This window comes from Pontibacter akesuensis (genome assembly GCF_001611675.1).
In the GTDB taxonomy this organism is placed as follows: Bacteria; Bacteroidota; Bacteroidia; order Cytophagales; family Hymenobacteraceae; genus Pontibacter; species Pontibacter akesuensis.
In genome coordinates, this window is sequence record NZ_CP014766.1 from 1,383,953 (window position 1) to 2,306,698 (window position 922,746).

Consider the following 922,746-nt stretch of genomic DNA (forward strand, 5'->3'; position numbering starts at 1 on the left):
ATAAAAATGGCAAAGGCGATGATAATAAAATTGAGGACCACCTGCAGAAAGTTGCCGTAGTTGATGGTAACAGCCGGTTCTATTACCTCCCCGTTCTCTACCACCGCCTCCTGCAGCACCAGCTGTAGTGAGGTAAAGTTGATGCCGTCGATCAGAAGTCCGATGGGCGGCATGATGATGTCATCGACGAGGGACTTGGTGATGGCGCCAAAAGCCGCACCAATAACCACACCGATTGCCAGATCAAGGACGTTGCCCTTGACGGCAAACTTTTTAAACTCTGAGAAAAAACCCATAAAATGTATACTTTAGGATGACAAAAATACACGGCTCTCACACAACCGGCCTACAGGCACCTGCCTCCCACTCCGCGTTCCACTGCACTGCGGCCAAAGGCCCGGCTGTTTAAGGATTGAACTAATTCCTTATATTTGTGACAAAGAAAACGATTTAAAACCAGAGTTGACAAACCTATGGCAACATACGATAATCTTCTGCTAGACCTGCAAAACGGTATCTTAACGATCACCGTTAACCGTGCAGACAAGCTAAATGCCTTGAACATAGACACGATAAGTGAAATTCGGAAAGCCATTCAGTACGTATATGACACGCCCGAAATAAAGGGAGTTATACTGACGGGTGCCGGCCAGAAGGCATTTGTGGCAGGCGCTGACATTGCTGAGATAGGCGAGCTGAGCGAAGTGAACGCCCGCAGCTTTGCAGAGCGCGGCCAGGAAGTGTTCGCTATGATAGAGCGCAGCAACAAGCCTGTGATAGCCGCAGTAAACGGTTTTGCCCTGGGTGGCGGCTGTGAACTGGCGATGGCCTGTCACCTGCGCGTGGCCTCAGAAAACGCACGCTTCGGCCAGCCAGAGGTAAACCTAGGACTACTGCCCGGCTACGGCGGCACACAGCGCCTGACGCAGCTCATTGGCAAAGGCAAAGCCATGGAACTGATGCTAACGGCTGACATGATTACGGCTCAGGAGGCCTTGCAGCTAGGGTTGGCGAACCATGTAGTGCCGCAGGAGCAGCTGTTGGCAAAGGCGACAGAAATACTGCAGAAGATCATGAGCAAGGCGCCACTGGCCATTGGCCTGGTGATTGAGTGCGTGAATGCCGTGTTCAACAAAGATGAGAACGGTTACCAGACAGAGGCCAACGCCTTTGCCCGCTGCTGCGCCTCCGATGACTTTGTAGAGGGAACGAGCGCCTTTGTTGAGAAACGCAAAGCCAACTTCATAGGCAACTAAGTATAAACATCTCCCCCCGACCCTGAAATAGAATAAATGAGTATAGCCAAGAAGTTGGTCGGGCAGACTGCGGCCTATGGCTTAAGCAGTATCGTCGGCAGGGCCCTGAACTACCTGCTCGTCCCTATCTACACCGATGTGTTCATGCCTGAAGAATATGGGGTGGTGTCGTACCTGTACGCGGGCGTGGGCTTCTTCAACATCCTGTATACGTTCGGGATGGAGACAGCTTTTTTCCGCTTCGCCAACAAGCCCGATGCTGACAGAGATAGGCTCTACAACCAGGTACTCAGCCTTATTCTTTGTACCAGCCTGCTGTTCTCAGCTCTGATCATAGCGGCATCAGGCACTATTGCCCGCTCCATCGGTTTTCCGGATCAGCAGGAGTACATTATCTGGCTCGCTGTTATACTTGCCATTGATGCGGTTGTGGCGATTCCGTTTGCACGGCTGCGGCTCCTGAACAAAGCCATCAAATTTGCCTCCCTTAAGCTGGCCAACATCCTGATCACAGTCGGGGCTAACATGTTCTTCCTGGTGCTTTGCCACGGCATCTACAACGGCAGTTTCCTGCAGGGGCTGCGGCCGCTGGTCACTACGGTGTATGATCCAGATTTTGGGATAGGCTATATTTTCCTCATCAACCTGGTAGCCAATGGCCTGCTCATTCCCATGCTCTGGAAAGAGTTCTCCAGTTTCAGGTTTGAACTGAATACAGAACTGCTGCGCCCGATGCTGTCTTACGCCTATCCGCTGCTGTTCATGGGGCTGGCAGGTGCCGTAAATGAGCTCCTCGACCGTATTCTGCTGGAGGAATGGCTGCCGGAAGGCTTCTACCCCGGCAAAAGCAATATGGCGGCTGTGGGTATCTATAGCGCCTGCTACAAGCTCTCCATCTTCATGACCCTGGCGATACAGGCTTTCCGTTATGCCGCCGAACCGTTCTTTTTCTCGCAGGCCGAGGAGAAGGACTCGCCTCAGACCTTTGCACTGGTCATGAAATGGTTTGTGATTGCCTGCGCCTTTATCTTCCTCTTCATCTCAGCCAATCTTGAGGATTTTGCGCTGTTGCTTCGCAGCCCCGCCTACCGCGAAGGTATTCTGGTGGTGCCGGTGCTGCTGCTGGCTAACCTGTTCCTGGGCGTGTACTACAACCTTTCTGTGTGGTTTAAGCTGACGGATAAAACCCGCTTCGGCACCTACATCAGCTTTGGCGGCGCGGCAGTCACCATACTTGGCAACCTGCTGCTCATACCCATACTTGGCTACATGGGCTCGGCCATCGCCACGCTTATCTGCTACTTTAGCATGGCACTGGCCAGTTACCTGCTGGGCAACCGCCACTACCCCATCCCCTACCCGGTGAAAACCATACTAGGCTACGTGCTGCTGGCGGCTGGGCTGGTATGGCTGGCATTAGGCGTTGATGTGGAGAATTTCTGGTTGCGCCACGTGTACCACCTGGCACTATGTGCCGCCTTTGCTTTGGTGGTAGTACTGAGGGAGCGTCCTCGGTTTCTTAAGTTTTAATCTCTAAATTCGTATTGATGGATATTCAGAACGCCCAGGTTAAGGTCATTAACCAATCAAAGCACGACTTACCGAACTACCAAACCATACATTCCGCGGGCATGGACCTGAGGGCAAACCTAGAAGCGCCTGTTACGTTGAAACCACTGCAGCGTGCGCTTATCCCGACAGGGCTGTACATCGCGCTGCCGGAGGGGCACGAGGCGCAGATCCGTCCGCGGAGCGGGCTGGCCTACAAGCACGGCATTTCCATTGTGAACAGCCCGGGCACCATCGATGCCGATTACCGTGGCGAAATCAAGGTGCTGCTCGTAAACCTTTCGGACCAGGATTTTGTGGTGGAGGATGGCGAGCGCATCGCCCAGATGGTGGTAGCCAAATATGCGCGCGTGGCCTGGCAGGAAGCCCAGGCGCTGGATGACACAGAGCGTGGCGCAGGCGGCTACGGCAGCACGGGCACGAAGTAGTTATACTTGTACCGCCTGAATTGTTATGATTCGCGATTTATACTTGCCACACGCTGGCAAAAGTCGCTAACGCATCATCAGGCAAGTATAACGTTGTCCGAAACAAAGTATAGAATTACCGAATACATCATATAGCTCCAGCAGATGCTGCGGCTCTTTTCAATTAAAAACAAAACTAACGCTATGAGGATTATTATTCCGATGGCAGGGATGGGCAAGCGCATGCGCCCCCACACGCTGACCGTTCCAAAGCCACTTATTCCGATTGCAGGCAAACCGATTGTGCAGCGCCTGGTAGAAGACATTGCCAAAGTATGCCAGGAGCCTATCGAGGAGGTAGCCTTTATTATTGGCCACTTCGGCGATAAAGTAGAGCAGGACCTGAAAGGCATCGCCGAAAAAATCGGAGCTAAAGGCACGATCGTTTACCAGGAAGAGGCACTCGGAACTGCCCACGCCATACTTTGCGCCAAGGATTCTTTGGAGGGTAAAGTAGTTGTTGCTTTTGCAGACACCCTGTTCAAAGCCGACTTCCAACTCGACACTAACGCAGACGGTACCATCTGGGTGCAGCGCGTAGAGGACCCGCGTCCGTTCGGCGTGGTGAAGCTGAACGACAACAACGAGATCACCGATTTTGTGGAGAAGCCGGAGACGTTTGTGTCTGACCTGGCCATTATCGGTATCTACTATTTCCGCGACGGCGCCTATCTGCGCGAGGAGCTGCAGTACCTGCTCGACAACGACATCCGGGACAAAGGCGAGTACCAGCTGACCAACGCCCTGGAGAACATGAAGAACAAAGGCACCAAGTTTATACCTGCCGTGATCTCTGAGTGGCTCGACTGCGGAAATAAAAACGCAACAGTATATACTAACCAGCGGTATTTAGAGTATATAAAGGATGAGAAAGGCTTGGTAGCCTCATCAGCGAAGTTGGAGAATGCGGTGATCATTCCCCCGGTATACATTGGCGAAAATGCGCAGATCACAAATTCAGTGATCGGACCGCATGTTTCCATCGGAAACAACACAAGTGTACACAACTCTGTGGTGAGCAACTCTATTATTCAGGAGAATACGCAGCTCAAAAACGGCAACGTTGCAAACTCTATGCTTGGCAACTTTGTTGTGTATGAAGGCCGCCCGTCTGATCTCAGCCTCGGCGACTTCAATACACTTGCAGAGTAACACATGACAACATTCAGAAACCTCATACTTGCCTCTTGCTGCCTGGCTCTGGTTGCTACGGGCGAAAGCACGGCTCAGTCGTCTAAAAAGAAAGCGAAAGCAGCCCGTGAAGCCGCTGCTGCCCCGGTGCAGCAGCAGACCCCAGCACCCTCGGCGCACGACAGGCAGATGAGCGAGGCGCTGTTTCTGGATGGAATGAAATACTTTATGCTGGAGGACTACCAACAAGCCCTCCAGCTTTTTCAAAAAGCCTACACCATTACCCCCAACAACGCCGCCCTCAATTATAAGATAGGCGAAACTTACCTGCAACTGAAGGAGTCTGCCTCGGCGATGCCTTTTGCACAGGCTGCCGTGAAGCTGGAAAAGAAAAACGCTTATTACTACCTGTTGCTCGCGCAGTTGCACAGCGAGCAGAAACAGTACGACGCTGCCGCCCAGGCCTTCAACGACCTGCTGCAGAACGTTCCGAATTCAGACGAGTACCTCTTTAACCTGGCCGATTTATACCTGGCTCAGTCGCAGTACGATAATGCCCTACGCACCTACGACCGCATTGAGAAGCAGTTCGGCGACATGGAGCAACTGCACGTAAACCGCCAGCAGATTTACCTGCGCCAGAAAAAAGTAGACAAAGCCATTGCCGAAGGCGAGCTACTGCTGAAAACAAACCCCACTGAAATCAATTATTACCTGGCCCAGGCTGAGCTGTATAATGCCATTCAGCGGACCGATGAAGCCATTGCTACCTTAAATAAGGCCCTGAAAGTGGAGCCGAACAACCCGTTCGCCCACCTGATGCTTTCGGACCTAAGCCGCCAGAAAGGCGATATTGCCACCTCTAACAAAGAAGTAAAGCTTGCCTTTGCCAACCCACAGCTCGACATCGACACCAAAGTACGCATTCTGGTAGACTTCATCCGGCAGCTGCCCAACCCCCAGATTGAGAGCGTGGCGCTGGAACTGGTAGACCTGACGATACAAAACCACCCCAGTGAAGCCAAGGCTTATGCCGTGGCCGGCGACCTGCAGACCATTGTTGGCAAGAAGGAGGCGGCCCGCGACAACTACATCAAAGCCGTAGCGCTGGATAATTCCCATTTTAAGATTTGGCAGCAGATTGTGCTGCTGGATGCCGAACTGGAGCAGCCAGAGGCACTGGTAAAACACGCCGAGCAGGCACTTGAGTTGTTCCCCAACCAGGCCGTGTTCTGGTTTTACAGCGGAACGGGCCACCTCATCACCAAAAACTTTGAGAAAGCCGTAAAATCACTGGAGTATGGCAAGCGCCTTTCCGGCAGCGAACCAGCGCTTGTCACGCAGTTTAACATGCAACTGGGAGATGGCTACAACTCCTTAAAAGAGTATAAGAAATCGGATGCGGCATATGAGGAAGTATTGGCGGTAGACGCCAACAACGAGCATGTGCTCAACAACTACAGCTATTTTCTGTCGTTGCGCAACGAGAAGCTCGATCGCGCGAAAGAAATGTCTGAGCGCCTCGTAAAGCTGCACCCCAACAATCCCACCTACCTCGATACCTATGCGTGGGTACTATATAAATCGGGTAATTATACGGAGGCGCGCAAATACCTGGAACAAGCGGTGGCTATTTCAGATGACGCTACCCTGGTGGAGCATTACGGCGATGTACTTTACAAATTAGGCAAACACGAGGAGGCCGTGAGCCAGTGGCAGAAAGCCAAGCTGAAGGGCGAAGCCTCTGCCTTTATCGACAGAAAGATAAAAGACAAAAAACTCTATGAGTAAACACCTGTTGCTTTGCCTGCTGGGCATCCTGTTCCTGGCAGGTTGCAAGAAAGAGGCGGTACCCACCACAGCCTCTGCTTCCACTGAAACCATCGGCAAAGTAAATGTCAGCAATCTGGATTTCAGCTACCTTAGCGGCAAAGGCCAGGTCTCCATCAACACCAAAAACAGCGACCTTACCTCCGGCGTAAGCATCCGGATGAAGAAGGATAGTGTGATCTGGGTATCAGTTCTGCCGGGTCTGGGCATTGAGGCGGCGCGCATGATGATGACTCAGGACTCTGTGTTTCTGATGAACCGCCTGCAAAAAGAATACTTAGCCACTGATTATACGTATCTGCGCAATAAGTTTCAGGTGGATATTTCCTTTGATGTGCTGCAGGCTATCCTGCTAGGCAATTACCAGGCACAGGGCACTGAAAAGGTAATGCAGGCCGAAGGGCTGCAGCAGGTACAGCAACAGCACGAGAACCTCACCTTCGATTACTTTATCGGCAACTTGAACAGTAAGGTGCAGCAACTGAATGTGCAGGACAGAAACACCGGCAACACCATTACAGTGAAGTATAATAATTTCCAGAACATCGGCCAGGTCCTGTTTGCACACGGGCTGGCGGCACAGGTACAGCAAAAAGGCCAGATGTCGGACTTTAAACTGGAGCAAAGCCGCGTAACGGTTGCCGATGCTCCCCTCGCCTTTCCATTCAGTGTGCCCGATGGCTATAAGCGCGTCTCTACTAATTAAATATATCAGGCTGTTGGTTCTTCCGTTATAGTTTTGCCATCTTTGTAACCCTAGAGAAGAAGAACCACCCTTGTGATGAACGCCCTTTACAGATTCACTTTTTTCCTGCTGCTCCTATGCCTGCCGCTGGCTACTCAGGCTCAGAAAACAAAGAGCAAGGCGCAACTTGAGAAGGAGAAGAAAGAAAACCTCAACCGCATCAAAGAAGCAAATCGGATTCTGCAGCAAACCAAGAAAAAGAAAGAGGTTTCTATCGGCGAGCTAAACGCGATACAGGAGAAGATAGCCGTTCAAAAAGGCGTCATCAGCAACATTTCCCGCGAAATTAATTATATCGATTCTGATGTAAGGGAGACGGAGGGCCTGGTGGGCTCCCTGCAAAACGACCTGGATAAGTTGAAAGCCGAGTATGCCACCATGGTGTATGCCGCCGCCAAGTCAGCCAATAGCTACAACAAACTCATGTTCCTGTTTGCCGCCGACTCCTTTAACCAGTTTGTGATGCGCCTGCGCTACCTGCAGCAGTACTCCGAAGCCCGCAAAAAACAGGTGGAGCAAATCAGCAAAGTGCAGGCGGTGCTCAGCGGACAAATAGCCATACTTGAGTCAAAAAGAAAGCAGAAAGAAAGCCTGCTCAACAAGCAGGTAGCCGAGAGCAAGAACCTGCATTCCCTCAAATCGCAGCAGGCCGAAGTGATCAGCAGCCTAAGCAAGCAGGAAAGCAACCTGAAGCAAGAGGTGGCCAGCCGGCAGCAGGCCGTGAAGAAACTGGACAACCTGATCGCCGACATCGTGCGGGAAGAGATTGCACGTGCAGCACGGGCAGCCCGTGAGGCAGGCAAGGCCACGAGCGGCAGCTCAAACAAGGTAACGCTTACGCCTGAGATGGCCCTTACCTCCTCCTCGTTTGCCGGCAACAAGGGCCGCCTGGCCTGGCCGGTGGAGCGCGGCTTTATCTCCCAAAAGTTTGGCCGCCACAACCACCCGGTTTTGAAAGGGGTAGTGGTAGAAAACCGCGGGGTAGACATTCAGACAGCACAGGATGTACCCGCCAGAGCCATCTTTGAGGGCAAGGTGCTGACAGTGGCCTCGGTACCGGGCATGAACAACATTGTGATGATTCAGCACGGCGAGTACTTTACCGTGTATGCCAAGCTAAAGACGGTGAATGTGAAGCCCGGTCAAACGGTCAAAATCAAGGACACCATCGGCACCGTGTATACCGACTCAGACGGCACAACCGAGCTGCAGTTCCAAATCTGGAAGAATAGCTCCAACATGAATCCAGAGGAATGGATCAGCCGGAAGTAAAGTAAACGTACATGCATACCTTACCCAGTAACTTCAGGTAGAACAGCCTCAAAAGGTTTTTAAAACAGAAAAGCCACCGCAAATGCGGTGGCTTTTCTGTTTCGAACTACTCCTCCCCCAAGGAGTAGTTCTGGTAAAAGAAGGCTGTTTGTGTTTGTGTTTGAAGCACAACAGCAAGATTTAAAATAAAAAAACACCCCACAGTGTAGGGTGCCTTTCCAAGCTATGAAAACAAACTTAATATTTTTATCTAAACGCAAGCTTGGGCCTGCAACGATTTCATGAATCTAAATTACAACCTCATTTGTTAATATGCAACACAAGGTAAAAAAACGATCACTTAGTGAATCTGTGTATTACTATACTTCTATTTAAAGATAAAGGTTGCAATATATTTTTACCTTCTACCCTAATAACAGCAAATACAGCCTGTAAGTTGCTTTTTGGTTGTAAATTAACAGCGGCTCTGCTAATTTCAGCACTTCCTGCCTGAGTACAAATATCCCATGCCTTTCGTGTGCCTACATCATCTATATACAAGGGTTGTGCCAACTTGGTACTCAGGCGCAACAACCTGATAATCAACAGCAGCATCCGACAGGCCCCTCAAACACATTCCAAGGGTGGGAATAACAGGACATGTACTTTCCAAATTCAGGAAGCCCGCAACAGGGGGAAATACAGCTTTGCGGGTGACGGAAAAATATGGGGTAAAACCGGGCAGCTGATTTGACTCGTACGTATGGGGAAGGCCATTTAATAAAATCCTTGCTGCGGCGCACTTTAAACTTATACTGCCTGTTATGGGTTTATTAAAAATATAGCCTTAATTTTGTATCACACTTTTAAACATTAATGATATGGTTATCACCAACGTTTTCTTATTTCTGGGAGGCCTGGGAGGCACGGAAGTTTTACTTATCCTGCTTGCCATTCTGTTGCTTTTTGGTGCCAAGCGTATTCCTGAGCTAGCCAAAGGTCTGGGCCGCGGTATCCGTGAGTTCAAAGATGCCACCAAGGAGATCAAGAATGATATCGAAACTTCAGTGAAGGACGATAACTCGACCACGAAGTAATAGTTTAGAAAGAATATAAGGTAGCAACACCATGTGCCTTACCACTGTTTTCCTTTTCCTGGGGGACCTGGGATTAGGAGAAATGATGGTCGTTATGACCGCATTCTTATTGTTGTTTGGCGCCGACAAGATTCCCGGCTTCGCCCGCTCCATGGGGCGCGGCATCCGTGAGTTTAAGGACGCAACAAATGAAATTAAGCACGAACTAGAGCAATCCATTAAAGACGACCCTAAGTCCAAAAAAGATTGAGACAGTATAACTCGCTCCGCGACATCCGCACAGACATGGCCAATGGGCAGGTTTCGTGCCGGCAATTGGTAGAACACTACCTGCACAACATAAAAGAGAAAGCCCAGCTAAACGCTTTTCTGGAAACATTTGAGGAGGAGGCACTTGCGCAGGCAGATGCTGTAGACCAGAAAATATCCAATGGCACGGCCGGCAAACTCGCCGGTATGGTGATTGGGCTAAAAGACGTGCTGGCTTACAAAGACCACAGCCTGCAGGCCTCCAGCCAGATATTGAATGGCTTTAAGTCGCTTTATACCGCCCCTGCCGTGCAGCGCCTGCTGGATGCCGATGCCATTATAATCGGTCGCCAGAATTGCGATGAGTTTGCCATGGGCGCTTCCAACGAGAATTCCTCTTTCGGTGATGTGTTAAACGCTGATGCCCCTGCCCGCGTGCCCGGAGGATCTTCGGGCGGATCGGCTGTGGCCGTGCAGGCAGACCTGTGCCTTGCCTCCATTGGCTCTGACACCGGCGGCTCCGTGCGCCAGCCCGCTTCTTTCTGCGGTGTGGTAGGCTTCAAGCCTACATACTCCCGCATCTCCCGCTATGGCCTCATCGCCTACGCTTCTTCCTTCGACCAGATCGGCTTTATCACCAAAAGTGTAGAGGATGCTGCGTTGTTGCTGGAAGTAGTGGCCGGACCGGACGGACTTGACAGCACCGCCAGTCAGCGTGAAGTGCCTGCCTACAGTGAGCTGCTACAGGCCGATAAGAAGTATAAGATTGGCTACATCCGCGACTGCTTTGAGCGTGAGGGGTTGGACACCGAAGTAAAGGACGCCATCCTGAATGTAAAAGACATGCTGAAGGATGCCGGGCATGAGGTGGAGCCAGTGGAGTTCCCGTACCTGGACTACATGGTGCCAACCTACTATATCCTGACCACCGCCGAAGCCAGTTCTAACTTGGGCCGCTTTGACGGCGTGAAGTATGGCTTCCGCTCCGACAACGCTACAGACCTTACATCACTCTATAAAAAGACCAGGGCCGAGGGCTTTGGCCACGAAGTACAGCGCCGTATTATGCTCGGCACCTTTGTGCTTAGCGCCGACTATTATGACGCCTACTATACTAAGGCACAGAAAGTAAGGCGCTTGATAAAAGAGAAGACCGACGAGTTGCTTCAGGCATATGATTTCCTTATCTTGCCTACTGCTCCTACTACAGCCTTTAAGCTGGGAGAGAATACAGCAAACCCGTTGGCCATGTACCTGGCCGATATTTTTACGGTGCAGGCCTCTTTAGCCGGTGTTCCAGCCATCTCTATCCCAGTTGGCCGCGACACCAACGGATTGTCCATCGGGTTGCAGTTAATGACGCGTTCTTTTGAGGAGCCGGCTTTACTTGCCTTCTCGAATTATATACTGGACAAGATATCCGTTGAAGCATAAACCATATCATGACCTACAGTAAGTTCTTTACATTGCTTGCGGCTATGGCTGGCAGCATCTGGGCAGTTGATGCCCAGGCTGCCAGCCATAGCCTTTTGTTTGAAGCCCCTTTGGTATCACCCAAAGATTCGCTGAAGCCTGGTGCCGTGCAACTCACCCCCGAGGAGCTGGCTTTGCTCGTAGAAATTATCCCCAACGAGCCCGACGAGGTAATTGCAGACCGCCTGAGCTGCCTGGACTCTGAGATTCCGCTCGTGTTCAACAACTATGTAAGGAACTTCATCGATTACTTTACCATCCGCAACCGCAAGTATACGCGAACCATGCTGCAGCGCGAGAACGTGTACTTCCCGCTTTTTGAGAAATACCTCAAGAAGTACGACATGCCGGATGAACTTAAATACCTTTCCATTGTAGAGTCAGGCCTCTCGCCAAAGGCGCAGAGCCCAGTGGGTGCCGCGGGTCTGTGGCAATTTATGAAACCCACAGGCCGTGAATATGGCTTGGAGCAAACTTCTTTCACGGATGAGCGCCTTGACCCGGAAAAGTCCACGGATGCGGCCATGCGTTTTCTGCGCCGCCTGCACAAGTACTACGACGGCGATTGGGAATTGGCTTTGGCAGCGTACAACTGTGGCCAGGGCAACGTGAACAAAGCAATTCGCAGAGCCGGCGGGGGCAAAAAAACATTTTGGGAGATCTTCCCATACTTGCCGCGCGAAACCCGGGGCTATGTACCTAGTATGACGGCCGTGCGCTATGCCATGAACTATGCCGGGGAGCACAACATTTTCTCCGACTCTATACTTTACGCCCCGCAGGTGGATTACCTGGAGGTAACGCAGGCCATGGACCTGGAGAAACTGGCCTGGGAACTGCACCTGACGCCGGGGGAACTGATGGCGCTGAACCCGGAAATCACCAAAACAAAGCTACCAGATCAGAAAAACAACTATAAACTGCGCGTACCAGCAAACCGTGCCGCGTTGCTGGCCTCCGCTGCCGATAAGAGGTGTATTCTGATGGCTGCCGCGCCCGTGGCACCACAACCTAAGCCGCAGGAGACGCCTGTTATGCTTGCCGCTGTAAAGAAGGAAGCTGAGCCGGCAACGGAAACAGAGGCAACGTCCAGCCTGGAGAAAACAACTTATACGGTACAGCGCGGCGACAACCTGACACAGATAGCCCAACGCCATAACGTAACCATTGAGCAGCTAAAGGAATGGAACAACCTGGCCAGCAACAAGCTGATGCCGGAACAGAAGCTGCAGTTACTGCAGCCTGCACAGGCCGCCGAACCAGTTGTCAGCACCCCTGTGGTTTTAGCCTCCAACAAAACAACCACAAAGGAAACCCCGGCTAAACAGATCGTGCAGCCGCAGGAGCAGTTAATTCACCATGTGCAGCCGGGGGATACGCTCTGGCAAATCTCCAGGAAGTATAACGGCATTCCAGTGGAGCAGATAAAGAAGCTGAACAACCTGAAAGATAACGCCATCAAGCCCGGGCAGAAACTCATCCTGAGCTAGGCCACTGTAGAAGCAACAAACAAAAGCACCTTCTCTTCAGAGGGTGCTTTTTAATTTTCAGAGGCAATGGCATTTCCCCGCATCAAAAAAAACACAAAACCTGCCTGCCTGAGTTATGCACCGCTTATCTTTGGAGGCTCAACTTTGGATTAACCGTATTTTCTTACAAAATTGGTCTTTAGCCAAATAAGGTTTGCTTAAAGCAGCTACACTTTAACCCAGGTGAGCGAACAACTATTACACACCACACGCATTTATGATTAAAGTTAACAGAGAGGATGCCCTGAACTACCACATGGAGGGTAAACCAGGCAAGATTGAGGTAGTACCCACCAAGATGGTAAGCACGCAGCACGATTTGGCCCTCGCATATTCTCCCGGCGTTGCCGAGCCTTGCAAAGAGATTCACGCAGATAAAGACAATGTATACAAATATACCGCCAAGGGAAACTTGGTGGGCGTTATATCAAATGGTACAGCGGTGCTGGGCCTGGGCAACATTGGCCCGGATGCCTCCAAGCCGGTGATGGAGGGAAAAGGCGTACTGTTCAAAAAGTTCGCAGGCATCGATGTGTTTGACATCGAGATTGACTGTAACGACCCCGAGGAGTTCATCCGCATCGTGAAATCGCTGGAGCCTACCTTCGGCGGCATTAACCTGGAAGACATTAAGGCCCCGGAAAGCTTCAAGATTGAGAATGCGCTGAAGGAGCAAATGAACATTCCGCTGATGCACGACGACCAGCACGGTACAGCCATTATCTCGGCTGCCGCTCTGCTGAATGCCCTGGAACTGACGGGGAAGAAAATCGGCGAGATCAAAATGGTAATCAATGGGGCCGGGGCCGCCGCCATTGCCTGCACCAAACTATACGTGGCCCTCGGTGCGCACCTCGACAACATCGTGATGTTCGACAAGGACGGCATCATACGCCCAGAGCGCAACGACCTTGATATTTACCGGGCGCAGTTCGTAACCATGCGCAAGATTGACACGTTGGCGGAGGCAATGCAGGACGCGGATGTGTTCGTTGGTCTTTCTGCCGGTAATGTGCTGGCACCGGAACTCGTAAAATTGATGGCCTCTGATCCGATCATCTTTGCCCTGGCTAACCCGGACCCGGAAATCCCTTATGAGGAGGCGATGGCTACCCGCGAGGACTTGATCATGGCCACGGGTCGCTCGGACCATCCAAACCAGGTAAATAACGTGCTGGGTTTCCCCTACATCTTCAGGGGCGCCTTGGATGTGCGTGCCACGGAAATTAACGAGTCCATGAAGCTGGCTGCCGTACACGCACTGGCTGAACTGGCAAAGGAGCCTGTGCCGGAACTGGTGCACAAGGCTTACGGCGACAACACCATTAACTTTGGCCGTTTATACCTGATCCCGAAGCCGCTGGACCCGCGCCTGATCACCACCATCTCCCCTGCCGTGGCAAAGGCCGCCATGGAGAGCGGCGTGGCGCGCAAGCCCATCACCGACTGGGAAGCCTACGAGGATGAACTGCGGGAGCGCATCGGCATTGACCAGAAACTGATGTCACGCATCACGATTCAGGCAAAGAAGGACGTGAAGACCGTTGTTTTTGCCGAGGCCGATCATTACAAAATCCTGAAGGCTGCCCAGATCGTAAACGAGCAGCGTATTGCTAACCCCATACTTCTGGGAAACCGCAAGCGCATCCAAGCCATCATCGACGAAAACAACATGGACCTGCAGGGCGTGCGCATCATAGACACGTATGAGGAAGGCGAAAAGCGTGCGGAGTTTGCCCAGATCCTGTTTGAGCGGCGCCAGCGCAAAGGCCTGACGCTGTTTGATGCCCAGCGTTTAATGCGCGACCGCAATTACTATGGCAGCATGATGCTGGACACCGGAGAGGCCGATGCACTGATCTCAGGCCTGACCCGCGATTACTCTAAAACCATTTCGCCAGCGCTGCAGGTGATCGGGGTGGAAGAGGGCATCAACAAGGTGGCGGGTATGTACATTATACTTGGCAAGAAAGAGCCGTATTTCTTTGCCGACACCACCGTAAACGTGAACCCAACCGCCGACGAATTGGTTGATATCATCGGTCTGACAGCCCGTACGGTACGCTTTTTTGATACAGAGCCACGCGTGGCCATGCTTTCCTACTCCAACTTCGGTTCGGTGGGTGGCGATATTCCGAGTAAAGGTGCCGAGGCTGTGCGCAAAGCCAAGCAACGCTACCCGGAACTGCTCATCGACGGGGAGATGCAGGCGAACACTGCTTTGAACCGCAACCTGCTGCGCGAGCATTATCCGTTCAGCGAGCTGGCAGAGAGAGGCGCCAACACGCTGGTGTTCCCAACGCTGGCATCCGGCAATATTGCCTACAAAGTGCTGCAGGAAATAGGCGGCGTAGAAGTGATTGGCCCGGTACTGATGGGCATGCGCAAACCAGTACACATTCTGCAGCTAGGCTCCTCTATTCGCGATATCGTGAACATTGTGGCTATTGCTGCGGTAGACGCCCAGAACTATAACAAGCAAAGTATATAGATGATAGCCTACATAGATGGCAAGTTAACGCACAAGGACCCCACTTACGTCATCATCGAAACGAACGGTGTGGGGTACCAGATCAAGATTTCGCTGAGTACGTATTCTGCCCTGCCTGCCGGTGAGCGCTGCAAGCTGCATACTATCCTGAACATAAAGGAGGATGCCCATACCTTGTATGGCTTTGCCACCATTGCCGAGAAAGACGCGTTCCTGCATTTGATATCGATCTCAGGCGTGGGCCCCAACACGGGGCTCATGATCCTGTCTTCGCTGTCGGTGGAGGAGATACAGCAGGCGATTGTGCGGGAGGATGTGCGCACTATCCAGAACGTAAAGGGAATCGGGGCCAAAACGGCTCAGCGCATCATCCTGGAACTAAAGGACAAAATCAAGAAAGAGGTGTTGCTATCCGATGTTTCGGCACCTGCTGCTTCGCACAATACAAACCGTGCCGAGGCGTTATCAGCATTAGTGACGCTGGGCTTCGCCAGAAACGTTGCAGAGAAAACACTCGACGCGATTATCAAGCGCGAAAGCGGCAGCCTGAGTGTGGAGGAGTTGATTAAGTTTGCTTTGAAGTCTTCATAAGAGAATATACCTGATTTTGATCTGGAAAAGTAAAAAGCACAACCTGCTGTTGATCCTGGTTGCTTCTATTTCTTTGCTTACCTGGCTGGCGCAGGCAGAAGGGCTGCGCACGTCCCACCGGTTTAAAACAGGCCTTCTCAAAAACCTGCTGGCACAGCAGGACACTGCCCGCAAGGACAGCACCAAGTATATTCCCAGCCGCAAGCCTACGTTTGTTCCATCCGACAGGTATGGCAGCCCCTTCGGCGCTCGGCCAAGCTCCTCTCCCTTGCTGCTGGGCCAGCCCAGCAACCTGCACCTGAACGTAGAGCTTGACGACAGCCTGCAGCAGTACAATATTACCGAGACAATCGGCGACAGCGTACTGTACCGTCCGCCCTCCTCCATGTCGCTGCGCGATTACTCAGAGTGGCAGCAGCGCGAAGCCATCCGCAATTACTGGCGCGCCAAGTCATCTGGTCTGGATGGCGAAAGCGTGGTGAGCAGCAACCGCCTGATTCCCAAGCTGTACATCAGCCCGATGTTCGACCGCATCTTTGGCGGCAACTACGTGGACATTCAGCCAAACGGAAACGTGTCGCTTAAATTCGGAGCGCGCTTTAACCGCAACGAGAACCCGACGATACCGCTTAGCCAGCAGCGCACCGGCGATTTCGACTTTGAGCAGAACATTTCCCTGAACCTGGTGGGCCAGATCGGCGAGAAACTGCGCCTGAACTTTAACTGGGACAACAACGCCAACTTCGACTTCGAGAACAACATGAAGTTGGATTACACGGGTTACGAAGAAGAGATTATCCGCAAGATAGAGGCCGGTAACGTAAGCCTGCCCCTGAACAACTCCCTGATAACGGGTGCGCAGAACCTGTTTGGTATCAAGGCGCAGCTGCAGTTTGGGCGATTAGGCGTAACCACCATTGCCTCCAGCCTGCGCGGCACCAACGATGAGGTCATTATCCAGAACGGCGGGCAGAACAGGCCTTTCGAGATTCGGGTGGATGAGTACGACCGTGACCGCCACTTCTTTCTGTCTCAGTTTTTCCGGGGCCGCTACAACGAGGCCCTCAGGCCTTTGCCCCTGGTAAACTCTGGCATCGTGATTCGCCGCGTGGAACTGTATGTGACCAACAACAGCCGCCAGACCGAGAACCTGCGTAACATTGTGGCTTACATGGACTTGGGTGAGGCTGACCCTTACCGTGAGCGCTTCGAAAATGGCCGCCCGGCCACCGCTCCGGCCGACAACCAGGCCAACACCTTGTACAGCCTGATTTCTCCCCCTAACAGCCAGGCACGTGACAACGCGCGGGTGGATAGTTACCTGCAGTCCTTAGGGCTGGAGAAGGGAACAGACTTTGAGCATGTGCGGGCGCGCAAGCTGGAGCCTAACGAGTACCGCTTTAACCCGCAGTTGGGCTATATCTCGCTTAACTCTGCCCTGCTGCCCGACCAGGTGCTCGGCATCGCCTTTGAGTATACGTATAACGGCAAGACCTACCAGGTAGGTGAACTGATCAACGATTACCAGAACCTGGACTCGGAGAAGGTGATCCACATGAAGTTGCTGCGCGCCACCAACCCATCCCTGAATTTCCCTACCTGGGATTTGATGATGAAAAACGTGTACGCGCTGGATGCCACGCAGGTAAACCGCGAGGATTTCAGGCTGCAGATCATCTACAAAGACGATGAGACGGGCGTGGACCTGACAAGTATAAAAGAGCCAAGCCCGATCCGGAACATACCCTTAGTGGAGGTCTTTAACCTCGACAACGTTAACTCCAACAACGACAGGCCGAGCGACGGCAACTTCGACTTCCTGCCTGGCATCACCATTGATACCGAGACAGGCCGTATCTTCTTCCCGCAGGTAGAGCCGTTCGGTGATTACCTGGCGAGCAGACTGGAAGGAAACCCCGCCCTGATAGACCAGTACGTGTTCCAGGAACTCTACGACCAGACACAGACCGATGCGCAGCAGAACAACGTAAAAGCAAAGTTCTACCTCACGGGCCGCGTTAAATCTACTTCTTCGGATGAAATTATGCTGCCGGGCTTCCAGATTGCGGAAGGCTCTGTGGTGGTATACTCGGGTGGCACCAGGCTGATAGAAGGCACCGATTACCAGGTGTTCTACGACCTTGGCCGCATCAAGATCCTGAACCCAAGTTACCTTAGCTCTGCCAACGACCTGCGCGTAACCTACGAGAAAGCCGAACTGCTGAACATACAGCCCCGCACCATGCTTGGCGCGCGCTTCGACTACCGCCTGAGCGATGATGTGAACATCGGAGCCACTGTGTTGCACCTGAATGAGCAGTCGTACATCAACCGGGTAAGTATAGGCGATGAGCCCACCAACAACACCATTTACGGCCTCGACCTGAACATGCAGAAGGAGTCGCGGATGCTGACACGGTTTGTGGATGCCATCCCGCTGATTCAGACCAAGGTGCCGTCGCTAATTACCTTCAGTGGCGAATTTGCCCAGTTGGCGCCCTCCAAGTCCAAATCAAGTGCAAACGAAGACGGTGCCTCTTACATTGATGACTTTGAAGGAGCCGAAACGCCTTATAACCTGGGTGGCTTTAACAACAGCACCTGGCGCCTGGCGGCCACACCGGCACCGCTGGTGCCTGGCCCTGGCCTGCAGTACTCCTACAACCGCGCAAAACTGGCCTGGTATACCATCGACCAGATATTTTACCGCAACTCAGACAACCGGAAGCCGGGAAGTATAACGGATGAGGAACTGAAGAACAACTACGTACGCGGTATTTGGAGAAACGAGCTATTCCCGAACCGCGACGCCGAAATAACTAATACTTACGAGTATACATTTGACCTGGCCTACTACCCTCGTGAGCGTGGGCAGTACAACTATAACCCGAACTTAACGACACAGGGCCTGCTGGCCGATGACCCGCGCAGAAACTGGGGTGGTATCAGCCGTGAGATTTCGTTTGACACTGACTTCGACAACGCCAACATCGAGTACATGGAATTCTGGCTGATGGACCCGTTCATTGCAGGCCAGTATGGTAGGGATGGCGCTTTTGGCAGTAATGTAAATCCAAAAGACCCGGGCCAGTTGGTGCTGAACCTCGGCAACGTATCGGAGGATGTGCTGGAGGATGACCTGTACGCGTTTGAGAACGGCTTGCCAACATCCGCAAACGATGCGCAGAACCTGAAGAAAACCGACTGGGGTCTTATTACGCAGCAGCAGTTCTTAACAGATGCCTTTACAGGTGTTCCTGGCGGACGCCAGTTCCAGGATATTGGTCTGGATGGCTTGAATGACGCCGCAGAGGCAGATTACTTCCGGCAGCCGTTCCTGAACCGGATAGCAGGTACACCACCGCAAAGCGTGGTGGATGATCCTTCTGCCGATAACTTCCTGCACCACCTCGACCCACGCTACGACCAGTTGAATGCGGGCGTGCTGCAGCGCTACAAGAACTACAACGGCATGGAGAATAACTCTCCGGAGAACAGCATTTACTCCAACTATGCCTTCCCCGACAAAGAAGACCTGAACGGCGACAACGTTATCAACGACCTGGAGCAGTACTTCGAGTACAAGATCAACCTAAGTCCGGAACAACTGGAGGTGGGCCAGAACTACATTGTAGATAAAGTAACCAGCACAAACGATAAGAACGGACAGCAGGTAACCTGGTACCAGTTCCGTGTGCCCGTGCGCCAGCCTACCGGCACCGTTGGCAACATCGATGGCTTTAAGTCGGTGCGCTTTATGCGCATGTACATGACCGGGTTTTCGGATCCGGTGCTGTTGCGTATGGTGCAGTTCCAGTTTGTGGCAAACCAGTGGCGCAAGTTTGAGAAGCCGCTGACAGAGGGAACGCCTTGCCTTACCTGTACCGACGATGCCCGCAGCTTTACGGTATCCACAGTAAATATTGAGGAAAACGGCCCGACTAACACAAACACCGACACCAACATTCCGTATGTGCTGCCGCCTGGCATCGACCGCCTCCGCGACTACTCCTCCACCAACGACCGCCGCCAGAACGAGCAGTCGCTGCAGTTGTGCGTCGAAGACCTGAAAGATTCCTTCTCGAAGGCCGTCTATAAAAACCTTTCGCTGGACATGCTGGCCTATAAGCAGCTGAAAATGTTTGTACATGCCGAGTCCAAAGACCCATCGGTACAGGATGGTGACCTGCAGGCGTTTGTACGTATTGGAACAGACTTCACCCAGAATTATTATGAGTATGTGGTGCCACTTAAGTTTACTCCTGCCGGCAGCAATATCGCGACAGCCATCTGGCCAAACGAGAACGAAATCAACATTACGCTGCAGGAACTGGTGGACGCCAAGGTAAAGCGAAACACGGATGCCCCGGGCAATATTTTCGTGCCGTTCACGGTAACTACCGCAGATGGCAAAATCATCCGCGTAGTGGGTAACCCGGACTTCAGCGAAGTAGAGGGCATCATGATCGGTATCCGCAACCCATCGCAGCGAGGCGGTGATTCCCGTCCCCTTTCGGCCTGTATCTGGGTGGATGAACTGCGCGTGACGGATTTTGTGAACAAGACCGGATGGGCCTCTACTGCCCGTATGAATGCCAAGCTGGCCGATTTCGCAAACGTGACGGCCACGGGCGCCTATACTACGGTTGGCTTCGGCGGGCTGCAGCAGCCGCTGTCGTTGCGCTCGCGCGAGGACGTGGCCCAGTTCGACGTGAGCGCCAACATGGTGCTGGATAAGTTCCTGCCGGAGCAGTGGGGCGTAAAGGTGCCGATGACGGTACAGTACGGCGTGACCACAGCCGAGCCCCAGTACGACCCGCTCGACAAGGACGTGCCGCTGGAGCAGTCGCTGAGTAAGTTTGACGATGATGACGCCCGGGATGCATACCGGAAAGAGGTGATCACGCAGGAAACGCGCAAGAGCATCAGCTTGCTAAATGTGCGCAAGGAGCGCGTGAACCCGGAGGCCAAGGCGCATATCTACGATATCGAGAACTTCGCCTTCTCCTACTCCTATGCCGAGCGCCTGTACACCGACATCGAAACGGACCGCAACTATACCAAAACCTATACCGGTGCCATTGCCTATACCTACGATACGAAGCCGAAAAGCTACGAGCCTTTCGCCAACAGCGAAAAGTTGAACTCGCCTTACTTGCGCCTGATCAAGGACTTCAACTTTACCCTGATTCCGAGCCGCTTTTCAGTGCGTGCAGACCTGAACCGTTTCTACAACGAAACATACTTGCAGCGCCCTGACCCGGAAACAAGGTTTATCACCACCCGCGGCATTGCCCCTACGTTCCAGAAGTCGTTTTACTTTAACCGGATTTACGACATGCGCTGGGACCTGACCAAGAGCCTGTCGCTAGATTACACGGCCACCAACCGCGCGGTGATAGACGAACCGGACGGCCGCATCAACAATGAAGTGGACTCACTGGCTTACAAGAACAAGACGATCTGGGAGAACCTGGCAAACGGAGGCCGTAACACCAACTTTAACCAGCTGATCGCCCTAAACTACAAGCTGCCATTCGACAAGTTTCCCCTCACCGACTGGTTAAGTGCCGACACCCGTTACGCCACCTCCTATATCTGGACGGCGGGCTCCACGGCGCTGAACCAGGAAGCGAGCTTTAAGCTGGGGAACACGGCCGAGAACAACGTGGAATTTAGCGCTAATGGCCGGGTGGACCTGGTGAAGCTCTACAACAAGGTGAAGTTCCTGAAGGACGTAAACGCCCCTGTACCTGCCAGGCCAGCACCAGCCGCAGCAGCCACCGACACCGCAGCTGCAGCATCAAAGCCTGACCTGAAGTTTATCAAGTCAGTGGCACGGGTGCTGCTGATGACGCGCTCGCTGAACGTAACGTACCTGGAGAACCGCGGCACACTGCTGCCCGGCTACCTGCCCGACACCAGGTTCTTCGGGTTTGATGATGGCTTTGAGGCACCGGGGCTGCCGTTTATACTTGGCAAGCAGTACGACCTGGACGAGCTGTATGCGCAGGCAAACAGCAGCGGCTGGTACACCGACAGCAGCCAGTACCTGAACACGCCGTTCAGCGGCATTCATACCGAAACGTTTACCGGCCGTGCCAACCTGGAGCCGTTCCGCAACTTTAACATTGCCGTGGATGTGCGCCGTACCAAGTCAGAGATAGAGGAAGTGTTTTACCGCAAGGAGACCGACGATTTCGGCAACATTAGCGACACAGACCTGCGCCAGAACCCATTCACATCCGGCTCGTTCAGCACGTCGTTTCTGGCTTTGGGCACTTTGTTTGAGTCTACAGAAGACGGCTTCTCAAATGCCTTCGAAAGCTTTATCCGCAACCGCCACATTGTACGGGAGAAGCTAACTATGGCTAACCCTGCCGCAGAGGATTCGGGCTATGCGCTCAACTCGCAGGAGGTGTTGCTCAAGTCGTTCCTGTATGCGTACCAAGGGCGCGACATTAACGGATACGAGGCAGAGGCCAAAAACCCGTTCAGCCGCCTGCCGATTCCGAACTGGGCGGTTACATACAACGGGCTGGAGCGCCTGCCAATCTTCCAGGAGTGGTTTAGCCAGATAAGCCTGCTGCACGCCTACAACGCCAGCTACAACATCACCAGCTATACTACCTCGCTGGCGTACAACCAGGAGCCGAACGGCTTCCCGACGCAGCTGAACCAGTTCGGCAGGCTGGAGCAGTATTATATCGTAAACCAGCTGACGGTGACTGAGCGCCTGGCGCCGCTGTTGGGCGTTAACTTCAGAACCAAGAATAACCTGACCGGCCGCATTGAGTATAAGGTGGAGCGCAACCTGTCGCTGAACCTGACAAATGCGCAGATAACGGAGACGAATGTGAAAGATTATGTGATCGGCTTTGGCTATACCACGAATCATTTCCGTTTGCCGTTTAAGATCGGTGGGGAACGCAAAACACTGGAAAATGAGCTGACGATGCGCCTTGATTTCTCGGTGCGCGACAACCAGACGGTGCAGCGGGCCATCTCTGAGGACGACAGCGGCGAGGAGATCAGCCAGAACCAAATTACGAATGGTACGCGCCAGTTGCAGTTGCGCCCAACCATCGACTACGTACTGAGCCAACGCCTGAACCTGCAGTTTTATGTGTTGCGCACGGTGTCTGATCCTAAAATATCAACCTCATTCCGCAACAGTGTTACCGAGGGGGGCATACAACTGCGCGTAAGTCTGCAATAAAATTTTGGCATTGCGAAAAAGGCCGTATTTTTGACGGACAATCTTAACATACAGAACAAATGAACTTACCTGAGAACCTGAAGTATACCAAAGATCACGAGTGGATTCGCGTAGAAGGCGATGTGGCTTTTGTGGGTATCACTGATTTTGCACAGAGCGAACTGGGCGACATCGTATATGTTGACATCGACACAGTTGACAAGCAGATCAACCAGGAAGATGTGTTCGGTACCGTAGAGGCCGTAAAAACTGTTTCTGACCTTTTCAGCCCCCTAAGCGGCACTGTGCTGGAATTCAACGAACAGTTGGAGAACAGCCCTGAGCTGGTGAACTCTGATCCTTACGGCGACGGCTGGATCATTAAAATGTCTATCGACGATGCGAGCCAGTTGGAAAGCCTGCTGACAGTAGAAGGCTATCGTGAAGTAATTGGTCAGTAAGCTGAGGTAGCCTTAGGTTTGATACTTCGCTACAACCTGTTTACAATCCTTTGGGCAGCGGTGATGCTTGTGCTGACACTGCTGCCCTCTTCTTCTCTTCCATCCGTTTCGGGCTGGAATTTCTTCTCCATCGCCTCCATGGCGCATGTTTTCCTGTTTTGCGTGCTCACTTTCCTGATGATCGTAGGACTCTCAAAGCAGCATTCCCACCCCTACCTCAACCGCAACGCCATCCGCTCCAGCCTGCTCATCAGCACTGCCTTTGGCATTTTCATTGAACTGCTGCAGCACTTTCTCAACATTGGCCGCGAAGGCGACATTTTTGATGTCCTGTCCAACACTATCGGCTGCCTGATCGGGATACTTGTATTTAAGTGGATTTATACCTGGTAGCGTAGCTCCCTCCTTGTCCCAGGTTTCCCAACACGGTTAAATTATACTTGTGGGTGTGGCAAATAACTGTTTTTGCTATCTTACAGGTATGAACAGAATCATTGCCTCGCTCCTGCTGCTGTACGGCTGCACGGCCACCGCTCTGGCGCAAGATATGTCCCGTGTGCACCAGACCATCGACACCCTTACCTCCGCCACCATGCACGGCCGCGGCTATCTTTTTAAAGGAGATAAAAAGGCTGCAGAGTACATCAAAAACAGGTTTCAGGAGATGGGGCTGCAGCCAATCGGTTCGTCCTACCTCCAGGAATTCAGCTTCCCTGTGAACATCATCCCCTCCACACCGCAGCTACGTGTAAACGGGCAGGCCCTGACGCCGGGCAAGGACTTTGTGGCCAACGCCGCCACCGGATCAGGCAAGGGAACAGCAAAAGTGATACCGCTTGATACAGCCATTTTTTCCGATGCCAGGGCGGCCCAAGCCTTCTTCAGCCAAAAGCTGGCTGACAAAGCTATCGTGTACCAGCAGCAAGAGCAGCAACGAATCGCCAAATTACCGGAGCCTTATCAGCGGCAACTGCAGCAAGCCAGGCTACATATTATACTTCAGCCAAACGCGCTGCTTACCTCTGTGTCTTCGCAGCAGCACCCGCTGCCAGTGCTGGAGGTGCTGCAAAGCAAATGGCCGAAAGAGGCAAAAAGCATAAGCTTTGAGGTAGGCGCTGGCCTCAACCCAAAATACAAGACGCAGAATGTGATAGGCATGATACCGGGGACGCAGCAGCCGGATTCTGTGATCATGATCACGGCACACTACGACCACCTGGGAGGCCAGGGCAATGACGTATACTTCCCGGGTGCCAACGACAACGCCAGCGGCACAGCCATGCTGCTGGAACTGGCAGCGTACTATTCCCGGCCAGAGAACAAGCCCAAGTATAGTATAGTGTTTATTGCGTTTGCAGCCGAAGAGGCGGGGCTACTGGGCTCTTTCCACTACACCCGAAACCCGCTGTTCCCGCTCCGGCAAATCCGCTTTCTGCTAAACCTCGACTTGCTGGGCACCGGCGAAGAGGGGCTGATGGTGGTGAACGGCAAAGTGCACACGCAGGAATTTGACCTCTTGCAGCGCCTGAATGAGCAGCACCAGTACCTGAAGCAGATCAGGAGCCGGGGCAAAGCCGCCAACTCCGACCACTACCCTTTTTCTGAGGCAGGCGTGCCAGCCTTCTTCTTTTATACCTTGGGGGGCACCGCCGCCTACCACAACTCCCAGGACCACGCCGCGCAGTTACCACTCACTGAGTTTGCAGATGTGTTTAAGTTGATCACCAATTTTATAACAGACCTGACTTCTGCCTGACCCGTGGCCGCATCCAAAAGCCAAGCCAGCGCGAGTTTTGTGTGTTTGACAAACACTTCATGTCCATACTTGCAGTCATAAAAAACGACTATCGTTTTAACCTTCCGGAATCAGGAAAACACATTGTTTCTAAGGGTGAATTTGAGTAGCTTTCATACTACTTTACGTTGATGCACCCGTGGTGCATTTTATACTTTGTGCGTTATGGTCCCCCACCTGAAAGCGGCATTTGCTGGTATTGTTATGTTGATGGCCGGTGCCGCCGCTCCCATACTGGGGCAGGCTCAGACCCTGCCGAAAATAGCCGCGCCGCTGGCAAAAACCGCCAAGGCAAAAGCGCCTGCCCAGGCACGCGTGCTTCCAAAAGACACCCGACAGTTTACGGCATGGCTGCAGCAAAACCTGCCACACATAAATACTACAATAACCACCTCCCCAAGTATAACGCTGACAAACCTGCAGCCCGGCGACCTGCTTCTATTGCAGCAATGCCCCTGGCTGCAATACATTGACCGGGGGCACCGGCAGGCAAAGGAAGAACTGGAGCTCAAAGACAGTGATTTAAGTGCCAACAGCATCGCTGCAGTGCATGCCCGCTACCCGGAATGGAACGGCGAAGGCATCGTGGTATCTGTTAAAGAAAATCCGTTCGACACCACCGACATCGACCTGAAGGACCGCATACTTGCTTCCCCTGCCTTCAGTGAAGCCTACAGCACTCACGCCACCACCATGGCCACCATTATTGCCGGCGGCGGGAACTCCAGCCCGGAGGCGCTGGGGGTAGTATGGGGCAGCTCCGTGACAAGTTCCAGCTTTGCCAACCTGATGCCCGACGAAACTGAAGCTTTAAAACAGCAGCAGGTAAGCGTGCAGAGCCACTCCTACGGTGTGGGCGTGGAGAATTACTACGGGCTGGAAAGTATGGCCTATGACGAACAGGTGCTTGCTTATCCCGAACTGCTGCACGTGTTTTCGTCCGGCAACAGCGGCACCGCCACGCCCGAAACCGGTGCCTACGCAGGTATCGCCGGTGTGGCCAACCTGACGGGCCAGTTCAAAACATCTAAGAACAGTTTAAGCGTAGGTGCACTGGATAAAAACCGCACTGTTGGGACGCTTAGTTCTGTTGGCCCAGCCTACGATGGGCGGGTAAAACCGGAACTGGTAGCGCACGGTGCAGGCGGAACCTCCGAGGCAGCCGCAGTGGCATCCGGTGTGGCAGCGATGGTGCAGCAGGCGTATGCGGCGCAGCAAAGCGGTACACTTCCTCCTGCCGCCCTCGTGAAAGCGGTGCTGATAAACAGTGCCGATGATGTGGGAAATGCACACGTTGATTTTGAAAGCGGCTACGGAAATATTGATGCGCTTGGCGCGGTTGAAACTGTGAAGAGCAACCGCTTCCGCATGGGCAGTCTGGCAACCGGGGCCACGGACAGATTTATACTGCAGTTACCGGCAGGTACGCAGCAGCTTAAAGTAACGCTAGTGTGGCACGATGCCGCCGCCGCACCAGACGCCCCCACAGCGTTAGTCAATGACCTGGACCTGCAACTGAAGCATAGCGGCTCTGGCGAAGTATGGCTGCCCTGGGTTTTGAACGCCTTTCCGCACCCGGACTCGCTGAACAAAACTGCCATCCGGGCGGCAGACCACCTGAACAATGTGGAGCAGGTAACGCTGCAACAACCAATGGCGGGCGCCTACGAAGTACACATCACAGGACATACTGTACCGCAGGGGCCACAGGCATACAGCCTGGTTTACGAGTATACCTCCGCTGCCCTCTCCTGGACTTACCCCACCCCACAAAGCAGCCTGACAGCGGGGAACAGCAACAGAATCCGGTGGAGCACCCATGTTAGCGGCAGTGCAAGGCTGGAGTATAAGACCAGCGGCAGCGATACCTGGACAGTTATTTCCGACAACATCAACTTAAGCCAAACTTATTACGACTGGACTGCTCCGGACATACTCACACTGGCACAGTTCCGGCTTGTTACCGGCACGCAAACAATCATTTCGCCGGAATTTATACTTGCCCCGGTTATTAACCCAGCTATTACGCTCAGTTGTGGGGAGGAGGTGCTGCTACAGTGGCCTGCTGTAACAGGAGCCACCGCCTACCAGGTATACAGCCTGCAGGGGCACTACATGCAGCCACTGCTTTCGGTAAAAGACACGGTGGCCATACTTGCTGCCCCTGCGCAGGAGTCTGGTTACTTTGCCGTGGCTCCCGTGCTGGCCGGTGCCGTTGCCAGGCGAGGCCGGAGTGTTGCCTATACTTCGGAGGCGGAGGTTTGCTATATCGCAAATTTCCTGCCCCGGCAGCTCGTAATGGATTCGGTGCTGTTTGACCTTAGCCTTAGCACCACCTACAGCCTGGCAGAAGTGGCCTTGGAGCGACTGGACAATGGCGCCTATACGGTGGTGCAGGTGAAGCCTGTTACCCGGCAAACAGAAATCATACTTCGTGATGCCAGCCCCACAACCGGTTTAAACCGTTACCGGGCCCGCGTAACCACCCAGCAGGGGCAGCAGTACTACAGCCAGACAGAAGAGGTGTTCTTCACCCGAAGCGGCTTTATACAGGTGGGCCCTAACCCGGTGGTAGCCGGACAGGAAGTGGCGGTGGTGGCGCACGGCGAGGGAGTGGCACAGCTACAGCTTTATAACTTGCTGGGGCAGCAAGTTTATACTTCCACCGACGGAGGCGTTCTGAAAACAGTACCCACAACTGGCCTTCCCGCAGGTATTTACATCCTGCGCCTGCTAACTGAACGAGGCGAAAAGCTTTCTACGCGCCTCTTGGTGCTGTAAAAGCCGTAGCTTAAATAGAATTCCAGGCTTAGAGGAAGTACCTGCCCACTGCCCATAGGCAGCATTGAAGAAAGATATTTAGAGCTTAAGATGAACAAAGCAATCAAAGAAGACTATAAAGAAGCTTTTCTTCAAGTAAGGCAAGTTATTAATTCCATTGACCCTATGGGCCTTATTGAATTTTGTGGACCTGAAGAATATGACGCTGAAGTTTCTGAAATTTTGAGCAAATTAGGTGAGTGTGGAACGGAAGAAGAGATAAGAGCTATGGTTATCCAGGTTATCACTAAATGGTTTGATGATCCAGGAAACATAAACTTCTACAGTAATGTGGGGCAAGACCTGATGAAAGTTAAAAACTCCCATACTTGGTTGAATAGCCGATAAAGTAATCCTGCTGCTAACACCATATACAGATATAAGGCGCATAAGCCAATCCATTTAAATTTTCATACATTACTGCGTCTGTACGAAAGCATCCTCCTGCTTTAAACAGAAGTAAACCACATGAACAAATCAGGAGCATCATCTCACAACGGTTGCGGCAGCAACAAACTTCTTTCCTCTCACTCCATACTTTGTATAAAACACCATGGCCCCTGCAGCTTTCGCTGCAGGGGCCATGGTGTTTTAGCTTATACTGCCTTTCCGGCAGTAGGTGCTATTAATACAGGTAGTTAAGGGCAGTTCTGTCGTTTGAATTAAACGGACGGTTAACACCAGTACCAATACAAGCCAGCATCCATGAGTTTGGATCAGGGCCGGTAGGAGTACCTGGGATGTGAACAGCACCTACAGTGCTAGCGCCTTCGTTGGTGTAGCCACCACCGCAGCTATAGCTTCTGTCCATGTAATCAGTATGGCGGAAGCCGATGCAATGGCCTAATTCGTGCGCCAGAATAGTAGCCAGGTAGCTGGTGCCAGGGTTTGAGCCCAGGTAAGCGGCGTTAACCTGTACTCTGCTGTACGGGTTACCGCCTGACGGGAAACCCGCTGATGCCAGGTAAGTAGATCCGCTAGGGGCACTGGTGAATAGAACATCATAGCCTGAAGACACGCGGCGGAATTTTAAACGCAGGTACTCGGCGTTGTAACGGCGGATCATTTCGTCAACGGCCGAAACATACGCAGACGGTAAGCTGGTAGAGACTGCAATATCAATAGTGCGGCTGGTGCCCACGCTAACGAGGTTGTTGGTGCGGTACTGCTCAGACTCACCCACGCGAAGCGCCTTCTGCTCGTGGTAACTGGTAAGGTCTTTTTCTGACAGCATGATGTCACCCTCTACCAGATAGCCGCCTTCCAGGCGCTGCACATCATGTGTGCTGAAGCCCATGGCAGAAATCTGTTTTAAAGACTCAGCCGAAATCTGGTCAGGTGTGGAAACCTCTTCTTCCTGCTGGCAGGAGGAGAAAGAAAATACAGCTGCGATAGCTGCGAACGCGAGTAGACGTCTCAATTTCATAATACAAATTTTAAAAGTTAGACATATAGGTTTAGAGAATATAAAGCATGTAAATAATCCAACCAGCCTTTGCTGCACAGCCTGTAACTTTAGCAGATGCCAGGTTTGGGGAAAAGCGCTGTAATAAGGCTTGCACTGGCGTTAAACGTTTGATGGCAGCACTAAGAGCAGCTCTTGATGTTATAAACTTACACGTTGCAGTAGTTGTAAAACAGGAATATATTCTTTAAAAAGTAACACCGTGTTTTCTCTCTGGCGCTTGATCAACCTAGAGCAGCCTCTTGGATTCCACAGGAAAACAGGCATAAAGCAGGATAAAAGTAACATCGGGCGTAACCCTAAAAAGTTAAAAACAGACTTGAAATGCAGCGGCGAGCGGCGCCCAGGAAGAGAAAAGATAAAAGCACTCGCTAAAAATTCAGGGAGGGGCGCTCCGAGCGGCGCAAGCAATGCTGTTCCCCTGCATTGTGCGGAGCCAAAAACAGGCAAGGCCGCTGCATCTGAAAATGCAGCGGCCTTGCCTGTTTTTACTTATTTTATACTTACAGAATGTTGTTGATCTGCTCTTTTATCTTTTCAAGCTCCTCCTTCATCTCCACCACGTAATGCTGTATGGTGGAGTCATTGGCTTTGGAGCCGATGGTGTTTATCTCCCTGCCTATCTCCTGCGAAATAAAGCCCAGCTTTTTGCCTGTTGGCTCCGGCAGGTACACGGTTTCGGTAAAATAGTGCAGGTGGTTCACCAGGCGTACTTTTTCTTCAGCAATATCCAGCTTTTCTATATAATACACCATCTCCTGCTCAAACCGGTTTTGATCGAAGTGCTCGGATGAGTTTAGCTCAGCCATGTGGTTTTTGATGCGGCCACGGATGTTCTCCATGCGCACCGGGTCGTGCTTTTCTATCTCGGCCAAAAGAATACGGATGCGGTCGATGTACGACATGATCTCGGCCGTTAACGCCTTGCCTTCGTCCTGGCGGAACGTGTTTATACTTTGCAACGCCTCCTGCAAAAGTGGCTGCACCACAGTCCAATCAGCCTCTGCCGTGTTATCCTCCTCTGTTTCCTGCTGCTGCAACACGTCGGGCATGTGCAGGGCCAGCCGGAACAATTCCCCTTTATCGGCACCCAACATATCAGCCACTTCGCTTAGCTCGGAGTAATAGGCTTTCAGCAGTTCCTTGTTCACGTTGTTACGCGATTTTTGGGCTTTGTTCCGAATAAACTCCACCGACACGCTTACCTTACCACGCACCAGCGCCTTCTGCACCATATTCCGGATCTCGTACTCTTTATCAGACAAAAACTTGGGCGTACGCACACTCAAATCCATGCTCTTTGAGTTAAGCGATCGGATCTCCACAGAAATACAATATTGGTCGGCATCAAGGCGGGCACTGCCAAAGCCTGTCATTGACTGCAACATAAGCTATTTATAAAATGATACTTGGGCAAATTAGGGATAATTATTCAATTTTGTACAGATAGCCCACACGAAAGCGACAAAAGCTGCCTGCCGGGTGTGTGGCTCAAGTATAAATTGTTTAACTTTGGCCTATGAAATTTGGTGTAGTCGTTTTTCCGGGGTCCAACTGCGACCAAGACCTTGTGGATGCTATCAGCATCGGCATGGGGCAAGAATGTGTTAAATTGTGGCACAAAGAGCACGACCTGCAAGGCTGTGACTTTATACTGCTGCCAGGTGGCTTCTCTTATGGCGACTACCTGCGTTCAGGCGCTATCTCGCGCTTCTCCCCCATCATGCAGGAGGTAACCCAGCATGCGGAAAAGGGCGGCTACGTGATGGGCATCTGCAACGGTTTCCAGATCCTGACGGAGGCTGGCCTGCTGCCGGGCGCCCTGCTGCGCAACGTGAACCAGAAGTTTATCTGCGACAACGTGTACATCAAGCCGGTTACTACTAACCTGCTGCCAACTCAGTTGCTGGACCTGGACAAAGCCTACAAGATACCGGTAGCACACGGCGAAGGCCGTTACCATGCCGACAAGGAAACACTGCGCAGGCTGGAAGACAACGACCAGATCATGTTCAAGTATAGCAGCAATGTGGCCGATACGCACGAGATCTACAACATTAACGGCAGCTTGCTGAATATCGCGGGTGTGAGCAACGAGAAGAAGAATGTGTTTGGCATGATGCCGCACCCGGAGCGCGCCGTTGACCCGGAACTGGGCAATACCGATGGCCGTGCCATTTTCGAGTCTATTCTCAGCCTGGTGAACGCCTAATCTAGCGCAGATTCTAAAAAATATTTAGCAAGATACGTAAAGCCGGTTAGTAGCCCCTGCAGCTGCTATCCGGCTTTTTCTTTTGCCTTTGCCGCTCCATGTGCCTGCAGTTCAAGGTCACTTTTTCGCGTATGCTTCGGTTCTTCGGCAGAAATAAGTAATTTTGCACCCATTATGCGAAACACCTCACACTTCAAATCGCTTACTCCACCCTGAAGCTTAAGTAAACAGGCCACTCCTCGCTTGTTTGCCTATCATTTGTGATCTATTCACAAGCAACCCGACACAAGTTTCTGCTGTGCCGAAGTAATACCGCTTTCCTGTTTATTTATACTTCAATATTTTTTGCTAAAAGCTTTAAGCTTGTCTTGGAGGATAGCTCCTGCCATGCTGGCCGGCTCTGCAAGAAAAGCAAGTGCCCTGTACGCGTGGGCGGTGTAGCTGCATCGTGTTTATAATGTTTTTTAGGGGTGCTATACGTGCACCAAGGGCCTTCTTTTACAACTGCTTTGCTTTTAGCGACCTTACATACTTAAAATGAAACAATATCTCAGGCTCTTTGACTTCAGCCAAAAAGTCGATTATAAAGTAGAAGTGCTGGCGGGCCTCACTGTGGCCATGACCATGATTCCCGAGTCGCTGTCTTTTGCCATACTTGCCGGTTTCCCGCCCTTGGTGGGTTTGTATGCCGCCTTCATTATGGGCCTAGTAACGGCTGTGCTCGGTGGCAGGCCGGGCATGGTATCTGGCGGAGCAGGTGCCACTGTGGTGGTGCTGATTGCCCTGATGCAGTCGCATGGGCTGGAGTATGTGTTTGCCGCCGTGGCGCTGGCAGGCGTATTGCAGATACTCGTGGGCGTGTTCAAACTCGGAAAGTTCATCCGCCTGGTGCCGCAGCCGGTCATGTACGGCTTCGTAAACGGCCTCGCAGTTATCATTTTCATGTCGCAGCTGGAGCAGTTCAAGACCGTGGTGAACGGGGAAGTGACCTGGATCACCGGCCCAACGCTCTACATTATGGCAGGCCTGGTAGCGCTTACCATCGCCATCATCATCCTGTTGCCGCGCTTCACCAAAGCAGTTCCACCCTCGCTTGTTGCCATCATTGTGGTGTTCCTGGTGGTGCTAGGCTTTGGAATCGACACGAAAACAGTGGCGGACATCGCTACGGTTAGCGGCGGCTTCCCCCCTTTCCACATACCTGAAGTGCCCCTTACCCTCGAGATGTTGCAGGTGATTTTCCCCTATGCCCTGATCATGGCTGGTGTGGGCTTAACGGAAAGCCTTTTGACCCTGAACCTGGTGGATGAAATTACCGCCACCCGGGGCCAGGGAAACAGAGAGTGCGTGGCCCAGGGAAGTGCTAACTTCCTGAACGGCTTTTTCTTCGGCATGGGTGGCTGTGCTATGATTGCCCAGACACTGGTGAATCTCTCGGCCGGTGCCAGAGCACGCCTGGCAGGTATCGTCGCAGCGCTTGCCATTTTGGTGATCATCCTTTTTGGAGCGCCCGTTATTGAGCTGGTTCCGATGGCCGCCCTGGTAGGTGTGATGATCATGGTTGCCATTGGCACGTTTGAGTGGATCAGCTTCCGAATCATCAACAAAATGCCGAAGCAGGACGTGTTTGTAGGCATTCTGGTCGCGTTGATCACTATCTGGCTGCACAACCTTGCCTTGGCTGTGCTGATTGGTGTGATTATCTCCGCGCTGGTGTTTGCCTGGGAAAGCGCCAAACGTATCCGGGCCCGGAAGTATATTGATGCCAACGGTGTGAAGCACTATGAGATTTACGGCCCTCTCTTCTTCGGCTCGGTAACAGCCTTTTCCGAAAAGTTCGATGTCCTGAACGACCCGGACGACGTAGTCGTCGACTTCAAGGAAAGCAGGGTTGCTGATATGTCTGGGATTGATGCGCTGAACAAACTTACGGAGCGCTACCACAAGGCAGGCAAGAAACTGCACCTGAAGCACCTGAGCGAAGATTGCCGCCTGCTGCTGAAAAACGCCGAAGAGGTAATCGAGGTGAATATCCTGGAAGACCCGCACTATGCCGTAGCCACAGATAAGCTGGCTTAGCCCATTTCATCAGCAAGTATAATAAAGCATAAACCCCGCTGCTGTTCCAGAAATGAACGGCAGCGGGGTTTATGCTTTAACTGGACATCTACTTGTGGCAAGTATAAATTGAGCCGTGATATTACTTCACTACCTTGTTCACGGCATCAATCATGGCCAGCACTTCGCTGGGGTGGTTGTGGATGCGTTCGCCACGCTCTTTACCCAGGCGTACAATGATTAACTCCTTCTCCGGCAGCACGATGATGTATTGGCCCAGTATGCCACGGGCGTAAAACACATCCTGCCCTTTGTAGTTGGGGATAAGCCACCACTGGTAGCCGTAGAAGTCAACTTTTTCCCCGCCTTCTGCCTTTATCAGGCCATTGGGCGTGAGCGAGGCTTTCACAAAGGCAGGCGGCACCAGGGTATCACCATTCCAGATGCCGTTGTTCAGGTACAGTTTCCCGAAGCGGGCAAAGTCGCGGGCATTGGAGAAGAAGCAGCAATAAGCCTTTTCGATACCTTCCGGCTTGTCTACGCTCCACTCAGCATCTTGGGCAGCGCCCATCGGTTGCCAGAGCTTTTCCTCGGCGTACTCGCTCAGGCTTTTGCCGGTGGCTGCCTCCAACACAAAACCCAGCACCTGGGTATCGCCGCTCTTGTACATCCACTTCTGCCCCGGCTCCTCCACCGCCTCCAGCCTGTCTATCACCCGCTTCAGGTCGGTGCCGTAATAAGCCTCGGTTGTCATGGAGAGCGGGTTGATGTACGACTCGTCCCAGTTGAGGCCGGAACTCATCCAGAGCAGGTGCTTAATTTTAATTCCGGCCTTGTTACCCTCTTTGAATTCAGGCAGAAAATCGCCCACCGGCTGCTCCACGCTTTTGATTTTACCTTCTTTTATGGCCGCGCCAATCAGCATGCTCACCACACTCTTGGCCATGGAGAACGAGTTGCTTAGCGAGGCTTCCGAGTAGCCGCGCCAGTACTGCTCATGAAGTATGGAGTCATTCTGAATCACGAGAAAGGCCACCGACTCCAGCTCGTTGTGCAAACTTTCCAGTTCCGTATCCAGGGGGAGTATGTTGTACTTGCTGGACAGGGACCAGGGCTGTGGAACGGCCGGCGCCTCTACTTTATTCTGCTCAAAAATCCTGTTATCGTCAATCCCGGCGAAGTTGTAAGTAAGTGCTTTGTACACATAGGTTTTGTCGGACAGGTGAATCCAGGCTGCCAGCAGGCCAAGCAGCAGCAAAACACCGAGCCCGATACGACGTGAGGCAGTACGGTTCATGCAGTAAATTTGGCTTAGAAATCGTACCCAAGGGTGATGTAAAACTTAGGCCCTACCCTGCTTTCCTCTTCCTCGCCCCATGCCACATCCAGTTTGCCATACACGCCAAGCAAAGTTGTGCGGGCTCCTACACCGTAGCCCACCAAAAACGGGTTGCGGTAGTTAATCACGGTAATATCAAACGGATCTCTGTCAAGTGGGCCGTTGCTGCCCCCAACAATGCGGGTGTTGATGGAGTTGTCACCTGTAAACGGGTTCGCACCGCTATAGGCAGAGCCTGCATCGGCAAACGCAGTGAACTGCAGGTTGCGGAAAAAGCCAGAGGCAACCGGACCATTGTACAGGTACTGCACAATCGGGATACGCAGTTCGGCGTTTGCCAGCAGGTACCGGCTGCCGCTGCGCACATTATAGTTAAAGCCTCTTAACGGCGTAATGTACTCTAGGAAAAACAAGTCGGCGGGAGAGTTTATCTGCACGTCATTCAGTTCCGCCCCTTCATCCTCATCGGCCAGCAGCCAGTTATCCATTCCTCCGATCAGGAATTTTTTGGCGGAGTTCCCGAAAAAGGAGCCATACCCCACATGCGTGGCAAGTATAATTTGCCGGTGAATTTTAAGGTAGTGCCTGAAATCAACGTAAAACTTACTGAAGTTTCCCTGTGAGCCATCAAATCCTTTCATGGATAGGAAGCCTACTTTCATGCGGGTGCCTTCCCGCTGGTTCACGCCCGTCACCACGCTGTTATCATACACCAGTTCCGCATTGCCACCCCAGAAAGACTCCACCGTGTCCGGCACCGAGAAGTCGTTGCGGAACGTGAAACGGTTGCTGGCAAACTTCGGCTTCAGGTGCAGGCTGGTGCTGTGGCTAAGCGGGTATTTCAGCACTGGCGTCAGTTCATTCTTTGTGAAGCTCACCACCGACCCTGGGGCATTCACCAAACTTCCTACCAGCGTTCCGCGCTCAAACTGCACCCCGATATCCACGCGGTGCGTCAGGTTCATGTATTCGGCAAAGAAGTTGTTCGTTTCGAAGTCGGTGCGCATAAACGCGGTGCCGCTTATCTGATGGTTCTCAAACAGGTCGCTCATCTTTACACCAGCCAAGATTCCAAAGCCAAGCAGCGGGTCGGCATCTACCGATGTGATGATTTCCTGCACGCTGAACCGCAGGTCGTAATCCAGCGGGCCCAGCAGGTCGATGCTGCTGCTGCCCACGCTGGCCCGGCGGATAGGCGCTGAATTGCGTTTGCTCTGCTGTGCCTGCTGGGTGCGTTCGTCAAACTCGTAATTATCAATGTTAATCTCCCCCTCCTGGCGCACGCTGTTCTGCTTTTCCTGCTCGAGTAACTTCCGGCGGTTTGCCGCCGCCGCGGCGGCTGCCTGTGTTGTGCGGGCACGGGTCTCCAGAATAATCTGGCGTGAGGTTTTCGGCAATTCGCTCAGCGAAGACGGCTGGTAATCTGGAAGCAGGTACACAAACATGTTGCCTTCATCGCTGGCAACCATGGCCAGCACATTGGCGGCCGGGGCATAGTCATACTGCTCAATATTCTGCACAAAGTTGGTAACTGGCGTACTGGTGCCTGTGCTCAGGTCGTAGCGGTAAATACTGCGGATGCCACTTTCCTCGCTTAAGTACACCAGGTTCCCATCCGGAGTAGGCCGTGGCTTCACCTCGCTGGCAATGGAGCTTGTTAGCTGGCGCACGTTGTTATCAGGCCCCTCTTGCTGCAGCAGGAAAATATCGTAGTTGTTTACGATGCTGTTGAAGCCTGGTGTAGCCGTGGTAGCCGTAGAGTCTATCCAACGGTTCGAGCTGAAGGCAATGCCGCCGTTGTTTTGCAGGAATACCGGGTCTACGTCGTCGAAGATGTCGTTGGTGAGCTGCCGCTGCAAGCGCCCGTTGGCGCGCAGCAGGTACAGGTCTACCTGCCCCCTTCGCACGGCGCTTACGGCAATCGTCTGCCCATCCTCAGAGTAATCCATGGCATTCACATAGTCAAACTCATCCAGGGTAACGGCAGGCGTAGTCAGGTTTTCATAGAAAGGAATAAAGGAATAGCGGTCGCGGGCGTCTATCTGCCTCAGTGTCATCTCACCGCGTCGGGCCTCTATAAAGCCAAGTTCTGAGTTGGAGCGCCAGGCCAGTACGGGCACACTGAAATCCAGCTGCTGGTCGAGGTTCTTGTAGCCGGCGCGCCACACGGTGTATTCTTTTTTCGTGCGCACCTCCTTCACAAATATTTTGTAGATGCCGTTGTCGTTTTTGACATAGGCCAGCAGCGTACCGTTCGGGTTGAGCACGGGCTTGCCGTAGTAGTGGCCCTCTTTGTTCTTCTTGAAGAGTTTGGCACCATCCGGCAGCTGCACCAACGGGCTGTCGGCGCTGGTGTTTATCTGCACGTAGTAGTTGTACCAGTCCTGCAAAAAGCGCTTGTACGGGATGTTCAGGCTGCTGGTAATGCCAATCTCCACATCGCGCGTAATACGCGTCAGGTTCAGGATGTTCTGGATAGCCGTGTAGCCGTAGCGCTCGGCTATATAATTCCACACGCTCTGCCCTGTCAGTTCGGGGCTCTTCAAAAACACTTTCTCCGGGCGTGCCTTGTCTTGGTCCAGCAGCATGTCGCGCATGTAGCTGTCCATGCGGATGCTCCAGCCTTCGGCCGTATACGCCGCCGCCCCGCTGATAAACCAGTCGGGCAGGCGCAGCAGGTAACTGCTTTGCAGGGCCTCTTTCAGACTGCCGCCATACATCATGTCGTTCATCAGCAGTTCCGTAAGGCGATAGCTCAGGTCGCGCTTGAACTGGGTGTGAGTGCCGCCAAAGGCCAGCTCTATCTTGTTTTTCAGGAACAGCGTTTCGCCGCCTGTCTGGTATTGGTCGTTGTTGAGGCCGATATTGCTTTGGAGCAGGTCGGTGGGCGTGTTATAAAGTATAAGCGTGACTTTGGAGTACGGATAGTAGCCGATCAGGCTGGTGATGCGTTTCAGTTCCTTCTCTGCGTAGATAGCCGCGTTCTGGGCTTCTTCCTGGCCGCCCTGGTTAAAGTACACGTTAAAGTTCTGGGTGCTGTAGAGTTTCCAGTCGAAGTTCTTGTACTGGATGCGGCTCTTCCCGAAAACATCGCGGTTTGGCTGCGCCTGCACGGCAAGGGCTGCCAAAAGGCAAGGTATAAACAGAGTGAGTAATCTGATATGGAAACGCATGCGCTTAGGGTTGCTTGTCTTGTTCTTTTATGTAGTCGTAATATAACGATAAATATCTGGAAATATGTACATCCGGCATTACCTCAGTACCGCTTTCCAGTGCCGCTGCGAAGTGCTGCGCCAGGTACGGCGCCATCAACACGCCCTTTGATCCCATGCCGTTGAACACGCTTAGCTGGGGGTGCTGCGGGTGCCTTCCGGCCAACGGTTTCCTGTCGCGGACGGCCGGCCGGATACCTGCCCAATGATGTAACACCTGATATGGCTTAGAAGTTATCTGGCTGAACCGCTCCGTCAGTTCCTGCTGCCCATCGGGGGTAGGCTCTTCGTCGGGTTGGCGCCAGTTGTAGGTAGCCCCCACCTTAAAGCGGCCTCCTCCTACGGGAACAACGTAAACTCCTTTGTTATAGATGCATTCCGGGTCTAAATTCTGCGCCTCCACCTCCAGCACTTCGCCTTTGGTGGGCTGAATGGGCAGCCATTTGAAGTAAGGGTTCTGCAGCACCTGAAATCCCTCGCAGAAGATCAGGTGCGCGGCCTCCACCTTTTTATAAGTCACGCCGCCCTCGGTCAGCTCCAGTTTCTCCATTTCGAAGCGCTCCGGCAGCAGCAGGCCCTGCCCCTGCAGTTCCTGGGTCAGCAGGTCCAGCATCTCGGCCACGCGCAGGTTGCCGCCGTGCCCGATCATAATGCCGCCGTTCGGGTCGTTTATACTTTCCTGGTTTATACTTTGGGTATGCGTGGCCAGGATGTAGGCGCCCCACTCGCCGCCGCCGCTTTTGGCCATCCAGGTGTTTTGCTCTTCAATGGAGGAGAATATTTTATAGATGGGTTTGTGGGTGAACAGCTCCTGCCCGAAATGCGCCTCTAACTCGTCATAGAACGCGTCGGCGGCAGGCACAAAGGTATCGGCCAGCCAGGACTTGGCGAAGCGCTTGCCGGCAATCGGGTTAAGCAAACCGGCTGCCACGCGCGAGGCGCCGGTGGCACGGGGCTCATCGATAACCAATACTTTGTGGCCGCGCTTGCGTAAGGTATAACTCAAAATTGCACCGGCCAGACCGTGCCCCACAACTATAAAATCGTATTTCATCAAGGCAAGTTACGAGATGTACCGCGTAAATTCTTAACTTACAGGCCGATTTTGTGCTTGCCGAATCAACAAGAGAGAACGCTATGAAGGTAACCTGCCTTACATTTAATCCCTTCCAGGAGAACACGTACCTGCTGCACGACGACACCAACGAATGCGTGGTAATAGACCCGGGCTGCTATGAAAAGGCCGAGCGCGAGCAGCTGAAAAAATTCATCGCTGACAATAACCTGAAGGTGGTGCGCCTGCTGAATACCCACTGCCACATAGACCACGTGCTGGGCAACAAGTTTGTGGCGGATACCTACAACGTTGGCCTGGAGATACATGAAAAGGACGAGCAGGTGCTGCGCGCCGTGCCGACCTATGCCTCCAACTATGGCTTTCCGCAATATGATGAGGCACTGCCAACCGCCTACCTTAGCGAAGGCGATGCCGTGAAGTTCGGCAACACCACACTGGATGTACTCTTTACACCGGGCCACGCACCGGGCCATGTGGTGTTTTACAACGGGCCGGAGAAAGTATGCATCGGGGGCGATGTGCTGTTCCGCACCAGCATCGGCCGCACCGACCTGCCTGGCGGCGACTTCGACACGCTGATCCGAAGTATAAAAGAGAAAATGTTTGCCTTGCCCGATGATGTAACCGTATACCCTGGCCACGGCCCCGAAACCACCATCGGCTACGAGAAAAAACACAACCCTTTCCTACAGTAACCCGGCTGCCGCACCCACTGCATGAAGAAACACATTCCTAACGCCATCACGTGCCTGAACCTGCTTGCCGGGTGCATCGGGCTATACTTTGCTTTTAAGGGAGAACTGGTTTATACCGCGTACCTGATCGGTATTGCCGCCGTACTAGATTTCCTGGATGGCATGGTGGCTCGCCTGATGCACGCCTACTCTGAGATCGGGAAGCAACTGGACTCGCTGGCAGACATGGTATCGTTCGGGGTAGTGCCGGGCACAATCATGTTTATGCTGCTGCAGCGCCTGGAGTCTCCTTTTTTAGGAATACCGGCGGATATTGTTCCGTTCTTCGGCTTCCTGATCACGATTTTCTCGGCTTTGCGCCTGGCTAAGTTTAACATCGACACCCGCCAATCGGAGCAGTTCATCGGCCTGCCCACACCAGCCTGCACCCTGTTCGTGGCCTCGCTGCCACTTATCCTGGAGACAGGTGATTTGATCATGTTCGAGATCATACTCAACCAGGCCGTGCTGCTTATACTTACCGTGGCACTGTCGTTCCTGCTGGTGGCTGAGCTGCCGCTATTTGCGCTCAAGTTCAAGCATTTTGGGTGGCAGGGCAATTCAATCCGCTTTATTTTCCTGGGCCTTTCGGTTATCTTGGTAGCGATGCTTAAATTTGCGGCGATACCACTGATCATTGTGCTCTACATACTTTTGTCTATCATCAAAAAAACATCCCATACATCATGAAATTTGTTGCTGAAATTGACGTAATGCCCCGCCCGGAATTGTTGGACCCGCAAGGAAAAGCCGTGCTGCTGGGCCTGGAGCACCTTGGTTTGGACCAGGTAGACGATGTGCGCATCGGAAAGCACATTACCCTGAACCTGGAGGCCGAGACGGAGGAAATAGCGCGTGAGAAGGTGGAGAAAGCCTGCAACAAACTGCTGGCCAACCTGATTATGGAGTCGTTTACGTATGAGCTGAAGCAGGCATAAAAACCCGCTGTTATACAATATTTTAGCTTTATCTTTGTTAAGCTAAAAGGATGCTGCCTGCTACACCTGTGCAAACCTGGTGCGGCAGGCAGTTTTTCATTATCTATACTTGCTTATGATGTGGCCCAGGCAATTGGTTTATACTTGCGCGCTGTTTCTGTTGAGTCTCCCCTTTACAGCCGCACACGCACAAACCAACCCTCCCACCCCACCCCAAAGCACTTCCTTTCCTGCTTCCACTTCGGTACTAAGCTCTGGTGAGTGGTATAAACTGGCCGTTACGCAAAGCGGAATTCACAAAATTGATAGGGCTGTTTTGCAGGCGCTGGGCGTCAGCATCCAAAGTATAGATCCTAAAAAAGTACAGCTGTTTGGCAATGGCGGCGGTATGCTTCCTCAGCCTAACAGCGCACCACGCCCCGACGACCTGCAGGAAAATGCCATACTTGTTGCAGGAGAGGCCGACGGTAAATTTGATGATGGGGACTACGTACTCTTTTACGCCCAGGGCCCGCACACCTGGAAGTATGATGCAACAACGCAACAGTTCAGCCATACCTACAACGTTTACTCTGATACGGCCTTTTACTTTCTGCGCATTAACCACAGCACCGGCGCACGGATAGCAAAGCGCGAACAGGCTGCCGGTGCCACCCAAACCATCAGCACCTACACCGAGCGGCAGTTTTATGAGAAGGACCTGAAGAACATGGTTTACTCGGGCCGGGAATGGTACGGCGAGGACTTCAGCTCCTTCCAGACAACGCGGGAGTTCTCTTTTCCGGTCTCTGATGCCGTGGCAGGCACTGCGGTGAAACTCACGGCGGCACTCATGGCCAACTCCGCCGCCAGCTCTTCCTTTGCAGTCAGTCTGAACGGGCAGCCGCTCGGCACGCAAACCATTTCCGGCAGGGGCAGCGGTGAATACCATCCGGAGGGCGTTAACAGCATCAGGACTTATACTCTAAATCAGCAGCAGTTAGGAACCGGTAACGCGTATAAAGTCAGTCTCGCTTTTAGCCCGAGTGGCGGCGCCACGGCCATTGGGTATCTCGATTACCTGGAGTTGCAGTACGAGCGGCAACTGAAGCTTTACGGGGAGCAAACAGCCTTTCGCGCACCACAAAGTATAAACCAGCCGGTCAGCAGCTTTGCCCTTGCCGGCCTGCCCGCCCAGGCCCAGGTTTGGGACGTGACCAACCCGCTGCAACCCGTGGCGCAGCAGCATAGCAGCGGCCGTTTCAGCGCGCCCACGGAGGTGCTGCGCGAGTTTGTGGCCTTTCAGAACATCAGCACCAAACCCATCCCTGCGGGGAAAGTAACAAACCAGAATCTGCACGGCATCAGCGGCAGCACCGACTTTGTAATTGTCACCCATCCCGGCTTTCTACAGGAGGCAAAACGACTGGCGGCACACCGGGCGCAGCACAGCAGCCTAAACGTGCAGGTAGTTACCACCACACAAGTATACAACGAGTTCTCGTCGGGCGCCCAGGATGTGACGGCTATCCGGGACTTTATGCGGATGCTCTACACCCGCAGCAGCAAGCCCGAGGGAGAAGTACTATACCTGTTGCTTTTTGGGGATGCCTCCTATGATTATAAAAACCGTCTGCGCACTCAAAACACCAATTTCGTTCCGGTCTACGAGTCCCGGGAATCGCTGCACCCGATCAACAGCTACAGCTCCGAAGATTATTATGGCTTTCTGGATGAGGACGAGGGCGAGTGGGCCGAGAACAGTCGGGGCGATCACCTGCTGGACATTGGCATCGGCAGGTTACCGGCAAAGTCAACCGCAGAGGCCGCCATACTTGTCGATAAGATCATCGCATACGACAGCCCCAGCCACCTCGGCAGTTGGCGCAGTAAAATTACTTTCGTGTCGGATGACGGCGACGGGAACGAGCACCAGCAGGACGCGGAGTTTCTGGCCAACTATGTGCAGGACAACTTCCCCAAGTATAACCTGAACAAAGTATACCTTGATCTTTTTGAGCAGATTGCCACTGCCAGCGGACAACGCGCCCCCGCCGCCAATGCCGCCATCGACCAGGCAGTAGAGCAGGGTTCGCTCATCATTAACTATACCGGCCATGGCCGGGAAATTGATCTGGCCGCCGAGCAGGTCCTGACGCTGCCCCAGATCAGCAACTGGCAAAACAAGAACAACCTTACCTTCCTGCTTACCGCCACCTGCGAGTTTGGCCGTTACGACGATCCCGCCCGTCCCTCCGGGGCCGAGCTGGCGCTGCTGCACAACAAGGGTGGCGCCATCGGCCTGCTCACAACCACACGCCCTGTGTACTCCAACGGCAACCGTGTGCTGAACCGCAACTTCTTCAAAAGCGCCTTCACTCCCATCAACGGACGCATGCCGCGCCTGGGCGATGTGGTGATGCAGACCAAGAACAACAGCATCAACGAAAATACGAGCGGCTCCAGGGGCGTGAACAACCGCAATTTCTCCCTGCTCTGCGATCCGTCACTGCAATTGGCTTACCCCGCGCTGGAGGCGAAGATTACAAGTATAAATGGCCGTCAGGCTGCCGCCGATACGTTGAGTGCCCTCCAAAAAGTAGTATTGCAGGGGCAGGTGCAGGATATGAATGGAAGTATAGCACAGGATTTTAATGGTGAAGTGCACCTGAAAGTATACGAGAAGCCAACTACGCGTTATACTCTGGGTGATGAACAGGGGCAGCCGGTGCCCGTACAGGTTCGGGAGAATGTGATCTATGATGGCAAGGCTTCTATAAAAAGTGGCCTTTTCGAAGCGACCTTCGTGGTGCCCAAAGATATTTCGTATACCTATGGCCATGGCAAGATCAGCTTGTATGCCAGGAGCGGCACGCAGGATGCACTGGGCGTCGACAAAGGCGTTATCATAGGAGGTACAGCACCAAATGCTGCCGCGGATACGACGCCTCCTACGGTGCAGCTTTTTATGGATGATGCCTCTTTCAAACCCGGCGGCATCACAGGTAAAACAACCACGCTCCTGGCCAGGCTTTTCGACGAAAACGGCATCAACACCACCGGCACAGGCATCGGTCACGAAATCACGGCCATTCTTGACGGGAAGCAGGACAGCCTGCTCGTACTTAGCGACTATTACACCACCGACCTGAACAATTACCAGGAGGGCGGGTTAACGTATGTGTTCAAAGACCTGGCTCCGGGCCGTCATACCCTCCGGCTGAAGGCCTGGGACACGCACAACAATTCCGCAGAAGGCTATATAGAGTTTTTTGTATCAAATGATGCCGGTCTTGCGTTAGAGCATTTGTTCAACCACCCGAACCCTTTGTCGGACGAAACCACCTTCCACTTTAACCATAACAGAGCCGGCGAGGCGCTGGAGGTGCAGGTGCAGGTGTTCACACTTTCGGGAAAACTGGTAAAAACGCTGCAAACCGTTGCGGAGGCGAGCCCCGCACATTTCGCGGAATTAACCTGGGATGGCCGGGACAAGTATAATGAAAGAGTTGCACGCGGCGTTTATGTTTATAGAGTTACAGTTCGCTCCCTGCAGGATGGCACAAAAGCCTCCAAAGTTGAGAAACTTATTATTCTGAACTAGTTTAGTACCACAAAATTTATATATTTGATATAGCTATCAATACCCTTTATATGCACAATAAAAGTATGATTTTAAAGGCAGCCGCTCTGGCGTTAACCCTTTTTGCAGCTCCAGCTGCCTTTGCTCAGCAACAGCCCCCTACCACCACTACGGGCTCTGACCTGAACGCAGTCACCACGGCGGTTCCCATACTTACCGTTGGGCCTGATTCACGCTCGGCGGCGTTGGGAGATGCTGGTGTCGCTTTGTCGCCGGATGCCAATGCACCTTTCTGGAATGCGGCGAAACTGGGTTTTGTAGAGAACGACATGAGCGTTGCTTTCTCGTACTCGCCGTGGCTAAGCAATATTGTAGATGATATGTCGCTGAACTACCTCTCCGGCTACAAGAAAGTAAGCGAGACCTCGGCCATTGCGGTTTCCCTGATGTACTTTGATTTGGGCGAGATTCAGTTTATTGATGCACAGCAGAACCCACTGCAGAACTATAACCCGAAGGAATATGCTGTTTCGGTTTCATACGGACAGGCCCTTAGCGAGTACTTCAGCGTAGGTATCGCAGCCCGATTCATACATTCTAACCTCGCCGGCGACGTGAACGTGAGCGGCCAGAACACAGAGGCGCAACCAGGTAACACGGCCGCCGTTGACGTGGGTGTTTACTATAACAGAGACATTAACCAGAGCCTGAACCTCGGTCTGGGTGCCAACATCTCCAACATCGGTGGTAAAATTGCCTACACTGAAAACGAAGACAAAAGCTTTCTGCCTACCAACCTGAAAATAGGTACTGCCCTGAAGTATAACTTGGATGCTTTCAACTCCCTTACCCTGGTAGTGGATGCCAACAAACTTCTGGTGCCATCGCCTGGTGCCGATACAGACCAGAGCGTAGTAAGTGGCATTTTTTCATCTTTTGGCGATGCAGAAGGTGGCGCAGCCGAAGAATTGAAAGAAATTAACTTTTCCGGTGGTATAGAGTACTGGTACAATGATTTGTTTGCAGCACGCGTAGGGTACTTCTACGAAAACCCTGATAAGGGCGGCAGACAATACCTGTCCACAGGCTTGGGTATCCGTTACCAGAAATTCGGTTTGGATGCCGCTTACCTGATCCCCAACGACCAGGGCAACCCGTTGGCAGACACCTGGCGCTTTACGCTGGCTCTTAACTTAGATTAGAAATTACACAAATACATAATGCTTGATAGAACAAAAGCTCCTGAAACATACGAAATAGACGCAGTCAACATCCAGATAGCCGAGGTAACCAGCCTTAGCAACGGAGCAAGAATGCATGTCATTAAAAGCGAAACCCAGCCTGTTGTCAGGCTGGATTTTGTTTTTAAAGCCGGTAAGTGGTACGAAGGCAAAAAAGGAACATCAGACCTGGCCGCCAAAATGCTGCTGGAAGGCTCTTTGAATCATACAGCCAAACAGATAGCAGATAAAGTCGCTTTCTACGGCGCGTCCTTTGAGAGCTCCAACGGCTATGACCGCCTGGAGTATACCTTATACTGCCTGGCCAAATATACCACCGAGTTAGTGCCGCTTGTACTGGATGTGCTGCAAAATCCAGCCTTCCCGGATAATGAATTTGAGCACCTGAAACAGCGCACAATACAGTCACTCAAGATACAACGCCAGAAAAACAACTACTTGTCCACGCATAGCTTTTCGCAGCAGGTGTATGGACCAGAACATCCTTACACCTTTGGGTTTAATGAGGGAGTTTTAGAGGCAGTAACGAAAGAAGAGGTGGAAAATTTCTACCGTAACCGCTTAATCACACAAGAGCTAGAGGTATTTGCCTGTGGTGCCATTGATGATGTATTACAACATTACCTACAGCGGGAGCTATCCACTTTACGCATACAACCCGCAGCCGCGTCTGTAGCACAGCCTGATCATACTATAACTGGTGCCCCAGATAAAACAAAGATTGTGCAGATAGAAGACAGCTTGCAGTCTTCCATAAGAATAGGAAAACGTTTTCCAAAAATCGGCCATTCAGATTACCAGCCGCTGCTCGTTCTGAATGAGGTATTAGGCGGCTACTTCGGCTCCAGGCTCATGCGCAACATTCGGGAAGATAAAGGCTACACCTATGGCATCTATTCTGCTGTCTCTCCCAAGGAAGAGGATACGCTATTTTATGTGGGCACAGATGTAAACTATGCTGTTACAGATAGCACCATAGAAGAAACGCTGAAAGAAATTAAGCTGTTACGGGAAGAGTTGATACCTGAAGATGAGCTACAGACGGTTAAGAACTACATGCTGGGCAAGTTCCTAAACGACATTGCCACCATCTTCGACCAATGTGACCGCTACAAGCGAATCGTGCTCTTTAACCTGGAGCAGGACCATTACAACAACTTCGTTACGACCATACGTACGGTTACGCCTCCTATGCTCCAGCAGTTGGCAAATGAATACTTAAGGGAGGAAGACTTTTATACATCGATAGCTGGAAGAAGAGACTAGAAAGCTACCAACATTTTTATAAAAACGAAGAAGCCCCCGCCTGAATAAAGCGGGGGCTTCTTCGTGCCCTGTCGGAGGAAGCACAAGCAAGGAGAGTGTCTCTTCCGGAGTCACGGCGCTATTGCCGACTGCCATTTGCTTGCTTTGAAAGCAGAACGCCCCCCTCGCTTGCGCAAGGGGGGGCGTCTGATGTATGGGGTTGGCGGCCACCTACTCTCCCGGGTGTGACCCCAGTACCATCGGCGCGCCCGGGCTTAACTTCTCTGTTCGGGATGGGAAGAGGTGCTCACCGGGGCCATAGCCACCATTATCGTCGCACGGCTGTTATGCGTGCTAATGCTTGTTAACATGATTTGGGAAAGAGAGGGGAGGCGAAAAGCGGCGGGCCTTTTCGTGGCCGGACGCGCTCGGGCAATTAGTATGGCTCGGCTTTGGTGTTTCCACCTTTACACCTGCCACCTATCGACGTCATCGTCTTTGACGGCCCTTAAGGGAGATCTCATCTTGGGGCGGGTTTCGCACTTAGATGCTTTCAGCGCTTATCCCGTCCGAGCGTAGCTACCCTGCGCTGCGGCTGGCGCCACAACAGGTCCACCAGAGGCTCGTCCAGCCCGGTCCTCTCGTACTAAGGCCAGAACCCCTCAAATCTCCGACGCCCACAACAGATAGGGACCGAACTGTCTCACGACGTTCTGAACCCAGCTCGCGTGCCACTTTAATCGGCGAACAGCCGAACCCTTGGGACCTTCTCCAGCCCCAGGACGTGACGAGCCGACATCGAGGTGCCAAACCTCCCCGTCGATATGAGCTCTTGGGGGAGATCAGCCTGTTATCCCCAGAGTACCTTTTATCCTTTGAGCGATGGCCCTTCCATGCGGAACCACCGGATCACTATATCCGCCTTTCGGCCCTGCTCGGCTTGTGGGCCTCACAGTCAAGCTCCCTTCTGCTATTGCGCTCTGCGCACGGTTACCAAGCGTGCTGAGGGAACCTTTGAAAGCCTCCGTTACTGTTTTGGAGGCGACCACCCCAGTCAAACTACCCACCAAGCACGGTCCCCCACTCTGTGAGGTTAGGCGCCAAGCAACTCAAGGGTGGTATTTCAAGGACGGATCCACGACGCCTGGCGACGCCGCTTCATCTCCTCCCACCTATCCTACACATGAGTTACCCAGCGTCAATGCTAAGCTATAGTAAAGGTTCATGGGGTCTTTCCGTCCCGTTGCGGGTACTCGGCATCTTCACCGAGACTACAATTTCACCGAGCTCACGGCTGAGACAGCGCCCAGATCGTTACACCATTCGTGCAGGTCGGAACTTACCCGACAAGGAATTTCGCTACCTTAGGACCGTTATAGTTACGGCCGCCGTTTACCGGGGCTTCGATTCAATGCTTCGCCTTGCGGCTGACATCCCCTCTTAACCTTCCGGCACCGGGCAGGTGTCAGGCCTTATACTTCATCTCTCGATTTCGCAAAGCCATGTGTTTTTGTTAAACAGTCGCCTGGGCCTTTTCACTGCGGCTTCTTGCATTGCTGCAAGGAAGCGCCCCTTCTCCCGAAGTTACAGGGCCATTTTGCCGAGTTCCTTGGCCGTGATTCACTCGAGCACCTTAGGATTCTCTCCTCGACCACCTGTGTCGGTTTGCGGTACGGGCGGCAAGCCATTTAAACGCTTAGCGGGTTTTCTAGGGAGCCTGATTAGGGACGATCTCCGCCCCCGAGGGGTTGGAGTACTTTCAGCTTTCAGCTAGTCCGGCGTACTTCACGACCGGTCCAATACCTACGGCTTTAAACGCGCTATTCCGTCAGCGCGCCGTCCTTTCACTTCTCCGTCACCGCATCGCTATGGCGTGCCGGTACTGGAATATTAACCAGTTGTCCATCGAACTGCGCTTTCGCCTCGCCCTTAGGACCCGACTAACCCTGATCCGATTAGCGTTGATCAGGAAACCTTGGTCTTTCGGTGTGCGGGTTTCTCGCCCGCATTATCGTTACTTATGCCTACATTTGCTTTTCCCTACGCTCCAGCGCCCCTTGCCGGGACGCCTTCACCGCAGAAGGGAATGCTCCCCTACCAGTGCACATAGTGCAATCCGCAGCTTCGGTATCAGACTTGATGCCCGATTATTATCGATGCCCTCTCGCTCGACCAGTGAGCTGTTACGCACTCTTTAAAGGAATGGCTGCTTCCAAGCCAACCTCCTGGCTGTCTAAGCAAGTGGACCTCCTTTGTTCAACTTAGTCTGAATTTAGGGACCTTAGCTGGCGGTCTGGGTTCTTTCCCTCTCGGCCCGGGACCTTAGCACCCCAGGCCTCACTGCCGCGTATGTCAAGTGGCATTCGGAGTTCGTCAGGATTCGGTAGGATGTGACTCCCCCTAGTCCTATCGGTAGCTCTACCTCCACATGACTCCACCGCGACGCTGCCCCTAAAGGCATTTCGGGGAGTACGAGCTATTTCTCAGTTTGATTGGCCTTTCACCCCTACCCACAGGTCATCCAAATACTTTTCAACGTAAACTGGTTCGGACCTCCAACTGGTTTTACCCAGCCTTCATCCTGCCCATGGGTAGATCACAAAGTTTCGCGTCTGCCCCCCCTGACTGCGCGCCCTGTTCAGACTCGCTTTCGCTGCGGCTCCGTGCCTCGAAGACACTTAACCTTGCCAGGGAGGAGCAACTCGTAGGCTCATTATGCAAAAGGCACGCCGTCACCCAACTAATGGGCTCCGACCGCTTGTAAGCGCACGGTTTCAGGATCTGTTTCACCCCGTTATTCACGGTGCTTTTCACCTTTCCCTCACGGTACTGGTTCACTATCGGTCTCTCAGGAGTATTTAGCCTTACCGGATGGTGCCGGTGGATTCAGGCGGGATTTCTCCGGTCCCGCCCTACTCAGGGTACCGCTAGGGCCAAAGAGCTTACGCACACGGGACTATCACCCCCTATGGTCGTTCTTCCCAGAACGTTATGCTTCAATCTTTGGTCCCACATCGCGGCCCTACAACCCCAGACTTGCCGTGACAAGCCTGGTTTGGGCTGTTCCGCGTTCGCTCGCCACTACTTGCGGAATCACTCTTGTTTTCTCTTCCTCCGGGTACTTAGATGTTTCAGTTCCCCGGGTTCGCTCACCCTAAGGTGTACTGTGTCTTCAACACAGTGGGTTGCCCCATTCGGAAATCTGCGGATCAACTTGTATGTGCCAATCCCCGCAGCTTATCGCAGCTTGTCGCGTCCTTCATCGCCTCTGAGAGCCTAGGCATCCCCCGTGCGCCCTTCTCTGCGTCATCGGCCGGTCCCCCGAAGGCAACCGGCCCGCCTCTTTCGCACCAGGACCCTATCACTAGGGCCTAGTCAATATTTTATTACTTCTCTCTCTTTCCCATCATGTCAAAGAACTTCTTTCCAGTTAACAGTTGCCATTTATCATTTATCATGATAAGACCTTGTTGCCTGAAATTGGAAGTAAAAACCTGCCGTCTTTACTTGTGTGCTGTCGCCGTGCCGCTAGGGCCAGACTTAAGTGTGGAGAATAACGGAGTCGAACCGTTGACCTCCTGCGTGCAAAGCAGGCGCTCTAGCCAGCTGAGCTAATCCCCCAGGTAATCGTCATAGAGTGGGCCTGCGTGGACTCGAACCACGGACCTCTACATTATCAGTGTAGCGCTCTAACCACCTGAGCTACAAGCCCGCTTTGTTGGGCTCCATGCCCGCTTTTGGGCCGCTGTGCCCGCTCACTATAAAATGGGTTTTGATCGAATGCGAGAGACAGAGCAAAAAAAGGAGAAGGAAACTTCCGGGCCGGCGGTCTTCCCTAGAAAGGAGGTGATCCAGCCGCACCTTCCGGTACGGCTACCTTGTTACGACTTAGCCCCAGTTACCAGTTTTACCCTAGACGGCTCCTTTGACGGTCACCGGCTTCAGGTCTCCCTGACTTCCATGGCTTGACGGGCGGTGTGTACAAGGCCCGGGAACGTATTCACCGCGTCGTTGCTGATACGCGATTACTAGCGATTCCGGCTTCACGGAGTCGAGTTGCAGACTCCGATCCGAACTGAGACGCACTTTCTGGGATTGGCTCACCATCGCTGGCTGGCTACCCTCTGTATGCGCCATTGTAGCACGTGTGTAGCCCTAGGCGTAAGGGCCATGATGACCTGACGTCGTCCCCGCCTTCCTCGCTCCTTGCGGAGGCAGTCTCTCCAGAGTCCCCACCATCACGTGCTGGCAACTGAAGATAGGGGTTGCGCTCGTTGCGGGACTTAACCCAACACCTCACGGCACGAGCTGACGACGGCCATGCAGCACCTTGCTTTGTGCCCCGAAGGGAAGTACCATCTCTGGTACCGTCACGCGCATTCTAGCCTAGGTAAGGTTCCTCGCGTATCATCGAATTAAACCACATGCTCCACCGCTTGTGCGGGCCCCCGTCAATTCCTTTGAGTTTCACCCTTGCGGGCGTACTCCCCAGGTGGATTACTTAACGCTTTCGCTTGGACGCTGACAGTGTATCGCCAACATCGAGTAATCATCGTTTACGGCGTGGACTACCAGGGTATCTAATCCTGTTCGCTCCCCACGCTTTCGTGCCTCAGCGTCAGTTTCGGCACAGCGAGCTGCCTACGCAATCGGGGTTCTTGGCGGTATCTAAGCATTTCACCGCTACACCGCCAGTTCCGCCCGCCTTCACCGAACTCAAGCCCGCCAGTATCAACGGCAGTTCCAGGGTTGAGCCCTGGGATTTCACCGCTGACTTAACGGGCCGCCTACGCACCCTTTAAACCCAATAAATCCGGACAACGCTTGCACCCTCCGTATTACCGCGGCTGCTGGCACGGAGTTAGCCGGTGCTTATTCATCAGGTACCGTCAGTTACCCCCGCAGGGGCGTTTTCTTCCCTGATAAAAGCAGTTTACAACCCAGAAGGCCTTCTTCCTGCACGCGGCATGGCTGGGTCAGCCTCTCGGCCATTGCCCAATATTCCCTACTGCTGCCTCCCGTAGGAGTCTGGTCCGTGTCTCAGTACCAGTGTGGGGGACCATCCTCTCAGAACCCCTAGCCATCGTAGCCTTGGTGGGCCTCTACCCCGCCAACTAGCTAATGGCACGCATGCCCATCTTCCACCGCCGAAACTTTGACCATAAACCGATGCCGATTCATGGTGTCATGCGGTATTAATCCCGGTTTCCCGGGGCTATCCCCCTGTGGAAGGTAGGTTGCATACGCGTTACGCACCCGTGCGCCACTAACCAGGTTCCCGAAAGAACCTGATCCGTTCGACTTGCATGTATTAGGCCTGCCGCTAGCGTTCATCCTGAGCCAGGATCAAACTCTCCATTGTAAAGTTTTCATCTACTCCTAAAAGTAGAAATGTGTCTGTCAGACCCCGGCCCGACCTCATCCCCTAAAGGACGAGGAACGTTTCCTTTTTCTCTTTTTATTCTGTCTCAAGCAATCTCTCAAAGAACTTCCGGAGGACCTGTTGTCTTCCCTAGCGCACCCTACCGGTGCGTGTCACTCATCTTCCGCCCGAGCCGTTCGCTCTTTTGCGGGGTGCAAAGGTAAAAGCTTTTTTTCTTTTAGCAATACCCGATGCACTATTTTTTTCTCCCTTTTTGTTTCCCGGAAGAGCTGCCCTCTTCCCTGTTTCGCTCCCTCTCGAAGCGGATGCAAAGGTAAGAACCTTTTCCCACTTAGCAAGAAGTTTCCCATTCTTTTTTTTCGGCTTCGGATGCTGTTGAATCAGCGTCTGAAGCTGGGCGCCTCCGGTTGAAGCGGGCTGCAAAGGTAGGAAACTTTCCCGTATCCAACGCAACTATTCAAACTCTTTTTTTCAGAATTCCCGGAGGGTGAACAAGGACGTAAACCCTGTGTTATACCTCCCCTCTTCTGCCCCCGTCCCTGCCGAACCGGGATGCAAAAGTAGGGAATGTTGTCGTAACTCCAAACGCCCGCTGCCAAATAACCTGCTCTTTTCCGCAAGGCGCTGATCCTCTGCCTGATTATTTTCCGGCGGCCCCCAAGGCCATGCCCGGGCGCTTGGGAATAACAGCGGCACAAGGGTTGTTTGTTCCCGGTAAGTGAAGAAAAAATAATGTCTTTTTTTAGCCCCTGCTGTTCTTCTGATTTTTCTACCTTCCTTATAATGCAGAACGGGAACAGCGTTTTCACACGCTGTTCCCGTTCTCGGATTACTCAAGTACAGCTTAGGCGTTCTTCGGCTTCTTATATAACGGCACCGTACTGCACGGCTCTCCATACATGACACTCGATGCCACAGGCACTAACTTCCGCATTATCTCAATATAAGCAGACGAAGGCACAGGGATACTACCGCATCCTTTCACCACAACTTTCGCGTCGCGGTACTCCTCCATATCAACCTTTGCAATCGCTTCCTGCATCAGGCCATACTCCAACACCTCCAGGTCTCCGAAAACATAGAAGTTGGCATGCCCAGTCAACTTTGAAGCCAGCAGCATGTAGGCCCAAGTAGGCACAATCGCATCGGCCGTACAAACAATGGCTACGTTCTTGCCATCATACTGCGACCAGTCATGCTCTTTTACAAAAGCCCGGAAATCCTTTTCCTTCAGGATCAGGCCATGGAAGAGGTTTTCCTTTATATCATATACAACGCGCTCGCCCGGATGCAAAAGCAGCTCCAGGTTGAGCGTAACCAGCGCACTTTGCGCTACACGGTTTATAATTTCTTCTGACATGTTGATTTCCTTTTTATTTCGTGCTCTTGCCTGCACTTGTTATATAAACATCCTTTAAATAGAAGGGTTCATAATACGCCACATCTTCGAAAGCCTTTTGCTCATACTTGGCCAGTGCCAGTTCTCCAATTGTTTTTGCGTTTGGTAGCACACCCTCCACAAACAGCGCATTTTCCTTTGTATTCACCATCTCCCTGAATTTCCCTGCGCCGCTTCCAAAGAAAATAACAGGCCGCTCCTGCAGTTCACCCGCAAAGGTGTTTTCCTCCAGTACCACCGGCGCAATGGGTAACACTTCCTTTAAAGTATGATCCAGCAGGCAAGTATAAACTTCCAGGCGGCGTGCATCCAGCATCGGGCAGAACAGGAAGCGCTCCGGGTTTGGCGTCAGAGCGGTAACCTGGGCAGCTAAACCATGCAACGTAGACACCTCGAGCAGCGGAATGTTGAGCGAAAAGCACAACCCCTTGGCCGTGGAGGTGCCGATGCGCAAGCCTGTGTAGGAACCGGGTCCGCCGGACACTGCCACTGCGCTTAACTCGTGCAGCGTGGCTCCGCAGTTTTCCACCAACTGCGCAATCATCACCGTAATGTGGGACGAATGGGACTTCTCTATTTGTAACTCAGAAGCCCCCAGCAACTGCTGCCCCTTAAAAAGCGCAATGGAACAGACAGTGGTAGAAGTTTCGAGGGCTAGCAACAGCGGCATGAGCAGGTATGGTTAAGTGATACTATCGCTGCAAAATTAAGGTAACTGACTTAGCTACCCAAATATGTGACGCGCTAAAACAAAAGAGGGAGATGCCACTGCACCTCCCTCTCCTGCTGATGATCTTTATCTCTAGTTCATTTTAAGGTATGACTTAAACTTGCCAGCATCGTTCAGCACCTGTTTTGCCATGATAATATCCGGGTCATCATCAAAAGAAGATTCGATATAGCCCTTCTGCAGGTAATAACGTGAGGCAATCTCAGCCTCCAGCATCTCCTGAATTTCAGGGCGGAAGCGTGTTAAGTCGTTTGACTTGTTATGTGACACCTTCTTTTTGATGGCATCCAACTCTGCCTGGATATCGTCGTAGTGCTTGCCTTTCTTGGCAGACTCGGCTACATCTTTCAGTTCATCCTCTATCGCCGTTGTATAAGACACATCCTTATCGGCCAGGTAAGCCACGAACTTCTTGTAATCTGCGTCTGTCAGTTTAAACTCTTTTGCCGCAGGAATGCTTGGATGCTCTGCTCTATACTTGTTGGCGTAGTCAAAGAAATGACCTTTTATAGCAATTGCCTTTATGATTTCAGAATAAGCCGGCTGCTTCACTTCTACATCGGGGCTCACGCCACCGCCATCGTATACTATTCTGCCAGCGGCTGTTTTGTATGCCACGCGCAGCGAATCAGCAATTTTACCAACACTGCCGTCCTCGTTGCGGTGTGCGTAGTCGATGGCCTGTATGCAGCGGCCACTTGGAATGTAGTATTTGGCAGTGGTTACTTTAAGCTGTGAGTTATAAGAGAGCGGGCGCGTTACCTGCACCAGTCCTTTGCCGAACGTACGCTCGCCTACCAGCACCGCGCGGTCGTAGTCCTGCATCACACCGGCCACAATTTCAGAAGCCGAAGCACTGCGCGAACTTGTCAACACCACCAGCGGAATCTGGGTATCCAGGGGCTCATCAAGGGCTTTGTAAGTTTTATTCCACTCCTCTACCTTGCCTTTGGTGCTTACAATATCTTTTCCTTTATCCACAAAGAGATTTGAGATGTTCACCGCCTCGTGCAGCAGGCCGCCTGGGTTATCACGCAAGTCAAGAATAATTTTTTTCGCGCCCTTCTCCTTTAGCTTCTGCACGGCAAGCTTCACTTCTTTGCCGGCATCCGGGGTAAAACCGGAAAGCTGCAGGTATCCAATCTCCTTGTCGACCATGCCATAGTAAGGCACGTTCTCCACGATGATGTTCTCGCGCAGCAGGTCGATGGTTTTAGATTTTGTCTGTCCGTAGCTCCTGATCTCCAGCTTAACCGTGGTATTGGCCTGCCCCTTCAGGAGTTTGCTCACCTCCTCGGTAGATTTCTTCCGCACGTCCACGCCATTTATCTTCAGAATTTCGTCGCCGATAGCAAGTCCGGCCTTGTGCGCCGGCGAGTTCTCGTATGGCATCTGTACCGTCACTTTGCCGTTGCGGCTACCTATAACGGCACCAATACCGCCATACTGCCCAGTGGTCATGGTACGGAAGTCCTCGATATCGTCTTCAGGAATGTAGTTGGTATAGGGGTCGAGCGATTTGAGCATCGCATCGATGCCCGTGCGCACCATTTTGGCAGGCGGCACATCGTCTACGTAATAGGTATTTACCTCTTTGAAAAGGGTAGCAAACACATCGAGATTTTTGGCTATCTCGAAATATTTTTCCGAATCACTCTTAAAGGAGAATAAGCCGAGGGCGAATATGCCGACAAAGAGGCCTGCTATAGACTTTTTATACATAATTTCAGGTGTTTGAGGAGCGCGGAAGTGCTACTTATTCACACAACGCTCTAAACCTGAAATTAGTTTTTTCTGGATAGTTTGAAAGGATTTTTTTTCCTTTCCGATATAAAGTATTCCCAACAGGCGAGGTGCCTGCCCGGGATGCTGCTGCAGCGCTTGCTTGTTAAGCCGGTACGCCTCGCGCATCTGCCTTTTCAGGCGGTTACGGTCGACAGCACGCTTGAAGTAGCGCTTGGAAACGGAAAGAAGCACCTGGGTTGAGCCAGGCGGCAACTCTTGCGGTGTGAGGTACACAAACCGCAGCGGATACAAATTAAAAGAAGAACCCTTGGAGAAAAGCAGCGCAATGAGCCGCTTACTGCACAAGTGTTCTTCTTTCGAAAATGTATAACTGTTAGGCTGGCTGGCTGCTTGTTCGTTAGCTGCTGAATCCATTAGCGGCTATACAATAGCGAAGCCTGTTCCTGAATCAGGAATTAAGCTGCCTTATGTCTTTTCTCGCTAGAAACTGTTAGTCTCTTTCTGCCTTTGGCTCTTCTGCTGGCCAATACTCTTCTACCGTTCGCGGTTTCCATTCTAGATCTGAAACCGTGCTTATTTCTTCTTTTTCTCTGAGAAGGCTGGAATGTTCTTTTCATCGTCTGCCAATGGTTTTATTATGGCCTGCAAAATTAGTAAAGCTTTGTAAAATAGCAAAGCCCGCCTTACATTTTTCCCTAAATATAATTCGGAAAGATGCCCTGGAGCGCCTAGAGGCACTTATATACCTTATATTGCTTTGAATTAAACAGGAACAAAGCCATGCCTGCAGCAGTACCTATACCTTTTAGGCAAGGCAAATCCACAAATAACAGCGTATGATCCACTACAGCATCTCCTATTCCAACCCGCTCACGCACTTCTTAAACATCACCATTTCCATTACCAACAACCAGCAACAGGAGCTGTACCTGCAGTTGCCTGCCTGGCGCCCCGGCCGCTACGAGCTGCAGCACTTTGCCCAAAAACTAAGCGCCGTAACGGCCACTGCCAACGGCGCAAGTATAGCCACAGGGAAAGTGACGAAGGACCGCTGGCGGGTGGAGACGGGAGGCGCTGACACCATAGAAATCAAGTATAGCTTCTTTGCCCGCCAGATGGATGCCGGCGGTTCGTGGCTGGACGAGGAGCAGCTGTACCTGAACCCGATCAACTGCCTCATAGCGGTGGAGGGAAGTGAGCAGGAGGCTTGCCAGCTGAAACTATACTTGCCGGAGGAGTGGCAGCTGGCTTGCGGCTTACCTGAAACAGAGAAGCATACGTTGGAGGCAGCAAATTACGATGCGCTGGTGGACAGCCCTTTTATAGCGAGTGGTAGTTTGCAGAAAACCACTTTTGAAGTGAATGGCATCACCTTCCATATCTGGCTGCAAGGCGATTGTCAACCAGACTGGGAGCGCCTGCGAAAGGATTTTGAGGGATACACGAAAGAGCAGTTGGAGGTGTTCGGCGATTTCCCGGTGCAGGAGTACCATTACCTGAACGAGATCCTGCCCTACCGCTTCTTCCATGGCGTGGAGCACAGCCACTCCACCGTCATCACCCTGGGGCCCGGGGAACTGCTGATGCAGCCCAGCCTCTACAAGGAATTTGTCGGCGTGAGTTCGCACGAGCTGTTTCATACCTGGAACATTAAAAAGATTCGCCCAAAGGAGATGCTGCCTTATAATTTTGCGCAGGAGAACTACTTTAAAACAGGCTATGTGGCAGAGGGCGTGACCACCTACTACGGCGACTACATGCTGGCGCGCAGCGGCTTCTTTACAGCCGATGCCTACTTCGAGGAATTGAACAAGAACCTGCAGCGCTACTTCGCCGACTACAGTCGCCACAACCTCTCCGTTGCCGACTCCTCCTTCGACCTGTGGCTGGACGGTTACAAGCCAGGAATTCCAGACCGCAAAGTGTCCATTTACATAAAAGGCGCCCTCACAGTCCTGCTCCTGGACCTGCAGCTGCGCAAAGCCACCGACAACAAAGCAAGTATGGACACGGTGATGCGGTACCTGTGGGAGCGCTTCGGCAAGAAAGACATTGGCTACACCGAGCAGGACTATGCGCAACTGGTGGATGAGGTGGCGGGGCAGTCGTTCCAGACCTATTTCAACGATTTCATCAACAGCACTGCTCCCATCGAGCAGCCGCTGGATGAGGCGCTGCGCTTTGTAGGCTGCATGCTAAAGGAAGAGCAAAACCCGCTGCAGCACGAAGGCACCTACGGCTTTAAGGTTTCTTCCTCCGACACAAGCATAAAGGTGACAGCTATAGCTCCCGACTCTCCCGCCAGCGAGGTGCTAAGTATAGACGATGAACTGGTGGCGCTGAACGGGCGCAAACTCGAAAACAACCTGCAGCAGTTGCTTGCCTTGGAACCGGAAGAGGTGGAACTGGTGCTGTTCCGCGAAAAGCAACTGCGGGTGGTGCGCCTGGAGCAGAACGGAAAGGCTTACTACAGCATGTATACCATCGAAAAACGAGCAGATGCAACGGAAGCCGAAAAGCAGAATTTCAAGCTGTGGCTGAAGCAGGAGTTTTAGGTTAAGATGCTAGACGTTAGATTTTAGATGTTAGACTTTTCAAAAGGTCTGGCATTAAAATTCTGATAGTTATGAGAGTCGATGAGCACTGACACAACAGTGATGCTTTACTTTAGCCAACTTAAAGGCTTAAAAGCATATAGGATTAATGCGGTATAACAGTAGCCTAGAGGAAGTTTGTCTATTGTTTAAGATTGTAGTGGGCTTTGCGGTGGCGTAGCTAACGTAAAGGTGTTTTTGGCAGAGGTAAGTATTTCATTTTCTAGTTAGACTGTCATAGGGTACCCTAACTGGGGCAGGCGGAGGAGGAACCAATACATCTTCTGTAGTGCTAAAATCCCTATTCTCACTCTTTATCAGATTTTGATTTTCAACAATATCGAGTAATTCATATAATGTCTCACTCAAATCATCTTGCATAGTTCCAACCATTCTTGCTTCTCCATTGTCGAACACGAATTGCAATGAGTGAAATGCTCCATCTTCTTCAAAATAAAAGCCTTTTTTCAAGCTATTGAAATCTATAGAGTCCACTAATCCATACACTCTTCCCATACTCCCTGAATCAAGTTTTGCTTTATAATTTTCGACCACAGTTTCGCCATGCCTTTCTCTTAAACGGTAATAAACGGTACTATCAGAATTTATCTCTACGTCCTTGCTATACCTTTCATCGCTCCATCCTGGGAATATAGAAAAGCTAATGCGTTCGAAACGAGCCTTTTGTTTTGTGGTTGAAATTAGTTCGTCAGATTTCTCGACAGTGCTTTTATTTATGTTCTCTTCACGACTCCCGCAAGAGATTAGAAGTAACAGTAACATAAGTTGTAAAGAGTTTTTCATGATTTCATTCACTGCCAACTAGCGTCTAACCTCTAATTAAAAAGAAGCTTCATGTAAAAGGAGGGCTGTTTGAAACGCTCGCGCAGATCCACGTCGTTGAGCATGCAGGAGATGGTTTCGGCGAGTGCCTGGTTTTTGGAAGCTTTGCTGGCTACTTTGTCGAACAGCCAGGGGTAGTTGAGTAGCTTTTGCAGGTGACGACTTAGGCGCAGTTCTTTCCAGAGACGGTTGTACACAGCCTTATCGTAGCTTTGCAGGGCAGCGGCGGTAAAGTCCTGCGTTTGCAGGCTAGCAGCGGCCTGCTCTGCGGCCCAGCGCCCGCTGATCATGGCATTGCTGATGCCCTCTCCGGTAAACGGATCGATCAAGGCACCTGCATCCCCCAGCAGCATGTAGTTGTCGCCGGAGATGGAGCGCTTGGCAGAACCGAGCGGCAGACCAAACCCACGGATATCATCCACCAACTCAGCATTCGCGAAGCGCTGCTTCAACGAAGGGTGCGTGGCGATCATCCGCAGCATTTCTTTTTTTAGGTTCACTTTCTTTTTGCTGACGGCGCTGCTCAGCATGCCCACGCCTACGTTAGCCTCGCCATTTGCCAACGGGAAAACCCACAAGTAGCCCGGCAGGAAATCTTTGAAGAAGTGCAGCTCAATAAAGTTATCCGCATCCATGCCCGCCACGCCTTTGTAGTAGGCGCGCAGGCCGGCACAGAAATGTTCTGGCTTCAGCTGCAGCCCGGCCACGTGCCGCGTAAATCCGGATTGGGCACCGTTGGCTACCAGCAGCAATTTTGCCTGCACCAGCGGCTCGTCTTGCTTGTTCTTAAGTATAAAACCGCCTTCAGGAGTACGCTCATACTTTGCGATGTCGGTATTTTCCCAAAGCGTAATCTCCGGGCGTCGCCGCACCTGTTCCACCAAAAAATTATCAAAGTCGATGCGCTTGGAGATATAGCCTGCCGGTGCATCCTCGGTTGGGTTGTAGTCCTGCACAAACGGCACGCTTAGCTTATGGCCACCCGGCGAGATGAAATGAATGCCCCACGAAGGCAGCGACTCCTGCCGCACACCGAGTGCTTCGGGCAGTTCCGGGGAGATGCGCCTCAGCTCATTCACGACTTTGCCGCTTAGGGCGTCGCCACATATCTTATCGCGCGGAAAGGTTGCTTTATCAAGCAGAAGCGAGGGAATACCCTTGTTTGCCAGGTGCAGCGCAGCGGTGGCGCCACCCGGGCCGGCACCAAGTATACAGATGTCAGTTTTATACATGCAGCTAAAATAGGAGCTGCGAAAGATACTTAATTCAGGCCACGGCCACACCGTTTAGGGCACAAAAAAAGGAGGATAGCTCAGTGAGCCGTCCTCCTCTTACGTTTTCATAGCTTTATTTTGGGTCGGGTAGTGGTGTTAGTTACTTCGATTTTGTGTATCGAGAGTTATTACCACCCTCTGCCAGGTTCCGGTTAGGGTTCTGTACTTTGGCGTCATCCGCCTGTAGCGACTTCCTAGCAGGGTCTATCTGAACCTGGTCTGTATAACCTTCCTGCTGTCGCTTGTTTTCTACTTTTGATGTTGCAGCGTCTTCCGACTGCTTCTGCAATCTTTCTTTATTGTTATTTTTATCTTCGCTCATAGTTCTATCTCCTCTTAAATCCTATACTAAGTTTTACCCCTTCTGCCAACATTTTGTTACAAATGAGTGAAATTAACCTTCTACAGCTAGTATAGCTTAAATGCAAAAAGGGAAGCCGAAGCCTCCCTTTCTAAACTATAGGTTTTTGCTATACTTACTGCAATACTGTGTCAAAAGCCACTAGCTCAACGAACTGCTGCACGCGGCTGTCTATCTCCTGCTGGCTTAGGCTTTTCAGGCGCTCGGTGCCAAATTTCTCTACGCAGAAAGAGGCCAGTGCCGAACCATGTATCACGGCGCGCTTCATGTTATCGAAGCTGATATCGCCGGTGCTGGCAATGTAGCCGATAAAGCCGCCCGCAAAGGTATCGCCGGCTCCGGTTGGGTCGAACACCTCCTCCAGCGGAAGGGCTGGCGCGAAGAACACTTTATCCTCATTAAATAATAAAGCACCGTGCTCGCCTTTTTTGATGATCAGGAACTTCGGCCCCATTGCCATGATCTTTTTTGCCGCCTTTACCAGCGAGTACTCGCCGCTTAACTGGCGCGCCTCTTCATCGTTGATCGACAGCACATCCACCAGCTTCATGGTCTCCTTCAGCTCTTCCAGGGCAATGTCCATCCAGAAGTTCATGGTGTCCATCACGATCAGCTTCGGGCGTGGCGTCAGGCGCTCGATTACGGTTTTCTGCACCTGTGGCGCCAGGTTGCCCAGCATCAGGAATTCGCAGCCTTGGTAACTTTGCGGGATGATCGGGTCGAAATCGCCGAGCACGTTGAGCTCAGTAATCAGCGTTTCGCGGCTGTTCATGTCGTTAAAATAGCGGCCAGACCAGAAGAAGGATTTCTCGTTCTCCTTTACCTGCACCCCTTCGGTGCTGATGTTGCGCTCGTGCATCAGTTTGATGTGGTCCTGGTCGAAGTCACCACCCACCACTGACACCACATTCACGGGCTTCACGAAATACGAAGCGGCCAATGAAATATAGGTAGCCGCGCCACCAACAATCTTGTCTGTTTTTCCGAAAGGAGTCTCCAGCGCGTCAAACGCCATCGAACCTACTACTGTTAAGCTCATACTTTTATCAATTACGAATTATGAATTACGAATTATGAATGGAATCCATGCACAAGCATAGTCTCCGTTCTTACCGACTGTCTTTATTCCCCTCCTCGGAGGGGCAGTGGTGGGTTTGGCCTTATACTTACAGCTTCCGCTCCATCCCGGCAAAGATAAATAAAAAAGCCCTTGAAGCTAACTTCAAGGGCTTGGGGTGGAAGATGGGGCTCGAACCCACGACCCCCAGAATCACAATCTGGTGCTCTAACCGACTGAGCTACAACCACCGTGTTATTTGAGAGTGCAAATATACGCAGCAAAACACACAATGCAATACTAAGGGCGCTTTTTTACCTAAAAATTTATCCTAGCAGCAAATCCATTACAACTAAGTGCCTAATCAGGAGCAGTTTACTTTTTATAGCTTTGTGCCGCACCAGGGGCAGTAATTAATCACAACCATCGAGACACTCCCATCATGGATGGGTATTCCATAAAGTCCCTCATCCCATTTGTTGATAATCACGTCCGGGTCGCCCTGCTTCGTCTCCCCTTCCTCATCTTGGCTCTGAAACACCTTATCAGCCATCATCAGGCAACAGTAGCTTTCGTAATCAAAGCCTTTGTTATTTAACTTTTCGGTTGTTGCCCAAGTATAGCATGCCTCATCTTCATGAATGGCATCTACATATGCCTCGTACTCCTCCGACTCCCGGGCCTCTTCCGGCAGATCTTCTCGGGAGAAGCGCTCATGCAGTGCCTTAAATTTCGCCAGCTCCATTCGCTTTAAAACTGTCTGTCAAATAAAAGACGCTCTCCCTTTTTGCTCTCATCAAAAGCTCCGTTGGCAAAGGCCAGGTGGCCCGACACAAATGTGTGGGTGATACTGCTGCTGAAGGTATGGCCCTCAAAAGGAGACCAGTTACACTTATAGTATGTATTCTCTTTCGTAACCGTGTAAGGCTTGCTCAGGTCCACCAGTACCAGGTCAGCCCAGTAGCCTTCGCGGAGGTAGCCGCGCTCGCGCACGTTGAAAAGTATGGCGGGCGCATGACTCATTTTCTCCACCATTTTCTCCAGCGTCAGCTTGCCCTGCTTCACAAACTCCAACATAGCCTGCAGCGAGTGCTGCACCAACGGCACGCCTGATGGCGCCTTTTTATACTTGGCCTGCTTCTCGTCCCACAGGTGCGGGGCGTGGTCGGTGGCGATCACATCCAGCTTGTCCTCCAAAAGTCCCTGCAGCAGTGCCTCTTTGTGGCGATGCTCCTTAATGGCCGGGTTACACTTAATCTGTGTGCCGAACGTGTCATAATCTGCTTTGTCGAACCACAGGTGGTGCACGCATACTTCGGCGGTGATGCGTTTCTGCTCCAGCGGGATGTCGTTGCGGAACAGCTTCAGTTCTTCCTCGGTGGAGATGTGCAGGATGTGCAGGCGCGTGTTGTGCTTCTCGGCCAGCTTCACAGCCAGGTAAGACGATTTAAAGCAGGCCACCTCGCTGCGAATTTCTGGGTGGCAGCTAATCGGAATGTCGTCGCCATACTTCTCTTCGTAGATAGCCGTGTTATCGCGGATGGTCTGCTCGTCTTCGCAGTGCACGGCAATAGGCAGTTTGGCTTTGGCAAAAATCTGCTCCAGCGTTTCCTCGTTATCCACCAGCATGTTACCCGTAGAGGAGCCCATGAATATTTTGATGCCGCAAACGGTGTTTGGGTTCGTGAGCAGCACCTCTGACAGGTTATCGTTGGAGGCGCCCATGTAAAAGGAGTAGTTGGCCAGCGAGGTGTCAGCGGCTATTTTATACTTGTCCTCCAGCAGTTCCTGCGTCAGGGCGTTGGGCACCGTGTTAGGCATCTCCATAAAAGAGGTGGTGCCGCCTGCCACCGCCGCCCTGGCTTCCGTTTCGATGTTCGCTTTGTGCGTAAGGCCCGGCTCCCGGAAATGCACCTGGTCGTCGATTATACCAGGCAGCAGATGCAAGCCCGTGGCGTCTATAACTTCGTCGGCTTCCGCCGTTATATTTTCACCGATCTGCGCGATGCGGCCGTCTTTTACCAGCACATCGGCAGTGAATTTTTTTCCTTCGTTAACGAGTTGAGCGTTCTTTATAAGGGTAGATTTCATGTATACTTTCGTCTGTTTTCAATCCGAATACCGGCTAATATACGGCATCAGCGCGGCTTTTCCTGTCGATCCGGGACATTCTCTGTCTCTCAACCATAAAATTCACGTACTTTTGTAGATTAGTACAAAGTAAAAACAGCACCGCCATGGCAGAAGAAGCAGAGAAAGAAGTAACTACATTTGAGGATTTTAAGCTAAACAAGCAGCTGCTGAATGCCATTGCCGACGCTGGCTACGAGAAGCCTACACCCATACAGGAGCAGGCTATTCCGCTGATCATGGCAGGCCACGATATTCTGGGAATCGCCCAAACCGGAACAGGCAAAACAGCCGCTTTCCTGCTGCCGCTGCTCATGAAAGTGAAGTATGCCCAAGGTGAGCATCCGCGCGCGCTCATCCTCGCTCCTACCCGTGAGCTGGTGATGCAGATTGAGGAGAACATCACGCTGCTGGCCAAGTATACCGACATTCGCCACACCGCCATTTACGGAGGACTCGGCCCCAAAACGCAGATTGAAACTCTTAACAAAGGCGTTGATATTCTGGTGGCTACACCGAAACGCCTGATGGAGCTATACTTTAAAGGTGAGCTTATTCTGAAGGATTTGAAGACGCTGATCCTGGATGAGGCCGACAAGATGATGGACATGGGCTTTATGCCTCAGATCCGCCACCTGCTGGAGGTGATTCCGCGCAAGCGCCAGAACCTGCTTTTCTCGGCTACCATGCCGGATAAGGTGGTGGAGCTGTCGGAGGAGTACCTGGAGTTCCCGACGCGGGTAGAGGTTACGCTACAGGCCACGCCCGTTGAAACTGTGACCCACGTACTGTACCAGGTGCCTAACCTGCGCACCAAAATTGAGCTGCTGGAGCACCTGATCCAGGACAGGGAAACGTTTAACCGCGTGATCATCTTTACCCGCAGCAAGAAGAATGCGGAAAGCGTATCTAAATTCCTGGAGCACCGCGATTACGGCGATGTGCGCGCCATACACGGCAACAAAGGCCAGAACACGCGCATCAACTCGATGGAGGCTTTTAAGGGTGGCGCGGTCCGTTTTCTAGTCGCAACGGATGTGGCCGCTCGCGGTATCGATGTGACCATGGTCAGTCATGTGATCAACTTTGATGTGCCGCTGATCTACGAGGACTATGTACACCGCATCGGCCGTACGGGCCGAGCCGAAAACGCAGGCGCCGCTATTACGTTTGCCACGGAGGCAGAGATGTACCACGTGCACAAGATCGAAGAGATTATCCGGATGAAGATTCCGGTGGTCATGATGCCGGCGGAGGTAAAAACTTTTAAAACGCCTTTCGACGAGCAGCAGGAGATGGCCCGCGATGTGGACCGCCAGAAGCGCCGCGAAAACCCGGATTTCCAAGGAGCCTTCCACGAGAAAAAGAGCCGACACAAGTCTAACTTCGCGAAGAAAAGAAAGACCGGCGATCCGAAAGACTCCTACTGGCAGAAGACGAAGAAGAAAGGGAGTAAGAAGAAATAGAGTGGAAACAGCAGTCGGATGGCTGCTGTTTTCGTTTTAGGAAGAACTACAGTTAAGCTGCCGCTCTCTGGCGCAAGTATTCAGACTTGTGTCTTAGTATGATGTAGAGTTTGCAACTCGACTGGTTTGACAAGCCATCCCTAACTTAGCAGCGGTTATACTTGAGCAGCCTTACCACCAGACGCTCGCAGGTCTAAAGACACTGCGAGGTCTTCTGAGCCACCGCTGTTAAGTCCGCGCAGCCAAAGGCCTCGCAGTGTGCGCAGCTCCTGCGAGTGTCTGATCCACCCACAATTTATCTGCTGAAAACAAAAAAGGCAGAACCTCCGCTCTGCCTCACTTCTTAACAATTTATCAAACTAGAACTTTATGCTTAACAGCAGCCCCTCTGCCATCTGGCCAAACTCGAAAACCATCAGGTTCAGCAAGGCACTCCAGAAAATGGAGCTCCAGAGCATGTGGAGGAAAATGTGTTTGCGCGGCGCACCAAACAGCGCGGCCACAATGGTTCCGAAAATGGGCGTGAGCAAAATCGGTGTCAGGAAAGCGACGCCGGGGGTTCCGAAGCGGCACCAGACCTGCACGATGCGGCGGCTCTTCTTCGTGAACACAGGCTTTTGCTTTGCCTTACGGCGGTTTGAAAGCCATTTGGAAGCCGCGCGGCCAATAATTGAAAAGATGATCACGCTCGTCATCATACCCGCAATGGTCAGCAATACGGTCTCCATATATGTCAGGCCCAGCGACACCCCCGTAACAGGTCCGCCAAAGAACTTGACCATACTGATCAGGTATACCGACAGGTACTTTACTAATTCTATCAACACAGCAGGATCAGGTTTAAATTGTACTCTAAATTAAGAAAAGGCTGGCACTTAGTTTATACGCATCAGAAGACGAAGTAACATATAAACTTTTCAATAACTTATTACGCTAATCCCCTTATTTTCAACAGGATGCAGCAGCCCGTGTGTAACAGGCGCTTTCTGGTAAAGGTTCAGGTTATACTTTAGGACCAAAGGCAAGGTCGCCGGCATCGCCCAACCCAGGGATAATGTAGGATTTATCGTTCAGGTGGCTGTCCAAAGCGCCCAGCCAAACGTATGCCTCCGGCACCTGCTCCTGCACATAGGCCAATCCTTCGGGGGCGGCAATAGCGGCGGCAAAGTGCACCTGCTTCGGCTTGCCGTGGCGCAGCATACCTTCATAAGACTTAACAAGCGAGCGCCCGGTGGCCAGCATAGGGTCTGCCAAAATTAAGATTTTGTCGTGCAGGTTAGTAGAGGCCAGGTACTCCATGTTTATCTGCAGCTGCGTGTTCTCCTCCTCCACCCGGTACGCGCCCACAAACGTGCTGTAGGCCTTATCGAAGTAATTCAGCATGCCCTGGTACAGCGGGAGGCCAGCCCGTAAAATCGTAGCCAGCACCGGCTGGTCCGTCAGCAGTTGTGTATGGGTTTCGGCCAAAGGCGTTTGTAGTGTCACGCTGCTGTAGGGCAAGGTCTTGGAGATTTCGTAGGCAAGCAACTCGCCCAGCCGCTCCAGGTTCCGCCGAAAGCGCAGGCTGTCTTTGTGTATGGAAATATCGCGGAGCTCGGCCACATAATGGTTAGCCAGCGAGGGGGTATCTGTGAGTATAGTTACGTTTATTCTTTCCATGCCCATGAGTTGTTGGCTTAAAGATACGGAAGCCACTGCGCTTGCGCTAACGTCTACCCTCATTTTATACTTTCACTCCACCGCTATACTTCGGAAACCATCAATCCTTCAAGTATACTTCGCTGTTCTTGCTTCAGCAAATGGTCATGCAACAGCAAAAGGAGTCCGGCGCCAGGCAATATCAAGTATAAAGGCTTGCCCTGCAGCCTCATCCAAACAGGTTCAGCACCTTGGGTGCGACAAAATAAGCGCCTGCTGCAAAACTTTCAGCCTCAAAAGCAGTACATTCGCACTTTATAAAACAAGGTTCTTCTGCTAAACAGAATTATATGAAACGCATACTTGGTGCTTTTACTCTGGCGCTTGCTGCCTTTGCTGTGCAGGCACAGGACACGTACATGCCCTACAACCCGCAAACCTATCACCTGATAGACCGCTACCACATAAAGTATGGCGACCAGGTACCGGGAATGCATACGGCGGTGCGCCCCTATGGCCGCGCTGATGTGGCGGAGTTGGCCGAGGTGAGTGCCCGCAACGCCCAAACCCGTGTTGACGCCTTCAACACAGAGTACCTGCTGAACGACAACTGGAACTACACCAACGCCGAGAATAATGACAGCCGCAGACCGATCCTGAACTACTTCTATCGCAACAAAACAGACCTGTACCATGTGGAGACGGAGGATTTCACACTTCGGGTAAACCCGGTAATTCACTTTGAAGTGGGGCTGGATAATAACACCGACGGCGTGCGATACATTAACACGCGCGGCGTGCAGCTGGAAGGTACGATTGACAAGCGCTTTGGCTTTTATGCCTTTGTGGGCGAGAACCAGGCGCGCTTTCCGCTTTACGTGAACAACCGCATCCGCCGCGATGGCGTGGTGCCGCACGAAACGCTATGGAAAAACTTTAAGGAAGGCGGCTACGACTTTATCACGGCCCGTGGCTACCTGAACTACGCTTTAAGCAAGCACGTGGAAATACAGCTGGGCCACGACCGCCACGTGATCGGCGACGGCTACCGCTCGCTGGTATACTCTGACTATGCGCCGCCCGCCTTCTTCCTGAAGCTGAACACCAAAGTATGGAAGCTGCACTACATGAACCTGTTCCAGGAGCTGATCGCCACAGCCGACCGCAACGACGAACTGCTTCCGAAGAAATACATGGCCCTGCACCGGTTGGGTGTAAACGTGACGGATAACTTTAACTTCGGCTTATTTGAGCAGGTGGTGTTCGCCCGCGGCGAGGGCAAGTTTGAGCTGCAGTACCTTAACCCCATCATCTTTTACAGAAGTATAGAGCAGGGCCTCGGCAGCTCAGACAATGCCATGCTGGGTGCTGATTTTCGCTGGAACATCGCCAACCGTTTGCAGCTGTACGGCCAGTTGCAGCTCGATGAGTTTGTGCTGAATGAGGTAAAGGCTGGCAACGGCTGGTGGGCGAACAAGCAGGCCGGCCAGATCGGCGCGAAGTACATCGATGTCTTCGGCCTGAGCAACCTGGATGTGCAGGGAGAGATGAACATCATCCGCCCCTATACTTACCAGCACCGCTCGGAGTTCACCAATTACCAGCACTACCGCCAGCCGCTCGCGCACCCAACCGGGGCTAACCTGCTGGAGTTTGTGGGTGTGGTATACTACCAGCCAATTCCGCGCCTGATGCTAACGGGCAAGGCCATTGCCACCCGCTACGGACAGGACAGAATGAGCGAGACAGACTCTCTGAACTACGGTGGCAACGTGCTCCGGCCTTATTTCAACCGACCCGGCACATACGGCAACGAGATCGGGCAAGGTGTTGAAACAAACCAGCTGCACCTCGACCTGACAGCTACTTTCCAGGTGCGCCACAACGTGTTCCTAGACCTGAAGCAGATCATCCGCCGCACCGACGCTATCGAAAGCGCCTTTGATCTGAACACCACCTTTACCTCCTTCGCCTTCCGCTGGAACATTCCGCAGAGGCTGCATGAGTTTTAAAGGTTTCGGGTGAAGGAAAACCACTTACTTGTGTAAACCCACCCCTAACCCCTCCAGGGAGGGGACTTCTCTTCAAAGTGCCGTTTACACATACTTTATTTTATTCTTCTCGTGCTGAAGATTCCCCTCCTCGGAGGGGCAGGGGTGGGTTAATCGAAACAAGACATACTTCGCAAAACAGGCAGAGGCGCTACTGGTAGCGCCTCTGCCTGTTTCCAGGCTGCCATGTGTCAATTCTGTCGCACAATTCAGTTTCTCGGTTGTATTTAAGTATCTTTGCAGCAGCACACAGGCAATGGCTTGTGCTGTTGTTTTAAAACCATTTAAACGAATTGCGGGCAGCACCTGTGGCTGCTCCTTACGTTGCTGATCTGCGGCAAAGGCTCCTGCCGGCAAAGCAATCGGCAGCATTCTACACATGAAGACCTACCTTCGCATACTGCAGTTTGCCAAACCCTATAGCCGGTTTGTGCCGCTCTACACACTTTATACTATACTGGGCATCATCTTCGGCCTGTTTAACTTCACCCTGCTTGTTCCGTTGCTGGATGTGCTTTTCGGGGAAGTTGGCCAGCAGGAGGCGGTGGCCATGGCCACTGGAAAGCCCGAGTTTGCCCTCAACATTGAGTTCTTCAAGGAGTTCTTCAACTACTATTTTGGGCAGGTTATACTGGAGGAGGGCCGCGGAGGAGCACTTCTTTTTGTCTGCATCATGATTATCGTATCAGTATTTTTGGCGAACGTGTTCCGCTACCTGGCCTTCCGGATTGTGGGGGAACTGCGGGCGCACGTGGTACGCAACATGCGCCAGACGGTGTACGAGCGCATTACGCAGCTGCACCTCGGCTACTTCGGCAACGAACGCAAAGGCGACCTGATGACGCGCCTGACCGTGGATATACAGGAAGTGGAAAGCTCGGTGGTGAACACACTGACGGTGGTGGTGCGGGAGCCTATTTCCATCATTGCTTTTTTCGTGCTGCTCTTCAGCATGTCGGCAGAGCTCACACTGTTCTCCCTCATCCTGCTGCCGATATCTGGTGGAATTATTGCGGGCATCTCCAAGCGCCTGAAGCGCAAAGCCCAGCAAGGCCAGGACTCGCTTAGCTTTATACTGACTATCATCGACGAGACGCTGAGCGGCATGCGCGTGATCAAAGCCTTCAATGCGGAGCCGTTTATACTGGATAAGTTTTACGACCAGAACAACCGCTACGCCCGTATTCAGCGCTCTATTGCCCACAAACGTGACCTCGCTTCTCCCCTGTCTGAATTCCTGGGCGTGTCGGTGGTGGCGGGGCTGCTGCTGTATGGTGGCACGCTCGTGTTGAACCAGGAGTCTGAGCTATCAGCCAGTGAGTTCATCACCTATATCGTGCTGTTCTCCCAGGTGCTGGTGCCGGCGAAAGCCATGTCTTCGGCCTTCAGCAACATCCAGCGCGGCCTGGTTTCCGGCGACCGGGTGCTGCAGGTAATTGATACGGTGCCGCAGGTGGTGGACAAGCCGAATGCCATGGTGCTGCCTGCCTTTGAAGATAAAATTGAGCTGCGGGACGTGGGATTTGCTTATGGCGACAAGCCGGTGCTCCAGCACATCAGCGTGACCATCCCGAAAGGAAAGACGGTTGCATTGGTAGGGCCATCCGGCGGCGGAAAGTCTACCCTGGCTGATTTGCTGCCGCGCTTCTACGACCCGACAGAAGGCGCCATACTTATCGACGGGCACGATATCCGGGACTATACCACGCAGTCGGTGCGGGCGCAGATGGGCGTGGTCACGCAGGAGTCTATCCTCTTCAACGATACGATCTACAACAACATCGCCTTCAATAAAACCGACGCCACCGAGGAAGAGGTGATCGCAGCGGCTAAAATCGCCAATGCCCATGAGTTTATCATCCAAACTGAAAACGGCTACCAAAGTATGATTGGCGACCGGGGCGGTAAACTGTCAGGAGGGCAGCGGCAGCGTATCAGCATTGCCCGCGCCATACTTCAGAACCCGCCCATACTTATACTCGATGAGGCTACCTCGGCGCTGGATACGGAATCGGAGAAACTGGTGCAGGAGGCGCTTACCAACCTCATGAAGAACCGCACCTCAGTGGTGATTGCGCACCGCCTAAGCACCATACAGCACGCCGACCATATCCTGGTGCTGCAGCAGGGGCAGATTGTGGAGCGTGGCACGCACGAGGAGCTGCAGGAGCAGGGAGGATTGTATGCCAGATTAACGCAAATGCAGCTGACGGTGTAGCGGAAGAATACGGCTGTGGTCCTACAGCAGGGATGCTGGCTGCGGGTGAGGCAGGATGTACTTCGGTATAATCATATTATTTTACTATATTTAGCCGAACCTATTTTTGCACCTAACCCAATGCAAATGAAACTACTTAAAGGCCTGCTGGATCTTATAGCGTTCGGCTACATCATTTTTACCCTACTGCTCCTGGCTGGTGTCGTGGATGCGAACACGGTTCTGAATAACGATGTAGAGGACCGGGTGCTCACACTTTATAAGATTATAGCGGCTGCGGCAGGCGTGATTCTGCTGGCCCGAACACTGGTGAGCAACCTGTACATTGCAGATCTGAAGCACGACAGGCATCGTGCGGAACTAAAGATAAACGAACTAAAAGCAAGCCTCTACGAGAAAAGACAGGCCTTCCGGAGCAACAGCTACCAGGAAGCCGCAGCAGAGGCAGAAAATTCGAATTAACTACTACATGAACGCTACTACCATACTGGCAGAACTCAGGCAGGCACAGGAAGTGCTCGCTGCTTTTCTGGCTGATGACAAAAACATTACGGCCATTGAACAGGCGGCTACTGCCATGGCCGATGCTGTGCAGAACGGCGGCAAAATTTTGAGCTGCGGCAACGGCGGCTCTATGTGCGATGCCATGCACTTTGCCGAGGAACTGACCGGCCGCTACCGCAACGAGCGCAAAGCCATCCCGGCCATCTCCATCTCCGACTCAAGCCACATCAGCTGCGTGGGCAACGACTACGGCTACGAGTCTATCTTCTCCCGCTACGTAGAGGCACTCGGCAATTCAGGCGATGTGCTGCTTGCTATCAGCACGAGCGGCAATTCCGGCAACGTGATCAAAGCGGCAGAGGCGGCCAGGGCAAAAGGCGTGAAGGTAGTGGGATTAACAGGCAAAGACGGCGGCAAACTGGCTCCCCTCTGCGATGTGGAAATCCGTGTGCCCCACATGGGCTATGCCGACCGCGTGCAGGAAATACACATCAAGGTCATCCATATCATGATTTTGCTGATAGAGCAGCAACTGGCCTAACACAAATGCCAAAGCAAAAGCGGCCGCACAGATGATGTGCGGCCGCTTTTGCTTACAGTATCTATTAAAAAGGTACAGATACGTATGGGCTGTAGTAGATCTACCGTAAACCTGATATGAAACTGGCGCCATACTTTATACTACCAGTCATACTTTGCTTGACCTCCTGTCAGGATCAGGCAAGCAGCAACCAGGCAGCAACTGATACAACTGCAGCCGTACAAACGCCGGAGCCACAATCCCTTGATTCAACTTACCTGATCATCCCTGGTGAGGGTATCGGCAAAGTTAACGTCGGGATGCCGGGCGAGGAGTTAACAGCTGCACTCGGAGACCCTGACAGCACCGATGCTGCCATGGGCAAAGCGTTGCTCTACTGGCTTAGCGAAGATACCGCACAGCCGCGGCACTTCCTTGCCATCTACACCGAATCGGATTTTGGCAGTGATCACCCACAACCTATCGTGAAGCAGCTGCAGGTAACTTCCCCGCAGTTCAAGACACCCGACAATATCAGCACGGGTACATCACTTTCTGAGATCAGAGAGCATTATCCTCACTTGGAACCGTTGGCTTACTATCAGAACGGAGCGCAGCAACAGGTGTACATTTTTGATGCTCAGCCGGAAGGTATCGCTTTTGAGGTGACGCTGCCCGACAGTATACTTACCGCCATCACGGTGCATGAAAAGGGCAAAGACGTATCAGGCAACTACCTGCCGCTGCACCCCGGCATGACCCTGCTGAAACAGCCGTAGAAAAGCTTCTTTGTGCGATCACGCCTGTTGGTGTGCCACAGGTATGACCTTAAAAGAAAGATCAATTAATTATTAAGTTAGTACCAATCAGAACTTTGTCGCGCTGGGTAGTGTTGCGGCACAGAACTACAGCACATCAACAGAGAACAGGATGCTCATCAAAACCTACGGCAGCGCCGTGCAGGGTGTAAACGCCTACACCATAACAGTAGAAGTTAGTGTTACTGCCGGTACAAAATATTTTCTTGTTGGCCTGCCCGATAACGCAGTAAAGGAAAGCGAGCAGCGCATAGAGGCGGCGCTGAAGCACTACGGCTACAAAATTCCGCGTCAGAAAATCGTCATCAACATGGCTCCCGCCGATATCCGCAAGGAAGGCGCCGCCTACGACCTGACGTTGGCCATGGGTATCTTGGCTGCTTCTGCACAGATCGCCGACGATAAAGTGTCGCAGTACATGATCATGGGAGAGCTATCGCTGGATGGTTCGCTGCGCCCTATTAAAGGGGTTTTACCCATTGCCATTCAAGCCCGCAAAGAAGGCTTTAAAGGATTTATACTTCCAGCCCAGAATGCGCAGGAGGCGGCCATCGTGAATAACCTGGAGGTGATCGGGGTGAGCAACATTCTGGAGGCCATCGAGTTTCTGGACGGTGTCCGCGATATTCCGCCTGTGCTGGTCGATACCCGCGACATATTCAACAGCACCGTAGACCAGTATGCCGCCGATTTTGCCGATGTGCAGGGGCAGGAAAATATCAAACGCGGATTGGAAATTGCCGCCGCCGGTGGCCACAACCTGATTATGATCGGCCCGCCGGGTGCCGGTAAAACGATGCTGGCCAAGCGCCTGCCGTCCATACTTCCCCCGCTTTCGATGCACGAGGCACTTGAAACCACCAAGATACACTCGGTGGCAGGCAAACTCGGAGAGGCATCTTCGCTACTGACCACGCGCCCATACCGCTCGCCGCACCATACGATTTCGGATGTAGCTTTGGTGGGCGGGGGCAGCAACCCGCAGCCCGGTGAAATTTCGCTTTCCCATAATGGAGTTTTATTTCTGGATGAGTTGCCGGAGTTTAAGCGCACCGTGCTGGAGGTGATGCGACAGCCGCTGGAGGAGCGCCGCGTCACGATATCCCGCGCCAAAACCACCATTGATTTTCCGGCTAACTTTATGCTGGTGGCAAGTATGAACCCGTGCCCCTGCGGTTAAGATAGCGCTGTCAATCAGTTACTTACCTACTTAAGGTAACAAATTGGTAACATTCAAAAACTTCCAATTATGATTACGAAGCTAAGGAAATAGCCTTTATTCTACTAAATTAAATAGCTAAAGAGACATTGCCCTATTCCTTAAAAATCCCCCTATCTTGAATCCTTTTGATTAAGCCTCGCCACCTAAATGTCACTTAAGTGTTAGGTATGATAAAACCTTTGGTATGGCTACCGCCGCTTGATGTATTTAGCGATATTTTGGCTCCCACCCTAAACAGTACATCTTTTCATGTTCTGGATATTTCTCAAACATGAAAAATTTTGCCTTGTGCTCGGTGTAGTATCTTTTTTTTGTTTGAAGTAATAATCTGCGAAATTGCTTAGCTTGTTGTCGTTTATCTTTTCTGTTGATAAATTTTTTTGAAGAATCTTTTACGGCATTATCAAATCTCCTTTTCATAGCACTTTGAGAAAATTCTTTGTCAAAGTAGTCTTGGTAAACATTTTTAAACATGCGTTCTGACCCGATATAGCCATACCCATTTGGAAGGTTGGGATTAGTTCTGTATAGAGCCTCAAGGGCAGTATCAAAATTTAAAGCACCTAAAAGTTCACTGTAGAAATTGTGGTATCTAATGTAAAGGTCGTTCTCTTCAATAAGGTTGAATGAACCTACAATCCCAGCAAATGGCGCAGGGCTTATGGGCTTAATCAGTTGCATTGCATAGCTCCCGTAGCATACAGCCATTGTTAAATATAGATTCCAAGATGAAGCAATATTTATTTTCGTAAAATATTTGTTAAGTTCTATCCAGCTTACTTGTCCAAAATTTAATGCTATTCCACTGCCTCCTTCAAGCCCATGAACTTCAAAGTGGATAATTGGCTTCACATTAAGTACTAAACAATCATGCTCAATATTTTGCAAAGCATTAAATAATTGTTCTTTGTCATCAACGTCAATTAATTCAGCGTCCTTGTCAGGATATTTGTATTTAAAGAATTGCAGCACTTCATTATAAAGTAATGTACCTGTTAATTTTTCCCTATCTGGATTAAGAGATTGTATTACAAAGATTTTGTTAAAATTCAAATGCATGTAATAGTTTGTTAAATGACGTTTTGAAAACTGCTTTGTAAGCATTTTAATAATATAAGTCGCAATTTATTAGAAGCTAAATAATCCTAACTTTAAGTTATAAGAACTGAACAAGTTATCATGAATGATTCAAAAAAGAGTGCTAATCCATGGGAGGCTTATAATTTCAAGACAGAAAATAATAGGACTAGTGATGTAACGGCTGCTGGTTTCTATGTTGAACACCTTTATATGTGGGCTGCTTTAGAAGCTTTTCTACAACATGATAAGGTCACCTTAAAGACCTTGAATTATGCTATGGCTAACAATGTACCTGAACATATAAATTGGGAAGTCCCCGTGACTGTTTCTCAAAACGTTATTCAGAAGATGATAAAGATAGGGTATATTAAAGCAGTAGATGTTCCAGGGGAATTGCCAGAGATTTTGCTTACGGAGATTGGTTTGAAAGCACTTCAAAATCAGACATTTCAATCTCTTTCCACCACTTCCTTTTTCAGTTATCAAACGCATCTTCTTAATGGAGAAATGCATATCCTAAGCAGGAACTCATACAGAACTAGTGTAGGTGTGGGAATCGTTGCTGTTCTATCACTTTTAGCTAGCATAGCGGCTACTCTTAAAGCTTTTGGAATTATTTAGGCGTACTTCTTTGTCAATTCCCCATTCAAAGTTGATTTCGCGACTGAAGGCTCTGTATTCATTTAATGCTCCTATCATTTCGTACTTGTAAGGTTAACGGTTGTTAACAGCCATAGCCCAGAATAACAAAATGACAACTAAAGCCTCACCGTGCATTTCATTCTCCCTCACAAAATTTAAAATCGGTAATTGAAAAGCGAGTAAAACAGGCTGGTTTTGGGGCGTTTTAAGGCGTTATGGGAGACTTTCAGGAAGCGTTAGTTTAGACCTTAGGAAAGCGTTTTAAAGCGGCTGTATGGCCTGTTAAACACTTATTCGCTCTGCTTTTGGCTGTGCTTCTACATCCTTTTCCCGCTTTATTTCCAGAATCTCTGTCACGCTCCAGTAAAGCACCAGCAGGAAGCCGCCGTAGATGATGACGCGGACAATGTTCTGGCGGAAGAACTTCTGGCGGGGGGGTAGTTCGTCAAATGGCTTCATGGTGGAGCAGCCTTTAAGATATGATGTTGCAGGAGGTTGTCTAGCTTAAAGCGTCACAAGGGCATGTGTCTTCTTTAACTCCGCCTGCAACTCCAAGGCAAATTGCAAGGCTAACTTCAGCCCTTGTTCACATTCATCGCTATTGACTTGCCGCAACCACTTCACTTCCACGTTGCAGTTGGCTACGTCCAGTTCGACGGCGATAAAATCCATATCTATCAAGCGGGTATTTACTAGCACTGCTGGAAGCTTGTTTTTCATGTGGCTCTTGTATTAGTCAGGCAGGATAAGGTAGCTATCCCCTTTGCTAATGAACTCGCCGCTTTTTACCGCTTCTACGTCCGCACACAGGTTGTGGTGCAGGTGCCGCACGATGTAAGAACTAACGCTTAGCTGCTGGAGAAGCAGGCACAGCTCTTCCAACCGTTGCAGGTAATGTTCATCATTATCTGTGTCGGGCATTGGCATGGCCAGCAGTTTGCCTATGGCTTGCAGTTGCGGAAATGCGTCACGGTGCTTTGAGATTGTCGCCTGCAGCTTGGCTAGGATGATGCTGCACTGTTGTTTCACGCCTTCGCTTTCTGGCGTATACATTACTTTGAGCATAGCAGTGATGATGTTTCATCAACCCAAAGCGAACGAATACAAGCTACAATACGAGCTGGCTAGGAGTGATAGGTGCAAACGCCTTACCCGTTGAGTTGGCAAAATAGCTTTGGCTAAGGCGCGGTATTGTAAAGATAATAAATTAACTAGTAAATGCCTTATTTGCAGATACTTTATCAATTAAAAGGTGCAAATGCCTTTTTAAACGTTCCTGCAAAAGATGCTTCAATCTGGAGCGGGAATTTAAAGGATTGAACTAACGATAAACTTGCCGCTGCCGTTCTTGCCCTCGGAGATGACGTTGGGTATGCCTTCACCGCCGTTGCCAAAGTAAAACAGCTTGCAGGCAATGGCACATTCGTTAAGAAAACTGCCATAGTCAAATGCTTTGTCTGCTGCTTTTGGTTGTTCTAAACTGACGTAAAAAAGCGTTGTGCTTCTTGTTTCATGTTCACGAAGTCCTTCCACTGTCATTCGTGCTTTTGCCCATGCCATTAACTCGTCGCCGTACATATCTTTTGTCTCTGCTTCAGCCCATTGCTGTGCATCTGCACGAAGCGTTGGTGTAAACAGGTCGTAGAAATAGGTAAAGCTATATTTTGGCTTGCCAGTATTTTTTGTCTTCGGCTCCACTTCGTCTGGCTCTGGCTCTTTGTACAGGTCTCTTCGCCACTGCTCCAACTCTTCCTGCGTCTCAAACGCGGCCAGTATAAAATTTGGGCTCTCGGGCATTATCATGTAGTACTTTGGATTCTCCAGACTGTACAGTTTTCCGTCTTTGACGTGTCCGCATCTGAAGCCTATTTCCCATTCTACTGCGGCGTAGCACTCTGTGCCACGGTTAATGTCGCGTGGGTTAATCTTTGCCATGTGATTTTAAATTTAAAATTGGTTAACGGATAGTTGACGTGTGCTGCGGTGGCCTTTGTGTTCAAAAAAGGGTTTAGCGGAAAAGCTTTGTTTCTGTGCCGCTACAGCTATGCAAAGGTACGAAAAAATGTATTCAAATAAGGTATTCCTTTAATGAATATTTTAGCATACCTTTGTAAGGCACTTAACAAGGTAGGCAAATGAGCAAAGTAGCATTGCTGGTAAGGGTTTCCACTAACGACCAGACGCATGACAGGCAAATAAAGGAGCTGAACGACTATGCCGCTGCCAACGGCTACAAGGTAGTTGATACAATCACTGAAACCGTGTCTGGAGCCAAGCGCAATGAAGAGCGGAAAGGTATTCAGCAACTATTGAAGCTGGCAAAGACCAAAAAGATAGACAAAGTGCTGGTGCATGAAGTCACACGCCTTGGACGTGACACGTCACAGGTGCTTGCCACGTTGGAAGACCTGCACAAACTCAAAGTGTCCGTGGTAGTGATGAACTACCAACTGGATACCCTGAAACCTAACGGCGAGGTAGATGGCATGGCTCAATTCCTTATCACAATCCTTGCCGATATTGGCAGAATGGAACGTGCAACGTTGGTAGAGCGGGTGAAGTCAGGCATGGCAGAAGCAAGGCGGCAGGGTAAGCACGTTGGCAGACCTGAAGGCTCCACAAAAGACGGTAGGGCTATGCTGAACGAGTACAAACAGGTTGTAAAATGCCTGAAGGAAGGGCAGACGGTCAGAGACACAGCAAAGCTTTGTGACGTTGGCGTGTCCACGGTTCAACGGGTAAAGAAGTTGCTGGTGGAAGCGGGTGAAGTAACCAGGGGGCGCTCGTAGCTTCCTGCACCTAAACCTATGGCCTGCCACGTTTACCCTGTTTTTCTGGAGGCGGCAAGTTCCAAGCAACACAGGCCATGCGCCTGTACGGTGAAGAGTAGGTGAAGCGGGTAAACTACGTAGTCGGTAAGTATGAAATTGGAGCAAATTACGTATAAATCACTTGCAATAGCTTCGTATACAGTAGCTTACATTTGCATCTCGTCTTTAAACTGAAGCTTATGGAGATAGGAAACGAGCCAATCACAACACAGGAACAGTATGAAGTAATAGCGTACCGCCTAGAGCACCTGAAGGACGCGGAGCCTGATACGCCAGAGGCTGAAGAGTTGAAGCGGCTGACAAGGTTGCTGGTAAATTATATTGTCAGAGGACTGAAAAAGCCTCAAAAGCAAGCCTATGTTGGCAGTATAAGGTAAGTCTCTTCCTGACTGGAAAGGAAGGTGTTGTTTTTCACCGATTCCACGTCTTCGCACAGGTTGTGGTGGAGGTGGCGGATAATGTAAGAACTTGTGCTTAACTCGTTCAGGTAGGAGCACAGTTCCTGAAGCCTTTGCACATAGTCTTCGTCGCTGTTGGCCTCTGGAAGGGTCATGCGCAGAAGCTTGCCGATGGCTTTCAATTGTGGGAAAGCCTCCTTGTACTTGGCTACTGTGGCCTGAAGCTTGGCAATGATAGTTTCGTACTGTGCCTTTACGCCGTCGCTGTCAGGCCTAATATACATCGCTTTGAGCGTCATAACTGGAGACGTTAAATAACCCAAAGCGCACGCATACAAGCTATGATACAAGCGGGCTAGGAATCAACTGGTGAGCGCGTCTTGCCTGTGGTTCTGTTCAAACTAGCTATCGGGCACGGCGCAGATAGTGCAGATACAAAAGCTTACGGATAACCGTTCAAAATAAACGTCTTTTATGGTAAACGTGTGGCCTGCCATGTTTAACCCTATATTCTGGAAGCGGTGAAGGGATGCACGTTCACCCTGAATTTATTAAATAATTTAATTTATTTAAAACGTCCCCTACACGGCAGAAAGCCTACGCATTGCCTTTAACAGCTAAAATACCCTCAAAATGTACTTCAAAACTTTCATTCCAATATCGCTTCCTTACAAAAACGCCTTGATGTAAACCTTACACCTTGCCTTTTGATACATATATGTGGCAGGTATAAACGCAAGGCATACAGCGGCTATATGGAAGTGGCAAAAAGCCTTTTTAATGCTTTCATGGCGCTTCTGGTTCTCGTTTTCACCGTGCCTAAAGGCAGGCCAAGATTTTCCGCTGTCTCGCTTTGGGTGTATCCGCCAAAGTACATCATATCAATGATCTGCCTTTGCTCTGGCTTCAGGGCCGATACCAGTTCCTCGATGCCGATGCACTCTGGATTTAAGGCTTTGCAGGCTACATGGCCTTCACAATAAGTACCTTCATCAACTCCATGGGTAGACTTACTCTGGCGGTAGTGAGGCGAACGAACCGTGTCAATGGCATTGTGGCGGGCTATGTTCAGGAGCCAAGTGAAGAGCCTGCCCCTCGTGCTATCATAGGAGGGAAATGCACTCCAAACCTTTACAAATGTATCCTGCGTAATGTCTTGGGCGGATTGCTCGCACCTGACGATGCGAAGGATTATGCCGTAGATGGCCGCGGAGTAGTTGTCGTACAGCATGGAAAAGGCAATTTTATCCCCTACCTGCAAACGGGCCACAAGTTCTTCCTCTGAAACAACTGGTTGTAAAGGTGGAGCCAAAATAAAGTAATTAAAGCATTGTAACACAGCACAAAGGAATGTATACGGTACCTGCGTGATTTAGTACGGAAAGTGTTGTATTAACACGTAGACAACCGCGTTTAGTACCTATTTTCTGATATGGTGAGGGGAGGCACGTGGACCTTGAATTATTAAATAATTTAATTTTATTTAAAACGTCTTCACATGCTTAAATGCCTGCTGAAACAATTGTAAAACGCCATCCTAAGCACCTCCTTACATATAATTACAAATAGCTAAAACTAACACACAGCTTTATAAATTAGCATTTAAGTGGCGTATAAACGTATGTAATCCTGCTATTTATATGTTTATACCCTGTGCCTTTAAATGTCTCTACAGGGCTTAGAATGACATTTAAGATGTGTTTAACATGTGCTTGTAAAGGCATTTTCTGTGCCTGCACATGTCATTTAAAATATCCTTTGCATGTGTCTTTCAACTCTGCCTACGCGGTTAGCTGCGCTAACCAGCTTCGCCTGCGGCTCGCTTTCAAGCTTCCGTTGCACTACAGCTTTTTAAATTTAAAATTGACAAATAAAAAACGTCTGCCTCAATGCCTGTTAACACTCATGCAAAGGCGCATTGTCTTTGTGCTTGTTTAGGGGGCAGAGAAACAGACGTTTTAAATTGTCGTTTTATACCTATTTTCTAGATGTAATATAAAGGTAAAAAGACGATCAGTTGTTGATCAGGTAGCTTACTTTCTCTACCAGCTTTTCCCCAAAGTGCGCTACCTCTTCCACGTTACGGTAATAGGTGGCATTGCCCCTTACCTTATTGTAGAGGCTGGAGTACTTCTTGTGAGTTTCGGGATGGTTTGCCTTCAAGTGTGCCGCGTACCTTTCGTCTGACATAGCCACTATCTGACTTACCTGCGCAGGCTTGAACTCCTGAAGGCTGCTATAGTCAAGTTCCGCTCCTGCAAAGGTAATGCTGTGGAACAGGTCTATCATTTCACCGCCAACCGCAGTCATCACGTCAATGTCGTACAGGCTGTGCAAATAATTAATCCAGTACGGGTGCCTGTTGTTGAACCATTGAGGATTGTTCACGCACAGTTCAAAGTGCTGTAGCTGCTTGTCCAGTTTTTCCTTAGTCTGTATCCTGACCTGCTGCGTTTTGTCGTAGCACTTGCACCCGTACTCTCCCTTGCTTCCGCTTGTTGCGCTGCCCATTGTGAAGCGGCTACCGTACACTGCATTGTTCTTAGCCATTGGCATAAACATGTACCTGTTTCTGTATGACTTCATGTAGTTGTAAATTGGTGGTGCCTCTATCGTAACGGATGCTTCAAAGTTGTAAATCCGTAAATCAGTTTCCTTCAAGAGATAAGCGTTAGCTAAATCCTTGCAGGCTCGCTTCAGCTTGCTTCTTGTAAAGTCAGTGTAGTTTTCACCGCTTAAAAACTTCTGTATAGAGCCGTCAATACGGATTGAGTTGCCGTAAACAGCGGTTTTCAATCCTCTGAAATTTCTGTTGTATGACTTAGCAATAACTTCGCCTGTCGCTTCAACGTGGGTGCCTGTGAACTCTGCAGGAAAATTTTCAACGTAATGGTTTCTGTCGGCTAAGTCTGCCCTTAGTCTTAGGTAATCGTACATTTTTGTTTTTTTAAATTGTTTAAAATAAAAAAGGGAAAGCAAACGCCTCCCCTTCACAAGTTGTAAACTGTGTTCCGAGGCGGTTACGGCGGTATTGGTTCTGCCATTTTTAAATTTAAAATCGTTGTCATTTTTGCTTTTTCAAGCGCTCTTTCTCCATTTGAAACTCCCTCTCCAGTTCTTCGTTTCTGTAGCTTCCAGGTCTGTAAAGCTTTAGCAGGTCTGACTTTTTGTATTTGTTGTTCTTCCCGATTTTGATGCACGGCAGCTTCATACCTTTCACGCCCCTGCTTACATAATGCCGTATGGTGTCTGCCTCCACACCTAATAGCGCCATTGCTTGCGGCGTGGTCAGGTACTCTTCCTTTTCGTCGTAAACAGCTTCATGCTCAACTGGTGATTCAATGGCGGATGAACTGCCGAACAGCTTTTTCAGCCTCTTTGATAGCGCTGGTACATAGTCGCTGAACAGACTCTGCAGCGCATCCGCCGAACGGCACATCAGAAGATAGGAAACATCGCTGGGTGAAAGTCCAGCAAACTCTGCTTCCTCGTATCCATCCTTGTTACTTGCTGTGTCATACTCAAACCGTAACTCCAGCAATTCTTCCACCACCCCCTCTTTGTATTCGCACAGCAGGTAGCCTAAGAAACTGATTCTCTCCTGCGGGTTGATCGTACTTAAAGTACTTGTTAGGGTCTTCAGCGGCTCAATGTCATCCTGTATGATAGCACGTAGCCACTTGTAGTAAACTTTAATTCTTTGCGCCTCTTCCATTTCTAAACTTCGCGATTTTAATAGTTATTAAATGCAAAATTATGCGCGCTTGTACAGTTTGAACTATGTTTTACAAACTATTTATAAATCACTGGTAGCCAGGACTGTAAGTGCCGTTTCAGCCTACTCACCATGTTAAATTAAGAATCGTTAAATAACTTTTAAATTCATATAAATTGAAAATCCATTTAATTAAATAGAATCCAGTGCCCCGACTGTCTCCATGACAGTAATATCATAAACTTTGGCATACCTCATGGTTGTTTCCATTCTGGAATGGCAGAGCAGTTTTTGGATGGCAACGATGTTTCCCCCTGTGTTCAGCAGCATGGATGCGAACGTATGGCGTGCTGTGTGCCATGTGATGCGGCGGGTGATGGCCGCGCTGTAGATCCACTCACGAAGCGCCTCGTACCTGTTGCTTTCGTAAGGCCAAGGGAAAATATTATCTTCTGGCTTGCCTTCTTCCCCAAGCCACCTTTTGGCGTTGCCTATCAGCTGAAGGGTGTGCAGCTTATACTTAGTCTTCTGCGGACGGAAAACCAGTGTGTCACCCTGAATGTGCTTCCATTTGATTGCCTTCAAATCCCCTACCCGAAGCCCCGTGAAGCAGGAGAACATGAACATGCTTTTAATTAAGTTGCACTTGCAGGGGTGCTCCGCGAGCATCTTTACCTCTTCTATCGTCAGCCTCTCCCTGTATGGCAACACCTCCTGAATGTTCTTCACTTCTTCGGCGGGGTTATAGGAAAGCATACCCTTTTTCACGGCTCTTTCCAGTTGCCGTTTGAAGCGCTTGAAGTAAGTGGAGGCGCAGTTTTGCCCTACCACCGTCAGCAGGTAATCCCTGAACGACTTAACAAAGGCCGCGTCAATGTCTTTAACGCTGCACTTGTTGTTGGTGAACTTGCAGAAGTGCTTGAAGCTGCAGTAGGTATTGCTTTTCGCGCCCCTTTTTCTAAACCGCTCGTCGGCTTCCTCCCTGAACAGTTCAATAAAGTCCGCCTTTGCGCTGCTTGCCTTTTTAAAGTCGTACTCTCCGTAGAACAGTTCTTTCTCCCTGTCCGCCCGAAGCATTTCCGCCAACTGATCTACTTTTCTGTTGTGTTCTTTTTCGTCCTGCGTTCTTGGTTTTTCATAACGCTGCCATTTTGTGGTTTCCGTCTTCCTTTTTTTTGCCTGCACAATGTCAAGGTAGATTTTCTGCTTGCCATTGCTTAACTTCCTGTGTCTTACAGTAATTCCCATGTGATATGTTAGTAATGTTGTTAAATGATGTTGCAAACATAATGGCTACATTACCAGCAACATTTATGCGTCCACACACTTCCATGAACATCCATGTACATCCATGTATATACAGACGTTAAAATCTTGCTTACAATGAGTTAGCCAGTGAAAAGTGCCCTATTTAACTGTTGACAGACATTATGAAAATCCATGCCCCTGCGGCTACTATAATCATCCTGACAAAGAATGCGTGTGCGGCCCCGGTGTGGTGCAGCGCTACCTGAACAAGGTAAGTGGCCCCCTGCTCGACCGTATCGACCTGCACGTGGAGGTAACACCCGTTACGTTTGATGAGATGACGGCTACCCGCAAGGCAGAGGAAAGCACCACAGTGCGCGAGCGGGTGGTGCTGGCCCGTAAAGTGCAGTCGGAGCGCTTTAAGGAGATGCCGCAGATACACTCCAACGCCATGATGCCCTCCCAAATGGTGAAGGAGGTGTGCCAGATAAGCGATGCTGGGCGCACCCTGCTGAAAACGGCCATGGAGCGCCTCGGCCTCTCGGCCCGCGCCTACGACCGCATCCTGAAAGTGAGCCGCACCATTGCCGACCTGGCCGACAGCCCGGAAATAAAAATTGAACATTTAGCAGAAGCCATTCAGTACCGCAGCCTCGACAGGGAGGGCTGGGCCGGTTAAAAAAGCTAAGCTTTACAAAGTGCTTTCATACAACTTCTTAGCTTCAGCGGCAACCACGTGTGGTTGCCGCTTTTTGCTTGCTCAGGATGTGCAGAAGCAGGCCTGGTGCACGAATGGTAACATTAATTTCATGGCGGGCCACTATACTTTTCTACGCTCTTTGCGTATTAGGCTTACACCAGGCAAGCACTTAACTCTTATTCTGCCTGGAGTAAACAGTTTTAACAAACTATTTAGATTATGAAAAAGACGCTTTTATTTTTTGTATTTATTTTAACAACAGTAATTGCCGCTCAGGCACAGGGCCCTAAGATTGGCGTGCGTGTAGGAGCTAACTATGCTGGCTTCTCTGGAGACGACGCCGACAACTTGGACAGAGTATTTGGCTTCCATGCCGGCCTAACCTCACAGTTTGCCATAACCTCTGATAATTTCTTGGCTATTCAGCCGGAGATCCTTTTCTCGCAGAAAGGTGCCGAAGACGACGATAACAACTTTAAGGTAAAGCTGAACTACATTGATGTGCCGGTTCTAGCCCGCGTTAATGCAGGTCCCTTATACTTTGAGGCAGGCCCACAGGTGTCGTTCCGTCTTGGGGGAGACATAGAGAGTGGCAACACTACCATCGACGATCTCGATTTCTATAAAAAGACAAGCTTTGGGTATGCTGCTGGTGTTGGTCTGGCTTCAACGCCACTTGGCTTAAGCCTTGGTGTGCGCTACAACGGCGATATTTCGAAGTTGAATGACAACGCAGAATTATCCGATACGCGCAACGATCTGTTTATGCTTACACTCGGCTACACGTTCGGAGGCCGCTAGAAGATGCCGTAGTACAATCTAAATCTATGAAATTAGAAGTCCGGCCCTGTGCCGGACTTTTTTACGCCACTTTTTCAACAAAAAGATTGAGGCATCAAACGCTCCTTACCCTTCACCTTAGGTACAGGCTTTCAGGAAGCTAACACAATTGCATCCGCCTTTCTATCTACTCTGCTGCCTACTTAAAGTATAGCCTTTCCTCATATTACCGACTACTATATAGATACTGCCTATACTTTGGCCCACTTGTTGCTATCTCTACCGCAACATGCATGTTGTTTCAGGAGGAAAGGGTAATGGATCAGAAATCCGGCGCCGATCTGAAATCAGAAGGAAAAAGAAATTTAAACCTCTTAACATCACAAACAGCGTATGCCGCTCGTTTAGAGAGCACGTACGTTAAACTACACTACTTATGAAAAAGCTATTATTATCATTTGCAGTTGCCCTGGCTACATTCGGTGTGGCACAGGCCCAGTCAGGTATCGGTATCAGAGGTGGTGCCAACTTCTCTAATCTTGAGGGCGACCTGAAGCATGAGTCACGGTATTCAAACAAAATCGGTTTCCATGCCGGCCTGACTTATGGTATTCCGGTTGTTGAAAACTTCTTCTTTATTCAGCCGGAGCTGCTTTACTCAGTGAAGGGCTTTAAGTATGAAGAAATGAATTTAGATGTGCCGCTCGGCACCCTAGAGAGAGAAGGCAACATGAACTACAATTATCTTGATTTGCCAGTTTTGCTTCGTGTAAAAGCGGGTCCGATCTACTTTGAGGGCGGCCCACAGGCTTCTTACCTGCTAAGTGTAAATAATAAGACTACAGAAAAGCTAAACGGCGACCCCTATTCATCTTCTACCAGAGAGCGTGATATAGATGGCCTAAGAAGATTCGAGGTGGGCTACGCAGCCGGTGTTGGCTTTGCCACAAGCAGCGGTATTAGCCTGGGTGTACGCTACAACGGCAGCTTTAACGACTTCGTGGACAAGAACCCGGAAGAGTATTTTGAGGGCGACCTGACAAATGCCCGTCACTCTACCATTATGGCAACAGTAGGCTTTACATTCGGCCGCTAGCGAGCTATAGTATAAGCAAAGTATAAAGCCAGCCTCGCCCTTTGGGTGGGGCTGGCTTTTTTTGTGCCGGCCAACTTATTCATACTTGCAGGAGTAAAATGAGTGATGCTAACTATAACCTCAATCCTATGAAAAAGCCCCTGCTGCTGCTCTTATTTATACTTGCCCCGGTGCTGTGGGCACAGGCCCAGTACCTGCGCTATGGCGCCAGGGTGGGCGGTAACTTTACCAAAGCCCACGGTGATGATGCCGCTGAAGACAATATAAACAACCTGGCGGGCTTGCATGGCGGCCTTATTGTAGGGTATGAGTTTGTGTCGCGGCTGGCGCTGCAGGCGGAGGTGCTGTATGAGCAAAAGGGCTTTGTGTATAATGACTATCCACGTACTGACATTTTCAGGCTGACAGGTGACCACCGCCTGCACTATATTACATTGCCTGTGATGCTCAAGTTGCAGAAAGGCGGCTTGTTTGCGGAAGGCGGCCCTTACGTAGGCTATCTGTTTGCGGAGAATGCGGATATCACAGAAACGGAAGACAGCAACTCCCTTGTCCCTGCCCCACCACGAGACTATCCTTTAAGCATGCATGATTTCGAACGGTGGGACTACGGCTATACAGTGGGCGTAGGCCTTCAATTGGATAACGGCCTTTTTATGAGCGTTCATAATACCGGCGGCCTCACCTCCTTCTCCAAAGAGCTTGACCAGAAAAACTTCGGCTTTAAAGTCAGCATCGGTTACCTGCTGCGCCCGCGCTCGGCAGACGACCTGATGTGGCGCTAAAAAGAAAAGTCCCGGCTATACTTTAGCCGGGACTTTTCTTTTTTATACTTGCAGATGCTTACTTCTTCAATTCTGCGAAGTGCTGGTAAAACAGCGGAATCGTTTCGATGCCCTTCATGTAGTTGAACACGCCGAAATGTTCGTTCGGCGAGTGGATGGCATCCGAATCAAGGCCAAAGCCCATCAGTACAGAATCCAGCCCCAGCTCTGACTTGAACATAGCCACAATCGGAATAGAACCGCCGCTGCGCACCGGCACCGGCTTTACGCCAAACGTTTCTTCGTAGGCTTTAGCGGCAGCCTGGTAAGCAGGCGAATCAGTTGGCGTCACCACAGGCTCCCCGCCATGGTGCGGCTTCACCTCCACTTTCACGCTCTTAGGCGCTATGCTTTCAAAGTGCTTCTTAAACTTCTCCGTAATCTCTTCTGATGACTGGTTCGGCACCAGGCGCATGGAGATTTTAGCGTAGGCTTTCGACGGAATAACTGTCTTGGCTCCCTCGCCTGTGTAGCCGCCCCAGATGCCGTTTACATCCAGCGTCGGGCGGATGGAATTGCGCTCCATTGTCACGTAGCCTTCTTCGCCGTGCACATCGCTTAGGCCGATCGAGTTTTTATACTTGTCCAGGTTAAACGGGGCGCGGGCCATTTCTGCGCGCTCCTCCGTACTTAGCTCCTGCACGTTGTCGTAAAAGCCCGGAATGGTAATGTAGTTGTTCTCATCGTGCATCGAGGCAATCATCTGGCACAGGATGTTGATCGGGTTTGCCACGGCACCGCCATACAGGCCGGAGTGCAGGTCACGGTTAGGGCCGGTTACCTCTACCTCCACATAGCTCATGCCGCGCAGGCCCGTGGTGATGGAGGGCGTATCGTTGCCCAGCATGCCCGTGTCTGAAATCAGAATCACATCGCCCTGCAAACGGTCTTTGTTCTCGCGCACAAAGGTAGCCAGATTCACTGAGCCAATTTCCTCCTCACCTTCAATCATAAACTTTACGTTGCAGGCCAGCGTGTTCGTCTTCATCATGGTTTCAAAGGCCTTTACGTGCATGTACATCTGACCTTTGTCGTCGCAGGCGCCGCGGGCGTAGATGTTGCCGTCCTTTATCACGGGCTCAAACGGAGGTGAGTTCCAGAGTTCGTAGGGGTCAGCGGGCTGCACATCATAGTGGCCGTAAACGAGCACCGTCGGCAGGCTCGGGTCCACGATCTTCTCCCCGTATACTACCGGGTTTCCGGCAGTCTGCACCAGTTCTACCTTGTCGGCTCCGGCTTCTTCCAGGCGCGCCCTTACAAATTCGGCAGTGCGCTGCACATCAGCTTTAAACTTGGCATCGGCACTCACCGACGGAATGCGCAGCATATCGAGCAGCTCATCCAGGAATCGGTCTTTGTTCTCGTTTATATATTGGTTTATCATGCTGTTATGTATGGGTTGAGACAAAGTAAAGTTACAAAAAAAAGCCACCCTTGCTTGGCAGGATGGCTTTCTACTATCTTTTCATGAAGGTTATACTTCTGATTTATACTTACCGCTTTCGGCCTAAGGTGATGTTGGCTTTGCTCTCCTCGCCGGTAAGCAGGCGGTTGATGTTCTTGCGATGCGTAAGTACCACCACCGCAAACAGCAGGAACCCAAAAATGATCAGGATCGGATTCTCCGGATGAAAGCGTGGCAACAGTAGCAGCAGCGGAAAGGCAAGCGCCGCAATGATAGACCCCAGCGATACATACTTGGATGTGAAGAGCACCACCACGAAAATGGCAATGCACAGCAGGGCCACCAGCGGCTCAATAGCCAGCATCATTCCCAGCAGAGTTGCCACGCCTTTTCCTCCCTTAAAGCGCTCATACACCGGAAAAATATGTCCTAGTACACCGAAGGCACCAAATATCAACTGAAAAATAATAAGCTGCTCGGCCTCGATGGCGTTGAAAATAACAAGAAACCCCGCCAGCGAGGTAGCCGTCCAGCCCTTGAAAATATCCAGCAGCATGACCACGGCACCGGGCTTTTTGCCCAGCACGCGAAAGGTGTTGGTGGCACCCGAATTGCCGCTGCCATGCTGCCGCACGTCTACCCCGTAATAGGCTTTGCCAATCCATACGGCTGAGCAAATAGAACCTATCAGGTAAGCGGCAATAGCCAGAACAGCGATCAAAAGTATATCCATGTGTGAAATTTTAAAGCCAGGGGCCAACCGTGGGTTTGTGCAGTAGCAGGAAAAAGTAAGTACCCACTTTCAACGCAAACCAAAGCCCAAATATAGGAAAAACTTGCTCTACTCTCCAAGAATAAGCTTCCTGTGCCTATATACGGGGTATAACTGCTTCGCGGTTACTGTATATCGGTACCCTCCTGCTCTGCGTTGTCCTTGTCTTTCTTACGTTTCTTCTTTTTGTCTTTCTTCGCATCATCCTCAGATATGAAGTCGAAATTTCCGGTTGGCTGGTTCACTACTTGGTTCGTCATCACCTTAAAGCCTTCCTTGCCACCCAGATACGCCTTCTGGTAGTAGGCCAGAAACTCATTCTTCTCAATCGGCTGCCCCTCATAAAGGGAGTACCGGTTGCTAAAGCCACGGACTCCCTTTGACTTCGAGTTAACGGCCTTGTTGAATTTGTCATCTGAGGAAATCAGGCTAAGTCCGTTCTCAAAGTAGCTGAAGTAGTACCAGGTGTACGGGTCGGCCTGCAAGTATAAGTTCACCACCGGCTCGCCGTTCATGTCCTGCTTCAGCTCCAGGTAACCATCCATGCGGGCGTTGATATCATCTTTCAAGCTGCTGGCCACGCTGATGCCGCCCGTGCTGTACCAGGCTTTATTCTTGTCCGACCAGTGCAGTTCCACCTCGTTCAGGATCAGGCTGCGCTGCAAAACTTTCGATACTTCCGGCAGGGGCACGTGTGCAAAGGCCGCTTTGGCCTTATAAGCGCGCACATCCTTGTCGCCGATAAACTCCGCCAGTTTGTAAAGGATGGCCTCATCCGAGTTGTTGATAGCCTCTACGGTGCCAGCCGAGTTGCCCCGTAGGTTGGCCGCCATGGCCGAAAGCGCCTGGCTTGGCATGTCCATGTCGAAGGCTAGGAAGGTGTTCAGTTTATACTTGCTGCTGTCTACTTTCGCGTCGCCGCTTCCGGAAGCCTCAACCTTAAACCCTTTTACCGGCTTGAGCAGGTTCAGTTTGCCCTCAAAGTGAATGGCGTTGGAAGCCTCGTTGTAGAGCAGCACATTGCCCTGGTAGCTATTGGCATAAGCACGCGCCTCGCGGCCCAGTTTAAACTCCTGCTTCTCCTTGTTGTACGACAGCAGGCCATCCACCGTAAAAATATCCAGGTCTCCCTCATTCAGCTTCTTCGACACAAAGGTATTATAAAGGGCTGATTCTGGAGAGATATGCAAGCCCGTATGCAGTGCCATGCCATCGGTGGCTTTTGGCTTAAGGATCGGGATGCGCACGTTCTTCGGGTTCAGCGTGTCCTGCTTGTAAGGAAACCAGTCAGAGTCGGCCGGGTTACCGGTAAAGTTCAGCTTCAGGTCTCCGTCGAAGTTCATGTACTGGCTTGGTGCGTTCATGGTAACCTTGCCGCGGTACATAATGCGGGGGAAAATATAAAAAGGCTTTTCCTCCTCCAGGCTTGCCGTAGCAAACGTGTAGATCGGCTTCTTCTTCTCCTGCGGGTTACCGTACACAAAATTCGTGAACATCAGCTTAAACGAATCTCCGGCGGCATTGTAGTAGTTATTCAAGGCATCGCCACTGAAGGCCATCCGCGAAAGCACGTCAATGTTACCGGCGTATAGTTTGTGGTGTTGCTGTACCGTATCGGCCATCACGCGCGCGTTACGCAGTGTACGAATGGTGGCATCAGAGGCCACAGCTACCTTGCCACTGTCCGGCAGCACATAGGTATCAGCTACGGCAATGTGCGGTACGCCTCCGGCAAGCAAGGTGTTTCCCTGCAGGTTATATGCACCACTGGTAGCCAGAAACTTCAAGCCTTTCTGCTCGGGGTGCTGCGAGATAAACCAGTTGTTGGCCCCATTCTCCTCTGCCTTCAGGCTCACGCTCTGCTTATTCATGTCCCAGCGGGCGCTGCTCATCGAGGTCTTGTACTGCACTTTGGGGAACTCTATACTTGCGGCGCCTTTCTGCTCGCTCTCAAAATCCACAAAGCCTTTGCTCATGTCGTAGGTAAAGGCTACATCAATGGCCTTCACCGCTGGCTTGCCCGCCACATCCGACTTCACCAGCATCTGGGCGTTGTTGCCGCTAAAGCCGCGTTGCTGAAACTGCAGTTTGGCAGAGGTCATATTGGCCTTATCGTTATCTACCACGCCGCTGCCATACAAACCGCCGGGCGACAATTTGGCCACACCATCAAAGGTGTACTCTTCTTTGTAGAGCTTCATTGGGTCCTTCGCCGTCTGCAGGTACATGGTATCCACATCCGTCTGCCAGTTCATGTCAAAGTTGGTCAGGCTGGCCACCGGATAGGCGGTACCGTTGTGGTTGCCTTCGGGCAGGGTCATCGACTTACCGCCTTTCACCATCGCCCCGTTTTTGAAATACGTATACTTGTCAGCCTTCAGGGTAGCCGAGAGGTACTTCAGCGTACCCTTGCTCTGTATGCCTTCCGAACTCATCATGATGGTGTCGTACACCATGCCCTTACCGCCGAAGGCAGGCATGCCTTTGGCGGACGGCTGGTAATAAAAGCCCAGTGTTTCATCGGGCATCATCTGCAGCTTCGTTTTGAAAGGCGGGAAAATCCCTCCGGAATTGAAGGTACCATCAAAGGCCACCGCTGATTTGCCTGAGCTAAGGCTGTCGAGCTTAAACGGCGGCATGTCGAAGTATACAGTGCTGTCGTAGGCGCCACCTGCCACATCTGGGCGGGCAAAGGCCACCTGGGCACCCTGCTCGGCATCAAACTTCGGATAATCGGCAAACTGCTTCTCGCCTGACTTATTGCTCGGCTTGTTAATGTATAGCTTGCCCGAGAATTTGCCGCTGTTGCTGGTCAGCACCTGATCGGATGCCTCCCCGCCTTTGGACCTTCGCTTTTTTGATTTCAGGGCAATGGTATCCAGCTTGGCCAAATCAATGTAAAAGCCATCGTAGTTAAACTTAAAGGCAGTGCCCTTAAAGGTAAGTCCGCTTGCGTGCACCTGCCCGTCAAACTCCATATCGCGGTTTTTCAGAATGTGGATCTCCTCGCGGCGCGGCAGCATGTATACACTGGCGGTATCGTTGTTAAAGGTGATTTTGCTCACGCCCCGCACCGTCAGTTTGTTGTTTTCCAGATTCAGCGTGGCGTTGCGGCCAGAGGGCATTACAGATCTGATTACCAGGTGGTCGTAGTCATTTTGGTCGCGGGAGGCGCCTACCTGGTGCCAGGCTTTTGGCTTCAGTTGGATGTAGCCGGAGGCAGGATCGTAGTTCACATACCCCTGGTGCGACATACTAAGCGCAGCCGCGCGCACGGCAGATTCCTCCAACCGGGTAGTTTTGGCTACGTCTGCCGCGTAAAACGTGCTGGTCTTGGCCTTGGTACCATGGCCCACCAGTATTTGCAAAGGGTGGAAAGGAGCAATGCCCACCAACTGTTGGTACCGTGAATTGGAGTAGTATTTCAGCGATTCCAGCTGTACCGGGATAAGGGTTTTAGTGTTTAAAACCGAAAACTCAATCTCAGGCTTGTTCAGGTTCCAGTGCACGCGCTCAGCTGTAATCTCCAGCTGGTGATAGGTATCGAAGAAGGCTGTGCGGGCATAAGGTCCTTTGTCTTTGGTAAGGGTGAGGTCGTTGTTGGTGCGGGCATAGCGCAGCTGCATGGCCGGGTGCGTCAGGCTGTCCTGGCCCTGGTAAATGCTGATAGCCGAGCGGTTCGCCAGCACCAGCGAATCCTCAAAGGTAAAGTAACGGGCAAGGGAGCGAAACTTCCTGCTGCCGTTGTGCGACACCACAAGCTGAGAGTAGCTGCCATCCAGCGGACGGCTGCCCACCTGGTTGCCCACCATCGAGAAGCCGCCGGTGTAGGCTATGTTACTGCCCAGGTTATTTAGCCTGGCATCGTTGGTGAAAGAGGAGAATTTAGGGTAAGGGTAATTGCCCGTCTTGCGTTTGCTGCTGATCCACTCCAGATTTCCATCCACGGGCGCCGCCAGCACTGCCGGGTACGTAATCTTGATATCGGCAGCCTTGAATCCTGCGAAGCTGGTCACAAAAGAGTACTTGCTCAGGTCGGCTACGGCGGGCTGGCCGCTGGCTTCCCACTTAAAGTTGCCGCCTTCGCCCACAAATGTGTTTGTAGCAAGCATCAGCTGGCCGCTGGTGGCAAGTATGGCCGTAGAGTCCCAAGCTGTTACAAAAGTAAGGTTTACCTTGTCCAGCTTCAGCACCGGGCCTGTTACTTTCGGGAGCGAGGGGATAAACTGCTGCTTCAGGCTTTCCTTGCGCTTCTGGGCTACTTTCTGCTTGTCTGCTTTCTTGGGTTGCTCTGTGATGGTTCCCCAGCCGTCGTCTGCCGCTTCTTCGCCGGTTGCCGTTATTTCATCGTCCCAGGAAATGCTTTTCCAGCCATCCTCTTCCTCGCCTTTCTCTGCCGTGCCCTTGGTTGTGCCCTCGTAGCTAAAACTAAACGTGCCGCCGGAGGCCAGTAACTTGAAGTGCGCGTTCTGGTACAGGCGGTTTTGGCTCAGATATAGACTCGTTGTGCTTAGGAATTGCTCCAGCGGCTTCACGTCCTCCTGCTTCAAGGCCTTCGCTGTTACATCCAGCAGGTTATCCACCCGGCTTGCGCTTAGGTTTTGCTTCTGGATGCCTGCCGTCAATATGGTGAAGAAGTTGGCAAAGTGCGGGTTGGCGCGGAGGCGCTTACGGTACATTTGCTGGGCAATCTCCATCACCTCGTTCTTCTGATTGGACGAGAGTTTGCCGCTGCTCCATACTTCCTCCAGGTTAGCGGATAGGGCTTCGGCGTTTTCGACCTTGCCTGCCACTAACATGGCTTTTACATCGCCCACAAAGGTTGCTGGCTCCTTCGAGAGCTTGTTCTGTGCCTGCGCTGTCAGGATGGTGAAAAATAGGACTAAGGGTAAAAGTTGTTTCATATGGGGGGGCTTATGAATTGATGATTATGCTTTGAACAGGGCAGATACCCAGTTATTTTTTTCGCGGTGGGTTTGGTACGCCAGCCCTAACTCAGCACAACGCTGCTGCAGCACGGGCAGGTCTTCGGTGTAGAACCCGCTTAGCAGTAGCCAGCCTTCCGGCTTCAGCACCGCCTTGTATGCAGGCATATCTTCCAGCAACACGTTGCGGTTGATATTGGCAAGTATAATGTCAAAGGGGTTTTCTCCGGCAATGGTCTCAGCACCGCCCAAACGCACATCTATACTTGCGTAGTTATTAAGTTCGGCATTTTCGCGGGCATTGTCAACAGTCCAATCTTCTATCTCCACCGCAACTATCTCTGCAGCACCTAGTTCACCCGCCATAATGGCCAGGATACCGGTACCGCAACCCATGTCCAGCACGCGCTTGCCCTGGTGGTCCAGCGTCAGCTGGTTCTCAATCATGAGCGTGGTGGTTTCGTGGTGACCCGTGCCGAACGACATCTTCGGGTTAATCACAATGTCGTACTTGGCATCGGCTGGCTTCTCGTGAAAGGAGGCGCGCACCGATACTTTCCCGGCAATAAACAGCGGCTCGAAATTACGCTCCCACTCCTCGTTCCAATTCTGCTTTGCGATTTTTTGCACCGTATAAGTTGCCTGCACAAAATCAGCGTAGCGGGCCAGGGTGTCGTCGAGGTCCTGCTGGCTATACTTATCTTCTTCAATGTAGCCGCTGAAACCGGTTTCAGTTTCTACAAAGGCATCAAAGCCCAACTCTCCGAGCTCGGCTGTCAGGATGTCCGCAAAGTCTTCGTTTACGGTAAGGGTTACTTCTATAAAATCCATTGGTAAAAATTAGTCGCGGCAAGTGGCAATAGCGCGCACGTCTGTAAAGTGCACCGTGAAGTCGGCCAGGTGGCGCTGGTCCGTTACGTAAAGAATATGATCGGCAAAAGCCTTGTTGGGGGTAATGTACCAGATAGCGGGTGCGTCGGCGAAAAGCTTGTTGCTCTCCCGGAACACCACCATGTCGGCAAAGGCTTCTTCCTCTCCCACAAATACGATGTGAGAAGCCATGCTTTTATACATTGGATCCCGCTCCAGGTATACTGAGCCGTAGATGCGGCAGGGACTAGGCGCAGCCGCAGAAACAGTTGGTGTTGGCTGCAAAAAGGGCAGCAGCGCAAGCCATAACGTGAACAGTACCTGCATAATGCTAATTTAAATTAATCTGGGGCCAATTTACAAAAAAAGGCTGCTAATCAACCAGATCAGCAGCCTTTTTTGTACTATATCTTTATCGTTTAAAAGGACTTTATTATATCGGTAAAGTCCCGCGATTTAAGCGAAGCGCCTCCAATCAGGCCGCCATCCACGTCAGGCTGTGCAAACAACTCCTGTGCATTGCCCGGGTTGCAGCTACCGCCGTAAAGTATGGAGGTGTTGTGCGCGGCCTCGGCATCAAACATGCGGGAGAGTTGCACCCGGATGTGCTCGTGCATTTCCTGTGCCTGCTGGCTGCTGGCCGTGCGGCCGGTACCAATCGCCCAGATCGGCTCGTAGGCGACCACCACCTGGTCAAACTCCTCGTTGCTTAAGTACGAAAGGCTATCGTGCAACTGCTTGCCCACATAATCGAAGTGGCGGTCCCCATCGCGCTCCTCCAGCGGCTCGCCGCAGCAGAAAATAGGCTTCAGGCCGTTGGCAATGGTAACTTTTAGCTTCTTGTAAAGCGTTTGCGCGTCTTCGTGGTGGTACAGGCGGCGTTCGCTGTGGCCGATGATTACGTACTCCACGCCTACTGACTTTAGCATCGCCGCCGACACCTCGCCGGTATAGGCACCGCTGTCGTGCTCGCTTACGTTTTGGGCCGCCAGGTGCATCTTTGGGTTGCCCTGCACCAGTTTGCCCACGCCCTGCAGGTACGGGAACGGAGGCGCCACAATCACGGTCACATCGCCGTTTGCCTCATCCTTCACCATGTTATCGATCTCCGACACCAGCGAAAGCGCCTCCTCATGGGTTTTGTTCATTTTCCAGTTACCTGCAACGATCCTTTTTCTCATGTTTTATTTTTTAGTGATGATGTTATACTTGGTTTAGCAGTTCAACTGCTTTACGGCAATTTAGCAAAATATGGTTTAACCTCGTCCTGGCACTTCCTAAAAACAGGAAGTGGAGTTAGGCTGCATCAGGATTTACTGGATTTTAGGATGAAAGGGGTATAGCTGTTGCTCGGGGTCCATACAAGAACTAGCTTCCGCTGCCCCACTCCCTGACGCGAGTTTTCAACTCGTGTCTTGCAATGATGTCGGTTTTCAACACGACTTTGTTGGTACTGTTTACCACCTTTCTGGCGCAAGCGTCTGCTTGTGCCTTCAACTGCTTCTGCTCTTTGTGATTTATACTTCCATAGCCTCTGTTCAATGCAACTTCAGCCAAGCTATCTCTTCTAGCTGCTGTTCATCCTCTAGCTCCCAAATACCAACCGTTTCACTTCATATTTTGGAGCGCTCACGGCCGCGGGGCCTCGTCCTGGGGGAAAGGGGCCCCTCGTTTAAGGCATCGCGCTGTGCAATTGAAGCTGCTCCTCGCTCCGCTGCGGGCTGCCCTAGCGGGCACCGCAACAATTACAAGGCCCTCAACCCAAGAACTGGAATCGGTTCAAATAGCTGGAGCTGTAGCTATGCAACAAAGGCTAAGTCCCCCTTTGAAGGAGGTAGGGGGATGTTCATACTTCTGCTAACGCGTTAGCCGCTTTCCTACTGTTTTTAGGTGAGGTAATTCCCCTCCTCGGAGGGGCAGGGGTGGGTTCTATCCAATCGCCGAGGCCACAGTGCTTATACTTTAGCCAAAACAGCAACAAAAGCTCCCTCCCCTGTTTTTAGGGCAGACCTTGGGGAAGCAAAGTCCCCCTCCTTAGACAAGGAGGGGCTAGGGGTGGTTGGATACATTACCGCCACAACCAGCCACAAAAAAAACGCAGCAACAAACGTTACTGCGGCTTCTCTAGTTATACTTTATACTTGCTTACAACCTGCCTTTCAGGAAGCGGGCAGTGTGGTTGTCCTCCAGCTGCGCCATTTCCTCCGGCGTGCCCTCGAACAGCAGGTGACCGCCGTTGGTGCCGCCTTCCGGGCCGAGGTCGATGATCCAGTCAGCGCACTTCACAATGTCCATGTTGTGCTCGATAATCACGACGGTGTTGCCGTTCTCGATAAGCGCGTTGATGGAGGTAAGCAGCTTGTTGATGTCGTGGAAGTGCAGACCGGTGCTGGGCTCATCAAAGATAAACAGGATGTTGTCCTGGTGCGGCTGCGCGCCCTTCGTGAGGAACGACGCCAGCTTGACGCGCTGCGCCTCGCCACCAGATAAGGTGTTGCTCGACTGCCCCAGGCGGATGTAGCCCAGTCCCACGTCATTCAGCGGCTTCAGCTTCTCCACAATCTTCGCTTGTCCGGCAAAGAAGTCAAGGCTGTCGGCAATCGTCATGTCCAGTACTTCAGAAATGCTCTTGTCATTATACTTGATATCAAGCACATCCTGCTTAAAGCGTTGCCCGTGACAGCTCTCGCAGGTCAGGTAAATGTCAGCCATAAACTGCATTTCAATCTTCACCTGGCCCTCGCCCTGACACACTTCGCAGCGGCCGCCCTCGATGTTGAACGAGAAGTGCGACGGCTTCAGTCCACGCGATTTCGCTAGTGGCTGGTCCGCGTAAAGTGTGCGTATGGCATCGTAGGCTTTCACATATGTTACCGGGTTGGAGCGCGACGATTTGCCGATGGGGTTCTGATCCACAAACTCCACGTGCTCTATTTTGCCGTAGTCGCCGCCCAGTTTATCGAACTTGCCCGTTGCCTCGGCTGTATTGCCGTGCAGCTTCTGCATGGCCGGGTACAGTATCTTTTTGATTAGCGTTGATTTACCCGAACCGCTCACGCCTGTCACCACGGTCATCACGCCCAGCGGCACTTTAACGTTCAGGTTCTTGAGGTTGTTCTCACGGGCCCCGCTAATTTCGATGGCGTTGCGCCACTTGCGCCGCTGCGTTGGCACCGACACTTCCAGCTTACCGGATAAGTATTTGCCCGTATAGGTATCGGCTTTCGTGATGTCATCAAACGTACCCTGGAACATCAGGTTACCGCCACCGGAACCTGCCTCCGGCCCAATATCGATCAGCTGGTCGGCTGCGCGCATCATCTCCTCCTCGTGCTCCACCACAATTACGGTATTACCGATTTGCTGCAGCGTGCGCAACACCCCAATCAGTTGCTCCGAGTCTTTCGGGTGCAAGCCTATACTTGGCTCATCCAGAATATACATGGAGCCCACCAAGGCGCTGCCCAGCGAGGTAGCCAGGTTAATGCGCTGGCTCTCGCCACCAGACAGTGTATTGGACAAGCGGTTGAGCGTTAAATAGCCCAAGCCTACGCGCTGCAGATAACCCAAACGATTTGCCACCTCCGTTACCAGGCGCTCGGCCACATTTTGCTCGTGCTGCGTCAGTTCCAGTTCCTGAAAAAACGGCAGCACCTGCGTGATTGGCATCAGCACGAGGTCGGTTATACTTTTGCCACCCACTTTAACATAGCTGGCATCTTTGCGCAGGCGCGAGCCACGGCACTCAGGACAGGTGGTGCGGCCACGGTAGCGCGACAGCATCACACGGTACTGTATCTTGTGCGTCTGCGACTGTATCTCTTTGAAGAAGGCGTTGAGGCCCGAAAAGTATTTATTACCATTCCACAGGAGTTCCTGCTCCGCCTCCGACAGTTCGTTGTAAGGGCGATGAATCGGGAAATCAAAGCGGATGCCGTTCTTGAGCAGCGGCTGCAGCCATTCGTTCATCTTTTCAGAACGCCAGGGCGCCACCGCTCCCTCGTACACCGTCAGGCTTTTGTCCGGTATCACCAGGTCCGGGTCTATGCCCAAAACGCTACCGAAACCCTCGCAGGTCTGGCAGGCGCCGTAAGGGTTGTTAAAGCTGAAGAAGTTAACCGACGGCTCCTCAAACACCAACCCGTCCAGCTCAAAGCGATCGGAGAACACGCGTTCCTCGCCGTCGCCGTAAAGCACGCGGCACTCGCCGTGGCCCTCGAAGAAAGCCGTCTGCACTGAATCGCCGATGCGGAATTGCAGGTCCTCGTCGCTTTGGTAGATAACGGCGCGGTCTACAAGTATAAATATCTGCTTGCCCAGCTTCGGTGTTTTCTGCTCCAGCAACTCCTCGATAAAGTATACCTGCCCATCGGCGTAAATGCGGGAGTAGCCTTTCTGCAGCAGCAGGTCCAGCTCTTTGGCCAGCGTGCGCTCAGCCATCAGCGGCAATGGCGCCAGGATCATCACCCGTGCTTCATCCTCCAGCGAGAAGATGAAGTTCACCACGTCCGTCACCGTGTCCTTCTTCACCACCTCCCCGGAAACCGGTGAGAAAGTCTTGCCGATACGGGCGTAGAGCAGCTTCAGGTAATCGTAAATCTCGGTGCTGGTGCCAACGGTGGAGCGGTTGTTTTTTATACTTACCTTCTGCTCGATGGCGATGGCCGGACTGATGCCCTTGATGTAATCCACGTCCGGCTTATCCATACGGCCCAGGAACTGGCGGGCGTAGGAGCTAAGGCTTTCCACATACATGCGCTGCCCTTCGGCATACAGGGTATCGAAAGCCAGGGACGATTTGCCGGAACCGGAAAGGCCCGTGATTACGATGAATTGATTGCGCGGCAGGGCTACGCTCAGGTTCTTCAGGTTATGCACCCGCGCCCCTTTTATAATGATGTTCTGACGCGCGTCGAGTTCGTCGAGGTTGTAATCTGGAATGTTTGCCATACAAAGCTGGTCGCCGGGGGCCATACTTGCCGCACAGCAACCTGTTGTGTTTTTAGTTTGATCTGTAAAGTTACAAATAGCTAACCTCTTTTTGAAGGCCTTTGTTGCGGCCGCAGGCAGAGGGTAATCGCATCGAAGTATAACACGCGCCCGCTCAAATAGGTTTACCCGCACCTCCCCTATTTACAGCAGCATCAAACTAAAGGAAACACATTTCCAGAACTGCGGTTAAGCTATTTGCTACAACCAGTTTATACGCCTAAATTATTTAAGTTTTGCCCTTACTTTTGAAACACCCCCTGCGTATGAATACCCAAACATTCACCTCTATAATAATAAAAGTGCGTTATGGGAAAAGGAGATAAGAAATCGAAAAAAGGCAAACTGGTAAAGGGCAGCTACGGCAACACGCGTCCGCACAAAAAGCACAACCAGAAAATCAAGCCGCCTTCTGACAAAACCACCGCAGCGTAAGCCGCCGCAAAACACATGAGCGAAAATGGCCCCGGCCACGAATCAATTTCCGTGGCCGGGGCCATTTGTAGTTAACGAATTATACTTACACCGCCTCCTGTGCCGGGTTCAGGTCCAGCGTGCGCAGTTTATCCGCTTTCAGAGCGGTGATGCCCACCACCACCAGCGTCATCATGCCGCCAAAAACCACCGCGGGCACCGTGCCCATTAGCCGGGCGGTAAATCCTGACTCGAAGGCTCCAATCTCGTTTGATGACCCTACAAAAATGTTGTTGACCGAGGACACGCGGCCTTTCATATATTCCGGAGTGAGGGTGTGGATAAGGGTAGAGCGGATGATGACGCTGATGCTGTCGAAGGCTCCGCTTAGCGCCAGCAGGCCCATGGAGAGCCAGAAGTTGCGGGATAAACCGAACAGCACGATGCAAACGCCAAAGCCGGCCACGCACCAGAGCATCTTTTTCCCGGCGTTTACCGATATTGGGCGGTACGCCATTATCACCGCCATCAATACAAAACCCAAAGCAGGCGCGGCGCGCATAAAACCCAGCGCCTGCGGCCCCATGTCAAGGATATCAGCGGCGAACACAGGCAGCAGGGCCACAGCCCCGCCAAAGAGCACGGCAAACAAATCCAGCGAAATGGCGCTAAGTATAATCTGGTTACTGAAAACGAACCGAATGCCTGACTTAAGGCTGTCGAGCATGTTCTGCGGGTTGGCATTCTCGGGCAGCGGCCGGTTTTTGATGAAGCTAAACGCCGCCAGCGACAGCACTACGAGAGCGGCATCGGTGGCGTAGGCGGCTGTAACACCGTAAAAGCCGTAAATCAGGCCGCCAATAGCCGGCCCGGCAAGCGAGGCAGCCTGCCAGGTGGTGGAGCTCCAGGTAATGGCGTTGGCGTACAGCTGCTTGTTGGCAACGAGTTGCGGCATAAACGAGAACACCGCCGGCCCCATAAAGCCCCGGGCAATGCCGCTCAAAAAGATAACGCCGTAGATAGGCAGCGCCCCGAAATCGGTCAGCACCCGGCTTACATTCAGCGTGAAGTATAGCAGCGCCGCTGAGCAGATGGCCAGCAACGTGATGACAAGTATGATAATCTTTTTGCGCTCCACCACATCGGCGATGTAGCCGGCATACAGCGACACCACAATAGAAGGCAAGGCCTCCGCCAGCCCAATCAGACCAAGAGAAAGCGGATCTTTGGTGATGTCGTAAATCTGCCAGCCCACCACCACGGCCTGAATCTGCATGGCCAGGGTAATGGAGAGCCTGGCAACAATGTAAAGCCTGAAATCCCGTATCCGCAGAACCGCATAAGGGTCATGCATTCGTGCGCTGCTCATTTTTTTGCTTTGCTTTTTCCGGGTGCAAAGCTACCGCAAAGCGCAGTTAGTTGAGATGCGTCAGGCAGTGAATTCGTAAAGATTTTTTATTTAAAAATAGCACCTGCCCCGCATATCTATATTTGTATACAAACGTATACTATCTACTTAAAGCAGCGAAGAGCGCATCCTGGTAACGAGGGGATTACCAGTTGCGGCATTGCTGCCTTCATTCCGCTTCAAGACTAATCAGACGTTTGCTTACTGTTTTGCTACCCCGCGGGTAGCCACCTGACGTGTACGGCCATAACGATAAGATATAAGCCAATGACAGCCATCGAAAAAGTGGAGCTCCCTTTCCTGCACCTCACTTTCCGCCATGACTTAGATATCATGTTCTGCCGGTGGCGCAGCTTTGTCAACATGCAGGAGTTTCAGGAAGGCTACTGGATGGCCCTGGAGGTAGCGCAAAAGCACCATGCCCGTTTCTGGCTGCACGACCTCCGCCTGCGCAACTCATCCACCGCAGCGGAGCGCCACTGGTTCGACCAGGATTTCGTTTCCGCCGTGGCACGCCAACTACCTATCGGACTATCGGTTGCTTACCTGATGTCGCCCTTGCAGCACGAGCACATCGACCAGAAAACCTCCCGGATTGAGGAGGTGATCAGCTATGGCAGTTTGTTGCAACTGCGCTACTTTGTCAGCGAGCACGACGCCCTGGATTGGCTGCAGGAGTGCCGGAAACGCACGATTTCCTCCTCCTGATTGTTACCTGCCAGGGGTGCAGCTTTGTTTCTTGTTTTTGTGTTACAACAAGCACAAATATTTCTGAATTATAAGCCGGTACTGTAACTAAGGGGCTTGTAACAAAGTATAACATTTCACTCCTTTTCTGGTACTGTGCGCATGCATCCACCGCTGCTACCAAGGGATTTGATGAAGCCCCGGTAACCAAATCGTTACTATTCTGTTAAACCAGAGGCGCTTACATCATCACATTGTAAAGTATAATTTCCTAAGACAACGCAAACTATCTTACATCGTAAGTTATAGTCTGTAAGCCGTTACCATACACAACTATTGAAACACTTAAACTAATCATTCATGAGATTATTGGACATCAGAGACCTGTTGGAAAACATCGAGCGAAAGGTGTACCAGCAGGAGATCACTACAGACGAAGACGTTACAAAATATGTAAATACCGAGATGGCTAAAGCCATCAACCTCAAGTACAAAGCAGAGAACGAGGTGAAGGACGACGCGCTTCAAACCATATCGTGCACCACGCTAGAGTGCTACCTGGATCACCTGAAGGCTGTGGAGGCAAAACTCCAGAAGCCGGGAAACATTTCAGCGCAATGCGCTCCAGTAGAGGAACGTGACATTAACCGCCGCCTGCTGTTGATCTTGAACCGCCTAAAGCGCTACAAGCGAAGTTAGACCTTCTGCACAAACGCATTTATTCAACCATCCTTCGAAGATTCCTCAGCTTTTCGAAGGATTTTTTATGCCCTTTCAGGAAGCACTCTCCGCTTGTTTTCCCTCTCCCGCTTCTAACATAATCGCACTTGCTCCTAAACAGGGCTGCCGGAATACGCGCGAGTGATGAATATCATATTTCAGCAGCAGCTTTCTTTTTAAATTTGCTGGACCAACTAAAGCCTCGTCCGCTCTAGTTTTGAGGCGATGAGACAAAAAAGTGGCGCAACCGTAACAAAATAACCTCTTGCCTGGGCTGTGCATGCACTGTAAGTATAGTAATGATGAGGAGAGATATAGCAACTGAAGATGACATTAAACTGCTCGTAGATACGTTTTACGACCACGTAAACCAGGATGAAATTCTGTCGCCGGTGTTTAACGGTTTTGCCAACGTTAACTGGCCACAGCACCTGCCGGTCATGTATAAATTCTGGAGCACCGTTCTTTTTGGAAGTATGGCCTATAAGGGGCAGCCGTTTCCGAAACATATGCGCCTGCCCGTGGATCGGAAACACTTTGCGCGCTGGGAAAGCCTGTTCACCCAAACCGTAAATGAATTATTTGAAGGGCCCAAAGCAGCGGAGGCAAAACAGAAAGCAGCCAGCATTGCCCGCATTTTCCAGATGAAACTAGGTTTGTTCAGCACATTAGAGCAGTAGCAGCTCCGGTTACGGCAGCCCAAAAGAGAGGCGGTAGCACCTGTGCTACCGCCTCTCTTTTTGCTTCTGACCAAATAACCAGCTTAGTTGCCCATGTTTGGCAACATAATTGCGCAAGTCTATATAGCTGATAAACATACTCATACCCGCGCAATACATTAAAATATGGCCTTATTCAGCTAAACAAATACCTTTGGGTGCAACGCAAATAAACGTCGGCAAGTATAAGCTGTATCAAATTTTTGGAAGAATACCCGGTGCACCTATTGCACATGTTAAACCCATTCCATATATTTGATTTACACTTCTACAAAAAATTGTCTAAACACGGTAAACGCAACAATATGATATAAAGCTCTACGTTACCTTTATGTAGCTTTAAGATGAATACAACTACCCAGATGAGTGACTCAGCTTTGGTGTCCCTCTATATCGCCGGTAATGAAAGTGCGTTCGAACCGTTAGTAAACAGACATAAGAACAAAGTCTACACTACTATTTTATTGATTGTTAAAGACTCGTATAAAGCCGAGGACTTGATGCAGGATGCCTTTATTAAGGCCATCCATACCATGAAGAGCGGACGCTATAACGAGGAAGGCAAATTTTCTTCATGGATATGCCGTATTGCCCATAACCTGGCCATCGATCATTTCCGTAAAGAGAAGCGCAGCCCGATGATTACGCTGGACGACAGCAGTAGCGTGTTTAACACCATCTCTTTTTCTGAGGACTCCGTGGAGCAACAGCAGATAAAGGAGGACACGCATACACGCTTGCGCGAGCTTATCCAAACGTTGCCGCAAACGCAGCGCGAAGTGCTTATGATGCGCCACTATGCAGAAATGAGCTTTCAGGAGATAGCAGACGCAACCGGCGTAAGCATCAACACTGCCTTAGGACGTATGCGCTATGCGCTTATCAACCTAAGGAAGAAGATGCTAAACCAGAATATTGCGTATGATAAAAACCTCTACTCAGAATGAGCTGATCCAGTATGTGTATAACGAGTTGGCCGATGACGCCTGCGCGCAGCTAGAATCAGCATTTTTGCAAGACCTGGAGCTAGCCGAGGGCTGCTCAGAATTGCTCATGTTGCAACGGCTGCTGGATGAGGTTACTCAGGCACCTGCCAAACGCGCGGTTAACAACATTTTAAGTTACTCAAAATCCTTAAGTTTGCAGTCTTAACGACTGCAAACTTTTTTTATGCAAAAGAAGGAACGTTACAGGCTCCTGATCGACTACTTTACGCAGCACTTTCCGGAGCCGGAAACAGAGCTGGCATACACAAATCCGTACGAGCTGATACTTGCCGTGGTGCTTAGCGCCCAGTGCACCGACAAGCGCGTAAACATGGTGACGCCTGCACTTTTCGAAGCCTACCCTAGTCCTGAACATTTGGCCGCCGCTGCCCCGGAGGAGGTTTTACCCTATATCAAAAGCATATCTTACCCGAATAACAAGGCCAAGCACCTGGCAGGCCTGGGCAAGATGCTGGTAGAGCAGTTTAACTCTGAAGTGCCCAGCACCGTGGAGGAACTGGTGAAGCTGCCGGGCGTGGGCCGCAAAACCGCTAACGTGATTGTCTCGGTTATATGGAACCAGCCAGCCATGGCCGTGGACACGCACGTGTTCCGGGTGAGCAAGCGCCTGGGGCTGGTTACAAAGACTGCTAAAACACCGCTGGAGGTAGAAAAGCAACTGGTAGCCAACCTGCCCCAGGACCTAGTATCGCGGGCACACCACTGGCTGATATTGCATGGCCGCTACATTTGTGTGGCCCGCCGCCCCAAATGCGAGGAATGCCCCCTCACCCACTTCTGCGCCTTCTTCCAGAAAAATTTCCCCAACATTCCGGATGATCCGGAAAACAAGCTAGGTGGTTAGGAAGGCGGAGCGAACTTTCAATGTTCAACATCCGGAGCCTTTCCGTGTCAGGCACTTTTCTTCATACATCATCTACAATATCTTGAAGTATGACAAGGTGCAGCAACCTATGCTAAAGAAGGATGCCGCTTTGTAGCAACTCTACAAATCTTAAAGGAAACTGGAGCAAAGTATGACACTGGAGTAGAAATCAACGTAGTTCAGGAATTATAGCACCCCGTTCTATACTTTTTACTCCACATACTTATGGCGTTAACTTCAAATAAACAGCGGCTTTACCAGGACGTAGCGTTTTTAACCTCCCTCAAGCCCGCCCGAAACTACCAAAACAAACAGTCACTGGAAGCTGCTTCGGCTTATGTTTATGAGGAGCTGGACAAGCTGTCTTTTGATAAGCTGGAATACCAGGAATTCACTGTCAGCACGGGCAACAAATACAGGAATGTGTCTGCCATCTTCGAAGGCGCAAGCGAGGAAAGAATCATAATCGGTGCGCATTATGATGTTTGCGGCGACCAGCCAGGAGCAGACGACAATGCAAGCGCTGTGGCCGGCATGCTGGAAACAGCAAGGCTCCTCCATGTCTATCAGCAGGAAGGGCAGCTGCATTACACCTATGAATTTGTAGCCTATTGCCTCGAAGAACCGCCTTTTTTTGGCTCCGACGAAATGGGAAGCGCAGTACACGCGCGCAAAATGCTGCAGGAGAAGGTGCCGGTAAAGTTCATGATCGCCTACGAGATGATCGGCTACTTCAGCGATGCCCCCGGCTCCCAAAACTTCCCCGATCCAGCCCTAAAAAGCATGTTTCCCGACACCGGCAATTTTGTTGTGATAGCAGGACACAGTACGCAGGAGGAGGTCGCTAAAACGCTGGCTCAACGTATGCAACAGCACTGTACCACACTTGTTTTTCCGGTAGCTTTTCCGGTTACTAATGGTTTGGCCAATCTATCAGACCACAGCAGTTACTCCAGACATGGTTACAACGCGGTGATGGTAAACGACACGTCTTTTTTAAGAAACCCGCACTACCACATGCCTTCCGATACTATCGATACCCTTGACTTTGAAAGAATGGCAGATGTGGTGAACGGCGTTACCGGCATGCTGCTTTCCTTTGATGAGGAGAACAGGTAAAGCTGCAACGGCAGCCTGGTGCTGCAGCTGCTTGATTTTCTATTTAACTTAATGGCACATACCGTCACTCATACTTCAAGACAAAGTTTTATACTTTTAGCGCAGAAGAGGTGTTTGCGTATCTGTATGTTACTTACGAGCTATGCCGTACCTTTCCTATAACCGCCTATTTTATGGAGCCGAACGCAGCACCTGCCGCCTAGGCCAACAGCCATAAAACCACTAATAATCTGCACATAACAGGCGCTGCCATAAGAAATGACGTAGAATTCCGCTACCTTATGCTACTACTTAAGCAGCCGACCATGGACGAAATCAAAAAAGAAGACATCAAACAAGAAGTACTGGACCTTTACGATGACTATGCACATAACCGCGTTAACAGGCGCGAGTTTGTGCAGAAGCTTTCCCTTTATGCCGTAGGCGGGCTTACGGTGGCGTCGCTCATGAGCTTTCTCATGCCCGATTATAAAAATGCCATACAGGTGACGTCCAACGATCCACGCCTGAAATCAGACTACATCCATTACCAGTCTGAAAAAGGCGGCGGAAGGCTAAAGGCCCTGCTGTCGAAGCCTGCGGATGCAAAAAAGAAGCTCGGTGGTATTGTGGTGGTGCATGAAAACCGTGGCTTGAACCCCCATATTGAGGATGTTGCCCGAAGAGCCGCGTTGGCAGGATTTATTTCGCTTGCCCCTGATGCCTTATCGCCCCTGGGCGGCTATCCAGGCAACGATGATGAAGGCCGTGCGCTGCATAGTAAGCGTGACAGAAACGAAATGCTGGAAGACTTTATAGCGGCATACGACTACCTGAAAAACCACCCGGACTGTAATGGCAACGTGGGTGTGGTAGGCTTTTGCTTCGGTGGCTGGATTTCGAACATGATGGCCGTACGCCTACCGGAGTTGGCGGCAGCTGTTCCGTTTTACGGCGGACAGCCACCGGTAGAAGATGTTCCGAAGATTGAGGCGCCGCTCCTCCTGCACTATGCAGAACTGGACACGCGCGTAAACGAAGGCTGGCCTGCTTATGAAGCTGTCTTGAAAGAGCACAACAAGAAATACACCGCCCACATGTATGCGAATACAAACCACGGCTTCCATAACGATACCACCCCACGCTACGACAAAGCTGCGGCAGAGCTTGCCTGGAAACGCACTATTGATTTCTTCGAGAAGCACCTGAAGTAGCGCCTTTAAACGCTGTCTAAAAGATAGCAGCTACTTTCAACGTAGAGACAAGCTAATTCAGCAGGCAACAACATGATGATCAGACCTGAACAAGCGTCTGCATAGCTCAACAATTAAGCGAAGGTGCCAACGTAAAGTGGCACCTTCGTCTTTTTCCGCTCATGTGTAATGCTTCTCAATTTTACACTCAAAGCCTTTTGTAAAACTGTATCTTTAGCCCTCCGTTTGCTATTCAAGACAGTAACAGAACGCCATATACTATGACAAATAAGATAAATGTAGGATTACTTGGCTTCGGCATGGCCGGAAGCGTGTTTCATGCGCCGTTCATTACCAACGTTCCGGGTTTTCACCTGGCTAAGATCCGGGAAACACGTCTCGAAAACCGGAGCCTTGCCAACTCCCGTTATCCAGAGGCTATCTTAGTGGGCGACTCAAAGGACATCCTGCAGGATGAAAGTATAGACTTAGTGGTGGTGGCCACGCCAAACAGTACGCATGCCGCCATCGCCAGAGAAGTGCTGGAGGCAGGAAAACACGTGGTGGTGGAGAAGCCTTTCACTGTTACCTCGGCGGAGGCAGACGAGCTGATTGCGCTGGCGAAAAGCAAAAACAAGCTGCTGGCTGTTTTCCAGAACCGCCGCTGGGACAGCGACTTCAAAACTATCCGCAAAATTATAGCCGCTGACATGCTGGGCGATGTCGTGGAGTATGAGGCGCATTTCGACCGGTTCCGCAACTACCTGAAGCCTGATACCTGGAAGGAAGAAGCCGCCCCAGGCTCCGGCATTCTTTACGATCTCGGCTCACACCTCATCGACCAGGCCCTTTGCCTCTTCGGAACACCGGCCGAAGTATCTGCTGAACTGCGCGTGCAGCGCAAGAACAGCCAGGTGCTTGATAATTTTCACCTCACGCTACACTACCCTAACACCCGCGTTATACTTAAGGCGGGCATGCTGGTGCGCGAGCCAGGGCCACGGTATGTTATTTCAGGCTACCATGGCTCCTTTGTGAAGTATGGACTGGATGTGCAGGAAGATAACCTAAAAGCTGGCATGGCACCGAAAGGAGCCGAAAACTGGGGTGTGGAACCAGAGGAAATCTGGGGCAAGATCAATACAGAAATCGATGGCTTGCATCTAGTGGGCAAGATTGAAAGTGAGCCCGGCGACTATACTGCCTTTTACCAGAATGTATATAATGCCCTGCAAGGACAGGAAGAGTTGGAGGTAAAACCTGAGGAAGCCCGTAACACCATCCGCGTGATAGAACTGGCGATGCAAAGTCACGAAGAGAAGCGCACACTTGCATTTGATTAAGTACAACTGGCGCAAGCGTCCGCTTGTGCCTTGCGACAGCAAAGCCACGCTTGCTGAATGCATTATCAGATGACTTGGTTAGCAAAACAATGCTCTATACTTATTCCTGATATATTTGCCTCGTGCACGTCGGCACAAGCGGACGCTTGCGCCAGTGGGTAGCAATACAACCTGTTTCTTGAGATCAAACGGTAACTTATGAAGTTGAGAACACCAGTAGCTACTGCACAGCACGTTTCAGTACTTCCTCTACCTGCAGCACCAGCTGCTGCCTATCGAAAAGCCTCCGTGAAACAGCGATACCCCTTGCGCCAGCAGCCAGCAGCTCCTGCTGCTGAGAAAGCGCGGATTGAATTGTCTGCGCCAGGGCCTCCGGTTGCTCCGCGGGTACATACCAGCCGCAGCCATGCTCCTCCACAAAGCGTTTGGTCCAGCCGGGGTTGGTAACGATCGCTGGAGTTCCGCAGGCCAGGCTGTCGTAAAGCTTGGCAGGCGAGTTCGTGGCCAGCACAGGCAGATCATTGAACGTCACCACCGAGACTGCGGCCAGTTTGAAGAGCCGAAACACCTCGGGACGGGGCTGCGGCGGCAACAGCAGCAGATTCGGTACCCGCTGCGCCAGCTCCTTCAGTTGCTTTTCGTAGTAGCCGTTTCCGGTAAGTATAAAGGTTATACTTGTGTCAGCGGCCATCTGCTCGATGGTCTGCATCAGCGCCTGCATGCTGTTAGCCCGGCCATAGGTACCGGCATACAGTACCACCTGCTTGCCCTGCAGATTATACTGCACGCGTAGCGCCTCCACCTCCTCCTCGGTTACGGCATCCACCATCTCCAGGTCGGTGCCATTGTAGTTGGTGGTGATTTTCCCCTGCGGAATTCCAAGGCCGATGATGTGCTCCGTCATGTCCGGAGAAAGCGTGATAATGTGGCTAGCACTTTCGTAGAGGCGCTTCTCCATGCGGTACAAGCGCTGCTGCAACCACGTATTCTGTACAGCCCCCATCTGTATGGGGAAACTCGGCCAAAGGTCCTGCACCTCAAACACCCAGGGCACGTTGCGGAACTTAGCCGCCTGAGAAGCCACCCACGGCGTACTTAAAGGGGTAGACACGGCCCAAAAAATATCCGGCTTCTGTAGCTGCATGGCTTTTTTAAAGGCACAGGCAGCAAACCCGGCAAAGGATTTCAGGCGCTTGCGCACGCCCATTTTGTTAGCGTAGGGCTCCACGCACTCATGCAATTCCACCCCTTCTGGCACCCACCCATACTTGTCCGTAATGCGTATTCGCCTCCAGCCGTCACTGGCTACCAAACTAATCTGGTGCCGCTTCGCCAATGCCTCCATAAAGGTATAATGGCGGCAGGTGGCTGGACAGTCAGGGTTGTGGTGGTGCTGGTTAAGTATGGCAATATGCATCAGGGGAATCAGTTCGTAAACGTATAAAACAGGCAGAAGCTTAGCGCTTCTTCTCTGGCTTATACTTCGACTCGTTAAAGATTTTGCGGTAATCGGTTTCTGCCATCAGTTCAGGCAGGCTCACGTCGGGGTTGCGCTGCATGTAGTGGCGCACAATCTGCCAGCCTACCCAGGTGCCAATGCGGCCGGGGGCCGAGGCATCTACCTCAGGCGTGTTAGGGCGCTCTCCTATGTACTTGTTCACCACGAAAGGAGATTTCTCAAACAGGAGCTCTTTCTCCAGAAAATGCGCCCAAATGCGCCCTTCGTTATGAAAGATATCGGCTATCTGCTGGTCCGTATAAGAGATGATCAGTGAATCAGGGGTGCAAGGCAGCACCGACTGAACAAAATAGTAGGCCTTGCCCATGCTCACCATCTCACCAAGCAAGGTGCGGTCAGCGGCATTGGTTTTGTTAAAGCGGTTCGAGAGCAACAGCATGGCGGCAGGCACCATCTTTTCCGGCTGGTAACGCGCCAGGATGTAGTCGTAGGCCTGCGGGCGGTATCTTGCCTTTGGCCCGATAAAGTAGTCAAGTCCGAGCACCAGGAGGCTGTCCGAAACAAACAGGTCGTTGCCCAGGCTGCCCAGGCCTGTCACAAAGGTTTTTACCTGCGGCACATGATACTCGGGATAATGGTACTTGATCACTTTAAAGGCCCGCTCCAACTGCTGCTCCTGCACTTTCATATCGCCGAAAGCCTCCTCCGACTGCAGCACCAGCGAATCCAGCGCTGCATTCGTGCTTAGCTCGTACAGGGCTTTTACCTGCTCGGCGTCGTTCGGGATCTGCAGGTATTTCTGCATGAAAAGCGGATTCTCTTCCAGAAAAGCGGCCACTTCGGCCTCAGACTTGGCGCTGAACAGCGCCTTCTCCATCCGCCCTATCTCCACATCAACAGGCACATCCGCTATCTCATCGGGCAGTTCACAGCTTTTATCGCCGCCACAGCCGAAAGTGAATATTAATACCGCTAGTATAAAAAATCTGTAATACATTGTTTTGTATCTTTGTACAAAAATAAGGTGTTCCGTCGTATTAGGTAACATAAAGTATAAATTAAAACGCTGATGAAGAAACTTACACTCTTAATGCTGCTGCTGTGCGCTGGCTTTACCTCCATGGCACAGATTGAAATCGGTTTACAGGTATCCCCAACCATTGCTGGCAACCGCTTTATAGCGGAAGACAGGTACAATTTTGAAAAGGAAAGCAGCAGCCTGCGTTTGGGTGTGGGCGTGATAGCCGACTACTTTTTTGCCCAGAACTACGCCTTCAGCACCGGCCTGCTGTACCGTGCCAAGGGCTCGGAGATATCCTACAACTATACCCGTGAGAATGGCGGTGTCACAGAAACCATAAGCGGCAAAGATGACCTGACAATCCAGTACATTGAGTTGCCAATCACGCTGAAGCTCTTCACAAACGAAGTGGCGCCGGGCACTATTGCCTATTTTCAGGTGGGTGGCTCACTTAACACCAAAGTGGCAGCTCAGGTGAACGACAAGAAGGTTATCGACGGAGAGAAAATCATCAAGCGCTTCAACATCTTCGAGGCCGATGTGCTGCTTGGTGGCGGTGCTGAGTTCCAGATGGGCCAGAGCACGAAGCTATTTGCCGGCCTTACCTACCACCGCGGCCTCACCGACATCGACGACTTTTACGAGAAAAAATTGGGCGACAAGAACATCGCTATCAAAAACAACGGTGTATCACTGGATGTTGGCGTGAAGTTCTAGCCGCGCTGGCAACAAGTATAAAGTATAAATAAAAAAAGCCGCTGCTAGTCACTAGCAGCGGCTTTTTTATTCCGTGGAGTTGGCTCTTATACCAGTTCCTCTTCTTTTTCATCAATTTCGACAACTGGGCTGGCGGCGGTTCTCAGCTCAATTTCCTCTCCCTGGCTATCCATCACATTAAAGTCCATGATGCCCAGCGAAGTGTCTTTTACAAGGCTCACCCACCTGTAGTACTTGAAAAACCATTTCACCTGCTTTGATATCAGTCCCTTTGTATAGTATGAGTACACGAAGGGGTGCATAAATATCTTTAAGCTCTTGTGGTTGTGGCTCGTCAGCAGGTCTTCTACCGCTGCGTCAATTTCATCTGTCACCAGAATACTGGCTGTAATTTTACCGGTTCCGCCGCATGTAGGGCAAACCTCGCCGGTAACAATGTTTTGCTCCGGTCTGACACGCTGTCGGGTGATTTGCATCAGACCAAATTTAGAGACTGGGAGAACGGTAGACTTAGAGCGGTCCCGCTTTAGTTCTTCCTTTACAACCTCGTAAACTTTCTGCCGGTTCTCCGGCGACTTCATGTCAATAAAGTCAACTACAATTATCCCACCTATGTCCCTGAGGCGCAACTGACGGGCCACTTCTTTGGCGGCCATCATGTTTACGTGAAGCGCGGTTGCCTCCTGGTTTGTTTCGGTGTTCGATTTGTTCCCACTGTTTACATCTACCACATGCAGGGCCTCGGTGTGCTCTATCACCAGGTAACCACCCCCTGGTATCGTCACTGTTTTTCCAAAGGCAGCCTTTAGCTGTTTCTCGATGTTGAAGTGTTCAAAGGTCTTTGTTTTGCCAGTATAGTGTTTCAGGATATTAACCCGGTCCGGTGCTATACTTTGCACGTAGGCTTTGATGTCGTCATAGAGCTGCGTATCGTCAACTACTATATTGTCAAAGCTCTCGTTTAACAGATCCCTCAAGATGGATGAAGAACGGTTTAGCTCACCGATCACTTTATCGTTCGGCTTTGCTATTCTGAGGGTTTTAAAGCCCTCTTCCCAATTGGCCAGCATGTTGCGCAGGTCTCTGTCGAGCTCTGCCACTTCGCGGCCCTCTGCTACCGTGCGAATGATCACGCCGAAGTTCTCCGGCTTTATACTTGTGATCAGGCGCTTTAAGCGTGTGCGCTCCTCTTTGCTGACGATTTTCTTGGAGACACTTACCGTGTTTGAAAACGGTACGAGCACCAGGTAACGTCCGGCTAAGGAAAGCTCACAGGACAGGCGCGGTCCTTTGGTAGATATCGGCTCTTTTACAATCTGCACAAGCAGCTGCTGCCCCTTTTTCAGGACATCGGCTGCCTTGCCGAGCTTGTCTATCTCAGGCTCAAACTTTATCTGGCTTAGCTTGGGTGTTGCGTTCTTCTGTGTTTGCGCCGCTTTCACATATTTGTTAAGCGTTTTGATGTTGGCTCCCAGGTCATGGTAATGCAGGAATGCATCCTTGTGGTAGCCAATATCAATAAAGGCGGCGTTAAGTCCAGGCATTACTTTTTTTACAGTGCCCAGGAAAATATCACCTACGGTGTAGTCCGTGTCTTTCGACTCGAAGTGATACTCTACCAGTCTTTTATCCTGTAAAAGCGCAATGCGATCCCCATCTTGAGTAGAATTGATAATCAGTTCGTTACTCAATTTCTCTCAAATGGTTATGGTTCCGATGTATAAGACCAAAGCCCACTTTAGCGAAGCAAAGTGGGCCCTCGTGAAATTAGAAGAAATTACTTCTTCTTATGTCTGTTTTTTCTAAGACGCTTCTTTCTTTTGTGCGTGGCGATCTTATGTCTTTTTCTTTTCTTTCCGCAAGGCATAATCTTGGTTTTTTGTGTTATGAATGATTTCTTAAATTCTTAATTCAGTTTGGCAAGCTCCTCGTCTACCGAGGTGATCAAGGCCGGATCGTTGCTCATGCCCTTCACTTTCTCGAAAACAGCCTTTGCCTGCTCCTTCTGCCCCGTTCCAGCCAACGCCACTGCCAGGTAGAAGGTTCCTTCCACGTGGCTCGGGTTAACCTCCACCAGCTTCTGGAAACGCTCCACGGCCTTGTCGTACTGGGTAGACTGCATCGACAGAATACCCAGGTTAAACAACGCCTTTTCGTGGTTCGGGTTTGATGCGATGACTTCGCGCAGCAGCGTAATTCCCTGCATCGGATTAGAGGTCGCGATATAGGTCATGGCTACGTTCGTTTTGGCATCCAGCTCCGACGGGTTGTTCTTCAGCACCTGCTCATACATGGCACGCGCCTTGGAACCGAGTTCGTTGGCGCGCTCCTGGGTGGAAGCAAATGTGAAGGCCTCGTAATAAGCATCGCCTGCCCGCTTGTAGCTGTTTTCACCCCCACGGGCTTTGGCAGCAACTTCAAAGTAGTAACCGGCACTGTCATACTTGGCAGCCGCTTTGTAGGCATCGCCCAATTCTACTGCCTGCCTACTGCGGGTCTGCTCATCGCTGGCCTTGTTAAACTTGGCCCGGGCGGTAGACAGCGCCATCAGTTGCTCAGGTGTCGCTGTCATGTGCGCATCCGCAGCAGCACCTCCCTCAGCACCGTGGTCGTGGCCGTCATCTTCTGAGTGGCCTTCGGGCACGGCACCTGCTTCGGTACTGGCAAGATTGTTTTTGTCCTCCTCGTTTACAACAACTTTGGGCAAAAAGAATATAACGGCCACCAACACGATGGCTGCAATAACTATCAATATTTGTGACCGTTTCATTCTTTTTGCCTAATAGCTGTTTTGAGTTAAAACAAAATTAGATCAGCAAAGATACAAAAATTTAAGAATGTGCTACTTCTTGAATCTTTTTGCTGTTCTTGATCTTCTGGATAAAGGTTTTTGACGGCTTAAAGCTAGGGATAAAATGCTCGTCGATGATGATAGATGTGTTTTTAGAAATGTTACGAGCTACTTTTTTCGCACGCTTCTTATTCACAAAGCTACCAAAACCTCTCACGTAGATGTTGTTACCATCTGCCATAGAATCTTTCACTACTTTGAAGAAAGCCTCAATGGTAGACTGTACATCTGCTTTATCGATCCCTGTCTTATCAGCAATTTCTGATATTACTTCTGCTTTAGTCACTTGCTTGTTCTTTATAAATTAATAATAAGTTATCTTTCTAGTGTAATGGGTATCAGTAATTTCCAGAATTACCGTGATTTTCGGGGCACAAAGGTAGGGCTACTTTTCGAATAGCAAAAGCTTTAGCGCTAAATTATTACGTACCGGATGGCCCCTCTAAAGTATCGCCCAGCGCCAACCGCACACGGCCTGCCATCCCTTAACGCCTGCCTGCCACTTATATTTCAGTGTTTCACCATCTGTTTGAAGTTTCCGCCCCTCACAACAAATTTCTAATTTGCCAGTTGCTACCTTGCACACGAACCGGCCTTCGCCTTTGCAAAGTATAGCCAACGCCAGCCGTGCTTATTGAAATATCATATTACCCCATGCAGGAAACCGCACACGCACATTTTGCATCAAAACTCATCGACTGGTACGGCCGGAACAAACGCACTTTGCCCTGGCGCGACACCACTAACCCATACTTTATCTGGCTTTCGGAGGTGATTCTGCAGCAGACGCGGGTGGCGCAGGGCCTGCCCTACTACCAGCGCTTCGTGGAAACCTACCCTACTGTGCAGGACCTGGCTGCGGCCCCACAGGAGGAGGTGCTGCGGTTGTGGCAGGGGCTTGGCTATTACTCCCGTGCCCGTAACATGCACCATACGGCGCAGTTGGTAGTAGCACAGTTTGGCGGTCAGTTTCCGACGAAGTATGAGGACTTACTGAAGTTGAAGGGCGTGGGCAGTTATACAGCGGCGGCCATTGCCTCTTTTGCCTTCAAGGAGCAAGTGGCCGTGCTGGATGGGAACGTTTTCCGGGTGCTGGCTCGTATTTTTGGCCTTTCAGATGATATTGCCGCGCCCGCCTCGCGCAAAGTTTTCCAGAAACTGGCCGATGAACTGGTGCCTGCCAGGGAGCCGGACACCTATAATCAGGCCATCATGGAGTTTGGCGCCATACAGTGCACACCCCTAATGCCTGACTGCATGTTTTGCCCCTTCCAACAAACTTGCTTTGCCTTTAACCACGGCATGGTGCAGGAACTACCGGTAAAAGCAAAGGCGAAGGCGGCGCGGCCACGCTACTTCCATTACATCGTTTTTGAGCACAACAACAGCTTTTACCTGCGCAAGCGCCTGGAGGGCGACATCTGGCAGGGTCTTTACGATTTCTACCTCTACGAGAGCGACACCAAGGAGCTACCGATGCCCTTGCTGCTGCAGGAGTTGCAGGAGGCAGGCATACCGGTGCTGGAAGCGGATTTGCAGCCTCCCGCCAAAGCGTACAAACATATTTTAAGCCATCAGAAAATAACAGCGCATTTTTACAGGATAAAACTGCACGAGCCGCTGAAAAAGGAGGTACTGCAGGAAACAAGATTGGGGCTTTTTAACGTTGAAGAAATAGATAATTTGCCGAAGCCAGTTTTGATCAGCAGCTATTTGAAAGATGCGAAGATTTTAGTATATTTATAGACTGAAACTATTTATAGCGGAAAAAGCATTATCTATTTCAGTAAGCCATATTTGCCTCCAGCTTGGTTGTTGGAGTAGCCCATTTCAACTAAATATTTAACGTAAAAAGACATGGCAAGTGTAAACAAAGTAATCCTGATCGGAAACCTGGGCAAAGACCCGGAAGTACGTCACTTAGAGGGCGGTGTAGCAGTAGCTCGCTTCCCAATGGCAACCTCCGAAACGTTCAAGGACAAGCAGGGCCAGCGCCAGGAAAGAACCGAATGGCACAACATTGTGGTTTGGAGAGGTCTGGCTGAAGTGGCCGAGAAGTACCTGAAGAAAGGCAATTCTGTCTACATCGAAGGAAGACTCAGAACCAATAACTATCAGGACAAGGAAGGCATCCAGCGTTACAGCACCGAGATTGTAGCGGACCAGATGACCATGCTGGGCGGCCCGAGCGGCGGTAGCGGAAACGGCCAGGAATCAGCGGCTGCAAGCGGCGGAAACTACGGCAGTAGCAGCGCATCCTCTTCAGGCAGCGGCAATAGCAGCAACAGCGGCGGCAATGCCTCAGCCTTCCAGAACGACGAGCCGGACGACCTGCCGTTCTAACCTATGTTTCAACTAATTAGATAGTCTTGGAAAGTACAGACCCCGGAGACCCCCTGAGTTATAGTTTACTCCAACTCCTACAAAGTTCGTTAACTGAACTCAGAATAGAATACCTGGTCGCCATTGTTGGTGGCTTTATCTTACTGCTGCTCTCTGCCCTCACATCGGGGGCCGAGGCAGCTTTCTTCTCTTTAACAGAGCGTGAACTGGAGCAGTGTAAAACCAGCGCCCGCCCCTCTGAACAGCGTGTGTACCGCCTCCTGCAGCACCCACGCAAGCTCCTGACAACCATTCTTATCTTCAACAATGGCATTAACGTGGCCATTATTACAGTGTTTGCCTACGTGGCCTGGCAGCTTTTTGGCGCCAGCACCCTGGCGGCTGGCGCGATGGTGGCCTGTGTGCTTTTTGCTACCTTTTTTATCGTTTTCTGTGCAGAAGTGCTGCCTAAAGTATACGTTCAGAAGCGGCGCCTGCACCTGGTGCGCCGCATGGCTGGCGTACTCGTAAAGCTGCAGTGGCTTGTCCGCCCCATCTCCTGGCTGCTGATGTTTATCAATGAGTACATTGAAAGAAAATACATCTCCAAAGGGTACAGTCATACTTTAGAGGACCTGCACCACAGTTTGGATGTTGCCTTGACCAATGCTGACACTTCTCCGGAAGAGCGCAAGATTCTGCGCGGCGTGGTAAACTTCGGCTCCATCACGGTGAAGCAGATCATGCGCCCGCGAATTGACATTGTTAGTTTTCAGCGCAGCCTCACCCTTCCGGAGCTCATGCCCGAAATTGTGCAGTGGGGCTATTCCCGCGTGCCGGTTTATACCGAGAGCACCGCTCAGATTGAAGGCATCCTCTACGTAAAAGACTTGCTGCCGCACTTACACAATGGGGCTGACTTTAACTGGCAGCAATTGGTGCGTCCGCCGTTCTTTGTGCCGGAGAACAAGCGCATTGCTGACCTTTTCCAGGATTTCAAGGAGAAGCACGTGCACATGGCGGTGGTTGTAAACGAGTATGGCGCTACGGTAGGCCTGCTGACGTTGGAGGATATTGTGGAAGAGATTGTGGGCGAGATTAACGATGAGTTTGATGACGACGATGACATTATCTATTCTCAACTCGATGAAAATACCTTTATCTTTGACGGCAAGACATCGCTGCATGACTTTTGCAAGATTGCAGAGCTGCCTTTCGATGCCTTTGAGGAGGTAAAGGGCGAAAATGAAACGGTGGCTGGTTTGATGCTGGCGCTGTTTTCACGCATTCCGCGCACAGGCGAGGAAGTGGACTACGGCCGCTTTCATTTCACAGTAGAGTCGGCGGACACGAAGCGCGTAAAACGAGTTAAGATAAATGTCGCAAGCAAAAAAGAACAGTATCATAAAGTTAGCTAGCCTGAAGTCTCTGTTGTGGTTCGGTCTAGCTGCAGGCTTTATTTCCTGCAGCGCAGAGTACACGCCGAAGCCGAAGGGCTACAACCGCATCGACCTGCCTTCGCAAACATACAAGCCGCTACAGGAGGCACATCCATATGCTTTTGAGATGTCGGAGCACGCTAAAACGCGCCCTGATTCTTCCGGAATTGCGCAGCCGCACTGGATCAACATCATCTACCCGGAGCTGGGCGCAAACGTGCAACTTACCTATATCGACATCAGCCAGGGCAACGACAAGATGCTGAACAACCTCGTGGAAGATGCGCGAAAGCTAACTGCCAAGCACCAGATTAAAGCCTACGCCATTGAGGAGACGCAGATAAAGACGCCACAGGGCGACGTGGCTGCTGTTTTTGAATTGGAGGGCGAAGTGCCCAGCCAGTTCCAGTTCTATGTAACCGACTCTACACAGCATTTCCTGCGCGGCGCGCTATACTTTAGAACTGCCACCCAGAACGACTCGCTTGCCCCGGTCATTGAGTTTGTGAAGAAGGATATCGTGCACCTGCTGAATACGCTGGAGTGGCGGGATAAGCAGTAGGTGTCATTATTTTCTGTAAAAAACATAATGGAAGAACAAGAGCTTGATTATGATCCTTTCACTTATCCTTCTCTTGAAGAAAGAAAAGTGATAATCAAGTCACAGCCTCTTATTGATAAACTATATTTGGATGATGAGACTAATGACAAGTCTTACACTGATTTTATAAAGTATAAAAATGCTCTTGATATATGGCCTTGGAAAAACAGGTTCAACAATAAAATAAGCAAGCTTGTTTTTAGCTACGTTCTTACTAAATACCATTTTGATAGAGGTATACATGATGATGTTTGGAAACAAGACACAGATTCAGGAGCAACAATATTTCTCCCCTATCTCAGAAGCGAGCGAGACAGGTCAAATTTATTCCTTTTCAGATATTCATCCGAACACTACTATTACCATTATATATCTGCATCTGATATAGTATATCATTTACTAAATGTATTTTACAATTTAGAAGTCAAGGAAGGTGGCAGGTTTAATAGAAATATTGCTGATAAACTAGAGGGGAAAAGAGCAGCTAGTCTCCTCTCTTCATTTAATAATGATATTAGATAATAATGATATTAGAAGTTTTAGAAATGAGAGGAATGGTTTAACGCACAACTTCCCCTTCAATGAAATAGATACTAGAAGCAGAGAACAGATTGATAATGGCAAAAGAGTATATACAATGGGAGTATACGACTATACTCCAAGTGCGGAGGTCTTAAAAAGAATCAATGATTCTCTCAAGCCACTTGCAGATTTAGTAAAGGGCCTCAATGAAGAGCTAAAATAAGCTGTTACTCCTCCAACAACTATCCTGACACTCGCAGGACCTTCGGAGTGAAATCTTAAAGAAGCAAGTATAAAGCCCCGGCAGCACTTACACCTGTCGGGGCTTTTGCGTATTTTTACACTTTATACTTGCCATACTTTCACCCTAAAAGCAAGCCAAAGCGTGAGCAACTTTTTCAGCACCAAAATAGAGTTCCTGAAGGGCGTAGGACCGATGCGGGCGGAGTTGTTGCAGAAAGAACTCAACATCTACACCTACGGCGACCTGATCCAGCATTACCCTTTCCGCTACCTCGACCGCACGCAGTTCTACAAAATTGCGGAGCTGGACGAGACCATGCCGTACGTGCAGGTGCGCGGCCGCATCCGGGGCAAGGAAGTACTAGGTGAAGGACGTAAGCAGCGCCTGGCAGCCACACTGGTGGATGAGAATGGTGATCAGCTGGAGCTGGTGTGGTTTAAGGGGGTGAAGTGGATGGAGAAGTCGCTGAAAAACCACACGGATTATATCGTATTCGGGAAGCCCACCGAGTTCAACGGCAGGTTTAACATGGCGCACCCGGAGCTGGAGGAACTGGCAGAGGAGAAACAAACTACTGCTTTCCTGCAGCCTGTTTACCATACCACCGAAAAGCTGAAGGCCCACCGCATCGATAGCAAGGTGATCAGCAAGATGATCGAGCACCTGCTGAAGGTGGCGCTGCCACAAGTGCAGGAGTCGCTGTCGCCGGAGCTGATCGACACCTACCGCCTCACCGACAAACGCAGCGCCTACGCCAACATCCATTTCCCGGAGACGGTGGAGAAGTATAACGCGGCCAAATTCCGACTCAAATTCGAGGAGTTATTTTACATACAGCTGCGCCTACTGCGGCACAAGGTCGTGCGCAAAGCCGACCTGAAGGGGCAGATTTTTAACCAGGTTCCTACTGTTACCGAATTCTACAAAAACCACCTCACCTTCGACCTGACGAATGCGCAGAAGCGGGTGATAAAAGAAATTTATGGCGATTTGACCGCCGGAAAGCAAATGAACCGCCTGCTGCAGGGCGACGTGGGCTCGGGCAAAACCATCGTGGCCTTTATCACCATGCTGATCGCCGCAGACAATGGGGCGCAGTCAGTGCTGATGGCGCCAACTGAGATCCTGGCTGACCAGCATTACGTGGGCCTGAAAGCCTTTGCAGATAGCCTCGGCATTAACCTGGGCAAACTCACCGGCTCAACCAAAGCGAAAGACAGAAAAGTGCTGCACGAGCAACTGCGCTCCGGCGACATGAAAATGATCGTGGGCACGCATGCCCTGCTGGAGGACGTGGTGCAGTTTCAGAACCTGGGTCTTTGCATTGTGGATGAGCAGCACCGTTTCGGGGTGGAGCAGCGTTCAAAGCTGTGGCGCAAGAATCCGCGCGTTATCCCGCACGTGCTCGTGATGACGGCCACACCTATTCCGCGCACCCTGGCCATGACGCTCTATGGTGACCTGGATGTATCGGTGATTGATGAGATGCCGGCAGGCCGTAAGGAGATCGTAACCGTGCATCGCTTCGATTCGCACCGCCTGCGGGTGTTCCAGTTCATCCGCGACCAGATAAAGCTTGGCCGCCAGGTATACATTGTGTACCCGCTGATAGAGGAGTCGGAGCAGATGGAGAACTACAAGGACCTGATGGACGGCTACGAGAGCGTGAAGCGCGCTTTCCCGGAGTACAAGGTAAGTATGGTGCACGGCAAAATGAAGGCACAGGACAAGGATTACGAGATGCAGCGCTTCGTGAAAAACGAGACGCAGATCATGGTGGCCACTACCGTAATTGAAGTAGGTGTAAACGTACCGAATGCCTCAGTGATGGTGATTGAGAGCGCCGAACGTTTCGGACTGTCGCAGCTGCACCAGTTGCGCGGGCGCGTGGGCCGTGGCGCCGAGCAAAGCTACTGCATCCTGATGACAGGCTACAAGCTGAGCAAGGACAGCAAAACGCGCCTTGAAACGATGGTGCGCACCAACAACGGCTTTGAGATTGCTGACATTGACCTGAAATTACGCGGACCAGGCGATTTAATGGGAACGCAGCAGAGCGGTGTGCTGGATTTGCTGATCGCCGACCTCTCGAAGGATGCGCCCATACTTCAAGAGGCACGCGCCGCCGCACAGCGCATACTTAACGGGGACGCCCAATTGGAGCAGCCGGAGCACGCCAATATCCGGCGTCATATTCAGTCTTTAAGTGTAAACACCGTAAACTGGAGCAGAATCAGCTAGAAAACTATACCGAATAGCATTGGCTATACTTCATTAATTCCCCATCAATTCAAATACATGAACCTACAGGAGCGCATTGCCCAATCAGAGACACGCATTTTTAAAGCGGTTTTCCCGAACACCACCAACCACTACGACACACTTTTTGGTGGCACCGCCATGCAACTGATGGACGAGGTGGCTTTTATCACGGCAACCCGCTTTTGCCGCAAACGAGTGGTTACTGTCTCCTCCGACAGAATCGATTTTACGCAACCCATCCCGGCCGGCACAATTATCGAATTAATTGGGCAGGTGGTAAGCGTGGGCAAAACCAGTTTAAAGGTGCAGGTGGATATTTATGTGGAGGAAATGTACTCTGATACCCGGCTGAAGGCGGTGAACGGCAGCTTTACCTTTGTGGCCATAGATGAGCACAAGCAGCCGGTGCAGGTACTGCCGGAAAGTACAGAAGTATAAATGCCAATACCATCTGCTGTCGTTCTTCGTTAAGAGAGCGGGTTTTTCCTATCGTTCCACGCGAAACAATAGACGAAGCTTAATATACAGGTATCCGTTTACAATCTGGCCGGTACCGCCTAACTTAGTACGTATTATACTACCTAATCTATACTTACCGTGAAAAAGCAGTTCATCCTTCCGCTTTTGTTTCTAAGCCTGTTGTGTCAGCCGCAGGATCTATTAGCCCAGGCCAAGACCAAGGCATCCGTAGCTTTCAGTTATCAACCCGACAAAAGCGAAGACCATTATAACCCGCGCATCAAGCAGAAAGCCATACCAGTGGGGCAGGATGCCTTCGTGCTGCTGAACAGTGATGGCGCCCGAAAGTATACCGTGGAGAAGTATAACGCAGACCTGAAACGGCAGTGGGCAGCAGAGATTCCCTTGGCTGAAGGCGAAACCATCGAGTCTTTTACGGCCACCCAGGAGGCAGCCCTGGTAGTGACGCACCGCAAAAACGGACAGAACCAGCAACTGCTGGGGCATTACATCAACCTGCAGAACGGGCAGCAGGAGCAACCGTCGCTGCTGCTGGAGGCTCCTGCCAAAGGCCGCCGTGCCGGAGTGGCTGTTTCGGAGGATGGCTCCAGAGTGCTGGCATTCCGCTACCATACCGACAACAGCTTCCAGATCCAAACCATCAGCGGCACGTTGTATAACGGCCGCTTGCAGAAGCAGCAGGATGTAACCTATAACCTGAACGACCTGCGCGGCATCATGACGGCAGACATACAGCTGGGCAACAACGGGGAGCAGTACCTGAACCTGATATCAGACCAGATGAACCGCCTGAGCGTGCGCCAGTATTCGCCTGACAGCAAGGAGGCCAAGGTAATGTCGGTGCTGGTGGGTGGCGCATTTGACGGAAAAAAAGTGTACATCCGCGACACGAAATTTGAGTTGATGCCCAACGGCAAAATGTACGGCGCCGTGCTCACGGCAGACGAGGCCAGCAACGGCTACTACAGCCTGAAAGCGGTGAAGTATGATTTCGAGAACGAAGACATGGTTTTTGCCGAGGAGTTTCAGTTTACGCCGGATTATGTGCAAAAAGTGAACGCGCTCGACAAGAGCAGTGACAACACCAAACTGCAGGACATTTACCTGACGGACCTGCTGCTAACGCCAGAGAAAAAACTGGTGGTGGTGGCCGAGAAGAAGTACACCGCTGGTGGCGACAACGCACCTTTCTTCGCCAAAGAGCTGCACCTGTTCGCCTATGATGAGTTTATGGACAGTTCCTGGAACTCGGTACTCATGAAGCAGCAGGAGGCTCCCGCAGCAGAAGGCTTCGCGGGAATCTCCTATGCTTCCTACCTGAGCGGCAACACCCTGAACCTGCTCACACTCGAGGACCTTAACGGCAAGTATGATTTGTACCTGCGCCAGATCAACACCAGCAACGGCAGCGCATCTGCCCCGAAAACGGTTGGCCTGAAGGTGGCAAAGGATAGCAAACCAGCTTATTTGAGAGCCTACACTGCCTGGCTGGCCGATAAAAACATTGTGACGGTGGTGCGCAGTGGCAAGAAAGACAAAGGGCTACAGCTGAAGCATGTTCAGGTAAAGTAGTTGCTGGCCTTATACTTCTTCTTGGAAGCTTCTTCTTGAAAGTTTAACCCACCCCTGCCCCTCCGAGGAGGGGATTATTTTACTATTGCAGTAATTCCCCTCCTCGGAGGGGCAGGGGTGGGTTCTTTGATATGAGTTATCAACTCAAGAGGTCTTGCGTCTTTTTGTCTTGCGTCTTGTGTCCTTTTTTATAGCTTGAACTGCCGCAGCAGGCGGGGCAGGCCACCTCTGTTTTGTTGCTGCGCATTTATCTTTCTGGTAAACGAGGTGAGTTGCAGCAGCATATGGGAGAAACCTACAAAAGAGACAATCTCCACGTACATCCTGAATTCCTTTTTAGAGCCGTCCAGCACGCCCAGTTTATTTACTTTATAGGTGTTTCTGGCTGACCATGGCATCCAGCGTACCTGCTTTTTGTGGCGCAGCATATAGCGGTTAATGGCTACCTCCAGTTGGTAGCGCTCAGGTTTTAACTGCATCACTTGCTCCAGATCTGCTTTCCTGATAAGCCTCTCCCCCGACAAAAGAATATCGGAGCGATACCAGCGCACGAACCAGGGCGAATTAATGCGCCTCAGGATAATCATATCTACACTAGGGCTTTCAGTAATGGCAGCGATGGCAGCTTCTATCTCGTCTGTCCGCAGGTCCTGCAGGTCGGCGTCCATTAGCAGCACAAGCTCATTTGTTATGCTTTTGAGCCCTTGCTGTATAGCGGCCACCTTGCCACTGTTTCTTTGCTGTTGCACGACAAGCACCTGCGGCCAATTGGCCTTGATGTAGTCAGCAGTTCCGTCTGTAGAGCCATCATCTACACAAACGACCTGCCTAATGTACTTTACCTTAGAAACCACCTCCAGCACTGCAGCAATGCGTTGCCGCTCGTTATAGCACGGAATGAGACAAGAAACCTGCATAATTCATCACACTTGATTGACGAGGGGTGCTACAGTGCATACGTTGCAACCTTTTTTTCATCCGATGTCTGCACAACATTTTGTTTAGTGAAAGCTCCTTAGAAGCTTGCTATCATTTTAAGGTAAGGTCACAAAAAAAGGCTGCCACCTTAGCGGTGACAGCCTTCCGAACTGTAGGTATTTTAAATTAGTACACGTACTCGTTTGCTTCGATCAAGGCAGCTGCAATACGGCGGCGTGCTTCTTTCGTGTTGTACAGGTCTTTCTTCGTGAAGCGCTTCAGGCCCATGAACAACAGGCGCTGCTCATCTCCCTCGGCCATCGCGGCCACGGCTTCTTTACCTGCTTTGAAAGAAGAATCCACGGCATCATTCACGACTACGCGCACAATGTCAATCTCTTTCGACACGGCCTCTTCGCCTTTCATGTTCACCAGTTTCTCCACACGCAGCAGGGTAGATTCGGCCACGTAGGTTTTAATGGCCATGTCGGCAATGTTCATCAGCACCTCCTGCTCTTTGGCAAGCGAGTTCATGTACTTCTGCACAGCGGTACCGGCTACCATTAGAATGGCTTTCTTCAGGTTTTTAATCGCCTTGTGCTCTGCCGTGAACAGGCCTTCCTCCTCTTCTCCGAAATCCGGAATAGCCATCAGTTCATTCTGCACTGCCTGGGCCGGACCCATCAGGTCAAGCTCGCCTTTCATGGCCTTCTTCAGAATCATGTCCACGGTCAGCATGCGGTTGATCTCGTTGGTACCTTCAAAAATGCGGTTGATGCGTGAGTCCCGGTACGCGCGGTCCATTGGGTAGTCAGCCGAGAAGCCGTAGCCACCGTAAATCTGCACCCCTTCGTCCACCACGTAATCCAGTACTTCAGAGCCCTCTACTTTTAGCATGGCGCACTCCACAGCGAACTCGCGGGCAGCACCCAGTAGCGCTTCATTATCGTCGGCACCACCGGCCATCAGCTCCTGTTCTTTGCGGTAGATGTCCATACCACAACGGTACAGCGCAGATTCCACGGCATAGATGCGGATGGCCTGCTCAGCCAGTTTATACTTGATGGCTCCGAATTTCGAGATTGGAATCTGGAACTGGATACGCTCGTTCGCATACTTCACCGACAGGTCTGCTACGCTTTTGGAGGCGCCCAGTGTAGCAGCCGCCAATTTGATACGGCCAATGTTCAGGATGTTAAAGGCGATCAAATGTCCTTTACCAATCTCGCCCAGCACGTTTTCCTTCGGCACCTGGCAATCCTCCAGGAATACCTGGCGCGTAGAAGAACCTTTAATGCCCATCTTGTGCTCCTCGTTGCCAAGGCTTAGCCCCGGCGAGCCTTTCTCTACGATAAAGCCCGTGAACTTGTCTCCGTCCACCTGAGCAAACACGATGAACACATCCGCGAAACCAGCGTTAGTGATCCACATTTTCTGCCCGTTCAGGATATAATGCGTACCTGCCTCGTTCAGCACTGCTTTTGTTTTGGCCGCCAACGCATCCGAGCCGGATCCCGGCTCCGTGAGGCAGTAAGAAGACATCCACTCGCCGCTCACCAGTTTGGGCACGTACTTCTGCTTCTGCTCTTCGGTACCGAAGTATAAAATTGGTAGCGTGCCGATACCGGTGTGTGCCGCAAAGGCTACCGGGAACGAATGTCCACCGCCTACTGATTCTGTAACCAGCAACGCCGTGTTGAAGTCCATGTTCAGGCCGCCGTAGTTTTCTGGAACAGATACAGCGAACAAACCCAGTTCCCCTGCTTTTTTCATCAGGTTCTCCATCAGGCCCTCTTCGTGGTTATCCAGGCGCTCCAGCAGCGGGTATACTTCCTCGCGCACAAAGTCCTTACAGGTCTGCGCCATCATCTGCTGCTCTTCGTTGAATTCTGCAGGAATAAATACGTCCTGCGGGTTTGTTTCCTTTATCAGGAACTCACCACCTTGTATGGCGGCGTTTTGAGTTGATTTTTCCATGGCTATTGTCTTTTATCTTTTTGGACACAAGACATAAGACACAAGACACAAGACTTGCTCTTACTCTCGCTTATTTAGTTTTTTCTTAAATCCATCGATCATTCTCTGAATCTTTCGCAGTTGCCCCAGCAGCTCATTTAGCTTGACTTCATGTATAAAACCAAAAGCTTGTGCTAAAAGCAACTGTGTTTCCAGCTCAAAAGCTGAACCTAAAGCAATATTCAGAAACTGATTAAACTCTTTATCAGAACCTCTTCCGGCCCCCTCAGCAATGTTTGAGGGAACTGATACAGCAGACCTATTAATTTGTGAGGTAAGACCATACTTTTCATTTGCAGGGAATGAGGAAGAAGCCTCATACACTGCTTTCGCTAACTCCATTGCCTCTTTCCAAATAATCAATTCCTTGAAATTGTGCATCTAAAAAGTCTTGTGTCTTACATCTTGTGTCTTGTGTCTATTTTAGAAGTTCAAACACTCCAGCCACACCTTGGCCTCCGCCAACGCAGGCAGTTACCAAGCCGTGCTTGCCGCCTGTGCGGCGTAGGTCGCTGAAAAGCTGCACGGTGAGTTTAGCGCCGGAGCAACCCAACGGGTGACCCAAAGCGATGGCACCACCGTTGATGTTCAGCTTGTCCGGATCGAATTCCAGGTGGCGCATGACGGCAATGGATTGCGCGGCAAAAGCCTCGTTCATCTCGATCAGGTCGATGTCGTTTAACGTCATGCCTGCCATCTTAAGTGCCTTTGGAACAGCGGCGATCGGGCCCATGCCCATGATGCGTGGATCCACACCACCGGTGCCGTAGCTGATCAGGCGCGCGATGGGCTCCAGGTTCAGCTCCTTTACCATGCGCTCGCTCATCACGATCACAAAGGCAGCCCCGTCAGACGTTTGAGAAGAGTTACCGGCTGTTACGGTTCCACCGGCGGCAAACACTGGCTTCAGCTTCGCCAGGCGCTCCAGGGAAGTATCGGCCCGCGGTCCTTCGTCCGTGTCTACTACATAGGTGCGTGTTTTCTTTTTGCCGTTGTCGTCCAGGTAAGTCTCCTCTACCGTTACCGGAACAATCTGGTCTTTGAAGTACCCCTTCTCTATTGCGTTCAGCGCCTTTTGGTGCGACTTGAGTGCAAATTCATCCTGGTCTTCACGTGAAACATTATAATCTGCGGCCACTGCCTCGGCTGTTAAGCCCATGCTCAGGTACCAATCCGGGTTTTTGCTTGCAATTTTGTAGTTCGGTGCTGTTTTCCAGCCAGCCGTAGGCACCATCGACATCGACTCGGTACCACCCGCCACAATACAGTCGGCCATGCCGGCTGCAATACGGTTGGCGGCAATCGCGATCGTCTCCAGGCCGGAGCCGCAGTAGCGGTTCACTGTCATGCCACTCACTGACATGGGCAAGGACAGCAGCGAGATCATACGACCGATCTGCAGGCCTTGCTCCGCCTCAGGTACCGCATTCCCTACAATCAGGTCGTCTACGCGCTCAGGGTCCAGGGCAGGCACCGTACTCATTAAGTGTTTGATGACATCTGCGGCCAGATCATCAGGTCTGGTGAACCGGAAAACGCCACGACCAGCTTTGCCCACTGCGCTACGAAATCCGGCTACGATATATGCATTGTTCATTTTGATGCTCTTTTATAGTTTGTACTATAGAATTAGTTTCTAAGCGGCTTGCCTGTGGTCAGGATGCTCTGGATGCGCTCCAAAGTTTTGCGCTCGCCAGTCAGCGACAGGAAGGCCTCACGCTCCAGGTCCAGCAGGTACTGCTCGCTCACCTCCGTTGGGGCAGACAAATCGCCTCCGCACATCACATAGGCTAGCTTTTGTGAAATCTTCAGGTCGTGTGCAGACATGTAGCGGCCCGTGTACATGGCGTTGGCACCTGTCAGGAACATACCCAGTGCACCTTTGCCCTGCACCTTCACGTTGGTGCGCTGCACCGGTTTGGTATAGCCCGCATCAGCCATCAGTATAGCCTGTGCTTTGGCATCGGCTATCAGGCGGTTGCTGTTGATCGTAATGCCGTCGCTCTTGCGCATGTAGCCTAAGTCTACTGCCTCTTTGGCTGAAGTAGAAACCTTGGCCATACCGATGTTCAGGAACACGTTCTTCAGGTCGTTGTACTCGATGTCGCCTTCGGCATACATATCGGCAGCGCGCAGCGTCATCTCTTTTGTACCGCCACCGCCTGGTATCAAGCCAACACCAAACTCTACCAAGCCCATGTAAGTCTCGGCAGATGCCTGGATATGGTCGCAGTGCAGGTTCAGTTCGCAGCCACCACCCAGCGTAAGTCCATGCGGAGCGCCTACTACCGGTATAGCCGAATAGCGCATGCGCATCATGGTGTTCTGGAATTGGCGGATAATCATGTTCAGCTCATCGTAATCCTGGTCCAGCGCATACATGTAGATAAGCCCCACGTTGGCTCCGGCAGAAAAATTAGCGGCATCGTTGCCTACAACCATGCCGCGGAAATCTTTCTCGGCAAGCTCTATGCCTTTGTTCAGGGCCATGATTACATCGCCGCCAATCGTGTTCATCTTGGTATGGAACTCCACGTTCAGAATGCCATCACCTAAATCAAGTATAGTGGCACCGCTGTTTTTCCAGACAACCTTGTTCTCACGCAGGTTATTCAGAATGATGAAGTTTTCAGCACCCGGTATGGCTTTGTATTCTTTTGTCTGGATATCGTAATAGCGGCGCTGTCCGTTCTCTACAATGTAGAAAGCCTCTTTGCCGTTTTCCAGCATCTCGCCTACCCAGGCAGCAGGCTCATAGCCGGCTTCTATCATGCGCTGAGCGCCTTCGCGTGCACCGATGGCATCCCAATACTCAAACGGGCCAAGCTCCCAGCCAAAGCCGGCACGCAGGGCATCGTCGATACGGTACAGTTCGTCGGAAATTTCAGGAATGCGATTGGAAACGTACTGGAACAGGCCAAACAGCGTCTCGTTGAAGAATTGCACTGCCTTATCAGACTGACCGGAGAACACTTTGATGCGCTTCTTCAGGTCATCGATTGGCTTCAGCACCTCCAGGCTCTGGAACTTCACCTTCTGCTTCGGCCCGTACTCCATCGTGTTCAGGTCCAGCGTCAGGATCTCGGTTTTGCCTTTGGCGTCTTTTGTCTTTTTGTAGAAGCCCTGGCCGGTTTTATCTCCCAGCCATTTGTTCTCGGCCATTTTTTGCACATAGCCCGGAATCTGGAACAGGTCGCGCGACTCGTCGTTCTCGCCGGACTGGTATAGGCCGTTGGCTACATTGATGGTGGTATCCAGACCAACCACATCCAGCGTGCGGAACGTGGCAGATTTCGGACGGCCCACAATAGGGCCCGTGATGCGATCCACTTCGTCTATCGTCAGGCCAGTTTTCTCCATGGCCTTAAGCGTCTGCATAATGCCGTAGATTCCCACACGGTTCGCAATGAAGGCAGGCGTATCTTTTGCCAATACGGTGGTCTTACCCAAGTATAAATCACCGTAGTGCATCAGGAAGTCCACTACATCTTGATCTGTCTCCGGTGTAGGTATAATTTCGAGCAGCTTCAGGTAACGCGGTGGGTTAAAGAAGTGCGTGCCGCAGAAGTGCTTCTTAAAATCGTCGGAGCGGCCTTCCAGCATCAGGTGAATCGGAATACCGGAGGTGTTGGAGGAGATAAGTGTACCCGGCTTGCGGAACTGCTCCACCTGGTCATACACGATCTTCTTTACTTTCAGGTTCTCTACCACCACCTCAATGGTCCAGTCGGCAGTAGCGATATCCTTCATATCGTCTTCGAAGTTACCTGTCGAAATCAGGTGTGCATCGGATTTGCGGTAAAGCGGCGACGGGTTGGCGTTGATCGCGCTTTGCAGGTGCCCGTCCACCAGGCGGTTGCGCACGGCTTTGCTTTCAAGCGTAAGCCCTTTTTTCTCCTCTTCCGGTGTCAGTTCTTTCGGTACGATGTCCAGCAGCAGCACCTGAACGCCGATATTGGCAAAGTGGCAGGCAATTCTGGAGCCCATCACACCGGAGCCAAGCACCGCTACTTTTTTTATTATTCTTTTCATAGAATAGCTATAGTTGTCTATGGTTAAAATATTTCTTTGTTTTCGATCATGCCCTGGATGCGCTCGCATACTTTAAAGAAAACGTCCAGCTCTTTCTGCGGGATCACATCGCGCACCTTGTTGTTGAAGAGCTTCACCGTTTGCCGGGACACCTCCTTCTTCTCAAGTCCTTTCTCTGTCAGGAAAATGCGCACCAGGCGCTTGTCACTCGGGTCGGACACTTTGTAGATAAGGCCCTTCTCCTCCATGCTTTTAAGGATACGGGTCAGGCTGCGGGCCTCCAGGCCAAGCAGCGGCGCTATTTTAGTGGCGGGTGTACCTTTTTGCTGATCTATGTTGAGTAACACAAAACCGATGGAGGTGGTCATGTCGTTCTTCACGGCCTCCGTATTGTACATACGCGAGATGGCGTGCCAACATACTTTAAAGTGGTAGTCTATGGTTTCTTCAGGCTTCATGCATGTACTAAGGTATATACCAAATATAGGAAAAAATGTTATGCTTGCATACCTTTTTAACAAAAAATTAATCTAGCTGCAGCCCGAGAGGCTGCAGCTTTTGTCTTACGGCTTACAGGTATAGTTATACTATAAAATCAAAGAGAGGATGGCGTATACTTCCATAAAGTGTAGGAAAGGCACAAAAAAGCCCTTTCCGGTAAGGGAAAGGGCTATACTTTTGATTTTACCTTAGATGACTCTAAGCTTCCACCACTACGCCTTTAATGCGCAAGATGGCAGCCACATCCGCGATTTGCTCTTCCGTCAACTGCACATAGCGCTTCTTCAGCACCTGCCGCTCGTTCAGAAACAGGACCTCCATCACCGGATTCGTGTACCCAAAACGCGCTTTCTTAAACGTCACCTCCTGCATCTGCGCATAGCTGATGGCTTTCGCATCGGAGTGGTGGCGCAGCAGGAACAGCACAACCGCCGTGAGCACCCAGGCGCCCACGTAAAACGCCATCTGCCAGGCCGACACCTCCAGGTTGTTGATCAGGAGCAGCAGCATGTACAAGCTACAGAGGGCTATTCCGGTCCGCACCAACTTCAGGTATACCCTATCCAGCAGCAGCAGTTTTTCGACGCCAAAGTATAGCTGCCCTTTCGGTATGGCTACTTCTGTTTGCTGCGTCATACCCGTGAGCTATTTGTTATAGTGATTTTGAGCACTGCTTATCGGGAAGGCTGCGCCTAGAACATGCTTTCTATTTCAGACTGGTAATTGGCGGTAATGGCCTTGCGCTTCACCTTCAGCGTCGGCGTTAGCTCACCCGATTCTACAGTCCACATCTTCGGAATCAATTTGAACTTCTTAATGGTTTCGTACTGCGCCAGGCCCTCGTTTGTCTTATCAATCTCGCGCTGAAACTTCTCAATTACCTCCGGCTGCTTGATCATCTCCTCATCCGAAGTATACTTGATGCCTTTGTGCGAGGCCCAGTCCTGCAAGCCCATAAACGATGGCACGATCAGCGCCGCGGCATACTTGCGGCCGTCGCCCACCACCATGGCCTGCTCAATCACCACCGATTCCTTCAGCTTGTTCTCGATTGGCTGCGGCGCCACATACTTGCCACCGGAGGTCTTGAACATCTCTTTTTTGCGGTCCGTGATCTTCAGGTACTTGCCCTCGATCATTTCCCCGATATCGCCGGTGTGGAACCAGCCGTCTTTGTCGATCACCTCGTCTGTCAGGTCCGGCTTCTTGTAGTAGCCTTTCATCACGTGCGGGCCGCGGGTTAGAATCTCGCCATCCTCGGCAATCTTTATCTCTACGCCGTCGATGGCCTTACCCACCGAGCCAATTACGTTATCTTCCTTCTCAAAACGGTTCACCGAAATCACTGGCGACGTCTCCGTCAGGCCGTAGCCCTCCATCACGCGGATATTAGCCGACCAGAACACGCGCGCCAGGCGCGGCTGCAAAGCGGCGCCGCCTGATACAATCGCAATAACGTTACCGCCCAGTGCCTCGCGCCATTTGCTGAAGATAATCTTGTTGGCCAGGTCTAGTTGCTTGTTGTACCACCAGCCATGGTCTTTCTGGGTGTCATACTTCAGGCCAAGGTCCAGCGCCCAGAAGAACAGCTTTCGCTTTACGCCTTCCAGTTCCATGCCTTTGGCTACAATCTTGTCATACACTTTCTCGAGCAGACGCGGCACCGTTGTAAACACGTGCGGCTGCACCTCTTTCAGGTTATCGGCCACTTTCTCAATGCTCTCGGCATAATAAATGGAAACACCCGCCCTGAAGTATAAATACAGCAACATGCGCTCAAAAATGTGGCAAAGCGGCAGGAAGCTAAGGGCGCGGTGGTTTTCATTTACCGGCACATAAGGGAAGGCGCCCATAAAGTTGCTGACAATGTTGTTGTGCGTCAGCATGACGCCCTTTGGGTTGCCGGTAGTGCCGGAAGTATAAATGATCGTCAGTATGTCGTCTGGCTGCACGGCAGCTTTCAGGGGCTCCAGTTGCTGCACGTCTTCGCCCTTGCCCAGTTCCAGCACTTCCTTCCAGTTCTTGGCGCCGCTTACCTCATCAAACGTATAAATTTCTTTTACCCCTTCCATGCCGCGGGTGGCCGCCACCACCTTGTTGTAAAGGCTGGCATCCGCCACAAAGATCACCTTTACTTCGGCATCGTTAAAAATGTAGCGGTAATCCTCCTCGGTGATGGTTGGGTACATCGGCACGCTGGTAGCACCCACCTGCTGTATGCCGAAATCGGCAAACACCCACTCCGGCCGGTTAAAGGAGATGATGGCTACTTTATCGCCTTTTCCCACACCCAACTTCAGCAGGCCCAGGCTTACCTGGTTCGCGTAATCCTGTACTTGCTGCGTGCTATACTTCTGCCAGGTGCCATCTACTTTGGCTGCCAGGCAGTCGGGTTGCGGAAACTGCTGCAACTGAAAAGGCAAGAGGTCTAAAGGTCTGGTTACGTTCATGGTGGTTATGTTTGGCGATATTTGTACGCTGAAAGCGATAAAGAAGTGACAAAAGCCTGTTGTGCCCTGTGTTCCTGATGCATTTTAATATTTTTTTAGGAATTCTGCTAGGCAAGGCCTCATAAATATTTCCCAAGCCTTATATTTATAGTCCTACAGCAGGAGCCGCAAATGACACCGCTGGCTGCGCTTTACTTATTTTAGGTGACATCAGTAAAAACCGGAGAAGCATGAACCTGTCTATATTTTTTGAGCCTCTTAACGAAGACATCTTTGCCTCGCTGAACAAGCCCCGTACACTGGGCTCGTACATCAGCCGCTTCGTAAGCAAATTTCCAGACTGGCGCACCGCTGACATTGCCATACTCGGCATTAACGATACCCGCGGCCGCGGAACCAGCGAAACAGAGGAAGCTGCCACCGCAGAGGCCCCGGCCCGCCTGGTGCGCAAAAAACTCTACAGCCTGAACAAGGGCGCCGGCCGCTGCCACATCGTGGACCTCGGCAACCTGCGCCCCGGCATCTCGCTGGACGATACCTACCTCAGGCTAAAGGAGATCGTGGAGGTGCTGATTTCGCACAATACCATTCCCATTATCATCGGCGGCTCTCAGGACCTGGAGTATGGGCAGTACCTGGGCTACGAGCACCTGGACCGCGTGGTGAACATGGTAACCGTAGACAGCAGCGTGGACATGACCGAGGACCCCGACGCGGCCCCGAACAAGAAGCAGCTGCGCCAGATACTCATGCACGAGCCCAACTACCTTTTCAGCCTGGGCCAGATCGGGTACCAATCGTACCTGGTGGAGCCTGAGGTGATGGGAACGCTGGAGAAAATGCACTTCGAGGCCTACCGCGTGGGCCAGGTGCATACTAATGTGCAGGAGATGGAGCCGGTGGTGCGCGTGGCCGACCTGCTGACGTTTGATATCTCGGCTATCCGCCACCAGGACGCCCCGGCCTGCGAACCTGCCAATCCCTTTGGCCTGACAGGTGAGGAGGCCTGCCAACTGTGCTGGTATGCTGGCCTGAACGACAACCTGACCTCGCTGGGCATTTACGAGTATGTTCCGGCACTGGACCAGCGCGAGCTGACTGCCATGACGGTGGCCACCATGCTGTGGTACTTCATCGAAGGGTTCTACCACCGCAAGCACGAGAAAGACTTCAGCAGCCGCCACTTTAACAAGTATGCCGTGGCCTTTGCCGATGATAACCCCGACCGCATGACGTTCTACAAGAGCAAAAACAGCGAGAAATGGTGGATGGAAGTGGAGCCGCTCAACTCCGACAACGGCAGCCGCATTATTCCGTGCAGCTACGAAGACTATCTGCAAGCCACCAAAGGCGAGGTTCCCAACCGCTGGATACTGACCCAGGCCCGTATCGGCTAGTTTTACTTGGTAATAAGGCAAAAGAATTGAAAATAAAGAAGCAACTCTATCTGATCATATCTGCATCTCTGCTTCTATTTGGGTGTGATCTAAATTACGTGGATTACATAGAGCATATAGAATCTCCTGATGGGTTATATAATTATTGCCTGTATGAAGATGCCCTAGGAATTAGTGATCCAGGATTCAGTGTCTTGAAGATTGAAAAGAATGTTGACCCCGAGACAATTTATATAAACTGGAGCTTTGAGAACGGAGTGTCAGAAGAAGATAGAGAATGGATGCTTTCGAGAGAAATACTAGCTAATTACGAAGAATCAAGTTCCTATGCATCAGATCCCAAAATCGACCTGATCGATAACAGATTCTTAGTGTTTTCGAGAGGAGGGTACATGTTCGGACTTTATGACACCAAGCTCGAAACAGCTATCATAAATGACTGTTGCCCTTTTGGTAGGTGGGCAAGTCAGAATATCTGGTCGGAAAAAGGAAATAGGCAGTATAAACCAGTCAAAAAAGACCAAAAATCAGACTACGGTCTATGGGTTGAGGAAAACATCCAAAATAAAATCAAATCATATATTAGGTTGAATAAACAACGCACTATGTCAACATGAGCTAGCCAAATGTTGAATAATCTATACAACTGTTTTCTACTTCACACTTGTTTAACTCAGAAAACACAGCAGCCAAACCGTCTTTATTTCTGACTACCCAAAGAGTTCTCAGGACACCCCTTCTCAAACCTCTACACAACTACAAAAAATGAACTTACCCGAATACACCCTACAGCAACTGGCACTACGGAACGGGCAGGACCGGGATGAGATTTGGGTGGCTTACGAGGGCGTGATTTACAATGTAAAAAAGTCGCGGATGTGGCGCGATGGAAAACATTACGAGCACTGGGCAGGCCAGGACCTGACCGAAGAATTAAAGGATGCTCCGCATAATGCCAATGTTTTTGATAAATTTGAGGCGGTGGGGATCGTAAAGAGCAGGCAAAAGCCCACAAATTAAGCCGGACCAACTACAAACAGTTGCCAAGGCCATACTTGACTTGTCATAAAATCAAACACATACCATGATCTTAATAGCTGACAGCGGCGCTACTAAAACGGACTGGCGCATGATGAACGCAGATGGTGTTTCTACCCAGGTAAACACTGCCGGGATTAGCCCGCAGTATTTAGACGCCGCCCAGATATACACCATTCTTGCAGATGAACTGCTGCCAAACCTGGAGGAGAAGCATCCGAAGGCCATTTACTACTACGGCACCGGCTGCAGCTCTCCTGACCGTAACCTGCGTGTGGAGCAGGCTCTGGCAAAAGCCTTTCCGGGCAGCCTGATTCACGTAGACCACGATCTGCTGGCAGCGGCGCGCGCCCTGTGTGGCCACCAGCGGGGCATTGCCTGCATCTTGGGCACCGGCTCCAACTCCTGCCTCTACGACGGTAAAAACATTGAGGACAATGTACCGTCGTTGGGCTTTCTGATGGGCGATGAGGGCAGCGGCGCCTACCTGGGCAAAATGCTGATCAAGGCTTACCTGTACCGGGAGCTTCCTGAGGAGCTGGCGCTGTCACTGAAAAACCGCTACAACCTTACCAAGGACAGTATCCTGGACTCGGTGTATTATTCAGACATGCCAAGCACCTATCTGGCCACGTTCGCCAGGTTTATGCACGACAAGCGCAAAGATCCGGTGATACGCGCCATGATCTACCAAAACTTTGATGAGTTCTTTGAGCGTCACATATGCAAGTACAAAGACTTCGATAAAGTACCGGTGAACTTTGTGGGCTCCATCGCCTTCCATTTCTCCGATACCCTGAAGCAGGTGGCCAAGAAGTATGGCGCCACCATCGGCACCATCATCACCAGCCCAAGCGATGGCCTGATGGCCTACCACAAAGAGCTGCTGGCGCAGATTGGGGAGCAATAGCCCTGATCAGAACAAGGGAAGAAGAACAAAGGAGAAAAGACATAAATTTACTCCCGGACCAATTCGTAATTCCTAATTCATCATTCTTAATTAAAAACAAGTGTCTACAACCGAATCAGCTTCCAATTACGACGACCTTGAGCAGATGAGCGTGCGCGAGCTGCTCGTGAACATCAACCGGGAAGACAAAACAGTACCCCTGGCCATAGAGAAAGCGCTGCCGCAGATTGAGGCGCTTGTAAAAGTAACCGTGGACCGGCTCAAGGCTGGTGGCCGCTTGTTTTACATCGGGGCTGGCACAAGTGGTCGCTTGGGTATTGTGGATGCCTCGGAGTGCCCTCCAACTTACGGCGTGCCGCATGGTATGGTGATCGGCATTATTGCCGGAGGGGATACGGCTATTCGCAAAGCTGTGGAGTTTGCCGAGGATGATGCCGAACAGGCCTGGAAAGACCTGCAGCAACATGATATCAACGAGAAAGATATTGTGGTGGGCATTGCCGCATCGGGCAGGACACCTTACGTGATCGGTGGCCTGAATGCCTGCCGTGAGCGTGGCATTGCCACCGGTTGCGTAGTTTGCAATGCAGCCAGTGCCGTAGCTGCCGCCGCTGAATACCCGGTAGAGGTTATCACCGGGCCGGAGTTTGTGACAGGCAGCACCCGCATGAAAGCCGGTACTGCCCAAAAACTGGTGCTGAACATGCTTACCACGGCTACCATGGTGCAGCTTGGCCGTGTAAAAGGAAACAAAATGGTGGATATGCAACTCTCCAACCTGAAGCTGGTAGACCGCGGCACCCGCATGGTGATGGAGGAGCTAGGTATAGGCAGAGCGGAAGCCGGTGCCCTACTAAAAAAGTTTGGCAGTGTGCGCGCCGCTATCGAAGCCTACCGCAACGGAAACGGCAACTAGGCTGCAGCCGAAACCATAAAGAAAAATAGCCGGAGTTAAACGCTCCGGCCATTTTTTTGTCTGTTCATATGAGCTTATTCAATAGCTGATAACCTTTCCAACAATATTTCGGCAGCCTCCTTACTCGGTACCACATACGTTGACACAGACCAGTTGTAGCCTAGCTTAAACCTTGGGTCGGTAACGTTGTGCAGCACCTTGCGCTTATATTCTTCCAGCGGCTCCAGCCCCAGCTTTTGCCGCCGCGCGTTTATCCGCTCCTGCTCCTTAGGCGTAATCTTCTTTACCAGGTAATCCTTGGTTGCAAGTTCATCTGTGTCCTTGCAGCCGGTGCAGTCCACGCGCATGTAAACGCTGGAGCCGTACCTGTTGCGCCCTGCCTGCTGGTCCAGGAGATAAGCGACAGGCTGCGGCGCGATGTTGCCCTGTTGCACCGCCTTCAAAAGCACTTCGGTAAAATCGTAGCCTTTCCGGGTGGCAGTTTGGCGTTGAACGGTGATGTAAAAGCGGGGCAGTTGTTCGAGTGTATCGGCCAGGCCTATTATGTTCTCGTTGGGATAGCCACGCTCCTCTATCCAGTTCAGCAGTTGCAGCGTATTGGCGTTCTCAATTTGCCGGATGGTGTCGCGGTATACTCTCAAGCCTCCTTCAGCTTGTCTGAAATATTGATCGCGCGCGTACAGTTCGTCCAGGTCAGCACGGTACTCCCGGTTAAAGTTCTCCTCATACTTGCGGCGACGCTTTTTATACTTGCGGGCAAACTTTCTCCAGTGCCTCGTGGTCTGCAGCGAATCAAACACAGTCTGGCGTTGCAGATAGTCGAGGCTTACGCCTTTCTGCACCAGCTTTTCCAGGTAGTTAAACGTTTGTTTCCTGTCTCTTAACGCGAGTGCGCTCACAGCGGCATTGTAATAGTCGCGGGCGAAGGGAGACGGCACGGACGCAAAAGCCTGCTCGTAGGCCTGTAGCGCCTCTTTATAGTCGCTCGTGACAATGTGAAGCTCTGCCTGGTTTATTACCGGATGATATACCTTCGTGTAATCGGGGGCATCCTGGGCAAAGACGTGCTGCTGCAGGCAAACCAGTAGCAGGGCAAGTATGGATATGCAAAAGCGCAAAGGGTTGAGATGCATAGGTATGGGTGGCGTTGTTACTGGAGGAGCTGCAGGTGTTACGCTTTTACCGAAGCCAGTCAATCGCAGCGTCGCGTTCATCCAGGTTAAAAAACTTCATGTTAATATTGTGCGTTAAACCATCGCTCAGACGAGCAGCCTTCTCGAGCCACTCCTCGTGCCCGGCGAGGGCTACTTTGCTAAACTTGCTGTAATAGCGCACGCCCTGCTTCAGATCCTGCCACATGGCGTCTGGCGTGGTGCCATCTTCGTGCAGCACCTCCAGGTACAGGCGCAAGTCTTTGTTATCCTGCACCTGCTGCTCCAGCATGCAATTTATCGAATAGAAATCAGACGGGGTGAACTTTCCGATTGTGGCCAGCCCCAGCACATGTTGGGGCATTGCCTCCAGCACGGCAATACCAGGCTTGGGATCATCGGAGGCATGCTGCTGCAGCCAGGAAACCGCTTCCGTCCTGTCATCCACGCAAAAGGCTTTCACCTCAAAATGCGGTGTCAGAAAGTTGGCCAACCGCGACTGTTTCTTCACCCAGTCTTTATCCGTTACGATGGCATACTTCACAATCTTGTTCCAGCTGTTGAACTTCAGCTTCAGCGTGTCAAAAAAAGACTGTACCGTATCCCAGCCACCGAAGTTAATAAACTCAAAGTATAAAAGCACCTTCTCCTGGTTCGCTGTCTTCTCCTCCATCTCCTGCACCAGCTTTTTCAGGCTCGCCTCGGCCAAATGGTCTTCCAGTTTAAAGCCTACGATGTTGTCTTGTTCAAAATCAACTGTTGTTATCATATCAGGTAAATTAGGTGTGCTGTTGGCTTATGGCCTGCCCGATGCTGACACCACATAGCGAAATGCCTTTGTATAACGGCAGTAACTTGTGCTTCAGCATACTGCTTCAGAACTTATACTACAAAACTGTTTCCAAAGGCTACCTTTCAAATTATTTTTTTATGAAAAAGTGATCTTTGGGGATAACAAAAACTTTCCCTTGTTGCCTAACTTCGTTTGGCGCTTTGCAGTAAACAGAACTCGCACCCGATAGCCCTTTATTCAGACTTTTTTATGCATACCATAGAGCCTTTTTATAATTGGATCGACAAGTACTCAGCCACCGAAGACCCGCGCTCGCCGCTCTTTGGTGCCGAGAACAGCCTGTCGCAGTATACCCATACCATCTACGGCTACTACATACACCCACAGTGGGATGATATTGACTCGGAGACGCTTTTCCTGAAAATACTTTATGCTGATTATGACCTGCGCTTTGCGGTGATTGAGCTTATCGGGGAGTGGAACGACACGCTGCACAACGACATCATGCAGCTGAAACGCAACATCATCGATCCGCTGATCAGCGAGGGTATCAATCACTTTATACTTATCGGCGAGAACGTGTTCAACTTCCACGGCTCCGACGATTCGTATTACGAGGAATGGTTTGAGGATGTGGAGGATGGCTGGGTGGCCGCACTCGGGTTCCAGGACTTTGTGCTGAGCGAGATGCGGAACTACAACATTGATTACTACATCAACTACGGCGGCAGTTTAGATGATATCCACTGGCGGACTTTTACGCCCAAGCGCCTGTTTGAGCTGGTAAACAGCATGCTGCAGAAACGGCTGGGGCCATAAAGCAACGGCTTATTACGGTGCTGCCAGAGTGGCTGGTAAACAGAACCGCCTGCTTAGTATAAGCAGGCGGTTCTGTTTTTATTTTCTGTCTATTTCTTCTTTTACCTCTTCAGCGGCGTCCTCGGCAGCGTCTCCAACATCTTCTGCGACATCTTCCACTTCCTCGGCGCCCTTCTCTACTTTACTCTCTGTAGAGGCGCAGCTACCCAGCGAAAAAATTCCGGCTACTGCCAGCATATACATTATCTTTTTCATAGTATTTATACATTTAAATCATTTCTAAACTTCAGCAGTAGGGCCTATTTTTTTGATTTCTCTGCCGATAATTCCGTTCCTTAAACGAAACTGACTGCGCGGGGTTTAAGGCCTGAAAGACCTGTTCGTTTATACTTTGCTGCAAGCCCAGTTGCTTTTTTCTACAGAAACGGCTAAGCCTGAAAAACAGAAAGAGGTGCTGCCGTGGCAGCACCTCTTTCTGTTTTTCAGGCTTCAGGAGTGCTTACTATTGCTCGCGCTCTACGCCCTCTTCCACTTCTTCGGCACCTTCCTCTACTTCGCCTCCAACTTCTTCAGCTCCTTCTTCTACCTCTTCCATGCCTTCCTCAGACCTGCTTTCAGTAGACTCGCATGAGGCGAAGGTAAAGCAACCAAGCGCCAGCATTATAAAGATTGACTTTTTCATAATTTTCAGTTTTAAGATGTTATTCAGTTGATTGGTTATACTTTGTTAGTTACCTCAGAGCTTCTCCCGCAGGCATTCTCAAGCTTTATCCCTTGGCCCATACTTGGTTTCTACTGGATTACAGCCGTTGTGTCGGTTTCCTCGGCTACGTCTTCCATCTCGTCTGTCCGCTCCTCAGCTCTGTCTTCCATTTCCTCCTGATTTTCATCAACCTGCCCCTCCTCTGCCGACCCACAGGCGGCAAAGCCCAGTATCCCGATGAAGACAAAGGCATAAAGTATATTTCTCATAGATTTTTCTTTTAAGTGCCAGAGGCAAAGATTGACCCCGCTGGTTCCAGAATGGAATACGGCTTTACCTAAGTATAGTTGGGTTGTTATATTTACCGGAAGGCACCCTTTTGGGGTGCCTTCCGGTAAATATGGCGCGAAGCCAGGTAATGTACGGTAAATGGTTACTGCAGCGTGTCCGAAGCATTAAGCGGTGCGATGGTGGTATCCGCATCAAGTACGGTGGTATCCTCTACCACGCCTGCCTCTTCCTCATCCACCACCTCAGTGGTAGACTCTGTTGCATTGTTGCAGGAGGCCAGAAGGCCGGCAACGAAAAGTAATCCAAAAACCTTTTTCATGACGCGTGCTGCTTTAAAGTGAGACGTAGTGCTTATACGTGCCCCTCTTAAAAACGGCGCTGATTACTTCTTTCGGAACACGAGGTTAATCGGAACTCCTTCAAAGTCAAAGTGCCTGCGGATGCAGTTCTCCAGGTAACGGCTGTACGGCTCCTTGATATACTGAGGCAGGTTACAGAAGAACGCAAACGTTGGGTTGTGCGTCGGCAACTGCGTGATGTACTTTATCTTCACAAACTTTCCTTTGATGGCCGGCGGCGGGTAGCGCTCGATGTCCGGCAAAATCAGGTCGTTCAGCTTAGAGGTTGGTATCTTCTTGGTCTTGTTGTCATACACCTCCATGGCCTTCTCCACAGCCTTCAAAATACGCTGCTTCGTGATTACAGAGGTAAAGATAACCGGCACATACTTAATCGGGGCGATACGATCGAGTATCTCCTCTTCAAACTGTTTGGTGCTGTGCGTATCCTTCTCTACCAGGTCCCACTTGTTTACAAGTATAACGATGCCCTTGCGGTTCTTCTCGGCCAGCGTGATGATGTTCACGTCCTGCGCCTCAATTCCCCTGGTGGCATCCAGCATTACAATACACACGTCGGCGTCTTCCAGGGCACGCACAGAGCGCAGCACCGAGTAAAACTCAATGTCCTCGCTCACCTTGCTCTTGCGGCGGAGTCCGGCTGTGTCTACAATGATAAACTCTTTGCCGAACGCGTTGTAGCGCGAGTGAATGGCATCACGCGTGGTACCTGCCTGGTCGGTTACAATGTTGCGCTCCTCACCGAGCAGCAGGTTCACAAATGATGATTTACCTACGTTCGGGCGGCCCAGTACAGCCAGCTTTGGAATACCCGCATCCGGGTCCTCCACGCCTTCGTCTTTAAAGTGCTTCACCACTTCGTCCAGCAGTTCGCCGGTACCGGAGCCGTTCTGCGACGACACCGGGAAAATCTCCTCGCCTATTCCCAAAGCATAGAACTCACCCATCTGGTGTGCACGGGCGTTGGTATCGGCTTTGTTCGCTACAATGAATACAGGCTTCTTAGAGCGGCGCAAAACGTTAGCGAACTCCTCGTCCAGGCCGGTAAGGCCGGCATCTACATCCACCATAAACAGGATTACGTCGGCCTCGTTCATGGCCAGTTCTACCTGGCGATTGATTTCAGCTTCAAAAATATCGTCGGAGCCGTGCACGTAGCCACCTGTGTCAATCACAGTGTAGTACTTGCCGATCCACTGACCGTGGCCGTAGCTACGATCGCGCGTTACGCCACTCACGTTGTCCATGATGGCTTTGCGCTGCCCGATCAGGCGGTTAAATAAGGTGGACTTGCCCACGTTTGGGCGTCCTACAATTGCAATGATGTTTGATGACATCGAACTAAAATAAAAATGTTAAAGTGCCCCCGGAGCACCATGCCCCGAAGCTTTATGGTGCGCTACTCTTCGCGGTAACCGAAGCGCTTCAGCAGCTTCTGGTCTGTCCGCCAATTCTCGTTCACGCGCACATATAAATCAAGAAATATCTTCTTCTGGAAAAACTCTTCCATGTCTACGCGGGCCTGCGTGCCCACTTTTTTCAGCATCTCGCCCTTATGGCCGATCACAATGCCCTTTTGGCTTTTGCGCTCCACGCTAATTTCGGCCCGGATGCGGATAATGTCCTCCTCTTCCTTAAACTCCTCTATCACCACCTCGCAGCTATAGGGAATCTCCTTTTTATAGTTGAGCAGGATCTTCTCCCGGATAATCTCTGACACAAAAAAGCGCTCAGGTTTATCAGTCAGCTCGTCTTTTGGAAAGTAGGCCGGATGCTCGGGCAGGTAATGCAGCAAACGGTCGAACAGATGCTCCAGGTTAGTGCCATGCAGGGCAGAGATCGGGAACACCTCAGTCGGGTTCATCTTCTCCTGCCAGTAGATCATCTTGTCCTTCACGTCCTCTACCTTGGCCTGGTCTATCTTATTGATGAGCACCAGTACCGGCACCTGCGCATACTGCAGGCGCTTGATCACATCGTCCTCGTCGTGCTTCTCGTAGATATCCGTCATGAAAATAATCACGTCGGCATCTTCCAGCGAGGTGCGCACAAACCCCATCATCGACTCATGCAGCGCATACTGCGGCTTGATGATGCCGGGCGTGTCGGAGTAAACGATCTGGAAGTCATCCGAGTTCAGAATACCCATGATACGGTGCCTGGTCGTCTGTGCCTTCGAGGTGATAATGGAGAGCCTCTCGCCCACAAGGGCGTTCATTAACGTGGATTTCCCCACGTTGGGCTTGCCCACTATACTTACAAAACCTGCTTTATGAGGAGTCTCGGCCATACGCTAAAATTTGAGGTTGCAAAATTACTTCTTTTTTACGAGACCGCGGCAGAATGTGTAATTTATTGTGAATGAGGGTGGATGGGTTTGTTAGCTGCTGCCGATTCCTATACTTTATACTTCTACAACCCTTGACTGGCGCAAGCGTCCGCTTATGCCTACAACGGCCAATGCTTTCAGCAACTTATACTTGCCTAGCTACTGTTCATGCTACTTCAGCCAAGCTAACCTTACTGGCTGCCGTTCATCCTCCGGCTCCCAAAAACCTAATGCTTCGCTTTATAATTTGGAGCGCTCACGGCTGCGAGGCCTAGTCCTGGGGGTAGGGGCCCTCTCCTCGCTCCGCTGCGGGCCTACCCCTACCCCCACCCAAGGACTGGAATCAGTTTCAGTAGCAAATACTTTCGCCATGCAACAGGAAGAACTTTCCCCTTGAAGGGACTATAGGGGTGTTCCACTTCTACTGATAACTCCCCTCCTTAGACAAGGAGGGGTCGGGGGTGGTTAGATCACTACAAGCTTTACTATCAACAAGCAGCTGCCGCGTATCTTAACTTATCATATTAAAACTTCCAAAACTTTTCCCGCACTTACTGCTTTATTCACCGTTGAAGCCTCTATAAGGCATTGATATTTATCATCAAAAAGAAAGCTTTATACTTTGTACCTTTGCACCAGATAAGCATTTAGACAGTACATGAGCAAAAAGAACACTGGTAAAATTGGCGTACTGCTGGTTAATCTCGGCACGCCTGACACTCCTGAAACGCCTGATGTTAGAAAATACCTGCGCGAGTTTTTACTGGATAAGCGCGTAATCGATATAAATCCTGTTGGCCGGTTTTTCCTGATCAATGGCATTATTGCGCCTTTCCGTGCACCGAAATCAGCGGTCATCTACAAGCAGCTCTGGACCGAGCGCGGCTCTCCCCTGCTCTACCACGGCATCGACCTGAAGGAGAAGCTGCAGGCAAGTTTGGGCGACGGCTACCATGTTGCGTTTGGCATGCGGTACCAAAAGCCAAGTATAAAAAGTGCACTGGAAGAGCTGCGCGAGCAAAGCGTGGACCGCATCATTGTTTTCCCGATGTTCCCGCAGTACGCCTCCGCCAGCACAGGCTCTGCCCAGGACAAAATCATGGAGATTGTCAAGGACTGGTGGATCATTCCGAGCATCAACTTTATCTCCGACTTCTGCAACGATCCCGGCTTCATAGAATCTTTTGCGGAACTTGGCCGCAGGTATATGGCCGAGGATAATTACGACCACGTGCTTTTCAGCTACCACGGCTTACCGGAGCGCCACATCCTGAAAGGCAGCGACCACGGCTACTGCAAACTGGGCACGTGCTGCAACAGCTATAACAAGCGAAATAAGTACTGCTACCGCGCCTCCTGCTTCGAGACCTCCCGCCAATTGGCTGCAGCCCTTGGCTTGCGCGAGGAACAGTATTCTGTTGCTTTCCAGTCGCGGTTGGGCAAAGACCCTTGGTTGAAGCCTTATAGCGATGAAGTGCTGAAAACATACCCGGAGAAAGGCATCAAAAAGGTATTAGCCTTTAGTCCTGCCTTCGTGGCCGACTGTTTAGAAACGACTATTGAGGTAGGTGAAGAGTTTAAAGAGATGTTTATGGAAGCGGGCGGCGAGAAATGGCAGCTGGTAGAAAGCCTGAATTCTAACGACACCTGGGTAGAGGCCGTGAAACAGATGATTCTGAAGAACTAAATAAGATCCAAGCCCATAATACAAAGAGCCGCCGGTAACTGTACCGGCGGCTCTTTGTATTATGGGCTGATGGGCATAACCTAATCCCAATCCCAGTCAAAATCATCATCGTCTTCCTCAACCTCATCCGCTCCCAGCATAATGGGTGCCTTCAAGTACAGCCCGAATGCTTTCTGGTTTCCTTCGCCGCTGTACCTTACCCTGTAGTTCAGGCCCAGGAAATAGTTTACCCAGTAGTCGGTCTGCAGGCCAAGCACCGCTGTGTCACCTTTGCGTAACTCAAGGTAAGGCCCGGCAGCCAAACCAGCAATGCCTACACCTGTTTGCCCCTGCACATAAAGTATGGCGTTGCCCTGCTTTCGCTCAAAGCCAACGCTGGTGCTCACCGGGAAGTTGCTTTTCTCGTACCACCAAGCGGCAGCCTCTATGCCCCAGCTTACTTTCGGCTTTTTCTCCCCAAAGTTAAAGTGCAGCATCGGTCCGACAGATAGCACATCCTGCGCACGCACCTCGGTGGCAAACATGAGCAACAGAACCGGCACCACCAGCCACTTTGCTCCTAGTTTCAGGTTAAGTTTCATCTATTTTAGGATTGGGTTAAATGCGTTCAGAATCAACCCAATCCTCTGAAACAGCCGCGGCATAACGGGTCAGTTTCTGCAGCAGCACCCCGGCATCAGCTTCCACTATCAGGTTATCGGCATATTCAGGCTTGATGAAGCCTTCCTGCACACCGTGCGCGATCAGCTCTATAAACTTATCGAAGTAGCCGTTCACGTTGTAAAAGGCTACTGGCTTTTTGATGATGCCCAATTGATTCCAGGTGATGATCTCGTTTATTTCGTCGAGGGTGCCAAAGCCGCCGGGCATCGCGATGAACGCATCTGAATGGCTTGCCATCAGTGCCTTGCGCTCGTGCATGGTTTTCACCACCTGCAGTTCTGTCAGGCCAGTGTGTGCTACCTCGCGGTCTACCAGGCTCTGCGGAATTACGCCTACGGCCTCGCCGCCTGCTCCAAGTATGGCATCGGCAATGGTCCCCATCAGGCCTACTTTGCCTCCCCCGAACACCAGTTTTATACTTTGTGCGGCCATTAGCTGCCCCAGTTTGGCGGCTGCCTGGCTGTACACGTCCTTGTTGCCTGCATTGGCGCCACAGAACACAGCTATACTTTTCATACTTTGTTATTGGCTAAAAATTGATTTCGAACAAAGAAAGGCCCCGGCGCTATGCCGGAGCCTTTGATATGAAGCAGCATGAACCAGCATGCTGCCTTTCAAAGCGTATAGAATTTACCCCCGTCGGGAGTCCTAAAATACAACGTCTTTTGACTTGCTGTATATAGTGTGTTACTATTTTTTACGCCAACTGCTTCTTGTACATTTTCGCAAGCGTAGCGGCGGCGTAATCTATTTCCTCGGCCGTGTTATACTTGCTGAATGAGAAGCGTACTGAGCCGCGGCTAGGGTCACAGCCCAACGCGCGCAGCACATGCGAGCCTGTGTTGGCGCCACTGCTGCAGGCGCTGCCACCAGAGGCTGAAATCTTGCTGATGTCCAGGCTAAAGAGCAGCATCTCGTTGATATCAGAGGCAGGCAGATTCACATTCAGCACCGTGTACAGGCTCTTATCACCAAACTCCGAAAGGCCGTTGAAACTCACATCCTCCATTTGCTCGCGCAGCTGGTGGATCATGCGGTCCTTCAGGTTTTGGATGTGGCGGGTATGATCTTCCATATCGCGGTAGGCAATCTCCAGTGCTTTGGCCAAGCCAATAATGCCATAGACGTTCTCTGTGCCGCCACGCATGTTGCGCTCCTGCGCCCCACCCTGAATCAAGGGCTGAATCTTCGTCCCCGCATCGCAGTACAGGAAGCCTACGCCTTTCGGTCCGTGAAATTTGTGCGCTGAGCCAACTATGAAATTAGCATTTAGCTGCTGCAGGTCATGCTTATAATGGCCCATGGTCTGCACCGTGTCCGAATGGAACACCGCGTTATACTTCCTGCAGATCGCTCCTATCGCCTCCACATCGTTCAGGTTACCGATCTCGTTGTTGGCGTGCATGATCGACACCAGCGTTTGCGGCTGGTTGGCCAATACTTCCTCCAGGTGCTCCAGGTCCAGCACACCTTGTCCATCGTGCCGCAGATACGTTACATGCACCCCCTCCTGCTTCTCCAGCAGCTCCATGGTGTGCAACACGGCGTGGTGTTCCATTTTGCTTGTAACCGCATGCTTGATGTTCAGCGAGCGGCAAGTGCAAACCAAAGCCGCATTATCAGCCTCAGTACCACCCGAGGTAAAGAAAACCTCAGCCGGCGATGTGTTCAGCAGGCCTGCTACCGTTTTTCGCGCCTTCTCAATGGCAGCCCGTACCTCACGCCCATGCGAGTGGATGGAAGACGGATTGCCGAAATGCTCCAGCATGAAAGGAGTCATCGCATCTAACACCTCTTTGTCCAGGGGCGTGGTGGCAGCATTATCTAGGTAAACACGCATATTTTTTGATTTTATTCCTTAATCAGTTCTTACTCAACCATTGAAGTATAAAAAAAAGTTGCGCCAATGGCAGGAACATCTCCTGGCCAATGGCGCAACCTCCATTAGTTACTTTCTTTTTTATAACAACAGCAGCAACACATTTCCCTAGGCGTTCTCAGAGATTATCTCTTTTATATCGGCAATGATCTTGTGGGCCAGGTGCTCAGCAGTGGCATTGCTATCGCTTTCGGCATAAATGCGAATGATAGGCTCAGTGTTGGACTTGCGCAGGTGCACCCACTCCTTGTCAAACTCAATCTTTACACCGTCAATCGTGTTGATCGGCTGCTTGGCATAACGCTCCTTCATCTGGCGCAGCACATCATCCACATCCACTTCTGGGGTTAGCTCAATTTTATTTTTGGAGATGTAGTAGTTAGGGTAGCTGGCACGCAGGCGCGTCATACTCATGTCGGCTTTAGCCAGGTGCGTCAGGAACAGAGCAATACCTACCAATGCATCACGGCCGTAGTGCAGTTCCGGGTAGATAATACCGCCGTTGCCCTCACCACCGATAATAGCGTTCTGCTCCTTCATCATGTTCACCACGTTTACCTCACCTACGGCAGCAGCGGCATAAGTACCGCCGGCTTTCTCGGTTACATCACGCAGGGCGCGGGTAGAGGAAAGGTTGGAAACAGTATTGCCTACCTGGTTCTTCAGCACATAGTCAGCCACAGCCACCAAGGTGTATTCCTCGCCAAACATGCTGCCGTCTTCATTCACCAGCGCCAGGCGGTCTACGTCCGGGTCTACTACAATGCCCAGATCATACTTGCCCTTCTCGATCATCTTCGAGATTTCGCGCAGGTTCTCTGGCAGTGGCTCCGGGTTATGGGCAAAATGCCCGTCCGGCTCGCAGTTCAGTTTCTCGATTTTTGTCACGCCCAGGGCTTCCAACAGCATCGGCACGGCAAAACCGCCGCTTGAGTTCACGGCATCCACCACCACGCTGAAGTTTCTAGCCTTGATGGCGGCCACATCCACCAGCGGCAGATCCAGGATCGCCTTGATATGCTTTTTAAGCGCTGTTTCGCTTTGCTTATACTTGCCAAGGTCGTTTACCTGCGCAAACTCAAAGGCCTCCTGCTCGGCAATGTCCAGCACCAGCTTTCCTTCCTCATCGGAGATAAACTCACCTTTGTGGTTGAGCAGCTTCAGGGCATTCCATTGCTTGGGGTTGTGGCTGGCGGTAAGTATAATGCCGCCGCCGGCTTTCTTGGCAGGCACCTCCATCTCCACGGTAGGCGTGGTAGAAAGGCCCACATCGATCACATCAATGCCCAGACCCTGCAATGTGGCGCACACCAGTTTATTTACCATGTCCCCCGAAAGCCGGGCATCACGGCCTACAATGATTGTCTTTTTATCGGTGTTTTGAAGCACCCAGGTACCGAAAGCAGCGGCAAACTTCACCACATCCACAGGTGTCAGCCCTTCGCCCGCCTGTCCGCCTATCGTACCACGTATTCCTGAAATCGATTTTATTAAAGCCACTTGTCGTATATTATTGCTCTGGCAAAAGTAGTAATTAACTTATACTTTTAGAAGTTAATAATAGGCAAGATTCTCAGCCACTGCCCCTTCGCCCCTATAACAGTGTTTAAACGCCAGCCACACCGGCTTTAAGACAAGTATAAGGGCCACAGAGCTATTCAGGCAGCCTTTGCTATTAAATTCGCATTTCATTATTTCTTACCTTTGCCTTTATGACTACTTCACAACCCGGCAAAAACACGCGAGAAGAACAGTTGCAGGCCTTTAGCCGCCTGCTTGATGTGATGGATGAGTTACGGGAGAAATGCCCCTGGGACCGTAAGCAGACGATTGAGAGCCTGCGCCACCTGACCATTGAGGAAACCTACGAGCTTTCTGACGCTATTATGAAAGGAGAGTTGCAGGAGGTTAAGAAGGAGATTGGCGACATTATGCTGCACCTTGTCTTTTACGCCAAGATAGCCGCTGAAAAAGGAGAATTCGACATTGCTGACGTTTTGAACGCGCAGTGCGAAAAGCTCATTTTCCGGCACCCGCATATTTACGGCGATACAAAGGCAGACTCTGAGGAGGAGGTAAAGCAGAACTGGGAAAAGCTGAAACTAAAGGAAGGCAACAAATCAGTGCTGGGAGGAGTACCACGTACACTGCCTGCCTTGGTGAAAGCCATGCGCATACAGGAGAAAGCCCGCGGCGCCGGGTTCGATTGGGACGACAAGGCGCAGGTGTGGGAAAAAGTGCAGGAGGAGCTGAATGAATTCGAGACTGAGTTTAATGTAGCGGACACCGCTGCCATTGACCAGCAAAAGGCAACGGCCGAGTTTGGAGACCTGCTGTTCTCGCTCATAAACTTTGCCCGCTTTGCCGGCATCAACCCGGAGGAGGCGCTGGAGCGGACAAACCTGAAGTTCATAGACAGGTTCCAGTACCTGGAAACAGAATCAGCAAAAGACGGAAAGCAATTACAGGACATGTCCTTAAAAGAAATGGACTATTACTGGAACAAGGCAAAAAAGCGTTAACTATACATGCATCGCATTTTTTATTTGCTTATTTTTAACCCACTTTTTCTTTTTAAAGAAAGAAATCAGCAAATAAAGGATATCTTGGCACAGGCGTAATGTCCTTTTAAAATGTTTAAAAGCCTTTTGCCCCTTGTTTGGCCTGTACAGGAGTGCCGTAGCGCCCACAGGTAATGCAATCGATTTCATAGTCGCAGATCATAAACCCTAACGACGCGCGGCTACACAGAAACAGACTTCAGTGTTTATACATCAAGCGTGGCAAATAATTGGTTTTTTACGTTATTGTTGCAACTGATATTAGGTATTTTAACAGATTATCCCTTAAATTAGGGTGCTGAAGAGGCAGCGGGCGGCTTTAACCTGAAAATTTTCGTATTGGAAATGTTTGAAAATTTAAGAAAAAGCTGAAATTGCGAATTCATCAAAGAACTAATTCCAAAAGAATTACATTTTACAATTACACAAACCCTTTTATTACAACACATTACAACACAAACAGCTAAACTTTAAACTTTAAAAAAATGGAAAAAAAGACTGCAACAGTGAGCAAGAATGCTAATGTAGAGCAAAAGACTAGCCCTGTTGGCTCTCTATTTGCGAGCATTGTAATTCCAGTTGCCCTGATAGCATCTGTGCTTATCTACATGTTTGTTTTGGGTAACCCTAGCAACTTCCAAGGTGGTGACCCTGCAAACCATCCACTACCAGGCAACTACCTCGGCATTGTATATAAAGGTGGTTGGGTAGTACCAGTATTGTTAGCCCTTAACCTGATGGTACTTATTTTCGCTATTGAGCGTGCGCTTACTATCGGAAAAGCAAAAGGAACTAAGAGTGTTGCTGCTTTCGTACGTAACATCTCTGCAAAACTGAACCAGCGTGACATCAACGGCGCTATCGCTGCCTGCGACGCACAGAAAGGTTCTGTAGCCAACGTGGTAAAAGCCGGTCTGCTGAAGTACAAGGAAATGCAGAACGAGCCTGAGCTGCTGAAAGCTGAGAAAGTAGCCTCTATTCAGAAAGAAATCGAAGAGTCTGTAGCACTGGAGCTGCCAATGCTTGAGAAGAACCTGGTAGTTATCTCAACTATCGCCTCTATCTCTACACTGGTTGGTCTGATCGGTACGGTACTTGGTATGATCAAGGCCTTCGCCGCTCTTGCACAAGGTGGTGCTCCGGATGCGGTTGGTCTGGCAAACGGTATCTCCGAGGCCCTAATCAACACAGCCCTTGGTATTACAGGTTCTGCTATCGCTATCGTTGCTTACAACTACTTTACAAGCAAGATTGACGAACTTACTTACAGCATCGACGAAGCTGGTTTCAGCATCGTGTCAACGTTCTCTTCTCAGCATGAGACGCCAGCTGTAAGACCACAAACTGTATAATTAACCGTTTAACCAGAAAAAATGCCTAAAGTAAAAGTAAAAAGGAAAAAACCTGTCTTGGACATGACGCCAATGGTGGACCTTGCCTTCTTGCTGGTTACTTTCTTTATGCTCACAACAAAGTTTGCTCCTGAGGAGTCGGTGATAGTAGATACGCCATCTTCTGTTTCAGAGATCAAACTTCCAGATACCAACGTAATCACATTATCCATCGGCAAAGAGGATCGTGTGTTTTTCGGAGTGGACGGACAGCAGACAAAGGAAGCATTGCTAACCAAGATGGCAGGTAAGTATGGTGTCAGCTTTACCCCTGAGGAAACGAAAACCTTCTCGCTGCTTACAAACTTTGGCGTACCGATGAACCAGCTCAAGTCTTTCTTAGCTATGGACCCGGAAGCGCGCAAGAGTGTAAAACAGCCCGGTATTCCGATCGATTCGGTTAACAACCAACTGGGTGACTGGGTACACCAGACACGTTTAACAAACCGCGAGGTTGTTATAGCCATCAAAGGCGACGTTGACGTAAACTACAGTACCATCCAGCGTGTGATCGATATTTTGCAGGAAAGGAAGATAAACAGGTTTAACCTGGTTACCGACATGGAAAGCAAGCCGCAGAACTAATTTTTTGAAAGGAGACATACTATATGGCTGAAATACAAGAAAACGACTCCGGCGGGAAAAAGAAAGGTTCCAAGAAAGCCGCGGTACACCTGGACATGACGCCCATGGTTGACCTTGCCTTCCTTCTGTTAACGTTCTTCATGCTTACCACCACTTTCAGTAAGCCACAGACCATGGAAATTAACATGCCTGTGGACCCTGAAAATGAAGAAGAGCAGATTGCACTCAAGGCAAGTAACGCCATGACAATCATTCTTGGGGAGGATGATGAGTTATATTACTACTTCGGCTTAGCCGATGACAAACCAGAAATCGTTGAGTCTGATTATTCAGCAGGCGGAATTCGTAAAGTATTGGTATCACCACAGGTGAAATCAAACGATAAGATGACTGTAATGATCAAACCAATGGAAGCGTCGCGCTACAAAAACGTAGTGGACATTCTGGATGAATTGAAAATTACTGATACCAAGAAGTTTGCCCTGGTCGACATTTCCGATGCAGACAAACAATTGGTCCAAGAACAAATCGGACAATAAATTATGGACGCAAGTAAGTTAGCAAACGCATCGCTTGATGATATCGTCTTCGAAGGACGAAACAGAGCATACGGTGCCTTTCTACTTCGCAAGCTCTACAATAAGCACATTACTGTTGCCGCTATCGTAGCCATACTTCTCTTTGCGCTTTTCCTTAGCATACCGCTAATTGCAGAGATGATAGGAGGCGATGAGGAGGTAGTAGAAGTGGAGCGAATTGTAACAGAAGTAGACCTGGCTCCACCACCACCATTGGATGAGGCCACGCCGCCGCCGCCGCCGCCACCACCACCAGACCTTCCGCCACCGCCGCCACCTGTGCGTGCTACTGTAAAGTACACACCGCCGGTTGTAAAGCGTGACAAAGACGTGGTACAAGAGGAAGAGATTCCGGATGTTGAGGTACTGGAGGAAATTGACGCCGGTGTAAAAACCGTAGAAGGCGACAAAAACGCTCCCCTTGACCTCGGCGACATCGACGGCACAAGCGAAGTGGTAGCAGAAGTAGTTGAAGAAAAACCTTATACTTACGTAGAGCAGATGCCTACCTTCCCTGGTGGCGAAACTGAAATGCTGAAGTACCTGGGCAAAAACATTCGCTACCCAGCTGCCGCACAGCGTGCCGGTGTTGAAGGCCTTGTAGTGTTATCGTTTGTGGTAAGCAAAACAGGCGAGATCTCCGAGATTCAAGTTATCAAAAACCTTGGTGCCGGTACTGACGAAGAAGCGATGCGCGTTGTGAAAACAATGCCAAAGTGGACTCCAGGAAAGCAGAACGGTAGAGCAGTTCCTGTGCGTTACACACTTCCTGTGCGATTCACAATCAAATAATACCCGCAGCCAAAAGCTGCAGCAGAAGCCCAACCCTAAAAGGTTGGGCTTCTTTTTTTTGCATGCCCCAAAATAATTAGTGCGCATGCATACTATGTATTGAGAAATTCGTATATTAAGAGAAGCAAATCAATAAGCACCACCCTTAAAAGCCATACACGCGAGATGAATTTTAAATGATGTTTTAACCAACAAACCACAAGCCCATGGAAAAGAGCTATTTTTTAAGCATGACCTTCAACAACATTGTGTTCAAAGGTCGGAACCAGGCGTACGGCGCCTACTTACTACGCAAGGCATACAACAACCACATTATGTTGGCTGCCCTACTTGCCACAGCACTCTTCTCCGGCGCACTGGTCATACCGTTGGTGCAAAACATTTTTTTTGAGGAACCCGTGAAGTATAAACAGCCAACCGCTGTTGTAATAACGCCTATCGATATTGTGCTTCCACCACCGCCGGTAGAACCAAAACCGGCAGAGGCAGCTGTAGTCCCCCCTGCTCCGAAAGAGAAAGTGGCGACAGAAAAGTATGTTACCACAAAAGTGGTGAGCGACGAAACAGATACGCCAGAAGAACTGCCGGACCAGGCGGCGCTGAAGGAGGCGAACATCGGGACGGAGAAAATAGAAGGTGTAGCGCCGACAGTACCTTCCATAGAGCTAACAGAGGCCCCACCTATTGGAATAGAGGGCGGAACAGGCGAGGTGAAAGAAACAAATGAGCCGTTTTTAACTGCCGACCAAATGCCCGAGTTCAACGGAGGGGAAAAGGCGCTATTCAACTTCCTGAGCAAAAAGATGCGTTATCCTGCTGCAGCCCAAAGTGCCGGTGTAGAGGGTACCGTAGTTGTTACTTTTGTGGTGGGCACTACCGGGGAGATAACAGATATACAGGTGCTGAAAGGCTTGGGCTATGGTACAGAGGAAGAGGCAAAACGCGTCATCAGCAGTATGCCAAAGTGGAAACCCGGAAAGCAAAGCGGAAGAGCAGTACCCGTTCGTTACACGTTACCTATTCGGTTTAACCTACAGTAAGTTATTAATTTAGCGATGAAGGCAGGAGCAGCAAAGTATCTTTGTTTGCTTCTGCTTTCTTTTTATAGGGTTTAGGGCTATTTTTAAGGGTTAAACGTAGAACAGGTTAAAAGGCAAGCAATATGCTCAGACCAAAAAAAGAACAAAAACCAATTTCTGCTATGTATGCCAAGTTCGCGCGCATATTCGCGATCGTGATGACGTTACTATATGTAGGCTTGGGCATATTCATTATTTTTGCCGCAGAGAGCCTGCAGCTAGAAATTCCGGTGACAGTGCGATACATGTTGGGAGGAATTCTGATTCTTTACGGAATCGTACGCTTTGTAAGGGCATTTAAAAGAGACCAGACCAATAACAGAAGATATGAAGAGTAAACTACTACCCTTAGCCGCGCTGGCAGTAATGCTTTCTTTAGTTAGCTGCGGTGGCAACACTGGTGGTCCTACGGACACGCCTACCTCAGGCAACATCAACATCAGTGTCGATGAATCATTCAGACCAATCATCGAGTCTGAGGTGAATACGTTTGAGGGCATCTACACCAATGCCAATATTGACGCAGCCTACAAATCAGAAGGCGAAGTGGTAAAAGACCTCCTGAACGACAGCACCAAAATCGCTATTCTCTCCAGAGAACTCACTCCAGAGGAAATAGCCGTGTTTGAAAAGAACAAGCGCTTCCCTCGTACCACCAAAATAGCCATTGATGCGGTAGCACTCATCACGAACAGGCAGAACCCCGACTCCCTGCTGACTATGGAGGAGCTAAAACGCATTTTCAACGGGGAGGCGAAGACCTGGAGCGCGATAGATGAGAGTTCTAACCTTGGTGACATCACCATTGTTTTCGATAACAACAACTCAGGCACCGCCCGCTATGTGCGCGACTCACTGATTACGGGCAACAAATTGCCTGAAAACACGTTTGCATCAAACTCGCATGAAGCGCTGATTGACTATGTGGCAGAAAATAAAAATGCACTTGGCGTAATCGGTGTTAACTGGATATCAGACTTTGATGATTCTACAGCCATCGGTTTTTTGAACAGAATCAAAGTTTTGGGAATAAGCGAAGACCCTAACCCGGTAACCACAGGAAGCTATTTCCAGCCATACCAGGGATACATTGCACAGAAGTCTTACCCGCTGCGCCGCTACCTGTATATAGTGAGCACAGAGGCCAGATCCGGGCTTGGCACAGGATTTGCATCCTATGTAGCAGGGGACAAAGGCCAGCGCCTTATCCTGAAGTCGGGATTGGTACCTGCCACAATGCCAGTACGGGTAATAGGACTAGGAAACCAGTAACCCGTGCAAGTAAAATGAGATAATCAGAAACAACTAAACTTAAATAAACATGACAACTAACTGGAAGTACATTGCTTTGATGGCGGCTGCTTTCCCTGCTACTGGTGCTTTTGCACAAACAGGTAACGCAGGAAGACAAGCAGTAGACCTGGAGCGTTATGAAGAAGCAAAATCTATCTACAAATCACAGCTAGGAAATAAGAACGCTGCAGACAATGCATACTTTGCTTTGGGTGATATTTACCTGCGCACTGAGAAGCTTGACTCTGCTGCTTATTACTTCAACCAGGGTATTTCTAATAACAAGAGATCATACATTAACCACGTAGGTTTAGGAAAGATTGCCTTGATTCAAGGCGATCAGGCTAAAGCTGAGCAGCAGTTTAACGAAGCGCTGAGCGGCAGAGGCAAGAAAGACCCTTATGTACTTGCCATGGTTGGTGAGGCATACGTAAACGCTCCAAATGCTACAGAGACACAGATCAATAAAGGCATTGACTACCTAAAGCAGTCGCTGGAGCGTGACAACAAGAGTGCTTTAACTAACGTGCTTTTGGGTGATGCGTACCTGAAGCTGAAAAAAGGTGGTGAGGCCATGAGCAGCTACGACAGAGCTATTCAATTAGACGACAAGTATGCATCTGCTTACCTGAAGCGAGGCCAGCTGTTTACCAGCTCACGCAACTATCCTGAGGCAGAGGCTGCTTATACTAAGGCAATCGAGATTGACCCTAACTTTGCTCCTGCTTACCGCGATTTGGGCGAGCTTTACTACTTCGCAGGCCAGTATGACAAGGCACTTTCTACTTTCCAGAAGTATGTAGATCTGGCAGAAGACACGCCAGAGACTCAGGCTAAATATGCGTCGTTCCTGTTCTTGACAAAGAACTACGACAAAACCCTTCAGGTTGCTGAGCAGGTACTGCAGAAGGATCCGTCTAACAAGACAATGAACCGTTTGAGAGCCTATTCATTCCTGGAGTTGAAGCAGCCTGAGAAAGCGCTGGAGGCCATCAACCAGTACATGAAAAATACGGATCCAAGCAAACTGATCGCACAGGATTATGCCTACTATGGCCGTATCCTTGGTCAGAACAATCAGCCTGTTAAAGCCATCGAAAATATGGAGAAGGCGCTGCAGATGAACCCTGCTGACATCGAAATGTATGCTGACCTGGCGAACCTGTATGCTAACAACAACCAGTACGATAAAGCTATTCAGGTATATGAGCGCAAGCGCGACGCCATTGAGCCGAGCAACGCGGATTACTACTACATGGGTAACATTTACATGATGGCCGGTGAAGAGAATGCCACAGCCAAAAACACGGCGAAGGCAAATGAGTTCTTCAAGAAGGCTGATGAAACCTATAAGAAGGTAATTGATGCCAACCCGGATTATGCTTATGCTTACCTGTGGAGAGCCCGTGCTAATGCCAGCCAGGATCCTGAAACAGACAAAGGCCTTGCCAAGCCGTACTACGAGGAGTTTATCAAGCATGCATCAGCAGAGCCAGATAAGTATAAGAGAGACCTTATTGAGGCAAACTCATATTTAGGTTACTACTATTACCTGAAGGGCGAAAGAGACAACGCTATCAAGTATTGGACACAGGTGAAAACACTTGATCCAGCCAATGAGCAGGCAACTACCGCTCTTAACGAGATTGCCAAGACTCCTAGAGCCAAGAAGAAGTAATAATTTCTTTCTTTTTATATAAAACAGAAGAGCCTGTCCTTAACCGGACAGGCTCTTCTGTTTTATAGCTATTTTAGAATTGGTCCATATGATCTTTTATAAGGAAGTATAAAAACGGTAGCCGTACATCTAAAAATAACTATACCCTTTAATTCTTGGCAACGTTCTCTCTTCTCAGCAAATCATCCCGCCACTTATACTTATACTTGTAGAGACAGTATTAACCTTACGTGCACCCTGTAAATGCCATGCTGTGAGAGGCTTGGAAGAAGAAGAGTGCTCTTACACCGGAGGAACGAAGCTTTTGCAGCAATCCCACTGGATCCTTCCAGGATGGCAAAATAGGTAAAGCTATTTATCGGAGTACTTACAAGTATAACTGCTCCTCATAGAGCGACCACTTTTCCAGCACGGCGCTAAAATCCTGTGGCAGCTCTGACTCAAATTGCACAAACTCCTTGGTAGACGGATGCACAAATCCCAGTGATCTGGCATGTAAGGCCTGCCTTGGCATCACCTTAAAGGCATTGTCCACAAAAGCTTTGTAGGTTCCGTTTGGAGCCCCGGACATTATCTTATCGCCGCCATACATGGCATCAGAAAAGAGTGGGTGGCCCAGATACTTCATGTGCGCCCTTATCTGGTGTGTTCGGCCGGTTTCGAGGTTGCACTGCACCAGAGACACATGCTTAAAGCTGCGTAGCACCTTGTAATGCGTTACCGCGTGCTTGCCGTACTCCCCGTCAGGGTATACAGCCATCACACGACGGTCCTTCGGGCTCCTGCCTACGTGGCCGGTAATGGTACCTTGCAGCTCTTTCGGCACTCCCCATACTAAAGCTAAGTAGGTGCGCTCAATTGAGTGGTTAAAGAACTGCTTTGCCAGGTGCGCCATACTGTAGTCGGTTTTGGCAATAACGAGCAGCCCTGATGTGTCTTTATCAATGCGGTGCACCAATCCTGGCCTCCCCTCGCCGTTCTGGTGAGTAGGCAGGTTCTTAAAGTAAAAGGTTAGGGCGTTAACTAATGTGCCGGTCCAGTTGTTATAAGCCGGGTGCACCACCATGCCAGCTTCCTTGTTCACTATTAGCAACTCCTCGTCCTCATAAGGAATGTTCAGCGGAATGTCCTCGGGCACAACATCGGTATCACGCGGGGCTTCTGCCAGCACAATGGTGATTACATCCTGCGGCTTAACCTTATAGCTAACCTTTACCGGCTTGTGGTTCACCTGCACCGATTCGGACTTGATGGCTCCCTGCAACTTGTTGCGCGTCACGTTCGGCAGGCGGTCCATCAGGAACTTGTCTATCCGCAGCAAGGCCTGGTTTCGATCTACTACAATCCGATGGTGCTCGTACAGTTCGTCTGAGTCTTCGCTGTTATCTGTTTCTGTGTAATCTATCACGGTAGTACTATAGGTGCAAAAAAAGAAAGCCGAAGTATACACATCGGCTTTCCCTGATTTTAATGATTTAGCGCAGGCTAGTTCTTCTTCTTCGTTGATTTAGCAGCAGGCTTAGTTGCGGCAGGCTTAGCAGCAGCTGGTGTAGAGGCAGCCGGAGCAGGCGTTTGCTGCACCTGTGCTGGGTCTACGCCAAGCTTCTTCAATACAAGTGGAGAGATATCGCCACCTTCAGGGCCAGCTAGAAGCGCCTGGTTGCTGATAACGTAAGTATAGCCGTTCTCTTTTGCTACGTCTTTGATCGCCTTATCAATTCTGGTGATGATCGGGTCAACAAGAGACTTCTCTTTTTGCTGCAGCGACATCTGGGCGTTACGCTGGAACTCCTGGATAGAGTTGTTCAGCGTCATAAGCTCCTTCTCTTTATCCTCACGGATGGTTTTGTCCATGGTAGCGGCACTCTTCTCATAGGCCTGCAGCTTTGCTTCGTAATCGGCATACTTGCCTTTCAGCTGGTTCTCAAGCTGCGTGCTGTGCGTTTTCAGCTCAGATTCGATTTGCTTGCTCTCGGGCATCTGCAGCAGGATGTACTCTACGTTCGTATAACCAAACTTAAGCGGCTGGTCGTTATCCTGAGCGAAAGACGCAAAACTAATCAGTAAAAACGCTACTACTAGTGATTTGATTTTGTTCATCATTGGTTGGTTGATTAAAAAAGTATTAGATGTTAGTTATTAGACTTCTTTTTGGTTGTTTTGGCTGGTGGCGGTGTTTGCTGCTGCTCTACCTGCTCTTCCCCTACTTCAGGTAATCTGTTCGGGTCATCAACAATGGCATCTGCGGGTTGTTTACCCGGCGTGTTCTTCTGTTCTGATGCCAAACCTAGCTCTTCCAGCACATACTCGGTATAATCATGCACCGGATTTGTGTAAATCATAACCAGATCGCCCGATTTATCGAACATCATTTGTACGCCCCTGGCCTTCGAAACCTTTTCAACTGCCTCAAACACCTCGTCCTGTATCGGCCGCATCAGCTCCTGCCTACGTCTGAACATCATGCCCTCGTAGCCAAAAACTTTCTGCTGATAATCCCGCAGTTCGTTTTCCTTTTGACTGATCTCAGCCTGGCGCTTTTTCTTCAGGGCATCGGTCAGCAACACCTCCTCAGCTTTGTAATCTTGTTTCAACTTATCAGCCTGCTGCTGTAGTTGCTCTATCTCACTTTGCCAGGCACCGGCATACTTGTCCATCTCCTGCTGCACCTTGTTAAAGGTTGGCATCTTGCTCAATATGAAGTTTGAGTCAATATAACCAATCTTCTGAGCTTGCGAAACAGTAGCTACTAAAAAGCCTGCTATAAAGATGAACAAAAACTTCCTCATACTAATTCAAATTTAGCGTATCTGCTGCCCGATGATGAAGTGGAACATGCCCCTATCGGCGTTTCTTCCGGTAGATCCAGGCAGCGTATCCAATCTCCAGCCATAGTCAAACCCGAGCAAGCCAAAAGCCGACATGAAGATTCTGGCACCGACACCCACCGAACGGTATAACTTGAATGGGTTATAGTCTTTATAGTTGCCAAAGTTGTTACCAGCCTCTAAAAATGCCAGACCATAGATGGTAGCAGCCGGGTTAGGCGAAATTAACTGACGGGCTTCCACTACAAACTTGTTGTAAGCAATTCCACCCGCATTCAGCAAGGTTCCATTGTTTGTGTTAATTACCGACTCGTCATCATAACCTCTTAGGCCGATGTACTCGGTACCAACAAACACGTTTCCGCCACCAAGACCTGCACCACCCAGTTTAAATCTCTCAAATGGTCCGATCTCACTGTCTTTGCTATAAGTGCCCAGGAAACCAAAGTGCGCTCTTGTATTGATAACCAAATTCCCTGCCACATTTATGAAGTAAGAGGCATCGAACATAAATTTGTTGAATTCGATGTACTCAAAGTCATCGCCACGATCAGAAAGCAGCGAGTACGGCGGTGTCAGGTTAACACTAAGTGTGAAAGAAGAACCGCGTCTCGGGAAGGTTGGGTTATCTATACTTGATCGTCCCAGGGTGTTCACCACAGAAATACTGTTTGATATACCGTTACTGAAGCCAGAGAACAGCGCGTAATTCTCCAATCTGTAGCGGCTGTAGGACAGCGAGTGGTTCATGTAGAAGTAGTTGTCCGGCCAGTTCAGGCGGCGGCCCAGGCTAATGGCACCACCGTTTACATTCAGCAGGCTCTCCGCTCCATCCTGCGATTGCTGCTGGAGCTGCCCTCTTCTATAAATGGTCTTGAACAAGCTGACAGTAAGCGAGTTTGCCTTACGGCCTCCCAGCCAAGGCTCCGTGAACGAGAAGGAGTAAGACTGGTAGTATTTACCGTTTGCCTGTATATTCAGGTTCAGGCGCTGTCCGTCGCCGGTAGGAATTGGTTTCCACTCCGACAAGTTTAACATTTTCCGGGTCGAGAAGTTGTTCAGCGTTAAGCCCACAGTACCTACGGCACCGATCGGGCCACCCCAACCACCCGAAAGGCTGATCTGGTCATTAGGGCGCTCCACTACGCTATAAGCAATGTCTACCGTTCCATCCGCCGGATTAGGGATTGGGTTCAGGCCAATTGTCTCAGGGTCGAAGTAACCCAAGGCTGCCAATTCGTTTCTTGTTCTGATTAAGTCGTCGCGGCTATACTTCTGGCCAGGCAGCGTACGGATTTCACGCAGAATCACGTGGTCGCTTGTTTTATCATTACCAGAAATCAATATCTGGTTAATTGTCGCCTGCGTTCCTTCAAACACACGCATCTCAATGTCGATGGAGTCTCCCTCCACACGCACCTCTACCGGCTCAATATTAGAGAAAAGGTAGCCATCGTTCTGGTACAAAGCGGAAACGTCTACGCCGGCAGGGTTGTAGGTGAGGCGCTTGGCCAATTCCTCCTGATCGTATACATCGCCTTTCTCAATGCCCAGCACGCGTGCCAGGTACTCATCATCGTATAGGTAATTTCCTGTCCAGGTGATATTGCGGTAGTAATACTGCTGACCTTCATCCACCGTCAGGATAATGCCCAGCCGGTCTTCGCTGATCTTGTAGACCGAATCAGATACGATTGTTGCATCACGATAGCCTTGGGTGTTGTAGAAGGTAATTAAAGCTTCTTTGTCTTCTTCGAACTTGGTGCGGTTATACTTAGATGAAGTGAATATCTTGTAGAACTTCTTCTCCTTGGTGTTCTTGAGCTGGCGCTTCAGCTTTTTATCCGTAAAAGCCTCGTTTCCTACTATCTCTATTTCGCCAACCTTTACTTTATCTCCCTTGTCCACGTTGATGTTCAGAACAACACTGTTCGGAAGTACTGAGTCAGGACGCTGTGTAATGTTCACCTTGGCATTCAGGAAGCTTTTCTCTATGTAATACTCCCGCACCGCGTTTCTGGTGCTGCTAAGTATGGCATCAGTCACCAGGCGGCCTTTTTGCAATGGCACTTTTTCCCGTAAAGCATCCGCCTGTGACTTGTTTATACCTGAAAAGCGGAAGTTTGACAAGCGTGGGCTCTCAGTGAGGTTGAACGTCAGGAATATCACGTCTCCCTCGGTTCGGGCCGACACGTCCACATCACCCAGGATGCCTTGGTCCCACAGGTTCTGTATGGCCCGGCTGATATCCTCGCCAGGCACGGTTATCATGTCCCCTTCCTTCAGGCCCGTAAGCGAGGTAAGCGCTATTGGCTCCAGAAACTTGGAACCACTGATCGCAATACCACCAATCCGGTACTGCTTCGGCTGCGAGTAATCGATCAGGGAGGATGACTGGGTAGGTCTGTTTACTACTTGAGAAGAGGCTGTGCCTGCAAAAAGCAGAAACACAAGCACCCAAAGGCATCTTGTCATTAGTGTGTTTATCACTTGCTTAGTTGTTCACTTGTCTTACCAAACCTGCGCTCTCGGTTTTGGAAGGAGATTATGGCTTCGTATAAATGCTCTTTCCTGAAGTCTGGCCAGAGCAACTCTGTTATGTATAATTCGGTATAAGCTAACTGCCAAAGCAGGAAATTACTGATGCGCATTTCGCCGCTTGTGCGAATAAGCAGCTCGGGGTCCGGGATGCCTGCCGTAGAAAGAAACTTGGCAAGAGTATCCTCGTTGATACTATCCGCGGCAAGTTCACCAGCCTCCACTTGCTTCGCCATGTGCTGCATGGCCTGTGTCAGGTCCCAGCGGCCGCTGTAGCTCAGTGCCAGCACCAGTGTCATGCGGGTGTTGTGCTTTGTCAGCTCGATTGCCTCCAGCAGTTCCCGCTGGCAGGCCTTCGGTAAACTTGCGGTATCACCGATAGTTTGCAGACGTATGTTGTTCTTGTTGAGTGTTGCCGTCTCTTTGCGAATGGTAGATACTAGCAACGTCATCAGCGCCGACACCTCTTCAGCCGGCCTTGACCAGTTCTCGGTAGAGAAAGCGTACATGGTGAGGTACTGCACACCCAACTCAGCAGCCGCCTCAACTGTATCGCGCACAGCTTTGATGGCGTTCTGATGGCCAAAAATACGCAATCCGCCCTTTCGCTTTGCCCAACGTCCGTTTCCGTCCATGATAACGGCAATGTGTGCTGGTAAATTGCCTAAGTCTACTCTCTCCTTCAGATTCATTAAAACACAATTTCCCCGCAAGTTACAAAAAGCAAGACAAAATCGTGAATCATTGCTGTTTAATCTAACAAACCTGGCTTGCTCTTATAGGTAGGAGGGCAATTGATGCGGTAGAAAGTATAGGAAATGCTGACACCGTTGTAGAAATACCAGTCTTTGTCGTTCGGATTGGCCAGGTGCGCAGGCTCTTCTTCGGAGAGTTGATCTACATTATCAGTAAACAACTTGCGTGCGCCAAACTCAAGCCCTAGGTTCCAGTGCTTGCTAAGGGCGTACTTTAAACCAACGCCCACCGGCACAGCCACAGTAAGGGTGGTCTTAAACTCTTTGTTGACCAGGTTGCTCGTCACTTTGCTGTTGTAAAGCAACCCTGCTATTCCCACAAACACATATGGCGACAGGCGTGGCCGCTGTTTCATGTCATAATAGTCAAGAAAGTTATACTCCATTACGGCGGAGAGCTCCAGCAAACTCAGGCGCAACTCGGCTGCCCGGTAGTTGTGGTACGGCAGTTCTTCATAGGCTTCGTCGCTAAACGTGTTGTCATCCGCAATACGGTGGCTACCCATAAGCCCACCACGAAGAGTGATGGCATTGGTCATATCCCGGCGGTAAAACACAGTCAGGGCTGGCTGGTTGTTCAGAAAACGGTAATTCGGAGAGAATTCGCCTTTATAGTTCGCACCTCCAATGCCTACACCTATTTCAGAGGTAGTTACCGGTGTATTGACCTGTGCGTTAGCAGAAGAGCTAAAAAAAACACTCCCTATTTGCATGATGAAACAAATAAGGAGCGCCTGTTTAAAAATCTTGGATGTCATGTAAGCTAGAGAAGTTTAGTTGAACAACGCCGCGTTGTCCGTTCTATTATCTAAACTTCGGACTTCTCACACGCGGTGCAAGAATATAATTTAATGAAATACCTGTTGTGATGTACCAGTCGTCATCAGAAGTATCACCTCGCTGATTGCCCTCACGTCCGTAACCTCTTACAATGTTGTAAGGTGTACCACTCGGATCCGGCATCGCCTGTCCAGGGAAAACTTCCACGCTTCTATCAGAAAGTATAGCCGCTGCTGTTGGGTTTTCACCACCACCGTTAAGGATGTTAGCTTTTGATGCATAGGTTGTGCTCACGTCATCCAGATAATCCGTGAAAGTTTTTCTCCAGCCCACCTCAAGTGAAAGGTCCCAGTAACGATCAATCTTGTAACGTACGCCAAGGCCAAAAGGCACTACAACCTGCACACGCTTGTACGGCTCCGGGTAATCACCGCCTTCAGCATACTGCCCTTCGGTACCTAAAGGTTGCAAAGCATACCACCCTGTTGAAATATCATTGGCACCACTACCTACAGAACCGCTCTCATAATACGCCTTGGGATTGTGGTGAATTACGCCAACACCCAAAAAGGCATACGGCACAAAATCCGGGCGACGCTGGAAAGAACTGCGGTTCTCAAACAGGTCAACGATACCCACCACAGTAATTTCTTTAATATCATTTCGAAAAGACAAGTTTCTTCCGTAACGCCCTCTGTTTTCGCCTTCATTTGGGGAGGCAGCCAGTGCATCATCGCCAGTTATACGACCCCAATTGAAGCCTGCACGAGCAGAGATACGCGGTGTATAACGGTAAGTATATGTGATTCCTACGCTTGGCCGCGTGGCCTTAAAGCGGAAGCTGGTAAAGTCCGGCTCCGGCACAAGGTCGCCAAAGTAATTCATGGCGCCAATGTTTACCCCAACAGACCCATACTGCCTACGTTTCGTCCAGCGTTGCGCATCAGCCTCAGGCGCAACAAAAGAGAACGTAATGAAAAGAAGTAGAGCGAGCGTAAAAAATTTCTTCATATCGAATGTATTTCTAAAAGGCGGTGATTCAGCAAATTTACCAAACCCCAAAATTATCAGAGACAAAAATAGTTATAAACTTGAGATATTAAAATGATATTAAAAATATTTAATATTACTTTAATTGGCTGTTCCTTTTATCTAATCCCCAGTTTAGCTTGCTGCGCAAGGTAGTTAAAAAGTTGACATGGTGCAGCTTCACCAGGCGGGCGGTGAAATTCTCACGCCGCACGGCCAGTTGCACATTCATGTCCACTGCCGTGGACCTGGAATCCAGTGCCGCCAGGTAACTACTGCTGCGTCCTTCTACCTCAAATGAAATCACACTACGGTCGGAAACGATCATAGGACGCACATTGAGGTTATGCGGGCATACGGGCGCAATAACGAAATTGTTGGTCTGCGGCAACACCAGCGGCCCTCCGCAGCTAAGGGAGTAACCGGTAGATCCTGTGGGCGTGGCCACTACCAGACCATCCGCCCAGTAGGAGTTTAAATATTCACCATCTATATACGTATGCACCACAATCATAGACGAGCTGTCACGCTTGAGAATACTGAATTCGTTCAGCCCAAAGTTGATTCCGCCAAACACCTCCTGGTCAGAATCCACCCGTATCAGCGCGCGCTCATCTATAGCATAATGCCCCTTGTACAAGGCATCCAGTGCAATACTGATACTATCATAAGGAATTGTAGCCAGAAAACCTAATCTTCCTGTGTTGATTCCTAATATTGGTATTTGCTGTGCCCCGACGTAGGTCACCGTATCCAACAAGGTGCCATCCCCGCCAATACTCAGCACCACGTCCACGCCAACGAGCTTCTCCCCGCGTCGGAAAGTCTGCACACCATCAGGTAATTCAATTGTGTTGCGCAGGAAGAGTTCAAAATGCTCTACAAGCCAGATCTCTGCCTCCCGCCGCTGCAGTTCCTCAAACAAGGCCTGAATAAACGGCGTTATATCGTCTTCAAAAGGTTTACCAAGTATAGCTATCTTCATATTCGTTTGGTTAGAACGGAAAGCGGGCGCTAAAGTAAAGGCCTCTGTTTCCTTCCCGGTTAACGGCATACTCCCCACGCAGTACAATATCGTAAAAAGTAACCACGTGCAGTCCCAAACCACCACCTAGCAACAGGCGGTTCGTCAGCGGGTTCCCCTTTTCAAACGCAGTGTCTACCACGTAACCGGCATCGGTAAACCCATTCAGGTACACCGACAAAGGTATGCTATTAAACTTCGGGTTATCTATAAATTTAAGCCTTATGCTTTTAATATCAAGCAACTGGTGGGTAAGGCCCTGCTTAAAAAGTCCGTAGTGCTGCCCCCCTACCACGTATAGTTCGTAGCCCCGCACGTAAGACCTGTAGCCCAGCGCCACGTTATCGGCAAACGCATAGCTGCCGGCGAGGCGCAGTTGGCCTTCAGCGCCGGCCATGTAAAAGTACTTATCTGAAAGGGGCACGTACTGCACATACTTTACCCGCGCGGTGGTGAAGGGGGTTCCGGCGTTCTCGAGGAAAAGCGTTTGCGCCACCCCCACCTCAAAGTAACTCCCTGCCAGCGGATAGGCGAAATTGTTGCGCTTATTTATCACCCGGAAAAGCTCTGCGCGTAAGTACTGCCGCTCCTGCCGCGCCTGCCCGTAGTACTCCGGGTTCAGCAGCGCCACGGAATCAGAGATGTGCTCGTTGTGGTACGATAGGCGCAGGCCCTGCTGCCGCTGCACATTGAGCCGGTGTACCAGCCCCGCAGATACGCCCGTGCGCTTGATAGGAAGCCCGTCCTCCTCCAGGAAATACTGCCTGTTGTTGAAATTGGTGTAACTGATGGTATGGCTGCGGTAATCAGCCACCGCGAAATCGGCACCGAGGTTATACTTGCGCCAGATGTACGGGATGCGGTACGAAAGCTCCAGCCGCCGGTTAAAGCCCCGCTGCACGCGCACGCGCACCTCTTCGTTGCGGCCCCTGAAGTTGCGCTGCACCACGCTGATGCCGTAGTCGATGCGGTCAAAATCTTTTTTCTCGAGCCAGGCGCTAAAGTTTCGGTCGGCAAAATCGAAGATGGGGACGGGATACAGGTAAAAACGCTCCTGCACCTCATATTGCACCTGCACGCGCCCCTCCTGGCAAATGTAAGAATAGTTTACATGGTGAAAAAGCCGCAGGTTGAAGAGCCGTTTCTGATTTTCCTGCAGCAGCGCCTCCAGGCTTTCTGATGCTACGGTATCGCCGGGGGCAAACGTTAGTTCCCGTAGCATCACCTGGTTTCTGGTGGTTTCGTTGCCGGATAAATTGATGCCGGAGATGATGACCGCGGGCGCATCGCATGGCTCAGCCAGCACAGCGGCTCCTGAAAAAAGAAAAAGAAGAAAGAGGCAAACTCGCAGCATTACCGCAAGTTACTAAATATCGAGGTATTTAAAGAGCATGTCCAGCCGATCGCGGCCCATATCGTTGTCGCCGGCGTTATCACTGAATTGGGCGGTGATACGGTAGTCGAAGCGCTCCAGCGTGGCGATAATACGGGATGGGTCTGTGGTGTTCAGCTTCAGGGTGAGCTTGATCTTGTAAGGGTCCATGTCGTCCTGGGAGACGTAGGCGCTCAGAATCTTCACGCTTTCCTCCTCAATCAGGCGGCTGATCTGGCTTAGCGAGTAGTCGCGCTCTGGCATAGAGAGCACCAGTATACTTCCCTGCCCTTGCAAAGCCGACATCTGCCCAAACGCTGCCAGGGTATCATTTATCGTAATGATACCGGCATAATCCTGGTCCTCGTCCAGCACGGGCACCACCTGGATCTTGTTTTTGATGGCAGCCTCCATCACATCGTAAAAGTGCTGCTGCCCCTGCACATGCACCTCCTGGTACTCCAGCTCCAGCTCTTTTAATTGGCGGGCACGGTCAGGCAGTTCTATCAGGGTTAGCTCGGTAGCCAGGCCCATGTATTTGCGGTTGCTCACCACCGGCAACTCGTTTACGCGGAACTCATCCATCCAACGCAAAGCCTTTTCTACGGTGTCGTAGAGCTTCAGCGGTGGAATCATTTGGTTGATGAGTTCTTCTGCAATCATGTAGTAGTGGTTAAGGATGTTCTTGCCAAGAATTTATCTAGAATACTGTTAAACTTCTCCGGATGTTCCATCATGGGCGCATGCCCGCACTTATCAATGAAGTATAAATCGGAGCTTTGGATAAGCCTGTTAAACTCGTAGGCAACCAGCGGCGGGGTAATTGTGTCGTTCAGCCCCCATATCAACAACGTCGGCACCTTTATGTTTGTGATATCCTTGGCCATATTATGTCGCTGTGCTGATTTGGCGATAGCAATAATGCGCAGGCACTTGGAATTACTGTTGGTAATGGAGAACACCTCATCCACCAGTTCCTTGGTCGCTGTTTTTGGATCGTAGAACGTGTAGCCCACGCGCTCCTCCACGTATTCGTAGTTGCCGCGCTTCGGAAAAGAGCCGCCCATCGAGTCCTCAAATAGGCCGGAACTGCCCGTCAGCACCAGGCGCTTTACCTGCTTTGGGTTGTTTAAGGCATAAACAAGTCCTACGTGGCCTCCCAGCGAGTTGCCCAACAACGTCAGGTTATCCAGTTTCTTCAGTTTCACGAAATCCTCCACAAAATTCACCAGCCCGGGCACACCCGCCTTGTGCAGCGCCATCTCGTAGATAGGCATGAGCGGAATAACCACACGGTAATTTTTGGAGAAATGGTCTACTACACCGTTCCAGTTGCTAAGGGCACCAAACAAACCGTGCAGCAGCAAAAGCACTTCGCCTTCTCCCTCATCTATAAATTGAAATTCTCCCTCTTGTTTGATGTGTAACTCCATTGAAGCAAAAACTTTTTGAAAGAAACGTGTTTTTAACGTTAGTGGCCGAACCTGTGTGCAATATTAGCAATACTAACCCAATTTCGTAGCATGTGCAACCCGTAAGTGGTCAGGGCGGCCTCCGGGTGAAACTGCAGCGCGTAAAGCGGCAGCGATTTGTGCCTGAACGCCATCAGTTCGCCCTCCTGCGTGTGAGCCAGCGGCAGTATACTCTCTGGCGTGTGCTGCAGTACCAGGGAGTGATACCGCACAACAGGCATTTGTTGCGGCAGGCCCTCAAAGATGGCGTCGTCTGTGCAGGTAATCTTTGATATTTTCCCGTGCATGGGCCGCAGCCCCTTCTCCAACTTCGCCCCAAAAAACTCTCCCAGCGCCTGATGCCCCAGGCAAATTCCCAGCATCGGCACCTTCTCATGGTAGTGCCGGATCACGTCCATCATACTTCCGGCAGCTTGCGGTGTTCCCGGCCCCGGCGACAGCACAATAGCCTCTATCGGCAGCTTTTGCAGCTCCTGCAGCGGCACATCGTTCCGCACCACCTCTACCTCCACTCCCAACCGGCCAAAGTAATCGACCAGATTGTAGGTAAACGAGTCAAAGTTATCGAGCAGGAGAAGCATGAAAAGTCATAAAATCAGAAAGATAAAAAGTTAAGAACTCTAGGTTAAGGATGAATGAGCCAGCGGCAAATATGGACAGTTGGTTTCCCGAAAGCGCCACTATTTCCTGACTCTCTATCTCCTCAACTTTTAACTTTCTAAGTTTTAGAAGTGCTGGCGCAGTGATAAGATGAGGGCTTTAACGAATGGAAGCACGTAGCTTAGGATGTCTAGGGCGTAAGGGGTTGTTTTGAGCACGACCGGATACACCGTTGAGGCAGCGGCCGTTTCCGGCGACACGCTGATGCCTGCCATGTCAGAAACATACAGCAGCAGGCTGATAGCCACGCACCACTTCAGTGCCCCAAGTATACTTCCCAGCACATTATCGAAGAGGCCGAAAGGCGTGAAATCAATTACTTTTTTGAGCAGCAGGCCTCCCAGGTGAATAAGCAGGATGATGCCAACAAAAACAACTAAAAAGGTGACGTAGGGCAGCAGGCCATGGGCATCCCCGATAAAATCAGACATGATAGGCAAGGCGGAATCCAGCAGTTTCAGGCCGCCAAGTATGGCCAGCACCAAGGCCACCAGCGACACCAGTTCCAGCAGCAGGCCTTTGCGGAAGCCCATAAAAGCCCCGTAGGCAATGGGAATGGCCAGGAAAATATCAAACGTACTCATAAACTAGACACAAGATATTAGAAGCTAGACAATAGACTTTTCTGAATGTACTAAAACTCTAGCTAATTTCTTGATAATACTGTCGTTCCGCAGCCTAAATACAGCTGCAGAACGATAGCTTATACTTTAAAAATCAGTGTTGTTCAGCAATGCTCCTACTGTCAAAGAAATAGCACGTCCATCGGCCTGACCGGCCAGTTCCTTGGAGGCTACGCCCATTACTTTGCCAATGTCTGAGGGGCCCGTGGCACCGACGCGCTGGATGATCTCCACCAGGCGCGCGCGCAGGTCCCCTTCGTCCAGCTGCTGTGGCAGGTACTGCTCAATTACAGCCAGTTCTGTCATCTCCACCTCTGCCAGGTCCTGGCGGCCTTGCTGTGCATACAGCTCTGCCGACTCCCGGCGCTGCTTGGCAGCCTTGGTGAGCAGCTTCATCTCGGTGTCCTGGCTGATGCCGTCCATGCCGCCTTTTTCGGTTTCGGCCAGCAGGATTTGCGACTTTATACTTCTTAGGGCCTGCAGGCGTGCTTTGTCCTTAGCTAGCATGGCCTGCTTAATATCCGCATCGATGCGTTCTTTTAGCGTCATAGTTTTTTTTTAAATAAGTGCTTTTATACTTTGATAAGCTGCTGCTTATGCGGCAGCCAGGGTTGTATACGCTTCTACGGCCAAAGCCACAGATATCATCTTAAACAAAATTAGCTTAACTTAGTCATTTGTAAAACGAACGTATAAAACGGCCTTTGCGCCACGCTTTTGTTGTACCCATGACCAAACTGAGTGTAAATATAAACAAAATAGCCACGCTTCGGAACGCCCGCGGCGGCAACAGACCAAACGTGGTACAAACCGCCCTAGACTGCGAGCGCTTTGGAGCCGAGGGCATTACAGTGCACCCGCGCCCCGACGAGCGCCACATCCGTTATCAGGATGTCTACGATCTGAAGGAGGTGGTAACCACCGAGTTTAACATTGAGGGTAACCCCACGCCCGACTTCCTGCGCATTGTAAAAGAAGTGCGCCCGGCACAGGCCACACTGGTGCCTGATGCGCCCGATGCCATCACTTCCAACGCCGGCTGGGACACTGTAAAGTACAAAGATTTTCTGACGGATGTGATTGGGGAGCTGAAAGAATTGGGTATCCGCACCTCTATTTTTGTTGACCCAGTAGAACGCATGGTAGAGGGTGCCGCCGCAGTGGCTACCGACCGTATTGAGCTTTACACCGAGGCTTACGCCAGCGAATACCTTCAGAACCGGGAGCAGGCCATCGCGCCATACTTAGCCGCAGCCAGAAAAGCTCAGGAGTATAAACTGGGCCTCAACGCTGGTCACGACCTGGACCTCGACAACCTGAAATACCTGCACGACACGCTGCCGGGGCTGCAGGAAGTAAGCATTGGCCATGCCCTGATCTGCGATGCCTTATACTTTGGGCTGGAGAACACGATACAGCTGTACCTGCGTCAGCTTAAGTAATGGTAAACAGACTAACAATAGCCGAATTCCTGCAGAAGGCAGCACAACTGCCGGTGCTGGATGTGCGCGCACCCAAAGAGTACGAGGTGGGGCATATTCCGGCAGCGCATTCTTTTCCTATTTTCGATGATACAGACCGTGCTAAAATTGGAACGGCCTACAAACAGCAGGGACACGACCCGGCGGTGCTGCTCGGCTTGGACTCCTTTGGCCCGCGTATGTCGGGCTTTGTGAAAGAGGCGACGAAGCTGGCGAAGGACAAGGAAATGCTCGTGCATTGCTGGCGCGGCGGCATGCGCAGCGGTGCAATGGCCTGGCTGCTGGATTTCTCGGGATTTAAGGTAAACCTGCTGGAGGGCGGCTACAAAGCTTACCGCCACCTGATGCACGCTCAATTCGAGAAGCCGCGCAGGCTCCTTATACTTGGCGGCCTAACGGGCACAGGCAAAACCGATCTGCTTCCCTATTTGCAACAACAGGGGCAGCAAGTTATAGACCTGGAAGGACTGGCCCATCATAAAGGATCTGCCTTCGGAAGTATAGACATGCCGCCACAGCCAAGCACCGAGCATTTTGAGAACCTGCTGGGCATGGAGTTGTTAAAGACGGAAGAAGGACAGCCGCTGTGGCTGGAGGACGAGAGCAAGACCATTGGCCGTGTGATGATGCCCAAACCGCTCCACGACCAGATGCAGGCCGCTCCTACCATTGTGCTGGAGATTCCGGTGAAGCTGCGCATACAGAAACTGGCCCAGGAGTACTGCAACACTGATAAAGACCAACTTGCCGCGGCCATTCAGAAAATACAGAAGCGTTTGGGTGGCTTGGCTACCAAAGAGGCACTGGCGGCCATCGCCGAAGGCGACATGGAGAAGATGGTGGAGATTGCGCTCGTATATTACGACAAGGCCTACACCTTTGATCTCGACAAGCGGCAACACCTGATTCCGCTGCACTTACAAAGTATAAATCCTGAAGAAAACGCTGCGCAAGTGCAGCAGCTGGCTCAAAAACACAACTTACTGTAAATGGAACCTACATCACTCGAAAATATAAAGCTCACACAGTACAGCCACGGCGCTGGCTGCGGCTGCAAAATATCGCCAAAAGTGCTTGACTCCATCCTGCACTCTGACATCAGCTATCCGCAGGAGAAAAACTTGCTGGTAGGCAACAGCTCCCGCGACGATGCTGCCGTGTACGACATCGGCCAGGGCCGCGCCGTTATCAGCACCACCGACTTCTTTATGCCCATTGTAGATGATGCCTACGATTTTGGACGCATTGCCTCGGCCAACGCCATTTCGGATGTATATGCCATGGGCGGTACGCCGATGATGGCGATTGCCGTGCTAGGCTGGCCTATTGATAAACTTCCACCGGAAGTAGCCAGGCGCGTAATTGAGGGCAGCCGCAGCATTTGCCAGGAAGCGGGTATTCCGCTGGCAGGCGGCCACAGCATTGATAGCCCGGAGCCGATCTTTGGGCTAGCCGTAACAGGCATGGTGGACATCAAAAACCTGAAGCAGAACGACACTGCCACCGCCGGCTGTGAGCTATACTTAACCAAACCACTGGGCGTCGGCATCCTCACCACTTCGCAGAAAAAAGCTATCCTCAAACCTGAGCACGAGCAAATTGCGCCGCAACAGATGATGCAACTGAACAAGATAGGCGCTGAACTGGGGCAACTGCCGCAGGTAAAAGCTATGACCGACGTAACCGGTTTTGGCTTGATGGGCCACCTTTCTGAGATGTGCGAGGGCAGCAACCTCACCGCCGAAGTATACTTCGACAAAGTGCCGGTACTGCCGGAGGCGCTGGAATACCTGGCGCAGAAGGCCATCCCCGGAGGCACTCACCGCAACTTCGACAGCTACGGCCACAAGCTAGGCGACCTCACGCCAGACCAGAAGCACCTGCTCTGCGACCCACAAACAAGCGGTGGCCTACTAATAGCCGTCGAACCGGCAGGTCGTGAAGAAGTGTTGGAGATTTTTCGCAAGTATGATCTGCACCTGGAACCGTTGGGCGTGCTAAAGGAGCGTAATGGCGAGGAGAAGCTGATACAGGTAGTATAAAGCAGTAAGCTATGAGCAGCGGCAGATATAGGAAACTCTACTATGTACCGGGGTTAATCAGTTTAATCCTGGTGCCGCTGCTGTTGTCTTTTAGTGGCCAGGAGGTTGTGAAAGGGCTGGACAAAACGGTCTTAGAGATCTCAATGTGGAATCCTGCCTTTGCGGAGCATTCCCCTTTTCCGAATCGGGATTATCAGGAAGTGAAGCTTATAGGGGATGAAAAGCGAGATGCTGCAGCTATCGAAAACGGCAAGCATCTTATCAAGAACCTTTACGATCAGAGAGATACGACGCAAGGAATTCACTTCGCCCTTCAGGATTCTGCTTCCTATGGTACCTTTGTGCACCTGCTCAACTTCTTCAAGACAGACAGCATTCCATACTATATTGTCTACAATAAAAATATCTGGGTGCTGTATACTGCTCCAAGCAAGCCGGATAGGCAGGACTATAGGCTAATCTGTGGTAATTCTTATTTGGAAAACGTGATAGTTCAGGATTCTGAAGAAGCTAATATTTTTGCATTTATCTCGCCTTATGAGCCATCAGCAGCTAAACTATGGCCTGTACTTGCGACCCTGCTTTTGCTTATCCTGGCAAGCTTTAAGAGCATGAAGCATATACTATCCCCACCATCTAAACCATACTTCCGTAAGCTTTAATCTGATTGGGTTAATTGATCATAAATAACTGAACAAATGAAGTTACACTATAAAGAAATGGGCCAAGGCCAGCCGCTGCTGATTCTGCACGGCTTGTTTGGCACATTGGATAACTGGGCCACCCTGGCAAAAAGACTGGCAGAGCAATACAATGTGTTCCTGATAGATTTGCGCAATCACGGGCGCTCGCCGCATGCCGATGAGCACACCTATGAGTTAATGGCCGCCGACGTGCTGGAACTGGTGGATGAGCTGAAACTGCCGACACCGGTGATCATGGGTCACTCGATGGGTGGCAAAGTGGCGATGAAGTACGCGCTGACGTATCCTACCCGCCTCACAAAATTGATTGTGGTGGACATCGCGCCCAAAGCGTACCCGCCGCATCATGACGATATCATTGAGGCGTTGCAGTCAGTAGACTTAACCTCTACCACCAGCCGCAGCGATATTGATGACCAACTGGCTAAAACTATCTCGGAGCCCGATGTGCGCCTGTTTCTGATGAAAAACATTTACCGCAAGGAAGACAATACCTTCGGCTGGCGCATGAATCTGGACGGTATCGACAAGAACTACGAAAACATTGCCGCCGCCATCACCGCTGAGGTACCGTTTAAGAAAAACGCCTTATTTATTAAAGGTGGCCGATCCAGCTATATCAAGCAGGAAGATATCTATGACAGTATTGAGCGGCTGTTTACCCTGGTTGAAGTTGAAACTATCCCGAACGCGGGCCACTGGGTGCACGCACAGGCACCAGACGAGGTGTACGACTTAGTGACAACCTTTATCAATGCAGATTAATCTGAATCAGGATTTACAGGATGAGAAGGATGTACGGGATTTATAATAGGATCTGCTCTGATACTTGCATCCTGTTATCCTTACAAGTCCTTTTATTCTTTAAAAGGTTATCCTGTGTATCCTCGAAATCTTGAAAATCCTGATTCAGACATTGTGCTTACCTTTACAACATGAAACAGACCGGCACGCTTTACCTTATCCCCACCATACTTGCAGAAGACACGCATAACCAGGTTATCTCGCCGCAGGTGAAGGACACGGTGCAGCACCTGACGTATTTTATTGTGGAGAACCTGCGCACAGCGCGACGCTATGTGAAAAGCATTTGCCCCGAGCTGGTGATAGAAGAACTGACGTTTGTGCAGGTGGACAAGGATGCGACACCCGCTCAGGTGCAGGCTTCGCTCTCGCCGCTGCTGGATAAGGGTTTGAACGCCGGTATTATCTCGGAAGCAGGTTGCCCGGGCGTGGCAGACCCTGGTGCGGAGGTGGTGAAGTATGCGCATCAGAAAAGTATAAAGGTGGTACCTTTTGCCGGACCATCGGCTATACTTCTTAGCCTGATGGCGAGTGGCTTTAACGGGCAGCAATTCTGTTTCCACGGCTACCTGCCCATCGAGAAGCGCGACCGGCTGCAGGCGCTGCGCCAACTGGAGAAAGAGATGCAGCAGCGCAACCAGACACAGATCTTTATGGAAACGCCCTACCGCAACAACAAACTGCTCGAAGACCTGCTTTCTACCCTTCATCCTGAAACAAAGCTTTGCATCGCGGCGAACATCACCTCTCCCGAGCATGAGCTTATTCAAACCAAAAGCGTCAACCAGTGGCAGGGTAAGCTGCCTGACATCCACAAGCAACCGGCTGTTTTCCTGATCTATAACTAACAAAATTGATTTTCCGCAGTTACCCATACTTGCTTCGGTAACAAAGTATAAATCGTTCTTAAGCAGCCAGAAAAGGATCTCCTTCCTATACTTCTTGAGCTTTAATGCATTTATCAGCAAAAGAAAAGGCCCCCGGATACCGGGGGCCTTTTCACAATGAAGAATGTATTTAATTTTTACCTAAACTTTCCGTTATTCCACATCCCACCATACTCTGGTGTAGTTGTCGTCTGCGCCCTGGCGCTCCAGAACCGCATCGTAGTTAGCCTCGTTCAGGGCTCTCGCGTTAGACGGATAGCCCATTCTGCGTGGAATACCTCTTGCATCAACAGCGTCCGGAGCAGGCGTAAGTGCAGGGTAGCCAGTTCTTCTCCAGTCTGTCCAGGCTTCAAAACCGTTCTGGTACTGGTGCACCCACTTCTGCGTGATGATCTTCTCCAGACCGTTTGCACCTGTGTAGGCGATCTCAGGCTGCGCGATGAACTCGTTATACATGGCCTCGTCATACACACCCCAGAACTGCCAGGAAGCTTTGATGCCGTCGTAGTACAGATCAGCTGCAGGTGCGGCACTTGGAATAGAGAAGCCCCTGTTCACAGCCTCTGCTTTGGCAAACGCTACCTGAGAATAGGTAAAGATTGGGGCAGTAGCGCCAGCATCCTGCAGGTTAGCGCCTACGCGGCTATAGATACCAGGTATGTTTCTGGCCGCTGAGCTACCGTAAGGCAGCGTTTTCACTTCACCGTCAAGTACCTCGCCATAAACAAATACCCTAGGATCCTCTGTCTCCAACATATAGTTGCCAAGTCGGCTGCTGATGGCGTAGTCGTTACGGTTGTCGTTGGAGTAGTTCTCATACCATGGGTTCCAATTGTTCGGGTCACCTCCGATAAACTGATGCACAATGTTCTGCGCGTTGCTCTCAATCACCCCAGCGTTAATAGCCGCTGTCATCTCGGTCTGTGCTTTAGATGGGTTCACTTCCATCAAACGCAGCGCCATGAACAGACGGGTTGTGTTGGCAAAACGCTTCCAGGCAGCCATGTCGCCTCCCAAAAGAATGTCGCCTGTTACACCGGCCTCATTCACGTTAATCATCGCCTCTGCCTCTGTCAGTTCCTTAAACAGGTCGTTGTAGATATCCTCCTGCTTGTCATACTTTGGCTGCAGCACCTCGTTGCCCTTCAGCGCCTCGAAGTATGGGATGTCTCCGTAGTTGTCTGTCAGGAACCAGAAGTAGTAGGCCTTCAGAATACGCGCTACGGCCAACTGGTTGTTCTTGGATCCGTTTCCAAGGTCAGCCATCGGGCTGTCCTCGTTGTTCAGGTTAATAATGGTCTGCAGGTTGTACAGCGGCCCTGTGTACCATGCCGACCACGACAGGTTCCGGGTGTTGTACAGCGATGCAGCCGGATAAGGCCCCTCCGACAGGTACTGGGAGTAGAAGTTGAGGTGCACGGTGGAGTAACCTGCCACGTTGCGTATCGGCGTGTTCCATACCGTGAATGGCAGGTTCTGCAGCGAGTACGTCAGCAAAGTACGGGTTGGCGCTTCTGTAACCCTTCTTGGGTCAACGTTCGTGTCATCGAAGTCGCTAGGGTCGCAAGCTACGAGGCCAAAGAACAGCGCAAAAAAGATTATTATTTTATTTTTCATACGATAATTCAGATTAACAATTACAATCTCACTCTTAGGTTAACACCCATGGTGCGTGTAGATGGCAACTGGCCACCCTCATACCATGTTTCTTCCAGCTCCGATGGGTCGATGCCCAGGTCTTTACCAGGAGCGCTGATCAGCCAGGCGTTGCTCACCATCAGGCCGATGTTGGCACTCTTCACCATGGTGCCAAGTATAGATGCAGGCAGTTCATAACCCAGGCGCACCTCGCGAAGCTTCAGGTAAGAAGCGTCGATTACCATAGAGTTGATCTGGTCGCGCTGAAGCGATGTATAGAAGTATGTTCTGGCCGGGATGTACGTTTGGTTTGGCTGTCCGCCTACGTTCTCGCCGCCAATAACAGTACCGTCAGCATACACGCCCGGGATCAGGATACCACCACCGTTCGATGGAAAATCTCTCCAGTCGTTGCCTTTGTCGTTCACGCCAACTGTTGCCTCGTGCAAGCCTGAGCCCCAGCCATACTGCTTGGTAAGGGAGTGGAACAAGCCACCTTTCTGAAAGTCGAGGGAGAAGGCAAGGCTAATGCCTTTGTAGCTGAAGTTGTTGAACAAACCACCTGTAAGGTCAGGCTGGATGGTGCCTTTCTCCTTGTTGATCTCATACAGCGGAATACCGTTTGAGCCTACAATTACACGGCCCTGGTCGTCGCGCTTCCACATACGGCCTACTAACAGACCCCACTCCTGGCCAACGCGGTGCTCCAAACGGGTGTCGTTACGCTGTGTTGCAGCCAGGTAGGTCTGCAGGCCATCGGCAAGCTCTACAATTTTAGAGCGGTTTCTACCGATGTTCAGCGCAATATCCCAGGTAAAGTCACCTCTCAGCGGCTGAGCAGTTATACTAGCCTCTATGCCTTTCCGCTGTATTTTACCAGCGTTGATCTGGTAGGTGCTAAAGCCGGTAGCCGGGTCTATGTTCAGGCTTAGGATCTGGTCTTCGTTGTCATCCTGGTAGTAGGTGAATTCCACACCCACTGCATTAAAAAAGCGCAGGTCGGTGCCTACTTCCCATGAGGTTGTAAGCGAAGGCTTGATGTTTCCGGTTCTGAATTCGTTTCCAATCTCGGCAGATGGATTAGAGCCATATAGCGGCTCATCATCAATAGCCGTGAAAACGCTATAGGCCGCTAAGTCGGCACCAACCTGTGCCCACGATGCACGGAGTTTACCACTAGAGAGTACGTTGGTCAGAGCCTGGTTATTAATAACCTCGGTGAACACAAAGCTACCGCCTATAGAAGGATACATGAACCTGTTATTCTGCTCAGGAAGCACCGAAGACCAGTCGTTTCTGTTCGTCACATCAATAAACAGGAAGCTCTTGTAACCGAACGATGCTCTACCGTAGATACTGCGCACCGCCTGTCTGCTGTACCCTCTTGTAAGCAATGGCCGGGCAATAGAAGCGCTCATATCGAAGAAGTTCGGGAAGCTAAGGCCGCCCTGGGTCTCCTCCTCCAGTTGGTTGTAGTAGTTCTTGCGCAGGTTGCCACCCAACAAGGCGTCTACCGAGAAGTCGCCGAAGGCGCGCTTGTACAGCAAGTTTGTCTCGTAGTTCATCTCACGAACCGTGTTCTGGTAGAGCGAGTAACCATCTGTGTTCAAACCGCCTGTAGCAATTCTGAAATCGCCTTCCGCGTTGCGCTGGCTCATACGGGCATAAGACTGCCAGCTAAAGTGGTCATTAAATTCGTAGGCAAGACCCAGGTTACCAACCAGGCGGCTAGAGGTAGAAGTGCCATAGTTCTCGTTTACCACGAAGTATGGCGAGTCCCAGTACTGCGGCGCCAGGTATAGGGCAGGGTTGCCTGTACCGTTCGGGTCACCGATGTTCCAGGACTGCAGCGTTCCATCCGGATTGCGATAATTCTTCAGCCTCTCAAAGTCAAGCTGGCGCTGGAACCACTGGTTGAAGTTCTGAGTCACGTTCAGGCCATCCAGGCGGTATCCTTCCTGTGGTCTGCCATCCTGCTTGTTGGTGGTGTAAGACAGGTCCGCTGATGCCGTAAGCTTCTGTGTGATGTCCAGGGAAGTGTTCAGGCCTATTTGGTGCTGGTTGCGCTCCGCGTTTGGAATAATCAGGGTGCGGTTCTGGTTAGCATAAGTCAGCCTGTAAAGGAAGTTCTCAGCACCACCGCTAAACGCAATGCTGTTGTTGAAGTTCGTACCTGTCTGGTAAAAGTCTTTCACGTTATCTGGCTGCGCTGTTAGCGGCTCCAGTTTTCCGAAGTCCTCTCCTGCATACCAGGAATAATATGGGCGGTACAGCTGTCCGTTTATCTTCGGTCCCCAGCTTTCATCCGCACCGTAGTCCAGAATACGCTGCCCGTCGAAAGCTGCCCACTCGGCAGGGTGTGTGTTTGGCTTGTAACGGAAGATGTAGTACCCTTCGCTGTCATACGTGGAGCCAGGCGTTCTGGCGTTGGAGGAGTAACCACCAGCGTACTCGTTCTGGTAAGGCATCATCACTGATGGGTTCTCAAAAGCGGCAGAGAGGTTAAGCTCTACGGTTGGCGTACCACGTGTGCCTCTTTTGCTTGTGATCATAACCACACCGTTGGCAGCACGCTGGCCGTAAAGCGCCGTTGCTGCTGCACCTTTCAGTACAGAGATGCTCGCCACGTTGTCCATAATCACCGCGTTCTGATCTGTGACAGTACCATCCACCACGTAAATTGGCGGCTGACTGGTGCTAAGGCTGTTTGCGCCCCTGATCACGATGTTACCGTTGTCGAAGTTAGAGCTTGGCGAGCCTTGGATCTGCACACCGGCTACCTTGCCCACCAGCGCCGTACTTACGTCGTTTGATTTGGCATAGGTCAGGTTTTCGCTGCTCACGGCTCCCACAGAGTACGGTAGCGTTTCCTTCTCACGCTGATAACCGAGCGCAGTTACCACCACCTCTTCGAGTTGCTTAGTGTCTACCGGTAGCGACACGTTCACCTTGCTTCCGTTTCCCACTTCTTTCTCAGTGGTTTGGTAGCCAATGTAACGAAACACCAGTGTGTTACTGCCTGCCGGAATCTCAATGCTGTAGGATCCGTCGGCAGCCGTGGCAGTGCCGATCGTGGTGCCTTTCACCAGTACAGCCACGCCTGGCAGCGCCTGTCCATTAGCGGCATCTGTGACCACGCCGCTAACGCTTTTAACCTGAGCCATGGCTTGCTGCAGCAAGACCGACACCAGGAAAAGAAATAAGAGTAGTTTTTTTTTCATTGTGCTTTGTTTAAAGTGAGAGATTAGGTTGTACTGTAAAAACTGTATCAAAGAAAGCCATGGCACAAATGCGACAATGGCAGCTTTATGTTATTTGCAACAAGTTTTTGAAAGATGAATCTATGTAAGCAATCCGACAGCCATACAAAGGGCATCGCCGGAGTTGACGAAGAAGTCTATTTTAAAGCCTAATCTAAACCGCTCCTGCAAGCATAGATAAGTGTTTTAAGCCACAACCAACCGGGAAAGCACAATAAACTGATAATATCATTCGGACTACTGGTGAGCATAACTATTTCCGGAAACGCAAAACAGAGCTGTGCCCAACATTGCCTTCGGAAACTCCGCGCCACTGGCATCCTGAACGATAGAGATTTGTTTGTCAAACCTATACGAACACGCGATTGAGCATGATTAACCGGTGCGTTGTATCGACGAAGCAAGTACTTTTATTCAGTATCATAAATATATTGATTTTCTGACGATCTGCAATTTTCGAACAGGAAATTAATCATAACCGAATAGTATAATTTCAATGTCACAACACGGTATAGCTTTAAAATAAGAAAAGGCCCTCGGAAACCGAGGGCCTTTATCCAATGAAGAAGACTACTACCTAGTATTCTTTACTATCTATTTTATTCTGTTCTACTTAACATCCCACCACTGTCTGGCAGCGAGGCTGTTGGTTCCGCCAATTGCCTGCACCGCAGCGCCATAGTTCGCTTCGTTCAGCTGAGCTTCAGTAACAGGGTAGCTCATACGGAAAGGAACCAGTGCTACGGCCGGGTCAACTGAACCGGCAGCTGGGGCAACAAATATCTCCTCACCAGTGTAAGGGTCTTCGAAGTCCAGGCGCAGGCGCTCTAACCAAGCCTGAATACCCTGACCATACATCGCGATCCATTTCTGCGATCCGATAGCATCCAAAGCAGTCTCCAGGTTAGGAGCCACATAAGGAACTCTTGCCACGTAAGCTGTGTAAGCGGCATCGCTCAGGCCTGCTGCCTCAAAAGAAGCCTCAATGCCTTCCAGGTAATGCTCCTGTGCAGTACCAGTTACACCGGCTATCCCTCGTGCGGCGATTTCAGCCAGCATGAACTCTACCTCAGCATAATCAAGGATCACAGTCGGAGCAGTCTCACCAATAAGGTAATTGCTTGGCAAGCTCACCACTTTAGGGTCGCCGTTTGAGAGGCGCTTGTCACTTGGTGCCAGGCCATAGATTTCACCAACATAGTTATTTGTACCCTGCAGTGGGTCAGCATATACTGCCAGGCGAGGGTCATTATACTTCTGCAGGTATTCTACAAAAGGCTCCGACACTGAGAAGTCTATTCTTGTCTTGAAAGCCTCTGCCAACGGGTTGTTGTTAGGCGCACCAGGAATCCATCGGAATAAAGCACTCTCTGCGTTAGAAGAGATAAGGCCTCCGTTTGCCGGGTTAAGTGACTTCGCTATAGCTTCAGTCGCTGCAGTTGGGTTTGCATCGATCATACGCAGCGCGATACGCAGACGCAGAGAGTTCGCAAACTTCCTCCATTTTTCAACACTGCCGGCACCGCCATAGATCAAGTCACCTTCCAGATAACCAGGCTGTGCTGGGTCCAGAATAGCAATTTGCTCTTCCAGCGTGCTCAGCAATCCCATGTACACCTCTTCTCCGGAGTCATACGCCGGTGTAGCGATCTCATCGTTGATGGACTCAGAATAAGGAATCGGGCCACCGTAGATATCTGTCAGGTTATGATATGTCAACACCTTCATGATCTCGGCGATGGCAATACGGTTCTGGTAGCCAGTCACCTGGTTTTCCATTTCAATTTCCTGAGCTGCAACCAACTCTCTTAGCACATCTGCATAGAAAGTGTTCCACATCGTCTGGTTCACGCCTTCGCGGATCTGGTAACGGCTTTCGTCGGTGTACTGTGTGGACGACCAGTACTGGGCATAATACATACCCATACGCCCGTTGTTCCACTCATCTCCGATGTTATCAGCAAAATTGTACTGAGCCGTTGCCATCAATTGCGCAGATGTCGCATTTGCGGGCTGGTTTGGGCTAACGTTCATCTCTTCGAAGTCTTCTGTACAAGACGCCACCGAGAACAAAGCCGCACCAAGCAATAGCTTATTATATAACTTCATATTCAGTTTTTATTTATTCGTAGGTTTAAATATTACAGTCCCAGCGTTAATGTAAATCCATAAGAGCGAACAGACGGTAAAGCACCACCTTCAATACCCTGCACGTTTGTGATAGAGTTTGTGATGTTTGATGGGTCCACATGCTCTGAGTTAGAGTCAATCAACCAAAGGTTTCTTCCGATAAATGCCAATCTAACATTGTTGAAAGGAGTCTTACCAGTAAGGCTTTCAGGCAATGTGTAACCAAGGCTGGCCTCACGCAGGTAGATGTAGCTTGCATCCAAAACATCCATGGCATGCATTCTGTAACCACCGTTCACATAGAAGTAAGTCTCAGCGTCAACTGCCGTTGTGTTTGGAGAACCGTCTTCCATTACACCTGGCGCTATAACACCTTCTTCACGTATGTTGCCTGCAGCTGTTTCCTCCAGCATACCTGAGTAACGTCCAAACATTTGTGTTGTAGAGAAGAAGTCGCCACCTTTCTGGAAGTCGATCAGTGCAGACAGGCTTAGGCCCTTGTAACGGAACGTGTTGGTTACACCGCCATTGAAGTCTGGTAAAACAGATCCAATAACTTTCTGCTCGTCAGAGCGTGCGTACCAGCCATTTTCCAATACAATTCTTCTACCCTGGTCATCATACTTAAAGTCATAACCAACAATCGAACCAAAAGATTCACCTTCACGTGCCTGCAGCTGCACTGCAAACGGAGCGTTAGTGATAACCATTGTCTGCTGGTCGTCTGTCAGCTTCACGATCTTGTTCTCGTTCTTCGCCCAGTTGAAGTTAATATTCCAACTAAAGTCATTTGTCTGAACAGGAGTGCCGTACAGGTTCAGCTCAACACCTTTGTTTTCGATTTCACCGGCGTTGATGTATCTGAAAGTATAACCAGTGGAAGCGGAAAGGCTAAGCGGAATGATCTGGTTAGTGGTTCTTCTGTGGTAATATGTTGCGTTCAGGCCAACTCTGTCGTTGAATGCGCGCCACTCTGTACCAAACTCATACTCAGTTGAAATCTCTGGCTTCAGGTTCGCATTTGGAAGCGTGTTTGGCACAGAAACTCTTGAATCAGCACCAAAAGGCTGGTTCAGCTGGTACGTCAGGATCGTGTTATACGGGTCGGTATCGTTACCTACCTGCGCAATAGCTGCACGAACCTTAGCCAGGTTCAACCACGAGGCACCAATCAGGTCAGCGAACAGGTAAGAAACCGACGCTGCAGGGTAGAAGTAAGAGTTGTTGTCAACAGGCAGTGTAGAAGACCAGTCGTTACGGGCACTAAGGTCTAAGTACAGGATGTCCTGGTAGCCCAGGGAAGCACTTGCAAACACCGAGTTGATCTGCTTCTCAGTTTTTGAGTCTATGATAGAAGGACGACCGATGGACGCACCTAGGTTATACACTTCAGAGCTAAGACCATCTACCGTAGAGCCTGAGAACACATCGCGTGTGCGTGTCATTCTGTTGGCACCCACAAAAGCGTTCAAAGAGAATGCCTCAGACAGGTCTTTGTTGAAGTTCACCAAACCCTGGAGGTTGTTCTCCATGAAGTCGATGTTGTACAGCGTGTAGTCAGAGATTTCCTGAGATCCCGGCGCAATGCGCTCCTCCTGTGTCTCGGTGTACATATCTACTGTAGATCTTACTTCGGCAGACAGGTAGTCTGTTAGTTTGTAAGAGGCAGTTATGTTACCAAACAGGCGGTCTCTGCTGTCGTTCTGGAAGTTCTTGTAACGCACCCAGTATGGGTTGTTAGAGTACTTTGGCGTTGGGTTATCCCAGGCCGTGCGGTTCCAGGTAAGCTGGGTACCATCAGGCAGCATGTAGTTCTTTGCTCTGTCCATGTCCATCTGTCTCTGGCCCCACTGCGTGAACTGCTGCAGTACGTTGCTTCCATCGTAACCAGTACCCGGGCGACCTACCGCCTCGTGTGTCACATAGTTCGCGCTGGCAGATACAGTCAGTTTTTCGCTCAGGTTGTAAGCGCCGTTTAAGCTAACGTTGTGGCGCACCAGGCTTGAATTAGGCAGGATGAAATCCTGGTCCAGGTTGGAGTAAGATAAACGGAACGAGCCTTTGTCGTTGGCACCGTCTAGTGCGATTGAGTTTGTCAGGGTGATACCTGTCTCAAAGAAATCGCGGATGTTGTCTGGTCGTGCTTCCCAACGGGCAAGCTCACCGAAGTTAGGGTTTCCAAGCTCCTGGTCCCAGCTCCAGTACGGGCGGTACAGTTGGCCTTCAAACGCAGGTCCCCATGATTCGTCCACGTCGTAGTCAGGAATCAAGTCATAGCTGCCCAGGCCGTCGTTGTCGTTATACGCACCGTCTCTTCCCTCAGGGAAGGCCTCTGGGTTTTCGTTCTTATAGATTTTGGTGAAGCCGTAACCACCGCCATACTTGTTCTGGTAGTTTGGCAGCTTGTAAACTTTATCCATAGTCAGGCCTAAAGAGTAGGTAACGCCAATGCCACCTTTCGAATTTCCTTTCTTCGTTGTGATCACGATTACACCGTTAGCACCACGGCTACCGTAAAGTGATGTTGCCGCCGCGCCCTTCAGTACAGTAACCTCCGCAATGTCGTTCGGGTTGATATCCTGGATGGCACTACCGTAGTCGTAGCCACCTGCCCCACGCTGCTGGTTAGTGCTGTTCGAGTTAGAATTCTCGATTGGCACGCCGTCTACCACGAACAACGCGTTGTTGTTGCCGCTGATAGAGCTAACACCTCTCATGGTAACTTTGGCAGAACCGCCCATAGCACCAGAGTTGGTGCCTACCTGTACGCCTGCAATTTTACCGGACAGCGAGTTAACGATGTTGGTTTCACGCACATTGCTAAGTTCCTCGCCGCTAACCGTCTGGGAGGAGTAACCAATAGATCTTTCCTCACGCGACACGCCGAGGGCGGTTACTACCACCTCTGATAGCTGCTCTGCATTTGTGGAGAGCGCCACGTTTACCGTGTTACCAGCACCAATGGTGCGCTCTACATCGTTATAGCCGATAAAGCGAAACACCAGCGTATTGCTGCCAGCCGGCACATTGATGGAGTATTCGCCGTTGACACCGGTTGTGGTGCCCACAGTAGTTCCTTTTACAATTACAGCAACACCCGGTAAACCTCCTCCAGTTTCCTGGTCGGTCACCGTACCCGTTACTGCTCTGCTTTGTGCCATGACCTGCTGCGAGAGCACCAGGAACATCAAAAAGCATAACATTAGAGCTTTCTTCATTGTTTTTGTTTTTAAGTGAGTGTTAGGTAAAAAATGTAATCAAATACGAAAGGTAAAAGCCAGTCTGGCCCAACTTTGCTAAGAGTTCACAAAGAATGACTGCTACAACGGACAGGACAATACAGGCTTTCTCTGCCACCTTAAAGCTTGTAGCTTCAGGTAGCAGTTCGACTGCGTTATCTTATTCCTGCGATTGTAGCAATACCCGGAAATTTAGGTGATACGTTTCTGTTTCCGGGCCTGGACCCGGTGATTTGCCTATGGTTTAGGTCAACAAAAACGACGATGAAGGTGGATGTTGAAAGTGCCCGAAGGACACCAAATTAAGTAGTAACGCTTCTTTCATAATAGTGTGTTTAAAGTGAGATATAAGTCAAGTTTACTGGAAAAACATCGCATTAACAAATTATTAATGTTGCTTTTTCAATATAGCGCGTTTCTATGCTTAAACTTCATTGTTAGTACATCAAATTAAATACTTGATTCTAAGAAAGTAGCGCGGTAAACCAAAGAGCTTAGTGGGTATTGAGTGTCGGGGGTAATTGTTATAAAGAATATTAACGTTTTCCGGCTTTTTTAGTTGAGATCCAAGCCATATAAATTTAAACGAAATATAATATAATAGGACAATTCTACTTAAGGGATTTTACCCGTTCTTGCTGAAAGCAAAAGCAGAAAGGCCTGTGCTATACAGGTATAGCACAGGCCTTTCGAAGAGCACAACGCAGTGCTATCAGCTAAAAGCCTGATAGGTAATAAAGGCCATCACGTAGGCAAGGCCTGTCATGTAGATCAACTGGGCGAGCGGCCACATCCAGCTTTTGGTTTCGCGACGCACAATGGCTAGGGTACTCACGCACTGCATGGCGAACAGGTAGAAGATCATGAGCGAGAATCCGCGGGCCGGCGTGAAAAACGGATCGCCGTTAGCATCTTTCTCATTCATGAGTTTTTCCTTGATAGTAGTCACATTCTCCTCCTCGCCTATACTATAGATGGTGGAGATGGTGCCGACAAACACCTCTCGGGCGGCAAACGAGGTCAACAGCGCTATGCCGATCTTCCAATCATAGCCCAATGGCCTGATCAACGGCTCCATACTTCGGCCGATGATGCCGGCGTAGGAATCCTCCAACTGGTGCGAGGCAATCCTGTTCTCCGTCTGCACCTCGTTCAGGTTCTCAGCCCGTGCCTCCACAAGCGCTTTCTCCCTGGCCTGCTCAAACCTGTCGCCGGGTCCGTAAGAAGCCAGCACCCAAAGTATAACCGACACCGCCACGATCACTTTACCCGCTTCAAACAAGAATGCCTTTACCTTCTCCACAATTGTGATGCCCACGTTTTTCCAGCGCGGCATTTTGTAAGTGGGGAACTCCATGATAAAGTAGCTGCGCTCGCGGGCCTTTAGTATGAATTTGAGCAGCAGCGCCGAGAATATGGCCGCCAGGAAACCGATCAGGTACAAGCCCATTAGCACCAGCCCCTGCAGGTTCATGAAGCCAAAGTAGTACTTCTCGGGCACCACCAGCGCAATCAGCACCGTGTACACGGGTATGCGGGCAGAGCAACTCATGAGCGGCGTCACGAAGATGGTGATCATGCGATCTTTCCAGTTCTCGATGGTCCGCGCCGACATCACGGCTGGCACGGCGCAGGCTACACCCGAAATCAACGGCACCACGCTCTTGCCGTTCAGGCCGAACTTGCGCATGATCTTATCCATCATAAAAGTAACGCGGGCCATGTAGCCCGTCTCCTCCAGTATAGCGATAAACGCGAATAGAATGGCAATTTGCGGCACAAACACCAGCACACCGCCCAAACCGGCAATGATGCCCTCTGTCAGCATATCCACCAGCGGCCCGTCAAAGTTGTCCTGTATCAGGATGTTGATGGCGGCTATCCCCTGGTCGATAAGATCCATGGGGTAGCTGGCCCAGGCGAAAATGGCCTGGAATATGAGAAAAAGTATGACGAAGAAGATCAGGTACCCGAACACCTTGTGCGTGAGCACCTGGTCGAGGCGGTTGCTGAACTGCTCATTCTTATCGGCTTTCTCCACACGCACGGTATCGAGCAGCAGCTCGTTAATGCGGGTGTAGCGCGCGATTGTCTCGTTCGCCTGCTGCGCGTTAGATTTAAAGCCAATTGCCGCCAGCTGGTCGTCGAGCCACGTTACGTCTTCTTCCTTTAAGAACTTCAGTGTTTTGTAATGATGCGCTATTTGCAGGGCAAGGTAGTTGTTGGTAAGCGAGAACCTGTCTTTGATACCATCAAGCAGCGGCTTCAGCTCGGCAGGTATTTCAAAAAAGGTCGTGGAGGTAGCCTCCAGCTGCTGCGACATCACAATTTTAAGGGCAGCCACACCAAGGCCCTTGCGGGCATTCATCGGGATTACAGGTACGCCAAACTCGCGCTGCAGCGCCTCGATGTCTATCTTCACGCCCTGCTCCTCGGCCACGTCCACCATGTTCAGCGCCAGCACCGACGGAATCTGCAAGTCGGCCAGCTGCGTGAACAGCAGCAGGTTGCGCTTCAGGTTGGAGGCATCGGCGGTAACGATAATGAGGTCCGGAAAATGCCTAGAGGCAGGATCGTAAAGCAAATCGGTGATCACGCGCTCATCCAGCGACTTCGGATAAAGGCTGTACGTGCCGGGCAGGTCGATTATCTCGGCCTTCAGCTGCGAGGTGAGCTGGCTGATGCCTGTTTTCTTGTCGACTGTAACTCCCGGGAAATTGCCCACCTTCTGGTTAAGGCCGGTAAGCTGGTTAAAAAGCGATGTTTTACCTGAATTCGGGTTGCCAATCAGCGCAATTTTAGCAATGGCCTGGCTTACAGGTGGCCTCTCCGCTTGCTCTATTTCAGGTTGGATAGCTACAGTCATGTAATCGGGTACTACTTAAGTAAAATCGTCTCGGCTTCGTCTAAGCGCAGGGAGAGCGTGTAGTTGTTCACGATGATGGTGATGGGGTCACCAAGCGGAGCCCGGCTGTTCATCTTCACCTCGGTGCCGGGTATGCACCCCATTTCAAGCAGTTTCAGGCCCATTTCCGGATCGTTGAGGCAGCAGATCACACCACTCTCCCCTATTTTCAGCTCACGCACCGATCGTTGCCCCGTATGTTCCCATGTCTTGTGTCGCACCTTTTCCCGCTTTATTTAGACTGTTTATAAACAACCGCAAGTTACAAGGTGTTCATCTTTAAAACAAAAGTTTTGCCGATTACGAGCGCCGGCAGGCTTAATAATTGATAATGATCATGTTATAGTTTAAAAAGTTTTCAAGGCTCCAAGGTATTGTGAGGGAGAAACCCGAAGTTTGAAGAATGACAAAATAAGGTAATACAAAGTATAGCAAGCGGATAGATCCTCTTACCTCCCTATTCGGCGTAGAACACGCGTTTCACCCGCATGCTAACATTGGTAAGCAGCTCGTAAGGGATGGTTCCTATACTTTTCGCCAGTTCCACCAGCGTAAGCTGCGGCCCGAAAACAATGGCGGTGTCGCCAGCTTTCACGTTAAGGCCCGTTACGTCTACCATGCACATATCCATGCACACGTTGCCGATAAGCGGACAGCGCTGCCCGTGGAGCAGCACATGGCCCACACCGTTGCTGAAGCGGCGGTCGTAGCCATCGGCGTAGCCAATGGCGATGGTGGCAGTGGTGCGATCAGTGCTGGCAATGCCCCTGCGGCTGTAACCTACCGTCTCACCCTGCTTTATACTTTTAACTTGTGACACAGTGGTTTTCAACGTACTCACAGGCCGCAGCGCCTCCTGCTCCGCACCCGTGGCCTCTACACCGTACAAGCCAATGCCCAGGCGCACCATGTCCAACTGGTGGGCCGGAAAGCGCACAATGCCGGCGGAGTTAAGGATGTGCTTGATGATTTTATACTTCAGACGCTCCTCCAGGGCTGTGGCCATACTTGTAAAACTGGCAATCTGCTGCTGCGAGAAATCGTTGTGCACCACTTCATCGGCACCGGCCAGATGGCTGAACGCGCTCACTACCTGTACCTGCGGGTGTTGTGCCAGCAGCTCAAACAGTGCCTCAAAGTTTTCTTTCTCAAAGCCGAGGCGGTGCATGCCCGTGTCCAGTTTCAGGTGGATTTTATACCTGGCCTCCGGCTCCAGCACCGACACAAAGGCCTGCAGTTGCTCCAGGCTGTAAATCTCCGGCTCCAGGTTGTATTGCCGCAGTTTCACGAAACTGTCCGGCGAAGGGTTCATGACCATAATGGGAAGCGTAATGCCGTTCTCGCGCAGCGCAACGCCTTCGTCCACATAAGCCACCGCCAGGTAATCTACCCGGTGGAACTGCAGCAGATTGGCAATTTCGGAGCTGCCGCTGCCGTAGGCGAAGGCTTTCACCATCACCATCAGTTTGGTGCCCGGCTTGAGCTTAGAGCGGTAGTAGTTGAGGTTGTGCACCAGCGCATCCAGGTTCACTTCCAGCACCGTACCGTGCACCTTCTGCTGGAACGCCTGCACGATCTTCTCAAACTCAAACACACGCGCGCCTTTCACCAGGATCACCTCATTTCTGAAATCAGCGGGGTCAAAAGCCTGAAGAAAATCAGCCGTGGAAGTATAAAACTCTGCTTTCGAAAAGAGGTGGCTATACTTGCTGATAGTGCTGCCGATGCCGACCACCCGCTGTACTTTGTGTGCCTGCACCAGTTCGGCCACCTTCAAGTACAGCTCCGCTTCCGGCAAGCCTGATTCCAGCACATCGGAAAGGATGAGCGTATGCTGCCCCCGCTGCGGCTGACTTGCCTGCAGGTCCAGCGCGATGGAAAGGCCGGCGAGGTCGTTGTTGTAGGTATCGTCGATGAGGTAGCAGCCGTTGATGGCCTCTTTCATCTCGAGGCGCATGGCCACCGGGTGCAGGCGGTCCAGGCGGCCCTGAATTTCGGAGAGCGGCACGCGGCGATACAGCAGCACAGCCAGGCAATGCAGCGCGTTTTCGATAGAAGCCTCGTCGGTAAAGGGGATAGCCAGCCGCTGCTTCTGCCCCTGGTAAGTATAAACCACAATGGTTTTGTGCCCGGCCACGTTGGTGGCGTTGATATACAGGTCCGCTTCTTTCCGGTTATGGCTCCAGGTAAAGCTCTTGATGCCTTGTGCCTGCACCGCCGCGTGCAGCAGCTCGTAATCGGCACAGTAAAACAGCAGTTCTACGGCAGTAAACAGCTTCAGCTTCTCGTCTACTTTTTGCTTTGTAGAGACAAAGCCTTCATCATGGGCACTGCCGATGGTGGTGAAGATGCCGATAGTGGGCTGGATGATGCGCTGCAGGTTTTCCATCTCGCCCGGCTGTGAGATACCTGCCTCAAATATGCCTAAGGTATGATTCGGCTGCAGTTGCCACACGCTTAGCGGCACGCCCAGTTGCGAGTTATAGCTGCGCGGACTCTTCACCACCAGCTCATCCGGGCTCAGCAGCTGCGACAGCCACTCTTTCACGATGGTTTTGCCGTTGCTGCCCGTAATACCGATCACCGGTACCTGGAACTGCGCCCGGTGCCATGCCGCCAGTTGCTGCAGTGCCTCCAGGCTATCAGGCACCTGTAGTATGTTTGCTTCCGGGAACTGCTGCGCCAGTGTAGCGGCCTCGCCTTGCTCCACTGCAAATTGCCTCACTCCCTGCGCATATAGCTGCGGCAGGTATTTATGGCCGTCGTTATACTTGCCGTTGATGGCAAAGAACACCGATCCCGCCGGCTGCGACAGTTTGCGGCTGTCGGTGAGCAGGTGCACAACCGGCAGCGGCTGCACTACCTGCAGGGCCTTGCCGTTGATTATATTCTGAAGCTGCTGAAAATCGAGCATACGAAGCCTGTTGAGCTGTAAAGTTAAAATTTAAAGCGTTAGAAAGTGAAAAGGTTATTGCTGGTGGATGAAAGCCATGGCGCCGGCACTACAAAAAAGCCTGCCCCGAAAGCGGCCCCAACACATGCTTCACGTACCTTTGCAGACTTTTATACTTTCCGGTTAGCTATGGAAACCAACATTAATACAAAATCATACTACGCTGCGGGCCTGGCGGCTTTTATTATCTGGGGCTTTGTGCCTTTCCCGCTGAAGGCGCTGGCCGAGTACCCCAGCGGACAGATCCTGTACTTCCGGGTAGCGCTGTCGGTTGTGCTGTTGCTGGGGGTGTCGCTCTTGTTTAGGCGTAAGCAGCTACTCGAAACGTGGGCACAGCTGAAAGCCTCCACCACCAAGGAGAAGCGCAAATTCATACTTTATACTTGCCTGGGCGGTGCCTTGCTTACCTCCAACTGGCTGTCGTTTATCTACGTGGTTAACCACATTGATATACAAACGGGCTCGTTTGCCTACCTGCTTTGCCCTATCATTACGGCGGTGCTGGGCTTTTTGCTACTGAAAGAGGAACTGCGGGTAAACCAGTGGCTGGCCATTGGCCTGAGTATCGTTAGCTGTGCATTGATCGGCTCAGGGGAAATCACAAACCTGCTGTTCAGTTTGCTTATTGCGTTCAGCTATGCTTTTTACCTCATCACGCAGCGCATACTGAAGATTTATGATAAGATTGTGCTCCTGAAGCTGCAACTGCTGCTTGCCTTTGCCTTTATTGGCCCGTTTTATACTTCTTTTGCCGGCGAGGGCGCCGTGCTGAACACGCACTTCTTCGTGAATGCCATGATTCTTAGCGCTGGCTTCACGGTGCTACCACTGTTCCTGAACTTGTTCGCGCTGAAGGAGCTTACCTCCGGCACCATCGGCATTCTGATGTACATCAACCCGATCCTCAACTTTGTGGTGGCCTTTTTATACTTCGGCGAGGAGACCACGGCGCTAAAGGTGGCCGCTTACGTGCTCATTTTCATCTCGGTGATTATCTATAACCTGAACCTGAAGGGCCGCAAAAAGCGTGGCGACGGGCTGGTGATACCACCTGTGGGCACGACGGCTGTTGTAAAGTAAAAAAGCCTCGCCAGATTTGCTGGCGAGGCTTTTTTACTTTGCTAACTTCCTACTGTCCGTCTATCTGGCGATTAGCAGGAGTTGTAATTTTAGGGCGCTGGTTAGGGTTCTCCTTCAGCTGCTTCTCTATATTCTGCTGGTGCAAACGGCGGGCTGCCGTATCCACGTTAGAGTTCATTTCTCCAAAATAATCAGCCTGCTCCCCTGTTTCGGCAGAATCACCGATGGTAGAAGGGCGTGGCTCGTTCAGGTGCTCTGCATCCGTCATTTCCACAATGGCTTCCGAGGTGCTGGTGTCGTCGGTTGGGTTAGAAGCTGGTCGCTCGCCGTTGCAGCCAAAGCCTACCACTGCGGCAAATGCCACGGCCAATCCTGATTTAAGTATATATGCTGTCGTTTTCATGTCTCATTTATCATTAGTTCTAGTGCTATTTTTAACGGCCTGCGCGTTAATAAGTTATCAGCCACAAGAATCTCGAAATAGGACAAAACAAATTACTTAAAACCCAAAGCCGATCATGATGCCCGTCCGGGCCCTGTTGCCCTCCTGAAAGGAAGTCACGAAATCTACCCGAAACACTTTGAAGATGTGCTCCACGCCCAGCCCAAGTTCCAGGTAATTGCCGGATTGCTGCGTGTTGAGGTAGTTCAGGCTTACCACCTCCTGCCACTTCAGCTTGCGGAACAGCGGTATCTTGTTGAACAGGAAGCCATTGAAATGGTGCTCGTAGTGCGCCTCTACATAGGCGTTGTTGGTGCTGTAGCGGTAATAGTCGAGCAACTGAAAGCCATTGTACACGCCTGCCACAATGGTACGGTTGCCGTTAAAGTGCTTGTAATCCAGCAGGCGCATGTCCTCCTTACCCCAGAAAATGCCGCTGATGGCGTTATACTTGCTGCGGCCCAGCAAGCCAAAGCTCACCTCGTCGCTTATACTTAGGGCAGCCGTATTGTACTGCACATCTCCCCCAAATGCCTTAAAGGCCCCACGGTAGCTCAGCGCAAATGTGGGATACTTGCTTCCTAAGTTGATCTTGTCGTCGGGGCGCGTCATGTAGCGCAGGCCGGGCCTGAACTGCAGGGCGGCTGAAAGGATAAGCGCCTCGTGCGGCATGAAGGCAGCATCGGCCAACTCAGCGTTTACAGGCACATTGGGCGTGAAGGTGCTTGCCTCGTCCTTTCCTCTTTCTTTCAGAGTAAAATCAGCGGTGTTCTGCAGCGGCATGCGGTGGGCATAGTTTACGGAACCGATAAAATTGATGCCGTTCACGATCTCCGAGCGGAGGCTTACCTGTCCGAAGTCGCGCTGGTACAGCTTCAGGTAGTTTCGCTCGGCCAGCAGGGTATACAGCGTGTTCACGAAAGGGGAGATAGGCTCCAGGTTGTTGATCTGCTGCACGTAGCGCCCGCCTTCCACACTCACGTAGCTGTTCTTAAAAGGATTGAAATGGTAGCCCATTTTCAGTTTGGCGTTGAGCTTGTTGTTGCTGAAGCCATAGCGCACGGCGGGCTCAATGGTATAGGCCCGGCGGTCCTCGAACCGTCGCAGGTACTCTACCCGCACATCAGCGGCCACGCCCTCCACTGTGTTGTACTGTAAAATACTGGGGCCGCCCGTCAGGCTTACCACCGGGTCGAAGCGGTAGAATTTGCGCGCGTAGCTGTTGGAGTAAGTATAGCCGCCCAGCAGAAAGGAGCCGAAGGAGGGCACGTTGCGCACCGCATCGAGCGAGTCCTGGTAGGGCTTTGAGTTCTTGATCACCTCCAGGCTGTCCTTTTTCTGATAATCCACCACCTCCTGCTGCGTCAGCGGCACCGGACGTATCTCAGCCCAATAGGCAGAATCGCGCTCGTTGGAGCCCTTCTCCACCAGCAGTACCTCTTTGCTGAATAGCTTGTCGCTCACCACAGGCTGTTCCGCCGGTGCGGCCGCCTCTGGCTCTATCAACTTAAAAGTAGGTCGTTTGGCAGGCTTGGCTTCGGCCACCACAGTTTCTGTGGCAGGCTCCGGCTCCACCTCCTCCAGCTTGGGCGGACGGGCGTAGGCAGGCTGCACTTTATACTTGGAGTACACGCCCATGGCATAGCCGCCGCCCCTGAAGCCCAGCCCCGCTCCCTCGAACGTGAAGCGCTGCTGCACCGGCATCCACACATGCTCCAATACAGGGGCATACACCTGCCGCACGCGTATCCAATCCACAAACTCAATACCTGCGTCTTTGGTCAGCTTCAGGTCGGTGCTGTGGATGCGCCATGTACCGTCTACTATGTAAATACTGCCCGAGAAAACGGGGTCGTTCTTGCGGCGCGGAATCACTTTTATTTTGTTAATGGTACGGCCATTCTCCTCAAACGCGCCCATGTACTCGAAGCGGTAGTAGAACAGCGCGTTGCTGGCCAGCGGCGACACAAAGCCACGCTCGCTCAGGCCCTGTACCTTCAGCAGGTTATCGTAAAAACTGACATTCATCTCGGAGGCTTGGTTAAAGCTGAAGCCCCTCTTCTGGCCGCTCACCTTGCTCGAGATCATCCGCTCATGAATTTTATTAGGCTTTTTAAACGCCAGCTCCGACACCGACTCCGACAGGTACACAATGCCTGTGTCCACATCCACCACCTTTATGCCCAGCACCTTTGGCGGCACTTTGTCCATGCGGGCCACGCTTTTCATGTACACGCGGGCGCTCCAGGCATTCACCTCGTTCTGGTGGTACTTGCGCAGCCGGATGGCGTTGCGCATGATGGTATAGGCCGGGTCCTCGTCCGCTGCCCGCACAACTACTTCTTTCAGGTTGAGCACCTCCGGCTGCAGCTGCACATTCAGCTCCTGCGTGCCCTCGCCAATGGTTACCGTCTCGGTTTGGGCACGATAGCCCACATACTTGAATTCGAGGGTATAGGTGCCGGGGCTAAGCTGCAGTTGGTACAGGCCCTGGTCGTTGGTGCCGGTGCCACTAGCCGTTTCTTTTATGTAGATGCTGGCGAAAGGAAGGCCTTTTCCGTTCTCGTCGGTTACGCGGCCGCGCAGTGTGCCCGCCTGGGTGGAAAGCGAAAGGAGCAAGAGCAATAAAAGCAGGAGGTGGTGGCGCATGTAAGATGAGTTTGTAGGGGAGAATCAGACCTAATTTACAAATGAAACCGCAATCCTTCAGCACCAAATACTGCTTTTTATACTTTAAGTGACATCAGGCAGCGGTTTATACTTCTTCAGAGTCGTTTACCGCTGCCATGGTTGCTTTGCGGGTGAGATGATTTTTGTACTGTACGTTCAGCAGCACGCCCAGCAGCACCAGTCCCATGCCCAGGTACGTCCAGAAGTGGAGCAACTCGCCGAAGAACACGAACCCGAAGATCAGCGCATAAATGATGCCGATGTAGGTGAGGTTCGCCACTTTTGATATTTCCTCGTGCTGGTAAGATAAGGTCATGTAGTACTGGCCCAGTTGCGTGAACAGGCCCACCAGCAGCAGCATGGCCCACTCCCAGCCCACCGGCTGCACCCAGTTAAAGATCGTGTAAACGCCCACCACCGGCAGCGTTACGAGCGGAAAGTAAAAGATGATCACCAGCGGATGCTCCCGCACATTCAGCTTCCGGACAATAGAATATGCCACGCCCGCAAACACGGCGCTCAGCACGCCCAGCCACAGGTATAACGTGTCCACGTTGGTTTCCACGCCCTCAATCACCAGCACGCCGGCAAACGAAATCAGGAAGAACACCCACTGCCAGGCCCGTATCCGCTCCTTCACAATAAATATGCCCAGAATGGCCGTGAAAATCGGGGAAAGGTACTGCAGCGTGGCGGCTGTGGCCAGCGGTAAATTCTGTAGCACGTTGAAGAATAAAATCAAGGCGACCGCCCCGACAGTCCCGCGTGCAAGCAACAGCTTTCGGTTGTTGCCCCACACGCTCACGCCCGCTTTCCGCAGAAATGCCCAACTGATCCCCAATGAAATAACGCACCGGAACACAATGATTTCCTCTGCCGGAATATGCGGCACCCACTTCACACACACCTGCATCAACGCAAAGAAAAACGTGGACAGCAGCATGTAAATAACCCCTTTTGATAACTTCATGCTTTTTATATTCACGGCAAAGGTCTATGATTTGCTGCTGGTTTACTAATAGTCTGAATAAGGATTTGGAAGACGAAAGAAGGATGTACAGGATTTTCGCTTACTTTATATTGAAGTCTTTAACTTCTAAATCTTCTACCGCTTTAAACACAGAACTCTGCCAGGCTGCCGTATGTTTTAGTACAACACATCAACTTTATACTTTGGATCGACAGAAGAAACAGAAATTTTATACTCCCAAAGAAGCCTTGATAAAAGCTGCCTCCTACTGCGCCTACCAAGACCGCACCCAGCAGGAGGTGCGCGATAAACTGTACTCCTACGGTTTGGAGCCCGACGATGTGGAGGAGCTGATCGTTCGCCTGAGCCAGGAAAAGCTGATTGACGAGGAGCGTTACGCTCAAAGCTACGTGCGCGGCAAGTATGGCCTGAAGAAGTGGGGACGCCGCAAGATCACGCAGGGCCTCAAGGGCAAGGGCATCTCTGATTACTGCATCAAACAGGGCCTGAAAGAGATCGACCTGGACGTATACGAGCAAAACCTGCTGCACCTGCTGGAAAAGAAAAACGCCACTGAAAAGGAGAAAAACCCCTTCATCCGCCGCCAGAAGCTAAGCCATTTTCTGATGGGCAAAGGGTATGAGAACGACCTGATTCAGGATGCATTAAAGGGGCTGGAAGAGAAAGATTAATTTTATGTGCCTTGGATAAATAGAATAATGTAGATTTATTAATATTCTTCTACATACACGGTGCTAATAAACTTATGTTTGTGTTTATCTGGTAGTTAGCTGTAATTGATATAATATGAATCTACTTCTAATATACATTGTAGCTATTTTTCAGTGGTTGAATCCTGAAGAAACAAAAAATAAAGCTTTCCAGCCTCAGCAGCCTATCCAATCAAGAATCAAGCTTAATTACATAAAAAACCCTCGAATAAAAATAGACGGAGGAGGAAACTATTATACATATGATACAACCTCCCTCGACAAGAAGAAACACATCTTTGTTATCAGTGCAAGTAAAACCTCTTTTATCAGCCTGATGAACCAGAGCGAATATATCTATATGGAAAGGTCAACAAAAGAGGACTTAACAGACGGATTTATAAAAGAGAAATTTCAAGGCGACGGATATACGGCAATATTGAAAACTAAAAGGGTTAAGAGTATAAATGATTACAGCTCTCTACATGAGGGAACACTTATTATAAGCAATCAGAAGGCTTCTACTTCATTCAAAGTGCATGGTATAGTAGAGTGAAGAACAACAACAGCTACCGTACTTGTGTAAACGACGGCGAGGCCGACGGCCTCGTCGTCGTTTACACAAGTACGGTAAAAATCAATCAGAATGGACAGACGAAAATTTATAAACCGAACGCTTTGGGGTGTAGCTGGCATTGGTGTTTTAAGCGGACTCTACACGTGGCAAGTTGAGCCCTTTTGGCTGGAGTTTGTCCACAAGAAAATGCCAATCAGGAATTTACCAGATAAGTTGGTTGGCAAAACGCTCATGCAGATAAGCGATGTGCATGTGGGCAACCGCTTTGACTACAGCTACATTATTGAATCGTTTGAGAAGGCTAAAAATTTCAATCCTGATTTCGTGGTTTACACAGGCGACTATGTGAACTACGAAGATGAAAAGCAGTTTGCGCAATTAGGCGAAGTTTTGAAACACGCTGTAACAGGGAAACTGGGAACAGTAGGCATACTCGGCAACCATGACTATGGAAAAGACTGGGCTGAACAATCCGTTGCCGACGAGATATCAGCACTGTTAGAAAAGGCAGGAATAAGCATGCTGAAGAATAGCCAACAAGAAATGGAGGGCCTCAACATTATTGGCTTTGACGACTATTGGGCGCTGAACTTTGCTCCCAAAAACGTGATGGACAACTATGACAGCGTAAAAGCAAACCTGGTGCTGTGTCATAATCCGGATGTATGCGACCTGGACGTATGGAATGGCTATGAAGGGTGGATCTTGTCTGGCCACACACATGGTGGCCAATGCAAGCCTCCGTTTTTAAAGGCTCCGCTGTTACCTGTTAAAAACACAGCTTATTCACAAGGCGAGATCGACCTGAAAGACGGCAGAACGCTTTATGTTAACAGAGCTGTTGGGCATTTGTGGCAAGTTCGTTTTAATGTGCGGCCTGAGATAACAGTTTTTGAGCTGGAGCAGGCATAGAAAGTAAGTCGCCCTTATCAGGAATGTAAGACCAGTGGTTTTTTAATTACCAAGTATTGACTTTTATCTATCAACAATATGAAAGGATTAAAACCGATTCTCACTGTATTCTTTGTGTTCTCAACCTTACTGTTCTCTTGCGAAGAAGAATATAGTTGTGGCCCTTACTTTCCATACTTTAAGATTCAGGACGTAAAATCGGTTAATCTTATATTTACAAATACACGCTCGAACCCTTGGGCGCCGATAGATGAATCTGAACCCGTCAACTGGAACGAGTACTTCATCAGAGTTGTATTTGATGTGGAATACCATGCTTCAAAAAAAGAAAGTAGAAGTGGAGGAGCTAACTTGTATGCCTTAAGCTGCATAGAAAGTGGTAGTGAAGGCTCCAAAGCAGGGGTAGACACCTTATTTGTTGTTACGCTCAATGACTACAACCAGAATTATAAGGCAAACGACACTATCAACAACATTGTGCTTCTAAACAATTGGACTCACTTCATTGAGGACTACAACGAGTTTTACCCACTAGCTCGATATATCGAAGAAAATAAGGAGGGAGTGGTAGACAGAAGCTTTGAAATAAAATTTAAGGAAGAGCCACAGGAGGTTACGAGCGAGCAGAAGTTTAAAATCATATATCACCTTAACAACGGTGATACTTTTGAAACAACAACCAGGGCAGTTACATTAAGCAAATAGCAGCCCTACCGCTTTGGTGGCAGCTGGGGATTCTGAATGCGCCGCTGCTGCACGAGCACCACGCGGCGGCCGGTCACTTCCTCTAAAATCGGCTTCAGTATTTTCTCGGCGTTTACCTGCGTCTGCTTCAGGATACCAGAGTTCATAGCCGCCCGCTTCACATTGTTCTCGGCATACCGGAAAGCCTCCTCCACCAGTGCTGCATCCTGGAAATATGTATTCTCTTTGCTGAACACCTTCGATTGGCTGTGGTCTACTTTGTAGTAGCAGATCTCCGGCTCCGGCAGCGCCACCTGCACCAGGGTATCGCCCTGAAATTCTATGTCTGCCTGCGTAATCTTGGCGAAGTCCACACAACCCACCGCCTCGCCGGAAACAATCAGAGCAATCTTGGAATCCGGCACCCATTTCGATACGTTTTTCTGGTACTCCACCACATCCTTAAAATTATAGCGCACCAGCTCCATCTTGCCTAAATCCTCGACAGAGGTAAGTACCGTGTTGTAGTTCACCACCACCTCCGGTGCCTGCTTCTCTTTATCACTGAAAAAGTCGCCGAAAGAGCGCCACAGAAAAACGCCGAGCGCGATAAGAAGAATCCAGGGAAGGAGCTTAAGTATAAGACGGAACAGGGGCATGTGTGCGTTAGCTGATGTAGGTACAGATACGGTGTTGCAAATATTATGCTACAAAAACACTTACACCTGCACCCCCAGCCGCTGCGCAAAACCAGCGTTGCCCTGCAAGCCGCCTGTGTGCACTGCCACAATACGGCTGCCCCGCGGAAAGTGGCCCTGCCTGATCAGATCGAAGAGGCCGTACATCATTTTACCGGTGTAAATGGGCTCCAACTGAATATGATGCTGCTCCTTAAACTGCTGCATAAAGTGTAGCAGCTCAGGCTTTACTTTGGCATAACCGCCAAAGTGGTACTGCGTGACAAGTTGCCAGTTGCTGTAGCTTTTTCCGCAGTAGGCCTGCACCAGTTCCTCCACCTCCTGCCGCAGAAAATCGCCACCCTTTAGAGCCGGGAAACCAAGTATGGCTTTGTCGCCAGCCAGACCAGCCACAATACCGGCAAGCGTACCCCCGGTGCCCATGGCGCAGCAGATGTGGCTGAAAGCTACAGGCATATCCGCCACAATCTCCGTGCAGCCTTTTACCGCGAGCAGATTGGTACCACCCTCTGGCAGTAAGTATGCCTTGCCATACTTCTCCTGCAGTTCGTCCAGAAAAGCAGGATCAGATTTGTGCCTGTACTCTTCGCGGCTGATGTAGTGCAGTTGCATACCACAGGAGGTGGCAAAGCTGAGGGTAGGGTTGAGCGGCAGGTGTTCCTCTCCGCGGATAATGCCTATCGTATGGAAGCCGTATTCTTTGCCTGCCGCTGCCGTGGCGGCGATGTGGTTGGAGTAAGCGCCGCCAAAGGTGAGCAAGGAATGATGGCCCTGCTGCCCTGCCTCCTGCAGGTTATACTTGAGTTTGCGCCATTTATTACCCGATATCTGCGGGTGCAGCAAATCCTCCCGCTTTACCCACAGCGTTACACCCTGCTCCTGCAGCAAACCATCCTCCAGCTTCTGTAAGGGTGCTTTCATTGTACTTCAAAAAGAAGCCCCAGCAACTGCTGAGGCTCTGTTTATACTTGTTTTGATTCGGTTTATATTTTGTGCTGGTAGGAGAAACCTACCCCTGCCCCTCCGAGGAGGGGAATCAGAAAGAGGGAAAGTTCTTTCGTCCTTACTCACTGTCATCTTGGAAAGATCTTGGTGGCGAACTTAGAAGCGCTAGCTTATACTATTTTTACCGCTCCCCACCAAGATCCTTTCAGGATGACAAAAAAGAGCCCATATCTTCCCAACTCAGAACCCGCGACTCAGAACTCAGTACTACCTTACACTTTCGCTACGATCGGCACCTCGGTTGGCTTCTTCTTCACGCCGTAGTAAATAGCGCCAATTACCACCAATAACAGCAGGATGGAAGAGATTAGGGAGATAGTGTTGCCCAAGGTATAAGACTTTGGTGCAAACCTGAACTCAATTGTGTGCTTGCCTGCAGGCACTTCCATGGCGCGCAATACGTAGTTTGCACGGATATGGTCTACCGGCTCCCCATCTAGGTATGCTTGCCAGCCATCGGCATAGTAGATCTCGGAGAATACCGCCAGCCCTTCCTGTGCAGCCTCGTACTCGTACTTCAGGTAATTTGGCTCATACGTTACCAGTTTGATGCTGCCGTTATCGGCCACGTAGTTGCGGCGCTCAATCGGGAACTTGGTCACATCCACCACAGCGGTTGCACCAGCGTCAAAAATGGTCAGAGCATTCAGTTCCTCATCTGCCGACTGCACCGGCTTCACTTCCTCTACAAACCAAGCGTTTCCGAGCGGGTCCGGTACACGCTGCACCGGCTGCTGCGGGTTGCCCGTGATGGCATACTTGGTGTTGAGCATACGGAGCACCTCCAGGTTGTTGCGTGAGATGTGGCGGTCGATCAAATCCTGGTAGCGGCGCATTTTAGCACCGTGGTAGCCACCCACTGACTTGTGGTAGTAAGACGTGCGTGCATCGTTAAACGGGTTCGGCAGGTTGATGACACGGTAATTGCTCGTATCCTGCAGGATCATCTGGTCGGCCTGCGTTGGCTGGAAGTAGTTGGCCACCACCTGGCGCTGGAAATCGCCGTTGTTCAGGTAGCGCTTGTCCACCGCCCACAGGTCCACTAGTATCAGCAGTCCCATACCGGCAATGGCCAGCGTGGCAGACACTTTGTTTTTCAGGTAGAAGTACAGCAAACCGGCCGCCAGCACGATAAACACAAGCGAGCGGAAGGCATCGGAGCGCATCATGCTTTCGCGGTCGGCGCGGATTGCATCGATCGGGAACTGCGCCTGAATCAGCTGCTGGTCGGTGTTGGATGCAAAGCCGAAGGTGCCAGCAAACAACCACACCAGCGCACAGATGCCCGCGGTGATACCGCCGGAAATAAGCAGTTTCTTGTCTAGGTCTTTGATCAGGTCACGCTCGCTTAGCAACTTCCAGAGGGCCAGCAAGGCCAGGAATGGCATCGTGATCTGGGCAATCACCAAGGCTGACGATACCGCCCGGAACTTGTTGTAAAGCGGGAAGTAATCAAACATGAAGTAGTTGAAGGACTCAAAATTCTTACCCCAGGCCAGCACAATGGAAAGTATGGTACCCGCCACCAGCCAGCTCGTCCAGCGGCGGTCCACTATGAACAGGCCCAGCACAAACAGAAAGCATACAATGGCGCCCACGTACACTGGTCCGCTCGTCATGGGCTGCGGCCCCCAGTACAGCGGCAGGCCCTGGCTTACGATCTGCTCAGCCTGTGCCGGCGCTGCGCCCATGTTCAGGAAAGCATTATAAGTTTCGGAGTCGGTATCGAGCGGTGCGGAGCTGCTGCCGCCGTAAAAATCAGGAATAAGCAGGGTGATGGTTTCGCCCACACCGTAGCTCCAGTTAAAGGCATATTCACGGTCCAGGCCGTTGCCCACGTTCTCGCCGCTGTTTGGCTGCGTCAGCTCAGACTTGCCCCGGATGCTGTGCTCGGTATATTCAGCCGTGGTATAAAGACGTCCGAAGTTAACGCCTACCGCCAGAACAGCCGCCACCAATAGCACCAGGCCCCGCTTAAACAGCTCCGCAAACGTGCCGTGCTTGATGGCATAGATAATTTCCACCACTCCAAAGATGAGCACCAGCAGCAGCATGTAGTACGTCATCTGCAGGTGGTTGAAGTGCAGGTTCATCGTCAGGCCCACGGCAAAAAGTGCCGCCCCGATCCAGAGGTTCCTGCGCAGCGCATAGATCAGGCCAGCCAGCACCATCGGGATATAGGCAATGGTTAGCGACTTCGTGTTATGCCCCGCCTCCAGGATAATCAGGTTATAGGAGGTGAAGGAGAAAGCCACAGCGCCCACAATGGCCAGCCAGGTGCTCATGCCCATGGCTACCAGCAAAATATAGGCGCAGATTAAGGTGATGAAGATATTTCCTGCCAAAGCCGGCAGGTTAAACGTCAGAACTTTGTGGATGTAACCAGACCAATCGCCTGGAAAATGGGTGTTGATTAGGTAAGCCGGCATGCCGCCGAACATGGAGTTAGTCCAGAGGGCCTCTTCGCCGGTGCGCTCCCGGAAATCCTGTATCTCCTTGGCGCCGCCCTTAAACTGCAGGATATCGTGCTGTGCCAGGGCCTTATCTTCAAACAAAACCGGCGAGAAGTATACCGCCGTCAGGATCATAAAAACAACTACTGCTATAACGTGCGGGAGCACATTACGCTTAAAATCGAAGGAAGGTGTCATATCTTTCAAAAACCTCAATAAATAGAGGGTGAAAGATAGCAGTTTTATTTTACTTCTTCATACTCTACGTACTCGCCGCCATCGAAGCCTTTGCGGTTCGGCTGCTCCGGAATATAGTCGATCTTCACCTTGCCTTCTGCCTTCCTGCCATCGCCGTCTTCCTGGTACTGCTGCTGCTGGCGCTGCTGGTTCATGTTGGTGTAGAAGAAGGAGCCGTTGCGCACTTTCTTTTTAATAAATGCAGCCAAAAGCCATCGCAACAGCACAGGTGCCACCAGACGGATAAAGAAAATGATAAGTATAGTGACGAATATGAATTTGATCATGATGCTAGTTTGTATCTGAGTGGTACACTGCAAAAACAGTACCTATCCTCCTATTATCAACTCCTTTGCCAGCCTTTTGTTACCTGACTTTTTGGCGGGTGATGCAAAGATAAGGAGTATAGTTTTTAAATGCAGGTTTGCAGGGGTTAGTTCCGAAAGTGCGTTTAGGGAAAACGTATTGCCTATGCTGTACTCCTAACTGCTGCCGTTCATCTATCGAACTCTGCCTTAAACTGCCGTTGCCAACTGCAATCATACTTCGTGTACTGGCGCAAGACTTTAGAGTTGTGTCTTACTATGGTGTCGGGTTTGTAACTCGACTGGCTTGCAAAGCCATACTTGCACAGCGGTGGCTATACTTGTTGCAGCCATACTTGCTTTTCCACTGCTTTCGCAACTTCAGCCAGGCTATACTTTCTAGCTACTGTTCATCCTCCAGTTCCCAGATACCAATCGTTTCATTTCTGGCTTTGGAGCGCTCACGGCCGCGGGGCCTCGTCATCGGGCATCGCGCTGGGAGCTTTTCTTTGCTCGCTTCGCTTCGCAATCCCGCTAGCGCGGGACCGAAAAACTCGCATAGGCGCTCAACCCAAGGACTGAAATCTGTTCAGTTAGCTAAAGCGGTACCTATGCAACTAAAGCCAAGTCCCCCTTTGAAGGGGGTAGGGGGATGTTTGCACAACTGCCGATAATTCACTTCCTAAAAATAGCTAGGGGCTAGAAGTAGTTAGATGACAACGCTACGCAAGCTAAGCCCTTGCTCCATCCCGTCCATCTAAAAACACCTTCAATTCTGATTCTGACAATTACACAGCTCCTACACCTCCCACAACTCAGGACTCCTAACTCAGCACTCCTTTTACCTTCCTTTGCCAAAGCTGGCCTGGATGCCGATAGACGGAATAAACGTTAAGCCGGAGTAGCTGTAGCTGGTGTTATTGAGGAGTTTGTAGTCGCCGTAGTTCTGGTAGTAGATGGTGATGGCTGGCAGAATGTACACATACTTGATGCCCAGTTTGGCGTTCACGAAGAAGCCGTAGGAGCCAAAACTGTTCTTTTCCATCAAGGCATCAATTTTCTCTACATCGCTTCCGATTCGCTCGAAAAGCCTGCCGGGCTCAAAGCCATACGTAATGTTGGTGTGGTTGTACACGGCACCAAAGGCAATGCTACCGTTCTCCTCCTCTACCCCCAGCGACTTACTGAAGATAAGCGGGATTGTGTAATCACGTCGCTTCGCGGTGAACTGAAGTATGGGCTGCAGCTTATCCAAAAAGAGCTTATCAGCCCAATCAGAGCTCTGGCCGGCATACTGCAGGCCCACGCTGCCGTACCAAGCCCCGTTCACGGCTCCTGCACCCCGGCTATCCGGCGTTCCTGTCGGACCCAGGAACTGGTACTGCGCATCGAACACGTGCACGCCCGAGGCAAACTTGTAGCCCACATCCACCCGCGGGGCCACGCCATAGCGCAGGTAAAAATCAAAAGTGGGGCCAACCGGGTCTAAGGCATAGGCCAAAAGTGCCCGCGTGGCTGTCTCTATCTGAGCGTCGAAGTATACCGAGTCTTTCTTGGCGATGGCATCTACGGCGGCTTTAGTAATATCATCGAGCTGACCTATAGGCTCCGTAGCGATGTTGCCGCCAAAGTTCACGCCTGCCTTGAACTTGCCCGGTGCCGTTACCTTGCCCGAGTTAATTACTGCACGCGGCGCCGTGCAACCAGCCACCAGGGCCAGCAGCATAAAAAAGCACAAACGGTGCATAAAAGCCACAGAAAAACGCATACGTATGAGTTTAAAAATTTTGAATGTTAAATGTTGAGGAGCAAGTATAAAATCTTGCACCAGAGGCTGCCTTAGCAATACGGCGCCTGCTTCGCTTTAGCTGGCAAAACTACGGAAATAAGCTGCTCAATTACAAGCCGCTCCTGGAATATCAGCCCAGACCCAAGCACCTGTTTTACATCCGCACCTCAAATCTGATCGAAACAAAAAGCCTCTCCTGAACGAACAGGAGAGGCTTATATTTTAATAAGTAGACTTGTATTACCTACTCAGGTACAGGTTCCGCTCGGAGTATACTTTGGTAAAGTAATCGTCCTGCAGGTCGTCGATAAAGTAGATGGCTTCCCCGGTGGATTTCATTTCCGGCCCAAGCTCCTTGTTTACCTCTGGAAACTTGTTGTAAGAGAACACCGGCACCTTGATAGCGTAGCCGTGCTTGTACGGGTTAAACACAAAATCCTTCACTTTCTTCTCGCCCAGCATAATCTTGGTGGCGTAGTTGATGTACGGCTCCCTGTATGCCTTGGCAATGAACGGGAAGGTACGCGAGGCGCGCGGGTTGGCCTCAATAATGTATACCGTTTCGTTCTTGATAGCGAATTGGATGTTAATCACCCCAACCGTTTGCAGAGCCACCGCGATCTTCTTAGTGTACTCCTCTATCTGGTTCATCACGTTCTCGCTTAAATCGAACGGAGGCAGCACCGCGTATGAGTCGCCGGAGTGGATACCAGCAGGCTCGATGTGCTCCATGATGCCGCAGATGTGCACATCCTTTCCGTCGCAGATAGCATCCGCCTCAGCTTCGATGGCGTTGTCGAGGAAGTGGTCGAGCAGCACTTTGTTGCCCGGGTGGTCCTTCAGCAGGTCAATCACGTGGGCTTCCAGTTCTTTCTCGTTAATCACGATCTTCATGTTCTGGCCACCCAGCACGTAGCTAGGGCGCACCAGCAGCGGAAACTTAAGCTCCTTGCACAGCTCCAGCGCCTCCTCTGCCGTCTCGATTACCGCAAATGGCGGGTACGGAATGCTCAGGTCGCGCAGTAGTGAGGAGAAGGAACCACGGTCTTCAGCCAAGTCCAAAGCCTGGTAGCTGGTGCCGAAAATCTTGATGCCGTAGCGATCCAGTTTCTCCGCCAGCTTCAGGGCTGTCTGCCCACCCAACTGCACAATCACACCTTCCGGCTTCTCGTGCAGGATAATATCGTAGATATGCTCCCAGAACACCGGCTCGAAGTACAGTTTATCAGAGATATCGAAATCTGTGGAAACCGTTTCAGGGTTGCAGTTGATCATGATCGTCTCGTAGCCGCACTCTCTTGCAGCCAGCACGCCGTGCACACAGCTGTAGTCGAACTCAATGCCCTGCCCAATGCGGTTCGGACCAGACCCTAGCACCACCACTTTCTTCCTGTCTGTAACGATACTCTCGTTCTCGCCCTCAAAGGTGCTGTAGTAGTAGGGCGTGTTCGCTTCAAATTCGGCCGCGCAGGTATCTACCATTTTGAACACGCGCTTGATGCCCAATTCGGTGCGCACGCTGTGCACTTCACTTTCCTTGCAACGCAGCAGGTGCGCTATCTGGCGGTCGGCGTAGCCTTTCACTTTGGCCTCCCGCAGCAAATCAGCCGGAATAGTGGCCAGGTTATACTTCTCGATCTCCTTCTCCATCTGGTCCAGCTCCTCGATCTGAGCCAGGAACCACGGGTCAATTTTGGTCAGCTTTTGGATGGTGCTGGTCGGGATGCCGATGCGCATAGCATCTTTAATGCTGAACAAACGGTTCCAGCTTGGGTTCTTCAGGCTATCTACTAACTCGTTGTAATCTGTTTTCTCTTTGCCATCAGCACCGATGCCGTTGCGCTTTATCTCCAGACTCTGGCAGGCCTTCTGCAGCGCTTCTTGGAAGGTGCGGCCAATGCCCATCACCTCACCCACCGACTTCATCTGCAGACCAAGCGTGCGGTTCACACCCGGAAACTTATCGAAGTTCCAGCGCGGTATCTTCACGATAACATAGTCCAGTGCCGGCTCAAAGTAGGCAGATGTAGTTTTGGTGATAGCGTTTTTCAGTTCATCCAAATTGTAACCAATGGCCAGCTTTGCGGCAACCTTTGCAATTGGATAACCAGTGGCTTTGGAGGCCAGGGCAGAAGAACGGGAAACGCGCGGGTTGATTTCGATGGCGATAATGGTGTCATCCTCCGGGCTCACGGAAAACTGTACGTTACAGCCACCGGCAAACTGTCCAATGCCATTCATCATTTTAATGGCCAGGTCGCGCATTTGCTGGTACACCGTGTCAGGCAGGGTCATGGCTGGGGCCACCGTGATAGAGTCTCCGGTATGCACGCCCATTGGGTCGAAGTTCTCAATGGAGCAGATGATGATGACGTTTCCGATGTTGTCGCGCAGCAGCTCCAACTCGTACTCTTTCCAACCCATAATGCTTTGCTCTATCAGCACCTCGTGTGTAGGCGATGCGTGCAACCCGCGGGTCAGGGCGGCATCAAACTCTTCCGGCGTATTCACAAAGCCACCACCGTAGCCACCCAGCGTAAACGATGGGCGGATTACGAGCGGAAATCCTATTTCCTGAGCAATCTCTTTGCCTTCCAGAAAAGAGGTAGCCGTTTCGCCTTTACACACGTTCACATCAAGCTCCAGCATTTTCAGGCGGAACTCCTCTCTGTCCTCTGTCGTCTCGATGGCTTTGATGTCCACCCCGATAATGCGAACGCCGTACTTCTTCCAGATTCCGGCTTTATCACAATCAATGGCAAGGTTCAAGGCAGTTTGGCCACCCATAGTAGGCAGCACCGCATCAATCTTATGCTTTTCTAAAATCTCAATAATGTACTTCTTCTCCAGGGGCTTCAGGTACACATGGTCTGCCGTAACAGGGTCCGTCATGATGGTAGCCGGGTTGGAGTTGATGAGGATCACTTCTATTCCCTCCTCTCGTAGCGAGCGGGCGGCCTGGGAGCCAGAATAGTCGAATTCGCAGGCCTGGCCGATGATGATGGGTCCAGAGCCTATGATGAGAACGGATTTGATGGAGTTGTCTTTAGGCATTGGGGCGGTATGTATAAATTGCCCAAAGTTAGCGGAAAATGTTCGGGGCCACAAGAAAAAAAGGCCAGCGCGCCGTTTTATTTAAAACCAGCGCCGGAAGGCAGCCACCAGACCACCACCGCCTACGCAAGTATAAACACGGCTGTCAGTCCTCTTCCTCCAAGATAAACAGCTCGTTTACACTCACCCCAAAGAAGGCCGACATTTTAAGTGCCAGCAACGTGGAGGGCAGGTATTTATTTTTCTCAATGGCGTTGATGGTCTGCCGGCTTACCCCAAGGGCCTGGGCGAGTTGTTCCTGCGTAATGTCTTTTTTTGCGCGCTCCACCTTAATGCTATTCCGCATCAGCAGTCAATTTTTTGCGCATGTAGTGCAGGTTGTACCGGAAGGAGCCATAAATGTAGGCAAGCAGCAACAGAAGGGTGCCCAGCATACCACCTACATCGGGCATAATGCTGTTTTTGCCCATAATCAAAGTATAAATGTTGGCATAGAACGGGAGCAACAGCAGCGCAACCACCAGAAAATACACGCCACTCACTAACGACTTATACCGAAGGCTCTGCACCATCTCGTCTTCCTGCCGCTCTTCCGAAAAAACCAACAGCGCCAGCGCCACGATAAGCGGATAATAAACGATCGAGTAATTCCACTCACTGAAAAAAGCCCTCGGATCGGCTATACTTCCCGTTGCAAGCAACAGGCCAACAAGTGCCAAAGCCACTGGAAGCGCTGATAGCAGCATCCAAAATCCAATCTTCCTGTACCGGTAAGGCAGCATTTTTATATCGATCAACCCTTGCTTCATAGGACATGCTCATTTCAAGAAGTACAACTTTATTTCCTTTATGTAAACTACACTTTACTTTTCAGATAAAAAAGTACCCTAACTCTGATTTTCAATGCCTTTACCAACTTTTATTGACCGCATCATTTGTCTGATTTGATGACTTCTCTTTACTAAATGCAGAAACTATAATCACGGCAAAAGCCAACAAAGCCACCTGGATACGTAAACAGAAGTATAACTTATACTATTCGGCTATGACACCAAGACAAGATGATTTTATAACGAATTCGGATGAAAGCAGGCGCCTGCCCGACGACAACCCTGAGCCACTGACCGGCATAAAGAAAAGGAAGGTCGACAGCTTTGACAAAGAGCCTGAAGGCAAAGAGGAAGCCGGAAACGTGGCAGCCAGAAATGAAGAGGATACGCGTAAGTTAGATGGCAGCAACGCCAATAACCTGCGCACGAAATAAGCCGCGTGCTCCCCAATAATGTGTCCCTGTGCAGCGCGATTAGGCATGTGCGCAGGATTTATAGGAGAGGTCTGCCTCTTTGTGCCCTGCCCGCAAAGGCGTGATATTACTATACTGTAATTTTTAAGTACGAACGTTGTGACATGCTTTGCTTTTTAGATATTAATAAAGTATTATTATCATAGTTTATGTCTTAGAACCAAGGCACTTATGGTACTGTTTGAGGCACCTTACCAGCATTTAGAACTTTACACGGCACATAACGTGCTCGTGAGTCAATGGTATGGCGGCTGCACCAGTGCCCAGTACCGGGAGGCCCTGAAACGCTTCATCCACTATGTAGACACCAGGAACATTCAGTATGCCATCTCCGATCGGCGCATGCTGCCCCCGCTCTCCGATGAGGATGCCCGCTGGACTGTTGAGGTGTTTCTGGAGAGTTTCCGCAAACTGCCGCTGCAGCGCTTTGCCATTATCAAGTCCTTCAGCTCCTCTGCGGGCAAGCAGCTACAGCACTTTATACGCAACAAGGAGCAACCGCTTCCTTTCGAGGCCAGGGTGTTTGAAGACCTTACCTCCGCCTACGACTGGCTTACCGCAACCAAGGCGGTGTAGCGTTTACGCTCCTCCCGCAAACGCTTCTTTCTGCACCCGCTCCAGCGCCGCCGTCAGCTGCCCTATAGGCTGGTAGCCTCTTGCCACCAGGTATAGCTTTCCGTTTGCCTCCGACACCACCGCCGGAAAGCCATTGATGCCCCAACTCTCCACCAGCTCAAACTCTTTTCTGGCCTTCGCCTCATAGGCATCATCCGTAAATTTCTGTTTGAAGTCAGCTTCGTTTGCCCCTAAGGCCTGCACCACCGGCAGGTAAGACTCTACCTCGTTCAGGTCTTTGGCCTCCTCAAAGTGCAGCTTTTGAATAGCTGCCGCCAAAGGCACCTGCTGCTCCGGGAGCTGCTCCTTTAGTATGGCCAGCGCTACGGCGGGAGGCACAGAGTTGCTGATGTAGGTGCCCTCGCCCAGTATTTTGCTTTGGTAGGCCTCACTCAGCTTTGCACCGGTTACCTGCTCCAGCCGTGGCGCCGCCTGCCGGATATAATCGGCCATGCCGCTGATGGAGCGCACATTGTTGCCACGGATCATGCCGCCGCTAATCACTTCAAAACCGTAGTCCTGCCCGTGCTCCTTGTACAGCTGCTGAATCACGGGGCTCATGCCGTAACACCAGCCGCACAGGGCATCATGCACATAAAATATCTTTTGCTTGCTCATGTTTGCGCTCTTAAGAATAAACCTGGCAGTACAGGAAACCTGCCGCCCGGCGGACTTTCGCCCATATTAGCAACCCTGTAAAGAGGCAAAGGTTTTGTGAACATAGCTATACTACTATAGTGTAAATTGTTATCTTGCTGTGCCGGAAGGCGTTGCTGCCTGTGTTGTACATGTGCTGCGGCAAGGCTGGCTTTCAACATGGAAGAGAAACTGTGTGGAGAAGGATAATAGCCCCATCCTATCCTCCTGATTAAAAGAAGCTGCTATGCTCTACGCCCTGCTTAAGTTTATTTACCGCCTAGGCCTGCTGGTGTTTTTCAGGAGGTTTGAGACACGAAACCGCCACCTGATGCCGTCAGAAGGGCCTTTGCTGGTAGTTTGCAACCACCCCAACACGTTCATGGACCCGGTTGTGACGGCATCGCTGTTGCGCCAGCAAGTATACTTTATTGCCAAAAGCACTGTTTTCGGCAGTGGTTTGCAGCGTTGGCTGTTGCGCAAGATGCACCTCATTCCCATCAGCCGCCCGGAGGATAACCACGGGCAGCCGCTCCAAAACGAAGAGGCTTTTGCGGCCAGCTTCGAGGCGCTGCAGCAGGGCAAAACACTGCTTATCTTCCCGGAGGGCAACAGCTTTAACCAGCGCCGCCTGCGCAAAATAAAGACCGGCGCTGCCCGCATTGCCCTTGGTGCCGCAGCGGCGCATGGTCCAGAACTCAACATCAGGATTCTGCCTGTGGGCCTGAACTACTCCGCCCCTACCCGCTTCCGCAGTGATGTGTTCGTAAATGTGGGCGAGCCAATCGCTGTCTCCGACTTTGCCGCCGCCTATCGCGACGACGGCCCGGCAGCCGTACTGGCCCTAACGGAAGAAATCCGGCAGCGGCTGGAGGCGCTCATGGTACATACGCCCACCGACGCGGAAGATGAACTGGTGCGGCAAATTGAGGACATCTACAAGGTGCAGCTTTCCGCCATGATACCTACTGCTGCGCCTGCCCATGAACACGACTTCCTGCTGACCCGAGCCATCGTGAAAAGTATTAACCATTTCAGCCAGGTGGCCCCGGAGCGGGTGGCGGCCTTGCGGGAAAGTATAGGCAGCTACCAACGGCAGCTAAAACGCCTGCGCCTGCAGGATGCGCTGTTGGGCAAAGGCAGCAAGGCGGTGTTCTGGCAAAGCATTGGCGGGGTACTCCTGCTGGCCCTAGGGCTGCCCCTGTACCTCTACGGGCTGCTCCACAACTACGTGCCCTACACCATTCCCTCTAAAGTAGCACAGGCAGCCACCAAGGAAGAGGAATGGCATGCGCCTGTTATGCTGACGGTGGGCATGTTCACATTTCCGCTTTTCTACGCGCTGTGCGCCTGGCTGCTGTCAGTTTGGCTGAGTGAAACGGATGTGGGGCTGGTATTATACCTGTTCAGCCTGCCGCTCAGTGGCTTCTTTACGCTTGGCTACTGGAACATGCTGCAGCGCACACAAGCACACTGGGTACTGCTGCGTTTGTTTTTCACGCGACAGGACGTGGTGGAGCAGCTGCGCCGGCAGCGGAAGCAGATAATTGCGGGGCTGGAGCAGGCAAGGCTCGAGTACCTGCAGCAGCCGAATTAGCGCCATCCCTCCGCGCCTTTTCCCGGTATGTGATAAATACGGACAGACTGTGTATTTTATACACACTTTTTTAGTACTAATTTTAGCTATATAGCTATTTACAAAGGTTAAACGGCTAAAAAATTGCACTATATCTTCGCCTTTTTTCTTGGCCGTCCGTAAACTGCTTAAGTTTATACCTTAAACACTAACAATTGATTGCTATGAAAAAGAATATTATTACTTTTTGTGCCGCTACTTTTGCCGTGGCCGCACTTACATTTGGCTGCTCCACGTCTGACACGACAACGGACGCCGATGGAATGGAAACAACCGAGGATTACGATACAGGTACTGACACAGGCACTTATGAGGAAGGAACCACGACTGGAACCACAACCGGAACCACTACGGGTACTACCACAACCGGTACTACCACTGGCATGACCACAGGTACCACGACCGGAACGACAACAGGCACGACGACTGGTACAACTACAGGCACAACTACTGGTACCACCACAGGCACGACTACTGGTACTACGACTGGTACAACTACCGGAACTACCACGGGTACGACAACCGGTACGACCACCGGAACAACAACAGGTACCACAACCGGAACTACCACAGGTACGACAACTGGCGGCACTACGTCCGGCACCACAACCGGCACCACCACTATGTAGTATACCCCTGTTACAGATCACAGCAGAAAGGCAAATACCAGGTGGTGCTTGCCTTTCTGTTTTTAAGCGATAGAAGCGTCAGATGAAATACCTGGAAAGATACCTGCGCAACGTATTCACCGTAGACCTGCGGGCATTGGCCGTGATGCGGATATGGCTCGCCGGCATTATACTTACAGACCTTTCCATCCGGGCATCTGACATGGAGGCGCACTACTCCAACATGGGGATACTGCCGCTGCATGTGCTGCACCAGCACCTTTGGTTACCGCATTTTTTCTCGTTTCACACACTGAGCGGTTTATGGCAGGTGCAACTGGTGCTGTTTGCAGTGGCAGCCATTGCGGCGTTGTGCCTGCTGCTGGGCTACAAGACCCGCGTTGCCACCGTAATAAGTTGGCTGCTGCTGCTTTCGCTGCAAAACCGCAACCCCCTGATCGCGCAGGGCGGTGATGATCTCCTGCGGATGCTGCTGTTCTGGGGCATGTTTCTGCCGTGGGGCAAGTATTATTCAGTGGATGCCGTACAGGCCGAAAAGGCTGGCGTAGCCCCTATCAAAACAACGTATTTTAGCATTGCCACAGCTGCGTACATCCTGCAGGTGGCCCTGGTATACTTCTCCACGGCACTGCTCAAGAACTCACCCGAGTGGACCACCGAAGGCACAGCGCTTTACTATGCCCTGAGCCTGGACCAGATCCTGATGCCGGGCGGCCGCCTGATTTACCCTTACCCTGAGCTGCTCAGGGCGCTGACGCACTTCTCCTACTACACCGAGCTGCTGCTTCCGCTGTTGCTGCTGATTCCGTTCTACAATAATTTTTTCCGGCTGGTGGTGGTCGGGGTACTGGCAGGCTTCCATGTCGGTATCAGCCTTACCCTGTTCGTTGGGTTGTTTTACCTGATCAACCTGGCCTCGGTTACCGGCCTGTTACCTCCTCCGGCCATGGATTGGCTGGACAAGCGGCTATTCAGCTCCTTCCGCAGCACACGCTTAGGTCCGTTCAAGCATCCGCTCAGGCACCTGCGCCGGCTTAACTTCTTTTCGGTGGAGGTACGCATGAACCGTCCGCTGCTGCCAAACCATGTGTTGCCACAGCTCCGGAACGCCTTTGTGGCGGTCGCCCTGTTTTACTGCATCTGGTGGAACTTAAGCGGCACTGCCCTCACGCCTAAGATACCGGATGGCAGCCGCTGGTTTGGCTATGTGCTTCGCTTAGACCAGCATTGGGGCATGTTTGCCCCTACGGTTTTCAAGGATGATGGCTGGTATGTGCTGGAAGGAAACACAGCCAAAGGCGCCGTGATAGACCTGAACCAGCAAGGCAAAGCCGCAGACACCGTAAAGCCAGCCTCAGTGATGTCGCTGTTCAAGAACGACCGCTGGCGCAAGTACTCAGAGAACTACCTGTTTGTGCACAACTCCTACATGCGACCCTATTACTGCAATTACCTGATGCGCCGCTGGAACGAGGCGCACCCGCAGCAGCAGATAAAGCACCTGGACGTGGTGTATATGCTGGAGCCCTCATTACCGGATTACCAGGTGGCCACGCCCAAACGCGAAGTGCTCTGCAGTTGCGCCAACCAGCCGGAATAGTGAGCATTTATACTTCCAAAGTCCTGTTCTTTTTGGGCCTATACCCGTAAAACACAAGCATATACATTTACTTAAACTGACGTATCATGAAAACGAAATATGCATTTATACTTGCCGGGGGCCTGCTGCTAAGCACGGGACTCTACAGTTGCACCTCGGAGAATACAACGGGTGTCGAAACAGACGGCACAACAAATAACGCAGTAGACGGAAGGAGCAACAATGCAGCAGGCGGCACAGAGACAACGGAAAATATAAGCCCTCTGGATACGGCCCAGAACGCAGGCTCCGGAAATATGAACGACACCACTAGAAACAGCGGCACAACTTCGCCGACTGGCAGCCAGTAAATTTATACTTTCCCTGAAACAGCAGCGGCAGGCACTTTATAGTGTCTGCCGCTGCTGTTTCATACTTGGCTATACTTAATCCTCGTCGCTGGCGATGGCGTATCCTACCGCTGCGGCCACCAACCCACCCAGCAGGTAGTAGCCTACCGTCATGGCCTGTGTTTGGGTGGTTCTGTTGCTTGGGGCCTCACCCAGACCCAATGGGCCGGGCAGCAACACGGCACCCGCACCGGCTGCCACACCAAGTATGGCACCGCGCCACCAAGCGTTTATACCAGTACCTGCCAGGCTATAGTACAGTGAGTTAGAAAGCACATCGCCGGCCAGTGCCATGGTATGCAGCCCCTCCTGGTCCTGCGGCGGCTCTTCGTCCGCCATGCGCATCAGCTTGGAGATGGAGCGCATGCCCAGTACATCCATGCGCGGGGCATCGGGTACGAAACGGCGCACCGACTCGTGCACAAGGGTAAGCACACAGGCGCCTGCCAAACCGCTTACCATTGATTTTATTATGTTGTTCATCTTTTTATACTTCAGGTTATACTTTGGTTTAAGCCCTGGGGCTTCCCCTGTATAGCTTTTTTTGGGTGATAAGGTTACGGTTACTCCACCACCCGCAGCACGTCGGCCTCCACGCCATCTTCCCCAACTAACCGGTCGTCGGTGGGGCTGTCGAACACTACCAGCACGCGCTTATCATCCAGAATGGCAAGGCCCTCGGCTTTGTCCTTTCCGGTGTTGCCGCCGGTGCCGTGGGGCACCTCGCACAGCCGCTCCAGTTGGTTGTGGTGCAGCAGCTGCTCCTGCTCCCTGCTAAGGGCACCGCGCCAGCGGTAGATGGCAATCACACCGTCCAGATCCATGGTGGGCCCAGCCAGCAGGTACATGTCCTCCCCAAAAAAGCGCAGCTCCCGAATGCCCTTGCCCCGGATGTTCAGGAAGTGCTTGCGGTAAGGCTTGTCGTTTGCCAGCTGTTTCAGGTGCAGCATTCCTTTTTCGTCTTCCTCGGGCTCTACCTCCAGCACCATGGCCCAGCCCCGCAGCACCGGTCCGCGCAACCCGATAAAGATGCGATTGCCATGTATGGCCAGGCCCTCGATGTCAAAGCCGTTGTCCTTGCCGGGGATGCTCATAAACGGGGCGATGTGCGCGTCGTCCTGCAGCATTTCGGTGAGGATGCTACTGGTTTTACTTCCGTGCAGCTGGGCTGCGCGAAGCTTGCGCCCCGGCTGGTCCGGGTCATCGGTTTCCTTATGCAAAGTATAGTCACCAGATTCCGCATCTTTCAGGATAGGAATGCGCGCGAGCAGGTGGCGGTTCGGATCGTTTTTTACCTTTGCCAGGCGCTTTATCTGCTTCTCAATAGAGTCGTGGCGTTTGGGCTTGCTGCGCTTCAGGCTGTGGGAGCCGATAAGCCACAGGTAGTTGTCGGCCATGCCCATTCCCTCAATATCAATCTCGCTGTTGTCCTTGGCGGGCAGGTCCAGGTACTCGTGCAGGTCAAAGGACTTGTGCTTGCCGAAGGAGCCGTCCGGTTGCAGCGTCAGCCGCTCGACAGTGGTGCGCTCATCACAGCTCAGCCAGATATTATCGCCACTGTGGAAAGCGGTGGAAAGGCCGTTGCGCACATGCTTGCCTTCGGCACCGCGCCCCAGTTCAGGGTCGAATTGAAGTATAACTTTGTCTTTCATAGTGCTGTATTATAGGTTATGTTCCGCACTCTAACGTATGGTGCTACTACGTGCCCAGCGTAACCGGGTAGGGCGGCAAGAGCAATTTAAATTTACAATGATGGAATCCGAAAAAAAACACAAAACCGAGAAAGCAACCTTTGGCGCTGGCTGCTTTTGGGGTATAGAGGTGACGTTTCGCAACGTGGAGGGTGTTTTGGATACAACGGTGGGCTATATGGGCGGGCACCAGCCGGACCCTACCTACCAGGATGTCTGCACAGGCCGCACGGGCCATGCCGAGGTGGTGCAGGTGGTGTATGATCCTGCAAAACTGAACTACGACCAGTTGCTGCAGGTTTTCTGGCGGGCACACGACCCAACGCAGCTGAACCGCCAGGGTACGGATGTAGGCTCACAGTACCGGTCTGTTATTTTTTTCCACTCCGATGAGCAGCGCGTGATGGCCGAAACCACCAAGGAGAACTGGCAGCAGTCGCCCGAGTTCAGCCGTCGCGAAATCGTGACCAAGATTTCGCCGGCTGACACCTTTTACCCCGCCGAAGAATACCACCAGCAGTACCTCGTAAAGCGGGGAATGGCCACCTGCCGCGTGTAAGAATTCAGTTATAAAAAGTATAAGCCACAAAAAAGCCGGACCTTAAAGCCCGGCTTTCAGTTTATCGGCTATTATGCCTGATTACTTTACACGTGCGTTTGTGCTCGCTGAGCTGATTCCGCTTGTGCTGTCTGCGTAGCTTCCGCTAGGCGAACCTGAGTTTTTCTGCTTCTTGTTCAGTTTATTCATTTTCTTCTGCGCTTTCGCGGCGGCAGAACCCAACTTATTCTTCATCTGATTCTTGTTGTTTGAGTTCATGGCTAACCAGCCTGCACCCAACGCTAGTAACGAGCCACCAATAACCTTCTGTGTGGTAGTGAGTCCGTTAACTTTGGTAGCGGCTGTAGTACCCAACTGCATCAGTTTGTCCTGAAGGTCCTTCATACCACCTTTGCCGCTAGTTGCCTGCTGGTTGCTGCGGCCCTGCATGTTCTGGCTGTTGCTGCTACCCGAAGTAGTGCTGCCTGAACCTGACATGCCTGGAGTAGAAGAATTGGAGTTTGATGCGTTAGATGAAGATGAGCTGCTTGGCGAGCTGCTGCCCGAGTTGTTGCTCTGCGACGAAGTATTTGCGTTTGATTGTGTCTGTGATCCTGGTCTATTATTCTGGTTCGTTTCCATAGTGTTTATTTTAAATTATACAATTTTTCAGCTTTGTCTGCTCCTGCACCTTCTTGGGCACGCAGGGCATGGTGCTACTTATATTTATCGTTTATTTTGCCCATATGGTTGCGCTTGCGCCCGTATTTCTACAAACAGTCTGGCTTTAAAACAAACTATATCAATATAGTGCAGCAGCTATTATCAGAGGTTTTACTACGGCAAAGTATAAACACAAAAGGCGGCATCCTATTGGTGCAGTGCCTTTAAGCGTGCCAATGCCGCTGCATGCTCCTCCTGCTCATCTGCCTCCATTTCGGTTGCCTTGGCGCTTCCGAAAAAGTGCAAAATATTTTTTTGAAGATCAGGTGCCACCCGCTTAAAGTCTGTCTTGCCCAGCTCCTCTAGCAGCTTGGCATATGCCTCGTCGGCGGGTGCGTACGCTCCGGGTACTGTGGGCTTGCCGGTGTCTAGTTGCAGGTTCGGCAGGGACCTGGCTTTGCCGCTGCGCAGCTGCTGCAGCATGTGTGTGTATTCCCTTACCGTGGTGTTAAAGCTTTGCATAAACACTTCCTCAGCCTCGGGCGTGGGCGGCACAAAAGCCAGTGGCTTCAAGGGGCCTAATTTAGGCAGCACCTTCATGATATAAGCCGTCGCCCGCGCAAAGATATGCGGCTTCTCATAGCAGTTGCCCCACTGCTGGTGGTAGCTGGCGCGGCTCATCCGGAACTGGAACTCGCGCTGCGTGGCGCCCGGGCGCGCAGCATTTATGTCCTTCTGCTTTGCCTTCCAAGCGGCCTTGGTAAGTTCGGGCAGAATGTTTTTTATAGTATAGCGGTAAGAGCCCACAGCCATGGGCAAGCTGGTGAAAACATCTTTCAATTCCAGCCCATAGGTTTTAACGAAAGCCTTTTCCAGCACCTCCGGCGCCACCTCAAACCCGATAAACTTCTTGTAGGCCTCCGGAGCGTAGTTTCCCTGCGCTACCTGCAGCACATCAAACCCAAACTCCATCTTCACATGCGACACCGGATCATCGGCGTACGTAACCGGGCTTCCGAACTCCTCTTTTACTTTGGGGTACACCATCGCTACGGCCTCGTTCGTGCCGATGGGGTGGCCGTGGATGTCGGCGTTGTAATGCGCCAGCGCACCAAGGGCAAAGGCATATTCATCCAGGGTCAGGGAGGCGCCGATCAGGTTCTCCACGAAATCGCCGCTGCGCACATAGTGGGTAAGGTCGGTGAAGAAGGTGTTGCCGAAAGGGAAGTAACCCATGTCCTGGATGATGGAGCCGCCGTAGGCGTAGGCGTGCGCCTGCTGCAACTGCTCCTCCGTTGCCTCCGGAAATCGGTGCAGCAGCAGCGGCACCAGGTCTTTGTCCCAGGCCGCGTCTACCACTGCCTGGTGTGTTAGTACCCCGTAGGCTTTCGCTTGCTTTAGAGGCAACAGGTATAGCGCCAGCAAAAAGAAGCAGGTAAGCCAGCGGTGGGTTCTCCGTATAGACATCATAAAAATGCTATACGATTATATAGAAAATAAGGGCTATTAAATGTTGGTTCTCCGCCACCGCCGCCGCCTGCGGTACAGCAGCACCTCCATCACACTGATGCCCACCAGCAGCCAGGCCCCGCCCAGCAGCAAGCCGGCCAGCACATCAGACAGGTAATGCACCCCCAGGTAAATCCGGCTAAAGCACACCAGCAGTGTCAGGATTACGGCCAGTGCGACCGACAGCTTCCGCAGCCATGGTTTATGAAAATGGCGGTAAAGCAAGAAGGCGATCATCCCGAACAGCACAATGGCCGTGGTAGAGTGGCCGCTGGGGAAAGAGAAATGCTCTACTGCATAGTAGGCCACATCGGCGGGGCGCTCCCGGCTGATGAAGGTTTTGCCGTACCGGACCGAGAGCCCCGTACCAGCCAGCGGAAGCCAGAAGGCAAACAGCGCCACCCACTTTTTCCGGGCCAGCAAAACCGCCGACACAACACCGCCAATAATGAACACCGCGATCTGGTCGCCCAGCGTGGTGACGGCATACAGCAGCTTGCTTAGCCATTCCTGCCGCATATTGTATAGAAAACTTGTGAACTGCTCATCCACCACCACCACCCACTCCGACTCCATCACACTCTCTGTCAGGTTAGTGAGCAGCATCATGTTGATGACCAGCGCCACGATGACCAGCGTAAGCGGCAGCCCCACAAAAAGCTTTGTGTTAAACCGGTTGGCCAGAAAAGCCGTGACCTTCGGGTGATTCTCCCGGAACCGCCCCACGGCCGGCTGGCTCAAGACCCAACTGGTGGCGCTTCGGACCCTATGTACGACAATGTTTTTCATGGCTTAATGCTGCTTTGGCTATACGGGCACAACTGGCTTTGTTTTCCTTTTTTGGATATTGGCGACACCTGCGCATGCCTTTACCCCAAAAAACGGCCGATTCACAACAAACCGCTTCTAAATAAAGTACATAATACTATGAAGAAGCAAGACAACGTGTTCGATAAGATTATGCTGGCCATTGGCCTGCTGCTGTTGGTGCTGTTCTGGTTTAACTTCCCGGCTATTCCTAACCCCGACAACCTAAACTACATTACATATACCTCCTCTGGTGCAGAAAGCAGTTATGCTTCCAAATGGACGTATATAAAACCGGATAAAGCACTTTCGGCAGAGCAGGTAATAAATATACAGCTGCGTGCGCTGCAGCAAAACGACAGGGCCGACAGCGGCGTGATCACGGTGTTCAATTTTTCATCGCCCTTGAACAGGATGCACCTGGGCCCGCTCGAACACTTTCGCCTGATGGTGCGCGACCCTTCCTACCGTCCTATGCTTAACTTTAAAAGTTACAAAAAAGGACAGTTGGTTATTTCAGGTAAAACAGCCTACCAGTTGGTGGTGCTCGAGGCACACGACGGGCAGCAGGAAGCATTTATGTTTATACTTGCCAAACAGCGTAAGGGTGCTTACAAAGACTGTTGGATGACGGAGGGGATCGCACGCATGGACCAGACCCGGGACACGAAGGTTATCTAATCAATTCGCTTTCCCGCAGCAACACGCACGAGCTTCTACTTCATTTTTGCCGTATCTTAGGTTCATAAACCAGATCAGACTTTATGAGCCAACTTACAGCCCCACGCCTCCCCATCATCGACATGCACTGCGACCTGCTCGTGTACCTGGCCGATGTACCTGAATCAGACATAAATAAAGTAGAGGAGATTGGCTGCGCTGCGCCCGCTTTAACCGAAGGGAACGTGAAGTTGCAGGTAATGGCCATTTATTCCCCCACCGGCCTTGGCAGCACCCGTTACGCCGAACTGCAGCGCGACATGTTCAGGCAGCTCGCCGACAGGGACAATTGCTTTACCGCTGTTACCGATAAACCGCTACTTGAGCAAACCATGCAGCAGCCGCAGGGCACGGGCATGGTGGTGGCCATAGAGAATGCCTCCGGCCTATGCGAGCAACTGGAGCCGCTGGAGGATGGGTTTAAACGACTGGAGAAGATAATAGAGATCTGTGGCCGCGTGCTGTACATTAGCTTTACCCACCATGCTGAAAACCGCTTTGGCGGCGGCAATAACTCTACCAAGGGCATCACGCGCGACGGCAAAATGCTGCTCGATTACCTGCACGGCCGCAACATTGCCGTGGACATGTCGCATACCAGCGATGCCCTGGCCACGGATATCCTGAACCACATCGACCGGGAGCGCCTTGCCATTCCTATCATCGCCAGCCACTCCAATTTCCGCCCTGTGTGGAACCACGAACGTAACCTGCCCGATGAAATAACACAGGAGATCATCCGCCGGAAGGGCCTGATCGGAATGAACTTCCTGCGCAAGTTTGTGAACACAGAGGACCCTGATGCGCTGCTGCACCACATACAGTACGGGCTGGGCAAGGGCGCAGAGGATGCGCTTTGCTTTGGTGCCGACTACTTCTACTTTGCCGATGAGCAGGACCAGAGCCGCTTCCCCTTTTACTTTAAGGAGCACGAGCAGGCCGGCACCAGTTACAGCCATTTGCTACAACGCCTGCAGGAGCAGCTAACACCGGAGCAACTCAAAAAGCTCGCCTACCAAAACGCCCAGAATTTTATAGCGCGCATCTGGAGTTAAGGCGATCCGGGTTTCCAAAAAACCAGTGTTTAACACCCATTATTTCGCATTTTCCATTTTCCTGACAAGCGCTGGTTTTTAATATTTTATTTATATATTTAGAGTGAAGTATACTTTGCAAATGCGCTTACCAGGTAGTTCGGCTGCTATGCTTGTCTTCTTTCACTAAAAATATTTAAAGATGAAATTTATCGGGTTGTTTCTTTTTTTGGCTGGTCTTGTTTCACTTATACTGGGACTTACCGGAGCGAACCTTTTCATTCTCAATTGGTTAAATCAATACGGCGAAACGGCAAGTTGGGCAATCCGCATCGGCATAACGCTTCTGGGAGGCATCCTCTACTACGTGAATCGCAACGATGACTAAATCATTGGCAAAAAATAATATATAGATTGATTGCCATGTGCGGAAAAACTCCGTATATCCAAAAATAGTGCCCGTGCTGTGCCCAGAAGCAGCAAAACAAATTTTTTTAAGCCGTATAGCCATGGACGCTCAGGAATACAACCCACACTATATACAGATAAACGAGTTGTACATCGATACGGTGGTGATTGATGATACTGACTTTATTACGCTGTGGTGCTTTACCGTGCTCGATGAAGAGTACAAGTTTGTGTACCTGGGCTGCGACTTCACACAGTTTAACCTGATTTTGATTGCTGCCGGAGAAAAAGGCAAAGAGATCGCCCTGCACCTGGCAGAGGTCCTGGACAAGCCTTACGATGCTCCCACCCTCATCCCCATCAAAGAAGACTTCGACGAGTACCTGGAGCTAACAGGCCACGACCTGATCATATATGAGCCGCTCGCGCTCGAAGATGATTTTGAGGAGTATGACGAAGACCTGCCGATAGAGCAGCTATTTGGAGGCAAGCCCAACAAAACCCGCCAGAAATACCTTATCTACCAACTCGACAAGCTGTATCCCTCCAAAGTGTTTGAGCCGGAGCAACTGTCGCAGTCTGCCCTTACCGAGTGCTTTGAGGATGATTCCCTGGAACTGGCGCAGCTGTATTACGACTACCTGAACGCGGTGGAAAACGGCTACAGCGAAGTGGAGGCCCGGCAGCTGTCAGGTCTGGAGCGGGAGCTTTTTTTCCGGATGGCGCGCAAAGCCTCTGAACTCTGGAAGTAACTCCGTAAATCCCCCCTTACAAGTATAAAGTGATGTATTGCTGCCAGCTATCCTGGCTGAGTGGTTCACGCGTTCTGGTTTCCTTTTCCTATACTTGTTTTATACTTATAGAGCCGCTGAGTCAGGCTCGGAAATCTGGTTGATCTTTTCACGCAGGTGTTCGCGCAGGTTGATGATCCACTCCCGGGTTTTCTGGTCATCCGCTTTCACGAGGGCTTCCTCATACCTGTTTAGCTGAGCGTGGTGTGTGCTGAGCACGAACTCGCGGTAGCGCAAATCAAACGCCTCCCCTTCCAGCAAGGCCATGTCCTGCAGCAGCCCCTGGTCTGCGCCGCCGAGGCTATCAGGCAATCGAATGTTGTCGTGGCCAGCCACCAGGTTTTCCAGTTGCTTTAAGGCATCAGCATGATAAGTGGTTACATTTTGGGCAAATTCCCTCGTACGTGCATTGGTAGCTTTTTCCACCGCCAACTCCGACACCTGCACCTGCAGCATGTTGCTGCTGGCGGCATAGTCCCAGAAGGCCGGGTCGTTTAGGAGAGTGCGGGTACGGGTTTCAGCTATAGCTTCGCTTTTTTCGGCAGCAGGCCCATCGCAGGCCAGCACAAGCAGAAAAATAGTACCAAGGGTAAAAGCGATAATTCTATCTAAGAGCATAAGGTGGATGCGGGTATAGGTTGTTCGGCAAAGGCCAATAACCGCTTCTGCTGTTTCCCAGAACCGGATGTAGCCATGTACTTCTATCCTATACTATGCGCCACCCTCCCCGGGTTCCGCTCAAATAAAGATTCCCGACAAATTATAAATCTCCCTGACCAGGCTACTATACCACATCAGAAACGGTAGCTTTTCCGCACCACAGTCAGGTTGCTGTCGCGGCCCTGCTCGGCGATAACGTGCGGCGGCTTTGGCCTCTTTACCAGCTGCGCCGGCAGGTGCATGCTTTGGTCGGAAAGGTGCAGGGTGAGCGGTGCGTTCTGCTTCAGGCGCAACAGCAGTTCTACTTCCTTGGAAGGCGGCAAACCGTGCAGGCGCATCAGGTATACTTGTGCACTATCGGCGGTAGGCAGCGGCTTCAGCTCCAGCGGCTCTCCGGCCAGTGTTGCGCCAAGCAGCTCATCCGGATTCGGCAGCTCCAACAGCGTCTCCAGGTGGATGGCATCTGGGCGCTGCGCTTTCAGCCGAAGGCGCAGCAGGCGCTCTCCGTTTGCCGTGGAATCCTGCACCACTTCTGCCACAGGGGCAGGCAGGGCTACTGCCTCGGCGCTGCTTTGCAGGTACGTCCTGCCAGAGTAGGGATAAAACCCGCTTAGTGGCGCCTGGGTCGGTTCAGGGAAAAACTGACTGTTCCAGTCGTCGGTGGTGGTGTAGGCCGAGGCCCAGTAGGCTTTGTTGGTGTCTGCGTTGAGGTAGTAGCTGACGTGGCTGTGCAGCGGGCGTTCCGCGGTGGGCATTTCGCCTGCTACGGCGCGCACCACCTGGATAGCCCCTGCCAGCACCAGCACTACTGGCAGCAGCGGTAAGTTTTTCCAGCAAAGGCTGCGCTCCACCACCACTAACAGGGGCAGCAGCAGGCCAGCTAGCAGCAGCAGCAAGGCCACCATGCTGTAAGGCAGCTGCAGCGCAAAGGCGGTAAAAACTACCTGTATGATCGGCATCATCAGAAAAATGGCCGGTATACTTGCCAGCAGCAGCACCAGTGCAAACGGCAGCCCTACCTTTGGCTTTCTATCAAGCCCCAGCCATATGACTACCAGCACGCCGCACAGGCTAAACAGCAGCGGGAAGATGAACAGGTAGGCAGCATTTGGGGCCAGCAGGTAAACCGTCATCATAAGTATAAACTGAAGTATACACACGCCCAGCACAAGCGAGAACAGGCCCAGCCAGCGCAGCACCAGCCGCGTGAGCAGCAGGAAAAGCCCCAGCGCCAGCAGTACGTAAGCCACAAAGAAATTACCGGCACTGTACACGCCGTTGCCGCGGTGCGACAGCGGCAGCAGACGCCACACCAGCTCATTGATCGGGTAAAAAAGCGCCACTACAACGATCAGCAGCAGTAAGTACAGTAGGAAGCCAAATATAAGTTGCTTTGCCGTGATGGCTTGTTTCCGGAAGGCCACGACCAGCGTGATGACCAGCAGAAGTGCCGTTATCACTACCCATACTATGTTCAGGCCGGCGCTGTACGTAATCACCCAATCGCCCAGCAAGTTAAAGAAAACGGCATCCGGGGCCTTGGTAGCCTCCAGCGAAGTATGGCCGAAGTGGCGGGTAAGTTCCAGCAGGTTGGTGCCGTGGTGCTGCAGGCTGCGCTGGCTTAAGTTTTCAGGCGCGTCGGTGGCTTTGTGGTAATGCACAAAGCCACCGATAAATGCCGAGTTCAGCCCAGAAAAGCCTGCTTCCCGGTACACTGTAAAATCGGTATCGTTGGGCATGCGGCTGTAGATCTCGTAGGCCAGCGAGCTGAAAAAGGGATGCGGCGCTGCCTCAGCATATTGCCGGGCCACCCATCCGTTTTCGGGGCTCATCTCGAACGTCATACTTGGGCCATCGTTGCCGCGCCCCTCCAGGTTCATCACCAGCCCCACCTCCTGTGCCCAGGGGTGCTTCAGAAAGGCCCTGGCGCCGTACAGGCCAAACTCTTCACCATCGGTTAGCAGCACGATTACGTCGTGGTCCAGCGGCGCTTCCTGTTTCAGGGCGCGCACCGTTTCAAGTATGGCGGCAACGCCTGCCCCATCGTCGCCGGCTCCCAGGGCGTTGGGCTGTGAGTCGTAATGGGCCATGAGCAGGATGGCCTTGCTACTGTTGCCGTTCCCTAGCAGCCTGCCCACCAGGTTGTACACGTGCCCCACCATGCCTGCCCCGCCGTATACTTCTGCCGCAGTCGTATCCTGCACCTGCGGGTTCAGGCCCAGCTCCTGCATCTGCTGCAGCAGGTAGTCGCGCACGTTGGCATGGGCTTTGGTGCCCATGGGGTGTGGCTCCTGCGCCACCTGCCGCACGTGCTGCATGGCCCGCTCAGCCGAAAAAACCGTGGCAGGCGCTGTGGCAGGAACGGGCTTGGGCGGCGCCAGCAAGTATAAACTAAGGAGGGCCAGGCCGGTAATGGCCAGGAAAAGGAAAGCAGCAATGGCTCGGTTGCGGTACTGCATGGGTCTTGGTTAGGGTGTGTCTATACTTACTTATCCTAATATAAGTAAAAGGACACAAGTATCAAGATGTAAGACACAAGACCTAAATTAATGTGTTTACCTTATTGTCGATGACTTGAGCGATAGCAGTAAACAACTGCTATCGCTCAAGTCATCGACAATAAGGAGTTAGGGGCAAAAGAGGCAGCAACCAGGCGTAAATAAAAAAGGCTTCCGGCACAATTGCACCGGAAGCCTTTTTCGAAAGAGATAAATTTATTAGTCGACAGCGGAATACTTTTCGCCGTCCACAATCTGGCTCTGGCGCAGGTGCACCGGATCTGTTTTCTTGCGCAGTTTAGAGTTGAGCATTTCTACCATCAGCGAGAAGAACATGGCAAAGTAGATGTAGCCTTTCGGTATCTCCACATGGAAGGCCTCGGCCACCAGCATCACCCCGATCAAAAGCAGGAACGAAAGCGCCAGCATTTTAACGGTTGGGCGGTTGTTCACAAAATCACTGATCACCTTGGCAAAGGCCAGCATGATGCCCATCGAAATAACGACGGCCACAATCATGATGATCACCTCGTCTACTAGGCCCACGGCTGTCAGGATAGAGTCGAAGGAGAAAACGATGTCGATCAGGATAATCTGAATCAGTATCTTCCCTAGCGTAGTAGTGGCTTTGCTCACGTTGTGGCTTTCCTCCTCCCCTTCCAGCTTGTTGTGTATCTCGGTAGTACTCTTAGCCAGCAGGAACAGACCACCGGCAAACAGGATAATATCACGCCACGACACAGCCAGCTCGTTGGCCGTAAACGGCAGGTTAATGGTGAAGATCGGCTCCTTTGCCTGCACAATAAAGCTGATGAAAAGCAGCAGGATCACGCGGAAAACAAGGGCCAGCATCAGACCAATGGTACGGCCTTTGCCTTGTTGCTCCTGCGGCAGCCGGGCCACGATAATCGAGATGAATACAATGTTGTCAATGCCCAGCACTACCTCCATAAAGGTCAGCGTCAGCAGGCTTATCCAGGTATCCGGATTAGCGAAAATTTCTAAATCCATAGGTTTATTTTAGTTAGCATAAGTATAGGGCGCAAATGTAGCTGTTAGATACTGATTGTGACACAGTAGCGTTGCGCGAAATTTGAAAACACACCTGCTCCGCCTATTCTCTATGACTTCATGTTCACATACTGCAGCGGCATGCCAATGTCTTCGGAGTTGCCGCGCAGCAGCGCGATCACGCCCTGCAGGTCGTCGATCTTCTTTGCCGTTACCCGGATTGTCTCGTCCATCATGGCCGCCGACACTTTCAGCTTGCTGTCCTTTATCAGCTTCATTATTTTCTTGGATGTTTCCTTGTCGATGCCGGCTTTTACTTTGATGTCCTTTTTTACCATGGCACCCGACTGGTAGGCGTCCTTCGAAAAATCGAGGGCGGTGGCATCCAGGTCCTGCTTCACCATTTTACCGATGAGCACGTCTTCGGTGTGCTGCAGGCGCATGTCATTTTCCATGCTGATGTGCACCATGTTAATTTTTTTATCGAACTCCAGTGTGCCTTTGGTGTCGCGGAAGTCATAGCGGTTCATAATTTCCTTGCGGGCCACATTCACGGCGTTGTCCATGGTTTGCGGATCAACTTTGCTTACAATGTCGAAAGATGCCATAAGAGAAGTGTTTTTTTAAGTTCAGCGTTAGATTTTACAGGGCTTTTGCCCACAAAGTTATTTTTTAAGCACCACATTACCGCTATCGCCGGAAAAGACACTGCTTAGGGGCAGCAGGAGGCAGGATGTATACTTGTAATGATCACCATTCCCTTGGCACAAGCAAACGCTTGCGCGGGTACGGGTTCAAACCTGCCATGTTTTGCAAATTGCCGCTATAGCCTATCACAAGCAGTCTGCGTCCTTTATCTTGTGTTCGAGGGATAAAAGCGGGCCATGAAGTTGATAGAACCTGCCCCCAGGACTTTTAAAATATGACCGCCTGCGCTACCAGACGCTGCAGGCCCGCGAGAAGGCCGTTAACTTTTACCGCCGAAACGGGTATGAGGTAATAGCGAAAACCGACGTCCTGTTTGGCTCCATTCAGCACTACCGCATGGCCAAGCAGCTGTAACAAACCTTAATTACTTCAAGCTATGAAAAAGAACACAAAACTTTGGATCGGTGCCGGCGCTGCCGCCTTGGCAGGCACTCTCTTCCTTAACAGCCGCAAACAAGCCTATGCGCCCCTCGAAACCGTGCCTGAAGTGGATTTAGAGCAGTATGAAGGCCGTTGGTATGAGATAGCGCGGCTGCCGCAGCGCTTCGAGAAGGGCTGCCATTGCGTGTATGCCGAGTACAGCCAGCACCCCGATGGCTATGTGGAGGTGCGCAACGCCTGCCGCGAAGGAGGGCCCGACGGAAAGCTGGACATTGCCACAGGCAAGGCTTTTCCGGTTGAAGGCAGCCACAACAGCAAACTGAAAGTGCAGTTCTTCTGGCCTTTTAAAGGCGACTACTGGATTCTGGAGCTTGCCTCTGATTATAAATATGCCCTGGTGGGAACGCCCGACCGCAAGAGCCTCTGGATCCTGTCGCGCACGCCCCAGCTAAGCGAAGATGTGTATGAGCGCTATGTGCAGCTGGCTGCAAAAAAAGATTTCCCGGTAGAGAAATTGATTAAAACAGACCAAAGTTGCTTTGCAAGCTAATGCCTTGCTGCTTCTTTGCGGTGCAAGTACAGACAAATTTTTACCTGCCTATACTTGCACCCTTTCACAAACCCCTTTAAGCGCCACTTTCTTAATAACCTATAGATCCTGCTAAATTTAACATTTAGGTAATAGCATATAAAGCTTGCAATCTATACTTTGTGGAAGCATACAGCAACTGCGACCAAGGCATCGCATACCTTCGCATATATTACAGATAAGCGTATGTTTTCGTTTATACAGTAGTTGTAGGCCATTTAAAATATGAGAAAGCTTCCAAGGCATATAGAACAAAGATTCTACGACACAATATTTGGAAGTGTCGCCTTAAGTGAATTTGAGTCCTGGGTATATACAGACAAGGAAATAGAATCCATTTTGTCGGATGACGAATACCTTGAGCTGCTTTCTTTCAACTACAAAAAGAGCGGTGCAAAGTATGAACTTGTAAATCTGCTTACGGACAATTATATCGACCTTGGAGAATACGAGAAATGGAAAATGCTCAATCTCCTATATGCCGCCAAAGATAAAGACAAAAGACTACCAAATATACTTAGGCAACTCTACGACCTGTATTGTAAGGGATATGATTTTCTGAATGACTTGGGGTTAGGTTATGGCTTGACTGTTGAAGTCCCGCCCAGCAAGTATAAAGCTGAAACATGGGAAGAAATGACAGAAATAGAAAAGAAAGAATTGATCGAAAGCTTCTATCCACAGTTACAGTCTGACATCGAAAGAGCAATAACCTGGATTGAAGATGGCAAGATCATTTTATCAGGAAATACTGATGAAATGGGCCATCATGAATATGAAGATTTACGAACGGAAGAAGAAAAAAAGTCAACCGTTTGGACGGAAGTCGAAAGGGATGATAAAACAGGCTGGTCAGTTGAGGATAGTAACCTGAAAATTTTAAAAGAAGAAAACCGCCCTACAACAATGTATAAAAATGATGGTGGTGATACTGCGGATTTGAAAAGCAAAACATCATTACGCCTTTGGTCAAAGTTGAAAAGCTTATGGCAGTAAATTCACCACTATTTTTATACTAAACGTTGGGTTTGATAAAAATAAAGAATGAGGGATAACCAAATTAGTCTTGAAGAGTTAGAGTTGTGGATAAGATTAAGAGACATGGATTTATCCAGCATCATTGGTACCAGCTAAAATTTATCGCAATAATCCAGTTATACAAGCTGATAAAGGATACTGAAGAGAGAAGCTTTGTCAAAATCTGTAATAAGTTAATCAATAATAAGTACACCCTTGACTTAAAGAGCCATCTAAAAGCTTTATCGAACACATCAACTTTGGTTTGTAAGGACAGGTCCGAACTGAAGTCCTTTGCGAGCATATTAAAAGCATCATTTGAAGATAAATTTGCTATACTAGTATTAGTGGAGATAGCAAAGTCCGGCTATCATTTTGGGTTATGGACTAAGTACTTTTTTGAATAAAATAACCAACTCCTAGTGGATATAGCAGTAGTGCCAGAAGAGGAGGTGACATTACGTTTGAGCAAATGAGTTCATCGGCTAACGCCTCGCACACTGTCTACACGAGCACGTTGGCTACAATAAAAAATCTAATGAAAACATTAATCGCTGTTCTTTCACTCTTCTTCATCTTGCCTACACTGTCTCAAGAAATGAAGACTTATAAAATATCCATTAGTGAGAGAACCTCTATCAAGCAAGAATATCAGGAGATGGAGTTATTGAGAAGCGACACCAGGAATTTATTAATAGTCAAAAACCAAAAGAAAGAGTTACTCCCGTTAAGTGAGCAGGATAGTTTGAGGATTGTTGCTATAATGAAGAGTAACGATAAAGACATGAAAGATGAAATGCTTTCCCTTTATAGAAAATCCTTGGCATATGAAGTTGATTCAATAAAAATTAATCCAGAAAATCAAGTTTTGGAAATAGCTGACAAGTTTTTCAACAACAGGGAAAGACTAAAAAAGCAGGCAACAGAACATAAGGACAATCGAATTATCCTGGACGGAACAATATATCAAATAACGGTAACAGATTCTAAGGGCGTGGCTTATGTTTCTTACGCACATTCTCCGAGCAAGGAATCGCATCCTGAAATTTATGAGTTAATATCTTCCTTGGGTAATACCTATACGGCTCATCAAATTAAGAAGTAGGAAACTACAGCCAACACAATTTAGCCTTAACCCTCGCTATGCTGCGGGCTTTACCTATACCAGCCGTCAAACTAATGAAAACACGCTTCCTGTTCCTGCTATCTTTACTTGTGATGTTCTCCCTGTCCGGCTGCGATGAAGATTGTGCAACTGTTGACTGTATCCAGGAGCCGTTTCGGTTCAGAGTCTTAAACGCGCAAGGCGAAAACCTGCTGGACAACGGCACGCTTGCCCTTAGCCAGATAGCCATATACACGCCCGGTGCGCCAGCCGCTACCTTGCCGCTTTCGGCGTACGCCCCACTGGGAGAAACGTACGTGGAGGCTGGCCTTAGCCAAAACACACGCGCCTATACCCTTGCCATAGATGGCTATGCCCCACTGGAGCTTAGCTTTGACTTGGATGTCCGCTCCGGCGATTGCTGCACTTCCCTGACCATTGAGGAGGCGTACCTGAATGAGGCGCCCGTTTTGAAAGACAGCAAGGGCGAACGCTTTATCATCCTTCCGTAAGTATAGCTTTCTCCCACAGAAGCACTGCCGCTCGTTTCCGGGAAGGTTTTAAGACACAGCCATACTTTTGCTGCAGTGGCGGTCAGGATTTCGCTCTTTTTGTTTGAATACGCTTTACCATGCTACGGAGGAAGCTGCGCGGCATAAACCGGGTAGAGAAGGTGGTGAGTTTGTTCTGAATGCCTGGTATCACCACTACCTCGCCGGCCATCATGCCCTCGTAGCCTGCCTTGGCCACACTTTCGGCGTCGGCTACATACTTCTTCGAGAAAAGTCCGGAGCCGCCGAGGTTGGCGGCTTGTTTAAAACCGGTATCGGTGGGGCCGGGGCAAAGGGCGGTAACGGTGATGCACTCGTCTTCGAGTTCGGCGGCCAGCCCCTCGGTAAACGACTGCACAAAGGCTTTGCTGGCGTAGTACACTGCCATGTAAGGGCCTGGCGGAAACGCTGCCGTAGACGACACGTTCAGGATACGGCCGTGCTGCCCTACCGGCAACTGCCGTAGAAACAGCTTGCACAGGTGCGTAAGCGACACCACGTTCAGCTGCATCATGTTCAGCTCCTTCTGCAGCTCCGTTTCCCGGAAAGCGCCGAAGTTGCCGAAGCCCGCGTTGTTCACCAGCACATCTACCAGCAGGCTATCCCGTTGCAACGCTGCGAACACCTTCTCCGGCCCTTCGGCCTTACTTAGATCCTGCACAATAACCCTGGTATAAACTTTATATTTAGCGGCATACTCCTGTGCCAGGCGTTGCAGCTTCTCCTCTGAGCGTGCCACCAGCACCAGGTTGTGCCCGTCGCGGGCGAAGCACTCGGCCAGTGCCATGCCAATGCCGCCGGATGCACCGGTCACCAGCGCCGTATACTTGTGTTTGTGCTTCTCAGCCATTGTTGAGTATGTGTGTAGTCCTGCTGCCCCACCCCGTGCGGCCACATGCTGTATCGCATACGTGTGCCAGGCAAACCATGGTTCACACTTGTGTTAACCCGCCAAGGCTCCCAGCAAATTAGCAGGAGGATTCCTTGCTACGGCGAGCGCCTGCACACGACAGACAAGTATAGATTGCGCACAAAAAAGCCGCCAGCCCAAACAAGGAAGGCTGGCGGCTTTCAGGAGACACTGCTGTCGCTTCAGGCAACCTGTGCATCGGCAGTTTGCTGCTGTACTGGTTGTGCGAAGGCTGCTTTCCTGTTTTCTTCCCACTCCTGCTGCAGCTGCTTTGATGTTTTGCGGCTGCCGTCGTGGCTCCAGCCCGGAGGGCCAAACACGTACATAAACTTGGCCTTCCATGATTTCACACTGCGCACATCTTTCCAGATATCCTGAAACTCGTGGAAGTTGAGCGTGATCGGGTCGTGCTTGGTGGGTGGGTGCAGCACACCGAATTTTGTTTCCAGTTCCACTTCCTTATCGCGGTACGTCCCGAAGATTCTGTCCCAGATGATCAGGATGCCGCCATGGTTGCGGTCCAGGTACTCGATGTTGCAGGCGTGGTGCACCTGGTGTACCCAGGGCGTGTTGAATATCTGCCCGTATACCGGAATTTTAGGCACCAGCGTAGAGTGCAGGAAGAACTGATAGATAGAGTTAAAGGCCATGCACAGCGCGATCATTACCGGGTTGAACCCCAGGATAGGCAGCCAGAGCCAGTAAATGGGCTTGTACAGGAAGATGGTCCAGCCATTGCGGAAAGCCGTACCGAGGTTAAACTTGCTCGAGGAGTGGTGCACCAGGTGCGCCGCCCAGAAAAGGCGTATGGTATGGCAGAAGCGGTGGTGCCAGTAGAAGTTAAAGTCGTCGCCGATGAGGCAGAGCACCCACACCCACCAGGCCCAGCCCAGGTTATCGTAGCCCAGGTACTCCACGCGGAGCGGCTCGAACAACTCGAAGAACAGGTAGAACAGGGTAATGTGGTAGGCCTTCGTGAGCGTGTTCAGTACGGCAGCCCCTATACCGACCATGGTGCTGGCCATGGAGTCTTTTAGATTGTAAAGCTCTCTGTCTTCACGGTAGCTGATGTAGGCTTCAACTATAATCAATACCGCAAAAATGGGTACGAAATAGGTGAAGGGATTGGGCATGTTGTCAAAAAGTATTTCCATGGGTGCGCAAGAAGTCAATAGAAGCGGAGCCCCCGGTTGGGCAGGGTACTCCCGTAATTTCCCTAAATTAACTAAAACCGTTTCCAATTCCTACTTCAGCAGCTGCCTCCGGGTTTCCCGGGAGCGGCTGTTTTTTGTGGATAAATGGCAGAACTGGCACGTATGTAGTATCTTTCGTCCTGCAAAAAACCTTACAGGCACATGCGGCGGCAGCAAAACATAACACAGCAGACACAGGTGCGAACACGTCTTGCCCCCACACCCAGCGGTTACCTGCACCTGGGCAACGCCCTCTCGTTTGCGGTAACATGGGCACTGGCCCGGCAGCGGCACGGCACCGTCATCCTCCGCATCGACGACCTGGACAACGCCCGCTTCCGACCCGAGTACCTGCAAGACATTTTCGACACGCTGCACTTTATGGGGCTGGATTACGATGAAGGCCCGGCCGATGCCGGTGATTTCCTGCAGCACTACTCCCAGCACCTGCGCCTGCCCGCTTACGAGCACCTACTGGGGCAGCTGGTGGCCAAAGGCGTGGTATACGCCTGCCCTTGTTCCCGCAAGCAGTTGGCCTCCCTGCCAGCTGGAGCTGATGGCAGGCACGCGTGCCAGCAGGAGCGCCTGCCGCTTTACCTCCCCGACACGGCCTGGCGCATACAGGTACCACCTGACACTGAGATAGTTTTCAGCGACCTGCTGCAACAGGAGTGCCGGGTGCCGCTGGCCGCGCAGGTACCGGATTTCGTAGTGCGCCGCAAAGAGGGATTGCCCGCCTACCAAATAGCCTCGCTGGCAGACGACCTGGAAATGGGTATTAATTTGATTGTCCGGGGAGCTGACCTGCTGGCCTCCACCGCGGCGCAGTTGTTTTTGGCGCGGCAACTGGGTGCAGATGGTTTTACAAGTATAGCTTTCCTGCACCACCCGGTGGTGGCCGATGCCGGGGGCGGCAAACTCTCCAAATCGCATGACTCGCTCTCGATAGCGCAGATGCGCCGGAGCGGCCTTAGCAGCAAGGTTTTCTGGCAGGTACTGGCGGCAACCCTGGGGTGGGAGGAATTTGGGATTGTGGATGCCCGAAGCTTTCTGGATAAATTCCGGCTGGAGAATTTGCCACTGCCCACCAAGTATGGCCTGCAGGTGAGCGGGTATAATTAGGCAACCGCTTTCTCTGGTTCAGCATCAACCTAAACAAGTATAAAGCAAAAGCGGCAGCCACTGAAGTATGGCTGCCGCTTTTGCTTTGCTGTTCTATGCTTATTTACGCGCCGTGATGGCAACCGGCACTTCCAGGTTCTCCCACTGCAGCACGAGGCCTTTATCGGTTACATCATACTTGAGGCGCTCGTTCATGGTAGCTGATTTTACCGGCTTCACCTGTACCCGCAGCGCATCCTGCTTCTCGTCGTACTGGGTGCCCCACTGCTTGGCTGTTTTGTTGAAGATGACGGTCCACTCCTCCTCGCCCGGAATGGCGTAGAAGCTGTAGGTGCCGGCTGGCAGCTGCTTTCCTTCCACCAGCACCGGCTTGTCTACCGTTACGGTTGTCGCCTCGTTGGCACCGGCCCGCCATACTTTGCCGTAAGGCACCAGGCCTCCCCAAACCTCGCGGCCTTTTACGCTGGGGCTGCTGTAGTTCACGGTTACGGTGGCATCACCCACTTTGCCGGTTGTCGTGGCAGGTGGGCTTGCTTTCGGTTTGGCGTCTTGGGCATAAGCACTCACTGACAGGAACACGCCGAGGAGCAGCAGTACGAATGAATTTAAAACGGTTACTCTTTTCATAGTTTTGAGGGTTTGGTTTATTTAAAGTTATATAAAACTCACGTATTAATCGCTGTTGTTATGGGCTTTACGAAAAATCCTTGCTCCCGACTCACGGCGTAGCGGTATTTAATTTCCGGTGGTGGAACGACCGCTTGTTCCCATCTCTCTTTAACGCAGGTATGGGCGTAAGAAGTACTTTCAGACGCAGGAATATGCCCTGGCCGCAGCCTTCATTTATTTCTCCTGATTAACATCCTTTCACACCTGCACGTTAAACAAGGCAGTTGCGCTTAAATTAAGAGTTTTGCCTATGCCGTCCCTTAACAACCGAAGAACCAGACGAACATCATCAACCACACGCAAGCGGGTGCAGGGCGGCACTTCCGGCGAAGGCATCCGGGGGCAGGGGCAACGCGGCACCTATAACGACAACAGGGGGCTGCAGACGCGAAAACGCGTTGTCAGCCGTACCCGAAAGCGCAGAACCCCAGGCTCGGCGGTGAAAGGCGCCGAGAACCGGCTCAAGAATTTCCGGCAGGCCTCTATCCTGGCAGTCGCCATTACGGGGTTCATCATGCTGCTGTTTGCCCCCAGCGAGGCAGGGCTGGCGCAGGACGGCGGCGAGGCGCAACTAACCGAGCTTCAGGAAGACTCCCTCGCGCTGGAAGATTCCGCGGCCTTTGCAGCAGAAGACAGTATGGCAGCGGCAAATGACACCACCAGCATTTCTCAGGCCAGCAAGGCATCTGCCGGGGAGGCCATCGGGGCGCTGCAAGGGCTTTGGAGAAGCTTTCTGTACAACCTGCCCAAAATTCTTATCGCCCTCGGCACTCTGATTCTGGCGTGGCTGTTCGTGAAACTGCTTAAACTGGTGCTGCAACGCACGGTGGGCAGCTGGCAAAAATCGAGTGCCATTATCTCGCTGCTGTCCATTGCGGTGTGGCTGCTGGCCATCGGGGTGGCCATCAGTGTGGTGGCCGGCGACATCCGGGCGCTGGTTGGCTCACTGGGTTTGATCGGCCTGGCCCTGTCGTGGTCGCTGCAAACGCCGATCGAGAGCTTTACCGGCTGGCTGCTCAATTCTTTTCAGGGCTACTACCGCGTGGGCGACCGCGTGAAGGTAGGCGAGGTTTTCGGCGATGTGTACCGCATCGACTTCCTGACCACCACGGTGTGGGAGATTGGCGGGCCTTACCAGCCGGGCTTTGTGCAGGCAGAGCAGCCAACGGGCCGCATGGTTACGTTCCCGAACAACGAGATCCTCACCGGCACCGTCACCAACTTCACCGGCGATTTCCCCTATGTATGGGACGAGCTGACGGTTGCCGTAGCCAACGAATCCGACATTCCGCTTACCATCAAAACACTGGCCACCGTAGCCGAAAACCTGCTGGGCAACTACATGGTAGATCCCGCGCACAAGTATGAGCTGCTGCTAAAGCGGGCCGGCCTGGAAGACAAGGTACACGACAAGCCCCAGGTCTACATCTCGCTCGACGACTCCTGGACGAATGTCATCATCCGCTACCTGGTGGGCGCCCGCGAGCGCAGGAAATGGAAAAGCGAACTAACGCTGCGCATTATTGAGGAAGTGAACAAGCCCGAATACCTCGAGAAGATCATACCTGTTTACCCAAGGCAGCAGGTACAGTTCATCAACCCGGACGGCGTGCCCGTGGAGGGTAGGTTCAGGGACGATGGCGATGTATAACAAATTAACCGGAAGCGGAGCTGAGTTCAGCGTCGCTTCCGGCTATACTTCAAACATCAAAAGCTTAGTTGGAGTGATCATGCAGGATTTTCCAGCCTCCATCGGTGTTTTCCATTACCAGCGTATAACGGCCGCTTTGCTGCGTGGAGTCTTGGGCAGTGAGGACATAGCGGCCTGTAACCAAGGCATGCTGCTGCCCTAGCGGCTGTACTTGCAGGCTGTCGAAGCGTAGCGTGGAGGTAGGCGTGCCGTCCGTGGTGAACGCCTCCTGGTAGTAGCCTTTCATCTCCTTTACTCCAACCGGCCCACTTGGCAGCATAAAGGTGGCGGCGCTGTCATACACGGTCAGGAACTGGTCCAGGTTGCCGCTATTCCAGTCTTTGGTGATGCCCTGCAGTGTCGGAACTACCCGGGCGAAGTCAGCTTGTTCTGCTACGGTAGTTTCTGCTGCGGTTGATGTATCAGACTGATTACAGCCTAAGAATAAGAGTGCAGCGGCAAGTATGGCGCCGCGGTTGATGGCATTCAAGCGTTTCATTTTGAGAGAATTGGTTACAGGAACATGAATCTTTGCAGCAAATATGAAGATTTATTCATACTTATCGCAACTGATATTTCAACTGTCTCTCGTCCCCTCCTCCTTATGCTGCTGCAAAGTATAGATTTGCCTTCGGGCTGCTGTGTCACAATTCAACAACTTGCGCCTGCTGCACCGCCTGTACCTTTTGTGGGTCCACCAGCTTCGCCAGCGTTTTATCGTAGTTCGGGTGCGTGGTGTGCAGCCATTCATCCCAAAACCTGAAGTACAGGCCATAGTTGCCTTTAAAGTACTTGTGGTGCATGTTGTGGTTGGTGGAGGTGTTCAGCCATTTGCCCACGCTGCTGCTGACCAGCCATTTCGGGTAAATTTCATAGCCCAGGTGCCCGTACACGTTGTACACCGTCATCAGTAGCAGGAATAGCGCAATGGCCAGCGGGTGAATCGGGAGCAGGAAAGCGATGACAAGTATAACGCTTGCCTCTACCACCGCCTCCAACGGGCTAAAGGCAAAGGCCGCCCACGGCGACGGGTTGGTTGATTTATGGTGGGTGAGGTGAAACAGCTTAAACAGTTTGGGATGATGCATCAGGCGGTGCGTCCAGTAGAAATAGGTATCGTGCACCACCAGCGCCAGCAGCACGCTCACGATAAAGTATGGCCAGCCATACTCAGCTACCTCTGTGTAAATCTGCGTGTGGGGCAGCACCGCATCCGAGGCAAGCAGAACGCCTACCGCCGCGAATATGAGAAAGGTGAAGAAGGAGTGGCTTACCTCCCGCACGTAATCCTGCCGCTTCGGGAACAGGGCCTGTATCTTGCGCCGGGCAAACTTTTTAGGCATCAACGTATAAAACAGCAAAAAGGCCAGCCCCGCTATCACCACGTAGCGCAGCGTCAGCAGCAAATAAAACCACCCAAATTGACTAATCGCCATGATATTTATTTTTAGAAAAACAGGTTCAGAATAGCTCCTAAATGGCAGAGATCGTTCTAGAAACACATTTCTACCGTAGAATAGTTGCCTGGCAAAGCATTATCATTTAGTTGCTCCTGTAGCTACTCTCCGCAAGGCACCCTCATTCTTCTTGGATGGTCGTGACCTGTGCTGTTTGTAAACTTAGCCTGTTTTATAATGCGTAAGGCCTCCTCATCGCAGCCGTGCCCCAGCCCCTGCACCACAAAAGCATCTTTCACGTTGCCAGCGGCATCAATCACAAACTCCACCAGTACCTTGCCTTTGACATGGTTGGCCCGAGCCTGGGCAGGATACTTCAGCTGCTGATACAGCTTCTCTTCTCCTCCGATCACCTTAACAGCGGCATGCCGCTTTACCTCGGCGGCACTGCTGCGTTGTGCATAAAAATCAGGCGGGTTAGGATTGGCTGCAGCGGTGGGCAGTTTATACTTGATTTCCCAATGCCTGAGGTAATCTTCAAGCGGCGGCAAACCAACCTGTGCCCGCCTTTTGTTTACATTGTGCTCGTCCTCGATAGGATACAGCTTAACACCTGCATCATCCTCTGCTAGCTGTGAGCCATAGGTTTGCGGCTCTCCGCGCCCAACTTTTACCCGGTCTATCAGCAAGGCGAGTGATGACCACTGCAACTCTCCTTTCCCGGCAGCTTGCGTTAAAAGCGGCAGGTACTTCTCCTGTACCTCTTGTGAACTGTGCTGTATTATCAGAAAGGCGGTTGAGCTTAACTGCTCTCCTACTGCAGTCTTACCTGGATAGCCATACTTCAATATGATGTTTTCGATTTCAACTAAATTAGCTTGATCTATACTTGCCTGCTTCGCCCAAATTTCCTGCACCTCTTTTGAACGCCAGCCATGTGCAGCGGCGGCACGTTCTACCACAGCTCCTCTATACTTCTGGTCGGCCTCGGCTATGCGCCTAAGTTTAGCGACCAGCGCTGAATTTACCTGGGCACAGGCAAGATTCCCTGCCAGCAGAAAGCATAGCAGGAGCAACGTTTGTTTTAGCTGTTTCATGATGATAGGTTTTTATGCGTGGCTGCAACCGCAGGCAACCAATACCTTTATACACTTTCTCAACATTAATGGCAGGCTGCACCTACTGCTTAAACACCTCTAGTAAAGCCTCACGAAAGGTTCGGCCGACAGGCACTTCAGTGCCTGCGATGCGCACCTGGTAACTTTCGAACACCTCCACGTGCGGCAGCGATACCATAAATGACTTGTGGACTCTCAGGAACCGGCTGGTCGGTAGCTGCTTCTGTAGCTCTGTAAGGCTGCTGAGGGTGGTAATCTTTTTGCCGCTTGTCACGAATGTGACGTAGTTGCCGGAGGCTTCTAAGTACAAAATATCATCCAGTTTGAGCTGGTATGTTTGAATGCCGCTTTTCACACGTATAAATTCGGCACTGCTTGCCGCCGTATCTGTTGTGGGTTTGCCTCTTAGCTTAAGTGCCATAGCCGCCTTGTTTACAGCCTTCAGAAACTTCTGAAAATCGATGGGCTTTAGCAGATAGCCAACCGTGTCCCAGTCATAGCTTTCTACGGCATATTCAGAATAGGCAGTCGTGAAGATAACCATGGGTGGCTGTGGCAGTGCCCTCAGAAACTCAATGCCGGTTAGGTCGGGCATGTTGATGTCCAGGAAAATGAAATCCACCTGCTCGCTGGTAAGGTACTCCAGGGCATCTATACTGCTTCTGAACGTTTGCACCAACTGCAAGGAAGGCACCTTTTGCGCATAATGCGCTATCACCGACAGGGCTTTGGGTTCATCATCTATGGCAATGCATTTCATTTGTTTGTGGCGTTATACTTTAAAACATCGTTCTGCATCAGGAGCAGCGGGCAAGCTGCCCCTGCTACTGCAGCGCTGTTACAGCTACCTGGGTCTTCTGCAACTGCAGCCGCAACGTTGATTTATAGACATTTCCTTCTTCGGTAATCGTGAGGGTATGGCGGTTTGGGTACTGCAACTGCAGCAGCTTTTTAACGTGCTCCTGGCCAAAACCTGCATGCGCTACCGATGCTGTCTTGTTTTGCCGATGAATTGTATTTTCTACTGTAAAGTAGAGCTCGCTTTCAGTTGTTCTTAGGTCTATCAGGATATAGGACTGCTGCTTCAGGCTTACCCCGTGCTTAAATGCGTTTTCCACAAAATTGATCAGCAACATAGGGGATATCCGCACTTGCTGGGTATCTCCCTCCACATCAAACTGAATGGTGATGTCTTCATCTCCGGAAAAACGCAGCTTCTGGAGCTTGATGTAATTTTCGATGTACTCCACCTCGCGGTACAGCTCGATATAGGGCACGTGGCTTTCGTAGATAGAGTAACGCATGAGCTGTGTGAGCTGTGCTATGCTTTGCGCCAACTCATCCGCATTCTTCTCAATAGCCATCGAGAACAGGTTGTTGAGCGTGTTGAACAGGAAGTGCGGGTTCACCTGGTTTTTCAGCAGGGCCAGTTCGGCTGTGGTTACATCCAACTTCTGTAGCCCCTCCTTGTGCTGCAGCCACTCCTTGGTTGCCCAATAAGCAAACGAAGCCGCCAGCACCAACAGAAAAGCGAGCACTCCATCGGTTAACACATTGTAATCTAAGCTCCAGTCAAACTCATCATACCCAGAAAGCAGGAAGTTGTTTTCAGTTAAAGTATACAGCAGCACCTCCGCCATAAAGCACCAACCAAAGCTCATGCCCAGCGGCAACAGGTACCTCCACTTGTTAACAGCGTTTTTGTACCTCGGGAAGATCAGGTACACGTTCACATAAAAGAAGGCGGCTTTAAACACGATCAGAAACAAGCTGTTCCAGAGCTCCATCTGCCGGGAGTGGGCTTCCATAAGTATAATTTCTTCAAAGTCAGAGGGCTCCATCTGATACGGAATTTCAAAGGCTCTATCAGCCCAAAAGTTTGCTAAAAGGAAGCCGATAAGTATAACCCAGAAACCCAGGTGCAGGATCAGCTCGGCATACTTTGCCAGGTAGGATATTTTTTTCATGATCTCAAATTTAAAATCAATTGTAGTGCTTTAAGGCCTTAGGTAATTAGCGTGTTGTCACTGATTTGTTTTTGGCCTGTTTAGCCTCAGCAACAAGCTTTATGACAAGTTCTTTTTCCAGTGCACCAAACCAGCGCCCGCCACTGGAAGTAAGCAGCAGAAGGCCCACATTATGCTCCGGCACGAACACATAACTACTTGCAAAGCCATCCAAATCTCCTCCGTGCCCATAGCGTACTCCTCTTTCATCTACATTTCGTACCAGCCCAAAGCCATACTCTTTCTTATCAGGAGTTGCACTGTCTGTCAGAACCAAAGGGCTCTGCTCCTCCGTTTGTCCCAGCATTCTGTACGCCTCAAGTTGCGCAGCCATCAGTCTGGATAAATCTGCAACGCTGGAGTATACACCACCTGCCGATGTTAATTTACCCATAATAAAAGGCTTTGTCTCTATGTTTCTGGCATCTTTTCGATAGGGTGTTGCCAGTAGCTCCTGCTGGTGCACAGCGAGTTCAGTAGTGGTGTTGGTAAGCTGATAGGGCTTAGCAACATACTCCTGTAACAATGTTTCATACTTCTGGCCACTTACCCGCTCGCATATATATCCAACCAAGGCATACCCCATATTGGAGTAGCTAAAGTCGGTGCCAGGCGCAAAGGCAAGCTCCAGTTCATCCAGGTCTTTTAGCAGGTCCAGCTCCGTATAGGGAACAAGCATTGGGTCACCGTCGATGCGGTGGTCGCTTGGTGCTATTCCTGGCAGCCCAGCCTTGTGCTGCAGCAGGTTTCTAAGTGTTACGGCATGCAGCTTTTCTCTTGTTTGGTTGTTGAACACGCCCGGCAGATAGGTAACTATACTTGCGTCTAAATCCAGCTTCCGCTCCAGCACCAGCCTGTTCACAATTATACCTGTCAGCATTTTGGTTTGAGAGCCGATCTGATAAAGTGTATGCTCATCTGCAGCTGCCTCGCCTTCCCGTTTTTTTAAGCCAAAGCCATCATACAGCCACAGTTCCCCATCACTGATTACTCCAACTGAAAGCGCCGGAATATTATTTGCTTTTAGCGCGCTATCTATCTTGCTGCGCATCCAGCTGTCATCAAAACTGCTGCGCTGCTTCGGTTTTATACTTGCATGGGTTGCAGCACCATTAGGTACAATTTGTTCAGTGCTTTTGCAGGCAAGCAAGAGCAGTAGCGGACTGAGTAGTAAGATAACTTTTTTCATAGTTTGATTTTGAATGATAGCCTAACTTACTAGCCTGCTCGCACTTTGCCGCACCTTGTTTATGAACGGCACCATTTCCTATCTAAACAGCAAAATACAGAGGAGCAGCACCACACTTAACCTACAACCTTGTGCTGCGCGTATGCTGTAATAAAGTGATACTCACCTAAACACGTACCAGATGCCTGACAACATACTTAACTCCTCTAAAAGCCGCCCGGCGGTTTTACTTTTCGACGTAAACGAAACCCTGCTGGACCTTTCGGACATGCAACGGGCTGTGAACAAGACCTTCGATAATGAGCTCGCTTTTAAACTATGGTTTTCGCACCTGCTGGAGTATGCTTTGGTGGAGAACGCAACAAACGAGTACCACACCTTCAGTGAGGTAGGCCAGGCGGCGATGAAAATGGTGACAAAAGTTATTGGCCAGGATGTGCCGGAGGCAAAGCAAAAAGAGCTGGTGGAGATGGTAAAGCAGACGCAACCGCATCCCGATGTGATTCCCGGCCTTAAAAAGCTGCAGGAGGCGGGCTTTCGGATGGCTACGCTCACCAACTCTCCCTCCAAATCAAGTATACCGCACCTCGAAAGCGTGGGCCTGAAAGAATTCTTCGAGGAGACCTTCAGCGTGGACAGCGTGAAAAAGTTTAAGCCCGACAGCAGCCCCTATCAGTATGCAGCGGATCAACTGGGTGTGCAATTGGGTGACGTGATGATGGTGGCTGCGCATGGCTGGGATATGGCCGGAGCTTTGCGTGCCGGTGCCCGTGCGGCCTTCCTTTCCCGCCCGGGCCAAACACTTTACCCGCTGGCCCCGGAACCGGAACTAACCGCGCCGACACTTTCGGAACTGGCGGATAAGCTGGTGAAGTTGGGTTGAAGAATTTATACTTCCTACGCCGTGAGGTCGCGCAGCTCCAGGTGCAGGTCTTCGGAAATGGCTTCCAACTTCTGTAGGGCATCTGCTTTAGTTGGTTTGCGCACCAGGTGCAGCTTTACCCCGTTGGCAAAGCCCAGGTAGCCGTCATAAACTGTGTGCCGGAAAGTTGCAGTGGAAACACGGGCCCAGATCACCTGCCGGTAAGTGTTTTTCTTCAGGTACAGGAAGCCGTAGTCAGGCAGCCTTTTCTTCCTGCCGAACTTCATGCCCAGCAGCATCGCGCCATCCCGGTAGGTTTGCCCCCGCAGGTCTAGCTCCACCACACTGTACGTGAAGTAAATGAGCGGGCCCAGGGGCAGCAGCAGCAAGCCTGCCATTTTGCCTTGCAGCAGCAATATCATCCCTGCGGCAGTAGCCACCCAGGCAACCATGTTACCAGAATCGGTAAAATACCGGCCTGTCCTGTACGTATAAACTACTGGCTCCATAGCCCTTATACGGAACCTAGTGCCTTTGGCGCAACAACAGCCAATACTTGCCAGGCTGTGTGCTACTACCAGTTCTTGCGGAAGATCTCTGGCCGTGGCAGGTACTCGCCGATGTCGTAATGCGCTTTGGTGCCGGAGCCGTTGCCTACCACGCAGATGCCTTTATAGAACAAATCAACCGTTTCGGAGAACTGCGGGTCCTGCACCATGTGCTGCCAACCCTGGTGCATATCCTCCGACCAGTAGATATCGTCGTGCACGATGAGCGCGCCCGGCTTCAGCATCGGCAACACGCGCTGCGTGTAGTGCAGGGTGGCCTTCTGCTCGTGCTGCCCGTCTATAAACACGCAGTCAAACGTTTCGGCCTCAGCCAGCAGTTGCGTGATGGCTTCGTCAAACAACATGTTCATGATGCGGTGCTTGTCTGAAAAGCGGTCCATGTTCTGCTTGGCAATGGCACACAGGGCATCAGAGCCTTCAATCGTTACCAGCTCAGTGCCCGGCACAGACAGAAAGTAACTGCCCGAAAAGCCGGTGTTGGTGCCCAGTTCCAGAATCTTTTTCACGCCTGCGCCTGCCACGATGCGGCGCAGCAGAATGCCGTTGAACGTGGAGGAGCCCGTTTTCATATGGGCTTCTGCCGCGCTGCCTACATATTCGCCTGGCAGGGCATTCCCTGCTTCGTCTGTCTGAAAGGTGTTGGAGTGCGGCGACGTATAGCTGTAGATTTCCTTGTCGGTGGTAAGGGCGGGAATTCTGGAACGGAAGCTCTCGATCTCCGTAGCCAGTTTTTTTTCGTCGGCCGTGAAGGTGTGGTAGAACAGCAGCCTGGCCGCCCCATGAAACCGCTGCGGCAGGCGCTGCAGAAATACATTCTTAAACCTGCTGTAGTTCTGCACCCGCTTCACCAGGTTTGCTATATAAAAGCCAATCTTGCTCATAAAATCATCTGTTGAGGCTACTAGTTAAGAAATGTTCTTCAGAAAACCGACACAGCGGGCGCGCTACGCTTGCAACAGAACATCAGTACACCCTTTCAGTGAAGTCATGCACATTGGTTTCCAGGTCCTTTGCAACAGCCTGTAATTGCTGCATGGCTGGGGCTTTGCTGCCCATCTGCAACAGGTGCAGCTTTACGCCATCCGAGAGTTTTACGAAGCCATCGAACAGCTCCGTGTTGAAGTGCGTCATCGAGCCCCGGGACTCGGCCATTTTGCTGTAACTGTTCTTGTTCAGAAACAGGAAATCTATACCGGCCAGCGGCAGCTTTTTCCCGAGTTTCAGTCCCAGCACTTGCACACCCTCGCGGTAGGTCATGTGCTGCAGGTCGAACTCTACGAAAGTATAGGTTAGCAACGTGATGATTCCCATCGGCACAATCACCCAGCCGGCAACGCCACCATTCAGCACCATCATCAACCCAATGGCTGATGCAATCCAGCCCATGACGCGGCCGCCGACCGAGAAGTATTTTCCTGTTCTGTAGGTATGGGTAGTTTGAGTCATAGCCGAAAGATCTTGCTACGAATGTAGTCAAATTTTGGAAAGTGGCTTCTTTCTCCCTTGTCATACTTCAGGTTCAGGTGAACCAGCATTTTAGTATGCTGCCACGTGCCCCGCCGACAAGTATAGCTGCGATTCGGCTATGTTTATTTAATTGCAGAACTGAGCATACAATCACGGTGTAGGAAAAGAGTAACCGCAGCAGGTATACCTGTCCTTCTAAAAGTGACAATGGTCATTTCATCTAACGGCTGGGCAGGCGTACTTGCAGCTCCTAAATTAGAGAAACCATGAAAACCAATTTACTTGCTATTGCTGCCCTGCTGGCGCTGTTTGCCTGTGGCTCCGATTCTGCCGACGGTAATTACAACCGTGCTGCCAGCGATGAGCTGATTGATGCACAGGTAGATTCTGCCACCAAAACCTCGACCGACAGTCTTGCGCGCGCCACCAAAGAAGGAAAGATCCTGCAGCCGCTCCCGGACACGCTGACATCGCTGCTCGAACAGAAGCAACCGCAAGCGCAAATAGCCACCCTGACGGATCAGGCGATGGCAAGTGATCGGTTGAAGGTCGGAAATCCCGTTTACCTGCGTGGCGATTTTAATGGCAACGCATCCCTCGATTATGCGGTGCAGGTGCTCAAAAACGATTCCATCCACATATTGGCTTACCTGGACTACAACAAGCAGGCCCGCGAACTAAAAGTGGCCAGCTATCCAGCTAAAAACCTGAAGGACGGCTGGTTCAGCACCTATCAGCTACGGCTTGCCCCGCAAGACTCGCTGGTACAGGACAACCGTGCTCAAAAGCTGGTACCGTTGCCAACAGATGGCATCTCAGTAATAGGAGAAGACCTGACAACACTCTACATGCTGCAGAATGGCCGCTTTATACCTTTTGACGCCAAAAGGTAAAGCCGCTTAGGTACATGCCGAAGACATCGCAGCGTGCGCAGTTCCTGCAAGCGTCTGAAGGATTGGCATCGTAGCCGGCGAGAAACCCATGACCTCTTACCCATCAATACAATTATCAATAAAACACATCCTCCTGCCATCGTTCGGGGTTGTTTAAAACATAATCCTTGATGTGTGAATAGGCTTTGTCATTTCGGATGATATGGTCGTGGAAGGAGCGTTGCCAGGAATGTAGACCTAGGTTTTTACCTTCTTTTATTACTGCCTATCTTGTAAGCATTATGGCTTACGCTAATACGCTTCCCGATTTGATAATTAGGCTCTGCAGGTCATTTAACACCTGCGCCTTAGCCCTTACACTTTTGGTGTGCCTTGATGTTTTTGTGTTACCAGAATCCAGCCACTTTGAGAAAGTTGTTGACAGGGAGCTGTATTCCGTGGAAGGAATATCTAGGTATGGTGGCGGCACCTACAAAACATATGTAGATAACGCCGTTTTGATCACGGAGAATTACCGGTACCCATACACCTGGAGGGCTCAAAACTATGATCCTAATAAGGAAGATTCTATTCGCCTTGTTACAACCTGCCTTTTCGGGATAGTTAAAACAGGCTATATGAAGCCCGATGGGGTTGAGAAAGAGTTGAAACAAACAGCGGGAATGTTTGGAACACTAATGTTCATTCCTATCGCTTTTGGATTAATAGCTGCTTTCGGTGTAGCGATGCGACACAACAAAGAACAATTAGTAAATGCCGTTGTAATGAACCTACTGCTAATACTGGTACAGCTTTTTGTTGACGGTTACATACTTTACTTCATGGATATGCTGGCCTGATAAATTTTAAGCAAAGCCACTCACCCCACTCTAGTCCCTCATCTATTCTATAAATGCTTATCTCCCCCGCAACCTTCTCCTCCTCCTCACTGTTCTGATAAGACATTAACTTGTAGTACCTTTGTAGAGAAGAAACCAGCAGAACGCGGCTTAACGGAAAGCCCTGTGTTCTGCCTTTACTGTTTTGTAAGCGCGTTTAATGAAAGTAAAAGATTTCCTAGAGCTTTACCGCCTCGATGGCGTAGTACAGACAATTGCCGGGCGGCTGAAAGCGGATGAGCCTTACCGCCTCCAGATAAAAGGGCTGGCGGGCAGCCAGGATGCGGTGCTGGCCTCGGCGGTTTATACTTTGAATTACGGGCACCAACTCTTCATCATGCACGACAAAGAGGAGGCTGCCTATTTTTATACCGACCTGAAGAACCTGCTGGGCGAGGAGAAGGACATCCTGCTTTTCCCTACCTCCTATAAGCGCCCCTACAGCTTCGACGATACCGAGAACGCCAACATCCTCATGCGCGCCGAGGTGCTCAACCGCCTGAACCAGAAAACCGGGAAAGGCGAGCTCATCGTGACGTACCCGGAGGCGCTTACCGAGAAGGTGATCAACAAAAAATCGCTGGTGGAGAACACGCTGGGCGCGAAGGTGGGTGAGAAACTGGACACGGCTTTTCTAAGTGAGATGCTGGCCGAGTATGGCTTTGAGCGCACCGAATTCGTGTATGAGGCGGGCCAGTATGCCGTGCGCGGTGGTATTGTGGATGTATACTCCTACGCCAACGATTTGCCTTACCGCATCGAGCTTTTTGGTGATGAGATAGAAAGTATCCGCACGTTTGATCCGGAGACGCAGCTGTCGGTGGAGACGAAGAAGGCGATCTCGATTATACCCAACGTGCAGACGAAGCTGCTGCAGGAAACACGCGAAGCTTTCCTTGATTTTATTCCCGCCAACACCACACTCTGGTTTAAGGACGTACGCCTGACACTGGATGTGATCGACGAGTATTTCGATAAGGCGGCTCATAATTTCGAGAAGATGCTGGCGACCAGTGGAGGCACCCAGATCGTGTCGGACCCGGAGCAGCTGTTCCAGACGCAGAAGCAGTTTAAGAAGCTGCTTGAAAAGTTTAACGTGGTGGAGATCGGCAAGCGCTTCCATTTCAAATCATCCGAAACCATACAGCTGCAGGCAAAGCCGCAACCCTCGTTCAACAAAGATTTTAAGCGGCTGGTAAAGGACCTGCACGAGCAGCAGGGCGCTGGCTTTGTGAACATCATCGCTACCGACTCTCCGCGCCAGATCAACCGCCTGACGATGATTTTTGATGAGCTGGACCACGACGTGCGTTTCCAGCATTTGCCGGTTTCGCTGCGCGAAGGCTTCATCGACCAGACGCTCAAGATCACCTGCTACACCGACCATCAACTGTTCGACCGTTTCTACCAGCACAAGGCTAAGGAAGGACATTCCAAGTCGAAGGCGATGACGCTGAAAGAGCTGCGCTCGCTGCAGCCCGGCGACTACGTAACCCACATCGACTACGGCATCGGGCGTTTTGCCGGATTGGAGAAAGTAGAAGTGGGCGGGCGTTTACAGGAGGCAATTCGGCTGGTGTACCGCGACGATGATTTGCTGTATGTGAGCATCCACGCGCTGCACAAGATCAGCAAGTATAGCGGCAAGGAAGGCGGTCCGCCAAGTATGAGCAAGCTGGGTTCGCCGGAGTGGGAGAACAAGAAGAAGCGGGTTAAGAGCAAAGTCAAAGACATTGCCCACGAACTCATCAGCCTGTACGCCAAACGCAAGGCCGCGCCGGGCTATGCCTACACCCGCGATGGCTTTTTGCAGGCCGAACTGGAGTCTTCATTTATCTATGAAGATACGCCTGACCAGGGCAAAGCCACCGAGGATGTGAAAGCCGACATGGAGCAGCCGCACCCCATGGACCGCCTTGTTTGCGGGGACGTGGGCTTCGGCAAAACCGAGATCGCCATTCGCGCTGCCTTTAAGGCGGCCTGCGACGGCAAGCAGGTGGCCGTGCTGGTACCTACCACCATACTTGCCATGCAGCATTTCCGCACCTTCCGCGACCGCCTGGAGCAGTTTCCGGTAACGGTGGATTATGTGAACCGCTTTAAAACGGCCAAGGACACCAAAGACACGCTCAAGCGCCTGGCCGAAGGCAAAGTGGACATCCTGATCGGCACGCACCGCATCGTGAGCAAGGACGTGAAGTTCAAAGACCTCGGTTTGATGATCATAGACGAGGAGCAGAAGTTCGGGGTGAAGACAAAAGAGAAGCTGCGCGAGATGAAGATAAACGTAGACACGCTCACGCTCACCGCCACGCCGATTCCACGCACGCTGCACTTCTCGCTGATGGGTGCCCGCGACTTGTCCGTAATCGCCACGCCGCCGCCAAACCGACAGCCGGTAAAAACAGAGCTGCACGTGTTTGATGAAACACTTATCCGGGATGCCATTGTGCATGAGATGAAGCGCGGCGGCCAGGTATTTTTTGTGCACAACCGCATCAAGGATATTGAGGAAATCGCCGCCATGATTCTGCGCCATGTGCCGGACTGCAAGGTAACCTATGCCCATGGGCAGATGGAGCCGGAAAAGCTGGAGAAGCGCATGATGAAGTTCGTGAACGGCGAGTACGACGTGCTGGTGAGCACCAACATTATCGAGTCTGGTCTGGACATTGAGAACGCCAACACCATTATTATTAACCGCGCGCACATGTTCGGCCTTTCGGACCTGCACCAGATGCGTGGCCGTGTAGGTAGATCAAACAAAAAAGCCTACTGCTATTTGCTCACGCCTCCTGTGGCCGGACTACCGTCTGATGCCCGCAAGCGCCTGAGTACGCTCGAAGAATTCTCTGACTTGGGCGAAGGCTTCAAGATCGCAATGCGTGACCTGGACATTCGCGGCGCGGGTAATTTGCTGGGCGGCGAGCAAACCGGTTTCATTACCGACCTGGGTTTTGAGATGTACCATCAGGTGCTCGACGATGCCATTAAGGAGCTTAAGGAAACTGAGTTCCGCGAGCTGTTCCTGGGCGACAACCTGGAGCAGTTTATTGAGCCGGTGCGCGAGTGCAACATCGAAACGGACATGGAAGTGCTCATCCCGGACTGGTATGTGAACAACATCTCAGAGCGACTCAACCTCTACAGCAAGCTCGACAACGTGAAGAGCCTGGATGAGCTGGAGAAGCTGCGCGCAAGTATAGTCGATCGGTTTGGCGCATTGCCGGAGCAGGTGCAGCAACTGGTGGAGATCGTGAAACTGCGTTGGCAGGCCCAGCAGCTTGGTTTCGAGAAGCTCACCATCAAAAAAGAAGTGATGAAAGGCTACCTGCCCAGCGAGAATAACGACGCCTACTTCCAGTCGGATGTGTTCGGCAACATTCTCAAGTATGTGCAACAACACCCGCGCCGGTCGCGCCTGAAAGACGCCAAGCACAAGCTTATCGTGATCGTGGAGGATATTCAAAGTATAGCCGATGCCAAAGAGGTGTTTGAGGGACTGGGCATCGCGGCAGCCACATCAGTATAAGGCAGCTCTTGCGGCAAGTATAAAAGCCAACCCAAGTATAACATGCGCCGGCTTCCTGAGAGTGGAGGCCGGCGTTATCAAAGTGGGGTTAATTGCCAATTCAAGAATATAATCCTAACTTAAGCCCTCGCTCTAACTACGCATCGTAAATCCCCCATTTACTCTAATGCCACAGAAAGACTCAAACTTATCCGCTGTGTTTGGCAGCATGTTCCATGCGTTGCCGGGCCTGTACCTGGTTTTAACGCCTGACCTGGTGATACAGCACGCCACCGATGCCTTTCTGGAAACCACACTTTCCTCGCGCGAAAACATTATTGGCCGCTACTTCTTTGATGTGTTCCCGAACAATCCCTCCACGCCACAGGTGGATTCGGCAAACCTTTTCAAGCAGTCGCTGCAGTTTGTGTTGGAGCACAGACAGGAGCACCACATGGCTATACTTCGCTATGATATCCCTCGCCCACAGGGGGGCTTTGAGGAACGCTACTGGAGCCCCGTTAACCGCCCCATACTTGATACCGCGGGAAACATGCGCTACATCCTGCACGAGGCAAAGGATATCACAGCCCAGGTGCTGAGTGAGCAGGAGCAACTGCATCACCAGGAGCGGCTGTACATGCTCACCGATGCCCTTCATGCGGTGTCGTGGGAGTATGACATGGCCAACAACAGAATAAGCTGGGGGAAAGGCCTGCAGGAGGTTTTCGGCTACCTACCCGAAGACATGGGCCCGGGCGGCGAATCATGGCACAGCCGCGTGCACCCCGACGACTACCCCAGGGTGGAGCAGGGCATACAGCAGGCAACCGCCAACGGCGACAAAGTATGGTCCAGCGAGTACCGTTTCCTGAAGGCCGACGGCACCTACGCCCACGTGCTGGACCAGGGCTTTATCGTCTACGACGCCAATGGCCAGCCTGCCCGCACCATCGGCTCCATCATCGACCTGTCTCTGAGTAAGAGCTCTGAGCAGAGCCTGAAAGAAAGCGACGCACGCTTCTGGCACTTGCTCGAGGTGCTCCCGCACATGGCCTGGATGGCTGATTCAAAAGGCCGCCTGACTTACTTTAACAGCAACTGGTACGATTACACCGGCATGCGCCCCGGCCAGGTGGACGGCTGGATAAATGTGGTGCACCCCGAGGACTCAGCCCAACTGCTGGCTGCCTGGCAGGAGGCCACCCAAAGCGGCCAGGTGTTCGAGTCTGAGTACCGCATCCGCAACCACAGCACCGGGGAGTACCGCTGGTTTCTGGAGCGCGGGGTGCCGATGTATGATGCGCAGCGCAACATACAGGCCTGGATCGGATCTTATGCCGACATTGAAGAGCAGAAAAACGCGTACAACCAGGTTCTCAGAAAAGACCAGTACCTGGAGAAGGTGCTGAACGCCTCTCCTGCGCACTTGTGCCTGCTGGAAGGCCCCGACTATGTATGCCGCTACATCACCCCCGGCTTTCACAGGGTGTACGGAAACCGCCAGTACCTTGGCAAGCCTGCCCGGGCCATCTGGCCAGAATATACCGGCACAAAATTTTGGAAAAGGCTGGATGAAGTATACCATCATCTCAGAATTGTTTCTATTGATGCTTATGAGATAGCCTACGACCGGCACAAGGCAGGGCAAAAAGACGTGGCGTATCTTAACTTTAAATACCAACCTTTGTTAGATGACGAGGGCAAAGCGGAGGGCGTGTTAATTTCTGCCATAGAAGTGACAGAACTGGTCGAACTGAAAAAGCAGCTAACCGAGCTACAGAACAAGATATCGTCCTGATTGCCGTTTTACCCGTAAGGTTGGTTGCTTCTGACTAGCCCCGATTTGCACAGGAGAGAGTTACCCTAAACAAAAAAGAATGCCTGCTACCTTAGCTCAGCCAGCTTATAAAAATATTTTCAAGGCACTGCCAGGCTCTTTCCTGGTACTGTCTCCGGACTCCATCATACTGGAGGTGAGTGAGCATTACAGAAAGGCAACCCATACGCTGGTAAAGGACATTGTGGGCGCTTCCCTGTTGGACACTTTTCCGGAGAACCCTGACATTGAACACCTGAAATCAAGGGAGGCGATCCGTAATTCCCTGCAGCAGGTGGTAACCCTGAAAAGCCCGCACACCCTCGATGCCATCCGCTACGATATCTTAACGCCCGATGGCAACTTTGAGGAGCGCTACTGGACCTTGCGCAGCGTGCCTGTGCTTGATGGCTTAGGCGAGGTGGAGTTTATTGTGCATGAAGTGCAGGACATCACGGCTCAGGTAATGAAGAAGCAGGAGGTGAATGCGGCGCATAACAGCCTCTGGGTAGTAGCCAAGTCTGCCGGTGGCATTGTGTGGGAGGCCAATCTGCTTGAAAATAAACTGACCTGGAGTGAGACATATAAAGATGTTCTCGGTTACGGCGACGAAGATTTGGAGGCTACCCTGGACAGCTGGGACAAGCACGTGCATCCGGAGGATCTGCCGGGGGTGCGGAAAAGTATAAGGGCGGCAATAGGGAGCATGAAAAAGCTGTGGGTTGGCGAGTACCGCTACCGCAAAGCTAACGGCTCCTACACCAGCCTGATCGACTACGGCTATATTATTTATGACGACACCACGCAAAAGCCCGTCCGCCTGCTAGGCACGATGGTGGACGTGGGCCGGCAGAAAGACTATGAGCTGAAGCTACTGGACATGAACCAGCGGTTTCAGCGCATTGCCATGGCCACCAACGATGTAATCTGGGACTGGAACCTGAAAGACGATTCTATCTGGTGGAACGAGGGCTTCAAGACCCTGTTCGGGTACGCTGAGGAAGACATTGAGGACACCGTCGTGTCCTGGACCAGTCGCATTCACCCGGACGACCTGGCAACAACGAAAGCATCCATTTACAGTGTGATAAACAGCGGCGGCACCAGTTGGGAAGGCGAATATAGCTTCCGCTGCGCCGACGGCACCTATAAACTGGTCCGGGACCGGGGCTTTGTGATGCGCGACGAGCAGGGCGAGCCGCAGCGCATGGTGGGCGCCATGATAGACATCACCATACAAAAGCGCACCCAGCAGCAGCTTCAAGAAAGCATGTCGCATACTACGCAGTTGCTGGAGTCGCTCCCGCTCATGACCTGGACCGCCCTGCCCAACGGCGACCTCAACTACTACAGCCAGCGCTGGTACGACTACACCGGCTCCACCTTTGAGATAATGCAGGACTGGGGCTGGAGCAAGCTCATACACCCCGAAGACCTGGAGGAGACTACCAAACAGTGGCTGAACTCCCTCAGCACAGGCCAGGACCTGGTGCTTGAAAACAGGTTCAGGTCCAGCAAGGGTGTCTATCGGTGGTTCCTGGTGCGCGCTGTACCGATCCGCAACGCGGAGGGCCAGGTAACCATGTGGGTTGGCTCCCACACAGACATTGAGGAGCAGAAGCAGCTGTTGCTGGCCCTGGAGGAAAGCAACAGCAAGTTTAAGCTCTTGGCAGAGTCTATCCCGCACATTGTGTGGAGCGGCGAGCCTGACGGACATGTCGATTTCTTTAACCAGCAATGGTATGACTATACCCGCATGAGTGAAGAGGAGACGCTCGGTTTCGGCTGGGCCCCATCCCTGCACCCCGATGACCTGCAAGCTACCATAGACGACTGGATAAGTGCCATAAAAACCGGTGAGAAGTATGAGCGCGAGTTGCGCCTGCGCGATATCTATACTGAAAATTACCGCTGGTTTCTGGCGCGGGCCCTGCCACAGCGCAACGCCGACGGCCAGATTGTGAAGTGGTTCGGAACCGCCACCGACATCCACGACCAAAAAATGCTGCGGGAGCAGGTAGAAGAATCAGAACGGCAGTTCCGGTTCCTGTCGGAGTCTATTCCGCAGATGGTGTGGACCGCAACGCCCGAGGGCGTAACCGATTACGTGAACAAACGCTGGTTCGATTATACTTCCCTAAGCGAGAAAGATAGCTTGGGCCGTGGCGTCTGGCTCAAGGTGCTGCACCCGGATGATGTGCAACGCACACTGGACCGTTGGCGGTTCTCGGTGAAGCATGGCGACTTTTTCGAAATCGAGTACCGCATCAGAAGCGGGAACAACGATACCTACCGCTGGTTTTTAGGGCAGGGAGTTCCCATGCGCGACGAACAGGGCAACATCATAAAGTGGTTCGGCACCTGCACCGATATTGAAGACCACAAGCGGGCGGAAGAAGAACTGGTGGAGAAAAACCTGGAACTGGAGCGCATTAACCAGGATTTGGATAGCTTTGTGTACACGGCATCGCACGACCTGAAGCTGCCGATTGTGAATATGGTGGGTATTTTTGAGGAACTCATCCAAAGCGCCGAGTTCAAGGATGCCGATGCCCCACACATGATCGAGCTGTTCAACAAGTCGTTTAAGCAGCTGCATGCCACCATACACGACCTGGGCGAAGTGGTGCGTGTGCAGAAGACAAAAGAGCGCAACCTGGAGGAGCTAAACCTGCAGGAAGTATGCGAAGACGTGCTGGTAAGCGTGCAGGAAATCATCAGACACAGCGGCGCCAGCATACAGTTTGATTTTTCGGAGGCCCCCACCGTGCCCTTTACACGCGCCAGCCTGAAGAGCATGGTCTACAACCTGATTACAAACGCGTTGAAATACCGCGCCCACGACCGTGCCCCTGAAATCAAACTGCGCTCGCTGGTGCGCAACAACTACATCGAACTGCAGGTACAGGATAATGGCCTTGGGCTGGACCTGAACAAGCAACAGAGCAAGCTGTTCCAGATGTTTAAGCGCTTCCACAACCACGTAGAGGGGTCCGGGCTGGGTTTATACATTGTAAACAGGCTGCTGACAAACCACGGGGGGTACATCCATATTGAAAGTGAACTGGACAAGGGAACTACCTTTTACCTGTACTTTAAACGTAAAAAAGCATAAGCCAATAACTGGAGTAAACTATGAAGTCCCTGAACACCATATTGCTGATCGACGACGACGAAACGACGAATTACCTGAATCATCGCCTGCTCACGCGCCTGGAATTGGCCTCTGATATTCGGGTGGTGACGAACGGTGAGGAAGCATTGAACTACCTCCGCCACGCGTTTGGCGGCAACGAAGACTACCCCTACCCGGACCTTATTTTAGTGGATATCAAAATGTCGGTAATGGATGGTTTTGAGTTTCTGGAGGAATACCAGAACTATCCGAAAGAGCAGAAAGACAAGACCGTGCTGCTCATGCTTACGTCCTCGGCCAGCTTTTACGACCTTGAAAAGCTGAAGCAGTTCCCCGATGTGCGCCAGCATTACTCCAAGCCCCTGACCGAGGCGGATGTGCGCGAGATCGCAAACACGTATTTTTAGCATACAGCTTCCCCATCTGTGCCTGCGGCACCTCTACACGTAGAGGTGCCTTTTTCTTTGCCGCCGGCACCGCTTGTTAACTATAGCCATGGCAATGCCGTAAATATAAGCCCACCCTTCGGTGGAATCTAAATTGTATTGACACCAAAATTAAAACAAGCTATGGCAAACAACGAAATAAACTCCAACAGTGAGAACCATGACATAGGCCGCAGCCTTTACCAAAAGGATCAGCAGCACAACCGAAACAGCAACAGCCGCGGCGGCTATGCCAACGACCATGACCGGCGCTGGAGCGAGGGCAACTTTTTCCATACCGGCCCCAGCCCACGTGGCGCACAGGACCGTGATAACGACAACTACAACAGAGGCGGCGCCAGCAACAGCTCCTACAACCAGGGCCAGAACGCGCACCTGAGCGACCATTATGGCAGCCGCTCCGACAGCGCCTATCGCAACGAGCGCGCCTACATAAACCACGGCGACCGCGGCAACAGCCAATACCAGCACGACCAAAGCCACAGCATGCGCAGGCCGCATACTCCCGGCGGTGCGCTGGAGAGAAAAAACAGTGAATACGAAAATGAGCCTTGGCGCGAAGGCCCCTTTACCGGAAGCCGCTACAAGGAGGATGACTCCCGCTATGGCAGTGGCTCGCACAACTGGTACAGGGAAAACCGCTACACGCACGATGATGACGACGACAACCGTCGCTACGGCAACCGCCAGCAGCACGACGAGCGGGGCTTTATGGACCGGGTGAAGGATACCTGGAACGACATCTGGCATTCTGATGACAGAGACTACCATTCCCGCAACCGCAATGCATCGTACAACAACGACAGCAACCGGAGAGATTACGAGTCGTACCGCAACCGCAACTTCGACAGAGGCTTGGAGGGCGGACCGCGCTGGGCCGACGAGAGCGACTCCGGCCATGACAATCAATATGATAACATAAACAGAAACCAGCGTTATCGTCGCTAAATCATTCTGTTTTACAAGCCGTACAAAGACTAGTATTACTTACAAAAAGCAAAGTTGGCTCCTGGCCGGCTTTGCTTTTTTTTGCTTTTCTGACTATCTTAGGGATCAACCTCTTGATAATCACAGCGTACACCTAACATACCAGCGCCTGTCAGGAGATACAAGAACCATTTAAAGAACACACTATGCAGCACGAGCAGCACGAACAGCACGACCATGACCCACGGCACCGGGACCACCGGGAGCAGCAGCGCCATCGCCGCGAGCACCAGCAGCACCACAATCGCCAACAGCACCGGGATGATAATTTCAACGACTCAGGCAGCCGCTGGGGAGAGCCCACCACGCCACTGAACCTGCACCAGCAGAACGACTGGCAGCCACGCGATATAGGCCGCTTTGAGCGCGAAGGCAAATATCACCACGAGGAGTGGCGTCCGAATGAGCCGCAGCACCGCAACCAGTATCGCCCGCACCACCACAAGCAACCGCTGTGGCGCCAACGCGACGTACACTTCGACCCAAGCAACCAGCGCGTGGAAGACCGCTGGGCAGAAGACCCAACCATGCCACACCCGCGCCAACGTCCACCGCGCCACTACGATGGCTTCTGGCAAGACTATGAAGACTAAACCATACCGCTTGCAGGTATGCATTTCTAATAAAAGCCGGCTATTCCGGCTTTCGTTTTTTCCGGCCGGTTATACGTTACACCCAATTCTCACAAATGCATTGGCTTCAACCCCAGCTTTACAGCCACTGCTCCTGCTGCGTGGCCTCATAGCGACCAGTTATGTTTTTAGCAGCACTATACTTCCGGCTATACTTTGTAATTTTGCATAGATGGAGGCATTGGAGAGTTTACTGGAGCAGGTGCGCGCCTGCCGCTTGTGCGAAGAGCACTTGCCACTGGGGCCGCGCCCGGTGCTGGCAGCCAGCCCCAGCGCCAGACTGCTGATTGTGGGGCAGGCACCCGGCACCAAAGTGCACGCCAGCGGCATTCCCTGGAACGACCAGAGCGGCAAACGCCTGCGGCACTGGCTAGGCCTGGAGCCGGAAGTCTTTTACGATGCCAGCAAAGTGGCCATCATACCCATCGGCTTCTGCTACCCCGGCAAGGGCAAAAGCGGCGACCTGCCGCCCCGCCGTGAGTGTACGCAGCACTGGCACCAGCGGCTGCTTGCGCAGTTACCCAACATCCAACTCACCCTGCTCATCGGCAAGTATGCGCAGGATTACTTTCTGGGAAATCAGGCAAAAGCCACGCTGACCGAAACCGTGACCAATTGGCACCAGTACCTGCCGCAGTACATGCCTATGCCGCACCCCTCGCCCCTGAACCAGTTCTGGCTCCGCCGCCACCCTTGGTTTGAAGCGGATGCGGTGCCTTATGTCCGGCAGCTGGTACAGCAAATACTTTAGAAAAACAGCTATATTCGTTTTCCGTTGCTAGCTAAACGCCTTAAGCCACTTCAACTGAAATGATCAACTACCCCAACAGCAAGCTGCCCGATATCGGTACCAGTATTTTCACCGTGATGACCTCGCTGGCAAACGAGCACAAGGCCATTAATTTGTCTCAGGGCTTCCCGGATTTCAACTGCCCGGAGCCGCTCATGCAGTTGGTGAGCAAGTATATGCACGAAGGCTTTAACCAGTATGCGCCCATGGCCGGTATGCCGCAGCTGCGCCAGAAGATCAGTCAGAAAACGGAGAGGCTATACGGCTACCGCCCCGACGCTGACACAGAGGTAACGGTAACCAGTGGTGCCACAGAGGCCTTGAATGCCGCCATTACGGCCGTGGTGAAACCAAATGACGAGGTTATACTGCTGGAACCCTGCTACGACAGCTACGCGCCTGTTATCCGGCTTAATGGTGGTTCGCCTATCTATGTCCCGCTGGCCCTGCCCGACTTTTCGGTGGATTGGGACCAGGTGAAACGCCGCATCTCTTCCCGCACGCGCCTGATCATCATCAACACGCCGCACAACCCAACCGGTGCCGTGATAACGAAGCAGGATATGGACACGCTGGCAAACCTGCTGGACGGCACCGACATACTGGTATTGAGTGATGAGGTGTATGAGCACATGGTGTTTGACGGGCAGCAGCATTACAGTGTACTGCAGCACCCGCAGCTCAGGGAGCGCAGCTTTGTGGTTTCCTCTTTCGGGAAAACCTATCACACCACCGGCTGGAAAATAGGCTATGCCGTGGCGCCCGCATTACTTACGAGCGAGCTTCGCAAGATGCACCAGTTTATCACCTTCTGCTCACCCACGCCGCTGCAACTGGCCATTGCCGATTTTATGGATGAGGCGTCGCATTACTTGGAGCTGCAGGACTTCTACCAGACCAAGCGTGATTTTTTTGCAGCCCAACTCAGGAACACCCGCTTTGAATTTACCCCATCGGCAGGCACCTATTTCCAGTTGGTGAAGTATGATGCCATCACATCGGAATTTGACCAGGATTTCGCTAGGCGATTGACCACCGATACAGGTGTAGCCGCTATACCTGTTTCTGCCTTCTACCACGATAAAACCGACAATAAATTCCTGCGCCTCTGCTTTGCCAAGAGCGAGGAAACTCTGCGGGCAGCCGGGGAGAGGTTGGCGCAAGTATAGCTAGCCGTTGCTATTAGCTATGTAATAACTGCTTGAAGCAGCCAGCTTAGAAATCACTTATAATTCATCATTCCTTATTCAGAATTTCCAGAGCTATGAACTTACGCGTAACCATTGTACAAACTGAACTGCACTGGCAGGACGCTGACGCAAACCGGCAAATGTTCACCACCAAACTGGCCGAAGCCGCTCCTAAAACAGACCTGATCGTGCTGCCTGAAATGTTCACCACCGGCTTCAGCATGCAGCCCGAGGGTCTTGCGGAGGAAGCCGACAGCACAACGCTGGCGTGGATGCAACAGGAGGCGAAAAAACATGCGGCGGTGGTTACTGGAAGTGTAATGGTGCGGGAGGGGAAGCAGTATTTCAACCGCCTGTACTGGGTGCGCCCGGATGGCACCTACGCGACCTACAACAAAAAGCACTTGTTCCGGATGGCAAAGGAACACCATACCTATGCGCCGGGCAGGGAGCGGCTGCTGGTGGAGCTGAACGGCTGGAAAATCTGTCCGCTGGTGTGCTACGATCTACGCTTCCCGGTGTGGAGCCGAAATGTGAACAACGGGTATGATCTGCTGCTGTACGTGGCCAATTGGCCGAAGGTGCGCAACCAGGCCTGGCGTACTCTCTTACAGGCACGCGCCATCGAGAATCTGTCCTACGTGATCGGTGTGAACCGCGTAGGCACCGATGGCAACAACCATCCCTACGCCGGGGACTCAGCCATCATCCATCCCAAAGGTTTTCACCTGCTGGAGACGGCCGAGGTAGAAGGAATTCACACCTTAACGTTAAGTAAAAAAGAGCTGGAGGATTTCAGAGAGGTTTTTCCGGCACATCTGGATGCAGATGCGTTTAGCTTGAACGGGTGAGCCCCTCACCCCAACCCTCTCCCCAAGGGGCGGGGGGATTCTGTTGCTGGTTTTGCCGAAGTATAGGCGCTGCTGTTTTGGCTATTTAGATGAACCCACCCCTGCCCCTCCGAAGAGGGGAATTTACAACATTGCTTATACTAAAGTATAGGCAATGTAGCCGGCGGTATTCCGCGGGCAGGTCGCGACCTGTCCGCTTTACCCCTCCCCAGCCCTCCCCTAAAAACAGGGGAGGGAGCTCTGTCCCAGCTCCTTCAGCAGTGGCTATCTGAACCGCTTCCAGTCCTTGGGTTGAGCGCCTTGTAATTGATGCGGTGCCCGCAAGGGCAGCCTGCAGCGTAGCGGTGGCAGCTTCAATTGCACAGCGCGATGCCCAAGGACGGGGCCCCGCGGCCGTGAGCGCTCCAAAGTAAGATGTGCAACAGTTGGTATTTGGGAGCTGTAGGATGAGCGGCAGCTAGTAAGGATAGCTCGGTTGGAGATGCGAAAGCAGTGGCTAATCAACTATAGCCACTGCAAGTATTGCCGATGCCAAGCAAGTATGGTTTTTACAAGCCAGTCGAGTTACAAACTCAACATCATTATAGGACACAAATCTAAAGGCTTGCGCCAGCCAAGGGCCAGCGAGGGTATCAACTATTCAAAATAGCCTTTTACCTCCTCCACTACCTCCCCCTCCTCCACTACCTGAAACACCACATGCGGGCGGGCGGCGAAGATGCGTTGCAGGCGGGCGTGCTGCCCCAGCAACAGGACCAGCCGCTGTGTTCCTCCCTGAAACAGCTCCTCCAGCAGCGGCATCGCACCCGTTAGATCTACCGTCGTTTCATCGGCTTTTATACTTACCACAGCTCGTTCCGACTCCCGAAGCAGGCGCAGGGCGTAGTGCTGCAAAAGCTCATCCGATTGCGCGTCCAGGTCAAGTATGGCTAGCTCGGGGAATGTCTGCCGCACTTGGTCTACGAGGGGCTGCGCGTAAGCTTTTTCCGTTGTAAGGTTCAGGTACAGGAAAGCCTGCATCAGTACAAAATGATTTTCCGGGATTTCTGCTTGCCGCTTTCAGAAACAGCACGAACAACGTACATGCCCGCCTGCAGTTGCTGTAGCATGGGGCTGTGCGTGCGGCTATACGTACCCTGGCTTCGGTAGACCAGTTTGCCTACCATGTCAAACATCTCCAGTTGCACCGGCTCTGAGGCTCCAACGCGCAGTGGACCGCTATTCTGACTGCGGTCGTGTGGGTTTGGGTAAATGGTCAGCACCAGTTCTTCTCCCGCCTCAGGGGCTGCCTGGTGGCCCGCCGTTTGCTGCAGCAAGTATAAACCGCCGCCCTGCGTACCAAGTATGGCATAAGGTTTATTCTCTCCACCCAAAGGAGCCACCGCTATACTTAGGCCACGCCCCAGTCGTGTAGGTTGCGACTGCTGCGTCAATTCATTCTCCAACACCTCTGCTTCGGCGGTGAAAGTGCCGTTCATACTTTCTTTGATGTTTCGGAAAATGCGCATCTCCCCGCTTTCGTCCACCGTCAGCAGATCCAGCGTGCCATTGCCATCGATATCATACATCGCGGGGGACAAACTGCGCCGCGACACAGCATCTTCCAAGCCTTGGAAGCTGGTATTATTCTCCAAAGTATAAACGGGTGATGTAACCGACCCTGTGTTCCGGTAAAACGCCAGACCGCCCCCGCCTTTACCAAGCAGTATATCCTGGTCACCGTCTTCATCCAGGTCGGCGAAGGCCGGGCTGTCGCCGTCGGCCACACGCAGCAGCACCTGCAGGTAAGCCAGATCGTAGGCCGCAGGCTGGCCGCTCTTGGCGAGGTTCTGCAGCAGCATGATGCGGGTGGAGCCCTGCTGCAGTCCTTTGAACGTTAGGATGAGGTCTGTGGCACCGTCGCCATTTATGTCAGTGAAGGCGGGCTTGATGTGGAAGGCCTGCTTGCTGTGCAGCGCCAGGTAATCGTGCGTCACCAGTTCAAAGGCTGGCGCGGTGGCCGTACCGGTGTTCCTGTAATGGCTGATGGCACCGCCGTATGTATTGCTGCGGAAAACGCCCTGATTGCCCACCAGCATATCCAGGTCGCCGTCGCCGTCAAGATCGGCAAAGGCAGGATAGGCTCCCTCACCTACATCTATCATCTGCGCCTGCAAAAAATCCTCCTGCGTAAATGTGAAATCAGGATTGTTTTTCGCACCCTGGTTGCGGTAGAGCCACACTGAATGCTGGAAATCCATGTTCCAGGTATCATGGTCTACCTGTGGCGCCACCAGCAGATCAGGCACGCCATCGAAAGTCACATCCTCATAAAAAGCAGCGGGGTAGAGGTTGAAATTTGCCGGTTTGATGGCCGGAAACCGGGCATCATAGCCTGTCATAAGCGCGTCGGAGGCGGTTCCCACATTTTCCATCAGCACCAGGTCGTTACACTGCATCCCACCCAGCACCAGGTCCTGGTCGCCATCGGCATCCTGATCGAGCAGCAGGATAGAAGAGCCCTCGTGGCCGGAGTGCGTAGGCTTGGCTATACTTTCCCCTTCGCGCGTGTCGCAGTATTCGCCATACTTGAAGTTGCTGCAGCCATTGCATTCGGTAATGCCGCCCCACCAGTCTGACTGCTGCACAAAAGACAGCGTGCCGCAGTCCAGCCCCTGCTCAACCTGCACGTTGCGGTACAGCTCCAGGTAATTCCCCTGCGAGAACTCCGTCAGCAGCACGTCCAGGTCACCGTCGCCGTCAACATCTGAAATGGCAGGCACATCGGCACTGCCCATCTGCATGTTTATGTCACGAGCATTGTAGCGCAGGCCGTCGGTGGTCAGGGTAAACTGTAGCTGCCCCTGCGCCGCCTGCTCCTGGCGGAACACGCGGATGCCGAGCGGCGAACTGGTGAAAATATCCTGCAGCCCATCGCAGTTGTAGTCGCGCAGCAGCACCCAGTAATTCAGGTCTTCGGGGAAGAAGGCCTCGTAAGCTGGCGCATACTGGTAGCCCCACTTCCCGTTCTGCTGCACGGCCAGCCAGGTATACACCTTGCGCAGCTGCCTATCGAAAATAAACAGGTCCTGCTGCCCGTCTTTGTTCAGGTCGATAGAGGAGAACTGCGGGGTGTTAAGCCCGCCGCTCCAGGGGTCCGACAGCTGCCCGGAGGGGGTGCTAACCGGTATGTTCTGGCTTAGCTTAAAGCGCAGCGGCTCCTGCGCCTGGGCACTTCCGGAAAAGGTTGCAACAAGTATGAATAGCAGTGTAAAAGTAAGTTTCATAGGGTACTGGGGTTATTCTCTGGTTTAGCACAGCCTTATTTTAAGTGTCCGACACGTGGGAGCGCTGTCGTTTTTGCGTTATAGCGCGTATATTGCCACCTGTTGCGCCTGCTGTTTCTGATAACGAAGGGGGCACAGCAAATGCATACGGACAAGCTAAATTAACGCATTTTATGCAGAATACTATTGAGTTTCTATACCAGAAGTACCAGGAGTGCCAGCACGTAAGCACCGACTCGCGTGCAGCGCAGCACCAAAGCCTGTTTTTCGCCCTGAACGGCCCTAATTTTAAGGGTGCCCAATTTGCTCAGATGGCCCTGGAGAAAGGGGCGAATTATGCCGTGGTCGATGACCCGGCGCTGGCGTCAGACAAGGTGATTGTGGTGGAAGACACGCTGGTAGCACTGCAGGAACTGGCACGCCACCACCGCCGCCAGCTAAGCATCCCTATCATCGGCATTACCGGCTCCAACGGCAAAACCACATCCAAAGAGCTGGTACACGCGGTGCTGAGCCAGAAGTATAACACGCTCTATACGCAAGGCAACCTGAACAACCACATCGGCGTGCCGCTCACACTGCTGCGCATCAAGCCGGAGCACGAGATGGCCATCATCGAAATGGGCGCCAACCACATCGGCGAGATTGCCTTGCTCTGCAGCATCGCGCTGCCGTCGCATGGCTTTATCACCAACATCGGCAAGGCGCACCTGGAGGGCTTCGGTAGTCTGGAGGGTGTGGCCCGGGGCAAAAGCGAACTGTACGTGCACCTGCTGGAGCACGGCGGTACTGTGTTCGTGAATACCCAGAACGAGCACCTGATGCGCATGAGCCGCCGCATCGAAAACAAAGTTACTTACCCTGCCGCCGGAGATTATTACCACAGCGAACTGCTGGAGGCATCGCCTTACGTGGTTTACAAGGATGAGGAAGGAAATATGGTACACACGCAGCTGGTAGGAAGCTACAACTACGAGAACATGGCGGCCGCTGCTTGTATCGGTAAGTTCTTCGGGGTGCCGCTGCAGCAGGCCAACGATGCCATTGCCTCCTACAGCCCGGTAAATAACCGCTCTCAGGTGGTGCAGCAGGGCAGTAATACCCTCATACTGGATGCCTACAACGCCAACCCTACCTCCATGGCTGCCGCCGTGCGCAACTTTGGAAGTATGGCTGCTCCGCGCAAAGTGGTGATACTGGGAGATATGTTTGAGTTGGGAGTGGAGAGCGAGGCAGAGCACCGCGCCCTGGGAGAAACCGTAGCCGAGCAATCTTTCGACACCGTTATACTTTGCGGCAAGGACATGCAGCATGCCGCCTCGGTAAACGAGGACTTCCTATACTTCGAAACGAAGCCCGAGCTGCAAACCTGGCTGCGTAAAAACCCGATAGCCGGAAGTTATGTGCTGATAAAAGGCTCGCGTGGCATGGGGCTGGAGACGCTGACAGAGGTGTTGGCATGATGTAGCTGTTCCGCTGATGTTGCCCGCCTGGCAGCAGAAGGGCTAGGCCTACCGCAGGAAGGCAGGAACTATTGAGTTCCCTGCCTTCCTGTGTTTTAGGGTGCCTGAGTAGCTCCTGCCTGCTGCAGTTCAAAGATGTTACTTTTTACTAAAATTCACTTCCTCTTCATACACAAAAAGACCCATACCAGCAGGATTAGCCGCTTCGGGGGGGGGGGTAAGCATGGCGAAAAGCCATGTTACTTCCGCACCAGAATATTCTTATATCTATATTAAAACATCTTCTCTTTTAGCACAAAATTATTAGCCATGAGAAACAAGCTACTACTACTTACCCTCCTGCTCTGCCTCTGCCAGCTGGCCCAGGCGCAAACAACGGACTCCACTACCGCTTACAGGCACCACATAGGCCTGAACACGCGTGTGGTACTAGACAGGGTCGTGGAGCCTGCCAGCCTCACGCCACTGCAACTCATCTATAAATACCAGCTCTCGCCCCGCTCGGCGTTGCGTGCCACTGTTGAGGGCTTCTATGCCACCTCAGATTCTTCTCAGTCCTACTCCGTCCGCAGAGACGAGGTGACAAACCAAACTTTAGGCGGCAGCCTGGGCTATGAGCGGCAAAAGCTGCTGAACAAAGTTTTTGTGCTTTACTACGGAGCAGATATTTTTTACCGCAGGGAAGAAAAGAGTATTGAGATGTTTAATCGGTTTGTAGATCCAAGCCAAGGCCAAATAGAGGTAGAGGTGCATGTAGAAGATAGATATGTCACAAATGCTTTTGGACTGCGCCCCTTTGTGGGCCTGAGGATCAACGTTAGCAAGCAATTTTATTTGTCAACAGAAACAGCCTTTAGTCTGAGGCGGGAGAGGAGTACACAAGACTATATTGCAGCATTTAGAACTTATTCTAAAGATGGTGCCATTGGAAACCCACAAACAACTACAGACTACACAACTCATAGAACGAATATAGCTTACGTGCCTATTAACGGGATAACCTTGAATTGGCTTTTTTAAACTCGTGTTTCACTTTACCAAACAAACTTATGAAGTATCTTTCTACACTTTTCTTGATTATATGTTTGCCATATTGTATAATGGCTCAGACAAAAATATCCCCTGATGGACTTACTCCTGAATGCCCCGGCAATATTGTAAGTTATTCTGTCTATCCTACGGGCGGCTCTGCCAATGCCAATTATCAGGGCTGTAATTTGGGATAATGCGGCTCAAGCAAATGGTGTGACACCCAAAGGTGAATTAAAAGTAACTATCACTTCATGCAGCAACACAGCAAATAATGGTAGTACTACAACTGGCAAAGTCATCATCAAATCCCTCAACAACGTTAATCCTTCGCAGGTCAAGGTGAACAGCGTGGCTAAAGCAAGCCACTACCTGGACTGGTGCAGCACCGCACCCATCACACTGGCAATCGATAGGCTGCAGGTTCCCAACACTCCTAGCCAGTCTGCGCCATACTACCCACACACGCTTTACGCTGATTTGTACGAGTGGACGCTGCCTAACGGATGGCGCACCAGCGATAACAAAACGGGGACTTTCATAACGTCGGCATATTCTATCTCGGTTATACCTGCGGCAGGATCAGGAGGCCAGGTAAAAGTGAGAGGATACAACTACGAGTGTAGTCTATACAGTTCTCCGAGAGTAGACTTCTACAGCAATTACAGCACGCTTACCATTGACCGCGAGCCACAGCTTGCCGCGGCCCAAGGCCTGGCAGAAGTATACTGTGGGGATCGAACACCGATAACCTATACTGTTGCAAGTTTGCCGGGTGCTACCTATTCCTGGTCGCTACCCCAGGGCTGGTCAGGTTCGTCAAATTCAACTACTATAACCGTAACGCCAAGTGGCAGCGGCGGCGGCAACATTGTAGCTACAGCTACTTTTACTTGCACAAACCCGGTTAAAACAATTTCCTCCACGGCCAAGGTGGTGGCCTTTAACCCCAATGTAAAACCGGTGGCGTTTACCGCAGCGCCAGCTTATGTTTGCCCCGGCGGCACAATTTTTTCGGCTAGTTCGCCCGGAGCTACCTCCTATACTTGGTCCACCACCGGTGGCATGCGCATAAATGGCCAGCCCTCACCCGTAACTACCTCCTCCTCTTCAGCCACTATCAGCCTTTCCGGCCAATACATTCAGGGCAATGCGCAGGTTACGGTAGTGGCCAACAATGGCAGCTGTGGCAGCTCCACCTCTGCCTCAAAATCTGTTTGGATGAACGTGCCAGCACAACCTCAGCCAAATGTTTACGGCAACCCTGCTACTATTAATCTGCCTCTAGGCGGCTGGACACAGGTTGTGGCAAATTCGGCGCCCGGATCTGACAACAATTACGATCATGTGTATTGGGAAGTAGCCAATCGCACCGCACCAGGCACTACCGTTACTGGATTGGCAATTTACCAAAAAGAAAGGCGCGTTACTTCCATCGAGGCGCTGGAGCCAGGTTATTATTACCTAATGGTGCGATCCTGGAATACCTGTGGCTACAGCATGTATTACTACATAGTCGTAAACGTAACAGTAGGCGGTGGCGGCGGTGTATACATGGTGGAGACGTACCCTAACCCTGCTAATGATTTTATAGATATTAAGATAAAGAAGGTAAAGGCAACCAAGGAGGATAAGCAAGAAGACAACATCCGCCTGGTGCTCTTTGATAGCCAAGGGAATATAGTGCAGGAGGCTATTGTTGGGGAAGGCAGCAAAAGGTTAGATGTGCGTAAGCAACCCGAAGGCTTGTATTACCTACACCTCTACCACAGATGGGGCGTTGAGAAAAAGCAAATTCTTATTAAACGCTAAGCCTGCATTTGCAAAGCATAAAGCTGGCGCGGAAGTTTACTTGTAAATCAACCATACCAGCAATTAAATAACAGGAGCCGGGGATTAGCATCCCCGGCTCCTGTTATTTAATTCTATACTTAAAAATTAAAACGGCGAATTGAAATCCTTTAACAGCGGCAGCACCTCGTCTTTAGGGGAAACTAACGGATCCGCAATGCTCCAGTCAATGCCGATGGCAGGATCATTCCACAGCAGGCCTCCTTCCGTGGCAGGCGCGTAGAAGTCGGTGCACTTGTACAGGAAGATGGTATCTTCTTCGAGTGCCACAAAGCCGTGTGCAAACCCTGCCGGAATGTAGAACAGGTTATGCTTATCGGCCTCCAGCAAGCTGGTGACATACTGCCCGTAGGTAGGCGAGTTCTTCCGGAGGTCAACGGCCACATCCAGCGCTTTGCCGCTGGTTACGCGCACCAGTTTGCCCTGCGCATGCGGCGGTTTCTGGAAGTGCAGGCCCCGCAGTACGCCTTTCTTTGAGCACGATTGGTTGTCCTGCACAAACACCGGCGGCTCCCCAAACGGCTCAAACCATTTCATGCTAAAGGTTTCTGTGAAGTAACCCCGCTCATCCTCAAAAATGCGCGGCTGAAATTCAATTACTCCCTCAATGTGGAAAAGCTTGTGGTCCATAGGTTCCTCTATGTTGGCTGAAACTAAAGCAGATAAGATGTGCTGCTATAGCTGAAAAGGCGCAAGTTAGCCATTTTGCCTCAGCATCAGAAAAAATAAAGTAAATTGCATGCATTCTCCCTGCATTCCCGATAATACTACCCTATGCAAGCAATAGTTGCCTTTCTGCACACGCACGTACTCGTGGTAATTCTGTTCCTGATATTGTTCACGTTTAAGACAGTACTGCTCCTGCTTAACAAGCGCGAACTGCTTGCCAGAGCCCGTACATATACCCGGGCGCTGGATACCGTTTTCGGCCTGCTTATACTAGTAACAGGCGGTTACCTGCTGGCCAGTTACCAGGGCATTCCCACGTGGCTGATCATCAAGATTGTGCTGGTGCTGGTGGCCATTCCGTTGGGCATCATTGGCATTAAGCGGGAGAACAAACTGCTTGCCCTTGCCTCGCTGCTGCTCTTCCTGTATGTGTATGGCATGGCCGAGACAAAAAGCCTGACGATGCAGCAACCGGGGCCGGTACAGAACGCCACCACTAAAACCAAGCCCGTTGAAATGGAGGCGGCTGAAACGGATGATACAGAAAACAACGAACCCGCTGGGCCGCAGCAGGAGATCATCGCTTCGATGGGTGAGGCACAGTTGGCCAACGGCAAAGCCATCTATACGCAGCTGTGCGAAACCTGCCACGGAGCCGACGGGGCCAAGGGGCTGGGCGGCGCAGCTAATTTACAGGTAAGTGATCTCAGCCTAAACGACCGCATAAACGTAATCGCTAATGGCCGGGGATTAATGCCTGGCTTCAGTGCCCAGCTCTCCGATGAAGAGGTGGCGGCGCTGGCCGCTTATACCATGACGCTTAAAAACTAATGAATGGCTAAACAACAATTTTACGATACATCTAAGCCGCAGGAGACGGCCGTACTAGTGGCCGTACCAGGCTACAAGCAGACAGAAGAACAAACGCAGGAGTATCTGGATGAACTTGCCTTTCTGGCAGAGACCGCCGGTGCACAAACCCTGCAACGTTTCACGCAAAAACTCGACAAGCCCGACGTGCGCACCTTTGTGGGCAGCGGCAAACTCGACGAGATCAACGCCTATGTAAAGGAGAATAGCGTGGACATGGTGATCTTTGACGACGACCTAAGCCCTTCGCAGGTGCGGAACATTGAGCGCGAGCTGCAGGTAAAGATTGTGGACCGCAGCCTGCTTATACTTGATATTTTTGCCCTGCGTGCCAAAACAGCCCAGGCGCACGCCCAGGTAGAGATGGCGCAGTACCAGTACCTGCTGCCGCGCCTTACCAACCTCTGGACGCACTTGTCCAAACAGAAGGGTGGTATCGGCATGAAGGGCCCCGGTGAAACAGAGATCGAGACCGACCGCCGTATTGTGCGCGACAAGATTGCCTTGCTGCGCGAGCGCCTGAAGAAATTCGAGAAGCAGAACTTTGAGCAGCGCAAAGCCCGTGCTGGCATTGTGCGTGTGGCGCTGGTGGGGTATACCAACGTCGGCAAATCGACGCTCATGAACCTGCTCTCCAAATCTGAGGTGTTTGCAGAGAACAAGCTGTTCGCCACCGTAGATGCCACCGTGCGCAAAGTGGTGCTCGACAACGTGCCCTTCCTGCTTTCCGACACAGTAGGGTTTATCCGCAAGCTGCCCACCAAGCTGATTGAGGCCTTCAAATCTACGCTAGATGAGATACGCGAGGCGGATATGCTGGTGCATGTGGTGGACATTTCGCACGAGTCGTTTGAGGACCAGATAGCGGTGGTGAACGAGACGCTGAAGGACATCAACTCGGCTGAGAAGCCGGTGCTGCTCGTGTTCAACAAGATAGATGAGTACCTGAAGCAGCGCCAGCAGGAGCTGCAGGAGGAGAACAGCGAGGCGCGCCCTTCCATCGAAGACCTGAAGGCCACTTATATGGCCAAAGAGCACGCGCCTGCCATGTTCATTTCAGCCACTGATAAACTGAATATTGATGCCCTGCGCGAGGAACTGCAACGGCGCGTAGCCGAGCTGCACTACCAGCGCTACCCGAACAATGTATAGTTAAAATCGCCCGCATACTTGGCGCGGCATCACCCAAACGGCCACGGTGTATTAGGTACGCAGTGGCCGTCTTGTTTTACAGCCACTGCCTTCTCCCGGGCGTATACTTAAAGCCGCGTCACAACCATTTACTTAAAGTTGCAGTAACTAGCAATGCCCTGTCTATAGTCTGTTTACAGCTACAGATGGTTTGCATAACAGAAAACATATGAAAACGCTATATATCCTTAGGCATGCCAAGTCGAGCTGGGAGTTTGAAGGTCTGAGCGACCACGACCGCCCGCTGAACAAGCGCGGCCGCAACGACGCCCCGCTGATGGGACAGGAACTGGCGGCACAGGGCGTGAAGCCGGAACTGATTATATCAAGCCCTGCCGTGCGGGCGCTTAGCACCGCCACGCTGGCAGGCAAGGAGATGGATTTTGATGCTGACGACATCGTGGTGGATACCCGCGTGTACGGCGCTGATAAGAACGACCTGTTGGAGGTGGTGCAGAGCGCCCCAGCTGAGGTAAAGCACCTGATGCTGGTGGGGCACAACGAGGCCCTCTCCGACTTTGCCAACATGCTATCGCCGGAGCCGGTGGCTAGCCTACCTACCGCCGGTGCCGTAGGAATTCGCTTTAACTGCGAGAGCTGGTACGACATCTCCAAAAAGAACGCTGAGCTGCTGTTCTACGATTTCCCGAAGAACTATAAGTAGCCTCTCCTGCACACTGCCACGGCTGCCGTAGCATACATTAAAACAACATGGAAAAAGAGAAAGACAAGGAGCCCAAGGCCCCGGCTGAGTATACGTTTATCAACCGTGAGCTGAGCTGGCTAGCCTTTAATTACAGAGTACTGCAGGAGGCGAAAGACAAAACGGTGCCCCTGCTCGAGCGCATCAAGTTCATGGCCATTTTCTCATCTAACCTGGATGAGTACTTCAAGGTACGGGTGGCCACCCTCAAGCGCCTGATCAACCTAAAGAAGAAAACGCGCAAGAAGCTGAACGATGACCCGACCGACACGCTGGACCAGGTACTGAAAGAGGTGCACCGCCAGCAGGAGGAGTTCGGGGAGGTTTTCCGGGAAGGTATACTAGCCGACCTGCGCGAGCATGACATACACCTGCTCACAGAGAACGACCTGAACAAGGAACAGGAGGAGTGGGTGCAGGACTACTTCCGCGAGACACTGGAGCCGCTGCTACTGCCCATTATACTTGATGAAACCGACACGCACCTCTTTCTGCAGGACCAGATGGTATACATTGGGGTGAAGATGTGGGACCCCACCGAGGACAACTGCAAAGCAGTGCGCTTTGCCATGCTGGAGGTACCCACCAAAAAGCACGGCGGCCGTTTCGTAAAACTTCCCACAGTAGACGGGCAACGCCATGTGATGTTCATCGATGATGTAATTCGCTTTTGCCTGCCGCTTATGTTCCCCAACTACAAATCCTTTGTGGCGCACGCCGCAAAGGTTTCGCGCGATGCCGAGCTGGACATTGAGGAAGAAGTATCGGGCAGCCTGATGGCGAAGATTCAGAGCAGCCTGAAAAAGCGTGAGACCGGTTATCCGGCGCGCCTGCTTTACGACCCGGAAACACCGCAGGAACTGCTGGATATGCTCAAGGCACACACTGGCATTACGGATGATGAGTTGGTGGAAGGCAGCAAGTACCACAACTTCCGGGACTTTTTCGGATTTCCGGACTTTAACCTACCCGACCTGAAGTATACGCCGCAGCCTGTACTCCTGCACCCGCAACTGGAACAGGAGCCAAGCTTGCTTGCCGCCATGCAAGGAAAGGACTACCTGGTGCATTACCCGTACCAGTCGTTCGATTATGTGCTGCGCCTGTTTGAGGAAGCGGCCAACGACCCGAAAGTCACCGCCATCAGCGCCACGCTGTACCGTGTGGCTGCCAAATCGAAAGTGGCGAAGGCGCTGGCGAAGGCCGCTAAAAACGGAAAGCTGGTAACAGTGGTTGTGGAGCTTCGGGCCCGTTTTGACGAGGAGTCAAACATCTACTGGGCCGGTAAACTGCAGAAAGCAGGGGCTAACGTAATCTTCGGTGTGCCTGACCTGAAAGTACACTCCAAACTGGGCCTCATCACCCGAAACGAGAAAGGCAGGCTGGTGAACTATGCCTACCTAAGCACCGGCAACTACAACGAAGATACGTCCACCATTTACGCCGATCATGCGCTTTTCACGTCTGACAAGCGCCTGACCAAAGACGTGGAGCAGGTGTTTAACTTCTTTATTGACCGCCAACCTGACAAGAAGTTTGGCCATTTGCTGATGGCCCCGCTAAACATGCGCCAGGGCTTTACCAAGCTGGTGGACCAGGAGATAAAGAACGCTAAGAAGGGCCTGCCGGCAAGTATGATTCTGAAGATGAATGCGCTGCAGGATGAGCGGATGATCAAAAAGCTTTACGCTGCCAGCCAGGCAGGGGTGAAAATTCAGCTGCTGGTGCGGGGCATTTGCTGCCTGGTGCCCGGTGTGGAGGGAATGAGTGAGAACATACAGGTGCGCAGCATCGTGGACCGCTACCTGGAGCATGCCCGGGTGTACATCTTCCATAACAATGGCGACGAGCAGCTATACATTGCCTCCGCCGACTGGATGACCCGCAACCTGAACCGCCGTGTGGAAGTGGCTTTCCCCATCTACCAGCCAGACCTGGCAGCGGAGATTCGCCACATCATAGAACTGCAGCTCTCCGACGACACCAAGACGCGCAGCGTAGACAACGACTACATTAAGCCGCCTTCACCTACGCACGTGCGCTCGCAGTATGCCACCTACGAGTACCTAAGCCAAATGGCGCAGGCAGACGTGGCACCGAAGGCAGACACGGCAGCGAAAGCAGAAACAACGTCCAAGGCAGGTGCGGTGGCAAAGAAAGAGAAAAAGAAATAACTACATCAGTATAAGATAAAAGCCAGGAGCAGCTAACATATAGCTGCTCCTGGCTTTTATGATTGCTGCTTGTGGTTTGACTTTTATACTTAGTCGACCCACTTGCGCGGCGGCACCAGGTATATTTCTGCTCTTATGTAGCCTGCACCGGCAAGATCATTATCGATCAGTTCATCTGTATCACCTGGCTCAGCAAAGACCCGGTTCCTGTAGTATTGCCGGAAGCCTCCCTCCACGGCAAACCATAGAAAGTCATGGATCTCGCGCTCCATACGTAGGAGCCCCTTTATGTCAGTACGCCGTAACTCTATTTCGCCAAACTGTTTAAGATCCGTTTGATCAGCGAAAATATCGTAGCTGCTACCGTCCAGTTTCCACCCTACATAAAACAGCGTTTTCTCGTTTGCGTTATAGCGTAACCTAGTGTTTGCCGGGAAGATGGACTCCACGCCCCATTTTGGATTGAACGTGCGATTGTACAGGATGCCGGGAAGGATTCTTTGCCTGCCAAAAACCCAGCCGTACTGCACGCCAACACCAATTGAGTAATATGGGGATAAAGACCAACCGTAAGCCAGGTCGACGGTTCCTTTAAAGTAGTTCGAAATATCCTTGTCGATGCGGGTATAGTCGCCGTTAAGCTCACCCTTTACACGCATCAGGTAAAAGTTCCGCTCGTTTAAGGCGTGCAGGTAAGCCAGTTGCAGCCCAATACTATGCAAATTTTTATCCTCCAGGTATCGGTATAGGCCATAGGATGAATCCGAAAGCCCTTCAAAATTAAACTCTTCCAGATCATAGCTCAAGCCAATCAGGAGCTTTGTCTGCGGTCTGTTTATTAGCGGTGCTCCAATTTGTGCAGCAAACTTATTATGACGCCTAATACGCCCCTGCCCATTGCCTAACCTTTGGTCATCCGACTCCGACTCTATGTCGAAGTTGGGCAGGCGCTCATAACTGATCACTACCCCACGAGGTTTGCCCATACCCTCCACACCTGGACCGGCAAACTGGGTTACTTCCTCCAGTAATTCTGTTTCCGCATCCTGTGCCCATGCATCTGTAGCAAGAGAAAGCAAAGCAAACCCTGACAACAGTAGTATAATTGTCTTCATAGTTTTTATTATCGATTGGTGCTTCGGTGAAAGCGGCGCGCCACATTCTAGCAGCACCGTTTGTTATACTTTCAAAACTGCTTTAGGTTAAAAAAAGAAGCCAAAGTTGAGCATCACGTACTCCTCTTCCTCGCCTGCCGTGTAACTTAGCGAAAGCACAGTGCGGTTCAGGAAATCGAGCCACACGCCACCGCCATACCCCATGTGCAGGCTGCGGAAGAAAGCTGCCTTCGGCTCATCATCCACATATACCCGCCCGGCATCCACCAGGCCAAGCACGCCGAACTTGCCCGGCACCAGGAACAGATTGAAGTCGAGGAGCTGCAGGCGTGCCTCGCCGTTGGCGTATACGCTGCCGCGGCCCGCAAAGCGCGTGCGCCGGTAGCCCCGCAGGTTCTCAGTGCCTCCCAGGGTGCTTGCCTGGTAAAACCGGTAATCCCCGAAGTTGCGCGACACACCTACTCTGCCCGCCCAGGTTACCTGAAACGGGAAGTAGGGGCTCAGGTAAAACCGGAAATCAGAGCTGATATTGGTATAGCTTAACCGTTCGCCGCCTATCTGCTGGTTAAAACTAAGGGTGTTGGTCCAGCGCATACCAATACGAGGATTCGCCTCGGTGCTGCCTCCGCCAAGTACGTTCAGGTCGGTAAAGGCTTTGATACCGGCATAGTGGAGCGCCTCGAAGGTTCCCGTTTCAGGTGCGTAGGTGCCTTCCTGCAGGCGGCCTGCTCTCCCTTCCTGCAGCAGGAACGTCTCCTGCTCCGGTGTTTTCACCTGGAACTTGTCGTAGGTTGGGCCAATGCCCATCTTCAGGAAGCGGAACGGCTGCTTGTAAAGGGCAGCGCCCAATGACAGCCGCTCGTAGCGTACCCGGTAAAAGTCTTCGTCCAGGTCAGATGCCGGCGCGGTGTTGTTGCCAAGGCCGTAGAAGTTGCGCTGAAACTGAGGTGCCTGCAGGTGCGCGTCCAACGCCAGGTGCCACTCTCCTACCGCATCGCGCAGATCGCCTTTGTAACGCACATCAAACGAATTGGTCAGGAAGGCATGCTTAGCCTCCAGCAGGTGCTCTGCCGCGTACGGCTGCTTCCGGAAGCCGTAGGTGCGCACTACCAAGCCAGCGCCCAGCAATAACCCGTCATCTACGTTATAGGCCGCCGAAAACCGAGGGCCAACATACGTAGGCTGATAGTTGCTGCGGTCGTAGAGGTTTACCTCGTCGTCAGGAGCGGTTTCTACCTTGGTCTCGCTGCCGAAGTTAAACACGTTGCCCTCCTTTGTATCATACACAATAGTATGGTCTTTCAGGCCGCTCACATGCGAGGTGTCTATGATCTCGTCTTCGTCGCCGCCGGCAATAATGCGCACGACAATACTTTTATCCACCTGCCCCGACACAATGAACTCATCCTGCCCATCCATGCCGTAAAAGCGTACTTCCTTGGTTTCGTCGGTGTAGAAGGTGCGGTTGTACAGGGGCTCCAGTATTTCTCCCTCCTTGGATATCTTGTACCCTGTTACCTCCAACTCTTTGTTGTTGATACGCTTAATCTCAAACCGCTCGTGCTTGTCGCTGCCGGTAATATCCACGTACTGCACCAGGAAATCGTAGTACTCAGCGGCTGCCTGAGGCAGCTTGTCGCGCCTGGATTTCAGCTTGGCCACGATCTCGTCGGCGGATTGTGCCCGGATTGGTTCCGGCCACCTTTGCACCGCCTGCTGTATCACCTCATCGGTCACGTTTAGTTTGATGTCCTCTGCAATCCGGAGCCACTCCTGCCGGGTAATTTTAGAGGTAAAGGCCCGGTCCAGCGTCAGCCCGTTTAAGTTCAGCCCGATCACATCCCGGTATTCATACCCGAAGTTGCGCACGTTCCGGATGCCCCACCTGCGCGTAGCCAGCCAGGGAAGCACTCCCTCTGCTTTGAAAAATGCCTGGTCGCGGTCTTCCGGCACGGGGATGTATAGCTTTCCTTTGCCCGGCTTGTCTTCCTCTACCCAGCGCCACTGCCCTTCGTGCCGGTCCCAGTCGCCAATGAGCATGTCAAAGAGGCGCGCGCGCACATACTCAGGCTGATCCACCTCATTGTCGTTGTCCTCCTCCATTTCCTCGAGCAGTTTATCGGTACCCACCAGGTTCTCGGCGTTGCCGAGACTGGCAATCTCTTCGTGGTTCTCGTCCGGGTCCTCCTCCAGAATAGCGAGCATGTCGCCAAACTCATCCTGGTACTGCCGCAGGTACGGGGTATTCGGAATGTAAACCAGCTTTGGGTTTGTGTGGAATACGCCTGCGGCATCGGCCAGCGGCGGCACAATGAGCGCACCATACGGGTGCTGTGAAGAAATCTGATCCTGCAGCTGTGTGCGCACGGCCACCTCGCGCAGGAACTTGGGCAGCACCATGGAGGAGCTCTTGTTCACACTGCGCAACGTATATTCCTTGGCTTCCTGCGTGCGCACCTTTAAAGCAGGTGTTTGCTTGCCGCCGCCCTTCTGGTAGGGCCTAAGGCCTCCAAGCTCGTTCTTCAGGTCCAGCAGCGGCACTTCGATGGGTGTTGTCCAAGCTTCGCGGTAATGCTTCCCGACTAAGGTTTCGCGCAGTTTACCGGCTTTATAAGTAGGGTTAGCGGCCAGCGTGATTGTGCTGTCTGCGTAGTTGGTGTCGTCCGTAATCAAGGGCGCTTTGTCAGGGGCCTTTCTGGCGTAGAGTTGCGTTCGAAACGCTATTTCCCCGGTTGTTCCCTTTTCGTCGGTCGGCACCCAGAACTCAGCCCAGGCCTCGCCGTTCTTGTGGTAGTTTACCCGCACATACCCCTTTACTGTCTGCGCATAGGCAGCGCCGCCACCGGGCTTCACGTAATCCACTTTGCAGCCTGAGCCACTTACAATGTGCGGCACCCCGTTAAAGTTAAAGTACTCCAATGCATGCTCGTGCCCCGCCGCGTAGGTGATGTTGTCATACTTGGTGAAGATAGACATTACCCCCTCGATGTACGCCTGGTAGCGTGGGTGCGGAATGTCCTGCAGAATGCCGCCATACTTGCGGGCAAATGGATAAATAGAGCCGATGACGGGCAGCGGCATGTAGATCCAGTCGCGGAGCATGGTGAGCGGGAACAGGTGATCCTTCAAGGTGAAAAATCCGCCGTGTTCGCCGCGCGTTACGAGCGGGTGGTGGCCCACCACCAGTATGTCGCGGCCGCGGTGCTTTTCGATGATGTCTTCCAGCTGCACCAGCAGTTCTTCTTCTGTAGAGGCGCTGCAACTGCTGTTGTCGCCATAAGGCCTGTCGAAAGGGTGCAGCCACCACTCCGAGTCTAGGGCGATGAGGACAAGGTTATCGCTTAGCAGCACCTCATAGGGTCCGGGGCAGCCATCGCCGGGTACGTAGAAGTCGCCTCCTACTACAATGTTTTCGTCGGTGAGGTATTCGTTCACGTACCGCTGCTCGCGCGTTACCGCCTCCAGACCGCCGCGGCCGCTGTGGTTCCAGTCGTGGTTGCCCGGGATCATGTACTTTTCGCCCGCATAACCCTTCAGAATATCGAGCTGGGCATTCAGCCGCTTCTCCGAAATTTCCCGGTCATACTTGCCCACCGGGGGAAGGCCGTTCATGTACACATTATCGCCCAGAAAGATGGTGGCGCTCTGTGCCCCGGCTTCTTCCATTTGCCTGCGCATGAGCAGCATGGAAGGTTCGCCGTTTTCAAGGTCCGGGGCACCCACATCCCCGATCAGGAACACACTGTACAGCACCTCATTTTCCGGGGTTGGTTTTTTCTCGCTCCAGTTCAGGTCTCCGTCGCTGTAGTAGGGCTCTGTGCTGACGCACGCACAGACAAGCGTACAAAGTATAGCCGCCCACGTGAGGCGCACAAACGGCCGCTTTGCAATTAAAAGCTTATGTATCATAGTATCTTTTACTCGATGTACCTGCCACAGCAGTTGTGGCACCTCCCCCTCTATGTACAGCGGCAGACAGCGGGTGCTGCCTGGGCATAAAACAGAGTTGCTGGTGCGCTTGTGTAGGGTAGGACAGCGTTGCCGCCGCACAACCAATGCACCAGGGTGTAGTTCTCGCTTGCTACAGGGGGTACCACCGTGACGGCAGAACTGAAGTTGGTAAACGAGACGCAACTGCTTTAAGTTGTTACCTTCTTTTATACTGCCAGACACCAGCGTAGTTACCCTATCCACTAACAAAATACTGGTTTTACCGTAACCGCAGATAACAATGTGCGCCACACGTTGCACTTGTCGCCAGGCAACCCCGACAGCACCACGAACAGCGCCCTTCACCTGGCCACCTAAAAACATTATGAAAAACCAAGCAATCATCAAACAAGCCGGAGAGTATGTATTTACGCTTTTAAAGCAAAGGCTCTCCAAGAAACTTGTTTACCACAACTACAAGCACACTTTTGAGACGGCAGCCGAGGCTCAGGACCTGGGCGAGCGCAGCCAGTTGCCGCCAGACCAGCTGCAGGACCTCGTGCTGGCAGCATGGTTCCACGACACCGGCTACATCGATGCCTATGCTGGCCACGAGGAGGAAAGCGTCCGCATTGCCACCGAGTGGCTGCAGGAGCAGAATTACCCCCAGGAGGGCATCGATCGCATCAGCGGCCTGATTCGCGCCACGCAGCACGACGTGGAGCCCGAGACGCCACTGCAGGAGTTGCTGGTGGATGCGGACATGTCGAACATCGGGAAGGAGACCTTTTTTGCCACCGCTGAGCTGCTGCGCGTGGAGTGGGAAATTTACCAGGACCGTTTTTTCTCGAACCATGAGTGGGAGCAGTTTCAGATGGACTTTCTGCTTTCTACCACATTCCATTCGGTGCCGGCGCAGCAGAAGTTTGCCGCCCAGCTTGGCCTGAACATACAGGAGCAGCGCAACCGCTTAAGCGAGGCAGGCGAGGAGAAGAAGAAGGAAACGAAGAAAGGGCGCAAGACCCTGGCCCAGCCCAAGCGCGGCATCGAGACGATGTTCCGGAACACGTACCGCACGCACCTCGAGCTAAGCGCCATCGCCGACAACAAGGCGAACATGATGATCAGCCTGAACGCAATTATCCTCTCTGTTATTATCACCTACCTAAGTGCCCAGACTTCCATACTTGGTTCCGGCACTGGCCTGGCTACCTACCGTATTTTAGTGCCGATCGGGATTTTACTCCTGACCACGTTGGGCTCTGTGGTAACCGCCATTGTTTCGGCACAGCCCGAGGTAACCAGTTTCTCCTTCAAGAAGAAGAAAGACAAGAAGATAAACTCCCGAAAGATAAACATCCTGTTTTTCGGTAACTTCACCAACCTGCCCCTTGAGGATTTCCAGAGCGGCATGCACGACATCATGCGCGACAAAGACTCGCTTTACAACAACATGATCACCGATATTTATTACCTAGGAGTTGTGCTGGAACGCAAGTATAAAATCCTGCGCATTTCCTATACCATCTTTATGGTGGGCCTTGTGCTGACGGTATTGGGCTTCATCATTGCTATGGCCTCTTATTAAGGGTTCGGCTGGAGTAGTGCTTTTTGGTGTTGGGGTGCGTTTGCTATACTTCTCCAGGCACTACTTCTGCTACAATTCGTCATTTGCAGGGGAGGCTGACGAAGCTTTGTTCCTGTTATACCAGGTTGAAGTTTAAAAGCCTGAGCTTATACTTGCCCAAGGCAACCCAGATGGAGTATTTATACTTGGTTTGCCTTGCCATATTTGGCTAGGTGGGCTTTACGGAAACCAACAGGTAATTATTCATCGCCCTTGAAGAAAACCCTGAAGGTAGTACCCTTGCCCAAGGAACTCTCCACCTCTATTTTCCCGTCTGCATCCTCCACCATTCTTTTCACGATGAACAGGCCCAATCCCGTGCCTTCTACATCGTTGTTGAGCCTGACGTAGCGCTCAAACACTGCGTCCGTCTTGTCTTCCGCTATACCCAGCCCGTTGTCGCTGAAGGATAGCAGGACATAGTCATTCAGCTTTTCGGTTTTGATGCGTATCTCAGGCGCTCTATCTGGTGCTTTGAACTTGAGGGCATTGCTCATCAGGTTATAGATGATGCTTCTGGCGTTCTTCCGCGACAGGTTAATCTCCGACTCGTTTATCTGCATGTCAAAGCGCGCGCCGGTTTCATGTATCTTGTCTTTAAGTGCAAGCTGGGCGTCCTCTATCAGATTCTCGAAGTTCACACGCTCTGCCTCCTTGGCAAAGTTGGTGTCACTTTCCCTGATGTCAGCCAGTTCTACGACTGTTTTGCGGAGGTTGCCCACAGACTTACTGAGCATGTCTATGATTTCCTTTGTATCGGCTTCCTCTCCCCGGATCTCCTTCAACAAATGAATCAACCCTTCAATGTTTGAGAGGGGGCCTTTAATGTCGTGCGAGAGGGAGAAGATGATGCTCTCATAACTCTTGTTCAGCTTTTCATATCCCTTTAAAATCTCTATGCGGTCGTTTATATCAATGAAGGTGATGATGACGCCATTGGCTCTGTTCTCTTTCCTGATAATATAGGGCAGGATGTTCATCTGATACCACTTCTTATCGGTCGTCTGAATTTCCTTCTCCAGGTCCTTGTTGCTTTCAATCACCTCCTCAATGTTCTCGATGATGGTTGGGAAGCGGATATTACTGGACACCTCATCCATGTGCCTGCCTATGTCAGCTTTGGAGAGCCGGAAATGCCTCATGGCGGGCGGGGTGAACTTGCGGAGTATCATATCGGCATCGACAAAAAGCTGCGGAATGATGGTATTGCTGAAGTAGTTCTCCAACTCATCGTTCAACTCAATAAGCTTTCGGTGTTCTGCTGTCTTCTTGGATGGTTGCTCCATGGGTGATGGATTTGTACCTATAAGCTGAAAGATACGGATAGTAAATGATACGGATAGTAGTCGTGCTTAACTGGAATGGCATGGGTTTAGTTGCATAGCCCCACCCCTTTGTTCACGCAACTTGCAGTGCAGCGGGATTACAAAGCCATACTCCGTGTCTGTGCTGCCCTGTTACCCCGTACCGGGGCCTAACTTTACACGTAGAACAGCCTTGTATGATGGCGCCAATGTCTTATATTTGCGCGTGTGGCTGACTTACAACGGTATTATGCTTACAACCTGCTGAAGTTGCTGTAATATAAATTCAGGCTGACGCCGTAGTGAGCCAGATCTCGATGAAGGCTACCAGATCAAATTTTCCGGCCCTGTAGTTCAACGGATAGAATAGGAGTTTCCTAAACTTTAGATAGCAGTTCGATTCTGCTCGGGGCCACTAAAAAGCCAGCCTTTGCTTTTCAGCGGCTGGCTTCTTTTATAGCGCCGCCTGTGTCTGCGGTCTAGGTGTACTGGTTAGCTGTAGTATACTAAGGGCCGACTAGTGCCTTCTGTTGCACGAATGCTGCACCGCATCCCTTTTTTTGATTAAATTAGCCGCATGATACTCTTCCAGAACGGACTTATTACCCTCGACTACAACCCTGCCACAGATTTGCTGCATGTGGAGTGGCCGCAGTTTCAGGAGTATGCGGTGAGCGAAGCCCGGCATGCCCTGCAGGTGATGGTGGAGACAATCCGCAACTACGATATTAAAAAGCTGTTTCTGGACACCCGCCAGGTTCAGGTAGACGTGAGCGATGCCGAGTACATGGCCGTGCTCAGGGAGTTCGGGGCTGACCTGGCAAACACCCGCCTAAGCAAAGTATCACGGATGGTGGCCACAGACCACAACCGCGAACGCAACGTGCAAAGCGTAAAGGAACAACTACAACTGTCCTTCCCTTTGATGGATTTCACCGACCAAGATTCTGCCCTGGAGTGGCTGCTGGCGGAGTAAGAGTTCCTAAAGCCTGGTTATAGGGTATGGATTTGCGCCTGCGCCTGTAACCTAATGGGCGCGAAAGCATATAACAGGGGAAGTATAGCAAACCTGTTCATGGAAAAAACGCTGCTCTTAGTTTTAGCCCTTCTCCTTCTTGGCGCCTGCTCCGGCGATAGCACCGGCACAAACACACAGGAACAGGTGGATAATGCCCGTATAGACCAAGCCCCGCCCCTTCCCCCGGACGCGATCTATGCCACCAGGCCGCTGGTAAGCGGCAAACTGTACAGCCGCCCCGACTTCAAGGCCAGCACCGTTGTGTACTTCGATACGTCCCAGCAGGTGTACATCCTCGACACAGCCAACGTGATGTTTGCCAAAGCCCGCATGCGCAAAGACACCACCTCCCACACCGGTTATATTCCTAAAACCATACTGCCGGAGCGCAGGTAACAACAGGTGGCATTTGGGTGTTGGTCCTTGCTGCAGCGGCGGACACAAAAAAGCGGCGGCCCTTGCAAAGCAAAGGCCGCCGCCACATATATTGTAAGAGTCGCTGCTATTTCACTACCACCCGCCGCACGGCACTGTAGTTATCCGCCTCCAGCTTTACATAGTATAAACCCTTGGCATAACGGTCCAGGTTAATGGTTCTTGTCAGGGTGGGTTCTGAGCGCGTCAACGTTTCGCGGTGAATCTCGTTTCCGATAACGTTAATAATGCTCAGCTCCAGTTTCTGGGCTTTCAGGTTAGAGATAGAAATCGTGAAGACGCCATTACTTGGGTTAGGGTAAATAGCCACATCCTCCTCCTGCGCTAACCCAAGCGGGTTCTGTTGGTTAGTTTCCTGCGCCGCCTGCACCTGAGCCGGGGCCTTTATTTGCGCCTGTGCCATCAGCACAGACACGCTCATAAAAACAGCAAGTATAATTTTTTTCATATATTCTAGTAGTAGAAGTCCTATAGTAAGTTAGTAGGTAATAAGGTAATAGACAAAAGTCGTTCCACTTATTTAAAACGATACACCCCTTATTTTGTTCTTGTATTGTACCCCTAAAAACAGGGGCATTCACCAAGTATTTCGCTTTTATTTAGGATAAAAAGGATATACGCAAAATTAGAAAAAAATGACAAATGATGTGTTGGTAATTGGAGGGGGGCTCGCAGGACTTGTCAGCGCACTGGGGCTGGCACGGGCGGGCCTGCAGGTTAAGCTTGTCGAAAAGAAGGCGTACCCCTTCCATAAGGTGTGTGGGGAGTATGTATCGAACGAAGTGCTGCCTTACCTGTGCCAGCTGGGTGTGTCCGTTAGCTCACTGGGCCCCGCCCGCATCAACCGCTTTCTGCTAACCTCCCCCACCGGCAAGGAGCTGGAGGCTAAACTGGACTTAGGCGGGTTTGGCCTAAGCCGCTTTACGCTTGATAATTATCTGTATCAGCTGGCCGAACAGGCGGGCGTACGGTTTATACTTCAGAAAACGGTGCGGGAGGTTAGCTTTGAGAACGACATTTTCACCGCCCAACTTTCTGGCGGCCAAACGGTTCAGGCGCGCGTGGCGATCGGCGCCTACGGCAAGCGCTCCAACCTAGATCGCCAGCTAAACCGCCGCTTTTTTCAGAACCGCTCCCCGTACATCGGTGTGAAGTACCACGTGAAGTATGATTTCCCGCGCGACCTGATTGCCCTGCACAACTTTAAAGACGGCTACGCCGGCACTTCAGCCATTGAGGGCGACTGCTACTGCCTCTGCTACCTCACCACCCGCGATAACCTGAAAAAGCACGGCACCATACCTGCCATGGAGCAGGCCGTGCTTTACCGGAACCCGCACCTGCGCCATATTTTTGAGACGGGGGAGTTTATGTACGAGCAGCCGGAGGTGATCAACGAGGTATCCTTCGCCACCAAAACCTGTGTAGAAGACCATATCCTGATGGGAGGCGACTCTGCCGGCATGATCACGCCACTCTGCGGCAACGGCATGGCCATTGCCATCCATTCGGCCAAGCTGCTGACGGAGCAGGTGCTCTACTACTTCTCAGAAGGCCAAAACCGGCAGGCGCTGGAGGCGGGTTATACCCGTGCCTGGAAAAAGCAGTTCGAGAGCCGGCTGCGCGTGGGCCGCACCGTACAAAACCTGTTTGGCAGCCCGGTGGTGTCGGAGGTGGCGGTGGGCGCGCTGAAACATATTCCGGCGGCCGTAAAGCTGATTATGCGCCGCACGCACGGCCAGCCCTTCTGAAAAATAGTACAAATCTATTAACAAGTCGCCTGCGTACCTGTTAGCATAAGTAGCGGGCACCAACTGCTCCGCTGCAACTATCAAACCTAAAAGCCACACCTTGCCTTTGCAGGCTTGCTAACTCCCGTGGCCACCGGTACCGCCATTTTTATACTATGATAACAACGACTTCCATACTTCGTAACAGGACCCTATGAAAAGCTACCTATGTGCTATCGGCACAGCCAACCCACCCCACAAGATACCGCAGATGCAGGTAGCTGATTTCATGGCCAATATTTTACAGTTCGGTGAGCGCGACACCCGAAAGTTGCAGGCGCTCTACCGCTTAACGGGCATCGGCCAGCGCTTCAGCGTGCTGGAGGACTATACCCGCGACAACGGCGACTTCACCTTTTATCCCAACACCCCTACCCTGGAGCCTTTTCCCACGGTGCAGCAGCGCATGGGCGTATACCGCGAGCATGCTGTGGCGCTGTCGGAGCAGGCGATTCGCACGTGCCTGGAGCAGGCGCCGGAAACAGGTATGGAGGATATCACGCACCTTATTACCGTAAGCTGCACGGGCATGTATGCGCCCGGTTTGGATATTGAACTGGTGGAGCGGCTGGGGCTGCCTACCACCGTGCAGCGTACCTCCGTTAATTTCATGGGCTGCTATGCCGCTTTCAACGCGCTTAAACTGGCTGACTCCATCTGCAAATCCACGCCGGAGGCAAAAGTGATGGTGGTTTGCACCGAGATTTGCACCATCCACTTCCAGAAAAACACTGAGCAGGACCAACTGGTGTCGAACGCGCTGTTTGGCGATGGCTCCGCAGCCGTGCTGGTGCAGGGGCAGCCAAGCTGTGAGATGGCCCTGGAGCTACAGTCTTTCCACTGCGACCTGGCACCGGCTGGCAAAAGCGAGATGGCCTGGCACATCGGCGACACGGGCTTTGAGATGACGCTGTCCTCTTATGTGCCTGAGCTGATTAAAGACGGTATCAAAGCGCTTACCGACCGCCTGCTGCAGGGCCTCAAAACGAAAGCTTCCGAAATTAACCTGTATGCCATCCACCCCGGTGGGCGCCGTATACTGGAGGTGATTGAAAAGGAACTGGGTATGACGCGCGACGACAATCGCTTTGCCTACCAGGTGCTGCGCGAGTTCGGCAACATGTCGTCGGCCACGGTGCTGTTTGTGCTGAAGGCCCTGATGGACACCCTCACGCCGCAACACCAGGACGAGCCGGTGCTGAGCTTCGCTTTCGGCCCCGGCCTTACGCTCGAATCCATGCTACTGAAAGTACATTATGTGGACGCTTAAACACCGGTCATACGAGCCCGAGATCATGGACGACCTGACCATCTCCTCAGACGAGATGCGCCAGACCCTGAACGAACTGGAGGTGATTAATAACTGGCTGGGTGGGCATAAGGTGATTCTGGATGCGCTCGATAAGCTGGTGGCCGAACATAAACCGCAGCTCCTGCGCATTGCTGATATTGGCTGCGGCGGCGGCGACACCATGAAGAACATTGCCCGCTGGGCGCGTCGCAAAGGCGTAAAAGTAGAGCTGGTGGGGGTAGATGCGAACGATTTTATTGTGCAGTACGCCCGCAATCACTGCAGCGAGTTTCCGGAGATACAGGTAGAGCAGCACGACGTTTTCTCGGATGAGTTTGCCCGCGAGCAGTATGATGTGGTGGTGTGCAGCCTGTTTTGCCACCACTTCACCGATGAGCAACTGGTGCAGATGTTCCGGCAACTGCACCAGCAGGCGCAACTGGCCGTTATCATCAACGACCTGCACCGGCACTGGCTCGCGTACTACTCCATCAAGTGCCTGACAGCTGTGTTTTCCAAATCGCCGATGGTGCAGAACGACGGGCCGCTTTCGGTATGGCGCGCCTTTAAACGGCCGGAACTGGAACGGTTGGTGCGGGATGCAGGTATAAGCACGTATAAACTGCGCTGGATGTGGGCTTTCCGGTGGCAGCTGCTGCTACATAAGCCCTGATTCACGCCTCTGACAAGAAACTATGACCAAGAAAACCATTAACCTCTGGATTCTCTTTGCCGTCTCCATCGTCATCTCGGCGTTGCTGATCTCGGTGTTCGTTAAAGCACTGAAGCTTGTGCTGATGGCCATACTGGTGCTTGCCCTGACTCCTGTTGTTTTCTTTATACTAAGGCGCTTCTTCCCCGCCAAAAAGGATAGCTCTGATAAGCTGGGGAAAAGGGATTAGGAGCGTTTCTTCCCGAGCCTATTTTATCCTCTTTTTATAGTGATGCCGTTCTAAGTTTACTTTCATCTCGCCGATAGGAGAGATCTCCACGCATTCCAGATAGATTTTTCGCTTTGCTCGAAATGACAGTCAGGGAACGACATTCAGAAAAACAGGTATGGAGAAGCACGCCAGAAGTATAAACTCACCCCTAACCCCTCCGAGGAGGGGAATTGTTTCCCGCTAGTATTTCCATACTTCCTCCAGGTAGTGGGGTCACACAAGCATAGCTAGCTGAAATATCAAGCAAACCAAGGCTACCTTTCTAACTCCTAAACATTGTAACTATCTAACTCAAAACCACAGCTGTTGCGCCAGCCGGAAGGTGTTGGCGTGGGCCTCTACGATATGCGCTATTTGCCTGGAGTAGCCGCCGCCCATACTTACCGCCACGGGCAGGTTGTGTTGCCGGCAAAGCTCCAGCACCGTGCGGTCGCGCTGTTTGCAGCCGTCTATGCTCATGCCCAGTTTGCCTAACTTATCGGTAGCCAGCACATCCACCCCCGACTGAAAAAACACGAACTCCGGCTGCACGGCATCGAGCAGGCGCGGCAGGTGGTGCCGGAGCAGGTGCAGGTAAGTTTTGTCGTCCGTGCCCTCAGCCAGCGGTACGTCCAGGTCGGAGTTCTCTTTGTGGAAAGGATAGTTGTGGCCGCAGTGCATGCTGAAGGTAAACACGCGCGGCTCGTTTTCAAAGATCTGGGCAGTGCCGTTGCCCTGGTGCACATCCAGGTCCACCACCAGCACTTTGCCGATGCCTTTATACCTGAGCAGGTGGTTTGCGGCAATGGCGATGTCGTTGAGCAGGCAGAAGCCCTCGCCGCGGTTGGTAAAGGCGTGGTGGGTGCCGCCGGCAATGTTCATCCCGATGCCATACTCCAGCGCAAACAAAGCCGCCTGCACAGTGCCGTTCATAATTACCACCTCGCGCTGCACCAGCTGCTCAGAAAGCGGAAAGCCTGTCTTCCGTACTTCGGAGGCAGACAGTTGCAGGTGGCTCAGGCGGTGCCAGTAGTCGGCGTCGTGCGTGTCAAGTATAAACTGTGCGGGTAGTGGCTCCGGTGCAAAAAGATTATCAGAAGTAATGGTGCCCTCGTACAGCAGCTGCTCAGGCAGCAACTCATACTTCGCCATTGGGAAGCGGTGGTTCTCCGGCAGGCTGTGGGCGAATATCTCAGACCAAGCTATCTTCAGCATATCGCAAAGCTAACAAGAATTGCGCCGCCAAGGTTTAGTTATACTTACAGGAGAGTCCCAAAACACAGGCACCACTTTCTCAGGCCAGTGCAATTAACAGCCTTACCAACTGCTGAGTTGATAAATTCTGAAACTTTTTCAGAATCGGCCCACGCAAGTGGAATTCCCCTTGTTTTCAGAGGTGTCATTGTGGATAACTATGTTAACTCAACAGGCTTATCCACGATTTTGTGTTGATTGCCTATTAACAAAGCCTGAAAAACGTAATATTCCATTAAAAACAACGGCGGCACTATATTTAGTTTAAGCCTTGTTTCTGGCTGCAAACGGAACCAACCAAGCCACCACATCCACTAATAATCACATTCTAACACCCTGCCTGCATTTATACTTTGTGGCGCTCATAAAAATCATTCCAGCAGCTCAGGTTTCCTGACGGGCATGTACCTATAACCTGAGGAGATAAATCAAGTATAAACATAAGTAGATATTCTCAAGTATGGGAATCGATAAGCTAAAGCCACACACTATGAAAAAGCAACTGTTACTCGCGCTACTGATGATCTTTTCAGTGACGGGTTATGCACAGATAGAAGGTCCTAACCCGGTAAACCAAAACCATAACTTGTTCAGCAGGTCACCTAACTCAGGTATCGGTATAAAAGGCGGCGTCAACTTCTCGAACGTGCACGGCAGCGATGCCGATATCTATGGCGAAACAAACAATTTCACGTCTTTTCACGCTGGTATCTTTGCCCAGTTTGCCATCAGCGAGGAATTCTTCTCTATTCAGCCCGAGCTGCTTTATACCCGCAGGGGCTTTGAGCGGCAGGACTCGGTTTTCAGGTTCGACTACCTTGAAGTGCCTGTACTGGCCGTGTTCAATATTTCCGACAGTTTCAGCGCACACCTTGGCCCGCAGGTGGGGGTGATGATGTCATCCAAGCAGGAGGACAAGGAAATTGACCTGGAGCCCTACAACACGTTTGACTATGGCCTTGCCGCTGGCCTGGAGGCACGTTTTCTGGAGCGCCTGAGGGTAGGAGCACGCTACGTCCACAGCTTTGCCGACCTGCGCAAGGAAGACGACAACGGCAACAGCATCGACCAGAATATAAAGACGGGGGTGATACAGGTGTACCTGGGCATCAGCCTATAGCCAGGCGCCTGCCGAAAGTATAAAAGTATGCCTACGAAGCCGGGCCGGGTGCCTGGCTTCTGCTTTTTAGGGGCATTTGCGGTTGTAAAATATATCGTTTTAAGTAGTTACAACGTAAGTTAGGCATCGCTGCGGCGTTTTTAACCTAACCCAACCCCTATGGCCAAGCCCCCCTGTACGCTGCTCCTGCAGTTGGCGCTGCTGCTTTTTACCCTCGGCGCCTGTGATACCAGTATCCATACCGATGAAGCCATTGTGGGCGATGCCATCGAGGAAAAGGCACAGCCGGAGCCTTCTGTGGTGTTTGAGATAGATACAGCCAAAAGTGAGCTTACCTGGATCGGGGCCAAGATGACGGGCCGCCACAACGGCGTTTTCGACCTGCAGCGCGGGGAACTGTACATGACCGACGACCTGCTAACGGGCGGGCACTTTGTGATAGACATGACCACCACCCGCTCCACGGACAAAACCATTGACGCGGAGAGCAACAAAAAACTGACCGAGCACCTGCGTTCCCCCGATTTCTTTGACACCGAGCGCCACCAAACCGCGGAGTTTGTGCTTACGGGCATTTCGCCCTACGACAGCCTAAGCGAAAAGGCCAGCCAAACCAAGGCCACCGCTTACAGCGAGCAGCGCGTTAAAAACCCCACTCACCGCCTCTCCGGCAACCTGACCATCAAGGGGCAAACCAAAAGCGTGTCGTTTCCGGCACGTCTCACCATGGAAGACAGCCTGGTGCGCGCAAAGGCAAACTTCAATATAGACCGTACCAAATGGGGGCTCGTGTACCGCTACGACACCTCGTTGGGAGAGAAGACGATCCGGCCTGAAGTGAACATTGGTTTGGACATTGTAGCAAAGCCGAAAAAGCGTTAGCAGCCAGCAGCTTATACCTGGTTAACCTGTCCTGTGCCCCTGTGCGTTAGTTGCAGCCTGGAATTATTTTATGCTAAAGCCCGTTTTTGCTCGTTCCTAGTCCTAAACAATACCTATTGCACATGAGAAAATACCTTTGCCTGATTCCCTTGCTTTTGTTTGCGCTTACCGCCAGTGCACAGAACCCGCAGTTGGCCCGGTTTAACGAGCAGCAGGCAAATACGCTGGAAACAGGCATGCTGGTGCTGGGCGGCTGGGCCATCCTGAACATCCTCATCAGCAGCTACCAACTTACCAAAGCAACCCGCAACCGCAGATACTTTTACCAGATGAACCTGTACTGGAACATCGTGAACCTTATTATAGCTGCGCTTGCCCTTTACAGCATACTTACAAAAGACGCCATGGCGCAAACACTGGCAGAGAGCGTGCAACTGCACAGCTGGTATAAAAAAATACTGTACCTGAATGTGGGCCTGGATGTAGCCTACGTGCTGCTGGGAACTTACCTGAAGGAGCGCTCACGCAACACACCCCGTTACGAGAAACTGCAGGGTTGGGGCCAGTCGGTGCTGCTGCAGGGTGCTTTCCTGTTTTTCCTCGATCTGGCTTTGGTTGTTTTGTTGGAGGCTCCTGCCAACCAGCTGTTCCAACTTATCCCGGCAGCCTGATTTATATTTGCAGCCCCATTAAAAAAGCCGCACCTGAAATTGATCAGGTGCGGCTTTTTTAATGGGGCTGGTTTGCCTAGCGGTTGTGCTTTCCTTCGGCAAACTCCTCTATCATCTTCTTATTGAAGGCCGGGATGTCGTCCGGGTTGCGGCTGGTTACCAGTCCCTGGTCCACTACCACTTCTTCGTCTACCCAGTTTGCGCCAGCGTTTACCAGGTCCGTCTTCAACGTGTGGTAGCTGGTCATTTTCCTGCCTTTCACCTTGCCGGTTTCAATCAGCGTCCAGGGGGCGTGGCAGATAGCCGCCACCGGTTTGCCGCTTTCCATAAAGCTGTTCACAAAGCTCACGGCCTCTTTGTTGGTGCGCAGGTTGTCGGGGTTCATCACGCCGCCGGGCAGCAGCAGGCCGTTGTAGTCGTTGGCGTTTACCTCGCTTAGCTTCTTGTCTACCTTAAATTTGTCGCCCCATTCGGTATGGTTCCAGGCTTTGATTTCGCTGTTTTCGTTCGGGGAGATGATGTGAGCCTCGGCACCCGCGTCTTTCAACGCTTGCATGGGCTTGGTAAGCTCCACCTGCTCAAATCCCTCTTCTACCAGTACTGCTATTTTCTTTCCCTCTAATTTATTCGCCATTCTTAAGTTTGTTTTATTGGTTAAACATTGTCTAGTTCTATAAATAACGCGCCCACGCCTTATTTGTTAAAGCGCAGCTAACGCAATTCCCTCCTTTTAACTACTACCCTTCCCTATACTTGTGCAGGTGCGCCGCGCAGCCTTCACTAACTACCATCCCTAGCACTAGTGATTATGCAGGCAAGCCGTCAAAATCAATCTTCCTTATTTGGATTCAGTCTAAACAATGCGGTAAGTTTGTATGCAATCAGAACCTAAGGGGCAAAAGCGAAGCGCATTCTGGTGTTAAAACACCCTGCAGAGCATGCCGCCGCAGCACGCGCAAGTAAAGTTCTGATAAAGTAAAATCATCAAACCACCTATATACACCTGGTAATGTTTAAGAAATATATACTTATCTGCCTGTGCTTCCTTTTTACGCAACTGGCATGGGCCCAGCACAGAAGTTCGGCCATTCAAGGGCGGGTACTGCAGGAGAGCGGGGGGCCACTCGCTGCTGCCAGCATTGTAGTAGAAAACACCAACTTCAGCACCGTAACCGATGATAACGGTTACTTTAAGATCATCCACCTGCCGGAAGGGGCTTACCAGGTGCGGGCCATGATGCTGGGCTTCAACAGCATGGCAGAAGCGGTGACATTAGGCAAAGGGGAGACAAAAACCATCCGCTTTAACTTGCCGGCCAAAGCCAACCAGGTAACCCAGATCGAGGTGTTCGGGGAGCGCGACAAGCAGCCGGAGAAACTCGATGCCATCACCCGCCTGCCACTAAAGCCGAGCGAGCAAATCCAGAGTATTTCGGTTATCTCGGAAAGGCTGATTGAGCAGCAGGGCGCCCTGACAGTTATCGAGGGCGTGCGTAATGTGCCGGGCGTTTATACTTATGCTACGTTTGGCGGTGTGCGGGAGAGCATTTCCTCACGTGGTTTCCGCGGTATCCCTACTCTCAAAAACGGGGTGCGTGTGATGACGGATTTCCGTGGTGGCGGCTTCTCTACCGACATGCAGGGCGTGGAGAGTGTCCAGGTGCTGAAGGGCGCCAGCGCTATTACCATGGGTGCCAGTACTGATCTGGGCGGGCCGGGCGGCATTGTGAACATCGTTACCAAAACGCCTAACTTCGAGAACTCTGGTACCGTATCGCTGCGCGCCGGTAGCTGGGGCCTGATTCGACCTACGTTTGATGTGCAGCGCGTGGTGGATGCAGACGGGAAGCTTGCGGTGCGCCTGAACGGTGCCTACGAAAACGGCGGCAAGTTCCGCGACCATATGGACAACGAGTCGTTCTACATCAACCCTTCAGTGGAGTGGCGACCAAACGCCAAAAGCACCCTGACGCTAGAGATGGATTACTTCAGGGAAGAGCAGGCAATTGACGCGGGAACGGTTAATCTCTCAGTAGGCAATGAGGAGAACCTGATCTATGACCTGCCTTCGGAAAGATTCCTTGGTTTTGAATCCGACAAGACCGATATCAAGCATGCCACCTACGCCGCCCGCTACAAGTATGACCTGACAAACAATTTATACTTGCGCGCCGCCTTCTTTAACTCCAACTACAACTCCGACGGCATTCGAACAGGCTTGTCGGCTTTGAAGAAAGATGCGGCCAAAGATATAAACGTAGACCAGGTGAACTGGTACCGGCGCTCCATCGCCCACAACAACACCCGCGAAGACAACAGCACTGTGTTGCAGTTCGACCTGGTGGGCCGCGAGTTGGAGACAGGCAACATCAAGCATACGTTTCAGGTGGGAGCCGATTACCGCTACATCGATTTGTTCCAGCCTACTTACAACTCTATCGCAATTGACCAGATCAACGTGCTCGATCCATCCACGGTAACGAATGTACTGCCGGAGACTGTTCCTGCTTTTGAGCGCACTGGCGGCACACAGGCCTACGACTACCGCTTTGGGGTAACGCTGCAGGATGTGATTCAGCTGACGAACTGGGCGAGAGTGTATGGCGGCGTGCGCTACAGCACGAACAAGTCTAAAGACGAAGGCGAGGAGAGCGCCACCTCCGAGTTTTGGAACCCACTGGCGGGCGTGATGTTTACGGTAAAAGACGGCCTGAACATCTTCGGCTCCTACACCAACAGCACCAACCCGCGCTCTGCCGCCGTGGTGGACGTAAACGGCAACCCGCTGGGAGCTGAGCGCATCAATCAGTTTGAGGCCGGCATTAAGTCAGAGTGGCTGAACGATCGCCTGCGCTTCAACCTTACCTTCTACCAGATCAACAACAAGGACATGAACCTGAAAGCCTTTATGGTGGATGAGAACGGTACCGTGCTGGAGACAGGTTACTACATAAAGGGCGGTAACGACGAGCGCAAAGGCATTGAGGTGGAGCTGACAGGCCGCGTGCTGGAGAACCTGGAGGTAGTGGCGGGCTATGCCTACATCGACGCACAGTATAAAGAGCATACTACTTTTGTACCGGGCTCTGCGCCTAACAACACACCGAAGCACACCTTTAACGCCTACGCCAACTACACTGTGCAGAGCGGCATTCTGGAGCGGTTAAACTTCGGAGCAGGCGCTTACTACCTGGGCGAGCGCCCTTACAACGACTGGACGGTGGCAGGCGTGGAATACCATGCCATAGAGCCTAACACCGCCCCGTGGTACAACAAGGCCTATACAATCGTGAATGCGCAGATCGGCTACGAATTTGAGAAGCACTGGGGCGTGCGGGCCCTGTTCAACAACGTGCTGAACGAGGTGGGATACGATGCCTACCGCTCCAACTACATCGACCGGATCCAGCCGAGAAATTTTTCAGGGGTAGTTACTTACAGATTTTAAGCAGACCTGCTAAAACAATAAAAAAAGGTGCCGACATTTGCTGTCGGCACCTTCCGTTCTTCAAAACCTTATCCATTTCTAAACTTTTAAAGATGAAAAAGAGCTATAGCCTGCGAAAGCTTTTCAACGATGTGCACCTCTGGCTGGGCATTGCCAGCGGCTTGGTTTTATTTGTCGTTTGCCTGAGCGGCACCATTTATACTTTCCGCACAGAGGTGGAGGAGATGCTGGAGCCCAACAAGTATAAAGTGGAGGCCGGAGCCAACGCGCAGGTTCTTTCGCCGGATGCGCTTGTCGCCAAACTGGAGCAGGAGTTGAAAGGGCAGGTCGTGTCGCTGGAGATTCCGCAAGATAAAGCGCTTGCCTACCGTGTTGGTGTGGCACAGAAGCCTGAAGCCGGTGAACACGGTAAGAAAGAAGGCGCTGCCGCACCAGGCAAAAAAGCTGAAGCCAAAGGAGGGCATGGCGGTGGCAGACCAACTACCTACCTGGTAAACCCTTACACCGGCGCCGTGCTGGGCACACCTGAGGGCCCGGCCACAGAGTTTTTCTCGACAGTAATGCAGTTGCACCGCTGGCTGCTGATAGACGGTGGCGTAGGCAAAATGATCGTGGGTGTTTCAACTATTATCTTCACGTTTCTGGTGCTGACAGGCCTTGTGCTGTGGTGGCCCAAGAAGATCAAGAACTGGAAGCAGGGCCTTAAGGTTAAAACGGATGCCAATTGGAAGCGCATCAACCACGACCTGCACAACACCTTTGGTTTCTACGCCTTCCTGCTGCTGCTGATCATGTCGTTAACCGGCCTTTGCTGGTCGTTTGATTGGTACCGCGAAGGCCTGAGCAAGGTGATGGGCGCTGAAGTGTTCAAAGGCCGCCGTGAGAAGCCCATGTCTACCGTGGCCACTGCTGATGCAAAAGACCTGACTTTGGTTGATTACCTGGCGAAAGCCGCTCCCCTGCTGCCAGCTGATGGAGATACCAAAATATCTATTCCGGCAGATGACACGACGGCAGTGGTTGTCTCTAAAAGCCAGGCAGGCTTCTTCGCCCTCGCCGCTTCTGACAAAGTACAGCTGGACCAGCACAATGGTGAAACCCTGAAAGTAGAGCTGTTTGCCGACAAGCCTCTGAATGAGCAAATCGTGTCGCTCATCAAGCCGCTGCACCTGGGCGATGTGTATGGTACTTTCTCTAAGATTCTATACTTCTTCGCCTGTCTTATCGCCACCAGCTTGCCCGTTACCGGCACGCTGATCTGGATCAACAAGCTCCGCAAGAAAAAACCAGCGAAGAAAGCCGCCCGTACCGCTGCTCCGGTAGCAGGTTAAAGCAAGTACAGCAGCAGCTATTATGCAAGCAGCCATGGTTTATACTTTAAGCCATGGCTGCTGTTTTTTAAGTTTATATTTAGGGAGGTGACTGATTAGTGTAAACCCACCCCTGCCCCTCTGGGGAGGGGAGTTATCAGCAGTAGTGAAACATCCCCCTATCCCCTTCAAAGGGGGACTTAGCCTTTGTTGCATCACAATAGCTTCAGCTAATTGAACTGATTCCAGTCCTTGGGTTGAGCGCCTTGTGCATGTTGCGGTGCCCGTAAGGGCAGCCCGCAGCGGAGCGAATAGAGGGCCCCTACCCCCGGAGCAGCTTCAGGCACACAGCGCGATGCCCGAGGACGGGGCCTCGCGGCCGTGAGCGCTCCAAAGTGCAAGGTGAAACGTTAGGTATTTGGGAACTGGAGGATGAACGGCAGCTAGTAAGGATAGCTTGGTTGAAGTTGCGGTAAACAATGGCTATGCAAGTATGGCAGAGGCAGCCGACGGCACAAGCGGACGCTTGCACCAGGTACATGCTGGAGGGCGAACAGCAGCTCGAAAGAATAGCAAAGAGTATATATAAGCAAGCAGCTTTTACAAGCTCCCTAACCCTCTCCCCAGGGAGCAAGCGAATTATTTACTTTTGTAGACAGTTCCCTAGAACTGGGCCGATTATACCTGATAAACTACACCACTCACCAGACATAAACCCGCTTTACCTTATATATTTACAAAGCAAAATACGTATATTACAGCTACACGCGTTAGGAAACTATGATCGCACAGAAAATGAAAGTATGGATGGCTGCGTTGGGCCTTTTGTTGCTCACCACAGCCACTGCCGCTGCACAGGAAGTGGAGGTTATCAAGTTTAAAGACCTGCTGGAACTCCGCAAGCAGCCCAGCGACACCCTGTATGTAGTGAACTTCTGGGCCACCTGGTGCAAACCCTGCATTAAGGAGTTGCCATACTTCGAGGCTGCTAACCAGAAGTATAAAGACCAGCCTGTGAAGGTGGTGTTGGTTAGCCTGGATGCCGTGGAGGACCTGGACAAGCGCGTGAACACCTTTGTGCAGCGCCGCGGGCTTAAATCGGAAGTGCTGCTGCTGGATGAGGTGGACGGAAACACCTGGATAGACAAGTTGGAGCCGAAATGGTCGGGAGCCATACCGGCTACCATGGTGTTCAACAACAAGCAGGGCACTTACGAATTCCGCGAAGCTGAAATGACGCAGGAGGAGCTGAATGCGCTGATCGAAAAGTATAGATAAACAAAACCTCTAACTATAACCTGTATGAAAAAAGCAAAATTGCCTTTCGTGTACATGGCTTGCCTTATGTTGGTGAGCCTGCTGCTGGCTGCTGTACCTGCCTCCGATAACGGCTACAAAGTAGGCGACACGGCCCGCGACTTTAAACTGAAGAACGTGGACGGAAAGATGCTGTCGATGGCTGACTACAAGGATGCCAAAGGCTTTATCGTAACGTTTACTTGCAACTCCTGCCCGTACGCCATCGCCTACGAAGACCGCCTGATTGCCCTGCACAAGAAGTATGCGCCGAAAGGCTACCCGGTTATCGCCATTAACCCGAACGATGCGAAGGTATCGCCGAAGGACTCTTATGAGAAGATGCAGGTACGCGCCAAGGAGAAGAATTTCCCGTTCCCATACGTGTATGACGCTACTCAGGAGATTACCAGAGCCTACGGTGCTACCCGCACGCCGCACCTGTACGTGGTGCAGAAGCAGCCAGACGGCAGCATGAAAGTAGCCTACATCGGCACCATCGACGACAATTACAAAGATGCCGCGAAGGTGGAGAAAAAGTATGCCGAAGAAGCCCTGAACGAACTTGTTTCCGGTAAAGCCGTGAGCCAGCCCAACACCAAGGCCGTCGGCTGCACCATCAAGTGGAAAGCCGCTTAATAAGTAGCCGGAGCTACATTAGCTAACTTATTTTCTTTTTCATCAACAGCAAGGGCAGCCGTAGAGGCTGCCCTTGCTGTTGGTTGGCTTACCTGCTTTAGGTTTGAACCAGGAGCAGTAAAAAGCGGATACTACGTACTGAGAATTACTATATTGTAGAGTAAAAACTACTTGAAACACCCTCAACCCAACTCTACAAGTTACGCACATAGTGCTGATAAGCGTATGTTTACGTTTAGCTGGTAGTTGTACTACATCTGAATGAATAAAATTATCTCTATATTGATTATAATGTTGTTGGTTAGCCTCAAGTCCTTTGCCTGTGACTGTGAATTACCATCATCTGATATAGAAGAGCACTGGAAACGTGCTGACCAAATTTTCATTGGGGAGGTTATAGAGTCCACGTCTGATAAATTATATACCGCAAGTGGATTGAATTTCACCTATCAAACGATTAGGGTAGCTGAATCTTTAAAAGGTCATTTTCATCCTAAATTCAGACTGCGAACATTCGAGATACCCAGCCCTGGGTCGTGCGAACTTTATTTTGAAGTGGGTAAAAAGTACCTCATCTATGCAAATGAGTCATATCCTATTTTAAGTGCGCACTTGTGCAGTAGAACATCCTCACTTGAAGAAGTAGAGGAAAGTGAAATAGAAGCGCTTAGAAGACTTACCAAGTACTATGGAGAGGAAAAACGTCCTACTGTAGTCATTGAAAAAACAGAAGCAGAACAAGAGTTGGAAATTGCAAGGGCAAGAATAGAAGAATTGAACAACACTAAGAAGTGGTTGTTCGGAACATCATTAGCTTTAGTGTTGCTGTTGCTTCTTTCTGTCTTCACAGGTCTAAGAAGAAAAAAAGACGAAGTACAACACGGTACATGAATTAAGCTGCGGCTATGCCTTGCTCGTTTTATGTACTAAGCGTTGTACGTCATGCTGAAAATATTAAGTTTATGGTAGATGAGGCAAGGAAAGATGGATTACACCTATTATCTGTAATACTCATAATAGTCAGTGCAGCCTTCCTAATCAGAGAACTATATCATTGGACAACACTCCCCAGCTGGAATGATGAAGCATATGGTTTAATATCTCTAATAAAATATAAAGAAAATACATACAAGCAGATTTTTGTGTGGCTTGTAGTGATAGCTACAGGATTAAGTAATTGGTCTAAAAAAGGCGTAAACTGGTTTTTGTATCAATCACTAATTGTTTTTATCTGTACAATTCCACTGACTTATCAGCACTTATATAGCAGCAATATTTTAGGATTACCGACAATTTTTGTCATAATTTTAATTGTATTTACAATATTACAGTTAAGTCTGAACAAACTTCAAACGAAGTATAATGTAAGGCTTAAAAAGGCACATAGGGTTTGGGCAATTGTTTCAGGAATATTTTGTTCCACAATCTATTTTGTTCTAAAGTTTTGAAATAGAAAATAAAAGCACGAACGCACAACAACACCTTTACTGTGGCTACGCCACCGCAAAGCCCAGTACGTTCTCCCAGACTTAAGCACAATAACCAAACCTTCCCCTATACACCCCCCCTACGCCTGCCGCTTTGTATCTCCGGGCAGTGGCATACCGCTGGGATCTATGGTATCGGTGGCGCGTTTAACCGGATTCTGAGACTTTCGGTGCTTCATGCCAGCAATGCGCGCCTCCACCTCATACTTGTTGTTGTAGTAGCCCACCCGCATCGACTCGCGCAGGTAAAGCCACAGGAACCGGAAAAACCCATGCTCCCGAAACTGCTCGATATGGCACAGCTCATGCGCCAGCCAGCCCTCGTCCTTCAGGAAATCCTGCTGGCTCACCCCGCTTAAATGAATGGTTTTGCCCAACACCATGGCCACATTTTTACTTTTCAGCACCATGCGGGCAATTCTCGCAAAAGGAGATCGTTCTACAACTTTGAAATTCATAATTCAACTAAAATTGTATTGTTTCGCCGCCTGAAAGCAGCTGTTTATACTTGTGATTTGGGCTAAAGCATGCAAAGCATTGGCAGAAGCACCACATTATCAAGCGGGTAGCACAACCTTTTTGTTGGCACTTTAACTTATATCACTTACTTTTGCCCGATGTTCTGGTGCGGGTGCACCGCGGAACACGGCAGGTTGGCGCCTCTTAAAACTTCTATGGGCCTTCCTGTCCGCCACAAAGGTGAAACTGTTTACCCCGCTCCGGCGGACCGAAACAAGCCAAACCCTATGAAGAAGTCTATCATACTTAGTGCATTTGCCCTGCTGTCGCTGGCCCTGTCTTACTTCTACGAGATAACGCCGGCACAGTCTGCCACCCCAACTGAAACTGCTCCGCTACCGGTTATAACTCCCTACGCCATAAACTCTGCCGAGGACATGGTGCGCGTGCTGGAGCTGAACGAGCCCCTGGTAGACGAAGAGGAGCACGAGCAGTTTGAAGAGTATTACGTGAAAAAACTTGGCCTCAAGTTCAAGAACCCCTCTTACCGCGATCTGGTAGAAACAGCATCCAAATGGGTAGGCACCCCATATCGCTTCGGCAGCAGCTCCCGAAAAGGCACCGACTGCTCCGGCTTCGTTACCAGCGTTTACCGCGATGTGTATGGCATAGAGCTTAGCCGCAGCTCCCGCTCCATGTATGCCGATGTTTCGCGCATTAAGAAAGACAGCGTGCGCACCGGCGATCTGGTGTTCTTCCGCCGCAGCGCCAAAGGCCCGATCTTTCACGTGGGCATCTACCTCAAAAACAACAAATTCATTCATTCGGCCACAAACGGAGGCGTGATGGTTAGCTCACTTTCGGAGCCCTACTACCGCAACTATTACTACGCCGCCGGCCGCGTAAACTAACGCCCGGGCTTTGCCTTGCTTTCTGTAAAGGGGGCACCAGCAAACCAACTAATAGAAAGAGAAGCCCTGCAGCAGCAAGCCGCAGGGCTTTTTGTTTGGCGGCGGCATAACAATTTTAAAGCGCGCAAGTATAGGAAGGTTACACTTTGTTTGTAAATATTGCACTACAATTGACTGTGCCGTTGGCAGCAGCGGCAAAAACAACTACGCAAAAGCTTATAAAACACATGGATAACCAAGAAACAGCGGGAAAGCAGGGAACAGAGGGAAAGAAAGTAGCACAGAGTGCCATCTTTAAAAAGATACTGGAGAAAGCTGAAGTATACCTGAAGCACCCGACGGAAATTGCAAAGCTGATAACTGAAACGCTGAAGAAGGGCACCGCCAAGAAGGGCGTAGGCGCGCTGGCCGGCGAAGTATGGGAAAACCTGCAGTTGCTGACGCGCATGATAAAGGCTGCCTCTTCAGGTGACTACAAAGGGATTCCGCCGCAAACAATGGTAGGCGGCATCGCGGTGCTAATTTACTTTATCATGCCGATTGATGTGATTCCGGATGTGATTCCGGTGATTGGCCTGCTGGACGATGCCAGCCTGCTGGCTTGGTTTATGGCCAGCATAAAGGTAGAACTGGACCGGTTTAAAGAGTGGGAAGCCTCCCGCCCCATAAAGGTAGACCCGCAGCCAGCACAGGATGCGCAGAACACGGATCCTTCCTTCGGCACGCCTAAGTTCAGCGACCGCACTGCCGGCGACATTGACATCGAGACAAAAAACAACTACTAAAAAATAACGCTATGGAAAACAGCAGGAAAGACACAGAAGAGCAGGCAAAGCAGGATGCTGCCCGACAGCAAAGCGAGCCGAACGACAAGCACTCCTCGCAGGGGCACAGCACCGATGCCAAGGGCACGGTTACCAATACCCGTGAGGAGACGCTGCGATCTGCCACCACCGACAGCAGCCGTGCACCGAAAAGTTCTAACGACGACGGCCCAACTGGCGGCAACGTGCGCTGATTTTTTTATAACATTTCTAGCACGAAGCGGCAGGCTCCTTTTGAGTCTGCCGCTTTTATTTTGCCCCTGTGTCGCAACAGCAAGTTTTTAGGCGCGTCTTTTTCAGAACATGGCCCTGCCTTCGCTGTTAAAATATAGTACAATACAAATACATTAATTTAAATAAAATCTCACAAAACCCTAACCATCAGACTTTTTTTAATGAAATTAATATTTATCTTTGGCTCAACGATTTTGTACTTTAACTATTAGCCAATTGTCATCATCATTCTTACGTCTTAGCTCCGTAAACCTTCACATCGACGGAATAGGGAAAGTGCTGTTCGAGCGAAGCGACAAGGCCAAGCGCCTGAGCATCAGTGTACGCCCGCTTAAGGGAGTGCGTGTTGCGGTGCCGCCCCACATCACCTTCGAGAAAGCCGAGCAGCTTATCTACACCAAAGCCGATTGGATAAAGGAGCACCAGGAGCGCATGCAGCAGCATGAGCAGCAGGTAACCGTTTACGACCAGAACAGCGAGTTCAAGACCAGGCACCACACGCTGCGCCTGCTCACACATGCCAGGTACGACATGCGCTGCGTTATCCAGAACGGATACATCAACGTGTTTTACCCTGCCTTCAAGGAGGTAGATGCGCCGGACGTGCAGAAGTTTGTGCGCAAGTGCATTGAGGATGCGTACCGCAAGGAGGCCAAGCAGTATTTGCCGCAGCGCGTCGCTTACTTTGCCGAGAAATTTGGCTTTGAATACCAGAACGTGTTCATTAAGTGCGCCAAAAGCCGTTGGGGCAGTTGCTCCCACACAAACAACATCAACCTGAACCTGCACCTGATGCGCCTGCCCGATGCCCTCTGCGATTACGTGATCCTGCACGAGCTGGCACACACAGTGGAGAAGAACCACGGCCCTGGATTCTGGTCGCTGCTCGATAGCGTTTGCGGCAACTCCAAAGCGCTGGACACAAAATTGAAGGCTTACCGCATCACCATCTTCTAAATCGCTTGCCTATACTTGCAACTCTACTAAACCCCTATTTTTTTTACGATTACAAACTGGCAACAGCCCCCGCTGTTGTTTAAGGACTTTTATAGCCTGCCTGAACTGCGCAAATGCAGTGAGGCAGGCTATTTTTACGATGGCTTGTGAACAGTAACGGTAGCTTCTATATTTAATACTTGTTTCAGCCATACTTGCATGACTCCTGCTTCCGCAACATGAGCCAAGCTATCCTTTCTAGCTGCCGATCATCCTCCAGTTCCCAAACACCAACTGTTTCACCTCTTGCTGTGGAGCGCTCACGGCCGCGAGGCCTCGTCTTCGGGCATCGCGCTTGGAGCTTTTCTTTGCTCGCTTCGCTTTGCAATCCCGCCTCCAGCGGGACCGAAAAACTCACATAGGCGCTCAACCCGAGGACTGGAATCGGTTTGAGTAGCAAAAGCTTAAGCTATGCAACAAGTACAACTGTCCCCTTGAGGACAAGCAAGAACGAGAGTTCGTAGCTTGCGAGCGCAGCTCACAGGGGTGTAAGTACTTCTGCTGGCAATTTACTTTGTAGAGACAGGCCGCCCCACCTGTCCGCGCGACATCATTGGCTACAGCGCCTATACTTTAGTATAAGCAATGTTGTAAATTCCCCTCCTCGGAGGGGCAGGGGTGGGTTTACATTGTAGAATTACCATATACTTGCCAGGCATAAAAAAACGCCGGAGATTTCTCTCCGGCGCTTCCTGTTTAAAAGTATAATTCGCTTTTGTTCAACCTGCCTTTCTGATGGTGTGGGTAGCCACAAAGTCTATAAAATCTCCCACCGTGTCAATCGGCACTTCATCCGGAATGGTAATCTGGAAATTCTTCTCCAGCTCCAGGATAATGTCTACCAAATCCACCGTGTCGAAGCCGAAGTCCTGCGACAGGCGCTTGTAGGACTTCAAACGGTCGGCTTTAATCTCTTTGGTCTTGCTAATGATGCGGATAACCTCCGTCTCAATAGCGCTATCTGTTGTAAGCATAGGGTTAAATTGTGTATTCTCTAACTTTACCATTCACGTGGTGCTCATCCTGCAATGCAACATGGCCACGCTTTCTTTTTGCAATCAATCTATCTTTTAGCTTCTCATTCAGCAGGTACATCACCGGCACCACCAGCAGCGTAACCAGGGTGGCAAAACTCAGGCCAAAGATGATGGTCCAGGCCAGTGGCCCCCAAAAAGCCACACTGTCGCCGCCCAGGAAGAAACCTGCCTCAAACTCGGTAAACAAGGTATAGAAGTTAAGGTTTAAGCCAATCGCCAACGGAATCAGGCCAAGTATGGTGGCCGTGGCCGTGAGCAACACCGGGTTCAGGCGCGTTTTGCCCGCCTCTACGATCGCCTCTTTCAGGCCCTGGCCTTCCGCCAGCAGCACATCCGTAAATTCCACAATAAGTATACCGTTCTTCACCACAATGCCGGCCAGCGCCACAATGCCCACACCCGTCATGACGATGGACATGTCCATGCCAAAGATAGTGAAGCCCAGCAGCACCCCGATAATCGAGAACAGCACCTCCGACAGGATGATGAACGGCTTCGACACTGAGTTAAACTGCGTCACCAGGATTAGGAAGATGATACAGAAAGCCGCCACCAGCGCCAGCGCCAGGAACTGCCCTGTTTCCTGCTGCTCCTCCTGTTCGCCGCCCATTCGTATCTCATATCCTTCAGGGGCCTCAAAATCCTGCAGCGACTCCTCTATCTGCTGCACCACCTCGTTGGCGTTGTAGCCATCCAGCACGTTCGACTCCAGCGTTACCACCCGTTTTAGGTCCTTGCGCTTGATGCCGCCATAGGAGGTGGAGTAATCGATAGAAGCCAGCGACGAGAGCGGAATCTGCCGCACCTGCCCCGAGTTCATGTCGCGGTAGGTGATGCGCATGTCCAGCAGCGCGTCGATATTGTCGCGGTAAGGCGCGGCGTACCGCACCTGTATCGGGTACTCCTCCTCATCCAGCTTAAACTTCGATGCCTCCCTTCCGAAGATCGCCGTGCGCACCTCCTGGCCTATCTGGCCCGTGGAAATACCTTCCCGATTGGCGCGCTCCCGGTCTATGCTCACCACGATCTCAGGCTTGCTGTCCTCCAGGTCTGATTTCAGGCCCTCGATGCCGGCAATCCCCTGCTGGTCGATGTACTGTTCCACTTGCTTCGAAAGGTTGATCAAGCCTTCAAAATCTTCTCCGGCAATTTCCACAGAAATCGGTTTGCCCACCGGCGGACCGCTCTGTTCTTTCTCCACTGTGATCTCCGCGCCAGGTATACCCTTCACAGCCTCACGTATTTGCGTCAGGTACTGGCCGGTTGATACATCGCCCTCCCTGTCTTTATACTCAACAAAGGCAACGGTAACCTTCCCTTTGTGAGATTGTGGGGTGGTGGCACGGTCATTTTGATCGCCGGCGCCAATGGCCACGTTCGAAATCACCGACTCCACATTCGGGTTATTCAGCCCGATCACACTCGCCACCCGGCGCTCCACCACCTTCGTCACCGAGTCCGTTACGGCCTGGTCGGTACCAATCGGCATGTTGATGTATGTATAAACGAAGTTCGGATCGCCGCTCGGGAAGAACTCCACCTTTGGCGGGAACATAGCCGTCAGCGCAACAGAGAAAATCAGCAACAAAAAGATACCCACGAACACGCCTATCGGGCGCCAGCCTACCAGCATCCAGCGCAGCAGCCTTTCGTAGCCCGACATGAAGCGCGGCAGTACGTTATTCTGAAAGCTGTTGATCAACCCCGTAAACACATACTTGTTCAGCAGCACCAGCACCACTACCAGCATGAGCAGGTTAGCGGTACCGTACCACCCGGCAATGTACCCTACCACAGCAATGGCCGTGCAGATACCTATAAAGATCCAGAAGCCCTTGCTGCCACGCGATCCCCTTGTTGGCGTATCGTGCTTTTTCATGAAGGACACCGCAAAAACCGGGTTGATTACGAAGGCTACCAGCAGCGACGACACCAGCGTTACAATGAGCGTGATCGGCAGGAAGTACATAAACTCCCCCACCACACCCGGCCAGAAAAGCAGCGGAAAGAACGGCGCGATAGTGGTGAGCGTACCCGCCAGTACCGGAATGAATACCTCGCCGGCCGCCACTTTTGCCGCTTTGTCTATAGGCAGATCGGAGTGCTGGAAGATGCGGTGTGTGTTCTCAATTACCACAATGGCATCATCCACCACAATACCCAGGGCCAGCAGGAACGCGAAAAGCACGATCATGTTAAGCGAGTAGCCCGTCATGCCGAAAAGGATGAAAGCCACGAACATGGAGATTGGTACCGAAAGGCCCACGAAAATCGCGTTGGTGGTTCCCATGAAGAACATCAGCACCAGGGTAACCAGCGCAAAGCCGATAATGATGGTGTTGATCAGGTCGTTCAACGTATGGCGCGTCATCTTCGACTGGTCGCCGGTAACGGTAATATTCAGATCATCTGGCAGCGTGGTTCCCTGCATCTCCGCCACCGCATCCTGTATTTTATCAGAGGCCTCAATCAGGTTCTCGCCGCTGCGCTTGATCACGTTGAGGGTGATAACCGGCTGGTTGCCCAGGCGCGCATAGCTTTCCTGCTCCTCAAAGCCCTCTTTCACCTCGGCAATATCGTTTAGCCTGATGCTGGCGCCGGCCACCGACTGTAGCACAATGTTTCCGATCTTTTCAGGATCCACATACTGGCCCACCACGCGCACCGAACGCTTGGCCTCGCCCACCGTTACGTTACCGCCTGACACGGTGATGTTCTCCCGGGCAATGGCGTTGGCAATGTCGTTAAAGGTAACCTGGGCGGCCTGCATTTTATACATGTCCACGTTTACCTGCACCTCTTTTTCCAGGGCACCCACCATGTCCACGCGCGTAATCTCCGGGAAGCCTTCGATACGATCCTGCAGGTCCTCGGCATACTGCTTCAGTTGGTCCAGGCTATAGTTACCGGCCACGTTGATGTACATGATCGGCATTTCAGAGAAGTTTACCTCCTGCACGTTTGGCTCCTGGTCCAGGTCGGTTGGCAGGTCGGCGCGGGCTTTGTCCACAGCGTCTTTTACCTGCTGCTTTGCCACTGCCACCTCCACATCAGTGTTAAACTCCACGGTGATTATTGAGAAATCCTGCACCGAGTTGGAGGTAACATCCTTCACCCCGTTCAGTGCTTTAAGCTCCTTCTCAATGGGCCGCGTCACCAGGTTCTCCATGTCTGACGGAGAGGTGCCCGGGTAAACGGTCGCCACCATCACGGTCGGTATCACAATGTCGGGGAAATTCTCTTTCTGTAAGTTGATGTAAGAGAAAATACCCGCCAACGTGATAATGATGGTGATGATGTAGATACTGGTCTTGTTATCGATGGACCAACTGGTTGGCTTAAACTGTTTCATAGTTTTACTTGGTTAGGCCCTAATTCTGAGTAAGGCTGGTTTCGGCAAACACCACCGGCTGCCCCTCGTTCACACCCAGGTAACCTGCGGTAATCACTTTGTCGCTCGGCGTAAGGCCGCTTAGCACCTCTACCTGTCCGCCGTAGCTTTGGCCTGTCTCAACTTCTTTGCGGCGGGCCACATAGCCGTTTCCTTCTTTCTGGGCCACGTACACATACTTGGCGCGCTCATCTTTCTGCACCAGGTTTACCGGCAGCACCAGCACATCCTCGTTCTTATAATCCTGAATGCGCACCACAGCCACCATGTTGGGGCGCAGCGTAATGCTTTTCTCGTTTTTCGGGCGCAGCTCCACAGTGAAGGTGCGGCTGGTCGGGTTGATGAAATTGCTCACCACCTCCACAGTTGTCTCCACTTCTTTATCCAGGTCAGGGAAGTATACCACGGCCTGGTCGCCTTTATTTATTTTGGCCTGGTACGCCTCTGACACCTCGGCCACAATTTTGCCTCCCTGCAGGTTTACCACCCGGATAATACCCACGCCCGGTGCCACAGCCTCCCCTGCATTCGGTACCACCTCATCCACCACACCGCTGATCGGCGCTTTCACGTTGTACTGATCGCGCTGCTGCTGCAGGGCTCCCAGGCTGCGCTCCAGCGCCTCTTTGTTGTTCTTGGCCGTCAGGTACTGCATTTCGGTGCCGATCTTCTGGTTCCAAAGGTTCTGCTGCTTTTCATAGGCGATGCGGGCCAGCTCCAGGCGGGTGCGCAGCTCGGCAATGTTCTGCTCCAGCACCTGCGCATCAATGGTGGCCATCGTCTGCCCCTTCGATACCCGATCACCGCGCTGCACGCGCACGGCTGTCAGGACTCCCGGCACACGCGAGCTCACAAACACGTTCTGGTCAAAATCAACCCTGCCCTGCACCTCCAGGTAATGGCGGAAGGTATCCTGCTCCAGCGCCGCCACCGACACCGGCACGGTTTTCTTCTGTGTAGCTACGGTTTTCCCCTCTGCTTTCAGCTCAGCCTCCAGCGCCGCGATCTGCTCCTGCAGGTCGGTTTGCTGCGCCTTAAGGTCTTTTAACTGTGCTTCCTTGTCTTGAGCGCCATCGCAGGCCGCAAAGCCCAGCAGTACAGCCATGGAAGAGATTGCTATGATTCGTTTCATACTTAGATTCAATGGAATAATGGTTTTTTCGATAGGTTTATTTTGAATGTAGGGTGCCAGTGGCTCTGGACAGGTTCACTTTTGCAATCAGGGCATCGTACATGGCGGCATAATAGTTGGTCTGGGCCTCGCGCAAGTCGGTTTCGGCGGAAACCACTTCCAGGTTGGTGCCTACGCCCTCCTGAAACTTGATCTTGGCCACACGGGCAATTTCCTCTGCCAGCACCATGTTCGCCTTGCGCGCATCCAGCACATCCAGGGCATTGGTCAGCTCGGTGGATGCCTGCGCCAACTCCATGTCTATACTTTGGCGGAGCGTCTCAAACCCCAATTTGGTGTTCTCCAGCGCCAGCTTTGACTGCTGGATCAGGTAGTGCTTGCGCAGCCCGTCGAAGATGGGCAGTTGCAGCTGTACGCCCACAAAGCCATACTCCAGGTAATTGCCTGTTCTGGTAATATCGCGAAACTCGTTGCTGGCGGCATTGTAGCCGTAGCGGGCGTTCAGGAAAAGCTTTGGCAGGTAACCAGCCTTGTCGGCCTGCACCTGAAAGCTAGCCAGGTCGCGCTGTGTCTCCAGAATGGAGAACTCAATGCGGTTGGCGTAGTCAAAGTCCTGCGGGTATACCTGGCTCATGTCTATCTCCACCTCGGCCAGTTCATCCACCAGCAAAACCGGCTGAGCCTGGTTCAGGCCCATCTGGAACTTGAGCAGGTTTTCGCTGATCGCCATCAGGCGCTGCGTTTTCTGCTGCTCCACCAGCAGGTTATTGCGTTGCACGCTCAAACGGTCTACATCCAGTTTCTCGGCCACGCCGTTTTCGTACATGGTGCTTGTCTGGCTTAGCAGCGTGTCGAGGCGCACCAAGTTTTGCGTGAGCAGTTGCATGCGCTCGCTGTTCACCAGCACGCTGTAGTAGGCTTTGCTTACCTGCTCTGCCACCTCGATCTCGCTCCGCTGCGTGTTCTTGCGCGACAGCTCGGTATAGGTGCTCGCGGCTTTCAGGCCAATCAGGTAGGTGCCATCGAAAAGCAGCTGGCTGCCCGTAATGGTGGCGTTGCTGGTGTAGGCCGGCGCAAAGGTAACCGGCACAAAAGTACCCAGAGGGGGCGGGTTGTCCTGGTTCTGAAAGAACTCCGAGGGTAAAAAGCTCTGCTGCTGAATAAAGTTGTCGCCGGCATCCACCGTGGCATTTAGCTGCGGCAAGCCCGCAGACCGGATCTCGCCTACCCTGGCCTTGGCTATCTTCTCCTCGTTACGGGCAGCCTGCAGGCTGGCGCGGTGCTGCAGGGCATAGTTTATACTTTCCTGCAGGCTAAGCCGCATGGGTTCCTGTGGTGCCTGCGCGTAACCGGTGCTCCAAAGCGCAAAGATGGCTGCCAGCAGGGTAATCTGCTTTTTCATAATTTTATGTTAGGTAGTAGGTGGTGGTTATTCTTCTTCCGTTATGTGCTTCAGTTCATTTATCAGCTTGTGGCCTTTCAGGGTGGCGATGCCCAGCATGTAGTGCTCCAGCACGGCCAGCTGCACGCGCCTGGCATCGTACTGGTGCGGCGGGAAAACCAGTTGGTTAAAGGGCAGCTCGATCAGGACAAGGCGCATACGAGCCATCACCTCCACATCCAGGTCGCGCCGAAAGAGCCCCTCTTTCATACCCCGCAGAATGTTTTCCCGCACCTTCTCCAGGATATAGGCGTTCTTGTGCTGCATCCACAGGTTCCAGCTGTCCGGGTGGTATTTCTGCAGATCATAGAAGATGGAAGGGTGCATGTTCGAGAAAACCCGCTTTGACAGGTCCACTATCTGGAATAGCTCCTCGATGGCATTGCCGGATGTTTCGATGAAGCACTCGCAATCCTGCTGCACGCTCCCTAAGAAACCCTCTATGGCCTCGTATATCACCTGGTCCTTGTTCCGAAACCATTTGTAGAGGGTTTTCTTCGACATGGAGAGATGCTGCGCGATGTCGTCCATCGACACGCTTTTAATACCGCGTTGGCAAAACATTTCGAAGGCTGCCTGCAGTATCTTGTCTTTTGCTTCTGTTTTCTCTGCTGTTTCCATATCCTTAAATCGAGGCAAAACTATGGAAACATTTTTCATTTCAAAAGTTTCCATGTTATTAAAAAGTTAACACAAGACCCACCAATAGGTTTGTTTCCAGCTAAAACACAAGCACTTACAGCTACTATTACTTCTTTACAGGAGCGGGCGCAGCAGCCAAAGCTCGATGAACAGCAGTGTTATATAGACAAAAGCCTTTCTATTATCCGGCAAAAGCAAGCCCGTTCTTAGAGCACGTGCTTCCGCAAGACCGACAGAGTTATATGAATAAAAATTTTGCTTTATATACCCAGCACGGCTCTAAGCTTGCTGTATCCGGTCCGGCTTAGGGGCACGCGCGTTCCGTTTTTGAGCAGCGCTATGTGGCTGTCTTTTTCCAGGGGTTCGATGCGGGTGAGTTGGGTGAGGGGGATGATGTAGGAGCGGTGCACGCGCACGAACTGCTTCGGGTCCAGCACGCGCTCATAGTAGCTCATGGTTTTCTTTTTGAGGAAGAGGCCGCTGTTGGTGTGCACCTTCACGTAGTCATCGTAGGCCTCCAGGTACAGCACGTCATGCACCGGGATGATGCGGATGTCGTTGGCGGCCTTTACCACGATGCGCTGCTGCTCCTCGGGCTGCTTGGCCGGCACTTCGTTCAAGTCTGTGACTTTGGTAGCGGCGGCATTTATACTTCGCTTCTCCAGCCACTTCTTCAGGGCGGCATCAAAACGCTCCTGGCTGAATGGTTTGAGCAGGTAGTCTACGGCGTTGGCCTCAAAGGCCTTTAGCGCATATTCATCAAAGGCGGTGGTGAAGATGACGCCCGGCGCCTGCTCCACCAGTTCCAGCATTTCAAAGCCGTTTATTTTGGGCATCTGGATATCGAGGAAAATCAGGTCGGGCTGGTGCTGCATAATGGCTTTCACACCGGCAAAACCGTCGCCGCATTCCTGCACCACCTCTATTTCGGTATGGCGCTGCAGGTACTCGGCCACGATGCTGCGGGCCAGGGGCTCATCGTCAATTATTAAACACTTCATCATAGTTTCTGTGGGATTTTAATGCGCGTGATAAACTGGTTTTCCTGCTGCTGGGTCTGCAGCAGGTCGTGGCGGGCGTAGAGCAAGTATAGGCGGCGCTGCACCGAGCTAAGGCCGAAGCCAGTGCCGTGCTGCGGTTGCGCGGTGGCGGGGTCGTAAGGGTTTTGTACCTGCAGTTGCAGGTGGTGATCATGGGCAATTGCCTTTATACTTATTACAGTATCGCCGATGGTATCGTAGAGGCCGAACTTAATCGCGTTCTCCACCACGGGCTGTAGTAAAAGGGCTGGCAGGCGCATGTGCATGGCTTCACCCTGCACCTCAATGGCAGCTTGTAAGCGATGCCCGAAGCGCACTTTTTCAATTTCCAAGTATAGCTCCAGGTGCTCCAGCTCATCAGCCAGACTTACCTGCTGCTGGTCGTCATTGCGCAGGGTGCCGCGCAGAAAGTCGGAGAGCTGCATGATCATTTTGCGCGCCTGCTCAGGCCTTGCCCCCACCAGCGCCGAAATGGAGTTGAGGCTGTTGAAGAGAAAGTGTGGCTGCAGTTGCTGGCGCAAGGAATGCAGCTCCGCCTCGCGCACCATTTTCTCGGTAGCCGCCTTCCGCGCCTCGTCCTGCTGCCATTCGCGGGTGTAAAACCACATCCAGTTCAGCAACAGCACCAACAGCACCATCAGCCAGCCAAACACCACCCGCACCGGCAGTGTGGCCTCCACAAACGCCAGGTATACTTCATCCGCCGGGAACAGCCTGCTAACAATAAAATCAAACAGCAGCATACTGATACCGGCCAACCCCAGGCTCCAGCCAAACAGGTAAGCCAATTGCCGCATACTGGGCTGGTAGTAGCGCAGGCCCGTGCCCATGGCGTAGCCCCCACCAACCAGAAGCGCATTGGTGAGCAGCGCATCGGTCAGGGCTGTGCGCCACGGCACCTCCACCGACCACAGCAGCGCCGTTTGCACGGCCACCCAAAGCAAGGTCCAACCCAGGTAAAGAAGTATGATGCGGAACGGATACATGCACGCAGCGGGTTAGTAGCTCTTGATTTGCAATCCGCCAAACAGCGTGGTGCCTTTTATAATGAGCACCTTGCTGGGGTCGTAGCCGCTGGAAAGTATGGGCCGCTTGTCGTCGATGCCGCCAAGTATGGCCACCATCTCTGATTTCACTTCCCAATGCGGCGGAATAATGAGCGTGGTACCCCCGAATATCTGCGTGGCTTCCAATACCACAGGGCGCTGTATATCGGCCTGGGTCAGGTTCAGCTCGGTTCCTCCGAACACACTCACCACTTCGCCACCCATGAAATTCTTGGAGATAATGTTCTTTTTGATGCCGCCAAGTATGGCCGTTACGTCCACCACTTCCTCTGAAGAGTTATTGCCTCTGTCTGAAGTATGGCCTGTGCTGAAGCTGCTGCTAGACATTGGCCCTGGAGCTGCTCCTGCTGCTCCTGCCGCACCTGACGCTACCGGCTCCCTCTTCTGCCTGAAACGCCGGGGATAGTCCCGACGGGGCTTTAGCATCACCCACAACCCTACACCAATCAGCATGATCGGCCAGAAGTACACGTGCACGTCAAACCCCTCCAGCAAGTCATCCAGCAGGAAAATAGAGCCGATCAGCACCAGCACGATCCAGCCGGGCTTCTGGAAATTGTGCCGGAAACCCAGGAACAGACCCAGCACAATCAGCAGCATCTCCCAGGAGAACACCCAGTAAGGCAGGAAAAAAATATTGAGCTTTGCCACAAGTAGCACCACGCCGACTGCCACCAGAAGCAGGCCGGCCAGTACTTTCCCGCTGTTGCCCCGGCGCGGGCTATCCCAGTTGCCACCGTAGTTGCTGTTTGGGGTTTGATCTTGATTTTCCATAGTTGTTTTGATTAAGTTTATGCCCAAATGTACTGTAGCGAAGCCCGCTAGTCTATAAGAGATAGGCGAGCTTGGGAGAGAAGTCGGTAAGCTGCAGGTTTGCGTCGGTAAACTACAAAGTATACAGGGATTGCGCAATTTACCAATGGCGCTATGTGCTGGTGAAGAGGGACGTGTAGGTATGGCTATGGTAGTGAAAGTTTTTTTAGCCACTATTTATCCAAGGCCCTAATTAAGGATAGAAAAACAGCCTTGTTAGCAAAAGCAGTAGTTACATAGCTTCTGCCAAGTCCCCCTTTGAAGGGGGCAGGGGGATGTTTATACTCCTGCTGACGTTATATCAATTTTTACGCTGACCACTTCTCCCACTCCCCATTTGTCATCCTGAAAGGATTTTTGTGGATGGGGGCTTAAGCCTTTACAACAAAGCTCATACTTCAGCGAAGCCTACAGCGGGACCCACCCCTGCCCCTCCGAGGAGGGGAATCAGGTACTTCAGGAAAAGTCGCTTTTGATGAGAATCGGGGCTCCAAATAACAGCTGGAAGTCCTACGCAGCGAGGCGAAAAAAACCGTTGTGCAACGGAAAGCACAGAAACGTTGGAGAGTAAAAGTTTGGGAACGATTCGGACAGGCCGCGACCTGTCTCTACAGGATTGGCATCACATCTTCCCATACTCCCTCCTCCTATTTTGCGTACCAATTGAGAATTCCTTAAATAGGCTCAGAACGCGCCAATTTATTATCTTTGCAAATTATGGTGGAGAACATACAACACGTAGCACAAGAGATTGAAGCAGCACCGCTGACCAACGCTGCCGAGCTGGAGCAATTCCGCATTGCCTATATCGGCCGCAAAGGCCGAATTGCAGATTTGTTTGATAACCTGAAGCAAGTGGCGCCGGAGCAGCGCCGCGAGGTTGGCCAGCAGCTGAATACGCTGAAGAACCGGGCCCAGGAGCGCTTCGACCAGGCGCAGGAGCAGCTGGCTAATTCTAACGATACAGCAGGAGACACAGGGTTTGATTTTACACTGCCAACTATACCAAATACGCTCGGCACACGCCACCCGCTTTCGCTCGTGCGCCAGGAGATTGTGCGCATCTTTGAGCGCATCGGTTTCAATGTAGCGGAGGGTCCTGAGATGGAGGACGACTGGCACAACTTCTCTGCCCTTAACTTCCCGGAGAACCACCCAGCCCGCGAGATGCAGGATACCTTCTTTTTAAGCGAGGACAAGGAGCGGTTGCTTCGCACTCATACTTCCACGGTGCAGGTGCGTTTGATGGAAAACAACCAGCCACCGCTGCGCAGCATTATGCCGGGCCGCGTGTACCGCAACGAGGCTATTTCGGCGCGCGCGCACATGGTGTTTCACCAGGTAGAGGGCCTGTACGTGAACAAGGGCGTGAGCTTTAAGGACCTGAAGGAAACACTCTATTACTTTGCCAAGGAGATGTTCGGGCAGGACACACAGATCCGTTTCCGTCCGTCTTTCTTCCCCTTCACCGAGCCAAGCGCCGAAATTGACATTACCTGCTTTATCTGCAAGGGCGAGGGCTGTAACATCTGCAAAGGCAGCGGCTGGGTAGAGATTGGCGGCTCCGGTATGGTAGACCCTGCCGTGCTCCAAAGCTCCGGCATCGACCCGGAAGTATACTCTGGCTTCGCCTTCGGAATGGGCATTGAGCGCATCACCATGTTGAAGTACCAGATAAAGGACCTACGCCTCTTCACCGAAAACGATGTGCGTTTCCTGCGCCAGTTTGAAGGGGTAATTTAGAAATTCTGAAAAATTGAATAAATGAAGGAGTGAATGTTTTGCCGTACAAGTATAGCAAGGCATTCACTTTTCCTTTTAAACATACTTAAGCTATGACCTTAGAAGAGATTAAAACAATAGGTGTGGTGGGTGCCGGCACTATGGGCCAGGGAATTGCTCAGATCTGCGCGCAGGCAGGCTTTAAAACCATCCTGTTCGACATCAACGCACAGGTACTGGAGAAGGCACAGCAAATTATTACTAACAACCTGGATAAAGGCATAGCGCGCGGCAAATTAACCGAGGTTGAAAAACAAGCCGCACTGGGTAATCTCTCCTTTACCGGCGATACGCTGCAGTTGAATTGTGATGTGATCATTGAGGCAGTGGTGGAGCGCCTGGAGGTGAAGCAGGACATATTTAAAGAGCTTGCCAGCATCAACAAACCTGAAACTATACTTGCCTCCAACACCTCCTCTATCCCGATCACGCAGATTGCCTCCGCCGTTCCGAACCCGGAGCGCGTAGTGGGCATGCACTTCTTTAACCCGGCGCATATTATGAAGCTGGTAGAGGTAATATCTGGTGCTGCCACTGCTCCTGCTGTTGCCCAAACAGTAAAGGCCCTGGCCGAAAAGCTGGGTAAAACAGCTGTGATGGCGAAAGACTCTCCGGGCTTTATCGTGAACCGCGTGGCGCGCCATTTTTACGTAGAGGGGCTGAAACTGCTGGAGGAAGGCGTGGCCGATGTAGAAACCATCGATAAACTGATGCAAGCCAGCGGCTTTAAAATGGGACCGTTTGAACTCATGGACCTGATTGGTGTTGATACGAATTATGCCGTTACATCTTCCATGTTCGAGGCCTTTCATTATGACGCTAAATTCAGACCAAGCCGCATACAGCAGCAAAAAGTGGACGCAGGGCACCACGGCCGCAAGTCAGGCAAAGGTTTTTATACGTATGACAAGTAAGCACTGGCCGCTGCTGCTTGCTTTGCTGGCTATACTTGCCAGCGCGTGCAAAGACAGCAGTAACAGCCCCATCATACCCAACGTGCCGGTAAACGCTCAGCTCGCCGTGAACAGCCAACTGTACCCGGAGCTGCGCCAGGACGGGGGCTTCGCTTACTTGCCGGAGGGCTATAAAGGAATTATCGTGATCCGGCAAAATGCCAATTACTACACCGCCTTTGAGCGTGCCTGCCCCTTCGACCCAACCAACGACTGCGAAGTAGAAATGGACCCGTCGCGCCTGTTTCTCACTGACCCCTGCTGCGGCTCCCAGTTCAACCTGCAGGGGGGCGTAATCGGCGGACCGGCCATTCAGGGGCTACGGCAGTACAAAACATCGCTCGTAGGCGCCACGCTGTACATTACCAACTAATATTTTTTAGTTGATTTCCAGCAAATTAGCCTTTTTTGCGATATTTTTTCAGGACATGACTTGCGTCCTAAACTTAACTGCCGTAATATTGCATCATCAAACGGCGGATATCGCCAATGATATAACCAAATTCCTCCTTAGCTCAGTTGGTTAGAGCACATGACTGTTAATCATGGGGTCCCTGGTTCGAGCCCAGGAGGGGGAGCAAAAAGCCACTCAAGAATGAGTGGCTTTTTTATTATACGCCTGCACTAGTCGCGATATTCCCCTTTTCCCTCCCCACAATTTCCCTTTTCAGTTAACCTTTTTGCTACCTATACAGTAACAGTAACATGGCAATATCATCATATTTCGCCTTGGCTATACTTCTGTTGCCGTGTACGTTTTAAGCCATTGGCATAACTAAAAGATAAAACTATGAAGAATATAAGACTTTTCGTGATGACCCTCCTCGTGCTGCTCACCTTTACCATGAGTAGCTGTGAACTGGTAGGCGATATTTTTGAAGCAGGCATGTGGGTGATGCTCATCATCATTGTGCTGGTGGTGGTGCTGATCGGCTGGCTGGTTCGAAAGTTCAGGAGATAATTATCCAGAAATAAAAAGAAGAGGGGCTCTGCAGTAGAGCCCCTCTTCTTTTTATCTATACTTTACTGCGCTTACCTGGAGCGCTTGGGCATAGTGCCCAGAATATAATCCCAGAGCGGCGACGATACGCCATAGGCAGCCTCGGGGTCTTTGTAGTGGTGAATGCTGTGGTGAATCCAGAGCTGCTTCAGGAAGTTTCTTGGCGGTGGGTACGCATGCACAATGTAATGCACAAACAGGTACATGGCATAGCCAAACAAAATACCGGCCACTACGCCAAATACAAACGTGCCGAATATCACCTTAAAGATAAAGAAGAAGGCCGATGCGTAAAGTATACTTACCACAGGCGGCATAGCCAGGCGCTTCTTGTCTTTCGGATACTCGTGGTGGTTGCCATGGAACAGGTACTGCAGGCGGGCCTTCAGCGGCGTATCGGTGTCCATGTGGAACAGGTAACGGTGCGCCAGGTACTCCAGCAGGGTAAAGATCAGCCAGCCGATAAAGAAAAACCCAATGGCCTCCAGAATGTTGATGAAGCTGTGCGTAATGCCATAGTAAAGCATTCCCACGGCAATAGTCAGAAAGATAGAGATGGGTAGGGCAATGTGCGTCCTGGTGAGCTTTTCCAGAAATGGGTTCTTAAAGAGCCGCGCACTTCCTTTGTGATTAGGTTTCATAGTAGAGATTTGCTATATGCTGTAACGCTGCAAAAATACGTAATTTTTCAGAGGAAGCCAGTTTAGATGCTTCACTGTTATAACGTATAACGCGTACAACCGCTATAGGTTGAGCCACTTTTTGATGCTTTGCACCCTTTGTTCACTGGCGGACAATGTATAGCTGGCGCGCTCATAGAACTGCTTCCGGTGCGCGATTGTTTCAGCCAGGTAAGAAATAAGTTCAGCCCTGCTTTTGCCAGCCAGCAGCGGCCGCTGCTCCTGTCCCTGGGTAATCAACCTGTTAGCCAGCACCTCCACCGGCACATCGAGGAACACACTTTGGCCGTGGTGGTTGATAAACCCTATGTTATCGAAGAAGCACGGTGCGCCGCCACCGGTAGCGATTACCGCCTGCCCGTGGTTTTCCACCAGCTCCTCCAGCGCCTGCCGTTCCAGCTCCCTGAAACGGGCCTCGCCCCCCTCGGCAAAGAGCTGTGCTATACTTCGCCCCTGCTGTGCCACGATGTACGCGTCAAGATCAACGAAGGCATAGCCGATCTCCTGAGCCAGTTGCCGCCCCAAGGTGGTTTTGCCACTCCCCATCATACCGATCAAAAAGATGAACATCTTTTTCAATTATGAATTAAGAATTAGAAATTATGAATGACATTTAATGTATCTAGTATGATTGTTTGAAGTGTAAAGTATGAACAGTAGCAAGTATGGATAACTTGAAAAGGACTATCCTCTAAAGAAGCAGAGATTACCATCTATTGAAACACCATTCGTAATTCTTCATTCATAATTCATAATTGGCGCAGCGCTAGTCTAGCTTTACGCGTGGGTCTAGCATGACGTAGAGCAGGTCGACAAGGATGTTGATGAGCACGAACAGGAAAGCGACGAACAGCGTGGAGCCCATCACGAGGGGGAAATCCAGGTTTTGTACCGCCTGCAGGGTGACAGAGCCCAGGCCCTTCCAGTTAAAGATATACTCGATGAAGAAGGCACCCGCCATGAGCGACGCAAGCCAGCCCGACACCGCCGTTACCACCGGGTTCAGCGCATTTTTGAGGGCATGCCCGGCAATCACGTTGTAGCGGCTTAAGCCCTTTGCCCGCGCCGTACGGATGTAGTCCTGCGACATGACATCGAGCATGGAGCTGCGCGTGAGCTGCACGATAATGGCCAGCGGCCGAATGCCCAGCGCGATTGCTGGCAGCAGAAGGTTGCGCAGCATAAGCTGTTTCCCCTCAAATGGATCTATTTCGTAGAGCTGACCGGTCAGACTAAGGCCGGTCCAGTCGCTCCAGTAATAGCCAAAGGTGATGGCAATAAGTATGGCGGCCACGAAAGACGGCACCGAAATACCCAGCACCGAGCCGGTGACCAAGGTATGATCGAGGGTGCTGTGCGGGCGCAGGGAGGCCAGCACACCAAACAGGATTCCGAAAACCGTGGCAATGAGCATGGCGGCGGCAGCCAGCCAGAGTGTGCCGAAGAAATGATCGACCAGGATATCGGTTACACTTTTATTACTCTGGAAAGAGCGGCGCAGGTAAGGCGTTTTCCACACGAGCACATCCTCCCCAAAGTCAACCAGGGTGCTGTACTCATACTTCTCCAGGTTAGCCTCCGTATCCTCGTGCACCGATACCGGCGACACATCATTCACGTAGTACAGCAACTGCAGCGGCAGCGGCTTGTCGAGCCCCAGGTCTTTGGTGATGGCCTCGCGGGTGGAAAGATCGGAGCGCTGGCCAGCCAGCAAGGCCACCGGATCGCCGGGCAGCACGTTGAACAGGAAAAATATCGCCACCAGCACCCCCAGCATAATCAGCAGGCCGTGCCCCAAGCGGCTAAGTATAAATCCTATCAATTTCATGGTTCGTTGGTTCGTGTGTCGTTGTTCGTTTTTCGCTTAATCTTTATTTGTTATGTGCTCATAACATGAAACTGTGGCATCGCTTGCAAGTACGTTTTGTACACACGCCATACTTTCCCGTCTCCCAAACTTCCCGAAAAACGAGCAACGAATAACGAACAACGAAATCAAAGCAACTCCTGCACCTCTTCCAGTTCCGGCGTGTCGTTGTAGTGCCACTTGCCTTTCACGGTGCCGTCCTGCAGCAAAACAAGGCCGGGGTTGGAACGCATGATAGTCTTGAGCACGGTACCATCACCGAAATAGTAGGGCACTGCCAGGTTCACCTCGTGGCGGAACTTCTCGAAGTCCTGTGTGCTGCTACTGGTAACGGCCAGCGGCGTAATGCCAGCCTTCTCGGCAGCCTTCACCAACTTGTTTATACTTTCAAAACTCTGCTGGTCGGCTTTCTCCACGCTTTGCACCAGAATCAGCAGCTTCGTGCCGGTAAGTACTTCCTGCGTAAAGTCGCTCTCGTCGTTCCACACGTTAAAGTCGGTAATTTTTGGTCCATCCTCGGGGTTGATGGCGACCATCTCCTTGAAAGTATAGGTGGTGTCCATCGGGTACTCCTCAAACTCTTCCTCTTCACCGTCTTTCACCATCACATACTTGTAGCGCAGCGGCGCAGAGGGCTTCATGAGCTCAGGAATGTTGTTGCCGATTTTGTAGGAACGAAAGTCCAGGTAAGGCAGGTGCTCGTAGGCGTACCAACCCACCGCAACCGACAACGCCGCCGTAATAATGGTGATAATGGCTCCGGACGCAGGACTTACAAAGGGCTCCAGGTACCGCCGCGTGGCTATTAGCACCACAATCATCACTAACAGCACAATGTCTTTGGTGAACGACTCCCACGGCGTGAGCACAATAGCATCGCCGAAGCAGCCGCAGTCGGTTACTTTGTTGTAGAAGGCCGAATAGAACGTGAGGAAAGTAAAGAACACGATCATGATCAGCAGCAGCCACAGCACCACCTTCAGCTTGAAGCGCACGAGCAGCGCCACCCCCAGCACAATCTCAGAGGCGCTCAGGAAGATGGACAGGAACAGCGCGTACGGCTCAAAGCTCTTGAAGAAGGGTGCAATGTCCGTCGCGAAAACCTCGAAATACTCCTCCAGCTTTATCGCCGTTCCCACCGGGTCGTTCAGTTTGATAAGGCCTGAAAAGATGAACAGCACTCCGACAAACAGCCAGAAAAACTTACTTATGAATTTCATCAACTTGCATTAATTTTAGATAGTTAAAAGTTGACCTCCTATACTTGCTAGCAGCGTTGCTTACTTAACCTGCTCCACAAACCCGGATTTGATCAGGGCGAACACAGCGTAGTTGATCATGTCGCGGTAATTGGCCTCCACGCCCTCCGAAATCAATGTCTGCCCCTCGTTGTCCTCAATCTGCTTCGTTCGGAACAGCTTCATCAAAATAATATCGGTGATGGAGCTTACGCGCATGTCGCGCCAGGCCTCGCCGTAATCATGGTTCTTAACGTTAAGCAGCTTCATATTTTCCTCAATGTGGAAGGTATACTCCCGCTCCACCTCCTCGGCCGACAGGCTCATGGGGGCCTCATCGGTCAGGTGCAGCTGCATCAGCGCAATCACGCAGTAGTTGATAATGCCTACAAATTCGCCATTGATGTCGTCCTCCACCAGCTGCATTCCCTTCTCCTGGATAGAGCGGATGCGCTGCGCCTTGATAAAGATCTGGTCGGTGATGGAGGGCAGCCGCAGCACACGCCAGGCGGTGCCATAATCTTTGGTCTTCTTCACGAAGGTATCCTTGCAGCGCTGCACTACCTGATTATATTCCTGCTGTGTTTGACTAATCAACTTTTTAGCTTTAATTTTAAAAATAATCGACCGGGATGACGACATTGGAAGCGAAAGATACGCTTTTTAAGAAAAAATACACACTAAACTGCCGCGGAAAGCTCCTCTCCCTGGAGGTGCCCCTGGTGATGGGAATTCTTAACCTCACCCCAGATTCCTTTTACCCCGGCAGCCGCCTAAGCTCCGCCGAAGAGGCCCTGCAAAAGGCCACGCAACTCTTGTCCGACGGTGCCGACATTCTGGATATCGGGGGCTACAGCAGCCGCCCGGGTGCCGCAGATATTTCGGTGCAGGAAGAGCTGGAGCGTGTGGTTCCGGCCATAGAAACCATCCTGCAAAATTTCCCTGAAGCCGTTATTTCCGTAGATACTTTTAGGGCTGAGGTGGCCGAGGCAAGTATAGCCGCCGGTGCCGCCATCATCAACGATATTTCAGGTGGCACGCTGGATGAGGCCATGTTTGAGACTGTGGCCCGGCTGCAGGTGCCCTACGTGCTGATGCACATGCGCGGCACGCCGCAAACCATGACCAGTCTGGCTAACTATAACGATGTGGTGCTAGAGGTGGTGGACGAACTGCTGGTGCAACTGGGGAAGCTGCAGCAACTCGGTGTGAAGGATGTCATCGTTGATCCGGGCTTCGGGTTTGCCAAAACGGTGGCGCATAACTTTGAGTTGCTTCGCCGTTTGGAGGAATTGCGTATATTAGGCCATCCCATACTTGCCGGGCTTTCCCGCAAATCCATGGTTTACAAGTCACTTGGTATTGATCAGGCCGATGCTTTGACCGGCACAGTAGCTGTAAATACCGTTGCGTTGATGAAGGGTGCCGACATTTTGCGGGTGCACGACGTAAAAGAAGCAAAGCAAACAATTATACTTTTAGAGAAAACACAACTTTGATCTTTTTATTCAGCATAGGTTTTTTAGAGATAGGATGGATCCAGATCATCGACATTCTGCTCGTGACGGTGTTACTGTACCAATTGTACAAACTCCTGACCGGCAGTGTGGCGCTAAAGATCTTCCTGGGCCTGCTCTCTATTTACCTGCTGTACCTGATCGTGCGGGCTGCGGGCATGGAGTTACTTACCATTATACTTGGCCAGTTCATGGGCGTGGGTGTACTGGCAGCCATCATACTTTTCCAACCCGAGATCCGGCGCTTCCTGCTGCTGATCGGCAAAACCACCTCGCTTAACCACGACCGCTTCTGGGGATTCCCGTGGCGTCGTGAGCAGGGCGAGAAACTAAGCCTCACCCCCTTTATTGAAGCCGCCAAAACCCTGGCCGGCAAAAATACCGGGGCGCTGATCGTGTTCACCAAAAGCTCCGAGCTGAAATACTATGCCGAGTCGGGCGATTTGATTGACGCTGTTATCTCAAAGCGCCTGCTCATGTCCATCTTCAACAAGCATAGCCCGCTGCATGATGGCGCCGTGATCATTTCCGGCAACCGCATTAAGGCAGCCCGCTGTATCCTTCCAGTATCTGAAAACCAAGACATTCCCGCTTCCATGGGCCTGCGTCACCGCGCCGCTATCGGCCTCACCGAGATCACGGACAGTATTGTGCTGGTGGTATCAGAGGAGACAGGCCAGATTGCGCTTGTCCGCAACGGCGAAGCCTACCGCAACCTTTCCTCCTCCGACCTGCGCATCAAACTCAACCAGTTCCTGTTCGACACCGACCAGAAAGCAACAGCGGCGGTATCAGAAAAGTCTGTTAGCGCTGCGTAGAGCAAAAAGCAATTTTAATATTGGTTTAATTTAGCTGATAGCTTCCGGTGCTACTTTAGCGTTTAGTTGCCGTTATACAGTTCGCCCACAAGATCCTTTCAGGATGACAGAGAAGTATGGTTGAAGTAGCTCCAGGCGAGTTTTATCCCCCGCCTGGGGGTAGGGGCCCACGAAAAGGACAAGAAGGGGTTAGGGGAAGTCTGATAGCGTTTGCTGCGATCAACCAACCTGCAATAAGTTATACGCGATCATATTCAAACAAATGAAATCTTTCAGACACAGCTTTTGCGACCCTTTTAAGCCTGAAATCATTGAATTAGGAGATGTTGGGAGTCAAGAAATAATTAAGAGATTTGAGCAGCTTCCATGGGATGACATTATCTCCAAAATGGCGAAAGTAGATGACTCAGAAATATACTTTTCTCCTTCTTTGGAATTCACAGACAAGATCACAAAGCATGGATTGTCTATCAGTGGTGTCGGAACTACCAGCTTGGAAGAGTTCTATGTATTTTACCAGAGACCTAAACAAGTTAAAAAGTTGTTTGGCCTTCTCAGGTATACAGATTCTGAATTTACAACAGATGTCACTGGTCAGACTAAGGAGGATGCCATTGAAGCATTGCAAGCTCTCATAGATGGGAACTACGAGTTTCTAGACAGCAAGATAAAGTGAATCCAAAGCGGTTTATAAGCCCTAAAGTGCCTAAACGCACCATAGCCGAGCCGTATACAGAGGCATCAGAGGTTCGGTAATAGCCATCGCTATACTTATATCCTCCCCTCTCTCCTATACCACACCAGCCAGTAAAACCCAACGCCAAGCGCAGGGATCAGCCACAGAATCACCATCCAGACCAGGCGGGAGCCCACAGGATAATCAGACTTGAAGATCAGGTGAATAATCGCCACAATAACCAGCAGGTAATTAAGTGAGACCAGTAGAAATATAGCGGGATACCGGGCAAATAGCTCCATGAGGTTTAAAAAGCGTTTAGCAAAAGTATGGCACGTATAGCCTCCATACTTGATGTGAGGCACAAGTTATAAAAAAACAAAGCCACTCCCATAACAGGAGTGGCTTTTCTATACTTCAGGACCAGCCTATACTTTACTGGATCACGCCAAGCTCTTTGCCTACCTCCACGAAAGCGGCAATGCACTTGTCGATGTGCACCCGGTCGTGCACGGCAGACAGCTGCACGCGGATACGTGCCTGGCCCTTTGGCACCACCGGGTAGTAGAAGCCAATTACGTAAATGCCTCTGTCGAGCATACGGGCAGCAAACTCCTGTGCGAGTGGCGCGTCGTACAGCATTACAGGCACAATCGGATGGTCGCCTGGTTTAATGTCGAAACCGGCCGCGGTGATTTGCTCGCGGAAGTACTTGGTGTTCCACTCCAGTTTGTCGCGCAGCTCGGTGGTAGCACTAAGCGTGTCGAGCACGGCAATGGAAGCGCCCACGATAGAAGGCGCCAGTGAGTTAGAGAACAGGTACGGGCGCGAACGCTGGCGCAGCATGTCGATAATCTCTTTACGGCCGGAGGTGAAACCACCCATCGCACCACCAAGCGCCTTGCCCAGCGTGCCGGTGATGATATCCACCTTGCCCATTACATTATGGTACTCGTGCGTGCCGCGGCCAGTCTTGCCTAGAAAGCCTGTAGAGTGCGAGTCGTCCACCAACAGCACCGCATTATACTTGTCTGCTAGTTCCACGATTTTGTCGAGTTGCGCAATGGTGCCGTCCATCGAGAAAGCGCCATCTGTTACGATCACGCGGTGCTTGGCATCCTTTGCCTCCTGCAGTTTTGCCTCCAGGTCGGCCATGTTGTTGTGCTCGTAGCGGAAACGCTGCGCCTTGCACAGACGAATGCCATCGATAATAGAAGCGTGGTTAAGGGCATCGGAAATGATGGCTGATTCGGCATCAAACAAAGGCTCAAACACGCCACCGTTGGCATCGAAGGCAGCTGCGTAAAGGATGGTGTCCTCTGTGCCCAGAAATTCTGAAAGCTTGCGCTCCAGCTCCTTGTGAATGTCCTGGGTGCCGCAGATAAAGCGCACAGAACTCATGCCGTAGCCGTGGGTATCGATGGCGTTTTTAGCAGCCTCAATTACCTTTGGGTGGGCAGATAAGCCCAAGTAGTTGTTGGCGCAGAAATTCAGCACGTGCTCCATCTGCGTTGTATCGATGTCAGCGCCCTGCGGTGTGGTGATAATGCGTTCCTGTTTAAACAGGCCGGCTTCTTTTATATCAGCTAGCTGCTGTTCTAAGTCTGGTTTTAGCGTTTCGTACATAGTTTCGTTGTTCGTTTATCGTTGTTCGTTGTTTGCGTTGTGAAGTACAAGTAGGGCTATATACCTGCTGTGTCGCTGTCTGCATCGGGCTTTGGCGGCGGGCGGCGAATGATAGGCCTTGGGCGCGGTGGCCTTGGCTGCTGCTCCGGTTCCTCAGGCTTTAAAAGTTCCTGCGGCGGCTCCGCCGCAGTTCCTGCCTGATTTATACTTGGACCTTCCGCTTCTGGCGCCTCGGCTGCAGGTTTCTGTAAAGCCGCTGGTCTTTTAATAACAGGCCGTGGCCTTGCCGGCTTCGGTGCTTCTTCGGCGGCAGGCATGGCAGCAGCCGTATCCTGCATACTTGGCGCTTCCGGGGCGGGTTGCGCTTCGGGAGCAGGTGGCTCCTCTTTTACTGGCTGCAACGCAGCGGGCCGCTTGATAACTGGGCGCGGACGCGCTGGCTTTGCTGGTACCGTTGCGGCATCTGGCGCTGACTGTGCCTCCTGCTTTTCCTCAGGCTTCTGCAGCGCAGCGGGGCGCTTAATCACGGGCCGTGGCCGCGGTATTGCGGGTTTGGCTTCAGCGCTTGCCGCTTCCTGCTCTGCCTGTTCGGGCGATGCTCCCTCTTCAGCAGCTGGCTTTTGCAGAGCCACTGGCCGCTTTATTACCGGTCTTGGTCGGGCAGGTGCAGCGGCCGCAGCTTTCTCCTCTGCGGCTGGTTTTATACTTTGTTCAGCTGATGTGGAATGCTCACCCCCCTCTTTTTGCAAAGCGGCGGGTCGTTTGATTACCGGGCGCGGACGTGCCGCTGGGGCCGGCGTTTCCGGCTTATCTGCACTGGCTGTGGCCTCTTCCGCCACGTTAGGCTTTGGAATAACGGGCCGCTTCACCACAGGCCTTGGGCGTGCAACCGGTGCTGCTTCTTCTCCCCCGCTTGCGGCGGCAGCTGGCTTTTCAGTGCTTTCGCTTGCCGCTGCTGGCTTTTGCATGGTGGCGTGCCGACGCACTACCGGCTTTGGCTTCGGCGTGTTTTCTGCTGGAGTAGCCTCTTCTGTTGCCGGTGTTGCCGCGGGCTTTTCTACCGCATTGGCCACCGGTGCGGCAGGCACGGCTCTCCGTGCGGCAGCCGGACGAGCAACTACTGTCGGCTCCGCTTTCGGCACATCTTCTTCGGCCAGGTGGTAGCGCAGGCGCACGTCGTTGAGCAGCATCTTCACCTGCACCAGGAAGCTGTTTGGGTGCATCTGGGCGTACATGTTCTCCCACGCCGCAAAGCGCGCCGGGTCCGAGGCCTCAAAAGCCTTCCTATCTATTCGTTTCTTTACCAGGTACTCCTCAAACGTCATGCGTTGCAGGTCTTTGATCACTTAGATACGTTGTACTTCACAGTTCCAGCGCAACGCAAGCTATTATGCTGCTGTTTTAAGCCGGTAGTATACAAAGATAATAAAATCCACTTGCTGCACCCGGCTCCGGTGGCAGTTGGTTTACCGGTGTTGGTAAATAAGGTGCGTTTACATTCGTTTAAGTTTACGGTTGGTTTGCCTTAAGTGAAAGCTTCGTTGTTTTAGTCTGATTGCGCTTCTACCAAGATCCTTTCAGGATGACAAATGGGAGTAGGAGAAGTGAATCAGGAAAAGGCCGGTTAGTGACTCCGCAGAAGCATGAACATCCCCCTGCCCCCTTCAAAGGGGGACTACCCCTCCCCAACCCTCCCCTAAAAGCAGGGGAGGGAGTTAGGCTGAAGCTCCGCCAGCAGTGGCTATTTGAACTTATTCCAGTCCTTGGGTTGAGCGCCTTGTGCATGTTGCGGTGCCCGTAAGGGCAGCCCGCAGCGGAGCGAGGAGCAGCTTCAGGCGCACAGCGCGATGCCCGAGGACGAGGCCTTGCGGCCGTGAGCGCTCTAAAGCCAAAGGTAAAACAGTAGGTATTTGGGAGCTGGAGGATGAGCTGTGGCTAGAAAGAATGGCTTGTCTGAAGTTGCGAAAGCGGCGGCAAAGCAAAGTATGACAGAAGCCTTTAAAGGCACAAGCGGACGCTTGCGCCAGATAATGTATGGTTGCAACAAGTATAGCGACCTTCAAGCAAGTATAGCAGTGTCTAACCAAGTGTGGCTTTTCAAGTCGGTTGAGTTGCAAACTCAACATCATAGTAAGACACAAGTCTGAAGACTTTCGCCAGAGGGAGCCAGTGGAAATTTAAAGAGAAATCCCCGCTAAAAGGAGCAAGAGTGAGTAATCGCATACTTTGGCTCCCTCTGGCGCCACTCCACGCTGTTTCTTCTGAAGTATATTTTTTGGATTGCACTGAATTCGGTTACTTTGTGCCAGACTTTAAATTAGCGTATGGCAAACACAAGTGACACCGTATTAGTGATAGGCGCCTGCGGGCAGTTAGGTTCTGAGCTCACTATGGAACTGCGCCAGATGTATGGAGAGGCAAACGTGGTGGCAGCAGACATCGCACCGCCCAAGCAAGCCGATCTACGCGACTCAGGCCCTTTTGAGAAGGTGGATGTACTGGACAAAAATGTATTGGCTGATCTTGCCGCCAAGTATAAATTCAAGCAGATTTACCACCTGGCCGCTGTGCTTTCGGCCACTGGCGAGAAGAACCCGAAATTTGCCTGGAAGCTGAACATGGACGGCCTCTTTAATGTGCTGGACCTGGCGCTGGAGCATAAGGTAGGCAAAGTATACTGGCCAAGCTCTATCGCCGTTTTCGGTCCGAGCACCCCGCGCCAGAACACGCCGCAGCAAACCATCATGGACCCGAACACCGTGTACGGCATCAGCAAGCAGGCTGGTGAGCGTTGGTGTGAGTACTATTTCCAGAAGTATGGCCTGGATGTGCGCAGCCTGCGCTACCCCGGCCTGATCGGTTACAAAGCCCTACCCGGCGGCGGCACCACCGATTACGCCGTCGATATTTACCACAAGGCACTGGAGGGCGAAACGTTTGAGTGCTTCTTGAGCGAAAACACGTACCTGCCGATGATGTATATGCCGGATGCCCTTAAGGCGACTCTGGATTTGATGCACGCCCCGGCGGCGCAGGTAAAGGTGCGTGATTCGTACAACCTAAGCGCCATGAGTTTCTCGCCAAAAGAGATTGCGGCCTCCATCAAACAGCACATCCCGGATTTCGAGATAGTTTACAAGCCGGACGCGCGCCAGCAGATTGCCGATTCCTGGCCGCAGAGCATCGATGACAGCGCGGCACAGCAGGATTGGGGCTGGAGCCCGAACTACAGTCTGGACGCCATGACCGAGGACATGCTGCTGAACCTGAAGAAAATGAAGGAGGAGCAGGCGGTATAGCACTGTTCTCCTAAAGTATAAAACAGAAAAGGCGATGCACAACAGCATCGCCTTTTCTGTTTTAGCCCCAACCTTGCACCGCCGACGCAGTTTATACTTGCAGTAAACCATAAAGTATGATCGTAAACCCGATACCCGAAGGCTGGGAGGTGATTTACCAGCAGGCACACGGCATGCTGGCGGCGCAGCTGGCCTATTACCTGCAGCCCGAACTGCAGTGCGGCCACTGGGTAGAGACCCTGGTGGCCATTGCCAACCACGATAACCGCCAGCGCACCTGGCGCGGCAAAGACGGCCTGACACCCGCCGGCGCGCCTGCAGATTTCACCCTTCAGCCCAACACACTGGAGCAAGCCAGGGCACTGATGGATGCGGTCCGTTTCCAGAGCCGCTGGGCAGCCATGCTCACTTCTATGCACATGAGCTACCTCTACGAGAGCCGCCGTGGCGAGAGCAAGGAGACCAATGCGTTTCTGGATGCGCAGCAGGAACTGCAGAAGAACTGCCGCCAAAGCCTCCGCATCTCCCATAAACAGGCAGCACGGGCCTACGCCATCATGCAATGGAGCGATCGCCTCTCGCTTATACTTTGCCGCAACGAACTGCCCGCCGATGCGCGTGAACTGGAGATCACCACCGGCCCCGATGCCCAGGTATACTTCGTGAAACAGCTGGAGAATGAGCAAATAACTATAACGCCCTGGCCCTTTACGCCGAAACAACTGGAGGTGCAGGTGGAGTACCGGGTGCTGGAGCAACTGCAGTTTAAAGACGACGCGGAACTGGCTCAGGCACTCCAACAGGCGGAGGTGAGGTATAAAACGTGGCGCTTTAGCAAAGCATAGCTGGGGCCGGCAAGATGTACTTGCCGGCTTTTATTTTTAACCAATTCCCTTTACGCTACGTCTATACTTGGGTAACAGAGGCACCCGGGGCTGCGAAGCAAACACTATGACTATTACAGAATCGAACGATAACGACTTGAGAAGACTCATCTTTGAAAAAGAAAAGGTAGTGGTGAAATTCGTGGAGGAAGCCTGTCCCGTCTGCAAAACGCTGGCCCCTGCGTTCGCCCGTTTCTCGGCCGACCCCACCTTTAGTGATATCACCTTTGTTCGTATGAATGCCTCCGAAAACCCTGTTTCCAGCAAAGAGGTGAAGATGACCGGCACGCCCTTTTTCGCCATTTACCGAAACGGCACTCTTGTAGACTGCGGCATCATCTCCACCGAGGCGGGTCTGGAAGAATTGCTGCTTCGGCTGAAATAGCACCGACGCGAACTTAAAAGGAACGCCCCTCCTGTGCTAGCTGTTGTGAAGAACCTATGCTAACTTGCGCCGCTTTTTTAACAGCTAAAACTTTGCGTACACCATCCATACCACACCTGCTGCTGCTTTTGCTAGTGGCCCTGGGCTTTACCCTGTCCGGCTGCTCCAGCACCGAAACACTGAACACAACTGCCCCGGCGGCACTTGCCCCGGCTGACGCTGCCTATCAGCCGCAGCTTTCCTCTATTTCTGTGCCCGTTTCCATATCTATTGCGGCCATGGAGGAGCGGGTGAACCAGGAGGTGGCCAACCTACTCTACAAAGACACCAACCTGAACGATGATAATGTTGCCCTGACGGTTACCCGGAAAGGACGAATGAGCATCCGCGCTGAAAAAGACCGGATATACTTCTCTGTGCCGCTGCACATTTACGCCAAAGGCCGGTGGAACTGGTCGCCGTGCAAAATCTGCCCTTCCATAGACAAAACCGAGGATACCAGCTTTGATGTGGTGATCAACACCGAAAGCAAAGTGCGCCTGACGGATGACTACCGCATCAGCACCTTCTCGAGCGGCGATTTTGAGTGGGGCGACACCAAGCCGGTGCTGGAGTTGGGCCCACTCAAAATAGGCCTTGCCCGCTTTGTGGAGCCTGCGCTGCGCAACCAGATGAACACACTCTCCAAACAATTGGACACAGAGCTACAGCGCCGCCTGGACATGAAGAAGTATGTGCAGGAGGCCTGGCTACTGCTGCAGCAGCCCGTGAAACTGGACGAGGCTATGAACGCCTGGCTTACCGTAGTACCGAAGGAGGTGCGCATGGCGCCGCTGCAGGCAAAGAACGGCATGCTAAGCACGCGTCTCGGCATCACCTCTTACATCACCGTTACTACCAATGGCAAGCCTGTTACGCAGCTGAACCGCAACCTGCCCAAGCTGATCGTGGACAGCCACATGAGCGATGAGATACAGGTGGGCCTGACCGCCAATATTCCGTATGCCCACGCCAGCAAGCTGTTGCAGGAGCAGGTGGCAAAGAAAACATACACGTTTGATGAGGGCAAGAGCCAGCTTACCGTGAATGAGGCAGCCATTTCGCCAAATGGGGAGCAGTTGGTGCTGATGCTGGATGTGAACGGCAAGACCAAAGCAGGCCTGTTCACCAAGAAGATTGTGGGCAAAGTATACCTGCGCGGCACGCCCTACTACGACACCGCCTCAGCTTCTATCCGGCTGCGCGACGTGGACTATGACCTGGAGACAAAAGACAGGCTGCTTAACACGGCTAGCTGGCTGGCAAAAAACAAGTTTATCGACATGATTCAGGAGCAGGTGAATATTCCGGTGAAGGGAGAACTGGAAAACGCCCGCAGGATGCTGCAGGCGACGCTTGACACCCAGGGCCGGGTGCATGAGTCGGTGCTGCTTCGCGGCAATATCACCTCCGTAACACCCGACAACATTTACCTGACCCCGCAGGGCATCAAAGCCGTGGTGAATGCCAAAGGAACACTAACAGCCACGGTGGATAATTTGTAAGCATTCCCCGTAGCCCAGTATTTATCTGAAGTGCGAGGCATACCAAGCTGCTCAACCCAAGTTAGCAAGCAGCCCTGTAGCTAATGTTTATGCTATAAAAATGCCGAACAGCAGCGAGAAAAGAAAGACAGAAATGGCGATCGCTCCCCATTCAATGCGCCTTCGGAAAGCCCTTTCCTTCAAGTTCGGATCTGAGTGACTATATAAGTTCAGCTTGTTCGGCTTTGCTTTTTTCCTCGACTTCTCTCTTGGGGTGTATGGGGCTTCTTTTGTTAGCATCAAATGTATCTTTAAAAAGGCATACTAGCACAAAACAAATATAGTTTAAAAATATATATAAAAAACCCTTATTCCGATTTTACGCGATATTCAGGAGTAAGACAGCATTAAATTATCCACCTTAAGTAGCAACTGCAGGTGCACAAGGTTTTTCCGGTCGCCATGCGTGTAGATAAAGAGCCTGTCAAAGTATAAAAGCAAAAGGGGGCTGCTATCAATATAGCAGCCCCCTTCTTCGCAAGAAAGTTAATCTGGAGTTTAACGTCTAGCAGTTTAGCACCTGGTTAGAGCTTTTCCACAGGCGTTGGACTGTTGAAAACGGCATCCGGCACGTTGGCGGGCGCGGCAATGTTGAACAGCTCGAAGTCGCTTTGCGGGTTGCTTCGGTCGCTGGCCAGCTTTATTTTACCGAAGTCCTGGTAGTTGCTCCAGCGGCGGGTGAAGGCGGGCTCCGCGTCGTCAAACTTTCTAAAAAACGCCCACTGCGTTACCAGCCCCTTGTCTTTGTCCACCCACACATGGTACTTGTTCTGCGGCGTGAGCCCCACCTCCTCAAACGTCATCTGCAGCACGTCGGCCTTGGCGCCATCTATGGTTTGCTCTTCGCCCACGTACTTCAGCGTCACGCCCGGGTCCTGCAGCTTAAAGGGCATCACCAGCCAGTACGAGTTGTTGATCCAGAGGGCATAGGCGCGGTCCAGCATTTTCTGTTTGGTGGCCGGGTCCTGCACCTCCTGCCCCTCCACGTATACTTTCCCGTCTTTGGTTTGGGTGTTGATCACGGCTACCAGACTGTCCATTTCCCAGCGGAAGCGGTTGTCCTTCTTGTCCCAGATCTGGTACTGGTCGTTAAAGGTCCAGGCAAGGAAACGGGTTTTCTTCCAGTTCTTCTCGCCGCCCATATTCTTCATCACCTTATCTGCGACGGATTTGGCTTTGGCGTCGGTTTGCTGTGCGGTGGCCGCCGTAAAGGGAAGCGCCAGCAGGCACAGAAACAGCAGCTGTTTTATCAGGTTTTTCAAAAGCATCTGGTGTAGTTGAGGTTGTGCCCTAAGATACGCATTAACCCCTATACTAGATGCCGCTCCAGCCGCTATACGCCAATCTGTTTTTCAACCCAAGCAGGATGTGCCCCGTATTCAAAAGCCACAACAGAAACTGATAAGTGCCTATGGCTAATTATACTCTTGGTGGAATCTTTCAGCTTATTAAAGCGTCCGGTTCCGAGTTCATGGAAAACAATTCGTTGCGGCTCGGGGCGGCACTGGCATTCAACGCCATTTTCTCCATTCCCCCGCTGCTCCTGATCATTATAAAAGCGGCAGGCTATTTTTTCGGGGAAAAGGCGGTATCGGGCGAGTTGGAGCACCAGGTAGCCGTTGCTATGGGCCCGAAGGCAGCGGAAGAGGTGCAAACTATGGTGCAAAACGCCAGCATGAACGATTCTTCCGGCTGGGCACTATGGGTGGGCATCGGCACACTTATTTTCGCCTCCACCACCTTCTTCGTTACGCTGCAGCAGTCGCTTAACAGCGTCTGGAACCTGAAGGTAAAGCCCACGAGCGGCATCATGCGTATGGCCAAAGAGCGCCTTTTCTCTTTTGGCCTGATTCTGAGCATCTCGCTGCTCATGCTGATTTCCCTGGTGCTAAGTGCCGCGGTGGCCGTGCTCAGCAACTACCTCTCTGATCTGCTGCCTGGCATTGGGGTGTGGGTGATCAAGCTGATCGACTTTGCCGTTTCCGTTGGCATCATCACGCTGCTGTTCGGGCTGATCTTCAAATTCCTCCCTGACGGCAACATCCGCTGGAAAGACACCCTCATTGGTGCCCTGATCACGGCTATCCTGTTTACACTCGGCAAGTTGCTCATCAGCTGGTACATCGGCACCTCCGATCCTGGATCTGCCTATGGCGCAGCAGGCTCTATTATCATCATACTTGTCTGGATCTACTACTCCTCCATGATCGTGTTTTTCGGGGCGGAGTTCACGCAGCAGTACGCCGAACGCTATGGCGTGCCTATTTCGCCGAAGCCACATGCTGTTTTTGTAGAGGAGCGTGAGGTAACCGACAAACCGGCAGACCGCAAGGGAACAGGAAGGCCTCCGGCCGAAGGCAGGTATGAGGGCTAATCTGGCGTAGCACGACACATATAGCACGATTCTCTGTACAAATCCATAAAAGCCGAAAGCGGCTCCTGCAAGTATGGCAGGAGCCGCTTTCGGCTTTTATACTTAAGTATAGCTGACTCCTCTTTTGTCTTGCTACCTGATACGTGTGTCGTGATACGTTTATGCGGGCTGCTTTTCCTTCACGGCCAGTTGTCCGCAGGCGGCGTCGATGTCTTTGCCACGGCTACGGCGCACGTTTACCTGCAGGCCTCTATCCGCTAAATAGTAGATAAACTTCTGCATGCGGTCTTCGTCCGTGTTCTGGAAGTCAGCGTTCTCAATAGGGTTGTATTCTATGAGGTTGATCTTGCAGGGGATTATCTTGGAAAAGCGCAGCAGATCCTCGGCATCCTGCACCGTATCGTTGAAATTCTCGAATACAATGTACTCATACGTTACTTTGCGGCCGGTTACCTCGTGGTAGTATTTCAGCGCGTCCGTCAGGGCCTCCAGCGAATTGGTCTCGTTGATGGGCATGATCTGGTTGCGCTTCTCATCGTTTGCCGCGTGCAGCGACAAAGCAAGGTTCGCCTTGATACCGTCATCCGCCATCTTCTTGATCATCTTGGCAATACCGGCTGTACTTACGGTGATGCGACGCGCGGCCATGCCCAGGCCATCATGAGCCGTGATGCGCTCGATGCTCTTCATGACGTTGGCGTAGTTCAGCAAAGGCTCGCCCATTCCCATGTACACGATGTTGCTCAGCGGCTGCCCGTACTGGCGCAGGCTCTGCTCGTTAATACGCACTACCTGGTCGTAGATCTCGGCAGCGTCGATGTTGCGGACACGGTCCATGTAGCCGGTGGCGCAGAACTTGCAGGTGAGCGAGCAACCCACCTGGCTACTCACACAGGCTGTTTTGCGCTCATCGTGCGGAATCAGCACGCCTTCTACAATATTGTTGTCGTGCAGCTTAAAGGCTGACTTGATGGTGCCGTCGTTGCTGATTTGCTCCGTGGCCACCTGCACCGAGTTGATCGCGAAATGCTGGTCCAGCTTCTCGCGCAGGGCCAGGCTCACGTTGTTCATCTCCGTGAACGACCGTGCAGAGTGCTTCCAAAGCCACTCGTATACTTGCTTGGCACGGAAAGGCTTCTCGCCCTGCTCCACAAACCAGGCCTTCAGGTCGTCCAGCGTTAGCTTCCGGATGTCCTTCTTATTCAGGATATTTAGTTCTGCAATCATACTCATACTGCAAAATTACAAAAATCCTTAGGCTTTAGTTTCAATCTTTGCCTTTACTTCGGCTGGCAGGCGCATTAGTTTACGCTCCTGGTAATTAAAGCACAGCATACCCGTTTTGGCACGGGCTACTTCTTTGCCGTTTTGCTTGGTGATGTGGTAGGTGATGTCGAAACCATACTTGTTCAGGTCGTCAAATGCCATCTTTATACTTAAGGTGTCGCCATAGAAGCCTTCGCCTTTGTACTCAATGGCCACATCGGCCATAATCATACTTGCACCGGCCAGTTCCAGCTCGCTCCAGCCGAAATGGCCCAGCAACTGCATGCGCGCTTCGTGAATGATGGAAAGCAGCGCATCGTTGCCGAGGTGATTTCCGTAATTCAGGTCGGTTACGCGCACCGGGATCTGCGTGGTGAAGTGCGCGTGATCGGGAATGTATACTTGTATTCTTGCCATTTTACGTATATGCAGCAGCGGCGCGTTGGTAACACCAGTTGCAGGCCGCCTGCCACCTGTTTATTTATAGATTATAAAATGAATATATTGTAGCCTCTGTGCCGCAATGTGTACATTTGTACTGTAATACCAAAACCATGCATCTCGAAATACGACAGACCAAAGACGGCTCCAATACCCTTTACGTACCCGAACTGAACGAGCATTACCATTCGGTGCACGGAGCCATGCAGGAGTCGCAGCATGTGTTTATCAAGCATGGGCTGGAATACATGCTGGAGCAGAAAAAGGATTTGAAGATACTGGAGGTCGGCTTTGGCACCGGCCTGAACGCCATCCTGACCTTTCCGGCGGCGCAGGCAAAGAAAGCCTTTATCCAGTACGACAGCCTGGAGAAGTTCCCGCTAACAACCGATGTAGTGCAGCAACTGCACTACGAGCACATCATCCTGAACCCCGAGCTGTACGATAACTTCCTGAAGCTGCATGCCGCCCCCTGGAACCAACCGGTGGACATTATTCCCTATTTCACGCTGCAGAAGATCCACGAAACGCTGGAGGAGTTTTTGCCGCCACTTTCTTACTACGATGTGGTATACTTCGATGCCTTTGCCCCTGAGAAGCAGCCGGAGCTTTGGGCCGACGCCATGTTTGAGAAGCTCTTCAAGGCTATCCGGCCGGGTGGCGTTCTGGTGACTTACTGTGCCAAAGGCTCATTCAAGCGCAGCCTGAAAGCTGCCGGTTTCAAGGTAGAAGCCTTGCCTGGCCCTCCAGGCAAACGCGAAATGACACGCGGTGTGAAACCTTTCAGCGAAAACTAGAAGTATAGCAGGCCATTTATACTTCCGTTTTCAGCCCAGCAATCATTTCATCTATTTTCTGAAGCTTTTGCCCATACAGCATACGCACGCTCAGGCGGTAACCTAACGCACATAGAACGGAGAAGAGCAGCGTGCAAATGGCAAGTAGGAGCAAGCTGGCTTGCCTGCTTGCCGGGCTCAGGAATTCTTCCATCGGTACGCCAGCCACTTCAATCGAGAACAGCAGCATAGGCACACCAATCAGTAAAGTGCCGAGGCCTACTACCCAGGTATAATGCCGCACCATCGTGTTGGCCACCGTTCTAAAGTCCACCAGGTACTTGAGCACACTGTCCTTCAGCTCTACCTGCGCCAGTTTCTGCAGCATGGTTTCGTTGTAAAGGTATAAAGCCGTAAACACGCCCGCTAAGAAGAGGGCAAAGCTGTAGTAGCCAAACAACGCCAGCAGCCCCACCACAACCAGCGCCACAAACGGCAGTGCCCGCTGGTCTGCCCTGGCTGTTTTGTTGATCTTCTCGATCAGGTTCTCTGATTCCCGGTTTCTCATCTCGTTCATTTTTTGGGTTGATAAATTGGGTTCGTTTATCTGAAAGCCCTTGTTCCAGATATTTTTGAAATCATCTGTGCTATCCATGAATCAGCTGTTTTAAGGTGTTTTTGATTCTGTTTACTTTCACGCCCACATGGTTCGTTTTTATGCCCAGTATCTCGGCAATCTCTTTGTAGCTTTTATCTTCGAGGTACAGGATGATGATGGCCCGGTCAATTTCCTTTAGCTTTTTAATGGCTTTGTAGAGTTGCTCAAACTGCTCTGCCTCCGTTGCGTCTGTCTCTGTCCGTAACATGTCGATTTCCTTCAGAGAACCTGTTTCTACCCGCTTCTTCGCCTTCTTGAAGTGCGTCAGGCAAACGTTCAGCGCCACACGGTACACCCAGGTAGCCACCGCCGATTTGTCTTCAAAAAAGCTGTGCGAGCGCCACAACTGCAGGCATACTTCCTGGAAATAATCCTCGTAGTCTTCGTCGGTATCGGTGTAGGCCCGGCATATTTTGTTGATGATGCCGGTGTTCTCCCTGATAAACCTGTTGTAGAAATCGATCGTCATGTAGCTGAAAGTCTTTGCATGGTTAGTAGGCGGCGTGGCAGGTTTTATTACAGCAGGCGCCAAATTTATTTCGAAGGCGGCCTATCAGGACCCTGCCAACTTAATCGCTGCAGCTTTGTTACCTTTGCAATCGTAAACAGAACCAAACATACACAATAGCTATATGGCATCAGAATTTCATCAGCTGGAAGCAAAAACACTACAGGGGCAGGACGTGCAAATGGACGCCTTCAAGGGCAAGGTGGTGCTGGTGGTGAACACGGCTAGCCAGTGTGGCCTGACACCGCAGTACGAGGGGCTGGAGGAGCTTTACCGCAAGCATAAAGACGAGGGCCTAGTTATACTTGGTTTTCCATGCAACCAATTTGGCAACCAGGAGCCGGGCGGCAGAAAAGAGATCGAAGAAGGGTGCCTGATCAACTATGGTGTCAGTTTCCCAATGTTCGATAAGGTGGATGTGAACGGCGACAATGCGCACCCCGTGTTCAGGTACCTGAAGTCGAATTTGGGTGGGCTGTTCGGCAGCAGGATCAAGTGGAACTTCACCAAATTCCTGGTGGATGCCGACGGCAATCCCGTAAAGCGCTTCGCCCCGATCACCAAACCGGAGAAAATTGAGCCCTACATCGAGAAGCTGCTGGCACAGAAGAAGGCTTAAAAGCAGGCAGCCTATACTTGCAGGCATGGCGGATGTAAACTGCCGTTAACTGTAAATCAGAATAATCATACTTAACCAGGTGCGACAGTTGTATTGAAATCGGAAAACAGAAGCAGAGAGCGGAAGAGACATCCGAAAGTATAGCTTATCCTGAATTTGTCTCTTGTAAAGCCTCCTTATACTTTAAGCTGTTTAATGCTTATTTATTTTGCACTTATACACCAACCAGTGTTTTGAAATCATAAATAATAACTTACATTGCAGTGGACAAAACGCGCCCCTAAAATATAAGTTATATGATAAGCTTACTTAAGAAAGTTAAATTACAGGAAATGATTCGGCAGAACATCATCAAGCCTTTCCTGCCCAAGTATGAAGTGGTTTGCACTACCTATCAGGTAATTCCGGGCCTTCCGGTAAACGGCAACCACCAGAAGCATGCTTTTGACAAAGGTGCCTCTCTGGAAGCCAGAAACTTCTATGTGAAGGTGATTAACTCTGACCTGACCAAAACCATGGCCCCGGTGGAAGTGCACCTGAAGCGCCGCGGCAAAACGATTGAGAAGCAGAACTTCGGTCCGGTGGAGGAGCTAAAGAAATTCAACGTAGTGTACAAAGGCTAACAAAGCCCGCTGCCAACATGCAAGAAGCCTTTCCGGTACAGCCGGGAAGGCTTCTTTGTTTTAATTTCTTTCGCTGCTTACGGGCATTTTACACTTATAAATTCCGCAGCTGATTTGCTCAACTCTGTAGGTGCAATTTTCGTTTTCAATACGCCCTCATCTGCTATCAACCCCTGAATTTTCGGCAGTTAGGCAGCCGCTTGCAAGTAAGTGATGTGGTTCGCCCGCACAGGAGGCACATGTAGCTTTCACAATTTAAATGCGCTTGGAATGTACTTTAAGAAGCCCTATAAAATCATTCTTGCTGTGGTGGTGGTGCTGGTTATCTTCCGCATTGCGCTGCCTTACCTCGTGAAGGATTACGTGAATAAAGTGCTGGACGAACTGCCCGGCTATACCGGCCATGTAAATGATATTGACCTGCACCTGTACCGCGGCGCCTATACCATAAAGGGCCTGGTGCTGGTAGAGGAAAAAGGCAACCCAAAATACCCCTTCCTGCACATCGCACAGACAGACCTCTCACTGGAGTGGAAATCCCTCTTTAAAGGCGAGATAGTGGGGGAGGTGATTATGGAGCGCCCTGTTATGAACATTGTGGAGACGCCGGCCGCGCAGAGTGCCGCCAGGGAACCCACACAGGAGGACTGGACGCAGGTGGTGACAGACCTGATGCCCATTACCATCAACCGCTATGTGATCCACAACGGCAGGCTCGCTTACCTCGACTTCAGCGCCAGCCCCGACGTAAAGCTGCACATCGACAACATGCAGCTGGTGGCGCTAAACCTGGCAAACGTGGAAAACGAAACTACTGCGCTGCCCTCTACTATCCATGTTACCGGGAAATCCGTTGGGGGCGGCACTCTGAAGAGCGACATGCGTGCGAACTTGCTGAAGGAGATGCCCGACCTGGACGTGAACATGCAGCTAACGCAGGTGGACGTGACCAGCCTCAACAGTTTTATAAAGGCCAACGCCGGTTTTGATGTGGAACAGGGCAAGCTGGACATGTACAGCAAAGTGAGGCTGACCGATGGGCAGTTGAACGGCTACATGAAGCCTTTCCTGGAGAACATAAAGGTTCTGAGCTGGAAGAAGGACAAGAAAGAAGACGGGTTCCTGCATGCTGCCAAAGAGGCGGTGATCGGGCTTTTCGCGGAGGCCGTAGAAAACCAGGAAAAAGACCAGATTGCGACGCAGGTGCCCATCTCAGGCAACATCAACAACCCCGATACCGACAACTGGCGCACGTTTGTGAACGTATTGCGCCATGCCTTCGTCGACGCCTTCAACAAAAGCCTGGAAAATGAGGCCAGCCGCGGAAATAAGAAGCAGGAAAAGAAAGACTAGCACGATACTTATGCTCGTTTTCCTGCCCGTGCCTCAGCTTAAGAATTCCCGGCTGCTCTTAAACCTATCATGCCTCCCGCCGTTTCTACCTAACTCAACATGCTTCTAAGCTTGTTGTGAAATTAGTTTGCACCGCTATACGTAGCACAGGAAAACAAACATGGAATATAGAAAGATTGGCGCATCAGATTTAGAGTTATCTGTGGTAACATTTGGGGCATGGGCAGCAGGTGGCTGGATGTGGGGCGGCACCGAGCGGAAGGATTCAGTGGAAGCCATCCGGGCCTCTTATGATTTGGGCGTTACCTCCATCGACACGGCCCCCATTTACGGCCAGGGCACCAGCGAAGAAATAGTGGGCGAGGCCATCAAGGGCTTGCCCCGCGACAAAGTACAGATACTAACCAAGTATGGCATGCGCTGGGACCTGAACAAAGGCGCGCTCGCCATGAAAAGCCAGGACAACAATGGCCGCGAGATAGATGTGCACAAGTATGCCGGCCGCGAAAGCATCATCAAGGAGTGCGAAGACAGCCTGCGCCGCCTCGGCACCGACTATATCGACCTGTACCAGATCCATTGGCCTGACGTGACTACACCCATTGAGGAGACAATGGAAACGGTGGCGCAGCTGATAAAGGAAGGCAAAGTGCGCCAGGCCGGTGTCTGCAACTACAGTGTGGAGCAGATGCGGGAGGCGGAGAAGTATGTGCAGTTGGTATCGAACCAGGTGCCCTACAGTATGGTGAAGCGCGGCATTGAGGAGGACGTGGTGCCTTACTGCCTGGAGCACAACAAGGCCATACTTGCCTACAGCTCCCTGGAGCGTGGCCTGCTAACAGGTAAAATGAAACCCGGCTATACTTTCAGCGAAGGCGATCACCGCGCCAATTTATACTTCTTTCAGGATGAGAACCTGGAGCGCACCGATGCATTCCTGCAGAAAATAAAGCCTCTGGCCGAGGACAAAAATGCTACGCTGGCGCAGCTGGTCATCCGATGGACCGTGGAGCAACCGGGCATCACCATCGCCCTGGTTGGTGCCCGCAACGCCCAACAGGCCACACAAAACGCCAAGGCCCTGCACGTAAAATTAAGCCCGGACGAGATCAGCTTTATCACCGAAGAACTGAACAAACTGGAGCTAGTGAAACCTTAACAAGCCTTATTCACACTTGGAGGAAAGGCAGCTGCTGTTTTAAGTGGCTGCCTTTTTTGTTTTAGCTAATTAAGAACCTATAGCTCTTTATCAAATAAATATTATTTTGCCTATATTACATTACAGCTAGACATTACCTAATTGTCGTCATGGAAGAATACGAAGCAACTGAAGCTTTTGCTTATATCAAGTATGAAGGAGAATTAGTAAGAGATGGATTCTTAGATGCCAGGAAAGCTGGTGAGGCACTCTTAGGAATTGATGAGGCACTGCGTTTCTTTATTTCTCACGAGGACCCTTCTTTGCAATTGGTTGATTTTGAAATACCAGTTCGTGTACGGAAAGGGAGCTGGGAAACTATATTCTTAGAGAACTTTGATGCGCTACTATTAAAAACTGCTGTTACTTGGGGAGCAACAAAATATTTCGGTACCGCATTAGAGGAAATTGCAAAGAATGACTTCAAGGAGCTAGGTTTTAAAGATATTTTTAAGAGTGCATTCAAGGCCATGACTTGGGTAATCAAACTTGCAAAACATCTAGGTTCTCTGGCAAATAAAAAACTTGATCATTTTGAATTTACAGGTGACGGCAAAGTCGCCGTAGAGAATAATGAGGGAGAAACTTTAGCTGTCCCTGCTCAATATTTAAAACTTTTTGCAGCATGCCCTAATGACTTATTTTCAAAATTAGCTAGAGTTATAGAAGATGAACGTGAACTAGTCATTGGTTATAAAGACAAGGATGATTCTAACTTTGTTAGAGTAAAATTGGGCAAGAAGTTTATTTTTATTCCTAACGAGGATGAGAGTGAAATTCTTTTTCCAGAGTTAGTACATAACAGTTATGTAGAACTTTCGGGCCATGTGTCTAGAGGGAATGAAAACTCTAACACTTTAGGATTTCTTTATCAGGACCATGTACTAACATGCTATCCCAGCGAAGGCAACATCAAAAGTTTCAAGGGTGCTCTTTTTACTAATGCAATAGTAAAAGGATACGTAGATCGATTAGACAAAAAGACTGGCGAATTGATAGAAAAAAGGCCTAGAATAAGGTTCTTAGAAGTGGTATCGACTGAACCAGACAACAGGCAGCTCAAGCTCTTTTAGGTTGTTAAGTTACAACCCTTCGCTTCACGTCTAACCTGTTGCAGCACATCCCAGCACCGAACCTCCCCCTTAAAAAAACCCGTACTGCTACGTTGTAAATCAGTACCTTCACCTAGTTATACTTAAACCTGCTGCACAAACGCACCCAGCCGCATACATGAAGAAAGCAGCGATTATTTTAATTCAAGCCGTAGGTACTTTCACCATACTTGCCTCGGCTTTACCGCTGCTTACGTTCGAGGAGTGGTACGTAAGGGTTTTCGATTTCCCACGCATGCAGCTCCTTGCCATGGCGCTGCTTAGCCTGGTGCTGTTCCTGTGGCTCGGCACGCGGCACCGCAAGCGCGACAAGGCTCTTCTCGCAGGGCTGGGGCTTGCCGTTGTTTACCAAGCCATCAATATTTTCCCGTATACGGCACTTGCTCCTGTGCAGGTAAAGCAGGCAGAAGAGGACAGCACACCGCAAAATGAGCTGAGTATTTTGGTATCGAACGTGCTCATGCCAAATAAAAATCACTACGCGCTGATCTCCCTTATCCAGAACCTGAACCCGGATATGCTACTGCTGCTGGAGTCTGACTCGGTGTGGCAGGAAGCCCTTGCAACCACTACGGCCAAGTATCCCTACCGCATCGAGATCCCGCTGGCTAATACATATGGTATGCACCTGTACAGCCAGCTGCCATTGCGACAGAAAAGAATTCGCTACCTGCTGGAGAAGGACATCCCCTCTATCAAAACATATGTAAAACTCCGGAACGGCGTTTGGGTTGAACTGCATGCCGTGCACCCGAAGCCTCCCGTCCCGATGGAGGACCCGAACTCAAAGAAACGTGATGCTGAGATTGTGCTGGTGGCCAGTGATATTTCGGACTCAAAGTACCCCGTGGTGGTGGCCGGCGATTTTAATGATGTGGCGTGGTCGCGCACTACGGCGCTTTTCCAGGAAGTAAGCGGCCTGCTGGACCCACGCGTGGGCAGAGGGCTTTTCAGCACCTTTAACGCAAATTACCCGATGCTGCGCTGGCCCCTCGACCACGTCTTCCACTCTGATCATTTTAAGCTGGTGCAAATAGAGCGGCTGCCGTACATCAACTCCGACCATTTTCCCATCTACATCAAGCTAAGCTTTGCGCCTGAAAACGAGTACGAGCAGGAAGAGCCGGAAGCGGACGAGGACACGCATGAAGAGGCCATCGAAACAATACAGGAAGGGGTAGAAGAGGCAAAGAAGAACTAGCTTTTGGCTTCCCAAACCCAATCCGGCATCACCACCGCATCCAGCGGCACATCATACTTGTTCAGGTCAGAAATGCGCTCCACTGGCTGCTCTAACGATAAGCCCACCTTCAGCACATCCGGGCGGCAATCGGCCAGGAAACGATCGTAGAAGCCTTTGCCATAGCCCACGCGGTGGCCGGTTCTGTCGAAGGCCAGCAACGGAATCAGTACGATGTCCACCTCCTGCGCATGTATGATTTGGGCATCCTGCGGCTCCGGAATGCCCCAGTTGTTTTCTACAAGTATGGCCTCGTTGGTGAGGTGGTGGTGCGTGAGCAGGTTCTGCTCCACATCGGTTACCGGCACCACAATGCGCACCTGGGGTTGCTCCAGCCACAGCCGCTCAATTATAAGCCAGGTGTTTACTTCGTTATTTTTGATGATGGGCAGGAACACGTGTACCGTTTGTCCCGCCTGCAACTCAAAGTGCCGGAAGAACTGCCCGGCAATGCTTACACTGCAGCGCTGCACCTCGTCAGCGGGCATTGCCCGCCGCTTTAGCAGCATACTCCTGCGCAGGTCTTCCTTCAGCATGTGCTTTACTCCTCCTCCAATATCGTAAACTTAAATTCCAGCGGATCAAAAGCCTCTACCAGGGCAGGTATGAAGTCGGGGTTGTTTGTGGTGTAAGAGAGCAGGTTATCTTTGCGCTCCTGCAGGCTGCCGCCCGGGAACAGCTTATCCTTCAGGTTCTCGAGTTGCTTAAAGGTCTGCTCGTGCTTGTTGTCGCGTGCCTTGGAGATCTTCTTCTCCAGCATCTGCAGGGCGTTATGCGCTTTCTGCTCCTCGGCTCCCACGGCCTTTACCAGCGTGGGGTCAATCTCCTTCGCCAGCTTCTCCACTTCGGCAAAAGCGGCGGCCACGGCTTTGCGCTGTGCGGTCAGGTCAATATCCTCTTCGTGAATCTGGGCAGATAGCTGCTTTTTCAGCTCCTGGTACTCCTGGAACAGCTCCTGCGGCTCCAGCCCTAATTTGTGCATGCGGTTGGCATTGCTGCGGCTTATGTAGAGGGCAGAGTTGCGCAGCATCAGCACCGGGAAAGCCACATTATAGGCGGCAAACAGCGCTTTAAGCTGAAACCAGTAGGCTACCTCTGCGCCACCGCCAATGTAAGCCAGGTTTGGAAGTATAAGCTCTTCGTACAGCGGCCGCAGAATCACATTCGGGCTGAAGCGCTCCGGGTGCGCCTGTGCTTCCTGCCGGATCTCCTCCAGCGTAAAGCTGGTGTCGGTGTTAAGTACTTTATAGGTGTCGTCTTCCTGCACAAGGCGCTCACGCAGTGTATCGGTCAGGTAAAACAGGTTTATCTCGCGCGAGTATACTTGCGGTTTATAGCCTGCTTCTTCCAGTTGCGCACTCGCCTCCTCCACCAATTTGTTCGACAGCTGTTCTGTCAGCTCCTTCTCTACCACCGGTAGCAGCGCCTTTTTCAGTTCGGCATGGTCACCGTCAATACTTACCAGGCCGTACTCGCCAAACAGCGCATGTGTAATAGCGCGCGTGGCATCAGCCAGGTTCCTGCTGTTGCGGTAGGCCTCCTCAAAAATTGGGTATGCCTCCGGCAGTTCTGCCAGCAGTGGCTCCATGTCTTCCAGCGAGAATCTGCCAACAGCTCCGGTCTGGTCCGTCTCCCAAGTATACTTCTTCCCGAACAGGTTAAAGTGGTTGATCTCGGCAAAGTCGTGGTCTTCGGTGGCCATCCAGTACACCGGCACGAAGTTGTAGTCCGGGTAGCGCTCCTGCAGTTGTTTGCAGGTGTTGATGGCTGTAACGATTTTGTAAACGAAGTATAGCGGACCGGTAAAGATGTTAAGCTGGTGGCCGGTGGTGATGGTGAAGGTATTGGGCTGCAGCAGCAGGTCGATGTTCTGCTGCACCTTTGGGTGGATATCGGAGAGGGAAGTATATTGCTCCTGCAGTGCCTGGTGCAGCGTTTGCCGCTGTGCTTCACTAAAGCTTTTCTCCTTTAGCTGGGCCTCGAAAGCCTCGAGGGTTGGGAAGTGGTTGTAAAACGGTTGCAGCTGCTCGCTACAACAGAGATAGTCGCGCACGGTATCAGAAAATGCGCCAGTGGCGGCATAATCCATCTTTGTTATTTTCATTGTCTGTACTTCCATCTGCTTTGTAGCCGCGGGTTTGCTCTTTAAACAGTTTAGCGGGAAATGTGTTGCCGCCAATTGCCGCTTTCCCACAAAGTAAAGATATTATTTCCGCTTTTGCAGCCAACACGACAGAAAGCAGGCCGCCTGGGATGAGCTTAAAACCATTCCGCTGACACACGTAAACAAACCTATACTTCTAAAATACAGACTATGGGATTATTAAGCGGAATGATGGGCAACGCCTCCGAGGTGTCTATCGAGAAAATAACAAAAGAGTTTCAACCCATCCTCATTGATGGCGAGCAGATTGAGCGGGCCTACCGGCTGATACGGGACATGCTGGTGTTTACTAACAAGCGCCTCATCCTCGTGAACCGCCAGGGCCTCACCGGCTCCAAAACCGATTACCAGAGCATCCCCTACAGCAGCATCAAGATGTTCTCCAAAGAAAGCGCCGGCATCGGCGACCTGGATGCAGAGCTGAAGATCTGGCTGACCGGAGAAACAGCGCCCACCATCAAACAGGACTTTAGGAAAGGTGACAATATCAATGAGGCCTACCGGGTGCTTAGCCGGCATGTGCTGAAATAGGACCTGCCCCCTCCTAACAACAGGAGGGGGTTCTTTCGAGGAGTTGCTTGGTTACCTGCACAAAAATAATAATTTGTATATGAGGAAAGACCAGTTGCATAGCATTCCGACCCTAAAAGAGCAGCGGGCAATTTTGCGTAATAATTTGACACCCGCGGAGGAAGAGCTTTGGAGGCTGCTACGAAAGCATAAGCTGAATGGGCTTAAGTTCAGAAGACAACATAGTATAGGCGGCTATATCGTGGACTTCTACTGCGCGTCCTTGAAATTAGTCATCGAAGTGGATGGTTCTGTGCACGACACAGAGGAAGCTATGGCCAATGACAAAGCGAGGTATGAAACACTGCAACATTTAGGTTATAAAATTATGCGCATCAGAAACAGCGACGTATTTGATTCTCCAGAGCATGTCTTAAAACGTATAACTGCAGCAACTTAAAACAACTAAATAACCCCCTCCTGTTTTTAGGAGGGGGCAGGGGGAGGTAAAACAAAAAGCCCCGCAAGCTATACTTGCGGGGCCTCTTAAAGTATTACTAATGAAAAGGAGGTCTAACTTACCACCTCGCCATACAAATCGAAGTCAGAAGAACCGGTGATTTTTACGTTAGCGAAATCACCAAGGCGCACATAAGCGTTATCTGCTGCCACAAGCACTTCGTTGTCTACTTCCGGGGAATCGTACTGGGTACGGCCCACGAAGTAACCGCTTTCTTTGCGGTCGAAAAGCACTTTGAAGGTCTTGCCTACTTTCTCCTCATTCAGCTCTACAGAGATGCCCTGCTGCAGCTCCATAATGGCGTCAGCACGGTCCTGCTTTACCTCCTCCGGCACGTCATCCTCCAGCGTGAAGGAGTGCGTGTTGTCTTCATGGGAGTAGGTAAAAATGCCGAGACGGTCGAATTTCGTCTCTTCTACCCAATCGTACAGTTCCTGGAAGTCTTTGTCAGTTTCGCCTGGGTGACCAGCGATTAGAGTGGTTCTAAGAGCAATGTCCGGCACGCGCTGGCGAATCTGGTCAACCAGCTCAATGGTGCGGCGCTTGCTGATGCCGCGGCGCATGGTCTTGAGCATGTTGTCCGAAATGTGCTGCAGCGGCATGTCCATGTACTTGCAGATGTTGTCGCGCTCGTTCATCACGTCAAACACCTCCATCGGGAATTGCGATGGGTACGCATACTGCATCCTGATCCACTCGATGCCGTTGACATCAGACAGATTGCGAAGCAAATCAGCCAGCTTGCGTTCGCCGTAGTGCTGTAAACCATAGTAGGTCAGGTCCTGGGCAATCAGCACCAGTTCCTTTGTGCCCATACTTGCCAGGCGTTTAGCGTCGCGCACCAGGTCCTCAATCGGACGGTCCACGTGCTTGCCCCGCATCAGCGGGATGGCGCAGAAAGAGCAGGGGCGGTTGCAGCCTTCAGCTATTTTAAAATAAGCGTAGTGGGATGGTGTAGTTAGCAGGCGCTCCCCGATCAGTTCATGCTTGTAATCGGCCTCCAGCTTCTTGAGCAGCTGAGGCAATTCCAGTGTTCCGAAATAGGCGTCCACCTGCGGAATCTCCACTTCCAGCGATTCCTTGTAGCGCTGCGACAGGCAGCCTGTTACGTACAGCTTGTCGATTTGGCCGGCTTCTTTGGCATCGGCGTAGCGTAGAATGGTGTCGATAGACTCCTGCTTGGCGTTGTCGATAAAGCCGCAGGTGTTAACGATCACTATGTTGGAATCGTCTTTGTCAGACTCGTGCGCCACGTCAATCTCATTGGCACGCAGCTGCCCCATCAACACTTCGGAATCCACCAGGTTTTTGGAACAACCCAATGTAATTACGTTTACCTTATCTTTTTTAAGCGTTCTTACTTTCACAAATTAATAGCTAGCATTGTAATTGATCAGAAACTCCACAGTTGTCACCTGCCCCTGCTGCACCTCTACCGGAAAAATATTGTTCTCCCCGTCGAAAAGGTTGGCATACAGGCCCTTCTCCTCTTTCGAGAAAAGGCTATACTTGCCGGGTGCCAGGCCAACCGCAAAATTGCCATTAGCATCTGTAACAACCTGAGTCACTAAATTAGTTTGAATGTTGGTGTGAAAAACACCCTCCAGCGTATTGGTCTGGGTGCCTTTGGTAAGCTCGTAGATGTAAAGTGTGCGTTGTGCACCGCGTTTACCTGAACTCTTGGGCGCGTTGGGCGAGGGCATCTGGTTACCTGACTCCATCACCACGCGACCACGTATACCTTGTGCAATAGGGGCTTGCTGCTCCTGTGCCTGCTTTTGCTGTCCCTGTGCGGGCAGTTGCCCCTGCTGTGTTGCTCCGGAATTTTCCATCGGTTCTTCTTGAATTGGGGGTTGATGGGAAGTTTTGGCGCCATTGCAGTTTAAGAGCAGCAACGCCAGCGGTAACAGCAGGAACTTAGGCATGATGGTTTTATTTACGTGAAAAGAAAGCCTCTACAAACGCGTTCTTGTCGAACAGTTGCAGGTCCTCAATTTTCTCGCCAACTCCGATATATTTCACCGGAATCTTGAACTCATCTGAAATACCGATCACCACACCGCCTTTGGCTGTGCCATCCAGTTTGGTAATGGCCAGTGCCGTTACATCGGTTGCCTTGGTAAACTCGCGGGCCTGCAGCAGGGCATTCTGGCCTGTGCTGCCATCCAGCACCAGCAGTACCTCGTGCGGCGTGTCTTCTGTTACCTTCTGCATCACGCGCTTTATTTTCGAAAGCTCGTTCATCAGGCCCACCTTGTTGTGCAGTCGACCGGCTGTGTCGATAATCACCACATCGGCATTCATCTCCACGCCTTTCTTCACTGCATCATAAGCCACAGAAGCCGGGTCGGTGTTCATGCCATGCGATATCACCGGCACACCCACGCGCTCTCCCCAAATGATCAACTGGTCTACCGCGGCAGCCCGGAAAGTATCGGCGGCACCGAGTACCACCTGCTTTCCTGCTTTCTGAAACTGGGAGGCGAGTTTGCCGATGGTCGTGGTTTTACCCACACCGTTCACGCCCACCACCATAATCACATAAGGTTTGATGCCCGCAGGCAGCTCAAAGTTGGCACCGTCGCCGGCTTTGTTCTCTTCCAGCAGCGCCGCGATCTCCTCACGCAGGATACGATCCAGCTCGTCGGTACTCACGTACTTGTCGCGGGCCACGCGCTTCTCGATGCGGTCGATGATCTTCACTGTCGTCTCTACCCCCACATCGGCATGTACCAGGATCTCCTCCAACTCATCGAGCACCTCCACGTCTACCGTGGACTTGCCCATTACGGCTTTGCTCAGCTGGCCAAAAAAGTTGCTCTTGGATTTCTCGAGTCCTTTGTCCAGCGATTCTTTTTTCTTCTCTTTACCAAAAAAGTCAAAAATTCCCATGCCGGTTTATGTGTAGGGTGAATGCTATCAGGGTTGATACGGTAATATACTAAAAAAGTCCCACCAGTGGGACTTCTTCATGTTGATCTATTTATAATGCAGCGTAGGCTGTCTTATTTTCTAGCAAGGAACTCCTGTACTTTATCAACAGGCACCATTTCTTCTCTAAAGCTGTAAGCACCAGTCTTAGGAGATCTTACGGCCTTAATCACTTTTGCCCAGTCTTTACCTGTAGCGGTTTTTAGGGTTGCAACTACCTTCTTAGCCATGGTTATTTAATTTCTTTGTGTACAGTTACTTTTCTCATCACAGGGTTGAACTTCTTAAGCTCCAGGCGCTCAGGTGTGTTCTTTCTGTTTTTGGTAGTGATGTACCTTGAAGTTCCAGGTAGGCCAGAAGCTTTGTGCTCTGTGCACTCCATAATAACCTGGATTCTATTACCTTTTGCTTTTTTAGCCATCTCGACAGTAATTTTTTAATTGGGACTGCAAATATAAAAGCTTAAATCTCTAATTACAAACAAAGTAAAACTTTTATTGTGAAACCAGCCTTTAAAGCTTCACAAATTTTACACCTGCCGTTTTATCTGTTCTACCTGCACCGGTAATACCGGAGAAAGCGCAGCAAAGGTTAAAAAAACAGCAACGGAGCGAAAGCAAATACAGCTTCTCTCCGTTGCCGGTATTTTATGTAATTTACCAGATGGCTTTTGCCCGGACTGGTGCTTTATACTTTAATGCTAATAGCAACCAAAGCCTGCACAGCCGGTAAACGGCCTCTAGTACATGATGTACCCTTGCGCTACTGCTTTCTTCAACACGGCAGAAATACCGTTCTTGTTGATTGTTCTAAGTGCAGACGTAGAAACTTTCAATGTTATCCATGCATCCTCTTCCGGGATGTAAAAACGCTTCTTCTGAAGGTTTGGATTGAACCTACGCTTCGTCTTGTTGTTAGCGTGCGATACGTTGTTACCTACGCGTGGTCTCTTACCTGTTAAGTCGCAAACTCGTGCCATCTTGTATTCTTTTCTGGTTTATTTCAATAGGGGTGCAAATATCTGCATAAAGATGCACAATATCAAACCCGTACTTAAAAATTTCAGCTTAATGTGTACCATCTGCGCCCAGACAGCCTTCAGGTGACAAACTTTATACTTAGCCGGGCTGCTTTCCTGCCGCCTTCTGCTCTTTTCGGAAGCCGTAGGGGCAGTTCGTGCAGGCGTTTTTGCAGCAGTACCCCCGCTTGAGCAGGTACTTGGCCGTGAGTACCATCAGGCCCTGCGCATTAAAGTAAAAGTCTTCTCCCTCTGTTAACTTCTGGCTCAACGGTATACTTTCTGGTTTCCTGCAAATAACGCTAATTCTACTCTTGCACCCAAGGCGCATTTATACTTTCGGCTGCAAGAATAAGTGCGTGTAAGCAAGTATGGGCAGAAACAAATCTGTAAACCGGCAGCCACTTGGGTACACAGGCAGCAGGCAAAGTGGGTTTAAAGCCTGCCAGCCACATCTAACAGCTACCAGCAGGCTGCTCCATTACCTGCGAATTTTGAAGTAGGCCCGAATTCCGTAAATTTGACAACCCGAAGCAGTTAAAAGGGTAAAAAGAAAAGGCGGCACAGCTGCTATTGTCACACGATTTCAAAAGAAAACTATGAGCACTCAGACCATCAACACCAGCCAGGAGGCCATCGACATCGAGCATCAGTACGGAGCACACAATTACCACCCGCTGCCGGTGGTGCTCAACCGCGGCGAGGGCGTTCACCTCTGGGACGTGGAGGGAAAGCACTACTTCGATTTCCTGTCGGCATACAGCGCGGTAAACCAAGGCCACTGCCACCCAAAGATCATTAAGGCACTGGTAGAGCAGGCGCAGCAGCTGACGCTTACCTCCCGCGCCTTTTACAACGATAAGCTGGGTGCTGCCGAGAAGTATATCTGCGAGTACTTTAACTACGACAAATCACTGTTCATGAACTCGGGCGCCGAGGCGGTAGAAACAGCTATAAAGCTGGCGCGTAAGTGGGGCTACATGAAAAAGGGTATCGCGCCGCACAAGGCCGAGATCATTGTGGTGGAGCACAACTTCCACGGCCGCACCACCGGCATCATCTCCTTCTCCACCGATCCGGACTCTACCAAAGGCTTCGGCCCGTACATGCCCGGATACAAGGTAATTCCTTACAACGATGTGAACGCACTGGAGCAGGCGCTGAAAGAAAACCCGAACGTTTGCGGTTTCATGGTGGAGCCGATACAAGGCGAGGCAGGCGTAGTGGTTCCGGATGAAGGCTACCTGGCAAAGGCACACGCACTGTGCAAGGAGTACGATGTGCTGCTGATGGCCGACGAAATACAAACCGGCATTGGCCGTACGGGCAAAACACTCGCCAGCAAGTATGACGATGTGCAGGCGGACATCCTTATACTTGGCAAGGCGCTTTCGGGCGGTGTGCTGCCGGTTTCCTGCGTGTTGGCCAACGATGACATCATGCTGTGCATACAGCCGGGCGAGCACGGGTCTACGTTTGGCGGAAACCCATTGGCTGCCGTGGTAGCAATCGCGGCCCTGGAGGTAATTAAAGAAGAGCAACTGACCGAGAATGCACACAAATTAGGTGAGATTTTCCGCGAGCGCATGCAGCGCCTCATCAGCAAGCGCCCTGAGCTTATCACACTCGTGCGCGGCCGCGGCCTGCTGAATGCCATCGTGATCAAGCCAACTGCCGATGGCAGAACCGCCTGGGATGTATGCGTGGCCATGATGGAGAAAGGCCTGCTGGCCAAACCAACGCACGGCGACATCATCCGCTTTGCTCCTCCGCTCGTGATCTCGGAAGAGCAGCTGCACGAGTGCTGTGATATTATTGAGGAAGTTATCTTGAACTTTTAATTTTTAAGACGTTAGATTTTAGACATTAGATACTAGATTTATGATAATATGAAAGGCAGAGGCGGAAGCTTCTGCCTTTTCTCTTTTATGCTGGTTAGCAGTAGCACTTACCGCACATCATTCTGGCGCAAGCGTCCGCTTGTGCCTTGCGGCAGCAAAATTATACTTGCCCCAGTTGTTCATACCACTTGCATTAGGATTAAGGCTGAGGGGAGAGCGGGTGTAGTTCCTATACTTCTCCCCGCAGTTGTCTCTCGCCATTCATTGCCTCCCACTAGTGTCATCACGACGATAGGAGAGGTCTTAACAGAACTCCAGATGGCAATGGTAAGAAATGATAATAGTCTGTCGGAAATCACGTATTTGCTTGATTTGTGCACGTCGGCACAAGCGGACGCTTGCGCCAGTGAACGGATGTTCCAGTACCTCTCACCGAGGACGTTTTAAAATTGCTTGGCCCTTACCCACTTTCTCTTCACCTTCCTCAGATTTTAAGCTGCTTCAGCAGCAGCTGGCATTATATATGCTATTGCTATACTTGCAATTTTACCATTGCGCAATAAATACATCCATACTTCTACAACTATGAAAAATCTATTAGCTGCTGCTGTGCTGGCCGGAGTGCTGGCGCTGCAGGGGTGCACTGTTCCACAGATGGCTGTGGAGCCCGGTTTCAAATCGCAGGCACAGGAATTGCCGGTGGAGGGACGCAAAACCTTTAAGCCAAACGGCAACTTCTCCATCGGCGACTTTACGGTGGCCAACGTGCACCGCGGCTGGAAGAGAAGCGGCGGCTTTGCCATACTTGGTTACGAAAATCTTAAGTCTCAGCAGCAGTATGAGTTCAGCCTGCAGAACGGCCAGGGGCAGGAATGGTATGTGTTTGGCGCCAGCAGGCTGCACGAGAAAAACCTGACCTCCAACAACGGCATCAGCATCCGTCTCTCGCCCAACCTCGAGTACTACACCAGCCATTTCACCTCGCCCGAGAGCGGCCAGTGGACCCTGCTTACCGCCGACCCCGGCCATTACACAGACCGCAAGCGCTTTGACGGGGAACTGACGAATGGCCGCACCCGCTACACCGTGTCGCCGGTGTATAAGTTTGAGGGCAAAGGACTCCCGCTCCCCGACCTGGCAGGGTATGAGTTTAAGGCTGGCGAAGAGGTGCTGGGAGCAGTGCAGGTGCTCAACAACGGCAAAGTTTGGCTGAAGACTAACTTGCCGGAAGACACGCGCATGGTACTTACTAGCGCCATGGCCTCGCTACTGCTCTACGAGAAGCTGCAGGACTCCAATACCACCCTTGCCATAGAATAGGTCCCGGCGCACTACAACAGCGATTCTATTTGCTGCTTATGCTATCGGCAACGCGGCATCGCCACTGAAACAATACCTGAAAATGCGTGCAAAGCTTTTGCAGGTGAAGCTCCTTGGTGCTATGCGCCCACTTGCTCATGGGTCTGTAGGTAAAGTGCTTTCTTACCTTTCTTAAACTGGTCCTCATGGTGCATACTTTATTTCATGGTGTGTATCCCGGGCAGCAGGTGGAGCTTTTAAGGTTAAAGAAGAAGGCCTGCAACAGTAGCAGGCCTTCTAACTCAACTTAACCATCTTACTCATACAATCATTTGCAGAACTGCCCGCATTAGCACTATTGTCATCCATCGTTTTCGCTCATCGCTGGCCATACTTAAAACAAAGCTTTGGTGAAGGGCTTGCGAGAGAACACTGTTGCCTCGTCCACATCCTTTAGGCGGCAGATAAAGCGGGTCATGCGCTCCACGCCAAAGCCTGCACCGGCTGTTTTTGGAATTCCACCCTCTTTGGCTATTTCCAGGTAGTGCGCGAAAGTCTCCTCACTGGTGCCTACCTCGGCCATGCGCCTGCGGATCTGGTGGTACTCATGCTCCCGCTCTGCCCCCGACAATCCCTCGCCGAAGCCCTCCGGCCAGATTACATCGTAGTTCAAGTAGGTGCCCGGCTTTTTGGGGTCTTCTTTGTCGTAAAACTCCCGCTTGTGGTTCAGCAGCCAGAAAGGCTCCGTTGCCTCTCTCGATTTGATGTGCTCGTGATCAGGGCCAAGCGCTGCCTCCAGCTTTTCGGTGCGGTACACAGCCCACTTCTCATACTGCGGCAGCAGCTCCCCCCGAAGCTCCAGGATCAGCTCAGGCAGCTCCTCGTTCAGGCGGCGGAACACGAAATTCACCAGCTCCTCCATAAACTCCATAACAAAGAAGCGGTCTTTGCCCTTAAACTCGAAGTCAACCTGGGTGAACTCGAACAGGTGCCGACCGGTTCCGGCACGGTCGCCAAATTCCAGGCGGACGTTCGGCGACACAATGTAGAGGCTGTCCAACCCCGGGTTCATCAGGGCCAGTTGCTTATGGAAGATCATGGATTTGGTAAGGCTCCAGCGCTGCTCGGCATACCCGATGGAGGCATCCACCACGCCATGGTTCAGCGGGTCCGTGATGGGCGACAGCATGAGCGGCATCAGCTGGGTAAGGCCTTTCTTAAACATGAAATCATGGGTGGCCCGCACAATGCCCTGCTGCACTTTTAGTATTTTTGGCAGCCTGGCACGGCTCAGATGGCTCACAGTCGCCTCCAGCACCGTTGGTTCGGTTAGTGTTTCTAGCTCCATTTTTTGTTAAATTGTCAAACTTTAGATGATATATACATTACAAACGTAATGAAAGTTTCCTTTTATTGATAAATTATCAATAGTTAATTTTAATATTTATCATATTCTTATTTTAGATATAGTATCTTTGAAACTTTGTTAATAACAGCAAGTATAGGAGCATATGAATTATGAAATTGATAATCTGGACAAGCAGATTCTGAGCCTGCTGATGCTGGATGTGATGCGCCCCTACACCGATATTGCCAAGGAACTAGGCGTATCAGGTGGCACCATACATGTGCGCATGAAGAAGCTCAGCGAGATGGGCGTGGTAAAAGGAGCGCAGCTGCTGGTAAACCCCTCGGCCGTGGGCTTTGATATTTGCGCCTTTATAGGGGTGTTCCTGGAGAAGGGATCTGAGTACAACGAAACGGTGGCGAAGATGCGCGACATACCCGAGATTGTGGAATTGCATTACACCACCGGCTCCTACAGCATGTTCGCCAAAATCATTTGCCGCGACACCAACCACCTGCGCGAAGTACTGAACGAGAAGCTACAGTCCATAGCCGGCGTGCAGCGCACCGAAACGCTGATATCGCTGGAGGAAAGCATAAACCGCCAGATCAGGATAAACTAAAAACAGAAGAGGCGCCGGTAAGAGCGCCTCTTGTTGATAAATGGTGATAGGTTGATTCATCTTCTCCCCCCTGTCATTTCGACGACAGGAGAAATCTATCTGGGATTCTGTAAAGATCTCTCACTGCGTTCGAGATGACAGTTGTGGAAGTATAGAATTAGCCAACCTACCCCTCCAAGGAGGGGAGTAATGCCTTAAAGCAGAAGGATGGCCAATCCTTTAAACTATTTCAGTTTCTGGAGTGCCTCCCGCAGCCTGCCCACCGATGCCTTGATATCATCCAGTGAGGCACCGCCTACGGACAGTCTGAACCAGTTCAGGTCTTTGCCGGAGCCGAAGGCCGAGAATGGCACCACCGCCAGCTTCGCCTCGTGCAGCACATAAAACGTGATGTCCTGGCTTGTCTCCAGCACTTTGCCCTCTGCCGTGGTTTTACCAGCCAAGTTCATTTGAGCAGACAAATAGATTGCCCCCATCGGTTCAATCGCATCCACCGCAAACCCCTCTGACTTCAATTCCTTAAAGCCATTGTAAAGCACGTTCAGGCTTTCCTGCACCTTTGGCTTAAACTGGCTCATAAAGCTGTTTACCTCCTCCGGCTGCTGCAAAAACTCGGCTGTGGCCATTTGCTCGGCTTTAGGTGCCCAGGCACCCACGTGGCCAAGTATAGATTTCATCTTGTCCATCACCACCGTTGGGCCAAACGCGTAGCCTACGCGCACCCCAGTGGCAGCAAAGCACTTGGAAGTTCCGTCGATGTAGATGGTATAGTCACGTATTTCAGGACGCAGGCTAACCGGATCGTAATGCTCGGCAGTTCCGAAGGTTAGCATCCAGTAAATCTGGTCGTAGAGCAGGTAGAGCGGCTTCTCGCCTTCGCCACGGCTGCGGTTCTCCTCTAGCACCGCCTCGCAAATCTCCTCCAGGTCCTTTTTAGAGAACATGGTGCCCGTTGGGTTCAGCGGAGAGCACAGCGCCAGCATGGTTGCGCCTTTCAGGTGTGGCTTCACGTCGGCGGCAGTCGGCATGAAGTTGTTCTCAGGGCGCGTTTTCACCTCCACCGGCGTGGCACCTGATAAATGGCAGTAGTGGTTGTTGTTCCACGATGGCGTAGGGTACACTACCTTATCGCCCGGATCGACCAAAGCCATGTAGGTAGCATAGATCAGCGGACGGGAGCCGCCGGCCACCAGGATGTCGTTCTCGGGGTAAGCCAGCCCCAGGTGCTCCTGAGTAAAGGCCACTATAGCCTTGCGCAGCACCGCCACACCGTTTGCAGGCGGGTAATTGGTGTGCCCCTGTTCGTATGCTTTGGTGATGCCCTTGCGTAGCTCCTCCGGAATCGGGTAAATACTGGGGTTGAAGTCGCCGATGGTGAGGTTGCAGATAGGCTCTCCCTTGGCAATCATTGCATTCACCTCGCCAGCCACCCGAATTATTTCGGAGCCGATCAGGTTCTGCGCCATTTTAGAAACAGTCATGTCAGGAATCGTAATTTGATTAGTCCCTGCTAAATTAAAGATTTACACGCAGGTATTTAGCCGCTTAGCCGGAATTTGTTTGACGGGCAAGTATGGAAACTGCTGTTTTAAGGCTCAGGTCACCTCCACGGCATCTAGTGTTATGACAATTATATCCGCCTTCAGCCGCTCGCAGAAGTTCAGTTTTTTGCCTGATGCTTTATACTTAGAACAGCAGCGTGGCGGTTAGTTTGATGCGCAGGTTGTCTTTTTCCCGCTCCAGGGCGTAAGGGCCGTAGCGGTAAAAGGCGCCTACCCCAATGCCACTGAAAGGAGAGCTGATGATGTTGTTCAGCAGCAACCCCGACTCAAAAAAGCCTTTGCGCATACTGGTGTAGCTGTTTTCCGGAAGCTCCTGCAGCGACTCATCCATACTTCCGATTCCGATGTTCGTTACCGCTACCAAATCCGGGGCGAAGAAGCGGGTGTTGAAAAGGCGTTTCCCGAAGTTCTGCGAGAAGAATAGCGCGGCATACCTGTCGGAGAAGAATTCGTAGGGCTGCATGGTTTCAAACCCTGCGCCGGTGTATACTTTGTACTCCGGATTGTAGCTGCCATAGCCGTTAAAGCGTGTCACGAGCGGTGCATTGCCCGCCACCAGGCCTGCTGCAAGTATAAAACTGCTTTCGCCGAAGGTGCGGTGCCGGAACAGCTGCTGCAGGCGCGTCTCATACTTGTTGTAGCCGTAATCGCCGTCTAAAAAGCCCTCGATGCCGCGCGTGTACTGCAGCCACAGCACCGGGTGCTCCTGCTGCGGCATGGCCATAAGGCGGTTAAACTGCTGCATATATTTCTCGCCGGGCGCGTACCGAAAGCTGATCACTGCCTCTGTCAGGTCAAACTCCGGCAAAGCTGTGTTCTCCTGTCCCAGCAGCGTCGGCCTTCGTTCCTCCTGACGCAGTTGCACCTGTGCCTGCAGGTAGCGCTGCACGCGGCCGCGCAGGGCAACACTTTTGTGGGTGGTGTAGTCCATCTCAGGCAGCACGGCACGGCGCAGGTTGCCCAGCAGGCCGCGCTCCTCCTCAAAGGCCAACCGGTGCCCGCCTGTCTCCAGCACATCCTCGTAGTACACCGCTTTTAGCTGCAGCGCCATCGGCTGCGAAAGTATAACCGAGGCATCCGCGCCATACTTGGCTTCGTCATCCTTAAAGCCATAGCCCCAGTAGCCACCAATTTTAAACCGCTCCGACAAGCGCTCATTCGTGTGCGCCCCCAGCCCCAGCCGCAGTCCCTCAAAATCACTGAACTTTAGCACGCGGTTCAGGTCCAGGCTTAATGGCCCGATGGGGATTTGCTTGTTCAGCAGGTACTCCATGGTCCGGATGGTGCGGTCCAGCTTTTGGGCGCGGCCCACGCTGTCGAGGCGCGTGTAGGTGCGCTGCTCCAACTCGCTTAACGAATCGGGGCGGTAGGTCTGGAAAAAGCTTTCGGGCTGCCGGTTCGCGTTTGGCTCCTGCTTCAGGGCCACCACGCCAAACTCGGAGCGCTTCAGGGTAGGACTCAGGTTGATGTTGGTGATGTAGGTGCGCATGCGGGCGTAGGGCTGATGTCCGCTCAGGCTTATCTGCGGCACGGTCAATTCTACATCCAGCTCGGTTGGAAACCACTTCTGCTGCGGCCCCACCCGCTCGTATTGCTGCTGCAGCTTGATGTTGCGCTTGTCGTCGTCTCCCGCCGATGCAGCAATCACGTTCTGCACTGCCCAGCCTGCGCTGTTGATGTATAGCAGCCCCTCCAGTCCCTCAAAATTTTTGCCCTGCTCAGGCCTGAAGGAGATCACAAAAACTGTATCCTGCCCCTGCTCCAGCGTTTCCTGCAGCACGAATTTATACTTGCGGGTGCTGCCCGGGCTCAAAGGGCTCAAGTAACGCTTGCCGAAGAATACGGGCAAATCATCATACACCGAAAAATCACGCGCCTCGGCAGCCACCACACCAAAGCTCGGCTGCTGCAACCCCGAAACGCGTGTAGCGAGAATCGTCTCTTTGGTGAAATTGGGCTGTAGAAAAGCATAATCCGTGATGCTCTCGAGCAGGAACAGGTGCTGGTTCTGCAGCAGGCTGCGCATCTTCAGGTACGTTGAGTCGCGCTTGGAGAGGGCCAGGGTGTCGCGCAGCTCCAGTTCCGCCACGTCGGTAGCGGTAAGTATAAATTTGTTGTAGGTGCGGTAGGTATAGCTGTTGAGGCTTTGCAGGCGGTTTTGCTCCCGGTGCTGCGTGGCCAGCCGGATAATGCGGTGCGCTGGGTTCTCGCCTGTACCCAGCACCACCACCTCCTGCAGCTGTGCCGAGGTAGGTTGCAGTTGCACGTTTATACTTGCCACAGAGTCCGGATAAACGACCTGCGGCAGATAACCCACATAACTGAAGCGCAGGTTGCGGATGGGCTGCTCGTGGCGCAGGCGGTATTCGCCTTCCAGGTTCGTAGTGGTGCCAGTCTCGCCCTCGTTTACCGTGATGCTCACGAAGGGCAGGCGCTCTCCGGTGGCGGCATCGCGCACCGTGCCCTCCACCTGCCGCAGTTGCGCCAGCGAAGTCCCGGAAATCAAGCACAAGTATAAAAACAGCAGAAAGCGGAAGTACGGCATCCTGTAAAGATAAAAAAAAGGCGCTACTCCCGCAGCGCCTCCTCCTGTTAGCAAGTATAAATCAGAACTGCACCACCAGCCCCATACCCGGGCTTCCGTTTGGCAGCACCGTTGGCGCAAGGGTGGTATTAATGCCTTTATTGTTCGCGAACTTGTCGTGCAACCAGTACACCGTATTCACCGATAAAATACCAACTCCAGCCCCGGCCAGCACATCGGCCATCCAGTGCTCGTTATTCAGAACCCGAAATATTCCGGTGGCACTCGCGATGGTATAACTGCCTACGCTCACCCAGCGGCTCTTGTGCCGGAATTCTTTATCCACGATGGTGGCAATGGTAAAGGCATAGGCCGTGTGGCCGGAAGGAAAAGCATGATTATCCCCGTTAGGGCGGTCGATGTTCGTGAATTTTTTCGTGGGCCATACCAGGGCGGAGGTCAGCGCGCCGGAGGCCAGCAGCAGGCCGGTTTGCCGCACCATGTCGTGGCGGTTCTGCGAGGAGAGGGCGTTAAAGCTGTATAGGTACACGATTGGCGCAAAGAACAGGTAATCGTCTACCTTGGTGCTAAACTCAGGAGCACTGCGGTTTCGCGCATCACGGGCATCAAAGCTGCTGAAAAGGCCGTTGCCCTGGATGGTGTAAACGCCTGCCCCGATCAGCACGGCTGCCGGTAATACGGCCCGCTTCAGGTAGCGCTTGGTTTCGCCTTCGCGCCGCTGCGCCTCGGTGAAGGGGTTTTCCTGCCCCGGGTAAACCGTATCAGCGGGAGCCGCTTTTTTTAAAGTGTCCTGCAGGGCCAGGTTAAATCGCTTGGCGGCCAAAGGTGCTTCCGTGGCGGCGGCTGTGTCTGTAAGTATGGTTTGCTGTGTTTGCGCCAGCACAGGGTTTGCCAGCACGATCAGCCACAGCAAGTGTAGGGCTAGCTTCTGCTTTATATTCAAGTTCAGGAATGATTTTGTTTGCCGCAAATTAACCTTTATCAACTTCATTTTGTGCCGTCTCCTCCAAATTTTGTTAACACTTTAGTAACGAAAATATCATACTGAGATAACAGTAGAATGGTTACTTCCATACTTTTTCAGCTTTAGAGTCAAACAGCACCTCTGTTTGCATCTATTTACAGGGCTGCAAAGGAGCTTTTTAAGCTTACGGCCGCATCAGCTTCAAGCACAAGCCGTAACAGTAAACTACCCGAACCAAGTATAAGCAAGCAAAAAAACCACGCCATGAAACTGCTGACTGCCACACAAACCAGGGAAGCCGACGCGTTCACCATAAAAGAAGAAGGCATCACCTCCACCGACCTGATGGAGCGGGCGGCCAGGGCGTTCACCTGCTGGTTCGAGAACAAATTTCCGCCGGGCCGGGAGGTGCACATTTTCTGCGGTCCCGGCAACAACGGCGGTGATGGGCTGGCGGTGGCGCGACTGCTGCACGGTCGCACCTACACGGTTAGGCTCTACCTTGTTGGCGACACAACCAATGCCTCTGATGATTTCAAAGTGAATCTGGAGCGCCTGCCGCACGACCTGAAGCCGACACAACTGGCGCAGCAGGCCGCCATGCCGGAGTTGTCACAAAACGTTTGTGTGATCGACGCGCTCTTTGGCACCGGCCTCAACCGACCCGTTACGGGCTTCTATGGCGGCGTGATCAACAGCCTGAACGACAGCGGCGCCTGCATCACCTCCATCGACATGCCCTCCGGCCTCTACACCGACAGCCAGACACCGGAGGAGGGAGCCATCATCAAGGCAAGCTACACGATCAGTTTTGAGCTGCCGAAGCTGGCTTTCCTGCTGCCTCAGCACGAGGAGTTTGTGGGCGAGTGGCATGTAGTGAAGATCGGGCTGAGCCAGCAGTTCCTCTCGGAGGTGCGTGCGGATTTGTGCTATACTACCCGGGAGGATGTGCAGCGCCTGATCAGGCCGCGCAAAAAGTTTTCGCATAAGGGGATTTACGGGCACGCCTTGCTGCTCTGCGGGGGATACGGCAAGATTGGAGCCGCTGTGCTGGCCGCACGCGCCTGCCTGCGCAGCGGTGTTGGTTTACTAACCATACAGGCGCCACAGGCTGGATACATCATTCTGCAAACCGCCGTGCCCGAGGCTATGACGCTGACGGACAAAAACCGCAGACACCTCTCAGAGCTTCCGCGGGAGATAGATAAATTTGATGTAATTGGCGTTGGCCCTGGTCTGGGCACTGAGCGGGTCACGAAAACCGCTATCGGGCAACTGCTGGCCACCTCGCACCACCCGTTGGTGATCGATGCGGATGCCATCAACATTATTGCAGGCAGCGAAAAGTTGAAGGCACAGCTACCGAAAAAAAAGGCCATATTTACGCCCCACCCAAAGGAGTTCGAGCGGCTGGTGGGTAAGGTAAAAAATGATTACGACCGCCTGCAGCACCTGCGCGAGTTTTGTGTCGAGTACCAATGCTACGTTACGCTGAAAGGTAGCCACACCGCCATCGGCACGCCGGAGGGCAAGGTATACTTTAACTCCACCGGCAACTCGGGCATGGCTACCGGCGGCACGGGCGATGTGCTGACGGGTATTGTTACAGCGCTGGTGGGGCAGGCTTATACTTTAGAAGAGGCCTGTTTGCTGGGTGTGTACGTGCATGGCCTGGCGGCCGATCTGGCGCTGCACACGGTGGGCGCCATCTCCATGACGGCCTCCGATGTAATCGACCACCTGCCCAAGGCTTTCCTGCACCTCACCCGGCCAATGCCATAGCGCCAAACACAAGCCCGGCGTGCAACAGCATCGCGCCATCCGCAAGTATAACGTAGTACATGCGGGGCCGATCCGTAGAAGACAACAGCACCACCACAGCTGCTGCTGCTGCACTTGCCACGAGCGCCCAAAGCACCAATCCGCTTTCGCTGTAAACCAGCACCAGCACATACAGCAGCAGCAGACCCAGCGATAGCAGTTTCGTATTTCGCACGCCGATCCAGCCCGGGAAGGTGAGCGTGTTTGTGTTTCGGTCGTATGTATAGTCGCGCACATCAAACAGAAGGGCCAGGGCAAGTATAAAAAGGAAGCGCCTGAAGAACAGCCACAGTGCCTCCGGTTGCCATACCTGCATGCCCGCATCCAGCAGCGGTAGCATCGCCGTTACCACCGCCCATACATAGGCAATCAGGAAAACCTTCAGCAGGGGCACACTGCGCAGGGGCCGCACGCGCTTCTGCTTGTAAAGTATGGGCACGGTATAGCCGACCGAAATAATGGCCAGGTGCAGCAGGAACCACAGGTTTATCTTCAGGTCGAACCAAAAATAGACGACAACAGCGGCGGCTATACTTGCCAAGGCCAGAACAGCCAACGATTTTTTGTGGCGCAGGCTCCAAATTGAGTGGTTCCTGTCTATTGGCTGCCCCGGCCTGCGCAGCATACTTTGCACGCTGCTTAAGTTGTAGGTAAACAGCGTAGCCAGAAACACAAAGATGGCCATGGAGAGTGACAGCGGAAGCCCTGCCAGCAGGTATGTTTCCAGCGTAAGGGCAAAGGCGCAGCAGGAGATAAAGATGCTACTGTACAGCAGCCCTTCCAACAACTGGTACCATCCCCTTTGCCGGTACGGTTGCTCCTCTGCGCTTATGCTTCTGTTTGCCTCCATTGTCTCCTGCAATTACGCAACAAATCACCCGCCAATCAAACCAGCTACTCAAGAGTGCCTAAAACGAAAAAGCCCGGCTTCGGAAATGTCCGGGCCGGGCTTCTGGTTTAGTCGATTTTGATTACAAGGCTTTCACTTTCTTCTGTGGCTCACCGAACGTGGTGTTGTACAGGTCGATGCTATCCTGAATGATCTTGTAGGCGTGCTCACGGCCCAGGAACTGCTCCACGATCACCTCTTTGTTCTCCAGTTTCTTGTAGTCTTCGAAAAAGCGGCGCATCTCCAGCAGGGTGTGCGGCGGCAACTCAGAGATATCGTTGATGTGGCGCACCGACATGTCGTTATAGGCCACGGCGATGATCTTGTCATCCTCCTCGTTGTTGTCAATCATCTGCATTACACCGATTACCTTGGCATCGATCAGGCACATCGGCTGCACATCAATTGAGCAGATCACCAGTATGTCTAAAGGGTCTTTATCATCGCAGTAGGTCTGTGGGATAAAGCCGTAATTGGCAGGGTAGTTCACCGATGAGAAAAGCACACGGTCCAGCTTAAGCATGCCGCTGTCTTTATCTAACTCATACTTTGCCTTTGAGCCTTTTGGTATTTCAATAATTGCGGTTAAAACCTCCGGCGCCGCGTCGCCATAGCGCACACTGTGCCATGGATTGTTGATGTCCTCCGTATTCTCCATTTTCATCTTTGTTTTAATGCGCCGTCTATTTTTCTTCTTCAGGCGCTATGGTTATTTCATATATACTTGCAAGGGTTGCCCTATACTTCCGTTTGGCTCCTGTATGTAAAGCCAGGCCGCAAGTGTGGCAGCAATATCTGACACGGCCACAGCGGCATCGCTCTCGCCGGGCTGCACCTTCCAGCCGTACCATACCAGTGGCACGTGCGTGTCGTAGTTCGAGTAGGAGCCGTGCGTGGTGCCTGTGCGGCCGTTGTAGCCTTCAAACCACCCCGGCTCCAGCAGCAGGATCACATCGCCGGAGCGCCTGGCGTTGTAGCCGTTCTCCACACGAGCCATCATGCCTGCGCCCCAGTTGCCGCCCTGAATTTTGGAGGCCGTCACCGTGCGCATCACACCATCAAAGCGCAGTACGTAGTCGGCTACCCGCTGCTGCACGTCTTCCAGGCTAAGCTTCTTGCTCTCGATCAGGCTGCGGTTCAGGTAAATCTGCTGGTTCATGTAGCGCTCCACCCAGTCCCCCTTCCCGTACAGCTCGTCCAGGAAAAGGTCCGTTGAGTCACGCACTGTCTTCGACACGGCCAACCCGGATGGTGCCTTCAAGCTTGCCAGGTAGTCCGGCACGTGGGCAGCGCCGTGGTCAGAGGTAAGGAAAAACAGCACCTCGCCTTTTCCCACTTCATTCTCAATCTTGCTGATCAGCTCTGCCATTTCCTTGTCCAGACGCAGGAATACGTCTTCAGCCTCGATAGAGTTTGGCCCAAAGGTATGGCCTACGTAATCGGGCGTCGAAAAGCTAATTGTCAGGAAATCCGTTACCTCGTCTTTCCCCAGTTCCTCCGCTTGCAAAGCAGCAAGGGCAAAATCTTTGGTAAAGGTGTTACCTGCCGGTATTGAGCGAAGCAGTTCAAAGTCATCTCCGCGCATTGCCGGTATATTGTGCGGGAAAACAGGCTTCTCCTCGCCCGACAGTGTACCTTCCCAGCTAACGTCATCAGCGGTGCTTTCGGTGTACTGCGCGATGGGCAACAGTGTTTCCCAAGGCTCGCTCAGGTACTTATCCGCCAGTTTTCGCTCGTTAAACGCCTGTACCCAGGCCGGCAATTGTTCCTTATAAAACGTGCTCGTGATCCAGTTTCCCGATTCTGAGTCGAACCAGTACGCACCGTTTGCCAGATGGCCCGCCGGAAGTATGGAGCCGCGGTCTTTCAGCGCGACACCCACCACTTTAGCGCCCATGTTTGTAGCCAGCTTCAGTTCGTCGGTAATTGTAGTTGTCTTCAGATTTTCGGGCGACATTTGCCCAGCGGTGGAAGTGCTGCCTACCGTTTGCACTGATTTGTCCTCCACGCAGTACATCGTTGCCTTCTGGTCGCGCTCATACCAGCTGTTGCCCACAATTCCGTTTATGGCAGGCACACTGCCTGTGTAGATCGACGCATGGCCCGGGCCTGTATAGGTGGGCACATAGCTGTACTGGGTGTTCTTAAAATTGAAACCCTGAGCAAGCAGCTTCTTGAATCCTTCGTTGCCATACTTGCTCCAATAGCGATACAGGTAATCGTACCGCATCTGGTCTACCACTATCCCTACCACCAGCTTTGGGCGGTTGGCTATCGGGTCCAGGCTTGCTGTAGCAACAGCTGCTGTACCGGTCGAAGCAGTTGGGGTGGTGGCACTGGCACAGGCACTAAGTATAAGCAGGCAACAAGCTGCCGCCTTTATCCATACGCTCTGTTTCAGTTGATGTATGTTGATCATGTTGTATCAGTTAGCTGCTGCAAATATAACAGGTGCTTCGCTGGAATCTGTTCCGGGTAGAAACACAGCTGTTATTTTACAATTTGTTAACAGGTTCCTCAGCAGGGGTACCCTCAAAAAATAAGCAGCGCCCACCTGTGCTGATGGGCGCTGCTGTATTGCTTTTGGAAGCTTTTTACTTGGCTGCTAAGGCCTCGGCACCACCCACGATCTCGAGGATCTCCTTGGTGATGGCCGCCTGGCGCGTCCTGTTATAAGTCAGCTTCAGTTCTTTTATCAGTTCCCCGGCGTTTTCCGTTGCCTTGTCCATGGCGGTCATACGGGCACCATGCTCAGAGGCATTCGACTCCAGCACCGCCTTGTACACCTGGATCTTAAGCGACTTTGGAATCAGCTCCAGTATGATTTCTTCTTTAGAAGGCTCAAACGTATAGTCAACCAACATAGCGGAAGCATCCACTTCCTCAGCCGGCTTCTCCTCAATTGGCAGGAACTGCTCCTGGCGCACAATCTGAGTTGCCACGTTTTTGAACTCGTTATAAACCAGGTCTACCTGGTCAAACTCACGGTTTACGAAACCAGCCATGGCGCGCTCTGCAGCGGTACGCACTTCATCAAAAGTAAGTGTGCCGAACAGGTTAGCGTAATCGCTGATCACATTCATGCCTCTCTTCTTGAAAGCGTCATTCCCCTTGCGGCCAATGGTCAGTATGGTTACTCTACCGGCATCAAACTGGGCGCTGTACTTGCTCTGAATAAGTGACATCACACCTTTCACGATGTTCGAGTTAAAGGCGCCAGCCAATCCACGGTCAGAGGTTACGGCAATGATCAGCACGCTGTTCACGTCACGCTTCTGGGCATACTGGTTGTCCACAGCACCCTCCGTCATCGAAGACAGGTTTGTCAGGATACCGCTCAAGCGCTGTGCGTAAGGGCGCATGCGCATAATAGCATCCTGGGAGCGTCTTAACTTAGCAGCCGACACCATTTTCATGGCTTTGGTGATCTGCTGTGTCGACGACACCGATACAATGCGGTTTCTTACCTCTTTTAAACTTGCCATACTGTTGTTATAAGCATAAAATCGGGAGTTAAAAGCTTGCTGCTCCTAACTCCCAATTCCTAGACTATGACTATTTTCTGTATTTTGCTGACGTCTCTTTTGCCACCTGCCTCAATGTGCCGGTGATCTGATCGTCCAGTTTACCTGCTCTCAGGCCGTCCAGTACATCTCTGTGCTGGGCACGCAGGGCGCGCAGGTATTCTCCTTCAAACGCTCTTACTTCAGAAACCGGAACCTCATCCAGCAAACCGTTTGTCGCGCAGTAGATCATGGCAACCTGCTCTTCTACAGCTACCGGCGAGAATTGCGCCTGCTTCAGAATTTCCAAGTTACGACGGCCACGCTCAATGGTCAGTTTCGTAGAAGCATCAAGGTCAGAACCGAACTTAGCAAACGCCTCCAGTTCGCGGAACTGTGCCTGGTCCAGTTTCAGGGTACCAGCTACTTTCTTCATCGACTTGATCTGGGCAGAACCACCCACACGCGATACCGAGATACCTACGTTAATGGCCGGACGGATACCAGAGTTAAACAGGTTCGTCTCCAGGAAGATCTGACCGTCTGTGATAGAGATCACGTTCGTCGGGATATAGGCAGAAACGTCACCAGCCTGCGTCTCGATAATTGGAAGGGCTGTTAACGAGCCACCGCCTTTTACCAAATGACGGATAGAGTCTGGCAAGTCGTTCATGTTGCGGGCAATCTCATCAGAGGTCGTAACCTTGGCCGCACGCTCCAGCAAACGGGAGTGCAGGTAGAATACGTCTCCAGGATACGCCTCACGTCCTGGTGGTCTTCTTAGCAGCAGGGATACCTCACGGTAAGCAACTGCCTGCTTAGACAAATCATCATATACGATCAGCGCCGGACGGCCTGTGTCGCGGAAGAACTCACCGATGGCAGCTCCTGTAAATGGCGCGAAGAACTGCATTGGAGCAGGGTCAGCGGCAGATGCAGCTACTACAGTGGTATATTCCATGGCGCCACCTTCCTGCAGGGCTTTCACTACCTGGGCTACTGTAGATGCTTTCTGGCCGATGGCCACGTAGATACAGTAAACAGGCTCGCCTCTGTCATAGAATTCGCGCTGGTTCAGGATGGTATCGATAGCCACGGCAGTCTTACCTGTCTGGCGGTCACCGATGATCAACTCACGCTGGCCACGGCCAACCGGGATCATCGAGTCAATTGCCTTGATACCTGTCTGTAATGGTTCGTTTACCGGCTGACGGTAGATAACACCCGGGGCTTTGCGCTCCAGTGGCATTTCGTACAGTTCACCTGTAATCGGGCCTTTGCCATCGATTGGCAAGCCCAGTGTATTTACAACGCGGCCAACAATTCCTTCGCCTACTTTTACTGAGGCAATGCGGTTTGTTCTTCTTACGGTCGCGCCTTCTTTAATTTCGCTGTAGTCACCAAGCAATACGGCACCTACGTTGTCTTCTTCCAGGTTCAGAACAAGCGCTTGCAGGCCGTTCTCAAACTCTAAAAGCTCACCAGACTGTGCTTTGGATAGTCCGTATATACGAGCGACACCGTCACCCACTTGCAGTACAGTACCTACTTCTTCCAGTTCCGCCTCGGTACGGAAGTTCGATAGCTGCCCTCTCAATATGGCTGATACTTCATCAGGTCTTACTTCTGCCATGATTATAGTTTATTGATGTATGGGTTGTCTTTAAAATTATTCTTCAGCTTGCGAAGTGTGTTCTTCACAGAGCTGTCAATCTGTTTGTCACCAACACGCAGCACAAAGCCACCGATCAGTGAAGGGTCTACACGCTCAATCAATTCAATACGCTTGCCCGTCTCGGCTACCAGGCGCTGGCCCAGTTCGTCGCGCAGTGCAGGAGAAAGTGGAACCGCAGATGTTACCTCTGCTGTTTGTATTCCTTTTTCTTCTCTGTACTGGTCCTGAAAAGCCACCGCAACGGCCTCCAAGGCTGACTCCCGGTTCTTTTGTGCCACCAGGTTGAAAAACTTCAGCGTCAGGTCCTGTACTTTGCCTTTAAAAACGGCATTGATCACCGCCAGCTTCTTATCTGACTTTACAATCGGGTTCTGCAGCAGCAGCTGGAAATCGCGGTTTTGGGAAACTACCTGAGAGAACAGTTGCATATCGGCGTTCACCTGCTCCAACTCGTCTCTTTCGATAGCCAGCTCAAGCAGTGATTTCGCGTATCTCGAAGCAACTCTAATTTCTGACATAGTGCTTGTTTATAAGACAATGATGCTGCCGCGGCAGTTCACCGTTTATGTTTTTTAGTTAAGCGTTACTTCACGAATGTAATCCTGTGCCAGTGCCTGCTGTGCGTTCTTGTCGCTCAGCTCACGTCGCAGGATCTGCTCGGCAATCTCAAGCGACAACGAAGCTGCCATGTTCTTCACTTCCGTGATAGCGGCCTGCTTTTCGTTTTCAATCGCCTCACGCGCCTGTACAATCATGCGGGCACCTTCTTCGTTCGCCTTCTGTCTTGCCGCCTCAATCATGTTGTTGCCAGCCTCATTGGCCTCTGTCAGGATCTTGTCGCGCTCCAGACGAGCCTCAGCCAAAAGCTTCTCGTTGTCGGCTTTCAGCGACTGCATCTCCAGTTTCGCTTTCTCAGCAGAACGGAGCGCCTCCTCGATAGAGTTTTCACGCTCGTTAAGCGCCTGCATGATCGGCTTCCAAGCAAACTTCGAAAGCAGGAACAGCACGATCAAGAACGTTACTACCTGCCAGAAAATCAGACCTATACCCGGGGTTACTAATTCCATTGTCTATGTAAGTTGAATACTCGTTTCTTTTTAAATGCCTGCACTGGTTGCGGCAGGCGCTTTAACTATAACTACTGGAATCTCTGAACTCATCGTCCGGACCATTCGTCCGGACGTGAGATCAGCAAAAGCTATTACTAGCCTTTGAAAGAGATTAGCAAGCAAACTACCACACCGAAAAGTGCAACACCTTCGATAAGGGCAGCGGCGATAATCATAGCAGTCTGGATTTTACCACCAGCCTCAGGCTGACGAGCGATAGATTCCATGGCAGAGCCACCGATTCTACCGATACCCAAACCAGCGCCAAGGGCCACTAGACCAGCACCGATACCGGCACCCATGATCGCTAAACCCGCACCTTCTGTTAGAGCTTGAAGCAGAATTGCTAATAACATAATTGTAGTTATATATAGTTAAAAAAAATAAAAATTCAGATTAATGCGCGTCCCCGTGGCCTAAGTCGCCAACATGATCGTGCTCTTCTACCGCGCCGCCAATGTACATGGCAGAAAGCAGCGTGAAGATGTATGCCTGCAGCAGCGCCACGAACAACTCCAGGAAGTTCATGAACACGGCAAAGGCTACGCTAAGTGGCCCTACAGCTACACTCTCGAAAATAAAGATCAAGCTGAACAGGGAAAGAATGATGATGTGACCCGCCGTGATGTTTGCGAAGAGACGCACCATCAGCGAGAAAGGCTTTGTGAATATACCGATCAGTTCCACAGGAATCATGATGGGAGCAAGCCATTTCGGCACACCTGGTGTCGCGAAGATGTGACCCCAGTAGCTCTTATTGCCGCTGAACACTGTTATCAAAAGCGTTAGAGTGGCCAGAACAAGCGTTACAGCAATGTTACCAGTCAGGTTAGCACCACCCGGCATCAGGCCCAGCAGGTTGTTAAACCAGATAAAGAAGAACACCGTCAGCAGGTAAGGCATGTAGCGCTCATACTTCGGGCCGATGTTCGCCTTCGCGATCTCATCACGCACAAAGATGATGATCGGCTCAAAGAAAGACTGAATACCTTTTGGCGCCTTTCCTTTGTTGCTGCCATAACGGCCGGCAATCACAAAGAAAACAACCATTAGCAACACCACACTAAGAAGCAAAGAAGCTACGTTTTTAGTGATAGAGAAGTCGTAAAGGCCTGCGTGATCCTCGAGCGGCTCACCCGCCTCGTTTACACGAATAATGTGGCCGTGGTTGATAGCGTACCCGTTATAAGGCACCAACTCGTGGTTCTCGTTGTAGAAATTACTTGAAGAGAATACCTCCAGATTACCGTTATCGAGCAGTATAACCGGCAGGTAAAGAACAGCGCCATCAGCAAAGTGCCAGGTGTAATCATCTGCAATGTGATGCATGATCATGTCGCCGGGCTTGAACTCCCCACCTTCTTCAGCGGCTTTAACGTTTGCAGTGAGCGCGAGAAAGGAAAACAGTAAAATAAATAACTTCTTCATTAAGAGAGATTTAGAAGTAAACTCCGTTTGGTCGAACTTTATACTTCGTTATGCTTTTTCAATTGCGGTGCGAAGTTAGCCAATATGCTGTAAATTTCAAACCCGGTGTACACGAAATACAAAACAAAAAAGTTTAAAACGAACGCCATACGTCCTTCCTCAAAGAACCAGGCATAGATGCCGACCACCCCCAGACTCATCAGCATCCGGAAACCCATGGAGGCGAAATAATATGCCTGGAAATTATCCGGGTCGTTCTTGTATCCTAACTGGGTCAGGTAGTAGGTAAAACCCGTGATCAAAATAAAGAAAAGCAGGATGTACCAGACGTATGGGTGCACCAGCGCATAGCCGGTAAACTGCAGCAAGGCCCCTGTGATCACACAAAGTATGGCTGTCAGGAAAAACAGGTTTCGAATGAACTTCACGCTTCTACTTATTTTTGGTAATGGATATAATTGTCAGGACCATGGTGGCCACTACGGCTACCAGCAGCAGCACAATTGTAAACCAGGGCTGCTTGTTGCCCATGTACTCGTCCAGCTCCTGCCCGGCCCAAGCCGCCAGCAAAAGCGCACCGATCATCTGAAACGCCATGCCCGAGTATTTCACATAAGGCTTGATGTTATCCTGGCGCTGCTTCTCAGGCTTGTCCTCTTTATCGGGCGATGATGGTGTGGTCATATGCTTTTAGTTTTGCAAAGGTACTCCTTTTTATGACGCCAGCAGCAACAGCATCAGGAGCCTGTTAAAGTATGCCGTGCCTGAAACCAATTACGATTTTGTATAGTTCAATAGCAGGCTGTAAAACAGCCTCTTTGCTAAACTATCCGCGGATTATTGTATTTTTGTAGATGGCGTGCTGCCGTGCCAGGTGCTGTGGTCCGCTTTTACGTGCAAAGCCCGCGCCGGTGCCCATACTTTACACACGGGCCTTATCGTTATATTGTGTACTAAATAAAGTGCTAAAAACCCTGCACCCTTTTGCCTTGAACAAGAAGCCGCTTCACATACTCTTTATACTTGTCGGGCTGACGCTGGCGGCATGCTCCGCTGAGCGCAACAACCCGCTGAGCAAAACCTACCACAATACCACAGCCCGCTACAACGGCTACTTCCTGGCCAAGGAGAAAATGCGCCTGCTGGAGGAGAAACAGGAAGAGCAGATGGTGTACGACTACAGCCAGGTGCTGCCCATCTACCCCATCCTCGACTCAACCACCGCAAACGCCGCTGCCGCCGACCTGGAGGACATCAAGAAAAAGGCCTCTTTTCCGATTCAGTACCACCAGAACAGCAAGTGGGTAGACAACAGCTATAACCTGATAGGCAAAGCCAGCTTTTATGAGTTGAAGTTTGAGGAGGCCGTGCGCACTTTTAAATATGTAAACGCCAACAGCAAAGATGCCGACGATAAGCATGAGGCGCTGGTGTGGCTGATGCGCTCGTTTATGCAGCTGGATGAGATGGAGAACGCCAAGCAGGTATCGGAGTACCTGCGCAAAGAGCGCCTGAACCGCGACAATGCCCGGGAGCTATACCTGGCCCGTGCTCATTATTATACGCTGGAGGGCGATACGGCCCAGGTGATCGAGAACCTGGCGCTTTCCATCCCTAACTTCGAGGATAAGGATGCACAGTCGAAGGTGCGGTACACGCTGGCACAGCTTTACCAGCTCACCAACCAGGACAAAGAGGCAAGCAAGCAGTACGCGAAGATCCTGCGCCGCAACCCACCCTACGACCTCGGCTTCTTCAGCCGCCTGAACCTGGGCCAGGTATCGGAGCTGGCGGACAAGGACGACCGGGAGCGCATTGAGGGATACTACCGAAAACTCCTGAAAGACGACAAGAACAAAGAGTACCGCAACAAGATATACTATGAGATGGCGCAGTTCGAGCTTCGCCAGCAGCACTACGACAAGGCACTTGAATACCTGAACCAGTCGCTGCGCACGCCGGGTTCGCTGCCCAACCAGAGCGCCTACAGCTATGTTTCGGCCGGAGAGATATACTTCGACAACCTGCAGAAGTATAACCTGGCCGCCGCCTACTACGATAGCGCCGTGCAGGTATACCCTAAAACAGCCGCTATGTACGAAGCCGTGGCTGAGCGCCGCGATATCCTCGCTGATTTTGCCCGGCAGTACACCACCATCCAAACCCAGGACAGTCTGCAGCGCCTGGCTAAGATGCCCGAGGCCGAGCGCATGGCCTTTCTGCAGCAGTTGGTGCAGTTAGAGGAGGAGGCGCGGCTGGCCGAGCAGGAAAGGCAGCAGCAGCTGGTGCAGGAGGAGCGAAAGCAAGCCCCGCGGCAAAACCGGAACAGCAACAGCAACGACTTACTGGCCAATAACGGCACCGGTGGCGTCTGGTACTTCGACAACCCCACTGCCATGGCCACTGCCCGCGCCGAATTTACCCGCCGCTGGGGCGATAGGCCGAACCAGGACTTTTGGCGCATCCGCACGCGCGGCGAAAACCAGAACCAGACCAACGTAGTTGCTGCCACTACCCCTGCTGCTGAGCCTGCCGCCGCTGCCGCACCCGAGCAAACGCCGGAGGAGCGCCTGCAGGCGCAGGTAGATTTATACTTGCAGGACATCCCGCTGACTACCGTAGCCTTTCTACGTTCTGAAAAGCTGGAGGAGGACGCCTTGTTCCGCCTGGGGGGTATCTATGCCCAAAGCCTGAAAGCGCCCAACGATGCCATCAGCACGTATGAGCAGCTTCTGGAGCGCTTCCCCCTGACAGAGCATGCCCCCGAAACGTACTACAGTTTATACTTGCTCTATGGCCGCACCGGCAATACCGAGCAGCAGCAGGTATACTTCAACAAGATTAAAGACAAATTCCCTGGCACGGTGTATGCCCGTTTGATCGAGGATTCTGATTTCATGAAGAAGAATGCCTCCACTAATCTGCTGGTGCACGCACTTTATGATTCGGCTTATACCCATTACGACGCCCGGGAGTACAGGCAGACGCTTTCGCTGCTTAACCGCATCACCAGCCAATACCCGCTAAACGACATTCAGGACAAGGTAGCGTTTCTGGATGCGATGGTGGCGGCCAATACCGAGAAGCCAACGGTGCTGTTTGATAAGCTGACCCGCTTCAAGAACCAGCATAAAGGGAGCCCGCTCGTGAAACAGGCTGACCAACTGCTCATCACTTACCAGGAACTGGAAAGGCGGAACCAGCTCCGGACGGATGCACCTGAAACACCAGCCCCTGCACCTAAAAAAACGGACAAACGCACGCCGGAGGAAAAAGTCAGCACAAAAATTGCAACAGCTAAAACGGCAGCGCCTACAGCCACGGTGCCTGCCGCTGATACAAAGGCCAAGGTGCCCGCTACGCCAGCGGCAAAGCCAGCAGTTGCAGCGGCAGAACAAGGCCAGCAGCAGCAGTTACCTGCGGTTCCTACGGCTTCAACTCCTGCTGACTCGGCTACTGTGCCTGCTGTGGTTGCGGCTGCAGTTCCTGCTGTAGACCCTATGGCGTATGAGGCAGGGGCGGACTCTGCGTATTTCTTTGTTTTGATTTACCCGACGGAGGCCAAGGCTTTCGAGGATATTCAGCAGAAGTATGCCAAGTATAACAACACTTATTACAAGAAACAGAACCTGGCTGTGGACTCAGTTGCCTACGGGAATGGCAAAACAATGCTGGTGATGCGTGCCTTTGAGGACCCTGCGCTGGCAACATCCTATAACATTAAACAAAAGGGGCCACAGGCACCGGTGGGTAGAATCAGAGGCGTAGATTTCACTACCTTTGTGATCTCATCTGCGAACTACCAGAAGTTCTTGCAGAAGAAAGACCTGGAAGCTTACCTCACCTTCTTTAAAAACAATTATTAATTACATGTCTACGAGCCAAAAGACACTGCCAAAGAAAAAATCGGTCTACCCTAAGATAATATCAGCCCTGTGGCTGCTGTTTGTAGGCGGTTTTCTGGTGTTTATACTTTACCTCTACGCTGTTAGCATCAACTTCCTGAACCTGTTCGGGGAGCTGCCTAGCACGCGTTCGCTCGAAAACCCCAAAAGTGAGCTTGCCTCGGTACTTTACTCTGCCGACAATGAGATACTCGGCAAGTACTTCCGCGAGAACCGCACGCCCGCCGATTACGAGGAGTTGCCACAGGTGCTCATAGATGCCCTTATCGCAACCGAGGATATCCGTTTTGAGGAGCACTCCGGGGTGGATCCCCAGGCTATGGCGCGCGTGGCAACGGCTATACTTACCGGACAATCAAAAGGCGGGGGCAGTACGCTGACGCAACAGGTAGCCAAAAATCTTTTCAGAACGCGTGGTGAGGATTTGAATAATGGCATCCTGAATGATGTACCCGGCTTGCGCACACTTATCCACAAAACAAAAGAGTGGATAATGGCGGTGAAACTGGAGCAGTCTTATACTAAGAAGGAAATCCTGGTGATGTACCTGAACATCTTTGAGTTCGGTAGCAACGCCTTTGGTATCAAGTCTGCCTCCAAGACCTTCTTCAACAAAAACGTAGGCGACCTGGAAGTGCAGGAGGCAGCCGTGCTGGTTGGCCTGTTCAAGAACCCAACCTACTACAGTCCGCGCTTCAATCCCGAGAACTCCAAGGGGCGCCGCAATGTGGTGCTGGCGCAGATGGTGAAGTATGGCTTCCTACCGCAGGAGGAGTATGACAAGCTGAAGGAGGAGGATATTGTACTGGATTACAAAGTCGAGAACCAGAATGTGGGCATGGCACCTTATTTCCGTACAGAGGCCAGCAAATCCCTGCGCCAGTGGTGCCGCGAAAACGGTTACGACTTATACGCTGACGGTTTAAAGATTTATACTACGATTGACTCCCGTATGCAGCGCCACGCCGAGCAGGCCGTAGCCGAGCACATGAAAGACCGCCAAAAAGCTTTCTTCGAGCACTGGGCGGGCCGCAACCCCTGGGTGGATCGCAACAACAAAGAAATAAAAGACTACGCTGAGAATGCCATCAAGCGCACAGAGCGCTACCGTCGCCTGAAAGAGCAGTTCCCCGACAACGAAGACTCCATCAACTTTTATCTTAATAAGAAGATCCCGATGACGGTGTTCACCTGGAACGGTGATGAAGAGCGGATGATGAGCCCGATGGACTCGCTGAAGTACTACAAGAAGTTTCTGCAGACAGGTTTTATGGCCATGGAACCACAGACAGGCCACATCAAGGCATGGGTGGGCGGCATCAACTATCAGCACTTCAAGTATGACCACGTAAAGCAGGGAGCACGCCAGCCTGGTTCCACGTTTAAGCCTTTCCTGTACACGGCTGCCATCGAGAGTGGCTACTATCCGTGCTACGAGGTGCTGGATACCAGAACGTGTATTCCGCTTTCTGACGGAACGCAGTGGTGCCCGGATAATGCAGACAACAAGTATAGCGGAGAGAAGTATACCTTGCGCCGCGCACTTGCCGAGTCTGTCAACTCTATTTCTGCTTTCCTGGTGAATAAAGTTGGTCCGGAAGCACTGGCACAGACGGCAAAGCGTCTTGGCATTTCTACGCCACTGGATGCTACGCCTTCGCTGGCACTAGGCAGTTCTGATGTATCGCTTTACGACATGGTGGGAGCTTACGGTACTTTTGTAAACGGTGGAACCTGGGTGGAGCCGAACTACATTACCCGCATTGAGGACAAGCATGGCAACGTGATTGCTGAATTTGTGCCGAAGAAAGTGGAAGCCTTGAGCGAGGAGACAGCTTACATGATGGTGCACATGCTCAAAGCCGCTGCCGAGCCGGGCGGAACCGCTTACTATGGCCTTCGCTTCCGCAATGGCTTAAAGAACGAGATGGGTGCCAAAACGGGTACTACACAGAACTACTCCGATGCCTGGTTTATGGGCGTAACGCCGGACCTTGTCTGCGGCACCTGGGTTGGCGGAGACGACCGTTCCATTCACTTCCGCACACTTGCCTTAGGGCAGGGCGGTAAGCTGGCCATGCCTATCTATGGCGCTTTTATGCAAAAAGTGTATCAGGATAAGTCGTTGGATGTGTCTAAGGAGCCTTTCCCTAAACCTTCTACGCCTTTATCGGTAGAATTAGATTGTGCCAGGTACAACCAGGGCGTGCAAATAGACTCTACTCAGCAGGATGAGTTTCTGAACCTGCCGACAGAGATTGACCTGGACACCGAAATCTAATTTTTACCTATGCCAGCAAACGAGAAGCTGAAGGAGAAAATATCGCACCTGCCGCATAAGCCAGGTATTTACAAATTCTTCGATGAGAAGGGCATTATCTATGTGGGTAAAGCGATTGATATCAGGAAGCGCGTGAGTTCCTACTTCAATCGCTCTGCCCAGCATAACCGCAAAACCCTGAAGCTCGTGTCCCAGATTAAGGATATCGAGTTCACGATTGTGGATACTGAGGCAGATGCCTTTCTGCTTGAAAACAACCTCATCAAGCAGTACCAGCCCAAGTATAACATCCTGCTGAAGGACGGTAAAACCTATCCGTACATCTGCATCATTAACGAGCGTTTCCCTCGCGTTATCACCACCCGAAATAAAATAAACGACGGCTCCCGCTACTTCGGCCCCTACCCAACCGGTACGGCCATGTACGTGGTGCTGGATCTTATCCGGACGCTCTATCCGCTGCGCACCTGCACCTACAATCTTTCTCCGGAGAATGTGGCGGCTGGCAAGTTTAAGGTTTGCCTGGAGTACCACATCGGCAACTGCAAAGGCCCTTGCGAAGCGCTGGTAGATGAGACTGAGTACAATGCGAACATCGCTCAGATAAAGAACATACTTTCCGGTAACCTCTCTGTAGCCAAAAGTTACTTTAAGGAGCACATGGCCGCCGCTGCCGCCGATTTCCAGTACGAGCTGGCGCACAAGTATAAACAGAAGCTCGACATGCTGGAGGATTTCCAGGTGAAGTCGACGGTGGTGAGCAATACCATCACCAATGTGGACGTGTTCACCATCACCAGCAACGAGGAGTGCGCCTTTATCAACTACCTGAAGGTGATGAATGGCTCCATTATACTCACCCAATCGCTGGAGATACAGAAGAAGCTGGATGAGGATGATGCCGAGATACTTGCCTCTGTAATTGTGCAGCTGCGCCAGGAATTTGAAAGTACTTCGCGGGAGGTGATCACCAACATAGAGCTAAGCCTGCCGCTTGATTCGATCACCATCACGTATCCACAGATCGGGGATAAGAAAAAGCTGTTAAGCCTTTCACTGAAGAACGCGCTATACTTGCGCAAAGAGCGGGAAGGGCGAAAAGAAAAGAACAAGGACTTAAGCGAGCAACGGGAGCTGCGGGTGCTGGAGACGATGAAGAAAGACCTGCGCCTGACCGAGCTTCCCCGCCAGATCGAGTGTTTTGACAACTCCAACTTTCAGGGCGATAACCCGGTGGCTTCTATGGTTTGCTTCAAAAACGGCAAGCCCAGCAAGAAAGATTACCGCCACTACAACATCAAAACGGTTATCGGCCCGAACGACTTTGAATCGATGTATGAGATCGTGACGCGCCGCTACCGCCGCCTGCTGAACGAGAACCAACCCCTGCCGCAGTTGATCATTATCGACGGGGGCAAAGGACAGTTAAGTATGGCTGTGAAAGCGCTGAAGGATTTGGATATCTATGGCAAAATAGCGGTGGTTGGTATCGCCAAGCGATTGGAGGAAATATTTTACCCTGGCGACTCCATGCCGCTCTACATCGATAAGAAATCAGAATCCCTGAAGCTGATACAGCGGCTTCGAAACGAGGCGCACCGCTTTGCCATTACCTTTCACCGCAGCAAGCGAGACGCCGGTACATTGAAGACGGGGCTGACGGACATCAAAGGCATTGGCCCTTCCACGGCTGATGCACTGCTGCAGAAGTACAGGTCCGTTAAAAAGGTTCGGGAGTTAAGTATGGCAGAGCTCGCCGATGAAGTAGGACCGGCGAAGGCTGCTATCGTGTACGCCTACCTGCATCCTGTGAGCGAAGAGGAAAACCCAATGAACTAGGACAACAGTTTACTGCTTTATACTTGCAAACCCTTTAAGTTCCTGATAAAGCAGCAAGGCGCTACAAGTATAAATATCAGAGCACAAAAAAAGGGAGACTCAAACGAGTCTCCCTTTTTAGTATGGTTACGGCTGTAAGCTTAGTAGCTCCACAGGCTGTATTCGTATTCTATCAGGGCTTCAGCGGCATCCTGTGCAGCTAATAGTCCTTTTTTACCACCACCGTAGATATCAGCCAGTGCTCTGTCGCCTGGGTTTGAGATCTTTGTGATGTAAGAGCTGAACAGCCACAGATCAAACGCATCAGCCAGGTTCTTGTGCTGGGCATCGTTCTGTGCGTTGTACCAGATCGCCATTTCCGGATTGTTACGGAAAATACGAACCAGGTCGCTCATTTTAAAGCTTGCCACGTTCTGCTCAAAGCCTAGTGGGTTAAGCGTAGAAGGCACCTTTATGCTGATCGACTGAATATCATGGTACATGCGGGAGCGCTTCTTATCGAATATTACGTTCTCCTTAAGCTCCAGCAGGTACAGCTGCTTTGGGAAAAACTCATTGCTCACAGGACCAGTTTGTGTTGCAACGGCATCTGCACCCAAGGCATCACCCCAGGCATCCTCCGCTTCTTCTTCCTGCTGTCCAAAGCCTGCTGCGATTTCCTCTTCACTTAGGCCACCACCTGATTCTTTCGGCGTCATGTTCGCCACGAATTCCTCACGTGTGATCGGCGTGTTCAGAGAGTCACTTTTGTAAGCTGTCAACTCACCGCTTTTCACTGCGTTGATGATGATCTTAGTGATTTCCCTGTTTTCGGAGAACATTGGCCTGTTCTGCTTTTCGCGCAGGTCAATTTTACGCCATACTGTTTTCTTGAACAGGACATCAGACTCTGGAATAGGCCGTGCCGAAGGGTTGCTTGCTGCCGTATTTGCTACCTGCTGCGCCATGGCACCAACAGAGAACATCAATCCGGCTGCTATACCTATTGCTTTAACTAGTTTCATACTCCTTGTAAGCTTGTTAAATGTTAATTTAAAGGAACGATAAAGCTAGGGGTACCTATGTTCACATCCACTGCCTGTCCTTTGTAGTTCAGGCGCTTCACGTCAACTACCTCTATTACTACCCTATCCCCTTTGTTTGCCTTAGCAGCAAAGCTTGTCAGGTTAGCTGTAGGTCCTGAAAACTCTCCCTGATCAACCGGCTGGTTGTTACGCACCAGGTAAGCTCTCCACTTTGTTACTCTATAACGTGCCTCGTTCGGTAATAATTGTTTGAAGCCTTCGTCTGCCACAGCCTGTATTTCTACTGCTCTGAAAGATTGTGCAGGAACACCACGACGTGAATCGATTGGCTTTCCGTTCACTAAAGGCACAATTTCCGGCTTCGGCAATGGACGCACCTTGAATGTTTCCTTACCAATGGCATTACCACCGCTGCTCACATTTATCGTTACAGATGTTGCGTTAGGGATAATGGTTACTTCACCTTTCTTAGCACCTTTGATGGCAGCACCACCGCTTGCGCTGAAGCTTGGATCATACACAGCACCCAAAGCCGGTACCTGAATGTTCAGTTCGTTTGCAGCACCGAAATAAAGGGCCTGAACCGAAGCAGACTGCACCTGTATCACGGGCTTGGCTACCACGTAGTCTTCCGTTACTGTAAATGTGGTGTCTCTGCCATTCTGGTTGATTGTTACCTGGCCTTTCCACGTTTGCTTCGAGTTACCGTCCGCATCGTAGTTCGAGGCCGCAGCCACAAACTCCACTTTACCCATGCCATTCTCTACTTTCACAGGCTTGCCCTGGTAAGTCATTCTTGGCGTGATGTTGTCGGAAGAAGCGGCAATGAACATGTCTGCTGAGTACTTTGTACCTGCAGCCACTGTTTTGGATTCAGCACGTGCCATGGCGAAGATCTTCTCGAACTTGATGATGTCCGCTCCTACTTGCTGTGCCAGTTTCTGCAGTGCATCCGCCTCGTACTTCAGTACTTCTGCTTCCTTCTGCGAAAGAACTGCCAAAGCTGCTACTAATGGAGTTGCCTCAAAATTAAGCTGTGCAAAGTCTTTGTTCCGCTGCGCCTTGTCATTCTTAGCAACCGGATCTTCGCTACCCGCCAAAGCTAGTTCAGCTGGCATATCCGGGTTGTAAGTTTTCATAAACTTAGCATAGTTGTTCAGCTTGTCCTCCAGCTCATAAGCTGCTCCGTTGTTCTTGTTGGCTGCACCAATCATGTTGATGGCTACCACGTCTTCTGAGCTTGGGTTGGCATACTGGGCCGGATCCTCTGGGTTTGTACCGCCAGTCTCCTTGATCAGCATCTCACGCAGGCCTCTGATGTACGCTACCATGTCAGAAGTTTGCTGACGTACCTGCTGTGCATTTTGCAGCACGCGCTTGTCGTTTGCAGAAGGGGTTTTGTTCTCTGCAACGGCAGCTTGAATGTTATTTACTACACCGGCGTTATCCTGTATTGTCTTATCGTTTACAGTCTTTAAACTTTCGTCCAGAAACTGAAACTTCAACAGAATCGCCGAGCTCACTTGCAAGGCAAGAAGGGCAGTCAGTACCAGGTACATCATGCCGATCATCTTTTGCCTAGGTGTCTCTTTTCCTCCAGCCATTATTTACTCTTTAACTGTGTTTTCTTTGATTTAAGAATTTCTGTGAGGATGGGCTTAGCCTTTCATGGCTGTTAACATGTTACCATACACTGTGTTCAGCGAGTGCAGGTTCTGTGTTAAGCGGCCAACTTCTTGCTTGAACTGCTCTGTGTCCTTGCTGGCATCGGTTAGGTTTTCCATCGCCATGCTTAGGTTTCCGTAGAACTTGTTCATTGCCTTCAGGTGGTTGTTGGCATCCTGAAGCTCCATCTCATACACTGCGTTCAATGCGCCCAGATTGCGGGTCATGCCCTGTACCTGGTTGTGGTATTCCTGCGCATCTGCAGAAGAAACAGCCATTTTAGAGATAGCATCCGCTGTAGAAGCGTAAGCCACGTTGATTTTGTCTAATTGATCAGAAGCTGTTCTCACACGTACAGCATACTCTTCTGTAGCGGCAGTTGCCTGGCTCATGTCAGACATGCTGGCAGCTGTTTCGCTCAGGCGGTTCAGGCCAAGGCCAAGTCTGTTGATTGTTTCTGGTGTGATGTCAGCGTTGCGCATCATTTCGTCCAGCTTTCCTGTAACGGAAGGACCTGCCGATAAAGCAGCATTTGCCGGCACAAGGCCTTCTCCTGCATAATCGTCTGCAAGCTGTGGGTATACTCTGGCCCAGTCTGGTTCAGCATGGTTTGGCTGGAATGCACTTAGTGCAAAGATAACCGCCTCTGTGCTAAGACCGATGATCAACATCAAGTCGGCACCTTCCCAGTGCTGTATTTTAAACAAGGCTCCAATAATAACGACGGCGGCACCAAGACCATATACTTTTGGCATCAATACGTCGTACAAGAAACTGCGTCCTTTAGCTTTGCTCATTTTAAGTTGTAATTAATGTAGTGAATGATTTAGGGGGATTGGTTTTTTTTATTGCTGTTAGTTAATTAGCTGATTGCTTCTGCTAATTAAAATTCGCCTCCTGAAGAACGTCCAAGATAGATCATGGAGTTCCGGAAGCCGATATAAGATCTGGCAGAATCCTGGAATTCAAAATTGCGGGTACCTGTTTCCAGGAAATATGCAATATCTTTCCAAGAGCCACCTCTTACCACTTTACGCGGCTCATTATCGTCGTTGTATACCGGGTTCAAATCCCACGTAATCGGAACGCTGGCATCAGCATAAGCATCTGCGCACCACTCAGCCACGTTTCCGCTCATGTCATACAGGCCAAAGTCGTTCGGGAAATACTGGGCAACAGGAGCTGTATACTGGAATCCATCGCTGTAATAGTCGCCACGGCCTGGCTTGAAGTTAGCTAACAAACAGCCTTTTCCGTTGCGCAGGTACGGTCCGCCCCAAGGATATACCGCCATATCGCGACCACCTCTTGCTGCATACTCCCACTCTGCCTCCGTAGGCAGGCGGAATGCAGGCATTGGCGCCATGCCATCTGCCGTGTTCGCCTGGTTTTTGTGCTTGGTGCGCCACTCACTAAAATACTTGGCGGCGAACCAATCCACACCTACCACAGGATAATCATCGAACGCTGGATGAGAAAAGTAATATTCCATCAGCGGGTCGCCCATGTGGTACGTATAGTCTTTTACCCAAACAGTAGTATCCGGGTAAAGCTCCGTCATCACGAACTCCTCACCCAGCACATCAATAGAGTCCTGCAGCATCACGTTGATAAACTGGCGGTACTCATTGTTTGTGATCTCAGTTTCATCCATATAGAAGCCACCAATTGTAACCTGCTTGTTCAGGTTCACCATTGATGCTGCGATATCCTGGTCAGCTTGTCCCATATGGAACGTACCACCTGGGCAGGCCACCATGCCGTAAGGCACTTCCTGCGGATTGTACTCTGGCCGGTCCTCTGCACCAACAAGATCACCTTCTGGTCCACGTCCCATCCCACAGCTTGCAAGCAGTATAACCGCCATAGCAAAGGAAGACAGCTTAATTAGTTTATTCATGATGACTGTAAAAAAGTAAATTTTCTGTAATGATTTTTTTGTACACTTTTATGGGTGTAGCAAATATATGAGAATTAGGAATAAATAAAAAACAATTCTCTAAGACACAAATTTTTAATTTTAGAACGCGATAAGAAGCTGATTATTATAGCACTAAATCATATTTTTTTTGTGTACTATTTTAAGACAGCCCCGCTAAACTAAGCAATCAATTACAATAAACAATCCCTTACTTTGAAAAGAAGTAGCGTGGCGTACGAACAGGTGGCTTAAACCGTATTACCGGCTCCGGAAGGCGGTAATTAAGCATCACCTCGTGAGAAGTGGCAGCCTTAGCGGCCGCATCGAAAACAGTAACATCCAGTGCATATCCAACCCGCAGCGCATTGTCCTGTAACAGAGACACTCCCACAAGTGCACTAACAGCTTCCTCATGTCTATAATTCAATCCAATCCAATATTTTTCTAAATAAGTGGCTCGCCCCCCTACATCGAAGGAGAAAACCTCGGTATCGTGCTTCAGCAAAACGGTTGGTGTAAGGGTCACATCCGTGCTTAGTGGCAGGTGGTACCCGCCTGTTACGTAAATATGATTCTCCCCTAATAAGGTGCCTTTGCCACCAGGCACCGCGCCGGCAAACTCATACTCGGCATGGAGCAGATTGGTCACACCGCCACCAGCGTAGAACGTCTCTGATTCGTACCATAAACCGGCACCCAGGTCGAACTTGGTATCAGAGCTGTTCACGGGCACACTTGGGTCGTTTTCCTGGTTTGGGCGGTAGCTGCCTTTCTTGTAATTGTTCACATTTCCCTGTATGCCCAGACCCAGCTTACCTGTCTCTCCTATATTAATATGAAAGGAATAAGACAGCGCTGCAGACAGTTCTGTGGTATTTCCAATTTTATCGCGCATCAGGCTAAGGCCCACGCCGCCGTGCAGCAGGCGCACCGGGGTGTGCGCGGTAATGAGCAGCGTCTGCGGTGCGCCGCCATCATCAAAGGAGGCCTCATAGCCCAGCCACTGGTAACGGTAAATAGAAGTAAACTCGGGGCGGTTGGTGATACCCGCATAAGCAGGACTGATGTACAGCTGGTTGAACCCATAATGGGTGAACTGCGGCTGCTGCTGCGCCATGGCAAGTGGTACTGCCAGGAAGATCAGCAGCAATACGGGTAAGAACTTTTTCATAGGCTGCGGCAAAGAAGGCAAGGTGTGGCACGTGCGCTTAGCACGCAAATCTTTCCAAATATAGGGATTAAACACTAAAACGCAAATGCGAGCACACCCGTGGGCAGTACTTGCGTTTGCGTTTTAGATAGTATGGAAAATGAAGGCAAAAGTTGCGTTAGCCCCTTACTTTTTTCCCTTCTTTGCCTGGTTTTGTATGTATACCTCTATGGCTCCCGTCATGGAAGGTGCGTTTGGCAGCGGCGCCTCTATGTCCAGTTCCAACCCGGCATCAATCACTGCTTTGGCGGTGGTGGGGCCAAAGGCGGCGATGCGGGTGTTGTTCTGCTTGAAATCCGGGAAGTTGATGAACAACGAATGAATCCCCGACGGACTGAAGAAGGCAAGGCAATCGTACGTCACGTCATCCAGGTCAGACAAGTCGGCGGCCACTGTTTTGTAGATAATGGCCTCGGTGTGCTTGATCTTGTTAGATGCCAGGAACTCAGGGATATCCTCTTTGCGGATGTTGGAGCAAGGGAACAGGAACTTCTCGTTCTTGTGCTTCTTGATCACCTCAAACAGGTCCTTTGCCGTTTTCTCACCCACAAACAGCTTGCGCTTGCGGAGCGTGATATACTTTTGAAGGTAATAAGCCGTTTGATCAGAGATACAGAAGTATTTCATATCGGCCGGCATTTCTATTTTACTCTCCTGGCAGATACGAAAGAAATGATCTACGGCGTTACGGCTTGTAAAGATGATGGCCGTGTGGGAGAGTATATCAACTTTGTCTTTCCGAAACTCCTTGAAAGGAACTGGCTCCACCTCAATAAATGCCCGGAAGTCGACCTTAATGTCATACTTCTCCGCAATCGACAAGTATGGAGAGTTATCAGTTGTTGGCTGCGGCTGCGTAACGAGGATACTCTTAATTGGAATCTTGTACCTTTCAGGGTTCGCAGTGCCCTTTGCTTTGCTTTCAGACATAGTAGAATGATGCGGTTAATAAAATGTCAGCTGCTGCAATACCCGCTTAGTAATTAAAAACTATGAGCTTTAGTATAATTGCAAGCGGAATCACTTCTGTGGCGCAAAGGTATGAAAATAAATGCAAATTAAGTACAGACGCTTTCTTATTTACAGCCGCAAACACGCGTAGTATCGTGATAACCAACACAAACGAAACAGCGAGGCTCGAGACAAGCACAATGGCATCGGGCAGCACCGCGTTCAAGCCCAGGTAAAGCAGCATCACCAGCGGCAGGAAAAGCCCCAGAAAAAGCAGGGAACGCATAAACTCCATATACTGCAACTCCACCACCTGCTCCAGCCCAAATATAAAAGACATCACTTTCAGGAAAATATACTTTAACAGCACCACGCTGAATACCATGATGGTGTAGAAAATAACTTTTGTGGTGATATCGGCTTCCGAGACCGGGAACAGGCGGTTGAAGAGCTTTACGTGCTGCAGGTTGGTGTGGATGGCCGTGATGAGCAAAGCCAGCGACAGCGAAAAAGCCAGCAGAAACAGCATATTCGACACAGAACTCACAGGTTTAGTTGCGTACAGCTCTTCGCGCTGAGTAGAGCTGAAGAAGCGGTTAAAGCTGAACATCTGCTGAAAATCAGCCGGGTAGTTTACGCGCAGCACTCCGTACAGCAGGCCGATCAGCAACATAAAGATGATAAAGGCATTCTGGTTCACGTAATCCCGCACCTGGATAGAGAAGGGCCGCTGGTTCAGTCGCTGCGCCGCATCTGGGGTGCGCGGCGCATTTCGGAAAGAACGCACATTCGGCTGCTGTGCCGGGTGCCACACCGTGAGGAGGTACTTCCCCTGCACGGGCTCCAGGTTCCTGGTGTAATCGGTAAGGTTTAGCGTGTAGTTCGCCGCAAAGTCAGCCTTAAAGATAAGGCGGTTGTTCAGAAACAGGCACAGGTTCTGTGGGGCGGCAAAGGCAATATTGAAGGGTTGCGCCTGCGAAACAGGCAGCCACTGGTGCAGGGCATTGTAGTTGTCATGTACACCGGCAACATAGGGAACCAACTGGGTTTCCCCGTCGCGCTGCACCATCCAGTTGCCGGTGATCGTGTTTTTTTGGTCGAGCGGCAGCACCTGCGCCTGCACAGGCCCCAGGGTAGCCCCCAGCCAGGCCAGCAACAGCACGATAGGAAATAAGTAGGGTTGGGATGCTCTGAGCACTGTGTTACAAGATAAACTGCTGCGTATTGACCCGCCTGTGGCAAAGCCATACGTTAAACCAATAGACAAAAGTATAAAAGTAAATGCTAAAAAGCACTTCTGTCACAAAGGGTTACAGGCACAGGCCTTCAACAGAAGCGTCCATCATTAAGAATGCAGCACACCCCGCAACTGCAGCATGTTTATATCGATGAGGTTCTCCTCCACCACCGCATCCGGCACGAACACAAATTTCTTATCGAATATCTGGCGGTCAATGTAGTAGCTTACCCAATACTCGTTGTTGATGTGGAAGATAGCCGGGTCGATCGGCTCTACCTGCACAAAGCTTTTTGCCTCCACACGCTCAAACATGTGCCGCAGCACCGAGGTCTTCACTTCATTTCCGTCTATCACGCCATAGCCTTTGGAGGTTACGAGCACGTTCTCGACAGGAAAAGCATTGTTGTTCAGCAAGTACACATCCCAAGTGGGATCTCCGGTTGGCGAGGGCGTAGCGGCAATGGCCACAGAGATCCCCTCCACCGTTCCAAAATCAATATCCTTCTTCATGCGTTGCTGTTGTAATCGTGGCACCGAAAAGCTGGCCTAGGTGCTTTAGAACTTTTTCCTCTACCGCTGCCATCGGCAATTCATGGCCCAGCTCCTTTGCCAGCGAAGTTACGGCTTTATCAGAAATGCCGCACGGCACGATGTTATTAAAATAATCGAGGTCGGTGTTTACGTTGAAGGCGAAACCGTGCATGGTTACCCAGCGGCTGCACTTCACGCCCATTGCGCAGATCTTGCGCGGATTCTGCTGCGCCTCGTGGTCGAGCCAAACGCCGGTGAGGCCCGGAATGCGACCAGCCGGAATACCATACTCAGCCAGGGTAAGTATAACGGCCTCCTCCAGGAAGCGCAGGTATTTGTGGATGTCGGTGAAGTAATTTTCCAGGTCCAGGATGGGATAGCCCACCAGCTGGCCGGGACCGTGGTAGGTGATATCGCCGCCGCGGTTGATTTTGTAGTAAGTAGCTCCCTTGGCGCTCAGCCCCTCCTCGTTCAGCAGCAGGTGGCTTTCGTGGCCGCTCTTGCCCAGCGTGTACACATGCGGGTGCGAGCAGAAGAGCAGGTAATTGGGCGTTGGCTCCTGCGCATCGGCTTCGGCCTTGCGGTTCTGCACTTTCAGCTCCAGCACGCTGTTAAAGAGTTTCTCCTGGTATTCCCAAGCTTCTTTGTAATCGATCAGCCCCAGGTGTTCAAATAGAATTTCGGTATTTTTCTGCACGTTATACTTTAGAAAGTTCTCGTTTCAGGTAAGCTATACTTTCGCTTTCGTTCGGGTTCTCCTTGTTCAGGTCGGCCATGTAAATCGATACCCAGTCGAACAGGTGGATGAGGTAAAAGGCCTGCTCCAGAAAGGTAGCACCCATAGCCTCTATCTCCAGCACCCGCTGCACCTTTTTCTCCAGCAGCGGCTTAGCCAGGTCCATTTGCTGCTTTACGCGTGGGTGGCAGTACACGGACTTGATGAAGAGAACAGCCAACTGGTCGAATAGTTCCGACGGGTGCTGCCATCCCTCTATCTCGTTGTGGCTCACCTCCGGGAAGATGCTCACATGCGCCAACTGCTTGGCGTTTGAGTTCAGCTGCTGCTGCAGGCGCAGGGCCACCGGCTCCAGCGTGCTGCTGGCGTAAATCATGGGGACTTTTCCCTGCAAGGCGCTGGCTAGGGCGCTCGCCTGCACTTTTATACTCCCGGCCTGCTCTTCCAGTAGGTTTATACTTTGCACAACTTCCCTTTTAAAAGTATCGTCCAGCAGCTCTGCGTGGTGTAGCAGATAAAGCAAGTCGACTACGGCATACCCAAACAATGCCCGCGGCTGCCGCGGCTCCTCGTCCAGCCGGATGTGCGGCACCTGCTGCTCCTGCGCAATGCGGAGCAGTTCCCCGCCCGCCGTCAGGAAGCCCACCGCGGCATCCGCTTTCAGGGCCTCACGCACCACTGACAGGATTTCCTCTGTGTTGCCCGAGAAAGAGGAGGCGATCACCAGCGTATTTGCCCCTACAAAAGAGGGGAGGGTATAGCCTTTAGCCAGCACCAGCGGCACCTCCAGCTTGTCGGCTACGTAAGACTGTATCAGACTGGCAGCTACACCGGAACCACCCATACCGGCAACTACTACGTTGCTATACTTAGGACCGCGGAAGGTAACACCGGCGCGTTCTCCTACATCCATGGCATCGCGTAGCTGCTCACTAAATTTCTCAACCAGTTGTTTCATTGCATCGGTAAATTTATGGCAAAGCAGCCTCAGCTGCCCGCAAAGTACAAGATTTCTATGGGTTCTCAAACAAGTGCTCACCTCCGCACCGGCCAGTCCGGCGAATCGCTTGCTGCAGCTTACCTGCAGCAGCAGGGCTACACGCTGCTGCACCAGAACTACAGGTACAGGCGCGCTGAAGTGGATATTATCGCGCAGAAAAACGACCTGCTGGTGTTTGTGGAGGTAAAAACGAGAACTACCGATAGGTACGGATATCCGGAGGAGGCGGTTAGTTCCCGCAAAGAGGAGCTGCTGTTAAGCGCCGCCGAGGCATTTATACTTGAAGAGGGTTGGCAGCAGGAGGCGCGGTTTGACATTATCTCCATCACGCTTACCTCACCGCCCACTATCCATCACATCGAGGATGCTTTTCACTGATTGGTTCTTGCCTGCTCCCGCTTATCGAACTTGCCCAGCTCGAAGATCGGGGTGGCGTGGCGGTCGTACTCTTTGATTAGGATGGGCTCGGCCTGTGGCTCATAAGCGGTTTTGGGATACTGGAACTCGTAGTGGCGGCGGTTGCGGAAATCGTAGTAGTTTATCCATACGCCAACCTTGCGGCCTTTCTGGTACTGCCCGCTCCACTCCAGTTGTCCGTTCTCGTAAAAGCGGTAGTACGTGCCCTGTACCTCGCCAAATTCATAAGGGATTACTTCTTTTATCTTTTTGGTGTCGCCGTAGTACGTTACAACGGCATCGCGCAGGAAGCCTTTTTCATAATGCTCCTTGTCTAGCAAAGTATGGTCTTCGTTATCGCGGTATTTTTCCCAGCGCAGGTGCTTGGTGCCGATGTAGAAATAGCCTTCTTCCACCACCTCGTCGTTCAGGGTTTTCTTGTAAGGGCCGTGCAGCACCTTATAGCGGTTTGTATCCTCCACGTTGGAGCCTGAGCGGGCCAGTTTCTTGTTCTTCGTGTCGTAGTAGTACTTGAAAGGAGCATAAGGATCGGGCTCCTCGTGCACGGGCAGGTAGCTGAAAAACTCAACGGTTTCTCTGGAGCGGCCACCGGTTTTGGTGTAGGCGCGCTTCACTTTGTAACCTAGGAACTCTTTCTTGCTGCGTTTCTTCTTTCGCTTTTTCTTGGCCTTCTCAGCAATCTCCTCCTCCAGCGGATTGCGCTTTTCCACAGTGGGCATGGTTGTGTCGGCAGCGGCGAGTGCATCGGTCGCTGTCGCGCCTCTTCCTTTCAGCTGTGCTTTGTCCAGGTTGTAGTCGCTGTTCCACTTAGGCTGGCCGCAGCCGCCCAGCATCAACAGAAACATACCTGCTACCAACGTATAAACCAAATGCTTCAACTTTGACTGACTTTTGAAAAACTGAATTTCAATTTGCCACTGTTTCTGCCGGGCAAAAACAGCTAGTAATTTATTTAACGTAAAGATGCACATTATAAGTATAGGCACCAATACACCGTTTCGCCCCCTATAACTGCACAGACTGCCTGTAAGTTTCATTTTATACCTGGTGCCCGCAGGCAGCAAAAAAGGCAGCACCCAAACGGGCACTGCCTTAGTATAAAACTGTTGGTATGTTTTACTTATAACTTAAGATCAGCCTGAGCTAATTTAGCTTAAACTGATCCACGGCTTCACTAGCGGCTCTACTTTGTAGCTGTCATTTTTATGCACACGCATCAAGAAAAATCTTGTGTCTTGATACTTATATCTTGTGTCTCAAAAACCTACTCCTGCGTCATCAGCTCAAAGCTGCGCTTCACAAAGCCTGTGAGAGCGGCACCAGAAAGCATGTTCTGCGACAGCAGGGCCAGATCAAACGCCTGACGGGCCAGCTTATCCTTCTCCTCAGCCTTTAGCACACGCTGGTTCAGGGCATGGTTCGCGTTGATGGTGACGTTGTACATGTCCGGCATTTCGCCCATGAACATCATTCCTCCGCCACCGGCACGGTTCATGTCCTTCATGCGGCGCATAAACTCAGGCAGGGTGATTACCACCGGCGCGTCATCCGGGGCAAGCGGCGCTACTTCTACCGTCATGTTCTTGTTGTTGATAGCCTGCTCGTACACCGTCTTCAACTCTTCCTTCTCGGTATCGTTCAGCACGCTTTCCTTCACCTCGTCACGCTCAATCAACTTGTCCGTAGTTTCAGAGTCTACGCGCTTGAGCGTGGTCTTCTCCAGCTTCTGCTCCAGCAAACCGATAAAGTGGCTGTCGATCACCGAATCCAGCTTCAGCACGTCGTAGCCACGGCTCTGGGCCGCCTCCACAAACGCATGCTGCTTCTCCGCATCCGAAGTATACAGCAGCACCAGCTGCTCGCTCTTGTTCGTTTGGTTAGCCTGCACGAGCGCCTTGTACTCCTCTACAGTGTAGTACTTGCCTTCGGTGCTCTGCAGCAACACAAAATCCTTCGCTTTTTCATAGAACTTGTCGTCGCTCAGCATGCCATACTTCACGAACACGCTGATGTCGTCCCAGTTCTTCTCAAACGTTTCGCGGTCTTTCTTGAAGATGTCGTTCAGCTTGTCGGCTACCTTTTTGGTGATGTAGGTGTTGATCTTCTTCACGCTGGCGTCGGCCTGCAGGAACGAGCGGCTTACGTTCAGCGGAATGTCCGGCGAATCGATCACCCCGTGCAGCAGCATCAGGAACTCCGGCACTACGTCTTTTACCTCATCGGTAATAAAAACCTGGCGCGAGTACAGCTGGATTTTATTACGCTGCACCTCGAAGTCGTTCTTCAGCTTCGGGAAGTACAGAATACCAGTCAGGTTGAATGGGTAGTCCACGTTCAGGTGGATCCAGAACAACGGCGGCTCCGCCATCGGGTAAAGTTCTTTGTAGAACTCCTTGTAGTCCTCTTCCTTCAGGTCGGCTGGCTGCTTTGTCCAGATCGGGTTCGGGTTGTTGATTACCTCGCCCTCAAACTCCACTGGCACCGGAAGGAACTTGCAGTATTTGTCAAGTATAGTGCGGAGGCGCATCGGCTCCAGGAACTCCTCCGAGTCCTCGGCCACGTGCAGAATCACATCCGTGCCACGCTCGGCGCGCTCTACCGATGTAATGGTAAACTCTGTGCTGCCGTCGCACTCCCAGCGGGCTGCCTCAGAACCGTCTTTGAAAGATTTGGTGATGATCTCCACGCGGCTGGCCACCATAAAGGCAGAGTAAAAGCCCAAACCAAACTGACCGATGATCTGATCTTTGTCGCCGGCAGAATCTTTGAAACGCTCCACAAACTCGGTAGCACCCGAAAAGGCGATCTGGTTGATGTACTTCTTGATCTCCTCGGCCGTCATACCGATACCATTGTCGGAGATGGTGATGGTTTTGGCCTCCTTGTCAACGGCTACCTTTACTTTCAGCTCGCCCAGGTCGCCGGTATAATCGCCGATGGCCGACAGGCGCTTGGCTTTCTGCGTCGCGTCTACCGCGTTACTTACCAGCTCGCGCAGGAAGATCTCGTGGTCGGAGTACAAGAACTTCTTGATGATCGGGAAAATATTCTCGGTGTGGATGGAGATGTTACCTCTTTCTTCCATTGTCTGTACGTTATATGTTGTTAGCTAAATCTATTGCGGTATTTATACTTCAGGCCTGCTTTCAAATCCTGTTCCACATACAGTCGTAGTGACAGGTTGTCAGAATTCAGCTGCAATTACTTCCGGGCAGGGTGGTGGTGCGGCGTTAGTAGCCGGTTTTGGGTTCGGTATATTTTGGCTTAGCAGCGGCTATACTTGCTGAAGCTATACATGTTAAATTATTTGGCGCAAGCGTCCGCTTGTGCCTTTGACTGCCTCAGCTACAATTCGATAGCCACTGCTCACTGCAATTGAAAACAAGCTATCCTATCTAGCTGCCCTTCATCCTCCAGCTCCCAAGCACCTATCGTTTCACCTTTAGCTTTGGAGCGCTCACGGCCGCGGGGCCCCGTCCTCGGGCATCGCGCTGGGACCTTTTCTTTGCTCGCTTCGCTTTGCAATCCCGCTCACGCGGGACCGAAAAACTCCAAAGGCGCTCAACCCAAGGACTGGAATCGGTTCAGATAGCTACTGCTTGTGCTCTCTTCCTTTACACGAATTGTAGGGACAGGTCGCGACCTGTCCGCGCGATGCCACCAGCGAATTAACTTAAACTTGAGTAGGAGCAGGGAATTAAATTCCCCTCCTCGGAGGGGGTAGGGGTGGGTTAACACACTACCCGGAATCACAGCGCTTATACTTCAGCAAGAGCAATTACATATTTCCCTCCTTAGACAAGGAGGGGTTAGGGGTGGCTGGCTTTTAGACCCCATAAGTAGGATATTTCCTCCTATCAACAGTGCCACAACTACATAATTTATACTTACCACACAACCACCGAGCAGAAATAGACGTCATTCTAAATGCAACATTGTGGAATTTAAAGTATAAATGCTTATGTTCGTGTTGTAAAGGTGGCCCGCTATACGCACTATATCGCCCTGACCCTGCTGCTGCTGTTCTGCAGGGCAATGGTTCCGGATGCGCTCATTCAGGAGCTGCATCCGCACACGCATACAGTCCATACCGACCACACCGACACCCACAAGGCCCAGATTGGCCTGAAGCACAAGCACTGCCAGGTAGAGGATATTTTTAGTTCGCCTTACCAGGGCACGGCCCTTTCACTCGATTTCACCTCTATCACGCATCATGCTGCGCATGCCGCTGCCTATACTTGTGGCTGGCAGGGAAACAGCATTTTCTCCTATCATCTTCGGGGCCCGCCTGCGGCCTGATCTTCAGCAAATATGCACCTGCACCCGTTGTACTACCAAGTATGGCTGATGCGCGTGCTTCCTTTTCTTTGTATTGAAACGCTAGGGCAATACTGGCTGCATCTTTGCACAGCCTATGTTACACTGTGTTTGGCGCCTATACGTTGTAGGAGCCACTAACCTATTGCTGAAACCGAAGACGTGTTATCACCTGTAAGAGTCAAATTAAATTTGTACCTGACGCTGCTACTTCTGCTACAGGTACCGCCGCTGTGGGCACATACGCTGCCTGATACGCTTGCTGGCAATGCTGAGCAGAATTGTGGCCTTACCCTGTCGGGAAAGACACTGGACCACGATACCCGCGAGGTGCTTATCGGGGCAACGGTGCACATCCCGGAACTGGACAAGACTGCAGCTTCCGATGCCTATGGGAATTACCATTTCCACCACTTATGCCAGGGCACCTACACGATGATAGTCACCTATGTGGGCTACGAAACGGAGCGGTACACGCTTAAGATGGTGAACTCTGCCGTGCGCGACCTGCAACTACATGCCAACCCCAGAACTCTAGGCACTGTGGAGGTAACAGGCTCGCACTTAAAGGAGATGGCGCAGTCGCAGCAGACGATTTCGGGCAGGGAATTGGCGGAAACGCGGGGGCTGGCGCTGGCGGAAACGCTGCGGGGCATTGCCGGCGTAACTACGCTGCAAACTGGGCCTACCATCTCCAAACCCGTCATACATGGCATGCACAGCAACCGCGTGCTGCTGCTGAACAACGGTGTGCGGCAGGAGGGGCAGCAATGGGGAGCGGAGCACGCGCCGGAGATAGACCCGTTTGTGGCCTCTGAGATGAAGGTGATAAAGGGAGCGGCAGGCGTACGCTACGGGGCCGATGCCATTGGCGGGGTAATTATTGTGGAGCCGAAACCGCTGCGCACGGAGCCCGGCATTGGAGGCGAAGTGCACCTGTTGGGCAGCACGAACAACCGGCAACTGGCCACCTCTGCTACACTGGAAGGGAACGTGGCGGGTATTCCGCCGCTTAGCTGGCGCCTGCAGGGCACGCTGCGCAAGGCTGGCAACAGCCGCACACCAGACTATTATTTGGAGAACACGGGTCTGGAGGAGCAGAACTTTTCGGCGGCAGTAGGCTACAAGAAGGAGACGTATGGCGCAGAGCTGTTCGTGAGCCAGTTTAACACGAAGCTAGGCATCCTACGGGAGTCGCATATCGGTAACGTAACCGATTTGGAGAACGCGATTGCGCGGGGCAGGCCCAGCAATGCAGACAATGCATCCTTCACCTACAAGATCAACCGCCCGTACCAGGACGTGCAGCACAGTTTGCTGAAGGCGAAAGGGTACTGGCAGTTGGGGGAGGCCGGCAGGCTGGAGTTTGTGTATGGCTGGCAGCGCAACCTGCGCGAGGAGTATGATGTGCACCGCAGCAACAGCAGCGCGTTGCCCTCGCTTCAGCTTACCCTTAACACGCATACTACTGAGGCCGTTTTTCAGCACAGGCCCTTTGGCAACTTCAGCGGCTCGGTGGGCATCAACACTATCTATCAGAAAAACACCTACCTCTACAGCGATTTCCTGCCCTACTTTACGGGGGTAACGGCTGGTGTTTTCGCGATTGAGAAATGGCAGAAAGACAGGCTGCAGTTGGAGGCTGGTTTGCGTTACGATTACAAGCACCTGGAGGTAAAGCGTTTTGCGGCCAGAAATGTACTGGAGAAACCCACGTATAATTTCAACAATGTATCCGGTACGTTGGGAGCTATCTATGATGTGGGCTATCACCTTTCCTTCGGGTTAAGTGCCACTTCGGCCTGGCGTGCACCGGGCGCTAACGAGCTTTTCAGCCAGGGCGTGCATCACAGTGCCGCCACCTACGAGCGGGGCGACCCGACGCTGGAATCAGAGCAGGCGTATAACTTTGAGCTGTCGGTTGATTACTTTAACAATGCCCGCTTAAACGGCACGTTGAGTCTGTATCACAACTTTATCAACAATTATATTTACCTGTCGCCATTGCCGGAGCCGGTACTCACTATCCGAGGGGCGTTTCCAGCGTTTCAGTACAGGCAGGCCGATGCCACCTTTAAAGGCGTAGACCTGAGCCTGGATTATAAACTGTTGACGGGGCTGGTGCTGGAGTCTAAAACCGCGCTGCTGTACGCCCGCAATCTGGACACGGACGATTACCTGATTTACATGCCAGCCAACCGCTTCGACAACAGCCTTAGGTATGAGTTCGGCCAGAATGGTGGGCAAAAGAAGCTGTCGGATGCCTATGTCTCCTTCGGGGGCACTTATGTAACTGAGCAGGAGCGAGTGCCTGTCAGAACGGAGGAGGATTTTGCCCCTGCTCCTGAAAGCTACTTTCTGCTGCATGCCGAGGCGGGCACTACACTACATTTTGGCAAGCAGGCAGTAGAGATCGGGATAACAGGAAATAACCTGCTTAACACCACCTACCGGCAGTACCTGAACAAGCTGCGCTACTTTGCCGATGAGCCGGGACGCCTGCTGATGTTCCGCATCCGGGTGCCGCTGAATTTTACTAAATCTTAATTAAAAGCATCATTAAATTTTTTGAAACGTATTCTTGTACCATCTAACACCATTTATATTATGAAAAAGTTATTTAGACCTTCCCTTGCTGCTTTCCTGATGGGCACCCTGTTAATTACTTCCGCTTGCGGTGATGATGACAACCCAAAACCAGTTGAGGAAGGGGAGTTGATCACGACCATGACGATGACATTGGTACCGCAGGGCAAAGGTGGCATGGTAACCGTTACTTATACTGACCCTGATGGCGACGGTGGCGCTGCCCCAACATCGGAGCCCCTGAACCTGGCTGCCAACACGACCTACGATGCTACCATTATGTTTGCAGATGACAGCCCGAACGGCGCAGGCGATTTAACTCCCGAGATTATGGAAGAGGGTACAGACCACGAAGTATTCTTTACCTCTAACCCAGCAAGCCTGCTGACAGTGGCGAAAACAGATGCGGATGCCAATGGCAGGCCTATCGGTTTGACAGCAACAGTAACGACCGCAGCTGCTGGCACAGGCACGCTTATGGTCATGCTGAAGCACCAGCCGGACATGAAAGGCAACACCAGCGACTCAACCAAAGGAGAAACTGATGTGCAGGCCATGTTTAACGTGACGGTGCAATAAAATAAGCAGAAACTGGCACAAGTATAAAAAAGGGGAGGCGCAGCTAAATACTGCGCCTCCCCTTTTTTATATTTGTCTGCACGATTGTTACACCTGCTTTGCCGCCAGTTTCGCAACGCCTTCCACCGCTTTGGCAACACGGCTGGCTCTGGTTTCGGGCCGCTTCGCCTCCAGCACCGCTACTACGTACTCTTTGCGGTGCGTAAACGCCAGTCGTTCAAAATTCTTCAACAGCTCCACTTCCTGCAGTGCCGCTCTCAAATCATCGGGTATGGCAACGGTTTTGGTTTTGCGGTCGATGCCGGGCATGTCGACCCCAAAGGTAGAGGCTTCTTTCCGCTCCGACTGCTGCCTGAAACGCACCGCTGACCACACCTCGTCCACCGCTATTTGCCGCACCGCCTCGTATCCCTGCTCCGCCAGCACTCTCCAGCCTTTGTCGCGCGTCAGGTCTGTTTTTACTCCGGATGTTTTCTTAGGATAAGCCACCCAGAAGATTCCCTGCGGCTGCAGCAACGGCAGTACCTGCGCCACCAGCTCAGCCAGTTCAGCGGCATGTGTTGCAAAGGCCAACGCAGCACCGTAGCCAGCAGCAGGCAATGCTGCATCCTTTTCATGCCGTACCGGCGTGTAGCCTTCTTGCGTGAGGGTTTGCGCTACCTGCTCCGGCGCATTCCGAAGCAGCAGTTTCTGCCCTGCTTTTATCTGCAGCTTTTTTCCGAGGTCTACCATGTTGTTTTCTGCTATCCATTAAGTCTGCCCTAAACTAACACAAAACCCAGAAACAGCACAAGTATGGCTTTCCCTCTTTAGCATTGCCTTCCGGAGCGGCAGACCTTAATACTGCAGGAAAGCACAGCTAGGAGTATGAACAGCAACACAGTAGCCTTTTATGACCCGTTCAGTCAAGTAGAACCACAAAAGATACAAAACTAAACTGCTTAAGCACAACGATTTACGAAAACACATAGTATAATACTATATGACTAAAACCCAAATTTTACATAGCTTATGAAAACAATATCTACTCAAAAGCACCATGGTTTAAATTTTTACTGTTGTCTTCTACTGTCACTGCTTCTATTTTCGTCCTGCACTACCCGCATGGATCATGAAGTGGAGAAGAAGCCGGATACCTTTGCCGCGGTTGCGCCAAAACAAGCACCTGCCGTTACGGTAGCGGCTATCACAGAGCCATCTGAAGAAGTTTATTTTGATCTTGTGGCCAGAACCTCCAATTGCCTGGGCGAGAACATCTGGTTCGGCGGCAAGCTGGTAAGCGAAGAAAAGATTTCGCTGGCAAGCTCAGGAGCCATTACCGAGGCTAAAGTGTACCGCATTGCAGAGTTAACTGCCACGGGCCTGAACAGCAATAAGAACTATCAGGTGAGCAATGATAAAAACACGCTGAAAGCTGTGACAGGCAGCCAGGGCGAAGTATACATTCAGTTAACCCAGGGGGAGTTGCTGTTGCTGCCGCAGGAGGACGAGCAGCCACTGGTGTTGGCCTATCAGCCCAACCCAACCGATGGCTACTACGATGGCATGCCGGGCCGCTGGAGCTGCGAGTAGTGGTGCTTACAGGATAAACCGTTCAAAAGTGCCTGTATTGTCACGTACAGGCACTTCATTTTTCAGGCACATCACTTCGCTCAGAATTTCGTACTTTTGGGTATGATTTTGTACAACGAGACGATAAGCATAGACAACGCCGTAGCAGAGGAGTGGCTGCAGTGGATGAAAGAAGTACACATTCCCGCCGTAATGGGCACGGGGTATTTTCTGGGCAACCAGATCAGCCGCCTGCTGCACGAGATCGCGAATGACGGCACCACCTACGCCGTACAGTACACCTGCCGCAACCTCGCCGACCTGGAAGAATACCAAAGCGAACGCGAAGGGGAACTGGAGGCCCGCCACCACAACCGCTACAATGGCAAGTATGTGATTTTCCGCTCTATGCTGGAGGTAGTGGCCAAAGATGTGGAGCGCGAAGACTAATTTTTCCTTTCGATTGATTAAAACAGGATCGCCAGCGGCTAAACCACCGCTGGCGATCCTGTTTATAGGAAGTGTGAGTTTGGCTCTGGAAAATGGAAACTCACCCCTGCCTCCTCAGAGGAGAATTATCAGCAAGAGTAGTATGCCCTCGCCCCTTGGGGAGAGGGCTAGGATGAGGGGGCATACGCTGGCTTTCATACTTAGGCAACCGCACTTGTTGGATTCTGCGAGCCCCTCGGGTTACAAATGCGACATCATTAAAAGACACAAGTATAAATACTTGCGCCAGCGTAAGTATTGCAGGAATATTTCCCTCCTCGGAGGGGTTAGGTTCTTTTCAAGTTAAAGTCTGGACAACCCCTCGCTAACCAGCGTACTGCTGTATTTGCTCTTCGGTCAAGGTGCAGGTCAGCCATTCGCTGCTCAGTTCGGCTCCAATCTTTTTGTAGAAGGCAATGGCCGGTTCATTCCAATCCAGCACCTGCCACCTGAAGCGTTTGGCACCTGTTTCCTTCGCTTCCTGGGCTACCGCGTTAAAGAGCTTGCGTCCGACACCGGTGCGGCGCATAAACTCCGTTACCACTAGGTCCTCTAAGTATAGAGTGCGGCCTTTCCACGTGGAATAAGCCGTGTAGTATAGCGCGATGCCCACAATCCCGTTCTCCCCTTCAGCCACAAAGAACTTGAAGATCGGATTCTCGCCGAAACCATCGCGCTCCATCTCGTAGATGGTGGTGGTTACCTCCTGCGGCGCCCGCTCAAACTCTGCCAATTCTTTGATCAGCGCATGCACCTGGGGCAGGTCATCTATCGTTCCTCTTCTTATCTCTACCATTTCAATATCTGTTGTCTTTTTGATCATGTAATCGATTCATGGGTAAAAGCATAGACACATACCTGCGTCTGCTTCTCTTCTTTTGATGCAGCCACACTTCTACCGCACTTCTAAAGCTGCTTTTAACTTCTGGTGCTATTCAAATTTATAAACAAGGCATACGCGGACGCTTGTGGCAGGAACTGCTGGCCAGGCTCTTTAACTTTTTAACTCCCGCCACACCGTTTTGGCCTGCACCAGTTCCTTATCGCTTTCCTGGCTGGTGAGGCGGTGCAAGTATAAATTTGCATCAACTGCATCGGGCGCGGTAGCCGATACCACAGTGTCGCCCAATATACTTTCCGCTTTAAAGATGATGTCTATCTCCTGTAGTTGCTTTTGCTCCAGCACCTCCAACGGGAGCGTGTCCAAGGCCCATTGCAGGTAACGGGTGTTGGTTACGTGGCGGTTCAGGTCGATGTCGTGCCAGCGGACGGGGATTTGCTGCTCATGCTGTGCCTCCTGCAACTGTGGCAGCTTTCCTTTGGCAAAAGGCAGGGGCTCCCGCAGCTGCACAAGCTCCATGTTCACAATAAAATCCGGCACCGATACCAGTTGGCGCTTCACCATGTCCATCACCAACCATACGCTGGTTGCCTGGCCCAACAGCTCGCGCTCCGAAGTATAGATTCGGAAGTCGCGGTGCATGTATACACGCTCACGGCCAGAGGCCCATGTTTCCACCGTCAGTTTGTCGTCGTGTGTGGGGTATCGGAATATTTCAATGCGCATCCGCTGCAGCACCCACGTCAGCCCGTGCTCCAGCAGGTCATACATTGACATGCCGATGTCTCTGGTATTTTCCCATGCCGCCTCGTGCATGTAACTCACGAGCGCCGGCAAAGTAGCCTGCCCCCGGTAATCTATTTCGTTTGAGCGTACCGTAAACTGGCTGGTCCCTCCCGTTGATTTCATAGCATTTTATACTTGTCTGGCTGCTAAGTTACGCAAGAATCGCTGTGGAGGCCAACCTGGTGCTTTGTAAAACAGGCAGCACACCCGTTGCCGGGTGTGCTGCCTATGGCTGATGTACTGCTAACTTAGGTTGAGGCGCTTCATAATCGCCTGAGGCAGGAAGAAATATGGGAGCCCCTAAAGATCTTTTATACTTAGATAGCGCATAAACGACGCTACATCATCTTTCCGATTCCCATGCCCAGTACCATAAACAGAAGTGCCAAACCATAGAAAGCCAGGAAGACAATGGTGAGGATGCCCATGAACTTGAGCAGTGATTTCAGGTTCTTAAAAGCTTCGTTTATCGCTGCTTCGCTTTGCTCGTTCAGGGCCAGTTGCGCTTTGCTGGAGAAACGGTACAGGTAGAAGATCGGCAGAAAGTAGAGCAAGGCAAAAAGCAGGTAAATAACGGTAAAGAATCCGCCGCCGATGATGCTACCAACGCCCGCCGTGTTCCCCATGCCGCCATTCATCAAAGCGCCCATGGAAGCGCCAGCGAACAGGCCCACCAGTACCATCAGCCCTACTATTACAAAGCCCACAATAGCTAAAAATTTGCCCCATTTGGCTGCCTGGCTCAGGTAGTCGGCAGCGGTAGGCATGACCTCTCGTCGTCAAAGAATGTTTCCATAGGATGTTGTTCGTTTAGCCTTCAAAGTATATAATTATAACTATACTTCCTAACATCCTGCAGCCCTCTCCGGAAGAAGACAAAAAAAGCCGCGCCACCTAAAACAGGCAACGCGGCTGAAGTATAATTGGCAGATTTATACTGTTGTTACTGGTTCTGATACGGGTTTACGCCCATGTTCTTGTAGATGAACGCATACGTATCGGCGTACTCCTGAATTACGAGCGAAGTTGGCTTACCGGCACCGTGGCCCGCACGCACATCTACCCGGATTAAGTATGGGTTGCCCGGTGCGCCTTTGTCCTGCAGCTCAGATATAAACTTGAACGAGTGCGCCGGCACCACACGGTCGTCGTGGTCAGCGGTCTTCACCAGCGTTGCCGGGTATTTCACGCCTTCTTTGATGTTGTGCAGTGGCGAGAACGCCTGCAGGTTCTTGAACTGCGCGGCATCGTCAGAAGAACCGTATTCCGGCACCCAGGCCCACCCAATCGTGAACTTGTGGAAGCGCAGCATGTCCATCACACCAACGGCAGGCAGCGCTACTTTCGCCAGCTCAGGGCGCTGTGTCATGAAAGCACCTACCAGCAAACCACCGTTAGAGCCACCAGCCACGGCCAACTTTTCAGAGGAAGTATACTTCTGGCTGATCAGGTACTCGGCCGCCCCGATGAAGTCATCAAACACGTTCTGCTTGTTCGGTGTCATACCGGCCTTGTGCCAGTCTTCGCCGTACTCGCCTCCACCACGCAGGTTCGGCATGGCGTACACACCACCGTTCTCGAGCCACAGCATGTTGGCAATACTGAAGCTAGGTGTCATGGAGATGTTAAAGCCACCGTAGGCGTACAGGTACGTCGGATTCTGGCCGTTCAGCTCCAGGCCCTTCTTGTGCACGATAAACATCGGCACTTTCGTGCCGTCCTTTGAAGTATAAAACACCTGCTTCGTCTCGAAGGCGTCCGTGTCTACGTTCACTTCCGTTTTGCGGAACTGCGTTACTTTGTTGGTTGCAATGTCGTAGCGGAAAATGGTTGGCGGGTACGTAAACGAGGTGAAGGTAAAGAACACTTCCTTGTCGTCTTTGTCGCCGTTGAAGCCGCCCACTGTGCCAAGCGTTGGCAGTTCCACGGTGTTCAGCTGCTTGCCGTTCATATCGTACACCACCACCTGGCTCGTCGCGTCCTTCATGTACGTGGCTACCAAACGGCCGCCCACGCTCGACACGCCCTCCAGCACGTTCTGCGACTCCGGAATAATGGTTTTCCAGTTCTGCTCCTGCGGCTTTTTCGGGTCGATGAGCACCAGGCGGTAGCGCGGCGCGTTTTTGTTCGTCATCACCAGCAGTTTATCGCCCACGTTGTCAATCACACTGTACTGGCTCTCAAAGTTTTCGATGATCGGTTTGATGGTTGACTTCGGGTCCTTCAGGTCTTTGTACGACAAGGCGTTGGCCCCGCTCGCTCCCTCCGAAACATTCAGCAGCAGGAAGCGCTCGTCTTCCGTGGTCTGGCCGTAGAAGTTGCGCAGTGCGTTCTTCTTGTCCTCATACACCAGTTGGTCCTGGCTCTGCGGCGTGCCGATTTTGTGGTAGTATACTTTATGGTACTCGTTCTTATTGGCCAGCTTGTTTCCTTCGGTTGGGGCATCGTAGCGGCTGTAGAAGAAGCCGTTGCCGCTCCAGCTCGGGCTGGAGAATTTCACCCACTCAATCTGATCGTCCAGTTTTTTACCGGTTGCCGTTTCCATTAAGTGGTAGGTGTTCCAATCAGAGCCGCCGCTGGAGGTACCGTAGGCCAAGTACTTCCCGTCTTTGGAGAACTGCAGCGAGGTAAGCGCTACCGTGCCATCGTCACTCAGCTTGTTCGGGTCGAAGAACACCTTTGGCTCAGCCTCCAGGCTCTCCTGCACATACAGCACACTTTGGTTCTGCAGGCCATCGTTTTTAAAGAAGTAGTACTTGCCGCCTTCTTTAAAAGGGGCGCCATACTTCGGGTAATTCCAGATTTCGGTAAGGCGGTTCTTGATGTTGTCGCGGAAGTCGATGTCGCTTAGGTACTCCTTTGTCACCTCGTTCTGCTCCTCAATCCACTCGTCCAGCGCTGCGTCGTGCGTTTCCTGCCAGCGGTACGGATCGGCCACTTTAGTGCCGAAGTAATCGTCTACCTGATCTACTTTTTTAGTATCAGGGTAATCAAGTGCCTTTGCTTCTTCTGCCGCCTGTGCGGTGGCAGAAGTTGTATTTGTTTCTGTTGTCATGCCTGTGGCAGTTGTGTCCGTTTGAGATGATTTGCAAGCCGACACAGCCGTGAGGCCGCCGGCTAGCAGAAATACAGTTGTCCTTTTCATAATGGCTTCGCCTATGTGTTTGTTTAAGGTTAGGTTAAAAACAGATGAGTACAAGTTAGGGATTTTACCGCATATTGTTGCCTTAGCTGCTCCAGAACCTGCTGTTGCATGCTTCTGAGAATTCCAAACTTCTAGCCGCTGCCCTGTACAAACTGGACTATTCCTGCTTACTTTTACCCGCTTTTATCGGATGGGCAGCCAAAAAGTTTGCCAGCAAGTATAAAAGCATAAATCAAGCCATACATTCTTTATGTTTGACGAACTGGAAGACGAGAAACTGCTGCAAAAGTTTGAGCAGATAGCCGATAGGCTGTCGGAGAAAGGGTACGCCATCGTGGATAACTTCCTGGAGCCGCAGGAGGTGCGCAACCTGCTGGACGTGCTCACGCATCACCAGGAGCAGGGCACCTTTAAAAAAGCTGGCATTGGGGCTGCCGATCAGTTTACGGTGGACAAAGAGGTGCGCGGGGATTTTATTCGCTGGATTGAGCCTGCCGAAGCGCTGCCGCCTACCCAGGTGTTCCTGAACCGCATGAACGAGGTGATGCGCTACATCAACCGCACCTGTTTCCTGGGCCTGAAAGACTACGAGTTCCACTTTACGGTATACCCGCCCGGAACTGTGTACAAACGCCACATCGATCAGTTTAAGGAAAACGACCACCGCCGCCTGTCCTTTATCTGCTACCTGAACGAGGATTGGAAGCCGGAGCACGGTGGAAACCTGCGCTTATACTTGCCACAGGACGACGGCTCTGAAGAAACGGTGGATATTCTGCCAATCGCCGGTCGCCTCGCCTGCTTCCGCGCCGACCTGATTCCGCACGAAGTACTCGTAGCCACCCGCCACCGCTACAGCCTCACCGGCTGGATGCTGGACCAACTGAATGAGCTAACGTTTTTGTAGGAGAGGCCACGGTGAAGACCTCGCGTTTCCGAAGGTCCCGCGAGCGCCTGGGCTACAAAGCAACAGCGTCTTGAGTGCGCTAATCTTTTACTGTCATCCTGGAAAGATCTTGGTAGCGGAGCGCACAAGCAATTGGAGCTCGCCCACAAGATCCTTTCAGGATGATAAATAGGAATGGAGCAAGTATAAAATTCACTCAAATTAAAAATCTCTCCTACTTTAAAGAAGTCTTGTGTCTTGCTACTTGTGTCTTGTGTCCTATAAACCTTACTGCGAAAAGTTGATCTCGGTGCTATCGCCGATGTTGAGGCTGTGGCTGAAGCCCCGGAACGTGGCGTCGCTGCCGATAATAGAATCCTGCATGACTGCATACCGCAGTTCTGAGTAGGAACCTATGATAGAGTTGCTTAGGATGCAGTTACCCACAGACGTATTATCACCAATGGCCACATTGGGGCCGATGATGGAATTGGAGATGCTGCAGTTCTCGCCTATACTTACCGGCGGAATGATGATGCAACCGGGGCAAAGTTTGCTGTAGTCGCGGTCGCGGAACTTGGGGCGGGCCAGCAGCGTGGCGTTTGCCTGCAGCAAGGTTTCCTTTCGGCCGCAGTCGAACCAGTGATCCACGCTCCAGGGCACCATCTTCTCGCCGTTCCGGATCATGTGCATCAGCGCGTCTGTCAGGTGGTACTCGCCCTGCGTGCGCAGGTCCTCGGTGATGAGGTGCTCCAGCGAGGCGATCAGCTTTTGCGGCTGCATGATTTTGTAAAGGCCCACCAGTGCAAAGTTCGACTTCGGGATCTTGGGCTTCTCAATCACCTTCGTCACAAATTCATCCTGCCCCATCTCCGTCACACCGAAAAGCGAGGGCTTGGCTACTTTCTTTACACCCAGCACCGAGTATGGCGCCGCCAGGATCGGCTGCAGGTCCACATCCACAATGGCATCGCCGAGCATGATCAGCAAATCCGGTTCGTTCTCAAAGGTATGGCGGGCTATCCAAAGGGCATGCCCCAACCCTTCGCGGGGCTCCTGCACCACAAACTGTGCGTTTACCTGCGGGTACTTCCGCCGCACGTACTGCTCCACCTTCTCGCCCAGGTACCCGATGATGAATACAAAGTCGGTGATGCCTGCCTCCAGCAGCTTCTCAATGATGTGGCCAAGTATGGTATTATCCGCTACAGGCACCAACGACTTAGGCTGCGTGTGCGTGTGCGGCCTAAGCTTTGTACCAACTCCTGCAAGGGGTATAACTACTTTCATGTACTATCCTTTTCTGCAATATATTAAATTCAGGCTATAAAATAAGTGCAGCAAGCGGTTGCTGGCTAACAATTTGTGCTTTTCGGGACGATTCGTGACGCTCACGGCACGTTAAACGCTTACGGCATTTTCTGTTATTTTTATGCGTGTCTTAACACAGCTTTCCTATCTTCGTACAGATATCGCCCGCAGGGGCCATTCATTTTGCATACTAAACCACACACATACCCACTTATGAAAAAGCTATTTTTCTACCTTATCGGCTTCGTGATTCTGGCGTCTCAGTCATCTTGCGGTTACAACACCATGGTAACCAAAGACGAGCAGGTAGAGGCGCAATGGGCCAACGTGCAGAACGTGTACCAGCGCCGCGCTGACCTGGTGCCAAACCTGGTAAATACCGTAAAGGGCGCCGCCAACTTTGAGCAGGAAACTTTGACACGTGTGATCGAGGCGCGCGCCAAGGCCACCAGTGTCAACATCAGCCCGGATAACCTGACGCCGGAGAACATCCAAAAGTTTCAGGCAGCACAGGGCGAGTTATCCGGTGCCTTGAGCCGCCTGCTGGTATCGGTGGAGCGCTACCCGGAGCTCAAGGCAAACCAGAACTTCCTGGAGCTGCAGGCCCAGTTGGAGGGCACAGAAAACCGCATTGCCGTGGAGCGGCGTAAATTCAATGAGACGGTGCAGGATTACAACTCCTACATCCGCTCGTTTCCGCGCAACTTCATAGCCGGCTGGTTCGACTTTGAAAAGAAGGGCTACTTTGAGGCGGAAGCAGGAGCACAAACAGCCCCTACGGTAGAGTTCTAAAAAATGGCTACAGGGTTCGTTTGATTGCTTGTTGTTTTTGGTTTTTGAAGCACCTTCCCACAAGCAAACAATCGAGCCGCTTAACAACTTATTGCTATGCCAAAAGACACCATTACCCCAGCCGATGAGCAGCAGATAATGGCCGCTATAAAAGAGGCGGAAATGCTAACCTCCGGCGAAATAAGGGTACATATAGAAAGCAACTGCGAAATAGATGTGCTGGACCGCGCCACCGAAGTATTTGCGGAACTGCACATGCACCAGACGGAACAGCGCAATGGCGTGCTGTTTTACGTGGCCCTCGAAGACCACCAGTTTGCCGTACTTGGCGACGCTGGTATCAACGCTTCCGTGCCCGACCATTTCTGGGAGGACATCACGGCAGAGGTTATCAGTTATTTCAAGAAAAAGAAGTATGCCGCCGGGTTAGCACGTGGCATACGTATGGCCGGAGAGCAGTTGCAGGCTCACTTCCCTTACAACCGCCACGAAGATACGAACGAACTGAGCGATGACGTATCGTTCGGAGACTAAGCAAAACATGAAGCAACTATCCCTATTCCTATACCTTTGCCTCTTAAGCCTCACTGCCTTCGCGCAGAACAGTGATTTTCCGGCCAAGTCGAACCGCCTGGTCAACGACTATGCCGATATGCTTACACCGCAGGAGGAGCAGGCCCTGGAACAGAAACTAGTAAATTACTCTGATACCACTTCCAGCCAGATAGCGGTGGTGCTCATGAAATCTATTGGCGGCTACGACATCAACCAGTATGCCGCCGAACTGGGTGAGCTTTGGGGTGTTGGCTCCGGCAAGTATGACAACGGCCTCGTTATACTTGTGGCCCAGGAAGAGCGGAAGGTTGCCATCCAAACCGGCTACGGACTGGAGGCATATATTCCGGACGCCCTGGCCAAGCGCATCACCGAGCGCACCTTGAAACCAGCCTTTGCAGAGGGCAGATTTTACGAGGGCCTGGACCGGGCAACCACCTTGGTTTTTGAACTTGCCAGCGGCGCATACGAGGGAGACCTTAATGCGCAGGGAGGCGAAGGAGAATCAGGCCCTTCCATCTTCTTCATTATCATTATTGTTATTCTGATGTTGATCCTGTTCTCAAAGATGGGGGGCGGCGGAGGCCGTGGCGGCAGGCGCTACTCTCGTACCTTTGGAGGACCAGTGATTATTCCCGGCGGCTTCGGCACGTTCAGCTCAGGCGGCGGCATGTTCGGCGGCGGTGGGGGTGGGGGCGGCTTCGGTGGGTTTGGCGGCGGAGGCTTCGGCGGAGGCGGTGCCAGCAGCAGTTGGTAAGTAGATCCTTTGGCGGCAGCTTTTACAATCAAGTATAACCTAACGCAAATACCCGGGCAAATTACAGGGTGTAAATGTCTCCCAATCTTCCTGAAAGAACATAAATGACTACCGAAGGCACCCTTCTGTAATCATTTATGTTCTTTCGGCGTTATAAGGCTTGAGCCAGTGGCGGCAGGAGCCGGGGCGCACCAAAAAAGCATACGTTGCATACATGAAGATATTTGGGGACAGCATCAAAACAAAGGTAGTAGTGGGCTTTACACTGGCCCTCGGCATTGTGGTAGCAGCCATCTTCCTGACCTACACGAGTTTTACCAAGCTACTGAACTCTGTGGAGGTGCTCTCACAGCCAAACTATAAGCTGCGCGAGTTGCAGCATACGTTGGGTTCTATCTCTACGGCTGAAAGCGCAATTCGCGCCTACACGCTCACCACAAACGAAAAACATTTTAAGGCTTACCTGGCGCACCTGGATACCATTGGAAGCCAGATTGACTCTCTGGAGCACCTGATGCGGCACAACCCGCTCGAGAAAGCCCAGGTTGATTCCATTTCTGCCCTGTTGCAGGCAAAACAGCAAAGCCTGGCCCAGTATGTTGCCCTGAAAAAGGAGCAGAAACGCTACAATTACTCTCGCAAGGCAATGATACAAATTGCCTCAACAGTCGAACAGACGCCCCTTTCCACCACCATCAGCAAACACACCAAAACCACCATCTCCGATCGCCTGGACATGAACGGCACCAGGCAGGAGGCGCAACAGCCGGAAATAGCGCTCCCGCAGGAGGAGCCAGTGGTGGTGCCGGAGAAGGAAAAGAAGGAGAAGCGCGGCTTTTTCAATCGCATTTTCTCCAAAAAAGAAAAAGAAGAACAGCCAGAGCCCCCCCGCCCAAAGGTAATTGTGCCCCAACTCGAGGTACGGCAGGAAACACGGGTTGATACAAGCGCTAACATTACACCGGTTGCCCCGCTTAGCAAGGTGCGCCGCATTCTGCATAATGTGCAGCGCGAAGCCGATGCCCAGGAGCAGAAACTGCAGCAAAAGGAGCTAGCCCTGTTGCAGCAGGACAAACACATCATGGACCAGATCAGAACGATGATCTACCAGCTGGAGCGCCATGAGCAAAAGCAGACCCTCCGCAACTCAAACCAGGCGCGCGCGGTGGCCAAGCAAACCTCTACTGTCCTGCTCGTAATCGGTATAGCTGGTTTGGTGAGTGGGGTGGGCTTTATCCTGCTCATTCTCCACGACATCACACGCAGCAACAACTACAGGTCTAGCCTGATAAAGGCGCAGAAGGAGGCCGTTAAACTGGCCCGTGCCAAGGAGGCGTTCGTTGCTAACATGAGCCACGAAATGCGCACGCCGCTCAACGTTATACTTGGCTTCTCGCAGCAGCTGCACCACACGCCCCTGCTGCCGCAGCAACAGGAGCATCTGCAGGCAGTGAGCGGGGCGGGGCAGCACCTGCTCCACATTGTAAACGACGTGCTCGACTTGTCGAAAATGGAGGCGGGTAAACTGTACATCAACCGCTCACCATTCAGCATCTCCCAGCTGCTGAACGAGGTGGAGCAGGCCTTCGCGTTGAAGGCTACCGGTAAGAACATAATTTTCAACTACAGGCTAAGCACGTCCATACCAGACGCACTGGAGGGAGATTTACTGCGCATGAAGCAGATACTGTTCAACCTGGTCGACAACGCGATCAAGTTCACGCACAAAGGCCTGGTGCAGGTGCAGGTAGACCTGCGCAGCCGCCGACGGAACAGACTGGTTCTGAGCATTGCCGTGGCCGATACGGGCATCGGCATGTCAGAGGAGAGCCTGCAGTATGTGTTTGGAGAATTTAACCAGGCTGATAGCTCCATTCTGCGCAAGTATGGCGGCACCGGACTAGGACTTTCGATTAGCAAGAAGCTGGTGGAGATGCAGGGCGGAACTTTATCGGTGAACAGTATGGAGGGCGAAGGCACCACCTTTACCGTGCTGCTGCCTGTGCAGATTGCTACAGAGGCAGTGCCTGCCGCTCCACGTGAGACGGTGCCGGTGCCTGCCTCTTTCAAGGGATTAAAAGCATTGGTAATAGATGATGACGGATACAGCCGTACCCTGTGCGATCTGATCCTGAGCCGCTGGGGTATGGTGGTGCACCTGGCAAACGACGGCCCGGAAGCATTGGCGTTGGCTCAGGAACACAAGTATGACGTGGTGCTCACCGACATACAGTTACCAGGCATAAGCGGCAAGACCGTGGCCCGAAATATCCACAAGCTTGATCCGGAAGTACCGATCATCGCCCTGACGGCCAACATCATGAGCAATGATATCGGATTCTTTAAGAATACCGGCATCACCGATCATTTGCTGAAGCCCTACAAAGAGCAGGAACTGCATCAGAAGCTAGCGAAAGTGTTGCCCGTAGCGGCTATAAAAGCAGCTGAGGAACGTGCAGCGGCGTCAGAATCACAGCCTGTTATACAGAAGCACGAAGTGGAACAGCCAATTGAGCAAACCAACAGCTTATACAGCCTGCACGAAATGCGCCTGTTTACCGGCGATGACACACAGGCCCTGGCAGCCGTGGTGGAAGTGCTGCTGGAGGATCAGGAGCAGAACCTGGAGCAACTGTCGTTGGCTGCCGAAAAGGCTGATTGGGAGGCAACCGCAACAATGGCGCACAAGATGCTGACAGCTTTTAAGCACCTGCAGGCGCACACAGTAACGCCGCACCTGCTGCAACTGGAGCAGGTATTGCATACAGGCAGGCAAGCCCCGGACGAGCTGCAACAAGCGGTGGAGCAAGCTCAGCAGCAGGTGCGGCTGGTGTTAAACGCACTGCAGCAGGAACTGCACAGCCTTTATGCCGAGCAGCCCGTGTAGCAGCAATCCAACTTAAATGTCGATGTTGTAAAGCTTCAGCTTGTTGTATAAGGTCTTTCGGTCTATGTTCAGCAAGCGCGCTGCCTTCGACTTGTTATACTTCACGCGCTCCAGCATGGCCAGGATCATTTCACGCTCAGTGCGCTCGTTTATACTTTTCAGGTCCGTATCCATGGGGTCTCTTGAAGCGCCCGAGTAAGAAAAGCCGCCTTCGCTTTGCTGCGGTTGCGGCACAGCGGGGGTGTAATTCACTATTTCCGGTGGTAATTGCTGTAGCGTTACTTCAGCTGTCTTGCACAGCAGCACGGCGCGCTTCACAACGTTTCGGAGTTCCCTCAGGTTTCCGGGCCAGTTATACTTGAGCATGGCCTGCTGCGTGGCCTCATCAAAACCCGAGATATTTTTCTCCAACTCCCGGTTTGCCTGCGCCAGGAAGTGCTTCGCGAACAACACCACATCGCCATCACGATCGCGCAATGGGGGCACGTTGATCTTAAACTCGTTTAGGCGGTGATACAGGTCCTCGCGGAACTGGCCTTTCGAAACAGCTTGCACCAGGTCCTCGTTGGTAGCCGCCAGCACCCGCACATCCACATCCTGGTCGGAGGTACTGCCTAGCTTCCGCACTTTACGCTCCTGCAGTGCGCGCAGCAGCTTTACCTGCACCTCGTAGGGTAGGTTACCGATCTCATCCAGGAATAGGGTGCCGCCTTCGGCTGCCTCAAATTGCCCCTCCTTGTCTTTCACAGCGCCCGTAAAGGCTCCTTTCACATAGCCGAACAGTTCGCTGCCAGCTAATTCTTTTGACAGCGCACCGCAGTCTATGGCCACAAAGGGTTTGTCGTGGCGCTTGCTCTGGTGGTGCATCATACGGGCAACATATTCCTTGCCCGTGCCGCTTTCCCCCTCAATAATCACCGACAGATTGGTGGGAGCCACCAGCGTGATAAACTCCTCTATCTGCTCAGACTGCGGACTTTGCCCCCGCACAAACTGCAGGGTTCCGGCCACGGTGGTTGGTGCCTCATCGGCGGCAGGCGCATGCTTTTTATTCAGGGCGTTCTGCACCACCAGCAGTGTTTCGTCGGGGTTGATGGGCTTGGTAATGTACTCGAAAGCCCCCATTTTTATGGCGCGTACGGCCGTTCGGATGTCAGCGTAGGTGGTCATCAGGATCACCGGCACATCAGGGGTGAGCACTTGTATCTGTGACATCAGCTCCAGCCCGTCTTTGTCAGGCAGGCGGAAGTCGGTCAGGATCAGGTCGAAAGATGATGCCTTTAGTAGGCGCAGCCCGTCATTAGCTGTGAAAGCTGTCTCTACCTCGAGCTGCTGCCGTTTCAGGAACGACTTGAGCATCAGGCAGAAAGCAGGATCATCATCAATAAGAAGTATCTTAGGCATAGTTGCGTTCATGTGTTACAGCCTGCAGGGCGCAATGCAGGAAGCCTTTAAGTAACGGATTTATATCGTATTTGTTCTATACCTTCCAAAGGCGATTCTTGTTGTGCGGGGCATAAACAGAAAAAGCCCCCGTTGTATAACGGAGGCTCCTCCCGGAATTATATATAAACGGTACTGCCGGGCCTAACCCTGCACTACATTGCCTGCTTCGTCGTAGCGTACAACCACGGGCTGCTCTTGCTCCTTGTTCAGGAGTTGCACCTCGTAGATGGCGGCGGCACCGGCTTCGGCGGGCTGTAGCTTGTGTACTTCGCCTACCGTCCATTCTTTGTATTCGCCACCCGTTACGGCGGTTTTTACGGCCTCTGGCAATTCTTCAAGGGTGATTTTCTGCTTGTTCTGCTGGCCCTGCGGTGTTGTCTGCTGCACTGCCTGCGTAGTGTTTGCCGCATTGCCCTGCGCCTGCGCGCCTAGACCCACAAGCGCAAAGGCCACGGCTAAAAGTGATATCTTTTTCATAATCATTTTCAAATTTAAACTTTACTCTAAAAAACTGTTTTGCTGTTGCTAGTAATACTCCCGCCCTACTCGTCTCCTGCCAGCGCCTCTCCGGTTTCGTCAAATCGGGCAACCGTGTGCTGCTGCGCTGCATTAGTGAAGTATACTTCGTAAACAGGGGCGATATCGGCGGCAACCGGGGCTACCGGAACCACCTTGTATACTCCGCTTACCTGCCACTCCTTCAGCACATCGTGCTGAAGGGCCTGCTTTACTCCCTCCGGCAGCTCCTCTTTCTTTATCTCCTGCTTGCCCCTTTGCAGCTCCTGCCGCAACTCAGACGGTGGCAGCTGGGTAGAGGGCACTGTTTGGGCCTTCGCTTCCAAAGACACCAGTGCAAACGCTGCAAAAGCCAGTGCCAGGGAAAATGCTTTTTTCATAGTTCTATTCTGTTGCGTCCTTTACTTCTTCTGCCAATCCCCTTTAAAAGAACTGTGCCAGAAATTGCAGCAGCACACAACTTGCTGTATGGTAGAAAATTACGTCCTGCTAGCAGTTTAGCAGCCATAGCCGCCGCTGTAGACTTGTTCCACAAGGTGCGTAGCATCGCCTGCAAGCTGTGTGTTGGCGCAAGTATAATTTGGAAATAAAGCGGCACGGCTGGCAGCAAGTATAAATCGTATAGGCGATGAACGGGCAGGCAGGGTTTATACTTAAATTAACTAAATTAGCAGCATGAGCGAACCACGTAAGAAACTGTTTCTGCTAGACGCACTAGCACTGATATACCGCGCCCACTTTGCCTTCAGCAAGAACCCGCGCATCAACTCCAAAGGCATGAACACGGGCGCGGCCCTTGGCTTTACCAACACGCTGGTAGAAGTACTACAAAAGGAGCAGCCCACGCACATTGCCGTCGCCTTCGACTCCGCCGCCAAAACCTTCCGCCACGACAGCTTTGCCGATTACAAGGCCAACCGCCAGTCGCAGCCCGAGGATATCTCCATCGCCATACCGTACTGCAAAAAGATCGTGGAGGCCTTTAACATTCCGGTATTGATCCTGGATGGCTATGAGGCAGATGATATTATTGGCACCATGGCACAGCGGGCAGAGAAAGCCGGTTTCGACGTGTACATGATGACGCCGGACAAGGACTACTGCCAGCTGGTAACCGAGCATGTATACTTGTACAAGCCCGCCTTCATGGGTAACGCCATCGAAGTGTGGGATGTGCAGAAGATACTGGATAAGTGGGAAATTGAGCGGGTAGAACAGGTAATAGACATACTTGGCTTGCAGGGCGATGCCGTGGATAACATTCCGGGCATTCCGGGTATTGGTGAGAAAACGGCCAAAACACTTATCCAGCGTTTTGGCTCTGTGGAGAACCTGATCGCCAATGCCGACCAGCTGAAGGGCAAGCAGAAAGAGAACGTGGTGAACTTTGCCGACCAGGGCATCATGTCAAAAGAACTGGCTACTATCCATTGCGATGTGCCGCTGGAGTTTAACGAGGAGGCGCTGCTTTATAACGGCCCCAACGAGGAGCAGATAACAGAGCTGTTTGCCGAGCTGGAGTTCCGGCAGTTGGCGCAGCGCGTGCTGGGCAAAAGCCTGAGTGAGGCTGCTTCGGCACCTGCCGCCGCCAGGGGAACAAGAAAAGGCAAGGGAAATAGCAACCAAGGCTCTCTGTTTGATGCACCTGCAGCGGCGGTTGCCACAGCAGACGCCACCGCAACAGCTGACGCTATTCCGGCCAGCATGCAAAGTATGGGCACAACCCTGCACGATTACCACCTCATCAACACTCCCGAGCTGCGCCAGAGCCTGGTGCAGTACCTGCTGAAGCAGGATGAGATCTCATTCGACACCGAAACCACCAGTATAGATGCCATCACGGCAAAGCTGGTGGGCATGTCGTTCTGCTACCGCCCGGGCGAAGCCTACTATGTGCCGGTGCCGCCAAACGACCTGGAGGAGGCGCAGCGCATTGTAGACGAGTTCCGACCGGTGCTGGAGAACCCAAACATAGCCATGATCGGCCAGAACATCAAGTATGATATCCTGGTGATGAAGAACTATAAAACAGAGGTGAAGGGACCGATCTTCGACACCATGATTGCCCATTACCTGCTGGAGCCCGAAATGCGCCACAACATGGACGTGCTTGCTGAAACATACCTTAACTACTCGCCTGTTCCGATCACCGATCTGATCGGGCCGAAGGGCAAGAACCAGAAAACCATGGCCGACCTGGAGCCGGAGGAGGTGAAGGATTATGCCTGTGAGGATGCTGACATCACGCTGCAGCTGAAGCTATACTTTGAGCCGCTGCTGCAGGAGCAGGGTCTGATGAAGCTGTTCCGCGACATCGAAAACCCGCTGGTGCAGGTACTGGCTGATATCGAGAAAGAAGGCATTAGTATAGATTCTGACGCCCTGGCTGATATTTCGATGCAGCTGGAAGCGGAGATCGTAAGTATGGAGAAACGTATTTTTGAAATTGCCGGGGAGCAGTTCAACATCGGATCTCCTAAGCAACTCGGCGAGATCCTCTTCGACAAGCTAGAGTTGAACGGCAAATCAAAAATCAAGAAGACCAAGACCGGCCAGTACGCTACCGGCGAGGAAATCCTGACCAAGCTGGCCGCAGAAAACGAGATCGTGCGCCTGATCCTGGATCACCGGCAGGTGTCGAAGCTGAAATCCACTTATGTGGATGCGCTGCCGCAACTGGTATGCGAGCAGGACAACCGCGTGCATACTTCGTTTAACCAAGCGGTAACAGCCACCGGTCGCCTGAGCTCCACCAACCCGAACCTGCAGAACATCCCGATTCGCACGGAGCGTGGCCGCGAGATACGCAAGGCCTTTGTGCCGCGCAACAGCAAGCACCTCATCATCTCTGCCGACTACTCACAGATCGAGTTGCGCATTATGGCCGATTTCAGCGGCGACCCGACCATGAAAGAGGCGTTTAAAAACGGAATTGACGTGCACGCCTCCACGGCCAGCAAGGTGTTCCACGTGCCACTGGAGCAGGTGGATGCTGAGATGCGCCGTAAGGCCAAGATGGTGAACTTCGGTATTATCTACGGCATTTCTGCTTTTGGCCTGGCAGAGCGCCTGGTGATTCCGCGCCGCGAGGCCGCCGATATCATCGAAGCCTACTTTCAGGAGTTTCCTGCAATCAAGGAGTACATGGACAGCACCATCGACAAAGCCCGCGAGCTGGAGTACGCCGAAACTATACTTGGCCGCCGCCGCTACCTGCGCGATATCAACTCGCGCAACCAAACGGTACGCGCCTTTGCCGAGCGCAACGCCATCAATGCACCCATACAGGGCACAGCCGCCGATATAATCAAGATCGCGATGATCAACATACAGGATTACCTGAAGCAGGAGAAGCTCGCCACCCGCATGATTCTGCAGGTGCATGACGAACTCCTGTTTGATGCGCCAAAAGAAGAAGTGGAAATCGTGACACCGAAAATTGTGGAGCTGATGACCAACGCACTGCCGCTAAGCGTTCCGATGGAAGTTGGTTTGGGCGTGGGCGAAAACTGGCTGGAGGCGCATTAAAATCACTTAAAGACCTCGCAGCGTGCGCAGCTCCTGCGAGCGCCTGATGGCTCTAAGCAAGTTTAGGTCGCTCACATGTTCGGACGGCACTGTAAGATAGACGTAAAACAAAAAAGGCTCCTCTTATGCAGAGGAGCCTTTTTTGTTAAGCTAACGAGAACTATACCAGTTACGGGAAAAGAACCGCGTTATACTGGGTTTCATCAACCGTTGGCACATTGGCGCCATACTTCGAGTTGATGTTGCGAATGATCTCGTTTGCCACGATGGCATAACCACGAGGCGTAAGGTGCACACCATCCAAAGAGAACAGGTTACCGGCGATAAACGCAGGAGAGTAATTCACCGCATTTATATTCAGTGTAGGTTTACCTTCTCTCATTTGGATAGAGTTGAAAAACGCATTCATATCCACAAAGGCAAGACCCTTTGCCTGCGCCGCAGCAGCAAGCATGCTGTTGAAGTTAGCAGTGGCCTGCTTCACAGCGGTAACTTCTGCTTGGTCAAGCACCTCGCCATTACGCAAAGGATTAAACTGGCTAAAGCCATGCGGAATGGTAGCTGGGCCCACCGGCTCAGGAGTGCCTACTGTAGAGGTAAGCAATACATAGTCGGCTGGGGTTGCCGGACGAACCGTACCATTGCCTGTTGTAATGTAAAGCTGGGTGTTCGCTGCTTTGGCACTGGCTATGATACTGGCAGTGGCCTTGGTTGTGAAAAACGGAATACCTGTTACATCCGGAATGTTAATGATCACACCTTCTGTTTCTCCATCGGCAGTGAGTGCGTTCACCATGGCATTCAGGTTTGTCTGGAACCTGTCGGCGTCCGAGATCGGGGCCTGTCCACCAGAAGTGGCAAAGCCCAGCACATCGTTGTTGCCCAACCACATAGTGAAGAAGGTAGGGTTTGTGGCCGCTACTTTGTTCACGTACGGCATCAGGCCACTCGCTCCTGTAAACTCGTTGCCGATCAGGCGCTCATAAAATGGGTTAAAGCCCACCGGGTTGTTCAGGCCATACCCTGGTGTGGTTACATCTACCATTTTAATGCCCGGTATACCTAAGTTGTTCACTTCATCAAGAAACTCGGTATACAAAGGGGTTTTGCCATCAGCTCCCATGCCTCTCACGGCAAGTTTATCTGTTACCGGCTGCAGTATCGGTGATCCAGAAGCATCAAAGCCAGTAAATCTTAGGTAACCGGAGCCGTTTTCCTGCTCTTGCGTGAACAGTGGCTGGGTGAACTCGCCACCGCCAGCCTTCTCAAATTGCTGGGCAAGTATAGCCGGGTAAGAACTCAGCTGCCCCGAACGATAAAGACCTCCGTCTGCGTAGCCAGCTGTCAGGGAATTCCCAACTGCCACATACTTAGTAAAATCAGCCTGGCCCGAGCTGGCAGCCGGCGCATCAATTTCCGGATCGCAGCTGGTAAGGAGCACACTGGCAAAAAGAGCCGCCAGCACACCGGATTTATAGAAATACTTTTTCATTATCGTAGGTAAATTAGAAGTTATAGGTTAAAGCCAAACCCGGGATGTAAGCAACAGACTTGTAAGTACCGGCTATACCGTTTGATTTATCAGCAGCGTCTGTTCTTTCCTTTTTGTTGATGTACAGGAAGGAAGCGTCTACAGCGAAGTTATCAGAGATTCTGTAGCCCAGGCCAACAGAAAGACCGCGTGAGTCCGCATCTGGTGTCTCTGGCGTCAGGTAACCGTCCTGCACAGGCGTCTGGTCCAGGTAAGCACCGGCACGAAGCGCCAAGGCATCGCTTACCTCATACTCAGCTCCGATGCGGTAGATATAAGCGTCTTCGTAGTTACGTCCGCTCACTGAAGACTCATTTCCGGCAACAGGTTTTGTAAAGTCGAAACGCAGCTCCTCATAAGCGCTCCAACCCACACGGCTTACATCCACAGCCAGCGTTAGCTGCTCGCTTGGCTTATAGCCGATACCCAGGGAAAGAGTGGATGGCAGCGGCAACTCAGCAGAGAACTGGGTGCCTGGCTGGAAATTCGCACTTGCTGAAGCTGGAACGTTTGTGAATGTAACACTCCCTTCTTCCACCGACAAGTCAACCTGTGAGCGGTAGCTTAGGCCTAATGAGAACTGCTCGGTCGGCTCAAAGTAAATACCTGCGTTAAAGCCGAAGCCAGTTTTTGCACCGCCGTCCAGTTCAATTTCACCCTCGGTGCCATCCTGGTTCTGCAGTGGCAACACACGCTGCAGGTTTACTGAGCCTGTGGCTATAGTCAGGCCTGCACCAATGCCCAACTTTTCGGTAATCTGGTAGCTCAGCGTCGGCTGGATAAACACCGCCTCCAACGACAGTTGCGACAGGGCAAAGCGCCCGTTCCAATCTTCACCCCAGTTCACGGTACTTCCAAAAGGAGTATAAACGCCCAGACCCACCGTTAATTTCTCGCTAACGTTATAGGCAGCATACACACTAAATGGCGTGCCAAGCGGGTTATCAGCCGCAGCAGTAGTGGCAGTTGGCTCAGGAGCACGGTACGCTATTTTAGAAATAATGCCGCTGGCACCAATAGTCACCCCGTTCTCGCGCAGGAAGCTCATGGCTCCCGGGTTAAAGAAGATGCTGGATGTACCTGTTTGAATACCAGTACCCGTATGGCCCATACCAATTTGCCGTTGGCTGGCCAGGTTCACCTGATAGCCTCCAGCCATAGCAGAGGCTGAGAGAAGCGTGCCACCTAGTAAGGCTAAAATTTTGCTTTTCATAAAGTAAGATGAGTTAATAGTCGGTGATAAAAGGTCTAAACAAATATATCATTAATGCAGCGTCTCACAATACATTTTCAAATATTTTTCGAAATGAGTCGAAAAATGAAAAGGCGCCCCCTGCGGTTCATTTCCTGTTTTTGCACGTCTCCCTGTGGCACTGCCGCTCCTCTGGCTCAACGTATCATGAAACATTACTATTTTAAAACACAAAAGCCAAGGGCAGCGGCAGATACTTCTTAAATATAATTTAATCCTAGTTTAGAACCTACCTTATCGGCCCACCCTGCGTTAGATAGTTTTCAGAAACTGAAGAAGAATACTACTGAAGAAGAATATTTATGTATGATGTCATAATAATAGGAGGCGGCCCGGCAGGACTGAATGCAGCGATGCTGCTTGGCCGCTCCCGCCGCAAGGTTATTTTATTTGACAGCGGAAAACCCCGTAACCGCTGGTCGAACAACATGAACGGGTTCTTAACAAGCGATGGCATGCCTCCTGGGGAGTTCATCAAGAAAGGCCGCGCTGAGCTGGCCAAATATGGAGTGGAGTTAGTGGATACAATCATTGAAACGGCTACTTATACCAAAGGAGAGTTTGTGGTGAATGATGTGGACGGAACAGTATACCGCTCACGTAAACTGCTGCTCGCCACCGGCCTGAAAGACGAACTTCCGCCTGTAGAGGGCGCGGAGGAGCTGTACGGCAAAAGCGTGCACCACTGCCCTTACTGCGATGGCTGGGAGAGCCGCGACAAGGCCATTGCCGTGTATGGCCCCGAGCGCAAAGGCACCGGCCAGGCCCTCGCCATGAAAACCTGGAGCGCTGATGTTACCCTCTACACCGACGGTACCGACAGCCTGACCCGGGACGACCTAGAATTGCTGGAGCGCAACGAAGTCAAGATTTGCAAAGAAAAGATTGTAAGGCTGGAGGGAACAGATGGACAACTGGAACACATTGTGCTGAAAGACGGGGAAAAGCGGCCACAGGGCGCTATGTTTTTCTCGCTGGGCACTCAGCAGCAGTCTGACCTTGGTACGCAATTAGGCTGCGAGTTCACCGATAAAGGCGTAATCAAAACCAAGAAGCTGCAGCACTCTAATATTCCGGGCCTGTTTGTAGCCGGCGATGCCGCCCGTGACATGCAAATGGTGATTGTGGCCGCCGCCGAAGGAGCCAAAGCCGGTGTAGCCATCAACATGGAGTTGCAGCAGGAGGACAGGAAGTAAAAATTGGCTGTGACAGCTACTTTTGCCTTGCAGTTATACTTTCCCTGCTGTTGTCATTTCGAACGCAGTGAGAAATCTATCTTAAATTCTGAATAGATTTCTCACTGCGTTCGAAATGACATTTTTTTATAAAGAATCAATTTATACTTGCCCATTACCAAGTATAAACCTTTATCAGACGCCCACATTGCTTTGCTCCTGCGGTACAGGCTGGAACAGGTGCTCCCTGAGGCAGTAGCGGTAGCCGTGCACGAGCAGGTGCATTTTCAGGTTTTGCACCGCAATGGGTTCATTTTCCGGAACCTCACTTATATTGGAGAAGCGCACGTCGCTTGCATCGATTATAGTGACCACACCGGGTCCAAACACCTCCACCTGATCGCCGTTTTTGATGATGATGCCTGTCTCCTCGCTTAGGCCGACGCCAACATAATCCCGATCGTGGGCTACGGCGTGTGCCAGGCGGCCAAACCTGCCTCGCTCCGCAAAATGCGTGTCGATGTATACTTTGCTGATAAAGCCAAAGCCGTGCGTCGTTTTCATCTCGCCCCGGAGCAGCGAGTAGTGCCCGTAGCCGTTGTAAATCATACGGTCTGACATCACGGCGGCACCCGCGCTTGTGCCGGAGATGATGATATCCTCTTCTCTGAACCGGCGCTGCATCTCTTTCAGCACCTGTGTTCCGTTCAGGAAACGCGCGAGCCGCAGCTGGTCACCACCGGTAAAGAAAATCACATCCGCCTTTCTAATGCGGGCTATATTGTCGGGTGTGTCGGCTTCGTGCTCCTCATCGATGCGCATAAAGTGCGCGTTCCCGCAGCCAAGTTCCTCAAAGGCCTCTTTATAAGCATTCCCGGAGTTAACGCCATCCGCTGCCTGCGGAGTGGCTGTGGCAATAACTTCTATGTGCGACTGCAAACTGCAGATTTCAGATTTTATAAGTTTAATAAGACCATCGTCATCGCCGCCGCCCAGTGCAATCAGTCTTCCTTTCACTTCTTCTTCCATAGCGTCATCTTTCTTGTTAAGGGTGAGTCTTTATACTTGCTGAAGGAGCAACAGGTTAACAGTGGCAGGCACTTTAAAATTTCGTAAAAAGCAATATATAGCTGGCTAAGGCAGCAATATTGTTGGTGATGGCCGCTCCTCTCGCTCTGGCACTGTTCCATCAGGCAGCACCCAGGCACGCGGCTTTTCAAACGGCATCCGGAACAGGTGTGCCGGTTTTTGCTCCGAAGGATTGCGGTAAGCGGGCACGCCAATGGTGATCTCGTCCTGCGGCACGTTCAGGCGCAGGGTCTGGTGCAGGCGGTCCCACCACGAGAAGATTACGGAATAATTGCTGTTGGTTTCCTGGCGCACAATAGAGTGGTGGATGCCGTGCATGCGCGGCGTTACCATCACTTTGCACAGCTGCTTCTCCACCGCATAGGGCAGGCGCAGGTTGCTGTGGTGAAATGCGGTGCAGCCTTCAAAGATCACCTCGTAAAAAAGCACCAGCGGCGCAGGCACCCCCAACAGGGCAATTACGCCGCCGCGGTAAGGCACCGAGGCAAAGTTCTCGCCCACATGAAACCGCCAGGCCGAAGACAGGTCGAGGTCCATATCGGAGTGGTGCACGTTGTGGAAGCGCCACAGCAAACCAGAGCGGTGCATGAGCATGTGCCAGAAGTAATTACCGTAGTCCAGCAGCAGAAAGCCTAAGCCGTAGCGAACCGCCGTGGGCAATTTAAGCCAGGGCATCAGGCCAAACTGATGGCGGTTGGCCCATCGCGCCGCCGCATACATGCCGGGCACCAGCAGAAGGCGCAGGGCAGGCAGGGCTGTCACCGCTACGCTTGCATTCTGAATCAGACGTTTTGTTTTAGGCCGGGTGCGCCGCCTCAGTTGCCGCTTTGCCTCCAGCACAAAAAGTACACTTGCGGCCACGCCCAGCAGCGGCATGCCTATTTTATCGAATTTGGGGAAAAGTATCTTCATCAGCTGTAGCTACCGGGTTGCGTTGGTTAAATATTGAATGTAGGCACACATAGTGTTAAAACAATTAATAATAGCATCATTCTTATTTGTCCGCATTCAGAAAAAGTGTTCGGTAACGAACAGAAATGTGTTCGCCAACGGACACGTTACCAAGTATAAAAACAGCTATTCTTCAACATAATCTGTTGATTTATAGCACATTAAAAAACCTGGCACGTATCATGCAATAAGTCAATCAGAAATAAATAAAATTATTTCGGCTCCAAGCAACCATTTGATGTAAGCCGCTATCTATTAATCAGAAACAAGAAAGAAATTAAAACCACTAAAGTATAAAGTTATGAAAATCGTGATCCTAATTTTCGCCTGTATGGCCGGTATGAGTGCCAGTATTCAGAAATCAGCAAAAGATGTGCAAGAGATTCAAAGTCGCCACGAGCTGAGAGAGTACAAAGCTTACCCTAACCTGCTCCCTCAAGTTGAGATTGTCGCCCCCGAACTATAGTCTCTTCCAACACCAAGCCAAATCCACTATCTGCAATACCTAACAAAATAAAAAACCATGAAAATTGTTCTTTTAATTCTCGCAATCATCCTGGGCATGGGTCTTACCATCAAACAGTCCGCAAAGGAAGTACAGGAAATTGCCGCCCGACAGGAGCTGAGCAAGTATAAAGGCCAGCCAAATCTGTTGCCAATGGTAGAGGTAGTAGCCCCTCGCATTTAGGCTACCATACAACCGTAACACCACGCGCTTACCAAAATAGAACCATGAAAATAATAATCCTTCTCTTTGCCATACTCGCGAGCTTTTGCCTTGAGTGCAAAGAACTATTCAACAACAGACCCCTGATAGCTGCCAGGCACCAGTTGCTTGCCGCTGCTGACCTCGTGCCAGTTCCTGCTGAAACTCCTCAGGCTATGCAACTATAGCCTGAGGCAGCGGTGGCAAATGCCTGCCGCACCAGGCTTTTTTCATCCTTCCTAAAACACTTACTGCTACAAAGCAAGTGGCTGCTACCACGCCAGTGGGCAAGTGCTAGTGCTAGCCTGACATAACAATTAGAGTTCGCCTGTGTCCTTAGAAACTGTGTCGAGGCCTTTCTACCAGTTGTTTCTAATTCATCATTCCTAATTTCTAATTTGGCGCAGCACTAGTTATCCTTCTTCTTAAAAATATCCAGGATACCTGGCTGCTCCTCGTCCCGCTTATTCTTCTTATTTTTCTCATCCTTGTCGCCAAACGGCCACAGGCTTTTCTTCTTCTTTTTTTCCGGGATGATAACGTAGCGCACGGATATGCCGGAGGAGAGGTGCACCCAGTCTTCGTGGTTGATGTGCACGGCTGGTTTCACATCGGCGGAGAGCAGGAAGGGCAGGCCATTTACTTTGTACTCAATGCCCAGCATGGCGTCCACTCCGGTAAAAACGCCGCTGCCTTTCAGGTTACCGATGTGCCCGCCGGCGCCCAGGTAATAGTTAAAGCGCTCCCCAAGTATGGGGAAGTGCCACTCGTACAGGGCAGTGCCGCTCACTTCGCGGGAACCGACGGTGCCGATTGCCTCAATGGTGCCTCTTTCATTCAATTTCTGCTGTAGCGTCAGTCCGATCCGGTCGCTCTCGATGCGCACGCCGGCCGCCGTAATGTATTTCTGGGCGCTGGCAGCCATACTTGCGCCACACAGCAACACGACCAGCAAAAGTAATTTCTTCGTCATAATTCAGGGTGAATGGTTTGGTATTCCGTCGCTGCAAATTTCTTACCTAACGCAGCGGCCGGTCTTGTAGTGTTTGGGCATCGGCTCTAAAATCAGCCCCGGAAGTTGCGGTTGGCCTTTTTCTCTGCCTGCTTTTTCTTTCCCTCCAGCCGGCGCCTTACGCTGGAGCGGGTGGGCTTGGTGGAGGTGCGCTTCTTTTGCCGCGTCAGGGCCTGCCGCAGCAGCTCGCTGAACCGCTCCATGCACAGCTCCTTGTTCCGAAGCTGAGTGCGCTCCGTCTGGCATACCACCTGCAGGTAGCCCTCGTTGTTGATGCGGTTAGCCAGTTTCTCCAGCACCAGTGCCTTCTCCGTTTCCGACAGCAGCTCCGAGTTTTCCACATGAAACTTCAGCTCCACCTTGGTGTTTACCTTGTTCACGTTCTGGCCGCCGGCACCACCGCTTCGCGACGTCTGAAACTGCAGCTCGCGCTCAAAATCCCGTCCTCCTAAGTTCGCCATACTATCTTTTGCTCTTATTCCATGTTGGTTCTGCTGTTCCCTTTTCTGCCCAGGCATTGGTTGGGTAATTTGGGCATCGCATTATAAAAAAATAACTGCTGCCCCTTTCATACCACGTAGGCAGGAGCAAAGGTGGCAGGTTGTGCCGATGTACGCAAACTGGCATTGCCTGGTCTACATCAAAAGCAGCATATGCCCACCACAGAACCTACTTGCAAAGTATACCCGTAGTAGGGAATACGGCAAAATTATTTGCCGCACTATCTATCAACTTAATTTAACAAAGGAAGACGCTATCAAATAATATGCGGGAGTCAGTACAACAGGATTTATATCCTGGAACTTAACAGTTCCCCGTTACATCAGCACCCAATCCGCCCGGACACGCGCCAGGCAAAATTACGCTGTTTGAAATGACAGCTCTTCCGTTAACAGCGTAGCTATGCAAATGAAAGAGAAAGACCTTTGGTATAAGCATGCCATTATTTATGCCCTGGATGTAGAAACGTTCCAGGATTCGAACGGTGACGGCATCGGTGATTTCCAGGGCCTGATCGGGCGGCTGGATTACCTGGCCACCCTGGGTATCACCTGTATCTGGCTGCTGCCTTTTTACCCCACGCCCAACCGCGACAACGGCTATGACGTGATGGACTACTACAACATAGACAAGCGCCTTGGATCTTTGGGAGATTTTGCCGCTTTTATCCGGGAGGCCAATGAGCGTGGTATGCGCGTGCTAGTGGATTTGGTGGTCAACCATACTTCCGATCAGCACCCCTGGTTCCAGGAATCGCGCAAGAACCCAAACTCCAAATTCCGCGATTTTTATACCTGGCGCAAAGAGAAACCGAAGGAGCAGATAGCTAAACCCGCCTTCGCCGATAGGCAGGACGGCATCTGGACTTACGATGAAGAAGCCAAAGCTTACTACATGCACCGCTTCTACAAGCACCAGCCCGACCTGAACCTGGGTAATCCTGAGGTGCACAAAGAGATTCACCACATCATGGGCTTCTGGCTGGCGCTGGGCGTTTCCGGTTTCCGGATAGATGCCGCGCACATACTAGTGGAAAGCGACAGCGAAATAGACAAAGACGAGTACTATGACCTGATAGAGGACATGCGCGACTTCGTGACCCAGCACAGCAAGGATGCTATACTACTGGCCGAGGCCTCAGGGCCTCCGGAAGTGGTGGGCAAGTTCTTTAAGGGCAGAGACCGCATGCACATGATGTTCAATTTCCTGCTAAACCAGCACGTGTTCCTCGCCCTCGCCCAAAAGAAAGGCATTCCGATTGCCAAAGGGCTGCGCATGCTGCCGCCTAAGGACGATGACCTGCAGTGGCTCAACTTCCTGCGCCACCACGACGAACTGAACCTGGAGGACCTGGAAGAGCCCGAGACACAGGAGGTTTTCGATGTTTTTGCCCCTGATAAGGACATGCGCATTTTTGGACGCGGCATCCGCCGTCGCCTCGCCCCGATCCTGGGCGGCGACAGGCGCCGGATAGAACTCGCCTACAGCTTACTCTTCAGTTTGCCGGGCACCCCCGTAATACAGTATGGTGCCGAGATCGGTATGGGCGATGATTTGTCGCTGGAAGGACGTAAAAGCGTGCGCACGCCCATGCAGTGGACAACGGAAGAAAATGGCGGTTTCTCCAACGCCCCGGTCGATCAGTTGCCCCGCCCCGTTATTTCGGGGGGAGCTTATGGGTATAAAAAGGTGAATGTGGTACAGCAGCAGCGGGAGACAAATTCGCTCCTGAACTGGATGGAGCGTGTTATCCGGCTGCGCCGCCAGTACCCCGAACTCGGCTCCGGCACGTCCGACATACTGCAGGTAGGAAACGAGAAGGTGTTTGCGCACTCCTGCGAGCTGGTGTACACCACCGTTGTGGTACATAATTTAAGTGACGACGATGTAACCGTTACCCTGCCCGCACTGGACCAGAAGGACAAGTATATGGTGGAAGTGTTCAGCAACGATGACTACGATATGCCAAAGAAGGGACAGGTAGAACTAAAACCTTACGGGTACCGCTGGTTCAGGCTGCACCCTGCAAAAAAAGAGAACAGGGAAGGCAAGGCATAAACCGCCCCTGTTGGCGCGGCACTTCAGTCACGCTAACAGGGATATTTAATTAGTTTAAAGTATAAGGCATGAAGTGGTCGCTAAACTTAGGTAGAATTGCAGGCATAAAAATTCTTGTGCACTGGACCTTTGTGCTCCTGTTGGGCTGGGTTGCCTTCACGGAAGCGCAGCGGGGCAGCGATATGGCCACTACCCTGCTGGCCATGGCTTTTATACTTGCGGTCTTTTTCTGTGTGGTGCTGCACGAGTTGGGGCACTCCCTCACAGCACGGCGTTTCGGCATCAACACCAAAATGATAACGCTGCTGCCCATTGGCGGAGTGGCCAGTTTAGAGCGGATGCCCGAGCAGCCACGCAAGGAGCTGCTTATCGCGGCCGCCGGCCCGGCTGTAAACGTGGTAATTGCGCTTATCCTTTGGCTGGTGCTCCCTTCGCTCCAGAATGTGCCGACACAGGAGTTCTTTCAGCAAATTACGCCGGCTAACTTTTTTTACATGCTGCTGATCGTAAATGTGGTGCTGGTGGTGTTTAACGCCATTCCCGCTTTCCCGATGGATGGCGGGCGCGTACTTCGGGCGTTGCTGGCGTTCAAGCTAGGTCGCGTGCGGGCTACCCAGATTGCCGCCAACATAGGCCAGTTGCTCGCGATCCTGTTCGTTTTCGTCGGCTTTATGTATAACCCCTTTCTTATTCTGATTGGGGCCTTTGTTTTTTTCGGGGCTTATTCTGAGAACATACTTGTACAGCACCTCGATCACCTGCGCGGCCACTCCGTGCGCGAGGGAATGATGACCAACTTCGTGACGCTGGCTCCCTCAGAAACAGTACGCGATGCCGTGAGCAAACTGCTGATGGGCTCCGAGCATGAGTTCATTGTGGAGCAGGAAGGACAGGTAGTCGGCACACTTACCCGCTCCCAACTGATACAGGCTGTGAAAGAAGAGCAAATGCACCGGCCGGTGGCGGAAATCATGTCGGCGGATGTGAAAGCATTTAACGTGCAGGACAAGTTAGCCGACGCTTACACCGAACTGCAAAAGACCAAAGCGCCGCTTTATCCCGTACTCGAAAACGGCCGCCTTGCCGGTGTTATCAATACCGATAACATCAATGAGTTTATCATGGTCAAATCTGCGCTGACGCATTAGCAGGTAGGGTAGCCTAGGCTGTTTCCTATTAGCTGCAAGTATGGTATGAATCAAGTATAAGTATAAACCCACCCCTCCGGGGAAGGGAATTTATCTCACCCCAGCCCTCTCTTTATAGAGGGCCCTACTCCCGAAACAGGAGAGGGAGTGCTGCTTACTGTAATCCAACCACCCCCGCCTTATCCAAGGAGGGGAGTTATCCGCAGTAGTGTAAACATCCCCCTACCCCCTTCAAAGGGGGACTTAGCCTTTATTGCATAGCGAAAGCTGTGGCTATATGAGCTGATTCCAGTCCTTGGGTTGAGCGCCTTGTGCATGTTGCGGTGCCCGTTAAGGGCAGCCCGCAGCGGAGCGAGGAGCAGCTTCAGGCACACAGCGCGATGCCCGAGGACGGGGCCTCACGGCCGTGAGCGCTCCAAAATCAGAAGTGAAACAGTAGGTAATTGGAAACTGGAGGATCAGCCGCCGCTAGAAAAGTTAGCTTGGTTCAAAGTATGGCAAACAGTGGCTATAGAAGTATAAACTGCTTAAAGCAGAAGCAGATCGAGGCACAAGCGGACGCTTGCGCCAGATATAAGCTAGCATACCATCGGCAGTGAAAAGAAGAAAACAGAGGACTACACCCCACATATACGAAAATAATCGTACTAACACTTTGCATTACGAAACTATTCGTATATACTTGTAGTACAACAAGCAAATCACCGTTAACTCATTATCATCTATGGCTTTAGAACCAACTCCCAAACCGACAGAGTCTGAACTGGAGATACTACAGGTGCTGTGGCAGCACGGTGCCAGCACCGTTCGGTTTGTACACGAAGAACTAAGCAAGACAAAGGACGCCGGCTATACCACCACACTCAAGCTCATGCAGATTATGGCGGAGAAAAAGATGCTGGAGGCGGATAAAACTAGCCGCTCGCACATTTTCAGGCCGCTGCTGCAGGAGGAGGATACGCAGCAGCAGTTGCTCAACCGCTTTCTGGACACCACATTCAGGGGCTCGGCCAGTAAGCTGGTGATGCAGGCGCTCGGCAACAGCCGCACCTCCAAAGAGGAGTTAGACGAAATCAGAAACCTGTTAAATAAACTGGAAGGAGGATCCCAATGAACCAACTCGCAAACCTAATACCCGAAGGACTCATAAATGCCCTCGGCTGGACCTTGCTGCACTCGCTCTGGCAAGGTGCCTTTGTGGCCCTGCTGCTAAGCCTGCTGCTGGTGCTGTTGCACCGCCACACGGCCCGCACGCGCTATGCTGTTTCCGGCGCAGCGATGACCGCTCAGTTGCTCCTTTCCCTCGGCACTTTTGGCTTTTACTACGCACAGCATCAGGCACCGGCCCAAATGTTTTATACTTCGGAGGCTGTTAGCACACTTGCTGTGGCAACACCAGCGCCTTCTTTCTGGGCAGACCCGCTTGCCGTGGCACAGGTATACTTTGAGCAGCACCTGCCGCTGTTGGTAACATTGTGGCTGCTGGGCCTTGTGCTGATGACTGTCCGGTTGATTGGCGGCGTGGCTTACACGCAGCGCCTGCGACACTACAAAACGCGCGTAGCCGCCGTGCAGTGGCAGCAGCGGCTGAAAATGCTGAGCGAGCGGTTGGGCGTAAAAAAAGGCGTGCAGTTACTGGAGTCGGCGCTGGTTCAGGTGCCCATGGCCATTGGCGTGGCAAAACCGGTAATACTTTTCCCCATCGGCGCCCTCACTGGCCTAAGTCAGGCACAGGTAGAGGCCATACTTGCCCACGAGCTGGCACACATTGCCCGAAAGGACTACCTGTTCAACCTGCTTCAATCGGTGGTGGATTTGCTGTTCTTTTACCATCCGGCCATGTGGTGGCTGTCTGGTGTAGTGCGGGCCGAGCGGGAAAACTGCTGCGATGATTTAGCTGTGGCCCTTTGCGGCGACACGCTCACTTATGCGCGGGCGCTCACTGAAATTGAGTCGCTGCACCTAACGGGAGCGCCGGCCATGGCACTGGCTTTTTCCGGGAAGCGCGGCAAACTGATGCACCGCATCAAGCGTTTGCTCGGAAGGCAGCCGCTTACTCCTAGCTTTTCGGAGGGCTTTGCGGCTGGATTGGTGCTGGTGGCAGGTATGCTGGTGCTCACGTTTGGCGCTTCGGCAGCTTTGAGGCCGCAGAACGATACCACGCATGCCCAAACGGCAAAGAATAACTTAGATAAAACCACACCGGCACCTGATGTGCCAGAGGCAAATGCCTACGTAGCCCAGGACTCCGCCGGCGAAAACCGTAACGTGATTCTCATCACCAACAAAAAAGGAAAAGTAAAAGAACTGTACGTAAATGGCAAGCGCATACCCGACCGCGACCTGAACAAGTATAAATCCCTGATCGACCAGCGCCTGCAGGCCATGGAGAACGCCACGAAAGCCGGCCGTGCAGAAGCGCAGGAATTGGTGGCGCAGGCAAGCAGCGAACTGGCAGACGCACGCACCGAAAGCAGCGTTGCCCCTGCCCCTCCGGTGGCACCTTTACCACCCGCTTACAGAATTGCAGTGGCTCCCCCGCTTCCGCCTATGCCCCCTGCACCACCACAAAGTAACGCCACCAGGAAAGAGATAAAGCAGTATGAGCAGGAGGTAAAAGCGTTTGAGGAGGAGATGGCGCAGTTTAAGGAAGAGCTTCATGCGGTGGAGAAGCTGGAGCGTGGCTACAGAACGCAGGGCATCTGGAACGACAGCACCTACCGGGACCAGAAAAAGCTTCAGAGAGAGATGATGCAGCAAAGCAAGCTTCAAAGAGCTGAAATGGAAGCAAAGCGCGAAGAAATGGGCACCCGAAGACCAGACTTGGACAGAAGAAGGGCGGAAATAGAGCAGCGCAGGGCCGAGATGGAAGTCCGAAGAGCTGAGACGGACGTACGCAGGGCCGAAATGGAGCAGCGCCGGAAAGAGCAGGAGAAGATTCGGAAGAAAATGCGGGAGGAACTGGTGAAGGATGGGCTGATTGAAAGCGACAGCAGTGACCTAAACATGCAGTTCAACAACGACGCACTGTACATCAACGGCAAAAAACAGCCCCAGCACGTGTACGATAAGTATAAAAAGATTCTGGAAGGGAAACAGCCGTAACCCCGCTGCCGCACCCCATCCGAAACAAAAAGGCCTGCCACTTGTATAAATTGGCAGGCCTTTTTGCTTAAATTGCTTACTGGCTATATTTAATCGGACCACAATACATCCTAGAAAGGGTGAATTTGCGTAAGATATACCGCCTGCCTCTCCGGAGGCCTGGTATTTGTATGATCTTAATTTCTGGAGGCAAACCTAACCGCGAACATTCCGGCTCAAATACGGGCTGATGCGGCACTTTTGCAGTGCGAAAGCTGATTTTTATAGTACTAACGTATTTTTGTTTCATCACAACCATGACTGTTACCTCTTTTTATGGCTAAAGTATACCCCCTCGTTTTAACAGGGTGGCGCACCACGTTTATGCTGCTTGCCCTTGTTTTTTTCCTCCCGCTCCACTTTGCCTTTGCTTCCGACACCCAGCACATGGTGCCGCTCACGCTGAAAGAGCGCGTGCAGCAGGCTGATTTTATCGTGGAAGGAGAAGTAGTACGCCAGCAGTCGTTCTGGGATGCACGGCACGAAAACATCTACACCTCCAACCTTATCCAGGTATACAAGTCTTTTAAAGGCGATGTGCGGGCAGAGCAGCTGGAAATCATCACAGAGGGTGGCACGGTTGGTTTCAGCAAGCACGTATACTCTACGGCACTTCAGCTGCAGCCCGGCCAGCAAGGTTTGTTTTTCCTGGACCGGCAGCAGCAACTGCAGCGTACGCCAGCCACCACCAGCCTTAGCACCACCGCCTACGGCAGCCAGCAGGGCTTTGTGAAGTATGACGCGGCAAACCGAACAGCCCGAAGTGTGTTCGACAGCTACAGCAGCACAAAGCAGCTGTATGAGGCGGTTACCAGGGAAACCGGCCAAAGCTACCGCTCCATTTCCAGGAACCCAAGCTTAGAGGCACCGGCTTTGGAAAATCGCCAGCAGGCGCAAAAAGCGCCTCTTGCTCCGGTTATTACCAGCTTCTCGCCTACGGTAGCCAGTGCCGGCACTGGCACTGTGCTTACTATTAACGGCACCGGCTTCGGCAACAGCCGGGGAGATGGGTTTGTGGCGTTCCAGAATGCGGATGATGGGGGACAGACCACGGTAAAGCCACTGGAGACAGAGTACATCTCCTGGACAAACACACAGATAAAGCTTTACATTCCCTCTGCCACTGAGGAGGGCGGCACCGCAGGCTCCGGGCGTATTATCGTTTCCACAAACGATGACGCCTCCATAACTTCCCTTGCGCCTATCATCCTCGAGTTTGCCTACTCCAACGTTGAGTTTGAGGGCAAGGCTTTCAAGCCAATTTTGATAAACCAGAACCGCAGCGGGGGCTACACCATACGCTTCGCCCCAAGTATGCAAAACAGGCAGGCAGCCAAAGAAGGCTTCCGAAGGGCCATGAATTCCTGGATCTGCGTATCTGAGGTTAATTGGGAAATTGGCTCTCCCACTACCGTTGAGAAGGCAGCCGACGACGGAGTGAACGTTATTCGTTTTGCGCCCGGTTCTACCACAGGCGCCGGCGTATTGGCCCGCACCATCAGCCGCTATGAAGGGTGCGCCAGTAACAACGACACATTGTTCTGGGTATCGGAATTCGATATGGAGATAAACAGCACGATCAGTTGGCAGTACGGCCCCGCCGGCCCCGGTCAAAATCAGTTTGACTTTGAAACGGTAATGCTGCACGAACTGGGGCACGCCCACCAGCTAAGCCACGTGAACCTGGACCGTGCCGTGATGCTGTATGCCATTGAGTCGGAAAGACTGTACCGCGACCTTAGCACACTGGACATCAAAGGTGCCAATCTGGTGATGGCAAATAGTACCGGAGCAAACATATGCGAACAGCCGCCCATCGTGCCGCTCCTTACCGGAGACTGTAACCTCTCTCCCGAAATTTACACGATTCAGGCAGACTTCTTTATGTCTAACAGTGCGGTGCGGGTGGACTGGGTAACGATAAACGAGCGTACGGTAGATTATTTTGTTGTACAGCGCAGCGCTGATCGCATAGCGTGGGAGGACGTAAGCACAGTAGATGCCAAAGGCTCCAGAACCAATACAGACAGCCTGGACTATACCCTCACCGACACATCGCCGCTGCCGGATGTAAGCTACTACCGCCTGCAGGTGTTCTACACCGACGGCACATCCAGCTTCTCGCCTTCGGCGCGCGTGCTTGACCCTGCTTCACTGCGCGTGTTCAAAGTGTTTCCGAACCCTTTCGTGGATGAGCTGAGCCTGTTCTACATCGTGCAGACCTCCACCACCATGGACATTGAAATGTACAGCATGACAGGAAAGCTGGTGCGCGATTTCACGCTGCAGGTGTATGATGCGAACGTGCCTGTAACATTGGATTTGTCGGGAATTGCGGCAGGCGTATACATACTGAAATGGCAGGAAGGCAACAGAAGCGGTCAGCAGAAAGTCATTAAACTCTGATAAAGCTTCAGTAAGTAAAGCCCGCGTAACGCTATTCTGCTACAGGAAAGGCAGCAGGCAGGAAGCTTGCTGTAGAAGCTTCCTGCCTGCTGCCTTTTTAGTGAACTACAGTGGCCGCTTACCTGCGCCACAATGCAAAAAGCAAGCAGAATGCTGTTTGGGGAAACAGCCGCCCGCTTGCTTTTCAGGGAAATAACAGCCGGATACAGTTGCACACACATGGAAGTGCGCAGTGTGTTAGCCTGCCTTTTGTTAGGGTTGTAGCGCTTAAGTGTTTTCTGTGCTTGGAATAGGTCTTATTGCGATGGATCAAAATTCGGCATCCGGTTTCTATAACACAAGGTACTTTGCTGCCCTTTTGTAACATGGCAAAACTAGCGGCTATTTCCTTTCCAACTCCCTGTAAAACCGTTTGAGCGCTTTTTATGGCCTAAGTGGTGGGCAATCAACTGATCAGTTTGTAACATGCTTCCGAAAAAAAATATTGTTACACCATCCATCTTCACATGCAACTCCTGTTATAAAGGCGCACCACAAGTATAACCACCGGTAAAAATCTGCCAATGAAACCATTACAATCATAATTTATACTTGCACAGGATATTGCCTCTTCCTGGCCCTTACATCGTTTTCCATTTTCCTTCTAGTGGGTTATTTACAGCCTCCATCAACACAACCAGCAGATTTAAGTTTACGAAAAAAGAGCAGGCGTACGCATGTACTTTTTCTGGCGCTTCTGATGATGCAAATTCGAACACTCTGCCTATCTTTAATGCTTGCTGGTACCCGCTGATCCGGGTGCCGCAGTGCTAACCTGTTACACGTATACGCCACGCCATGTCGCAACCCACCTCCTGGAACAAGCTCATCTCCAAAAAACGCTTTATAACCAACGACCCTAAGTATAGCACCGACGAATCGGTTCGAGGCGAATTTCAGCGCGACTACGACCGTATCGTGTTCTCCTCTGCCTTCAGGCGGCTGCAGAACAAGACGCAGGTGATGCCCATGCCCGAGAGCGACTTTGTGCACACACGCCTGACCCATAGTTTAGAGGCATCCGTTGTGGGCCGCTCGCTGGGCCGCATTGTGGGCAAGAGCATACTGGAGCGCTACCCGGAACTGGCGCAGGAAAAGCATATCCAGGAGGCTGATTTCGGCGATGTAGTGGCGGCCGCCTGCCTTGCCCACGACATCGGCAACCCACCTTTCGGCCACTCCGGCGAAGACGCCATCTCCACGTACTTTCAAAGCGCGGCGGCAAAGCCCTACCTGGCCTCGCTCACAGCGGCTGAGAAAGCCGATCTGTTCCACTACGAGGGCAACGCTGCGGGTTTTCGGGTGCTCACCTATACGTATCCGACGCACTGCAACCTGCCCGGCGGCCTTAGCCTGACGTTTACCACGCTGGCTACTTTCACCAAATACCCGAAGGAGTCACTGCCTGTTTTCCAAAGCACAAAGAACACCAGCGAGAAGAAGTATGGCTTCTTTCAGACGGAGAAGGCGTGGTTTAACACCATTGCGCAGGAGTTGGGGCTGCTGAAAAAAGGCGCCGATGGGGAGGTATTCTATAACCGCCATCCACTGGCGTTCCTGGTAGAGGCCGCCGACGACATCTGCTACCGCATCATCGACTTTGAAGACGGTCTTAAACTGGGCCTGGTGCCGCAGGAACAAGGTATGGGCTTGCTCCGCCAGATTCTGAACGATGATCCGAGCCGAAAGTCCAGCCTCACCTTTTTTGACTGGCGTGAGGAGATCGGCTACCTGCGTGCGCGCATTATTGGCAGGCTGATAGAGGAGACCACCGCTATTTTCCTGCAGCACGAGCCGGAGATTTTGCAGGGCTCCTACGATAAGCCATTAATAAATGAACTGGCCTGTAAGCCTGTGCTGGACCAGATCAGAGACCTGTCCATCAAGCTGATTTACCAGAACCGCCCGGTACTGGAGATAGAGGCCGCCGGTTTTGAAGTGCTGGGAGGCCTGCTGGATGCGGGTATAAAAGCGGTGTTCGAACCCGAGTCTAAGCACCACCGCAAGTTGGCTGCACTTATCCCGTCGCACTACCTGCAGCTACCCACTTCGGCCACAGACTATGAGCGCATCATCCACATCACCGACTTTGTGGCCAGCCTCACCGACCAGGCCGCGCTGGGGCTGTACCGCAAGATAAAGGGCATTGAGTTGCCGCGGATGTATTAGAAGGTAGAATGGATAAACCTATAAGAGCGGATTTTCTGCTACTCCTGCTGTTCGTAGTAACGGCAGCCATTATACTTTTCAGGATCAGCATACATGGCTCCGGCTATCTAACACCAGACTCCGAAGCCTACCTAGAGTTGGCGCAGAATCTAAAGGATGGACACGGTTTCTATGTACTGAATGCTGAAGGGACAGAGAGACGTTACTTTTCAACCTGGCCTGTAGGGTACCCTGTACTCATTTACCTCTTTTCTGAAGTAAGCCAGTTCAATGTGTTCTTGGCTTCCAAAGTGCTTAACCTGCTGTTTCTGGGTCTTGGTTTTCTGCTGTTGCGCCACCTATGCCTTCTCTATGCCTTTGTACTTGCTTCGATATACGGTGCCTATACTTTTATGGAAGTGTACAGCTTTACCTGGTCTGAAGCACCTTTTATACTAGGTTTGCTCTTGTTGGCTTATCTTGCTAACCAAGTATGGTTAAGCATAAATATAAACCGAAACATACTGCTCATCTGCCTGACATGCATATTCCTGTTTCTGGTTCGCTATGTAGGTGCTTTCTCGTTTGGAGTACCCGCTTTACTTGGGTTATACTTCGCTTATCAACGCAAGTATAAATTAAGTGTCAAACTCTTTCTGGCAGCTTTAGTACCAGCCATACTTGCAGGCGTGTACTTATACAACAACTACCAACAAAGTGGCTTTACCACCGGTTTTGACAGACTTGAAGCAGAGACAGAGGATTCGCAAAGCTTTGTGCTCATGATGTTGCAAGGCCTGCTAAACGAGTTCCTAATTATCCGGGAGTTCCGGCTTTCCAACCAACCGGATTATCTTTTCTATTTCACTACAGTGCTACAGTTGCTTCTGATGGCTTTTGTGATCGTGAAAATCAGAAGGCACTATTCTTTCTGGCAGGAGCTTAAGAATAGTAGCTTCTCCCTTGCCTGTATTGGCATCGGCATACTTTACTTTGCAGCTATACTTCTTCTGCGTTCTGTCTCGCATTTCGACGACCTGGATTACAGACTGCTTTCTCCCTTCAGCTTTCCCGTTTTCATAGGTTTGATCTACACGCTTGCCACCTTACCTGATATTCATAAAGACGTGGTTCAGGCGAAGTACGCGGTGTTCACTCTATTCATGATTTCACTGTTCCTTTCCGTGCCCAAGAACTTTATTTTTAGCCAGTTGCAGCAGTTGCTCTAGCATTTGTGTTTAATAGGTGTAGTCGTGTAACTACGCTTTAAATATGCCTGGCCTAAGTAGACTTTAGCTCCTGGTGCCATAAGGACATGGCTTTCCGTTCGTCTATAAAATCAGCGGGTTCATCTGCCTTCATCTCTTATCTGCCGAAACCGAAACTGGTCACCAGCATGCAAGTGGCATTTCCCGCTTATTAGAATTAATTTTATACTTTGTAGCATCACGTCTGCAAAATTCCGGCTAACGCCATTCACGCTTATCAAACAACCAAAAACACATGAAACGCAAGTTTATCATCTGCCTTTTGTGGTGTGCCACCAGCCTCGCGGCCATGGCGCAGAGCAAAAGCAACAAGATCGAGTTTACGGAGTACACGCTCCCGAACGGCCTGCACGTAATCCTGCACCAGGACAAGTCTACGCCGAATGTGGCGGTATCGGTGCTGTACCACGTGGGTTCCAAAAATGAAGTGGCAGGACGCTCTGGCTTTGCGCACTTTTTCGAGCACCTGATGTTTGAGGGCACCGAGAACATCGGCCGCGGCGAGTACAGCTCGCTCGTGCAAAAGGCAGGTGGCGCTCTTAATGCCAACACCTCCTTCGACCGCACTTATTACTACGAATTGCTGCCATCAAACCAGGTGGAACTTGGCCTGTGGCTGGAAGCAGAGCGCATGAAGCACGCCAAAGTAGACGAGGTGGGCGTGGAAACACAGCGCAAGGTAGTTCAGGAAGAGAAGCGGGAGCGTATCGACAACCAGCCTTACGGCTCGATGGGCGAGAACGTGTTTTCGCTGGCTTACAAGGAGCACCCTTACAAGACAATGCCAATCGGATCCTTCGAAGACCTGAATGCCGCCAGTATTGAGGAGTTCCGTGACTTCTACAAGACCTTCTATGTGCCAAACAACGCGACGCTTTCCATCGCCGGCGACATCAACATAGAGGAGACCAAGAAGATGATCGAGAAGTATTTTGCTGGTATTCCGAAAGGCACCAAAGAAATTCCTCGCCCGAACGTGGTAGAGCCAAAGCAGACCGAAGAGCGACGTAAAACGGTGTATGACAACATTCAGTTACCCGCCGTTATTCAGGCGTACCATGTGCCGGAGCAGGGAACAGATGATTTTTATGCCCTTTCTATGCTGACGACACTGCTTTCAGGTGGCGAGAGTGCCCGCCTGCCAAAGGCGCTGGTTGATAAGCAGCAGAAGGCAGTGGCCGCTGCCTCTATTCCCTTCCCAACAGAAGATCCGGGCCTGTTCCTGACTTTTGCCATCGCCAACATGGGCGTGGAAGTGGACGACCTGGAGCAAGCGATGAACGCCGAGATTGAGCGCGTAAAGACAGAACCACTTTCTGACCGTGAGTTCCAGAAGCTACAGAACCAGATCGAGAGCAACTTTGTGCAGCAGAACAGCACCGTAGCCGGTCGTGCCGAAAGCCTTGCTAACTATGCGGTATACTTCGGCGATGCTAACCTGATCAACACAGAGTTGCAGCGCTACATGAAGGTAACGAAGGATGATATCCAGCGCGTGGCAAAGGAGTACCTCACCAAGAACAACCGCGTGGTACTGCATTACCTGCCAAAATCAGCTCAACCAAAATAGACGTTAGATTTTTAGACATTAGACACAAGACTTTTATTGATGAGTGAGATCAATATCAGGATACAAAACACAAAAAGTCTTATATCCTGTGTCTTGCTACTTGTGTCCTCTTCAAGAAAAAAATCATGATAAAGAAACTATATAGTACCGCATTTCTGGCGTTGGCGCTGATGAGCGTAATGCCGGCGCAGGCGCAGCAGTCTACGCCTCCGCCCCCAGGCCCTGCGCCTAAAATTGAACTGGGCAAGTATGAGAACTTCACCCTGAAGAACGGCCTGAAAGTATACGTGGTGGAAAACCACAAGCAGCCGGTTGTCTCCATGTCGTTAGTATTGGACCGCGATCCGATACTGGAAGGCAATAAGGCGGGCTATGTGCAGGCCGCTGGGCAGATGATGCGCACCGGCACTACAAAACGCACCAAAGATCAGTTTGACGAGCAGGTAGACTTTATCGGCGCAAACCTGGGCTTCTCCTCCACGGGCTTCAACGCCTCCTCGCTGAAGAAGCACCTGCCTGTGCTAACAGACCTGACGACGGATGCCCTGTTGAACCCGAAGTTCACACAGGAGGAGCTGGATAAGATCAAAAAGCAGATGAAAGCCAGCCTGGCCCAGTCGAAGGACAACCCGGATGCCATTGCCAGCCGCACACGCAATCTGGTATTGTATGGCAAAGACCATCCGTACGGGGAGGTAATGACTGAGGAAACTGTGGACAACATCACGCTGCAGGACATCCAGAACTACTACGACACCTATTACAAGCCAAACATCGGCTACCTGGCTGTGGTGGGCGACGTGACGCCGAAGGAGATGAAGAAACTTCTGAAGAAGTCGCTGGCGAAGTGGGAAAAAGGCAATGTGAAAGAGCAGAAGTTTGACTTGCCAAAAACGCCGGACCAAACGCAGGTGGTCATTGTGGACCGCCCAAGCGCGGTACAGAGTTCCCTGATCCTGACAAACCCAGCTGACCTGAAGCCAGGCGCAGAGGACGCCGTGGCAGCTTCTTTGATGAACAACATCCTGGGCGGTGGCATGGACTCCCGCCTGTTCCAGAACCTGCGCGAAACGCACGGCTATACTTATGGCGCCTACTCGTCCATCAACAACGATGAGATTCTGGGTCGCTTTAACGCCAGCGCCAACGTACGAAACGCCGTTACAGACAGCGCCGTGGTGGAATTCATGAATGAGCTAACCAAAATCCGCAACGAGCGCGTGAGCGACGAAGAACTCCGTGATGCCAAGGCTTACATTATGGGCAGCTTTGGCCGTGGCCTGGAGAACCCTGCTACGGTAGCGGTTTACGCCATCAACACCGCCCGTTATGGCCTGCCTGAGGATTATTATGCCAATTACCTGAAAAAGGTGGAGGCTGTAACCGCCGATGACATCCAGCGCGTGGCGCAGAAGTACATCAACCCGGATAAAATGTACATTTTGGCAGTTGGTAACGCCTCTGAAATTTCGGACAAGCTGAAGAAGTTCGACAAGGACGACAACCAGATTGCCTACTATAACACTGTTGGCGAGAAAGTGGACCGCAAGGCCATGGGCGTGCCAGCCGGTCTAACAGCAGAAAAAGTGATTGCTGACTACATTAACGCCATCGGTGGCAAAGCCAACATCGAGAAGCTGAAGGATGTCAGCATCACCAGCAACGCCAGCATTCAGGGCATGACGCTCGTTTTTAAGCAGCAGCAGAAAGGCAATGACAAGTTTGCCGTGCAGGTACTGATGAATAACAACCCCATGCAGCGCATGATCATCAACGGCGATAAGGGCAAGATGGAAGCGCCGATGCAAGGCGTGAACAAGCAGCTGACCGCCGATGAGCTGAAAACACAGAAGTTGGAGGCGAACCTGTTTCCTGCCCTTCAGTACGACAAGCTCGGCATCAAAACGAAACTGGCGGGCGTGGAAGATGTGAACGGCACAGAGGCCTACGCAGTGGAGGTAACGCAGCCAAACGGCCAGAAAGCCACTCACTACTTCGCAAAAGACTCTGGTCTGCGCCTGAAAGAGGTGAACAACCTGGAAACACCGCAGGGTGTCATCACCCAGACGAAAACCTACAGCAACTACAAAGAGGTGAACGGCGTGAAGTTTCCTTACGTGGTGGAGACAGTGGTAGGTCCGCAAACAGTTAAAGCCGAGGTGCAGAACATTGAGGTAAACAAAAACCTTAGCGACGACATCTTCAAGATGTAATTTTTAAAGACAAGACGCAGCATTACTTTATACTTGCTGCTAAGATTTAAAGCGGCTGACTCTTTCAAGGTCAGCCGCTTTTTTGTGTTGCGCAATAAGTATATCTTACTCCTTCAACAGGTTAGTTAAATAGCTTTGCTTTGTGAGTTGTAGCTTACCTGCTGATCAATGCCGCCATACCTATAGCTACTATATGAACAAACTTAAGGAACAAGGGGAGCACTGTACCTGCTGCTTGCCATTTCAGTTGCGTTTCTGGTAGACGGTGTGCATACACTGTACCTGCAAAATAAGATCGCTCCGCAGGTAAAAGCACACCTCGCCCCGATGGATCTTTCTGGCACCAGCACAGACACAGCAGCATTTCATCAAGCCCTGGCCCGAATAGTTTCCGGTAAATCCATTGTAGGTTTTGGAGAGGCCACACACGGTACCGCAGAATTTGAGCGGGCCTTCGCTCTTATTACCAGAAAGCTTGTGCGCGAGCAAGGCTTCAACGTAGTTGTGTTCGCAGAAATGAACTTTGCCGACACATGGCAGCTCAACAAGTATGTGCTGCAGGATAGTGGAGAAACCGAGGTTGGTTTTCACACGCCCTATACTTTCCTTCAGGAGGACCGGCTGCAGCTTATAGAGTGGATCCATGCCTACAACAGAGGTAAACCAGCGCATGAAAAGGTGTGGTTCATGGGCGCTGATGTGAACACCCCCAACGGGGCAGCCCACAACGCGCTCCTTTACTGCAGCGAGAACGACATCTCCCTTCCCACCGAAACACGTGCAGCACTAACAGCCATCGCGCAGCTTCCGCTGTACAGCCAGGCAGAGGCCTTGCGGGATAGCACTTCGCTGAAAAACATTCTTGCAAAATTAGCTCCGCTTTACCAACTGGTGCAGCAGCATGCCAGCCAGCAAGACAGCCTTGACCTAAGGCAGTTATGGCTGGCCCAAAGTATAGCCAGTCTAAATAGTGCCCTTAAGTCCTACTATGCGGTAAGTCATACAGAAGACCCCTTCAGAGACTCCACCATGTACAGCAACCTGAAATGGGTGCTGGCGCAGAGGCCGGATGCCAAAATGCTGGTGTATGCGCACAATAAACACATCGAGAAGAAACTGGGCATCAGCGACCTATCGCCTGACTTAGCGCGGCTGGGCTGGCATATTAACCAGCACCATCAGAAGGCGTTTGCTGTAATCGGTACGGAAGCCTGGAAGGGGAAATACGTGTATTCGGCAGAGGGAGAGGCAACTGACATTGTGAATAAAGCAGGCAAAATAGGCACAACCCTTGCCAAGGCAACTGCCACTCCTGTAGGCTTGATACACCTGAATGCCACCCCGGAACTGACTGATTTTTTTAACCGGAAACACACTATAACAGTTGGCATTGCTTCGCCGGCCAGCATGTATTCACGCACAAAGGAGCTTGCTGAGGCATTCGATGCCATCCTTTACGTTAGGGAGTCGAGCCCAATTAAAATAAGAGAGCTGTACGGGTTTAACCTGGCATTGGAACTGGACAGAGCGAAGCACGCAAACATGCTGAAAAGCAATTCGCTCATACTTGCCGGTGCCACCTCCTACACCACACTGGACTCTTATCAACCCGGCAAAGGCGTAAAATTTACTGTTAACTTTTTGAATAAGGATAAAGAACTTATCAGCTTCAAGGCTGCTCCTGTACTTCCCGATAGTAAGTTAGATCATGAATTTGTCTTTCCGGATGCAACCGCTTATGTGTTGCTAAGCTTTACAGGAGAAAAAGTACAAGAATTCTCTCTTGCTGATCTTACCATCAACGGGATACCGGCAAAAGAGAAGGATTTGATACTAAGCAGCAAAAGCTACAAGAAAAGTTATTATAAGGGAAATAACATGCAGGCAACTTCCCCTACTGTTATAAGAGTTAGTCTTTAGGTGTTTTAGGCAAATAGCCGAGCACCTTATTTATACTTTATAAAAGCCTTTCCCGAATATGTGTGGATTTCTGCCACTCACTTCAGAAGGCAATGGAAGATACATCAGAATAACTCCCCCTGCACCGGTTGCTGCGTTTTCTTCGGTGGCTTCAGGTCAAAGCCGCATACTTTGTTCAGCCTTTCGATCAGGTACGTGGCCAGCTCAGGGGCCAGGGTATTGTCCGGTTCGTGCACGAAAAAGTATAGCTGGCGCAAACCGTTGCTGAACCACTCCTGCAGGCGCTCCACCCAGGCATCGATGCGGGTATAATCGGTCGGGTGCAGGCCGTTGCCCACAAAGCGGATCATGGCAGAGGGCGTGGTCAGGCGCATGTGCAGCACATCGCGGCGACCGGCCACGTCTGTCATCACGGTGCCTACTTTATACTTCTCCAGCACCTCAAACAGCTCCAGGCTGGCCACATTGTCCGTAAACCACCCTTCGTGGCGCAACTCTACGGTGAGCGGAATGCTCTCTGGGATGAACTGCAGGAACGCCTCCAGATCCGAGAGCTGCTTTGGGGCAAAGTAGGGCGGCAACTGCAGAAAGGCTTCGCCCAGCTTATCTTCCAAACCGGCAATCGAGGCACAGAAAGCGGCGGTTACATCCTGAGTGCTGCGCAGGGCGGCTTCATGGCTGATGAGCTGCGGAAACTTGGGGCAGAACTTGAAGCCCCGTGGCACGGTGTTTCGCCAGCGGTCAATGGTGTCGGGGCTGGGGATGTGGTAGTGCGTGCTGTTGAGCTCGATGGTATCAAATTGCCGGGCATACCAGTGCAGCGACTCCTTTTCGGGCATGGCGGCGGGATAGTATTTACCCACCCAGGCTTTGTTTACCCATACCGGTAGCCCCACGTATACCTGCGGCTTGATATAGCTCCCGGCCTGCTGCAGCAAGGGCAGCGTATCGGGGTGGTTGGGGGGCAGCGCAAAGTCAACGCCGCTGATATCTGCTAGCCTTCCGAAATCCATATGCCTATCTATACTTTAATCTTCCGAAAAAGGCCAGCGCCGCTACAGCCATTTTGCACAGGTTACTGCCACTTCGACCCTAAACTTGACAGATTTTGCACCTGTTTGGTTTGCAAAAGTGAACTTTTTTCGATATTTTTTATAAGCTATACCTAATATAGCCTCAGCTGCAAAAATATCGCTTTACAGCCGTTAAACAAACATTTTTGCATTATCTGACCTACAGCAATTTTAACACATCAGGCTGTATCCCCCTCCACCTTCTGGGCAATAATGGCGTAAAAGGGCTCGTTTAAAAACAAATTCCGTACCTTTGCCCCTTCACCAACTATTACGTAATATGAATGATAATAGAAAGTGCTTCTTTTTAACGGTAATCATTTTTCTATTTATTGGCATCAGTCAGCCAACAATTGCACAGGATAATGCAGCAAAAGCCGAGACCATAAAAGGCGAGGCATCGTGGTACGGGAGCCGTTACCACGGAAGAAAAACCAGCAGCGGAGAGCTCTACAACAAGTATGAGATGACCGCCGCACACAAGACACTCCCTTTCGGCACAAGGGTAAAAGTGACCAACCTCGATAACAACGAATCCGTTATCGTGCGCATCAACGACAGAGGCCCGTTTGTGGGCGACCGCATCATTGATGTATCAGAGGCCGCAGCACGCGAGCTTGAATTTCACAGCCAAGGCATCGGACGCGTAAAGATTGAAGTTCTACGCGAGGGAGCCGAACTGGCAACCGCCGCTGGCTTCTCTTTCGATGTCACTTCTTTTGCTGGCAGCAGCATGATGGCTTCCGACGTAGACACGGACTTGGCCAACAGCAGAAACTAACATGGGCAGAGGCGCTCCCGCCTTTCCTGAACCTCCTGATTTTTTAAAATAGAGCAAAAGCGCAAAGCCAGCAGTGGCTTTGCGCTTTTGCTTTTTATGCCCTTGCCTTTGGTAGGGCAGCAGCGGCCATTCATCTATAAAATCCCCTGTTTTGGCTGATAATGGAAGTTTATACTTTGATAAGCAAAACAGAATGGCTATACTTAGTTACCCAAACTAAATGCTTTAAACTGTAACTAACCTAAAATACCTTGAAACGACGAAACTTCCTTGAGTTATCGGCGCTGGGCTTCGGTGGCTTAATGCTGCCTTCTATTCCGGTGTTCGGCGATATCATCGCCCCAGAAAGAGCACTAGAGACCATAGACCCGGCGCTGAAGAAAAGACTGGCTGATGTGGCCTTGAACACAGCCAAGTCGAAAGGCGCCTCATACGCCGATGTACGCATTGGCCGTTACCTGCAGCAGTACGTGTTCACCCGCGAGAAGCAGGTGCAGAACATCGTGAACGCTGAGTCGTTTGGTGTGGGCGTGCGTGTGCTGGCTAACGGCACCTGGGGCTTTGCCGCTACCTCTGATGTATCAGACAAGGGCGTAGCCAAGGCCGCCGACCAGGCCGTAGCCATTGCCAAAGCCAACGCCAAGTTACAGAAAGAGCCGGTGCAACTGGCTCCGGTGAAGGGCTTCGGCGAAGTAAGCTGGCGCACCCCAATTCAGAAAAACGCTTTTGAAGTACCCGTAGGAGAGAAAGCAGACCTGCTGCTCGCCGCCAACGCCGCCGCAATGGCCAATGGCGCCAACTTCGTAAACTCAGCCTTGTTTCAGGTAAACGAGCAGAAATACTTTGCCTCTACCGAGGGCTCTTACATCGACCAGGACATCCACCGCATCTGGCCAAACTTTACGGTTACGGTGGTAGACAAGGCCTCTGGCAAGTTCAAAACCCGCGAGGCGTTAAGCGCACCGATGGGCATGGGCTATGAGTACATGAACCCTAAGGCTGCCGAGAAAATTAAAGGACCGGAAGGCACGGGCCTCACCGGCTACCGCAACGCCTACGATATGCTGGAAGACGCCGCCCTGGCTGCCAAGCAGGCGAAAGAGAAACTGACGGCCAAGTCGGTGATGGCGGGCAAGTATGATTTGGTGCTCGACCCGAACCACCTTGGCCTCACCATACACGAATCGGTGGGCCACCCACTCGAACTCGACCGTGTGCTGGGTTACGAAGCAAATTATGCCGGTACTTCCTTTGCCACGCTGGATAAGTGGAAAGGCAAAGACTTTAAGTATGGCTCAGATAAGGTGAACATCTTCGCTGACAAAATACAGCCGGGCTCTTTGGGCTATGTAGGCTGGGATGACGAAGGCGTGAAGACGAAGAAGTGGGATCTGATCAAAGACGGCGTGCTGGTGAACTACCAAGCCATCCGCGACCAGGCGCACATTATCAACGAAGACGAATCGCACGGTTGCGCCTACGCCGACAACTGGAGCTCTGTGCAGTTCCAGCGCATGCCAAATGTATCGCTGGCACCGGGCAAGGAGAAGAAGAACGTAGACCAGCTGATTGCCGGAGTAGACAAAGGCATTTACATCGCAGGCCGTGGCTCCTACTCCATCGACCAGCAGCGCTACAACTTCCAGTTTGGCGGCACTACCTTCCACGAGATCAAGAACGGCAAGATCGTTGGTCCGCTCGAGGACGTGGCGTACCAGAGCAACACCCAGGAATTCTGGAACTCCTGCGCCGACATGTGCGACGAGAGCGATTACCGTCTCTTCGGCTCGTTCTTCGACGGCAAAGGCCAGCCTAGCCAGGTTAGCGCTGTATCGCATGGTTCCGCCCATACCCGTTTCAACGGCGTGAACGTGATTAACACGGCGCGAAAAATTTAGTCTTTCACCTTCTAATGAGCATGAATTAAAATGGCAATATTAAGTAAAGAAGAAGCTCAGGCGATACTCAAGAAGGCGCTGGGTTTTTCAAAGGCTGACGAGTGTGAGATCACGCTCACCGGCAACGTAGGCGGGAACATTCGCTATGCCAGAAACGAGGTATCTACCAGCGGCGCTGAGGAGAACGTGTCGATGGCCGTGGAATCCCGCTTCGGCAAGCGCTCTGGCGTGGCCACCATCAACGAGTTCGACGATAAATCACTGGAAAAAGTGATTCGCCGCTCAGAGGAAACTGCGCGCCTGGCACCGGAGAGCCCGGAGTATGTGGAGTTGCTCGGCCCCCAGAAGTATAACACCACCAAATCGCACTTCGAAAGTACAGCCAATATCAACCCCGCTTACCGCGCTGACGCGGCCGCCAAAAGTATAAAGGCTGCTGCCGACAAAGGCCTGACAGCCGCTGGCTTCCTGGAGCACTACACCAACTTTGTAGCGAAGATGAACAACAAAGGGCTGTTCGCTTACCACCCGTCTACCATTGTTGACTTCTCCGTAACCATGCGCACCGACGACGGCACCGGCTCTGGCTATGTGACCCAGGACTTTAGTGACGTAACTAAGCTGGACACGGGCAAAGCCTCTCAGATAGCGGCCGAGAAAGCCGCAAACTCAAAAAACGCCAGAGCACTGGAGCCGGGCAAGTATACCGTTATTCTGGAACCCGCTGCCTCAATAGACCTGATCCAGAACATGTTCGGCAACATGGACCAGCGCAGCGCCGAAGAAGGCCGTAGCTTCCTGAGCAAGTCCGGAGGCAAGACCAAAGTTGGTGAAAAGCTGGTAGATGAGCGCATCACAGTTTACTCAGACCCGAACCATGCGGATGTGCCTACGGCACCGTTCGCTGCCGATGGTAGACCGCAGCAGAAGGTGGTATGGATAGACAAAGGCGTGGTGAAGAACCTGTACAACACCCGCTACTGGGCCTCTAACAAAGGTGCCGTGTCTACGCCTCCTCCGGGAAACATGATCATGGAGGGCGGCAACATGAGCCTCGAAGACATGATTAAAGGCACCAAGCGCGGCATACTTGTAACGCGCCTGTGGTACATCCGCACTGTAGATCCGCAGACGCTGCTTTACACCGGCCTTACGCGCGACGGTACGTTCTACATCGAGAATGGCAAGATCATGTACCCGGTTAAGAACTTCCGCTTTAACGAGAGCCCGGTGATCATGCTCAACAACCTCGATGCGCTAGGCAAGCCACAGCGCATCAGCGGCAGCATGGTACCCCCGATGCGCATCCGCGACTTTACGTTCACAAGCTTGTCTGATGCGGTGTAATAACTGCTGACTTATACTTTGAATGCCGTATGCAGCACCGCTGTGTGCGGCATTCATTTTCATACCTTAATTGATTACGAACACCCTGTGCTACCTTTCACTTTCGTCAGACTACAGTACCGCTCCGGCAATTGGGATACCGACCCCCGTATGCCGAGCAACCTGCTGCATTCGCTTATACAGTACACCAAGGTGGAGGTAAACGAGCATGAGAAAGTGGTGCCTCTGGATAGTGCGCAGCTATTTAACTATCCCTTCAGCTATCTAAGCGGGCACAAACTGGTGCAGTTTAACCAGAAAGAGCGGCAGAACTTCGAGACCTACGTGCGCAACGGCGGCTTTGTCTTCGTGGATGATTGCAACCACGACGTAGATGGCCTTTTTGCCCGTTCCTTTGAAGAGCAGATGCGGCAGATATTTGGCGCTAACGCGCTTAAAAAACTCCCGAACAGCCACAAACTGTACAAGTCCTTTTTCACCTTTGATGAAGGGCCACCCACAACTTCCTTCGAATTGAACGGCTGGGGCGATGACTTGGTGCACGATTACCTAAAGGCTATAGAAATAGACGGCCGCATCGCCGTGCTCTACAGCAACAAAGACTACGGCTGCGAGTGGGACTACGATTTCCGGAACAAGCGCTGGCTAGCCGAAGACAACACCAAGTTCGGCGTGAACATTATTATGTATGCGCTGATGAGTTAATTCAAGATGAGTAATGAGTGATAAATATTATTTGCCTACTACAACAAGATAAACTAGCCAAGTGCACGTTTGACGATTTTTTGTTTGGGCGTTCTGCGAGTTCAAAATCGTCTTGATTCTTTTGCTTACTTTTCTCATCAAGGAGAAAAGTAAGGCCCCGCCGGCGAGGCGAGCTATGGAACAAATTGGGTTGAACTAGAAAAAGCTTCAACAACGAAGCTTTGAGTCATTATTCATTAAAAAGACGTGACTGAACAAGACATAAACCACCTGCTTGGCAAACTACCAAAGCTAAAGCAGGAAATACAGAAGATAATTGTAGGCCAGGAGGAGGTGCTGGACGAGGTGCTGATCACGCTGCTGGCAGGAGGCCACGGTTTGCTGGAGGGCGTGCCGGGGCTGGCTAAAACTTTACTCGTGCGCACCCTAAGCAGCGCCATGGACCTGGGCTTTCGCCGCATCCAGTTCACGCCCGACCTGATGCCTACCGACATTTTGGGAACCGAAGTGCTGGAGGAGGATCATGCCACCGGGAAGCGCTTCTTCAAGTTTAACGAGGGACCGATCTTCTCCAACATCGTGCTGGCCGATGAGATAAACCGCACGCCGCCCAAAACACAGGCAGCCCTGCTGGAGGCGATGCAGGAGCACGAAGTAACCTACGCCGGCACAACCTACTCGTTGCCACGACCCTTCTTCCTGCTGGCTACCCAAAACCCCATTGAGCAGGCTGGCACTTATCCATTGCCCGAGGCGCAACTCGACCGCTTCCTGCTTTTCATCAAAATCAAGTACCCAACCGAGCAGGAGGAGCTAAACATACTGGCCAATACCACCGGCACCCGGCAGGCACAGGTGCAGCCAAGTATAAGCGGCGAGGAAGTGCTGCAGTTACGCCAACTGGTGCGGGAGGTAAGCATCAGCGAAGAATTACTTAGCTACGTCAACCACCTCGTGCGCGCTACCCGCCCCGACACCACCACCGTAAATTTCATAAAAACCTACTGCCGCTGGGGCGCCGGGCCGCGTGCCGGACAGGCACTTATACTTACTTCCAAGGCTAGGGCACTGTTGCACGGTCGTTTTGCCGTAACGGCAGATGATGTTCGGGTGATGGCTTACCCTGTACTGCGCCACCGCGTGCTGGTCAACTTCACCGCTGAGGCAGAGCGCATTACCCCCGACAGAGTGGTGGATGAGTTGCTGCAAAGTATAACGCTGCCAAAGGCGGTGCTAGTGTAGCCCTGCGGGCAATTAGGAATGAAGAATAGGTAGATATTCGTGTATGCTGAAGGCCAGATTTCATAGCTGCAGTTTTCGCATGAACATCCCCCTACCCCCTTCAAAGGGGGACTTGGCCCTCCCCAGCCCTCCCCTAGAAACAGGGGAGAGAGTTTAGTTGAAGCTCCGTCAGCAGCGGCTATCTGAACCGATTCCAGTCCTTGGGTTGAGCGCCTTTGGAGTTTTTCGGTCCCGCTGGAGGCGGGATTGCAAAGCGAAGCGAGCAAAGAAAAGGTCCCAGCGCGATGCCCGAGGACGGGGCCCCGCGGCCGTGAACGCTCCAAAGTATGAGGTGCAAAGAGTGGTATTTGGGAACTAGAGGATGAAGGGTAGCTAGGAAAGTTAGCCTGTTCGGAGTTGCGAATGCAACAGCTATAGAAGTATGGCGGGGGCAGTCAACAGCACAAGCGGACACTTGCGCCTGGGAATGTATCAAGTGTGGCTTCAACAAGTATAGCCACCGCTAAACAAGTATGGCCTTTCAAGCCAGTTGAGTTACAAACTCGACACCATACCAGGACACAAGGCTGAAGACTTGCACCAGGCAAATAAGATTCCCTGGCTCCGACCAGAACAATAAATAATGGCAGACAACGCAAATAAATTCATCGACCCGAAGGTCCTGGCGACTATCAAGAACCTGCCGCTACTGGCTAAAACAGTAGTGGAAGGCTTTTTGGCGGGGCAGAACCAGAGCTTGCGGCGCGGCGCGGGGTTGGAATTCAGCCAGTACCGCAGTTACCAGCCGGGAGATGATTTGCGGCAGCTCGACTGGAAGATGTTTGCCCGCTCCGACCGCTACTACATTCGTGAGGCCGAGGTAGACACGAACATCACCGTGCGGTTTATATTGGATGGCAGCGCTTCGATGGGGCATGAAGACGGGAACGGCATCAGCAAAATGGACTATGCGCGTTTCCTGGTGGCTTCGCTGGCGTACCTGGCTACTACGCAAGGCGATGCGGTGGGTTTGTACGTGCTGCACGAAAACCAGCTGATCAACCTCACGCCCCGCTCCGATAACATGCACCTGCAGCGCTTCTGGCACCAGCTCACCGAAGTAAAACCGCAGGGGAAGTTTCCGGACGCGCAAGCAGCCGCCAACCTGTTTGCAGACCGACGGCAGAAAGAGCTGACGGTGTTTCTGACGGATCTGTATGAGCAGGAGGCGGAGATAACCGATTTGCTTTTCAAGTTGGGCGCGCAGCGGCACGAGTTGCTGCTATTTCACCTGATGAGCCGGAACGAACTCGAATTTGCGTATGACGGCACCCTGACATTTGAGGACCTGGAGACGGGACAGACGCTGCAGGTAAGCACTTCCACCCAGCGTAATACTTATTTGCAGCGGCTACAGGAGTGGCTGACCACAACCGAACGCGAGATGCGCAACCGCCAGATTGTCTACAACCAGTTTATCTCTGATGAACCGCTGGACAAAGCCCTACGGACTTTCCTGCAGCAACGGCTGGCGCATATTTGATTATTAATAATTGAATAACTGATTAATGAATCAGGCATTGACAAAGGAAAAATCTTATGTCTTACGTCCTGATACTTGTGTCTAGAAAATGAAAGACAACTTCTCCGGCCACGCGGCCGACTACGCGAAATACCGGCCAGAGTACCCGCAGGAACTGATCACCTACCTGGTCAGCCTGGCTCCTGCGCACCAACTCGCCTGGGACTGCGCCACCGGCAACGGACAGGTGGCAGGCATGCTGTCGGCATATTTTGCGGAAGTAGTCGCCACAGATATTTCAGAAAAGCAGCTTCAGAACGCGGTGCAGCAGCCGAACATCACCTATAAAGTGGAGCAGGCCGAGCAGTCGTCGCTGGCAGATGCTTCCGTGGATTTGGTGGTTGTGGCGCAGGCGGTGCATTGGTTTGAATTTGAAAAGTTTTACCAGCAGGTGAAGCGCGTGCTGCGGCAGGAGGGTGTGCTAGCGCTAATCGGGTATGGCCTGATTCATATCAACCCTGCTGTGGATGAGGTGATTCAGAAGCTGTATGGTGGAATTCTGGAAGGCTATTGGGACCCGGAGCGCCGTTACATCGACGAGGCCTACCGTACAATTCCTTTTCCATTTCAGGAGCTGGACATGCCGCCTTTTGAAATCAAGTATAATTGGACATTGGAGACCCTGCTGGGCTACCTGAACACGTGGTCGGCGGTGAAGCATTATGAGCGGCAGCAGGGACAAAACCCGGTACAACTGATCGAGCAGGAGCTTCGGGAGAAATGGGGCCAGCAGAAGCAGCAGGAAGTAAAATTCAACATCATCGCTAGAATAGGCAAAGTATAGCTATCGAAATTCAGCAATCAAATTTAAATTCGCTCATTCACTCAGTCGCTCATTCAAAATTCAGTCATTCAGTTATTCAAAATTGACCTTTCTCGCACCATACTGGCTTTTTGCAGCGTCGGCTATACTTGTCCCGATCGCCATTCACCTGTGGAACAAACGGCAGGGAAAGACGGTGAAGGTGGGCAGTCTTCGTTGGCTGGAGGCTTCGGCGAGCCAGCGCTGGAGCAGCATTAAACTGCACGATGTGTGGCTGCTGCTGTTGCGCTGCTTTATACTTATTTTGCTGGCGGTGGCGCTGGCGCAACCGGTGTGGGTGCATCAGCCAAAAGCACAGGGGCAAAAAGCAGTGTACGTGGGGCAGGAGCTGCTGTATAATTCAGCCAGGGAAGTCGTTCAGCCTATGGTGAATTCGCTGCTGCTGCGCGGCTACTCGTTGCACACTTTTACAGCAGGCTTTCCACAGATTCCGCAGGAGGCGTGGCAGCAGCTCAAGAACCGCACCCAGGACAGCACCTTCAGCAGCCACAGTAACTATTGGAGCCTGTTGCCTGCCCTGGCTACTAAATATGAAAACCCGCAGGACAGCGTCTGGCTCTTCACCTCCGACCAGCAACAGCACTTTGCAGGCACCAGGCCAGAAGCTCTGCCCGAAAACATCCGTTGGCTACCGATTGCCACCACCGCTACCGCCGATTGGCTGCAGGCCGCCGTGCAGACCAGCCCTGATAGCCTGCTGCTGCTCGTGGGCCACAGTACCCGCGAAGGCAACCGTTACAGCCGCTACCACACCAGTGCATCAGCACGAAGTATAGCGCTGCCAGATAAGCAGCAACTCCGGCTACAGCTAACCGGTGATTCGCTGCAGGCCAGCATCGGCAACAGCACCAGCCATGTAAAGGTGCAGACGGAGCCATTACAGGTCTCTATACTTGCCAGCAAGGCGCAGCAGGAAGAGGTGCCGTATCTGAAAGCCGCTTTACAAGCTATCGGCAGCTACACCGGCCAACCCATCAGCATCATAGCAGACACGGCTAAGGGAGACTGGGTGTTTTGGCTACAGCAAACCGAACTGCCGCAAAGTATAAAACAGCGCGTGCCCCAGGGCCTGCAGGTGTGGGTGCAGCCGGGGGCAGAATCATCCACACAAAAGGCAAGTATGGCGCTGGCAGATGGCAGTCAGGCGGCGGTGAAGCAGGTAAGTTTTGGAGGTGATGAGGCAGCTGGAGCAACAGCTTTGTGGGCAACTACAGGTGGAGAACAGCTGCTAAGCGCAGCGCAAATCGGTAAGGGCATGGTGTATACTTTCCGCAGTGGTTTTAGCCCCGCCTGGAGCGAACTGAGCCAGGGCGGAGCCCTACCAGAACTGCTGCTCCCGCTACTTTTCCAATCACCAAAAGCAACGCAACATGACCTCCGGGCGGTGGACGAGCAGCAACTGATGCCTCCTGTACGCACCTCCGTGGTAGCTGCCGTGGCACCTGAGGCACAGCGCGAATCGCTTCTGAAATGGGTGGTATTAGCCGCGTTTGTGTTATTTTTAATCGAGAGATTCATCGCCGGAAGGCGCAGCAAGTATAGCCATGGCAGTTGAGCAAAGCATCCATACCCTCCGCCAGATTCGCAGCCGTTACGTGCAGGCGAAGCTGTGGCTGTATGCGCTGCAGACATTCGCAGCCGCGGCCATCGGTTTTTCCCTGCTATATAAATGGCGTTTTGATGTTCCCGCTTTGGCAGTTGTAGCAATAACTATACTTGCAGGAGCTGTTTTGTACTTCGCGCTGCGCTGGAAGAGCGTCAGTCAAACCAACCTGAAGCAGGTGGCGCAGCACCTGAACCGGCAGTACCCGCAACTGGAGGATAGCACTGAATTACTCCTGCACGAACCTAAAAACCTACTACAGCGGCTACAACAGCAGAAAGTCGCGGCCATACTTCAAGGGCTGCATCCGGAGAACGAGAAAACATTTACGCTGCGCGGCACTGCTTCGTATGTGGCGCTTGGGCTGGCGCTGGTGCTCTCGCTGGGCATTTTATACTTGCCTGCAGCTCCTTTGCAAGCACTCAATTCCCCATCAGAAGTAAAGGTAAATTTCCCAAATGCACCCGCGGTCGCAGCTGACACAGCCACTGTGATCCTCAAAACTGACATTACCATTACGCCTCCGGCTTACACGGGTAAAAAATCCTACACGGCAGAATCTCCTAATCTTCGCGTTGAGGAAGGATCTACCATTACCTGGCGCATCCGCACCAACAGGCCTGCCAACGCGCTGCAACTGGAGCTAAACGAGCAGGAGCCACGTGCTTTTAAAACGGGGAAGGCTGGCTATACCTTCTCCCAAAGCTTCAGCCGCTCCGGGCTCTATACCATTAACCTGAACGGGCAGAAATCTACCTTTTATACCTTAGAGGTGATTCCGGACGAGGCACCGGCCATTCAGATCAGCAAACCTAAAGAATATACAGAGATCCGGCTGGGCGAGCCGCAGCGGGTGGTGCTGCAGGCAAAACTTTCGGATGATTATGGCATCCGTGAGGCAAGTATGATCGCGACCGTGGCAAAAGGCACGGGTGAGGCGGTAAAGTTTAGAGAAGAAAAGATCAAACTCAACCTCAGCGGAAACAGCCGCAACTACAGCGTGCAGCAGACGCTGGACCTGCAGAAGCTGGGCATGAGCTTTGGCGATGAGCTATACTTTTACCTGCAGGCTTGGGACAACCACCGCGGCTACACCCGCTCCGAAACATACTTCGTGCAGATCGAGGATACCACCATCGTAGAGGCAAATTTCGACATGACAGCCGGTGTGAACCCGGTGCCGGAGTATTTTCGCAGCCAGCGCCAGATCATCATCGACACAGAAAAACTGATTAAGGAACAGAAGAGCATCAGCCAGGCCGAGTTCCAGGAGCGGTCCAACAACATCGGCGTGGATCAGAAGCTGCTGCGCCTGCGGTACGGTAAATTTTTAGGGGAGGAGTTTGAAAGCGGTATCGGTCCGGGAGGCGGCATACCTGAGGGTGCAGAAGGGCATGAGGAGGCGCAGCACACTGCCGGAGACGGCCACGATCACCCTGAACTCGAAAATCAGAACAGCCCTGAGGCATTGCTTGACCCGTACCTGCACAAACACGACCAGGAAGGCGCCGCCACTATTTTCGAGCCAGCTGTGAAAGCGAAGCTGCAGGGCGCGCTGGCGCATATGTGGGAGGCGGAGCTGCGGCTGCGTACCTACAAACCCAAAGAGGCGCTGCCGTTCGAGTACAAAGCACTTCGCATGCTCAAAGATGTGCAGCAGTCGCAGCGGGCTTATGTGGCGAAAACAGGTTTTGAAGCGCCACCTCTTAAAGAGCCGGAACTTCGCCTGACAGGGGAACTGAACAAGATCACGCCGCTGAACGAGCGCAACACCATCAAGCAGGAGCAGCAGTTGGAGCATACCAAAGCGGCCTTGAACTGGCTGGCAAAGTATAAGCAAACCGGCAAGTATAAACCAGCCGACGCGCAATTGTTGGAGCTGGCAGGACAGGAAATGGCAGCTCAGGCGCTTAATAAACCAAGCAAAAACCTTCGGGCGCTACAAGACCTGCGGCAGCTGATCTCAGAAGTAAAAGCGGGAGAAAAGCTGTGTGCTTCGTGCCTGATAATGATGGAGCGGGCGTGGGTAACGCTGCTGCCTCCAGCCGAGAAAACGCCGCAGCCGGGACAGGTGGTGCGCAGCAAGCTGGCACAGGAGTACATGGAGCGGCTTAGGCGGTAGGCTTTGTCGCTGACGCTCGCAGGAGCTGCGCACGCTGCGAGGTTTTGGTTTGGGAGGGATGTTCAGCAGAGTTATAAACATCCCCCTACCCCCTTCAAAGGGGGACCTAGTATAACTTGCATAGCAAAGGCTATGGCTAACTGAACTGATTCCAGTCCTTGGGTTGAGCGCCTTGTAATTGATGCGGTGCCCGAAGGGCAGCCTGCAGCGAAGCGATGGCAGCTTCAATTGCACAGCGCGATACCCGAGGACGAGGCCCCGCGGCCGTGAGCGCTCCAAAGCAAGAAGTGAAGCAGTAGGTGATTGGGAACTGGAGGATAAACGGCAGCTAGAAAGAATAACTTAGTTCAAGTTAAGGCAAGCAGTGGCTATGGAAGTATAGCAGAAGCAGAAGCAGTCGCAGGCACAAGCGGACGCTTGCGCCAAGCAAAGCCTCAAGAATAAACGGCCATTTAAATGAATGAGCAAAAACTAAGTATGATCCAGTTTCAGACACATATTCGACTCCTCCAACACCTGCCGAGGATGCACTACCTGGAGGTGCCGCAGGAGGTAGTGCAGCAGCTGGGTACGCTGAAAATACGCCTGCATTGCACCGTCAACCAAAAGCTGAAATTCCAATGCGGCTTAATGGCTTTGGGAGAAGGAAAAGCCTACATCAGCATCAGCAAGAAACGCATGCAGGAAGCAGGCATCAAACTCGATGACACGGTAGCGGTAATGCTGCAAAAGGACAATAGCACGTATGGCACCGAAGTACCCGCCGAGATGGAGGAATTGCTACAACAGGATGAGGAAGGAAACAGACGTTTTCAACGATTGAAGCCGGGCATGCAGCGCTACATGCTACACCATGTGGCTGGCGTGAAGAGCGTGCAGTTGCGTGTCGACCGAGCCGTTACATTAATTGAGAACCTGAAAAAGCTGCCTGAGGGCAAGGAGAATTTCCGCGCGATGCTGGGCCTGCCGCCGCGCTAATTTATTTATATTATGACCTACCTTCCCTGGCTTATTGCGCTACCCGTTATCCTGCTCCTGCTGTGGCTGGCGTGGCGAAGGCCTAACCGCCAGCGCCTGTCCTGGCGACTGCTGGCTAGCGCTGTGGCAAGCATCAGTTTGGTGCTGCTGGTATTTCCGCCAGCTACGCAGCAAGCGATCAGCCCCGGCACTGCCATCCTTTTAACAGAGGGCTATAATTCCGACACCTTAGATGCGCTCCTGCAAGAACTGGACGCAAAGCCGCAGGTGTATACTTACAACACGAGCTCTAATGCTGACGCTCTACCGCTGGCGTCTTTACACAACTTGCGCCAGCAACAGCCGGGCCTGCAGACACTGCATTTACTCGGCTATGGTCTGGAGGAAGCGGAACTACAGCAACTGCAAAACCTGCACGTGCTGCCGCACTTAACGCCTGCTCCGGCGGGTGTACAAATAGTAAGCTGGCCGCAACGTATCAACCTAGGAGAGGCGGTAGAGGTGACGGGCAAGTATAAAGCAGCAGGTAAAAATCAGGTAAAGCTATACTTGCACGCAGGCGGCAAAGCTCAGGATTCTATAGAGGTGCAGGCAGACAGCACCGCCACCTTTCGCCTCCGCTACACGCCAAAGCTGTCTGGGCGCTTCACGTACACACTAGTAAGTAAAGCCGATGAACAGCGCGACACGTTAGGGCAGGTGCCAGTGCAGGTAATCCCGCAGCAGCCGCTGGGCGTGCTTCTGCTGGCTTCTTCGCCCAATTTTGAGTTTAAGTTTCTGAAGAACCATTTGGCACAGCAACAGCACAAGGTAGCCTTGCGCACCTCCATCAGCAAAGACCTGGGTCAATCTGAATGGCTCAACATGCCCCGCACCGACCTTAGCCGCATCACCTCCAAACTATTGCAGAACTTTGATGTGGTGATCACAGAGCCGGAGGCGCTGCAGAACCTTAGCGCTTCTGAAAGAAACGCGCTGCAGCAGGCTGTGACGGAAAATGGTTTGGGCGTGCTCACCATTGCCTCGGCACCTCCCGCTTCTCGTACCACGGCTTTCTTCACTGGCTTCCAGACGAAGCGCCTCTCGCAGCAGGACACCCGCCGCACACGCGCCTCCTGGGCAACCAATAGCACCGCTGATGCCATGGCCGCACCTTATGCGCTTGTTCCCACCACGGCGGTAAAGAGTTTAGTGACGGAGCAGGAAAACAGCTTTCTAGCCGGAGTAAAACGCGCTGGCTGGGGCAAAGTGGCGATTAGTTTCGTGCCGCAGACATTCCCGTGGCAATTGGAGGGTAAGGACGCGACGTACGCCAGCTACTGGGCAAGCTTGTTATCAGCGGTAGCAAAAGAAGAGGTGCGGGAGAGATTCTGGCAGGTAACACAGCCGCAGGCACCACACCCAAGCAAGCCGGTTATACTTGCTTTTACAGATTATACCTTGGCAGCGAACGCAGCTGTTCCAACAGCTACTGTTACTTCCCTCACTGATTCGGCAAGTATAAACCTGCCGCTGGCGCAAAACCTGCACCAGCCGGAGCAGTTCAGTGGCACGTTCTGGCCCCGCCGCAGTGGCTGGCATCAGGTGCAAACAGCCGGTGCTGCGCCCTTCTACTTCTTTGTACAGGATTCCGCTGCTTGGGAATTTGAAAGTATAGCCGCACGAAAAGCTGCCGTGGAAAGCTTTGTAGCGCAGCAAAGTATAAATCCTGCCGATACCGCTGTAGCTTTTAAAGACGAGCCTATGTCACTGATCTGGTTCTTCCTGCTGTTTGTGCTGAGCAGTGGTTTTCTGTGGCTGGAGGAGAAGTTGTAAGACATTAAGCGTGCGCAGTTCCTGCAAGTGTCTGGGGCAAGGCGAGCTACTGTGAGGTTTCAGATGTTAAGCCACACCCCTCCAGGGAAGGGAACTGGATAAGACGAAATAAGTATAAATTGTATTACTACTGTCATCTTGAACGCAGTGAGAGATTTATTTAGAATTTCAGGTAGATCTCTACAGCTACGCTGGCTCTCTTCGGCTCACGCCTCAAGAGTATTCGAGATGACAATTGTAAAGATCATAGTAGGGAAAGTATAGCTTCGCCGTCTTAGAAACACCATCAACCCTCTAAAAAGCCAAAAAGGGGCAGCAGGAAAATGATACCTGCTGCCCCTTTTGTACTCGCCAAAGCTATACTTATAGCGCGCTATTTTAGAATCTTAAATTCGGTGCGGCGGTTTTCCTGGTGCTGGTCTTCGGCGCAGGACACGCCGTCCTTGCACTTGTTAATCAGCTTTGTTTCGCCATAGCCTTTGGCGACCAGCCTGTCGCGCGCAATGCCGTTGGAAATGATGTAATCTACAGCCGACTGTGCCCGCAACTGCGACAGCATCTGGTTGTAGCGGTCTGTCTGGCGGCTATCGGTGTGGGAACTTAGCTCGATGCGGATGCCTGGGTTGTCCTTCAGCGTTTGCACCAGTTTGTCCAGTTCTCTGGCAGCCTCGGGCTTGATATTGAACTTGTCCAGATCATAGTAGATGTTCTCCAGCACAATGGGCTTGTTTGGCGTGTCGCGCAGGAAAATCATCTCCACCTTCACCGAGTCGGTGTTCAGACGGCAGTCCGGCGATACTACCAGCGACTGCGTAAGGTATTTTGGCTTGCTGCCCCGCAGGTTATACTTCATACCTGCCTTCACCGGAAAGCTGAAGTTGCCATTGGCATCGGAATATACTTCTATCGCCTGATCAGAGCCATCTTCATACAATTGCAGCAGCACACCTGGCACCGGCACTTCAATCTTTTTAGTGGTGCCGCTCTGCGCCAGCCGCTCAATGGTGGTGCCTGTCAGCGTGCATGGTATTCTAACCTCTTCAAACCGCAGGATATCATCAAACCCATTGCTGGAGAGGCGGCTGGAGGAGAGCATTCCTTTGGTGCCGCTGCTGTCCATGGCTATGCCAAAATCGTCCTGAGAGGTATTCAACGGGTACTTCAGGTTTACTACTTCTGTCCAGGCACCGTGCGTGCCAAGTGCTTTGAACAGGTCCAGGCCACCCATGCCGATGTGCCCGTCGGAGGAGAAGTACAGATAGCCGTCCTTGCCAAGGCTCACGAAGCTTTCGCGCCCGCTGGTGTTGATTACCGCGCCCGCGTTCACAGGCTTGCCCCACGAACCGTCTGCCTCGCGCGCACTAAAGTATACATCCGTTTCGCCGTATCCGCCGGGCATATCCGACACGAAGTATAGGATTTTTCCATCCGGAGTGATGGCGGGATGTCCTATCGAGAACTCATCGGTGTTGTTATACTTAAACGCCTGCACGTTCTCCCATTTGTCACTTCCCTTGCGCCTGGCCGTATAAATGCCGTGGCGGTTGGTGTGAGTACCGTTGATGCTGCCCTTAAACCAGCTGGTCGGGTCGCCGCTCGATACATTTACCTTTCGTTTTACAACATGGGTGCGGGTAAAGAACAGCATCTGCTCCTTGTCCAGGTAATCTGCCGGGCCGTTGTGGTACGCCGTGTTGATGGATGACGGCAGCGGGGCTGGCGTAGCCCAGGTAGTATCGGAGGTGGCCTGGGCAAAGTACATCTGTATAAAGCCGTTGCCCGTCCAGTTGTTGCGCTCCGTCTGCTGCCGCTTATCCGACATTAGCCTGTCAGAGGCTAAAAACAGGCCGTCTTTTATGCGCACCGGGCTAAACTCAGCTCCCTCTGAGTTGAGGCTGCGCAGCTGTTTCAGTTCAAAGGGCTTCGGGTTCTTCATCCAGACCATGGCCGTGTCGCAGGAGGCGGCCATGCGCAGGGCCAGCGTACTCTGCGAAGGCACTTTGCGGCCATATTCCAAAAACAGCTGCTTCGCCTTATCGTAGTTGGCGTTGCGCTTTGCGGCCTCAGCATAGAGGTAGATGTTTGATGGGTCGGCGCTCGGGAAGCCTATGGCCTGGGCATACCAGAACTCTGCCTCCTTGCTGTTGTTGAGGATGCGGTAACTGTCGGCAATGCGCTGCACCACGGCCAGGCTTGGCTCACCGCTTTCCAGCACTTTTTTGTAGGCTTCCAGTGCCAGGCTGAATTCAAAATTGCTGAAGTATCTGTCGGCCTGCTTCGTGTCCTGCGCCAGCACAGCCGAAGGCCCTGCGGTTACGAACCAGAGCAGCAACAAGACAAAAGTAAACTTACGCGTCATAAAGGATGGGGTACAAGGGCTATAGGTTGCGGGGCGTCAGGATGCGGCCATACTTCTTTTTAAGGAAAGTATAGCCCAACGACACCTCGTGGCTTGAGTAACTTTTAAGTTCGGAGAGGCTAATATCGTACGAATACCCTATCCTAAACTTAGGTGTGGCATAAATTTGTGTGATCAGCGCCAGGGCATTGCGCTTCTCCAGCTGCTTCATCTGCTGGTTGGTGAAGAACGGCACGGCCGACCGGTAGGAAGCACCGAACCACACCCGGTTGTACAGCAGCACGAAGCCGTTCACATCGATGCTGGTCGGGCTGCGGAAATCCTCTTTCAGCAGGATGCTTGGCTTCAGGCGCACGTTGCGGTTCAGGTCAAACACGTAGCCGGACGACAGAAAGAAGTGCGTCCGTGGCGTGGCGATCTCGGTTTTCTCCTCCTTAAATGGAATGATGCTGGCTGCGGAAAGCCCGGCGTAAAACCGTTCGGTATTGAAAAAGGCGCCCAGTTTCAGGTCTGGCAGTATCTGCGACACGCGTCCTTGCGGAATGGCGGCATCCGGCATCTCATTGCCCGGGTCCAGTATGGTGCCATCGAGTGTGTACTGCGAGGCTCCCACCGCCACTCCAAACGCAATGGTGGAGAAGCGATCCAGGTTAATGCGTGTGGAGACGTTGGCATAAGCCGCCGTCTGAGACTGCGCTCCCAGTTCATCATTCACGAAATGGACACCCCAGCCCAAACGTTTGTTGGTTGTAGGGCCATCAATGCTCAAGGTCTGGGTAACAGGGGCACCCTCCAAACCCGTCCATTGGGTGCGGTAGGTGGAGTTGATGTGCAGAATCTCCTTACTGCCGGCGTAGGCAGGGTTGATCACCAGCTCGTTGAAAATGTACTGGCTGTACTGCGGCGCCTGCTGTCCGTAAGCGGCCGGGGCCAGTGCTATGCCCAGCAGTACTACCAGTGTCCGTATTGTTTTAAAGCTGTTCCACATTACCGTACGATCATCACAAAGCCCTTAAACACTTTCTCTTCTCCACCGCAAACTTTCACCCGCATCACATAGTAGTAAGTGCCTTCACTTAGCTTGTCTCCGGTCCAGTTTTGCTTGTATGATTTGCTCCTGTATACTTCGCTGCCCCACCTGTTCAGGATGGTCAGTTCGTTCTCAGGGTAGTTCTCGATGTTTCGGATCAGCCATTTGTCGTTGTCACCATCGCCGTTCGGCGAAAACACGTTCGGGAAGTGCAGCTCGTTTTGCGCCAGCTTCTCGTTTGGCATCAGGTTGGAAGACGGTGTGGTACAAGCACCGTTGCTAGCGGTAACAGACACGTTGCCTACGCCATTTCCTGCTCTCGCCGTAATGCGCGGGGTACCCTGCCCTGTCAGGATGGACCAGCCAGCCGGCACTGTCCAGGTATAGGTGGTAGCTCCTGCCAGTGGTGCCACTTCATACACCAGGCCAAGGCAAGGAGAGCTCAGCTCCACTATCTGCTGCAGGCCCTGCGCATCCATGGTGCTTACCTCCAGTGAAACCGGATCAGCCGCACCGCAACCTGTACTGGCCACTACCGTCACTTTTCCCGCCTCGCGGCCAGCTACCACTGTGATGGCGCCTGTACCCTGACCGGAAATGATTTGCCAGCCTTGCGGCACCTCCCAGGTATAGGCGGTGAAGCTGCTGGCATTTGGCACGGTGTATACTTCTGTTGCCCCGATACACACGCCTGCGTTGCCCTGTACGGCCGTTGGCATGTCGGGCTTCTCCTGCACCGGGCTCACTCTTACTTCAGCAATGCCCGCCTCACCGCAGCTGTTCTTTGCCTTTACCTTTACTGTACCACCCGCCATGAAAGTTTTCACGGTGATGGTGCCGGTACCTTGTCCGCTCAGGATCGTCCAGCCCTGAGGCACTTCCCATAGATAGGAGTCGATGTTGGTATTTGCTTTTACGGTGTAGGTGGTGCTGGCACCGGCGCAGGGGCTTCCGGAACCAACCTCAATCTGCGCTACCAACGGCGTGCTTTGCGGAGCAACAGCCAGTGTCTGGCTCCCGCCTTCACCGCAAGGGTTCACAGCGGTTACCTTCATGGTGCCTGTGGTTGCCCCGGCTGTCACATTTATACTTGTTGTTCCCTGACCAGATTTGATTGTCCAGCCCTGTGGCGCCTCCCACTTATAACTGGTGGCACCCGCTACCGCTGCAATGCTGTAGGTAAGGTTGGTGGCACCCTGGCAGAAGCTATAAGCCGGTGCCGTGATAGGCCCCGGGGCGATGGCTGTACCAGAGGCAGGTGTTACTGCCAATGTCGCATTGCCGTTGTTGCCGCAGCCGTTCTTCGCTACTACCGTAATAGTGCCAGCCGTGCTGCCAGCTGTTACGCTTATACTTGCAGTGCCTTGCCCGGAGAGGATAACCCACTCCTGCGGCACCTGCCATACATATTCAGTTGCGCCAGCCACCAGTGCGATGCTGTAAGTCAGTTTGCTGCTCGCGCATACGGCCTTGTCGCCAGTGATAGCGCCGGGTTTGGCGGGAGGCGTAGTTGAAATGGTGATTGTTTTAGTGCTTGCCGTTCCTTCGCCGCAGTCGTTTTTGGCAGCCACACTGATGTTTCCTGCGCTTTGCCCCACTTTTACCCTAATGCTGGTAGTGTTCTGGCCGGAAAGGATGGACCAGCCTGTGCCGGTTGGCACTTTCCACACATAGCCAGAAGCACCTGTCACGGCAGCAATGCTGAAGGTGGCCTCGCCACTGACGCACAGGTCGGTGCTGCCGCTTATGGCGCCAGGAGTTATTGGTGCGTTGTTAGTCGGGGTAACGGCAAGGCTTTCCTCAGGTCCGCGTCCGCAGCTGTTCAGGGCCGATACCCGCACTGTTCCGCCTGTGGCGGTAGTGATTACTTTTATAGTTGTTCCCGTTGTGCTTCCTACTGGCTCCCAGCCCGCCGGCAGCTCCCACTTATAGGAAAGCGCGTCTTTTACAGGCTGGATGCTGAAGGTGTATTCTTTGCCGATGCACAGCACGGTAGATCCCGTTATCGGACCTGGCTTAACTGGCACGCCGTCTGTTACCACAGTTGTCAGTTGTGTTTCGCTGGTCACGCCGCAGGCATTGATGGCCTGCACCGCGATAGTGGTTGCCACGGCTCCTGCGTTCACCGTAATGCTGGTGGTGCCGTTGCCGGATACAATGCTCCATCCGTTGTTCACACCCACAGACCAGCGGTACGAGGTAGCACCGTTTACAGGCTGAATGGTATAGACAATGTTCTTCTGACTGGCACACACCGAGGCAAGGCCCGTAATGGCACCCGGTTTGTCCGGAGGCGAAGGCACCACCGATACCGCCAGCACTGCCGCTGTTCCCGCACCGCAATCATTCACCGCGGCCACGGTAATATTCCCGCCTTCGGGCCCGGCCTTCACTTTTATACTTGTGGTCCCATTTCCGGAGGTAATCACCCATCCTTCCGGCGCACTCCAGGTGTAGCTTTTCACGCCGGCAATTGGGCTGATGGAATAAGTATAGCCGGCTTCACCCTGGCATACTTCCAACGGCCCTGTAATAGCTACCGGAGGAGCAGGCACCGCAGCAGTCGGTGTTACGCTGATTTCGCTAAAGCTGCTTTCGCCGCAGGAGTTCAAGGCTTTTACCCTGATGTTTCCGGAGGCACTGCCAACGGTTACATTTATACTTGTGGTGCCGTTGCCGGAGGTGATGGCCCATCCGACAGGCACCTCCCACACATAAGACGTAGCGCCTGTTACGGCAGAGATGCTATAGGTGCCGGTGCCTTTTACGCAGCCAAATGAGGAGCCCGCAATTGCTCCTGGCACAGCCGGCTTTGCTGTTGCCGGTACAATAGCAATGGCGCTTTTCCCGCTGACACCGCAATCGTTGATGGCTGTAACCGAGAGTTCGCCGCCATTGCTGCTTGCGTTCACGGTGATGCTGTTGGTTCCTTCGCCCGCAGTGATCACCCAGCCCGCAGGCACTTGCCACACATAGCCGATTGCCTGTGCCACCGGCTGCACCGAATACACAAGGCCCATCGCGTTCACGCAGGAGTTTAAGTCACCCGTGATAGGCCCTGGGGTTAGAGTAACAGTTGTCACTGGTTTAACGGGCAGCGAGGCCAGCGGCCCTTTGCCACAGGAGTTCTCGGCCAGTACCGTCACATTGCCTTCACTTGTACCTACTTTAACCACTATTTTGTTCGTGCCCTCTCCCGACGTGATTACCCAGTCTGCCGGAACACCCCAGTAGTATTTCGTTATACCAGGAATAGGCGTCACCTCGTAGGTGGTGGTTTTGCCCGCACAGCCTTGCCCGGTTCCTCTGATCGCAGCCGGCACTCCCGGCGGAGCATTGTTGATAATTACCTGCAGTTCCTGCTCTTCACCGTCGCCGCAGGCATTGGAAGGAATAACGGATACTTTGCCTCCTTGCGCGCTGGCGTTTACCACAATTTCGTTGGTTCCCTGCCCTGAAACAAATGACCAGCCGTTGGGTAGTTGCCAGGTATACTTGTCAGTGTTCGGTTGGGGCGCAACACGGTAAGTTAAGCCCTGTGCGCTCACACAAAAAGACACCGGTCCCTCAATGGCCGATGGCTTGGCGGGCACGCCCAGCACCGGGGTTACCTCCAGAGAGCGCGCGGGGCCCTCACCGCACACGTTACTTACTTTCAGCGATACGAATCCCGCTTCGTCCGTTTGGCCCACCGTTACCTGAATGGTTGTCGGGTCGTTGGCATCCACCAACCTGTAAGTCCAGCCACGGGGAACGTTCCATGTGTAGCGCGAGGCGCCACTAACGGGTTCTGCCTTGTAGATGTAAGTGCCGTTGGCGCATACTTCGGTGGGGCCCTGAATGGGAGTAGGCTCCGACAGCAGCACACAAAAGCTCTGCACCACGCTGTTGTTCTGGATTGTTTCGTCTACCCCCGCTCCTTCTACCACGGCGCTTACCGTGTTGATGCCCGCCTTGTTGATTACGGACGTGATTGTCAGTTCAGCCGATTCGCCGTACGCCAAAGCGCCAACTGTCCAAACGCCTGTCTGAGGGTCGTAGAGGGTAGTGGGCAAGGTAGAACTGAACCCCTGCTGCACGCCGAGCACGTTAATGTCCCGTACCTTGATGCCTTCCTCGTTCACCGGCCCGTTGTTCTGAACCCGGATATAGTAAGTGATGCTTTCCCCGAACCCGTACGTGTCCGGGCCATAGGTGCCACCGCTGCGCCTGATCGAGATCGCCAGGTCTACCGGCAGGCTTAGGGTACTGTTCTTTAGGTTTACCTCCCCCTTCAAGGAGATCAGGCGGCCCAAAAGCCGCGAATTCTCCATCATCACATTGTCTTCGGCCAGGAAGTTACCCACCAGGTCGGAGTTGGAGCTGATGTTCACCTCGTTATCCACCACAAAGAAAACGTTCTTGCTGGTGGCTCCGCTCTTCAGGCGGATAATGGCGTTGCTGGTAGCTGCGAAGTTGCCGGTAACCCGGATGATAAAAGTAGCATTGGGCTGGAACTGTCCGTCGATGGTCAGCACACCCCCAAGCGCTGCATCACCGATAATGGAATACACGCCGGGCGTCAGGGTTTTCCCGGTTAAGTTGCCCGGGTAAAGCGGGTGTGTTGGCAATTGGAGAGAGGCATTCAGAAAAGCGGCCACGGCATCTTCGTGGGCTGCTATGGCCACCGCGTCTTTTGAGTGGCGCCCGCGTTTCACGGAACCGGGCGGGAAGCCGGCAATCGGGCCGTTGGCCACCCCCACGCTGGCGTTCACTACAGATCCGCCTGCATCCGATACTTTGCTCCACGCCAGCACGTTGAAATCGTGGGCCGCACCAAGAGATGGAGCTTGCTGAGCAAGAACCGCAGCAGACGTAATGCAAAAGCATACTATTAAAAGTATAACTTTTTGAAACCAGCTTCTCATCAATCGTGCTTGTAAAGTTTTTCTATATTATTTTCTTTAAAGTTGAAAAACCAGATTTCATCAAGGGTGATATTTTGTACTTAATCAACCACTTATGCTCGGGCCACAGCTTAAGTCTTTATTTTCTGATGCAATATTAGACTATAATCATTACATAGAAAAATTATCTAAATTCTTTGGAGGTAATATTTCTGTTCGCTCATCTAAATTTTGACATTTTTAGGTACAATGCAAGTTTTACCTGAAAATTTAAATTTTTTCATATCCTAACAACATCCCAATATATAGCTAACGCCTTATATATGCTTGATATTGTCTTACATTTGCTCCATTTCGTGTACACCTACTTTAGGCAAAGCGGGTTATGGCAACAGGGGAGAGTGTGCGCGAGGAGGCGGGAGGAAGTTGATGATTCGGCACAAAAACAGAATCACATAGAAAGGAGAAGCCCGGGCTACTGCTAACAGCCCGGGCTTCGTTTGGCACCTGACGCGGCACCTGGTTTATACTTGTGTGCTTACCACACCCACTGGGGGCAGATAATGCGCCTGTCGTTCAACAGCTTAAAGCCCACCACAATCTCGTGGGTGCCAGCGCTCACCTGGTTCAGTTCAGAGGTGGTAAAGTCGTAGGAGTAGGAAATGTCGAGCAGCGGACTTACATACACGCCCACCATGGCCACCAGGGCATCGTTGTGGCGGTAAGCACCGCCCACCCAGAAGCGTTCGTCATACATCACCCGCAAACTGGCGTCAACTGCGGCAGGACTTGGGCTGGCCAGCTTCACCATCACCGACGGAATCACATCCAGGCTTGGGGTTGGCTCGAGGCGGTAACTACCCGTGATGAAGTAATGCCGCTGCAAGCCCAGTGTGGCTTCCTCGTAGGTGTTGGCGCCAAAGCTTCCCGCGTCTTCCAGCAGCTGCGCTCCGGCAACCCCTACCGAGAAATTACGCGAATACACCCACAGGCCCAGGTTCAGGTCCAGCACTGTGTTGTTGATGTTGCCGCCGCCTGCCAGTGGGTCGCTTTCGTTGGCCAGATCCAGCTCGCTGGAGTTAACAGAACTCCTGATCACACCGGCAGCCGCACCAGCCGACACATTTATACTGTTGGTGATGGGCAGATGGTAGGCGTAGGACAGGCTGACGCCCGACCGGCGCAAAGGACCTGTTTCGTCGGTATGGAAGCTGGCTCCCAGGCCGTGGTGCGCCAATGCCCGGTGATAGCGGGTACTGGAGGCTCCTTTGTTCAATGGTGTATGCGCCGAGACATAATAGGTGGTGGGAGCGCCATCCAGCCCCACCCATTGCCGCCGGTGACTTACCCGGATATCGGCATAATCCTCGATTCCTGCAATGGCCGGGTTCAGCAGGAAATTGTTTAGCATGTATTGGCTGTACTGCGGGCGCTGCTGCGCCATCGCCTGCACGGCCAGTACAAAGAAGGCAAGTATAAGTATAAGCGGCTTGTTCATGTCTTATCGGATTATGGTCACGTCACCGGAAAGCGGCTCATTGGAGGTGCCATCCAGGTAAATGAGGTAATAGTAAGTGGCTACCGGTAACTGCTTGCCGTTGAAGGTACCATTCCAGGGAGTAGCATAGCCTTTAGAGCTGAACACCTTGTTGCCCCAGCGGTTGAACACCTCCACGCGCATGTCGGGGTACTCCTGTACATTTCCGAGTTCCCATACTTCGTTGAAGGAGTCGCCGTTTGGTGTGAAGGCATTCGGAATCTGCAGGGCCGGTATCACGGTGATCGTGACTTCGTCCGTATCCACACAGCCTTCCGCCGTGGTAACCGTCACCGTGTAGGTAGTCGTTTCGTTTGGCCGCGCCACCGGGTTGGCAATGTTCGGGTCGCTTAGGCTTTCGGCAGGCTCCCAGCGATACGTAGCCCCACCTGTGGCCTGCAATGCTGCTGGGCGCCCCTGTATTATTTCCACATCTTCCCCGGCATTGGCCACAATAGGCACTGCCGTTACCGTGGCTGGCGTGCGCGAGGTACTCGTACATTCCGACGCATTCACCGCCTCCACATAGTAGGTAGTGGTCTGCATCACATTATCAATCAAAAACTCCGCACCGATAAATACCGGGTTACCGCCCGTGGACGAAGTATACCACCTGTACTCCAGCCCATCCGGGTTGGCGACGGCCAGTGTGGCCGTTCCGCCTATACAAGTGACTGCGCTGCGTGTTTCTGCGGTAAGGGTAGGCGCAGCCGGTACAGGCAATACGGCGATGGCTGCCACATTGGAAGTATCGGAACAGCCACCGGAGAACACAACCCGCCGGAACCAGGTATCACGGGCCAGGGCTTCCGGGGTATAATTGATGCCGTTGTTGGTGCCCGCAGCTTGAACGAAACCTGCATCAGGCCCCACTGTGCTGCTCTCCCACAGGTAAGTATAACCGCCAGCGCCATCTGTTGGAGAACTGCCAGTAATGGCATTCGTCGGCGCCTGACCGGTACAAACCTCCGTTTGGGTGGCGGTGATGGTGTTGTTGCGCAAGGCCGGTGTCACCAGTATCTGAAGCGCGGCGCTTGTATCGGCCGCACAGCCCGCCGATCGCACCACACGGCGGAACCAGGTTGTGCGCGCCAGTCTGCCGGCCACAAAGTTCTGGCCGCTGTTCGTTCCGGCTGCCGGATTAAAGCCTGCCGTGGCACTGGCCGTGCTGCTTAGCCAGAGGTACGTATAAGTGCCACTGCCGCCGGTCGGCTGTGCGCCTGTTATTATGTCGGGAGCTGTGCCCGTACAAACTTGGGGTGTTTCTGTGCTGATGGTATTATTTTCCAGCGCCGGATACAGGATGATTTTTACCGGGGCTGAAAAAGCGGTACAGCCTCCTGAGGTTACGGACCTGCGGAACCATACTTCTCCCTCGCGCAGCGCCCCTGCCGGTATGGTATAGTTAACATCGTCGTTTGTGCCGGGGGCACTGGCAAAGCCTGTCTCTGGTCCGGTGGTACTGATCTCCCACATGAAGGTATAAGGCCTTCCGGCTCCACCCGTAGGTTCGGAGCCCACAAGCGGGGCTGGTGTATCGCCGGCACATATTTCCTGTGAGGCAGGGCTGATGGTGTTGGCACTGGCTGGCACGGGATCTACGGCGACGATAGCCACCGGATCGCTTATACTTTCCGCACAACTACCCGAGAACACCAGACGCCTGAACCAAGTGTTTCCCGAAACCGGTGCCGAAGGCGTATAATTCTGCGTGTTGTTTGTTCCAGGCGCTGCCCCGAAACCGGCGGTAGGGCCCGTGGTGCTAATCTCCCAACGGTAGCGGGGGGGCGCACTTGGGTCACCGCCCGTAGGCGTGCTGCCGGTAAGCACCGGTGGCACATCACCCTTGCACAGGTTCCGCACCTGCTCACCTGCTACTTCTATGGTGTTGTTCGAAATGCCCGGCACCACCTCAATCGGAATGGCCGTTAAGGGGCTGATGCATACAATACCGTTAGCCGTATCGATGGCCGCCACATAATAAGTAACGTCAGCGGAAAGCGTTGGCGTGGTAAAAGACGCTCCGGTGGTTATCGGGGCGGCACCCGCCACATTTGTGTCGAACCAGGCGAAAATTGGTCCGGGGCCCGTCGGTGTAAGGCGTACAGTATCTCCCACACAGGCCACACCCGGTGCCTGCACAATGGGAGCGGCCGGCTGCTGCAGAATCACAACTTCCTGCACGGGCGCCGGCTGCCCCTGGTAAATAGAATTTGAGCTACCGCACTCGTTTATGGCCTCCACGGCCACCGTGTACCTGCCGGGGGTGGTAAAGTTATACTTGTACTGGAAGGTGTCGGAGGTAAACGTTCGGGTGGCGCTCGTTGGGCCAGTGATGGTTATCTTGACGGTTATGTTCTCTCCCAGGTTTTTATCGACAAACAGGCCGCCGCCCATACCACCGCCGGGCCCACTGCTGCTATAGTCAATCTCGGTGGGACCGCAGGAGGTAACACTGGCCGGCACCTGCACCTGTGGCCAGCCCACTACAATGCCTTGCGAAGTAGTATCAGCGCCACAACTATTTTCCACGATCTGCTGAATAGTGTAAACTCCGGACACGGTAAACTGCAGCTTCGGCTCTTTCGATGTGGAGTCGCCCTCTATAAAAGTCCATCCCTGTTTCGGTTGCACCGACCATCGGTAGGAGAGCCCTCCGCCTTTGGCACTGTCCGCCAACGTCACATTTACGGGAACACAGGGGGGCATCTGGGTTTCTTCTACCCGCTCTTTCATGGCGATGCCGAAGTTAGCCTTGGGGTCCTGGTTATATTTGAATATTTGGGTACTGGTTACTTCACAGCCGTTCCTGTTTACCGCGCGGATTCTGATTTCATAGTTTCCGAGGGTATCATAAGGCTCGGCTTTGAGCGGAAAAGGACTTGGCGATGCAGGATAAACGGATTCTCCGGCACCGTTACCCCAATCTACATAGTATGTCCTGATATCTGACAGGTAGGGCGCTACCGTAGTGTTAGTCAACTCTACCACGATGGATGTGTCTTTCGGGGCCACATCATCCGGAAGACATACTTCGAAGTTGCTCTTTTCAGTGAAGGAGATCTCGGGTGTCTGCAGTACCGAAACCGTTTGCGTGGCTACAGACGTACACCCGGTTTGTTGATTTATCGCGGTCACAGTAACGGTAAAGTCCTCTATGCCCGTACCGGCAGATTTAAAGATCCGGGTAACTGTCTCATCTCCTACCGTGCGCACCAGCGGCGAGCCATCACCAAAGTTCCACTCGTACGCCACACCGCTCAACTCCGGTGCCCGCAGGTTGAAGGTCACCTCATCGCCAGCGCACAGGTTTCCCGCACTGGCATCCGGGCTGGTAGAAAAGGCCGGTGCTACCGGCGTAGGATTGTAGGTGATGGTCAGTTGGTTTGATGTTTGAGTAGGATCTCCCCCGCAGTTGTTTACTCTTGCAATAATATAGTAGGTGCCGGATTGGCTCACGGAAATGGTACTGGAGGTGTTTCCCGTCTGTACGCCATCCCTGTACCACTCGTAGGAGACGATGTTTTCACCCACGGTGGCAGTTAAAGTAGTTATCTCTCCCGCACAAAAGTTCACCTTGCCGTCTGTTGGCCTGACAATCACATCACATGGGGCAGCTTGAAGAAAGTTACTGCCCGAAAAGCCGAGCAGCAGGAAAAGGAGCGCAAAAAGGGAATAGAAACGCTTAGGTAGAAGAAGATGCATTCAATCGGAGTTAAGGGTGAACTATGTGCTCAGCGTTTTATGTATTACGAAATTCCTATATATAAAGATACACAAGCCACGAAGCCTGTGCCGGGCACAACAGCCCGTTTTGCGGCGGCTGGCCTTAGGGGAAAGCAAGTACCGCACTGTAGCCGCCATGAAGTATGCAGCGGGCACGATACTACCTTTTACATCTATGCTAAAATCTGGAAAAGGTTACATCATAACTTACCTTTTTATAATGGCTGTTTTTATAACGGATTAACTGCGTGCAAATTGCATCATAACACAGGATAAAAAAACACTACCCAGAGCCCTAAGGCTTACTATTGCTCTTTTCAGCCCAATATTACCACTGCCGCCGCAGTGCGCCTATTGCACTGCCTGCGCAGCTTTTTAGTTTAACTCTGTGTCCGCTCATACCTCAGCGGGCCCTTTGCCTGTAAGCTGTTCAACCAAACCTGCCACCGCCATACTAACCGGAACGCCGCTGGCGGCCTGGTCTCTCCCCGCGCTTGGGCGCTTTCTTTAAACCCAATGCAGGGCGACAGGGTATACCGGGAAAAAACACAGCAGCACCATGGACTATCAACCTATAGAGAACTATGCCGTGATCGGCGATTTGAACACAGTGGCCCTGGTCGGCCTGAACGGCACCATCGACTTTATGTGTTTCCCCGACTTTGACTCGCCCAGCATCTTCGCGGCCATCCTCGATAACGAAAAAGGCGGCTCCTTCTCTATACAACCCACTGCCGATGGCGCCAAGCACCGGCAGCTCTACCTCCCCGACACCAACGTGCTGCTCACGCGCTTCCTCCACGATGAGGGCATTGGCGAGATAACCGACTTTATGCCGGTGGAGGCGCTCTTCCAGGGCAAAGAACTTATCCGGCGGGTATCCTGCGTGCACGGAGACCTGACCTTTACCATGCGCTGTGCCCCGCGCTTTAACTATGCCCGCTCCCCACACACGGTACAACAAAAAACTGCCAACGAAGTTATCTTCAAAAGTGAGGGCTCCGACAACACCACTATCCGACTAAAAAGCTCTACTCCCATACACCTAGAAGACGGCGATGCGGTAGCCACTTTTACATTGAAAACGGGAGAAACGGCCGATTTCCTGCTGGATTATATCACCTGCGATACGCCGCCGGCCACCGCTCTGGATGGCTTTGTAACCGAAACCCTTTATGCCACCATTAACTACTGGAAAGACTGGGTAGCCACCTGCAATTACAAGGGCCGCTGGATGGAGGTGGTGCACCGCTCTGCGCTGGTGCTCAAGCTGATGACTTCGCACAAGTATGGCTCTATTGTGGCGGCCCCTACGTTTGGCCTGCCTGAACAGATTGGCGGCATGCGCAACTGGGACTATCGCTACACCTGGATCAGGGACGCCTCTTTTACGGTATATGCCCTGCTGCGCCTGGGCTTCCGTAAAGAGGCGAAGGGGTTTGTGGATTGGGTGGACAAGCAGTGCGACGACATTGGGGACGCGGGCCACCTGAGTTTGATGTACTCCATAGACGGCCGGAAAGAGCTGACCGAAATAGAGCTTAACCACCTGGAGGGGTACATGGGCTCTAAGCCCGTGCGCATCGGGAACGGGGCCTACGACCAGATACAGCTGGACATTTACGGCGAGCTGCTGGACTCCGTGTACCTCTACGACAAGTATGGCGAGCCCATTTCGTTTGAATTCTGGGATGACCTGAGGCAGCAGGTAGAGTGGGTGTGCGATAACTGGCGCCGCGAAGACGAAGGCATCTGGGAGGTGCGCGGCGGCAAAAAGCAGTTCCTTTACTCCCGCATGATGTGCTGGGTGGCCATTGACAGGGCCATGAAGATAGCCGAGAAGCACTCGTACCCGCTACCGGAAAGGTGGCGGAAGGAGCGCGACAAGATTTTCTTCTCCATCCACCACGACTTCTGGAACGAGGAGCTGCAGAGCTTTGTGCAGTACAAGGGTGCCGACACTGTGGACGCCGCTACGCTGCTGATGCCGCTTATCAGGTTTATCGGCCCAAAGGACCCGCGCTGGCTTTCTACCCTGAAGCGCATTGAGGAAAAGCTGGTGTCTGACGCGTTGGTGTTCCGCTACCGCGTGAACGAGGAGCTGGATGGGCTGCAGGGCGGCGAAGGCACCTTCTCGATGTGCACGTTCTGGTATGTAGAGTGCCTGGCACGGGCAGGGCAGGTAGACAAGGCGCGGCTATACTTCGAGAAGATGCTGGGATATGCCAACCACGTGGGCCTCTACGCCGAAATGCTGGGCCTGAAGGGCGAGCACCTCGGTAACTTTCCGCAGGCATTTACGCACCTGGGCCTTATCAGCGCCGCCCTAAGTATAAACGACATCCTGGAGGGAGATCAGAATAAAAAGAAAATCTAGTGGCGGGGGCAGCCTTAAAACAACTCAGCTGCTTGATCCTTGGCCGCGGCTGCCTTCAAACCTGCAGTATGGAGCATACAGCAGGAAGCTTACGCGTCCAGCAGCCAGTGCATGGCGTCTTTCCGGGTGGTGAAGTTCTTGAATTCAACGGGCATGTTCATCTCCTGCTTTAGCTCGGTGGCAAGTCTGGCGGAGCGTTCTTCGCGCTTAGCGTCTGAGGTAACTACGCGGGCTATCTTCTGCAGGCGCGTGGCCATCAGGTCAGTGGCGAATTTTGAGGTAACGCTTTTATAGGCCGAGTCCTCCACCTCTATTATGGAGTTACTTGAGTCCAGCAGTAGGTTCTTAATGTCGTAGTTCCTGATGTTCTCCACGATAAGCTCCAGGCTGAAGCGCACTTCTGACAGGCTAAACTGCTTTACGTCCGGCATGCTGGTTACCAGCACGTCCGTGGCCGGGGTGTAATCAAGGGTAATAATACCGCTGTAAATCAGCATGTGCGTGGTTATTAAAGGGGAAGGTGAATTCACCTCTTTTCTTTCACAACCAAAACAAAACGGACATTTATTGGCTCGCCTTCAACTCATAACACGCTCCAGCACACTCCTTGCCTAGCCACACAACTGCTGTTACCGCCTTGGGTCCACGGCAGTGCCTTCTACTTCTTTTCTCTTTTAAAATAGAGCGTGTCCAGCTCATCCGCAGGTTTGTTGATATACCTTACCACCAGCTCCGTAGCAGACAGCGACACTATCTCGAACTCAAACTGCAGGTTGTTTCTGTTCTGAAGACTACCGTAAAGTTTAAGAACCGCCATATCCTGTGTGGCCTCCCAGCCGCCGCTGTAATACCAGTAGGAGAGCACGGCCCTATCGCTTCCCAGTACCATCCAGCGCCTGCCTGTGTAGGTAAAATCAGTATTAAATGTAAACTGATAGGTAACCGAATCCATCAGCGCCCGCTCATTTGCCGCCGGATCGTTTGGCTGGTGGCCCACCAGATGCCCTTTGCGAATACCGTAGCAACTCCAGGTGCCGTTTGTGAGCAGTTCTCTGTCGAACTTTGGCTTTGTACTTTCATCCATGCAGCTGAGGCAAAACAGGCTGATAAGCGCAAGAAAAAAGTATCTCATGTGCTGCGGGTTAGGAGGTAAAAATCTTCAAAGTATAAATCATGGCACGCGCTGTATTGTTTCAATTATCTGGCAACGCCGCCAAAGTGTTGCGGTTTCGAACTGCTCTGGCCATTCCTGCTTTCTTACAAGTATAAACTTAACGTCGTTTACTTAAAAATACTCAATAGTAGGTATTGTACGGGCGTGCTTTAAAAATTACTATTGTAATTATTTTTTGCACTTATTTTATTCTAAGCTAACTTAACCTTCTTATACGCTCCAAAAAATCCTTTGCTACTTGCCAGTAAGCATCTTCCACCTGGTGCCTTCACCAGAAGGAAGTAGACGTAGCTTCCGTTTACCGGCACCCAATTTTACCTATACGAAATCATTGTAAAAACACGCCGGCTGCAGCACCTCAGCAACGGCAATAAGGGATTACCACATGAAAAAACGTTTACAGTTTCTTTTGTTTTTCTGCCTGCCACTGCTGCTTGCCTCCTGCGAGAAAGGCATCTTCGACCCGGAGCCTAACGCAAAATGCCTGGAACTTAGCCAGCAGGATGATGCCGGTTGGGTAATAGAGCGCGTGTACGATGGCCGGAAGGTAACCGAAATCCGCTATTTTCAGAATGAGGAGCTCCGGTACTACTATGAATTTACCTACGGCAGCGACGGCCGTGTAGTGAAAAGCCAGTACGTGGACACAAGAAACAACACGGCGTACACGCCCGAAATAATCACTTACAACGAGCAGGGGAAGTGGGCGAGGTCTACTTTTAACAACGCCAACGGTACTGTGACAGAAATATCAGTGGAATATGATTCACAAAGCCAGATACAGAAAATCACCTCGGCTACAACCAAGGATGGCACGACTACCGTCAACTACACGGCCATTTATACCTGGGAGAACGGCAACAATGTGCGGCGCACCTATACTTCTCCCACACAGCAGCAGGTAGTACAGTATGCGTTTGACCTGGACCAGCATAACAAGCGGCGCAAAGAGCAGGAGAAATATGCCTTCATGTCCTTAGCGGTGGCCCACAACGAGAACATGCTACGGCACGTCTCCTCAACCACCACAACTGGCGCTACTACCGTCCAAAGCGAGACGGAGTACAGCTATACGTATAACGACGAGGGGTATCCTACCACCCTCACCCGCTATATCACTTCTGGTGCCAACCCTGCCTACACCGCCACGACATACTTTTCTTACGACTGCGATTGAGCGCTGTTGCCGGCACTATCCTTCTTCACGAACCTTACACCATGCGTATGCTCCGACCTCTACTTGTTTCTTTCCTGGTTATACTTCCTGCTATTGGCCTGCAGGCCCAACACCAACTGGGCCTGGCCGGCAGCAACTACGGCGGCAGCCGTTCGGTGCTCCTCAACCCCTCCTCCATTGCCGACTCGCGGCACGGGTTTCACCTGAACCTGTTTACCGGCCACCTGAGGTTTGCCAATACCTACTTTCACTATGATGGCCCTGGCGTCGATACAGAGACTTTCCTGAATGGGGAGTCGGAAAACATCCTGGAAGACGAGACCCTGTTTGACCGTTCTTACATCCGGGAGCGGCTTGATGGAAAGTCTAAGATGGCGCACTTTGGAGTTGGCCTGCAGCTGCCGTCCTTCATGCTGAAGCTTAGCCCCCGGCACAGCATTGCCCTCACCACCAGGTTCCGCACGGCCCTGCAGGCCAACAACGTTTCGGAAGACATAGCCCGTGTGATTGGCTATGGCACGGCAAACCCCGAAATACAGAACATGCCCTTTTCCAGCAGTGAGGCCTACTTTAACACCAATGCCTTTGCAGAGGTAGGGTTTACCTATGCCACGGTGCTGCTGTCGCAGGAAAAGCGCTTTCTGAAGGGCGGCATCACTGTAAAAAAGCTGGCCGGCCTTTATTCAGCCCACTTGCTGGGCCCCGACGTAGACTACCAGTTGGGCCAGACCGCCGCGGGCGAGTCTGCTATGCTGATAGACCAGGGAAAGGCTGACTTCGGTTTCTCCCGGAGCGAGTTTGACATAGAGGAACAGGATGTGCTGGATGCCCTTACGTGGCGCGATACGCCCGGCACCGGATGGGGCCTGGATATCGGCTTCACCTACGAGCACCGCCCTGATTACGCCGACTACCAGTACACGCTTAACGGCGAGGAAAAGACAGACGCAGGCGAGAACAAGTATAAATATCGCATCGGGCTTTCACTTTTGGATGTAGGCGCCATCACCTATAACGATCCGGAGCAGGTGCGCCGCTACAACATCACCCGCCAAAACCTGGAGCTGAACGACGACACGTTTGAGGATGTGGATTTCGAGAACCTCGGGCCAACCTTGGAGGAAGCCCTGGAAGTGACGCCGGGGGAGCGGCAAACAGAGATCAAATCCGGCCTGCCCACCGCCCTTCACCTGAACTTCGATTACCGGCTGTCTCGCCGCCTGTTCGTAAACACTGCAGTGCTGCACAACCTCCGCGCGAAGGATGCCGTGGCCATGCGGCAGTTCTCCACGCTGTCGGTTGCGCCGCGTTTTGAGGGCAGGAAACTTGAGTTGGCACTTCCCATCTATCTTACCAACAACTACCGTGACCTGAACGTTGGGGCGATGCTGCGACTTGGGGCCCTGGTGGTTGGCTCTGATAACCTGGCGGCCATGCTGGCTGGCAGCAAAGCCGTAGGACCTGATTTGTACATGGGCTTCGGGATTGGCATCGGTACCGGCGGGCAAAAAAGAAAGCTGGAGGAGCGGGCGCAGAAAAAAGCCAAGAAAGACCAAAAGAAACTGGAGAAGGAGCAGAAGAAAGCCGGAAAAACAGAAAGTAGCGCCACTCCTGCACAAACACCAGGTGCTGTGCCTGCTGATTCGCTTTTGAATAACCCTCAAACCTCAGCTTCTGACTCTCTTGCCGTGCTGCAGCCAAATGCTCCTGAAGCCAGTGTGGCTGACGCTGCAGAAGCCAGCTCTACTGATTCTGTTAAGGGCAATGGGACAAGCACCTCTGCCGGTTCGCTTTTCAATTTGCCTGTTATTGCCCCTGCAGATTCCCTTCTGGCCCCGGCCACCGATTCAGTGCAGGTGCAGGCGGTGGAAATAAAAGAAAGCCCGGTGGCAGCGCCTCTAGAAAGCGTGCTACCAAACAGCACGTCTTCCACAATAACTGCACAACCCACTTCGGCCGGCAAGCCCACAGACGCCCCGGCTACTAGAGCAGAAAGCAAGGAGAAAGCCGTTCAGACTCCGACCACAACTGGTGCCCCTCTAAGATCCGCTCCCGTTAAAGTATCCGGGAACTAACGTTGAGGGCCATTTTACCGAAAAAGCCGGATTAATTGCGCTACTCTCTGGTTGCAAGCACTTCCTTTACCGATGTCCAGGCAATGTCAGGATAGCGGTTATTGTCGAGTGGTTCCAGCTTTGCCTGTCCGCTGAACATGTTGCGCAGGTACTGCATGCCCTGCCACGGCGGAAACACCTCCCGGCTATTGGGCATAACCGCACGCGTAAACGAAATCATAGCATCAAGCACCCCCAGGCCACCTACGCGGAACAGGCGAAACTCCTCACCGGTAGCCTCACTGGCCGCCTCGCTCAACCCGCGGGCGCTTTGCACATCGCCGGCAATGCGGAGGTAACGGGGAGTGGAGGGGTCTAGCGCCGCCGCAGCGGTAAAAGCTGCCGTATCATGGATCGTGGTAAAGTCGAGCGGCTGGTCGGCATCACCCCAATAAACCACACGCTTGAGTGGGAAAAGTATAACCGGCGCCTGCCCGGTCAGCAGATCGGTAAACATGCCGTTGAGGATGGATGTAGCCGCAATGGGTGCTCTTTCAAGACGCTCCTGAAATTCCTTGCGAAGGTCCAGGTTGCGGTTGGTGCCTCGCGGAAGCTTGGTGAAATCGATGGAAAAGTCTGACGGAATAAACCGCGGTACTTTAGCCGTTACTGCGGCATGTAACAATACGCGCTGCGCCTCCAGCAGCACCTCCTCCAGCCCCGACAGCGCAGATACCACACAGGCTCCGCCCGCGCAAGCTTTGCTTAACTCGGACACACTTTTAAAATCAGCTTCCACAATACCCAGACCTTCCCTTTGCAAGGCGGCTACTTCTTCGTTCATACTGCCGGGCCGCACAATCGCTCTCACACTGGCTCCCCGCCTAAGTAGTTCTTTCGCGATGAGACCACCCAGGTGCCCTGTAACACCTGCCAGAATGATGGGTGCGTTATCCGTGTTGTTATTCATGTTCCTTCATTAAATAATAGCCGATCCGTAATGCTGCATTATAACCAGCTATATGAAGCAATGTTAGCGGGACGGAGGAGAATAAGCAAAAAGAGGCAAGTAGACGTTCTGTTTCTGCCTTGTTCAGGTCTTATATTTTGGAGAGACTTATCCGCAGGCAGGAGGAGAGACAATCCTGTGCCATACTTAACAGAAGGCGCACATTTGCACTTGCCCTGGATAAACAATGTATATTACTTAGTGAATCGCCCTTTATTTAGGCTGAATGACCAGGAACTGGAGGCTGTGAAACCGTATAAACCATTGGACTTACAAAAGCACCCATGATTACAACACCATTGCAATACCACGCAGTCGCCTCGCGCATTGAGCAGATAAAGGATGCGGACGCCGGAACCCCTGCAGCAGAAGAGCTAAGGATTTTAACAAAGCTAATCGTAAAATTTGTGGCAGAGCAGAATACTGCTAACGCTGTTCGTAAGGCGTAATGCTCAAAAAAGGAACTGGTCGCCTTTTAGGCGACCAGGAGTCATGAGAATATTTCTGATACAGATTGGCTTCATCTACAAAGTGCTTATGCAGTAAGCACCTTTTCCAGCTTTAACACAGGCGCAGTTGTGCCAAAGAGGCATATGCGCTGCTTCCGCTCGTGTTCGGAATAATGCGTAGCTCCAGTGCCTGCACCCCGGCAAGGTCTACGGCATAATCCTCCAGCTCCTCTGAATCATGCTGCGAGCTGAAGTTATACTGCTGCCTTACAATCTCCCGATAAGGTTGATTATCGGCCGGCTGCCAGCGGAGCACAAACTCCTGCGTGCGCTCCTGCCCGTCGCCCCGGAACAGAAGCTTAATTCGGCTGACCCTTTGCGGTGCGTCAAACACAAGGCGTATCGTCTGCTCGCCCGGCTGTGCGGCTCTCCATCCTTCTTTGCTACCATCCGTAAGTGCCGCTTCAATGGGATGCGCCTCCTCTTCAGACGTAACCTCTACCAGAGCCAGCTGATCAAGGTCTAACCAGCCGTGCTGTACGGAAGGTGCTACATGGCTTTCTTGCTGCATAATCCTTTTGCGCATAAGCTGTTTTTTTGAGGTGGCTGCAACTACAAATTACCAATAGTGAGTGTTATGTAGTGCCTGGCTAAAGAGATGGCAATGGTAAAGCAGGAAACAGGTGGTGCAAAATTCTTCTGGCGCAGTTAAATACTAACGGTTACCGCTAATACCGGAACAAAACGTTTGTCCCGTTTCGTATCCACTTCTCAAAAAACACATTGTCGTTAAATTCTCCCGCAAGTAATACGGAATCATCTTCGGTTACAGGGGTGCGGGTGCTCATAAAGCCTGGAAGTATGCTTTCATTACTGGGCACCCAATCCAGCCCTTTTTTAAGGGCAACACATAAGTACTCGTGGGTTAGCGTATCAACAAGGTATTTTCTATTCATCTTTAGCGTGTTAAAATTTACATTTATTATTCTTGTGCAGTTAAGGCTTGCATAGCTGTAACTGCAATAAAAAAGCCTTACCGGGGGTAAGGCTTTTTTAGTAGCTTATGGTCTAAAACTAAGCGCGTTGTACATTTACCGCGTTCAGTCCCTTTCTTCCTTCTTGCAGGTCGAAGTTAACCTCGTCATTTTCCCTGATCTCATCAACAAGGCCAGAAACGTGCACGAAGTACTCCTGATCTGAATTTGTTTCTTTAATGAATCCGAACCCTTTCAGGTCATTAAAGAATTTTACTGTTCCGTTATTCATATTATGCTTGTTATTATATACCTACTACATATCTGCAGGCACATACGTTCATTACTTTCGACAATACCTCATGACTAAATCATAACACCTTAACATTCTTCAGGAATCTGTACTTCCTATCTTTTAACTTATTTACACCAAAAATATTCGTTAATCGAATAAAGTATGAGGAAGCTGTAGTAGGCCTATAGTATAGAAAAATTGTGAACCTCTGGCAGTAAAATAAAGACACGACTCCGTGTTATTTTTCCGTTACTGGCGGGTGCGTGCATCTTTATAAGGCACGGCAGTATTTGATATTACAAAGGTGGGGACCTGCAGCGCGTGAAGTGTTACAAACTAAAATTTATATGTTACATATATCACATATTCTGAAAATTCTGCAGATTTTGCGCCGGCTTTAGTTGGGTTTCCAGAGTGGGACCAGGAAGCGTATAGCGCTCCTTTAGAAACTTTACAGTTTACCCTACAAGCAATGTTGTACTTAAGGATTGTGTACAACATTGTCTGTAGGTTTATACTTTACTTGTGCATACTTGAGATTCCTAAACCGGCCAACACGCGGCTTCTAACGTTTAGGGCTCCTATAATGCGGTTAACCGGCGTTGGCTGCATTCTGATCAATGTAGGAATGGCTATTATGCCTGCCTCCTCCGCCTTATCAGGGTCTTTCTGTATGTCTATTATTTCTAGGCGATAATTTCCATTTAAGTTTTCTTTACAAATTTTGAGAAGGGTGTCCACGGCCTCTACTGAATTAAGGCTGTGTCCGTTAATAAAGAGCTGAAAAACATGCATGCTCATTTTATTTTAACTTGGCTAAAAGTTCCGGTAACTACCGGCTTGTGGGGTATGCTACTATTAAATACTACTCAAGCTTAATCAGCATCGGGTTTCCTGTAAGTATGCCGCTGATGCCTGCAAAGTGTTTCCCTATCTTGGCACCTTCGTCTGTGATAGAAAACTTCCTGATAGAGGAATCGTGTTTGGAACCACGCATTTTGAGCACCGCTATACTTCGCTGCATCTCTCCGTTCATCTCTACATAGCGCAGCAGAATAATGGAGTCGGTGATAGGGGAGATGTTGCCTTCCGTATCGGATGTGCCGCCTGCCAGCAAGGGCGTGTTGGACGTAAACAAACCGGTGATCTCATGGTGCTTCAGGTAGGAGGTGAAGGCGATGATAAACTCGCGAAAACCTTTATCGGAGGATGTGCGCGACAGGGCAGACAAACTATCGATCGCTATTCTGTCGGGCTTGAAATCTTTTACAATTTCCTGGATGTTGATAAAATGATCTTCCAGGGAAGATATCTCGGGATAAATGCAGATCACCTTCAGGAGACCTTCATCTTCCAACTGCTTAAAGTCAATGCCCCAACCGGCGGCGTTACGGTACAGCTGTTCGTTGCTTTCTTCAAAAGCCAGTAACAGGCAGCGCTCTTTCTTTTCCCGGATTCCGTTCACAAAGTTGGCGACCAGCAATGTCTTACCGGCTCCTATCGCTCCGGAAATCAGGTTGATGGAGCCCTTGTAGAATCCGCCGTTAATCATTTCATCCAACGCAGGTATGCCAGAAGTAATCCGTTCATCAGAAGAGACATGCTTCAGGATCATAGCCGACAACGGGATGATCACGATGGCCTTCTCCGGGTTGATGGAAAATGGGTTTTCGCCTTTCTCGTGGTTACTTCCCCTGAATTTCAGGATCTCAATGGTTCTCCGGCGTTTCTCGTTGTGCAGCACATTCCTAAGTATCACCACATTATCAGTCAGGAATTCCTCTACCCCAAAGCGCGTAATTTTACCGTACTCCTCCAGGCGCTCGGCCGTAATAATCGAAGTGGCTCCCAAGCGCGATAAGGTGAGGGCTACTTGTATCAGTTCACGACGGATAGTATGCATCTCCTCATGAAACTGCGTGAAAATGCTGCCAATTGAGTCGATCACCACCCGTTGTGCCTTGCATCTTTCTACGGCTCGCTCCAGCCTGATCCGGAAAGCGCTCAGATCGAAATCGCCGACTGCAACTATGATCTCTTCTTTTGGGGCGGCGTCCACAAATATCCACTTCCCTTCTTTTTCCCAGGTATCAATGTCCCAGTTAAAGCTCCTAAGGTTTCTCCGGATATCATCCACCTGCTCTTCAAATGTGACGAACACACCAGGCTGATCGTACAGCTGAATGCCCATTGCCAGGAACTGCGCTCCAAACAGTGTTTTGGCGCTTCCGGAACTGCCTGCTACAAGCGTGGTTCGGCCTAATGGCAAGCCGCCATGAGAAATATGATCGAATGACGGATTTCCGGTTTCTAATTTTTTCAGGTTCATAGGTAAGCGTAAGCGGTTTGGGAAGTAGAGATACTGTACTGGACTTTCAGGCCGAGGAGTCACCATGACAAGAAGTATAAAATTGACATTTAAGTAGATGAATGCAGATCGTCAGAAAGCTTTAAGTTTTCAACTCGCTACACTTTGTGTGGGCAAGCGATTGAATCCTGAAAAAGCAGACAAAATAAAAGCATCCCGATAGCATGAATAGATCAAACCTCAGGATGCACAAAGGTGGGTGAAATGCTAGGGCAATGCTTTACATACTTCTTTAAGTATGTTTCAAATTTTACAGGTTTTCGAGTACGCTTTCGCGTTTGTCTTTTATCTGCTTGTAAAACGAAGGTGAAAGCCCGGTTACCTTTTTGAACTGGCTTGATAAATGGGCGACACTGCTGTAATGCAGGCGATGGGCAATTTCGGTCAGGTTTAGCTCATCATAAAAGAGCAGCTCTTTTGCTTTCTCTATCTTATGGATGATGATGAATTGCTGAATGGTAATTCCTTTGACCTCGGAGAAGAGATTGGCCAGGTAATTATAATTGTAACCTAGTTTTTCGCTGATGTAAACAGAGTAGTTCACCCTTGGCTGTTCTTCCGATGAATGAATCATGTCGGTAATCAGCGTCTTTATTTTATCAACAAGTTTGCTTTTGCTGTCATCAAGCACTTCCAGGCCCGCTTTGCTTAGGTTCTCTTTTAGCTGCTCCAGCTGGATGTCAGTAATATCCTTGTGCAAATCAACCACGCCAAGGTCAACCACCACATACTCTGATTGCAGCCCCAGGCTTATGAGCTCTTCCTGCACCAGTGCTTTGCAGCGGTTACTGACCATGTACTTAATATATAGTTTCATTTGTGTTTGTAAGGTGCATACTCAAATCCGGGAGTACGGTACGGCGCTGCTACTGGCAAAGTGATTAGAACCTGGTGCGAAGTGATGAGCAATGAGATCAGTGTTTCTACAAGTAAGTATAAAACAGGTTCTGTTATTTATACTTACTACGTTTGAAATCGATCATTAATTCATTAAGCCATAAAGTATAAAATTCTTAAGAAGCCTCTGCCACATTAAAGGTGGCTCTGTCAGTTAATAAATTACGGGGTTTTACCCACAGTGCACAAATAACAAGGCTGTAGGCAACAGCAGAAGAGGCTAATCTGAAAAAGGGCGCCTCCAGGCAAGCAATGTCTGCACAATACCGCTCGGCAAAGTTGAACTAGAAACCCTCTACGTATTTTAAGCTAGTTGCGGCACTAGTAGTACGGTAGAGGCTACCTCATAAGAGAGCCTGACTCATTCCTGAATCAGGCTCTCTTATGAGGTAGCCTAAAGCACCTAAACTTCGAGCAATTCCTTCGATGATCTGTCTGCCATTGCTGGTTTTTGCCGCACCTACAAAGAAAATCGGTAAAGAGGAAACAAGAATGGCTCTATCAAGTTGCCATAAGCAGGAAAAGGAATACTCGAATCCTACTCCGGTATATTAAAAGCAAAAGCCGTACAATTATGCGGCTTTTGCTTTTGATTAAAATTTTGGAATGCTACCGTTATTTTCCGGGGATAACATCAATGATAACTGTCCTGTTATAAAAGCGCTCTTCCGGATATTTGTTGTTGAAAGGGGCCAGGTTTTGATCTTCACCAAATCCCTGCACTTCAAAGGTCACATCTTTTCTGCCTGCTTTGGCCAGGCTGCTTTCGATGATCCTTTTCACATCATTGGCTCTCGCCAAAGACAAGTCCCTGTTCTTCGTTTCATCACCGATGGTGTCGGTATACCCATGGATAATCACCTTGCCACCCTGTGGTATCTTAGGCGTTACGATCTCCGTCAGGTACTTCTCGTAGGTGCTGATTGCTTTGGAGTCGTTGAACTCATAGAGCACACTGTAGCGCTGTCCTTCCTCGTCTTTCGCCGGGGTCCAGAGTACCATGTTCACGGTAGCTTCCCGCTTCTCAATGGTGCCATCTTCTTTCGTGCCCAGCATCGTAACCAGGTATGTGCCTTTGGGACGGTCTCCTAAAATGGATTTGCCAGGTATGCTGACACTTTCCTGCATAAACGGTCCGAAGTTCTGAACGATTCCTTTGTCATCCGTCAGATCCATAGACCAGGAAGTATAGGCTTTGTCTGAACCAACGGAGTTAAAGGTAACGTAGGAGTCAAGCGGTGCTTCCTGTATGGCCGAGATCTCCACTGGTTTCAGGGCAGCTTCAGGGCCGCTCTGGAACTCCATCAGCAAAGCCGGTGAGTTACTTTCAATAGACACACGACGGTCGCCTTCACGAAGCAGTTCGAGTTCCTTTGTGCCACCCGGTTGCTCCGATGGCAGCTTAGGTTTGTTACGTCCCTCAATGCTGATGCGCGAAGCATCGATACTGAATGTGTTCACCAGGTAGTTCTTCACTGTTTCAGCCATCACTTTGCCTTCCTGCGGGCCGTTTTCAGACGAGCCAACCAACGTTACCGTGGCTGCGGGGTTCTTGCCCAAACGGTCACCGAGAATGTTCAGTACGTTGTAGTAAACTGCCATTTCGCGTTCCGAACGGCCAGACAGTGTTTTAGGTGTGAACGTTTCCAGTTGATCTTCTTTGAAATCCTTCACCTGGTTTTGCTCCAGCAGCACATAACGATCCGGAATGGCAGTAGAACCAAGATTAAAGAACACGTAGTTTCGAAGCGGGAATGTCTCTCTTACTCTTCTGTCTGCCGTGATGTTGGCAGGCGAGTTAACCGAGAACTGCACATCGCTTGTTACAGCCGGGGTGTTTGGCTTTCCTCTTCCGAATTTAAGCGCGGCACCTACCCGTAAGGTATTTACCGTCATGGTTTCGATGCTGCGCGGCGACTGGCCAAAGTATGGCTGGTACGTCACGAAAGGAGAAAGCACCAACTGGTTGCGGTTATCCTGTGAGTTAAGCAGAATGTCGTAGCCCGCGCCAACCTGCATCGAAAGAAGCGTCTGTTTCACATCGCTTAGGTCGCCGTTCACCACAGGGTTCTTTTCCTGGTCCGGGTAAGCGGGGTTAACGCCCAGTTCGTACCGGAACTCCTTCTTAACATTAAAAGCCACTCGCGGGCCGCCCATCAGGTAAAAACCTGATGCTTTAAAAGGAGCGAAGCGCAGGCTAGGCTCCACGGTGATGTAACTAAGCTTGGTGCTAAGGTCCACAGGGCAATCACAGGGCGTTGTTTGCTGGTCAAAGGTGCCTCTGCGGCTGTCGTAACCTGTTTGCAGCATAAGCCCCCATCTTGACTCCGGACGACGATACTCTATAAGCGGTGCCGCGAAAAGACCAACACCATTGCCTTCGTGAAATGCTACCGGCGGGGTTAATCCTGCGTTCAGCTTCTGGGTGGAGCCGTTGTAGAAGTTAAAATTTGCACCGGCTGCTGCACCAAACCACCAGGATGGTTTGGTGAACGGGGCGTCTTGCGCCTGTGCAGGGGCCTGTATTCCGGCAACGAGTAAAGTACTAAGTGCTATACTTGTGAGCGTGAGTTTAGAGGCAGACCACGCGTTGCGCGATCCGTTATGGTTATTTCTGATTGTCATTTTCTTGTTGATTAAGGCTTCTCAATGATGTTGGTGTTGGTCATTACTACCGCGCCATTCAGGGCCAGCATTCTGCCTACCGCTCTGGCACCCGAGTTCATGGTAATAGAGGTCAGGGCAAGCACGTTTCCTTTGAAGGAGGTACCGTCGCCGATGGTGGCAGAGCTGCCTGTTTGCCAGAAGATGTTCTTGGCCTGTGCGCCGCCGGTCAGTATGATGTTACCGCCTGCACCACCCACTGTGGTAAAGTCTGAAGCTATCTGGAAGATCCATACCGCATTCGGGTCGCCTTGTGCATCCAGTGTTAAATCACCAGCCTGTATTAACAATGTGGAAGTTGATTTGTAGATACCCGGGGCAAGTGTTTTGCCACCCTGGTCGCCTGCTACTGTGGCTGGTGCCGGAGAAGATGCGCCTTCAGCAAAAAGGTACGCTTCCATCAGGTCCTGCTTTGCTTGTAACAGCATGGCTGCAGTGCCCGGAGGTGTTAAATCATCAGAAGCATAAATGGCGCCGTTCACAACAATTGCTGGCGGGAAGCCAGTTACAGATGAGCGAACACCCGGTGTTATACCGACATCCAGATTTCGGATTTCACTAAAGCCTGCGTTGTTACTGATGCCTACACCTGCAAAGATGCCGAAGCGAGCAGCAGTTTTTAAATCAACTCCCATGGCCGGTGTACCTGGTGATCCTGGTGTGCCTGGTTGCGGAGTGGTATTGGCTACCGTGGTGAATGTCCATGTGTAGTTGTCCGCTAAAGGCATGTCGTTTGTGCTCTTAGCTGCTGTAGTGATGGTGGCTGTGTAGGTAGTGTTAGCAGCCAGGTTGTTGGCAGGAGTGAAACTTGCCGTTGTGCCGGTGTAGCTAATGTCGCCAGCCACTGTTGTTGTTCCTGCTTTTAAAGTAAAGGAAGTAGCCGTGATGGTAGCAGGATTCATGGCTTCGCTGAAACGTGCCGTGATCACTTTGTTAAGAGCCACACCTGTAGCCTGGTTGGCAGGGTCGGTAGCGGTAACCGTTGGCACTGTATTCTGCTTCGTCCTGAAGGTCCATTCATAGTTGCTCACCAAAGGATTGCCTTCTGTGTTTTTAGCACCAGTTGTAATGGTTCCGGTATAAACCGTGTTCGCAGCCAGGTTGCTCGCAGGTGTGAAAACAGCCGTTGTGCCAGAGTAGGTTACTGCTCCTGCAACTGCTGTTGCACCTTGCTTTATGGTGAACGTTGTCGTGTTCAGCGTCGACTGATCCATGGGAACACTGAAGGAAGCAGCTATTGCCTGATTCAGCAGAATGTTTGTTGCATTGTTAGCCGGATCAGTAGCGATAACCACAGGCGACACAAGTGCACCGGTACTAAAGGTCCAGACGTAATCTGTTTGCAGGGCATTGCCCAGCTTGTCTTTTACGGATGTGGCTACTCTGCCAGTATACGTTGTGGCATATGCCAGCTTGTTTTCCGGAACAAAAGTTAAGGTGTTGGTTTTGGTGTTATAGGATATAACACCTGAAACTTTTTCTGTTCCTAATAAGGTAAAGGATGTTTGGGTGATTGTCTCAGGGTTCATTTCCTCGTTAAAGGTAACTGTAACCTGTGATTCGCGAGGCACATTAGTGGCTCCGTCGATAGGGGTGGTGGATAAAACAACGGGGCAAACCCCTAAGCTTTCGATGAATGTATCTTCTTTACATCCGGCAAACACAACAACCATAGCCAAAGCGAGGGTTGTCATAAGTTTTCTTAAATTCAATGTGTTTTTGTTAATTTCCCGTTACTGGCGGATGCGTGCATCTTTATAAGGCACGGCAGTATTTGATATTACAAAGATGGAGGCTTGCAGCGCGTGAAGTGTTACATGTTAAAACCCATATGTTACATATATCACATGTCCTGAAAACATTTCAGATTTCGCTGCCTTTGATAGAAGTACTGAGGCAAAAAAGCAACCTATCCTGAAACTAGTTGCCGGAGTTTCAATCCGGCACATTAGTAACAGAACAGGTGGACTCTCTTTGGCTAAAGTTGATTAATGTATGGCAATACCGATGGTAGATACACCTGTGGAAAGGTCGAGAAAGGCACCAACTCTGCTGTTAAAGTGGTATTCTGTGCCAATGTGCAGATCCAGGAACAAGGGATTTCCTCTTTGGTAATAGTCTTTGTCTCCATCGTAACGATCATCCCAACGTGAGTTCACTATGGCAAACCCCAATGATCCGGCCAGGTAAAAATCCCATTTGGAATTAGCATGCAGTATATCATCGAAATAATAGGTGCCTTTTATACCGATAGGAATTACTGATTCGCGGTAAGTATAGTAGTTGTTATTATCCCGGTAGTCATTCGAGAAAGTAGAGAAGCTTATAAAAGGCGCCAGGGTAAAGCGCTTCGCTACATCAAACTCGTAGTTAACACTAATAACCGGCAAAGTACGGTTGGCATATTTATAGTAGCCGCCGTAGCCGCCAATGCCTACCCCTAAGTTTAAGGTACTGCCGTGTTTTTCCTGGGCAGTTGCATCCAGCTGGAAAAAGCTGATAAACAGGATGGTGATTGCGATGGTGAATAATCTTTTCATATGAGGTGTTATTAATTTTTGTAAAGGTGGTTTTATACTTTGCGGATAGGTTGTAGCAAAGCTTGCCTGGTGTGGGGTAAGTTTTAGTGCGCAGGGCTATAGAACCTGCTTTTCATTTTGAATCGAAAAGCAGCGTGATCTGTAAGAACTGTCTGTAGGGGTATGGTGGTAGGAGTAGGTGATCAGGAGCCTGAATTCAGATCGCTGGCTTTAGGAAAGGAGAAGCTGCATTAACGCTGAACATCCTTCTTGATGCTTTGCTTGCATGCTGTTGTTGATGTTCCTGGTAATGCGGGTGCTTTGAGATTCAATAGCAATCAGTGTGGCTTTAGTATCCGTTACTGGCGGAAGATATGCCTGTAGTGGCACACCTGTTTTGATGTTACAAAGGTGCGACGGTTGGGAAGAAGATTTATTACATAGAGAAAGATATATGTTACATAAATCACATGTTTTCCAGATTGGCCATACGCTTTTGCTTTAGCTGCTTGTAAAAGGAAGGGGAAAGTCCTGTGACTTTCTTGAACTGGTTCGATAAGTGGGCCACACTGCTGTAGTGCAGCCTGTGGGCAATCTCTGTAAGATTGAGCTCTTTGTACAGCAGCAACTCTTTTACTCTTTCAATTTTATGGAAGATGATGAACTGCTGAATGGTGATGCCTTTTACCTCGGAGAAGATGTTGGCCAGATACGTATAGTCGTGGCCTAGCTTCCTGCTGATAAAGTCTGAATAATTTGCTTTAGGAAACTCATCAGAGTAATGGATCATCTCTATGATGACGTTCTTTATCTTCTCTATCAGGATGCTCTTCTTGTCATCGAGCAACTCCAGGCCGGAAAGAAGAAGATTTTCTTTCAGGAGTGAGCGCTGTTCTGGTGTTATGTCTTCGAGTACCTCAACAGTGCCTAAGTCAACTACCACATACTGCAGGCCTAGTTTGCTCAGCTCTTCCTTCACCATCATCTTGCAGCGCAAGCTCACCATATATTTTATGTACAGTATCATAATATTCCTTTATGTCTCCTATTGCTGCATTTGCTCAACTACAGCGTAGGCTTCTCTCCGGAAGACTGCACTTTACCAAGCCGGTGCATCCGTAAATATACAGACTAGTCTTACAACATCAGGGTATATTTTATGCGCTGCGCTGCTGTTACTATAACTCCTGAGCTGGACCTGTACAGCAACCTGTTTAAGGAGAAGGCATTTTGCATGAGCCAGGCAAGCCACTGAAGAAGACCATTATAATTAGTGTTGACAACACCTGATACATGTGGCGGCACCGGAGTAGTGAAACAGAAGGGGCTAAGGAATAGTTAGAAGCAACGCCTATTCAGAATCCTTAGAAACCTTCAGTGTGGCCTCATTAGCCACAGCAGGCTCCTTACCAGCTTGTACTGGAAAATCAAAAGAAACAGGTCGGGCAAACCATGTTCTGCAACATGATCAGGTAGTTAATGGACTAAAAAAACAGGCATTTAACTAGCCTGTTTGGTCTATTGTCAACAAACTCTGGCCTGAAAACAAAAAAGCCTGACTCACTCCTGAATCAGGCTTTTATTTGAGATAGACCAAGGCTTTCAAATTTCGAATATGATCTAACTGCCACCGTTGACTTTTACCGCACTCAAAAAATGGTATATATGTAGGAAGAGGGGGCTACGGTTTAGTTATCGTAGCCCCTTCTTTTCCTGATTTTGTCTTGCCTGATTAGCTACACAAAGTTTGGCAAAATGCTGACATGGTTGCGCAGACGAAGCCAAAAGTTCAAGGCACTTATCGTCTCGTCAGTAATCCTGCATCTGCAGCACACCGTACGCTGGCCTTTCCAGGTAGCGCTCATACTTAAGACCGGGGCATCATCTCAAAAGTTCTCCTCACTTTCTTTGAGAGTCGCCTTTAGAGTTCCTTTGGCCTTGAAGCCCTCGCTGATTTTTCTTCTTTTCCCTCTCATTGTTCCACCAATGCAACGGTTACACTTCAATAGAAATAGCGGTCTCTATATACTGTACCGATAGGCGTGCCAGCCCTGTCTTTTTTACAATCAGGATGCTATCCTGACAAAGTATGGCTGCCTAATAAAAAGGCCTCAGAGGCTGTTGCGGTTCCACCTATAGGTAAAAACTGCTTGTCCGGCAAAAGCGCAGAGCGTGCCAATAATCACAGCACCCAGAACATCACTTGGATAGTGAACACCTAAGGCAAGCCGGGAATAGGCAACTGAGACTGCCCATAAACATACAAGAAAACGAAGCCTCTTGTCCTTGAACATAAAGCAAAGCGTGGCAGCCACTACAAAGGCGCAGGCGGTGTGCCCTGAAGGGAATGACGGACTCCCTGCCGAAGCCAGCTGCTCCACAGAAGCCACTGCGGTATATGGCCTGGGCCGGTTGATGGAATATTTTACAATACCTACCAGCAAGGCATTCAACGCCAGGGCCAGGATAAGCTGAAAGGCCTTGTGCTTAAGAACTTTTTGCTGCCGAAACTCCCCGTAGAGGTATAACAGAACCGGAATAAGAAGGCATAAGGCGTACGTGGTAACCGTTATGAATAGGACAATCGTATCCATTTCCACTACCCGGCTGCTTTGAACCCTCTGTAGTATTTCCGTATCGATTGACATGTAAGTATAGTTTTCACTTATATTGTAGAAAACCATAATTGCCAAGCTTAAAAGAATCTGCATTATGTGAGAGCTTGTCGTGTACATTTTATTTGCGGTGTAGCGGCTCATATATAAGCCTCACAAAAGAGCTCAAGCGCTCTTCTCCTCTTACTAGCGGTATACCCGGAACCACACCGATCATCAGGCCTTCATTTATGGTGATCCGCATCTGCGGCCTGGCCACCATGTGGAAATCTCCGTTTGAGAACTCTTTGTTCACCTCCAAGCCTATGAAGTTGCGTGTGTTTGGGATCATGTAGTGCACACTACTGTTTAGCTCGTAGCCCGTTTCTGTACCTGACTTGTGGAACGGAAAGTGCACCCGGGGGCCTGTATACACCAGCGAGTGCATGTTGCTGCCCCAGCGCTTGGCCATAACCAGAAAGGGGTTGAACAGAAAGCCCTCCACCATGTTGTCCTTGCTTATCCTGTTGAGGTCAGCCAACTCGAACTCGGTAATGGTACCCAGCGCCATAGAGGTCTGGTGTCTGGCTGACACGAGGAAGGTATACTGGGCGGCAAGTTTCACCGACTCAATGCGGTCGGCGGGCCGGTTTTGTTCAGGTTTAGGGTCACGGCTGTTGGACGTGTACAGGGAGACCGGCACTTCTATCTCCAGACCCAGTCTGTTGATGGGCGCCCACTCGTACTCTACCAAAAACTCATAGCGGTCGTAGCCCATATTGTCAGTCAGGCCAGCCCCAATATTCCATTCTTTTTCCCCTTTATGGGCCCCAAGATCACGAATCAGGTCGATGTAAAGCGGTTCTGCGTGCGTCAGTTTAAGCGGTTTGGATTCGGCTGTGTCAGCCAAGTGCACTTCTTGTGCTACTGCCCTGAGAGAAAACAATAGCAGTATAACGATGAAAATATTACGTAACATGGAAATGGTTTAAAACGGTTTTTTGAAAAGGGAATGGCGTACAAACCCGGTGCGCATGGCGCAGCGGCAAATGCAGCATTAGCGTTTGCAGGAAAGCAGACACTGTGAATCCGAAATTAAACCTGGGCTTTGGGTGGAGGGGGACAGATGTCGTACACCAGATTCAGGTATCCGTTGCGGTAATCCTGAAAGGTGGTGGGTTCGCGTAAAGCAAACACCTGGCTGTTGAAACTGAAAGCAGCGGGCATTACAGCAAGTATACCTGCCGCAGCTTTTGTCTCGTCTATATCATTGGCCTCATCAGGTAAGGCTCCTTGCTCATCCAGCAAGAGGGTCAGCACTATTTCAGAAAACGACTCAACTTCATTGTGCTCATCGCTTATGCCCAAATCATCGGGCAGGCGAAAGTCTTCCATGTTCACACTATAATTCAGCAAGTGAATCATCAGAACGAAAGCAATACTCCTGAACCAGGCAATATGTCTTCTAATTAAGCGCAAGAAGTTTCAGGATAGGTATGAGTGCAGCTATAGTTTGGGTTACTTGCCTAGTAACGCCCCTACAGGCGATTTGTTATAAAAAGCTTTTAGAGTTTTTGGCAGATGCATCTAAGGCATATTAATCACGCCTACCCAAGAATTGGGTTTAACACGCAACTCTTGGGCAAGCAGATTTCCAACGGTGGTAGATTTCTGCCTAGTAAGTTAAGTTGCGATCAATATGTAACACAAGGAGCTTCCTCTATAACTCTATCTTGTGTTCAAAGTGGAGCTACTTTAAACACAGTCGAAGCCGCAGTTGTTGGTGTTGCCGTCTGCTGCCCAGGATTACTCCCGGTTTTCTATTGTCCCGGAAAAGGAGGATTTGATGAGACAAATGAGGCCGCTCTGGCTAGGGTGTCACTGATTGGGACATGCATAAAGCGCGCGTGGCGTAGCCGAGGTAGCGTGCCTTAAGACAAGTTAAACTTAAAGCCCCGCATTTGTGTTGACTTCTAAAACAACAGGCTCTCAAAGCCGAGAAGATCTGTTACTTTCAAGGAATGGCTTAGCGAAAGGCGCAGCCACCACAGACAAACCCGGCAGCCTCTTTTCCCCGGGTTTTATTTTTCACCGTTTCTTCAAGGCAGGCCCGTAATGTGGCTACAACAGTTTGCTTTGGATTGACTTTCAGTCAAGACAATGGCAATACAATCACCCATGCCTGCTCGGCAACAAGCCAGCGTGCATGACATGCACAGAGACGCTACCGGCGCCACAGAAGAAATGAAGCGGTACTTCAAGGTTCAGCTTCACCCTTGCGGCAAATCTTCCAGAATTTGGATAGCCATCAAGGCGAAAAGTATAGGCGAAGCCTTTGTGATAGCGGACAATAGGACCTTGGACACCTCTTTCATTATCTGCGACGGCTCTATCATTGAGATCACGCAGCGGGAGTACTACGGCCTGATCAGCAGAACCGTGTAGGAGAGTCACCGTTAACAAGCTCCTTCTCCCAGGAAATCCCGATTTTAGAATATACTTTTAGGAACGGCCTCAGTGCCGTACGCTGCTCTTGCGCTTTTCACCCGTTTCTAGGGTTTTATGAAAAAGCAAGGTGGAGTAATAAACAATTAGAGGTTTGGTGTAGTGGCCATTTAAATGCATACCCTTCTTAGCGTTAGCTTGAAGAGGATTCTTGTATTTGACCCCTGAGAATGGCAACGATACCCGACTGCCGCTAAAGAGTAGCCTGAAATGCGCCTCCTGCGGAACGAACAGGACAGGTTATGAGGTGAAGATAAAAGCTTCCTTTAATATAAGTGCAACAAAGTTGGTTGTAGGGTTAATAAGAATGTAGAGCAGCTTCATCATGCATAAAACCCACTGCTTAGCAGCTTTGCTGTTGATGAGCGCCTGATCGCACCTTAAAGCAACAGCTCTGTGCTACGTTTGAAAGCCTAAATGAGCAAAAGGCAGAAGAGGCCAAGCAGCTGAAAGGTATTCAGAATAAGCTGGACACGATGGAGGAAAGCTTTGGGATGGAAGACGGGACTAAAAACAAAAGACCGATTAGCGTTTCTGCTAATCGGTCCGATTTGGTAGCGGGGACAAGACTCGAACTTGCGACCTTTGGGTTATGAGCCCAACGAGCTACCAACTGCTCCACCCCGCACTGTTATTATGATGCAAAAGTATACTAAAGATGTTTACCATGCAAGTATCTATACCCAAAAAGGCTAAAAAAGTTAGGGTATGCTAAAATTTACTTGTTATCCCAAAATGAATCTTCGAATATTTAAACGACAGCGGCTGCTGCTCTGATTTCCCCAGTGAGTATACCAGTTGAAAGATGCCGGCGCCCGTGCTGAAACTGATGCCGGCGCCCACCCCAAACGGATAATCTGTTTGCCGGACGGCCTCCAGTTTGCTTCTGTAGTAGCCTTGGTCGTAGAACAGCAGCACGTAGGAGTCGGCGGCGGTAAAGAGGCGGTACTCCAGGGTGCCCACACCATAGCTGGAAGCGTAGAAAAAGAAATCGTCGAAGCCGCGGAGAGAGGAGAGGCCGCCCAGGCGGTACATGTCGTTCAGGAAAATGCGGTCGCTGAGCAGGGCCTCGCCCCTCAGGCGCGTGAGCAGGGCACTGCTTTTGCCCAGGCGCATAAAATTCTCCAGCCGCAGCCCCACACTTAGCTGCGATGTTTTCAGATCCAGCGTATCGTAGAAACTCTTTTCCAGGTCGGCGTTGCGCAACAGCTTTTTAGTGCCGGCGGCAAACTGCATCTCCACCAAGCGGCCGCGTCTCGGAAAGTAGAAATCATCCAGGTTGTTCCAAAGGTAGTTAAGGCCATAGGTGGTTGTCTGGGCGTCAGCTAAGTCAAGTTGCTGCAGGCGCTGCGGGTTTGCCTCTGCCAGAATGCGGGAGTTGCGCCACTCGGTAAACACGCTGAACTTGCCATACTTCAAGGTATAATAACCGAGCTGCAGGCGCGGCTGTACGGTGATAAAAGTGGTATCCTGCTTGAGTAAGTTGAACTTGACGCCGGCTTCAAAAGGGCTCCCGAACAGGTTGGGGTGCAGGTACTCGCCGTTAAGTATCACAGAGCCTGCGCTCACACGGCGCCACTGCAGCCCCAGTTGCTTGCCGGAGCCCGCAATGTTGCGGATGTTCAGGTTAGCCTCACCAGTAATGAGCAGCTTGTCCTGCCGGTTGGGGTCGGGCAGAAAACCCACAACACCATCAATCTGATTCGCCTGCCGGTCTTCCAGAAAATAGTATACCTTAGCTTTGTCGCGGGCAAAGCGCACCTGCGCCGGGCGGGTAACTTTGATGTAGGGCAAAGCTGTGAGCATGCGCTGGGAGGCATCCACCTGGTCCTGATTATACAGCTGGCCGGGCAGCAACTGCAGGTAGCGCATCAGGAACTTGGGCTGCGTTTTAGAGTTGCCCACAATCTCCAGCGTGTCGTACGTCACCACAAAGGCCTTATCCACCATCAGCGTAGCTTCTACCTTGTTGCCGGTTATACTTACAGAATCAAGCCAGACGGAGGCGAAGGGATAGCCGCTGCGCTCGGCATAGTTCAGGATACGCTGCTGCAGCTTTACATACTCGGCAGGCTTGAAGGGTGTATTCCGGTAAAACTTGTCCCGGAAGCCGGATTCCACAAGTATACCTTCGCTCAGGTTGCCGTTGCGCAGCTGCGCCCATACAAAGGGCTGGCCCACATGAAGTTTCACGTGAAGCGTATCGCCGCGCAAGTATAAGCTGTCGGCGGAGGCCAGTAAATAAGTATCCTGCTGCAGGCGATAGACCAGCGCCTGCACTTCTTTCAGGGCCTCAGCAGAGTCGGGGAGGGAGGTTCGGAAATTATACTGCTTCAGCACCTGCTTGCCGGCGGCATTAAGCGGCTTTACCGACAACTGCACCTTTGCGCGCTCCTGCGGTTTCACCAGCTGCACCTTAGGTGGCGGAGGAGGCGATGTGGCCGTTTGCGCATGCACCTGGTCCATCCCCCACATCAGGCTCAATAAGAAGACGGCTATTTTGTACATTTGCGCTGGAGAATTTGAAATTGTGCTGGTGTGCTTATTTGTTGGCGTATTACTATGTTAGCTTGGTTTGGTAATGCGGATATCTCATCAATAAAGGCTACCTATACTTTAATGGAGTAACAATAGCGCCTGGCAACTCTGCTGTGCAGCAAAGACACTTTTCAGCGGCAATTCAGCATTTGTTGAACAATTAAGCAATTTTAGGCATTATCTCAACAGCACATTGTTGAATTAACACATCAGCATTCTTACAAATTAGCACATTATACCTTATACTTTGTCCGGAATATACGTACACGTCCCGTTTTGCAAGCAAGCCTGCCACTACTGCGACTTCCATTTCAGCACCTCCATGGCGCTGAAAACGGACCTGGTGCAGGCCATGGTGCGCGAACTGGAGCTACGCCAGGATTACCTACAGGGGCAGGAGGTGGGCACCATCTACTTCGGCGGCGGCACCCCCTCGCTGCTTAGCCAGCAGGAACTTCAACTGCTTCTGGCAACAATCAGGCGGATCTATAAAGTTTCGGAAGAGGTGGAGATCACGCTGGAGGCCAACCCCGACGACCTCTCGCCGGGTAAGCTGCAGGAGCTGCGGGCCGCTGGCGTGAACCGTTTAAGTATAGGCCTGCAGTCGTTCCATGAGCCGCACCTGCGCCTGATGAACCGCGCCCATACCGCCACTGAAAGTATAAACAGCGTGAAGGATGCCCAGGCAGCGGGTTTCGACAACATTACGGTAGACCTGATTTACGGTATTCCGGCTCCGGATCACGCTATCTGGCAGCAGGACCTGGGTACGCTTTTCTCGCTGGGAGTGCAGCACGTTTCCTGCTACGCCCTCACCATCGAGCCCGACACCGCACTGGGCCGCTGGAGCAAGAAGGGCAAGTTCAGACCTGCCGAGGATGAGTATACGGCCGAGCAATTTGAAATCCTGCTGCAGCAGATGCAGCAGCACGGTTTCGTGCAGTACGAGATATCAAATTTCTGCCAGCCCGGTTACGAGTCGAGGCACAACAGCAATTACTGGCGTGGTGTGCATTATTTGGGCATCGGCCCTAGTGCCCACTCTTTCAACGGCCACTCCAGGCAGCACAACATCGCCCACAATAAAAAGTATATTGACGGATTGCAGCAGCAGGGTCTGGCACCATTCGAACGGGAGGAACTCACCCTTGCCGACCAGGCCAATGACTACCTCCTCACCACGCTCCGCACCATTTGGGGCAGCGACCTCGAAAAACTAAAGCAGGAGTATACGTATGATGTAGCCGCCACCCATCCTGCCTACCTGCAGGAACTGGAGCAAAAAGGTCTGGCACACGTAATCGACAACGTGCTCTACCTGACAGACAAAGGCAAGCTGCTGGCCGACCAGATTACGATGGACCTGCTGCTGGAGGAAACAGAAAAGGCGTAGCGCCAGCTCTTAACTAACACTACGCCTGAATACATTTCTCTCGTTAAACACCTGCTTCCCGCTATAAAACTGCTATTGCCTCAGAAGGATTTTGTGACTTGAAATATAAGTATGGCCACCCCTTTAGCGAAAAACGAGTAACAATCAACGAAAAACAAAAATTACACCGCCGCCGGCTCTCCGTTCAACTGGCCTACAATAAACTTCCCGATAGCCAGGGAGGACGTTGCCGCTGGCGAAGGAGCGTTGCGCACGTGTATAATGTTCCGGCTCTTCAGGATGTCGAAATCGTCAATCAGCTTTCCGCTCCTGTCGCAGGCCTGGGCTCTTACGCCGGCACCACCCGGCACCAAATCGCTTTCCTGCACCTCGGGCACCAGCTTTTGCAGCGCTTTGGTAAACGCCGCTTTTGATAAAGATCGGTACATTTCGCCTAAACCCGTTTGCCCATACTTGGCTGCAATCTTCCAGAACCCCGGCCAGCTAAAGGTTTCCTGCGTATCCTTCAGGTTGAAGTCCTGGAACTTGTAGCCTTCGCGCTTGAAGGCCAGCACCGCGTTTGGACCAGCCTCCACGCCACCACGAATCATGCGGGTAAAGTGCACGCCCAGAAATGGGAAACTTGGGTCCGGCACCGGATAAATCAGCGTTTTCACCAGGTACTCCTTCTCCTTGCTCAGCTTGTAGTACTCTCCCCGGAACGGTATTATGCGCAGGTCGTTTTCCTTCTCAGTCATGTTAGCCACGCGGTCAGAGAAAAGGCCAGCGCAGCTCACCATTTTGTCTGCCGCGTACATGCGCTTGTCCGTCTCTACCAGCGTGGTTTTGTTCTGGGTGTGGATGTTCACCAGCTTCTCACCGAACGCCACCTCGCCGCCATACTTGTTCTGGTACAGGTCCAGCAGTTTAGCAGCCATCTTCGGATAATCGATGATGCCGGTTTGTGGCACGTGAATACCTTTTATGCCCGTGCAGTGCGGCTCTATCTCTTGTATCTCGTCCAGCGAGGACAACTTACGGAGGTTTGTTAAGCCGTTGCGAATTCCCCTGTCGTAGATGTCATCAAGCTTGGTAACCTCGGTGGGGGTGGTGGCCACAATGATTTTGCCGCAAAGCTCGTAGGGTATGGCATGCTCCTCGGCAAAGTCTATGAGCGAGTTATAGCCTGCAATACAGTTTTTCGCTTTCAGGCTGCCTGGTGCGTAGTAGATGCCGCTGTGCATCACGCCGCTGTTATTACCCGACTGGTGTTTGGCTACGTCTGTTTCTTTTTCAATGATGAGGACCTTGGCGTCCGGATTCTTTTGCTTGAGGTGATAGGCAACGGAGAGGCCAACTAAACCTGCTCCGATTACAATGGTATCGTATTTCTTAACCGACATACTGCTTTGAAATCTTTAACATCTGGAACGTGTATGTTCCGTTGCCGCAGAAGTATAAAAACCTCTGCTACGGCGGAACATACCCGTATACGATGTGCGAAACATCAAAGCCAAGATATATAAAGATATTTGTGCGGATAATGGAAGATCAAGTGCAGACAGCTCCTGACTCCACCGCTAAAACAGCTGCTCGGCCACTTTCCGCACTGAGCCGGACCGGCCCATGGAATAGTAATGCAGGCATGGCACGCCAAAGTCCATTAGCTCCTTCGACTGCTTTATCGCCCATTCTACACCTACCTGGGCAGCGCCCTTGTTATCGGTGCAAGCTTCCACCGCATCCGCCAGGTCACAGGGAATATCAATGTGGAACAGGCTTGGCAGCAGCGACAGTTGCGTCTTCGTGGTTAGTGGCTTCAACCCCGGAATGATCGGCACCTCTATTCCCTCTTCCCGGCACAGCTTCACAAAATCGAAGTACTTCTGGTTATCGAAGAACATCTGCGTCACGATGTAGTCTGCTCCCAGTTCAATCTTGCGTTTCAGCCAGCGCAGGTCCGACCGTAGGTTTGGGGCCTCAAAATGCTTTTCCGGATAGCCCGCCACGCCGATGCAGAAATCTGTGCCGTTGGTGTTCGCCTGCTCATCATCCAGGTAAATGCCGTTGTTCATGCCTACCACCTGCTCAATCAGTTCCGAGGCATAATGATGACCTCCCTGCTCCGGCACGAAACGGGCCTCGCTTTTCACGCAGTCGCCGCGCAGCACCAGCACGTTGTCTATACCCAGGAAGTGCAGGTCGATGAGGGCGTTCTCAGTTTCCTCCCTGTTAAAGCCCCCGCAAATCAGGTGCGGCACTGTATCTACTTTATAATAGTTCTGAAGGGCGGCGCAAATGCCAACGGTGCCCGGGCGCTTACGGGTAGAGCGCTTTTCCAGCAACCCGTTTTCCCGCTGCTTGTAAATGTACTCCTCGCGGTGGTAAGTTACATCGATAAAAGGCGGGTTAAACTCCATCAGCGGGTCGATGTGGCTGTAGAGTGTTTGCAGGTTCTCGCCTTTCAGCGGAGGCAGTATTTCGAATGTGAACAGCGTTTTACCGTTCGCATTTTTGAAGTGGTCCGTTACTTTCAATGTATGTTAATGGTTAAGATGCTTAGTTATGTTGATTGAGTTCGCAGGTCCAACCACCCCTAACTCCTCCTTAGGAGGGGAACTTGTTCTGCTCCCGCAAGTGCAGAAGCATTGTATTTACGGCTTGCCCCCCTTCAACCAAGATCATTTCAGGATGACAGCAGATAGGGTAATGAAAAGCTCCCTCTCCTGTTTTTAGGAGAGGGTTGAGGTGAGGTCAACTACTCCGCCGCCTCTACTTGCTGCGCCACGGGCTTCGGCTCGTAGTTCAGATTTGGCGAGAGCCAGCGCTCCAGTTCTTCCTGTGGCATACCTTTTCGCTGCGCCAGGTCTGCTACCTGATCTTCGCCAATCTTGCCCAGTCCAAAGTACTTCGACTCCGGGTGCGAGAAGTATAAACCACTCACCGAAGAAGCCGGATACATCGCCAGATTTTCAGTAAGTATAATGCCAGTTTGCTCTTCGGCTTTCAGCAGGTTAAAGAGCGTGATCTTTTCGGTATGATCGGGGCAGCCAGGATAGCCCGGAGCCGGACGAATGCCTTTATACTGTTCTTTAATCAGGTCTTCGTTGCTCAGCTGCTCCTCCGGTGCATAACCCCACAATTCCCGGCGCACCTTCAGGTGCATCAGTTCAGCAAACGCTTCGGCCAGTCTATCGGCCAGCGCTTTCACCATAATGGAGCGGTAGTCGTCGTGATCAGCCTCATACTTCTCTATCAGTTTTTCAATTCCAAAACCTGCCGACACGGCAAAGCCGCCAATATAATCAGCTACACCTGTTTCTTTCGGCGCGATAAAATCAGAGAAAGCCATGTTGGCTACCCCCTGTCCTTTCTTGCCCTGCTGCCGCAACGTATGGAACTCTGTCAGCTCTTTTTCACGTGAATCATCGGCGTATACTTCTATCGTATCATTGGCCTCCACGTTGGCAGGGTAGAAGCCTACCACGGCACGTGCCTCCAGCAACTGATTATCCACGATCTCCTGCAGCATTTCCTGCGCCTCCGTGAAGAGTTTGCGTGCCTCAACTCCCAATTCTGCATCATCCAGAATTTTTGGGTATTGCCGCTTCAGCTCCCAGGTATGGAAGAAAGGCGTCCAGTCGATGAACGGCACGATCTCGGAAAGCGGGTAGTTGTTGAACACCTTGGTGCCGATGAAGCTCGGCTTGGTTGGCTTTGCTGTAGTCCAGTCTACTTTATACTTGTTGGCGCGCGCCTCTTCTATACTTGCAAAAGCACGGTCTTTGGTGCGGTTGTAATGGTCTTCGCGCAGCTTTTCATATTCTGCCCTGATCTCTGAAATGTAGTTCTCCCGGTCGCTGCTCAGCAGGCTGCTCACGACGGTTACACTGCGGGAGGCATCGTGCACGTGCACCACCGGCCCGCTATACTGCGGCGCTATTTTCACAGCGGTATGCACACGCGAGGTAGTGGCACCACCGATCATCAGTGGAATTTTCATGCCACGGCGCTCCATTTCCTGCGCCACGTACACCATCTCGTCCAGCGAAGGTGTGATCAAACCGCTCAGACCGATGATATCCACCTGCTGCGCTTCGGCTTCGGCCAAGATCTTATCCAGCGACACCATCACGCCCAGATCGATCACCTCATAGTTGTTACAGGCCAGCACCACGCCCACAATGTTTTTGCCGATGTCGTGCACATCGCCTTTTACGGTAGCCATCAGGATCGTACCGGCCGTAGACTTCGACGTATCGGATGCCAGCTTCTCCTTCTCCATAAACGGCAGCAGGTAAGCTACCGATTTCTTCATCACGCGGGCGCTCTTCACTACCTGCGGCAAAAACATTTTGCCGGCACCGAACAAATCACCCACCACCGACATTCCAGCCATCAACGGACCTTCAATCACGTCCAGCGTTTTGGTGGCTTTCTGGCGGGCTTCTTCGGTGTCTTCCTCCACAAACTCCACCACACCGCGCACCAGCGCATGCTTCAGGCGCTCTTCCACCGGGGCATCGCGCCAGGCATTGTCTGCCCCGGTCGCAGTCTTGCCTTTGCCTTTTACGGTATCGGCATAGGTCACCAGCTTTTCTGTAGCATCCGGGTGGCGGTTAAAGATCACGTCTTCGATCAGGTCGCGCAGCTCCGGCTGAATTTCGCTGTACACGCCCATCATACCCGCATTCACGATGCCCATGTCCATACCTGCCTGCACGGCATAGTATAAAAAAACGGTGTGCATGGCCTCCCGCACCAGGTCATTGCCCCGGAACGAGAACGACAGGTTACTTACGCCACCGCTTACCAGCGCATGCGGCAGGTTTGCTTTAATCCACTTTACCGTCTCGATATAATCCACGGCATAGTTGTTATGCTCTTCTATACCTGTGGCAATGGCAAGTATGTTCGGATCAAAGATGATGTCCTGCGGCGGGAAACCTACTTCATCCACCAAGATGCGGTAAGACTTTTCACATATCTCGATTCTGCGGTCGAAGGTATCGGCCTGGCCCTGCTCATCGAAGGCCATCACAACAACAGCTGCACCGTACTGGCGCACCTTGCGGGCGAGCTTTTTGAAGGCTTCTTCTCCTTCTTTTAAACTGATGGAGTTAACGATGCTTTTGCCCTGCACACACTTTAATCCAGCCTCAATCACGCTCCATTTAGAGGAGTCGATCATGATTGGCAGCTTAGAGATGTCGGGTTCAGAGGCGATCAGGTTGAGGAAATTGGCCATGGCCTGCTCTGAATCGAGCATGCCCTCATCCATGTTCACGTCTATGATCTGGGCGCCGCCTTCTACCTGCTGCTGCGCCACCGACAAAGCTTCCTCAAATTTTTCCTCTACAATCAGACGGGCGAATTTTTTGGAGCCGGTTACGTTGGTGCGTTCGCCTACGTTCACGAAAAGGCTTTCCGGGTAAATTGTGAGGGGCTCCAGGCCGCTGTAGCGTGGAAGGGGAGCAACTGGTGTAGGAACGTGTGGTTTATACTTCTGCACCAGGTCAGAGATAACCTTTACGTGCATTGGTGTGGTGCCACAACAACCACCGAGTATGTTCACCAGCCCTTCCTTGAGGTACTCTTCCACAATTTCGCCCATTTGCTGCGCCGTTTCATCATAGCCACCAAAGGCATTCGGTAAACCGGCATTTGGGTAAGCACTGATGTAGGTATCGGAAATGCGTGAAAGCTCCTGGATGTGCGTCTTCAGCTGGCGAGCACCGAGAGCACAGTTAAAGCCGATGCTAAGGATGGGCGCATGCGAGATGGAATTCCAGAAAGCCTCCACCGTCTGCCCAGACAAAGTACGGCCGCTGGCATCCGTAATCGTACCTGACACCATGATCGGGAGTTCTTTGCCGCCGTCCTGCACATACTGCGCAATGGCAAAAAGCGCCGCTTTACAGTTCAGCGTATCGAATACCGTTTCCACCAACAGTAGGTCACAGCCACCGTCTACTAAGCCACGCACCTGCTCATAGTACGCCTCTACCAGCTGGTCAAATGTGATGGCGCGATAGCCGGGGTTGTTCACGTCCGGGGAGAGCGAAGCGGTGCGGTTCGTGGGGCCGATAGCACCGGCGACAAAGCGCGGCTTGCGCGGTACTTTCGCCTCTATCTCATCTGCCGCTTCACGTGCCAGTCTTGCTGATTCATAATTCAGCTCATACACGATGTGCTCCAGGTGATAATCGGCCATGGCGATGCTGGTACCGCTAAAGGTGTTGGTCTCGATGATATCGGCACCAGCCTCCAGGTACTCGGCATGTATGGCTTTGATTACGTCCGGGCGGGTGATGGACAGCAAGTCGTTGTTGCCTTTCAGGTCGCCGGAGTGATCTTTGAAGCGTTCGCCGCGGAAGTCAGCTTCCTGCAGTTGGTAACGCTGAATCATGGTGCCCATGGCGCCGTCCAGCACAAGAACGCGCTCTTGCAGCAGCTTATGAATCGGATGTGAATTGGTCATGTGTGGTGTCTTTCTTCTCGTAAATCATCTACGCAGCTTATCAAGAAAAACACCCGGCTTTAGGCGGGAGCAGTCTTATCTTCCCTGGCAGCAGTTGCTCCAGGAGGGAGGTAGCACCAAGCTTTCAACATGGTTGCTAAGACGTCACAGGGCCCTGTCCCTCAGTCTTTCTTGATAAGAATGTTACAAAGTAACGGTATATCCGTGGGAAAAGGAAATTAGTTGCGTGTAAATGTGAAGAAACAGAGGGGACAGTTGGTTCTGGCATGGCTCCATTGGCCCAACCACCCCTAACCCCTCCTTGTTTAAGGAGGGGAATTTACCTCACCCCAGCCCTCTCCTAAAAACAGGGGGGGAGTGCTGCTATACTGTAATCAAACCACCCCCAGCCCCTCCTTGTGCAAGGAGGGGGGGCTGCGACTGCTGTTGTTGAAGTATAAGCGCTATGTTTTTAGCTTAGTCGCTCTTCCACCAAGATCCTTTCAGGATGACAAATACGGGGTTGGGAAAAGTAGATCAGAGAAAGACCGGTAAAGCGTCAGCAAAAGTATGAACATCCCCCTACCCCCTTCAAAGGGGGACTTAGCCTTTGTTATTTAGCTACTGCTTTTACTAGCTGAACCGATTCCAGTCCTTGGGTTGAGCGCCTTGTGCATGTTGCGGTGCCCGCTAGGGCAGCCCGCAGCGGAGCGAATAGAGGGCCCCTACCCCCGGAGCAGCTTCAGGCACACAGCGCGATGCCCGAGGACGGGGCCTCGCGGCCGTGAGCGTTCCAAAGCCGAATGTGAAACAGTAGGTATCTGGGAGCTGGAGGATAAACCGTAGCTAGAACGGATAGCTTGGTTGAAGTTGCAGTAAGCAGCAGCTATGCAAGTATAAGTTGCGCAAAGCCATGGCAGTTAAAAGCACAAGCGGACGCTCGCGCCAGGGAAGCTTTACTTATCACAACCAAACAAGTATAAAACAAGAAGAGGGATACCTTTCGGCATCCCTCTTCTTTTGTAAAACTACGCTAAAGACTAAGCTTCAGCAGTTGGGGCAGGAATTACAGAAACGTAAGAACGGTTCTTCTTTCCTTTTCTGAACTGAACAACACCATCTGTCAAAGCAAACAAGGTATGGTCTTTACCGATACCTACGTTTACACTTGGGTGGTGTGCAGTACCTCTTTGTCTTACAATGATGTTACCAGCGATGATCGCCTGGCCACCGTAAATCTTAACGCCCAGTCGTTTAGAATGCGACTCGCGGCCGTTGTTCGAACTACCAGCTCCTTTTTTGTGTGCCATTTTTTTAACTATTTAACTCAGGGCTAGCCCTGAAAGGATTCAACGATAAAATTTCTTCTTACTGCCTAACCAATGTTCTCGATAAGAACTTTCGTATAGTCTTGACGATGACCTCTCGACTTTCTATACCCTTTTCTTCTCTTCTTCTTGAAGATGTGAACCTTGTCAGCTCGAACGTTCCCTAAGATCTTGCCTGTTACCTTGATACCAGCCACGAAAGGAGCGCCAACGGTAATGTTACCGTTATCGTCTGTAAGAAGAACATTGGCGAACTCAACGGCGTCACCTTCATTGCCGGAAAGCTTGTTGGCGTAGATGAACTTACCGCTCTCTACCTTGGTCTGTTGACCTGCGATTTCTACAATTGCGTACATCAGCTTCAATGTATATTTAAAAGTTTAGTCCGCAAAAGTACGGGAAGTATTTTAGAATTGCAACGCCTTGTTGCACAAATTGTTCCCGACCTACACAATCACTACACAGGCATGTGGATAACAGTGTTGATATCCACGCTAACTTTTTTAGCATTTGCTAAAATATTGCACAACATGTTAAGCACCAGTAATTTGCACTCAATTTTAGCCGCTACACTTTTCCACAATATTTATACCACACTTCGCATCCCCAGGAAATCTCACTTCCTTTCCCAGCCTTGCCTTGTCCACAGCAGCGCCGCCAGCTAAAATTCATTTTCAACATTTAAGAGCTAGTTAATAGATAAATAGGTATATTGTTAGCCTTAAATATTAGGAATACTGAATGTTGATAACGTTGTGCATTACTGCTAAAATCGGCCCGCACGGCACAATCAGGGGATGTGCATAAATTGAACAACTTTCGCCCCAAAAATCAAGTTCATTTCTATATATTTGAAGTCATGATTTACTCTGGCAGCTACCCGGGCCTGCGCCAGAACATTTATCCAGATAGGTAGTTTTTGTGAAGATATAGAGCCTGAAATCCTTTAAATAAAAAAGTATGAGTGATATGGAGCCAATACTGAAAGAGAATCCAAACCGTTTTGTCTTGTTCCCAATACAGAATGACGCGGTGTGGCAGATGTATAAGCAGGCGGAAGCCAGCTTCTGGACGGCAGAGGAGATAGACCTTAGCCAGGACCTGAAAGACTGGGAAAACCTGAACGACGGCGAGCGCCACTTCATCAGCCACGTGCTTGCCTTTTTCGCTGCCTCTGATGGCATTGTGAACGAGAACCTTGCCGTGAACTTCATGAACGAGGTGCAGATACCGGAGGCACGCTGCTTCTACGGCTTCCAGATCATGATGGAGAACATCCACTCCGAAACATACTCTTTGCTGATTGACACTTATGTAAAGAAGCAAAGTGAAAAAGACCACCTGTTCAATGCGCTGGAGACCGTGCCGGCCGTAGGCAAAAAAGGCGAGTGGGCACTTAAATGGATAGAGAGCGAGAACTTTGCTGAGCGTCTGATCGCGTTTGCGGCAGTGGAGGGAATTTTCTTCTCCGGCTCTTTCTGCTCTATTTTCTGGATGAAGAAGCGTGGCCTGATGCCTGGCCTGACCTTCTCGAACGAGCTGATTAGCCGTGACGAAGGCCTGCACTGCGATTTTGCCTGTCTGCTTTACTCCATGCTTAACAACAAGCTTCCTGAGGACCGCGTGCAGCAAATCATTCGTGATGCAGTAAGTATAGAGCAGGAGTTCGTAACTGACGCCTTGCCAGTGGACCTGATCGGTATGAATGCGAAACTGATGAGCCAGTATATTGAGTTTGTGGCAGACCGCCTGCTGGTGGCGCTGGGCTGCAAGAAGATCTACAACTCAACCAACCCATTCGACTTTATGGAGATGATCTCGCTGCAGGGCAAGACCAACTTCTTCGAGAAGCGCGTGGGCGAGTACCAGAAAGCCGGCGTACTGGGCGGCGAAAAAGATATGAAGGTGTTCAGCCTGGACGAAGATTTTTAGTAACCAAGTATACCTGGTGTGTTTGAGCGGCGAAGGCTCCTCTTTTCCCCTTCAAACACACCACCACTTACCAACCGCATCGGGCGGCACAGGCGCCACAGAGGCGACCGCAACCGCAGCCCGGGCAAGTATAGCCGGCATTACCGCCGGTAAAAGGGGGAATTCTCACGCTCCTATATAGTAAAAGCATTTGGCTTTACCTGTAAACTTTTGTATTCCAACGGCTTATATGCGCACCCGCGTATGGGCTAAAAGTATGCATACCCGAAGAACAACCACCTGCTGCATAGGCACAGGTTTACCTATATTTTAATTTACGAACCCGAGGCTTTCCACCTCGCTAAATGTATACGCTATGTTAGTAGTTAAACGAGACGGCAGACGCGAATCCGTCAAATTCGACAAGATTACCGCACGCATCGAGAAGCTGTGCTATGGTTTGCACATGGATTACGTGTCGCCGATTGAGGTGGCCAAGAAGGTGATCGACGGTATTTACGATGGCGTGACCACCGTAGAACTGGACAACCTGGCAGCGGAAACAGCGGCATCGCTAACTACCAAGCACCCGGATTACGCGGTTCTGGCAGCGCGCGTGGCTATCTCGAACCTGCACAAGGTGACGAGCAAGTCGTTCTCCAACACCATGAAGCGCCTCTATACCTACGAAGACCCGAAGACTGGCGAGAATGCCTCACTGATCGCGAAGGATGTGTACGAGGTAATCCGCAAGAACGCGGCCCTGCTCGACTCCACCATCATTTACGACCGCGACTACAACTACGATTACTTCGGTTACAAAACGCTGGAGCGCTCTTACCTGCTTCGCCTGGACGGCAAGATTGTGGAGCGCCCTCAGCACATGCTGATGCGCGTGGCCGTGGGTATCCATAAAGAAGATATCGACTCGGCTATCGAGACATACAACCTGATGTCGGAGAAGTGGTTTACGCACGCTACGCCAACCTTATTTAACGCCGGCACACCGAAGCCACAGCTGTCTTCGTGCTTCCTGCTGACGATGAAGGACGACAGCATCCCGGGCATTTACGATACGCTGAAGCAATGCGCGCAGATTTCGCAGAGCGCCGGCGGTATCGGCCTGAGCATTCACAACGTGCGCGCCACAGGCTCATACATCAAAGGCACCAACGGCACCTCCAACGGTATCATCCCGATGCTGAAAGTATTTAACGACACCGCTCGCTACGTAGATCAGGGTGGTGGCAAGCGCAAAGGCGCCTTCGCTATTTACCTGGAGCCATGGCATGCCGATATCTTCGACTTCCTGGATCTGAAAAAGAACCATGGCAAGGAAGAAAACCGCGCCCGCGACCTGTTCTATGCCCTCTGGACACCGGATTTGTTTATGAAGCGCGTGGAAGAGAACGGCGACTGGAGCCTATTCTGTCCGCACGAAGCACCGGGCCTGGCCGATTGCTGGGGTAAGGACTTTGAGCGCCTCTACGAAAAGTATGAGCGCGAAGGCCGTGCACGCAAAACGGTGAAGGCACAGGAGCTTTGGTTTGCCGTGCTGGAGTCGCAGGTGGAGACGGGTACGCCTTATATGCTGTACAAAGACCACGCGAACCGCAAGAGCAACCAGCAGAACCTGGGCACCATCAAGAGCTCGAACCTGTGCACCGAGATTATGGAGTACACCAGCGCCGACGAGATTGCTGTTTGTAACCTGGCCTCGCTGGCACTGCCGCGCTTCGTGAAAGAAGACAACGACGGCAACAAGACCTTCGACCACCAGAAGCTGTTTGATGTAACGTACCATGCCACCGTTAACCTGAACAAGGTAATCGACATCAACTACTACCCGGTACAGGAGGCACAGAACTCTAACCTGCGCCACCGCCCAATTGGTTTAGGTGTGCAGGGCCTGGCAGATACATTCATTCACCTGCGCATGCCGTTTGAGAGCGACGAGGCCAAGGGCTTGAACAAGGATATTTTTGAGACAGTATACTTTGCCGCCATGACGGCCTCTAAGGACCTGGCTAAAAAGCAGGGTGCCTACGAGAGCTTTAAAGGTTCTCCGTTGTCAGAAGGCAAGTTCCAGTTCGACCTGTGGAACGTTTCGCCGGATAGCGGCCGCTGGGACTGGGAAAGCCTGCGCGAAGAAGTGAAGACACACGGTGTGCGCAACTCGCTGCTGGTAGCGCCAATGCCAACTGCCTCTACGGCGCAGATCCTGGGCAACAACGAATCGTTTGAGCCTTATACTTCTAACATTTACCTGCGCCGCGTACTGTCTGGTGAGTTTATGGTGGTGAACAAGCACCTGCTGAAGGACCTGATTGCCCTGGGCATCTGGAACGACCGCATGAAGCAGGACATCATCGCTGCCAACGGTTCTGTTCAGGATATCCCGAACATCCCGCAGCACATCAAAGACCTGTACAAAACAGTATGGGAGATCAGCCAGCGTACCATTATTGACATGAGTGCCGACCGTGGTGCGTTTATCTGCCAGAGCCAGTCGCTGAACCTGCACGTGATGAACGTGAACTTCGGCAAGCTGACCTCGATGCACTTCCACGCGTGGAAGCGCGGCCTGAAAACAGGTATGTACTACCTGCGCACCAAGTCTGCCGTGGATGCCATCAAGTTTACGGTGGAGAAACAAGCCGCCGAGACACTGTCGCCGGTCTACAACAACCAGGACCAGAACCGCAACGACATGAGTTGCTCCCTGGATAACCCAGACGCTTGCGAAGCTTGCGGATCGTAACTAACTGAAGAAGGAGGGCTAACTGCCCTCCTTTCTTTTTTCCTACCAAGTATAACTACTTCCTACATAACTGCTGGCTCCCAACCAGCGGATGGAAGAATAGTATCATCCCATCTCTGATTAGACTTTGCTGCTTTATCTAAAATGGCAAAGCAAACTCCTTTCAATCTAAAATTAAGCCCCAAGAAATGATTTTCGATTCTACTCGATCTAAAGAAAGAAGAGCAGGACTTAGAGAAGCCAGCTATATATTAGACAGTAAGAGTGATGTATTTGCCATACATTACTCCTGTGAGTCCTTTAACAAGTATAAGAGTACCACACCCAGAGTCACATCTGTATCCATCTATAATTTAATTACAGGAGAGCAAAGGTGTTTCAGTATTCACCTTGAAGCCCAGATAAGGAGCTTTGACTGCGACAAGTTATCTTCTGTAGAACTGGATGCATCAGAAAGATCACTATTACAGAAGTTCTTTAAATTTGTCAAAGCTCATCAAGGCTGTTTATGGGTTCACTGGAATATGAAGAACTCAAAGTATGGCTTTGACGCACTCAGTTTTAGGTACAAATTTTTAATGCAAAGATCAGCACCCAATGTAAAAATGCAGTATCGGTATGATCTATATGTGCTGCTAAAAAAGCTATATGGGCCAAACTTTGAAACCAACGAGTATGAGAGCAAGCTGCTTGCTTTAACCCAGCGAAACTGTTTAGCTATAAGAGGAATGATGATTGGAATCCAAGAAGCTGATGCGTTTGACAGAAAGGAGTTTCAGGCTGTTATGGAATCGAGCCAAGGAAAATCCGAGGCTATTGGACTGATAGTGAAAGCAGCTGGAGAAAAAACTTTAAAAGTCAATGCATCACTAAGAGATATTTATGGGATAAGCCCCCTTGGGCTTATTCTTTATGTAGCAGATAACTTCGTCAGAATATCTAAATTATGGAAGATAACGATTGGTGTAGTAGGAGTAATATTTTCAATGTGGAAGTTCATTTATTAATAGTTATTTAATCAGTCGAAGACCTCGCGGAGTCCGAAGGTCCCGCGAGCGTCTGGGCCACGGAGCAACGGCCTATCCTCCTCCAGACGCTCGCAGGAGCTGTTATTGCTTTTTTTTTGATTATACTCCACAATAGCGCCAAAATAGTCTCCATTATTTAAAGCCTCATTGCCACCTTCTTGATCATTAACTAATTCCAGAACATTTGTAGGGTTGAAGGGCAAGCGTTCTCCATCTCCTTTTTGGATAAACAACAGTGATTCAGCACCTGTAGTGTTCGGCAGTTTACTATATCCGTTGATGCTTCCTTCTATTGTCTTGAAAAGCCAATGATCTCCAAAAGGCTCCCCCGCCACCTCAAATTCATCCCACAGTCGAGTAACCGATTTGGTGTCTTCAGGATATACAGTTACTTTCTCGTTAAGAAGTTTGTAGCTAAAGTAGTCTTTGCTTTTAGCTGAAAGTACACGTGTTTCTACAACATCCTCAGAGCCATCTTTAAAAAGAATTTTATACTTCCCTTTAACAGGCATTTTCTTAGTAGTGGTACGCAATGCTCCATAGTAGAACATGTGATTCAAGCTCGTGGACTGCATAACACGAACGTTATGTTGGCTTAGAGCAGCACTAACTTGTGCACCAGGAGAGAAAGACTGAGCCTGAGCCGCATTGTTGAGACAGAACAGGATTAGCCCTATTGAAAAGGAAGAAGCAATTCGTTTCATGAATGAGAAAAGTGAGGGTAATGAATGTTCGGGAAAGATAAAGACAACTCCTCATGAAGCAAAGACCGCTATAAGATATAGTGATTCAAAGGGCAACAAATTCCAATTACCTCGCAGCGTGCGCAGCTCCTGCGAGCGTCTGGAGAGGTGATGAGCTGTTGCTCCGTGGCCCAGACGCTCGCGGGACCTTCGGACACCGCGAGGTCTTCCGGCATCTAACTTAAAGTAGAAATAAAATACTGTTAACTTATTTACAGCTACCGGCAGCGCCTGCATTGCGTATAAGAGTGTTCTAATTTATATTCACTTTGAAATTCCTGCTAATCAGGCATACATGTTAATAGAAAACAACTTCATCCGGCTGGAGTATGACCCCACCAAGGATATACTATACTTCCAATGGCCCGACTTTTACGAGTATGCCGTGCCTGAGCTTCGGTACATCCTCAAAAACGTGACGGACACCATCAAGAGCTACGACATTAAGTACCTGATCATCGATGCCAGGAGCTCCGTAATTGCCCTCAGCGACACGGAGTATGCAGATGTTACCACTGAGTTTAGTAAAGATATCGCTTCAACGCGCCTTATAAAGTCGGCCCGCATTATAGGCGATGTGACGGCAAGGGAGCAGCAGGTGCAGGCAATAAGAGCGAAGGCCGGCATGACCCTGGAAACAAGAAGCTTTCACTTGCCGGAAGAGGCCGTTGCCTGGTTCCAGTCTGACAAAGCGTAGTTGCTGTACCGGCTAGTTCAGCCAAAGGCACCAACTCCGGCAGCTGTATAAATCAAGAAGATGCTACATCTGCACTGCTGCCGTTTCACGTATAAACTTATAGCATCAGCAGATAGAGCCTATCTCTGCTAACTTAACTTTTATTGTTTTGTAACACCATACCTTCAGCCCATGAAAAATCTTAACCTACTCGCAATTCTCTTCCTGACCCTGTTTTCCCTAACGCTCTCCAGCTGTGGCAAAGACGACGATGATGATGTATCTCCAAACGTTTCGCTTTTAACAGGAGGTGAATGGACAGGCAGCGCCATATATGTTGATGGAGAAGACCTAACAGATAGAATTAAGGAGCAGCAAGGCTTTGACTGGAAAGCATACACAACTACTTTCGACCGGGACGGCAGCTATGTCGAAACCTATCAGGGCGATGTGGTGGTAGAAGGCGTGTGGGAGTACAAGAACAATGAAAGGGTAATTCTATTCGACAAAGACACCCAGGATGAGTATGAGGTGGTGGTATCCAAATTAGATGAAGACGAATTCTGGTATATTCAGGATGGCGCCGAACTTAGATTCAGAAGATAAGCCAAACTCAAAAACCGATATAACATAAAAGCCGCTGATGGTAAATCAGCGGCTTTTATGTTTAAGTGCAATGGTGTTTTATGACTGCTGGGTAACTACCACCACGGCTACGCGGCGGTTAAGCTGTCGGCCCCTGGCTGTTTCGTTGGTGGCTCTCGGCTCTGTTTCGCCCATTGCCTCTATAGACAGGCGGTTCGCGTTAATGCCTCCCTTGTTCTGGAGCCAGTCCTGCACGGCCCTGGCGCGCTCTGCCGAAAGTTCTTTGTTATACTCGTTGCTGGCCCGCGCATCAGCGTGGCCAAATATACGGATCTGCCCGTTCTGTGGCAGGTTCTTTACTTCGTTCACAATTTCCTGCAGCTTCTGCTCGCCTTCAGGCCTGATCTGTGCCTTATCCGTATCGAAAAGCACACGGTCGTCCATGGTATAGATGTTATACTGGTTGTTAGAGCGTACCTCCACGCCAGCATTTTTCATTTCAGGGTCATCTACTACGGGTGCATCCCAGTCAATGCCTGCCCAGAAATCCTCTCCCACATCTTTTATCTGCACGCCGTCAGCTTCAACTGCTCCGCGCTCATCCTGGTAGGCAACGGCAGTGTCAGCCGTCGCATCGCCCATCGTATCGTTTTCTACTGTTCCTTCCGGGTCGTTACAGGCCGTAAAGGCTGCAACCCCAAGAATCATCATTATAGTACTTTTCTTCATAGTTTTTGTCTTGTTGGTTCGTATTAAAGTCTACGGCGTGCACTCTTTATGGTTATTCGGGTGTCTCTGACAGGGCAAGTATAAAGTGGCTGGCAGCTATCTTTTTTGTTTTTTTACCGCGGAAACTGGCCAAAGGAAAGGCGCCGCCTATACTGGTTTTGGGTTGATTTTTTGCAAAGCTATGTGTGCAGATAAGCCCTAAGGCCACCACAAAGTAATGATGAGCGGAAGGGGCTATTTGAGTTAGGGATGCCTTGCTTGTAGCTAGAAGCAGCGGCTAACCCAGGTATAGGAAAACAGGGGGAAGGCTTCGAAAACGATGGGGGGGGGTACTTATCTAGACTCCTGCACTATAGGTTCTGTCAGCCATGCCAGCGCCAGGGCTTTGTCCTCAAAGTCTTTGGTTATCAGGTCACCTGCGCCTTCTGCCCGCTTATAGATCTGCTCTACAGCCGTTCGGTTAAAGAAGTCTTCCGAAACAAGTACGGCATTCCGGCGAAGCGATGATTGCTGCAGTTGTGGCAGGATGTGCTGCGCAAACCATACCTGGTCTGCCTGCCGTATCACTTTCATTTTGCGGTTGTCTCCCAGCCAGCGGAGCGGCTTGTACTCCTCTATCATGCGAAAGCAGGTGGTAATGGCTTCCCGAAACTCTTCGCTGCTCAGGAATCCTTCCCAAACCGCAGTGCCCATCTGCAATTCATCATCATACGTTATGGTCACTACGTTATTCTGGAAATAGGTTGTAATCATACTATCAGGGGGCGCTACATGTTTACCGGGACTACAAATATAAGCCCGCTCTTATACGAGTTACAAGTTTTTGGTGACATAGATTATCTTCTATTCAACAGCGGTTCATAGGGGTTACACCAGAGCACACGCAACGCACCACATATACTTTGCAGCCTGCTTCCCCTACCAAGCAAGGTGGTGAACCAGCGAAAGCAACCGCACGCTGCTCCGAATGCTACGCCGGCACTATAATCCACGACAAGCTACCCCCTGCCTGCAATACTCCTGGCTATTGCTTACCTCCCTAATTTGGTCTATAACTTTATATTTTTAGATTTTTAAAACCTGAATTGCTTTTTCTGCGAAACCTAAACATACACTAACGCGGAAATAGGATGACAGCAGATCATATCACACAAGCATTATGGAGCGCCACCACAGCGTTTAAAACGTTTCCACAGCTACAGGGAGACATAGAAGTAGATGTAGCCGTAGTTGGCGCAGGCATAACCGGCCTTAGCACCGCATACCTTTTAGCCAAAGCAGGCAAGCGGGTGGCCGTGCTGGAGGCCCTGAAAGTGGGCTCCGGCACCACAGGCTCGTCCACAGGCAACCTGTACGCCCCCATCGACGAGCGGTTGTCTTCCATCGAGTCGAAGCATGGGGAAGGAGCGATGCGCGCAGTAACCGACTCCAGAACGGCAGCCATTAACTTTATAGAGGAGCGGGTAAGAGAATTCAACATCGACTGTGAGTTTAACCGCGTTCCCTGGTACCTTTTTACCACACCAGATTCGAGCGATCAGAGCAAGCAGGTAGAAAAGGAGCTGGATGCTGCCCGAAAGGCCAATCTTCCGGTAAGCCCGGAGCCACCCGCCGGTTTCCCATACCAGGTAGACGCCATCGTGAACATTGCACACCAGGCGCAGTTTAACCCGCTGAAGTATGTGCAGGGGCTCGCTTCCGCCATTGAGAGTGACAACTGCCGCATTTACGAGGGCACCAAGGTGATGGACGTGGAAGACGGCGAGCCATGCGTGGTCAAAACCCAGCAGGGTACCGTTAGAGCCAAACAGGTGGTGATGGCCACGCACTCGCCTAAAGGCATCTATGCCGTGCATACCGCCATGGAACCGTACCGGGAGTACGCTATGGCCGTGCGCCTGAAGGGTGAGCTACCCTCCGGAGGGGTATACTGGCATGTAGTGAAGGGCCAGCACCACTCGGTGCGCCCGTACAGCAACGCGCAGGGCAACTTTTTGCTGGTACTCGGGGAGCCGCACGTAGTAGGCCACAAAGAGCACAACGAGGAGTGTTTTCTAAGGCTGGAGGAATACATGACGAAGCATTTTGATGTAGACCACATCGTGTACAAATGGGCAGCTCAGAACTACAAGCCTGCCGATAACCTGCCTTACATTGGCACCAGCCCCACGCAGCACAACACCTACATTGCCACTGGTTTTGCCGCCGACGGTCTGACCTGGGGCACCGTGTCAGCCATGATCATACAGGACCTTATACTTGGCAAAGAGAACGAGTGGGCCAGCTATTTCTCTCCAACGCGCTTTACACCGGCCGCCTCTGCACCAAAATTCCTGAAAGAGAACTTTCATGTAGCCACGCACCTGATTAAGGATTACCTGTTTTACGGAGACGTAGACCAGCTAAAAGACGTGAAGGTCGGGGAAGGCAAAACAATTGAGATAGACGACGAGAAACTAGCCGCCTACCGCGATGAGGAGGGAAAGCTGCACGTGGTGTCATCCATATGCACGCACATGGGCTGCGTGGTGCATTTTAACAACGCCGAGAAGAGCTGGGACTGCCCTTGCCACGGTAGCCGGTTCTCGGTGGAGGGAGAGGTGCTGGAGGGGCCAGCCATTCACAACCTCGCCAAGCCCGACACCACCAAAAACGATTAACCATAAAAGTTGCTTCTACCGGAAACACTGTTTCCATCACTGCAGCGTAAAAATAACCCCGGCCACTTAGAGTAGCCGGGGTTATCTATGCACCATGTTTGGGTGGATTGATGTTTATCGCTTTACAATGCGCTGTGTTTGCTGCCGGGTCCCATCTGTTATCACTACAAAGTACACGCCTGGCTGTAGGTTCTCCACTGGCAACACCATACTGCTGGTTTTCAGTGTGTACTGCCCAACAGCGCGTCCGTTTACATCAAGCACCCGTACGGTCGCCTGGTCAACAGCCAGGCTAATGTTTACTTCGGAAGAGGCTAAAGTGGGGTATATGTTAGCCAAATTAGCGCCCTGTAAGCTTTGCCCCTGAACATTAAGTGCAATAACGTTTGAAAAGGATACGGTGCCGTCGTAATCAATCTGGCGCAGACGGTAATAGGTAGTACCTGCCCCAGGGGTTGTATCTGTATAGCTGTAGGCGGTCCTGATGCTGCTGTTGCCTTTCCCCTGAACTTCCCCAACCTTTAAAAAGGTTTTGCCATCAAGGCTGCGCTCCACTTCAAACTTTTCGTTCTCCTGCTCCTGTGCTGTTGCCCAGGATAATTTTGCACTGCTGTTCTGCACTGCACCTTTAAAGAAAATCAATTCAACGGGAAGTGCTGAGATGGCATGTGCTCTTCTCCAGTTCAGGTTATGAATGCCAATGCCCTGGTTACCCTTCGCGGCATCGTTGTTATAGTATTCTATCGTAACCTCGCCCACAGGCTCGCTGAAGGTAAATGTAACGTTACCACCGTTCGCTGCGGCAGCCACATCGGCACCTGAAACACCGGTTGCAGAACTAGCGGTAGGGCTAAAGCTATTGTTGAAAGTGGTTTTCACCTTTGTTTTCTTCAGGATTATCTCCTGGCCCCAAAAGCCTTTGCCTTTTATCACCAGCTGGTCCTGAAACTGCCCCGTCACCTGATCCACATCAAAAAGGGTGAAGGTCAGGTCAGAGACCGGCTCTGTGAAATTCATTTTCAGAGTTGTGCCTCTTGTTGCGGTAGCCCCTGTCTGTATCAGGGTCAGCGATTTAATCGGGTTCTGGAAATCAGCGTTGGTTACCAATGCCTTCGAAACTGTAACACCGGCTGCACTTGCCCTGGAGAAAGTCACGCTATTTTCATGAACCGCATACGATTTGCCTGCCGCGAAAGGATCTTCGTTAAGCGCAATGTCAGCCCAATTCAGTACCGACACGCCTTCCTCGGGCATTCCGGAGATAGAAATATCATCTATGCCATAGAAGGCACTTTGTTTATTGGATCCATTACTCAAAGGCACAGAGACTTCCCACTTCAGGTGAAGGTTTGACTGACCCAATGCGGCCGCGGGCAGCAGAAAGGCCACTCCGTCGTTTATTTTGGTCCAGGTGTTGTAGGTGGTGTTTTTCTGGGTGAAGCCTGTGATTTTGGTATAAGTAATGCCATCAACGCTGTAATACAGGTTCACCGGGGATGAGTTACCGTCCTTTCCAGATGTTCTGTACTCCGACCATGTAATAGTTGCGGAGCTGAAGCCTAAGGTCGACACCTTATTCCTGACAACAAATGCCTGGGTTCCGTTTACAGTTTGCGTTGTGCTGTAGTAAACGCCTCTCGAGGCCAATGGGTCGGAGTTAGTAGTCACTCCATCCGTGTAGGCAGCCCAGGAACCCGCAGGAGCAGCAGTGATTCCTTCAACTGTTGTGCTAAAATCTTCGTGATAAATTGTAATCTGAGCCTGTGTTGTGTAAGCTAAAAGTACTAAGGTAGTAAGCAGGTAAAGGTATTTCATGAGGTACTTAGTTGTAATATCTGGTTTCCTAAATGAAATAAGTATGCCAACACCTCCATTGCTTGGCAAACCTTTAGGAGGAGGAAATATTTTATATAACATTCACCATATATTACCAGGCAACGCACTATTACACAATTATTTGCACCTTCTGAAGTATAAGTTTTCTGGCGCACAATTTTTCATGCCTCTTTACTGCTTCTTCCTGATAATCCCATATATGGAATTAACTATATACATTCTGGAGTCTGATTCTCATTTTTGGAATAGCCTGTGCGTAGCCATAAAAGGCATACAAGCGACAAGAGGAATTAAGAAGGCACTCTTACTTGGGCAGTATTTGAGTTGTACAGCTAATAGCTGCATAGAGCACTACCGCACGCTCCATCAGCCTTTGCACTTTTATCATATGGCGATGTGTCGAAGAACCGCCAGAATGACATTAAACCAGCAGTAAAAACATGCCTGTAAGCCACTTTGTCTTATCTGATTTAATCATACCAACTTTACGACACACAGTTGCATTTGGCATCCTGTTTGCAATACCACTAGTGTAAATCGAAGAAAGACTTAGCTATGAAACTTATAAAAGATAAAGAATTTTTAAGAAACATTGCCCACCAGATCGACTTGCTGAACACTCTCGGCGGCGGTGTGAGTGAGACATATGTGGATGTAGAAAAATATAAGAAAGGCGCTGTCATCAACGTGTGGGCGGCAAGCGTGAACCCGGAGTCGTTTAAGGTCGTGCTCAACAACAACCAACTGACCCTGTTCTCGGTGCTGCAGAGCGATGAGAACCCGGAAATGGCCGCTCCTATGTTCAACCGAACATTTATGCTGCCACCTCAGGTAGACCTGAAACGCATTGAGGCCGTGTACGAAGATGGCCAGTTACAGGTAAAGTTGCCCTACCACGAAGACACAGGCAAGTTCCGCGAGATAGAAATCAAGCAGCTGTAAAAGAAAAAGGCTACCCGAAGGGGCAGCCTTTTTCTTTTACAGGATAGGCAGCCGAAGCTACGCAAACTTGGCTTTGATGATGGATGTCAGATAATCGTATACTTCCACCGTCTCTTTATCATAACTAAAGGTGTTGAAGCTTTCTGCTGTTGTCTGTTTCACCCTGCACCCGTTTTCCACCATCTTAAATATCAACTCGCGCAGGCGGTAGGGGTGGCCGGCGATATTGAGCATACACACCATATCACTGTTCTCCACCAGCAGAAACATGTGCTGCACGTGGTGTTCATCGGCCATTATTCTCTCTTGCGTCTGATCCATGCTTTCTTTTGGCTATAGTTGTATAAGCTAACCAAAGCACAAATAGTGCCCGATGCGCATACGCTCTAGCAATTATGCCTGAAAGCCAGTGGTGCACAGGCTACCTCATCTGCAAAAAAAGCAGGCTACGCAAAGGCTGTACTTACCGCCGGGGATGCTCGGTTCGCCAACCCACCACAAATAAAATTACCCAGATAGAGTAAAGCGGCGATACCACCGAGGCCAGGTAAGGGTCAACTGCGAAGAACAGCACCACCTGCAGCACGATGCAAACGGCGGCACCGATAAGCGCGATTCTGTAGTATTTGTTTTGAATGTTCATAGGCAGTGGGAAGAAACGTAGGTTAACAAAAAACCCGCCTTCGTTAGGGGCGGGTGTTCATTAATCGGAAGGCCTGCGCCCTCGTTATAGCCTGTTCCACAATGATGGGTGGGTCATCTTCTTTCGCCACAACCAACTTGAATTTGCTTTCAGCATCGTGGTAGAAAATAAAAGTTTTAAGATTTTCGTACCGGGTGCTGAAGATCTTCCGTGTCATGCTGTCTGCAACGAAATTATATTTATCTAACGTTATATTTCTTAAAAGCTTCATATCCCTACATTCTCCTTGTATTTTAACGGCTATTCCCCCTCAGAATGTTTCAAAATGGTTGAAGGTATATGCAAAATCTTGTTAAATTCATACACCAACCGGGCTGCCATTTCATAATCTGCGGGTGCATTGCAGGGCAAAATAGTATATTTGCTGAGCGGCAGCGGTGTTTTTATACTTCTAAAAAAGTGCAAAACCGCTTTTGCATTATCTATTCTATGTAAAGCTGATGTAACCTCCATGAACCGAACTGCCACGCCTGCTTACACCTTGCGCGAAATAGCCGGACTGCCCGCTATGCTCGCACAGTACCCCCTGATCCGGCAGCTGAACCCTCTCCTGGATCTGGAGCGCTACGAGGAGCTGCTGCGTATTATGCTGCCGCAAAACTACCGTATGGTGGGCGCTTTTAGCGAGAGCGGCACCTGCGTGGGCCTTTCGGGCTTCTGGATAGCGGCCAAATTCTACAGTGGCAAGTACCTGGAGGTGGATAACTTTGTGGTGGAGGAGGCGCATCGGTCGGCCGGTGTGGGCAAGCTGCTCTCCGACTGGATGCTGCAGCTGGCCTCGCAGGAGGGCTGCCATACTATTATGCTCGATGCGTACGTTACAAACAGTGCTGCCCATCGCTTTTACTTCCGGGAGGGATTTCATATCAAGAGCTATCACTTTTTCAAAACCCTGACCCCATGAGCAGCGGCAGACACGCCAGGTTAGCCTGGCTCTTCTACTTTATTGTCTTTGAGCTGGTGGTATACTTCGGGTTGCAGTGGCTGCTCTCGGGCATGGGCATGAGCAACCAGTACCAGCCCGAAAACACGGTGGTGCCCAACTGGGTGAAAGCCGTTACGTTTATACTCTTGTACCTGCTTTGCCTGCTTACCGTGGTAATGGTGGTGAGCAACTCGGTGCCCAACAAGCACCGCGGCCCGCTGATGCACTGGGTGTACATGGCCCTGCTGGGTATGGTGGTGATGCTGATTTTGCTGTTTAGTTAAGCTTAAAATTTCGTAAATTTAATCATGATGAAGATAAAAACCCTTTGCTTGCTGGTGCTGGGCCTGTTCCTGGGCTACACCGGCTTCGCCCAGAACGGCAATGGCCGCTATTTTGTGCAGCTTCAGGATGGCCAGATCTACTATGCCGATAAGCTACAGTTTAAGTCGCCTATCTTTAAGTCGAACTACTTCCTGCTCGATGACTCGCTGCAGTTTAACCCCAGCGTAGTGAACATCTTCCAGAGCGAGGACGGCTACTTTGCACGCGTGGAGGCCGGCAAAAGCTACGACTCCTTTGCCAAGCGCATCACCGACGGCCCGCGCATCGACCGCTTTTTCACCACCCGCACTACCTACGACAGATACGGTTACTCGCCGTACGGCTACGGGTACGGAGGCCCTAACACCAGCCGTAGGCGCATCTATTTCTTCTCGAAGGACAATGGCCCGCTTTACCTGCTGGAGTACGACAACCTGGAGATGGCGCTGGCCGATAACGCCTCCAGCATGGCACTGCTGGGCCGTTATAAAAAGGACAAACTTATCAACACGGGTATTTCCATCGTGGGGGCTGGCTTGCTGGCGTATGGGGCGTTCAGTTCGATCAACAACACAGAGGAAACGTTGAACGGCGGCACCAACATCAACATTTCCCCCATGATGTATGCCGGCGCCGGTATACTTGGGGCACAGCTGGTCATCAACCTGTTCCGCAAGGATAAGCTGACGCAGGCTGTGGAGGTATACAACTATCAAATAAAGCAATAAAAAGAAGAGCCGGAGCTAAAAACTCCGGCTCTTTTCTTTTAGATGCCCACTTTCTGCCGCATCTTTTTGGGCAGCTTCTCCACTACCAGCCGGTAAGAGTGCCGCGCATACTTGTCCCAATCGGTCGGACTCAGGCGGTTAATATCATCCAGCGCCACCCACTTGTAGCGGGCCAGGTACGGGGCTGGCTTAAAACCGGTACGGGTGCTCATCTCCTCAAACGCTTCCGGCTCCACTTTAAACGATGCCGTCACGGGCGAGGCATCCAGGCCCACCACCAGAAACATTTTATCGGCCACGCAAAAGCACAGGTCGTGCTCCCACTTTATACTTTCGGTTACACCGGGCAGCTGCCGGCACAGCTCCTGTAGGTCTTCTATTGTCATCTGATTGCGCTGTTTATACTTGCTGCAGGCAATTTATACTTTTTGGCGGGCATAGTTAAGCTGATTTTCATAGATTTGGGAGAAGCGGTGCGCGGCGGCCTATACGTAAACGGCATACGTTACGCTGCCGGAACTTTCCGCTGAATTTTGATAGCTATGGAAAACCTATTACTGCTACACGGCGCCCTCGGCTCGGCCGCGATGCTGGAGCCGCTTAAACAGGCGCTTCAGGATTCTTTTCGGGTACACACCCTCGATTTTTCAGGCCATGGGGGCAAACCACTGCCTCAGGAGCCTTTTACCATGCAGCAACTAGCGCAGGAGGTGCTGGCATTTCTGGAGGAGGAGGAGATTGGCAGCGCGCACATTTTCGGGTACAGCATGGGCGGCTATGCTGCGCTAAGCCTGGCCCTGCAGCACCCTGAGCGCATCCGGAGCATTCATACGCTGGCCACTAAGTTTGCCTGGTCGCCTGAGGCCGCCGAGAAAGAAACGAAGCTGCTGAACCCGGAAAAGGTGGCCGAGAAGGTGCCCCAGTTTGCCGCCACCCTCGCCCAACGCCATGCCCCCCAAAGCTGGCAGCAGCTGATGCGCCACACGGCCGGCATGATGCGCGGCTTAGGCAATTCGCCCATACTTACCGCCGGCACGCTGCCACAGGTACAGCTGCCGGTGCAGGTAACTGTGGGCGACCGCGACAATATGGTGACGGTGGAGGAGACGCTCTGGGCTTACCGGCTGCTCCCAAACGTCCGCCTGCAGGTGCTCCCCGCTACCCGCCACCCGCTGGATACACTCAACACAGAAGATTTATCGGCCCAAATCAGGCAATTCATCCGCCAGGTTGCCGTTTCACCTACACCCATACGTTAGCAAACATGTACACAAACTTACCTGCACCCCTTCAGCCTTTAGTTCGATGCGCCAGGCATGCCTTTGCGGCCACCCTGGTAGCCCTCTGCATGAGCTCCTGCGCCAGCACTGCCCCCGGTTTCGGGGAAAAGGGTTATACCGAACAAGGCAAAGCCTCTTATTACGCCCGGAAGTTTCAGGGCCGCACCATGGCCAACGGCGAGAAGTACCGACGGGGCAAACTGACAGCCGCCCATAAGGAACTTCCCTTCGGCACCAAGGTGAAGGTAACGAACACACAAACCAGGAAAACCGTGAAAGTGGAGATAACCGATCGTGGACCGTTCGTACGCGGGCGCATCATCGATTTGTCTGAGGCGGCGGCAAGGCGCGTAGGCATGCTGGACGCTGGCGTAGCACCTGTAAAAATGAAGGTGGTGAAAGCTGCAAAAGGCCGCTAGGCAGCTGATTAAGGCCTTTTTTGAACTTCACAATAGCAAAATCACCACTTAACCATAGCAAAAACAGTATTCTCTAAATTATCCAAAATATTTCTTGATATTTCGTAATTGCTTGTGTACATTTGGGCATGACAAAAGTTTGGGGAACTGTGCGCGAGTTTTTGCCAATGGCAGCCATCATACTGCTATGCATGCTCTTTATGCCCGTAGCCCAGGCCCATGCTGAAAACAATGGTACCGGCACCAGCAATGGTACTGCCAACGGTACCGCCGTTTCGACACAGCAGACTACCGCCACTGTGTCTTCAGACCAAAAAACAGTTGCTCCTGCCGCCAAAGCGAAGGTAGCCGCCACCAAGCCGCGTGATAAATCTGTTCTGGATGCCGAGGTGCTGGAAAGCCCGCTGGATTACTTCCGCAATGCCTTTGGCTCTGAAGAAGAGGAAGCAGACGCAGCAAGAGCAGGCGCTGTAATCATCACCGTAAAAGCACTCGTTGCCACGCTGCTTTCTACAGTAATGTAGCCTATCCTTTCCGGACCATACTATCTCTCCATTTCCTGACTGAACTCTAGTAGCTGCCTTTTAAGTGTGCTGCTTACTGCGTTTCTACGCTCATTAGCGGGGTATGCTATACTCGTAGTTTAAAATCCGATTAGCTATCCTTTCAGCAAAGGTCTGTCCTCAATGCTTATGAGCTAGTATGATGAAGGTTGCTTCTGTTGCCGGCTATCAGAAATCAACTGCTCAGCCCAGCCAATCAAAAAAAGCAGGTAATTTACCTTAGCTATCAAACATTTAGCAAACCTCCGTGTTTTATAATCGAAGAAGACTACTACCCTTACATGGAGTAACTGTATTTGTTTAATGTTTAAGTGAGAAAGGCCGGTACTGCATAGTACCGGTTTTTGCTTTTAGGCCTTTTCCCATTGCTATTTTATACTTGAGCAAGCTACATGGGGCGCTGGTAGTGCCTAAATCCTCTACAATTCTTCCCGTTTCAGAAAAGTCCCACCCGATTATACTTATGCAAGTATAAAACCTCAGGTGCCGGGCAGCGGCGGCCGGAATAGCAGAAAACCTGGGCTATACCTGGCTGCGCCTAAATGAAATCACTCACCAGCGCCAGCGCCAGGCCGACAAGCGTAGCGATAAGTTTGGCTTGGTTAAAGCGGTGATCGGGGCTGGTTTCGAAGAGGATGGTGGTGGAGATGTGCAGGAAGTTACCGGCTACCAGGCCTGTAAGCGCGGTATAGACAAGCCCGCCCGGTGCCTCCTGGGCAAGCACCGTGTTGCTCACCAGAATTCCCAGCGGCGAACCGATGGCAAACACCAGCAGCCACATAAAGGCTTTCCTGAAGTTGTTGAGCCGCGAGAGCAGCACCGACATTAAGGCAAAGGCTGCCGGCACGTGGTGCAGGGCAATACCGAGCAGCACCACGTAAAAATTATCGGAAGTATGGGAATGTCCGCCATGCGAATGTCCCCGCTCCACCAGTATGCTCCCCTCCAGAAAGGAATGGATGAACAGCGAGCCCAACAGCAGAAAGGGTATGGCATCGGTGCGGCCGTGGTGCTGGTGCATGTGGCCGTGCTCCACACCGTGCGAAAACTGCTCCAATACCAGTTGCAGAAAGAACCCGGCCAACACCCAATAGCCAACCTGGTAAGAGCTGTTATCAGAGCCCAACAGGGCATCGGGCAGCAGGTGCACAATGGTGATGGTAAACAGGTAGGCCCCACTGAAGGCAAGGGCGATTTTAAGCCATTTTGTGTTACTTGGCGGAAAGACTTTTACCAGAAAGCCCGAAAGCACTACCGTGATGAAAAGGGCAAGTATAGCAATGATCATGCAGGGCGTTTTTATTTCTTCAGGACAAATACCATCCGGTCGCTGGTGGCCTGGTTGTATGGGTTCAGGTCATAATCTCCGAAGGTTTCTACCAGGCGCAGTTGCGTCATTTTGAAGTACTCCAGAAAGTCCTCCTGGCGCAGCGCCCGCACCCGCTCCTCAAAGTGGTAGTGTTCTCCTGCGTCCTCAAAATCTATCGTTTTGATAATAAAGCCGTTTTCTACGCCGCGCGTGATTTTAAAGTTTATTCCCTGCACCTCTTTTTCCTCATGCGCCACCAGGTGGTCGATCACCTTATCGGTGTTCATAAAATCAATCACGAGTTTTCCGCCGTGCTTCAGGCTCTCGGCTGTGGCACAAAGCGCCACAATATTCTCCGTGTCCGTTTCGAAGTACCCGAAGCTGGTGAACAGGTTCAGTATAAAATCAAACTCCTCCTGCCGGTACACATGCCGCATGTCATGCACATCGAAATGCAGCCGCTCGTTGGCAAACTGCCTGGCGTAGTTTATACTTTGGCGGGAGAGGTCGATGCCAGTCACCTCAAAGCCCTGCTGGCTCAGGTACAGCGAGTGCCGGCCTTTGCCGCAGGCAAGATCCAGTATCTTCTCGTGCGGCTTAGGGTGCAGGTGCACCAGGAGGTTATGAATAAAATGGCGCGCCTCCTGCATGTCACGGTCCTTGTAAAGGATGTGATAGTAAGGGGAGTCGAACCAGGTACTAAACCACTCTGTCTCCTGTTGTACGGCCATGTGGGATCTATCTAAAAGCAATAATGTTGCAAATATAGGCTAAAAACCTGAAAGCAGCATACGCGTGCCGGCAATACGCCATTATCCGGTTAAAAAGCCTGCATCAGCCACAAAAAAACTGCCGCTGCGGGAGTACCACAGCGGCAGGTAAGAAGGAAACTAAGAAGACTAGCGGTTTTCCACTGTCTCTGCTTCGTTATATGTCTCAGACTCTTCTACAGGCTCACCCTTGCGGATGCGGTTGCCGCCCGGGTCATGGTTTAGCATGTCATCGTCGCCGTGCTCCACTTCGCCAGGCTGTACCGCACCACCGGTAGCCTCCAAAGTACCCGCATCGGTTACATTAAAAGTTTTACGGGTGCCTGGCTCTACGTACTCCGTTGTTACTTTCGCCTCGGGCCTTAAATCTGAAGGCGTATCGCAGGAAACCATCAGGAGCGCACTAGCCGCGGCAAATACTGTTAAAATGTTCTTATTCATTATCGTTGATTTTTATACTTGCTAAGTTCAGCCTCGCATCGTCTGTCGCTGCAAAGCATGTGTTTATACTTTAGTTTACGGCAACTTACACGGCAGGGGTTGCGGCGGTGCTGGCCAGCAGGTTTTTGCGGCGCATGATGTTCTCCAGCAGCTTCTGGTCGTTGACACCGTTAAATATGCGGTAGGGCATGTGGATGAACACGGGCACCTGAAAGGTACGGGCCAGCCAGCCTTTCCAGCCACCCGGCATCTGCGCATCGTTTGGCGGCTGCAGCCATAGCATGTAGGCGTCGTCCGTTTTCTGCACCCGCTGAATCATATCCCAGGTCATGGTCATGCCCTCGCGCTCGTTACGCTTCAGCAGGATCTGGCGCTGGTCAATCTCATAGGTCAGCTTTTCGAAAAGCGGACTGCCTTGCTCCACCTGCGTCACGCTCATAACCTGGGCAGAGCGCAGCAGCACGAAGATGATGGTTACGATGATGGCAATGGCCACCCACCACCACGAAAAGCTGAATACCGCCGGCAGCAGGAACAGGGCCAGCGGGATCAGGGCATACCACCAGTCCTTGCTCCACACCTGGGCCAGTGCTTTTTTAGTATACAGGTTCTTGTCTAACTGGTATTTCTTAGTCCGGATGGCCAGTGGATTTGCGTTCTGCGCCACACGGCGGCCACCTCTTTGGTTTGGTTGCTGCATAAAAATTGTAAATGTAAAGTCTGCTCTTTCTTTTCCGGCCCCTCCGGCCAAGCCTGCAGAGCGCAATCAGGTATAAAACGCCACCCTGGGGCGGCGGCCATGTTATTTGTACGCCTTCAGGCTAAGGTCAATGCTTTTAATGGAGTGCGTCAAGGCGCCCACCGATATGAAGTCTACGCCGGTTTCGGCCACTTCGCGTATCGTTTCCTCCGTTATTCCGCCGGATGCCTCAGTTTCATACTTGCCGCCGATGATGGCAACCGCCTCCCGCATCAGGGCAGGCGACATGTTATCAAGCATAATGCGGTAGATGCCGCCGGTCTCAATGGCCTCCCGCACTTCGTCCAGCGTTCTGGTCTCCACCTCAATTTTCAGGTCTTTCCCTTTCTCTGCCAGGTATTTTTGCGTGGCTGTGATGGCCTCGCGGATGCCGCCGGCATAATCCACGTGGTTGTCCTTCAGCATCACCATGTCGTAGAGGCCGTAGCGGTGGTTTGTGCCGCCGCCGATTACCACCGCCCATTTCTCCATCATCCGGAAGTTAGGGGTTGTTTTGCGGGTATCCAGCAGCTTGGCGCCCGTGCCGGCAATCAGCGACGACAGGTAATGGGTATAACTGGCGATGCCACTCATGCGCTGCATGCAGTTCAGCACCAGACGCTCGGCGGTAAGTATGGCCTGCGCCTTTCCCTTCACCGTAAAGGCCACATCGCCTTTCTTGATCTCGGCGCCATCCTGCAGCAGCACCTCCAGCTGCAACGCGGGATCTACGGCCTTGAAGATGTAGCCGGCCAGCTCAACGCCCGCCAGAATGCCGTCGCCCTTCACCAGCAGCCGCGCCTGGTTCTGCGCATCGGCCGGTATGGCTGCCAGCGAGGAGTGGTCTCCGTCGCCTACATCCTCGGCCAGTGCCGCTGCGATAAAATCGCGTATGCTGTTTTCGGTTAGATAAGTCGGTTTCACGGTGCAAAAATAAAAAAAGGCTCGGTATAAATACCGGGCCTTTCTAAAAATCTCATTATTATCGTCTTAATCTTTGATAAAATTCATGGAGTGGATCAGATATTTGCCTCCGGCGGACTTCATCCGGATCAGCACGGTGTACGAGCCGCCGTTTGAGGCGTAAGTACCGATGGCATACAGCTGGCCTTTATCAGACGTACCGTTGTGGTTCACGCTGAAATCAACCGGGGCATTCTTGGCAAAGAAGTTCTTCATCACATACTCCGCCTGCGTGCTGCTGTAACTGGTGGCGTCACCGCCGTCCAGGGTAATTTCCACCATGCTGCCGAAGTTCCGGGCCAAGTCTTTGGCCGAGCCTACTTTCATGGCCTGTTTCACGTTACCCATGGCATCGCCCTGTGCCACCGCCTGCCCAGCCGTAAAAAACACGACCGCCAACAACATCGAGAATACAACTGCTACCTTTTTGAAGTTTTTCATAATAAAGTTTTAACCTTGCCCTGGTATGAGCCAAAACTATGCCAAGAGATACAGCACCGTTTACTTCTCTAAAGTTAATAGGTTTATCTAATATAATAAAATTGCGGCAAGCCCCTGGCAAAGGTTCTTTGCGCGCAAATTTTAGCTACAATTACAAAACGCACAGCGGTTGTTGGAGTATAGCAGGTGTAAGGGCACCGCAGGTCCGCCACCTCGTGTTACAGCGTATCCGTATCCCCTGATAAGCGCAAACTCAGGAGGCTGGCGAAACAACACCCAAGCGTACCCCGTTCTTCAGCGTCTGTTGCCCCTTGGCTGCTTCGGCGGCACCTGGCAGGAGGTGCCGCCGAAGCAATCGTATCCTGCCGCTTTCAAGATATTAGCTATATTTGCACTATGGATAAAAAGGTACTCTTAATGATTTTGGACGGGTGGGGCATCACGACCAACCCGGAGGTTTCAGCCATACAAAAAGCGCACACCCCCTTCATTGATTCTATACTTCAAAAATACCCCAACTCTACTCTATTTGCTTCCGGCGAGTACGTGGGCCTGCCTGACGGGCAGATGGGCAATTCGGAAGTAGGGCACATGAACATCGGCGCGGGCCGTGTGGTGTACCAGGACCTGGTGCGCGTGAACAAAGCCATCTCAGATCGCAAACTTGCCACCATGCCTGCGCTGGCAAACGCCTTTGCCTATGCCAAAGAAAACAAGCGCGACGTTCACTTTATCGGTCTGCTGTCTGACGGCGGCGTGCACTCACACATCAACCACCTGAAGGCGCTTTGCTCGGCAGCCTACGACTATGACCTGCACAATGTATATATCCATGCCTTTACCGATGGCCGCGACACCGACCCGAAAGGCGGCGTGAAATACATCAATGAGCTGGAGCAGCACCTGGAGCACACCTCCGGCACCATCGCCTCCATTATCGGCCGCTACTACGCCATGGACCGCGACAACCGCTGGGAGCGCGTAAAGCTGGCCTACGACCTGCTGGTGAAAGGAGAGGGAGCGCCGTCGCAGAACCTGATTAAGTCGGTGCTGGATTCCTATAATGCCGGCGTTACCGATGAATTCATCAAGCCGATTGTGAAAGTAAACGACAGGGGAGAGCCGGTAGCCACCATCAAAGACGGCGATGTGGTGATCTGCTTTAACTTCCGCACCGACCGTGGCCGTGAAATTACGCAGGCCCTCACGCAGCGCGATTTCCCGGAGCAGGACATGCACAAACTGAACCTGCGCTATATCACTATGACCAATTATGATGATAGCTTCTTACAGGTAGAGGCTATTTTCGAGAAAGATAACCTGAATAATACCCTGGGCGAAGTACTGGCCCGGGCAGGAAAGAAGCAGATCCGGATTGCCGAAACGGAAAAGTACCCGCACGTAACCTTCTTTTTCTCGGGTGGCCGCGAAACACAGTTTGAGGGTGAAAGCCGCCTGATGTGCCCTTCGCCCAAAGTAGCCACCTACGACCTGCAACCAGAAATGAGCGCTTACGACATTCGTGACGCTATTGTGCCGGAGCTGCAGCAGAAGAGCGCTGATTTTATCTGCCTGAACTTTGCCAACCCCGACATGGTGGGCCATACCGGTGTGTTTGAGGCCGCCGTGAAAGCCTGCGAAACCGTGGATACGTGCGCACACGATGTGGCTACGGCAGCTCTGGAAAACGGGTATGACATCATTGTGATTGCCGACCATGGCAACGCCGACATGATGATCAACGAAGACGGCACGCCAAACACCGCGCACACCACCAACCTGGTGCCTTTTATACTTGTGAGCAACGACTTTAAAGGAGAGTTGCGCCAGGGCAAGTTAGGCGACCTTGCCCCCACCATCCTGGACCTGATGGGCCTGGAGCAGCCGGAAGATATGACCGGCACCTCATTGATCATAAGAAACTAAACTTACCGCCGTGGCAAAGTATACTTCCTTTCTTCTTGCAGGCCTGCTGCTGGTCACTGCGGCCTGTGAGCGGCCGGCGCCCCCTGCATCAGACAAGGCAGATACCTATTTTGACCTGACCGCTTACCTGCAGGAGCAAAAGCGGGAGTTGCAGGCAAACCAGCCTATGGTGCTTAAAGCCGTGGCTACGCAGGGGCAGGCGCCGGAGATAAAGGAAACCACTGCCATTGACTGGGAGGATGAACTCACCGTTTTTGAGCAGGTGGATCTGAACCGCCCCTCGCTGCAGGAATACTACACTAAGCAGGAGCAGGTGCTGGAAGACGGCAGCGTGGCCGTGGAGTATACCAAACTACCGGACGCAGAGGCACAGGTAGCTTACCTGCGCCTGCGCCTCTCGCCGGAGGGGCGGCTGCTGCAACTCAACGCGCGGCTGCAGGACGAGAACATCATCTTCTTCTCCAACCGCAGCGTTCAGCTAGACGCTAATGCCCAAACCGGCGATATTTCCAGCTATAAAGTAGAGGGCGTTCAGAAAATGGTTTTTGGCGATTCGCTGCGCTACATGGTGGAAACCAACCTCTGATTTAATTTGCCGCGAAACCGCCTGGAGTGGAATTTCCTTGCCCAAATATTTGTAACTTGTAGAGTTGCTTATACTTGTGCTGGTGCAGGGAACATTACAATTATTTCGATGATGCGCGTTTTTGCCTTGATTATACTTTGCTGCCTTGGCTTTACGCTGACTGGCCTTGCCCAGACAGCGCCAGCGTCCGGCACCCGCAGCTGCGCCACCGAAGCTTTTGGCAAAGTGCTGCAGGTCCAGAACCCGCAGTACCAGCAGCAGGTAGAGCAGGCACAGCAGGCCGTGCAGCAGCAGCTTAGCAGGCAGGGACAGTGGCAGAACCTACGGGCTGCTACCGTTATCACCATTCCGGTGGTTTTCCATGTGGTGTACAACAAAGCCGAAGAGAACATATCAGAAGAGCAGATTCTGTCGCAGTTGGCGGTGCTGAACAGCGACTTTAGAAGACTGAATGCCGATGCTATGAATACGCCGGCCTACTTCCAGGATTTTGCCGCCGACACCCGCATCGAGTTCTGCCTCGCTACCATAGACCCCGCAGGCAACCCCACCAACGGCATCACCCGCACAAAGACCAGCAAGAAAGACTTCGACTACATTTTTGATTACATCAAGAAGTCCGCGCATGGGGGCATCAACGCCTGGGACCGTAACCAGTACCTGAATATCTGGACGGGCAACATCAAAGACGATGTGCTGGGTTATGCCGCGTTGCCGGGCGGAGTTCCTGCCGCTCAGGATGGTGTGGTGCTGCACTTTGCCGCCGTAGGCGCCGCCCCTGCCAATCCCTTTGACTGGGACTTCAACATGGGCCGCACCGCTACCCACGAGGTGGGCCACTGGCTGGGCCTTGGCCACATCTGGGGAACAGAGGATGACTCCTGCAGCGATGACGACGGCATCAGCGACACTCCCAGCCAGAAGAACAGCACCTATGGCTGCCCAAGCGGTATAGAAGACTCCTGCGACAACGGCCCCAACGGCAACATGTACCAGAACTACATGGACTACAGCTCTGACGCCTGTATGAACCTGTTCACCAAAGGGCAGGCTGCTTACATGGAAGCGGTGCTGAACACCAGCCGCAGCAGCCTGTTAAACTCTTTGGCCTGCATCGGCACCATCCGCTCCGATTTTGGCACCAAGTTGAAAAGCGATACGCTGCTGATAGCTGGCAAGAAAATTGACTTTGCAGACGCCTCACAAGGCACCCGCCCAACAGAGTGGTACTGGGAGTTTGAAGGCGGTGTACCTGCCACCTCCACTCAGCAGCACCCCGTGGTTACCTATCCGCAGCCGGGTCTCTACGATGTAACGCTCACGGTATCTAACGGCAGGCTGACCAGCACCGAGGTGAAGGAGGACTTTGTGAAGGTGACGGTAAGCGACCTGACCGTATACCCTAACCCGACCTCTGATTATTTGATTATTGAGCAACCGGCACGCATCCTGGTGCGCCATGTGGAGTTGCTGAATAGCGTGGGGAAGATGGTAGTGGCGGCAGACGTACGGGAGCGCGTGTTACGGCTGGATGTACGCCACCTGCAATCCGGTGTATACTTCCTGCGCCTGACCAGCACCAACGGCACCGAAATCCGCAAGATCAACATTATCCGGTAGCGCGGGAAAACTTGTATTGAAAGAACCCACCCCTTGCCCCTCCGAGGAGGGGATAAGAAGTATGTCTGTATGTAAAGGGAAGGCCTAATCTAAACTTTCCAATTCATAATTTATAATTCCTAATTCATCATTATACAGCGTTTCCCTGCAGCGTCACGACAACTGTTCGTTTGGAGGCGTGGTCGCGGTGTTCGCAGAGGTAGATGCCCTGCCAGGTGCCCAGGTTCAATTCTCCTTTGCTGATTGGGATGGTAACTGAGGCGCCCAGGAGCGCGGCTTTCAGGTGCGCAGGCATGTCGTCGGGGCCTTCCAGGGTGTGGCGGTAGTAAGGTTGGTTCTGCGGCACCATATGGTTGAAGTGGCTCTCGAAATCCTGCCGCACGGTAGGGTCCGCATCCTCATTTATGGCCAGGCTGGCAGAAGTGTGCTTGATGAAGATGTGCGCCAGTCCGACGTTAATATTCTCCAACTCCGGCAGCTGCGCCGTCAGCAGATCTGTAATTAAATGGAAGCCGCGCTTTACGGCAGGCAATCTTATTTCTTTCTGGAACCACTCCATACCAAATTTTGAATGACTTAATTTCAAATTCGTGAGTAAAAATTAATCAACCAGCCTCTCATACGCGCCGATGTCCGGTTTGGTCTTGCTGCGAGTGGCGCCTTTGATATCTTTGAGGATAGCTGGCAGCATTTTCGCCGCGCCGCTGGCAGGGGAGAGGGTATCGAGGCTGAAGTCATACTTGTCTGGTGCCTCAAACTTTGGATCCGCGTTCAGGATATTGCCGTTGCCCTCCAGCTGTGTTTTGTATACCTCAGTGCGGAGAATGTTGTTGCTTACCTCAGTCGCCGCAGTCAGGGGAGCAATCAGCACCTCATCCACAAAAGTGGAGACATCAGAGTAAACAACGGTGTTCACCAGCCGAAGCGATAGCGGTTGGTTTCGTATTTCGGTTTCGGGAATGTAGTCTGCGAGCACGAGCAGGGGCGTTTCGCGCAGAAGCTGGTTCCGGTAACTGGCAATGGTGGAGTACAGAATCTCATACTTGCCGCCGCCCAGCCCACCAAAGCCATACTGCCCGCAGTTAAAAATGAGCGTATTCTCTACCCGCACATCAGAGGTAAAAGCCACGATCCCGTCCAGGAAAGCATGTGCCACCACGCAGCCTTCCACTAAAGTGCCGGCCATACCCGGGTTACCGATGCGCAGGCCGTAGCGGGTGTTCTTGATATCGGCATAGCGGATGCGGTTGCCGCCGCTGGTCGTCAGAATCCGGATGCCCTCCCATTGGCCGGGCGCCGTCAGGTAATCCGCCTCGCGGCGGTACCCGCTGAAGACTACCCGCTCCGTTGGCGTGCCCTGCACCTGCAGCTGCCCCGCCACCAGCAGCACCGACTTATTATAGCCATAGATGCGGGCTCCCTTCGCGATAGTAAGTACGGCATCCTTTGTCACCAGCACCGAGTCGAGAAGCACGTGCGGCTTATCGCTGGCCCAGGTGGAGGTACCGATACTGCCTTTGCGGTGGAAGTAAGCGTTCTGCCCGTACGCCACCAGCTTTACAGCCTGCTCCTGCCCGTTTGTCTGGAAAAGGATGGAGTCGGAAACAAGGAAGGGTTGGTTTTGCTGCGTCGGGTTGATGTTCACCTTCACCAGTACATACAGGCTGTCGCCGCCGCGCAACTCGATGTTGTTGGCCAGCGGGCCTTGCATACCGTTAACCGTGAGCTGATAGGGCGATGAGGGGGCACCCGCCAGTCGCACCTCGTTGATGCGCACTGCCTTCTCGTTGCGGTTGTACACTTTCAGCCGCCGGGTTACGCTGCCGCGGGTTACAAACACCGTATCAAAGAGCACGGTGTCGGCAGAGAACGCCAGCACCGCATCCGGGTCAGTCGTAATCACCTCATCCCTGGGCTCACAGCTAAAAACAGAGAGCAGCAGGAGCAGGGGCAGTATGGCGAGCAGGTATTTCAAATTCGTTAATCGCTTTTGGTGTATCGTTATCCGTTTCTGGTGGATCGACAAATTAAAGTCACAGCTCACGCTAAAGATTGATCTCACAGAAGTATAACTAGTGCTCGACCAATTTAAGCTTTTGGGTTAGCCAGTGTCATTAGAAACTGTGCTTAAGTCTTTTTACGAATCATTTCTAATTCATAATTTCTAATTTTTAAATTGGCGCAGCACTAGTGTTGATTCTCACCAAGATAGGAATTAAAAAGAAAAAAGGATGCAGCGGGGCAAATGTGCCTGCTGCATCCTTTTTTATACTTATAGCTCCACAACGGCTGTTGCTATGCTGAGGCGCCTTCTTTCATTCTTTCGGCATTCTCCGCCATACGCAGCTCCTCCACAAAATCTTCTATACCGCCGTCCATTACATTCGGCAGGTTGTATACCGTGTAGCCGATGCGGTGATCGGTTACGCGGCCTTGTGGGTAGTTGTACGTACGGATTTTGTCAGAGCGGTCGCCGCTGCCCACCATGCTCTTGCGCTGTGCGCCTTCTGCCTCGTTTTTCTTGGCAAGTTCGATCTCGTAGATACGCGAGCGCAGTACAGCAAGCGCCTTATCGAAGTTCTTCAGCTGTGATTTCTGGTCCTGGCACTGGGCCACGATACCCGTTGGAATGTGCGTTAAGCGCACGGCAGAATAGGTCGTGTTTACCGACTGCCCACCAGGTCCGGAAGACATGAACAGGTCTTTGCGGATATCGTTCATGTCCAGGTCAATATCAAGCTCCTCTACCTCCGGCAGCACCACTACCGAGGCAACCGAAGTATGGATACGGCCCTGTGTTTCGGTGGCCGGCACACGCTGCACGCGGTGCACCCCCGACTCAAACTTCAGCTTGCCGTACACGTCCTCGCCGGACATGCCCACGATAATTTCCTTGTAACCGCCAGAAGTACCTTCGGTGGCATCGATGAGTTCTGTGCGCCAGCCCATCTTTTCGGCAAAGCGGCTGTACATGCGGTACAGGTCGCCGGCAAATATAGAGGCCTCGTCGCCGCCCGCACCCGCACGGATTTCCATGATGATGTCCTTGCTATCGTCCGGATCTTTCGGGATCAGCATCTCTTTCAGGAGCTCCTCCATCTCGTCACGCTGCGGCACCAGCTCGTCCAGCTCTTCTTTGGCCATCTCCCTGAAATCCTCATCCTTCTCCGTGGCAATCACCTGCTTGGCGTTGTCGATGTTGCTAAGGATATTCAGGTACTTCTTATATTCAACTACTATCTTGTCAAGGTCCTTATACTCTTTGTTAAGCGACTTGAATTTCTTCATGTCGCTGGCCACGTCAGGCTGGGTAAGTAACTGACCTACCTCCTCAAATCGCTGGTTAATGGCTTCTAACTTATCTAACATGGTGCTTCTCTGGTTTTAGGCTGCAAAGATACAAAATTGCGGCTAAGTTTCTTTTATACCATTACGGCTAAAATCATGTTTCAGGCCCGCACTGGTTGTGCTTCTATAACCCCGGCGGGTACAGGTATAGTTTCGGCAAGCAGCGAAAGATTCAGCGCCTTCTGAAATCCGTGGTCAGGCGAAACATGACATCTATCATTTAGGCTTGCCTGCATTTTATACTTAAAAGCCTTACCTTTGCGGCAGGTATCCGAAAGGGTACAAAATATATTGTAAAACCTACTAAATACGAATAGAAAATGGCTGTTATCAAAGCAACTGACACCGATTTCAAAGCGGTTCTTAGCTCAAACCAAAAAGTGGTGGTAAAATACTATGCTGATTGGTGCGGAAACTGCCGCTTGTTTTCACCCAAGTACAAGCGTTTGTCTGACGATGAGGCATTCACGGATGTGGCGTTTGTGGACGTGAACGCCGAGACGAGCCCTGAGGCCCGCAAACTGGCCAGTGTAACGAACCTTCCGTTTTTTGCTATCTTCCAGAACGGCGAGTTGGTAGATACTGTGGCTGCCAGCAAAGAGGAAGCCGTACGTGACCTGATCAGCAAACTAAACCAGAACTAGAAATGAAGATTCCCGCAATAAAGCAACTGGTAGAGAACTATTCTCTGGAGGAACTGATGGCCGCCGAAAGCGCCATTGTGGACGAGCAGGAGCTGGCCATTGAGGTAGGCGGCGAAGACGAAGGCGAGCAACTGACACACGTGCTGGCAGCAGTCTGGATCCTGAACGAGATGGAGGACAACGGCACCGACTTCAAGAGCGCCCTGCGCATGTACACCCAGAAAGTGCGCGTGTCCATCAGCTAAAACTCGCTGCTATAAACAAAAGCCCCGGAGTTAAGGTGCAAGCGTTAAACTCCGGGGCTTTTTTATGGCTGCTATCTGCTACAGCTTACTGCAGGCAACGTATCAGATATTGCTTCTCGAAAAGTACTCCTCGGCCAGTTTGCTGCCCTGCTCGGTGCAGAGGCCGCGCACATAGTATAAATACATGCTCCGGAACACCTCACTCAGTTCGTACCGCTCAGGCGGAAAGATGCTGGGGTTGATCAGCATGTTGAACTGCTCCATGATAATCTTGATCACCAGCTGCAGGTTGATGTCTTTGCGGAAGTAGCCCTGCAGAATGCCTCTGTTAATAATGTCCAGATCGAGATGGTAATTGTAAGTGTGCAGGTGCTCCATCACCAATCCCCACACACCAGGGTAGTGCTGCTGCAGGTCTATTATAAAGGCCGGGTTCAACTCTTTCAACTCCCCTATGCTTTGCTGCAGCACCAGGAATATCTCCTCCACGGGGTTGGCGGCGTGTTGCAGCATCTGCTTGTCCCGCTTTTCCTGCTCCCGCATATCGTGCAGAATCACCTGCCGCACCATATCAGATTTGTCCTTGAAGAGCTCCTTGTAGGTAGTTTGCCTGATATCGAGCCGGCGCACCAATTCTTCCTCCGAGTTCGCCTCAATTCCCTCCTGCTTAAAAACATGGAGTATCTCCCCAAGTATCGTCTCTAAAAAGCTCATATAGTTTTGTATTAATACCTACAGCGGCGGCGAGTCCTGTGTACGTGCAAAGCCCCAGTTGTGGTTTGAATTACCTGCCAGGCAATTGCATGCAAATTAAGTATAATTTTGTGCTTTCAGGCAACCCCGGCAGGAGTTAGAGTTGGCTGTAGAGGCCAATAAAGAACAGCAACTGCACCAGGTATACCCAGTTGGCGATGCGGTTTTGCTTGTAAATAGGGGCTAACTGGAAGTATACCTGTAGTAGGAGCGCCACAAAAAACCAGCCTACAAAATTAGAGAGCGGGATATTCCCTCCCTGCCAGCTCCAGAAATCAAAGCGCGAGGCCACCGGCTCAATAAAAAAATCGAGTAGCACCATGAGGATAGCGCCAAGTATGGCTTTGAGCACCCACGGCAAGCGGGTAAGGTTGCTGATGTGGCCGGTGGTGTACACCAGCATGAGCCAGTTAAGCCCAATCAGCAGCGGCACTTCCCACACCTTTGTGCCCAGCGCAGCACCATACGAGTAGTTACCGAACAGCAGCCCCGTGTGCACCCCCAACACCTCCGAGAAGAAGCCAACCGCGAAAACAACGGCCGCAAAAAGTATGAAAGCCGCGTTCCAGCGGCGGTGGAAGGCAAAGAGCAGCGTGTTGGTGAGCAGCAGGTTCATGGGCGTGAGCTGCTGGAAGTACTCGGGTTTGCCGCTAAAGCGCAGTCCCCAAAAACCCACCGCATGAAACACCACGAGTATAAACACCGCCAGCGGCAGCGCATATTTCCTGTACTTCCCGGCAACAGGCATTTTATCTAAAACAGCGTTGGTATCAGGCATGAGGTTGCGTTATGTTAGCGGGAGCGGCGGCGGGCGTGAGGTCCGCCACAATTTTTGCCGACAGGAGGCACAGCGGAATACCGCCGCCCGGATGTACGCTGCCGCCGCAGAAGTATAAACCTCTTAGTTTGGAGCTAAAGTTGGGATGGCGCAGGAAAGCAGCCATGCGGTTGTTGGAACTGCTGCCGTACAAAGCCCCGCCAAACGACGAGGTGCGGCTCTCGATCAGCAGCGGGTCCAGCACCTGCTCCTGTTCTATAAGGCCGGCTACATCAGTGTGGAGCATCATGCTTAGCTTCTGCAGCACTGCCTGCCGGGTGTCAGCTGCCAGCTGCTGCCAATCCTGTCCCTGGTTGTGGGGCACGTTCACCATCACAAACCAGTTCTCACTTCCAACTGGCGCATCCTCGGGTGCTGCTTTGGAGGTGATGTTCACGTACACCGTCGGGTCCGGGCTCACGGTTTTATACTTGAAGATGTGCTCGAACTCCTTTTTATAATCCTGGCTGAAAAAGATGTTGTGCACGTGCAGCTGCGGAAATTCTTTTTTGATGCCCCAGTAAAAAATCAGCGCCGAGCTCGAACGCGGTTGCTCCAGCGTTTTCTCCGGTGCCGGCTGGTTGGGCAGCAGCCGGCGGTAGGTCGGCACCACATCCATGTTGCTCACCACCACATCCGCTTTATAGGTGCCCCTGCTTGTTTCCACGCCTGTTACCTTACCTTCTTCGGTGATGATGCGCGTGACAGGCTCGTTATACTTAAACTGCACGCCCAGCTCCTCCGCCAGCTTTACCAGACTTGCCGCAATGGCATAAATACCGCCAACCGGGTAAAACGCACCGATGTTGTGCTCCAGGTGCGGGATGATGTTGAGCGTGCCGGGTGCCTGGTACGGGTCGGAGCCGTTGTAAGTGGCAAAGCGGTCGAGCAGCTGCACAAAGCGCGGGTCTGAAAATTGCCTGGCATTCTCCTGGTGCATGGTGGTGGTAAGGCCGAGGTCGGAGAGGCAGCCCATCGCCTTGAGCACATCCTTGCTCAGGTAGGTATCGAGCCGGTGCAGCGACTTGTGCAGAAACGTATCTGCCGTTCCCTGGTACAGCCGGTCGCTCTTGGCCAGCGCCTCCCGCACCTGCTGCCGTGGCACGCCCAACTGCTCCTCTGCCTCCACGGCAAACTTACCGGCATCAGCATATGCTTTTACGTGGCTGCCGTCGGGCCAGAAGTAGTGCGTAATCGGATCGAGGCGGGTATAGGTGAAGTAATTTTTAGGATCGCGCCCAGCGAGGGTGAACAGCTCGTCTACCAGGTGGGGCAGCGTAAACAGCGAGGGGCCGGCATCAAAACGGTACTTGCCCAGCCAGAACTCGTGCATTTTGCCGCCAAAGGTGTTGTTGGCCTCCAGCACCGTTACATCATAGCCCTTCACGGCTAAGCGTACGGCGGTGGCAATGCCCCCGATTCCTGCCCCGATGATGGCTGCTTTCGTCATACCCTAAATTACGATTTTATACTTGTTGTGCAGTAAACTGCCGTAGCCAGCGAAAGGTTTTTCAGATTTATACCTTGCCAAACACCTTTCGATAAATCGGTTTCCGCATGCTGAACTGTGCCAGCATGAGCGGGTACAGTAGTGCATCCAGCGGTGCAAAACCGGTGCTGAACGTGATGATATCGTGGATAACGGCTCCGCTGCCATTTTTGGTGATGAGGTGCTTGTGGTGCCAGCGCCGCAGGGGAGGGGGCAGCACCTGGCCTTCGTCTATAAAGTATGCCTCGGTTTCTGTTACCTTTCTATCGATGATCAGGCTGGTCCAGCGGAAGGATTTGATACCCGTCTGCAGTTCTACCTCCACCACATCACCCGGCTCGGACCCATCGAAGCGCAGCAGTTGCATCTTGGGGTAGGGCGGCGATAGCTTTTGAAACAGCTGCTCGTCAAAGGCATTGAACACGCTTAGGAAATCTTGCTGCACGTATGTGCGGAGGTGAAGCTGCATGGTTAGTGTAGGGTTCTATTTATACTTCTTGGTTTCTATTTCCTGGCGCAAGCGTCCGCTTGTGCCTACTTGCAGGGATACATTTGCTGGCATTCAAACTAATTTTACCTCATTATTGTCATTTCGAGTGCAACGAGAAATCTATTTAAAATTCCAGATAGATTTCTCGTTGCACTCGAAATGACAAGGGGTTTGAGAAGCAATAAGTTTGATTTGAAAGCAAAAGCGGGCGCAAGAGGTAGCCCTAATCCTTCTCAGCTGTATCAAACCACCCCTGCCCCCAGAGCTACGCTTGCTAGTTTCGAACTCGCGTTCTCACTAGTCCAAGGAGGGGAATCTTCCTTCTTTATACTTTTAACCTCTTCCCAGCACTAAAGTTATACCTGCTGCAAAAGAAAGGCCGCTGCAAGTATACATGCAGCGGCCTTTTTTATACTTGTAGCTGATCAACAACCAGCCATTAGCTATCAAGAATCAACTCAACAGGTTGTCGATGTCTTCTTTCGTCAGGCTCTTGATCACGGTTTCGTCGGTGCTGATAAGGTCGGTAACAAGCTGAATCTTGCGGTTTTGCAGCGCCAGGATCTTTTCCTCCACCGTGTCTTTGGTGATGAACTTGTAGGTGAACACCGTTTTCTGCTGCCCGATTCGGTGCGCGCGGTCTACCGCCTGGGCCTCCACAGCCGGGTTCCACCACGGGTCAAGTATAAACACATAGTCGGCGGCAGTCAGGTTCAGGCCCACACCACCGGCTTTCAATGATATCAAAAATACCCGGATGCTCTCGTCTGTCTGGAAACGCTCCACCTGCTCCTGGCGGTTCTTGGTATTGCCATCCAGGTACGTATAGGTGATTTCTTTTTCATCCAAAGACTTCCTGATGATATCGAGATGCTTTACAAATTGACTGAAGATAAGTACTTTGTGCCCCTTCGCTACCACGTTCCTGGTCATGCGCAGTATTTCCTTCAGCTTACCCGACTCCCCCTCATAGCCTGCATCGGTCATGAGCGGGTGGTTGGCAATCTGGCGGAGTTTCGTCAGGCCCTGCAAGAGCATGAACTGCGTGTTGCCCGGCCCGTGCTCCTCCAGGTTGGTAAGTATCTTGTTGCGGTAGTAGGATTTCGTCTCTTCGTAGGCGTGCTCCTGCTCCTCTGTCATTTTGCAGAAGGTGGTGTGCTCGATCTTCTCCGGCAGCTCCTTGGCCACCTGCGATTTGTGCCTGCGAAGTATAAACGGCTTGATGAGCGCGTGCAGCTTGCGTGTTTTCTGCTCGTCCTTCTCCTTCTCAATTGGCTTCAGGAACTCGTTGCGGAAAAAGTGCTGATTGCCCAGCAGGCCCGGATTAATGAACGACATCTGCGACCACAAATCCATCGTGCTGTTCTCCACCGGCGTGCCGGTAAGTATAAGCCGGTGCCGCGACTTGAGCGAGCGCACCGCCCGCGAGGTGTTGGAGTCCGGGTTCTTAATAGCCTGCGACTCGTCCAGAATGATATAGTCGAAGTAGTAGTTCAGCAGCAGCTCCGCATCCAACCGCACGATGCCGTAGGAGGTCAGGATCACGTCGTAGTTGTTGAACTGCTCCACATCCTTATCGCGGTAAGTGCCCGTGTAGTTGAGAATGCGCAGTTCGGGCGTAAACTTCTGGGCCTCGTTCATCCAGTTATACACCAGCGAGGTCGGCATCACGAGCAAAGAGGCCGCTCCGGCGTCGCTTTCCTTGCGGTGCTGCAGCATTGCCAGCGCCTGTACCGTCTTACCAAGGCCCATGTCGTCGGCAAGGCAGCCCCCGAAACGGTAGTTCTGCACGAAGTGCAGCCAGTTGTAACCGGCCTTCTGGTACGGACGTAATTCGCCCACAAAACCCGCCGGCAGCGGCTGGTCTTCGATGGTATCGAACTCGCGCAGTTTCTCCAGCTTGCGGCTCATGGTTACGGTGGCGAGGTTGCCGTTTTGCAGGTCGTTTACCAGCGCCATGTGGTGCTTTTTCAGCGTCAGCTCGTTTTCACCCTCAGCAAAGGCAAACAGTTCGATGTATTGCGTAAACCACTCCTCGGGGATGATGGCCACCTGCCCGTTCGGCAGCAGGAACTCGTTGTTTTTGGTGAGAATGTGGTTCTTGAGCCGGATAAACGGAATCTGAAACTCACCGAAGCTAACAGTGCCGTAAATATCAAACCAGTCGTTTTTCTCGGTGATCCCGACATCGAGTGTTATCTCGCCTATAAAGTAGTTTTTACCGCTCTTGTTCCCCTGCTGTACCGTAAAGCCCAGTTCCTCGAGCCCCTGCAGGTTGCTGTTGAGCCACGAGAAGGCTTCGCTCTTGTCCAGCACTGCCTGCCCGTTCTTCACCTCCAGCGCCCGCTTGTTCAGCTCCTTCACAAACTCCTTCTCATGGTTCACATCGCGTATAAGCTTGTGGAACACATAGGAATCCGGCGTCTTTTCCATACTTACACTGATGCGCTTGGCCTCCTGCGCCTGCACCATGTAGTCGCCATACTTGAACGAGAGATCAAAGAGGATCTTGCTGCTTACTATGCTGCCACGCTCTGTCCGCGCCTCGCTGTTGCCGGCTACTCTCACGGCAGCGGGCGCCTCTGTGGCGGCTACCTCGGAGAACTGCAGGTACGGGCTCGGTTCATACTTCTCGGCATTGATGCGGAAGCCTTTGGCATGCACATCAAACTGCTCTACCAGGGGCGCCACAAATTTGCTGTAGTAATTCTCCTCCACCGAGCGCGGCACCACAATAAAACGCTTGTTCAGGAAAGGCTGCAACTTCTTACCGTCCACGTCCTTTTCAAAACTGTATACCACATCGTTCAGCAAAAGCCACGCAGGCTCATAGCAGATAAGGGAGGCATTGCGGTACTGGAACTCCAGTTTTTCGCCGCCATACTTGAGCGTGGGGAAGTAATGGGTGTTGTCGTCGTTGCGCATGAAGTGGAACAGCACCGTGGCGCGTTCCGGGGCAAGCTTGATCTGCTTCCAGGTTGGCTCGCCGTCCTTGCCCATGATAAAGGTTAGCTTGTCGTGGCGCAGCAGCTCTAGGATTTTGCCCATGCGGCCCTGGATGTAGTGGCTGATGGTTTCCTGCAGCCCCTTGTCGCCCCGCTCCGCATCGTACGTCTTCAGGAAAAACTCAACCGGCGACACCTTCTTTTTGGTGGAGAAGCGCTTGAGCACCGCGTCCTGCTGCACCTGGTCGATGAGCTGGATCAGCTTGAAATCGTTGGCGTCGAGGCGCGCGGCAAACTCATCGGCGTTTTTGGCTGAGATGTTCTGGTGCTGGAGCGTCAGTTGACCCCGGCTGTTTACCTGTACCACAAAAGACTCAAACAGATAACCCAGATATTCATGCTCAAAGAGAGAATAGATTATCTGAAAGGGCTGCGTAGTATAAACTTTCATGCCAACGACAATTTTAGGACTCCAAACTTAATCCTAAAACTGCTCTTTTCCTACGGAAAAGGCACCTTTTAACTTGTATTACGCCATGTTTAACTAATTCTTTTGGAGAATAGCCAAAGCTAACCATTGTTTAGCCATCAATAACAGAGGAGGGCGTTTTGCTTAGATGTTCTCGGTTACCGATAGGGCTGCGGCTTTGTTTGCCGGACGGATGGAGACAAGCATCGTGATAACCACGATGGCCAAAGCAGTGAAGACGAAATCGGAAACTTTCATTTTAACCGGATAGGCCTCCACCACCGAGGAGGCAATGCCCATACTTACAATGCTGAAGTTCTGCTGCAGGTTGCAGATGAGCATGCCAAGCGTGAGGCCGTACGCAGCGCCAATGCACGCTACCAATGCTCCCTCCAGCAAGAATACGTTGCGGATGGCTTTGGCCGTGGCGCCCATGGAGGCAAGTATGGCAATGTCCTTTTTCTTGTCGATCACCAGCATGGAGAGGGAGAAGAAGATGTTGAGGGAGGCGATGCCAAGTATAAACGCGAAGGTGATGAACACGAAAAGCTTCTCCACTTTCACGGCGCGCAGCAGGCTGGTGTGCTGTTCGTCGGAGTTCTGTACTTTAAACTCCTGGCCCAGCAGGGTCTGCAGCTCGCGCTTTACCTGCTCAATGCGCTGGCCCTGCGCCACCTTTATTTCCAGTGCCGTGCGGCGGCGGCCATACTCCAGCAGTTCTGCGGCAAAGTTCAGGGGCACGAACACGTAAGAGTCATCGTACTGCCGCTCGATGGCGAAGATACCGCCCGGCAGAATCTCAAGACTGTTGAAGGAGGCCTCCGGATTCATTGGGTTAAAGTTGACGTTGCGCGGGTACAGGAACTGCAGGGGCACAAACTGGTTGTTCGGCCGCACCGAAAGCTGGTACTGCACGCCCCGGCCCACCAAGGCCCTGTACTTGTTGTTCAAGTATAAATTGCCACTGCCTTCCACCACCGACGAGTCCACCTCGTTCTGTTCAAAGTAGTTCTCGCTAACGCCCTTTATCTTCACCACCATCTGCCGCTCGTTGTAGCGCAGCAGCGTATTGTCCTCAATCACCTCCGACACCACTGCCACACCCGGCGTATTGCGGATGCGGTTCATGAACTCCGTGTCCGTCTCGAAAGATTTGCCCTCAGCAGCCGTGATTTTCAGATCAGGGTCAAAGCTGGAGTAGATCTCGCGGATCAGGTCCTCGAGGCCGTTGAACACCGACAGTACGATGATGAGCGCCGCCGAACCTACCGCCACCCCAATCATGGAGATGTTGGAAATAATGCTGATGATGTTCCTCTTCTTCCGGGAGAAGAAGTATCGCTTCGCTATGAGAAAAGGTACATTCATCGGGTTTGTTGATGTTATTCGTTTTTCGTTGATCGTGTTTCGCTGTTGGCTGCATTAGCTCCGCTTTCGCAACAACGGCTCCCTAACTTACAACTCGTAACTCAGAACTCAGCACTCGGAACTCCAAAATCTATTTCCACGCTTTCACAATCAGGCCGGTGCCGGACTTATGGTTTCCGTTCACATCCATCCAGTTCAGCACAAAGCTGATCGGGAAGGTAACCAGATAGTAGAGCGGCAGCAGCAGGAAGAAAATTTTAGAGGTGTTGAGCAGCAGCATCGGGTACTTCATCGATAAGCGCCAGGAAATTTGCCCCGGCTTGCCGTAAGAGTAACGTGCCTGCACCTTGCTGAAGCCAGCAAGGTGGAGTTTCTCCTCAATCTCGTAGATGTTGTAGCCATCACGCACGTGCTCCTCGATAAAAGAAGTTTCCTCGTCGCCGTGCACATCAGAGCCACCCTGGTCGGATGGGGTAGAGATGAGCAGCATGCCGCCGGGGCGCAAAGACGCCTGAAAGTTACGGAACACCTCCACATCCTCCAGAATGTGCTCCATCACATCCACCGACAAAATCAGGTCGTAGCTGTCGGGCTGGCGGTACTGCACCAGATCACCGATTTTAAAGAGCACATTGTGGCGGCCGATGGCGCGGATAAAGCGGTTACTGTCCGATATCTGCTCCTCCTTCACGTCCACTGCCAGAATGTTCCACTTGCTGCTCATGCCCGAGAGGTAGTACGTATACTGCCCAAAGCCGGAGCCTGCATCCAGTATGTGCATCTCCTGGTTGCGGCGGCCGTCTGCCCACTCCCTCAGCTCCTTGTGCACATGCCAGGTGCGCAGCAGAAGCAGGTCAAGCAATTTAAAGAAAACGCGGCGCAGGAAAGGGGTCTTGTTGAATACATCACCAAGCACCCGCTTTATCGGGTCATACTGCATAAGGGTGTTCTGCGGCTATCAGGCTACTTGTTGGGATACGTCTCATCGTCCTCGTCGTCCTCACGCGCAGGAGGGATTTCCAGGTTATCAAACAGTTTGTCTATCTTGGCGGCATACTCGGCGGTATCATCCAGGTAGAAGATAAGCTCGGGGATAATGCGTGCCTGGTTCTTGATGCGCTGCGCCAGCAAGTGGCGGATGGTTTTCACGTTTACGCGCACCTCCTGCAGTACTGTCTCGTTGTTCTGCGCCATCATCACGCCCAGGTATACTTTGGCCACGCCCAGGTCGGGCGACATGCGCACCACGCTTACTGATATAAAGGCGCCTGCAAACAAATGCGGGACTTCCCGCTGAAAGATGTCAGCCAGTTCCTTTTGAATCAGGCGCGAGAATTTCTGTTGTCTTTTACTTTCCATACGAAGATGCAAATATCATATTAATTTCGCATTTTTACCCCAAAAGGCAGCCACTCATTTCAAGGCGGATGCTTTTTGAAGCGCTACTAAGGCAAAGGCACTTACCGTTTTGGCGGATGGTCCTGCACCTGCAGCCGCAGGGTATCACAAGAGGGCCGTTTTGCCCTTGCCATGGCCTGGCGCCTTTTATTTTTGTAGTTCCTTCTAACTCTGTCTTTCCTTGATAAGTTACTTCCGTAGTGTACTGCCTTCACGCCTTATCCTGCTTCTTATACTCTTTCTGGGCTTGCAATTGCCACTGGTGCTGTGGGGCATTCCGGGCACGGCGCCCGAGCTGCTGCACATGCTGGTGGGCCAGCGCATGGCCGACGGTTACCAGATGTACCGCGAAATTTACGACAATACGGCCCCGCTTACGGCCATGGTGCTGTGGCTGGTGGATGTGCTGGCCGGCCGCTCTTTCCTGGCTTACCGGCTTACGGCGATGGGTTTGCTGCTGCTGCAGGCGCTGCTGCTCAACTACAACCTGAACCGCCATAACGTGTACGTGAGCCAAAACTACCTGCCGGCTTTGTTGTACCTGGTGCTCGGCAGCCTCTCGTTTGAGTTTAACATGCTCACGCCCCTGCTTATTGGCAACACGTTCCTCATCCTCTCCCTGCCTTATATCGTCACCCTCAACCGCGAGGGCTACGACAACAACCGCCTCTTTGTAGGTGGGTTTATGCTGGGGCTCGCAGCATTAAGTTACCTGCCCCTGGCGATGTTCCTGGTGGTGGGCATGTTCGCCGTGCTTTTCTTCGCAGCAAACACGTTTCGGAGTATGATGCTCATGTTTTGCGGGTTTGCATTTCCGTACGCCATGCTGCTGACCTACTACATGTACACCAACACGGTGCCCGAATTTATGGAGCTGCACCTGCTCCGGCCCTGGCAGCTGCAGGTTACGTTCCTGCGCCCACCCTCTGATGTTGCCATCCTGATGCTAATTCCGGGCCTGCTGCTTTTGCTGTCGCTGATCAGTGCGGCTTCCCTGCCACAGCGACTGGTTTTCCAGGTTAAGTTTCAGCAGCTGATGTGGGTGTGGCTAATTGTGAGCTTGCTGGTAACCTTCACCCGCGACGAGATAACGGTTGCCACGTTTATACTTCTGCTGCCGCCCATTGCCTACTTCAGCCAGTTCTTTTTTACCTCCAACCGTAAGCTTTGGATACTGAACACGGTGTTTCTGGTGGCCCTGGCGGGCGTGCTGCTGCTGCGCTACCGCACGGTTATCGGCATAAATGAGCTGCTGCAGGTAAACGAGTCGCCGATGCTGCTGGAAGAGGAGGAGCTGGCCCGGGTGCCAATGAAAAACAGCACGGTGCTGGTATTGGGCAACGACATCAGCTACTATGCCTACAACAAGCCCGTTACCCCATACCTGAACTGGCAACTGGCGCAGCGCCACTTCGGCAGGCTAAGCGAGTACCGGGCAGTGTTTCTGCTGCACGAGAACTTTAAGCGGGAGCAGCCCGAGTTTATCGTGGATAAAGCAGGCCTGATGCCCGAGTTGATGTATAAGCTCCCCAACATCTTCGGCAAGTATGAGCAGACAAGCGATCCGGCTATTTATAAGCTAAAGTAGTATTCTGCAGCTTTATGCCTTACCCACCCCTGCCCCTCCAAGGAGGGGAGTATCCAGCACGTGTCATGAAGCAAGTAGATTCCCTGTCATCCTGAAAGGATCTTGGTGGAAGGGAGGTTAAGCAGGAACCACATTGCTTGTACTTTAGCCAAAGCAACAACATAATTTCCCTCCTCGGAGGGGCAGGGGTGAGATCATCAACTGAAGCAAGTATAAACAGCAAGAGCCGCCTTCATCAGGCGGCTCTTGCTGTTTATACTTGTTCTCTGCTTAGCAGGCAGCTATTTTGTCAACCCTTGTCTGGTGGCGGCCTCCTTCAAAAGCTGTGGTCAGGAAAGCCCTTACCATGTCTTTTGCGACCTCCTCTGTTACAAAGCGTGCCGGAATGCAGAGAATGTTAGCGTTGTTATGCTGGCGCGCCAGTTCTGCTAACTCTACCTGCCAGCACAGGGCGGCACGTATTTCCTTGTACTTGTTGGCGGTGATGGCCACTCCGTTTCCGCTGCCGCAGATCAGGATGCCCAAATCTACTTCCTTTTTGATTACCGCTTTTGCCAATGGGTGCACATGGTCCGGGTAGTCCACGGATGCATCTGAATCAGGTCCGAAATCCTTTATTTGATGCCCGAGCTCTGCCAGCACTTCTTTCACCATGGCTTTGTAAGTATAGCCGGCGTGGTCGCCTCCAATTGCAATCGTCTGTGCCATTAGCTTTGTGTGTTTTGTTCGTTCAGTCGTTTCAGGTCCTTTTTACGGATATTCTGCGAGATCTGTATACTTGCCTCATACAACAGCATGAGCGGAAGGGAAATCAAAATCTGACTCACGATATCCGGCGGCGTAATAATGGCTCCAACCACAAGTATAATTATAAGCGCGTGGCGGCGGTACAGCTTCATGGTTTCCGGCGATACCAGTCCCGCCTTTGTCAGGAAGTATACGATCACCGGCATCTCAAACATAAACGCACAGGCCAGGCAAAGCGTGGTCAGCGTGGAGATGTAAGAAGACAGGTCAAACTCGTTGATGATGGACGGGTCCACCTGATAGCTCGCCATGAAGTTAATGGAGATCGGCGACACCACATAATAGCCAAACAGTAGCCCCAACAAAAACAGAACTGACACAAAGAACACGGCACCACGCGAGTTTTTGCGTTCCTGTGGGTACAGGCCCGGCTTCACAAAACGCCAGATCTCCCAGAAGGCATACGGAAAGGCGCAAGCCAGGCCGAGAATAACCGACACCATCAGGTGCATGGCAAACTGCCCGCTCATCTGCCGGCTTTGAATGGTAAATCCCATTTCCTCAAAGCAGAGCGCCTGCGTTCCAAAATACTGGCCTACATCGCACATCACCCTGTAACTTAGGAAATCGGTGCGCGAAGGGGCCAGTATGATATCATGGAAAACAAAGCCCTTTGCCAGAAAAGCAATAATGGCAAACACAAATATTGAAGCGCCTGCCCTGATCAGGTGCCACCGCAATTCTTCCAGATGGTCTACAAAAGAAAGTTCCTTTGCTTCATCTTCTACATATGGTTGATCCATTAAAAGCGGCTCCTTTTATACTTTGTTTTAGTAAGCGAACAGCGGATACTCCTGCATCCACTTGTTAATGTCAGTGCGCACAGCCCCGATTTTGCTGTCATTGTCGTGGTTTGTCAGCACATTGTCAATGTACTCCACAATCCGGTTCATATCCTGCTCCTTCAAGCCACGCGTGGTGATGGCGGCTGTACCGATGCGCATGCCCGACGTCACAAACGGTGACTTATCATCGAACGGCACCATGTTTTTGTTAATCGTGATATCGGCTTTCACCAACGTGTTCTCGGCCAGTTTGCCGGTAATACCTTTCGAGCGCAGATCGATCAGCATCATGTGGTTATCGGTGCCACCTGATATGATGTTGTAGCCGCGCTCCAGGAATGCCTTGGCCATGGCCTGGGCATTTGTCTGCACCTGCTTTATATAACCAAGGTAATCGTCAGAAAGTGCCTCGTAATAAGCTACCGCTTTCGCTGCGATCACGTGCTCTAGCGGTCCGCCCTGCGTACCCGGGAAAACTGCGCCATCCAGTACCGACGACATCATGCGTGTTTCGCCTTTTGGTGTCTTCAGGCCGAATGGGTTCTCAAAATCCTTGCCGAGCATAATCATACCGCCACGTGGGCCGCGCAGTGTTTTGTGCGTGGTAGTGGTTACGATATGGCAGTGCTCAAACGGGTTATTCAGCAGCCCACGCGCTATGAGCCCGGACGGGTGGGAGATGTCTGCCAGCAGCAGGGCACCCACTTCGTCGGCTGCCGCACGTAGTTTCTTGTAGTCCCAGTCGCGGCTGTAGGCCGAGGCGCCACATATAATCAGTTTCGGCTGCTCACGGCGCGCCGTTTCCACCACTTTGTCAAAATCAATCAAGCCAGTTTCCTGCTCCACGCCATAAAACGACGGGCTGTACAGTTTTCCTGAAAAGTTAACCGGAGAGCCGTGCGTCAGGTGCCCGCCATGCGACAGGTCAAAACCCAGGATCTTATCGCCCGGCTGCAGCACCGCCAGCATCACGGCCGCGTTGGCCTGCGCACCAGAATGCGGCTGCACGTTTACCCACTCCACGCCAAACAGCTCCTTTGCACGGTCGATGGCTAACTGCTCTGATTGGTCTACAATCTCGCAACCGCCATAATAGCGCTTGCCCGGCAGGCCTTCGGCATACTTGTTCGTCATCACGCTGCCCATGGCCTCCATCACCTGGTCCGATACAAAGTTTTCGGAGGCGATAAGTTCGATGCCGTGCGTCTGGCGTGCTTTTTCTTGTGCTATAAGGTCAAATATGGCTGTGTCTTTTTGCATCAGTGGGTTGGTTTAATGAGCTGTCAAAATTAAAACTTGCACCCGAATAAACCAATGTTTCAGAAGTTTATATACGAGGCGTGGAGGCCCCTCAGATTTCGCACTGATACTTTTTTCTATGCAAACAGGCGGTAGGGCAAGCGCTGCCTTATACTTGAGGTCAGAGCCATTGCCCCTTCCTGTCGCTGCTTCTCCGCTAAAGCGGGTACAAAAAAAGAGGCCCGATGCTTTCGCACCGGGCCTCTTCCTGTTATTTAGTATAGCCAGCTTACTGCTTTACTACTCTTACCTGACGTACCTGGCCGTTGATCTCTACCGTCAGTACGTACATGCCGCTGCTCAACTTATCGTACACAGGCAGTTGCACTTCATTTTGGCCGCCGTGCAGCATTTCAGACTTCGTGTACACCTGCTGACCAGAGATGCTGTGCAGCACCAATCTTGCTTCACCAGCTTCCTCTGCGGTTACGAACACCTTCGTGTTGTAGTTGATTGGGTTTGGCGACACCAGCACCTGCAGTTCTGATGTGCTGGATTCCAAGTTAACAGCTACCACTTTGCTGTACTCAAACGTGCCATCCAGGTCTACCTGCTTTAAGCGGTAGTAGCGGATGCCGCTGGTGTTCAGGCTGTGAATGAAGGCATAGTCTACTTTCGTGCTGCTATTGGTTACCTTGCTTTCTACCTGGCCTACTTTCGTAAAGCCATCCTTCTGGTTAACCGCCATCTCCACCTCGAAATGGGAATTATTTGTCTCTGAAGCAGTGCTCCACTTCAAAGCCACGCCATTGCTCTGAACGGCCGCAGTGAAGGAGATGAACTCTACTGGGAGAGGTGCTGCTGCAGTGGCATTGCCTACCACATACTGATTCTTGATTACTCCATCAGAACTGTGAACGATATCTCCGCTGTGCGACCCTTGTGATGTTGGTACATAACGCACATAGATTAGCTTTTGACTAACGCCTCCATCTTGTTCAAGAGGAAAGAAGTGACCTCTAACCCACGGTCCATTCTCCCCTGACACAGAGATTTCGAAATTAGTTGGAGCACTCATTGATACACCACCACCTAAGTTGTTTCCTGACATTGTATAGTACTGTGGATCAGAAGCGACACCCACAGTAGTACTGAATGGCTCTTGCGTTCCTGTTATGATAATTTCTGGTATCGCTACATCAAAAGCTTGCGAAGTGGCTGTGCCCTCATCGGTAGTTACAGTAATTGGTCCGTCAATAGCCCCTACCGGCACAGAAACAGTTAAGCTTGTTCCGTCAGCATTAGCGGCAGAGATTACAGCCTCTACAGGTGCTTCGCTTCCACTAAAGTAAACTTTATAAGTACCAATGTTTAGTCTTGTACCATTAATGATAACTCCATCATTAATTCTGCCTGATGTTCGAGAAAGAGAGGTAATAGTTGGCTTTAGTATTGTAAGGATAACATCTGAATAACCTAAACCATACATGTTTGTATATACAGTCAACTTACTTGTCACGGCCCCTTCCGGCACAACAACTGTTACACTTGTAGCGCTTGTACTAATAGGCACTGCGGTCACACCTCCGAAAGACACAGAATATGTTGAACCCAAGTCTGTTCCATGAAGAGTGATTGTTTCTCCCTGTTTCGCTTCCGTTATTGTTACCCCTTGGCTGTTGGTAATGTAAGTAACACTAGGTCTAATAAAAGTAAACTTCTCCACTGTAGTAACTGATACAGAACCTATTGTCAATTTGAAAGTACTTGTTATACCTGATTTAATACGAACCTTTACTTCATTTGCTGTAGCACTAATAAGTTCCGTACTATTTCTCCCTAAATTAACAGAAGTAGTATTCTGTAAATTTTCACCATAAAAAGTTACTATTGTTCCTTCTCCACCAAATGTAGGAGAGAAACTTGAAACAACGGGATCTGAAGAAGGCTCTACTTGGCCTTTTAGCTCGAAGTCATCAAAAAGTATTAAACCGCCATTATTAGACACCCCTCTGAATCTTAAGCTTAAATTGCTTACGCTAGGGATGGGATTCTTATTGACATCTTCCGTAAGTGTTATTAATTGCCAAGTCTCGTTTCCTACTGCACCTACTGTTAGTTGCGTCCAGTTCTGCCCATCAACACTATATTCCACTACAGGAACAACAGTAGACTCCTTAAATACACCAAACGAGAGGCTCTGACTAATATATTTGGCCGTATTTATTCCACTGATTACAAATTGTTCCGTGTCAAAAAGGGAAATATTATTCCCTCCTGATGCGCCACTATAGCCCGTTGAGACATCATATTCCCAAACAATACCATCTCCTGAAAAAGACAAATTATCATTGTCAAAATTGGCAGCAGCATTATAATCCGGAATAAGAGCATAGTCGTCAATAGGAGCATTGCCTACCGTTTCCTTAAAAATTGTAACAGCACTACCTGATTGCGCCTGAGAATACCCGGCCATACAAGTAAAGAGCAGCAGCAGTAATAGCTTTGCTGTATTTTTCCCCAAAAGGAATTTGAAAAGGGTAGAAGTTCGAGCCATAGCCTAGCAATTAAATAAACCTGAAAAAAAAATTAAATATTAATAATAGAAAGTTCTTAGCTGTGTGATTTCTCTGCAAAAGTAGCTTATGCAATAGGACATATAATACCTTGAGAAATTTATTTGGCGAAAGTTGTGCAACTCGACCTAGCTCCGCAATAAGTAATTATTTAACACTCTCTGTCTCTTTCGCTTAAGCTCTTCTTATATCACGCCATAAATATAGTGCAAAGATAACACAACTGGCAAATTATTTTTTGTGAATTTCTATATAATTATAGCATCATATAGAGTTTTGCGAATGATTAGCTTTCACTGAAGCTTGAGTACTATTATTAATTGAATAATAAGAAGTATGGTTAAAAAGGTATTTAACCTTCTTTTTGAGCTTGTAACGGTTAAAAATAGCAAATAAACAACGTCAATAACAAGTAGGCCATACTTGTTATTTGCGTAACCCTCTAAAGCTGAACAAGCAAACTGCAGCCTATATCTTTAATTTTTTTTATTGCTGTTATATTAAATAAATTTTATTAAAGGCATTAAGCTTTGCTTATATATATAACATTTAATACTTTTGGTCAGAAAATCTATTGACCCCCAATCATTTTCTTTATAAAAATAATACCATAAAACGTTTTAAACATTTTAAATTCATAATTTATATGAAACAAACTCTACTCAATAAGCCTAATCTCTGCTACAGAGGTTCATCAGGCAAAGCTGTCCAATTCAGCGGCAGTTATAAATGGACGCTCCGGGGTTTATTCATGCTCCTTGCTTTTACCTTAGCAAGTGCTACGGTTATGGCTTCACATTTCAAAGGAGGGCAAATAACTTATAAATATTTAGGCGGAGGCCAGTACGACATGATCATTACGGGGTACTGGGACAAAGATGCTGTTGAAAGTATACAGCCTTACTATGAAGGTGCCCCAAAGCTCAACACGCCTTCACTAACTGTTTCCAAGACACTGCTCCCGGATGGTAAAACCATTGAACACGTACAGAAGCAGCGGTTAACCTGGTCTAAACCCGGCCTGTACCAGGTTTCCTGGAAAAGCTGCTGCCGTATCAACGGTTCTAACTTTGGCTCTGAGCAAAATGGATTGTTTGCCGCAGTAAATTATAATCCGGAGGCGCCCAGTTCATCACCACAATTTTACGATGTGCCTATCTTCAACTTTAACGTTGATAATAGCATAAACTATAGCCTTAACATGGAGGACGCTGAAGGTCATGAGCAGGAGTACTCCCTGGAGGTGCCTTTTGGTTTAAGCGGAGATCCGTACAGACTGATGGTCCGAACAGGATTCAGAATCAGCAATGATGGCACAGTAAGCTGGTCAAGACCTATGAAGGGGTTGTGGCTTGTAAACGTAAAGTTGCGCGAGAAAATAAATGGGCAGTACACCGGCGCTTTCATATTACGTGACTTTATACTGAATATTACAGACAGCAATAACAAAGCACCTCTATTTACACAGATACAGCCACAAACTGTGGAGGCAGGCCAAACCTTTAACCTTGAAGTACTAGCCATTGACGCAGCAGGACAAAACGTAAGCCTGAAGGCAAGTGGCTCTGTATTTGAGAAAGGCGCTGATTTTGCACAGATTGCCACTGGAAACATAGCCAAAGGCATTTTCACCTGGACACCGACCACAGCCGCGATAGGCAACTATAATGTACAGTTCACAGCAACTGATGACAACCTGGTGCCGCTTTCTTCACAGATAATTGTTCCAATAACCGTGATTCCTGCTACCAGTTTATGTGCTGTTGTAGCATCTGCTGCAGTAGAACAACAGCCTTGCGGTGAGACCTCGAACGGCAGGGTTCGTTTAAGTGGCAACCAGGGCACAGCACCTTATACTTACTCGCTGGATGGCGGCCAAACCTATCAAGCTTCTGATCTGTTTGAAGGAGTTGGCAGTGGATCATACGCCGCTGTGGTAAAAGATGCAGCAGGATGTATTAGCCAGGCTACTACTGTAAATATCTCTGCAGTGCCGCTTCCTGTAGTCGTATTTAACGAGGCCGAGATATATGTATGCGAGAGTGCGGCTCCGTTTGCACCTGCTGGTGCCAACCCTAAGGGCGGCGTTTATGAAAGTACTTATATAGTGAATGGCCTCTTTAACCCAACACTTGCAGGACCAGGCAGACATGCTATTACATATACATACACCAACAGCAACGGGTGCAGCAACAGCGCTACTCAGTTTGTTGTAGTTAACGCAACTCCGGTAGCTGATGCAGGAGAGGACAAAACAGTTTTCTTCGGGTATAGCAACTATAACTGCACCACTTTAACAGGGAGTGCCACAGGTGGTAACTCTGCCTACTACACCTACAGTTGGAGCACTGGGGAAACAACGTCCTCTATTAAAGTTTGCCCGACTGCCACTACCACATACACACTTACCGTAACAGATGCCTCCGGCTGCACCAGCACTGACGAGGTAACTGTAGAGGTAGTTGATGTACGTTGCGGAAACAAGAAGAAGCTGGACAAGGTGGTTGTTTGCCATAAGGGTAAGCCTATCTGTATTGCACCAGCGGCCGTAGCAGCACACCTGGCGCATGGCGATGTGCTCGGCGATTGCAGCACAGGCAGCGACAGCTCCTCAACAGTAGCTGACAATGCAGAAAACACGGAAGCAGAAGCAGCCGCTGAAATGTTTCTGTACCCTAACCCGATTAGCGACAAGGGGCAACTGACCCTGAAGCTTAAAGAAGCTGATTTTGTAGTACTTGATATTGTAGACATGAATGGCAAGGTGGTAACAAAGCTTTATGAGGGTAAGGCTGAAGCTAACCAGGAACTGACTTTCAAAGTCAACAGAAGCATTGGCAACAAGAACATCTACATCGGCAGACTTTCTACTTCTAAAGGCATTAAGTTTATCAAACTAGTAATAACACAGTAACAGAAGCGCGAGCTCCCTGATACCTATATAATAAAAGAGGGCAACCCAACTGGGTTGCCCTCTTTTATTATATAGGTATCAGGCTTATTCTTTACTTAGCTCTTCCGCGCCACTGGGTAGGGGCGGTCGATGTTTGCTTGAACAAACAGCTCCTGTGTGTCCATGTCTAGGGCGACAAGGTTGCCGAGCGCGGCGTTTTTGTAGTACACGCAGCCGGCATCCAGGTTTAGGCGCTGGCTGCGGTGCGCTACGGCTTTTTTGATGATGTGCAGTGCTGTGGGCGTGTGCCCGTGAAGCAGGCGTTTGTTGTCCAGTTCCTCCCAGTTCACTTCGTAGCCACGGATGTTGAGCATGGCGTCGCGGTCGGCGAAAATGTCGCGCTGTTTAAAGTCGAAGCCGGCGTGCACCAGGTAGTGGTCGGATAACTCGAGATAGTAGGGGAGGCTGTGCAGGAAAGTGACGTACTTCTCGGGGAGGTGGCGCACATCGTCGATGCCAAAGCTTTGCAGCACCAGCTTCTCTTCTGTCTCGGTTAGGTCCAGTGCTTTGTGCCCCTTTTCAACGGCTTTCAGCAGCATCTGGTCGTGGTTGCCACGCAGGCAGTGCACCTGGTAGTGCTGCTTCCGGAGGTGAAGTATAAAATCGATCACGCCCTTGGAGTCCGGGCCCTTGTTCACCAAGTCGCCAAGCACGTACAGCTCATCGGCCTTCTGGAGCCTGAGCTGGTCCTGGACAAGTGCCTTGAAGGTAAGGGCACAGCCGTGTATGTCGGTAAGGGCGTAGCGGGCCATATTTAAGGTGTTGCGCAGCGTGGGCCGCCGGCAAATATAAACAGAAATAGCACCCGTTGGTACAGGTGCTACTCCCGATAGGCGTGTTAGGTATCTTTAGTTATACTTGTTGTTATCAATGCCGGGCTTGTCCAGGTTGCGGTTTCGGTTGTTCGTTGGAATATCTTCTCCCACTTCATCAGGCCCGGTGGTATACTTATCCGCTAGTTCTTCGTGCTCAGCGCGCGTTTGGTTCGGATCAACCGGCTTTCCGCCAGCTGCCTTGCTTTGTCCGCGTCCTGATGGATTACCTTGGTTTTCTGAATTCGGTTTATTTGCCATGATTTCTTTCTCTCTTTAAATTCAACATGCTGGCCTGCGTTTTTATACTTGCAGGCCGTCCTTCCTCTATCTTATACTTCTATCACGATCCACGGCCTTCATCCTCAGAGCGGATATTATCCTTTGGTGGGATTCCGTCGTCAGAGAAGTCGTTCACCCCGATGGCACTCGGTCCGTTGCCAGCCGTGTCGCTGCCATAGCCCTCTTTGCCGTCGCGGTTGCCGAAGCCGCCGCGCTGATGCTCGTTCTTTGGCGGATCAGCACCCGGTATAATATGCCCGGCGCGCATTTCCTCTTCGCTTGTATCTGGTTCCTCTACACGGATGGGCCGGTTGTTCGGCGCCTGCCCCTGCAGCTTGCTTTCGTTTTCTTTATTTTCAGCCATAGTGGTATCTTTTGGTTAACAAAGCACGCTTCTACAAGAAGGTCTTTAGGTAGTTTTACTCTTTTCAGCCCCCTTAGGTTTAGGTTGTCACCATCTCGCCGCCATTTATGTGCATGATCTCGCCAATGGTGAAGGCAGAGTCTTCGGAGGCCAGGTACACGTAAGCGGGTGCCACTTCAGATGGCTGCCCGGCACGTTTCAGCAGTGTTTTCTGCCCGAATGTCTTCACATGCTCCTCATCGAAAGAGGCCGGAATGAGCGGCGTCCAGATCGGGCCGGGAGCCACGCCGTTCACGCGTATTTTTTTATCTGCCACCATCTGGGCCAAGGTGCGGGTAAAGGCAAGTATGGCACCTTTGGTGGAGGAGTAATCGAGCAGCAGCTTGTTGCCGTGGTAGGCCGTAACGGAGGTGGTGTTGATGATGGTGCTGCCTTCTTTCAGGTGGTCAAGGGCCGCCTTCACAAAGTAAAACATCCCGAAAATATTGGTGGCGAAGGTGCGTTTCAGTTGCTCATCAGTAATATCGCGGATGTCCTTCTGCTCGTGCTGCTCGCCGGCGTTGTTCACCAGTATGTCCAGCCTGCCCAGCTCCTCCACGGTCCGCTTCACAGCACTCTTGGCGAAAGTCTCCTCGCCCACATCGCCGGCAATAAGGATGCACTTGCGGCCTTCTTTCTCCACCATTTCTTTTGTATCCTGCGCGTCTTTGTCCTCGTTCAGGTACACAATGGCCACATCAGCTCCCTCGCGGGCATAATGCACTGCCACGGCACGCCCAATGCCACTGTCGCCTCCTGTAATCAGGGCTACTTTGTCCTTAAGTTTATCGCTGCCTTTGTAAGAGTCGCGGATAATCTCCGGCTCGGGGTTCATCTTGTGCTCCTTCCCCGGCTGCTCCATTTGTTGCGGCGGAAATTCATGTGGTTTGTTTTCCATAGTTTTGGTAGGTTTAGGTTTGATTTTGTTCACGTACAGTAAAGTAAACTATACGCCTGCCCTTGGAAGGGCGTTGCTGCCAACCGCAGCTCCTACTATCCAAATCATACATTTAAAACCAGTAACCATGTGGAAGGAAGAAGACAACAAGCTAACCTGTAAACTCACGTTTAAGGATTTCAAACAGGCACTGGCATTCATGAACGAGGTAGGAAAGGTAGCCGAGGAAATGAACCATCACCCCTGGTGGAGCAACGTGTACAACAAAGTAGAAATTGAGCTTACCACCCACGATGCCGGCAACACCGTTACGAAACTAGATCACAAGCTGGCAAAGCGCATCGAGGAAATTTTCCAGGCGGGTTATAAGTAGCCCTCGCAGCGTGCGCAGCTCCTGCGGGTGTCAGTGTTAATTTTGAATGAGTGATTGGGTGAATTTTATACTTGCTCTTTTCTCTTTTGTCATCCTGAAAGGATCTTGTAGACGAGTTTCTACTGCTTTTGCGCCACGCCACCAATATCTCTCCAAGATGACAGGAGAGAATTTAGGCACCCATGGCGCCATTGCGTCGTAGCCCAGACGCTCGCGGGACCTTCGGACACCGCGAGGTCTTCAGGAACTATGAGGGCTTTCGCAGGAGGATAGAAATCCGTTTTTTCGGAAAAACAACTCAGAACTCAGAACCCGAAACTCAGAACTCAAAAAACCTTATCTTTGGGCTATGCAGGAACAGGAAAAAACAAGCCTATACTTAGTACCGACCCCCATCGGTAACCTGGAGGATATTACACTGCGTGCCATTCGGGTGCTGAAAGAGGTGGATGTTATACTTGCCGAGGACACCCGCACCAGCGGCAAGCTGCTAAACCACCTGGGCATTGAGAAACGCATGCACAGCCACCACCTGCACAACGAGCACAAAGCCACCAGCCACCTGGTAGACCGGCTGAAGGCTGGCGAGGTGATGGCGCTGATCTCCGACGCGGGCACGCCGGGCATTTCGGACCCGGGTTTTTACCTGGTGCGCGAATGCCTCAAGCATGATATTAAAGTAGAGTGCTTACCTGGGGCCACCGCCTTTGTGCCTGCACTGGTAAAATCCGGCTTCAGCACCGACCGCTTTACCTTTGAGGGGTTCCTTCCGGTAAAGAAGGGCCGCCAGACGCGCCTGCAGAGCCTGGCAGAGGAGGAGCGCACCATGATTTTTTATGAGTCACCGCACCGCCTGATCAAAACACTTACCCAGTTCGCTGAGTACTTCGGGGGCGAGCGCCAGGCATCTGTTTCACGTGAAATCTCTAAAATGTTTGAGGAAACCCTAAACGGAACCCTAAACGAACTCATTGAGTTATTCAACAACAAGGCCATAAAGGGCGAGTTTGTGCTGGTGGTTTCCGGTGCCACCAAGGCGGGCAAAGGCGCTTCTGACAAAGAATAACATGAAAGCATACATTCAGAAAATTGTACTGGCGCTGCTCTTCTCCCTGGTTACCCTGCCGGGTTGGGCACAATTTGAGGGATACCAGCTCTCGCCACAGGCCAAAATCAGCCTGATTACCTGCTCCAGTGGCGAAGACCTGTACTCGGTTTTCGGCCACAGCGCTGTGCGCGTAAACGACCCGATCTCGGGGCTGGACGTGGTATTCAACTACGGCACCTTCGATTTTGACGAGCCTAACTTTTACCTCAAGTTTGCGCGCGGTAAGCTCAACTACAAGCTCTCTGCGGCACATTTTCAGGATTTCGTGTACAGCTACGTGCGCGACAACCGCTCGGTGTACGAGCAGGAGCTGAATCTGACTGAGGAGCAACGGCAGCAGTACTGGGCCTTTCTGACGAACAATTACCTGCCTGCCAACCGCTTTTACCTCTACGACTTTTTTTTCGACAACTGTGCCACCCGCATTCGCGACGGCTTAGAGGCGGCGCTTCCCAACCAGATCACCTTTAACATCAGCGAGTTTGATGAGGATTATACCTTCCGCAACCTGATTGATTTATACTTGCCGCCGCAGCCTTGGGGCGACTTCGGAATCGACCTGGCTCTCGGTGCGCGCATTGACGAGGAGGCGACTCCTTACCAGTACATGTTCCTGCCCGAATACCTGGCAAGGGGTTTTGCTAACGCAACCGTTGCCCAGAAAGGCATGGCGGCACCGCTTACGCTAGAGCGCCACACCATCTATGAGCGGGAGCCAATTCCTCATACAGCCGGCCCCATTACACCTGTGGTCGTGTGCTGGGCTTTCCTCGTGCTGGTGGCCGTTGTAACGGTGCTGGACTTTACCAAAGGGCGTCGCAGCCGCCTGTTCGATATTGTGTTTTTTTTGCTGATGGGCCTGCTGGGCATCCTGCTCCTGCTGCTCTGGATTGCCACCGACCACCAGGCCACCGCCTGGAACTTTAACCTGCTCTGGGCGATTCCGGTGCATGCGGTAGTGGCTTTTTTCCTGGGCCGCCAGGTGCTACCGGAGTGGGTGCGAAAGTACATGCTGTTCACTGCTTTGCTGACAGCGGTAGTATTGCTGGGCTGGCCGTTCTGGCCGCAGCAGTTCCATGCTGCTTTCCTGCCGCTGGTGCTGGCCATCGGCCTTAGAGCCGCTTATACCGTATGGTTCTCTAAAAAGGCAGCCACCATCACACAAAGCAAAAGCGTAGCAACAAGCTTATGAATTTAGCACAACTTGCCAATAACCTGAATATCATCTGCCGCAAAGCAGGTTCCTTTATCCGCCAGGAAGGCGAAACCTTCGACCGCTCCAAAATTGAGAAGAAGGGGTTCAATGACCTCGTTTCCTATGTAGATAAGGAGGCCGAGAAGCAACTGGTGGAGGGGCTACGGAAGCTGCTGCCGGAAGCCGGCTTTATCACAGAGGAGGGCACTGACTCTACCAGGGGCGAGCGCTTTAACTGGGTAATCGACCCTTTGGACGGCACCACCAATTTTACCCACAGCCTGCCAGTATATTGCGTGAGCGTTGGCTTGATGGACGGTGACGAAGTGGTAGTCGGCACAGTGTATGACCCAAGCCGCGACGAGTGCTTCTGGGCCTACAAGGGCGGCGGCGCCTACTGCAACGATACCCGCATCCAGGTGTCTGACGCCCCGGCGTTGAAAGATGGTCTGATTGCAACCGGCTTTCCCTACTACGACTTTGGCCTGACGCAGCAGTACCTGCAGGTGCTCGGCTCGTTCATGTCCAAATCGCATGGCATACGCCGTATGGGCTCTGCCGCCATTGATCTGGCGTATGTGGCTTGCGGCCGTTTCGAAGGCTTTTTTGAGTATAACCTGAACCCCTGGGATGTGGCTGGTGGCGCAATTATTGTGCTGGAGGCGGGCGGCACCGTGAGCAAGTTCACCACAGACGGAGACTTTCTGTTTGGCCGGGAGATTGTGGCCAGCAACGGCCATGTACACTCCGAGATGCAGCAAACGATTGCAGAGTTCTGGAAAAAGGAGCCGGCTTAAACTTTTTATACTTGCGGAGGGTTTTTAAACTATGATACAGCAACTCATCATCCTGCTTATTTTTCTGGTAGCCGTAGCCTACATGGGCCGCATGATTTACCGCAGCTTTGCAGCGAAGAGCGGCTGCGCCAAAGGGTGCGGCTCCTGCGGCAGCATCGACTTCAGCAAAATCCAGAAGGACCTTGAGAAGCAAAAGCTGTTAAAGAACGGTTAGCCAAAATAAGTAATGAAACTATCCCATGGCCACTGGTGATTGCCTGTTAGCAATCACCAGTGGCCATTCCTTTTTCCCACCATTCGCTCCCGGCTTGCTATACTTGGTTTCTCCTATTTCCCTTAGAATGTTTTTCGTATCTAAACTTCATTTTTGCGTATAGAAACACACGTTTACTTGAATCATAAAAACGAAAGTTATGGAAGATAAAGAAGAAATGACCTCCCTTGTAACAGCCCTCAACAAGCTGCGCAAGGACGGGTATAAAATTGACTTTAAAGTAACAGAGGACGGACGCCTGGCCACCATGGATGACAAGGAAAGCTTTGCGCCGGACCAGGTGCGCATCGTGGATTTTTACCGCTTTGAAGGAGAAAGCAATCCCGATGACATGGCCATACTCTATGTGCTGGAGACTACTACTGGCGCCAAGGGCAGCATCTCTGACTCTTACGGAGCCTACAGCAACGAAAACATCGAGACGTTCATGAAAAAGGTGGAAGACCTGGGCATGAACCTGGATAAAGGAAAAAGATAAAGCAGAAAGGGCCGGTGTAGTAACCGGCCCTTTCTGCTTTATCTAAACACTTGTTGATTTTTACTGGCCTCCGCCATTCAGGCGCTGGCCATTTTTTATGGAGGCTGTTATGGTCTGCAGCTCTTCGCTTAGCTTCTCGCCTCCTTTTATCCCGAAGTCCAGCGTGCGGATAGGGAACGGGATCATGATATCGTTGGCATCGAAGGCTTTCTTAATGCGGATAATCGCGTCGCTCTTCGCCGAAACATAGTCGATCTGCCTGTGGTACGTAATCCAGAACCGGGCCTTGAAGTTGATGGAGCTGTCGCCGAAGGCATCGTACATTACCTCGATATCACGGCTTGGGATGCGGTTCTTTACCTCCTGCAGCGCCTCAATGACCACTTGCTGTACTTTCTCTAAATCATCGCCATAAGAGATGCCTACCTCCAGGTCTACCCGCCGGCTGCCACGCACAGAGAAGTTGGTCACCGGGTTCTCGAACACCATCTTATTCGGTAGCCACACCAGTTCACCTGTCACCTGCCTGATGTCTATCGTGCGGAGCGTTATCCGCTCAATCGTGCCCTGGTAGTCGTTGGTTTCGATCATGTCGCCCACCCGGAATGGCTTTCTAACGGCAATGATAACACCTGCAATAAAGTTGGCCGCGATGTCCTGAAACGCGAAACCGAGCGCCAGACCAAGTATACCAACACCAGCCAGCATGGAAACCACCACCTTGTCGAGCCCCAGCACGTTGAGCGCCAGGAAAAAGCCGATGCCTACCATGATGATGTACAGGATGGTAAGTGCCAGGTTATTGAGCGCTGCACTGTGCGAGAAGCGGCCCATAAACTTCTCCAGCCAATTCCGGACAAGCCGGGCTATCAGAAACGACAGGAATACAATAACCAGTGCTACCAACAGGTTAGGCAGCAGCAATATGCCCTGCTCGCCCCAATTCTCCAGTTTGCCCCACAGCAGCGTGATGGCATCGTTTATGTCTTGAATATTGGTTTTCACGTTACGCTTTTTAGGTTAATGGCTTATGCCCATACTTTTGTGCCTTCGGTGCAATTGCGGCACATCTCTATTTCGCTGCGCGAGCGCAGCACTGTTTGCCTGAACTTGTTATACTTGTCTCCGCGCCATACTTGCGTAAAATCCTGCTGCTGCAGGTCGCCCTGTCGGTACTCCGCGTCTTTGTCGAAGCAGCAGGGTACTACCAGCCCATCCCAGGTTATTACACAGGAGTGCCACATTTTCCAGCAGTGGTTCAGCAGCTTGTTCTTTACACTGTAGCTGCCGTCGCCGTTGTTGCGGTACCTCGAGTAATAGTCGATAGTCGGAATAAGGGGTGAGCCCTGGGCGTAATCATAAATTTGGGCAGTTTTAAACACCACTTCATCCACCCCCAGCTCCTCCGCCAGTTTTTTTACGTCATCCAGCTGATGCTCGTTAGGCCGCACGACTAAAAACTGGAACATGATGTGCGGCGTCTTTGATTTCAGCTCCTTTTTCCACTTCACCACGTTGCGCGTGCCCTCCAGCACTTTCTCCAGTTTGCCGCCCACACGGTAGGCGGCATAAGTTTCCTGTGTGGTGCCATCAATAGATACGATCAGGCGGTCCAGGCCGGATTCCACTGTTTTGCGTGCCGTCTCATCATCCAGGAAATGGGCGTTGGTAGAGGTGGCTGTGTAGATGCCTTTATCCGAGGCGTACTTCACCAGCTCCAGGAAGCTCTTGTGCAAGTATGGTTCCCCCTGAAAATAGAAGATGAGGTACAGCAGGCGCTGGTGCAGCTGATCGATGGTATCCTTGAACAGCTCGTTCTGCAGCATGCCTGTTGGGCGCGAGAAGGAGCGGAGACCGCTGGGGCACTCGGGGCAGCGCAGGTTACAGGAGGTGGTTGGCTCCAGCGAAATACTAAGCGGATAGCCCCAGTGCCTGGCGCGGCCCGTCAGCTTGGAGTATACGTAGCTTCCTACCACCTGCAGTGCATTAAGGGCACGCAGTGGGGTGAGCTTTGATAGAAAGTTTAAACCATCCGCCAGATGAATTGCCATGGGGGTTGTCGCGCTAAGGCGGCCGGTTACAAGTGGCCGCAAAAAAAGGGATAGCCAAACTGGCTATCCCACTAAGATATGCTTTCTGGCGCTTACGGCCAAGAATTCGCTGGTTTAGTATCTGAAGAGCGCCTTTATACTTGTGTTGTTGGTACCCATTTCAGACGCCTCTCCGTTATTGCTCACAAACACGCGACCTCCCTGTGAAATGGTTTTTACTGCCGCCAGGTTGATCAAATCGAAGTCGCCGCGACGGTAGTTGTCGTGCACTTCGGCTGTGGCGTTCACGTTGTCGTACGTTCCCCAAACCGGACTTCCGGGCTTGATAAACAGTGTATCGATGCGCCCGTGCATGGACTCGGCAGCCACGGTGGCCACATCCTCGGAGGTGACGCCTGTGCCCGCTACATTATTGTAGCGCTCCATCGCTTCTTTCTCGCTCTGCTCCATAATCGGCTTCATCACAGCAAGTGCCTTTTCGTGCAGTTCACGGCTATCGGCCACGCCTGAGTTCTCGTTCACGTTTATGTTCTGCGGCACGATGTTCTTGTACTTGCTGTGGGCGCGGTAAATAGCGCAGTAGTGGTCTACACCGGCCAGCACCAGCGGCTCATGCGCATCATGCAGTATCTCCTGCAGTCCGTTCGACACACCCTGCAGGAACTCCCGTACGCGCCCATGCTCCTGATCGCCTTTGGTGGTACCGGCCTGGGCTGTGTTGATATAAGAGCCGTTGATCGTGGTTCTGCTGTGCTGGAAATCCTGGTCTTTGCCCCTTGTCTCCGGCTGCAGCGCCTCTTCTATCGACTCCGGTATCATAGAGCTGATGTTTATCTCCTTGATGGTGTCGATGGTGGCCTCGTAAAAGGTAACCTGCTCCCGGAACAGGTGCAGCACAAAGAAGCGGCCGTTCTGGCTAAGGATGGGAAGTATAGGCGTAAAGTAAAACTGATTCAGCACATATACCTCGGTTGGCATGGTAACCGGCAGGTTGTAATGCACTGAAAAGCCTTTGGTGATAAACACCACCAGCCCATCGCTCTGGTGCCTCCAGAAGTTATTGTCGTGCAGCAGCTCTTCGGCCGGCTTGATGTATGATTCGATCTCCGCCTGTGGCACATCGTGGGCAGTCAGCAGTTCCTTCGCCTTTCTAATCTGGTTTTTGAACAGGGTACTGTCCACGCCATTCAGCGTTTGCGGGCCGGTGCGGTGGGTGGGTAAGTAAAATGAAATGCAGAGGGCATTTGTGTTATTCTGTACATTGATGAGTTTCTCAATGTCTTGTTTATTGATTAATGCCATAAAAATATCCGTTATAAGTTATGTTTTCAAATGTGTTCGGGGCATCTGTTTTAAGATGCAGCGTATAGCCTTAAAGTACGCAGCAAAACAAGCAACGGTTATTGGCACCCCCTACTTGGCAGGCACAGAAACGGCCGCAGCCATAAAAAAAGCCCGGCACCTTTACGGTACCGGGCTATGATTCGGGACATGTTATCCTGCAACAGCAGGCCGTTTTACTTCAGTGATGCCTGTTTCACTGACAGGTGCTCCAGAATATCATTTACCACTTCTGTATCGTTGGGGTGGCGCGCCTTCGTGCTGATAAAGCGGCCTTCCTGGTCGAGCAGAAAGTATGCCGGCCCATCCGACAGGCCGTAGAGCTGCGCCAGTTCTTTCTGCTGCGCGGGAGCGACAAACACATGGCTTGCCTGCAGCTTTTTCCCCTGCACCTTTTCGCGCCACTGCTGCTCGCTTTCGGCTAAATGCACTGTCAGAAAAACTACTTTACGGCCTTGCAGTTTCGTAGCCAGCTGCTCCAGGTGCGGCTGCTCTATGGTGCACAGGGCACAGTTGTTGCGCAGAAAGCTAAGGTATACTACCTGCTCCTTCAGGTCGCTCAGCGCCACAGTGTCTCCCGCCAGGTTAACAGAGGTGAAATCGCCGGCTACGCTGCCAATTACCAGCGACTTGTTTGTCCGGAACTGCTCAGCCAGGTAAGCATTCACTGCGGTATTGCTGCTTTTGGCGGTAAAATCCTCCAGCATCTGCTGGGTATACTTGAGGTGGCCCAGTTTTATCGACTGCTTCAGAATGTGCGTTTGCGCCATTAGCTGTGCCTGCCCCTGCAGCCTTTCCGCTGCCACTGTATACGCTTGCTGGTAGTACTCCTTGTCCTTGCTCGTATGCCCTGCCTCACGGGTGTAGTGGGCAGTATAGGCGGGCAGAAAGCTTATGAAAGCAGAGCTGATCAGGTTAGCTGGGCGCTGCATGTCCAGCTTCTCCAGGTAAGTATAGAATGACGCTGATGGCCTTGTAATAGTGGCCCGCATGACCTGCTGCCTCAGCGGGTGGTAACTTAGTTTGTCTTTGGCATAGCCGAACTCGATCTCGGCCAGTATGTAACTTTTGAAGTTTTCTGACAGGGGCTTTTTGTCCGTAAACTTCTCCAGGCTCTCCATTTGGTCGTTGCGGCGGTACTCCAGGAATTCAGCGAATTCCCCTTCCAACAGCTTAATGTTATCTGGCAGCACCTGGAAATCCTCCTCATCCACGTAGCGGGTGGTGAAAGCCGCCAGAAAGTTGTTCTCGTTCGCTCCCGTGCCGGTATACTTGAGGGTCTTCAGAAACCTGTTCCCGTTAAAGCTTAGGCTCAGGTCGTAGCCGGGTTCCAGGTACACCGGCACTACTTCTTCGCCATGCACCAGTTCAGCCACCACAGCCCCCGTTACCGGCACCTCAATGCGGAACGTGTTGCCGTTCAGGGCCACCTGCACCTGCTGCTCTTCCGGAATGAGCGGGTTAGGAACAGTTATGAGTTCTATGTAACCAGAAAGGGGGTTGGAGATTTTACCTGTAATAGTGGCCTTGCCCTGTGCAAAGAGCTGGTTAGCCATTAACAGAAGCAGGGCCTGCAGTAGAAATCTGTATTTAATCATAAGGAGCGACTTTGGCTAAAAGATGCGGTTTCCACTGCCATCAAACCTGCCTAAGGTGCAATATTAGCGGATGTTAGGCACTGTAACAACACTGTTTAAGAATATAATTCCAGCCAATACGCAAATCCCACATTTCATTAGAAAATACAAATATCATCTATGATTAGCACCAGGAAACCAACTTGTCATCCTCCTGCTACACCTTACCGAAGCAAGGTAGGCCTCAAACAAAAAACCACTTCCCATCAATACAGGCAAAACTATGCCGTAAAGGGAAGTGGCTACTTTGGTTTCTTACACTATAATGCCCTTGTTTGAACAAGGAATCTGCTCTCTCTATTTTTACATTTAAAATGCTGGAAAGTTAAATGTGTCTTATACTTGCTCGTCAGGAAAAAGCCTAACTTTTCAGTTATCCGAACAAGCTGCCAAACACCTCCTCTAATCGGCCATAGGCGTGGATGTTGATGGAAAACTTACTTAGGTCTACCCCTTTTTTGTTATACTTTGAGATATAGATATCGGTGAAGCCCAGCTTTTCGGCCTCGGTAATGCGGTTCTCCACGCGATTTACGGCTCGCACCTCGCCTCCCAAACCTACCTCCGCTGCAAAAGCAGCTGTGCTAGGAATCGCAATATCTTCGAAAGAGGAGAGGATAGAGGCGCACACAGCCAGATCAAGCGCAGGGTCCTCCACCTTCAGGCCACCGGCAATGTTCAGGAACACGTCCTGGGCGCCAAGGCGGTAGCCACCGCGTTTCTCCAGCACCGCCAGCAGCATGTTCAGGCGCTTCCCATCAAAGCCGGTGCTGGTGCGCTGCGGCGTGCCGTACGTGGCGGGGCTCACCAGGCTCTGCACCTCTATCAGCAGCGGGCGGTTGCCCTCCAGCGTCGCGCCTATACTTATACCGCTAAAGGCGTCCTCCCGCTGTGAGATCAGTATCTCCGACGGGTTGCTCACTTCGCGCAGGCCGGTGCCCAGCATTTCGTAAATGCCCAGTTCTGAAGTGGAGCCAAAGCGGTTTTTGGTGGTGCGCAGGATGCGGTACGTCATGTGGCGATCGCCCTCAAACTGCAGCACCGTATCCACCATGTGCTCCAGTATCTTCGGGCCAGCCAGGTTTCCTTCTTTGGTGATGTGGCCGATCAGGAAGACGGGGGTGCCGCTCTCTTTGGCAAACTTCAGCAGTTCGGCCGTGCACTCGCGCACCTGGCTTACGCTGCCCGCACCCGCCTCAATAAAAGAGGAGTGGAGCGTCTGGATGGAGTCGATGATAAGTACCTGAGGACGCACCAGCTCTACCTGCTTAAAGATGTTCTGCGTTCCGGTTTCGGTAAGTATAAAACAGTCGGAGGTTTGGGCGGTGAGGCGCTCGGCGCGCATCTTAATCTGCTGCTCGCTTTCCTCTCCGCTCACGTACAGCACCTTCAGGCCGCTTAGGCCTAGGGCAATCTGCAGCATCAGCGTACTTTTGCCAATACCCGGCTCGCCCCCAATGAGTACCATGGAGCCTGGCACAATGCCGCCGCCCAGCACCCGGTTCAGCTCCTGATCCGGCGTAACAATGCGGTGCTGCTCCTGGTAACTGATGTCGGCGATGGATTTGGGCTTGTTGGACACCTGCGCCGTGCTGCTGCCCACTTTCCAGGCGGTGGTGGGCGTTACCTCCTCGCGCTGCACTACTTCTTCCACATAGGTGTTCCACTCGCCGCAGGCGGGGCATTTGCCTATCCATTTGGCCGATTGGGCGCCGCAGTTCTGGCAGAAGTAGGATGTTTTTATTTTAGCCATTTATTTCGTTGTTCGTTACTCGTTGTTCGTTTTTGGGGCAGTTACCCCAGTTATTCAGAACAAAATCCAGAGGCAGAAGGATCAGCTTTTCCTAATTGTTTTCTGGCTCCATAGGCTCAATACAGGCTTTTATACTTTAAGAATCGAAATTCAAGATCCTGGCGCAAGCGTCCGCTTGTGCCTTGCGCCAGCAAAACTGTACAAGCGGACGCCATTTTTCACTAACTGTCATCTCGACGATAGGAGTGGAGAAATGTGCTTCAGCCCGTTTGTTCATGCATGTCGGCGCAAGCGGACGCTTGCGCCAGTCAGTGTTGGTTGATGTCACTCAGCTGTACCTATACCTCCTCTGCCACCGGCGCCTGCTTAAAGTATACCCGGAACGTAGTGCCTTTGCCCAGCTCGCTCTCCACCTCAATTTTGCCGCCGTTGTTCTCGATGATGCGCTTGACGATGTAAAGGCCGATACCCGTGCCCTCCACGTGCGTGTGCAGGCGCTTGAACATGGTGAACAGCTTGTGCTGCTGCTCTTTTTTAATACCAAGCCCATTGTCCTGCACCTCCAGCACCACAAAGTCGCCTTCCTGGTACGTGTGCACCCGCACCTCTGGCGCGCGCTCCGGCGATTTATACTTGATGGCGTTGCTCACGAGGTTGTAGATGATACTGCGCAGGTTCTTGGGGGCGTACAGGATGCGTGCCACCTGGAAGTCTGTCTTGAAAACCACGCCGGACTCTTCTACCAGCCCATGGATGTCGGTGGTCACGTCGCGGAACTTCTTCTCGAACGAGAGTGGCTCCACCGCCACATCCGACTCCTTCTGTACTTTCGTGATCTCGGCCAGGTCGGCGATGGTGCCTTTCAGCTTGTTAATGGAGTTCTGCACCATGTCCAGCACCTGCATGTCTTCCGCATTCAACTTGCCGTTGAGGATGTCGTGCAGCAGCATCACCAGGCCTTCCATGTTCGCAATCGGCGACTTGAGATCGTGCGAGGCGGTGTACACAAAATTGTCCAGGTCGTTGTTGATGCGCAGCAGCTCCATGTTCTTTACACTAAGGGCATCGTTGGTATTGCTCAGTTCCCGGCGGGCGCTCACCAGCTCGGTTACCTCCACGGCAAACACCAGCACCGCCTCTACCTCACTTGTACTATCCAACAGGGGCTGGTACACCAGGTTAAAGAAGCCCTGCTCCAGCTTCCCGTTGTTCAGCCGGTCGATGGAGGTCAGCACCTCGTTGCCCACAAAAGGCTTGCCTGTCTTACAAACCTTCTCCAGGCGCTTAAAGAAACCGCGGCCCTCTTGTTCGGAGTGCGCTTCGTAAATGGTTTTGCCTACCAATGGTCTGTTTCCGTACAACTGGCGGTATTTTGGGTTTGCCAGCACATACCGCAGGTCCGATGCCCGCACCAGGCCCACCACTGCCGGCACCTCCAGGAACAGCTTCTGCAGCAGTTCGGCATTTTGCTTTACTTTCTGCTCCGCGTCTTTGATCTCGGTAATGTCAATAACAGAGCTGATGAAGCCGAGGAATTCTCCGTTGGCCCCGAAGCGCGGCGTATTGGTGGAAACCACCCAGCGGTACTCGCCATCGAAGCGGCGCAGCCTGATTTCGATCCGGAAGGCCGTATGGCTGGCAGTGGCTTTTTCAAATTCTGCGGCTAAGCGGCCAATATCCTCCGGGTGCATTACCTCTTTCCAGTGGGTGTTAATGGTATCCTCAAAGCTGATGCCGGTAAAGTCGATCCACTGCTTGTTCACATACATGAAGTTGAACGACTCATCCATCACCTTAATGATTACCGGGGCACTGTCGGCCATAGTACGGAAGCGGGCCTCACTCTCAATAATGGCTTCGCGGGCCTGCTTTTCGTCTGTAATATCGCGCACCTCAATGATGGTGAAGATGGGTAGCCCGTTCTCCATGATTGGCCTGGCTGCGCAGGTGACGTTAAAGAAAGTGCCGTCTTTCCTGATGAACACGTCTTCGTGTGCCCGCATGCTGTTGTTGGTGGGCAGCGCGCGGTCTATCGGGCACTCTTCCAGTGGATAAGGGCTGCCGTCGGGACGCATATGATGGATCATGTTGTGCAGCGGCTTGTTGCGGATCTCCTCAAAAGTGTAGCCCGTCATTTCCTCAGCTGCCGGGTTCATAAAGGTGCAGTAGCCGTTCACATCCATAATGAAAAGGGCTGCTGTGGCATTATCGGTAATGGTTTGCTTCAGGCGGTTGGAGCGCCGCACGTTAGAGAGCGACCAGATGATGAAAAACATCAGGGCACTGATGATAAAACCGCCCATCAGAATAAAGTAAGGCAGTTCTGTATCGGCTGTGCGCCCAAAGCCATCTTTCGCCGTTATAAACAGCCGCCAGGTGTTATTGCCTATTGCCAGCGTGTTCAGTTCACTGAATTCCCGGTCGTGCCTGGTATGATAGTATAAGGTGGTGTCGGTGCTGTATAGGAGTGATTCCCGCGACAGGTTGGTGCCGTCGTAAATTTCTACGTCAACATCAAGCAGGGAGTCGCCCAGTATGGCTGTCATCAAATCCCTGGCCCGGAATGGGCTGTAGACAAAGCCCTTTATCAGCCGCTGCCGCTCTTTGATAGACTCCGGCCTGGCGTTATCCTGGTACACGGGCAGATAAATAAGGAAGCCGGGCTGCTCATCCTGCCCATTCTCCTGTATCAGCCTTACCTTGCCCGACATGGCGGGTTGCCGGGTGTCGCGGGCTACGCGCATAGCCGATTGGCGCACCGAGTCGCTGTACATGTCATAGCCAAATGCCCGCAGGTTGCGGCTGGAGAGGGGTTCCAAAAAGATGATGGAAGTATAAAGATCCCGCTTGCCCTCCGGTGTCACCTTAAAGTTCTCATATCCTGCCCGGCGCATCTGCTGCTCGTGCCGCTGCAACTGCTCTGCCCTAACCACCTGCGAAAAGCCGAAGCCCTGCAGCCCCGGGTACTGCTCCTCCAGGTTCAGCGCTTCGTAATACTTGCGCCAATCCTCGCGCGTAACCGTGTCAGACGACAGAAAAAGGGCTTTGCCGCCTACCAGTATCTGCACATAGTCGTGCATACGCTTGTCTACAGCGCGGGTAATTTGCTCGGCACGTATAGAGAAGAGTTTGGCGCTGCGCTCCTCTGCCTTCTTTTTAGTTTCGGAATAAACGAATAGGGTAAGCAGGAAAATAAGCAGAAAAGAGAATATTGCTATAAAATAGTCTCTTATAAAAGCAGCCAGTTTGGCGAAGTTCATGTGTAACAGTTAAATGCCAGGTAAGGTGTAACTACGGTTGCTCGGTTATAGTTGCACCTGTTATCAGGCATCGATTTGGTATGTCGTAAATATATAAAAAAGGAGCTTGCCTACCAATAGCTTATTTTGTTCTGAAAAAACAGGCTACCGTTGCTAACTGGCTAATAACGCGTTTTTCCTGCTTGCATACATGCCTCTGAATTATTATATTTCCTACTGTTCTGCAGGCCTTGCCGCAGCAGTATTAAACTAACTTGTATGCGAACAATTCAGCAATGGTTCGATGCCTACGGCGAAAGCCACCAGAACCACACCAACAAGCTTATCCATTGGGTTTGCGTGCCCCTGATCTTCTTCAGCATCATCGGTTTGTTGGCCAGCATCCCCAGTGAGCCGCTGAAAGCACTTTTCCCGCTGCCGATGCGGCCCTTTGTGCACTTCGGAACCGTAGTTATACTGCTGGGGCTGCTGTTTTACCTGCGCCTGTCGGTTACTATGTTTTTGGGAATGGCCCTGATTTGCGCCGTGGTGCTATGGGGGGTGCATGTAGTGGCTGCCGCCTTTACCACGCCGCTCTGGCTTATCTGCCTGGTGGTGTTTGTGCTGGCCTGGATTGGGCAGTTCTACGGGCACAAGGTGGAGGGCAAGAAGCCATCCTTCCTGAAAGACCTGCAGTTCCTGCTCATCGGGCCCGCCTGGTTACTTGGATTTATCTATCGGAAATTGGGCATACCGTATTAACTTTGCGGTACCAATTAAATTTTTATGCTGGAAATAATTAAAAGCCTGCTGATTGCCTTTTTTGCCGTAGCCGTGCTGTTGCCGGTAATCCGCTATGCTTTTCGCCGCCTGTCGCCTGTCCGCTCGCTGGAAACGATGACAGCGGATGAGGTGAAGTTCATTCAGAAGCGGGAGTTGCTGCTCACGATTGCCTATTTCTTCTTCGCCAGCGTTTTTGCCGTGTTCAGTGCCGGCATGCTGGCGCTGCTGGCCAGCATTCTGCATGCCTCCAAAGAGCATCTGCACGTGCTTACTCCTAACTTCAGGGCCTTTTTCGCTCCCGGACTGCTTATCGGCCTTACGCTGGCCCTGCTGCCGCTCCGGTTGGTGCAAAAAACACTGATGGGCCACGATTACGAGCTCTATAAAACCTACCTGGCCCAGAACGAAGGGCACCAGTCCAAGCGCATGTATGGCGTGCTGCTACTGCTGATGCTGGTGCTGTCGGGGGTAGTAGGTTGGTTTGCGCTGCGCTGGCACGTCACCATCGATGCGGAGCAGATGGAAGTTACGAACCTGCTGAACGAGCACCGCACCTACCAGATGCAGGACATTCAAAGCATCCATTACCTGGGGGCGGAGGGCGAGTACCTCGTAACGTTCGATGACCAGACAAACGTAGACATGCGGTACCTGAAGCCCGTACAACTGGAGATGATTGCCATGCTTTCTCAGCAGTCGGGCAAGCGCGTGATCCGCTAGTGCTGTAGGGCAGGCCTTACATCAAACCTAAGGACACAGAACCCGTGACTCTGAACTAAGTATAAAGTTTTGTATTTTTGCCACAGACACCTATTCCTTTTAACCAATAGATAAAACTAGATGCAAGTTCGCGTAGAGAAAGACACGATGGGGCCTATCGAGGTGCCTGCAGACAAATATTGGGGCGCTCAGACACAGCGTTCAAAAGAGAACTTCACCATTGGCGGGCAGCAAATGCCGCAGGAGGTGATCGAAGCCTTTGCCATACTTAAGAAATCGGCCGCACAGGCAAACGCCGAATTGGGCGTGCTGGCGCAGGATAAGGCAGATATCATTTCGCAGGTGTGCGACGAGATACTTGATGGCCAGCTGAACGACCAGTTCCCGCTGGTAGTATGGCAGACCGGATCGGGCACGCAGTCGAACATGAACGTGAACGAGGTGGTGGCCAACCGGGCGCACGTGGTGCTGGGCGGCGACCTGATGGACGAGAAAAAGAAGATCCACCCGAACGACGACGTGAACAAGTCGCAGTCGTCTAACGATACTTTCCCGACAGCCATGCACATTGCCGCTTACAAAAAAGTGGTGGAGCATACGCTGCCGATGATCAAAAAGCTACACGACACGCTGCAAAGCAAGTCGGAGGAGTTTATGGGTGTGGTTAAGATTGGCCGCACGCACCTGATGGACGCTACGCCGCTGACACTGGGCCAGGAGCTTTCTGGCTACGTGAAGCAGCTGGAGTACGGCATGAAGGCGCTAAGCAACACGCTCGATCACCTGAAAGACCTGGCACTTGGCGGCTCTGCCGTTGGTACGGGACTGAACACACCGGAAGGTTATGCTGAGCTGGTAGCCCAGAAGATATCCAAGTATGCGGGCCATGAATTCCGCACGGCACCAAACAAGTTTGAGGCACTTGCCGCCCACGATGCGATGGTGGAAACCTCCGGCGCACTGAAGCAGCTGGCGGTAAGCCTGATGAAAATTGCGAACGATATCCGTTTGCTGGCTTCCGGTCCACGCTCTGGTATCGCGGAGATCATGATCCCGGAAAACGAGCCAGGCTCTTCTATCATGCCGGGCAAGGTAAACCCAACTCAGGCCGAGGCCATGACGATGGTTTGCGCGCAGGTGATTGGTAACGACGTGGCGATTTCGGTAGGTGGCATGAACGGCCATTTCGAGCTGAACGTGTTTAAGCCGATGATGATTTACAACCTGCTGATGAGCGCCCAGCTGATTGGTGATGCCTGCGACTCGTTCGACAAGCATTGCGCGGTAGGCATTGAGCCAAACACGGCCCGCATCAAAGAGAACCTGGAGAACTCGCTGATGCTGGTAACAGCCCTTAACCCACACATTGGTTACGACAACGCTGCTAAGATTGCGAAGAAAGCGCACAAGGAAGGCACTACGCTTCGCCAGGCGGCTATCGCGCTGGAGCTGCTCACCAACGAGCAGTACGACGAGTGGGTACGCCCAGAGGACATGATCGGCAGCTTGAAGAAATAGACGTTAGATTTTAAACGTTAGACACAGGATTTTATACTTGTGTTTACAGATAAAGAAAAGGCAGCTCCTACGGGGGCTGCCTTTTTTGTTTATATTGTACTATGGATACAGCCGAAAATAGAGATTTGCTAAAGCTTTACGAGGAAGTAAAAAGTAAAGGCACCTTCACATATCTTAGAGAATTAGAAAGCTTTAAGGATGGAGAATTCTATAAGTTCTACCTCTTCCTTAAAACAAATCGGCAAGTAATATCAATTCTTAAATACAATTACTATCAGCTTATCAAATTAATTAACTACCACAATTCACCCGAGAACCAATCAAAAGTTTGGAATGAGATAAACCCTAGATATCGGTGGAAGCAGCAAAGGATAATTACAAGTCAACTCTTTAACTATCTAACTAGTGTTTTTGCAACAGTAGATTATTCAAGAAGTAAACTAGCAAGATACATAGTACAGAATCCAGAGGTAGCTAACAACTTTAAATTAAGCATAGAAGTTTACTTTGATAAAAATCCACAACACAAGTTTATCCAAGATTTAAGAAATTTTACTAGTCATAATTCTTATTTAAGAGTAGCAACTGAGATTAAATCCAAGAGCCATACTATTGAAGTAGAGCGAAATCTCTATTTGCTGAAGGAAGATCTGCTTAACTCAGATAAGTGGTCTAGTTTATCTAAAAATTTTATTAGCTCACTGGATAAAAAAATCTATATAATTGACACTATTGAATCTCACTTTCCATTATTTAAAGAGTTCCAAGATTGGACATATTTAGCTCTACTAAAAGTAGATCCAAAATTCACATTACACTTCAGAAATAAGCTACTAGATATGCTCGAGTTTGCAGAAAAGGTAAATATGGCTCGAACCTCACTTCCCTTCAACCATGCTTATATTAGATATCTAGACCTGATTATTAAGGAAAGTGCCAATAGGTGCAATAAGCAATTCAGGTATGCTTCCTAATCCCGCTAGTTTAGCGCCAGCGCAAATTGTGGTTATACTTATAGCCAGTTTGTAACTGGCGTTCGCCGTACTTGTACTTTCGCAAGTTGAAAACTTGCTGCCACACTTCCCCACATTTACCGCTACAAGCCTTACCCTGTTCCGATTCTTTTTCAGATTTGGCCTTTTTAGGATGAGCAGCACCAAAGGTGGTTTAAGATTATCCCCTTGAGGACAAGTGAGAACGAGAGTTCGAGACTTGCGAGTATTACTCAATAGGGGTGTTTACACCTGCAGATTCTCCAGTTTCTGCTCAGAAAAGCGGTCTGCTCCGTAGCTTTACACCCCTGTAGTCCCCTCAAGGGGACAATTCTTCTAAATAAGGGCTTTTTCCACAAAAGACATGCAACAGGATAAAGTCAGGAACTCGCGCCAGCAATAGCAGCAAAGGCCAATCAGAACATTGTACTTCGCAGTAAAAACCCAATGCCTTAAATCTTCTACTGCTTTCCAGCCGGTTTCAGCAAAATCTCATTTACATTAGCGTGAGCTGGCAGCGTAAGCGCATAAAGTATAGAGTCCGCAATGTCTTCCGGCTCCAGCTTCGACTCGCCATTGCCCCAATCCATATCGCTTAGCAACTCTTTGTCCGTTACAGACTCCCGCAGATCGGTGTTAACTGTGCCGGGCTCAACAGACGTGATGCGTATATTGTAGTCCGGGGAAAGCTCCATCCGTAGCCCTTCTGAAAGCGCAATGATAGCGGCTTTGGTGGCTCCGTACACAGCTCCGCCGCGGTACATCACCCGTCCATCAATAGAAGCCATGTTCACAATGTGGCCGCTCTTGTTTTTGATCATGGTCGGGAGCACCGCGTAAACAGTTTTCAAAATACCCTTCAGGTTTACGTCTACCATCTTCTCCCATTCTTCCAGGTGGCGGTTCTTCATGTAGGAGAGGGGCATCAGGCCGGCGCTGTTCACCAGGATATCGATTGTGCCATACTTGTCCAGCGCGGTTTGAACCATGGCTTCCACCTGATCCAGATTCGTTACGTCTGTTTCAGCTATAGCGGCTTCACCACCCCTGCTTTCTATTTCCTGCTTCACTTCTTCCAGGTCGTCAGTATGGCGTGCTGCCAGTACTACTTTGGCCCCTGCTTCCGCCAGTGCCTTTGCGGTGGCTTTCCCTATCCCTTGCGACGCTCCGGTTACAATGGCTACTTTGTTAGTTAGCTTCATAGTTCTCTTTGTTTCGTAGTTTCGTAAAGCTTTTTATACTTGTCGCTGGAGAAGGGGGTTATTTCAGGACCGCAAGATCTGCACATTTTTACACCCTGCGCCTGCTTACCTTTGGTTTAAATACTTGAAGGCCATGTTACATTCTGTTCTAGCATACATCAACAGCCACCTGGACGAGAACATCTCGCTCGACGAGCTGGCAAAGGTAACGGGCTACTCGCCTTACCACCTGCACCGCAAGCTGAAAGAGGAGCTGCAGGAGCCCATTGGCGGATTTATTGTGAGGCAGCGCATGCAAACGGCGGCTTACCTGCTGTGCCTCACCGAGCTTCCTGTTTCCGAGATAGGCCTGCTGGTAGGGTATGAGAACGACAGCGCCTTCAGCAGGGCGTTTAAAAGCACCATGGGCGCTACGCCCAAAGCTTTCCGGAAGCAGCAGGATGTGCACAGCAAGGATTTGCAGCAGGCCCAGTATGTATCGCTCAAATGCGAGGTAGTGCGCCTGCCGGAGCAGCAGGCAATCGTTTTCCCCAGCATTGGCAACTACTTCTCCAGAGACATTTACAAAGTATGGGACAAGGTGAAAAGCTTTATCGAGAGCGAAAACCTGACACCAGCTGACTTCATCTTTATGGGCGTGCTCCACGACTGCCAGAACGTGAACCCACAGAGCCTCTGCCGTTACGACGCTGCCATCATTTGCAAGAAGGATACAAAGCTGAACGTCAACAAGAATTTCATCACCACACTCCCCGGCGGAAAATTTGCCAAGTACAGGTTCTGCTGCCCTGTGACAGAATACGCCAACATTGGCGGGCTCATAAACAGCCACCTGCAGCACGAGGCGCACCAGAAGCACGCTTATGGCATTTCGTATTTCCGGTTTCAGACGCTGCCTACCCACGACACAGCAGATAATTTATTTATAGAGTGGTTTATTCCGATTAACTAAACAAAATACAACGATGAAAAAGAGAATTGTAAGCTGCCTGAGCATTATCGGGCTGGCAGGGCTGGTCTTTGCCTTTGGTGACCTGTTGATTCCACAGGAAAACGTAATTTTTGAGGCGGCACAACGCCCGCAGGCATTCGCTGAACTGGTGACATCCTCTAACTACTCTATTTGGGCTGCAAGGGGATTGGTGGGCGTGCTGATGGAGATGATCGGCACCGTGGGTTTATACTTGTACCTGCAGCAAACGAAGGCAGAGCGCCTGGCCTTCTACGGGCTGCTGCTCACGCTCACGCACCACATTTTAGGAGTAGGTGTTTTTGCCCTGGCCATCTTCCTGTTCCCGGCAGTGGGCGAGATGGTGCTGGCGGGGCAGCCGGAAGCTGTGCGCTTCGCCACCATGGATGGCGCATTAGGTGCCTTTATGGGAGCCTCCCTGGTGTCTACACTGGCAGGCCTGGCCCTAATGGCGGTAGCTATCTGGAGGAGCGGCATACTTCCAAAATGGTCGGGCTGGCTGGTGTTCCTGGGCTTTGCACTTGTACCAGTGCCCAGCGTAGCGCTGCAGTTTTTCACCAACATCCTGTGGGGCACCGCCTACTTTTGGATGGCCTATACGGTGTACAGAAACTGTAGCGAGCAGCAAGCGTCGGAAGAGAAGCCAGCAGGCCAGCTGATCGGCAGCAAGGCGTGAGCACTGTAGCTAATGAAACAGTAAAAAAAGCAGCCTTTGCCGGGGCTGCTTTTCCTTTTTTTGAGTAGCTTGAAGAGACATACTTATGCGCGTGTATTAGTACGCTTTTCAGAAATAGCCCCTATGGAAAATCTCTTGGTTGACAAAAAGTACCTGCTGGAGAAGTTCCCCGGCAAAGGCGGCTGGACCTGTGCAGCGATACCTGAGATCGCGCCGGACAAGCATGCGTATTTTGGCTGGGTGCGGGTAAAGGGCCGCATAGACAGCTATGAGCTAAAGAGCTTCCACCTGATGCCGATGGGCAACGGACAGCTTTTTCTGCCGGTAAAGGCAGAGGTTCGGAAGAAGCTAAAGAAACAGGCCGGGGATTGGGTGCAGGTAACCTTATACTTAGATAGCACGCCCCAGGAGGTACCGGAAGAGCTGCTGCTGTGCCTACAAGACGAGCCGCTTGCGCACGAGCAGTTCCTGAAGTGTACTCAGCGTGAACAAAAAGACTACATCGACTGGATATATAACGCTAAGACAGATGATTTGAAAGTACAGCGTATTGTGCAGACGATTCAAAAGCTACTGAGCGCCCAAGAGCTGCACCGGAAGTAACACCACAACAAACAAACACAGGCAAGTATAGCTGTTTCAGGCTTACTGCATTCGCCTTTAAGCATGGAGCACATCAGATTAACAGACGCCTCGCACAGACTTTTCGAGAAGGCTTGGGCGCTGTATGAACAGGCATTTCCTCTGGAAGAACGTCGCCCTTTGCCCTGGCAGGCTGAAGTTATGGCTCATGTTGATTATCATTTTGAGCTTATACTTCAAAACGAGGAGCTGGTGGGCATTCTGCTCTGGTGGGGCTTTGAAGATGTGCGTTTCCTGGAGCATTTTGCTACTGCTCCGGCTTTGCGAGGCAAGGGATATGGCAGTCGCATGCTGCTAGACTTTCTAAACCGCGATGCGCGCCCTGTGCTACTGGAGGTAGAGCCTCCCGAGAGCGAGGTCAACCGCCGCCGCATTACATTTTATGAGCAAACTGGCTTTTGCCTGAACCAGCACTTTTACCAGCAGCCTCCTTACCACCAGGGGCAGCAGCCCTTAACGTTGCTGCTTATGTCTTATCCGAACCCTATTACTGCCGAAGAGACGGCTACATTTGTGCGCCTGCACCACCCGCTCATTTATCGGACAGGACTGTAGGCAGCTTGTTTTTCTCTTGAGGCTTTTCCGCTTTACCTGTTTTATGGCCGCTCCTGACTTATACAGTAGCTGCTTATACTTATATTTGTGCTGTTACTATTCGTAGTCTGATCTGATGCTCCAATTCAGACTTTTATACCGCCATGCCACCTAAAAAGAAAATTCACCCAGAAGAAAAGCCAGGCCTGCACCCGCGCAATAGGCATCGGGCGCGATACGATTTCGAGCAACTGGTGGCAAGTTGTCCGGCGCTGAAGCCTTTTGTGCAGGTGAATGCCTACGGAGATGATTCGGTTGACTTCTTTGATCCGAAGGCGGTCATCATGCTGAACAAGGCGTTGCTGGCGCACTTCTACGGCATTCAGAATTGGGATATTCCGGCAGGCTACCTTTGTCCGCCTATACCTGGCCGCGCCGATTACATCCATCATGCCGCCGACTTGCTGGCTGTTGCCAACCAAGGGCAAGTACCAACGGGCAGCAACGTCAGCTGCCTGGATGTGGGCGTGGGGGCAAGCTGTGTATATCCCATCATCGGGAACAAGGAGTATGGCTGGAGTTTTATTGGGGCTGATATTGACCCGGTTTCCATTGCCTCGTCCGGCAAAATAGTGGATGCGAACCCTGCGCTTAAAGGAAAGGTGGAATTGCGGCTGCAAAAGAACCCGCAGGATATTTTCAGAGGGATTATCCAAAAAGAGGAGCGGTTTGACCTAACGGTTTGTAACCCGCCGTTTCATGCATCGTTGGCAGAGGCACAGGCAGGCACGGTGCGTAAAGTATCAAACCTGAAGCAGCAGAAAGTAGCCAAACCAATTCTTAACTTCGGAGGGCAGCAGGCAGAGCTGTGGAGCCCGGGAGGGGAGCGGCGTTTTGTGGCGGACATGGTTTACCAGAGCCGGCAGTTTGCCACGTCCTGCTTCTGGTTTACGACGCTGGTATCGAAACAAACGAACCTGAAAAGCACCTACCAGGCACTAAAGCAGGCAGAAGCGCTGGAGGTGAAAACAATTCCGATGAGCCAGGGAAACAAAACCAGCCGCCTCGTAGCGTGGACATTCCTGAACCAGGCGCAGCAACAGGAATGGGTAAAGACCCGGTGGGACAGCTAACAAGTAATTTATACTTGTAGCCCCGCCATGTTTTGCACCATCAGACCTTTGTTGTACTAGCGATGTTGCCGAGAAAGCCTTAATTTTCTGCCTTCTAAAGTATAAATCCAGCCATCAACAACCACTACAGCCTTACACCCCGCCAAAGAGCCCTCACCATGAAACAACGCTACAGCTACGCCATACTGTTCTTGATCCTTCTAGGCGCTTTTTCGTGCAGGCAAGCCGAGGAACAACCCGACATTGAGGCCATAGAAGCTGAAATGGCCAAGGGAGATTCGGCTACAGTAGCTGCAGTAGTAGCTGATACAGCAGGAACCGCTGCTGCAAAAGCCACCGAAGCGCTGGCAAAGGAATGCATCGCCTATTTCGAAGAATGGGAAAAGCTACGTGCTGCCAGTACAGATTACTACAGAACGGTGGTTTTGCCCAAGGCGCTGGCAAACCCAAGGCTTCCGGAGCAGAACATGGCTTTTCTGCTGGCCTTGGAAATATACCTTAGCCAGACGCCGGAAGAAATCCGCGCCATACCGACTACCAACCAGCTGCTGTTCCCAATCTTTAAAGTGAATGAGAAGGAGATGGGTGTCTTTGCTTTCCCGGCCTATGATACCGCGAGCGAGGATTTTATAGATATCTCCATTGAAAACAACATCCTTGCCCGCAGCAAACTGACAGCCACCATCGACAGTTCGGCCCAATACAAAGTGGTTTTTCACCCGGAGCTGGCAGATTCGCTGCTCAAGACAATTGACCCCACCGTCACCGCTTTCACTGCAAAAGGAAAAGTAAAGACAAAGGTGGTAAACTTTGGCTCCTACGCCGGCGAGTGCCTGGAGTACTATAACTACCTGCTGGACAGCAAGCCCTTCAGCAAGCATGCTAAGGTGCTGTTCGGAAGCATCTACAACCTTAGCCTGGCCTACAGAAACTACCCGAAGGTGGACGCAACGATGCTGGAGCAGCTCAACGAGAAGTGCTTCGATTGCCCCAGCAGCATGGAAGAGCAGAAGACCTTTGCCACGTTAGAGGGCGTGGAGGGGCTATACTTTGCTTATGCCGATACATTCCCGCTAAACAACAAGCTCGATACGCCATCCAGGGCGCTGGTGATGGACATGGACGGCAAAATGATTTACCTGTGGTACCAGGAGGTAGACTTGGCTGGCTGCAGCTGCATCTAAACGAGGCTGCTTTACTGTTAGTGTGGACTCCCTTTTTTGCTGCCCTCGTTTCGCCTAAAACCCTTTCGGAGCGTTTGTTGTTTATACAGGTACACGTAAATCCAAGACTTCATCAGAAAGACAGAACCTATGAAATTGAAAGTAGCGAAAGATCCATCAGAATATAATAAACTGACCCCAGACGAAGCCCGCATTATTGTGAACAAAGGCACCGAGTATCCTGGCACCGGCGAGTACAATAGCCACAAGGCCGAGGGCGTTTACTTGTGCAAGCGCTGCAATAACCCGCTTTACACGTCGGAGTACAAGTTTGAGTCGCACTGCGGCTGGCCCAGCTTTGACGACGAGATAACCGGCGCCGTGAAGCGCGTACCCGATGCCGACGGACGCCGCACCGAGATAGTCTGCGCCAACTGCGATGCCCACCTCGGCCACGTATTTGAAGGTGAGTACCAGACCCCGAAAAACGTACGCCACTGCGTAAATTCCCTATCTATGACGTTTGTGCCGGTAGAGGAACTGGAGAAGTAAGTATAGAAAGGCAGGTGCAGTGAGCAGCTGTCCGGTTTGTTGCTGGTTCGCCTTAAAAGGATAGTTCAAGCACTACGAATTACCCTTCCCAGCCTCCTCTTTAGCGTGAAATCCTTACCCCTCCAGGGAGAAGTATTGCTACTGTTGATAATATTCCTCCCTGGAGGGGTAGGGTGGTTCCGCGAAAAATTTAGCTGAAGTATAAGCGCTGTTGATTGCCTGATCGCTCTTCCATCAAGATCCTTTCAGGATGACAAGTGGAGATGAGTGAATAGTAAGTCAGAAAAAAGTGGATTAAAGCGTCAGCAGAAGTACTTACACCCCTGTAGTCCCCTCAAAGGGACAGTTCTACCTCAAAGAGAGCAATCATATTTGTTGTATAGCGAAGGCAGTAGTTATTGGTATTGTTTCCAGTCCTTGGGTTGAGCGCCTTGTAGTGATGCGGTGCCCGCGCGAGCGAGATTGCAAAGTGACAGCGAGCAAAGAAAAGGTCCCAGCGCGATGCCTGAGGACGTGGCCCCGCTCATATAGGGCCCCTACCCCAGCCGTGAGCGCTCCAAAGTATGAGGTGAAACAATGGGTGTTTGGGAGCTGGAGGATGAACAGTAGCTAGAAAGGATAGCTTGTTTCCAAGTGTAATAAGCAGTGGCTATGGAAGTATAGCAGAAGCAGGCAAAGGCACAAGCGGACGCTTGCGCCAGGTAGTGTGCAAGGTACAGCTGCCGCTAAGCAAGTATGAATGAAATAAGTATGGCCGCCGCCTAACAAGTATGGCTTTTCAAGCCAGTCAAGCTGCAAACTCAACCTCATGGTAGAACACAAGTCTGAAGACTTGCGCCAGAGGGAGGCAGCAGCAGCTAAAAGGGTATCAAAAAAACAAGCTATAAAAAGACAGCTTTACAGGTCCCCGCTCCGCAAGCAATGGAGGAAGCAGCTTTTTTAAACACGAGCGGCAGAAAGGAAAACCATGGTTCGGAATCAGAAAATAGATATTGCAGCAAAGCAGGCAGAGCAAGGCATTTACACCTGCTCCAACTGTGGCAATGCACTGTTTGAGCCGGAGAAGAAATTTGATGTCGGCTCCGGCTTCCCTAGTTTCTGGGCGCAGGTGGGGGAGCATGTGCTGCACAAACCGCTGGATACCTACGGCAGGCACCGGATTCAACTGCTTTGCAGCCAATGCGAGCAGCACCTGGGCCACCTGTTCGAGGATGCCCGCACCCCCACCAACGTGCGCTACTGCATCAATGCGAATGCCATTAAGCTAGCGCCGGGGCAATAGCGCTATTGCCTCCTGTGGGTGTAGTAAATCCTGCTTATAAAGCTAGTTGCTAGCGTGTTGAGACTCATATTTGCCTCGTAGTCGTGTCCGTCCAAAAACTCCCTTCTGTTAAACGACCTGTCCGTGCTTGTCCACTCATCCGGTGTGTAGCCTGGGCTGCTGATGCGTACGGTTACTTTATTGGAGGCTGGATCCTGAGTTACGTTCAGGTTCAACGCATAAGTGGCTTCCTTTTTGGCTGTTTTGGAGCGGTAGTTCGGGTAGTAGTTAAACACCATTCCGGTTTTGGGGGTTCTGCCGGCATAGCGCTGCTGCGTCAGTACCACTGAGTTGTTTATCAGGCGCATAATACTTTCCCGCTGACGCTTTTTGAAGCCTTTATCAAAGTTGATGCTATCAATTGAAAAACTGATAAGATCAGCATCCTCTACGTTAACGGGCTCGTAGGTCTCCTGCACGCCGATTAGCCGGTTAAAGGGGCCGATTACAATGCTATCCGTGTAGTATTGCTGCTTGTGCTGCAGGAACACTTTCTCGGGAGAGAAGAGCTTCAGCTCGTTGTACATGTCTTTTTGCACACCTCCCTTTACAGTACCTATACCGCTGTTCGGCCTTAGGTACAGCTGGTAATACACGCCGGGCTGGTTGTTTACTTCCAGGTTTTCGAGCTTGGCCACCAACGTGTGGTTATACTTGCGGTAGCGCTTCTTCGCGGTTGTGTCGATGCGGAACGTGTGCTTCTCTTTCTCCAGGCCCTCTATCTTTTGCACAAACCAGTTGTTCACACGCTGAAACTGCTCCTCATACTTCGCTCCGGCCGTATTGGTGAACTCCATCCTGTCGATGGTAACAGGCCTTTGGTACAAGTCTTTTGTGCAGGCTGATAAGCCAATCAGGAGTAAAAGGAGGAAACCAAACTGTGTTTTCATAGTAACTTCTTTCGTTAATGATGGAGAATCTTCTAATAGCCACATCAATTAACTAAATATTTAGTTTAAAAACAACCGGTTCGTTCGCTTTTATTTTAGAGAAGTTCTAGCTGCCGCACAAGACGGGTTTTGCACTTACCTCCTGCTCCAGCAGCAACTGCCGGCCAGCAGGAGACAAGCCATAGCTGCTATGTTCTTTTTGCCCATACCCATACAAGTAACCGTTAACCCATGCCGCGGCAGTGGAGTGAATAAGGTCGGCCATATTGGGGTAAAGACGCTGAAACTCGGACCATAGCTGTGGGTGACGCTGCAGCTTGTACTTCTGGTGCCGGTCTTCTGCCAGGTGAAAGGCTTTATAAGAGTAGATTTCTGTATAAACAAACTGCCCCAACTGTGCATGCCGCCTTTTTTTGGCCTCCTGCGCCTGCCTTTCCTGCTGGGCATCATGAAAGAAAATAGCCGAGGCATACTGCCTTTTCCAGGGAGTGCGGGTTGCCTTGTGGTGCGTGAAGAACACCTGTAGCAGATCCTGATAGCTGACAACGGCAGGATCAAAGTCCAGCTGCACGGTTTCGATGTGATCGGCCAGTGCCCAGTACGTAGGATCAGGGGTGGTACCGCCGGCGTAGCCTACCCTTGTGCGCACCACGCCGGCTATACTTCCAAAAAGCGCATCCGGGCTCCAGAAGCAGCCCATCGAAAAGGTGGCCGTTTCCAGCCTTTCAGCAGCAGGTAATGCAGCAGTCGGTTGTGGTACCATATTCTTTTACTTTGTGTGACATTATCTGCTACCTGTACAGCAATAATCAGGCGACCTATGCCAAAACTGCGCACGCTGTTGATGGGGCAGTAATGTCATCATGGCAGATTTTTCACATAGAGGGGCTTATTGATAAGGCACGGAGGTTATGACAATGAGCAGGACAGCTATACTTGTGACAACCCCGATACCCGTGCCAGCCAGCACTTTGCCTGTTTTCTTCTTCCGCGCCTGGTCTTCGTAGCCTTTAACAAAGTTTGGGTCAGACAGATAATTTACGTTCGACACCGGATTGTTATGCGCTTTAGGCCGCACTAATCCGATGGCGGCGGAACCGGCAAGGCCGTAGGGGAGAAGCAGAGCACACCCTGCCGAACCCCACATGGCCCCGTTGCCTTTGTAGTGCCGCAGCGCGTCCTCTTTCCCCAACAGGTACATCTGGTCTGCGCTCATCGCGGAATCCTGCGCTGCAGCCTGACTTTGCGCGATAATCTCCTTTGTGCCATTGGCGAACTTCACCATAAACACTTCCGCCCTCCTGATTTGGTACAGCGCTTTATCTGTTGTATCAGGTTTATGGTAGCGGATCTCGTCCATCGTAATTTCCTTTACCCACCCGGCAATCTCATCCCCGTTCACCGTCACGATGGTGTCTTGTGCCATTACCTGCTGCCAGAGCAGGAACAGTAAGGCAATTGTAAACATCCGTTTCATACACAATCTGCTTTAAAAGTTAGGTTTTATACTTGTACTTACTTGCGGGAGTTAAACCCGAACAGCATGCTGAAGCGCGCGCCGTCTTTGGAAGGGGCCAGCGCCAGGTTAACCGGGAAGTTGATGCCCTGGCTCTGGAAGTTGGTTCCCACCGCCAGCACCAAGCCGGCACCGCCTAACGACACATTCGGTCCGACACCGAACTCAAATCCTTTTGCGCCCCTTATACCGATCAACGCGCTTAAGCTCGGCAGGAACTTGCCCTGCTCCAGGCCTCCCACCAGCGGCACAAACTCAAACAGGCCCGATACGCCATTGTCGAGTGTGAATACCCGCGTCTCGAACTGCCAGCCAAACTGCGTGATGAAAGGGTTTATATCGGTTTCGAATTCTTCCTGTATGTTATCGCTATACTTCTGGCTAAGTATGGTAAAGCCTATGCGGGGCCCTGACAGCTTCAGGTTCTCCTGATAATACGAGGGTTGTGACGTAGACATAGGCTGGGCAGCGGGTTGGCTTGTGGGCCTTGCTGTCTGGTTAAACACCTCTTTGGTGCCGTTCTCATACTTTATCATGAACACGTCTGCCTTTGCGATGGAGATCATCGGCCCCTCCAGGTTATCGAAGCGCTGGTACTTGATCACATCCGGGCTAATCTCGCGGACTTTTACCTGAATTTCGTCGCCGTTGCGCTTGATGAGCAGGTCCTGCGCCTGGCTTGCGAGGCAGGGCAGCAGCATGGCGAGCAATAAAAGAAGCTTTTTCATGATGTATGATGGTTTAGGTTGAAATTCCCTTTCATTAATAAGCTAAAGGTAAGCGGACCCAAGCCCTTCCGAAAGCCTGCATTTCATATTTAAGGACTTTTAAAATTGGATTTATACTTACATAAGTTATTGAAAATAAATAACTTATAATACAACTATCAGACTTTAAGAAAAATCAGTTATTTTAGTTTTACAATCCTTAGATCCTGATGTCGCTGTAAAAGAATGGATGACCTGAAGACTACCCTTGATACACTCTCCGACGACGACAAGCGGGAGCTGACGCTGTTTATCAAGCGGCAAAAGGAAAAGAAGCAACGCAAAGACCTGGAGCTGTTTCAGCTGCTGCAGCAGCCAGTGGCTTATAAGCCGGAGCAGTTGATCAGCCGCCTGTATCCCGCGGAACCAAACCCGGTGGCTTACTATGCCCTGCGCAAGCGCCTGTTGCGGCACCTGACCGATTTTATCCTGCTTAAGCGCATGGAAGAGGACATCACGGCGGCTTCGTCTATTATGGGAATGCTCTCGCTGGCGACCTACCTTTTTGATGCCCGGGCTGACCGGCTGGCGTGGGTGCAGCTGCGGAAGGCCGAGAAACTGGCGCAGGGAAATGAGCAGTACGACCTGCTCAACGCCATTTATAACCTGCAGATCGAGAAAGCCGACAATGAGTTTGCCGACCCGCTGGACGAGATCATCGAAAAGCGAAATTGCAACAAACAGGTTGCCGACGAGGACGAGCGGGCCAACATTGCCAACAGCGTCATAAACCAGCGCCTGCAAGCGGTGCGCCGGCAGGGCAGCGACCTGCACTTCGACAAAATTATACAGGAGGTGCTGCGGGCGCACGACCTGCTGGAGGCGGTGAGCAAGCGCCCTTCGCTGCTGTACAAACTCATGTCCATTACGCGCAGCGCCATACTTGCCCGCAAGGATTTCCTCTCGTTCGAGCCCTACATCATCAGCCAGTACCACGAGGCCGAGCAGCGCTACGGCTTCAAGAAAGCGCACCTGCACTACAAGCTTAGCCTGCTGTACATGATTGCGCACGTGCTGTACCGCAACAAGAAGTTCAGCGAGTCAATGCGCTATCTGGGCCTGCTGCAGCAAAGTATGAGCGGCGAGGGAAAGAGCCACTACGTGCTGTTTTACCCGCGCTACGTGTTCCTGATGGCTGCCAACCTGGTGTTCCTGCACCGCAACGAGGAAGCCATTGTCCTGATGGAGCAGCTCCTTTACAAGAGCAAGCTGACGCTAAGCACCAAAGACCAACTCACCGCGCAGCTGGGCCTTAGCTTTAACTATTTCGCACAGGGAGCCTACGCTAAGGCCAACCGCGTACTGATGAGCATCAAGCGCTCCGACAAATGGTGCGAGGGCAAGATGGGGCGGGAGTGGGTGCTGAAGAAGAACCTGGGGGAGCTGATTCTGCAGTATGAGCTGGGCAATGAGGACCTGGTGCTGAACAAGATCCGCTCCGTGGAGCGCACCTTCGGGGATTTACTGCACGAGCCGGCCTACAAAAACGTGAAGCACTACCTGCTGCTCATCAAGCACATGCTCGACCACCCGGATGCCGTTGTGAAGCCTGAGTTTGTGGCCTATGTGGAGAGCAGCCTGGAGTTCACCACCTTCGAGGGCACCGACATCCAGGCCATGAGTTTCTATGCCTGGCTCAAATCAAAGATGCTGCGGCGGCCGTACTACACGGTACTGCTGGAGCTGGCCAACAGCGCGTGGGAGAATGCCTTGCACCGGCAGTAAATTTTTAAGCAACTTGCACTTCATTTAACTTATTAACGTTTGCGCACCTACTTCACGAAACGCTACAACAGTTTCCGCTTTGCCCTGAAAGGCCTGGGTGCTGCCGTACGCTCCGAGCCGCACATGCGCCTGCACATTCTCTCGGCGGTGGCAGTGGTGGTGGCTGGTGTCGCTTTTGAAGTAAACAGGGTAGAGTGGTGCCTGCTGGTGGGCAGCATTGGGCTGGTTTTTACCGCAGAGGTGTTCAATACGGCCATTGAGACGCTGACCAACCTGGTTTCGCCGGAGTTTAACCCGCTTGCCGGAAAAGCAAAAGACTTGGCAGCCGGGGCTGTACTTGCGGCGGCCATCATGGCGGCGGTTATCGGTACTATCGTTTTTCTGCCTTACCTGCTCCGTTTCCTGGAGCCATACTTGTAGCAAGTATAAAGAAGTATGGCATACGGCAAGTGTGCCTTTGCTGATATCCCTTCTATGTTATAACCCGTACTTTCATCTGAAATATTTACCTTTGTGCCGCCAAACCAGCCGTATGCAGGCTAGGGTTGCTGGTAACCTAAATTATTTGAAGGATAAACGAGTTTAAAATAAGATGACTGGAAACGACGTACTAAAAAACCTTTCAGAGTATAATATCTGGGCAAATAAAACGATGCTGGACGTGTTCAGCAGCCTGCCTGAAGTACCTGCCAACGCGCTGCGCCTGCAGAGCCACGCCCTGAACGCGCAGGCGATTTGGATTGCCCGCATCACCGGCACCGAAAGCCCCGTGAAAGTATGGCAGGAGCACAACCTCGACGAACTGAAGCAGCTGCACGAAAGCGCTTCGTACAAAATAGCCGAACTGGCGCAGAATGCTGATGAGGCCGAATTCAACCGCCTCATCGATTACACCAACAGCCAGGGCCACAAGTATAGCACCCGCGTGCTCGACATCCTGACGCACGCCTTTAACCACGCCACCTACCACCGCGCCCAGGTGGCCACCGACCTGCGCAAAAACGGCCACACCCCGCCCAACACCGACTACGTGACTTACGTGCGCGAACTGATGGGCCAGGTGTACTAAGACGTTAGATATTAGACATTGGATTAAAGACTTTTTGACAAAGGACGAGGGGAGCAAAGTATGTAGCCGCTGTTTATACTTTTGCTGCACTTCAGGCTATTTACAGCAGCAACAAGATTCCCCTCCTCGGAGGGGTAGGGGTGGGTAAAAATCACTCCGGTCATTCACCTCAACCCAATAAAAGAGAAGGCTTCCCAAGTGGGAAGCCTTCTCTTTTTAGTCTAATGTCTAGCGTTTAAAATCTAACGTCTACTGTCTACTCTAGTTCTACTGTGCCAAGGTCTTTAATCTGGTCCTGCGACACACTTACGTTCTCGATGGTCTTGTTATGCGCATCGTTCTCGGTGTAGAACTTAACAGTGTAGGTTCCTGCTTTTACGCCTTTAATCAGGAAGTCGCCGTTGTCGTTGGCAAAGCCGCCGATGGTGTCGTTGGCAGCGGAGATAACGTAAATCCCCGGCTTGTATTCAGCTGGCGTTACCTTGCCTTTGATGCCGCCGGCAATAGCCTGTGTAATAGTACGCACCACTGGTTTCAGGTTGTAGCCACCGTTGCCCTTTGGCACCACTGATTTGGCCGCATCGAAATCCAGCAGCACCATGTAGGTTACGTCGTCCTCCAGGTGCGCATCAAGTTGCAGTTTTACACCTGAAGTTTGTCCGCTTGGGGTTTTCAGGTCTACCACGGTGCCATCTTTTAGTTTCAGCGTGTTGTCATCACCAAGTACAAGGCGAATCTGGGAGATGTGTCCTACAGGCAATTCAGCACTGGCCAGCAACGTGTCGCGGCCGTTGGCAAAATCCAGCAGGTTGTAAATGCCCGGGTTAATCTCATCCAGTGTTGTCCAACCTGCCTCGTCGTCTCCCTCACCGGCATGTATCTGCACCGACTCTATCTCCACGTTTACCTCCTCATAATCTCCCGGCGCATCGGTCATGCGCACTTCCATGCGGGCAGTACCCGTGGCACTGTCGCTAGCACTATCGCAAGAGCTGAATCCAATCAAGCCGCTTAGCAGCAAAGGAAAAAAATACTTTTTTTTCATACGATTATTGCATTAGTTTAAAAGCGAGAATGCTCCTAAGAGCTCCTTATACACAAGCTAACGAATAAAAGTTGCACTTTAATATATAGTGAAATTAAAACAAATGCCAGCAGGATTATATTTCCTGCTGGCATCCCTGTAAGTGTCAGTTCTAAAGCAATTTATACTTTAATAAGATTTGGCTATTGCTGCCTCGTCGTGTCCGGCGGGGTGGCAGGCTTGGTGATCTGCTTCAGAAAGCCGCCCACCTTGTCTGTGGCCTGCTTCTTAAGCTGCAGCTCTGCCTCGCGGCGTTTCTTCTCGATCTCCTCCCGTGCCTTTTGCTCCGCCTCCAGTTTCTTGCGGTTCAGCTCTGCCTGCACACTGTCCTGCAGCTGCTGCTTGCGCTGGTCGGCCTGCTGCTTCACATCATTCAGCTTCGACTGCACCACCGTCTGCACCAAGTCGGCTGCCTTCTCTTTCACAGAGCCACCTACCAGCGACACACGCGGATCAGACAAGGTACCACCCACATTCAGCCTCAGCGTAATGCGCTCAGAGTTAGCCAGGCTCTCGTTGCCTATCAGACTGGCCAGCCGGGCGTTCACCTCCCGCCCGATCTTTCCGGCAGGCACATTCAGGGCGGTAATGTAGTCGATGTTGCCGTTGATGTTGTTGGTTCCGCCCACGGTCATCTTAATGTCGCCGGCCTCCATGTCAAATGGTTTTATCACGAGGCTGCCGTCAATGATCTGGGCATCGATGTAGCGGTTTTCCACCACAAAGTTCTGCAGCTCTTTCAGGTTGGTCAGGTTGCTGATCTTCTCCACGATCGGCACATCCGTCACCGCGGCTTTGATCACCTTGATAATACCCGAGCCATCCAGCGTCTTGAACACCGGTGTCATGTCCTGCGCCAGCTCCCCGGTAAAGGCAAAGGTGGTCGAGAACTTACCCTCCAGCAGGCGCGCAATAGGAGCCAGGGTCTGGATGGTGTTGAACGATTCAAAAGCCTCTTTAAAGCCTAGATTCTGTATGTCCAGCTTCACATCAAAGAGTGGCAGCTGCGGGTTTTGAGTGTTATAGCTGCCGCTAGTGGCAAATGTGCCGCCCAGCGAATTAAACGTTACCTTGTTCAGGCGGGCAATCTGATCCTTTACCTGCACCTGCCCATTCACGTTGTCAAGCATAAGGTTATCGTACAGCACGCGCTTGGCATCAATGTTCAGGGCCATGTCCAAGTTGGCAGGTACTGCTACCACGCCCTCTACGTCGGCTCCCTCCGCTACAGCCTCTCCCGTGTTCTCATCCACCATCCACTCGTTCACATCGAACTGGTTGGAGCGCAGGTTCAGGTTACCGCGCAGCGACTGGTCATCTGCCAGGGCATAGCCCAGGTAGTTCGAGATGGAGCCGTCTGCTTTGATATCACTCTTGCCCAGCATGCCATCCAGGTTCACCAGGTTAATGCGCTCGTTGTTGAAGTTTGCGTTTGCTTTGCTGACCTTCATGCCCTGTGGCAAGTCAGTGCTTACAAATTTCAGGTCGCTGATAGCCATCGTGCCGTTGGCGGTGATGGAGTTGTACTTCTCGGCTTCGATGTCGCTTAGCTTGCCTTTGGCAGCCACATCGGCAACAATTCTACCGGCCAGTTCCATACCTTCCTGCGGGAATATCTTCATCAGCTTTGTCAGGTCCAGCACACCTTTTATGCGGCCGTCGAAGGCAGGCTTATCTATTCCCTCTACCAGCATGTTGCCCTCCAGCGGCTCGCCGTCCAGGTCCATGTTAAAGCGCTTCACGTTGATGCGGGTATCGTCGGTGTTGCCGGTGGTATTCACCACGTTCGTTACCATGTTCAGGTTCTGGATCGGTGCCGGAAAGTCCTTCGACTTGATGTAGCCGTTGGTAAGGTTCAGGTCGGCGTTGATCACAGGCATTCTGGTTTCCGAGTACGTGCCTTTGGCATTCGCATCTACCTTCAGCAAACCGCGCAGCGCCATTCCATCAACCGGATAAACCTTGGTCAGTTCAGCCAGGTCCACGTTTGCTTTCACATTGCCGTCAATCTGCATCACGTCCAGGCCATTGATCAATACTTTAGCATCGATAGGGTTCTTGCCCAGGTCCATGTGGAACTGGCGGATGTTGATGTCCGTATTTTGCGGCGTACCGTCCTCGCTGGCTATACTTATATCGGCGTTAATGTTGCGGGCAGCCTCAGGCAGTTCCGGATATTTGAACATGCCCTCGATCACCTTCAGGTTTACTCCGTAGCCCGGCATCAGCGTGTCGATCATGCGGCCCTTGAAGTAGCCGTCGAAGCTTAGCTTGCCGCCTGTCTTCAAATCATCAAATTTCTCGGTGAACATGCCCGGCACCACCGACAGCACGTTACGGAAGTCTGTTTCAGTTGCGCTGAAGGTCAGGTCAAAGTCAATTGCCTCCTCCGGCATCAGGATAGAGCCATCAAATTTAAAGGGAAATGCGTTTACGCGGATGTTGTTGTCCTTGAAAGTATAAAGCGACTTCTCCAGGTCCATGGCCATGGTCACGTCTGCATCTAACTTGGCGTTCTCCAGGTAGTTCACACCATCATACGTCATCACCACGCGCTCCGCTGTGGTGTTCGACACCATGTCAAACACGTCCTGCTCAAAATCGCCGCTGCCGGTATGCGCCACATTGTAGGCCGAAAAGCCAAACGGAATGCTTAGGTCGTCGTAGAAGATGGTGCCGTTATTTATCTCCCAGCCTTTGATGGCCATGTTGAAGTCAGACGCGGCCGTATCGGCTGCCGTTTCCGTGGCCGTGGTGTCTTCCTTTACAATGTCCCAGTTGGCCTTGCCGCTTTTCAGCACCAGCAGCCGTATCACGGGCTCCTCCAGCTCAATGGAGTTCACCTTCAGCTGGTCGCCGAAAACGCTGAACAGGTTCAGGCCCATCCGGAAGGAGGGAACCTTGGCCAGCGTGTCGGTGGCAAAGGAATCCTGCCCGATCACGAGCAGGTTCTCCACGCCCAGCGACAGGTTCGGGAAGTCGCGCAGCAGGGAGAGGCTCACGTCATCGGTTTCGTAGATAACCTGTGCATTTATATTTTTTGCAATCTCTTTGTCTAAGGCTGACTTGATTTTATCTTTAAACAAAAGCGGCACCACCGCTGCTACAGTAAGCAGCAGCGCCAGGAAGATAAAAAAGCCAATGGCTACTTTTTTCATGTTTTTGGCAGTAGTTTGGGTGATTTTACGGTTACTATAGCTAAGCTATGGAAATAATAGCTAAAACCATGCTACTTTTTCGTTTGCGCCGGTTAGGCTATACTAATAACCCTGGCGCGGCTTTACATTATACTGTATGGGCATGCATTCAATAAAAATATTTCTGCTGTACCTGTTCTGCCTGTGGGCAGGGCTGGCTCGTGCTCAGGATGTGCCCTACACGCAGCAATATGCGAACCGCCTGTACCTTAACCCCGCCTTCGCCGGCCTAGGCAACAGCTGGAGCGTGGCGCTCTCGCACCGCAGGCAGTGGCCCACCCTGAACGGCTCATTTATAACGAACAGCCTCTCGGCCGACTTCCGGTTGCCCAATACGAAAAGTGCAATCAGCTTCTTAGCACAGCAGGACCGCGCCGGGGTAGGGGGACTTAAAAAAATACAGGCCGGACTGGGTTATGCCTATCACACCAACATCAACGAGAACTGGGCCCTTTCTGCGGGCCTGCAGGCAAGTATAGCCTCGCAACGCATAGACCTCGACAACCTCGTTTTCGGAGACCAGCTGTCAGACAACGGGGCTGTGGCACTTACCTCGGCCGAGGCAAACAGATTTGAGCCAAACACTTACATCGACTTTACAGTAGGGGGACTTTTTTACGGCGAACAGGCATGGGTGGGGCTCACGGCAGCCCACCTGAACAAACCAGCCTACGGGCTAGGGCAGCAAACCGAGCTCCCGCTGCGCTTCACGGCCATAGCAGGCTATAAGTTTTACGCCAGGGCCTATGAGGAGCAGGGCCGCCTGTTTGAACTAAGCTTTACCCCTACCGCCTCCTACACACACCAGCAAAATGCTAAAAGATTAGATGTGGGTTTATACACTAAATACACGCCGCTGACGTTTGCACTAATATATAAGGGAGTGCCGGTAACCGGGGGAACTAACCGCGATCAATCCTTGTCCATACTTGCGGGGTTGCAGTTAAATCAGTTCAAGGTGGGCTTCAGCCACGATATAGGATTAAAAGGGATAAGCAGGGAAGCCGGGGGGGCCAACGAAATTTCACTCATTTTCGAAAGCGACGACATTAAGAATTTGTTTAAAAGCCGCTTAAGGCACAAATTAAACAGAAACATTGTTTGTCCGGCATTTTAATATTAGCTATAATTGCACATTATATTACGTTACAAGAACCTTATCATAATTGGGTACTATTTTATGAAGTTAATTAAGTATTTATCGGCTGCGGTTGTGGGAGGCATGTTGCTGACTGCCTGTAACAAGGGCGGACAGCCTACCAGCACCAACCCTGGAGCTTACAGCTCCGCTACCGGCGCAGAATATGGCGAGGACGAAGAAGCCTTCGATGTTCCCGAGTATGCTGAGTTTCCGCAGGGCCCGGGCTTGATCTTTATTGAAGGTGGCCGCACGGTGCTGGGATCCATGGAGGAAGATATCGCCATGACCCGCGACAACGTGGAGCGAACTGTAACGGTAGCCTCTTTTTATATGGACGAAACAGAAGTGGCCAACATCCACTGGCTGGAGTATCTCCACGACCTGAAGCGTGACTCGCTTCCGGAAGTATACCAGGCCGCTTTGCCTGATACTACCGTTTGGTCGCAGCAGCTTTCTTTCAACGACCCTTACGTAACGTACTACCTGCGCTATCCTGGTTTCCGCTTTTTCCCGGTGGTGGGTGTGAGCTGGTTGCAGGCAAATGATTTCTGCGTGTGGCGTACAGCAAAAGTTAACAAGAACCTGGCAGCGCAAGCTACAGGTGGCGGCCGCAGAGGCTTGTTCGGACGACGTGGCAATGACACGGAAGCAGCCGAAGGCGAAGCACCGTCTATCGAGTCAGGCTACGTATTGCCGAACTACCGTCTCCCAACAGAGGCCGAGTGGGAGTACGCTGCTCAGGCAATGATCGGTACACAGTACTCTGAAGACGAGAACCAGAACAACCGCCGTCTGTACCCTTGGGACGGACACCAGGTGCGTAACCCGTATGGCAAGCAGATGGGCAAGTTCATGGCTAACTTCAAGCGTGGCCGTGGTGACTACGCCGGTATTGCCGGTGCCCTGAACGATGGCGCCATGATCACAGACTATATCTACAGTTACCCGCCAAACGACTTCGGTCTGTACAACATGGCCGGTAACGTAAACGAGTGGGTGCAGGATATTTACCGTCCGCTTTCTTACGAAGACGTAGAGGATCTGAACCCATTCCGTCGTGACGACTTTATGGACGAGGCTGAGAACTATGACTCCAGCGAAGGATACCACTCCCTGATCAACGATGAGGTGCGTGTGTACAAAGGTGGTTCATGGAAAGACGTAGCTTACTGGTTGTCTCCGGGCACACGCCGCTTCATGGCACAGGACTCGGCCACTGCCACAATCGGTTTCCGTTGCGCTATGATCAACGCCGGTTCAAACAAATAAGAAGATACCCTCTTATCATACAAAAGCCCGGAAGCAATTCCGGGCTTTTTACATTTATACTTGTTATGAGCGAGAAAACACCAGCCCATAAAATCATCTTCCGGTTTCACAGCGAACTGTTTGGCAAAGAGGTGACAGAGGAACTGTGGGCACAGGAAGTAGACGCAGCACAAGGCCTCTACCAGATCGACAGCATGCCCAGCTTCACCCCGTTGATTGCAACAGAAGATGTTGTTCGGGCTGAGTTCAGCAAAATGGAGGAGGGGCTGCTGTACAAGGAAACCGTTACGCCTTCCGGCAATTCCAACATCCAGGTCATCCGCCAGAATGAGGAAACGCCCCTGCTGGACCTGCGACAGCGTTTTGCTGATCTGGGCTGCGTATCGGAGCAGGTAAACGAAGACTTCTTTGTGATGGAGGTTTCCGTGAACGTCAACTACGCTGTGGTGAAAGAGCTACTGGATGAATTGGAGGAGCAGGAAGAGATTGAGTACGCCGAGCCCTGCCTCTCGGATGTGCACCGGGAGCAGACAGGCGGCTAAGTATAAAGCAGCTATACTTCTATTAATGTTGACTAAGCATCTTTCATATTTCCTGTCATCTCGACGATAGGAGAGATCTTTAGTGAATTCTGTTTAGATTTCTCGCTCTGCTCGAAATGACAGTAGTAGAAGAAAGATTAAAAAACTTCTAAAATTGCCTTCCTGTATTTTTTACCATAAGCGAAGGCATGCGCCAGTATAGATAAAGTATAAGACGTAAAAAGGAGAGCACCGACAAGTGCTCCCCTTTTCTTAAAGTATAGAAGTATAAGTTACTTTTCCTTAACAGCCGGAACTAGATCAAGCACTCTGCCGGTATACTCGCGAACCTGCTCCAGCAATTCCGGGTTCTTTGACAGCGATTGCCCGTAGGAAGGAATCATCTCCTTCAGCTTTCCTTTCCATTCCTCGGAGTTGACACGCTGCATAAAGCAGCGCTCCAACAGCCCGATCATGATGGAAACGGAAGTGGAGGCCCCAGGCGATGCTCCCAGCAAAGCGGCCAGGGTACAGTTGGCGCCACTCACCACCTCTGTGCCGAACTCCAGCACGCCGCCTTTGTCAGCGTCTTTTTTAATGATCTGCACCCGTTGCCCGGCTACCTCCAGTTCCCAGTCTTCGGCTTTGGCCTCAGGGAAATAATCCTTCAGCGCACCCAACCGTTCCTCCGGCGACTGCCGCACCTGGTCTATCAGGTACTTAGTGAGCGCCATGTTCTGGATACCGGCCGAAATCATTGGGCGCAGGTTGGCCGGTTTGATGGAGCGTGGCAGATCAAGGAAAGATCCCTTCTTCAGAAACTTGGTGGAGAAGCCTGCATAAGGCCCGAACAGCAGCTCCTGCTGTCCATTGATGTAGCGTGTATCGAGGTGGGGCACCGACATGGGGGGGGAGCCTACCGCAGCCAATCCGTATACTTTGGCTTGGTGACGCTCAATTACAGCCCGATTCGTGCATTTCAGCCACTGCCCGCTTACCGGAAAGCCGCCGTAGCCTTGCCCCTCAGGGATATCTGATTTCTCAAGCAGCGCCAGCGCACCACCACCGGCACCAATAAACAGGTACTTGGCATACACGCTTCGCTTGTCGCCGCTTTTCAGGTCCTTTACCCGGATGCGCCAGCGGCCGTCCTCCACCTGCCGCAACTTGCGCACCTCATGGCTGAAGTGGATGGTGACGCCTTCTTGCTGCTGCAGGTAATTGAACATGCTTCGGGTAAGGGCGCCGAAGTTCACATCTGTTCCCAGGTCCATGCGGGTAGCAGCTATTGGCTCTGAGGTGTCGCGGCCTTCCATGATCAGCGGAATCCACTCCTTTAGCTGCTCCCGGTCTTCGGAATACTCCATTCCTTGGAACAGCGGGCATTGGGTCATGGTTTCGTAGCGTTTGCGCAGGAAGTTTACATTATCGTTGCCCCACACAAAGCTCATGTGCGGAATGCTCTTTATAAAGGAGGTAGGCAGCTCGATAATGTTGTTTTGAATCAGGTATGCCCAAAACTGCTTGGAAATCTCAAACGACTCCGCAATTTTAACTGCCTTCAATATATCAATGGTACCGTCTGGTTTTTCCGGCGTGTAGTTCAGCTCACAGAAGGCCGAGTGGCCGGTTCCGGCGTTGTTCCAGGCGTCGGAGCTCTCAGCGGCTGCCACGTCCAGCCGCTCAAAAATTTCAATCCTCAGGTTTGGTTGCAGTTCTTTCAGCATCATTCCCAGCGTGGCACTCATGATGCCGGCACCTATCAGCACCACATCCGGTCCATTATCCTTCGCGTCTTTCATATGGTTCATTTTCCTAGTTAATACAAGTATGCACTGCCGTACGGCAGCAACAGGGCTTAGAAATGCCTACGGAAAAAACGAACGGTTTGTCGAACTCAGGGCAAGTATACTCTCCGAACGGCACGATGTTTTATGGCGAAAGGTACTATGCGGCAGCAATGGCGGCGACACTAACTTCTGCCGCACCCGCCGCAAGTAGCGCACGGGCACAAGCCTCGAGAGTGGCGCCGGTCGTCACTACATCATCCACCAGCAGCACATGCTTCCCCTGCACCAGTTCCGGCTTTGCCACCGCAAACACATGTTCCACGTTCTGCCAGCGGTCCAGGCGGTTCTTGCGGGTCTGAGTGTCGGTGGCCATGGTGCGGGTAAGGGCATGCTCCCGGCAGGGCAAATTCATACTTGCGCCGAGGCCTCGGGCAAAGCAGGCGGCCTGGTTGTAGCCCCGCCGACGCAACTTATTTTCGTGCAGCGGCACCGGCACCACTACCTCAAACTGCTCGTTATACTTGTGCTCGGAGAGGAGGGAGCCGTAGCGCTGCCCCAGGTGTTCGCCCAGTTCCTGCGCTCCTTTATACTTGAGTTGGTGCAACAACCGCTGCACCCGCCCCTTTGGCACAAAGTGCAGGTACGAGAAGGCGAACTGCACCGGCACTTTGCCCCAAAACCTGCGCTGCAGTGGGTTTAGCTCCGTGTCTCCATGCGCATGGAAGTTTGTGTAAGGCAGCTTCACGCTGCAGGAGGTGCAGATATACTTCTCGCCACGGGCCAGCCCGTCGGTGCAGGCATAGCAACTCTCCGGGAACAGCAAATTCAGCAGGTCTTTGAACATGGGCCGGGGTAAGTGGTTTATGGTATTCTGGTTAACTTCGCGTAAATTTATACTTACACCTTTTAGCTATACTTAGGTTTTTACTTAACAGACTACAAATCAATGAGCTTAGTAGAAGATTTTAACGAATACCGCACGCGCATGAATGAGCGCATTATGTCATACGACAATAAAGTGATTAAGCGTTTCTTTAACCTCGACACCAACACCTATATGGAGGGTGCCCTGGATGTGAAGACAAAGGAGATGCTTGGGCTGGTTGCCTCTATGGTGCTGCGTTGCGACGATTGCATCAAGTACCACGTGGGCAAGTGCTACGAAGAGGGCGTGACGGACGAACAGTTTATGGAGGTGTCTTCCATCGCCAGCCTGGTGGGCGGTTCTATTGTGATCCCGCACTTCCGCCGTGCCGTAGAATATTGGGAAGAACTGAAGGAACGCGGCAGCGCCGAGTAATTGTTAAATGGCTATATGGCTAAATTGTTGGTTATAAATTGAGGGTTTATACTTCACGCGGATCAACAATTTAACAATCTAACAATTCAGCAGTCAATAAATGAACTACGATAGTGAAAATTTAGACCACAACTGGACTCAGCTGCGGGCCGACCTGATGAAGCGCTTCGGCAAAAAGCCGGACATGAACGCCATCCTGTTCCTGATCGGGATACAGGAACTGGGCATGGGTGTGCGGGAGTTTACAAAAGAGGAGAAGCAGGACTTGATGCACATTGCCACCTGCCGCGTGTTCAGCCTGTCCGGCTTTTACGAGTTCACGGGCCGCGACGAAGAGGGCTGGCCGCATTTCAAGGCACTCAGGCCCATCCCGTTTGCCAACCTGAAGGAGCAGGAGAAAATGCTTCGCTGGCACGTTGTGGAGTATTTTAACAAATTCAACGAGATCCAAAACCCGACGGCGTAGCACGACGCACGTATCAGATAGCACGACAACGCCTGGCCAGATGAAGTATAAACTAATTAACTTGATCCTGCTCTCATCGCTTCTGTTCCTGTCTAACGACAGCGGCAAGAAGAAAAATCGTACTATGTGATACGTGCATCGTGTGTCGCTAAAATCACCCCATGAAGATTATTACCTATAATGTGAACGGCATTCGTGCCGCGCTTACCAAAGGATTTGCCGATTGGCTGAAGGCTGCTAACCCTGACGTGCTTTGCCTGCAGGAAATAAAGGCCGATGAATCTAAATTCGACAAGGCTTTGTTTGAGGAGATGGGCTACCACGTGTACCTGCATCCTGCCGTTAAGAAAGGCTACAGCGGCGTGGCCATACTTACAAAGCAAAAACCGAAGCACGTGCAAGTGGGCTGCGGCATAGAATGCTACGATGTGGAAGGCCGCGTGCTGCGCGCTGATTTTGATGATGTGTCGGTGATGAGCGTGTACATGCCTTCCGGCTCTAGCGGTGAGGACCGCCAAGGCTTTAAATTCAGGTGGATGGATGATTTCTTCGGTTACATTCACGAGGTGCGGCAGCAGTTGCCGGGCTTAGTGGTATGCGGCGACTATAACATCTGCCACAAACCAGTAGATATTCATAACCCGAAATCAAACGCCAAGAGCTCTGGTTTCCTGCCTGAGGAGCGCGAGTGGATGGGCAGGTTCGTGGAGAGCGGCTTTATTGATACGTTCCGCCACTTCAACCAGGAGCCGCACAACTATACCTGGTGGAGTTATCGTGCCGGCGCACGCAACAAAAATCTTGGTTGGCGTATTGATTATAACATGGCAACAGATAACCTGCGCGACCGCCTGAAACGCTCCGCTATACTTACCGAAGCCAAGCACTCGGATCATTGCCCGGTGCTGCTGGAACTGGAGTAGGGGAGATAGGCAATGCTTCTGTCGGTATTATACTTTAGGGACGGCTTAATTCGTTTTATCTTCTGAAGTATAATACTTTAAATGGATTTGGTTAACTTACCACTATAGCCGCCATGCCATAAACTTGTAACGGACAGACATGAAACACACAGATGCACTCGATCAGTTGCTGCATCAGCTGCAGGAGTTCAAGCACAAATTCTACCTCAACATGCTTTTGCGGGGTAGCATATTTGCGGTTGGGCTCCTGCTTTCTGTTTATATCGTGTACAGCCTGCTGGAGTACATGTTTTACTTTCCGGAGGTGGTGCGCGCCGGTCTGCTGTTCTCTTTTGTGGCGGCTGTTATCTATGTATTCGTTCGATGGATTGCCTTACCAATTGCGGCCCTTACACGGCTGAAGCGGGTGCTGACAGACGAGCAGGCGGCACAGCAGGTAGGTACCTTTTATCCTGATATCCGGGATAAGTTATTGAATGCCATTCAGATGCAGCACCTGGACCGCACCAACGAACTTATCCGCGCAAGTATAGACCAGCGCAGCCAGCAGTTGCTTTCTTTTCATTTCAAGGAGGCGGTGACCTACCGGGAGAACAGACCGCTGCTGAAGTACATTGCGCTGCCAGCCTTCATCTTCATGCTGATCATGCTGGTGTACCCGGCCATCTTTGTGCAGGGCACTGAGCGCATCATCAACTATAAAACACATTACACGCCTCAGGCTCCTTTTGATTTTGTGGTGCAGAACGATGCCCTGCAAACATATCGCGGTGAGGATTTTGAGCTGCAGGTGGCCGTGGAGGGTGAGGCCATGCCAAGCGAAGTATACATCAACTACAACGGACGCCGCCAGAAGCTCACACAAAACACAGCCGGCGCCTACACCTATACCTTTAAGCAGCTGCAGCGCCCGGTTGATTTCCAGTTGGAGGGCTCCGGCTTCTTCTCCGACAGCTATACCCTGGATCTGCTCTCCCGCCCTAACCTGAAGGATTTCCGGATGTTGGTGCAGTACCCGGCCTACTTAAAGCGAAAGCCGGAGGAGATACAGAACACGGGCAATGCAAACGTGCCGGAGGGAAGCACCATCACCTGGAACTTCGCCACTTCAGAAACGGACTCTGTAAGATTGACCTTCGAAAAACCAGCGCAAAGTATAGCCGCGCAAAAAGACGACGATGGTTTTGTTGCCAGCAAGACCTTTGACCACAGCCAGAACTACAGCATCAACCTGCGCAACGAGCACAGCGCCAACAAAGAGCAAATCAACTATCAGGTAACAACCATTCCGGATCGCAACCCGCAGATCACGCTGGAGCAGTTTCAGGACACGGCGCTTTATACTTTTATGGTTTTGGGCGGCGATGTGTCGGATGATTATGGGCTGACGCGCCTGGCTTTGTTCTACCGCATCAACAACGCGAAATCACCGCAGGCAAAGTATAAAGCACAGGCCCTACCCCTGAACCAGCAGCTTAGCCAGACCTATTACTACCAGTGGAATGCCGCCGCACTTGGCATGCAACCCGGCGACAAGCTGGAGTACTTTGTGCAAGTATGGGATAACGACGGCATCAACGGGCCGAAGAGCGCCCGCACCCGCACGTTTGAGTTGAAGGTGCCGGACAAGCGTGAGTTGCAGAAGGAGCTGGATAGTAACTCCCAGTCGGTAGCCAGCCAATTGAGCAAGACGCTGGAAAAGGCGAACCAGTTGGAGAGTGAATTGGCGAAGTCTGAAGAGAAGATGAAGACCAAGCGCGATCTGAACTGGCAGGACAAAAAGCAGCTGGAGGACCTGGCGGCTAAGAAGAAGCAACTGGAGAACGAGATTAACTCCATGAAGGAGCTGTTCGAGGAGCTGAACAAAAAGCAGAACATGCTCCAGGAGCCGAACAAGCAGCTGGCCGAGAAAGCGCAGGAGCTGCAAAAGCTCATGAACGACCTCTTGGACCCGGAAACCAAAAAGCTGTATGAAGAACTGGAGAAGCTCCTGCAGCAACAGCAGCCAAACGATACCGAGCTGCAGAAGCTGCTAAGCAAGCTCGACAACCGCGAGAAGAACCTGGAGCGTGAGCTGGAGCGGGCACTGGAACTGTTCAAGCAGCTGCAGTTTGAGCAGAAGGTAGACAACATTGCCAACAAGCTGGAGGAGATGGCGAAGCAGGAACAGCAACTGGCCCAGAAAACTGAGCAGAAGCAGGAGAGCAAACAGGCGCTGCAGGAAGAGCAGAAGGCGCTGCAGGAGGAGTTTAAGGACGTGAAGGAGCAGATGGAGCGTCTGAAGGAACTGAATGAGCAGCTGGAAAACCCCTCTAACATGGATGAGCAGCAACAGGAGCAGGACCAGCAGAACGTGGAGGAGCAGATGCAGCAGAGCCAGGAGCAGTTGCAGAAAGACCAGAATAAAAAAGCAAGCGAGTCGCAGAAGAAGGCAGGGGAGAAGATGCAGCAGATGGCCCAGCAAATGGAGCAGATGAAGAGCAGCATGAGCATGGCCGGTATGGAGCAGAACCTCGATCACCTGCGCGACATCCTGGAGAACCTCATTACCCTGTCCTTTGATCAGGAGGAGCTGATGAAACAATTCCGCAGCGTAAACCAGAGCGATCCGCGCTTTGTGGAGCTATCGCAGCGGCAGCTAAGCCTTCGTGACAATGCCCAGGTGATTGAAGACAGTTTGTTTGCCCTGGCTAAAAAGGTATTCCAGCTGGAGTCCTTTGTTACCCGCGAGGTGGCGGCCATGAACCAGAGCATGGACAACAGCATGAAAGAGATCCGCGACCGGAATGTAGGCAAGGCAACCGGACATCAGCAGCTGGCCATGACAAGTATGAACAACCTGGCCCTGATGCTCAACGATGCGCTGAAGCAAATGCAGCAGGCGATGCAGCAAATGAAAGGTGGTATGGCCGGAAAGCAGAAGGGCAATCAGCCTAAACCCGGTAACATGGGAGAATTGCAGCAACAATTGAACAAAAAGATCGAAGATTTGAAAAAAGGAGGCATGTCAGGTAAGGCACTTTCTGAAGAATTAGCTAAATTGGCTGCGGAGCAGGAAGCGCTGCGGAATGCGCTGAAAGAACTTGGTAAACAAGGGCAAAAACCGGGTGAAAACGGCCAAAACGGCTCCCTGGGAAATATCAGTAAGTTGATGGAACAAAGCGAGACTGATCTCGTTAATAAACGTTTGACTGAACAGACTATCTTACGACAGCGCGAAATCCTTACCCGATTACTGGAAGCAGAGAAGTCGGCAAAGGAGCGGGAATTGGACAATAAACGGGAGGCAAAGACTGCCGAGAACATTGCTCGGAGCGTTCCGCCATCGTTTGAGAAGTACCTGAAGGCAAAAGAAAAGCAGACAGAATTATTGAAGACAATACCACCTTCGCTTTCACCATACTATAAGCAAAAGGTAAACGAGTATTTTCAAAACATTAGCAAATAGCAAGCACCTAATTTTACACTTAACGATTAATATGAATCAGGTTAAAATTCAGATTCCTTCCCTAATCGAGAACATCAGAGTTATTGAGAGTTTTATTGATAACTCTAAAGATGAATTTGAGTTTGAAGATGACATCTATGGCAACATCATGGTGGCTGTTACGGAATCTGTGAATAACGCAATCCGCCACGGCAACAAGTTTGACAAGGACAAAAATGTGTATCTGACGCTGCAAGTGGAGGACAACCAACTACTTTTTGAGGTAGAGGACGAAGGCCCGGGCTTTGACTACGATAACCTGCCAGATCCCACCGCACCAGAAAACCTGGAGAGCCCTGGTGGCCGCGGCATTTTCCTGATGCATAACCTTTGCGATGAGGTTAACTTTTTAGACGAAGGAAAAAAAGTACAGCTTATTTTCAACATACCTCCTGCTCAGAATGGAACATCCAATTGAGTTTTTTAGTGAAGACATCGACTTTGAACTAGAAAACCCAGACCAGGTAGCCGATTGGATCGCCACGGTAATTGAGCAACACGACCAGGAATTGGTTAACCTGACATACATCTTTTGCTCCGACGATTACCTGCACGAGATCAACGTTGAGTACCTCGACCACGATACCCTCACAGACATTATCACCTTCAGCAATGCCGACATCGAAGGCACGGTTGAAGGTGATCTTTTTATAAGCATAGACCGCGTTCGCGACAATGCGCAGGATCTAGGCATTGCTTTCACTGATGAACTGCACCGCGTTATCATCCACGGCGTGCTGCACCTGATTGGTTTTACAGATAAGACTGAAGAGGACGAGACACTTATGCGCAAAGAAGAAGATTCTTCGTTATCTTTGCGAAAGTTTTAGTCTTAAACGGAATTACCAATCCTCTGTAGATGTTTCACGTGAAACGTCTCTAAAATCAGAATACATGTTTCCAGAATACGATATCATAGTTGTAGGAGCTGGGCACGCAGGCTGTGAAGCCGCAGCGGCCGCTGCCAAGATGGGTTCGAAGGTGCTGTTGGCAACCATGAACATGAATACGATTGCCCAAATGTCGTGCAACCCGGCAATGGGTGGCGTGGCAAAAGGACAGATCGTTCGGGAGATCGATGCACTCGGCGGCATGAGCGGTATCATCACCGACAAAACCATGATCCAGTTCCGCATGCTGAACAAGTCTAAAGGACCTGCCATGTGGAGCCCGCGCGCGCAAAGCGACCGCATGCGTTTTGCCGAAGAGTGGCGCCTGACACTGGAGCAAACAGAGAACGTTGACTTCTGGCAGGACATGGTTACAGGCATAGAAGTAGCCGACGGACGTGCCGCAGGTATCCGCACCAGCTTGGGGATAACTATACCCGGAAAGGCTGTTATCTTAACGAATGGCACATTCCTGAATGGCATTATCCACATAGGCGAGAAGCAATTAGGCGGTGGTCGTGCGGCAGAGAAATCTGCGAAAGGCATCACCGAACAGCTGGTGCAACTGGGCTTTGAAGCAGGCCGCATGAAGACCGGAACGCCGCCGCGCGTAGACGGACGCTCGCTTGACTACAGCAAAATGGAGGAGCAGTTCGGAGACGAAAACCCAAGTAAGTTTTCTTACACCGATACACAACCACTGCCAAAGCAACGCAGCTGCTACATCACCTACACCAACTCCGAAGTACACGAAATACTGAAAACAGGATTCGAGAAATCGCCGATGTTCCAGGGTCGTATTCAGGGATTGGGGCCGCGCTACTGCCCAAGCATAGAAGATAAAATCAACCGCTTTGCCGACCGTGACCGCCACCAGATTTTTGTGGAGCCGGAAGGGTGGAGCACAGTAGAAGTATACGTAAACGGGTTCTCCAGCTCGCTTCCGGAAGATGTGCAGCTAAAAGCGCTGCGCAAAATTGAAGGGTTCGAAAACGCGAAGATGTTCCGCCCGGGCTATGCCATCGAGTATGACTTCTTTCCACCAACACAGCTGAACCTGACACTGGAAACAAAGCTGGTGCAGAACCTATACTTCGCAGGCCAGATCAATGGCACCACAGGTTATGAGGAAGCCGCTTGCCAGGGGCTGATGGCTGCCATCAATGCGCATAACAAGATCAACGGGAAAGAGCCTTTCGTACTGAAGCGCTCTGAAGCCTATATTGGCGTGTTGATTGATGACCTGGTTAACAAAGGCACAGACGAGCCTTACCGCATGTTCACATCACGCGCCGAGCACCGCATTCTGCTACGTCAGGATAACGCTGATATCCGCCTGACAAAGATAGGGTATGAGCTGGGGCTGGCAGAGGAAAGCCGCTTGAAAGCTGTGGATAAGAAGATAGCCGAAACGGCCGAAATCATCGCCTACCTAAATAACAAGGCAATTGAGCCGGAGGATATCAACAGCATGATGGAAGAACTAGGGTCTGCACCAATCACAGAAAAGCAGCGCGCCGGACAGCTGATCAAGCGACCGAATGTAGAGATTGAGCACATTGCCCAAGCTGTAACATCGGTAGGAGAATACCTCAGCAAGTTTAAGCAGGAAAGTGTGGAGCAGGCAGGAATTCAGGTGAAGTATGAAAGCTACATCGAAAAGGAATACAGCATGGCAGCCCGCATGGGTGAACTGGAGAATTACAACATCAAAGGCAAAATCAACTACCGCGACATACCCGCGTTATCTAAAGAGGCAAAAGAGAAACTCTTGAAAGTGGAACCGGAGACCATCGGTCAGGCATCCAGGATCAGTGGGGTTTCGCCAGCAGATATTTCGGTGTTAATGGTATACCTCGGAAAATAAATGAGCTACGAAAGACTGGAACAGTGCCCCGTATGCGGCAAAGAGGAATTCAAAAACTTTATAGTAGTAAACGATAACGCTGTCTCGAAGGAAAGCTTTGTGATAGTGGAGTGTGAGAACTGCACTTTTAAGTTCACCAATCCCAGACCCGACAGCGAGAGCATCGGGCAGTATTACGAGTCGGAGGATTATATCTCGCACAGCAACACCAAGCAGGGTATTATCAACAGGGCCTACCATGTGGTCCGCTCCATAACGACGAAGCAAAAAGTAGAGCTTATCAACAGGCACTCGCCGGCAAAAGGAGCCATACTTGACTACGGTTGCGGCACTGGCACTTTTCTGGCAGCCTGCAAAAAAGACGGCTGGGACATAAGGGGAATTGAGCCGAATGCTAAGGCAAGGGAAGTGGCATCGAAAGAGACGGGCGAGATAATAGCCTCCAGCCTGAATGATATAGATGGGGAAAAGTATGAGGTAATCACGCTTTGGCACGTGCTGGAGCACATTCATACGTTGAACGAAACAGTAACAATGCTGTTGGAAAACCTGCAGGAAGACGGGACTTTAATCATTGCCGTTCCGAACGCAGACTCGCATGATGCTAAAGAATACCGGGAGAACTGGGCAGCTTATGATGTGCCGCGCCACCTCTACCACTTCACTCAGCCAACCATGAAGCGCTTCCTGAAGAAGCACAAGATGGTACTGGAGGAAGTGCTGCCGATGAAATTTGATGCCTACTACGTGAGCCTGCTAAGTGAGAAGCAGAAGGAAGGTAAGACAAAAATGCTAAGCAGCGTGATGAACGGTTACCGCTCCAACAGCTATGCAGAGAAAAACGGGAACGACTATTCGAGCCTGATTTTTGTAGCTAAAAGAAAATAAAGGCATTGATTTTACGTGCATCATAAAATAGGCAAGCGAAGGTTTGCCTATTTTTGTTTGATCAAACACATCTATGAAACTAGTAAAAAGCATCATTACAGCAGGCATGCTGGCGGGTATAGCCGCCTGTGCCACACAAAGCCCGCCGGAAGGGGGACCGAAAGACGAGAAGCCACCAAAGCTTGTAAGCAGCAACCCAAAAGACCAGCAGTTGAATGTGGATACCCGCACCATCAGGCTAATGTTTGATGAAGAGGTTCAGCCTGCTAGCTTAAACAAGGAGTTGTTAATCACACCAAATATCAACAACCCCTACAAAGTCATAACGAAGCGCAACGAGCTAACACTGGAGTTTGAGAAGCCACTAGAAGACAGCACCACCTACACCCTGAATTTCCGAAACGGAATAACAGACATTACAGAGAAAAATAAGGCGCAGGGGCTTCGACTGTCCTTTAGCACAGGGGCCTTCATAGACTCGAGCCGGGTGAGTGGCCAAGTGGTAGACCTGCTGCTGCAGACACCGGTGAAAGATGCGGTGGTAGCACTATACCGAACAGAGGATACTCTAACCATCCGAAAGAACAGGCCATACTACCTCACTACAACTGATGCGCAGGGGAGTTACAGCCTACAGAATGTCAAGCAAGGCAACTACCGGATCTACGCCATAGTGGACAAGAACAACAACTCGTTTTATGATTCGGAGGCGGAAAGCATAGCGTATCTTACGGCACCCATAGCAATAACACCAGAAACGGACTCAGTTAAACTACAAACAGTACGGATAGACACAAAGAAGCCCCTACTGCTGGCCCGGAATAAATTTTCGGATAGGTTGGTAGCCAATTATAACGAGGGAATCCAGCAGTTCGTGGCGCTATCGGCCACAGGCAAAGATACACTGGTAAGCAAGATCGCTGCCGACGGCAAGTTTGCGGAGCTGTTCAAAACTTCAAATTTCAGTGGTGGAAAAGCCATAGTTTCCGCTGTGGATTCTGCAGGCAATATAGGCACAGACACACTTAATATAGCGTTTGAAGGACAAAGAGCAAGCAGGATAACAGGAGCACAGGTGAAAGTTTTAAACACAGGAGGAACGGGAGGCTATACATCGGGGCAGCCTGTGGTGGTGGAGCTTCAGACGCCTGTGCGGATAGTGGGAAAAGCACCGTTGCGTCTGATGGCTGATAGTACCCTGGTACAGGAGCTGACGTACCCGGAGCAGGTAAGCTTGGATAGGACAAACACAGAACTGCGCTTCAACATGCCAGCCTTAACGAATAACCGCATCAGACAACTCACAGTAGTGCTGGACACCACAGCAGTAGTACCGTTGGAAGGAGGACCACTTACGATACCTGCTTTACAGCTAAGTGTATCGGAGGCAAAGGGAACAGGTACTATAAGCGGACGTGTAAACACAGCCTATACATCGTACACGGTGCAGCTGCTGAACAATGCGGGTAAATTAGTTAAGCAGCAACAGGGAAAGAAGACTTATAAGTTTGATAATGTAGTACCAGGCACATACAGAATCAGAGTTTTGATAGATGCCAACAAAAATGGAAAGTGGGACAGTGCAGATCCAACATTTGAGCAGGCGCCGGAGCCGGTTTACATACATCCCAAAACGTTTGAGGTTAGAGCGAACTGGGAAATAGAAAACGAGAACCTGGAGTTTTAGAAGAAGACCAGAACAAAAAAGGGGAGGCTGAATAGCCTCCCCTTTTTTATGGCCATCGGTTTAGAAGTAGAAGGAGGCAGTAACATAAGAACCTCAAGCGACAAGTATAAACAGTGCCAGAAGCAGACAGCAAAGACAAGTGCAAAAGGATAAGACTAAGGCTTAATCTGAAGTTAATAAACTAATCATAATCCAGCTCCACATTAACTCAAGAGCATGTAAAGCTTATTTTAATCAGAAAAACGAAGGGTTTATACACAAAGCCAAAAAGCTAAAAAATCAACAGGTGTAAATCAAGTGGTAAGGCGCCACAGTGATAGAAGAGGAAGAGAGCAGCAGCAAGAGGCAAGGGCGAAAGAGACTTAAAGCAAATAAACAGGAGGAAGGCAAAATGGGGCAGAGGAAGGATAGAAAATGAAAGCACCTTTATGGAGGAATGAAAAAGGTGGGTTGAGAATTAGAGAACAAGGCTTCGCGCTAATATTCTGGAGGGGAGGATCACCACATAACACTCCAGCTACTTTACGGCAAGGCAGCTTAAACAAAAGGCAAACGCATGGCAATCAAAGAGCGAAGAAACAGGTACGGGAGAAGAATACGTGCACAGGCAGAGGAGCCCAAAAGCTCCGTAAGAAAAGGAGGCAGAACTTAAAGTTGGCACCTCGCCTTTTCCTGATCCCCTGAGTATAGCTAAAAGATCAAGCAGACTGTGCAGTATAAGGACCCGCCGTTGCAGCAGGAGGAATCATTCGACTTGCTCAGGTTCAGGAAAACATTAGGAAGTATATGTTATACTTCAAATTCATTCCGTAAATCCAGGTAGGGACACCGCTACATATCTATGACGCCTGCTGGAGCTAAGAATTACTTCTATTCCTAAACAGCATCTATCACAAGCACCCTACAGCATTTTATTTCCACATCAAGCAACAAGTTCTGCGTAGTAAAGCCAACGAGTGAGTAGAAAATAGAAAACGCGCATGCACTCATCTTAGCTGTTCTGCATTCGGAAAAATGGCTGCATTCTAAAACTGGTATTGCAGGAGGCAAGGGTATGCTGTTACAGGAACGAGCAAATGCAAAAAAGCCTGCGGCAAAAAATGCGGCGGAAAATCAGAATAAAATGTAGCACGTGCGTAATCCACAAAGCTGTGGTAAACTGTGTGGAAAAGAGTGGGTAACAATCGGGATAACTTACACTCCCAAATATTACACAGCCGAAACGCCCTTACACAAAGGGTAAAAAGTGGATACTGGTGTATAACACGCACACATAAATTGCATTGTCCACCATGATGTATCCTGTTTATAAAGAAATACACAGAAACAGGCAAAAAGTGGAAAAACCATCTAACCCGTTGACACAAAAGGAGATCGTATCAACAGTAACACATAGGGGATGGTGAAAAACTAAATAACTGTAAACAAGTTATAGCCACTACACAAAGCTGGGTAGAGTTATCAACTTGTGAACAGCCCTAGAGATAGAGGAAGAATTAATTTGAAAAATCTTCTTACAAAAGTTATTAGGAAAGGAGAAGTGTGGAAAGGTGCGTAAAGGGGCTTGTGAAACAAGGAAGTCCACTTACACAAAGGAACCAATCCAAAAGAAAATCGATATATTTATTGCCTGCTAAGGCAAGAGACAAAATCAAAAGAAATGAATATGCTGCTTAATGTAGACCTGAGCCTCCCCTTCGAGGAGCCCGTGCTAATATTTACGCTCGTACTCCTGATTATACTGGTGGTGCCGATACTGCTGAACAAATTCAGGATACCAAGTATAGTGGGGCTAATTGTGGCGGGCGTGGTGCTGGGACCAAACGGACTGCACGTGCTGAACAGGGATGCCAGTATCGTACTGTTCGGAACAGTGGGCTTGCTCTACATCATGTTCCAGGCGGGTCTTGAAATAGACATGATCGACTTTAAGCGGTATAAGGTACGAAGCTTGGTGTTCGGTGCACTCACCTTTCTAATACCGATAAGTATAGGCACGATCGTTTTCTTTTACCTGCACGGCTATGAAATAAAGCCAGCCATACTCCTGGCAAGTATGTTTGCACCGCACACGCTATTGGCATATCCGATAGTAAGCCGGCTGGGACTTAGTAAAAACGCAGCTGTAACGCTGACCATAGGCGGAACGCTGGTAACAGATACGGCCGTGCTTTTTGTGCTGGCAATCATTATCAACTCCACACAGGGAGACACGGATCTGTGGTTCTGGGTATTCATGGTGGTGGAGATGATCATCTTTGTGATCGTGGTGCTCTGGCTGTTTCCGAAAATTGCCAAGTGGATGTTTAAGCAGCTGGAAAGTGAGAAGGGAGCCCAGTTCATATTTGTGCTGACCGTAATATTTGCGGCAGCGTTTTTATCAGAGCTGGCAGGTATGGAGGCCATCATCGGAGCCTTCCTGGCAGGCCTGGCGCTGAACCCGCTGATTCCGCACACGTCGGCGCTGATGAACAGAATTGAGTTTGTAGGAAACAACATCTTCATCCCCTTCTTCCTGATCAGCACCGGCATGCTGGTGGACCTGACGGTACTGTTCACCGATACCAACGCCATGCTGATTGCGGGTACAATAGTTGTGCTGGCGCCGCTATCGAAGTATGCTGCCGCCTTTCTGACGCAAAAGATATTTAAGTTCAGCGTGCTACAACGCAACCTGATCTTTGGTTTAAGCAGTGCCCATGCGGCGGCCACACTAGCGGTGGTGCTGGCCGGTTACGAAATAGGCATCATCGGGGAGAGTGCACTGAACGGGGCCGTGGTGCTGATCCTGGTGTCAAGTATGATCAGCTCGTTCTCCACCGAAAAAGTAGCGCGCAAGCTGGCTATTTTGGAGAGCCGCAGAAAACCGGACATCAGCGAGAAGCCAGACCGCATCATGGTGCCGATCGGGAACCCGAAAACGATAGAGAACCTCATCGACCTGTCTATCATGCTGCGCAACCCGGAGCACAGCCAGCCCATTTATCCGTTGGCCGTGGTGATAGACAACGAGCATGCGGAGGAGGAGATCTACAAGAAAAACAAAATGCTGCAGGAGGCCATTCACCATGCCTCCGCCACCGACAGCGATGTGCAACTGGTATCGAAGATAGACGTGAACATTGCGAGCGGCATGATCCGGGCGATAAAGGAAATGATGATTACGGAGGTGGTGCTGGGGTGGAACGGTAAAATTACCACACGCGACCGCATCTTCGGGACGGTACTGGATAACCTGCTGAACAACACAGAGCAGATGGTGCTGGTGTGCAAGATCATCCAGCCGCTAAACACCACAGGCCGGCTGATTGTGATCGTACCGACAAACGCTGAACTGGAAAGAGGCTTTATGCGCTGGATCAGGAGCGTGAAGCTGCTCTCGACACAGCTGGGTGCCAAGATTGTGTTCCGGGGCCGCAGACGAACGCTCAACAAGCTTAAAGGCGCCGTGAACGAGAACAAGCCAACCGTGGAGGCAACGTACCTGCCCTACAACAACCTGAACGAGTTCGCTGCCATGAAATCGGAACTGCAGCAGGACGACATGGTAATAGTTATTTCGGCACGCAAAGCCACCATCTCCTACAACAGCAACCTGGACTACGTGCCGCGCGTGCTATCGAGAGACTACAAGGACAACAGCTTTATTGTGATATACCCGGAGCAGTACCCGGTGTACCAGAGCGTACCAGTGAAAGGCATACCAGTAACCTATGACAAAGGCAGGGAAGAAGGCGGCGTTTAACTACGACCTCGATTTCAGGAAGATAAACTTCAGGGAAAGACCGGACCTGTACCGCGTGGGAAAAGGGGAGCAGGGGGTGCTGCTGGTGGAGCCGTACAAAACAGAGATACTGCCGCACTGGCGCTTTAAAACACCCGAAATTGCAGCGGAATCGTCAGCGAAAATAACCGAGCTGTTTGAGCAGTACCTGGAGAAGGAGGATTTTGTAGGGGCCGACATGGCCCGAAAGTTTCTGCAGATGGGCTACACCCGCAGCAGGCGCTATGCCAACCACAGATCTGGAAAGAAGTATGACGGACCAGTGCCGGAAAATAAAAAAGGACAGAGCGGCGCGCACGGCAGAGAAATTCTGCCAAATGAGGAGGACCCAGTGAAAGCAGCCTCGGCCGCCATATTTAAGGAAAGCTGGCACAAAGCCAAGGAAAACAAAAAATACAAAGAGCTGCTGGCGGAGTTCAGGCAGAAGTATGAGCAGTCAGAATCTACGTAAAAGAGGAACCTTCCGAAAAGTAAAACCCGTATCTTTGCATATATAAACTTTAACTGAAAAATGATCAACAAAGAAATCAGGTTGGGCAAGGGGCTTGGCAAGATCAAGTTTGGCCTGACAATGGAAGAAGTAGAACAATTGATAGGCGAGCCTGAAGAAGTAGAGGAGTCTGACGAGGAGGATGAGTTTGAGCACCAGGCCTGGAATTACTGGGAAGAGGGCTATTCGCTATACTTCGATAAAGAGGACGACTACCGCCTGAGCTGCATCGAAACCGCCAACCGTGAGGTGCAGATCTGGGGAGAGCGCGTGTTCGAGATGAGCCGTGACCAGGTAATGCAGTTATTCGCTGATAACGACATCACCGATCCGGAAGAGGAAGAAGCCGAGACAGGCGAGACACGTATCTCTTTCGAGAGAGAGATGATTGATTTATACTTCGACGAGGACCAACTGATTGCCATCAACTTCGGCGTATTTATTAACGATGACCTAGAAGTAGTTTGGCCTGAGAAATAGAGCGACAAAGCCATACAATTAAAGTATAAACAGCCTTGCATCTACTCGAGATGCAAGGCTGTTTTTTTGTCTGTGCCTAAGTATAAACCCTATCCCGTGGTTGTGTATAAGTACAGCATAATCTGGTACACAGACACGGTAAGGCAATTCTATACTTGTGTTGCGTGAACTAAAGTCCACAGAAACAAAAAAGCCCGACACAGGAGTGCCGGGCTTTTCTGTAATCGGTTATCTACTTCTATTCGAAGAAGAAGTTCACTAGTTCATCTTGGATAACAGGGTTGATGGCAACGGCAAGTATGATGGAGATAACCAAACCAATCGTAACCGAAAGAATGTCACGGCCAATCAGGTTGAAGGTCTTGCCCATTTTTGCCGTACCGTCAGTACGTAAACGCATACCCAATTCACGGCCAGCAAGTAAGCCCACAAACACCCAGGTAGTACTCATCGGGATGTTGTTCAATTCCTTGAAGTAGTACAGGATGATGGCGTAAACCAGGTCAATAATGGTGGCGCTGCGTACGTCGCGCACCTCAGATTTTTCGTTGATGATGTTCTGAATTTTCTCGCCGCGCTTAAAGAACATAAAGCCCAGACCGATAAAGATGAATCCTGCAAAAGCTGCGAATTCCCAACCGCCTAACTGGCGCGGCAGGTAAACGGCAATGTTAGCCAAATCCTGAGCAAGCCAGGTATGCCACAGAAAACCGCTAATAATCCATTGGGCAATTACCCAGGAGCCGTGTGCCTCTCCTTTTACGAAGCGCTTGATAACTTTAGTCAGGGCGATATAAATCAAAAAGGCAGCTACGAAGGCAGCCACATACCCCATCAAGCTCTTGCTAACCATGCTGATGATGGCACCGGAACTCACTGTGAACACGCTAAGCAGCATGAAAGTAGTAGAAACAGGGATGCGGAAGCGCGTCAGCAGGAGCAGAACGATAGGAGCCGCAAGCTGCAGGTACACAAAGCTGTCTATGTTCTGGTCAAAGCCTTTGGACGACAATCGTTGGTAAGTAACGTCACCATCAAAAGTTACCCAGCTGTAGTACACGGTACCCAGGAAGATGGAGCCCATAAAGAGCCATTGCCAGTACCATTTTTTATCTTCGTTCGATACGATGAACGTACCAATGGTCTGAATACTGTCGTTGGCGATAGCGGAATAGCCTGCAAAGGCAAAACCCACCCACATGGCAATAGAGGCATAGGGATAAACCAAGCCTGCCAGGATCAGGGAAAAAGCGATAAAGTACAGGAAGTTTTTCTCTTTGCGGATATAAATATCTACTTGGCTGTACCTTCTCCTGAACTTATAGGGCTTGATAGGAGCTACATGCTTTTTGCCTTTTTTTGTTTTGGCCATTTTTGAAAGATTGGTAATGAATCAAAAAACGTTGCAAGTTAGTGCAAAAAGGAGTGAGGGGAGGTAAGCCAATGTTAAGAAATTGTTAACACCGGTAACAAAGGGTATCTGATGGGCCTGTAGCCGGGTTTTGAGCTGGTGATCAAGGTGAAAAGATAAACAAATGCCAGAGACATTAACGAAAAACAAAGCGATTACCGTGTATTATCATCCGTTAAAAATTATCTTTGCGCCATGGCGACACAAGAAAAAACACCAGTAGAAAACGCACAACTGAAAGATATCATCTCGCACGCAAAGGAGTATGGCTTCATATTTCCATCAAGCGAGATCTACGATGGCCTGCAGGCCGTGTACGACTACGGCCAGATGGGCGTAGAACTGAAGAACAACATCAAGAACCTGTGGTGGAAGAGTATGACGCAGCTAAACCAGAACGTAGTTGGTTTGGACGCGGCGATCTTTATGCACCCGCTGGTTTGGAAGGCATCGGGGCACGTGGATAGCTTCAACGACCCGATGATTGATAACAAAGACTCAAAAAAGCGCTACCGTGCCGATGTGTTGATCGAGGAGAAGGCCGCGCAGTATGAGAACGAAGGCGACAAAGCCAGAGGCGATGCCTTGACTGCCGAGATGGGCAAATTGCTGGAGGCTGAGGACCTGGATGGCGTACGCGAACTAATCATCCGCGAAGACATTAAGTGCCCGATTTCCGGTACAGCGAACTGGACAGAAGTTCGTCAGTTTAACCTGATGTTCTCCACCCAGATCGGTTCTGTGGCCGAGGATTCCCAGACAATTTACCTGCGCCCGGAAACAGCACAGGGTATTTTCGTGAATTTCCTCAACGTGCAGAAAACCGGCCGCATGAAAGTGCCTTTCGGTATCGCACAAATCGGTAAAGCCTTTAGAAACGAGATAGTGGCGCGCCAGTTCATCTTCCGTATGCGCGAGTTTGAGCAGATGGAGATGCAATTCTTCGTACGCCCCGGCACTGAAATGGAGTGGTACGAGCAGTGGCGGGACACCCGCCGCAAGTGGCACGAGGCCATCGGCATTCCTGCCGATAAGCTGCGTTTCCACAACCACGACAAGCTGGCCCATTATGCCAATGCCGCCCTGGACATTGAGTTCCAGTTCCCGTTTGGTTTCAAAGAGGTAGAAGGAATCCACTCCCGCACCGACTTTGACCTGACGCAGCACCAGGAGCTAAGCCGCAAAAAACTGCAGTACTTCGACAACGACCTGAACGAAGAAGGCAAGCCGTACGGTAACTACGTGCCTTACGTGGTGGAGACATCCGTAGGGGCCGACCGTTTGTTCCTGATGGTGCTTTGCAGTGCTTACCAGGAAGAGGAAATTACAGAAGGTGACAGCACCAAGAGCCGTACGTTCCTGAAGCTGCACCCAGCCTTGGCCCCTGTGAAAGCCGCCATACTTCCGCTGACAAAGAAGGATGGACTGCCTGAGAAAGCTACGGAGATCTTTGAGGATCTGAAGTATGACTTCAACATGATCTACGAAGAGCGCGACAGCATCGGCAAGCGTTATACCCGCCAGGATCTAATTGGCACACCGTTTTGTATCGCTGTAGACCACCAGACGCTGGAGGATAACACGGTGACCGTACGCGATCGCGACACACGGGAGCAGGTGCGCATGCCGATCAGCGAGTTGAAAAGTTACATCGATAAGGCTGTTAACTTCAAGAGCATATTCGCGAAATTAACGTAGCAGCTGCTGCGTATATATACTTAAAAAAGCCTGTAACTGCCTGTTACAGGCTTTTTTCGTTAAAATTAGATTCCTATATAAGAAACCTAAAAAAGCACCGGTGGTATGAGAGTTAGCACTAAAATTCAAGTGCTTACGAAATACCATGAATCTGAATCTCGAACAACTTTTCCCGGAATACTTTCCGATCAAGGACCCCGTCCTCATATTTTCCCTCGTACTCTTCATTATTCTGCTGGCGCCCGTGGTGCTGCAAAAGCTGAAGATACCAAGTATAATCGGCTTGATACTGGCAGGTGTTGCCGTGGGGCCTAACGGTTTCAACATGCTCTCGCGCGACGAAGGCATTGTGTTGTTCGGCACGGTAGGGCTTCTGTACATCATGTTCCTCGCCGGCCTCGAAATAGACCTGAACGACTTTAAGAAGAACAGGAATAAAAGCGTAGTCTTCGGTTTAATCACCTTCACCATACCCATGATTTTAGGCACCCTTGTGTCCTATTACCTGCTGGAGTTCAGTTTGATGTCTTCGTTGCTGCTGGCAAGTATGTTTGCCTCCCACACACTGCTGGCTTACCCGATTGCCAGCCGGCTGGGCATAGCTAAAAACAAGGCGGTGAACATTACGGTAGGGGGTACCATCATTACCGATACGGCAGCGCTCCTGGTGCTGGCGGTGATAGCCGGGGCGAGCACGGGCGAGTTAAATGGTACATTCTGGATCAGGCTTGTCATCTCGCTGCTTATTTTCTCATTTATCGTGCTCTGGATCTTCCCGAGGGTAACCCGCTGGTTTCTTAAAAACTACGATACCGATCCGGTGGCGCATTATATTTTCGTGCTGGCGATGGTGTTCCTGGCAGCCTTCCTGGCCGAACTGGCAGGAGTAGAGCCTATTATCGGCGCCTTCTTAGCTGGTCTGGCACTTAACAGGCTGATACCGCATTCGTCGCCGCTCATGAACCGCATTGAGTTTGTAGGCAATGCGCTCTTCATCCCTTTCTTCCTGATAAGTGTGGGTATGCTCGTAAACCTGCGCGTATTGTTTCGGGGCCCTGAAGCGCTTATTGTGGCAGCAGCTATGATCGTGGTGGCAGTAGTGGCGAAATGGCTGGCGGCCTTTATTACCCAGAAGGGTTTTGGCTTCACTAAAACCGAGCGGCAGCTTATGTTTGGCTTAAGCAGCGCGCAGGCAGCCGCAACACTGGCTGCCGTACTGATCGGTTACAGGCTGGAGCTGTTGAACGAGAACGTGCTGAACGGCACCATCCTGATGATTCTGGTTACCTGCATCATCAGCTCTTTTGTTACTGAGAAAGCCGCTGTGAAGCAGGCAATCTTTGATGATGAGCAGGGACCTGATGTGGCAAACGTTCCGGAACGCATCCTGGTGCCCATCTCCGATGCTGATGCCGATACCTTAGAGCAGCTTGTTGACCTAGCCGTGCTGTTGAAGAACCCCACTGCGGCGGCGCCCATATACCCGCTCATCGTGGTGAAAGACAATTACCAGAGCAAGGAAAAGCTCATCGAAAGCAACAAACTTCTAGAGAAAGCCGAGCTGCATGCGGCAGCCACTGCCACAGATGTGGATGTGCTGACGCGCGTAGACCTGAACATAACCAACGGCATATTGCGCGCCATCAAAGACCAGATGATAACTGAGGTGGTGATGGGCTGGAACGGCAAAATAACAGCAAAGGACAGGATATTCGGCAGTGTACTCGACAACCTGCTCCTGAAAACCGGGGAAATGGTGTTCGTGGCAAAGCTTGTGCAGCCGGTAAACACCATTGCAAGTATAAAAGTGGTGGTACCAAGCAGGGCAGAGTATGAGCCGGGATTCGCATGTTGGATAAAAAGAATCCACACTCTGGCCAAACAGACCAGTGCCCCACTTGCCTTTTACGGCAGGGAGTTCACCCACACCCGAATCAAGAAAGTGCTGGAGAAGGACAATGTAAGTATGGAGGTGCAGTACATTCAATTTGATGACTGGAAAAACCTCAACACGTTAAAGCTGGACCTCGAGAAGGATGATCTACTAGTGATTGTAAGTGCCCGCTTAGGCAGTATATCCTATCACTCCTACTTGCCGGACGTACCGATGCAGCTTTCAAAGCACTTCCGGGTGCACAATTTCGTAGTTATTTATCCGGAGCAGCATGGTATTAAACTGGTCCCAGATCCGAGAGTAACAGCGGTGTCAGCTTATTAAGCACATCCTTGGGTCACAAGTGTTGAAGCCAAAAAATAGGGGGAATAAGGCCCCTGCACAAGTATAAATTCGGAAACAGCTTTTCATATTTATCGAAAATCTCCAACCATGTTAATCTTGCAGTAATTATTAAAACTCTTAGTTATTCTTAAAGTTAAATAGTTATGTTTAATTAAGTTATTCCTATTTTCCTGGAGCTTTTAAGGTGAGGAGGCTGTAAATGCAGGTAACTATGCTTAATTTATAAGTATAAAAATGATGATTGCGTAAGATCTGTGCCTGATCAGCAGGGAGCATATATGTGGAAATGTAAGGCAGGCCCGGTACAATACACAATGTGGATAATTGTGTAATAGGATGAGGTTCAGTAAGACACAGTGTGTAAAACCATAAAGTTATACACACTGCAGAAAAGGAGACTGGAAAATTACAGTGCTATACGGAGAGGCCACACAAGTGCTACTAGCCTCCTTAAACACAAGAATAAAGTTAGCTGCACCTGATTGTTTTAGCTCTAAACTAAAAGTAAAAGCTCATTAACTAAGCTGTAAGTGCAGGTGCTCCGTAAATACAGATGAACCATAAGCTATGAATTATGTCAGACAACAAGAAAGATAGAGACCAGGACCCCTGCTGGAAAAATTATGAGCAGGTAGGAATGAAAGAGAAGGACGGAAAGCAGGTACCGAACTGTGTACTGAAAAACGATTCCAGCAGCGGCTCAAAGAAGAAAAGCTAACCTATACTATCACAATCAAAGAAACAGCCCCGCATAAGTGGGGCTGTTTTGTTTTCTGCTTCTCAATGCGGATATCTGCTATATTATCCTGGCTTTGCAATCTATGTTTAACGGTTGATTCCCTGTGAGGTGCAAAATTTTGCCTACCTTTGCCGAATTGTTGTAGCCGGACTATGTGGAATAAGATTGCCATTTTTATCATCAAGAATAGGCTGAGGCTGATGTTGGTCTTAGCCGTGCTTACAGCGTTTATGGGCTACCATGCCCGCAACGTAGAAATGTCGTACGATTTCGCCAATGTGGTGAGCCCGGACGATCCTGACATGCAGTACTTCACCCGCTTCAAACAAAGTTTTGGAGAGGATGGAAACGTGCTGGTGGTAGGCATGCAGGACAACAGCGTTTACCAGCTCGAGAAATTTAAACAGCTGCAGGAGCTAACACAGCAGGTAAGCCAGATTGAAGGGGTGAAAAGTGTGATCGCCTTGCCGAACCTGGTGCAGGTGGTAAAAGACACGGCCGAGCGCAAATTCACTACACGCAACATCTTCACGCCTTTCCCGCAAACGCAACAACAGCTCGATAGCCTGCTGCAGGTAGTGCGGAATCAGAATTTCTACGAAGGGCAGATCATCAACCATAAAACAGGCGCCACTTTACTGGCTATAACAGTAGACCCAGCGTACCTGAATTCTGCCCGCCGCATGGAGGTGATGGACAACATTGCTGCCCATACAGAACAATTCACCCGGGATACCAAAATTCAGTTGCACTACGCGGGCCTGCCTTACGTGCGCGCCGTCATGACGACCAAAGTAGCTTCCGAAATGAAGCTGTTCCTGGTGCTGGCCCTGCTCGTAACAGCCGTTACCCTGTTTATCTTCTTCCGCTCATTCTATGCAGTGCTGATCCCAATGCTGGTGATCAGTGTGGTGGTGGTATGGGTGATGGGTACCATTGCGCTGTTTGGCTACAAGATATCGCTGCTCACCGGGCTCATCCCTTCTATCATCGTCGTGATTGGTATTCCAAACACAACCTACTTACTTGCCCGCTACCATTTTGACTACCGTCGGCATGGGAACAAGATACTGGCTCTGACGCGCGTAATCAGCAAGATTGGCCTAGTGAACCTGGTGAATAACACCACAACGGCTATTGGCTTCATCGTCTTCACCTTTACGCACATCGCCATACTATATGAGTTTGGTGTGATAGCCGGTATCAACATCTTCGTTACCTTCTTTATAAGTATGATTCTGGTGCCGGCGTTGTTCTCCTACTTGCCGCCGCCCACACCACGTCAGCTGCGCCACCTCGATGCGAAGCCGCTGAACAAGCTGCTGGAGTTCTTCGATTTTATCGTGCACCGCAAGCGCCCGCTGGTATACTTCTTCCTCACACTTATACTTGGCCTCTCGTTCTGGGGCATCTATAAAGTGAAGACGGTGTCGTACATGGTGGATGACCTGCCCGAGGAAAGCAGCGTTAACGCCGACCTTGCCTTCTTTGAGCAGCATTTTAACGGGGTGATGCCGCTGGAGATCATCGTGGACACGGGCATAAAGCAAGGCGTGATGCGCCTGCCGAACCTGCGCAAGCTGGGGGAGTTGGAGGATTTCCTGCACACGCAGCCGATCCTATCTGCACCTATTTCGGTGGCTGGCTTAGTGAAAACAGCAACGCAGGCATTTTACGAAGGAGCCCCGAACTCTTACCGGCTGCCGGATAATACGGAGCGAAACTTTATCTTCAGTTACCTGGCCAGGCAGGATAGCGGAGAAAACCAGAAACTGCTGCGCGCCTTTGTCGACAGCACCGGCCAGCGCGCCCGCATTTCGCTTAAAGTGGCAGACGTGGGCTCCCGGCAGCTCGACACGCTCATCAACAAAAAAATAAAACCACAGCTGCGCGAGATTTACGGCGGCGAAGGCGTTACAGTGGCAGACGAAGGAAACACGATGCGCTTTACCCGCAACGATAGCGGTGCCGAAACAACCGTGAACCTGACGGGCACCACGCTGTTGTTCATCAAGGGCAACCAGTACCTCATCAACAACCTGCGCTCTAGTTTGCTGCTGGCCTTTGTGTTGGTAACTTTTGTGATCGCACTGTTGTTTAGGTCTGTCAGGGTGGTGGTGATTTCGCTGATACCGAACATGATACCACTGATTATAGCCGGTGGCTTGATGGGGCTTTTCAACATTCCGCTGAAGCCAAGTACAGCGCTTATCTTCAGCATTGCCTTGGGTATCGCCATAGACGATTCCATTCACTTTCTGGCCAAGTATAGAACCGAGCTGCTGGCAAACGGCTTCAACGTGAGCAAAGCCATTACGAGCAGTTTGATAGAGGCAGGTACAAGTATGATCTATACTTCGCTGATACTGTTCTTTGGTTTCGTTATCTTCGCCTTTTCGGAGTTTGGCGGCACTAAGGCGCTGGGCATACTGATGTCGGTGAGCCTGCTGATTGCGTTGTTTACGAACCTGATTATCTTGCCTACGTTACTCATGAGTTTTGACAGCGGCAAGTACATACATGAACCGGATGCCCTGATTGAGGGCTATGAAGAATATTACGACGAAGACAGTGACGCCGAGCTAGACCTGGCCCAGCTTCGTTTGAAATTAGATCAAGAGGAACAAGAACCAGAAAATGGTAAAGTACAACGAGTATAAAAATCTGAACTACGCCAAAGTAGGCGAAGATGTACTGGAGTTCTGGAAGAAGAACAACATCTTTGAGAAATCGGTGGCTACCCGCGAGGGCAATGCCCCTTTCGTGTTTTACGAGGGACCACCGTCAGCAAACGGTAAGCCGGGTATTCACCACGTGATGGCCCGCGCCGTGAAAGATATTTTCTGCCGCTACAAAACCCTGAAGGGTTTCCAGGTGAGCCGTAAAGGTGGTTGGGATACACACGGCCTGCCAATCGAGCTGCAGGTAGAGAAGGAGCTGGGCATTACAAAAGAGGATATCGGTAAAACCATTTCGGTGGAGGAGTATAACCAGCGCTGCCGCGAAACGGTAATGCGCTTCAAAAACCAGTGGGACACGCTTACCGAGCAGATGGGCTATTGGGTAGACTTGAATAACCCATACATCACTTTTGAGGATGAGTACATTGAGTCTTGCTGGGCATTGCTGCGCAGGCTTTACGATAAAGGCTACCTGTACAAGGGCTATACTATTCAGCCGTTCTCACCAGCTGCCGGCACCGGCCTTAGCTCTCACGAGCTAAACCAGCCGGGCTGCTACAAAATGGTGAAGGATACAACCATTGTGGCGCAGTTTGAGGTGAAGAAGATCACCCGCAACATGTTCCTGTTCGAGAACGAAGACGAGAAAGTATACTTCCTTGCCTGGACAACTACACCTTGGACACTACCTGCCAACACAGGTTTGGCTGTAGGTAAAGGTATAAAGTATGTGAAGGTAAAATCTTTCAACCCATATACCTATGAGCCAATCTCGGTAATATTGGGCAAAGACCTTATAGGCCGCTACTTCAACCCGAAAGCTGCTGACCTGGCGCTGGAAGATTTCAAGCCGGGTGACAAGCTAATTCCTTTTAAAGTAGTAGAAGAGTTTACCGGTGCTGATCTGAACGGGGTAGAATATCACCAGCTGTTGCCTTACGTGCAGCCAGAGAAGCCAGCCTTCCGTGTGGTAGTTGGTGATTTCGTGACGACGGAGGATGGTACAGGTATCGTGCATATCTCGCCAACCTTTGGTGCTGATGACGCAAGAGTTGCTGCCCAGAACGATATACCGTCGCTGTTGGTGCTGGACGAAAATGGTAAGCTTGGCCCGATCGTGGACAGGCAAGGCCGCTTTGTGAAAGAGATTACCGACTTTGCCGGCATGTACGTGAAGAACTACAACGGCGAAGACGAGAATGGGGTAGATTACAAGCCAACGGACGTAAAGATTGCCATCAAGCTAAAAGAAGAAGGCAAGGCGTTTAAGGTGGAGAAGTATGAGCACACGTATCCGCATTGCTGGAGAACAGACATGCCGGTGCTATACTACCCACTGGATAGCTGGTTCATCAAAACCACGGCTGTTAAGGATAGGCTGATCGAACTGAACAAAACCATCAACTGGAAACCAGAATCTACAGGTACAGGTCGTTTTGGTAACTGGCTCGAGAACCTGGTGGATTGGAACCTGTCGCGCTCGCGCTATTGGGGAACCCCGCTGCCAATCTGGAGAACAGAAGATGGTGAGGAAGAAATCTGTATAGGCTCCATTGCAGAGCTGCATGAAGAGATAGCCAAAGCAGTGGAAGCCGGTGTGATGGATGCTGGTGTAGAGGTAAAAGACCTGCACCGCCCGTATGTGGACAACATCATCTTGTTGAGCAAGTCCGGAAAGGCAATGTACAGAGAACCAGATCTTATCGACGTTTGGTTCGACTCTGGTGCGATGCCTTATGCACAGTGGCACTACCCGATTGAGAACAAGGAGATCTTCGAAAAGAACTTCCCTGCTGACTTTATCGCCGAAGGCGTGGACCAGACACGCGGCTGGTTCTTTACGCTGCACGCACTGGCGGTAATGCTAGAGGATAGCGTGGCCTATAAGAACGTAATTGCGAACGGTCTGGTGCTGGATAAGAACGGTAACAAGATGAGCAAGCGCCTCGGCAATGCCATCGATCCGTTCGAGATGATCGGCCAGTATGGCCCGGATGCCGTGCGTTGGTATATGATCGCGAATGCGCCACCTTGGGATAACCTGAAGTTTAACCCAGATGGGGTAGTGGAGACGCAGCGTCGTTTCTTCGGTACACTGCAGAACACTTACTCGTTCTTCGCGCTGTACGCCAACCTCGATAACTTTACTTACTCGGAAGCAGACGTGCCGTTGGCGCAGCGTACAGAGTCTGATCGTTGGATCATCTCTAAGCTGAACACCCTGGTGCAGGATGTAGACGGGTATTATGCTGATTACGATCCAACGCGTGCTGCCCGTGCCATCCAGGATTTCGTGGTGGACGACCTGAGCAACTGGTACGTGCGCCTGAACCGCAAGCGTTTCTGGAAAGGTGAGTACAACACCGATAAAATGGCTGCTTACCAAACGCTTTATACTTGCTTAGAGACTGTAGCAAAGCTGGCTTCTCCGGTGGCGCCGTTCTATGCAGAGCAGTTGTTCCTAGATTTGAACAGCGTGAGCGGTAAGAATGAGGTGGAGTCTGTACACTTAGCGCTATATCCAGAAGTAACGGAAGGCGCTATTGATAAGGATTTGGAAGAGCGTATGCAGTTGGCGCAAACCGTTTCGTCTCTGGTGCACTCGCTGCGCAAGAAGGAGATGATCAAAGTACGTCAGCCGCTGCACCGCATCCTGATTCCGGTACTGAACGACAGAATGCGTGCCCAGATAGATGCCGTAGCCGACCTGATCCTAAGCGAGGTAAACGTGAAGGAAATCGAGTTCATCGACGATACTTCGGGAATACTGGTGAAGAAGATCAAGCCGAACTTTAAGAAGCTGGGCCAGGTATTCGGACCGAAAATGAAGCTGGTAGCCGCCGCCGTACAGCGCATGGACCAGAACGACATCGCCACGCTGGAGCGTGAAGGTGGTTTTGAGGTGATGCTGAACGATGAGGAGACAGCCGTACTGACACCGGACGACGTGGAGATTTCTTCGGAGGATATCCCGGGATGGTTGGTAGCCAACGAAGGCAAGCTGACTGTAGCGCTGGATATTACCCTGACAGAGGAGTTGAAGCAGGAAGGCATTGCCCGCGACCTGGTAAACCGCATCCAGAACCTGCGCAAGGATACAAACCTGGAGGTGCAGGATAAGATTCATATCCTGTTGCAGCGCAGCGTGCCGGAGGTAACAGCGGCTATCGAAAACTACCGCGACTATATCTGTGCTGAAACGCAGGCCTTGTCGCTGGAGACGGTAGAGAGCCTCGACAGCTCCACTTTGCTGGATATCGACGAGTTTAAAGTGTTTATTCAGATACAGACGGAGAAAGCATCCGTATAAAACAAAAAGCACCCGTACCCGCTACGGGTGCTTTTATACTTTAAGAAGTATATTGCAGCAGCTATTTTAGATAGTAGATGCTAGACGTTAGATTTTAGACGCTAGCATGTTGTTAAAAGCTGCTTAACCAACAGATATGAAATACCTGAAATATTACCTGGCTGCGTTGGCCGTTATCCTGGTGGACCAGGCTGTGAAGCTGCTCGTGCACTACAACATGGAGATGGGCATGCCCGGCGAAATCGTGCTTCTCGGCGATTGGCTGAAGCTGCATTACACCCTGAACCCAGGTATGGCTTTCGGCGTGGAGCTGGGCTCTGAGTATGGGAAACTCATGCTGACGCTTTTCCGCCTGGTGGCCATGTTCGGGATCGGCTATTACCTGTACTACCTGGTTAGCCACAAAGCACCGAAAGGATTGGTCTGGTGCATCGCGCTTATACTTGGAGGCGCTGTCGGCAACCTGATCGACAGTACCTTTTACGGTGTTTGGTTTGATAACGCACCCTATGGCTCATCTACGCCCTGGTTTCATGGGCAGGTGATCGACATGTTCTACGTGGACATATGGGAAGGCATTGTACCGGAGTGGGTACCGCTGTTAGGTGGCAAGCCCATGTCGCTTTGGCCAATCTTCAACGTGGCCGACTCTGCCATTTTTGTAGGCGTGCTGCTGATTCTCTTCAACCAGAAACGATTCTTCGGAGAAGAACCAGAACCAGCGCACAGGTCTATGATGGAGAAAGAGCAAGGCCTGTAAAGTATAAAAACAGCAGCGGCTGCCCCAATAAGGCAGCCGCTGCTGTTTTACAAAAGTGCAACCACCTCACGATTCAGTTAAGACCTCTCGGTGTCCGAAGGTCCCGCGAGCGTCTGGTGCTAGTTATGAATGACTGAATTTTGAATGAGTGGATGAGTGAATCCCGCTCCCCTTTCTGTCATCTTGGAAAGATCTTGGTGGCGGAGTGCAAAAGCAGTTGCGGCTCGCCCACAAGATCCTTTCAGGATGACAAACTTGAAAACCTCAAGTAAAAATTCACTCATTCACCCAATCGCTCATTCAAAATAAAAAAATGGAACTGCGCACGCTGCGAGGACTTCTGAACTACAGAACTCCCTTCTCCTCTAACGCCTTCCGTAACTCCTCCGGCGACGTGAAGTGGATTGACTCTATTCCCAATTTCTCGGCTGCTTTGATGTTGCGCAGGTTGTCATCTATAAACAGTGCCTCGGATGGCTGTACGTCGTACCGGTTCAGCAGTGTGTGGTAGAATGAATCGAACGGCTTACGGTCTTTTTCGGTGCCAGACACTACCACACCATCAAACCAGTTCAAGAAGTCGAAGCGTTCTACGGCAACTGGCCATGTTTCTGCCGACCAGTTGGTAAGAGCATAGATGTTATACTTGCCGCTGTCCTTCAACTCGCGAAATATCTCCACCGTGCCTTCAATCGCACCGCCTAGCATTTCATCCCAACGGCCATAAAAGGCTTTGATATTTTCCTCCTGCTCCGGGTATTGCGCCACCAGCATGTCCGTGGCTTCTTTCAGTGAGCGCCCGGCATCCTGTTCCTCGTTCCAATCGGGGGTGCAGATGTTTTCCAGGAAGTGCAGCATCTCTGCCTCCTCCTTAAATAGTTTGCGGTACAGGTAATGCGGGTTCCAATCGATCAGCACAGCGCCAAGATCGAAGATGATGGTTTTGATCATAAAGTGTAGTGTTTGCTCGTTTTTAAACTCTAAATAGTCAACTAACTATGGCGATACCAAAAGGTTGGTTCAAAGACTTTAGATAATATTGTGAGAGTGGTTGTTTTGCATGAAGAGTAAAGCTTTAAAAATGTGTAATTACAGAAGATGAATCTTTGAAAACTAAGTACTTGAGAATAGCAGACATACTCATGTAATTAAATATATTTAAAGCTCTTTTGCTGTAAAAACATACGTTATATCTGACAATGAAATTAGCTAAACTTTTAGCCGTTACTACGCTTTCTGTGGCACTTTACTCGTGTGGCTGCGATGATGTGGACCTGGGCAAACTGGAGTTCACGAACGAGTTAGTCACTTTCTTGCCTTCCCAGCCAGCACCAGGCATAAGCTATTACATAGCTATGGATGGTGCTAAGCAGAAAATGCGCTACGTAAATCCTGAAGGAAGCACAGAAGTCGTAATTCCGGTTAAGAAGATAAACTACAGCGGCAAGTTCGACCTTAACTCCTGTAACGAATTCTATACAGCCGAACAGAAAGTATTTACAGGCCAGGTAGAAGGGCAGAATCCGGTAAGAATTGCGCTAACATACAGAAAAGATGCAAGCACAGATCGTTACAACAGTTCAATTGACAAAAATAATGTGGGTGATGTGCTGGAGCTAACAGTAGGATACAACAACAAGTTTCCTAACCCGATAGTGTCTGGTACAACGAGCATCAGTAACTATGAAACACTTCGTACCTTTTTATTTAGTGAGGCTACAACCGCTCCCATAGATCATTATACTTACAAGCAGGAGTTTTTACCAACTGTAGTCCTGGATGGGGTGCAGTACGAAAATGTGTATCACCTATATGTTAACTTTCCGAATCAATATAGGCCAGAAGATGATTATTACCGCAACCATTACCCAGAATTAGATTACATAGAAGGTATCTATTTGAAAGAAGGAGCAGGCATTGTATACGCTTATAGTTTTAAAGGCAAGCAGATTTCTGTTTCCGTTGAGTAGCGCATCACAAAAAGCCCTATTTTTACCAGAAGCATAAACTCTATTTACCTTTGGCAACTCCCACTCCCATACTTCAGGTTACAGACTTAGAAACTGTTTTCTCCACCCACCGCGGCTCCACAACGGCTGTGAATAAAGTGTCGTTCGAAATTTATCCGGGCGAGACAGTGGCCATCGTAGGAGAATCCGGGTCAGGAAAGTCGGTTACGTCGCTGTCGGTGATGCGGCTGATTAACACGCCGCCAGGCCGGATAGCAGGAGGGAAGGTCATCTTTCAATCCGAAAAGTTCGGGCAGGTAGACCTGGTTCAGCTGCCCGAAAAGCAGATGCAGCAGATACGCGGCAACGAGATCAGTATGATTTTCCAGGAGCCGATGTCATCTTTGAACCCGGTTTATACTTGTGGAAAACAGGTGGCCGAGGTGCTGCTGCTGCACACTGATTTGTCAAAAAAAGAGGCCAGAGAGCGTACCATTCAACTGTTTGAGAAGGCGCGACTGCCAAGGCCCGAGAAAATATTCGACGCTTATCCACACGAGATTTCTGGTGGGCAGAAGCAGCGCGTGATGATTGCCATGGCCATGGCCTGCGAGCCCAGCATCCTTATCGCCGACGAGCCCACCACCGCCCTGGACGTAACGGTGCAGGCACGCATGCTGCAGTTGATCGATGAGCTGCGGGTGAAGGAGAACACCGCCGTACTCTTCATCACCCACGACTTGGGAGTTGTAGCCGAAATAGCCGACCGCATTCTGGTAATGTACAAAGGCAAACTGGTGGAGCAGGGCAAGGTGATGGACATCTTCACGAACCCGCAACACCCTTACACTAAGGGCTTGCTGGCCTGCCGCCCCAAGCTGTCTGCCAAAGCTCAATCCATACTTCCCACCGTCTCTGATTTCATGGAGGAAGACGAACGCGGCAACATCATCGAAAAGAAAAAGCAGGTATACGAGCCTTCGCTGGTAGATGTGGTAAACAACTACATCGGCACCGTAACAGAGATAAAGCAGGAGCGGGAAAACAAGCAGAAGCCACCCTTGCTGCAGGTCGAGAACCTGAAAGTATACTTCCCGATAAAGAAAGGCTTCTTCGGCCGCACCACCGATTACGTGAAGGCGGTGGATGGTGTGAGCTTTAACGTGCAACCCGGTGAGACGATCGGGTTGGTAGGAGAATCGGGCTGTGGCAAAACGACGTTGGGGCGTGCGCTGCTGCGCATGGTGGAGCCAACGGAAGGGCGCATCATTTTCAACGGGCAGGACATTGCCCAACTCAACCCGAAAGAGCTGCGCAAGAGCCGCCGCAATTTTCAGATGATCTTCCAGGACCCATACGCTTCCCTGAATCCAATGCACACCGTAGGAGATGCCGTAATGGAGCCCATGCTGGTGCATAACCTGTACGCCAACAACAAAGAGCGCCGTTCAAAAGTGATGGAACTGCTTGAGAAGGTGGGGCTTCTGCCTGAGCACTTCCAACGTTATCCACACGAGTTTTCTGGCGGTCAGCGGCAGCGCATAAGTATAGCCCGGGCCTTGGCGCTGCAGCCAAAGTGCATTATCTGCGATGAATCGGTGTCGGCGCTGGATGTATCGGTGCAGGCGCAGGTGCTGAATCTGCTCAACAAGCTCAAGCAGGAGTTCCAGATTACCTACATCTTTATCACCCACGATCTTTCTGTTGCCAAGTATATGTCAGACCGCATCCTGGTGATGAGCAAAGGCCAGATCGTGGAAAGCGGCACACCAGACCAACTCTACCAAAACCCGCAGCAGGAATACACCCGCACCCTCATCAGCGCCATTCCAAAAGGAGAGCCAGAAGATATTGTTAGGGCGCAGGAGAAGCGGGAGCGGATGAAGGCGGGGTTGTAATCCTGTCCAAATCAGGATTTACAGGATTAGATAATGGGCAGGATTAAGTAGCAACGGTTTTGCTCTGTAGCTGCTGTGGTCCAACCACCCCTAGCCTCTCCTTGTTTAAGGAGGGGAATTTTCCGCAGAAGTATAAACATCCCCCTACCCCTTTCAAAGGGGGAGTTGGCATAAGTGGTATAGAGAAAGCTGTAGCTAACTGAACTGATTCCAGTCCTTGGGTGGGGGTAGGGGCCCTCGAAAAAGAGCGCCTATGCGAGTTTTTCGGTCCCGCGGCCGTGAGCGCTCCAAAGTATAAAATAAAACGTTTGGTAGTTGGGAACTGGAGGATGAACAGTAGCTGGAAAGGATAGATTGTAAGATGATGCATAGAGCAGCGGCTATGCAAGTATGGCAGTGGTAGTCTAACACACAAGCGGACGCTTGCGCCAGCTAAAGGAAGCTAAAGATCAATTAGCCACAAGACTCCAGCATCAGGCATTCTCTTTACAAACCCCTTAAATCTCCTCTAACCCCATTTATATAGAAAATTCTATATAACTTCACCTGAAAATAAACCCGCACCTCAGCCTTACAACGGCTTCCGGCGTATAGACATAAAACTATTTAACCGAAAGTTTGTAAGATAGAAGCGGTTGTTACTATTAGCGGCCGCCAGATGCATTAAACAGCTACATGAGAAGTAAGAAAAATAAAAGCGGCGACGAAAGCCGTGATAAGCGCAGCGACTCCAGAGGACGGAGCGATTCATCATCCAGAGGAAAAGACAACTCAAGAGGCCGGTCATCCTCCTCCAAGGGAGATTCCTCCCGGCGCGGAGGCGGCTCTTCGGACCGCAAAGGAGGCCCAAAATCAGCAAAAGCATTGGTACTGGAGATTTTCTCCAGCAGCCCGGACACGGTGTTTACCCTGCGCCAGTTGTTCCGTCGCCTCGGTGTTACCGACCAGCGCGGCCGTGAGCAGACAGAAAGCCTGGTAAACACACTCAAGAACGAAAATAAATTGCTGCAGGTAGACGGCGACAAGTACATGATGAACCTGAAAGTGGACATCATTACCGGTCGTGTGGATCTGGCCAACAGCAAGTATGCCTATATTGTGTCGGAAGGCCGCGAGGAAGACGTGCGCGTGTTCCGCGAGCACCTGAACTACGCCATGGACGGCGATATCGTGAAGGTGGAGGTTTCTCCGACCGTGCGCGGTGGCCGCCAGGAAGGCGTGGTGATCGAAGTGCTGGAGCGCAGCCGCACCGAGTTGGTGGGAATTATGGAGCTGTCGAAGAACTACGGCTTTGTGGTGCCTGACTTCAAGAAGCTATACTTCGATGTGTTCGTGGGAGAGCGGGGCCTGAACGGTGCCAACTCCGGCGATAAAGTGCTCGTGAAGATAGTGGAGTGGCCTGATAAGCCGGATAAGAACCCTACAGGCGAGGTAATTCGTGTGTTTGGACCTGCCGGCGAGAACGAGGCCGAGATTCACTCCATCATGGCGGAATTCGGATTGCCGTTTGAGTTTCCGGAAGAAGTGGAGCAGGAAGCAGACTCTATATCAGAGAAAATTACGGCAGGCGAAATTGCCAAGCGCCGTGATTTCCGTGATGTGACGACCTTCACCATTGACCCTGCCGACGCGAAAGACTTCGATGATGCCCTGTCTATTCAGAAGCTGGAGAACGGCAACTGGGAAATCGGTGTGCATATTGCCGACGTAACGCACTATGTTCACCCCAAGACACAACTGGAAAGAGAAGCGTTTAAGCGCGCCACTTCGGTATACTTGGTGGATAGAACCATCCCTATGCTGCCGGAGCGTCTGTCAAATGGCCTTTGCTCACTTCGCCCGAACGAAGAGAAGCTAACCTTCTCGGCTGTGTTTGAGCTGGATGAAAAAGGTAAAATCTACGAGTCCTGGTTTGGCCGCACGATCATTTACTCCGACCGTCGTTTCTCCTACGAAGAGGCGCAGGAGCGCATTGAGTCTGGCGAGGGCGACTTCTCCGAAGAGATCAACATTCTAAACAGCATCGCCAAAAAGCTCCAGGCCAAGCGCTTCAAGAATGGCGCTATCTCGTTTGAAACAACGGAGGTGAAGTTTAACCTGGATGAAAACGGCAGGCCGCTGTCGGTGTATGTGAAGGAGCGCAAAGATGCCCATAAACTGATCGAGGAGTTCATGCTGCTGGCCAACAAGAAAGTGGCCGAGTACGTGTACAACCTAGGCAAAGGCAAAAAGCGCCCAACCATGGTATACCGCACCCACGGCAACCCGGACCCAGACCGTTTGGCTACTTTCGCACTGTTTGCCCGCAAGTTCGGCTACAAAGTAGACCCGGAAGGAGACATCTCAGACGAACTGAACCAACTGACCGCCGATATTGAAGGCAAGCCTGAGCAGAGCGTGCTGCAGAACCTGGCCATCCGAACCATGGCCAAGGCCAAGTATAGCACCGAGCCGGAAGGCCACTTCGGACTGGCTTTCGCCCACTACTCGCACTTCACTTCGCCCATCCGCCGTTACCCAGATATGATGGCGCACCGTCTGTTGCAGCACTACCTCGATGGTGGCTCCTCTACAGACAAGGAGGAGTATGAGGAGCGCTGCCGCCACTCGTCCGAGATGGAGAAGCGTGCCGCTGATGCCGAGCGTGCCTCTATCAAGTACAAGCAGGTGGAGTTTATGAAGGATACCATCGGCAACGAGTACAAAGGCATTGTTTCAGGTGTCACAGAATGGGGTATCTTTGTGGAGATCGAGGAGAACAAGTGCGAGGGCATGGTACGTCTGTCCGACCTCAACGACGACTACTACGAGTTGGACGCGAACAACTACCGCATTATCGGCCGCCAGTCGAAGCGTATTATCTCGTTTGGCGATGAGGTGCTGGTAGAGGTGAAAAGCGCCAACCTGAACGACCGTACCATCGACCTCGGCCTCGTGAAAACACTAAAACAACATTAAGCACCCAGTGGATAGCAGCATCCTTTCTGAAAAAATAAACCATACTTTATCCACGCTCCGCTACGGTGAAAACCCGGCAGAGCTTTATGAACCCATACGCTACATAATGGCCTTAGGCGGAAAACGCATAAGGCCATTATTAGTGCTTTTGGCAGCCGAAATGTACGATAAAGACGTGGAGAAGGCACTATTGCCTGCAGCGGCCGTAGAGGTTTTCCACAACTTCACGCTCATGCACGACGACATCATGGACAAGGCCCCACTGCGCCGCGGACAGCAGACCGTGCACGAAAAGTGGAATGCCAATACCGCCATACTTGGCGGTGATGTGATGCTGGTGCGCGCGTATCAGTTGCTGTTGGGTGTGGAAAGCGACAAGCTGCAAAAGGTGTTGCAGCTGTTCAGCCAGACCGCCGCCGAAGTATGCGAGGGCCAGCAACTGGACATGAACTTCGAGCAACGGGAGCAGGTAAGCCGGGAGGAATATATTCAGATGATCACGCTGAAGACGGCGGTGCTGCTGGGCTTCAGCCTGGAGCTTGGTGCCATACTGCAGGGCGCGCCCGAAGCCGACGCGGAGCACCTGAAAGCTTTCGGCGATAACATCGGCATTGCCTTTCAGCTGCGCGACGATCTGCTGGATGTGTACGGCGACCAGAGCAAGTTCGGTAAGCAGGTGGGCGGTGATATTCTGTCTGATAAAAAGACGTTTCTGATGCTGACAGCGCTGGAGCAGGCAAACGAACAGCAACTGCACATCATCCACAACTGGCGCAACCAGCAGGACGATTGCATCGCCGCAGACAAAGTGCAAGCCATCACCGGTATTTACGACCAGCTGAGCATCCGCCAGCAAACCGAGCAGCAGATAGACTTGTACTTCCAGAAAGCCATGCAGCATTTCGACGCCGTTCAGTTACCGGAGGCCCGTAAACGCACGATTCGCGGCCTGGCGCTGCAACTGATGGAGCGGGATAGTTAGGTTGGTTTGATATGTGGAGATTTGAAAATGAGCAAATATTCACACAGTCACTCATCCACTCATTCAAAATTCTCTGTTCAATTATTCAGAATTCAGTTATTCAAAATTAAAGCATGAGCGTTACCATCATCCTTATTATCATTACCGTCGGGATTTCCTGGTATGCCTGGCAAAACGCCGGCATCATGCACAAGTGGATCTTTCATCCCTTTTCTGTGCAGCGTGACAATTCCTGGTACCGCTTCATCACCTCCGGCTTTCTGCATGCGGATTTTACGCATCTGCTCTTTAACATGCTTACCCTGTACTTCTTCGGTGATGCCGTGGAAAGGACGTTTATGATGCTTTTCGGGCCAACAACAGGCATATTGCTGTACCTGCTGGTTTACATCGGGGGCATTGTGGTCGCCGACATTCCCACGTACATCAAGCACCGTAACGATCCGGCCTACAGGGCATTGGGGGCTTCGGGAGGCGTGTCTTCCGTGGTGTTCTCCAGTATCCTCTTCTACCCGACAAGCGACATCTGCCTGTATTTCCTGCTGTGCCTTCCGGGGTTTTTGCTTGGTGTGCTCTACATTATCTATTCTTATTACCAGGATAAACGCATGGGCGACAACATAAACCACAGTGCGCACCTGGTGGGTGCCATCTATGGTTTTGTGCTAAGCCTGCTGCTGGTGCCGCAGGCCCTTCCGAATTTCTTTCAGCAGATTGCCAGCTGGGATGGGCTTTTCTAGGAACGCAATGCTGTAATTGTACTTTTAGTGAGGGGTAAGTATAACCATTGAATGGCTGTATTACCTTAGGCAACGTATAAAAGAGAGAGTTAACCTCTTTTATACTATGAAGACGCACCATAAATATACCTATATAAAGTATATAGTAATTGTACTGATTGCAGTTTGTACCCAACACGTACAGGCACAGCAACCCACATCGCTGCTGCAGCACGTGATACAGGAGCGGCCCCTGCTGGCTGATTTGCTCACAAAAGCCGGCCTGGCCCCCATGCTATCGGCCGATGCGCCCGTTACGCTCCTGGCACCCCCCGAGGCGGAGCTGGAAAGTATAATGCAGGAGCAACCGGAGCGCCTAAGAGCCATTCTATCCAACCACATTCTTTCCGGCACTTACAAAGAGGGCGATATGAAAGACGGTGCTACCCTTAAAACGGTTGGCGGCACCGGTATTACCATCTGCCGCAAAACAGACCATACTCTGGTAAATGGCGTGCGCATTCAGCAGCCGGACCAGCAGCTCAAGAACGGCATGCTGCACGGTATCAGTGGGCTTATCCAGATGTAATCCTGTTGCTTGTGTTAAATAAGTACAATTCTATATATAGCTGAATGATGGTTCAAAAATCTACTTAGAGCCCTAGTGAAAAGGCGTTTTCCCAGTATTTTTCGGTAAACTTAGTACTTATACTTGCTAAAAGACTAGTTTATATACGTGTAAGTACGTAAGTATAAGTTGATACATGTACACAACTAACGAAAATACCGCACAAGAAAAATCCAAATCATTGGTAGCCCATAACCAATGCTATGAATTGTTGTACGACCATAATTCCAATAGAATTTACCTGACCATCAAAGGTTTCTGGAAAAATAAATCTGTTGCATCCACTTATTTGTCTGATCTTAAAAAAGCGATACAGCTTACAAAGCCAGGTTTTACCCTGCTGCTCGACCTGCACACCATGATCACGCACCCGCCGCTGGTGCTGTCCCTGCATGTGGAGGCGCAAAAGCTGCTGGTAGCAGCTGGCTTAAAGCTGGCCGCCAGCGTGGACCCAGCAGATCATATCGCCTCCCTACAGATAGAAGACATGGCTAATCAGAGCCAGATGCCCATCAAGCGCTTCTCCTCTCTTGTGGAGGCAGAAATATGGATTAATAGTCAATAAGCTGTAACTTACACATTAGCAGTAAAGTATAACGCCGAGTACACTGCCTATATAGTATACCCGTTATGCATGCCGTAGCCAAACCATGCTTCCGGAAGTATGGAAGGCGCCGTTGCTCCATCAGTTACACCCATGCTTATGACTGTCGAGATTGTTACCGTGTTAGGGATAATTGTGCTGGCAGTGGTACTGTTTGTATCCGAGCGCCTTTCTATTGACACGGTAGCCATCCTGATTATGCTGCTCTTTATGATTACCGGCATCCTGACGCCCATGGAGGGGCTGGCAGGCTTCAGTAACCCTGCCACCATCACAGTGGCATCGATGTTTATTATCAGTTCCGCTATTTTTAAGTCCGGGGCACTCAGCAGCGTCGGCATCGCACTCACCCGCATCGGCCGGAAGAACTACCTGATGTGCCTGCTCGCCCTCATGCTCATCTCAGGCCTTCTATCTGCCTTCATCAACGATACCGCTGTGGTGGCGCTGCTGATGCCTGTGGTGATACAGGTTAGCCGCGACATTAAAGTAAGTCCCTCCAAGCTGCTTATTCCGCTTAGCTTCGGTGCGCTGCTGGGAGGGGTCTGTACGCTGATCGGCACATCAACTAACATACTGGTTAGCGGTATTGCCCAGGCGCAGGGGGAGGAGCCCATTGGTATGTTCGAGTTGGCGCCAGCCGGCATCTGCTTTCTGCTGGTGGGGGTGGCGTACATGTTCTTTATTGGCCGCCATTTGCTCCCTAACCGTAAGCTTTCCGAAAACCTGTCAGAGGATTTTAACCTGGGCGATTACCTGACCGAAATCATCCTGCTCCCTGATTCCCCCTCAGTGGGGGTGCCGCTGCAGAAGTCGGAGTTGGTGCGCGACCTGGACATTGAAGTGATGCAGGTAACGCGCGAAAAGGAGCGGTTGCAGGTTTTCCCAAACCTGATACTTCGGGCAAACGATATTCTGAAAGTGCGCATCGGTGTGGAGAAGCTGAAGAGCCTGAAGCAGGCAAAGGGGCTGAAGCTGAAGTCAGAGCGCAAGTTTCGCGACGAGGACATGAGCATGAGCGACAGCAAGCTGTACGAGGCCATCGTAACCCCAAACTCTTACATGGAGGGCAAATCGTTGAAAGAGCTTGATTTCCGCTCGTACAACCACGGGGCCTCAGTGTTGGCTATCCGCCATCGCGATGAGATTGTGCACCAGAAGCCGACGCACGTAAAGCTATCAGCTGGTGATGTGTTGCTGATCGGGGCGAACAGCTTTCAGTCGGAGAAGCTGCGGCAAAACGAAGACCTGCTTATCATTTCCCAAACCGAGCGCAGCCACTTTAACTATGGCAAGATCATTCCTGTGCTGCTCATCAGTGCGGGCGTTATCATAGCGGCTGCCACAGGCATGGTTCCAATTGTGCTAAGTGCCCTGGTGGGGGTGATTTTACTCATTATCCTGCGCTGCATCCGCGTAGACGAAGTATACAAGGCCATCGACTGGAAGGTGATTTTCATGCTGGCCGGGGTGCTGTCTATGGGGGCAGCCTTGGAGAAAACAGGCGCTGCCAAGCTGCTGGCCGACTACCTGATTTATGGGGTGGGCGCGTACGGGCCGCATGCGCTGCTGTCAGTGTTCTTCCTGATCACGTTTTCAACAACGAACTTCATGTCGAACAACGCCACGGCGGCCCTGCTGGCTCCCATCGCCATTGTTACAGCCGAACAGCTTGGCGTAAGCGTGCGGCCTTTTCTGCTGGCGGTCGCCTATGCTGCCTCGCTTAGCTTTATGACGCCCATGGGCTACCAAACCAACACCATGATCTACGGCCCCGGCAACTACCGTTTTTCAGATTACCTGAAGGTGGGTACGCCCCTCAACATCCTGCTCTGGATTGTGGCGTCTATCATCATTCCGTTCTTTTTCCCGTTTTAGAGTTTTACGTTCCACGTGGATAATATTGGACTGCGCCACAGCAGGCTTCTTTCTTGATGCACGACAGTAGTACCTTTACAGACATGAAGGCTAAAATCATACTTGTATCACTTAGCTTGCTGTTACATGCTCCACTGCTCTGGGCGCAGAATGTTGGTAAAGAGGTGACGCGCCAGCAATTGGTGTGGTACGGATACAATAGTACGCTGGAGCTGAGCGAGCAATGGGCAGTAAATCTGGAGGTTGAGGAAAGGCGGTTCTTTAACCCGGATGAGCAGCATCAGTTCCTGACGCGAGGGCAGGTGCGGTTTAGCTTGGGGAAGGGATGGGAGGCTGCTGCTGGTTTCGCTTATTTCCTGCAAAGCCCGCACGACCCTCGCGCAACGGTGAACCTGGTGGTGCCAGAGCTAAGGCCTCACCTGCAACTGGATTACAAACAGCCTATCAACAAATTAAGAATAGCGCACCGGTACCGCGCCGAGCGCAGGTTTTTCAGAAACACTGCGGATGGTGAACTGGCAGGGGGTTACTCCGCCAACTACCGCTTCAGGTATCGCCTGAGTTTAGAGTATCTTTTGGTAAAAATCGGGCAGCAGCCTTTAAAAGGAAAGCTGAACGACGAAATAATGTTCAATGCAGGCGAGAACATCACCAACAACAGGTTTGACCAGAACAGGATTTATGTGGGCCTGAACTACCCTGTGCATAAGAACGTGAGCGTGGAGGCTGGTTACCTGAAATGGTTTCAGCAGAGGGCGTCAGGGCAGCAGTTTTATGACAGAGATATCATCCGCTTAATAATCAGCCACAAAATCGACGTTAGAAGCAAAAAGGCTGATGTAGCGGAATGAACCGCGCTATACTTTAAATTACAAATACCCCTTCGCCTGCAGCTGAAACAGTTCGGCATACTTGCCGTTTTTCGCCAGCAGCTCTTCATGCGAGCCAAGTTCTTTTAGCTGTCCCTGCTCCAGGAACAGGATTCGATCGGCCATGCGCACCGTGGAGAAGCGGTGGGAGATCAGAACAGCCGTGCGGCCCTCTATCAATTCCGAGAAGCGCTGGAATACTTCATGCTCGGCGCGGGCATCCAGGGCAGAAGTAGGCTCGTCAAGTATAAGCAATTGTGCGTCGCGCATGTAGGCGCGGGCCAAAGCTACTTTCTGCCACTCCCCACCCGATAACTCCACACCGTTGTTAAAGCGCTTGCCCAGCACCTGCTCATACTTGTCGGGGAGGCGCTGAATCACGAGGTCGGCCAAGCTTTTCTGGGCAGAACCCTCGATGCGCTCTTTGTCCCGGATATTGCTGATCTGGCCGATGGCAATGTTGTCGGAAGCCGTCATCTGGAAGCGCACGTAGTCCTGGAAAATGATGCCCACTTGGTGACGCAGATCATTTAAATCATACTCACGCAGGTCTTTCCCATCGAGTAAAATGCGCCCTTCGTTAGGCTCGTACAGCCGCGCCAGCAGCTTCACCAGCGTGGTTTTGCCGGCGCCGTTCTCGCCCACCAGCGCCAGCTTTTCCCCGGCTCTCAGATGGAAAGATAGGTGCCGCACCGCCCACCTTTCTGAGTTATGGTACTTGAAGCCAACATTCTCAAACGTGAAACCCTCCTGAATGGGCCGGGGCAAAGGCAGCGGGTTTTTAGGTGGCGTGATCTGCGGTTGCAGGGCCAGGAAATCAAACAAATCCTGCAAGTATAAAGCGCTCTCGGCAATCTGCGAAAAGCGCGTCATGATGCCCTGCAGCAGGCCACGCATGCTGCTGAATGAGCCGGCCAGAAACGTAAGGCTACCCACCGTAATGATGCCTGCCACTGTCTGCGTCAAGATAAAAACATAGGCCCCGTAATAGGCCAACGTGCCAAGGGCGGAGAGCGCGCTGCCCCAGAAAGCGCGCTTCATGGTAATGCTTTTGTTGAGCAGGTAGTATTTATCAGACAGCTCCTTAAAGCGGCTCGACAAAAAGCCGGACAGGTTAAAGGTCTTAATTTCCTTGGCTGTTTCGTCGGAGGCGCCGATGTAGCGCAGGTAGTCCAGTTCGCGGCGCTCGGGCGTCCAGGAGCGGGAGAGGGAGTAGCTGCGCTCGTTAAAGTGCGTTTCGCCCAGGAAAGACGGAATTACAGCGATCAAAAGTATAAGTATAAGCCAGGGGTTGAACGCGATCAGACCGGCCGCCAGAAAGGCGATGGTTACGATATCCTGCCCCTGCGAGAGCACCTGCGACATGAGCACCACCCGCGACACTGTTTGCCGCCGCGCCCGCTCCAGCTTGTCGTAGAAAGTGGCATCCTCGAACTGGGCCAGGTCCAGCTTGGCAGCGTGCTCAATCAGCGCCACAGAGGTCTGGTTCGAAAACAGGTCGCCCAGCAGGCTGTCCACCAGTGTAATGCCGCGGTTGATGATGTCCGAAAGTATGGCGAGGCCTAGTTCCAGTGCCACCAGTGTCCACAGGTAGGTTAGGCTTTGCTCACCCGCCACATCAATCAGCCGGATCACCTCATCTATGATCAGCTTGCCGATGTACAGCACCGAGATGGGAAGGGCAGCCTTCACCAGGCGCAGCAGCAGGTTGATGACGGTCAGGGTGGGGCTGGTTTTCCAGATAAGCCGGAAAAACCGGGGCAGGTTCTTCAGTGCGCCCACTTGTTCGCGCAGACTTTTCTTCTCCTCACCGGCCGGGCTTGCCTTGTCTCTTGTTCCTTTCTTCGCTTTACTCATACGTTGGCTGGGCCTGATACTTTTTTAACCCATCTAGCTATACAGCCGGCTGTGGGTTTTGTTTATATGTTGGGTTGGATTAACCTTAAAATAGAAATTTGAATATCGGATAACATAAATTATACTATATTTAAAATGAAATTTTACCTGTTGGATTTATGACGCATTTCTACACGCCAAACAAACTTAAAATGCTTGCGCTTACCTTTTTGCTGCTGCTGTTACTGGGGCAGCAGGCGAGTTTTGCAGCACCCAAAAACGTATCAGTAAAACCAGAGCCCACCTGGATCAAAAAGCTGCCGGCACGGACGCAAACCAGCATCAACCCCAACAACGTGAACGGGGGCTTCCATTACCTGCTGCTGAACACGCAGTTTGAGGTGGCCAGGCAGGAAGTATACTACCACAACGTGTACAAGTTCACCACCGAGGAAGGCGTGCAGAGCTACTCAGAGCTACGGCTGAACTTCGACCCGAACCACGAGCAGCTGCAGTTGCACAAGGTGCTGGTGTGGCGCAACGGCAAAGCCATCGACAAGCTGAACCTGAGCAAGGTAAAGGTACTGCAGCGGGAGCAGGGCATGGACCGGGGCATTTACGACGAAAGCCTGACGGCGGTGCTGGTGCTGGAGGATGTGCGTGTGGGGGATATACTGGAATACGCCTGCACCATAAAAGGCGGCAACCCGGTGTTCGGGGGCAAGTTCTTTAACGCTTTTAACCTGCAGGGCTACGACCCCATGGATGAGATGCTCGTGCACATTGTGGCGCCGCAGCACCGTAAAATAAACTACAAGCTCCACCTGACAAAGAAAAAACCAAGTATAACCACGGCGGATGGTAACACAACCTATACCTGGCATCTGAAGGATTTGCCTGCCACCGTGGTGGATGATGAGACGCCCTCCTGGTATGATCCTTACCCAGGCGTTTACGTGTCTGAGTTTAAGAGCTGGCAGGAAGTAGTGGCGTGGGCGCTGCCGCTGTACGAGGGCTACGGCAAGCCGGGAAAGGCGCTTCAGGCAAAGATAGACAGCATTAAATGTACCTACGGCAGCGATGAGAAGCGCCTGGAGGAGGCCCTGCGTTTTGTGCAGGACGAAGTGCGTTACCTGGGCTATGAGGCAGGCATCGGCGGGTTCAAGCCTCGGGCACCTTCCGAAGTATACGCCAGCCGCTTCGGCGACTGCAAAGACAAAGCCCTGCTGCTGTGCACCATGCTGCGGCAGATGGGCATCACAGCTTACCCGGCCCTGGTGAACTCCACCTACCAGAAGCAGATCGAAAACCAGCTTCCCTCGCCGTATGCCTTCAACCACTGCATTGTGCAGGTGCAGCTGCTAGGCGGCCAAACCTACTGGTACGATGCCACCATCAGCAAGCAGCGCGGCGATTTTAAGAACATCTACCTGCCTAACTATGGCAAGGCGCTCGTGCTGGCGCCCACCACCAAAGCACTTGCCACGGTTACGTCGCCTGCCGCTGATTTTCCGCATGTAAGCGCGCAGGAGATCTACCACATCAAGGCCATAGACAAACCGGTTATGCTGGAGGTGCGCACCGAGTACAGCGGCTCGGAGGCCGACTACCAACGCAGCAACTTTGCCACCACCAGCCTGCAGGACATCGAGAAAAGCTACCTGAACTTCTACGCCAACCAGTATCCTGACATTGAGAAAGCGGCAGATATTGCGTTTGAAGACTGGGAGGCGAATAACACCTTTACGGTAATAGAGAAGTATACCATCGATAATTTCTGGGCGGCGCAGGCCGATAATGCCGAGGTAGTGGAGGCGTGGTTTACGCCGCAGGTGCTCCAAGGCTACATCCGTCAGCCAAAAACAAGCAAACGCACCATGCCGCTGGCGCTCTCTTACCCGCTGCACGTGGAGCAGAAAATTACGGTGCTGCTGCCGGAGGCGTGGCCTATTGCGAACGAGCAGAAAGCCATAGAAGACGATGCCTTCTTCTTCCAGAAAACGGTGAGTTACGGCACCACAGGAACCGAGCTGACGCTGCACTACACGTACCAGTCGCACCAGGACTTTGTGGAGGCAGCGGGCACGGCGAAATACCTAAGCAACCAGAAAGAACTGCTGAACGAGCTAAGCTACGGCCTAACGTACAACCAAACGCTTGCCTCCTCCGGCACCGACAGCCAGTTTAGCTGGGGCGTATTGCTGCTGGCGGTGCTGCTGCTGGCAGGCTTCTCCTTCGGCGCTTACAGGCTGTACTTCTGGGACCCAAGCCCCGTACCGGGCTATTCCCTGCTCGACAAACAAAGTATAGGCGGCTGGCTCATTCTCCCGATGATCGGTTTGGCTTTAACGCCTTTGCGTATCGTGGTGAGCCTTTTCACAGATGATTTTTTCAACAAAGCTGTATGGACTGCCCTGCTCGATGCTTCCTCGGGAGCCTACTCGCCGGCCATGGCGGGAGTGCTAGGAATGGAACTGGTGGTGAACATTGCATTTATCGTGCTTAGTGCGCTGCTGTTTATACTTGCCGTGAAGCAGCGCACCAGCGTGCCGAAGCTGATGGTGGCCTACTATGCTTTCAACCTTGTTTTTATACTTCTGGACGTCGCGCTGGTGAGCCTGCTGAACGTGCCGCTGGGCAACTCCGGAGAGACAGCCGGAGAAGTGGCAAGGGCCGTTATCGGAGCAGCCATCTGGATTCCATACTTCACACTTTCCACAAGAGTAAAAGCTACTTTTGTAGTGCAGCTGCAGCCAGTCTTACCGGAGGAGGAATACATTCCCGCCCCATCCGGCGAAGAGGAACAGGTGCATGCGTAATAAGCTATGGCAGTACATGAGGATGAAAGCCTCTTGAACAAAGTATAAAATCATAAAAAGTACATTTCAAGTTAATTGTAAGGAAAGTGAAGAAAGTAGTATTAGGGCTGATGATCGCGTTGGGAGTTGGTGTCTTAGGAACGGCAGAAGCGCAGCAGCAGGTGAGGTATTTTAGCAGGAGTGGCGTAAAACAGGTTACAGCGGAAGAAGCTTACTTTTTTGAGGTGACCAAAGAGGATGCCTCCGGCGGAGGCACCAAAACGCGCTACCAAGTGCAGGACAGCACTAAAGTAAGCCAGCACACATACAGCGATTTGGATGGAGGCAAGTATAAATCTGGCATCCTGGATGGCCCGCGCTATGAGTGGTACCCTAACGGCAACCTAAAGGAAGAAGGCTTATACAGCAACAACAAGCTCAATGGCACCTACAAAGCCTGGTACGAAAGCGGAGAATTGCGCTACAGCAAAAAGTATAAAGACAATCAGCCACACGACTCTCTTACCGCCTATTATAAAGCCGGTAATGTGCGTCGGGTGGAAGTATACGAGGGCGGAAAAATGACCTCCGGCAAAGTATATGATGAAGCAGGCAAGGAAGTGAAATACATCCCGATGGAGCAGATTCCATTGTTTCCGGGCGGAGAGCATGCCATGCTTCGGTGGCTCGGCAGTAACATCAAGTATCCAAAGAGCATGCGCAAAGCCCGTTTAGCTGGTTTAGTGGTAATAGCATTTACGGTGGATGAAGAAGGTAACCTGAGCAATATAGAGCTGCTGAAAGGAATACATCCGGATGGAGACGCCGAGGCATTACGCGTAATTAAAAGCATGCCGACCTGGAACCCCGGCCTGCTGGAGGGGGAGCCTGTGACGGTTCGTTATACCCTCCCAATCAGGTACTCTATTTAGGACTAAACTGAAGCACTTACAAACCATGAAAAAGCTTTTTCTCATTCTGCTGCTCGCTACAAGTGTACTTTATACTTCCAAAGCCCAGCAAACAGCTGCACCGCAGGCCGACGTGGCGAGTATAGAAGCCATCACAGCGGCGGGCTTAAAAATTATCTCCGGCCCTAAGGGGCAGCAGCGCGATATGGAGGCGTTTAAGGCGCTGTTTCTGCCGAACGCGCAGATGGGCGGCGTGTTCTACAAAGGCGACAGCAGTTTTGTGCGCCTGACGACGGTGGAGAACTTCGCTGACCGCAATGGCCCTGCGTACGCCGAAATGGGTTTTTACGAGAACCAGTTGGCCCTGCGCATCGAGCGGTTCGGCAAACTGGCCACCGCCTTCCAGACCTACGAGACCCGTATGGGCAGCCCCACAGGCAAAGTGGAGGACAGAGGCGTAAACACCTACCAACTGGTGTACGACCAGGGCCGCTGGTGGATCGCCAGCCTGCTCTTCACCCCGGAAACCGCTACCCAGCCCATCCCGAAGAAATATCTTAAATAGCCGTTTTTAAGTATGATACCTGTATATGACTCGGTATCTGCTTTATTTCCTGACAGGTGTTGCCACGGCAACGGTTATTTTGTTCTTCAGAGGGTATGTGCACGTGCCTCAGAACGTGTATTCTGATGCGGCACTGCTGGCAGGGATGGTGCTTTTCGGGTTGGCCTCCTGGGTTACACTCTTCCGGATAAAGCTCGGGGCGGTGGTGGCGCTGCTCTGTTCGCTGGCCCTGGTGCCGTGGTTGATACGCATTGGGCTGCGCGTTTGGGCGGCAGGTTCAGAGGCGCCACAGGTGGTGCAGTTCATACACATCGGCATGTCGGTACTTGCTCTCTTCTCACTCATCGTCAGTGCCCGCTATACCTTTAGCCGGGGCTCCTGGCGCTCGGGCACTGCGGCGCCCGCCACTGTTGTAAAACTCTTTCTGATGATTATTCCGCTGGCTGTTGTGGCCGGTTGGCTGCTGGTGATGGATGATGTGTAGCTCCCAGCCCCCTCAATTTCTTTTCTCATAGCTTTGTTTATGTCCGAGACAGCGGAAGGAGGGGCGGATTGTAAAAAGCTTCTTTATTTCCGGTGCGACTATAAATGAGAAAAGCCACGCCATTTAATGACGGGGCTTTCTCTCACCTTAAAACAAACTAAACTAATCTAAACTTTATCTAACCTTATCTTTAGTAGACTATACTTCCTTATTCGGGGCAAAACACTATTTCTAACGTAGGTTCTGCAGGGGGCAAAAGGGTACTTTAACAAACTTCTTCTCCAAATTCTTGAATGTTAACTTTGTGTTAACTATATTAGCCTTCCGATACTCTGTTCCCCTTAAATCGGGTGCAAAAGTACCTTTATAATTTCAATTGCAAAAGAAAAATCAAGAAAGATTTTTCACCTTTCCCTCGTGTCATTTAGTTGCAACCGCAACCCTCTGATTAACAGAAAATTACAACAACGCTTCTTCGGATTTTTTTAACAAGAAATTCTGCCTTTCTTTACGCTTGCCCTCTATTTTAGCGTTGGAACATCAGTAACACAGGGTGCCTTACCTGACAGAAGGCGGCAAACCTGTCGAAAAAAAGAAAAGGCAGGGGAGAATCCCTGCCTTCAAGTATAGTTCAGCCTGTGTTGGCGCTAAATCATGGCCACTGTTTTGTTGTTGATCTGGGTGCTGTAGGTATTTTTATAATGCACCTTTCGCTCGAGTGCGGCAATAATCGGTACCGAGAAATCCACACCCTCCATCTCGAAGGCATCGTGCAAACCGCCCGGGCTAAACACGTTTATCTCCATCAGCTTATTTCCCACAATATCCAGGCCCACCAGGAACATACCGTCCTGAATCAGCTTTGGCCGCACCAGCTCCACCAGGTCCAGCATCGTTTGGGTAACGGTGGCCTGCTGGGTAGAGCCGCCAGCGTGCAGGTTGCTGCGGATATCGTCTTTTCCGGTTACCCGATGAATGGCGCAGTACTTGCCCTCATGCTGCAAAGCCTCCCCGTTCATCACAATAAGGCGCACGTCACCGCCGGTCGCCTCGGGCAGGTACTCCTGCGCAATCACGTAGCCGTCGCGGCTGATGGCCTCCACGATCTGGTTCAGGTTAGTGGTGTCGTCCTTCTTCACCATAAACACGCCCGAGCCTCCTGAGCCTTGCAGCGGCTTCAGGATGATGTTGTTCTCCTGCTCCCTGAAAAACGCCTTTATCTCCTCCTTATCGCGGGTGATGAGCGTACGCGGGCGCACCGCTTCCGGAAAGTGCTGGAAGTACATCTTATTTACCGCATCAGAGAGCTTAGTCGGGTCGTTGAGTACGATCACGCCGTGGCGCAAGGCCAGCTGGCCGAAGATGATGCCCGCGTTCTGTGCCCAGCCGCGTCCTTCCCCCTCCGACGAAGGATCGTTGCGGAGCATGAGCACGTCCAGGTCCGGTGCGGTAACGCGCACTTTCGTTGCCTTGTCGCCCTGGATAGCCTCGAGGTACGTAACCAGGGTTTTATACTTCTTCTTCGGGTCGGCCTGCACGGCAGTGGCGCCCATAAAGCCATCGGGGTAATAGGCCAGGTCGCCGACGCCCATCAGGTACACGGTGTGCCCTTGGTTGTGCATGCGCTGTGCCAGGAAAATGGTGGAATAAGTGGGTTTTTCGGTGTTGGTATCGTTTACTACAAATCCTATGGTCATGGGGTGCTTTGTTCTTTAGGTGGATGTTTTGGGTGGAAGATCACAGTAAATTAAATACTGATATGCCGGCTTTTAGTTGTTCCAGCTTGGGTTTGATACCCTCGTTGAGGAGATAGCGCGGCTTGATGGGCACCGGGCGCAGCACGTTACGGTATATCAGCTCCTGCACAAGCGGGAGGTAATCCTGCCGTATTTTGCCGATGAGCAGCGGTTCCAGCTCGTGGCCCTGTTTCAGGTACTCAAGCAGGTGCACGAGGCCGCGCAGGTACACAGCGTCTTTGGTGAGGCCGCCACCACGGTGCACGCGCATGGTAATGTCCCAGGCTGTTTCATCGCTGAAGTTGTAGGTGTCCTTCAGCCGCCAGAAGTTTTCGGTAAAGCTGCTGCCCTTCGTGAGGTGGTACACAGCCACAACGCGCGCTGCCAGCATGCGCATGCGGTCCTGGTCGAGGCCACCTACCAGCCACTCGCTTAGCACCGCCAGCCCCTCCTGCAGCTCCTCGTAGCCGGGGCTGCCCATGTACAGCTGCCGGAGCGGCTGCGCCTTGCCGTTGTAGTAGGTGAGGATATGCGTACCCACCTCGTGCTGGATCAGGGCCTCTGCCCGATGGCGGGGTATTTTGGCGTCGGTTCCCACATTCAGCCTTCCCTCCGACACGATCAGGCCCACAATGTCCTCCCGCACGTCCACACCGGAATCAAGGCCAGGGTACTGCTCCCGCAGAAAAGAAATTTCCTGTTCGGCCAGTGCGGCGAACTCTTTTACAGGCATCAGCGCCGCGTCTTTCTCCCGCATGGGCTCAGGAATGGCGGCCAGTATACCTTCTGCAATCTTCAGCAGGGGCTCGTGCACGGTGCCGTACAGCTGCATGCTGCTGTACAAAAAATCGGGGGTGTTGCGGTCGGCCAGCATCGTCAGCATCTTGTCCAGCTCGTGGCGCTTGTCGCGGAACAGGTAACCCAGCGTGGGGTCGTCCACTTTCTCGATGGCGATGTTGTAGAGCTTGCGCTTCAGCTGGTCGGCATCCACAGGCAGCAGGCGGTAATGGAAAGTCGGTTGTTCTTTATACTTTGATTTTTGGAAAGCCGCCCAGGCCTCCTGGTTGTTCACGGGCGTTACCAGCAGCAGGAACTGAAACTGGTCGCTGATGCTGGTGAGCTGCTTGTCGATGCGCCACACCACGCGGTTCACCGACTGCCGGCCCAGCGCCTGGAAGTGCACGGGGTGGTGCGTTGTCTGCACCGATACAAAGTCGAACACGGTTTTCTTGATGGCGTTGGCTACTTTCTCGCGCATGTTCCGCAGCAGCTGGGGGTATATCCTGCCGGTGGCTTTGTTTTTATAGATAGGTCTGAGTTGCAGCCCGAGCAGCAGCACGCTGTGTCGTTTTAGCTCCTCCTCGGTTAGCAGGCTGTGCGGCTCCTGCAGCAGTAGTTGGTTGGTGTCGGTGGCTACGGACGTGCGGGTTTCGGGCAGCTTTATACGTTGCAGCTCCTCCACAATGGTTTTGGTGGTGGTAGGCAACTGCTTTTCCGGGCCCAGCACCTTAAACAGCGGCGCGTCTGTGGCATCGGCAGGCGCAGCCATCAACTCCATAATCATAAACGCGCCAAAATGGTCGGATAGGGTCTTGGCTATACTTTGCACCAGGGGCCGTAGCTCTTCGGTGCGCTCCTGGTGCGAGATGATATAGGAGGCGTTGGCTTTCAGGAAGTCGGCGGTGGCGTGGTCGGGTTGGCCGGTGGGATGGCGGAAGATCACCAGGAAGGGCAGGGGTCTGTCGATGTACACCAGCCCTCCCTGCGGCAGCCGCCGGTGCACCTGCTTGCCGCGCTTCAGGCTGCCGGTTATCTTTTTGATAAAACTGTCGGTGATGTGGTCGATCATGCGCTGTGGGTGTGGTGCTGCGGATTTCTAATGAAGGACCCGCTTACGGCTGCAGGCAATCCGCTGTAAAACGAACTGGCAAAAAACTTAGGATGGCGAAGTATGGCCGGCACTTGCAGCCGATTTGTTACTTAAGCCCTTTTCTTTTGTCATACTTAGTCTTTTGTCAAGGTATGACAATGGCTACTAGGAAGCACATACCTGAGTAAGCGCCTGCAGCACGGGCCGCTTGGTTTGTTCCAACGCCTGCTTTATCTCCTGCACCTGCTCCCAGTCGGGCGTGCCGGTCCACTCATCCATAAAGAACTTTTTAAACTCGATGCTCATTACACATACGCGGTCGCCGAAGGTATCGTGTATCCAGCGCATGAAGTGCCCGCCCTTGAACTTAACGTTTTCGCGCACATCCAGCTGGCGGCCCTGGTAGTTGTAGCTGCCCAGGCTTTGCATGAAGGCCGTTACCACCGGTGCCCACTTCTCACGATCCATATTGCCGGTGCCGATATTCACCTCCGGGTTCTGCTCCGGGTCAGCGGCCGGCCCATTGGCGCCTTCGCGGCGGTGGTTGTATGTATGAAGGTCGTAGATCACGATGCAGTCGTGCTCCTCCAGGAGTTTAGAAAGCATCTGTTTCACATCCTTGTAAAACCGCTCATAGCGCACCATCGATTCCTGCGCCTGCTCCTCCGGCAGTTCTTCCTTCCATACGTGCAGGCCCCAGGCATCTTCGGGCTTGCGGTAGATGGCTTTCTCCGGCGGGCGGTTCAGGTCCATCTCAAAGCGCGAATAGTTGCCTACAATGTAATTATCTGTTATCCCCACCCACTCGGCGGTAAACGGGTCCTCTTCCCGCAGGCGCTCATCCGAAGTGAGGTTAAACAGTGCCTGCAGGTTCGGGCGCACCTCGTGTCCGTTGTGAATGGCGGTGGCCACCAAGGGACTGTCTCCCCGTTGCAGGGTGTAATAAACGGTGCCTATTTTTGTATCAGTCATAGTACATGTAATGTGTCCAATTGTACCCTTTCCGGTGGCTGAAGGTTATCTTTTGCGGCTCAGGCGCAGTAGTTTTGCGCGTACTGCTTTATTCCTATATTTACATAAATATTATATTCAGATGGAGAACAACTACGCCGTACAGGCCGAGGCAATGAGCACAGCCGAATTACAGGCCGTTGTACAGGAGCATGGCGCCTATGCGCGCGAGGCTGTTTGGGCCGCTATGGCAGAACTGGAGAAGCGGGGAGAGGAGATACCTGTTAAGGAGGGCTTTGAGCAGCCACAGCCGGAAACGTGGGGCCAGAAGGGGCGAAACTTTCTGCAGCTGTTCGTGCCGCAGCAAGACTACTTCGTTACACCCATCCTGCTCAATCTAAACCTGCTGGTGTTTCTTATAGGTACTGCTCTTGGCTTGCATGTGCTTGATCCGGATGCCGGGCGCCTGGTGGAACTGGGTGCGAACTTTGGACCATACACCTTAACAGGAGAGCCTTGGCGCCTGCTGACAAGCACGTTTCTGCACGGCGGCATCCTGCACTTGCTGCTAAACATGATGGCGCTGGTAAACATAGGAGCTCAGCTGGAAATGCTGGTGGGGCGGGTGCAGTTTATGTTGGCTTACCTCCTCTGTGGCCTTGCCGGCAGTGTGGCTAGTCTTTGGTGGGTGAGCCCGGAAATAACAGTGGCTGTAGGGGCTTCGGGCGCTATATTCGGTCTGTTCGGAATGCTACTGATGCTGCTGCTGCTGGAGCGCGAGCTTGACTGGAAAAACAAGCGTGCCATGCTTGCGAACATGGCGGTGGTGATTGGTATTAACCTGGCCTACGGCATGCGCGATGGTATAGACAATGCCGCGCACGTTGGTGGCCTGGTGGCAGGCATGGTGTATGGCGCACTATTGTTATTGCGCTCGGGCCGCTACATCACCCAGAACTATGGTGCTGTGGGCAATGCAATAACAATGGTGGCAGGTATGCTTGTGCTTTTTGTGTGGTTTTACATGATTCCCTTTACCGGCACGGTACGCTTTGTATACACGCTGGAGCAGATAGGCAAACACGAGGAGAAGGCGATGGAAGCTATGTTTCTGATGGAGAAGGCAGGTGAAAACGCGAAGGCGGATGAAATGGTGCCGATTCTGGAACATGGTATTGTGCTGTGGGAGGAAAGCGAGACCCTGCTGGAGCAAATAGAGGATGCACCGGAAGGTGAGGAGGCCCGCGTTGCCACGCTGCTGGACTACGTGCGCCTGCGCAAGATGTCTTACCAGATGCTGCGCGACGACCTGCAGGAAGGCCGCCCGCTGTTGCACCAGAAGCAGCAGCAGATGCTGGGTGCCATCAACCAATACGTGGCGCAGCTGCAGAAAGGTGATTTCTCGGAGGTAGCCACTCGGAGCGGTTTGGAAGAACTTCCGCCGGAACTGAATATGAAGGGCAGCAACGGGGCACCACTAGACGCAGCAGTCCTGGATGCGATTGAAGCGCCTCTTTTTGTGCTGGATGGCGTGGAACTCGGAACTGCTCCTAAATTGGAGCCAATGCAGGAGGTTACAGACTTGTCGCCTGAAATGATACAGGAAATTACTGTACTGCAGGGAGCGGAAGCAGTGGCAATTTATGGCGCGAAGGCAGCGGGAGGAGTTATTCTGATTACCACCAAAAAATAGGTTCGGCCTGCAGGCATGCAACAGGCAGTGCGGTTCAGGGTGCTTTTAATATGTCTAAACATTTGTTGTATATAAGAATAACAATTTTGTAACTTGGTTAGAGCTAAAGCAGTATAGCTATCCTATAATATTAAGAACGGTAGCCTATGTCTAAACTCTACAAACCAACAGCAATTGCCTTAGGAGTACTTGTGCTGGCTGTGCTAATGCATTGCCTTCGGGAGCAGGCTATATGCCACCCGGTGCAACTGCTGGCTCCCGTACTGCTTTTTGCCATAGGCATTGTGCTAAGCAAACTTCTAAAGCCGGTGCTGGAGTAAACTGCTGTTGCGCCATAGCCTCCCATTCTTATCGCCATGGCTGATTCGGAAATCCCCAAAACTAAAATTTGCCCTAATTGCGGTGCTGAAGTGCCGCTTAGAGAAAAGCAGTGCCCAGTGTGTGGCCAGCTGCTTGCCACCAGCAACTTTAAGTGGCTGAAGGATCTGGGCCCCCTCGAGATCTTCCTGCTCATACTGGGCAGCATCATGCTGGCCATCGGCTTTGTGGCACTGTAGTGGCGTAGAAGGCAAGCCTGTCATCCAGATAAAGATTTCCGAAGCACCTCCACTTGTTGCGCAACCACACATGACCGATACAACTGCCGCACCTACCGTAACCTTGCGCAAGGCTTTACTTTACAAGATGAGAACGCTGTGCCAGCCCCTGTTCCTACTCTGTTTTATACTTGCATTGGCAAACCAGTTGCTGGAGCTGGCAGGCGTCTACATCTGGCCGCTGCACACGCACCTCGACGATCTGCTGGTGCTTCCGCTTACCTTAACAATTGCATTGGCTGCCGAGCGGCTATACTTTGACACGCCATACTTCACCTTGCCCTTGGGCTATACGTTGCTGGCCCTGCTGCTTTTCTGTGTTGTGTTTGAGGGCGTGCTGCCCCTGCTGCACACCATGTATACCGCCGATTACTGGGACATATTGGCGTATGCGGCGGGAGCGTTGTTTTTCCATACAAGTATAAACAAGCCGCTGGAGCAGAAACAGGCATAGTATTGGCTGCTATCCAAACCTGTGGGACCGAAAAATTTGGAGAACGAAGCAACCTTTCGGAACAGGCTGCATCTTTAGACTTGAAAAGCAGCCGGAAGGGCTACTGAAATAAGTCATCACTAACCAGAACCATACTACTATGAGAAGCACAAAATTACAATCTGCCGCTTTTGCCATATTCGCCCTGGCACTGTTGGTGCTGAACGCACCTGCCGCCCTGGCACAGGATCTGAGAGGCAATGGCAACATCACCACCCAAAACAGAAGCGTGTCGGGCATCCGGGGCATTGACGTGAGCGGTGGCTTTACGGTAGAACTCACACAGGGCAGCAACGAAGGCGTACGGCTGGAGGCTGAGGAGAATCTGATCGACAACATCAAAACCGAGGTGCGTAACGGTGTGCTCCACATCTACAACGACAAGAGCATTTCCTCCAGCAAAGGCATGAAGGCCTACGTAACGCTCAAAGCGCTGGAGAGCATCGACATCAGTGGCGGCGTGAAAATTATCGGCAACTCCACTTTTAAGTCTGATGCGCTGAAAATGGACATGAGTGGCGGCTCCAACGTAAAACTCACCGTGGACACCAGGCAGGTAAAGGCCGACATGAGCGGCGCGAGCAAAGTTGAGTTGCTGGGAAAAGCCGATGTGCTGCTGATGGACATGTCCGGCGCCTCGAAAGTGGATGCATCGGAGCTGCAGGCCAGCGAGGTGAAGGTGCAGGCCAGCGGTGCTAGCCACGTGAAAGTGTTTGCCAGTAAAACGCTGGACATTAATGCATCCGGTGCATCGGCGGTATACTACAAAGGCAGCCCAAGCATCACCTCTGATGTATCGGCCGCGGCCCGTATCTCGAAACTGTAGGCGAGCCTATTCCATACTTGAAAAGCAGCTCCGCCGGGAGCTGCTTTTTTGCTGCCTCATCTTTTGGCCACCCCAGCCCGTATAGGTAAACTCCAGAAAACAAACTTGAAAAAAGTAAAACTATGGCTGAATCTAGAAAATCAACAAATCACGACGAGATCAAAAAGTGGGCAGAAGACCACGGCGGCGTTCCCAGCATCATCAAGGGCACCGAGAACGACGGTGGGGGCGAAGGCCTGCTGCGCATCCACTTCCCGGAGAAGAGCAACGACAACGACACCTTTGAGGAAGTAAGCTGGGATGAGTTCTTCAAAGAATTTGAAAGCAGCAAACTGGCCCTGCTCCACGATCCGAACGGCGTCTTCAATAAGCTGGTGAGCAGGGACTAAATTTCCAGAAGAGCCTCAGTACATTGTCTTTCAAAGACAGCGTCTGCTTACTATAAACAAAGAGGCCAGCATCTTACGGATGCTGGCCTCTTTGTTTATGTGATGTATACTTCGGTAACTACTGCTGCTGCTCCAGGAGCCTTAGGGTGTTGGCGAAAGCTTCCTGTCCGCTCCAGGGGCCGTGGCCGGGAACCACCGTCTTTACCTTTTTAAACCGCTGCTGCACATTTCGGATAGCAGAGGGCCAATAGCTTACATCTGCGTCGGCGGTGTTACCCAGGCTTTTGGCGGCGGCATCCTTTACAAGGCATCCGCCAAACAAAACACGCTGCTGAGGCAGGTAAACCACAATATTATCAGCGGTATGCCCTGCGCCGGGATAGAACGCCACCAGCTTTTGGTTGCCTACAGTTAACGCTTTGTCCATCGGTAAAGTAGGGTCTAGCTTTATGCCCTTGCTTGCAGCCAACGTGGCCGTTTGAGATGAGCCAAACACCGGAATGCCTTTCTGCTGTAGCAAAGCTGCGCTACCTAGGCGGTCGTCGTGGGCGTGGGTAACGATGCACATTTTCACAGGCTGTTTCAGGTTCTCTTCAATCCACGCCAGCAACTCCTCTGTCTGTTCATCGCCCCAGGCGGCATCTACCAGCACAATACCTTCAGTGGTAGCTACGATCAAACCGTTAGACGGGACCTGGGTACCCTGATAGGTGTTGTAAGAGGTATGCACCCAAACCTTCGGCGCAATCTTGTGTACCTCTAGCTGGGCAAAAGCCTGGCCGCAGAATAGCAGCAACAGCGGCAAAAGCAGCTTTTTCATCAGCTCATACTAACGTACCGGAACAGGCAGTACCGGCAGGCTCGCGTGTCCCTCCTTGTCTGCCGACTGCACGGCAAAGAAGTAATTGTCCTTGGAGTAGGGCAGCGTTACTTTGGTGTCGGTTACGTAGAAGCGCTTCTCCCAGGTTGGCGCACTCGTTTCGCGCATCAGAACGTAGTATCCGGCTGGCTTGGCGCCTTTGGCCGGAGTTTGCCACTGCAGGGTGGTTGTGTTGGTAAGCTCTGAGGTAAGTACGCCCACCTTATCAGGGGCAGCCGGGGCCCAGCCTAAGCTTGCCATACTTGCCAGATTAACGGCGGTGTTCTTGCGCAGGTACTCAAAGTCCATGAACTCGGGCAGGTCGCCGTACTGTGTGCCGTTCTCCTTGCGCACGTCCTGGTGCTGGTGGTCAAAGTCCTCGTTCATCTCGCTCATGCGCACGGCAGAGTAGCCTTGTCTGTTAAAAGGCGTGTGGTCGCCGCCACGCAGGAAACGGTCTGCACGATACTCCAGCACCACGTCTATCTGGTCTACATACTTCTCGCCAACCTGCTCCATGTAGCGGGCAAGGTTGCGGCTCGGGCTGTCGTTGTCAGAACCCAGTGTTCGGCGCAGGCGTGCCTGCTCCTCTGTTTCGTTAGCCGGTGTACCCTCGCTGAAAATGCGGACCCGGGTATTGTCGTGCATCTTTAATTCATCAGAATAGGAGTTGCCCACGATGTCGTTGTTTTGCATCGCAACCAGGTTCCAGCCTTCTTTCTTGGCGCGCTCGGCCAGGTGCGTGGAGCCGTACAGCCCTTGTTCCTCTCCCTGGAAAGCCACAAATATCAAGGTACCCGGAAACTTGTAAGGCGCCATAATGCGGGCCATTTCCATTACCATGGCCACGCCAGAGGCATCGTCGTTGGCGCCCGGAGACTTGCTTTTGGCGTCCATCACGTCGGTTGCCCTGGAGTCGAGGTGGCCGCCCACAATAATTACGCGGTCGTCGCTGGGGTCAGTTCCTTTCAGGATAGCCATTACGTTGGCCATCTCAGTGTCCTTTGGCACGCGGCGGCCGTCGGCCGGCACCACAAAGCGGTCCATCTCCACGGTCATGCGGCCCCCGGAGGTTTTGGCATACTTCTCAAACTCCGACTTCACCCACTCGCGGGCAGCGCCGATGCCTTCTTTCTTGCTGGTGGTGGTGCTTAGGGTGTGGCGCGTGCCGAAGCTCACCATCTTGCGCACAAGTTCCTCGAGGTTCTTGGTCGAGATCTCGTTGATCATTTTCTTGATGTCGTCGTCCTGGCGAACCGCCTCCTGGGCTATACTTTCAGTTGGGGTGATAAGCGGAGAACCTGCCAGCAGCAGCAGCGCCAGCATTGTTTTAAGGTTAGATTTTATAGTCATGTGTAGGTTTAGGTGTGTGTTTAATAGCTAAAGATAAGGAAGAAATCTCTTAAATGGGAATTCCCGGCATAGTAAGGCGGTTTCAGGGGGAGATGGAAACCTTCGTTTTTAATTGTTAGCCATACTTTTTACATTAGTGAAATTTTATCTTAACACATCATCAACTTAATGAAATACTTATACCTTTTTACCGCCTTACTGGCGCTGTGCCTGGGGGCAGAAGCACAGCCGGGCAACCAAGCCAGGGGGAATTACCAGTTAGCCTCCCGTTTCTCGCCCGACAAGCTGGAAAAGCTTGTCTTCAGCACCGCCGTAGACCCGCACTGGCTCAAGAACTCCGACCGCTTCTGGTACGAGTATGAGACAAGCGACGGCAAGAAGTGGTATATCGTGGACCCTGCCTCAAAATCAAAGCAAGTAATGTTCGATAATGCCAAACTTGCTTCGGAAGTGACGATGATTGTGAAAGACCCGTTTGACGCGCAGCACCTGCCTATTCAGAAACTGAAGTTTTCGGAGGATGAGAAAAGCATTCTGTTCGAGATAAAAAGCTCTATTGATGAGGTAAAGAAAGACAGGAAAGACAAAACCGACGCCGATTCGCTGCAGAAAAAGACCTTCTTTTTCCGGTATAACCTGGCTACCCAAAGGCTGGAGGAGCTGAAGGACCAGGAAGAGCTGAAAGACAAGCCAAAGTGGGCCTCTGTTTCACCAAACGGCGATGTAGTGGTTTTTGCCAGGCAGTACAACCTGTACTGGATGGACAAAGCCAACTACGAAAAGGCGCTGAAAGACGAGAAAGACTCTACGATTGTGGAGCACCAGCTCACAAAAGACGGCGTAGAGCATTACCACTACGGCGATGCCAGGGGCGAAACGAACGTGGAGCGCGAGAAAAACAAGGACAAGCGCAAGCCTGCCCGCATCGCCTGGTCTCCTGATTCGAAGTCCTTTGCCATGATCCGGTCGGATGAGCGCAAGGTAAAGGACCTGTGGGTAATCCATAACACAGCCAAAGGCCGGCCTGAGCTCGAAACATACAAGTACCAGATGCCGGGTGAGAAGGAAGCGCCTATCCGGGAGCTGCTGGTGTTCGACTTCGCTGCCAAAAGCGCGAAAAAAATTAACGCCGCGGCCTACAAAGACCAGGAGCTATCGCTGTGGTCGGCGCCCGATTTGAAGAAGAACCGAGATGATGTGTACAAGCCCGATGTATGGCATGGCACCAATGACAAGCTATACTTTACGCGCACCAGTCGCGACCTGAAGAAGATCGATATCTGTCAGCTTGATGTGAAGTCGGGCGCTGTAACACCGGTGATCAAAGAGGAATTCAACACCTATGTGGAGGTAAACAGGGCAGGGCTAGTAAATGGCGGCAAGGAACTGATTCATTGGTCGGAGCGCGATGGCTGGGGCCACTTTTACCTGTACGATGGCGCAGGCAACCTGAAAAACAGAATCACCACAGGCCCTTACCATACTGAGGAAATCGTGGGTATTGACGAAAAGAACCGCGTGCTGTATTTTACAGCAAACGGCCGCGAAGCCGGCGAAGACCCCTACCTGCTGCACCTGTACCGCGTAAACCTTGACGGGAGCGGGCTGACGCTATTGAACCGCGGCAGCTTCGACAACACCGTGAGCATGAACGATGCGAACACCTACTTCGTGAACACGGCCTCCACGGTTAATTCTGTTCCTAAATCGGAGGTGTACAACAACAAGGGCCGCAAAGTAATGGACCTGGAAACAGCCGACCTTTCGCGCCTGATGACAACCGGCTACAAGTTTCCGGAGCCATTCATGGTAAAGGCGGATGATGGCATCACGGATTTATACGGCGTAATGTACAAGCCTTTTGATTTCGACTCCACCAAAACCTACCCGGTAATAGAGTACGTGTACCCAGGGCCGCAGACAGAGGCGGTGAACAAAGCCTTTGGCCACCGAATGGACCGCCTGGACCGCCTGGCGCAGCTTGGGTTTATCGTTGTAACAGTGGGCAACAGGGGAGGGCACTCGGCCCGCTCCAAGTGGTACCACACCTACGGCTACGGCAACCTGCGCGATTACGGCCTGGCCGATAAGAAAGCCGCCCTTGAGCAGCTGGCCGATCGCCATCCGTTTATTGATATCAGCCGCGTGGGCATCACGGGCCACTCTGGTGGTGGTTTTATGTCTACTGCCGCCATGCTGGTGTACCCTGATTTCTTCAAGGTGGCTGTTTCGGGAGCGGGTAACCATGAGAACAACATCTACAACCGCTGGTGGAGCGAGAAGCACCACGGCGTAAAAGAAGTGATCACAGCCAAAGGAGATACTACCTTCAAGTATGCCATTGATAAGAACCCGGATTTGGCCAAGAACCTGAAAGGGCACCTGCTGCTGGTAACCGGCGACGTGGACAACAACGTGCACCCTGCCAACACCATCCGCATGGCTGATGCGCTTATCAAAGCAAACAAGCGCTTCGACTTTATGCTGATGCCGGGGCAGCGCCACGGCTTTGGCGATATGACCGAATATTTCTTCTGGATGATGGGCGACTACTTCACCAGGCACCTGCTGGGTGATTATTCCCAGCCAGTGGACATCATGCAGATCAACCGGGAGCAACCGCAAACAAAAGAAAAGAAAAGCGCTGCCAAAGCTACCAGCCCTAGTTTGTAAGTATAACGTTTAGCATAAAAAAGCCGCAGCCAGTATTTTGGTTGCGGCTTTTTTTATACTTGTTGGGGCATTTACAAATAAGCCAGCTTGCAGCGCTGGTTCTCCAGCAGGTGCAGCTCATTGTCCACGCTAAGTATGGTTTTGGAGTTGGCGAGCTCCGTTTGGTAGCGCTGCGACAGCTCCCTGCGTTTCAGCGCCTCCAGAAAGCGGCGGGCGTCTTCGCGGGTTTCCAGGAGCAGGCCAGGGATACGGGCAGGTTTGTCGTCGTCGCCTTTGGCCACCATGGTGAAGTAGGAGGTATTGGTGTGCTTGATCTTGCCTGTTTTCACGTTTTCAGCGATCACCCGGATGCCCACCATCAGTGAAGTATTGCCCACGTAGTTCACCGAAGCCTTCAGCGACACCAGTTCGCCCACCTCTACAGGCTGCAGAAAGTTAACACCTTCCACCGTTACCGTAACGCAGTAGTTGCCGGCATGCTTGGCCGAGCAGGCGTAGGCCACTTTGTCCATCAACGAAAGCAGAATACCGCCGTGAATCTTGCCGCCGAAGTTGGCGTAGCTCGGGATCATCAGCTCGGTGAGGGTGGTGCGGGAGTAGGAAACGGGGCGGTAATTGTGGTTGTCGGTCATCGGGCAAAGTATAGTATAGGAAGGATATACTTTGTTTCCGCTGCCGCTGTTGCCTTACAGAAAGATCACATCCTTCACCACTTCGCGGCCTGCCTCTATGTTAAGGAGGTTAATCACCTTGCTCTTAGACATGTTGAGCTCGTGCTTGAGCGGAGCCGAGGTGAGTTTCACGAACAGTTTGCCGTCTTTAAAGTATAACTGCTGCGTTTTCATGGCAATGGGTTTGCCCATGATTTTCTCCCAGTTCTGCACCAACTGCACCTCGCTTAGCTTACCGTCGATGCGGTACGTCTGCATCAGCGCCTTCAGGCTCTCACCAATCGGCTGGATGTCTGCCTTGCGTTTGTCAATCGCCTCTTTCTTCTTGTAGTAGCGCACGGGTTGGGGAATTATGATTTGAAATGGTGTGTAAATCAATGAATTTTCAAAGTAGCGTAGTGTCAAATAACCTCAAGTATAAATTACTTAAGTGTGCGGATGCTTTTTAGTCCATGTCCAACTCTTAATGAAATGACATATGCAATTAGTAATTTCGATCATTAGTTCTGTAGCTTCAACTCTCGATTGATCACTAACAAAGTAGTCTTCCTTACTGATTGAAAACGCTATAGTCCTTTGTTCTTTATCCTTCAGCCTCGTTGAATTGAATATATGTTTATCGCTTAGGTGTACAAAACCAGAGGTTTCTTTATAAACCTTTTCAACCCACGGGTACTCAGTAGATAACTTCTTTACGAGGTAGCTATCATTCATCTTTGCACCTGTCGCATCTTTTAAATGGTTGATTTGTTCGCCACCCAAAACCTTCATTGCAAAATCATGAGGGTTATCTACAATCCAAGCTGCAGAGAATCTGAGTAAATTATCTAGATGAAGTCTTATCAAGTGTGCAGCACAGTTAAAATTGTTAGCTCTTGTAAGAAGAACAAAACCGCTTATAGTTGACAGGGTTCTGTTAAGAACAGCATTCGCTAATAAATCAAGAGGATACATGTTTTCATCATGAACCATATCTTTTGCAGATTCAATCACTATTTTGTCTAATGACTCTAGCTTTTTTAAGCTTTCTTCTACCTCGATGCTCATGATGAAGTACATTATTATAGATGGAAGAGGCAAAGTTGCCTAGCACGAACTACCCAATCACCTTCACCGTCCCTTCCTTCACATCAAATCTACGGATACTCTCCGAGAGTCCTTCCAGAATTTTGTCGGTTCTTTCCAGGTGTGTGTCCGTCAGGAATATCTGGCCGAAAGTATGGGCGGCCACCATTTGCATGAGCTTGTTAATGCGCTTCTCGTCCAGGCGGTCGAAGATGTCATCGAGCAGGAGCAGGGGCTTGTGGTGCTGCCGCTGGTCCATCACCTCGAAGTGCGCCAGCTTCAGGGCGATCACATAGCTCTTCTGCTGCCCCTGCGAGCCAAAGCTCTTCACCGGGTTGCCATCCATCAAAAACACGAAATCATCTTTATGCGGCCCCACCGTGGTGCGCTGCAGGGCCATGTCCTTGCGCTCGGCCTGCTGCAGCTTCTGCGCGAAGTCATCGCCCTCCAACTGGCTTTTGTAGGTAAGCGTTACTTCTTCGTGGCTATCGGAAATGTGGCGGTAGTGCTTCTGGAAGATGGGCACGAACTCCTTCAGAAAGGTCTGCCGCTCCTGCGCCAGCTGCTCGCCAAAGGGAATCAGTTGCTCGTTCAGGATCTGCAGGTAATCGCGGTCGAAGTAGTGGCGCTCCGCAAACTGCTTCAGGAGCGAGTTGCGCTGCTTCAGCGCGTAGTTATACTGTATCAGCTGCTCCAGATAAGTGTGGTTGAGCTGCGAGATAAGGCTGTCGAAGTACCGGCGGCGCTCCTCGCTGCCCTCCCGGATCAGGTCGGTGTCGTAGGGCGAGATGAGCACCACCGGAAAACGCCCGATGTGGTTGCTCATCTTGTCGTAGAGCGCCTTGTTGTGCGTTACGGCCTTTTTCTGCCCCTGCTTCAGGCTCACCTGCACTGTGTGCTTGTCGCCGGCCACCTCAAAGCGGCCCTTCACCATAAAAAAGTCCTCGCCCTGCTTTATACTTTGCGCATCGGTGCCCGGAAAGGCGCTTCGGGTAATGGACAGGTAGTGGATGGCATCGAGCAGGTTGGTTTTCCCGCTGCCGTTGTCACCGATAAAACAGTTAATGTGCTCCGAGAAAGTTAGTGAGGCTTCTTCGTAGTTCTTAAAGAACAGCAAACTGAGATTTTCGAGGAGCATTTAGTTTCTACTTTGATATCTTTTTCCTTAATTTCGCATGATAAACCGTTTGCGGTTATATTTGCCGCAGCACAAGCAGGTTAACCGCCTGCCATGTAACAACGGAAATCTTAAAACCGCAAGACTAATACTCATGGCTGATACGAAAGATAAGGCAAAAGCGAAGTCGGCGAAAGCAAAGGTACAGGCTGAGCCAAAGTTTTCAAAGGAAACATACATGTGGTGGTTTGAGTCGATGAAACTCATGCGCCGCTTCGAGGAGAAATCAGGACAGCTGTACGGACAGCAGAAAATAAAAGGCTTTTGCCACCTGTACATCGGCCAGGAGGCTTGTGCGGCAGGAGCTGCATCGGCACTGGAGAAAGGCGACAAGTGGATTACCGCTTACCGCGACCACGCACACCCGTTAGCGCTGGGCACCAGCCCAGATGCGATCATGGCTGAGCTGTTTGCCAAGGCTACCGGTTGCTCTAAGGGCAAAGGCGGTTCCATGCACATTTTCGATAAGGAAGTAGGCTTTATGGGCGGCCACGGTATTGTAGGCGCGCAGGTGCCGCTTGGCGCAGGCATCGCCTTTGCCGAAAAGTATAACAAGACCGGTAAAGTATGCATTTGCTACATGGGCGACGGTGCGGTGCGCCAGGGCGCGTTTCACGAGGCCCTGAACATGGCCATGACCTGGAAGCTGCCGGTTATCTTCGTGATTGAGAACAACGGTTACGCCATGGGTACCTCTGTGAAGCGTACGTCTAACGTGGTGGAGCTTTATACTTTGGGTGAGAGCTACGACATTCCTTCTGAGCCGGTTGACGCGATGGAGGTAGAGAGCGTGCACGAAGCCGTGGCCAGAGCCGCTGAGCGTGCCCGTGCCGGTGAGGGCCCAACTCTGCTGGAGTTCAGAACTTACCGCTACAAAGGCCATTCCATGTCGGACCCTGCCAAGTATAGAACCAAGGAAGAGCTGGAAGACTACAAAGGCCGCGACTCCATCGAATCTGTAAAAGCCACCATCCTGAAAAACGGTTGGGCTACCGAAGAGGAACTGGACGAGATCGACGATAAGATCAAGCAGCGCGTGGCCGACTCCGTTAAGTTTGCCGAGGAGTCTCCTTACCCGGACCCGAAAGAGCTGTATACCGACATTTACGTGGAAGGCGACTATCCTTTCATAATGGACTAAGCAGCATTATTAAGAAATTAGGAATTAAAAGCTAGAAATCTGTTGTTGTGCTGATAATAAGGTTGGTGCATATCGTTTTTAATTTTTAATTTTGAAGTTATAATTCATTTTATTGTGATGGCTAAAGAAACAATTAAGAAGCACAGCGAGTTTGAGGAGCTGGTTGAAAACCCTGATGCACTGGCGGATCGCCTGGTGGGTACAGAGGATTTCGTGAAGAAAAACAAATCAAAGCTACTCGGTGTGTTCATCGCCATCGCGGCTCTAATTGTAGGCGGATTCCTGTACTACAACTACCGCAGCACTCAGGCTGTTGAGGCGCAGAATGCCATGTTTCAGGCGGTTTATTACTTTGAGGCAGACTCTCTGGGCAAAGCCCTGAACGGCGACGGCCAGAACCTTGGTTTGTTGGCGATAACAGAAGAGTACGGTAGCACAGATGCCGGTAACCTGGCGCACTTTTACGCTGGCACCGCACTGCTTAAAACCGGCAAGTATGCCGAGGCGGTAGAGCACCTGCAGGAGTTTGAATCAGATGACTACCTGCTGCAGGCCCGTGCCTATAGCCTGACCGGTGATGCGCTGCTGGAGCAAGGCAAGAACAAGGAGGCTGCAGATATTTATACAAAGGCTGCCAACTACAATGCCAACCCGTTCTTCTCGCCGCAGTACCTGATGAAGGCCGGTATTGCCTACGAGGCTGCGAACGACTATGCCGCTGCTGCTGAAGTATACAACAAGATTGTAACGGACTATGTAGCTTCTGCCGAAGTTGCTGAAGCCAAGAAGTATAAAGCCCGCGCCGAGATGTTGGCAGGGGGTAGCAGAACAGAATAAAAAGCCCAGGCTTTACCATTATAAAGTATAAAAGCGCTTTTGCTGTTGTGGCAGAAGCGCTTTTTTGTTGGCATTCTTGCCAAGTTTCAGACAAGCGCAGTTGGGGCCAAAACCAAGTATGGCTGTGCCCGCCTTGTGCGAAAAACGAATAACGATCAACGAAAAACGAACCCAAGTATGGCGACAGCATTAAAGAACCTGAACGACTACAAGAAAGATAACTTCAAGGATATCTCTGGCAAGACTATTGGCATTGTGGTGGCCGAGTGGCACGACGATATTACGAGCGTGCTTTGCGAGGGAGCAGTGGAAACGCTTATCAAGCATGGCGCCAAAAAGGAGAACATTTTCATCAACACCGTGCCGGGCAGCTTTGAGCTGACGCTGGGCGCGCAGCTGCTGGCGGTGCAGGAGGAGATTGACGCTGTTATCTGCATTGGTGTGGTTATCAAAGGCGATACCAAGCACGACGACTACATCAACCACGCAGTGGCCAACGGGTTAACCAACGTGTCGCTGAAGTTCAACAAGCCGGTGGGCTTTGGCTTGGTTACCACCAACAACCTGGAGCAGGCGCTGGACAGGGCGGGCGGCAAGCACGGCAATAAAGGCGTGGAGGCTGCTGCGGCCGTAATCGGCATGCTGAGTTTCTAAAGGCGGCTACACAGGTACAACGATATCCAGACAACCTGTTTCCGTACTCCCGTGGAGCAAAGTAGGCTTGCTCCACGGGAAATGAGCCCCTTCACCGGGTTTGGGATTAGTCTGTAAGTTTCGCTGCCAGCACCAGCTTGCTCTTAAACTATCTAACGCTCCTTTTAGCCTTAGCCTGGCCTGCTAATTACAGACTATGAGGTAATTAACTGCGAGAAAAAATGTTATTTAATTGCCATAGATAGTAAAGTCTTAATAATACTCTTATTTTTGCAGCAATTTTAGCGGGCATGCCAGCAAGACAGGCGCTTTGGCTAAGATTTTGCAAGTACCAAGCGTAACTAAACTTTAAAAGCTCAATACGTGTTAAGGCGCCAAAGGGCATAGGCAAAAGAGTTTGGTTCATAAACCCAACGGCTAAACTATATTACAGTTCTAAGACAGTACCATGAATACAAACGAAGAGAGACAGCGGTATTCCAAGGAAGACTTGGCTGAGTTTGAAGAGATCATTCAGGAGAAGCTGACGAATGCACGCAAGGAGGTTACCTTCATTAAGGAGACCCTGAGCCGCCGCAACGATTCGGGCACTGATAACACGGCATCATCATCGAAGGTGTTGGAAGACGGCGCCGACACGGCAGAGAAGGAAAGCATGAACCAGCTGGCTTCCCGCCAGATGAAGTTCATCCAGCAGTTGGAGAACGCCCTGATCCGCATCAAGAACGGTACCTACGGTGTTTGCATCGTAACCGGCAAGTTGATCCCGAAGGAAAGACTTCGTGCCGTGCCGCACACGCAGCACTCCATCGAGGCCAAACTTCAGCGTAACGACTAGTACTTTTACCCCTTGGATATACTGCAAAACCATATTCAGGCACTCGTTTTCTGTGCCCAGTCACCCATTAGCATTGAGGAGATCCAGCGTTGCCTACAGGAATCGCTCGGAATGGAGGAGATTTTAGTGAGTGATGTGCTGGAGGCCGTGGAGGCGATAAACGAGCAGTTGGCTGAGCAGAACTTCGCTTTCCAGATCTACGCGATCGGGGGCGGCTACCAGTTTCTGACAAAGCCGGTGTACCAGGAAACAGTAAGTACATATCTCAAGCACAAATCAAAGAAAAAACTGTCAGCGTCTTCACTGGAGACGCTGGCAATTATTGCCTATAAGCAGCCGGTAACCAGAACGCAGGTAGAGCAGATTCGCGGCGTAGGCTGCGATTACGCCATTCATAAGCTACTGGAGAAAGAGCTGATTGAGATTAAAGGCAAGGCCGACACCATCGGGCGACCTGTACTGTATGGCACGTCCCAAAAGTTCATGGATTACTTCGGCATCAACCACATCAAAGACCTTCCGCAACTAAGAGACTTCGCCACAGAGGAAAACACCATCGGCGAGTCTGCCGACTAGACCCTGTACACCCGTACACAGATTGAACTATAGTTTTATATTATCCATTATTACTGCACAACCAAGGTACAGTAGCGATACTGCATCGATAACTAAATAGCAATGGCAAAATTTAACGAAAGACCTGACCGCGACAACGCGGGCGCAGGCAGAAGAGGTGCTGACAGAGACCGTTCTGACAGACCAAACAGTGATCGCGGAGAAAAGAAAATCTTTAACAGAAGAGACAAGTACGAGAAGCCGGCAGAAGGCGGTGAACGCCGTGCCTTTGGCGATAGAGACAATAGAAGAGACAACGACCGCAAACCATTTAACGCTGACAGGCGTGAGGGAGGCGAGCGCCGTTCATTTAATGCAGATAAGCGCGAAGGCGGAGAACGTCGCCCTTTCAATTCCGACAGGCGTGAGGGAGGCGAACGTCGTTCTTTCAATTCTGACAGACGGGAAGGCGGAGAGCGCCGTCCGTTCAATGCAGACAGACGCGAGGGCGGTGAAAGCCGTTCTTACGGTGATAGAAAAGAAGGTGGAGAGCGCCGCTCATTCAGCCCTGGAAGACAGCAGGATAGCAGCGAGCGCCGCTCGTTCGGCGGCGACAGGAGAGAAGGCGAAGACCGCCGTCCTGCTGGCGACAGACGCGAAGGCGGCGAAAGACGTTCTTTTGGTGGAGACAGAAAAGAAGGTGGCGAGCGTACAGAGCGCCGTTCATTCAATTCTGACAGACCCGAAAGACGCGACTACGATAAAAAAAGCTACGGCTCAGACAGACGTGATGATAGCCGCAGTGGCGATCGCCGTGAAGGAGGCGAAAGAAGAACTTTCGGAGGCGATAGAGCCGAAGAAAGTGAAAGGCGCACTTACGGTAGCGACAGAGCTGAAGGCGGAGAGCGTCGCTCTTATGGCAGTGACAGGAGAGAGGGAGGCGAGCGCCGCCCATTCAACAACGACCGTCCGCGCCGTGAAGACGGTGAGCGCCGCAGCTACGGCAGCAACGATCGCCGTGACAGCCGCAGCGGAGAAGGCAGAAACGGCCGTGGTGATGACCGCAAGCCTGCTTATGGCGACAAGCGCAACTCCAGAGACGATAGAGGCAGTGACCGCAGCAAAAGCTTCGGCCGCTCTGATGATCGCTTTGGCAAAGGTGAGGAGCCAAGAACGCCGGATTACAACCTGAACCGCTACAAAGACAACCCACGTATCAAAAAAACCAACCGCCTAGGCGAAGAGGAGGATGGTAGCATACGTCTGAACCGCTACATCGCCAACGCCGGTGTTTGCTCGCGCCGTGAGGCCGATGTGCTGATCGAGTCGGGAGAGATAAAGGTAAATGGTGAGGTAGTAACGGAGATGGGCTACAAAGTACAGCCTACCGATAACGTGCACTACGGCAAAAAGCTGCTGAGCCGCGAGAAGCTGGTATACGTGCTGCTGAACAAGCCAAAGGACTTCCTGACAACGACAGATGACCCGGAAGGCCGCAAAACGGTGATGAGCCTGGTGGCTACGGCTTCTAAGGAACGTATCTTCCCGGTTGGCCGCCTCGATAGAAACACGACAGGCTTGTTGCTGTTCACCAACGACGGCGAGCTTGCCCAGAAACTGACGCACCCGTCTAACGACATCAAAAAGATTTACCAGGTAGAGCTGGACAGGCCGCTGACCAAAGCCGATTACCAGAAAGTGGCTGAAGGCGTAGAGCTGGAGGACGGCAAAGCCGTGGTGGACGATGTAGCCCTGCTGGGTGAGTCGAGCAAGTTTGTTGGCCTGGAGATTCACATTGGCCGTAACCGCATTGTACGCCGTATTTTCGAGCACCTGGGCTACGATGTAGTGTCGCTGGACCGTGTGCAGTACGCTGGCCTTACCAAGAAGGACGTGCCGCGCGGCGAGTGGCGCTATCTGACCGAAAAAGAAGTGATCCAGCTGAAATACTTCATGTAGCATATGCGCAACCTGGCCATCGACATTGGAAATACCGGCACGAAGTATGGCATTTTTGAGGCTGGCGCGCTGGTGGAGCAAGGGTACTTTGAGGGGCAGCAAGAGCTGCCGGAGGTACTGCTGAACCAGACGTTTGACCATGCCATTGTGGCGTCGGTGGCTGCGGGTGCAACAAGTATAAAGGAGAGGCTGCTTGTGAGCGGTAAGCTGTTGGAGCTTACCCCGCAGGCAGCCTTGCCTGTTATAAACCTGTACAAAACGCCGCAAACCCTGGGGGCCGACCGAATCGCGGCCGCTGTGGGGGCCAATTACCTGTTCCCGGGGCGCAACTGCCTTGTGTTTGATGCGGGCACCTGCATCACCCATGATTTTGTGGATGCACAGGCACAGTACCAGGGCGGCGGCATTGCACCGGGCCTGAAGATGAAATTCAAGGCGCTGCATACTTTTACCCAGCGGCTGCCGTTAGTACAGCAAACCGAGCAAAAATTTCCGCTGACCGGCAAAACCACCGAGGAGTCCATCCTGAGCGGCGTGTTGGCAGGCAGCGTAGCCGAACTCAACGGTTTTATCCAGTCTTACAGCCAAAAAGCAGCTGATTTAGTAGTTATACTTTGCGGGGGCGATGCAGCATTTTTTGAAAGTAACTTAAAAGGACGCATCTTTGTAATTCCTGAATTGGTCTTGATCGGGCTTCACAGAATATTGACACATAATGTATAAGACATTCCGAGTACTGGTAGGCTTCGCCGCGCTTTGTTTAACGCATGTTGCGCAGGCGCAGGTTATCGGCAATACCCCCTATTCCCGCTATGGTTTGGGTGAGATTAACCATTACCAGGGCAGCATCCGAAGCGCTGGCATGGGCGGGGCGGGCATCAGTGCCGGTAACAGTTTCCAGCCCAACATTACCAACCCGGCGCTGCTGTACTACAACAGCATCACCAACTTCGACCTGAGCGGCTTTGGTGAGATCAAGAACCTGAAGAGCGAAACAGCCTCTCAGCGCGATGGCAACGGCAACCTCTACAACCTGTCGTTGGTGGTTCCGATTTCCAAGCGATGGAGCTCTGGTGTGGGCATCCGTCCGTTCTCCACCATTAACTACGAAATCAACGCCACCTCACAGGTACAGGGCAACCCGCAGGCTTCCATTCAGCGCGAGTACACCGGCGAGGGCGGTTTGTCTGAAGTATACTTTGCCCACGGGGTAAGGCTGTTCAGCGGCATGACAGTGGGAGCCAGCGCATCCTATCTTTTCGGCAACACCATTACGGAGGCATCTGGCACGGTGGTGGACCCAGAGCAGGCAGGTACTAACCTTGCCCGCATTGTGCAGGTAGACCGCACCACGTACCGCGACTTCCTGTACCGCGCAGGAGTGAACTACAGGAAGAAAGTAAAAGACAAGCTGTTTGTTGGAGTGGGTGGTGTTTACAGCTTTGCCGCGGACCTGGATGCCGAACGGGATATCACGTATGAGCGCCGCTCCCAGGAGGGTGACCTGGTGGCCTTTCCGATTGCCGACGAGGACACTGTCAGCGGCACCATCCATATACCGGCCAACTGGAGCGCGGGCATCAGCTTCGATAACGCCTCCAACCTAACGGTGGCAGCAGACTTTTCTACCTACCAGTGGTCGAAGTTCAAAGACTTTAACGGCGGCAACGATAACCTGAAAGACAGCTACCGATATGCCATCGGCGCGGAGTACACGCCTGATGCAAATGCCATCGGCAGCTATTTCCAGCGCATTACGTACCGCGGCGGGCTTTACTACAACGATACCCAGTTTCAGTTAAACGGGCAGGATATAAAAGACAAAGGCGTAACAGCCGGCTTTACCCTGCCGGTGGGTCGTGGCACTATCTACGACCTGTATTTGATGAACATATCACTTGGCTACGGCCAGCGCGGCACAACTGACGCCGGCCTCATAAAAGAAGATTACTTCCAGTTTGGAGTAGGCTTTACCGTAAACAGCCGCTGGTTCCTCAAGCGCCGCATCGAATAACCCCCGCTAAGACATAAACAAAAAAGGCCGTTCTTGGAGCGGCCTTTTTTATGCTAGCTACCTGTCAGAATTGCAGTTGCACAGCAATCAGCACAAAAATTGCTAACTTCACAGTAAATGATTTTTTTATACAGATGCGAAACCAATGGATAGCCGCACTGCTGGCGGTGTTGCTCATGGTCGGTTCGGGGTGTGAGCGTGACTTGAAAGACCCTGACAAGGAGGTGAAGTATACCGGCCCTACCATGGAGAACCACGACGTAACCACCCTCTACAGCGACTCGGCCAAGTTAATCACCAAAATTAAGGCACCGGTGCAGCAGGAGTTCGAGACAGGAGACAGGGTGTTTCCCAAAGGTTTTTACGTGGAGTTCTACGATGCGCAGGGCAAGCTGGAGTCCACGATGCGCGGGAACTACGGCAAGCAGCAGCCGGGCAAGAATTTATACTTCGCCAGCGGTAACGTGGTGGTGAACAACCTGAAGAAGCAGGAGAAACTGGAGACAGAGGAGTTGTACTGGAACCGGAACAAGGCAAAGGTCTACACCGATAAGTTTGTTATCTTCACCACGGCAGAGCAGCGGTTGACAGGCACTGGTTTTACCGCCAACCAGGACTTGTCGCGCTACACGATTTCTAAGGTAACAGGCGTATTTAATTTCGAAGAAGAATGAACCGGCGGCTCGTATACATCCTACTCCTTTCGCTGTCTTTCGTAGCCATGGTTATCGGCACGCACCGCAGCTTTGTGGAAAACGACGTGGTGGGCAATTACTGGCTCTTCATGATCGGTTTTATCCTGTACATACTTTACCGGTACCTCAGAAAGAAAGATGGTGCCTAACTTATAAAGTCCATGGTTGACCCCAGTCAGATTGTTTTGCTGTTTGTAGCCCTGCTGTTCTCTGCCTTTTTCTCGGGTATGGAAATGGCCTTTATGGCCGCAAACAAAATCCAGATTGAGCTCAGCGAGAAAAACAATGTGCGCTCCGGGCGCATCCTAGGCTTCCTGCTCCGGCGCCCGGCCCGCCTGCTGGCCACCATCCTGATCGGCAATACGCTGGCGCTGGTGCTGTACGGCTTCACCATTGCCGCCCTGCTCAACGGGGTGCTCACCAGCCTCCTCCCGGTGTACCTGCACTACCCCCTGCTTATACTTGTCCTGCAGATTTTCATTGCCTCAGTAATCGTGTTGCTCACCGCCGAGTTTCTGCCGCGGAGCCTGTTTGCCATCAACCCCAACAGAATGCTGCAGGTGCTGGCGGTGCCCATGCTGCTGCTGTACTTCCTGCTGTGGCCGGTGGTGTACCTGCTGGTGGGCCTGAGCAAGTGGGTGGCCGAGCGGGTGTTTAAGATTGAGTTTTCGGAGGATAAGCCCGTGTTCGGTTTCACGGACCTCAGCGCCTTCATCAAAAACCGCCTGTACCACCCCAGCCAGGAGCACGCCCCCGAGGTAGACCCGGAGATATTCCATAATGCCATGGAGTTTAAAACAGTGAAGGTGCGCGAGTGCATGGTGCCGCGCACTGAGATTGAGGCGGTGGACGTGGCGGCCACCATGCAGGAACTGCAGGAGGCTTTTATCGATACAGGCCATTCCAAGATCCTGGTGTACGAGGATAGCATCGATAACATCATCGGGTACTGCCACCAGTTGGCCATGTTCAGGCAGCCGCAAAGTATAAACGAGATTCTGTCGCCGGTGAGCATGGTGCCGGAAAGTATGTTGGCCAGCGAGCTGTTTGTAAAGTTTGTGGCCGAGCACCGCAGTGTGGCTGTGGTAGTGGATGAATTTGGCGGCACCTCTGGCATAGTTACTGTAGAGGACGTGATAGAGGAGATCTTCGGGGAGATACAGGATGAGTACGATGTGAACAAGGGCCTGCTGGAGCAGGTGGTGCCGGACAAGGGTATCTATATCCTGAGCGCCCGCCACGAAATAGACTACCTGAAAGAGAAGTATGAGCTGGACCTGCCCGAGGGGGATTACGAAACCCTGGGAGGGCTTTTCTTCTCCGCCTTCGGGGAGATCCCGCAACCCGGCGACAAGGCACAGGTGCCGCCCTTCGAAATTACCGTGCTCACCATGGATGAGAACCGCATAGACGCCGTGAAGCTGATCAAAAACCCAGATTTTCAGGCAGATGCCAAAGGGTAATCATTCAGATAAAAATTTTGAAATTTAGCGCGATTAACCTTATTTTGCACAATCCTTTTATAAGTTAAATAACGAATGGCATTAATTAATAAGATTAGAGAGAGGTCTGGTTGGGCTGTTGGCGTTATTGCCATCGGGCTTGGCGTCTTTATAGTAGGCGGTGACCTGCTTGGTGGAAACTCAAGGCTGTTGGGCAACGATGCCACCACAGTGGGTGAAATAGCCGGCGAGGAAATCGATTTCCAGGAGTTTGACGCTGTTTTGCAGCAAGTACAAGCAGACTATGAAGGACGTGTAGGCCGTGCAGCCAACGAGGGGGAACTGGCGATGCTGCGTGAGCAGGCATGGAACCAGCTAATCTTTAAGATAGCCCTGGAGAAAGAATATGACCGCCTGGGCCTGACCGTAACAGACGAAGAGCTGGCGGACATGGTACAGGGCAACAACATTCACCCGGCCGTAATGCAGGCGTTCTCGAACCCGCAGACAGGCGAGTTTGACAGAAACCAGGTGGTGCAGTACCTGCAGAACCTGGACCAGACGGGCACACGCCCGATGTGGGTTAACTTTGAGCAGAGCATTGCAGCAGACCGTTTGCAAACAAAGTATGCGAACCTGCTGAGCAAGACGGTATACATTACTGACGCAGAGGCTAAGAACTTCTACAAAGCGCAGAATGCCACAGCCAGCATGAAAGTGCTGTTCGTGCCCTACTTTACACTGGCTGATTCAGCGGTACAAGTGACGGATGAGCAGCTGAAAGACTACTATAACCGCAACAAAGAGTTATATAAGGTAGAGGCTGGCCGCACCATCGAGTTCGTAACCATTCCGGTTTCGGCCTCAACGGAAGACAGCACTTACTACCAGCAGGAAATCGCAACGCTTTCACAGCAGTTCGCCAGTTCTACGAACGACTCTGCTTTTGTGAACACTAACTCTGATGTGCCTTTCAACGGCACGTACCGCACGCCGGGCGAATTGCCAGAGCAACTGCGCAAGCAGCTTCCGCTGCAGGAGGGCAAAGTATACGGACCGTTCTCTAACAATGGCACAGTGGCCCTGTTCAAGGTAGTGGATGCAAAAGAGGCTGACAAGAGCGCAGCCCGTGCCAGCCACATCCTGATCCGCCCTGAAAGCGACACACCAGAGGCAAAGGCTGCGGCCAAAGCAAAAGCAGAGGGTATCCTGAACCAGATTAAAGGCGGTGCAGATTTCGCACAGCTGGCCACACAGCATGGCTCTGACGGTACAGCCTCTCAAGGCGGTGACCTGGGCTGGTTCCCTGAGGGACAGATGGTGCCGGCTTTTGAAAAGGCTATTTTCGGCGCCGAAAGTGCTGGCCTGCTGCCTAACCTGGTGGAGACAGAGTATGGCTTCCATATTGTGAAGATCACCGAGCCTAAGACAAAGAACACGTACAAGATTGCCGCCGTGCAGCGCGCCATCGAGCCAAGCGAAGGTACCCGCGACGCAGCGTATTCCGTAGCCGACGAACTGGCTGGCACCAGCAGCAATGCAGAAGAGTTCCGCCAGAACGTGGCAGCTAACAAGCAACTGGTAAAGGAGGAGGCTGCTAACATCGGCAAAAATCAGATCATGGTGAACGACCTGTCAAATGCACGTGAACTGGTGCGTTGGGCGTATGCCAAGGATACAGAAGTAGGCGATGTGTCTCCCGTATATGAGGTAGGTGATATGTTCGTGGTGGCAACCCTGACTGGCGAGCGCGAGAAAGGCTATGCTTCCATAGACAATGTGCGCGAAGAATTAACTGCCGCTGTTCGCAGCGAGGTGAAGGCACAGCAGATCATCGAGAAGCTTACGACTGCAAAAGGCACTACTCTGGAACAGATTGCAGCTGCCTATGGCCAGGAAGCCACCGTACAGTCGGCTGATAACATTACGTTTGCTTCTGCTGCCATCCCAGGTGTGGGTGTAGAGCCAGTGGCAGTAGGCAAGGCATTCGGTATGAAGCCAGGTGCCCGCACAGCTCCTTTCGAGGGACAGGGCGGCGTGCTGATGGTGGAGCTGACGAACCTGAACCCGGCCCCGGAAATCAACGACTTCTCTAACGTAAAAGAGCAGATGCGCAGCACGCGTAGCGGCAATGCCCAGAGCAATGCCTTCGAGGCCATCAAAGAGAAATCAGAAATCGTGGATAACCGCGTACGCTTCTTCTAAGCTACCCGCGCATCCTATACTTCAAGAGCCACTCCCCGCAAGGAGTGGCTCTTTTATTTGTGTGCAAAGCAAGTATGATAAGTTTGAGGAGCTTTAACGGTCATTAACCACCAGCCATCGCTATACTTCACAAACCAAAGTATGGGAACGGGCGGGACAAGTATAAGCAACCACCAAACCAAAAACAGACTGCGAAATCCAAACTGATTTGGTATATTAATAGTTAAGGAAGAAGGACATACCAAGGCACAAAGCCGAAGCGTTTTAAAGAAGCTATGCGGAAGAACATATTATACACGTTGGTGCTGGCACTGCTGGTGCTGTTTGCGGCTCCTATGGCCACGGCACAGCAGCAGGACCTGAGGCTGGCACGCCAGTACTTCAGCCAGGGCGATTATGCCAAGGCAGAGGCCCTGTACAGCAAGATGATCAGCAACGAGCAGTTGTTCCACATGGTGTACCCCGATTACCTGAAGACCCTGCTAGCCCAGCGCAATTACAAGGAAGCGGAGAAGCTGGTAAAGAAAACGATAAAGCAGAACCCCGGCAACCTGGCCTATGAGGTAGATATGGGGCTGGTATTACAGGCTGCAGGCGACAAAGCCGCGGCAGAGAAGCAGTTCAATAAGCTACTGGAAGGTGTGAAGCCGGAGGAGGTGATCGTATTGGCCAGCGTGTTCATGCAAAACGACCTCTTCGACTACGCTGAGAAAGCCTACTTGCGTGGGCGCCAGGTCAGCAACGATCCTTTTGCCTACAGCCAGCCCCTGATTGCACTGTACTCTTACCGCCAGAAAACAGACAAACTGATACCTGAGGTGCTAAACCTGCTGCAGCAGAATGAGAGCGAGCTGGGCTATGTGCAAAGCCGCCTGCAGAACGCGCTGCAAGACGAGAAGAACCTGGACCTGATGGAGACGGAGCTTTTAAAACGGGTGCAGCAGCAGCCCGATAAGGTTGCTTTCAACGAGATGCTCATCTGGCTGTACATCCAGCGCAAAGATTTCTACGGCGCACTCATGCAGGCCCGGGCGGTAGACAAACGTACGCGCAGCGGCGGTACCCGTGTAATGGATTTAGGTGCCATCAGCCTGAAAAACGATGATTATGAAGGTGCCATAGAAGCTTATGAATACATGGTGCAGGAGTACCCACAGGGGCCATACTACTTGGTGGCAAGGCAACGGCTGATAAACGCGCGTGAGCGGCAGGTGCAGAATACGTTTCCGGTGAGCAAGGAAAAGATACAGGCGCTGATCGCCGATTACGAGGCACTGCTGGCGGAGATTGGGCGCCGCCCTGAAACGGTGGAAGTGCTGCAGCACATGGCCGGGCTCCATGCCTTTTACCTGGATGATAAAGAGAAAGCGACTGCCCTGCTGCAGGAAGCCATTGCCATGCCGCGCGCTGATCCAAACATGGTAGCGGAAAGCAAACTTACCCTGGGTGATATTTACCTGCTGAAGGGGGAGCCGTGGGAGAGCACGCTGCTGTACGCACAGGTGGAAAAATCACACAAGGAAACGCCGATTGGGCATGAGGCGAAGCTGCGTAATGCCCGGCTGAACTACTATAAAGGCGATTTTGAGCTGGCGCAGGCGCACCTGGATATACTGAAGCTGGCTACCAGCCGCGAGATTGCCAACGATGCCATGGACCTTAGCCTGCTAATCACCGACAATACCGGATTGGATACCTCAACAGTAGCCATGGAGGAGTATGCAGCCATTGATTTGCTCATTTTCCAGAACAAGCTACAGGAGGCACACACAGCGCTGGACGGGATGCTGCAAAAGTACCCGGGACACAGCCTTACCGATGAAATATACTTTCAGAAGGCAACGCTGTACGAGCGATCGGGAGAGTTTGCGAAGGCAGTAGAGAGCCTGCAGAAGATAACAGGCAATCCGCAGTACGACATCCTAAGCGATGACGCGCTGTACCGCATGGCCTTTATACTGGAAGAGAACCTGGGGGAGAAGGACAAGGCGCAGCAGCTCTACAACGAACTGCTGGTGAAGCACCAGGGCAGCATTTACGCAGCAGAGGCCCGTAAACGGTTCCGCAAGCTGCGGGGAGACAAGCTGAATTAGCGCTTCGCGGAATTAGAAATTAGAAGTTATGAATTAGAAATGATTAGCTGAAGGGTTCCAGCATTGTTTTTAGTGATACAACAACCGAAATACTACCTTGGTTGAGCACACAACACGGGCGCCATACTTGATAGCAGATGGCGCGATGCAAAAGTACTGTGTCCTGTGTCTTTATACTTGCGTCTAAAATACTTAGCTAAAGAAGACAAAAAGCAGCAGTATAAAGAGCAGAAAAAAACCATACATGACTAAGTCAAGGGAGTAGTTTCCATACTTTTCGAAAAGCTCTCGTAATCGTTTCATTCCTCATCCTGTTGTACGGCACAAAAGTACGAAATTAAGCGCGAAGGAGTGAAGTGTTCCGGGGCAGGCAAACATAATCCTCCCGAATTAGCTACCTTTGCAGGCAAGACCAGAAGTGTACAGAAGAGCATATGGAGAAAAGGTGGGTTATCAGCCAGGAAGCGCCAGCAGAAACTGTAGAACAGCTAGCAGAGCAGCTTAAAGTAAGCACCACGCTTACGAGTATACTTTGCCAGCGCGGTGTCTGCACCTACGACGAAGCCAAGCACTTTTTCCGTCCTTCCCTGCAAGACCTGCACGACCCCTTCCTGATGAAGGACATGGACCGGGCCGTCGACCGCCTGAACGAGGCGCTGCACCGCAACGAGAAAATCCTGGTGTACGGCGATTATGACGTAGACGGCACCACCTCGGTGGCGCTGATGTACGGCTTCCTGCGCAACTATACTTCCAATATCGATTTCTACATCCCGGACAGGTACAAAGAAGGCTACGGCGTGTCGCAGCAGGGCATGGACTGGGCGGCCGAACAGAAGGTTACCCTCATCATCAGCCTGGACTGCGGCATTAAATCAGCTGACAAAGTAGCCTATGCCGCCAGCCTCGGCATCGACTTTATCATCTGCGACCACCACCTGCCCGACGATGACGTGCCACAGGCCGTAGCCGTGCTGGACCCCAAGCGCGTAGATTGCCCTTATCCGTACAAAGAGCTCTCAGGTTGCGGCGTGGGCTTTAAGCTGCTGCAGGCCTTCTGTATGCAGAATGATATTGACCAGAGCGAAGCGCTGAAGTTTCTCGATTTGCTGGTGGTAAGTATAGCCGCCGATATTGTGCCCATCACCGGTGAGAACCGTATTCTGGCCTATCAGGGGTTGCAGCACCTCAACGGCCCGCAGGCCATGCGCCCGGGATTGGATGCGTTGAAAGACCTTGCTGATCTGAAAGGGGAGATGGACATTACCAGCATTGTGTTTGGGTTTGCGCCGCGCATCAACGCTGCCGGCCGTATGGGCGATGCCAAGAACTCCGTGCGCATGCTGCTTGCCCAAACCAAGGAAGAGGCGCACCGAATGGCTGGCATCATCAATGAGTCGAACAAAGAGCGCCGCAGCAAAGACACCAACATTACCAAAGAGGCGCTGCAGATGATTCAGGAGGATGATTTCCTGAAGAGTGCCAATTCCACGGTGCTGTTCAACGAGAACTGGCACAAGGGCGTGATCGGTATTGTGGCCTCGCGCTGCATCGAGCATTACTACCGCCCCACCATCATCCTGACGCAATCCAACGGTATGGCTTCGGGCTCTGCCAGGTCGGTGCACGGTTTTAACGTGCACAACGCCATAGAGAGCTGCTCTGACCTGCTGGAGCAGTTTGGCGGCCACATGTATGCCGCAGGCCTTACGCTGCCTGTAGCGAACGTGCAGGCCTTTCGGGAGCGCTTTGAGCAGGTGGTGGCAGAGACGATCACCCCAGAGCAGAAAATCCCGCAGATAAGCATAGATGCCCCGCTGCAGCTGAGGCAGATCACACGCAACTTCTACAACATTATTCGGCAGATGGAGCCCTTCGGCCCTGGCAACATGCGGCCTGTGTTTGTATCGGAGGGCGTGATGGATGCTGGCAACGCAAAGATTGTGGGCGATACGCACCTCAAACTGCGCCTGACCCAGGACGGCTTCACCTATATCGACGCCATTGGTTTTGGCCTGGCCGATCACTTCGACGCTATTTCCTCTGGCCGGCCGTTTGATGTGTGCTATACTATTGAAGAAAACATCTACAGGGGCATCATCAACCTGCAACTCCACCTCAAGGACATCCGAACAAAATAAAAAAGGCTCCCGTTAAGGAGCCTTTTTTGGTACGTACTAGGTGTTGTTCAGGCTGACACCGGAGCACTTGCGTTTGCAAGTAATTCCTCCTGGCTAATCTGCCTGAAAGACAACTTGTAGCCTTGGTAGAGGGCAATGCCATAGAAAAGGGCATCCATCGGAGAGAAGGTCTCTGCCATGATTTCCGGAAGCAGGCTGTAGTCCAGTGCCAGCAGCGTTTCCACGTACCCCATATTGAGCTCCTGCGCAATAAAGCCCGTTGTGCTGAGAAAGTTGCCCAGCACGCAACCGAACAGGGCCAGTACTGCACCCAGAACGCCGAAGACCTTATCAATGCCCTGCCCCATGGTGCGGATGGCATAGCCTACCAGGAAACCAACGGCCACCGCCATGTATCCGATCTGGTAACCGGTGGCGACGGTAACAGCGGCCCAGGCCACGCCTCCGACAGCCGCTGCCAGTAGTCCGGCTGCCAAGCCTTTGATCAGGTGCTGTTCCATACTTAATTTGTGCAGGTACAGGTCCAGCAATTGCTGATCCAGAACGGGAGCGGCAGGCTCCACAACCTCCTCTGCAGGGAGTGGTAAAGGTGTTTCCATAACTTGTTTTTATAGGTGAAAAATGAAAGCGCGCGGAATGACCAAGCTATCAGGAAGTAGCTATGGCCTGTGTTTGAAACAAGAAGTATAAGTATAAAAACTATGGCAGCGGCTGTCGGTGCTTCAACTGCCCCAACGGACTAGCCAGGTCAGAGGTGGCCGTGAACTGCGGCAGGCACAGAGAGCTTAACTGGTCCACATCGCCCACAAAAAAGTTAATGTCAACGGCCGCATTGATGCCCGAGATGGAGCCCCTGTCGGTGTACTGCCAGAACATCCAGCTGTCGGTGTGGTGAATATCGGGCTTGTTGTCGCTGTAGCGGGCAATCCAGAAATGGTAGTCGGTGAAGTGGCCCTGCAGGTAGCGGCGGTAGTAGTTCTGGCTGGTATAGATGATCGGGCGCACGCCATAGTGCGCGGTTACAGCCTCCAGCCAAACTTTGATATCCTTCCGCATCTGGTCGGCGCTTACTTTCGGGTCTGATACCTCGATGTCCAGTACAGGGGGCAAGTCGCCGGGTTCCAGCGTAACCGTGCTGGTGAACAGCTTTATCTGGTCCTGCACAGGCGCCTCTGGCTTGTAAAAATGGTAGGCCCCGCGCTTAATGCCGTGGCGCTTGGTTTCCTCCCAGTTCCGGGCGAAGTATGGGTCCAGGCGGAAATCGCCCTGCGTGGCCTTCACAAACGCAAACGTCACCTCCGACTCGCTAACCATAGCCCAGTTCACCTCTTTTTGCCACCTCGATACATCAATGCCACGCAAAGCGGTGGTGCTGGTGGCGGCGGTTTTTGTATTATCGTTGTTTGTATCTATGCTGCCAGCGGCTGCGCCAAACATGGTGGTGTAAAGCAGCAGACCGGAAAAAGCAAGCTTCTGGAAAGCTGAAAGCAGTAAGGTAAACGTCATGGGCCAAAGTTGTAGAATGAAGCGTGTTACAAAATAGGGATTAAAACAGCATCAGTCAAGAGCTATGCCACAGGGTTATAAACTTTATTGTAGAAAGATAATAGAATTTTTCTAATACCGAAGGATTGGCCGCATCGGAAAGCCATGCATCATACACCCGTTGCAGGATGGTGGCTTTATGTGTAATTTAGCAACGATGATACTGAGAGCCGAAAACCTGATAAAGAAGTATAAATCGCGCACAGTGGTAAACGACGTGAGCGTGGAGGTAAACCAGGGCGAAATAGTGGGGTTGCTGGGGCCAAACGGCGCCGGTAAAACCACCTCGTTCTACATGATCGTGGGGCTCGTGAAGCCGAACCAGGGAAAGATATTTCTGGACAAAGAGGATATTACCAACCTGCCCATGTACAAGCGCGCCACTCGCGGGGTGGGTTACCTGGCGCAGGAGGCATCGGTTTTCCGGCAGCTAACGGTGGAGGAAAATATTCTGGCCGTGCTGGAGATGACCAATATGCCCAGGAAAGCGCAGCATGAGAAGGTGGAGGAACTGCTGGAGGAGTTCTCGCTGACGCACGTACGCAAGAACAAGGGCATCGTCCTTTCTGGCGGCGAGCGCCGGCGCACCGAGATTGCGCGCGCCCTGGCCGTAGACCCTAAGTTCGTGCTGCTGGATGAGCCCTTTGCGGGTGTGGACCCTATTGCCGTGGAGGAAATCCAGACCATTGTGGCGAAGCTGAAGAATAAGAACATTGGAATCCTGATCACCGACCACAACGTAAATGAAACACTTTCCATCACGGACCGCGCCTATCTTCTGTTTGAAGGCAAAATTCTGAAAGCCGGATCAGCCGAGGAATTGGCCGCCGACGAACAGGTACGCCGGGTGTACCTGGGCAAGCACTTTGAACTGAAGCGGAAAGTGTAAATTGGGTTGCTGATCGTTCATCTCGTATGCCACAGCATGAATGTGAGAATCCGCCAAACACTCAATAATTAATAACCGACACTTGGAAATAATCAACTCAATTATAACGTGGGTAATGAAGAAACGGATCCATGACATCGATCTGTTTCGGAAGTACCCGCACGATGTGCAGCTTGAGCTGTTTCAGAACCTGCTGGATAAGGCGAAGAACACCGAGTGGGGCAAGCAGTACGGCTACGGCGACGGCCTGAGTGTGCGGGAGTTTCAGGAGCGGGTGCCTATCAGCACCTACGAAGACTTGTACCCATACTTTGAGCGGGTGATGAAGGGCGAGCAAAACCTGCTGTGGCCCACTAAAATTGAGTGGTTCTCTAAATCATCCGGCACAACCAACGCACGCAGCAAGTTCATACCGGTAAGTCCGGAGTCGCTGGAGGATTGCCATTACAAAGGCGGCAAGGACATGCTTTCCATTTATGTGAACCTGTACCCAGATACGAAGCTTTTCACCGGCAAAGGCCTTTCCATCGGCGGCAGCCATCACCCAAGCGAATTGAATGACAAGGTTTCCTGTGGCGATGTGTCGGCTGTGATCATGCAGAACCTGCCCATGTGGGCCGAGGCCATGCGCACGCCCCCGCTGAAGGTGGCCCTAATGGACAAGTGGGAAGAGAAGATTGAGAAGATGGTGGAGCTGACGCCAGCGGAGAACGTGACAAGTATGAGCGGTGTGCCCACCTGGACGTACCTGCTGCTGAAGCGCATCCTGGAGGTAACGGGAAAAAGCAATATGCTGGAAGTATGGCCGAACTTGGAACTATTCACGCACGGGGCAGTGGCTTTTGGCCCGTACCGGCAGCTTTTCAAGGAAATTATTCCGACAGATAAAATGAACTATTTGGAAGTATATAATGCTTCTGAGGGGTTCTTTGGTATTCAGGATCAGGCTGGTACGGAAGATGAGATGCTGCTGATGCTGGACTACGGGGTCTACTACGAATTCATCCCGATGGATCAGTTTAATGAGGAGATGCCGCAAACGCTAACGCTGGACCAGGTGGAACTGGGAAAGAACTATGCCCTGGTAATATCAACCAATGCAGGCTTGTGGCGCTACAAAATCGGAGATACCATCCGGTTTACCAACTTAAGCCCTTATCGCATTAAAATATCAGGCCGCACCAAGCACTTCATCAACGCTTTTGGCGAGGAGGTAATTGTGGAGAACGCGGAGGCAGCCATTATACAGGCCTGTAAGGTTACGGGGGCGGTAATATCCAACTTCACCGCTGCCCCTGTTTACATGGAGAGCGGAAAGCGCGGCTGCCACGAGTGGCTGATTGAGTTTGAGCAGGAGCCTGATAGCCTGGAGCGTTTCACGCAGGAGCTGGACGGCAAGCTGCGGGAGGTAAACTCAGATTACGATGCCAAGCGGCAGAACGATCTGGCGTTGCAGCCGCCTATTGTACATGCCGCCCCACGCGGGACTTTCATGAACTGGCTGCGCCACAAGGGCAAGCTGGGAGGACAGAATAAAGTGCCGCGGTTGAGCAACTCGCGCGAGCACCTGGAAGAGATCATGCAGGTCAGTAATTTGTAGAAGTATAATATTAGAGCAACAGAAAAGCAACGCAACAGATGAGCATTAAAAGCTTCCTGCAGGATTTAAACCAAGCCTTCCAGGAGAAGGAGGAGGAGAAGCGAAAGCGGGATGAGCTTGCGCAGCAGCGGGACAAAGAACGAAAAGCGTTTTATGAACTGTACAGCAACAGCTATAACAACGGCATCGTTAAGAAGATCAAGAAGCTCGAAAAGGAGATGAAGGAAGACTTTAAGGTGAGGTACAAAGAAGCCCCCACAAAGTCATCTTCCAATTCCTTGGAGGGAAACATCATGTTCCAGCCTAAGTTCGTATCAGAAGTATATGAAGTGAGGGTTGCGGTGAGGGGAAACTACAAAGAAAAGACACTGTCTGTGACGGGAATTGCCACCTATAGGCTGAGCGCCAAGCATAAGGCCCCGATCGAGGTTTTCAACGACGACATCCAACTATTTGACCCGGAGCAGACAGAAGACTACATTACCACTATCCTGCGATACTTTTTTATCAAGGAATAGCAACAGAGAAAATATGAGCGGTCCGGTTTCTGAAACAAAGAAATCGGACCGCTCTTGTGTTTGCTACTCCATAAAGCTGCTGAAGAAGCCCCCTTCTTTGTTGGCGTTCTCACCCTTCGGCATCAGCGCTTCAATCAGCTTCTTCACCGGCATCGATTGCAGCCATACGCGGCCGGTACCTCTTAGCGTAGCCAGGAACAAGCCCTCTCCGCCAAATATCATTGATTTCAGGCCGCCCGCGCGCTGTACGCTAAAGTCTATTCCTTCCTCAAAGGCCACTACGCAGCCTGTGTCTACGCGCAGTGTCTGGTTGTTTAGCTGTTTTTCCACAATGGTGCCGCCGGCATGCACAAAGGCCAGGCCATCGCCCTGCATGCGCTGCAGTATAAAGCCCTCGCCCCCGAAGAAGCCTGTGCCCAGGCGCTGGTTAAAGTGTATGCTAAGCTTAGTACCGAGTGCTGCCGCCAAAAATGCGTCTTTCTGAGTGATGAGGGTGTTATTGCGGGTAGTGCTTAGGTCTATGGGCAGGATAGTGCCCGGGTAAGGTGCCGAGAAAGCCACACGGCTCTTGCCGTTGAAGCCACGGTGCGTGAAGTGCGTCATGAAAAGCGATTCGCCCGTGATCATGCGTGAGCCAGCTGAGACCAACTTCCCGAAAAATCCCTGGCTGGGATTGGAGCCGTCGCCCATTTTCGCTTCAAAGTCAATGCCCTCCTCCATGTACACCATCGCGCCAGCCTCCGCAATTACGGTTTCGTTCGGGTCTAGCTCAATCTCCAGCACCTGTATGTCGTTGCCAAAAATCTTGTAATCTACTTCGTGTGAGTTTCTCATAGTTAGCCGTGTTTGGTTACAGTAGAATTATAGTTGAAGATAAATAAAAAAGCGAAAAGAGGAAGCGTTCTTGTGTCAACGCTTCCTCTTTTCGCTTCAACCGCCGTTTCAGGTCAGGCTGCTAGTCTTCCTCTTCGTCTTGCGGCGCTTTGCCTTTTTTGCCTTTGGCCTTGGGCAGGTTCTCGTCTTCCTCGTCATCGGAGGTGGAGTTGGTGGTTCGCACGAAGTCCTCGTCAGTCTCTTCGGCCTCCTCAGTTTCCTCCACGTGGTAATCCTCCTCCTCTTCGCGTTTCGCTTTCTCGGCGGCATCGCGCTTCACCAGCTTTTTGTCCTCCACGTTCCTGTTCAGGAACTCGTTTATCTTATCGATGCTGTAGTTGGAGATGATCTCGCCGTGCTCGTTCACCTTTATCTCAAAGCCATCAAGGTCTTTGTGTACCCGTGACTTCTTTTTGGAGCTGTCGCTGTCTTTTTTATTTTTAGCCATGATGATTCTCGCTTTGGTATACTTTGCTTATAAGCATCACAGCACAAATAGTTTCAAGCGGGCACAGCGTAAAACGAAAAAAGCCAGCCAAACGGCCAGCCTTTTCTTGGTACAAAGTATAAAGCCGATGCCCTAGGCAGTCACATAGCTGCTCAGTTTGCTGATGGCTGTTTCGATGCGCTGCTTCGTCTCTTCCTGTCCGAGCACTTCGATAATCTGCATCAGGTCAGGGCCAGCCTCAGCACCGGTAACCGCAAGGCGCAGCGCCTGCATTACCTGGCCCAGCTTCATGCCGTGGCGCTCCAGAATCGTGTTTAACAACTCCTTCACAGTATCTGCATTGAAATCCTGCAGGGACGACAGTTCGTTCTTAAAATCCTCGAAAACGGCTACAGACTGGCTGTTCCACTTCTTGGAGGCTACTTTCTCGCTGTACTCAGTAGGGGCTACGTAGAAGTACTCAGCCTCTTTCCAGAAATCCTGCGGAAACGACACGCGCTCTTTCATCAAGCCTGCCACTTTCTCTGCTTTATCAGGGGTGGTGGTGATGTTGTGCGCCGCCAGTGCCTCGATCAGGTAATTGGCCAGCTCGCCGTCTGGCTTGGCGCGCAGGTACTGCTCGTTAAACCAGCGGGCCTTCTGAATGTCGAAACGTGTACCGGATTTACCGATGCGCTCCACAGAAAACTCCTGAATCAGCTCCTCCATAGAGAATATCTCCTGCTGTGTGCCCGGGTTCCAGCCCAGGAAAGCCAGAAAGTTCACAAAAGCATCCGGCAAATAGCCGCTCTCACGGTAGCCTGTCGATTTTTCGCCGGTGTTCGGGTCTACCCAGTGTAGCGGGAACACCGGGAAGCCCAGTTTGTCGCCATCACGCTTGCTTAGCTTTCCGTTGCCGTCGGGCTTCAGCAACAGGGGCAGGTGGGCGAACTGCGGCATGGTATCTTCCCAACCCAGGTAGCGGTACAGCAACACGTGCAGCGGAGCGCTCGGCAACCACTCCTCCCCACGGATCACGTGCGTGATCTTCATCAGGTGGTCGTCTACAATGTTAGCCAGGTGGTACGTTGGCATGCCATCCGACTTCATCAATACTTTATCATCAATGGCAGAAGAGTGCACCATTACCCAGCCACGGATCATGTCCTGCAGGCGCACTTCCTCCTTGCGGGGCACCTTCAGGCGAATCACGTAGGCCTCACCAGACTCCAGGCGGCGCTTTACCTCATCCTCCGGCAGCGTGAGCGAGTTTTTCATCGTCGTGCGGGTGATGGCGTTGTACTGCGGCGTGGCTACTTTGGCGGCCTTCAGGCGCTCACGCATCGCGTCAAGCTCCTCTGCCGTGTCAAAGGCGTAGTAGGCGTGGCCAGAGTCAATCAGCTGCTGGGCGTACTGCATGTACATCGGCTTACGCTCCGACTGGCGGTAGGGGGCATAAGGACCGCCGTTCCACGGGCTCTCATCCAGTTCAATGCCGCACCACTCCAGCGATTCGCGGATATAGTCTTCGGCGCCGGGTACAAAGCGTGTTTGGTCGGTATCCTCAATGCGCAAAATCATTTTACCGCCGGTTTTCCGGGCCAGCAGGTAGTTGTACAGGGCGGTGCGAACCCCGCCGATATGGAGTGCCCCGGTTGGGCTTGGTGCAAAGCGTACTCTAACTTCTCTTTCCATGTATGGTTATGTCGTTCAGAACGTTCAGGTCTGCCGCAAAGGTACAAAATAAAGTTTGTTTAGGTAAGGCCGGTGAATTAGCCATACTTGGCTGATTATAAACATAATTGCCTATTTCCGTATTTGCATAGTATAGCAAACAAAAGCCACAGTGAATGGAGCATGCGTAACCGGTTAGCTAAAGTATGGAGCCTGCTGAAGGAGGTGTCCTTTGAGTTTGTGGAGAACAACTCCTTCCAGAAGGGGGCCGCGTTGGCGTACTACACTATTTTCTCGCTGCCGCCCATGCTCATCATCATCATCAGCGCTGCCGGGTACTTCTTTGGCAAGCAAGCCATCTCCGGCGAAATCTACTACCAGATAAAGGAGCTGATCGGCACTGAGGGCGCCTATGCCGTGCAGAAGATGGTGGAGAGCGCCAACGAGTTCAGCAGTTTTAGCTTCGCCACGATTGTGGGCCTTCTTGCGCTCTTTGTGGCAGCCACCGGCGTGTTCATCTCCCTGCAGTACTCTCTGAACGAAATCTGGTATGTGAAGCCCGTGCCCAAGCGTGGCTATGTAAAGCTGCTGGTGGATCGGTTCCTGTCCTTTGGGATGATTCTGGCCATTGCCATTATTCTGCTGCTGTCGTTGCTGGCTAACACGGTGTTGGTGGCGATCGGCGATTTCCTGACGGCGCGCTTTTCGGGTTGGGTGATTTACGTGCTGCACTTTGCAAACTTACTGTCTGCGTTTCTGCTGATGTCGTTTCTGTTTGCCTGTATCTACAAGTTTCTGCCGGATGCCAAGATCAGGTGGCGGGATGTATGGGTCGGTTCGTTTGTTACCTCTCTGCTGTTTGTGCTGTGCCGGGGCCTCATCGGGTTCTACCTGGGCAAAAACGATGTGGGATCAGTTTACGGGGCAGCCGGTTCTATTGTGGTGATACTTACCTGGGTGTTCTTTACCTCACAGATCATCTTTTTCGGAGCGGTTTTCACCTTTGTCTACTCCAAGAAGTATGGCTACAACATCTATCCTTCCGACTACGCCGTCAGGGTGATACGGCAGGAGGTAGAGGTGGGCAATACCGCCGTGAATGTGGAGCCAACCACTGAGCAGCTATCCTTGCATGAGTTGCAGGCCGGGCAGGAACCTGCCAGCGAAGAGGATGCTGCCAAAGGAGCAAACATTTAATTGAGTCAGGAGTCACGAGTTCTGAGTTGAGGAAGTATGAAAAAAGACATAGGATGATTTACTACAGATCATCCTATGTCTTTTTTACTTTGTCAGAAACTGATCGGACAGCCAAGTATAAACCAACTGCCTTCTAACCAACCTTACTTTGTGGCGATGCAGGAGATCTCTACGTTCACGTCTTTTGGCAGGCGGCTTACCTCCACTGTTTCGCGGGCAGGCGGGTTGCTGCTAAAGTAACTGCCGTAGGTTTCGTTAATACGGCCGAAATTGTTCATGTCCTTCACGAAGATGCTGCACTTGAGCACGTTGCTGAAGTCCATACCCGCTTCGGCAAGTATAGCCTGCAGGTTCTGCATTACCTTGTGTGTTTCGTCTTCTATGCTGCCGCTTACCAGGTTGCCGCTCTCGGCATCCAGCGCGATCTGGCCAGATACATAAAGGGTGCCGTTGGCAAGCGTAGCCTGGCTGTAAGGTCCGATCGGAGCCGGTGCACTGGAGGAGTTGATGATGGTATGTGCCATAATGGATTCGTTTTAGATTTGTATATTTACAGTCAAAAGTACAGAAATATGCACATACTTGTTTTGTCAGGCCCGGAAATGGCCGCCGAGTTCAAGCAGAAGTTTCCGGAAGAGAAAGAAGAAATCAGCTATACTTTCCTGCAGGAGGCACAGGGGCCGTTACTGCAGCAGGCGGAAATGGTGTTTGATTTTTTCCTGCACGAGCAGCCCGAGCGCCTAAGCGACTATACTTCAGAACAGGTGGTGTTTTGCAACGCGGCCACTCTGCAATTGGCCGCCCTGGTGCAGGGAAGGGAGCTTGCGTGCACGCTAGCCGGCTTTAACGGATTGCCAACGCTCTTTAATCGTCCGGCGCTGGAGGTGAGTTTGTTGCAACATCAGGATGAGGCAAAGCTGCAGGAAGTATGCAAGGCTTTGGGAACCGAGTACCTGCTGGTGGATGACCGGGTGGGGATGGTGACGCCGCGCATGATCTGCATGATCATTAACGAGGCCTGCTATACTTTGCAGGAGCAAACAGCAAGTATAGGTGATATCGACCAGGGTATGAAGCTGGGTACTAATTACCCCAAGGGCCCTTTTGAATGGGCCAACCAGTTGGGCATTGCCAATGTGTACCAGGTGCTGGAGGCTGTTTACGAGGATACAAAAGAGGAGCGGTACAAGATCTGTCCCTTACTTAAAACGAAACATTTAAAGAGAGAGAGCTTCTCGGTTTAAAAAGGGTTACAAGTATAAACAAGTATAAAAAGAGGTAGCGCCTGTACGGGTGCTACCTCTTTTTATATAGTGTGAGTTCTATGTTTCTGCCTTTATTGCTTATCTTGAGCAGTGTTAACTTGTTACTATATGAGAATACCTTTACTCGCTCTTATACTTAGCCTGATGGGAACAGTGGCTGCGGCACAATCCAACGAGGCAGCAAACTACCAACTCACCGTGGACGGCAAGGTGCTGGACGTGGCGCTTGGGAAAGAATACCAGATGAAGCTCGCCAACGGGAAAGTGGTGACGGTGGCTGTGAAGCAGAAAGACGTGCTTACCTATAAGGACGACTGGATTTCGCTGCAGTACCCGAGCGGGCTGCACCCGGCCTTCACCTCTCCTGATCCGGATATAGAACAGATGATGCTGGTAACGGCCAACGGAAACGGTGTGCTGGTGCAGAAGTATAAAACGCTCGATCCCTCCTCGCTTGTAAGCCTGATGCTGAAGGAAGTGACGGATGAGGACGTGAGCTTCGGCTACAAAATGGAGGAGAAGCCGTTTGAGCACAAACTGGTGTCGGGGCAGAAAGCAGTCGGCAAGACCGTAAAGCTGACCTATGGCAATGATGTGCAGCATTACACGGTGGCGGCTCTGGGCGGCAAAGACCAGGGTATACTCTTTATCACGATGCTCAATACAGAGTATAACACAGGTGATGACAAAGTGATTCAGCTGTTTCTGGACACCTTCTCCTATAAGCTATAAAAAGAAAGGGAGCCCCATCGGGCTCCCTTTCTTTTTATAGCTTAAAAACTTACTCCACCGTCACGGACTTAGCCAGGTTACGCGGCTGGTCTACGTTGCAACCGCGCATTACCGCAATGTGGTAAGACAGCAACTGCAGCGGAATCACGGAAAGCAACGGCATCAGGTGCTCGCTTGTCTCCGGAATCTCAATCACGTGGTCGGCCATGGCAGGGATCGTAGTGTCACCCTCAGTTACCACAGCGATGATTTTGCCTTTACGGGCCTTCACCTCCTGCACGTTTGATACCACCTTCTCGTAAGAGCTGTCCTTTGTGGCGATTACCACCACCGGCATCATCTCATCAATCAGCGCGATCGGGCCGTGCTTCATTTCAGCGGCAGGATACCCTTCCGCATGGATGTAAGAGATCTCCTTCAGCTTAAGCGCTCCCTCCAGGGCAACCGGGAAGTTGTAGCCACGCCCCAGGTACAGGAAGTTGGTTGCGTCTTTATACTTCTCTGCAATGCGTATGATCTGGTCGTTCAGCTGTAGGGCCTGCTCCACTTTAGCCGGAATGTTCTCCAGCTCCACCATCAGTTCATGCAGCTTTGTTGTCTCCAGTGTGCCGCGCTTGCTGCCAATTATCATGGCTATCAGCGTTAACACGGTTACCTGCGCAGTAAATGCCTTGGTACTGGCAACACCAATCTCAGGGCCGGCGTGCGTATAGGCACCCGCATCGGTAGCACGCGCGATGGAAGAGCCAACCACGTTACAAATACCAAAAATCGTAGCGCCTTTAGATTTCGCCAGTTCCAGGGCAGCCAGGGTATCGGCCGTCTCACCAGACTGTGAAATAGCGATCACAATATCCTTCTCGCTGATGATGGGATTGCGGTAACGGAACTCCGAAGCGTACTCAACTTCAACAGGTATGCGCGCCAGGTCCTCGATCAGGTATTCGGCCACCAGGCCTGCATGCCAGGAAGTACCGCAAGCCACAATGATAATTCTGTTGGCGTTCGCGAATTTGTTTTCATACTCACGAATGCCCGCCATCATCAAATGGTTGCTTTCCGCAATCATGCGGCCACGCATGCTGTCGAGGATGGAGCGGGGCTGCTCGAAAATCTCCTTCAGCATGAAGTGCTCATAGCCACCTTTCTCAATCGACTCCAGTTCCATTTCCAGGCGCTGCACATAAGGTGTCTGTTGCACGTCTTCTTTGGTGCGGATATCCAGCTGGCCGTTGTTGATGATCGCCAGTTCGTAATCGTTCAGGTATACTACATCGTTTGTATACTCAATGATAGGGGTAGCATCAGAAGCCAGGAAATATTCGCCGTCACCCACGCCTACTACCAGCGGACTGCCTTTACGGGCGGCGATCAGTTGGTTCGGGCTGTCTGAGGCTAAAACCACAATCGCGTAAGCGCCCACTACCTCGTGCATGGCCAGGCGCACGGCCTCAGGCAACGTGCAGTTGTTGTTGGTGCGGATGTCCTCGATCAGGTTGATGAAAACCTCGGAGTCGGTATCAGACTGAAAAGTATGACCTTTCTCTATCAAAAGCTTCTTCAGAGAAGCATAGTTCTCGATGATACCATTGTGTATGATGGCAATTTTGCGGGAGGTGGAGTAGTGCGGGTGTGCGTTCTCGTCATTCGGCTCTCCGTGAGTAGCCCAACGCGTATGCCCCATCCCGATGGTGCCGTGGGTATCCATCTTGTCAATGAACGCCTCAAGTTCGGCTACTTTGCCTTTTTTCTTGTAAACACTTAGGTCGCCGTTCATCAACGCGATGCCGGCACTGTCATACCCTCTGTACTCCAGCCTCTTCAGGCCTTTAATAATAATGGGGCTTGCCTCACGGTGCCCAACATATGCTACAATTCCACACATAGGTTTTTTCTTAATATAATCTTATAGGTACCCACAAAGGTATCTAAATCTTTTTTATCTGTATAATTTATGAATATGAACTAAACGCTTCCTAAACAGATGCCCGTGCTAATATATACTGTGTCAAGGGAGTTATCGAAAAATGAGAGGCTGCGGCTTATGTACCATAATATGGTATAAGCTGCAGCCTCTTGTACTTGTATAACGAACGTTCTATAGCAAAATAAGCTTTTGTGCCTGCCAGCGTCTTGCCTAAATGCAAACAAGAAGGGAGGCTGGGAATAGCATTACTTGCCCAACTCGTTATAGAGGTTATAGTAATTGTCCAGAAGCGTTTCATCAGCGGAAACGGTGCTGATGGTTTTCTTCTTCATATAGTCGTTGAACAGGGCATTGATGTTTTCGCTGAAGTCTTCGTTCGTCTTGATTACCGCATCAGCATACTCCATGCCGCACTTGATAAAGCCATCGCAATCACCAGACTCGAGCTCTTTCAACATGCTGTCATCAATGTCCAGCATCTTCACCTTCTCCAGCAGGTCAGCATCAAACTTGTGCGTGTAGTTGTTGTTGTACACCGTGAACATCGACTTGGCGTCTTTGAAGATCGGGTCTTTTTTGTAGGTGGTTTTCAGGTACATCGGGATCAGGCCTGTCATCCAGTCGTTGCAATGCACGATGTCCGGAGCCCAACCCAATTTCTTTACCGTCTCCAGCACTCCTTTGCAGAAGAAGATGGCACGTTCGTCGTTGTCGCGGTGAAATTTGTTGTTTTTGTCCACAAAAACTGACTTTCTGTGGAAGTAGTCTTCGTTATCAATAAAATAAACCTGTAGTTTCGCATTCGGAATAGAGGCTACTTTGATAACCAAAGGCTTTTCGTCGTCGCCCACAGCAATGTTGATGCCCGATAGGCGTACCACCTCATGCAAACGATTCTTGCGCTCGTTTATCAGGCCAAACCTTGGAACGAAGATACGGATCTCCATCCCGCGCTCCTGCATACCCTGTGGCAGCGTCTGTAGAAACTCTGCTACTTTAGTGGTTTGGAGGAAGGGATTGATTTCGGTGGCGGCGTAGAGGATTCGCAATTTTGACATGGGTATGAGGTTAAAATTAATAAGCAACAGTAATGGGACGTGCAAAATTAGTATTTTTTATTCTAATTTTCAATTTAAAACGGTATAACTTACTTTTGCCGGCTTCACATTTGCATACAAACACATGGAGGTAATACAGCAGGTTAACATCATCCGGGAGCGCACCAACGCACTTCGAAGCAGTGGCAAAAGCATCGGTTTTGTGCCTACCATGGGCGCTCTTCACGAGGGACACCTGCAACTGCTACGGGCCTCCGTACAGCAAAACGACGTAACCGTTTGCAGTATCTTTGTTAACCCGACACAGTTCAACAACCCGGACGACTACAAACTATACCCCCGCACCATGGAGCAGGATGTGGCGCTGCTGCAGTCAACGGGCTGCGACATCCTTTTTGCCCCGGTCGCTGCGGATGTATACCCTCAACAGCCGCTTTTGCAGTTTAGTTTCGGACCGCTGGAAGCCGTGATGGAGGGCGCCCACCGGCCGGGGCATTTTAACGGGGTGGCCACCATCGTGAGCAAGCTTTTCCATATGGTGCAGCCGCACCGCGCATACTTCGGGCAGAAGGACCTGCAGCAGGTGGCCATTGTAAAGCAACTGGTGCAGGCGCTAAGCTTTGATGTGGAGTTGGTGCGGTTTCCAACAGTGCGCGAGGCCGACGGGCTGGCCATGTCGTCGCGCAACAAACGTCTGAACCCGGAGCAGCGGCAAACTTCGGCGGTGCTGTACGAGGCGCTGCAACAGGCAAAGGAAAAGCTTGGGAGGCAATCGCTGGCAAGTATAAAAGCCGAGGCAGCGGCTTATCTTCAAAGCAAAGGCAGAGTAGAGGTGGAGTACTTTGAGATTGCGGACGCCGACACGCTGCAGCCCCTGGAGCAGGTGGCGCCGGGGCAGGAGGTGGCGCTGTGCATTGCGGCTTTCGTTGGCCCCGTTCGCCTGATCGATAATATGCTGGTGAATTTAAACGAAGTATAAATTGTTTCGCTAGCGTACGCCTACTAAGCTGCTTTTGCTTTGGTAGTTATTATGCCGGCAATTATATAACTTCGCGCCCTGTTACAAAAGTATACCATGTATATTGAGGTTTTAAAGTCCAAGATTCACCGTGTTAAGGTAACACAGGCAGAGTTGCACTATGTGGGAAGCATCACAGTAGATGAGGACCTGATGGATGCCGCCAACATTGTGGAGAATGAGAAAGTGCAGATCGTTAACATCAACAACGGCGAGCGCTTCGAAACATACGTGATCCGGGGAGAGCGTGGCACTGGTACTGTTTGCCTGAACGGCCCTGCCGCCCGCAAGGTGCAGGTAGGTGATATCATCATCCTGATCTCCTACTGCAGCATTAAGTTTGAAGACGCCAAAAGCCACACGCCAATGCTTGTGTTCCCCGACCAGCACAACCGCCTGGTGTAGCATCCTTTCATGAAGAAACTGTTCTCTTTTCTGAAGTATGCCCTGCTACTGGGTGTATCTGCATTTTTGATGTGGTACGCGCTAAAGGAGCTGGATTTTCAGCAAATGTGGGCAGAGCTTAAAAGCGCCGAGTACGGTTGGGTGATGGTGTCGCTGGTGATGGGCGTGCTGGCGTACCTGAGCCGCGCCATGCGCTGGCAGATGCAAATCAGGCCGACCGGCTACAATCCTCCGCTTCGGAATACTTACAATGCCATGATGGTGGGCTATGTGGCTAACCTGGTGTTGCCGCGCATGGGCGAGGTGGTGCGTTGCACCATGCTGCGCCGCTCCGATGGACTGCCTGTTAACACGGGCTTCGGAACGGTGATAGCCGAGCGCATCATCGACATGCTCATGCTGCTGCTGGTAATAGGGCTTACTTTCCTGGTCGAGTTTGGCCGCATCCACGATTTTTTCCTCAACCTCTTCACCGACAAGTACACCAACCTGGAGCAAAGCGTAAATACGTTTTACTGGCTGCTGTTGGCACTGCTGGTTTTTACGGTGGTGCTGGTGGTGGTGGCGCTGCGCTATCTAAGCCGACTGCGCAAGAACACCTTTTTTCAGAAAGCGGTGAGCTTTGTGCGGGGCATGCTTAAAGGCGTTTTCAGCATTACTAAGTTAGAGAATAAAGCAGCTTTCTGGGGGCATACCCTGTTTGTTTGGTTGATGTACTACAGCATGACACTGGTTGTGTTTTACGCCTTGCCGGCCACGGCTGGCTTAGGGTGGGGCGCTGCCCTTTCGGTGCTGCTGGCCGGAACGCTGGGTATGGCGGCGCCGGTGCAGGGAGGCATAGGCGTGTACCACCTGATGGTACAGGCAACACTGCTGCTGTACGGCGTGCCGGCAGAGTCTGGTATGGCCTACGCATTGCTGGCGCATACGTCGCAAACGCTTTTGGTAGTTGTAATGGGAGTGATTAGTTTTATGGCAGGTATGCTGCAGCGCCCGGAGCAGGGCGCGACGCAGCCAATCCATACAAACGCACGATCCCATGAACTCAAAAGATAAGATCTACTCCCTTCCGCAACTGCAGGAGCAGGTGCAACGCTGGCGCGACCAAGGCCAGAAAATCGTTTTCACCAACGGCTGCTTCGACCTGCTGCATCTGGGCCACGTCGATTACCTGGAGAAGGCCCGTCAACTGGGCAACAAACTGGTGCTTGGCCTGAACACCGACAACTCCATCAGCCGTATAAAAGGACCGAGCCGGCCACTGCAAGACGAAATGTCACGGGCACGCATTATGGCATCCCTTTTGTTTATAGATGCAGTAGTGCTCTTCGATGAAGATACACCGCTAAACCTGATCACTGCGCTGCAACCGGACATACTGGTAAAAGGCGATGATTACGCGGTAGATCAGATTGTGGGGCACGAGGTAGTGGAGGCACGCGGGGGCGAGGTGAAAACTGTTCCGCTCGTAAAAGGTTACTCTACTACCAACATCGTAAAAAGGATAGAGAATTCAATTAAGTCTTAACAAGAGCAAGTATAAAAAACAATGGGTATATACATTATCGTTATCGCGTTTATGCTTTTGAGTATGGGTGTAAGTGCCCGTTTGAAAAGCAAGTTCAAGAAGTACTCCCAGACGCCGCTAAGCTCTGGCCTGACGGGCCGTGAGGTGGCGGAGATGATGCTGCATGACAACGGCATTACGGATGTGAAGGTGATGTCGGTGGCGGGCCGCCTGACAGACCACTACAACCCGGCTGACAAAACCGTGAACCTAAGTGAGTATGTGTACGAGGCGCGCAGCGCCGCCGCCGCCGCCGTGGCTGCCCACGAGTGCGGCCACGCCGTGCAGCACGCCAAGGCGTACAGCTTCCTGAAGTTTCGCTCGGCCATGGTGCCTGCGCTAAGCATCGCCTCGCGTTACATGCAGTGGATTATCCTGATCGGTATCTTCATGCTGCAGACAACGCCTGTTCCGTTAACAATAGGTGTAGCGCTGTTCGGCCTGACCACGCTCTTCAGCTTCATTACGCTGCCGGTGGAGTTTGACGCCAGCAAGCGTGCCCTGGCTTGGATTGACGAGCGGGGCATTGTAACGTCGCAGGAGCATGGCATGGCAAAGGACGCCTTGAAATGGGCTGCCTTAACCTATGTGGTGGCGGCTTTGGGCTCACTGGCTACGCTGTTGTACTACGTGTCGTTGCTGATGGGCCGCCGCGACTAGTGCCGGTGTATTATCCTGAGATGAAGCTATAAAAAGCGCCGCCTGCAGCTGCAGGCGGCGCTTTTTGAATTTCATAATTTTGCACTCAATTAATTTTAGTTAAATCTTTCCTATAGATAAACACGCATGAATTTTCAACTAACTGAGGAACATCTGGCCGTACAGGCTGCCGCCCGTGATTTTGCACAAACAGAGCTTTTGCCCGGCGTAATAGAGCGCGATGAGCACCAGAAGTTCCCTGCCGAGCAAATCAAGAAAATGGGTGAGCTGGGCTTTATGGGTATGATGGTAGACCCGAAGTATGGCGGCGGCGGCATGGACACCGTTTCCTATGTACTGGCGATGGAGGAAATCTCTAAGGTGGATGCCTCTGCCTCTGTGGTGATGTCGGTAAACAACTCGCTGGTGTGCTGGGGCCTGGAGCATTTCGGCACGGAAGAGCAAAAGCAGAAGTACCTGACAAAGCTGGCGACCGGTGAAATAATCGGTGCGTTCTGCCTGTCAGAGCCCGAAGCCGGATCTGACGCGACCTCACAGCGCACCCTGGCCGAAGACAAAGGCGATTACTACCTGCTGAACGGCACCAAAAACTGGATCACGAATGGCAGCACGGCATCGGTATACCTGGTAATTGCCCAGACCGACGTGGAGAAAGGCCACCGCGGCATCAATGCCCTGATTGTGGAGCGTGGCATGGAGGGTTTTGAAATAGGATTGAAGGAGAACAAACTCGGCATCCGCGGCTCTGACACGCACTCGCTTATGTTCACGGACGTGAAGGTGCCGAAGGAGAACAGAATCGGCGAGGACGGCTTTGGCTTTAAGTTTGCCATGCAGACGCTTGCCGGTGGGCGTATCGGTATTGCCTCTCAGGCATTGGGAATTGCCTCCGGTGCCATGGAGCTTGCCCTGAAGTACTCAAAAGAGCGCAAGGCATTTGGTGTGGAGATTGCAAAGCACCAGGCAATACAGTTTAAACTGGCCGACATGGCTACCAACATCGAGGCCGCCCGTATGCTTTGCCTGCAGGCAGCTTACCACAAAGACCAGCACATGGATTACACCAGATCCGGGGCAATGGCTAAGCTATATGCCTCTAAGGTGGCCATGGAAACGACTGTGGAAGCAGTGCAAATTCACGGCGGTTACGGATTCGTAAAAGAGTACCATGTAGAGCGTTTGATGCGCGATGCCAAGATCACACAGATCTATGAGGGAACATCAGAGATACAAAAAATAGTAATTTCGAGAGATTTGCTTAAGTAAAATTGGCACTAATATCCTGTGGTTGTGTGTTTTAGCATATAGATAGTCTTTATTGAATTAAAATTTATTTTTCAAACGTAATTTGAATTTTATAAAGATATCCTTAGCTTTAGGCCAAAATTAAAGGGATTTAGTATAAAAGTTAGTTGGTTAACACACATGGAAGATTACAATAAGATTATTGAATCGCTTGGGGTGCGATTCATTAAAAGTAAAAATCTAGTGTTGCAACAGCCGTTTACGGTGCGCAACTACTATGATGTAGGCAATAATCTGATCCTGCTCCACAAGGGCAGCATCTTCTTTGGCGACGAGGAACAAATGGTAGAAGAAGGGGAACTTCTATTCGTTCCGGGTGGCCGAAGCACAAAGATTACCTACGGTCCGTCTAATGGTGGCAGATCCATCACAAACGACGACCTGATCACGAACAGAGAGAAGTTCTACAGAAGCAATAACGATCTGGACCTGATTGGCGATGCGGAAGAGAGCCACAGCTATGTAAGTTTCGAGGCGAAGGTATTCGACTCGGTTAACTTCTTTGCTTCGCTTGACCTGCCCGCCTTCCTGATCTCTAACAACAACAAGCTCGCCAACCTGGTGATTAAAGTGGTGGAAGAGAACATGCAGGAACTGCCGGGCAAGGAGCGTTTGATCAACCTCTACACCGAGCAGATCGTGGTGGAGATTGTGCGCCACATTCTGAGAAACAGAATGTTTGTGGAGCAACTCGCTACAAACAGCACGTACTTTAAGGATCCGCGCCTCATCGACCTGTTCAACTACATTAAGGAGAATATCGGTGGCGACCTGTCAAACAAGGTGCTGTCGAATGTAGCCAATGTGTCGGAGGATTATGTAGGCCAGTACTTCAAAATGCTGACAGGCATCAACCCTCAGGATTATATTGAGTACCAGCGCATGGAGCGTGCGGTATTCCTGCTGCGCACAACCAAGAAAAGCATCCGCGAGATCGGTAAGGAAGTCGGTTACAAAGACACGGCTTACTTCTGCCGCCGCTTTAAGATGATGTTCGGTATACCTGCCGGCAAGATGCGCCGCCGCGAATCAGCGACGAATATCTAAGGTTACGTTATACGAAGAGACAAGGGAAGAGACCTCGGCCAGAAAGCCGGGGTTTTTTTCTATGTGGTTGCCAATCACGATCACGTCAGCGCCAGCCTCCAGTGCGATGGCTGCTTTTTCGGTGTTGTTGATGCCTCCGCCCACTACCAGAGGCAGGTCCACAGCTTCGCGCACGGCTGCAATCATTTCGGGTGCAATGGGTTTTTTAGCACCGCTGCCACCATCCATATAAATGTACTGCAGGCCCAGCAACTCACCAGCCATGGCGGTGCAGGCGGCAATGGCCGGTTTGTCGTAAGGTATGGGCATAGTGCCGCTCATGTAGGAGGCGGTCGTTTGCCTGCCGGTATCAACCAGCATATAGCCGGTAGGGTACACCTCGAGTCGGCTGGCCTTTAGCATGGGGGCCGACACTACGTGCTGGCCGATGAGAAAATCCGAATTGCGGCCGGAAATGAGGGAGAGCAGCAGAATACCGTCCGCCTGCGCGTCGATGTGCTGGCTGTTGCTCGGGAAAAGGATAACGGGAATGGTACTGTGCGCCTTGAGCAGGTGGATAATTGCCGCCTGGTTCTGGGAGGTGACAAGGCTTCCGCCAACGAAGAAAAAGTCCACCGGGTGGGTTTCGCTAAGGGCAATAAGGTTCAGGCAGGAAGCCTCCGTCAGGTTGTCGGGGTCGAGCAGAACGGCAAAATACTTCCTGCCTGCACTATTGGGCTTTGTGTTTGCGTAAACGTGTTTAAAAGGCATCCTTCTCCGGAACGATATACTCAGTTGTCTCTATTTCTGTGACCTCTACCACAGGCGTAGCTGCAATATCGTCATTTTCAGAGACACTCTGTAAGTAATCCTCCAGCTTTTTAGTTGCGTATACCACTACCAGCGCCAAGGCCTGTTGCTGCAGCGCCTTGCCCACGCTGGAGGTCAGAAAGCTGCCAGCCTTTTTTTTAGCGCTTTGCTGCTCTTCCCGCTGCTCCACCTGCTCGGTTGGCATGAAAAACTCATCGTCCTGCTGGTGGTAGATCACTGTTTTGTCGCGGGAGGCAGAGGCGCTCGCAATATGCATGTCCGACAGGTCGGCATCGTGCTTTTTGCCTCTCTTCTTGCGGTTTTTTTCCGCTTTAGATTTCTCCTTGTCCTTGCCGCCGCCCGAGAACATGCGCTTTACCAGCAGGCCCGCCAGCAGCACACCGCCGGCCATAGCCACTTTCTTGCCAATTTCCTGGCCCTGGCTTTTGATCTGGTCCACGTCGCCCATCAAGGCATTTTTATACTCTTCTTTTTGTCGTTCCAGGAACTCGCGTTCGTTGTCAAACAAAGGGTTGGTTAATTCGCTCATACGTGTTTTTCTCGTTTGTCAGATTTATAGATGGTGTTGTCAAAAGCCTTATCGGCCACATTGTTGAATACCTTTTTATCAAGCCCTATTATAAGTATAATGAGAATGATCAGGTAGAAAAGCGCGATGATGCCGAAGCCCCAGAAGTGGCTGTCGAGGACATCGTTTAGCAGCAGGCCCAGGAAAATATTGAAGAAAATAAAGAACATGAAGCCAATCACGCCAAGCAGCACGCCGTGTATGGCACTTACAAAGACAGCTTTTAGCTTCTCTTGTATTTCCAATCGTATAATGTCTATGCGGGTATCAATGTACCCCATCATGTTCTCGATGATGTTGTTGCTGCGTTCGCTGTTTCCGTTATCTTGTAAGGCCATAGTTTTTGTTAGCTTTATTTTGATGCTTTTTTTGTATACGGGCGTAGTTATAAAAATATACGCAAAGTATATATGAATAAACCTGTAGTACGGAATTTGCTGTTTATTGTCGGGTTTTAGTTAAATTTAAAACTAACCATTTAGGATTTACCCCTGCTTGAGCGCTACTTATTACACTATACTTGGCATTAACCCCACGGCCTCGGCGCAGGAAGTGAAGGCGGCTTACAAGCGGCTCGCGCTGAAATACCACCCCGACCGCAACCCGGGGAACGCACACGCCGAAGAGCTGTTCAAACTCGTGAACACCGCCAACCAAACCCTGTCTGATCCGGGCAAGCGGGCGCTCTACGACATGCGCCTGCAGTACCAGCGTGAGCAACAGCGAAGGGCTGTGTACCATCAGGCCCACTACGAGCAGAGCCAGCAGTACTACGGCACAAGGCAGCCCGCCGGCGTATCGGAGCGGTACTATAAGCCGAGGCAGCAGGTGCGCCACAACCGCTTCTCCCGCAAAGACTGGTACATCAGCGCTGCTTTTGTGGGTGGCATACTGCTGTTCAGCCTCCTGTTGAAAACAGTGATGGACCACGTGTCAGGCGAAGACAAGTATAAAACCGCCCTGGCCTATATGGCGGACGGGAAGTACAGCAGTGCGCATACCTTGCTGAGCGATGCGATACACTTCATACCGGACCATGCCGGCGCCTACGAGGCCCGTGCCTCCATTAACCTGGAGGTAAACGAGAATTATGAGCAGGCGCTGCGTGACCTGAACCAGAGCATAGCCCTGCAGGAAAAGCCACCGGCGCACCTGTTTTACATGCGGGGGCGCAGCTACAAAAACCTGGAGCAGTACGGGCAGGCAGAGCACGACCTGACCACCGCTCTGCGCCTGAACCCCACCCTTTGGCTGGCCTATCTGAAGCGGGGGGAGGTGCGCCTTTTTTACCTGCAAAAGCAGGAGGCCGCCATCGCAGACCTGACTAAGTTTCTGAGCCAGAGTAGCCCCGGAGAACTACGGGTGGAGGCGCTTACCTACCGCGGGTTCGCCTATTACAGGCAGGGGCAGAGCAAGAAATCGGAGCAGGATTACCGGGCGGCGCTTGCCGAAGACAAAGACAACGGGCGGCTCTACTACCTGCTGGGGCGTACTGAAATGGAACTGCAGCAGCAACCGGATTCCGCCTGTGCGCACTTTTCGCAGGCCTACCAGCTTGGTTATTCTGCCGCCTTGCAAGAGCTGCGCACCAACTGCCCGTAAGTATAAGCTGAAAAAAAATACTTTGCGGCCTGTGTAAGTTACTTAAACGCTGAAGATGCACCAATGTAGGTCCGCAGCAGGGGGTGAATCCCGCTCTAGAGCAGCGCCTAAATGGCACTGGTGCAAAGCCTACAAAGCGGTGCTCCCAAGTATGGCATTGCCTCATCAAGTATAAATTGATGGCTAATTTAAAAGCCCAGGACGTGCTGCCGGTAACAGTCCAGCCAGTCAAGTATGATGTGGATGACAAGGCCGAGCCCTATTAGTCTTGTTTTGGGGATAAAGGCCAGCAGAATGTACAGTGGAATTAGCCAGTAGGCGTGCAGCAGGTGGTAACCGACACTGCACCGGTTGGGGTCCAGAATGCGGTCAGCCAAAAGATGATCCAGGTCTATAAGTAAGCCGGCCAGCATAAGCAGGGTTGCCCGCCTGAACTCGGCCCGGAAGAAAAACCAGGCAACCGCCAAAGGCACCAGTAGGTGCAGAAAGAGGTGAAGTGCAAATCCAAGGTTCATGCTTGATGCAGTTTTTAAAGCTTTTGATGAGGTGCCGCCCCATACGCACACAGCCCAACAACAGAAGTATATGCTATCCGTGCTGCATGCTGAACAGGCTTGAACAGCAGGCCCATTGTCAAGTGTTTTGCCTATACGTAATTTCTTCGGCAGCGGCGCCCGAGGTTTCTGGCAAGCAGCTGTCCCCTTTCGCTGAAGTAAGCGTTCACGAGGTGCGGCGCCTGCAATGTATGCCTTTGTTGCTTCTTTAGAGTTGCGCGGCTATGTTCTGCAGATTTCTGAAGGTGCTGTTGAGGTTCTGGTAAGTGCATGCCCGGAAAAGGAAGGCAACAGACCCGCCGGGCAGCCCGTTAAATGAGCGGCAGCGCTTAAAGGGAGGGCATGTTCTGGACTAACAAAACACTTTGCAGGCTGTTAAATGCAGGAGTAAAGGGGTGTAAAACAGAAAACCCCCACGCTTTGGCATGAGGGTTTTTGTGGTGATGATTGGAATCGAACCAACGACACAAGGATTTTCAGTCCTTTGCTCTACCAACTGAGCTACATCACCAGCTCTTGTTGTGTCCCTTTCCGTAAGGGTATGCAAAAGTAGCAACTAACTTTTAAGGTGCAAACATTCTTGAGAAAAATATTTTAAAATATAGCTTCTGGATACATTTTACGCATAATCCTGCTATATTTATGTACAAATTAGTATGTATAACGAATAATTTGCCGTGGTAATAGGACTGGAAAATATCATCTTCTTAATTGTGGCGGCCATCGGAATTGGCCTTTTTGTGTGGCAGATCAGCAAGATACGCAAGAACGTGCTGATGGGCCGTAATGTGGAGTTGGCCGACAATACTTCAGAGCGCATCAACAAAACTCTTTTAGTGGCCTTTGGGCAGCAGAAGATGTTTAAACGCCCGCTGCCAGCTGTGCTGCACCTGTTTGTGTACGTAGGCTTCCTGGTGATCAACATTGAGGTGATCGAGATCCTGATCGACGGCATCTTCGGCACGCACCGCATACTTGGTTTTGCCGGTATCCTCTACAGCGGCCTGATGTTTATAAACGAGATACTGGCGGCGCTGGTGATTGTTGCCTGCGCCATGTTCCTGTGGCGCCGCAATGTAACTAAGGTGCCACGCCTGTCAAAAGGTGTGGAGATGCGGGCATGGCCAAAGATGGATGCCAACATCATCTTGGTCGTGGAAATCGTGCTGATGCTGGCGCTCTTCGCGTTCAACATATCAGACCTGAAACTGGCGCAGTTGCGTGGCACGCATGTGGCTGGGGCTTACCCAATTAGCTCCCTGTTTGTAAATGCGCTGGGCAGCGATCCTGAGTCCCTGCACATCATAGGCCGCGTTGGCTGGTGGTTCCACATTATCGGCATTCTGGCATTTATGAACTACCTGCCGAGCTCCAAGCACTTCCACATCATCATGGCTTTCCCGAACGTGTACTTCTCTAAGCTGTTGCCGAAGGGTAAGTTTACCACCAACCCGGCTATCACCACAGAAATAAAGGCCATGCTCGACCCTAGCTTTCAGCCGCCGGCCCCGGAGGTAGATGCAGCGGGTAACCCGGTAATGCAGCGTTTCGGCGCCAAGGATGTGGAGGACCTGACCTGGAAGCAGCTGATGGATTCCTATACTTGTACCGAGTGCGGCCGCTGTACAGACGTGTGCCCGGCTAACATGACAGGCAAACTGCTGTCGCCGCGTAAGATCGTGATGGACACCCGCGACAGGATGGAGGAAAAAGGAGAGCACCCGGCTATTTTTGCCCCAAACCACTACAAGGAGATGGGCGTGGAGCGCGTAGACACGACGGAGGAGAATACCTTGCTGCGCGGCTACATTACACCTGAGGAGTTGTGGGCCTGTACTTCCTGCAACGCCTGTGTGGAGGCCTGCCCGGTTAACATAGACCAGCTATCCACCATCATGGACCTGCGCCGCTTCCTGGTGCTGGAGGAGTCTGCCGCGCCGGCATCGCTCAATGCCATGTTCACCAACATTGAAAACAACGGAGCACCTTGGGCCTTCTCCCCGTCAGACCGCTTTAACTGGGCCGACGAACTGTACGTGCCTTCGAAGAATTAAGAATTAAGAATTAGAAATTAAGAATTAACGTAGTTGGGCCAGGGCAATAGGTTGTCGCTGCCATACCTGCAAATTACCAAGTTTTGAGTCTTATGTCTTGATACTTGTGTTTATTCAAAAACCAGATGGAAGAAAATAAAAGATTAGTGAAAGTGCCTACCATGGCGGAAATGGCTGCCAATGGCGAGGAGCCGGAGATCCTGTTTTGGGTAGGCTGTGCAGGCTCTTTCGACGACCGTTACAAGAGAGTGACGCGCTCGTTTGTGCAGATACTGGAGCACGTGGGAACAAAGTATGCTGTGTTGGGCACCGAAGAAAGCTGCACCGGCGATCCGGCCAAGCGCGCAGGCAACGAATTCCTCTTCCAGATGCAGGCCATCACCAACATTGAGGTGCTGAATGCCTACAACATCAAAAAGATTGTAACGGCTTGCCCGCATTGCTTCAACACCATCAAAAACGAGTATCCGGATTTGGGTGGGAACTACGAGGTGATTCACCACTCCACCTTCCTGCAGCAGCTGGTGAATGAGGGCAAGGTGCGCGTGAAGGATGGCGAGAGCTTTAAAGGCCGCCGCATTACGTTCCACGACTCCTGCTACCTGGGCCGCGCCAACGACATTTACGAAGCGCCGCGCGATGTGCTGGCTGCCCTCGATGCCGACCTGGTGGAGATGAAGCGCGTGCGGGCCAATGGCCTTTGCTGCGGTGCCGGTGGCGCCCAGATGTTTAAGGAGCCGGAGCCAGGCAACAAGGACATCAACATCGAAAGAACAGAAGAGGCCCTGGTCACCCTAGGTGCCGGCGAAGGCGTAATTGCCACAGCCTGCCCTTTTTGCATGGTGATGATGAACGACGGCGTGAAAAACAAGGACCAGGAGGACAACGTAAGAGTTTTTGATATTGCTGAGCTGATTGCCCAGGCGGAGGGGCTTTCTAAATAAATTGTTTCATTGTTGTTCTCTACATGTTGTGAGCTGACAATTTAACAAGCAACAATTCAACCATTAACTATGTACATTCCGTTTAGCGAATTGCCCCCACAGGCGCGCCTATGGGTTTACCAGGCCAACCGCCCGTTTACGGAGGCAGAACAGGCTGAAATAAAACCACTTCTGGAGCGTTTTGCTACAGAGTGGAGTAGCCACGGCAAAGGCCTGCAAGCCTCAGCTGAGCTGCTGCACGACCGCTTCCTGGTGCTGGCCAACAACGAGGATGCCACCGCCGCCAGCGGCTGCTCCATCGATGCGTCGGTTAAGTTTGTGAGAGAGCTGGAGCAGCGATTCAGCGTCTCTTTCTTCGACCGCACCCAACTGGCTTTCCTGAAAGATGAGCAGGTGCAGGTAGTGGGGATGCAGGAGCTGAAAGGCAAAGTGGCGGCTGGCGAAATAGATAAGAATACACTATACTACGATACATTGGTCAACAACTACGGAGACCTGCAGCAGGCGTGGCCCAAACCCGCCGGCAACAGCTGGCTCTCCCGGTATTTCTAACGCGGCTAACCTAACCATACGTCTTCATGCCACAACATAAGCCCTTGGCACCACTACTGAAACAGACAAGTGTTCTTTTGCTGTTCCTGTTCTTGCTCGCTTCCTGCGGAGCCGGCAAGTACCTAAGCAAAGGCGACAAGCGCTTTGGCGCGGAAGAGTATGAGCGCGCTATTGAGTACTACAAACAGGCGCTGGAAAGCAGCAAAAGCCCCGGTGAGGTAAACTACAAGATTGCCGAGTCTTACCGCCTCTCCAACCGCATTGCACAGGCAGAGCCCTACTACAAAGCCGCGCTGGATGCCAATTTCAGGAAAGAAGACACCTACTTTTACTATGCGCTGGCGCTAAAGGCCAATGGCAAGTATGAGGAGGCCATGCGCCAGGTACAGGACTACGTACGCGTAGGCACCAACCCGCAGCTTAAATCAATGGCAGCGCGTGAGCTGGAGAACCTGCAGCAGCTGGACGAGATACTGGGCATGAACCAGCGCTATAAAGTAGAAAACCTGGAGGCGCTGAATACGGAAGCCTCGGAATTCGCGCCATACTTGCTGGACAATCAACTCATTTTCTCCTCCACAAGGGGCGCAGGCAAAGAGTACTTGGGCAACGGCGAAGGGTTCCTTGATGTGTTTGCCACGACACTAACCGACTCTGCCGCTGAGATGGGGGGAGCCGTGCATAAGTATGAAGGCATCAACGTGGAGGGACTGCACGATGCGCTGGCCACCTTCACCAACAACGGCGGCACCATGGTATTTGCCCGTGGCAACGAAGGCACGAAAAAAGGCCGCCAGAACGTAGACCTGTTCGTGTCTCAGCGCCGCGCGGACGGCTGGACGGAAGCCAAGCCCATCAGCATAAACGATGCACAGGCATGGGATTCCTCTCCTGCTTTCTCACCGGATGGCAAAACCTTATACTTCTCCTCGAACCGCAGAGGTGGCCTCGGAGGCACCGATATTTATAAATCAACCCTGGATGATAATGGCCGATTCTCTAAGCCAGAGAACCTTGGCCCTGAAATAAACACACCGGGCAACGAAAGCTTTGTATCAGTGGGGCCTGATGGTACGGTTTACGTGGCCTCTGATGGCCTGCCGGGGTTAGGCAACCTTGACCTGTTCCGCATCGAAAATGGCAAGCCTGTAAACATGGGGCAGCCGATCAACTCACCGGGCGATGATTTTGGCATCTACCTGGCTGATGGGCAGTACGGCTTCTTCTCGTCGAATCGCGATGGCGGCAAAGGCGGCGACGACCTGTACCGTTTTGTGAAGAGCGACCGCAAGCAGGTGAATTTCTTTGTAGACGGCACCTTGTTTCAACAGCGTGAGGGCAAAGGCCAGCAGCGCACAGCCGTTGCAAACCATACTGTTACTTTACAGGATGAGCAGGGAAAGCAACTGCGCACCACTACCACCGATGCTAGCGGTCAGTTCACGTTCCCGCTTGACTCTGCCTCCACGTACTTCCTGCTAGCCGAGAAGCCCGGCTTCTTTACGGCCCGCCAGCGCATCACTACCATTGGCAAAATGCCCGCCCAAGATCAGCTAACGCAGGAGGTGAACGATGTGCGCCTGACAGCAACGCTGGTGCTGAACGAGATCGTGAAGGAAAAAGCTATCGTGCTGGAGAACATTTTCTACGACTTCGACAAGGCCAATATTCGTCCGGATGCCGCTTTGGAGTTGGATAAGCTGGTGCAGATACTAAAAGACAACCCGGGCATTTCAATTGAGCTAAGCTCACACACCGACGCACGCGGCAGCGATGTGTATAACCTGGACCTGTCGCAGCGCCGCGCCGAGTCAGCCGTGGAGTACATCATCTCGCAGGGCATCGACCGCTCCCGCATCACAGCCAAAGGCTACGGCGAAACACGCCTGGTGGTGAAAAACGCCAAAACAGAGGAAGAGCACCAGCGCAACAGACGTACAGAATTTAAAGTTGTGCGTATACAGGAGTAATCAGTGTAGCGCTAAAATAGAAGAGAGCCGCATAAGTTTATACTTGTGCGGCTCTCTTTTTTAGGTCTGAATCAGGATCTACAGGATGCCGTTCCTAAAGTTCACAGACCATTTCAGAGCAAGTATGAAATCTGCAATTGCTCAAAAGGCCTCGCGGTGTCTTCAGACCCGTGAGCGTCTGGTGGATCAGCTGCTCCAACGCCCGTTCATCCTGCCAATCCTAAAATCCTGTAAATACTGATTCAAACAACGTTCTACTTCCGCAGAGTATACTTTAACCCGATGCCGAAGGTGCTGGCACGAGAGCCGTTAACGGCATCAAAGGAATGGGTATTGAAGCCGGTAACAACGTAGCGGTAATCCAGGGAAACGGCCAGCGGCAGCTTGCGGAAGGCATATTCCACGCCCACAGAGCCTAACAAAACAGCATGCGTCTCCATGACCTGCCTCTCTCCAAACCGATCTTTTGTACTACCGACGGCACCGATGCCCAGACCAGCGTAAGGGCGCAAGCGGCTTGAGGTGAGTAACTGCGGCTGCCAGAGGTAGTGCAGGGAGGCCTGGTAAGCACCTTGGTAATTCCACTGGCCCACTTGTAGCTCCAGGGCAGACTGCGGACGGATAAAATGCTTGATCCTAATTTCAGGAGTGAGGCCTGAGGGACCAGCAACTGAAGCACGAAAGCCGATGGAGGTATTGTAGGGTGCGGTTGCCTGTGGTTTGGAAGTAGGCGTGTCTTGTGCCAGCGCGGGAGTGGCAAACAGGGCGATGGCCCCCAGTAGCGGGAGCAGGAGTTTGTTTTTCATAGCTACGTTTAGTTATTGTTATACTTCTATATTTACCGACCCCTATAAGTATAGAAACGTTGCATGTGCTGCGGGTTTGTCTCTGCCAGTTGATGCTTGTTATTCAAAGACTCCGGCTCCTGCTGCGGGCCTCCTGTGTCTCCACAAGTATAGCGGGGCATCTAAATAGCCGAATAAATGGCCTTTGCTGTCGGGAATGCCATTCCGTTTCTTAAATTTGTAGGCAAACCATCCAGAGCTATGGAAAATAGATATTTGCGCCGCGGCGTTTCCGCTTCAAAAGAAGATGTGCACAACGCCATCAAGAACATCGACAAGGGGCTTTTCCCAAAGGCATTCTGCAAAATCATACCTGATATACTTACCGGCGACGAGGCGTACTGCGCCATCATGCATGCCGACGGCGCAGGTACCAAATCATCGCTGGCTTACATGTACTGGAAAGAAACCGGCGATCTGAGCGTGTGGAAAGGCATTGCGCAGGACGCTGTAGTGATGAACACCGATGATTTGCTGTGCGTGGGTGCCACCGATAACATCCTGCTGTCCTCCACCATTGGCCGCAACAAGAACCTGATTCCGGGCGAGGTGATTGCAGCCATCATCAACGGCACCGAAGAAGTGCTGCAGATGCTGCGCGACAACGGCATGGGTATTTACAGCACCGGCGGCGAAACGGCTGACGTGGGTGACCTGGTGCGTACTATTATTGTAGACAGCACCGTAACCGCCCGCATGCGCCGCGACGAGGTGATCTCAAACCATACAATTCAGCCTGGCGACGTGATCGTGGGCTTCGCGTCTTTCGGCCAAGCCACGTATGAGACGGAGTATAATGGCGGCATGGGCAGCAACGGCCTTACCTCGGCCCGCCACGATGTGTTCCATAAGTACCTGGCAGCCTCTTACCCCGAAAGCTACGACCATGAAGTGCCCGCCGATTTGATCTATTCGGGCAACTGCCGGCTGACGGATGTGGACAAGGAAACAGGGATGGAGATTGGCAAGCTGGTGCTATCACCAACCCGTACCTACGCGCCCATCGTGAAAGCCATTCTGCAGGAGCACCGGCAGCACATCCACGGCATGGTGCATTGCAGCGGCGGGGCGCAGACTAAGGTGCTGCATTTTACGGATAAGGTACACATCATTAAAGACAAGCTGTTCCCGGTGCCGCCGTTGTTCCGCATTATTCAGGAGCAAAGCCAGACGGATTGGAAAGAGATGTACAAGGTCTTCAACATGGGCCATCGCCTGGAAATCTACCTGCCGGAGGAGTACGCGCAGGACTTGATAGACATCTCCCAAAGCTTTGGGGTGGAGGCGCAGATCATCGGCAAGGTGAAGAAGAGCGACAAGAACGAACTTACCATTCGCAGCAAGCAGGGCGAGTTTCATTACGAAGGCTAAGCTACTTTATACTTATACTTTACAAGAGCCACAGGCACCGCGCCTGTGGCTCTTTTGTTTGAGGAGCTATGGCTCAAGTATAGCGTAATCTTGCTGCCCCTATCTTTTAGGGGCAACCATGGCAGGCTTGAAGGTTATGCAGGGTTAGCGTTTGCCTGACCACATGTTACAAACTGGGTTAAAAATACCTTGTGTTTATACATTGGTTTTTCGATGTTTAGGGAAACATACTTAGTTCCATCTACTTACGAAAACAAACATCTGCTCGTGAAAACACTACTACTGTCCCTTCTCCTCTTATTATCCGCGCTAGCTGCAGCAGTGCAGGCACAGCCAACTGCCAAAGACACGACCGAGGCCAAACGATTCTATATTGGCGCTACCGCCACCACAATGGGCTATAACGTCAAGTATAGGGAGGAGCCCAAAGGTGGGGACATTCATACCCGCGGCGTGCTGAACATGGGCTACAGGCTGAGCAAAAGAGCAAGGGTGCAGGTAGGGGTATCGTACGGTACAGCTAATACATACAATGATGTTGTGTATGTAGAGGCCGAGGACAAGCTGATTTTTTATGATGAGGTGTCCCGTTCCAGGGGTATTGCTGTTCCAATCACAGGGGAGTATATTCTGCTGTATCCTTTCAGGCGGTTGCAACTCTACGGAACGGCCATGCTTACGCCCGTTTACAGCACAACCCGGGTAAAGAAAACAGAACGGCGGGAAGAGGAGTCCACTGTTACGTATGATGAACAGGCCTCAGGCTTCAGTGCGTCGCTGTCAGCCGGGTTTGGCCTCGGCTATCCTGTAAGCAAACGGCTGGACGCTTACTTCAACTACTACATGATCAGTAGGGACTTTCACAGAAACCTGAGGAGAAGAGACGAGTACCCGTACCCGGGGTCTCTGGCAATAGGGCTTAACTACAATTTCAACCTAAAGCGGGAGAAGTAAGGCGCTTTAAGAAAATCAAACTGGCATAATAATTGGCTTTGCTCAAGTATAAGCGAAAACCTATACTATCATGAGAAAGCTTCTACTTCCGTTCCTGCTTGTGCTGCTGGCGTTGCCGGTTTGGGCACAGGCTTCCATACTTACCTTCACTGCCGAGCGCGGCGAATATTTTCAGGTAGCCGTTAATGGGCAAGCCATTAACCGCACCGCCTCCAACTATGTGCGCATCAATCACCTGCGGCCGGGAAGGCATTACGTGGAGGTGAAGGTGAGGAGCCGCCATGGCCTGTACAAAATGGGGCAGCGCGTGTTTGTGCCCGAAGGAGTGGAGGCAAATTACGGCGTGCGCACCATGGGCCGGAGCGGCAAAGCTTACCTGAGGCTGCTCAGCGAAGTACCGCTGGCCCCGGTGGTGGTGGTGCCGGCTCCGCTGCCGCCGCTCTACCCAGATTATCATCGCCACGACGACTACTGCGGCCACGACCGTTACGATGAAGACCGTTACGACCCTGTGCCGCCGCGCCACAACGACGGTTACTACGGCAACTGCCGCAACCTGCTTTCCGGCCGCGAGCTGGAACGCCTCATCGACACCATGCACAGCCGCGACTTTGAGAGCACCAAACTTAGCATTGCCCGCGATGCCCTTCGCAACAGCAGCATCATGGCTGAGGGTCTGAAGCGCCTGCTCCAGCAGTTCGACCACGAGAGCTCCCGGGTGGAGTTAGCCAAGTATGCCTATGAATCGGTTTGCGATAAAGACCGCTTCTACTACATCTACGACATCTTCCGCTTCGACAGCAGCGTGCGGGAACTGGAGGAGTATACTTCCCGAAGAAGATGAGTCGGAGTTAGATAGTTAGAAAGTGAAAAGGCCGCTCTGGAGCATGAGTCCAGAGCGGCCTTTATATTTTATCAGAAGTTGAGTAAAAATTCACTCAATCACTAATTCAAAATTCAATTATTCAAAATTACCTCAACCTGTCCACGGACCGAACCAGGTTTTCGTCGCGCCGGATGAAGCGGTTGGCCAGGGCGTTGAGCAGCAGGCCCAGCACCGGCATAAAGAAGCCGGCCTGGTAGTCGCCGTTTTCGGGGCTGTTTACCATTTCAGCGCCCACGTAGGTGGCGTAGTAGAAGGTGGTGCCTAGTAGGGCAGCAAGTACAAGTGTGTTCAGCAAGCCCATTTTCATCTGGTTCAGGCGGCTTTTAAACTGAAAGATCTCGTATACGGCCACAACCGCGGCGGCAATTGCCAGCATGCCAATGGCAAAAGCGCCCTGTGGCGGAATGGAGCCGGCAGAAGTAGGGTCGCCCGCTGCGTCGAGGAAGTATGACTTGAGGTTCCAGGCAGTGAGCACCACTGTTTCGCCGGAGGTGGCATCTGTGCCCGACCACAGCGGCAGGAACAGCATACAGACCATGGCGATAGCGAGCAGGGCCAGAAATACGGTTTGAATTCTTTGTATCATAGTAGCGTTAATTTAACTTGCAAAGAGATGCAAAATTAGACAAAGACCTGTAAAACTAAAATTTAGATGTACACTGCTTATATAGTTGATATTTTAAGAACACCAGTCGGCAAGTTTGGAGGCGCTCTCAGCAGCGTTCGCCCCGACGATATGGCCGCGCTGGTGCTAAGAGAAATAATGGTCCGCAACCCAAACCTCGACCCTGCCCTGATTGAGGAGGTGGTGCTGGGAGCAGCCAACCAGGCCGGCGAAGATAACCGCAACGTGGCGCGCATGGCCTTGCTGCTGGCGGGCTTGCCGCAGGAAATAGGCGGAGTAACCGTTAACCGCCTCTGTGCCTCAGGGCTGCAGTCCATCATGGATGCCTCCCGTGCCATTAGCTGTGGCGACGGCGACGTATACCTGGCAGGCGGTGTGGAAAGTATGACGCGTGCGCCCTTTGTGATGGGCAAGGCCGAAACCGCTTACAGCCGCACCGCAGAAATTTACGATACTACTATCGGCTGGCGCTTCATTAATGAGAAACTGTCGAAGCTGCACTACCCGTTCGGGATGGGAGAGACGGCGGAGAACGTTGCGGAGCGTTACGGCATTTCACGTGAAACCCAGGACGAGTTTGCACACCAGTCGCAGGTAAAGTATAAAGAGGCGGCAGAGCAGGGCAAGTTCCGCAACGAGATTATACCAGTGGCCATTCCGCAGCGCAAAGGCGACGACATTATCTTTGATACCGACGAGCACCCGCGCCTTTCTACCGTGGAGAAGCTAAACTCGCTCAGCCCAGCCTTTAAGAAAGACGGTTCTGTGACGGCAGGCAATTCCTCAGGTATAAACGATGGCGCGGCAGTTTCTATCATTGTAAGCGAGGAGATGCTCAAGCGCTACAACCTGACTCCAATGGCACGCGTGGTTTCCGCTGCCGTTGCGGGCGTGGACCCGGCCCACATGGGCATCGGCCCGGTAACGGCCACACAAAAAGCCTTGAAACGTGCCGGACTAAGTATAAACGACCTTGACCTGATCGAGCTGAACGAAGCTTTCGCCTCCCAGGCCGTTGCCTGTATGCGCGAACTGGAGCTCGATCCTGCGAAGGTGAACGTAAACGGCGGCTCGATTGCGATTGGCCACCCACTTGGCGCCAGCGGTACCCGCATCTCTGCCACGCTGCTGCACGAAATGAAGCGCAGAGCAGAAGCCCGTTACGGTTTAGCGACCATGTGTGTAGGCGTAGGGCAGGGCGTAGCTGTGATTTACGAGAAAGTATAAATTTATTGTAATATAACAAAAAAGCCCTTCTGTAGCCGCAGAAGGGCTTTTTTGTGGCCGTTGAAAAGTTTGTATCAAATTGCAATATAGCTTGCCGGTTGTTTTGGCACCACGTTTGTAATTACAAGCCTGAACCTAAAAACAACGCGCATGAAAAAGCTACTTACACTCGCATTAATGCTTTCGTTTGCTTTTGCCGGGCAATCTGCCATGGCCCAGGGAAACGGTAACGGCAAGGGAAAAGGTAAAGCCAAGGGGAAGCCATCATTTGTAGATGAAAAGCACCGGGCACATGCCGAATGGAAGCGCGATAAAGAAGAAGAAAAGGAATACAGAAAGCGCACCAAGGCCTACGAAAAAGAGGATGACATCCGTGGCGAGCGCAGAGATGATAAAAAAAGAGATGATGAACGTTGGGAGCGTAGGGAAGATGAGCAGCGCCGAACCGATAGAAGCCGCAGAGACGAAAACCGCTCCATAAAGGATATCATCCTGGATGGTGTTGGGGCCGGACAAGGGCAGCGGAATTAATATCTCTGACACGAAGGGTAAGAAACCCGCAGGCACCTGTGCTTGCGGGTTTTATTTTTATCTTTGCCGCATGCGGTACTTCTTAGAGATAGCCTACGACGGCACCCGGTTTCACGGGTGGCAGGTGCAGCCCAACGCCCTCACGGTGCAGGAGGTGCTGGAGGATTGCCTGGGCAAAGTGCTGCGCGAGCCGATCAGCACCACCGGCAGCGGCCGCACCGACACCGGCGTGCATGCCAGTCAGCAGTTCGTGCACTTCGATACAGCCCAGCAACTGGATCTACAGCAACTAGTCTACCGCCTTAACCGTATTCTCCCGGCTGATATTTCTGCTAGCAACCTGTTTCTGGTGCCAGATGAAGCGCACGCCCGCTACGATGCCTTTGCCCGCACGTACCACTATCACATCACGCTTCATAAAAACCCTTTCAAGAAATACTACGCCTGGTACCACAGCCGTGCACTGGATGTGGAAAAGATGAACGAGGCGGCGGCCATACTTCTACGACAGGAGGATTTTACCACCTTCAGCAAAGTGAAAGGCGATACCAAGCACTACCGCTGCGACATGTATGAGGCGGTGTGGCGTCAGGAGGGAGAGGAACTGATCTTTACCATCCGAGCCAACCGGTTTTTGAGGGGCATGGTGCGCTTGATTGTAGGCACGCTGGTGGATGTGGGCAAAGGCAAGCTAACCGTGCAGGCATTTGAGCAGGCAGTGACAAGTATGGACAGAAGCAAGTCGAGCGGGGCAGCGCCATCCGAAGGCTTGTACCTGGCGAAAGTGGAATATCCGCCATATATTTTGACGCCATCAATATAGTTGAAGTATAAGCGCTGTAGTTTTGGCCTATTCAGGTGAACCCACCCCTAGCCCCTCCGAGGAGGGGAATTTACCTCACCCCAACCCTTCCCTTTATCGAGGGCCCCAACCCCCAAAATAGGAGAGGGAGTGCTGCTTACTGTAGTTCAACCGCCCCCGCCTTATCCAAGGAGGGGAGTTATTCGCAGTAATGTAAACATCCCCCTACCCCCTTCAAAGGGGGACTTAGCCTTCATTGCATAAAAAACTTTTGCTACCTGAACCAATTCCAGTCCTTGGGTTGAGCGCCTTTGGAGTTTTTCGGTCCCGCGGAGCGGGACTGCGATGCGTCAGCGAGCAAAGAAAAGGTCCCAGCGCGATGCCCGAGTACGGGGCCCCGCGGCCGTGAGCGCTCCAAAGCCGGAGGTGAAACAATGGGCATTTGGGAACTAGAGGATGAACGGAAGCTAGAAAGAGTAGCTTGTAAAAAGGTGTAGAAAGCAGCAGCAGTAGCAAGTATAAGTTGCACAAAGAAAGGAATTCGAGGCGCGAAAACAGACTCATGAGCGACTAAAGCGTGTTTTGCCTAAAGTTTTTCCGGGTGCTGTACCTACACATAAATCCTGATCCAAAACCATTAACTTTACAATCGGTTTAACATAGACGCACGTAAAGAAGAAATCGTGTGCGACAGCGTTTATACTTGGATCCCTATTAGCAGAAACAAACTTTTGGAAGATACCCCTAAAAATACAGGTAAAGTATTCGATTCTGATGTGCTGAAGCGGCTGTTTACTTTTGTGAGGCCCTACATCAGAACATTTTACTTTATCATATTCCTCACTTTTGCCTCGGCCGTGCTGGCCGCGCTGCGCCCCTTTCTGATTCAGTACACGGTAGACAACGAGATTCTGAACAACGACTGGGAGGGCCTGAACCGCATGTTCGTAGTTTTGGGCGTGCTGCTGGTGGTGCATGCCATTGTGCAGTACCTCCATACGTACTTCGCAGGTTGGCTGGGCCAGAACGTGGTGCGCGACATCCGCATCAAGCTTTACCGCCACATACTGGACCTGCGCCTGAAGTTTTTCGACCGAACGCCCATTGGTACCCTGGTAACCCGCAACGTGTCGGACGTGGAAACGCTTTCGGATGTGTTCAGCGAGGGACTGGCTGCGATGATTGGCGATATCCTGCAGCTGGTGTTTATACTTGGTTTCATGTTTTACATTGACTGGGAACTGGCCTTGGTAAGCCTATCCACCTTCCCGCTCATGATCATCAGTACCTATATCTTCAAGGAAAAAATAAAGGCAACATTTCAGGAGGTGCGCACGGCGGTGGCGCGGCTAAACTCATTTGTGCAGGAGCATATCACGGGCATGAGCATCGTGCAGATCTTCAACAACGAGAAGCGTGAGATGGACAAGTTCAAGGAGATCAACAAAGAGCACACCCGCGCCAACATCCGCTCGGTGCTGTACTACTCTGTTTATTTCCCGATTGCAGAGATCATCGGAGCGGCTGGCCTGGGTTTGCTGGTGTGGTACGGTGCTTACGGTGTGGTGGAGGACGAAACCTCGCTGGGTACGCTGATGGCCTTTATCATGTACATCCAGATGTTCTTCCGCCCGATCCGCCAGATCGCCGACCGTTTTAACACGCTGCAGCTGGGTGTGGTAAGCACTGAGCGCCTGATGCGTCTGCTCGATAGTAAAGAGATGATTGCCGACAACGGCAGCTATGCCCCCGAGAAGATAAAAGGCAACGTACGTTTCGAGAACGTGTGGTTTGCCTACAAAGACGAAGACTGGGTGCTGCGCGATATCTCGTTTGACGTGAAGGCGGGGCAGAGTGTGGCGTTTGTTGGCGCGACAGGAGCCGGCAAAACCTCTGTTATCAACCTACTCAACCGCTTTTATGATATTAACAAAGGCCACATCATCATCGATGGGCACGACCTGCAGGAGTATGATTTGAGCGTGCTGCGCCACCATATTGGCGTGGTGCTGCAGGATGTATTCCTGTTCTCCGGAAGTATAGCTGACAACATCACACTGGGCAACAAAAACATTACTACCGAACAAATTTGGGAGGCAGCCGATTTAGTAGGTGCGCGCCGCTTCATAGAACGTCTGCCGGGCGGGCTGGATTACCATGTGATGGAGCGCGGTGCCACCCTCTCCGTGGGCCAGCGCCAGCTCATCTCCTTTGTGCGGGCAATGGTGTACAACCCGGAAATCATTATCCTGGATGAAGCCACCTCTAGCGTAGACTCTGAAACGGAGGAGCTGATACAGTATGCCATTGAGCAGCTGATGCAGGGCCGTACCTCCATTGTGATCGCGCACCGCCTGAGTACTATTCAAAAAGCAGACAAGATTATCGTGCTGGACCGCGGCGAGCTGAAGGAGATGGGCAACCACGAAGAGCTGCTGCAGCAAAACGGTTACTATGCGCAACTGCACCAGATGCAGTACAAGAACATGATTGATTTATGAAAAAGCTACTCTATGTAATGGCAGGCTTTGCCATTCTGCTGTTGGTGTTTTATACGTACCTGGGCGGCTTTACAGATCCGGAGGTAACCATTGCCACTTCTAAGCCTATGTATGTGGCGGGGCAGCCGTTTGAGGGCTCTGTGGAGGATGAGGCACTGGGTAACGCGTTTCAGCGGGCGGCACAGCTGCTGGAGCAGAACGAGCTACAGGGCACGCTGGGAAACATCTACTACAACAACCCCGACAACAGCGGCGACAGCATCCGTGCCTTTATCGGCATCATCATACCGGACTCTACCGTGAAATTGCCTCAAGGCTATACGCTGCGCAAAGTGCCGGGTGGCCGTAAGGTGGTGCACGCCGAGGTGAACGCCCGTGTAGCCATGGCGCCCGGCAAACTGTATGAGGCTGTTTTCGATTATGCCAAGGAGCAGAACCTGCAGCTGGAGGAGTATTACGTGGAGTGGTTTCCGGCCGATGACGAGGGCGTGCTGGAGGTGCCCGTAAAGCAGTAGCGCCATACTTGCAAGTATAGATTTATACTATATCTTTGGGTGTAGGGGCCAATGCATGCCATAACCGGCCCCGTAACCATAGCAACCGTATTTTGGGCAAGAAAGCAGAGGCCAAGAAAGAGCTGATCTTAGAGGCGGCAAAGAGTGTGTTCGGCAGGTTGGGCTACAGCAAGGCCACCCTCGACGATATCGCTGCGGCCATTGGCATGAAAAAGCCCTCGCTGTACTACTACTACAAAAGCAAGGAGCTGCTCTATATTGAGGCCTTTTCACAGGAGTGGAAATCCCGCCTCTCGCACATCAAGCAGCTGGCCGAGCACGAACCCAACCCGCACGAGCGCCTGCTGCTGTACATCCGCTCCTCCCTGCGCTATTATCAGGAAATCGTTTCGGAGCACACTATATCTATCAGGGTTTTGATTGAGACGCGCGCTATGTTTCAGGAGCTTTTCCGGGAATCGCGAGGCAAGGAAGCAGCCTATTATGCGTCTGTGATCAAAGAAGGTGTGGCCAAAGGCGTGTTTATACCCTGCGAGGCTGAGCGAGTGGGCTATTCGATGATGGTGGTAAAGGACCTGATCCAGTTCGAGGAGTTTCAGCGCGCAGATTTTCACCAGCTCCCCACCATCGACTTCCCAAAGATTGAGCGCGATGTGCTTTATACGATTAATCTAATTTTAAACGGCATTGCCGCCAACGGAGAGGCATAAAAAAAGCGACACTTAATGTGTCGCCTTGTATTCGTCAAGCTTCGCTTTCAGTGCCTCTACATCGGGCTTATGGCCTTTGGCTACTTCGGCCGCATCCAACTCTATCAGCATATTCTGCATCTGCTTCAGGTAAGCAGCCTTGTCCTTTTTCAGGTGCCCCTTCTGGCCTTCCTGGCAATTGCCGTTTTCATCCATGGGCTTAAACATGCTGCCCTCGCCATAGATAAGCCACTGCGGGTTCAGGTCGTGGAAGTGTTTGATGATAGCCACCAACTCATCCATGGGCATGTTGCAGCCATTTAAAAGGCAATCAAGGGTTTCTTCGTCGCTGCCGGTAATAGATTTCAGGTCCTGCATTTCCAACTCCTGCAGGTTCGTGTAAAATCTGAACCGTTTGCTGATTTGTTGTAAGTCGATAGCCATACGCAGAATGTTTTTAGGTTAATTTTTAGGGTATAGTAAGATAGCTATACGTAGGCATAACAGAATTTGCCCTAAAAAAATCCCTCAATCTGATTTTGGCATGCCTGCGGAGGCAAATGGCTGGCTAACGTCCTGAAATTACGGGCAAAGCTAGTCAGCATCTTCCTGCTGCAATTGCCGCTCATACAGCTGTTTGTACAGCCCTTCTTGGTTAATGAGCTCCTCGTGCGTGCCGTGCTGTATGATCTCGCCGTCTTCCATCACTAGTATGCTGTCCGCCAGCTTTACCGACGATACCCGGTGCGAGATGATGATGCTGGTGCGGTTCTTCATAATGCGGCGCAGGCTGTTGAGAATGGCATTCTCCGTTTTGGTGTCCACGGCAGAGAGCGAGTCATCAAGTATAAGGATGCTTGGCTCGCGCACCAGCGCCCGCGCAATGGACACCCGCTGCTTCTGCCCACCCGATAGGGTGATGCCCCGCTCGCCCAGCTTGGTGTCGAACTTCTCGGGGAAGCGCATGATGTTCTCGTACACGTCGGCATCTTTGGTAGACTGCACCATCTGCTCCTCGGTTATACTTGGCAAGCCAAACCCGATGTTGTTACGGATGGTGTCGGAGAACAAAAACACATCCTGCGGCACATAACCAATCTGGCTGCGCAGGCTCTCGATGTTGTAGTTTCGCACATCGATACCGTCGATCAGCACACGGCCGTTGGTGGCATCGTACATGCGCGGCAGCATGGCGGCTATCGTGCTTTTGCCCGAGCCAGTGTTGCCAATTACAGCCAGTGTCTCGCCATGCCGGATGGAGAAAGACACGTTCTTGAGCGCGTGGATGTTGGTATCGGGATAAATGAAGTTCACGTTTTCAAACACAATGTCTCCTTCCACAGGTTTGATAATATTCTCCCGGGTTACGATGTCGTTTTTCGTGTTCAGGAACTCATTGATACGATCCTGCGACACGGCGGCGCGCTGCACCAAGCTGGCCGTCCAGCCCAGCGAGGTAACCGGCCAGGTGAGCATGTTCACGTAAATGATGAACTCAGCGATGTTACCCACCGTGATGCTGCCGTTGATCACCTCCTGGCCACCGATGTAAATGGCGATGATGGTGCTAAGGCCCACCAGGAACAGCACCAGCGGAAAGAAGAGTGAGTTCACGAAGTTCAGCTCCAGCGACTTGTCGCGGTAGGTGTTGCTGGCCGTGGTGAAGTTGTTGTGTGAGTCGTTCTCGCGCACAAAGGACTTAAGCACCCGGATGCCTGAAAAAGCCTCCTGCACAAACGTGGTAATGCCCGAAAGGCTGCGCTGTATCTCGTCGGATTTGCGCTGGATGATGTTGTTGACGTAGTAGATGCTGACGGCAAGTATAGGCAGCGGAATCAGCGTGTAGAGCGTCAGCTTCACGTTTACCGACAGCATGTACGGGATTACCATCAGGAACAAAATTACCAGGTTCATGCCATACATAATGGCCGGACCCACATACATGCGCACGCGGCTGACATCCTCCGAAATGCGCGACATCAGGTCGCCGGTGTTGTTCTTGCGGTAGAAGCTGAGCGGCAGGCTCTGGTAATGCTCGTAAATTTCGTTCTTCAGGTCATTCTCGATCAGGCGGCTCATCACGATGATGGTCTGGCGCACGAAGAACAGGAATATTCCGCGCAGCAGCGCCATCAGCAGGATAATAACACCGTACACCAGAATGCTGTTGGCAAAAACGCCGTACACCACCTCCTGCTGCTCCATGCCCATGAACAGGCCGTGCAGGTTAATGCCCTCCCGGATCAGGTTAAAGGCATGGCGCACCACCTGGGCCGGCAGTATCTGGAAAAAGTTGGAGATAATGGTGAAGAGCAGGCCCAGCAGCAGCCTGTACTTATATTTGAAAAGGTATTTATTTAGATATCGTAACGATTTCACAGTCAGAACTTGAAGCTTTAGCGCTTTTACGTAGAGTTAGCGCCTACAAATTGAAATAACCAAAAAAAGATTTAATTTTGCAGCGCGATTGGAGCGGGTGCTTTAACCCCACCTGCGCAAATATAGAACAACCCCTAATCAAAACTATAAATGGTGGAATTAAAAGAAGTTGAACTGAAAAAAGACAAGTCAGTCTTCGATCAGATTGGAGAACACAACCACGAGAAGGTTGTTTTCTGTCATGACAAAGAAACTGGCTTGAAGGCTATCATCGGTATCCACAATACCGTACTAGGTCCGGCGCTTGGCGGTACCCGCATGTGGTCTTACGCCTCTGAGGCCGAGGCCCTTGACGACGTGCTGCGTCTGTCGAGAGGTATGACCTATAAGGCTGCCATCTCAGGTCTGAACCTGGGCGGCGGTAAAGCGGTGATCATCGGTGATGCCAAAAAAGATAAAAACGAAGCCTTGCTTCGTAAGTTCGGCCGATTTGTAAAAAACCTGAACGGGGCCTATATCACTGCCGAGGACGTGGGAATGACCACCAAGGACATGGAGTACATCAAAATGGAGACAGATCACGTTTCCGGCCTGCCTGAGTCTATGGGCGGCAGTGGCGACCCGTCTCCGGTGACAGCTTACGGTACCTACATGGGTATGAAAGCAGCTGCCAAGCGTGCCTTTGGTTCTGATTCGCTTTCAGGCAAGAAAGTTTCTGTACAGGGTGTTGGCCACGTGGGTGGTTACCTGGTAGAGCTACTTGCCAAGGAGAACGCTGAGATATTTATCACCGACATCTACGAAGACCGCCTGCAGGAGATCTCCAAGAAATACAATGCCAAAGTGGTTAGCATGGATGAGATCTACGACCTGGACGTGGATATCTACTCGCCTTGCGCACTTGGTGGCACCATCAACGACAACACCATTGAGCGCCTGAAGTGCCAGGTAATTGCCGGCTGCGCCAACAACCAGCTGCGCGATGAGAACGTGCACGGACCGGCGTTGGTAGAGAAAGGTATCGTGTACGCGCCGGACTTCCTGATTAATGCAGGTGGTTTGATTAACGTGTACTCTGAGCTGATCGGCTACAACCGCGAAAGCGCCTACGCCCAGACTGAGCGTATCTATGGCTATACCCTGGATATCTTTGATCTCGCTGAACGTGAGGGAATCCATAACCAGGCGGCTGCCCTTAAAATGGCGAAGCAGCGCATTGAGCGCATCGGCAAAGTGCGTTCTACGTTCTAGGTTAACTGCCAAGTATAAAATTGTAAACCGGAAGTGCTGCATTAACCTGTGGCACTTCTGTTTTACATCGTACCTTTGCGGAACTTTAGCCCGCTTAGACTGCTTTAAGCACTAGTGAAAATTGCCGGGCGCTTGCCCACACCATTATAGTTTACCAAGAAACGCTCTTACATTTATTATTATGCTCAACCGCAGAACCCTACGAATCAAAGCAATGCAGGCCATCTATGCCTATCAGCAAGCCGTAGGTTCAGATTATCTGCTGGCTTTAGACCAGATTAGCGACGATTTCGCCCCTGACCTTAACTCCATGGAGGTGCAGGACAGAAAGCTGCTCGAAGGCAAAAAGCAAATGGCCACGCTCATGTTTAAGGAGTGGTACGAAACACAGCAGTTCGACGAAGAGGGAGCCGACAAAGAGGCCATTAGCGCGGTGAACAGAGCAATTGCCTCTTACAACAACGCCGTTAAGAAAGACCTGAAGTACTACGGCAACCAGATGCTGAGTGCGGTGGAGCGCATCTACGACCACTACCTGGGCACCCTGCAGATACTGGAGGTGCTGCTGAGTCTGATAGAGGAGGAGGAAGAGAAGAAAGCCAGCCGCTTTACCGCATCCGAAGGCCCGGACCTAAAAAACTTCCTGCAGAACACCTTGGTGCGCCGCCTGCTCCAGAGCAAATCTTACCAGGATGGCATCATCCGCCGGAACATCAGCTGGGGCTCCGACATCAGCGAAATCCGCGCGGTATACAAAAACATTCTGAAGCAGGACGAAACGTTCCTGAACTACCTGCAACTGCCTGCGCCAACCCCGGAAGACGACCTGGAGGTGGTGAAACATATTTTCAAAAACATTATCTTTAAAGAAAAAAACTTACAATCTTTGTTTGAGGAGCAAGATCTGAACTGGGTGGAGAACAAATCCATCGTAAAGAGCCTTGTAAACAAAACAGTAAAGATTTTTGGCGAAGAGGCAGCCGAAGAGCAGCAGCTACTGGACCTGTCGGCCAATTGGGAAGACGATAAGGCTTTCTTCGAAGATTTATACTTCCAGACACTCGGGGAGGACGAGAAGTATGAGCACATGATTGCGGCCAGTGTGAAGAACTGGGACGTGGAGCGCGTGGCCCTGCTGGACAAGATCATACTTAAGATGGCACTCTGCGAAATGCACATCTTCCGCAGCATACCGGTAAAGGTATCCATCAACGAGTACATCGAGATCTCGAAGCTGTACAGTACTCCCAAGAGCAAGCAGTTCATTAACGGTGTGCTGGACAAGATGGCCCAGGAGCTCATCACAAGCGGCGAAATCCGTAAGTCGGGCCGTGGCCTGATCGACAACAAGTAAGCGCCACACGCCAGCGGCGGCCTTTGTGCCGGAATCTCCGTAGAAGAGGAAAAAATTGTACCCGACTTTTAAGTATACTTAAACTATGAGCAAAAAGACAAATACAATATTGGCTTTCGCTTCAGGTGCCGCCGTTGGTGCCGTTGCCGGCCTTCTGTTCGCCCCGGAAAAAGGAAGGGAAACGCGCTACTGGCTGAGTTACCGGCTGGAAAAATACCGTGACACCCTCTCTGACCTGCTGGAGCAGCTGATTGCACGCGGAGAAAACATGCCAATGTCTGCTAAGACCGAGGGGCAGCGGGTAATACAGGATGCTAAAGAAAAAGCTGAGAAGCTGCTGGGCGATGTAGACTCACTGATAAACGAAATTAATAGCAGGAAAGAACTATAAGCATGAGACAAGTAACCCTTATACCCGGCGACGGGATAGGCCCTGAAATAACCGAGGCTGTAAAAGCCATATTCGCTGCTGCCAACGTTCCCGTTACCTGGGATGAAGAAAACGCTGGCCAGACAACCTTTGAAGCCATGGGCGAGCTGATTCCGGCTTCGCTGATCGCCTCTCTTAAAAAGAACACCGTAGCCCTGAAAGGCCCGATCACCACACCTGTTGGCAAAGGCTTTAAAAGTGTAAATGTGCAGTTGCGCCAGATGTTCGACCTGTACTCCAACGTGCGGCCGGCTAAAACGACAAAGGGCGTGAACACCCGGTTCGAGAACGTAAACTCGGTGCTGTTCCGCGAGAACACCGAAGGCCTTTACGCTGGCCTGGAGATGTTTGACGAGCGCCTGCAGATCTCCGACTCGGTGGCACGCGTAACCCGCGTTGGCTGCGAAAAGATTATTCGTGCTGCCTTTGTGTATGCCGACAAGCACGGCTGCAAAAAAGTAACCGCAGTGCATAAGGCAAACATCCTGAAGAGCGCCGGCGCTTTGTTCCTGGGCGTCTTCAACGAGATTGCGAAAGAGTACCCGAATATACAGGCAGACGACAAGATTATCGATAACATGTGCATGCAGCTGGTGGCTAAGCCGGAGCAGTTCGATGTGATCGTGACAACAAACCTGTTCGGCGATATCCTGTCTGACCTTTGCGCCGGTTTGGTTGGCGGGTTGGGTGTGGTAGCCGGAGCCAACATCGGCGATGAAATGGCTATTTTTGAGGCAGTGCACGGCTCTGCACCGGATATTGCTGGCAAGGGAATTGCTAACCCTACAGCGTTACTGCGTTCAGCTATCATGATGTTGCACCACCTGGACATGAAAGACGAGGCAAACCGCATTGAGGCGGCTTTGGAGGCCACACTGGCTAACAAAGAAGAGTGCACCGGCGACCTGGGTGGAAAGGCGGGCACCATGGAGTTTGCGCAGAACATTATCGCAAAACTTTAATTATAGTATCCATACCATGAAAAAGAACCTATTTTTAGCAGCAGGCCTGGCAGTGGCGCTATTCGCCACAAGCTGCGACAGCAATAACGCAGGCAACGACACCGTAGCGGTAGTAAACGAAACAGCAGCCGAGGCTCCTGTTGAGACCGTTGAGAACCCAAACGTAGTAGCGACAGCAGGCAGCGAGGCAACGCCAAGTGAGAATGCAGCCGTGATGAACTTTGAGCAGACCGAGTATGACTTCGGCTCAATTAAACAGGGCGAGACAGTGGAGCACACATTTGAGTTTACTAACACCGGTAAAACTCCGCTTATCATCGAGAACGCTTCGGCTACCTGCGGTTGCACTGCCCCTGACTGGACGCGTACCCCGGTGGCGCCAGGCGATAAAGGCTTTGTTGCCGTTAAGTTTAACAGCACCGGCAAAGTAGGCCAGCAGCAGCCAACGGTTACCATTCGTGCTAACACAGAGCCCAACATAGTGAAGGTGTCTATGAAGGGCAACGTAGAGGCAGGCGGCATTCCGACTGCCGGAGCCGATGGCCCTGTGCGTCGCAACTAAGCCATACTTTCACAGCGCATCAACAGAAACACACCCCACAACATGAACAATATACTCCTTCAAGCGCCGGACGCGGGCATGCTGCCTCAGCTGCTTATGTTCGGCGCCATTATCCTCGTTTTCTACTTCTTTATGATTCGCCCGCAGCAGAAAAAGGCGCGCGACCAGAAGAAGTTCCGCGAGGAGCTGTCTAAGGGCATGGCTATCGTAACGATAGGTGGCATGCACGGCAAACTGGTGGCAATAGACGATGAATTTATAACGTTAGAGGTAGACCGGGGCGTTCGCCTTGTGTTTGACAAAACTGCTGTCTCCATGGAAGCTACCATGCGGATGCAAAAAGTGCAGTAACATTGGCATTTGAGGGAGCCAAAAATATAGTACTATGGTTCATGAGGCCATTTCAGCCGAGAACAAGACAATACTGGACAATAGTATTGTTTTGTTTTCTGGCGGCCTCTACTTTCTGGCTCCTGAATGCCCTTAACAAAAGCTACTCCACACAAACCACCTATCCCATCCGGTTTGTATATGATTCAAATCAGCTTGTTCCGATAAAGCCGCTGCCTGAGGAGGTAAGTATTAACGTAACGGGCCGGGGATGGAAGCTGCTGCGCAAGAGCCTGATGCTAGAGGTGCAGCCAGCCGAAATCTACATCCGCAATCTTCCCCGCAACAACTTTATACTTGGCTCGGCCCTGCGCCCTGCCCTCGTAAACGTGCTCGATGGCCTCGAACTGAACTTCGTGGTAACCGATTCCATTAATTTCGATTTTGACCCTAAAATACAGAAGCGCGTAGCCTTGCGGCTTGATCCTACCCAAACCCTCACAAACAACCAGCATGTGATCGTGGGCCCTGTGAGCATTTCCCCGGATTCACTTACCCTGACCGGGCCAGCCTCGCTTATCGACAGCTTGCCAGACCCGTTCCTGTTGCGCCTGCCAGACCAGGCCCTGACAGCGCCTGCTGACGTAGCCGTGCCCATCAACTACGACTACAAATCGTTAGTGAGCTCAGATGTGGAGGAGGCGCGCGTGAAAGTGAACGTAAAGGCACTGGTGCCGGAAGAGCGACAGGTGCTGCCACAACTGATAAACGTACCGGAGCGGCAGGCGCTGAACCTGCGGCCGCCCATTATGGTGGTGCGCTACCAGGTGCTGCAGGACTCGGTGGCGCTGCTGAACCGCGAGGCGTTTAAAGTGGTGCTGGATTATAAGAAGTTTAATCCCATTGACTCCACACTGGTGCCGGAACTGGTGCAAAAGCCACGGGGCATCCGTAATGTGCGGGTATGGCCGGAGCGCATTAAGGTGAACATACGCTAATGTTGAAAGTAGGCATAACCGGCGGCATTGGTGTGGGCAAAACGATTGTCACGCGTATGTTTGCGCTGCTGGGCGTGCCCGTCTACGATTCTGATGCCCGCGCCAAATGGGTAATGCGCCACAACCCGGACCTGCAGCAGGAACTGCTTGCCACCTATGGCGCAGCAACATTTACCCAAGCCGGTGAGCTGGACCGCACCTACCTGGCCAGCCAGGTATTCAATAACCCTGAAAAGTTAGCGCAACTCAACAGCCTCGTGCACCCCCACGTTCGCCGTGATTTCGAAAGCTGGGCCGCTGCTCAGGCTGGTAAACCCTACGTGCTGAAGGAGGCGGCGCTGATGTATGAGTCTGAGGCGTGGAAACAGATGGACCAGATCATTACGGTGTCAGCCCCTCTAGAGCTTCGCCTGAAGCGGCTGCTGCTGCGCGATACCCACCGCACCGAGGCCGACATCACCGCCATCATAGCCAAGCAACTAAGCGAGGAGGAGAAAATCAGCCGCGCCCACCACGTCATCTACAACGATGATAGGCAACTACTCATCCCACAGGTGCTAACGCTGCACCAGCACTTCCTTTTGGCAAAAGCCTAAGATCAGAAAAAGGTTTATTGCTGCATGCACCTGTTTTGTTGAGAAGCAGGCAGTGGCCATACTACGCTCAGGGTGCCGCCGTTGTAAGTATAGATGAAGACCTTAAGAAGCTGAAAAGACGGCCGTTAGAAAAGTATGGACATAAAAAAAGGACAACTTTTACGTTGTCCTTTTGTGGGGCGTACTGGATTCGAACCAGTGACCCCCTGCTTGTAAGGCAGGTGCTCTGAACCAGCTGAGCTAACACCCCTTTTTTTGTTTCCGTTGACCTTTTGTCCCCGTTTGATGATGCAAATATGGGGCATATTTTTTTAACTGCAAAACAATGGGTGAAAATTTCTTTAAATTTTTTTTCTGCCCACTTTGCCTCTTGTCGGAGCGTTATAACTGCAGTACCTTTAGGTTTTATAAGATGCTATAAATCTGAACATTCGCCCAGTGAGAAAAGGATTAGTGAGAAAAGTGCTATTTTATGGGGCTGCCGGCCTCGTGACGGTTCTGGGCATTGCGCTGGCGCTGGTGTATGCTTATCAAGAAAAAATAGTAGCGCTTTTTGTGGCCGAGGCAAACAAGCACATCAAGACAGAGGTGGAGGTAGAGAAGATTTCGCTTTCCCTGTTCGAGAAGTTCCCGCAGGTGGCCGTAACGCTGGACCAGGTAAACGTGCATGAGGGCCTGCCTGAGAGCAACGAATCGCTGGCGCGCGCCGACAAGCTATACTTCACGTTCAGCATCTGGGATGTGCTGCAGGGCGAGTACAGCGTGAAGCAGTTTTACATGGAAAAGGGCGAGGTGTACGTGAAGGTGCTGCCGGATGGCTCGGTGAATTACCAAGTATTCGGAAGCGACACAACCTCTGAAGAAAGTGACTTCACATTCGACCTGGAGCAGATAACCCTCACTGAGGTTGCCGTTCACTACATAGACCAGCAGCTGAAGCAAACCTACCAGGTGGACGCGCACCAGTTGGCCGCAGCCCTCGCCATTTCACCCGAGACAATCGATATTGAAGTCAGCGGCCAGACCACTATCCATACCATTAAAATAGGCACAGGCGAGTATTTCAAGGGCAAGCGCGTGAATCTGGCTACTGCCCTAAGTATAGACCGGCTAAAGGAGACAATCGCGTTGCAGCCGTCGGAGGTGCAGGTAGAGGGTGCTGCATATGCGGTAGGCGGCGCTATTGCCTATGGGCAGGGTACGGAGCTTGATCTGCAGCTGGAGGGGAAGAACACAAGTATACAGTCGCTGCTGTCGCTGCTGCCGCAAAGTATAACGCAGGAGTTTAGCCAGTACCGCAGCGAAGGCGACATCTATTTTACGGGCACCATCAAAGGGAAAGCCTCGGGCCCGCACACGCCGCAGGTGAACTTTAACTTTGGCGCACGCAATGCCTCCTTCTTTCATCCGGATGTGGCGCAGCGCGTGGAGCAGATAAAACTTACAGGTAGCTTCACGAACGGCGACAAGCAGAAGGCGGCCACCTCGGTGCTGGAGCTGAAGGACCTGAGCGGTGTGCTGAATGGCAGGCCCTTTAAAGGAAACTTAACTTACAAGAACTTCGACAACCCCTACATTGCTTTTGATGTGCAGGGTATGCTGGACGTGGGCTACGTGCTGGGACTGGCAAAGCTGGAGCAAATACGCAGCGGGAGCGGCCTGGCCGACGTGCGGGTGGCTTTCTCGGGCAACCTGAATGAGTTTAAGGCCCGCCCGGGAAACAGCACCCTCAACACCACCGGCGAGGTAACGCTGCACAACGTATCGCTGTCGTTGCGGCAAATGCCGCTGCCGTTGAGCAACCTGAATGGCAACTTTATCTTCAAGCGCAACGACGTGGGTGTATCCGACTTTAAAGGTAAGCTGGGGGAATCTGATTTTGTGGTGAATGGCATGTTCAAAAACGTGATGGCCTGGACGCTGCTCCAGAACCAGCGCCTGCTCGTGGAGGCCGACTTCAGCAGCAAATACCTGAACTTCGACCAGCTTTTGAGCGAGGAACAGAACACCGCCGAGACAGACCGCACCGGCGACAGCTATAAGCTGGTGATCTCCCCCAACATTGCCTTTGATCTAAGCGCCTCCATTGAGCGGGTGAAATTCCGAAGGTTCAGGGGCAAGAACTTCCGTGGTGAGGTGAAGCTCCGTAACCAGGTGCTGTCCACACCTAACATCTCGTTTCAGGCTATTGGCGGCGATTTTGCCGTGCGCGGCAATCTGGATGCCCGCACCCGCGACCACATCAAGATAAGTACGGCGACAAAGCTCAACAACATGAGCGTGGACAGCCTGTTCTATGTGTTCGAGAACTTCCACCAGAACTTTATAGAGGAGCGGCACCTGCGCGGCCAACTCACGGCCAACATTGTGTCGGATGTATACTTCAACAGCCAGCTCGACCCGAAAACTGATCTGCTGCAGGCTGAGATTATGGCGACAGTGCGCAACGGCCAATTGCTCAACTTCCCGCCAATGCAGAAGATGTCGACGTTTGTGAAGCGCTCGGAGCTGGCGAACATGCGTTTTGCCGAGCTGCAAAACTCTTTCTGGATCCAGGGGGGCACCATCTACATTCCTGAAATGGATATCAGCTCCAGCCTGTCTGCCGCTCCGGTGGTATCTATCTCCGGCACCCACACCTTTGATCAGCGCATGGATTACAAAATTAAGTTGCCCCTGTTCAGCAACCGCCGCCCCGATAAGGACGCAGCCTTTGGCGTAGTGGCTGAGGACCCCGACTCTGGCAACAGTAACCTGTTCCTGACGCTGAAAGGCAGTGAGAGCGATTTTAAAATAGCCTACGATGATGCGCGGGTGCGGCAGAAAATAAAGACAGACCTGAAGCAGGAAGGCCAGGAGCTGCGCGATATTCTGAGAGGCAAAAAACCAAAGGCAAAAGAGGAGAAAGTGATCGCGCCGCAGGAAGGAGAATACTTCGATTTCGACGACAATTAATCTCTTGTAAGGCTTAATCAGAATCTGAAACTGAGCCTGAAACTCCTGATTCCTTCCAGAAAACTGACGCTTCTAAGTTTTTCACCAGTTGTTATAGGCCGTTAACTCTAAAAATTAGCCCCTACATAGAAAAAGTTATACTTATCCTGTAACTATGAACACCTCAGCGCGTTAGATATACCAAAATAGGATAGAACGGCTGTGAGTGATAGATGAGAGGAGGCGTTTAGCCTTGTAGCACAACCAGTTGTCTATTGCTACCACCAGAAAAGAGTTTAAAAAATTAAAGTTAATAAGGGTGAAAAAAAGCCGGAGCTTCTCCGGCTTTTTTATTGTCCCTACTTCAAGTCTGCACCGCCCCCATAGGGTGGCTGGTCTATAGCATTCGGATACGGCTCTTCCTGCTGTGTTTGCTGCACGTACAGTGTCTGCGTTGGGAAAGCGAAGGCTGCGCCATACTTCTCCACAATCTCTACGATCTTGTAATTCACCTCTTCTTTAATGTCAATGAACTCGTTCCAGTCCATGGTGTCCACAAAGTACAGCACCATCACATCCTTCGAGTGCGGCCCCAGGCTCAGGAAACGGATACGGCCCTCATCGTTGGTGCGGGGGTGGTTGTTGATGTATTCCTGTATATCGCGGGTAATGGACCTGATCTGCTCTGAGGTTGTGTCGTAGGTCAGGTTGATGTCGAACTTGGCGCGGCGGAAGGTGCGCAGGGTTAGGTTGTCGAGCGGCTTGTCGATCATGAGCTTGTTGGGCATCGTCACGAAGCTCTTCTCCAGCGTGCGAATACGCGTACTGCGGAATCCTACCTTCTCCACCACACCCACCAGATCGCCTACCTGCACCAGGTCGCCTGCCGTAAAGGGTTGGTCCAGGAAAATGGTGAAGGATGCCAGCAGGTTCTCCAGGCTCTCCTTGGCGGCAAAGGCAATGGCCAAACCACCCACGCCCAAACCAGCCACCAAGCCCGTTACGTTCACTCCGAATACAGAGCCCAGCATCGCCAGGAAAGCGAAGATCACGACCATCACCTTTCCAAAATCCTTGAAGAAAGGCACCAGTTGGTCATCAAGCTTGGATACGGTTTTCTCCGTGCGGTAACTGAAGACCATCGCAATGAAATCAACCAGCCGAAGTACCACCCAGGTCAGGGCAACGATCACAAACACCTGGTAGGTGCGGAACATGAACGTTTTCAGGAAGGGGTCCCCATCCCGCAGGTCCTTCGACTCCACCGGGTAATCCAGTACCTGGAACGCGAAGTACAGAAAGAACAGGAACAGCAGTATCTCCAGGGGCTGTATGAGCAGGCGCCGGAAGGAAGTCAGGTTAGCCTCGCTCCAGAACTTGCTGCCGAGGCGGTACATCAGGCCCGTGAGCAGCCGCGAAAGCAGCGTTTTAAAGATAAAGCCAAACAGCAGGATGCCAGCCGAAATCAGGTACTCGGCTATGGAGTTACCCAGGAACTCGTATTGCAGGACCCGGCTGTCTAACAGGTTTTCCCAGTTCGTAAACATAAAGAATTATAACAGTTGGCTAAGCGCGATCTCAAAGCTTGTTTTGGCAATTTCGGTTTTCTGTGGGTTGCGCTCATACGATTTCTCCAGGGCCAGGCGGATGATGTTGGATATGTCGGTGAAGAGTGCCTCGTCCGTAATCTCCACCTCGCTCTCCATCAGGTAAGCAAACACGCGGGCCATGCCGCAGTTAGCGATAAAATCAGGTATAACAGACAAGTTGCGGTCAGCAAACTCACCAGTCGGCCCAAAGAAGATCTCCGGATCCTGAAACGGCACGTTGGCACCGCAGGAAACAACTTCCATGCCGCTGTTGATCATGCGCTCCACCTGCTCCCGCGTAACCAGGCGCGAGGCAGCCGCAGGTATAAATATTTCTGCCTGCAGGTCCCAGATACGGTTGTTGATTTCGTCAAATGAAAGCAGCCCCGGCGTGTTGGGATTGAGGGCAGTGCCCTGGCGATTCAGGAACAAGTCTGTGATTTCCTCAAACGTATAACCAGCCTCATTGATCAAGCCACCTGCTCTGTCGATGATACCTACAATTCTGATGCCCTTAGAGGCGAGGTAATAGGCCGCTGCGGCACCCACGTTGCCCCAGCCCTGAATAATGGCGCGCTTGCCCTCGGAGTTGTTGTTCCAGATGTTGTAGTAGTGGCGCACGGCCTCGGCCACACCATAGCCCGTGATCATGTCGGCAATCGTATACTTGCGGGCAGTGGAAGGGGAGAAGTGCGGGTCCTCAATCACCTTCACCACACCCTGGCGCAGCTGCCCGATCTTGTTTATCTTCTGCGGCTCCGTCGCGTTGAAATGGCCGTTCACCACGCCTTCCTGCGGGTGCCACAAGCCGTAGTCCTCCGTAATGGGAATCACCTCGTGTATCTCGTCCACGTTCATGTCGCCGCCGGTGCCGTAGTAGCTTTTTAACAGTGGAATAACGGCTTTGTACCAGCGCTCCAGCACACCGCGCTTACGCGGATCGGCAGGATCGAAGTTAATGCCGGACTTGGCACCTCCGATGGCAGGCCCAGATACCGTGAACTTCACTTCCATCGTCTTTGCCAGCGACTCTACTTCACGCTTGTCCAGGCCCTTGCGCATGCGGGTGCCACCGCCTGCCGCCCCGCCCCGGAGCGAGTTTATCACCACCCAGCCTTCGGCTTCGGTTTCAGCGTCTTTCCACTCGAACACAATTTCTGGTTGCTTATTTTCGAATTTCGCAAGTAGGTCTTTCATGCTTTGTTGATGTGATCTGTTTTTGGTTGGGCAAATGTACGAAAAATGTGCTGGGGCAACTTAATATAGGTAAATGGAGCCGCCAATGTTGTTGCGGCTGGCGCCTGTAACGCTGCTGAGGCAGTTGTGCTCTCCACGCCAGCGCAACACCCCCAGAAACGCAAAGAGCAGCGCCTCCTTATAAGATACCACCTCCGGCTCCGGCACCTCCACCCGATATGCCGATCCCAACTGCTGCTGTATCTGCTCTACCAGGTATAAGTTGAACGCACCACCGCCGGTGAGCAGTACCCGGTGCAGGCCCTTGTGCAGGGGCGGCAGCGCCTGTGCTATCTGTTGAGCGATGTGGTGGCAAGCGGTGTGCAGCTTATCAACAACAGCGGAATCGCTAGCGGCTATACTTTGCAGGCTGTGCGTCGAAACCCATTCCTTACCCAGCGATTTTGGCGCTGGCGAGGAGAAGTATGCTGGAGCATTAAGCTGCTGCAGGAGGTCGTGCTGCATGGTGCCGGAGCGTGCCAGGTCCCCGTTCTCGTCATAAGGTTTGCCGATGCTGTTGGCCAACGAGTTGAGCAGCATGTTGCAGGCACCTGTATCAAAAGCAATGCGCTGGCCGTTCTGGTTGTAGGAAACATTGGCGATACCGCCCAGGTTTATACAATTGTCGTAGGCGCTGAAGAGTAGTTCGTCGCCAATGGGTACGAGGGGCGCTCCCTGGCCGCCCAAGGCGATGTCGAGGGTGCGAAAATCGGAGATAACCGGAAGCCTGGCGTGCGCCGCGATGTAAGCGCCGTGGCCTATCTGCAGTGAGATGTGCTTATCGGGCTGGTGGAAGATAGTATGGCCGTGTGAGGCGATGAAGTCTGGTTGCAGATCGTGTTGCTCTACAAAGGCGCGCACCTGCTGCCCCACGAAACGGCCGAAGGAATGGTCGAGCGCCACGAGGTCCAGCGCACTGGCGGTTTCGACTGTGCGGAGAGACTCGAGTAGTATATCATCATATGTAGATGTATTAGTATTTAGTATCTCATATATCCAATTTTGAGATTTGTACGTAATCCTACAATGCGCTATATCAAGGCCATCAAGGGAGGTACCAGACATCAGTCCGATTACATGATAAGAAGTATCCATTGGCCAAAAATAGTAAAAGCCTGGCAATGAATTTCAGCCAAATAATGCAGGCTTCGTATATATCTTAATATAAATAAGAAGGAAATTGATTTATAGAAACTGTTAGGTATATTTTAATTATGAAAAGTTTATTATCAAGAGTTGAATCGAAGAAGATAGATAAAGCGGCAGCCATGCTAAAAGTACTGGCTCACCCGAAGAGGCTAGCTATTGTGGATTTACTGGGAAAAGAGGACAAAATGACTGTTACGGAGATATATAAGCAGTTAGACCTCCCCCAGGCAATCGCATCGCAACACCTGATTACACTGAAAGACAAAGGCGTTTTGTCGTCTTTTAAAGTGGGAACGAAGATCTATTACTCGCTTGCCATCCCTAAACTAATTGATGTAATTGACTGCCTGGAAGAGTGCTGCCTGGATATTTAGTCGTATAAAATCCGCATTGGTAACACCTCTTTTAAGAGGAATTACATACAGCAGAGGCCTCGGAACCTACCCAAAATGGGAGTTTACCGAGGCCTCTGCTGTTTTATTAACTAAAAAAAAGTGACTGTTTACCCAGATTTAGTGCTCTGCCTCTGTTGGGTGATTTTCGAGGTTGAACAGGTCGTTCAGCAGGTCGATCAGTGTTTCAGCCTCGCCGCGCTTGCAGGCGGCCTTTAGCTGCAATACCGGAAGTTTAATAATTTTCTGCATCATGGATTTCGTGATGCTGTCCATCATTTTCGCCTCCTTTGGGCCCAGCTTTTTCATGTAGCGGTCCATCTCCTCCTGGCGTATGGCCTCCAGCGCACTCTTCAGGCGGTGGATGGTAGGGGAAACAATCATCTCCTTCGACCAGTCGTTAAACTGCTCAATGGACTCATTGATGATCTCCTTCACCTTGGGCACCGAGTTGAGGCGGAGCTGCAGTGCCTCCGATGCTTTGTTCTGAATGGTATCGATGTTGTAAACCAGTACGCCCGGCACGCTCTCCACTTCCTGCTCCACACTGCGTGGCACAGACAGGTCGATAAAGAACTTGAACGTGAGCACATCCAGGCGCTTCACCATTTCTTTGGTGAAGAAAGGCGTTTCGCGGGCTACGGATGAGATGATCACATCGGCGGCCTTCATGCCCTCCACAATATTTTCAAACGGAAGCACCTCCATCCCACACTCCTCGGCGAGGGACATTGCCTTTGCCTGTGTGCGGTTAGTGATCTTCACGTTTTTGAAGCCAAGGTCTTTCAGGTTGCGGCACACATCGGCACCAATCTCCCCTAAACCCACCACCAGTATACTTGGGTCGCTGATCTCGTTGGTCAGCTCCTCAATCAGCTCAATGGCGGCATACGAAGTAGAGGCGGCACCATCTCTGAAAGAGGTTTCCTGTACGACGCGTTTGTTGGTGAAGAAAATGGTGTGCATCAGGCGGTGCAGGAACGGGCCAGCCGTTTCGTTGTCGGCCGTCCACTGGTAGGCCTGCTTTACCTGGTTGGATATCTGCATATCGCCCACCACCTGCGACTCCAGCCCCATCGACACCTCAAACAGGTGCTGCACGGCATCGTCGTGCTCGGTCAGAATGGTGAAATAATCGAGGTACTGCGAGATGTTGTCAATGCCTTTGGTGATGCCGAGCAGCTTTACAATGTCCTTGCTGTAGTCGATATCGGCATTATAGTAAACTTCGGTGCGGTTGCAGGTAGAGAGCACCAGTATGTCAGAAGCCTGAATAAAGTTCTTGAGCGTCTGTAGGAATAACCTGCAGGATGTTTCATCTAAGGCAATCAGTTCCCTGATATCCAGCGGCGCTTTCTTGTACGACAGGCTGATTGCTTTAAAATTTTGAAGCATAGTAACGTGGTTCTACGGAAGTGCAAAGGTAAAGCCCAATTATTTAAAATGAAACTTACTTGCCCTCTATGTTTAATTTATACTAATTTCAAATAATTTACGTCTTAACTGCATGATCCCCATCTACTCCCAGAAGAACAGAATAAAGCTCATAGTTGTTATCATTGCCCTCATAATCGGCGCCGCCACCATCACCTACACGAACATACTTGTCAGCAAACTTTCTGAGCGGGAGCAGGAACTGGTGCAGCTCTACGCCAAGGGCCTGCGCTACATGATCAACGCCCCCAGCGATGATAACATCGTTTTTATAGAGGAGGAGATCCTGTCGTCTAACAATACGGTGCCGGTTATACTTACAGACGAAAATGTAAATATCCTTGATTCTAAGAACATAGATATACCCGAAAACATTTCGGATAAGCCGGATAAAATCAATGAATTTCTGCAGCGGCAGATTGAGAAGATGAAGGCCCAACATGCCCCTATTGTGGTGCCCTGGGCCGAAGGATCGGTGAACTACGTGTTCTACAAGGACTCTGAGTTGCTCTCACAGCTGCGCTACTATCCTTACGTGCAGCTAATTGTAATTTCCTGCTTTGCACTGGTGGCTTACTTTGCCTTCAGCTACTCGCGCCGTGCCGAGCAGAACAGGGTTTGGGTGGGCTTGGCCAAGGAAACAGCGCACCAGTTGGGTACGCCGCTGTCGTCGCTGATGGCCTGGTACGAGTACATCAAATCAAGCCCTAAGTTTGAGAACGAGCCGATACTGGAGGAGTTGGGCAAGGACGTGCGGCGGTTGGAGATCATCACGGAGCGCTTCTCCAACATAGGCTCAGTGCCCACGTTGCGCGACGAGAACATTTTGCTGGTAACACAGAACGCCATCGCGTACCTACAGAACAGGATTTCGCGGCAAGTCAGCTTTTCGGTTGAGTCAAACTTCTCGCCCGACATCACGGCAAAAGTAAACGTGTCGCTTTATGATTGGGTGATTGAGAACATCTGCAAAAACGCTGTGGATGCCATGGAGGGGCGCGGAAGTATCACCATCCTTATCTCGCTGCTCGGTAAAAGCCAGATCGCCGTGGACATCACCGATACGGGCAAGGGCATCCCTAAAAGCAAGGTCGACTCTGTTTTCCTGCCCGGCTACACCACCAAGCGGCGCGGCTGGGGCCTGGGCCTTGCGCTGGCCAAGCGCATCATCGACAATTACCACCAGGGCAGGCTGTACATCAAGTGGTCTGAGGTGGGCAAAGGCACCACGTTCCGGATCGTGCTGAATAGGTAACCTTTAGTTCTGAGTTAGGAGTTCTGAGTCTTGAGTTAGTGGTTTTGGGATTGTGTTAGCGGGTGATTTATACTTGTATTCTTTATTTTTGCGATTTCCCCTGATTATTCATCCCATATTATTCATTCCTCATTCTTTATCATTCATTATTTCAAGTATGGTATCGGTCCTGAAGTATAGCGGGAAATACAAAGCAACCTGGGATGCCTTTGTGGCAGGTTCCAGGAACGGCACCTTTCTGCTGTTGCGCGACTACATGGACTACCATGCCCATCGCTTTACAGACCACTCGCTGCTGTTTTACCACAAGGAGAAGCTGGTGGCGCTGCTGCCGGCAAACGAGGCTGGCAACGAAATTCACAGCCACGGCGGTCTAAGCTACGGGGGCCTTATAACCGACAAACGCATGAAAGCGGCGCTGATGCTGGAGGTGGTGCAGGCCCTGAAGTCATACTTTGGGGAGCAGGGTTTCAGTAGCCTGAAGTATAAAGCCATTCCGCACATTTACCACCGGCAACCAGCCGAGGAAGACCTGTATGCCTTGTTCCGCCACGGAGCCACACTTTATAGAAGGGATGTGAATGCGGTGATAGCCGCCGCCGATACACTTGGGTACAGCAAGACCCGCAGGTGGGAAGTGAAAAAGGCCAAGAGTGGCGAGGTGCAGGTGCGGCAGTCAACGGCCTACGCTGCGTTTATGCAACTGGAACAGCAGGTGCTGCAGGAAAAGCATAACACCACGCCCGTGCACACAGCAGAAGAGATAGAATTGCTTGCTTCCCGTTTTCCAGGCAACATCAGGCTATACACGGCTACACGCGGCAATGAGCTGGTGGCAGGAGCGCTGGTGTACGAAACCGCCACTGTGGCGCATTGCCAGTACATGGCCGCCTCGGCTGATGGGCGTGACGCTGGGGCGATGGATGTGCTGGTGGACTGGCTGCTGACGGAGGTGTATGCGCATAAGCCCTACTTCAGCTTTGGCATCTCCACCGACCAGCAGGGGGCTTACCTGAACGAAGGACTGGCCCGGAACAAGGAAAGCTACGGCGCCCGAACAGTAGTGCATGATTTCTACGAACTAAAGCTCGTCTAAAAAAGACCTCCAGAAGTATAGAAACGCCGCAGCACCTGCTTTAGAGGTAAGCAGGTGCTGCGGCGCTGTGATTTTTAAGCTGTTTTAAACGGCCTCTGCCGTGACAGGCGCAAGTTCGTTCTTCTTGCCAAACAATCGAATAAAGCCCCACAGAATGCCAGCGCCTATAAAATACACCAGCAACCAGTGCACGCCCCAGCTCGACAGGTTCGTGCATACCAGGTTAGCCACTAGCGCCACGGTAACAGCGTAAGGCAACTGCGTCTTCACGTGATCGATGTGGTTGCAACCCGAGGCAAGGGAGCTTAAGATGGTGGTATCCGAAATAGGGGAGCAGTGGTCGCCGAACACAGAACCGGCCAGTACCACCGAAATCACATTGTAAATAATAGGCATCGTTTCCTCCACAGATAGCCCCTGCTGCAGCGACACGTACCAGGCGGCCGGTAGCATGAGCGGGTAAAGGATGGCCATGGTGCCCCAACTGGAACCGGTGGAGAAAGCGATGATGGCCGCCAGGAAGAAGGTGATTTCTGGCAGGAACTGCGGCGAAATGTTGCCGGAGAACAGCGAGGTCAGGTATTCGGCGGTGTACAGCTCCTGCGTTACCGCCGCCAATGACCAGGCCAGCACCAGGATAAGTATGGCGGGTAGCATCGTTTTGAATCCGACTACTAGTGATTCCATTGTCTCGGTCAGGCTCATGATGCGCTGGCTCACAGTGAGTGCCACCGCGATGATCACCCCGCTTAGCGAGGCCCAGATAAGCGCTGTGTAAGAGTTAGAGTCGCCGATGGTGACAGAGAGCTTTCGGAAGAAGTCGAGGGAAGTATCAGCCCAAACCTCCGGGTTATAGCCTGTGTAAAGCAAGCCGATCACGGTGCCTAGGATTACTGTCAGCACCGGGAGCAGCGCGTTTACGGCGCGTGTGCGGGTTTCGTCTACCGGCTCAAACTCGGCCATCTCCTGCTGCTGCCGCGCCTCGCCTGTACGGTCCAGGCTGGCAGATGTAACGGCTCCGGTGGTGCGGGCCCTGGTCTCAGCCTTGTGCATCAAACCAAAGTCCCTGTTCATCAAGATCAGCATCAGCATAAATACCAGCGTAAGCACCGGGTAGTAAGCATACTCCAGCGAGTGGAGGAACAGCGAATAAGCGCCTTCCTCGATGCCGAGCGCCGTGGCCGCATCTTTGATGTAGCCCAACTCGGCCCCGATCCAGGTGGTTACGAAGGCGATGGCGGCTACCGGCGCGGCGGTACTGTCCACGATGTAGGCCAGCTTCTCGCGCGATACGCGGTGCTTATCTGTTACGGGCCGCATGGTGTTGCCCACGATCAGCGTGTTGGCGTAATCATCAAAGAAAATAGCCACCCCTAGTATCCATGTTACCACCTGCGAGCTTTTTGCGGAACGGGCATAGCGCGAAAGCAGGTTGACAACGCCAGCCATGCCGCCGTTTTTAGAGATGATGGCCACCATGCCACCGATCAGCATCGAAAAGAGCACCACGGAAACGTGGTCGCTATCAGTTAGTGCCTCCAGCAGGTAGGTATCGCCCACAGCCAGAAGGCCCGTGAAGATAGATTTGAAGGAGAGGCCATAGATAACGAAGCCCCCGATCCAGATGCCGGCAAACAGGGCCAGCAGCACTTCCCGGAAGATGAGTGCGAGCAGAATGGCGATCAGCGGCGGAAGTATGGACAGCCACATCGGGAACTCCCGCACGCCGGCGCGCTCTTCCCCATCAAGGCGGTAAAGGCGGGCGATGGTGTGCGTGCCCAGGTTGGCGCTTACCTGCACCAGGTCGGCCCGCTCCGGCAGCGAAAAGGCCGCTTCGCCATCAACAAAGGTAAGCTCCTGCAGCTCCCCGTTTATGCGCATCGGCAGCGAACCAACATATTTCACCAGGTTGCCGGCTTCAGAGGAGGTGCGTAGGGTAAAAGCGGTGTCGTTTACGGCTTGTAGCTGTAGTTCTTCAATTTCACCTATTAGATCTGCATTTTGTGCGGAGGTTTGCATCGCTAAGCATAGCAAAAGCAAGAGGCTTAGGAGGGGCTTGTATAGCTTCATTCAGGGTGATGACGGATTTATAGACTCCCTAAGGTAGCAAAGAAATAGTAAACTGTAAAATGCCCTGGCTGCCGCCACGCCACATCTAGCATGCTATAAGTATAAATAACCTTGAATAACAGGAAACCACCTGCCGCCACAAAACTCTGACCGGCCTATCGGGGGAGGCTATACTTGTGAAGGGAACAGCCGGCTTGCTATTTTGCCCGGTTCACGATAAACACGCCTGCCAAAATCACCACCATGCCCACGTAGTGCCACAATTGGATACTTTCGCCATCAAGCACGCCCCACATCAGCGCCACAATGGGAATAAGGTAGGTGGTGGAACTGGCAAAGAGCGTGGTGGAAATGTGGATGAGCCTGTTGAAAAGAACCAGCGCGATGGCTGTGCTGAATACAGCAAGTATGGCAATGTATATAAACGCCTCCCACGCGCCCGGCACGTGCTGCAGCTTGTACATAAAATCAGTGGTAAAGAGGTATACCAGCGCGAGCGGGCCCACCGTAAGCAGTGCCAGGCTGGAAATAATGATTGGTTTCAGGCCACCGAGCCGGTGCTTGATAATGTTGACGCTGCCGCCGTAGCAGATGGTTGCCACCACAATGTAGAGGCCGTAGTACTTGTTGTTGAGGTCTGCGCTGCCGTTGCCCGAGAAGATAAGTATGGCCGTGCCCAGTATACCAATCAGAATACCCAAAACGCGCATCCACGTAATAGCCTGCTTGAAAAGCATGGCGCCAACCAGCAGCGTGAAAAGAGCGGTAAGGGAGTTCAACACACCGGCCAAACCGCTGGCAAGCCTTGTTTCGGCATACGCAAAAAGAAAGGCAGGAATGAAGTTGCCCAATAGCCCGCTTCCCACCAGGAACTTCCACCGCGCCGGCTCCACCGATTTCAGGTGTTTGATGGCAAAGGGCAGCAGCGACAAACTGGCAATAACCATGCGCAGGGCACCCACCTCGCCGGCAGAGAAAACCACCAGTCCCTTTTTCATCAAAATAAAAGAAGTGCCCCAGATAAGGGTAAGTATGGTAATCAGGAACCAGGCCAGTGTGCCGGAGGATTGCTCCTGTGGAGGTGAAGTAGCGGTTTTGATAGTTAGAAAGTTAAAGAGTTGGGAAGTTAGATAGTCGTGGGGCGGTTGTTCCTGGCGCCCGCTTGTGCCAACGTACAGGAGCAAATCTAAAGGATCTCTCACTCTGTTCGAGGTGACAGTTGGAGTAAAACATATAAGGCAAGGCTGGCTTTAGTGGCGGAAGCGGATGCTTGAAGTAGAAAAAAGAAGTATGAAGCTAGAAAGCGGGAGCCTCTGCAGGCATTCTCCACCTTCTAACCCTTTATTTTTTTAAATTTCTAACTCAATCAGCCTTCTACCTCGCCAGCATAGCTCATGGTATGGGCTATTTCCTCCAGCGTGTCGTAGATTTCCTGGATGTCTTCGGATTGCACTAAGCGCATGCGCAGCGGCTTGAAGTGCGGCAGTCCGCGGAAGTAGTTGGTGTAGTGGCGGCGCATCTCGAAAATGCCCAGTTTATCTCCCTTCCACTCCAGCGAGTGCGTGAAGTGCTGGCGGCATACTTCCACGCGCTCCTCCAGCGTTGGCCCCGGCAGCGTTTCGCCTGTGGCCATAAAATGCTTTATCTCATTGAATATCCAGGGGTAGCCGATGCTGGCGCGGCCAATCATGATGCCATCCACGCCATACTTGTTGCGGTACTCCAGCGCCTTCTGCGGCGAGTCGATGTCGCCGTTTCCGAAGATCGGGATTTTCATGCGCGGATTGTTCTTCACTTCGGCAATCAAACTCCAGTCGGCTTCGCCTTTGTACATCTGCACGCGGGTGCGGCCGTGTATGCTCAGCGCCTGTATGCCGATATCCTGCAGTCTTTCCGCCGTCTCCACAATATACTTGGTGCTCTCGTCCCAGCCCAGGCGCGTTTTCACGGTAACGGGCAGGTGCGTGGCTTTCACGATCTCCTCCGTCATCTTCACCATCTTAGGAATATCACGAAGCAGCGCTGCGCCGGCGCCTTTGCAGGCCACGTTCTTTACGGGGCAGCCGTAGTTAATGTCGATCAGGTCGGGGCCGGCCTGTGAGGAGACGATGGCCGCCTCGCGCATTGAGTCAATGTCGGAACCGAAGATCTGAATGCCGATGGGGCGCTCGTAGTCGAAAATATCGAGTTTCTGCACACTTTTAGCGGCATCACGTATCAAACCCTCGGAGGAGATAAACTCCGTGTACATGAGATCAGCGCCGTTGGCCTTGCATACCTTCCGAAACGGAGGGTCACTTACGTCCTCCATGGGGGCAAGCAGCAACGGAAACTCTCCCAACTCTATGTTAGCAATCTTTACCAAAGCAAAATCTATAATTTCCCGTAAATTTACGTCAATAAAACCTAATTATCTGTATGAAAGGTTTCATCTCCAAAGATCAACACCCTCTGTTGGTGCTCTTGCTGCTGCTGGTGTTCATGTCGGGCGGCTACTTTGTGGCCATGGCGGTCATCAGTACACTGGCAAGCTGGATCTTCGGGATCAGCATATTTGAGCTGGCCACCGTGGCCACCAACCCAGCCGGGCACCCCCAGGGGCCGGCCGTGATGCTGCTGCTGCAGGGTGTGCTGCAGTTCTTCGCCTTCATTCTGGCGCCGCTGTTTCTGCTGCTTGCGCTTAACTACAAGCCCGGCGATTACCTGAACCGGAAAGTGCGCTCCCCCTGGCTGCTGGTGCTGCTAAGCGGACTGCTTATTGTCTTTATCATGCCGGCCAACTCAGTTATCATCAACTGGAACGCCACCATGAATTTTCCGGATTTTATGGCTGGGTTTGAGGCTTGGGCACGGGCGCAGGAAGACCAGCTGGCTGAGCTGACCAAACTCATTACCCGCTTCGAAACCGTGCCACAGCTACTGGTGGGGCTACTGGTGTTCGCTGTGGTTCCCGCGATAGGTGAGGAACTGGTGTTCCGGGGCATTACGCAGCGGCAGATTTTCAGGTGGTTTGGAAACATCCACGTCGCCATTTGGGTAACCGGAATCATATTCGCGGCCATACACGTGCAGTTCTTCGGCTTTTTGCCGCGAGCCATACTTGGTGCCTTGTTCGGATATTTATACTTTTGGTCCGGTCGCATTATCGTGCCGATCGTGGCGCATTTTGTAAACAACGGCTTTACTGTTTTTATGCTATACTTGCACCAGACGCGCACCATCGAGGCCGACATTGAAAGCACCGAGGCTATGCCTTTTTACACGGTGGCCTTATCGGTTTTGATTAGCGTGGGCCTGATTTATTTCCTGTACCAGCGCTTTAACCAGGTGCCGTTGCGGCAGCAAAGTATAGCCGAAGAGGCCGGGGCAGAGCGGCTGCAGTAAACTTTAAAACAACGACTCCTGACACCTGCCGCGCAACCCTGCCGGCACAACACCTATACATGAGCAAGAAACTTTCCTCTCTCAGCAATTTAAGTCAACGGATTATAGTGGGGGTGCTGGGCGCCGTGCTTTTTGTCGGCGGGATCGTGTGTGGCGAGTGGACCTATTTCCTGCTCTTCCTGGGGCTCACGCTGCTGGGTATTCACGAGTTTTTTACCTTGGTGCGTGTGCAGGGCATGCAGCCAAACAGGTACCTGGGCCTGCTGCTGGGCGGCGTGCTGTATGTGTCGGTGTTTCTGATTCAGCTGGAAACGATGCCGGGGGAGGTGCTTTTCCTGTCGCTGCCGCTGGTTTTCCTGGTGTTTATCGTGGAGATGTACCGCAAAAAGCCCCAGCCGTTCACCAACATCGCGTTCACGCTAATGGGCGTAGTATATGTGGCGGGGCCGTTCGCGTTGCTGCACCTGCTCGGCTACCTGAACGGGGAATACAGCTGGCAACCTATACTTGGTTTGCTGCTGCTGATCTGGGCCGCAGACACGGGTGCTTACATCGCGGGCAAAAACTTCGGAAAGCACAAGCTGTTCGAGCGCATCTCGCCAGGCAAAACCTGGGAAGGCTGGGTTGGCGGCACGGTGCTGGCGGTGCTGGTGGGCTATATCATGTCCGGCTTTTTTATTGACCTGGAAGTATACCAGTGGGTAGGTATGGCCTTGCTGGTAGCCGTCTTCGGTGTGCTCGGCGACCTGTCGGAATCGATGCTGAAGCGCAGCCTCGGCGTGAAGGACTCTGGTACGCTGCTGCCTGGGCACGGCGGCCTGCTGGATCGCTTTGACAGCCTGCTGATGGCCATTCCCTTTATCGTTGCCTTTCTGGAAATCTTCTAAGAAATATTTTAGAGCCCCTTTTAGGAGGTTGCAAGTATAATTCTCAACTTTGCCCCACTGATTGATTACTCACTAATTAATTACTCACTTAAATTAAGAGTAGATGATGTTATACAAAGAGCCTGCACCGATTAAGGACAAAGAAAATCCGTTCGAATCGATGATGTCGCGCTTCAATATTGCTGCTGAGGTGCTGGGACTGGACGAAGAAACCTACAACGTGCTGAAGTCCCCATCCCGCCAAGTAATCGTGAACGTTCCGGTTACCATGGATGATGGCAAAGTGCGTGTGTTCGAAGGTTTCCGTGTGATGCACTCCAACATCCTGGGCCCGTCTAAAGGTGGTATCCGCTATGCGCCGGATGTGTTCCTGGATGAGGTGAAAGCCCTTGCTGCCTGGATGACCTGGAAGTGTGCCGTAGTGGATATTCCTTACGGTGGTGCCAAAGGCGGTATTATCTGCGATCCATATTCTATGTCTGCCGGCGAGATCGAGCGCCTGACAAGAGCCTATACTAACTCCCTGATCGATATCTTCGGACCTGACCGCGACATTCCTGCGCCGGACATGGGCACAGGCCCACGCGAAATGGCCTGGCTGATGGACGAGTACTCCAAAACCAGAGGCTCTACCGAGCACGCCGTGGTTACAGGCAAGCCGCTTGTTTTGGGTGGTTCACTGGGCCGTGTGGAGGCTACAGGCCGTGGCGTAATGGTGTCTGCCATGGCTGCCATGGAGAAACTGGGCATGGACCCGAACAAATCCACCGCTGCGATACAGGGTTTTGGTAACGTGGGTGCCTGGGCTGCAAAGCTCATGGCCGAGCGTGGTGTAAAAATTCTGGGCATTAGCGATGTGAGTGGCGCGTACTGGAACGACAACGGCATCGACATTGAAGAAGCCATCGAGTATAAAAACGCCCATAACGGACGTCTGGAAGGCTACAAAGGCGCCGAAGGCATGGACCCGGACGAGCTGCTGACCTCTAAAGTGGATGTGCTTATTCCGGCTGCGGTGGAAGACGTGATCACGATCCACAATGTGGACAAAATCCAGGCCCGCCTGATTGTGGAAGGCGCCAATGGCCCTACTTCGTACAAAGCCGACAACATCATCAACGAAAAAGGCATCATGGTTGTGCCGGATATTTTAGCTAACTCTGGCGGTGTTACCGTATCATACTTTGAGTGGGTACAGAACCGTATGGGTTTCAAGTGGACGCTGGACCGCGTAAACGGACGTGCTGAGCGTATCATGAACGAGGCCTTTGAGCGGGTGTACGCGGCTTCACAAAAATATAACGTACCAATGCGTATCGCTGCCTACATCGTAGCAATTGATAAGGTAGCCATGACGTATAAGTACCGCGGTGGCTTCTAAAATAATTTTTTAGAAGAATAAGCGAAAGATTATATAATTTTGGAAACCGGTGATAGCCCATTCATAAAACTGGATGGGCTATTATTTGTTAGTGAAGCACCGGCGGAAAACATAAAGACGGATGAAAATTCATAAGGAAGGACGGAGAATCTTATTTTTTACATTGTTGATTTTAGTGGTGCTAAACCTGCTGCTCTACTATTTCAATGCCGGCAACAGCACCTTTAACCTTATTTTCTCTGTGGTGTCTGTTCTGCTTTTTCTGCTGATCCTGCAGTTTTTCCGCAGTCCGTACCGCAACCTGCTGCTCCACGAAGACCTGATCATTGCCCCGGCCGATGGCAAGGTAGTGGTGATTGAGGAAGTGGAAGAGCCGGAGTACTTCACCGATAAGCGCAAGCAGATTTCTATCTTCATGTCGCCGATCAACGTGCACATCACCCGGAACCCGGTTTCAGGGATTGTGAAATATTTCAAGTATCACCCCGGTAATTACTTTGTGGCCTGGCATCCGAAATCGAGCACGCAGAACGAGCGCACTACAGTGGTGGTAGAGTCTTCGGCAGGCCCGGAGGTGCTTTTCCGCCAGATTGCCGGCGCCATGGCACGCCGCATTGTGTGGTATGTGAAAGAGGGCGATGAAGTAAGCCAGGGCGAGGAGTTTGGCTTCATCAAGTTCGGCTCACGGGTGGATATTTTCATGCCGCTCGATACAGCCATCAAGGTAGAACTGGGTCAGAAAACAAAAGGCGGCCAAACCGTTATCGCCCAGCTAAAGACCGAAACGCCTCCTTTGTTCGGCTAATCTTTAAGACGCTGGACTTTAGATATTAGACCAAACAAGAAAGGCCGCTGCTAGTATAAACTGCAGCGGCCTTTCTTGTTTAAATCAGGATTTTCAGGCTAGAAAAAAATTACAGGATGTTGTTTAGAAGTGCCTGTACCTGTCACGAGTTAAGCTATCGCTAAACTTGCGGCAGGAATAAGGCTGCGAAAAACGAGTAACGAAAAACGATCAACGAGACTAATACCAGCTTTCCACCAGTCTCATCAACTTTTCCAGGTACTGCTGGTCCACCTCGTCGAAGTCATTGAGTCGGTCGCTGTCCACGTCCAGCACCAGCTTTACCTCACCGTCTTTTATGGCTGGCAATACAATTTCTGATTTAGAGTCGCTGCTGCAGGCGATGTGGCCCGGGAAAGCCTCCACGTCCGGTACAAGTATGGTTTTCTGCTGGGTATAGCACGCACCGCAAACGCCTTTGTGGTACGGAATGCGGGTGCAAGCCACTGGTCCCTGGAACGGGCCGAGCACCAGTTGACCCTCTTTGTTGAAGTATACGCCTACCCAAAAGAAGCCCATGCCCTGGCGCAGCGCGGCTACTAAGTTTGAAATATTGGCGATCAGGTCGGTTTCCCCTGTCGTTAAGGCTTCTATCTGCGGAAGCAGCGCTTTATATTTTTCCTCTTTGCTGAGGTTCGCATCTATCAGAAGGGACTCTGCCATGGGCTAATTTTGAATAACTGAGTTTTGAATGAGTGAATATGTTGATGACGTAAGAAAAGTCTAACGTCTAGAAGCTAAAATCTAGCTTCTGAAATAGTGCAACAACTGATCGGGACCTAAAGTTTGAATACTGCTTAACTGTCCATAAGCCATGTTAGGGGCTTTTACACCGGCAGGCAGATTCTTTTCAAGGCTCTTGAATACCAGCGCCTCGTCCCATAGGTTTTCCTGCAGCAGGCTCTCCAGCAGGAAGGTGCCGCCCTCTACCATCACTGATAAGATGCTGCGCTGGTGCAGGTCGTGCATGAGCTGGGGCAGCAGCGGCTCGTTTTCCTGCAGCTGCACAAAGTATAAATTCTCACGATCGTCCTGCCTTTTGTAAGTATACACCACAGTAGGCTGGCTGCCGTCGAACAAGTGCAGGTGCGTAGGCAGCAGCAGTTGCTTATCAATCACCAGGCGCAGCGGGTTTTGGCCCGGCCACAGGCGCGTGTTCAGGTGCGGGTTATCATATAAAGCGGTACGACTGCCTACCATGATGGCCTGCTCCTCCGATCGCCACTTATGCACCAGTCGCTGTGCCAGCTTGCCGCTGATCTGCTGCTGCGCATAATTGGCGGCGGCAATGAAGCCATTCGCCGTTTCGGCCCACTTCAGAAGTATAAAGGGCCGCTTTTGGGTATGGAAAGTAAAGAACCGCTTGTTCAGCTCCAGCCCCTCATCTTCCAGTACGCCTACTTTTACTTGGGCGCCGCTTTCAAACAGCTTTTTGATGCCGCGCCCTGCCACCAGCGGGTTTGGGTCTGTGTTGCAGATCACCACATCTTTCACGCCATGGCTGATGAGCAGATCGGCACAGGGAGGCGTTTTGCCGTAGTGCGAGCAAGGCTCCAGCGTGACGTACACCCGGCTTTTGGGCAGCAGGCTTTTGTCTTCCACGGCTGCTACGGCATTCACCTCAGCATGCGGACCGCCGTAATGCCTGTGCCAGCCCTCGCCGATAATCTGCCCCTTGTGCACGATCACGCAGCCCACCATCGGGTTCGGACTGGTGTGGCCACTTGCCAATCGGGCCAGTTCCAGGGCACGGCGCATGTACTTCTCGTCGGGCGTTGCCATAAGGTTAAATGTAAGATGCCGGGGTTTGAAGTATAAAATACAGGCAGCTGCGCGTTGTGAAAGGATAAAGTCAAAAATCAAACGCCTTGCGACTCGTATCTGTTTACTTACTTTTGCAAAGATATTGAAATCAACCTAAAGTACAGGCGTGGCCACGATTCAGGAATTACAGCAGCACATCCGCACAAGTATAAACCAGGCTTTTCCGGAGCCGGAGGCAGGGAGCATTGCGCAGCTGGTGCTGGAGCATGTGCTGCAGAAAGACAGGCTGCAGCTACGTCTGGACAAGTCGGCAGAGGTGCAGCCGGCACAGCAGGAAGCGGTAGAGCAGATGATCTTACGGCTGCAGCAGCAGGAGCCGGTGCAGTACGTGCTGGGCACGGCGCACTTCTACGGGCTAAATTTGCTGGTGGATGACCGCGTGCTGATACCAAGGCCGGAGACAGAGGAACTGGTGGACCTTGTGCTAAAGGAGCATCAGGGACAGAAAGGGCTGAATGTGCTGGATATTTGCACCGGAAGCGGCTGCATCCCACTGGCTTTGCAGGCCAACATGCCCAGCGCCAAAGTATACGGACTGGAAGTGTCGGAGGGGGCACTGGAGGTGGCCCGGGCCAATGCCGCCAAGTATGATCTGCCCGTTGAATGGCTGCAGGCAGATATCTTTGCGCCGGTTCCAGGTATAGCCGCGGGCTCGCTGGACATCATCATCAGCAACCCGCCGTATGTGCTGGAGGAGGAAAAGGAGCTGATGCGCGAAAACGTGCTGCAGTACGAGCCGCACCTCGCCCTGTTCGTGCCAAACGCCGACCCCCTGAAATTTTACAGAAGGATAACGGATGTCGCGTTGGAACTCCTGAAAAAGGATGGTAGGTTGTACTTTGAGATAAACGAGCGCTACAGCCAGCAGGTGCGGAAACTCTTGCAGGAGGCAGGATTTGCGCAGGTACGGGTAGTGGAGGATTTGTTCGGGAAAGCCCGGATGGTGACGGCCTCGCGGTAAGGTGGTTAAAATTTGGGCTAAAACTATCTTAAGTAGAAGTTAAAATTGTACTTTTGCAGTAGAAATGCCTGCTACGGCCCTGTTAGCGCTGTATATTGAATCCGTTCTTCGGATGTGTTGTTGACGCATGAGAAGCCGCTGCAGGCGGGGAGAGGTAAAGGAAATAAAATTCAGAAATTAACCAGCATACATAACGTGTACGAACAACTGATAAACAAAGAAGCCAAGCTTGCTGTGATTGGCTTAGGCTATGTAGGATTGCCGATTGCGCTTGCCTTTGCAAAGAAAATAAAAGTGATAGGCTTCGATATAAACGCGAAGCGCGTGGATTTAATGCGCAACAACATCGACCCGAGCGGTGAGTTGGAGAGCAGCGATTTTGAGGGAGCTGACATTGAGTTTACGCACGATCTGGAGGTGCTGCGCGAGGCACAGTTCTTTATTGTGGCCGTGCCAACGCCAATCGATGAGCACGCCATGCCGGACCTGAAGCCGCTTTTAGGCGCTTCTACCTCTGTGGGTAAAGTGCTGAAGAAGGGCGATTACGTGGTGTTTGAATCCACTGTTTACCCGGGCTGTACCGAAGAGGATTGCGTGCCGGTGCTGGAGCGCGAGTCAGGCTTGAAGTTCATGGAGGATTTCAAAGTAGGTTACTCGCCTGAGCGCATCAATCCGGGCGATAAGGAGCACACGCTGGCAAAGATCGTGAAAGTGGTATCGGGTTGTGGCAAAGAGTCGGCAGAGGAGATTGCCAAAGTATACGAGTTGGTGATTGACGCAGGCGTGCACCGCGCTTCCACTATCAAGGTAGCTGAAGCCGCCAAAGTGATCGAAAACACCCAGCGCGACCTTAACATCGCCCTGATGAACGAACTGTCCATCATCTTCGACAAGATGAACATCAATACCTATGATGTGCTGGAGGCAGCGGGCACGAAGTGGAACTTCCTTCGCTTTCAGCCTGGCCTGGTAGGCGGCCACTGCATTGGCGTGGACCCGTATTACCTGACGTACAAAGCGAAGGCAATGGGCTACGATGCGAAAGTGATTCTGAGCGGCCGCAGCACCAACGACAACATGGGCGCTTACCTGGCCAACAAGCTGGTGAAGATGATGATCAAGGGTGGCAAGAACATTTCGCAGACAAAAGTGCTGGTGATGGGCGCTACTTTTAAGGAAAACGTGGAAGACATCCGCAACTCGAAAGTGGTGGACGTGATCCGCGAACTGGAAAGCTTCGGCGTGACAGTAGAAGTGGTAGACCCGTATGCAAATTCCGAGGAACTGAAGCACGAGTATGGCTTCGGTCTGGTGGCAGAGCCCGGCAAAGATTACGATGCCGTGGTGGTGGCCGTGCCGCATGCGCCTTACAAGGAACTGGAAGAGGATTACTTTAAGTCGCTGATGAATGGCAGCCCTATTCTGGTGGACTTAAAAGGCATTCTGCGCGATAGAATCAAAGATATCACCTACACAAGCTTATAAGTTTTGGCAAAAGAAAAGATACTGGTAACCGGAGGCGCTGGCTATATCGGCTCGCACACGGTAGTGGAGCTGGTAGAGGCGGGCTACGAGCCTGTCATCATCGATAATTTCTCTAACTCGGAAGAAAGCGCGCTGGAGGGCATTGCCGCTATACTTGGCCGCAGCATTCCGTGCCATCGCGTTGACTGCACTGATGCCACAGCACTAAGAGGTGTGTTTGAGGCGGAGAAAGATATCCGGGGCGTGATTCACTTTGCGGCTTATAAGGCAGTGGGTGAGTCCGTAGAGCAGCCGCTGAAGTACTACCACAACAACGTGGGTTCTTTGGTGGCGCTGCTGCAGGTGATGGGCGAGTTCAACGTACCCAACCTGGTATTCTCTTCTTCGTGCACCGTGTATGGTATTCCGGAGCAACTGCCGGTAACCGAGCAGACGCCGGTGCAGAAAGCCAATTCTCCCTACGGCAACACCAAGAAGATTTGCGAGGAGATTCTGACGGACCTGGCCAACAGCGGCAGTAGCATTAAAAGTATCGCGCTGCGCTACTTTAACCCCATCGGGGCACATCCGTCTGCAAAAATCGGAGAGTTACCGCTGGGCGTGCCAAGCAACCTCGTGCCGTTCATCACCCAAACAGCTGCCGGTATCCGAGAGCAGCTCACGGTGTTTGGCAATGATTACGACACACCAGACGGCACCAATATTCGCGATTACGTGCACGTGGTAGACCTTGCCAAAGCGCACGTAGTGGCAGTGGAGAGAATGCTGGCCGGTAAGGTAGAAAGCATAGAGTTCTTTAACGTGGGCACTGGCCAGGGCAATACCGTGCTGGAGGCTATACATGCTTTCGAGCGTGCCACGGGCGAAAAGCTAAACTATAAGATTGGTGGCCGTCGTGCAGGCGATGTACCAAAGATTTATGCCGATGTCACCAAAGCGACCGAGGAACTGGGTTTTAAAACGACCAGCACGCTGGAGGAAGCCATGAAAAGCGCCTGGGACTGGCAGTTGTCTCTTCAAAAAGGAAAAGCATAAGTATGAAAATATTGATCACGGGCGGAGCGGGCTTTATCGGCTCGCATGTGGTACGCCTGTTCGTAACGAAGTACCCGAACTACCAGATCTACAACCTAGACAAACTGACATACGCCGGCAACCTGGCAAATTTGTCTGACATTGAGGACCGGGAGAACTATACCTTCCTGAAAGGCGATATCGTGGATGCGGCCTACCTGGAGGAGATCTTCACCGAGTATAAATTCGATGCAGTGATTCACCTGGCGGCCGAGTCGCACGTGGACCGTTCCATCTCGGACCCGCTTGCCTTTGTGCAGACGAACGTGATCGGCACGGTGAACCTGCTGAACACATCGCGCAGCCACTGGAAGGATAACCTGCCCGACCACCTGTTCTACCACATCTCCACCGACGAGGTGTACGGCTCCCTGGGCGAGGATGGCCTGTTTACGGAAGAGAAGGCCTACGACCCGCGCTCGCCATACTCTGCTTCTAAAGCAAGCTCCGATCATTTCGTGCGGGCATGGTTCCATACTTACGGACTGCCTGTCAAGATATCGAACTGCTCCAACAACTACGGCCCAAACCACTTCCCCGAGAAGCTGATTCCGCTGGCCATCCACAACATCCAGAGCGAGAAGCCGGTGCCGGTGTACGGCAAAGGCGAGAACGTGCGCGACTGGCTTTACGTGCTCGATCACGCCCGTGCCATCGACGTGATTTTCCACGAGGGCAAGGTGGGCGAGACTTACAACATCGGCGGCGTGAACGAGTGGAAGAACCTGGACCTGATTGAGCTGCTCTGCGACCAGATGGACGAGAAACTGGGCCGCGAGAAAGGGCACTCCCGTAAGCTGATTACCTTCGTGAAAGACCGCGCCGGCCATGACCTGCGCTACGCCATCGACTCCAGCAAACTGATGAACGAACTGGGTTGGAAGCCGTCGGTTACCTTTGAGGAGGGCCTAAGTAAAACCGTTGACTGGTACCTGCAGCATCCGGAGTGGCTGAACGACGTAACCTCCGGCAACTACCAGAGCTACTACGAGCAGCAGTATACACACAGATAAGTAAAGTAGATTTAGCGTATGTACGAATTACCTTTTCATGATAAGCCCCTGGAGAACCTGTCCTTTTTGGTAACAGGCGGCGCGGGCTTTATCGGGTCTAACCTGGTAGAATACCTGCTGAAGTATAAAGTGGGTAAAGTGCGCGTGCTGGATAACTTCTCCAACGGCTTCCGCAAAAACATTGAACAGTTTCAGGACAACCCAGCTTTCGAGCTGATGGAGGGTGATATCCGGGACCCGGAAACGTGTGTGGCTGCCTGCGAGGGTATGGATGTGGTATTGCATCAGGCCGCGCTTGGCTCTGTGCCGAGAAGTATAAACGATCCCATCACAACCAACAACGTGAACATCGGCGGCTTTGTGAACATGCTGGTGGCGGCTAAGGAAAACAACATCAAGCGCTTTGTGTACGCGGCTTCATCGTCTACTTACGGCGACAGTAAAGAACTGCCAAAGGTGGAAGACCGTATTGGAAAGCCACTCTCTCCTTATGCCGTGACTAAGTATGCGAATGAGTTGTATGCTGATGTGTTTGGCAAAACGTATGGCATGGAGATCATCGGGCTGCGCTATTTTAACATATTCGGACCGCGCCAGGACCCGAACGGTGCTTATGCGGCTGTTATTCCGTTGTTCATCGACGCGCTGATCCAGGATAGTGCTCCGAAGATAAACGGCGACGGCGGCCAGACGCGCGATTTCACCTTTGTGGAAAACTGCGTGCAGGCGAACATCAAGGCGGCATTGGTAGCGAATTCAGAGGCGGTAAACCAGGTGTATAATATTGCCGTGGGGGATAGGACCTCTTTGCTGGAGATGTTCAACATCCTAAAGGAAACCGCTGGCTCAGACGTGGAGCCGGTGCATGGTCCTGATCGTGCGGGCGATATCCGCGACAGTCTGGCTGATACATCCAAAGCGCAGCGCCTGCTGGACTACAACCCGCAGGTGCGTATCACAGAAGGATTACAGCGCACGTTCGACTGGTTCAAAAACAACCAGGAGTTCATTTACAGAGATACAGATAAAACCGTTGTTGCCAAATAGGCAGCAGCTATACTTTAACGAAACCAGATGAAGGGAATCATACTTGCCGGGGGCTCCGGTACCAGGCTCCACCCGCTGACGCTGGCGGTGAGCAAGCAGCTGATGCCGGTCTACGACAAGCCGATGATCTACTACCCGCTCTCCACGCTGATGCTGGCCGGCATCCGTGAGATCCTGATCATCTCCACGCCCCACGACTTGCCCATGTTCGAGCGCCTGCTCGGCGACGGCAGCCAAATCGGATGCAGGTTCTCCTATAAGGTGCAGGAGGTGCCGAACGGGCTGGCGCAGGCCTTCGTGATCGGGGAGGAGTTTATCGGAGAGGACAAGGTAGCGCTGATACTTGGCGACAACATCTTTTACGGCTCGGGCATGAGCACGCTGCTGCAGGCAAACAACAACCCGGACGGGGGCGTGATCTACGCTTACCATGTGACCGACCCGGAACGCTATGGGGTGGTGGAGTTCGACGAGCAGAACGTTGCCGTATCGATAGAGGAGAAGCCGCTGGAGCCCAAATCAAGCTACGCTGTGCCGGGGCTGTACTTCTACGACAACGAGGTGGTGCAGATAGCAAAGAACCTGGAGCCGAGCGCGCGGGGCGAGTACGAGATCACGGACGTGAACAAGGAGTACCTGAAAAGAGGCAAGCTGAAGGTGGGCATCCTCAACCGCGGCACCGCCTGGCTCGACACCGGCACCATCGCCTCGCTCATGCAGGCGGCCACCTTCGTGCAGGTGATAGAGGAGCGGCAGGGCCTGAAGATTGGCTGTATTGAGGAGGTGGCCTGGCGCATGGGCTTCATCTCGGAGGAGCAGCTGAGGCAGATCGCAGAACCACTTAGAAAGAGCGGCTACGGAGAGTACCTGATCCGGATGCTAAAGGAAAAGTTGTAACCTATAAAAGGCTGCCTTTGGGTGGCCTTTTTTCGTAAGGACTCCATTGAAAACCTAATCTGTGGCAGCATAAAATTCTCTTTAGAAAAGAAAGTACTACGACTACTGCAAATTGAAGGAAGGCAACAGGAGTATAAAGTAAAATCAAATGGACATACAACAGGCGTATGACAGCTGGGCTGCACAGTACGACGAGAACAAGAACAACACCAGAGATCTTGAAGCAGTAGCTTTAAGAGCCACGCTGGCCCATGTTCAGTTCAACAACTGCCTGGAAATTGGTTGTGGAACCGGAAAGAATACGGAGTGGCTACTAACAAAGGCAGAGCAGGTATCGGCTGTGGATTTCTCGTCTAAGATGTTGGAAAAGGCGCGTCAGAAAATAACCTCTGCAAAAGTTACATTTCATCAGGCAGACGTAACCGAGGAATGGCGCTTTGCACAGAGGCAGTATGACTTGGTTACGTTTAGCCTTGTTCTGGAGCATATCGAAGACCTTGGTGCCATTCTCTCCAAAGCCTCCAGGGCAGTGGCTCCAAAGGGGATGGTATACATTGGAGAACTGCATCCATATAAGCAGTACCAGGGAACGAAGGCCCGATTTGATACAGTAGCAGGGCAGCAGGTGCTAACATGCTATCGTCATGACTTGTCAGATTTCACGAAAGCTGCCACAACTCATGGCTTTTCGATAGAGAATATTGATGAGTACTTTGATGATGCGGATAGAGCGAGCTTGCCGCGAATATTAGCGCTGCTCTTAAGGAAAAGGTAACTAATTCAAGCCACACCCCGGTCAACTGAAGGAGCATCCTTGATTCCTCATAACACAAACCCCAGCAGCAAACCTGTAAGAATAAGTATGGGGGCGGGGATTTTAGTGAACATGAGCAGGCAGAACGTAGCCACCACAATGCCAAAGTTCAGTGGCGTATTATCCACGGGGTGGTAGAGCAGGATAGCCGCAGCCACCACCAGGCCGGCACTGACGGCACTGATACCCTCCAGGGAGGCCCGTACCACACGGTACTTCTTCAGCTCATCCCAAAACCGGATGACAAAGAAGATGAGGAAGGTGCCGGGCAGGAAAATACCCACCGTAGCCACAAAAGAACCCAGCAACTGCCCGCCAATGCCGAACCTGCGCATGGCCAGGTTACCTACAAAGGAGCAGAAGGAAAACGTGGGGCCGGGAAGCGCCTGCACGATGGCGTACCCCGACAAGAATTCCTCCCCGGTCAGGTAATGCTTGAAGTCAACAAACTCGGAGTAGAGGAGCGGGACCAGTACTTGCCCTCCGCCGAAAATAAGGCTGCCGTTCCGGTAGAAGTTCTCAAAGAGGCGCACGGGCAGCGACGAAGTATAATGGCCAAGCAAGGCGGCACTCACCAGCACAGCCACAAAAAGTATAAAGTTGGCCCACTGTATCTTCAGCTTCTTGTCCTTCTCAAGCGGGTGCTGCTTAAACCGCAGCGCTGTAATAGCGCCACCAGCCAGCAGCAGCACCGGCAATACCCAGGGCGAGGAGAAGAAGTAGGAAAGTATGGCCGAAATTACCATCAGCACCACGGCTGTTTTGGTGTAGATTACCTTTGCGCTGATCATGTAGGCGGCATAGGCCACGAACCCCACCGCCATGGGTTGCAGGTACCGTAAAAAGTGCAGCGAAATGCCCTGCTCCTGCAGGTACGTAATGGCCACAGCAGCCACCGCCATGATAATGGTGGCAGGCAGTATCCAGACCAAAAGGGTGATGTAGGCAAGGTTAGCGCCGCCAATTTTGTAGCCGATGGCCGTGATGGTTTGCGTGGAGGTGGGGCCGGGAAGTATGGAGCAGAGCGCGTTCAGTTCGATCAGCTCCTGTTCAGTAATGTAGCGGCGGCGATCAACCAGCAACTTGAGCATCAGGGCAATATGCGCCTGTGGCCCACCGAAAGAAGTGAGGGCCAGAATCAGCACGTCTTTCAGAAAGATGTAGTAGCGCAGGCTCATAAGCGGCATAAAAATAAAAAAAGAGAGACAGGTTGTAGCTATCTCTCTTCTTTTATCTCGAAAAGTTTATACTTATGCTTTTTTGAGGCCGAGCTCAATCAGTCGCTCATTCAGGTACTCGCCTGCCGTAGCATCCGGGTAAGCCTTTGGGTTACGCTCGTCGATGCAGCTCTCCAGGCAGGTCAGGTCCATTTCTGAACGCGGGTGCATGAAGAACGGAATAGAGTAGCGGGACGTGTGCATCAGCTCACGCGGCGGGTTCACCACGCGGTGAATGGTAGACTTCAGCTTGTTGTTCGTTAAACGGGCCAGCATGTCGCCCACGTTCACCACCACCTGCTCCGGCAGGGCCGTAATCGGAATCCACTGGCCATCGCGGCGCAGCACCTGCAAGCCGTCAGCACTGGCGCCCATCAGCAGCGTGATCAGGTTGATATCACCGTGCTCGGCAGCGCGAACGGCATCGGCCGGCACACTGTCCGGGTTCTCTATCGGGAAGTAGTGGATAGGGCGCAAAATGCTGTTGCCATACTTCACCTTCTCATCAAAATAGGTTTCCTCCAGGCCCAGGTGCAGGGCGATGGCGCGCAATACCTGCTTGCCCGCGGCCTCCAATTTGCGGTAGGCCTCCAGGGTAGCTTCTTTAAAACCTGCTACTTCCGTAGGAAAAATGTTGGCCGGGTACTCAGCCTTGATTGGGTCGCTGTCCGGGATGCCGTCCAGGTCCTGACCTACGTGAAAGAACTCTTTCAGGTCGCCGGTGTTAAAACCCTTTGCTTTCTCTTTCCCTTTGCCAATGTAGCCACGCTGGCCGGCTAGCTCAGGGTTCTCGTACTGCTGCTTCTGCGCATCCGGCAGGGAAAAGAATTCCTGCGTAGCAGCATAGAGTTCTTCCGTCAGTTGGTTGCTAAGGCCATGGTTGCGGAGGGCAATAAAACCGATGTTCTGGTAAGCGTCGCCCAATTGCTGCACAAATTGCGCCCGCTTTGCCGCATCCCCGGAAGTGAAATCCGCCAGGTCTAAGGAAGGGATCTCGTCAAACAAAATCTCGCTCATATATATAATTAGCGTATACTTTTATGTAATATTCACGTAGTTCGCAATATACAAAGAAAATGATTAAATTAGCTGCTTAGCTAACCAAACACCAACCAAATGAAAAAAACGTACCTACTCCTTGCTTCTGCCCTGATGCTTGGTTTTTCTGCCTGTGACACGGCACGCCAGACGCAGGACCCTGAGACGCAAGCCCCTATCACAAACGCAAGAGCCGACGAAGGCCCTACACCCGTAGGTGCTGTGATGAGCAAAAACGGCCTGCGTGTATTTGCTTTCGATGATTCCCAGAAGTACCCGGAGTCGCAGCTGCGCCTGAACACGCCGCCAGCCGGTGGGGTGGTGGAGCCGGGCCCTGTTGCCTTCGACTACTCGCTTTCTAATTACCAGCTTACCCGCATGACGCCACACTCTAATGCAGAGCACCTGGCTAACTCGCAGGAGGGGCAGCACATACACAATATCGTGGATAACCAGCCGTACACGGCCCACTACGAAACTGAATTTACCAAAGACCTGGAAGAGGGCGAGCACGTGATCCTTTCGTTCCTGTCTCGTTCTTACCACGAGAGCCTGAAGCACCAGGGTGCTTACGACCTGCGTAAGGTGACGGCAGGCAAGCCAACGCAAAGGCTGGATATAAACCTGAAGGATCCGCACATGTTCTATAGCCGCCCGAAAGGCGAATATGTGGGCGCCGACACTGAGCAGGTAATGCTTGATTTCTACCTGGTGAACACCGAACTTTCAGCGGAAGGAAACCGCGTGCGTGCTACCATCAACGGCACCGAGTTTATACTGGACCGTTGGTTGCCTTACATCATGGAAGGCCTGCCAATGGGGGAGAACACCATTAAGCTGGAGTTGATTGATAGAAACGGCAATGTTTTGCCTGGCCCCTACAACAGCGTAACCCGCACCTTTACCCTGAAGCCTGCGGCTTAAGTTTAAGGAAGTATAAAGTATAAGCGAGGCCCGCTTCCTGTACAGGAGGCGGGCTTCTTCTATGTTATTAACTTTTACCTACGTTGCTATACTTGTGGATTGGCAATACATTAGTCTTTTCTGTTTATCTGTTTTATATTAGATGGACTTGGGGAGCGCCTTCGGGTAACGCGGTAAGTTGTATGTTAAATTTGTTGCGTAGCAGGAGCTTTTCTTCCAGCCCTTTCGCATAAATCAGAAACCTGTCACTGTGTTTAGCATGCATAAAAACTATATCATACTGGCGCATACAAACCCGGAGCAGCTAAAAAGGCTGGTTAGCAGGCTATCGGATGGGTGTTCATCCTTCTACATACACATCGATAAGAAGTCGGAAATAAACGCTTTCCTCGCTTGCTTTGAGAATGCAGCTCATGTCACCTTTATCCCTGACAGAGTAGATTGTATTTGGGGCGACTTTAGCCAGGTGGAGGCAACACTAAACCTGATTAACGAAGTGATTTCCGGTGGGAGAGAGGGCTATACAATTTTCCTTAGCGGGCAGGATTATCCGATAAAAAGCAACCGGGAGATAAACGCCTTTTTAGAGAAAAACAGCGGGTTTGAGTTTATAAGTCTAGAGCATAAACCCATACAGAAAGCTCATTACCTCTACAAGGAAAGAGTAGAGGCTTATAAAATCAATATCTCCTCTAAAAGATGGGATTACGTAATTGTGCCTTATATTTTCTCTCCTATCGATGTTAAAAGAACCTTTGCAAAGTTTTTGCTCAGGAAAGTATCTGTGCAAGACTTGCTATTATCTTTTAAAAAGAGGAAACAACCCTTTGCCGAGCACTGCAAGGGGCCGCAGTGGTGGGCGTTCAGCAGCAATACACTACATAAAATCCATAGTTATGTGCAGGATAATAAGGAAGAGCTATTTTCTTATTATAAGCATACCATATACTCAGATGAGCAGTTCTTTCACACTATACTTTGGGAGCTGATGAAGCGCGACCCGGACATAAGGCTGAAAGATTACCTTCATTACATCAATTGGGAAAGGGAGGGCGTGGAGCTGCCTGTCACGTTTGATCGGAATGATATAGAGGAGCTAGTGAGTCAACCGGAAGACAAGCTGTTTGCCAGGAAGTTTGATGCCAGGTACGATGCAGAGATTCTGGACAAACTGGATAAGCACCTCCAGCAGCAATGTATAGCCGCGAAAGATCGAAATGGTAAAGAGCCATAAGCAAAAAGCCACACCTGCAGCTTATCTGGATCATTAGTATAAAATTTAAGCGCCCGCTTTCTGGAGAGGAAGCGGGCGCTTTGTTTTGAAGCTGGACTTATATTTTGTGATTTTTTCACAGATCTTAGATTCGACTTCTTAGGAACATAAAAGTGGTTATAGGTGAAAAAGCCCCCGGAGCCTGGAATCGCAGGGTCAGATTTTGGTACTCTGACGGGGCGCGGGAATTGTCCTAAGGTCTACTTATATTACTATGAATATATAGTCTATTCGGCAGTCCGGATACGGTTATCGGTTGATTTAGACAGATAAGCCGAATAGACTTCCGTTTATACCGTAGTTATATGAAATAAATGAAGAATAAATTTATTCAATTCAGTTCAAGTTTAGTATTTATTTTTCTATTTGCTTCTTGCCAAAATAGAGAAGTATCCAGTACTGATACGGTTTTAAGTGTAGCAGTATCAGAGAATGAATCTGATCGAGAGCTAACAGAAAGTGATACTTCCGCAAAAAAGTTTGAATGGCAATTTGGTCTATGTGAAAATACTGGTTTCTATGAAACTGGTAAATTTTCTGAAAAGCAGTTAAGGGACACTTATTTCCTACTGTTTGAATATAATAGTGTGACAGCTTTAAACACAGACGCTACCTTAGATGAACCTGAATACTATAATGCCAATTATATAGGGAACTCTCTAAAGAAGCTTGAACAAGAATATCTTGTTGCAGTACAGAAATTAAAAAAACTAGACTTAGTGCCAACCCAGTTTTGGCTTAAGCATAAAGAGCTGTCACTTCTTCAGCTTGAAGAATTGTACAAGTTGAAAAAATTGGCATTAGAAGCACACTTGAACCCTACACTCTTAGAAGGCACTCCTAATTCTGATAAATGTAGACGCTATATAAGTGCTCTGATCTCAGAAGATACTACAGAACTACTAAATGCTTGGAAGAAGCATGTTGAACTAAAGAAGTCTAATAATGGGGCTCCTGAAAAGCTTGAACAGGAGTATCAAAGACAGTTAGAGACAACCGACAGGTTGCTTTTTGCACGGATTGATTTGATGAACTATGGCTGGTGGAACTGTGCGAACAATCAAAGGAAATATGTTGATGGTTTCAATCAGGAAGGGCAAATGACAAAGGAATTTGACAGGCTGTTTATCAAGGTTGAGTCGGAGTGTGATGAATAGCAAAGAATGAAATCATATAACCACACCCATAAGCCAGCTGCGCCGCCTTATGGCCAAGTACGTTGTACAATATTTATAAGTATGAAAAACCTGACATTACTGGTAGCCATGTTTCTTACGACTGTTGTGGCAACAGCGCAGGTAGCTATTATTCAAGATAAGGACGGGTACACCAATGTTAGGGAGAAACCGAACGGACAATCACAGGTTATTCATAAACTATATAGTAACGAAGTCTTCTGGTATGAATATGAAGAAGGACAAGATACGAACGAGTGGATTCCTGTCTTTATACCTATGAATGCCTTCTCCTTTAGTTCTACCCAGCCTGACTACATCGAAGGATTCATACATAAATCAAGGCTACAACCGCTGGACAAACTACAGCCCTATCAAGGGACAGAATTCAAATTTGAATATCTTCTGGAGCCATTTAAGCTCAATAACCGAATTGTTGAAAAGCATGAAGGGAAGTGGGTAAAAACAATTGCAGGCAGACCTGTATGGGGAACGGACGGTAACTTTCCAAAAACACAAGTAAAAGGAGTTAACGTCATAGTTGAAGGAAAGAAGGTTGAAATAAACAAGCCTCTTTATAGCGATATCTACGAATGCACGAACACCTTTAAGGTCTATAAAAATGGTGATTCTTACATCATGTACCAATGGAACAGCGATGGGGCTGGTGCTTATCAGATAGTCTGGATTTTCACTAAAGAAGGACTTAAGCAAAGGCTTGTAGGGTCTATGATATAAAGAAAAACAAGGTACAACAAACTGCAGCCTTAACTCTTGCTATGCTGCAGGCTTCGGTTGCACGAATACCGTTACCCTTCTATCAAACATAACTCCGCTTATCAGACATTACCGACTACCACACTTAACTAAAAAGGGGCCACTCCAATGTATGGAGTGGCCCCTTTGGTTATAGTCGTTCGCCCGCTTACTCTCTTGGTTTTCCCTGGGCTCCTTGTTCGGGTTTGGCAATGGAGTTGCGCATATCAGTGTCCGACTGTATGTTCTGCATGCGGTAGTAATCCATGATGCCGAGGTTGCCGCTGCGGAAGGCCGCTGCGATGGCCTGAGGAATCTCTACCTCCGCCTGAATCACGTTGGCGCGGGCCTCCTGGGCTTTGGCTTTCATTTCCTGCTCCACGGCTACCGCCATCGCACGGCGCTCCTCTGCCTTGGCCTCTGCTACGCGCAGGTCGGCACCGGCCTGGTCTATCTGCAGCTTGGCGCCAATGTTCTCGCCTACGTCAATGTCGGCAATGTCGATGGAGAGGATTTCATAGGCAGTGCCGGCATCCAAGCCTTTCTGCAGCACCAGCTTCGAGATCATATCCGGGTTCTCCAGTACGGTCTTATGAGAGGTAGACGAGCCGATAGACGTCACGATGCCTTCCCCCACACGGGCAAGTATGGTTTCCTCGCCGGCGCCCCCCACCAGTTGCTTTATGTTGGCCCGTACGGTAACCCGCGCTTTGGCGATCAGCTGAATGCCATCCTGCGCCACAGCGGCTACGTTCGGCGTGTTGATCACTTTTGGGTTTACCGAGGTCGTCACAGCCTCAAACACGTTACGGCCGGCCAGGTCTATAGCGGTCGCCTGCTTAAACGACAGCGGGATGTTTGCCTTGTCGGCCGAGATAAGCGCCTTGATCACCATCGGCACGTTGCCACCCGCCAGGTAGTGCGTTTCCAGTTCGGTGGTTGTCAGGTCGATGCCAGCCTTGGTGGAGTTGATCATCGAGTTCACGATGAGGCTTGGCGGCACCTTTCGGATGCGCATGAACACCAGTTCCAGCAGGCCCACTTTCACACCCGAAAACAAGGCGGTAATCCAGAGGCTGATCGGGACGAAGTATAAAAAGATCATCAGCAGGATAATACCGCCGGCAATAAGGAAGATTAAGGAAAGGTTTTCCATCTGTGGTTGAGGTTAGGAGATTGCTTCTACTGTTATTTGATTCTGATTGAGTTTAATTATTCGGATAGCGGTGTTGGGGGTGATGTACTCTCCCTGCGTTTGCACCTCGTGGTGCCGGTCGGCAAACAGGGCAGTACCTTGCGGGCGCAGGGCAGAGACGGCTACACCTTCTTCGCCCACAGCAAGCAGGTGGGGCGTGTCTTCGTTCACGTGGCCCCGGTTCTGCTCCTTCAGGGCAAAGCGCGCCCAACTGTTCGTTTTAAAACTGTACACCACGGCCACACCCGCTACCAACACCGTGGCCCCAAGTATAATGTGGCCCACATCGCTGCCCAAAGAAGCGTATCCGATCCAGATGCCGATGCCGGTAAGTATAAAACCAAGTATGCCAACCACGGTGGTGCCTGGCACGAAGATCAGTTCCACGATCACGAGCAGCAGCCCCACACCAATAAGCAGTATCACAGTTATCCAATCCAGTAGCATAGTACACGGCTGTTACAGTCTACAATATAGCTATTTGGGGATAGAATTACGAATTACGTGTTACGAATTATCAGGCCTTCGCGTCTCCTGCCTTGTTGCGGCACATGATGCCGCGCTGGCTACACGCTTACGTGCAGGCCTGTGTCTGCAGCACAAAGCGTATAACAGAAGCGCCGCCTCCATACTTGGAGGCGGCGCCTGTAACTTTATACTTACCGTAGCGCGCGACTAACGAACAACGGTAATTGAACAACGAGTCTAGTACGCTTTGGCGAAGTATACGCGCTGCTTGCTTGGCTTGCCTGTCAGCATGTCCACGCCTTCCTCTTCCGGCGTATTTAAAGCGATGCAGCGGATCGTAGCCTTCGTTTCTTCCTTAATGCGCTCTTCTGTTTCCGGCGTGCCATCCCAATGCGCCAGCACAAAGCCGCCCTTGCTTTCCAGCACCTGCTTAAACTCCTCGTAAGAATCCACTTTGGTGGTGTGCTCCTCGCGGTAGTTCAGCGCTCTGTTGTAGATGTTTTCCTGTATCTCGTCGAGCAGGGCCGGGATGTAAGTGGCCAGGCTGTCGAATTGCTGGGCGCTTTTCTCCTTTGTGTCGCGGCGGGCGATTTCGGCAGTGCCGTTCTCCAGGTCGCGGGCACCGATGGCGATGCGCACCGGCACGCCTTTTAGCTCCCACTCGGCAAACTTATAACCAGGACGCTCGGTGTCGCGGTCGTCAAACTTCACGCTGATGCCTTTTGCCTCCAGCTCGCGCTTCAGGCCGTTCACCTTTTCGCTGATCTGCGCCAGCTGCTCCTCGCCTTTGTAGATTGGCACAATCACGACCTGAATCGGCGCCAGCTTTGGAGGCAGTACAAGTCCCTCGTCGTCAGAGTGCGCCATCACCAGGGCGCCCATCAAACGAGTGCTCACGCCCCACGAGGTTCCCCATACATGCTCCAGCCCGCCTTCTTTGGTGGCATACTTCACATCAAACGCTTTGGCAAAGTTCTGGCCTAGGAAGTGCGAGGTACCCGCCTGCAGTGCCTTGCCATCCTGCATCATGCCTTCGATGCAATACGTGTCCAGGGCACCGGCAAAGCGCTCACTCGGTGTCTTCACGCCACGGATAACCGGCAGCGCGATGTACTGCTCAGCAAAGGTGGCATATACTTCCATCATCTGCTTTGTCTCGGCAATGGCTTCCTCGGCGGTGGCGTGGGCCGTATGGCCTTCCTGCCACAGGAACTCTGCCGTACGCAGGAACAGGCGCGTGCGCATCTCCCAGCGCACCACGTTGGCCCACTGGTTTATGAGCAGGGGCAGGTCGCGGTAGCTTTGGATCCAGTTTTTGTAGGTGCTCCAGATAATGGCCTCAGAGGTTGGGCGCACAATCAGTTCCTCCTCCAGTTTCGCGTTTGGGTCCACGCGCAGTTTACCGGGGTTGTCCGGGTCGTTTTGCAGGCGGTAGTGAGTTACCACGGCGCACTCCTTGGCGAAGCCCTCGGCGTTCTGCTCCTCAGCCTCAAACAAGCTCTTGGGCACGAACAGCGGGAAGTACGCATTCTGGTGGCCGGTGGCCTTGAACATATCGTCCAGCACGCGCTGCATCTTCTCCCAGATAGCGAAGCCGTACGGTTTGATGACCATGCAGCCACGCACCGCTGAATTCTCAGCCAGCCCGGCTTTTTTCACCAGTTCGTTGTACCACAGAGAATAGTCTTCGCTTCTTTTAGGTAACCCTTTGCTCATCTTGCTCTAATATTTTACTTTATATACCTGTTTATTAATGCTTTTGGAACAGAATTTGCTCTTTAAGTACAAGAGATAAGGATATCGTTCCGTCCCAAAATTACGTTAATATATTATACTATGGATAAGGTTTTGCTCCTATGTGTGTGTATCTTTGATATAGTAGGTCAATTCCCTCCACAGATTTAAGCAGAAGGCAATGAAAAAATATACGATTTTTACCTTAGCCCCCGTGCTGGCCCTCCTGGCCGTTGGCTGCAGCAGCCCGGTTGCCATGCAGTCGACCGAGTACGATGACATGTACTACAGTTCAACTGATGAGACGGTGTACGTGGAGCCAGTAGCGCAGCAGCGTACTGAGCAGGCATACCAAAACAGTGCAAGCAGCAGCGAAACGCAGCAGGCCCTGGCCGACGGCGAAGTGCTGAACCCTGAATACTCAGATGATGCCATCACGCAGAACTACAACGGCGATGAGTATTACGACGGCCGTACCTATGACGAGCGTGATAACTGGTACCGCCCGAGTCACTCTTATGTAGACCCGTACTGGGGCATGGCGTATATTCCGCGCCGCGCCAGCTACGCCTACTACGATCCGTTTTACGACCCATTCTACCACGATCCTTTTTACTATGATCCGTTCTGGAACAATGCCCGTTACGGAAGCGGCCTTAGCGTAAGCATCAGCTATGGCATGGGATGGGGAGGCTTTTACGGCTATCCGCGCTACGGTTACAGCAACTGGTGGCCTAACAGCTACGGACACGGGTATTACAATGGGTACCACAGAGGCTACAGCAATGGGTACTATGCCGGCAACCCTTATAATTTCTATCACGACAGACCCGTAGTTCTTGGGCCACGCACTAAAACGCAGTATGGCCCGCGCGGAAGCCGCAGCAGTGTGGTTGCCACCAGAAGCGACGAGCAGTCAGGCCGTCCGGCACGTGGCGAGGCCGTAAGAGGCGAGCGCACCGAAGAGAGCAGGTCGCGTGAAGCCGTTGGGCGCCAGTCGCGCAGCAGCAGAAGCACAGTGGCTCCGGAGAGTGGCACAAACGAAAGGGTAGTGCTGCCAGCAAGACCTAGCCGCCGCTCTAACGGAAGCACTACCACGCAACCACAGCAGCAGCGTACGCAGCCAACCGAAACGACCCGTCCTGCCCGACGTACCCGCGAGGTAACGCCGAGCCGCTCATCGGAGCAGACGCGCCCAACCCCAACACGCACCCGTACCGAGGAAAGCAGCCGCCCATCGCGCACCTACGAAAGCCGCCCAAGCCGCAGCGAGAGCCGTCCGGTTCAAACGCCAACGTATGAGCGAAGCAGCAGTTCTTCGTCTTCGTCTGGCTCTAGCACCGGTAGCAGCAGTGGCGGTGGCCGCCCTTCACGAAGAGGAAATAATTAAGTATAGCACAAACTCCATATAACATGAAGAAGACACTATTGGCCATCCTGGCGCTTTTGCTGGGCTGGGGTGGTACTGCTTTTGCCCAGACAGCCGAAGACGCTTTGCGTTATTCACAGCTGGGTGTGGCGGGTAGCGCGCGCATACAAGGAATTGGTGGAGCACAGGCAGCTCTTGGAGCCGACATCTCTAGCCTGTTTGGCAACCCGGCTGGTCTGGGCATGTTCCGCAGGTCAGAGTTTTCCATCACACCGGGCCTGCAGTATAGTAAAACCAAAACAACAATTGAGGGTATTGGCGGCGGTGGCTGGAATGAGGAAGAGAGCATGTTTACAGTTCCTCAGCTTGGCCTGGTGCTGTCGAACCGCCGCGCCGACAACGATGAAAGCGACTGGCGCGGGGTGAACCTCGGCATTGGCTTCTCAAGACTGAACAACTTCAACGATCAGGTTTTATATAATACTACTGCTGAAGCGCCAAACACCATTGTGGATTACTTTGCCGATTTAGCAGATGGCGTTTCGCAGGGTGCGCTGGATGAAGAGTATGACAGCGGCATTACCACATTGGAAGGGCTGGCGTATGGCACGTACCTTATCAACTTCAGGGACGAGTATGGCAATCCTACTTCCTTTGCCAACCCGCTGTACACCGTTGGCCAAAGCGCCCAAATTGAACGTATAATGCGCCGTGGTTCGCAAAATCAATTGGACATTGGCGTGGGTACCAGCTATAAAGACAAAATTTACCTTGGAGCCTCATTGGGCATCGTAACCAGCAGGTTCACGCAGGAGAGCAGCTTCAGGGAGTTTGGCAACTACGTAGATACGTTTGATGAAAACAACGAAGTGGTGCTGGATGGTGAGTATGACCTGACGCTGCGTGATGAATTCACCACCAGGGGAGCAGGCGTAAACCTGAAAGTTGGTGTAATTGCACGCCCAACCGATGCCCTGCGTCTGGGGCTAAGCATCCAAACGCCAACGGCTTACAGTTTCACCGACGAGTACCGCTCTTCAATTACGGCTACTACGGTAAACCCGGAGACGGGAGCGCCGGAAACATTAACCGAGTCTACCTTGCCAGGGGAGTTTAACTACCGCCTGACAACGCCGTTCCGTGCCACCGGTGGAGCCGCATTCTTCATCCAGAAGTATGGCTTTATCACGGCCGACGTGGAATTTGTGAACTACGGGGGCATGCGCTTTTCAGAGGATGAGGAGTTCAGCACGTCGAGCGGCTACTTTACCGGTGTGAATGATGCTATCTCTAATACCTATCAGTCGGCTATCAACTTTAATGTAGGCGCAGAGGCACGCTACGAGGCTTTCAGGTTCCGTTTAGGGTATGCCCACTCCGGCGACCCGTACAAGAATTCTGACCTGGATGGCTCGATCAAATCCTATACTGTGGGAGCCGGTGTTCGCCTGCAGAACTACTTTATAGACCTGGCTTACGTAAGCAGCAACCGGTCTACCCGCTATTCACCTTATACCTTCAGCTCGGGCGGCGGAGAGCCCATCCTGAATATGGACCGCAAGCAGGAGTCAGCACTACTGACAGTTGGCTACAACTTCTAAGTGTGAAGTATAAATTCAGAAGTATAAATTTAGAAGGCGGCAGTTCCACCACGGGGCTGCCGCCTTTTTTGGTGCGCACCGGGTACAAATATAGCCTTAACAGGAAGTATAGGTATGGTTTTGGCTATGCCTTATGGCTATACCGTAATATTCTTTTAACTTAGAGGAGCTAAACTAACAAGACGAAACATGCATATCAGACTAAAATCAAACCTTTTGGCTGTCGTGCTTCTGTGCTTTGCCTTTATGGCGCAGGCGCAGCAGAAGAAAGACATCACCCTGGAGGATATCTACCGCACGGGCACCTTCCGCGGGCAGTCGGTGTACGGCGTTAACTGGATGAACGACGGCCGCTACTACAGCTCGACCGTTGCCGACGACAAGAACAAAGTATACGACATCGTGAAGTATGACGTGACCACGGGCAAACCAGTGGCCACTATCATCGAGGGCGAAAACCTGGTGCCGGCTGGCAGCAATGCCCCAATCCAGTACGACGATTACACGTTCTCCTCAGACGAGCAGAAGGTGTTGTTCTCCACCGACACCGAACAGATTTACCGTCGCTCATCTAAGGCTGAGTTCTACATCTACGATATCGCCTCTAAAAAACTGACGAAGCTAAGCGACGGCGGCAAGCAAATGTATGCCTCCTTCTCGCCGGATGCCAAGCGCGTTGCCTTTGCCCGCGAAAACAACATGTTCGTGACCGACCTGAGCAATATGAAGGAAACTCAGATCACCACCGACGGCAAGTTTAACTCCATCATCAACGGTTATTCTGACTGGGTGTATGAGGAGGAGTTCTCTTTCGCCAAGGGCTTCGATTGGTCGCCGGACGGAAAGAAGATTGCTTTCTACACGTTTGATGAGACGAACGTACCGGAGTTTAACATGCAGATGTGGGGCGAACTGTACCCGCAGGATTACAAGTTCAAGTACCCTAAAGCCGGCGAGGCCAACTCAACCGTGAAAGTGTCGGTGTATGACGTGAACAGCGGCCAAACCGTGAAAATGGACACCGGTAATGAGCAGGATATCTACATCCCCCGCATCAAATGGACTAACAACCCGAACCTGCTGTCTATCCAGAAAATGAACCGCCTGCAGAACACCCTCGAGATTCTGCACGCCAACGCCACCACCGGAAAATCGGACGTGGTGCTGAAGGAAACGAGCAAAACCTACATCGACGTTACCGACGACTTGACCTACCTAAAGGACGGCAAGAACTTTATTCATTCTTCGGAGAAAGACGGCTACAACCACCTGTACCTCTACAATATGAACGGCAAACTGGTGCGCCAGATCACTAACGGCAACTGGGAGGTAAGCAGCTACGAAGGGTATGACGAGAAAAATGACCGCCTGTACTACATGTCTACCGAAGTGTCGCCGCTGGAGCGCCACCTGTACAGCATCAGCAGCAAAGGCAAAAAGAAGCAGCGCCTGACCGAGAAATCAGGAACGCACAACATCAACCTGAGCAATGACTTTAAGTACTACCTGGATTATTATTCTGCCGCTAACACCCCACCAACCGTGAGCCTGCACTCTGCAAAAGACGGTAAGTTAATCAAGGTGCTGGAGGAGAACGAGAAGCTGAAGAACACGCTGGCTCAATATGATATCGCGAAGCAGGAGTTCTTCACGATGAATACCGCCGACGGCACCAAGCTGAACGGCTGGATGATTAAACCAACAGATTTCGACCCGAACAAAAAGTACCCGGTGCTGATGTTCGTGTACGGCGGACCAGGCTCGCAGACGGTAACCAACAGCTGGGGCGGCAACAACTACCTGTGGTACCAGGTGCTGGCTGATAAGGGCCTGATTGTGGTAAGTGTGGATAACCGTGGAACAGGAGCCCGTGGCGCTGACTTCAAAAAGGTGACCTACGCGAACCTAGGCAAGTATGAAATTGAAGATCAGATTGAGGCGGCTAAGTGGCTGGGCAAGCAGCAGTACGTGGACAAGGACCGCATCGGTATCTGGGGCCACAGCTACGGCGGCTACATGACGCTACTGGGCCTGACTAAAGGCGAAGGCGTATTCCGTGCCGGTATCTCGGTTGCCCCGGTTACCAACTGGAGATTCTATGACTCTATCTATACTGAGCGTTACCTGAAAACACCGCAGGAGAACGCCGCGGGTTATGACGAGAACTCGCCGCTGTTCTTTGCCGATAAACTGCAGGGCGACCTGCTGCTGATCCACGGTACTGGCGACGACAATGTGCATTTCCAGAACGCAGTGGCGATGCAGGATGCGCTGATTAGTGCCAATAAGCAGTTTGAGAGCTTCTATTACCCGAACCGTAACCACGGGGTAGGCGGAGGCATTACCTCGCTGCACCGCTTTAAGATGATGACGGATTTCCTGGAGCGCAAGCTTATCAACCCAGGTAAGGCTGCGGTAAACCAGTAACAAGTATAAAGTGTAAAAAGGAAGGGCCTGCTGTACTAACAGCAGGCCCTTTTTGCTTTAGCGGCAAATGAAGTATGAGTCATCTATACTTTGCCCTGGGGAAATGAGCTTCAAAGTAGATGCGGCAAATTACTCCTTCATGCCTAACTGTGCGTTTATCAGCGGTGTTTTGGGTGCGAGGAAAAAGCCGGTCAGGCTGGCAAACAGAATCGGGATAAAGTGGTGAAAGCCTGTAAGCGTGGCCAGCAGGATTGTCGTGCTGATAGGCGTGCGCGTAACACAGGCGTTGATGGCGGCCATGCAACTGACCATAATCAGCGGCAGGTTTTGCCCCGGGAAAACAGCATTCACGATCAAGCCCACCGTGGCTCCCACAAAGAAGAGCGGAATGATGAAGCCACCGCGCCAGCCGGAGGTAACGGTGAAGGCAATAGCCAGGATTTTTGCGCCCAGCAATATAAACAGGAACTCCAGCGTGAACTGCTCTTCCAGCAACACGTTCAGTTCGTCGTGGCTGAAGTAGCGGGAAAGGGGCACAAAGTAAGCGATGGTGCCGATCAGCAGTCCACCCACCATCATCTTTATATAAATCGGGACGCTAAGTTTTTTAAAGACGACCCGGCTCTGGCGCACGGTTAAAATAAAAAGCCAGCCAGCCGCTGTGCCAGCCAACGCATACAGCATGGCGTAGAAGAAGTCGTTGAGCTCAGGAGTGGCGAACATTGGAAACACCCAGGTAGGGCCAATGCCAATGTGCGTGATCAGGAGAAAGATAACGTAGCTGGAACAGCTGGCCACCAGGGCGGGCATCAGGGCCTGGTAGTACTCGCTGATGTGCTTGTGGTGCTGAATCTCCAGCGCAAAGAGACTGCCACCCAGCGGGGCGCCAAACAGCGCTGTAAAGGCAGCGGCCATACCCGCTATACTTAACGACCGCAGGTCTTCGCCTTTTATCCTGAGCTTGCGCGCAATCCAGGTGCCGGTGGAGCCTACTACCTGCACCAGCGGCGCCTCAGGCCCGGCACTGCCGCCACTGGCAATGCAAATCCACGACGACAGGATCATGGACGGGTTATTCTTGGGCTCCAGCCTGCCGCCCTTAAAGCGAATGTTGTTCACGATCAGGTCCATCTCGCCCGGGTCGCCGAGGAAGTGGATAACCAGGCCCGCCAGCAAACCAGCCACAGCCATGATGGGAATTACATATAGCCCCTGGAATTGCGCCAGAAAATGCAGCAGCCCCTCCAGTACCGTCCAGTAAAAGCCGGCTATCACACCGCCCACAATGCCTACAGCCACCCACAGCAAAAACAGCTTGCTGAACACAAAAGGGTTGAACTGCAACGGGTAGTTTAACTGGTTCCGGAGCGTTACCGCCAGTCGTCTTCTCTTAAAGTCCATCGGGCAAAGGTACAGAGATCCTATTTAAACCTCCGGGCAGGGCTACATTAATCCGTTAATCGTAAGTATGAGTATCAGAATATGAACAAATTTTTAGAGCAGCAGGGTGATACTTGTACCTTCAGCCGGATTAACCTAAAAAAGCTTATGCAGACAATCAAATACCCTGTAATGGCAGCTGACCTGCGGGAGGCACTTATAGCCGACCGGGAGAAAACACTGGAAAAGCTGTACGGCAAAGCCTACCCGATGGTGCTCCATTACGTGCGGCAACACCAGGGCTCCGCCGACGATGCCAAGGATCTGTTGCAGGAGGCCATCATCCTGTTTTACGAGAAGGTGATGCACGAGCAGTTGGAGCTGACTTCCTCGGCTACTACGTACATCATGGCGATCTGCAAAAACTACTGGCGCCGTGAACTGGAGAAGCGCAACCGGTACCAAAGCCTGCCTACCGACTTAAACGAGCAGCTAAAGCAGGAGGCGGATGTAGAACAGGAGCAGCCAGGCCAGCAGCTCGCACAGTATGTGGAAAAGCTTGGGGAGAAGTGCAGTTCACTTTTAATTTCCTTTTACTACCTGGGGCAGCGCATGGAGCAGCTGGCAGCGCAGTTGCAGTACAAGAATGTGCGCTCTGCCACGGTGCAGAAGTTTAAGTGCCTGGAGCGCCTGCGTAAATCTATGAAAGGCTTTGCAAGCCACGATTTTAAATAGACAGCCATGCGGGTTGAATTAGAAGAAATACAACTGGTGGAGCACTTCCTTTATGGAAAGCTAAGCGAAGCAGCTGAGCTGGATATGGAGGTGCGGATGCTTTGGGACAGGGAGTGGAAAGAGCAGGTAGCGCACCAACAGCTTTCCTATAAAGCGCTTCAGGAGGCCGGCAGAAAGCAACTGCGCCAGGAGCTGGAGCAGATTCACCAACGGCTGTTTGGCTAAAACATAGTTCGCCTCTGCTATAAGCTGCCTGTCGTACCACAGGCTCACATCATTTACCTTACTACCCATACTTACAGCCTCCTGTTTTGGAGGGGTGGCACCGCTCTGCCTGACTTTTTCTGAAACTATAACTATAAATAACGACGATGTATCCTTCAAGCTATTTCAAAAACGAGTTCCGCAAATTTGCCGTGCATGGGCAGGGCCTGAGCGGATTGGGTGTGGACCAATACCTGCACCACATAGACAGTACGGCACGTTCGCGCCAGATCAACAACATGACCCGCTCCGTGATAGAGGAGCGGCCCACGCATTTCCGGGAGATAGACGTGTTCTCGCGCCTGATGATGGACAGGATCGTGTTCCTGGGTACGCAGGTAGACGACAATATTGCCAACATCATCACGGCGCAACTGCTGTTCCTGGAGTCGGTGGATGCGCAGAAGGATGTGCTGCTTTACATTAACTGCCCGGGTGGTTCGGTGTATGCCGGCCTCGGTATTTACGACACTATGCAGTACATCATGCCTGATGTGGCGACTATTTGCACAGGTCTGGCAGCCTCCTTTGGCGCTGTCTTACTAGCTGGCGGCGCGAAGGATAAGCGCTCTGCGCTGCCCCATGCCCGCATCATGATTCACCAGCCTCTAGGCGGCGCCCAGGGACAGGCTTCCGATATAGAGATTACCGCCCGCGAAATACTGAAGCTAAAGAAAGAACTCTACGAGATTCTCGCCTTGCACAGCGGCAGAACCTATCAGGAAATCCACGACAGCTCCGACCGCGACTACTGGCTCCGAGCCGACGAGGCTATGGCGTATGGGTTGATTGATGAGGTGTTGGAGCGGGAATAGTTTGAGTCTGAAAACAGACTTTATCTGTTTTCAGACTCAAACTCCTTTAGCGTTATTCCGTTAGCTAACTTCCATTCTAGTAAACCATTTGCATTTCTACCCATCACCATTACTGCTGCAGTTGAAGGGCTGCTGAACACACTATCTTCCGTAAACTCATAGACTTCTCCGTTCTGCTGAAGAACGTTTTGTTCGATGAGCTGCTGTCTATACTTAGCAAAAGAAGGTGCAATTGAGTTAACATTTGACAATGTGGCTTTTGATCCTTTAAATACGACAAATCCTTCTGCTGTAGGTTCACCTAAGGCTTCTGCACCTCTTGCGCCTTTCAAATAGAAGATTGGCTGCTGCTCATCATTGCTCTTGATTTCTCGCTTTTCTTCAAATGCTTTATGACCAAGTGTATTTACAAGTAAGCGTATATTAGATATGAACTCCTCCATTTCTGCTCTATCTGATTCAGAAATAGAAGATTGTGTAGGAATAACACTGTTTTCTAGTTGGTAGCGGCCAGCATCTTTAGCTAAAGAATGTAACCGGTTCTCAATGTACTTGATGTGTGCTTTATTTAAGTTTTCATCCTTACTAATGAATGCTATAGCCTCATTCCAAAAATCCTTTTGAGAAACCTGTTGCTGGAGCCGTTTCAATATCTCTTCAGCCTCGCCGATATATATTTTATCAAAGCCATCCTCACTCTTGCCAAACAGTAAATAAATACCTGGATTATTTAGATCATGTCTATCTACACATTCCTTGATTTTGACACGGGGGATTCTATAGGCTTTACCTGTCCAGTTCGATAGTTCACAGGTCATACGGCCATTTGGATCACCGTCTATGAGAAATATCTTTATTGTTTTACCAAACTTCATGAGGATAAATTAAATATGGTTTTTACAACTTCACACAAATATTCTGCGGCTCGGTAAAGAAATTCAGTGCTTCAAAGCCTCCTTCGCGGCCAACGCCGGAGTTCTTCATGCCACCGAAGGGAGTTCTTAAGTCTCGCAGAAGCCAGGTGTTGACCCAGACGATGCCGCTGTGCACCTGGTGGGCCACGCGGTGTGCGCGGGGCAGGTTTTGCGTCCAGATGGTGGCGGAGAGGCCGTAGTCGGTGCAGTTGGCATACTGAATTACCTCTTCTTCAGTGTCGAAAGGTGTGAGCGTAACAACAGGACCAAAGATTTCCTCAGTGTTGGTGCGGCAGTTGTAGGGGAGGCCTTCGATAACGGTAGGGGCAACGAACCAGCCGTTGGCGCAGCGCCCTTCCACCTGCACTCGGTGTCCGCCGGTAAGTATACTTCCGCCTTCCTGCTTGGCCAGTTCGATGTAAGAAAGCACCTTCTGCATATGCTGCTCCGATACCACGGCGCCTTGCTTTGAGCTTTCCTCCAGCGGATCGCCTACGGTTAGGGCTTTTACCTTCTCCACAAAAGCATCGCGAAACTTCTCGTACAGCGGGCGCTCAATAAAGATGCGGGAGCCGCAGAGGCAGATCTGTCCCTGGTTGGCGAACGACGAGTGGATAGAAGTATGGAGCGCGTTGTCGAAGTCGCAGTCGGCGAAGACGATGTTCGGGTTCTTGCCGCCCAGCTCCAGCGAAAGCTTCTTGAACATAGGAGCCGCCGTAGCCGCAATAGCGCGTCCGGTAGCGGTGCCGCCCGTGAAGGAGATAACCGGCACCTTCGGGTGGGCCACCATGGCCGCGCCAACCTTATGGCCGTAGCCGTGCACAATGTTCAGGACGCCTGCAGGCAAGCCAGCCGCTATGCAAATCTCCGATAGCAGGTAGGCCGTCATGGGCGTTACTTCGGATGGTTTGGCCACCACACAGTTACCGGCAGCCAGGGCAGGCGCAATTTTCCAGGTAAACAAGTATAGCGGCAGGTTCCAGGGCGAAATACAGCCGGCCACACCATGCGGATGACGAACCGTATAGTTGATGGCCTCAGTACCCTCCATGTAGTGCGCTTCCGAGGCAAAGTGCTGAATAGCCGTGCCGTAAAAACGCATGTTGCTGCTGGCACGCGGTATGTCCACCGTCTTCGCCAGCTTCAGCGGCTTTCCATTGTCTATTGATTCAGCTTCAGCTAACCGCTCCAGGTTCTCATCAATCAGGTCAGCAATGCGCATCATAATGCGGCCGCGCTTTTCGGCAGGCGTTTTCGCCCACGCCGGGAAAGCCGCTGTTGCCGCCTGCACCGCCTGCTCCACGTCCTGCTCGTCGGAGTCCGGGATCAGGGAGTATACTTCGCCGGTAGCCGGGTTGTAGTTGTCGATGTACTGCCCTGCCACTGGAGCTACCAGTTGGCCGTTGATATAGTTCTGAAGCTGATTCACTGCGTTTGCAATTATGAATGATGAATTATAGATTATGAATGGGTGGCGGTTTATACTTGCCGTACCGGGTCCAACCACCCCTAACCCCTCCTTGCCTTCTTCGAGGACCCCTACCCCCAGGAGGGGATTTTTTTCTTCCTACTTCAAAAAGCATTCAAGTAGCTACCATCTTCGCTATGCAACTTAAATTAAGTCCCCCTTTGAAGGGGGTAGGGGGATGTCCATACTTCTGCGGATATTTTACCAACCGCTCGACTAATTCACTTCATCCACTCCCACAGTTATCATCCTGAAAGGATCTTGGTGGAAGAACGATGAAGCCAAAACCACACGGCTTATACTTGCCAACAGCAGAACCCACCCCTAGCCCCTCCGAGGAGGGGAATTTCAGCACGAGTCAGCATTCTTACAACTGAGCTCACCAAATTTCAAAAATCGGTCCCTGAAGTCTAACCTCTAAAATCTAGCGTCTAGCACCTTAAAGGCAACCTGTCCGGCCACCATCCACCGGCAAGTTGATGCCGTTGATGTAAGCTGCGGCAGGTGATGCCAAGAACGCGGCGGCGGCGGCTACTTCTTCCGGTTCGGCAAAGCGTTTGGCGGGTATCTCGGCTTCCATTTCCTGTTGGATTTCCATGGTGCTGCGCCCTGATTTCTGTGCCCGGCTCTCGATGATGGCGGTGATGCGGCCGGTGTTGGTGGAGCCCGGCAGCACGTTGTTTACGGTGATACCATACTGCCCCAGCTCATTCGCCATTGTTTTGGCCCAGCTGGCTACAGCACCCCGGATGGTGTTCGACACACCCAGGCCGTTCAGCGGCTGCTTGACTGAGGTGCTGATGATGTTGATGATGCGGCCATACTTCGCCGCCTTCATCGCCGGAATAACAGACGTAGTCAGCAGGTGATTGGCCACCAGGTGCTGGTTAAACGCATCAATAAATTCGTCTGTTGACGCTTCGGTAATGGGGCCGCCAGCCGGGCCGCCGGTGTTGTTAACGAGGATGTGCACCTGCGGCTGCTCCTTCAGGTAAGCCTGCACCAGGATGTTCAGCTCATAAGGGTCTGCGAAATCGGCTACAATAAACTCATGCTGCTGCCCCTGGCTGCTGTCCAGTTCCTGGGCTACTGCTTGCAGTTTGGCCTCGTTGCGGGCCACAAGGGTGATGCTGGCGCCGAGTTTTGCCAGTTCTACGGCTACGGCTTTTCCAATGCCCTGGGTGCTCCCGCACACCAAAGCGCGTTTGTTCTGTAGGTTTAAGTCCATAAGCTAAATGTACGGAAATACATACAAACATGGAGGCGGCCCATGACCTGAGAATTACCATTTCTACTGCATTTTTCGTACTTTCATTCTATCACACATGTAACACAAGAAGTATGGCTGTAGCAAGACCTTTTAATTTTAAAGCCTGGATAGACGAACACCGCCACCTGCTGAAACCGCCGGTAGGGAACCAGCAGGTGTTCAAGGGCAACGATGACTTTATCGTGATGGTGGTGGGCGGACCCAATGCCCGCAAAGACTACCATTACGATGAAGGCGAGGAGTTCTTTTACCAGTTGGAAGGAGATATTGTGCTGAAGATAATCGAGGACGGCAAGCCCGTGGACATTCCGATAAAAGAGGGGGAAATATTCCTGTTGCCACCACGCGTGCCGCACTCCCCACAGCGCCCTGCCGGTACAGTGGGACTGGTGATGGAGCGCTACCGCAAAGCAGGCGAGCAGGACGGTTTCCTGTGGTTCTGCGAGAACTGCGGGAACAAGCTCTATGAGGAGTACGCCGACGTAACCGACATTGTAGGGCAGCTTCCGGTAATCATGAGCCACTTCTGGGACAGCAAAGAACACCGCACCTGCGACAAGTGCGGTACTGTGATGGAGCCGCCGGCAAAGCCTGCGTAAAACGATCTTTTGAACATAAGACGCAAGTATCAAGATTTAAGACTTTTTTAGTTTGATGAAGTATGAAGCCGCTTCTGCTGCCTTGGTAGTCGGAGCGGCTTCATACTTTGCTAGGCACGTAGCATCAAAGTATAACTTCCATACTGTTGGAGGCAAACCATACTTCACTTGCGCTAGTAAGTAGGAGATAATAGCATCTTTATGAAGAAAAACCTCCTATACATACTTTCGCTTTCTACTGCTTTAGTCGCCGTGTCAGCCTGTAATTCGCAGCCGCCTGTGGTGCAGGGGCAGCCAAAAACAATCGAAACACCAGCGGGCCAGACGGTGACTTTGCCGCCGCCACATGCCACGGAGTCGCACCGTAACTTCAGCAACGTGATTGGCTGGAAAGACGGGCAGACCCCTACGGCTCCCGAAGGCTTTACGGTAACCAAGTATGCCGATGGCTTCCAAAATCCGCGCTGGCTTTACGTCATGCCAAACGGCGATGTGCTGGTGGCCGAGGCAAGTACGGAAGTCGGTTTCTGGAAAGAGTTGGGTGCCAAGATCATCGGTATTACCAAGTCCATGGCTTTGGGGAACAGCGCCAACCGTATCACGCTGCTGCGGGACACCGACAAAGACGGCAGGCCAGAGGTGCGGGAGACTTTCCTGGACGGCCTGAACCAACCCCTCGGCATGCTGGTGCTTGACGGAAAATTCTACGTGGCCAACACCGATGGCCTGTGGCGCTATCCCTATCAAAACGGGCAAACGAAAATCTCAGCAAAAGGCGAGAAACTACTTGACCTGCCCGCCGGGGGCTACAACAACCACTGGACGCGTAATATCATCGCCCGCCCCGATGGCTCTAAAATTTATGTGGCGGTGGGCTCGGCCAGCGACCACGGAGAGCACGGCATGGAGCATGAGGAGCGCCGGGCAAACATACTGGAGGTAAACCCCAATGGCACAGGCGCGCGCGTGTTCGCCAGCGGCCTCCGCAACCCGGTGGGCATGGACTGGGCACCCAACACCAACACCCTCTGGACAGCCGTGAACGAGCGCGACGACCTGGGCGACGAACTGGTGCCGGACTACCTGACAAGTGTGCAGGAGGGGGGCTTTTACGGCTGGCCATACTTCTACTTCGGTCAGAACGAAGATCCCTCGTGGGCAAACAAGATGCCGGCAAAGGTGCAGCAACCGCTTGTGCCGGATGTGCCGTTGGTGTCGCATTCTGCTTCGCTGGGGCTGGCGTTTTATGACCAGGAGGCCTTCCCGCAGAAATACCACAACGGCGCTTTTATCGGCCAGCACGGCTCCTGGCGGCGGTCGGAGCTGGTGGGCTATAGGATAGTGTTTGTGCCTTTCGAAAATGGCAAACCCTCCGGGCCGCCCGAGGATTTTTTGACAGGCTTTTTTGCCGACAAAGCGGACGGCAAAGTATACGGCCGGCCGGTTGGCATTACGGTGCTACCGGATGGCTCTATGCTGGTGGCCGATGATACCAGCAACACCATTTGGCGGGTGAGCGCCAAGTAAAAGTACAGGAGGAAAAAAGCTGCCTTCAGGTCTGGTCTGATTTCAGCGGAAGCGTTAACTTGGATATCATCGCAAAAAGATAACTAGCATGCAGCACCCCACCCTTACTACAGAAAGGCTCGAGCTACGGCCCATACAACCGTCAGATGCTGACTTTATACTTCGGGGGCTGTCGGATGAGCGGGTCACGCGGTACTACGCTGTGCATTACAATACAGCAGAAGAGGTACAGGAGCAGATGAAGTTCTATGAGGATCTGATCAGAAGCGGCACGGGCGTTTGGTGGGCGTTCTCTCTGAAGGGGGAGGGGGTTCTGATCGGAGCCTGTGGCCTGAATGAGCTGGAGCGGGAGCACCAGAAAGCCCAGATAGGCTTTTGGCTGCTGCCCGGCTACTGGGGCAAAGGCTACATTCAGGAAGCGGCCAGGGCGGTAACCAAGTATGGTTTTGATACTTTGCAACTGAACCGCATAGAGGCAATTGTGGAAGGCGGCAATGGGCAGTCGGAGAAGGTACTGCAGAAACTCGGTTTCTCCTACGAAGGCAGGCTGCGGGAAAGCGAGGCCAAGAACGGAGCGTTTATCGACCTGCTTTACTACAGCATGCTAAGAAGGGAATTCGCCGCTAAATCGCCTGCCTTGCCGTAGGCCTTTCGGCTACAGCGTGCGTACAAAGTATAAAATGCGTATATTGTTGGATTGCCTGATACCGTCGCTGGCTTTACAGCGGCCTTTTACATGCCTTCAGAAGTATGCAGAACAAAGCATCAGCCTCACCTATACTTACAGAGAACAATCTGCTGAAGATTGACATCCACACGCATATTCTGCCGGCTACCTGGCCAAACCTGCGGGAGCGGTACGGCTATGGCGGCTTCGTACGGCTGGAGCACCACAAGCCCTGCTGCGCCCGCATGATGATGGACGATAAGTTCTTCCGCGAGATACAGGACAACTGCTGGGATCCAAAGGTGCGCATGCACGAGTGCAGCAAGTATGGCGTGGGCGTGCAGGTGCTAAGTACGGTGCCGGTGATGTTCAACTACTGGGCAAAGCCGGAGCACACATATGATCTGTCGCGGATGCTGAACGACCACATTGCTGGCATCGTGGCTGACTACCCCGACCGCTTTGTAGGCCTCGGCACCCTGCCCATGCAGGCCCCCGACCTGGCCGTGAAGGAGCTGGAACGCTGCATGAAAGAGCTGGGCATGGCCGGCATTCAGATCGGCACCCACATCAACGAGTGGAACCTGGAGGCTCCCGAACTCTTTCCTGTTTTTGAGGCGGCCGAAGAGTTGGGAGCCGCTATTTTTGTGCACCCCTGGGACATGTACGGGAAAAAGAAAATGAGCAAGTACTGGCTGCCCTGGCTCGTGGGCATGCCCGCCGAAACAAGTATGGCCATCTGCTCTATGATCTTCGGTGGCGTGCTGGAGCGGCTGCCTAAACTCCGGATTGCTTTTGCCCATGGCGGGGGTTCCTTCCCGGCAACTATCGGCCGCATTGCCCACGGCTTTGATGTACGCCCCGACCTTTGCGCCGTGGATAACAATGTGAACCCACGCCACTACCTCGGCAAGTTCTACCTCGACTCGCTCGTGCACGACCCTGCTGCCCTCGACTACCTCGTGAACCTGGTGGGAGCCAACAGCATCGCCCTCGGCACTGATTATCCTTTCCCGCTCGGTGAACTCGAGCCCGGCAAACTCATCGAGTCTATGCCGTATGATCTGGCTACCAAAGAGCGCATGCTGAGTGGTACGGCACTGGAGTGGCTGAATTTGAAGAAGGAGCAGTTTGTGAAGCAGCAGAAGCGGGAGAAAGTATAAGGGCTGGTGATTTGTTAGTCACCATTGCTTGAAAAGCTATACTTGCATAACCACTGTTCCATGCAACGTCAGTCAAGCTATTCTATCTAGCTGACGTTCATCCTCCAGCTCCCAAATGCCTAATGTTTCACTTTCTGCTTTGGAGCGCTCACGGCCGCGAGGCCCTGTCCTCGGGCATCGCGCTGGGACCTTTTCTTTGCTCGCTTCGCTTTGCAATCCCGCCTCCAGCGGGACCGAAAAACTCCAAAGGCGCTCAACCCAAGGACTGGGATCGGTTCAGGTAGCCACAGCTGACGCAGCTTGAACCTAAAGTCCCCCTTTGAAGGGGGTAGGGGGATGTTTTACGGTTGCTGGATATTCCCCTACCCGGAGGGGCTAGGAGTGGGTAGCGGGAATAGCCAAAGCTACAGCGTTTATACTTCGCCAAACCAACAATAGAATTTCCTCGCCCCTGGGGGAGAGGGCTAGGGCTTTTACGCTTTCATGAACTACTAAAATACTAGCACCAAAAGGACGCGCACCGTGCGCAGCTACTGCGAGCGGCTGCCGTCCTTTTCTTATCATTCAATTCCTTATCTTAGCAGAACAAAGAAACCTATGGCTGCTGAGGCAGTTTAAGTATAAATCCATTCCGCAAAACATGAACTACCAGAATACCCTTGCCTTTGCGCAGGAGCAGGACCAGCAAGATTCCCTACACCATTTCAGAGAGCGGTTTTACTTTCCGCAGGTAAACAAGCAGGACGCCATCTACTTTTGCGGCAACTCTTTGGGGCTGCAGCCGAAGTCAGCGCAGATGTACATCGACAATGAAATGTACAAATGGGCAAACATGGCAGTGGAAGGACACTTCAAGGGCGATGAGCCTTGGGTAAACTACCATACCTTGCTGGCTGGAGGCGCTGCCCGTGTGGTTGGGGCGAAGGAAAACGAAGTGGTGATTATGAACCAGCTGACCGTGAACCTGCACCTGATGCTGGTGTCGTTTTACAGGCCCGAAGGCAAGCGGTTCAAAATCATTACAGAAGGAGGCGCTTTCCCGTCTGATCAGTACGCGCTGGAGACGCAGACCCGCTTCCATGGCTACAACCCGGATGAAGCCGTTATCGAACTGTTCCCGCGCGAAGGTGAGCACACCCTGCGCACCGAGGACATCCTGCAAAGTATAAAACAACATAGCGAGGAGTTGGCCTTGGTCATGATGGGCGGCATCAACTACTACACCGGGCAGGTATTCGATATGGATGCCATCACCAAGGCCGGTCACGAAGCTGGTGCCCTGGTAGGCTTTGACTTGGCGCATGCAGCTGGCAACATTCCACTTCAGCTGCACGACTGGGATGTGGACTTTGCTGTATGGTGTACTTATAAGTACCTGAACTCCGGTCCGGGTGGCACGTCGGGCGTGTATGTGCACGAGCGCTTTGCGAACGACAACAGCATTCCGCGCTTTGCCGGTTGGTGGGGCCACGATGCCAAGGAGCGGTTCCAGATGAAGAAGGGCTTTAGGCCAATGGAAGGCGCGCCGGGCTGGCAGCTAAGCAACGGGCAAATTCTACCGATGGCCGTGCACCGGGCCTCGCTCGAGCTGGTGGACGAAGCAGGCGGTATGGAAGCCTTGCGTGCGAAGAGCGAGAAGCTAACGGGTTACCTGGAATACCTGATCAACGATGTGCACGTGGGCAAGGATGTGCTCGAGATGATCACACCCAGCGACCCTCAGGCGCGTGGTTGCCAGATATCGCTGCTGGTAAAGCAGAACTCCCGCCTGCTCTTCGACAAGCTGATGGAAGCCGGTATTATTGTGGATTACCGCGAGCCGAACGTAATAAGGGTGGCACCCACGCCGCTTTACAACAGCTTTGAGGAAGTATACCGCTTCTCCGAAATTCTGCACGAGTGCCTGGAGGCGCATTAAGAGACCTTAACTTAAGCGCAGCGACGGGCGGAGGGGAGCGAAAGGCTGCTCCTCCGCCCGTCGCTTTTGGCGGCAGCGGCATCCTTTTGTGCAGACGGAGGTAGTAAAACCAAGCCATTTAAACGTATCTTGTAGGGTGCGTATAGCCTGTAAAAGCTATTCACCAGCGCTTCCTCAAAGAATCAATCATACTTTGCATGACACATTTACCGCATTTAGTTACAGATTTAGCCTTGATACTTGTGGCTGCGGGCATCACCACCCTGATCTTTAAAAAGCTGAAGCAGCCCCTGGTGCTGGGGTATATTATTGCGGGGTTGTTGGTGGGCCCACACATTGCCCTTTTCCCATCTGTGATGGAAACCGAGAACATCACCATCTGGGCTGAGATCGGTGTTATCTTTCTTTTGTTCAGCCTGGGGCTGGAGTTCAGTTTCAAGAAACTGGTTAAAGTAGGCGGCGCCTCGTCGGTGATGGCCCTGATAGAGGTGGTGGTGATGCTGCTGCTGGGCTACTTTACGGGCAAGATTCTGGGGTGGAACACCATGGACAGTATTTTCCTGGGCGGCATCCTGTCGATTTCCTCCACCACCATCATCATTCGGGCTTTTGAGGAACTGGGGGTGAAATCGCATAAGTTTGCGGGGCTGGTGTTCGGAGTGCTGATCGTGGAGGACTTGGTGGCTATACTCTTGCTGGTGCTGCTCTCCACGCTGGCCGTGAGCCAGCAGTTTGCGGGCACCGAGATGCTGGCCGCCGTCATGAAACTGGCCTTTTTCCTGCTGCTGTGGTTCCTGGCGGGCATTTTCCTGATCCCCACATTCCTGCGAAGGGCTAGCAAGCTCATGAACAACGAAACGCTGCTGATTGTGTCGCTGGCGCTTTGCCTGCTCATGGTGGTGCTGGCGGCGCAGGTGGGTTTTTCACCAGCGCTTGGTGCCTTTATCATGGGCTCCATACTTGCGGAAACCACCAAAGCCGAGAAAATAGAGCACCTCGTTTCCTCTGTGAAGGACCTATTTGGGGCCATTTTCTTTGTATCGGTGGGTATGCTGATTAACCCTGCTACCCTGGTAGATTATGCAGGCCCCATCGCGCTCATCACTGTGGTGACGCTGGTAGGCAAAGCATTGAGTATAACGGGCGGTGGGTTGATATCGGGGCAGGGGCTGAAAACGTCGATACAGTCCGGTATGAGCGTGTCGCAGATTGGGGAGTTCTCTTTTATCATCGCCACCCTGGGCCTCACCCTGAACGTAACCAGCGATTTCCTGTATCCTGTGGCCGTGGCGGTCTCGGCTGTGACCACCTTCACCACACCCTACATGATCCGCCTGTCGGAGCCGCTGTACCGGAAGGTAGAGGCCATGCTGCCCGCGAAATGGCTTGCCTCACTGAACGAGTACAGCTCCGGCGCCCAGACCATCAGCACCACCAGCGATTGGAAACTGGTGCTCCGAACCTACATCGTTAACCTGGTAATTTACTCGGTTATTATAATCGGCATCGTAATGCTGTCGGCCCGGTACCTGAACCCCTTCGTGACCGAAACGCTGATCAACGGCAACCTGGGCGATATTGTCACGACGGCCATCACGCTGGTGTTTATGGCGCCGTTCCTGTGGGCGCTGGCCGTGTACCATCCGCAGAAGGAGGCGCAGGGCCGCATCTGGGCCAACAAAAACTACCGAAGCCTGATTATCGTGCTGGAGTTTGGCCGCATCGTGATCGCCATTCTCTTCATCGGCTTTCTGCTGAACCAGTTCTTCTCGGTGCAGGTGGCCTTTATCGGGGGCTTCCTGATTATCGGGGTGCTGGCCATCTTCTCGCAGCGCATACAGAACTTCTACATCCGCATAGAGACGCGCTTTATGAACAACCTGAACGCACGCGAAATAAGCGACGCCGCCAAAATGCACCACACGCTCACCCCCTGGAACGCCCACCTCACCTCCTTTGAGATAGCGGCTGAGTCGGCAGTTGCCGGGCATAATCTGGTGGAACTGCAGGTACGGGAGAAGTATGGCGTGAATGTGGCGGTGATAGAGCGCGGTGATCGCACCATTATGGCCCCTACCCGCAACGAAAGGATATTCCCGGGCGATAAGCTTTATGTTTTCGGAACGGACGAGCAGATAGAGACATTTCGCGAGTTTATCCGAACCGAAGTGGCCCCACCAACAGATGGCCAGAACGAACGGGAAGATGTGGGGCTGGAGAAGCTGCTGGTGAAAAGAGACTCCATGCTGCTGCACAAAACCATACGCCAGGCGGGGGTGCGGGAGAAAACACATGGCCTGATTGTGGGCATAGAGAAAAACGGCGAGCGTTACCTCAACCCCGACTCCGATATGGTGTTTGAGGAGGGCGACATGGTTTGGATTGTGGGCAGCCCGTCGCGCATAAAAATGCTGGAAGAGGCAAGGCAGGAGGCATAGGGAGTAGCTTTTTGGTGTGCCATACGTCATGGCTGATCAGGCCGCACCTGCCGCTGTTGGCGATGCGTATATTAGGTAAAATCAATCATAATGCGGAAAGTAGAATACTGGATAGAAGAAAGCTTTGGCATTCCGGCGAGTGCCCAGGAAAACCTGCTGGCATCGGTTGTCTTGCTGGTTTGCCTGTGGGTGATCAGCCGGGTGATCCACCGGTTGGCGGCCCAGCGCCAGACAGATTCGCGCAAGCTGTACCAGTGGCAGAAAACCACTAATTACGTAGTCACCGGGTTTGGCATCGTCTTCCTGGCCAACATCTGGTTTAACGGTTTCGAGTCCATCGCCACGTTTCTGGGGCTGCTCTCGGTAGGTTTGGTGGTGGCGCTCAGGGAGCCTATCCTAAGTATGTTCGGCTGGATTTTCCTGCTTTGGAAGCGCCCGTTCAAAATTGGCGACAGGATTAAGATCAACGGCCACACAGGCGATGTAATCGATATCGGGCTTTTCCAGTTTACGCTGAATGAGCTTAGCCAGACCATTGATTCAGAGCAACCGACAGGCCACGTGGTGCACCTGCCCAACAGTATGGTGTTCTCGCAGTCGCAGATAAACTACAACTATGGCTTTCCGTTTTTGTGGCACGAAGTGCAGGTAGCCGTTACCTTCGAAAGCAACTGGGAGAGGGCCAGAACTGTGCTGGAGGATATCGTGGACAGGCATTCGGAAAAGCTAAGCGAGTCGGCGCAGGAAATGATTCTGCGGGAGTCGCAGCGGCACCTGATCTTTTACAAGGACTTTAAGGCGCGCGTTTTTGTAAAGGCGCGCGAAAACGGCATTCAGTTCACGCTCCGCTACTTGTGCGCCCTTAACCGCCGCCGCGAGAGTGAGAACCTGATCTGGACGGATGTCTTCAACTCCTTCCTGAACTCCCCTGATATTAAATTTGCCTACCCGACCACCCGTTTTTACCAGCAGCCAGAGGAGCGGCTGCACAATGCCGGTGAGCAAGTATAAAGCACGAACGGCTGGTCCTGTTAAAGAAGCCAGCCGTTCGTGCTTTATACTTGAGTTGATGTTGTTTGTGACTTTAATAAGCCGCCTTTTGCTACATTATTAATTTTTTATCTAAAAATTCTAAAGCTTCTTCTCCCGCCACCTTAAAGACTCTGGTTGAAATCTTTCAACAATCTGGGCTTTGTCAGTGCTTGCTTCTAATTTTGAAGGAACAAGAATCGTATCGGCTTCTGCCAACATTCCCTTGAAGCGAATGTTCTGAAGAATCTTATCATCAAATCTATACTCCAGCCTCCCTTTCTTAAAGACAGTATCAATCTCTTTGAAGGAATCAAAGTGCCCTTTCCCATAAAGGAAGTATCCGAAGCCTAAAAAAGAAGTACTGGTGCGTGGACTGAAGATAATGTAATGTTCCTGAGACTTTATTCCAAGAAAGAAAGTGTCTTGGTCAGCAGTTATATACAAGTTTTTTAATTGGTCTTCGTATTTGTTAGCAATAGTGTCAAGAGCGAGTACAACGTTTTTATTTGTGTTGTTAGTTAGTTTGAATCGCAGTGGAAAAGCTGCCAGCTCAGGCACACCAACACTGTCAATCTCCAGTTTCACATCTCCTTCTTTAGCCAGCAAGAACATGTCAGGTTTAGGCCTATTGCAGGCAATGACTGCTAAAACAAGTATAACTAAAGACAGTGTTCTGATGCTCATTCGTCTTAAATAAAGCTCATTCTTCATACATGAGTTGGTGCCATCCTGCAGAACAGCTTTATCTTTTAACTTTCAACTCCTCCTTAAAATCCTTCATCCGGGTAAAATAGTCTCTTGCCGCGCGCATCACCTTCGGGGAAAGCAGCAGTGCCGAGGTCATGGTTGGGATGGCCATCATGGCGTACATGCCATCGATGAGAGCAAGTACGGCGGTGATGGAAGCCACGGCGCCGAGTAAGATGGTGAACACGTAGAAGTAGTTGTAGTAGTATTTATACTTCGCCCCAAAGAGGAAGCCAAAGCACTTGGTGCCGTAATAAGAGTAGGAGAACAGCGAAGTGAAGGCAAAGATAAACACGCACAGCACCAGCACATAGCTGCCGATGCCCGGCATGGCTGAGTTGAAGGCCGTAGCCGTCATCAGCACCCCGTTGCCATCTGATGTTTGCCAGGCCCCTGTAAGTATAATGGCGAGCCCGGTAAGGGTACACACAATAATGGTATCGATAAAAGGACCGAGCATGGCTACCAATCCCTCGCGAATCGGCTCATCGGTTTTGGCGGCCCCGTGCATCATGGAGGCAGTTCCGATACCGGCCTCGTTTGAGAAAGCCGCCCGGCGCGCCCCCGCAATGATGATGGCACCCACGGCACCGCCCAGCATCGCGTTGGCAGAGAAGGCATCCTCAAAGATCAGGGCAAAAGCAGCCGGGATGTTGGTATAGTTGGCAAACATGATGTAAAACACCGCCAGCATGTACAGCACCACCATACTTGGCACCATCTTGCCCGCTACCTGCCCAATCCGTTGAATGCCTCCGAAAATTACCAGCGAGGTAACAAACACCAGCACAAGGCCGATGCCCAGGTTCCAGTAAAAGGCATCGGCGGGGGAAGCACCGTTGGGCTGTAGCAGCACCTCGCGGATCACCTGCGTTAGCTGGTTTGCTGTGAAAATAGGCAAGGCCCCAAAAAGACCGGCCACCGCGAAGAAAATAGCCAGCGGCTTCCATTTCCTGCCCAGCCCCTCGATGATCACGTACATCGGGCCGCCCTCTACGTGGCCATTTGTGTCGCGGCCGCGGTACATGATGGCAAGCGAGCAGGTAAAGAACTTCGTGGCCATGCCCACCACGGCGCTCACCCACATCCAGAAGAGCACCCCGGGCCCGCCGGTGGCAATGGCCACGGCCACGCCGCTGATGTTGCCCATGCCCACCGTGGCTGCCAGCGCGCTGGAGAGTGCCTCAAAATGGCTGATGTCGCCCGGGTCATCCGGGTCGTCGTACTTGCCGCGCAGCACGTTTATGGCGTGCCCCAGGTACCGGAAAGGCAGGAAACCCGAGAACAGCATAAAAAAGAAACCGCCGCCCATCAGCAGGATCAGCAGGGGCAAACCCCAGGCAGCATCACTGAAGGCCACCAGAAAACGCTCTATCGCTTCCAAATTTTTGTGTTTAAAGAGGTCCGAAGCCTACAAAATAGGCAACACTTTTGAAACAACGTATGTACGCCTATTACTACTGTTTCGAAGGCGATACTCCTTGCCTTAAAGTAATGGCACATGGCCCAGTCAACAGGCCTTCAACTTTAAAGATAAGATTTATAATGGATGATTATATAGTAGCCATGACGGTAATAGGACTGGCGGCCCTTTCCATGACCTGGGTGCCTAAGATCATGGAGAGAACGTTTATTTCTTACCCCATCGTTTTCCTGCTGCTGGGCATGCTGATTTACGCACTGCCGCTGGGGCTCCCTACGCCGGACCCCATCTGGCAGGAAAACTATGTGGTACACCTGACGGAGTTAAGCGTGATCATCTCTTTGATGGGCACCGGCCTTAAGATCAGGCGCAAATTCGGCTTTAAGAACTGGCGCATTCCGCTGAGGCTGGTAAGTATAACCATGCTGCTGTGCATTGCGGCGGTGGCTTTTCTGGGATGGAGTGTGCTGGGTTTCTCGGTGGCGGGGGCCGTGCTGCTCGGTGCTGTACTGGCGCCCACCGATCCTGTGCTGGCCGAGCAGGTGCAGGTAGGCCCTCCCGATGACAAGGAAGAGGACGTGGTGCGGTTCTCCCTCACGGCGGAGGCCGGCCTGAACGACGGGTCCGCCTTTCCGTTCACGTGGCTGGCGGTGGTGCTGGCGGTTGCGGCCGGGGCCGACGGCAGCGGCGACTGGTTTAACGACTGGTTTAAGGATTGGGTCCTGCGGGATCTGCTTTACCGGATTGTGGTAGGGGTTGGCGCGGGCTATGCCATTGGGCGCGGGCTCGCTTACCTGATCTTCCGGCTTCCGCAAATCACCAGCTTCCCCAAGGCAGAACACGGCTTTCTGTCGCTTTCTGCTACCCTGTTAACGTATGGCGTTACAGAGCTACTACACGGCTACGGGTTTATTGCCGTGTTTGTGGCGGCGCTTACAGTCAGCAACATCGAGGAGGAGCACGAGTACCACGTAGAGATGCACGATTTCGTGAACCAGGTGGAGCGCATTATTATGGTGATCCTGCTGATGCTGTTCGGTGGAAGCCTGGTGACAGGAATTCTAGATTACCTTACCTGGCAGGGAGCGGTGGTCGGGTTGGTGCTCCTGTTCTTTATCCGTCCTATCTCTGCGCTGCCAAGTATGCTCGGCACGTACTCTACCACCAAAGAGAAGTTGGCGGTTTGCTTCTTTGGCATCCGGGGCATCGGCTCCTTTTTCTACCTTTCCTTTGCGCTGGATAAAGTGGCTTTCCCGGAGTCGAACGAGCTGTGGTCTATCACAGCGTTTATTGTGATGGTGTCCGTTATCCTGCACGGCTTAACTGCCACAAACGCCATAAAGGTGCTGGATCGTGAGCGCAAGAAAAGCGGGAGACCCGTGCTGGAGGTGGATCAGACCCCGGATGAAATTAAGTAAAAGCAAGCGGAAATATGGATGAATGATACGGGCAGAAAACTAAAACCAGTACCCCTTCCTGATGCCGAAGTATACTTCTCGGCCCATTTTTTTAACCCGGAGCAAAGCGATGTATATTTACAGGAGCTCTTGCAACAGGTAAACTGGCAGCAGGAAAGTATAAAACTGTTTGGAAAGCTGCAGCCCATGCCGCGCCTTACCGCCTGGTACGGCGACAAAGGCTATACGTATTCGGGCCTCGAAAACAAGCCGCAGCCCTGGTTGCCGGTGCTGCAGGAGTTAAGGGAGCAGGTGGAGCAGGCGAGCAGGCAGCAGTACAACAGTGTTCTGCTGAACCTCTACCGCACAGGCCAGGACAGTATGGGCTGGCACGCCGACAATGAACGGGAGCTGGGGCAGGAGCCAAGTATCGCCAGCCTGAGTTTTGGCGGGGAGCGGCGCTTTGCCCTGAAACATCGCAGCCGGAAAGATGTTGATGCTTTGCGTATCACCTTAAACCACGGGAGTTTACTGCTCATGCAGGGGCCAACGCAGCATCACTGGCTGCACCACATCCCTAAAACCAGCAAGCCCGTACAACCACGCATCAACCTCACCTTTCGGTACGTGCATGGCTAAGCGGCTTGCCAAAGCGCTCCGGAAACCGTTACTTTACGCCAATTAGAGGCTCTGGCCCCGGATATACTATGACCGAAAGAAAGAACATCGCCATCATGGGAGCTGGTTTGGTCGGCTCGTTGCTGTCTTTGTACCTGGCCAAACACGGCCACAAAGTAGACCTCTACGAGCGCCGCGCCGACCTGCGCGTCAGCACCATCGACGGCGGCCGTTCCATCAACCTGGCCCTCAGCGACCGGGGTTGGCGCGCCTTGAAGGGCCTCGGCATAGAGGAGGAAGTACGGAAGGTAGCCATCCCCATGTATGGCCGCATGATGCACGACGAGCAGGGGAACCTCACGCACCAGCCTTACGGCAAGGAAGGGCAGGCCATTTACTCCGTTTCCCGGGGCGGCCTGAACATGGCTTTGATGAACCTGTCGGAGCCCAACCAGGATATCACCTACCACTTTAACCGCCAGGCCACGGACGTAAACCTGCGCACGAACGAAGTGCAGCTGCGCAACGTGGAAACAGGCAACACAGAAACCATACAACCGGACCTGCTATTCGGTGCCGACGGTGCCTACTCTGTTGTGCGCGGTGCCATGCAGAAAGCCGAGCGCTTCGACTACCAGCAGAGCTACCTGGAGTACGGCTACAAAGAACTGACCATCCCGGCCACGGCCGACGGTGGATGGGCCATCGAGAAAAACGCGCTGCACATCTGGCCGCGCGGCAACTACATGATGATCGCGCTGCCCAACCCGGACGGCAGCTTTACCTGCACCCTTTTCTTTCCCTATGATGGGGAGCACTCTTTTGCCGCCATCCAAGACAAAAACGACTTGCTGGCTTTTTTCAACAAAGTTTTCCCGGATGCCGTGCCCCTGATGCCGGAACTGGCGCAGGAGTATTTCGAGAACCCGGTGGGAGCTTTGGTGACGGTAAAATGCTTTCCGTGGAGCTACAAAGGAACCTCGCTGCTGATAGGCGATGCCAGCCATGCAGTGGTGCCGTTCTATGGGCAGGGCATGAATGCTGGTTTCGAGGATATTACGGTGCTGGACCAGATGCTACAGCAGTTTGAGGGGGATGATTGGGAGGCGTTGTTCAAAGCCTTCGAACGCCGCCGTAAGCCAAACGCCGATGCCATCGCCGACCTGGCCGTGCTGAACTTTGAGGAAATGCGCGACAAAGTAGCCGACCCGCGTTTCCTGCTGCGCAAAAAAATCGAGAACAAGATCAGCGCGCAATATCCTGATAAATGGATTCCGCTCTACACCATGGTTACCTTCACAGACCTACCGTATTCCTACGCGCTGGAGACCGGCCAGAAACAGGACAAGATCATGAAGAAGGTGATGCGGCACATCAAAAGCTTAGAGGATTATGACAAGCCGGAGGTGCAGCAGCTGTTGGAGAAGCAGCTGGTGCAGAAGGAGAAGCTGACGCCGTTTCGGGGTTGATCCAACCACCCCTGCCCCCCCCTCTGGCGCGAGTTTCCAACTCGTGTCTTACAATGATATCGGGTTTGCAACTCGACTGGCTTGAAAAGCCATACTTGCTAGGCGGTTGCTATACTTGTGTCAGCCATACTTGCAAAGTGGTTATGCTTGTCACACTTCCTGGCGCAAGCGTCCGCTTGTGCCTCTAACTGCCTCGGCTTTCCGCACTTCAACCAAGCTATCTTTTCTAGCTAGTGTCTATCCTCCAGCTCCCAAATACCTATTGTTTCACCTTTGGCTTTGGAGCGCTCACGGCCGCGAGGCCCCGTCCTCGGGCATCGCGCTGTGTATTGAAGCTGCTCCTCGCTCCGCTACGGGCTGCCCCTGCAGGGCACCGCATCACTACAAGGCGCTCAACCCAAGGACTGGAAACGGTTTCAGTAGCCGCTGCTGACGGAGCTTCAGCCAATCTCCCTCCCCTGTTTTTAGGGGAGGATTGGGGAGGAGTAAATTCCCCTCCTTGGACAAGGAGGGGCAGGGGTGGTTGGATTAAAGCATGCAATAAGGTAAAACTCCAGCTATGCAACCTCAAACACTCCCCCTCCTGTGAAATCCTTCCCTAAACTACCTGTCCAGCCACTCCTTAAACAGCTGCACTTTTTCCCGGCTCACCACTACCTCACCGGCAGGCGAGTTATGGCGCAGCTCCAGTTTCAGGCGGCTGTTAGACCAGGCGACAATGTCTTTGACGGCTTTCAGACTAATCAGGAAGCCACGATTCACGCGGAAGAACAGCTGCGGGTCTGTTAGCTGCTCCAGTTGTTCCATGGTATAATCGATGGCGTAGCGCTTGCCCGAGTTGCACTGTATAAAAGTGGCTTTCTCATAGCTGTAAAAGAAATCCACTTCCTCCACCGGGATCATGTGCAGGTGCTCGCCTACTTTCACCACAAAGCGGCTCTTGTAGCTCTTGCCGCCGTTCAGGAATTGCATGGCCTGCTCCAGGGCACCCACTTGCGGAGCGGCCGTTTGCCTGCTAAGTTTCCTGAATTTCTCCAGCGCTGCCTGCAGTCCATCCTCGTCAATGGGTTTGAGCAGGTAATCCACGCTGTTCACCTTAAAGGCTTTGATGGCATAGGCATCGTAGGCGGTGGTGAAGATAACCGGCGCGTCCACCGGCACCTGCTCGAATATCTCAAAACTCAACCCGTCGGCCAGCTGAATGTCCATGAAGATGAGATCAAGCTGTGGCTTTAGTTTTAGCAGCTCCACCGCCTTCCGAACGGAAGGGGCGGTAGCCAGTACCTCTGCTGTGCTATTGAGTTTCAGGAGCATGTTGGCCAGCCGGTCCGAAGCCAGCTTTTCGTCTTCTACAATAAGTATCCGCATCAGGAATGGAAGTATAGCAGGGGGAGTTTTACAATGAAATCGTGTTCCGTAGTAATTATCTGGACTTTTTTGCCGGTAAGGTAAGTATAGCGGGAGTCAATGTTAGACAGGCCCATACCTGTGGACTCCTCCCGGACACGCCGCGCCTGCAGGTTGTTCTGCACCACCAGGTACTCCTCCTCCAGGTATAAATGCACCCGAAGCGGCTGCTCCTCCAGCGCCATGTTGTGCTTGATGGCGTTTTCCAGCAGCATCTGCAGGGCCAGCGGTACCACCATCAGGTCTGCATCCAACGGGAGGTCGTTCTGCACCTGTAGCGCGGCACCATGCCTGATCTTCTGCAGGTAGATGTACGATTCAGCGAAGTGCAGCTCCTCCAGCAGGGGCACCACCTCTTTCTGGCGGCTGTCGAGCACATAGCGGTATACTTCGGAGAGCTTCCGGATAAACCGAACCGCCTGCTTCTGATCCGTCTCCACCAGGCTGGTAAGCACGTTCAGGCTGTTGAACAGGAAGTGCGGGTTTACCTGCGCCTTCAGCGACTCGTACTGCGAGGCGATGCTTTCCTTTTTCAGGCGCTCCACATTGATGGCCATCTCCCGCCAGCTTAGCAGGAAAGCACGGCTGTGCATGGCCAGCGAGATGATAAAGGTGATGAACACAGGACCGTACACGTTGTTCATCAGCGCCTTCTCACCCAGTTCCTGAAACGGAATGTCTTTTATGGCCAGAAAGAAGGCATTAACCAGCACCGCCACCACCGTGGATACGACAAGGGTGCCAACCAAGCTGATCACCAGCCTTTTGCCCAGGTTTTCAAACCACGGCACACGCTTGTCCAGCAGCGCCGTAAGGTGGCTGTTTGCCTGCCAGAGCCCCACAAACATCACAAAAGAAAAGGTAATGTTGTAGGCCGTCTGCGCCAGGTCGTCCTGAATGCAGTGGGGGCAGAGGAGAAGTATGGTGGCGGTGATGGCGGCCAAAAGGATGCCCAGCTGCTTCAGAAACTTCCGCAGTGCATTTGCCTTAACAGGTGTGGCTGCCGGGGCTACAGGATTGGGCGCTAGTGGTTTCTCTTTCAATGAGGCCATCGGGAAGTATAAAAGCGAATATAATAACTTAACAGAATTAGTTTGCACCCTTGGCAAGTATAAACCGGACCGTGCTTTTCAGGAACACCTGCTGTGTAGCTACTGCCGCCTACCTAGTTTGAGCCGGTTTTTCCAGCCACTACTTCTCCTGTTGCTTTTTCTTTCCGGGCCTTCAATTTATACTTGGTGATGAAGAAGCTGATAACGGCGGTGCCAGTTACGGTTGGTCCGAGCCAGGCAACCACGGGCGGAAGTATGGTGTTATTGACAACCAGGAAAGCCGTGAAAGCCGCAATGTTGCCCGCTATCATGCGCGTGATGTGGTCGTAAAGCCAGAAGTTCTTATCAGTCGGGGCCTTGGTATACTTGCGCACGTCTTTCGCAACTAAAAGCAACGCGATACTTCCAAACACAATTGAAATGATACTGCTGCTGTCAAAGCTGCCGCCTGTGAAGCCAGCGAAAACAAAGTATGCCGCGAAGGCAGCCATCACCAGAGAGATACCCCAGTCCTGCAACGGCGGCTTCCGCCCTTTCGCCAATCCCTTCAGGTTTAAAACCCGATAGCCGGAAATGACAAGGTAGGCGCTGAACACCCCGATAATCAGCAGAAATGGGCTGTGGTGGTTTGGCAGGGCAGCCATTGTAACAGCCGTACCGGATACCAGCATCATCGCATAAAAGAAGATTTTGCCCGTGAGGCGGTGCTGTTTGCCGCCCTTCCTGTTTACCATCGACACGGGCCCTGCAATTAAGCTGATGGTGCCGGCTGCAATGTGGAGGATGAGGAGCACTGTGAATAGCGTTTCCATGGCTGATCTGGTTTTGATTTAAACCAAAGGTGCGAAGGCCATTGCCTTGCTCAAATTGAAAGTAGATGAACTGTAGCCTTGGCAGGATGAACTGTCAGAAGCGGTGCCCGGGCGTTTCCTATAACCAAGTATGGCCGTTGGAGCTACTCCAGGCTTGTGAGGGCGCGGGAGTTGCGGACAAGTATAACGTGCTGGAAAAAGCCGGTTGTAACCTGCTGCGCGCTGTGGGGAAGTATGTCTCCGCCCATCAGGTTAACTTTGATACCCGCCAGTTTTTGACTGTTGCTGTAGGGTGAGCCTGGCTGGCGCAGGTCAAAAAGCGTGATGGTGTGCGGTGAAGTTACTTCTCTAAGATCCCTGATGCCCTGCACCAAGGTGAAGGGGCCGTCGGCGTTTACCAGTGCTGTTTTGCCGTCCGGTGGCGATGGGAACTGCTCGTTTTGGGGCAGCGCCATTTCACTGTCGAGGGTGAGGCAGGCGATGCTCTGAACCTTGTTTGCGAAAGGCAAGTCTGAGCGCCTGATCTTGGCGGCGAAAGGATAAATGTTCTTCTCGCCGATGCCGCTTTGCAGCACATGGGTGTAGCCGAACAGGCCGTAGAACTTCTCGTTTTGCAGCCCGCGCTTCTCCACAGTGTTTTTAAAATTCACCAGCATCATCGAGTCCCTGCCAATCTCCCGCGAAGTGTCCTCAAAATCTTTGTCAACCCCGATAACTGTTAGCTTCAGGGAGTCTGGCAGTGTTTGGTTGTAGTTATAAACATCCAGCCACTTCTGGTACAGCTCTTTGCTGGATTGCTGCGGAATGCGCAGCTTGATATCGCGGATCACCTGCCACAGCAGCAGCGTGTCCGGTGTATTGTCCAGCAGGAACGCGTTTAGATTCTTAGCCCTGCTACTGTCCATCTCGGCCACATAGTACCGGAGGCCAATTTTCTTGTTCAGGTGCAGCAGCATGAACTTGTCTATTTGCTGCACATCGGCAAAGCCGTGGTTCTCGCCAAGCAGAAAAACCTGGTTGGAGTAAAAGGTGCTGTCGAATAAGGCAGCATCAGCCGTGGCAGTACTTAGGAGCTGTTGGCTTAGGTTTTGTTTGTTTTGCGTGAGGTAAGTAGTGTTTGCCGCATCGGTGCCGCCCAGGTAGTAGGTGTTCATTGTCCAGAAAAACAGGAGCAGCACCAACGGCAGCAGCAGCAATACGAGAAGCGTTTTAGCAAGAGTTCTGAGTAGCTTTTTCATAGTTGTTGTTAAGTTTCGATCCAAAGGTGCACAGCTAATCAGTGCTATAAAATCGAAACCAGATCAACTGTCGGATGGGGAGGATGAACCGTCGAAAATGGTATCTGCACCGGATCAGAGCCCTTTGCCATAACGGCTGCAACACAACTATTTCTTTTAAAGCGGGTATAAAGCTGAAGGTGCCAGGAAAAAAATCCCACCATCAACCAAGTTTTTACCTTTCATTTCAATCCTGAATCTTATGAATTTAACGCATAAATTAAAGGGCGCTGCCTTCGCTGCGCTGCTATTCGGCGCTACGGCGGTTACCCCGGTTTTTGCGCAGCAAGCCACGGCACCCGCACAGCAGGGCCAGCAGCAAAACTTCACAGAAGCTGAGCTAAAGCAGTTTGCCAACGCTAACTCCCGTTTGATGGTCATTCAACAGGAGGGCGAGAAAACCATGATGGGCATTCTGGAGGAAGAAAAGCTAAGTATAGACAAGTTTAACCAGATGGCGCAGGCACACCAGCAGCAGAAGCTTGCCGAGGTGGGAGCCACGCCGGAGGAAATGGCTGCCTTTAACAAAGCCGCACAGCGCATGATGGAGTTGCAGCCGGCCATGCAGAAGCAAGTGGAAACAGCCATTCAGAAAGACGGCATGACGCTGGACAAGTATGAGCAGATTATGATCGCCTACCGCCAGGACCAGGCACTGCAGCAGCGTGTGCAAAAACTAATGGAGCAGCAGTAGAATAAAACCGATAAGCAAGCAAAAGCCCCGGCAGTGACTAACTGCCGGGGCTTTTTTATAGGAAATGTAGAAGCCTACTTCTGCTGCACCGTCTGCTCGGGCACCTGGCCGTGGGCAAACTCCACAATACGGAAGGTCCGGGTCTTACGGTCGTAGTAGCCGTAGTGCAGCTTATCGCCGTAGCGGTACATGGTCTGGAACTCCGGCTCACGCTTCAGCTCGCGCTCATACGCGTCCACTTTTTCCTGCAGCACCTCCACTTCGCCTTCCTGCTCTACCTTGTTCAGGCTTTGGGCATCCAGCACAGTATGGAAGTATGTGCTGATACCCGGGCCAGTCGGGAATCCGCTGCCCTGTCCAAACGGATCGTAGAAATAGCGGCTGTAGTAGGGCGAGTTCAGGTAATAGCTCGGGATATTATAAGCTGGTGTCCAGCGGCCGGGAATCAGGGCCAGACCACGTGAAGTGCGCACATAGCGGTCCGGAGTCTTCACCATACGGTTCTGGTCCCGGCTGCCGTTGCGCTCGTCTGGCGCTTTGTAGGAGCCAATCGTGAGCTGCAGCGTGCTGTCGCTGTACGTATCCACGGTGATGGCCGGAATGCCCGTTGCCAGGTTTCTCATCACCTTATCCTGCTTCTCGATTACCTGCTGCCCATCAGAGAACAAGCCCCTGGTGCCGCGCTGGTGTACGGGTGTCGATTTGATGGCAATCTCCTCGTTCTCCCCGTAGTTATATTCCTTTATAGGCTGCAGCGTGTTGAAATCGAAGGCAGCCAGCTTGAACTTGTCTTTCTCCAACTGCACACGGAACAGCTTGTCCTGGTGAAGGAAAGAGTTAAAGCTAGGGGAGTTGCGCTGCTCCAGCACCGGCAGTGTGCGGTACTGCGTCTGGCCGGTGTTCCAGTCCAGCGTCAGAATCTCGGTTGTTGTTTCATCCGATTTCTTTCCGCGTACCGCGTAGCCGTCAAACACCATGTGCAGCTTATCACCACGGGTATAGATCTTGCTGCGGTGATGGCCCGTGAACACATTGCGCTCCAGGTCCGGGTGCACGTAAATCATACCAGACTCGCGGGCATGGCGTTCGCGGGTGCGGGGCATATCCTCAGTTTTAAAAACCTGGTGGTCCATCGTCGCCACGTTCTCCTCGGAGTCGCGGTACAGGTGGAAGTTCTCGTCCTTATCCGTGTACAGCATATAGAAGTGGTCCTTGTCGCCGAAGCCACCGATAAAGGTCACTTTGCGGTCCAAGTCCAACTGCACATCCTGCATGCTGCGGAAAGCGCCGGTGTGGCGGTTAATGGCAAAGGGGCGCACGTACTCGCGGCGGCCGTTCACAAAGCGGCTGTAAAAGATAAATTCATCATCTGTTACGCGGCTTCCCAGCACCTGCGGGTCTTTGGACTGACGGTACGGAATCTGGTGCTGCGCCAGTTTCTGACCGGTGGGGGAGATTAGGGCAAAGTTAAGATTGCCGTTCTGGTAATAGTAAATACACACCATGCCGTCGTCGTCTGCCACCGATACTAGGTCCTCGGCGCGGCTCATGGGTAATTCTATATTGGCGAACTCTTTCTGGGCATTGGCCGCAGTGGCGAAGGCCCCCACAAAGAGCAGGCTGAAAAGTAGTTTACGCATAGTATAAAAGCTTGAGATTAATACTATTACAACTACAAATACTTGGCCAAAGTATAAAATATAGCTGGGAATGTATTAAAAGTTTAAGGCACATCCTTACTTGCCGCATATACTAGTTGGTAAAACCTGGAAGCGCATTCTGATACCCCTACCAATAACATTCCCACAGTACATCCGGGTCTGGTAAGTATGGGCAAAAGTGCTGCTGCTTTAGCTTTTAAGTAGACAGCGTTCGATGGTGTCTTCTTATCACTTTGACATCTTCTTAAGGAATTATGAGTCCATAAAAAAAGCCCGGCCAAAGTATAGCCGGGCTCTCCTGCAAAGTATAAAGTCACTTAGAACTCTGCGTTCTGCGGCGTTCTCGGGAAAGGAATTACGTCGCGGATGTTGCCCATGCCGGTCACAAACTGCACCACGCGCTCAAAGCCCAGACCGAAGCCTGCGTGCGGACAGCCACCGAAGCGGCGGGTATCCAGGAACCACCACATCTCCTCAGGGTCAATGCCCACCATTTTCATGCGTTCCACCAGGATGTCCATGCGCTCCTCGCGCTGCGAACCACCCACAATCTCGCCGATGCCCGGGGCAAGTATGTCCATGGCAGCCACGGTTTTCCCGTCGTCGTTCAGGCGCATGTAAAATGCCTTGATGTCCTTCGGGTAATCTGTCACGATCACCGGCTTCTTGAAGTGCTTCTCCACCAGGTAGCGCTCGTGCTCGCTCTGCAGGTCGATGCCCCAGCTCACGTCGTACTGGAACTTCTTCTTTTTGTAGTGGTTGGAGTTCAGCAGAATGTCGATGGCCTCGGTATAGGTAACTCGCTCAAACTCGTTGTTCACTACCAGTTCCAGCTTCTCGATCAAGGTCATTTCCTGGCGCTCGTTCTGTGGCTTGGCCTTGTCTTCTTCGGCCAAACGCTGCGCCAGGAACTCAATGTCTTCGCGGTTGTGCTCCAGCGCGTGGCGGATGATGTACTTGATAAACTCCTCGGCCAGGTCAGCGTTCATTTTCAGGTCGTAGAAAGCCATCTCGGGCTCAATCATCCAGAACTCGGCCAGGTGGCGCGTGGTGTTGGAGTTCTCGGCACGGAAGGTCGGGCCGAATGTATAGATATCGCTGAAGGCCATGGCGGCAACCTCGCCTTCCATCTGCCCGGAAACCGTCAGGTTGGTGGCGCGGCCGAAGAAGTCTTCGTTAAAGTTGATGTGGCCTTCTTCAGTGCGTGGCGGGTTATCCAGGTCCAGGGTGGTTACCTTGAACATCTCGCCAGCGCCTTCTGCGTCAGAAGCCGTGATGATAGGCGTGTGCATGTAAACAAATCCCTTTTCGTTGAAGAACTTGTGCACGGCAAAAGCCATGGCATTACGTACGCGGAACACAGCACCAAACGTGTTGGTGCGGAAGCGCAGGTGGGCGATCTCACGCAGAAACTCCAGCGAGTGCGCCTTCTTCTGCAGCGGGTACGCCTCAGGATCAGCTTTGCCCAGCACCTCTATGCTCTTCGCCTGAACCTCAAAGGCCTGGCCTTTACCCTGCGAGGCAACCAACTCACCGGTCACGGCGATGGCGGCACCGGTGGTCACGTCTTTCAGTACCTCTTCGCTGAAAGCATCGGCGTTGGCTACTACCTGCAGGTTATTTATTGTGGAACCGTCGTTCACGGCGATAAAGGTCACATACTTGTTCCCGCGCTTGGTGCGCACCCAGCCCTTCAGCAGGACGTCCTGGCCCTCTCCGGCGCCTGTTAACAAATCTTTTACTTTTGTGCGTTGCATGTGTATGTCGTCGTTATGGCGTATCAGGTCACGCGTGTGAAGATACAAGTCTATTATTTTCTGTTTTGGTAGCGGGCACAAGTAACAAGTAGGAGGCAAAGAGCAGACTTTTTAGGAATAGGTGTAAAGCCTTTTTCTTCTGCTCTTTTCGCCGTAACGGCTGCCTCAACTCCTGATCCTGCTCTTAAATCATCAGCAATTACACCAATGAAATCCTGTGTCTTTTGTCCTGCTACTGGTGTCTTTCATAAAACCCCTCAAAGTAACGATATTTTAACCTTTTTTGTAAATGCGAGTAAAATTATCCTAAATTTGGATGTGCACTTCACAGCACAGTTTTTTCCTTTAGAACTATGCAGCGACTCGATTTAAGACAACTTTTATCTCAGAAGTTATCGCCGCAGCAGATACAATTTATCAAGCTGCTGCAGATACCTACTGCTGAGTTAGAGATGCGCATAAAGGAGGAAATGGAGATAAATCCCGCGCTGGAGGAGGGTCGTGAAGAAACAGCCGATGAGTACAGCGAGTCGGACGATTATGATAACGACAGCGACGAAGACTACGGCAAGGATGATGTGGTGGACATCAACGACTACCTTAACGACGACGAAATAAGCGGCTACAAGATGCAAGGCGACCGCGGCGGTGATGATGATAACGACCGGGACCTGCCTATTGCCATGACCTCTTCCCTGAACGATTCGCTGATGGACCAGCTGGGCTACCTGGAGCTGGACGACAAGCAGTACAGCATCGGCATGCAGCTGATTGGCAGCATCGACCACGACGGTTACATTCGCCGCGACCTGCGCGCTATTGCCAACGACCTTGCCTTTTCGCAGAACATCGAAACCACCGAGGAGGAGATAGAACTGGTGCTGCACCTGATTCAGAGCTTCGACCCGGCGGGTATTGGCGCCCGCGATCTGCCGGAGTGTCTGTTGCTGCAACTGGAGCGCCGTGAGCAGGACAAAATAACCGTGCTTGCCGAGCGCATCATTCGGGAGTCTTTTGATGAGTTCACCAAAAAGCATTATACCCGCATTCAGAGCAAGTTCGGAATCACTGAGGATGAGCTGAAGAAGGCGGTGGACCTGATCATCAAACTGAACCCAAAGCCCGGAGGAGCTGGCGCCGGCATGACGCGCGTGCAGTACATTATCCCGGACTTTATACTTACCAACAACAACGGCCAGTTGGAGCTGTCGCTTAACTCGCGCAATGCCCCGGATTTGCGAATCAGCCGTTCGTATTCTGAAATGTTCGATGCCTACGATAAGTCGGACAAGAAGGACAAGAAGCTGAAGGAGACGGTAACGTTTGTGAAGCAGAAGCTGGATGCGGCCAAGTGGTTTATCGATGCCATTCGCCAGCGCCAGAACACGCTGCTGCGCACGATGGAGGCCATCATCAAGTACCAGCATGATTTCTTTCTGGAGGGTGATGAGAGCGAATTGCGCCCGATGATCCTGAAGGATATTGCCGAGGAAATCGGGATGGACATTTCGACTGTGAGCCGCGTAGCGAACAGCAAGGCTGTGCAGACTGAGTTTGGTATTTACCCGCTCAAATACTTTTTCTCCGAAGGCATTGCCACCGACTCCGGCGAGGATGCCAGCAGCCGTGAGGTAAAGCACATCCTCAAAGAAATCATCGATAAAGAAAGCAAGCGCAAGCCGTTATCGGACGAGAAGATCGAGAAGATGCTGAACGAGAAAGGCTACAATATTGCCCGCCGCACTGTAGCGAAGTATAGGGAGCAGCTAAATATTCCGGTTGCCCGCCTGCGCAAAGAGCTATAGTGCATTCTGCTATTCCATACTTGCTTAGCTGCCTTACCACCAGACGCTCGCGGGTCTAAAGACGCCGCGAGGTCTTTAGACCCGCTGCTTTCCGCAACTTCAGCCAAGCTATCCTTTCTAGCTACTGTTTATCCTCTAGCTCCCAAATACCTATCGTTTCACCTTTAGCTTTGGAGCGCTCACGGCTGGGGTAGGGGCCCTATGTGAGCGGGGCCTCTTCTCGGGCATCGCGCTGTGCAATTGAAGCAGCCATGGCTCCGCTGCGGGCTGCCCTAGCGGGCACCGCAACATGCACAAGGCGCTCTTTTTCGAGGGCCCTACCCCCACCCAAGGACTGGAATCGTTTCGGATAGCCACTGCTTTTGTGATGCAATAAAGGCCAAGTCCCCCTTTGAAGGGGGTAGGGGGATGTTTATACTTCTGCTGACAACTCCCCTCCTTAAACAAGAAGGGACAGGAGTGGTTGGATCACGGCAGATAAGCCGGTCCTCCAGACTTCTCTAGAACCGTAACACCAACGACCAATCAACCCTAGCCATACGTGCCACCGTACACCTCAAAGTATCAAAACAAAAAAGAAATGAAGGTGTCTTTCGAGGAGCTAAAAGCGCAGTTTAACAAGGTGCTGCTGAAAAACGGGTTTAATGAGGAGCGGGCGGAACTGTGTGCCCGGGTTTTTGCCGAGAACAGCCGGGACGGCGTGTACTCGCATGGGCTGAACCGCTTTCCGGTGTTTGTGCAGCTGGTGAAAGACGGCCTGATAAAAACTGATGCGGAGCCGGAATGCACCAACCGGCAGGGGGTCGTGGAGCAGTGGGACGGGCACATGGGCCCCGGCATGTACGTTGCCCTGAAAGCCACCGAACGCGCCATTGCGCTGGCAAAGGAAAACGGCATGGGTTGCGTGGCGGTGCGGAACACCAACCACTGGATGCGCGGCGGCACGTATGGCTGGCAGGCTGCAGACGAAGGGTGTGTCTGCATTTGCGCTACCAACTCTATCGCCAACATGCCTCCCTTCGGAGGGAAAGAGCCGCGGCTGGGCAATAACCCTTTGGTCATTGCGGTGCCGCGGAAAGAAGGGCACCTGGTGCTGGATATGGCCATTTCGCAGTTCTCGTACGGCAAAATGCAGGAGTATGAGCTTAAAGAAGAGGCCTTGCCCGTGGATGGGGGCTATGATGCAGAAGGGAACCTGACAAAAGATCCGGGTAAAATAAGAGAATCAGAAAGGCCACTGCCAATTGGCTTCTGGAAAGGTTCGGGGCTGTCTTTCATGCTCGATGTACTGGTGGCGGCGCTAAGCAACGGGCGCGGTGTGGCGCAGGTAACAGACAGTGGCAGCGAAGCTGGCGTGTCGCAATTCTTCCTTTGCATCAACGCGCAAAGTATAGATGAGGCTTTGCTGAACAGCATAGTGAACTATACCAAAAGCAGCGCGCCAGCCGATGGCAAAGGCGAAGTGCGCTATCCGGGCGAAGGCACGCTGAACACCCGCAGGAAAAGTGAGCAGGAGGGCATACACGTAAGCGAGGAGATGTGGCAGAAGGTGCTGGAACTGTAACGGCATCATCAAAGCCAGTTGGGCAGGCGCCCAAGTATAGCAGCATATAAAAGCAGAATTCTTATCTTAGATGCCATTCAGCATTCTTAATTTCTAATTCATAATTCTTACTAAGTGAACCGTTCGCTTGCGCAGGTACTGTCCGTGCTGTTTCACCCGCTGTTGCTGCCCACGTACCTTTTTGCGATTATACTTTATTACATGCCCACTTCCATGCTCACACTGCCGATGCAGGTGCGCTGGGTGGTGCTGGGCATGATTTTCTTCACCACCTTCATTATCCCAAGTATAGGCGCCTATGCCATGGTGCGCCTGGGCCACCTCGATTCGGTGGAGATGGACCGGCGGGAGCAGCGCAGCCTGCCGCTGTTCTTCACCGCCATCTGCTATGCCGCCACCGCCTACTTGCTCTACACCGAACCGGCTTACGATGCGCTCTTCTACTTTGTGATGGGAATTATTGCGGCGTCGGTGTTCTTTACCTACGCCATCTCGCATTTCTGGAAAATAAGCGCACACAGCGTGGGCATGGGCGGCGGGCTGGGACTGCTGCTGGTGCTGAACAAAATAGCACCCGATGCCATGCTTATCATCCCGATTGCCATTGCCATATTCCTGACCGGTGCCGTGCTGACGGCGCGGCTGGCGCTGCAGGCGCACACGCCGGCGCAGGTGTACGCTGGTTTCGGAGGAGGTTTGGTGCTGGCCGTGATAGCGGCCTCTGTGGCGCTGTATTAGTGGCCGACTTGGCAATCGGGCCGTAATGCTTAACTTTGGTTATCTCAACAAAACTCTAAACGCATGAACTACGAGTGTCTTTTATACGATGTGCAGGATGGCATCGCCACGATTACGCTAAACCGTCCGGATGTATTCAACGCCTTCAACGACCAGCAGAGTTACGACCTGCAGGATGCCCTGAAGCAGGTAAGCCGCGATGAAAACGTGCGCGTGGTGGTACTGACAGGCGCCGGTAAAGCCTTCTGCTCGGGTCAGGACCTGAAAGCCATCGCCGGTGCCAGCAAGCGCGATTTGTCAGAGTCGCTGGAGAAGCGCTATAACCCGATTATCCGCGCCATGCGTAATCTGCCGAAGCCCATTATCTGCAAACTTAACGGGGTGGCTGCCGGTGCAGGCTGCTCCCTGGCGTTAGCCTGCGACATGGTGATCGCTTCCACGGCGGCAAGTATGATTGAGGTATTCGTGAACGTGGGGCTGGTGCTGGACTCCGGTTCGTCGTTCTTCCTGCCGCGCGTGGTGGGCTCGCTTAAGGCGTTTGAGCTGAGCACGCTTGGCTCGAAAGTATCCGCCGACGAGGCGCTGCAGCTAGGCATGGTAAACAAAGTGGTAGCCCCGGAAGAACTGGATGCTGCCGTGGCAGAGCTTGCCGCCCGCTTTGCCGCCAGCCCAACCAAGGCCATTGGCCTGATGAAGAAGATGCTGAACAAGTCCTTCAACTCCACGCTGGACGAGATGCTGGATTACGAAGCTTACTGCCAGAAAATTGCCGGTAACTCCGAGGACTACAAAGAAGGTGTAACGGCTTTCAATGAGAAGCGCAAGCCGCAGTTTAAGGGGAACTAAATATACTTATAAGTATGAACAAGAAAGCCAGGCAGCAGTGTCTGGCTTTTTTTGTGGCACATGTTTCCATCCAGGCAAAATCCATACTTGGTGCGCGTGCAGGAAGTAAGAAGCGCTAAAAAGAATAGCCCACCGAGATGTTGAGCTGCGGCGTAGGATCCAGGAGAATGGCAGAGTTCTCCTCCGCTACCAGGTCGTATCCCCGGATGTTGTCGGTCAGGAGCTCGTTGGCGCCTTTGGCAAGCACATACTGCAGGCGCCCGCCAAGTATGGCCGACACCTCTGCCGTAAAGTTTCGCCCTAGTTTAAACTGCCCGCCCGCCTGGTAGGCAAGCTCCAGGGTGTTCTGGTATAGCCGGCCAACAAAGCGGTAGTCCGGGTCCTGCGGGTTGCGCTCAGGTAAGTTGAATACATTCTCCTCAAAAACCATAAAGCGGTAGCCAAACACAGGGCCATGGAAAAAGCCAAAGGGCGTGCCGCTGTATTTTTTGGAAGTATAATAGCGTTGGCTCATACGCACCTCCACGCCATCGGCATTCACCTTGTCTGGCGAGAAAAAACTATCGCCTTTGAAGTAACCACGGTACACGTAGCCCAGGGCAATTTCATTTGAGATGCGTTCAGAGCGCATTTTCTCATAGGATACCTGCACTGCCCCCATCCTTAGCAGGTTCAGCTTCAGCACCCGGTCATGAGCCTTGTCAATCAGCAGGTCTTCGTTTCGCATCTCCTGGTCATCGTCCTGCTGGGCCATAGCCGGTGTGAGCAGCAAGAGGAGCAAAGGCAGCAGTAAAAGCTGGTAAATTCGTTTCTTTCTGATCATGTTTAAAGCATTAACTAGTACTGGTACGGATAAAAAAGAATTTGTTCCTTTCCGGTTCAAGCGTTCGTTCGCAGGGCTTGTCTTTATTTGTACTTTTCTATGTATGAGAAAGGGGTGGCCTCTCTGCTGAAATAGTGGAAGTATGCATTAACTTAATGATAGTTAGGGCGTATACCTATCGATATTGCGAAATGATTTTCACCAAAACGGACATAAAACTATGAAACGAATTGCATCAACCGGATTAATACTTAGTACCTTTTTATTTACGATGGCTTCTTGTAACCAGGAAGGCGGAGCTGTAGAAGAGGCACAGGAAGTAAACGAACAGCAGGCCGAGGGTACGGAAATGGAAGACCAGATGACGAACGTGTCTGACTTCATGACCAAAGCCGCAAGCTCAAACATGCTGGAGATACAGGCGGGGCAACTGGCTCAGCAAAAAGGCCAGATGAAGGAAGTAAAGGACTATGCCCAGATGATCGTAACTGACCACCAGCAGGCCACGCAGAAGCTAACGCAACTGGCGCAGCAGAACAACATCGTGTTGCCCGACAGCATGAGCCAGGAGCACATGAACATGCTGGAGGAACTGCGTGGCAAAACAGGCCAGGAGTTTGACCGGGAGTATATGAACCTGATGGTAAGCTCGCATGAGGAGGCGGTAAGTTTGTTTGAGAATGCCTCTAACGAGCTGGAGAACCAGGAGGTGAAAAGTTTTGCCAGCAGTACCCTACCAAAGCTACGCCAGCACCTGGACCGTGCACAGCAGCTAGAGAATAATATGAAAAAGTAACAAACAGTAACCTTAAGCAGTTTATCTGACTATAAGAAAGCATCTGTAAGTTATATCTTGCAGGTGCTTTCTGTTTTAAACACACATCCTTTATGAAAAGAACTATACAGTACAGCTTTGCCGCACTGGCGCTGGCGTTTGCCACTGCCTGCGGCTCCGATGATAGTATCGAGCAAGCCACTGCACAAAGTATGGAGCAGTTTGAGGCTGCCGGTGTGCAGGAGGACATGGAGAACGATGCCTTGTTTGCCGCCGAGGCTGCCAGTGCCAGTATGCTGCAGGTGCAGTTAGGAGAGGCTGCCGCAGGTATGGCCGTTAGCCCCGAGGTGAAGGGGCTGGCGCAGGAGATGGTAACAGCGCATCAGAACATCCTGAACGATTTACGCGAAATGGCCACAGAGGGAAACTTCGTGCTGCCGAGCACACTGGGCGAGGCGCATCACAAAGCATACCAGGAGGTAACTGAGCAGTCGGGCATATCTTTCGACCTGGCTTACCTGAAGCGCATTGTGGAGCAGAACGAAACGCTGATAGACCGTTACGCCGATATGGCCGAGCACGGGCAAATAATGGCCCTGAAACAGTACGCCAGCAAGCAATTGCCCTTGCTACGGCAGCACCAGGAGATACTGGAGGAGATGCAGGACGAGATCGATAATATTTAAGCAACCGGTTTTCCCTGGCGCCAGTGTCCGCTTGTCCCGACGTGTATAAGCATATCTGCTAAAGCATTTTCCTCCGACTGCTGTCATCTCGACGACAGGAGAGATCTTTTTAGAATTTCAGATAGATCTCTCACTCTGTTCGAGATGACAGTTAGTCCATAAAATATCAAGTATAAAAAGAGCCGCTGCTAAAGTATAGCAGCGGCTCTTTTTATACTTGATATGCGGCGGGTTTGATTACTCTGCCGCCTCCTTCTCATTTTCGCGGTAGATGCTCGTTTTGAGCTCCTCCTTCAGGAAGTGTGCCGTATAGCCCTTGCCTTTCTTAGCGACATCTTCCGGCGTGCCGGCGGCTACAATGGTGCCACCGCCTTCGCCGCCCTCTGGCCCAATGTCAATCAGCCAGTCTGCCACCTTAATCAGGTCCAGGTTGTGCTCGATGATGAGCACCGTGTTTCCCTTGTCCGTCAGCTTGTGCAGTACCTCCGTCAGGTGCTCGATGTCCTGGAAGTGCAGGCCCGTAGTCGGCTCGTCGAGGATGTACAGCGTCTGGCCAGTATCTTTCTTCGACAGCTCTGTAGCCAGTTTCACACGCTGCGCCTCACCACCCGATAAGGTGGTGGCCTGTTGGCCTAGTGTGATGTAGCCCAGGCCTACCTCGTTCAGCGTCTGGATTTTGCGCAGGATGCGTGGCTGGCTGTCGAAGAACTCAGTGGCTTGTTCCACCGTCATCTCGAGCACATCCGTGATGCTCTTGCCTTTGAATCGAACTTCCAGCGTTTCGCGGTTGTAGCGCTTGCCCTTGCATACCTCGCAGGGCACGTACACGTCCGGCAGAAAGTTCATCTCAATCGTACGCATGCCCGCGCCTTCGCAGGCCTCACAGCGGCCACCCTTCACGTTAAACGAGAAGCGGCCCGGCGTGTAGCCCCTGATCTTTGCTTCGGGCAGCTGCGCAAACAAGCTGCGGATATCCGTAAACACGCCGGTGTACGTGGCCGGGTTAGAGCGTGGCGTGCGGCCAATCGGCGACTGGTCTACCTCGATAACCTTGTCAATTTTGTCCAGCCCCTCGATGCTCTTGTAAGGCAGCGGCTCGCGCTTTGCCCTAAAAAAATGTGTGTTCAGGATCGGGTACAACGTATCATGAATGAGGGATGACTTACCGCTGCCGGACACACCGGTCACGCAAATCATCTTACCCAAAGGCAGTTTCAGCGTTACGTTCTTCAGGTTATGGCCTGTGGCGCCAATAAGCTTTAGTGTTTCGCCATTACCCGGGCGCTTTACGCGCGGAATCTCAATACCGCGGCGGTTACTCAGGAAGTTTGCCGTGGTGGTGCCTGCCTGCAGCATCTCCTCGGGCGTACCCGCCGATACCACCTGCCCACCGTGGATGCCGGCTCCCGGACCAATGTCCACCACATAGTCTGCCTGCATGATCATGTCCTTGTCGTGCTCCACCACAATAATGGAGTTGCCCAGGTCGCGGAGGTCTTTCAGGGCGTTGATCAGGCGTTCGTTGTCGCGCTGGTGCAGACCTATACTTGGCTCATCCATAATATATAGCACACCCACCAGCTGCGTACCGATCTGCGTAGCCAAACGGATACGCTGGCTTTCGCCACCGGAAAGTGTTCTTACCGGGCGGTGCAGGCTCAGGTAATCCAGTCCCACATCCAGCAGAAAGCCGATGCGCTTACGGATTTCCTTCAACAGCTCTTTCGCGATGACGTTCTGGCGCTCGCTCATTCTATCTTCCAGTCCCTCAAACCAGGCCGCCAGTTTGGTGATGTCCAGTACCGAAATCTCGCCGATGTTCTTTTCGGCAATCTTAAAGTGCAGCGACTCCTTTTTCAGGCGGTAGCCGTTACACTCCGGGCAGGTATTGGTCTGGGTAAAATCCTCTACCCAGGAGCGGATGTTGTCGGAGTCAGACTCCATCTGGTTTTTGAGAAAGTTGATGATTCCCTCAAACTCCACCACATAGTTGCCCTTTTTGGTTTTCACCTCCAGGTCTTCCTCCAGCCCGTACAGCAATACCTTCAGCAAATCCTCCGGCAGGTCTTTAATAGGCGTAGCCACAGAGGCCTTGAAGTGCTTGAGCAGCGCCTCTATCTGCTTGAAGATCCAAATGTCGCGGTACTCGCCAAGCGGTGCAATGCCTCCGCGGCGAATGCTCAGCGACTTATCCGGTATCACCGATTCCTCCGTTATCTCCTGCACCTCACCCAGGCCATTGCAAACAGGGCAGGCTCCGTAAGGCGAGTTAAAGGAGAAGGAGTTTGGCGCCGGATCATCGTAAGCGATACCCGTGGCAGGGTCCATGAGGTGACGGGAGAAGAAATGCGTCTGGTTTGCATCCGCATCAAGTATAAGTACCGTTCCTTTGCCATGTGTCAGCGCGTTCTGCACTGAGCTGGACAAGCGGTAACGGTCATCCTCCTTCACCACAATCTTATCCACCACAATCTCAATGTCGTGGATCTTGTAGCGGTCTACCTGCATCTTCGGCGTGATCTCCACCAGTTCGCCATCGATGCGGGCGCGGATAAAGCCCATCTTCCGGATCTGTTGGAACAGTTCACGGTAATGACCCTTACGGCCTTTCACCACCGGAGCCAGCACCACAATGCGCTTGTCGTTGAAGTGCTCCAGCATGTGGCTCACAATCTGGTCATCGCTCTGGCGCACCATTTTCTCGCCCGTCACATAACTGAAAGCCTCGGCCGTACGCGCCCACAACAGACGCATGAAATCGTAAATTTCGGTGATGGTGCCCACCGTGGAGCGCGGGTTGCGGCTGGTGGTTTTCTGCTCAATGGAAATTACCGGCGACAGTCCCTCAATCTTGTCCACATCAGGCCGCTCCAGGCCACCCATAAACGAGCGGGCGTAGGCCGAGAACGTCTCCATGTAGCGGCGCTGCCCTTCGGCATAAATGGTATCGAAGGCCAACGACGACTTGCCCGAGCCACTAATGCCGGTGAACACCACCAGCTTGTAGCGCGGCAGTTTGATGGAAATGTTTTTGAGGTTATGTTCGCGGGCACCGTATACTTCAATCTGCTGCGCGTCGCCGTTTATACTTGGCGTGGCGGTGGCCGTATCGGTGCCCGTGGTAGTGAGTTGTTGCTCCTGGTTTAAAGCCATTCGGAATGGGTTGATCTTAAATAGCAAAGTTACATAAATCCCGGGGCTTCTGCTGTGCAAAAGTCCATCCCTTCTTAACAGAAAACTGGAGCAATTGGTTTAGGAGCGGCGGGTTTTATACTTGTGGCTGTGGTCTGGAGGAAAGAAGTTTCCAGCGGCATCAAGTCATGCTTAACCGCTTTCACATAAAGCATAACACCTGGGGCTGCGCCTCCGTTGTTTCTGCTCCCGCTGCCGGAGTAGGGAATCAAACAGGATAAAGTGCAGCATCCGCTATAAAACAGCAAAAGCAGGCCCCGGTGAGAGCCTGCTTTTGCTGTAAGATAAATCTGCAAGTATAGCCTTAGAAGTTCGGCGACAGCAGGTATTTGCTGTAGAAGTCGTCGATGATCTTCACGGCCTCGGTGGCATCGTCCACAATGTGCACCAGGTCCAGGTCTTCTCTGTTGATGTTGCTCTCGGTGTTCAGCATCACGTTCTCAATCCACTCAAACAGGCCGCTCCAGTAAGCGCGTCCTACCAGCACGATCGGGAAAGCGCCGATTTTCTTTGTCTGGATCAGTGTGATCGCTTCAAACAGTTCGTCCAGTGTGCCGAAGCCACCTGGCATTACCACAAAACCCTGCGCATACTTCACGAACATCACCTTGCGCACAAAGAAATAGTCGAAGTTGATGAGCTTGTCGGAATCGATGTAGATGTTGTTGAACTGCTCGAACGGCAGCTGAATGTTAAGGCCTACTGATTTACCGCCCTCAGAGTGCGCGCCTTTGTTGCCCGCCTCCATGATGCCGGGGCCACCGCCCGTAATTACACCGTAGCCGTGGCGCACCAGTTTAGCGGCAAGCTCCTCGGCCATGATATAGTATTTGTTGTCGGACTTGGTGCGGGCCGAGCCGAAAACAGACACGCAGGGACCAATCTTGCCCAGTTTCTCAAAGCCGTCCACAAACTCGGCCATCACTTTAAAGATTTGCCAGGAGTCGGCTATTTTGATCTCGTTCCAGTCTTTGTCCACAAAAGCCTGGCGTATGCGCTTGTCTTCCTCAGAGGCAGGGGCAGCCGTAGACTGGCCGCTCTCGCGCAGGTCGGTTACCGATCTTGCCTTATTCTCGTTTACGTTCGGGTTGATAATGGTTTGGCCGCTACCAGTATTCAGTGTCTCGTCGTGCAGCTTGGTTTTACTTGTTTTTCTAAGCTTTGTCATAATCTGTTTCGTCATCTTCTGCAGGAGCGGTTGCCCCTGGGCGCCTATACTTTAGGGCGCGCAGCATCAGGTTAAAAAAATATAGGCTTTGCGGCGGTTGAGGAGGCGCGGCAAAGGCCAAACATGTAAAGTTACTTATTTGGAGCGAATCGCAATCACAGGGTCCAGGTTAGAGGCCAGTACGGCAGGGATGATGCCGGAAAGCATTCCTATCACCGCCGATACGCCAAGTCCAAGTATAATGTTGCCAACCGACAAGGTGATGGCCATCATGTCCTGGGGGATGAGCGTGAGCAGAAACACCAGCAGAATGCCAATGCCCCCGCCTAAGAGGCTCAGAAACACGGATTCGAAGAGAAACTGGAACAGGATGAAATAGTTTTTAGCCCCCAGCGATTTCTGGATACCGATGATGTTGGTGCGCTCTTTTACGGATACAAACATAATGTTGGCAATGCCGAAGCCGCCAACAAGTATAGCGAAACCGCCAATTACCCAGCCAGCCAAACCTATTACGTCGAAAAAGCTGCCAATAGCCTCAGTGGCCATCTCGGGCCGGTTCATGGCAAAGCTGTCTTCGTCGCGGGGGCGCTGGCCGCGTATGTTGCGCATGATGCCCTGCGTTTCGTACTCCAGTTCCAGCAGGCCCGGGTCGTCGTCACGGCCTTTCAGGGCGATGGTGGAGCCCATGCCGTCGGGTCCTACATCATACATCTTGCTGAACGTGCTGTACGGGATCATGCCCATCTGGTCCATGTTCGGCGCGCCAAACATGTTCTCGCCCTGCTTCTCTATCACCCCGATAACCGTAAATTTGCTTCCGGCCACCTTTACCTGCTGCCCGAGGGGGCTACCGTAGGGGAAAAGCGTTTTGGCAATCTCATCGCCGATGATCATCACATTGCGTGCAGCGTCTGTTTCCTGAGGTGTAAAATAGCGTCCCTCAATAACCGGCACCTCGCTTACTTTAGGGTAATCGTAGGATACACCCATCAGGGAGCCGTCGGAATAGCTGTTGTTGCCCTGCTTAAAGGTGCTGCCGCCCTTCTGTGAGAAAATAGCTACGCCGTTGCTGTTGGTCACGCGCTCCTGCAGCAGCCTGTATTCCCGGATCGTAGGCTCTGGCCGCTGAAAGTACTTCCACCACGGGTAGTTGCCGCTAAAAGACCAGGGCCACTTCTCCACGTAAATCACCTTCTCCCCGATAAAGCTCATGCTCTCGCGCACGTTCCGCTCCAGGGAGTCAACCAGTGTGAAAACGGATATAATGGCAAAAATACCAATCGTGACCCCGAGCAGCGACAGGATAGTGCGCATCAGGTTGGCACGCAGCGCTTGCCAGGCAAATCGGAAACTTTCAGCTATCAAACGCAGGTAAATCATAGTTTTCTTCTTCAATCGGGTGAATGGGGCGGAACTAATTTGCTTAAAAGTAACAATATTTCGGGCAAAAAGGGTAAATTTGCGGCTTGATTTTTTGCTTTTTAGTAAAGGAAATGTATGAACCCCGCAGCAGGGTTCTGCTGTTGTACTGCTGATACTATTGTTTAACACCCGGAATCCAAATACCGTAATATTTGATATATGAAATTATCTGAATTTAAATTCGAGCTTCCCGAAGAACTTCTGGCCACGCACCCAACTGAAAACCGCGATGAGTCGCGCATGATGGTCGTGCACCGTGACTCAGGGAAGATCGAGCACCGCATCTTCAAAGACATTCTCGAGTATTTTGACGATGGCGATGTGATGGTGGTGAACGACACGAAAGTGTTTCCTGCCCGCCTGTATGGCAACAAAGAAAAGACTGGCGCCAAGATAGAAGTGTTCCTGCTGCGCGAGCTTAACAAAGACATTCACCTGTGGGACGTGCTGGTGGACCCGGCCCGTAAAATCCGTGTAGGCAACAAACTATACTTCGGCGAAAGTGATCTGGTAGCCGAGGTAATCGACAACACCACTTCCCGTGGCCGTACCATTAAATTCTTGTTTGATGGCCCGGACGAGGAGTTCTACAAGACCATCAACGACCTGGGTGAGACACCGCTGCCAAAATACATCAAGCGCGAGGCTGAGCCGGAAGACCGCGAGCGTTACCAGACCGTTTACGCCAAGAACGTAGGCGCTGTGGCAGCTCCAACAGCCGGCCTTCACTTTACGAAAGAAGTATTGAAGCGCTTGGAGATCAAAGGAATCGACATGGCGCCGCTAACGCTGCACGTGGGTCTGGGTACTTTCCGCCCGGTAGATGTGGAAGACCTGACCAAGCACAAGATGGACTCCGAGAACTTTATGGTTCCTGGCGAAACTGCTGAACTGGTGAACCGCGCGCTGGACAAGAAAAAGCGTGTGTGCGCTATTGGCACTACCACCATGCGTGCGCTGGAGTCGTCGGTGTCGGCTAACAACCGCCTGAAGGCAAACGAAGGCTGGACGGACCGTTTCCTGTTCCCTCCTTATGATTTCAAGATCGCAAACAGCCTGCTGACTAACCTGCACATGCCGGAAAGCACGCTGCTGATGATGGCTGCGGCATTTGGTGGCTATGAACTGGTAATGAAGGCGTACGAGGAGGCTGTAAAAGAGAAATACCGCTTCTTCAGCTACGGCGACGTAATGCTGATTCTCTAAGTATAAAACCAATTCAAAGTATAGAAAGCCCTGGCCATAAAAGCCGGGGCTTTTGTTTTGTCCCCAGCCTTTCTAGTATGAGTGGCTGTATTGGACAACCGCATCACAGGTGTCAACTTTCTGTCTTTCGAACGCTGTAACTTTTTAACTTTGTGCCATGGCAATTTTACCAGAATACGCAATCATAGTGGCAGGTGGCAGCGGCACCCGCATGCAGCAGGACGTTCCGAAGCAGTTCATCGAAGTAGCGGGTAAACCTATCCTGATGCACACGATGGAGCGGTTCCACAAGTATAACCCGGCAGTAAGGATGGTTGTGGTGCTGCCGCAGGAGCAGTTGATTGCCTGGCGCGAACTGTGCCGCAAGTACAGCTTCAAGCTTTTCCACATGACGGTGGCTGGAGGTGCCACACGGTTTGGCTCTGTCAAGAACGGGTTGGATGCGGTGCAGGGCGAGGCGCTGGTGGCGGTGCATGATGGCGTGCGTCCCTTTGTAGATACAGACACGATTAAGGCCGCTTTTGATGCCGCAGACAAGTATGGCAGTGCCGTGGTGGCGGTGGCTCCGAAAGACTCAATTCGGGAACTGACGGAGCAGGGAAGTATGGCAGTGCCGCGGGTAAAGTATAAATTGGTGCAAACGCCGCAGTGCTTCCGGGCAAGTATACTTCGAAAAGCTTACGAGCAGCCCGAGCTGGCGCATTTTACGGACGATGCCTCAGTGGTGGAAAGTATAGGAGAAACAATCACGCTGGTGGAAGGCAGCTACCGCAACATCAAAATTACCACACCCGAAGACCTTATACTTGCCGAGGCCTTTGCCAAAGAGTTAGGTTAGGGTTATGTATACAGAAGTTGTGAGGCTTACTTGATTTAGCTGGTGCCAAAGAGTACGTTTTCAGCGCAAAAGCGAGTCTGAAGACTCGTGTGCATTGGGCGTCACCGGTTGGATACCGGCGCCAGTTTGGGTTTTTTGTCTAGAGCCTAGCGTCTAAAATCTAACGTCTAATAAGCTACAGCACCGGCTGCCGCCCCGCCTCTAGGAAAGTCTGGTTCTCCTGAACGGATTCCGGTGTGATGGCTTCAAGTATAGGATTGGGTTTGGAGAGGTTGAGCAGGTAGCCCTGCATGGGTGGTAAGTTCTGCAGGTCGTGGGTGATGCAGAGGATGGTTTTCCCGTTTTTTACGACCCAGTCCTGCAGCAGGCTGAATACCTTACTTTTGTAGTATACATCCAGTTGCTGCGTGGGCTCATCCAGTAGGATAGTGGTGGCATCCTGCAGCATCAGCTGAGCCAGCCACACCAGTTGCTGCTCGCCGCCTGATAGCGTGGTGAAATCCTGGTCAAGGAGATGGGATAGTTGCAATTGGGCCAGCGTATCAGCAGCCAGGGCATAATCAGCAGCGCTGTAGTTCTCGAAAAAGCGCTTTTTGCGGAACAGCCCCATTACCACCAGGTCCTGCACCTTAATGGGAAAGCCAACAATATTTTTCTGGGGAAGGTAGGCCAGCAAGCCGGAGCCCGAAGCCTCGGGAAAATGCTTCAGGTCATGGCCTTTTGCAAGCACTTGGCCTTGGTACGCTACTTTGTTCTGGAAGGCCCGGAAGAGCGTAGTTTTTCCGGCACCGTTGTGGCCGATAATGGCAACAAAAGCAGCAGCCGGCACTGAGAAAGAAAGGTTGCGAATCAGGACCCGTTGGCCATAACCCGCAACCAGATTTTTTACTTCAACGATCAAGCTTTGCTCAATTATGAATTATAAATTATGAGTTATGAATTAGAAGTGGCTCTATAAACCATTCATAATTCGTAATTCATCATTAATTCTAGTATTCGTCTTCGTTAAACATGAAATCCTCTTTGGTAGGATAGTCAGGCCAGATCTCCTCGATGTTCTCGTAAGGCTGTCCGTCGTCTTCCAGGGCCTGCAGGTTCTCTACAACCTCCATTGGTGCGCCAGAGCGGATTGAAAAATCGATCAGCTCGTCTTTAGTGGCTGGCCAGGGTGCATCCTCCAGGTATGAAGCTAATTCAAGTGTCCAGTACATAATATTTTCTCCTTTATCTTATGGCTTTTTAAAATAGTCTGCAAAAGTATAAATAAAAACAAGAACAAAAATTTTTGCAGCTTAATAATTGCTTTTTTGTCTGTTTTTACCAACACAACGCAAATAAAGCACAAATGTTCATAATGTGTGCAAAAAATATCGTCCTGTTTCAACATTTGGTAACAATAGCTGTACAAGAAGCATGCCTGGCTACTACAGGAACGCAAAAAGGGCCTTCTGCTGCTGCAGAAGGCCCTTTTTGCATCTAAAAATAGTTTGGTTCTTTAGCCGGATATGGCGCTTAGTTGGCTCTGAAACATCTCGATCATAGCGGTCTTCGTGCCGATTTTCCGGTTATAGTTTCGGATCTTGCCCTTCAGCATATTTCGGAACGATTCGTTGCTCGGGGAATCGTTCAGTTTGTCCAGGTTCGCCTCGAGCAGTTCCAGTTCGTTGCGGTCTGATTTGATGAACTCGCGCAGGGCCGTAATGCGGGCCTGCAGGCCATCTACCTCAGAGTACGTTTCCTCGGCAGCCTGCTGGCGCTTGCGAATGTAGTGCTCCAGGCTGCTCATCTCAAACACGCGGTCGCAGGCTTTGATGAAGCGCTCCCACACAGCATCTGATACCTCAGGACGAACAGGACCGAGTTTTTTCCACTCTGCCTGCAGCTCCTTCGCGCGTTTCACAGCTTCGCCCAGGCTGCGTTCCTGCAGCAGGCGCTCGGCTTCGGCGGCCAAGTTCTGCTTGCCCTCGTAGTTCTGCTCGTAAAATTGCTCTCTAGATGCTGATTTCTCTTTCTGTATCTTGCGCTTCAGGCGCTCAAAAAAGTGATTGTGCGCCTTTCGGAAGTCGCCCCACATTTTCGTCATGGCCGTGCGCGAAAGGGTGCCGCCTACTTCTTTCCACTGGTTCTGCAGTTGCTTCAGTTTGGCAGTCGTTTCCTCCCAGTCCTCTGAATTCATCAGCGCATAAGACTGGTTGATTAAGTCTCTGTACCGCTCGTAGGTGCGGTTCTGCATGCGTTTTTTATCCTCGAAGAAGTTCTTTTTGCGCTCGAAGAATTTTTCTACGGCATTGCGGAAGCGCTCCTCCACCTCATCGGTTAGCTCCTTTTCCACCGGGCCGGTTTTGATCCAGGTGGTGCGGAGTTCCTTCAGCTTCTCAGTGGCCTCTTTCCAGTCGATGCTCTCGCTGTAGGCCTCTGCCTCCTGCGTAAGGGCAATTTTCAGGCTCAGGTTCTTCTCGCGGTTTTGCTTGATGGTGTCGTTTATCTCTTCCTCGGTTCTGCTGAGCGTGTAGTACACTTGCTCAAAGTCGCCGAGGGCGTCGAAGTTGCCGATCTGCTCTTTCATGTGCAGCACTTTCATCAGGAAAGAACCTTTGTTATCAGAGGTTGCGATGCGCTCCAGCAGGTTGTTCACCTTATCCTGAAACATATCGAAACGCTTGGCAAAGTACACCAGCGAATCATCTTCAGACTCTTTTACATCGCCCACCTGGCGTGCAGGGTAGTTCATAAAGGGCTTAAGCCATACTTGCTGGTCTTGAATAAAGCCATACTTCTTGGCTTCTTCCAATAGGTCGGTGTTTTCCATTTTACTGGATAGGGTTAGGGTCGTACGTGAATGATGGATAAGGCATCGGGTAAACTAATTTTAGCATACGCATGCAGGCCTTCAGCGTTTGCTGTAACCGCTTGGGCCCGAAAGATAGGGCTGTCCGGCATCCAAAAGCAGCATGGTGCTAAAATCAGTAAGGCGCACTTTAGCCATACTGTTTTTACAAGTTTAACTATTTCAGCGCAATTTAGTGGACCATAAACACATGAAATTTTACGATATTTGTAATTTAGTATGAAATATGACATAAAAGGGCCGCCGCCAAAGCGCTATCTGGCGCCCAAGCAGCAAAGGCCTCTAAAGTAATTCCGCTTAAACTATAAAAAGACAGCATGAGCAACGAAACGATAATCTTCTCGATGGCTGGGGTTAGCAAGATCTACCCACCACAGAAACAAGTCCTTAAAAATATCTACCTCTCCTTCTTCTATGGCGCCAAAATCGGCGTGCTGGGCCTTAACGGATCCGGTAAGTCCAGCTTGCTGAAAATCATCGCTGGCGTTGACAAGCAGATACAGGGAGAAGTGGTGTGGTCGCCAGGTTACTCGGTGGGTTACCTGGAGCAGGAGCCGCAGCTGGACCCAACCAAAACCGTGCGCGAGGTAGTGGAAGAGGGCGTGAGCGAAGTGGTGGCCCTGTTGAAGGAATTCGACGAGATCAACATGAAGTTCGGCGAGGAGATGACCGATGATGAAATGACCAAGCTCATCGAGCGGCAGGGCGAGGTGCAGGAGAAACTCGACCACCACAACGCCTGGGAACTGGACAACCGCCTGGAGCGCGCCATGGATGCCCTGCGCACGCCGCCGGAAGACGCCATTGTCGGCAACCTGTCGGGTGGTGAGAAGCGCCGCGTGGCCCTTTGCCGCCTGCTGCTGCAGGAGCCGGACGTGCTGCTGCTGGATGAGCCTACCAACCACCTCGACGCTGAGTCGGTGGACTGGCTGGAGCAGCACCTGAAGCAGTACAAAGGCACCGTTATCGCTGTTACCCACGACCGCTACTTCCTCGACAACGTGGCAGGCTGGATTCTGGAGCTGGACCGTGGCGAGGGAATTCCGTGGAAAGGCAACTACAGCAGCTGGCTGGAGCAGAAGGCAAGCCGCTTAGCGCAGGAAGAGAAGACCGAGAGCAAGCGCCAGAAGACCCTGCAGCGCGAGCTGGAGTGGGTGAAGATGGCCCCGAAAGCACGGCATGCCAAATCGAAGGCGCGTATTAGTCAGTATGATAAACTGGCCAGTGAAGAATCAAACCAGAAAGAGGCAAAGCTGGAGTTGTTCATTCCGGATGGACCGCGTCTGGGCTCACAGGTGATTGAGGTGAACAACGTAAGCAAGGCCTACGGCGATAAACTGCTGTTCGAGAACCTGAGCTTCGAGCTACCACAGGGTGGCATTGTGGGCATTATCGGGCCAAACGGTGCCGGTAAAACCACTTTGTTCAAACTCATCACAGGCCAGGAACAACCAGATGCCGGTGACTTTACCGTGGGCTCGACAGTACAGATTTCTTATGTGGACCAGGAGCACGCTCAGCTAGACAACAACAAGTCTGTGTTTGAGGTGATCTCAGGAGGAACAGAGCACATGATGATGGCGGGCCGACAGATTGTGTCGCGTGCCTATGTGAGCAAGTTTAACTTTACAGGCGGCGACCAGGAGAAGAAGGTAGACAAGCTGTCGGGTGGCGAGCGCAACCGCGTGCATCTGGCCATGACGCTGAAAGAAGGCGGCAACCTGCTGCTGCTCGATGAGCCAACCAACGACCTGGACGTGAACGCGATCCGTGCGCTGGAAGATGCCCTGGAGAACTTCGCAGGCTGTGCCGTAATCATCTCGCACGACCGCTGGTTCCTGGACCGTATCTGCACGCACATCCTCGCGTTTGAGGGTGAGTCGCAGGTATACTGGTTCGAGGGCAACTACTCAGATTACGAAGAGAACAAGAAGAAGCGCCTTGGTGATGCCGAGCCGAAACGCATCCGCTACAAGAAGCTGGTGTAGTTTTTAATTATGAATTAGGAATGATGAATTAAGAATTGTTTCTTCCGAAGTATAAAAGCAAAGGCCGTTGTGGATGCACAGCGGCCTTTGCTTTTTTAGACTGATCGTTCACAAGTAGCCCGTCACGTTTCAGGATGACAAAAAAGTGTAGCGAAGATTCCCCTCCTCGAAGGGGCAGGTTTGTTTGGCGCTGCCTGAAATCAACAATGAAAATTGTAACTTTGAAGGGAGCATCTTTTTTTGTTGCTTAGGGTTTCTTCAAACAAGTATGATCCGATACCTCCAGCATGCGCAGCTAGACAAAGCGAAGTGGGATGCCTGCATCACCGCCTCTGCCGATGACATGGTGTATGCCCTGTCGTGGTTTCTGGATGTGGTGTCGCCGGGGTGGCAGGGATTGGTGGAGGAAGAGGCCGGGAGCTACGTGACGGTGATGCCGCTGCCGGGGATTACAAAGATGGGCTTCCCTTACCTGGGGCAGCCGTTCCATACGCACCAGCAGGGCATTTTTACCACAACCCAAAGCAGCGCCGGCATCCGCGAGAAATTCCTGGAGCTGATGGTGAAGCGCTACAAGTTCATTTACAACTACCGCTTTAACATGAGCGACACGCCGCACCTGGAAAAGCTGCAGGACAAGTATGAGCTAGTTGCCCGCTACACCCGCTACTTGCCCCTGAACAAGCCCTACGCGGAGCTGTACAAAGGCTACACCCGCGACCGCAAAATGAACCTGAAGCGGGCGCAGCGTGCCAACCTCAGCCTCTTCGAAAGCGATGACATTGAGCCGCTCATCCAGCACTTCAAGATCCACATTGAGCACAAGGTAGTGGGCGGTGTGTCTGAGCACACGTACCAGCTGCTGCGCGATCTATTTGCGGTGCTGAAGGCGAAGGGCGCGGCGCAGCTGATTTACACGACGGCCGGAGGTGAGGTGAATGCCGGTTGCCTTTTCATCAAGTATAACGGCGTGATCAGCTACGCCTTCAACTCGGCCGACAGCGAGGGACGCGTTACGAACGGGCGCACCCTGGTGCTCGACGAGATGATCCGGCAGCACGCGGACACCGACTACACGCTTGATTTTGAGAGCCCGATGATTGAGCAGATCGAACACTTTTACGCGAGCTTCGGGGCGCACCGGGTAAAGTATTTTGCTATTCGGCACAACGCGCTGCCGCTTTACGTGAGAATTATTCGTGACATCCGCATAAAAGTATACCGCACGTTTTTTTCATCTGGCGTGGCGGAAGAAGTATAAACCAGGTGCCGCACTTACTCCAACATACACAGCTAGACAAAACCTCCTGGGATGCCTGCATTGAGGCATCGGGGCAGCGGCAGGTATATGCACTGTCGTGGTACCTGGATGTGGTGTCGCCGGGGTGGCAGGCGGTGGTGGAGGAGGAGAGTGGCAGTTATGTAGCCGTGATGCCGCTACCGGTGCGGCACAAGTATGGCATTGCCTATTTGCAGCAGCCGCTGTTTTGCCAACAGTTGGGCATCTATACTTTGCATGAACTCACACCGGAAATGGCCGCGGAAATGCTGGCAGTGGTGCGGAATAACTTCAGCTATTCCGCCAGTTACGCCTTCTGCACGGCCAACACCAATGTGCTGCAACGTACTGAACCTGATGCAGCCACCACCGCTTTTTTATTCACCCATTACCTGCCCCTACAAGAATCTTACGAGCAGCTTTGGAAAGGCTATACCCGCGATCGCAAGTATAACCTGAACAAGGCTCGCCGCGAGAAAACCAGTATCACCCAAGGCCGGGATATCGAACCGCTGGTCCGGCTGTTCAGGCAGAATATTGCACATAAGATCTACGGAGGCGTAGCGGCAGAAGCCTATCCAATGCTTCGCCGGTTATACACAGCCGCTGTGGAAAATGGAGTGGGCGAGTTGCTTTACACGGTTTCGGAAGACGGCGGCATAACGGCGGGAGGTTTTTTCTTATACTATGGCGGGCATATCACCTACATCTTCAACGCAGCCGACAGTAATGGGCGCAGGCATAACGGGCGTACACTAATCTTGGATGAGGTTATCCGGCGGAACGCCGGAACACAGCAGGTGCTTGACTTCGAAAGCCCGATGATTGAAAGTATAGCTGGCTTCTACCAGAGCTTCGGGTCCAGGCCTGTTCCTTTTTATGAGTGGCGCTACAACAGACTGCCGCTTCCCATCAGAATTATAAAGCAGGTACGCCAGCAAGTGCTCCTGCGCTTCCTGAAGCGGTAAGGGCAGAAGTAACCAACCCTTTGGCTTCCAGTCCCTTAATTAAAGTTTGTAGATGGGAATAGTTGCACCAAAAAATAACATAGTACTTAACCTATATTAAATTAAACGCGTATAGCAGAGTAGATTTAGTTTAATAGAACTAAACAATGTTTAACTTTAAAAATGTTGAGTTATGAAAAAACTATACGCAAATGAGGAGTCTGTTGCCTACTGGATCATCATCGCTTATTTTGCATCCGTAGCAACCATTGCACAAATCGTTACAGCCATTTAATCGCTGTCGTCCCATAACAAGAAAAGGCCGTACGTGCGCGTACGGCCTTTTCTTGTTTAAAAGATTTTGGTTACGAGGTGCCTGAACTATTTCACCTTCTCGAACTTCAGCTCATCAAAGTGAAAGTCCGGGTTGTTAGAGTCCATGCGCATGGAGGCTATGGCTCCGTCTTCGCCTGCCAAAAAACGCACATTAGTCGGGTGTAGCAACGCAAAGTCGTTTTTCCAGTCCAGGTTAAAGATGTCGTGCTGCCAAAAGCTCAGTTCCCCACCCAATGCCGGGGCAGGTTCCAGTTGCAGGTGCAGCTTTCCGTCTTTCAGTGTAACAGTAGCGTTGCCATACAGCTCGCTGTGGTAAGTTCCGGCGTAGTCAGGCAACGCGCGGGCAGGTTCTCCTTTGCGCTGTTTTTTCTCCTTCGGCGCCTTTGCGACAGCAGCTGCTTCTTTCTGCTTTGCCTTGGCAGCGTTGTCCAGATACTGCTGGCTCCAGTCGCGGCCGTTTTCCACTTCTAAAAGCTGATCGACGGTGTAATTGGCAAGTGGTGTCATGATGCTGCTCATGCTGTTGGTGAATATCACAATGCCCAGGTTTTCCTCCGGCACCAGCACCGTACGGCTGTTCATCCCTTCGTGGCCACCGCCATGGTACACTAATTTGCGTCCCTCATAGTCACTCACAAACCAGCCCAGGCCGGCAGCGGTGAAGTGGGTGGAAGGGATGTTTCCTTCCGCCTGCTTCGACACGGGTGTGGCATTGTGCGCCTGCCACATGTTGCGGCTGGCCTCCTCGCTGAAAATCTCTTTGCCCGCGTACGTACCCCGGTTTAGCTGCAGGCGCAGCCATTGCGCTGCCTGGTTTACGCTGGTGAAAATACCGGCAGCCGGGTTCCAGTTGTCCCAGGCGGTGAGGGTGGTGGCACTTGGTTTGCCGTTGGCATCAAAGCCGTGCGGCGAGGCCACGTTCTGCACGCCTTTCAGCTCATTTACAGAAGTATAAGAGCGGTTCATGCCCAGCGGCTGAAAGAACGTCTGCTTGATATAATCTTCCCATTTCTGCCCTGTTACCTGCTCTATCACCTCCCCTGCGGTAATGTACATCAGGTTAGAGTAGCCGTAGCCATCGCGGAACCCGTACACGGGCTCCAGGTAACGCATGCGCTTGATGATTTCGGGACGGCTATACGTGGTGTTGTACCAGAGCAAATCGCCGCTGAAGGTTTTAAAACCCACGCGGTGGCTCAGCAGGTCTTCGATCGTCAGGTTCTCGGTTACAAACGGGTCGTAGAGCTGCAGGTAGGGCACATAATTCTTCACTTTGTCCGTCCACTTAATCTTGCCCTGATCCACCAGTGTGGCGAGAGCGGCGGCAGTATAGGCTTTGGTGTTGGAGGCGATGCCGAAAAGTGTGTTGGCATCTATCTGGCCGCCGGTTTTATTGTTGAGAACGCCGTAGCCTTTCGCAAAAATCACTTCATCGTCCTTTACAATGGCGATGGCCATGCCCGGCACGTCCCAGGCATCAAGGGCTTTCTGGTAATAAGCATCGAGTTGCTGCAGGGTGGCAGCTTTTTTTTGCTGTGCCCAGGCCTGCGGTTGCACCAGCAGCGCCAGCAGCAGAAGCAGCACAAGGCGGAGCTGCTTCAGTGTGTTTTGGTTCGTCATTAAGGTTTAGGTGGTTTGTGTGCAGCAAGATAACTATTTTTAGAGTGGCGTTAAAGCACATCGCCTGCCTGGGCCAACGAGCATTCCCGGAGCCCGCCGCATATGAGATTAATTTTGAATAACTGACTTTAGAATAACTGAATCCTTTCCTGTCATCCGGGGAAGGCCTTATAAGCGGAGAGCAAAGTCCGTTGCACCATACCCACAAGATCCTTTCAGGATGACAGGTTGGAAAAGAGCAAGTATAAATTCACTCGCTCATTCGCTCAACTACTCATTCAAAATTAATGTCAGACACCGCGGGGCTTCGATCAACTGTCGCCTTCTTGGCGGGGTTTGTGCGTGCCTTTCTCGTAATCTTTTTTCTCCATTTCCAGTTGGTGGAGTTCCTCCGGTGTGAGGGTGTTGGCAAGCGTGCCGAGGCTGGGTTGGCCCGCATCTACCCAGGCGGTGTACCAGAAACTGGCGATGGAGCGGACAGCCAGTCGCATCTGCCGCTCTACCTGCCCGTTTAGTTTATCGCTGTAAGCCTTGGAGTAGGCGCGGGAGTAAACTCGGATAGTCACGTTGTTGCGCAGCTCAAAGCCATACTTCTTTTCCTCGTCAAACTCCTGCGCCAGCGCCTTCTCGAAGTAAAGAACAGAGTCCAGGGCCAGGTGGCTGGTGGCAATAATGTCCCAGGCTTTCAGCTGCGGCTGCTCAATGTAGTCGGCCTGGCCCACAAAGAAGTCATAGTTGTCGGAGAACAGCTCTGGGAGGCGCGACTCCCAGAAGCCATGGATGCCGTGCTGCCCCGTCAGTTGCCCGTTGTAGTTCTGGGTAGTGTGCAGCGGAACACAGGCGTCGGCGACATAATGCCCCAACTCGGTGCTTAGGCGCAGGATGCGTTCCATGTTGCGCTCCTTAAATGCCTGCGTAAGCTGGTACTTCATTAGGCTGATGTGCCAGGGCACAATGCCGTAGGCCTGCAGGGTGTCTTCGCTGTACTGCGCCACCGCCTGCGGCCAGAAACGCGGCATCTTGTAAAGGGCGCTGTCGCCGTACACGTCCAGGTCGATGTAGTGGCGGGCGGCCTCGCCTTCCACGGCATAGCGGCGCTTGTCGGGGTTTACTGCGTTTTCGGTAATGTAGCGGATGTGTTTTTTGTAGAAGCCCACCATTTCGGGAGGCAGGGCAAATACTGCCAAGCGGTTTATGCGCTGGTGCGCGAAAAAGCCCCAGGCATTGCCATGGAGCGGTAGCAGCAGGGAGAGCAGCAGCAGTATAGCTTTTAGTCTGATGGCCATCGGTAGCCTGTACGCGATTTGCAGGCCTAAGGTCGGGTAAATCTATTTAGAAGTATAGGCTAAGCAGCTGGCTTGCTTATACTTGCCGCTGTCCTGGCTGCTTCCGCCGGTAGTGTCCCCGTTCGGTTGGTAACTCTATGAATGGAGCGTTAAAGGAAAGAGCTTTAGCGGCAGACGGTCAGGCAACGTTTAGCAGGAGCCATTGTTCCGCCTTTTTTTCATCTTCAAACACCTCAATGTTAAGCTGTGACTGAAGGGCGGGATAAAGTGACTGGAAAGACCGTTGCCCGTAGATACCGGGGGAGAGCACGTGGGCGTAGTAGCGCAGGCCCAGCGACTTTGCCTGTGGCGCCCACTTGTAAGCCAGCCAGTTTACCGCTACCTCCCAGGGGCCGATCAGTTCGCGGTTGCTGTTTAGCAACCTGGGGCATGGTTTTTCACGTAACATAGTAAGCACCTGGTTGCATCCCATCACAATTGTCTCCAGCGATTGTATTCCCACCCAGTTCATGGAAATGAAGCTGTTGTCGGTCGTTCGCCTCACCTCAAAGAAGACATCTCCGTTTGCTTTCTTAAGTTCTTTGTGCTCCACCAACTGTCAACTGTTTTGTTCAACTGTAGGAAGCAGGGGTAATAGCAGCAACGTATATGGGCGCTGCTTGTGCTTCCGTACTCCTATGTGTACGTCTATTTTTTCAAAAAGCTTTTCATGGCAGCTACAGTTTCCTCTGGTGCACTTAAGTTAGGGCAGTGCCCTGTGGCTTTTAAAACAACAAGCGTACTGCCGGCAATGTGGTCGTGCGTGTATTCTCCCACGGTCAGGGGGGCGATTACGTCGTCGGAGCATTGCAGGATCAGTGTTTCGGTTTGCACACGCGGAAGGTCTTCCCGGTTGTCTGACAGGAAAGTAATGTGGGCAAAATCGCGGGCAATGTCCAGGTCGCTTTTGCAGAAGCTCTGGGTTAACTCCTGGCCTAACTCCGGCCTTTCCGGGTTGCCCATAATCACAGGGGCTATGGTGTTGGACCAGCCGAGGTAGTCGCTGTCGAGGGAGTCGAGCAGGCCCTGTATCGCCTCACGCGAAAAGCCTCCCACGTAATCGCCTTCGTTAATAAAACTTGGGGAAGGGCTGATCAAAATCAGTTTTGAAAAACGCTCCGGCTCCTGGATAGCGGCCAGTGTGCCGATCATGGCGCTAACGGAGTGTCCCACAAATATCACGTCCTCAAGATTTAACTCCCGGCATATCTCCAGCACATCTGCCGCATAGGCCTGCAGCGAGTCATAACGCTCTTTGGTATAGGTAGAGGTGTCGGAGTTGCCAAAGCCAATGTGGTCGAAAAGAACAAGTCTGTAGTCTTCCTGAAAAGCCGGGGTAATGTAGCGCCACATGTTTTGATCACACCCGTAGCCGTGTACAAACAACATGGGCGTAGTGCCTTTTCCCATAACCTGTACGTTGTTCCTCTTTATTGCTTCCATAGGGCTTATTTAAGTAATTAAGGTTAATGATGGGCCAGGTAGCACCTGTCGCTGATTTTGAGCTGGATTTTTCAGTTTATGCTTACAATTCCTTACTTTGAAAAAGTTGGTGAAGTCGCATCCTGTTAAACTAATAAAATTGCAGGACAGTTGCTAATCCCAACCCTCCAAAGAGGCATAACCCAAGACCTATACTTCATGCATACAAAGGCTAATTTAATCAGGTTCTTCCTGATGCTTTCCTTCCTGCTGCCGCTGGTGGCGCAGGGACAGGTGAGGCTGCCAAAGCTAATATCGGATGGTATGGTGCTGCAGCGCGATACTGATTTAAAAGTATGGGGTTGGGCATCAGCCGGAGAAAAGGTGAGCGTGCGTTTTCTGAACAAAACCTACCAGGCTGTTGCCGATAACAAGGGTGCCTGGGAGGTGCAGCTGGCAAAGCTGAAAGCAGGGGGACCGCACCAAATGGTGATCACAGGCAAGAATGCTATTACGCTGCAGGATATCCTGGTAGGGGATGTGTGGGTGTGCTCAGGGCAGTCGAACATGGAGCTGCCGATGCGTCGGGTAAAGCCGCTGTATGCCGAGGAGATGAGAACAGCGCAAAACGAGTTCATCCGCTATTTTGAGGTTCCTAAGACCTATGATTTCAACGTGGCGCGGCAGGACCTGGAGGCGGGAAGCTGGCAGAAAGTCACGCCGGCTACTATTCCAAACTTCGGGGCTGTAGGCTACTTCTTTGCCAAAGACCTGTACGCAAAGTATAAAGTGCCCATCGGGCTTATCAATTCTGCACTGGGTGGCTCGCCCGTAGAGGCCTGGCTTAGTGAGGAGGCGTTGAAGCAGTTTCCGGAGCATTACCAGGAGGCGCAGTTATTCAAAGATCAGAATTACATTAAAAAGATAGAAGGGGAGGATCAGGCAAGAATTCAGGCCTGGTACCGGGAACTGTTCCGGAAAGACAAAGGCTACCAAGGCAGGCTTCACTGGTCTGATCCGGCATTGAACACTGCCGACTGGGCAGGTATGGAAATCCCCGGGTACTGGGCCGACACCGGGCTGGGGCCGGTGAACGGGGTGGTATGGTTCCGGAAAGAAATTGAGGTGCCGGCAAGTATGGCCGGGCAGCCAGCCGACCTTAACCTGGGCGCCATCGTGGATTCTGACTCGGCTTTTGTGAACGGACAGTTTGTCGGCACTACGGGTTATCAGTATCCGCCGCGCTGGTACACGGTTCCTGCGGGTGTGCTGAAAGCAGGGAAAAATACACTGGCCATCCGCATCGTCAACGAAAGCGGCAGGGGCGGTTTTGTGCCGGATAAGCCGTATGAGCTGGTGGCCGGCAACAAGAAGATCGACCTGAAGGGGAAGTGGCAGTACAAACTGGGCGCAGCCATGGACCCGCTGAAGAGCCAGACCTTTATCCGCTGGAAACCGCTGGGCCTGTACAACGCCATGATCGCGCCGCTCATCAAGTATAACATCAAAGGCGTGATCTGGTACCAGGGAGAGTCGAACGCCGATACCTGGGAAGAGTATGAAAGCTCGTTCCCGGCCATGATCAAAGACTGGCGCAACAAGTGGGGGCAGGGAGATTTCCCCTTCCTGTATGTGCAGCTCGCAAATTACATGGAAGCGAAATCACAGCCCTCTGAAAGTGACTGGGCCCAACTGCGGGAAGCACAGCGCAAAGCCCTGGCGTTACCTAACTCGGCCATGGCTGTGGCAATAGATGTGGGGGAGTGGAACGATATCCATCCGCTTAACAAAAAGGCTGTTGGCGAAAGGCTGGCGCTGGCGGCGCAGAAAGTGGCTTACGGAGACGAAGTGGTATACTCCGGCCCGATGTATCAGTCGGTAAAGCGAAAAGGCAATAAGCTTATACTTACTTTTGCCAACACAGGCAGCGGCCTGGAGGCAAGAGGAGGCGAGCTGAAGCAATTCGCCATCGCCAGCCCTGACAAAAAGTATGTGTGGGCAAAGGCCAGAATCGAAGGAAATAAAGTTGTCGTCTGGAGCGATACGGTAAGCAAGCCGGTGGCAGTAAGGTACGCGTGGGCCGATAACCCCGAAGGAGCGAACCTCTACAACAAAGAGGGCTTGCCAGCCTCGCCTTTTCAGGCAGAGTTGGAAAAATAAACCAGGTGTGGCAGGAGAGTGGCTTTAAGCAAAGAACAGCCCCATCAGTTCGAAAGTGGCAGCCCTGCTACTGCCAGCACATAAAAGCAAAAGCGCCTGCCACAGTTAAATGGCAGGCGCTTTTGCTATAATCAAGTACAGACTTAGCGTCTCTTCGTCAGAGCGGGGAAGTTCATTTTGTAGTCTGCGTCTACTTCGCCTTTCGATATCTTGGCGAGCTTGTTTTTGATCAGGCGCTTGCGCAGGCCGTTCAGGTAATCAGTGAACAGGATGCCTTCGATGTGGTCGTACTCGTGCTGGATCACGCGGGCGTTCATGCCATCGTACGTGTCTTCGTGTTCGTTCCACTCCTCATCAAAATAACGGATTACGATGCGCTCCGGGCGGTAAACCACCTCGCGCACGCCCGGTATACTTAGGCAGCCTTCTTCAAAGCCCCATTCCTCACCGTCCTCGTCCACAATCTCCGGGTTGATGAACGCCTTCTTCAGGCCTTTGCCTTCGTCTTTTTCGTCCATCATCGGCTCCGAGTCGATCACGAACAAACGAATGCTTTTGCCAATCTGCGGGGCAGCCAGGCCTACGCCGTGCGCATGGTACATGGTGGCAAACATATCGTCCACCAACTCTTTCAGGTTCGGGTAGTCCTGCGGAATATCTTCAGCTACTTCTTTCAGGACGGGGTCGCCGTAGGCAACAATCGGATAAATCATATATAACTTCTGCTTTCTAGATACGACTGTAAAATAATGGCGGCGCTCACGCGGTCTACCGTGCCTTTGTCCTGGCGTGCTTTCTTTTTAAGGCCACCCGCCAACATGGTTTGCTGCGCTATTTTCGAGGTAAAACGCTCATCCACCAAATGCACTTTCACCTCCGGAAACTCCTTCTGCAACTTCCGCTGGAAACCAACCACGTGCTGGGTGTTGTCGGTGGCGTTGCCAGCTAGGTTGCGCGGCATGCCCAGCACAAACGCCTCCACCGGTTCGCGCAGTACATAAGCCTTCAGGTAAGACAACACATCCTGGGCATGAACGGTTTCTAATGGGCTCGCGATTATCTGGAGCGTGTCCGTAACGGCCAGCCCCACCCGCTTTGTCCCATAGTCAATACCCATTATTCTGCCCATAGCGTTCGCTTCTCTACTACAAAGGTAGTAATTTTAGCTTTGAGTTCTTCATCAGGCTTTTAGGCGATTTCAGGCAGAACGCCTGCGGTAACGCGATCTACACCACCTAGGGCTACAGCTTAAACTGCAGCGAGAGGTAGAAGCTGCGTGCATCCGACGGAATAATGCCCGGACCCGGATAGCCCGTGGCGCGGCGGGTAAAATAGCGGTTATCGGTCAGGTTGTTGATGCCTGTCTCCAACGTGAAGCGCCCGTAAGTATAGCTGCCCGAGAGGTCCATCACCCAGTACGCCGGGATAATGCCCACCACCGCAGTTGGCTCAAGTATGGAATTGGCAGGGTCGGTATACTGCTCGGCCGTGTAAGAGTATTGATAGGCCAGTTTAAAGTTATTGCGCTTAAAGGCCAGACCCGCCTTGGCGATCACGGCAGGAGCCAGCTCTACGTTTTTGCCGTCCACATCACTTTCAGAACTCTCATAAGTGGTGTACACATAGGTGATGTTGGAGAAAGCCGAGAGGCTGGTCGGGTGGTCGGCGCCATAGTATAGCTTCAGCAGGTCCGCTTCCACAAAAGTTTCCAGCCCGTAATGGTATGAGTCACCCACGTTGGTGCGCACCCGCTGGATCTGGTAATTGGGTGTTACCTGGTTAATGGAGCTGATCCGGTCTTTGTACGCCAGGTAGAACAGGCTCACATCATAGTTGAGAACGCCGCTGCTGTTGCCCCGCACACCAAGGTCCGAAGTATAGCCGCTCTCATCCTGCAGGTTCTGGTCCACGAGCTGGTTCGGGTTCACCACACGCATGTCGTTGAAGTTGATGGCGCGGTAGTTCTGCGAGAAGTTGCCGTATACTTCCAGCTGCTCGTTGGGTTTGTAACTTAGGCCCAGGCCCAGCAACAGGATGTTTCGTGAGTTGCTGCGGTCCTCCGCCTTTGTCTCGTCCCGAATTACGTTTCCTGCCTGGTCGGCAATCACCTCGCGGTAGCTACCGTCTGCGTTGGTGTTGATCCACTCGTAGCGCGCGCCGGGCGTTACGCTTAGTGTTGGGGTGATGTTGAAGATGTTCTCGGCAAACACGGCCACGTTGCGGCTCAGGTAATCGTAGCTGGACTGGCTCGGCGCACCCGTCTCAGAATAGAAGCGGAAATCCGAATCCGAGCGGGAAGAGCCGTTACCCTGCTTCTGGTCTGTCAGGCCGTGGTAGTAACGGGCGCCCACCAACAGTGTGGAGAAAGAGTCCAGGAAATTGTAGCGGGTAATCAGGCGCGTTTCGTTGCCGAAGTTGTTGAACTGGTCTTGTAGCAGGAGGCGCTCCCGCATCGGGTCTGCCCGGTTGATCTTCTCCAGGTAGCCCAGTGCATCGCGCTGCGCCAACAAACCAAAGTTGCGGATGTTCAGCTTCGTGCGCTCGCTCAGGCGGTAGTCCAGCGTGAGGGCCAGCAGGTTCCACTTTACCTTAAACCAGTTGCGGTTGCGCACCGATTGGCGGGCATCCTGGGCAAAGGCCGCATCCGTGAGGCCACCCGGCTGCTGCGCCAGGTAATCCATAAAGGTATAGTCAAAGCCTATCTCCAGCCGGTCTGTTGGTTTGTAGTGGATAGAGCTGAAGGCGGTGTGGGCATCAAAATTGGAGTTGTCGCGCCAGCCGTCGCCGCGTTTGTACTGGTAAAAACCGTAGTAATGAAACTTGCCTTTGCTGCCGCCCACACTGTTAAAGGAGTTGAACAGGCCCCAGGAGCCCACGGTTTGGCGGGTGGTGAGCTCGAAGGGTTTGTCCTCCGGGCCCTCTTTCATCACAAAATTAATCATGCCGCCAAACTGGGTGCCATACTGCAGCGAGGCCGCGCCGCGCACCACCTCAATTCGGTCAAGGGCCTCAACGGGAGGCGTGTAATAACTTTCCGGATAGCCGAGGGCATCAGCCGAAATATCGTAGCCGTTCTGGCGGGTGTTGAAGTTGGAGGTGCGGTTCGGGCTAAGGCCACGCCCCCCGATGCCGAGCTGCAGACCCGCGCCATCGCTTTCCCAGATGTTGAGACCGGCTACTTTCGCGAATACCTGGCGGCTGTTGTTGGTGGCTTTGTTGGCCGAGATATCTTCGATTACGACCACTTCGCTTTTCTTGCCTTCGTAAATAGCGGTGCCCTCTACTGAGTTCAGGCGCGTAATGCCAAAGGTCTTTTCCCGCTCCCCCTTCACCTTCACCTCGCTGATCTTACCTTCGAGCGGCTTCAGTATAAAGTTGAGGATAACAGGGCTGTTGGTGATGATTACCTGCTGTGTAGCCGAACCCAAGCCTACACTATAGGCCGTGAGGGTATAGGTGCCGGCAGCCAGGTTGCTGATGCTATACTTGCCACTGGCATCGGCCTGAAAGAGGTTGCCTGTGTTGGTGAGCAGCACCTCTGCCTGCGGCACGGGTTGCCCGTTGGCGGCATTGGTAATAGTACCGGAAACAGAATAGGACTGTGCCAGGGCAGCCAGGCAGCTGCAAAGGAAAAGAACGGTCGTGAGCGTGTAGCGCATGTGTGTTTAATTCTGCCCTACCGCGTTCTGCGGCGGGGCAACGTCTTCTAAAGGTAAAATCCAGGGCTTGGGCAGGAAGCTCTCTTTTTCGGCAGCCAGATTAACTTTCGGATCGATCAAAAGGCGGCTGCCACGGCCATTCATACTTACATACACCTCGGCGCGCACCTCCACACCCGGCATACCGCGTTCCGCGAAGTCCTGCTGCAGCATGTGCGCGTACTGCAAAATCATGTCCGGCTGCGTGGCCATCTGCTTTTCCTGGTTCACGGTAAGGTAATCGCGGTTGTTGATTTCTGTCTCAAAGCCTGTTTTCGGGTGGCGGACGTAAAAAAACGTGGTGCCGGTTTTCTCCATCAGCATCACGCGCCAGGAGAAGCGGTAGCCCTGCTCAGTCCAGAACAGCTGGCCGGGGTACAGCAAATAGCGCCAGGGCAGGAGCACCTGCAGCAGGAAATAAAAACCAAGTATACCGAGAAGTATAGGCTGGCCAGCGGTACCGGCAAATCTAGGTAGGGCTGGCTTCGGCACCTTTGCTATACTTCGGAACAGGCCCAGCAGCCTCTCATGGAAAGCTGGGGAGAAGAAAATCAGCGTACTCACCATCATGATGTAGGGAAACATGCCAATCTGGAAAAGCACCGCCGTAAGCACGTGGAACACCACCACCGTGGCATAGGCCAGCAGCCTGCTCCTGCGCCAGCTCAGGAAGAATGGGATAGTCAGATCATAAAAAGCGCCGAACCAGCAGAACAGGTAGGCCACCCATACTTCGTCGAGCAGCGGGCCGATGAGCGGCAGGTGCGTGTGCGCCGGTAGCCAGTAACGCAGCGGCATGGCCTCCAACAGCCAATCGGGGTTAAGCTTGGCGATGCCGGCATAGAAGTATACCAGCCCCAACTGCAGCTGAAAAATCAGCACGGCCCAGCGCGGCACATGGCTCACCCAAAGACCGTGTTTGCGCAGCACATCCACCGAGAAGTGGCGGTGCGCCGGCACCAGCACCAGCAGCAAAGCCACCACACTCACAAAGTAGTAGTGGTTGAGGTAATTCGTTTTGTCGATGAGCTCGACGTAGGTAAAGGAGAGGAAAAACAGCAGCGCCGAGAAGCGGTAGAAAAGCCCCAGCATAATACCCAGGGCAGCAAGCGCCATCAGCGTGAACAGGGCGTACATGCCCGCCTCCCCCAGCGGCTGCACCCACTCAAACCCGTAGTAGGGGAAGTATACCTTTGGCTGCACATACAGCTCCGTTACCCAGTCCTTGCCTATAAAGCGCAGCACGCTGGCCAGCATCATCCCTCCAAAAATAACACGGAACACCGCCAGCGGGGCCGCGGATACAGGTTGGGAGAGGTGTGACTGTAGCTTCTGTAGCATAGGATGTATACTTCCGTATTACCTGGAAAAGCAGATTTGCTCCCCCAGAGTATAATTGCCTCCAGGGGGAGCAAAATGTTAGTCGCCGTCGTTGTCCACGTAGGTGATGGTAACGCCCAAAGCGGCTGGCATGTCTGTTTTGGTGAGCACGATAAGCTTCTGCATTTCGTCGTACACTTTGGTAACTGCCTGAGGCTGCGAAACCACAGCTTCGGACAGCGGGCCCTGCACAGCGTTGGCAGCAGCCAGCGCGGCATCGAACTGAGCCTCTATGGCCTCAGACAGTAGTCCCTGCCCATACATGGCGCCCACGTGGTCGAGGTAATCATCTAGGCCGGGGCCATTGGTTCCGTTGGCGCTCTGTCCCATAAACACCGCTTTCTCGGCACGGATCGTCTGCTTCAGCAGCTCCAGTGAGTTGCCGCTGTAGTAGGCTTCCACCTTCTCCGGCAGTGGGGTACCTGAGTTAAACCTTCCGCTCGGAAAGCCCAGTTTGGCGCGCTTCGTCAGGTCAATATCAGAGTTAAGCTCATTCACCAGGTTGCCTACGGCGCTGCCCACTGCGGTGCCTTCGGCCTGCTTGAACTTTGCGGCAAAGCCACCGGTAGTCCAGGCGTTATGTACCGTTGTGGCGCGTTGTTTTATCAGGTTGGTAACATCCTGCAGGTACTTTTTACGGTTGGCGGCGCTGTTGCCTGTTGTGTATTTCGCCACTACCTCAGCCTCGGTGCCTGCCCCATACAGCAGGTAGTCCAGGGCCGGAAAGCCTTTCGCATCCAGGTTCTCGGTGGCCTGCAGGTTATAAGTGCCCGCAGCGATGTTGCCCTCGATTTCGTTCGCAGCTGTTGGATATATGTTCAGGTTGGTGCGTAGCAGTTCGTCGCTGGCGGGGCCAAACTCAAACGCGCTCACATCCTGCCAGCTTTTGTTGGCATCGAGGTAAGCCGTTCGTGCAGCAGCCAGCGTGGCGGCCGAAGGAGTTGCCGTGAAAGCATTTATGGCCGTAGCCAGGGCATCTGTTTTGCTGTTGAAGGTAGTGTAGGCTGGTATGATCAGGTTTTCGGCATAGTTGTTCACCATCGCCGTGCGGTCGTACGCTGTTTTAGGGCCTTCGCCCTCGCTATCAGAACCACAGCCTGAGAAGGTGGCAAGGCAGGCAAGTGCTACAACCGTATATCGCTTAAATGCTAGCATAGTAGTATGATTTTAAATGAGAAAGCAGCAACCGGGCAATGGCCTGGCTGCTGCACTTTGTACTCTCTTAGAAAGCCTTAGCCCTTATAGCTGGCCTTTGATGCTGTCCATCTTGTACACAGCGCTCAGGATATCAATGGCTTCGTTAATGTCGTCAGCTGTGGTGGCGTAGAGGTTAGTGCCGATGGCATTCTTCACCTCCTGGTACTTCTCATTCGTCAGCTGGCGATCTGTCTTGTACTGCAGGCCCATCAAAAAGCCCAGCGCCTCAGACAGGTAGTGGCTCTTTTTCGCCTGGTCTGCCATGTTTTTCTTCGCGGCATTCAGCTCGTGTATGGTCGAGGCGGCTACCAGGCGCTCCCACTCGGTGCGGATCGTAGCGGCGGCTTCGTCTTTCGCTTCCATGTCTTTTGCCGAGATAGCGGCACGGCCTTTCAGGAAGGCATCCATCAGCGCTTTGTTGCTGCCCAGGGCGGCATCAACCTGGTTGCTGTAGTTAGCCCAGAATTTAGCGCCCTCAGTCTCTTTAGGAAAATTAACGGGAGCTCCGAAATAACCGAAAGCCTCGTCCCAATGGTGCTCCATATCGGTGCCTTGGCCGTCTTTTACAGTGGTGTTGTCTACTGCAGGGCCAATTTTCTCGGCTGATAAATAGCCGTCCACCGCCTGGAAGTATAAAACGGCGCCCATCAGGCCTTTCTGTATCAGCTGGGCATACTCTACACCGTTAGCATCTACCAGGTAAGGCTTGTTGTCTGCGGTAGTCAGAATACCGGCTTTACCAGGTGCGGCTGGCGTAGTGCCTAATAGGCTGGCTTGGGCTACAGCATCAAAATAACCCTCAAAAACAGGTCGTGCCGACTCAATAGTTTTGTTTTTCAGCTGCTTATCAGTTGCCGCGTTCAGGCTGGCATCGGTGAAAGGTGTGTTGACGTTAGCGTACATGTTTTTCAACTTCTGCGCATCCAATGGTCTGCCTGTGTTGCCGGTTTTAACATAGGCATCAATTTCACTTAGCATGGCAAGGCGGGTTGTCTGGCCTGAGTAGTTCACATTGTCAAATGTGTAGGTTTCGGGCACATTGTAAGATGGCGCGTCGGTTTCATCGTCAGAGCAGGAGGTGAAACTTACGCAGGCTGCCAAGCCTACGAGCGTTAAAGCAGCATGACGTCTGATTGAAGCAAGCATAGTTTATAGTTTAGTAGTGTACAGTTTATTTAGACTGATTTAAAATAGTGGAGCAAAGCTAAGGAGCAAAAGCGAATGAGGCAAGGCTTATTTAGAACAATTTTAAATTGACAGGAAATTACGAGCAAAAGCTGCCGCGGTAACCGTGTCGCAGCGGCTCAAAGGAGCAATGCGGGGCTGCAACTTTACTTATTTGTACTTGTATAGATATAGGGGACCTGTGTATATTTAAGGTAAAATATTGCATTGCCTGCCAACGGGCATCCGATGCAGTTTAAAATCAAGCATATGGAAAAGATGGAGCAGGAAGATGAAAGGGGGCCAATCCGGAATTCTTCGTTTCAGATAAAGCTGCCGCTGTTCATCGCGATGGCATTGGTGGTAGGCGTGTTGCTGGGGGCCACTACGTTCTCACCGTCATCAAACAACCCACAGGGCACGGCCAAAAGCTACCTGAAGTTCCGCGACATCCTGAGTTACATAGACCGCGACTACGTGGACACCGTGAATATAGAGGCGCTGGCGGATTACGGCATCACCCAGATGCTGAAAAAACTGGACCCGCACACAGCCTACATCCCCGCCGATGAACTGGCCATGGCCCGCTCTTACCTGGAGGGCGACTTCGAGGGCATCGGGGTGGAGTTCAACATTTTTAAGGATACCATCTATGTGGTGTCGCCGATCAGCGGAGGCCCTTCTGAGGCTGCGGGCATACAGGCCGGCGACAAGATTGTGAAAGTAAACGGCGAGACTGTGGCCGGTATCGGCATCACGAACGAAGGCGTGTTTAAGCGCCTGCGCGGCAAGCAGGGCAGCAAGGTAAACCTGACTATACTGCGCGATGCCACCCGCAAGCCACTAAACGTTTCAATAGAGCGCAGCAAAATCCCTACTTCCTCGGTGGATGTGAGTTACATGGTGGATAACACCACCGGCTACATCAAAGTGAGCCGTTTCTCGGCCAACACCTACGAAGAATTCAAAGAGGCGCTAACCAAGCTGAAGGGCAAGGGAATGCAGCAGCTTATACTTGATTTGCGTGGTAACCCCGGCGGCTACATGGATCACGCCATCCGCATGGCCGACGAGTTTGTGTCGGGGGAGAAGATGATCGTGTACACCGACGGCAAAGGCGACAAGTATGATTCCAAGACATTTGCAGAGCAGAAGGGCGCTTTTGAGAAAGGCCCGCTGATCGTGCTGCTGGACGAGGGCAGTGCCTCGGCCTCCGAGATTGTGGCCGGCGCCCTGCAGGACAACGACCGTGCGCTGATAGTGGGCCGCCGCTCGTTTGGCAAAGGCCTGGTGCAGGTGCCGATTCCGCTTAACGACGGCTCTGAGCTGCGCCTTACTATTTCGCGCTACTACACCCCAAGCGGCCGCTCCATCCAAAAGCCTTATGCCGGCGATGCGGAATCCTACGAAATGGACATTTTGAACCGCTTTGAGAACGGAGAGTACTTTCACCCGGACAGCAGCCTGTTTGTGGACTCGCTCAAGTATAAAACACTGCAGGGCCGTGCGGTTTACGGCGGCGGCGGCATTATGCCCGATGTGTTTGTTCCCCGCGATACCATGGAACTGTCGCACTACCTGAGCCAGCTCTACAACAAGAACATTATCCGGGAGTATACCCTTAACTATTACCGCAAAAATAAAAACACGCTAGAGAAGATGCCGTTCGAGAAGTTCAAGGCAAACTTCGAGGTAACGGACAAAATGCTGCAGGACGTGGTGCAGATGGCCCGGGAGGCAGAGGTGGAGTACAACGAGGCGGAATTCAATCGCTCCAAGAACCTGCTCCGCAACAACCTGAAAGCCTTCATTGCACGAAGCGTGTACGGCAACCAGGGCTTTTTCCCGATCCTGCACCAGTCCGATGAAGAGTTTCAGCAGGCGATCCGGCATTTCAGCAGGGCACAGCGGCTGGCCTCAGATAGTATGTAAGTATAAGGGTTGACAAAGGAACGTTTGACAAAAGACAAGGGAGAAAACGTTTTTCTGAATATGATTGAGCTGCCCCTCTGAGGAGGCGGTTTAACTAGAAGTAAATTTATCCTACTCTTGTCCTCTCGAACGCTGTGAGAGATCTATATAAAGTTCCAGATAGATTTCTCACTGCGTTCGAAATGACAATGGAGAGTGAGACAGTTAAATCTAGAAAAATTCTCCTCCGCAGAGGGGCCAGGGGTGGGTTTAAAGCTAACAGAGTACTCTTTAGTCTTTGATCGAAAAGTCTTCAATAAAAAAGTCCTTTGTCAATCCAGCATCTAAAAACAGCATCACCATAAAGCACCATACCATGGCTTTTTACCATAGAATGGGAGAGATCCCGCACAAGCGACACACCCAGTTCAGGCAACCCGACGGCAGCCTCTACGCAGAGCAGCTGGTGGGCACGCTGGGCTTCAGTGGCGTATCCTCGCTGCTTTACCACATTAACCCGCCCACGCAGATCAGCCGCATCGGCGAGCCGAAACCTTTTGCCCCCAAAAAGGCCGAGAACGTGAAGCTGGCCCCGCAGCACCTGCGCACTGTGGAGGTGAACGCCACCGGCTCCGACTACTTAGATGCGCGCAAAACCATGCTCTTCAACAGCGATGTGGCCATCAGCGTTTGTAACCCCTCGGCGCCGGAAATGGCGTATTACTACAAAAACGCACAGGCCGATGAGGTGGTGTTCGTACACGACGGGACCGGCGATCTGCTGACCCAGATGGGGCGCATCCCGTTCGGGCCCGGCGATTACCTCGTAATTCCGCGCACGGTTATTCACAAGTTCCGGTTCGATCAAAGCGAAAAGCAGGTGCGGCTGTTAATCATAGAATCTTTCAGCCCGATTGAGACGCCGCGCCGTTACCGCAACCACTTTGGCCAGTTGCTGGAGCACTCGCCGTTCTGCGAGCGCGACATGCGTCCACCGGTAGAGTTGATCACAGAGACAGAGAAGGGCGAGCGCCTGGTACAGGTGAAGAAGGAGGGGCAGCTACACCAGTTCTATTATGATTTCAGCCCGTTTGATGCTGTGGGTTGGGACGGTTACTTCTACCCTTACGCGTTCAACATCGCGGATTTCGAGCCGATTACGGGCCGCATTCACCAGCCGCCTCCGGTGCACCAGACCTTTGAGGCGCACAATTTTGTGATCTGCTCCTTTGTGCCGCGCCTGTTCGACTACCACCCGCTGTCTATCCCGGCGCCTTATAACCACTCCAACGTGGACTCAGACGAGGTGCTATACTATGTAGAGGGTAACTTTATGAGCCGCAAAGGCGTGGAGCGCGGGTCGTTCACCATCCATCCGGGCGGTATTCCGCACGGCCCGCACCCCGGCACCGTGGAGGCAAGTATAGGCAAGAAGGAAACGGAGGAGTATGCCGTGATGATCGACACCTTTAAGCCACTGTACCTGACTGAGGATGCCCTGCCATACTTAGACGAAAACTACCCGATGAGCTGGAACGAGCACGGCGACGGCAAGGTGCGCAAAGGCGATATGTTTGATTAAACTGCCCGGTATTTTGTAAATTGCGGCAAGCGCATGAGGGTAAGCCCTTTATTGCGCTTGCCGCAATTGTTTTATTATACTTCACCCTTACAAATTAACAAAATGAAGCGAATAGCGTTGAGCTTTGTGCTGCTGGTGGCTTTGGTAACAGTAGCCTGCGAAAAAATTGATGACCTACTGACATTCTACATTGACGAGGATGAAACCTTCACCATCGACTCCAGCTTTCCGATAGGGCGACTGGTGCCGATCACACCGTTTACGGTGCCTACCAACTCTGAGGAAACGTTTAAAAACAACCAAACCCGCGCCGAACTGGTGAAGGATGTAAGCCTGAACAAGCTCACGCTGGTGATTACTGATCCGCAGCAGCAGAACTTTGATTTTCTGGATGAGATCGAGTTGTACATTTCCAGTGAAAACCAGCCGGAAGTAAAAATCGCTTTTCTGGAGGAGGTACCGATGGGGGCCACCCAGTTGGAGCTAAAATCCACCAACGCTAAACTGGATGAGTACATCAAAGGCGAAAGTTACACCATCCGCACAAAAGCTGCGCTACGGAAGCCTGTTTCGCAGGACATAACTATCAAGGCTGATATGCGTTTCAAAGTAACCGCTGACCCCTTATAAGATGGATACATTACAAATGAGGATTTCAAAAGAAAATAAGCTGGAGAAGATCATCATCGTGGGCGATCGCGTGCTGATCAAACCAAAAACCGCCAGTGAGCTAACCAAGAGCGGCTTGTACCTGCCGCCGGGCGTGCAGGCCAAGGAAAAGGTGCAGGAGGGTTATATCATGAAGGTGGGGCCCGGCTATCCTATTCCGGCAGACTATGGCTTTGAAGAGGAGCCGTGGGGGCAGGAGGAGGAAGAGGTGCGCTACATCCCGCTTCAGGCAAAAGAAGGCGACCTGGCCATTTACCTGCAGCGCGATGCCATTGAGATCAACTACCTTTCAGAGAAATACTTTATCGTGCCCCAGTCAGCTGTGCTGATGCTGGTGCGCGAAGAGGATTTGTAGTTGCCATACTTCGTGAAAAGAGAGAAGGCCATACTTGCACAAGTATGGCCTTTTTCATGCGCAGGCAAATCAGTTTATACTTTGTAACGAAGTGTAGATTGCCGCTTCAAAGCCTATGGCGCCATTCCGATTGCGGCTTGAGGAAGGCAGTGAAAACCATTTATGATCAAAGGACTGATTGCGTTAGTAAATCATTTATCTCCGAACAAAAATTTGTATAATTTTATACTTCAGAGGCAACCTTTGCTCCTGCCGCTACATCTTTTACGCTACACCAAGAGTCCTACTGCCATACATTACACTACCTATGAAAAAATTGGTACTGCTCCCCTTTCTGTTTTTCTGCTGCCTGGTCTGTACCGCGCAAGACCAGCAGCAAAACCAAGCAAAGAAGTATAATTACCCACAGAAAACGCTGCAGGCGGAGCGGGTGCAGCAGGCGCCGAAAATAGACGGGGAACTGGACGAGCCAATGTGGCAGCAGGCGGCGATTGCGACCCAGTTTATTAAGAACCGGCCCAACCCCGGCCCGCTAGAGAAGCACCCGACGGAGGTGCGGATTCTGTACGACGATGAGGCGATTTACGTGGGGGCCATCATGCACGATGTATCGCAGGACTCGATCCTGCGCGAACTGGGCCGCCGCGATGACCTCGGCAACACCGATTTCTTCGGCATTTTCCTGGATACATACCTGGACGAGTTGAATGGCTTCGGCTTTTTTATTACCCCAGCCGGTGTGCAGCTCGATGCCCGCTACTCCTCCAACGGCGAGGACTGGAGCTGGAACGCCGTGTGGGAGAGCAACACCAGGATAAATGAAACCAGTTGGGTGGCTGAATTCAAAATTCCGTACTCGGCCATCCGCTTCAGCAGCAAGCAGGAGCAGGTATGGGGGCTGAACTTTATGCGCAACCGGCAGGCTACGCGCGAAGGCTTTTTCTGGAACTACGTGGACCCGGCGGTAGACGGCTTCGCCAACCAGTGGGGCAGGCTGGAGGGCCTGCGCGATATTGAAGCACCGCTGCGCCTGTCGCTTACGCCCTACATCTCCACCTTTATGGAGCGGTACCCGGTGGAGCAGGAGGGAACAGGGAACACCGTGCACAAGAAGGACTATAACTTTAGCGGTGGTCTCGACCTGAAGTATGGCATCAGCGATGCCTTTACGCTGGACATGACCCTGGTGCCCGACTTCAGCCAGGTGCAGTCTGATAACCGGGTACTGAACCTGTCGCCGTTTGAGCAGCAGTTCAGCGAGAACCGGCCCTTCTTTCTGGAGGGCACCGAGCTTTTCAACAAAGGGGGCTTCTTCTACTCCAGGCGCATCGGCGGCCGTCCGGCCAACGCCAACCGCATCTACAGTGGTTTGTACCGTGATTACGATGTGGTTGAAAACCCAATAGAAACCCGCATGATCAACGGCACTAAAATTTCCGGCCGTACCTCGTCTGGTTTGGGAATCGGCTTGTTCAATGCGGTGGTGGGTGAGCAGTACGCGGTGCTGCAGGACCAGGAGGGAAACGAACTGGAGCTGAAAACGCAGCCGCTCACCAACTACAATATAGCCGTGTTCGATCAATCACTGAAGAACAACTCCTTCGTAACCCTGGTAAACACCAACGTGATGCGGCAAGGCTCTACGTACGATGCCAACCTGACCGGGATGGTTTTCCGCATCGCCAATAAGGGAAACAAGTATGCCGTTAACGGCAAAGCGGCGCTCAGCCAGAAGTTCTTTTCCGCCGATACGGAGCGCGGCTACATGTACCAAGTGGGAGCAGGAAAGGTGAGCGGTAACTTTCAGTACAGCGCGGCCCACATCCTGCGCTCCGACAAGTATGATCCAAACGATTTGGGTATCCTGTTCACCAACAACTCCTCTGCGCAGGAGCTGAACCTCTCCTACAACTTCTATGAGCCTTTTTGGAAGCTGCTGAACCTGTACACCAACGCCGGGGCCGTGTATGAGCGCCGTTTCCGGCCGGATGATTTTCAGAATTTCGTGATTTACAGTAACGTGAACGGCACGTTTAAGAACTTTACAAGTGCGGGTTTCAACGTGAACCTGGAGCCGGTGGTCACCAACGACTTTTTTGAGCCACGCGTGGCCGGCAGAGTATATGCGTTCCCGGTAAACTATTCCCTGAACGGATGGATATCGACGGACTACCGCAAGAATTTTGCCCTGGATGTGGGGGCCAACTACCGCGCCTTCGACGAAAACGACCGCAACAATTTCTTCTATGAGATTTCGCCGCGATACCGTGTAAACAATCAGTTAAGCTTTGACTACGGCTTTGAATCGGGCAGGCGGCAGGATGACATGGGTTTTGTGAACCTGGTTACGCGCCTGGATGAGGCAGGGAACCCGCTGCCGGACCGGGATATCATTTTTGGTCTGCGCAAGGTGAATTCGGTGAACAATTCATTGGCTGGCAGCTATATTTTCAACAACCGCATGTCGTTGCAACTGCGTGCCTGGCACAACTGGAGCAAGGTTATTTACAGCGATTTCTTCCTGCTGCAGCAAAATGGCGGGCTGGAGCCTTACACCTATGAGCCGACCCAATCACCCGACCTGAACTACAACTCCTTTAACCTGGACATGGTGTACTCGTGGTGGTTTGCACCCGGAAGCGAAATCACGGTTGTTTGGAAAAATGCCTTTGAGGAAAACGTGCACCTGGTGGAGCCGCGCTACGTCGATAACTTCTCTCACACGCTGCGTTCTCCACAGAGCAACACCTTCTCCATTAAGATACTGTATTACCTGGACTACCTCACCGTGAAGGGCAAGCTATCCAAAAAGTAAGTAGAAATGCCGCCTGGCAAATACAGCCTGAACGGGCGGAATGGCAGCCGGAAGTATAGAGCAGCAAACAAAAAGGGCGGAGGCACTGTAGAGTGCCTCCGCCCTTTTTGCTGTTTAAAAACCTTCCTTACCTCCGAACCACTACCTTGCGGGTGTAGGTCTGGTCGCCATACTGCAGGCGAACGATGTAAAGGCCATCTTTGTCTTTTGAGATATCGAATTTACCCTTGTACTGGCCATTAACCGCACTTACGGTAGCCGTGTACAACTGCCTTCCCAGTAAATCTATTACGGTGAGGCTCATCGCTTCCAGGGCATCTGTTTCCACGGTGTATTCAAACTTGCCGTCGGCACTAGGGTTCGGGTACACGATAAGTTCAGGACCCACGCCGCGTTCCGCACTTTCCTTCTCGTAGCTGTACGCCATTGACATTTCTGAAATACAGCCATCCCGGAAAACCAGCAGGCTATACCTGCCATTGAACGTTGGGGTGAAGCGCTGCCCTGTGGCACCCGCAACTGGCTGGCCATCAAGAAACCACTGGTTTCCCACAGGCTCATTCGAGACAAGCTCCTGCCCCTGGCGTGTCACAATGGGCTTCTCGAGCGGAGCACCTGTTTTCATGACGGCTGCTACCCGCGGACTTGGGCAATCCAGGGCGCGCACCTTCAGGTCGTAGAAGTAGTAATAGTAGCTCTGTGATTCAGAGGTGGCCGTATTGCCCGTGATCGAGAACACGTTCGAAACCTCAAACGGATAGCCTGTTACTCCCTGGTTGTTCCGGTAGATGGTAGCGCCATCAGCATACGAAATGGCAATGCTGTAATCTCCGGCCTCTGGCAGTTGCAGGCCCAGGTAGTATACCTGCCCCTGGTCGGCCGGGTCGTTCGGCTGCACATCGGGTCCCGGAGCGCTGGCAGTAGCCGTTACATTCAGGGTGCGGGAGGATACCGGGGCGCCGTTGCTGTCATACACCGTGAAGGTGATTTTACCGCTGTTGCCAATGTACAGGCGCGCCTCTTCCAGCACCATAGGAGCTTTCGTATTCACCAGCACCGATGGGCTGAACTGGTTGTAATTGCCGCCTGGAAAGGCAGCTTTGGTAGGTACACCAATTGTTGCCGAAAAATCACCGAAAGCAGCATAAAGGGCGGTGCCTACTTTGGATACAGGCACCTGCACCTGGTTACCCGCCGCTACCGGCACCGTGCTGGTGGGGGAGCTGTACCAGAAAGGCGTACCCTGACCCTGCGCCGATACGGTATAGTTCGGACCCTCGCCACAACGGAAGGCCGCGGCCTCGACAGGCGCAATGGCCGTTCCGGCAATACTGAAAGTATAGCCCCGCTGGTTATTGCTCTGCACGGCATCGCCGCCCAGGTTCGACTGCGCCACCAGTTCATAGGTCGCGCCATCCTCCGTGGCAAACGCCTCCGGCAGCAATAGGTCAGCCTGGCTGTAAGGAGCCAGCGTACCGGCAAAAGTACCGCTTAGCGTTTTTAGCTGCACACCGTTTTTCAGCACATTTACCGTTACTGGAATATTCTGCTGTGGCGCAGCGCCGTGGTTCCGAAGCGTTACCTGCACACGCTGCGTTCCTGTTGCGCAAAGCGAGGCGCCCACAGGCGTTACGGCGGCCACGCCCAAATCCTGCTGTGGCCTGTTGTACTGTATCAGGTAATCCTGTGTTTCGCCTTTTGCCGTAGTGCTGCAGGCCGTTACAGCCGCGGCATCCGTTGTCTCCTGCACTACCACGCGCATGCGCACTTTATCGCCCTGCTGCACAAAGCCGGGAGCCGTAAGGTTGGTGGTAAAGGTGCCATCGCCGGCTATCACATCAGAAGCAATGGTTTCGCCGGCATCCGTAAAGGCGCCGTTGCCATTCCAGTCGATAAACACTTTGGCGATTTTAGCGGCAGCAGCGCCACAGGAGCTAAGGTCCAGCTTCAGTTGTTTTGTCTGGCTTGGCTCAAAAGAGAAAACCGTGTTGGTTTGGTTTCGGTAGGTGGTGCAGGCTCCATCCTGATTGATGGCAATGCCGCCCAGCGTGAGTCTGCTGATCCTGGCACCCGTGTTCGTGGTTGGCGCAGTGGCGCAGGCTGCTGTGCCGCCAACTCCGCTTACCAGCAGAGAATACGCCTGCGGGCCCTGTATCAACGTGCCCTTGTGTTTGATGGTAATGGTATAGGTCTGGCCCGGCACAGCGTCGGCGATCAGTATCTGCTCCACGTTATCCAGCACATTGTCTCCTACCCGGGCTGCCGCTGCCGGCTCGCCGGGGTTCAGGGTCCAGGGCAGGTAATTTTTCCCGTTGCCGCTTACGCGTACATCCAGGTCGTTCATCAGCTTTGGCGTACGGCTGTTCAGGGCCGAGGCACCAATGGCAATTGGCTCCGCCTTCGGGTCGGTCCAGGAGATAGTCACTTTAAGCGGGCCGTTACCAGAGGCGACAACGGTTAGGGTTTGCGTAGCAGCCTGAGCCAGTACCTTCTCCTCCAGCAGGTGCGTACCCTTTGTGTTCGAAATTACGGTGGCGGCACGCGCGGCATTGAGCAATCCCCAGCCATACATATAATCAGGGCCGGCATTGGCACCTGCCTCATCGGCTGTGTGAATGGCGAGCCCTTTCAGCGTGGCGGCGCGCATAAATCTGCCGTTATTCACATTTGAGAAGTGCTCCTGCAGCAGCAGCAGCGTGCCCGATACGTTCGGAGCCGCCATGGAAGTGCCGCTCAGCACTTTGTAGCTTCTGTCGTTGGTGGAGGAGGTGGAAAGCAAGGCAATGCCATTCCCCACAATGTCCGGTTTTATGCGGCCATCATCAGTGGGGCCCCAGGAACTGAACGGAGCAATACGTACATCCTGTGCCTGGTTGTAGCCCCCGTTTATCGCATAGACAGCCCCCACGGTAAGTATGTTCTTGGCGTTGCTTGAAGAGGGTAAAACATCGTAGCTGTCGTTACTGCTGATGGAGGCGGGCCGCTCTTTCACCAACGTGAATTTTCCGTTGCTGTTGCGCTGGAAATAGGGCTTGCCTACCTCCGGGCCATTCTCACTGCGGTTATTGCCTGCCGATTTAACGATCAGGTAATACGGGGCGTTATAGGCGATCTCATCCCAGGTGGCGGCATCCTGGTCGTAATAACCAAAGTTATAGTCCTCGGAGGTGCTGATGTTGGTATTCCCCCACCACTCCCAATACGGATCCTCGTCCGTTCCCTTGCGGTCGGAGTTATAGCGCCAGCCGGCAATGTTGCCGTACGAGTGGTTCGATACGAGCAAATCCTTTGCGGCAGCGGCCATTTCAGCCTCATCCCCATTAAAATCATACGCCAGCAACGACTTGTAACCGAATGCCATGCCCTTTGCGGCAGCACTCACGCCCCCGGCCACCATCGTGCCCGCCACGTGCGTGGCATGCTCATTTGCCTCATCGGGTTTGTCTTTCTGGATAACGCGCCCGGCCAGCTCCTGGTGCGACACCCGCACACCGCCGCCATCCCAGACGGCGAGTTTGTTAGCTACGCTGCTGCCGCTGCCGCTAAGGCTAAGACCCAGCGAACCACCTGCCCATAACTGATCGGTTTGCGTGGTGGCGGCCGCGTTGGCATTGTTGTAGGTGATGTAGTAGATGGGAAGGCCAGTGGCATCGATGCCCTGCAGCGAGATAAAGGTGCCGTCCTTGTACGTTTTCTCTATTACCCAACCACGCGCCTTCGCCAGTTCAAGCGCTTTGGCGCGGTTTGCCCTGTACTCTTTTTCAGCAGAAGTAGCGATGCGCTGCAGCTCTTTCGTATTCGCCCTGGTGGGCGTGAGGCCACGCTGAGCAACCGCCGAGGTGCTGGCTGCCATTCCGAGGGCAACAAGCCAAAGGCTCCATTTTCTCATAAATTCTCCTTGGGTAAATAGGTGCTACTTAAAGGTACTATATAAGCCGGATAAAGGCAAAGTTGTTCCATTTGCAGGCTGTTATTTAGGCGCTTGAGGGCCACGGGTTTAGCTTTTTATGGCCGGTGTTAAAACATCGGTATCCGGTGCCACAAAAAAAGGCGCACCAGCCATAGCCGATGCGCCTCTGAAACCGTCCAATTTTCGGTTATTTTTTCAGGTACTGCCCAAACTCCTTGGCGAAGTAAGACAGGATGATGTCGGCCCCGGCGCGCTTTATACTTACCAGGCCCTCCAGCATGGCTTTTTCACCGTCAACCCAGCCGCGCTCGGCCGCGGCCTTTACCATTGCATACTCGCCGCTCACATTGTAGCCAGCAATGGGCAGGCTGGTATTGTCGCGCAGCAGCTTGATGATGTCCAGGTAGGCGAGGGCAGGCTTCACCATCAGGAAATCGGCTCCCTCGGCCACGTCCAACTCGGCTTCTATCAGGGCTTCGCGGCTGTTGGCGGGGTTCATCTGGTAGGTTTTCTTGTCCCCCATCTTTGGGGCGGAGGACAAAGCATCGCGGAACGGGCCGTAAAAGGCGCTGGCATACTTGGCTGAGTAGCTCATGATGCCCACCTTATGAAACCCGTTTTCGTCGAGCACGCGGCGGATGTGCCCCACACGTCCGTCCATCATGTCGGAAGGAGCCACCACATCGGCACCCGCCTGCGCCTGTGCCAGGGCCATCTTGCCCAGCACCTCCAGTGTCTCGTCGTTCAAAATCTCGCCGTTCTCCACAATGCCATCGTGGCCGTCGGAGCTGTACGGGTCCATGGCTACGTCGGAGAACAGCGCCACCTCCGGGAAGTTCTTCTTTATCTCGCGAAGCGCACGGGTGTACAGGCCATCCGGGTTGTGGCTCTCGGTGGCATATTTATCTTTTAACTGATCAGGAATGGAGGCAAATGGGGCAAAGGATTTGATGCCCAGCGCCACGCAAGCCGCTATCTCCTCCAGCAGCGTATCAATGGAAAAGCGGTTGATGCCCGGCATGGAGGAGATTTCCACGCGCTGGTTCTGGCCTTCGATAATGAAAATCGGGTAAATGAGATCGTTCACGCCCACGGTGTTTTCCTGCACCAGATTGCGGATCACCTCGGACTGACGGTTGCGTCTTGGTCTTCTGTTCATAGTATAGTCTTTCAGAGAAAACAATTCAAACTCAAGTGGAGGCAAAGGTACGGCTTATATACATCAAATGCAGGTCGTTTGCAGTGGTAACACGGATGTGTGTCGGGTGCATGATTGTGCTGTGGAAGTATGGCTGGTCAAGTGGGGATATACCTTCTCTTCTCGCCGAAGTTTTCAGTTCTAGTCTGTCTGAACACATTTGTCATCTTGACGATAGGTGAGATCTATCTGGAATTCTGAAAAGATCTCTCCTATCGTCGAGATGACAGGAGGAGAGATGAGAGTAAACGAGTGGCAGCGGATTCTTCGCCGCTGAAGTATCACCCACCCCTGCCCCTCCGAGGAGGGGAATTGTTCCTGCAAGTATAGATCATACCCAAGAATAGACTCCTGTCTTAGGTGCAGTTTAGAACCAAGTATAGCATGCCCACACCTGACCAACTGCACTGATGGACCTCCACGCATTCGCTGTGTTCAAATCCCGATTTATACTTACCTGAAGTACGAATGATCTAGCTAAACAAAACAGCCCTGCCCAATTGGAAATGGGCAGGGCTGTTTTAGTTAAATTTATACTTACTCGCTGTCTTCGTCAGGCAGAATCTCCACATCCTGCACCAGCACGAAGTTCTCAATTTCGCGGGCTCTTGGGGTGTTGGCTAAACCGCCTTCGGCAGTCTCTTTATACTTGCGCTCCATACTTTCGCCTACCTCGCCCAAGGCTGCCACGCACTGGTCTACCGGTATCACGGCGTTTACCCCGGCAATGGCCATCTGTGCGGAAGAGAAAGCAATGGCGGCGGCACTGGCGTTGCGCACAATGCACGGCACTTCCACAAGTCCCGCTACCGGGTCGCATACCAGGCCCAGCATACACTGAATGGTGATGGCCACAGCCGTGAACACCTGGTCTACGTTGCCGCCCAGGCAGTACACAATCGCGCCGGCAGCCATGGCACCGGCACTACCTGTCTCGGCCTGGCAACCGCCCACAGCGCCTGCCAGCGAGGCGTTCTGCTCAATAATCAGGGCAATGCCGGCGGCTACCAGCAAGCCTTCGTGAATGGTACGATCCTCCAGGCCATGCAGCTCCTGAAGCGTGGTAAGCGTGCCGGGCAGAATGCCGGAAGCGCCCGCCGTTGGGGCAGCTACCACGCGGCCCATACAGGAGTTCACCTCTTTGGCCCCCAACGCACGCGACACCAGCATCTGAAACTCCGGCGACAGCACCGTTACGGGCGACTTTGCCACCTTTTTGGCGCTGTTGTTCACCATGCCCGAACGCGACTGCATGTTCTCGGTCAGGCCGGTTTGCACGGCATCGCGCATTACATCAAAGGCTTTGGCAATGTTTTCCCAGATATACTCCTCGGAACGGTCTTTCTGCTCCACTTCATATTGCAATACAGGCTGGTACAGCGGCTCCCCGGTTTCGGCGCAGTGCTTCTCCCAGCTCTTAAAATCAGTGAATAATAATGACATAATTCTTAATTCCTTTCTCTATAGGTTGTGAGCGGCTCCGGCGGCCGTATGGCTGCACCGGCCGCGGGTGTTATACACAAGTATACGTGTTTCAAAGATAACAAAACCGCTTGCAGGAATTGTTCTTTCGCGCGCAACTATACTTTGGCTTAACTCCTGCTGTTGCCATCCGTTCAATAAAGCAAAGGATTTAACTATGACAGATTTAACACAATCGGCGAAAGAGACAATGCTGGCGGCCATTGAGAAGGTGGAGCACAGCCTCTCGATGGCCAAGTTTAAGGTAAAGGACAAACTGCACCTGCTGGAGCCGATCAACATAATGCCTTACTATGGTTTTGGCAGCGATACCTATGTGTACGTGAAGGGCCGGGTGCTGGAAGATGAAAAGGTAAGCCAGCCCGAAAAGGATGACAACGTGCTGCAGCACCTGGAGGCAACCTACAAGCGGTATGAGTCGGATGAGATTCCGGGTATTACGCTTACGGCAAGCTTTGCCGGCCAAACCATTACAGTGGAGACGGACGAGGAGGGTTTCTTCGAGGTGGAGTTCCGCACGGATACCCCCATAGATTACAGCACCGCCGGCCACAAGGTGAAGCTGCAACTGCAGGAGCAGAAAACCGACCACGACCGGATGGAGGCGGAGGCGCATGTGTTTGTGCCGGGGAAAGACGCGGGATTCGGGATTATCTCTGATATAGACGACACCGTGCTGGTATCGAAAGTAACGCACATACTCGGAAAGCTAAAGCTGATGCTGCTGCAGAACTCGCTCGAACGCAGCCCCTTTCCGGGCATTGCGGGCTTTCTGCGGGCACTGTGCAAAGGCAACGATGGCAAAGGCCAGAACCCGCTCTTCTTTGTGTCGGGCAGCGAGTGGAACCTATACGACCTGCTGATCAGCTTTTTCCGCTCGCACGATATTCCGGAGGGGCCGCTGCTACTGCGCGACAAAGGCACGCGCCTGGACCGGGGCGATTTTGAAACAAGCGAGCAGGAGTACAAGCGCGAGAAAATCCGCCACATCCTTGACACGTACCCCGACCTGAACTTTATCTGCATCGGCGACAGCGGCCAGCACGACCCTGAAATCTACCAGCATATCGTGCAGGAGTATCCCGGCCGCATTCTGGGCGTCTACATCAGGGACGTAACACCGGAAAAGCGCGACAAGGAGGTGAGAGACATAGCTAACCAGGTAGAGGCAAAGGGTACCAAAATGCTGTTGGCCGAAGAAACACTGTCGGCCGCGAAGCATGCCGCCGAAATGGGATGGATCAACGAAAGCCAGCTGAGAGAGGTGAAGGAGGCGTGTGAAAAAGACGCGCAGAAAAGCCGTAATGGCGAGCACCCAGCAGTATAAAAGAAGTTTTCTGCTGAACAACTAGCCCCTTACAGCGTTTTAAAAGCAGAACCAACGGGAACTAGTTTTGGATATAAAGAAGAAATTGGATGAGGCCCTCGTGCAGTTGGGGCAGGAGCTGGACGCAGGAAGGGAGCAACTGAAAGAAAACCTGCACTTGTTGCGCCCCATCATGATCCTGCCTTTTTACGGCTACGGCTCCGACACCTATGTGTACCTGAAGGGCCGCGTGATCGAGAAAGACAAAAAGCAAAATGACGGACAGGAAGAGCACGCGCTGGAGCAAAGCCTAAGTATGCTGCGGCGCTTTGCCCTGAGCGCCATTCCTAATATCAGGCTTTCCGTGGCCTTTGCCGGGCAGCAGCAGGAAGTGGAGACCGACAAGGAAGGCTACTTTGAAGTAGAGTTTAACACAGAAACACCCATCAACTACAAAGAGACAGGATACACCGTGCAGCTGAAACTGCTGGAGCGGAAAACCGACGAGGATGCCATGGAGGCCGAGGGGCGCATCTTTGTGCCGCAAGACGATGCGCGCTTTGGGGTAGTCTCTGATATAGACGATACGGTGCTCGTTGCCAACGCCACCAGTACGCTCGGGCAGCTGAAGCGAACCTTGTTGCAGGATGCACAGGAGCGGAGCCCTTTTCCGGGTATTGCATCGTTGCTGCAGGTGCTGAAGGGGCGCAACAACCCATTGGTTTACGTGTCCTCGGGCCAATGGAACCTCTATAGCTTTTTGGTTAGTTTCATGGAAGCGCACCACATCCCAAAGGGACCGATTCTGCTTCGCGACCATGGGAGTGAAAACGAGGAGGATGACAAACGCCAGCACAAATTAGAGCAGATCCGTGCTGTGCTGCGTACGTACCCCCGGCTGTCTTTTATCCTGATTGGCGACAGTGGCAAGGATGACCCCGAGATTTACAGGCAGGTGTCTCAGGAGTTTCCTGATCAGGTGAAGTGCATCTATATCCGGGATGTGACAGAGGATGGACGCGCCAAGGAAGTGCAGGAAATATGCCGGCAGGTAGAGCAGCAGGATGTGCAGATGCTGTTGGTGAAAGACTCTGTTGCCGCCGCAGAACATGCCTTCAAGCACGGGTACATCTCCTTAGAACAGCTACACCAGGTACAGGAAGCGCAACGGCAGGAACAGCGGTCGAAAGAGGAGTAAAGCTGTACCCTGTAGCCACAAAAGTTTGGGCGCTTGTTGCTAGGCAGCACTGCTCAAAACCAGTATCTTTAAGAGGAGGTAGCACTAAGGCTGCTCCTTTTGCTGCATGACATTTCGGAATCTGCTGCTGGCTTGCCTGCTGCTCCTGGCTACCTCCCAGGGCTTTGCCCAGACCACCGACAGCACCGCCACAGACACCGCACGTATAAACCGCCGCAAGCTCCTTCCGATAGTAGCGTCGGAGGCTGCTTTTTATGTAGCGGGTATGTCGTACCTGCAGTTTGTGTGGTACAAAGACCACGAGCGGGTGCCCTTCCATTTCTACAACGATGCCAGGGGCTACCAGCAGGTAGATAAGTTCGGGCATGCTTTCGGGGCTTACGTGGAGAGCTACATGGGCTATAGGTTGCTGCGCAACGCAGGCGTGCCCAAGGGCAAGGCGCTGCTATACGGCGGCACGCTGGGGCTGGTGCTGCAAACGCCCATCGAAGTATGGGACGGCCTCTACGAGGGCTGGGGTTTTTCGGCTCCCGACATGGTGGCTAACGCAGCTGGCTCGGCGCTCGTAATCGGGCAGGAGCTTTTGTTTGATGAGCAGGTGGCCAGGTATAAATTCAGCTTCTCGCCGTCTCCCTACTATAAACAGGCCAACGGCTACCTCGGCGACAGCCACCTGGAGAGCCTGTTCCTGGATTACAATGCCCATACTTACTGGTTAAGTGTGCCGATAAACAAGCTGGCCTTTAAAAGCACAATACCGGATTGGGCCAGCGTGGCCGTAGGCTACAGCGCCGGCGGAATGTTCGGCGAGTTCAGCAACAGGACCTATTACCGGGGCACGTATTTGCCCGAAACAGAGCGCTACCGCCAGTACCTCTTCTCGCTGGACGTCGACTGGACCCGCATCAAAACCGACAACAAGCTGCTTAACACCCTCTTAAAGGGCATGTTCTTTATCAAGCTTCCGTTCCCGGCACTGGAGGTAAACTCCAAAGGGCAGGTAAAAGGCCATTGGCTATACTATTGATGTTGCTTTAACCAGTCCTCCGTTTGCCCGTTCAAAAAGCAAACAACTTATACTTACACCATGAGCAACAATACCAAACGCATCGCCCTGCGCGTGCACGGCAAAGTACAGGGCGTATTTTTCCGGGCCAGCACGCAGGAGAAAGCCAAGGCACTAGGCCTGACAGGCTTCGTGCAGAACGAAGCGGACGGCACCGTATACGTAGAAGCCGAAGGAGACACAGAGGCTTTGAAGCAGTTAGAGCAATGGGCACACGAAGGATCAACCAAGGCGCGAGTCGAGAAGGTGGAGGTAGAGGAGAAGGAGGGCCTGGTAGGATTCAAAAAGTTTGAGCAGCGGCGGTGAGCATAAGGGAATACTTGTGGCAGGAGGGGATTAAAAGAGTTTGAAGATGTATAATTATACATTAACTTTATCCTATACAAAATCCCCCTTATCCCCATGCTATGAGCACAAGAATACTTCATTGTTCTACCTCAGTTGAAAACTACAATATCTGCATAGAGCAAAAAGTAGCAGGCTTTTCTAACAGAGGTCCTCAACCGGGAGATTTAATATACTTGGTGGTAAAGGAGGGTAAGAAGGCAGTATGTGGGGCTCGCTTTATTCTGGATCAGGTTACTGATCATAAGCCTTGGGCTGATGGAGATAAGTATGTGCACGCTTTGAAGGTCAAAAATATAGAATATGCGACTCCATTCGATTTAGGTCTTCTAGCACAGGTTGGAGGCCAGTATTGGGGTATGAAGTATATGCAGTTTGCAAAGGCCATTGCGGACAGTGCTGCAGTTGATGCACTGAAGCAGGCATTTGAAAAGAATAAAGTTGATCATTTCATTCCTTTTGACAACACCTCTGCCAAAGATGTAGAGCCTGAAATCCTCCCGGAAGTTTCGGCAATTTTAGCAGAAGAAGTAGCACCACCAACCCGTGATTCTTTTAGAATTCAGGCTTTACTTGCAGAAATAGGAAGCCGCATGGGCTATAGGATTTGGCTACCGAAGAATGATAGAAGTAGAGTTTTGGAAGTATGGCTTTCCGGCCAAAACCAGGTTCTAAATGATTTGCCGCTCAATTATGATATCGACACGATAAAGACAATTGAGAATATCGATGTTCTCTGGATAAAAGGGCGGACCATAGTACGCGCTTTCGAAATAGAGCATACTACGTCTATTTATTCAGGCATACTTAGAATGGCTGATCTTATGGCATTACAGCCAAATCTGAACATCAGAGCCCACATAGTTGCACCGGATGAAAGAAAGGCCAAAGTGATGCAGGAGCTGTCAAGACCTGTTTTCCGGCACATTCTGGCTAACACCTGTACCTTTATCTCTTATACTTCTGTTGAAGAATTGGCAAAGGAGAAAAGGCTGGAGTACATGACAGACGCCGTACTAGAGGAGTTTTCAGAAGCTGCAGTAGTACCCATAGCTTAACTCTCCATGCTCCGCACCCTCCTTCAGCAAATCTCTTACTTCACCCCAGATGACATAGACGCTTTTGAGTTACTGTGGAAGAAACCGGTGCAGCTGAGCCGGTACGATTTCCTGATACGGCAGGGGCAGGTGGAGCAAGGTTTATACTTCGTTACCAGCGGCGCGCTCCGCATTTACTACCCACTTCCAGACGAAGAGATCTGCGTGGGCTTTGCTTACCCCAACACGCTGGTTGTCTCTTTTCCGTCGTTTGTGGATGCCAAGCCCTCGGCCTATTACATTCAGGCGCTGAAGAAGAGTAAACTGTTGGGCATCAGCAAAACGGACCTGGTGCAGTTGATGGAGCAGCGGCCCAACATCAGGCGGTTCTGGTACGAGCAACTGGAGAAGGCGCTGGTGGGCAAGATTGAGCGCGAGGTAGATTTGCTGCTGCCCGAGCCGGAGCAGCGCCTGCAGCGGGTGATGCAGCGCAGTCCGCACCTGTTCCAGCACATCCCCAAAAAGTACATCGCCTCCTACCTACGCATGTCGCCGGAAACGCTGAGCCGCATCAAAGTATAAATCTTGATTTAGATCAAGGATTGGATGCTATAACCTGCTGTACCTTTGGGATGTACAACCTAAAACGATGAAAACTATGAGCACGCTGGAGCAACTTTCCCAAACCACCAAAGGCCTGCAGCAGACCGTTGCCACCGAGTTCGCCTCGCTGGACCTGGCTGCCTTAAACTTTAAACCCGCCCCCGATAGCTGGAGCATTCTGGAGTGCCTCGAGCACCTGAACCGCTACAGCCGCTACTACAACTCCGCTATAGCCAAAGCCATTGCCCAAAACACCGGCGGAACTGACGTGACAAGTATAAGCTACAGCTGGCTCGGCAAAAAATCGGTTGACATGGTGCGCCCTCAGAACACGAAAAAGCACCAGACGGTGAAGCACATGAACCCCAACAACAGCCAGTTGGACCGCACCACGGTAGAGGAGTTTCTGCAGCACCAGCAGGAGTTACAGCAGCTGCTACAGCAGGCAAGGGGTGCAAATCTAGCCAAAAAGGCGGTGCCGGTCGAGTTCTTTAAGCTGCTAAAGATGCGCATTGGCGAAGCGCTGGAGTTTGTGGTGGTGCACCAGGAGCGGCACGTGCAGCAGGCCCTCCGCGTAAAGCAGCAGCAGGCAAAGCTGGCGGCAGCGTAGCATCATGCAATAACTAAGTCAGACGGTGGCAATGGCTTTAGAACCTTACCTGCACTTCCTGCTTTTCGCCGTTGTGGATATCGATGGTGAACAGCTGGTGGCTGTTGGTGCTGGTTGCCCATAGCTGGCCGTTCAGAAACATGATGTCGTTGGGCTCGTGCAGGCCGCTGGCAAGGGTGCGTACGCGTTGCCGCCCCAGGTCGAGCACCTTTATTTTGCCATTGTAGGTGTCAGCAATGTAGATGTTGCTGTCGATGTTCTCCACACCCACGCAATGCTGCAGCAGCGCATCGTCCACGTGCCCGTCTTCATCCCCGAAATCAAACAAGCCCCTGCCGAGCGGCGTGAGCACCATGCCTGTTTTGGTGTTGACGGTGCGGATGGCACTTGCTTCGGCATCGGCCACAAAAAGTACGGGGCCATTGCTGGCCAAACCGCTGGGCTGGTTAAAAGCCGCTTCGTGCAGTGGTCCATCGGTCAGGGCTTCGCGGCCGCTGCCGGCAAAGCGGTATACTTGCTCTGTTGCCAGGTCCATGCGCAGGATCTGGTGGTTGCCGGCGTTAGCAATGTACAGGTAGTCCTCAAGTATGAGCAGGTCCCAGGGGCTGTTGGGGTTTACGGGCTCCCCGCGCTTGTCGTCCAGAAAGTAGTAGCCCAGTTCGCCGGTGCCGGCGGCGGTGCTTACCTGTTTTGTGTGCAGGTTTACTTTGCGGATAGCGTTGTTTTTGGCATCGGCCACATAGAGTATTGCGCCGTGCAGGGCGAGTCCATGCGGCTCGTAAAAGGTAGCGTCTGCGTAACTGCCATTAGCAAAACCTTGCTTGCCGCTGCCAATTACCTCCAGTACCTGCCCCTGCTGGTCTAGTTTCAGAATGCGGTTGTGGCCGCTGTCGGAAAGGTAGATGTTGCCTTCGTCATCGCTAATTAGCTTGGATGGGAAGTATAGCGGAGACGCTTGTTGTGCCGCTGCATGCTCCACGTGGAAACGGATCGGCTCCCGGTTTAGTTGGTTTGCAAACTGTTCTATCAGTTGCTCCAGGTAAGGTTTTACGGTGCTGTACACGCCCTCTCCTGCATGTTGCCCGATCACTTTGCCGTTCGGATCGATGAGCACCGTGGTAGGCCAGGCGCGGATACCGTACTGGTTCCAGAGCTGGTAGTCGGCATCGTTCACCACCGGGTGGTCTATCCCAAACTTCCGGATAGCCTGCAGGATGGTTTCATTCTGCTTCTCGGCATCGAACTTGGCAGAGTGAACACCCACTACCACCAGCACGTCCGCAAACTCTTCCTCCAGCCGCTTTAGGTCGGGCACAATGTGCTGGCAGTTGATGCAGCCAAAGGTCCAGAAATCAAGCAATACGATTTTGCCCCTGAAGTCCTTGATCGACCAGGATTTATCCGTGTTCAGCCAGCCGTAGTCGGTGTTGATTTCTGGTGCGTTTACGCGTCCGGTAAGCATAGTATAAGTTTGTTTTAGGGTTTAGTAAGTGCTCTATCTGTTACAGTCTTGCAGATGGATTTGTTTTATACTTGTGTGGCAGCTGTGTTGCTCCCTCTGGCTTTCACTGGCGCAAGTCTTCAGACTTGTGTCTTATTATGATGTTGAGTTTGCAACTCGACTGGCTTGAAAAGCCATATTCGCTTAGCAGTAGCTATACTTGTTCCATTACCTGGCGCAAGCGTGCGCTTGTGACTTATACTACTTCAGCCATACTTGCATAGCAACTGCTTGTCGCAACTAGAACCAAGCTATCTTTTCTAGCTGTCGCTGATCCTACAGCTCGCAATCGCCCATTGTTTTATCTTTAGCCTTGGAGCGCTCACGGCCGCGGGACCCCGCCCTCGGGCATCGCGCTTGGAGCTTTTCTTTGCTCGCTTCGCTTTGCAATCCCGCTCCCGCGGGACCGAAAAACTCGCATAGGCGCTCAACCCAAGGACTGGAAACAGTTCAATTAGCCGCCGCCTTCACTATGCAACAAGTATAACTGTCCCCTTGAGGGGACTACAGGGGTGTCTACTCCTACAGATGCTTTATCCAACTTAATCACTTCTCCCACTCCACATTTGTCATCCTGAAAGGATCTTGGTGAAAGCGCCATCAAACTGAACTAACGAAACTTATTTGTGAGTTAAGCTACCAACAGCACCCACCCCTGCCCCTCCGAGGAGGGGAATTATCCGAACGAACCAAGCTAACAACCTTCCCTATTTTTAAAGCAGGAGTAACCAAATTATCGTAATTTTGCCTAAACAGCTGTAAGGCAATGGCAGAAAACTACGCATCGGACTTTGGCACCATATTACTCTTCCTGGTTGGGGGGGCTATTTTTGTGGTGATCGGTATGCTAACCAGTAGGCTGATCCGGCCAAACAACCCGAACGCCGAGAAACTGACAACCTACGAAAGCGGGGAGGAGCCGATCGGCAGTGCCTGGGTGCAGTTCAACCCGCGCTTCTACGTGGTGGCACTCATTTTCATAATTTTCGATGTGGAACTGGCCTTCCTGTTTCCGTGGGCAACAGTATTTGGGCGCAAGGAACTGATCGACGCCACAGACGGGTTATGGGGATGGTTTGCGCTGGCCGAGATGTTCATTTTTATCGGCGTGCTGGTGCTGGGCCTTGCCTATGCCTGGGCCAAGGGCCACCTCGACTGGATAAAGCCGAAGCCTATCCTGCCGCAAAGCCGCTCTAAAATTCCGATGGACGTGTACCGGCAGGTAAACGCCCGGAATGAGGCTAAAAGTAAAGCAAGTGGCAACCAGGAAGTATAAAGCGTAGCTGGAGCCACTCATAATTTATAATTCAGAGTTCATCATTTGATGCAAGATAAAACAGGAGAAGGCGGCGTAGTCATCACCAAACTCGATGATCTGCTTAACTGGGCGCGACTCACCTCGCTGTTCCCGATGGGCTTCGGGCTGGCTTGCTGTGCCATTGAGATGATGGGCGCCTATGCCTCAGGCTACGATTTAGACCGCTTCGGCATTATTCCGCGTGCCTCGCCGCGCCAGTCGGATGTGATGATTGTGGCCGGCACGGTTACGTTTAAGATGGCCGACCGCGTGCGCCGCCTCTACGAGCAGATGCCGGAGCCGCGTTATGTCATCTCTATGGGAAGCTGCTCCAACTGCGGCGGCCCGTACTGGGAGCACGGTTACCATGTGGTGAAAGGAGTGGACCGGATCATTCCGGTGGATGTGTACGTGCCCGGTTGCCCGCCAAGGCCCGAGGCGCTGATCGGTGGTTTTTTGCAGCTGCAGGAGATCATCCGAAAGGAAAGTATCCGTGCCCCACGCGCCGTGCAGCAAATCATGGCTAAAAGGGCGCAGCAAGGTGAGCCTGTGGCAGATGCCGATAAAGCGTAAAGGCTTTTCGATTTTATAAAAGCAGAAGGCCAGTAGTTTTCATGACTACTGGCCTTCTGCTTTTAGCAGGCTATACTTGGGCTGCGCGGAAACCAGCTGCCTGTGCTCCAAAGCAGCGCAGGCATCACAGGTTTCCCTTCCTGCTTACAGTTCTGGGGTACTCCTTCAGGTAAATGTTCAGGGTGGTGCCGATAGCCAGTTTGCTTTCTACCTGCAGGTGGCCGCCGTTCCGTTCCACCATGTTCTTTACCAGGTACAGCCCCAATCCATTTCCTTCCGACTCGTTTGTGAAGCGCTTGAAAGGCTTGAAAAGCTGGTTGCCAAATCGCTCCAGGTCAATGCCGATGCCGTTGTCCGACACCCGTAGCAGCACCGTTTCATTTTTACGCTCGGTGTGCAGGTGAATGATGGGCGGGCGATTCGGTGATTTATACTTGAGCGCGTTCTGCACCACGTTCCGGATGATGCTCCCCAGGTAAGCCTCCACATACACAATAGACTCCGCCTCGTTGAAATCAGCGGCCAGTTGCCCTTGCTGAGCCTGTAGCTCCTCGGCAAATTCAGCTTGCAAATCCGCAAACACGTCGGCAAACCGAATTTCCTGCGTACCCCGGTCGCCTTTTGATTGAAACTTTACGATGCTTAACAGGCCCGCTACCGTCAGGTCGAGCTTTTTAACGGAAGCCTCGATTCTGGAGAAGCTTTCTTTCTGTAGCGTTGGGTCCTGCTCCTGCTGGTAGAGTCCAAGCAAAGCCTTCAGACTGTTGATCGGCGACTTTAAATCGTGGGCAGCGATGTGCACAAAGTTATCCAGCGTCTCGTTCACCTTCATCAAGGCGGTGTTGCGGCTGGCTGTTTCCTCGAGGGTGTGCTGCAGGCTGCTCTTGGCTTTTTTGCGGAAGGTGATGTCTGTCAACAGAAAGGCTGTTCCTTCTGCAAGCGGGTGCATGCGCACCTCCAACCAACGGCCTTTTTCCGGTAGCTGGTACTCAAACGTGCGCGTCAGCTCGTCTTTTTGCGAGAGGGCGATACGAGACTTGAGTGCTCTGAACACATTGGCTGCTACTACTTCTTCCAGGGGTTTCCCGTTGACAGCAGCAGCTTCTTTGCCCAAGATATGCAGTGCCCGGGCATTCGCGAAGGTAAAGCGCAAGCGGTGGTCCAGCACGGCAAATCCCTCGGCCATACTTGTGACCACGGCTGTCAGCTGGCTGCGCAACCGGGCGAGTTCCAGGTTTGCCTTGACGCGTGCTTTCAGCTCCCGCGCATTAAACGGTTTCACCAGGTAGTCGTCGGCTCCCTGTTCCATGCCCTCTGCGCGTGCCTCCTCGCCAGCCCTGGCCGAGAGCAGCATCACAGGCAGCAGCCGGGTGCGTTCATCCTTCCTTATTTGTTCCAGCAGCTGAAAACCGTCCATTTCGGGCATCATCACATCTGAGATAACCAGTGCCGGGCTTTCTTTCAGGATTTTATCCCAGGCAGTGGCTCCATTCACACAGGTTTGGACCTGGTACTCCTGTTCCAGAATGCGGCTTAGGTAGTGCAGCATGTCCTGGTTGTCATCCACCAGCAACACCAGCGGGCGTTTTTTGCCTTCTGCTGCCTCATATGCCCAGCGGGGTTCAGTTTCCGAAGGCGCCTCACTTTTGCTTTCTGCAGCGCTGATTTCTCCAAGCCAGCCAGAATAGATGCCAGAGCCTTTCTGCAGTTGCAGATCAGCTTCAGGTGCTGCGCTGTTGGTGGTTACCTGTCCTGCGGGCAGGTGGGAACTGCCTAGTGGTACAGCGATCGTGAACGTGGTGCCTTCGCCCACTGTGCTGGCGACATGGATCGTGCCACCGTGCAGCTTAACCAGTTCCTGTGTTAAGGCCAGGCCAATGCCGGAGCCTTCGTGGGTGCGGCTGCGGGTATTTTCAATGCGGTGGAAGCGTGAGAAGATTTTCTGTATTTCTTCGGGCGGAATGCCTGCGCCCGTATCTGCTACCGTTAACACAACCTGCTCGTGCTTTTGCTCCAGCGAAACATTTATCTCACCTTCAAACGTGAACTTAAGTGCATTGGAAAGCAGGTTGAACACGATGCCTTCCCACATCTCCACATCCAGGTAAACGGGTGCTGGAACGGGCGTGCAGTTCACGTTGAACTTCAGCCCGGCTGCCTCAACCGCTGAGCGAAAATAAGCGCTAAGGTCAGTCGTGAGGCGGGCAATTTCTACCGGTCGGTAATTGGCCTCCAGTCGTCCGGCTTCGGCCTGTGCGTAGTTCAGCAGGTTGTTTACCAGTTTGAGCAGGCGCTTTCCGTTGCGCTCCACCAGGGCCAGCTGCTCCCGGGCCTCTGCCGGCAAATCGGATTGCGCCAGATCGCTGAGCGGCCCCAGCATGAGTGTGAGCGGCGTGCGGAACTCGTGGCTGATATTGTGGAAGAAATGGGTCTTGGCTTTGTCCAGAGCTGCCAGGGCTTCCGCTCTTTTTCGCTCTTCGGCATAGGCCCGGGCATTGGCAATGGCACGGCCCGCATGGTTCGCAACCAACGTATAAAACGACTTATACTCCTCGTCTACTTGCCTGCGGGGGCTGAAGCCCGCCACCAACAGGGCATAGGGGAGTTCAGTGGCATCCTGGCCTACGCGCGTAACAGGCAACACTATGGCCTGCTGCAGCGGCTCCGGCCAGGCACCGGCAGTCAGTGTTCCAAAGCGCTCCTGCAAGTCTGTAATAATTTCGGCCTTACCCGTTGTCGCCACTTTTGCCAGCGGCCATGGCCAGTCTTTGGCAACATCAGTCAAGCTTAGCTGCTCAGGGCTTTCGCTATTGCCTGCTGTAAAACCGGTAACGCCTGCCAGTGTAGCTGTTTCACCCGTTTCATCGAGCAGGTAAACGAGCGCAAACGGCACATCCTCCGGGTTAGTGGCCAGGGAGTCTGTCATGGACTTGCAGGCAGCAGCTGGCTCCCAGGCGTGGGCGCTGTGTGCTGTCAGGTGACTTAGCATTGCGAGGCGGCGCTGGTTCACTACATCGGTGGTGGTTTCGATAGCGGTGGCATAGATGCCGCCCACTTCGCCGTGTTCGTTGTAAATAGGGCTGTGGGAGAAGGTGAAGTAGGCTTCCTCTATAAACCCGCTTCTGTTCGGCAACACCAGCTGGTCTTTGAAATAGGTTGTCTCGCCGGCTTTTACCTTGTCGAATATCGTGGTCAGAAACTCCCACATCTCGCTCCACCAGGGGTAAGCCGGCTCGCCGAGCGCGCCCGGGTGCTTCGTCTGCATGATGGTGGCATACCCGTCGTTGTAGAAGTGAATCAGCTCCGGCCCCCAATGAATCATCATCGGGATTTTAGAGGAGAGCATGATGCTGACAGCGGTACGCAGGCTCTGTGGCCATTTCTCTACTGGGCCAAGGGGGGTGTTGGCCCAGTTCAACTGTCTGATGCGGTCGCCCATTTCGCCGCCGCCCCTAAAGATTGTCTTTGTGTCTATACTTTCTGATTGCATCACTGATTCAGGCATCAAACCCCGTTTCTGAAAATGAGAGCCTTAATTTTACGGAATAGCCGTTGCACGTATGCCTATCAGTTTCAGTAGTTAATCCATAAAATTAAAAGAAATATAAGGTAAAGTAAAGTCTGCGGCCTGTTGTTTGGCTAAGTTTTGACGCAGTAGGCGCACCCGTTATACTTGCCTGGAGTACATGATGAATTTATGCGTATTTTTGAGACTGCATACACACGGGCTGCTGTCGCGACGGCAAAATGGCCCAGAAAGAAAAACGCGTGAACTTCGAAGAAATAAAAGACCTGCTGGTGCGGCTCTTCGGGCCGGAACTTATACTTGCCGAGAAGGCTGATAACCTGCAGCCCTACCTGCTGCTGCAGCCTGAGCGCCTGCCGGAGGTGTGCCTGGAGCTGCATGACAATGCGCAAACGTACTTCGACTACCTCTCCTGTGTTACCGGCATGGACAACGGACCAGAGGCTGGCACCATGGAGGTGATTTATACTTTATACTCTATTCCGCACGATCATCACCTGACGCTGAAGGTGCAGGTGCCGCGCAATACCACACCCGTGCAACCCATGCCGCGGGTGCCCACTGTCAGCCACATCTGGCGCACCGCCGACTGGCACGAGCGCGAGGTATTCGATATGTTCGGCATCAACTTTACAAATCACCCCGACATGCGCCGCATTCTCTGCGCCACCGACTGGGAAGGCCACCCGCTCCGCAAAGACTACAAGTTGCAGGACTACTACCACGGCATCAAAGTACCTTTTGATAAGCACAACGAACTGAACGGTTTCAGGGGAGAGCCATGGGAACTGCTCGGGCAGCCTACGCCATTCTCGGATAAGCGGGAGAAGCCGGAGTAGGGAGTGCCTGTTATACCTCTAAAAGCAAAGCGGCCACCGGTTATACTTCCGGTGGCCGCTTTGCTTTTACAATTATACTTATATGGGAATGGAATAGGCTACATCAGTTGTACTAGTACAGTTTATATCCCACAGCTACAGCAAACGGATTAACATAGCTGTTTCGCCAGTACCGGCCATCAACTATAACTCTTTTGATGTTATATACTGCCTCAACGCTATACTTCCTTTTGTATGTGTAGCCAGCACCCACTACCCATGACGAGCTAATGCTCTTATGATCAAAACCTGCGTTAACACTAATGTTATTTATCTCTATTGCGTTGGATGCATTGAGTAAATAGTTCAGGGAGAAAGCACCGTTCAGGAATATTTTTGAATCGTTATTCAGGTAAAAATATCGTCTGGCGCCAATTGGAACATATATGTGCCTATAGTTTACTTCCAGAACTGCTTCCCTCCCAAAAACTACCGCCTCATGGTCGTTTTTATAGTTTTGGAAGGTTGGATCAGCGAATAAAGCCCATTGGTTTTTGTTGAAAGGTAAAATTACCTCTGCCTCAACACCTAGGGAAGGCAGCACTTCCGGATCAAATGTTTTCACATAAGGCGATCCCGAGTGGTGCTCCATTTTCAGGGAAGTGTAAGTGGCGCCTGCTTTAACTCTGAAGGATATTTCAAACTCCTTTTTCTGCCGTCTTTGGGAGAAGTTGGTATAGGTAGCTCCAATGCATTCGTTATACTTTACGAAAAGTCTGGCAAGTTCTTTTTTTTCATACCCAATCTTGTTGAACTGCTCCGGAGTGAAAGAGGGACACTTTAAGGTGGTGTAAAGCTGCTGCCTGTAAGCGTTGTTTTCGCTGAATTTTGTGCCTTCAACTATGAACTTTTTATAAACCAGTTGCTCTATGGCAGAACTGTCTGTTTTATAGAAAAAGCGTTCGAAACCTGCCTGCCCCTGGTAAGTGTAAAGCGTTGCTTTGCCCTCTACCAATACCCTTAGAAAAAGTGTTTCCTGCTTGAATATAGGTTCTCTGGAGTGGCTTATATCTCTTAGGTTTTCGGAAGAGCGATCAACATTTACAGTGGCGCGCTGGTATTTGTGTACGGTGTTGAAAATTTCGAATTCCTGTACTGAGTCTACGGTGCCAAGTCGTGTTTCAGCGTTTTCAGAAAGCTTGTACACAAACTGCGTCAGGTTGGATAGCTTATCGGAATTTCGGATAAGGACTTCCATCCTTTTGCCTTCATTGTTGATAAGATACCCTTTATCGAAAGTAACCTGAGCGTAGGCACTGAAACTTAGAAAAGAGAGGAAAGCGAAAAGTATAAGTTTGTTCATGGGTAAGGGGCTAAAGGTAATAGATTAAGTGTTGAAGGTATTGTAAAGCTAAAGCTTCTATAGTCGAAGTTTGCTGGTTAAATACTGCATTGACCTTCCTTTATTTGATCTTTACTAGGGTTGTAGAAGTTGTCTCTGATATTATAGCCTATGAGGCTAATTTGGGCGATCGGCTGTAAACCACAAAAGTCTTTTAGCGAAGGATTTTCAGTTATGCGCATCTGTCCATCATCAACTTTACGCAACTTTGAGAGACCGCTGAGGTGCTTCAGGTTAATATTGCGGTGGATTGTTAGCTTGAGGCAGGTTTCCAGTTCCGAAAGGCCATTCAGGTCCTCTAGTTTATTGTTTCCTTCTAAAAAAAGAGATCTTACTTCTTTTAAATTGTGCAGACCATTCAATGTGGTAAGCTCACTGTTGCCGGTAAGAGCAAGATCAGTTGCCTTTGTTACTTTTGATAGGCCGCTAATATCTGTTAATGACGTATTAGACTGAATAATGAGACTTTTTACATCACCGCTTATATTAGCAAGCCCGTTTAGGTTGAGCAGCTTATCAGAACTTGAAATCATTATTCCGCCAGTGATACCCTTCACACCGCGAACACCGTCAATGTTCTCAAGCTGTGTGTTACCGTGTATATCCAAAGAAAAAAGTGCAACGTCTAGGCTTGCTAATCCATTTAAGTTTTTCAACACAGAGTTATTCAGCACGCGAACAGTACCACCTTCAGGTAGCCTTACTTTAGCCAATGCATCAATGTTGGTTAGTTTGGTTGCCGTTATCGTGAGGTCTCCGTAAATATATCTGAGACTCCCAAGGCTACTGACATCCGTTATATCATCACCACTCAGGATTAGTTCACCATTGATTTTGGCATAATTTGCTTTACCGATCGTTTCAAGTTCATCCTGGCTTTCTATGTGCAATGCTCCCTGATACATTTTCTCGGGCTGCGGTTTTGGACCAGTTTCGTCCTTACTACAAGAAATTACACTTAGCAGAAGAGGCAGAAATAGAAGAATAATTTTAAGTTTCATATTAAGTTTGGTTTGAAGGGAAGTAAGAAATGCTAATTGATATTAAATACAATTTATAAATAGTAGGGACTACTCCTGTTAAATACCTGCATCCAGCTGCAAATGGAATTAAGCTGACGAATGTACTGTATATAGATGATATTATATTATTTAGGTTTTATATGTATAAAAAAATAGCAGCTATACTTGCTAAAGCTATCGTGGCAGCAAATCCGAATAGAATTCCCCATTTCCCGAACTTTGCAGAAGATAACCTTCATCGAAAGTAACCTGAGCATAAGCGCCAAAGCTGAAAAATGAGAAGAAGGCGAAAAGGAAAAGTTTGTTCATAGGTAAGGGGCTGGAAATAATGGCTAAAGAATTAAGTAGTATTTGGATTGTACAAAATTTGATATATGAATGAAGGCTTCAAATATACTATATGTTATGTTCTTTATATAGCTATGATAAATTTTTATTTCTTAACCTGTTTCCTTCATCATTACATGCCAAGCCGTAACTAAAGCTGCATAATTCCCTCATTTTCCCGAACTTTGCCTTCATTCAAAATTCTTATTTCGTCATTCATACTTCCACCGTGGCCTCATCCATCTACAAAAACTACCTGCTGCAGTCAGAGCCGAACAAGTTTAGCCTGGATAACCTGAGGGCCGGTGAGATGATTGTGAACATGGGGCCGCAGCACCCGAGTACGCACGGCGTGCTGCGCCTGGAGGTGGTCACAGATGGGGAGATCATCCAGGACGTGGTGCCGCACGTGGGCTACCTGCACCGCTGTTTCGAGAAGCACGCCGAAAACATGGCCTACAAACAGACCATCCCCTATGTGGACCGCATGGATTACCTGGCTGCCATGAACTCCGAGCATGTGTGGTGTATGGGCGTGGAGAAGCTGCTGGGCATCACCGACCAAATTCCGAAGCGGGTGGAGTATATCCGGGTGCTGGTAACGGAGCTGAACCGCATTGCCTCGCACTTTGTAGCCATCGGCACCTATGCCATTGATATCGGTGCTTTCACGCCTTTCCTGTGGCTGCTGCGCGACAGGGAGCATATTCAGCGCCTGCTGGAGTGGGTGTGCGGCGCACGCATGCTGTACAACTACATCTGGGTAGGCGGCTTATACTATGATTTGCCAATAGGTTTCGAGGAGCGCTGCCGTGAGTTTATTGACTATCTGCAGCCAAAGCTCGACGAACTCGACACCATCCTGCTAAGCAACAAAATCTTTATCGACCGCACGGCCAACGTGGGTATACTTCCGCTGGATGTGGCGATCAACTACGCCTGCTCCGGCCCGATGCTGCGCGGCTCCGGCCTAAGGCACGACCTGCGCCGCGTAGACGGCTACAGCGTATACCCTGAGCTGGAGTTTGAGGTGCCGATTGGTCAGGGGCTGGCCGGCACCACCGGCGATTGCTGGGACCGCAACTATGTGCGTGCGCTGGAGTGCCGGGAGTCCATCAAAATTATCAGCCAATGCCTCGACCGCCTCACCACCGACTACAAGCGCACGCCCGACTTTGACCCTCAGGCCGCCTGTCCCAAGAAAATGCGCATGACCGGAAGCCAGGAACTATACTTCCGGGGCGAAACACCGCGCGGCGAACTGGGCTACTACTTCCGCACCACCGATCGCAGCGACGTGCCCTTCCGCGCCAAAGGCCGTGCCCCAAGCTTCGTAAACCTCTCGGTGCTGCACGAGATCAGCCGGGGCTGTATGGTAGCGGATCTGATCGCCATCGTGGGCTCTGTGGATATTGTGCTGGGAGAGCTGGATCGGTAATTCATACTTCGTAGGGACAGGTCGCGACCTGTCCGCGCGATGGCTGATAGATGAAACAGGAACGTTTAACGAAGCTATACCTGATTTTTCCAGTCCAGAAATACCGTAAATCATCATTCAGACGGATTGGTTCGGGAACGATTGGACAGGTCGCGACCTGTCCCTACTTAAAGTCTATTCAAATTTAACCTGCACGTACAATCTCTAACAAAAAAAGCCTGCTGATGTAGCAGGCTTTTCCTTTATCCTCTTTGCTCTTTCCAGAGTTGGTTGAATGATTTTTTAGGCACGTGTAGCGGTTCGCGGCGCTTGCTCCAGGTATCTTTCAGCACGCGCTTCAGCACGAAGTTCTTGATGCCCGCTGGCGCCAGGTTCAGTAGCGTGCGGCTCTTCATGGCTTTCAGCCAGAACTTCATTACGGTTGTTTCCTGGCTATCGGCCATGCCCTGGTCTACGCTCTGCTTGCGGTTGAGCAGCAGCAGGTTGTGGATGTTGATCTTGACCGGGCAAACCGAGGTGCAGGCACCGCAAAGGGAGCTGGCATAACTGAGGTGCTTGTTTTCGGCCATCCCACTCAGGTGTGGCGTGATGACTGACCCGATTGGGCCGCTGTAGGTGGTTTCGTACGTGTGGCCGCCGATGTTTTTGTACACCGGGCACACGTTCAGGCAGGCACCGCAGCGGATGCAGTTCAGGGCTTCGCGCTTTTCGGGCAGGGCCAGTAGTTCTGTGCGGCCGTTATCGAGCAGTATCACGTACATCTCCTCCGGGCCGTCCTTCTCCTTCGGTTGGCGCGGACCCGTAAAGATGGTGTTGTACACCGTCACGTTCTGCCCGGTGCCGCTGGTGCTAAGCAGGGGCCAGAAAAGGTCCAGGTCCATGACGGACGGAATCATTTTCTCGATTCCCACGATGGCGATGTGCGTCTTCGGGAAGGTGGTGGAGAGGCGTCCGTTTCCTTCGTTCTCCGTTACGGCCACGCCCCCGATGTCGGCGATCAAAAAGTTGCCGCCAGTTATGCCTACCTCGGCCGACGTATACTTCTCGCGCAGCAGCCTGCGAGCTACCCCTACCAGCTCCTCAGCGTTGTCGGTAGGAGGGATGCCCAGCTTGCGCACAAACAGGTCGGCAATGTCTTTCTTAGACATGTGCATGGCAGGCGTCACGATATGGTACGGCCGCTGCTCGGCCAGCTGCACAATGTACTCGCCCAAATCGGTTTCCACCGTCTCGATGCCGTTCTTCTCCAGGTAATCGTTCAGGTGAATCTCCTCAGTCGTCATCGACTTAGACTTCACGATGGAGCGGGCGCGCTTGCGCTTCATGATCTCCCCAATCTCCTTTAAAGCCTCCTGCGCGTCGCGGGCCCAGATTACCTTGCCCCCACGGGCGGTAAAGTTAGACTCGAACTCCATCAGGTACTTATCAAGGTTGTTGATGGTATTTGTCTTGATGAAAGAACCGCGCTCCCGGGCCAGTTCATGGTCAGAATATTGGGTAAGGCCACGCTGCACAGCGGCGTTATACTTGCCGATGTTGAATTTGATGGTGGCGCGGTGGCCCTGGTCGAATGATTTTGTCTCTGCGTCCAGCAGAAATTGCTTCAGTTTGCTCATACTTATCTCCCCTACGTTTTCCCGGGGCAAAGGCTGCTCTGCGACAGTATGCCCCTACAAAAGAAAAACACCCTTAAAGTTAGGGTGTTTTTCTTAATAAATTGTGAATTAGCGGCCTTGGGCGCTCATTCTATACTTGATAACTCTTTAACCTACGTTCTTATTGCCAACCAGTAACTCAGAACGCACCATTCAACGCTATTTCTTATTGCTGTCCACCACAATGCGGTTGTCGCGGTTAGCCAGTTCCCAAGTCACGTGGAACGCGAGGCGCGCTACCTTTTCGGCGCTCTCGAAGATGATTTTGTCTACCTCGTCGCTTGGCTTGTGGTAATCATCGTGCACCCCGTTAAAATAGAACACAATCGGAATGCCGTGCTTGGCGAAGTTGTAGTGGTCCGAGCGGTAGTAGAAACGGTTTGGGTCGTTCTCGTCGTTGAAAGTATAATCGAGCTTCAGGTTCACGTACTTCTCGTTCATCGCCTCGTTAATCTGGTGCAATTCTGAAGAAAGCTTGTCAGCACCGATCGAGTAGATGTAGTTGCTGTCGTTGGTCTTCTCGTGCTCATAGTCCATGCGGCCGATCATGTCGATGTTAACGTTGGCCACCGTGTTCGCGAGCGGGAAGATCGGGTTCTCCGAATAGTACTCAGAGCCCAGCAAGCCTTTTTCCTCAGCGGTAACCGTCATAAACAACACGCTGCGGCGCGGGCCATAACCGTCTTTCTTGGCCTGTGCAAATGCCTCGGCCAGTTCCAGCACAGCCACCGTGCCGGAGCCGTCGTCGTTCGCGCCGTTAAAGATTTTGTCACCTTCCAAAGCTTCTTCCACGCCTACGTGGTCATAGTGTGCGGTTACCACCACCACTTCGTCTTTCTTGTCAGAACCCTCAATGTAGCCCAGCACGTTTTCTGTTGGCAGCGGCTCAGATTTGCGCTCTGTCATAATCTTCACATCCTTGGCGGCGGTGAAGGTGGCGGCAACAGGCTTGCCTGCTGTGGCAACCTGCTTGTTATAGCCGATCAGTTTCTCGGTGGTAGTGCCCAGTAAAGATGCTCCCGCCACCGGCGAGATGAACATGGTGGCTGCGCTTGGGTTCTCGTTGCTGCTCTTCAGCCCGATAGACGGACGGTTGGCATAGGCCTTATAGCGCTGCGTGAGGCTGTTGAACTCGCCCGGGTTGGTGCCCGTCACGATCATTACCGCCTTTGCGCCGCGCTTGGTAGCCGCGTTGCGCTTAGAACGGTAGTCGTTGCCCCAGTCAGAAGCTTTATCGGTGCCGCTGATCAGGTAGTTTCCGTTCGGGCCTTTCGGCTCGCCGGCCAGTACCACGAGTACTTTCCCTTTTACATCCAGGTTGTTGTAGTCCGAGTACTTGGCGTCGTCAATACCGTAACCGGCAAAAACCACATCCACAGCCTGCTCTGTCTGGAAAGGGGAGCTGCCGAGCACAAAGAAATCCTGCATCATCAGGTACTTTTCCTTGCCCACTGTCATGTAGCCATCACCCCACTGGCTCTTCTCCAGGTCGAAGGTTTGGTAATAGGGGTTGGTGGTATTGCTTTGCACCGGTCCTGTCAGGCCATCCTCCCGAAACTCGCGGGAGATGTATTCTGCTGCCATTTTCTGGCCTTTCTCGCCGGTGTTGCGGCCTTCGTACTCATCCGAAGCGATGATGGTGAGGTGCTTTGACAGGTCTGCCGCCGTGATGGTGGCCGCATACGTAGGAGCCGCTTCGCTCAGTTTTGCCGCGTCGGTTATGGGGCCTTTGCTGGCGCTGGGCGTCTGGGCACAGCCATAGCCGAGGGCAGCCAGCAGCAAGCAAGCATAGAGATTATTTCTCATGGGTTAATTTGAGTAAGGTGTGGTTATGTATTGTTGCGTTTATTAGTGCAGGTTAGACGGACAAGGCAGCCGCAGGTTTAACAGGCGCTGCAAAAAGCCATGCTGTTTTACCTACTCTTTTACGATGAGCACGGTTGCATAAGCCGCCACGCCCTCTTTCTTGCCCACAAAGCCAAGCTGTTCGGTGGTGGTGGCTTTGATGGAGATATCCTCTTCCGGAATGCCCATTACCTCGGCCAAGCAGGTTTTCATGGTGGGGATGTGCGGGTTCACCTTTGGCTCCTGCAGGCACACGGTAGAGTCGATGTTGCCAATTTCGTAGCCCTCCTTAGCCAATAGCTGCACCACCTCTTTTAGCAATATCTTAGAGTCGATGCCTTTATACTTAGGGTCCTTATCGGAGAAGTGGAAGCCTATATCGCGCATGTTCGCGGCGCCGAGCAAGGCATCGCAAATCACGTGGATGAGCACATCGGCGTCGGAGTGGCCGAGCGCCCCGTGCGTGTGCGGTATTTTGATGCCGCCGAGCCAGAAATCAAGCCCTTCCTGCAGTTGGTGCACATCATAGCCGAAGCCGGTTCTTATCTTTAGTTTCATTTTGCTGTTTGTGTGATGGCCATACTTCTGCCGCCGGGGCAGAAGCACGAAAGGTAAAAATAGCCAATTAGGGGCTAAATTGATAATTGGAATGTCGCTTTTTGCTTTTCCTGCCCTTATACGGTTGCGGCACCTTCTGTTGCTGTGCAATGCGTGGCGATGGGTGATAATCCCTTTGGAGGGAACTGTCGTATCCACTTAATTAACGGCTCATGTCGGGCAAGAGCATCTTTTCGGCTGCGAAGTACTTACCGGAACCTACCCTTGCTTAGGCTGAAGCATAAATGCACCCCAAATTATCTTCCTGTTCCAACTTGTAAAAACATTCCATGGACCTAACTGAGCAACATCAGGTTGATACGAGCCGATCCCGGTGGGTGGGGGTACTGCTAGGGGTTGGCGTGATGGCCGCCGTAGATGAGATCATCTTTCACCAGCTCCTGGCCTGGCACCACTTCTACGACCAGTCCACGCCAGCCATCGGTTTGCTGACCGACGGTCTGTTGCATGCCGCAGAATTGGTGGCGATTGTGGCAGGCTTCTTTATGCTCTCCGACTTACACTACCGGCGCGCACTGGCCGCTAATTGGGCATGGGCCGGTTTCTTCCTGGGGCTGGGTGGGTTTCAGTTGTTCGATGGCATTGTAGACCACAAGGTGCTGCGCCTGCACCAGGTTCGGTATGGCGTGGAAGATATTCTGCCGTACGACATCGCCTGGAACTTGGCTGGAGTTATACTTCTGGCGATAGGAGCCTGGCTAACCTGGCGTGCCCGGTCTGCACAGCATCATACAGCAAACTAAGCGTTGTGGAGATGACAGGGCAGCACATGGACATGGGTTCCGCAAGTATGGCATCGTACCTGGTGCCGTGGCTGCTGGTGGCGGTGCTGTTGGGAGCTTACGTGTTTGCAGTGCTACAGCAGCAACGGGCCGGGAAGCAGTGGAGCCGCTGGCGTACGGCGAGTTTTATACTTGGGTGCAGCCTGTTAGTGATAGCCATGGCACCGGGGCTGGCGCAGTATGCGCACCACGATTTGCGCGGCCACATGGTGCAGCACCTGCTGGTGGGCATGCTGGCCCCGCTGGGTTTGGTCTTAGCCGCTCCTGTCACGCTGGCCCTGCGCACGCTGCCCGTTTCAGCCGCCCGAAGTATAACTGCCCTGCTTAAGAGCCGCCCTGTGCATTGGCTGGGCCATCCTGTCCCGGCGCTGTTGCTGAACATCGGCGGCATGTACCTGCTTTACCTAACGCCGCTTTACACTCTAACCTTAACCAATCCTTTCCTGCATCACCTGGTGCACGCCCACTTTCTGCTGGCGGGTTGCCTGTTTGTGTGGGCCATCGCAGGCCCAGATTTCAATCCAAACCGCGCAGGAAAGTATACCCGGCTGGCGGTGCTGTTTGTAAGTATGGCGGCGCACGCGTACCTCAGCAAGTTCATGTACGCCTATGTCTGGCCCCGCAACACGCCGCACGACGTGGCGCAGATTCAGGAGGCAGCCCAGCTTATGTACTACGGAGGCGACTTTGCAGAACTGCTGCTCGTGATCGCTTTCTTTGCCTCCTGGTACCAGCGCCGGAATCCACATGCCTTTAAGCTGCAGCCAGTATAACTCTTTGGCTGGCTCTAAAACAAAAAACCAGCTACCCTTCGGCAGCTGGTTTTTTGCATTAGAATCTATTGAATGATACCCGTAGTTTAGGCGTTCACTTCCTCCAGCGTAGGATAGTCGATGTAACCTTCGGCACCGGGCGCATAGAACTTGCTGGTGTCGGGCTTCTGCAGCTCTGCATCCTGTGTAAAGCGCTCCGGCAGGTCGGGGTTGGCGATGAATGGCACGCCGTACGCTACCATGTCGGCGTCACCTGCCTCAATTACCTCGTTGCCTGATTCCTGCGTAAAGCCGCCGTTGATGATCAGGTTGCCTTTGTAGATCGGGCGGTAACGCTTGGCAATATTCAACTCAATGTGCGGCACATCCTTCACAGCCGGCGAAGCTTCCGTCAGGTGCAGGTAAGCCAGGCTATACTTGTTCAGCTGCTCAATTATATAGTCGTAGGTAGGGATGGTGTTCTCATCCACCGTAATACCAAAGCCGCCGTGCAGGCTCGGGTTCAGGCGCACGCCTACTTTCTCTGCCGGCACTACTTCTTTGATGGCATCCAACACCTCAAAAAGTATTTTGCTGCGGTTTTCTTTTGAACCACCGTACTCGTCAGTGCGGGTGTTGGCGGTAGTCACGAAGAACTGGTGGAGCAGGTAACCGTTTGAGGCATGCACCTCCACCCCGTCGAAGCCAGCTTCAATGGCGTTTTTGGCTGCGGTTTTAAAATCCTGCACAATCTGCTTGATCTCAGGTACTGCCAGTTCGCGTGGCGTAACCGTATCCTTAAAGCCCTGGGGCGTGAAAGACTTATCGTTCGGGTTGATGGCCGAAGGGCCCACCGGAAGTTCGCCGTTATGGAAATCGGGGTGCGACATACGCCCTACGTGCCACAACTGCAGGAAAATCTTTCCGCCTTCGTCGTGTACCGCCTCGGTTACTTTCTTCCAGCCTTCCACCTGCTCCTGAGTATAAATACCAGGCGTGTTAATGTAGCCAACAGCCTGTCTTGAAATAGGTGATCCCTCAGAAACGATCAGTCCGGCACCGGCGCGCTGGCGGTAGTAGGTTACCATCAGGTCGTTGGGCACACTGCCTTCGTTGTCGGCGCGGCTGCGTGTCATCGGAGCCATGATCACCCGGTTGTTCAGCTCCAGGTCGTGTAGTTTTATCGGTTGTAATAATGCTTGGTTTTCCATTTCAGTTATCAATTATCATTTATCAATTGTCAGAGGAATAGGTGCTAACAGCAAAACCATTCACTCATTCAAAATCCAGTTATTCAAAATTAGATTTAGTCCCAATCCGGGGCGAAGGAAGGGTTGATGAGGCGGTTATTTTGCTGCGTCAGCTTGTTTACCTGCTGCACCTCGTCCTGTGTCAGCTCAAAGTCGAAAATGTCGAAGTTAGATTTCATGTGCGATTCCTTGCCACTCTTTGGGATAGCCATTACGCCGTCCTGCTGTATGAGCCAGCGCAGCGTTACCTGTACTTCGCTTTTGCCATACTTGCCGCCGATGCTTTTCAGCGTCTCGTTACCCATCACCTGGCCTTGTGCAATCGGGCTATAGGCCGTCAGCGAAAGGTCGTGCTGGCGCAGGTAGTTGTAGAGTTTGTCCTGGTTCAGGAAAGGGTGGTATTCCACTTGGTTGGTGATGATGTTGGCACCTGTGGCCAGTACTTTATTTAACAGGGCAGTGGTGTGGTTACTCACGCCGATGTGTTTGGTATAGCCTTTTTCCTGCGCCTTTACCAGCTCGCCAATGTATTCTTCCACAGGAACATCCGAGTTTGGCCAGTGAATCAACAGCAGGTCTACGGCATCTACTTTCAGCTTCCTTAAGCTTTCCTCTACCGAAGGCAGAAACGTTTGCCTGCCCAGGTTAGAAGGCAGCACCTTCGTTGTCAGGAACACTTCCTCGCGGTTCACGGCTGATGCGTTAATGGCCTTGCCCACACCTTCTTCGTTCCCGTACATCTGGGCGGTGTCGATGTGGCGGTAGCCGGTTTCAAGGGCCGCCTGCACCATTTCGTTTGCTGTGGTATTATCCAGCTGGTACGTGCCGAAGCCCAACGCTGGTATGGTGGCTCCTTTTATAGTGATGTCTTTCATAGTATGGGTCTGCACATTATTTGTTTATACAAATATCAAAATAAAAAAAATCGCTAGCCGCGTAGTTTATCCAACAGGTTGCTGGCAAGAACAGCTTCCTCGGTTGTAAGGTTTTCAAAGCTGGCAAAAAGTTGTGGAAACTTTGCATCTACCTCCTGCAGTTTCTCTGTGCCTTTCTCCGTCAGGCGCACCTCGATCATGCGGCGGTTGCTCTGGCAGATATCACGGGTAACGTAGCCTTTCTCGATTAATTTGTCAATGAGGCGGGTCACATTGGAGTTGCGGTCTACCATGCGGTTCTGAATATCGCCGAAGCACACGGGGTTGGGGTGCTGGCCGCGCAGAATCGCCAGCACGTTGTGCTGCTGCAGCGTCAGGCCCAGCTCCTTAAAGAACGGCGTCATCTGCTGGTTCAGCCAGTTGTTTGTAAACAACAGGTTGGCCATCAAACGGCGGTAATCGTTCTTGAACTCCTTCTGGTGTATTTCGTCTTCTATTCGCATAGTTTAGCTTGTCCTACAAAGGTACGGATAATGTTTGTATATACAATATTTGTAGGTGTAAGGTTACAGATAGTGATTAGAAACAGGATTCTCTGTTCCTGCTGGAGCCCTGCCCGTGCGAAGTATACTTTATGCTAAAAAGCCAAAGCGCGGAGTTCGTGCTCCGCGCTTTGTGCCAGGTGTATGATTCTTCGTTTAAATACTGTTTTAGTCCCAGTAAGAAATCTGTGCCTGTTCCTGCCCATCGGCGGCGAGTACTACTCTCTTCTCCATGTTGTCCTTTTTCAGGTCAACCTGGTAGTAGCGGGTGCCAGCTTTATCCACTACCTCAGCATCATCGATGCGGTAGTCGGTATAATGCTGTGTGATGACTGTTTTTACCTCCTCTGGGAGTTCTGTGGCCGTGATATCATACTTGTGCATCAGCATTTCGCCCGATGCGGTAAACAAGGCGCTGTACTCGACAGTATTCATATCGAAATCCACTTCGTAATTGGCTTCCTTTTTCTCCCACTCAAAATTTATTGCGTTGGTAAATGTTTTTACCAAAGATGCCTTTACCTCGGCAGGTACTTTATCCGGGGCCAAGTCCTGGTCCTCTTTATCGCAGGCGAACAAAGTGCTGCTTGCAAGTAGAATGGCTAACATTGCTGGTTTCATGGTTCTGTTTTTTTGAAGTATGGTAAATAATTACACTTCAAAACTAGAACCCAAACCTGAAGTGAATCTGGAGTGCAGGCAGAAATAGCAGATATTCAAAAATAAAAAAGGAGGTCCTGTAGCGTTGGCCTCCTTTTTTTTGTGGAAAGTATAAAGTTAAGCTTCTACTTCTGCCAGCTTCTCTTTCTTCTCCGCCTTGTACAGCAGGGTAGAGCAGTTGGTGGGGCGCAGCACCTCTTTGGCGCAGCGCTGAATGTCGGCGGGCGTAACAGCCTGTACTTTCTCGCCTTCCTGGTTGATGAGGTTGGCATCGCCAAGCAGCTTGCTGTAGGCCAGGTTCATGGCGCGGTTCAGCAGCTCAATCTCCGAGAACACGATGCTTGTCTCGGCCTGGTTCTTTACCTTGTTCAGTTCTTCCTCGTCTACCAGCGTATCAATCAGCTCCTGCACAATCGCCTCGATGGCGGCATTCGCCTCCTCCAGGGCAACGCCCTCGTTCAGTTTGCCCTGTATGATTAAAAGGCCCGGTTCAATGTTGCCCGATACCGATGCCGCAATGGAGTTGAACAGCTTCTGGTCTTTTACCAGTCGCTCATACAAGCGGCTCGATTTGCCACGGCCAAGTATATCGCTGATCAGATCGACCGCGTGGTAATCCGGGTGCTGGCGGCCTGGCATGTGGTAGGCTTTGTAGATGGCGCTCAGCGGTACGTCAGATGTGATTTCCAACATGCGGGCCTCCGTTTGCTTTGGCTCCTTTTTGAGCTGGCGCTCATACTTCTCGCCGGCAGGTATGGGCCCAAACCACTTCTCCGTCAGCTCCTTTGCTTTGTCGAAGGGCACGTTGCCCGCCACCACAAGTATGGCATTGCTCGGTGAGTAGTGCTTCCGGAAAAAAGCCTTCACGATATCCATGGTGGCTTCCTCGATGTGCGAAATCTCCTTGCCGATGGTTGCCCATTTGTAGGCGTGCTCCTTGTAAGCCAGCGGCCGCAGTTTCAGCCATACATCGCCATAAGGCTGGTTCAGGTAATTCTGCTTAAACTCCTCTACCACCACCTTGCGCTGCACTTCCAGGCCGTTCTCGCTAAAGGCAAGCTCCAGCATGCGGTCAGACTCCAGCCAAAAACCAGTCTCCAGGTTCTGGGCCGGAAGCGACAGGTAGTAGTTGGTGATATCGGGGCTGGTGAAGGCGTTGTTCTCGCCGCCCACGCGCTGCAGCGGCTCGTCGTACACCGGCACGTTCTTGGACCCGCTGAACATCAGATGCTCAAACAAATGCGCAAAACCGGTGTGAGCCTCCTCTTCATCGCGCGAGCCTACATCATACAATATGTTCAGCACCGCCATCGGCGAAGTATGATCTTCATGCACAATCACGCGCAAGCCGTTATCTAAGGTAAATTCTCTGAATTCTATCATTGTTCTTTTTCTTTGGGTGGACACAAGACACAAGTATCAGGACACAAGACTTTTTAAATTCTGTTGCTGTAGCAACTTCAGTTCTGCCGCTATACTTGCAAGCCTTCCGGTATTTCTGTACTTTTTGCACACCAAGATTAAGTCTTGTGTCTTACGTCTTGATACTTATGTCTAATTAAGCAAAAGTATAAATTAGTGGCATAAGTTTCAGAAGGAACGCCATTAGTTTAACTTGCCAACATATAACAAGGTTTTCGGAAACAGATGAACTATAACCGCAAAGACTATACAGAAGAAGAACTGATCAGGCTATACCGCGCCCTGCTAAAGCCGCGCATGATTGAGGAGCGCATGCTGGTGCTCCTGCGCCAGGGCAAAGTGAGCAAGTGGTTCTCCGGCATCGGGCAGGAGGCCATTTCCGTAGGCTCGGCCCTTGCCTTGGATAAAGACGAATACATTCTGCCGCTGCACCGCAACCTAGGCGTGTTTACGAGCCGCGAGGTGCCGTTGGATCGCCTGTTCGCGCAGTTCCAGGGTAAAACGCACGGCTTCACCAAAGGGCGCGACCGCTCGTTCCACTTCGGCACAAACGAGCACCACATTGTGGGCATGATCTCGCACCTGGGGCCGCAACTGGCCGTGGCCGATGGCATTGCGCTGGCGGATCTGCTGGAGAAGAAGGAGAAGGTGACGCTGGTGTTCAGTGGCGATGGCGGGGCGAGTGAGGGAGATTTCCATGAGGCGCTGAACGTAGCGGCAGTATGGGGCTTGCCAGTTATTTTCATGATCGAGAACAACGGCTACGGCCTTTCCACGCCAAGCAACGAGCAGTTCAAGTTCAAGCATTTCATCGATAAAGGCCCGGCCTACGGCATCGACACGCTGCAGATAGACGGCAACAACATTCTGGAAGTATACGATACCGTGAGCCAGGCGGCAGCCAGCATCCGCAAGAACCCGCGCCCGATGCTGATCGAGGCCATCACCTTCCGGATGCGCGGCCATGAGGAAGCCAGCGGAACGAAGTACGTGCCGCAGGAGCTGTTCGAGAAGTGGGCAAAGAAAGACCCGGTAGAGAACTTTGAGCGCTACCTGCTCGACGACCTGGTGCTGACTCAGAAGGCGATGGAAAGTATAAAAGAGGAGCTGAAGGCCGAGATAGAGGAGGGACTGCAAAAAGCGTTCGCCGAACCGATGCCTGAGGTAAACCGGGAGCAGGAACTGGAGGATATGTACCAGCCTTTCGCGCAGGAAATCATTGCGCCGGCCTCTGACGCCAAAACAGAACGCCGTTTTGTGGACGCCGTTTCTGATGCCATGCGCCAAAGCCTGGAGCGCTACCCGAACCTGGTGCTGATGGGGCAGGACGTGGCCGAGTACGGCGGGGTGTTCAAGGCTTCGGAAGGCTTTGTGGATGCTTTCGGAAAAGACCGCATCCGCAATACGCCGCTTTGCGAGTCGGCCATACTTGGCATAGGCCTGGGCATGTCGGTGCGCGGCCAGAAAAGCATTGTAGAGATGCAGTTCGCCGACTTCGTGAGTGCCGGTTTCAGCCAAATTGTGAATAACCTGGCCAAGAGCCACTACCGCTGGGGCCAGAACGCCGATGTGGTGGTGCGCATGCCAACAGGTGCGGGCGCAGCAGCAGGTCCGTTCCACTCCCAAAGCAACGAAGCCTGGTTTTTCCACACGCCCGGTCTGAAAGTAGTATACCCGTCCTCTCCCTATGATGCCAAAGGCCTGCTAAATGCCGCCATTGAGGACCCGAACCCGGTGATGTACTTCGAGCACAAGCTGCTGTACCGCTCCGTTTCGCAGGAGATTCCGGACGATTACTATACCGTAGAAATTGGCAAGGCCAAAACAGTGGCCGAGGGCACAGACCTCACCATCATCACGTACGGCATGGGCGTGCACTGGGCCAAGCAACTGCAGCAAGAGCTAGAGGGCGCCAGCTTCGAGATACTGGACCTGCGCACTTTACTGCCCTGGGATAAGGAGGCCGTGCGGGCCGCCGTAGAGAAAACAGGCCGCGTGATCATACTTCATGAGGACACGATGACCGGCGGTATTGGTGGCGAGATAGCCGCCTGGATTAGCGAGCATTGCTTTGAACTGCTGGATGCCCCGGTAGCTCGTGTCGCCAGCCTGGATACAGCCGTGCCGTTTGCGCCACCGCTGGAGCAGGAGTTTTTGCCAAAGCAGCGCCTGCGCCAGAAGGCAGAGATGATGCTGAACTACTAAGGTTCTAACACAAAAGAGGCAGCCCTACCGCCGTAAAAGCCACGGTAGGGCTGCCTCTTTTGTGTTTAAGCTATTTAATATTAAGATATTAAAGTATATATTTGCTATATGCGTAAAATTCAAGCTCTTTTCCTGCTGCTGTCCTGCATGGTGCTTCTTTTCGGAACCAGTTGCCAGCGCCACGGCATGCCCTGCCCAAAACCCACCAGCAAGCGTACCGCCAAAATTCAGGGTGCCGATGGCCTTCAAGCCATACAGGTAAACATGGACAAGAACGGGCGGGTGAAGAAACGCAATTAGTCCTTATCAGAGAAACCACTTGTAACAGAATCAGTATAACAACGATGAAGAAAGTGTGTGGTATGCGGCGATATGTAAAAAAGGCCATCCTGTGTGGAGCAAACCTGTTCCTGTTTTCCCTGGTGGGAACGTTGCCAAGTTATGGGCAGGTGAATTACAAAGCCGAGGAAAAGCATGAGCAAAAGCTAAAGCAGTCGTTGAAGGACGCGGCCAAGGTAGATGCCGTCGCTTACAAAGACACGCACCTGAACCCCGATGCTTATACGTTCAAAAAAGGAGTGGCCGGCAGAAAACGCCTTCGCAACGAGGAGCGCGAGCGGTTGCGGTTTAACACAAACGGCGACCCGGTAAAAAAGATAAGCATCTTCAAGAAGAAGTATAAGCCCCGGGCCAAAAAGAAACGATCAAGCTAACGAAGAAAAAGGATCAGCGATATGAATTGGCATCCCCTAACAAGTGTAGAGCAGCTAAACGAAGTAATAGAAGAGTCGAAAAGCAAGCCGGTGGTGATTTTTAAGCACAGCACCTCCTGCTCCATCAGTGCCACCGCCAAAAGCCGCCTCGAGCGCAAGTGGGACGATGCTGACCTGGACGAGGTGAAGGCATACTACCTGGACCTGCTGAAGTTCCGGCCTGTTTCAAACGAGATTGCAGAAGTACTGGAGGTGCACCACGAGTCGCCGCAGCTGCTGCTGGTAAAAGACGGTGTATGCACCTACGAGGCATCACACCTCGGCATTAGCGTAGATGAATTGAAAAGCCAGGTAACGGCGTAGCAGGCTATACTTCTGCCACGCCGTTTTTTGCTTAGTATCGGAAATTAACCGTCTGCTTGGTATCCGGGTGCAGGCTTAAGGCCACCGGGCAGGTACGGGCAGCGTTCTCCAGCATCGCTTTCTCCTTGTCTGAGTATGATTTGCCGGCCGGCATGGTAAAGTCCACCACCACCTCGCCAATGCGGCGCGGATCGGCAGCCATGATTTTGGTAATCTCCACTTCCATACCCTCGATGTCTATGTCGCTGCGGTTGGCTACAATGCCCATAATGGTCATCATGCAGGAGCCGAGGGCGGCACTCACCAGGTCGGTAGGAGAGAAGGCCTCGCCTTTTCCGTTGTTATCCACCGGCGCATCGGTAATGATGCTGTTTCCGGAGGCAAGGTGCTGTGCTGTAGTGCGCAAGCCGCCGTTGTAAATGCTTTTTATTGTTGCCATACGTATAAAATCCATGAGTTTGAATTACACGTAAAGTTAAGTACTTTTATATAATCTGTAACTCACTGGCCTGTGATAAGAATCCTAACACTACTACTGGTAGCAGCCTTGTTGGCGGCTACGCCTGCTATGGCGCAGTACAACGAAGACGAGAGCTTCCGAAACGAGCTTAGCTACGGTATCAACTTCAACTCCAATGGGGGGCTCATTGGCGGCGCCTTCATACGCTCTTCCTACTTTGTAAACGAAAACAGGTACCAGTTCTTCGGGCTGGAGGCGGTGGAGGTGAAGCACCCCAAGGAGGAGCATTACATTGCCGCCCTCGGGGAACCGTTTGTGTATGGCAAGAAAAATTACCTGTTCGTCATCAGGCCGCACTACGGCCAGGAGCGGGTGCTCTTCCGCAAAGCCGCTGAGTCAGGCGTGCAGGTAAATGCCCTGGTTGCCGTAGGCCCGTCCATCGGCCTGCAAGTGCCCTACTACATCGACTATAACTTCGACGGCAACGGCACCGACGTTCGTACCGTGCCCTACGATGAGAACGTACACTCTATAGATTACATCCTGGGCAGCGACACCGTGTTCCGCGGTTTCGGCGAGTCCAAGATAAAACCCGGCGTGCATGGCAAGGCGGGCGTAAGTTTTGAGTATGGCCGCTACCGCGAAAGTATAGCGGGCATTGAGGTGGGCGTGGGTGTGGAGTACTTCCCCAGCAAACCGATCATCATTCCCCTTGCCGAGAACAACAACGTGTTCACCTCGGTTTACCTCAACCTCTACTACGGCAGCCGCAAGTAACCCCTGCCGAACATTTACCACCATCCATTTGTTACGAAAGCAGTTTGCCGCACCCACATTTTTGGTCTGTGGCTAAACTCTTAACCCATAACTTCCTATCTTTGCAACATGGATGAAATGATGACACTTCCGGTAATACAGCCTAATGCCAAGCCCGAGGGGCTTAACGCACTGGGCCAGCCCCGCAAGCCAAACTGGCTGCGTGTAAAACTGCCGGTTGGGAAGGAGTACGCCAAAGTAAGAAGCATTGTAGACGAATATAAGCTGCACACGATTTGCGAGAGCGGTAACTGCCCGAACATGGGTGAGTGCTGGGGCGCAGGTACAGCCACGTTCATGATCTTAGGTAATGTGTGTACCCGCAGCTGCTCTTTCTGCGCTGTGGCCACCGGCCGCCCCAACGAGTACGACGAAGACGAGCCGCGCCGTGTGGCGGAGGCCATACAACTAATGGGGGTGAAGCACGCCGTGCTAACGTCCGTTAACCGCGACGAGCTGAAAGACCGCGGTGCCGCCATCTGGCACGAAACGGTGAAGCAGGTGAAACTCCTGTCCCCGACCACTACCATCGAAACGCTGATCCCGGATGTGAAAGCCAACTGGGATGCGCTGATCACCATGATCTCTCCCGGACAGGAGGTGGTGTCGCATAACATGGAAACGGTGCAGGAGCTTTACCGCCGCGTGCGCCCGCAAGCTAAGTATGACCGCTCGCTGGAGCAGATCCGCCGCACCAAGGAGTATGGCAAGCGCACCAAAACCGGCATTATGCTAGGTTTAGGCGAGACAAAGGAGCAGGTGTACCAGGCCATGGATGATCTGGCGGCTAATGGCTGCGATATCCTGACGCTGGGCCAGTACCTGCAGCCAACCAAGATGCACCTGGAGGTGGCCGAGTTTATTCACCCCGATCTGTTTGACCACTACCGGGAGGAAGGACTGAACCGGGGCATCAAGTATGTGGAGTCCGGGCCGCTGGTGCGTTCTTCTTACCATGCCGAGCGCCACGTGAACGTATAAGTAATTCTGTTTTTAAAGTACCTGAAACCCCTGTTGCACATTGGCGCAACAGGGGTTTTTTAGTTGCACTGTTTTTTTAGGTTAGATTTTTTCTGCAGATTTAAAATTTATAAATGAAAATATACCGATACTTTTGACAATTACTTTTTAAAGTTTAATTTTATCGCAAGAATATAATAAAAAGCCTATGTAAGTGACTTTTACGCCTTTCCCCTACTTAAACCCTGTTTTTACAGGTAATTCCCCACTGGCAAACCCGCCCATTTCTAAATATACTCCTGCTGTATTCTTTGCTTGGAATAATTAATATTATTTCATATATAGTTAAAAATATAGATAACATTTTTACAATATATCAGTACAATCAATTGGATTACCATAGCATTCACAGCTATGAACACGCGCTTGATACTATATCCTTTTACACGTTATTTTATGATTAAAAATTTACTGTTGACCTTTCTGATTTTGATAGGCGGCTACACCCAAAGTATGGCTCAGGAAGATCCGACTGTTGAGGTGCTGGGCAGAGCGAGCAGTTTTGCCGTGCTATCGTCTACAACCGTAACCAACACGGGCACAACGGTGATCTATGGCAACCTGGGTACCCTGCCGGTAAATGCGCTGCAGGACAACGGCCTGCTGATTGTCTCTAAAAAAGAGATCGGAACGGTTACGGCTGCACAAGCCATGGAAGACGCCACAGGAGTCTATACTTCCATCGCGGCAAAATCAGTGGACTTTAGTCATCTCAGAATGCCCAGCGTGCTTTTGCCGGGGGTGCACCAGATTAACGGCGATGCCAACCTGAACGATGTACTGCAGGGTACCATCACGTTTGACGGCAGAGGAGATGTAAATGCCAAGTTTTACGTCATCGTAAAAGGAGACCTGAAGAACAGCTTGCCGGTTGGAGGCATTGCCAGCGTACGCGTGAACACAACGAATGGCGCAGAGGCAAAAAACATTTATTGGATTGTAGAGAACAACGTCAACCTGACGGGGGTGTCCCTGTTTGAAGGAAGCGTACTTGCCAAAGGAAACATTAACCTGGCTGAAGGGGTGTACCTGAACGGCAGGATCATTTCTTTGGAAGGTAGAATCAACCTCAATGCCAACCTGATTTACCTGCCGAATGTCATATACACGGATTTGAACGTCAAAAAGGAGGCAGAAGGAGGAAGCTATACTGTAGGTGCCAATATCAGGTATACAATAACTGTAACGAATGCCGGCCCTGGAACCGCTACCGGCGTGGTGATAACGGAGAACTTTCCGCAAGGGGGGCTGGAGTTTGTAACTTATACGACCGCAAAAGGCACATTCGGAATGGACGCGGATGGAAAGTACCGCTGGCATGTAGGTGACCTGCAGAACGGTGAGGTGGCCGTTATCACTGTTGTGTTCAAACTGCTAGTTGCGGGAGAAATAAACAACCAGGTAACAATAGATCCGAACCCGAACAACCCGGATCCGGAGCCTAACGACAACAACGACGAGGACCCTGTCGTGGTATGTGCTGTTCCTACGCTGGACATCACTCCAAGCACTTCCTACTGCGGCATCACTCCAACCGACATCACGTTCACAGTGACAGAAGTAGCAGGCGCCACATACGATTTCACGGTTTTGCCTACGGGTTGGAGCCTTGTGAGTCAAAGCAACAACACCGCCGTGATCAGAGTAGCGGCACCGGGCACACTGCAAGTGAAGGTAACCGATAGATGCAATACAGTCTATACGGTGACAGAGCAGTTGGTACTGCCCACAAAGCCGGCGCCTCCCACTATACAAGGCGCTGCCACCGTATGCGCAAACAGCACAGACAATACCTACACAGTTACAGGCTACGGTGCGGGAGTCACATACCTGTGGACGCCTGTAGGCGATGTTCGCATTGTAGGAGAGGCAACGGGTAGCTCCGTGCAGGTTAGTGCCGGTACAAACGGAGGTTCACTTACCCTGGTAGTAAGCAACAGCTGCCTTTCAAGTAATGTGGCTACAAAAGCAATTGGCATTACGGCCACGCCGGCCACACCGGCCAGCGTAACAGGCCAGGCCGTTGTTTGCGCCGGAACAACCCAAACCTATCGTACGGACGCAGTTGCCGGTGCCACCTCTTATACCTGGAACCTGCCTACAGGCTGGGCTGTAGTACCTGGTACACCAGCAAATGAGCGGGAGATACAGGTTACCGTTGGCTTTGCGGGTGGCAACATCTCAGTGGCTGCGAATGGCGTGTGCGAGAGCAGTGCAGCATCTGCACCCCTTAGCATCACCGTAAACAGCAAGCCGGCTAAACCGGTAATAGAAGGCGTAGCCAGCGCCTGTAACGGACAAACCATTACCCTTACCGCACGTGAAGTGGCGGGTATAACCGACTACGACTGGACAACGCCGGCAGGCTGGGCGGTCGTAAGTGGTGGCGACCACTTTAGGAGTGTAACCCTTCGGGTTGGCGCAGCAGCCGGTACCGTAACCCTTGCCGTGGTGAACGCATGTGGCACAGGCGATGAAATAGCCGAGGTAGCGGTAAGCCCGCTAGGCGGACCAGACGCACCAACAGTTAGTGGTACAACGGAAGTATGCGAGAACACCCAGGCCCTGACCTACAGTGTGGCGAGCCCTGTAGAGGACATAACCTATACCTGGGCCGTTACAGGCGGCATCAGCCTGGTGCAGGGAGCCAGCACGGGCACTTCTGTAAAGGTAAATGCCGGCACAACGGGTGGTACAATCACTGTCACAGCTTCTAACGGCTGCAGCAGCACGGCCAGCCAGCCGCTACAGGTAAACGTCTCTACACCGCCGGCTATACTTGGCCAGATCACAGACAACAGCAATGTGTGTGATGGACTGGTATACACGATCGATCCGGTACAGAGCGCCACCTCCTATGCCTGGAGGGTAACAGCTGGCTTCACCATTGTTTCCGGCCAGGGCACCAATACCATCACAGTGAAAGCGGATAATGCAACAGCCAGGTTCGGCACCGTTTCGGTAACAGCCATCAACGGGCCGTGCAGCAGCACTACAGCCGCTACGGCTCCAATGGATGCCTCCCTGGTGGAGGGACAACTGAACCTGCCGAAAGCTTTCAGCCCGAACGGCGATGGCAAGAACGACACGTGGTTCATAAGCAACCTCGAAAAATTCCCGGTAAACGAAGTAACCATCTTTAACCGATGGGGATCTGAGGTTTATAAGAAAACAGGCTACCAGAACGACTGGATGGGCAAAGGCTTGGAGCAAGGTACTTACTTCTATAAGGTAAGGGTAACGGTATGTGGCGGCATTGTGAAAGAGTTTACAGGCTACGTGACCTTGTTCCGCTAGGCACCAGCTTAAAAATAAGAATATCAGATGAAGATGAGAATATGTTACCTGCTGCTGGCGCTGTTGCTTACAACAGCCGCCAGCGCACAGCAAAACCCACAGTACTCGCAGTACATCTTTAACAGTATGGCCATTAATCCGGCTTATGCAGGAAGCAAGAATGTACTAAACCTGAACGCTTTCCACCGCTCGCAGTGGACGGGTATTGAGGGAGCCCCAACAACACAGTCGCTGCTGGTGGACGGAATACTGGCAAACCAGCGCCTGGGCTTGGGCCTGGGCCTCACACGCGATGAGATCGGCGCCCAGACAACCTCCAGTATCTATGCCAATTTTGCCGTAAAACTGCCCCTGAGCGAAAATGCCGTGATCAGTCTGGGATTAGCCCCGGGTGTAGTGCAGACAACGCTGGATGGCAGTAAGTTTGGTATTACTGAGGATCCCTCCATCCCAACGGGCAAGGAGACAGTTATAAAGCCCGATGTGAAGATCGGTGCTTACCTGCACACCAACCGCTTTTACGCCGGTGTTTCTGCGGCAGACCTGCTGCAGTTCGACGACATGCAGCAGGTGGAGCCGGAGCGCCACTACTATTTTACCACAGGCTACTTGTTCGATGTAACCCCGTTTGTCAAACTAAAGCCAAGTGTGCTGATTAAGGAGGATTTTAACGCACCAAGCAACGTGGACCTGAACGCCTTTGTGCTGCTGGGCGAGCGCCTGTGGCTGGGCAGCTCTTACCGCACCAGTTTAAACCTGTTCAACGAGCCGGAGACAGCGGATGTAACCAAGCGCACAGCCGTTGCCTTTATCGGTGAGGTGCAGGTACTGAAGCAGCTGCGCGTAGGCTACTCCTACGATAAAATGCTGAACGGTTACAGCAACCAAAGCACCCACGAGGTATCCGTAGGCTACTACTTCTTCCAGAAGAAAGAGACCAAAATGCTGACACCGCAGTACTTTTAATCTTAGCGTTAACACCCATGAAACTAAAATATACCCCCTTTTGCATTATAGCAGCCGCCGTGCTGGGCTTTGCGCCGCTGGCACAGGGTCAGTCCTCGTTGCGCAAAGCAAACAAACTGTACAACAACTTTGAGTATACGCTGGCACTGCAGGAGTACCAGGAGGCCATCCTGAAGCGCAAGCCGGAGCTGGAGACGGCAGAGCGCATTGCTACCTCCTACCGCCTGACACGCCAAACCGAGGCCGCCGAAAACTGGTATGGCAAAGTAGTGGCCATGACTGGGCGTAATCCGATTAACCTGTACTACTATGCCGAGGCGCTGCGTAGCAACGGCAAGTATAAAGAGGCCAATGAGCAGTACATGCAGTGGGCCGAAGAAATGCCTGAGCAGGCAGACCGCGCCCAGGCGCTGATGGAGGCTACGGACCAATCCATCCGGTGGATGAGCCAGCCCCCAGTGGCTGAGGTAACAGCGCTACCCGCCTTGAGCATGAATGGCTTTGCTGACTTTAGCCCTGCGGCTTACGGCGCAAACGGTGTTGTTTTCACATCAGATCGTGGCGTGAGTAAAGCAGGAAAGGGAGCAGAAGTATACGGATGGACAGGCCGCCCGTACCTGCAGCTCTTTGTGGCGCAGCAAAACGAGGCAGGCGACTGGGCAAAGCCAGAGGCACTGCAGGACGTGATAAACACTGATTACCACAATGCCACCGCGGCCGCTGCAAAAGACGGCAGCAAGTTATACTTTACCCGCACCAAGCAGGTGCCGGCACTCGGCAGCGTGAATGCCGACCCAACGAGCTGGGTAAAGAAGGATGACCAATCAGACATGGTGAACCGCCTGGAGATTTTCTCTGCCGAAAAGCAGGGAGGCTCCTGGAGCAACATACAGCCTTTTACCCATAATAAGGTAGAGGAATATTCGGTGGGGCATCCTGCCCTGTCGCCGGACGGGAAGGTGCTATACTTTGCGTCTGACATGCCTGGAGGAGCCGGTGAGACGGACATTTACTACAGCACCCTGCAGGCCGATGGCAGCTGGGGACAGCCGGTGAATGCCGGAACTGTGGTAAACACAGCCGGCCGTGAAAGCTTCCCTTATGTGGATGCGAACGGCAAGCTATACTTTGCTTCTGACGGGCACATAGGCATGGGGGGCATGGACATGTTCTCGGCCGAGGGCGAGACAGGGAAATGGCGTGCGGCCAAAAACCTGGGTTACCCGATCAACTCCCCAAAGAACGACTTTGGCCTGCTGTTCACCGAGCCGGGAACACGCGGCCTGCTGTCTTCTAACCGTGACTCGCAGAACGGTACCGAAGACATCTATGCATTCAATGTGCTGCAGAAGCCGGTTGTGCTGGCTATCACTACACTGGGACGCTTCCAGAACAACAAAAAGAAAACCGTGCAGGAGCCGCTTCCCGAAACGCGCGTACTGGCAGCCAGAAAAGCCACTACCGATTCAAGTGTTTTCATAACAGATGCAAATGCAAAGCACTTTATGGATGCACGCACTGGTAACACTTATGTATTTAAAGGTTCAAAAATAGGATTCCTGAACATGGAGTCTGGTGTAGCCATACCGGCTACGGCGCCGGATACAGTGCAGGTGGCGCTGATTTTTGATAAGAACGAGGTGGAGAAGGCCATTGTGCTGGACAACATTTACTACGACCTCGATAAGTGGGACATCCGTGCCGATGCGGCCAAAGAGCTGGACAAGCTAGCGACACTGTTGATGAACAACCCCTCTGTTAATATTGAGCTAAGTGCCCACACCGACAGCCGCGAGAGCCAGGAGTACAACCAGCAGCTCTCCGAGAAAAGGGCAAAGGCAGCCGTTGACTACCTGGTGACAAAAGGAATAGAGGCAGATCGCCTGACCTGGAAAGGCTACGGCAAAACAAGGCTGGTAAATAAGTGCGCAACCGGTGTGAACTGCCCCGAGGAGGAGCACCAGAAAAACCGCCGTACCGAATTCACTATCAAGAAGAATTAAATTTATTAGCTTTCATAGTTATAAAAGGCTCAGCAGTTACTGCCGGGCCTTTTTGCTTTTTATACTTAGTAGGAGTAAAAAATCACCAGATATCAACACTAATAGTTTAAACAAGCAGGACCCGTTGCTTCTACCCAACCGGCCCTGTTTGTTTAAGTTAAGTTTATACTAGTAAACGCTCACTTTCCTTTGTGCGCCACGCGGTATATAACGCCATTCGCATCATCGGCAATCAGCAAAGAGCCATCGTTGTGCATGGCCAGGCCCACTACGCGCCCAAAAACGGCTTTGTTGTTGTTCACTAAAAAACCGGTCATGAAATCATCTATTTTAGTCGGCTGCCCGTTCTCAAACCGCACACGCACTACTTTGTAGCCAGCGGGCTCGCTTCGGTTCCACGAGCCATGCAGGGTGAGGAAGGCATCTCCCCTGTAATCTGCCGGAAACTGGGACTTAGTATAGAAAAGAAAATCCATCGGGGCGCTGTGGGCATCGTATAGCATGGCCGGGAATTTTGTCTGCTTGGCGTACTCCTCCCAGCTCATTCCCTTTGGCGGCTCATCTGCCAGGTTCGGCTTTCCATTCTCAAATACATAAGGCCAGCCGTAGTTGCCGCCGTCCACGATCTTGTTTAGCTCCTCTTTCTGCGTTTCGTCCCCGAGCCAGTCAATGCCATGGTCAAAGCCCCAGAGCTCTTTCGTTTGCGGGTGCCAGTCAAAGCCGATGAAGTTGCGGAGGCCCCTGGCGTAGACGCGGCGACTGGAGCCATCTTGCTTCATCTGCACCAGGGTGGCGTTTTCTTCGTGCGTCTCCTCGCAGGCGTTGCAGGTGCTGCCCACCTGGATGTACAGCATGCCGTCGGGCCCGAACTCAAGCGTGCGGTCAGCATGCTGGCCAGCCTCGGGGAACCCAGTGGCAAGCTGCTTCAGTTCGCCCAGTGTGCCGTCCTGCTTTATATCAGCCGTGAAAATGTCATTCACGGTCATCAGGTAAGCTTTGCCGTTCCGGAGGGCTATGCCGTGCATGTCCTTCTTGGTAGCCACAACCTTTTGCTGGTCTGATTTTCCATCGTTGTTCGTGTCGCGGAGCATGGTCACAGTTCCCTTGTCGCGGTCGGTAACATAGACTGTGCCGTCGGTGTGCACCGCCAGCATTCGGGGCTTGTTCAGGTTATCAGCAAACTTAGAGACGGTAAAGCCTGCCGGTACTTTCAGTTGCCGCACGCGTTCGTCGGTGGCTGCTACCACAGTGGGTTTAAAAATATTCCCTTGGTAAGAGGCTGTGATCGGTGGTTTGGTGTCCTGCGCCCAAGCGCCCGAACAAAGCAGGGCCATGCTGAGGGCCAGCAGTGTAGTTTTTGTTTTCATAGAGGTTGTGTGTTAAGGATGCTGTTTATCTTTCTATATAACTGGTTCCGACTTTATTTGTTGTCAGGGCAAAGAAGCTGCTGCGGTATGCATACGCCCGCTTAAACCTTGCGCCTTTTTCCGCGTTCTGACAGTGATACTTATTTTTGCGCATGACCAAGATTAACTACCTCCTTATACTTTCCCTCTTTATTCTGATGGCACTTCCCTTTACCCTGCAGGCGCAGGAGCTGCGGGGGCGCGTGCTGAATGCCCAGACACAGCAGCCGTTACGGGGCGTAACCGTGAGTGTAGATGGAAAGGCTTTCACGTTGAGCGGCGAGACCGGCTACTTTGAGGCGGAGCTGACAAGCGTGAACGCACCGGTTATACTTTCCTATATTGGTTTTAAGACAGACACCGTGTACTGGAGCGAGGGGTATGATGGCTCGGTGATAGAGGTGTTGCTGCAACCTAAAGGTGCTGTGCTGCAGGAAGTGCAGGTGCAGGGCTACGAGACAAACCGGCCCTTGCTGCAAACGGCGGGCGCCATCAGTTTAATTGAGCGGGAGGTAATCACCCGTTTTGACGAAAGCTCCCTGGTGCGGGCCGTGAACACCGTGCCGGGCGTGCGCATGGAAGAGCGCGCTCCGGCCAGTTACCGCCTGTCCATCCGGGGAAGCAGCCTACGCTCGCCGTACGGTATCCGGAACGTAAAAGTATACTACGATGGTATCCCGTTTACCGAGGCCAACGGTACCACAGCGCTAAACTTGCTGGATGCCGGCAACATCGGCCGGATGGAAATCCTCAAAGGACCGACGGCAAGCATCTACGGCGCCGGAACCGGCGGCACCGTATTGCTGGAGCCGCGTCGTGCCGCTCCCGGCGAAGCCTCTTTGGAAGTAGGCGCCACGTTTGGCTCCTATGGTTTTCAGCGTCAAACGGCCACGGCCAGCATCGGCGCCGAAAACAGCAGCATTCTGGTGCAGTACACGCGGCAAACGTATGATGGCTATCGGCAGCAGTCGGCCATTGATCGCGACGTGCTGTTGATCAGCTCGCAGTTTACGCCCACCGACAAGCGCACCATCTCGGCAAACCTCATCTACTCCAACTTATACTATGAGTTGCCGGGCGGACTCACGCAGGAGCAGTATGCGCAGGACCCGCGGCAGGCACGGGGAGGGCAGTTCGGAAGTGTGGCACAAAATGCCTCTCTCGATTTGGAAGGTATCAACGTGGGGCTGAAGCAGGAGTACAGGTTCAGCGAGGACTTCCGGAATACCACATCGGTATATGGCCTGCATAAGTTCAAGGATAATCCCTTTAACACAGACTATGAGCGCAACGCAAACCAGGAATTTGGCGGCCGCACCAGCTTTGTGCTCGATGCCAGCCTGGGAAGTATAGCCACGGCCTTTACCCTGGGAGGGGAGTTTCAGCGGGGGTTTGAAGTGGCCCGCACCTACGACAACAACGGCGGCACGACCGGCAACCTGCGCACCGACGATGAAGTGGTCTCGAAGGCAGGTTTTCTGTTTGCTCAGGCCGAGTTTGAGTTACCTTCGGACATAATTGCCACGGCAGCGCTTAGCTTAAACGACACCCGGTATGAGATCACGCGCCTGCAGCAGGTGGCCTCCGGCAACTACATTTACAAACGCGATTTTGAGGCTGTGCTTTCCCCACGCGTGGCGCTACTAAAGCAACTGACAGATAAAATATCAATACACGCCAGCGTGAGTTCCGGCTTTTCGCCACCCACCGAGGAGGAAATCCTGACATCTGACGGGCAGCTGAACGAGGCGCTGGAGGCTGAGAAGGGCACCAACTATGAGGTAGGCGTTCGCGGGTTTATGCTGGCCGATAAGCTGAGCTTTGATGTGGTAGGTTTCTACTTCAACCTAAACGAAACGATTGTGAGCCGGCAGGATGTATCGAGTGTGGCGGTGTTCCGCAACGTGGGCAGCACCGATCAGAAAGGCCTTGAGACAAGTATAGGCTACACACTTCTCGACGAGCCGACGCAGCCGCTAAGCCTGCTGAAAGTATGGGGCAGCTACACGTACAGCCATTTCAGGTTTAAGGAATACCAGCAGAACGAAACAGATTACTCCGGTAACGACCTGACCGGCGTGGCGCCACATGCCGCCACCGCAGGCATTGACCTGACCACCCGTTTCGGTTTATACTTCAACCTGACGGCGAATTATGTGGATGAGATACCGCTGAACGATGAGAACACGGTGTATGCCGACAGCTACCTGGTGGCAGGCGCAAGGCTTGGGCTGAAGCGGCAATTGGGCGCGCACTTTGGGCTGGAGGTATTCGGCGGCGTAGATAACCTGACCGATGAAAAGTATAGCCTGGGCAATGACCTCAACGCTTTTGGCGGACGCTATTTCCAAGCAGCACCGGACCGAAACTACTACACCGGCCTGAGTCTGAAGTATACCTTGTAAGTTACCGGATAGCCGAAGGAACAGGCGGAAACTGCGACATGATGTTGGCCACCACGTAGCTGATGCGCGTATCATCGGCAGCAGTGGGATCCAGGCTGGCACGCGAGTAGCCGCGCCACAAAAGCTGGTTTGTCGTTGGGTCAATGATGTCTATCACCAGTGTGCCCGGGGCATAGCTCTGGATAGGTTGATAGCCGGGAAGGCCGTCCGTAGTGTAGCGGTAACGGTAGCCGTACCAGTAGCTGTAGCCATACCCGAACCCCTCCGGGAAAGTATAATCCTTTGTCTCCAACTGTTTGTTGTCTACCGCAATATCGTAGGCAACCAGGAGGCCGGGGTTGTTGATGTCCGGCCTAAGGCCCTCCTTTACCAATTCACTTGCCACCGACTCTTTTATGCGCTGGTCCAGCAACAGGCTGAACTGGGCACCGGCTCCACCGGCAACAGGCTGGGGTACCTCAGTTCTGTGCCAGTCAAAGGTCTGAAACTTTTTAAAATCGATGGCAGGGTTGTAGGTATATTCAGTTTCAGTGGCAATTCTGACGCAGCCGGAGAGGATGAAAAGTAAAGGCAGGAGTAGTAGGTAGAGGGGGCTTGTTTTCATAGTGATCCGGGTTTGGTTGGCTGTGGTAGTACCGTAACCGGGTATACGGATGATGTAAGACGGCAGATATCCAGGCAAATGCCTGCTGTGCTACCGAACCCGGTAAATCCTGCGCCTGGGCAGCGGCAGTTCCTGCTTTGTGTGCTGCGGGATTGAATCGCTTACGTAGTGCCTCAGGCTTTCCTGCCTAACGCGCGATAACTGCACCGAGTCAGGCTTTTCTGCCAGCAGGTTTCCACTGGCTTCCACACGAGAGCCTGCAGCATCTTCAGCGGAAAGCACAAAGCTCTTAACAGGTGCCTGCGCCCACAGTAACGGGGTTTGTAATAGTAAGACAGCGGAAAGAATTGCTGACATAACTACCTTCTGCATTGCTTAGGCTTGATTAAGTTAATTTCTCAAAGAGAGACAAATATACAACTTATAAATAGTACAGTTATTATATAGTTCGATTAATATTTTATTTGCTCTTGCAAAAGTTATATCCGTTTGCTTTGTGTGGCAGGAAAAGGTGCAAAGAGTATCGTGCGCTCCTGTTTAGATTTATTTCTGGGCAGCTCTGCCGGGCTTCCGGAGAAACTACGCTCCACTGTTTGGGCGCCTATACTTGTAGCTGTTGCTTACTGGCAAGTACAAAGGAAGGGCAAGTACAAACGAAGTATAAAACAAAGCGCCTGACCATTATGGCCAGGCGCTTTGCTATTCCTGAAAAGGGAAGTAGGTTATCCTACAGCTACCATTTCGTTGTTATTCTCGTTGTAGGCCTCTGTCGGTGCGCAAGAGCAAACCAGGTTACGGTCGCCGTACGCGCTGTCGATGCGGCTAACGGTTGGCCATACTTTGTTGTCGCGCAGGTAAGCCATCGGGAACACAGCTTTTTCACGGCTGTATGGTCTTTCCCAGTTCTCTGCCATCACCACTTTCAACGTATGCGGCGCATGCTTCAGCACGTTTTCCTTCTGGTCTGCTTTGCCTTCCTCAATCTCACGAATCTCCTCGCGGATAGAGATCATTACATCGCAGAATCTGTCCAGTTCTTCCTGTGCCTCTGACTCTGTTGGCTCTACCATCAGCGTGCCCGCTACCGGGAAAGATACTGTTGGCGCATGGAAGCCATAGTCCATCAAACGCTTGGCGATATCTTCTACTTCTACACCTGCCTTCTTGAAGCCACGGCAATCCAGGATCATTTCGTGGGCGCAACGTCCGTTGGCACCAACATACAATACCGGGTAGTGCTTCTCCAGTCTGGCTTTGATGTAGTTGGCATTCAGAATCGCTACTTTCGTTGCCTCTGTCAAGCCTTCACCGCCCATCATTGCAATGTAGGCATAGGAGATAGGCAGGATAGAAGCAGAACCCCAAGGCGCCGCCGAGATAGCATTGATCGCCTCATCACGTCCCAGATCAACCACCGCGTGGCCAGGTAGGAACGGCGCCAAATCTTTTACTACACCAATCGGGCCCATGCCAGGACCACCGCCACCGTGAGGAATGCAGAAGGTCTTGTGCAGGTTCAGGTGGCAAACGTCAGCACCAATGTGTGCCGGGGAAGTAAGACCAACCTGGGCGTTCATGTTGGCACCGTCCATATAAACACGGCCGCCGTTGTCATGTATGATCTGGCAGATCTCGATGATGCTTTCCTCATACACCCCGTGGGTAGATGGGTAGGTTACCATCAGGCAAGACAGCTCGTTCTTGTGCTGCTCAGCCTTCGCGCGCAGGTCAGCTACATCAATGTTGCCTTTCTCATCGCACTTCACGATCACCACTTTCATGCCGGCCATAACCGCAGAAGCCGGGTTAGTACCATGTGCAGAAGAAGGGATCAGGGCAATGTTACGGTGCTGGTCGCCACGTGACTCATGATAGGCACGAATCACCATCAGGCCCGCATACTCGCCTTGCGCACCAGAGTTCGGCTGCAGCGATACCGCATCAAAGCGTGTTACCTCACACAACCATGCCTCCAGATCAGCGAAGATCTGCTTATAACCCAATGTCTGATCAGCAGGGGCAAACGGGTGCAGCTGCCCAATCTCCGGCCATGTTACCGGAATCATCTCGGCCGTTGCATTTAGCTTCATGGTGCAGGAGCCCAGCGGAATCATCGAGTGAACAAGAGAAATGTCCTTGTTCTCCAGGTGCTTCATGTAGCGCAGCATCTCGTGCTCCGAGTGATGCTTGTTAAATACGTCCTGCTGCAGGTAATCGCTTTTACGGATCAGGCTATCAGCCCACGTAATCTCGGTTTCCTCGGGCAGTTCGTTTATACTTAATACATCAGCAGACTTGCCAGCCACTTTTGCGAATACCGCCAAAATGTCTTTTACATCCTGCAGTTCTGTGTTCTGGTTAAGCGAGATGCCGATGTTGGTGGTGTTGAAATAGCGGAAGTTGATGCCAGCGGCTTCTGCCTCGGTACGGATCGCCTGCTGCATGTCGGCACTTTCCACCGCCACATTCAGCGTATCGAAGTACTGCTCGTTCAGCTGCTCAAAGCCCAATGCTTTCAAGCCATTCTCCAGTTGCTGTGCCAGCGCGTGCGTGTTCAGTCCTATATACTTCAGGCGGCGCGGGCCATGGTACACGGCATACATCCCTGACATCACCGCCAGTAATACCTGAGCGGTACAGATGTTAGAAGTTGCTTTCTCACGGCGAATGTGCTGCTCACGCGTCTGCAGGGCCATGCGATATGCCTTGTCGCCGGCTGCGTCTACCGATATACCGATAATACGGCCTGGAATCACGCGCTTGAAAGCGTCTTTCGTAGCAAAGAAAGCGGCATGCGGTCCGCCAAAGCCCATCGGTACACCGAAACGCTGGGTGGTACCTACCACAACATCGGCACCCATCTCACCCGGAGGTGTTAATAAGGTAAGTGATAAGATATCTGCTGCAACGGCAACCAGCATGTCCTGCTCGTGTGCCTTTGCAATCAGGTCAGTATAATCAAACACGGAACCATCGGCAGCCGGGTACTGCAGCAGTGCGCCAAACAGCGTCTCGTCCTGCAGGTCGGCTGTGCGGTGGTCGCCGATTACCAGCTCGATGTTAAGCGGCGTGGCACGGGAAAGCAAAATGTCGATAGTCTGCGGCAGCACCTGCTCAGATACAAAGAAGCGGGTTGCGTTTTTGCGGGAGCCTTTACGCTGAGAGTAGAACATAGCCATGGCCTCGGAGGCGGCAGTGCCCTCATCCAACAAAGAGGCGTTGGCAATTTCCATCCCAGTCAAATCCATCACCATGGTCTGGTAATTGATCAGTGCCTCCAAACGGCCCTGAGCAATCTCAGCCTGGTAAGGCGTATAAGCGGTGTACCAGCCCGGGTTCTCCATAATATTACGAAGTATAACCGGTGGCACGATGGTGTCGTTGTAGCCAAGGCCAATGTACGACTTGTATACTTTGTTTTTCCTGGCGATCTCCCCGAACTGCTTCAGGAAGTCTTTCTCGGAAAGCGCTGCCGGAAGGTTGAGCGGCTTTTTGAGGCGAATGGCCGCAGGTACCGTCTCGTCGATCAGTTGATCCAGAGTGTCTACGCCGATAGTGCGTAGCATGTCCTGCATCTGCTCTTTGTCGGGGCCGTTGTGGCGCTCCTTGAATACATCCGCAGGTTTGGTTTTAAAAATCATAACGGTGATATATTAGTCTGGGATTTTGGGTTTTATACTTGTGGGGAGGGCCTGTAGGGGCTATTCCCGTCTTTTCTACAAAAGTAGTAATAGTTTATTATATTGAAGCATCAAAGCTAAATAGTTCCGGGTACGGCTTATGCCAAAGGCAAGGCATAACCAACTGAAGTATAAGCGGCACCGGCACCATTTGTTTAGTGGCTTAACATAAATACCAGCGTAACAATTCAACACCGATTCTACATGAGCAAACTAAAGATTGGCATCATCAAAGAAGGAAAAATACCTGTGGACAAACGGGTGCCACTCACGCCCAAAAAGTGCGTGGAGGCCCTGCAGGAGTTTCCGGAGATGGAGGTGGCAGTGCAGCCCAGCGACATCCGCTGCTTTACCGATGCGGAGTACCAGGAACTGGGCATCCCGTTGCAGCAGGATTTAACCGATTGCGATGTGCTGATGGGCGTGAAGGAGGTGCCGGTGGAGCAGCTCATTCCGAATAAAACCTACCTCTTCTTCTCCCATACGATAAAAGAGCAGCCGCAAAATGCGAAACTGCTCCGCGCCATACTAGACAAGAACATCACCCTGATAGATTATGAGCTGCTGAAGTCGAGTGATGGCCAGCGGGTGGTGGCTTTCGGGCGCTATGCTGGTATCGTAGGCGCTTATAACGGCATGCTGACCTACGGAAGGAAGCACGGGCTCTTCAACCTGAAGCCCGCCTACCTCTGCCACGAGATGGAAGACATGCAGGAGGAGTACTTTAAGGTGAAGCTGCCGCCGATAAAAATTGCCGTTACCGGTGGCGGGCGTGTGGCGGGCGGTGCCATGGAGGTGCTGGATAAGATGGAAATCCGGAAAGTAAGTGTGTTCGACTTTCTGTACAAGCAGTTCACCGAGCCCGTTTATGCCCAGCTGCACTCCGGCGACTACAACACGCGGCCAGATGTGGAAGTATGGGACTCGCCGGATTTCTACACCAACCCGCACTTATATAAGAGTACCTTCCGCAAGTTCACCCGTGTCACCGACCTGTTGCTGGCTTGCGCCTACTGGAACCCCAAAGCCCCAAAGCTGTTCACCGAGGAAGAAGCCAGGAATGCTGACTTCAGGATAGACACCATTGCTGATATTACCTGTGATGTGGGCGGCTCCATACCTGTCACCAAGCGCTCCACCACCATTACCGAACCCGCATTCGATTACAACCCCCAGACAGCAGCGCTGGAGCCGCCCTACTCCAGGCCTGATAACATCACGGTAATGGCTGTTGATAACCTTCCCTGCGAGTTGCCGCGCAATGCCTCCCGCGACTTCGGCCGCCACCTGATAGATAACGTGCTGCCACACTTTTTTAATAATGATGCAGAAGAAATGCTGGAGCGGGCAACCATCGCCAAAGGCGGAAAGTTAACTGAGCGCTACCGTTACCTGCAAGCCTACGCCGACAGTGCCGCTAATAATAAGGAGAGGCAGGAGGCGGTATAGTATAGTATAGTATAGTATAGTATAGTATAGTATAGTATAGTATAGTATAGTATAGTATAGTATAGTATAGTATAGTATAGTATAGTATAGTATAGTATAGTATAGTATAGTATAGTATAGTAGCAAATGATGCTGAGTGCAGTGCATTCTTATACTTAAATGAAAGAGCGGGAACAGTGAAGAAACACTGTTCCCGCTCTTTCATTTAAGTGTTGAAGGAAATATGGAATAGATAAATTTAAGTGAGAAGGCTCAAATTTCTTCACTTACCGGGAACAAACAACCCATGCGCCGCTGTTATTCCCAAGCGCCCGGGCCGCGGGCGGTTCCTTGGAAGATATTTCTATTGCTCGGAACTCCGGCTCCACGCTCCGCTGTTTACCCCTGGCGCCCGCTCTGGAGGCTGAAGAAAGGGGGGCGGAAAGAAAGTCTGAAACTTTTCCATCGGAGGGTCAGCCACTTAGGCCGAGGCAGGCGGAAAGTTGCGGGGAAGGGCTTGGAAAGCGGGAAACATTCCCTACTTTTGCATCCCGGTTCGGCAGGGACGGGGGCGGCTAACACAGGATCAACTATCCTGTGGCGCTGAAAAAAATAGCTGAAGGAGTTGCGTTGGATACGGGAAAGTTTCCTACCTTTGCAGCCCGCTTCAACCGGAGGCGCTCGGGTTCAGGCGCTGATTCAACAGCATCCGGAGCCGAAAAAAAGAAGTGAGAAACTTCTTGCTAAGTGGGAAAAGGTTCTTACCTTTGCATCCGCTTCGAGAGGGAGCGAAACAGGGAAGAGGGCAGCTCTTCCGGGAAACAAAAAGGGAGAAAAAAATAGTGCATCGGGTATTGCTAAAAGAAAAAAAGCTTTTACCTTTGCACCCCGCAAAAGAGCGAACGGCTCGGGCGGAAGATGAGTGACACGCACCGGTAGGGTGCGCTAGGGAAGACAACAGGTCCTCCGGAAGTTCTTTGAGAGATTGCTTGAGACAGAATAAAAAGAGAAAAAGGAAACGTTCCTCGTCCTTTAGGGGATGAGGTCGGGCCGGGGTCTGACAGACACATTTCTACTTTTAGGAGTAGATGAAAACTTTACAATGGAGAGTTTGATCCTGGCTCAGGATGAACGCTAGCGGCAGGCCTAATACATGCAAGTCGAACGGATCAGGTTCTTTCGGGAACCTGGTTAGTGGCGCACGGGTGCGTAACGCGTATGCAACCTACCTTCCACAGGGGGATAGCCCCGGGAAACCGGGATTAATACCGCATGACACCATGAATCGGCATCGGTTTATGGTCAAAGTTTCGGCGGTGGAAGATGGGCATGCGTGCCATTAGCTAGTTGGCGGGGTAGAGGCCCACCAAGGCTACGATGGCTAGGGGTTCTGAGAGGATGGTCCCCCACACTGGTACTGAGACACGGACCAGACTCCTACGGGAGGCAGCAGTAGGGAATATTGGGCAATGGCCGAGAGGCTGACCCAGCCATGCCGCGTGCAGGAAGAAGGCCTTCTGGGTTGTAAACTGCTTTTATCAGGGAAGAAAACGCCCCTGCGGGGGTAACTGACGGTACCTGATGAATAAGCACCGGCTAACTCCGTGCCAGCAGCCGCGGTAATACGGAGGGTGCAAGCGTTGTCCGGATTTATTGGGTTTAAAGGGTGCGTAGGCGGCCCGTTAAGTCAGCGGTGAAATCCCAGGGCTCAACCCTGGAACTGCCGTTGATACTGGCGGGCTTGAGTTCGGTGAAGGCGGGCGGAACTGGCGGTGTAGCGGTGAAATGCTTAGATACCGCCAAGAACCCCGATTGCGTAGGCAGCTCGCTGTGCCGAAACTGACGCTGAGGCACGAAAGCGTGGGGAGCGAACAGGATTAGATACCCTGGTAGTCCACGCCGTAAACGATGATTACTCGATGTTGGCGATACACTGTCAGCGTCCAAGCGAAAGCGTTAAGTAATCCACCTGGGGAGTACGCCCGCAAGGGTGAAACTCAAAGGAATTGACGGGGGCCCGCACAAGCGGTGGAGCATGTGGTTTAATTCGATGATACGCGAGGAACCTTACCTAGGCTAGAATGCGCGTGACGGTACCAGAGATGGTACTTCCCTTCGGGGCACAAAGCAAGGTGCTGCATGGCCGTCGTCAGCTCGTGCCGTGAGGTGTTGGGTTAAGTCCCGCAACGAGCGCAACCCCTATCTTCAGTTGCCAGCACGTGATGGTGGGGACTCTGGAGAGACTGCCTCCGCAAGGAGCGAGGAAGGCGGGGACGACGTCAGGTCATCATGGCCCTTACGCCTAGGGCTACACACGTGCTACAATGGCGCATACAGAGGGTAGCCAGCCAGCGATGGTGAGCCAATCCCAGAAAGTGCGTCTCAGTTCGGATCGGAGTCTGCAACTCGACTCCGTGAAGCCGGAATCGCTAGTAATCGCGTATCAGCAACGACGCGGTGAATACGTTCCCGGGCCTTGTACACACCGCCCGTCAAGCCATGGAAGTCAGGGAGACCTGAAGCCGGTGACCGTCAAAGGAGCCGTCTAGGGTAAAACTGGTAACTGGGGCTAAGTCGTAACAAGGTAGCCGTACCGGAAGGTGCGGCTGGATCACCTCCTTTCTAGGGAAGACCGCCGGCCCGGAAGTTTCCTTCTCCTTTTTTTGCTCTGTCTCTCGCATTCGATCAAAACCCATTTTATAGTGAGCGGGCACAGCGGCCCAAAAGCGGGCATGGAGCCCAACAAAGCGGGCTTGTAGCTCAGGTGGTTAGAGCGCTACACTGATAATGTAGAGGTCCGTGGTTCGAGTCCACGCAGGCCCACTCTATGACGATTACCTGGGGGATTAGCTCAGCTGGCTAGAGCGCCTGCTTTGCACGCAGGAGGTCAACGGTTCGACTCCGTTATTCTCCACACTTAAGTCTGGCCCTAGCGGCACGGCGACAGCACACAAGTAAAGACGGCAGGTTTTTACTTCCAATTTCAGGCAACAAGGTCTTATCATGATAAATGATAAATGGCAACTGTTAACTGGAAAGAAGTTCTTTGACATGATGGGAAAGAGAGAGAAGTAATAAAATATTGACTAGGCCCTAGTGATAGGGTCCTGGTGCGAAAGAGGCGGGCCGGTTGCCTTCGGGGGACCGGCCGATGACGCAGAGAAGGGCGCACGGGGGATGCCTAGGCTCTCAGAGGCGATGAAGGACGCGACAAGCTGCGATAAGCTGCGGGGATTGGCACATACAAGTTGATCCGCAGATTTCCGAATGGGGCAACCCACTGTGTTGAAGACACAGTACACCTTAGGGTGAGCGAACCCGGGGAACTGAAACATCTAAGTACCCGGAGGAAGAGAAAACAAGAGTGATTCCGCAAGTAGTGGCGAGCGAACGCGGAACAGCCCAAACCAGGCTTGTCACGGCAAGTCTGGGGTTGTAGGGCCGCGATGTGGGACCAAAGATTGAAGCATAACGTTCTGGGAAGAACGACCATAGGGGGTGATAGTCCCGTGTGCGTAAGCTCTTTGGCCCTAGCGGTACCCTGAGTAGGGCGGGACCGGAGAAATCCCGCCTGAATCCACCGGCACCATCCGGTAAGGCTAAATACTCCTGAGAGACCGATAGTGAACCAGTACCGTGAGGGAAAGGTGAAAAGCACCGTGAATAACGGGGTGAAACAGATCCTGAAACCGTGCGCTTACAAGCGGTCGGAGCCCATTAGTTGGGTGACGGCGTGCCTTTTGCATAATGAGCCTACGAGTTGCTCCTCCCTGGCAAGGTTAAGTGTCTTCGAGGCACGGAGCCGCAGCGAAAGCGAGTCTGAACAGGGCGCGCAGTCAGGGGGGGCAGACGCGAAACTTTGTGATCTACCCATGGGCAGGATGAAGGCTGGGTAAAACCAGTTGGAGGTCCGAACCAGTTTACGTTGAAAAGTATTTGGATGACCTGTGGGTAGGGGTGAAAGGCCAATCAAACTGAGAAATAGCTCGTACTCCCCGAAATGCCTTTAGGGGCAGCGTCGCGGTGGAGTCATGTGGAGGTAGAGCTACCGATAGGACTAGGGGGAGTCACATCCTACCGAATCCTGACGAACTCCGAATGCCACTTGACATACGCGGCAGTGAGGCCTGGGGTGCTAAGGTCCCGGGCCGAGAGGGAAAGAACCCAGACCGCCAGCTAAGGTCCCTAAATTCAGACTAAGTTGAACAAAGGAGGTCCACTTGCTTAGACAGCCAGGAGGTTGGCTTGGAAGCAGCCATTCCTTTAAAGAGTGCGTAACAGCTCACTGGTCGAGCGAGAGGGCATCGATAATAATCGGGCATCAAGTCTGATACCGAAGCTGCGGATTGCACTATGTGCACTGGTAGGGGAGCATTCCCTTCTGCGGTGAAGGCGTCCCGGCAAGGGGCGCTGGAGCGTAGGGAAAAGCAAATGTAGGCATAAGTAACGATAATGCGGGCGAGAAACCCGCACACCGAAAGACCAAGGTTTCCTGATCAACGCTAATCGGATCAGGGTTAGTCGGGTCCTAAGGGCGAGGCGAAAGCGCAGTTCGATGGACAACTGGTTAATATTCCAGTACCGGCACGCCATAGCGATGCGGTGACGGAGAAGTGAAAGGACGGCGCGCTGACGGAATAGCGCGTTTAAAGCCGTAGGTATTGGACCGGTCGTGAAGTACGCCGGACTAGCTGAAAGCTGAAAGTACTCCAACCCCTCGGGGGCGGAGATCGTCCCTAATCAGGCTCCCTAGAAAACCCGCTAAGCGTTTAAATGGCTTGCCGCCCGTACCGCAAACCGACACAGGTGGTCGAGGAGAGAATCCTAAGGTGCTCGAGTGAATCACGGCCAAGGAACTCGGCAAAATGGCCCTGTAACTTCGGGAGAAGGGGCGCTTCCTTGCAGCAATGCAAGAAGCCGCAGTGAAAAGGCCCAGGCGACTGTTTAACAAAAACACATGGCTTTGCGAAATCGAGAGATGAAGTATAAGGCCTGACACCTGCCCGGTGCCGGAAGGTTAAGAGGGGATGTCAGCCGCAAGGCGAAGCATTGAATCGAAGCCCCGGTAAACGGCGGCCGTAACTATAACGGTCCTAAGGTAGCGAAATTCCTTGTCGGGTAAGTTCCGACCTGCACGAATGGTGTAACGATCTGGGCGCTGTCTCAGCCGTGAGCTCGGTGAAATTGTAGTCTCGGTGAAGATGCCGAGTACCCGCAACGGGACGGAAAGACCCCATGAACCTTTACTATAGCTTAGCATTGACGCTGGGTAACTCATGTGTAGGATAGGTGGGAGGAGATGAAGCGGCGTCGCCAGGCGTCGTGGATCCGTCCTTGAAATACCACCCTTGAGTTGCTTGGCGCCTAACCTCACAGAGTGGGGGACCGTGCTTGGTGGGTAGTTTGACTGGGGTGGTCGCCTCCAAAACAGTAACGGAGGCTTTCAAAGGTTCCCTCAGCACGCTTGGTAACCGTGCGCAGAGCGCAATAGCAGAAGGGAGCTTGACTGTGAGGCCCACAAGCCGAGCAGGGCCGAAAGGCGGATATAGTGATCCGGTGGTTCCGCATGGAAGGGCCATCGCTCAAAGGATAAAAGGTACTCTGGGGATAACAGGCTGATCTCCCCCAAGAGCTCATATCGACGGGGAGGTTTGGCACCTCGATGTCGGCTCGTCACGTCCTGGGGCTGGAGAAGGTCCCAAGGGTTCGGCTGTTCGCCGATTAAAGTGGCACGCGAGCTGGGTTCAGAACGTCGTGAGACAGTTCGGTCCCTATCTGTTGTGGGCGTCGGAGATTTGAGGGGTTCTGGCCTTAGTACGAGAGGACCGGGCTGGACGAGCCTCTGGTGGACCTGTTGTGGCGCCAGCCGCAGCGCAGGGTAGCTACGCTCGGACGGGATAAGCGCTGAAAGCATCTAAGTGCGAAACCCGCCCCAAGATGAGATCTCCCTTAAGGGCCGTCAAAGACGATGACGTCGATAGGTGGCAGGTGTAAAGGTGGAAACACCAAAGCCGAGCCATACTAATTGCCCGAGCGCGTCCGGCCACGAAAAGGCCCGCCGCTTTTCGCCTCCCCTCTCTTTCCCAAATCATGTTAACAAGCATTAGCACGCATAACAGCCGTGCGACGATAATGGTGGCTATGGCCCCGGTGAGCACCTCTTCCCATCCCGAACAGAGAAGTTAAGCCCGGGCGCGCCGATGGTACTGGGGTCACACCCGGGAGAGTAGGTGGCCGCCAACCCCATACATCAGACGCCCCCCTTGCGCAAGCGAGGGGGGCGTTCTGCGTTCAAAGAATTCTGGAGGGAGGAAAGCTGTTCCGTGACCGTTCTGCTCTAAGCCTGTATGTTGCCTGCAGCATTGCCCGCTTGGGAACAGCGGCCGTACTTACCGGCTGTGCCAGGCTATATCTATATACATGGGGCCGTACCTACGCCCGACTTGCCTTGAAACCGAGACCCTCTGCCATACTTGCAAAACAGAAAAGCCCCCGCTACTAAAGCGGGGGCTTTTCTTTTTTATACAGTAGTTATCAACTTTCTAGCTGTTAATAAACTTAGGATTGATTAGGTTTTCTATCGAGAAGATTTCGTCCCATTTCTCCTGTGTGATGCTGTTTCGCTCCAGGACAACTATCTCATGAATAGATTTGCCCGTGATTAGTGCCTCTTTCGCGATAGAGGCAGATTCTTCATATCCAAGTATAGGATTCAGAGCGGTAACAATACCCACACTGTTCATTACCATGTTAAAGCAGATCTCTTCATTGGCCGTAATACCTTCGATGCATTTGTTCTTGAGCGTTCTGCAGGCATTCCCAAAGAAAGTAAGGGAGCTGAAAAGGCTGTATGCTATCACTGGTTCCATTACGTTCAACTGCAACTGACCGGCTTCAGCAGCCATCGTGACGGTCATATCACAGCCTATCACATAATAAGCCGTTTGATTAACCACCTCAGGTATCACCGGGTTTACTTTACCCGGCATAATAGAGGAGCCCGGTTGCATGCGCGGCAAGTTAATCTCGTTTATACCCGTACGCGGACCGGAAGATAAAAGCCGCAGGTCATTGCAAATCTTGGAGATCTTGATGGCAGAGCGCTTCATTACACCAGAAAGCTGCACATAAGCTCCTGTGTCGCAGGTAGCTTCTATCAGGTCTTCGGCCAGCACAACCGGAATGCCCGTAAGTTCGCGTAGGTGCTGCGTCACGATTTGAGGATACTCCTCAGGTGCGTTGATGGATGTACCAATGGCCGTGGCGCCCATGTTGATCTCTGATATCAGCAGCTTTGCCTCGTTCAGGCGCTGTATGTCTTCTTTTATGGTAGTGGAGAATCCGTGAAACTCATCACCCAGCGTCATCGGCACAGCATCCTGCAGCTGCGTGCGGCCCATTTTGAGCACGCGCTTGAACTCAATTCCTTTTTGGGCAAACGATTCTTGTAGTTCATCGAGGATTTCGACGAAATGCTCTATTTTGCGGTAAAGCGCCAGGCGGAATGCGGTAGGATAGGCGTCGTTAGTGGATTGTGAGAAGTTAACGTGGTTGTTTGGGTGAATGTAATCGTAATCACCTTTTTGGTGGCCTAGGAGTTCGAGTGCTAGGTTTGCGATTACTTCGTTCACGTTCATGTTCACAGAAGTGCCTGCGCCTCCCTGAATCATATCGGTTACAAACTGATCCATGTACTCGCCTGCGATAAGCTTGTCACAGGCAAGGCAGATAGCTTCCGCAATTTCTGGTGCAAGTACACCACAATCGCGGTTGGCCATGGCTGCTGCTTTTTTTACATAGCCAAAAGCTTGTATAAAGAGTGGCTCGCGCGAAATAGGAAGGCCGGTAATGTGGAAATTGTCCAGCGCACGGGCGGTTTGTATACCATAGTATAACTCGTTGGGAATTTGCATCTCTCCCAAAAAATCGTGTTCAGTTCTGAATTCCTTCATGGTGGTGGTTAGGGTGCTTAATGCTAACAAATCAATTGTTATTTCTCTATGCTTTTGATGACAGGCTCTGGTAGATTTATCTGAAGATCCCTGGCAGCGGCAAACATAATGTCGGTGGCGTACTGCTTGGTGCAGCGCAACTGGTTGTTCAGGCTGTACTCTGTGATAACTCCAGACGTAATGATAAGCCGGGAGGCAAACTCACCGTATTGCTCCACGATATGCTGTTGTATCTGCGACAGCTCTTCTTTGCGCTGTTCTGCCTCCGGTGTGCGGAGTGGGCGCTGCCAGCGGTTAGATAAGTAATCGTGACTTATGTTATTATCTCTGGCGCTTTGCTTGGCCTGCAGCATCGTCTCAACCAGTTTGTCCTCGTTGCGTGCGCGTTTCAATCCGCCATGGATGCCCTTGGTATGGTTAAGCCACTCGTGAATGTCTGTGTCGGGGTTGCTGGCAAGCTCTACAATGGCCTCGTTCGAAATCACGTAAGGCGCAGGCTTATTGAACTGCTGTCCCATCTCCTCCCTAAAGGCGAACAGTGCTTTCAGGATGTACTGCTGGTAAAGAGTTAACCGGTACGCGTTGCGAAGCTTCAGGTGCGGATTTTCAGGCTCGGAATATACTAAGGCCTCGAGCAGCCTGTTTTCCTCCTCAAGCCAGTGCATACGGTCCAGTGCCTCTATCTGCTCCACCAACTTGGCTTTTACACGGTGCAGGTAAATGACATCGATGGCGGCATAGCGCAGTTGGTCTTCTGTGAGTGGCCGCTTGTTCCAGTTGCTCGACTGCTGCGATTTGTCTACCTCAATGCCAAACTCTTCCTTCATTACAGTGGCAAGGGAGGAGCGTTCGTAATTAAGTATTTTTGCCGCCACGTCCGTGTCCATAACTCCCTTGATGTTACAGCCAAGTTTGTCGAGCAGCAGGATATCGTTGTTGGCGTGGTGTATAATTTTAGTTACCTGCGGGTCCTCCAGCAGCGCAAAGAGCGGCTGCAGGTCGGCAGTAGTAAGGGGGTCTATAACGTAGCAAGTGCCGCGCCCGTCAGTTATCTGTATCAGGCACAGGTTAAAGCCATAAGTAAATCGATTCTGGTCAAACTCAAGGTCCAGCGCCAATTCCTGGCTTTGGCTTAGGTGGGCAACGGCTTTCTGCAGTTCCTGATCACCCTCCACCAACTTTATCGTTACGCCATCGTGTTGAAGCGTTGCATTTTCCATTCCTAAAGTTAAAAAGGTTTACTGCATATATCCACCATCTCCATTCTTCTTTTTACAGGTATAAACGGCTTAGAAGGTTTAAATTGGCGCGCAAACAAAAAATCCCTGCCGTTAGGGGCAGGGATTTATACTTGTTAAATAATTCTTATTACTCAATTGGAGGCTGCTCTTCCTCAATATCATCAGCAACACCATCATTTACAGTGGTGTCCTCCAATACCGTCGTATCTTCAGTTTCCATATTCATTTCAGTTTCCATCTCGGATTCTACTCCTTCGACAGCCTCTGTCTCAGTAGTTGTATTTTCTTCGCCGCCACAAGCTGTGAAGGCAAAAAGTGCAAATGCTGC

The 922,746-nt window shown here is 51.9% G+C and carries 796 protein-coding genes, 10 tRNA genes, 6 rRNA genes, 2 pseudogenes and 1 riboswitch (2 of these 815 only partly in view); of the genes and pseudogenes, 433 read left to right on the forward strand and 381 right to left on the reverse strand.

The window, feature by feature from the left end:
* Positions 1 to 296, reverse strand: partial view of a large-conductance mechanosensitive channel protein MscL gene (mscL, locus tag A0W33_RS05730; RefSeq protein ID WP_068837269.1) — the 5' portion only. It extends 154 nt beyond the left edge of the window; only the first 296 of its 450 coding nucleotides appear in the window; it begins with the start codon at positions 294 to 296; its stop codon lies off the left edge, out of view.
* A 177-nt stretch (positions 297 to 473) separates the two neighbouring features.
* Here mscL and A0W33_RS05735 point away from each other — a divergent pair, with 177 nt between their 5' ends.
* The 19 genes from A0W33_RS05735 (at position 474) to A0W33_RS05825 (ending at position 28,301) form a co-directional block, all read left to right on the forward strand.
* Positions 474 to 1,256, forward strand: a complete 783-nt coding sequence (locus A0W33_RS05735) for an enoyl-CoA hydratase/isomerase family protein (protein ID WP_068837270.1) — start codon at positions 474 to 476, stop codon at positions 1,254 to 1,256.
* 36 nt (positions 1,257 to 1,292) lie between these two features.
* Positions 1,293 to 2,786, forward strand: a complete 1,494-nt coding sequence (locus A0W33_RS05740) for a lipopolysaccharide biosynthesis protein (RefSeq protein WP_068837271.1) — start codon at positions 1,293 to 1,295, stop codon at positions 2,784 to 2,786.
* 17 nt (positions 2,787 to 2,803) lie between these two features.
* Entirely contained in the window at positions 2,804 to 3,253 is a 450-nt protein-coding gene (dut, locus tag A0W33_RS05745; RefSeq protein WP_068837272.1) for a dUTP diphosphatase, read from the forward strand.
* A gap of 183 nt (positions 3,254 to 3,436) precedes the next feature.
* Positions 3,437 to 4,444, forward strand: a complete 1,008-nt coding sequence (locus A0W33_RS05750; protein WP_068839961.1) for a sugar phosphate nucleotidyltransferase — start codon at positions 3,437 to 3,439, stop codon at positions 4,442 to 4,444.
* Between the two features lie 3 nt (positions 4,445 to 4,447).
* A complete protein-coding gene (locus A0W33_RS05755) occupies positions 4,448 to 6,214 on the forward strand; it encodes a tetratricopeptide repeat protein (RefSeq protein WP_229802218.1) in 1,767 nt (588 codons plus the stop codon).
* Entirely contained in the window at positions 6,207 to 6,959 is a 753-nt protein-coding gene (locus A0W33_RS05760) for a DUF4292 domain-containing protein (RefSeq protein WP_068837273.1), read from the forward strand. Before A0W33_RS05755 ends, A0W33_RS05760 begins: the two co-directional genes overlap by 8 nt.
* Positions 6,960 to 7,034: 75 nt before the next feature.
* Complete coding sequence (locus tag A0W33_RS05765; protein ID WP_068837274.1) at positions 7,035 to 8,270, forward strand: murein hydrolase activator EnvC family protein; 1,236 nt, start codon at positions 7,035 to 7,037, stop codon at positions 8,268 to 8,270.
* Positions 8,271 to 9,130: 860 nt separating this feature from the next.
* On the forward strand, positions 9,131 to 9,346 hold the full coding sequence (gene tatA, locus A0W33_RS05770) for a twin-arginine translocase TatA/TatE family subunit (RefSeq protein ID WP_068837275.1): 216 nt from the start codon (positions 9,131 to 9,133) through the stop codon (positions 9,344 to 9,346).
* A 31-nt stretch (positions 9,347 to 9,377) separates the two neighbouring features.
* The gene (locus A0W33_RS05775; RefSeq protein WP_068837276.1) at positions 9,378 to 9,596 is read left to right on the forward strand and encodes a Sec-independent protein translocase subunit TatA/TatB; all 219 of its coding nucleotides are present in this window, start codon (positions 9,378 to 9,380) and stop codon (positions 9,594 to 9,596) included.
* A complete protein-coding gene (gatA, locus tag A0W33_RS05780) occupies positions 9,593 to 11,029 on the forward strand; it encodes an Asp-tRNA(Asn)/Glu-tRNA(Gln) amidotransferase subunit GatA (protein ID WP_068837277.1) in 1,437 nt (478 codons plus the stop codon). Before A0W33_RS05775 ends, gatA begins: the two co-directional genes overlap by 4 nt.
* 8 nt (positions 11,030 to 11,037) lie before the next feature.
* Positions 11,038 to 12,558, forward strand: coding sequence for a lytic transglycosylase domain-containing protein (locus A0W33_RS05785; RefSeq protein WP_068837278.1), 1,521 nt, complete (start codon positions 11,038 to 11,040; stop codon positions 12,556 to 12,558).
* A gap of 256 nt (positions 12,559 to 12,814) precedes the next feature.
* On the forward strand, positions 12,815 to 15,088 hold the full coding sequence (locus A0W33_RS05790) for an NADP-dependent malic enzyme (protein WP_172798093.1): 2,274 nt from the start codon (positions 12,815 to 12,817) through the stop codon (positions 15,086 to 15,088).
* Complete coding sequence (gene ruvA / locus A0W33_RS05795) at positions 15,089 to 15,679, forward strand: Holliday junction branch migration protein RuvA (RefSeq protein ID WP_068837279.1); 591 nt, start codon at positions 15,089 to 15,091, stop codon at positions 15,677 to 15,679. It abuts the gene before it with no gap.
* 16 nt (positions 15,680 to 15,695) lie between these two features.
* Positions 15,696 to 22,898 carry a T9SS outer membrane translocon Sov/SprA gene (sov, locus tag A0W33_RS05800; RefSeq protein ID WP_229802212.1) on the forward strand — a complete coding sequence of 2,401 codons (7,203 nt, stop codon included), beginning with the start codon at positions 15,696 to 15,698 and terminating at the stop codon, positions 22,896 to 22,898.
* 59 nt (positions 22,899 to 22,957) lie between these two features.
* Positions 22,958 to 23,338, forward strand: a complete 381-nt coding sequence (gene gcvH / locus A0W33_RS05805; RefSeq protein ID WP_068837280.1) for a glycine cleavage system protein GcvH — start codon at positions 22,958 to 22,960, stop codon at positions 23,336 to 23,338.
* Between the two features lie 18 nt (positions 23,339 to 23,356).
* Positions 23,357 to 23,731, forward strand: a complete 375-nt coding sequence (locus A0W33_RS05810) for a VanZ family protein (protein WP_229802210.1) — start codon at positions 23,357 to 23,359, stop codon at positions 23,729 to 23,731.
* 88 nt (positions 23,732 to 23,819) lie between these two features.
* Complete coding sequence (locus A0W33_RS05815; protein ID WP_068837281.1) at positions 23,820 to 25,094, forward strand: M28 family peptidase; 1,275 nt, start codon at positions 23,820 to 23,822, stop codon at positions 25,092 to 25,094.
* A 204-nt stretch (positions 25,095 to 25,298) separates the two neighbouring features.
* The gene (locus A0W33_RS05820) at positions 25,299 to 27,914 is read left to right on the forward strand and encodes a S8 family peptidase (RefSeq protein WP_068837282.1); all 2,616 of its coding nucleotides are present in this window, start codon (positions 25,299 to 25,301) and stop codon (positions 27,912 to 27,914) included.
* A gap of 90 nt (positions 27,915 to 28,004) precedes the next feature.
* Complete coding sequence (locus tag A0W33_RS05825) at positions 28,005 to 28,301, forward strand: hypothetical protein (protein WP_068837283.1); 297 nt, start codon at positions 28,005 to 28,007, stop codon at positions 28,299 to 28,301.
* A gap of 277 nt (positions 28,302 to 28,578) precedes the next feature.
* Here A0W33_RS05825 and A0W33_RS05830 read toward each other — a convergent pair whose 3' ends face one another.
* Complete coding sequence (locus tag A0W33_RS05830) at positions 28,579 to 29,379, reverse strand: M57 family metalloprotease (RefSeq protein ID WP_068837284.1); 801 nt, start codon at positions 29,377 to 29,379, stop codon at positions 28,579 to 28,581.
* Positions 29,380 to 29,620: 241 nt separating this feature from the next.
* Here A0W33_RS05830 and A0W33_RS21065 point away from each other — a divergent pair, with 241 nt between their 5' ends.
* A complete protein-coding gene (locus A0W33_RS21065; protein WP_139237212.1) occupies positions 29,621 to 29,938 on the forward strand; it encodes a hypothetical protein in 318 nt (105 codons plus the stop codon).
* On the opposite strand, the gene A0W33_RS05840 is transcribed toward A0W33_RS21065, so the two are convergent.
* Positions 29,922 to 30,806 (reverse strand): YicC/YloC family endoribonuclease, encoded by an 885-nt coding sequence (locus A0W33_RS05840; protein WP_068837286.1) that lies wholly within the window; start codon positions 30,804 to 30,806, stop codon positions 29,922 to 29,924. The two genes, A0W33_RS21065 and A0W33_RS05840, sit on opposite strands and share 17 nt — an antisense overlap.
* Positions 30,807 to 30,937: 131 nt before the next feature.
* Between A0W33_RS05840 and purQ the strand changes: the two genes are divergently transcribed.
* Complete coding sequence (gene purQ, locus A0W33_RS05845; protein ID WP_068837287.1) at positions 30,938 to 31,630, forward strand: phosphoribosylformylglycinamidine synthase subunit PurQ; 693 nt, start codon at positions 30,938 to 30,940, stop codon at positions 31,628 to 31,630.
* Between the two features lie 537 nt (positions 31,631 to 32,167).
* Complete coding sequence (locus A0W33_RS05850) at positions 32,168 to 33,709, forward strand: SulP family inorganic anion transporter (RefSeq protein ID WP_068837288.1); 1,542 nt, start codon at positions 32,168 to 32,170, stop codon at positions 33,707 to 33,709.
* Positions 33,710 to 33,830: 121 nt separating this feature from the next.
* On the opposite strand, the gene A0W33_RS05855 is transcribed toward A0W33_RS05850, so the two are convergent.
* From A0W33_RS05855 to A0W33_RS05865, 3 genes are read right to left on the reverse strand one after another with little or no spacing between them, the layout of a single operon-like run.
* On the reverse strand, positions 33,831 to 34,985 hold the full coding sequence (locus A0W33_RS05855) for a serine hydrolase domain-containing protein (protein WP_068837289.1): 1,155 nt from the start codon (positions 34,983 to 34,985) through the stop codon (positions 33,831 to 33,833).
* Between the two features lie 14 nt (positions 34,986 to 34,999).
* Complete coding sequence (locus A0W33_RS05860) at positions 35,000 to 38,155, reverse strand: hypothetical protein (RefSeq protein WP_229802208.1); 3,156 nt, start codon at positions 38,153 to 38,155, stop codon at positions 35,000 to 35,002.
* A 49-nt stretch (positions 38,156 to 38,204) separates the two neighbouring features.
* A complete protein-coding gene (locus A0W33_RS05865) occupies positions 38,205 to 39,293 on the reverse strand; it encodes an NAD(P)/FAD-dependent oxidoreductase (protein ID WP_068837291.1) in 1,089 nt (362 codons plus the stop codon).
* 83 nt (positions 39,294 to 39,376) lie between these two features.
* Here A0W33_RS05865 and A0W33_RS05870 point away from each other — a divergent pair, with 83 nt between their 5' ends.
* The 6 genes from A0W33_RS05870 (at position 39,377) to A0W33_RS05895 (ending at position 47,058) form a co-directional block, all read left to right on the forward strand.
* Positions 39,377 to 40,012, forward strand: a complete 636-nt coding sequence (locus A0W33_RS05870) for an MBL fold metallo-hydrolase (protein WP_068837292.1) — start codon at positions 39,377 to 39,379, stop codon at positions 40,010 to 40,012.
* A gap of 21 nt (positions 40,013 to 40,033) precedes the next feature.
* Positions 40,034 to 40,741, forward strand: a complete 708-nt coding sequence (gene pssA / locus A0W33_RS05875) for a CDP-diacylglycerol--serine O-phosphatidyltransferase (RefSeq protein ID WP_068837293.1) — start codon at positions 40,034 to 40,036, stop codon at positions 40,739 to 40,741.
* A complete protein-coding gene (purS, locus tag A0W33_RS05880; protein WP_068837294.1) occupies positions 40,738 to 40,989 on the forward strand; it encodes a phosphoribosylformylglycinamidine synthase subunit PurS in 252 nt (83 codons plus the stop codon). The genes pssA and purS overlap by 4 nt, the downstream gene beginning before the upstream one ends.
* 115 nt (positions 40,990 to 41,104) lie before the next feature.
* On the forward strand, positions 41,105 to 44,572 hold the full coding sequence (gene porU, locus A0W33_RS05885) for a type IX secretion system sortase PorU (RefSeq protein WP_082815143.1): 3,468 nt from the start codon (positions 41,105 to 41,107) through the stop codon (positions 44,570 to 44,572).
* A gap of 65 nt (positions 44,573 to 44,637) precedes the next feature.
* Positions 44,638 to 45,753: a type IX secretion system outer membrane channel protein PorV gene (gene porV, locus A0W33_RS05890; protein ID WP_229802205.1), complete on the forward strand. Its 1,116-nt coding sequence runs from the start codon at positions 44,638 to 44,640 to the stop codon at positions 45,751 to 45,753.
* Positions 45,754 to 45,771: 18 nt separating this feature from the next.
* Positions 45,772 to 47,058: a M16 family metallopeptidase gene (locus A0W33_RS05895; RefSeq protein WP_068837297.1), complete on the forward strand. Its 1,287-nt coding sequence runs from the start codon at positions 45,772 to 45,774 to the stop codon at positions 47,056 to 47,058.
* A gap of 197 nt (positions 47,059 to 47,255) precedes the next feature.
* Here the strand turns inward: A0W33_RS05895 and rrf (A0W33_RS05900) are convergent.
* The 10 genes from rrf (A0W33_RS05900) to rpmH all read right to left on the reverse strand — a co-directional run bounded on the left by rrf (A0W33_RS05900) (position 47,256) and on the right by rpmH (position 56,912).
* Positions 47,256 to 47,367: ribosomal RNA gene (gene rrf / locus A0W33_RS05900) — 5S ribosomal RNA — on the reverse strand.
* A gap of 85 nt (positions 47,368 to 47,452) precedes the next feature.
* A 23S ribosomal RNA gene (locus tag A0W33_RS05905) occupies positions 47,453 to 50,348 on the reverse strand.
* 236 nt (positions 50,349 to 50,584) lie between these two features.
* Positions 50,585 to 50,658 (reverse strand) — tRNA-Ala (locus A0W33_RS05910).
* Positions 50,659 to 50,675: 17 nt separating this feature from the next.
* Positions 50,676 to 50,749: transfer RNA gene (locus tag A0W33_RS05915), tRNA-Ile, on the reverse strand.
* Between the two features lie 127 nt (positions 50,750 to 50,876).
* Positions 50,877 to 52,399, reverse strand: a 16S ribosomal RNA gene (locus A0W33_RS05920).
* Between the two features lie 865 nt (positions 52,400 to 53,264).
* Positions 53,265 to 53,780 (reverse strand): DUF2480 family protein, encoded by a 516-nt coding sequence (locus A0W33_RS05930; RefSeq protein ID WP_068837299.1) that lies wholly within the window; start codon positions 53,778 to 53,780, stop codon positions 53,265 to 53,267.
* A gap of 13 nt (positions 53,781 to 53,793) precedes the next feature.
* Positions 53,794 to 54,489, reverse strand: coding sequence for a tRNA (adenosine(37)-N6)-threonylcarbamoyltransferase complex dimerization subunit type 1 TsaB (gene tsaB, locus A0W33_RS05935; RefSeq protein WP_068837300.1), 696 nt, complete (start codon positions 54,487 to 54,489; stop codon positions 53,794 to 53,796).
* A 132-nt stretch (positions 54,490 to 54,621) separates the two neighbouring features.
* Positions 54,622 to 56,271: a S41 family peptidase gene (locus A0W33_RS05940; protein WP_068837301.1), complete on the reverse strand. Its 1,650-nt coding sequence runs from the start codon at positions 56,269 to 56,271 to the stop codon at positions 54,622 to 54,624.
* A 30-nt stretch (positions 56,272 to 56,301) separates the two neighbouring features.
* The gene (locus A0W33_RS05945; RefSeq protein ID WP_068837302.1) at positions 56,302 to 56,709 is read right to left on the reverse strand and encodes a ribonuclease P protein component; all 408 of its coding nucleotides are present in this window, start codon (positions 56,707 to 56,709) and stop codon (positions 56,302 to 56,304) included.
* 41 nt (positions 56,710 to 56,750) lie between these two features.
* Positions 56,751 to 56,912, reverse strand: a complete 162-nt coding sequence (gene rpmH / locus A0W33_RS20635; protein WP_071784616.1) for a 50S ribosomal protein L34 — start codon at positions 56,910 to 56,912, stop codon at positions 56,751 to 56,753.
* A gap of 219 nt (positions 56,913 to 57,131) precedes the next feature.
* Between rpmH and A0W33_RS05950 the strand changes: the two genes are divergently transcribed.
* On the forward strand, positions 57,132 to 58,850 hold the full coding sequence (locus A0W33_RS05950) for a M61 family metallopeptidase (RefSeq protein ID WP_068837303.1): 1,719 nt from the start codon (positions 57,132 to 57,134) through the stop codon (positions 58,848 to 58,850).
* Between the two features lie 255 nt (positions 58,851 to 59,105).
* Here A0W33_RS05950 and A0W33_RS05955 read toward each other — a convergent pair whose 3' ends face one another.
* The 7 genes from A0W33_RS05955 to A0W33_RS05985 all read right to left on the reverse strand — a co-directional run bounded on the left by A0W33_RS05955 (position 59,106) and on the right by A0W33_RS05985 (position 64,515).
* The gene (locus A0W33_RS05955; protein WP_139237157.1) at positions 59,106 to 59,693 is read right to left on the reverse strand and encodes a hypothetical protein; all 588 of its coding nucleotides are present in this window, start codon (positions 59,691 to 59,693) and stop codon (positions 59,106 to 59,108) included.
* Positions 59,694 to 59,725: 32 nt separating this feature from the next.
* Positions 59,726 to 60,964 (reverse strand): NAD(P)/FAD-dependent oxidoreductase, encoded by a 1,239-nt coding sequence (locus A0W33_RS05960; protein WP_068837305.1) that lies wholly within the window; start codon positions 60,962 to 60,964, stop codon positions 59,726 to 59,728.
* Between the two features lie 142 nt (positions 60,965 to 61,106).
* Positions 61,107 to 61,328: a hypothetical protein gene (locus tag A0W33_RS05965; protein ID WP_068837306.1), complete on the reverse strand. Its 222-nt coding sequence runs from the start codon at positions 61,326 to 61,328 to the stop codon at positions 61,107 to 61,109.
* A 154-nt stretch (positions 61,329 to 61,482) separates the two neighbouring features.
* The gene (locus A0W33_RS05970; RefSeq protein ID WP_068837307.1) at positions 61,483 to 62,406 is read right to left on the reverse strand and encodes a PfkB family carbohydrate kinase; all 924 of its coding nucleotides are present in this window, start codon (positions 62,404 to 62,406) and stop codon (positions 61,483 to 61,485) included.
* Between the two features lie 192 nt (positions 62,407 to 62,598).
* Positions 62,599 to 62,675 (reverse strand) — tRNA-His (locus A0W33_RS05975).
* Between the two features lie 131 nt (positions 62,676 to 62,806).
* Positions 62,807 to 63,169 carry a DUF6980 family protein gene (locus A0W33_RS05980; RefSeq protein WP_068837308.1) on the reverse strand — a complete coding sequence of 121 codons (363 nt, stop codon included), beginning with the start codon at positions 63,167 to 63,169 and terminating at the stop codon, positions 62,807 to 62,809.
* Positions 63,170 to 63,174: 5 nt separating this feature from the next.
* Positions 63,175 to 64,515: a dihydroorotase gene (locus A0W33_RS05985; RefSeq protein WP_068837309.1), complete on the reverse strand. Its 1,341-nt coding sequence runs from the start codon at positions 64,513 to 64,515 to the stop codon at positions 63,175 to 63,177.
* A gap of 146 nt (positions 64,516 to 64,661) precedes the next feature.
* On the opposite strand from A0W33_RS05985, the gene A0W33_RS05990 reads away from it, so the two are divergent.
* The gene (locus tag A0W33_RS05990; RefSeq protein ID WP_068837310.1) at positions 64,662 to 66,020 is read left to right on the forward strand and encodes a DEAD/DEAH box helicase; all 1,359 of its coding nucleotides are present in this window, start codon (positions 64,662 to 64,664) and stop codon (positions 66,018 to 66,020) included.
* Between the two features lie 359 nt (positions 66,021 to 66,379).
* On the opposite strand, the gene A0W33_RS05995 is transcribed toward A0W33_RS05990, so the two are convergent.
* Entirely contained in the window at positions 66,380 to 66,844 is a 465-nt protein-coding gene (locus tag A0W33_RS05995) for a hypothetical protein (RefSeq protein WP_244888619.1), read from the reverse strand.
* A 178-nt stretch (positions 66,845 to 67,022) separates the two neighbouring features.
* The gene (gene upp, locus A0W33_RS06000; protein WP_394331610.1) at positions 67,023 to 67,679 is read right to left on the reverse strand and encodes a uracil phosphoribosyltransferase; all 657 of its coding nucleotides are present in this window, start codon (positions 67,677 to 67,679) and stop codon (positions 67,023 to 67,025) included.
* 329 nt (positions 67,680 to 68,008) lie between these two features.
* Here upp and A0W33_RS06005 point away from each other — a divergent pair, with 329 nt between their 5' ends.
* The gene (locus tag A0W33_RS06005) at positions 68,009 to 69,670 is read left to right on the forward strand and encodes a hypothetical protein (RefSeq protein ID WP_068837312.1); all 1,662 of its coding nucleotides are present in this window, start codon (positions 68,009 to 68,011) and stop codon (positions 69,668 to 69,670) included.
* 84 nt (positions 69,671 to 69,754) lie between these two features.
* Here A0W33_RS06005 and A0W33_RS06010 read toward each other — a convergent pair whose 3' ends face one another.
* The gene (locus A0W33_RS06010; RefSeq protein WP_068837313.1) at positions 69,755 to 70,081 is read right to left on the reverse strand and encodes a hypothetical protein; all 327 of its coding nucleotides are present in this window, start codon (positions 70,079 to 70,081) and stop codon (positions 69,755 to 69,757) included.
* Positions 70,082 to 70,088: 7 nt separating this feature from the next.
* On the opposite strand from A0W33_RS06010, the gene A0W33_RS06015 reads away from it, so the two are divergent.
* The 5 genes and pseudogenes from A0W33_RS06015 to A0W33_RS06035 form a co-directional block, all read left to right on the forward strand.
* Positions 70,089 to 71,927 (forward strand): ABC transporter ATP-binding protein, encoded by a 1,839-nt coding sequence (locus A0W33_RS06015; RefSeq protein ID WP_068837314.1) that lies wholly within the window; start codon positions 70,089 to 70,091, stop codon positions 71,925 to 71,927.
* Between the two features lie 126 nt (positions 71,928 to 72,053).
* Entirely contained in the window at positions 72,054 to 72,389 is a 336-nt protein-coding gene (locus A0W33_RS06020; protein ID WP_068837315.1) for a hypothetical protein, read from the forward strand.
* Positions 72,390 to 72,396: 7 nt separating this feature from the next.
* Complete coding sequence (gene lpcA / locus A0W33_RS06025; RefSeq protein WP_068837316.1) at positions 72,397 to 72,972, forward strand: D-sedoheptulose 7-phosphate isomerase; 576 nt, start codon at positions 72,397 to 72,399, stop codon at positions 72,970 to 72,972.
* 116 nt (positions 72,973 to 73,088) lie between these two features.
* Positions 73,089 to 73,730, forward strand: a complete 642-nt coding sequence (locus A0W33_RS06030) for a hypothetical protein (protein ID WP_139237156.1) — start codon at positions 73,089 to 73,091, stop codon at positions 73,728 to 73,730.
* Between the two features lie 151 nt (positions 73,731 to 73,881).
* Positions 73,882 to 74,946: pseudogene (locus A0W33_RS06035) on the forward strand (YifB family Mg chelatase-like AAA ATPase); the annotation flags it as partial.
* A 252-nt stretch (positions 74,947 to 75,198) separates the two neighbouring features.
* Here A0W33_RS06035 and A0W33_RS06040 read toward each other — a convergent pair.
* Positions 75,199 to 76,050 (reverse strand): hypothetical protein, encoded by an 852-nt coding sequence (locus A0W33_RS06040; RefSeq protein ID WP_074937213.1) that lies wholly within the window; start codon positions 76,048 to 76,050, stop codon positions 75,199 to 75,201.
* A gap of 120 nt (positions 76,051 to 76,170) precedes the next feature.
* On the opposite strand from A0W33_RS06040, the gene A0W33_RS06045 reads away from it, so the two are divergent.
* A complete protein-coding gene (locus A0W33_RS06045) occupies positions 76,171 to 76,692 on the forward strand; it encodes a hypothetical protein (RefSeq protein WP_068837319.1) in 522 nt (173 codons plus the stop codon).
* A gap of 303 nt (positions 76,693 to 76,995) precedes the next feature.
* Here A0W33_RS06045 and A0W33_RS20840 read toward each other — a convergent pair whose 3' ends face one another.
* From A0W33_RS20840 to A0W33_RS06060, 4 genes are all read right to left on the reverse strand, one after another.
* Complete coding sequence (locus A0W33_RS20840; protein WP_157577997.1) at positions 76,996 to 77,172, reverse strand: hypothetical protein; 177 nt, start codon at positions 77,170 to 77,172, stop codon at positions 76,996 to 76,998.
* Positions 77,173 to 77,217: 45 nt separating this feature from the next.
* The gene (locus tag A0W33_RS06050) at positions 77,218 to 77,433 is read right to left on the reverse strand and encodes a hypothetical protein (RefSeq protein WP_068837320.1); all 216 of its coding nucleotides are present in this window, start codon (positions 77,431 to 77,433) and stop codon (positions 77,218 to 77,220) included.
* Positions 77,434 to 77,445: 12 nt separating this feature from the next.
* Positions 77,446 to 77,778 carry a hypothetical protein gene (locus tag A0W33_RS06055; RefSeq protein WP_068837321.1) on the reverse strand — a complete coding sequence of 111 codons (333 nt, stop codon included), beginning with the start codon at positions 77,776 to 77,778 and terminating at the stop codon, positions 77,446 to 77,448.
* Positions 77,779 to 78,021: 243 nt separating this feature from the next.
* Positions 78,022 to 78,648, reverse strand: coding sequence for a hypothetical protein (locus A0W33_RS06060; RefSeq protein ID WP_068837322.1), 627 nt, complete (start codon positions 78,646 to 78,648; stop codon positions 78,022 to 78,024).
* A 200-nt stretch (positions 78,649 to 78,848) separates the two neighbouring features.
* Here A0W33_RS06060 and A0W33_RS06065 point away from each other — a divergent pair, with 200 nt between their 5' ends.
* Both A0W33_RS06065 and A0W33_RS06070 read left to right on the forward strand, forming a co-directional pair.
* On the forward strand, positions 78,849 to 79,502 hold the full coding sequence (locus tag A0W33_RS06065; protein ID WP_068837323.1) for a recombinase family protein: 654 nt from the start codon (positions 78,849 to 78,851) through the stop codon (positions 79,500 to 79,502).
* A 221-nt stretch (positions 79,503 to 79,723) separates the two neighbouring features.
* Positions 79,724 to 79,921: a hypothetical protein gene (locus tag A0W33_RS06070; protein ID WP_068837324.1), complete on the forward strand. Its 198-nt coding sequence runs from the start codon at positions 79,724 to 79,726 to the stop codon at positions 79,919 to 79,921.
* Here the strand turns inward: A0W33_RS06070 and A0W33_RS06075 are convergent.
* From A0W33_RS06075 to A0W33_RS06095, 5 genes are all read right to left on the reverse strand, one after another.
* Positions 79,900 to 80,241, reverse strand: coding sequence for a hypothetical protein (locus A0W33_RS06075; RefSeq protein WP_068837325.1), 342 nt, complete (start codon positions 80,239 to 80,241; stop codon positions 79,900 to 79,902). The genes A0W33_RS06070 and A0W33_RS06075 overlap by 22 nt on opposite strands.
* A gap of 452 nt (positions 80,242 to 80,693) precedes the next feature.
* On the reverse strand, positions 80,694 to 81,254 hold the full coding sequence (locus A0W33_RS06080; protein WP_068837326.1) for an RNA polymerase sigma factor: 561 nt from the start codon (positions 81,252 to 81,254) through the stop codon (positions 80,694 to 80,696).
* Between the two features lie 701 nt (positions 81,255 to 81,955).
* Positions 81,956 to 82,879, reverse strand: a complete 924-nt coding sequence (locus A0W33_RS06085; protein WP_068837327.1) for a hypothetical protein — start codon at positions 82,877 to 82,879, stop codon at positions 81,956 to 81,958.
* Between the two features lie 127 nt (positions 82,880 to 83,006).
* Positions 83,007 to 83,657 carry a helix-turn-helix domain-containing protein gene (locus A0W33_RS06090; RefSeq protein ID WP_068837328.1) on the reverse strand — a complete coding sequence of 217 codons (651 nt, stop codon included), beginning with the start codon at positions 83,655 to 83,657 and terminating at the stop codon, positions 83,007 to 83,009.
* 192 nt (positions 83,658 to 83,849) lie between these two features.
* Positions 83,850 to 84,905: a tyrosine-type recombinase/integrase gene (locus A0W33_RS06095; protein WP_068837329.1), complete on the reverse strand. Its 1,056-nt coding sequence runs from the start codon at positions 84,903 to 84,905 to the stop codon at positions 83,850 to 83,852.
* Positions 84,906 to 85,092: 187 nt separating this feature from the next.
* On the opposite strand from A0W33_RS06095, the pseudogene A0W33_RS06100 reads away from it, so the two are divergent.
* From A0W33_RS06100 to A0W33_RS06115, 4 genes and pseudogenes are all read left to right on the forward strand, one after another.
* Positions 85,093 to 85,584, forward strand: a pseudogene (locus A0W33_RS06100) (magnesium chelatase subunit ChlI family protein); the annotation flags it as partial.
* A gap of 240 nt (positions 85,585 to 85,824) precedes the next feature.
* Positions 85,825 to 86,406: a porin family protein gene (locus A0W33_RS06105; protein ID WP_068837331.1), complete on the forward strand. Its 582-nt coding sequence runs from the start codon at positions 85,825 to 85,827 to the stop codon at positions 86,404 to 86,406.
* Positions 86,407 to 86,821: 415 nt separating this feature from the next.
* Positions 86,822 to 87,481 (forward strand): porin family protein, encoded by a 660-nt coding sequence (locus A0W33_RS06110; protein WP_068837332.1) that lies wholly within the window; start codon positions 86,822 to 86,824, stop codon positions 87,479 to 87,481.
* A gap of 128 nt (positions 87,482 to 87,609) precedes the next feature.
* Entirely contained in the window at positions 87,610 to 88,266 is a 657-nt protein-coding gene (locus tag A0W33_RS06115; RefSeq protein WP_068837333.1) for a porin family protein, read from the forward strand.
* Between the two features lie 58 nt (positions 88,267 to 88,324).
* On the opposite strand, the gene A0W33_RS06120 is transcribed toward A0W33_RS06115, so the two are convergent.
* From A0W33_RS06120 to uvrA (A0W33_RS06150), 8 genes are all read right to left on the reverse strand, one after another.
* Positions 88,325 to 89,689, reverse strand: a complete 1,365-nt coding sequence (locus A0W33_RS06120) for a dipeptidase (RefSeq protein ID WP_172798094.1) — start codon at positions 89,687 to 89,689, stop codon at positions 88,325 to 88,327.
* Positions 89,690 to 89,798: 109 nt separating this feature from the next.
* Entirely contained in the window at positions 89,799 to 90,443 is a 645-nt protein-coding gene (gene plsY, locus A0W33_RS06125; RefSeq protein WP_068837334.1) for a glycerol-3-phosphate 1-O-acyltransferase PlsY, read from the reverse strand.
* Between the two features lie 164 nt (positions 90,444 to 90,607).
* Complete coding sequence (locus A0W33_RS06130; RefSeq protein WP_068837335.1) at positions 90,608 to 95,386, reverse strand: hypothetical protein; 4,779 nt, start codon at positions 95,384 to 95,386, stop codon at positions 90,608 to 90,610.
* 24 nt (positions 95,387 to 95,410) lie between these two features.
* Entirely contained in the window at positions 95,411 to 96,238 is an 828-nt protein-coding gene (gene prmA / locus A0W33_RS06135; protein ID WP_068837336.1) for a 50S ribosomal protein L11 methyltransferase, read from the reverse strand.
* A gap of 9 nt (positions 96,239 to 96,247) precedes the next feature.
* Entirely contained in the window at positions 96,248 to 96,604 is a 357-nt protein-coding gene (locus A0W33_RS06140; RefSeq protein WP_068837337.1) for a DUF6150 family protein, read from the reverse strand.
* Between the two features lie 92 nt (positions 96,605 to 96,696).
* Positions 96,697 to 97,458: a triose-phosphate isomerase gene (gene tpiA, locus A0W33_RS06145; RefSeq protein WP_068837338.1), complete on the reverse strand. Its 762-nt coding sequence runs from the start codon at positions 97,456 to 97,458 to the stop codon at positions 96,697 to 96,699.
* A 187-nt stretch (positions 97,459 to 97,645) separates the two neighbouring features.
* A complete protein-coding gene (locus tag A0W33_RS21070; RefSeq protein WP_074937209.1) occupies positions 97,646 to 97,834 on the reverse strand; it encodes a hypothetical protein in 189 nt (62 codons plus the stop codon).
* A gap of 588 nt (positions 97,835 to 98,422) precedes the next feature.
* Entirely contained in the window at positions 98,423 to 101,227 is a 2,805-nt protein-coding gene (gene uvrA, locus A0W33_RS06150; protein WP_139237155.1) for an excinuclease ABC subunit UvrA, read from the reverse strand.
* A 348-nt stretch (positions 101,228 to 101,575) separates the two neighbouring features.
* Here uvrA (A0W33_RS06150) and A0W33_RS06155 point away from each other — a divergent pair, with 348 nt between their 5' ends.
* Positions 101,576 to 101,701, forward strand: a complete 126-nt coding sequence (locus A0W33_RS06155) for a 30S ribosomal protein THX (protein WP_068837340.1) — start codon at positions 101,576 to 101,578, stop codon at positions 101,699 to 101,701.
* 85 nt (positions 101,702 to 101,786) lie between these two features.
* On the opposite strand, the gene A0W33_RS06160 is transcribed toward A0W33_RS06155, so the two are convergent.
* A complete protein-coding gene (locus A0W33_RS06160) occupies positions 101,787 to 103,049 on the reverse strand; it encodes an MFS transporter (protein ID WP_229802114.1) in 1,263 nt (420 codons plus the stop codon).
* A gap of 306 nt (positions 103,050 to 103,355) precedes the next feature.
* Here A0W33_RS06160 and A0W33_RS06165 point away from each other — a divergent pair, with 306 nt between their 5' ends.
* The 9 genes from A0W33_RS06165 to A0W33_RS06205 all read left to right on the forward strand — a co-directional run bounded on the left by A0W33_RS06165 (position 103,356) and on the right by A0W33_RS06205 (position 110,720).
* The gene (locus A0W33_RS06165) at positions 103,356 to 103,796 is read left to right on the forward strand and encodes a hypothetical protein (protein WP_068837341.1); all 441 of its coding nucleotides are present in this window, start codon (positions 103,356 to 103,358) and stop codon (positions 103,794 to 103,796) included.
* A gap of 339 nt (positions 103,797 to 104,135) precedes the next feature.
* Entirely contained in the window at positions 104,136 to 104,474 is a 339-nt protein-coding gene (locus A0W33_RS06170) for a hypothetical protein (protein WP_068837342.1), read from the forward strand.
* A 320-nt stretch (positions 104,475 to 104,794) separates the two neighbouring features.
* Positions 104,795 to 105,175 (forward strand): group III truncated hemoglobin, encoded by a 381-nt coding sequence (locus tag A0W33_RS06175; protein ID WP_308428467.1) that lies wholly within the window; start codon positions 104,795 to 104,797, stop codon positions 105,173 to 105,175.
* Positions 105,176 to 105,558: 383 nt separating this feature from the next.
* Entirely contained in the window at positions 105,559 to 106,161 is a 603-nt protein-coding gene (locus A0W33_RS06180) for an RNA polymerase sigma factor (protein ID WP_068837344.1), read from the forward strand.
* Entirely contained in the window at positions 106,136 to 106,366 is a 231-nt protein-coding gene (locus A0W33_RS06185; RefSeq protein ID WP_068837345.1) for a hypothetical protein, read from the forward strand. The genes A0W33_RS06180 and A0W33_RS06185 overlap by 26 nt, the downstream gene beginning before the upstream one ends.
* Before the next feature lie 18 nt (positions 106,367 to 106,384).
* On the forward strand, positions 106,385 to 107,065 hold the full coding sequence (gene nth, locus A0W33_RS06190) for an endonuclease III (RefSeq protein ID WP_068837346.1): 681 nt from the start codon (positions 106,385 to 106,387) through the stop codon (positions 107,063 to 107,065).
* A 246-nt stretch (positions 107,066 to 107,311) separates the two neighbouring features.
* Positions 107,312 to 108,205 carry a M28 family peptidase gene (locus A0W33_RS06195; protein ID WP_068837347.1) on the forward strand — a complete coding sequence of 298 codons (894 nt, stop codon included), beginning with the start codon at positions 107,312 to 107,314 and terminating at the stop codon, positions 108,203 to 108,205.
* Between the two features lie 305 nt (positions 108,206 to 108,510).
* Positions 108,511 to 109,398: a dienelactone hydrolase family protein gene (locus A0W33_RS06200; protein ID WP_068837348.1), complete on the forward strand. Its 888-nt coding sequence runs from the start codon at positions 108,511 to 108,513 to the stop codon at positions 109,396 to 109,398.
* 260 nt (positions 109,399 to 109,658) lie between these two features.
* Positions 109,659 to 110,720 carry an oxidoreductase gene (locus A0W33_RS06205; protein WP_068837349.1) on the forward strand — a complete coding sequence of 354 codons (1,062 nt, stop codon included), beginning with the start codon at positions 109,659 to 109,661 and terminating at the stop codon, positions 110,718 to 110,720.
* Between the two features lie 220 nt (positions 110,721 to 110,940).
* Here the strand turns inward: A0W33_RS06205 and A0W33_RS06210 are convergent, their stop codons facing one another.
* A complete protein-coding gene (locus A0W33_RS06210; RefSeq protein ID WP_068837350.1) occupies positions 110,941 to 112,137 on the reverse strand; it encodes a glycosyltransferase family 4 protein in 1,197 nt (398 codons plus the stop codon).
* A gap of 40 nt (positions 112,138 to 112,177) precedes the next feature.
* Complete coding sequence (gene gldB, locus A0W33_RS06215) at positions 112,178 to 113,176, reverse strand: gliding motility lipoprotein GldB (protein WP_068839969.1); 999 nt, start codon at positions 113,174 to 113,176, stop codon at positions 112,178 to 112,180.
* A 72-nt stretch (positions 113,177 to 113,248) separates the two neighbouring features.
* Between gldB and A0W33_RS06220 the strand changes: the two genes are divergently transcribed.
* Positions 113,249 to 113,917: a porin family protein gene (locus tag A0W33_RS06220; protein ID WP_068837351.1), complete on the forward strand. Its 669-nt coding sequence runs from the start codon at positions 113,249 to 113,251 to the stop codon at positions 113,915 to 113,917.
* A gap of 86 nt (positions 113,918 to 114,003) precedes the next feature.
* Here A0W33_RS06220 and A0W33_RS06225 read toward each other — a convergent pair whose 3' ends face one another.
* From A0W33_RS06225 to A0W33_RS06235, 3 genes are all read right to left on the reverse strand, one after another.
* Positions 114,004 to 115,608 carry an Rne/Rng family ribonuclease gene (locus A0W33_RS06225; protein ID WP_068837352.1) on the reverse strand — a complete coding sequence of 535 codons (1,605 nt, stop codon included), beginning with the start codon at positions 115,606 to 115,608 and terminating at the stop codon, positions 114,004 to 114,006.
* Between the two features lie 215 nt (positions 115,609 to 115,823).
* Entirely contained in the window at positions 115,824 to 116,687 is an 864-nt protein-coding gene (locus A0W33_RS06230; RefSeq protein ID WP_068837353.1) for a tetratricopeptide repeat protein, read from the reverse strand.
* A 61-nt stretch (positions 116,688 to 116,748) separates the two neighbouring features.
* On the reverse strand, positions 116,749 to 117,054 hold the full coding sequence (locus A0W33_RS06235; RefSeq protein ID WP_025608210.1) for an HU family DNA-binding protein: 306 nt from the start codon (positions 117,052 to 117,054) through the stop codon (positions 116,749 to 116,751).
* 368 nt (positions 117,055 to 117,422) lie between these two features.
* Here A0W33_RS06235 and mutY point away from each other — a divergent pair, with 368 nt between their 5' ends.
* The 9 genes from mutY (at position 117,423) to A0W33_RS06280 (ending at position 126,210) form a co-directional block, all read left to right on the forward strand.
* Entirely contained in the window at positions 117,423 to 118,514 is a 1,092-nt protein-coding gene (gene mutY, locus A0W33_RS06240; protein WP_068837354.1) for an A/G-specific adenine glycosylase, read from the forward strand.
* Between the two features lie 111 nt (positions 118,515 to 118,625).
* Positions 118,626 to 119,111: a single-stranded DNA-binding protein gene (locus A0W33_RS06245; RefSeq protein WP_068837355.1), complete on the forward strand. Its 486-nt coding sequence runs from the start codon at positions 118,626 to 118,628 to the stop codon at positions 119,109 to 119,111.
* A gap of 26 nt (positions 119,112 to 119,137) precedes the next feature.
* A complete protein-coding gene (gldE, locus tag A0W33_RS06250) occupies positions 119,138 to 120,508 on the forward strand; it encodes a gliding motility-associated protein GldE (protein ID WP_068837356.1) in 1,371 nt (456 codons plus the stop codon).
* Entirely contained in the window at positions 120,468 to 121,091 is a 624-nt protein-coding gene (gene gldD / locus A0W33_RS06255) for a gliding motility lipoprotein GldD (RefSeq protein WP_082815145.1), read from the forward strand. The genes gldE and gldD overlap by 41 nt, the downstream gene beginning before the upstream one ends.
* A gap of 27 nt (positions 121,092 to 121,118) precedes the next feature.
* Positions 121,119 to 121,652: a Cthe_2314 family HEPN domain-containing protein gene (locus A0W33_RS06260; protein WP_068837357.1), complete on the forward strand. Its 534-nt coding sequence runs from the start codon at positions 121,119 to 121,121 to the stop codon at positions 121,650 to 121,652.
* A complete protein-coding gene (locus tag A0W33_RS06265; protein ID WP_068837358.1) occupies positions 121,639 to 121,875 on the forward strand; it encodes a hypothetical protein in 237 nt (78 codons plus the stop codon). Before A0W33_RS06260 ends, A0W33_RS06265 begins: the two co-directional genes overlap by 14 nt.
* A gap of 162 nt (positions 121,876 to 122,037) precedes the next feature.
* Positions 122,038 to 124,137: an ATP-dependent DNA helicase RecG gene (recG, locus tag A0W33_RS06270; RefSeq protein ID WP_068837359.1), complete on the forward strand. Its 2,100-nt coding sequence runs from the start codon at positions 122,038 to 122,040 to the stop codon at positions 124,135 to 124,137.
* Positions 124,138 to 124,194: 57 nt separating this feature from the next.
* Positions 124,195 to 124,596 carry an acyl-CoA thioesterase gene (locus tag A0W33_RS06275; protein ID WP_068837360.1) on the forward strand — a complete coding sequence of 134 codons (402 nt, stop codon included), beginning with the start codon at positions 124,195 to 124,197 and terminating at the stop codon, positions 124,594 to 124,596.
* Between the two features lie 159 nt (positions 124,597 to 124,755).
* A complete protein-coding gene (locus tag A0W33_RS06280) occupies positions 124,756 to 126,210 on the forward strand; it encodes a hypothetical protein (protein ID WP_068837361.1) in 1,455 nt (484 codons plus the stop codon).
* Positions 126,211 to 126,398: 188 nt separating this feature from the next.
* Here the strand turns inward: A0W33_RS06280 and A0W33_RS06285 are convergent, their stop codons facing one another.
* The 8 genes from A0W33_RS06285 to A0W33_RS06320 form a co-directional block, all read right to left on the reverse strand.
* Positions 126,399 to 127,127, reverse strand: coding sequence for a glycosyltransferase family 2 protein (locus A0W33_RS06285; RefSeq protein ID WP_068837362.1), 729 nt, complete (start codon positions 127,125 to 127,127; stop codon positions 126,399 to 126,401).
* Between the two features lie 187 nt (positions 127,128 to 127,314).
* The gene (locus A0W33_RS06290) at positions 127,315 to 129,105 is read right to left on the reverse strand and encodes an acyl-CoA dehydrogenase family protein (protein ID WP_068837363.1); all 1,791 of its coding nucleotides are present in this window, start codon (positions 129,103 to 129,105) and stop codon (positions 127,315 to 127,317) included.
* A gap of 60 nt (positions 129,106 to 129,165) precedes the next feature.
* Positions 129,166 to 129,525, reverse strand: a complete 360-nt coding sequence (locus A0W33_RS06295) for a four helix bundle protein (RefSeq protein WP_068837364.1) — start codon at positions 129,523 to 129,525, stop codon at positions 129,166 to 129,168.
* A 37-nt stretch (positions 129,526 to 129,562) separates the two neighbouring features.
* Positions 129,563 to 130,741, reverse strand: coding sequence for a thiolase family protein (locus A0W33_RS06300; RefSeq protein ID WP_068837365.1), 1,179 nt, complete (start codon positions 130,739 to 130,741; stop codon positions 129,563 to 129,565).
* A 32-nt stretch (positions 130,742 to 130,773) separates the two neighbouring features.
* The gene (locus A0W33_RS06305; protein ID WP_068837366.1) at positions 130,774 to 133,176 is read right to left on the reverse strand and encodes a 3-hydroxyacyl-CoA dehydrogenase/enoyl-CoA hydratase family protein; all 2,403 of its coding nucleotides are present in this window, start codon (positions 133,174 to 133,176) and stop codon (positions 130,774 to 130,776) included.
* Positions 133,177 to 133,199: 23 nt separating this feature from the next.
* Positions 133,200 to 133,634: a MarR family winged helix-turn-helix transcriptional regulator gene (locus tag A0W33_RS06310; protein WP_068837367.1), complete on the reverse strand. Its 435-nt coding sequence runs from the start codon at positions 133,632 to 133,634 to the stop codon at positions 133,200 to 133,202.
* Between the two features lie 241 nt (positions 133,635 to 133,875).
* Positions 133,876 to 134,313, reverse strand: a complete 438-nt coding sequence (locus A0W33_RS06315; protein WP_068837368.1) for a hypothetical protein — start codon at positions 134,311 to 134,313, stop codon at positions 133,876 to 133,878.
* A 56-nt stretch (positions 134,314 to 134,369) separates the two neighbouring features.
* Positions 134,370 to 136,127: an AMP-dependent synthetase/ligase gene (locus tag A0W33_RS06320; protein WP_068837369.1), complete on the reverse strand. Its 1,758-nt coding sequence runs from the start codon at positions 136,125 to 136,127 to the stop codon at positions 134,370 to 134,372.
* A gap of 230 nt (positions 136,128 to 136,357) precedes the next feature.
* Here A0W33_RS06320 and A0W33_RS06325 point away from each other — a divergent pair, with 230 nt between their 5' ends.
* From A0W33_RS06325 to murQ, 5 genes are all read left to right on the forward strand, one after another.
* Positions 136,358 to 137,524: a formimidoylglutamase gene (locus A0W33_RS06325; RefSeq protein WP_068837370.1), complete on the forward strand. Its 1,167-nt coding sequence runs from the start codon at positions 136,358 to 136,360 to the stop codon at positions 137,522 to 137,524.
* A 26-nt stretch (positions 137,525 to 137,550) separates the two neighbouring features.
* A complete protein-coding gene (locus A0W33_RS06330; RefSeq protein WP_068837371.1) occupies positions 137,551 to 138,141 on the forward strand; it encodes a hypothetical protein in 591 nt (196 codons plus the stop codon).
* Between the two features lie 148 nt (positions 138,142 to 138,289).
* The gene (locus tag A0W33_RS06335; RefSeq protein WP_068837372.1) at positions 138,290 to 138,544 is read left to right on the forward strand and encodes a cytochrome b5 domain-containing protein; all 255 of its coding nucleotides are present in this window, start codon (positions 138,290 to 138,292) and stop codon (positions 138,542 to 138,544) included.
* Between the two features lie 64 nt (positions 138,545 to 138,608).
* The gene (locus A0W33_RS06340; protein ID WP_068837373.1) at positions 138,609 to 139,472 is read left to right on the forward strand and encodes a hypothetical protein; all 864 of its coding nucleotides are present in this window, start codon (positions 138,609 to 138,611) and stop codon (positions 139,470 to 139,472) included.
* Positions 139,473 to 139,572: 100 nt separating this feature from the next.
* A complete protein-coding gene (gene murQ, locus A0W33_RS06345) occupies positions 139,573 to 140,388 on the forward strand; it encodes an N-acetylmuramic acid 6-phosphate etherase (RefSeq protein WP_071890018.1) in 816 nt (271 codons plus the stop codon).
* Positions 140,389 to 140,462: 74 nt separating this feature from the next.
* Here the strand turns inward: murQ and A0W33_RS06350 are convergent, their stop codons facing one another.
* Together A0W33_RS06350 and A0W33_RS06355 are read right to left on the reverse strand one after the other, a co-directional pair.
* Entirely contained in the window at positions 140,463 to 141,521 is a 1,059-nt protein-coding gene (locus tag A0W33_RS06350) for a hypothetical protein (RefSeq protein WP_068837374.1), read from the reverse strand.
* 46 nt (positions 141,522 to 141,567) lie between these two features.
* Positions 141,568 to 142,308, reverse strand: a complete 741-nt coding sequence (locus A0W33_RS06355; RefSeq protein ID WP_068837375.1) for a SpoIIAA family protein — start codon at positions 142,306 to 142,308, stop codon at positions 141,568 to 141,570.
* A gap of 273 nt (positions 142,309 to 142,581) precedes the next feature.
* Here A0W33_RS06355 and A0W33_RS06360 point away from each other — a divergent pair, with 273 nt between their 5' ends.
* A complete protein-coding gene (locus A0W33_RS06360) occupies positions 142,582 to 143,151 on the forward strand; it encodes a hypothetical protein (RefSeq protein ID WP_068839972.1) in 570 nt (189 codons plus the stop codon).
* A 78-nt stretch (positions 143,152 to 143,229) separates the two neighbouring features.
* Here the strand turns inward: A0W33_RS06360 and A0W33_RS20845 are convergent, their stop codons facing one another.
* From A0W33_RS20845 to era, 6 genes are all read right to left on the reverse strand, one after another.
* Complete coding sequence (locus tag A0W33_RS20845; protein WP_157577999.1) at positions 143,230 to 143,406, reverse strand: hypothetical protein; 177 nt, start codon at positions 143,404 to 143,406, stop codon at positions 143,230 to 143,232.
* Positions 143,407 to 143,653: 247 nt separating this feature from the next.
* Entirely contained in the window at positions 143,654 to 143,833 is a 180-nt protein-coding gene (locus A0W33_RS06365) for a hypothetical protein (RefSeq protein WP_068837376.1), read from the reverse strand.
* Between the two features lie 110 nt (positions 143,834 to 143,943).
* On the reverse strand, positions 143,944 to 144,123 hold the full coding sequence (locus tag A0W33_RS06370; RefSeq protein ID WP_068837377.1) for a hypothetical protein: 180 nt from the start codon (positions 144,121 to 144,123) through the stop codon (positions 143,944 to 143,946).
* A 164-nt stretch (positions 144,124 to 144,287) separates the two neighbouring features.
* Positions 144,288 to 144,464: a hypothetical protein gene (locus tag A0W33_RS21075; protein ID WP_172798095.1), complete on the reverse strand. Its 177-nt coding sequence runs from the start codon at positions 144,462 to 144,464 to the stop codon at positions 144,288 to 144,290.
* A 63-nt stretch (positions 144,465 to 144,527) separates the two neighbouring features.
* Positions 144,528 to 145,841, reverse strand: coding sequence for a ribosome biogenesis GTPase Der (der, locus tag A0W33_RS06375; RefSeq protein WP_068837378.1), 1,314 nt, complete (start codon positions 145,839 to 145,841; stop codon positions 144,528 to 144,530).
* A 62-nt stretch (positions 145,842 to 145,903) separates the two neighbouring features.
* A complete protein-coding gene (gene era, locus A0W33_RS06380) occupies positions 145,904 to 146,794 on the reverse strand; it encodes a GTPase Era (protein WP_068837379.1) in 891 nt (296 codons plus the stop codon).
* A 697-nt stretch (positions 146,795 to 147,491) separates the two neighbouring features.
* Between era and hemH the strand changes: the two genes are divergently transcribed.
* The gene (hemH, locus tag A0W33_RS06385) at positions 147,492 to 148,520 is read left to right on the forward strand and encodes a ferrochelatase (RefSeq protein ID WP_068837380.1); all 1,029 of its coding nucleotides are present in this window, start codon (positions 147,492 to 147,494) and stop codon (positions 148,518 to 148,520) included.
* An 80-nt stretch (positions 148,521 to 148,600) separates the two neighbouring features.
* Here the strand turns inward: hemH and A0W33_RS06390 are convergent, their stop codons facing one another.
* From A0W33_RS06390 to glmM, 4 genes are all read right to left on the reverse strand, one after another.
* Positions 148,601 to 149,101, reverse strand: a complete 501-nt coding sequence (locus tag A0W33_RS06390; RefSeq protein WP_068837381.1) for a hypothetical protein — start codon at positions 149,099 to 149,101, stop codon at positions 148,601 to 148,603.
* A 16-nt stretch (positions 149,102 to 149,117) separates the two neighbouring features.
* Positions 149,118 to 149,699, reverse strand: a complete 582-nt coding sequence (locus A0W33_RS06395; protein ID WP_068837382.1) for an LOG family protein — start codon at positions 149,697 to 149,699, stop codon at positions 149,118 to 149,120.
* Between the two features lie 181 nt (positions 149,700 to 149,880).
* Positions 149,881 to 151,023 (reverse strand): cysteine desulfurase family protein, encoded by a 1,143-nt coding sequence (locus tag A0W33_RS06400; RefSeq protein WP_068837383.1) that lies wholly within the window; start codon positions 151,021 to 151,023, stop codon positions 149,881 to 149,883.
* Positions 151,024 to 151,170: 147 nt separating this feature from the next.
* Positions 151,171 to 152,562 carry a phosphoglucosamine mutase gene (glmM, locus tag A0W33_RS06405; RefSeq protein ID WP_068837384.1) on the reverse strand — a complete coding sequence of 464 codons (1,392 nt, stop codon included), beginning with the start codon at positions 152,560 to 152,562 and terminating at the stop codon, positions 151,171 to 151,173.
* Positions 152,563 to 152,774: 212 nt separating this feature from the next.
* Between glmM and mazG the strand changes: the two genes are divergently transcribed.
* Entirely contained in the window at positions 152,775 to 153,584 is an 810-nt protein-coding gene (gene mazG / locus A0W33_RS06410; RefSeq protein WP_068837385.1) for a nucleoside triphosphate pyrophosphohydrolase, read from the forward strand.
* On the opposite strand, the gene A0W33_RS06415 is transcribed toward mazG, so the two are convergent.
* Positions 153,585 to 153,773: a hypothetical protein gene (locus A0W33_RS06415; protein ID WP_068837386.1), complete on the reverse strand. Its 189-nt coding sequence runs from the start codon at positions 153,771 to 153,773 to the stop codon at positions 153,585 to 153,587.
* A 335-nt stretch (positions 153,774 to 154,108) separates the two neighbouring features.
* On the opposite strand from A0W33_RS06415, the gene A0W33_RS06420 reads away from it, so the two are divergent.
* From A0W33_RS06420 to A0W33_RS06455, 8 genes are all read left to right on the forward strand, one after another.
* Positions 154,109 to 154,975, forward strand: a complete 867-nt coding sequence (locus A0W33_RS06420) for a MotA/TolQ/ExbB proton channel family protein (protein ID WP_082815146.1) — start codon at positions 154,109 to 154,111, stop codon at positions 154,973 to 154,975.
* A gap of 21 nt (positions 154,976 to 154,996) precedes the next feature.
* Complete coding sequence (locus A0W33_RS06425; RefSeq protein ID WP_068837387.1) at positions 154,997 to 155,599, forward strand: ExbD/TolR family protein; 603 nt, start codon at positions 154,997 to 154,999, stop codon at positions 155,597 to 155,599.
* A gap of 23 nt (positions 155,600 to 155,622) precedes the next feature.
* The gene (locus A0W33_RS06430) at positions 155,623 to 156,138 is read left to right on the forward strand and encodes an ExbD/TolR family protein (protein WP_068837388.1); all 516 of its coding nucleotides are present in this window, start codon (positions 155,623 to 155,625) and stop codon (positions 156,136 to 156,138) included.
* Between the two features lie 3 nt (positions 156,139 to 156,141).
* Entirely contained in the window at positions 156,142 to 156,969 is an 828-nt protein-coding gene (locus A0W33_RS06435; RefSeq protein WP_068837389.1) for an energy transducer TonB, read from the forward strand.
* Between the two features lie 206 nt (positions 156,970 to 157,175).
* Positions 157,176 to 158,009: a TonB family protein gene (locus A0W33_RS06440; RefSeq protein WP_068837390.1), complete on the forward strand. Its 834-nt coding sequence runs from the start codon at positions 157,176 to 157,178 to the stop codon at positions 158,007 to 158,009.
* Positions 158,010 to 158,131: 122 nt separating this feature from the next.
* Positions 158,132 to 158,386, forward strand: coding sequence for a DUF308 domain-containing protein (locus tag A0W33_RS06445; protein WP_068837391.1), 255 nt, complete (start codon positions 158,132 to 158,134; stop codon positions 158,384 to 158,386).
* A complete protein-coding gene (locus A0W33_RS06450; protein ID WP_068837392.1) occupies positions 158,376 to 159,320 on the forward strand; it encodes a PstS family phosphate ABC transporter substrate-binding protein in 945 nt (314 codons plus the stop codon). The genes A0W33_RS06445 and A0W33_RS06450 overlap by 11 nt, the downstream gene beginning before the upstream one ends.
* Before the next feature lie 49 nt (positions 159,321 to 159,369).
* Entirely contained in the window at positions 159,370 to 161,019 is a 1,650-nt protein-coding gene (locus A0W33_RS06455; RefSeq protein WP_068837393.1) for a tetratricopeptide repeat protein, read from the forward strand.
* A gap of 367 nt (positions 161,020 to 161,386) precedes the next feature.
* On the opposite strand, the gene A0W33_RS06460 is transcribed toward A0W33_RS06455, so the two are convergent.
* The 14 genes from A0W33_RS06460 to A0W33_RS06525 form a co-directional block, all read right to left on the reverse strand.
* Positions 161,387 to 162,427 (reverse strand): RluA family pseudouridine synthase, encoded by a 1,041-nt coding sequence (locus tag A0W33_RS06460; RefSeq protein WP_068837394.1) that lies wholly within the window; start codon positions 162,425 to 162,427, stop codon positions 161,387 to 161,389.
* Positions 162,428 to 162,504: 77 nt separating this feature from the next.
* Entirely contained in the window at positions 162,505 to 163,122 is a 618-nt protein-coding gene (locus tag A0W33_RS06465; RefSeq protein ID WP_068837395.1) for an OmpH family outer membrane protein, read from the reverse strand.
* A 29-nt stretch (positions 163,123 to 163,151) separates the two neighbouring features.
* On the reverse strand, positions 163,152 to 163,808 hold the full coding sequence (locus A0W33_RS06470) for an OmpH family outer membrane protein (RefSeq protein ID WP_068837396.1): 657 nt from the start codon (positions 163,806 to 163,808) through the stop codon (positions 163,152 to 163,154).
* Between the two features lie 12 nt (positions 163,809 to 163,820).
* Positions 163,821 to 166,322, reverse strand: coding sequence for an outer membrane protein assembly factor BamA (gene bamA / locus A0W33_RS06475; RefSeq protein WP_068837397.1), 2,502 nt, complete (start codon positions 166,320 to 166,322; stop codon positions 163,821 to 163,823).
* 11 nt (positions 166,323 to 166,333) lie between these two features.
* The gene (locus A0W33_RS06480; RefSeq protein WP_068837398.1) at positions 166,334 to 167,077 is read right to left on the reverse strand and encodes an isoprenyl transferase; all 744 of its coding nucleotides are present in this window, start codon (positions 167,075 to 167,077) and stop codon (positions 166,334 to 166,336) included.
* A 59-nt stretch (positions 167,078 to 167,136) separates the two neighbouring features.
* Positions 167,137 to 167,853, reverse strand: a complete 717-nt coding sequence (gene porG, locus A0W33_RS06485) for a type IX secretion system protein PorG (RefSeq protein ID WP_244888621.1) — start codon at positions 167,851 to 167,853, stop codon at positions 167,137 to 167,139.
* Between the two features lie 91 nt (positions 167,854 to 167,944).
* Positions 167,945 to 168,931 carry a DUF6089 family protein gene (locus A0W33_RS06490; RefSeq protein WP_068837400.1) on the reverse strand — a complete coding sequence of 329 codons (987 nt, stop codon included), beginning with the start codon at positions 168,929 to 168,931 and terminating at the stop codon, positions 167,945 to 167,947.
* 115 nt (positions 168,932 to 169,046) lie between these two features.
* Complete coding sequence (locus A0W33_RS06495) at positions 169,047 to 169,934, reverse strand: NAD kinase (RefSeq protein WP_068837401.1); 888 nt, start codon at positions 169,932 to 169,934, stop codon at positions 169,047 to 169,049.
* A gap of 10 nt (positions 169,935 to 169,944) precedes the next feature.
* Complete coding sequence (locus A0W33_RS06500; RefSeq protein WP_068837402.1) at positions 169,945 to 171,327, reverse strand: BamA/TamA family outer membrane protein; 1,383 nt, start codon at positions 171,325 to 171,327, stop codon at positions 169,945 to 169,947.
* Positions 171,328 to 171,339: 12 nt separating this feature from the next.
* Complete coding sequence (locus tag A0W33_RS06505) at positions 171,340 to 172,008, reverse strand: CBS domain-containing protein (protein ID WP_068837403.1); 669 nt, start codon at positions 172,006 to 172,008, stop codon at positions 171,340 to 171,342.
* Positions 172,005 to 172,778: an alpha/beta fold hydrolase gene (locus A0W33_RS06510; RefSeq protein WP_068837404.1), complete on the reverse strand. Its 774-nt coding sequence runs from the start codon at positions 172,776 to 172,778 to the stop codon at positions 172,005 to 172,007. The genes A0W33_RS06505 and A0W33_RS06510 overlap by 4 nt, the downstream gene beginning before the upstream one ends.
* Positions 172,779 to 172,816: 38 nt before the next feature.
* Positions 172,817 to 173,398, reverse strand: coding sequence for an anthranilate synthase component II (locus tag A0W33_RS06515; RefSeq protein ID WP_068837405.1), 582 nt, complete (start codon positions 173,396 to 173,398; stop codon positions 172,817 to 172,819).
* Between the two features lie 144 nt (positions 173,399 to 173,542).
* Positions 173,543 to 174,061, reverse strand: coding sequence for a CvpA family protein (locus tag A0W33_RS06520; protein WP_068837406.1), 519 nt, complete (start codon positions 174,059 to 174,061; stop codon positions 173,543 to 173,545).
* Between the two features lie 126 nt (positions 174,062 to 174,187).
* Positions 174,188 to 174,649, reverse strand: coding sequence for a GatB/YqeY domain-containing protein (locus tag A0W33_RS06525; protein WP_068837407.1), 462 nt, complete (start codon positions 174,647 to 174,649; stop codon positions 174,188 to 174,190).
* Between the two features lie 179 nt (positions 174,650 to 174,828).
* Between A0W33_RS06525 and A0W33_RS06530 the strand changes: the two genes are divergently transcribed.
* From A0W33_RS06530 to A0W33_RS06555, 6 genes are all read left to right on the forward strand, one after another.
* Complete coding sequence (locus tag A0W33_RS06530) at positions 174,829 to 175,542, forward strand: pyridoxine 5'-phosphate synthase (protein WP_068837408.1); 714 nt, start codon at positions 174,829 to 174,831, stop codon at positions 175,540 to 175,542.
* Positions 175,542 to 176,570: a tRNA 2-selenouridine(34) synthase MnmH gene (gene mnmH / locus A0W33_RS06535; protein WP_068837409.1), complete on the forward strand. Its 1,029-nt coding sequence runs from the start codon at positions 175,542 to 175,544 to the stop codon at positions 176,568 to 176,570. The genes A0W33_RS06530 and mnmH overlap by 1 nt, the downstream gene beginning before the upstream one ends.
* Positions 176,571 to 177,623 (forward strand): selenide, water dikinase SelD, encoded by a 1,053-nt coding sequence (selD, locus tag A0W33_RS06540; RefSeq protein WP_068837410.1) that lies wholly within the window; start codon positions 176,571 to 176,573, stop codon positions 177,621 to 177,623. It begins immediately after the preceding gene.
* A gap of 11 nt (positions 177,624 to 177,634) precedes the next feature.
* Positions 177,635 to 178,285, forward strand: coding sequence for a hypothetical protein (locus tag A0W33_RS06545; protein WP_068837411.1), 651 nt, complete (start codon positions 177,635 to 177,637; stop codon positions 178,283 to 178,285).
* Between the two features lie 36 nt (positions 178,286 to 178,321).
* Positions 178,322 to 179,092, forward strand: a complete 771-nt coding sequence (locus A0W33_RS06550) for an alpha/beta fold hydrolase (protein WP_068837412.1) — start codon at positions 178,322 to 178,324, stop codon at positions 179,090 to 179,092.
* A 170-nt stretch (positions 179,093 to 179,262) separates the two neighbouring features.
* Positions 179,263 to 179,979, forward strand: coding sequence for an SAM-dependent methyltransferase (locus tag A0W33_RS06555; protein ID WP_068837413.1), 717 nt, complete (start codon positions 179,263 to 179,265; stop codon positions 179,977 to 179,979).
* 192 nt (positions 179,980 to 180,171) lie between these two features.
* Here A0W33_RS06555 and A0W33_RS06560 read toward each other — a convergent pair whose 3' ends face one another.
* The 7 genes from A0W33_RS06560 to A0W33_RS06590 all read right to left on the reverse strand — a co-directional run bounded on the left by A0W33_RS06560 (position 180,172) and on the right by A0W33_RS06590 (position 196,104).
* Positions 180,172 to 181,635 carry a SusD/RagB family nutrient-binding outer membrane lipoprotein gene (locus A0W33_RS06560; RefSeq protein ID WP_068837414.1) on the reverse strand — a complete coding sequence of 488 codons (1,464 nt, stop codon included), beginning with the start codon at positions 181,633 to 181,635 and terminating at the stop codon, positions 180,172 to 180,174.
* A 20-nt stretch (positions 181,636 to 181,655) separates the two neighbouring features.
* Positions 181,656 to 184,877, reverse strand: coding sequence for a SusC/RagA family TonB-linked outer membrane protein (locus A0W33_RS06565; protein ID WP_068837415.1), 3,222 nt, complete (start codon positions 184,875 to 184,877; stop codon positions 181,656 to 181,658).
* 648 nt (positions 184,878 to 185,525) lie between these two features.
* Positions 185,526 to 187,025: a SusD/RagB family nutrient-binding outer membrane lipoprotein gene (locus A0W33_RS06570; protein WP_071890020.1), complete on the reverse strand. Its 1,500-nt coding sequence runs from the start codon at positions 187,023 to 187,025 to the stop codon at positions 185,526 to 185,528.
* Between the two features lie 32 nt (positions 187,026 to 187,057).
* Positions 187,058 to 190,264, reverse strand: a complete 3,207-nt coding sequence (locus tag A0W33_RS06575) for a SusC/RagA family TonB-linked outer membrane protein (RefSeq protein WP_068837417.1) — start codon at positions 190,262 to 190,264, stop codon at positions 187,058 to 187,060.
* Positions 190,265 to 190,997: 733 nt separating this feature from the next.
* Positions 190,998 to 193,151, reverse strand: a complete 2,154-nt coding sequence (gene feoB, locus A0W33_RS06580; RefSeq protein WP_068837418.1) for a ferrous iron transport protein B — start codon at positions 193,149 to 193,151, stop codon at positions 190,998 to 191,000.
* Positions 193,152 to 193,162: 11 nt separating this feature from the next.
* Positions 193,163 to 193,411 carry a FeoA family protein gene (locus A0W33_RS06585; RefSeq protein WP_068837419.1) on the reverse strand — a complete coding sequence of 83 codons (249 nt, stop codon included), beginning with the start codon at positions 193,409 to 193,411 and terminating at the stop codon, positions 193,163 to 193,165.
* 236 nt (positions 193,412 to 193,647) lie between these two features.
* Positions 193,648 to 196,104 (reverse strand): bifunctional UDP-N-acetylmuramoyl-tripeptide:D-alanyl-D-alanine ligase/alanine racemase, encoded by a 2,457-nt coding sequence (locus A0W33_RS06590; RefSeq protein ID WP_068837420.1) that lies wholly within the window; start codon positions 196,102 to 196,104, stop codon positions 193,648 to 193,650.
* 45 nt (positions 196,105 to 196,149) lie between these two features.
* Between A0W33_RS06590 and A0W33_RS06595 the strand changes: the two genes are divergently transcribed.
* Positions 196,150 to 197,223 (forward strand): EamA family transporter, encoded by a 1,074-nt coding sequence (locus tag A0W33_RS06595; protein WP_229802111.1) that lies wholly within the window; start codon positions 196,150 to 196,152, stop codon positions 197,221 to 197,223.
* A 49-nt stretch (positions 197,224 to 197,272) separates the two neighbouring features.
* On the opposite strand, the gene A0W33_RS06600 is transcribed toward A0W33_RS06595, so the two are convergent.
* The 3 genes from A0W33_RS06600 to A0W33_RS06610 form a co-directional block, all read right to left on the reverse strand.
* A complete protein-coding gene (locus tag A0W33_RS06600) occupies positions 197,273 to 197,626 on the reverse strand; it encodes a hypothetical protein (RefSeq protein ID WP_068837421.1) in 354 nt (117 codons plus the stop codon).
* A gap of 96 nt (positions 197,627 to 197,722) precedes the next feature.
* Positions 197,723 to 200,314 (reverse strand): DUF5686 and carboxypeptidase regulatory-like domain-containing protein, encoded by a 2,592-nt coding sequence (locus tag A0W33_RS06605; protein ID WP_068837422.1) that lies wholly within the window; start codon positions 200,312 to 200,314, stop codon positions 197,723 to 197,725.
* A 106-nt stretch (positions 200,315 to 200,420) separates the two neighbouring features.
* On the reverse strand, positions 200,421 to 201,305 hold the full coding sequence (locus A0W33_RS06610; protein WP_229802110.1) for a DMT family transporter: 885 nt from the start codon (positions 201,303 to 201,305) through the stop codon (positions 200,421 to 200,423).
* Positions 201,306 to 201,508: 203 nt separating this feature from the next.
* Between A0W33_RS06610 and A0W33_RS06615 the strand changes: the two genes are divergently transcribed.
* The 4 genes from A0W33_RS06615 (at position 201,509) to A0W33_RS06630 (ending at position 204,209) form a co-directional block, all read left to right on the forward strand.
* On the forward strand, positions 201,509 to 201,997 hold the full coding sequence (locus tag A0W33_RS06615) for a regulatory protein RecX (RefSeq protein WP_068837423.1): 489 nt from the start codon (positions 201,509 to 201,511) through the stop codon (positions 201,995 to 201,997).
* 115 nt (positions 201,998 to 202,112) lie between these two features.
* Positions 202,113 to 202,571: a hypothetical protein gene (locus A0W33_RS06620; protein ID WP_068837424.1), complete on the forward strand. Its 459-nt coding sequence runs from the start codon at positions 202,113 to 202,115 to the stop codon at positions 202,569 to 202,571.
* A gap of 90 nt (positions 202,572 to 202,661) precedes the next feature.
* Positions 202,662 to 203,504, forward strand: coding sequence for a metallophosphoesterase (locus A0W33_RS06625; protein ID WP_068837425.1), 843 nt, complete (start codon positions 202,662 to 202,664; stop codon positions 203,502 to 203,504).
* A gap of 78 nt (positions 203,505 to 203,582) precedes the next feature.
* A complete protein-coding gene (locus tag A0W33_RS06630) occupies positions 203,583 to 204,209 on the forward strand; it encodes a hypothetical protein (RefSeq protein WP_068837426.1) in 627 nt (208 codons plus the stop codon).
* Between the two features lie 5 nt (positions 204,210 to 204,214).
* On the opposite strand, the gene A0W33_RS06635 is transcribed toward A0W33_RS06630, so the two are convergent.
* The 8 genes from A0W33_RS06635 to A0W33_RS06670 all read right to left on the reverse strand — a co-directional run bounded on the left by A0W33_RS06635 (position 204,215) and on the right by A0W33_RS06670 (position 214,538).
* A complete protein-coding gene (locus A0W33_RS06635; RefSeq protein WP_068837427.1) occupies positions 204,215 to 204,847 on the reverse strand; it encodes a DUF4230 domain-containing protein in 633 nt (210 codons plus the stop codon).
* Between the two features lie 60 nt (positions 204,848 to 204,907).
* Entirely contained in the window at positions 204,908 to 205,807 is a 900-nt protein-coding gene (locus tag A0W33_RS06640) for a 1-aminocyclopropane-1-carboxylate deaminase/D-cysteine desulfhydrase (protein ID WP_068837428.1), read from the reverse strand.
* Between the two features lie 296 nt (positions 205,808 to 206,103).
* Positions 206,104 to 208,542 (reverse strand): YfhO family protein, encoded by a 2,439-nt coding sequence (locus tag A0W33_RS06645; RefSeq protein ID WP_068837429.1) that lies wholly within the window; start codon positions 208,540 to 208,542, stop codon positions 206,104 to 206,106.
* A gap of 44 nt (positions 208,543 to 208,586) precedes the next feature.
* Positions 208,587 to 208,868 carry a DUF4834 family protein gene (locus A0W33_RS06650; RefSeq protein WP_068837430.1) on the reverse strand — a complete coding sequence of 94 codons (282 nt, stop codon included), beginning with the start codon at positions 208,866 to 208,868 and terminating at the stop codon, positions 208,587 to 208,589.
* 859 nt (positions 208,869 to 209,727) lie between these two features.
* Positions 209,728 to 210,654 (reverse strand): hypothetical protein, encoded by a 927-nt coding sequence (locus A0W33_RS06655; RefSeq protein ID WP_068837431.1) that lies wholly within the window; start codon positions 210,652 to 210,654, stop codon positions 209,728 to 209,730.
* 261 nt (positions 210,655 to 210,915) lie between these two features.
* Positions 210,916 to 213,729 carry a carbamoyl-phosphate synthase large subunit gene (carB, locus tag A0W33_RS06660; protein WP_068837432.1) on the reverse strand — a complete coding sequence of 938 codons (2,814 nt, stop codon included), beginning with the start codon at positions 213,727 to 213,729 and terminating at the stop codon, positions 210,916 to 210,918.
* Positions 213,730 to 213,874: 145 nt separating this feature from the next.
* Positions 213,875 to 214,075 carry a helix-turn-helix transcriptional regulator gene (locus tag A0W33_RS06665; protein ID WP_068837433.1) on the reverse strand — a complete coding sequence of 67 codons (201 nt, stop codon included), beginning with the start codon at positions 214,073 to 214,075 and terminating at the stop codon, positions 213,875 to 213,877.
* Complete coding sequence (locus A0W33_RS06670; RefSeq protein ID WP_068837434.1) at positions 214,065 to 214,538, reverse strand: hypothetical protein; 474 nt, start codon at positions 214,536 to 214,538, stop codon at positions 214,065 to 214,067. Before A0W33_RS06670 ends, A0W33_RS06665 begins: the two co-directional genes overlap by 11 nt.
* 236 nt (positions 214,539 to 214,774) lie before the next feature.
* On the opposite strand from A0W33_RS06670, the gene A0W33_RS06675 reads away from it, so the two are divergent.
* On the forward strand, positions 214,775 to 214,993 hold the full coding sequence (locus tag A0W33_RS06675) for a hypothetical protein (protein ID WP_068837435.1): 219 nt from the start codon (positions 214,775 to 214,777) through the stop codon (positions 214,991 to 214,993).
* A gap of 210 nt (positions 214,994 to 215,203) precedes the next feature.
* Entirely contained in the window at positions 215,204 to 215,608 is a 405-nt protein-coding gene (locus A0W33_RS06680; protein ID WP_068837436.1) for a hypothetical protein, read from the forward strand.
* 3 nt (positions 215,609 to 215,611) lie between these two features.
* Here A0W33_RS06680 and A0W33_RS06685 read toward each other — a convergent pair whose 3' ends face one another.
* A complete protein-coding gene (locus tag A0W33_RS06685) occupies positions 215,612 to 216,265 on the reverse strand; it encodes a DsbA family protein (protein ID WP_068837437.1) in 654 nt (217 codons plus the stop codon).
* Positions 216,266 to 216,530: 265 nt separating this feature from the next.
* Here A0W33_RS06685 and A0W33_RS06690 point away from each other — a divergent pair, with 265 nt between their 5' ends.
* The 4 genes from A0W33_RS06690 to A0W33_RS06705 all read left to right on the forward strand — a co-directional run bounded on the left by A0W33_RS06690 (position 216,531) and on the right by A0W33_RS06705 (position 220,498).
* A complete protein-coding gene (locus A0W33_RS06690) occupies positions 216,531 to 217,880 on the forward strand; it encodes a lysophospholipid acyltransferase family protein (protein ID WP_068837438.1) in 1,350 nt (449 codons plus the stop codon).
* Between the two features lie 203 nt (positions 217,881 to 218,083).
* The gene (locus A0W33_RS21140; RefSeq protein WP_175537482.1) at positions 218,084 to 218,548 is read left to right on the forward strand and encodes a hypothetical protein; all 465 of its coding nucleotides are present in this window, start codon (positions 218,084 to 218,086) and stop codon (positions 218,546 to 218,548) included.
* Positions 218,549 to 218,630: 82 nt separating this feature from the next.
* Complete coding sequence (locus A0W33_RS06700; RefSeq protein WP_068837439.1) at positions 218,631 to 220,148, forward strand: HTTM domain-containing protein; 1,518 nt, start codon at positions 218,631 to 218,633, stop codon at positions 220,146 to 220,148.
* An 86-nt stretch (positions 220,149 to 220,234) separates the two neighbouring features.
* On the forward strand, positions 220,235 to 220,498 hold the full coding sequence (locus A0W33_RS06705) for a hypothetical protein (RefSeq protein WP_068837440.1): 264 nt from the start codon (positions 220,235 to 220,237) through the stop codon (positions 220,496 to 220,498).
* 75 nt (positions 220,499 to 220,573) lie between these two features.
* Here the strand turns inward: A0W33_RS06705 and A0W33_RS06710 are convergent, their stop codons facing one another.
* On the reverse strand, positions 220,574 to 221,020 hold the full coding sequence (locus tag A0W33_RS06710) for a hypothetical protein (protein WP_068837441.1): 447 nt from the start codon (positions 221,018 to 221,020) through the stop codon (positions 220,574 to 220,576).
* A gap of 80 nt (positions 221,021 to 221,100) precedes the next feature.
* Positions 221,101 to 222,189, reverse strand: coding sequence for a DUF3616 domain-containing protein (locus A0W33_RS06715; RefSeq protein WP_082815147.1), 1,089 nt, complete (start codon positions 222,187 to 222,189; stop codon positions 221,101 to 221,103).
* Between the two features lie 97 nt (positions 222,190 to 222,286).
* Here A0W33_RS06715 and msrA point away from each other — a divergent pair, with 97 nt between their 5' ends.
* On the forward strand, positions 222,287 to 222,787 hold the full coding sequence (gene msrA, locus A0W33_RS06720) for a peptide-methionine (S)-S-oxide reductase MsrA (protein WP_244888622.1): 501 nt from the start codon (positions 222,287 to 222,289) through the stop codon (positions 222,785 to 222,787).
* 81 nt (positions 222,788 to 222,868) lie between these two features.
* Here the strand turns inward: msrA and A0W33_RS06725 are convergent, their stop codons facing one another.
* From A0W33_RS06725 to A0W33_RS06740, 3 genes are all read right to left on the reverse strand, one after another.
* Positions 222,869 to 223,408, reverse strand: coding sequence for a hypothetical protein (locus A0W33_RS06725; protein WP_139237154.1), 540 nt, complete (start codon positions 223,406 to 223,408; stop codon positions 222,869 to 222,871).
* A gap of 228 nt (positions 223,409 to 223,636) precedes the next feature.
* Positions 223,637 to 224,899: a zinc dependent phospholipase C family protein gene (locus tag A0W33_RS06735; RefSeq protein ID WP_244888623.1), complete on the reverse strand. Its 1,263-nt coding sequence runs from the start codon at positions 224,897 to 224,899 to the stop codon at positions 223,637 to 223,639.
* 36 nt (positions 224,900 to 224,935) lie between these two features.
* Positions 224,936 to 225,727, reverse strand: coding sequence for a phosphatase PAP2 family protein (locus A0W33_RS06740; protein ID WP_068837445.1), 792 nt, complete (start codon positions 225,725 to 225,727; stop codon positions 224,936 to 224,938).
* Positions 225,728 to 225,865: 138 nt separating this feature from the next.
* On the opposite strand from A0W33_RS06740, the gene A0W33_RS06745 reads away from it, so the two are divergent.
* The 4 genes from A0W33_RS06745 (at position 225,866) to A0W33_RS06760 (ending at position 228,659) form a co-directional block, all read left to right on the forward strand.
* A complete protein-coding gene (locus A0W33_RS06745; RefSeq protein ID WP_068837446.1) occupies positions 225,866 to 226,426 on the forward strand; it encodes a DUF4864 domain-containing protein in 561 nt (186 codons plus the stop codon).
* Positions 226,427 to 226,509: 83 nt separating this feature from the next.
* Entirely contained in the window at positions 226,510 to 227,520 is a 1,011-nt protein-coding gene (locus A0W33_RS06750) for a dipeptidase (protein ID WP_068837447.1), read from the forward strand.
* 181 nt (positions 227,521 to 227,701) lie between these two features.
* A complete protein-coding gene (locus tag A0W33_RS21145; RefSeq protein ID WP_068837448.1) occupies positions 227,702 to 227,887 on the forward strand; it encodes a hypothetical protein in 186 nt (61 codons plus the stop codon).
* 121 nt (positions 227,888 to 228,008) lie between these two features.
* Complete coding sequence (locus tag A0W33_RS06760; protein ID WP_068837449.1) at positions 228,009 to 228,659, forward strand: hypothetical protein; 651 nt, start codon at positions 228,009 to 228,011, stop codon at positions 228,657 to 228,659.
* A 105-nt stretch (positions 228,660 to 228,764) separates the two neighbouring features.
* Here A0W33_RS06760 and A0W33_RS06765 read toward each other — a convergent pair whose 3' ends face one another.
* From A0W33_RS06765 to A0W33_RS06780, 4 genes are all read right to left on the reverse strand, one after another.
* Entirely contained in the window at positions 228,765 to 229,316 is a 552-nt protein-coding gene (locus tag A0W33_RS06765; RefSeq protein WP_068837450.1) for a DUF4142 domain-containing protein, read from the reverse strand.
* A gap of 176 nt (positions 229,317 to 229,492) precedes the next feature.
* Complete coding sequence (locus A0W33_RS06770) at positions 229,493 to 231,817, reverse strand: M20/M25/M40 family metallo-hydrolase (protein ID WP_068837451.1); 2,325 nt, start codon at positions 231,815 to 231,817, stop codon at positions 229,493 to 229,495.
* 258 nt (positions 231,818 to 232,075) lie between these two features.
* A complete protein-coding gene (locus tag A0W33_RS06775; RefSeq protein ID WP_068837452.1) occupies positions 232,076 to 232,867 on the reverse strand; it encodes a TerC family protein in 792 nt (263 codons plus the stop codon).
* A gap of 110 nt (positions 232,868 to 232,977) precedes the next feature.
* The gene (locus A0W33_RS06780; protein WP_068837453.1) at positions 232,978 to 233,475 is read right to left on the reverse strand and encodes a YajQ family cyclic di-GMP-binding protein; all 498 of its coding nucleotides are present in this window, start codon (positions 233,473 to 233,475) and stop codon (positions 232,978 to 232,980) included.
* Between the two features lie 476 nt (positions 233,476 to 233,951).
* Between A0W33_RS06780 and A0W33_RS06785 the strand changes: the two genes are divergently transcribed.
* The 4 genes from A0W33_RS06785 (at position 233,952) to A0W33_RS06805 (ending at position 237,179) form a co-directional block, all read left to right on the forward strand.
* The gene (locus tag A0W33_RS06785; RefSeq protein WP_068837454.1) at positions 233,952 to 234,506 is read left to right on the forward strand and encodes a lipocalin family protein; all 555 of its coding nucleotides are present in this window, start codon (positions 233,952 to 233,954) and stop codon (positions 234,504 to 234,506) included.
* A gap of 264 nt (positions 234,507 to 234,770) precedes the next feature.
* Positions 234,771 to 235,541, forward strand: a complete 771-nt coding sequence (locus A0W33_RS06790; protein ID WP_068837455.1) for a hypothetical protein — start codon at positions 234,771 to 234,773, stop codon at positions 235,539 to 235,541.
* Between the two features lie 559 nt (positions 235,542 to 236,100).
* Positions 236,101 to 236,667: a hypothetical protein gene (locus A0W33_RS06800; protein ID WP_068837457.1), complete on the forward strand. Its 567-nt coding sequence runs from the start codon at positions 236,101 to 236,103 to the stop codon at positions 236,665 to 236,667.
* A 74-nt stretch (positions 236,668 to 236,741) separates the two neighbouring features.
* Positions 236,742 to 237,179, forward strand: a complete 438-nt coding sequence (locus tag A0W33_RS06805; RefSeq protein WP_068837458.1) for a hypothetical protein — start codon at positions 236,742 to 236,744, stop codon at positions 237,177 to 237,179.
* 82 nt (positions 237,180 to 237,261) lie between these two features.
* Here A0W33_RS06805 and A0W33_RS06810 read toward each other — a convergent pair whose 3' ends face one another.
* Positions 237,262 to 238,068 carry an SDR family NAD(P)-dependent oxidoreductase gene (locus tag A0W33_RS06810; protein ID WP_068837459.1) on the reverse strand — a complete coding sequence of 269 codons (807 nt, stop codon included), beginning with the start codon at positions 238,066 to 238,068 and terminating at the stop codon, positions 237,262 to 237,264.
* A 242-nt stretch (positions 238,069 to 238,310) separates the two neighbouring features.
* Complete coding sequence (locus A0W33_RS06815; protein ID WP_068837460.1) at positions 238,311 to 239,282, reverse strand: sterol desaturase family protein; 972 nt, start codon at positions 239,280 to 239,282, stop codon at positions 238,311 to 238,313.
* A 201-nt stretch (positions 239,283 to 239,483) separates the two neighbouring features.
* On the opposite strand from A0W33_RS06815, the gene A0W33_RS06820 reads away from it, so the two are divergent.
* Positions 239,484 to 240,443 carry a glutamate--tRNA ligase family protein gene (locus tag A0W33_RS06820; RefSeq protein ID WP_068837461.1) on the forward strand — a complete coding sequence of 320 codons (960 nt, stop codon included), beginning with the start codon at positions 239,484 to 239,486 and terminating at the stop codon, positions 240,441 to 240,443.
* A gap of 99 nt (positions 240,444 to 240,542) precedes the next feature.
* On the opposite strand, the gene A0W33_RS06825 is transcribed toward A0W33_RS06820, so the two are convergent.
* A complete protein-coding gene (locus A0W33_RS06825) occupies positions 240,543 to 241,070 on the reverse strand; it encodes a DUF2911 domain-containing protein (RefSeq protein WP_068837462.1) in 528 nt (175 codons plus the stop codon).
* Positions 241,071 to 241,362: 292 nt separating this feature from the next.
* Between A0W33_RS06825 and A0W33_RS06830 the strand changes: the two genes are divergently transcribed.
* A complete protein-coding gene (locus tag A0W33_RS06830) occupies positions 241,363 to 242,763 on the forward strand; it encodes a mechanosensitive ion channel family protein (protein ID WP_082815149.1) in 1,401 nt (466 codons plus the stop codon).
* A gap of 64 nt (positions 242,764 to 242,827) precedes the next feature.
* Here the strand turns inward: A0W33_RS06830 and A0W33_RS06835 are convergent, their stop codons facing one another.
* The 6 genes from A0W33_RS06835 to A0W33_RS06860 all read right to left on the reverse strand — a co-directional run bounded on the left by A0W33_RS06835 (position 242,828) and on the right by A0W33_RS06860 (position 248,512).
* Complete coding sequence (locus tag A0W33_RS06835; RefSeq protein WP_068837463.1) at positions 242,828 to 243,301, reverse strand: YybH family protein; 474 nt, start codon at positions 243,299 to 243,301, stop codon at positions 242,828 to 242,830.
* 145 nt (positions 243,302 to 243,446) lie between these two features.
* Entirely contained in the window at positions 243,447 to 244,238 is a 792-nt protein-coding gene (locus A0W33_RS06840) for a sterol desaturase family protein (protein WP_068837464.1), read from the reverse strand.
* 122 nt (positions 244,239 to 244,360) lie between these two features.
* Positions 244,361 to 245,296 (reverse strand): energy transducer TonB, encoded by a 936-nt coding sequence (locus A0W33_RS06845; protein ID WP_068837465.1) that lies wholly within the window; start codon positions 245,294 to 245,296, stop codon positions 244,361 to 244,363.
* Between the two features lie 82 nt (positions 245,297 to 245,378).
* The gene (locus A0W33_RS06850) at positions 245,379 to 246,077 is read right to left on the reverse strand and encodes a LytR/AlgR family response regulator transcription factor (RefSeq protein ID WP_068837466.1); all 699 of its coding nucleotides are present in this window, start codon (positions 246,075 to 246,077) and stop codon (positions 245,379 to 245,381) included.
* A gap of 64 nt (positions 246,078 to 246,141) precedes the next feature.
* On the reverse strand, positions 246,142 to 247,284 hold the full coding sequence (locus A0W33_RS06855) for a sensor histidine kinase (RefSeq protein ID WP_068837467.1): 1,143 nt from the start codon (positions 247,282 to 247,284) through the stop codon (positions 246,142 to 246,144).
* Between the two features lie 46 nt (positions 247,285 to 247,330).
* A complete protein-coding gene (locus A0W33_RS06860) occupies positions 247,331 to 248,512 on the reverse strand; it encodes a serine hydrolase domain-containing protein (RefSeq protein WP_068837468.1) in 1,182 nt (393 codons plus the stop codon).
* Between the two features lie 181 nt (positions 248,513 to 248,693).
* Between A0W33_RS06860 and A0W33_RS06865 the strand changes: the two genes are divergently transcribed.
* On the forward strand, positions 248,694 to 249,395 hold the full coding sequence (locus A0W33_RS06865) for a haloacid dehalogenase type II (protein WP_068837469.1): 702 nt from the start codon (positions 248,694 to 248,696) through the stop codon (positions 249,393 to 249,395).
* Positions 249,396 to 249,409: 14 nt separating this feature from the next.
* On the opposite strand, the gene A0W33_RS06870 is transcribed toward A0W33_RS06865, so the two are convergent.
* From A0W33_RS06870 to A0W33_RS06880, 3 genes are all read right to left on the reverse strand, one after another.
* On the reverse strand, positions 249,410 to 249,883 hold the full coding sequence (locus A0W33_RS06870) for a hypothetical protein (RefSeq protein WP_068837470.1): 474 nt from the start codon (positions 249,881 to 249,883) through the stop codon (positions 249,410 to 249,412).
* Between the two features lie 65 nt (positions 249,884 to 249,948).
* Complete coding sequence (locus A0W33_RS06875) at positions 249,949 to 250,824, reverse strand: O-methyltransferase (protein ID WP_068837471.1); 876 nt, start codon at positions 250,822 to 250,824, stop codon at positions 249,949 to 249,951.
* Between the two features lie 82 nt (positions 250,825 to 250,906).
* Positions 250,907 to 251,389, reverse strand: a complete 483-nt coding sequence (locus tag A0W33_RS06880) for a hypothetical protein (RefSeq protein ID WP_139237153.1) — start codon at positions 251,387 to 251,389, stop codon at positions 250,907 to 250,909.
* Positions 251,390 to 251,676: 287 nt separating this feature from the next.
* On the opposite strand from A0W33_RS06880, the gene A0W33_RS06885 reads away from it, so the two are divergent.
* From A0W33_RS06885 to A0W33_RS06935, 11 genes are all read left to right on the forward strand, one after another.
* Entirely contained in the window at positions 251,677 to 252,303 is a 627-nt protein-coding gene (locus A0W33_RS06885; protein WP_068837473.1) for a hypothetical protein, read from the forward strand.
* Positions 252,304 to 252,584: 281 nt separating this feature from the next.
* Positions 252,585 to 253,142, forward strand: a complete 558-nt coding sequence (locus A0W33_RS06890) for a hypothetical protein (protein WP_068837474.1) — start codon at positions 252,585 to 252,587, stop codon at positions 253,140 to 253,142.
* A gap of 199 nt (positions 253,143 to 253,341) precedes the next feature.
* Positions 253,342 to 256,713, forward strand: coding sequence for a transcription-repair coupling factor (gene mfd / locus A0W33_RS06895; RefSeq protein ID WP_068837475.1), 3,372 nt, complete (start codon positions 253,342 to 253,344; stop codon positions 256,711 to 256,713).
* 166 nt (positions 256,714 to 256,879) lie between these two features.
* Complete coding sequence (locus tag A0W33_RS06900) at positions 256,880 to 258,493, forward strand: PAS domain-containing protein (protein WP_068837476.1); 1,614 nt, start codon at positions 256,880 to 256,882, stop codon at positions 258,491 to 258,493.
* Positions 258,494 to 258,572: 79 nt separating this feature from the next.
* Entirely contained in the window at positions 258,573 to 261,626 is a 3,054-nt protein-coding gene (locus tag A0W33_RS06905) for a PAS domain-containing protein (RefSeq protein ID WP_068837477.1), read from the forward strand.
* Between the two features lie 20 nt (positions 261,627 to 261,646).
* A complete protein-coding gene (locus A0W33_RS06910; protein ID WP_068837478.1) occupies positions 261,647 to 262,054 on the forward strand; it encodes a response regulator in 408 nt (135 codons plus the stop codon).
* A 162-nt stretch (positions 262,055 to 262,216) separates the two neighbouring features.
* Positions 262,217 to 263,041: a hypothetical protein gene (locus A0W33_RS06915; protein WP_068837479.1), complete on the forward strand. Its 825-nt coding sequence runs from the start codon at positions 262,217 to 262,219 to the stop codon at positions 263,039 to 263,041.
* A 185-nt stretch (positions 263,042 to 263,226) separates the two neighbouring features.
* Entirely contained in the window at positions 263,227 to 263,673 is a 447-nt protein-coding gene (locus A0W33_RS06920) for a hypothetical protein (protein WP_068837480.1), read from the forward strand.
* Positions 263,674 to 263,884: 211 nt separating this feature from the next.
* The gene (locus tag A0W33_RS06925; protein WP_068837481.1) at positions 263,885 to 264,463 is read left to right on the forward strand and encodes a uracil-DNA glycosylase family protein; all 579 of its coding nucleotides are present in this window, start codon (positions 263,885 to 263,887) and stop codon (positions 264,461 to 264,463) included.
* 59 nt (positions 264,464 to 264,522) lie between these two features.
* Positions 264,523 to 265,671: a methionine aminotransferase gene (locus A0W33_RS06930; RefSeq protein WP_068837482.1), complete on the forward strand. Its 1,149-nt coding sequence runs from the start codon at positions 264,523 to 264,525 to the stop codon at positions 265,669 to 265,671.
* Between the two features lie 95 nt (positions 265,672 to 265,766).
* Complete coding sequence (locus A0W33_RS06935; RefSeq protein WP_068837483.1) at positions 265,767 to 266,543, forward strand: amidohydrolase; 777 nt, start codon at positions 265,767 to 265,769, stop codon at positions 266,541 to 266,543.
* A gap of 636 nt (positions 266,544 to 267,179) precedes the next feature.
* On the opposite strand, the gene A0W33_RS06940 is transcribed toward A0W33_RS06935, so the two are convergent.
* Positions 267,180 to 267,563, reverse strand: a complete 384-nt coding sequence (locus A0W33_RS06940; RefSeq protein ID WP_068837484.1) for a hypothetical protein — start codon at positions 267,561 to 267,563, stop codon at positions 267,180 to 267,182.
* The gene (locus A0W33_RS06945) at positions 267,563 to 269,809 is read right to left on the reverse strand and encodes a T9SS type A sorting domain-containing protein (RefSeq protein WP_068837485.1); all 2,247 of its coding nucleotides are present in this window, start codon (positions 269,807 to 269,809) and stop codon (positions 267,563 to 267,565) included. The genes A0W33_RS06940 and A0W33_RS06945 overlap by 1 nt, the downstream gene beginning before the upstream one ends.
* 173 nt (positions 269,810 to 269,982) lie before the next feature.
* Here A0W33_RS06945 and A0W33_RS06950 point away from each other — a divergent pair, with 173 nt between their 5' ends.
* The 3 genes from A0W33_RS06950 (at position 269,983) to A0W33_RS06960 (ending at position 274,113) form a co-directional block, all read left to right on the forward strand.
* Positions 269,983 to 271,272 carry a UDP-N-acetylmuramoyl-tripeptide--D-alanyl-D-alanine ligase gene (locus A0W33_RS06950; RefSeq protein WP_068837486.1) on the forward strand — a complete coding sequence of 430 codons (1,290 nt, stop codon included), beginning with the start codon at positions 269,983 to 269,985 and terminating at the stop codon, positions 271,270 to 271,272.
* Positions 271,273 to 271,581: 309 nt separating this feature from the next.
* Positions 271,582 to 272,292 (forward strand): hypothetical protein, encoded by a 711-nt coding sequence (locus A0W33_RS06955; RefSeq protein ID WP_068837487.1) that lies wholly within the window; start codon positions 271,582 to 271,584, stop codon positions 272,290 to 272,292.
* A gap of 360 nt (positions 272,293 to 272,652) precedes the next feature.
* Positions 272,653 to 274,113, forward strand: coding sequence for a T9SS type A sorting domain-containing protein (locus tag A0W33_RS06960; protein WP_172798096.1), 1,461 nt, complete (start codon positions 272,653 to 272,655; stop codon positions 274,111 to 274,113).
* Between the two features lie 126 nt (positions 274,114 to 274,239).
* On the opposite strand, the gene rfbC is transcribed toward A0W33_RS06960, so the two are convergent.
* Positions 274,240 to 274,782 carry a dTDP-4-dehydrorhamnose 3,5-epimerase gene (gene rfbC, locus A0W33_RS06965; protein ID WP_068837489.1) on the reverse strand — a complete coding sequence of 181 codons (543 nt, stop codon included), beginning with the start codon at positions 274,780 to 274,782 and terminating at the stop codon, positions 274,240 to 274,242.
* A 144-nt stretch (positions 274,783 to 274,926) separates the two neighbouring features.
* Between rfbC and A0W33_RS06970 the strand changes: the two genes are divergently transcribed.
* The 4 genes from A0W33_RS06970 to ppk1 all read left to right on the forward strand — a co-directional run bounded on the left by A0W33_RS06970 (position 274,927) and on the right by ppk1 (position 279,759).
* On the forward strand, positions 274,927 to 275,652 hold the full coding sequence (locus A0W33_RS06970) for a SirB2 family protein (protein WP_068837490.1): 726 nt from the start codon (positions 274,927 to 274,929) through the stop codon (positions 275,650 to 275,652).
* Positions 275,653 to 275,655: 3 nt separating this feature from the next.
* Positions 275,656 to 276,843, forward strand: coding sequence for a GTPase HflX (hflX, locus tag A0W33_RS06975; RefSeq protein ID WP_068837491.1), 1,188 nt, complete (start codon positions 275,656 to 275,658; stop codon positions 276,841 to 276,843).
* A gap of 208 nt (positions 276,844 to 277,051) precedes the next feature.
* The gene (locus tag A0W33_RS06980) at positions 277,052 to 277,546 is read left to right on the forward strand and encodes a SixA phosphatase family protein (protein ID WP_068837492.1); all 495 of its coding nucleotides are present in this window, start codon (positions 277,052 to 277,054) and stop codon (positions 277,544 to 277,546) included.
* A 47-nt stretch (positions 277,547 to 277,593) separates the two neighbouring features.
* On the forward strand, positions 277,594 to 279,759 hold the full coding sequence (ppk1, locus tag A0W33_RS06985; protein ID WP_068837493.1) for a polyphosphate kinase 1: 2,166 nt from the start codon (positions 277,594 to 277,596) through the stop codon (positions 279,757 to 279,759).
* An 89-nt stretch (positions 279,760 to 279,848) separates the two neighbouring features.
* Here the strand turns inward: ppk1 and A0W33_RS06990 are convergent, their stop codons facing one another.
* The gene (locus A0W33_RS06990) at positions 279,849 to 280,874 is read right to left on the reverse strand and encodes a DUF6268 family outer membrane beta-barrel protein (RefSeq protein WP_074937203.1); all 1,026 of its coding nucleotides are present in this window, start codon (positions 280,872 to 280,874) and stop codon (positions 279,849 to 279,851) included.
* Positions 280,875 to 280,961: 87 nt separating this feature from the next.
* Positions 280,962 to 284,783, reverse strand: a complete 3,822-nt coding sequence (locus tag A0W33_RS06995) for a metallophosphoesterase (RefSeq protein ID WP_068837495.1) — start codon at positions 284,781 to 284,783, stop codon at positions 280,962 to 280,964.
* Positions 284,784 to 285,189: 406 nt separating this feature from the next.
* On the opposite strand from A0W33_RS06995, the gene A0W33_RS07000 reads away from it, so the two are divergent.
* A complete protein-coding gene (locus A0W33_RS07000; protein WP_068837496.1) occupies positions 285,190 to 286,392 on the forward strand; it encodes a Pycsar system effector family protein in 1,203 nt (400 codons plus the stop codon).
* Positions 286,393 to 286,631: 239 nt separating this feature from the next.
* On the opposite strand, the gene A0W33_RS07005 is transcribed toward A0W33_RS07000, so the two are convergent.
* Complete coding sequence (locus A0W33_RS07005) at positions 286,632 to 287,717, reverse strand: sensor histidine kinase (protein WP_068837497.1); 1,086 nt, start codon at positions 287,715 to 287,717, stop codon at positions 286,632 to 286,634.
* Between the two features lie 361 nt (positions 287,718 to 288,078).
* Between A0W33_RS07005 and A0W33_RS07010 the strand changes: the two genes are divergently transcribed.
* From A0W33_RS07010 to A0W33_RS07020, 3 genes are all read left to right on the forward strand, one after another.
* Positions 288,079 to 288,150 (forward strand) — tRNA-Arg (locus A0W33_RS07010).
* A gap of 162 nt (positions 288,151 to 288,312) precedes the next feature.
* Positions 288,313 to 288,711, forward strand: coding sequence for a hypothetical protein (locus tag A0W33_RS07015; protein WP_068837498.1), 399 nt, complete (start codon positions 288,313 to 288,315; stop codon positions 288,709 to 288,711).
* A gap of 54 nt (positions 288,712 to 288,765) precedes the next feature.
* Complete coding sequence (locus A0W33_RS07020) at positions 288,766 to 289,149, forward strand: hypothetical protein (RefSeq protein ID WP_068837499.1); 384 nt, start codon at positions 288,766 to 288,768, stop codon at positions 289,147 to 289,149.
* A 106-nt stretch (positions 289,150 to 289,255) separates the two neighbouring features.
* Here the strand turns inward: A0W33_RS07020 and A0W33_RS07025 are convergent, their stop codons facing one another.
* Positions 289,256 to 289,636, reverse strand: coding sequence for a T9SS type A sorting domain-containing protein (locus A0W33_RS07025; protein ID WP_068837500.1), 381 nt, complete (start codon positions 289,634 to 289,636; stop codon positions 289,256 to 289,258).
* Positions 289,637 to 289,823: 187 nt separating this feature from the next.
* Here A0W33_RS07025 and A0W33_RS07030 point away from each other — a divergent pair, with 187 nt between their 5' ends.
* The 4 genes from A0W33_RS07030 (at position 289,824) to A0W33_RS07045 (ending at position 293,171) form a co-directional block, all read left to right on the forward strand.
* A complete protein-coding gene (locus tag A0W33_RS07030) occupies positions 289,824 to 290,939 on the forward strand; it encodes an NAD(P)/FAD-dependent oxidoreductase (protein ID WP_068837501.1) in 1,116 nt (371 codons plus the stop codon).
* Positions 290,940 to 291,132: 193 nt separating this feature from the next.
* On the forward strand, positions 291,133 to 292,248 hold the full coding sequence (locus A0W33_RS07035; protein ID WP_068837502.1) for a type III polyketide synthase: 1,116 nt from the start codon (positions 291,133 to 291,135) through the stop codon (positions 292,246 to 292,248).
* On the forward strand, positions 292,235 to 292,942 hold the full coding sequence (locus tag A0W33_RS07040; protein ID WP_068837503.1) for a methyltransferase domain-containing protein: 708 nt from the start codon (positions 292,235 to 292,237) through the stop codon (positions 292,940 to 292,942). Before A0W33_RS07035 ends, A0W33_RS07040 begins: the two co-directional genes overlap by 14 nt.
* A gap of 22 nt (positions 292,943 to 292,964) precedes the next feature.
* Positions 292,965 to 293,171: a hypothetical protein gene (locus tag A0W33_RS07045; protein WP_068837504.1), complete on the forward strand. Its 207-nt coding sequence runs from the start codon at positions 292,965 to 292,967 to the stop codon at positions 293,169 to 293,171.
* 333 nt (positions 293,172 to 293,504) lie between these two features.
* Here A0W33_RS07045 and A0W33_RS07050 read toward each other — a convergent pair whose 3' ends face one another.
* Positions 293,505 to 294,407 carry a histone deacetylase family protein gene (locus A0W33_RS07050; protein WP_068837505.1) on the reverse strand — a complete coding sequence of 301 codons (903 nt, stop codon included), beginning with the start codon at positions 294,405 to 294,407 and terminating at the stop codon, positions 293,505 to 293,507.
* Between the two features lie 529 nt (positions 294,408 to 294,936).
* Here A0W33_RS07050 and A0W33_RS07055 point away from each other — a divergent pair.
* The 3 genes from A0W33_RS07055 to A0W33_RS07065 all read left to right on the forward strand — a co-directional run bounded on the left by A0W33_RS07055 (position 294,937) and on the right by A0W33_RS07065 (position 297,119).
* Positions 294,937 to 295,566 carry a porin family protein gene (locus tag A0W33_RS07055; RefSeq protein WP_068839980.1) on the forward strand — a complete coding sequence of 210 codons (630 nt, stop codon included), beginning with the start codon at positions 294,937 to 294,939 and terminating at the stop codon, positions 295,564 to 295,566.
* Positions 295,567 to 295,725: 159 nt separating this feature from the next.
* Entirely contained in the window at positions 295,726 to 296,448 is a 723-nt protein-coding gene (locus A0W33_RS07060) for a YceI family protein (RefSeq protein WP_068837506.1), read from the forward strand.
* A gap of 122 nt (positions 296,449 to 296,570) precedes the next feature.
* Positions 296,571 to 297,119: a DUF6992 family protein gene (locus tag A0W33_RS07065; protein WP_068837507.1), complete on the forward strand. Its 549-nt coding sequence runs from the start codon at positions 296,571 to 296,573 to the stop codon at positions 297,117 to 297,119.
* Positions 297,120 to 297,195: 76 nt separating this feature from the next.
* Here A0W33_RS07065 and A0W33_RS07070 read toward each other — a convergent pair whose 3' ends face one another.
* Entirely contained in the window at positions 297,196 to 297,753 is a 558-nt protein-coding gene (locus tag A0W33_RS07070) for a type 1 glutamine amidotransferase domain-containing protein (protein ID WP_068837508.1), read from the reverse strand.
* Positions 297,754 to 298,128: 375 nt separating this feature from the next.
* On the opposite strand from A0W33_RS07070, the gene A0W33_RS07075 reads away from it, so the two are divergent.
* The 6 genes from A0W33_RS07075 (at position 298,129) to A0W33_RS21150 (ending at position 305,260) form a co-directional block, all read left to right on the forward strand.
* Positions 298,129 to 300,567 carry a TonB-dependent receptor gene (locus A0W33_RS07075; RefSeq protein WP_068837509.1) on the forward strand — a complete coding sequence of 813 codons (2,439 nt, stop codon included), beginning with the start codon at positions 298,129 to 298,131 and terminating at the stop codon, positions 300,565 to 300,567.
* Between the two features lie 92 nt (positions 300,568 to 300,659).
* Entirely contained in the window at positions 300,660 to 301,898 is a 1,239-nt protein-coding gene (locus A0W33_RS07080) for a PepSY-associated TM helix domain-containing protein (RefSeq protein WP_068837510.1), read from the forward strand.
* Between the two features lie 759 nt (positions 301,899 to 302,657).
* A complete protein-coding gene (locus A0W33_RS07085) occupies positions 302,658 to 303,155 on the forward strand; it encodes a TlpA disulfide reductase family protein (RefSeq protein WP_229802108.1) in 498 nt (165 codons plus the stop codon).
* A 24-nt stretch (positions 303,156 to 303,179) separates the two neighbouring features.
* Positions 303,180 to 303,812, forward strand: a complete 633-nt coding sequence (locus A0W33_RS07090) for a thioredoxin family protein (protein ID WP_068837511.1) — start codon at positions 303,180 to 303,182, stop codon at positions 303,810 to 303,812.
* A gap of 261 nt (positions 303,813 to 304,073) precedes the next feature.
* Positions 304,074 to 304,703 (forward strand): hypothetical protein, encoded by a 630-nt coding sequence (locus A0W33_RS07095; RefSeq protein WP_068837512.1) that lies wholly within the window; start codon positions 304,074 to 304,076, stop codon positions 304,701 to 304,703.
* Between the two features lie 71 nt (positions 304,704 to 304,774).
* Positions 304,775 to 305,260: a hypothetical protein gene (locus A0W33_RS21150; RefSeq protein WP_216637175.1), complete on the forward strand. Its 486-nt coding sequence runs from the start codon at positions 304,775 to 304,777 to the stop codon at positions 305,258 to 305,260.
* Positions 305,261 to 305,379: 119 nt separating this feature from the next.
* On the opposite strand, the gene A0W33_RS07105 is transcribed toward A0W33_RS21150, so the two are convergent.
* Positions 305,380 to 305,757 carry a hypothetical protein gene (locus A0W33_RS07105; protein WP_068837514.1) on the reverse strand — a complete coding sequence of 126 codons (378 nt, stop codon included), beginning with the start codon at positions 305,755 to 305,757 and terminating at the stop codon, positions 305,380 to 305,382.
* Between the two features lie 288 nt (positions 305,758 to 306,045).
* Here A0W33_RS07105 and A0W33_RS07110 point away from each other — a divergent pair, with 288 nt between their 5' ends.
* From A0W33_RS07110 to A0W33_RS07125, 4 genes are all read left to right on the forward strand, one after another.
* The gene (locus A0W33_RS07110) at positions 306,046 to 306,669 is read left to right on the forward strand and encodes a C40 family peptidase (RefSeq protein WP_068839982.1); all 624 of its coding nucleotides are present in this window, start codon (positions 306,046 to 306,048) and stop codon (positions 306,667 to 306,669) included.
* A gap of 227 nt (positions 306,670 to 306,896) precedes the next feature.
* The gene (locus A0W33_RS07115; RefSeq protein WP_068837515.1) at positions 306,897 to 307,454 is read left to right on the forward strand and encodes a YkvA family protein; all 558 of its coding nucleotides are present in this window, start codon (positions 306,897 to 306,899) and stop codon (positions 307,452 to 307,454) included.
* Positions 307,455 to 307,465: 11 nt separating this feature from the next.
* Positions 307,466 to 307,687: a hypothetical protein gene (locus A0W33_RS07120; protein WP_068837516.1), complete on the forward strand. Its 222-nt coding sequence runs from the start codon at positions 307,466 to 307,468 to the stop codon at positions 307,685 to 307,687.
* A gap of 256 nt (positions 307,688 to 307,943) precedes the next feature.
* Positions 307,944 to 308,684 carry a M48 family metallopeptidase gene (locus A0W33_RS07125; RefSeq protein ID WP_068837517.1) on the forward strand — a complete coding sequence of 247 codons (741 nt, stop codon included), beginning with the start codon at positions 307,944 to 307,946 and terminating at the stop codon, positions 308,682 to 308,684.
* Between the two features lie 758 nt (positions 308,685 to 309,442).
* Here A0W33_RS07125 and A0W33_RS07135 read toward each other — a convergent pair.
* From A0W33_RS07135 to A0W33_RS07170, 8 genes are all read right to left on the reverse strand, one after another.
* The gene (locus A0W33_RS07135) at positions 309,443 to 309,697 is read right to left on the reverse strand and encodes an acyl carrier protein (RefSeq protein ID WP_068837519.1); all 255 of its coding nucleotides are present in this window, start codon (positions 309,695 to 309,697) and stop codon (positions 309,443 to 309,445) included.
* 4 nt (positions 309,698 to 309,701) lie between these two features.
* Positions 309,702 to 313,112: an efflux RND transporter permease subunit gene (locus A0W33_RS07140; protein WP_068837520.1), complete on the reverse strand. Its 3,411-nt coding sequence runs from the start codon at positions 313,110 to 313,112 to the stop codon at positions 309,702 to 309,704.
* 19 nt (positions 313,113 to 313,131) lie between these two features.
* Positions 313,132 to 314,283 (reverse strand): efflux RND transporter periplasmic adaptor subunit, encoded by a 1,152-nt coding sequence (locus tag A0W33_RS07145; RefSeq protein WP_068837521.1) that lies wholly within the window; start codon positions 314,281 to 314,283, stop codon positions 313,132 to 313,134.
* 37 nt (positions 314,284 to 314,320) lie between these two features.
* Positions 314,321 to 315,685 (reverse strand): TolC family protein, encoded by a 1,365-nt coding sequence (locus A0W33_RS07150; protein WP_082815151.1) that lies wholly within the window; start codon positions 315,683 to 315,685, stop codon positions 314,321 to 314,323.
* A 27-nt stretch (positions 315,686 to 315,712) separates the two neighbouring features.
* Complete coding sequence (locus A0W33_RS07155) at positions 315,713 to 316,345, reverse strand: TetR/AcrR family transcriptional regulator (protein WP_068837522.1); 633 nt, start codon at positions 316,343 to 316,345, stop codon at positions 315,713 to 315,715.
* A gap of 281 nt (positions 316,346 to 316,626) precedes the next feature.
* Positions 316,627 to 317,370, reverse strand: a complete 744-nt coding sequence (locus A0W33_RS07160; RefSeq protein ID WP_068837523.1) for a LytR/AlgR family response regulator transcription factor — start codon at positions 317,368 to 317,370, stop codon at positions 316,627 to 316,629.
* Complete coding sequence (locus tag A0W33_RS07165) at positions 317,367 to 318,392, reverse strand: sensor histidine kinase (protein ID WP_068837524.1); 1,026 nt, start codon at positions 318,390 to 318,392, stop codon at positions 317,367 to 317,369. The genes A0W33_RS07160 and A0W33_RS07165 overlap by 4 nt, the downstream gene beginning before the upstream one ends.
* A 12-nt stretch (positions 318,393 to 318,404) precedes the next feature.
* Complete coding sequence (locus A0W33_RS07170) at positions 318,405 to 319,247, reverse strand: LiaF transmembrane domain-containing protein (protein WP_068837525.1); 843 nt, start codon at positions 319,245 to 319,247, stop codon at positions 318,405 to 318,407.
* Between the two features lie 756 nt (positions 319,248 to 320,003).
* Between A0W33_RS07170 and pheS the strand changes: the two genes are divergently transcribed.
* The 5 genes from pheS (at position 320,004) to A0W33_RS21080 (ending at position 322,982) form a co-directional block, all read left to right on the forward strand.
* Positions 320,004 to 321,029, forward strand: a complete 1,026-nt coding sequence (gene pheS, locus A0W33_RS07175) for a phenylalanine--tRNA ligase subunit alpha (protein WP_068837526.1) — start codon at positions 320,004 to 320,006, stop codon at positions 321,027 to 321,029.
* 92 nt (positions 321,030 to 321,121) lie between these two features.
* Positions 321,122 to 321,982: a 3-hydroxyacyl-CoA dehydrogenase family protein gene (locus tag A0W33_RS07180; RefSeq protein ID WP_068837527.1), complete on the forward strand. Its 861-nt coding sequence runs from the start codon at positions 321,122 to 321,124 to the stop codon at positions 321,980 to 321,982.
* Positions 321,972 to 322,394 carry a hypothetical protein gene (locus A0W33_RS07185; RefSeq protein ID WP_068837528.1) on the forward strand — a complete coding sequence of 141 codons (423 nt, stop codon included), beginning with the start codon at positions 321,972 to 321,974 and terminating at the stop codon, positions 322,392 to 322,394. The genes A0W33_RS07180 and A0W33_RS07185 overlap by 11 nt, the downstream gene beginning before the upstream one ends.
* A 131-nt stretch (positions 322,395 to 322,525) precedes the next feature.
* Positions 322,526 to 322,599 (forward strand) — tRNA-Asn (locus tag A0W33_RS07190).
* Positions 322,600 to 322,811: 212 nt separating this feature from the next.
* Positions 322,812 to 322,982, forward strand: coding sequence for a hypothetical protein (locus A0W33_RS21080; protein ID WP_172798097.1), 171 nt, complete (start codon positions 322,812 to 322,814; stop codon positions 322,980 to 322,982).
* Positions 322,983 to 323,053: 71 nt separating this feature from the next.
* On the opposite strand, the gene A0W33_RS07195 is transcribed toward A0W33_RS21080, so the two are convergent.
* From A0W33_RS07195 to A0W33_RS07215, 5 genes are all read right to left on the reverse strand, one after another.
* Positions 323,054 to 323,662, reverse strand: coding sequence for a sterol desaturase family protein (locus tag A0W33_RS07195; protein WP_068837529.1), 609 nt, complete (start codon positions 323,660 to 323,662; stop codon positions 323,054 to 323,056).
* A 102-nt stretch (positions 323,663 to 323,764) separates the two neighbouring features.
* Positions 323,765 to 324,271, reverse strand: a complete 507-nt coding sequence (locus A0W33_RS07200; RefSeq protein WP_068837530.1) for a shikimate kinase — start codon at positions 324,269 to 324,271, stop codon at positions 323,765 to 323,767.
* A gap of 196 nt (positions 324,272 to 324,467) precedes the next feature.
* On the reverse strand, positions 324,468 to 325,523 hold the full coding sequence (locus tag A0W33_RS07205; RefSeq protein ID WP_068839984.1) for an ABC transporter permease: 1,056 nt from the start codon (positions 325,521 to 325,523) through the stop codon (positions 324,468 to 324,470).
* A gap of 173 nt (positions 325,524 to 325,696) precedes the next feature.
* Complete coding sequence (locus A0W33_RS07210) at positions 325,697 to 326,788, reverse strand: BT_3928 family protein (RefSeq protein WP_068837531.1); 1,092 nt, start codon at positions 326,786 to 326,788, stop codon at positions 325,697 to 325,699.
* A 60-nt stretch (positions 326,789 to 326,848) separates the two neighbouring features.
* Positions 326,849 to 327,403: a DUF1599 domain-containing protein gene (locus A0W33_RS07215; RefSeq protein WP_068839985.1), complete on the reverse strand. Its 555-nt coding sequence runs from the start codon at positions 327,401 to 327,403 to the stop codon at positions 326,849 to 326,851.
* Positions 327,404 to 327,447: 44 nt separating this feature from the next.
* On the opposite strand from A0W33_RS07215, the gene folP reads away from it, so the two are divergent.
* The 3 genes from folP (at position 327,448) to A0W33_RS07230 (ending at position 329,817) form a co-directional block, all read left to right on the forward strand.
* The gene (gene folP, locus A0W33_RS07220) at positions 327,448 to 328,305 is read left to right on the forward strand and encodes a dihydropteroate synthase (protein WP_082815353.1); all 858 of its coding nucleotides are present in this window, start codon (positions 327,448 to 327,450) and stop codon (positions 328,303 to 328,305) included.
* A complete protein-coding gene (gene cdaA, locus A0W33_RS07225; RefSeq protein WP_068837533.1) occupies positions 328,302 to 329,141 on the forward strand; it encodes a diadenylate cyclase CdaA in 840 nt (279 codons plus the stop codon). The genes folP and cdaA overlap by 4 nt, the downstream gene beginning before the upstream one ends.
* 262 nt (positions 329,142 to 329,403) lie before the next feature.
* Complete coding sequence (locus tag A0W33_RS07230; RefSeq protein WP_068837534.1) at positions 329,404 to 329,817, forward strand: hypothetical protein; 414 nt, start codon at positions 329,404 to 329,406, stop codon at positions 329,815 to 329,817.
* A 95-nt stretch (positions 329,818 to 329,912) separates the two neighbouring features.
* Here A0W33_RS07230 and A0W33_RS07235 read toward each other — a convergent pair whose 3' ends face one another.
* The 3 genes from A0W33_RS07235 to A0W33_RS07245 all read right to left on the reverse strand — a co-directional run bounded on the left by A0W33_RS07235 (position 329,913) and on the right by A0W33_RS07245 (position 332,789).
* Complete coding sequence (locus tag A0W33_RS07235; RefSeq protein WP_068837535.1) at positions 329,913 to 330,119, reverse strand: PLDc N-terminal domain-containing protein; 207 nt, start codon at positions 330,117 to 330,119, stop codon at positions 329,913 to 329,915.
* A gap of 133 nt (positions 330,120 to 330,252) precedes the next feature.
* Positions 330,253 to 331,443: a glycine C-acetyltransferase gene (gene kbl / locus A0W33_RS07240; RefSeq protein ID WP_068837536.1), complete on the reverse strand. Its 1,191-nt coding sequence runs from the start codon at positions 331,441 to 331,443 to the stop codon at positions 330,253 to 330,255.
* 56 nt (positions 331,444 to 331,499) lie between these two features.
* A complete protein-coding gene (locus tag A0W33_RS07245) occupies positions 331,500 to 332,789 on the reverse strand; it encodes a hypothetical protein (RefSeq protein ID WP_068837537.1) in 1,290 nt (429 codons plus the stop codon).
* Between the two features lie 978 nt (positions 332,790 to 333,767).
* On the opposite strand from A0W33_RS07245, the gene A0W33_RS07255 reads away from it, so the two are divergent.
* The 4 genes from A0W33_RS07255 (at position 333,768) to A0W33_RS07270 (ending at position 337,555) form a co-directional block, all read left to right on the forward strand.
* Positions 333,768 to 334,742 (forward strand): NAD-dependent epimerase/dehydratase family protein, encoded by a 975-nt coding sequence (locus tag A0W33_RS07255; RefSeq protein WP_068837539.1) that lies wholly within the window; start codon positions 333,768 to 333,770, stop codon positions 334,740 to 334,742.
* 116 nt (positions 334,743 to 334,858) lie between these two features.
* The gene (locus tag A0W33_RS07260; RefSeq protein WP_068837540.1) at positions 334,859 to 335,587 is read left to right on the forward strand and encodes a DUF3891 family protein; all 729 of its coding nucleotides are present in this window, start codon (positions 334,859 to 334,861) and stop codon (positions 335,585 to 335,587) included.
* A 106-nt stretch (positions 335,588 to 335,693) separates the two neighbouring features.
* The gene (locus tag A0W33_RS07265) at positions 335,694 to 336,011 is read left to right on the forward strand and encodes a thioredoxin family protein (protein WP_068839986.1); all 318 of its coding nucleotides are present in this window, start codon (positions 335,694 to 335,696) and stop codon (positions 336,009 to 336,011) included.
* 92 nt (positions 336,012 to 336,103) lie between these two features.
* The gene (locus A0W33_RS07270) at positions 336,104 to 337,555 is read left to right on the forward strand and encodes a DUF4403 family protein (protein ID WP_229802106.1); all 1,452 of its coding nucleotides are present in this window, start codon (positions 336,104 to 336,106) and stop codon (positions 337,553 to 337,555) included.
* A 563-nt stretch (positions 337,556 to 338,118) separates the two neighbouring features.
* Here A0W33_RS07270 and A0W33_RS07280 read toward each other — a convergent pair.
* Positions 338,119 to 338,856, reverse strand: a complete 738-nt coding sequence (locus A0W33_RS07280) for a DUF6503 family protein (protein ID WP_139237152.1) — start codon at positions 338,854 to 338,856, stop codon at positions 338,119 to 338,121.
* Between the two features lie 149 nt (positions 338,857 to 339,005).
* Between A0W33_RS07280 and A0W33_RS07285 the strand changes: the two genes are divergently transcribed.
* Complete coding sequence (locus tag A0W33_RS07285) at positions 339,006 to 339,968, forward strand: YihY/virulence factor BrkB family protein (protein ID WP_068837542.1); 963 nt, start codon at positions 339,006 to 339,008, stop codon at positions 339,966 to 339,968.
* Between the two features lie 159 nt (positions 339,969 to 340,127).
* Here A0W33_RS07285 and rlmN read toward each other — a convergent pair whose 3' ends face one another.
* Both rlmN and A0W33_RS07295 read right to left on the reverse strand, forming a co-directional pair.
* Complete coding sequence (rlmN, locus tag A0W33_RS07290) at positions 340,128 to 341,201, reverse strand: 23S rRNA (adenine(2503)-C(2))-methyltransferase RlmN (RefSeq protein ID WP_172798098.1); 1,074 nt, start codon at positions 341,199 to 341,201, stop codon at positions 340,128 to 340,130.
* A 21-nt stretch (positions 341,202 to 341,222) separates the two neighbouring features.
* Positions 341,223 to 341,651: an acyl-CoA thioesterase gene (locus A0W33_RS07295; RefSeq protein ID WP_068837544.1), complete on the reverse strand. Its 429-nt coding sequence runs from the start codon at positions 341,649 to 341,651 to the stop codon at positions 341,223 to 341,225.
* 137 nt (positions 341,652 to 341,788) lie between these two features.
* On the opposite strand from A0W33_RS07295, the gene mnmD reads away from it, so the two are divergent.
* On the forward strand, positions 341,789 to 342,472 hold the full coding sequence (gene mnmD, locus A0W33_RS07300; RefSeq protein WP_068839989.1) for a tRNA (5-methylaminomethyl-2-thiouridine)(34)-methyltransferase MnmD: 684 nt from the start codon (positions 341,789 to 341,791) through the stop codon (positions 342,470 to 342,472).
* Between the two features lie 16 nt (positions 342,473 to 342,488).
* Here the strand turns inward: mnmD and A0W33_RS07305 are convergent, their stop codons facing one another.
* Both A0W33_RS07305 and A0W33_RS07310 read right to left on the reverse strand, forming a co-directional pair.
* Positions 342,489 to 343,106 (reverse strand): hypothetical protein, encoded by a 618-nt coding sequence (locus A0W33_RS07305; protein WP_068837545.1) that lies wholly within the window; start codon positions 343,104 to 343,106, stop codon positions 342,489 to 342,491.
* Positions 343,099 to 343,578, reverse strand: a complete 480-nt coding sequence (locus tag A0W33_RS07310; RefSeq protein ID WP_068837546.1) for an RNA polymerase sigma factor — start codon at positions 343,576 to 343,578, stop codon at positions 343,099 to 343,101. The genes A0W33_RS07305 and A0W33_RS07310 overlap by 8 nt, the downstream gene beginning before the upstream one ends.
* A gap of 163 nt (positions 343,579 to 343,741) precedes the next feature.
* Here A0W33_RS07310 and A0W33_RS07315 point away from each other — a divergent pair, with 163 nt between their 5' ends.
* The 6 genes from A0W33_RS07315 (at position 343,742) to A0W33_RS07340 (ending at position 349,723) form a co-directional block, all read left to right on the forward strand.
* Complete coding sequence (locus A0W33_RS07315) at positions 343,742 to 344,236, forward strand: glutathione peroxidase (RefSeq protein WP_068837547.1); 495 nt, start codon at positions 343,742 to 343,744, stop codon at positions 344,234 to 344,236.
* Positions 344,237 to 344,532: 296 nt separating this feature from the next.
* Positions 344,533 to 344,859, forward strand: a complete 327-nt coding sequence (locus A0W33_RS07320; RefSeq protein WP_068837548.1) for a hypothetical protein — start codon at positions 344,533 to 344,535, stop codon at positions 344,857 to 344,859.
* A 270-nt stretch (positions 344,860 to 345,129) separates the two neighbouring features.
* The gene (locus A0W33_RS07325) at positions 345,130 to 346,212 is read left to right on the forward strand and encodes a DUF748 domain-containing protein (protein WP_068837549.1); all 1,083 of its coding nucleotides are present in this window, start codon (positions 345,130 to 345,132) and stop codon (positions 346,210 to 346,212) included.
* A 160-nt stretch (positions 346,213 to 346,372) separates the two neighbouring features.
* Complete coding sequence (locus A0W33_RS07330) at positions 346,373 to 347,371, forward strand: aldo/keto reductase (RefSeq protein WP_068837550.1); 999 nt, start codon at positions 346,373 to 346,375, stop codon at positions 347,369 to 347,371.
* Between the two features lie 149 nt (positions 347,372 to 347,520).
* A complete protein-coding gene (locus A0W33_RS07335) occupies positions 347,521 to 348,483 on the forward strand; it encodes a hypothetical protein (RefSeq protein WP_068837551.1) in 963 nt (320 codons plus the stop codon).
* Positions 348,484 to 348,640: 157 nt separating this feature from the next.
* The gene (locus tag A0W33_RS07340) at positions 348,641 to 349,723 is read left to right on the forward strand and encodes an endonuclease/exonuclease/phosphatase family protein (protein WP_082815154.1); all 1,083 of its coding nucleotides are present in this window, start codon (positions 348,641 to 348,643) and stop codon (positions 349,721 to 349,723) included.
* On the opposite strand, the gene A0W33_RS07345 is transcribed toward A0W33_RS07340, so the two are convergent.
* A complete protein-coding gene (locus tag A0W33_RS07345) occupies positions 349,720 to 350,298 on the reverse strand; it encodes a 5-formyltetrahydrofolate cyclo-ligase (protein WP_068837552.1) in 579 nt (192 codons plus the stop codon). The two genes, A0W33_RS07340 and A0W33_RS07345, sit on opposite strands and share 4 nt — an antisense overlap.
* Positions 350,299 to 350,303: 5 nt before the next feature.
* Complete coding sequence (gene bshC / locus A0W33_RS07350) at positions 350,304 to 351,881, reverse strand: bacillithiol biosynthesis cysteine-adding enzyme BshC (protein WP_082815155.1); 1,578 nt, start codon at positions 351,879 to 351,881, stop codon at positions 350,304 to 350,306.
* Positions 351,882 to 352,076: 195 nt separating this feature from the next.
* On the opposite strand from bshC, the gene A0W33_RS07355 reads away from it, so the two are divergent.
* A complete protein-coding gene (locus A0W33_RS07355; protein ID WP_068837553.1) occupies positions 352,077 to 352,457 on the forward strand; it encodes a PH domain-containing protein in 381 nt (126 codons plus the stop codon).
* 79 nt (positions 352,458 to 352,536) lie between these two features.
* Entirely contained in the window at positions 352,537 to 352,896 is a 360-nt protein-coding gene (locus A0W33_RS07360; RefSeq protein WP_068837554.1) for an endonuclease domain-containing protein, read from the forward strand.
* A gap of 113 nt (positions 352,897 to 353,009) precedes the next feature.
* Here A0W33_RS07360 and rimO read toward each other — a convergent pair whose 3' ends face one another.
* The 7 genes from rimO to A0W33_RS21195 all read right to left on the reverse strand — a co-directional run bounded on the left by rimO (position 353,010) and on the right by A0W33_RS21195 (position 357,176).
* Positions 353,010 to 354,323 carry a 30S ribosomal protein S12 methylthiotransferase RimO gene (gene rimO, locus A0W33_RS07365; RefSeq protein ID WP_068837555.1) on the reverse strand — a complete coding sequence of 438 codons (1,314 nt, stop codon included), beginning with the start codon at positions 354,321 to 354,323 and terminating at the stop codon, positions 353,010 to 353,012.
* A gap of 3 nt (positions 354,324 to 354,326) precedes the next feature.
* Entirely contained in the window at positions 354,327 to 354,788 is a 462-nt protein-coding gene (locus A0W33_RS07370) for a carboxypeptidase-like regulatory domain-containing protein (protein ID WP_229802105.1), read from the reverse strand.
* A 100-nt stretch (positions 354,789 to 354,888) separates the two neighbouring features.
* Positions 354,889 to 355,848 carry a signal recognition particle-docking protein FtsY gene (ftsY, locus tag A0W33_RS07375; RefSeq protein ID WP_068837557.1) on the reverse strand — a complete coding sequence of 320 codons (960 nt, stop codon included), beginning with the start codon at positions 355,846 to 355,848 and terminating at the stop codon, positions 354,889 to 354,891.
* 113 nt (positions 355,849 to 355,961) lie between these two features.
* On the reverse strand, positions 355,962 to 356,117 hold the full coding sequence (locus A0W33_RS20645) for a DUF4295 domain-containing protein (RefSeq protein WP_071890024.1): 156 nt from the start codon (positions 356,115 to 356,117) through the stop codon (positions 355,962 to 355,964).
* A 2-nt stretch (positions 356,118 to 356,119) separates the two neighbouring features.
* Positions 356,120 to 356,308, reverse strand: coding sequence for a 50S ribosomal protein L33 (rpmG, locus tag A0W33_RS07380; protein WP_068837558.1), 189 nt, complete (start codon positions 356,306 to 356,308; stop codon positions 356,120 to 356,122).
* A 318-nt stretch (positions 356,309 to 356,626) separates the two neighbouring features.
* Positions 356,627 to 356,866 carry a 50S ribosomal protein L28 gene (gene rpmB / locus A0W33_RS07385; RefSeq protein WP_068837559.1) on the reverse strand — a complete coding sequence of 80 codons (240 nt, stop codon included), beginning with the start codon at positions 356,864 to 356,866 and terminating at the stop codon, positions 356,627 to 356,629.
* A 139-nt stretch (positions 356,867 to 357,005) separates the two neighbouring features.
* Entirely contained in the window at positions 357,006 to 357,176 is a 171-nt protein-coding gene (locus A0W33_RS21195) for a DUF5522 domain-containing protein (protein WP_308428465.1), read from the reverse strand.
* Between the two features lie 328 nt (positions 357,177 to 357,504).
* Here A0W33_RS21195 and rocD point away from each other — a divergent pair, with 328 nt between their 5' ends.
* Positions 357,505 to 358,746, forward strand: a complete 1,242-nt coding sequence (gene rocD, locus A0W33_RS07390; protein WP_068837560.1) for an ornithine--oxo-acid transaminase — start codon at positions 357,505 to 357,507, stop codon at positions 358,744 to 358,746.
* Between the two features lie 585 nt (positions 358,747 to 359,331).
* The gene (locus A0W33_RS07395) at positions 359,332 to 360,066 is read left to right on the forward strand and encodes a hypothetical protein (protein ID WP_068837561.1); all 735 of its coding nucleotides are present in this window, start codon (positions 359,332 to 359,334) and stop codon (positions 360,064 to 360,066) included.
* Between the two features lie 373 nt (positions 360,067 to 360,439).
* Here the strand turns inward: A0W33_RS07395 and A0W33_RS07400 are convergent, their stop codons facing one another.
* Entirely contained in the window at positions 360,440 to 361,393 is a 954-nt protein-coding gene (locus A0W33_RS07400) for an asparagine synthetase A (protein WP_068837562.1), read from the reverse strand.
* Between the two features lie 163 nt (positions 361,394 to 361,556).
* Here A0W33_RS07400 and A0W33_RS07405 point away from each other — a divergent pair, with 163 nt between their 5' ends.
* Complete coding sequence (locus A0W33_RS07405; protein ID WP_068837563.1) at positions 361,557 to 362,015, forward strand: Lrp/AsnC ligand binding domain-containing protein; 459 nt, start codon at positions 361,557 to 361,559, stop codon at positions 362,013 to 362,015.
* A gap of 224 nt (positions 362,016 to 362,239) precedes the next feature.
* Here A0W33_RS07405 and A0W33_RS07410 read toward each other — a convergent pair whose 3' ends face one another.
* The 3 genes from A0W33_RS07410 to A0W33_RS07420 form a co-directional block, all read right to left on the reverse strand.
* Positions 362,240 to 363,496, reverse strand: a complete 1,257-nt coding sequence (locus A0W33_RS07410; RefSeq protein ID WP_068837564.1) for a pyridoxal phosphate-dependent aminotransferase — start codon at positions 363,494 to 363,496, stop codon at positions 362,240 to 362,242.
* A gap of 205 nt (positions 363,497 to 363,701) precedes the next feature.
* Entirely contained in the window at positions 363,702 to 366,122 is a 2,421-nt protein-coding gene (locus A0W33_RS07415; protein ID WP_068837565.1) for a DUF5686 and carboxypeptidase-like regulatory domain-containing protein, read from the reverse strand.
* 61 nt (positions 366,123 to 366,183) lie between these two features.
* Positions 366,184 to 367,065 carry a phosphatase PAP2 family protein gene (locus A0W33_RS07420; protein ID WP_068839992.1) on the reverse strand — a complete coding sequence of 294 codons (882 nt, stop codon included), beginning with the start codon at positions 367,063 to 367,065 and terminating at the stop codon, positions 366,184 to 366,186.
* A 285-nt stretch (positions 367,066 to 367,350) separates the two neighbouring features.
* Here A0W33_RS07420 and A0W33_RS07425 point away from each other — a divergent pair, with 285 nt between their 5' ends.
* The gene (locus A0W33_RS07425; protein ID WP_068837566.1) at positions 367,351 to 368,868 is read left to right on the forward strand and encodes a bifunctional ADP-dependent NAD(P)H-hydrate dehydratase/NAD(P)H-hydrate epimerase; all 1,518 of its coding nucleotides are present in this window, start codon (positions 367,351 to 367,353) and stop codon (positions 368,866 to 368,868) included.
* Here A0W33_RS07425 and A0W33_RS07430 read toward each other — a convergent pair.
* The 11 genes from A0W33_RS07430 to A0W33_RS07480 form a co-directional block, all read right to left on the reverse strand.
* Complete coding sequence (locus tag A0W33_RS07430) at positions 368,849 to 369,757, reverse strand: UbiA prenyltransferase family protein (RefSeq protein ID WP_068837567.1); 909 nt, start codon at positions 369,755 to 369,757, stop codon at positions 368,849 to 368,851. The genes A0W33_RS07425 and A0W33_RS07430 overlap by 20 nt on opposite strands.
* 121 nt (positions 369,758 to 369,878) lie before the next feature.
* Entirely contained in the window at positions 369,879 to 370,460 is a 582-nt protein-coding gene (locus tag A0W33_RS07435; protein ID WP_082815157.1) for an inorganic diphosphatase, read from the reverse strand.
* Between the two features lie 45 nt (positions 370,461 to 370,505).
* Entirely contained in the window at positions 370,506 to 372,215 is a 1,710-nt protein-coding gene (gene pafA, locus A0W33_RS07440) for an alkaline phosphatase PafA (protein ID WP_082815158.1), read from the reverse strand.
* Between the two features lie 175 nt (positions 372,216 to 372,390).
* Complete coding sequence (gene atpG / locus A0W33_RS07445; RefSeq protein WP_068837568.1) at positions 372,391 to 373,281, reverse strand: ATP synthase F1 subunit gamma; 891 nt, start codon at positions 373,279 to 373,281, stop codon at positions 372,391 to 372,393.
* 70 nt (positions 373,282 to 373,351) lie between these two features.
* Positions 373,352 to 374,932: a F0F1 ATP synthase subunit alpha gene (gene atpA / locus A0W33_RS07450; RefSeq protein WP_068837569.1), complete on the reverse strand. Its 1,581-nt coding sequence runs from the start codon at positions 374,930 to 374,932 to the stop codon at positions 373,352 to 373,354.
* 2 nt (positions 374,933 to 374,934) lie between these two features.
* The gene (gene atpH, locus A0W33_RS07455) at positions 374,935 to 375,492 is read right to left on the reverse strand and encodes an ATP synthase F1 subunit delta (RefSeq protein ID WP_068837570.1); all 558 of its coding nucleotides are present in this window, start codon (positions 375,490 to 375,492) and stop codon (positions 374,935 to 374,937) included.
* A gap of 54 nt (positions 375,493 to 375,546) precedes the next feature.
* Positions 375,547 to 376,041 (reverse strand): F0F1 ATP synthase subunit B, encoded by a 495-nt coding sequence (locus A0W33_RS07460; RefSeq protein ID WP_068837571.1) that lies wholly within the window; start codon positions 376,039 to 376,041, stop codon positions 375,547 to 375,549.
* A 137-nt stretch (positions 376,042 to 376,178) separates the two neighbouring features.
* Positions 376,179 to 376,439 carry an ATP synthase F0 subunit C gene (gene atpE / locus A0W33_RS07465; protein ID WP_068837572.1) on the reverse strand — a complete coding sequence of 87 codons (261 nt, stop codon included), beginning with the start codon at positions 376,437 to 376,439 and terminating at the stop codon, positions 376,179 to 376,181.
* A gap of 40 nt (positions 376,440 to 376,479) precedes the next feature.
* Positions 376,480 to 377,511 carry a F0F1 ATP synthase subunit A gene (atpB, locus tag A0W33_RS07470; RefSeq protein ID WP_068837573.1) on the reverse strand — a complete coding sequence of 344 codons (1,032 nt, stop codon included), beginning with the start codon at positions 377,509 to 377,511 and terminating at the stop codon, positions 376,480 to 376,482.
* 38 nt (positions 377,512 to 377,549) lie between these two features.
* Positions 377,550 to 377,939, reverse strand: a complete 390-nt coding sequence (locus A0W33_RS07475) for a hypothetical protein (protein WP_068837574.1) — start codon at positions 377,937 to 377,939, stop codon at positions 377,550 to 377,552.
* Between the two features lie 4 nt (positions 377,940 to 377,943).
* Positions 377,944 to 378,195: an AtpZ/AtpI family protein gene (locus tag A0W33_RS07480; RefSeq protein WP_068837575.1), complete on the reverse strand. Its 252-nt coding sequence runs from the start codon at positions 378,193 to 378,195 to the stop codon at positions 377,944 to 377,946.
* Between the two features lie 278 nt (positions 378,196 to 378,473).
* Between A0W33_RS07480 and porW the strand changes: the two genes are divergently transcribed.
* From porW to uvrC, 3 genes are read left to right on the forward strand one after another with little or no spacing between them, the layout of a single operon-like run.
* Positions 378,474 to 381,377 (forward strand): type IX secretion system periplasmic lipoprotein PorW/SprE, encoded by a 2,904-nt coding sequence (gene porW, locus A0W33_RS07485; RefSeq protein ID WP_244888624.1) that lies wholly within the window; start codon positions 378,474 to 378,476, stop codon positions 381,375 to 381,377.
* A gap of 4 nt (positions 381,378 to 381,381) precedes the next feature.
* Positions 381,382 to 383,697 carry a penicillin-binding protein 1A gene (locus A0W33_RS07490; RefSeq protein WP_068837576.1) on the forward strand — a complete coding sequence of 772 codons (2,316 nt, stop codon included), beginning with the start codon at positions 381,382 to 381,384 and terminating at the stop codon, positions 383,695 to 383,697.
* Positions 383,698 to 383,706: 9 nt separating this feature from the next.
* Positions 383,707 to 385,536 carry an excinuclease ABC subunit UvrC gene (gene uvrC, locus A0W33_RS07495; RefSeq protein WP_068837577.1) on the forward strand — a complete coding sequence of 610 codons (1,830 nt, stop codon included), beginning with the start codon at positions 383,707 to 383,709 and terminating at the stop codon, positions 385,534 to 385,536.
* Positions 385,537 to 385,676: 140 nt separating this feature from the next.
* Here the strand turns inward: uvrC and porN are convergent, their stop codons facing one another.
* From porN to A0W33_RS07545, 10 genes are all read right to left on the reverse strand, one after another.
* Entirely contained in the window at positions 385,677 to 386,540 is an 864-nt protein-coding gene (gene porN, locus A0W33_RS07500) for a type IX secretion system ring subunit PorN/GldN (RefSeq protein ID WP_068837578.1), read from the reverse strand.
* Between the two features lie 23 nt (positions 386,541 to 386,563).
* Positions 386,564 to 388,165: a type IX secretion system motor protein PorM/GldM gene (porM, locus tag A0W33_RS07505; RefSeq protein ID WP_068837579.1), complete on the reverse strand. Its 1,602-nt coding sequence runs from the start codon at positions 388,163 to 388,165 to the stop codon at positions 386,564 to 386,566.
* 54 nt (positions 388,166 to 388,219) lie between these two features.
* Complete coding sequence (gene porL / locus A0W33_RS07510; protein WP_068837580.1) at positions 388,220 to 389,023, reverse strand: type IX secretion system motor protein PorL/GldL; 804 nt, start codon at positions 389,021 to 389,023, stop codon at positions 388,220 to 388,222.
* Between the two features lie 86 nt (positions 389,024 to 389,109).
* Positions 389,110 to 390,126 carry a T9SS ring complex lipoprotein PorK/GldK gene (gene porK / locus A0W33_RS07515; protein WP_068837581.1) on the reverse strand — a complete coding sequence of 339 codons (1,017 nt, stop codon included), beginning with the start codon at positions 390,124 to 390,126 and terminating at the stop codon, positions 389,110 to 389,112.
* A 229-nt stretch (positions 390,127 to 390,355) separates the two neighbouring features.
* On the reverse strand, positions 390,356 to 391,318 hold the full coding sequence (locus tag A0W33_RS07520; RefSeq protein WP_068837582.1) for a PorP/SprF family type IX secretion system membrane protein: 963 nt from the start codon (positions 391,316 to 391,318) through the stop codon (positions 390,356 to 390,358).
* A 165-nt stretch (positions 391,319 to 391,483) separates the two neighbouring features.
* Positions 391,484 to 392,287: a uroporphyrinogen-III synthase gene (locus tag A0W33_RS07525; RefSeq protein WP_068837583.1), complete on the reverse strand. Its 804-nt coding sequence runs from the start codon at positions 392,285 to 392,287 to the stop codon at positions 391,484 to 391,486.
* A 46-nt stretch (positions 392,288 to 392,333) separates the two neighbouring features.
* Positions 392,334 to 393,506 carry a DUF4271 domain-containing protein gene (locus tag A0W33_RS07530; protein WP_082815159.1) on the reverse strand — a complete coding sequence of 391 codons (1,173 nt, stop codon included), beginning with the start codon at positions 393,504 to 393,506 and terminating at the stop codon, positions 392,334 to 392,336.
* 147 nt (positions 393,507 to 393,653) lie between these two features.
* Complete coding sequence (locus A0W33_RS07535) at positions 393,654 to 394,058, reverse strand: hypothetical protein (RefSeq protein WP_068837584.1); 405 nt, start codon at positions 394,056 to 394,058, stop codon at positions 393,654 to 393,656.
* Positions 394,042 to 394,776: a lipoyl(octanoyl) transferase LipB gene (gene lipB / locus A0W33_RS07540; RefSeq protein WP_068837585.1), complete on the reverse strand. Its 735-nt coding sequence runs from the start codon at positions 394,774 to 394,776 to the stop codon at positions 394,042 to 394,044. The genes A0W33_RS07535 and lipB overlap by 17 nt, the downstream gene beginning before the upstream one ends.
* Position 394,777: 1 nt before the next feature.
* Positions 394,778 to 395,773 (reverse strand): bifunctional phosphoglucose/phosphomannose isomerase, encoded by a 996-nt coding sequence (locus A0W33_RS07545; protein WP_068837586.1) that lies wholly within the window; start codon positions 395,771 to 395,773, stop codon positions 394,778 to 394,780.
* 15 nt (positions 395,774 to 395,788) lie between these two features.
* Here A0W33_RS07545 and A0W33_RS07550 point away from each other — a divergent pair, with 15 nt between their 5' ends.
* Positions 395,789 to 396,193 (forward strand): YraN family protein, encoded by a 405-nt coding sequence (locus A0W33_RS07550; protein WP_229802103.1) that lies wholly within the window; start codon positions 395,789 to 395,791, stop codon positions 396,191 to 396,193.
* Here the strand turns inward: A0W33_RS07550 and A0W33_RS07555 are convergent.
* Positions 396,187 to 397,110, reverse strand: a complete 924-nt coding sequence (locus tag A0W33_RS07555; RefSeq protein ID WP_068839997.1) for a toxin-antitoxin system YwqK family antitoxin — start codon at positions 397,108 to 397,110, stop codon at positions 396,187 to 396,189. The two genes, A0W33_RS07550 and A0W33_RS07555, sit on opposite strands and share 7 nt — an antisense overlap.
* Positions 397,111 to 397,496: 386 nt before the next feature.
* Entirely contained in the window at positions 397,497 to 399,317 is a 1,821-nt protein-coding gene (htpG, locus tag A0W33_RS07560; RefSeq protein ID WP_068837587.1) for a molecular chaperone HtpG, read from the reverse strand.
* A gap of 893 nt (positions 399,318 to 400,210) precedes the next feature.
* On the opposite strand from htpG, the gene A0W33_RS07565 reads away from it, so the two are divergent.
* The 3 genes from A0W33_RS07565 to A0W33_RS07575 all read left to right on the forward strand — a co-directional run bounded on the left by A0W33_RS07565 (position 400,211) and on the right by A0W33_RS07575 (position 403,717).
* Positions 400,211 to 400,534: a hypothetical protein gene (locus A0W33_RS07565; protein ID WP_068837588.1), complete on the forward strand. Its 324-nt coding sequence runs from the start codon at positions 400,211 to 400,213 to the stop codon at positions 400,532 to 400,534.
* A 210-nt stretch (positions 400,535 to 400,744) separates the two neighbouring features.
* The gene (locus A0W33_RS07570) at positions 400,745 to 403,099 is read left to right on the forward strand and encodes a TonB-dependent receptor (RefSeq protein ID WP_139237151.1); all 2,355 of its coding nucleotides are present in this window, start codon (positions 400,745 to 400,747) and stop codon (positions 403,097 to 403,099) included.
* 60 nt (positions 403,100 to 403,159) lie between these two features.
* Positions 403,160 to 403,717 (forward strand): hypothetical protein, encoded by a 558-nt coding sequence (locus A0W33_RS07575; protein WP_068839999.1) that lies wholly within the window; start codon positions 403,160 to 403,162, stop codon positions 403,715 to 403,717.
* An 87-nt stretch (positions 403,718 to 403,804) separates the two neighbouring features.
* On the opposite strand, the gene A0W33_RS07580 is transcribed toward A0W33_RS07575, so the two are convergent.
* The gene (locus A0W33_RS07580; RefSeq protein ID WP_068837589.1) at positions 403,805 to 404,449 is read right to left on the reverse strand and encodes a YdeI/OmpD-associated family protein; all 645 of its coding nucleotides are present in this window, start codon (positions 404,447 to 404,449) and stop codon (positions 403,805 to 403,807) included.
* Between the two features lie 372 nt (positions 404,450 to 404,821).
* On the opposite strand from A0W33_RS07580, the gene A0W33_RS07585 reads away from it, so the two are divergent.
* Both A0W33_RS07585 and A0W33_RS07590 read left to right on the forward strand, forming a co-directional pair.
* A complete protein-coding gene (locus tag A0W33_RS07585; protein ID WP_068837590.1) occupies positions 404,822 to 405,289 on the forward strand; it encodes a hypothetical protein in 468 nt (155 codons plus the stop codon).
* 102 nt (positions 405,290 to 405,391) lie between these two features.
* A complete protein-coding gene (locus A0W33_RS07590) occupies positions 405,392 to 405,718 on the forward strand; it encodes a DUF4286 family protein (protein ID WP_068837591.1) in 327 nt (108 codons plus the stop codon).
* 364 nt (positions 405,719 to 406,082) lie between these two features.
* On the opposite strand, the gene A0W33_RS07595 is transcribed toward A0W33_RS07590, so the two are convergent.
* The 4 genes from A0W33_RS07595 to A0W33_RS07610 all read right to left on the reverse strand — a co-directional run bounded on the left by A0W33_RS07595 (position 406,083) and on the right by A0W33_RS07610 (position 410,529).
* Positions 406,083 to 406,580 (reverse strand): GNAT family N-acetyltransferase, encoded by a 498-nt coding sequence (locus A0W33_RS07595; RefSeq protein WP_229802098.1) that lies wholly within the window; start codon positions 406,578 to 406,580, stop codon positions 406,083 to 406,085.
* Positions 406,581 to 406,751: 171 nt separating this feature from the next.
* A complete protein-coding gene (locus tag A0W33_RS07600; RefSeq protein WP_068837592.1) occupies positions 406,752 to 407,507 on the reverse strand; it encodes an acyl-[acyl-carrier-protein] thioesterase in 756 nt (251 codons plus the stop codon).
* A gap of 215 nt (positions 407,508 to 407,722) precedes the next feature.
* Positions 407,723 to 408,151, reverse strand: a complete 429-nt coding sequence (locus A0W33_RS07605; RefSeq protein WP_068837593.1) for a DUF5362 family protein — start codon at positions 408,149 to 408,151, stop codon at positions 407,723 to 407,725.
* A 176-nt stretch (positions 408,152 to 408,327) separates the two neighbouring features.
* On the reverse strand, positions 408,328 to 410,529 hold the full coding sequence (locus A0W33_RS07610) for a prolyl oligopeptidase family serine peptidase (RefSeq protein WP_068837594.1): 2,202 nt from the start codon (positions 410,527 to 410,529) through the stop codon (positions 408,328 to 408,330).
* 250 nt (positions 410,530 to 410,779) lie between these two features.
* Here A0W33_RS07610 and A0W33_RS07615 point away from each other — a divergent pair, with 250 nt between their 5' ends.
* On the forward strand, positions 410,780 to 411,436 hold the full coding sequence (locus A0W33_RS07615; protein ID WP_068837595.1) for a 2OG-Fe(II) oxygenase: 657 nt from the start codon (positions 410,780 to 410,782) through the stop codon (positions 411,434 to 411,436).
* Positions 411,437 to 411,703: 267 nt separating this feature from the next.
* Here the strand turns inward: A0W33_RS07615 and A0W33_RS07620 are convergent, their stop codons facing one another.
* A complete protein-coding gene (locus A0W33_RS07620; protein ID WP_068837596.1) occupies positions 411,704 to 412,705 on the reverse strand; it encodes a sugar phosphate nucleotidyltransferase in 1,002 nt (333 codons plus the stop codon).
* A gap of 234 nt (positions 412,706 to 412,939) precedes the next feature.
* Between A0W33_RS07620 and A0W33_RS07625 the strand changes: the two genes are divergently transcribed.
* From A0W33_RS07625 to A0W33_RS07640, 4 genes are all read left to right on the forward strand, one after another.
* A complete protein-coding gene (locus A0W33_RS07625) occupies positions 412,940 to 413,518 on the forward strand; it encodes a LemA family protein (protein ID WP_068837597.1) in 579 nt (192 codons plus the stop codon).
* Positions 413,519 to 413,614: 96 nt separating this feature from the next.
* Positions 413,615 to 414,052: a TPM domain-containing protein gene (locus tag A0W33_RS07630; protein WP_068837598.1), complete on the forward strand. Its 438-nt coding sequence runs from the start codon at positions 413,615 to 413,617 to the stop codon at positions 414,050 to 414,052.
* Positions 414,053 to 414,059: 7 nt separating this feature from the next.
* A complete protein-coding gene (locus A0W33_RS07635) occupies positions 414,060 to 414,830 on the forward strand; it encodes a TPM domain-containing protein (RefSeq protein WP_068837599.1) in 771 nt (256 codons plus the stop codon).
* A 214-nt stretch (positions 414,831 to 415,044) separates the two neighbouring features.
* Positions 415,045 to 417,717 carry an ATP-binding protein gene (locus tag A0W33_RS07640; RefSeq protein ID WP_068840001.1) on the forward strand — a complete coding sequence of 891 codons (2,673 nt, stop codon included), beginning with the start codon at positions 415,045 to 415,047 and terminating at the stop codon, positions 417,715 to 417,717.
* A gap of 12 nt (positions 417,718 to 417,729) precedes the next feature.
* Here A0W33_RS07640 and A0W33_RS07645 read toward each other — a convergent pair whose 3' ends face one another.
* The 3 genes from A0W33_RS07645 to A0W33_RS07655 form a co-directional block, all read right to left on the reverse strand.
* Entirely contained in the window at positions 417,730 to 419,121 is a 1,392-nt protein-coding gene (locus A0W33_RS07645) for a sigma-54-dependent transcriptional regulator (protein WP_068840002.1), read from the reverse strand.
* Positions 419,122 to 419,304: 183 nt separating this feature from the next.
* The gene (locus A0W33_RS07650) at positions 419,305 to 419,640 is read right to left on the reverse strand and encodes a hypothetical protein (RefSeq protein ID WP_068840003.1); all 336 of its coding nucleotides are present in this window, start codon (positions 419,638 to 419,640) and stop codon (positions 419,305 to 419,307) included.
* Between the two features lie 65 nt (positions 419,641 to 419,705).
* On the reverse strand, positions 419,706 to 420,059 hold the full coding sequence (locus tag A0W33_RS07655) for a hypothetical protein (protein WP_068837600.1): 354 nt from the start codon (positions 420,057 to 420,059) through the stop codon (positions 419,706 to 419,708).
* A 295-nt stretch (positions 420,060 to 420,354) separates the two neighbouring features.
* Here A0W33_RS07655 and polA point away from each other — a divergent pair, with 295 nt between their 5' ends.
* The gene (polA, locus tag A0W33_RS07660; protein WP_068837601.1) at positions 420,355 to 423,207 is read left to right on the forward strand and encodes a DNA polymerase I; all 2,853 of its coding nucleotides are present in this window, start codon (positions 420,355 to 420,357) and stop codon (positions 423,205 to 423,207) included.
* Between the two features lie 169 nt (positions 423,208 to 423,376).
* Here polA and A0W33_RS07665 read toward each other — a convergent pair whose 3' ends face one another.
* Complete coding sequence (locus tag A0W33_RS07665) at positions 423,377 to 424,699, reverse strand: SGNH/GDSL hydrolase family protein (protein ID WP_068837602.1); 1,323 nt, start codon at positions 424,697 to 424,699, stop codon at positions 423,377 to 423,379.
* 13 nt (positions 424,700 to 424,712) lie between these two features.
* The gene (locus tag A0W33_RS07670) at positions 424,713 to 425,951 is read right to left on the reverse strand and encodes an OmpP1/FadL family transporter (protein ID WP_068837603.1); all 1,239 of its coding nucleotides are present in this window, start codon (positions 425,949 to 425,951) and stop codon (positions 424,713 to 424,715) included.
* A gap of 341 nt (positions 425,952 to 426,292) precedes the next feature.
* On the opposite strand from A0W33_RS07670, the gene A0W33_RS07675 reads away from it, so the two are divergent.
* Entirely contained in the window at positions 426,293 to 427,186 is an 894-nt protein-coding gene (locus tag A0W33_RS07675) for an NAD(P)/FAD-dependent oxidoreductase (RefSeq protein ID WP_068837604.1), read from the forward strand.
* A gap of 174 nt (positions 427,187 to 427,360) precedes the next feature.
* Here the strand turns inward: A0W33_RS07675 and A0W33_RS07680 are convergent, their stop codons facing one another.
* Together A0W33_RS07680 and A0W33_RS07685 are read right to left on the reverse strand one after the other, a co-directional pair.
* Positions 427,361 to 428,194 (reverse strand): cyanophycinase, encoded by an 834-nt coding sequence (locus tag A0W33_RS07680; RefSeq protein ID WP_068837605.1) that lies wholly within the window; start codon positions 428,192 to 428,194, stop codon positions 427,361 to 427,363.
* 105 nt (positions 428,195 to 428,299) lie between these two features.
* Positions 428,300 to 429,166, reverse strand: a complete 867-nt coding sequence (locus A0W33_RS07685) for a sterol desaturase family protein (protein ID WP_068837606.1) — start codon at positions 429,164 to 429,166, stop codon at positions 428,300 to 428,302.
* Between the two features lie 340 nt (positions 429,167 to 429,506).
* Between A0W33_RS07685 and A0W33_RS20855 the strand changes: the two genes are divergently transcribed.
* Genes A0W33_RS20855 through A0W33_RS21090 form a run of 3 tightly spaced genes read left to right on the forward strand, consistent with a single transcriptional unit; the run spans position 429,507 to position 430,099 of the window.
* Positions 429,507 to 429,671, forward strand: coding sequence for a hypothetical protein (locus tag A0W33_RS20855; protein ID WP_157578005.1), 165 nt, complete (start codon positions 429,507 to 429,509; stop codon positions 429,669 to 429,671).
* A 57-nt stretch (positions 429,672 to 429,728) separates the two neighbouring features.
* Positions 429,729 to 429,893, forward strand: coding sequence for a hypothetical protein (locus A0W33_RS20860; RefSeq protein WP_157578007.1), 165 nt, complete (start codon positions 429,729 to 429,731; stop codon positions 429,891 to 429,893).
* A 44-nt stretch (positions 429,894 to 429,937) separates the two neighbouring features.
* Positions 429,938 to 430,099 (forward strand): hypothetical protein, encoded by a 162-nt coding sequence (locus A0W33_RS21090; RefSeq protein WP_172798100.1) that lies wholly within the window; start codon positions 429,938 to 429,940, stop codon positions 430,097 to 430,099.
* Between the two features lie 221 nt (positions 430,100 to 430,320).
* Here A0W33_RS21090 and A0W33_RS07690 read toward each other — a convergent pair whose 3' ends face one another.
* On the reverse strand, positions 430,321 to 430,884 hold the full coding sequence (locus A0W33_RS07690; RefSeq protein ID WP_068837607.1) for a hypothetical protein: 564 nt from the start codon (positions 430,882 to 430,884) through the stop codon (positions 430,321 to 430,323).
* A 92-nt stretch (positions 430,885 to 430,976) separates the two neighbouring features.
* Complete coding sequence (gene arfB, locus A0W33_RS07695) at positions 430,977 to 431,384, reverse strand: alternative ribosome rescue aminoacyl-tRNA hydrolase ArfB (RefSeq protein ID WP_068840004.1); 408 nt, start codon at positions 431,382 to 431,384, stop codon at positions 430,977 to 430,979.
* Between the two features lie 448 nt (positions 431,385 to 431,832).
* Here arfB and A0W33_RS07700 point away from each other — a divergent pair, with 448 nt between their 5' ends.
* The 10 genes from A0W33_RS07700 (at position 431,833) to A0W33_RS07745 (ending at position 449,338) form a co-directional block, all read left to right on the forward strand.
* Positions 431,833 to 433,482: an alpha-amylase family protein gene (locus tag A0W33_RS07700; RefSeq protein ID WP_068837608.1), complete on the forward strand. Its 1,650-nt coding sequence runs from the start codon at positions 431,833 to 431,835 to the stop codon at positions 433,480 to 433,482.
* 68 nt (positions 433,483 to 433,550) lie between these two features.
* A complete protein-coding gene (locus A0W33_RS07705) occupies positions 433,551 to 434,630 on the forward strand; it encodes a site-2 protease family protein (RefSeq protein WP_068837609.1) in 1,080 nt (359 codons plus the stop codon).
* Between the two features lie 724 nt (positions 434,631 to 435,354).
* Positions 435,355 to 435,744 (forward strand): BlaI/MecI/CopY family transcriptional regulator, encoded by a 390-nt coding sequence (locus tag A0W33_RS07710; RefSeq protein ID WP_068837610.1) that lies wholly within the window; start codon positions 435,355 to 435,357, stop codon positions 435,742 to 435,744.
* Complete coding sequence (locus A0W33_RS07715) at positions 435,741 to 437,735, forward strand: M56 family metallopeptidase (protein ID WP_068837611.1); 1,995 nt, start codon at positions 435,741 to 435,743, stop codon at positions 437,733 to 437,735. Before A0W33_RS07710 ends, A0W33_RS07715 begins: the two co-directional genes overlap by 4 nt.
* Positions 437,736 to 438,050: 315 nt before the next feature.
* Positions 438,051 to 440,180: a T9SS type A sorting domain-containing protein gene (locus tag A0W33_RS07720; RefSeq protein ID WP_068837612.1), complete on the forward strand. Its 2,130-nt coding sequence runs from the start codon at positions 438,051 to 438,053 to the stop codon at positions 440,178 to 440,180.
* 837 nt (positions 440,181 to 441,017) lie between these two features.
* Positions 441,018 to 442,388, forward strand: a complete 1,371-nt coding sequence (dgt, locus tag A0W33_RS07725; protein ID WP_068837613.1) for a dGTP triphosphohydrolase — start codon at positions 441,018 to 441,020, stop codon at positions 442,386 to 442,388.
* A gap of 8 nt (positions 442,389 to 442,396) precedes the next feature.
* Positions 442,397 to 443,596 (forward strand): hypothetical protein, encoded by a 1,200-nt coding sequence (locus A0W33_RS07730; protein ID WP_068837614.1) that lies wholly within the window; start codon positions 442,397 to 442,399, stop codon positions 443,594 to 443,596.
* Between the two features lie 274 nt (positions 443,597 to 443,870).
* A complete protein-coding gene (locus A0W33_RS07735; RefSeq protein WP_068837615.1) occupies positions 443,871 to 445,205 on the forward strand; it encodes a M16 family metallopeptidase in 1,335 nt (444 codons plus the stop codon).
* 125 nt (positions 445,206 to 445,330) lie between these two features.
* On the forward strand, positions 445,331 to 447,418 hold the full coding sequence (locus tag A0W33_RS07740) for a M16 family metallopeptidase (protein WP_082815163.1): 2,088 nt from the start codon (positions 445,331 to 445,333) through the stop codon (positions 447,416 to 447,418).
* A gap of 267 nt (positions 447,419 to 447,685) precedes the next feature.
* Entirely contained in the window at positions 447,686 to 449,338 is a 1,653-nt protein-coding gene (locus A0W33_RS07745) for an erythromycin esterase family protein (RefSeq protein ID WP_068837616.1), read from the forward strand.
* Between the two features lie 104 nt (positions 449,339 to 449,442).
* On the opposite strand, the gene A0W33_RS07750 is transcribed toward A0W33_RS07745, so the two are convergent.
* On the reverse strand, positions 449,443 to 450,351 hold the full coding sequence (locus A0W33_RS07750; RefSeq protein ID WP_068837617.1) for a DUF72 domain-containing protein: 909 nt from the start codon (positions 450,349 to 450,351) through the stop codon (positions 449,443 to 449,445).
* A gap of 340 nt (positions 450,352 to 450,691) precedes the next feature.
* Here A0W33_RS07750 and A0W33_RS07755 point away from each other — a divergent pair, with 340 nt between their 5' ends.
* The 11 genes from A0W33_RS07755 to A0W33_RS07805 all read left to right on the forward strand — a co-directional run bounded on the left by A0W33_RS07755 (position 450,692) and on the right by A0W33_RS07805 (position 465,286).
* Positions 450,692 to 451,192 carry a septal ring lytic transglycosylase RlpA family protein gene (locus A0W33_RS07755; protein WP_082815164.1) on the forward strand — a complete coding sequence of 167 codons (501 nt, stop codon included), beginning with the start codon at positions 450,692 to 450,694 and terminating at the stop codon, positions 451,190 to 451,192.
* 251 nt (positions 451,193 to 451,443) lie between these two features.
* Positions 451,444 to 453,090, forward strand: coding sequence for a TldD/PmbA family protein (locus A0W33_RS07760; RefSeq protein ID WP_068837618.1), 1,647 nt, complete (start codon positions 451,444 to 451,446; stop codon positions 453,088 to 453,090).
* Between the two features lie 30 nt (positions 453,091 to 453,120).
* Complete coding sequence (locus A0W33_RS07765; protein ID WP_068837619.1) at positions 453,121 to 454,437, forward strand: TldD/PmbA family protein; 1,317 nt, start codon at positions 453,121 to 453,123, stop codon at positions 454,435 to 454,437.
* A gap of 87 nt (positions 454,438 to 454,524) precedes the next feature.
* The gene (locus tag A0W33_RS07770) at positions 454,525 to 455,142 is read left to right on the forward strand and encodes a DUF4159 domain-containing protein (RefSeq protein ID WP_068840006.1); all 618 of its coding nucleotides are present in this window, start codon (positions 454,525 to 454,527) and stop codon (positions 455,140 to 455,142) included.
* A 246-nt stretch (positions 455,143 to 455,388) separates the two neighbouring features.
* Positions 455,389 to 456,384: an AAA family ATPase gene (locus A0W33_RS07775; RefSeq protein ID WP_068837620.1), complete on the forward strand. Its 996-nt coding sequence runs from the start codon at positions 455,389 to 455,391 to the stop codon at positions 456,382 to 456,384.
* A gap of 622 nt (positions 456,385 to 457,006) precedes the next feature.
* Entirely contained in the window at positions 457,007 to 457,906 is a 900-nt protein-coding gene (locus tag A0W33_RS07780; RefSeq protein ID WP_068837621.1) for a DUF58 domain-containing protein, read from the forward strand.
* Between the two features lie 88 nt (positions 457,907 to 457,994).
* Positions 457,995 to 458,729 carry a class I SAM-dependent methyltransferase gene (locus tag A0W33_RS07785; RefSeq protein WP_068837622.1) on the forward strand — a complete coding sequence of 245 codons (735 nt, stop codon included), beginning with the start codon at positions 457,995 to 457,997 and terminating at the stop codon, positions 458,727 to 458,729.
* A gap of 82 nt (positions 458,730 to 458,811) precedes the next feature.
* Positions 458,812 to 460,323 (forward strand): BatA domain-containing protein, encoded by a 1,512-nt coding sequence (locus A0W33_RS07790; protein ID WP_068837623.1) that lies wholly within the window; start codon positions 458,812 to 458,814, stop codon positions 460,321 to 460,323.
* Positions 460,313 to 462,493: a DUF4175 family protein gene (locus tag A0W33_RS07795; RefSeq protein WP_068837624.1), complete on the forward strand. Its 2,181-nt coding sequence runs from the start codon at positions 460,313 to 460,315 to the stop codon at positions 462,491 to 462,493. The genes A0W33_RS07790 and A0W33_RS07795 overlap by 11 nt, the downstream gene beginning before the upstream one ends.
* Positions 462,494 to 462,949: 456 nt before the next feature.
* Positions 462,950 to 463,471, forward strand: coding sequence for a DUF1905 domain-containing protein (locus tag A0W33_RS07800; protein ID WP_229802097.1), 522 nt, complete (start codon positions 462,950 to 462,952; stop codon positions 463,469 to 463,471).
* A gap of 12 nt (positions 463,472 to 463,483) precedes the next feature.
* Positions 463,484 to 465,286 carry a hypothetical protein gene (locus tag A0W33_RS07805; RefSeq protein WP_068837626.1) on the forward strand — a complete coding sequence of 601 codons (1,803 nt, stop codon included), beginning with the start codon at positions 463,484 to 463,486 and terminating at the stop codon, positions 465,284 to 465,286.
* A gap of 373 nt (positions 465,287 to 465,659) precedes the next feature.
* Here A0W33_RS07805 and A0W33_RS07810 read toward each other — a convergent pair whose 3' ends face one another.
* The 5 genes from A0W33_RS07810 to A0W33_RS07830 all read right to left on the reverse strand — a co-directional run bounded on the left by A0W33_RS07810 (position 465,660) and on the right by A0W33_RS07830 (position 478,803).
* Positions 465,660 to 467,645: an OmpA family protein gene (locus tag A0W33_RS07810; protein ID WP_082815166.1), complete on the reverse strand. Its 1,986-nt coding sequence runs from the start codon at positions 467,643 to 467,645 to the stop codon at positions 465,660 to 465,662.
* 19 nt (positions 467,646 to 467,664) lie between these two features.
* Positions 467,665 to 468,633 (reverse strand): PorP/SprF family type IX secretion system membrane protein, encoded by a 969-nt coding sequence (locus tag A0W33_RS07815; RefSeq protein WP_068837627.1) that lies wholly within the window; start codon positions 468,631 to 468,633, stop codon positions 467,665 to 467,667.
* Positions 468,633 to 473,582 carry an ice-binding family protein gene (locus A0W33_RS07820; protein ID WP_082815167.1) on the reverse strand — a complete coding sequence of 1,650 codons (4,950 nt, stop codon included), beginning with the start codon at positions 473,580 to 473,582 and terminating at the stop codon, positions 468,633 to 468,635. Before A0W33_RS07820 ends, A0W33_RS07815 begins: the two co-directional genes overlap by 1 nt.
* 517 nt (positions 473,583 to 474,099) lie before the next feature.
* Positions 474,100 to 475,059, reverse strand: a complete 960-nt coding sequence (locus A0W33_RS07825) for a PorP/SprF family type IX secretion system membrane protein (RefSeq protein WP_068837629.1) — start codon at positions 475,057 to 475,059, stop codon at positions 474,100 to 474,102.
* Positions 475,060 to 475,062: 3 nt separating this feature from the next.
* Positions 475,063 to 478,803, reverse strand: coding sequence for an Ig-like domain-containing protein (locus A0W33_RS07830; RefSeq protein WP_082815168.1), 3,741 nt, complete (start codon positions 478,801 to 478,803; stop codon positions 475,063 to 475,065).
* Between the two features lie 580 nt (positions 478,804 to 479,383).
* On the opposite strand from A0W33_RS07830, the gene A0W33_RS07835 reads away from it, so the two are divergent.
* A complete protein-coding gene (locus A0W33_RS07835) occupies positions 479,384 to 481,201 on the forward strand; it encodes a glycoside hydrolase family 15 protein (RefSeq protein WP_068837630.1) in 1,818 nt (605 codons plus the stop codon).
* Between the two features lie 89 nt (positions 481,202 to 481,290).
* Here the strand turns inward: A0W33_RS07835 and A0W33_RS07840 are convergent, their stop codons facing one another.
* Together A0W33_RS07840 and A0W33_RS07845 are read right to left on the reverse strand one after the other, a co-directional pair.
* Entirely contained in the window at positions 481,291 to 481,698 is a 408-nt protein-coding gene (locus tag A0W33_RS07840) for a hypothetical protein (protein ID WP_068837631.1), read from the reverse strand.
* 161 nt (positions 481,699 to 481,859) lie between these two features.
* Positions 481,860 to 482,333, reverse strand: coding sequence for a hypothetical protein (locus tag A0W33_RS07845; protein WP_068837632.1), 474 nt, complete (start codon positions 482,331 to 482,333; stop codon positions 481,860 to 481,862).
* Between the two features lie 427 nt (positions 482,334 to 482,760).
* Between A0W33_RS07845 and A0W33_RS07850 the strand changes: the two genes are divergently transcribed.
* Both A0W33_RS07850 and A0W33_RS07855 read left to right on the forward strand, forming a co-directional pair.
* Entirely contained in the window at positions 482,761 to 483,552 is a 792-nt protein-coding gene (locus A0W33_RS07850) for a hypothetical protein (protein WP_068837633.1), read from the forward strand.
* A gap of 47 nt (positions 483,553 to 483,599) precedes the next feature.
* Positions 483,600 to 485,627 (forward strand): DUF5723 family protein, encoded by a 2,028-nt coding sequence (locus tag A0W33_RS07855; protein WP_139237150.1) that lies wholly within the window; start codon positions 483,600 to 483,602, stop codon positions 485,625 to 485,627.
* A 40-nt stretch (positions 485,628 to 485,667) separates the two neighbouring features.
* Here the strand turns inward: A0W33_RS07855 and A0W33_RS07860 are convergent, their stop codons facing one another.
* Entirely contained in the window at positions 485,668 to 486,576 is a 909-nt protein-coding gene (locus A0W33_RS07860; protein ID WP_068837635.1) for an NmrA family NAD(P)-binding protein, read from the reverse strand.
* Between the two features lie 323 nt (positions 486,577 to 486,899).
* Between A0W33_RS07860 and A0W33_RS20865 the strand changes: the two genes are divergently transcribed.
* A complete protein-coding gene (locus tag A0W33_RS20865; RefSeq protein ID WP_157578011.1) occupies positions 486,900 to 487,064 on the forward strand; it encodes a hypothetical protein in 165 nt (54 codons plus the stop codon).
* A 112-nt stretch (positions 487,065 to 487,176) separates the two neighbouring features.
* Here A0W33_RS20865 and A0W33_RS07865 read toward each other — a convergent pair whose 3' ends face one another.
* From A0W33_RS07865 to A0W33_RS07925, 13 genes are all read right to left on the reverse strand, one after another.
* Positions 487,177 to 487,650: a discoidin domain-containing protein gene (locus tag A0W33_RS07865; RefSeq protein ID WP_068837636.1), complete on the reverse strand. Its 474-nt coding sequence runs from the start codon at positions 487,648 to 487,650 to the stop codon at positions 487,177 to 487,179.
* Between the two features lie 142 nt (positions 487,651 to 487,792).
* Positions 487,793 to 488,020: a hypothetical protein gene (locus tag A0W33_RS07870; protein WP_068837637.1), complete on the reverse strand. Its 228-nt coding sequence runs from the start codon at positions 488,018 to 488,020 to the stop codon at positions 487,793 to 487,795.
* Between the two features lie 118 nt (positions 488,021 to 488,138).
* Positions 488,139 to 488,330, reverse strand: coding sequence for a cold-shock protein (locus A0W33_RS07875; RefSeq protein WP_068837638.1), 192 nt, complete (start codon positions 488,328 to 488,330; stop codon positions 488,139 to 488,141).
* Between the two features lie 522 nt (positions 488,331 to 488,852).
* Positions 488,853 to 489,134 (reverse strand): circadian clock KaiB family protein, encoded by a 282-nt coding sequence (locus A0W33_RS21330; protein WP_068837639.1) that lies wholly within the window; start codon positions 489,132 to 489,134, stop codon positions 488,853 to 488,855.
* A 64-nt stretch (positions 489,135 to 489,198) separates the two neighbouring features.
* Complete coding sequence (gene kaiC, locus A0W33_RS07885) at positions 489,199 to 490,662, reverse strand: circadian clock protein KaiC (RefSeq protein ID WP_068837640.1); 1,464 nt, start codon at positions 490,660 to 490,662, stop codon at positions 489,199 to 489,201.
* A 289-nt stretch (positions 490,663 to 490,951) separates the two neighbouring features.
* Entirely contained in the window at positions 490,952 to 491,518 is a 567-nt protein-coding gene (locus A0W33_RS07890) for a helix-turn-helix domain-containing protein (RefSeq protein WP_068837641.1), read from the reverse strand.
* A 695-nt stretch (positions 491,519 to 492,213) separates the two neighbouring features.
* The gene (locus tag A0W33_RS07895; protein WP_068837642.1) at positions 492,214 to 494,223 is read right to left on the reverse strand and encodes an OmpA family protein; all 2,010 of its coding nucleotides are present in this window, start codon (positions 494,221 to 494,223) and stop codon (positions 492,214 to 492,216) included.
* An 11-nt stretch (positions 494,224 to 494,234) separates the two neighbouring features.
* The gene (locus A0W33_RS07900) at positions 494,235 to 495,956 is read right to left on the reverse strand and encodes an Ig-like domain-containing protein (RefSeq protein WP_068837643.1); all 1,722 of its coding nucleotides are present in this window, start codon (positions 495,954 to 495,956) and stop codon (positions 494,235 to 494,237) included.
* Between the two features lie 294 nt (positions 495,957 to 496,250).
* Positions 496,251 to 496,802 carry a hypothetical protein gene (locus A0W33_RS07905; protein WP_068837644.1) on the reverse strand — a complete coding sequence of 184 codons (552 nt, stop codon included), beginning with the start codon at positions 496,800 to 496,802 and terminating at the stop codon, positions 496,251 to 496,253.
* Positions 496,803 to 497,247: 445 nt separating this feature from the next.
* On the reverse strand, positions 497,248 to 497,808 hold the full coding sequence (locus A0W33_RS07910; protein ID WP_068837645.1) for a helix-turn-helix domain-containing protein: 561 nt from the start codon (positions 497,806 to 497,808) through the stop codon (positions 497,248 to 497,250).
* Between the two features lie 1,084 nt (positions 497,809 to 498,892).
* The gene (locus tag A0W33_RS07915; RefSeq protein WP_074937197.1) at positions 498,893 to 499,492 is read right to left on the reverse strand and encodes a phosphatase PAP2 family protein; all 600 of its coding nucleotides are present in this window, start codon (positions 499,490 to 499,492) and stop codon (positions 498,893 to 498,895) included.
* A gap of 25 nt (positions 499,493 to 499,517) precedes the next feature.
* The gene (locus tag A0W33_RS07920) at positions 499,518 to 500,354 is read right to left on the reverse strand and encodes an HAEPLYID family protein (RefSeq protein WP_068837647.1); all 837 of its coding nucleotides are present in this window, start codon (positions 500,352 to 500,354) and stop codon (positions 499,518 to 499,520) included.
* A 116-nt stretch (positions 500,355 to 500,470) separates the two neighbouring features.
* Positions 500,471 to 500,770, reverse strand: a complete 300-nt coding sequence (locus tag A0W33_RS07925; protein ID WP_139237148.1) for a hypothetical protein — start codon at positions 500,768 to 500,770, stop codon at positions 500,471 to 500,473.
* Positions 500,771 to 501,535: 765 nt separating this feature from the next.
* Between A0W33_RS07925 and A0W33_RS07930 the strand changes: the two genes are divergently transcribed.
* Positions 501,536 to 501,820: a hypothetical protein gene (locus A0W33_RS07930; protein WP_074937194.1), complete on the forward strand. Its 285-nt coding sequence runs from the start codon at positions 501,536 to 501,538 to the stop codon at positions 501,818 to 501,820.
* A gap of 612 nt (positions 501,821 to 502,432) precedes the next feature.
* On the opposite strand, the gene A0W33_RS07935 is transcribed toward A0W33_RS07930, so the two are convergent.
* Both A0W33_RS07935 and A0W33_RS07940 read right to left on the reverse strand, forming a co-directional pair.
* Positions 502,433 to 502,508, reverse strand: a tRNA-Met gene (locus tag A0W33_RS07935).
* 83 nt (positions 502,509 to 502,591) lie between these two features.
* Entirely contained in the window at positions 502,592 to 504,388 is a 1,797-nt protein-coding gene (locus tag A0W33_RS07940; protein WP_229802096.1) for a BamA/TamA family outer membrane protein, read from the reverse strand.
* Positions 504,389 to 504,665: 277 nt separating this feature from the next.
* On the opposite strand from A0W33_RS07940, the gene hemW reads away from it, so the two are divergent.
* Positions 504,666 to 505,811, forward strand: coding sequence for a radical SAM family heme chaperone HemW (gene hemW / locus A0W33_RS07945; RefSeq protein ID WP_068837650.1), 1,146 nt, complete (start codon positions 504,666 to 504,668; stop codon positions 505,809 to 505,811).
* A gap of 161 nt (positions 505,812 to 505,972) precedes the next feature.
* Here hemW and lhgO read toward each other — a convergent pair whose 3' ends face one another.
* From lhgO to rplU, 5 genes are all read right to left on the reverse strand, one after another.
* Entirely contained in the window at positions 505,973 to 507,193 is a 1,221-nt protein-coding gene (gene lhgO / locus A0W33_RS07950; RefSeq protein WP_068837651.1) for an L-2-hydroxyglutarate oxidase, read from the reverse strand.
* Between the two features lie 177 nt (positions 507,194 to 507,370).
* Positions 507,371 to 508,327, reverse strand: coding sequence for a methylenetetrahydrofolate reductase [NAD(P)H] (gene metF / locus A0W33_RS07955; protein WP_068837652.1), 957 nt, complete (start codon positions 508,325 to 508,327; stop codon positions 507,371 to 507,373).
* Positions 508,328 to 508,548: 221 nt separating this feature from the next.
* Positions 508,549 to 512,271 carry a methionine synthase gene (gene metH, locus A0W33_RS07960; protein WP_068837653.1) on the reverse strand — a complete coding sequence of 1,241 codons (3,723 nt, stop codon included), beginning with the start codon at positions 512,269 to 512,271 and terminating at the stop codon, positions 508,549 to 508,551.
* A 72-nt stretch (positions 512,272 to 512,343) separates the two neighbouring features.
* Positions 512,344 to 512,452: riboswitch (SAM riboswitch) on the reverse strand.
* A gap of 838 nt (positions 512,453 to 513,290) precedes the next feature.
* Positions 513,291 to 513,560 carry a 50S ribosomal protein L27 gene (gene rpmA, locus A0W33_RS07965; RefSeq protein WP_068837654.1) on the reverse strand — a complete coding sequence of 90 codons (270 nt, stop codon included), beginning with the start codon at positions 513,558 to 513,560 and terminating at the stop codon, positions 513,291 to 513,293.
* 65 nt (positions 513,561 to 513,625) lie between these two features.
* Positions 513,626 to 513,934, reverse strand: a complete 309-nt coding sequence (rplU, locus tag A0W33_RS07970) for a 50S ribosomal protein L21 (protein WP_068837655.1) — start codon at positions 513,932 to 513,934, stop codon at positions 513,626 to 513,628.
* 604 nt (positions 513,935 to 514,538) lie between these two features.
* On the opposite strand from rplU, the gene A0W33_RS07975 reads away from it, so the two are divergent.
* The 3 genes from A0W33_RS07975 to A0W33_RS07985 all read left to right on the forward strand — a co-directional run bounded on the left by A0W33_RS07975 (position 514,539) and on the right by A0W33_RS07985 (position 519,257).
* Positions 514,539 to 515,510: a ribonucleoside-diphosphate reductase small subunit gene (locus A0W33_RS07975; protein WP_068837656.1), complete on the forward strand. Its 972-nt coding sequence runs from the start codon at positions 514,539 to 514,541 to the stop codon at positions 515,508 to 515,510.
* 355 nt (positions 515,511 to 515,865) lie between these two features.
* Complete coding sequence (locus tag A0W33_RS07980) at positions 515,866 to 518,250, forward strand: ribonucleoside-diphosphate reductase subunit alpha (protein WP_068837657.1); 2,385 nt, start codon at positions 515,866 to 515,868, stop codon at positions 518,248 to 518,250.
* 188 nt (positions 518,251 to 518,438) lie between these two features.
* Positions 518,439 to 519,257: a hypothetical protein gene (locus A0W33_RS07985; RefSeq protein WP_068837658.1), complete on the forward strand. Its 819-nt coding sequence runs from the start codon at positions 518,439 to 518,441 to the stop codon at positions 519,255 to 519,257.
* A gap of 11 nt (positions 519,258 to 519,268) precedes the next feature.
* Here the strand turns inward: A0W33_RS07985 and A0W33_RS07990 are convergent, their stop codons facing one another.
* Positions 519,269 to 519,982 (reverse strand): hypothetical protein, encoded by a 714-nt coding sequence (locus A0W33_RS07990; protein WP_139237147.1) that lies wholly within the window; start codon positions 519,980 to 519,982, stop codon positions 519,269 to 519,271.
* A 334-nt stretch (positions 519,983 to 520,316) separates the two neighbouring features.
* Between A0W33_RS07990 and A0W33_RS07995 the strand changes: the two genes are divergently transcribed.
* Both A0W33_RS07995 and A0W33_RS08000 read left to right on the forward strand, forming a co-directional pair.
* On the forward strand, positions 520,317 to 520,718 hold the full coding sequence (locus tag A0W33_RS07995) for a hypothetical protein (RefSeq protein WP_068837660.1): 402 nt from the start codon (positions 520,317 to 520,319) through the stop codon (positions 520,716 to 520,718).
* A gap of 171 nt (positions 520,719 to 520,889) precedes the next feature.
* Positions 520,890 to 521,303, forward strand: a complete 414-nt coding sequence (locus tag A0W33_RS08000) for a hypothetical protein (RefSeq protein ID WP_068837661.1) — start codon at positions 520,890 to 520,892, stop codon at positions 521,301 to 521,303.
* A gap of 78 nt (positions 521,304 to 521,381) precedes the next feature.
* Here A0W33_RS08000 and A0W33_RS08005 read toward each other — a convergent pair whose 3' ends face one another.
* A complete protein-coding gene (locus A0W33_RS08005; RefSeq protein ID WP_068837662.1) occupies positions 521,382 to 522,011 on the reverse strand; it encodes an OmpA family protein in 630 nt (209 codons plus the stop codon).
* Positions 522,012 to 522,344: 333 nt separating this feature from the next.
* Positions 522,345 to 522,764 carry a hypothetical protein gene (locus A0W33_RS08010; protein WP_068837663.1) on the reverse strand — a complete coding sequence of 140 codons (420 nt, stop codon included), beginning with the start codon at positions 522,762 to 522,764 and terminating at the stop codon, positions 522,345 to 522,347.
* Positions 522,765 to 523,141: 377 nt separating this feature from the next.
* Here A0W33_RS08010 and A0W33_RS08015 point away from each other — a divergent pair, with 377 nt between their 5' ends.
* Positions 523,142 to 524,671: an FAD-dependent oxidoreductase gene (locus tag A0W33_RS08015; protein ID WP_068837664.1), complete on the forward strand. Its 1,530-nt coding sequence runs from the start codon at positions 523,142 to 523,144 to the stop codon at positions 524,669 to 524,671.
* A gap of 114 nt (positions 524,672 to 524,785) precedes the next feature.
* On the opposite strand, the gene A0W33_RS08020 is transcribed toward A0W33_RS08015, so the two are convergent.
* On the reverse strand, positions 524,786 to 526,486 hold the full coding sequence (locus A0W33_RS08020) for a T9SS type A sorting domain-containing protein (protein ID WP_068837665.1): 1,701 nt from the start codon (positions 526,484 to 526,486) through the stop codon (positions 524,786 to 524,788).
* Positions 526,487 to 527,062: 576 nt separating this feature from the next.
* Here A0W33_RS08020 and A0W33_RS08030 point away from each other — a divergent pair.
* Positions 527,063 to 527,449 carry an Hsp20/alpha crystallin family protein gene (locus A0W33_RS08030; protein WP_068837667.1) on the forward strand — a complete coding sequence of 129 codons (387 nt, stop codon included), beginning with the start codon at positions 527,063 to 527,065 and terminating at the stop codon, positions 527,447 to 527,449.
* Positions 527,450 to 527,506: 57 nt separating this feature from the next.
* Here the strand turns inward: A0W33_RS08030 and A0W33_RS08035 are convergent, their stop codons facing one another.
* The 3 genes from A0W33_RS08035 to A0W33_RS08045 form a co-directional block, all read right to left on the reverse strand.
* Complete coding sequence (locus tag A0W33_RS08035; RefSeq protein ID WP_068837668.1) at positions 527,507 to 527,770, reverse strand: hypothetical protein; 264 nt, start codon at positions 527,768 to 527,770, stop codon at positions 527,507 to 527,509.
* 142 nt (positions 527,771 to 527,912) lie between these two features.
* Complete coding sequence (locus A0W33_RS08040; RefSeq protein WP_068837669.1) at positions 527,913 to 528,092, reverse strand: hypothetical protein; 180 nt, start codon at positions 528,090 to 528,092, stop codon at positions 527,913 to 527,915.
* A 43-nt stretch (positions 528,093 to 528,135) separates the two neighbouring features.
* Complete coding sequence (locus A0W33_RS08045; RefSeq protein WP_229802095.1) at positions 528,136 to 528,309, reverse strand: hypothetical protein; 174 nt, start codon at positions 528,307 to 528,309, stop codon at positions 528,136 to 528,138.
* Between the two features lie 294 nt (positions 528,310 to 528,603).
* Between A0W33_RS08045 and A0W33_RS08050 the strand changes: the two genes are divergently transcribed.
* The 3 genes from A0W33_RS08050 to A0W33_RS08060 are packed head-to-tail and all read left to right on the forward strand — an operon-like array spanning position 528,604 to position 530,129.
* A complete protein-coding gene (locus A0W33_RS08050) occupies positions 528,604 to 529,056 on the forward strand; it encodes a GNAT family N-acetyltransferase (protein ID WP_068837671.1) in 453 nt (150 codons plus the stop codon).
* Positions 529,053 to 529,361 (forward strand): hypothetical protein, encoded by a 309-nt coding sequence (locus A0W33_RS08055; protein ID WP_068837672.1) that lies wholly within the window; start codon positions 529,053 to 529,055, stop codon positions 529,359 to 529,361. Before A0W33_RS08050 ends, A0W33_RS08055 begins: the two co-directional genes overlap by 4 nt.
* Positions 529,362 to 529,385: 24 nt before the next feature.
* The gene (locus A0W33_RS08060) at positions 529,386 to 530,129 is read left to right on the forward strand and encodes a hypothetical protein (RefSeq protein ID WP_229802094.1); all 744 of its coding nucleotides are present in this window, start codon (positions 529,386 to 529,388) and stop codon (positions 530,127 to 530,129) included.
* 38 nt (positions 530,130 to 530,167) lie between these two features.
* On the opposite strand, the gene A0W33_RS08065 is transcribed toward A0W33_RS08060, so the two are convergent.
* Positions 530,168 to 530,515 carry an MmcQ/YjbR family DNA-binding protein gene (locus A0W33_RS08065; RefSeq protein ID WP_068837673.1) on the reverse strand — a complete coding sequence of 116 codons (348 nt, stop codon included), beginning with the start codon at positions 530,513 to 530,515 and terminating at the stop codon, positions 530,168 to 530,170.
* 156 nt (positions 530,516 to 530,671) lie between these two features.
* On the opposite strand from A0W33_RS08065, the gene A0W33_RS08070 reads away from it, so the two are divergent.
* From A0W33_RS08070 to A0W33_RS08080, 3 genes are all read left to right on the forward strand, one after another.
* Positions 530,672 to 531,388: an alpha/beta fold hydrolase gene (locus tag A0W33_RS08070; protein WP_068837674.1), complete on the forward strand. Its 717-nt coding sequence runs from the start codon at positions 530,672 to 530,674 to the stop codon at positions 531,386 to 531,388.
* A 5-nt stretch (positions 531,389 to 531,393) separates the two neighbouring features.
* Positions 531,394 to 531,828: a septal ring lytic transglycosylase RlpA family protein gene (locus tag A0W33_RS08075; RefSeq protein ID WP_308428464.1), complete on the forward strand. Its 435-nt coding sequence runs from the start codon at positions 531,394 to 531,396 to the stop codon at positions 531,826 to 531,828.
* Positions 531,829 to 531,956: 128 nt separating this feature from the next.
* Positions 531,957 to 532,352 (forward strand): hypothetical protein, encoded by a 396-nt coding sequence (locus A0W33_RS08080; protein ID WP_139237146.1) that lies wholly within the window; start codon positions 531,957 to 531,959, stop codon positions 532,350 to 532,352.
* A gap of 577 nt (positions 532,353 to 532,929) precedes the next feature.
* Here the strand turns inward: A0W33_RS08080 and A0W33_RS08085 are convergent.
* From A0W33_RS08085 to A0W33_RS08110, 6 genes are all read right to left on the reverse strand, one after another.
* Positions 532,930 to 533,679 (reverse strand): ZIP family metal transporter, encoded by a 750-nt coding sequence (locus A0W33_RS08085; protein ID WP_068837677.1) that lies wholly within the window; start codon positions 533,677 to 533,679, stop codon positions 532,930 to 532,932.
* An 11-nt stretch (positions 533,680 to 533,690) separates the two neighbouring features.
* On the reverse strand, positions 533,691 to 534,431 hold the full coding sequence (locus A0W33_RS08090) for an SAM-dependent methyltransferase (RefSeq protein WP_068837678.1): 741 nt from the start codon (positions 534,429 to 534,431) through the stop codon (positions 533,691 to 533,693).
* A 168-nt stretch (positions 534,432 to 534,599) separates the two neighbouring features.
* Positions 534,600 to 534,911: a hypothetical protein gene (locus A0W33_RS08095; RefSeq protein ID WP_068837679.1), complete on the reverse strand. Its 312-nt coding sequence runs from the start codon at positions 534,909 to 534,911 to the stop codon at positions 534,600 to 534,602.
* Between the two features lie 85 nt (positions 534,912 to 534,996).
* On the reverse strand, positions 534,997 to 535,611 hold the full coding sequence (locus A0W33_RS08100; protein WP_068840011.1) for a hypothetical protein: 615 nt from the start codon (positions 535,609 to 535,611) through the stop codon (positions 534,997 to 534,999).
* Between the two features lie 102 nt (positions 535,612 to 535,713).
* Positions 535,714 to 536,574, reverse strand: a complete 861-nt coding sequence (gene nadC / locus A0W33_RS08105; protein ID WP_068837680.1) for a carboxylating nicotinate-nucleotide diphosphorylase — start codon at positions 536,572 to 536,574, stop codon at positions 535,714 to 535,716.
* A gap of 66 nt (positions 536,575 to 536,640) precedes the next feature.
* The gene (locus tag A0W33_RS08110) at positions 536,641 to 537,054 is read right to left on the reverse strand and encodes a DUF4783 domain-containing protein (RefSeq protein ID WP_068837681.1); all 414 of its coding nucleotides are present in this window, start codon (positions 537,052 to 537,054) and stop codon (positions 536,641 to 536,643) included.
* Positions 537,055 to 537,450: 396 nt separating this feature from the next.
* Between A0W33_RS08110 and gpmI the strand changes: the two genes are divergently transcribed.
* The 3 genes from gpmI (at position 537,451) to A0W33_RS08125 (ending at position 541,186) form a co-directional block, all read left to right on the forward strand.
* The gene (gpmI, locus tag A0W33_RS08115; RefSeq protein ID WP_068837682.1) at positions 537,451 to 538,980 is read left to right on the forward strand and encodes a 2,3-bisphosphoglycerate-independent phosphoglycerate mutase; all 1,530 of its coding nucleotides are present in this window, start codon (positions 537,451 to 537,453) and stop codon (positions 538,978 to 538,980) included.
* A 10-nt stretch (positions 538,981 to 538,990) separates the two neighbouring features.
* Complete coding sequence (locus A0W33_RS08120) at positions 538,991 to 539,566, forward strand: hypothetical protein (RefSeq protein ID WP_068837683.1); 576 nt, start codon at positions 538,991 to 538,993, stop codon at positions 539,564 to 539,566.
* Positions 539,567 to 539,674: 108 nt separating this feature from the next.
* Positions 539,675 to 541,186 (forward strand): M43 family zinc metalloprotease, encoded by a 1,512-nt coding sequence (locus A0W33_RS08125; protein WP_068837684.1) that lies wholly within the window; start codon positions 539,675 to 539,677, stop codon positions 541,184 to 541,186.
* Between the two features lie 130 nt (positions 541,187 to 541,316).
* On the opposite strand, the gene A0W33_RS08130 is transcribed toward A0W33_RS08125, so the two are convergent.
* The 3 genes from A0W33_RS08130 to prfA form a co-directional block, all read right to left on the reverse strand.
* Complete coding sequence (locus tag A0W33_RS08130; RefSeq protein WP_068837685.1) at positions 541,317 to 541,745, reverse strand: secondary thiamine-phosphate synthase enzyme YjbQ; 429 nt, start codon at positions 541,743 to 541,745, stop codon at positions 541,317 to 541,319.
* A 42-nt stretch (positions 541,746 to 541,787) separates the two neighbouring features.
* Positions 541,788 to 543,161, reverse strand: coding sequence for a hypothetical protein (locus tag A0W33_RS08135; RefSeq protein ID WP_068837686.1), 1,374 nt, complete (start codon positions 543,159 to 543,161; stop codon positions 541,788 to 541,790).
* A gap of 320 nt (positions 543,162 to 543,481) precedes the next feature.
* Positions 543,482 to 544,555, reverse strand: a complete 1,074-nt coding sequence (gene prfA, locus A0W33_RS08140) for a peptide chain release factor 1 (RefSeq protein ID WP_068837687.1) — start codon at positions 544,553 to 544,555, stop codon at positions 543,482 to 543,484.
* Between the two features lie 299 nt (positions 544,556 to 544,854).
* Here prfA and A0W33_RS08145 point away from each other — a divergent pair, with 299 nt between their 5' ends.
* Entirely contained in the window at positions 544,855 to 545,178 is a 324-nt protein-coding gene (locus A0W33_RS08145) for a thioredoxin family protein (RefSeq protein WP_068837688.1), read from the forward strand.
* Positions 545,179 to 545,180: 2 nt separating this feature from the next.
* Positions 545,181 to 545,423 (forward strand): DUF6952 family protein, encoded by a 243-nt coding sequence (locus A0W33_RS08150; protein ID WP_068837689.1) that lies wholly within the window; start codon positions 545,181 to 545,183, stop codon positions 545,421 to 545,423.
* A 102-nt stretch (positions 545,424 to 545,525) separates the two neighbouring features.
* Here A0W33_RS08150 and A0W33_RS08155 read toward each other — a convergent pair whose 3' ends face one another.
* The 8 genes from A0W33_RS08155 to rbfA form a co-directional block, all read right to left on the reverse strand.
* On the reverse strand, positions 545,526 to 546,137 hold the full coding sequence (locus tag A0W33_RS08155) for a hypothetical protein (RefSeq protein WP_068837690.1): 612 nt from the start codon (positions 546,135 to 546,137) through the stop codon (positions 545,526 to 545,528).
* Positions 546,138 to 546,273: 136 nt separating this feature from the next.
* Positions 546,274 to 546,954 (reverse strand): carotenoid biosynthesis protein, encoded by a 681-nt coding sequence (locus A0W33_RS08160; protein WP_068837691.1) that lies wholly within the window; start codon positions 546,952 to 546,954, stop codon positions 546,274 to 546,276.
* Positions 546,947 to 548,443 carry a 1-hydroxycarotenoid 3,4-desaturase CrtD gene (gene crtD / locus A0W33_RS08165; RefSeq protein ID WP_068837692.1) on the reverse strand — a complete coding sequence of 499 codons (1,497 nt, stop codon included), beginning with the start codon at positions 548,441 to 548,443 and terminating at the stop codon, positions 546,947 to 546,949. Before crtD ends, A0W33_RS08160 begins: the two co-directional genes overlap by 8 nt.
* Positions 548,444 to 548,510: 67 nt before the next feature.
* Positions 548,511 to 548,951 carry an SRPBCC family protein gene (locus tag A0W33_RS08170; protein ID WP_068837693.1) on the reverse strand — a complete coding sequence of 147 codons (441 nt, stop codon included), beginning with the start codon at positions 548,949 to 548,951 and terminating at the stop codon, positions 548,511 to 548,513.
* A gap of 474 nt (positions 548,952 to 549,425) precedes the next feature.
* A complete protein-coding gene (locus A0W33_RS08175; protein WP_068837694.1) occupies positions 549,426 to 552,368 on the reverse strand; it encodes a DEAD/DEAH box helicase in 2,943 nt (980 codons plus the stop codon).
* Positions 552,369 to 552,530: 162 nt separating this feature from the next.
* Positions 552,531 to 553,754, reverse strand: a complete 1,224-nt coding sequence (locus tag A0W33_RS08180) for an FtsX-like permease family protein (RefSeq protein ID WP_068837695.1) — start codon at positions 553,752 to 553,754, stop codon at positions 552,531 to 552,533.
* Positions 553,755 to 553,884: 130 nt separating this feature from the next.
* Positions 553,885 to 554,694 carry a class I SAM-dependent methyltransferase gene (locus A0W33_RS08185; RefSeq protein ID WP_068837696.1) on the reverse strand — a complete coding sequence of 270 codons (810 nt, stop codon included), beginning with the start codon at positions 554,692 to 554,694 and terminating at the stop codon, positions 553,885 to 553,887.
* A gap of 23 nt (positions 554,695 to 554,717) precedes the next feature.
* The gene (gene rbfA, locus A0W33_RS08190) at positions 554,718 to 555,113 is read right to left on the reverse strand and encodes a 30S ribosome-binding factor RbfA (RefSeq protein ID WP_068837697.1); all 396 of its coding nucleotides are present in this window, start codon (positions 555,111 to 555,113) and stop codon (positions 554,718 to 554,720) included.
* Between the two features lie 220 nt (positions 555,114 to 555,333).
* Between rbfA and A0W33_RS08195 the strand changes: the two genes are divergently transcribed.
* Positions 555,334 to 556,740, forward strand: coding sequence for a hypothetical protein (locus A0W33_RS08195; RefSeq protein WP_139237145.1), 1,407 nt, complete (start codon positions 555,334 to 555,336; stop codon positions 556,738 to 556,740).
* A 270-nt stretch (positions 556,741 to 557,010) separates the two neighbouring features.
* Here the strand turns inward: A0W33_RS08195 and rpiB are convergent, their stop codons facing one another.
* The 4 genes from rpiB to A0W33_RS20755 form a co-directional block, all read right to left on the reverse strand.
* Entirely contained in the window at positions 557,011 to 557,448 is a 438-nt protein-coding gene (rpiB, locus tag A0W33_RS08200) for a ribose 5-phosphate isomerase B (RefSeq protein WP_068837699.1), read from the reverse strand.
* Entirely contained in the window at positions 557,448 to 558,290 is an 843-nt protein-coding gene (tatC, locus tag A0W33_RS08205) for a twin-arginine translocase subunit TatC (RefSeq protein ID WP_068837700.1), read from the reverse strand. The genes rpiB and tatC overlap by 1 nt, the downstream gene beginning before the upstream one ends.
* Positions 558,291 to 558,317: 27 nt before the next feature.
* Positions 558,318 to 559,592 (reverse strand): serine hydroxymethyltransferase, encoded by a 1,275-nt coding sequence (gene glyA / locus A0W33_RS08210; protein ID WP_068837701.1) that lies wholly within the window; start codon positions 559,590 to 559,592, stop codon positions 558,318 to 558,320.
* A gap of 268 nt (positions 559,593 to 559,860) precedes the next feature.
* Complete coding sequence (locus tag A0W33_RS20755) at positions 559,861 to 562,128, reverse strand: T9SS type A sorting domain-containing protein (RefSeq protein ID WP_082815171.1); 2,268 nt, start codon at positions 562,126 to 562,128, stop codon at positions 559,861 to 559,863.
* Positions 562,129 to 562,934: 806 nt separating this feature from the next.
* On the opposite strand from A0W33_RS20755, the gene A0W33_RS08220 reads away from it, so the two are divergent.
* Positions 562,935 to 565,061 carry a T9SS type A sorting domain-containing protein gene (locus tag A0W33_RS08220; protein WP_068837703.1) on the forward strand — a complete coding sequence of 709 codons (2,127 nt, stop codon included), beginning with the start codon at positions 562,935 to 562,937 and terminating at the stop codon, positions 565,059 to 565,061.
* Positions 565,062 to 565,156: 95 nt separating this feature from the next.
* On the opposite strand, the gene A0W33_RS08225 is transcribed toward A0W33_RS08220, so the two are convergent.
* From A0W33_RS08225 to A0W33_RS08240, 4 genes are all read right to left on the reverse strand, one after another.
* Positions 565,157 to 565,852 (reverse strand): metallophosphoesterase, encoded by a 696-nt coding sequence (locus A0W33_RS08225; RefSeq protein WP_082815173.1) that lies wholly within the window; start codon positions 565,850 to 565,852, stop codon positions 565,157 to 565,159.
* A 96-nt stretch (positions 565,853 to 565,948) separates the two neighbouring features.
* The gene (locus tag A0W33_RS08230) at positions 565,949 to 566,173 is read right to left on the reverse strand and encodes a hypothetical protein (protein WP_068837705.1); all 225 of its coding nucleotides are present in this window, start codon (positions 566,171 to 566,173) and stop codon (positions 565,949 to 565,951) included.
* Between the two features lie 82 nt (positions 566,174 to 566,255).
* On the reverse strand, positions 566,256 to 566,558 hold the full coding sequence (locus A0W33_RS08235) for a hypothetical protein (RefSeq protein WP_068837706.1): 303 nt from the start codon (positions 566,556 to 566,558) through the stop codon (positions 566,256 to 566,258).
* A gap of 79 nt (positions 566,559 to 566,637) precedes the next feature.
* Positions 566,638 to 567,495 (reverse strand): SDR family oxidoreductase, encoded by an 858-nt coding sequence (locus A0W33_RS08240; protein ID WP_068840012.1) that lies wholly within the window; start codon positions 567,493 to 567,495, stop codon positions 566,638 to 566,640.
* A 127-nt stretch (positions 567,496 to 567,622) separates the two neighbouring features.
* Between A0W33_RS08240 and A0W33_RS08245 the strand changes: the two genes are divergently transcribed.
* From A0W33_RS08245 to A0W33_RS08270, 6 genes are all read left to right on the forward strand, one after another.
* Positions 567,623 to 567,868, forward strand: a complete 246-nt coding sequence (locus tag A0W33_RS08245) for a 4a-hydroxytetrahydrobiopterin dehydratase (RefSeq protein WP_068837707.1) — start codon at positions 567,623 to 567,625, stop codon at positions 567,866 to 567,868.
* 349 nt (positions 567,869 to 568,217) lie between these two features.
* Complete coding sequence (gene rsmI / locus A0W33_RS08250) at positions 568,218 to 568,934, forward strand: 16S rRNA (cytidine(1402)-2'-O)-methyltransferase (RefSeq protein WP_068837708.1); 717 nt, start codon at positions 568,218 to 568,220, stop codon at positions 568,932 to 568,934.
* A gap of 1 nt (position 568,935) precedes the next feature.
* Complete coding sequence (locus A0W33_RS08255) at positions 568,936 to 570,168, forward strand: Lnb N-terminal periplasmic domain-containing protein (protein WP_068837709.1); 1,233 nt, start codon at positions 568,936 to 568,938, stop codon at positions 570,166 to 570,168.
* Positions 570,165 to 570,968, forward strand: coding sequence for an inositol monophosphatase family protein (locus tag A0W33_RS08260; protein WP_068837710.1), 804 nt, complete (start codon positions 570,165 to 570,167; stop codon positions 570,966 to 570,968). Before A0W33_RS08255 ends, A0W33_RS08260 begins: the two co-directional genes overlap by 4 nt.
* 31 nt (positions 570,969 to 570,999) lie before the next feature.
* Entirely contained in the window at positions 571,000 to 571,182 is a 183-nt protein-coding gene (locus A0W33_RS08265) for a FeoB-associated Cys-rich membrane protein (RefSeq protein ID WP_068837711.1), read from the forward strand.
* 199 nt (positions 571,183 to 571,381) lie between these two features.
* Entirely contained in the window at positions 571,382 to 571,720 is a 339-nt protein-coding gene (locus A0W33_RS08270; RefSeq protein ID WP_068837712.1) for a hypothetical protein, read from the forward strand.
* A 60-nt stretch (positions 571,721 to 571,780) separates the two neighbouring features.
* Here A0W33_RS08270 and A0W33_RS08275 read toward each other — a convergent pair whose 3' ends face one another.
* The 6 genes from A0W33_RS08275 to A0W33_RS08305 all read right to left on the reverse strand — a co-directional run bounded on the left by A0W33_RS08275 (position 571,781) and on the right by A0W33_RS08305 (position 581,762).
* Positions 571,781 to 572,725: a mechanosensitive ion channel family protein gene (locus tag A0W33_RS08275; RefSeq protein ID WP_229802092.1), complete on the reverse strand. Its 945-nt coding sequence runs from the start codon at positions 572,723 to 572,725 to the stop codon at positions 571,781 to 571,783.
* A gap of 23 nt (positions 572,726 to 572,748) precedes the next feature.
* Positions 572,749 to 573,771, reverse strand: coding sequence for an SPASM domain-containing protein (locus A0W33_RS08280; RefSeq protein WP_068837713.1), 1,023 nt, complete (start codon positions 573,769 to 573,771; stop codon positions 572,749 to 572,751).
* A gap of 114 nt (positions 573,772 to 573,885) precedes the next feature.
* The gene (locus tag A0W33_RS08285; RefSeq protein ID WP_068837714.1) at positions 573,886 to 575,073 is read right to left on the reverse strand and encodes a baeRF3 domain-containing protein; all 1,188 of its coding nucleotides are present in this window, start codon (positions 575,071 to 575,073) and stop codon (positions 573,886 to 573,888) included.
* Positions 575,074 to 575,288: 215 nt separating this feature from the next.
* Positions 575,289 to 576,710, reverse strand: coding sequence for a peroxiredoxin family protein (locus A0W33_RS08290; protein ID WP_068837715.1), 1,422 nt, complete (start codon positions 576,708 to 576,710; stop codon positions 575,289 to 575,291).
* Positions 576,711 to 577,122: 412 nt separating this feature from the next.
* Positions 577,123 to 578,502: a DNA repair protein RadA gene (gene radA / locus A0W33_RS08295; protein ID WP_068837716.1), complete on the reverse strand. Its 1,380-nt coding sequence runs from the start codon at positions 578,500 to 578,502 to the stop codon at positions 577,123 to 577,125.
* A 338-nt stretch (positions 578,503 to 578,840) separates the two neighbouring features.
* On the reverse strand, positions 578,841 to 581,762 hold the full coding sequence (locus tag A0W33_RS08305; RefSeq protein WP_068837718.1) for a CHASE domain-containing protein: 2,922 nt from the start codon (positions 581,760 to 581,762) through the stop codon (positions 578,841 to 578,843).
* 258 nt (positions 581,763 to 582,020) lie between these two features.
* Between A0W33_RS08305 and A0W33_RS08310 the strand changes: the two genes are divergently transcribed.
* The 4 genes from A0W33_RS08310 (at position 582,021) to A0W33_RS08325 (ending at position 585,736) form a co-directional block, all read left to right on the forward strand.
* Positions 582,021 to 582,503 carry an Mpo1 family 2-hydroxy fatty acid dioxygenase gene (locus A0W33_RS08310; protein ID WP_068837719.1) on the forward strand — a complete coding sequence of 161 codons (483 nt, stop codon included), beginning with the start codon at positions 582,021 to 582,023 and terminating at the stop codon, positions 582,501 to 582,503.
* A 24-nt stretch (positions 582,504 to 582,527) separates the two neighbouring features.
* A complete protein-coding gene (locus A0W33_RS08315) occupies positions 582,528 to 583,244 on the forward strand; it encodes a hypothetical protein (protein ID WP_068837720.1) in 717 nt (238 codons plus the stop codon).
* 120 nt (positions 583,245 to 583,364) lie between these two features.
* The gene (gene fumC, locus A0W33_RS08320) at positions 583,365 to 584,762 is read left to right on the forward strand and encodes a class II fumarate hydratase (protein ID WP_068837721.1); all 1,398 of its coding nucleotides are present in this window, start codon (positions 583,365 to 583,367) and stop codon (positions 584,760 to 584,762) included.
* A 101-nt stretch (positions 584,763 to 584,863) separates the two neighbouring features.
* Positions 584,864 to 585,736: a hypothetical protein gene (locus A0W33_RS08325; protein WP_068837722.1), complete on the forward strand. Its 873-nt coding sequence runs from the start codon at positions 584,864 to 584,866 to the stop codon at positions 585,734 to 585,736.
* A gap of 479 nt (positions 585,737 to 586,215) precedes the next feature.
* Here the strand turns inward: A0W33_RS08325 and A0W33_RS08330 are convergent, their stop codons facing one another.
* Positions 586,216 to 586,956, reverse strand: a complete 741-nt coding sequence (locus tag A0W33_RS08330) for an SDR family oxidoreductase (protein WP_068837723.1) — start codon at positions 586,954 to 586,956, stop codon at positions 586,216 to 586,218.
* Between the two features lie 133 nt (positions 586,957 to 587,089).
* Here A0W33_RS08330 and A0W33_RS08335 point away from each other — a divergent pair, with 133 nt between their 5' ends.
* The 8 genes from A0W33_RS08335 (at position 587,090) to A0W33_RS08370 (ending at position 593,908) form a co-directional block, all read left to right on the forward strand.
* The gene (locus A0W33_RS08335) at positions 587,090 to 587,908 is read left to right on the forward strand and encodes an AraC family transcriptional regulator (protein ID WP_139237144.1); all 819 of its coding nucleotides are present in this window, start codon (positions 587,090 to 587,092) and stop codon (positions 587,906 to 587,908) included.
* 13 nt (positions 587,909 to 587,921) lie between these two features.
* A complete protein-coding gene (locus A0W33_RS08340; protein ID WP_068837725.1) occupies positions 587,922 to 588,602 on the forward strand; it encodes a hypothetical protein in 681 nt (226 codons plus the stop codon).
* A gap of 123 nt (positions 588,603 to 588,725) precedes the next feature.
* The gene (locus A0W33_RS08345; RefSeq protein WP_068837726.1) at positions 588,726 to 589,205 is read left to right on the forward strand and encodes a YdeI/OmpD-associated family protein; all 480 of its coding nucleotides are present in this window, start codon (positions 588,726 to 588,728) and stop codon (positions 589,203 to 589,205) included.
* A 63-nt stretch (positions 589,206 to 589,268) separates the two neighbouring features.
* Positions 589,269 to 589,799: a GNAT family N-acetyltransferase gene (locus A0W33_RS08350; protein WP_068837727.1), complete on the forward strand. Its 531-nt coding sequence runs from the start codon at positions 589,269 to 589,271 to the stop codon at positions 589,797 to 589,799.
* Between the two features lie 143 nt (positions 589,800 to 589,942).
* Complete coding sequence (gene rlmF / locus A0W33_RS08355) at positions 589,943 to 590,911, forward strand: 23S rRNA (adenine(1618)-N(6))-methyltransferase RlmF (RefSeq protein WP_068837728.1); 969 nt, start codon at positions 589,943 to 589,945, stop codon at positions 590,909 to 590,911.
* 158 nt (positions 590,912 to 591,069) lie between these two features.
* Positions 591,070 to 592,095: a hypothetical protein gene (locus tag A0W33_RS08360; protein ID WP_068837729.1), complete on the forward strand. Its 1,026-nt coding sequence runs from the start codon at positions 591,070 to 591,072 to the stop codon at positions 592,093 to 592,095.
* Positions 592,096 to 592,224: 129 nt separating this feature from the next.
* Entirely contained in the window at positions 592,225 to 592,626 is a 402-nt protein-coding gene (locus A0W33_RS08365) for a methionine-R-sulfoxide reductase (RefSeq protein ID WP_068837730.1), read from the forward strand.
* Between the two features lie 967 nt (positions 592,627 to 593,593).
* Positions 593,594 to 593,908 (forward strand): peptide-methionine (R)-S-oxide reductase, encoded by a 315-nt coding sequence (locus A0W33_RS08370; protein WP_068837731.1) that lies wholly within the window; start codon positions 593,594 to 593,596, stop codon positions 593,906 to 593,908.
* A gap of 2 nt (positions 593,909 to 593,910) precedes the next feature.
* Here the strand turns inward: A0W33_RS08370 and A0W33_RS08375 are convergent, their stop codons facing one another.
* The 4 genes from A0W33_RS08375 to A0W33_RS08390 all read right to left on the reverse strand — a co-directional run bounded on the left by A0W33_RS08375 (position 593,911) and on the right by A0W33_RS08390 (position 597,081).
* Positions 593,911 to 594,837 carry a hypothetical protein gene (locus A0W33_RS08375; protein WP_068837732.1) on the reverse strand — a complete coding sequence of 309 codons (927 nt, stop codon included), beginning with the start codon at positions 594,835 to 594,837 and terminating at the stop codon, positions 593,911 to 593,913.
* A 106-nt stretch (positions 594,838 to 594,943) separates the two neighbouring features.
* The gene (locus A0W33_RS08380; RefSeq protein ID WP_068837733.1) at positions 594,944 to 595,600 is read right to left on the reverse strand and encodes a peptide-methionine (S)-S-oxide reductase MsrA; all 657 of its coding nucleotides are present in this window, start codon (positions 595,598 to 595,600) and stop codon (positions 594,944 to 594,946) included.
* A gap of 126 nt (positions 595,601 to 595,726) precedes the next feature.
* A complete protein-coding gene (locus A0W33_RS08385) occupies positions 595,727 to 596,314 on the reverse strand; it encodes a hypothetical protein (protein ID WP_068837734.1) in 588 nt (195 codons plus the stop codon).
* 38 nt (positions 596,315 to 596,352) lie between these two features.
* The gene (locus A0W33_RS08390; protein ID WP_068837735.1) at positions 596,353 to 597,081 is read right to left on the reverse strand and encodes a hypothetical protein; all 729 of its coding nucleotides are present in this window, start codon (positions 597,079 to 597,081) and stop codon (positions 596,353 to 596,355) included.
* 225 nt (positions 597,082 to 597,306) lie between these two features.
* Between A0W33_RS08390 and A0W33_RS08395 the strand changes: the two genes are divergently transcribed.
* From A0W33_RS08395 to A0W33_RS08405, 3 genes are all read left to right on the forward strand, one after another.
* Positions 597,307 to 598,845 (forward strand): hypothetical protein, encoded by a 1,539-nt coding sequence (locus A0W33_RS08395; protein WP_068837736.1) that lies wholly within the window; start codon positions 597,307 to 597,309, stop codon positions 598,843 to 598,845.
* 39 nt (positions 598,846 to 598,884) lie between these two features.
* Positions 598,885 to 599,265 (forward strand): diacylglycerol kinase family protein, encoded by a 381-nt coding sequence (locus A0W33_RS08400; RefSeq protein WP_068837737.1) that lies wholly within the window; start codon positions 598,885 to 598,887, stop codon positions 599,263 to 599,265.
* A 172-nt stretch (positions 599,266 to 599,437) separates the two neighbouring features.
* Positions 599,438 to 599,914 carry a DinB family protein gene (locus tag A0W33_RS08405; RefSeq protein WP_068837738.1) on the forward strand — a complete coding sequence of 159 codons (477 nt, stop codon included), beginning with the start codon at positions 599,438 to 599,440 and terminating at the stop codon, positions 599,912 to 599,914.
* Between the two features lie 256 nt (positions 599,915 to 600,170).
* Here the strand turns inward: A0W33_RS08405 and A0W33_RS08410 are convergent, their stop codons facing one another.
* Together A0W33_RS08410 and A0W33_RS08415 are read right to left on the reverse strand one after the other, a co-directional pair.
* Positions 600,171 to 600,959 (reverse strand): DUF4382 domain-containing protein, encoded by a 789-nt coding sequence (locus A0W33_RS08410; RefSeq protein ID WP_068837739.1) that lies wholly within the window; start codon positions 600,957 to 600,959, stop codon positions 600,171 to 600,173.
* A gap of 182 nt (positions 600,960 to 601,141) precedes the next feature.
* Positions 601,142 to 604,156, reverse strand: coding sequence for an AsmA family protein (locus A0W33_RS08415; RefSeq protein WP_068837740.1), 3,015 nt, complete (start codon positions 604,154 to 604,156; stop codon positions 601,142 to 601,144).
* Positions 604,157 to 604,298: 142 nt separating this feature from the next.
* On the opposite strand from A0W33_RS08415, the gene A0W33_RS08420 reads away from it, so the two are divergent.
* The 3 genes from A0W33_RS08420 to A0W33_RS08430 all read left to right on the forward strand — a co-directional run bounded on the left by A0W33_RS08420 (position 604,299) and on the right by A0W33_RS08430 (position 607,147).
* The gene (locus A0W33_RS08420; protein ID WP_229802089.1) at positions 604,299 to 605,312 is read left to right on the forward strand and encodes a PorP/SprF family type IX secretion system membrane protein; all 1,014 of its coding nucleotides are present in this window, start codon (positions 604,299 to 604,301) and stop codon (positions 605,310 to 605,312) included.
* Between the two features lie 63 nt (positions 605,313 to 605,375).
* Positions 605,376 to 606,605 (forward strand): gliding motility lipoprotein GldJ, encoded by a 1,230-nt coding sequence (gene gldJ, locus A0W33_RS08425; protein ID WP_068840014.1) that lies wholly within the window; start codon positions 605,376 to 605,378, stop codon positions 606,603 to 606,605.
* Between the two features lie 65 nt (positions 606,606 to 606,670).
* Positions 606,671 to 607,147: a DUF4265 domain-containing protein gene (locus A0W33_RS08430; protein ID WP_068837742.1), complete on the forward strand. Its 477-nt coding sequence runs from the start codon at positions 606,671 to 606,673 to the stop codon at positions 607,145 to 607,147.
* Between the two features lie 272 nt (positions 607,148 to 607,419).
* Here the strand turns inward: A0W33_RS08430 and A0W33_RS08435 are convergent, their stop codons facing one another.
* Positions 607,420 to 608,958 carry a malate:quinone oxidoreductase gene (locus A0W33_RS08435; RefSeq protein ID WP_262502155.1) on the reverse strand — a complete coding sequence of 513 codons (1,539 nt, stop codon included), beginning with the start codon at positions 608,956 to 608,958 and terminating at the stop codon, positions 607,420 to 607,422.
* Positions 608,959 to 609,073: 115 nt separating this feature from the next.
* Positions 609,074 to 609,760: a ComF family protein gene (locus A0W33_RS08440; RefSeq protein WP_068837744.1), complete on the reverse strand. Its 687-nt coding sequence runs from the start codon at positions 609,758 to 609,760 to the stop codon at positions 609,074 to 609,076.
* Positions 609,761 to 609,862: 102 nt separating this feature from the next.
* Here A0W33_RS08440 and A0W33_RS08445 point away from each other — a divergent pair, with 102 nt between their 5' ends.
* From A0W33_RS08445 to A0W33_RS08500, 12 genes are all read left to right on the forward strand, one after another.
* Positions 609,863 to 610,216 (forward strand): carboxymuconolactone decarboxylase family protein, encoded by a 354-nt coding sequence (locus A0W33_RS08445; RefSeq protein WP_068837745.1) that lies wholly within the window; start codon positions 609,863 to 609,865, stop codon positions 610,214 to 610,216.
* 100 nt (positions 610,217 to 610,316) lie between these two features.
* Entirely contained in the window at positions 610,317 to 610,682 is a 366-nt protein-coding gene (locus A0W33_RS08450) for a hypothetical protein (RefSeq protein ID WP_068837746.1), read from the forward strand.
* 161 nt (positions 610,683 to 610,843) lie between these two features.
* The gene (locus A0W33_RS08455) at positions 610,844 to 611,605 is read left to right on the forward strand and encodes an exodeoxyribonuclease III (RefSeq protein WP_068837747.1); all 762 of its coding nucleotides are present in this window, start codon (positions 610,844 to 610,846) and stop codon (positions 611,603 to 611,605) included.
* A 139-nt stretch (positions 611,606 to 611,744) separates the two neighbouring features.
* Positions 611,745 to 615,053, forward strand: coding sequence for a DUF4175 family protein (locus tag A0W33_RS08460; RefSeq protein ID WP_068837748.1), 3,309 nt, complete (start codon positions 611,745 to 611,747; stop codon positions 615,051 to 615,053).
* A 31-nt stretch (positions 615,054 to 615,084) separates the two neighbouring features.
* Positions 615,085 to 615,510 (forward strand): ATP-binding protein, encoded by a 426-nt coding sequence (locus tag A0W33_RS08465; protein WP_068837749.1) that lies wholly within the window; start codon positions 615,085 to 615,087, stop codon positions 615,508 to 615,510.
* Positions 615,494 to 615,922 (forward strand): rRNA maturation RNase YbeY, encoded by a 429-nt coding sequence (ybeY, locus tag A0W33_RS08470; protein WP_068837750.1) that lies wholly within the window; start codon positions 615,494 to 615,496, stop codon positions 615,920 to 615,922. The genes A0W33_RS08465 and ybeY overlap by 17 nt, the downstream gene beginning before the upstream one ends.
* A 64-nt stretch (positions 615,923 to 615,986) precedes the next feature.
* A complete protein-coding gene (gene mnmG, locus A0W33_RS08475; RefSeq protein WP_068837751.1) occupies positions 615,987 to 617,849 on the forward strand; it encodes a tRNA uridine-5-carboxymethylaminomethyl(34) synthesis enzyme MnmG in 1,863 nt (620 codons plus the stop codon).
* Positions 617,850 to 618,737 (forward strand): class I SAM-dependent methyltransferase, encoded by an 888-nt coding sequence (locus A0W33_RS08480; RefSeq protein WP_068837752.1) that lies wholly within the window; start codon positions 617,850 to 617,852, stop codon positions 618,735 to 618,737.
* Positions 618,738 to 618,810: 73 nt separating this feature from the next.
* Positions 618,811 to 620,424 (forward strand): Ig-like domain-containing protein, encoded by a 1,614-nt coding sequence (locus A0W33_RS08485; protein WP_068837753.1) that lies wholly within the window; start codon positions 618,811 to 618,813, stop codon positions 620,422 to 620,424.
* A 1,666-nt stretch (positions 620,425 to 622,090) separates the two neighbouring features.
* Positions 622,091 to 624,169: a cation:proton antiporter gene (locus A0W33_RS08490; RefSeq protein WP_082815358.1), complete on the forward strand. Its 2,079-nt coding sequence runs from the start codon at positions 622,091 to 622,093 to the stop codon at positions 624,167 to 624,169.
* Positions 624,138 to 624,659, forward strand: coding sequence for a DUF4385 domain-containing protein (locus A0W33_RS08495; RefSeq protein ID WP_068837755.1), 522 nt, complete (start codon positions 624,138 to 624,140; stop codon positions 624,657 to 624,659). The genes A0W33_RS08490 and A0W33_RS08495 overlap by 32 nt, the downstream gene beginning before the upstream one ends.
* A 60-nt stretch (positions 624,660 to 624,719) precedes the next feature.
* Complete coding sequence (locus A0W33_RS08500) at positions 624,720 to 625,178, forward strand: hypothetical protein (protein WP_068837756.1); 459 nt, start codon at positions 624,720 to 624,722, stop codon at positions 625,176 to 625,178.
* Between the two features lie 238 nt (positions 625,179 to 625,416).
* Here the strand turns inward: A0W33_RS08500 and A0W33_RS08505 are convergent, their stop codons facing one another.
* Positions 625,417 to 626,550, reverse strand: a complete 1,134-nt coding sequence (locus A0W33_RS08505; protein WP_172798101.1) for a hypothetical protein — start codon at positions 626,548 to 626,550, stop codon at positions 625,417 to 625,419.
* A gap of 234 nt (positions 626,551 to 626,784) precedes the next feature.
* On the opposite strand from A0W33_RS08505, the gene A0W33_RS08510 reads away from it, so the two are divergent.
* The 6 genes from A0W33_RS08510 (at position 626,785) to A0W33_RS08530 (ending at position 638,016) form a co-directional block, all read left to right on the forward strand.
* Positions 626,785 to 628,287 carry a glycine--tRNA ligase gene (locus A0W33_RS08510; protein ID WP_068837757.1) on the forward strand — a complete coding sequence of 501 codons (1,503 nt, stop codon included), beginning with the start codon at positions 626,785 to 626,787 and terminating at the stop codon, positions 628,285 to 628,287.
* A 145-nt stretch (positions 628,288 to 628,432) separates the two neighbouring features.
* Positions 628,433 to 630,505, forward strand: a complete 2,073-nt coding sequence (locus A0W33_RS08515; RefSeq protein WP_068837758.1) for a cation:proton antiporter — start codon at positions 628,433 to 628,435, stop codon at positions 630,503 to 630,505.
* Between the two features lie 595 nt (positions 630,506 to 631,100).
* Positions 631,101 to 631,244, forward strand: a complete 144-nt coding sequence (locus A0W33_RS20870) for a hypothetical protein (RefSeq protein ID WP_157578014.1) — start codon at positions 631,101 to 631,103, stop codon at positions 631,242 to 631,244.
* 173 nt (positions 631,245 to 631,417) lie between these two features.
* Entirely contained in the window at positions 631,418 to 633,925 is a 2,508-nt protein-coding gene (locus A0W33_RS08520) for an efflux RND transporter permease subunit (protein ID WP_068837759.1), read from the forward strand.
* Positions 633,903 to 637,256 carry an isoleucine--tRNA ligase gene (gene ileS, locus A0W33_RS08525; RefSeq protein WP_068837760.1) on the forward strand — a complete coding sequence of 1,118 codons (3,354 nt, stop codon included), beginning with the start codon at positions 633,903 to 633,905 and terminating at the stop codon, positions 637,254 to 637,256. The genes A0W33_RS08520 and ileS overlap by 23 nt, the downstream gene beginning before the upstream one ends.
* Positions 637,257 to 637,392: 136 nt before the next feature.
* Complete coding sequence (locus A0W33_RS08530) at positions 637,393 to 638,016, forward strand: lipoprotein signal peptidase (RefSeq protein WP_068837761.1); 624 nt, start codon at positions 637,393 to 637,395, stop codon at positions 638,014 to 638,016.
* A 345-nt stretch (positions 638,017 to 638,361) separates the two neighbouring features.
* On the opposite strand, the gene A0W33_RS08535 is transcribed toward A0W33_RS08530, so the two are convergent.
* Positions 638,362 to 638,967 carry an HAD family hydrolase gene (locus A0W33_RS08535; RefSeq protein WP_068837762.1) on the reverse strand — a complete coding sequence of 202 codons (606 nt, stop codon included), beginning with the start codon at positions 638,965 to 638,967 and terminating at the stop codon, positions 638,362 to 638,364.
* 248 nt (positions 638,968 to 639,215) lie between these two features.
* On the opposite strand from A0W33_RS08535, the gene A0W33_RS08540 reads away from it, so the two are divergent.
* From A0W33_RS08540 to A0W33_RS08580, 9 genes are all read left to right on the forward strand, one after another.
* A complete protein-coding gene (locus tag A0W33_RS08540) occupies positions 639,216 to 639,986 on the forward strand; it encodes a hypothetical protein (protein ID WP_068837763.1) in 771 nt (256 codons plus the stop codon).
* Between the two features lie 50 nt (positions 639,987 to 640,036).
* Complete coding sequence (locus A0W33_RS08545) at positions 640,037 to 641,863, forward strand: ABC transporter ATP-binding protein (protein WP_068837764.1); 1,827 nt, start codon at positions 640,037 to 640,039, stop codon at positions 641,861 to 641,863.
* A gap of 675 nt (positions 641,864 to 642,538) precedes the next feature.
* Positions 642,539 to 644,821, forward strand: a complete 2,283-nt coding sequence (gene rnr, locus A0W33_RS08550) for a ribonuclease R (protein WP_068837765.1) — start codon at positions 642,539 to 642,541, stop codon at positions 644,819 to 644,821.
* Between the two features lie 7 nt (positions 644,822 to 644,828).
* Entirely contained in the window at positions 644,829 to 645,803 is a 975-nt protein-coding gene (locus A0W33_RS08555; RefSeq protein WP_068837766.1) for a polyprenyl synthetase family protein, read from the forward strand.
* Positions 645,804 to 645,916: 113 nt separating this feature from the next.
* Entirely contained in the window at positions 645,917 to 646,543 is a 627-nt protein-coding gene (locus A0W33_RS08560; RefSeq protein WP_068837767.1) for a rhomboid family intramembrane serine protease, read from the forward strand.
* 106 nt (positions 646,544 to 646,649) lie between these two features.
* Entirely contained in the window at positions 646,650 to 647,111 is a 462-nt protein-coding gene (locus A0W33_RS08565; protein ID WP_068837768.1) for a fasciclin domain-containing protein, read from the forward strand.
* A gap of 175 nt (positions 647,112 to 647,286) precedes the next feature.
* Positions 647,287 to 647,715 (forward strand): hypothetical protein, encoded by a 429-nt coding sequence (locus A0W33_RS08570; protein ID WP_068837769.1) that lies wholly within the window; start codon positions 647,287 to 647,289, stop codon positions 647,713 to 647,715.
* A gap of 138 nt (positions 647,716 to 647,853) precedes the next feature.
* Positions 647,854 to 649,632, forward strand: coding sequence for an SLC13 family permease (locus A0W33_RS08575; RefSeq protein ID WP_068840016.1), 1,779 nt, complete (start codon positions 647,854 to 647,856; stop codon positions 649,630 to 649,632).
* Positions 649,633 to 649,715: 83 nt separating this feature from the next.
* Positions 649,716 to 650,483, forward strand: coding sequence for a DUF2490 domain-containing protein (locus A0W33_RS08580; RefSeq protein WP_068837770.1), 768 nt, complete (start codon positions 649,716 to 649,718; stop codon positions 650,481 to 650,483).
* Positions 650,484 to 650,501: 18 nt separating this feature from the next.
* Here A0W33_RS08580 and A0W33_RS08585 read toward each other — a convergent pair whose 3' ends face one another.
* The gene (locus A0W33_RS08585) at positions 650,502 to 652,358 is read right to left on the reverse strand and encodes an ABC transporter ATP-binding protein (RefSeq protein WP_068837771.1); all 1,857 of its coding nucleotides are present in this window, start codon (positions 652,356 to 652,358) and stop codon (positions 650,502 to 650,504) included.
* A gap of 158 nt (positions 652,359 to 652,516) precedes the next feature.
* Between A0W33_RS08585 and A0W33_RS08590 the strand changes: the two genes are divergently transcribed.
* From A0W33_RS08590 to A0W33_RS08605, 4 genes are all read left to right on the forward strand, one after another.
* Positions 652,517 to 655,156 (forward strand): DUF3857 domain-containing protein, encoded by a 2,640-nt coding sequence (locus A0W33_RS08590; RefSeq protein ID WP_068837772.1) that lies wholly within the window; start codon positions 652,517 to 652,519, stop codon positions 655,154 to 655,156.
* 86 nt (positions 655,157 to 655,242) lie between these two features.
* Entirely contained in the window at positions 655,243 to 656,067 is an 825-nt protein-coding gene (locus A0W33_RS08595) for an energy transducer TonB (protein WP_139237142.1), read from the forward strand.
* A 25-nt stretch (positions 656,068 to 656,092) separates the two neighbouring features.
* Positions 656,093 to 656,611 carry a hypothetical protein gene (locus tag A0W33_RS08600; protein WP_068837774.1) on the forward strand — a complete coding sequence of 173 codons (519 nt, stop codon included), beginning with the start codon at positions 656,093 to 656,095 and terminating at the stop codon, positions 656,609 to 656,611.
* 25 nt (positions 656,612 to 656,636) lie between these two features.
* Positions 656,637 to 657,095: a hypothetical protein gene (locus tag A0W33_RS08605; protein ID WP_068837775.1), complete on the forward strand. Its 459-nt coding sequence runs from the start codon at positions 656,637 to 656,639 to the stop codon at positions 657,093 to 657,095.
* Positions 657,096 to 657,742: 647 nt separating this feature from the next.
* Here the strand turns inward: A0W33_RS08605 and A0W33_RS08610 are convergent.
* The 3 genes from A0W33_RS08610 to A0W33_RS08620 form a co-directional block, all read right to left on the reverse strand.
* On the reverse strand, positions 657,743 to 658,792 hold the full coding sequence (locus A0W33_RS08610; protein ID WP_068837776.1) for a glutathione synthetase: 1,050 nt from the start codon (positions 658,790 to 658,792) through the stop codon (positions 657,743 to 657,745).
* A gap of 40 nt (positions 658,793 to 658,832) precedes the next feature.
* Entirely contained in the window at positions 658,833 to 660,680 is a 1,848-nt protein-coding gene (locus tag A0W33_RS08615) for a flavohemoglobin expression-modulating QEGLA motif protein (RefSeq protein WP_068837777.1), read from the reverse strand.
* A 186-nt stretch (positions 660,681 to 660,866) separates the two neighbouring features.
* The gene (locus A0W33_RS08620; RefSeq protein WP_068837778.1) at positions 660,867 to 661,673 is read right to left on the reverse strand and encodes an N-formylglutamate amidohydrolase; all 807 of its coding nucleotides are present in this window, start codon (positions 661,671 to 661,673) and stop codon (positions 660,867 to 660,869) included.
* 121 nt (positions 661,674 to 661,794) lie between these two features.
* Here A0W33_RS08620 and A0W33_RS08625 point away from each other — a divergent pair, with 121 nt between their 5' ends.
* From A0W33_RS08625 to A0W33_RS08645, 6 genes are all read left to right on the forward strand, one after another.
* Positions 661,795 to 663,345: a rhomboid family intramembrane serine protease gene (locus tag A0W33_RS08625; RefSeq protein WP_172798102.1), complete on the forward strand. Its 1,551-nt coding sequence runs from the start codon at positions 661,795 to 661,797 to the stop codon at positions 663,343 to 663,345.
* A 146-nt stretch (positions 663,346 to 663,491) separates the two neighbouring features.
* Positions 663,492 to 663,665 carry a hypothetical protein gene (locus A0W33_RS20875; RefSeq protein ID WP_157578016.1) on the forward strand — a complete coding sequence of 58 codons (174 nt, stop codon included), beginning with the start codon at positions 663,492 to 663,494 and terminating at the stop codon, positions 663,663 to 663,665.
* Positions 663,666 to 663,701: 36 nt separating this feature from the next.
* Complete coding sequence (locus A0W33_RS08630; protein ID WP_068837779.1) at positions 663,702 to 663,902, forward strand: zinc-ribbon domain-containing protein; 201 nt, start codon at positions 663,702 to 663,704, stop codon at positions 663,900 to 663,902.
* A 70-nt stretch (positions 663,903 to 663,972) separates the two neighbouring features.
* On the forward strand, positions 663,973 to 664,395 hold the full coding sequence (locus A0W33_RS08635) for a hypothetical protein (RefSeq protein ID WP_068837780.1): 423 nt from the start codon (positions 663,973 to 663,975) through the stop codon (positions 664,393 to 664,395).
* 139 nt (positions 664,396 to 664,534) lie between these two features.
* A complete protein-coding gene (locus A0W33_RS08640; RefSeq protein ID WP_068837781.1) occupies positions 664,535 to 665,260 on the forward strand; it encodes a head GIN domain-containing protein in 726 nt (241 codons plus the stop codon).
* 122 nt (positions 665,261 to 665,382) lie between these two features.
* Complete coding sequence (locus A0W33_RS08645; RefSeq protein ID WP_068837782.1) at positions 665,383 to 665,649, forward strand: hypothetical protein; 267 nt, start codon at positions 665,383 to 665,385, stop codon at positions 665,647 to 665,649.
* Between the two features lie 118 nt (positions 665,650 to 665,767).
* Here the strand turns inward: A0W33_RS08645 and bla are convergent, their stop codons facing one another.
* Both bla and A0W33_RS08655 read right to left on the reverse strand, forming a co-directional pair.
* A complete protein-coding gene (bla, locus tag A0W33_RS08650) occupies positions 665,768 to 666,469 on the reverse strand; it encodes a subclass B1 metallo-beta-lactamase (RefSeq protein ID WP_068837783.1) in 702 nt (233 codons plus the stop codon).
* A 9-nt stretch (positions 666,470 to 666,478) separates the two neighbouring features.
* Entirely contained in the window at positions 666,479 to 667,861 is a 1,383-nt protein-coding gene (locus A0W33_RS08655; protein ID WP_071890026.1) for a M28 family metallopeptidase, read from the reverse strand.
* Between the two features lie 168 nt (positions 667,862 to 668,029).
* On the opposite strand from A0W33_RS08655, the gene A0W33_RS08660 reads away from it, so the two are divergent.
* Complete coding sequence (locus A0W33_RS08660) at positions 668,030 to 670,534, forward strand: S9 family peptidase (protein WP_068837784.1); 2,505 nt, start codon at positions 668,030 to 668,032, stop codon at positions 670,532 to 670,534.
* A gap of 71 nt (positions 670,535 to 670,605) precedes the next feature.
* Here A0W33_RS08660 and A0W33_RS08665 read toward each other — a convergent pair whose 3' ends face one another.
* The 4 genes from A0W33_RS08665 to recF form a co-directional block, all read right to left on the reverse strand.
* Positions 670,606 to 671,166, reverse strand: coding sequence for an acyl-CoA thioesterase (locus A0W33_RS08665; protein WP_068837785.1), 561 nt, complete (start codon positions 671,164 to 671,166; stop codon positions 670,606 to 670,608).
* A 54-nt stretch (positions 671,167 to 671,220) separates the two neighbouring features.
* Entirely contained in the window at positions 671,221 to 671,544 is a 324-nt protein-coding gene (locus A0W33_RS08670) for a DUF721 domain-containing protein (RefSeq protein ID WP_068837786.1), read from the reverse strand.
* 87 nt (positions 671,545 to 671,631) lie between these two features.
* The gene (locus A0W33_RS08675) at positions 671,632 to 672,252 is read right to left on the reverse strand and encodes a hypothetical protein (protein ID WP_139237141.1); all 621 of its coding nucleotides are present in this window, start codon (positions 672,250 to 672,252) and stop codon (positions 671,632 to 671,634) included.
* Between the two features lie 49 nt (positions 672,253 to 672,301).
* Positions 672,302 to 673,408 carry a DNA replication/repair protein RecF gene (recF, locus tag A0W33_RS08680; protein ID WP_068837788.1) on the reverse strand — a complete coding sequence of 369 codons (1,107 nt, stop codon included), beginning with the start codon at positions 673,406 to 673,408 and terminating at the stop codon, positions 672,302 to 672,304.
* A gap of 133 nt (positions 673,409 to 673,541) precedes the next feature.
* On the opposite strand from recF, the gene pdhA reads away from it, so the two are divergent.
* The 3 genes from pdhA to ribH all read left to right on the forward strand — a co-directional run bounded on the left by pdhA (position 673,542) and on the right by ribH (position 676,079).
* Complete coding sequence (pdhA, locus tag A0W33_RS08685) at positions 673,542 to 674,588, forward strand: pyruvate dehydrogenase (acetyl-transferring) E1 component subunit alpha (protein WP_068840019.1); 1,047 nt, start codon at positions 673,542 to 673,544, stop codon at positions 674,586 to 674,588.
* Between the two features lie 117 nt (positions 674,589 to 674,705).
* Positions 674,706 to 675,425, forward strand: a complete 720-nt coding sequence (locus A0W33_RS08690) for a tetratricopeptide repeat protein (RefSeq protein WP_068837789.1) — start codon at positions 674,706 to 674,708, stop codon at positions 675,423 to 675,425.
* A 177-nt stretch (positions 675,426 to 675,602) separates the two neighbouring features.
* Positions 675,603 to 676,079, forward strand: a complete 477-nt coding sequence (ribH, locus tag A0W33_RS08695; RefSeq protein ID WP_068840020.1) for a 6,7-dimethyl-8-ribityllumazine synthase — start codon at positions 675,603 to 675,605, stop codon at positions 676,077 to 676,079.
* A 205-nt stretch (positions 676,080 to 676,284) separates the two neighbouring features.
* Here the strand turns inward: ribH and A0W33_RS20880 are convergent, their stop codons facing one another.
* Positions 676,285 to 676,485 carry a hypothetical protein gene (locus tag A0W33_RS20880; protein ID WP_139237140.1) on the reverse strand — a complete coding sequence of 67 codons (201 nt, stop codon included), beginning with the start codon at positions 676,483 to 676,485 and terminating at the stop codon, positions 676,285 to 676,287.
* Positions 676,486 to 676,527: 42 nt separating this feature from the next.
* Between A0W33_RS20880 and A0W33_RS08700 the strand changes: the two genes are divergently transcribed.
* The 11 genes from A0W33_RS08700 to recJ all read left to right on the forward strand — a co-directional run bounded on the left by A0W33_RS08700 (position 676,528) and on the right by recJ (position 690,021).
* Positions 676,528 to 676,917, forward strand: a complete 390-nt coding sequence (locus A0W33_RS08700) for a TraR/DksA family transcriptional regulator (protein WP_068837790.1) — start codon at positions 676,528 to 676,530, stop codon at positions 676,915 to 676,917.
* Positions 676,918 to 676,929: 12 nt separating this feature from the next.
* Positions 676,930 to 677,493, forward strand: coding sequence for an SMC-Scp complex subunit ScpB (scpB, locus tag A0W33_RS08705; protein ID WP_068837791.1), 564 nt, complete (start codon positions 676,930 to 676,932; stop codon positions 677,491 to 677,493).
* A gap of 102 nt (positions 677,494 to 677,595) precedes the next feature.
* Complete coding sequence (locus A0W33_RS08710; protein ID WP_068837792.1) at positions 677,596 to 679,431, forward strand: pseudouridine synthase; 1,836 nt, start codon at positions 677,596 to 677,598, stop codon at positions 679,429 to 679,431.
* 3 nt (positions 679,432 to 679,434) lie between these two features.
* On the forward strand, positions 679,435 to 680,154 hold the full coding sequence (locus tag A0W33_RS08715) for a type III pantothenate kinase (RefSeq protein WP_068837793.1): 720 nt from the start codon (positions 679,435 to 679,437) through the stop codon (positions 680,152 to 680,154).
* Positions 680,147 to 681,445, forward strand: coding sequence for an OmpP1/FadL family transporter (locus tag A0W33_RS08720; RefSeq protein ID WP_068837794.1), 1,299 nt, complete (start codon positions 680,147 to 680,149; stop codon positions 681,443 to 681,445). Before A0W33_RS08715 ends, A0W33_RS08720 begins: the two co-directional genes overlap by 8 nt.
* A 134-nt stretch (positions 681,446 to 681,579) precedes the next feature.
* Positions 681,580 to 682,119: an LPS export ABC transporter periplasmic protein LptC gene (gene lptC, locus A0W33_RS08725; RefSeq protein ID WP_068837795.1), complete on the forward strand. Its 540-nt coding sequence runs from the start codon at positions 681,580 to 681,582 to the stop codon at positions 682,117 to 682,119.
* On the forward strand, positions 682,116 to 682,289 hold the full coding sequence (locus A0W33_RS20885; protein WP_157578018.1) for a hypothetical protein: 174 nt from the start codon (positions 682,116 to 682,118) through the stop codon (positions 682,287 to 682,289). Before lptC ends, A0W33_RS20885 begins: the two co-directional genes overlap by 4 nt.
* A gap of 12 nt (positions 682,290 to 682,301) precedes the next feature.
* Positions 682,302 to 683,603 carry a hemolysin family protein gene (locus A0W33_RS08730; protein WP_068837796.1) on the forward strand — a complete coding sequence of 434 codons (1,302 nt, stop codon included), beginning with the start codon at positions 682,302 to 682,304 and terminating at the stop codon, positions 683,601 to 683,603.
* A gap of 75 nt (positions 683,604 to 683,678) precedes the next feature.
* Positions 683,679 to 685,787, forward strand: coding sequence for a peptidylprolyl isomerase (locus tag A0W33_RS08735; RefSeq protein WP_068837797.1), 2,109 nt, complete (start codon positions 683,679 to 683,681; stop codon positions 685,785 to 685,787).
* A gap of 275 nt (positions 685,788 to 686,062) precedes the next feature.
* Positions 686,063 to 687,880 carry a tetratricopeptide repeat protein gene (locus tag A0W33_RS08740; protein WP_068837798.1) on the forward strand — a complete coding sequence of 606 codons (1,818 nt, stop codon included), beginning with the start codon at positions 686,063 to 686,065 and terminating at the stop codon, positions 687,878 to 687,880.
* A 434-nt stretch (positions 687,881 to 688,314) separates the two neighbouring features.
* Positions 688,315 to 690,021 (forward strand): single-stranded-DNA-specific exonuclease RecJ, encoded by a 1,707-nt coding sequence (gene recJ, locus A0W33_RS08745; protein ID WP_068837799.1) that lies wholly within the window; start codon positions 688,315 to 688,317, stop codon positions 690,019 to 690,021.
* A gap of 47 nt (positions 690,022 to 690,068) precedes the next feature.
* On the opposite strand, the gene A0W33_RS08750 is transcribed toward recJ, so the two are convergent.
* Positions 690,069 to 690,620, reverse strand: a complete 552-nt coding sequence (locus tag A0W33_RS08750) for a hypothetical protein (protein ID WP_082815177.1) — start codon at positions 690,618 to 690,620, stop codon at positions 690,069 to 690,071.
* A gap of 100 nt (positions 690,621 to 690,720) precedes the next feature.
* Entirely contained in the window at positions 690,721 to 691,527 is an 807-nt protein-coding gene (locus tag A0W33_RS08755; protein WP_068837800.1) for a glycoside hydrolase family 25 protein, read from the reverse strand.
* Between the two features lie 196 nt (positions 691,528 to 691,723).
* Here A0W33_RS08755 and lptB point away from each other — a divergent pair, with 196 nt between their 5' ends.
* From lptB to A0W33_RS08770, 3 genes are all read left to right on the forward strand, one after another.
* Positions 691,724 to 692,455: an LPS export ABC transporter ATP-binding protein gene (gene lptB, locus A0W33_RS08760; RefSeq protein WP_068837801.1), complete on the forward strand. Its 732-nt coding sequence runs from the start codon at positions 691,724 to 691,726 to the stop codon at positions 692,453 to 692,455.
* Positions 692,456 to 692,570: 115 nt separating this feature from the next.
* Positions 692,571 to 694,055, forward strand: a complete 1,485-nt coding sequence (locus A0W33_RS08765) for a GH3 auxin-responsive promoter family protein (protein WP_068837802.1) — start codon at positions 692,571 to 692,573, stop codon at positions 694,053 to 694,055.
* Between the two features lie 38 nt (positions 694,056 to 694,093).
* Positions 694,094 to 694,573: a hypothetical protein gene (locus tag A0W33_RS08770; protein ID WP_068837803.1), complete on the forward strand. Its 480-nt coding sequence runs from the start codon at positions 694,094 to 694,096 to the stop codon at positions 694,571 to 694,573.
* A gap of 63 nt (positions 694,574 to 694,636) precedes the next feature.
* Here the strand turns inward: A0W33_RS08770 and A0W33_RS08775 are convergent, their stop codons facing one another.
* The 3 genes from A0W33_RS08775 to gltX form a co-directional block, all read right to left on the reverse strand.
* Positions 694,637 to 695,407, reverse strand: coding sequence for a TIGR00266 family protein (locus tag A0W33_RS08775; RefSeq protein WP_068837804.1), 771 nt, complete (start codon positions 695,405 to 695,407; stop codon positions 694,637 to 694,639).
* Between the two features lie 121 nt (positions 695,408 to 695,528).
* Entirely contained in the window at positions 695,529 to 695,894 is a 366-nt protein-coding gene (locus A0W33_RS08780; protein ID WP_068837805.1) for a hypothetical protein, read from the reverse strand.
* A 132-nt stretch (positions 695,895 to 696,026) separates the two neighbouring features.
* Positions 696,027 to 697,568 (reverse strand): glutamate--tRNA ligase, encoded by a 1,542-nt coding sequence (gene gltX, locus A0W33_RS08785; protein ID WP_068837806.1) that lies wholly within the window; start codon positions 697,566 to 697,568, stop codon positions 696,027 to 696,029.
* Positions 697,569 to 697,730: 162 nt separating this feature from the next.
* On the opposite strand from gltX, the gene A0W33_RS08790 reads away from it, so the two are divergent.
* Positions 697,731 to 698,744 (forward strand): YihY/virulence factor BrkB family protein, encoded by a 1,014-nt coding sequence (locus tag A0W33_RS08790; RefSeq protein WP_068837807.1) that lies wholly within the window; start codon positions 697,731 to 697,733, stop codon positions 698,742 to 698,744.
* A gap of 143 nt (positions 698,745 to 698,887) precedes the next feature.
* Here the strand turns inward: A0W33_RS08790 and A0W33_RS08795 are convergent, their stop codons facing one another.
* Positions 698,888 to 699,268 carry a RidA family protein gene (locus tag A0W33_RS08795; protein ID WP_068837808.1) on the reverse strand — a complete coding sequence of 127 codons (381 nt, stop codon included), beginning with the start codon at positions 699,266 to 699,268 and terminating at the stop codon, positions 698,888 to 698,890.
* A 48-nt stretch (positions 699,269 to 699,316) separates the two neighbouring features.
* On the opposite strand from A0W33_RS08795, the gene A0W33_RS08800 reads away from it, so the two are divergent.
* Together A0W33_RS08800 and A0W33_RS08805 are read left to right on the forward strand one after the other, a co-directional pair.
* Complete coding sequence (locus tag A0W33_RS08800) at positions 699,317 to 699,988, forward strand: 3-hydroxyacyl-CoA dehydrogenase family protein (protein ID WP_068837809.1); 672 nt, start codon at positions 699,317 to 699,319, stop codon at positions 699,986 to 699,988.
* Between the two features lie 129 nt (positions 699,989 to 700,117).
* Entirely contained in the window at positions 700,118 to 700,741 is a 624-nt protein-coding gene (locus A0W33_RS08805) for a hypothetical protein (RefSeq protein ID WP_139237139.1), read from the forward strand.
* Between the two features lie 49 nt (positions 700,742 to 700,790).
* Here the strand turns inward: A0W33_RS08805 and glmS are convergent, their stop codons facing one another.
* Both glmS and A0W33_RS08815 read right to left on the reverse strand, forming a co-directional pair.
* Positions 700,791 to 702,626: a glutamine--fructose-6-phosphate transaminase (isomerizing) gene (glmS, locus tag A0W33_RS08810; protein WP_068837811.1), complete on the reverse strand. Its 1,836-nt coding sequence runs from the start codon at positions 702,624 to 702,626 to the stop codon at positions 700,791 to 700,793.
* 287 nt (positions 702,627 to 702,913) lie between these two features.
* Entirely contained in the window at positions 702,914 to 703,726 is an 813-nt protein-coding gene (locus tag A0W33_RS08815) for a glycogen/starch synthase (protein ID WP_068837812.1), read from the reverse strand.
* 124 nt (positions 703,727 to 703,850) lie between these two features.
* Between A0W33_RS08815 and panC the strand changes: the two genes are divergently transcribed.
* From panC to A0W33_RS08850, 7 genes are all read left to right on the forward strand, one after another.
* The gene (panC, locus tag A0W33_RS08820) at positions 703,851 to 704,705 is read left to right on the forward strand and encodes a pantoate--beta-alanine ligase (protein WP_068837813.1); all 855 of its coding nucleotides are present in this window, start codon (positions 703,851 to 703,853) and stop codon (positions 704,703 to 704,705) included.
* Positions 704,706 to 704,801: 96 nt separating this feature from the next.
* Positions 704,802 to 705,149: an aspartate 1-decarboxylase gene (gene panD / locus A0W33_RS08825; protein WP_068837814.1), complete on the forward strand. Its 348-nt coding sequence runs from the start codon at positions 704,802 to 704,804 to the stop codon at positions 705,147 to 705,149.
* 9 nt (positions 705,150 to 705,158) lie between these two features.
* Entirely contained in the window at positions 705,159 to 706,205 is a 1,047-nt protein-coding gene (locus A0W33_RS08830) for a lysylphosphatidylglycerol synthase transmembrane domain-containing protein (RefSeq protein ID WP_068837815.1), read from the forward strand.
* On the forward strand, positions 706,189 to 706,677 hold the full coding sequence (gene rfaE2 / locus A0W33_RS08835; protein ID WP_068837816.1) for a D-glycero-beta-D-manno-heptose 1-phosphate adenylyltransferase: 489 nt from the start codon (positions 706,189 to 706,191) through the stop codon (positions 706,675 to 706,677). The genes A0W33_RS08830 and rfaE2 overlap by 17 nt, the downstream gene beginning before the upstream one ends.
* 21 nt (positions 706,678 to 706,698) lie before the next feature.
* A complete protein-coding gene (locus A0W33_RS08840) occupies positions 706,699 to 707,376 on the forward strand; it encodes a zinc metallopeptidase (RefSeq protein ID WP_068837817.1) in 678 nt (225 codons plus the stop codon).
* Between the two features lie 126 nt (positions 707,377 to 707,502).
* Positions 707,503 to 708,642, forward strand: coding sequence for an acyl-CoA dehydrogenase (locus A0W33_RS08845; RefSeq protein WP_068837818.1), 1,140 nt, complete (start codon positions 707,503 to 707,505; stop codon positions 708,640 to 708,642).
* A gap of 159 nt (positions 708,643 to 708,801) precedes the next feature.
* Positions 708,802 to 709,728, forward strand: a complete 927-nt coding sequence (locus tag A0W33_RS08850; protein ID WP_068837819.1) for an AraC family transcriptional regulator — start codon at positions 708,802 to 708,804, stop codon at positions 709,726 to 709,728.
* Here A0W33_RS08850 and A0W33_RS08855 read toward each other — a convergent pair.
* Genes A0W33_RS08855 through A0W33_RS08865 form a run of 3 tightly spaced genes read right to left on the reverse strand, consistent with a single transcriptional unit; the run spans position 709,711 to position 711,444 of the window.
* Positions 709,711 to 710,478 (reverse strand): geranylgeranylglyceryl/heptaprenylglyceryl phosphate synthase, encoded by a 768-nt coding sequence (locus A0W33_RS08855; protein ID WP_068837820.1) that lies wholly within the window; start codon positions 710,476 to 710,478, stop codon positions 709,711 to 709,713. The two genes, A0W33_RS08850 and A0W33_RS08855, sit on opposite strands and share 18 nt — an antisense overlap.
* Complete coding sequence (locus A0W33_RS08860; protein WP_068837821.1) at positions 710,468 to 711,067, reverse strand: hypothetical protein; 600 nt, start codon at positions 711,065 to 711,067, stop codon at positions 710,468 to 710,470. The genes A0W33_RS08855 and A0W33_RS08860 overlap by 11 nt, the downstream gene beginning before the upstream one ends.
* On the reverse strand, positions 711,064 to 711,444 hold the full coding sequence (locus tag A0W33_RS08865; protein ID WP_068837822.1) for a phage holin family protein: 381 nt from the start codon (positions 711,442 to 711,444) through the stop codon (positions 711,064 to 711,066). The genes A0W33_RS08860 and A0W33_RS08865 overlap by 4 nt, the downstream gene beginning before the upstream one ends.
* 157 nt (positions 711,445 to 711,601) lie before the next feature.
* On the opposite strand from A0W33_RS08865, the gene A0W33_RS08870 reads away from it, so the two are divergent.
* A complete protein-coding gene (locus A0W33_RS08870; protein ID WP_071890028.1) occupies positions 711,602 to 712,708 on the forward strand; it encodes a DnaJ domain-containing protein in 1,107 nt (368 codons plus the stop codon).
* A 188-nt stretch (positions 712,709 to 712,896) separates the two neighbouring features.
* Here A0W33_RS08870 and A0W33_RS08875 read toward each other — a convergent pair whose 3' ends face one another.
* Entirely contained in the window at positions 712,897 to 713,223 is a 327-nt protein-coding gene (locus A0W33_RS08875) for a DUF6122 family protein (RefSeq protein ID WP_068837823.1), read from the reverse strand.
* 477 nt (positions 713,224 to 713,700) lie between these two features.
* Positions 713,701 to 713,773 (reverse strand) — tRNA-Phe (locus tag A0W33_RS08880).
* A gap of 166 nt (positions 713,774 to 713,939) precedes the next feature.
* Here A0W33_RS08880 and A0W33_RS08885 point away from each other — a divergent pair.
* The 4 genes from A0W33_RS08885 (at position 713,940) to A0W33_RS08900 (ending at position 718,782) form a co-directional block, all read left to right on the forward strand.
* On the forward strand, positions 713,940 to 715,316 hold the full coding sequence (locus tag A0W33_RS08885) for a (Fe-S)-binding protein (RefSeq protein WP_068837824.1): 1,377 nt from the start codon (positions 713,940 to 713,942) through the stop codon (positions 715,314 to 715,316).
* A 125-nt stretch (positions 715,317 to 715,441) separates the two neighbouring features.
* Positions 715,442 to 716,260: a (Fe-S)-binding protein gene (locus A0W33_RS08890; RefSeq protein ID WP_068837825.1), complete on the forward strand. Its 819-nt coding sequence runs from the start codon at positions 715,442 to 715,444 to the stop codon at positions 716,258 to 716,260.
* 69 nt (positions 716,261 to 716,329) lie between these two features.
* The gene (locus A0W33_RS08895) at positions 716,330 to 716,812 is read left to right on the forward strand and encodes a hypothetical protein (RefSeq protein WP_068837826.1); all 483 of its coding nucleotides are present in this window, start codon (positions 716,330 to 716,332) and stop codon (positions 716,810 to 716,812) included.
* 26 nt (positions 716,813 to 716,838) lie between these two features.
* A complete protein-coding gene (locus tag A0W33_RS08900; protein WP_068837827.1) occupies positions 716,839 to 718,782 on the forward strand; it encodes an OmpA family protein in 1,944 nt (647 codons plus the stop codon).
* A gap of 254 nt (positions 718,783 to 719,036) precedes the next feature.
* Here A0W33_RS08900 and A0W33_RS08905 read toward each other — a convergent pair whose 3' ends face one another.
* Positions 719,037 to 719,588: an outer membrane beta-barrel protein gene (locus tag A0W33_RS08905; RefSeq protein WP_068837828.1), complete on the reverse strand. Its 552-nt coding sequence runs from the start codon at positions 719,586 to 719,588 to the stop codon at positions 719,037 to 719,039.
* Between the two features lie 240 nt (positions 719,589 to 719,828).
* On the opposite strand from A0W33_RS08905, the gene A0W33_RS08910 reads away from it, so the two are divergent.
* From A0W33_RS08910 to A0W33_RS08920, 3 genes are all read left to right on the forward strand, one after another.
* Positions 719,829 to 720,998 (forward strand): AIR synthase related protein, encoded by a 1,170-nt coding sequence (locus tag A0W33_RS08910; RefSeq protein WP_068840023.1) that lies wholly within the window; start codon positions 719,829 to 719,831, stop codon positions 720,996 to 720,998.
* Between the two features lie 267 nt (positions 720,999 to 721,265).
* The gene (locus tag A0W33_RS08915; protein ID WP_172798103.1) at positions 721,266 to 721,952 is read left to right on the forward strand and encodes an outer membrane beta-barrel protein; all 687 of its coding nucleotides are present in this window, start codon (positions 721,266 to 721,268) and stop codon (positions 721,950 to 721,952) included.
* A gap of 70 nt (positions 721,953 to 722,022) precedes the next feature.
* On the forward strand, positions 722,023 to 722,796 hold the full coding sequence (locus A0W33_RS08920; protein WP_068837830.1) for a DUF4476 domain-containing protein: 774 nt from the start codon (positions 722,023 to 722,025) through the stop codon (positions 722,794 to 722,796).
* Positions 722,797 to 722,923: 127 nt separating this feature from the next.
* On the opposite strand, the gene A0W33_RS08925 is transcribed toward A0W33_RS08920, so the two are convergent.
* Entirely contained in the window at positions 722,924 to 723,424 is a 501-nt protein-coding gene (locus tag A0W33_RS08925) for a DUF4293 domain-containing protein (RefSeq protein ID WP_068837831.1), read from the reverse strand.
* 66 nt (positions 723,425 to 723,490) lie between these two features.
* Between A0W33_RS08925 and A0W33_RS08930 the strand changes: the two genes are divergently transcribed.
* The 6 genes from A0W33_RS08930 (at position 723,491) to A0W33_RS08955 (ending at position 729,749) form a co-directional block, all read left to right on the forward strand.
* Entirely contained in the window at positions 723,491 to 724,690 is a 1,200-nt protein-coding gene (locus tag A0W33_RS08930; RefSeq protein ID WP_068837832.1) for an acetyl-CoA C-acyltransferase, read from the forward strand.
* Between the two features lie 150 nt (positions 724,691 to 724,840).
* Positions 724,841 to 725,221, forward strand: coding sequence for a hypothetical protein (locus A0W33_RS08935; RefSeq protein WP_139237138.1), 381 nt, complete (start codon positions 724,841 to 724,843; stop codon positions 725,219 to 725,221).
* A 70-nt stretch (positions 725,222 to 725,291) separates the two neighbouring features.
* A complete protein-coding gene (gene truA / locus A0W33_RS08940) occupies positions 725,292 to 726,044 on the forward strand; it encodes a tRNA pseudouridine(38-40) synthase TruA (protein WP_068837834.1) in 753 nt (250 codons plus the stop codon).
* Positions 726,045 to 726,754: 710 nt separating this feature from the next.
* The gene (locus A0W33_RS08945) at positions 726,755 to 728,524 is read left to right on the forward strand and encodes an ABC transporter ATP-binding protein (RefSeq protein ID WP_068837835.1); all 1,770 of its coding nucleotides are present in this window, start codon (positions 726,755 to 726,757) and stop codon (positions 728,522 to 728,524) included.
* Positions 728,521 to 729,039 (forward strand): GyrI-like domain-containing protein, encoded by a 519-nt coding sequence (locus A0W33_RS08950; RefSeq protein ID WP_068837836.1) that lies wholly within the window; start codon positions 728,521 to 728,523, stop codon positions 729,037 to 729,039. The genes A0W33_RS08945 and A0W33_RS08950 overlap by 4 nt, the downstream gene beginning before the upstream one ends.
* Positions 729,040 to 729,131: 92 nt before the next feature.
* Positions 729,132 to 729,749 carry a TetR/AcrR family transcriptional regulator gene (locus A0W33_RS08955; protein ID WP_068837837.1) on the forward strand — a complete coding sequence of 206 codons (618 nt, stop codon included), beginning with the start codon at positions 729,132 to 729,134 and terminating at the stop codon, positions 729,747 to 729,749.
* Between the two features lie 12 nt (positions 729,750 to 729,761).
* Here A0W33_RS08955 and A0W33_RS08960 read toward each other — a convergent pair whose 3' ends face one another.
* The gene (locus A0W33_RS08960; RefSeq protein WP_068837838.1) at positions 729,762 to 730,172 is read right to left on the reverse strand and encodes a hypothetical protein; all 411 of its coding nucleotides are present in this window, start codon (positions 730,170 to 730,172) and stop codon (positions 729,762 to 729,764) included.
* Between the two features lie 150 nt (positions 730,173 to 730,322).
* The gene (locus A0W33_RS08965) at positions 730,323 to 732,107 is read right to left on the reverse strand and encodes an ABC transporter ATP-binding protein (protein ID WP_068837839.1); all 1,785 of its coding nucleotides are present in this window, start codon (positions 732,105 to 732,107) and stop codon (positions 730,323 to 730,325) included.
* Between the two features lie 150 nt (positions 732,108 to 732,257).
* Between A0W33_RS08965 and A0W33_RS08970 the strand changes: the two genes are divergently transcribed.
* The 8 genes from A0W33_RS08970 to coaE all read left to right on the forward strand — a co-directional run bounded on the left by A0W33_RS08970 (position 732,258) and on the right by coaE (position 738,590).
* Positions 732,258 to 733,358, forward strand: a complete 1,101-nt coding sequence (locus A0W33_RS08970) for a Glu/Leu/Phe/Val family dehydrogenase (protein ID WP_068837840.1) — start codon at positions 732,258 to 732,260, stop codon at positions 733,356 to 733,358.
* A 181-nt stretch (positions 733,359 to 733,539) separates the two neighbouring features.
* Positions 733,540 to 734,712, forward strand: a complete 1,173-nt coding sequence (gene nusB, locus A0W33_RS08975; RefSeq protein WP_068837841.1) for a transcription antitermination factor NusB — start codon at positions 733,540 to 733,542, stop codon at positions 734,710 to 734,712.
* Positions 734,713 to 734,797: 85 nt separating this feature from the next.
* Positions 734,798 to 735,103, forward strand: coding sequence for a YtxH domain-containing protein (locus tag A0W33_RS08980; protein WP_068837842.1), 306 nt, complete (start codon positions 734,798 to 734,800; stop codon positions 735,101 to 735,103).
* Between the two features lie 2 nt (positions 735,104 to 735,105).
* Entirely contained in the window at positions 735,106 to 736,104 is a 999-nt protein-coding gene (locus A0W33_RS08985; protein ID WP_068837843.1) for an isocitrate/isopropylmalate dehydrogenase family protein, read from the forward strand.
* A 16-nt stretch (positions 736,105 to 736,120) separates the two neighbouring features.
* Positions 736,121 to 736,666, forward strand: a complete 546-nt coding sequence (locus A0W33_RS08990) for a DUF1573 domain-containing protein (protein ID WP_068837844.1) — start codon at positions 736,121 to 736,123, stop codon at positions 736,664 to 736,666.
* 42 nt (positions 736,667 to 736,708) lie between these two features.
* Positions 736,709 to 737,017, forward strand: coding sequence for a preprotein translocase subunit YajC (yajC, locus tag A0W33_RS08995; protein WP_068837845.1), 309 nt, complete (start codon positions 736,709 to 736,711; stop codon positions 737,015 to 737,017).
* Positions 737,018 to 737,103: 86 nt separating this feature from the next.
* Complete coding sequence (locus tag A0W33_RS09000; protein WP_229802087.1) at positions 737,104 to 737,994, forward strand: YbbR-like domain-containing protein; 891 nt, start codon at positions 737,104 to 737,106, stop codon at positions 737,992 to 737,994.
* Positions 737,994 to 738,590 carry a dephospho-CoA kinase gene (gene coaE / locus A0W33_RS09005; RefSeq protein ID WP_068837847.1) on the forward strand — a complete coding sequence of 199 codons (597 nt, stop codon included), beginning with the start codon at positions 737,994 to 737,996 and terminating at the stop codon, positions 738,588 to 738,590. Before A0W33_RS09000 ends, coaE begins: the two co-directional genes overlap by 1 nt.
* A 175-nt stretch (positions 738,591 to 738,765) precedes the next feature.
* Here the strand turns inward: coaE and A0W33_RS09010 are convergent.
* Positions 738,766 to 738,840 (reverse strand) — tRNA-Val (locus tag A0W33_RS09010).
* A 188-nt stretch (positions 738,841 to 739,028) separates the two neighbouring features.
* On the opposite strand from A0W33_RS09010, the gene A0W33_RS09015 reads away from it, so the two are divergent.
* Entirely contained in the window at positions 739,029 to 741,545 is a 2,517-nt protein-coding gene (locus A0W33_RS09015) for an AsmA-like C-terminal region-containing protein (protein ID WP_229802086.1), read from the forward strand.
* Positions 741,546 to 741,883: 338 nt separating this feature from the next.
* Here A0W33_RS09015 and A0W33_RS09020 read toward each other — a convergent pair whose 3' ends face one another.
* Genes A0W33_RS09020 through A0W33_RS09030 form a run of 3 tightly spaced genes read right to left on the reverse strand, consistent with a single transcriptional unit; the run spans position 741,884 to position 745,444 of the window.
* Positions 741,884 to 743,071 carry a mechanosensitive ion channel family protein gene (locus tag A0W33_RS09020; protein ID WP_068837849.1) on the reverse strand — a complete coding sequence of 396 codons (1,188 nt, stop codon included), beginning with the start codon at positions 743,069 to 743,071 and terminating at the stop codon, positions 741,884 to 741,886.
* 6 nt (positions 743,072 to 743,077) lie between these two features.
* The gene (locus tag A0W33_RS09025; protein WP_068837850.1) at positions 743,078 to 744,310 is read right to left on the reverse strand and encodes a Glu/Leu/Phe/Val dehydrogenase dimerization domain-containing protein; all 1,233 of its coding nucleotides are present in this window, start codon (positions 744,308 to 744,310) and stop codon (positions 743,078 to 743,080) included.
* Positions 744,311 to 744,370: 60 nt separating this feature from the next.
* Positions 744,371 to 745,444 carry an anhydro-N-acetylmuramic acid kinase gene (locus A0W33_RS09030; protein ID WP_068837851.1) on the reverse strand — a complete coding sequence of 358 codons (1,074 nt, stop codon included), beginning with the start codon at positions 745,442 to 745,444 and terminating at the stop codon, positions 744,371 to 744,373.
* 119 nt (positions 745,445 to 745,563) lie between these two features.
* Here A0W33_RS09030 and A0W33_RS09035 point away from each other — a divergent pair, with 119 nt between their 5' ends.
* Positions 745,564 to 745,872 carry an ArsR/SmtB family transcription factor gene (locus tag A0W33_RS09035; protein WP_068837852.1) on the forward strand — a complete coding sequence of 103 codons (309 nt, stop codon included), beginning with the start codon at positions 745,564 to 745,566 and terminating at the stop codon, positions 745,870 to 745,872.
* A 138-nt stretch (positions 745,873 to 746,010) separates the two neighbouring features.
* On the opposite strand, the gene hemA is transcribed toward A0W33_RS09035, so the two are convergent.
* Positions 746,011 to 747,285 (reverse strand): glutamyl-tRNA reductase, encoded by a 1,275-nt coding sequence (gene hemA / locus A0W33_RS09040; protein ID WP_068837853.1) that lies wholly within the window; start codon positions 747,283 to 747,285, stop codon positions 746,011 to 746,013.
* 112 nt (positions 747,286 to 747,397) lie between these two features.
* Here hemA and A0W33_RS09045 point away from each other — a divergent pair, with 112 nt between their 5' ends.
* Both A0W33_RS09045 and A0W33_RS09050 read left to right on the forward strand, forming a co-directional pair.
* Positions 747,398 to 748,579, forward strand: coding sequence for a sensor histidine kinase (locus A0W33_RS09045; RefSeq protein WP_068837854.1), 1,182 nt, complete (start codon positions 747,398 to 747,400; stop codon positions 748,577 to 748,579).
* Positions 748,580 to 748,736: 157 nt separating this feature from the next.
* Positions 748,737 to 749,675 carry a GNAT family N-acetyltransferase gene (locus A0W33_RS09050; RefSeq protein ID WP_068837855.1) on the forward strand — a complete coding sequence of 313 codons (939 nt, stop codon included), beginning with the start codon at positions 748,737 to 748,739 and terminating at the stop codon, positions 749,673 to 749,675.
* An 84-nt stretch (positions 749,676 to 749,759) separates the two neighbouring features.
* Here the strand turns inward: A0W33_RS09050 and A0W33_RS09055 are convergent, their stop codons facing one another.
* The 3 genes from A0W33_RS09055 to dusB form a co-directional block, all read right to left on the reverse strand.
* Complete coding sequence (locus A0W33_RS09055) at positions 749,760 to 751,694, reverse strand: Na+/H+ antiporter NhaC family protein (RefSeq protein WP_172798104.1); 1,935 nt, start codon at positions 751,692 to 751,694, stop codon at positions 749,760 to 749,762.
* 248 nt (positions 751,695 to 751,942) lie between these two features.
* On the reverse strand, positions 751,943 to 752,947 hold the full coding sequence (locus A0W33_RS09060; RefSeq protein WP_244888625.1) for a DMT family transporter: 1,005 nt from the start codon (positions 752,945 to 752,947) through the stop codon (positions 751,943 to 751,945).
* A 164-nt stretch (positions 752,948 to 753,111) separates the two neighbouring features.
* A complete protein-coding gene (dusB, locus tag A0W33_RS09065; RefSeq protein WP_068837857.1) occupies positions 753,112 to 754,110 on the reverse strand; it encodes a tRNA dihydrouridine synthase DusB in 999 nt (332 codons plus the stop codon).
* 53 nt (positions 754,111 to 754,163) lie between these two features.
* On the opposite strand from dusB, the gene A0W33_RS09070 reads away from it, so the two are divergent.
* The 4 genes from A0W33_RS09070 to A0W33_RS09085 all read left to right on the forward strand — a co-directional run bounded on the left by A0W33_RS09070 (position 754,164) and on the right by A0W33_RS09085 (position 758,202).
* Complete coding sequence (locus A0W33_RS09070; RefSeq protein ID WP_068837858.1) at positions 754,164 to 755,129, forward strand: CPBP family intramembrane glutamic endopeptidase; 966 nt, start codon at positions 754,164 to 754,166, stop codon at positions 755,127 to 755,129.
* A gap of 59 nt (positions 755,130 to 755,188) precedes the next feature.
* Positions 755,189 to 756,016 (forward strand): phosphatidate cytidylyltransferase, encoded by an 828-nt coding sequence (locus A0W33_RS09075; protein WP_068837859.1) that lies wholly within the window; start codon positions 755,189 to 755,191, stop codon positions 756,014 to 756,016.
* 106 nt (positions 756,017 to 756,122) lie between these two features.
* Complete coding sequence (locus A0W33_RS09080) at positions 756,123 to 757,397, forward strand: Glu/Leu/Phe/Val family dehydrogenase (protein ID WP_068840025.1); 1,275 nt, start codon at positions 756,123 to 756,125, stop codon at positions 757,395 to 757,397.
* Positions 757,398 to 757,518: 121 nt separating this feature from the next.
* On the forward strand, positions 757,519 to 758,202 hold the full coding sequence (locus tag A0W33_RS09085) for a phosphatidylserine decarboxylase family protein (protein WP_068837860.1): 684 nt from the start codon (positions 757,519 to 757,521) through the stop codon (positions 758,200 to 758,202).
* 219 nt (positions 758,203 to 758,421) lie between these two features.
* On the opposite strand, the gene A0W33_RS09090 is transcribed toward A0W33_RS09085, so the two are convergent.
* Both A0W33_RS09090 and ribD read right to left on the reverse strand, forming a co-directional pair.
* On the reverse strand, positions 758,422 to 758,904 hold the full coding sequence (locus A0W33_RS09090; RefSeq protein ID WP_068837861.1) for a GAF domain-containing protein: 483 nt from the start codon (positions 758,902 to 758,904) through the stop codon (positions 758,422 to 758,424).
* Positions 758,905 to 758,985: 81 nt separating this feature from the next.
* Positions 758,986 to 760,023: a bifunctional diaminohydroxyphosphoribosylaminopyrimidine deaminase/5-amino-6-(5-phosphoribosylamino)uracil reductase RibD gene (ribD, locus tag A0W33_RS09095; protein WP_068837862.1), complete on the reverse strand. Its 1,038-nt coding sequence runs from the start codon at positions 760,021 to 760,023 to the stop codon at positions 758,986 to 758,988.
* A 148-nt stretch (positions 760,024 to 760,171) separates the two neighbouring features.
* Here ribD and prmC point away from each other — a divergent pair, with 148 nt between their 5' ends.
* The 7 genes from prmC (at position 760,172) to A0W33_RS09130 (ending at position 767,317) form a co-directional block, all read left to right on the forward strand.
* Positions 760,172 to 761,026: a peptide chain release factor N(5)-glutamine methyltransferase gene (gene prmC, locus A0W33_RS09100; RefSeq protein ID WP_082815179.1), complete on the forward strand. Its 855-nt coding sequence runs from the start codon at positions 760,172 to 760,174 to the stop codon at positions 761,024 to 761,026.
* A gap of 195 nt (positions 761,027 to 761,221) precedes the next feature.
* On the forward strand, positions 761,222 to 762,511 hold the full coding sequence (locus A0W33_RS09105; protein ID WP_068840027.1) for a nucleotide sugar dehydrogenase: 1,290 nt from the start codon (positions 761,222 to 761,224) through the stop codon (positions 762,509 to 762,511).
* 3 nt (positions 762,512 to 762,514) lie between these two features.
* The gene (galE, locus tag A0W33_RS09110) at positions 762,515 to 763,546 is read left to right on the forward strand and encodes a UDP-glucose 4-epimerase GalE (protein ID WP_068837863.1); all 1,032 of its coding nucleotides are present in this window, start codon (positions 762,515 to 762,517) and stop codon (positions 763,544 to 763,546) included.
* 2 nt (positions 763,547 to 763,548) lie between these two features.
* Positions 763,549 to 764,598 (forward strand): dTDP-glucose 4,6-dehydratase, encoded by a 1,050-nt coding sequence (rfbB, locus tag A0W33_RS09115; protein ID WP_068837864.1) that lies wholly within the window; start codon positions 763,549 to 763,551, stop codon positions 764,596 to 764,598.
* An 18-nt stretch (positions 764,599 to 764,616) separates the two neighbouring features.
* The gene (locus A0W33_RS09120; RefSeq protein ID WP_068837865.1) at positions 764,617 to 765,645 is read left to right on the forward strand and encodes an SDR family oxidoreductase; all 1,029 of its coding nucleotides are present in this window, start codon (positions 764,617 to 764,619) and stop codon (positions 765,643 to 765,645) included.
* Positions 765,646 to 765,672: 27 nt separating this feature from the next.
* The gene (gene rfbA, locus A0W33_RS09125; protein WP_068837866.1) at positions 765,673 to 766,542 is read left to right on the forward strand and encodes a glucose-1-phosphate thymidylyltransferase RfbA; all 870 of its coding nucleotides are present in this window, start codon (positions 765,673 to 765,675) and stop codon (positions 766,540 to 766,542) included.
* A 148-nt stretch (positions 766,543 to 766,690) separates the two neighbouring features.
* Entirely contained in the window at positions 766,691 to 767,317 is a 627-nt protein-coding gene (locus A0W33_RS09130; RefSeq protein ID WP_068837867.1) for a class I SAM-dependent methyltransferase, read from the forward strand.
* A 47-nt stretch (positions 767,318 to 767,364) separates the two neighbouring features.
* On the opposite strand, the gene chrA is transcribed toward A0W33_RS09130, so the two are convergent.
* Both chrA and A0W33_RS09140 read right to left on the reverse strand, forming a co-directional pair.
* Complete coding sequence (chrA, locus tag A0W33_RS09135) at positions 767,365 to 768,534, reverse strand: chromate efflux transporter (RefSeq protein ID WP_068837868.1); 1,170 nt, start codon at positions 768,532 to 768,534, stop codon at positions 767,365 to 767,367.
* Between the two features lie 72 nt (positions 768,535 to 768,606).
* On the reverse strand, positions 768,607 to 769,590 hold the full coding sequence (locus A0W33_RS09140; RefSeq protein ID WP_068837869.1) for an isopenicillin N synthase family dioxygenase: 984 nt from the start codon (positions 769,588 to 769,590) through the stop codon (positions 768,607 to 768,609).
* 99 nt (positions 769,591 to 769,689) lie between these two features.
* Here A0W33_RS09140 and A0W33_RS09145 point away from each other — a divergent pair, with 99 nt between their 5' ends.
* The 4 genes from A0W33_RS09145 (at position 769,690) to A0W33_RS09160 (ending at position 773,721) form a co-directional block, all read left to right on the forward strand.
* Positions 769,690 to 770,535 (forward strand): hypothetical protein, encoded by an 846-nt coding sequence (locus A0W33_RS09145; RefSeq protein ID WP_068837870.1) that lies wholly within the window; start codon positions 769,690 to 769,692, stop codon positions 770,533 to 770,535.
* 259 nt (positions 770,536 to 770,794) lie between these two features.
* Positions 770,795 to 771,769: a beta-1,6-N-acetylglucosaminyltransferase gene (locus A0W33_RS09150; protein WP_068837871.1), complete on the forward strand. Its 975-nt coding sequence runs from the start codon at positions 770,795 to 770,797 to the stop codon at positions 771,767 to 771,769.
* A 353-nt stretch (positions 771,770 to 772,122) separates the two neighbouring features.
* The gene (locus A0W33_RS09155; RefSeq protein WP_068837872.1) at positions 772,123 to 772,965 is read left to right on the forward strand and encodes a hypothetical protein; all 843 of its coding nucleotides are present in this window, start codon (positions 772,123 to 772,125) and stop codon (positions 772,963 to 772,965) included.
* A gap of 81 nt (positions 772,966 to 773,046) precedes the next feature.
* A complete protein-coding gene (locus A0W33_RS09160) occupies positions 773,047 to 773,721 on the forward strand; it encodes a hypothetical protein (RefSeq protein WP_068837873.1) in 675 nt (224 codons plus the stop codon).
* Between the two features lie 187 nt (positions 773,722 to 773,908).
* On the opposite strand, the gene floA is transcribed toward A0W33_RS09160, so the two are convergent.
* Both floA and A0W33_RS09170 read right to left on the reverse strand, forming a co-directional pair.
* Positions 773,909 to 774,895 (reverse strand): flotillin-like protein FloA, encoded by a 987-nt coding sequence (gene floA / locus A0W33_RS09165; protein ID WP_068837874.1) that lies wholly within the window; start codon positions 774,893 to 774,895, stop codon positions 773,909 to 773,911.
* A 12-nt stretch (positions 774,896 to 774,907) separates the two neighbouring features.
* A complete protein-coding gene (locus A0W33_RS09170) occupies positions 774,908 to 775,360 on the reverse strand; it encodes an NfeD family protein (protein ID WP_229802085.1) in 453 nt (150 codons plus the stop codon).
* A 55-nt stretch (positions 775,361 to 775,415) separates the two neighbouring features.
* On the opposite strand from A0W33_RS09170, the gene A0W33_RS20890 reads away from it, so the two are divergent.
* Entirely contained in the window at positions 775,416 to 775,613 is a 198-nt protein-coding gene (locus A0W33_RS20890; protein WP_139237137.1) for a hypothetical protein, read from the forward strand.
* A 26-nt stretch (positions 775,614 to 775,639) separates the two neighbouring features.
* Here the strand turns inward: A0W33_RS20890 and proS are convergent, their stop codons facing one another.
* Positions 775,640 to 777,118: a proline--tRNA ligase gene (gene proS / locus A0W33_RS09175; RefSeq protein ID WP_068837876.1), complete on the reverse strand. Its 1,479-nt coding sequence runs from the start codon at positions 777,116 to 777,118 to the stop codon at positions 775,640 to 775,642.
* A 199-nt stretch (positions 777,119 to 777,317) separates the two neighbouring features.
* On the opposite strand from proS, the gene A0W33_RS09180 reads away from it, so the two are divergent.
* From A0W33_RS09180 to A0W33_RS09190, 3 genes are all read left to right on the forward strand, one after another.
* Entirely contained in the window at positions 777,318 to 778,526 is a 1,209-nt protein-coding gene (locus A0W33_RS09180) for a hypothetical protein (RefSeq protein ID WP_068837877.1), read from the forward strand.
* A 23-nt stretch (positions 778,527 to 778,549) separates the two neighbouring features.
* Positions 778,550 to 780,106: an OmpP1/FadL family transporter gene (locus A0W33_RS09185; RefSeq protein ID WP_068837878.1), complete on the forward strand. Its 1,557-nt coding sequence runs from the start codon at positions 778,550 to 778,552 to the stop codon at positions 780,104 to 780,106.
* Between the two features lie 189 nt (positions 780,107 to 780,295).
* A complete protein-coding gene (locus tag A0W33_RS09190) occupies positions 780,296 to 782,533 on the forward strand; it encodes a S9 family peptidase (RefSeq protein WP_068837879.1) in 2,238 nt (745 codons plus the stop codon).
* Positions 782,534 to 782,662: 129 nt separating this feature from the next.
* Here A0W33_RS09190 and A0W33_RS09195 read toward each other — a convergent pair whose 3' ends face one another.
* Positions 782,663 to 783,934, reverse strand: coding sequence for a chloride channel protein (locus A0W33_RS09195; protein WP_068837880.1), 1,272 nt, complete (start codon positions 783,932 to 783,934; stop codon positions 782,663 to 782,665).
* Between the two features lie 147 nt (positions 783,935 to 784,081).
* Between A0W33_RS09195 and A0W33_RS09200 the strand changes: the two genes are divergently transcribed.
* The 3 genes from A0W33_RS09200 (at position 784,082) to A0W33_RS09210 (ending at position 785,727) form a co-directional block, all read left to right on the forward strand.
* On the forward strand, positions 784,082 to 784,648 hold the full coding sequence (locus A0W33_RS09200) for an RNA polymerase sigma factor (RefSeq protein WP_229802084.1): 567 nt from the start codon (positions 784,082 to 784,084) through the stop codon (positions 784,646 to 784,648).
* Between the two features lie 6 nt (positions 784,649 to 784,654).
* A complete protein-coding gene (locus tag A0W33_RS09205) occupies positions 784,655 to 784,873 on the forward strand; it encodes a hypothetical protein (RefSeq protein ID WP_068837881.1) in 219 nt (72 codons plus the stop codon).
* 146 nt (positions 784,874 to 785,019) lie between these two features.
* Positions 785,020 to 785,727 carry an ATP-dependent Clp protease proteolytic subunit gene (locus tag A0W33_RS09210; protein ID WP_068837882.1) on the forward strand — a complete coding sequence of 236 codons (708 nt, stop codon included), beginning with the start codon at positions 785,020 to 785,022 and terminating at the stop codon, positions 785,725 to 785,727.
* 20 nt (positions 785,728 to 785,747) lie between these two features.
* On the opposite strand, the gene A0W33_RS09215 is transcribed toward A0W33_RS09210, so the two are convergent.
* The 3 genes from A0W33_RS09215 to A0W33_RS09225 form a co-directional block, all read right to left on the reverse strand.
* The gene (locus A0W33_RS09215; RefSeq protein ID WP_068837883.1) at positions 785,748 to 786,602 is read right to left on the reverse strand and encodes a GIY-YIG nuclease family protein; all 855 of its coding nucleotides are present in this window, start codon (positions 786,600 to 786,602) and stop codon (positions 785,748 to 785,750) included.
* 22 nt (positions 786,603 to 786,624) lie between these two features.
* On the reverse strand, positions 786,625 to 788,070 hold the full coding sequence (locus A0W33_RS09220; protein ID WP_068837884.1) for an aldehyde dehydrogenase: 1,446 nt from the start codon (positions 788,068 to 788,070) through the stop codon (positions 786,625 to 786,627).
* A 478-nt stretch (positions 788,071 to 788,548) separates the two neighbouring features.
* Positions 788,549 to 789,337 (reverse strand): SDR family oxidoreductase, encoded by a 789-nt coding sequence (locus A0W33_RS09225; protein WP_068837885.1) that lies wholly within the window; start codon positions 789,335 to 789,337, stop codon positions 788,549 to 788,551.
* Between the two features lie 113 nt (positions 789,338 to 789,450).
* Between A0W33_RS09225 and A0W33_RS09230 the strand changes: the two genes are divergently transcribed.
* The 7 genes from A0W33_RS09230 (at position 789,451) to A0W33_RS09260 (ending at position 798,702) form a co-directional block, all read left to right on the forward strand.
* Positions 789,451 to 789,978 (forward strand): 3-hydroxyanthranilate 3,4-dioxygenase, encoded by a 528-nt coding sequence (locus tag A0W33_RS09230; RefSeq protein WP_068837886.1) that lies wholly within the window; start codon positions 789,451 to 789,453, stop codon positions 789,976 to 789,978.
* A 201-nt stretch (positions 789,979 to 790,179) separates the two neighbouring features.
* On the forward strand, positions 790,180 to 791,505 hold the full coding sequence (locus A0W33_RS09235; protein ID WP_068837887.1) for a PQQ-dependent sugar dehydrogenase: 1,326 nt from the start codon (positions 790,180 to 790,182) through the stop codon (positions 791,503 to 791,505).
* A gap of 88 nt (positions 791,506 to 791,593) precedes the next feature.
* Positions 791,594 to 792,151, forward strand: a complete 558-nt coding sequence (locus A0W33_RS09240; RefSeq protein WP_068837888.1) for a GNAT family N-acetyltransferase — start codon at positions 791,594 to 791,596, stop codon at positions 792,149 to 792,151.
* Positions 792,152 to 792,255: 104 nt separating this feature from the next.
* Complete coding sequence (locus A0W33_RS09245; protein ID WP_216637177.1) at positions 792,256 to 793,335, forward strand: amidohydrolase family protein; 1,080 nt, start codon at positions 792,256 to 792,258, stop codon at positions 793,333 to 793,335.
* Between the two features lie 640 nt (positions 793,336 to 793,975).
* Positions 793,976 to 795,253 carry a kynureninase gene (kynU, locus tag A0W33_RS09250; protein WP_068837889.1) on the forward strand — a complete coding sequence of 426 codons (1,278 nt, stop codon included), beginning with the start codon at positions 793,976 to 793,978 and terminating at the stop codon, positions 795,251 to 795,253.
* 197 nt (positions 795,254 to 795,450) lie between these two features.
* Positions 795,451 to 797,691, forward strand: coding sequence for a cation:proton antiporter domain-containing protein (locus A0W33_RS09255; RefSeq protein ID WP_068837890.1), 2,241 nt, complete (start codon positions 795,451 to 795,453; stop codon positions 797,689 to 797,691).
* A gap of 90 nt (positions 797,692 to 797,781) precedes the next feature.
* A complete protein-coding gene (locus tag A0W33_RS09260) occupies positions 797,782 to 798,702 on the forward strand; it encodes a mechanosensitive ion channel family protein (protein ID WP_068837891.1) in 921 nt (306 codons plus the stop codon).
* A gap of 120 nt (positions 798,703 to 798,822) precedes the next feature.
* Here A0W33_RS09260 and A0W33_RS09265 read toward each other — a convergent pair whose 3' ends face one another.
* Together A0W33_RS09265 and A0W33_RS09270 are read right to left on the reverse strand one after the other, a co-directional pair.
* Positions 798,823 to 799,407: a hypothetical protein gene (locus A0W33_RS09265; protein ID WP_139237136.1), complete on the reverse strand. Its 585-nt coding sequence runs from the start codon at positions 799,405 to 799,407 to the stop codon at positions 798,823 to 798,825.
* A 58-nt stretch (positions 799,408 to 799,465) separates the two neighbouring features.
* Positions 799,466 to 800,854 carry an alanine/glycine:cation symporter family protein gene (locus A0W33_RS09270; RefSeq protein ID WP_068837893.1) on the reverse strand — a complete coding sequence of 463 codons (1,389 nt, stop codon included), beginning with the start codon at positions 800,852 to 800,854 and terminating at the stop codon, positions 799,466 to 799,468.
* Between the two features lie 161 nt (positions 800,855 to 801,015).
* On the opposite strand from A0W33_RS09270, the gene A0W33_RS09275 reads away from it, so the two are divergent.
* From A0W33_RS09275 to A0W33_RS09285, 3 genes are all read left to right on the forward strand, one after another.
* Positions 801,016 to 802,311, forward strand: coding sequence for a cation:proton antiporter (locus A0W33_RS09275; protein ID WP_068837894.1), 1,296 nt, complete (start codon positions 801,016 to 801,018; stop codon positions 802,309 to 802,311).
* An 18-nt stretch (positions 802,312 to 802,329) separates the two neighbouring features.
* Positions 802,330 to 802,929: an alpha-ketoglutarate-dependent dioxygenase AlkB family protein gene (locus A0W33_RS09280; protein WP_068837895.1), complete on the forward strand. Its 600-nt coding sequence runs from the start codon at positions 802,330 to 802,332 to the stop codon at positions 802,927 to 802,929.
* 68 nt (positions 802,930 to 802,997) lie between these two features.
* Entirely contained in the window at positions 802,998 to 804,377 is a 1,380-nt protein-coding gene (locus A0W33_RS09285; protein ID WP_068837896.1) for an FAD-dependent oxidoreductase, read from the forward strand.
* Positions 804,378 to 804,980: 603 nt separating this feature from the next.
* Here A0W33_RS09285 and A0W33_RS09290 read toward each other — a convergent pair.
* From A0W33_RS09290 to A0W33_RS09305, 4 genes are all read right to left on the reverse strand, one after another.
* Positions 804,981 to 805,745: a LytR/AlgR family response regulator transcription factor gene (locus A0W33_RS09290; protein WP_068837897.1), complete on the reverse strand. Its 765-nt coding sequence runs from the start codon at positions 805,743 to 805,745 to the stop codon at positions 804,981 to 804,983.
* Positions 805,745 to 806,836, reverse strand: coding sequence for a sensor histidine kinase (locus A0W33_RS21245; protein ID WP_082815180.1), 1,092 nt, complete (start codon positions 806,834 to 806,836; stop codon positions 805,745 to 805,747). The genes A0W33_RS09290 and A0W33_RS21245 overlap by 1 nt, the downstream gene beginning before the upstream one ends.
* Before the next feature lie 113 nt (positions 806,837 to 806,949).
* Positions 806,950 to 807,648, reverse strand: coding sequence for a DUF2306 domain-containing protein (locus tag A0W33_RS09300; RefSeq protein ID WP_068837898.1), 699 nt, complete (start codon positions 807,646 to 807,648; stop codon positions 806,950 to 806,952).
* Positions 807,649 to 807,791: 143 nt separating this feature from the next.
* Positions 807,792 to 808,886: a hypothetical protein gene (locus A0W33_RS09305; protein WP_068837899.1), complete on the reverse strand. Its 1,095-nt coding sequence runs from the start codon at positions 808,884 to 808,886 to the stop codon at positions 807,792 to 807,794.
* Positions 808,887 to 809,127: 241 nt separating this feature from the next.
* Here A0W33_RS09305 and A0W33_RS09310 point away from each other — a divergent pair, with 241 nt between their 5' ends.
* Positions 809,128 to 809,619, forward strand: coding sequence for a DUF4168 domain-containing protein (locus tag A0W33_RS09310; RefSeq protein ID WP_068837900.1), 492 nt, complete (start codon positions 809,128 to 809,130; stop codon positions 809,617 to 809,619).
* 74 nt (positions 809,620 to 809,693) lie between these two features.
* Here A0W33_RS09310 and A0W33_RS09315 read toward each other — a convergent pair whose 3' ends face one another.
* Positions 809,694 to 811,259: a hypothetical protein gene (locus A0W33_RS09315; protein ID WP_068837901.1), complete on the reverse strand. Its 1,566-nt coding sequence runs from the start codon at positions 811,257 to 811,259 to the stop codon at positions 809,694 to 809,696.
* Positions 811,260 to 811,597: 338 nt separating this feature from the next.
* Positions 811,598 to 813,037 (reverse strand): asparagine--tRNA ligase, encoded by a 1,440-nt coding sequence (asnS, locus tag A0W33_RS09320; RefSeq protein ID WP_068837902.1) that lies wholly within the window; start codon positions 813,035 to 813,037, stop codon positions 811,598 to 811,600.
* A gap of 353 nt (positions 813,038 to 813,390) precedes the next feature.
* Here asnS and rpoN point away from each other — a divergent pair, with 353 nt between their 5' ends.
* The 4 genes from rpoN to A0W33_RS09340 all read left to right on the forward strand — a co-directional run bounded on the left by rpoN (position 813,391) and on the right by A0W33_RS09340 (position 817,990).
* The gene (rpoN, locus tag A0W33_RS09325; protein WP_068837903.1) at positions 813,391 to 814,842 is read left to right on the forward strand and encodes an RNA polymerase factor sigma-54; all 1,452 of its coding nucleotides are present in this window, start codon (positions 813,391 to 813,393) and stop codon (positions 814,840 to 814,842) included.
* Positions 814,843 to 815,422: 580 nt separating this feature from the next.
* Positions 815,423 to 816,406: a 3-dehydro-L-gulonate 2-dehydrogenase gene (gene yiaK / locus A0W33_RS09330; protein ID WP_068840031.1), complete on the forward strand. Its 984-nt coding sequence runs from the start codon at positions 815,423 to 815,425 to the stop codon at positions 816,404 to 816,406.
* 114 nt (positions 816,407 to 816,520) lie between these two features.
* Positions 816,521 to 817,144: a hypothetical protein gene (locus A0W33_RS09335; protein WP_229802078.1), complete on the forward strand. Its 624-nt coding sequence runs from the start codon at positions 816,521 to 816,523 to the stop codon at positions 817,142 to 817,144.
* A 63-nt stretch (positions 817,145 to 817,207) separates the two neighbouring features.
* Positions 817,208 to 817,990, forward strand: coding sequence for an enoyl-CoA hydratase-related protein (locus A0W33_RS09340; protein ID WP_068837904.1), 783 nt, complete (start codon positions 817,208 to 817,210; stop codon positions 817,988 to 817,990).
* Positions 817,991 to 818,105: 115 nt separating this feature from the next.
* Here the strand turns inward: A0W33_RS09340 and A0W33_RS09345 are convergent, their stop codons facing one another.
* Positions 818,106 to 818,813 (reverse strand): hypothetical protein, encoded by a 708-nt coding sequence (locus A0W33_RS09345; protein ID WP_068837905.1) that lies wholly within the window; start codon positions 818,811 to 818,813, stop codon positions 818,106 to 818,108.
* 220 nt (positions 818,814 to 819,033) lie between these two features.
* Here A0W33_RS09345 and A0W33_RS09350 point away from each other — a divergent pair, with 220 nt between their 5' ends.
* Together A0W33_RS09350 and A0W33_RS09355 are read left to right on the forward strand one after the other, a co-directional pair.
* A complete protein-coding gene (locus A0W33_RS09350; RefSeq protein ID WP_068837906.1) occupies positions 819,034 to 819,609 on the forward strand; it encodes a DUF4142 domain-containing protein in 576 nt (191 codons plus the stop codon).
* Positions 819,610 to 819,701: 92 nt separating this feature from the next.
* Positions 819,702 to 820,274 carry a DUF4142 domain-containing protein gene (locus tag A0W33_RS09355; RefSeq protein ID WP_068837907.1) on the forward strand — a complete coding sequence of 191 codons (573 nt, stop codon included), beginning with the start codon at positions 819,702 to 819,704 and terminating at the stop codon, positions 820,272 to 820,274.
* Positions 820,275 to 820,511: 237 nt separating this feature from the next.
* Here A0W33_RS09355 and uvrA (A0W33_RS09360) read toward each other — a convergent pair whose 3' ends face one another.
* From uvrA (A0W33_RS09360) to A0W33_RS09370, 3 genes are all read right to left on the reverse strand, one after another.
* Positions 820,512 to 823,427 carry an excinuclease ABC subunit UvrA gene (uvrA, locus tag A0W33_RS09360; RefSeq protein WP_068837908.1) on the reverse strand — a complete coding sequence of 972 codons (2,916 nt, stop codon included), beginning with the start codon at positions 823,425 to 823,427 and terminating at the stop codon, positions 820,512 to 820,514.
* A 343-nt stretch (positions 823,428 to 823,770) separates the two neighbouring features.
* Complete coding sequence (locus tag A0W33_RS09365) at positions 823,771 to 824,634, reverse strand: LOG family protein (protein WP_082815360.1); 864 nt, start codon at positions 824,632 to 824,634, stop codon at positions 823,771 to 823,773.
* Between the two features lie 135 nt (positions 824,635 to 824,769).
* Positions 824,770 to 826,017 (reverse strand): ABC transporter permease, encoded by a 1,248-nt coding sequence (locus A0W33_RS09370; RefSeq protein ID WP_068840034.1) that lies wholly within the window; start codon positions 826,015 to 826,017, stop codon positions 824,770 to 824,772.
* 201 nt (positions 826,018 to 826,218) lie between these two features.
* Between A0W33_RS09370 and queA the strand changes: the two genes are divergently transcribed.
* Complete coding sequence (gene queA, locus A0W33_RS09375) at positions 826,219 to 827,265, forward strand: tRNA preQ1(34) S-adenosylmethionine ribosyltransferase-isomerase QueA (protein WP_068837909.1); 1,047 nt, start codon at positions 826,219 to 826,221, stop codon at positions 827,263 to 827,265.
* A 157-nt stretch (positions 827,266 to 827,422) separates the two neighbouring features.
* Positions 827,423 to 828,103, forward strand: coding sequence for a 2-C-methyl-D-erythritol 4-phosphate cytidylyltransferase (locus tag A0W33_RS09380; protein ID WP_068837910.1), 681 nt, complete (start codon positions 827,423 to 827,425; stop codon positions 828,101 to 828,103).
* Positions 828,104 to 828,278: 175 nt separating this feature from the next.
* Here the strand turns inward: A0W33_RS09380 and A0W33_RS09385 are convergent, their stop codons facing one another.
* The 3 genes from A0W33_RS09385 to A0W33_RS09395 form a co-directional block, all read right to left on the reverse strand.
* Positions 828,279 to 829,004 carry an ABC transporter ATP-binding protein gene (locus A0W33_RS09385; RefSeq protein ID WP_068837911.1) on the reverse strand — a complete coding sequence of 242 codons (726 nt, stop codon included), beginning with the start codon at positions 829,002 to 829,004 and terminating at the stop codon, positions 828,279 to 828,281.
* 88 nt (positions 829,005 to 829,092) lie between these two features.
* On the reverse strand, positions 829,093 to 829,314 hold the full coding sequence (locus tag A0W33_RS09390; RefSeq protein WP_025608825.1) for a DUF2795 domain-containing protein: 222 nt from the start codon (positions 829,312 to 829,314) through the stop codon (positions 829,093 to 829,095).
* Between the two features lie 284 nt (positions 829,315 to 829,598).
* Positions 829,599 to 830,912 (reverse strand): DUF349 domain-containing protein, encoded by a 1,314-nt coding sequence (locus tag A0W33_RS09395; RefSeq protein WP_068837912.1) that lies wholly within the window; start codon positions 830,910 to 830,912, stop codon positions 829,599 to 829,601.
* A 356-nt stretch (positions 830,913 to 831,268) separates the two neighbouring features.
* Here A0W33_RS09395 and ettA point away from each other — a divergent pair, with 356 nt between their 5' ends.
* From ettA to A0W33_RS09410, 3 genes are all read left to right on the forward strand, one after another.
* Positions 831,269 to 832,939, forward strand: a complete 1,671-nt coding sequence (gene ettA / locus A0W33_RS09400) for an energy-dependent translational throttle protein EttA (RefSeq protein WP_068837913.1) — start codon at positions 831,269 to 831,271, stop codon at positions 832,937 to 832,939.
* A 268-nt stretch (positions 832,940 to 833,207) separates the two neighbouring features.
* The gene (locus tag A0W33_RS09405; protein ID WP_068837914.1) at positions 833,208 to 834,200 is read left to right on the forward strand and encodes a GNAT family N-acetyltransferase; all 993 of its coding nucleotides are present in this window, start codon (positions 833,208 to 833,210) and stop codon (positions 834,198 to 834,200) included.
* Between the two features lie 5 nt (positions 834,201 to 834,205).
* Complete coding sequence (locus A0W33_RS09410; RefSeq protein ID WP_082815181.1) at positions 834,206 to 835,186, forward strand: GNAT family N-acetyltransferase; 981 nt, start codon at positions 834,206 to 834,208, stop codon at positions 835,184 to 835,186.
* Between the two features lie 360 nt (positions 835,187 to 835,546).
* Here A0W33_RS09410 and A0W33_RS09415 read toward each other — a convergent pair whose 3' ends face one another.
* The 4 genes from A0W33_RS09415 to A0W33_RS09430 all read right to left on the reverse strand — a co-directional run bounded on the left by A0W33_RS09415 (position 835,547) and on the right by A0W33_RS09430 (position 839,889).
* Complete coding sequence (locus tag A0W33_RS09415; protein WP_068837915.1) at positions 835,547 to 837,121, reverse strand: serine hydrolase; 1,575 nt, start codon at positions 837,119 to 837,121, stop codon at positions 835,547 to 835,549.
* Positions 837,122 to 837,432: 311 nt separating this feature from the next.
* A complete protein-coding gene (locus A0W33_RS09420; protein WP_068837916.1) occupies positions 837,433 to 838,407 on the reverse strand; it encodes a zinc dependent phospholipase C family protein in 975 nt (324 codons plus the stop codon).
* Between the two features lie 178 nt (positions 838,408 to 838,585).
* On the reverse strand, positions 838,586 to 838,999 hold the full coding sequence (locus A0W33_RS09425) for a hypothetical protein (protein WP_139237135.1): 414 nt from the start codon (positions 838,997 to 838,999) through the stop codon (positions 838,586 to 838,588).
* Positions 839,000 to 839,094: 95 nt separating this feature from the next.
* The gene (locus A0W33_RS09430) at positions 839,095 to 839,889 is read right to left on the reverse strand and encodes an alpha/beta fold hydrolase (RefSeq protein WP_068837918.1); all 795 of its coding nucleotides are present in this window, start codon (positions 839,887 to 839,889) and stop codon (positions 839,095 to 839,097) included.
* Positions 839,890 to 840,087: 198 nt separating this feature from the next.
* On the opposite strand from A0W33_RS09430, the gene A0W33_RS09435 reads away from it, so the two are divergent.
* The gene (locus tag A0W33_RS09435; RefSeq protein WP_082815182.1) at positions 840,088 to 842,028 is read left to right on the forward strand and encodes a sialate O-acetylesterase; all 1,941 of its coding nucleotides are present in this window, start codon (positions 840,088 to 840,090) and stop codon (positions 842,026 to 842,028) included.
* Between the two features lie 143 nt (positions 842,029 to 842,171).
* Here A0W33_RS09435 and def read toward each other — a convergent pair whose 3' ends face one another.
* From def to A0W33_RS09465, 6 genes are all read right to left on the reverse strand, one after another.
* Complete coding sequence (gene def, locus A0W33_RS09440) at positions 842,172 to 842,741, reverse strand: peptide deformylase (protein WP_068837919.1); 570 nt, start codon at positions 842,739 to 842,741, stop codon at positions 842,172 to 842,174.
* A complete protein-coding gene (gene ruvX / locus A0W33_RS09445) occupies positions 842,738 to 843,157 on the reverse strand; it encodes a Holliday junction resolvase RuvX (protein ID WP_068837920.1) in 420 nt (139 codons plus the stop codon). Before ruvX ends, def begins: the two co-directional genes overlap by 4 nt.
* Before the next feature lie 112 nt (positions 843,158 to 843,269).
* Positions 843,270 to 845,687, reverse strand: a complete 2,418-nt coding sequence (locus A0W33_RS09450) for a TonB-dependent receptor (RefSeq protein WP_068837921.1) — start codon at positions 845,685 to 845,687, stop codon at positions 843,270 to 843,272.
* A gap of 6 nt (positions 845,688 to 845,693) precedes the next feature.
* The gene (locus A0W33_RS09455) at positions 845,694 to 847,067 is read right to left on the reverse strand and encodes an HTTM domain-containing protein (RefSeq protein WP_068837922.1); all 1,374 of its coding nucleotides are present in this window, start codon (positions 847,065 to 847,067) and stop codon (positions 845,694 to 845,696) included.
* A 78-nt stretch (positions 847,068 to 847,145) separates the two neighbouring features.
* Complete coding sequence (locus A0W33_RS09460; protein ID WP_068837923.1) at positions 847,146 to 848,261, reverse strand: imelysin family protein; 1,116 nt, start codon at positions 848,259 to 848,261, stop codon at positions 847,146 to 847,148.
* An 84-nt stretch (positions 848,262 to 848,345) separates the two neighbouring features.
* Positions 848,346 to 849,449, reverse strand: a complete 1,104-nt coding sequence (locus A0W33_RS09465) for a DUF4856 domain-containing protein (protein WP_068837924.1) — start codon at positions 849,447 to 849,449, stop codon at positions 848,346 to 848,348.
* Between the two features lie 297 nt (positions 849,450 to 849,746).
* Here A0W33_RS09465 and A0W33_RS09470 point away from each other — a divergent pair, with 297 nt between their 5' ends.
* From A0W33_RS09470 to A0W33_RS09490, 5 genes are all read left to right on the forward strand, one after another.
* A complete protein-coding gene (locus A0W33_RS09470; RefSeq protein WP_068840037.1) occupies positions 849,747 to 851,399 on the forward strand; it encodes a S41 family peptidase in 1,653 nt (550 codons plus the stop codon).
* Positions 851,400 to 851,754: 355 nt separating this feature from the next.
* Positions 851,755 to 852,960 carry a homogentisate 1,2-dioxygenase gene (locus A0W33_RS09475; RefSeq protein ID WP_068840038.1) on the forward strand — a complete coding sequence of 402 codons (1,206 nt, stop codon included), beginning with the start codon at positions 851,755 to 851,757 and terminating at the stop codon, positions 852,958 to 852,960.
* Positions 852,961 to 853,062: 102 nt separating this feature from the next.
* Positions 853,063 to 853,590 carry a hypothetical protein gene (locus tag A0W33_RS09480; RefSeq protein WP_068837925.1) on the forward strand — a complete coding sequence of 176 codons (528 nt, stop codon included), beginning with the start codon at positions 853,063 to 853,065 and terminating at the stop codon, positions 853,588 to 853,590.
* A gap of 16 nt (positions 853,591 to 853,606) precedes the next feature.
* Complete coding sequence (locus tag A0W33_RS09485; RefSeq protein ID WP_068837926.1) at positions 853,607 to 853,984, forward strand: co-chaperone GroES; 378 nt, start codon at positions 853,607 to 853,609, stop codon at positions 853,982 to 853,984.
* 307 nt (positions 853,985 to 854,291) lie between these two features.
* Complete coding sequence (locus A0W33_RS09490; protein WP_071890030.1) at positions 854,292 to 856,799, forward strand: DUF5916 domain-containing protein; 2,508 nt, start codon at positions 854,292 to 854,294, stop codon at positions 856,797 to 856,799.
* Between the two features lie 127 nt (positions 856,800 to 856,926).
* On the opposite strand, the gene A0W33_RS09495 is transcribed toward A0W33_RS09490, so the two are convergent.
* From A0W33_RS09495 to sdaAA, 4 genes are all read right to left on the reverse strand, one after another.
* On the reverse strand, positions 856,927 to 860,688 hold the full coding sequence (locus tag A0W33_RS09495) for a S8 family serine peptidase (protein WP_082815184.1): 3,762 nt from the start codon (positions 860,686 to 860,688) through the stop codon (positions 856,927 to 856,929).
* Between the two features lie 208 nt (positions 860,689 to 860,896).
* Entirely contained in the window at positions 860,897 to 861,868 is a 972-nt protein-coding gene (gene hemB, locus A0W33_RS09500) for a porphobilinogen synthase (RefSeq protein WP_068837928.1), read from the reverse strand.
* Between the two features lie 180 nt (positions 861,869 to 862,048).
* A complete protein-coding gene (locus A0W33_RS20895) occupies positions 862,049 to 862,333 on the reverse strand; it encodes a hypothetical protein (protein WP_139237134.1) in 285 nt (94 codons plus the stop codon).
* Between the two features lie 111 nt (positions 862,334 to 862,444).
* A complete protein-coding gene (gene sdaAA, locus A0W33_RS09505) occupies positions 862,445 to 863,350 on the reverse strand; it encodes an L-serine ammonia-lyase, iron-sulfur-dependent, subunit alpha (RefSeq protein WP_068837929.1) in 906 nt (301 codons plus the stop codon).
* A gap of 196 nt (positions 863,351 to 863,546) precedes the next feature.
* On the opposite strand from sdaAA, the gene A0W33_RS09510 reads away from it, so the two are divergent.
* The 7 genes from A0W33_RS09510 (at position 863,547) to A0W33_RS09540 (ending at position 869,554) form a co-directional block, all read left to right on the forward strand.
* Positions 863,547 to 864,716 (forward strand): App1 family protein, encoded by a 1,170-nt coding sequence (locus A0W33_RS09510; protein WP_082815185.1) that lies wholly within the window; start codon positions 863,547 to 863,549, stop codon positions 864,714 to 864,716.
* 67 nt (positions 864,717 to 864,783) lie between these two features.
* Positions 864,784 to 865,893 carry an App1 family protein gene (locus A0W33_RS09515; protein ID WP_068837931.1) on the forward strand — a complete coding sequence of 370 codons (1,110 nt, stop codon included), beginning with the start codon at positions 864,784 to 864,786 and terminating at the stop codon, positions 865,891 to 865,893.
* Between the two features lie 106 nt (positions 865,894 to 865,999).
* Positions 866,000 to 866,920 (forward strand): DUF2279 domain-containing protein, encoded by a 921-nt coding sequence (locus A0W33_RS09520; RefSeq protein WP_068837932.1) that lies wholly within the window; start codon positions 866,000 to 866,002, stop codon positions 866,918 to 866,920.
* Positions 866,921 to 866,980: 60 nt separating this feature from the next.
* Positions 866,981 to 867,265 carry an acylphosphatase gene (locus A0W33_RS09525; protein WP_068837933.1) on the forward strand — a complete coding sequence of 95 codons (285 nt, stop codon included), beginning with the start codon at positions 866,981 to 866,983 and terminating at the stop codon, positions 867,263 to 867,265.
* Positions 867,266 to 867,366: 101 nt separating this feature from the next.
* Positions 867,367 to 868,362 carry a hypothetical protein gene (locus A0W33_RS09530; RefSeq protein ID WP_139237133.1) on the forward strand — a complete coding sequence of 332 codons (996 nt, stop codon included), beginning with the start codon at positions 867,367 to 867,369 and terminating at the stop codon, positions 868,360 to 868,362.
* A 6-nt stretch (positions 868,363 to 868,368) separates the two neighbouring features.
* The gene (locus A0W33_RS09535) at positions 868,369 to 868,923 is read left to right on the forward strand and encodes a Crp/Fnr family transcriptional regulator (protein WP_068837935.1); all 555 of its coding nucleotides are present in this window, start codon (positions 868,369 to 868,371) and stop codon (positions 868,921 to 868,923) included.
* A 76-nt stretch (positions 868,924 to 868,999) separates the two neighbouring features.
* A complete protein-coding gene (locus tag A0W33_RS09540; RefSeq protein ID WP_244888626.1) occupies positions 869,000 to 869,554 on the forward strand; it encodes a DinB family protein in 555 nt (184 codons plus the stop codon).
* 37 nt (positions 869,555 to 869,591) lie between these two features.
* Here the strand turns inward: A0W33_RS09540 and A0W33_RS09545 are convergent, their stop codons facing one another.
* Positions 869,592 to 871,016 (reverse strand): thioredoxin-like domain-containing protein, encoded by a 1,425-nt coding sequence (locus tag A0W33_RS09545; protein WP_068837937.1) that lies wholly within the window; start codon positions 871,014 to 871,016, stop codon positions 869,592 to 869,594.
* An 805-nt stretch (positions 871,017 to 871,821) separates the two neighbouring features.
* Here A0W33_RS09545 and A0W33_RS09550 point away from each other — a divergent pair.
* Complete coding sequence (locus A0W33_RS09550) at positions 871,822 to 872,331, forward strand: NADH-quinone oxidoreductase subunit A (protein ID WP_068837938.1); 510 nt, start codon at positions 871,822 to 871,824, stop codon at positions 872,329 to 872,331.
* Positions 872,332 to 872,379: 48 nt separating this feature from the next.
* Positions 872,380 to 872,925 carry an NADH-quinone oxidoreductase subunit NuoB gene (gene nuoB / locus A0W33_RS09555; RefSeq protein ID WP_068837939.1) on the forward strand — a complete coding sequence of 182 codons (546 nt, stop codon included), beginning with the start codon at positions 872,380 to 872,382 and terminating at the stop codon, positions 872,923 to 872,925.
* A 124-nt stretch (positions 872,926 to 873,049) separates the two neighbouring features.
* Here nuoB and A0W33_RS09560 read toward each other — a convergent pair whose 3' ends face one another.
* Positions 873,050 to 876,430 carry an ATP-binding protein gene (locus tag A0W33_RS09560; protein ID WP_068837940.1) on the reverse strand — a complete coding sequence of 1,127 codons (3,381 nt, stop codon included), beginning with the start codon at positions 876,428 to 876,430 and terminating at the stop codon, positions 873,050 to 873,052.
* A gap of 242 nt (positions 876,431 to 876,672) precedes the next feature.
* Between A0W33_RS09560 and A0W33_RS09565 the strand changes: the two genes are divergently transcribed.
* Positions 876,673 to 877,290 (forward strand): NADH-quinone oxidoreductase subunit C, encoded by a 618-nt coding sequence (locus A0W33_RS09565; protein WP_229802076.1) that lies wholly within the window; start codon positions 876,673 to 876,675, stop codon positions 877,288 to 877,290.
* A 112-nt stretch (positions 877,291 to 877,402) separates the two neighbouring features.
* Here A0W33_RS09565 and A0W33_RS09570 read toward each other — a convergent pair whose 3' ends face one another.
* The gene (locus tag A0W33_RS09570) at positions 877,403 to 878,476 is read right to left on the reverse strand and encodes an outer membrane beta-barrel protein (RefSeq protein WP_172798105.1); all 1,074 of its coding nucleotides are present in this window, start codon (positions 878,474 to 878,476) and stop codon (positions 877,403 to 877,405) included.
* A gap of 233 nt (positions 878,477 to 878,709) precedes the next feature.
* A complete protein-coding gene (locus A0W33_RS09575) occupies positions 878,710 to 879,672 on the reverse strand; it encodes a hypothetical protein (protein ID WP_068837942.1) in 963 nt (320 codons plus the stop codon).
* A gap of 577 nt (positions 879,673 to 880,249) precedes the next feature.
* On the opposite strand from A0W33_RS09575, the gene A0W33_RS09580 reads away from it, so the two are divergent.
* On the forward strand, positions 880,250 to 881,458 hold the full coding sequence (locus A0W33_RS09580; protein ID WP_082815186.1) for an NADH-quinone oxidoreductase subunit D: 1,209 nt from the start codon (positions 880,250 to 880,252) through the stop codon (positions 881,456 to 881,458).
* A gap of 242 nt (positions 881,459 to 881,700) precedes the next feature.
* Here the strand turns inward: A0W33_RS09580 and A0W33_RS09585 are convergent, their stop codons facing one another.
* The 3 genes from A0W33_RS09585 to ispF all read right to left on the reverse strand — a co-directional run bounded on the left by A0W33_RS09585 (position 881,701) and on the right by ispF (position 885,516).
* On the reverse strand, positions 881,701 to 883,074 hold the full coding sequence (locus A0W33_RS09585) for a LutB/LldF family L-lactate oxidation iron-sulfur protein (protein ID WP_068837944.1): 1,374 nt from the start codon (positions 883,072 to 883,074) through the stop codon (positions 881,701 to 881,703).
* A gap of 198 nt (positions 883,075 to 883,272) precedes the next feature.
* On the reverse strand, positions 883,273 to 884,919 hold the full coding sequence (locus A0W33_RS09590) for a M28 family peptidase (RefSeq protein WP_068837945.1): 1,647 nt from the start codon (positions 884,917 to 884,919) through the stop codon (positions 883,273 to 883,275).
* Positions 884,920 to 885,030: 111 nt separating this feature from the next.
* Positions 885,031 to 885,516, reverse strand: a complete 486-nt coding sequence (gene ispF, locus A0W33_RS09595) for a 2-C-methyl-D-erythritol 2,4-cyclodiphosphate synthase (RefSeq protein ID WP_068840041.1) — start codon at positions 885,514 to 885,516, stop codon at positions 885,031 to 885,033.
* Between the two features lie 329 nt (positions 885,517 to 885,845).
* Between ispF and A0W33_RS09600 the strand changes: the two genes are divergently transcribed.
* Positions 885,846 to 886,319, forward strand: a complete 474-nt coding sequence (locus A0W33_RS09600; RefSeq protein ID WP_068837946.1) for a DUF2243 domain-containing protein — start codon at positions 885,846 to 885,848, stop codon at positions 886,317 to 886,319.
* A gap of 11 nt (positions 886,320 to 886,330) precedes the next feature.
* Positions 886,331 to 887,131 carry a cytochrome c oxidase assembly protein gene (locus tag A0W33_RS09605; RefSeq protein ID WP_068837947.1) on the forward strand — a complete coding sequence of 267 codons (801 nt, stop codon included), beginning with the start codon at positions 886,331 to 886,333 and terminating at the stop codon, positions 887,129 to 887,131.
* A gap of 86 nt (positions 887,132 to 887,217) precedes the next feature.
* On the opposite strand, the gene A0W33_RS09610 is transcribed toward A0W33_RS09605, so the two are convergent.
* From A0W33_RS09610 to A0W33_RS09630, 5 genes are all read right to left on the reverse strand, one after another.
* On the reverse strand, positions 887,218 to 888,321 hold the full coding sequence (locus A0W33_RS09610; RefSeq protein ID WP_068837948.1) for an alkene reductase: 1,104 nt from the start codon (positions 888,319 to 888,321) through the stop codon (positions 887,218 to 887,220).
* 95 nt (positions 888,322 to 888,416) lie between these two features.
* Complete coding sequence (locus tag A0W33_RS09615; protein ID WP_068837949.1) at positions 888,417 to 889,235, reverse strand: aldo/keto reductase; 819 nt, start codon at positions 889,233 to 889,235, stop codon at positions 888,417 to 888,419.
* Positions 889,236 to 889,288: 53 nt separating this feature from the next.
* Positions 889,289 to 889,738, reverse strand: a complete 450-nt coding sequence (locus A0W33_RS09620; RefSeq protein WP_068837950.1) for a MarR family winged helix-turn-helix transcriptional regulator — start codon at positions 889,736 to 889,738, stop codon at positions 889,289 to 889,291.
* A 207-nt stretch (positions 889,739 to 889,945) separates the two neighbouring features.
* A complete protein-coding gene (locus A0W33_RS09625; protein ID WP_082815187.1) occupies positions 889,946 to 890,398 on the reverse strand; it encodes a PepSY-like domain-containing protein in 453 nt (150 codons plus the stop codon).
* 156 nt (positions 890,399 to 890,554) lie between these two features.
* Positions 890,555 to 891,820, reverse strand: a complete 1,266-nt coding sequence (locus A0W33_RS09630; protein ID WP_068837952.1) for a M16 family metallopeptidase — start codon at positions 891,818 to 891,820, stop codon at positions 890,555 to 890,557.
* A gap of 264 nt (positions 891,821 to 892,084) precedes the next feature.
* Here A0W33_RS09630 and A0W33_RS09635 point away from each other — a divergent pair, with 264 nt between their 5' ends.
* The 4 genes from A0W33_RS09635 to ytxJ all read left to right on the forward strand — a co-directional run bounded on the left by A0W33_RS09635 (position 892,085) and on the right by ytxJ (position 895,140).
* Entirely contained in the window at positions 892,085 to 894,064 is a 1,980-nt protein-coding gene (locus tag A0W33_RS09635) for an alpha-ketoacid dehydrogenase subunit alpha/beta (RefSeq protein ID WP_068837953.1), read from the forward strand.
* Positions 894,065 to 894,172: 108 nt separating this feature from the next.
* A complete protein-coding gene (locus tag A0W33_RS09640) occupies positions 894,173 to 894,364 on the forward strand; it encodes a hypothetical protein (protein ID WP_068837954.1) in 192 nt (63 codons plus the stop codon).
* Positions 894,365 to 894,426: 62 nt separating this feature from the next.
* Positions 894,427 to 894,777: a hypothetical protein gene (locus A0W33_RS09645; protein ID WP_139237131.1), complete on the forward strand. Its 351-nt coding sequence runs from the start codon at positions 894,427 to 894,429 to the stop codon at positions 894,775 to 894,777.
* A 21-nt stretch (positions 894,778 to 894,798) separates the two neighbouring features.
* Positions 894,799 to 895,140, forward strand: coding sequence for a bacillithiol system redox-active protein YtxJ (ytxJ, locus tag A0W33_RS09650; protein ID WP_068837956.1), 342 nt, complete (start codon positions 894,799 to 894,801; stop codon positions 895,138 to 895,140).
* Between the two features lie 31 nt (positions 895,141 to 895,171).
* Here the strand turns inward: ytxJ and A0W33_RS09655 are convergent, their stop codons facing one another.
* Positions 895,172 to 895,579, reverse strand: a complete 408-nt coding sequence (locus tag A0W33_RS09655) for an OsmC family protein (protein WP_068837957.1) — start codon at positions 895,577 to 895,579, stop codon at positions 895,172 to 895,174.
* Between the two features lie 72 nt (positions 895,580 to 895,651).
* Between A0W33_RS09655 and A0W33_RS09660 the strand changes: the two genes are divergently transcribed.
* The 5 genes from A0W33_RS09660 (at position 895,652) to A0W33_RS09680 (ending at position 903,702) form a co-directional block, all read left to right on the forward strand.
* Positions 895,652 to 896,377 (forward strand): hypothetical protein, encoded by a 726-nt coding sequence (locus tag A0W33_RS09660; protein ID WP_082815188.1) that lies wholly within the window; start codon positions 895,652 to 895,654, stop codon positions 896,375 to 896,377.
* A gap of 117 nt (positions 896,378 to 896,494) precedes the next feature.
* Positions 896,495 to 897,397, forward strand: coding sequence for a lipoyl synthase (gene lipA / locus A0W33_RS09665; protein WP_068840042.1), 903 nt, complete (start codon positions 896,495 to 896,497; stop codon positions 897,395 to 897,397).
* Positions 897,398 to 897,832: 435 nt separating this feature from the next.
* A complete protein-coding gene (locus A0W33_RS09670; RefSeq protein ID WP_068837959.1) occupies positions 897,833 to 900,733 on the forward strand; it encodes an ice-binding family protein in 2,901 nt (966 codons plus the stop codon).
* Positions 900,734 to 900,760: 27 nt separating this feature from the next.
* A complete protein-coding gene (locus A0W33_RS09675; protein WP_068837960.1) occupies positions 900,761 to 901,699 on the forward strand; it encodes a PorP/SprF family type IX secretion system membrane protein in 939 nt (312 codons plus the stop codon).
* A 17-nt stretch (positions 901,700 to 901,716) separates the two neighbouring features.
* Positions 901,717 to 903,702 carry an OmpA family protein gene (locus A0W33_RS09680; protein ID WP_082815190.1) on the forward strand — a complete coding sequence of 662 codons (1,986 nt, stop codon included), beginning with the start codon at positions 901,717 to 901,719 and terminating at the stop codon, positions 903,700 to 903,702.
* Between the two features lie 179 nt (positions 903,703 to 903,881).
* On the opposite strand, the gene A0W33_RS09685 is transcribed toward A0W33_RS09680, so the two are convergent.
* On the reverse strand, positions 903,882 to 905,069 hold the full coding sequence (locus A0W33_RS09685) for a PQQ-dependent sugar dehydrogenase (RefSeq protein WP_068837961.1): 1,188 nt from the start codon (positions 905,067 to 905,069) through the stop codon (positions 903,882 to 903,884).
* Positions 905,070 to 905,221: 152 nt separating this feature from the next.
* Between A0W33_RS09685 and A0W33_RS09690 the strand changes: the two genes are divergently transcribed.
* Positions 905,222 to 907,513 carry a TonB-dependent receptor domain-containing protein gene (locus A0W33_RS09690; protein ID WP_229802074.1) on the forward strand — a complete coding sequence of 764 codons (2,292 nt, stop codon included), beginning with the start codon at positions 905,222 to 905,224 and terminating at the stop codon, positions 907,511 to 907,513.
* A gap of 1 nt (position 907,514) precedes the next feature.
* Here A0W33_RS09690 and A0W33_RS09695 read toward each other — a convergent pair whose 3' ends face one another.
* A complete protein-coding gene (locus tag A0W33_RS09695; RefSeq protein WP_068837962.1) occupies positions 907,515 to 908,117 on the reverse strand; it encodes a DUF4136 domain-containing protein in 603 nt (200 codons plus the stop codon).
* 722 nt (positions 908,118 to 908,839) lie between these two features.
* Complete coding sequence (gene gcvP, locus A0W33_RS09705; protein ID WP_068837964.1) at positions 908,840 to 911,758, reverse strand: aminomethyl-transferring glycine dehydrogenase; 2,919 nt, start codon at positions 911,756 to 911,758, stop codon at positions 908,840 to 908,842.
* A gap of 243 nt (positions 911,759 to 912,001) precedes the next feature.
* On the opposite strand from gcvP, the gene A0W33_RS09710 reads away from it, so the two are divergent.
* The 6 genes from A0W33_RS09710 (at position 912,002) to rrf (A0W33_RS09740) (ending at position 919,468) form a co-directional block, all read left to right on the forward strand.
* Positions 912,002 to 913,246: an NAD(P)-dependent oxidoreductase gene (locus A0W33_RS09710; RefSeq protein WP_068837965.1), complete on the forward strand. Its 1,245-nt coding sequence runs from the start codon at positions 912,002 to 912,004 to the stop codon at positions 913,244 to 913,246.
* 1,078 nt (positions 913,247 to 914,324) lie between these two features.
* Positions 914,325 to 915,847: ribosomal RNA gene (locus A0W33_RS09720) — 16S ribosomal RNA — on the forward strand.
* A 127-nt stretch (positions 915,848 to 915,974) separates the two neighbouring features.
* Positions 915,975 to 916,048: transfer RNA gene (locus A0W33_RS09725), tRNA-Ile, on the forward strand.
* Between the two features lie 17 nt (positions 916,049 to 916,065).
* A tRNA-Ala gene (locus A0W33_RS09730) sits at positions 916,066 to 916,139 on the forward strand.
* 236 nt (positions 916,140 to 916,375) lie between these two features.
* Positions 916,376 to 919,271, forward strand: a 23S ribosomal RNA gene (locus A0W33_RS09735).
* Positions 919,272 to 919,356: 85 nt separating this feature from the next.
* A 5S ribosomal RNA gene (gene rrf / locus A0W33_RS09740) occupies positions 919,357 to 919,468 on the forward strand.
* A gap of 299 nt (positions 919,469 to 919,767) precedes the next feature.
* Here the strand turns inward: rrf (A0W33_RS09740) and aspA are convergent.
* The 3 genes from aspA to A0W33_RS09755 form a co-directional block, all read right to left on the reverse strand.
* Entirely contained in the window at positions 919,768 to 921,177 is a 1,410-nt protein-coding gene (gene aspA / locus A0W33_RS09745) for an aspartate ammonia-lyase (protein ID WP_068837967.1), read from the reverse strand.
* A gap of 38 nt (positions 921,178 to 921,215) precedes the next feature.
* Positions 921,216 to 922,397 carry a ribonuclease D gene (locus tag A0W33_RS09750; RefSeq protein WP_068837968.1) on the reverse strand — a complete coding sequence of 394 codons (1,182 nt, stop codon included), beginning with the start codon at positions 922,395 to 922,397 and terminating at the stop codon, positions 921,216 to 921,218.
* A 148-nt stretch (positions 922,398 to 922,545) separates the two neighbouring features.
* Positions 922,546 to 922,746: the 3' portion of a hypothetical protein gene (locus A0W33_RS09755; protein WP_068837969.1), read on the reverse strand. 27 nt of this gene lie beyond the right edge of the window; only the last 201 of its 228 coding nucleotides appear in the window; its start codon lies beyond the right edge, outside the window; it ends in the stop codon at positions 922,546 to 922,548.

What these genes read in the sequence shown, in the direction of transcription:
- A0W33_RS05735 (WP_068837270.1), top strand. Translation starts at nt 474, where the DNA reads ATGGCAACATACGATAATCTTCTGCTAGACCTGCAAAACGGTATCTTA.
- A0W33_RS05740 (WP_068837271.1), top strand. Translation starts at nt 1,293, where the DNA reads ATGAGTATAGCCAAGAAGTTGGTCGGGCAGACTGCGGCCTATGGCTTA.
- dut (WP_068837272.1), top strand. Translation starts at nt 2,804, where the DNA reads ATGGATATTCAGAACGCCCAGGTTAAGGTCATTAACCAATCAAAGCAC.
- A0W33_RS05750 (WP_068839961.1), top strand. Translation starts at nt 3,437, where the DNA reads ATGAGGATTATTATTCCGATGGCAGGGATGGGCAAGCGCATGCGCCCC.
- A0W33_RS05755 (WP_229802218.1), top strand. Translation starts at nt 4,448, where the DNA reads ATGACAACATTCAGAAACCTCATACTTGCCTCTTGCTGCCTGGCTCTG.
- A0W33_RS05760 (WP_068837273.1), top strand. Translation starts at nt 6,207, where the DNA reads ATGAGTAAACACCTGTTGCTTTGCCTGCTGGGCATCCTGTTCCTGGCA.
- A0W33_RS05765 (WP_068837274.1), top strand. Translation starts at nt 7,035, where the DNA reads ATGAACGCCCTTTACAGATTCACTTTTTTCCTGCTGCTCCTATGCCTG.
- tatA (WP_068837275.1), top strand. Translation starts at nt 9,131, where the DNA reads ATGGTTATCACCAACGTTTTCTTATTTCTGGGAGGCCTGGGAGGCACG.
- A0W33_RS05775 (WP_068837276.1), top strand. Translation starts at nt 9,378, where the DNA reads ATGTGCCTTACCACTGTTTTCCTTTTCCTGGGGGACCTGGGATTAGGA.
- A0W33_RS05785 (WP_068837278.1), top strand. Translation starts at nt 11,038, where the DNA reads ATGACCTACAGTAAGTTCTTTACATTGCTTGCGGCTATGGCTGGCAGC.
- A0W33_RS05790 (WP_172798093.1), top strand. Translation starts at nt 12,815, where the DNA reads ATGATTAAAGTTAACAGAGAGGATGCCCTGAACTACCACATGGAGGGT.
- ruvA (WP_068837279.1), top strand. Translation starts at nt 15,089, where the DNA reads ATGATAGCCTACATAGATGGCAAGTTAACGCACAAGGACCCCACTTAC.
- gcvH (WP_068837280.1), top strand. Translation starts at nt 22,958, where the DNA reads ATGAACTTACCTGAGAACCTGAAGTATACCAAAGATCACGAGTGGATT.
- A0W33_RS05815 (WP_068837281.1), top strand. Translation starts at nt 23,820, where the DNA reads ATGAACAGAATCATTGCCTCGCTCCTGCTGCTGTACGGCTGCACGGCC.
- A0W33_RS05820 (WP_068837282.1), top strand. Translation starts at nt 25,299, where the DNA reads ATGGTCCCCCACCTGAAAGCGGCATTTGCTGGTATTGTTATGTTGATG.
- A0W33_RS05825 (WP_068837283.1), top strand. Translation starts at nt 28,005, where the DNA reads ATGAACAAAGCAATCAAAGAAGACTATAAAGAAGCTTTTCTTCAAGTA.
- A0W33_RS05830 (WP_068837284.1), bottom strand. Translation starts at nt 29,379, where the DNA reads ATGAAATTGAGACGTCTACTCGCGTTCGCAGCTATCGCAGCTGTATTT.
- A0W33_RS05840 (WP_068837286.1), bottom strand. Translation starts at nt 30,806, where the DNA reads ATGTTGCAGTCAATGACAGGCTTTGGCAGTGCCCGCCTTGATGCCGAC.
- purQ (WP_068837287.1), top strand. Translation starts at nt 30,938, where the DNA reads ATGAAATTTGGTGTAGTCGTTTTTCCGGGGTCCAACTGCGACCAAGAC.
- A0W33_RS05850 (WP_068837288.1), top strand. Translation starts at nt 32,168, where the DNA reads ATGAAACAATATCTCAGGCTCTTTGACTTCAGCCAAAAAGTCGATTAT.
- A0W33_RS05855 (WP_068837289.1), bottom strand. Translation starts at nt 34,985, where the DNA reads ATGAACCGTACTGCCTCACGTCGTATCGGGCTCGGTGTTTTGCTGCTG.
- A0W33_RS05865 (WP_068837291.1), bottom strand. Translation starts at nt 39,293, where the DNA reads ATGAAATACGATTTTATAGTTGTGGGGCACGGTCTGGCCGGTGCAATT.
- A0W33_RS05870 (WP_068837292.1), top strand. Translation starts at nt 39,377, where the DNA reads ATGAAGGTAACCTGCCTTACATTTAATCCCTTCCAGGAGAACACGTAC.
- pssA (WP_068837293.1), top strand. Translation starts at nt 40,034, where the DNA reads ATGAAGAAACACATTCCTAACGCCATCACGTGCCTGAACCTGCTTGCC.
- purS (WP_068837294.1), top strand. Translation starts at nt 40,738, where the DNA reads ATGAAATTTGTTGCTGAAATTGACGTAATGCCCCGCCCGGAATTGTTG.
- porU (WP_082815143.1), top strand. Translation starts at nt 41,105, where the DNA reads ATGATGTGGCCCAGGCAATTGGTTTATACTTGCGCGCTGTTTCTGTTG.
- porV (WP_229802205.1), top strand. Translation starts at nt 44,638, where the DNA reads ATGATTTTAAAGGCAGCCGCTCTGGCGTTAACCCTTTTTGCAGCTCCA.
- A0W33_RS05895 (WP_068837297.1), top strand. Translation starts at nt 45,772, where the DNA reads ATGCTTGATAGAACAAAAGCTCCTGAAACATACGAAATAGACGCAGTC.
- A0W33_RS05930 (WP_068837299.1), bottom strand. Translation starts at nt 53,780, where the DNA reads ATGTCAGAAGAAATTATAAACCGTGTAGCGCAAAGTGCGCTGGTTACG.
- tsaB (WP_068837300.1), bottom strand. Translation starts at nt 54,489, where the DNA reads ATGCCGCTGTTGCTAGCCCTCGAAACTTCTACCACTGTCTGTTCCATT.
- A0W33_RS05940 (WP_068837301.1), bottom strand. Translation starts at nt 56,271, where the DNA reads ATGTATAAAAAGTCTATAGCAGGCCTCTTTGTCGGCATATTCGCCCTC.
- A0W33_RS05945 (WP_068837302.1), bottom strand. Translation starts at nt 56,709, where the DNA reads ATGGATTCAGCAGCTAACGAACAAGCAGCCAGCCAGCCTAACAGTTAT.
- rpmH (WP_071784616.1), bottom strand. Translation starts at nt 56,912, where the DNA reads ATGAAAAGAACATTCCAGCCTTCTCAGAGAAAAAGAAGAAATAAGCAC.
- A0W33_RS05950 (WP_068837303.1), top strand. Translation starts at nt 57,132, where the DNA reads ATGATCCACTACAGCATCTCCTATTCCAACCCGCTCACGCACTTCTTA.
- A0W33_RS05955 (WP_139237157.1), bottom strand. Translation starts at nt 59,693, where the DNA reads ATGAAAAACTCTTTACAACTTATGTTACTGTTACTTCTAATCTCTTGC.
- A0W33_RS05960 (WP_068837305.1), bottom strand. Translation starts at nt 60,964, where the DNA reads ATGTATAAAACTGACATCTGTATACTTGGTGCCGGCCCGGGTGGCGCC.
- A0W33_RS05965 (WP_068837306.1), bottom strand. Translation starts at nt 61,328, where the DNA reads ATGAGCGAAGATAAAAATAACAATAAAGAAAGATTGCAGAAGCAGTCG.
- A0W33_RS05970 (WP_068837307.1), bottom strand. Translation starts at nt 62,406, where the DNA reads ATGAGCTTAACAGTAGTAGGTTCGATGGCGTTTGACGCGCTGGAGACT.
- A0W33_RS05980 (WP_068837308.1), bottom strand. Translation starts at nt 63,169, where the DNA reads ATGGAGCTGGCGAAATTTAAGGCACTGCATGAGCGCTTCTCCCGAGAA.
- A0W33_RS05985 (WP_068837309.1), bottom strand. Translation starts at nt 64,515, where the DNA reads ATGAAATCTACCCTTATAAAGAACGCTCAACTCGTTAACGAAGGAAAA.
- A0W33_RS05990 (WP_068837310.1), top strand. Translation starts at nt 64,662, where the DNA reads ATGGCAGAAGAAGCAGAGAAAGAAGTAACTACATTTGAGGATTTTAAG.
- upp (WP_394331610.1), bottom strand. Translation starts at nt 67,679, where the DNA reads ATGGAAAGAATAAACGTAACTATACTCACAGATACCCCCTCGCTGGCT.
- A0W33_RS06005 (WP_068837312.1), top strand. Translation starts at nt 68,009, where the DNA reads ATGAAACGCATACTTGGTGCTTTTACTCTGGCGCTTGCTGCCTTTGCT.
- A0W33_RS06010 (WP_068837313.1), bottom strand. Translation starts at nt 70,081, where the DNA reads ATGCTGCCGATTGCTTTGCCGGCAGGAGCCTTTGCCGCAGATCAGCAA.
- A0W33_RS06015 (WP_068837314.1), top strand. Translation starts at nt 70,089, where the DNA reads ATGAAGACCTACCTTCGCATACTGCAGTTTGCCAAACCCTATAGCCGG.
- A0W33_RS06020 (WP_068837315.1), top strand. Translation starts at nt 72,054, where the DNA reads ATGAAACTACTTAAAGGCCTGCTGGATCTTATAGCGTTCGGCTACATC.
- lpcA (WP_068837316.1), top strand. Translation starts at nt 72,397, where the DNA reads ATGAACGCTACTACCATACTGGCAGAACTCAGGCAGGCACAGGAAGTG.
- A0W33_RS06030 (WP_139237156.1), top strand. Translation starts at nt 73,089, where the DNA reads ATGAAACTGGCGCCATACTTTATACTACCAGTCATACTTTGCTTGACC.
- A0W33_RS06040 (WP_074937213.1), bottom strand. Translation starts at nt 76,050, where the DNA reads ATGCATTTGAATTTTAACAAAATCTTTGTAATACAATCTCTTAATCCA.
- A0W33_RS06045 (WP_068837319.1), top strand. Translation starts at nt 76,171, where the DNA reads ATGAATGATTCAAAAAAGAGTGCTAATCCATGGGAGGCTTATAATTTC.
- A0W33_RS20840 (WP_157577997.1), bottom strand. Translation starts at nt 77,172, where the DNA reads ATGAAGCCATTTGACGAACTACCCCCCCGCCAGAAGTTCTTCCGCCAG.
- A0W33_RS06050 (WP_068837320.1), bottom strand. Translation starts at nt 77,433, where the DNA reads ATGAAAAACAAGCTTCCAGCAGTGCTAGTAAATACCCGCTTGATAGAT.
- A0W33_RS06055 (WP_068837321.1), bottom strand. Translation starts at nt 77,778, where the DNA reads ATGCTCAAAGTAATGTATACGCCAGAAAGCGAAGGCGTGAAACAACAG.
- A0W33_RS06060 (WP_068837322.1), bottom strand. Translation starts at nt 78,648, where the DNA reads ATGGCAAAGATTAACCCACGCGACATTAACCGTGGCACAGAGTGCTAC.
- A0W33_RS06065 (WP_068837323.1), top strand. Translation starts at nt 78,849, where the DNA reads ATGAGCAAAGTAGCATTGCTGGTAAGGGTTTCCACTAACGACCAGACG.
- A0W33_RS06070 (WP_068837324.1), top strand. Translation starts at nt 79,724, where the DNA reads ATGGAGATAGGAAACGAGCCAATCACAACACAGGAACAGTATGAAGTA.
- A0W33_RS06075 (WP_068837325.1), bottom strand. Translation starts at nt 80,241, where the DNA reads ATGACGCTCAAAGCGATGTATATTAGGCCTGACAGCGACGGCGTAAAG.
- A0W33_RS06085 (WP_068837327.1), bottom strand. Translation starts at nt 82,879, where the DNA reads ATGTACGATTACCTAAGACTAAGGGCAGACTTAGCCGACAGAAACCAT.
- A0W33_RS06090 (WP_068837328.1), bottom strand. Translation starts at nt 83,657, where the DNA reads ATGGAAGAGGCGCAAAGAATTAAAGTTTACTACAAGTGGCTACGTGCT.
- A0W33_RS06095 (WP_068837329.1), bottom strand. Translation starts at nt 84,905, where the DNA reads ATGGGAATTACTGTAAGACACAGGAAGTTAAGCAATGGCAAGCAGAAA.
- A0W33_RS06105 (WP_068837331.1), top strand. Translation starts at nt 85,825, where the DNA reads ATGAAAAAGACGCTTTTATTTTTTGTATTTATTTTAACAACAGTAATT.
- A0W33_RS06110 (WP_068837332.1), top strand. Translation starts at nt 86,822, where the DNA reads ATGAAAAAGCTATTATTATCATTTGCAGTTGCCCTGGCTACATTCGGT.
- A0W33_RS06115 (WP_068837333.1), top strand. Translation starts at nt 87,610, where the DNA reads ATGAAAAAGCCCCTGCTGCTGCTCTTATTTATACTTGCCCCGGTGCTG.
- A0W33_RS06120 (WP_172798094.1), bottom strand. Translation starts at nt 89,689, where the DNA reads ATGATAAACCAATATATAAACGAGAACAAAGACCGATTCCTGGATGAG.
- plsY (WP_068837334.1), bottom strand. Translation starts at nt 90,443, where the DNA reads ATGGATATACTTTTGATCGCTGTTCTGGCTATTGCCGCTTACCTGATA.
- A0W33_RS06130 (WP_068837335.1), bottom strand. Translation starts at nt 95,386, where the DNA reads ATGAAACAACTTTTACCCTTAGTCCTATTTTTCACCATCCTGACAGCG.
- prmA (WP_068837336.1), bottom strand. Translation starts at nt 96,238, where the DNA reads ATGGATTTTATAGAAGTAACCCTTACCGTAAACGAAGACTTTGCGGAC.
- A0W33_RS06140 (WP_068837337.1), bottom strand. Translation starts at nt 96,604, where the DNA reads ATGCAGGTACTGTTCACGTTATGGCTTGCGCTGCTGCCCTTTTTGCAG.
- tpiA (WP_068837338.1), bottom strand. Translation starts at nt 97,458, where the DNA reads ATGAGAAAAAGGATCGTTGCAGGTAACTGGAAAATGAACAAAACCCAT.
- uvrA (WP_139237155.1), bottom strand. Translation starts at nt 101,227, where the DNA reads ATGGCAAACATTCCAGATTACAACCTCGACGAACTCGACGCGCGTCAG.
- A0W33_RS06155 (WP_068837340.1), top strand. Translation starts at nt 101,576, where the DNA reads ATGGGAAAAGGAGATAAGAAATCGAAAAAAGGCAAACTGGTAAAGGGC.
- A0W33_RS06160 (WP_229802114.1), bottom strand. Translation starts at nt 103,049, where the DNA reads ATGAGCAGCGCACGAATGCATGACCCTTATGCGGTTCTGCGGATACGG.
- A0W33_RS06165 (WP_068837341.1), top strand. Translation starts at nt 103,356, where the DNA reads ATGACAGCCATCGAAAAAGTGGAGCTCCCTTTCCTGCACCTCACTTTC.
- A0W33_RS06170 (WP_068837342.1), top strand. Translation starts at nt 104,136, where the DNA reads ATGAGATTATTGGACATCAGAGACCTGTTGGAAAACATCGAGCGAAAG.
- A0W33_RS06175 (WP_308428467.1), top strand. Translation starts at nt 104,795, where the DNA reads ATGATGAGGAGAGATATAGCAACTGAAGATGACATTAAACTGCTCGTA.
- A0W33_RS06180 (WP_068837344.1), top strand. Translation starts at nt 105,559, where the DNA reads ATGAATACAACTACCCAGATGAGTGACTCAGCTTTGGTGTCCCTCTAT.
- A0W33_RS06185 (WP_068837345.1), top strand. Translation starts at nt 106,136, where the DNA reads ATGATAAAAACCTCTACTCAGAATGAGCTGATCCAGTATGTGTATAAC.
- nth (WP_068837346.1), top strand. Translation starts at nt 106,385, where the DNA reads ATGCAAAAGAAGGAACGTTACAGGCTCCTGATCGACTACTTTACGCAG.
- A0W33_RS06195 (WP_068837347.1), top strand. Translation starts at nt 107,312, where the DNA reads ATGGCGTTAACTTCAAATAAACAGCGGCTTTACCAGGACGTAGCGTTT.
- A0W33_RS06200 (WP_068837348.1), top strand. Translation starts at nt 108,511, where the DNA reads ATGGACGAAATCAAAAAAGAAGACATCAAACAAGAAGTACTGGACCTT.
- A0W33_RS06205 (WP_068837349.1), top strand. Translation starts at nt 109,659, where the DNA reads ATGACAAATAAGATAAATGTAGGATTACTTGGCTTCGGCATGGCCGGA.
- A0W33_RS06210 (WP_068837350.1), bottom strand. Translation starts at nt 112,137, where the DNA reads ATGCATATTGCCATACTTAACCAGCACCACCACAACCCTGACTGTCCA.
- gldB (WP_068839969.1), bottom strand. Translation starts at nt 113,176, where the DNA reads ATGTATTACAGATTTTTTATACTAGCGGTATTAATATTCACTTTCGGC.
- A0W33_RS06220 (WP_068837351.1), top strand. Translation starts at nt 113,249, where the DNA reads ATGAAGAAACTTACACTCTTAATGCTGCTGCTGTGCGCTGGCTTTACC.
- A0W33_RS06230 (WP_068837353.1), bottom strand. Translation starts at nt 116,687, where the DNA reads ATGAAACGGTCACAAATATTGATAGTTATTGCAGCCATCGTGTTGGTG.
- mutY (WP_068837354.1), top strand. Translation starts at nt 117,423, where the DNA reads ATGCAGGAAACCGCACACGCACATTTTGCATCAAAACTCATCGACTGG.
- A0W33_RS06245 (WP_068837355.1), top strand. Translation starts at nt 118,626, where the DNA reads ATGGCAAGTGTAAACAAAGTAATCCTGATCGGAAACCTGGGCAAAGAC.
- gldD (WP_082815145.1), top strand. Translation starts at nt 120,468, where the DNA reads ATGTCGCAAGCAAAAAAGAACAGTATCATAAAGTTAGCTAGCCTGAAG.
- A0W33_RS06260 (WP_068837357.1), top strand. Translation starts at nt 121,119, where the DNA reads ATGGAAGAACAAGAGCTTGATTATGATCCTTTCACTTATCCTTCTCTT.
- A0W33_RS06265 (WP_068837358.1), top strand. Translation starts at nt 121,639, where the DNA reads ATGATATTAGATAATAATGATATTAGAAGTTTTAGAAATGAGAGGAAT.
- A0W33_RS06275 (WP_068837360.1), top strand. Translation starts at nt 124,195, where the DNA reads ATGAACCTACAGGAGCGCATTGCCCAATCAGAGACACGCATTTTTAAA.
- A0W33_RS06285 (WP_068837362.1), bottom strand. Translation starts at nt 127,127, where the DNA reads ATGCAGGTTTCTTGTCTCATTCCGTGCTATAACGAGCGGCAACGCATT.
- A0W33_RS06290 (WP_068837363.1), bottom strand. Translation starts at nt 129,105, where the DNA reads ATGGAAAAATCAACTCAAAACGCCGCCATACAAGGTGGTGAGTTCCTG.
- A0W33_RS06295 (WP_068837364.1), bottom strand. Translation starts at nt 129,525, where the DNA reads ATGCACAATTTCAAGGAATTGATTATTTGGAAAGAGGCAATGGAGTTA.
- A0W33_RS06300 (WP_068837365.1), bottom strand. Translation starts at nt 130,741, where the DNA reads ATGAACAATGCATATATCGTAGCCGGATTTCGTAGCGCAGTGGGCAAA.
- A0W33_RS06305 (WP_068837366.1), bottom strand. Translation starts at nt 133,176, where the DNA reads ATGAAAAGAATAATAAAAAAAGTAGCGGTGCTTGGCTCCGGTGTGATG.
- A0W33_RS06310 (WP_068837367.1), bottom strand. Translation starts at nt 133,634, where the DNA reads ATGAAGCCTGAAGAAACCATAGACTACCACTTTAAAGTATGTTGGCAC.
- A0W33_RS06315 (WP_068837368.1), bottom strand. Translation starts at nt 134,313, where the DNA reads ATGACGCAGCAAACAGAAGTAGCCATACCGAAAGGGCAGCTATACTTT.
- A0W33_RS06320 (WP_068837369.1), bottom strand. Translation starts at nt 136,127, where the DNA reads ATGAACGTAACCAGACCTTTAGACCTCTTGCCTTTTCAGTTGCAGCAG.
- A0W33_RS06325 (WP_068837370.1), top strand. Translation starts at nt 136,358, where the DNA reads ATGAACCTGTCTATATTTTTTGAGCCTCTTAACGAAGACATCTTTGCC.
- A0W33_RS06335 (WP_068837372.1), top strand. Translation starts at nt 138,290, where the DNA reads ATGAACTTACCCGAATACACCCTACAGCAACTGGCACTACGGAACGGG.
- A0W33_RS06340 (WP_068837373.1), top strand. Translation starts at nt 138,609, where the DNA reads ATGATCTTAATAGCTGACAGCGGCGCTACTAAAACGGACTGGCGCATG.
- A0W33_RS06350 (WP_068837374.1), bottom strand. Translation starts at nt 141,521, where the DNA reads ATGCATCTCAACCCTTTGCGCTTTTGCATATCCATACTTGCCCTGCTA.
- A0W33_RS06355 (WP_068837375.1), bottom strand. Translation starts at nt 142,308, where the DNA reads ATGATAACAACAGTTGATTTTGAACAAGACAACATCGTAGGCTTTAAA.
- A0W33_RS06360 (WP_068839972.1), top strand. Translation starts at nt 142,582, where the DNA reads ATGCATACCATAGAGCCTTTTTATAATTGGATCGACAAGTACTCAGCC.
- A0W33_RS20845 (WP_157577999.1), bottom strand. Translation starts at nt 143,406, where the DNA reads ATGAAAAAGATAATGTATATGCTGGCAGTAGCCGGAATTTTTTCGCTG.
- A0W33_RS06365 (WP_068837376.1), bottom strand. Translation starts at nt 143,833, where the DNA reads ATGAAAAAGTCAATCTTTATAATGCTGGCGCTTGGTTGCTTTACCTTC.
- A0W33_RS06370 (WP_068837377.1), bottom strand. Translation starts at nt 144,123, where the DNA reads ATGAGAAATATACTTTATGCCTTTGTCTTCATCGGGATACTGGGCTTT.
- A0W33_RS21075 (WP_172798095.1), bottom strand. Translation starts at nt 144,464, where the DNA reads ATGAAAAAGGTTTTTGGATTACTTTTCGTTGCCGGCCTTCTGGCCTCC.
- der (WP_068837378.1), bottom strand. Translation starts at nt 145,841, where the DNA reads ATGTCATCAAACATCATTGCAATTGTAGGACGCCCAAACGTGGGCAAG.
- era (WP_068837379.1), bottom strand. Translation starts at nt 146,794, where the DNA reads ATGGCCGAGACTCCTCATAAAGCAGGTTTTGTAAGTATAGTGGGCAAG.
- hemH (WP_068837380.1), top strand. Translation starts at nt 147,492, where the DNA reads ATGAGCAAAAAGAACACTGGTAAAATTGGCGTACTGCTGGTTAATCTC.
- A0W33_RS06390 (WP_068837381.1), bottom strand. Translation starts at nt 149,101, where the DNA reads ATGAAACTTAACCTGAAACTAGGAGCAAAGTGGCTGGTGGTGCCGGTT.
- A0W33_RS06395 (WP_068837382.1), bottom strand. Translation starts at nt 149,699, where the DNA reads ATGAAAAGTATAGCTGTGTTCTGTGGCGCCAATGCAGGCAACAAGGAC.
- A0W33_RS06400 (WP_068837383.1), bottom strand. Translation starts at nt 151,023, where the DNA reads ATGCGTGTTTACCTAGATAATGCTGCCACCACGCCCCTGGACAAAGAG.
- mazG (WP_068837385.1), top strand. Translation starts at nt 152,775, where the DNA reads ATGACTACTTCACAACCCGGCAAAAACACGCGAGAAGAACAGTTGCAG.
- A0W33_RS06415 (WP_068837386.1), bottom strand. Translation starts at nt 153,773, where the DNA reads ATGAAATCGATTGCATTACCTGTGGGCGCTACGGCACTCCTGTACAGG.
- A0W33_RS06420 (WP_082815146.1), top strand. Translation starts at nt 154,109, where the DNA reads ATGGAAAAAAAGACTGCAACAGTGAGCAAGAATGCTAATGTAGAGCAA.
- A0W33_RS06425 (WP_068837387.1), top strand. Translation starts at nt 154,997, where the DNA reads ATGCCTAAAGTAAAAGTAAAAAGGAAAAAACCTGTCTTGGACATGACG.
- A0W33_RS06430 (WP_068837388.1), top strand. Translation starts at nt 155,623, where the DNA reads ATGGCTGAAATACAAGAAAACGACTCCGGCGGGAAAAAGAAAGGTTCC.
- A0W33_RS06435 (WP_068837389.1), top strand. Translation starts at nt 156,142, where the DNA reads ATGGACGCAAGTAAGTTAGCAAACGCATCGCTTGATGATATCGTCTTC.
- A0W33_RS06440 (WP_068837390.1), top strand. Translation starts at nt 157,176, where the DNA reads ATGGAAAAGAGCTATTTTTTAAGCATGACCTTCAACAACATTGTGTTC.
- A0W33_RS06445 (WP_068837391.1), top strand. Translation starts at nt 158,132, where the DNA reads ATGCTCAGACCAAAAAAAGAACAAAAACCAATTTCTGCTATGTATGCC.
- A0W33_RS06450 (WP_068837392.1), top strand. Translation starts at nt 158,376, where the DNA reads ATGAAGAGTAAACTACTACCCTTAGCCGCGCTGGCAGTAATGCTTTCT.
- A0W33_RS06455 (WP_068837393.1), top strand. Translation starts at nt 159,370, where the DNA reads ATGACAACTAACTGGAAGTACATTGCTTTGATGGCGGCTGCTTTCCCT.
- A0W33_RS06465 (WP_068837395.1), bottom strand. Translation starts at nt 163,122, where the DNA reads ATGATGAACAAAATCAAATCACTAGTAGTAGCGTTTTTACTGATTAGT.
- A0W33_RS06470 (WP_068837396.1), bottom strand. Translation starts at nt 163,808, where the DNA reads ATGAGGAAGTTTTTGTTCATCTTTATAGCAGGCTTTTTAGTAGCTACT.
- bamA (WP_068837397.1), bottom strand. Translation starts at nt 166,322, where the DNA reads ATGACAAGATGCCTTTGGGTGCTTGTGTTTCTGCTTTTTGCAGGCACA.
- A0W33_RS06480 (WP_068837398.1), bottom strand. Translation starts at nt 167,077, where the DNA reads ATGAATCTGAAGGAGAGAGTAGACTTAGGCAATTTACCAGCACACATT.
- porG (WP_244888621.1), bottom strand. Translation starts at nt 167,853, where the DNA reads ATGCAAATAGGGAGTGTTTTTTTTAGCTCTTCTGCTAACGCACAGGTC.
- A0W33_RS06490 (WP_068837400.1), bottom strand. Translation starts at nt 168,931, where the DNA reads ATGAAGAAATTTTTTACGCTCGCTCTACTTCTTTTCATTACGTTCTCT.
- A0W33_RS06495 (WP_068837401.1), bottom strand. Translation starts at nt 169,934, where the DNA reads ATGAAGATAGCTATACTTGGTAAACCTTTTGAAGACGATATAACGCCG.
- A0W33_RS06500 (WP_068837402.1), bottom strand. Translation starts at nt 171,327, where the DNA reads ATGCTGCGAGTTTGCCTCTTTCTTCTTTTTCTTTTTTCAGGAGCCGCT.
- A0W33_RS06505 (WP_068837403.1), bottom strand. Translation starts at nt 172,008, where the DNA reads ATGATTGCAGAAGAACTCATCAACCAAATGATTCCACCGCTGAAGCTC.
- A0W33_RS06510 (WP_068837404.1), bottom strand. Translation starts at nt 172,778, where the DNA reads ATGGAGTTACACATCAAACAAGAGGGAGAATTTCAATTTATAGATGAG.
- A0W33_RS06515 (WP_068837405.1), bottom strand. Translation starts at nt 173,398, where the DNA reads ATGCTTCTCCTGCTCGATAACTTTGACTCGTTTACCTACAATCTGGTC.
- A0W33_RS06520 (WP_068837406.1), bottom strand. Translation starts at nt 174,061, where the DNA reads ATGAGTACGTTTGATATTTTCCTGGCCATTCCCATTGCCTACGGGGCT.
- A0W33_RS06525 (WP_068837407.1), bottom strand. Translation starts at nt 174,649, where the DNA reads ATGACGCTAAAAGAACGCATCGATGCGGATATTAAGCAGGCCATGCTA.
- A0W33_RS06530 (WP_068837408.1), top strand. Translation starts at nt 174,829, where the DNA reads ATGACCAAACTGAGTGTAAATATAAACAAAATAGCCACGCTTCGGAAC.
- mnmH (WP_068837409.1), top strand. Translation starts at nt 175,542, where the DNA reads ATGGTAAACAGACTAACAATAGCCGAATTCCTGCAGAAGGCAGCACAA.
- selD (WP_068837410.1), top strand. Translation starts at nt 176,571, where the DNA reads ATGGAACCTACATCACTCGAAAATATAAAGCTCACACAGTACAGCCAC.
- A0W33_RS06545 (WP_068837411.1), top strand. Translation starts at nt 177,635, where the DNA reads ATGAGCAGCGGCAGATATAGGAAACTCTACTATGTACCGGGGTTAATC.
- A0W33_RS06550 (WP_068837412.1), top strand. Translation starts at nt 178,322, where the DNA reads ATGAAGTTACACTATAAAGAAATGGGCCAAGGCCAGCCGCTGCTGATT.
- A0W33_RS06555 (WP_068837413.1), top strand. Translation starts at nt 179,263, where the DNA reads ATGAAACAGACCGGCACGCTTTACCTTATCCCCACCATACTTGCAGAA.
- A0W33_RS06560 (WP_068837414.1), bottom strand. Translation starts at nt 181,635, where the DNA reads ATGAAAAATAAAATAATAATCTTTTTTGCGCTGTTCTTTGGCCTCGTA.
- A0W33_RS06565 (WP_068837415.1), bottom strand. Translation starts at nt 184,877, where the DNA reads ATGAAAAAAAAACTACTCTTATTTCTTTTCCTGGTGTCGGTCTTGCTG.
- A0W33_RS06570 (WP_071890020.1), bottom strand. Translation starts at nt 187,025, where the DNA reads ATGAAGTTATATAATAAGCTATTGCTTGGTGCGGCTTTGTTCTCGGTG.
- A0W33_RS06575 (WP_068837417.1), bottom strand. Translation starts at nt 190,264, where the DNA reads ATGAAGAAAGCTCTAATGTTATGCTTTTTGATGTTCCTGGTGCTCTCG.
- feoB (WP_068837418.1), bottom strand. Translation starts at nt 193,151, where the DNA reads ATGACTGTAGCTATCCAACCTGAAATAGAGCAAGCGGAGAGGCCACCT.
- A0W33_RS06590 (WP_068837420.1), bottom strand. Translation starts at nt 196,104, where the DNA reads ATGCTCGATTTTCAGCAGCTTCAGAATATAATCAACGGCAAGGCCCTG.
- A0W33_RS06600 (WP_068837421.1), bottom strand. Translation starts at nt 197,626, where the DNA reads ATGAAAACGACAGCATATATACTTAAATCAGGATTGGCCGTGGCATTT.
- A0W33_RS06605 (WP_068837422.1), bottom strand. Translation starts at nt 200,314, where the DNA reads ATGCGCCACCACCTCCTGCTTTTATTGCTCTTGCTCCTTTCGCTTTCC.
- A0W33_RS06610 (WP_229802110.1), bottom strand. Translation starts at nt 201,305, where the DNA reads ATGAAGTTATCAAAAGGGGTTATTTACATGCTGCTGTCCACGTTTTTC.
- A0W33_RS06620 (WP_068837424.1), top strand. Translation starts at nt 202,113, where the DNA reads ATGAATCTACTTCTAATATACATTGTAGCTATTTTTCAGTGGTTGAAT.
- A0W33_RS06625 (WP_068837425.1), top strand. Translation starts at nt 202,662, where the DNA reads ATGGACAGACGAAAATTTATAAACCGAACGCTTTGGGGTGTAGCTGGC.
- A0W33_RS06630 (WP_068837426.1), top strand. Translation starts at nt 203,583, where the DNA reads ATGAAAGGATTAAAACCGATTCTCACTGTATTCTTTGTGTTCTCAACC.
- A0W33_RS06635 (WP_068837427.1), bottom strand. Translation starts at nt 204,847, where the DNA reads ATGCCCCTGTTCCGTCTTATACTTAAGCTCCTTCCCTGGATTCTTCTT.
- A0W33_RS06640 (WP_068837428.1), bottom strand. Translation starts at nt 205,807, where the DNA reads ATGAAAGCACCCTTACAGAAGCTGGAGGATGGTTTGCTGCAGGAGCAG.
- A0W33_RS06645 (WP_068837429.1), bottom strand. Translation starts at nt 208,542, where the DNA reads ATGACACCTTCCTTCGATTTTAAGCGTAATGTGCTCCCGCACGTTATA.
- A0W33_RS06650 (WP_068837430.1), bottom strand. Translation starts at nt 208,868, where the DNA reads ATGATCAAATTCATATTCGTCACTATACTTATCATTTTCTTTATCCGT.
- A0W33_RS06655 (WP_068837431.1), bottom strand. Translation starts at nt 210,654, where the DNA reads ATGCGTTTTTCTGTGGCTTTTATGCACCGTTTGTGCTTTTTTATGCTG.
- carB (WP_068837432.1), bottom strand. Translation starts at nt 213,729, where the DNA reads ATGCCTAAAGACAACTCCATCAAATCCGTTCTCATCATAGGCTCTGGA.
- A0W33_RS06665 (WP_068837433.1), bottom strand. Translation starts at nt 214,075, where the DNA reads ATGCGGAATAGCATTAAGGTGGAGCGCGCAAAAAAAGACATTACGCAG.
- A0W33_RS06670 (WP_068837434.1), bottom strand. Translation starts at nt 214,538, where the DNA reads ATGAAGCAAGGGTTGATCGATATAAAAATGCTGCCTTACCGGTACAGG.
- A0W33_RS06675 (WP_068837435.1), top strand. Translation starts at nt 214,775, where the DNA reads ATGACACCAAGACAAGATGATTTTATAACGAATTCGGATGAAAGCAGG.
- A0W33_RS06680 (WP_068837436.1), top strand. Translation starts at nt 215,204, where the DNA reads ATGGTACTGTTTGAGGCACCTTACCAGCATTTAGAACTTTACACGGCA.
- A0W33_RS06685 (WP_068837437.1), bottom strand. Translation starts at nt 216,265, where the DNA reads ATGAGCAAGCAAAAGATATTTTATGTGCATGATGCCCTGTGCGGCTGG.
- A0W33_RS06690 (WP_068837438.1), top strand. Translation starts at nt 216,531, where the DNA reads ATGCTCTACGCCCTGCTTAAGTTTATTTACCGCCTAGGCCTGCTGGTG.
- A0W33_RS21140 (WP_175537482.1), top strand. Translation starts at nt 218,084, where the DNA reads ATGAAAAAGAATATTATTACTTTTTGTGCCGCTACTTTTGCCGTGGCC.
- A0W33_RS06700 (WP_068837439.1), top strand. Translation starts at nt 218,631, where the DNA reads ATGAAATACCTGGAAAGATACCTGCGCAACGTATTCACCGTAGACCTG.
- A0W33_RS06705 (WP_068837440.1), top strand. Translation starts at nt 220,235, where the DNA reads ATGAAAACGAAATATGCATTTATACTTGCCGGGGGCCTGCTGCTAAGC.
- A0W33_RS06710 (WP_068837441.1), bottom strand. Translation starts at nt 221,020, where the DNA reads ATGAACAACATAATAAAATCAATGGTAAGCGGTTTGGCAGGCGCCTGT.
- A0W33_RS06715 (WP_082815147.1), bottom strand. Translation starts at nt 222,189, where the DNA reads ATGAAAGACAAAGTTATACTTCAATTCGACCCTGAACTGGGGCGCGGT.
- msrA (WP_244888622.1), top strand. Translation starts at nt 222,287, where the DNA reads ATGATGGAATCCGAAAAAAAACACAAAACCGAGAAAGCAACCTTTGGC.
- A0W33_RS06725 (WP_139237154.1), bottom strand. Translation starts at nt 223,408, where the DNA reads ATGGAAACGAACCAGAATAATAGACCAGGATCACAGACACAATCAAAC.
- A0W33_RS06735 (WP_244888623.1), bottom strand. Translation starts at nt 224,899, where the DNA reads ATGATGTCTATACGGAGAACCCACCGCTGGCTTACCTGCTTCTTTTTG.
- A0W33_RS06740 (WP_068837445.1), bottom strand. Translation starts at nt 225,727, where the DNA reads ATGAAAAACATTGTCGTACATAGGGTCCGAAGCGCCACCAGTTGGGTC.
- A0W33_RS06745 (WP_068837446.1), top strand. Translation starts at nt 225,866, where the DNA reads ATGAAGAAGCAAGACAACGTGTTCGATAAGATTATGCTGGCCATTGGC.
- A0W33_RS06750 (WP_068837447.1), top strand. Translation starts at nt 226,510, where the DNA reads ATGAGCCAACTTACAGCCCCACGCCTCCCCATCATCGACATGCACTGC.
- A0W33_RS21145 (WP_068837448.1), top strand. Translation starts at nt 227,702, where the DNA reads ATGAAATTTATCGGGTTGTTTCTTTTTTTGGCTGGTCTTGTTTCACTT.
- A0W33_RS06760 (WP_068837449.1), top strand. Translation starts at nt 228,009, where the DNA reads ATGGACGCTCAGGAATACAACCCACACTATATACAGATAAACGAGTTG.
- A0W33_RS06765 (WP_068837450.1), bottom strand. Translation starts at nt 229,316, where the DNA reads ATGCTCTTAGATAGAATTATCGCTTTTACCCTTGGTACTATTTTTCTG.
- A0W33_RS06770 (WP_068837451.1), bottom strand. Translation starts at nt 231,817, where the DNA reads ATGCAGTACCGCAACCGAGCCATTGCTGCTTTCCTTTTCCTGGCCATT.
- A0W33_RS06775 (WP_068837452.1), bottom strand. Translation starts at nt 232,867, where the DNA reads ATGGATTTAGAAATTTTCGCTAATCCGGATACCTGGATAAGCCTGCTG.
- A0W33_RS06780 (WP_068837453.1), bottom strand. Translation starts at nt 233,475, where the DNA reads ATGGCATCTTTCGACATTGTAAGCAAAGTTGATCCGCAAACCATGGAC.
- A0W33_RS06785 (WP_068837454.1), top strand. Translation starts at nt 233,952, where the DNA reads ATGAAAAAGAACACAAAACTTTGGATCGGTGCCGGCGCTGCCGCCTTG.
- A0W33_RS06790 (WP_068837455.1), top strand. Translation starts at nt 234,771, where the DNA reads ATGAGAAAGCTTCCAAGGCATATAGAACAAAGATTCTACGACACAATA.
- A0W33_RS06800 (WP_068837457.1), top strand. Translation starts at nt 236,101, where the DNA reads ATGAAAACATTAATCGCTGTTCTTTCACTCTTCTTCATCTTGCCTACA.
- A0W33_RS06805 (WP_068837458.1), top strand. Translation starts at nt 236,742, where the DNA reads ATGAAAACACGCTTCCTGTTCCTGCTATCTTTACTTGTGATGTTCTCC.
- A0W33_RS06810 (WP_068837459.1), bottom strand. Translation starts at nt 238,068, where the DNA reads ATGGCTGAGAAGCACAAACACAAGTATACGGCGCTGGTGACCGGTGCA.
- A0W33_RS06815 (WP_068837460.1), bottom strand. Translation starts at nt 239,282, where the DNA reads ATGGAAATACTTTTTGACAACATGCCCAATCCCTTCACCTATTTCGTA.
- A0W33_RS06820 (WP_068837461.1), top strand. Translation starts at nt 239,484, where the DNA reads ATGCGGCGGCAGCAAAACATAACACAGCAGACACAGGTGCGAACACGT.
- A0W33_RS06825 (WP_068837462.1), bottom strand. Translation starts at nt 241,070, where the DNA reads ATGAAAAGAGTAACCGTTTTAAATTCATTCGTACTGCTGCTCCTCGGC.
- A0W33_RS06830 (WP_082815149.1), top strand. Translation starts at nt 241,363, where the DNA reads ATGCCGTCCCTTAACAACCGAAGAACCAGACGAACATCATCAACCACA.
- A0W33_RS06835 (WP_068837463.1), bottom strand. Translation starts at nt 243,301, where the DNA reads ATGAAACGCTTGAATGCCATCAACCGCGGCGCCATACTTGCCGCTGCA.
- A0W33_RS06840 (WP_068837464.1), bottom strand. Translation starts at nt 244,238, where the DNA reads ATGGCGATTAGTCAATTTGGGTGGTTTTATTTGCTGCTGACGCTGCGC.
- A0W33_RS06845 (WP_068837465.1), bottom strand. Translation starts at nt 245,296, where the DNA reads ATGAAACAGCTAAAACAAACGTTGCTCCTGCTATGCTTTCTGCTGGCA.
- A0W33_RS06850 (WP_068837466.1), bottom strand. Translation starts at nt 246,077, where the DNA reads ATGAAATGCATTGCCATAGATGATGAACCCAAAGCCCTGTCGGTGATA.
- A0W33_RS06855 (WP_068837467.1), bottom strand. Translation starts at nt 247,284, where the DNA reads ATGAAAAAAATATCCTACCTGGCAAAGTATGCCGAGCTGATCCTGCAC.
- A0W33_RS06860 (WP_068837468.1), bottom strand. Translation starts at nt 248,512, where the DNA reads ATGAAAAAAGTTATCTTACTACTCAGTCCGCTACTGCTCTTGCTTGCC.
- A0W33_RS06865 (WP_068837469.1), top strand. Translation starts at nt 248,694, where the DNA reads ATGCCTGACAACATACTTAACTCCTCTAAAAGCCGCCCGGCGGTTTTA.
- A0W33_RS06870 (WP_068837470.1), bottom strand. Translation starts at nt 249,883, where the DNA reads ATGGAGCCAGTAGTTTATACGTACAGGACAGGCCGGTATTTTACCGAT.
- A0W33_RS06875 (WP_068837471.1), bottom strand. Translation starts at nt 250,824, where the DNA reads ATGAGCAAGATTGGCTTTTATATAGCAAACCTGGTGAAGCGGGTGCAG.
- A0W33_RS06880 (WP_139237153.1), bottom strand. Translation starts at nt 251,389, where the DNA reads ATGACTCAAACTACCCATACCTACAGAACAGGAAAATACTTCTCGGTC.
- A0W33_RS06885 (WP_068837473.1), top strand. Translation starts at nt 251,677, where the DNA reads ATGAAAACCAATTTACTTGCTATTGCTGCCCTGCTGGCGCTGTTTGCC.
- A0W33_RS06890 (WP_068837474.1), top strand. Translation starts at nt 252,585, where the DNA reads ATGGCTTACGCTAATACGCTTCCCGATTTGATAATTAGGCTCTGCAGG.
- mfd (WP_068837475.1), top strand. Translation starts at nt 253,342, where the DNA reads ATGAAAGTAAAAGATTTCCTAGAGCTTTACCGCCTCGATGGCGTAGTA.
- A0W33_RS06900 (WP_068837476.1), top strand. Translation starts at nt 256,880, where the DNA reads ATGCCACAGAAAGACTCAAACTTATCCGCTGTGTTTGGCAGCATGTTC.
- A0W33_RS06905 (WP_068837477.1), top strand. Translation starts at nt 258,573, where the DNA reads ATGCCTGCTACCTTAGCTCAGCCAGCTTATAAAAATATTTTCAAGGCA.
- A0W33_RS06910 (WP_068837478.1), top strand. Translation starts at nt 261,647, where the DNA reads ATGAAGTCCCTGAACACCATATTGCTGATCGACGACGACGAAACGACG.
- A0W33_RS06915 (WP_068837479.1), top strand. Translation starts at nt 262,217, where the DNA reads ATGGCAAACAACGAAATAAACTCCAACAGTGAGAACCATGACATAGGC.
- A0W33_RS06920 (WP_068837480.1), top strand. Translation starts at nt 263,227, where the DNA reads ATGCAGCACGAGCAGCACGAACAGCACGACCATGACCCACGGCACCGG.
- A0W33_RS06925 (WP_068837481.1), top strand. Translation starts at nt 263,885, where the DNA reads ATGGAGGCATTGGAGAGTTTACTGGAGCAGGTGCGCGCCTGCCGCTTG.
- A0W33_RS06930 (WP_068837482.1), top strand. Translation starts at nt 264,523, where the DNA reads ATGATCAACTACCCCAACAGCAAGCTGCCCGATATCGGTACCAGTATT.
- A0W33_RS06935 (WP_068837483.1), top strand. Translation starts at nt 265,767, where the DNA reads ATGAACTTACGCGTAACCATTGTACAAACTGAACTGCACTGGCAGGAC.
- A0W33_RS06940 (WP_068837484.1), bottom strand. Translation starts at nt 267,563, where the DNA reads ATGCAGGCTTTCCTGTACCTGAACCTTACAACGGAAAAAGCTTACGCG.
- A0W33_RS06945 (WP_068837485.1), bottom strand. Translation starts at nt 269,809, where the DNA reads ATGAAACTTACTTTTACACTGCTATTCATACTTGTTGCAACCTTTTCC.
- A0W33_RS06950 (WP_068837486.1), top strand. Translation starts at nt 269,983, where the DNA reads ATGCAGAATACTATTGAGTTTCTATACCAGAAGTACCAGGAGTGCCAG.
- A0W33_RS06955 (WP_068837487.1), top strand. Translation starts at nt 271,582, where the DNA reads ATGAGAAACAAGCTACTACTACTTACCCTCCTGCTCTGCCTCTGCCAG.
- rfbC (WP_068837489.1), bottom strand. Translation starts at nt 274,782, where the DNA reads ATGGACCACAAGCTTTTCCACATTGAGGGAGTAATTGAATTTCAGCCG.
- A0W33_RS06970 (WP_068837490.1), top strand. Translation starts at nt 274,927, where the DNA reads ATGCAAGCAATAGTTGCCTTTCTGCACACGCACGTACTCGTGGTAATT.
- hflX (WP_068837491.1), top strand. Translation starts at nt 275,656, where the DNA reads ATGGCTAAACAACAATTTTACGATACATCTAAGCCGCAGGAGACGGCC.
- A0W33_RS06980 (WP_068837492.1), top strand. Translation starts at nt 277,052, where the DNA reads ATGAAAACGCTATATATCCTTAGGCATGCCAAGTCGAGCTGGGAGTTT.
- ppk1 (WP_068837493.1), top strand. Translation starts at nt 277,594, where the DNA reads ATGGAAAAAGAGAAAGACAAGGAGCCCAAGGCCCCGGCTGAGTATACG.
- A0W33_RS06990 (WP_074937203.1), bottom strand. Translation starts at nt 280,874, where the DNA reads ATGAAGACAATTATACTACTGTTGTCAGGGTTTGCTTTGCTTTCTCTT.
- A0W33_RS06995 (WP_068837495.1), bottom strand. Translation starts at nt 284,783, where the DNA reads ATGATACATAAGCTTTTAATTGCAAAGCGGCCGTTTGTGCGCCTCACG.
- A0W33_RS07000 (WP_068837496.1), top strand. Translation starts at nt 285,190, where the DNA reads ATGAAAAACCAAGCAATCATCAAACAAGCCGGAGAGTATGTATTTACG.
- A0W33_RS07005 (WP_068837497.1), bottom strand. Translation starts at nt 287,717, where the DNA reads ATGGAGCAACCATCCAAGAAGACAGCAGAACACCGAAAGCTTATTGAG.
- A0W33_RS07015 (WP_068837498.1), top strand. Translation starts at nt 288,313, where the DNA reads ATGATACTCTTCCAGAACGGACTTATTACCCTCGACTACAACCCTGCC.
- A0W33_RS07020 (WP_068837499.1), top strand. Translation starts at nt 288,766, where the DNA reads ATGGGCGCGAAAGCATATAACAGGGGAAGTATAGCAAACCTGTTCATG.
- A0W33_RS07025 (WP_068837500.1), bottom strand. Translation starts at nt 289,636, where the DNA reads ATGAAAAAAATTATACTTGCTGTTTTTATGAGCGTGTCTGTGCTGATG.
- A0W33_RS07030 (WP_068837501.1), top strand. Translation starts at nt 289,824, where the DNA reads ATGACAAATGATGTGTTGGTAATTGGAGGGGGGCTCGCAGGACTTGTC.
- A0W33_RS07035 (WP_068837502.1), top strand. Translation starts at nt 291,133, where the DNA reads ATGAAAAGCTACCTATGTGCTATCGGCACAGCCAACCCACCCCACAAG.
- A0W33_RS07040 (WP_068837503.1), top strand. Translation starts at nt 292,235, where the DNA reads ATGTGGACGCTTAAACACCGGTCATACGAGCCCGAGATCATGGACGAC.
- A0W33_RS07045 (WP_068837504.1), top strand. Translation starts at nt 292,965, where the DNA reads ATGACCAAGAAAACCATTAACCTCTGGATTCTCTTTGCCGTCTCCATC.
- A0W33_RS07050 (WP_068837505.1), bottom strand. Translation starts at nt 294,407, where the DNA reads ATGCTGAAGATAGCTTGGTCTGAGATATTCGCCCACAGCCTGCCGGAG.
- A0W33_RS07055 (WP_068839980.1), top strand. Translation starts at nt 294,937, where the DNA reads ATGAAAAAGCAACTGTTACTCGCGCTACTGATGATCTTTTCAGTGACG.
- A0W33_RS07060 (WP_068837506.1), top strand. Translation starts at nt 295,726, where the DNA reads ATGGCCAAGCCCCCCTGTACGCTGCTCCTGCAGTTGGCGCTGCTGCTT.
- A0W33_RS07065 (WP_068837507.1), top strand. Translation starts at nt 296,571, where the DNA reads ATGAGAAAATACCTTTGCCTGATTCCCTTGCTTTTGTTTGCGCTTACC.
- A0W33_RS07070 (WP_068837508.1), bottom strand. Translation starts at nt 297,753, where the DNA reads ATGGCGAATAAATTAGAGGGAAAGAAAATAGCAGTACTGGTAGAAGAG.
- A0W33_RS07075 (WP_068837509.1), top strand. Translation starts at nt 298,129, where the DNA reads ATGTTTAAGAAATATATACTTATCTGCCTGTGCTTCCTTTTTACGCAA.
- A0W33_RS07080 (WP_068837510.1), top strand. Translation starts at nt 300,660, where the DNA reads ATGAAAAAGAGCTATAGCCTGCGAAAGCTTTTCAACGATGTGCACCTC.
- A0W33_RS07085 (WP_229802108.1), top strand. Translation starts at nt 302,658, where the DNA reads ATGATCGCACAGAAAATGAAAGTATGGATGGCTGCGTTGGGCCTTTTG.
- A0W33_RS07090 (WP_068837511.1), top strand. Translation starts at nt 303,180, where the DNA reads ATGAAAAAAGCAAAATTGCCTTTCGTGTACATGGCTTGCCTTATGTTG.
- A0W33_RS07095 (WP_068837512.1), top strand. Translation starts at nt 304,074, where the DNA reads ATGAATAAAATTATCTCTATATTGATTATAATGTTGTTGGTTAGCCTC.
- A0W33_RS21150 (WP_216637175.1), top strand. Translation starts at nt 304,775, where the DNA reads ATGGTAGATGAGGCAAGGAAAGATGGATTACACCTATTATCTGTAATA.
- A0W33_RS07105 (WP_068837514.1), bottom strand. Translation starts at nt 305,757, where the DNA reads ATGAATTTCAAAGTTGTAGAACGATCTCCTTTTGCGAGAATTGCCCGC.
- A0W33_RS07110 (WP_068839982.1), top strand. Translation starts at nt 306,046, where the DNA reads ATGAAGAAGTCTATCATACTTAGTGCATTTGCCCTGCTGTCGCTGGCC.
- A0W33_RS07115 (WP_068837515.1), top strand. Translation starts at nt 306,897, where the DNA reads ATGGATAACCAAGAAACAGCGGGAAAGCAGGGAACAGAGGGAAAGAAA.
- A0W33_RS07120 (WP_068837516.1), top strand. Translation starts at nt 307,466, where the DNA reads ATGGAAAACAGCAGGAAAGACACAGAAGAGCAGGCAAAGCAGGATGCT.
- A0W33_RS07135 (WP_068837519.1), bottom strand. Translation starts at nt 309,697, where the DNA reads ATGCTTACAACAGATAGCGCTATTGAGACGGAGGTTATCCGCATCATT.
- A0W33_RS07140 (WP_068837520.1), bottom strand. Translation starts at nt 313,112, where the DNA reads ATGAAACAGTTTAAGCCAACCAGTTGGTCCATCGATAACAAGACCAGT.
- A0W33_RS07145 (WP_068837521.1), bottom strand. Translation starts at nt 314,283, where the DNA reads ATGAAACGAATCATAGCAATCTCTTCCATGGCTGTACTGCTGGGCTTT.
- A0W33_RS07150 (WP_082815151.1), bottom strand. Translation starts at nt 315,685, where the DNA reads ATGAAAAAGCAGATTACCCTGCTGGCAGCCATCTTTGCGCTTTGGAGC.
- A0W33_RS07155 (WP_068837522.1), bottom strand. Translation starts at nt 316,345, where the DNA reads ATGGAAACAGCAGAGAAAACAGAAGCAAAAGACAAGATACTGCAGGCA.
- A0W33_RS07160 (WP_068837523.1), bottom strand. Translation starts at nt 317,370, where the DNA reads ATGATGAAGTGTTTAATAATTGACGATGAGCCCCTGGCCCGCAGCATC.
- A0W33_RS07165 (WP_068837524.1), bottom strand. Translation starts at nt 318,392, where the DNA reads ATGTATCCGTTCCGCATCATACTTCTTTACCTGGGTTGGACCTTGCTT.
- A0W33_RS07170 (WP_068837525.1), bottom strand. Translation starts at nt 319,247, where the DNA reads ATGGAAAATCAAGATCAAACCCCAAACAGCAACTACGGTGGCAACTGG.
- pheS (WP_068837526.1), top strand. Translation starts at nt 320,004, where the DNA reads ATGGTGGAGAACATACAACACGTAGCACAAGAGATTGAAGCAGCACCG.
- A0W33_RS07180 (WP_068837527.1), top strand. Translation starts at nt 321,122, where the DNA reads ATGACCTTAGAAGAGATTAAAACAATAGGTGTGGTGGGTGCCGGCACT.
- A0W33_RS07185 (WP_068837528.1), top strand. Translation starts at nt 321,972, where the DNA reads ATGACAAGTAAGCACTGGCCGCTGCTGCTTGCTTTGCTGGCTATACTT.
- A0W33_RS21080 (WP_172798097.1), top strand. Translation starts at nt 322,812, where the DNA reads ATGAAGAATATAAGACTTTTCGTGATGACCCTCCTCGTGCTGCTCACC.
- A0W33_RS07195 (WP_068837529.1), bottom strand. Translation starts at nt 323,662, where the DNA reads ATGAAACCTAATCACAAAGGAAGTGCGCGGCTCTTTAAGAACCCATTT.
- A0W33_RS07200 (WP_068837530.1), bottom strand. Translation starts at nt 324,271, where the DNA reads ATGTTCATCTTTTTGATCGGTATGATGGGGAGTGGCAAAACCACCTTG.
- A0W33_RS07210 (WP_068837531.1), bottom strand. Translation starts at nt 326,788, where the DNA reads ATGAAATTCATAAGTAAGTTTTTCTGGCTGTTTGTCGGAGTGCTGTTC.
- A0W33_RS07230 (WP_068837534.1), top strand. Translation starts at nt 329,404, where the DNA reads ATGAAATCTTTCAGACACAGCTTTTGCGACCCTTTTAAGCCTGAAATC.
- A0W33_RS07235 (WP_068837535.1), bottom strand. Translation starts at nt 330,119, where the DNA reads ATGGAGCTATTTGCCCGGTATCCCGCTATATTTCTACTGGTCTCACTT.
- kbl (WP_068837536.1), bottom strand. Translation starts at nt 331,443, where the DNA reads ATGTACGAAACGCTAAAACCAGACTTAGAACAGCAGCTAGCTGATATA.
- A0W33_RS07255 (WP_068837539.1), top strand. Translation starts at nt 333,768, where the DNA reads ATGGCAAACACAAGTGACACCGTATTAGTGATAGGCGCCTGCGGGCAG.
- A0W33_RS07260 (WP_068837540.1), top strand. Translation starts at nt 334,859, where the DNA reads ATGATCGTAAACCCGATACCCGAAGGCTGGGAGGTGATTTACCAGCAG.
- A0W33_RS07265 (WP_068839986.1), top strand. Translation starts at nt 335,694, where the DNA reads ATGACTATTACAGAATCGAACGATAACGACTTGAGAAGACTCATCTTT.
- A0W33_RS07285 (WP_068837542.1), top strand. Translation starts at nt 339,006, where the DNA reads ATGGCTAATTATACTCTTGGTGGAATCTTTCAGCTTATTAAAGCGTCC.
- rlmN (WP_172798098.1), bottom strand. Translation starts at nt 341,201, where the DNA reads ATGAGTATGATTGCAGAACTAAATATCCTGAATAAGAAGGACATCCGG.
- A0W33_RS07295 (WP_068837544.1), bottom strand. Translation starts at nt 341,651, where the DNA reads ATGGCAAGAATACAAGTATACATTCCCGATCACGCGCACTTCACCACG.
- mnmD (WP_068839989.1), top strand. Translation starts at nt 341,789, where the DNA reads ATGCATCTCGAAATACGACAGACCAAAGACGGCTCCAATACCCTTTAC.
- A0W33_RS07305 (WP_068837545.1), bottom strand. Translation starts at nt 343,106, where the DNA reads ATGGATAGCACAGATGATTTCAAAAATATCTGGAACAAGGGCTTTCAG.
- A0W33_RS07310 (WP_068837546.1), bottom strand. Translation starts at nt 343,578, where the DNA reads ATGACGATCGATTTCTACAACAGGTTTATCAGGGAGAACACCGGCATC.
- A0W33_RS07315 (WP_068837547.1), top strand. Translation starts at nt 343,742, where the DNA reads ATGGCATCAGAATTTCATCAGCTGGAAGCAAAAACACTACAGGGGCAG.
- A0W33_RS07320 (WP_068837548.1), top strand. Translation starts at nt 344,533, where the DNA reads ATGATAAGCTTACTTAAGAAAGTTAAATTACAGGAAATGATTCGGCAG.
- A0W33_RS07325 (WP_068837549.1), top strand. Translation starts at nt 345,130, where the DNA reads ATGTACTTTAAGAAGCCCTATAAAATCATTCTTGCTGTGGTGGTGGTG.
- A0W33_RS07330 (WP_068837550.1), top strand. Translation starts at nt 346,373, where the DNA reads ATGGAATATAGAAAGATTGGCGCATCAGATTTAGAGTTATCTGTGGTA.
- A0W33_RS07335 (WP_068837551.1), top strand. Translation starts at nt 347,521, where the DNA reads ATGGAAGAATACGAAGCAACTGAAGCTTTTGCTTATATCAAGTATGAA.
- A0W33_RS07340 (WP_082815154.1), top strand. Translation starts at nt 348,641, where the DNA reads ATGAAGAAAGCAGCGATTATTTTAATTCAAGCCGTAGGTACTTTCACC.
- A0W33_RS07345 (WP_068837552.1), bottom strand. Translation starts at nt 350,298, where the DNA reads ATGCTGAAGGAAGACCTGCGCAGGAGTATGCTGCTAAAGCGGCGGGCA.
- bshC (WP_082815155.1), bottom strand. Translation starts at nt 351,881, where the DNA reads ATGGAAGTACAGACAATGAAAATAACAAAGATGGATTATGCCGCCACT.
- A0W33_RS07355 (WP_068837553.1), top strand. Translation starts at nt 352,077, where the DNA reads ATGGGATTATTAAGCGGAATGATGGGCAACGCCTCCGAGGTGTCTATC.
- A0W33_RS07360 (WP_068837554.1), top strand. Translation starts at nt 352,537, where the DNA reads ATGAGGAAAGACCAGTTGCATAGCATTCCGACCCTAAAAGAGCAGCGG.
- A0W33_RS07370 (WP_229802105.1), bottom strand. Translation starts at nt 354,788, where the DNA reads ATGGAAAATTCCGGAGCAACACAGCAGGGGCAACTGCCCGCACAGGGA.
- ftsY (WP_068837557.1), bottom strand. Translation starts at nt 355,848, where the DNA reads ATGGGAATTTTTGACTTTTTTGGTAAAGAGAAGAAAAAAGAATCGCTG.
- A0W33_RS20645 (WP_071890024.1), bottom strand. Translation starts at nt 356,117, where the DNA reads ATGGCTAAGAAGGTAGTTGCAACCCTAAAAACCGCTACAGGTAAAGAC.
- rpmG (WP_068837558.1), bottom strand. Translation starts at nt 356,308, where the DNA reads ATGGCTAAAAAAGCAAAAGGTAATAGAATCCAGGTTATTATGGAGTGC.
- rpmB (WP_068837559.1), bottom strand. Translation starts at nt 356,866, where the DNA reads ATGGCACGAGTTTGCGACTTAACAGGTAAGAGACCACGCGTAGGTAAC.
- rocD (WP_068837560.1), top strand. Translation starts at nt 357,505, where the DNA reads ATGAGCACTCAGACCATCAACACCAGCCAGGAGGCCATCGACATCGAG.
- A0W33_RS07395 (WP_068837561.1), top strand. Translation starts at nt 359,332, where the DNA reads ATGAAAAATCTATTAGCTGCTGCTGTGCTGGCCGGAGTGCTGGCGCTG.
- A0W33_RS07400 (WP_068837562.1), bottom strand. Translation starts at nt 361,393, where the DNA reads ATGGAGCTAGAAACACTAACCGAACCAACGGTGCTGGAGGCGACTGTG.
- A0W33_RS07405 (WP_068837563.1), top strand. Translation starts at nt 361,557, where the DNA reads ATGAATTATGAAATTGATAATCTGGACAAGCAGATTCTGAGCCTGCTG.
- A0W33_RS07410 (WP_068837564.1), bottom strand. Translation starts at nt 363,496, where the DNA reads ATGACTGTTTCTAAAATGGCGCAGAACCTGATCGGCTCCGAAATAATT.
- A0W33_RS07415 (WP_068837565.1), bottom strand. Translation starts at nt 366,122, where the DNA reads ATGCCGTACTTCCGCTTTCTGCTGTTTTTATACTTGTGCTTGATTTCC.
- A0W33_RS07425 (WP_068837566.1), top strand. Translation starts at nt 367,351, where the DNA reads ATGAAACTGCTGACTGCCACACAAACCAGGGAAGCCGACGCGTTCACC.
- A0W33_RS07430 (WP_068837567.1), bottom strand. Translation starts at nt 369,757, where the DNA reads ATGGAGGCAAACAGAAGCATAAGCGCAGAGGAGCAACCGTACCGGCAA.
- A0W33_RS07435 (WP_082815157.1), bottom strand. Translation starts at nt 370,460, where the DNA reads ATGAAAATGGAGAATACGGAGGACATCAACAATCCATGGCACAGTGTG.
- pafA (WP_082815158.1), bottom strand. Translation starts at nt 372,215, where the DNA reads ATGATCAACATACATCAACTGAAACAGAGCGTATGGATAAAGGCGGCA.
- atpG (WP_068837568.1), bottom strand. Translation starts at nt 373,281, where the DNA reads ATGGCAAGTTTAAAAGAGGTAAGAAACCGCATTGTATCGGTGTCGTCG.
- atpA (WP_068837569.1), bottom strand. Translation starts at nt 374,932, where the DNA reads ATGGCAGAAGTAAGACCTGATGAAGTATCAGCCATATTGAGAGGGCAG.
- atpH (WP_068837570.1), bottom strand. Translation starts at nt 375,492, where the DNA reads ATGTCAGAAATTAGAGTTGCTTCGAGATACGCGAAATCACTGCTTGAG.
- A0W33_RS07460 (WP_068837571.1), bottom strand. Translation starts at nt 376,041, where the DNA reads ATGGAATTAGTAACCCCGGGTATAGGTCTGATTTTCTGGCAGGTAGTA.
- atpE (WP_068837572.1), bottom strand. Translation starts at nt 376,439, where the DNA reads ATGTTATTAGCAATTCTGCTTCAAGCTCTAACAGAAGGTGCGGGTTTA.
- atpB (WP_068837573.1), bottom strand. Translation starts at nt 377,511, where the DNA reads ATGAAGAAGTTATTTATTTTACTGTTTTCCTTTCTCGCGCTCACTGCA.
- A0W33_RS07480 (WP_068837575.1), bottom strand. Translation starts at nt 378,195, where the DNA reads ATGACCACACCATCATCGCCCGATAAAGAGGACAAGCCTGAGAAGCAG.
- A0W33_RS07490 (WP_068837576.1), top strand. Translation starts at nt 381,382, where the DNA reads ATGTCTACGAGCCAAAAGACACTGCCAAAGAAAAAATCGGTCTACCCT.
- uvrC (WP_068837577.1), top strand. Translation starts at nt 383,707, where the DNA reads ATGCCAGCAAACGAGAAGCTGAAGGAGAAAATATCGCACCTGCCGCAT.
- porN (WP_068837578.1), bottom strand. Translation starts at nt 386,540, where the DNA reads ATGAAACTAGTTAAAGCAATAGGTATAGCAGCCGGATTGATGTTCTCT.
- porM (WP_068837579.1), bottom strand. Translation starts at nt 388,165, where the DNA reads ATGGCTGGAGGAAAAGAGACACCTAGGCAAAAGATGATCGGCATGATG.
- porL (WP_068837580.1), bottom strand. Translation starts at nt 389,023, where the DNA reads ATGAGCAAAGCTAAAGGACGCAGTTTCTTGTACGACGTATTGATGCCA.
- porK (WP_068837581.1), bottom strand. Translation starts at nt 390,126, where the DNA reads ATGAATAAACTAATTAAGCTGTCTTCCTTTGCTATGGCGGTTATACTG.
- A0W33_RS07520 (WP_068837582.1), bottom strand. Translation starts at nt 391,318, where the DNA reads ATGAAAAAGTTCTTACCCGTATTGCTGCTGATCTTCCTGGCAGTACCA.
- A0W33_RS07525 (WP_068837583.1), bottom strand. Translation starts at nt 392,287, where the DNA reads ATGTCTGAAAGCAAAGCAAAGGGCACTGCGAACCCTGAAAGGTACAAG.
- A0W33_RS07535 (WP_068837584.1), bottom strand. Translation starts at nt 394,058, where the DNA reads ATGAAGAAGGATATTGATTTTGGAACGGTGGAGGGGATCTCTGTGGCC.
- A0W33_RS07545 (WP_068837586.1), bottom strand. Translation starts at nt 395,773, where the DNA reads ATGAAACAACTGGTTGAGAAATTTAGTGAGCAGCTACGCGATGCCATG.
- A0W33_RS07550 (WP_229802103.1), top strand. Translation starts at nt 395,789, where the DNA reads ATGGCAAAGCAGCCTCAGCTGCCCGCAAAGTACAAGATTTCTATGGGT.
- htpG (WP_068837587.1), bottom strand. Translation starts at nt 399,317, where the DNA reads ATGGAAGAAAGAGGTAACATCTCCATCCACACCGAGAATATTTTCCCG.
- A0W33_RS07575 (WP_068839999.1), top strand. Translation starts at nt 403,160, where the DNA reads ATGAAAAAGTTATTTAGACCTTCCCTTGCTGCTTTCCTGATGGGCACC.
- A0W33_RS07580 (WP_068837589.1), bottom strand. Translation starts at nt 404,449, where the DNA reads ATGGTAGACCTCGGAAAAAAGCTGCAGATAAAAGCAGGGCAGAAACTG.
- A0W33_RS07585 (WP_068837590.1), top strand. Translation starts at nt 404,822, where the DNA reads ATGGATCATGAAGTGGAGAAGAAGCCGGATACCTTTGCCGCGGTTGCG.
- A0W33_RS07590 (WP_068837591.1), top strand. Translation starts at nt 405,392, where the DNA reads ATGATTTTGTACAACGAGACGATAAGCATAGACAACGCCGTAGCAGAG.
- A0W33_RS07595 (WP_229802098.1), bottom strand. Translation starts at nt 406,580, where the DNA reads ATGATCAAAAAGACAACAGATATTGAAATGGTAGAGATAAGAAGAGGA.
- A0W33_RS07600 (WP_068837592.1), bottom strand. Translation starts at nt 407,507, where the DNA reads ATGAAATCAACGGGAGGGACCAGCCAGTTTACGGTACGCTCAAACGAA.
- A0W33_RS07605 (WP_068837593.1), bottom strand. Translation starts at nt 408,151, where the DNA reads ATGCCTACCGCTGCCGACTACCTGAGCCAGGCAGCCAAATGGGGCAAA.
- A0W33_RS07610 (WP_068837594.1), bottom strand. Translation starts at nt 410,529, where the DNA reads ATGAAAAGGACAACTGTATTTCTGCTAGCCGGCGGCCTCACGGCTGTG.
- A0W33_RS07615 (WP_068837595.1), top strand. Translation starts at nt 410,780, where the DNA reads ATGTTTGACGAACTGGAAGACGAGAAACTGCTGCAAAAGTTTGAGCAG.
- A0W33_RS07620 (WP_068837596.1), bottom strand. Translation starts at nt 412,705, where the DNA reads ATGAAAGTAGTTATACCCCTTGCAGGAGTTGGTACAAAGCTTAGGCCG.
- A0W33_RS07625 (WP_068837597.1), top strand. Translation starts at nt 412,940, where the DNA reads ATGAAAAAGCTATTTTTCTACCTTATCGGCTTCGTGATTCTGGCGTCT.
- A0W33_RS07630 (WP_068837598.1), top strand. Translation starts at nt 413,615, where the DNA reads ATGCCAAAAGACACCATTACCCCAGCCGATGAGCAGCAGATAATGGCC.
- A0W33_RS07635 (WP_068837599.1), top strand. Translation starts at nt 414,060, where the DNA reads ATGAAGCAACTATCCCTATTCCTATACCTTTGCCTCTTAAGCCTCACT.
- A0W33_RS07640 (WP_068840001.1), top strand. Translation starts at nt 415,045, where the DNA reads ATGAAGATATTTGGGGACAGCATCAAAACAAAGGTAGTAGTGGGCTTT.
- A0W33_RS07645 (WP_068840002.1), bottom strand. Translation starts at nt 419,121, where the DNA reads ATGCCTAAGATACTTCTTATTGATGATGATCCTGCTTTCTGCCTGATG.
- A0W33_RS07650 (WP_068840003.1), bottom strand. Translation starts at nt 419,640, where the DNA reads ATGAAAAAGATATCACTTTTAGCCGTGGCCTTTGCGCTTGTGGGTCTA.
- A0W33_RS07655 (WP_068837600.1), bottom strand. Translation starts at nt 420,059, where the DNA reads ATGAAAAAAGCATTTTCCCTGGCACTGGCTTTTGCAGCGTTTGCACTG.
- polA (WP_068837601.1), top strand. Translation starts at nt 420,355, where the DNA reads ATGAGCGAACCACGTAAGAAACTGTTTCTGCTAGACGCACTAGCACTG.
- A0W33_RS07665 (WP_068837602.1), bottom strand. Translation starts at nt 424,699, where the DNA reads ATGAAAAAGTATTTCTATAAATCCGGTGTGCTGGCGGCTCTTTTTGCC.
- A0W33_RS07670 (WP_068837603.1), bottom strand. Translation starts at nt 425,951, where the DNA reads ATGAAAAGCAAAATTTTAGCCTTACTAGGTGGCACGCTTCTCTCAGCC.
- A0W33_RS07675 (WP_068837604.1), top strand. Translation starts at nt 426,293, where the DNA reads ATGTATGATGTCATAATAATAGGAGGCGGCCCGGCAGGACTGAATGCA.
- A0W33_RS07680 (WP_068837605.1), bottom strand. Translation starts at nt 428,194, where the DNA reads ATGGAAGAAGAAGTGAAAGGAAGACTGATTGCACTGGGCGGCGGCGAT.
- A0W33_RS07685 (WP_068837606.1), bottom strand. Translation starts at nt 429,166, where the DNA reads ATGAAGATACTTTTCCCCAAATTCGATAAAATAGGCATGCCGCTGCTG.
- A0W33_RS20855 (WP_157578005.1), top strand. Translation starts at nt 429,507, where the DNA reads ATGAAAATCGTGATCCTAATTTTCGCCTGTATGGCCGGTATGAGTGCC.
- A0W33_RS20860 (WP_157578007.1), top strand. Translation starts at nt 429,729, where the DNA reads ATGAAAATTGTTCTTTTAATTCTCGCAATCATCCTGGGCATGGGTCTT.
- A0W33_RS21090 (WP_172798100.1), top strand. Translation starts at nt 429,938, where the DNA reads ATGAAAATAATAATCCTTCTCTTTGCCATACTCGCGAGCTTTTGCCTT.
- A0W33_RS07690 (WP_068837607.1), bottom strand. Translation starts at nt 430,884, where the DNA reads ATGACGAAGAAATTACTTTTGCTGGTCGTGTTGCTGTGTGGCGCAAGT.
- arfB (WP_068840004.1), bottom strand. Translation starts at nt 431,384, where the DNA reads ATGGCGAACTTAGGAGGACGGGATTTTGAGCGCGAGCTGCAGTTTCAG.
- A0W33_RS07700 (WP_068837608.1), top strand. Translation starts at nt 431,833, where the DNA reads ATGAAAGAGAAAGACCTTTGGTATAAGCATGCCATTATTTATGCCCTG.
- A0W33_RS07705 (WP_068837609.1), top strand. Translation starts at nt 433,551, where the DNA reads ATGAAGTGGTCGCTAAACTTAGGTAGAATTGCAGGCATAAAAATTCTT.
- A0W33_RS07710 (WP_068837610.1), top strand. Translation starts at nt 435,355, where the DNA reads ATGGCTTTAGAACCAACTCCCAAACCGACAGAGTCTGAACTGGAGATA.
- A0W33_RS07715 (WP_068837611.1), top strand. Translation starts at nt 435,741, where the DNA reads ATGAACCAACTCGCAAACCTAATACCCGAAGGACTCATAAATGCCCTC.
- A0W33_RS07720 (WP_068837612.1), top strand. Translation starts at nt 438,051, where the DNA reads ATGGCTAAAGTATACCCCCTCGTTTTAACAGGGTGGCGCACCACGTTT.
- dgt (WP_068837613.1), top strand. Translation starts at nt 441,018, where the DNA reads ATGTCGCAACCCACCTCCTGGAACAAGCTCATCTCCAAAAAACGCTTT.
- A0W33_RS07730 (WP_068837614.1), top strand. Translation starts at nt 442,397, where the DNA reads ATGGATAAACCTATAAGAGCGGATTTTCTGCTACTCCTGCTGTTCGTA.
- A0W33_RS07735 (WP_068837615.1), top strand. Translation starts at nt 443,871, where the DNA reads ATGAAACGCAAGTTTATCATCTGCCTTTTGTGGTGTGCCACCAGCCTC.
- A0W33_RS07740 (WP_082815163.1), top strand. Translation starts at nt 445,331, where the DNA reads ATGATAAAGAAACTATATAGTACCGCATTTCTGGCGTTGGCGCTGATG.
- A0W33_RS07750 (WP_068837617.1), bottom strand. Translation starts at nt 450,351, where the DNA reads ATGGATTTCGGAAGGCTAGCAGATATCAGCGGCGTTGACTTTGCGCTG.
- A0W33_RS07755 (WP_082815164.1), top strand. Translation starts at nt 450,692, where the DNA reads ATGAATGATAATAGAAAGTGCTTCTTTTTAACGGTAATCATTTTTCTA.
- A0W33_RS07765 (WP_068837619.1), top strand. Translation starts at nt 453,121, where the DNA reads ATGGCAATATTAAGTAAAGAAGAAGCTCAGGCGATACTCAAGAAGGCG.
- A0W33_RS07780 (WP_068837621.1), top strand. Translation starts at nt 457,007, where the DNA reads ATGGCAGACAACGCAAATAAATTCATCGACCCGAAGGTCCTGGCGACT.
- A0W33_RS07785 (WP_068837622.1), top strand. Translation starts at nt 457,995, where the DNA reads ATGAAAGACAACTTCTCCGGCCACGCGGCCGACTACGCGAAATACCGG.
- A0W33_RS07795 (WP_068837624.1), top strand. Translation starts at nt 460,313, where the DNA reads ATGGCAGTTGAGCAAAGCATCCATACCCTCCGCCAGATTCGCAGCCGT.
- A0W33_RS07800 (WP_229802097.1), top strand. Translation starts at nt 462,950, where the DNA reads ATGAATGAGCAAAAACTAAGTATGATCCAGTTTCAGACACATATTCGA.
- A0W33_RS07805 (WP_068837626.1), top strand. Translation starts at nt 463,484, where the DNA reads ATGACCTACCTTCCCTGGCTTATTGCGCTACCCGTTATCCTGCTCCTG.
- A0W33_RS07810 (WP_082815166.1), bottom strand. Translation starts at nt 467,645, where the DNA reads ATGACGCGTAAGTTTACTTTTGTCTTGTTGCTGCTCTGGTTCGTAACC.
- A0W33_RS07815 (WP_068837627.1), bottom strand. Translation starts at nt 468,633, where the DNA reads ATGTGGAACAGCTTTAAAACAATACGGACACTGGTAGTACTGCTGGGC.
- A0W33_RS07820 (WP_082815167.1), bottom strand. Translation starts at nt 473,582, where the DNA reads ATGAGAAGCTGGTTTCAAAAAGTTATACTTTTAATAGTATGCTTTTGC.
- A0W33_RS07825 (WP_068837629.1), bottom strand. Translation starts at nt 475,059, where the DNA reads ATGAACAAGCCGCTTATACTTATACTTGCCTTCTTTGTACTGGCCGTG.
- A0W33_RS07830 (WP_082815168.1), bottom strand. Translation starts at nt 478,803, where the DNA reads ATGCATCTTCTTCTACCTAAGCGTTTCTATTCCCTTTTTGCGCTCCTT.
- A0W33_RS07835 (WP_068837630.1), top strand. Translation starts at nt 479,384, where the DNA reads ATGGACTATCAACCTATAGAGAACTATGCCGTGATCGGCGATTTGAAC.
- A0W33_RS07840 (WP_068837631.1), bottom strand. Translation starts at nt 481,698, where the DNA reads ATGCTGATTTACAGCGGTATTATTACCCTTGATTACACCCCGGCCACG.
- A0W33_RS07845 (WP_068837632.1), bottom strand. Translation starts at nt 482,333, where the DNA reads ATGAGATACTTTTTTCTTGCGCTTATCAGCCTGTTTTGCCTCAGCTGC.
- A0W33_RS07850 (WP_068837633.1), top strand. Translation starts at nt 482,761, where the DNA reads ATGAAAAAACGTTTACAGTTTCTTTTGTTTTTCTGCCTGCCACTGCTG.
- A0W33_RS07855 (WP_139237150.1), top strand. Translation starts at nt 483,600, where the DNA reads ATGCTCCGACCTCTACTTGTTTCTTTCCTGGTTATACTTCCTGCTATT.
- A0W33_RS07860 (WP_068837635.1), bottom strand. Translation starts at nt 486,576, where the DNA reads ATGAATAACAACACGGATAACGCACCCATCATTCTGGCAGGTGTTACA.
- A0W33_RS20865 (WP_157578011.1), top strand. Translation starts at nt 486,900, where the DNA reads ATGATTACAACACCATTGCAATACCACGCAGTCGCCTCGCGCATTGAG.
- A0W33_RS07865 (WP_068837636.1), bottom strand. Translation starts at nt 487,650, where the DNA reads ATGCGCAAAAGGATTATGCAGCAAGAAAGCCATGTAGCACCTTCCGTA.
- A0W33_RS07870 (WP_068837637.1), bottom strand. Translation starts at nt 488,020, where the DNA reads ATGAATAGAAAATACCTTGTTGATACGCTAACCCACGAGTACTTATGT.
- A0W33_RS07875 (WP_068837638.1), bottom strand. Translation starts at nt 488,330, where the DNA reads ATGAATAACGGAACAGTAAAATTCTTTAATGACCTGAAAGGGTTCGGA.
- A0W33_RS21330 (WP_068837639.1), bottom strand. Translation starts at nt 489,134, where the DNA reads ATGAGCATGCATGTTTTTCAGCTCTTTATTAACGGACACAGCCTTAAT.
- kaiC (WP_068837640.1), bottom strand. Translation starts at nt 490,662, where the DNA reads ATGAACCTGAAAAAATTAGAAACCGGAAATCCGTCATTCGATCATATT.
- A0W33_RS07890 (WP_068837641.1), bottom strand. Translation starts at nt 491,518, where the DNA reads ATGAAACTATATATTAAGTACATGGTCAGTAACCGCTGCAAAGCACTG.
- A0W33_RS07895 (WP_068837642.1), bottom strand. Translation starts at nt 494,223, where the DNA reads ATGACAATCAGAAATAACCATAACGGATCGCGCAACGCGTGGTCTGCC.
- A0W33_RS07900 (WP_068837643.1), bottom strand. Translation starts at nt 495,956, where the DNA reads ATGACAACCCTCGCTTTGGCTATGGTTGTTGTGTTTGCCGGATGTAAA.
- A0W33_RS07905 (WP_068837644.1), bottom strand. Translation starts at nt 496,802, where the DNA reads ATGAAAAGATTATTCACCATCGCAATCACCATCCTGTTTATCAGCTTT.
- A0W33_RS07910 (WP_068837645.1), bottom strand. Translation starts at nt 497,808, where the DNA reads ATGATACTGTACATAAAATATATGGTGAGCTTGCGCTGCAAGATGATG.
- A0W33_RS07915 (WP_074937197.1), bottom strand. Translation starts at nt 499,492, where the DNA reads ATGCAGATTCTTTTAAGCTTGGCAATTATGGTTTTCTACAATATAAGT.
- A0W33_RS07920 (WP_068837647.1), bottom strand. Translation starts at nt 500,354, where the DNA reads ATGTTACGTAATATTTTCATCGTTATACTGCTATTGTTTTCTCTCAGG.
- A0W33_RS07925 (WP_139237148.1), bottom strand. Translation starts at nt 500,770, where the DNA reads ATGGAAGACTTTCGCCTGCCCGATGATTTGGGCATAAGCGATGAGCAC.
- A0W33_RS07930 (WP_074937194.1), top strand. Translation starts at nt 501,536, where the DNA reads ATGGCAATACAATCACCCATGCCTGCTCGGCAACAAGCCAGCGTGCAT.
- A0W33_RS07940 (WP_229802096.1), bottom strand. Translation starts at nt 504,388, where the DNA reads ATGTACAAAATAGCCGTCTTCTTATTGAGCCTGATGTGGGGGATGGAC.
- lhgO (WP_068837651.1), bottom strand. Translation starts at nt 507,193, where the DNA reads ATGTCGGTTAAGAAATACGATACCATTGTAATCGGAGCAGGTTTAGTT.
- metH (WP_068837653.1), bottom strand. Translation starts at nt 512,271, where the DNA reads ATGACCAATTCACATCCGATTCATAAGCTGCTGCAAGAGCGCGTTCTT.
- rpmA (WP_068837654.1), bottom strand. Translation starts at nt 513,560, where the DNA reads ATGGCACACAAAAAAGGAGCTGGTAGTTCGAACAACGGCCGCGAGTCG.
- rplU (WP_068837655.1), bottom strand. Translation starts at nt 513,934, where the DNA reads ATGTACGCAATTGTAGAAATCGCAGGTCAACAGACCAAGGTAGAGAGC.
- A0W33_RS07975 (WP_068837656.1), top strand. Translation starts at nt 514,539, where the DNA reads ATGAGTGATATGGAGCCAATACTGAAAGAGAATCCAAACCGTTTTGTC.
- A0W33_RS07980 (WP_068837657.1), top strand. Translation starts at nt 515,866, where the DNA reads ATGTTAGTAGTTAAACGAGACGGCAGACGCGAATCCGTCAAATTCGAC.
- A0W33_RS07985 (WP_068837658.1), top strand. Translation starts at nt 518,439, where the DNA reads ATGATTTTCGATTCTACTCGATCTAAAGAAAGAAGAGCAGGACTTAGA.
- A0W33_RS07990 (WP_139237147.1), bottom strand. Translation starts at nt 519,982, where the DNA reads ATGAAACGAATTGCTTCTTCCTTTTCAATAGGGCTAATCCTGTTCTGT.
- A0W33_RS07995 (WP_068837660.1), top strand. Translation starts at nt 520,317, where the DNA reads ATGTTAATAGAAAACAACTTCATCCGGCTGGAGTATGACCCCACCAAG.
- A0W33_RS08000 (WP_068837661.1), top strand. Translation starts at nt 520,890, where the DNA reads ATGAAAAATCTTAACCTACTCGCAATTCTCTTCCTGACCCTGTTTTCC.
- A0W33_RS08005 (WP_068837662.1), bottom strand. Translation starts at nt 522,011, where the DNA reads ATGAAGAAAAGTACTATAATGATGATTCTTGGGGTTGCAGCCTTTACG.
- A0W33_RS08010 (WP_068837663.1), bottom strand. Translation starts at nt 522,764, where the DNA reads ATGATTACAACCTATTTCCAGAATAACGTAGTGACCATAACGTATGAT.
- A0W33_RS08015 (WP_068837664.1), top strand. Translation starts at nt 523,142, where the DNA reads ATGACAGCAGATCATATCACACAAGCATTATGGAGCGCCACCACAGCG.
- A0W33_RS08020 (WP_068837665.1), bottom strand. Translation starts at nt 526,486, where the DNA reads ATGAAATACCTTTACCTGCTTACTACCTTAGTACTTTTAGCTTACACA.
- A0W33_RS08030 (WP_068837667.1), top strand. Translation starts at nt 527,063, where the DNA reads ATGAAACTTATAAAAGATAAAGAATTTTTAAGAAACATTGCCCACCAG.
- A0W33_RS08035 (WP_068837668.1), bottom strand. Translation starts at nt 527,770, where the DNA reads ATGGATCAGACGCAAGAGAGAATAATGGCCGATGAACACCACGTGCAG.
- A0W33_RS08040 (WP_068837669.1), bottom strand. Translation starts at nt 528,092, where the DNA reads ATGAACATTCAAAACAAATACTACAGAATCGCGCTTATCGGTGCCGCC.
- A0W33_RS08045 (WP_229802095.1), bottom strand. Translation starts at nt 528,309, where the DNA reads ATGACACGGAAGATCTTCAGCACCCGGTACGAAAATCTTAAAACTTTT.
- A0W33_RS08050 (WP_068837671.1), top strand. Translation starts at nt 528,604, where the DNA reads ATGAACCGAACTGCCACGCCTGCTTACACCTTGCGCGAAATAGCCGGA.
- A0W33_RS08055 (WP_068837672.1), top strand. Translation starts at nt 529,053, where the DNA reads ATGAGCAGCGGCAGACACGCCAGGTTAGCCTGGCTCTTCTACTTTATT.
- A0W33_RS08060 (WP_229802094.1), top strand. Translation starts at nt 529,386, where the DNA reads ATGATGAAGATAAAAACCCTTTGCTTGCTGGTGCTGGGCCTGTTCCTG.
- A0W33_RS08065 (WP_068837673.1), bottom strand. Translation starts at nt 530,515, where the DNA reads ATGACAATAGAAGACCTACAGGAGCTGTGCCGGCAGCTGCCCGGTGTA.
- A0W33_RS08070 (WP_068837674.1), top strand. Translation starts at nt 530,672, where the DNA reads ATGGAAAACCTATTACTGCTACACGGCGCCCTCGGCTCGGCCGCGATG.
- A0W33_RS08075 (WP_308428464.1), top strand. Translation starts at nt 531,394, where the DNA reads ATGTACACAAACTTACCTGCACCCCTTCAGCCTTTAGTTCGATGCGCC.
- A0W33_RS08080 (WP_139237146.1), top strand. Translation starts at nt 531,957, where the DNA reads ATGACAAAAGTTTGGGGAACTGTGCGCGAGTTTTTGCCAATGGCAGCC.
- A0W33_RS08085 (WP_068837677.1), bottom strand. Translation starts at nt 533,679, where the DNA reads ATGATCATTGCTATACTTGCCCTTTTCATCACGGTAGTGCTTTCGGGC.
- A0W33_RS08090 (WP_068837678.1), bottom strand. Translation starts at nt 534,431, where the DNA reads ATGGCCGTACAACAGGAGACAGAGTGGTTTAGTACCTGGTTCGACTCC.
- A0W33_RS08095 (WP_068837679.1), bottom strand. Translation starts at nt 534,911, where the DNA reads ATGAATAAGAACATTTTAACAGTATTTGCCGCGGCTAGTGCGCTCCTG.
- A0W33_RS08100 (WP_068840011.1), bottom strand. Translation starts at nt 535,611, where the DNA reads ATGCAGCAACCAAACCAAAGAGGTGGCCGCCGTGTGGCGCAGAACGCA.
- A0W33_RS08110 (WP_068837681.1), bottom strand. Translation starts at nt 537,054, where the DNA reads ATGAAAAACTTCAAAAAGGTAGCAGTTGTATTCTCGATGTTGTTGGCG.
- gpmI (WP_068837682.1), top strand. Translation starts at nt 537,451, where the DNA reads ATGGATAAAAAGGTACTCTTAATGATTTTGGACGGGTGGGGCATCACG.
- A0W33_RS08125 (WP_068837684.1), top strand. Translation starts at nt 539,675, where the DNA reads ATGATGCGCGTTTTTGCCTTGATTATACTTTGCTGCCTTGGCTTTACG.
- A0W33_RS08130 (WP_068837685.1), bottom strand. Translation starts at nt 541,745, where the DNA reads ATGGAGTGGTTCCAGAAAGAAATAAGATTGCCTGCCGTAAAGCGCGGC.
- prfA (WP_068837687.1), bottom strand. Translation starts at nt 544,555, where the DNA reads ATGTTAGATAAGTTAGAAGCCATTAACCAGCGATTTGAGGAGGTAGGT.
- A0W33_RS08145 (WP_068837688.1), top strand. Translation starts at nt 544,855, where the DNA reads ATGGCTGTTATCAAAGCAACTGACACCGATTTCAAAGCGGTTCTTAGC.
- A0W33_RS08150 (WP_068837689.1), top strand. Translation starts at nt 545,181, where the DNA reads ATGAAGATTCCCGCAATAAAGCAACTGGTAGAGAACTATTCTCTGGAG.
- A0W33_RS08155 (WP_068837690.1), bottom strand. Translation starts at nt 546,137, where the DNA reads ATGAGCTTTTTAGAGACGATACTTGGGGAGATACTCCATGTTTTTAAG.
- A0W33_RS08160 (WP_068837691.1), bottom strand. Translation starts at nt 546,954, where the DNA reads ATGCCTGATACCAACGCTGTTTTAGATAAAATGCCTGTTGCCGGGAAG.
- crtD (WP_068837692.1), bottom strand. Translation starts at nt 548,443, where the DNA reads ATGACGAAAGCAGCCATCATCGGGGCAGGAATCGGGGGCATTGCCACC.
- A0W33_RS08170 (WP_068837693.1), bottom strand. Translation starts at nt 548,951, where the DNA reads ATGCAGCTTCACCTCCGCACATACGTGCAGCAAGATTTCCTAAGCGTG.
- A0W33_RS08175 (WP_068837694.1), bottom strand. Translation starts at nt 552,368, where the DNA reads ATGAAAGTTTATACTACGCAGCCCTTTCAGATAATCTATTCTCTCTTT.
- A0W33_RS08180 (WP_068837695.1), bottom strand. Translation starts at nt 553,754, where the DNA reads ATGAATGTACCTTTTCTCATAGCGAAGCGATACTTCTTCTCCCGGAAG.
- A0W33_RS08185 (WP_068837696.1), bottom strand. Translation starts at nt 554,694, where the DNA reads ATGCAGTATGACCCGATAAAGCGGGTGCTTGGTGATGTATTCAACAAG.
- rbfA (WP_068837697.1), bottom strand. Translation starts at nt 555,113, where the DNA reads ATGGAAAGTAAAAGACAACAGAAATTCTCGCGCCTGATTCAAAAGGAA.
- rpiB (WP_068837699.1), bottom strand. Translation starts at nt 557,448, where the DNA reads ATGGCACAGACGATTGCAATTGGAGGCGACCACGCCGGCTATACTTAC.
- tatC (WP_068837700.1), bottom strand. Translation starts at nt 558,290, where the DNA reads ATGGATCAACCATATGTAGAAGATGAAGCAAAGGAACTTTCTTTTGTA.
- glyA (WP_068837701.1), bottom strand. Translation starts at nt 559,592, where the DNA reads ATGCAAAAAGACACAGCCATATTTGACCTTATAGCACAAGAAAAAGCA.
- A0W33_RS20755 (WP_082815171.1), bottom strand. Translation starts at nt 562,128, where the DNA reads ATGGCTCGAACTTCTACCCTTTTCAAATTCCTTTTGGGGAAAAATACA.
- A0W33_RS08220 (WP_068837703.1), top strand. Translation starts at nt 562,935, where the DNA reads ATGGCTTCACATTTCAAAGGAGGGCAAATAACTTATAAATATTTAGGC.
- A0W33_RS08225 (WP_082815173.1), bottom strand. Translation starts at nt 565,852, where the DNA reads ATGGCCCGCTACGCCCTTACCGACATACACGGCTGTGCCCTTACCTTC.
- A0W33_RS08230 (WP_068837705.1), bottom strand. Translation starts at nt 566,173, where the DNA reads ATGGCAAATAAACCGAATTCAGAAAACCAAGGTAATCCATCAGGACGC.
- A0W33_RS08235 (WP_068837706.1), bottom strand. Translation starts at nt 566,558, where the DNA reads ATGGCTGAAAATAAAGAAAACGAAAGCAAGCTGCAGGGGCAGGCGCCG.
- A0W33_RS08240 (WP_068840012.1), bottom strand. Translation starts at nt 567,495, where the DNA reads ATGGAAAACAAACCACATGAATTTCCGCCGCAACAAATGGAGCAGCCG.
- A0W33_RS08245 (WP_068837707.1), top strand. Translation starts at nt 567,623, where the DNA reads ATGTGGAAGGAAGAAGACAACAAGCTAACCTGTAAACTCACGTTTAAG.
- rsmI (WP_068837708.1), top strand. Translation starts at nt 568,218, where the DNA reads ATGCAGGAACAGGAAAAAACAAGCCTATACTTAGTACCGACCCCCATC.
- A0W33_RS08255 (WP_068837709.1), top strand. Translation starts at nt 568,936, where the DNA reads ATGAAAGCATACATTCAGAAAATTGTACTGGCGCTGCTCTTCTCCCTG.
- A0W33_RS08260 (WP_068837710.1), top strand. Translation starts at nt 570,165, where the DNA reads ATGAATTTAGCACAACTTGCCAATAACCTGAATATCATCTGCCGCAAA.
- A0W33_RS08265 (WP_068837711.1), top strand. Translation starts at nt 571,000, where the DNA reads ATGATACAGCAACTCATCATCCTGCTTATTTTTCTGGTAGCCGTAGCC.
- A0W33_RS08270 (WP_068837712.1), top strand. Translation starts at nt 571,382, where the DNA reads ATGGAAGATAAAGAAGAAATGACCTCCCTTGTAACAGCCCTCAACAAG.
- A0W33_RS08280 (WP_068837713.1), bottom strand. Translation starts at nt 573,771, where the DNA reads ATGGCAATTCATCTGGCGGATGGTTTAAACTTTCTATCAAAGCTCACC.
- A0W33_RS08285 (WP_068837714.1), bottom strand. Translation starts at nt 575,073, where the DNA reads ATGGCATTAATCAATAAACAAGACATTGAGAAACTCATCAATGTACAG.
- A0W33_RS08290 (WP_068837715.1), bottom strand. Translation starts at nt 576,710, where the DNA reads ATGATTAAATACAGATTTCTACTGCAGGCCCTGCTTCTGTTAATGGCT.
- radA (WP_068837716.1), bottom strand. Translation starts at nt 578,502, where the DNA reads ATGGCTAAAATAAAAACATCCTACTTCTGCCAGAACTGCGGCGCCCAA.
- A0W33_RS08305 (WP_068837718.1), bottom strand. Translation starts at nt 581,762, where the DNA reads ATGAACTTCGCCAAACTGGCTGCTTTTATAAGAGACTATTTTATAGCA.
- A0W33_RS08310 (WP_068837719.1), top strand. Translation starts at nt 582,021, where the DNA reads ATGCGAACAATTCAGCAATGGTTCGATGCCTACGGCGAAAGCCACCAG.
- A0W33_RS08315 (WP_068837720.1), top strand. Translation starts at nt 582,528, where the DNA reads ATGCTGGAAATAATTAAAAGCCTGCTGATTGCCTTTTTTGCCGTAGCC.
- fumC (WP_068837721.1), top strand. Translation starts at nt 583,365, where the DNA reads ATGCAAGTTCGCGTAGAGAAAGACACGATGGGGCCTATCGAGGTGCCT.
- A0W33_RS08325 (WP_068837722.1), top strand. Translation starts at nt 584,864, where the DNA reads ATGGATACAGCCGAAAATAGAGATTTGCTAAAGCTTTACGAGGAAGTA.
- A0W33_RS08330 (WP_068837723.1), bottom strand. Translation starts at nt 586,956, where the DNA reads ATGAAGCTAACTAACAAAGTAGCCATTGTAACCGGAGCGTCGCAAGGG.
- A0W33_RS08335 (WP_139237144.1), top strand. Translation starts at nt 587,090, where the DNA reads ATGTTACATTCTGTTCTAGCATACATCAACAGCCACCTGGACGAGAAC.
- A0W33_RS08340 (WP_068837725.1), top strand. Translation starts at nt 587,922, where the DNA reads ATGAAAAAGAGAATTGTAAGCTGCCTGAGCATTATCGGGCTGGCAGGG.
- A0W33_RS08345 (WP_068837726.1), top strand. Translation starts at nt 588,726, where the DNA reads ATGGAAAATCTCTTGGTTGACAAAAAGTACCTGCTGGAGAAGTTCCCC.
- A0W33_RS08350 (WP_068837727.1), top strand. Translation starts at nt 589,269, where the DNA reads ATGGAGCACATCAGATTAACAGACGCCTCGCACAGACTTTTCGAGAAG.
- rlmF (WP_068837728.1), top strand. Translation starts at nt 589,943, where the DNA reads ATGCCACCTAAAAAGAAAATTCACCCAGAAGAAAAGCCAGGCCTGCAC.
- A0W33_RS08360 (WP_068837729.1), top strand. Translation starts at nt 591,070, where the DNA reads ATGAAACAACGCTACAGCTACGCCATACTGTTCTTGATCCTTCTAGGC.
- A0W33_RS08365 (WP_068837730.1), top strand. Translation starts at nt 592,225, where the DNA reads ATGAAATTGAAAGTAGCGAAAGATCCATCAGAATATAATAAACTGACC.
- A0W33_RS08370 (WP_068837731.1), top strand. Translation starts at nt 593,594, where the DNA reads ATGGTTCGGAATCAGAAAATAGATATTGCAGCAAAGCAGGCAGAGCAA.
- A0W33_RS08375 (WP_068837732.1), bottom strand. Translation starts at nt 594,837, where the DNA reads ATGAAAACACAGTTTGGTTTCCTCCTTTTACTCCTGATTGGCTTATCA.
- A0W33_RS08380 (WP_068837733.1), bottom strand. Translation starts at nt 595,600, where the DNA reads ATGGTACCACAACCGACTGCTGCATTACCTGCTGCTGAAAGGCTGGAA.
- A0W33_RS08385 (WP_068837734.1), bottom strand. Translation starts at nt 596,314, where the DNA reads ATGAAACGGATGTTTACAATTGCCTTACTGTTCCTGCTCTGGCAGCAG.
- A0W33_RS08390 (WP_068837735.1), bottom strand. Translation starts at nt 597,081, where the DNA reads ATGAAAAAGCTTCTTTTATTGCTCGCCATGCTGCTGCCCTGCCTCGCA.
- A0W33_RS08395 (WP_068837736.1), top strand. Translation starts at nt 597,307, where the DNA reads ATGGATGACCTGAAGACTACCCTTGATACACTCTCCGACGACGACAAG.
- A0W33_RS08405 (WP_068837738.1), top strand. Translation starts at nt 599,438, where the DNA reads ATGACTGGAAACGACGTACTAAAAAACCTTTCAGAGTATAATATCTGG.
- A0W33_RS08410 (WP_068837739.1), bottom strand. Translation starts at nt 600,959, where the DNA reads ATGAAAAAAAAGTATTTTTTTCCTTTGCTGCTAAGCGGCTTGATTGGA.
- A0W33_RS08415 (WP_068837740.1), bottom strand. Translation starts at nt 604,156, where the DNA reads ATGAAAAAAGTAGCCATTGGCTTTTTTATCTTCCTGGCGCTGCTGCTT.
- A0W33_RS08420 (WP_229802089.1), top strand. Translation starts at nt 604,299, where the DNA reads ATGCATTCAATAAAAATATTTCTGCTGTACCTGTTCTGCCTGTGGGCA.
- gldJ (WP_068840014.1), top strand. Translation starts at nt 605,376, where the DNA reads ATGAAGTTAATTAAGTATTTATCGGCTGCGGTTGTGGGAGGCATGTTG.
- A0W33_RS08430 (WP_068837742.1), top strand. Translation starts at nt 606,671, where the DNA reads ATGAGCGAGAAAACACCAGCCCATAAAATCATCTTCCGGTTTCACAGC.
- A0W33_RS08440 (WP_068837744.1), bottom strand. Translation starts at nt 609,760, where the DNA reads ATGTTCAAAGACCTGCTGAATTTGCTGTTCCCGGAGAGTTGCTATGCC.
- A0W33_RS08445 (WP_068837745.1), top strand. Translation starts at nt 609,863, where the DNA reads ATGAGCTTAGTAGAAGATTTTAACGAATACCGCACGCGCATGAATGAG.
- A0W33_RS08450 (WP_068837746.1), top strand. Translation starts at nt 610,317, where the DNA reads ATGAACTACGATAGTGAAAATTTAGACCACAACTGGACTCAGCTGCGG.
- A0W33_RS08455 (WP_068837747.1), top strand. Translation starts at nt 610,844, where the DNA reads ATGAAGATTATTACCTATAATGTGAACGGCATTCGTGCCGCGCTTACC.
- A0W33_RS08460 (WP_068837748.1), top strand. Translation starts at nt 611,745, where the DNA reads ATGAAACACACAGATGCACTCGATCAGTTGCTGCATCAGCTGCAGGAG.
- A0W33_RS08465 (WP_068837749.1), top strand. Translation starts at nt 615,085, where the DNA reads ATGAATCAGGTTAAAATTCAGATTCCTTCCCTAATCGAGAACATCAGA.
- ybeY (WP_068837750.1), top strand. Translation starts at nt 615,494, where the DNA reads ATGGAACATCCAATTGAGTTTTTTAGTGAAGACATCGACTTTGAACTA.
- mnmG (WP_068837751.1), top strand. Translation starts at nt 615,987, where the DNA reads ATGTTTCCAGAATACGATATCATAGTTGTAGGAGCTGGGCACGCAGGC.
- A0W33_RS08480 (WP_068837752.1), top strand. Translation starts at nt 617,850, where the DNA reads ATGAGCTACGAAAGACTGGAACAGTGCCCCGTATGCGGCAAAGAGGAA.
- A0W33_RS08485 (WP_068837753.1), top strand. Translation starts at nt 618,811, where the DNA reads ATGAAACTAGTAAAAAGCATCATTACAGCAGGCATGCTGGCGGGTATA.
- A0W33_RS08490 (WP_082815358.1), top strand. Translation starts at nt 622,091, where the DNA reads ATGCTGCTTAATGTAGACCTGAGCCTCCCCTTCGAGGAGCCCGTGCTA.
- A0W33_RS08495 (WP_068837755.1), top strand. Translation starts at nt 624,138, where the DNA reads ATGACAAAGGCAGGGAAGAAGGCGGCGTTTAACTACGACCTCGATTTC.
- A0W33_RS08500 (WP_068837756.1), top strand. Translation starts at nt 624,720, where the DNA reads ATGATCAACAAAGAAATCAGGTTGGGCAAGGGGCTTGGCAAGATCAAG.
- A0W33_RS08505 (WP_172798101.1), bottom strand. Translation starts at nt 626,550, where the DNA reads ATGGCCAAAACAAAAAAAGGCAAAAAGCATGTAGCTCCTATCAAGCCC.
- A0W33_RS08510 (WP_068837757.1), top strand. Translation starts at nt 626,785, where the DNA reads ATGGCGACACAAGAAAAAACACCAGTAGAAAACGCACAACTGAAAGAT.
- A0W33_RS08515 (WP_068837758.1), top strand. Translation starts at nt 628,433, where the DNA reads ATGAATCTGAATCTCGAACAACTTTTCCCGGAATACTTTCCGATCAAG.
- A0W33_RS20870 (WP_157578014.1), top strand. Translation starts at nt 631,101, where the DNA reads ATGTCAGACAACAAGAAAGATAGAGACCAGGACCCCTGCTGGAAAAAT.
- A0W33_RS08520 (WP_068837759.1), top strand. Translation starts at nt 631,418, where the DNA reads ATGTGGAATAAGATTGCCATTTTTATCATCAAGAATAGGCTGAGGCTG.
- ileS (WP_068837760.1), top strand. Translation starts at nt 633,903, where the DNA reads ATGGTAAAGTACAACGAGTATAAAAATCTGAACTACGCCAAAGTAGGC.
- A0W33_RS08530 (WP_068837761.1), top strand. Translation starts at nt 637,393, where the DNA reads ATGAAATACCTGAAATATTACCTGGCTGCGTTGGCCGTTATCCTGGTG.
- A0W33_RS08535 (WP_068837762.1), bottom strand. Translation starts at nt 638,967, where the DNA reads ATGATCAAAACCATCATCTTCGATCTTGGCGCTGTGCTGATCGATTGG.
- A0W33_RS08540 (WP_068837763.1), top strand. Translation starts at nt 639,216, where the DNA reads ATGAAATTAGCTAAACTTTTAGCCGTTACTACGCTTTCTGTGGCACTT.
- rnr (WP_068837765.1), top strand. Translation starts at nt 642,539, where the DNA reads ATGAGAAGTAAGAAAAATAAAAGCGGCGACGAAAGCCGTGATAAGCGC.
- A0W33_RS08560 (WP_068837767.1), top strand. Translation starts at nt 645,917, where the DNA reads ATGAGCGTTACCATCATCCTTATTATCATTACCGTCGGGATTTCCTGG.
- A0W33_RS08565 (WP_068837768.1), top strand. Translation starts at nt 646,650, where the DNA reads ATGAAGACGCACCATAAATATACCTATATAAAGTATATAGTAATTGTA.
- A0W33_RS08570 (WP_068837769.1), top strand. Translation starts at nt 647,287, where the DNA reads ATGTACACAACTAACGAAAATACCGCACAAGAAAAATCCAAATCATTG.
- A0W33_RS08575 (WP_068840016.1), top strand. Translation starts at nt 647,854, where the DNA reads ATGACTGTCGAGATTGTTACCGTGTTAGGGATAATTGTGCTGGCAGTG.
- A0W33_RS08580 (WP_068837770.1), top strand. Translation starts at nt 649,716, where the DNA reads ATGAAGGCTAAAATCATACTTGTATCACTTAGCTTGCTGTTACATGCT.
- A0W33_RS08585 (WP_068837771.1), bottom strand. Translation starts at nt 652,358, where the DNA reads ATGAGTAAAGCGAAGAAAGGAACAAGAGACAAGGCAAGCCCGGCCGGT.
- A0W33_RS08590 (WP_068837772.1), top strand. Translation starts at nt 652,517, where the DNA reads ATGACGCATTTCTACACGCCAAACAAACTTAAAATGCTTGCGCTTACC.
- A0W33_RS08600 (WP_068837774.1), top strand. Translation starts at nt 656,093, where the DNA reads ATGAAAAAGCTTTTTCTCATTCTGCTGCTCGCTACAAGTGTACTTTAT.
- A0W33_RS08605 (WP_068837775.1), top strand. Translation starts at nt 656,637, where the DNA reads ATGACTCGGTATCTGCTTTATTTCCTGACAGGTGTTGCCACGGCAACG.
- A0W33_RS08610 (WP_068837776.1), bottom strand. Translation starts at nt 658,792, where the DNA reads ATGACCATAGGATTTGTAGTAAACGATACCAACACCGAAAAACCCACT.
- A0W33_RS08615 (WP_068837777.1), bottom strand. Translation starts at nt 660,680, where the DNA reads ATGATCGACCACATCACCGACAGTTTTATCAAAAAGATAACCGGCAGC.
- A0W33_RS08620 (WP_068837778.1), bottom strand. Translation starts at nt 661,673, where the DNA reads ATGACTGATACAAAAATAGGCACCGTTTATTACACCCTGCAACGGGGA.
- A0W33_RS08625 (WP_172798102.1), top strand. Translation starts at nt 661,795, where the DNA reads ATGGAGAACAACTACGCCGTACAGGCCGAGGCAATGAGCACAGCCGAA.
- A0W33_RS20875 (WP_157578016.1), top strand. Translation starts at nt 663,492, where the DNA reads ATGTCTAAACTCTACAAACCAACAGCAATTGCCTTAGGAGTACTTGTG.
- A0W33_RS08630 (WP_068837779.1), top strand. Translation starts at nt 663,702, where the DNA reads ATGGCTGATTCGGAAATCCCCAAAACTAAAATTTGCCCTAATTGCGGT.
- A0W33_RS08635 (WP_068837780.1), top strand. Translation starts at nt 663,973, where the DNA reads ATGACCGATACAACTGCCGCACCTACCGTAACCTTGCGCAAGGCTTTA.
- A0W33_RS08640 (WP_068837781.1), top strand. Translation starts at nt 664,535, where the DNA reads ATGAGAAGCACAAAATTACAATCTGCCGCTTTTGCCATATTCGCCCTG.
- A0W33_RS08645 (WP_068837782.1), top strand. Translation starts at nt 665,383, where the DNA reads ATGGCTGAATCTAGAAAATCAACAAATCACGACGAGATCAAAAAGTGG.
- bla (WP_068837783.1), bottom strand. Translation starts at nt 666,469, where the DNA reads ATGAAAAAGCTGCTTTTGCCGCTGTTGCTGCTATTCTGCGGCCAGGCT.
- A0W33_RS08655 (WP_071890026.1), bottom strand. Translation starts at nt 667,861, where the DNA reads ATGACTATAAAATCTAACCTTAAAACAATGCTGGCGCTGCTGCTGCTG.
- A0W33_RS08660 (WP_068837784.1), top strand. Translation starts at nt 668,030, where the DNA reads ATGAAATACTTATACCTTTTTACCGCCTTACTGGCGCTGTGCCTGGGG.
- A0W33_RS08665 (WP_068837785.1), bottom strand. Translation starts at nt 671,166, where the DNA reads ATGACCGACAACCACAATTACCGCCCCGTTTCCTACTCCCGCACCACC.
- A0W33_RS08675 (WP_139237141.1), bottom strand. Translation starts at nt 672,252, where the DNA reads ATGAGCATCGAGGTAGAAGAAAGCTTAAAAAAGCTAGAGTCATTAGAC.
- recF (WP_068837788.1), bottom strand. Translation starts at nt 673,408, where the DNA reads ATGCTCCTCGAAAATCTCAGTTTGCTGTTCTTTAAGAACTACGAAGAA.
- pdhA (WP_068840019.1), top strand. Translation starts at nt 673,542, where the DNA reads ATGGCTGATACGAAAGATAAGGCAAAAGCGAAGTCGGCGAAAGCAAAG.
- A0W33_RS08690 (WP_068837789.1), top strand. Translation starts at nt 674,706, where the DNA reads ATGGCTAAAGAAACAATTAAGAAGCACAGCGAGTTTGAGGAGCTGGTT.
- ribH (WP_068840020.1), top strand. Translation starts at nt 675,603, where the DNA reads ATGGCGACAGCATTAAAGAACCTGAACGACTACAAGAAAGATAACTTC.
- A0W33_RS20880 (WP_139237140.1), bottom strand. Translation starts at nt 676,485, where the DNA reads ATGAACCAAACTCTTTTGCCTATGCCCTTTGGCGCCTTAACACGTATT.
- A0W33_RS08700 (WP_068837790.1), top strand. Translation starts at nt 676,528, where the DNA reads ATGAATACAAACGAAGAGAGACAGCGGTATTCCAAGGAAGACTTGGCT.
- A0W33_RS08710 (WP_068837792.1), top strand. Translation starts at nt 677,596, where the DNA reads ATGGCAAAATTTAACGAAAGACCTGACCGCGACAACGCGGGCGCAGGC.
- A0W33_RS08715 (WP_068837793.1), top strand. Translation starts at nt 679,435, where the DNA reads ATGCGCAACCTGGCCATCGACATTGGAAATACCGGCACGAAGTATGGC.
- A0W33_RS08720 (WP_068837794.1), top strand. Translation starts at nt 680,147, where the DNA reads ATGTATAAGACATTCCGAGTACTGGTAGGCTTCGCCGCGCTTTGTTTA.
- lptC (WP_068837795.1), top strand. Translation starts at nt 681,580, where the DNA reads ATGCGAAACCAATGGATAGCCGCACTGCTGGCGGTGTTGCTCATGGTC.
- A0W33_RS20885 (WP_157578018.1), top strand. Translation starts at nt 682,116, where the DNA reads ATGAACCGGCGGCTCGTATACATCCTACTCCTTTCGCTGTCTTTCGTA.
- A0W33_RS08730 (WP_068837796.1), top strand. Translation starts at nt 682,302, where the DNA reads ATGGTTGACCCCAGTCAGATTGTTTTGCTGTTTGTAGCCCTGCTGTTC.
- A0W33_RS08735 (WP_068837797.1), top strand. Translation starts at nt 683,679, where the DNA reads ATGGCATTAATTAATAAGATTAGAGAGAGGTCTGGTTGGGCTGTTGGC.
- A0W33_RS08740 (WP_068837798.1), top strand. Translation starts at nt 686,063, where the DNA reads ATGCGGAAGAACATATTATACACGTTGGTGCTGGCACTGCTGGTGCTG.
- recJ (WP_068837799.1), top strand. Translation starts at nt 688,315, where the DNA reads ATGGAGAAAAGGTGGGTTATCAGCCAGGAAGCGCCAGCAGAAACTGTA.
- A0W33_RS08750 (WP_082815177.1), bottom strand. Translation starts at nt 690,620, where the DNA reads ATGGAAACACCTTTACCACTCCCTGCAGAGGAGGTTGTGGAGCCTGCC.
- A0W33_RS08755 (WP_068837800.1), bottom strand. Translation starts at nt 691,527, where the DNA reads ATGACGTTTACCTTACTGCTTTCAGCTTTCCAGAAGCTTGCTTTTTCC.
- lptB (WP_068837801.1), top strand. Translation starts at nt 691,724, where the DNA reads ATGATACTGAGAGCCGAAAACCTGATAAAGAAGTATAAATCGCGCACA.
- A0W33_RS08765 (WP_068837802.1), top strand. Translation starts at nt 692,571, where the DNA reads ATGAAGAAACGGATCCATGACATCGATCTGTTTCGGAAGTACCCGCAC.
- A0W33_RS08770 (WP_068837803.1), top strand. Translation starts at nt 694,094, where the DNA reads ATGAGCATTAAAAGCTTCCTGCAGGATTTAAACCAAGCCTTCCAGGAG.
- A0W33_RS08775 (WP_068837804.1), bottom strand. Translation starts at nt 695,407, where the DNA reads ATGAGAAACTCACACGAAGTAGATTACAAGATTTTTGGCAACGACATA.
- A0W33_RS08780 (WP_068837805.1), bottom strand. Translation starts at nt 695,894, where the DNA reads ATGGCTAAAAATAAAAAAGACAGCGACAGCTCCAAAAAGAAGTCACGG.
- gltX (WP_068837806.1), bottom strand. Translation starts at nt 697,568, where the DNA reads ATGGAAAGAGAAGTTAGAGTACGCTTTGCACCAAGCCCAACCGGGGCA.
- A0W33_RS08790 (WP_068837807.1), top strand. Translation starts at nt 697,731, where the DNA reads ATGCGTAACCGGTTAGCTAAAGTATGGAGCCTGCTGAAGGAGGTGTCC.
- A0W33_RS08795 (WP_068837808.1), bottom strand. Translation starts at nt 699,268, where the DNA reads ATGGCACATACCATCATCAACTCCTCCAGTGCACCGGCTCCGATCGGA.
- A0W33_RS08800 (WP_068837809.1), top strand. Translation starts at nt 699,317, where the DNA reads ATGCACATACTTGTTTTGTCAGGCCCGGAAATGGCCGCCGAGTTCAAG.
- A0W33_RS08805 (WP_139237139.1), top strand. Translation starts at nt 700,118, where the DNA reads ATGAGAATACCTTTACTCGCTCTTATACTTAGCCTGATGGGAACAGTG.
- glmS (WP_068837811.1), bottom strand. Translation starts at nt 702,626, where the DNA reads ATGTGTGGAATTGTAGCATATGTTGGGCACCGTGAGGCAAGCCCCATT.
- A0W33_RS08815 (WP_068837812.1), bottom strand. Translation starts at nt 703,726, where the DNA reads ATGTCAAAATTGCGAATCCTCTACGCCGCCACCGAAATCAATCCCTTC.
- panC (WP_068837813.1), top strand. Translation starts at nt 703,851, where the DNA reads ATGGAGGTAATACAGCAGGTTAACATCATCCGGGAGCGCACCAACGCA.
- panD (WP_068837814.1), top strand. Translation starts at nt 704,802, where the DNA reads ATGTATATTGAGGTTTTAAAGTCCAAGATTCACCGTGTTAAGGTAACA.
- A0W33_RS08830 (WP_068837815.1), top strand. Translation starts at nt 705,159, where the DNA reads ATGAAGAAACTGTTCTCTTTTCTGAAGTATGCCCTGCTACTGGGTGTA.
- rfaE2 (WP_068837816.1), top strand. Translation starts at nt 706,189, where the DNA reads ATGAACTCAAAAGATAAGATCTACTCCCTTCCGCAACTGCAGGAGCAG.
- A0W33_RS08840 (WP_068837817.1), top strand. Translation starts at nt 706,699, where the DNA reads ATGGGTATATACATTATCGTTATCGCGTTTATGCTTTTGAGTATGGGT.
- A0W33_RS08845 (WP_068837818.1), top strand. Translation starts at nt 707,503, where the DNA reads ATGAATTTTCAACTAACTGAGGAACATCTGGCCGTACAGGCTGCCGCC.
- A0W33_RS08850 (WP_068837819.1), top strand. Translation starts at nt 708,802, where the DNA reads ATGGAAGATTACAATAAGATTATTGAATCGCTTGGGGTGCGATTCATT.
- A0W33_RS08855 (WP_068837820.1), bottom strand. Translation starts at nt 710,478, where the DNA reads ATGCCTTTTAAACACGTTTACGCAAACACAAAGCCCAATAGTGCAGGC.
- A0W33_RS08860 (WP_068837821.1), bottom strand. Translation starts at nt 711,067, where the DNA reads ATGAGCGAATTAACCAACCCTTTGTTTGACAACGAACGCGAGTTCCTG.
- A0W33_RS08865 (WP_068837822.1), bottom strand. Translation starts at nt 711,444, where the DNA reads ATGGCCTTACAAGATAACGGAAACAGCGAACGCAGCAACAACATCATC.
- A0W33_RS08875 (WP_068837823.1), bottom strand. Translation starts at nt 713,223, where the DNA reads ATGAACCTTGGATTTGCACTTCACCTCTTTCTGCACCTACTGGTGCCT.
- A0W33_RS08890 (WP_068837825.1), top strand. Translation starts at nt 715,442, where the DNA reads ATGGAAGAAAATAAAAGATTAGTGAAAGTGCCTACCATGGCGGAAATG.
- A0W33_RS08895 (WP_068837826.1), top strand. Translation starts at nt 716,330, where the DNA reads ATGTACATTCCGTTTAGCGAATTGCCCCCACAGGCGCGCCTATGGGTT.
- A0W33_RS08900 (WP_068837827.1), top strand. Translation starts at nt 716,839, where the DNA reads ATGCCACAACATAAGCCCTTGGCACCACTACTGAAACAGACAAGTGTT.
- A0W33_RS08905 (WP_068837828.1), bottom strand. Translation starts at nt 719,588, where the DNA reads ATGAAAAACAAACTCCTGCTCCCGCTACTGGGGGCCATCGCCCTGTTT.
- A0W33_RS08910 (WP_068840023.1), top strand. Translation starts at nt 719,829, where the DNA reads ATGGAAAATAGATATTTGCGCCGCGGCGTTTCCGCTTCAAAAGAAGAT.
- A0W33_RS08920 (WP_068837830.1), top strand. Translation starts at nt 722,023, where the DNA reads ATGAGAAAGCTTCTACTTCCGTTCCTGCTTGTGCTGCTGGCGTTGCCG.
- A0W33_RS08925 (WP_068837831.1), bottom strand. Translation starts at nt 723,424, where the DNA reads ATGATACAAAGAATTCAAACCGTATTTCTGGCCCTGCTCGCTATCGCC.
- A0W33_RS08930 (WP_068837832.1), top strand. Translation starts at nt 723,491, where the DNA reads ATGTACACTGCTTATATAGTTGATATTTTAAGAACACCAGTCGGCAAG.
- A0W33_RS08935 (WP_139237138.1), top strand. Translation starts at nt 724,841, where the DNA reads ATGAAAAAGCTACTTACACTCGCATTAATGCTTTCGTTTGCTTTTGCC.
- truA (WP_068837834.1), top strand. Translation starts at nt 725,292, where the DNA reads ATGCGGTACTTCTTAGAGATAGCCTACGACGGCACCCGGTTTCACGGG.
- A0W33_RS08950 (WP_068837836.1), top strand. Translation starts at nt 728,521, where the DNA reads ATGAAAAAGCTACTCTATGTAATGGCAGGCTTTGCCATTCTGCTGTTG.
- A0W33_RS08960 (WP_068837838.1), bottom strand. Translation starts at nt 730,172, where the DNA reads ATGGCTATCGACTTACAACAAATCAGCAAACGGTTCAGATTTTACACG.
- A0W33_RS08970 (WP_068837840.1), top strand. Translation starts at nt 732,258, where the DNA reads ATGGTGGAATTAAAAGAAGTTGAACTGAAAAAAGACAAGTCAGTCTTC.
- nusB (WP_068837841.1), top strand. Translation starts at nt 733,540, where the DNA reads ATGCTCAACCGCAGAACCCTACGAATCAAAGCAATGCAGGCCATCTAT.
- A0W33_RS08980 (WP_068837842.1), top strand. Translation starts at nt 734,798, where the DNA reads ATGAGCAAAAAGACAAATACAATATTGGCTTTCGCTTCAGGTGCCGCC.
- A0W33_RS08985 (WP_068837843.1), top strand. Translation starts at nt 735,106, where the DNA reads ATGAGACAAGTAACCCTTATACCCGGCGACGGGATAGGCCCTGAAATA.
- A0W33_RS08990 (WP_068837844.1), top strand. Translation starts at nt 736,121, where the DNA reads ATGAAAAAGAACCTATTTTTAGCAGCAGGCCTGGCAGTGGCGCTATTC.
- yajC (WP_068837845.1), top strand. Translation starts at nt 736,709, where the DNA reads ATGAACAATATACTCCTTCAAGCGCCGGACGCGGGCATGCTGCCTCAG.
- coaE (WP_068837847.1), top strand. Translation starts at nt 737,994, where the DNA reads ATGTTGAAAGTAGGCATAACCGGCGGCATTGGTGTGGGCAAAACGATT.
- A0W33_RS09020 (WP_068837849.1), bottom strand. Translation starts at nt 743,071, where the DNA reads ATGTTTACGAACTGGGAAAACCTGTTAGACAGCCGGGTCCTGCAATAC.
- A0W33_RS09025 (WP_068837850.1), bottom strand. Translation starts at nt 744,310, where the DNA reads ATGAAAGACCTACTTGCGAAATTCGAAAATAAGCAACCAGAAATTGTG.
- A0W33_RS09030 (WP_068837851.1), bottom strand. Translation starts at nt 745,444, where the DNA reads ATGGATACTTCTTATCATGTAATCGGACTGATGTCTGGTACCTCCCTT.
- A0W33_RS09035 (WP_068837852.1), top strand. Translation starts at nt 745,564, where the DNA reads ATGAAAAGTTTATTATCAAGAGTTGAATCGAAGAAGATAGATAAAGCG.
- hemA (WP_068837853.1), bottom strand. Translation starts at nt 747,285, where the DNA reads ATGCTTCAAAATTTTAAAGCAATCAGCCTGTCGTACAAGAAAGCGCCG.
- A0W33_RS09045 (WP_068837854.1), top strand. Translation starts at nt 747,398, where the DNA reads ATGATCCCCATCTACTCCCAGAAGAACAGAATAAAGCTCATAGTTGTT.
- A0W33_RS09050 (WP_068837855.1), top strand. Translation starts at nt 748,737, where the DNA reads ATGGTATCGGTCCTGAAGTATAGCGGGAAATACAAAGCAACCTGGGAT.
- A0W33_RS09055 (WP_172798104.1), bottom strand. Translation starts at nt 751,694, where the DNA reads ATGCAAACCTCCGCACAAAATGCAGATCTAATAGGTGAAATTGAAGAA.
- A0W33_RS09070 (WP_068837858.1), top strand. Translation starts at nt 754,164, where the DNA reads ATGAAAGGTTTCATCTCCAAAGATCAACACCCTCTGTTGGTGCTCTTG.
- A0W33_RS09075 (WP_068837859.1), top strand. Translation starts at nt 755,189, where the DNA reads ATGAGCAAGAAACTTTCCTCTCTCAGCAATTTAAGTCAACGGATTATA.
- A0W33_RS09080 (WP_068840025.1), top strand. Translation starts at nt 756,123, where the DNA reads ATGTTATACAAAGAGCCTGCACCGATTAAGGACAAAGAAAATCCGTTC.
- A0W33_RS09085 (WP_068837860.1), top strand. Translation starts at nt 757,519, where the DNA reads ATGAAAATTCATAAGGAAGGACGGAGAATCTTATTTTTTACATTGTTG.
- A0W33_RS09090 (WP_068837861.1), bottom strand. Translation starts at nt 758,904, where the DNA reads ATGGCAGAGTCCCTTCTGATAGATGCGAACCTCAGCAAAGAGGAAAAA.
- ribD (WP_068837862.1), bottom strand. Translation starts at nt 760,023, where the DNA reads ATGGCAACGCCCGACGAGAAGTACATGCGCCGTGCCCTGGAACTGGCC.
- rfbB (WP_068837864.1), top strand. Translation starts at nt 763,549, where the DNA reads ATGAAAATATTGATCACGGGCGGAGCGGGCTTTATCGGCTCGCATGTG.
- A0W33_RS09120 (WP_068837865.1), top strand. Translation starts at nt 764,617, where the DNA reads ATGTACGAATTACCTTTTCATGATAAGCCCCTGGAGAACCTGTCCTTT.
- rfbA (WP_068837866.1), top strand. Translation starts at nt 765,673, where the DNA reads ATGAAGGGAATCATACTTGCCGGGGGCTCCGGTACCAGGCTCCACCCG.
- A0W33_RS09130 (WP_068837867.1), top strand. Translation starts at nt 766,691, where the DNA reads ATGGACATACAACAGGCGTATGACAGCTGGGCTGCACAGTACGACGAG.
- chrA (WP_068837868.1), bottom strand. Translation starts at nt 768,534, where the DNA reads ATGAGCCTGCGCTACTACATCTTTCTGAAAGACGTGCTGATTCTGGCC.
- A0W33_RS09140 (WP_068837869.1), bottom strand. Translation starts at nt 769,590, where the DNA reads ATGAGCGAGATTTTGTTTGACGAGATCCCTTCCTTAGACCTGGCGGAT.
- A0W33_RS09145 (WP_068837870.1), top strand. Translation starts at nt 769,690, where the DNA reads ATGAAAAAAACGTACCTACTCCTTGCTTCTGCCCTGATGCTTGGTTTT.
- A0W33_RS09150 (WP_068837871.1), top strand. Translation starts at nt 770,795, where the DNA reads ATGCATAAAAACTATATCATACTGGCGCATACAAACCCGGAGCAGCTA.
- A0W33_RS09155 (WP_068837872.1), top strand. Translation starts at nt 772,123, where the DNA reads ATGAAGAATAAATTTATTCAATTCAGTTCAAGTTTAGTATTTATTTTT.
- A0W33_RS09160 (WP_068837873.1), top strand. Translation starts at nt 773,047, where the DNA reads ATGAAAAACCTGACATTACTGGTAGCCATGTTTCTTACGACTGTTGTG.
- floA (WP_068837874.1), bottom strand. Translation starts at nt 774,895, where the DNA reads ATGGAAAACCTTTCCTTAATCTTCCTTATTGCCGGCGGTATTATCCTG.
- proS (WP_068837876.1), bottom strand. Translation starts at nt 777,118, where the DNA reads ATGAGCAAAGGGTTACCTAAAAGAAGCGAAGACTATTCTCTGTGGTAC.
- A0W33_RS09180 (WP_068837877.1), top strand. Translation starts at nt 777,318, where the DNA reads ATGAAAAAATATACGATTTTTACCTTAGCCCCCGTGCTGGCCCTCCTG.
- A0W33_RS09185 (WP_068837878.1), top strand. Translation starts at nt 778,550, where the DNA reads ATGAAGAAGACACTATTGGCCATCCTGGCGCTTTTGCTGGGCTGGGGT.
- A0W33_RS09190 (WP_068837879.1), top strand. Translation starts at nt 780,296, where the DNA reads ATGCATATCAGACTAAAATCAAACCTTTTGGCTGTCGTGCTTCTGTGC.
- A0W33_RS09195 (WP_068837880.1), bottom strand. Translation starts at nt 783,934, where the DNA reads ATGGACTTTAAGAGAAGACGACTGGCGGTAACGCTCCGGAACCAGTTA.
- A0W33_RS09200 (WP_229802084.1), top strand. Translation starts at nt 784,082, where the DNA reads ATGCAGACAATCAAATACCCTGTAATGGCAGCTGACCTGCGGGAGGCA.
- A0W33_RS09205 (WP_068837881.1), top strand. Translation starts at nt 784,655, where the DNA reads ATGCGGGTTGAATTAGAAGAAATACAACTGGTGGAGCACTTCCTTTAT.
- A0W33_RS09210 (WP_068837882.1), top strand. Translation starts at nt 785,020, where the DNA reads ATGTATCCTTCAAGCTATTTCAAAAACGAGTTCCGCAAATTTGCCGTG.
- A0W33_RS09215 (WP_068837883.1), bottom strand. Translation starts at nt 786,602, where the DNA reads ATGAAGTTTGGTAAAACAATAAAGATATTTCTCATAGACGGTGATCCA.
- A0W33_RS09225 (WP_068837885.1), bottom strand. Translation starts at nt 789,337, where the DNA reads ATGGACTTAAACCTACAGAACAAACGCGCTTTGGTGTGCGGGAGCACC.
- A0W33_RS09230 (WP_068837886.1), top strand. Translation starts at nt 789,451, where the DNA reads ATGGCTGTAGCAAGACCTTTTAATTTTAAAGCCTGGATAGACGAACAC.
- A0W33_RS09235 (WP_068837887.1), top strand. Translation starts at nt 790,180, where the DNA reads ATGAAGAAAAACCTCCTATACATACTTTCGCTTTCTACTGCTTTAGTC.
- A0W33_RS09240 (WP_068837888.1), top strand. Translation starts at nt 791,594, where the DNA reads ATGCAGCACCCCACCCTTACTACAGAAAGGCTCGAGCTACGGCCCATA.
- A0W33_RS09245 (WP_216637177.1), top strand. Translation starts at nt 792,256, where the DNA reads ATGCAGAACAAAGCATCAGCCTCACCTATACTTACAGAGAACAATCTG.
- kynU (WP_068837889.1), top strand. Translation starts at nt 793,976, where the DNA reads ATGAACTACCAGAATACCCTTGCCTTTGCGCAGGAGCAGGACCAGCAA.
- A0W33_RS09255 (WP_068837890.1), top strand. Translation starts at nt 795,451, where the DNA reads ATGACACATTTACCGCATTTAGTTACAGATTTAGCCTTGATACTTGTG.
- A0W33_RS09260 (WP_068837891.1), top strand. Translation starts at nt 797,782, where the DNA reads ATGCGGAAAGTAGAATACTGGATAGAAGAAAGCTTTGGCATTCCGGCG.
- A0W33_RS09265 (WP_139237136.1), bottom strand. Translation starts at nt 799,407, where the DNA reads ATGAGCATCAGAACACTGTCTTTAGTTATACTTGTTTTAGCAGTCATT.
- A0W33_RS09275 (WP_068837894.1), top strand. Translation starts at nt 801,016, where the DNA reads ATGGATGATTATATAGTAGCCATGACGGTAATAGGACTGGCGGCCCTT.
- A0W33_RS09280 (WP_068837895.1), top strand. Translation starts at nt 802,330, where the DNA reads ATGAATGATACGGGCAGAAAACTAAAACCAGTACCCCTTCCTGATGCC.
- A0W33_RS09285 (WP_068837896.1), top strand. Translation starts at nt 802,998, where the DNA reads ATGACCGAAAGAAAGAACATCGCCATCATGGGAGCTGGTTTGGTCGGC.
- A0W33_RS09290 (WP_068837897.1), bottom strand. Translation starts at nt 805,745, where the DNA reads ATGCGGATACTTATTGTAGAAGACGAAAAGCTGGCTTCGGACCGGCTG.
- A0W33_RS21245 (WP_082815180.1), bottom strand. Translation starts at nt 806,836, where the DNA reads ATGGCCTCATTGAAAGAGAAACCACTAGCGCCCAATCCTGTAGCCCCG.
- A0W33_RS09300 (WP_068837898.1), bottom strand. Translation starts at nt 807,648, where the DNA reads ATGGAAACGCTATTCACAGTGCTCCTCATCCTCCACATTGCAGCCGGC.
- A0W33_RS09305 (WP_068837899.1), bottom strand. Translation starts at nt 808,886, where the DNA reads ATGAAAAAGCTACTCAGAACTCTTGCTAAAACGCTTCTCGTATTGCTG.
- A0W33_RS09310 (WP_068837900.1), top strand. Translation starts at nt 809,128, where the DNA reads ATGAATTTAACGCATAAATTAAAGGGCGCTGCCTTCGCTGCGCTGCTA.
- A0W33_RS09315 (WP_068837901.1), bottom strand. Translation starts at nt 811,259, where the DNA reads ATGCGTAAACTACTTTTCAGCCTGCTCTTTGTGGGGGCCTTCGCCACT.
- asnS (WP_068837902.1), bottom strand. Translation starts at nt 813,037, where the DNA reads ATGCAACGCACAAAAGTAAAAGATTTGTTAACAGGCGCCGGAGAGGGC.
- rpoN (WP_068837903.1), top strand. Translation starts at nt 813,391, where the DNA reads ATGCAGCGACTCGATTTAAGACAACTTTTATCTCAGAAGTTATCGCCG.
- yiaK (WP_068840031.1), top strand. Translation starts at nt 815,423, where the DNA reads ATGAAGGTGTCTTTCGAGGAGCTAAAAGCGCAGTTTAACAAGGTGCTG.
- A0W33_RS09340 (WP_068837904.1), top strand. Translation starts at nt 817,208, where the DNA reads ATGAACTACGAGTGTCTTTTATACGATGTGCAGGATGGCATCGCCACG.
- A0W33_RS09345 (WP_068837905.1), bottom strand. Translation starts at nt 818,813, where the DNA reads ATGATCAGAAAGAAACGAATTTACCAGCTTTTACTGCTGCCTTTGCTC.
- A0W33_RS09350 (WP_068837906.1), top strand. Translation starts at nt 819,034, where the DNA reads ATGAAACGAATTGCATCAACCGGATTAATACTTAGTACCTTTTTATTT.
- A0W33_RS09355 (WP_068837907.1), top strand. Translation starts at nt 819,702, where the DNA reads ATGAAAAGAACTATACAGTACAGCTTTGCCGCACTGGCGCTGGCGTTT.
- uvrA (WP_068837908.1), bottom strand. Translation starts at nt 823,427, where the DNA reads ATGGCTTTAAACCAGGAGCAACAACTCACTACCACGGGCACCGATACG.
- A0W33_RS09365 (WP_082815360.1), bottom strand. Translation starts at nt 824,634, where the DNA reads ATGACAAAGCTTAGAAAAACAAGTAAAACCAAGCTGCACGACGAGACA.
- A0W33_RS09370 (WP_068840034.1), bottom strand. Translation starts at nt 826,017, where the DNA reads ATGATTTACCTGCGTTTGATAGCTGAAAGTTTCCGATTTGCCTGGCAA.
- queA (WP_068837909.1), top strand. Translation starts at nt 826,219, where the DNA reads ATGAAATTATCTGAATTTAAATTCGAGCTTCCCGAAGAACTTCTGGCC.
- A0W33_RS09380 (WP_068837910.1), top strand. Translation starts at nt 827,423, where the DNA reads ATGGCAATTTTACCAGAATACGCAATCATAGTGGCAGGTGGCAGCGGC.
- A0W33_RS09390 (WP_025608825.1), bottom strand. Translation starts at nt 829,314, where the DNA reads ATGTACTGGACACTTGAATTAGCTTCATACCTGGAGGATGCACCCTGG.
- A0W33_RS09395 (WP_068837912.1), bottom strand. Translation starts at nt 830,912, where the DNA reads ATGGAAAACACCGACCTATTGGAAGAAGCCAAGAAGTATGGCTTTATT.
- ettA (WP_068837913.1), top strand. Translation starts at nt 831,269, where the DNA reads ATGAGCAACGAAACGATAATCTTCTCGATGGCTGGGGTTAGCAAGATC.
- A0W33_RS09405 (WP_068837914.1), top strand. Translation starts at nt 833,208, where the DNA reads ATGATCCGATACCTCCAGCATGCGCAGCTAGACAAAGCGAAGTGGGAT.
- A0W33_RS09415 (WP_068837915.1), bottom strand. Translation starts at nt 837,121, where the DNA reads ATGACGAACCAAAACACACTGAAGCAGCTCCGCCTTGTGCTGCTTCTG.
- A0W33_RS09420 (WP_068837916.1), bottom strand. Translation starts at nt 838,407, where the DNA reads ATGGCCATCAGACTAAAAGCTATACTGCTGCTGCTCTCCCTGCTGCTA.
- A0W33_RS09430 (WP_068837918.1), bottom strand. Translation starts at nt 839,889, where the DNA reads ATGGAAGCAATAAAGAGGAACAACGTACAGGTTATGGGAAAAGGCACT.
- A0W33_RS09435 (WP_082815182.1), top strand. Translation starts at nt 840,088, where the DNA reads ATGCATACAAAGGCTAATTTAATCAGGTTCTTCCTGATGCTTTCCTTC.
- def (WP_068837919.1), bottom strand. Translation starts at nt 842,741, where the DNA reads ATGATTTATCCGATTGTTGCCTACGGCGACCCCGTCCTGAAAGAAGTA.
- ruvX (WP_068837920.1), bottom strand. Translation starts at nt 843,157, where the DNA reads ATGGGCAGAATAATGGGTATTGACTATGGGACAAAGCGGGTGGGGCTG.
- A0W33_RS09450 (WP_068837921.1), bottom strand. Translation starts at nt 845,687, where the DNA reads ATGCGCTACACGCTCACGACCGTTCTTTTCCTTTGCAGCTGCCTGGCT.
- A0W33_RS09455 (WP_068837922.1), bottom strand. Translation starts at nt 847,067, where the DNA reads ATGCTACAGAAGCTACAGTCACACCTCTCCCAACCTGTATCCGCGGCC.
- A0W33_RS09460 (WP_068837923.1), bottom strand. Translation starts at nt 848,261, where the DNA reads ATGCTAGCATTTAAGCGATATACGGTTGTAGCACTTGCCTGCCTTGCC.
- A0W33_RS09465 (WP_068837924.1), bottom strand. Translation starts at nt 849,449, where the DNA reads ATGCTTGCTTCAATCAGACGTCATGCTGCTTTAACGCTCGTAGGCTTG.
- A0W33_RS09470 (WP_068840037.1), top strand. Translation starts at nt 849,747, where the DNA reads ATGGAGCAGGAAGATGAAAGGGGGCCAATCCGGAATTCTTCGTTTCAG.
- A0W33_RS09475 (WP_068840038.1), top strand. Translation starts at nt 851,755, where the DNA reads ATGGCTTTTTACCATAGAATGGGAGAGATCCCGCACAAGCGACACACC.
- A0W33_RS09480 (WP_068837925.1), top strand. Translation starts at nt 853,063, where the DNA reads ATGAAGCGAATAGCGTTGAGCTTTGTGCTGCTGGTGGCTTTGGTAACA.
- A0W33_RS09485 (WP_068837926.1), top strand. Translation starts at nt 853,607, where the DNA reads ATGAGGATTTCAAAAGAAAATAAGCTGGAGAAGATCATCATCGTGGGC.
- A0W33_RS09490 (WP_071890030.1), top strand. Translation starts at nt 854,292, where the DNA reads ATGAAAAAATTGGTACTGCTCCCCTTTCTGTTTTTCTGCTGCCTGGTC.
- A0W33_RS09495 (WP_082815184.1), bottom strand. Translation starts at nt 860,688, where the DNA reads ATGAGAAAATGGAGCCTTTGGCTTGTTGCCCTCGGAATGGCAGCCAGC.
- hemB (WP_068837928.1), bottom strand. Translation starts at nt 861,868, where the DNA reads ATGAACAGAAGACCAAGACGCAACCGTCAGTCCGAGGTGATCCGCAAT.
- A0W33_RS20895 (WP_139237134.1), bottom strand. Translation starts at nt 862,333, where the DNA reads ATGCGTGGAGGTCCATCAGTGCAGTTGGTCAGGTGTGGGCATGCTATA.
- sdaAA (WP_068837929.1), bottom strand. Translation starts at nt 863,350, where the DNA reads ATGTCATTATTATTCACTGATTTTAAGAGCTGGGAGAAGCACTGCGCC.
- A0W33_RS09510 (WP_082815185.1), top strand. Translation starts at nt 863,547, where the DNA reads ATGACAGATTTAACACAATCGGCGAAAGAGACAATGCTGGCGGCCATT.
- A0W33_RS09520 (WP_068837932.1), top strand. Translation starts at nt 866,000, where the DNA reads ATGACATTTCGGAATCTGCTGCTGGCTTGCCTGCTGCTCCTGGCTACC.
- A0W33_RS09525 (WP_068837933.1), top strand. Translation starts at nt 866,981, where the DNA reads ATGAGCAACAATACCAAACGCATCGCCCTGCGCGTGCACGGCAAAGTA.
- A0W33_RS09530 (WP_139237133.1), top strand. Translation starts at nt 867,367, where the DNA reads ATGAGCACAAGAATACTTCATTGTTCTACCTCAGTTGAAAACTACAAT.
- A0W33_RS09535 (WP_068837935.1), top strand. Translation starts at nt 868,369, where the DNA reads ATGCTCCGCACCCTCCTTCAGCAAATCTCTTACTTCACCCCAGATGAC.
- A0W33_RS09540 (WP_244888626.1), top strand. Translation starts at nt 869,000, where the DNA reads ATGAGCACGCTGGAGCAACTTTCCCAAACCACCAAAGGCCTGCAGCAG.
- A0W33_RS09545 (WP_068837937.1), bottom strand. Translation starts at nt 871,016, where the DNA reads ATGCTTACCGGACGCGTAAACGCACCAGAAATCAACACCGACTACGGC.
- A0W33_RS09550 (WP_068837938.1), top strand. Translation starts at nt 871,822, where the DNA reads ATGGCAGAAAACTACGCATCGGACTTTGGCACCATATTACTCTTCCTG.
- nuoB (WP_068837939.1), top strand. Translation starts at nt 872,380, where the DNA reads ATGCAAGATAAAACAGGAGAAGGCGGCGTAGTCATCACCAAACTCGAT.
- A0W33_RS09560 (WP_068837940.1), bottom strand. Translation starts at nt 876,430, where the DNA reads ATGCCTGAATCAGTGATGCAATCAGAAAGTATAGACACAAAGACAATC.
- A0W33_RS09565 (WP_229802076.1), top strand. Translation starts at nt 876,673, where the DNA reads ATGGCCCAGAAAGAAAAACGCGTGAACTTCGAAGAAATAAAAGACCTG.
- A0W33_RS09575 (WP_068837942.1), bottom strand. Translation starts at nt 879,672, where the DNA reads ATGAAACTTAAAATTATTCTTCTATTTCTGCCTCTTCTGCTAAGTGTA.
- A0W33_RS09585 (WP_068837944.1), bottom strand. Translation starts at nt 883,074, where the DNA reads ATGAGCAAACTGAAGCAATTTCTGCTGGACGCAGAGACAAAATCATTC.
- A0W33_RS09590 (WP_068837945.1), bottom strand. Translation starts at nt 884,919, where the DNA reads ATGAGAAATAATCTCTATGCTTGCTTGCTGCTGGCTGCCCTCGGCTAT.
- ispF (WP_068840041.1), bottom strand. Translation starts at nt 885,516, where the DNA reads ATGAAACTAAAGATAAGAACCGGCTTCGGCTATGATGTGCACCAACTG.
- A0W33_RS09600 (WP_068837946.1), top strand. Translation starts at nt 885,846, where the DNA reads ATGGACCTAACTGAGCAACATCAGGTTGATACGAGCCGATCCCGGTGG.
- A0W33_RS09605 (WP_068837947.1), top strand. Translation starts at nt 886,331, where the DNA reads ATGACAGGGCAGCACATGGACATGGGTTCCGCAAGTATGGCATCGTAC.
- A0W33_RS09610 (WP_068837948.1), bottom strand. Translation starts at nt 888,321, where the DNA reads ATGGAAAACCAAGCATTATTACAACCGATAAAACTACACGACCTGGAG.
- A0W33_RS09615 (WP_068837949.1), bottom strand. Translation starts at nt 889,235, where the DNA reads ATGAAAGACATCACTATAAAAGGAGCCACCATACCAGCGTTGGGCTTC.
- A0W33_RS09620 (WP_068837950.1), bottom strand. Translation starts at nt 889,738, where the DNA reads ATGCGAATAGAAGACGAAATACACCAGAAGGAGTTCAAGAACGATTAC.
- A0W33_RS09625 (WP_082815187.1), bottom strand. Translation starts at nt 890,398, where the DNA reads ATGAAACCAGCAATGTTAGCCATTCTACTTGCAAGCAGCACTTTGTTC.
- A0W33_RS09630 (WP_068837952.1), bottom strand. Translation starts at nt 891,820, where the DNA reads ATGATAGAATTCAGAGAATTTACCTTAGATAACGGCTTGCGCGTGATT.
- A0W33_RS09635 (WP_068837953.1), top strand. Translation starts at nt 892,085, where the DNA reads ATGAACTATAACCGCAAAGACTATACAGAAGAAGAACTGATCAGGCTA.
- A0W33_RS09640 (WP_068837954.1), top strand. Translation starts at nt 894,173, where the DNA reads ATGCGTAAAATTCAAGCTCTTTTCCTGCTGCTGTCCTGCATGGTGCTT.
- A0W33_RS09645 (WP_139237131.1), top strand. Translation starts at nt 894,427, where the DNA reads ATGCGGCGATATGTAAAAAAGGCCATCCTGTGTGGAGCAAACCTGTTC.
- ytxJ (WP_068837956.1), top strand. Translation starts at nt 894,799, where the DNA reads ATGAATTGGCATCCCCTAACAAGTGTAGAGCAGCTAAACGAAGTAATA.
- A0W33_RS09655 (WP_068837957.1), bottom strand. Translation starts at nt 895,579, where the DNA reads ATGGCAACAATAAAAAGCATTTACAACGGCGGCTTGCGCACTACAGCA.
- lipA (WP_068840042.1), top strand. Translation starts at nt 896,495, where the DNA reads ATGATGACACTTCCGGTAATACAGCCTAATGCCAAGCCCGAGGGGCTT.
- A0W33_RS09670 (WP_068837959.1), top strand. Translation starts at nt 897,833, where the DNA reads ATGATTAAAAATTTACTGTTGACCTTTCTGATTTTGATAGGCGGCTAC.
- A0W33_RS09675 (WP_068837960.1), top strand. Translation starts at nt 900,761, where the DNA reads ATGAAGATGAGAATATGTTACCTGCTGCTGGCGCTGTTGCTTACAACA.
- A0W33_RS09680 (WP_082815190.1), top strand. Translation starts at nt 901,717, where the DNA reads ATGAAACTAAAATATACCCCCTTTTGCATTATAGCAGCCGCCGTGCTG.
- A0W33_RS09685 (WP_068837961.1), bottom strand. Translation starts at nt 905,069, where the DNA reads ATGAAAACAAAAACTACACTGCTGGCCCTCAGCATGGCCCTGCTTTGT.
- A0W33_RS09690 (WP_229802074.1), top strand. Translation starts at nt 905,222, where the DNA reads ATGACCAAGATTAACTACCTCCTTATACTTTCCCTCTTTATTCTGATG.
- A0W33_RS09695 (WP_068837962.1), bottom strand. Translation starts at nt 908,117, where the DNA reads ATGAAAACAAGCCCCCTCTACCTACTACTCCTGCCTTTACTTTTCATC.
- gcvP (WP_068837964.1), bottom strand. Translation starts at nt 911,758, where the DNA reads ATGATTTTTAAAACCAAACCTGCGGATGTATTCAAGGAGCGCCACAAC.
- A0W33_RS09710 (WP_068837965.1), top strand. Translation starts at nt 912,002, where the DNA reads ATGAGCAAACTAAAGATTGGCATCATCAAAGAAGGAAAAATACCTGTG.
- aspA (WP_068837967.1), bottom strand. Translation starts at nt 921,177, where the DNA reads ATGAAGGAATTCAGAACTGAACACGATTTTTTGGGAGAGATGCAAATT.
- A0W33_RS09750 (WP_068837968.1), bottom strand. Translation starts at nt 922,397, where the DNA reads ATGGAAAATGCAACGCTTCAACACGATGGCGTAACGATAAAGTTGGTG.